Here is a 727,305-nt window from a genome sequence, read left to right as displayed (position 1 = left end):
CACTAAACAGAAATTTTGTGTTCCTGCTGTTACCAATGTTGGTGTTCCAGGATCCGTAACGCTAATCGTTACCGTTAATCTTACATTACTTTCACATCCTGCAGCATCTTGTATCGCTGCATAATAAGTACCGCTCGTCAAGACGGTTGTTGATGGAATTAATGTTCCTCCTGTTAATGCTGTGTACCAAACAATGTTAGCTTCATTAAACTGAACACTTGCAAAAGTTGGCGCATTCACTAAACAGAAGTTTTGAGTTCCCGCTGTTACCAATGTTGGTGTTCCAGGATCAGTTACTGTAACTGCGACTGCTAATCTTACATTGCTTTCGCAAGTTGTTGTTGGATCTTTTATCGCTGCGTAATAAGTTCCCGCAGTTAATACTGTTGTAGATGGAAGTAAATTTCCTCCCACTAAAGCATCGTACCAAACTATATTTGCTGCCACCGCAGGACTAACATCAATAACCGCCAATGTTGGTGCATCTACCAGACAGAATTCCTGAGCTGTATCAGCAATTGCTGGCGTTCCAGGATCATTTACTGTAACCGCAACTGCTAATCTTACGTTACTTTCACAAGTTGTTGTTGGATCTTTTATAGCTGCGTAATAGGTTCCTGTTGCTAATGCTGTTGTAGATGGAACTAAATTTCCTCCCACTAAAGCATCGTACCAAACTATATTTGCTGCCACCGCAGGGCTAACGTCAATAGCTGCTAATGTTGGCGCATTTACCAGACAGAATTCCTGAGCTGTATCAGTAATTGCTGGAGTTCCAGGATCAGTTACTGTAACAGCTATCGCTAATCTCACATTGCTTTCGCAAGTTGTTGCTGGATCTTTTATGGCTGCATAATAGGTTCCAGTTGCTAGTGCTGTTGTAGATGGAACTAAATTTCCTCCCACTAAAGCATCGTACCAAACTATATTTGCTGCCACTGCAGGGCTAACATCAATAGCTGCTAATGTTGGTGCATTTACCAGACAGAATTCCTGAGCTGTATCAGCAATTGTTGGTGTTCCAGGGTCAGTCACGCTGATGGTTACTGCTAATCTAACATTGCTTTCACAAGTTGTTGCTGGATCTTTTATAGCCGCATAATAGGTTCCAGTCGCCAGTGCTGTTGTAGAAGGAACTAAATTTCCTCCCACTAAAGCATCGTACCAAACTATATTTGCTGCCACCGCAGGACTAACATCAATAACCGCCAATGTTGGTGCATCTACCAGACAGAATTCCTGAGCTGTATCAGCAATTGTTGGTGTTCCAGGGTCAGTCACGCTGATAGTTACTGCTAATCTAACATTGCTTTCGCAAGTTGTTGTTGGATCTTTTATCGCTGCGTAATAAGTTCCCGCAGTTAATACTGTTGTAGATGGAAGTAAATTTCCTCCCACTAAAGCATCGTACCAAACTATATTTGCTGCCACTGCAGGACTAACGTCAATACTTGCTAATGTTGGTGCATCTACCAGACAGAATTCCTGAGCTGTATCAGCAATTACTGGCGTTCCAGGGTCAGTTACTGTAACATTTACTGCTAAACGTACTGAACTCTCACAACCACTTGCATCTTTTATGGCTGCATGATAAATTCCGTCTGCCAATGCAGTGGTTGGATCCAAAGCAGTTCCGCCTATAGATGCAAGGTACCAAACTACATTTGCTTCATTTACCTGAAGATTTGCTACAGTTGGATTGTTTACGGTACAGAAATCCTGGGTAGTATCATTAGTTGTCGGCGTAGCCGGATCGTTGATAATTACGGTAACGGCTTTAAGCTCTCCGTTTCTATTTTGACATGTATTATCACTTGTAACAGCTGCATAATAAGAAATAGGACTCATTGCTGTTGTTAAACCTGAAGCAGTTAAAGCTCCTGTACTGCTGACTGCATAAGTTACTCCGTTAATTATTGCTCCATTAAAAATAGGTTGCGTTTTATTAGCATCTAAATACCAAAAGAACACCGGATTTACTAATGTACTTGTTGGGGTTAAAACTGCATCGGTATCATGACAGATGGAAGCATTATCTACACTAATATCTGTTACAAGAGAAGTTGGTAAAATTGTAAATGTTACCTGTTTTCTGTCTGCCGGAGCAGTTTCACAATATTCATCTGAACTAACTCCAACATAATAAGTATAAGTTCCAGGAGTTAATGCAGTCAAGATTAATTTAGGAGTTGTTTCTCCTGCTATTTCCTGACTAGTGGTGCCATCAAAACTATACCAATGGTATACTGGGTTAGTGAGAACCGGAGTACCACTTAAAATTGCATCTAGTGTTACGGTACCATCTTCAGAACAAATAATCGTACTATTTCCTCCGTTTATAGTAACATTTGCAATTGCAGCGGCAGGTGTCGTTGCTCTAACTACTACAGTTACTTCTCCTCTTTCTAAAGCTGGACAGCCGTAGCGAATTGGTTGAATGTAGTATTTGTAAGTTCCTGCAGCCAATGTTTCCGGAAGTGTATAAGTCTGGCCGCTCGCTAATTGATTTCCTCCGGTTGGTGAATCAAACCATGCATAATCGGCACAGGATTTTACAGGAACCTGGAGCACAATATCTGCCCCTGGACAAACCGTGACTTTATTGTCAAGATCGCTTCCTATAACTTTAGTATTAGTTACACGGTCAATAGTATGAACTCTAAGCTGATCTAATACACTTGCAACACCTCCAAAACTAATAACTACTTTGTCATAAGGCTGAGTTTGAGGCGCAACGATTGTCATAGCCATTGTATCTCCTGAAAGCAGTTTTAAAGTCAATAAACTACTTGTATTTTGTATTGGCGCACCAACAGGAATGTTTCCTGAATACAATTGAATATTGAATCCAGTAAGTAAATTAAGATTTAAAAGTGTTCCAGGTTTTGAAATTGTAATTCTTAAACTGTCACCCACCATAGATGGCGTTCTAAAAGTTGTGGTAAGCTCGGCGGCAGCAAGTACTCCAGCTCCGCTAAACATTGTAGCATAAGTCGCAACATCACCATCCGCTATATTCCAAGGATTAGAAACTCCCACAGTAGCAGTTAAGGCCCCAACTCCTAAATCTCTTACGCCAGAGAAAACATCTTCAATATCACCTTGACCACAAGCAATTTGCGTTACTTGTTTTTTGTAATAAGCATCATAAACATTAATGTTTTGAGCGACACTTAAAACAGATCCAAGCTGTACACGTATACCATCATAGTCCTGAAGGCCCGAAGTATTAGAAGGAACAAATGTATATTCGAATGAATTTTGTCCCGGTAGTAAGTTTAATAATGATCCTGAAACAGATTGTAATGTTCCTATATCTATTGGATTGTTTGCTCCATCTCGTTTAGTTCCTATTACTGAGATATTTTGTCCTACAGCAAGTAAACTATTGGCCAGACCCAATTTTACTGTTACCGGAGTTCCTTTAGGAATAGTCGTTGGCCATTGTAAATTCTGCCACGTAGTTCCAATACCCAAAGCTCCCAGACCAGCAGTAATTGTTGAAAAAGTACTTGGATCATCATCTACAGCGAGAGGACCATCTGTTACTGATCCTGTAATAATAGTACCTGATAATTGAGAATTAGCATATACTCTTTCTAATAAAGAGTCACAAGCAGCAGGATCAATAACACTAATCGTTACAGTCTGACTAGTTGTACAACTTCCGTTACTGGCTACTACAGTATAAGTATAAACTCCAACTGTATTAAGAACGCCTGTATTGTTTGATGGCAGCACATTTCCTTGTGGATCATACCAGGTTATTGTTCCATTTGATGAAGCAGTTAATGCTACTGAGGTTCCCGCACTAACAGCGATTGAACTTGTTACTCCTGTTAATGTTGGTAATGGATTAACTGTTACTGCTACCGGTAATATTGCAGATGGACAATCAGCACCGGCTGTTTGTGCCTGAATAAAATAATTACCGCTAACCGTTATATTTGCTGCCGCCTGCTCCGTAATTGGATTACTTGCCGCATCAAAGAAAGTATAAGTTGTATTTCCTGATGTATCTAAACCTACGATAGCATCTTTCAAATTTACTTTTGCACAAGCACTGTATGGATTTGTAACGTTTAAACTTGAGGCTGTAGGATAATTTACTACAACTTCTTTTAAAGTTCCATTTACATTCTCACAAGTACCTCCGTTAAGAACAGATACATAATAAGTATAAGGAGCATTAGCCGCAATAAGTCCGCTAATTGTTAGTGCTCCCGTTGTAGGATCTTTTACATAAGTTACTCCCGCTGTAGTACCTGTAGTAATTTCCTGTGTTTTATTTTGATCTGTGTAATATTTAAACGTTGCTCCCGCTAAAGCAGATGTTGGAGCTAATACAATTCCTCCTGCACAAGAAGCAGTTAAAGGACTTGCAATTGTAATATCCGCCGCTGTTGGAATAGATAATACATTAACCGTAACAGGCTGACGAACACTATTAATACAAGTTCCGCCACGAGTTGCTTCTAAATAATAAATTGTAGTAGCTGTTAATGGAAGAGTTGGGCTGACAGCCACAATATTTCCACCTGTAGGAGCATCATACCATGTAAAGGTTTCAGTTCCTGTAGACGAAGCTGCTAATGTTGCCGTTTGTCCGGCACAAATTGGCGCTGCTGCTCCGGTTATTACAGCATTTGGAAATCTATAAGAAGCTCCGTAAACATTTAAAGTTGTTAATAAGCCAACTAATGCTCCCAATCTAATATCAACTCTGTCGAATGCAGCAGTCGTTGGGTAACTAACTTTAAATTTGTTGCCTGACAATATTTGCAAATTCAATAAACTATTGTTTACTGCCAGTCTGCCTGGATTTTCAGATCCTCCAAGAGAAGTTCCTATACTTACAGATCCCAGCAATGCAATATCAGCAAGACCACCAGGTAATTCTAATTCGACATCAATAATATCTCCTGCCTGACCAGGTGTCAGAAAATTTAATTGTTGTTGTATGTATGAATTAAGTACTCCCGCAGTTATAGTCAAAGAAGCAAATGTATTTGGGTTTCCGTCAACAGCGTTAGGGCCGTTAATTCCATTACATAAAACACATAATAAACCAGGGTCCACAGTTATTGCTTGTGTACTTGGCTGTAAACAAGTACTAACGGTATTGGTTACCATCACGTTAATTGCAGCTCTTGAACTACTTCTACAGTCCGTTGAATTATCTGCAGCTTCAACATAAAATGTTTTATTTGCAGTTAAAACAGGATTAGGTGTATAGGTACTACTGCCTGTTCCTTGCAAGAGATTTCCTCCTGTTGGGGCATCATACCAAAAATAAGAGAACCCAGAATTACTCACAACAGCCAACTGCACATTCTGACCTGACTGAATAATAACGCTTGAAGATACAGGAACCGGAGGCGCTGGTCTGGGGCTGACATTTACATTAAATGCTGTACGAGCACTTAAACAAGATCCAATTACCGCTTCAATATAATAAGTAGTTGGAACAGTTAAACTTGGCGTTACAAAAGAAGTTCCTGTAAATACCAAAGTTCCTCCTGTAGCAGCATCATACCAATTGTAAGTTGTACCTGCAACTGGAGATTGAATTGCTATTGTTGTAGTTGCTCCACTGCATAAATTTGATGGCCCGGTAAAAACTACCGTTGGCGCAACAGGGTTATTTACTGTAACTGTAACAGGATTTCTTTCACTATTTACACAGCCATTACGAGTAACTTCTACATAATAAGTTGTATTAGCAGTCAATGCTGGCGTTGTGTAATCTGCTGTACTAGCCAATAAGTTTCCACCAGTTAAAGCGTCATACCATTTTATAGTTTCTCCTAAATTTGCAGTTGCTGTTAACGTAGTAGTCTGCCCGCCGCAAATTGTAGTATTACCGGTTATCGCCGGTGCCTTATATCTGTAAGTTGCCTGATAAATATCCAGGGTTGTTAAAGCAGTTGCCAAACCTCCTAATCGAATTTCTACTCGATCAAAGTTAGCACCAGCAACAATACTTGCTTTAAATCTATTTCCTGATAATAATTGTAAGGTAACTAACGGATTATTTATAAAAATCCGGTCATTATTATAAGTAGTTCCATTATATGTAGCTAAGCTTACGGCTCCCAACAAAGAAAGATCGACAATACCGCCTGGCAGTGCCAATTCAACATCAACAATGTCACCCGCTTTTCCAGGATTATTAAATTGTAATGTTTGTTGTAGTGATGCTGCAACCCCAATTGGAATACTTAAAGTTGCTGCTGTTGCGGGATTACCGTCTACAGAATTATTTAAATTAGTTGAACTACACAATAAACAGATACCAATTTGAGTAGTCACTTGACTGCCCGCTCCAAGACAGCCGCCTAAAGCTGTTGGCTGAACCGTTACTGTTACAGGCACTCTGGTAGCGCTAACACATCCCGCTGTAAGATTAACTGATTCAACATAATAGGTTTTAGTAGCAGTTAAAATTGGAGTTGTAAAAGTAGTAGAATTAGCTAGTAATTTTGTTCCTCCTGTCGGAACATCATACCAATCTAAACCAACACCTGGTTCAGTTGTCGAAGCACTTAAAGTTGCATTCTGTCCAGAAAGTATCGATACGCTTTGTGTTAAAACTGTTGCAAGTGCCGGAACCGGGGCTGAAGTAACTGTAACCTGAGTTCGGGCTGATTTACATGCTCCAATAGACGCTTCTACATAAAAATTAGAAACACCTACAGGTACAGTTGGAGTATAAGTACTTCCCGAAGCCAATGCCACTCCTCCATTCTGTACATTAAACCAGGAATAAGTTGTTCCGGGAACAGGATTAATAACCGATAGTGTGGTTGCCTGTGTGGCTCCGGTAGAACAAATAGCAGTTCCAGTAGTATTTATTACAGGTACTGCCGGATCTATGACATTTATAGTTACAGGTAAGCGTTGATCACTTTCACAGCCTGTACTTCTCGAAGTACTTACATAATAAGTAGTAGAAGTGGTTAAAGCTGGTGTAGTAAAAGTATTAGCAGTTGAAAGCGCTGTAGTAGATGTTGGTGAATCATACCACGCAATAGTAGTACCTGCTGCAGGAGTTGCAGAAAGCGCAACAGATTGTCCTGTACAAACAGATTGTGTTTCTCCATTAGTAATCGTTGGTTTAGCAAATTGTAAGCGTATATCATAAATCCTTAAATTTGATAACAAACTAACAAGTCCGCCAACTTGTATTCTAAGCTGGTCTGCATCAGAAGTGAGGGTATATGTTATTACACCCATTGTATTTCCGGCTAACAGCTGAATATTCAGCAACGAACTGTTTAATGCTAAAGTTGCACCATTGTTGCCCGACACAGAATTTCGCGCCTGAATACTTGCATTAGATAATAAACCTAGATCAAGCAGTGGAGAGTTCGAACCGTAATAAATCACGATTTGATCCCCCGCTTTAGCTGTTTGACTAAAATTTACCGTTTCCTGTACAAAACATAGTACACCCAGTGCATTTGTTAATGTTGAATAAGTACTTGGATTTGCATCATAAGCAAAAGACGGATTAGTAATATCCGTCGTACCAAGACAAACACCTCCAACGCCAGAAGTATGGGAAGCAGGTCTACAAAAGGTTTGCGCAAAGTTTTTATTACACAAAAGCAATAAAAACAATAAACCCAACAATCTCTTCTTTACAATGAGATCATAAAAAGTAAATTTTTTTTTCATAATTTGGAAGATTAGAAAATGGACAATAAAATACCTGTTGCGATAAGCACGTATGCTTAAGCAATTAAAAAAAACGTTAAAAATCAATTAGTTAAAATCTATAATAAATCCTTAGTACATAAAGACTATAGTTTAAATTCTATAAAAAAAATATGTTTTACTCTTGTATGCCAAAGCATACATACATGAACACTTTATACTTTGAAATAAAAATATTTCAGAAATTTTAGGAAATATTGATCCGTACCAATCTTCCAAATGAAGTGATCTGTTTTAAATTAATTTTCAAAAAGAAAATTTACGTGTGGGGGGAGAATTTTAATCTTTATTATTTAACCGTTTCAATCACATTAGAAAGTTGATTACTCTTTCCATGAATTTACTGCTTAAGTAAATTCAAAATTGAATTAATTAAATATTTGAGAGGTTTGCTACTAAATAAATATTTAATAGAAAAGCACTATCGTCAACAATGATGTCGACCAAACTTTAAATAATAAAAATTGAATATTGAAAACTTTTGAAAAAAGTCTCTTATTAAAGAAGGAAAATAAAAGGGATGCAAGATTTTGCTTTTCTTCAAAATAATAAAAAATAAAGCTATAATATGAAGACCTAATGCAAATTCTATAAAGAAAGTAAATGTCAATTCCATAAGCACTCGATTTAAGTTATTATTTAAAAATCCCAATTTAATTATTACTTATTCTATTTTGTATCTATAAGTTAAACTGGCTTCGGTTAATCTTTGATAAAAATGAGGCTGTTTTTTTGTTTAACTTTTCCTATTCTAAAATTAGAAAAAAGTAAATAATAAAACAAGTATAAAATTCTTATTTTTTTGAAAGGGAATAAATTTTAAAATGGAACAACATGACCTTAATATAAGAAAAAACGGAGTTTTTATGCCAAAAAAGCCCATTTTTGGCATCATTAATAAATTATCTTTTATTTGTTAAATTTAAAAAACATAAGATTAATAGTACAATAAAATAAATTCAATCGATTGAAATTTAACAATTTGCACCAATCTTATAATCAAAACAGATAATTATTAAGCAAAATCTTAAAATTTTGAATATTATAAAAAAATCAGGTAAAAATACGGGGGTTAAAAAATAAAAAACTCTAAACAAAAGTTAAAAAAATAAAAAAGGGCAAACAATTTAACATTATTGTTTGCCCTATAATAAAGTTTTGAAGATGAACCAATTACGAATTATGATTCTAAAATTGTATTGATTTGAGTAAATAACTGTCCATCACTTAAAAAAGCGCCTTGTTTAATCAATTCAAAAATGGAAGAATTTCTTTCTTCAGTAAATACTTTCTTTCCCACTTTCATTTCAATGTTTTCAGTAAACATATTATCACTTAGCCATTGCAACCCTTCTTTAGTTAAAAAGTCGGTATCCGGAACCAAAGATTTTAAAACTATCGATTGTACATAAGTATCAAAACAGTGAAACAAAAAAATATGGTTTTTAGAAAAATGCTCTAAAAATTCCGCTCTGCCTAAAACACCTTCCCAAATCAAATCAGAGAATACATCCAGTTCTTGCTCTGCCACTTCCGGCTTGTTTATTTTAAGAGAATCCCATTCTGCTTTATCAATTGCCTGTGTTGCTAAAAAGCTCGCAAATTCAGCGTGTAATTCATCGAATTGTTCTTTTGTTAATCTAGCGTATTTCATTTAGTATAGTAACTGCGTTTAACTTTATAAAATTTCAAAAAAAAATCCCGATTCGCATCGGGATTTTTATATAATATTTAAAACTATTACTTTTCAGCAACAATTTCGTATGGTAATTCAACAATAACATCTCTGTGTAAACGGATGCTTGCAGTATATTTTCCAGTACGTTTTACGATACCACTAGTGATGAATTTTCTATCAATAGCGTTACCAGATTTTTCTAAAGCCTCAGCAATGTCGATGTTTGTGATAGAACCAAAAAGTTTCTCTCCACCAGCTTTTGCGCTAAGTTTAATTTCAAGAGCTTTTAAAGTTTCAGCTAAAGCTTTAGCATCAGCAACAATTTTAGCTTCTTTGTGTGCTCTTTGTTTTAGGTTTTCAGCTAAAACTTTTTTAGCAGAAGGAGTTGCTAAAGCAGCAAAACCTTGAGGAATTAGAAAGTTACGACCGTAACCAGGCTTTACAGATACTACATCATCTTTAAATCCTAAGTTTTGTACGTCTTGTTTTAAAATAAGTTCCATGTTGTTGTCCTTATATTTTAGAAGTTAGGTTCTGCTTTAAACAGAAACCAGCGACTAGAGTTTTTAATTATTTTAATAAATCGGCCACGTATGGCATTAAAGCTAAGTGACGAGCTCTTTTTACAGCTACAGAAACTTTTCTTTGGTATTTTAATGAAGTTCCAGTTAAACGACGAGGAAGAATTTTTCCTTGCTCATTAACGAATTTCAATAAGAAATCAGCATCTTTATAATCGATATATTTGATTCCTGATTTTTTGAAACGGCAATACTTTTTAGTTTTGTTAGTTTCAATGTTTAAAGGCGTTAAATATCTGATATCTCCGTCTTTTTTTCCTTTTGCAGATTGCTCTATTGTAGACATAATAATTAAGCTTTAGTAGATTTTAATTTTGCTCTTCTTCTCTCCGCCCATGAAATAGCATGCTTATCTAAACTTACAGTTAAGAAACGCATAACTCTTTCGTCACGTCTAAATTCAGTTTCAAAAGCAATTAGAACTTCTCCAGCTACTTTGAATTCGAATAAGTGATAAAAACCACTTTTTTTGTTTTGGATTTCGTAAGCCATTTTTTTAAGACCCCAATCCTCTTTCGATACCATTTCAGCTCCTCTACTAGTAAGAAATTCTTCAAATTTCGTTACTGTTTCCTTCACCTGAACCTCAGATAAAACGGGATTTAAAATGAAAACAGTTTCATAATGATTCATAAATAAAAAATTTATTTGTTAAAATTGGGTGCAAAAGTAACCATTATTTTTAAATATCCAACACATTTTTTCTTTTATTCGTCATAATGCAAAAAATATGCGCTCATTTTAGTTTTTTTTCCAAAAAAATAATACATTTACTACTGCTATCCTGAATTTATTCTAAATTTAAATGTTATGAAACTAAACTGTGTTGTTGTAGATGATAGTTCTATACAGAGGACAATTATTGCAAAATTAGTTAATAATCACCCAGGTTTGCACTTAATCGGGGATTTTTCTAATGCAATAGAAGCAAAAAGTTGTATCTCGCTAAATAATATCGACTTAATATTTCTTGATATAGAAATGCCGGTTATCAATGGCTTTGATTTTCTTGATGGTTTAAAATCTAAACCACAAATTATATTTATCACTTCTAAAGCTGAATATGCTTTAAAAGCTTTTGACTATGATGCCACAGATTACCTGCAAAAACCCATTGCCGTAGATCGTTTTAATGCTTCGGTAAAAAGGGCGATTGATATGCACTTGCTTAAAAAAGAAGTTAAAGAAGAAGAAGGCGAACATATTTTCATTAAAAGCAACCTTAAAAAACTTAAAATATTCACAGCCAAAATAAAATGGATTGAAGCTTTTGGAGATTACGTAAGAGTTGTTACCGAAGATGACAGCAATCTGGTGCTTTCTACAATGAAATCTTTTGAAAACGATTTATCAAAAGACAAATTCATTCGTGTACACAAATCGTACATCATCAATATCGATAAGGTAGAACGCTTTAATAGTAAATTTGCTGAAATTGGAATTACTAAAATTCCGCTTAGCCGAAATAAAAAAGAAGATTTAGTAAAAGCATTGTCAACGTCTTAATTTTTAATAAAAATCGACATTTACAACTACTTTTATAGCTCTGTACTGAGCAACAGCTTCAAAACTATTCAACATTTTCTGAATAGTTTTTTTTGTGTTTCCTAAGTGCAGGTTCTGCGGAATCTTAATCAAAATAGTCCTGATATATTCATTTCGAATTCTGCTGATTGCAGGTTCTTCAGGGCCCAGAACCGGCATATTCAAATTTTGGCTTAAAACCTGATACAGCCACATTGACCCTTCTTTCAGTTTATCAAATTCACGATGTTTGATCGTTAGCTTTATAATTCTAAAATAAGGCGGATACTTATAAATCTGTCTATCATACAATTGCTCCTTATACATACCTATATAATTATGATTTGTAACCTGCTGAATTGTATTATGATTTGGATTATAAGTCTGAATAACTACTTTTCCTTGTTTTTCAGATCTTCCTGCCCTTCCGGCAACTTGTGTCATCATTTGAAAACTGCGTTCAAAAGCTCTGAAATCAGGATGATGCAGCATATTATCGGCATTCATGATTCCAACCAGACTTACATTATCAAAATCCAAACCTTTGGCCAGCATTTGTGTTCCGACCAAAATATCTATTTCTCTGTTTTTGAATGTGTCTATGATTTTCTCAAAACCAAATTTTCCTCTGGTTGTATCCTGATCCATTCTTGCCGTTTTAGCTTTTGGGAAAAGCGACAGCAGTTCCTGCTCGATCTGCTCTGTACCAAAACCTTTAGTTGTTAAATCGATACTTGAACAACTATGGCAATGCGTAGGTTTTGCAATTGCATAACCGCAGTAATGACAGCGCAATTGGTTTTTAAATTTATGAAAAGTCAAACTCACATCGCACTGCTGGCAATGCGGCACGTGCCCGCAAGTAATACATTCTATTATAGGCGAATATCCCCTTCTGTTTTGAAACAAAATTACCTGCTCGCCCAAAGACAAGGCTTCTGCCATTTCTTCAATTAAAACATCACTAAAATGCCCCGTCATTCTTTTTCTGAAATGCTTGTCTTTTAAGTCGACCAAAACAACTTCAGGCATACGAACATTTTTATAACGCTCTGTAAGCGTAACTAAACCATATTTTTCGCTCTGTGTATTAAAATACGTTTCAATACTTGGAGTTGCTGATCCCAACAACACTTTGGCATTATGAAAATTAGCCAAAACAATAGCAGCATCTCTGGCGTGATATCTTGGCGCAGGATCTGTCTGCTTAAAAGTCTGCTCATGCTCTTCATCAACAATCAGCAAACCTAAATCATTGAAAGGCAAAAACAAGGCCGACCTTGCTCCTATCACAATTTGTGCTTTTTCTGAATTTTCGAGTGTTTGTCTCCAAACCTCAACTCTTTCATTATTACTATATTTAGAATGAAAAACCGCTACCTTATCTCCAAAATGAAGTCGCAAACGGGAAACCAATTGTGTTGTAAGTGCAATTTCAGGAAGCAGATACAAAACCTGTCTTCCTGTCTGAAGATATTCTTCAATAAGTTTAATATAGATTTCGGTTTTTCCGCTTGAAGTTACCCCGTGAAGCAGGCAAACTTCTTTCTCTGAAAAACTCTCCTTAATAGCAGTAAAAGCGTTTTCCTGTGCTTCACTGAGCTGTAATTCTTTTTCTGATTTCTCCCCATTAAACGAAATACGATCCTGCTGTAAAAGATATTCTTCCAGGATTTCATTTTTAACCAAAGTTTTAATGACAGCCGGCGTAGAACCCGAAACCTCAACCAATTTCTTAACGGAAACCGGCTTTTTTTCTGAAGCACTGATTTGAAAATAAGCTAAAACAATTTCTTTTTGCTTATCATTTTTTAAAATATCCAGCAAACTTCCCAAACCCTGGTCTGTTTCGTATTTTGAATGCAATTTCACATACTTTACCAGTTTTGGCTTGTAGCTTTCTTTTATTTCTTCTTCTAAAACAATAATGTCTTTTGCTATTAATTTTTGAAGAATAGGCAGAATATTTTTCTTATTTAAAATTGAAGCAATTTCCTGAACTTTAAGCGAACTTTGATGCTGGAGTGCCTCATAAATCAAAAATTCATCATCAGAAAGTTCAGAATCGTTAACAACGACTTCCGGTTTATGCGAAACAATGGTTTCACTTTCTAATAATAATCCTGTTGGGAAAGCTCCCCGATAGACATCACCAATACCACACATATAATAATTAGCCACCCAAAGCCAGTGCTTAATCTGAATTTCGGTCGCAATTGGTTTTTCATCTAAAATTTGATGAATTTCTTTGGCATCATATAAAGTTGGAGCATTTTCATGTATATCTAAAACAAGCGCTGTATATATTTTACTTTTACCAAAAGGCACCGCTACACGCATTCCTTTTTTAATAAAATGGAATTCGGCCTCAGAAACACGATACGTAAAAGTTTTTGCTAAGGAAAGCGGTAAAATGACTTCGATAAAAAACATGCAGCTATATATATGAGTGGAAAATTATTTTTTCCCTGAAGGTTTTTGAGCCAGATACTCATCAACCAATTTTAAAGTATGATTTAAGGATTCTGTATTAGTCCAGTCATCATGTCCTGGAATAATATAGATTGGATTTTTAAATTTCGATTGAACTTTTTTGATTGATTTTTTCCACTCTTTTACGTCAGAATCTCCCAAATAGCCAAGATCTTTAGCGTCGGCACTTTTAATAAAACAAGCTCCGTAAAGTACTTTTTCTTTAGCAAACCAAGCTACAATATTATCTGATGCATGCCCTTTTCCCGGATAATAAACCTCAAAAGTATGCTGTCCTACGGTAAAAGTTGTATCATTCGGAATTATAAATGCAGCTCTTGGCTTTTTCTCTTTTTTAAGAATATCGTCTGTTAACTTAATTGAATACGTTTTGATTCCTTTTTTTCTATAAAAATCAAACCCTCCTGCACGATCATCATGAGAATGTGTTGCAAAAAGCATAATAACTTCTTTATTATGTTTTGCTTTTATACTATCTAATAAGGGCTGAAACTGAGTTTCGTCCCAAGGTGCATCAAACAAAACGACACCTTTATCTGTAACCAAATACAGGGCATTAGCAGAAATCAAGGTTCCTTTATAATCATGAAATGTTTTATAAACATAAAAGTCACCTGTAAGATGACTTATTGGTAATGGCGAATTCTTAGATTGTCCAAAACTATTTGAAACTAATACTAAGAATAAAATTATCGAAGCTAATTTTCGCATGTATTATTTTAATTTAATTTTTCGCTCTTGTCCAGTATTGTGTTCTTCCCATAATTGAGATTCCTACATAACCGCGAAGTTTTAATTTATCTGCAGATTCTAATGAAATATAACATTTGTATTTTTTACCGCTTGTAGGATCTAAAATTGTTCCGCCGTTATATTCCGAACCATCTTTTTTAAGACCGTTAATAATAACCATTCCTAAAATAGGTTTGTTTTTTTCTGCTCCGTCACATTTAGTGCAAACATCTTTTTTATGACTCTCGCGAAGTATTTCAACAACCTTCCCGTATATTTTCCCAGACTTTTCGTAAATCTCTACAACAGACTTCGCCTCGCCTGTTTCATCGTCGATTGTTTTCCATTTTCCAATAACACTTTGGCTTTGCATGGTCAGGGCAAAGAAGAACACTCCGATAGTCAGCATCAAATTTTTCATATTATTTTTCTTTTTTTTGTTTTAATTTTCTGATAGAAGCATTCAATTCGAACCCTAAAAGCAGAATCATACAGTTTATCCAAATATAAAACATTAGAATTAATAATGTTCCAATAGAACCATAAAGTTCGTTATATTTTGAGAATTTTATAACCCAAATCCCAAAAAAGAACGAAGATATAACAATTAAGATCGTTGTAAAAACAGATCCAATGCTTATAAAAGGCACTTTATTGTACTGTTTTGTACCATAACGCAATAATATTGAAGATGTTATCAAAATCATCAAAATAACGAACAAATATCGTCCTAAAATAATCAGCGGTATGCGGTCGCTTAATACATCCTGAATGATTGTTTTTTGAATAAAAACCTCAAAAACAACAATTGTTGCCACCGTTACAAACAATATTACCGTCATAACAAGGGAAATTGCCAGGGCTACTAAATACTGTCTAAAAAAACCCCGCTTATCAAAAACATGTTTAGACGATTCAAATCCACTCAATATACCATTTATACCATTTGCCATCAAAAAAATAGAAAGCAAAAATCCAGAGGATAACAAGCCCGAATGACTATTATTTAAAATATCGCTGATAATTTTATTTATTGCATCGTAGGTATTGGGAGGAACACTCTGCTGCACGAACTGCAGAAAATCTTCCTGAAAATTATCAATAGGGATAAACGGAATTAAGTTTAAAATAAATAAGGCAAAAGGAAATAAAGCCATGAAAAAGCTAAAAGAAACCGCACTGGCATGATAGGAAAATGCACCTTCAAGAATGCCTAAGGTGTACATTTCAAGTAAATCATACAAAGAAAATCCCTCTAACCAAGGGAGTTTTATTCTTTTAAAAAGTCGGGCTATATTGCGTATTAAAGGCAATTTTTCAATCCGGTCTTCTATCTCTTTCGACATATTTTTAGATTTTTAGACTTCTTAGAGGTTAGACTTTGCTTTTTAAATTAATTATTGATCATTTACAATAATAATTTAAAAAGCTTTCAAACTCAAATCCATGTTGTAAACAGAATGCGTTAAAGCACCTGATGAAATATAATTTACACCGCACAAAGCATATTCACGAACTGTTTTTTCGTTAATATTCCCAGAAGATTCAGTCTGGCATTTAGTACCAATCAAATTTACTGCGGTTTTGGTATCTTCATAATTAAAGTTATCAATCAGGATTCTGTGAACGCCGTCGCTTAGTAAAATTTCTCTAATTTCATCCAGATTGCGGGCTTCAACGATAATTTTCAGATCCAGATTATTTTCCTTTAAATATTCTTTCGTTTTTGAAATAGCACGAGTAATACCGCCTGCAAAATCAATATGATTATCTTTCAGCATGACCATATCGTAAAGTGCAAAACGATGATTCTCTCCTCCTCCTATTTTCACGGCCCATTTTTCAGCTACTCTAAAATTTGGTGTTGTTTTGCGTGTATCCAATATTTTAGCATTTGTTCCTTCTAGCAGCTGCATCAAATAATTTGTTTTTGTTGCAATCGCAGACATACGCTGCATGGTGTTTAAAACCACTCTTTCTGCCTTTAAAATTGACTGCGAACTTCCCGAAATTTCAAAAACAACTTCACCATATTCTACATGAGTTCCGTCTTCGATAAAAGTTTTTACTTTTAATTTTGGATCAACGTGTTCAAATATCATTTTAGCAAGTTCAACACCGGCAATTATTCCCTGATCTTTTACCAATAATTTTGCCTGGCCATGAGCAGTATCCGGAATACACGCAAGCGAACTGTAATCGCCTGGTCCGACATCTTCTCTAATAGCATTACTTATTAAAAGTTGTAATTCTGCTTGAAATTGAGCTTCACTTATCATTTTTGTATTTTTAATAATATGCTAAATTAGGATATATTTTATGGATTTGAAAGTTTACTTTCTGTGAAAAATTTATTAAGAGTCAAAATCATATTTCAATGATAATTGAAACACTTATTTTTTTTAACACATAGAAGAATAGCAATTAACTTTCTTTAAAAGGCGTTTTCACTTGCATGAATTACCATAGCTTCCGCAATCAGCGATATCATAAAATCTAGATTTTTTTTTAAATGACCTTTATATATAATTTTAAAATTCTATGTTTTTATCTGTTTAAAACTTCATACCCAAACTATAATTTTATTACAAACATTAAATACCTTTGAGGTTCAATCAAGCAAATTTTATGGGATTAATTAAAGATATTTACTCGGTTTCTTTTTACGAAAAATTTAGTCAGGCTGTGGCCGAAGTGCATCCGGCATTCGACAAACAAAAATTTATAGAAGCCATTTACGAAGGAGATTTTGCTCAAAAAGAATGGAAAGAAAGAATGAAACATACTACAGTTGTGTTACATCAATTTATGCCTCAAAATTTTCCCGAAGCCGTTTTTTTAATCGATAAAATCATCAAAAACCTAAAGAAAAACAATTTTACAGACGGCAATCTGGCTTTTATTTTCTTTGCTGATTATATCGAAATGTACGGTTTAGACGATTTTAAAACTTCGGCGAAAGCCTTTGTTTCTATAACGCAGTTTATAAGCTGTGAATTTGCCGTTCGTCCTTTTATTTTAAAATACAAAGAACAAATGATTGCCGAGATGATCAAGTGGTTATTACATGAAAATCATCATGTGCGAAGATTAGCCAGTGAAGGTTCACGCCCAAGATTACCGTGGGCAATGGCGATTCCGTTTCTTAAAAAAGACCCAGCTTCCATACTCCCCATTTTAGAAAATCTAAAAAACGACCCTTCAGAATATGTCCGAAGAAGCGTTGCCAATAACCTAAATGATATTGCAAAAGATAATCCGCAGATTGTGTTAGAAATCGCTAATAAATGGAAAGGACAAAGCAAAGAAACTGACGGAATTATAAAACACGGCTGCCGCACTTTATTAAAGCAAGGCCATCCTGAAATTTTAAGTCATTATGGTTTAGAAAGCACCAATATTGAACTTTCTTCCTTCGAAATTAAAACACCAATCGTGAAAATTGGAGATTATCTGCAATTTCATTTTCACTTAAACAATAAAAACGAAGAACCTAAAACCGTTCGTTTAGAATATGCCGTTCATTACAAGAAATCAAAAGGGCATTTGGCAAAAAAAGTTTTCAAAATAAGTGAAAAAATCTATCCGCCAAATCAGTTAACCAAGATCGAAAGAAACCAATCTTTTAAATTAATTACCACTCGTGTTTTTCATACAGGAGTTCATCAATTATCGATTATCATAAATGGAACTGAAAGTGAGGTTTTAGAGTTCGAACTCACAAACTAATATTTTAAACACATAGAAACATAGCTTTAAAAACCAAAAAAAGACGTTTCTCTCATTTTAAAACACATAGCTATGTGTGAGAAACTAGTTTCTTTTCATATTCTTTTATTACACAAACCTAAAATCTATGTTTCTATGTGTTTAAAATCCTTATTTTTATATCTCAAAAAAAACAAAAACAACCTTTCTTAATCTAAATTAAGTTACAGATCTGTATCGCAGCTGTAATTTTGTATTCAAATCAAAACAAAATAATCATGTCAAATATTAGTTTAATTATCGAAGAACGTGCTGCCAATATTGGCAACTTTATGGTAGGCCGATTATTGCCTTTTCGCGAAAAAAGAGCTGTTGGTCCATTTGTTTTTATCGATCACATGGGACCTGCGCATTTAAGTGACCATGAAAATATGGACGTTCCGCCGCATCCGCATATCGGACTTTCGACTCTTACTTTTTTGTTTGAAGGAAGCATTATGCACCGCGACAGTTTAGGAACCGAACTGGAAATAAAACCCGGTGCTGTAAACTGGATGACAGCCGGAAAAGGAATCGTACATTCTGAAAGAACTCCTGAATATTTAAGACATTCAGACAAAATGCTTCACGGATTACAGATTTGGGTAGCGCTTCCAAAAGAATTAGAACAAATGGATCCGAATTTTACCCACGTAGAAGCCGATGATATTCCGGCTTGGGAAGAGGACGGAGTTTCATATAAACTAATTGCCGGAGAAGCTTTTGGCAAAAAATCACCGGTTCCTGTTTATAGCCCGTTGTATTTTATTGAAATTAAAAGTAAAGAGGCTAAAAAAATCAATATCGGACATCATTTATTCGGCGAAAGCGGTTTGTATATATTAGAAGGAAGCATTAAAAGCGGTGAACACGTTTACGATCCCAAACAAATTTTAATTACAAACGACAGTACACTTTGTGAGTTTGAAATTGCAGAGAATTCTACAGTTTACATCTTTGGAGGACAGCCATTTCCTGAAGAACATTTTATCTTTTGGAATTTCGTTTCTTCGGATAAAAATCTCATCGAAAAAGCAAAAAAAGACTGGACAGAACAGACTTTTCCTAAAGTTCCGGGTGAAACAGAATTTGTTCCATTACCTGAACCAAGAATCAAATAAATATGGATACAATCTCAGCAAAAATAGATACACGTTTGTATCGAACGGAAATAACATCAGCCAGCGGCAATATTGTAATCGCTGATGAACCTCAGGAAATGGGAGGCAAAAACTTAGGGTTTAGTCCATCAGAACTTTTAGCATCTTCATTAGCTTCATGCACATTAATTACACTTAGAATGTACATTAATCGTAAACAATGGGATGTCTCTGAAATAAACATAAAAATAGATTTTCAAAGAGATGCTGAACAAAATATATCACATTTTAACAGAAAAATTGAAGTTATAGGAGAAGTCGACGACAAGCAAAGACAACGACTTGAAACCATTGCAAATAGCTGCCCCATTCATAAAACATTAACAAACACAATAGAAATCAAAACCACATTAATATAAATTATCATGGAAATCAAACAAATAAACGATACAAGAAGAGGTTATTTTGAAGCAGTAGAAGACGGAAAACAAGCCGGAAAAATGACTTATACCTGGGCGGGAGATTCAAAATTCATCATAGATCACACCGAAGTTAACGAAGAATTTAATGGAAAAGGGGTTGGAAAAAAACTGGTTATGGCCGCTGTAGAATATGCCAGAACCAACAATCTAAAAATTATTCCGCTTTGTCCTTTTGCAAAAAGTGTTTTTGATAAGGTAGAGGAAATTCATGATGTACTTTCTTAAGATACTAAGGTTCTGAGATCCTAAGATTCTAAGTTTTTTTTAACCGCAAAGAGCGCAAAGAATTACGCAAAGTTCGCAAAGTTTTTTTAGGCAAAGCTTTGCGAACTTTGCGTTTGTATTAGGTTTGGCATATAATAAAACCTTGCGTTCTTTGCGGTAAAAAATCACGACAATGAAATTGAATTTTCAAATTTCCGCAGAAACTCGTATATTTGCGCGTAATTTAATCTTAGAGTATGACAAGAATAATTACACTTTTCTGCATTTTTATAGCACAAATCAGCTTTTCTCAATCGGCTGAGAGTTATTTAGAAAAAATCAGAAATAACGAAGCTCTCTTAACTGCTTTTTTTCAACAGATGCCAAAAGGAGGCGATTTACACCACCATTTTTCAGGATCTGTTTATGCAGAACCTCTTTTAGAAAGAGCTATTGCAGAAGATTTTTATTTGAATTTGGAAACTATGGCGGTTTCGAAAACAAAACCTGCAAAAGGAAACTGGCAAACGTTCTCTTCTCTTAAAAATGACGAAAAACTGGAATATTACCAACAGCAGATCATGCAGACTTGGTCGGTTAAAGATTATAATGGTTCTGTTCCTTCTGATGATCAGTTTTTTGACTCTTTTATGAAATTTGAACCTACTATTAAAGGTCATTTTGCAGAAGGAATGCTGGAATTAAAAAAACGTGCCATTGCCGAAAATGTATCTTATATCGAAACACAATTATCAACAATTCCGTGTGATATGAATGTTTCAGATTTGAATGATTTCAACACAAAACTTCGTCAGGCTTCTATTCAAAAAGATGAAAAAACAGTTCTAAAACTTTTAGATGAATTGTATAATGCAATTCAGAAAAAAGATGCTAAAAAATATGCGGATGATTTCAATAACAACTTCCTGGCAAAACTTCATAAAGATTTAAAAATTGACGATGAGCGTTTTACAATGCGTTATCAAAACTTTGTGCTGCGCTTTATGGAACCGGTAGATTTGTTTAAAAATCTGGTAATTGCTTTTATTTCATCTAACGAAAGTAAATTAACTGCCGGAGTAAATATAGTTTCTCCCGAACATGGAGAAAATTCAATGAAAGATTACTGGCTTCACATGGTGATGTTCAAGTACTGCCACTCTAAATTTCCAGAGGTAAAATACACCCTTCACGCAGGCGAACTCACTTTAGGTTTGGTTCAGCCCGAAGATTTAACATGGCATATAAATGACGCGATTTATATTGCAGGTGCTAAAAGAATTGGTCACGGAGTTGACATTGCTTACGAAGCAAATTCGTATGATTTATTGAAATATATGTCTAAAAACAATATTCCCATTGAGATTAATTTAGTGAGTAACGAATTTATTTTGAAAGTAAAAGAAAACAGACATCCGTTTACACTTTACAAAGAATTTAATGTGCCAATTGTAATCAGTACAGACGACGCCGGAATTTTGAGAAGCAATATGACTGAACAATATGTTTTGTTAGCCAAAAGATATCAGGACGTTTCGTATGCAACTATAAAACAATACGTTTACAACAGTATTAATTATAGTTTTATTCAGGATGAAGCGGTTAAAAAACAATTAACAAAAGATCTTGATAATAGATTTAAGACTTTTGAAGCGAAGTTTTCCAAAAACTAGTACAAATAAAAATCTGCCAGATCTGCTAAATCTGCGGGTAAAAAAATACTCTCGAAGATTTGGCAGATTAAGCAGATAAAATTCATTGATATGATTTTAGAAGCAGTATTTCTTTTCATAAAGCCAGAATTAGCCAATCAATTTGAAGCTGATTTTGCAAAAGCAAGTCAGTATATTTCATCAATCGAAGGCTATTTAGGACACCGTTTAGAGAAATGCCTGGAAGTCCAAAACAAATATCTTTTATTGGTCGATTGGAATATACTGGAAGATCATACAGTAGGATTTAGAACTTCTGAAGCTTATCTGGAATGGAAAAAGATTTTACATCAATATTACGAACCTTTTCCTGTTGTAGAACATTTCGAAACTGTTTTTGAAAATAAAAAATAGTATACAGATTAAAGGATTGCACTTAAATTAACATATAGAAACATAGATTTTTTTATGCAGCTTAATTAAGATTACAAAAAAAGCAAGCTTTCAAACCTAGCTATGTTTGTTTAAATAAGTGAAACGCCTTTTTAAAGACAAAGAAAAACTATGTTTTTATGTGTTTAAAACCTTTTAATGTGATTGCAAAAAAATAACTAATGAACATCAAACTTATCGCCATAGGCAAAACAGATAACAAGTCATTGCAGACTTTGATTGACGATTACACCAAACGTTTGTCATTTTACATCAAATTTGATTTGGAGATTATTCCCGATATCAAAAACGTAAAAAACCTATCCGAAAGTCAGCAAAAGGAAAAAGAAGGAGAATTGATTCTGTCTAAACTTTCGCCAACAGATCAATTGATTTTACTGGATGAAAACGGAAAAAACTTCTCCAGCGTTGGTTTCTCAGAAGAACTCCAAAAGAAAATGAATTCTGGTGTAAAAACGCTGGTTTTTGTAATTGGCGGACCTTACGGATTTTCTGAAACGGTTTATAAAAAAGCGCAGGGAAAAGTTTCGCTTTCGCTGATGACATTTTCGCATCAAATGGTTCGCTTATTTTTTATCGAACAATTGTATAGAGGATTTACGATTTTAAGGAATGAACCTTATCACCATCAGTAATTTTTTGTTTCTTTTGTTTCAGGTTTTCTTGTTTCAAATTTTACAAGATAAATTCTACAGGAAGCCTGTCTAGATTATAAGTCACCTCTTTTTGCAGTAGAATTTTGTACTGAATGTATTCTTCATAACTCATGTTTTTATCAAATACAAATACTAAATTTGGTACTTTTTCAAATTTTATACTATAAAAATATTTTAGTATTTCTGATATTTTAATTTCCTTATTTCCCATAAAAACCTGTTTCTTTCCTTTCGCAAAATAAACCACGAAATTCCCTTTGTCAGGTCTGTCCAATTTATAATAGACTTTTGTGAAAGGAACAAAAGCTAAATTCTTTCCAACAGAATCTGCATAAGAATAGTAATTCTCGGCATTTTCGTTTTTATGGGCGCTGTCGGCTCGCTTTTTTTCCTGTAATTTCATTACTTCCGGAATTACCAATTTCAAAGGCAGACGTTTGTCGATATTGAAAATCCAATTCGTCGAAATAATACTGCTTTTTCGGTTTACTTCTGCAATAGTATCTTTTCCTTCGGTTTTAAAAAAGATGTAAATTGGCGAAAGATCTTGTACGTCTTTTACAATTGTAATGTTTGATTTTGGAAGTAAAACATCTTCTTTTTTTCCGCAGGAGAAAAAGAGAAGAGTTACAAGTATAGAAAAGTATTTCATGCTTTTTTATTTTTTTTAATGCAAAGTTTGTCATTTATATTAAAACTTCATTTTCTCAAACAAAGCCACACATTCCACCGCTTCTTTCACATCATGAACACGAAGAATTTTAGCGCCTTTTGTCAATGCAATAGTGTTTAAAAATGTTGTTCCGTTTAAAGCTTCTTGCGGTGTAATATCCAGTGTTTTATAAATCATTGATTTTCTCGAAATTCCTGCTAAAACAGGCAATTCTAAAACATTAAAAAGCTCCATTTTCTGCATAACTTCATAATTCTGGTCGGTTGTTTTTGCGAATCCAAAACCAGGATCTAAGATCAAATCGTTGATTCCTAAAGCTCTCGCTTTTCTAACTTTTTCAGAAAAATAAAAAAGTATTTCTTTTACTATATCTTCATATTCCGCCAAACTCTGCATCGTCTGCGGATTGCCTCGCATGTGCATCATAATGTACGGCACATTGTACTTTGCAATAACCTCAAACATTTTGTCGTCTAATTCACCGGCTGCAATATCGTTTATAATAGCTGCACCGCTTTCTATACTTGCTTTTGCAACCTCAGCTCTAAAAGTATCAATTGACAATAATGCTTCTGGAAAATGCTTTAAAATCAATTCTATCGCTGGAACAATTCGGTCGATTTCTTCTTGTTCAGACACAAATTCGGCACTCGGTTTGCTGGAATAGGCCCCAATATCAATAAATGCCGCGCCTTCAGACAGCATTTTATCTACCTGAGAAATAATCTCGTCTTCATTTTTATATTTTCCGCCGTCAAAGAAAGAATTAGGCGTTACATTCAAAATCCCCATTACTTTAGGAATCGATAAATCTATAAGCTCGCCTTTGCAGTTAATTGTCATCTGTTTTGTCATTTTTGTTTCAGGTTTCAGGTTGCCTCAGATTGCGTAACTTCTGAAACCTGAAATTTCTTCTTTTTATAATTTGATGTTTCAGGTCAATACAGATTACGCAAGTTCTTCAACTTGAAACCAAAAAAACCTGAAACCTGAAACCTTTTCTTAGTTTCAAAAATCACCGTTAACACTTTGTTTAGAAAAAACTTGAAACAAAGAAAACCTGAAACTTGAAACTCTTTAATTTAATCCTTATTTTTGAAAAAATTTAAGCAAATATACAGCAATAAATGAAGAATACTTCCCTTGAATTTGATAATGTAATTACGGTTTGCCGCACCTTATTTATCAATAAAATGAAAGATTACGGCAGTGCATGGAGAATCTTAAGACTTCCGTCATTGACCGATCAAATTTTCATAAAAGCACAAAGAATCAGAAGTTTGCAGGAAAATGATGTTCGTAAAGTTGACGAAGATGAAAAAGGAGAATTTATCGGAATCATCAATTATTCTATCATGGCTTTGATTCAACTGGAATTAGGAGTTGTAGATCAGCCGGATTTAGATGTAGAAAAAGCAACCGAATTATATGACGCTAAAGTAAAGTTAACCAAAGACTTAATGGAAGCCAAAAATCATGATTACGGCGAAGCGTGGCGTGATATGCGCGTGAGCTCCTTAACAGATTTGATTTTGCAAAAATTACTTCGAGTAAAGCAAATCGAAGACAATAAAGGCCTGACTTTAGTTTCTGAAGGAATTGACGCTAATTATCAGGATATGATTAATTATTCTGTTTTCGCCTTAATTTTAAACCCCATCAATAAATAGAAATTCCAAAAAATAAATTCCAAATTCCAATATTAAACTTTGGAATTTGGGAATTTAATAAATTGGAATTTAAATAAATCTTCCTATGAAAAATATCATTACTCAATTTTCCCGAATATTTGTCGGTGTATTATTTATCATTTCCGGATTAATAAAATTAAACGACCCGGTTGGTTTCTCTTATAAACTGGCCGAATATTTCAGCGAGCCGGTTTTCAATATGCCATTTTTAGAGCCTTTTGCTTTAGGATTAGCCATTTTCTTAGTGATTTTTGAAGTTGTTCTGGGAGTAATGTTATTGGTTGGATACAAAACAAAAACGACCATTTGGGCTTTATTGCTTTTAATCGTTTTCTTTACCTTCCTTACCTTCTACTCTGCTTATTTTGACGTAGTAAAAGATTGCGGTTGTTTTGGTGATGCACTGCATTTAACTCCGTGGCAGTCCTTTACAAAAGATGTTGTTTTATTGTTCTTTATCTTGATTTTATTCATCAATCAAAGATTAATAAAACCATTATTTTCAACGCCAAAAACCAACTTTGCAGTTTACGTAAGTGTTGTTCTATGTGCTTTTATGGCTGTTTGGGTTTTAAATCATAATCCGATAAAAGATTTCCGTCCGTATAAAGTGGGAACTAATATCGAGAAAGGAATGGAAATCCCGGAAGGCGCTCCAAAATCAGTGGTTGAAATGATTTTCATTTACAAAGTAAACGGCGTTGACAAAGAGTTTACCGAAAAAGATTTAATGAATATCCCGGAAGGCGCAACTTTTGTTGATAGAAAAGATAAAGTAATTTCAGAAGGATATGTACCGCCAATTCACGATTTTACAATGACAAAAGACGATTCTGATTATAAAGAAGAATTGTTGAAAGAGCCAAAATTACTTGTTTTTATTACTTACGATTTAAGCAAATCTGAACCAGCCGGAATGAAAAAGCTGGCTAAAGTTACAGCAGATGCTAAAGCTAAAGGTTATAAAATTATTGCGATGACAGCTTCAGGAGCGGATGAAATTGCAAAAGCTAAAAAAGAATATAACTTAGATGTTGATTTCTATTTCTGCGATGCAACGGCTTTAAAAACAGTTGAAAGAGCGAATCCAAGTATTGTAGTAATACAAAAAGGAACTATCGTTCAGAAATTACATTATAATGATGTAGATGATTTGAAATTATCAGACGTTGCTTATAGTCTTTAAAACAATAAAACCCTAAAAAAAACGCCAATAATCTAAATAGAATATTGGCGTTTTTTTTGTTTGGATACTATTTCTGAATTAAAAAAATAAGCGAACAGAAGCACAAATTATTTTTCTTACATTTGATACAAATCATCACGATACCAAATTTATTATGAAACACTTTCAAAGATTTTTCTTTACATTTTTATTTACTGTATCTCTTGTTTTCATGGCTTTTAGCCAAGAAAAAACAAATAACCAAGACCAACGATACATATTCTTTTTCCACAATAAATTTGTTGAAGAAAATGATTTAAGCGTTGTGCATCCTGAATATGGCAAAGCCGAATACAATGAAATTATAAACTCTTTTAAAAAAGAAAATTTTATTGTTTTTAGTGAAAAAAGAAAGAAAAACACAAATGCAGCTGACTATGCAGAAAAAGTTGTAAAACAAATTAAATCACTTATAAAAAAAGGAATTAAGCCTAACAAAATAACCGTAATTGGAACTTCAAAAGGCGGTTATATTGCACAATATGTTTCGACATATTTAGCCAATCCAGATGTCAATTTTGTTTTTATCGGATGTTTTCAGGATTCTGATATAAAACAAATTCCGGATATTAATTTCTGCGGCAACATTTTGACTATTTACGAAAAATCAGATATTTATGGTGTTTCCGCGATTAAAAGAAAAGAAACTTCAAAACTCAAAATAAATCATTTTAAAGAAATTGAACTGAACACCAATTTAAAACATGGTTTTCTATATAAAGCGTTAGATGAATGGATTGTTCCTTGCAAAAAATGGGCAAATGGAAATTATGAATTAAAATAAAAATTCCGCAGTATAAAAAGTCTTCGATAAATTAAATTATGGAAGACTTTTTTCGTTGCCATCTGACGTTTTTTTGCTTCTAAAATTACTCTTCAAATCAAAAATTCGATCCTTTTTTCTACTTCAAAAAGACAGATTCAAAAAAAGACAGGATTTTACACCCAACTATTACGATTTCATTCCGGTTTTTCTAACCCAAAACCCTTGTTTTGTTACAAAATAAACGAGTCTTCAAATTTTGTTAATCTGCATTTGGCTTTCAATTTGTTTGTTTAACTTTGTGAATTCAGTACTTAATTATTAAAATAATTTAATTTAGATATGAAACAAATTGCCTTAGTTGTAATTGCATTTATTACTTTTTCATGTTCGCAAGCTCAAAAAACAAGTTTTTCTAAAGAAGCTTTATCTGAGAAATTATTAGCTGCTGATGGAAGTCAGGTTGCTTTTAAAAACATTTTAAAAAAATACAAAGGAAAAACTTTGGTTATCGAGGTTTGGGCATCTTGGTGTGGGGACTGCGTAAAAGCGATGCCAAAACTAAAAGAATTACAAGCTAACAATCCTGATGTTTCTTATTTATTCCTTTCTGCAGATAAAACTGCTGAAAAATGGAAAGCCGGAATCGAAAAACACGAATTAAAAGGTGATCATTTTATGATGAATGACGGTATGAAAGGTGTTTTTGGAAAAGCAATAGATTTAGACTGGATTCCGAGATATATTATTGTGGACAAAACAGGAAAAATTGTTTTGTACAGAGCGATAGAAACAGATTTTGATAAAATCAATGAAACTTTAAAAGGTTTAAAATAATTTTTAATAAAAATATCAATGTCAAAAATCAATTTGAGTTTTGACTATACTTCAATAAAACAAAAAAATAAAAACTACCAAAATGAGAAAAAAGATTGTTGCAGGAAACTGGAAAATGCATAAAAATGCCGGACAAACTGAAGAATTATTAAACGAATTAATCACAAAAATACCAGCACAAACAACTGCACAAGTAATTGTGGCACCAACATTTGTAAACTTACAAGCTGCTGCTGCAAAATTAAAAAATACAACAATTGGAGTTTCTGCTCAAAACGTTCACCAGGCTGAAGGCGGAGCTTTTACAGGAGAAATTTCTGCAGATATGTTAACAAGCATTGGTGTAAACACTGTAATTTTAGGCCACTCTGAGCGTCGCGCTATTTTTCACGAAACAGATGCATTAATCGCAAACAAAGTTGATACAGCTTTAAAACATGACATGACTGTAATTTTCTGTTTTGGAGAAGAATTAAAAGATCGTCAATCAGGAAATCATTTCAATATTGTTGAGAATCAATTACGCGACGGGTTATTCCACATTGCAAAAGAATCTTGGGCAAAAGTGGTTTTAGCTTATGAGCCGGTTTGGGCAATTGGAACCGGAGAAACTGCTTCGCCAGAACAAGCTCAGGAAATGCACGAATTTATCAGAGAAACTATCCGTAAGGCTTTTGGAGCTGAAATCGCTGATGAAGTTTCTATTTTATACGGCGGTTCTGTAAAACCAGAAAACGCTAAAGAAATTTTCGGTAAACCAGACGTAGACGGCGGTTTAATTGGAGGTGCTGCTCTAAAAGCTGATGACTTCTTGGCAATTGTAACAGCTATCTAATTTTAGATTTTACTTATAAAAAAAAGCGTTCGCACAGCGAACGCTTTTTTTATGTCTTTACTTTTCCAACTTCCGACTTCAGACAAAACCTAGTTAATAAATGATTTCAAAAGCGGACAATTGTACTTTTTGAAAACTGGCGTCGTTTTATACACCGAATAAAAATTAAACAGCTCCCTTCCTGCTTTAAAGGGATTTTTTTCTTCTTCTTCCGCAGAAACTAAGCTCGCATAATGATCGTAATAACTGCATTCAAAAATCATTAAACTTGCCATTGCTTTTTCGTTATTATTTTTTGACATTTTAAGTGCTTTTTCATAATACGTTTTGGCCATTTTTAAATTGTAATAATTTCCATTTTGGTATTTCTTTTCATTCTCGGTATTATCACCGTAAACATAATCTGTATATGATTCTCCTGATGTCCAGTCATAAGCCGACATCATCCAGGAATTACCCAAATACGATACATTAAAATAAGCGTGTGCCAATTGCAGGTTACTGCTTGCTGTATTTTGCTTTTTCAACTGAATCAGTTTAGCAATAAATTCTGTTTTATTAAAATGGTAATCAAATTTACGTTCTTTATCATTTTGAAGAATTTTAGGTATGAACGGATTTTCATTTAAATAACTTTTAAACTCATAATTCTTGTCCCAGAAATCTTTTGGCATACTTGAAAAGGTTTCATAAGCCAATTCTAAATTGTTGTTTCTAAAAGCGATAGTTCCTTTTAAATCTTTGTAATAATTAATATTAGGCGCAATAGTTCCTGAACAAATATATTTTTCAAATGATGTTTTATCTGTTTTCTGTTGTAAAGCAATCAACTGATTAACATCTTCAATAGCTGCATTTCGATCAAAATAGCCTATATAACTATAAAAATAAGGATTACTGTAAGATGAATATCCGCCATCATTTTTAATATCAGATTTCATGGATAACAGACCGGCTGTAACGATATCTCCTTTTTTATGAAACTCATTACTCGCGATTCGATATAAACTGTACAAGTTTTTAAACAATCCATGATCTGTTTCTACTAAATTTTCTACCGAATTAAAATAAGTATAAAGCTTATTTTGAACTTTCTCATTCTTTACATCATCTTGTTTCAAAGAAACTAAAGCCAGCTGTATATTTTTTTGCATCTGAATTGAAGCATTGGCCTTATCTGAAATCATATTGGCATATTTTTTCCCTTCGTCAATTTGGTCATCAATAAAACAAAGCTGTGCAATTGCGGCGGTAATATAATCCTTTTGCTCTCCTGAAGTCTGCTCACGAATTGAAATCAAAAAATATTCTAATTCTCTTAAATACAAAATATCTTTATTGAAGTTTTCTTCTTTTGCTTTGGCATAATTCTCATACCAATTTGTATCGCTAAAAGTTACTGACGGGGTTCCGTTATTTGTGTATTGAGGTGTAAAAATCCAATCTTCAAGCTTATTAACTTCTCGTCCTATTAAAAAACTCAAAAACAAACTATTCGGACTTAATCCATACATCTCCTGAATCGTTTTTAAATCAGGTGCCGGATTTCGAAGACTTTCGATAGCCAAAATCACACTTCTTTCTTCATCATTTTGAGCCAAAGCCAAAGTTTCAACAGTTAGTTTCCTGTTGTAGTTTTGTAAAACTGCAAATGATTTTTCTTCGCAGGTATTAAAAACTTTACTCAGTAAATAATTTTGCAAAACGCGATCCTCAACACACAAAGCTTTATAATACAAAGCCCAAGGTTCTAAAACCGTATTCTTATTTTCAGAAAAATAAGTATCATAAAGTTTGATAACTTCATTTTTATCCTGACTGTAAAAACTGTATCTTAAAATTAAAAAGGCATAACGCTGTTTTAAAAAAGGATCTTTTGTCGTTTTGATTCTTTTTTCAAAATTATCCAAATCAGCTAATTGATGATTTTCGCTGTTATAACCAATTTGTCCCCAAGATTCCCATTTAACATCAGTATTACTATTGTATTCCAGCTTTTTGGCAAATACAATATAATTTAGAAATGCTTTATTTTTTGGCAGCAATAAAGTTTTTACAAAACTATTTTTAGAGAATATTTTATCGAGTGATTTGTTTTCATAAGCCGTTTCAAATTGCTCTGAATCTGTTTCGTATAAAATAGAATATACATCCTCAGTATTAATTTGATTTCCTAACTTTTTCTTCCATTCCAAACAGTTCAACTGCTTATCAGCGTCGGAAATCGTATTAGTGGCATAATAATTATCTGCTGAGTAATAAAATGGCGTCAGCTTAAAAAAGCCTTGACGCTGTGCTTTAAACAAAGCCAGACGACTTGTTTCGGGCGAAACGCTCCATCCGCAGGCAAACGAAACCTGAACGCTTAAAACTAAAAGTAAACTCTTAAAAGTTCGCATAATAATTGGAGATATTTTCGGTTCCATAATCGTTGATATATTTTTTATCAAAAGAGAAAAAAGTCACTCTCGTCTGATTGTCTATTTGAATTTTGTTTTTGATAATCGAAATCATTTTATCGAGTTCATCGCCAGAAATTTTCTCGATTCTAATTTCATCACCATTTCGCAAATAAGTCTGTCCGGCTAAAACATCATCCTGCAAAATATATTTTGTATCAGAAATTTTCTTCAGCTTAATACTGTCATTCAGTAATTGGTCATAATCTGATAAAATTCCCTTAAACTGATTTCCCCTAAAAGCAACTGCCCAGCTGTACAATGGCAAAGCAATATCCAATTTAAGTTTATAATCACTATGCGAAATATATTGTGCCAGTTCTTCGCTTGTACCAATTGAATTTTTGGTCTGAAAATCGTCTGGCTTTGTGATATTATAACACATCAACAAACCTTTATCAACTGGCGGAATTCCAGCTTTTGTAGCATATTTATACTGCCACAGCCTGATTGTTGCGGTTATTTTGGCTGATGGAAACTGACTTTTAATCTGTTTTAAGAGATAGAAATAATTTTTCTGAGATTTTTCGGTCCAGTCGCAGTCAATTAAAATTTCTTTAAAATCAACTTTTAGTTTTGCTGCTTCAATAGACTTAACCGAATCATAATTTAAACGTTTGTAATTCTCCTGTTTATAATAATCTTTTGGGTATACAATATTAGAAGTAATACGTTCGGCCTTTGTATCGTTCATTTTTTTTCCTATTTGTTCTATTCTTTTTGCCATTCTTACTGCAAGACTGTCCAATTGTTTTTTATCAGACTTCAAAACAACTTCATTGGTAATAAAAATACTTGGGGTAATATCAAGATTACTTTCATTTAAAGAAATACTTCCAATAGTCGCAACAGGAAGCGGTTCTTTTGAGTACGGATTATAATCGACATCAAAAAAACGAACATACAGATGTTTTACATCTAATTTCTGAATAAGAGAATCTTCTTCTTTTTGAAAATATAAATCGGTTTTCCAATAACAAAACGAGCGGATTACTTCGTGTTCGTTTTCGCAGCTCCCTGAACTCAAAACCACAAAGAGTAAAATAAAAACTAGATTTTTCATATTTTAAAAATTCCTTACAAATTCAATTCAAAATTAACATTAATAAATCTAAGGATGTTGATTATTTATAAACAACTTTTACTTTGTATTCTTACCTTTGCAAAAAAATTATTTATGTCGAATATATATTTAGGATATCATTTTACAATTGAGCCAAAAGAACCGGGATCGGAAATTTTAATAGCAGAGTTAGGCGAAAAAGCGTTTGAGACGTTTACCGAAACTGAAAACGGAATTTCGGCTTATGTAAAAAAAGATTTATGGGATTCGACTATTCTGGATGATATTTATATTTTACAATCAGAAGAATTTAAAATTGAATATACGGTTGAAGAAATAGATCAGGTAAACTGGAACGAAGAATGGGAAAAGAATTTTGAAGCCATTGATGTTGACGGAAAATGCCACGTCCGCGCTCCTTTTCACGAAAAAACAGATGCTGAATTTGATATTGTAATCGAACCAAAAATGAGTTTTGGAACCGGTCATCATGAAACAACGCACATGATGATTCAGCATTTATTAGAAATGGATGTAAAAGGTCTTAAAACTCTTGATATGGGATGCGGAACAGCCATTTTAGCCATTTTAGCCGAAATGAAAGGTGCCGAACCAATTGATGCCATTGATATTGACAACTGGTGCTATCTAAATTCTATTGAAAATGCCGAACGCAATAATTGCAGGCATATTACCGTTTATGAGGGCGATGCTGCTTTATTAGCCGGGAAAAAGTACGATTTAATCATTGCCAATATTAACAGAAATATTCTCCTAAACGATATGCAGCAATATGTTGATAGTTTAAATAAAGACGGGATTATTTTGTTTAGCGGTTTTTATGAAGAAGATGTTCCTTTTATTGATGCTTCGTGTACAGAAAAAGGCTTAACGTATGTTAAAAAATTTGAAAGAAACAACTGGGTTTCATTAAAATACGTAAATTAGTTATTAGTAATTACAACAGTACAAAAAACTAGAAAAAATGAGTACTAAAGAAAAAGTAAGAGAAAGAGTTCGTGAGAAAGAAGCAACGGCATTCAATAACGAAATCATTGTTTACAACGACGACGTAAACACTTTTGACCATGTAATTGACACCTTAATGCGCGTGTGTGATCACACCTCTGAACAAGCAGAACAATGTTCCTTAATTGTACATTACAACGGAAAATGCACTGTAAAAACAGGGCCGATTGACAAATTAAAACCTCAATGTACACAACTTTTGGAAGCTGGACTTAGCGCCGAAATTGTTTAATTGCCAATAATTTAAAACGCATTCTAATTTGTTTTACACTAAAGCAAATTAGAATGCGTTTTCATTTTAAATAAAATTGAAATTATGAGAATTATCGCATTTCAAGCACTATTTTTTCTATCTTTTATTTCAAAAGGCCAGTCAAAATTTGAATCTCTTCGAAAAAAGCTAATCGAAAATAAAACATACGAATATGTTTATAAGTTTGAAAATAACTATGCGGTATTTCGAACTTTCAATAACAAAATGGGATTGATAGACAGCCTGGGAAACGTGGTTATCAAACCAACTTATGAGTATATTGATAATAAAGAAAATCTTAAAAATTTATTTGAAGCCGCTATCGTAGTCAATAAAAAGTATAAAAGAGGCTTTATCGACCTGCAAAACAGGGTTAAAATTCCTTTTGAATATGATGACATTTTCTATATGGGAAATGACCTGATCAGGGTTTCAAAAAACAACAAAACCGGTGTAGCAGATATAGAAAATAAGATTATTCTGCCTCTAAAATATGATTATATACAAAATCAGAATGGTATTTTGTTTGTTCAAACTAACAACGCAATTGATTTATTTGATTCTAAAGGAAAGCAGTTTACTAATTTTAAAGCTGCGGATATTGACTATTTTAAGAGTAAAAAATCTATCGTAACTCTTCCAAACAAAAACACATTTATAATTGATGATCAGGGAAATATAATTTTAAATCCCATTAAGAACCACCAATTCGAAAGAGTTTTGGAATCCGATTCTTATCTTATTAAGAATACTATTACAAAGAAAAGAGGCGTAATTAAATCTTCTGGTCAATATGAAATTGAATGTAAATACGATGAAATTTTGCCATCTGCCTCAATTTATGTTGTTCAGAATAATGGCAAAAGCGGTATTATAGATAAAAAAGATGCTGTTTTAAAACCTTTAATCTACGATCATATTTTTGCTGCATTTTATAAAGACAGTATTCATTTCGAAAATCAATATTTTGCTTACAAAGGTGATTTAAAAGGCATAATAAATCCATATTTAGAGAAAGAGATCATTCCTATTTCTTATAAAAATATAGAACAACTTTCCAAGTATTATATTACGGCCAATTCAGATAATAAAAACGGAATGTTTTCGTCAAACGGTGCGATTATAATTCCGGAGGATTATGAGTTCTATAATGTGTCTCCAAATAAAATTTTTGCTGTAAAAAACGCCAGGAAATACCTTCTTGCAATTGGAGACAATAGTTACAATGAAACAGAAGTATTTGCAGGTGAATTTGTTAAGGATAAATTTAGTTTTGGCGGATTTTCGAAAAGTAATTATCAGATTTTTAAAAATGAAAATAAATTTGGCATAATTAGTAACAGAAATGAAATTGTAGTTCCGGCTGAATTTGATTTCATTACCGAAATCTATTCTACTGGAGAATTCATTGTTCAAAAAAACAAAAAATACGGAATTGTAAGTTCTGGCAATCAAGTGCTCTTAGAATTAAAATATGATACTTTTAAAATAATTAAGGAAGTAGTTAAATTTGAAATTAAGAATCAAAAAACAAAAAAATTCTATTCAGTTGATTTTTCTAAAGAAAATAATACTATTTGAATTTCATTATTCGAGTCCAATTTAAACCTTAAATTGTATTTGATGGTTTAATTTTTCAATAATTTAAAAAACATTCTATTTTATTTTATATTTGAAATAAAATAGAATGTTTTTTTATGGAAGAGTATGGAAAAATATTAATTATCGCAATGCCTATTTTTTTAGTATTAATTGTAATTGAAAAAATATACGGCATTTATAAAAAGAATGATACCGCTCCATTAATTGACAGCGTTTCCAGTATCAGTTCCGGAATTACCAATTCTGTAAAAGATGTTTTAGGATTGAGCGTTACTTTTCTTTCCTACGAATGGATGGTTTCTAAAATTGCTGTTTTTCATCTCGAAGCCAACATATTGTCCTATTGTATTGCCTTTTTTGTTATCGATTTTTATGGTTATTGGAGCCATAGATTGGCACATCAGATTAACTTTCTTTGGAACAAACATGCGATTCATCACAGTAGTGAAGAGTTTAATCTTGCCTGTGCGCTTCGTCAGCCTATTGCGAGTTTAGTTAACTTATTTACTTTTTTACTGATTCCAGCCGCCATATTGGGCGTTCCCGCATCTGTAATAGCGATTACATTACCTCTTCATTTATTTTTACAATTTTGGTATCATACCAAACACATAAAAAAAATGGGATTTGTAGAAAAAATTCTCGTAACACCTTCGCATCATCGTGTTCATCACGCTATAAACCCGGAATATTTAGACAAAAACCACTCGCAGATTTTTATTTTCTGGGATAAACTTTTTGGTACTTTTCAGGAAGAATTAGATGATGTGCCGCCTGTTTTTGGAATCACAAGACCCGCAAATACATGGAATCCGATAAAAATTAATTTTCAGCATTTAACCTTATTGATTAAAGATGCCTGGAGAGCCGAAAACTGGAAAGACAAACTAACTATATGGTTTAAACCAACCGGATGGCGCCCTGAGAATTTTGAAGAAAAATATCCTGTAAACAAAATCGAAAATGTTTTTGATTTTAATAAATACGGAACCCAAAATTCGCAAAAACTTATTCTTTGGTCAGTTGCACAAATTTTAATTACACTTTTATTTGTGAGTTATTTATTTGAGAATATTGCCAAAATTGGCCTGCCTGCTATTTTTATATATGGCTTTTTTATTCTGGTTACCATTTACAGCAATTCTGAATTAATGGATAAAAGTAAATATGCTGTTTTTTGGGAAGGGTTCAGATTGTCTATCGCAGTAAGCATTATAACTTTTTATGGCGGTTGGTTTGGTTTAAACAGTATTTTTTCTTTCAGTAATTATATAATTATAGGTTACTTAAGTTTATCCATTTTAGTAACGATTTACTTTGTGACTGTCGATTTCAAAAACAACCAAAACCAAACCATAAAACCATCAACCGCATAATGAAAAACGTTATATTTTTTAAAATTTATATTGCATTCAGCACTATTTATATACTGATTTTATATCTGGGATATGAAAGTCTAGACTGCTTTTTAAAACCAGCTTTAATTCCACTTTTAATCTTGGGAGTATATTTTTCGAAAAAATTTCGAACACAGAATATTCTATTAACAGCGCTTCTCTTTTCCTGGATTGGTGATGTCGTTTTACTCTTTGCAGATATTGCCGAAATATATTTTATTCTAGGCTTAGTTTCTTTTTTACTTTCCCACCTTCTCTATCTGGTGCTTTTCAATAAACAGATTAAAGAAAAAATAAAACGGAATGCTGTTATCTTTATGATTGGAAGTATTCTTATTGGCTGCTATCTAATCGGAATGCTGTCGGTTTTATTACCGTCGCTGGGTGACTTAAAAATTCCCGTAGTGGTTTACGCCAGCATAATTTCGATTATGCTTTTGTTTGCCTACAACGGGCTTTTAATTTGGAAAAAACCAGCAAACCAATACGTGTTTTTTGGTGCTTTATTTTTCGTGATTTCAGATAGTATTTTGGCTCTCAATAAGTTTCATACTCCAATTAAAAAAAGTTCCTTTATTATTATGCTCACTTATCTTGTGGCACAATATCTGATTGTGATTGGTATATTAAAACTAAATTCAAAAAAGGAATTACAATAACACACGGATAACAGAGATTAAACGAATTATCTACGAACTATTTTTAATTTTCTTTTTGAATTTACGATCTGTAGTAAAAACCATTTACATTTGTGTGACCAAACTAAACCTCAACCATGAAAAAAACTGCCCTTTTTATTATTTTAATACTTACCGCAACCTCATGTATCAGCACAAAATCTACTCTGAAAAATGTAGACGATAATGCTCCTGATCTTGTACTGAATAAAAATAATACGTTCGTAATTTCATTATTCAGCAAAGACAAAAAATACGGCTATGATCCAGATTATCCTGTTAATATATTCTTTAGAAATACTCGCGACGAAACTGTAAACGAAATCCGTTTTTTGAATGCTTTAGCCGGACCAAATGGAGAAAAAATCACCTATAAACGTTTAGAAACCTGTTGTCCTTTCCCAACTAAAAGAAGCGATATGGGCGCCGGATTTTTAAATGTCTACGAACTGACTTGGGAAGGTCAAAAAAAACCCGTAACACTGTATTTGAATATTTACGAAAAGGGAATTTTAATGGTTCCGATGGGTTTGACGTTGAAAAAGGAATAAATTTATAGGTTAATAAAATCAATATCAATGTTGGGAATCATTTCTTTAATCTTAATTCTTTTACCGATAATATTTCAATTTATTTATGGAACAAAAGCCATTTATAAAACCACTTCATTAAAGTTTGTAAATGTATCTTTAATTAGTTTTGCTGCGCAGATACTATTGTCAATTGTATATTATTACATTTCTTATTATAATTTTTCAAAATATTTTGAGGAACATCCAAACGCGACAAGATGCGGTACAGGATTAGCGGCGTCTATTTTTGGTTTGTTTTTTTTAATAGCAGTTCTTATTGGAGTTATACTTGTTCAATATATCATTATGATCTGGAAAAAATACAGGATGAGTTTAAAAGCTGATAATTAAAATAAATGAAAATTGTGTTTCTATTTTTCTATTACATTCAGTATAAAATCTTATAAAAAACAATCAAAAAAAACAAATAAAGAAAAATACTACATATTTAACTTTTATTGCTCTTAAAATAATCATAAATCTTCATCTCGTATTCATAAATCATAACTACCTTTGCAGTGCAAAAAAATAACTTTATGAATTTACAACATATCCCACAAATTAAGCATACTGACAGCGGGAATTTCTTTTTACTGGCGGGGCCTTGCGCCATCGAAGGAGAAGAAATGGCTCTTAGAATTGCTGAAAAATTAGTTGGTATTACCGACAATCTTCAGATTCCCTATGTTTTTAAAGGATCTTTTAAAAAAGCAAACCGTTCCAGAATTGATAGTTTTTCCGGAATTGGAGATGAAAAAGCTCTAAAAATTTTAAGAAAGGTTTCAGAAACTTTTCACATCCCTACTGTAACAGATATTCATACAAATGAAGATGCTGATATGGCGGCACAATACGTAGATGTTTTACAAATTCCTGCATTTTTAGTTCGTCAGACTGATTTAGTTGTAGCGGCTGCAAATACCGGAAAAGTGGTCAACCTTAAAAAAGGACAATTCATGAGTCCAGAAAGCATGAAACATGCCGTACAAAAAGTATTAGACTGTAATAATGAGAATGTTATGGTTACAGATCGTGGTACTATGTTTGGATACCAGGACATGATTGTTGACTACAGAGGAATTCCTACTATGCAGCAATATGCTACTACGGTTTTAGATGTTACCCACTCGTTACAACAACCAAATCAAACTGCCGGAGTTACAGGAGGAAGACCAGACATGATCGAAACTGTAGCAAAAGCTGGTATTGCAGTAGGTGTTGATGGTATTTTTATCGAAACACATTTTGATCCTGCAAACGCAAAAAGTGATGGTGCTAATATGCTTCATTTAGACTATTTTGAAGGTTTAATGAATAAGTTAGTTGCTATCAGAAAAACTGTAAACGCCTTTTAATTTATAATACTTAAGTTCTTTGAAAACAAAAATTTTATTTTTCTTTCTGGCTTGTGTTTCATTAAACACTTTTGCTCAGGAAGAAATCCCAGTACAAAAATACACTGCTCATAATAAAGGAAAATTCTTTGTGATGTGGGGCGGAAATAGAGAAAGTTACTCAAAATCTGATGTGAATTTTAGAGGTAAAGATTATAACTTTACTGTTAATAACATGGCAGCTCATGATAAACCAAAAGGATGGCATGTTGATTACATCAATCCTGCAAACATGACAATTCCACAGACCAATTTAAGACTTGGCTACTTTATCAGTGATCATTACAGTGTTACCATTGGTGTTGACCACATGAAGTATGTAATGAGCCAAAATCAGACAGCTAATGTTAATGGTTATATTAATTTACCAGCTGATCAAGCTGGATCTTTTTACAATGGTGACTACAATAACACTCCTGTAGATATGTCTCTATATGGCGCTAAAGAAGGTGGTTATGATAAAGGTACTGCTCAGGGATATCCTCCTGCTTTTTTAATGTACGAACACACAGATGGTTTAAACTACATTAATACTGAAGTTTCAAGATTTGATGATATTTCGAAACTATTTAGTCTTCCTAATATCGATAAAGTTCAGATTAACTTAACTGAAGGTCTTGGAGCAGGGATTTTATATCCTAAGACCAATACAACACTTTTAGGCAAAGAGCGTCATGATGATTTTCATGTTTCTGGCTACGGTGTTTCGGCAAAAGCTGGTATCAATGTTACTTTTTTCAAACACTTCTACGTTCAGGGAGAGTTAAAAGGAGGTTATATCAATATGCAGGATATTAGAACAAGTGTCAGCAATGATGACAGGGCTTCACAAGACTTTTTCTTCTTCCAGCGAATTATTGCTGTTGGAGGTATTTTTAGAATCTAAGTCATATTTCAAAAATATATTTTTAAAATAGTTATCATTTATTTGGTAACTATTTTTTTTATTATTTACTTTGTAACTCAAAGTACTTTACTTGATATCTGAACAAATTATGAAAAAACAAAAATATCTTTTTCTCATCATCACATTCGCGCTAAGTTTTGGGCTTGCTTTATTTGTGGCAGTGAAAGTTTTTCCGAATAATCCATTTAACAAAACAAAAAAGGAACAAACGACTGCTTTAAGTAAATTTCAGGATGGAGACATCATATTACAAACCTCACAATCAGCTCAATGCGAAGCGGTTAAAATTGCCACTAATTCTAAGTTTTCTCATTGCGGCATTGTTTACAACATAAACGGAAATTGGTTTGTTTTTGAAGCTGTACAACCCGTAAAACTTACACCGATTGATGAATGGATTAAGCATGGAAAAGACAATAAATATGTTGTGAAACGATTAAAAAATGCTGCTGCTATTTTAACGCCCGTTGTTCTTCAAAAAATGAAAGATTACAGTCAGCAATTTGATGGAAAAGATTATGACGCCTATTTTGAGTGGACGGATACTAAAATCTATTGCTCCGAATTGGTTTGGAAAATCTATAAAAATGCGGCCGGAATTGAATTATCAAAACTAAGAGAATTGAAAGAATTTAATTTAGAAGATCCAAGAGTTCAAAAAATAATAAAGGAAAGATATGGTAATAATGTTCCGCTGAATGAAAAAGTGGTTGCTCCCTCTGACCTTGCCGATTCTGACTTACTCGTAACTGTAGTAGACAATTATTAAAAATCAGTAAAAAGCTAATTTACAAACCAATTGGCTTTTTTCTTTATCATTTTACTTTGAATTTCAAAGAACTTTTAACTAGCCAAACTATGAGAGATTATTTAATTGAAAGATTGTACGAATGCACAAAAAAGCCTTATCAAAAATATTTTAAGAAAAGTGAACCGTGGGAAGTCAACAAATCTGAGTTATTACACTATCCTGAAAATAGTTTAGGGTTTGGTTTAGGAACTTTTCTTTTTAAAAATCATTTTGATATTCAGGAAAAACTGGAAGATCATGATATTATTCATGTCTTAACTAATACCGGAATTTCTGTTTATGAGGAAATAGGAATGCAGTATTATCTTTTAGGAAACGGCAAGAAAAGCTTGTATTTGTTTATGGTTATTTTATCCGGAACATTATTTTACCCCAAAAAACTCCGTTATTTTATACAGCAATTTAAAAGAGGCAAGCGGGCGCTTCCGTTTTATTATCTCGATTTTTCTAAAATGCTATTTACGCCAATTGAATCTATTCAGCAATCTTTTAAAATTTAAAAATCATGAAAACTATTAGTAACAAACGTTTTGAAGAAAAACAGTCTTTTGAACTTGCAATTGCGACCTTTATTATAAGTACTATTTTGTTTGTACTGTACATTGGTTTCAATCAAAATGCAAATGTCCTGGTCATTGCGTGGCCTTTTGCAGCATCACTTTTAATTTTAAATACAATTATGTTTGTGCATTTAACAGACCGATTTATTCATCTGCCCGAACAACGACGAGATATTGCCTTCAAAATATTATTACTGCTTTCTAATACTCCAATTACGTTTTTATATTATTTGATTGTGATGAAATTTTAATTTTTGAGATGTTCAAATATAAATCGTTGCTACGAATACTTGCACAATTCAATTCATCAGGGGATTAAATAAAACAAAAAAGCGGCAAGTTTACACTTACCGCTTTTGACTTTTTATAATTGCAGCATTTTAATTTGCTGTTGGAAGCACAATTCCATTTTGATCAATCAAATACATTAGTGATGCCATTGTAGCGGCACCAAGTTCTAATTCTCTTTTATTGATCGCATCAAATTTATCATTTGCTGCGTGATGATAATCGAAATAGCGTTGTGAATCTGGTTTTAAACCTGCTTTTACAATCGCTTTAGACGTTAAATGACTAATATCTGATCCTGCATGCCCAATTGTAAAACTGTGTACTAAATAAGGCTCAAAAAAATCTTTGTATCCTTGAATCTTTTTCAGGTTAGCATCATCAGCTTCAATAGAAAATCCTCTAGGACTAAATCCGCCTGAATCGCTTTCTAAAGCAAAAATATGGTTCTCCTTCTTTTGTTTTGAAACTTCTTCATATTTTGCACCGCCTTTTCCACCGTTCTCTTCATTCATAAACAAAACTACACGAATGGTGTTTTTTGGTTTATAATTTAAGTTTTTAAGTATGCGGATAACTTCCATACTTTGCACCACTCCTGCTCCATCATCATGAGAACCATCTGCCAAATCCCAAGAATCTAAGTGTCCGCCCACAACCATAATGTTGTCAGGGTTTACTGTTCCTGTTAATTCTCCAATTACATTATGAGATAATACATCCGGAAGCGTTTCGCAAGATTGTTTAAAATAAAATTTTAAAGCAGGATTTACTTTTAAAGATTTACTTAATAATTCTGCCCCATTTGTACTGATTGCTGCAGTTGGAATGTATTGTTCTTTTGGAAGATCACCATAACTTTGCGCTCCTGTATGAGGAAAATCGTCTAAACGTAAATTCATAGAACGAACAATTGTTCCTACCGCTCCAAGCTTTGCCGCTTCTTTTGCACCGGCATATCTTTGATCTACACAAGCTCCGTAAGAGGTAAATGTTTCGATATTTTCAGGATTCATTGGTCTGTTGTAAAAAACAATTTTTCCCTTTACTTTATCAGCTCCAAGTTCGCCCAATTCTTTGATTCCCTGTACTTCGATTATTTCTGCTGTAAGTCCCGTTTTTGGAGTTGCAACAGATCCGCCTAAAGCGCAGATTGGTACAGTAGTTTTTACTTTCCCATCTAAGATGTATGCGGTTTCTTTTTCTCCTCTAACCCAATGAGGTACCATCACTTCTTGTAAATACACTTTATCAAGACCAAGATTTTCTAATTGTCTTTTTGTATAATCTACTGCTTCTGCTGCTCCTTTTGATCCAGATAAACGACTTCCAATATCATTTGATAAATATTCTAACCAAGAATAGCATTTGGCCTCGGTTAAAGCTTTTTTGTAAAATAATTTAATGTTTTTTTCATCATTTGACTGCGCAAACAATGTCAATCCGTTTATAACTAAAGCAGTTAAAAGAATCGTTTTTTTCATAGTTTTTATAGCGTTTTGGGGTTACACTCCAATTTTTGGTATCTTACAAAGAAACAAAAATTCTATAGAACTGTCAGAGTTTTTTTGCAGCCTTTTCTCAAAAAAAAACTCCAATTACAACCTTATGATTTATAATTGGAGTTTTTATCATTTTAATAAAATAAAACTATTTTACTTCGATAATCTTATTTTTTGTGCCAATGCCGTTTTCATTAAAAGGTTCAATTGTAAAATAATACTTTGTTCCTTTATCCAGGCCTCTAAAGTCATACGAATTCTCTCCGTACACCATAATATTATTGTACAATTTATCAGGAGCGATTCCGTAGTAAATCGTATAACCTACTGCATCATTTTGTTTTTTCCAGGAAATCATGGCATTTCTTGAATCCGCTTTATTTCGATCTACTTTAAACGAATTAATCGCTTTTGGTTTTTCTAATAACCCGTTTCCAAAAACCCTGAAATCTGAAATGGCAAACAATCCAGAGGCATTGTGAATGTTTTCCATTTTGATATATCGCGCTTTAATTGATTTTGTTAATTCTACATAATCATGTGGTACATCTTTATCGTTTTTAGATTTATCTATTACTAAAGTCCAGTTTTTTGCATCATCAGACATAAAGATTTTATATTGGTAATAAATATCCATCGCTTTATTAAACTGAGTTGCTTTATGATCAGCATAATTTATCTGCAGTGCTTTGATTTCCATTTGTCGGCCTAAATCCATTTGAAGCCATTCTCCCGGATTGCTGGTTTTGGCAGACCAATAGGTTTGAATGTTTTCATCGGTTAAATTTTCGGCACCGTAACAGAATTTCTCATACACTTTTTTGCCGCCGTTATCCATTCGGTGAGTTTCTACTTCCATACAATCTTCAGAAGAAGAAACGGTTACCGGTTTTTTATACGAAAGGAGCATCCAGCCTGATGAAGCACCTTTTGTCTGATCACGTTCCTGAGTTGGCAGTACAATTGGAAAATCTCCATAAGAAGTAATCGAATACATTACATCATCTTTATCAAATCCTGCAGGAAACATATCTATACGACGCTCAAAACGGTCTTTAATAGAAATTTTACAAGTTCCGGTATTCCAATAATTTCCGTAATTATCTGCAAATGTATTTCCGTGTCCGGCTCCTATTACAAATCCGCCTGGTTTATAAGACATTGGATTATGTTTCTGATAGGTAAATGGCCCCAGCGGATTATCTCCAACATGAACACCGTTTGCGTAACCTTTAAATTCTGTTGCTGGTGCACCATATTGCATATAATACTTTCCGTTATGTTTCGTCATCCATGCTCCTTCGATAAAATTACCCCAAGGTGCCGGTTCCATGTCATTATTTGGTCCAAAACGCTCCCAGCCATGATTTGCCGGATCTAAGATGGCAACTTCTTTTATCTGGCCATAAGGACGCTGAATATCTTCTACTTCGGTTGCTTTATATAATTGAGCATAATCGGCCTGATTTCCTTTTGGAAGCCATGTATTGTAGTCAACCTCAACTCCCACAAGAGGCAGTTTCCCGCTTGAGCCATAATACATATAAACTTTTTTATCATCATCCTGAAAGATCGCAGGATCCCATGTTGGCAGCATTGCTTTGTCTACATGACGTGTCCATCTCCCAGATTTAGGATCGGCTGTTTTCCAGATTGGATGGTCTCTTTTCCAGGTTGACCCTACGTAAAACAAAGTATCATTTACAACCCACGCAGCAGGTGCGCATTGGTCATCATCACCCGGCTGTCTTTGAAAGCTTCCGTAAACAAAATTCCAGTCTGACATATCTTTACTCCAAAAAAATCCTGCCTGATTGGTCGCAAATAAATAATATTCGCCTTTATAGGTAATAATTACCGGATCTGCGCTTGAACGGCGCGATTCAGTGATTCCGTTATGATTATGGGTTGTGTAATTATATCCAATGTTAATTGGGTTACAAAATGTCGTGGCTGGTTTAGCAGGATCAAACCATTCGGTTTTTCCTAAATTTTGTGCCAAAAGATTGTGATTGAAAAGTATCACAAATAAAATTGGCAATGTCAACAGTCTATATACTCTTTTCATGTTTATTTTTGTATTTGCAAAGCTTAAAAGATTATTTTTTCACTTTTAATCTTTCCTTTAATAACTCTGGTTCATTTGTGGTGATATAATTGAATTTATGATCAATAATCCAATCCATATCAGCAGCTTCATTAACTGTCCAGGCATTTAGAATAATGTTATTCTCTTTTGCTTCTTTAATCCATTCCGGATGTTTTTTAAAGAATGAATAATGATAATCAACGCCATTAATATTGTCCGCTTTTACTTCTTTGGGAGATTTATTTCCTTCTAGGTATTGTAAAACCGTTTTTGGATCAACTGCTCTAATTTGTTTTAGAATTTCGTAATCAAAACTTATGTAGCAGGTATTTTTATCTGCTTTTAGTTTTTTAATTGTTTCAACCGACATTAATGCCGTTTTTTTTCCTCTTTCTTTACTGATTTCCGAAGGTTTTATTTCACAGACTAAAAGTGTGTGTTTGTTGTTTTGCTTACCCTCAGTAATATATTCGTGTAAGGTTGGAAGTTTTTCTCCATTAGAAAGTTTAAACTTTATTAAATCAGCATAATTGGTTTCTTCAATAAGTAGTTTATTATAATGCGCATCATGATTAATTACAAGCGAATCATCAGCTGTTCTCCAAACGTCAAATTCTGAACCGGGAAGTTTTAAATCAATTGCATGCCTTAAAGATGCTATAGAGTTTTCAGGAAGATTATTTTTCTTCCATGCACCGCGATGTGCTACTATTGCATTCTCTTTTACCGAGCACGATTGAAAAGCTATTGTTAGGGTTAAAAAAAGTGATATTCTGAGTCTTTTAGTAGTGTTCATTATTTTAAAATTATAATTTATAAAAAATGTTCTTTTATGAAAAAGCCCTCCGTCAACCAAACGAAGGGCTCTTTACTAATCAATAAACCAACTATTTAGTTAACTCAAAACTAACTTTCTTGTCGGCAGTTGAATTTCCTCCAACGAAAATATCAAACTGTCCAGGTTCTGCTACGAATTGTAAATCAGAATTATAAAATTTTAAATCTTCAACCGTGATATCAAAAGTCACTGTTTGTTTTTCACCTTTTTTAAGTGTTATTTTTTGGAAACCTTTTAGTTCTCTAACTGGTCTAGTTACTGACCCAACTAAATCTCTAATGTATAATTGAACTGTTTCTTTTCCGTCAAAGTTTCCAGTATTTGTTACATCTACTGTTACTTTTAATTTTCCGCTGAAATTCATTTTATCAGAAGAAATTTTCAAGTTTGAATAATCAAAAGTAGTGTAGCTTAAACCAAATCCGAATGGGAATAAAGGCTCATTTCTTTCGTCAATATAGTTTGATCTGAATTTCTCAAATTTTCCTTCAGAATTAGAAAGTGGTCTTCCTGTATTTTTGTGAGCATAATAAATTGGAAGCTGTCCAACGCTTCTTGGGAAAGTAGATGTTAATTTTCCAGAAGGATTTACATCTCCAAATAAAACATCAGCAATTGCATAACCAGCTTCTGTACCGGCGAACCAAGCATTTAGAATAGCAGGAACTGTTTTTTCTTCGTCAGTAATCACTAATGGACGACCGTCAAACAATACTAAAACAACTGGTTTTCCTGTTTTTAATAACGCATTTAATAAATCTTTTTGTGCTTGTGGAATTTCTAAATTTGTACGGCTGCTAGATTCTCCGCTCATTTCTGCAGATTCTCCCAGTGCAGCAACGATTACATCAGATTGCTGTGCAACTTTTAAAGCTTCTGCTAATAATTCTTCTTTAGAACGTGCATCACGGTGTAACGTTTTTCCAAACATTGTTGCATTAGTTTCAAAAGTTTCATCGTAATCTAAATTACTTCCTTTTGCATATAAAACTTTTGTTCCTGCTCCTGCAACTTCTTTAATACCTGCTAATAATGAAACAGCATTTTCCATTTTAGTAGCTACACTCCAAGTTCCCGGCATATTTTCTTTAGCATCAGCTAATGGCCCGATTAAACCAATTGTTCCAGATTTTTTAAGTGGTAACAATTGATTTTGATTTTTTAACAATACCAATGATTGTGCTGCAATCTGGCGGGCTTCTTTTCTGCTGTCTGCAGTAAAGATTTCAGTTTTAGCTCTTTTCTCGTCACAATATTTATATGGATCCTGGAATAATCCTAAATCATATTTAGCTTCTAAAATAAGTTTAACTGCATTGTCGATTGTTTCGATAGTTACTTTTTTCTCGTCTAAAGATTTTTTTAAAGTTGTTAAGAAACCTTCTCCAACCATATCCATTTCAACACCTGCGTTTAATGATAAAGCAGAAACAGCTTGAAGATCACCCATTCCATGTTCGATCATTTCTGGAATTCCGGTAAAGTCAGTTACTACAAAACCTTTAAAGCCCCATTGTTTTCTTAAAACATCTGTCATTAACCATTTATTTCCTGTAGCAGGAATTCCGTCAATTTCATTGAAAGAAGCCATTACCGAACCTACCCCGGCATCAACTGCTGCTTTATAAGGAGGGAAATAATCATTAAACATTCTGATATGGCTCATATCGACAGTATTGTAATCACGTCCACCTTCTGGTGCTCCATACAATGCAAAGTGTTTTACACAAGCTAAGATTGAGTTGTTTTTTGAAAGATCGTGTTGTTGGTATCCGTTTACCATTGCTTTAGCAATCTGGCTTCCTAAATACGGATCTTCTCCTGATCCTTCAGAAACTCTTCCCCAGCGAGGATCACGAGAAACGTCTACCATTGGAGAAAACGTCCAGTTGATTCCGTCCGCACTTGCTTCTTTTGCCGCAATTTGCGCACTTCTTTCAATTAAGGCCATATCCCAGGTACAAGATAAACCTAACGGAATTGGAAATGTTGTCTCATAACCGTGAATAACATCCATACCAAAAAGCAATGGGATTTTTAAACGGCTTTTTTCGACAGCAATTTTTTGTACCTCTTTAATTTTTTGTACTGATTTTATGTTGAACAAACCGCCTACTCTTCCTTCAGCAATATTTTTTGCAACATTTGAGCTGTTTGCCTGACCTGTTGTAATATCCCCTGATGTTGGTAAATTTAACTGTCCTAATTTCTCATCTAATGTCATTTTTGACATTAATTCTGCTACAAACTCCGACTTAGGTTTAATTTTTACTGTACTTTTTGTGCTCTTTTTTTGAGCGTAACCCAAAACAGCACATCCTAAAAAAAGTAAGACTAATTTGTTTTTCATTCTATTTTATTTATTTGTTCGTATTCTGTTTCTTCTGTTTAAACATCCAGTTATAAATTTCTGGATTGTCGTAAACTTTTGTCCAGCTGTCATGTCCTGCATCATCAAAAATGGTTAACTGAACATCTTTTGCATTGCATTTTTTTAATTCTTTATAAATAGCAATTGCATAATCAACTTTTACTACATCGTCTAATAATCCGTGAAAAATTCTCGTTGGAATATTAGCAATTTTACAAGCACTTTCTAATTCGATTAAATCAACAAAACCTGAAATTGGTACTAATGCTGCAAACTTATCAGGATATGAAAGTGCTAAATTCCAAGCTGCCCAGCCACCAGAACTTAATCCTGTAACATAAATTCTCTCAGGATCTATTTTATTCTCTTTCTGAACTTTTAAAATCAGTTCATAAATAGATTCAATACTCCATTTTTCATCTTCTTTACATTGAGGAGCCAAAATATAAGCATCTAATTCATGTGTCTTTAAATATTTCAAAGGACCATGAATTTTTACTTTTTCAAGATCTGTTCCTTTTTCTCCGTCACCTGAAATAAAAACGATTAACGGCTTCTGTTCTTTTGTATTAGCCGGTTTGTGTAATATGTATCCTAATTCATTATTCGTTACAATAACTGTTTTTATTTTTCCCGACGTTTCACGTTGCGCAAAACTAAATACAGAAATAAACAGGAATAATAAGCTTAAGTTATATTTCATAAAAAATTAGATTCCGTATTTTCCAGATTTAAATCCAAGTTTTGTTAAACCTTGTTTTACTTCCGGGGCATTCATAAATAATTTCCATAATAATCCTGTACGGTAATTTTCTAACATTACAACTTCAGGCCCCTGGTCAATTGCTAAATAACGTTTTGCAACCCAATTATTCCCTAAACTTAGTGCGTCATAAAAACCAGCATTACCCCAAGTTTCTGTTTTATGATTTTCGTAAAGATTTCTCATTACTACAAGTGATTCCTTTGGTGTATAAACAATTGAACTGATTGATGCTGTTGGCGAAATAACACCTTGATCGTTACTTGGCATGTGTGCATTATAACCAATTGAACCATCAGGATTTCTAGAATAAGACGCTGTTAATCCCCAGTAGTTTGGTCCATAACCGTCTATTTTCTTAGGATTCTCAACACAATATTCATAATTGATTTTGGTTTGGTTTACATTCAAGTCCCAATAATTTGCATACTTATCACTCAATTGATTTGGATCCAGACCTACATAAGAGTAATGTGCCCAGAATAAAGGTCCGCCAAATTCTTCGGCTCCATTATGTTTTAAAACTAGAGGAATATTATATTTTGTTTTAGCAGAAACAATTCCGCCGCTTCTAGCCCATCCTTCGTGATATGCTTTTGCATCGATTGTATGTGTTGGAGAAGATGCCGCTAACACATAAGTTATCAAACATTCATTATAACCTTCTAAAGGAAAATTCATCTGCCAATCATAAGAAGGAGACCAATGCCAATACAAAACATTTTTATTATTTGTATACCATTGCCAGTCAACACCTTTCCAAAGTGCATCAAATTTTTGTGCTACCGCTTTTTCTTTTTCAGACCCATCTTTAAGGTATTCACGAACGGTAATCATCCCTGCAACCAAAAATGAAGTTTCGACTAAATCGCCGCCATTATCCTTGGTTCCAAAAGGTTTTACTTTTCCTGTATTTCCATCGATCCAGTGTGACCATGCGCCATGAAAACGATCTGCCTTGCCTAAAAAATCTGCAATTTTGTTAAGTCTCTCCACCCCTTGTTCTTTGGTAATATAACCTTGAGACATACCCGAAACCAATGCCATTAATCCAAATCCAGAACCTCCTGTTGTAACAATATTGTCATCATTTTCAGGATAAACTCCATCAGGATGGTAACGTTCTCTCGCTAAACCGGAATTAGGCTCTGCATAATCCCAGAAGTATTTAAAAGTTTGTTTTTGAACAACCTCAATAAGCTGTTCATCAGTTAATGCAACACCAGAAGTATTTTCTTCTGCATTTCCTTTCGATTTCTCTGCATTTGATCCACAACTAAAAAAAGTAAAAGCTAAAAATAAAACTGAAATTCTAATCATTATAAAAATTTAAATTGATAAATAAATCACTCCCCTTAGTGATCTAAGGGAAGTGATTTTAAGATTTTGATTAATACCCCCCAGGGTTTTGGTCAGAAAGTCCATTTGCTTCTCTTAAGAACGAAGTTGGTATAGGCCACAACTCATGTTTTCCAACAATAAAATTTTTACCATCTGCAGCCATAGCCGCTTGTGCTTGTCCTGTTCTAACAATATCAAACCATCTGTCATGCTCAAAAGCAAATTCTAATCTTCTTTCTTTATAGATTGCTTTTCTAATATCTGATTGAGAAGTAAAAGGAGTATCTCCTAAACCTGCTCTTTTACGAATTTGATTTACTAAAGGAATAGCACTTGAAGTATCTCCTAATTCGTTCAAAGCTTCTGCTTTCATTAATATTACTTCAGCGTATCTTAAATATCTAAGATTTGTATCTGTAAATTCCTGATTGTAAAAAGCTGATGAATATGCTTTATAGTTGTATCTTGGATTTGCTACAGTTGATGGTACAGGTGTTCCATCGTATAAAACTGAACCTCTGAAAATAATTGTAGCTGCTCTTCTAACATCTCCTGGTTCATAAGCATCTGCTAATCCTTGTGTTGGTGTGTTGAATCCCCAACCCCAACCTCCGGCACCACGCGGAGCTTGAGAAACTGTATAATTACCAATTCCAAATCCAGGGCTAGAAGTAGAACCTACTCCATTAATTTCAAAAATAGATTCCGGACCAAATTCTCCTTCTTTTTTATATTGTAACGAATAATCAGAAACTAAAGAATACCCCGTTACTTTATCACAATTGTCAATTACAGCCTGCCATTTTTTCTGATACAAACTTACTTTCGCCAATAAAGCATAAGCTGATCCTTTAGAAACTCTAACAACATCTGCTCCAGTGTAAGCTGATTTTAAAGGCAAAGCTTCGATAGCATCATTTAAGTCTTTTTCTATGAAAGCATAAACTTCTGCTGGTGATTTACGTGTTAATTGCATTTTTCTATCTTCTTCAGAAATTGGAACAAGAGCTAAATGATCTACAATAGGAACTCCGCCATATCCTTTTACTAAAGTAAAATACATAAAAGCTCTCAAGAACTTCGTTTCTCCTACTAATCTTGCTTTTAAAGTAGCTGATGCCTTATCTAATTTAGGAAACATCTCTAATGCTTGATTACATCTGTTGATTCCTGCATAATTAGCATTCCAAGTAGACTGAAATGATGGAGTTGAAGCGTTATAAGTTAAAGCATCAACAATATCTTTATCTCCTCCAGCATCTCCCGGGTCAGAACCTTTATCAGCATCATCACTGATAATACTTGAAACGGCATTCCATCCAAAAGAAGACATTTCCCATCCTAAAAATTGATTGTAAATTGCAGTTACAAAACCTGTAGCTCCTGCATCGCTATTCACTAAATTAGGATCTGCAGGAATAGCCTCTGTTGGTTCTACATCTAAGAAATCGTCTGAACATCCAGAAAAAAGTAATCCAGACAGAACAAACATTGATATATATAATTTTTTCATAATATTAAAATTTTAAATTAGCACCAATTACAAATGATCTCAATGATGGGTAAGCATCTAACTCAACCCCTTGAGTACCTTCAACTAACTTACCATCAGACACAACATCTGGTGAAAATCCAGAGAATTTTTGTGTAATAAATGGATTAATTGCGTTTACATAAATTCGGCAATAGCTAATAAATTTATCTTCTTTAAGTGGAAGTTTATATCCTAAAGTAATGTTATTGATTCTAAAGAAGTCTGCAGACTCCAAGTAGTAAGTTGAAGCAAACGGAGTCACATTAGATGGTGCTGGATTAGAAGCTGTCGGATTTGTAAGCGTCCAAAAATTATTAGCCATAGAAGCTTCTACATTTTCACCACCAAATCGTTGTGCTTTTTTTCCATTATACACTTTTGCTCCTCCTGTTCCGTAACCATCCACAGAAAAATCAATGTTTTTATAATTCAATCCTAGAGTAACTCCATAATTAGAAGTTGGTAAAAGTGAACCTACATATTTTTTATCTTTAAGTTCGTCTAATCCTGTCTGAGGAACTTTATTTCCGTTAGCTGTATAATACAACATTTGACCATTAGAAGGATCTACACCTGCGTACTCATACATAAAGAAACTACCTAATGGCTGTCCTACTGAGGTATTGTCAAGAATTTTGGTGTTTTGACCATTTCCTAAACTTCCTCCAATAATTGGATTTAACTGTACATCTTTAAGACTGGTAAGCTCATTTTTATTGTGAGAAAAATTTCCTCCTACCCAATAGCTTAAATTCTCATTTATTTTATCATCCCAACGTAAAGAAATTTCATAACCTTTGTTAGATACTTCTCCAATATGTGCTGGTGTAGCTACTGTAATTCCCGATGTTGAATATGGCTTAACATTCAAAATTGTATTTGTTGTATTTTTATCATACACATCAAATGAACCTTTTAATCTGCTATTCAATACTTCAAAATCAAAACCTCCTGAAAGTTCTTCAACAATTTCCCAAGATAAATTTGGGTCTACCTGAGAGTTAATTGTAGTACCAGAACCTAAACCTGAATAATCTAATCCGGAAGTTAATAACTGAGTATTAAGAGGTACATTTTGATTTCCTAATCTACCCCAAGAACCTCTAATTTTTAATAAATTAATTGGTTCTACATTACTTAAAAAGCTTTCTTTTGAAACTACCCATCCTAAACCAACTGACGGGAATGTTCCCCAACGTTTGTCTTCAGCAAATTGTGATGATCCATCACGTCTTACAGTACCTGTAAGCAAGTATCTGTCTAACAATTTGTATTGAAAACGTGCAAAATAAGATGCAAGTCTTCTTTGGTTAATAGCCTCATCTTTAAGACCTGTAACAGTACCTGCAACATTAACATCTTTTAAAGACCAATAATTTGAGTTTGCATTTACATTCTTTCTGTCAATCGTCAACTTTTCTCTTGTTCCTTGTACGTTTGCCTCAATACCCGCTGTAACTTCAACGTCATGAATTTCTGCAAAAACTTTATTATATGTTAAATAATTAGACAAGTTCCAATTAAAATATTGGTCTCTATTTCTTGTCAAAGTATTTATATTCAAATCTTTTGGGTAGTCTGCTATTACACGAGTTGGATCTGCCGCTGACCAAAGAGCTATATTATCTACATAATTATACTGTTTGTAAGTATAAAATTCTCCATTGAATTGTGAAGTAAATTTTAAAGATTTTATAATGTCATAATCTAACTTTAATCCACCTTGCAGCATAACAGTTTGCTGTTTCTCATTAGTATAGTCTAATTGAGCTACAGGATTTCCAACATTATTAAATGAAGCGCCAGTTTCTCCTACTACACCATTTGATATAAATGGAACACCATATTTTCCATCAGCATAACGTACAGGAACCAGTGGAGATTGTCTGTAAGCATTTGTAAATGCACTTAAAGGCATTGGAGTATTTTTTATAGTACTCACACTTAAATTCTGGCTTATTTTAACTTTTTCAGAAAGTTTAAACTCATTATTATTTCTGATAGTAGTACGTCCATAATCAGATCCGTTTAAAATTCCTTTTTCTTCATAATTTCCAACACTAAAAAAGTATTTTACATTTTCTGAAGATCCCGAGATTGCGATATTGTTTTGAGTGTAAGATCCCGTTCTTGTAATCTCATCAAGCCAATTAGTATTATAAGGCTGATTTGCAGAGAATCTCCCTTGTGGAAAATCATTAGCAAAAGCTGCATTACTATAACGAACATATTCGTCAGCATTTGCCATTTTTACAGTTTTTAGAGGAGTTCTAAATCCAGCAAAACTTTCAACATCTACAGTAAGCTTACCTTTACCTGCTTTGGTTGTAATCATAATTACACCATTTGCACCTCTTGTTCCATAAATAGCTAGTGAAGAAGCATCTTTCAAAATCTCATAAGATGTGATATCATTAGTATTAATGTTGTTGATATTATCAGTAGGCATACCATCTACAACATACAAAGGATTTCTTCCTCCTAATGCTGTACCAGCTCCTCTAATTACAACAGAAGGAGTACTTCCAGGCGCATCTGAAGTAGATACCTGAACCCCTGCAGCTTTTCCTTGGATAGCCTGAGAAGCATTCATAACCTTCATCTTGGTAATTTCTTCAGACTTGATTGAACTCACAGCCGAAGTATTATCAATTTTCTTTCTTGTACCGTATCCAATTACAACAACTTCTTTTAAAGCAGTGTCACCTGATTCTTTTAAAGTAATTGTCATTGGTGCGGCAGTTGCCGGTACAGAAACTGCATCAAAACCTAACATAGAGACTTTTAATATGTCTCCAGGTTTTGCATTGATTGTAAAGTTTCCGTCGAAATCTGCATCAGCAGTTGCTCTAGCATCAGATGAAGCAATGATTGCTCCGGGAATTCCCATTCCGCTGCTGTCTACTACTTTTCCTTTAATTGCTTGTGCCTGCCCAGACATATAAGCTGGCAGTAATAAGAGCACAAATAAGCTAAAAATAAAATTTTTCATACAGTTTGTAATCGTTTAAGTTAGTAGAGCCAAATTAAGCAATTACAACGTTGTAGTACATCATATACCACTACAGCATAGCTACATCATTATGTTAAAATTTGTACGAAAAAAGCTGATTATCAACCTTATAAATGTTAATTTTATTTTCTTAACATACCTTTATGATGTAGTAATGATGTATTGCAATTATGTAAAAATTGATACGGAAAAATATAAATTCTGTAAAAAATAAAATCAAATCTTACAGAGTTAATAAAAACTTAGACAGGTTTTCCTCCTGAGTTAGATTTAACTTCTTTCTAAGGCGGTATCTATGCAATTCTACACCTCTAAATGAGATGTTCATCATAGGAGCAATTTCTTTAGAAGACAGGTTCATTTTAAGATAGACACATAACTTTATATCCTTAGGAGTTAAATGAGGATACTTTTTGGAAAGATTAATGATAAACTCATTATGTATTTGATTTAAATTGGTTTCAAAAATTTCCCATTCGTGTTTATTCACTTCGTTTATCTTGATCGCTTTTTTAATTTCACTTTTTAGTTTGTTGAAATCCTTTTCTGAATTTAAAATATTCTGGATATTTTCGATCATTTCACTCTGCTTTGCAATCGACAAAGATTTTCCAGCAACTTCCGATGATTTGGTTTGTAGTTCCAATTCTAAAATATGCTTTTCGTATTCCTGAACATTTAATTCGTTCTCTGCTTTTAATTCCATCTCCAAAATTTCACGCTGATGTTTTAATTCTTCAGCCTGCAATTTTAGTTTTTGTGTATAACGAAGTTTATTCCATTTATAATAGAAAAATAAAACAGCTCCAATTATTAAAAGATAAAGCAAAATCATCCAAAATGAAAAATACCACGGCTGTGCTACTCTAAAATCAAAACTAGAAACTTTGTCGTAGTTAGCTCCATCATGTTTAAAAATCACTACAGAATGTGAGCCACTGCTAAGATTGTTTAATACAATTGCACCATTTGAGATGGGGATATAATTTTTGCCGGTGTTTATCTGATAAAATAAATTGGGTTTGCTCGCACCATAAATTCCAGATATTACATTTATTCTGAGTTCTGTATTATGTTTTATCTTTCCGTCATCAGGCAATAATTCATTATTATTATAAGCCTCAACTTTAACTCCTTTGTTTTGCTTATTTTGGTATTCTAACTGAAGTGAAATAAAACCATCATCCAGATTAAGCAAATAATGATTCTGACTTTTAAAAATTCTTAAGTTTTCATTGATCAATTTTCCCTTATAATATTTTTCCTGAATAATATTCCAGACAAATTTATTGTTGTGCGAATATATATGATACAAAATTCCATCTTGAAGTACCATAAAATGATCCTGATCAATCGCAACTACATCTGAAATATTTTTAAAATTTGTATTGAACAATTCATTTTCTTCAAGTTTACTTGAAATCGAATTGAAAGTATACCATACGTTATTAATCAGGAAAAGTATTTCATCCCTAAATTCAAAAATTTTAACACCAAAATCATTTGTAATTTTACTTTGCTGTGTAATATTCTCGACTTTTTTTGTTTTATAGTTGTCATCAAATAAAACTCTGTAAAGTCCACGATAATTATCCGCTGCCCAAATTTCATTTTTCTTATTTTGGGCTACATATTTTATAGGTTTTGAAAGATCATTAATAATTTTATTCTCCTGAAGTTTAGCCGCATCATTATAAACCAAAACTCCGCTATAAGTAGATTGAAAATATGTATCATTAATCATACTTTTAGAAAAATTCCATCCTCCGCTTACATTATTAATTTTGGTTAGGCCGCCATTTTCATAGCAAAAAGTTCCATCATTGTGACCAATGACATATTTATCACCAATTTTAGTGATATTCCAGCCTTGTCCCTGGGTATTGGGAAGCATTTTAAAATTACCTGAATCAAACTCAAAAATTCCATGGTTTGAGGCTATTAAGTAACCCTTATTAATTGTGGCAACCGAATAAACAGATCCTAAAATTCCTGAATTATCATAAAAAAACGATATGGGTGAATTGACCTCAACATGCGCAATACCATTATCGAGACCAAGCCATAAATCTTCTTCTTTATCAAAACCGATACTTAAAACAGAATTGTTCATCAATACATTATTTCGATCGATATTCTTAAAAGTATTTGTTTTAAAATCATAAATAAAAACGCCTTTATTCCCCGTTCCAACAACAAGTTTATTGTTTTTAATAAACTTGGCAACGTTTATTCCGTTTGACTTTAATGCTTCATTTAAAGGATGATCCCAAGCTTTTAATCCATTACTTTCAACGGTAAAAACTCCTCTTTTCTGCGTAAAAATATAAGTTTTACCCTGATACTTCTCGACAGCATGAACAACGGTATTTTTTAAAACCTCCCAGCCTTTCGGGCTTGAAATTTTTGATCCCTCCATCTTAAAAAGACCTTTATTAACAGATGCTGCATAAACGGCATTATCTATTACAAAACAGTATGATATTAAAAAAGGGAATTTGATTTTTTGAATGTGTTTTCCGTTATAAATAAAAACATCATTAAAAGACTGAAAATATAAAGAATCTTTAAACCTGAAAATTTTCCAGATTTCCTCATTGTCTTTTTCATCAAACAGCCGAAGATTTTTGGTAATCGAAACATAATGCATTTTACCATTTTTTCGGTACCAGTATCCAAATTCCTTATAAGAACCGGAATAAATTCGATCTCCTTCAATTAAAATCGAGCGAATAATGGTTTTATTTGGCAGGGAGTACTTTTCCCAAATTACACCGTCATATCGCAGCAAATAATGATTATTAGCAAAATACATGGCTTTATCATTGCCCTGAGCTACATTCCAGATTTGATTATCGCCTTGATAATCTGATTTATTATAATTTTCAACAAAGGGAAGTAATTCTTGTGCTTGAATTTGAAAAGCAATGAAAAAGAAGAAAACGGATTTTAAAAGGATCGATTTCAAGATATTCGGATTTATATTCAAAGATACTGACACATATTGATTTTTAAACGTAAAAAAAAGCCTCTCAAATGAGAAGCTTTTTGATTACTCTATTTATTTTTTAGTTTTCAAGTAACTGATAAACCTGATTTGCAATTTCATATTCTTCATCTGTTGGCACAACCAGAACTTTAGTTTTTGACTCTTTGCTGTTGATTTCTCTTATATCCTTTGAGCGGATTTGGTTTTTCTCTTTGTCAATTTCAATTCCAAAATAATCCATATCTGTACAAATCAATTCGCGCATATAAGAGGAATTTTCACCAATTCCGGCAGTAAATATAATAGCATCTAAACCGTTTAGAGCAGCTGTATAAGCGCCAATTGTTTTTCTAATTCTGTAAGAGTTCATTAATAAAGCCAACTGGCAATCTTTGTTTCCTTCTGATGCTTTAGATTCTATATCACGAAGATCGCTGTAACCTGTTAAACCAAGCATGCCACTTTGTTTTAGCAAAATAGAATTTACTTCATCTGGTGTATAACCCAAGTTTTTAACCAGATAAAAAATAACTGACTGATCGATATCACCAGCTCGGGTTCCCATAATCAAACCATTTGCCGGAGAGAATCCCATCGTAGTATCAATGCTTTTTCCATCTTTAACAGCCGTCATACTACAGCCATTTCCTAAATGGATCGTAATTATTTTTGAGTTTTTTTCTAAATAACTAATCGCTTTTTCTGAAACGTATTTATGACTGGTTCCATGAAAGCCATAAACACGTACTTTATGCTCTGTTAAAAGAAAATTTGGAATAGCATATTTGTAAGCTTCAACAGGAATAGTTTGATGGAAAGCAGTATCAAAAACAGCTACTTGTTTTGCAGATGCAAATATTTCTTCGGCAACATTTATTCCAACCAAATGGGCAGGATTATGCAAAGGTGCTAACTCCGAAAGTTCTTTTATTTTTTCTTTGACATCTTCGGTAATAATTGTTGTATTTGAAAAATAACTTCCGCCGTGAACTACTCTATGCCCAACTGCTGCAATTTCTGATGTTGTTTTTATAACTCCGGTTTCAGGATCCAAAAGCATATCAGCTACTTTTTGTAATCCTACTTTATGTGTTGGAATTGGAAGTATTTCTTCAAAAGAATTTAAAGCCGTTTTAAAGCTGATATTAGAAGTTTCTAAACCAATTCTGTCTATCATTCCACTGCAAATTACTTCGTTTGCAGGCATAACCATTAATTGATATTTTATTGAAGAACTTCCTGAGTTTATAATAAGTATTTTCATTTTTTTTAAGTTGCTAAGACACCAATTTCTAAATCTTTTTAGAAGTTTATTTTTAATTTTTAATTCTGGATTTTAATTTATTACATTCCCTGCGCCTGAATCGCTGTAATTACTACTGTATTAATAATATCGTCTACAGTACAGCCTCGGCTTAAATCATTTACAGGCTTGTTCAGTCCTTGCAGCATTGGTCCAATTGCCAAAGCTCCAGTTTCTCTTTGTACGGCTTTGTAAGTATTATTTCCGGTATTTAAATCAGGAAAAATAAGGACACTCGCCTGTCCTGCAACTTCTGAGTCCGGCATTTTGCTTCTTCCTACGCTTAAGTCGACAGCTGCATCATACTGAATTGGGCCTTCAATCTTTAAATCAGGTCTTTTTGCTTTAACAATTGCAGTTGCGGCTCTCACTTTATCTACTTCATCTCCTTTTCCTGAAGATCCTGACGAATAAGAAAGCATGGCAATTTTGGGTTCAATTCCGAAAGCGGCACTTGATTCTGCCGATGAAATCGCAATTTCTGCCAATTGCTCTGCTGTTGGATTTGGATTGATGGCACAATCTCCAAAAACAGAAACCCTGTCTTCTAAACACATAAAAAATACTGAGGAAACTACGGACGAATTTGGTTTTGTTTTAATAAACTGTAATGCCGGCAAAATAGTATGCTGTGTAGTATGAGCTGCTCCAGAAACCATTCCGTCTGCGTGACCTTTGTACACCATCATAGTTCCAAAATACGAAACATCTTCCATTAAATCTCTTGCCATAGTAATACTCACATTTTTAGCTTTCCTAAGCTCATAATAAGTATTAGCATAATCTTCGTAAAATTCAGATTCTATTGGATTGATAATGTTAACTTTTGAGAAATCAAGTGTAATACCAAGTTCTGTTACTTTATTTTCAATCTGTTTTTTATCTCCAATAATTGAAATATCAACAACATCCATATCTAATAATCTTGATGCTGCAATAATGATTCTATCATCGTTTCCTTCTGGAAGCACAATATGTTTACGGTGCTGTTTAGCTCTTTTAACCATATTATATTGAAACATTTTTGGCGTCATGCCTTCTGCTTCAAAAGTGATTAATCTTTCAGATAACGCATCATTATCAACGTATTTCTCAAAGGTACTTATTGAGGTTTCTATTTTATGTGTATTATTAGCGTAAATCTCAGATTTTATCTTACCAATTTTATTGGTAATATGATAAGTTCCACCGTCAACAGCAATAATTGGAACAATTGCCGAAAGTCCTTCTATAAGTTTTAAAATACTCTCTTCGGGAACAATATTTCCCGTTAGAATAATTCCTGATATCGTAGGATAATTTGCTGATTCATTTGCCTGTAAAGCTCCTAAAATGATATCTGATCTATCTCCTGGCGTAATAACAAGTGCATTATCATGTAAATGAACCAGATAATTATGTAGCTGCATAGCTCCCACACTAAAATGGCCGATTTCATTATTCAGATAATTACCTCCAAACAATACTTTTGATCGAGTTCGTTTACAATTTCCTGCATTGTTTGATTATTTAAACTTGATATCAGCGGAATTGTATTTACCAAAACATTTGGCGGCAGGCTTTTTTGCAGGCTCTTAGTAACTAGTTCAATGTTTTCAGGCTGTACTTTATTAGCAAAAACCGACAAAACCTCAACATCTTTAACTTTAAAAGAGTCATAAACCAAATACAAACTATCAACTAATTCTTCTAAGGTTTTTCCAACTCCTGATCCCATTATGATGGTTGGAATTCCAAGATTTTTAGCTATTAAAACATTCAAATCTAATTCGATAGAAGTTCCTTCTCCTGTAAAACTTGTTCCTTCAACCAAAACAAAATCAAAACGTTCTTCCAGTTTTTTGTATTTCTCAATAATTAAATCTAAAACCTCTCCTATTTTACCTTTGTTTTTCTTTTTAATCAGCTTGCTTTTTGTGATGGCATACGCATCTTCAAACTTAATATCGAGGTTAAAATAAGATAAAACTGTTTCAATATGATTATCCAATTCTCCATCGACAAAATCTTCTACAATAGGTCTGAAATAACCAACTTTAGCTGTTTTACCAATCAGGATACTCATTAAGCCGAGTGTAATAATTGATTTTCCGCTATTTTGATCGCTTGTTGCTATATATATTGCTTTACTCATAATTTATATTTTGAAACTAAACATCTGTATTTTTAAATTGTAAATTTTAATAGTTAAATGCTAAAACCAGCGTCTTTTTTTGAAATAGATGATTAAACCCACAACAAGCAAAAACATCACCCCCAGAACGACAAAATATCCATTTTCTGTTTTAAGTTCCGGCATGTTTTCAAAATTCATTCCGTAAACCCCAACGATAAAGGTTAATGGAATAAAAACAGCCGAGATTATAGTAAGGGTTTTCATAATTTCATTCATTTTTCGGCTCTGCTCCGAAAAATAGAAATTAGAAGCGCTTTCTAAAGCACTCATATCTGATTCTATTTGTTCTAAAAGCTCTAAACTTTTTTGATGCAACCTGATAAAGAAATTGAAAGTTTCTCTCTGAATGAGCCTGTTTTCATCATCATCCTTAATTGTTTTAAGATAGTACAACGAATCACGAAGCGGTATAATGGAACGTTTTAGAAAATTAAAGTTATCACGATGATTTTCAATTTTTTCTAAAATCACAGGATCTGCACCTTTTTTGGTTAAATTGATTAATTCTTCAATCTTATCCTCTTCATCCTCAATTGTAATATAGAAGTTTTCCATTACTGCATCTAAAAGTAAATACAGAAGATAGTCTACTTTTTTAGTTCTAACAATTCCGGCATGTGTGCGAAGGCGTTCGCGTATATGGGTAAAGAAATCACTTCGTTTTTCCTGAAAAGAAATCAATATTCCATCTTTCAAAATAAAACTGATTTGTTCAACACTTATATTATCTGAATATTCAGAAGGTAAAAGCGATTTTATATTGAAGAATAATACGTCTTGCTGTTCTTCTAATTTGGTTCTTTTAGTCGTGTTTAAAATATCGGCAAGCAGAAAATCATCCAGCTTAAAATGTGCTCCGATTGTTTTAATAAGGTTGATATCATTTAAGCCATGAATATTCAGCCAATTATTTTTAGTATAATCAAAGCAGGAATTAAGGGCCAGAACCGTAAACTTATCATATTCGATTACATCAGCATCATCATACACAAAAAGCTGCATTTCGGTTTCATGTTCCTTGTGCGACCCGGTGTATTCTAATGTAATATGCTGAAGTTTACGTCCTTTCTTGTATTTGATCTTTCTCATTCAAAAAAAATTTCCAATAGTAATATTACGAAAAAGAATCCGAACAGGAAATGACATTTATCATTTTGCCCATAAAGATTAACAAATTATATTATTTTTTTAATTGTAATACTTTTATTACTTTAAATTAAATAATCTCCATAAAAAAAACCGAGTCATTTCTGACTCGGTTCCTATTTTAATACTTTGTACTAATTACTTAGTACTAAAGAATTATTTTACCTCTTCAAAAATAACATTCCAAGTATATCAATACTTCACAGCGTAGTGGTACAAATATGGTACAAACCTATTATTTTATTTTACAAAACAACATATTTCCATTCTGAAAGGTAATTATTTTAAACTTCATTATAGCAGGAATAGTTTCTTAATAAAACTAAGTTTTTTAATAAGAAAGAAATTCTCCCTGATCATTAAAAAGGAAACTGGAACTCCCATTTTTTTTATCTCTTCTTAAATCTTACCGTTATATTCATTATGCTCTATCAGCGCCGAAAATATTGATGAAATAAAAAGAATGCATCATTCCAAGCAAAGCCATAATAATATTTTTAATATGTTAAATTGATCCTCGTAGGTTTCAATACTGCTCTCCCCACGGAAAGGCCGAAAAGCCGGAAAACTTAGAGTTTTCAATATTTTCAAAAAGCCTTAAAAAATGTCTTAAAGCCAGTAAATCCGATGATTTACTGGCTTTTTTACTTTATTGCCTGTTTTCAATATTTATAAATGCCCACAAAATTAAAGGTGCAGAATCGGTGCACTTTCCAGTGCGCAGAAAAGTGCACCAGAAACAGCAAAAATCCCTTACTTTATAGGGGTTAACGAGGTTAACGACTTGATTTGAAAGTGATATTATTCTACATTTATTAACTTAAAAAGTAGGATTATGTTAGAAAGCAGTTTTGGTTTGGGATTCTTTTTAAAAAGACCCAGAATAGAAAGCAGGGAATGGATCGTATATTTCAGAATAACAGTTGACGGCATCCGCAGGGAAAGTTCAACTAAGAGAAGATGGGATAATACGCGATGGGATCAAAGGTTCGAAAGAGCGGTCGGCTCAAAGGAAGATGCAAAGTCGCTGAACTTCTTTTTGGATTCGCTGACTTTAAAAATCAATGAAATCAAAACCGAAATGATGTACAGCGGCAAAACCATAACCGCTGAGAAAATTATGGACGAGATTTTGGGAAGGACTGCCCCAAAGATTAAGGTTCTTGAAGAATTCCAGAAACATAATGATGAAATGGAGGCGCTTCTTGGAAAAGGCTATGCGAAAGGCACTCTTGACCGGTTTACCATTACCAAAAACCATTTGACTGCATTTATAAAGTTCAAGCTTAAAAAGGATGATGTTGAATTTGCGGATTTGAACCTTGAGTTTGTAAAGGACTTTGAGTTTTACCTTAGAACTGTACGCGACTGCAGCAACAACACCACCCTCAAGTATATTGCAAATTTCAAAAAGATTGTAATCCGCGCCATCGATAGGGAAATAATTTCCAAGGATCCATTCAGGAATTTTAAGGGACGTAAAACAAAACTGGTGAAAAAACCGCTCACCGCACAGGAATTGCACGAACTTGAGAGCCATTATTTCACAACTGACAGGCTAAATGTCGTAAGGGACGTATTTGTCTTCCAATGCTACACGGGACTTGCATACATAGACGCTTATCAATTAAAGAAAACGGATATCAAAGAAGGCATTGATGGAAATCTATGGATTATGTCCGAAAGGCAGAAAACAAACTCATCATTTAATGTCCCTCTTCTTCCCCACGCACTGAAAATAGTTGAAAAATATAAAGAGCATCCCCTATGCAAGCAGCGTGGAACCGTGCTTCCTGTTTCATCCAACCAGAAAATGAATGAGTACCTGAAAGAAATTGCCGTATTGTGCGGTTTTCCTTTTACGCTCAATACTCATATGGCCCGCCGGACTTTCGGAAGCACGGTAACACTCAACAATAATGTTCCTATTAACGTAGTTAAAGAACTGCTCGGCCATGCTTCAGTAAAACAGACTGAAGCTTATGCCATAACAGAGCAGGCAACAATTGGCCGTGAAATGTCTATTCTCAATAAAAAATTAAATAAGACCGCTTCAAAGATTTCAAAACCCGATTTAGCGGTTCTCGGAAGACTTGAAAAAGAAATCCAGGCAATCAAAAAGAAATACAATATAACTTCATGATATTTAATTTCATAAATTAATTAAAATCAAAGAGGCTATCTCAGTAATTTTAAGATAGCCTCTTTTTATATAGTTTAACTTCGCTTTTATAACCTGGATGATAAGATGGAGTATACTTAATGTATCCTAAATCCTGAAGCTGTTTGAAATACTTATGATAAGTGGGCAGCGTACTCACATGTGACAGCTCCATAATTTTACTGCGGCTGACTTTAATCCTTCTTCTCTGCCCCTGCCTATATCCTAATCCTAGTATTGCAATTAAAATCGACAAATGCCAGACATTCAGCCGTGGGTCTTCAATGTACAAGGAGATGTACGCCATAATCTTCCTTTCTTTCAATCTATTGTTTTGCTTCATCATCAAATAGTTTTTGAAGATCTTCTTTATTGTAGTAGTACGAGCCAAACACTTTTTTGAAACGGACTTTTTGGCTTATTCTAAGATTCTGTACTGAGCCTGCTGAAATATCAAGCAATTTTCTCACAGACTTGCTTCTAATCCACTCTGGTTCCAAATTTTCTTTCCCTCCAGAATCCTTATCTTTAAATACAGCCTGTATTTTATCAAGCAGAAGAACACCAAACTCTTTTAAGTCTTCCTTGGTCACAAATTCATTCATCCCTTAATTATATAAAAGTTATTAATTGCAGAAAACTTTAGAGGTCCGCATCAGCTGAAAACAAAAAATATATTTCACTCCCTCGTGTTTTCTTAAAAGAGGGCTTATACTTTAAGTATCCATATTGGTGAAGCTCTTGGACACATTTATGATATGTATTTGCAGAGGAAACTTTGGCAATAACAATGATCTCCGAGCTGAATACAAAAATTGGATTAATAAAGCCCTTAACGGATCTGAACTGCAGTAAAGCCGCATAAATGGCAATATGCATTGGACTGATCCGATAATCATTCTTTATTGCGGTGAAAAAATCCGATAAAGGCTTTAAAGTATCCATAATTTAAAGTGAAGGAGATTTTCTTTTCTTTACTTTATTATCCTTCTTCCCTGAATCCCCTTCATCTGAATCTGAACTCTGTTTGTGATCTTTAGAAACGGATTCCTTTTGAGATTCAACCTTCTTCTCTTCCTTGCTCTCTCGATGGTTGATTCGCTGGAAGTTTGCATCATAGACATTGACCGTCTTAAACTGCGGATTAGCCTCCACATACATTTTGCTTTCAGCACCGCCGACAACAAAAGTCGCCGACTGAAGATTTCCCTTCTTAAGCGAATTCAAAAGGTCTTCTTTATACTGCGGAGTATTGAGTTCTTTTATTGAATGTTTTGCCAGACTTGCTTCCAGATCATACCCGTAGTTCTGATGGTATTGATTGAGTTTAAAATTTCCCTGCGAATCTGATTCTTTGAAGTTTATTTTCAACCAGCAATTATAACTCTCGCCTTCTTTATTCTTAAGATCTTTATTGACAGATCTGCCTTCCATTAAATTATAGGCCTCTTTCATTGTAATGCTGGCGCTGTCTTTGTTGATGTAAAAGGTCTGTTCCATGCCAGGTTTGTTTTCTTCTTTCTGAAGATTGACGTGATAGGAATTAAAAAAGTACATATCAGTCTGCTCGGACTTCTTGAAGTTTAATTCTACAGTTAAGGTGTCCTTATTTGGGACACCATTGTTCATAATGCCGGTGTGCATGATTTTAAAATCCTTATCTCCTTTCATTATGTTCTCTCGCAGTTCGGCATCGAACGTTTCTCCAAACCCAGTATATTTCAACTGGTCTTTCAGGTATTCTAAATTTTTCTCATTCATTTTGTTTGCATTTAAATTATTTTCTAAAAATTCTTTCCCGTCTCGTTCCCTTTTGGAAAATCCGGTAACTTTTATTGTTTCATTTTTGGAATTATCTAACTCACTCTTTAAAACTGCTTTTAAGTCAGATATGATTTCTTCAATCGGCACATGCTGAGCATATTCAGCATCATTAGCCTTCGCCAGACAATAATCCTTTGCATCCAAAGGGTACCTGAAAAACTTTATTTTATTGATTTCAGTTATCTTATCTGCATTAAAAGCCACATAATAATAGCCATAGAAAACCATTTCTTCAATGTATGACAACATCATTTCAGTGTCAGCGCGATTGATAATCATAATCTATTTTAAAAATTAAAAAGTGTCAATATTGAATTCTGTAATTGGAAATACCTTCTCAGTCAGATTACTATTTATATCTACTTCCAAATGTCTTCCGCCGTTTTTTTCAATCATCTGAAGTGTCAGATACTGATTCTCAGGAATAGTAAATTTCTCCAGCGCATAGACTTTAATTATTTCAGATTTATACGGAATTACAGAGGAAGATGAAGTTGCGTATAAAGGCTGAAGTTCTATTTCCTGCGATGCGGTGCGTTTTGACTTCTTCTGGTCTCTGATAAAAAAACGGAGCTGGTCAATATCGTAGTTAATCTTTGATTTGTTTTCAAAAACAACACGCAGATACAAAACATCCTGATGTATAAAGATGCCGTTTACTTCCAGTCTGATCTGATACTTGGATTTTTTTAATCCGCTGGTCTTTTTCTTTTTAGATAACGCGAGTAAAGCGCACTTTTCAATTATTTTCTGATTTTCGTTTTCGAAAGAAAACAGTACATCCCTGCTTGCTGGCGCTGCATTTTCAGCATTAATATTTAGATCAGGGCACTCATCATTATAGTTCAACACAAACACGTATAATCGGCCGTCAGAAGTGACGGCTGTGAGATTGGTTTGTATAAAATACTGCTTTGCCGCTTTGACAAGCACTATATTCTCAACGCCTTTTGCTTTCTGCACCAGCACATCTGCGCTCCCTTTGTCAATGCTTTTGATTGGATAAGGGAAAACGATGCTTGTGGTTTTGGAAAAGCCTATCTGCAGGTTCGAATATTGGTCTTCGTAAAAGATATTTCCTTTTCCGTTTAATTGAGGATAAACTGAAATGCAGATCAGCATCCAGCTCATCAAAAACAAATAATCCGCTCGTTTCATTTTTCGCTGTTTTAAGGTTTTATATTCTTTTGTTTTTCATCATACAGCAGTACTTTATAGCCTGCTTTCACAACCACTTTTATAAGTTTTACCTTTTTGCTCATAAGACTTTTGGCTGCCTCGATTCCCATTCCTGCTGCCTGTGCACCCCATGAATCCGAAATCCCGCTAAGACCAAGACTCTGAATGGAACGGTCTGCAGATGCTTTGGCAACATCCCTGTTAATCGCTCCGGGAATATAGATGCCGTCAATGCCGTCAATGTCATAGACGGCCAGATCCACGGGAAATATCGAATTATTGTACTGGATGTTTGTGATCTTTACATCAAGCCTCTCTCCTTTTAAAGCCGCCATCCCATACAGAAAAGTATTTCTGGGTATATTAGTTCCTTGCAGGAAGATATCATTCGTAAGCCTTAATTTAACCACCGATCCGTTAACAATAGTCTGCGTCTGATGCACAACTGCTTCAATAGCGTTTTGTATTTCTTCTGCAGGCTGCGAGTCGTCCAGAGGATAAAATTCATTTGTTTTTAAATACGTCTGCATATCGGCATTCCGCTGAAGGGAGCTTATGTGATTCTCTATAGCTTTTTTCTGCACGGAATATATTTTTCCCTTTTTACTGTCAGATGTCTGCTTTAGTCTTTCCTGCACGCGCTGCGGATGCTGTATATCCAAAATATTTTCAAGCATACCGCCTAACTGCTGAAGTTCAGGATCAGCTTCCTGCGGTGCGCTCATCGCTGACATAAGCCCTTCCAGCTTTCTGATTTCTTCTGATTCGCCCCCAGAAGTGCCGTAATTCTCAAATTCCCTCATATCCTGACCGTAACTCTGGACAGCAGGCTGGCTGATTACTTTTTCAAGAGCCTTAAGCTTCTCATAAACCTTTTGTTCATTGCGGTCCTGAAAAGACTTGGAATTAAAAGCCGATCTGTTTTTTGGAAGCATACGGGATTCAAAATCGTCTGTGGCAAAAGAATCTGTTTTATCCTCCGCGGCTTTGTTATCAAAATAGTTGGGATCTTTTTTGATCTGCTCCCGCAGCTTTATCGAATCAACCGCAGCCTGATCATAATAGCTCATCTTATCCAGTGCTGAATCCTCTTTAAATTTGGGCAGGGGCAGGTTAAAATTAAATCCCTTCTTTTCACTATTCGCTGCTGTTTTAGCTTCCACTCTTCCTCCTCCTAACGAATAGAATAAGAATGTCAGAAATGGAAATGTTATAAGAGGCAGCATTAAAAGCATCTTTCTTTTCTTAGTTTCCTTCGGAGATACTATATTCTCTTGCATAATTTTAGTTTTTTAAGTTGATTGTCTTAATTTTTGAAGCTGCTCCAGCACCGGCTTCTTTATAAAATGTCCTGTACAGATTATAGATTAGATAACCCGATGCCAAGACCGTAAAGAACAGAAGACCCAAGATCAGTTTTGTTTTAGAGAGCCCGGCTGTGGCTCTCTGCATTTTTTCTGCCCATCTTTTCTGCACCAGCAGATAATACCTGTGGTACACAAAGGGTTCAGTCCGTCTTTTAAATAAGGATTTCATAAATTTCATTTTCTGGTTTCAGCGGAGATATCCTTATTTTCAATGGTATTGAAGCGCTCGATAAGAAAACCGTGCGGATTGTTATCGCTTCTTGATACATTGCGGAGCGAACCTTCGGTCAGAAGGCTCCTTTTCATAATGCTGGTAGTCCGTATAATGCTCTGCCGCGCATAACATCTAAAGCGGTAGGGATACTCGCGGATATCAATACTCACGCTGTCAATCTGAATGGTCTGGCTGATATTCCCCGAAATGATGCCGGAATAAAAATTATTCTCTTTCAGATCATCGTAAATGCGTTTGGCGCTGTCATCTGCCAGATAAAGGGCTTTTGTAATATTGGTTTTAATGACCTTATCATCAGGGTCCAGGCTGAAGAAAAACTTGTGAAAAGTCTTTATATGGTCCCTGGCTTCCACAGCAATATTATCCTTTCTTTCCGAGGCATATGCTTCCAGCGCTTTTCCGTTTGCCAGAATATATACTTTATCCTGCATAAGGCTTACCGTATGGAAACTTTTGTAGACTGCATAGCAGCTTATTATGATGCAGCCGGCAATTACAAGCATTGTGAAGCCTCTCACATATCTGAAAGCGGTATCTATGTTTTTCATTTTCGTAAACATGGGACGTTGGTTTTAAGTCTGTTTAGAATTTCCTTTAAGCCTGTCATTCATATAATTTCCTTTATCTTGGAAATAGGGACTGCTTCCCGCTGTCGCAGCCATGCTGCTGGTCATTCTCCGATCAGCATCTCCCATTGCATCAGCGGCCATCCCAACTGCATTTGTAGAAGTCCTCACAACAGAACTGGCCATATTGCCAAACATACTTGTCACTTTATGGCCCAATGCTCCTCCTCCGCCTGCATGAACTATATAGTTTGCCACAGAAGGCACCGTAAAATAGCCTATGATTCCAATTATCATAAAGATTAAATAGGACATATCGGTTCTGCTGAAAAAAGTGTCTCCTGTTGCCTGCACCTGTGACAGGTCCAGCTTAAGCATAAGCTCCTGGATTTTACCGATTATGCTTCCGAAAATATTGGCAACGGGAAGCCACAGGTAAATATTGATATATCGGGCAAGCCAGACAGTGAGCGTGTGCTGGAAACCGTCAAATACCGCAATCCCAAATACCAGCGGTCCCAAAATGGAAAGCACCACCAGCTGAAATGTCCGAAGCGTGTCAATGCATAAGGCCGCGGCTTCGAACAAAACCCGCAGCACCTCGCTTAGCCATTCCTTAACCGAATTCCGGAAACTGTAGGAAGCTTTTTCCATGGCAAATTTTACATCATTACCTATTCCTGCCAGCATGCTCTCATCGGATGGATCGGCACCGTCATGCGTATATTTATACCATCTGTCACGATCACCCGTCCCTCCAGCTCCCACATACATTTTCCATGGATCGGTTTCTTTAATTGCTTTTTCTTTCTCTTTAAGCAGAACAGCTACCGCATTGTTAGAGCCTGTTACCATAGCGGCTGTTGCCGTTACAGTTGGTTTCATAACCCCGTTGATAAGCGCCAGCACCGAAGGAAAAATCATGATGCAGAATCCTATCACAAAGGGACGGAAGAGCGGATAAAAATCAATCGGCTCGGCGCTTGCTATATGCCTCCACACGCGTGAAGAAATGTACCATATAGTTCCAAAGCCCGCTATTCCCTGCCCGACTGCGATAAGGTTGCCGCACAACGGCATCATTTCATCGTAAAGCTGGTCTAAGACCCCATGAAGACTATTCATCTCGTCTCCTAGTCCCTGCGCTGCTATACTCCAGGGAAGCAGTACCATGATAAGTATTACAAATACTGCATTTTCGTTTACTGGCCATTTCATAGTCTATTCTTTAAATTCCTGAAAGCTCTTTGAAACAAATACATCATTTTTCTCCTTTGATCTCTGAAGAGCCAGAATATTGGATGAGGCATTAAAGTTTCGTAAGAAAAGCAGCTTATCCTGCATCTGTCCATAGATTTCATCAATTGCCTTCAGCCTATCATCATCCGACATTCTGAGCTTATCGGCAGTTATGGCCATCGTAAGTTCATCAATATTGCGCAGGCTTTGATTTAGCAGGTTTCCGTAAACTTTTTCAAAATATTGTATTTCATCTCCACTGAAATTCCCGCTTTTTACATATCGGTTCATGCTGATTTGGCTTTCCCTCACAATTGAAATCTGATAATCCACTATCTCTCCTACCCTTTTGTAATTTCTCACCGCCGGGCTTACCTGCATCAGTGCGTCCAGAAAAGTTTTATGGAGGCTGAAATTTCCTTCGGTCATCTCTTTGACCGTTTTGTATCCTCCTGACAGCAGCTCATAACCCTTTTTCATGTCACTGAGGATTTTCTTGAACTGAGAAAGCTTCTCAATATTCAAAATCAGCTGCTGAATTTCTGCTGACTGCGCCTTTGATTTTTCCGGACTCAGAAACAGGCAGATTACAGCCATAAACAATACTATCTTTTTCATCATCATAAAGTTTATAATCCGTACAATTCACTTAATCCTTTAGAATCCTTCTTATCTGCAGTTTTTGAAACCGACAGAAGTCTGGCTTCGCTGCAGAAAGAGAGGCAGAAATTATAATCATCCTGCATAGTTTTGTGCAGCTGGTCAATTCTTTCGAGTCTCTGGTCATCTTTTAGTTCCAGTTCTGAATCCGTGGTTATTACCAGCAGCTGTTCAAGAGTCTGGCTGCAATTCTGCAGCAGCCTTCCAAAAGACCTCTCGATATAATCAAGCTCACTCCCATGAAACAAATCTGCCGTTTTAACGTCAGCTAAAGTCTTTCGGCAGAGGTTCATTATCTTAAACTGCAGCGATATGATCTCGGCTGTTTTATAATAATTCCTGATCTTTGGATTGATCTTTAATAAAGACGTAAAATAATCACCGTGCAGGTTCAGTTCTCCTTTTCTGGCATCACCGATGAAATTAAGTCCCTTTGATACTGCCGAATAACCTTTCTTTGCATAGTCTATATAAACCTGAAGCGCCGCGATCTGAAGGATCAGTTCCTTCCTCTGCTTTGCCTGCCCGTGCATGCTTTGATTAAAAACACAAAGCGTTATTAGTATTACAGCTGTCTTTTTCATTTTTCTTATTTAATTATGGAATTCCGTAAAATTGTTTCACCCTATTTACATCTGCTTCTGTTTTAGCCCTCTGCAGGCTCAGCAGTATGTTCTGCTGGTTAAACATCTTGAGGTCATCATAGTTTGAATCAATCTGATCGGCTGCGGTATTGATGATTTCAAGACGCTTGAGATCGCTCATCTGCGTGGCAAAAGAATCCAGAATCAAAAAAATCTGGTCGATATTCTTCACGCTTTCCTCCAGTATTCCATTGTAAACGCCCTCCATATATTGGATTTCGCTGTCTTTAAAATGGGTATCCTGCCTGAAAAGATTCCAGGCTCTTTCATATTCCTGAACAAGCTGCGTTTGCTTTTTGGTAATTTCCTTTATCCTATGGTAGTAGGTAATAATTGACTTTACTTTTGCCAGCTCTTCATAATAGTTTTTATATAGATCTTTCTGCTTCTGGGTCCAGTCCGATATTTCATCAAGTTTAAGTTTGGAGAGAACATTTTCCACCTGCTTCTGTGCATTCTGAAGCCAGATGGTCTTATTCTGCAGTCTTTGGATTCGAAGATCGATTGCTTTGATTACTTTTTTGGTTACTGCTTTTACAATCTCGAGTATCGGCAGTACCGTTACTTTTTCAGCAGGTCTTGCCGAAGTGCCGACAAGCAGCAAGCAGATCATAAAGACAATTAATTTCTTTTTCATTTTTCTTTTTCATTTAATTCCATTTCTCATATCCTGCGCCATTGCAGCTATTCCCTTCTTTATGTCCCCTCCAAACTTCTGCGCATAGGCATTCATCTTCACTTTTTCGCTTTCCTCGGTCGTGTACGCCAGATATTCCTCAAGAGAAACTTCCGTGCGATACACCTTGGAAAGCATCCCTCCTAAAGAGATAAAAACTTCCTTGTATTTTCGAGCTGGATCATTGGCTTTGTTTACTGATAAAACCAGCGCCTTTTCTTTATCGGTAAGTCCCAGCAGTTCCTGGATCTGATCAAATTTGTTCTGGTATTTGCTCTGGTCCAGCAGGATCTTGCAGTCGCTGTTGTTGATAATAGCCTGTTTTACAACAGGTGAAGAAATAATATCCTCAACTTCCTGCGTGACCACAATCGCTTCTCCAAAGAACTTCCGAACAGTCTTGAAAAGATATTTTATGTAATCTGCAAAACCCTCCTTCATCAGTGCTTTCCATGCTTCTTCAATGAGTATCATTTTTCGGATGCCTTTCAGTTTCCGCATCTTGTTAATAAACACTTCCATAATTATGATGGTCACAACAGGAAAAAGAATCGGATGGTCTTTTATGTTATCAAGTTCAAAGACAATAAAACGTTCTTTCAAAAGATCGAGATTTTCAGTCGCGTTCAGCAGATAATCAAATTCGCCACCCTGATAATAAGGTCTAAGTACATACAGGAAATTATTTACGTCAAAGTCCTTTTCTTTTACCTTGTCGCTTTCCAAAATAGAAATAAAATCACCTTTCAAAAATTCATAGAAGGTGTTAAAACAGGGAAATATTTCTCCATTCGAATCCAATTTTTCGTAATACAGTTGCAGGGCATTGGAGAGTGCTACATACTCGCTCCTGTTAAAGGTTTCATCGTCTTTCTTCCAGAGTGCCAGCAGCAGGGTTTTAATGCTTTCTTTTTTCTCCGTGTCCAGACTGTCTCCCTCAGAAATATAAAAAGGATTAAAACGGATCGGATTCTTTTCATCGTAAGTGAAATAATACCCCTTTACCATATCGCATAGTCCCTTGTAGCTGTGTCCGACATCCACCAGCACGATATGTGTCCCCTGCTCATAATAGCTTCTGACCATATGATTGGTGAAAAATGATTTCCCGCTTCCTGATGGGCCCAATATAAATTTGTTCCTGTTTGTACAGATACCCAACCTGACAGGCTCGTCGCTGATATCCACATGAACCGGTTTTCCTGTCAGCCTGTCTCCAAGCCTGATGCCGCAGGGACTCAGGGAAGATTTATATCCCGTTTCCATATTCAGAAAGCATACTGCCTGTTCTGTAAAGGTGTCAAAAGTGTCATTCATGGGAAAGTCAGCTGCATTTCCGGGTATTCCTGCCCAGTAGATCTGAGCAGCACCTACAGTCTCCTGTTTAGCTGCGGCATCCATCTGAGCCATCGCAGAAGATACCTTATTTTTAATCTCTTTCAGTTCTTCCTTGTCTGCGCTCCAGGTCAGGACATTAAAATGCGCTTTAACCGGAAGCCTCTGCTGTGATACTGCTTCGTTCAGGAAATCATTAGTGGCATCTCTGGCGATCATGTTCTCCCTGCTGTATGCCGAAAGAGACTGCAGTCTTAACCTCTTGCTTTCAAGCTTCTGGATGGCTTTCTGCGCATCTTCAATGAAAATATACTGATTGTAAATATGATTGCAGGACAATAGCTGGCCGAGGGTTGAAGCAAAGCCAACGCTGAATTTTGTCTTATCAGTCGAATAACGGTCGTAATTAATCCTGGATCCGCATAATCCAGGCAGATCAGCCGCATCACCCAGCGTAAAGAGCTGGCAGTATTTATCCCCTACTGCCAGTCCCTGATCAAATTGTATATCTTTAAAAATAAAGGATTCTTCCCGCTCAGATAAAAAACAGTATTTTTCTACCAGCCCAATTCTTCTGCTCTCGCTTCTAAGCGATTCATTTTTCAGACGCTCCAGCTTTATAAATCCGCTGTCTTCCATAATCCTTTTAAACTGGCCGCAGGCATCTGCAAAATCCTGCAGCAGCTGCGGTTTTAAAGTTTCCTCGGGTACTATGGAACTTCTAAGCAGATTAGAAAACAATGAGGTTGCATTTCTTCTTCCCGCCGGTTTCTTGGTCATCATGATGTAGCAGCAATGATCCAGAAAAGGTCTTTCGTTGAAGAAACGCTCGCTGCTTCTGGTCAGAAAACTGCTGTCTTCACTTTTAAAATCGGCCTTGTAGGCACTCTCTAAAAACCAGTCCTGTTTGTGAAAAACACTGAACTTCGGCAATACTTTTATAGCCTTTATCCACGACTGGTGGAACGCTTCATATTCCTGATCCGACATTGTAAATATTTCAGGCAGTTCAGCCTTAAATACAACAGTTACATCTCCCTGTTTTGACAATATGCAGTTATGCTCCACTGCCATAATGGGCAGCAGATCTTCCATCTTCTTCTCCATTCATTCTACATTTTTACCATTAACGTTTTATAACTATAACTTTGTAAAAACTTCTCTGCTATAGACTTTAATCCACTTAGGAATCTGTTTCCTAGCCAAAGCCTTCATCATTCCGTACTCGCCGTAAGTATTACTCATTCCGTATATTTTAAAAACAAGAAACGTTCCTGAAGCTCCAATAAAGGCAATGCATATCAAGGAAGGAATTCCAATTATATACATAACAGCAAACAAAATCATAAGGCCGACAACACCTCCGCCCAAATACCAGATGTACTGCGCTTTAAGCACCTTAAATTCTATACTCTGATTGATTCCTTTGTTAATCGAATAAACACTGTTACTCATTTTTAGTATCGTTTATACTCCGAAGAAGGACTTGATTACCGTAGCAACCACCACCAGAAACACACAGCTTCCAAACCAGGCAGCAGCGACTTTCCCAGTATCAGGATCTCCGGCATTCCATTTCTGGTATACTTTTACAGCACCTATCAGCCCGAGGATTGCTCCTACTGCGTACATTAGTTCAGTTCCCGCATCAAAGTAGCTTCTCACTTTCTGGTTGGCCTCATTGATTCCCGCCACACCATCCTGGCCATAAATAGCATTACTCAGTAAAATCATCAGCAGCGACGATCCCATAGCTCTTAATCGTCTAATAAGACTTTTTAATTTCCATCTGCATTTTTTCATCACACACATTTTTTAAAGTTATTAGTAAAAAGAAGAGGAATACCGCCGTTGCAGCTCTATTTTTCCTGTCACATAAAGCCATACCGCACCAGAGAGAACGGGGAATATTCCTCTTCTGAATTTTTTAAAATACCGATCCTTCCCATAGACTGTCTGCTTCGCTCAAACTTAAAAGAAGATTGGGATATTGTTGGGACTCAGAAACAATAAGCTGGTTAATGTTTTCCTTGAGAGAAGAAATTTTAACATAAGGATATTCTTCCAGAAGCATTCTTAAATAGTTTTCAAACTGCTGTTTTGATAAATTCTTTTCAGAACATTCTTTAGCGGCATCCTTAATCCGCTCGGAAAGTTTTTCTGCATCGCGCAGCGTATCGAAAGATTTTGGAAATGAATCGGATATTGATTTTATATCCTGTATATTTTTAGAAGTTTTTTTTTGAAATGGTATCTGCAGTTTCTTTTCACCTGATAAGATTTTCTTTAAATCGCCACTGTAAAATTTCAGTAAGATTATCAGATACCAGAAAATTATAGCAATACCAGCCGCGGTCAGATAACTGCCCCATGAAATATTTGTAATCATAGCTCCTCATTTTATCGTTCAACATTGTATCCTTTTCTATGAAAACCGCCCTCAGTTAAAAGCTGGCGGGATTTATTCTACAGGCCAAAGGAACGGTAAGTATAAATTTTCTACAAGTACAACTTTTCTGTATCCTTTTTGTACCCTTTCAAAATGCTTGAATTTAAAGGGTTGTCAAATTATACACGGCAATAAAATCTAATACGTTTTTATTTTACGGATAATTTTCTCAAGACTTTCAATGGCAATTTCCTTATCGCGCTCTTCCGCATTATATGAGTTGCTTCTGACTGACTGGTACGAAAGATTTTTCTTTACTGGAGTAGATAGATAAGGTACAATGCTTTTAAATATGTAGTTCATAGACTTGGCCTTAATAATCCTCGCCTCATCTGTCGCCCTTAAAATAAGTCCAATCTGATCTCCCGAAAGCATGCATTCCAGCTTGGAATCAGCTTTCTCTACAAATTCACTTCCGGCATAATAGGCAGTCTGCTGCTGCATTTCAATTGCAGCCTTCTTTTCAACATATCTGACTTCGCTGGAAAACCAATATTCCAAAAATAGAATCAGATTCTGCTGTGATGGATTAAAGGTTAATTTTAAGTTAGGGTTAATTTTGGACAGCATGCTCCAGATGTAAAGTAATTTTTCAAGTCTTTCCGATAAATTCTCAAAACCCTCTAAATAACCGCCAATTTTAGCGACCAGTTTCTCAGCATATTCCCTGGAGTTAAAATTCATTCTAATAAGCATAAGGTCAAGATCTGAAATACATTCTGTCTCAGAAACTGCATGCTCTAATTTCTGCATTTCAGTGATTATCTCTCTGTAATAAAAAATCTGTCGGTAGGTAAATTTTGTGTTTTTGGAGTTGTGCAGCGGCGCAGCGAGAAGAGCTGCCACGAACTGCAATTCGTGGTCGTGATCTGCTGGGTTTTCTTTTATTTCAGCCAAATTCATCAAAATTGCTAGCATCTCTTTTTTCCATACTGAAAAATAGCTGTAAGATACTCTTTGGTCCAGACTCATAAACGCTGAATATCTGATCTCGACAAATGACAGTAAATCATCAAGGGAATTGACAATCAAATCAAATATTTTATTAAACTGAGCCGAATTGAATTGTTTCCTCTTTCTTATCTCTACTGCCCTGTCTATTAAAAAAACCAATGAAGAATGATACTTTCTTATAAGAAGCCTGATCTGCCTTTTGCTTTTCAGCTCAAAAAAAGAATTCTTAATATGAATTTTAATTTTCTTTGCTTCAGAAACTATTCTTTCATTCAAAATGTCCAATTCATTTTCCGATACGTTTATCGAGGAACTATCTGCATCAAATGAATATATAATCAGCGAATCGAACCATTCCAAAGGATACATTTTAATCATCGTCTTATCGTATTAATTAAACAATCTCTGGCAGAATAAGAAGCGATTTTGGCAGCTTACTTTTTATTGGAACGAAATTCTGTTGGCAGCATACCGGTATGTCTTTTAAAAAATACGCCAAAGTTTTCAGGGCTGCTGAACTCCAGTTCACCTGCAATATTAGCCACGGTGTAGTTGGAATCAGTAAGAAGGTTTTTCGAGACATTGACAAGTGCCTCAATTATAAAAGATTTCGCAGTTTTCCCGGTGCTCTCTTTAACCATCTTATTCAGATGCCCCGGAGTAATAAACAAAGCACCAGCATAAAACTGTACGTGGTGCTGTGTCTTGAAATGTATTGAAAGTAAAGTCAGGAATTGGATTACAATGCTTTCTCTTCTTGAAAAGTCAAGATCGAGCTCCGGTTTATATTTGGAATGAATAAACTTGAGTTCATATATAAAGAGATTAAAGCAAATGCGTCGCAGCTTAATAATAACCTCTGGTCTTTCATTTCCATACTGCAGCGCATTCATTAGTTTATAAATTACCGATAAAACCTTAAAATCATTTTCCTGCAGATTTATCTTTTGGTCAGATTTCAGCATTAAAAAGCTGAAAGCATCCAAAAGCTCTTTTTCATAACAGTTATTAAAGGCAAAATCAAAATTCGTCCGAATAAGATAAAGCTGGATGTTGGAAGTCACCTCAAGTTTGGTGCAGACTGAATTATAGGGAATCAGCAATAAATCTCTGCGTTTCAAAATATTGGCCTCGTCATGAAATCTGATATTCATTTTACCGTTTTTGATTAAAAGCACTGAAAAATTCGAAATGGAAAATGGGACCTGCAGCACATTTTTCACTTGATACTCTGTAAGCAGCAGCACATCGATACCATCATTTTCAATGCTTTTAATTTCTGTATTTAAGATTTCTCTAATCATTTTTTGTCCTTTGTGCAGATCTGCATTTAAATTTTATCCTTGAAAAAATGTTCCATCCATATCAGAAACTGGAAATACAGATTAGACAGACAGCACACGTATAAAACATATGCTGTCAATCTTGGACTTTCAGTAATACTGTCTTCGTTTAAAGCGTAACGCACAAGCTGATCGGCCGCAAAAAGCTTCATTATAAAATAAAGGCTCACGAGATTGAAAAGGAATAATAAAATATAAAAGAAAGCCCGCTTTTTCATATTCAAACAGTTTAGAAAAATATTAAATCACTTATTTTAAGTTGCGCACAGTTTAATTGAACCAGCACCATTAAAACTTTAATAGCCGTTGCGCTTACTGGTTGTAGAGGTCTCCCAGTCCCTGTCCTTTCTCTCTTTTTCACTAAATAATACTGCTTCCGAAATAGAAGAAATAGAAAGGATTGTTTCCTTCTCATTTGTAAGAAGCGTTGAATCTTGCCGTTTGGAAATCTCATATTGGATTATAAAATCATCCACAATATTATACTGCTGGCCGCGGAGATTTGAGAGATTGACTATATATCCCTTTACATCAAGTTTCAATGATGATCCTAGTGTACTTTGATCAGCAATGATAAGTAAGGTGCCGACAGGATCATGATTAGAGGAAATCGTATCTAAATCAGAATTGCTTTTCTGATAAATCTTTAATTCATTTCTCGAAATCTGATCTCTGAGCACTGACACAACTTTACCTTTTATTTTGGCAGGTACTAGAAGGATATATTTTCCCGCTGGCACTTCCTTAAAGTTTTTCTCTGAAGCATTTGCTTTTTTAAAATCTAAACTCTTGTCTTTGTTATCTGTTTCTTTCGAGATCAGACTTACATCGGAATTGTCAAAGTCGTCATTTGAACATGAACCTAAAAAAATAATTAAACCAGTTAATAGTAACTTTTTCATAATGCAAAATGGTTAGGTTAATTGAGAATTTATCTCAGTCCATTTTGCCCGGGCCAGCAGAACTTTTGCTCAGTGCTTTACTGAATCTTTGCTGTTGAATTCAAGGCAAATCTAAATTGCAAAAAAGCAATAATCAAGCACTTGTATGTGGGTTTTCGGAAAATCCACTATCGATTTCCATGAAATCGATAAAGTATTTTTCTTACATTATTTTACTCTATTCCAAATATTTACATTATTTTTGAATGCTTCTCACAGTCAGTTTCCGCATTTTTCATTATTAATCTGTTTATGCCTTTTCAAGGTGTAAGCATAAATTTTCTATGTAGTATGAGATGTAAATTACCTGTATTGCTGTTTTTACTTTTAGCTGAATCATTAACTGCGCAGAAAACTGTGGACAGAGTTCGGGATTCACTCCTGTTTAAAACATATACTTATTTGGACGATAAGGTTTACGAACATAAAAATGACAGTCTGAAAGCCTCCCCATATTTATATGCCTATTTAAAAAAAGCAAAAAAGGAAAAGAATTATCAGGAGATTGTTAATGCATATCAAAACATGCTGCATCATTCTCCAATGAATCTGCGTTTGAAATATGCTGACAGTATGGTAATCGCAGCTGTAAAATCAAAAAGCAATGAACTGATCGGCTCAGCTAACTTATCTAAAGGGATAGTCTATTACAGCCAGAAAAATTATGTGAAAGCATATGATTATTACATTAAGGCAAATGAAAGCATTTCCAAAACCGAAAACGATTACCTGATCTGCAAAACAAAATATCATATTGCCCAGATTAAATATTATCTCGGCTTTTATGATGAGGCCATTTCACTCTTTAATGATTGTCTTGCATATTTTAAAAAAAATCAGGCACGCCCGTACTTAAACTCACTTCACTCATTAAGTGTCTGCTACAATAAAGCCGGGGATTACAGCAGATGTTCGCAGACTAACGCGTTAGGGATTGAAGAATGTGATCGTCTGAAAATTCCGGAAATGGAATTGTTTTTTAAACATTCAGAAGGAATCAACCAGTTCTTCCTAAATAATTATCATACTTCTATCCAAATGCTTCAGGAGGTGCTGCCCCATCTGGACAGCATGACAGAATTTGCCAACGTATCCATTGCAAATTTTTATATAGGAAAAAGCTATTGGAAACTGCAGCTTCCTGCAAAAGCAGTTCCCTACTTCAAAAAAGTGGAAAAGGCATTTATTGAGAAAGGCTACATCCGTCCGGATTTGAAGGAAGTTTTTGAATTAATGATTAAGTATTACAAGAAGGAAAATAATCTGGAATCCCAGCTGTATTATATAGACCAGCTTTTAAAAGCGGATTCTGTATTAACCGATTCCAATACGTATCTAGTGGGAAAAATCCATAAGCAGTATGATACGAAGCAAATTCTGCTGGAAAAAGAAAAAATACAGCGGCAGCTTGTAAAAGAGAAATATTACGACCTTATTCTAATCAGCGTAGTGGTTGTTCTGTTCTCCGCTGTCATTTACGGCACCTATAGCCACTTTGAAACCAAAAAGCGCAATAAGGTCAAATTTGATCTGCTTCTGGAAAAAAATGAAAAAAGCATGATACAGAAACAGTCACCCGATAAATTCGAAATAACCGATATTTCGCAGGAAACCGTACAGCAGATAATTAGACACCTTGAAAAATTTGAAAGGGATAAAAAATTCTTGCACAAAGAGGCGACACTGGCTGCTTTAACTGTACGCTTTAACACTAACAGCAAATACCTCTCAAAAGTGATATACCATCGCAGCGGCAAGCGCTTTGCCGATTATATCAATGACCTAAAAATTGATTATCTGGTGGAAATACTGCGAAACTCAAGCGCGCATAGAAATTACTCAATAACCTCGCTGGCTGAGGAAGCCGGTTTTACATCCACTCCCCGATTCACCAATGCGTTCCATTCTAAAACAGGAATTTCGTTCAGCTATTTCCTTAAAGAATTAAAAAAAGAGAATTCATGAAAATATTTTGCTGCCAATACCGTTTTCATCTAAGGCAAAATTTTACTTTTGCCCTCTTAATTTAAAAAAATTGTACAATGAAAGACCTGGTTGCAAAAATCAACGCTGAAATCGAAACGTTTAAAACAGAATCTGAAGCTGTAGCTGAAAAAGGAGTTAAAGCTGCCGGAGCTAGAGCTAGAAAATCATCTTTGGAAATTGAAAAACTTTTAAAAGAGTTTAGAAAAGTTTCTATTGAGGAGTCTAAGAAATAATAGTACTGTTGATGTCTTACCGGCAGTAAAAGGTTGGATAATGGGGCTATTCGGCCCCATTGTTTTTTTAGTTTACCTGTATGTTGTTTTCAAGGATTGTTTATTGTAAACGGAATTATGATTAATTTCTTAAAGCTTAGATAACAGTTTTTAACTTGGCAGCTTATCCCGCTTTTCCCTGCAATCTTTTATGCCGAACCCCGGCAGAAAAGGATTTCCGCTTCAATCGGGGCTGTAGAGAAACTATCACTCTCTATTAATAAATCATTTTACATACTCTTCTATTAGCCAAAGTTTATCTTGATGCCTAATCTCTCTTGTAGCTTATCTAATTTTTTATTTACTTTTTGAATAATATAGTTAGTGCAGTGATCAAAAAGATTAAAATATTTTTCATAATCTCCAGATGGAGATTTGAACGTTATTGTTTGGCGTAAAGTAATTTCATTTTCTGTTTTTTTCTGAAAAATCAATGCTAATTCAAAATCACTTTTGCCATTATGTGCAATATATTCATTACGCATGTCCATTAAAGCACAATGAATCTCATTTAATAATGGCTCATCTTTAAAAACTGCATTTGCGTCCAACGATACTTTTCCAGGTCCTGAACTTGAAAAGCATTTAGCATAGGAAAGAATAGAATTTTTGAACATTCCATGTGCTAGAACAAATTCTTCGAAGTTATCTAATGGATGTTTTTCGTTGAATGATTTAGCATGTCTTAATGAATGTTCAGCTTCTAGAATTTGCATTGATAAATTTGTCCACGAGTTTAGATATTGAGTTTCATCTTCACTAATGATAAAATTATTATCAGTAAAACTTTTTAAATTCTCCGATAATTCTTCTGGTTGCATATTTAACTTATTGAATTTGTAAAAATAATTATCATTGTTAATGTATTTTTATATTTTTTAAACCTATTAAAGCTTGATGAAATAATAAAAGTCTGTTTCTCAATAATAATTACTGTAGAACATTAGGGATTGGATGATCTGAATTTAATTGTCATAATAAACTTCAAAATCATGTTCCAGCAAATTTGGCAGTCTCTCGCCCACAAATTTGTTTCGCCAAAGGATGCGAGTTGCTACATCTTCTTCATCATAAAAATCGAGTGTTGTTAATACTTGTCCAACCGCGTGAATATCCAAATTTGAGTAAGATTCCAAATGTTTATATATAAGATCATCTAGATAATCATATTCGTATTCATCATCACATCCTCGTAAATTATCGACTAATAAGTAAAGCTGTGTATCCTGTATACAGTCTTGAATTGTCGTAAATTCAAAGCAACTATTGCAAGTTCTTACTAAATCTCCACAAGTTTCAAAATATTTTGAGCTACGCTCACTGAAAACTAATATGTTCACTAGTTCGCCATGATTGCAATCTTTACATTTTGAAAATTTCTGCAACTTTTTTATTGTTTCCTTTTCAATTTTAAAGATTGCATCAAATTCGCGTAGAAACTTTTTTGATTCTGAACCGCAGTCTTTAATTAGCATGAGATTTTCAAAACTTTTTGCGGCATTAAGGGACCAGTTAAAAGAACCGTTCAAAATAGTTACTCCGTCAATTATAGCAAATTTGTGATGCATATGATTATTATTACTTGGCATTTGAAGTAATTTAATTAGAGCACCTTTTTTTTGCAGGTTTTCGATACAATCCATATATCTTCTGTTTGACGGATTGTCGGTGCAGATAATTTTAAGAAGAATGTTTCTTTCTAAAAGAGAATCAAAGGTACTTTCGTAAAGCTCAAAATTTATCCATGCTACTGCGACCAAAACTTCTTTTTGGGCTTTTTTTAATTCTTCGTCAATTACATTTTTATGATCTTCAAAGTAAGCTGTAATTTTCATTTTTTATTTCTAATTCTATTATTTAACTTTTAATACATATCTATCAAAATCACATCAAGATATAAATATCGTTCTCTGAAATTTAAACATTTGAAGAGCAATCATCTTTTATAATTGAGAAAAATTTACCTCGAAAAAAGTATCACTAACAAAGGTTAAATGCTTATCTCAGTAAGTTCGCCGGTTGCACTAATATTCCAAAATTTCAGATTTTCGACAGATGTCGCTTTAATTAGTCTGAAATTTATTTGTTGAGTTAGGGCATCAAACAAATTTTCTGGAAAACCAGCCATGTTATTGAAATTATGTTGTGGATCATCCCCATGTTCGCTCAGTAAAGAACTTGAATGTACATTGCTAACCTCAATTAATACAGGGCTCGGAGTTAAATTCATGATATCATTGATATGTTTAAAATCTGTTAAAAGCGAATTCGGTATTTCCTCTTTTACTAGTTCTCTTAAAAACGTAATCGTATATGAAAGTAGTTCTGAGCCATAAGTATTTCTTAAAGAATAATTAATGGCTGAACCTTTGGAAGGAGATACATAAGTTTGCCCATGCTGGAAATTAAAAAGTCCGGTATTATCCTGTTCAATCATTTTTTTAAATGAATATCCGCTCTTCAGAAAAAGAGCAGAATCTTTAAGAGCCTTTTCTGAAAGAGAAAATACGTTTTGCGCTAATTCTAGTATTCGCCATTCTTGAATTATATCTTTACCTGCCAGACCATATTTTAAAATACTATCTAAAAATAGACTTGATGTTCCGTGAAAAAGATTAATTCTAAGTTCTCCATTGTTATCAATTATTTCCATTCTACGTTATATTATTATCATTCATATTAAATTTTTTTTACAAAAGGAAGTCCTTTTAAATAAGTACAAAATAATTCTTTTCTCTAAGTTACATACTCAGTATAAATACCTGTTTTATGTTTATATTAAGCATAAAAAAAAGATGACTAAGCATCTTTATAATCTTAAAAAAAATCTTTTATTTCAACGTTTAAGGCTTTTGCAATTAAAGTTAGAGTTTTCACTGTGGGATTCGTTTCTCCTCTTTCTATTCTGGCAACCTGATTTACTGACATACCAATTTCGAAAGCTAATTTGGATTGAGAATATTCATCTTTTTCTTCCCTAATTTTCCTGATGGTAGCCCCCAGCTTAATTTGTACTTTATGTAATTCTTTTTCTTCCACATGATAAATTTCCATTATAAAAAAACATTTATCCTACACATATATGTGTAGTTGTTAGTTTTTTTTATTATATTTGTTTTTGAATTTATATATTTGCGATTCTTCACATAAAAATATTTGAAGCATTCGCTTAGAATCTCGACTTGAAAACTGGAAATTTAGAAGGAACGAGAGGATAAGTAAGATGCTCACGCCTATGGCGTGGGCTCACTTATTGTTCCTCGGTATTTCCAGTACCTCAAGTCAATAAGCTGAGTTCCACGCCTTTTTTATTAGGCTCTTCAAGGCTTATATTCTTAGCGGTACTTTAAATCAAAAACGATATCGCAGCTTCCAACAAGTTGAACTTTTAATTACTCATTGCCTGTGCATTAAACAAAAATCTTTTTTATGGTCATTAAGCCGTTTACTCAATGCATAAAAAATGGCCCTCAGCTGCAGCGACCAAACTAGAGCAGAGGACCTTAGCTAATCAAATATCCATTTAACTAACCAATCCCAATATTATGAATTATTTTTCATTTTTTAAGGATGGAAGAGCTCTTTATTGCCTATTATTTACTGGCATTCTGCTGTCTTTTTCCACCGTTTATTCCAGAAACTTTCGAAATACCAAAATGCTTTCTTACCAGAGCCATCAGGTCCAGGGTATTGTAAGTGACGGAACATCTCCCCTACCCGGAGTGACAATTGTGCTTAAAAGCACTAAGAATTCAGCCGTTATCACAGACTTCAATGGCCACTATTCTATCCAAGCTTCTCCCAGGGATACATTGATAGTATCTTTCATTGGATTTAAAACTAAACTTGTTCCAGTAAATGACAGAGCTAAAATTGATATTAAGCTTGAATATGATGCAACTACCTTGCAGGAGGTTCGGGTGAATGCTGGTTATTATTCCGTAAAAGAAAGTGACCGTACGGGGAGCATTGCCCGAATTACCTCCAAAGATATTGAAACCCAGCCTGTGACTAATGTGCTGGCCGCCATGCAGGGCCGTATGGCCGGAGTAAGTATCACGCAGACTACTGGAGTTGGCGGAGGCGGTTTTGATATTAAAATCCGCGGGCAGAATAGCCTGCGATCAGCGGCCAATGCCCCAATGTATATCATTGACGGGGTCCCTTATTCTTCCAGCCCTATTGGTTCGGGGCAGACCTCATCCATTTTTCCGACCTCAACCAGTCCGCTGAACAGCATCAATCCTGACAATATAGAAAGCATCGAGGTTCTAAAAGATGCCGATGCTACCTCTATTTACGGATCGCGGGGAGCGAACGGGGTTGTATTGATTTCAACTAAAAAAGGAAAATCCGGAAAAACCAGATTTACCATAACAAGCTGTACGGGAACCGGAACCGTTACAAGATTTCTCAAGCTCATGAATACCGAACAATATCTGGCAATGCGAAAACAAGCTTTCGTAAATGATGGAAAACAATATGGTAGTACGGATTATGATGTTAACGGTACTTGGGATCAAAACAGATATACTGACTGGCAACAGGAACTACTGGGTGGAACTTCAAAAATTTATGACAATCAGATGACTGTTTCCGGGGGCTCAAAAAACACCCAGTTTCTGCTCAGTGGCACTTACCATAGTGAATCAACAGTATTTCCGGGCCATTTTGGTTATAACAGAGGAGGGCTTCAGGTCAATATCAACCACAGGTCCGAAGATAATAGATTTCAAATGATATTCACAGGCGGATATTCTGTACAGAAAAATAACCAGCCAGCCAGTGATCTAACTAATGCCACAAGGTTTCTGGCACCTAACGCCCCTGCACTTTACAATGCGGACGGAAGTTTAAACTGGGAAAATCAGACTTGGGAAAATCCACTGCGAAACCTTAATGCAAAATATGAATCGAAGACCAAAGACCTCATTGCAAACGCTAAGTTTTCTTATGAGCTATCAGAAGGTTTAAGTATTAAAAGCAACTTCGGTTTTACTGATCTGGGTACTCAGGAAACCCGCACGGCACCTTCAACAATCTTTAACCCCGCTTACAATTTCACCAGTCAGAGATCAGTGCTTTATCAAAACCAGACCTCAAGGACTTCGTGGATTATAGAACCACAGCTTACGTGGGAAAAAGAATTGGGAAAGGGAAAAATAAATTTATTGGCAGGCACCACTTTTCAAAACCAGACCACAGCTGCTCTTTATCAGTCAGGGAGCGGTTTCAGTTCCAACAGCTTAATTTATAATCTTGCAGCCGCCAAAGTCATTACCATACAGCTGGACGATGAAACACAATATAAGTATCAGGCCATTTTTGGAAGGTTAAACTATAACTGGCAGGACCGATATATTTTAAACCTTACGGCAAGAAGGGATGGATCCAGCCGCTTTGGACCCGGCAGACAATTCGCCAACTTTGGAGCGGCGGGATTTGCATGGCTCTTCACAAATGAAAATTTCTTTAAAAACAGTTCATGGCTCAGTTTTGGAAAACTCCGTGGCAGCTACGGAACAACAGGAAACGACCAGATTGGAGATTATCAGTTTTTTGACACCTATGGTACAACAAGTGTCAACTATGATGGTGTGACCGGAATTTCCCCTTCAAGGCTTTACAATGCTGATTTCGGTTGGGAGATAAATAAAAAACTTGAATTTGCATTTGAAACAGGATTTTTCAGAGACAGAATCTTCACAACGGCAGCGTGGTATCAAAACCGTTCCTCTAATCAACTGGTGGGTATTCCACTTCCGGGAACAACAGGTTTTTCCTCCATTCAGGCCAATCTTAATGCTGTTGTTGAAAATAGAGGTTTAGAATTTACACTGCGTACAGTTAATCTAAAAAAAGCAGATATTCAATGGATTACCAATTTCAACCTCACCTTTGCAAAAAATAAACTGCTGAGTTTTCCTGGTCTGGAGGGTTCAACCTACAGCCAGCAGTACAGAATAGGTGAACCTCTCAATATTCTGCTGCTGTATAGACTTAAGGGCGTAAATGCACAGACAGGCATTTATGATTTTGAAGATGTAAACAACGACGGCGTAATATCTTCACCTTATGACAGGCAGTATACCGCCGATCTGAATCCCAAGTATTTTGGAGGCATACAAAATCAGCTCACTTATAAAGGCTGGAATCTTGATTTTCTTTTTCAGTTCACAAAACAACAGAACCGAATATTTCCAATGGGGACGCCCGGGATGATGTCCAATCAGCAGACAAGATTAATAGACAGCTGGCAGACAATAGGGAACCAGACAGCCTATCAAATGTATACAACTGGCACAGATAGAAACGTAGTAAACGCAAATAATAATTACCTGCTCAGCAATGCAATCATAACCGATGCCAGCTTTATCCGTTTAAAAAATATTGCGCTTTCCTATACTGTTCCGTTAAACCTGAAAGATACAAGCTGCAAGGTAATGCTTCAGGCTCAGAATCTGCTGACTTTTACAAAGTATCAGGACGGGGATCCTGAATTTTCTACTATCGGTTACCTCCCTCCTCTTAAAGTTGTGACTGCAGCGGTACAATTAACCTTTTAAAAAAGATATTCTAATGATACATTCTATTAATTCATTTTTTTCAATGCTGGCCATCTTGCTAATGTTCAGCTCCTGTACTGATTTTGTCGAAGTTGATCTTCCAAAGTCACAACTGACCGCACAAGCTGTATTTGATAATTACGACACTGCAAATGCCGCTCTTACCAATATTTATTCAAAGATCAGAGATAACGGAATTCTGAACGGATCAAGCATAGGAATTTCAAACCAGCTTGGAAATTATGCAGATGAATTGACTGCTTATGGCCTCCCCTCAAATGCGGTATTTACATTTTATGATAACACGGTTCCTGCTTCATCAACTGTGATACTGACATATTGGAACAGTTCCTACAACCAGATTTATACCGCCAATGCCATATTAAAAGGGGTCGAAAACAATATTAATTTCAGTCAAGACCGAAAAAAACAGCTTCTTGGTGAAGCCCTTTTTATCAGGGCTTTATCGCACTTCTATCTTCTCAATCTTTTCGGTGGTATACCATACATCAAAGAGACTGACTATGAGCAAAACACAAAAGTCATTAGGATGACCGAAGAAAAAGTGTATCAGAATATTATTAATGATTTAAACCAAGCAATGGATCTATTACCGGAGAATTACAGCTCTACAGATCGAATCCGTCCCAATAAATATGTCTGCCACGCTTTTCTTGCGCGGGTTTACCTCTACAATAAAATGTATGAGCAGGCATCAAATGAAGCCTCTGCAGTGCTGAACAAAACAGAACTTTTTATAATGGAAAATGATCTTTCAAAGGTATTTATAAATAATTCGAAAGAAACTATTTGGCAGCTGCAGACCTCGGTAGCAGGCCAGAATGCAGCTGAAGGATCCTTTTTTATCTTTCAGGCCGGTCCGCCTTCCACTGTAGCACTCACCCCCTATCTGTTGAACTCCTTTTCAAATGCCGATCTTCGCAAAGCCAGCTGGATCAGGACCGTTACCAATGCAAATGGTTCATGGTCTCATGCTTACAAATACAAAGAACAGAACAACACTTCCCTTTCTAAAGAATATTCCATCATTTTTCGCACTGCCGAACAATATCTAATTAGAGCTGAAGCGCGGATCCGTCAGGGAGACCTCATTGGGGCAAAAGAGGATCTGAATAAAATCAGAAGCAGGGCAGGTCTTGCAAGCACTGCTGCAGTTTCTCCGCAAGAAATCCTGAATGCTATTCTTCAGGAAAGAAGATGGGAGCTTTTTACAGAACAAGGACATCGCTTTTTTGATTTACGCCGATTTGGGGAAATAGATGCCGTGCTCTCAGAAGTTAAGCCAGGATGGGATGCCACGGACAAGCTTCTTCCCTTGCCCGAGATTGAACTTAATTTAAATCCCAACCTTCTTCCTCAAAATCCTGGACATTAAACCTTTTATTATGGCAACATTTATTCCATTGAGAATATTTAAAATCTCATTTTTACCATTTTTTAACCTTGTTCCATTTTTTATTTTGCCATTAGTAACCTGCCCTTTAAAGGGGCAGGTAATGCAAAAAAAGAAATTAGATCAGGCCTCTTACAAACTATGGTCTAATTTTGAAATAGATAAAACGGCACCGAATGAAAAATGGGTAAGCTACGGCATTAATTATGCCTACAGCTTCGATACGTTATTCCTGCGCAACGTTACGGACGGCAGAACCTACAGTTTTCCTACTGCTGTAAAGTCCTTGTTTACTAAAAATAATCTCTTTCTCTTTATGAAAGGAGATACCTTAACCACCATTAATCCAGAAAACGGAAAAAAGGACATAATCACAGGAGCTGATCATTATGAGTATTCCTATCAGAATAACCTGCTGCTGGTTTTTATCCGTTCAGAGAAAAACAAAGGTATCTTAAGAGTTAAGTCCCCGCTAGATAAAACGCTTCTGGAGATACCTAATGTGACTAAATTTTCCATGAGCCCTTCAGGTAGTCGATTGTTATATAACATCACTCTCAATGGAAAGAATTCCCTGTTTCTTTTTGATCTTAAAAATATATCCGTGTCAGAACAGCTGGTAAAAACTGATGAAAACTATTATGACAATTTTACCTGGCAGAGAACTGATAAAGCTGTCGCTTTCTGCAGTAATTCAAAAGAAGGAGCTCCAGTATCACTGCTTCTATATACCATTGCTGACAAGAAAATTTATCAGCTTGATTCAAATGTAGTGGATAGTTTTCCTAAAGGAGCTTCCATAGCCGCCACTTCACGAAATAAGATGCTGATATCAGACGATCTTAAAAAGGTTTTTTTTTCTTTAAAAAACAAAAGCGAAGCGCCCCTTAATCAATTAGATTCAAAAGTAGAGATCTGGAGTACTAATGACAAATGGATATACCCACAGGAGCAGCGAAACGGAAATTCTTACTCGACTCCAAAAATTGCGGTATGGATGCCTGAACAAAAATTATTCAGACAGATTACAGACAATAACTTGTCTTCTATGATGCTTTCCCCTGACTCCAGCTACGCTGTGCTGTCCGATCCAAAAGCCTATGAACCACAGTTCGAATTTGAAGGTCCCAGGGATTATTATCTTTTAGATCTTATCACTTTTGAAAAACATCTTCTTCTAAGAAAACAACCTGTATTAATGCATGATATTTCCATTTCTCCAACAGGAAAATATATCACATACTTTAAAGACAAAAACTGGTGGATTTATTGCCTAAAGGATAAAACCCATACCAACCTAACTTCAAAAACTGGCATTCCTTTTTTAGGAAAAGTAGTCGCGCTTTCAGCTGAAAGTCCTTATGGAAATGCCGGTTGGACTTCTTCAGACGAAGAAATTCTTCTTTATGACGAATTTGATTTGTGGGCTTTTAAACCGGATGGCACCCGAAACAGAAGATTAACTAATGGCAAGGAAGCACAAATTAGATTTAAACTGGATCTGAAACCTAAAACAATTAACCGTAAATATCTTTATGACGGACTAGTGCACCAGCAATATGATATAAAAAAAACACTACTGATGCGGGGTGAAAACCAAAATGGTCAAACAGGATTTTACACGTGGAATTCCACTGGGGGAATAAAGACAATCATAGCCCGCGATTCCTATTTTTCCAATCTTATTACAGGATCAAAAAGAGGCACCTATTTCTGTATGGAACAGAAATTTAATCTTCCTCCGAGGATGATTGCCGTGGGAAACAATTTAAATGAAAAATGTATTTTCCAGAGTAATTCTCAGCATGATGATTTTAACTGGGGAAGAAGCGAACTTGTATCTTTTCAGAATTCAAAAAATAAAAACTTAAAAGGTGTTTTATATTACCCAGCAGACTATTCCCCAAATAAAAAATACCCCATGATTGTATATATTTATGAAATACAGTCCAGCGGACTCCACAAATATTGGAACCCTACGCTGGAAAACGAATCAGGTTACAATCCAAGTGTTTTTACGACTACCGGCTATTTTGTCTTTCTGCCTGACATCCTGCATGAAAAGGAAAATGTCGGCCCTTCCACCTTGGATTGTGTGCTTTCCGGCACAAAAAAAATCATGGAAACAGGAAAAGTGGATACTAAAAGGATTGCAATTATGGGACATTCCTTCGGAGGCTACGAAACTTCATATGTTATAAATCAGACTAACGTATTTGCTACGGCAATAGCCAGCGGAGCCATAACAGACCTGACAAGAAGATATCTCACCGTAGGCATAAATACGGCAAGACCAGAAATATGGCGTTTTGCATCAGGAGGCTGGCGTATGGGAGACAAAACGCCTTTCTCCAGCAGGGAAGATTTTGACAGAAATTCACCACTTGCGTTCATTGAAAATTTACAGACTCCGCTTTTAATGTGGAGCGGAAAAGAAGACACACAGGTTGATCCATTCCAGACCACAGCATATTACATGGCACTGCGCAGGCTAAACAAAAAAAGCATCATGCTTCTCTATCCAAAAGAAAGCCACACACTCCTTAATCCAGTTAACCAGAAAGATCTAACCATTCGAGTGTTACAATGGTTAGATTATTATCTTAAAGATGAAAAAACACCTGACTGGATCAACGGTCATATTTAATCATTAAATAATTAAAACTCACAATGCCGCTCCTGTTTGGAGCGGCATTGTTTTTTAAAAGTTAGTAACAAGCTTATGGCTGCTCTTGCCATAAGGTCTCTGTACAATTTCCAATATTGTCTTTAGCATAGAGCTGATTACCGTTAAAACTACAGATGTAGGTTCTTTCCTGATTATCACATTGTTTGACAATGTCCTGACAATTACTCGGATTGTAAGCATCAACAAGAACCATTTCTTTTTCTGCACTTTGCATCGAAGTGGTTGTAAAAGCCCCAATAATACCCAATGCAGCTACTGCAAAAGGCATTGCGTTTTTAAAAAATTGCGTTTTCATAATATCAAATATTAAGTTAACTTTGATCTACTTTTTTTTACAGGTTTTCGATCTCCCTCCTGATACTGGCCAGTATATTTTCAAATTCAAATTATTCTGAATCCTTATTTTCCATCTTATTTCTCAGCTCATCTTTAAAGTCATAAACCACTAAATCACGTCCAATCACTGCATATAAATGGGTATGGCTTACTCTGAATGATTTCATTTTTTCATCTTTTAAATTATAAACCGGAAAGCTCAGTACATAAGCGTTCTTACTTAAATCGTAAACATCGATTATGGATGCCTGGTTCCATAGTTTATCATTTTCATATCTTCCCTTTATTTTTGACTGGACAAAAAGCAGATTTTCACATACGGCAGCTTTAGCATTCACAACATAAGGAGGAGCTGACATTTTTCTCTGTGTGCTGTCTTTAATGTAAGAGACCTTTATTTTTGCTTTACTAGTTGTATCAATTGTGTTACCACGAAAAGTCAGTCTGCCTATCTGGTCAGCTACGATAAATTCATTTCTGTACAGATACAGATAAACTATTTTACGCTGCTTCTCACTGTAAGTCAATATTCCGTCCGTATCAAAAACACCATCTATCTGCTTTTGAAGCAAAGAGTCATTATAAACCACTTTAGTTTTGTCATTCGAATTGTATATCCCTAAAACATGCGCGAGGTTCTTACCATTGTTGGAACGAAACACAACAGCTGTACTGTCCATTGGTTCTGCCTGTGTAAAGTATGGCAGACTTTTAAGTTCACTATTAACTCTCCAATCAGAAATTTTTCCTCTGAAAATTGCGGGAACCGTTCCGTCTTTCAGATAAAAATACTTTCCTCTGACATTAATTGTTATACTTTTAAAAGGAATTTTTTGGGGGATAAAACTAATCTGATGCACTTGCTCGTCCTGCAGTTTTTCATCCACGGAAACAATATGTAAAGGGCTCGTATAATTTCCCAAATAAATTCTTCCCTGAGAGATTCCTGCAATATAAAAAGAATTAAACGTTAGATTTTTTTTAGAAAGAAATGTGACAGGATGCTTTGCATAACGTCTTATAAAAGGATTTTCATAATGCATAATATCTTCTGAATACAGGAATAAAAATATCATGATTCCTGTGCTGCAAAGACAGAGAATAAACATACTCCTAACTGGTTTTAAATTATGGCTGAAGATTTTTATGTGATCAATCTTAGTTCGCCAATAAACCGCCAATGCTGCCAGCAGTATAAAAACAAAATTAAAAACCAGATGTACTTTCCAGCTCATTTTCTCCAAAATTCCACCGCAGGAGCAGGGAACAAAAGAACTGTAATTCAAAACGATGAATATATATATAGTAAAAAATGTCATTAAGCTGAAAGCCCCCAACAGCCCCCATATTCTGAATTTAGGTATACATAATAGTAAAGCAACAGTTAATTCTAAAATTAGAACTAACCATGCAATCCATGAAGCAAAGGCACTTATCAAAGGGGACTGTCCAACCTGAACTTGAAAATTTTCAAAATTCATTAGTTTGCTTATTGAAGCGTAAATGAACAACAGTATATAGAGCAGACAGATCGTCTCGATAATATAATATTTAACATGATTGCTTAAGGTCATTTTCTTATAGTTTTAAAATACATTATAAATTTTCTACTGTGTAATTAATGCAAATGTAAGTCGGATTTTTCGTGCAGATACTTTAAAAACCAAGCCAAAAACTTTGAAAATCAGGCAATTTTATACTTCTACATTTGCAGCATAAAAAAATGCCTGCACTTTGTAAGAATCGTGCAGGCAATAAATCATGTTGAGTCTCTTTGCAATCAGCCTTTTATGGAGGCGCTGATTCCAGCAAGTTTTTCATGCAGTTCCACAAGCCCTGCTTTCTGAAGACACTCTTGTGAGAGCCCCTCCAGTTCTGTCTTTCCCTGCTCGCTTATGCTCTCTAGAAGAACAGAAGAACCTTCCCTTATCTTCAGCCCATCCTGTATCAGATGGCTCAAGAGAAGGACATTTTTTCGTGAAATTTTCAGATCCATTTTCACCGTCTCATTCATGCCAGGGATACTCAGTACCGTATCAAAAACCCTGGCCGCATCATTTGCTGTAATCATACTTCATTATTTTAAATTAATATTCCACTCCCCTCAAAATTATAAAGTATCATCCCTATTTACCCTACTCAAAATTTGGGGAGGATTGCTTGGCTTGGCCGTCTTTTCTAATTTAGCCTCAGGTAAATCCGCAGTAACTCTGCAATTGGTGCATTTTAAATTTTTAAGGCAGATTCTGATATGGATTTCCTTTGAATTTTTGTATGCTATGAAACTTTAGTTCAGCTGATTGAAAACGCTGAAAAAGCCTTTTAGAAGCTTTCGGACTGCGGTTTTTAGCCGTCAGCAAGATGTCTGGTTGTATCACAACCAAAAATCTTGCTGCCCTCTGCTCGGAACTCGCTGGCAGTGAAACTTTAAGATTAAATGGAGTTGAATCATTGAAAAATAAAAGATCATGGAAGAGAAAAACAGCAACAGAAACAGGTGGCTGCACATCCGGCTGACCAAAGAAGAATTCGAACAAATCGACAGAAATTTTAAAGCCTCGGCCTGTCGCAAACGAAGTGATTTCGTGCGCAGAAATCTGCTGAGAAAACCTATTATTGTCAAGTACAGAAACGAGTCGCTGGATATACTTCTGCAGGAGCTAATCCAGCTCAAATCCCAACTGAATTTCATGGGAAACAATTTCAATCAGAGCGTTAAAAAACTCCATACCCTTTTTGAAATTTCCGATTTTAAATTATGGATTTTGGCTTTTGACTCCGACAGAAATAAATATTTTTCCCTTGTGGAAGAGATTAAAAGACACATTGAAATTCTGGCCCAAAAATGGTTGCAGTCATAAACACAGGACAGTCGATAAGAGGCATCCTCCTCTATAATGAGAATAAAGTTTCCCACGATGCAGCTGTGTGCATCGGCGAGGGAAATTATCCTGCCGACATTGAAAAAATGTCAGAATCTTTTAAGGTCGGAGTATTTCTAAAACAGCTCCAGCTGAATGAAAATGTAAAGCGCGGCGCTGTGCACATCTCGCTGAATTTTGACCGTTCGGACAAGGATTTGTCAAAAGAGAAACTCATACAGATTGCCTCTTCTTACATGTTGAAAATTGGATTCGGCGCGCAGCCTTATCTGGTCTACCAGCATTATGATGCGGGACATCCGCACTTGCACATCGCAACTATAAATGTGAGGGCAGATGGATCCAGGATCAACATGCACAATATTGGAAGAAACCAGTCCGAAACGGCCCGCAAAGAATTGGAGATTTCTTTTAATCTGGTTAGGGCAGATTCGAGAAAAAAACAGTCTACAGCACTTATAAATGCCATTGATGTGGAAAAAATCAAATATGGCGCAGTGGATTCCAAAAGAGCCATAGGCAACGTACTGAATGCGGTCATACCGCACTACAAATACACAACCCTCGGCGAGCTCAATACAGTATTGAACATGTATAATGTCAAGGCTGAAAGGGGAAAGGAAAATTCAAAAATGTTTCAGAATAAAGGCCTGGTCTACCAGATTCTTGACGAGAATAAAAAGACCGTCGGGGTTCCCATAAAAGCCAGCAGTTTCTATTCCAGGCCTACCCTTTCGCGGCTTGAAATTAATTTTGCTGCGGCTAAAACTGCGCGTGTTGTAAACATGAAAAGAACCCGAAATGCCATCGATCTGCTGCTTTTGAAATACCCGTCCCTTACGCTCTCACAGCTCGAAACACGGCTGGCCAATCAGGGCATCACAGCAGTTATCAGAAAAAATGAACAGGGGCTGATATACGGCATGACCTACATAGATCATAACACCAGATGCGTTTTCAACGGAAGCAGCCTTGGCACAGAATATGCCGCCAAAGGGCTCCTGCAGCGTCTGGGTCATTCCTCCAATTCTGAGAAGCACTATGCTGTTGCTGATGGTACTGCTCAGAAGCGGGGTTCTTTTATTTCCGCAGGGGAAGTGCAGCGGATAATTGATGACGTGTTGTACGCTGGAGCGCCTTCTGATTACGTTCCCAATCAGCTTAAAAGCAAACGGAAAAAAAGAAAAAGAAAAGGACAGTCCGATAACCATTAATAATTAAAAAAATCATGAGTATGCAGACAGGAGAAAATGAACAGGCGCTTAGAAAAATTCTGGATATGACTAGACTGATGGGTATCGCAGTGCTGCTCATCCATTTTTATTATTGCTGCTTCGATTCGTTCAGGCAGTGGAATCTTGCGCCGGATTTTGCCCATAGGATACTGGAGAATATACATCGCACGGGGCTTCTGGACAGCTTCCATAAATCAAAACTTTTTGCACTTGGATTCTTGGTGATTTCTCTCCTTGGTGCCAGAGGACGAAAAGATGAAAAGCTACATTTTAAAACTGCTTTTTATTATATGGCATTGGGGCTGTTGTTTTATTTTGGATCTTATCTCGCTCTTGTGATCTTTTCAGATATTGAGCTGTGTTCAGCGTTATATATTTCTTTGTGCTCGTTGGGCTATCTGCTGATGCTTTCCGGGGGCACGCTCCTCTCCCGCATCATCCGCAGAAAGCTCAGTCCGGCAGATATCTTCAATAAGGAAAATGAAACTTTCCCTCAAGAAGAAAGGCTGATTGAAAACGAATATTCCGTAAATCTTCCTGCCCGTTACCATCTCAAAGACAAAGTACGTGAGAGCTGGATCAATATCATAAATCCTTTCCGCGGCATTCTGGTTCCCGGAACTCCCGGCTCTGGAAAATCATACTTCGTAATCCGCCATGTAATCACCCAGCACATTGCCAAGGGATTTTCGATGTTCATATATGATTTTAAGTTCGACGACCTTACCATTATCGCCTATAATGCCTGGCTGAAATCCCGTCACCTTTATGCCGTGGAGCCAAAATTTTTCATCATAAATTTTGATGACCTCTCCCGCACCCACAGATGCAATCCTCTGGATCCTGCTGCAATGACAGACATTACCGATGCTGCTGAATCTGCACGCACAATCCTTATGGGGCTCAACCGCGAATGGATCAAAAAACAGGGAGATTTCTTTGTGGAATCGCCCATAAATTTCCTGACAGCAGTCATCTGGTACCTCAGAAAATACAGCGATGGCGAATACTGCACCCTGCCCCATGTCATTGAAATGATACAGACCGATTACGAGAGCCTTTTCACGATTCTAAGAACCGAAAAAGAAATCGAAGTGCTTATCAATCCCTTTGTCAGTGCGTTCCTGAACGAAGCAGTCGACCAGCTGGAGGGCCAGATTGCTTCGGCTAAAATCTCGCTGGCAAAACTCTCCTCCCCTCAGCTTTATTATGTGCTGTCAGGCAATGATTTCACTCTTGACATTAATAATCCATTCAATCCGAAAATTGTTTCAATGGGAAATAATCCCCAGAAAATCCAAACATACGGAGCGGTGCTTTCCCTTTTTGTCAGCCGTCTGATCAAACAGGTAAACCAGAAGGGAAAACTTAAAAGCAGCCTGATTTTTGATGAGTTCCCAACTATCTACCTCAACAATATCGACAGCCTGATTGCAACGGCAAGAAGCAACAGAGTAAGCACCTGTCTTGGAATACAGGACTTCAGCCAGCTCCGTAAGGACTACGGCCGTGAGCAGGCTGACGTGATTGTCAACATCGTTGGAAATATTGTATCAGGACAGGTCAGCGGGGATACGGCAAAACAGCTTTCAGAGCGCTTTGGAAAGATAATGCAGGACCGTGAAAGCCTGTCCATCAACAGCAGCGACACCTCGATCAGTCGTTCCAGACAGCTCGAATCAGCGGTGCCTCCATCCAAGATTTCTACACTGAGCTCGGGGGAATTTGTCGGCATGACAGCTGATAACCCGGACTGCCGCATTGAGCTTAAAACCTTTCACTGCGAGATCATCAACGACCATGAAAAAATAAAAAAAGAGACGGATAATTATAAGGAGATTCCGGTCATTCGGTCAATTGATAATGTCATCGTCCAGAAAAATTATCTGCAGATTAAAATTGAGATTCAGGAAATAATCCACAGCGAAATGGAAAGGATAATTAAAAATCCAGCACTTTCCGCACTGGTTCTCAAAAAAGAAAAATGACCTTAAGATTCTAGATAAAGTAAGAAATCAAACCCTCGAGAGAGAATGAAATTAATATAGTTATAATTACTTAAAAAGTACCATTAAGAGTTATTTTAAGGATGTTTCAAAAAAATAAATTAGTGCCCTGCAGAAGCAACGGTTCTGCCTGAAAATACTCCCCAAAGGGATGGAGATTTTCAAGGCAGACCCCAGGGACCCGGCTTTGCTTCTGCCAAAAGACACGGAGTTACCTTTGCTCATGGAATAAGACAAAAACATACCGACTTTTTAATCAAAAAGATAAAGGGAAGCATCAGGATGCTGTGAATAAAAAAGGATCAGGAAGAAAAGCAGTGCGCTCGGCGGGTGAATTCTAAAAAGAATAATCAAATTAATTCATTAGCAAAAGTTTACAACTTATTTTTTTAACGAAAATCACGTATATATACCTAGCCCTTTATACAACATAATTGATATTTTTGAGAAAATTATGTAGAGGACTACGGTTTTCCGTAAAATAAGTACAAATGATTCCCGCACCTTTGTTATAGAAATTTGTGTCGCAGTTATAAATTTTCACATTGAAAAAAACATTTTATAATTATGAGTGGATATAGTATTGTAGATCATCAAATGATTGATAAACACATAATTTTTATACGTATTAATCCAACTGATATTGCACTAACCCTGAAAGAAGTTTTCGATTCACTTTCTGACTTAGCATGGATAAGTGCATTTGACGGGCATTATCTGCAGACTGGTTATAAAACCAGAGCCGAACTCTCTATAGCTTACATCGCTGCTAATATTATCGGTCCAAATGATGATGCCGTAACATCTGAATCAGGGGAATATGTTGTCTCAGAATTGGCACGAAAGACAGTTGTAGACTATTTAAAATACTTAAACATTCCATTAGGCGACCTTATAAAAGAAAAAGAAGCTGTCAACCATGGATTTGATTTTTTTTCAAGAAATCTAAACGAAGTAATATTGTTTGGAGAAGCAAAATATAACAAACGAGATAACGCTTATGGTACGTCTTTTGAACAGATAATTAGATTCGAAAATGAAAAACGGGACCATTCAGACCTTATAGATATCGATAGATTTTGCTGTGAAAATTCTAAAAATAATTTCTCAAAAGGAGTGAAAGGTTTTATTGCAGCTTTTGCAAGCAAGAAAACAAGTACACCAAAATTAATCGCAGGAATCAAAAAAAACCGTCACTTTATAGAAGCCTCAAAGTTTAACGAAGTAATCTGTATTGCCGTTAATATATGAATAACCTAATTAAAAAAATACAGAACAACATTGATATTGATAAGATTTTCAGCTTGGTTTTAAACAATTTATACCGGAACGGGCCTGTTTCTGTTACTGATATGGAAATCTTAACTTATTTATCATTATACCGTCCTGAAGAATTCAAGGCTCATAAAAATTCCATATTAAATTATATGGCAATTTTTTATAAAGAGACTGAACGCAAGACGCTAAAGGAAGTTGTATTTGGCCAATACAAGCGATACATCATTGACACCTATCACAAATCATACACTCCAATTCAAGCTGATATTGTTAAAGGTATTAATTCGAATAAATGTTTTAGTTTTTCGGCGCCTACCAGCACGGGAAAGTCTCATGTTTTTATGAATTTAATACAGGATTGCAAAAATGATATAGTTGTTATCGTACCTTCAAGAGCATTGATTAATGAATATTATCTGAGATTAAGCAGTGCAATTTTAAGCAAAGAGGTTAATATATTGACCTTTATCGACAAGATAAATACCAATTTTGCCACTAAAAATATTTTTATTGTAACACCTGAGAGATGCAGGGAGCTTTTTAGGCAGAAAGAATTATTCAAAATTGATTTGTTTTTATTTGACGAGGCACAATTAAGCAATGAGGATTCTAAGCGTGGATTGTATTTTGACAGTATTGTAAGACGATGCTATAAAGCTTTTCCTGACTCTAAATTTGTTTTTGCTCATCCATTTGTAAAAAATCCCGAATCACAAATTGAAAAGAACCATTTTAATGGGGAAACCTCCTATTCAATTCAATATACTCAGAAAAACGTAGGACAGATGTTTTTATGTAAAGATGAAAATTGGAATTTTTACCATTTTGGCATTGATACTGCGGTTATGGGAGCAAGAAAACAACCTGCAGACTTTGATCCAATTTCAAAAACAATAAAAAATGGAGGTTCGGTTCTATTTTACGTTTCAAAAGCCAAAATTTATAAAGGAGGCATATTAACGGATTTCAGCAGATATATTGACCTTTGCCCTGAGATTAAGGGAAGTAAAATTGATTTTTATATTGAACAGCTAAGCCACTATACAGGGGGAGAAACTTCGCCATCTAAGAGCCATTATTCATTGCTACTGGCTCTTTTAAAAAGAGGAATTGTGATCCATCACGGTTCTCTGCCATTACAAACGAGAATTATAATTGAGGAATTTACAAAAGAAGGCCTTTGCAGAATGTGTTTTGCAACATCCACTCTTGAGCAGGGAATTAATATGCCTTTTGATGTTGTATTTTTGGACAGGATGGAAAGCAGCAAACCGCTTTCTGTAAAAAATTTAATAGGCCGTGCCGGAAGATCATCAATTGATTCAAAATTTGATTATGGTTATGTAATTGTCAATTCACCATCGCGAATGGGAAATTTTAGATCCATAATGTTGCAGGACGAGATACTGGATTCGGTGTCTTCTCTTGAAAAATCAGATAAACATGATGAGGACTTCAACGAATTTAAAGAGGCTATAATAAATGACACTTATTCTGATGAATATAACCTATCCGAGAAAGATCTTGAAAAATTAACCTCATCCCAAATAGAGAAGATAATAAATGAGATATTAGATTCACTCTTTAACGGAAATAATTTAATTACACTTTCAGATATTAATGAAGACAATAGTTTCAAAATACTATTGTACGGCAGATTTGAAACACTATATTCTATTTATCTTGGACGTGATTTAGAACGTGGGGAAAGCAATGTCTTAAATACAGCAATCAAAATAATTTTGTGGAAAATTCATGAAAAAACCTTCAAGAATATCTGCTGGTACAGATACGCATATGCAAGCAAGTCACACGAGCGGGAGATCTTGAAAAAAAACGGAATGAGTACTGATAATATAGAAGCCGCTTTTTTTACTGAATACAGCGACATTCCCAACAAGAATCATCCGGTATACAGCTTGTTCCCTATTGGCACTAAGGCAAAAGATGTTTCATACGATCTTATAATGTACGATACTTATGACTATATTGACAAACTTATCGGTTTTAAACTAAGTGATATTTACTATGCCGCACTGTTGAAATTCTATAAAAAAAATGGAGATGAAAGAGCCAATAAGTTGGCAAAATATATAAAATATGGAACCGATAACGATCGCCATATATGGATGTTGAGATATGGTCTTTCATTTGAAGATATCGAGATACTGGATGAACATATTGAGCGAATTGGTTCTGATCAAATTACATTTAAAAGTTCAATCATAAATGTTCCGGACATACAAAAGGAATCAATTCAAAGATTTTTAAATTAATAAACTAAATATATGCTTGAAATTATAAATAAAGTAATTGGCTTAATAAATACTTACGGATTGGCATCAGTTATAATATTAATGATAATTGCTCTGTATAAAATTTACGTATCACGAATAAATTTATGGAGCAAAAGAGAAGAATACTATAAAATTATGCTAAATAATTTAGGACGTTGGCGCGAAGGACTTTCTATCGGCCTGGAATATTTTATAGAGCCTGGCTCAGAGTATAGTGATGATTACAGAAATAGCTATTATTGCAAAAAATGTAATGAGAGTAGTATCCCAGCACGGCAAGAACTCTATGATAATATGCATTTCGGTCGTCTTTTTTTATCTGTAGCAGCTACAGAAAGTATCGATGAATTATTTAGTGACGAATGGCAACTGTCTAATTTTGGTTCTATCTGTGAAAAGGACTACTTAGAGTCTACTTTAAAAATCGTAACAAAAACTTATGAATTGATTCTAAAAGATGCGAGAAATGATTTGAAAAAGTCGCATACCAAGGAATTGCTAAAAGGGCTATTTAGCAGTTCTTCAAATTAAATTACCTTATTATTAATTCGCTTAAAAGAGTTTACTAATTATACAAAACCAACTACAAAAAAGATTGTATCTGTGTAATTTTATGGCTGGTATATATTAGTTGACAGCAATTCTGAAAAACACGACAATGAATGAATATCTGAATAATCAAACAAAACTATTTACAGAAGGATCAAAAAAAGTTTTTGAAAGAAGACAGCAATGGGATGAATTTGAAAAAAGAGCATTAGAATTAATAAAAGACTTTATTTCAGATGCTAAAAAGATCAAATACTACGAAAGCTTATATGTTATTACAGATAAAGAATTACCACGTGTTAGATTAATAAATCAATCGTTTATTCAGTTTTACGCAGGAAAGCATCCTATAGGGATCCAAAAAGTAGAACTCGACCATGATAGAACACAGATGGTTTCATCAATTTCAGAAGATTCCGGTTGCTTATCGATCGTACAAGAACCCAAAGGGGGTGTATTTTTTATAGCATACCCTTCAAAATCCGATGTCTTAAATTGGAAAGATGAATTTATTGTATTAAAATACTTTCCAAATGCAAAAGAAATCGTTTGGCACGATATAAGAAAAGCCATTGAATTTTATCTAAGATTTGCTAGATATTCTTCTGTTTATTCTGAACAGACTTTTTACGAAAAAATAGAATTATGGTGGATGAAATTAAAATTTAAAAATATATTTATGTACTTATATAAAGGTACGGCATTTTCTCTTAGAGTAATTTCAGCCGCTAAAACAGGAATTCCTGCTGCTTAACAGAACTACTCCAACAGCGGTTTTGAGAGATTGTAAATTTTGCGGTTAATATAAGTTACGCAAGAAATTTTGTTTTAACTGAAAGTTCGCAGTTACAAACCTCATAACCCAGCAAAACCGCAAAAGATAACGTATAATGACTAAATAATACAAAAAACATCTAACCAAAAAATGATTTAAAGAGTAAATATGGTTGACTTGGAAGATTTTAAAGACGAAAGCGAATGCATTTACAAAGCTGAACGTTATTCTGTCCGCGACAACGGAGCAGTATTACGTCATCCGCTTCAGGGAAAACGGTCTCGGCCGAACGACAATAGCTGGACTTTTGGAAAGCTGAACATCAAGACGGGTTATTTAGAAATTGCCTCGGTTGTAGTCCATAGAATAGTTGCAACTGCTTTTCATGGGCAGCCCCCGACAAAAGAACACGTTGCAGACCATATTGACACGAACAGACAAAATAACAGGCCGGCCAATCTGCGCTGGGTGACAAGATTAGAAAATATTCTGCTGAACCCTATAACAGCTCGAAAAATTGAACTTATCTGCGGGAGCGTTGAAGAGTTCCTTGCCGATCCTTCAAAGTTCCGTGACAACTTCCCAGACCCAAACTTTGAATGGATGTGCTCTGTTTCAGCAGAAGAAGCTCAAATAAGTCTAAAACGGATGCTGTCTTGGGCAGAAAGCGATCAACAATTGCAAGGAGGCTTGTTGGGAGAATGGATCCTTAACCGGAAAATTGTTGAAACCCCATCTGCTGCACTGCCCAATTATATAATGTCTAAGACACTAAATGCAGCCCAGCGCATTGTTTTCAACTTTGAGGATAAACCAAACGAATACCCAAGCACCCCGCAGGTGTTTGAGGGCGACCCTTTAGCAGTATATAATGAACGTTTGACCAAAGGCGCTGTTTTCTTCCGAAACCATAACGGAGAGTATGTAGTTGTGAAAAGCGGATTTTCTACAGATAAGCAAACCTTATATGTACTTACAAGGGCCGATTATGTATATCAGGAACAAAAAGATGGAGAACGGCATCCTGTACCTGTAGCTGAACTTACGGAAAAAGTTTCTGATAAAGAATTGCCCCATTCACTTGCTGAAGTAACATTTGAAGATGGTTTATTTATCCACGCAAAGGCAGAATCTGGTTTCCATCCAACTGAAGAATTAGAAGAATTATTCGATGACTATATACAAGGATTATAGATAGATTGATTATTGTTAAACTTGAAATATGTAACGCAGCATAAAATGCAGTACCGCTAACAGAAATTATAAAAACACATGTATAAAAAAGAAATAAAATCCATCCTACCATATCTATCACCTTCAGAACTACTAAAATACTTCAATGACGAACCACCCAATCGAGCCCTTAGAGGAAAGGACCTTAAGCCAGGAGAATCTGTTACAATGGAGTTTCTATCACTCTTTGATTACTTGGGGGAAAAGGTTCCGAGAAAGGTCAAATATGACCCAAAATATATTGGCCTTTATCATAATACAGCATTAAAAATTGCTAATAAGTTAGTAGCCGAAGGACTTCTTTCCACATGGGGAAACAAAACAGGAATATACCAGCAGTTTCAAGGCAATAGTTATGATGCAGAAAAAATGCACTACAACGCGTACGACTTCTTAATTTACGGCTTTGCCGAAGTCGTTAATCATTATAATAGATCAATCAGAATCATAGAAGTCGCTGAAGACAAAACCGGCAAAATAGACGTGGGTACCGGTTTCGCAATTTTGCATAAACATACTAAACAGTATTTTATTACAGCTAAACATTGCTTACCTAAAAATTCTGAGATCAGAATGAAAATACTTTTAGGTTTTTCAAATGGATTCGCTTATCCGGAAAATATTTATTCTCACATCGATGACAATGTGGATATTGCTATTTTAGAATTTTCCGATAAGATGGCTTTAAGCGATAAATTTTTCGTGCTTGAAACCCCATACTTATTAGACAAAATACTAGTTTCTGGCTATCCACCTGTTCCTGGAACTGCTGATGCAATTCTAGTTTCATCAACAGGAGAAATTACTGCTATGGCAAAAACATACTTCCATAAATACGAACAGATTTACGTGAACGCAAATGTTAAAGGCGGAAGCAGCGGAAGCCCAATTATTAATGAATATGGCAGTATTGTGGGAGTTATAATTGAATCTGCAAGAGATATTATAAATAATGATTTACAAGACGAACTACGTTTTGGAACTGGTCTTACAAGCGATTTAATTTTTGAGATACTAGAGTCTATCGATAATAAAGGAGATATTCATAAAAAGATGAAGTTTAGTATTAATTCAAATAATTCATTTAGATTAACGTAATGACATCTACCAGCCACCGCTTGGAAATGCGGCCAGTTATGCTTAACTTAAAAATGGTTTTGTAATTCGAAAATTAGTATTTAAACGAAAAATCCAGAATCTTTAATCCGCAGCCTAAACATGCGCCAGAACGTTAACTGTAATACTAAAATAAGAATGGAAACAACAAGGACAAAAGTTATCGAAAAAGCTGTTGGATTTGAAGAATTAATATCCCAGCTGCTTTCAATGTTATTAGAAGTTGATAAAAATGAGTCAATATCTTTTGGCCACAAAAATATTGCTCTAAGCTTTAACGCTAAAATCAACTTATTGATTGATTTAAAATTTATCCCAAAAGAAATATCTAAAGATTTTCAGCTTTTTGCTGAAATCAGAAACAAGTTTGCACATGTTCTATATGTTGACTCTTTTGTAAAATGTTTTGAAATAATAGAAAGAAGAGATTATTTTCTAAAGAAAGCTTCTGATACTATTTCGCAAGCTGATAAAAACGATGAATCAGTTTATTTAACAGCTTTTGAGCTTCTTTGTTTTGAGCTTGGAACTTGGTTAAGAGTTACCCTAAAAATGATATCTGATAAAAAATCACAGGATTTAAACAAGACTGGAGCGATAGAAATGATTAGGAGTTTTATCCAATATAATCCAGAAAGGAGAGAAAAAGAATTAGAGAGCTTTATAAAAATAATACAGCCAGTAATTGTTAAAATCATTCCTGATGACGAGTTTATTAAAGAATATAAAAGACTATTGAAAGAAGCCGAAGAAGAATCAAAAAAGGAATGAGTACCACTGCTAATGCCCCTGTAGAAAAATCAGCAGCAGGAGAATTTAATATGAAGTGATTTAAGCTAATCTAATGGAAATTTGGTTTTGCATTTGGCGATGGTCTGTCTCGCTTGTTCGCTATCAGTCACGTGGCAGATCTGAAAATAGAGCTTAAATTAATTCCAAACCCGCTCTATCATCGTAAAACATTAGCATCAATTTTACTGCAGAAGACAACCAAGATAATTAATAAAACAATAATATGACTACATACAAAAAACCTGACATAAAAGGATACACAAATGTTTTGATTAAAGCTGACATTGACTTTTTAAAATTACAAATTGACCTAAACAATTTAACCTTAATCGCAAGTACTGGAATACAAAAATTGATAGACGATTGTGAATCATATATCGCACTTGACAACGAAACTGCTTTCGGATATGAAACACTAAAGCCTTTATTGGTTTTATATTCCCTTACAGACTCCCTGAAAGTTCTGTGGATGAAAGGTGTAACCTTTGGAGTTCAACTTAGCTCAATGAATTCTGGCGATTTTGAATATGGAAAATTAGGTGTAACCGGAAGTAACAACTTTAAAGATTTTGAATTAGAAATATTTACTGCATCACAACTTAATTTGTATGGTGTAACAGCTACATTACCGCAACATACTGCTGGAAATGATATATTCTATAAAAACATTGAACTACAATGTAAACATCCTGACACACTTACTAGAGTCAAATTAGATGGATATTTAAGAGATTTTCAATCGAGCTTAAATACTAATAAAAATTTCGGAGTACTGTGCATTGGCTCTGACGACTTTTTAGGTTTTACAGAAACAGATTTTCCCGAAGATGACAAAAAATTTGTAACCGCTTATATGGCGACCATCAAAAAACATGATATTATTTTTACAGAAATATTTGACGACACTTTAAAATATTGTCCAAGAGTTTTAGGTGTAATTATTGTGAATACACATTTTACATTTTCACCTAAATTCGGTCCAATTCTTAACAAGAGGGTAAATTCGGTTTTTTGCATAAGACCAGATGCAAAGACAAAACCCACTGAAGAAATTTATCGCCAAGCATACGAAGTTCTGACGGTTTTTAATTCTAAGCCTTCAATCCGGACATACTAACTAAAAATCAAGACAAATACTAACTAAAAAAATGATGCTAATATTACTACAGCTTTAGCATAAAATTTTACAAAAAACAACTGAATTTCAATGGAATTAATCAAAACTTTAAGAAAAGATTTAGGACTACTTTTTATTGTTTCATTATTAATCGTTTTACTGATTAATTTTTGGCTAATTGATATTCCGGAACTTTTCAGTAAAGGCAATACGATTGGTATTTTAATAGAAAAGTTATGCATGTCCTACATCTCTGCTTTTATTTTCTATTTTTTTGTGGTTCATCTAAAACAGCAAAAGGACAAGAGGCACATTTATCAATTTGTTGCAGAAAAGTCTATGAACATAATTTCTTATGGACAAACTATTGGCAGAGATTTAGCAAGAGATTCAAACGTCAAATTGAAAACATATTATCCTTCTAAAGAAGAGTTACTTGAAATATGCTATAAAATTGACCCTTATTCAGAACCAACAACATTAGTAAGCTGGTCGGGATTGAAATTAAACTGGTTTTCGCATTTTGAAAAATACAGGCAGGATTCAATGGATTCTATAAATGAAATTTACGCTAAAATGCCTTTTCTTGATGCACAATTGGTAAAACACCTTTCTTTAATTGAATCTTCATCTTTTTTCTCATTAACAAAAGCAATGCAGAACTTTCCTTTCAAAGCAAAAAATGAAAATCTACTTAACTTTACAGATACAATTTTAAATTACCTGGAGACAGTAAAAGATTTTGAGCAATTTTATGATCAAAATATAAAGAAATATAAAGCATAAAAAACGTCTAAAAACATCCGTTCGGTGAGACTGTTTTTTGCCTTGATTTAAAGTTGGTTTTGTATTTGAATGATTTATGCTTAATCGCAAAATTCCGAATATTTAATTCATAACCTCTCAAAAGATCCAGAACATCTACGAAAGCCTGCTGAAGAATCTACAATCCAAATCAAAAAAAAATTTCTATGTCAAAAGAATTAATGAAAAAATTAGAAAAAACCAATTGGAATGAAAATGGTTCAGAATTTCATGTATTCAACTCTCAAGAGGAATTGCTGTGTTATATAGACCGGTCAAAAAATGGGAAATGGTGGCGGGATGAATATGGACGACATGATTTTGAACAATGTGTTTTTAAGTTTCCAGTGACGCAGTGGGTTAACGTTTTTGAATCAAATGCCTGTTTTAAAAATGCAGTATTCAAGGAAAATGTGACTTTTAACAAAGCGAAATTCAAAGAAAATGCAGACTTTGATGGATGTAGATTCTCAAATCATGTAAATTTTTCAAACTGCATATTTGAAGAACAATTTTATCCAGGTTCTTTCGATAATAGTGTAAATTTCAGCTATGCTAAATTTAAAAACCACGTAACATTCTGGAGAACTAATTTTGAAAAGTATGCTGACTTTAGCTATTCAAAATTTGAAAAAGGAGTATCTTACGAAGAATCTTTCTTTCATGATGAATTTATTTTCCATAATGCCGAAATACATGGAGATGCGCATTTTGAAGCTGTTGAATTTAAAGGTAAAGTTAACAGCTGGAATTTATACTGTTTTAAAAACATCAGTTTTAAATGGGCAAATTTCAGACAGAAAGCCAATTTTTCTGGATTAAATATAACTGATGGCTTTGCAGATTTCCATGGAACTAACTTTGAAAAAAATGCTTATTTTTACAGCGGTCAAATAAATGAAATAGATTTGACCAAAAGTGTAATTGAAAAAAGCGTCTATTTCCTGGATTCAGAAATAAAAAAAGCCAATCGGGAAACATGGAGAATTATTAAACATGAATTCATAAGACAAAGTAATAAAATTGAAAGCTTGAATTACCATGCCCTGGAAATGATGGAATATGAAAAGGAATTATTTGGAGTAAAAAAGGAACTGCGATTTTCTCTTTTTCGTTTAATCAGAGACTTTTATCAAGTTTTCCAAAAAGGAAACAGAACTAATAAATTTGTAATATTTATAAATCGATTAAGCAACGGCTTCAATCTTTTGCCTTTTAGAGGTGTTGTTTTTACTTTAATATCAACATTATTTTTTTATTTGATATTTATTTATTTTGTGATAATTGAAAACAACTTAGAATTAGATTATTCAGCAAAACATATTGGAGTAAATTTTCGGCAGGCACTGCAGTTTCTAAACATCACCGATTGGAAATATTACCCTTTTAATTTGAAATACGACTGGGCTTATGGAGTATTATTTCTAGGAAGAATAGTTATTGGTTACGGTATTTACCAAACAGTGCAAGCGTTTAGAAAATTTGGCAGTTCGTAACTAAAAAAGATTAAAGAATAAGGACAAGAAACAACACATGCTAAAAGCAATTTGGTTTATGATTACATTTTTCGGCCAGTATCAATTAGTTATTGCCAATATTTAAACACTTATGTATACATTATTTGACCATATTGAACGTGATTTCGACGGATCATCAAATCATAATGAGAACAGTTACGATTATTACAATCGAAGTGCAAGGAAAGATATCACAATTATACGTGACTTATTAGAAAAATGGTTTTCAACATATCCGGAAAATGAAAAGTTTGAGCTAAAAAAAAGATTTCAGAAAGATTTTGATCCGGCTTTTTATGAGCTGTTCCTTTATTCCTTATTTAAAAAATTAGACTTTGAGGTTATAATCCACCCTGATCTTCCACGCACAGATAAAAAACCCGACTTTCTGATTAAAAAAGATCAACTGGAAGTATATATCGAAGCTAAAGTGGTAAATGACAAATCAGCCGCAGAGCAGGCTTTCGAAAGGAAGATAAATGAGCTGTACGACCATTTAGACAAAATAATATGCCCTGGGTTTCTTCTTCAGATAGATACACTGAATGTAAAGACTGCCAGACAGCCAAGTGCAAAAAGAATAATTGATTATATCCAGAAAGAAATTTCAAAATTCCATCCTGATGTAATAACTCAGGAAATTACCCAATACGGCTTTGAAGCAATACCTAAAATTGAATATGAAAACAATGATATTCATATTATTGTCAAACCTATGCCAGTTATTGAATCTGCTGGCGAGATAGAAGATAAAAGGGCAATTGGGATGTTTCCAATTCAAACATTCTGGGGCGGCAGCGCCGATGCTTTAAAATCTTCGATAAACAACAAAGCTAAACGCTATGGAAATCTGGGTAAACCATTTATTGTCTGCATGAACATGCTGGCATCAAAAGGATCTATGGATTGGGATTCTAAAACAGCAGTATGGGGTTCCCAATCAATTTCTTGGTCATCCAACCCGGATGATAGAGATATCAAATCAAGTTATGCACTAGATGGTGTATTTCTAACGAGCAAAGGCCCTAGATTAAAAAATCTTTCAGGTGTATTTGTAAGCAGGGTTTTTCCATCCAATATCCCAAGCGCCGAACATTGCTTTTTCGAACATCCGTTTACCGAGAATAAATTTGATTTTTCAAAAATTGATTTATCATTACAATTTGCGAAAGACAGAAAGATTCAAACCAGAAAAGGAAAAAGTCTGTCTGAAATTTTTCAGATTCCAGAAAACTGGCTTGAATAAATACTGGCAATAACAATGATTTGACAAAGTCGCAGGTTTGCTTTCTTTAAGGGATGTTTTTGATTACAAAAAATTCTATCTTTAACAACAAAACAATAATTCCGCCGGATTTACAAATGCGTCAAGCCGCAGGACATCAGCAGTGATATTTCTGCCCGAAGTGCGGAACGCATATAAAACAATATTCTAAAACTGCGGAATTATTTGTCGTATGCCATGAAAAGGCAGTGCCGATGAGAAATTTTCAAATTAGATATAACTGCAGCTATTGTAGCGAAAAAAATACCTGACGATGGCTAATGGGCGTAAAATCTAAAATGGCAGTGCTAATGCTGCGAGATACTGCAGTGGATTTGGGCAAATGGTTTAATGAATAATTGGCGCTTACTTTTAATAATCAGCTTAACCTGTTCGCAAAAGCTCGTGTAGCAAATACAAAAAAGGATTTACTTTACTTACAATTATTACCTAAAATAAATTAACCGCTATTTTAACCCCATAAATAAATGAGAAAAGACATTGAAGATGCGATGAGAAAAATGCTTGAAATTGAGGCTAAGTTCAAGAATAATCAACAACTGGGAATTGAGGAATTGGATAGATTAGGATTGCTATATTCAATTGATAAAAATAGCGAAGCTCTTAAAGATTCGAGATTTGATGATTATAAATTCTATCATCTGTATTTAACTTATGCGACAGACTTAACATTCAAATCAACATATTACAAACGCAATGAAAATAAGCGAATCAGTGAAACTGTTGATTACAGAGAAATACAGGCGCTAAATAACCAAGAATTCGATTCTAGCATATCTGAAAAATTACATCAGTTCAGAATTGAAAATCAATTCATTACTCCTGTTGAGAAAGCCGAAATTAATAATGATAAAATTTTTCTTGAAAATTTTGCAATGAATTGGGCTAAAACTTGTCTAGGAGACAGACATAGTGAGGAAAGCCATCAAATTATATCAAAAGAAACAAGAGATACTTTAGCGAAGAAAAACATTGAGCTGTATATTGAAAATAAATTAGACTCAGGGCAGAAACTAGATGTTTTTAAAGGATTATTAAAATCATATTATATATTTCATGAAGCAAAAAAGATTTTAGAGCATATCGCCTCTCATAATCAAATAAAAGAATTTACTCTAAATGAAAAAACTATTGAGCTAAATCTTTATTCCTTAGTTCATATTCTAAATAGACACTACGCAGAATTAATTTCATCACAAAGTATAAGCACATCCAGATCATTTCACAATACAAAAGTGGAACCAACTAAAATAAATTTATTTATCGACTATTTATTTAGCCGAATAAGGGAAAAAGGATTAGAAAGTGTAATTGAAATAAAATCAAATGAAGCAATACTTTTCAATTATTTTGGCAAAGATTATGCTATATTTCCAAGAGAATATAAATATAATAAGTCAAAAATTATTATAGAAACTTTTTTTATAATCGAATCAAAAAACGTGAATGCAAAACGATTAACTGAGAAAATCAAAAATGCGGAAGTATTCAATCTAGATGAGAATCTAAAGATTTATATATAAAAAACATTAGCTAAGGCATTTGGCAAGATTAGAAGTTTTATTATAAATTCACCTTTACATTTTGCACGAAATTTATATTTAACAGAAATAAACTGTGATGTGTCCGTAGCTGGCCAACAAACAGAATAGTATGCCACATTTTTGAAACGACGCGCCAATGGACAATCAACATTTATCAAACATTCAATTAGAAATTGGTCAATCCCTTGCCGATAAGACTAAAATTTATCTTGACACCAATTATTGGCTTAAAATCAGAGACCGCAGAACAGATAAAGATAAACTCTTATATAACCAGCTGATTAAACTTGTGGAGTCTGAAAAAGTAATTTTACCGATTAGTGAAATTACTTTTTGGGAAATTTTAAAACAGAGTGATTTAAGTTCATTAAAGCAATCCGCTTTAATAATCGACAAGCTGTCAAAAGGAATTTCAATTGCAGGGGAAAAAGATCGTCAAAGATTAGAATTTTTGGATTTCGTAAATTGTAAATCAAGAAAGCCACAAAACAATTTGAATGAAATGGTTTGGAGTAAAATATCCCTAATTATACTGCTTCCATTTTTTTTGAAACATGATCCAGAAATGCTTAATACCGGATTTATTAATTTTCTCAGCGATATTTCTTTTGAAAATATAATAAATCAACTTGATGCGACTTCTAATTTAAAGCCATTTTATCATAAGGATGATATTGACGCATTAAATTATGGAAAAGAAAAATACAAACATGAAAATAAAAACTTTCATGAAATGTACCTTTCTGAATTAGGCGGCTATTTACATGAGTTTGAAAAAGATCTGAATAATTACTTCGAAGAATTCTATTTTAATGACACAGGAAATAAAGTTACAGCTCAAGAACGTCAAAGCTTAAATTGCAAAAACTGGAAAAATATGATTTATAATTTATCTAAGCTGAAAAAACTTAATGATGAACTACCTTCCTACCGAATATTTCCAGAAATGAACGCTGCAGCAAGGTGGAACAAAGATCGGAAATATAAAGATGGAAATGATACAATGGATTTCTTACATGTTTCATCAGCTTTACCGTACTTCGATTATTTTTTCACAGAACGTGAATTAAGCACAATGATTAAGCAGCGAAAATTAGACGAAATTTATAACTGTAAAGTATCAAGTAATATAGATGAAATTCTTGAATTGTTAAAATTCTAAATTATAACGTCATGTAATGACTACCTAAAAGATTTTCTCAATAAACTTCATGGGAAATGATTTTGTATTTTTAAAATTTACATCTGTTAATCAATCCCTTTATATTTTAAACTTATTTTATGAACATCCAGCCTTTGTTTACAGAAGACTTCCTTTCCAATTTCATTCCAGAGTTCAAATTATCTAATGTGCCCAATATCAGATCAGCCAGAAATATCATCGATGGGCTGACAGGCGAACTGCATTCGGGAAAAATAGAAAATGCAAAAGAGGAAGAATTTAAATCCAGATTCTTAAATGAATTTTTCGGCGATGTTTTAGGCTTTAATTACGGCAACCCAAACTACTGGACAATAAGAGAAGAAGCAAAAACAAAATTGGACGGCACCAAACCTGACGGTGTACTCGGCTTTTTCTCTAAAGACAAAACCCTTAATGATGTAAGGGCGGTAATTGAAATTAAAGATGCCGCTACAGATCTTGATGAAAAACAAAAAAGAGCCGACTCCAAATCCGCTGTTGCACAAGCCTTTGAGTATGCAACAAAAATGGGAGTAAACTGCAGATGGGTGATTGTTTCCAATTTTAAAGAAATACGATTTTATTCTTCCAAATTCCAAGGCAGCTACCAGGTGTTTTTTCTTGAAGATTTAAGAAATGAAAATAAGCTTAAGGAAATTCTGTATCTATTTCATAAAGACCGGTTTATAACTAAACAGGAAAAATCAAGCACCGATAAGCTTTATCAGATCAGCCTTAAAAAACTAAAGGAAAATGAAAAGCCCAGACATATTTTAGATGAAATGCATGCCGCACTGATCCAGTTCAAAGGACTACAGTATATTGACCCTAATTACCTAGCGGGAATAAGACCATTTAACATCCTTAGTGAAAATGTATGGCATTACAGAGGTGGCAAACTGCTTACACTAAACCCAAAGATTTATGAACTGTTCAAAGGCCTGGATTTTAATGAAGGCTCAATATCAATCACTGAGGAACTCAAACAAGAATTAGAGCACTGCAGGGTTGTTGAATACAAAGACAAAATAAATGAGGTTATAAGCGTACTGAACCATTCAGAGGTTACTAAAATAAGCTGTATCAAAGATTATAAAAATGTAATAAGAGCAAGATCAAACGGGCTTGGTTTTTCACATAAGAACCTTTTTGGTTTCTCTAAAGAAGAAGGCTTCACCAAAAGCATCGATATATTAAAATACACCTCCTGCGATTGCATCTGCTGTAATTTTAAAACACTGGATTTTAAATATCTTTTAAGCAGGCTTAAAACTGCCAAAAATAAAGAAGAGCACCTGACTCTTGAGTATGCTTATGGCAATTACCTTGTCTCGGCAAACAACTATAAGGACGCTTTTAATATCTATAAGGCTTTCAGCGAAAAAATAAAAGGCAAAGAAGGTTTTGAAGTCCAATACTTTTTAGCAAAGCTGAATATGAAATATCTGCTTTATCTGGTATGGGAAGATGAGAACCTTAAGGATAATTTTGAAATTAAGCAGGAGATACGAAACATTGACTTAAACAAAATTCTTTATCATGAAATAGAATTCGCCATAAGTGATGATGTTAGGAATTACCTGCACAATATCAAAGACAATAAGCTGTTTTTATCGGTAAAAGATAAAGTAGAAGAATTAGTCCAAAACATATCTGATTTAAAAAAATATTATGATAAAGGGCACCCTCAGAGGTCTTCCGGGTCAGACCATATCGATGAACTGGCAGCTGAATATAACCGGCTAGAATTATTTTTCAACACCAATAGAATTATCTACAATGTTTTTGGCGATTATAAACTGCTCAGTGCCAAAACCTTTAACGGCTTTTTGGAAAGCTACCTGACAAAATCAGAAGGATTGAATTCTTTCAATTCCTATTATTTAAAAAAATTCCTCATTAATGTAAATACTGATGAGTTTAGAAAAATACTTTCAAAAACCGAGTCAATAAAAATTGATGAAGAATGCGAAATTGAAATTATCAAAAGCATTACAAACCTCTTTAAATCATACTATGAAAATGGAATGTTTGCCAATTCGCCTTATAAATGCGGAGTTACTGAAGAGTACTTAATCGACTTTCAATTTAAGGGCAGATATACAGGATTAGTTTCAAATTCATTCACCCTTTTATCAAAAATTAATATTTCAGAAAAATCGTTCAGCTCATTGAGCCCCATTATTATTAATTATTTATTAATTGAAGATCACTTATCCTGGTATGAATTGCAGGAGTTAGGCAGGCTTATTGCGAAAAAGGGCGATTGTTTTTTTCCCGAACAATTAGTTCAAATATTAGAAATAGCTGTTGACAGGGATAAACCCAACAATAATAAGTATGAGGGACTGCTGAAAGAAGTTTCAATGGCCCTCCACAAGTTTTTTCCAGACAAAAAAATTACCAAAAAACGATTAATAAATAAAGTAATCGGCAATATAGACGGCATCCATAAATGGAGATATGTGTCATACTTATTGAATATCGCTGATGAGCCCTGCAAAGCGGTTCTAAATTCAGAAATTGAAGAAATGCTTGATCAAAAGTTCCATAGCGAGATTTACGATGATCTGATCAGGATGAAGTTATATGATTACAGAAAGAAGGATTATTTTAAAAGATACATTGAAGAAATAAAACTCAACAGGGAAAAAGGTTTCAAGAATGAGTTTAAGGAAGGCAAGCCAATTTTTGAAGGACATACGTTTTATCGTTTTATAATTTTATTGAACATCCTGCAAATTGACAGGAAATCAGAATTATTGAACGGTTTTGATCATATTTCCGAATTTGAAAAATGGCTGCTGAATCCTAATGAATATGATTACAAAAACTTTAATGCAAAATGGATATTAGCTGCAGATAATGTCTATATTCTAAAAAGTCTCAAAGGAATTAAACCTTTAATCAATTCGGTAGAAACGGAACTTAAATTAGAGTTTAATGCCCGTATTGCAGAGATTTATTACAAAGATTTATTATGACATTAACAGGTAATTGAAAGTATCTTGCAATTGCAAAATTCAATAATATAGCTTAATTTTATTCCAACCCTCAGTAAGAGAAATATTGAGGACAAGCCCTACCTAGCACCGATAGGAGCGGAAATCCTTCTTTGCCGGGGTTCGGCGCAGAAAATTGCGGCCCATAGCGGGATGAGCTCAAAAAAACAAAAAATAAAACACCATTTTTGCTTTTCACATTAAATTGGCCTGCCCCAACATTGACAGGAAGCACTCAAAGTCACAGAATAAAATACAAAATAAAGAAAAGGAGAGAAACAATAACTAACTAAAATCTGCGTAAAAGAATAGTTTAAAACCGAGGTACACTTTTTTCTGTTCTTTTTCTTAAAAGGTATATAAAAATTAGTATTTACTAGGGTTCTTAAAAATTAAGAACGGAACCTCTTCATCCGCAACAAATTTACCATAACTCATCTATAATCTACTTTGAAAATAGACGTATTAAGTTTTGTGGCAAAATCGTGGCACTTCCAATTTTAGAAAAGTAAAAACCCAGCAAAATGAAGGCTTTCCGGCTTTAGGTTCGAAACTGTATACAATAACAAATACACAATAAAATGGCAAACGTTCTGCATCATATAATGTAAAAATTGTGTCTGTTCTCAATTGACTACTCATAGGAAAACACAAACTGGAAGACCCTTAAGTGACTACCATTTTCGAATTCCTTTAACAGTGTCATTAACTCTGGTAAAAATATCACCTCCGGAAAGTTCGGATTTTAAGTTTAATAGATAAGATTTTGGATTTTGCTTTAGTTCCAGCTTATCTTTTTTAACTGAATTTGCAGCTGATACCATTCCGAAAATAATTCCGCCAGCAGTGACAAACGGTTTTGCTCCTTCGGAAACATATTCGGTCAATGATGCAATTGTGGTTGGCAGTGAAATACTTAAAAACTTAGTTGCAGTCTCTATTTTGTTAAGATTGTATAGTTCTTCTAAATTTTTAGTCTCTTTTAAAATAATTCTAGAATGCTGATTTAATGCATCTTTTAGAGCACTGCCGTTATCGAGGTCGGAAATAGAATTTGATAAATTCGAAATTTCATTGAAGAATGCTGTTCTTTCACTATCATATTTATTTCTTACATCAAGTATCCTGTCCAAAGGCACATCATTTATATTTTTGGGTACAATGGTTTCAATAAGTAAATTGCCCAACTTATATTCAAACTGATTTTTATAATCAGAATGGATTTTCGACTCAAAATAAAGTGAAGTCGAAAACGATTGTTCAACATCAGTAACGATTGGGAGTGATTTATTCTTAGAAATACTTTTTGCAAAATAAGTCATATAAAGCATTCCAATCTCACTATCTATTTTCACCCAATCTTCCCATTCTCTCTGACCAGGAATAGCTACACCTATATCAATTAAATACCCCTTGAGATCTCGATCCATTTTTTCGACATGAATATAAGTTCCGCTTGACTGCACCATGTCAGAAAAAAAACTTCTTCTGTTGTGATAATCTCTCTCATAATCTCTGCGTTCTCTTTGCCTTCTAAAGAACCTGTCATTGAAAAAAGCATCTGACTCAATAATTGGTCTTAACTCCTGGCTAAAGTTATAAAATGCTTGTGATGTATCCCCACTCGTAGGGCGATAGTCCTTAATAAATTTAGATTCACTTTTTATGGTAATGATATCTTCACTGTCCGAAGGTTCGACAGAATCAGGTACTATCCTTGAAATATTGTCCCAAAGCAGTAAAGCATGCTTAATCCAGTTTTTGTTTGTCAGATTAATGTGGGGGTAATAAAGTGCATGTCCGAAACTCATATTTTTCTATTTTTTGATTGTTAAATTAATTGTCTTACGTCACCGTAGATTTAACCGATTAAAAATGGATTAAAAAAATAATCGGTATGCTTCATTAGAAAGTTTATTTCTTCAATTAAATCAAACCTACAAAATGGCATCTATTTTACTTTACGGTTTTCCATAAACAAATATTAAAATGGCAAATTAATTCTTTAGCATAAAAGTGTATACAGTATAAATACCTGTTTTAACAAATTAAATTACAGATATTTTCCAATTCAAAACGGGTTAAAAGGGCAGCCAAAGTAGTGCCCGCCCTCCCCTGCATGCGCATAACGGCTCTGCCGCCCTTCGGGACTTATAGCACTCCGGCTCGGTAGCCGTCCACTTTTCTTCTGCTTTCTTTTTTCCCGTTTTTTCTTTTGAAAAATTTCATTGCGGGGCATGGGAAAAGAAATTCAAACAAGTATTCATTTAATAACGGAAATCATGGAAATCACAGGAAGAATTGTAAAGGATGCCTCAACTTTTAAGGTAAAGGAAAACCGTGAGGTGGTAAACTTCTCCATAGCGGTCAACGACAGCTACAGACCCAAAGGAAGTACAGAAACTAAAAAAATTGTAACCTATATCGACTGTTCGTATTGGATGAGCGCAGGACTGGCGCAGTGGCTCAAAAAAGGAACGCTAGTGCAGCTCTTTGGGCGCATCGGGATGAATGTCTATATCGGAAACGATGCTCAGGCACACGGGGCATTGACCTTTCATACCTCGAACATCAAGATTTTGGTATTTGCGCAGGCGGACAGCAGTACACCTGCACCCGCTCCTAAAAAACAGCAGGTATCGGATGATCCCGACGACCTCCCTTTCTAAACCTTTCAAGCCTTTAAAATTTATATACACGCCTAAATAACAATATCATGAAAGCCTTGCAAAAATCAAATTACAGCGATTATCGCGTTAGTGACGCCTTTAACGAAATAATCATTAAAAGCATCACTTCTTATGACGGGAAACGAAGCGCACAGCTCAAATCCTTTTTCCTCGACCTGCAGACAGGCGGGTGCGTTAGTGGGATGATTTCAGAATTCATCTACCATGCAGACTGCAAAGAATTTTACATCGAGCATATCGATGATTTGGAAAACATGCGAACCGAATTGGAGGAAGCCATCGGCGAGCCTATCGAAAACAGGTTCAGCGCACCGCACTACACTTTCGTTTGCTGGCTCTGCTTTGAGGAATACTGCTACGACCTCTACTCTAGGCTCTTTGAGTAAAAATTTTCAATCTTAAATCTACTGATATGAAAGCTTCTGAAAATTTTAAAAACGCCATAGAAAAGTATCTGAGCGGTTTGGCGCAGGGCGATGCCGCCTTTGCGCCCCATTACGCCAAAGCTTCCAAGAACCTCGAAAGCTGTCTGGATTACATCGGAGGCGAGGTCAAAAAAACAGGCTTGTGCGCCTTTGACAATCAGGAAATCTTTGACATGGCAGTAAAGTACTACACCGATGATTCCATCGGCACGCCCGCCCCTGTAGCTTATAAAGCCGTAGTGCAGACCCCTGCGCCTGCCGACCTTTTCTCACAGCCTGAAATCCCCGTTACGAAAATGCAGACAGAGCCTTTTCTCCCCATAAAGAAAGATGTAAAACCTGCGGTGCAGACCGCCCTGACACTCTTTGACATATGATACCCAAAACCATCATCGAAAAGCAATTGACCGCCATAAGTGCTTCGCTTCCTGCCATAAAGCCTGAGGTTTTTCTTTGGGCGGAGCAGAACATTTTTCTGAAATGGGGCGTGCTCTCACACTCCAAGTTCTACTGTTTGCAGTGCGCCCACGTTTGGAAGCCCTCTTGCCAATCTGCCTGCGACAAGTTCACAACTTGTCCTGCCTGCATGGGCAGGCTTAAAATGATGCCCTATAATCAGGTGCATTTTAAGGAAACCGAATATTTTGCCGTAATCGATAGCTGTGCAGGGTTTCAGGTCGTGCGCATGATAATCAGCCACAAGCACATGAAAAAGAATTTCATACCGACCCATTTCCACAAGGAAGTGATGCAGCATTGGATTGCTCCCTCAGGCGAAGTGCGCACGCTATCGCTCAGCACCAATGTTTTTTCAAGCACCCTTGATTCTTGGAAATTCTATTCCCCGCTTGAAATCCGACCAAAGGATTTTGTACGCAATGCGAAATACTTCATCAATCCCTACAAGGTCTATCCGCACATTAAAGTGCTTCCCGTTTTGAAACGCAACGGATTTAAATCGTCGGTTTATGATATAGCGCCCCATCTGCTCTTCTCCTCGCTTCTGTCCGACCCCATCGCCGAAACGCTTTTGAAATCCCGACAGCTGAATGTTTTGCAGTACTATCTCGGCGCTTCAAGGCAGGACATCCGCCGAAACTGGCAGGCGGTCAAGACCGCCATCAGAAACGGCTACAAAGTTTCGGACGTCTCCATTTGGGAAGATTACTTGGAACTTTTGCGGTATTTCAAAAAAGACCTTTCATGCGCCCTTTACGTCTGCCCCGAAAACCTCAGCGAAGCGCACGACCACTTGGTGCAGAAAAAAAGGGAACTGCTCAGAAAGAAAAAACTCCAAGACCTGCGCCTTGAAATCGAAAAGGCGCAGAAAAGGTATGCTAACGATAAAAGGCGATTTTTCGGGCTGTCGTTTGAGGATGGAAAACTGAGCATTTCCGTTATTGAAGAGGTAAAGGATTTTATGCGGGAGGGCGACGACTTGGTGCATTGCGTATTCACCAATGAGTATTACGCAAGAAAAGACTCACTGATACTCTCGGCAAAGGTCGAGGATAAATCCGTCGAAACCATCGAAATCTCCCTAAGCCGTATGGAAGTTTTACAGTGCAGGGGAATGAAAAACAAGCCCTCCAAGCACCACAAGCAGATCCTGCAGCTCCTTTCCGAGAACCTGTATAAAATCAGGGAACGCATGAAAAAAACAAAAGCAAAAAAAGAAAGCCGATGAAGATCGGCTCTTTTTATGGCTGTATTTTAAATATCAGAAGCCCGCCAGCCTGATTGGCCGGCGGGCTCGGGATTATAACGGACTTTGTTTATTTTAAGCTGACGGCATCCAGCAGGTTTTCCTGATTGATGAATGCCGAAATATATTGTTGGACTTCATTGCGTTTTTCGATTGCTGTTTCAAAAGTGTTAATGTGATAATCTTCATCCTGATCCAGAATGTGGATAATCTCGGTGAAGCCTTTTGAAATAAGGTTGCCTTTGAGCTTTAGTATGGTATGCTGTTCTCTCGCATCCAAATCTTTTCTCACCTGTAGTTGTATCGCTTTTTCCATTGTAAAAAGATCTGTCATTTTATTCTGTTCTGTTTGTTTAATCAAATATAATTATTTACAACTGATGCACACTTTTACGTAATGTTAAAAAAATAGTGAAAAAACTTAAACAGAAATTATTTTTAAAAGATTGCTGTACTGCAAATCACATCATACTCAAATTATGCTGAAAAACATAAAAAAACTATCTTTACGATTATTCTTCTTTTATGTGATTTACTAGATTCATATCGAAAGCATAGATTGTACTAAGCAAAATAATAGGTTTAATTATGGCAGGAAATGTAAATGTAACTTCTAACGGGATAAAAAAAATTCTAAGCAATTACCAAACTCCAAGCGCAATAGCAGAATATATATGGAACGGCTTTGATGCAACCGCGACTACTGTAATCTTAAATTATACCGTGGATACTTTAGGGTCATTGGAATATTTGGAAATAATAGATAACGGATATGGCATCAATCACAGTAAACTGAATTCAAAATTTAAGCCATTTTATGAATCTGAAAAAGCTATAAAAGTATCTGCCCCTAAACATACATCTTCAATGCATGGTAAAAACGGAGTGGGTAGACTAACATTTTTCACTTTTGCCAAAAGCGCAAAATGGACTACGACATTTAATAATGGGAAAAAATTTGAAACAAATACCATTATTATAAACAGTAGCGACCTAACAGACTTTACATCCCAAAATATCGATAACGAAGCAGACTTTTCGGGTACTATCGTAACATTTACTGACATACAGATTTCCGAGAATCAGATGGATAAAATAATTATCCCTTTCCTCATTCGGGAGTTCTGCTGGTTTTTGGAATTAAACAAACATAAAAAGTTCCAGATCATTATCAATGATGCTCCCCTAGATTATGAGTCTAATATAGCCGAAAGAGACGAAAAAATTTCACTTGTCTTCTCCGACTCCAAATCAGGTGGCAAAACAGAATTCAAAATTAAATTTATACAGTGGAAGGAGGCATTGCATCAAGAATATTCCAAATATTATTTTTTAAATGATAAAAAGAATGAAATCTACAAGGATCATACTACCTTGAATAAAAAAGGTGATGAATTCTTCCACAGCGTTTATATCCAAAGTGAGTATTTTAATGATTTTGATTTCAATAGCTCTGAAAATGAAACACAGGTCAGCCTGTTTGGAAAAGCAAAATCTTCGCCCGAATATCGTTATCTAATAAAGCACATCAACCAGTTCTTAAGGGAAAAAAGAAAACCTTTCCTAAGAAAGTTTGCTGACAAACTCATTGAAAACTATGAAGAGCATGGCATTTTTCCTGTCTATAAGACACCTTGGGAAGAAAAATATAAAAAAGAGGATTTAATTGAAACCCTGAAAAGCCTTTATGAAATTCAGCCAAAATTATTTACCAGTCTCAATATAAATCAAAAGAAGACTTTTGTACGTTTTCTTGACTTGCTGTTGGATTCCAGCGAAAGAGAGGACATTTTTGAGGTTCTTGACGAAATCCTTGATCTTTCGACTACTGAGAAAAAAGATCTGGCAAAAATCCTTAAGACCACAAAACTTAATAGGGTGATTGCAACCATCAAATTAATTCAGGACAGGTACGAAACAGTTGCTATTCTTAAGGAACTTGTTTTTAATAAAGATCTAAAAGCCAATGAGGTTAATCATTTACAAAAAATGATTGAAAGCCACTACTGGATTTTTGGGGAACAATACCATTTGGTTACATCTGCTGAGCCAAAATTTGAAGAAGCGTTGAGAAGGTATATATATCTGCTCACAGAAAAAGATACAGCTGTAGAAATAGATCATCCGCACAAGCTTAAAGAAATGGACATTTTTGCCTGCAGGCAGAATACTTTAATGGACAAAATTGAAAATATTGTAGTAGAGCTTAAACATCCTCTGATAAACTTGGGAAGCAGTCAATATAACCAAGTCTATAACTACATGGAATTGATTCAGAAACAGCCCGAATTTAACGCGCCCAATATGTCATGGGAATTTTATCTGATCGGCAATAAATTTGATTCATCCAACTTTATCCAGAACCACATAAATACAAACAAACCTCACGGGATAAGTTCTCTGATGATGCTTCTAAACGAAGGACGGATAAAAGTTTATGCAAAAACCTGGAGTGAGATTTTTGCAGATTTTGAGATAAAACATAATTATCTAAATGAAAAGCTAAAACTGGAAAGGGAACAACTGACCCTTGAAATTAATGATGCTCACCAAGCTGTTATGACAGCACAAATAAATACAGCTATCCAACCCAAAGAAGTTATTGTAAAACAATAGAAAAATAAACAAAAAGAGACTTCAATTTCTGGAATTGATTTACTTGAACGAGCTTTTTCGTCATAAAAAAGGTTAGGTTATTTTAATAATCTTTACCTAATAATAGATCCAAAATTGATATATCAATTTAGACGGATCAAATCTACAATGTATCTAGATATAATGCATAATCGATAAGATTAAGATTTTTGAAGATGAATGTAGATTACTTCAGAGATTGAAGAAAATTAATCGCAAAATCTAAAAGACTTGATTTAATATCTTTTGATTTTTCAACTATAGCCTGAGTATTGAATTTATCAAAAATTTCCTGCTCATAAATTCCAGCTGTCAAAATTTCATCTTGTCGTAAAATGATATCAGTATTCAGTGAAATTTTTTTTTTATCTGGAGCCAAGCTTTTAATATAATCATCTATAACTTTAAAATAATCAGTAGTAATAATAAGCTTCTTGGTCTCACTTTCACGGTAGCCACTAATAATAGGTGTAATTGTTAAGTAGTTAGTCCTTTGAGGTTCTGGTATCATTTCAGAAAAACCAATGTAAACTTTATTATTTTTTAGTGTCACTTGAATAAGTACACCTTCATCGAAAGATCTTTTAAATAACTTTTCAATTTCATCTCCATTTTTATCAACCGCACGTGCAATTGGAGTACTTTTCCTCCATATTTTTCTAAGAATAAAGTTGCTTATGGGAACAAAAATAATAGCCAAAAGAGAAGAAAATAAAACCGTCCAAAAGTAATCTACCTTGTTTATAGGAAAAACTTTTAATATAGTGAGCGACCATGCAATCCAATCAGGTTTAAGTATCTCGATTACAGTCCGTAAAATAAATCCAAAAAAGACAATAGCTACACCAACAAAGACAGATTCAAATAGTAATCTATTTTGTAAAAACCTTTGTGTATTATATTTAAATAAAACTGAGTATACCAATAAAAAATAACCTGCCATTACAGGAAGTAGCAGTAGGTTGTAAGGCATCATCCTTTACTAGTCTTGATATGAGCCTTAACAACAGAGGATTCTTTTAACTGTTTAATAGCAGCTTGTACTTCTGGTCTCTTATAAAATACAGCTTTATCAACAAACAGTCTGCCTTCGTAAGTACCTCTAAGTCCAGTATCTTCCGCTTTTGATGTTTTTTTAAATAGTGCCATAATTGTTATTTTATCCAAAAATACGATTATTTTATTTTAAATTAAAATTTTTAAGAATTGATTATCATACGTTAGTTTCTTATTTTCATAAAACTAATCCAGAATAAACAGTTCTTCTGAAAAAAGAAAAGTGAATTATTGTTATTTTTTATTTTTAAAACTTTTAGATTTCTTGTCAGAATCATGGTAAGATCAATTTTAAAAAAGTAAAAGATTAGTAAAAGAAACACTTACTTACATAGATAGAAAAATTCAAATAGCTTTAAAATGAATATGGGTGCAGAATCGGTGCAACGATTTATACAAACATTATAAAAAACTGTAAAACAATTACTTGAAACATTAAGTTCGAAACATTACTACATCAAAAAAGCTATAAAAATCATCAATCTGAGATTTGTGGCAAAATCGTAGCACATCTTACTTTTCAAAACTAAAAGTTCAGTAAAATCAAGGCCTTGCGGCTTTAGGTTCGAAACTGTACCTTAAGTCAATTATATCTAAAAGCAAAAAGCTTTATACAAAGCAGAAGGTCTTGTTTTAATTTCTAATCTTCCATTGTTGTCTTAGGAAAACATGTTGCATCTAAGAGCTATTGCCCGTCTTTCAACTGATGTCTATACTTGATTCCGAAAAAAGAAAGCATTATTTTCGCAGCAGAAAAAACTAATAAACTTGATAGTATTTTTACACTGCTGCACCACTACTAAACCTCAATACTAAATTAATCTTTCTTACATTTACCCCTGCACCTGCAGAATTATCATTCAAACACAGACAAAATGGATCCCCGCCATCATGATTTCCCTGAAATAGAATCCGTAAAAGCATCAAAGAGAACCCTTTGGGTAAAAGCCATGGCCGCAGTTATTTTTGCAGGCATAATCCTGGCGGTGCTGAACCTTGAAATAGCCATTATGCAGTCCCAAAGCGTGCACGGGGGATTTAAAATCTTATCGGTGCTGCTCTCACTGCTTCTTTTATTTTTTATGGCCTATGCCGTCCTAAAAGGAATAAAGACCAGCAGAAACAACAAAATCAGCAGAATAGCTGTGGACCGCAGCGGTCTGCACCATTATAAAGATGATGCAATAGTCGAATCGCTCGCTTTTGAATCCCTGCGGCCGGGTCACCGCCCTGAAGATTACGATGTGACAGTATTCGAAGGCGAAGATACAAGCTATATAATCTGCGTGTACTATTTCGATAAATCCAAAAACATAACATCCCTTAAAGCCGTTACGCTTAACACCCCGTTTTCAATCCGCAATGCAGAAGAGCTGCAGCGGCATTTTATAAAAGGCATAATGCAGCTGCGCCCCGATTTGAAAGTTTCCCCAAAGGTCCTGGATTTATTAAACATCAAGGATTCATAAAATTCAAAAATATGCCATTTATGACATGCAATAGTCTGCCGAGCCATAATATTATAACAAAACAAAGCAGCCTGCCGATCACTCGTGCAGCGCGCATGAATAAGACTCCTTGAGAAAATGGAAAAGCGGCTTAGGGGTTACCATAAGGACAAAACGAACCGGTAACCAAGGAAGCATACAGTACAACTTTTAAACCGGCTGTCCAGCTGCTGGCTATTATATAATTACAAATAAAAATACTGTAAACAAATTCAAACGCCGCCTCCTACCTTAGACCTGTTACTGGTCCACCGGTAATGTACCCTATACAAATAAACATAAAATGGAAGATATGTTTATGGACAGGTCTGCAGCTATAGGGGATTTTCAACAATCCCCTGCAGACCAAATAAATAATTAATTATCCTCCGCCTGTTATCTTGGAAATAAAAAGCAGTGGACTTTTTTATGAGCCTTACTGCTGATGAATGCCCGAAGAAATTTTGCCGGACTGCATGATTTAAAATGGAATGCCAAATACTGCATTGAGCCAATTTATAATTTACCGCTCACCAAGAATATAGCCCTCACCGGCTTATACCTCTCTGGACGATAAAAAGTATCCTGCCAAATAAATGCATAAGATTCTTTAAATTATTCCACAAACTGCATAAATTCTGCCTTATATCAAAGCCAGCCCCAAATTAATCTGCCGCTTTCTTTCACTAATACGCAGCTTAACACCATAGCCCCGATAGAAGCGAAAATCCTTTTGCGCCGGCGTTCGGCGCAAAAGATTGGAACAGACAGCGGGAAAAAGCCCAAAGGAAAAACTAAAATCAACAGAGTGGATATGCAAACAAAAGCAGGATAAAAGTATACCGATTTAAAAAAGGAAGTGCGAACTTTTACTGCCATGTCTATTCTGCTTTATTATATTGTTATTACTTGATAAGTAAAAATTAAAACTGTTCCAACTGATAGATCTGCTCCATCATGAGCCATTTTTCTCCCGGTTTTGCTCCGGGGGGAGCCTGCTGAAACTTCCACATTAGCTGCTCCCACTGCTGAACCTCTGTGTTTGCAGCATCCATGAGCTGCTTTCTTTCGGGAGTAAAAGTCTCGTCCACTTCCATACACATAAATAATCTGTTACCTAAAAGATAAATTTCCATAGACACTATTCCGGCATCTTTAATGCTTTTGGTGATTTCGGGACGTGCATTTTCTGCAAGATGATATTTTTTATATTCTTCTATAAGCTCTGGATTATCAATCAGATCGCAGGCATAACATATCCTTTTAAACGGCATACCTTTCTTCTTAAAGTTTATATTCTATTTTTTTCCCTTTATAAGCCAGCACTTTTTTTGTTCCGTCTGGCATCACAATGGTAAAAGTCCTTTCAGATAACATGCCCTTATATTGTCCTCTCCGGCTGGAAATAGTTAATTTTTTCTGCTTTTCACTATAGCTGAAATCAATTTCTGTGTAGGCGCCTTTTTCATAATTATAATTATCAAATTCATCTTCATAAAGAGTAAAGAAACCATCCTTTCCAGGGTATACTTTTATTTCAAGATTGTCCCATCTTTTTTCCTCAGCAAACTGCACTTGAGGCCCTATTGGAAGTATAGCGCCTTCCTTAACATAAAGCGGTATCATATCAAGAGTTGTTTTTCTGGTAATTTCCTGGCCGCCCTGCAGTTTTTCGTTGGTCCAGAAATCATACCAGCCGCTTCCGGCAGGAAGATAAACGATTCTTGATTTTTCTGCTTTAAAATCTATACGCTGCTTTTGATTCTGGCCTTCTTTAATTTTTTCGGGTGTATACTGGGCCTGGACCACTGGTGCAGCCAAAATAGATTTTCCGAACATAAACTCATCTTTAATATCCCAGCTTTTAGAATCGGCGGCAAAATCCATAAATAATGCCCTCATAAAACTGGAATCTTTATGGGTTACTTCCCACGATGTCGAGTAAATGTAAGGCAGTAAGGAATAACGCAGATTTATAAATTTCTCAATTGCATCGTATACCGGTTCTCCTCTCTGGCCAAAGTTATAGATCTCGCGGGGTATATCTGTACCATGCGAACGCATCATCGGATTAAAAGCGCCAAATTGCAGCCAGCGGACATAAAGCTCGCGAAACAAAGTGCTTTCCGCTCCAGACACCTCTCCTTTTTGATTGTAAACTCCAGCAAAAAAACCTCCAATATCTGAATTCCAATGCGGCATACCGGTAAGGGTAAAATTAAGTCCCGCCGGAATCTGAGCACGCAGGTTTTCCCAGCTGGATTCTACGTCTCCTGTCCATGTATTGGCGCCATAACGCTGCTGGCCGGCAAATGCAGATCTTGTCAATATGAAAACTCGCTTATCTGAAGTCTCTTTACGCTGATGATCGTAAACTCCGCCTACAGTCATCAGAGGATAAGCATTTCGGACCTTTCTAAAAGTTCCCAAATATGTTTTGGTATCATAATCTTCCGGCTTTACCCAAAGATGATCGGGCTCGGTCGAATCCATCCACCAGCCGTCAATTCCTTTTGCAAAAAGGCCTTCTCCTGCATATTTCCAATAAATGTCTCTTGCCTTTGGGTTATAGGCGTCATAAACACGCACTCCGGAAGGATAATCTTTTTTGGGCGGAAAAATTTCGCTGCCGGATTCAGGCCAAGTCAGAAAATCAAACAGCATTCCGTTACTATTCAACTCATTATAAGGCTTGGTTTTTGGTCCAAACGAAGACCAGATCGAAATAATCATATGGGCATTGAGACCATGAATTTCATCCACCATTTTTTGAGGCTCAGAAAATTCAGGATTAAGAAACTCCATCGCATTCCATAAATAATTATTTCCCCAATACTGCCAGTCTTGAATTATTCCGTCCAGAGGCACTCCCAGTTCACGGTATTTTTTTACTACGCCGACTATTTCGTTCTGGCTTTTATAACGTTCTTTGCTCTGCCAGAAACCATAAGTCCAAAGCGGAAACATTGGAGCGCTTCCTGTAAGCTTTCTCATTTGCGAAACCACTCCGTCGGCATTTTTACCGTACATAAAATAGTAATCTACCCCATCTCCCACAAGAGATTCAAAGGAAGTCCCGTCAGCACTGTCTTTAAATTCTGTAGGAGCATAATTATCCCAAAAAAGCCCATACCCTTTTACCGACTGAAAAAAAGTCACGGCATCTTCTGTATTTCCCTGTTCCAAACGATAATTTTGATTTCTTTGGTTTAAATCTCCTCTCTGGTGCTGTCCTAATCCATATATAGGTTCATTTTTGTCTAAATCAAATGCCTGATATACGGTATAAGAATTGGTATCGGTATCTTTTACAGGTGCAAATTTTGTTCCCTGTTTTTTCTCACGCAGTAAGGTTTGATCTGAACTTGCAAATGAGATTTCTCCTGTTGGGAACTGCAATGTAACATTAAGGCTTTCGGAATTTAGAACCAATTGGCTGTTTTGACTTTTTACTGTAAAAGGAGCTGCTGACGGTTTCATGATTACCGAAAGGCTTTCTTTAGAATAAACACCCGCTGCGGGATATTTTATAACTCTTACAATCGAAGGACTGTAAAACTGAATTTCTATTTTATTTCCATCTGCTTCAGTTTTAATTCCAAGACTTGTTTTCTCATACTTCTGCCCGTAGCTCATTACACAGAAAAGCAAAGGGCAGATAAATTGGTAAATAAATTTCATTTTGATAGTTTGATAGTTTGATAGTTAATAGTATTATAGTTTTAATTTTTTGGTTTGTATATTATGAAAAGCAGGTGCTTAAGAAATCTTTTTCTGCTGTAACAATTCAAAAAGAAGAGGCATATGATATTCGAATACCCCTTTTAATGCGTGCCTCGAAATTTTGCAGATGCTAATGTACACTTTAGCCGGCAGGTGTAAAAAAAATGATACATTTTGGCCTGTCATAAAATACATTCCACTCCCCTCTTTGTCTTCAATAAGTACAATGATACATAAGAACCTGTCAAATAATACATTTATATCCCATATGCTTTTTCATTAAAGGATATTTTTACACCCTGACACAATCGATTTAGCAACAGGGTTCACTAATAAGCTTTTACAGCCATAAAAATGCGGACTACTGACAGCTTTATAGAAATTCAAATTTCAGCTCCATCAATCAGTTCCCTATGCTTATAAGTCGAGAAATCACAAAACTGCTAATTATCATATAAACCATTCGTAACCAAAAAACATGAAAAAAAACACAATAGCTTTAGGCCTTTCGGCCGGATTCCTCTTGGCATCATGTGCTGTTAAAAATTACACCAAAACAGATGACGGTGTTTTAATAACTCTGAAACCAAGAACAGAAAACCAATTGCGCACACTGCGCATTCAGGTTTTAGGCAATGATCTGGTGCATGTTGCCGCAACAGCCCAGGAATTTCAAAAAGATTCCAGTCTGATTATTGTTCCCAACCAGCAAACTGTTCCATTTCACATTAATCAATCAAAAGATTCTATCCAGCTTTCAACCAAAACGCTGAATGTTGTGGTTTCGGCAAAAGACGGCGGAATCAAATTTAAAGATAAAAACGGAAAAATACTGCTGGCTGAAAAAGCAGGCGGCGGCAGAACTTTTCTTCCCATCCAAGCCGATCAGACAAAAGGCTATACCGTGCGCCAAATATTTGAATCGCCTCAAGATGAAGCTTTTTACGGGCTGGGACAGCATCAGTCGGATGAATTTAATTATAAAGATAAAAGCGAAGAACTTTTCCAATACAATACCAAAGTATCAGTGCCATTTGTCGTATCAAATAAAAATTACGGGCTTTTGTGGGACAGCTATTCTTTAAGCCGATTTGGAGACAGCCGTCCTTATGAGCAGTTAAATCAGGTTTTTAAATTATTTGGAAAAAATGGCCAGCCAGGTTTCTTAACCGGAACTTACAGCACACCAGAGAAGAAAAATGCACCGCTGATTCGCGAAGAAAAATCCATATTTTTTGAGGATGTAAAAAGCATAAAAAACCTGCCAGCAGATCTTCCTTTAAAAAATTCCAGTGTTACTTATGAAGGCGAAATTGAAGCTCAGCAGGACGGAGAGTATAAATTTATACTGTACTATTCTGGTTATGTAAAAGTCTATTTAGACAATCAATTGGTGGTTGCCGAGCGATGGAGAACTGCCTGGAATCCTAACAGCTACAAATTCTCTATGAATCTGAAAGCGAACAAACGCACGGCTTTAAGGATAGAATGGAGACCAGACGGTTCAACTTCTTACTGCGGATTAAGAGTAAGAACGCCGCAGCTGGCTGAGGAAAAAAACAGCCAGGTCTGGTGGAGCGAAATGAACAAAAAAATTGATTATTATTTTGTTCATGGCAATTCTATGGACAGCATAATTAAAGGATACCGAACCCTGACTGGAAAATCTCAAATTATGCCCCGCTGGGCAATGGGTTATTGGCAGAGCCGCGAGCGATACAAAACCCAAGATGAAATCTTAAGCAATTTAAAAGAATTTAGAAAGCGCCGGATTCCAATTGATAATATCGTATTGGATTGGAATTATTGGGAAGATGATGCCTGGGGAAGCCACAAGTTTGATCCTGCCCGTTTTCCTGATCCAAAGGCTATGACAGACTCTATTCATTCGATGAATGCCAAAATGATGATTTCGGTATGGCCTAAATTTTATAAAACTACAGCGCACTTTAAAGAGTTTGACGAAAAAGGATGGATGTATCAGCAGGCCATTAAAGACAATGTTCGTGACTGGGTTGGGCCTGGTTATGCAGGATCATTCTATGATGCTTATGCAGGCGGTGCACGCAAACTATTTTGGAAACAGATCTACGAAAATTTATATCCTATAGGCGTAGATGCCTGGTGGATGGATGCCAGCGAACCTAATGTGTTGGACTGTACAGATATGGAGTATCGTAAAAAACTGCAGGGACCAACCGCTTTAGGACCTGCAACCGAATATTTCAACACTTATGCCCTTATGAATGCAGAAGCAATCTACGATGGGCAAAGAGCTGCAGATTCTAATAAACGTGTGTTTCTTTTAACAAGATCAGGCTTTGCAGGATTGCAGCGCTATTCAACAGCAACCTGGAGCGGCGATATTGCGACAAGATGGGAAGATTTGAAAGCACAGATTTCGGCAGGTCTTAACTTTGCCGCAAGCGGTATTCCATACTGGACGATGGATATTGGAGGTTTTTGTGTGGAAGACCGTTATGTGAGCGCACAGCAGCAGTACGACAAAAATGGAAATGAAAACGCTGACAGTAAAGAATGGCGTGAATTAAATGCGCGCTGGCATCAGTTTGGGGCGTTTGCTCCGCTATACCGATCTCACGGACAATTTCCTTATCGCGAACCTTGGAATATTGCTCCCGAAGGCCATCCAGCATACGAGTCTATTGTATATTATGACCGCCTTCGCTATAGATTAATGCCTTATATCTACACAATGGCGGGTATGACGCATTTTAATGACTACACCATTATGCGTCCGTTGATAATGGACTTTCAAAACGATAAAAATGTCGTTGGCATCAGCAGCCAATTCATGTTCGGATCTTCTTTTATGGTCTGCCCTGTTTATCAATATGGAGCACGAAAAAGAGAAGTGTACCTTCCTGACGGCACAAACTGGTACGATTTCTATACGGGCAGGCTGCTCTCAGGAGGACAGACTCTGCAGGCAGATGCGCCTTATGGACGTCTTCCGCTCTTTATTCCTGAAGGCGCTGTAATTCCTGCTGGTCCAGAAATCCAATACACCGATCAGAAACCTGCTGATAATGTGGTGTTGTATATTTATAAAGGCCGCGATGGCAGTTTTACTTTGTATGAAGATGAAGGTGTTAACTACAATTATGAAAAAGGCCATTACAGTGCGATAAGCTTCCATTACAATCAAAAAAATCAGACCTTAACCATCGGCGAGCGTAAAGGAGATTTTAAAGGCATGCTAAAAGACCGAAAATTTAAAATAATAGCTGTCGATCCATCCAACCCAAAAGCATTCCTTTCTGATGCTTCTGGAAAAGAAATCGATTATAACGGAGCGCTTCAAGTCATAAAAATTTAATCATCTTAAAACAATCACATCCAGCATCTGCATTTAGGACAACCTTAATGCAGGTCTTGGTGTGATTTTGAAAAATATAGATCCATGAAATTAAAAAAGTATATCATTTGTTTATTACTGCTGTCCTCAGCAGGCGCAATGGCACAGAAATCTCCTGTTTTCTTTCCTAAAGAAAACCTGATGGCAATGGGAATTTATTACTATCCGGAACACTGGAATAAAAAAGACTGGGAAAGAGATATCAGTAATATTTCCAAGACTGGTTTTGAGTTTATTCACATTGCAGAATTTGCATGGATAGACATGGAACCCGAAGAAGGGCTTTACAAATTTGAATGGCTTGACGAAGTGATCGATTTGGCTGGAAAATACAAATTGAAAGTTATTTTAGGCACACCTACAGCAATTTCACCCGTTTGGATGGGCATTAAATATCCTGAAATCTATCTGATGGACAGCCGTTATCAAAGGGCTGAGCATGGAACAAGAGCACAGCAGTCTTTGAGCAATCCAGTATGGAGAAATTTTTCTAAAAACATAATCAGCAAATTGGCAGCGCGCTACGGGCATAATCCAAATGTAATTGGATGGCAGCTTGACAACGAGCCAGAAGCCAAAGAAGATTACAGCCCTTCTTCTCAAGATGCTTTCCGCAAATGGCTGGAAAATAAATACCGCACCATAAGGGCTTTAAATACGGCATGGGGAGCCTCTTTCTGGAGTCAGACCTACAGCAGTTTTGACCAAGTTAAAATTCCAAATGCAGATCATGTCGGTTGGTGGGGGATCAATCCGCATGCCTTGCTGGACTTTAAACGATATACTGCCGATACGCAGGCCGATTTTTTAGATTTTCAGACCGATATTATCAGACCTTTAATTGCAAAAAACCAGTTTGTAACAACAAATTATACCGCTATTACTCCATCAGCAGATCCTAGAAGAACAAAAAAACTCGATTTTAACTCTTTTACCAGCTATCCTAACAAAGGAGTATCTAATATTGGAGACAAAGGTTTTCGTCTTGGCGATCCCGGGGAACTTTCTTTTGCCTTGAGTTTCTTTAAAACCAGAGACAACATCTCAGGAATTATGGAGCTTCAGCCTGGTTTTGTCAACTGGGGAAATGTTAATCCTCTGCTGCAGCCTGGCGCAGTGCGCATGTGGCTTTATCATTGTATGGCCGAAGGCATGTCTTTTGCCTGCTCTTATCGTTACCGCCAAATCAATTACGGTGCAGAGCAGTACCACAGCGGCATTACAAAACTTGATGGAATCACACTATCGCAAGGAGGAAAAGATTACCAGCAGACGATGCAGGAAATGAAATTATTGAGAAAGGCTTATAATCCGAAGGCTGAAATGCCTAAAGAAATTAAGGCTCGAAGAACTGCTTTATTATGGAATTATGACAATTCATGGAGCATGGGCCGTCAAGCGCAGACAAGCCAATGGAATACGCTGTCTTTTTTTCAAAAATATCTTGAAATTGTAAAATCATACGGAGCTCCCGCAGAAATAATTTACGAAAACGAAACATTAGATTCTTATGCCGTTGTGATTGCTCCTGCTTACGAAATAGCCGATCAGAAGCTTATTGCCAAATGGACAGAGTACGTAAAACAAGGCGGGCATTTAATGCTAACCGTGCGTACGGCTGTTAAGGACAAAAACGGCCATTTAATCCAAGCAGGATGGGGCGCTCCTATTTATCCTTTAATCGATGCCAAAATTGAAGACTTTGACCATCTTCTGCCTTATGCAAAAGGAACTATCCAAGGTTTCGGAAAAGAATATTACTGGAACAACTGGGCAGATTTAGTAAAAGCCAATAAACCTGAAAATGTCCTTGCTAAGTACACCAATCAATTTTATGCAGGCACGGCAGCTGTGGTTACCAACAAAATAGGAAAAGGAACCGTTACTTATATTGGTACAGATACAGACGATGGACAGCTTGAAAAAGAAGTCCTGCAGCAGGTGTATAATCAGGCTGGAATTGCTGTTGAACATTACCCTAAAGGAGTTTACATCAGCTGGCGCGACGGATTCTGGATCGCAGTCAATTATTCTTCAGAAGATTACCAAATAGAACAAATACCCAACACTTCAAATATTTTAATTGGCGGTAAAATTGTACCTCCAGGAGGCGTAAGCGTTTGGCAGCAATAAAAATGACTTTTTTCTAAACAGCCATAATTCTTAAAGATTCCTGCAGCTCCTGCTGCAGGTTTCAACACTGACTAACTATAAATTTAAACCAATCAAAATGAAAAAAAATCTAATCGCTTTGCTTTTTGCCTTGAGTTTGTGTGCAAATGCAAATGTAAAAATGCCGCTGCTTTTCAGCGACGGAATGGTCTTACAGCGCAATAAACCCATTTCTGTTTGGGGCTGGGCCAATTCAGGAGAAAAAATTGAAGTCACTTTTAATAAACAGACTCAGAGAACTAAAGCAGACAAAAACGGAAAATGGCTTTTGTACCTGAAACCTGAAAAAGCAGGCGGTCCTTTTAAAATGACCATTAAAGGAAACAACAGCCTTACCATTGAGAACGTTCTAGTTGGAGAAGTCTGGATATGCAGCGGGCAGTCTAATATGGAATGGCCGGTTGCTCAGGCACAGAATGCCGATTATGAAATCAGTCAGGCAGATAATCTTTGGATACGCCAGTTTTTAGTGGACAAAGATTTAAACCCGGCACCTCAAGAAGAACTCAAAGCAGGAAGCTGGAAAGAAAGCAGCAAAAAAAATACAGGAGCTTTTACAGCGGCGGGCTATTTTTTTGCAAAAAAAATATACAATGAATTAAAAATCCCTATCGGAATAATAAACTCCTCTTGGGGGGGCACCTGCGTGGAAACATGGACCAGCAGGGAAGCTTTTGAAAAAAGTCCCGAATTCAGCAGCATGATTGCCGACCTTCCTAAAATCCCAATGGATTCACTGCTGAAAAATAAACTGGCTGCGCTGAAAGTGCAGATTGAAAATCTTCAAGGATCTAAAATCACTTCAAACTCAGAAAGCCAATACAAAACGGCAGACTTTGATGACAGCTCGTGGCCGGAAATTCACGCACCTCAATTATGGAACCAGCAATTGGGCAGTTTAGACGGCACAGTCTGGATGCGCAAATCTTTTATGATTTCAAAAGAAGAAGCTGGTAAAGAGGCTTTATTGGAGCTGGGCAAAATAGACGATGAAGATCTTTCTTATGTAAATGGAATTGAAGTGGGAAAGAATACCCAATGGGACAAAAAAAGAATATACAAAGTACCAGCAGGAACGCTTAAAGAAGGTCTTAACACTATTGCCGTACGAGTAACGGATTACAGTGGAGGAGGCGGGATTTTTGGCGATGAGGCTGACTTAAAATTAACTGCAGGCAGCACCATTGTGCCGCTTGCAGGGAAATGGAAGTTTCAGGTTACAGAAATCAGAACAGACCTGTCTCCAAACAGCTATCCTGCCCTTCTTTACAATGCCATGATCAATCCTTTGATTCCCTATGCTATTCAAGGCGTTTTATGGTATCAGGGAGAGGCAAATGCTACACGTGCCGAGCAATATAAAAAAGCTTTTCCATTATTGATCAGCGATTGGAGAAACAAATGGCATCAGGGAGATTTTCCTTTCTTTTTTGTGCAGCTGTCTTCTTTTAATGAGTTCGGAGGAACCAGCAGCACTGGCAGCTATTGGGCAGAGTTAAGAGAGGCTCAGAATTTCACCCTTCAGAATGCTGCCAATACCGGCATGTGTGTTACAGCAGATATTGGAGATCCAAAAGATATTCACCCAAAAAACAAACAAGATGTAGGATACAGACTGGCTGCCATTGCCTTAAATAAAGTATATGAAAAAGGAAATGTTTTCAGCGGACCAGCATATAAGTCTATGGAAACAAAAGGCAGTCAGATTCTCTTAACATTTGACAATGCTGCAAGCGGTTTAATGGTTCATGATAAATACCACTATGTAAAAGGATTTGAAATTGCCGGATCTGATCATGTTTTTCATTATGCCGAAGCCCAGATAAAAGGCAGCCAGCTTTTGGTGTGGAGCGATCAGGTTCAAAATCCGCAGGCAGTCCGCTACGGCTGGGCCGACGATGCCAGCGACTGTAATCTGTACAATACTGAAAATTTCCCTGCTGTTCCTTTTCGAACAGATGACTGGAACAGCATCACAAAAGGCATCAAATACAGCTTCGAAAAATAATCAAGCCTATTGAACATTTCAATTTTCCCTATCGATTCTGAAGAATCGATAGGGATTGGAATGATGGCTGTGATTTTAGATAAAAACAGCCCTTCTTGTACTTCAGCTGCAGATAAATGATTAATTTAGACCGAATGAAAAAGCATAAAGCCCTCTTACTATTTCTTGCTGTTTTTGGAATAATTTCCTTCCAAAGCATTCTTGCGCAGTCCAATTATATTTTTCACCAGTTGAAAACCAGCGAAGGGTTTTCGAGCACCAATGTCAAGACATTTTTAAGGGACAGCTACGGTTTTTTATGGATTGGAACCGAATCGGGACTTAATCGATATGACGGCTACGAATTCAAAGTTTACACGACCAGCTCAAAAAAGCCCAACAGCTTAATTTCCAACGATATTTTAGGTCTGCAGGAAGACGGCATGGGCAATATATGGGTTAATTTCGGACATGATAATGCAATATATAATAGAGATAAGGACTGCTTTATTACAGACATCACTTTTCTTTTAAACAAGCTGTACATTCGCGCAGATGCCAACTGTAAAATTTATGTGGACAAAAAAAAGAATTTATGGGTTTTTAATAAGAAAAACATATTTTTCTATGATGTAAAAAAAAGGCATACTTCCATCTTTACCGGCGTAAACATTGAAGACCCTTTTGCTGTTAGCGTAACAGATAATGGCGAGTCTGTATATTGTGTTGAAAATTCTCAAAAGTGCTGGCAGCTAAACAGCAATACAGGTCATATCAAAACCATTAAACTGCCAACTCACAACAGAAAAAATGGAATTGATGATTGGCATATCATTTTTCTAGACAGCGACAACGGATTATGGACCTATTTCAGCAATAATCCTAATGAGGTTTACTATCGTGATTATCAGACAAAGAAATGGAGCTCCACAAGTTTAAAATCCAGCATAGACAGCGATATTAATTTTGTCAGCAGCATTATCGAAAATAAGCCAGGCGAAATATGGATTGGAACAGATCATAAAGGGATTTTTATATTTGACAAGTCAAAAAGCAGCATAACAAACTGTATTCAAACCCCAAACAAAGACAATTCCCTGCCATCCAGCAATATAACCTGCATGTATCGTGACAACGATGGGACAATCTGGATTGGGCACAGCAAAAAAGGCTTCTCTTTTTTTAATGAAAGCTTTAAAAACTTCATCAATTTCAAACATCCGGAATACTCTGATATCAGCACCATAATGGAAGATCACAACGAAGATCTCTGGATTGCAACAGACGGAAAAGGACTTTTTAAAAAAAATAAAAAATCAGGAAATACCTCTCGAATTCCATTTCCCAAAGCAGCGATTACCTGTTTATTGGAAGATCGCACAAACCGCATTTGGATCGGCACTTATCAAAATGGACTGTTTTGCTGGCAAAATGGTGTGATAAGCCAATATACCACGAAAAACAGCAAACTAAGCAACAACAATGTCTGGAACTTAAAACAAGATCGCTATGGCAATATCTGGATAGGGTCTATGGGAGGAAAAATACAGCAGCTTCCGTCCGATGCCACAAGCTTTGATTCTGTGATTTCTGTATTTGAAGATCAAGTTTTTGCACTCGATATGTTTTACGACTCTGGCGATGAACTTCTGCTGGGCACGGGTTACGGGCTTTTCAATATTGATATTACCAACAATAAAAATGTCATTTCGTATGGCAATAAAAAAGGAACGCAAAAATTCAAACACTTTCAGATTTCTACGGTCTACAAAGACAAACACAATATTTTGTGGATTGCCCACAATGACGGCCTTAATGTGTGGGATCCAAAAAAAGATACCATTTATTACTTCAACAAGTCAAATGGCCTTTGCGACAATTCTGTGAGCGGCATATTGGAGGACAATCGCAATAACATCTGGGTTACAACCCCCAATGGGCTTTCTGTTTTAACTGTCAGTTATGACGCAAATGATAATTTATCCATAAGCAGTAAAAACTATTCGGTTAAGGATGGCCTAATGGACAATTATTTTAATAAGCACTCTATACTGCAATTAAGAAACGGTGATATTCTGCTTGGCAATCTGGACGGATATACCATAATCAATCCAAACAAGCTGCTAAAAGAAAACAGACCAATTTCAAAAATTATTTTTACAGGACTGACTCTTGGGAATCAGACTATAGAGGTGGATTCTATTTATAATGGACATAAATTGCTGCAGCATTCCACAGAACTGCTTTCCAAGCTTACCTTAAGGCACGATGACAGGCTCATTACTCTTAAGTTTACGAGTACAGATTTATTAAATGCCGATAAAGTCAAGTATTTTTACAAGATTGAAGGGTTTAATTCGGAATGGATTCCTATTCAGGACAATAAAATTGTAATTTCTGCCTTACCAGCAGGCAGTTACAAACTTTTGGTAAAAGCGTATGATAATGCTTCAGGATGGAACAATAACATCAAAGTATTAGCATTGAACGTACTGCCTCCTTTTTACCTAACTGTATGGGCGTATCTTTTTTATGGACTAACGATCGCGGCCATTATTTGGTATACCGTACGCAGATCAAAAATCCGCCATCATTTAAAATTAGAAGAACAGCGCGAGAAAATGAATCGCGAGAAAGAATGGCATATAAACGAAATGAAGCTGAACTTTTTTACCAACATAAGCCATGATCTAAGAACTCCCCTAACTCTTATCATAACACCTCTGCAAGTGCTGCTCAATGATGCTATGGATGAGATCATGCGAAAGAAAATAAATGTGATCCATAAAAATGCACAGCAGCTTCTTTCCTTAATCAATTCCCTGCTGGATTTTCGCAAATTAGATGCAGGAATCGTCAGTTTAAATTTGAAAGCATCAGAGTTTGTAAGTTTCGCCGAGGATATCTTCAGTTCGTTTAATGTTTATGCCGCGGAACGCAATATTCAATTATCTTTTGAAAGCGGAATAGAGAGTCTGCTTATGGAATTTGATAAGGATAAGATCCAAAAAACACTTACCAATCTGCTTTCGAACGCTTTTAAATATACTCCCGATGGAGGAAAAATTCAGGTAAAAATTAGCCGTGACGCTACTCAAGTCTGCGTTAAAGTTCGAGACACGGGTTCGGGAATCAGCGATAACGATAAACCGCTTGTATTTGACAGATTTTATCAAGGAGAACAAAGCCAGAATGAAACCGGCAGCGGTCTTGGACTGCATATTGCAAATGAATACATACATCTGCATGGAGGTGCCATAACCATTGAAGATAATATTCCGCATGGGTGTGTATTTACCTTTAAGATCCCAATTAGAGAAAGCTCTGAAAAAAATTTGATGCTTAGTCCTGCTACGATTGATATTCCAAACATTGAAGAGGAAAAAACAGAAAGTCCTGCTGAACAGCTGGTTCTTTTTGTAGATGACAATAAAGACTTGTGCGAATTTATAGAAGACAACCTAAAAGATGATTTTACGGTGCTTACGGCACATAATGGCCAAGAGGCTGTCGAACTGCTGCAAAAACACAATATTACAGTTATTGTAAGTGATGTAATGATGCCTGTAATGGATGGCATTGAGCTTTGCAAATTGGTCAAAACCAATATCTACTGGTCCCATATTCCTGTAATTCTGCTTACCGCGCGCACTGCTGAAGAATATCATATAGACGGATTAAAATACGGAGCAGATGATTATATCACCAAACCTTTTAACATTCATATTCTCAAACTTCGAATTAATAAATTTATCGAATGGACCAAAAAAAGCCATGCCGCATTTAAACAAAAAATAGACGTTAATCCGCAGGAAATTACCATTACCTCTCTAGATGAAATTTTTATTGAAAAAGCGATAAAAGCTGTAGAGCAGCATATCAGCGATACTGAGTTTTCTGTAGAAAATCTAGGAGACACTTTAGGCTTGAGCCGAGGGCATCTGTACAAAAAACTGATGTTCATAACCGGTAAAGGACCAGCCGAATTCATTAGAACCATACGTTTGAAGAGAGGACGCCAGCTTTTAGATAAAAGCCAGCTGCAGGTTTCGCAGATAGCCTATGAAGTGGGATTTAATTCGCCGAAAAGATTTTCAAAATATTTCCGTGAAGAATTTGGTTTATCTCCTTCTGAGTATTTAAAACTTCATAAAAAACTATAATAGCACAACAAAAAAGCAGCCTTTAATCCTACATTAAGGCTGCTGCTTTTTTTGTTTTCTCAGACTATTTCGTTTTATTAAAAAGCGTTTCAAAAAACGGCTGTAAACTGCTTAAAATATTTTTATTTGAAAATATCCTGCGAGAAAAGATACAGATTGTTTGACCATTCTAGATCATCGTGCGCATTGCCGTCTACATGCCACACATGAGGCACTTGATTGGTCTTTAAGCAGCCGTGAATGCGCTGGCTCACATTGAAAAGCCAGTCTTTACTGCCACAAGAAACCCACAATACTTTAAGATCTTTTCTTGCTGCTTTTACGTCAGGCACAAGTTTAAGATCAGAAAGCCCTCCCACTTCATTTGTATTGGGAGCAGACGAAAAGCCGCCAACAAAAGCAAAAGTATCAATATTGGAAAGACCAATATTCAGAGACTGCCCGCCTCCCATAGATAAACCCGCTAAAGCTCGCTTCTCTCGATTGCGGTATACAGCATAATTTGATTCAATATACGGAATGATATCCTTCAGCAGATCTTTCTCAAAAGATACTCCATAACTTTTATATCCAATTTCTTTCTCCTTTTCTTGGTCAGGAGCCGGATTTTCAACAGTGATACTTGAGCTGCAGTTGGGAAAAACTACCAGCATTGGCTTGATTTTTCCCTCACGGATTAAATTATCGATTACATCCTGCGCACGAATCCAATCTGTCCATTGCCCTTTACCTGAATTAAGGCCATGGAGCAGATAAAGCACTGGGTATTTTTTATCAGACTCATAGCCTGCAGGGGTGTAAACTGTCATTTCGCGGCGAGTGCCCAATGTTTTAGAATTGTACTGAACCACTGTCAGTTTTCCAGAAGCCATTTCTGCGTGCTTGTCCCTAAATCCTTGCGGCGGATCTGGAAATGCTGGTTTGTCGTCAGCATTCAATACTATGGGCTGCAGGTTTAATTCTTTGTCTGTAGTATTCTCTGTTTGGGAATGTCCTATAGACCAGCAGACCAAAGCCAAAATCGCAGTTAATATCGTTTTAGTTTTCATTCTTCTTTTTTTGTATAATAGTCATTCATAATAAACCAAGCTTTTTTCTTTTCTCCATTTTCAGAGATTAATCCTTTCCTATTATACCCTTTTTGATATACAGGATGCATTCTTCCCAATGACCTGTAATCAAACAATAACCATGGACAGACGCCTCTTAAATTTGGAATAGTTTTAAACATTTCGATCTGATTTTTATAAACCTGCTCTTGATATTCTTCAGACCAATAAGAAGCTTGATCTGCAGGTACATTTCTATTTCCATATAATGCCTCGGCTCCAAATTCTGAAATGAATACAGGTTTATTAGAAAAATCTATTTTCCACTTCACTTCTGAAGGTTTTCCCTGCCAGGGAATATACCAGCCTATATATTCATTAAGCGCAATTAAATCAGAGTACTTATAAAGCGTATCCCAAATATGAAACGAATTATTGGTATAGCCTTGCGTGTTTATAACATGCGTAATCAATCTTGTAGAATCGATTGCTTTGCATTTTTCCGTTAAATCAATAAGCGCTTTATCTCTATTTGGAGTACCTGGATACGTCTCATTCGAAAGGCTCCAGACCACGACCGAGCATCGGTTTTTATCTCTTGCAATCATTTCTTGCAGCATATCCTGCATTTTGTAAGGAACAAGACTATCAGAAAACTTAATATTCTGATAGATTGGAAGTTCGCTCCACACCATCAAACCCATTTTTTCAGCTTCTTTAATCATGTCCTCATTATGCGGATAGTGGGCCAATCTTACTAAATTGCATCCTAGTTCTTTTGCTGAATTCAGCAATAGCCTGTCATCTTCCAATGAAAATGCTCTTGCTTTTTTTATCGGATTTTCTTCGTGAATATTTACAGCCTTGATAAAAATGGGCTTTTTATTTAATAAAATTTCACTCCCTTTAGTTTCAATGCTTCTAAAACCAATTTCATCAGTTATAGAATCGGTTGCGCATTGCAGAATTACATGGTACCGTTTAGGATTTTGGGGTGACCATAGCTTGAACTTGGACAAAAATTCAAGCTTTGCATAACCGCTGCTATCTGCCTTTGTTTTATAAGCGATATTTAATTCGGGAATTCTTACCGTAATTTTTTGGTTCAAATGCTCCCCATTTAATTGCACCCATCCCAATACACTATTCAAACTGCCTTTTTTTAGCTGAATAAAATAATCGGCAATATAGGTTCCAGGTGTTTCAATAACTTTTACATCACGTATGATTCCTCCATAATTCAGCCAGTCAAAGCCTAAACCGGGAATTCCATTCTCTAAGCGACGGTTGTCTGTTTTGACAATTATGGTATTATCGCCATCCTTTATTTTATCAGTAATTTCAAACTGAAATGGAGTGAAACCTCCCTCATGGCTTCCCAATTTTTCCTCATTCAGATATACATCGGCGCTATAATTTACCGCTCCAAAATACAGAAACTGCCTTGTGTTTTTCTTTTTAAAAAGAGTAGCCGTTTTTTTATACCATACAGCCCCTTCATAAAAAGCAAGTTCGCACACCTGTGAATTAAAGTCGCCCGGAACATTCAATTCTGGTGCACCGCCAAATGAATATTCAAAAAAATCTGTTTTCTTCTGCGGTTTTGGCTCCATCCAAATTTTTTTCCAGTCGCCAACTGCTCCTGGATCAGAGAGCGCTTTCCATTTTCCATTCAAACTTATTAAATTTCTAGATGCCACATTGGCCATTGTAGTTTGGGCATTTGCCTTGCTGGCTAAAAAAAACGCCAATAAAATGGTTACTAAATGCGCTTTACAGATTTTTTGCAATTGGCTCATTTTTAGTTCATTTTACCTGGTTTATACGTGAAACTGTCAAAATCAGCAGATGCTTTGGTGCTTTTGTTTTGAGATGCAGCGTAAAGTCCAATATACACTCCTGTAAAACCTCCATTGGTCTCAGAACTAAGGTACCAAATATTGATTTTATCTAAAAATTTAAATTCCTTCCCATCCAGAGAATAGTAGAAGCTGTAAAAATCTTTATTGCCTTCCACTTTCAAATAAATCTTACCAGATGGAATTTCCACTTCCGATGCGGTGTGGCTCAGCATGCCCATTTTATAACGCAGTACTAGTTTATTTTTGCCTTTTTCTGTTTTTTTCAAAGAAAGATCGTAATGCGCCTGACTAGAATAGAAAATGGTCATACCAGCTTCATCTCCACTTTTTGCATTATCTAATGACATTGCAGTCGAAGCTGAAAAATCAATATGTTCCTGCCTGCGTCCTATAAAAGTTGGCGAATCGTTGTCGTCTAAAGATACCCAAGTGGCTTTTAATCGCAATGAACCTTTCTTTTCGGTAAGTGAATACTTTTGCATAAAAGGATTTCTAAGATAGTTCCAATCGGCACCCAGCTTTACCTCATCAAAACTCGTAGAAAAATCATGAGGTTTTACAGCCTGTAAAGGTAAAGTTGGCACATTCATATCTATATTAACCGTGCCATTGCCATTTATTACCGGCCAAGCATTTGCATCCCATCTAACAGGAGCTAGAAATGTTTCTCGACCTAACACATGGTGCAGCAGACTCTGCGGACGGAAGCCTAGAAAGACAATCCACCAAGAACCATCATGCGACTGAATAAAATCGCCGTGTCCTGTACCTTGAATCGGATTGCTCTGAGCAATTTCGTTAATATGCGTCAGAATCGGGTTGGCAGGATTGGACTCGTAAGGCCCATAAACGTCCCTGCTTCGCGCTATGGTTATTTTATGGCCGTATTCTGTGCCTCCTTCTGAAATTAGCAGATAATACCAGCCGTCTTTTTTATAAATGTGCGGAGCTTCAGGATAGCGCCCTCCTGTTCCATTCCACACCGTTTGTCCTTTAGTGAGTTTTTTTCCTGTTTTAATATCAATTTCGCAGATCGTAATGCCATTCTGATTCGATACAAAATAAGATTTGCCATCTTCAAAATATAACGAAGGATCTATACCGCCCTGATCGACAAAAACGGGTTCTGACCATTCTCCTGCAGGATTATCGGTATGAACATAAAAATTTCCTCCGCCCGATACATTGGTCGTGACCATATAAAAACGGCCTTCATGATAGCGGATTGTAGGGGCATAAATACCAGCTGAAGGAGCGCATTTATCTAACTTTAACTGGGAAGGGCGCGTAAGGCAATGCCCAATTTTGGTCCAATTGATTAAATCTTTACTGTGAAAAATGGGAACTCCCGGAAAGTATTCAAAGCTGGAAGTCACCAGATAATAGTCATCTCCTACCCTGCATACGCTAGGATCTGGATGAAATCCAGAAATGACTGGATTTTTGTATCCCTGCGCATTCAAGAAATGGCAGCATCCGCCTATAGTGATTAAAAGGAAAATTATTCTTTTCATATTTGTAAATATTGCAATGCTTTATTTTAAATTAAAATCTGCCGCTCCTCTAATATCAGCAGCTGAAGCTCCAATCATTATTTTGAATTTGCCAGGTTCTGCGATCCATTCTTTTTTAGTGTCGTCATAATAAGAAAAATCTTCTTTTGTTAAAGTAAAATGCACTGTTTTTTCTTCTCCCGGTTCCAGTGAAATTTTTTCAAATCCTTTTAATTCTTTAATAGGACGAGGCAGGCTTGACTTTTCGTCACTGACATAAAGCTGCACAACTTCTTTTCCTGCTACTTTTCCTGTGTTTTTTATGGAAACTGTTACGGTTAAAGGGTCAGCAGCTGTAATCGTTTTTGATGAAACAGCTGGTTTCCCGTACTGGAATGTGGTGTAACTCAATCCATATCCGAAAGGAAAAAGCACAGGGATTTTTTTAGTATCGTACCAGCGGTACCCTACTAAGATGTCTTCTTTATAATAGACATTTTTCCCATCACCAGGATAACAAAGCTGGTCAAAAGCATGTGCTCCTGCGTCCTCCAATTTTTTAGGAAATGAAATAGGGAGTTTTCCTGACGGATTTGCCTCGCCAGAAATAATATCAGCCAAAGCATTTCCTGCTTCCGAACCAAGATACCATCCTTGTACAACGGCTTTTGTTTTGTTAAGCCAAGGCATCAAAGCCGCATTTCCGCTTAGTAAAACAACTGCAACATTATTATTTACTTTCTGTATTTCTTCAATAAGCTTGTCTTGACCAAACGGCAGGCTCAGTGATTTACGGTCTCCGCTTTCACAATCCTGAAAATAATTTTTATTCAACCCTCCAACAAAGAGAACTATATCAGCCTGACGAGCGGTCTCGATCGCTGCGTTTTGCAGAGAATCAAGATTTAATTTAGAGGGTTCTTCGGCACCATAAAGCGGTCGTCCCGAAGCATATCCCATACTGTAAACAATATTATTTTCGCCGTATTTATTTTTTAATCCCTGCAAAGGAGAAATTTCGTAAGCCGCTTTCAATGACGTAGAACCGCCGCCAACGATCAGGCTTTTCACGGCATTTTCACCTATCACCGCAATTTTTTTATATCTGCCTTCTGGAATAGGTAAAAACTGTTTTTCGTTTTTAAGCAATACGATTCCTTCCTGTGCTATTTTTCGGGCTGCATCGCTATGCTCGGGAGAAACAAAACGGCCATAAGAACGATTGGCGCTCATAGTAGTACGGAAAATCATTCGCAGAATTCGGCCTGCTTTATCGTCAAGTTTTGACATTTCGTATTGGCCCGATTTAATTCCTTTCAGAAAAGGATCAGCTAAATAATAGCTCGAAAAAGGAAAATGGCCTTGCGTGGTCAGTCCATTGGTATAAGTACCCATTTCAATATCAAGTCCGCCATTGACCGCTTCGTCAGTATTGTGAACACCTCCCCAATCGCTCACCACTACACCATCAAATTTCCAGTCGGTTTTTAAGATTTGGTTGAGTAAAATGTCGTTATGGCAGCAGTGCACTCCCCATATTTTGTTATAAGCTCCCATGATAGACCACACATTCCCTTCCTGAACTGCGGCTTTGAAGGCTGGAAGATAAATCTCATGCAAGGCGCGATCGCTTACGTTGACATTAATTTCGCCACGGGCAATTTCCTGATTGCTCAGGGCGAAATGTTTTACACACGCCGCCACTCCATTAGACTGCACGCCTTGCACGTATGGAACCACCATTCGCGAAGCCAAAAAAGGATCTTCGCCCATGTATTCGAAATTTCGTCCATTAAGCGGCGTACGGTAAATATTTACGCCAGGCCCTAACAGCATAGTTTTGTCACGGTACCGGGCTTCTTCTCCAATAGATGTGCCGTAAAGCTGCGCTATCTTTGGATTGAATGTTGCCGCAAGACAGGTTAAGGCAGGAAAAGCAGTGCATGAGTCATTCGTCCATTGTGCTGAGTTCCATTCGTCCCAGAGTTTTTCATCGCTCACCCCGTGAGATCCGTCTGATGACCATACATCTGGTATGCCCAGACGGGGAACTCCTTTAGAGCTGAACTTTGACTGCGCATGGCAGAGTGCTACTTTTTCTTCTATCGTCATTCGCGATAAGGCATCCTTTACACGAACTTCTATTGGCTGGCTTTCCTCTAAATAAAGAGCAGATTGCGCCCATCCAAAAAATGGCGAGAGGAAAAAATATAGTAATAGTAAAACAGTGATATATCTTTTTTTCATTATAGTATACTTTCTAATTCATTATCAGGTTACAGAACAATACTTACTCCAATAGGCAAGAGAGTCATTCCGAGATATTTTTAACTATTTTTCAGGATTAATTATAATTGCAAAACCTCCTCCAGGAGCCATCTGCACTTTCAATTTACCGGCATTGGTTACTTTAATTATTTCACGTTTGTAATCTGTTGGATCTTTTTCAGCATTCAATCCGTCTTTAAAAATTTCTGCTGTAAAGTTCCCTTTTTCAAGGAAAGATAAATCGAGTGCTATTTCTCTAGCCGACCAATTGGTTAAACCGCCTACAAACCATGTATTGCCTTTTTTTCTGGCAATGGCTGCATATTGGCCTACCTTTCCATCCAGCGCAACTGTCTCATCAAAAGTGGTCGGAATTTGAGATATAAATGTAGTGCTTTGCTGTTCTTTCATATAAGCTGTTGGACTATCGGCCATCATTTGCAGCGGCGCTTCATAAAGAACATACATACCCAGCTGATGGCATCTTGTGCCTTGGCTCATTGGCAGTGAATTGCTTGGACGAAAATCTGCTTTTGTTGCATTGCGCATAGCTCCCGGCGTATAGTCCATAGGTCCTGCCAGCATTCTTATAAAAGGTATGCTCGCTTCATAATGCGGCATGTCATCTTTTGGTGTCCATTTCGCATTTTCCAAGCCTTTGACTCCTTCAAAATTTAGGATATTTGGATAGGTTCTTTGAATGCCAGTCGGCTTATACATTCCGTGATAGTCAATAAGAAGTTTGTAAGAGGCCGCCTTTTTCGCAATATTATAAAGCGAGTTAACCATTTTTTGATCGTCACGGTCTATGAAATCTATTTTAAAGCCTTTCACTCCCATATTGGAATACTTGGTAAACGCATCATCTAAAACCTGATTTACAGCATACCATGAAGCCCAAAGCATGATTCCGACATTTTTTTGTTTTCCGTAGTCGATAAGTTCTTTAATGTCCATAGCTGGCGAAATCTTCAAGATATCGGTTTCTTCGCTCCATCCCTCGTCTATCACCACATATTCAATATTGTTTTTAGAAGCAAAATCAATATAATATTTATAAGTCTGCGTATTGATTCCAGCCTTAAAATCGACTTTCGATATATTCCAGTCATTCCACCAGTCCCAAGCCACTTTACCGGGTTTGATCCAGCTCATGTCAGAAATTTGTGAAGCCGAAGAAAGTTTTTGAACCATATCATTATTCAAAAGCTCGGTGTCGTTTTCACTTATGATGACTGCCCTCCAGGGAAAACTTCTACTGCCGTTTGTTTCTGCAATGTAGTTCTCTCTCTCAGAGACCATGTAGTTCATTTTATTATAGCCGCCTAAACGCTCCTTTTTTGGATAATGTGCAAATATTCCCCTAAGTCCATATTGCGTTCCATTATTTCGTGTTAAAAACATGCCCGGATAGTCTTGGAGTTCAGCCTCAATAATAGCTGCTTTTTTTCCATTTCCTAAATCGACAAGAAGCGGAGAAATAGCTAATGAATCTTTGACAAATTTAGAAAGCGGAATTTCATCATAAAGCGCTTCAAAAGCAGAAGTATACATGTCTTTTTCTCTTAAATCGCGAACATAGGGTACAAAAGCTTTATGGTCTTGGCTGAAGTTAAAGCTGGCTTCTTCAGATGCAATGGTAATTTTTTTATTCTTATTTGTAAAAAAACGATAAGCTGCACCATCATTATAAGCTCTTAATATCAGACCAAAATTTCCTTTAAAATTTACAATCAGCTGATTGTATTGGTCCACAACCGTTTTCTTCTTATAAACAGGCGTTTCGAAAGTGGTGTTTGAAGCCGAATTTTTAGTGCTTGCAATTTTCGCATTATTTCCTAAAATCTCTCCGCTGCCCAATGTTAATGAAATAGCTGAAGGAGCAACGACTTCTGTATTGTTATGTTTCACAGACCATCGGATTTTGGCGCCGTTTTCTAAATCCATCTCAATCTTTCCGTTGGGAGACTTGAGATGGAGCACCTGCGCCGATCCGCCTGCTGATAAAAATATTAAAATAACTGCCTGTAATAAAGTCCTGTTCATTTGATGTGTGGTTATTGTAGTTAGTAATTAAATGTTTTTTGGTACGCTTTGAAAAAACTTAAAAACGTTCGCGTAAATGTTGTCTCTTTTGGAAAGCTGTTTTTAGCATCTTGATGCACCAATTGATATTGGTGCTTTGAATTACAGCTTCAAAGTTTTTTTCAACTGGCAAATTTGACAAGAAAAAACAGCTGACTACGGTACGCTTTGTATTAAAAAAGGGCAATAATTGTTGTACTCATCAATATTTTAGACAATATAAAGATGATTGATATGGTTTTTCAAAAAGATCTGCTTCCAAAAACAGATAGCAGCAGTGAAATTAAATATAGGTTCTTACCTGTTTGATGTAATTGCTCCAAATTCAATTTTAACACATAGAAAAATAGATTCAGAAAGCTTTAAGAAGCGTTTCACTAGTTTAAATGCACATAGTAGCTATGTGAAAGAATAAAATTCTCTTTTAGAGACCTTAAAAAACAAATAAATCTATGTTTCTATGTATTTAAAACAATTACACCCAACAGGTTAGGTTCTTTTAATTGATTAAGCCTTTTGCTTTGAGCCATCTGCCGCATGCCAGACTCCAATCTGACTCTGTGCTGCCAGATTTGCCTAGTCCATAGCCGTGTCCTCCTTTTTCGTATATAAGAAGCTCGCAAGGAATCTTATTTTTCTTTAAAGCTAAGGCATATTGTATACTGTTTTCTACTGGTACAGCACCATCATCCATGGAATGGACTAAAAATGCTGTCGGAGTTTCACTATTGACTTGCAGTTCATTTGAAAAATTATTAACCTGCTCAGCTGATGGTTTTTCGCCCAAAAGATTAATTCTCGATCCCATATGGGTTATTTCTTCACGCATTGATATTACAGGATATATTAACAGTGAAAAATCTGGACGCGCACTAGTTGCATCTGCACTCTCATCATATACTTTTGTATTAAAATGTGTTGAAAGAGTAGAAGCCAAATGCCCACCTGCAGAAAAGCCCATAATGCCGATTTTTTTAGGATCGATTCCCCACTCTTTGGCTCTGCTTCTAACCAAACGGATGGCACGCTGTCCATCTTGCATAGGACCTATTGATTTATCGGTCATTATAGCAGCATCCGGCAATCTGTATTTTAATACAAATGCCGTAATGCCAAGACTATTGAGCCATTGTGCAACCTGTTTTCCCTCATGTCCGATAGCCATTCCGGAATAACCTCCGCCAGGACAGATAATAACGGCAGTACCCGTTGCTTTTTCAGCAGGAGCAGGATACACATCTAATCTCGGATTCGTAACACGCTGCATCCAGCTATCGTCTGAATTGGTTTCTTTATAATCGGCATTAGCTATAGCCCCAGGCACTTTCTTATCCCACAGGTTAATGGTTTTCCTTTGCCCAAATGTTTTACCTGCTACCATAAGCATAATAAGCAATGCGGTTCTAATTCCTTTTGTTTTCAAAATACCTTTCATTTTAAATTATATATTCTAACTATTTTATAAAGCCTGTAAATCCTCCTCTTGGCAGGCACTCAATTTTTAATACGCTGCCTTTTTTAACTTTTATTGTTTCAGAAGAAAAAGATTTATCGTCTTTGCCATCTTTTATCAGCTCAAAATTATAAGTCCCTTTATCAAGGAAATCGAAGTTTATTGTTAAAGTCTGAGCCTGATCTTTACCGTTTAAACCTCCAAGGTACCATTTATCTGCCTTTTTTCGGGCGATAATGATTTTTTCTCCCGGAAAGCCGTCAATTAATTGCGTATCATCCCAACTTACAGGCACTTTTTTAAGAAATTCTTTGGCTGGTTCAGGAAGCGATCTGTAGGCTGATGGTTTATCGGCAAAATGCTGCAGGCCGGATTCAAAAACAACAGCCAAAGCCAGTTCATGAGCATAGGAAGTAATATGCGGATGCTGGGAATTTGAAAAAGTAACCGGAGTATAATCCATCGAACCCACTACATTTCGAGTAAAAGGGAGCGTGGTATTATGAACAGCAGCTTTATCTGTAAGCTCAGCCGTATTGTTGTACCACTCTGCACCATAAACAGCCTCGGTTGACATCAGGTTGGGATAAGTTCTAGCCCAGCCTCGGGGAACAGTGGCTCCATGAAAATTTACCATTAAATGATATTTAGCAGCATCCTTTAAAATGGCTATATAATACTGCATCATATCTTGCTGGTCGCCCGCAAAAAAATCGACTTTTATGCCATACACGCCAATTTTATTTAGCCACGAAAATTCCTTGGCTCTTTTTTCAGCCGTTTGCAAACGATCGTTTGGAGTAGGTTCCATCCAGCTTGTTCCAGAATTGTACCATATCATAGGTTTTATTGATTTGCTTTTCGCATAATTTACCGCATCAATGATGCTGCCGCCATTTGCCATTACATCCCATTCCCAGTCAATAAGCACGTATGGCCAGTTCATTTCAACAGCCAAATCAATATAATCGGTCACAATTTTGTAATCTTTAGAACCTCGGTTGTTGGCCCAGTAGATCCATGAAACTGCACCAGGCTTAATCCATTGAGTATCTTTCACACGGCTAGGCGTGCTTACATCTGTAATAAGAGTAGATCCCACAATATCTGAAAGTTTTCCAATTATTACGGTATGCCATTGGGAATGCCATGGCTGTTTTGATTGCACCGCAGAGGGATAGGCAATTTGATATTCATCAGCATTAGTAGTGCTCGTTAATCTGGCAGCGCAGTTATCCTCGCTGATATCAGCTTCAGAAACTAGTGCCCACACGGGTTGGTTTTGAAGTTTATACAATGCAGGAAAGCCGTATTGCTGTACTTTATCTGTTGCTGTCCCGCCTGTGCTATACGGGAAAAATCTCTCGTAGGAAGGGTCGTATGGCTGCATCCATCGGTCTGCTTTTTTCGGCAGGGCATATGTCGTAGCTTCTCCAGTAATACTAACTTTAGAATCGGAAGCATCAGGAAATACATAACGAAACGCTACCCCATTGTTATAAACCCTGAAAATGATATCTAAAGTCTGATTGTTTGTGTTTTTAAAATGAAATGTTTTTTCGATCGCTGTATTTTCGCAATGCTTGCGCTTGCCGCAAATCATCTCGTACGTATCTTTCACCGAAACAGATTCGGATTGTCCAACAAACAAAAGATTCCCCACAAACTGCTGGTCTTCTCGTGTTATACCTAATTTTGATTCGCGTACCACTTCTGAAAGGGTGTTATCGCTTAGGTATAAAACTTTATAAGAAACACCATCAGGTTTCTTGTTATCAGGCAGGTTTAAAATAACTTGTATACGTCCGTCGGGAGAACTAATCTTCTGAGCGTCTATGCAGAATGAACATAAAAAAAGGATTAAAAAAAGGCTTTGCCTCACTGCTAATGTCATATTCTTTTAATTAATTTGATGTAATAGTAATAATCTGCGGTTGTAATCCATCTCCAGAAACCGTTAGTTTTATCTCCCCTTTCTGATGAGTACTTCTCACAATTGCCAGAGCCCTTCCGTGCCAAGCTTTTCTAGTACGAGATTGATAGGGTTCAAAATCTTTTAGATTGGCATTATCGACTGCTTGGATACTTCCAGGTCCCTCAATTTTAAAAGTAAGGCGTCCCTCTGCATTAGGGTTCAAAACTCCTTCTTTGTCTATTAGTTCAACTGCAATATAGGTCAGATCTTGTCCGTCGGCTTTGATCTCTTTTCGGTCGGCTGCCAATTTAATCTGCACCGCCTCACCTGCTGATTTCAGTGTAACGGACTCCTGTTCTTTTTCATTTGCTACACCAGCTGCTCTTAAGATGCCTGATGCGTAAGGTACGGTAAAAACCGCTTTAAATTCTTGCTTCTCTCCGGTTTCCTTCTGTCCTAAAAGCTGGCCATTAAGATACAGTCGAACCTTTGGATATTTAGAATACACTTCGACCTCAACATTTTTTCCAGTATATTCAGGCCATGTCCAGCTTTCCCAAGTAGGATACACCGACCACCAGGTCTGTTTAATTTCAAGAGGTTCTGGTGCAGGTTCTCGAACTGCCATATAGAGTTTTTCTTTTTCGTTATACAGCATGCCTCTATAATGTGCAATAGGTTTTCTCCATCCTATAAGGTCTATATCTCCGCAGTAAGCGCCATGCCATGGAAAAAAATCATTTTCCCAATGTTCTCCGGGCACTTCTCCTGAATAATAGTAGCGTCCTATTCCAGATTCTCCCAGATAATCCATGGCTGTCCATACAAAATCTCCAATGATGTAATGGTTTTTCTGTACTAATTCCCAGTTTTTAAAAGCATCTTTAGGATACGATTCTGTTTGGACTATAATTCGAGAAGGCACTCTTATATGATCTTGCGGCGCTTTATCTAAATTGTAATTATATCCCGCAACATCATGCTGAGCCATCAAAGGGTCAAATATGTCCCAATTCTTACCGCCATTAACAATTGCCGATGTTATCGGACGACTTGTATCGATTTTCTTTATTTCTTCAGAAAGCATTTTGGCCGTATTCACTGCATCAAGATCTTCTCTTTCAGGTATTTCATTTCCAATGCTCCACATGAAAATGCTGGGATGATTGCGGTCGCGCAGCACCATAGCCTGCAAATCGCGTTTCCACCAGGCATTGAAATAGTTTGAATAATCATATTTATTTTTCCCAATCTTCCAGCAGTCAAAAGATTCGTCCATAACCAGCAGGCCTAATCGATCGCAGGCGTCTAGGAAGGCTTCTGAAGGAGGATTATGAGAGGTTCTTACAGCATTGAATCCGCTGGCTTTTAAAAGCTCCGCTTTACGCTGTTCTGCACGGTCAAAAGCAGCGGCGCCCAAGGAACCATTGTCGTGATGCACACATCCTCCGTTGAGCTTGATTGTTTTTCCGTTGAGCTGAAATCCTTTTTCTGCCGTAAATGCTAGAGAACGGATGCCAAAATCGGTAGTACTCTGGTCTAACATTTCCTTTTGTTTTGAAACCTGTACCAAAGCTTTATATAAGGAAGGCTGCTGCGGACTCCAAAGTACCGGATTACCTACTTTAATAAGCTGGACAACAACTTTTTCGCTCTTTGGAGAAAGCGCTACTTTTGTTTCATGACGCCCTGCTGTGTTGGATTTCGGATCTTGGATTAGCGCTGTAACAGTAATTTCCTGTAACGATTTGGTTTCATTCATCAGTTTTGTTTCCACACGAACTGTTGCTTTTTTTGGAGAAATCTCGAAAGTACTGATTCCTGTTCCCCATTGCGCTATATGAATTGGATTGGTCTGAATCAGCCAGACATGCCTGTAGATTCCCGATCCGCTATACCAACGGCTGTTCATCTGCTGTGAATTGTCTACCCGCACAGCAATCACATTCTGCTGCCCATATTTTAGATATGGTGAAAGGTCATAGCTGAAAGAAGAATATCCGTAAGGATAAACTCCAAGCGATTTTCCGTTAATAAACACTTCGGAATTCATATAAACCCCTTCAAAGTAAATCGCTGTTTTTTTTGTCTTCCAGTTATCAGGCACCGTAAAAGTCTTTCTGTACCAAGCGACTCCTGCCGGAAAATATCCTCCTCCTGCGCCAGTAACGTTCTTTGGATGAACTTTACCTTCAATACTCCAATCATGAGGCAGATCAAGCTCTCGCCAGTCTTTATCATTGAAATTATCCGATGACGCTTGAGCTGACTCTCCTAAAAAAAATCTCCAATCACCGTCAAAAAGCTGTTTCCTCTTTAAGTTTTCCTGTGCATGCAGAGATAAAAAATTCAGAAGCAGCATGCATAAAAGCAGCATGCTTTTCTTTAAATAGTGTATATGATTCGAAATTAAATTATTCATTTTCGTTATTTGATTTTATGCTGTTCTAAAATGATGCAGACAAGATGCTACTGCTTTTGGAGATATTCTAAAGTAAATCCAAACTCATAGGGCTTACTGCCAGAATTGGTATATTTTTCCATTGTTTTTGCTCCCCAAGAATCATCGCCTCCAACACCATGAATATTTAGATCAATATTAAGGTTGATAAAATCGCGTCTGGCCAGCTGATAATCGTGTCTGGCATTTTCTAAATCTTCTTCTGTATAAGGCCAAGCACGGAAATTCAGCGGCTGCAATCCTGTTACTTTGATACTGTTTCCGTTTGGCGATTCAAGAGAAAACCAACGCACATCACTGCGGTTTGCATTATCCTGCGGAGCTGGATATGGAACAATAAAATGTTCTAATTGTTTCTGATACGCTCCTAACAGAGAAGCTGTTTTTCGGTCTGGATAATTTTCGTAAGGACCCCGGCCATACCAGTCTACAGTATTATAATTTTTGGGAATGCGAAGTCGCATCCCAAATTTAGGAATTTGTCCGATAGTATCGTTTAATGGCGTATAAAAAGCTTTTGCACCTAATTTTCCATTGCCGTTTAGCTGATATTCCAGCGTATAATTAGCTCCAATACGGGGAAAACTGATATCAAACTTCACCGTAGCCAAAGTGTCTTGTCTGGTTACAGCAACCTTTTTAACCACTCTATCGGCTGTCGCATTTTTCCATTTAGAGAATTCTTTTGCATAACCGCTCTGTTTCTGGTTATCATTTGGCGGTTTCCAGAAATAAGGCTCCAGAGGTCCTATTAAAAGCTCCTGATCTTTAATCTTCCAACTTGTCAAGTCACCATTGGTTTTATTGAAAACAAAATTCATGTCATCCGTTTTAAGTTCAATAACAGCAGGTGTTTCCTTTACTTTTACAGTCTTTGCTCCAGAAATGCTTTTATTCCACTGATAGGGTTTTACTATAAACTGCTCACGTGCGATGCAATAGCCTGTTTCTGCCCAAAGTGCAGCTTCTTTAAGCCTTACATAAAGATTGAGGCAGATTTCAGAACAGGTTTTCTGTTCGTTCTGAAGATATGGAAGATCAACAACAGCGGAAGTGCCTGGCAGAACAGAACCTACGTTTAGAAGACCTCTCTGCAGAGATTTTCCTTCGCAGACATATTCATATTCAATATCGAAATTTTGAAGCGGCAGAAAATCAAAACGATTGGTGACTTTAATACTCGTTTTATTTTCATCCTGCATTTGGAAAACAACAGGCTGATAGACTTTCTGCACCTCATAATAATGGGGATATGGTTTTCGATCAGAAGAAACCAGTCCTCTCATGACAAAATTGCCATCGTTGGGCTTGTCGCCAAAATCTCCGCCATACGCCCAAAATTCACTGTCTTTTAAAGTATAATCGTCAGGGTGCTGGGTAAGTTCAAACGGAGAACCATCTTTCGCTTTTGGCAGTCCGTGTTCATCCCATTCCCAGATTGCAGCACCGCATAGGCTTGGATCTGCATAAATTACATCCCAGTATTCCTGCAGATTACCGCCTGAATTTCCCATAACATGTGCATACTCGCGCATAATTACGGGTTTGTCTTTTATCTTTTCGCCCAATTTCTTAAAATCCTCAGGATGCAAGTAGCTATCATCATAGAGATCTGATATTTCCCTGTGGGTATCCGAAAAAACCAGACGTGTCTTATCGAGTTTGCGAATGGTATCTGCCATTGCTTTCATATTTTCTCCTTTACCGCCTTCATTTCCCAATGACCAGAAGATAACGCAAGCATGATTTTTGTCTCTTTCAACAAGCGATACTGCACGTTCTACATGGGAAGTTTTCCAGAGAGGATCTTCACCCAGCTCTTTATTTCCTAGACCGAAAGCATGGGATTCCTGATTCGCCTCGTCCATTACATAAAAACCGTATTTGTCGCAAAGCTCATAAAACAACGGATCATCAGGATAATGGCTTGTGCGTATCATATTGATATTGGCCTGCTTCATCAGTTCCATGTCTTTCACCATGACTTGTCGGCTGATAGATTTTCCAGTACGCGGATGCATTTCATGGCGGTTAATACCTTTCAATTTCACTGCTTTGCCATTGATGTAAAATACGTCTGCACGCACTTCGATGCTTCGAACACCAAAATAGCATTCGGCTCTGTCTACAATCTCATTTTTCTTGTTTTTAAGCTGCAGAACAAGCTTGTACAAATCTGGAGTTTCTGCTGACCAAAGCTTTGGATTTTCCAGCATAGCATTCATTGTAAAAGAGATTTCATAGTATAGGGAAACAGGAATCTTTGTTTCAAACTTTTTCTCTATATAATCTCCTGATTTTGAATATCCGCTTATAGCTGCCTCAACTTTCAATCCTGAAGTATTCTCTGTGTGCCTGTTATCCAAACGGACATCGATGGCAACTTCTGCTTTTGAATATGATTTGTCTGGAATTGCCTTTACAAAATAGTCTCCGATAAAGGTCTTAGGTCTTGCAATCAGATCAACATCTCTAAATATCCCGCCCAAACGCCAGATATCCTGATCTTCCATATAACTGCCATCGCAGTATTTGTAAACCTCTACGGCCAGTTTATTTTCTCCTTTTTCAATATAAGGCGTAATGTCAAACTCGGCAGGCGACATAGAATTTTCACTGTAGCCTACTTTATGTCCGTTTACCCAAAGATACATTGCCGACTGGACTCCTCCGAAATTAATAAATATCTGTTTATCATGCCAGTTCTCCGGAATCTTGAAGCTAGTTGTGTAGCTGCCAACTGGATTTCTTTCTTTAAAAGCCGTAAAACTCTCATCGGGTTCGCCGCTTACTCTTGGAATATCTCTTTTAAAAGGATAGGCCACATTGGTGTAAATAGGTGTTCCAAATCCTTGCAATTCCCAGCTGGCTGGCACTAAAATAGCAGTCCAAGCATCAGTAGAAAAATCTTTGCGGTAAAAATCAGCTGGTCTAGACTGCGGATTGGCTGACCAATTAAATTTCCACATCCCATTAAGAGACAGAAGCATTGGATTATTTTTTTTCCCCTCGGCAAGAAAACCGTACGCATGCGGTTTTTCCTTATTGATACCATTAACAGCTGGATTCTCCCAGTCATTTACCTGCTGTGCATCTATAAGATTAACCGCAAAAAACACGGCAATGAGAAAGATTTTTTTTATCATATCGATGAGTTTAAACGATTGCCCATCAGCACTTATCTGCTCCCTAGTGGCAAACAATTCTATACTAATTACCTTTGGCAGCATCTGCATACTGTATCTTAAACACTACTGCTATGTTATTTGGAATAAATTTTGGTTTTTGAATCACAAGTGAATCCGAATACTGCTTCCAGGAAATTTTTTCTTTACTGCCAAGTACACTGATATTTTTTATCGTGGTATTATTTTTCTTTTTACCAAGGAGTTTCAAGCTTACATTCTCAGCAGGAACACCTAATGCGGTAGCATACAAGATTTTCCCTTTCTGATTATAACGAATGTCCTGAGCTGTCATCGTTACTTTCCCTTCATTAAATCCTTGAGCATTAATAGGATTGACTATTTCTGCTGCGGGTCCTTCACCATATACACTCCATGGACGGGTATCAAAGATGCTTTCTTTGTTTATATCCATCCATTTTGCTATATCTTCAAGGATTGCGATTTCTTTGTCATCGATAGAACCATCTCCGCGTACAGGTATGTTTAACAGCAGATTTCCATTTTTGCTGACAATATCAATAAGCATCTGAATAACCGTTTTAGCCGATTTATATCCATTTCCATCATAAATTGCCCTGCTGTAATGCCAATCGCCAATACAGGTGCAGGTCTGCCAGGCTTCGTTTTGAATCTGGTCAGGCACTCCTCTTTCCACATCCCAAACCATGCATTTTTTCTGTTCTGGTGTCAGTACTTTTCCAAATAGAACTGCTTCGAGTTTATTATCATGAGCTGCCATGTTGGTATTGTAATAATGAGCCGCTATTTTCAAGCCTGCATCACTTACAGGATAAAGTGGAAGTCCTGAATCATCAAAATAAAGAAGGTCTGGTTTGTAGATATTGATTAAATCCATAGTGCGGTTATAAAAATTCTCGCAATATTCTGCAGAAGGAATAGAGGCTCCATTATCCCAATTCCATTGCCCCCACAAAGAGGTAATGCTTTCCTCGCTTCCAGCGCTTAGCGGATGGTTTTGCGCATATAGCTCCTGCGGATCCAGCCCTTCCCACCAAGTGCCAACACCCTCTTTTTTAGTAAGTTTCCCATCATAAGGAATGCCAGCATAAGGTCCTTTTTTGTCTGAACGCTGCGAAGTTTCAAACCAAGTCCAGGCATGAGCCGCATGAACGCTTAATCCAAATGGCAATCCATGTTTTTTAGCCGCCGCAGCCCAGCCTGAAATAATATCTTTTTTAGGACCAACTTTTGTAGAATTCCACGCTTGGTATTTGCTGTTCCATAAATCTAAATTATCATGATGGTTGGCCATAGCAAAAAAATACTGTGCTCCAACTCGTTTATATAGTGCTACAATTTTCTCAGGATCCCAGTTTTCAGCTTTCCAATCCTTAATAACCTCTTTAAACCCTGCTTTAGATGGGTGTCCGTAATGTTCTATATGCCATTTGTACTGCGCCCCGCCTTCATCATACATAAATCGGCCATACCAATCTCCCTGCTCCGGCTGACATTGCGGTCCCCAATGCGCCCAGATTCCAAACTTAGCATTTCGAAACCATTCAGGAGTTTTATACTGCTGGAGAGATTCCCAAGTTGGTTTAAATTTTCCCGACGCGACTTTTTCAGTGTTCTCTGTAACTAGTGACTGGTATTTTTGCTGTGCCTGTAAAAAACTGGCGCAGAGGATACATAAAGCTGTAAATAATTGGTTTCTCTTATTGTTTTTATACATTTTTATTTTTATTTTTTGTTAGCCCGGAGCTAACGTGTTTTTAAATTTTTCTTTTGGGCTTTTATTACGAAAGATTAATGGCTTTTTAAGTTACAACACAATGTGCTGATACAGGTACATAATCACTATATAAAAGTCCTAACAGAGCTTATTCTACTGTTAGGACTTCCCTTAATTTGATTTATCTGGTTTTCTTAATCATTTTAAATGATTGGAGAAGATTACCTCCTGTTCCTTCCACATTTACGATATACAATCCCGACTGAAGTGTGCTTCCCATTGACAGCTGGCTTGAGTCCGATATCGGCACAGACTCAACATTTTTTCCATTCATATCAAAAATTCGTACTCTTATCGGTTCCGCATAATCATTTATTTCAATTTTAAAACTGCTTGTAAATGGATTTGGAGAACAGATTACAGTAATTTTTTGCTCTTGCAGATTTTCTGTAGTATCACCTAGTCTCAAAGTTGCACTCGATACCGCAGTTAGAGACCATTGCTGGTTATTGCTTGAGCTGAGACTCCATTGGCTTAGATCTGCTCCGTTTGTTGAATTTCCTAAACCATCCAAATACATTCCGGTCGCTTTATTTTTAAACCTGAAATAACCCGAACCAGCGTCTTCTTGTATCCATTTTTGCGCCTCACTTCCACTATAGCTCCATTGTCCTGCGATTGATGGATTTGCTGTTCTGCTCATCCCGTCTATATACAATCCAGTAGCTCTGTTTTTAATCATAACCTCGCTCCCGCTATACTCTAGTGACCATTGCTGGGCACTGCTCCCACTGTAGGTCCATTGTCCTGTATTACTTCCCTGCGTTGTTCTGCTCATTCCGTCTATCAGCAGTCCAGTGCTTCTATTTGAAATGTTATAATAGGATGTGGCCTCACCAAGATCGTCACCATAAACAAGTCCTCTTCCCACAGTGCTCATATAAACGCGCCCGTAGATATTCATATCTCCCATTACAAAGTTCCCGTTTCCTGTACCTCCATATTCATGCGCATCATCATTAATGCGAGTCCAGTTGCTGCCTTGGTCTACCGAACGAAAAACTCCCGTAACACCGCTTACCGTACCCCAGATATAAATAGTTGGATAAGAAGCGCCAGCCTTTGCTTTACCAATTCCGACTGCCGAAGCGTTGCTTACAGTTGTTGAAGGTGTGGTAAAACTGGCACCGCCATTAACTGACCTTATCAGTCCGCCAGAATTCTTGGCAATCCATAAGTGCCCAGCATACCCAGGCACTGTTCTAATTAGGCTGGATCCCCCTGCTCCAACATTAGAAACCGTATTGAAAGAAGCACCGCCGTCTGTGCTTGCTTTTAAATCTCCGTTAGCTCTGTTGTAGGCATAAAATTTATTGTTTGTAATGGCATCAGATACTGGAATCGTATTAAAATTAATTCCTGTTACTGTCGTCCAGCTGGCTCCATTATTGGTAGAACGGTACATAGCGCTGGAAGATTCCGGAACATGCAGGATAGTTATGCCATCATAAGAAAGTCCAACCGTTCCGCGCGGTCCTGCCAGGGCTGCAGTTGTTTTTATCCAGTCAGTTCCTTGATTATTGGAATAGTACATATTCTCACCAAGCCTTACAATTTTATTGGCATTTCCTGATGCATACGCCAGTCCGGATGTGGTTCCCATTGCAGGCTTGTATTGCGGTGCAAATGTCGAAACATCAGTATGCTTAAATCCGTCATAATCTCCAATGACACTCATTAAAGGTCCGCCCGGAATACTGATTAACCCCAGCGGTACGCTCTCTTCAAGGCCGATGGCGTCAAACTTCCACGAGGTTTTTGACGCGTTAAGATCATCACAGGTAAAAATACCATTTCCCGATATTACACTTGCCTGATTGGTATTAAAAGGATTAAACTTGATGTCCCCAGTCCAGTGAATGGATGCTGAAGATCCTGAAATCCAAGTACAGCCATTGTCTAAGACATTGATTCCCGAATTTCCAACCAGATCTCTCCATGATGCACCGCCATCTGTACTTAAAAAGAAACGATCGGCATAAATTATATTGCCCTGTGCATTGGTATACTGCGCCATATAGGTATTCATTGATGAAGCAATCAGACGCTGCGGATTGGATGGGGCAACATCGATGCCGCCAAAAGGCCCCGAAAAGGATGATGGTGTAATATTGGTTAAGGCCCCTGTACTAGAAAGCTTCCAAATCTGTCCTGAAGAAGGGTTCCAAGGTCCTTCCTTATCAGCATAAGTGATTAATAAAGCCCTGTTGGAATCCAACACTGCTCGCTGAGGCATATAATTTATTGTGGCTCCCGAAACGGCATTCCAAGTATTTCCAGCATCTGTACTTTTATAAAGATTGGAAGCTCCAGTTCTGGAAACACCAGCATAAATAGTCTGAGTGCTGCCTCCAGAAACTGATGCAGAATCAAAGATTACAAAACAGATTCCGTTATCATTTGCCGTTGTCGTAACTGGAAATGACGATACCTTAGACCAAGTCGAACCGCCATTAGTACTTTTAAACAATCCGTCACGTCTGCTTCCGCAAAAAAGCACATTAGAATTGTTAGGGTCTACCGCCAATCGCTCGCCGTTAGATCTTCCCATACCGTTTCCATGCGCCTTAAATTGTGAGGTTACTATAGTTTCAGTAAAATTAACACCTCTATCGGTTGATTTTAAAATGGCTGTTTTCTGACCATTAAAATAATCGGTTCCTACCAGCATATAAACCACATTATTATCCTGAGGGTCAATTGCCAGCGATTCCACGCCCTGATAACCCAGCTGATCTACACTGGTCCAATCCAATAAGGGTATCCATCTGCTGCTAGATGCATCCCATCGATAAGCTCCTCCCACATCTGTGCGGGCGTATTTTAAATTGGCATCTGTTTTACTTGGAATAATACCGGTAACAAAACCTGCGCCTCCAATCTGAACGTTTTTCCAAACACTCTGGGCTTGGGAAACGAAAACTGATAAAATCAATACACATAATAAGTAAGCTTTTTTCATCTTGATTTGTTTTTTAAAAGTTTAAATTATTATCATCCTTACAATCTATCCTCACCCGAACCAATGTTTCTAAATTCTTAGCATTTTAGTACCGATAAGGGCTGCCGCACCAGAAATGCGGCAGTATAAATTCCTTTTTTTAAGAAATGGCCAATAAATGCCTAATCCTGAAAAAAAACTTTGAAAGGGGGTATCTTAAAATATTAGTTGGCCCCTGCTTTAATAGCATCTATCGTACGTTGGTCTTTTACAGTAAAATTACTCCTGTCTATCGCTGCTCCTATATCCCACCAAAAAGGTTTAATACCACGGGCTAATGCTTCTTTGGTTGTAAAATTTATCCAATAGTCCACCGAGGCGTTATGCATGGCCAAATCTTTGGGAAGATAAGCAGGACCACTACGTCTGTAAGCGCCATACTCTCCCATTATAACCGGTATCCCTTTATCAATAAATTTGGTTTTCATTTTGTTGTAATCAGCAATTATCTCGTCCTCTTCTCCGTATGTAGCATTACGGTCAGGTTCAATGGTGGAATGATGGTCTTTACCCCAGTAGTAAATCAATTTACCCCAGCTCTCATCTTTATTCCCGATACAAAATTGTGATGGTGTATAGTTATGCACCTCAACCATGAGGCGATTTGGCACCTGATCTGTAGGAAGCGTGTTCATCAGGTCAAATGTCAATCCAGGATTTGTTTGAGGACCTTGAACGATAAGAACTCGGTGACTGTTTCTTCCACCTGTAGAGCGAACAGCTTGAACAAACGTTTGGTGGTATGATGCTAATACTGCCATCTCCTCAGCATTTTTAGCATCCGGTTCGTTAGCGCTGGCAAACATAAGGTGCTCGTCAAAATCACGCATTGCAGTAGCGATTTGTTCCCATAATGCTTTTTGTTTAGCATTGACAGCCTCCTGCTTTGCTTTAGTGATGTTTTTTTCCAGCCATCCGCCGTCCCAGTGAATATTAAGCATCACATATATGTCGTTATTCACACAATAACCTACGACCTCTTTTACCCTTTTGATCCAATTCTGATCAAGATGTGCGGTAGCTTCGTTGTCAAGATGAAAATTCCAGGCACAAGGTATGCGAATAGCAGAGAAACCTAATTGCTTTACAGCTTTTACATATTCCTCTGTAATCACTGGACTACCCCAACCGGTTTCACCACCCGGCGCTTCAAATGTATTGCCAATGTTCCATCCCAGTTTAAATTTGGCAGCCAATTCAACCGCTGTGCTCATCCCTGCAGCATCAGCTGGCTTTGGAGATAAATTATAACCTGGAAACAAATTGGCAGTTTGTGTAACTGTTATGCGTCTTGCCTGTCCGTTATCTGCTGTAACAGTCAGCACAGCCGAACGGCTAACCCCGCTGTTGTTAGCAGAGGCTGTAAATGCGGTCTTCTCTGTACCTTGAGCCCCACTTAATTTACTTAATTGCAGCCAAGTTAAGGCTAAATTTGTTATGGTCCATTTACTGTTTGCTTCAATTGTAATTGGTTCAGATGTGCCTCCTTCAGGCATAAAAGAAACCGATTCTGTCGAAACTGTCAAATACGGCTCTTCCTCTGTACTTTTAGAACAGCTAAATAAGGATCCGCTGATCATAAAAAGCAACAGCATCTGATATAATAATTTATGCTTCATTTAAATTGTTTTAGGATTAGTGAATTTTTATTTAAAACCTGCGAAAAAATTCAGGTATTTAGAATATCCGCAGGCTTAATTCTTTAATTAATCTGCTCATTAATAATTTTTACCACTCTGATGTTATCAAAAGCAGCTTTAAAAGCTATACCGGAAGCTTCATAATTATGCAGATATATCTGGCAATTGGATTTTCCTTCTGCTCCAATCAGGTCTGTAATATTTTTCAAGATATCACCTTTTCCACTTCCTCCGTCACGAAACTGGGTAAAGGGAATGGTTACAGTTTGCCAGCCTGTTGTTTTAAAACCTGTTGGAGAACCCTGCCAAGGCTCATATCTTGCTAAATAATTTCCTGTTGAAGTTGCAACCATTATAGAACCGCCCAGCCAGGGATTTGGAACGTTTATTTCAAATTTAAAAGCCCAATTATCAACCGGATCTGAAAGACTTTCTGCAGGTATCCATTGTGTTTGACCAATTCTGACCGCATGACTCCAAGGCTGTCCGTCTCCACCAGATACAGAAGCAAAATCCATGACAAAGAAATTAGTTACATTTCCTCCAGGAAAAATAGAATTACTCTCGCCACTAACAATTTGCGCTCCTCCCCAATATTCCCAATTAGAAATATCATCTGCATTAGATATCACACCAGTTGTTTTATCATTCACATTAAATGCAGTAAGAATTTCACCTGATCCTGTAGTTATTTTTAAAGGACCGCTCACAGCTCCATCCGGCATTTTAAAACTTACTGCAGTTCCGTCATCTGAACCTGTAAATTCCTGTACGGACACGCCGGCAAAAACGAGTCCGCTGATCTGAAACAAATTTGCTCCATAAACAATCACCTCTTCCCCTGGCTGCGGATTTTCGTTTGAAATATGATCCAGCACTGGAGGTCCGGCTACTATATCAATATCAAAAATCACTTTTCCTTTCGGAGTAACCAGTTCAATGGTGTTTAAATCATTTTCAGCAACAGAAGGAAATGGAATCACCGCCGGCACCTGTACAACTGCATAGTTGTCAGCGAACAGCCCTCCATTAAAATCGACCGCGATACCATTGAAGGCAATCTTTACAGCATCTTTTAAATGGGATCCCTTTAAGACAACCCACTGTCCCGGTACCAGTTCATTAACCAATGTATCATTAGGAGCCGCCGCATAATTGCGCACTTCTGTGATAACCGGTCCAGCACCGGAATCTTCATCATTGTTGCAGGACACAAACATTGCCGCCACAAGCATCATACCTGCTAAAAGCAGGCGGGTAAAACTATTGTCTATTATTTTTTTCATAACTGTCATTATTTATAGTATGGAACTGACGGTTCATTTAACTTAGGGTTCACTACAACTTCTGTTGTCGGAAGCTGCAGGGTAAAAGTAGCGGATGTTGCAGGCGATATCGTTCCAATAGGATCGTTTGGCGTTGCTGTTTTTGAATCCTTATCATAATCAAACAGTACTCTCTGCTGATCACTTAAAAGCTGCACTGCTTTTTGAGGATTGTAATACGAGAGTCTAACCAAATCATACCAGTATTGTCCCTCACAGGCAAATTCCACTCTTCTTTCGTTCAAAATGATATCTTCATTAATCGAGGTAAGAGGAGCCACACCGGCACGAGTTCTTACTTTGTTAAAATACAGCAGTGCATCAGGATCACTTGTTGAGAAATCATTTCCAAGCACTGCTTCTGCATATACCAGATATACGTCCGCAAGTCTGAGAAGAGCGTTATGTTCAATAGATCCCAAGTAAGACATCGCAGGAGAATTATTGTCTGCTTCATTGCCTATGATATGCTTTTTCATCCCTACAGAAGCTGCAGTATAACCGCCTCCTGCGGCATTAAGCTCAGGATAATGGTCTCCCGGCAGCATAAAACTTGCTTTTCTTCGGATAGAATCCTGCTCTGTATAAGCTAAATACAAATCGTAGCTCACGCCTGGAGATCCCCATGCGCCTCCTTTTTGAGGATTAATGTCATTGCTTGGAGAGTAAGTCAGTAAATGACTGCCATGCATCCATTCTGTAGTGGCAGACCATTGCAGGGCAAAAAGCGATTCTTGATTATCGTTAAACTTGGTTTTAAAAAGATCTGCATAACTAGGAAGCAGGCTGAGTCCGCTGTTTGCGATAACATCTTTGGCGTAGGTTTTAGCCAGATTTAAATATTCTTGATTGCGGCTTCCTCCAGTCTGGCCTATACCTGCTCTAGTCAAGTAGACCTTGCTTAACATTCCTTTAGCTGACCATGATGTAACTCGGCCCGGCTGATCGGTTTTAGGCAGGTTTTCTGCTGCAAAGGCCAAATCTTCGATTACAAATCTGTATACGTCCTCTATTTTATTTTTATTGACTAGAGGCGATTTTATCAGTTTGGTGTTATCTTCTATAATAGGCACCTCCCCCCAAAGCATTGCCAAATGATAATAGGCCATAGCACGTATGAATCTTGCTTCGGCTACAGCGCCATTTTTATCGGTAGCCGCAACCGTTGAAGGTGTTTTTTCATTAATAGCGTTAATAGTCGTATTGCAATGTGCCACTATAATGTAAAGTGCTGCCCAGCCTGTTGTTAAACGTCCGTTGGATCCTGAAAGGGTAAAAGTGTTAAGCTGCACCAGATCCGAGCCCTGATATTGAAGAATAAGATTTCCGCTTAATATATCTCCTAAAGGCAGGTATGCCGTATTATTCCATTGTGCCCAGATTTTGCCGCCGTATAATGCCGCCGTGGCTAAACGAAGCTCTTCTTTGTTCTGGTAAAAATTCTCTGTGCTTATTTCGGACTGTGACGGACGGTCAAGAAAATCGTCCTGGCATCCGATGAGCACCGCTGAAACCAGCAGGCTTAAAATGATATTTCTATAAATTGTGCCCATATTTTTGTTTTGTTTCATTTTTAGTTAGTTAATCCTAGATTAAGTCCAAATGTAAAAGATCGGGACTGCGGATAGAAACCATTATCAATTCCCGCCTGCAAAGGATTCCACGATCCTACCTCAGGATCCATTCCTGTGTAGCTTGTAATTAGAAATGGATTGCTGACATTTACATACAGCCTAAGCGAACTTATATGTATTTTTTTCATCATTTCACTTGGAAAAGAATAGCCTAAAGTCATGTTTCTGCATCTTATAAAAGAGCCATTCTCCACATATCGATCAGAAAAACGGTTGTTTCTGTTGCTGTCATTATTTTTTAGTCCGACAATTGAAGTCTCAGGATTAGTCACATACACGTTATTCACATCTGAAGCCGAACCATTAGGATCAATTAAAGCCAATACAGCGTGATCTTTCAAAGACTTCAAATAACCGTTATTGGTAAGAGGATTGTCTCCATTAATTCTCATTCCGTTCACAACCTCACTGCCTTGATTGGCAGTAAAGAAAATATTCAAATCAAAACCTTTGTAAGTAAAAGTATTTCCAAGTCCAAACTGAAAGTCTGGAACAGGCGATCCTAAAAATGTCTGATCCTTTTCAGTAATCACTCCATCTCCGTTAAGATCCTTAAATTTAAGATCTCCATACCACACTCCACCCGAATTAGGAGTAATTGGCAGTACTGTTCCGTCAGTATTGGTTGGAAGTGCATGGTTTTTAAAATCTTCTGCTGTAGCAAATACACCGTCTACTTTATAACCGTAGAATGATCCTATGGAACCGCCTACTACAGTTCTAGACACCACATCTCCGCCATAATATCCTGGAAGGAAAGCTCCGTCAGTATTTAATTTCATTACTTTATTTTTATTGTGAGATAAAGTAAAATCTGTAGTCCATGTAAAATCTCCATGTTCCATATTTCTTGAACTCAAATGAAGATCAATGCCTCTGTTGCGAACCTGTCCAATATTAACATAAGGAGCATTGATGGCTCCAGGCGAATACCCCACAATAGTTCCTGAATATAATGGAAGAGGAATCTGCATCAGCAATCCGTCCGTCATACGGTTGTAAACATCGACAGATAAATTAAGTTTCCATCCAAACAGCGCTGCATCAAGTCCAATATTTCCGTATTTGGTTTTTTCCCATTCTACTGCTGGATTTGCGATATTGGTAGTCATTTGCGCATTACCAGAAAGTCCTGTTGATACCGATTCTAAAGTTGACAGATAGGCATTGTTTCTAACATTTTGATTGTTGGTAAGTCCATAACCTGCTCTTAACTTTAATTCGTTAACGATTTTAGAACCTTTTAAGAATTTTTCATTGTTTAATTTCCATGCAAATGCCCCAGAATACGTAGTCACCCAACGGTTATCAGGCGCAAATTTCGAAGAACCGTCAGCACGGATATTTGCCGTAAAGAGATATCGGTCATCATAGATAAAATTTAAACGTCCGAAGTACGATTCTAGTGCGCTGTCTCCTTTTGTACCTCCATTGGTAGCCGTAGTGATATCGCCGCTTCCTATATTGGTTACATTATTAGAAATGAAATTTCTTCTTCCAGCAGAAACACTTTCAAACTGTGTCAGCTGGGCCTCATGTCCTAAAAGAGCATTAAAATTGTATTTTTTATTAAAGACTTTTGAATAGGTGAAGAAACTTCTAAATGTGGTAAAATAGTCTTGATTGTAAGCGTAAGAAGCTTCATTGGTCACTTTTTCAGCTAGTCCGAATTTATAAGTCGGACTAAACTTGTCTTCTGTCTTATAAAGAAAATTACCTGAGATCTCATTACGAAAAGAAAAGTCTTTCGTAAACGCAATATCAATATAAAGATTACCAAAAAACTGATTTCTCTTCGGATTATTTTTATTGATAAGTGCCAATGCATAAGGATTTACACGTTTTGCAATCCATCCTTCACTGCTTTCTTCTCCTGCAAAACTTCCATCGGCATTTCTAATGGGTATATCCGGTGTCTGGCTTAATGCCTCTTGAATAACATTTGATCCAGTAGAATTCACATTCTCATCAATGTGAGTCAGCTGCATACTAGTTCCTAACTTAAGCCAGCTCGTTGTCTTATTATCCAAGTTCAAACGCACTGATGCTCTGGTAAATTCAGATCCTAAGGCTATCCCTTCCTGATTAAAATACGATCCTGAAAGCAAATACTGTGTTTTTTCAGAACCGCCGCTTAAAGTAAGGACATGATTTACTGTAGGCGCTTTACGAAACAATTCTTCTTGCCAGTTGGTACCCTCTCCTAAATAATTTGGATTGGCAAACTCTGGTCTTTCGTCAAAACCCCATACTGCTGCCCTCTGGTTAATAAATGTGGCATATTCCCTTAAATTCATTGTCGGATACTGCTTGATAAGCTCTTGAAATCCAGTTGAAACCTCATAAGTTATTTTAGCTGCACCTTCCTTACCTCTTTTTGTAGTAATTACAATTACACCATTTGTAGCCTGCGAACCATAAATTGCTGTCGCCGAAGCATCTTTCAATACATCTACCGATTCGATATCTGAGGGGCTTATGGTCGCTAGTGGATTGGTACCATTACCAGTGTCAAAACTTTGGCCAATGATAACCCCGTCAATTACATAGAGAGGCGAACTGCTGCCAAACGAAGACATACCTCGTATCTGGATGTTTACACCTCCTCCAGGCTGCCCCGAAGTCTGTTGCACTACCACACCGGCTACTTTTCCTTGCAGTGCCTGATCAAAAGTAACAGGCTGTGTTTTGCGGAGTTCATCACCGCTAATGGAAGATATGGCTCCTGTAAGGTCTTTCCTTTTAGCCTTTCCGTACCCGATCACCACTACTTCGTTTAGTGCTTTTTGATCCTCTTTCATTTGGATTGTAAGCTGGTCATCGGTAACTTTTACTTCCTGCTTGACAAAACCCAGATAGGTAAACACAATGGTTTCTCCGATTTTTGCTGTGATGGTAAAACCTCCATCGGCATCTGTGACCGCTTTCTGATCTTTTCCTTTAAGCTGAATATTGACCCCAAAAAGAGGCTGCCCATCTGTTTCTGATGTAACAGTACCCTTAATTCTTTTTGGATCAGAATTTTGGGCTGACATCAGTCCGGCATAAAATAGCATCGCTATAATAATGCCTGTATTAAAAAGACTGTAACTGCGCTTTTTAATGCATCGCATTCCTTTTTTTTCATTCATAATTTGATTGGTTAGGTATTAGTTAATAAGCTGGTTTGTCTCTTCGAAAAAACCTTAGAGACAGGGAACAAATTAACAATAAAGACTAGCCAAACTATGGTTCTATTTGTATCAGAAAAAGGGTCAAATTGTAATCATTACTAGACTTATGATAAAAAAAGACAGCTATTTATTTCATTAAAATATTTTATATCATAATTTTTTATGATATTATCAATACCTAACACTAAATCAATACTAGCTGAGAAAGCAGCTCATGCAGAAGCATTCGTGGTGTTCTCGTTACAAAATCTAAGAGAGAATTTAGCAGATACAGCGCCGGTATCTTCAAAAAATAGAAATTTCAAGAAGCTAAACTGTTATTTTAATAATTTATTTATCTTTTTCACTAAGATACTTAGTTCATGAGCAAAGTTAATAGTACTGATTTATTATCACGATATCAAGCTGCCAGCAGAAAATATTCTGATGCATCTGTATTTATTCACGCTGTAATTACAAGAAAATAAAGACTTTAGGAAGCAGACCGCATATATTTAGGACTTATTCTTCATAAATCTATAACCGTGGGAGAAATCTCTAAACTTTCAGGTTTAAGCATAGGTGCCGTAACGGGATTAATAGACCGGTTGGAAAAAATGAAACTCTTGGAAAGGCAATTCATCAAGGAAGACCTAAGAAAAGTCATCATTGTTCCGAATGTCGAAAATAGTATGAAGCTGCTTAAGCCGTTTTTTGATAAACTGCAGGAGAAAACTATGGCATTGCTTGCCATTTTTTCAGAAGAACAAATAGAAACTATAGAAAGCTATTTTATCAAAGCCGCAGCCATAATGGAGGAAACAAAAGATAATTTAAACAAAAAATAATATAGAAGGTCTTACTGCAATTAACTGACCAGAGCTGAAATATGGCTCTGCATCACCACTTATCTACTTTTTAATGAATGGCGCACAGATTTTCGAAACTCTGGTTTTTGTGCCTAAATGGACCGAAGCTGCCCCTGAAAATTTTAAGCTTTTACTGGATGGAAATTACAGGCTGTTAGATACTCTTGTTATTTTAGACACTTTTTGACCTTTAATTGATTTCTCCACTTGACGGAAATCTTGCTGTTGATATAGTATTTGTACAATCTATTGTACTAATGCAAAAATGGATAATTTCACAATTGTACCATCACATTAGAGAACATCTGAAATGAAATTCACTGAAATATAAAAACATTAAAAAAAAAAATTAACAAAACAATCGCTATTATTTTCATCAATTAATACAAAACATTATGAAATATTTTAAAATCTAACTGTATTAGCGATAAAAGTTTTAGATTTGCTGTTAAACACAAGCAATCATATTCCTTCGATGAAGAACACTTCAGAAGATATTTTTTTATGGCAGCAGATTAAAAAAGGTGACATTACCGCCTTTGAAAAGCTGTATGATATCTACGCTGATGTTTTACTTACTTTTGCTTCACAATATACTAATGAAACTTCGATTGCTAAAGATACTATTCATGATGTTTTTTTAGACATTTATAAATACCGCAGTGGACTTGCTCAAAATGTAAATGTAAAATCGTATTTGTTTAAAATCACACAGCGTAATGTTTTAAAAAAGCACAAAGCTTCTAAAAAAATGTTTTCTATCACCTCTGATTATGATTCAGTTATTTTAAAAGAACTCTCTTTTGAAGATACTTTAATTGAAGAAGAAAATAATACTGCTCTTAATTCAAAATTAGCATTTGCGATGCAGGAACTAACCGAAAAGCAGCGCAAAGCTTTATTCTACAGATTTAATGAAGACAAACCTTATGAGGAAATTGCTTCTATTTTAGACATTTCCATAGAGTCTTGTAGAACACTGATTTACAGATGTTTGAAAGAACTTCGAAAAAAACTTTAAAAAAAGGTTATTTTTTTGTCTATGTTTTACAAGAGTTGTTCTCTTAGTAAATATATACCCCATAAAAACATCGCCTTGCAAATTAATTTTAACAAAATATCGAACGATGAAAAAGATTCTTTAAAGAATCAAATTCGTCTTGGACTAATCGAACTAGCCGAAGAAGAATCTAAGCGCAGGAAGAAAAAAAGACTTCTCGCCTATTCTGCCGCTGCAAGTGTTGTTTTATTAGTCTCTCTATCTGTATTTATCAATCCGAATAATACTGTAGGCAGTAAACCGCAAACAGCATTAGAGCTATTTGCCGCAAGTAATACTTCGACTGATTCTAATATTGATTTAGAAGAAATCTCGCTTGTTTTACAAGACAAACAAACTATCGCGGTGCAGGATAGTGCGGTTATCAGTTATGGTAAAAATGGAAAAAAAGTTACGGTTGGAAAACAAGCTATAAACACAAATTCAAGCGTGGCTGCCTTTAATACTGTGCGTGTTCCTTATGGAAAAAGAACACAGATTGTATTAACAGACGGAACAAGAGTATGGCTGAATTCTGGCTCTTCCCTAATCTATCCGACTCAATTTGATGGTTCTATCCGTGAAGTTTATTTAACAGGAGAAGCCGCTTTTGACGTAGCGCATGATAAAACCAAACCTTTCTTTGTAAAAACAAAAGAATGTAATGTACGCGTACTTGGAACTGTATTTAATGTAAGTTCTTATCCTGAAGATAAAAACGTTCAAACTGCTTTATTAGAGGGAAAAGTAAGAATTACTTATACTAAAAAAGGAATTTTAAGCAATCAGGAAATTCAGGAAGATTTAAATCCAGGAATGATTGCAACGATCAATAAAGATAAAAAACAGCTCAAAGTTGAACGAAAAGATGTTGCCTCTATATTGTCGTGGAGAGATGGTTATTTTACCTTCAAAAGCCAGTCATTAGGAACTATTTTAAACAAGCTCTCAAAATATTATAAAATTGAATTTATTAAAGGTTCAAACTTGAATTTAGAAACCAGCTACTCAGGATCTTTTGCCTTAAATGAAAACCTGAATTCGCTGGCCGCTGCTTTGTCCAGTATTACCAATAACAACTGCACTGTAAACGCAAACCAAAGAACTATTACAATTAAATAAAAAAATCAATTCTAAAAACCACCAAAGCCTATGATATAAGACCAGAGATACACATATCAACCTTATTTATAAACTAACCAAAAAAAAACCAAAAGATGTTGGCGCATCTTTTGGCAGTTGTAGAACAGCGGCCAATCCTAATTGACTGCATCTTAATCCAAAACAAAATTATGAATAAAAAACATAATTCAGAAAAATTATTTTCTGAACGATACCACTATTACCTATATCTGCTGCTTATGAGATCTCTTACTGCATTTATCTGGATAAGTATGTGTAGTTTATATGCGAACCCTTCTTCAGGGCAAAATAAAATACATGTTCGTTTCAAGAACGCGCCGCTCACGGAGGTATTTTCTACTTTAGAAAAACAGGCGAACTATGTCTTTTTCTATAATGATGATGTACTTAATTCTGCCACTACAATTACATTGGACAAAGAGGCAACTTTAGAGGAAATTTTAAACAATGCTTTCAAAAACAATAATCTTACTTATGATATTATCGATAAACAAGTTATTGTAAAGAGAGCTAAAAAAAGACCCGAACAGCTGGAGTATGAATTAACAGGGAAAGTGACCGATAAAAAAGGCGCACCGCTTATTGGAGTAAATGTTGTCTTGAAAGGAAAACAAACTTGGGACATTACCAGAAAAGAAGGTGATTATCGCATGAGAGTCGCTCCAAATGATACTATCGTTTTTAGTTCTTTGGGTTTTAAAACGGTAACCATTCCTGTAAACAATAAGAGAATAATTGATGCCGTGCTTGCTGCAGATGTAATGGAACTCCACAGCGTAGAGATTACCGTTTCTAACGGATATACCGAAATTCCAAAAGAAAGAGTAACCGGATCTATCGGGTTAATAACTGCTAAAGAATTGGCAGAAGTGCCTACAGTAGATATTCAATCAAGGCTGGAAGGAAAAATTGCCGGTGTAAATGTAGATCCAAGAACAGGTACTATCAGCGTGAGAGGAACTAACAATTACAGCGGTACAGGACAGCCGTTAATCGTAATTGATGGTTTTCCGCAATCGAGAGAAGATTTTGCTTTCTCTAGAAGAGGTGTTCCGGGATCTTCTATTTTAAGTTATCTTAATCCAGATGATGTAGAAAGCATTTCGGTTTTAAAAGACGCTGCTGCGAGTTCGATCTGGGGTTCTGCGGCCGCCAACGGTGTCATTGTAATTACAACCAAAAAAGGCAGAAAAGGAGAACCAGTTATAAATTTTAACACCACTACAACGGTAGGTGAAAAAATTGATTTGGGAAAACTGCGTGTCATGAATTCAGCTCAATATATTGATTATGAAAAAGATCTTGTTAACGGCGGTTTCGCTGCTGATAATATTTCGAACTGGCAGGCTCTTAATCCAAGCGCAGCGCAGGAAATAATGTTTAGACAAAAAAGAGGCGAAATTTCTTTAGCTCAAAGAGATCTTCTGCTAAACCAGTTAGGACAAAATAATAATTTGGATCAGATAGACAGATACTTATTAAGAAATTCATTTACCACCCAGTATGATTTATCTATAAATGGCGGAAACGAAAAAAGCACCTACTATTTGTCTTTAGGTTATAATAAAGACAATGCGGCAATGCAGGGAAATGATTCTAAATCGTATAATATCACATTAAACAACTCCTTTCAGCTTAAAAGTTTCTTAAAACTGAATACAGGAATCAATTATGTGCCTACGACGTACCAAACCAATACTGTTGCAAACGAAGCCTTATCAAATGTATCGGCTACAGCTTTGCGTCCGTATGATATGATTGCCGATGAAAATGGAAATGGAATCAGCCGTTATTTTCTTTTCACGCCAGCGGTATCAAAAGGATTTGAAGCAAAAGGTTATTTGCCCTGGTCTTACAATTATTTAGATGAACTGAATTATTCTAATGTAATAACAAAAGGAGCTAATTTAAGATTAAATGCAAGTTTAACAGCTACAGTTACAAATTGGTTAAATTTTGAGGCATCGGGAATGTATACTTCCATAACAAATAAAACCAAATCTTTAAGTGAGTTGGATAGTTATTATACCCGAAACATGATCAATCAGGCAACATCTGTTAATTCTGCTGGAAAGTTAGTGTATGGTATACCGCTTGGATCTTATTTATCTAATACGAATGCTAGCAACGACACTCAGAGCATGCGTTTTCAGATGAATATCAATAAGAATTTTAACGAAGATAACAGTTTACACTTTTTAGCAGGTACAGAAATCAGAGAAGAACGCAGAGAAGGTTCCAGCCAAAGATATTATGGCTACAACATGGACACTAACTCGGGACAAGCCGTAAATCCAACAGTTTATTACACTACCGTTTACGGATGGCAGAGTATAATTGGAAGCTCAGATACTAGTATTAGCAAATCAAGAAACCGCTATTTATCGTACTATGGATTAGGCTCGTATGATTTTATGAACCGTTACCATATTTCAGGAAGTGTTCGTTTTGATGACACCAACCTATTAGGGGCTTCTAAAAAAAATAGAGCTATCCCGCTATGGTCTGCAGGAGCAAAATGGGATATTAATAAAGAGTTTTTTTTAAGAGATGTCAGCTGGCTGAGCACTTTAGCATTTAGAGCTACTTACGGTAAAGCAGCAATCTCTCCTGCCGGTGGTTTTGGAAGCCAAAGCCCTGTAATCAGTATTGGATCTGTCGATTTTAATACGCAATTGCCTATTGGATCTATCAGTGTCCCTGAAAATCCAGAAATTAGATGGGAAACAACGACAACAACAAATTACGGTATAGATTATGGTTTTTTCAACAATCGTTTACGAGGAAGTGTCGATTTATACTATAAAAAAACAAATGATATTCTAGTGAATCTGCCATTTAATCCAACTTACGGCTGGCCATTTGTAAATTATAACGCTGGTACTTTAAAAGGACATGGAATAGATTTTACTATTTCAGGAGCTATTGTAAATGCTGAATTTAAATGGAACAGTACTGTAAATCTTGGTTACAATACAAATGAAGTTACAGACTCTCGTTTTAAAGCGACAACTACTAACCAATATCTATCTGGTGTAACAACAGAAGGTAAAAAAATCGGATATGTATATGCCTATCACTGGGCAGGATTGGACAGCAGCGGACAATCTACCATACGCAAAAAAGACGGTACAATTGTAAATTCAAGTCAGGGAATTGGAGCAGTAGATAAAGACGATCTAAAATATATGGGAACTACATTTGCTCCATATTCTGGAGGTTTCATGAATGATTTCTCCTTTAAAAACTTCAGATTAGGAGTGCAGATCACCTATTATGGAGGACACGTGTTTAGAAATACAGTTTTACAAAATTACCCTTCTTACACAGGAGTGCAAAACGGAGCTGTTGCAAAAGATGCACTTGTTGCAGATCGCTGGAGACAAGCCGGAGATGAAGCTAATACAAATGTTCCTGGTCTGGCAAACATCAGTTTTAATAGTTTAAACCGTTACCAAATGGCAGACATTAATGTACTTCCTGCAGATAACATTCGACTACAGCAGGTTGCACTAGGTTATAATGTACCTAACCAATGGTTAGAAAAAACTTTTATAAAATCATTGAGTTTTAATTTCGCAGCAAGAAATTTAGGATTGTTATGGGTTAAAAACGATTTAGGAATTGATCCTCAGTATTTGTCAAACAACAACTACAATACACTTCCTCCACAGCGTACCTACACCTTACAATTTAACTGCGGTTTTTAATTTTAAAAAAACAGATTTATGAAATTTCTTAAATTCACACTATATATTCTGCCTGCACTTCTGCTAAACTCTTGTAGAGATTATGTTGAAGTAGAGCAAGTTGGAAACAACAGAATTTTAAAATATACTTCAGATTACAGAGCCATTGCTAATGCCTACACCGACATTAGCGGTTCTGGAGGAATTTATTTGTTGGCCAATGCCGATGCAGAATTTCCTGCGACCTATCAAAATGGCGTAAGTACAATTTGGGCAAACAGTTATACCTGGCAGGACAAAATCTACGATCCTTCTCAGGGAGATTCAGATTACATTGGGTTATACAAAGCCGTTTATTACAGTAACGTTCTTTTGGACGGCGTTATGGGCAGTGAAAAAGGAACAGATGCCGAGAAAAAAGAAATCTATGCCGAAGCCTTTGTTCATAGAGCATTTGCATACCTTCAGTTAGTAAACACTTACGGTCCTCAGTTTGATCCAGCTTCTGCTAATTCAGAAAAAGCGGTTCCGCTATTATTAAAACCAGAACTGTTTTCATCATTGGACAGAAGTACAGTCGGTCAGATTTACGATCAGATTATTTCTGATTTAAAGAGTGCTTTGGCAAATGATATCCAGGATACACCTCCTTTTAATGTGCTTCCATCCAAAAAAGCAGTTTATGCATTATTGGCAAGAACGTATCTTTATATGGGCCAATATCAATTGAGTCTCGAAAATGCTGAGAAGGCCTTACAAATGCAAAATGGATTAATTGATTTAAAAACATTTGCAACGGGTTACAGTTATCCCGTTTTAATTCAGAACCCTGAGGTTATATTTTCAAAAACTTTGCTGTTAACTTATAACAGAGCACCTCTTTCTAATGATTTGCTAAGTAGTTTTGGAACCACCGATTTGCGTTATGATTACTATACAATAGCTGGTAACGTTTCTATTTCTCCAACTTACACTGGAAGAGGTTTTGGAATTGCCACCTATAGCAATACAAACGGAATTAACGTGGGAGTTTCGGTTCCCGAAATGTATTTAATCGCCGCTGAATGTTATGCCAGAGCAGGACAAACTCAAAAAGCCGTGGATTATCTTAATATTCTTAGAGCAAAAAGATTCAGAGCCAATGCAGCTTATCAGGTAAGTGCTGCAACAAGTACTGAAGCTTTAAATCTTGTTCTAACAGAAAGACAAAAAGAATTTATAGGAAGAGGTTTCCGCTGGTTCGATCAGCGAAGATTAAATCTTGATCCGGCTTTTCAGAAAACATACACACGAATTTTTAAAGGAAATACCTTTACCCTTGCTCCTAACAGCGATGGATATGTATTCCCAATCAATCAAAATTACATCGATTTAAACCCGGAACTGGGCAAATAAATTCATTACAATGTTAAAAAAATTAAATATCAAACTTTTGGTATTGGCGTTTTGCGCCCTTACCATAAAAGTTTCGGCTCAAGAAGTTACATCCAGATTACAAGGAATGGCAGACATTCCTATTTCTGGAACGACTATAAATATGACGTATGATCCAAAAGGCGGTCCATTAGAAAACATACAAGAAATCAACGGTTATGCGTATGTTTTCAATGATTACAGATGGGAAATTGAAGATATTAAAATGAAAAAAAATGGCAGTACTTGGAATGCCGATTTTACGGTTCCGAAAAACTGTGCTTTTATGGCTTTCAAATTCTATGGCAATACCGAAAATGGATTAGTTACAGACACCAATCAGGACAAAGGGTATATGCTGGTAGCTTTTAAAGAGCCAAAAGTAAAAATGCCCGGAGCCGATTTGGCTTGGGCAACTTTTAGAAACAAAAACTTCAACGGAGAGTTTAACGGATATTTCAAAGATTTTTCTATTGATGGAGATGCAACCGAATATTGGTTAAAAAAAGAAGTGCAAGACCATCCAGACCGATTTCCTGAATTTTTTGATACCTACATCAAAATCCTGAAAAAACAAAAACCTGAAAAATTTGAGGAGATTGCGCCTAAAGTTTTAACGCAATTCTCAAAAAACACAAAAGGAATGCCTGAAGAAGTTTTTGTGAAACTCCGCAGTATTTATCTGTTTGATTTAAAAGATCAGAAAAAAGCAGATTCTTTAGAAACAGTTATTGAAAAGCAATTTCCAAATGGGGCTTATTTAAGATTTAATGCCTATCAAAAAATCAATAAAATTGCTGATGCAGCTGAGAAGTACAAAGCGGCTAATCAATTTTTAACTGATTTTCCATACAGTAAAGAAGTGCCCGCATCACAAAACTATCTGTATGACAATATTGTAAAAATAAAATTTGGCTATTATTTCGAAACTAAAGATTACAAAAGTATTCTGGCTCTGATTCCAACAATGAATTTTGCCTCAGTCAATGATGGTTACCACCAGTATATTTCAAAAGCTTTATATCTAAAATCGGTAGATCCGGCAGTAATCGAAACAATGGCTGTGCCTATGATAAAAGAAATGAAGGCAAAAGTAAATGACCTGTCTTATATGCAGGGAATTTACTGGTCTCCAAATCAGGCAACAGAAAATGCTAAAAATCAATTGAACAATGAATTAGTCATTCAGATTCGTATGTTCGATATGCTGAAAAAATATCCAGAAGTTCTGGAAACTTTTGATGCGCTTCCATTAGAAAAACGTTACGAAAAAGCAAGCATTAACGACATACACGTAAGAGCTTTAGAAGCCTTAAACAAACCTATTATCGAGGTATTGAAAAATGCAGCAAGAAGAAATACTTTATCAGAAGGAATGACGGCTAAATTGAAAGAAGCGTATTTAAAAGAAGGCAAAAAAGAAAGTGATTTTCCTGCCTATTTAGAGCAGCTGAAAAAAGAAAACAAGTCTGAAGAAAAAATCGCTTTTATCGATATCGCCGCTCCGGCCATTAAAGTTCAGGGAACCGATGGAAAAACAAAGCAATTGGATTTAAACAGCGGTAAAATTATCGTAATCGATTTTTGGGCAACTTGGTGCGGACCTTGTAAAAAGGCTTTTCCAGCGATGCAGCAATTGGTTACCAGCTTCAAAGAAGACCAGCAAGTTGAAGTGTACTTCATCAGCACGCAGGAAAATCATGAAGGTTACAAAAAAGCAGCTGTTGCCTATCTAAAAGAAAAAGGACTAAAACTAGATACTTATTTTGATTTAATAAAAAAAGGCGGTTCTACAAACAATGAATCTTTCTCAAAGTATGCAGCAATTTTCAAATCCAGCGGTATTCCTAGAAAAGTAGTAATCAAAAACGGAAAAATTCGTTTTACTTCTGAAGGTTATTCTGGAAATCCCGGACAATTGGTTGATGAACTTACAGGCGTTATCAACGCTTTAAAGAACGAATAATTCGCTTTCTGAAAATCTAATTATATGAAAAAAATAGTCTTACTATGTACATTCGCTTTGAGTGTACATAGTTTATCTGCACAGAAAAAAACAGTTGACCAATCGGCTTATCAGTCGTGGGAGAGAATTAACAGCAAGTCTTTATCCTATACTGGTAAATGGATGTCCTACAGTTCTGTATTTCAAGATGAAGAAAAAGAAAATAAAAAGCAGATTATTGTTCAGGAAGCTCCAAAAGGGAAACGTCTGGTTTTTGAGAATATCAGTGATCTGAAATTCATTGGAAAAAAAGACTGGATTCAGTACACTAAGAAAGACAGTACCATACTCCAAAATTTAAAAACGGGAGCAAAAAGACTTTGGAAAACAAAACATTATACCAATGCTCTTACAGGAACTGATTTTCTATACTACACGCGTCCTGAGGCTGAAAAAGGTCCTTTTTTTCTCCAGCGCTTGGTTTGTTACAATTTAGAAAGCAATGACAGTATTGCTGTAAACAACATTAAATCATCTCGTTTTTTAAAAAACAAATCCATTGTATACGCACAGATCGAAAAAGACAAAGTGTTTCTAAAACACGGAAATCCAGGCGGTAAACAAGAAACTATCTATAGTGGGAAAGCTTCTGATTTTGGAGATTTTCAATTAAACGATAAAGAAAACGGCGGTACTTTTACTTTAAAAGGAAATAACAGCTCCGATTTTAATATGGTTTATTATTTTAATCTCAATACTAATTCAACAAAAGCCGTATTCAATTATGATGATATCAAGTTAAGCGAGTCTGGTTATTCGATTTCAAAAACAGCGTATGGATTAAATGAAAATAGTCGCTTTATCACCTTGTCAGTAAACTCGAATAAGCGTCCGGAAAATACTCAGATTCCAAAATCGGGTGTTGAAATCTGGAGATCGAATCAGGGAACAATGGAACGCAGACAGGAATTGTTGAGAAGTTCCAAAACACTTCCAAGCGAGCAGAAATTTCTTTATGATATCCAAAATAAAAAAGTAGTCAAAATTGCTTCAACTAGTGAATTTGATCAGGTTTTAATACCAGAATCTGGCAGCTTTAAAGGTGTTTATGGTTTAGATAAAAAACCGTATGCCGTAGAAGTAGACTGGACTTTTAACGAACGTAATGATGTTTACTGGATCGATGCCGAAACAGGAAAATCTACAAAAATATTAACAGGCGTTTTTGGCAGTCCAACTTGGAATCCGCAGGGAAGTTTTGCTGTTTTTTATGATGAAAAGGCAAAAGTGTGGACCGTTTTTGACAGCAGTTCTATGCAATTCAAAAATATCAGTTTACAAATTCCTTTTCCGATTTCAGATGATAATGTAGATATGAAATCGGCAAATACCGCTTACGGAATCGCGGGCTGGTTAGATAATGGAAACACAGTCGTTTTATACGATCAGTTTGATTTGTGGGCTATTGACCTGACCAATCAAAAAAAGGCGTATTCGCTCACGCAGCAGTATGGAAGAAAAAACAAAACGGAACTTCGATATGGAGAACAAGGTTATTTTGGAAATTTAGACAACATAAAAACCATTACATTAAATGGTTTCGATACAGAACATAAATCGAAAGGGGTTTATAAATTAGTCGATGCCAATTCTATTACAAAAATATTAGCTCCTTCAGAATATAACGTACGCATTGAAGACGTTTCTGGAGATAATTCGAGTGTTTTATTCTCTAAAGAAAGCTATACTACTTTTCCAGATTTATGGTGGGGAACTGAAAATTTTAAATCACAGCAAAGAATTACCAACATCAATCCACAGCAGAAAGATTATGCCTGGGGAACTTCTAAATTGCTGAGATGGAAAACTTTTAACGGCAAAGAAAACCAGGGAAATCTATATCTTCCGGACAATTACGACAGCAAAAAAACATATCCAGTAATTGTTCATTTTTACGAAAAACATACTGAAGATTTTAATCAGTACCATCAGCCTGAAGTCAGCACTTCCAATATTAATATTCCAACTTTTGTAAGCCAGGGTTACATTGTTTTCCAGCCAGATGTACATTATACGTATGGCGACGTTGGAAACAGCGTGTACAATGATGTCATCAGCGGGATTGAATATTTAATTTCAAAAGGCATTACGGAGAAAGGCAAAATTGGAATTCAGGGACATAGTTTTGGCGGTTACGAAACTTCTTTCTTAACTACAAAAACCAATCTTTTCAGCTGTGCAATTGTGGGTTCCGGGGTAAGCAATTTTACTGCCAATTATCCTGTAATGCGATCCAATGGTATTTCGACAATGTTTAAATACGAAGCCGATCAATATCGCATGGGAAGTTCTATGCACGACAATCTGGACGGATACATCAAAAATTCGCCTATATTTTCGGCTAAAAACATCCAAACGCCAATCCTTATTTTTCACAATGATAATGACCGTGCAGTGCCTTATCAGGAAGGACAATCTTTGTTTTTTGCACTTCGACGTTTAGGCAAAACTGCTTTATTAGTGAATTACAAAAAAGAAGGACATACTTTAGATGATGCGGCGAATAGAAAAGACTGGACGCTCAAAATGCAGCAGTATTTTGACTTTTATTTAAAAGGGGCCGCGCGTCCTGACTGGATGTAATATAAGCCGATACCTTTATACACCCCAAAGACTGTTATTTGGAGGTCTCGTATGAGACCTTCAAACTAACAGCAGTAACTTCCTATACTTTTTTCAAATAAAAATTCAATCAAAAAAAGAACAATAACTATCAAAAATGAAAACAAAATTAATTCTAGCGCATTTCCTGCTTCTGGGTTTATCTCAAGTTTCTGCGCAGTTTAAAACTACGTTTCCGCTTCCGAAAGAAGTCGCACACGGAACGCTTCCAAATGGGATGCAGTATTTTATCATGCACAACGAATGGCCAAAAGACAGAGCCGATTTCTATTTCGTGCAAAACGTTGGGGCAATTTTAGAAAATGACGATCAGGACGGATTAGCTCATTTTTTGGAACACATGGCTTTTAACGGAACAGAGCATTTTAAAGGAAAAGGAATCATCAACATGCTGGAAAAACAAGGTGTTTCTTTCGGAAAAGATATTAATGCTTACACGGCTTACGACGAAACGGTTTACAACATCAGCAATGTTCCCTCGCAAGACAAAACTTTATTGGATTCTTGCATGTATGTACTGCACGACTGGTCTGGCTCTCTCCTTCTTGCCCATAACGAAATTGATGCCGAAAGAGGCGTAATTCGCGAAGAATGGCGTACCAGAAGAAATGCAGATTACAGAACAGGCGAAAAAATCAACAAAGTTCTTTTTGAAGGTTCAAAATATGCAAAACGCAATGTTATTGGAGATTTGAATGTCATCAATAATTTCAAGTATCAAGTACTACGAGAGTATTACAAGAAATGGTATCAGCCTCAAAATCAAGCTGTCGTAATTACAGGTGACATCGATGTGACTGTAATCGAAAAACGTGTTAAAGAGATTTTCGGTTCGATACCAAAACCCAAAAAAATCAATAAAAGAACGTATGAAAAAATTCCGTTCCAAAAAGAAAATCGTTATGTGCTGGCAACTGACAAAGAGTTACAGCGTTCTGGAATTTCACTTTCATACAACAAACCAAAACCTTTAGTTCAGGATGAGGCCGAAATGAACAAAAGCATGCAGGAAAATCTGGCTTTGCAAATGATGAATAACCGATTTAACGAATACATTATCAATAACGAAACTGCAGGTTTGGCATTCGGAATTTCAAATGAAAATCTTTCGAGATTAGACAGCAAATTTTCATTAAATGTTACGCCAAAAAAAGGAAAGTTCATCGAAGCTTTTACCGAAGCTTACCGAGAATTTGAAAGAGCGGTGCAAAACGGATTTACACAGCAGGAATTGGACCGCTTGAAAACTAAAATGCGCACCAGCTATGACAATCGTTTAGCAAATAAAGATAAAATTGGAAACAGTTATTGGGCAGAACAATTACAGCTTTATTTTTTAGAATCCAATCCGGTTTTTAGTGTTGAGGGAGAACATGAATGGATTAATGCTTTCTTGAATACTGTTACTTTAGATCAGGTAAATACTGCATTTAAAGCTTTAGAGCCAAAAGATAATTTAGTATTATCGGTTTCTGCTCCAGAAGATGCTGCAATGAAATTTCCCGAAGCAAACGAGTACTGGAATGCCATTAAAACCATTTCAAATTCTAAATTAGAACCTTACAAAGAAGAAGAATTAACAGCTTCATTGGTGAAAGAAGAATTGACAGAAAGACCAATCGCAAAAATCGAAGACATAAAACTATTCGCTAATGCGAAAAAATATACGTTGGCAAACGGTGCAAAAGTGATTATTTATCCAACTTCTTTAAGTAAAGACCAGATTTTGTTTTCAGCTTACAGCGCTGGAGGAAATTCTCTAGCACACTGGAAAGATCTTCCTTCGGCTCAAATTGCATCGGGTGTGGCTGCGTATTCTGGTTTAGGCGATTATAAATTTACCGATTTAAAAAAGAAACTAACTGGAAAAACCGCCACTGTGAGTCCGTATATTGGAGGTTTGTACGAAGGTTTTAACGGAAGCAGCAACAAAGAATCTTTGACCACTTTATTACAGCTTACTTATTTATATTTCCAGCATCCGAGATTTGACAACAGTACCTTTGACAAGATAAAAGAGCAGTATCAAAACAAATTAAATAATGCTTCAAACAGCAATGAAAAGGCTTTAAACGATACTATTTCAAATCTAAACAGTAATTACAGCAAACGTAACTGGCTTTTAACACAGGATTTTATCAATTCCCTTGATTTAAATAAAGCTATAAAATTCTATACAGAACGTTTCTCAAACGCAGGTGATTTCACGTTTCTATTCGTCGGAAACATTTCAGAAAAAGATATTGCTGCAATCAATACCTATTTAGGAAACATTACAGCAAATGACAGAACAGAAAAATATGTCGATCATAAGATTGCCATGAAAGAGGGAAAAGTAGAAAAAACGATTTTCAGAACAATGGATACGCCAAAAACAACTGTTTATCTTCATTTAGAAAACAAAGAGGTTGTTTATAACAAAAAGAACAAAATCTTCAGTTATATTTTATCTGAGTGGCTCACAAAACGCTATTTAGAAACCATTCGTGAAGAAGAAGGCGGCAGTTACGGCGTTCAGGTGCGAGCTAATATTTCGCAGATTCCTGCTCCATTATTTTCTCTAGAAATTAACTTCGATTGTAATCCTGATAAAGCAGATGCTTTGGTGAAAATTGTACATGCTGAAATTACAAGAGTACAAACCGAAAACATTCCTGCCAATATGCTGGAAGACATCAAACAATCTATTGTTAAAAATCATCAGGAACAAATTAAACAGAACAATTATTGGTTAAGCGTTATAAGCTCTTATGCTCGTGATAACGAAGAACCTCTAGATACGGAACTTCTTAAAAGTACTTTAAGTGCGATAACTGCAAAAGATGTGAAAGAATTCACTTTGAATGCTTTAAAGAAATCTAACACTGTACAAGTACTGATGAAAGCAAAATAAGAATCTCTTATAAACCTTATCCTGAATTGGGTTTATAATGTTCTTATCGATTTTTTTATTTTTTATTTTAATTAGTTTTTAAAGGCTGTCCAAAAGACAGCCTTTATTATATAGAAGCCGCCTTTAAATTTGGACGCAAAACTTAAGGCAAATTTTAATGATCATTCACTTATTTATGTTTTATGGCAAAATCGCGGCACTTACAGTTTGGACTTCATAGTTTTTTACACTAAAAGCTGAGTCTGATTTTAAAAAATTGTTTTTCTTTTAATAAACATTTATAAAATAATTTAGGGTGCAAAAAATGCCCTTAATTATTTTTACCAATTTACTTCAGCGCAGCCATTTGCTGCTTTAATAGCAGTCTGATACTATCTGACCGTTGTCCAAATACTGCTGTATATCCTTTTGTAAGGCTTCCTTGCAGGCCAAAGAAATCTGCGCTACGACATCTTTTTGCATGGTCAGCGAACCACAAATCATAATAGTGCCCTTGTCACGCAGGACCTGCGTCACCAACTCTGACTGCTCTTTTATAAGCTCGGTAATATACAGCCTTTCTTTATCACGTGAAAAAGCCAGGTACTGGCTGGAAAGTTTGCCGCTCAGCAGGTATTGTTCCAATTCCTGTTTCAAAAAACTGTCATACACCTCTTTTTGCCTCGAACCATAAAAAAGATGAACGGGCACTTGTTTGTTTGCGTTGATCATACCCCTGAAAGGCGCGATACCAGTTCCGTTGGCTATCATGATGACGGGACGTTTATTATCAGGAAAATGAAACTTAGGGTTTTCCATTACCCTCGCCTGAAACGAAGTTCCCAGCGGCGAATTTTTCAGAAAAGTACTTCCCAGCCCGCTTGGGAATTCACGTACGACCAATTCAATTGTATCCCCTATCCTGGAAACGGAATAGAAACGTTCCCTATTATCATCAGCGGGATAAATAGTTAAAAGATCACCGGAGGTAAAACTGACTTTAGAATCGGCCTTAATGCAGACACGGAACAGCTGCTCGTCTGTGGAAAAATACCTGTCTGCAAACGCAAAAGTTTTGAATTCCCTTGGTCTGGCAGAAAAAAGAGCCGGAGATGCTATCAGCGGCAGGGAATAACAGTTTATCAGCGCTTTAACCCATTGCGAAAACTGTTCGGCAGATTTGTCGTTTATCATGTACAGGGGAATAGTCATATCAGCCCAGCCTTGATGCTGCAAAGCCCTGAATACCTGTTCGGAATAACCGCAAAAATCAGCGTAATCCAGTGACCCAAAACCTGCTACCGAAACATTGACCTTGTGAGTTTGCGGGGTTTTCTCCAGTATGTTTAAAAAACGGGACGCACTTGAAGGAGCATCACCTTCACCATAGGTGGAGGTAAGCACCAGCAAATATTTGGCCTGAGGATATTCAGTATAATTATTCATGTCAGTCAAATAGGGCTTTAAACCACTATTTGTCAACTGCTTAAACAGCTCCTGCGCAAAGATGCGCGTGCCGCCGGTCTCAGAGCCAACTAATAAAATATATTCGGCAGCAGATGCCGAATACAGATTCCCCGGGGTATGGAGTACTGCGGATGACTTTTTGTTTTTTAAAATAATACCGAATAAAATATAGATTATAAGTCCCAATGCCGCCATGAGTAATATGAGGGGTCCGGTATTATCAATAGGGCCGCCTATCTGCAGCCGAGGAATATGAATAGCAGACAGCCGTTCTTCAAAAACCGCTGTAATGCTGCCAGTATGAACTGCAGCCATAAATGTTTCAATCATCTAATTTTATAAGTTTAGTATCTGCTCTTCTTATCAAAAAATCAAAAACAGCAGCGGAATGATAATGCCTAAAGCGAATTCAATACCACGGATACCGAAGAAACCTCGGTCACCCTTGTTCATAATCAACCCTGTAATGATGACGATGATGATACTGACGGCAAAGGCATCGGAAAAATATTTCCAGTACGTACCTGGATTATAGTGCAGAAAGGATAACTGGAAGAAAAACGGACGTCTTTTTATCCCTTGATATTCCACCTGGCCGTTTGCGGTATCAACGGTAAAGGAGGAACCAGTCGAAAGGAAAACTTTCAGTGTTTGAGGATTGGGATAAAAATGCTTTTTGTAATGCTGGTCTTCCGATACAGGTCTAAGGAGGTTTACAATTTCGCTTTTAGTAAAATTTGCGCCGTGCGGAAATTGTCCTGCAGCTGTGTACTGTCGGACAGATACATCATACTGCGGGTTAAAAATGTTTTGGTGGTTCATTGCGATCCCAGAAACAATGTAAATGAAAAGCACTCCCGAAAAAAAGAACGATAGGTGACCATGCAGATTTCTGCTGTATTTGCGCAAGGTATTGCCCCAGGTCGAATTGTTAATTATTTCTTTAGCCATATATTTGTAATTTCGGATATAAACATATTGTGATGAGAGGTCGGTGCATTTTTGTACATATCAGCAATTTTATAAGACGCAGCTGTCTTATTATAGTCTAAATCCTGTATCATTATATTTTTACATTCAATAATCATCCTTGCTTCCTTATAGGCCATTAGTCCTGACGGCGTTTTTATCGGTGTAAGACCTGCTTCTTTCACTTTGTCGTTAGACTTTCCTGACTTATTGCCTAAAATTCGTAATGCCCCCCGGTATTTTTCGGAGAAGACAGTCAAAGTGTAGCCACTCTCCTGCTGTAAAAACTGATAAGTATATCTGCTGCTGTTTATGAAAGTAAAAACTACTGGTTTTTCCCATATAAAACCTAATCCTCCCCAGCTGATCACCATGCTGTTAAATGCTTTTTCTCTGCCTGCGGTAACCACCATCCATTGCTCACTGGTAAGCTCGATGGCATTGTCCGGTAAATCTTTTGGGTCGATATGATCGTACTGTGACTGCCATCCAGAATTTTGCCTGATGCTGTGCGCTTGCATGACAGGCGGCTTTGAATCATTGCCGCACCCTGATAATGCCAAGATTAACAGCAGAAAGCCCGACAGCCATTTTATGTTTATTTTTTTCATCTTGTTATGGGCTCAGCCCGTTTATTAGTGGATTACAATGCTTGTTTTATTTATAAATGCTGGATGCCAAATTATCGGGGTGTGCTAATTTTGTATCTGTACCATTGGCACTTTTTAGTGGAGTTTAATAATCTCATCCATAATCGTTGTTCAGAGACCGAATTTCTTTAGGAGGACAGTAATTTAGAAGTCACAATCTCACTATTTTGATCCATTGCTACTATATAAAAAATGGACTGCAGAATGCCAACATTGAGAAAATGTATTCAAAATGAAGCATTCTGCCATATTGAAGGATTAATTTATTATTATAATTCTAAAAATTCACCAACGTTCAAAAGCAGCAGTTCTTTTCCTCTATCTGCAAATTTTTTCACAGATTCTTCGTGATTGATTTTAATGTACGGATTACTATCATAATGATATCCCAGAATTTTACTGCACTCCACAAAATCTGAAGCAGTTATAGCGTCTTCTATATCCATTGTAAAATTGTCCCCGATTGGAAAAATGGCTAAATCCAGTTTGGTACGAAGGGGAATTAATTTCATATCATAAGTTAATGCTGTATCACCTGCAATGTAAATATTTTTACTATCTGTTTCTATCACAAACCCTCCAGGATTCCCTCCATAGCTGCCATCTGCAAAACTGCTCGAATGGCTGGCGTGAACATATTTTACTTTTCCGAAATCAAAATTCCAGCTTCCTCCATGATTCATAAAGTGCGATTTAAAGCCTTTCTTTTCATAATAGGTTGTAATTTCGGCATTTGAAACAATAACTGCATCTGTATTTTTTGCAATTGCTTCCACATCTAAAACATGGTCGAGATGCGCGTGGGTTAAAAGGATATAATCTGCTCTAAGAGTATTGATGTCAATTGCATCTGCAAGAGGGTTTCCTGTAATAAAGGGATCCACAATAATGTGTTTACCACCTGCTTCAATTCCTAACGAAGCGTGTCCGTAAAATGTAATTTTCATCTGTATAAATTTAATATTGAACTTGTTTTTATTGGTCGATTATGGACTTGCGATTATTTTCTAAACTGTTATTTGCACGAAGTTTTCAGTATCAAAATTACAGTCGTTAAAACTTAAAAACAATAACAGACCTGAGAGTTCGTTAGTTACCTACAGGTTAGTTTTTTGGTTATTAAAAGGATCGATTTTATGTTTATCTTTTAATTAACATAATTTAATTCAAAGTATCTTCTTCGCAGTTAATCTTATTATTACCGAGTAATAATTTCTATTGCTTTTAGATTTAGAATCAGTTATTTTTTATAATTATCTTTGGCTGCAAATCAATTTTATTTTTTTGGATAAATTAGTCACATCGGAAATGTTTAAAAAGGAATATTTAAAAAATATACCTTTAAATTTTCAATGGCAGACAACTCCATTACAAATATACTCGCTGAGTTTTTTAAGCAGCCATTTCAAACTGCCGATGCCTGTTCTGCAGAAAGATTATAATTTCTTGTTCTATATCCGCGAAGGGAGTTTTATAAATCGCATAGACAATAAATTGTATGAGTGTACAGCAGATTCAATAATTTTTATTTCGACTCATACTGTGAGTTCCCTGCAAAAAATACCCGGCAGCTTAAAAGGTTATTTTATACTGATTGAAGAAGAAACTATGTCTCAGCTTTTCAATCAGCAGGATCTTATGAATGTCTTTTTTATAGATCCGATTTTAAAATTAGAAAGTGCCGAAAGTAACTGGATATATTCGATCTGCAGATTACTTTCAACAGAACTTGAAATCTCACTTCCAAATATGCAGATAAGCAGTAATTTAGTGCAGGCACTGCTGAATAAAATACTACACTTATCTAAAAACCGCAGATCTATCTCCAGAACCCAGCAGATCGCGATTCAGTTCAAACAATCAGTGCATGAGCATTACAAATTTGAAAGAGCAATTTCATTTTACGCAGAAAATTTAGCCGTTTCCTCCAATTACCTAAACAGATGCGTTAAAACTGTTTTTAACAAAAGCTGCAAAGAAATAATTACCGAAGTTGCAATTTTAAACAGCCAGATATTACTGGCAGATTTCACCAAATCCATTTCGGAAATCAGTTTTCAGCTTAAATTCGAAGATCCCTCTTACTTTACAAGACTTTTCAAAAATTTCACAGGCTTAACCCCATCCGAATACAGAAAAAAGTTAATGCACGATTTGTCCTAATCGAGGCACGCTTATTACCATACTCTTCTGCGCACTCCATTATAATTTTGCTGCGTTAAACTTTACGCACTTCAAAAATCAGCTGCTGTCATCAGCCGGCACGAACTATTGAGCTTAACAGAAACGCAGTATAAATAAATAATATAAAATTACATGACTAAGTTCTTTAATTCCGCGATGGCGGCATTGTTAATTTCAAGCACATCAATTTTTGCTCAAGTTGAAAACGATACAGAAAAACCTAACTCAAATCCTCCTATAAGCATAGAAACTATGGCAGGCAGCAGAGGCGTGATGTATCAATTAATTATAAATAAGAAATTCCAAAGCATTCCCCTGGGATTTTTCAGTGTTACTAACGCTGCTGCCACATGGGAAAAAGAAATGACACCCGATATCATGACCCAGGCTCACCTTACTTATACTTTATTTAAAGGTCTTGATATATCTTCCGGTATGCAGTATACACCTGTATATGGTTTCAGATCAGTTGCTGGTTTAATATATTCTTACGTATCGCCACAAATGCTGATTATTGTAAATCCAAAAGTTGATCTGGCCGATGATCTTGCTGCAGAAAGTTTAGCATTAATAGAATACAGACCAAAAATCAATGATAAACTTAATTTTTACAGCCGTTTGCAGGGAATGTACGGTTTCATTCCCAAGTCGGGAATTCACAACAGAAGTTATATTATGCTGCGTGCCGGTCTAGGCTATAAAGAATTTGCTTTTGGGGCAGCATCAAATATTGACTGGTACGGTCCAATAAAACACAATGAAAATAACTTCGGAGTATTTGTAAGCGCTCTTTTATTCTAGAATTTTAAAAACAACCTTTGCCCAGTAATAGAACCAAAAAATCATGTATACAATATTAAAATCGGCACACTCATTAGCTGCATATCTCACATTAATTCTTTTATTAACAGCTGTACTTTACGCCTTTTATGGCTGGATAAATAAGAAGCCTTTTACGAACGGAAGTAAAATAGTTTTCCTACTGGCTCTTATTATAATTCATCTGCAGTTTGTTTTTGGACTTGCCTTATATTTCCTGTCTCCGCTGGGGATTTCAAACCTCTCAGGCGGGACGATGAAAAATAGTGCCGCGAGATTATACGCTTTAGAACATCCTTTAATGATGCTCATTTCTGTTATCCTGATTACTATTGGTTATTCTAGATCTAAAAGAGCATTCGATGAAAAAATTAAGTACAAAACAACATCCATTTTTTACACAATAGGATTTCTTTTAATTCTCACCAGACTTCCCTGGAGTATCTGGCTAGGATAAATTTCAGTTGAATTCATATGATATAAAAAAACAATTTAATCTTATGCAAAAAAGCTGAAATACATATTGTATTTCAGCTTTCTAATTTACTTATATTCAATAACATTATTTAATTATATAAACTCCAGTCTATATTCTTTTCTCCCCATTCTCTTGCAGAAGTGGTCTTAATGCCATTTTTAAAATTAAAAGTCGTTTTAAAGTCCCATGATACGCCTCGTCCGCTGCCGAAAATAGACCTGTACTTTTTTACAAAATTTGCGGGGTCATTATTCAGGTCATTTTCTAACTCCTTCAGATCAGAAACCGTACGTTTAAATTTTTGTCCAGACAATGACTCAATAAGATCTCCAAATTGTCCGTAAGTAATTGTATCTCCTCCGATATAAACGATACTGTTCTCAATTACTGGTTTTTCAAAAAAGATTTCTGCAGTTAACCTGCCGATATCTTCCGGAGTTGTAACAGTAACCGCCGTGTCCGGGCTTCCTAATGCATTTATAACTTTTCTATCGAAATCTACAACACCAAAAAAAGGCTCGAATAAATAGCTGGTAAAGAGTCCGGTTGAAATAATGACCCATTTTGTATCATTTTGAGATCTAAGAAGTTCACGCACATCAAGCTGTTCATCAAATAAATCCTGCGCGCTGCCACGTCCTATCACTTCAAAATCAACACCAAACTGCCAAGGGAAATAACGTTTCACACCTGCTTCCAGAACTGCATTTGCCAGTTTAAGCTGGAATCCTCCGGCACCGCTTCCGTATCCAGTGCAGGAAACAACTGCATCGTAATTTTTAAAAATTGAAACTAACTCTGACGAAGGAGCTGAAAGATCCCCAGCAATAATATTTACGCCAAGAGCTTTTAGTTGATTTATATTTTGCTTTTTTTCAGACTCCTCTGACTCTATAGTTTTCTGACGAAGCAGTACCGTAACTGTTGAATTATTTTCTTTTGCTTTTTCAGCCAAATTAAGGATTACAGGCATACCTAATTCACCTGCTCCTAAAACTAATATTGATTTATTTTCCATACTTTTCTATTAAACGTTATTGAAAAAATTACTTTCTTTTTAAAGTTTTCTATTTTCAATGACAAAGTTATGACAGCTAAATTTCAAAAAAAATAAGGCACCCTCATGAATGTTAGTTACTTACTGGTTAGTATTCTGATTACCAGTACCAATATTTTATAAATTTATATATAAATTAACACGCCATAAATTTTTGATATCCGATTTCTAAAAATACTGATTATCAAATATATTTTTTGATGCAGCCAAATTTTAAAGAATGATATTATAGTCCTACCTTTATGGCATGGATGGATTTTATGGAGGGCCATCCGGTAAAAACCAGCCTTAATACATAACAGGAAAAATATATGGAAAGACTTATGACCGATGATGAAATTGTTAACGCATGGGATGACATTTGTAAAGTTTTAAATAAGGACAATGATGATCTTAAAACTGACATACTAAATCACGTGGGAAATAAATGGTCATTATTTATTATACATGCTTTAGGAATTGATGGAAGAATGAGATTTTCTAATCTCCAAAAGCACATTAACGGAATAAGCCAGAAGATGTTAACAAAATGTCTTCGTGAACTGGAACGGGACGGGCTGATTTCAAGAAGTGTTTATCCGGAAGTTCCACCAAGAGTAGAATATGAATTAACTGCCCTGGGACGTGGTTTATTAGTTCAGGTTACTCCTTTGTGGTTTTGGATTGCAAAATCAGTAAATGAATTCAGAGAAGCAAAAGCTAATTTCGAAAAATCATAATGACTATGAATTGATATACTTAAGTTTTTTGAATTACACCATTTTTTAGCACAAATTTAAACTTTTGTTTATAGCATAATAAATTATCATATTGTTTAATTTATTTAGAAATTAAAAGATTTTTGGTTCAATCCCCAACAGATTGGACTTGATATCTTAATTTAAATGTTAAAAACGAACATGATCTCATTTCCATTTTAGTTTAGTTAAAAAAATTTCATATCACTTTCTGATAAATTTAAAACTCAACAAAATCATTACCTGCGGAATTAGGTTCTAAAGGCATTTCTGATACAAAAAATTAAAAAATAAATCCATTTGAATCTAGGGTGCAGAATCGGTACATAAATTTCAAGGCAAAATTTAAAATACTGACTAATTACTACTTGAAGCCGTAAGTTCGAAACAATTTCTACACCCTATATATTATTCCTTATAATTCCCGGTATCTCCAGGCATCATTAAAAGCTCTAAAATTCTGGCCTTTAAAGTACTGATAAAGATTGAGTCTTCACATTCTATAAAACTACTCCCACGAAGATACCCCAGTTTTGTTACTCCCCCATCCTCAATAAAATAAACCATATTAGAGTCCCTTGCTAGCTCTAAAGGCAATCTAGGATCCGTAGTAAAAGAGAGATGATAAGCAAAACCGTCATACATCTCCTTTGCGACATTATCAAAAGTAAGCTCAGCATCGGTCGATAGTACAAATGATTGAACGGAATATGTTATACCATCATATAAAAATTTAAACTCTAAAGATTTTTTAACCTGATTTTCCATATTTTTTTATTTTTTATTTTACAAGTTTCAAAAACCAAATCTGGATTTTGGCTATTGAACAGTCATAAATTATAAGCAAAGCACGCAGTCTAGAAACCGCTTCAATACCCTGCTGCTTTATAAAGATAAATTTAAAAGAAATTGTATATATCAATTTAATCTTAATTTGGAATTTACCCGCATTTTGTAGTAATAATATTTCTTATATTCGTTTAGAGAAAAGCCACAACAGTATAAATAGCAAGTTAAAAATGTATCGGTGTAAACATTTTATTTTCAAAGTAGTACCACGTAATATTTACAAGACCTTAATCTTAAGTAGCATCGTATGACTTATTCCCGAGAAAAATTAAATTCCTTTTCAGGCGCCAATTTTGATAAATCAGAATATGATATTATAGTGGCGGACTTAGTTAACCTCGTTTTAAGAAATAAAGTTATTTCCCTGGCAGAACAGGAATTTGTATGCGGAATTGTCAAAGAGCTGCGCAAAGAAGCGAGTATGGAACGAGCTTTTAAAATTGATGACTGCCAGTCCTGTAAAGAATATAATTTCAGGCGCAGGTATCTGCTCTATGGAAATGATCTAAATGGTCATAATTCTATAATCGGTTTTGAGGTAGAAATTCCTTTTGATAAAAAAAAGACGATGCGCGTTACCTGCACTGGGAATATATCGAATGGGAAAAATTTATAAGCGGAAAAACTAATGGAACCCAGATAATAAATTACGTCGCACAGGAAACTAATGCGCAGTTAAAGATCCTGAAAAAGGGTTCTGTCGCATCTGCCATGTAAATCCGCAAGAAATCAGAAACCCGAAAATTATGCAGCCAATTTACAAAATGATTTGAACATACTTGTTCCTGGGTTAAGCATCTGATTTTTTCTTAACATGTGCACAACTTCAATTCCTGCCAGGGTTCTTCTTGCAGACGCAAAACTTTTAAAACCCAAGCCGTTTTGTATACGCCACTTTATGAAACGATGGTCCTGTTCCACAATATTGTTGAGATATTTACATTGCCTAATCTTTATATTCGAAAATGACCGTTTGTTATAAACCCTTATTGCGCTGGTGTTAGAGCCGCTTTTGTCTATATTTATTACTGTTGGCCGGTAATTATTTTTTATTGCTTTTATCAGGAATGACTGTGCACTCATCCTCTGTCTTCTTCTGATCAAAAGAAAATCCACCGTATTACCACATCTCTCAACAGCCCGATACAAATAACACCAGATACCTTTTACTTTTATATAAGTTTCATCCATTCGCCAGCTGGTGCCTACTCTGCTCTTTCCTTTTTTCATCTGCGATTCAACCATTGGAGTAAATTTAAATACCCAACGTTGAATCGTCGCGTGATCAACTGCTATTCCACGCATTTTCATTATTTCCTCAATATCCCTGTAACTCAATGTAAATCTCAATTTGAAATAAACAGCCTGCAAAATAATGGCTTTGGGATAACAATGACCTTTCGTATTCATAAAATATATTTTGAACGTCTAAAGATAATAGTTATTAAACATGCGACAGAACCTTAGGTTTAAGACATCATAAAAACGTAGCATAGATGCGGGTTTGAGCGATATAGTTCGAATCCTGCTCTCCTCTTGCAGTCTATTATCTATCTATTCTTATGATTATATTTCAATGCTTCTGATTCGATTTCCTGTACTGTTTTCTTTTTCCCTTTAGAAATCCATTCTAAAAGTTCTTCTTCAAAAAAATAGAGCTTTTTACCATATTTATAACAAGGAATTTTTCTCTGTCTTACAAGAGCATAAATTGTTGACTTTGCCTTCCCTATCATCCGGCTTGCTTCTTCAATACCAATAGGATTGCTTTTTGCTTTAGATTCGTATACCTGCACATTCTGAATCAAAAGTTTAATCTCTGCAATTTCTTTCGCTAAGTATGCTACTGCTTTAGGCAGGTCTTCAAAAGAGATATTATTGATGTCCATAGCTATCGTTTTTAATTGTTATGGCACAAATAAAAAAAGTGTTTTTGCTGTGTCCGCTTACACAACAAAAACACTTGAAAAACACAGCTTTTATAGCAATTTCACTTTAAAAAAGCGTCAAATTTTCCGCTATCTTTATAGTCCCTTTCTGTTCATCATCTTTGAGATGCGTTTTAATGCTGTTCTGCTCAACATCTTTTAAAGCGTCAGCAAAAGTCAGTTTTAAAAATTGCGCGGCTCTGTCCTGCCTGCTGACTTTAAAACAATTCCAGATATTCCAGCCAAAATGATAAAGATCGAGATTGGACAGATCTTTTACTTTTACCGGTTTAATCTTTTCAAAATTTATGTCTTCAGCATATATGATTATATTCTTTCCCAATTGTTTCAAATCATCATCCGACGCATACAGTGCGAACTCTTGCTGCGCATAACGGATGGCAGCATCAATTCTGGCCTGGTTTTGATTTTTGACTGCATTTTGCCGCTCCTCCCTTATCTGTTCAATATCGATGGCTGAATTTTTATTTTCAGACAATACGGGCTTCATTAAAACATCCTGCCGCTCCTCTTCTATTTTTTCAACGTCTTCATTTGGAATGCGGCTTTCAGGCGATTCATTTTTTTTTGCCTTCAAAAAACGATCCACCAATCTCTCAGCCAAATCGTTTAGAAATAAACTTAAAATTGCAAAAATTAAAACTCCAAATCCAGTGCTGATCCAAAAGAAAACGCCGGCCGTATATTCATCAGCACCTTTTTCCAGCAGCACCAATCTTCCGATTACACCGACAAAGACACAGACTAAAAAAACAGACAGGTAAACTGTTATATATTCAAAGTATTTAATTTTCATCTCGCTTTTATCTTTAAAGATTCCAATTGTATTGCTTCTGATGCTTTGTTTTTCTTTTCATCTATTACTTTTGCATAGATTTGGGTAGTTTTAACGTTGGTATGCCCCAGCATTTTGCTGACTGTATAAATGTCTGTCCCGCTCGACAGCTGCAGTGTTGCAAATGTATGGCGGAAGCAGTGGAAGGTAATATTTTTTTTAATGCCTGCCGATTCAACCCATTTTTTCAGAGGGCGTGAAATCCACGACGGGTCCGGCAGATCCTCAAAGACAAGCTGTCCGGGAAGCCTCGGTTCTCCGCAGAGCTGTAAAGCCTGCTGGGAAATAGGCATATATTCCACACCTTTTGTCTTTTTCTGCGTAAAATGCAGTTTAGCCATACCATCTTCCAGACTTATCTCCTTCCAGCGGAGTTTCTGAATATCGGAGTGCCTCAGACCTGTAAGGGCTGAGAAAAGCGCAGCTCTTTTAAGGACGTCTTTTTCACAAGTCGCTGATGCCAGTACATTCAATTCTTTAATGGTCAGATATTCACGTCTTGACTCCTGGTCCGGAATGCCTTTTATTTTTGAAGATAAATCAACTGTTAGATATCCATCGATAAAGGCTTGTTTTAAAGCCGCTTTAAAAATGGAGAAATACCTTGCCGCAGTGTTGCGGGAAAGTATTCCTTTTTTGCCTCCTCCGAGCGGGGCACCCAGCAGAAACAGCTTGAAATCTTCCGCCATTCTGCTGTCAACCTCGGAAAACTTCAGGCTGCCTTTGGAATAGCTTTTTAAAAATTCTTTGGTCCGCTCCCAATTGATCTGAATGGATTTTGAACCTCGGGCGTGTCTCTTAGCCGCCACAGCAGCTAGATATTTAATAAAATCCTCTTTTCCTTTCTCTTTCTGTTCAGCCAATAGGTTATCAGCATCACTGAACAGATCTATATTATCGTATTCCTTCTGCCGGATTTTACGCACTCCGTCAGCATACAGCATTATTTCACGGTCGCTTTCGCTTCTGCACATTATTATCCCGTTATCGCTGCGTCTGGGTTTGTAGGATTTAGTTCCGTCTGCATCTGTGCGGGCAGCTCTTTTCTTGTCCCACTCCACAGTTGTTACGGCTCTGTTTAAATATTCACGGATTCTCTGGGGAGTTTTCTTTCCGGAAACCTCAACAGGATAGCTTTCTATGTAAACATACCATTCATTTCGTTCTTCTGCCTTTCGAAGACGAACAGTCACTTTGGTTTTTGCTAATTGTTTCATATGAATTCATTTCCGTTATACAAATTATCAATTTCCATTTTGGGGGCATACACATACTTTCCGATCTGTCTGGTAGGGATTGAATATTTTCTGATATGGCTGTAGACAGAACCTTCAGATATTTGAAATCTCCGAGCTATTTCGCCGATTGAATAGCAGTCCTCTTTTTCAAGGCTGTATAATTTTTTCTTCGGTCCGCTTTCTACCTGAGGCAGCCTTCGTGAAGGGCCGAACATCTCTTCCATAACTGTCCGGTCTATTCTTATAAGGCGGGTTCCCAGATTAACTGAAGGAATTTTTCCCTGACCGACTAGCCGGTAAAGGGATTTATTGTGAATGCCAAAAAGCATGCCAGCTTCAGGAATAGAAACAAAAGCCCTGTTCTCGGGTATTTTATCCGTAAGCGCTTTGAGTTCCTCTTCAATTTTAAGCCGTTTCATCTTCTGTTTGTACGCTTTTTTACTGCATACATGCGAGCAGTAAACAGAAGTCACAGTTTTAGGCAGAAATTCCTCCCCGCAGTTAAGACATTGTTTATTCGTTCTTTTCATCATCTTTGTCTCCTCATTAAGGTACCATAAGGGTATATAAGTCCCACTTTGTCTCCATTTAAGTGACAGGTACAAATATGGTACAAATATATGATAAAAAACGATTAAAAAACAGCACCATTAAAAAAGACACTAAAAGAAAAAGCGCTGCAAACATTACGTTTACAGCGCTTTAGCACTTATTGTTAACTGATGTTAATCAGTACTTACTTGACTTCTTCGAATTCAACGTCTTCAACATTGTCTCCAGATTGCTCTTGTTGTGGAGCAGCTTGCTGCCCTTGTTCACCACCTTGAGCGTACATTGCTTCTGTAGCTGTTTTCCAAGCTGCATTAACATTGTCTAATCCTTTTTGGATTGCATCAAGATCTTGAGATTGGTGAGCCATTCTCAATTCAGTTAAAGCATATTCGATAGCTGTTTTGTGCTCATCTGTAAGTTTATCTCCTAACTCTTTCAATTGAGATTCAGTTTGGAAAATAGTACTATCAGCTTCGTTCAATTTCTCAGCTCTTTCTTTTGCAATTCTGTCAGCATCAGCATTAGCTTCAGCATCTTTTTTCATTTTTTCGATTTCTTCAGCTGTTAAACCAGAAGAAGCTTCGATACGGATATCGTGAGATTTTCCAGTTCCTTTATCAGTTGCAGAAACTTTGATAATACCGTTAGCATCGATATCGAAAGTTACTTCGATTTGAGGAACTCCTCTTGGTGCTGGCGGGATACCATCTAAGTGGAAACGACCGATAGTTTTGTTATCAGCAGCCATTGCTCTTTCTCCTTGTAATACGTGGATTTCAACAGATGGTTGAGAATCAGCAGCAGTAGAGAATACTTGAGATTTTTTAGTTGGGATAGTTGTGTTAGACTCGATTAATTTAGTCAATACACCACCCATAGTTTCGATACCTAAAGAAAGAGGAGTTACGTCAAGTAACAATACATCTTTTACATCTCCAGATAAAACTCCACCTTGAATAGCAGCTCCAATAGCAACAACCTCATCAGGGTTAACACCTTTAGATGCTTTTTTACCGAAGAATTTCTCCACTTCGTCAGCGATTCTTGGCATACGAGTAGAACCTCCTACAAGGATTACTTCGTCGATATCAGATGTAGATAAACCTGCATCTTTTAATGCTTTAGCAACTGGCTCCATAGAACGTTTTACTAAAGTATCAGATAATTGCTCAAATTTAGCTCTAGATAATTTTTTTACTAAGTGTTTTGGTCCAGAAGCAGTAGCAGTTACGTATGGTAAGTTGATTTCTGTTTCAGCAGAAGATGATAATTCAATCTTAGCTTTCTCAGCAGCTTCTTTTAAACGTTGTAATGACATTGGATCTAAACGTAAATCAATACCTTCTTCAGTTTTGAATTCGTCAGCTAACCAGTCAATAATAACCTGGTCAAAATCATCACCACCTAAGTGAGTATCACCATTTGTAGATAATACTTCAAATACACCGTCTCCTAATTCAAGAACAGAGATATCAAAAGTACCTCCACCTAAATCGTAAACAGCAATTTTTTGATCAGTTCCTTTTTTATCTAATCCGTAAGCAAGTGCAGCTGCAGTTGGCTCGTTGATGATACGCATAACTTTAAGACCAGCAATTTCACCAGCTTCTTTAGTAGCCTGACGTTGTGCATCGTTAAAGTAAGCAGGAACAGTAATAACTGCTTCAGTTACAGTTTGACCTAAATAGTCTTCAGCAGTTTTTTTCATTTTTTGAAGTGTCATTGCTGACAATTCTTGAGCAGTGTATAAACGACCGTCAATATCCACACGTGGCGTATTGTTGTCACCTTTTACAACACTGTAAGGAACTCTTTTTGCCTCATCTTGAGTTTCAGCAAAAGTATGTCCCATAAAACGTTTAATAGAAGCAATCGTTTTTGTAGGATTCGTTACTGCTTGTCTTTTTGCAGGATCACCTACTTTAATTTCCCCACCTTCAACAAAAGCGATGATAGACGGAGTAGTTCTTTTTCCTTCTGCATTAGGGATAACAACTGCTTCGTTACCTTCCATTACAGAAACACAAGAGTTCGTCGTACCTAAGTCAATTCCGATTATTTTACCCATTTTTTATATATTTAATTTTGATTTAATTTTTATAACTCAGGTGGCATAAGTCAATCTTTATGCCAATATAAAAAACCAAAGTAAATTGTCAGTTTTAATATTGGCACACGAATAAACATCTGACAACATGACATTTTTAAAACCTGACATGTGTGGCATAACCTTCTTTATATGTCATTAATCAGGAGCTGTTTCAAAAGAAAATTATTACATTTAAAATATTTATCCTTTTAATTAAATACTGAATTAATTACATTAGCCTTTTTCTAAATTATATTAATGGAAAATTACAGCATCATTATATTTATCCTCGCAATTGTTATAGGATTATCTGCCTTTGCCGACAAAATAAAATTACCTCAGCCAATTCTGCTGGTTATAGTTGGAGTTGCAATTGGATTTATTCCAACCATGACTGAAATCGAAATTAATCCCGAAATTATTTTCCTGATCTTTCTGCCTCCATTATTATATGATGCCTCCTTTAATATTTCTCCTAAAGATTTCAAAACCAATATCAATACAATTAGTACACTAGCCATAACTTTGGTTTTTCTAACTACTTTTTGGATTGCCGTAGTTGCTCATTATATGATTCCAAATATCTCCTGGCCTCTCTCATTTGTCCTGGGCGCAATCCTTTCTGCAACCGATGCCGTTGCCGCTGTAAGTATTACAAAAGGACTTGGAATATCTCATAAAACTATAACAATTCTCGAAGGCGAAAGTCTTATAAATGATGCATCTGCTTTAGTTGCGTATCGGTTTGCAGTTGCTGCAGTATTAGGTTCTGCTTTTATAATCTGGCAGGCGGCGCTTCAATTTGTGTTTCTGTTAGGCGGAGGATTTCTGGTTGGTTTTGTAATGGCAAAAATTCTGGCAGTGATTTTAAAAAAAGTCCATAAAAACAATAATGTCACCATAAGTTTTATGCTTTTAATGCCTTTTGTTACTTATTTAATTGCAGAAGAATTGCACGTTTCCGGCGTTATTGCCGTAGTTATTTCGGGGCTTTCTATTGCTCGTTTTAGCAAAAAAATATTTCCCGAAACCTTAAAAAACAGTTCCCGAAGTTTATGGGATATTATTATCTTTCTACTAAACGGTCTAATATTTATCTTAATTGGACTTAATTTTAGATACGTACTAAAAGATATTGATAATGATATGATACTGCCATACATTGGTTATGCTTTCATCATTACCATTGTTGCATTATTAATACGCTTTGTTAGAATATTTCTTCAGAAAATCAATCTCCAAAAAGCATTTCAAAATAATAAAAGAAAAAGAAAAATCAGCGCAGATGCCCTTTTAGATTTTAATAATAGTATCATTCTCGGCTGGTCAGGAATGCGAGGTATTGTTTCGCTTGCCATTGCTATCGGACTTCCAAGGTTCCTTGAGGATGGAAGCCCATTTCCGGAGCGAAATACAATTATCTTCATTTCTGTTGCTGTTGTACTTTTTACCTTAATTGGCCAGGGACTTACACTTCCTTGGATAGTTAAAAAATTGAGCGCTAGAAAAGAAACCGAAAATCAACTAGCAGATTAAATTTATAATATAAAAAAAAGCATCAAAATTAATGACGCTTACCACACACAGGAAAATTTATTACCGCCGAACTAATCATCAGTGGCATAAATTAATTCTTTCCGTAAGAGATACAAGAATCTGATTTAAATCAATACCATACAATGTCAAAATTCATATTATTATTTTTTTTCCTATTTTCAACAACGCTTTCTGCTCAAAAAGACAATTTTAATAAAGAAATTGCAAAAGCAAAAGGCGATTTAAACAAAGACGGTTTAATTGATTATGCCGAAGTGCTGCAAGACACTTTAAGCGAAACTTATCCTTATAAAATCAACGTTTATTTTGCCGAAGCAAATGGCAGTTTCAAGCTTGCAGTTTCTTCTGTAAAAGCTATTGACCCACAATATCCGGAAGGTAAAAACGGATATAATAATGGAAATTCTTTTTATGAAATTAAAATTATAAAAGGTATTTTAATTATCAGCAATGAACTTATTCGAGGGAATTTCGAGCACAAATTCAGATATCAAAATGGAAATTTTGAACTTATTGGGTTCTCTCAAGTATACTCTGACGGACAGGGAACGATGGGAACCATAGATTTTAATTTATCTACAGGAATTAGAATTAAAACAACAGAACCTTACGGCCAGGACGATTTTCCTGTTACAAATACTAAAAAGAAAATTTTAATTCGGCCGCTGCCAAAAATGCAAGACTTTGTTCCTTTTAAAACGGAGTACTTTTAATACTTTTAACTATTCCTAAAACGGCTTTTCTATTTTTATTCGTAATTTCGATTTCTCATTAAAATTACAATTATAAAATGGCATCATTTACAAAAGAAATATCTTTTCGCTGGTCAGATCTTGACCCCAATTTTCATGTTCGTCATAGCGCTTATTACGACTTTGGTGCACAGCATCGTATCGAAATTCTTGAAGAATTAGGTTTAACTTTAAAAGTAATGCAAACGCAGGGTTTTGGACCGGTTTTGTTTAGGGAAGAATGTGTTTTTAGAAAAGAATTAAAACTTTCAGATAAAATATTCATCCATACCAAAACATCAAAAATGAAAGCCGATGCCTCGCGCTGGTCCATCATTCACGAATTTAGAAGAGAAGACGATACACTTTGTGCAACAATTACAGTTGATGGCGCCTGGATGGATACAAAACTAAGAAAACTAGCCTCTCCAACTCCCGAAATTGCGATTCAGGCTTTAAGTATTTTTCCAAAAAGCGACGATTTTGTTGGACTGTAAACTCTAAAAAGATCAAAATTTAAAATCCAAAAACATAATCCACAATTATGTTTTTGGATTTTTTTTATGCTGTTTATTCTGCTAATACTTTAAAATTACTGCTGAAATTCTCTCCCGAAATAGTCAAAATATACAATCCGGTTATTTTTTTATTTGTAATATTTAAAGTAAAGATTCCGTTTTCGTCAGAAACAAGTTTTTCCTTAATAATAGTTTTTCCTGTAATATCACTTAATGAAGCCGTTGCAGCAACAACTGCGTGATCTGGCATATTTATAAAAATTTGTTCTTTCACAGGATTAGGATAAACCTTAACAATGCTTTTGCTTTGACTGAATTTATCTGTACTTAAAAAATCCTGCGTAAATAAAGCCATTACTTCGGTGGGGCTTAATGGATAGTTAAAAATCTGCAGTTCGTCAAATTTTCCTTTATAAGGAGCCGGTGCCGTTCCTGATGTTAGTTCTATTTCTCCGATATTCCCAATAATCAAATCCGTTTCTTCAGAAATCCCCGTTACGGCGGTTTCGTCTAATTCGGCCGAAAAAACACCATTGGTATAAATTCTCATTTTATGAGCCGGTACATCCCTCATTATAACCACATTTACCCATTCGTCCGTAAAATATTTTGCTGCCGCTGTGGTGACCTCTCTTTTGGTTTTATCATCATCAATGGCAAAACGCAAAAGCTTGTCTTTAATTTCAACATTATATCTTCTTCCAGTGGCTCCCGTTGTTGTGTTTTTAGTAAATGAACCTTTGCACAAAACATAAATACTCGCTGCCGAAGAACTTGGTAATAAAGCCGGCGCCGCTTTCATCCAAAAGGAAACCGTAAACGAGTTTTTATCAAACAATAAATAATCCTGAGTTGGAATATTTACCATCGATTTGTTATTTTCAGAAGTCGAAAAATCGATCGCATTATTTGCTTTTCCAGCTACCCTCACATTTGCATTATCATAGGCAGGATCTAAAATTCCGTTATTGCCATAATTCGTAATATCCGCAATTTCTTCTCCCTGAGATGCAGCTTCTTTAAAAGGCCAATGCCCCACAAGACTTGGCGTTATGGCACGAAAATTCCACACATCTCCTGTTGCAGTTCCTTTAGCATTTACTGCATCAACTCTCCAATAATAATTTACCGCCGAACTCAATCCTGTAACCTGATAAGACGGACTTGCCGAATATGCCACATCTGCTGCTTTGTTCAGATTTGACGCATTAGTACCAAAATAAACAGCATAAGATGTGGTATTTGAGCTTCCACTCCACTTTAAGCTTACATTACCTCCTGTTAATTCGACAGTATTAGAGTTTAAAACCGGTGCAGGGTTTGTTGTTTTGGATGGCGCCGAAGGAATTGGCGGTGTAGTTACGGAAACAATTTCACTATAAACCGATGACTCTGCAGTATTTACCGCTTTAATTCGGTAATAATACTGCGTATTTGGGATTAAGCCAGACTCATTATAACTTGTTGTATTGGCTCCTAAAGTACTCAAAACCGTAAAATCTGTTCCGTTTAAAGAACGTTCTAAAACATAATTGCTCTCGTTTGCAGCATTATCATTCCAATTAATCGTAAACGAACTTGACGGCGGAATTTCGGCTGAAACAATATTCGTAAAATTCAAACTGGAAGGCGGCATAATAAAATCGGGAGGCGTAACATTCGTTAATCCGTTAATATAAACTTCAATATTAAAATAAGGAGAATTTGATGTGCTTACCGCCAGAGCATCAGCACTGTTATTTTTATTTAAACCGTTTGCATCTTCCCAGGCATCCGGCATTCCATCATTATCTGAATCTAATAGAGCCGGCGCACCGTAAACATGTCCTGCACCACCATTTGTAAAGCCAAATTGAGTGGTTAAATCAGATTGCACATAAACGTAAGCCGCTGTTGTTCCTTTAGACATCAGATCAGAAATCATTAAATTATCTACCTGATCTCTTCTAGGGTACGATGCTCCAACACTCGAAACGATTTTATTATAAGCATCCTGAGCTGTTAAGGTGGTATTTTTCATTGGATAATCGTAAGGAGTCGAAAGAATTGTTGAAGCATTTCCGGTTGGATATCCGCTTAAATCTGCCGGAACCAAAGTTCCATTTAATATTCCATCTTTATTATTATCAAAATAATTCCCAGATCCGTACAATGAAAAATTATCATTACCGCGATTAAAAGGGGTAGAAATTGTATTGCTTGTATTAGGCCCGCCAATGAAGTAATTATTGATAATATTTACATCTGAACTTCCCGCAGAATCGCCACCCATAATATAGGCATCACCGGATTCTGTATGGCCGTATGTGTTACCATAATTTCCCCAATTGTAAACTACGTTATTTACAAACTCGTTAATCCCCTTTATCTTATTGTTTCGGGTTTTATTACAAATGTATAAATTGCCTATTAAACTTATTTTTCCGCCGGAAGGCTGAATTAATCCTCCTGCCGAATGATTATGACGATGCAGTCCCTGCCCTATAATTGAATTTTGAATTGTAATATTATCCGGGCTTACCCCTTTATTATCCCAATTGATCGAAAAAACTTCATCGGTTCCCCAGGTAAAAGTCATATGATCAAAAATCATATTAGCACCGTTTGCCAATCCCGATGCATCTTGATTTTGAGCCGTGCCTCCATAACGAATTCGAAGATATCTTGCAATCGTGTTACCAGCTCCTGTAAAGGTTACTCTTGGACCTAAAAATACAACTCCCTCGCCTGTTGCGGTCTGTCCCGCAATGGTAGTATTGCCTGACACTACAACCTGAGTCTGCAGGTTTACAATACCGCCCACTTTAAAAATTACAAATCTTCCTTCCTGACTGACGGCATCACGAAACGAGCCCGGTCCGCTGTCATTTAAATTGGTTACTAAATAAATCTGCGGATTAGCAGCGCCCCTCGCCCCAGTCGTAAAACGGCCAAAACCTGTTGCTTCTGGAAATGCCAAAGTTTGGGCCTTTACATTGGTAATCGAAACAAACAGCCAGCAATTCATAATAATTTTAAGCATAAGCTTAAAATTTAAAGTAGTTTTTCTCATAGTGATTTGGTTATAAATGGTTAAATAGTTATAACCAATTTAGCCATTAGCCAAAACGAGACCATCCTGCTCAATCCTGTTTTACAATACTAATTATCAGTATTTTATACTTTTAAGATCGAAACAGAATTTTCATTCAAATTCAAATAATGAAAGGCAAATCCGCAAGCTGTTTTTTGAATTTATTCTATTTTTTTAACACATAAAATAGTAACAAATAGCGATTCATAGATTATTTTCAATCATTAAAAATTCAGTATTTATATTAATAACAATAACTTTGTTTAAATATGAATTTAAAACTTAAAAAAGCTTATGTTCGACTTTGCAAAAGACTTTAAGATTGGTATTATTATTTCTATAATTGCTCTTACCACTATTATCTTAGGAGCAGTAACAGATAAGGTATTACGTTATTTTTTGTATCGAAAACTAAGTAATAAAGAATATGACGCCACCGGATTCAGGTTCTTAAAACACTTAATTATAACCGTAATCTACATTCTTGGATTTGCTTTTGCTTTGATTCAAATTCCGGAATTTAAAATCATAGGCCACTCTTTCCTGGCTGGTGCGGGTGTAATATCAATCGTTGCCGGTCTGGCTTCACAGCAGGCTTTGAGCAATATTGTAAGCGGGATTTTTCTGGTAATTTTTAAACCTTTTAGAATTAACGACAAAATCACAATCAACAGTTTTGTTGGTACAGTTGAAGATATAAACCTGAGACAGGTAGTTTTAAAAGATGCCGAAAACAACCGAATCATAATTCCTAACTCTGTAATCAGCAATCAAATTATTGTGAATACCAATATGCACGATACCAAATGCTGTAAAATAATCGAAATAGGAATTGGCTATGAATCTGATGTTGAAAAAGCACTGGAAATAATGAAAGACGAAGTTGCCAGACATCCTCTTTTTATTGACACCAGAACAGCCGAGAATAAAAAACAAAATACACCTTTGGTTATCGCAAGAGTTGTAGCTCTGGCCGATTCAAGCGTAACATTAAAAGCGTGGGCTTGGGCAAAAAACTCGACAGATGGTTTTGTTATGTATTGCGATTTACTGCAAAGCATCAAAAAACGTTTTGATGAAGAAGCGATTGATATTCCGTATCCGCAAAGAGTCGTAACACTGAAAAAATAGACCCGCCAAAGTTTTTTTCTGATAATTTTAAGACTTTAATCTTTGCATTTCAAAATGCTTAGCGGTAAATTTATAATTCTTAATTAAAATGGCTTCAAATGAAAATTATAAAACTCATCTTATTGATATTACCGCTTTTTTGCTTTTCGCAAGAAGAGAAAATTAAGTCCCTGGATATCAACTTAACAAATTATGAATACCCATTTCCTGTACAATTTTTAGAATTAAGCAACCAGCGCCAATATCTAAAGATGGCTTATATGGATATAAAACCGGCCAATTACAACAATAAAAACATTGTATTACTTCATGGCAAAAACTTCAATGGCGCTTATTGGGAAACAACAATAAAAGCCCTGACAAAAGAAGGTTTCCGAGTTATTGTTCCGGATCAGATCGGGTTTGGAAAATCATCAAAACCAGATAATTTTCAATATACATTTCAGCAGTTTGCAGAAAATACCAAAAAATTACTCGATCATTTAGGGATTGCCAAAACGGCCATTTTAGGACATTCGATGGGCGGAATGCTGGCCTCGAGATTTACTTTGATGTATCCGGAAACAACAGAAAAGTTAGTTCTTGAAAACCCAATTGGACTTGAAGACTGGAAATTAGTTGTTCCTTACAAACCGGTAGACTGGTGGTACGAATCGGAATTAAAACAAAATTACGAAGGCATCAAAAAATATCAAATGGAAAACTATTATGATGGAAAATGGAACGCCGATTACCAAAAATGGGCTGAACTTGGTGCCGGATGGACTACTGCTCCCAATTACAGCATCGTAGCCTGGAATTCTGCCTTGATGTACGACATGATTTTTACGCAGCCGGTTTTATACGAATTTAAAAACATTAAAAGTCCCACGCTTTTAATCATCGGAACAAGAGATAAAACCGCAATTGGAAAACCTTTAGTTTCTGAACAAATTAGAAAAACGATGGGAAATTATGCTGAACTGGGTAAAAAAACTCAAAAAGCAATTCCGAATTCTAAATTAGTCGAAGTACCCAATACCGGACATTTACCCCACATTGAGTCTTTCGATCAATTTATAAAACCATTAATCGTATTTTTGAAACAATAATCTTTTTTTGTTTGCCGTGAATTAATTTTAGCGTTTTATTAAATAAAATTCTTGTAATTCAAGACAACTCTAACTTTAAAACTAAATATCTATGTTTACAATCGACCAAATCAAAGAAGCACATGCTAAAGTAAAAAGCGGGGCTGATTTTCCAAATTATATACAAGACCTAATCATTCTGGGCGTAAAAGGATATGACACTTTTGTGAATGACGGACACGTCGAATATTACGGCGTAAATAACTACATGGTAACATCGGATGAAAAATATAATCCAATTTCGGTTGCAGTAACCGTTAACAAGGAACTTTTCATTGAGTTTTTGGTAAAACATCAGCAGGGCGAAACAGATTATCTTACTTTTTGCAATCATGCCGGGCAATGCGGCATTGCAAAATGGAGAGTAGATATTATCGAAATGACCTGCACTTATTTTGATATTGCCGGAAACGAAATATTAATTGAAAAAATTCCAGGTTAATTTAAAGATGAAGACTTTTAATTCCATTTATTCCCTAACTAAAAAAGGAATCTTATTAGTACTTCTTGTATTTTGTTGTACAGGATTTTCGCAGCATAAAAAAGAAAAAACCAAATTTAAAGTAATCGCTTTTTATACAGCCAAAAACGATCAGGCACATATTAGTTTTGTTCATGAAGCCAATAAATGGTTTCCAAAAATTGCCAAAGAAAATCATTTTGTATACGACTCTACAGACAATTGGAAAAATTTAAATGCCAAATTTTTAGCTGATTATCAAGTCGTTTTATTTTTAGACACAAGACCTGAAGCTCCGGAGCAGCGAGAAGCTTTCCGGAAATATATGGAAAATGGCGGTGGTTTTATTGGCTTTCATTTTTCTGCCTTTGCTCTAAAAGATTCAAGCTATCCGCAAAACTGGGACTGGTATCACAACACTTTTTTAGGCTCAGGAGAATATGGAAGCAATACATGGAAACCAACATCGGCCGTTTTAAAAGTCGAGAATCAGCATCCGGTAACAAAAAATCTTCCTAAAACATTTACTTCGGCACCAAACGAATGGTATCGCTGGGGCAATGATTTAACCAAAAATCCTGATATTGAAATTCTTCTTGCCATTGACCCAAGCAGTTTTCCTTTGGGAACCGGGCCAAAAGCACACGAAATTTGGCACAGCGGTTACTACCCGGTTGTCTGGACAAACAAAAACTACAAAATGTTCTACATAAACATGGGGCATAATGATATTGATTACGAACACGGAACTAATAAAACACTTTCGTATACTTTTGAGAACAAAACAGAAAGTCAATTAATTCTTAATGGATTGCTTTGGCTGGGAAATTCTAAAAAATAAAAAAAATGGCCAGTCAGCTTTCCCCTATCATAAACGCTCAGGATTTAATCAAAACGGATAGTTCATCTGAAATTATATTAATAGATGCCAGAGCAGGAATTAATGCAGAAGAAAATTATAAAACACAACATTTAAAAGGCGCTCGTTATATCGACTTAAATAAAGATTTAGCATCAGTCGAAAAAGATCCTGCAAATGGCGGAAGACATCCACTTCCTTCTTTTTCTAAGTTTTCTGAAGTACTTTCTAAACTCGGAATTTTACCTTCGTCGCACGTCATTATTTATGATGATAAAAACGGATCAAATGCTGCAGCCAGATTTTGGTGGATGCTGAAAGCAATTGGACATGAAAATGTTCAGGTTTTAAACGGAGGATTACAGGAAGCGGTAAAATCAGGTTACCCTGTAAGTTCAGAAATCGAAGTTTTTGAAACAGCAGAAAAATATTTAATTTCAGAATGGAAATTAGGCTTAGCCGATATAGACGAAGTGGAAAAAGCCCGAACCAATAATCAAAATATCGTAATAGATGTAAGAGATAAAAATCGTTTTGACGGGCTTACAGAACCGCTGGATTTAATTGCAGGGCATATTCCGGGAGCAGTCAATGTTCCGTTTAGCGAAAATCTGGACGAAAACGGGCTTTTTAAATCTTCTGAAATTTTAGCTGAAAAATATGCTTCTATTTTAAAAGATAAACCCGCCGAAAATATAATTGTGCACTGCGGCTCTGGTGTTACGGCCTGTCACACGCTTTTAGCAATGGATTACGCCGGAATAAAAATCCCGAAACTTTATGTGGGTTCCTGGAGCGAATGGTCGAGAAATGACCGCGAAATAGCAACAAAAAAACAAGATTAAACTTTTTGTTACAGATTGAAGAATTACAAAGAGTAATCATTTTAATCCGTGAAATCTGCGGCAAAATCTTTACTAATAAATCAAAAAATATAAATTACCAAAAATGCAGCATTGGGATATACTTTTATCAAATCAGGTAAATAAAAAAGCTTTTATAGATGCGCTTCTTTCCGGAGAAGCCAAAGGCGAATTAGCCGTTTTTAACAACCAAAAAGGGATTTTATTCTCTGACATTGCAATCGAAAAATTCATCGAAAAGGAATATCAATATGACACTGTTGAGGCTTCGCCGGAATCGCACAGACAATTGCGCACTTTTTCATCTGGCGAACGCAAAAAAGAATTTTTAAAATACTGTATTAATCAAAAACCGGATTTTATAATTTTCGATAATCCGTTTGATCATTTGGATCAGGCTTCAAGAGTGATTCTGGCAGATTCTTTAAAAGATTTAACGCATGATATTGCGATAATTCAACTCCTAAACCGTGTGGTAGATGTTTTGGAATTTGTTCCGAATAAGGCGCAGATTAAAGATAATACTTTTGAATTGCATCCTATTTCAAAAACCGAAAATCATTTTAAGACTTTAAATACATCCTCAATTCCAAAAGCCATCGAGCCGCATTCTTTTCACGAAAGTGTATTAATTAAATTAGAAAATGTGTCGGTTAGTTACGACGAAAGAAAAATTCTGGATAACATATCATGGACTATAAAACAAGGCGAATTCTGGCAGTTAATTGGACCAAACGGCTCCGGAAAAAGCACGATTTTATCTTTAATAACAGGCGATAATCCAAAAGGATTTGGTCAGGATTTATTTTTATTTGGAAGAAAAAAAGGAACTGGAGAAAGCGTTTGGGACATCAAAAAACAAATTGGAATCTTCACCACTTCCATGACTGATTTATTTCAAAAAGGCCATACTTTAGAAGAAATGATCCTCTCCGGATTTTTCGATTCTATCGGGCTTTATATTGAACCAACTACACATCAAAAACAAATCGTTTCGCAATGGCTGGAAGTGATTGAGATGACGCAATTAAGAAAAAAACGTTTTATTGATCTTTCTATCGGTCAGCAAAGAGTTGCGTTGATTGTTCGCGCCGTTTTAAAACATCCTCCGTTATTAATTCTAGACGAGCCGGTAGAAGGTTTAGACGATGAAAATGTAGATTTAGTAATTCAGCTGATCAATACCATAAAACAAGAAACCAATGTTACGATTTTGTATGTTTCTCACAGAATCGAATCAGGCCTTGCTCCTACTTCGGTTTTTGAACTTTTGCCATCGCCAACGGGATCAATTGGCAAAATTAAATACCATTCTGAGCTAAACTAAAAAAACAAAAATGAAAATCAGATATATCTTATTATTACTATTCCCGTTACTACTCGCTTCTTGCAGCGGTACTATTTCAACAGAAAAAAAAACATACAAAATCACCGAAATAAAACCACTAAAATCTTATTGGAATTTTAATTCGAAAGAATGGTTTCTTCAAAAAGATACTTTAATAGGAACAGGCGGTCCAATGCACTGGGGCGTAATAGAATCTAAAAAGAAACTCCCTAAAAATTACGAAATTGATTTTAAGGTAAACATGACAAAAGAATCCCTGTTTGAGATCATGCTCAACATCGATAAGGAACAATATATCAGAACATATTTGTATCAAATCGATCAGAATATTGTAATAGGAAGAGGTGTATACAAAAAAGGAAGCGACGAATACGGCAAACGAGGCGGACCAACATTGTTTAAGAAATCCTTAGAATTACAAAATAATAAATGGTACACAGTAAAAATTAAAGTTCAAAACAATCAGCTATTCTTTTCTGTAGATAATAAAGCAACATTAGAATGTTCCCTTGAAAAAAGTGATTTAAGCCAAGAAGGAAAACTGGGATTTCTTACAAACGGCGAAATCAAAATCGTAGATTTGACTATCAAAACGCTGCAAAAACAAAAAAGCTCCTTTTAGGAGCTTTTTTTATGCATACAAGAAAATAAAATCTCTTCTCTATTTTCTTTATTCTAAAAATCTAATCTCTAAAATCTAAAATTAGTTCTCATCATCTTCCGTATTATGCGATTTTACATAATTACGCCATTTCTCTAAACAATCCTGAAAATCCTGAGGTAATTCGGTATCAAAACGCATCATTTCTCCCGTAGTTGGATGAACAAAACCTAGCGTTTTAGCATGCAGTGCCTGACGAGGCAATGCTTTAAAGCAATTCTCTATAAACTGTTTGTATTTTGTAAACGTAGTTCCCTTTAAAATCAAATGACCGCCGTAACGCTCATCATTAAACAAAGGATGCCCAATGTGCTTCATGTGTGCACGAATTTGGTGCGTTCTTCCAGTTTCCAGTTTACATGAAATCAAAGTCACATAACCAAAACGCTCTAAAACTTTATAATGCGTAATAGCCGGTTTCCCAATTTCAGGATCAGCAAAAACCGCCATTTGCATGCGGTCTTTTAAATGTCTGGCAAGGTTTCCTTCAATTGTTCCTTCCTCGTCGGCAACATTTCCCCAAACAAGGGCAATATATTCACGTTCAGAAGTTTTTGCTTCAAACTGTTTCGCCAAATGCGTCATTGCCGCTTCCGTTTTAGCTACAACCAAAAGTCCCGAAGTGTCTTTATCAATTCTATGCACCAATCCCGGACGTTCACTGCTGTTCATTGGCAGATTATCAAAATGATGTGCCAATGCATTTACAAGGGTTCCCGTATAATTTCCGTGACCAGGATGCACCACCATTCCAGGCTCTTTATTAATCAATAAAAGCGCATCATCTTCATACACAATATTCAGCGGAATATCTTCTGGCAGAATATGATTTTCAAACGGCGGATGCGATAACATAACCGTTACCACATCAAAAGGTTTAACTTTATAATTTGATTTTACCGGAATATCATTTACAAAAATATTTCCGTCAGTTGCCGCATTCTGAATTTTGTTGCGCGTAGCATTCTGAATCAAATTCATTAAATATTTGTCAATACGCAAAAGCGCCTGACCTTTAGGGACTTCAAATCTGTAATGTTCGAATAATTCGTCTTCCAGATCTAAATTTTCAATATTATTGTTCATCTTGTGGGGTTTCTGCAGGCACTGCTGTACTGTCTGTCGCCTGACTATCATCTACATAACTCGCTTTTCCATCACCTAAAACCAAGTCGATTTTAGACGCTTTCAATACACGATCTCCTACTTTTAAGTTTCTGCCTTTGTAACGCATTTCCAAAACCATATCTTTTCCAAGATTTGGAATATAAGTAATCGTTCCCGGCTCCAGTCCTAAAGCTTTCAAAGTTGGTACGGCTTCACGATATGTTTTTTCAATTAAATCCGGAATCTTAACAGATGAAAATCCTGAAGAATTAATTTTAATATATATTTTTCTTCCTACTTTCACCTTTGTTCCCGGCAGCGGATCCTGCTCAACAACACTGTATTTCGGAAATTCACTTCGGTAATCTACACTATCCAAAAGCACATAATCTAAGTCCAGTTCATCCAATTTTGCTTCTACTTGTTCCTCTGTCAGTTTAGACAAATTCGGAACTGCAATTTCGTGTCCGTGATCAGTTGTAAAAGTCAACCAATGCATAAACAAATAACCCAAAACCGCAATAATAGCAGCCGCACTCAATACTTGCAAGAAAAACACCCGGCTAGTTAAATACTTACGTAAACTCATAAATTTATTTTTAGTTGTCGCAAAGATAAAGCTATTTCGTTTCAAAAAAAATGATAATTTTGTTTAAAACGAGAAAGTACTGCGATTGTTGTTTTTCTTAAAAAGAAGATCTTTCGATTTTGGACTTTAAAGCTTGATATTTAAATTTTAAGGAGCTGTTTCCTGCTGTACGCTGTATCTTTTATGCCGAACACCGGCACAAAAGGATGCCGCTTCCATCAGGGCTAGTATTCGTTTTCATAAAACATTTTCGGCTCTAATTATCAGATAACAAAAAAGGCAAATAAGGGCAATTCATATCAAAAAACGATTAAGCAAATACACAAATAAACGATTAAACATCAAATCAATGAAAAACATTGCCATCATCATGGGCGGATATTCAAGCGAATTTAAAATTTCGCTAATCAGCGGAAACGTTGTATATCAAAATCTTGACAAAACAAAATACAACAGATTCAGAATTCATATTTTTAAAGAAAAATGGGTCTATGTAGATGCGAACGACACTGAATTTCCAATTGATAAAAACGATTTTTCTGTGACGGTAAATGGCGAAAAAATCACTTTCGACTGTGTTTTTAATGCCATTCACGGAACTCCTGGAGAAGATGGTTTAATGCAGGCTTATTTTGAATTATTAGGCATTCCGCAGTCATCTTGCGATTATTATCAAGCGGCATTGACTTTCAATAAACGTGATTTATTATCGGTTTTAAAACCATACGGAATCAAAACAGCCGTTTCTTATTATTTAAACAAAGGTGATGTTATTAATACTGAAGAAATCGTTAAAAAAGTAGGATTGCCATGTTTTGTTAAACCAAACAAAGCCGGTTCAAGTTTCGGAATTTCAAAAGTAAAAAACGAAGCCGAACTCCCAATCGCTATTGAAGTTGCCTACAAAGAAGACAACGAAATCATCATCGAGAGTTTCCTTGACGGAACAGAAGTTTCTGTTGGAGTAATTAATTACAAAGGAGAAATTAAAGTTCTGCCAATTACAGAAATCGTGTCCGATAATGATTTCTTCGATTACGAAGCTAAATACGAAGGAAAATCACAAGAAATCACACCAGCCCGAATTTCTGACGAGTTAACTCAAAAAGTTGGAGAAATTGCCAAACGTGCTTATGAAGTTTTAAAAATGAAAGGCTTTTCAAGAAGCGAATTTATTATTGTAGACAACGAACCATATATGCTCGAAATGAATACCATTCCGGGATTAACCACAGAAAGTTTGATTCCGCAGCAAGCAAAAGCCGCCGGAATTTCTCTTGAAGATTTATTTACAAACGCCATAGAACTGGCTTTAAAATAGTCGCTAACATACTAAGGTGCTAAGATTCTAATATCTTTAGCACCTTTGTTTTTACAATATATCTCATTGTCAGACTGAGCGATCCCGAAGTTTCGGGAGAAGTCAAATCCTTAGAACCTTATAATCTCAGAACCTCAGTAACTAAAAAAAATGAAAGAAATCTTCGAATGGAATAGATTATTTTTTAACGAACTTCCAGAAGTTTTCCTTCTGGAGGTAATATTTCGTTCAACAGTAATGTTCACGATTTTACTGCTCACCTTAAAATTAGCAGGTAAAAGAGGTGTCAAACAGTTATCAATTTTCGAAACTGTAATTATTATTGCACTTGGTTCTGCCGCCGGCGATCCAATGTTTTATGAAGATGTGGGAATTGTGCCTGCAGCGATTGTTTTTCTGGTTATCATTATTTTGTACCGCACCGTAACCTGGCTTACCGGAAAAAGCAAAAGATTCGAAGAGTTTATAGAAGGCAAAACAGAATGTCTTATAAATGACGGAAAATTTTCGGTATCAAGTTTCAAAAAAGAAACCCTGGCCCAAGATGAATTTTTCTCTGAACTTCGCGTAAAATCAATAGAACATTTAGGACAAGTAAAACATGCCTTTATAGAACCCAGCGGTGAAATAAGCGTCTTTTTTTATGAAGATAATGAAGTAAAATACGGATTACCTATTCTTCCTGCCCTGTTCAATAAAAAAAGTAAAACAGTCTCGGAAGACGGCATTCACGCCTGTACTTTCTGCGGCCATACACAGGAACTCAAAAAAGGAACCGCAAAATGCGAAATCTGCAAAAAAGAAGAATGGGTCGAAGCGATAAATACTAAAAGAATAACTTAAAATAAACACCAAATTCCAAAAAGCAGAGCTTTGGCCAATTTCAGGTACTTTGCACTTTGTGCCTTTGCAGCTTTGAACCTTAAAAAGAAAATAAAATGCGAAAAGCAATATTCCCGGGATCATTTGACCCTATTACACTTGGGCACGAAGATATTATCAAAAGAGGAATTTCGTTATTTGATGAAATCGTAATCGCTATTGGTGTCAATGCCGAAAAAAAATACATGTTTTCATTAGAAGAAAGAAAACGTTTTATCGAAGAAACTTTCAAAGACGAACCTAAAATTTCGGTTATAACTTATGAAGGATTAACAATAGATTTAGCCAAAAAACAAAAAGCAAATTTCATTTTAAGAGGTCTGCGCAACCCTGCGGATTTCGAATTCGAAAAAGCCATTGCACATACCAACAGGCGTCTTTCTAAAATCGAAACTGTATTTTTATTAACTGCTGCAAAAACGTCATATATCAGTTCGAGCATTGTTCGCGACGTATTGCGAAATGGCGGTGAATACGAAATGCTGGTTCCGGATGCGGTTAGGGTAAAAAAGTAAACATCAGCAATGACATGCCAAAAACTACGCAGTCATAAATTTGCCAGCGAAGCAAATTATAAGTAATTTCGCATTTTTAAAACAAACAATAAATAATGAGTATCGAAAGAGAATTAAGCAAACGAAGCGGATCTAAATGTGAACTTTGCGGCAACGAAGAAAACCTAAAAGTATATCAAGTACTGCCAACTCAAAAAGGTGGTATTGACGAAGCTATATTAGCCTGTAATACCTGTATTGACCAAATTGAGAATCCGGACAACGTCGATTTAAATCACTGGAGATGTCTTAACGACAGCATGTGGAATGAGAATATTCCGGTTCAGGTTGTAGCATGGAGAATGCTGAGTCGTTTGCGCGCTGCAGGATGGCCTCAGGAATTGCTTGATATGATGTATTTAGACGAAGATACACTGGCATGGGCACAAGCAACCGGTGAAGGCGAAGATGACGAAAATAAACTGGTTCACCGCGACAGTAATGGCGTAGTATTGCAACACGGAGATTCTGTTGTTTTAATTAAAGACCTTAAAGTAAAAGGTTCCAGCATGGTTGCCAAACAAGGAACTGCAGTTAGAAATATTCGTTTAGATCATGAAAACGCTGAATACATCGAAGGAAAAGTAGACGGACAGCAGATTGTGATTATTACGCAGTATGTAAAGAAAATATAATTTTAATAAGGTTCAAAGAAACAAAGATGCAAACAGACAAAGTTAATTTTAGCTAAAAAGAAACCTTTGCCCCTTTTACCCTCTGAACCATAAAAAAAGAGAGGCTGTTCAGTTATTGAACAGCCTCTCTTTTTTTTATTTCTGATAATAAAATTATTTCTGGAATAATTTATTAATTTGATCTTTAACTAATGGCTCAGAAACACTATTTGTTGCAGCATCTCTATCTTTACTAGAAACCATAAACTGAACTGTAGATTTGTCCGGAACAACATTTCCTGTATAGTGCAGCCAAATATAGTTGTTTGGCAATTCTAATTTGATATCATACAACGGACTAGCTGTAAAACCACCCATGATGATGTTGTAAAGATTTGTATAATCGTTATTCAGATTTTTAAAAGAAAATTTTCTCAAAGGAGAAGAATCATCATCGTTTAAAATACTTGTATAGTACACAGTATACTCGTCTCCAATTTTCTGAATGTAGTTGTTATTTACTTTTCCTAATTTCTCAACTGGAACTGTCTCAAGAACTTTGATTTGTGCAAACGAAACAAAACTAAAGAACAAAATGGCAATGGTAATAATCTTTTTCATAATGAATTTGGGGTTACAATTTTACTGCAACAAAAAAACACAGAAATATTGAAAAAACACCTATCAATTCATTATTTTTTTAACATAAAATTGTTAATCTTCTTCAATAAATTATAAAAAACTGATATACAGAAACATAAATCAAAAACCTAACTCTTTACAACTATCTTACAAGACTAAAATTTCTTATTTTTCTCTTCTTCTTTCTTAATTACATTACGGGCAACTTCAATTTTAAACTTTTTACCCTTCATTTTCTCCTCTTTAATATTCTTCAAAAGTTCTTTCACTTTCCCGAATTTTACCGCTGCAAATGAAACAAAATCTTTTACTTCAATAAGTCCTAAATCATCTTTTTCAAGTTTTCCTTTTTGAGAAAAGAAACCAACGATATCAAATTTATTCAGTTTGGTCTTTTTTCCACCGCTTATATATATGGTTTGAAATTCTGGTGGTTTTGGTAAAGAATTTACATTTTTCACATCCAAAACTTCCATGTTATAATCGATATAATCCAATTTTTTTTCACTTTCGTGAACAATAATATACGCTGTTCCTGTTGCCTGCATACGTGCTGTACGCCCATTACGATGTGTAAATTCATCTTCTTTTAAAGGCAGATGATAATGAATTACGTGTTTCATTTCCGGAATATCCAATCCCCTTGCAGCAAGATCTGTCGTGATGAGGTAACTGATACTTCCGTTTCTAAATTGAATTAAAGCACGTTCACGCTCATCCTGATCCATTCCTCCGTGATAATAGGTGGCGTAGATTCCTTTTTCATTTAAAGTGTCGCTGATACGTTCTGCCGCATCACGATGGTTACAAAATATAATAGCCGACTGCGATTTCAGCGAACAAACCAAATTGAACAAACTTTCTAGCTTATCTTTTGAAGGCTACAAAACCATTTTCATCGAAAGATTTGCTTTCTCTTCTTCTTCCGGAATAAAATCTAAAACCGTTGGGTTTACAACTCTGGTATATTTTGGAATTTCGATATCAGAGGTAGCCGAAACCAAAACTCGTTTGTTTACTTTTGGTAATCTTCCAATAATAAAAGACATCTGTTCATGAAACCCTAATTGAAGTGATTTATCAAATTCATCTAAGATTAAAGTCTGAATTTTATCGGTTCTAAAAGTATCTCTGTCAATATGATCCGCAATTCTTCCGGGCGTTCCAATTAAAACTGCCGGAGGATTGCTTAAATTCTTAATTTCAGTATCAATCGAGTGTCCGCCGTAACAAATATTTACTTTGTACTGCGTTCCCATTTTCTTCCAAACCTGTTCAATCTGCAGTCCAAGTTCGCGCGAAGGAACTAAAATTAAACACTGAACCGATAATATTTCAGGCTGTAATAATTCTAAAACCGGAAGCAAAAAAGCCAGCGTTTTTCCAGATCCCGTTGGAGAAAGCAGTAAAACATTATTATCGTTCAGGATAGCGTCTTGTGCTGCATCCTGCATTTCGTTCAGGCTCTCAATACCTAAATTCGAAAGTATATTATTGGAATGGTGATTTTTATTCATTTTGCAAAAGTAATTAAAAGTTGTTTCAAGTTTCAGGTTTTCTTTTGTTTCAAGTTTAATACAATTTACCGCAAAGAGCGCAAGGTTTACGCAATGTTCGCAAAATTTTACCCACAGAGCTTTGCGGACTTATATTTTTTTTATAAACCTCAGGTAGTAAAAACCTTGCGCTCTTTGCGGTAAAATGCCAAAGTTGTTCTACCCTCAATTCAAAATTGAAATTAGAAACCTAAAACAAATAAACTTTATATTTGACTTTTCTATTAAAACCAAAATCATGAAACTCTTAACCCTTTTCATTTCAGTTTTTACAATCTCGATCTTTGCTCAAAACAATAAAAAATACGATACGTTTTTTGAGAAAGGAAACGGAAATCAATCGGCTTCATATCATGAAACTATTACTTATTTTAAGCTTTTGGCTCATGATTTCCCAACGATTCAAATTAAAGAAATGGGATTAACCGATTCCGGAGAACCTTTGCACATGGTGACTTTTAATCCTGATAAAAATTTTGATTTTGAGAAAATCCAGAAAACCAAAGCGGTTCTTTTTGTCAATAACGGAATCCACGCCGGAGAACCTGATGGAATCGACGCAACAATGCAATTTTACAGAGACCTGGCAATTGGCAAACTGAAAGCACCTAAAAATACTGTTTTAGTAACCATTCCGGTTTATAATATTGGCGGTGCCTTAAACCGAAATTCGACAACAAGAGCTAATCAGGACGGACCAGAAATTTACGGTTTTAGAGGTAATGCGAGAAACTACGATTTGAATCGCGATATGATGAAATCTGACACAAGAAACACCAAAAGTTTTGTTGAGATTTTTCAGAAAATAAATGCCGATGTTTTTATTGATAATCACGTAAGCAACGGTTCTGATTATCAATACAAACTGACTTATATTATGACACAGCATAATAAATTGGGAACTGTTTTGGGCGATTTTCTAAATAACGAAATGATGCCGGCACTGGTAAAAGATTTACAAAAAAAGAAAATCGAAACTACGCCTTATGTAGATTCATTTAAGGATACTCCAGACAAAGGTTTTGGGCAGTTTGTAGATAGTCCGCGATATACAACGGGCTATACTTCGCTGTTTAATACAATTGGTTTTGTGGTTGAAACGCACATGCTGAAAAAATATGCAGAACGTGTAAAAATGACGTATGAATACATGAAATCGACCATCGATTTTACCGATGCGAATTATCAAAAGATAAAAGATTTAAGAGCAAAGAATTTACAACAATATCAGCCTAAAAAATCTTATACTTTGAAATGGGAATTAGACAGCACAAAAGCTACTACTTTTTCATTTTTAGGCTATGAAGCAGGTTACAAGAAAAGCGACGCAACAACAGGAAATCGTTTGTATTACGACAGAAACAAACCATACAAAAAAAACGTTCCGTATATCAAAGAATTCAAATCAGTAAAAGACGTTGTTATTCCATCTGCTTATATCATTCCGCGTGGTTATTGGAATATTATTGACCTTTTAAAGAACAATAACATTAGTTTTTCACAACTTAAAAATGATACCATCATTGAAGTAGAAAGCTATAAAATTGCCGATTTTAAAACTGTTCCGTCTGCATACGAAGGACACTATTTACATCGAAATACAACAGTAACTTCTAAAATGGTTAAAATGGCTTTCGCCAAAGGTGATTATCTCGTTCCAACAAGTCAAAAAGGTGTAAAATATCTTCTAGAAGCTTTTGAACCAGAAGGTGTTGACTCTTTCTTTAACTGGAATTTCTTCGATCCTATTTTACAGCAAAAAGAACATTACTCAGAATATATTTTTGAAGATACTGCAGCGAATCTCTTAAAAGAAAATCCAGCTTTAAAAGCAGAATTAGAAACCAAAAAACAAAACGACCGCGAATTTGCAAAAAATGCTGAAGCACAGTTAAATTGGATTTACAAGAATTCTGTTTATTATGAAAAGGCGCATATGCAGTATCCTGTTTATCGGGTTTTGTAGTCTTTTACATTCAAAATGAGCTGAACTTTTTTGATTTATAGTGTTTTCTAAAAGCACTAATTTCAAAAAGGTCACGAGTAGAACTTTGTCAAATTTTGAAAGTTAACTAAAGAACCTAAAGACTTAAAAACCTATTATATTTAAAATTTGTATTTTAGACTTACTTAACTATTAAAATATTATTTTATGTCATTTCAGGGATACTTAAAAACAATTAGAGAAAAAACAGGAAATGGTCCGGCTGAGTTTAGAACTCTGGCAGAACAAAAAGGATTTACCGCCGAAGGAAAGCTAAAGCCTGAAGTAAAAGCCGGAGATATTGTAAACTGGCTTAAAAATGATTTTGACTTAGGCCAAGGACATTCAATGGCAATTTATGCATTACTTAAAGGCATAAAAAATGAAGATAGTGAATAAAGAGTGTAAACAATTAAGTTTTGCACTCTAAAATTTAAAACCGAAATGAGAATAATTTCAGTAAGGGAAAACCCTGAATATAAAGATAAAACGATTGAATATTTACAAAATAGCTGGTCTGAAATATTACCAATTATTTATGAAGACTGTATTAAACACAGCATAAATGCGAAAGACTCTTTGCCGCAATGGTATTTATTAGAAAATAACGGTGAGATTATTGGCTGTGCGGGACTTATTACAAATGACTTTATTAGCAGAATGGACTTATATCCTTGGATTTGCGCTATTTTTATAGAGGAGAAACACAGGGGAAACAGTTATAGCCAAATATTAATTGAAAAAGCCAAAGAAGATTCTAAAAATGCTGGATTTAAAAACTTATATCTGTGTACTGATCATATTGGGCTTTACGAAAAATTTGGTTTTAACTACATTGGGCAAGGTTATCACCCTTGGGAAGAAGAATCCCGAATTTATCAGATAGACTTGTAAATTAAAAATAAAATTTGCCAAACGAATCTACAAAGTACGGCTTCGCGTGAGGGATAGAAGCAAGCTGCCGAAGCAGCGCGGATAGCCCGACAGCAATAAAAAAAGACCCAATGAACGCAAAGTTGATTGGGTCTTTTTTTTATTGGTGGCACGCCCTAATATTAATTATCGGAATTGGGCCCTGATCGATACGGAACAGGCGGTGCCGTCTTTTCTGTCGGAATTTCTTCCTCTTCAAATAATAATTTGATGTTTTCGTAGGAGTTTTTAAGGGCTTCTTTAATTTGTTCCGGGTTTAACCAGGCTACTTTTTCTATTCCTTCTTCAATTTGTCCTTTTGGTGTTCCTTCAAAATCAGAATGCATTTCGAACCAATGCGTGATTTTGAGTTTGTATTTTCCGTTGCGTTTGAAAATATGATACGTTTTTTGAAGCTTGTTTGTGATTCGGAGTTGGTTTACGCCTGTTTCTTCCTCTACTTCGCGCATTGCAGTCGCTTCAATGTCCTCACCTTTCTCGATTCCGCCCTTAGGCAAATCCCATTTTCCGTTTCTGAAGATAAATAAAACCTCTCCTTTTTTATTGTACACGAAACCTCCGCCGGCTTTATTTACCGGAATTTTGGCCTTGAGGGTTTTCATTATTTCACTTTCGTCGGGATGATATAAAATAGCTTTTTGAATTTTATTTTGAAAAATTTTCACTATAAGCTGTTCGATATCAATACTCTCCAACAAGAACAATTGAAAATCTGTTTCCTTTGAGATTTCATTTGTCAAAAAAGTGGTTTGTCGTTCACAAAAACTTTATACATTTGTACTATGATTTTTAATAAAGATACTGCCGAAAAAACAGCCGAATTGCTTTTGCAAATAAATGCAATTAAATTGAATCCCGAAAATCCTTTTACATGGGCTTCTGGTTGGAAATCTCCTATTTATTGCGATAATAGGTTAATTCTTTCATTTCCGAGCATCCGAAACTACGTTCGTGATGAGTTTGCGAAAAATATTGAAAAACAATTTGGAAAACCTGATGTCATTGCCGGTGTTGCTACTGGAGCCATTGGAGTAGGAATTTTGGTTGCCGAAAGCCTTGGACTTCCATTTGTATATGTGCGACCTGAACCAAAAAAACACGGAAGACAAAATCAAGTTGAAGGTTTTTTACAAAAAGGCCAGAATGTTGTGGTTGTTGAAGATTTAATCAGCACTGGAAAAAGCAGTTTGATGGCTGTAGAAGCTTTAAGAAGCGAAGGTGCAAATATTAAAGGTATGGCCGCCATTTTTACTTATGGTTTTGGTGTTGCCGAGGAAAACTTCAAAGAGGCTAATATCGATTTGTTTACCTTAAGCAATTATGAGAATTTATTGGATTTAGCGGTTCAGAAACAATACATTACCGAAGATCAGCAGTCGACTTTGCTTGAATGGAACGAAAGTCCGTCGACTTGGGGGCAGGAATAATTTTAGATTTTAAAAGATCGCTGTGCTCTTTTTTGGATTTTGAAATTTATCCCGAGACTTCAGTATTGGAGGCTAATTTGATCTGGCATTGTGAACTTAGCGTTTTGTAAAACCTTGTATATAAAAAAACTTAGCGCAATTTGCGGTAAAAACAAAAAAATAAAAAACATATGAACTTAGAAAGTCCAAAAGTTACTGTTCAGAAATCAGCTCAAGATTTATTTGATCAATTGACTGATGTTAAGAATTTTGAAAAATTAATGCCGGATAACATTGCTAAATTTGAAGTAACCGGAGAAGACTCTTTTATTTTTGGATTAAAAGGCATGCCGGAAATCAAACTAAAGATGAAAGATAAAACGGCTCCAAATAAAATTGTTTTGGGTGCTGCAAGCGATAAACTTCCGTTTACTTTAGTTTCAAATATTGACAGCATATCTGATTCAGAAAGCGCTGTTCAATTATTCTTTGAAGGCGAATTCAACGCGATGATGGCCATGATGGTTAAAGGTCCTATCAGTAAGTTCATTGAAACTTTAGCAAACAATATGAATAAACTTTAATAATGATAAATTATTAATTGTAAATGATAAATAAAAAGTCCAATCTAACGATTGGACTTTTTTTGTTCTTTCATTCTGCAAAAAAACTTAGCATCTCAGCTCCTCAGAACCGTAGCATCTTTCTAATAAAGCATCTGTATCTCTTTAATCTCAAATTCTGAAACCGAATCATCTTCCAGTAAAACCTGTAATTTTCCAACAGGAGAAACACCTTGAATGATTCCCATAAAATTATTGCCTTCCAGGTTTTTAAAAGGCATGGGAATACCTTTCCTAAATAGAGAATTAAAATAATCTTCCCAAAAAACAGAGACTTCATTTTGCCATAATTCCGTTTTCTCCTTTATTTTTTCAGCTATTAAAATTGTCAGTTCATTTTTATCAAAAGTTCTTCCACAAATAACGGCCAAAGAGGAACCTCTGGGCAGTTCTTCAAAATTAGTTTGATTGACATTTAGTCCAATCCCGACAACTGACACGATTCTGCCATCACTTTTGAGAGTATTTTCTATAAGTATGCCACCAATTTTCTTATTGTATGACATTATGTCGTTTGGCCATTTTATACATAAATCAGGAATATTTAACGATTTTAAAACGTCCAGAACCGATAAAGAAACTACAATACTGAGGTTAAAAACCTGTTCGTTATCAAACAGAAAATCTTTCACCAAAACACTCATAATTAAGTTTTTACCTGTCTCAGACTTCCACTTCGCCCCCATTTGTCCTTTGCCTTTTGTCTGATTTTCAGCCGTTACCACCGTAAAATTCTCTAGTTCATCCTGGCTTGACAATGATTTTAGGAAATCATTTGTAGAATCTATGGCATCGAGTTTGATTAGTTTCATTAAATAATTGAAATAACTTAATTTAATATTTTGTTAAGGTTCAAAAATAATCACAAAATTTGGTAACTTTACAAATTCATATAAAATAATTCATGGCGAAAAAGACTATTAATAATGATGTTCTATTGGCGAACATAATCAAAGGGATTGAGGAAGTAAAAGGAAATGATATTGACATTCTTGACTTAAGAGATATAGACACAGCAGTTTGTGACTATTTTGTCATTTGCAACGGTAGCTCAAATACCCAAGTTAACGCCATTGTAAACTCAATTCAAAAAACAGTTTCTAAAGATTTAAAAGACAAACCATGGCACGTAGAAGGAACCGATAACGCAGAATGGGTTCTTATGGATTATGTGCATATCGTGGTACACGTTTTCCAGAAACACATTCGCGAATACTATAATATCGAAAGCCTTTGGGGTGACGCCAAAATAACTACAATCGAAAACAAATACTAAAAGAAAAATTTTTCTAAATGGCTAAAGATAATAATCCAAATCCGAGTAAATTTAAAATAAGTCCCTGGTTAATATATACCGCAATACTTTTAGTTTTTTTATTTATAAGTTTTGCAACCGGTGGATCTAACTTAAGCGAACCTGCTCAATTGACCTCTTCTAAATTCAATGTATTATTAGAAAAAGGACAAATTGAAAAAGTAATCGTTTACAATAAAGCTGAAGCTGAGGTTTACTTAACTCAGGCGGCGCTTAAAGATGCAGCAAACAAAAAAGTTGCTAAAGATATTTTTGAAAGACCAAATAAAGGACCGCACTATACTTTAGAAATCGGTAACGACCAGATCTTTCAAACTAAACTGGAAAAAGCAGTTGGTGAAGGCAAACTGAAAGACTTCAACTTTCTTCAAAAAAACAATTGGAGCGATATTTTAATCAGCTTACTTCCTATCATCATTATTATTGGTGTATGGATTTTCATTATGCGTAAAATGTCTGGCGGAGGCGCTGGCGGAGGCGGACAAATTTTCAACATTGGAAAATCTAAAGCTAAACTTTTTGATGAAAAAACAGATATCAAAACTACTTTTAAAGATGTAGCTGGTTTAGAAGGCGCAAAAGAAGAAATTCAGGAAATTGTTGAATTCCTTAAAAATCCTGAAAAATATACTAATCTTGGAGGTAAAATTCCAAAAGGAGCTTTACTTGTTGGACCTCCGGGAACTGGTAAAACATTATTAGCAAAAGCTGTTGCAGGCGAAGCTCAGGTTCCGTTTTTCTCTTTATCAGGTTCTGATTTCGTAGAAATGTTTGTGGGAGTTGGTGCATCTCGTGTGCGTGACTTGTTTAAACAGGCTAAAGAAAAATCGCCGGCAATTATCTTTATTGATGAAATTGACGCTGTTGGTAGAGCACGTGGAAAAAGCAATATGTCTGGCGGAAACGACGAAAGAGAAAACACTTTGAATCAATTACTGACAGAAATGGATGGTTTTGGTACAAACTCAAATGTAATTGTTTTAGCAGCAACAAATAGAGCTGATGTTTTAGATAAAGCTTTAATGCGTGCCGGACGTTTTGACAGACAAATCTTTGTTGACTTACCGGATATTCGCGAGAGAGCAGAAATCTTCCAAGTACACTTAAAACCAATTAAAAAAGTTGAAGGTCTTGATTTGGATTTCTTAGCAAAACAAACCCCAGGTTTCTCTGGTGCTGATATTGCCAACGTTTGTAACGAAGCCGCTTTAATTGCTGCCCGTAATAACAAACCTGCAGTGGACAGACAAGATTTCCTTGATGCCGTTGACAGAATTATTGGTGGTCTTGAAAAGAAAAATAAAATCATTACTCCAGACGAGAAAAGGGCAATTGCAATTCACGAAGCTGGTCATGCTACTGTAAGCTGGATGTTAGAGCACGCTGCGCCGCTTATTAAAGTAACTATCGTACCTCGTGGACAAAGTTTAGGTGCTGCATGGTATTTACCAGAAGAGAGACAAATCGTAAGAACAGATCAAATGTTAGACGAAATGTGTGCTACTATGGGTGGTAGAGCTGCTGAAAAGGTAACTTTTGACAGAATTTCGACTGGTGCATTAAGCGATTTAGAAAAAGTAACGCGTCAGGCTCGTGCTATGGTAACTATTTACGGTTTGAATGAAAAAATTGGAAATGTTACGTATTACGATTCAACAGGACAAAGCGAATACAATTTCTCAAAACCATATTCGGATGAAACTGCAAAAATTATTGACAAAGAAATTTCAGAATTAATTGAAGGTCAATACCAAAGAGCTATTCAGATTCTTGAAGAAAATAAAGACAAACTAAATCAACTTGCTGATATATTGATTGAAAAAGAAGTTATTTTTAAAGATGACTTAGAAACAATTTTCGGAAAACGTACTTTTGACAAAAATTTAGAAGAGGTGGTTTCGTAAATCTATCAGTAAATATGTAATATTTTTTAAAATCTTAATTCAAAATACCCTTTTGAATTAAGATTTTTTTATCTTTGAACGTTTTCAATTAACATGTAAAGTATTTCATATAAAAAATGAATTTTTTCAAAAAAATATTTGGTTCCAGCGAATCTGCTTCTGACGAAGAACACGAAAGTGAATACGCAGGAACTCCTGCTCCAAACAGTCATTTGTCATTAGATGAACAATTCATCTTTAATTTCAAAAAAAATGGCGGTAAATTTTTGTACTGTGAAAACAGCCAGGAAGTTGCAGAACAATTCGAAAATATTTTAGAAGAAAACGATTGGTTCGAAAATGAAGTTTTATGTTACGAACCGGCTCTTTTTAGTTTGTTAGAAGAAAACAAATTATTTTACATCGCCCCTTCTAAACCTAAATTTTTATTAGCAAGCTGCGAAAATCTAATTGCAGATGAAGGTTCTATTTTGTTTTCATCAAAACAAATCAGGCAAAACAAACCAAATGATTTACCGGCAAATATTGTTATAATTGCCACGACAAGTCAAATACTCCCAATGAAAAGTGATGGTCTAAGTGCCATAAAACGCAAATACGAAAGAGATATACCAACTAATATCACTACAATAAAATATTTCGAAAAAGCAAAAGAAGAAGATTTTACCCAATACGGAAGTGTTGCCAAAAACCTTTATTTACTGCTCTTAGAAGATCTTTAAGATGAATGAAACGCTTAAGAGAACCATTTCTGGTGCTGTTTATATTGCTCTGTTATTAAGTTCAATCCTGTTTTCTACCGAAAGCTTTATCATTCTTTTTGGTATTTTTCTAATCATCACAATCTACGAATTTTCGAATTTAGTAAGCCTAAATAAAATCTTTTCGATTCTTTTTGGCACTTTACTCTACTCTTCAGTTGTATTGGTAAGCCATTACAATAAAGAAACAACCGCATATTTAAACAATACTTTTAATACCAATCTTGATTTAGAAACCAATATCCAGCAATTAGATCTTGTCCTTCTTGCCATAACTATTGTGGTATCTATTAAATGCATATTGTTCTTATTTTACGATTCAGTTCAAAAAGTAAGCATTTCATCGAAATACTTATATCTACTGGGATATATTACACTTCCTTTCCTATTTATTGTCAAAATTTCCTTTGGAACAAATGATTACAACCCAAAGATCATTATTGGTTTATTTGTACTAATCTGGACAAATGATACATTTGCTTATCTGGTTGGAAAATCTATTGGAAAACATAAATTATTCGAACGTGTTTCTCCTAAAAAAACAATAGAAGGTTTTCTGGGAGGTATGGTTTTCGCCGCATTTGCAGGTTTTTTAATTTCAAAACTATACATACAGCCTAATCCGGCTTTTAGCAGTAAATCTATCTTAATTTGGACTATTATTGCCTTAATCGTAAGTGTTTTTGGAACGATTGGAGATTTAATCGAATCTAAATTTAAAAGAATTGCCGGAGTAAAAGACAGCGGCTCGATTATGCCGGGACACGGAGGTATACTAGATCGATTAGATAGTGTTATATTTGTAGCACCAATTATATTTTTATTTTATCAAATTTTATATTATGTTTCATAAAGAAGGAGCCCCATCTATTTTATTAGGAACAGTTTTTACTGTTGCCGTACTTGTAATTGCTGATAGATTTATTGATATCAATTGGCTGAGAATGCTTGTTCAGATAGCAGCGCTATTGGTTCTGATTATTATTTTACAATTTTTTAGAAATCCAAAAAGAATTGCCGTTAGAAACAGCGATCATATTCTTGCTCCGGTTGATGGGAAAGTAGTAGTAATTGAAGAAGTTTACGAAGGTGAATATTTTAAAGACAAACGTTTACAAGTTTCTATCTTTATGTCTCCTATCAACGTGCACGTTACTCGTTATGCAATGGACGGAATTATTAAATTCAGTAAATACCACCCTGGAAAATTTCTAGTAGCATGGCACCCAAAAGCAAGTGAAGAAAACGAAAGAACAACAGTTGTAATCGAAAACGATACTTTTGGCGCAGTACTTTACAGACAAATTGCAGGTGCTCTGGCACGCAGAATTGTAAATTATGCTCAGGAAGGAATGCAGGTTATCCAAGGTACAGATGCAGGTTTTATTAAATTTGGATCGAGAGTAGATTTATTTTTACCTTTAGGTACACCAATTAATGTTGCTTTAAATCAAAAAGCAATTGGAGGAAAAACTATTATTGCTACAAAAGCTTAAATGGCTCAAAAAGATTTAGATACTCGTTTTTCTGAGGCTGTAGAAATCGCAATGAATATGACTCAGGCCTCACTGCCTCAAGATGTGCAGTTAAGACTTTATGCCTATTACAAACAGGCTACATTTGGAACAGCTGTGTACAATCAATCTGAGAATTTTGATTTAAGAGATGCTTTTAAAACAAATGCCTGGATGCAGATTAGTCATATATCAATCGACGAAGCCAAGGAGAATTACATCGAAATTATTAATTCACTAACAGCAAAATAAATTAAGATTATGAAGAAAAACATTGTTCGATTCAGCATTTTAGCTTCATTTTTACTATTATTTTCTTGTAATGATAACAATAAGCTGACCGAAGTTGTAGAAGTACCGCTGCCTACCAAAGAAGAAAAAATTGTAATTGGATCACCAAACGATGTAAAAGCAGATCCGGGTTCGTTTGAACTTACAAAACTGCCTTTTGCTTACGATGCGTTAAGTCCGGCTTTACGATCATTAACTTTAGAAACTCATTATTCTAAACATTATGTGTCGTATACTAATGCTTTTAATAAAGAAATTGTTTCGACTGAGTTTGAAAATATGCCCATTGAGGACATTTTAAAAAAAATGCCTCTTACTAATTTGAAACTTCGTCAGAATGCGGGTGGATATTACAATCATACCTTGTATTTTAATATTTTAACTCCAAAAGAGCAAACTCCAAAAGATACACTGGCAGGTTCTATTAATAAAGAATTTGGTTCTTTTAATAACCTTACCAATCAATTTAAAGGTCAGGCGGAAAAACAGTTTGGTTCTGGCTGGGTTTGGTTAGTTGTAGACCGATATGGAAAACTTCAAATTACAACAACTGAAAATCAAGACAATCCGTTAATGAAAAATGCCTTAATCCCGGGAACGCCTATTTTAGGTATTGACTTATGGGAACATGCTTATTATCTCGATTATCAAAACAGGAAAGGAAGTTATATTGATGCTTTTTACGAACATATTAATTGGGAAAAAGTAAACGAATATTATGTTGAAGCCCTCAAAAAGGTCAAAAAAGTATAAAATAAAAAAAGCTGATACAAAATTGTATCAGCTTTTTTTTATTGATGCAGATTCTTATATTCTATTTCAACTCAAAAATAAACGATTCTGAAGGCAGTATTTTAACTCTTGCAGTGCCTTCTCCATTATTCACTGTTAATCTAACTGAATTCTTTTGGTACAATTGATCTGTAAGCTTATACTCTCCATCTTTTAAATTCCATTTTGAAATAATATCCGCCGGAATTTTTAAGTCAAACTCACTTGTTTTTTCCGAAGAAAAATTGGCCGTCACAATTATTTTTTGATTTTCTGACCATCGGACAAAAGAATAAATAAGCTCATCATATCCTGAATTATTTTGACGATTTACAGACTGAATTTCTTGAAATTGTCCCATTAAAGCCGGACTTTTTATAGAGAAATTCAATAATCGCCTGTAAAAGTCACGTAATTGCTTTTCCGATTCAGACAATTGTCCGCCATCAAACTTTCCTCCGTTCATCCATCTTTGATGATTTGGAACTCCGATATAATCAAAAATTGAAGTTCTGGAATGTGTTCCAAAACCAGCATTTTCATTTCCGGCCTCTCCTACTTCCTGTCCGAAATAAACCATGGTTGGCGATGTACTTAAAGTTGTCGAAACTACCATTAAAGGTTTTCCTCTTTCAGGTGTTCCTGCAAATTCAGGCGAAGCCAAACGCTGCTCATCATGATTGTCTAAAAAATGAAGCATATGATGTTCGATATCTGCCATTCCTTTTTGAATGTCTGATAATCCATCAGGAGACGATTTCCCTCTGATAATATCTTTTAGTTTATCGTATGTTTCAACTTTATCATATAAATAATCCATTTTCCCTAAACGAATATAATTGCGATATTCATTAGGATTATAAACTTCTGCCAGCAAAAATGCATCTGGATTTTTCATTTTAACCGCAGAGTTCATATAACTCCAAAATTCATACGGAACCATTTCGGCCATATCATAACGAAAACCATCAACGCCCTTTGCTGTCCAATACAAAGCAATCGATTTAAACTTCTTCCAGGAATCCGGCACATCTTTGTCCTGCCAAAATGCAAAATGCTCCTGATATGATTTTTGATCAAAACCAGCAGGAAGTTCCGGAAAATCTTTTGTTCCATCAGGACGAATTCCGTAATTTACTTTTACTGTTTCGTACCAGTCATTTTGATCCGGTTTTACTTTTCTGGAACCGTTTCCTGTCCATTTTGCAGGATTCTCATCAAAAAAACCATCAATCATTGGATTTTTTTCTCCATTTAAGGGAATATCTCCATCAGGAATTTCAAAATGAGCCTTCGGAATATAATAGAAATTATTGTTTCTGTCGTATTCAACATTTACATTATCATCGGCACCAAAATCTTTAACGCCTTCCGGATTATTTTTCCCTTCATATTTTCTCGCAATATGGTTTGGAACAATATCTATAATCAATTTCAAACCTGCTTTATGTGTACGTGCAATTAAATCTTCAAATTCCTGAAGTCTGTTTGCAGGGTTTACAGCCAAATCCGGATTTACATTGTAATAATCCTTAACAGCATAAGGAGATCCTGCGCGTCCTTTTACCACTTCGGGATCATCATTCGAAATTCCGAAAGCAGTATAATCCCGAACCAAAGCATGATGAGGCACCCCGGTATACCAAATATAAGTAACCCCCAAATCCTTAATTTCATGAAGTGCTTTATCTGTAAAATCATCAAATTTTCCAACTCCGTTTTCTTCTATTGTTCCCCAAGGTTTGTTGGTTGTATTTTTATTCCCAAACAAACGGGTAAAAACCTGATAGACCACTGCTTTATTTTCTTTTGAATTCGTTGCTTTTACTTCACTCATTTTTAAATCTTTTGTTTTACATCCTGAAAACAACATTGTTACGGCCACTCCCGCAACAATAAATTTACTTTTTATCATAGTTTTTTAAATATAACATATTCTTTTTTGAAATTTAGAACCCAAGGTATCCTCTAAATCCAATTCCTAAATTTACTTTATTTTTTAAAGCGCAAAAGAAACCTTCTTCAATTTGTTTTTCTACATTATCCAAATAGTCAACTACAACGTGGGAGTTCTGGGTTTTGTTGATAAATTATGCGTTCGGGCACTTTCTCATTAACCCGTAAATTTTGAATTATAAATTAATGCTAATAACAATCTAAGGTTGTAACCTTTTTCATAAATTTGACAAAAATTTAATCACTTGAAGAAATTACTCTTTTTTATATTTTGCGGGCTTATTTCAAGCATTCAATTCGCTTTTGCGCAAGCAGCAAAACCAGGTCCAAAACAGATCCACATAGAACATGCTGATAATTTTGAACGAAATGAACCTCTTGTACCGGGAGCAGTGCTTTTGAGCGGAAATGTAAAAGTAGATCATGACGGAATCGTGCTTACCTGCAACAAGGCTTATATTTTTGAAGGAGAAAATTACCTTAAGGCCTTTGGAAATGTACAGTTAGTACAAGGCGATACTTTGTTTTTAAACAGTAAATATGCTGAATACAGCGGTAACCTAAAACAAGCTTTTGCAACCGGAGATGCCGTAATGACTTCTCCTGATGCTACTTTACAAACTGATACAATTCATTTTGATCGTAATATCCAGCAGGCTTATTACAATACAAAAGGTACGATTGTTAACAAAGACAACACTTTGGTAAGTAAATCGGGAAGGTATTTTGCAACCGAAAAAAAGTTTCAGTTCCTGACTGAAGTTACGATTACAAACCCAAAATATGTAATAAAATCAAATCATCTGGATTATTACAGCAATTCGGGACATACATATTTACTTGGCCCGTCAACCATTACAAGTAAAGCCAATTATATTTATACCGAACGGGGCTTTTATGACACCAAGAAAAACCTGGCGCATTTTTTAAGGAAATCATATATAAAATACGACGACAGGCGAATTGAAGGAGATAGTTTATTTTACAATCGAAATACTGAATTTGCTTCGGCAACAAGAAATGTAAAAATTACCGACTCTATAAATAAAGGTATTGTCAAAGGACATTATGCCGAAATTTTCAAATTAAAAGATTCGATGTTTGTAACCAAAAGGGCCGTGGCTATTAATTTAGTTGAAAATGACTCTGTTTATATTCACGGAAAAAAATTGATGGTTACCGGAAAAGAAGGTGAACGAATTTTAAGGGCTTTTAATAATGTTCGTTTCTACAAAACAGATATGAGCGGCAAATGCGATTCGATACATTCCAATTCTAAAACGGCATTGACTAAATTAATTGGAAATCCTATTATTTGGAATGGTGAAAGCCAGATTACCGGAGATATTATGCATTTAATTGGTGATAACAATACCAAAAAATTAGACTCATTAAAAGTCCTCAACAATACTTTTATAATTTCCAAGGATACGCTCGGCACGGGTTATAACCAGGTCAAGGGACTCAATTTGTTTGGGAAATTTAAGGAAGGAAAACTCCATGATGTCGACGTTATTAAAAATACGGAAGTCGTCTATTTTATGCGGAATGACGACAATCAGCTCATTGGAATTAATAAAAATGTGAGCAGTAAAATCAATTTGATTCTGGAAAACAATTTGATCGAAACAATCACATTCTTTAATAAAGTAGATGGCGACATTTATCCCGAAGCCGATTTACCGGAAAACGCCCGAAAACTAAGAGGTTTTATATGGCGAGGTGATGAAAGAATAAAATCTAAAGATGATATTTTTACAGCCGAAGATAATGAACTGAATGAAAAATTAATACAAGAAGGCAAAGACCAGGAAGCGAAAGATAAAGATGTACCTCTGAAAGTAAGAAAAGAGACTTTAAATTACGACAAGAAGAAACCGGCTGCTAAAACAGAGACAAAAGCTAAAAAGAAGTAGTTTTTTTTAGTTTTTAGTATTCAGTCGCATTTTTAAATATTCAGTCGCAGTGTTCAGTCGCAATTTACAGAACCTGAAACAAAAAAACTTCAGCACCTTAGTACCTTTGCTACTTTGAACCTTTAAAAAAAGAACGTAGTACCTTTGCCACTTTGAACCTTAAAGAAATGAATCCAGATTTTATAAAATACCAGGCACAAACGTCTCCATATCCTCTGGGAATGGAGGTTTCACATGCCTTTGGCTCTTATATTTACGATACAAACGATAAAAAATATTTAGATTTTGTTGCCGGAGTTTCGGCTTGTACACTTGGACATCAGCATCCGAGAGTAAACCAGGCAATCAAAGATCAGTTGGACAAATATTCTCACGTAATGGTTTACGGTGAATATTCGCAGAGTCCGGCCGTGCAATATTGCAAATTAATGGCTTCACTCCTGCCGGAATCGCTAAATAAAACCTATTTAGTAAATTCGGGTACAGAAGCTATCGAAGGCGCCTTAAAACTGGCTAAAAGAGTTACAGGTCGCAGCCAGCTTATATCATGCCATAACGCATATCACGGAAACACAATGGGCTCAATGAGCGTTATGGGATTTGAAGAAAGAAAGCAGGCTTTTAGACCCCTTCTTCCGGATGTTGATTTTATCACGTTTAACAACGTAGCCGATCTGGAAAAAATAACGACCAGAACAGCAGCAATACTTCTTGAGACCATTCAGGGTGGTGCAGGATTTATTCAGCCTGAAAATAATTTTCTGCAAAAAGTACGCAAGCGTTGTGACGAAGTTGGCGCCATGATGATTGTAGATGAAATACAGCCTGGATTTGGAAGAACCGGAAAGCTTTTTGGTTTTCAAAACTACGACGTTGTTCCTGATATTGTGGTTATGGGAAAAGGTATGGGAGGCGGCATGCCGGTTGGAGCTTTTACAGCTTCGGCCGAAAAAATGGATCTTTTAACCGAAAATCCAAAATTAGGACATATAACCACTTTTGGAGGGCACCCTGTCATTGCGTCAGCCTGTTTAGCTACTTTGCAGGAATTAACTGAAACAAATTTAATGCAGGAAGCATTAGAGAAGGAAAAACTGTTCAGATCGCTTTTGGTACATCCTTTGATAAAAGAAGTTAGAGGAAAGGGATTAATGCTCGCTGCTATGACCGAAACGGCAGATATAACCAATCAGGTTATTTTAAATTGTCAGGATAAAGGATTAATATTGTTCTGGCTGCTGTTTGAAGGATGCGCGATAAGAATAACACCGCCGTTAACCATTTCTGAAGAAGAAATAAAAGAAGGCTGTGCCATAATTTTAAATGTTATGGACGAAATACTGAAAAAAGAACAAGCTTAATAAGAATCAAATTAATCTTTTAAATTTCAAAAGATTAGAATTAAAATTAGAATATAAATTCTAGCCATATTGTTAATTAAATTGTTCAAAACAATTAATTTTCCCTCCCCACATCAATTATATGGTTGCCTAAATTTATAACAGGCTAATTTCAAATAAAACAAAGTATGCAATTAAGCAACGAAGAAGAAGATTATAACCTATCCTTATCAAAATTTGAGTCGATGTTAAAAACTAACAAAGTACTCTTTTTTGATTCTGAAGAATTCGAAGAAATCATTCTTCATTATTTAGATATAGGTAAGGCTAATTTAGCAAAAAAGGCCTTAAAACTTGCATTAGACCAACATCCAAAATCTACAGGCTTAAAATTAGTACAAGTAGAAATGCTGGTTTACGAAGACAAACTTGAGATCGCTGAGAAGCTTTTAAATGAGTTGTATGCAATTGAACCAAACAACGAGGAAATTTACATCCAGAAAGCCAATATCTGTTCTAAAAGAGATCAACACGAAAAAGCAGTAGAATTGCTTAAAATTGCCCTGCAATATACTGATGACTACGCCGACGTGTATAACTTAATTGGGATGGAATATCTCTTTATGGATAATCTCGAGCTGGCAAAAGAAAGCTTCATTAAATGTCTTGAAGAAGATTTAGAAGACCAATCTGCCTTGTATAACGTAGTGTACTGTTTTGAATTTTTAGATCAAAATCAGGAAGCTATCGTTTATCTTAACGATTATATCAACAAAAACCCTTACAGTGAAATAGCCTGGCATCAGCTGGGACGTTTGCATTATGGTGTAAAAGAATATGAAAATGCAATTCGTGCATTTGATTACGCAACTTTAATCGATGATGAGTTTTTAGGCGCTTTTATGGAAAAAGCAAAAGCTTACGAGCGTCTGAAAAAATATCATGAAGCAATTGAAAGCTATAATCGTACGATTGAGCTTGACGACGCAACTTCGTATGCATTACTGCGAATAGGTAAATGTTATGAAAAATTAGGAAATGCCGTAAAAGCACTTCAATATTATAACCAGACTGTTCACGAGGATCCACTTTTAGATAAAGGATGGATTGCGATTACAGATTTTCATGTTCGCCAGAAAAACTTTCAAAAAGCCTTATTTTTTGTCAACAAAGCATTAGCTATCGACAATCAAAATCGTATGTATTGGAAACGTTATGCGACGATTAACAAGCAAATGAACTTTTTTGAAGAAGCTGAATTTGGGTACAGAAAAGCGGTTGAATTTGGAGATTATGCTTTAGACACCTGGTTGTTTTGGGTTGATATTCTTCAATTTCTTGGAGAATTTGACAGCGCAATTCAAACCTTATTACAGGCAACCGAATATTTCCCGGAAGAAAACGAAATCGAATATCGTTTGGCTGGTTTGTATTTTATGATTCAGGACAATACTAAGGCAAAATTCCACTTAAGCAATGGTTTGCGTTTAAACTTTGATAATTATATTTTAATCGAAGATTTATTCCCTGTTGTGTGGACCAAAAAAACAGTTAGAAATTATATCGAAAAACATAGAAAATAATAATGATTGGAATTTTAAAAAGGCGATTTGGCTTGTTGGGCCGTAATATTAGTTAATCATTTTCAAAAGGTTATTTTACAGAAAAATTCAATAATGAAATTTTTGCCGGCAACAGCTACGAAAATTTTGATATTGCCGAAATTGACCACCTTACCGGATTATTAAAAAACAATCCGGATTTGAAAGGTTTAAATGTTACGATTCCGTACAAAGAACAAGTAATTCCTTTTTTAGACAAACTTTCAAGAAAAGCAGCTTTAATTGGTGCTGTAAACACTATTAAATTTACTAAAAACGGAAAATTAAAAGGTTACAACACCGATTATTACGGCTTTAAAAAATCGCTAAAACCATTATTAGAACCACATCATAAAAAGGCGCTGATTCTTGGAACAGGCGGTGCTTCAAAAGGTGTAGCTTTTGCACTTGATGAGCTTGATATTCCTTATACTTTTGTTTCTCGTGAAGCAAAAGAAAATATCATTGATTACAACTTAATCAACGCTACAACTTTTGATAATTTTCAAATTATAATAAACTGCACGCCAGTAGGAACAAGTCCTAATATTGAGGCATGCCCGGATCTTCCGTACGAGTTTTTTACAGAAAAACATATCGCTTACGATTTGATTTACAATCCCGCAGAAACGCAATTCCTTAAAAATGCAAAAGAGAGAGGCGCTGTAATTAAAAACGGATATGATATGCTGATTTTTCAGGCAGAAAAAGCATGGAAAATCTGGAACAAATAAAAAACAGGTGAATTTTAATCAATCAAAAATGTAATTTTCGTAAATTAGTCTACTCATTTGTAGATAGTTATGAATAAACATTTCCTGTTTTACTGCTTAAGCTGTCTGTGTGCGTTTTTCGTAAACGCACAAGACACTATAAAACAGGCAAAAAATCCTTATACAGAAGCCCGTTATCATTATTATCTAAAAACGATCCTTCTTTTTAATGAATATTTAGATACAGATACAGGATCTTATAATACCACCGAGCTTCGTTTTCTGCATCCCATTGCCAACAAGGCATGGAATTTACGGGTTGATCTTCCTTTAATATCAACAAATACCAACTCACTCAATAAAACCGGAATTGGAGATATTAGTGCCGGTATAAGCTATATACCTTATTTAAATCATAGCAGGGGAATTGCTTTTCGAGCAAGGGTGATCTCAAACTCAGCTGCAGATCCAGCTTTAGGTACAGGAAAATGGGTTTTCGCTCCTGCCATATTCTATGGTGCTTATTTTAATAAAAGAAAAGTGCTTTGGATAGCTTCTCTAGAAAATCAATTGACTTTTGCCGGATCTGACAATCGAAGTGATATTAATACCACGGCATTTGAAAATTATTTTATGTTTATTCTGGGAAAAAACTGGATTGCCGCTGATGCCGCTTTTAGATATAATGCCACAAATAAAGGATATCCTAATAATGCTTTCATAGAATTTGGACGTAAAATAACCAAAAATGATATGGCGTATATTCATCCCAGTGTAGCTTTTGGGGGACATAAGACGTATAATTTTGGTATTGAGGCAGGAATGCTGATTTTATTTTAATTTAAAAATAACTTCATTCTTTCCTGATTTAATTTTATTTTTCTAAAATAATTATGAAATCAAAATTTTTATATCTTTCAAGTAATCTATAAAAATTAAGATATCAGATAAGTAAAGAGACGTAAAGAATAAGAATTTCATCGTAAAATACTGCATAAACAAACGATTTATTTTGTAGTTAGAAACACCTTTACTATCTTTCGCACTGTTTAAAGTAAAAACCTTATACATTTAAAAATGTTAGAAGAAAAGAATGATAACCTGCAAGAAGCAGACGGAAAATTAGAAATCGAGATTAGTGATGCTGCACAAAATGATGCTGTTCAAACAACAGATTCAGAAATTGTGGCAGAAAGTCCTGTTTCAGAAACTGAAAAAGAAGCTGCTGCAACAAATGAAGTTGAAACTAAAAACGAAGTTGAGACAACAAATGAAGCTGAAGAAACAGATCATCAAGATGCGTTAGATGCTATAACAAATTCTAATGCTGAAGAAAGTGAAGATGAGACACTAAAAGAGCGCCATGATATTCCAATGAAAGATTATGACACTTTTTCTTTGGATGCACTTGTTGACGAACTAAAAAAACTGGTTAATATAGACAAAGTAATGTCTGTAAAAGACCATATCGAAGAAATTAAAAAATCATTTTTACTACAATACAACCATCTCTTAGAGGAAAAAAGAGAAGAATTTAATGCTTCAAAAGAAGATCCAAATGAAGAATTCGAATATCACTCTCCTTTAAAATCTAAATTTGACGAATATTATAATGTTTTTAGAGAGAAAAGAAATGCTCATTTTAAACATTTGCAAACCAATCTAAAATCAAACTTAGAAAACAGACTGGCTATTGTTGAGGAATTGAAAGAGCTTATTAATCCTCAGGAAAACATAAAAGATACCCTTAAACATTTTAATGATTTAAGAGAAAGATGGAAAAATGCGGGAGCAATTCCAAAAGATAAATACAATCATGTTTGGAACAATTATCATTTTCATGTAGAAAATTTCTACGATTACCTGCATTTAGACCGTGAAGCCAGAGATTTAGATTTTAAACACAATCTGGAGCAAAAGCAAAAAATTATTGCGAGAGTTGAAGAACTTGTAAACGAAACTGACGTAAGCAAAGCATTCCGCGAATTACAGGATTTACATAGAATCTGGAAAGAAGATATTGGTCCGGTTTCGAAAGAACACCGTGATTCGATCTGGAATAAATTTAGCGAACTGACTAAAAAAATACACGACAAGAGAGAAGTTTTATTCGAAAGCCAAAGAGCAAACGAGCAGCAAAATCTTGAAGTAAAAAAAGATATTATTTCCAAAATTGAGGTATTAGGAACTGAAAAAGTTAACTCACACTCTCAATGGCTTGTTCAGATTCAGAAAGTAGAAGAACTTAGAAATGAGTTTTTCGCAGCCGGAAAAGTGCCTTCTGAAGTAAATGAAGAAACCTGGGCTTCTTTTAAATCTGCCGTTAGAAATTTTAATGCCTTTAAAAATTCGTTCTATAAAGACATTAAAAAAGATCAAAACGACAATTTGAACAAAAAAATGGCTCTTGTTGCAAAAGCAAAAGAATTACAAGAAAGCACTGATTTTGGCTCTACTACTCCAATTATGAAACAAATTCAGGAAGAGTGGAAACAAATTGGACACGTTCCTAAAAAATACTCTGATAAAATCTGGAAAGAATTTAAAGATGCCTGCAATCATTATTTTGATAAACTAAAAGAGCACAAATCAGAAGAAAATGCAGATGAGGTTGCTGCTTTTGACAATAAAAAAGCTTATTTGGATATTTTAAGAGCTTATCAACTTACAGGAGATCATAAAACAGACTTAGATGCTATAAAACAGCACATTGAAATCTGGAAAAGTTATGGAAAAGTTCCTTTCTCAAGACGTCATATTGAAGGGAAATTCAATAAAATCTTAGATGCTCTTTTTGAAAAACTAAGCTTAAGCAAAAAAGAATCTGAAATGATGCGTTTCTCTAATAGAATCGATTCTTTATCAGACAGTAACGATACTCGTAAATTAGATAATGAAAAGATTTTCATTATGCGTAAAATTGAAGAAGTTCAAAATGAAATCTTCCAGCTAGAAAACAACATTCAGTTTTTTACGAATACAAAAAACGCTAAAAAAGAAAATTCAATTGTTTTAGAAGTTCGCAAAAATATTGCGGTTCATAAAGAAAGCCTTGAACTTTGGAAAGACAAGTTGAAACAATTACGAAATTTAGGTCAGGAATAATTTAAATATCAAAACTGCAGTGAACATTCATTGCAGTTTTTTTTTATACTGTTGGCATTTAACCGCAAAGAACGCAAAAGTTTACACAAAGCTCGAAGCTAAAAGAATATAGAACTTTGCTTCCCGAAGCTTCAGGATGCGTTTTACAAATTCCAGTATAGTAAAAAAATTTTGCGCGCTTGTGCTTTAATCGCTCAATCTTAACATTACCATTAACTTTCATAAAAATATTCTACAAAATATTTCTTATATTTGATAATATTGACAATCAACCGAATAACTAAATTCAATATTAATTTTAAATAAAAACGAATATGAAATTTACAAGAAAAGCACACGCCAACTGGAAAGGAACAGGCATGGAAGGAAAAGGAACTATCAGCACACAAAGCACAACTCTGGATAACGCACAATTGTCTTTTAAAACCAGATTTGCTGACGGAGTTGGAACAAATCCGGAAGAATTGGTTGCTGCAGCTCATTCCGGCTGTTTTACGATGCAATTAAGCTTTTTACTTAACGAAGGTGGTTTTACTGCTGATGATTTAACCACAGAAGCGACAGTAACCTTTGAAGACGGATCTATCACTTTAATTCATCTGGACTTAAAAGGAAAAGTGCCTTCAATATCTGCAGAAGAATTTGAAAAAACAGCGGCAAAAGCTAAAGAGATCTGCCCTATTTCTAAACTACTTAATACAACTATTACTTTATCTGCTTCATTAATCAGCTAGAAGTATCAATTAAGCATAAAAAAAACCATTCACCGCTGTGAATGGTTTTTTTATTATATTATTTCAACAAACTTATTGGTTCATTGTAGCTTTTAAAGCTTTAGCTTCAGCAGTCATTTCTAATGCTTTGTAAACCCCTAATAATGTTTTAGCAACATCATCATTTTTAGGATCTAATTCATTTGCTTTTTTAAGGTAAGGAATAACTCCTTTGAAAACACCTTCTCTTTGCGCTTTTAAAACATCGTAACGTTTCATGTCTTTAGCAGAAGTACCCAATTTGTTCATTTCGTCAATGATTGGTTTTTCAGCTTCTAATTTTAAAGCAGCAAGGTTAAGATAAGCATTCGTATAATTTGGATTAATTTCGATTGCTTTTAAATAATATTTCTCAGCATCTGCATTGTTTTTTGCATTAGCACTTAATACACCTAAATTGAAAACTAAATCAGCATTGTTTGGTTCTTTTTGCAAAGCCTCACCAACTAATTTTTTGTACATTTCAAAATCTTTAGTCTCAAGGTATAAGTTAGCCTCTGTAAGGATTAGAGATGTATCATCCGGATTTGTTTTTCTGGCATCAGCAACGGCTTTTTTCGCATCTTCTGTACGTCCTTTTTGAACTAAGATTAAAGCTAAGTTTTTGTAAATTTCACCTCTTTTAGAAGGAATCGCTTCTGTTTTAGGTTTTTCGTGAGTTCCTAATTTTACAGCTAAATCTCTTTCTTTAGCGTTAGCAAAACTATCGTCATTTCCGCTTGCTTTATTTACCGCAGTATACAAAGTACCTTTTCCAGAATAATTTAGTTTTTTCAACTCTTCATACATAGGAAGAGCAGCATCAAAATCTTGTGCATTTACAGCAGTAGAAGCAGCATAGTACAAGTTGATTGTATCGTTTTTATCTAATAAGTAAGCATCATATAATTTTTTAGCTCCTTCAATACTTTTATTAGATTGAGTATCTGCAATTGCAGAATTAATCAATTTACCTTTAATTTCAGTAATTGATGCCGCAGCCTGAGTTGAATATTTCTGTTTTCCAGATGTTTTTTCAACTTCAATTAATTTTTTATAACTCTCAGCAGCTGCAGATAAGTTTTTGCTTTCTTCAACTTTTTTGTTTGCAAGGTCCAGGTAAGCATTTCCTTTTACAAAATAAAATTGTGCCTGCTCAACATCTTTAGCATTTGCTACCATGTTTTCGGCATCTTTTAATATTGTAATTGCTCCCTGAGCATCACCGCTTTTTAATGCTTTTTCAGCACTTTTAATTTGATCTTTTTGAGCAAACGTAGCTACAGAGATCAGTAATGCTGACGCTAGTATTACATATTTACTTTTCATAGTGTTCAATTTGTATATTTAATTTAATTTTTGTGGTTAATTATTCTTCTGATTCTTCTTCTTCAGAATCATCTTCGTCTTCCAATTCTTCTTCAGAATCATCATCCTCATCATCTTCTACAACACCGTCATCTTCAAGAACTTCTAAATCAGGCTTAACTCTTTCGATAACAGATTCTACAACGTTTCCGTCCTCATCAACAATAACTTCTTCAGCATCGTCTTTCATTACTTTTGTAACGGCTGCGATAGAATCTTTTCCTTTTAAGTTAATCAATCTAACACCCTGAGTAGCACGCCCCATAACACGTAAATCTTCAATTGCCATTCTAATAGTCAATCCAGATTTGTTAATAATCATTAAGTCATCTGAATCCGTTACGGCATTAATTGAGATAAGTTTACCTGTTTTTTCTGTGATATTAAGAGTTTTAACCCCTTTACCTCCACGGTTTGTAATTCTGTACACATCTTCACCATCGTCATCAACTAATTTGGTACGTTTTCCGTATCCGTTTTCAGTTACAACAAGAATTTGTGAATCGGCAACATCGTTTTTACCAACAGTAACCATACCAATTACTTCATCAGTATCGTCTTTTAAAGTAATTCCACGAACTCCAGAAGCTGTTCTTCCCATCGGACGTGTTTTTGTTTCTTCAAAACGAACCAATTTACCAGACTTAACAGCCAGAATAATTTGGCTTTCTCCATCTGTTAATTTTGCTTCCAGTAACTCGTCACCTTCCTTAATTGTAATAGCAGCAACTCCATTAGCACGAGGTTTAGAGTATTTCTCTAACGAAGTTTTCTTAACCTGACCTTGTTTAGTTACCATTACAAGGTTATGACTGTTGATGTAATCTTTGTCTTTTAAATCTTGTGTACAAATAAAAGCTTTTACTTTATCATCGCTTTCAATGTTTACCAAGTTTTGGATTGCTCTTCCTTTTGCTGTTTTACTTCCTTCCGGAATTTCGTAAACACGCATCCAGAAACATTTTCCTTTTTGCGTAAAGAACATCATATATTGGTGGTTTGTAGCCACGAACATGTGCTCAAGGAAATCCTGATCTCTTGTTCCGGCGCTTTTTTGTCCAACCCCTCCTCTATTTTGTGTTTTGTATTCTGTCAGGTTAGTACGTTTGATGTATCCTGCATGAGAAATAGTAATAACTACATTCTCGTCAGCAATTAAATCTTCGATACTTACATCACCACCAGAATATTCAATAGTAGAACGACGCTCGTCGCCATACTTATCACGAATTTCTTCAAGTTCTTCCTTAATTAAGTTAGTTCTTAAATTAACATCAGCTAATAATGCTTTTAAGTGCTCGATTAATTTCATTAATTCTTCGAACTCAGCTCTTAATTTATCCTGCTCCAGTCCTGTTAACTGACGTAAACGCATCTCAACAATAGCACGAGCCTGAATGTCTGATAATTTAAATCTTTCAATTAATTTCTCACGAGCTTCTTCTGTGTTTTTAGAACCTCTAATGATTGCAATTACTTCATCAATATTATCCGAAGCAATTATTAATCCTTCTAAAATATGCGCTCTTTCTTCTGCTTTACGCAATTCAAACTGAGTTCTGCGTACTACAACATCATGACGGTGCTCAATAAAATAGTGAATCATATCTTTTAGATTCAGCATTTGAGGACGTCCTTTTACAAGTGCAATGTTATTTACACTGAAAGAAGATTGTAATGATGTAAATTTATATAAAGTATTTAATACTACGTTTGGCGTAGCATCACGTTTCAGGATATAAACGATACGCATACCGTTTCTGTCAGACTCGTCACGAATATTCGCAATACCTTCGATTTTTTTCTCGTTAACTAAATCAGCCGTACGTTTGATCATTTCGGCTTTGTTAACCTGATATGGAATCTCGGTAACAATAATGCATTCTCTTCCGTCAACTTCTTCGAAGCCTACTTTTGCACGCATTACGATACGTCCTCTACCTGTTTTAAAAGCTTCGCGAACGCCTTCATAACCATATATTACACCACCGGTTGGAAAATCGGGAGCTTTAATATGAGTCATTAATTCGTCTACTTCAATATCATTATTATCCAGGTACGCTAGAGTACCATTGATAACTTCAGTTAAATTGTGCGGTGGCATGTTTGTCGCCATACCTACTGCGATACCTGTAGCTCCGTTTACTAATAAGGTAGGAACTCTTGTTGGCATTACTTTTGGTTCATATAAAGTATCGTCAAAGTTCAGCTGGAAATCCACTGTTTCTTTTTCGATATCTGCCATAATATCTTCTGAGATTTTGCGCATTCTGGCCTCAGTATAACGCATTGCTGCCGGGCTGTCTCCATCGACAGAACCAAAGTTACCCTGACCGTCAACTAATAAATAACGCATACTCCATTCCTGAGCCATACGAACCATTGCATCATAAACAGAGGTGTCACCATGCGGGTGATACTTACCCAAAACCTCCCCTACGATTCTTGCAGATTTTTTATGAGCAGATCTTGAAGTTACACCTAAATCATACATTCCGTAAAGAACTCTTCGATGTACTGGTTTCAAGCCATCTCTAACATCAGGAAGCGCTCTCGATACAATTACTGACATCGAATAATCGATGTAAGCTGATTTCATTTCATCTTCAATGTTAATAGGAATTAACTTTTCTCCTTCAGACATAAGTTGTTATGTTTAAATAATTATATTAGTTTCAAAGCGTGCCAAGATACGTTTTTTTAAAATTTTTTCAGCTATTTCCTTACACTTATTTAAATGATTTATTAACAACTTTATTTTCGCTTTTGGTTAATAAATTAAGCGTTTTTTAACGCTTTTATTGTTATTTTTTTTGTCAATTAGCTGACAGTAGTTCTCGATGGGTACGGTTTTTGTTTTTCAAACTGTAATTCACTAAATTTACAATACCAATTATATATTATGGATGATAATTTTTCACCAAGAGTAAAAGATGTTATTACATACAGTAAGGAAGAAGCCCTTCGTTTAGGACACGACTTTATTGGTACTGAGCATCTAATGCTGGGCATTTTAAGAGATGGTAACGGAAAAGCTATTCATATACTTAATAACCTAGCAGTCGATTTAGACCATTTACGCAGGAAGGTAGAAATACTGAGTCCAGCCAACCAGAGCGTTGAGGTAAATGCCGAAAAGAAAAACCTTCATCTTACCCGACAGGCCGAAAGGGCACTGAAGACCACTTTTCTTGAAGCTAAAGTATTTCAAAGCTCATCGATTAGCACAGCTCATTTGCTTCTATGTATCTTACGAAACGAAAACGATCCAACAACCAAGCTGTTGAATAAACTAAAAATAGATTATGACATAGCTAAAGAACAATATTTAAACATGACGCCAAACGAAGAAGAATTCTTAGAAAACTTGCCAAGAAACGAATCGTATAATGACGATTCAGGACAAGATGACAGTCTAAAGGAAAGTAGTTTCAATAATCCAGCCAATAAGTCAAACAAAAAATCTAAGACTCCGGTTTTAGATAATTTTGGGAGAGATTTAACAGAAATGGCAGAAGAAGGAAAACTAGATCCTGTTGTAGGACGCGAAAAAGAAATTGAACGCGTTTCTCAAATTTTAAGCCGAAGAAAAAAGAACAACCCGCTTCTTATTGGAGAACCTGGAGTTGGTAAATCTGCCATTGCAGAAGGACTTGCCCTGCGTATCATTCAAAAGAAAGTTTCTCGTATTCTTTTCCACAAACGTGTTGTAACTCTCGATTTAGCCAGCTTAGTGGCCGGAACAAAATACAGAGGCCAGTTTGAAGAAAGAATGAAAGCCGTAATGAACGAGCTGGAGAAAAACGACGATATCATTCTTTTTATTGACGAAATCCATACTATTGTAGGTGCAGGCGGAGCAACAGGTTCACTTGATGCTTCTAACATGTTCAAACCTGCATTGGCAAGAGGAGAAATTCAATGTATTGGTGCTACCACTCTTGATGAATACAGACAGTATATTGAAAAAGACGGAGCGCTTGAAAGACGTTTCCAAAAAGTAATTGTAGAGCCAACTTCTGTTGAAGAAACAATCGCTATTTTGAATAACGTAAAAGATAAATACGAAGATCACCACAACGTAACTTACACTCAGGAAGCTATTGAAGCCTGCGTTAAATTAACGAACAGATATATGTCTGAGCGTTTCTTACCAGACAAAGCTATTGATGCAATGGACGAAGCAGGATCTCGCGTACACATCACTAACATTGATGTTCCGAAACAAATTTTGGATTTAGAACGTCAGTTAGAAGAAGTTCGCGAAATGAAAAACATGGTAGTTAAAAAACAAAAATATGAAGAAGCTGCCAAACTTCGCGACGATGAAAAACGTATTGAGAAAGACTTAGCTGTCGCACAGGAACAATGGGAGGAAGATTCTAAAAACAACAGAATTGAAGTTACAGAAGATAATGTAGCCGATGTTGTATCTATGATGACCGGAATTCCAGTGAACAGAATTGCACAAACAGAAAGCAACAAATTAGCCAAGTTACCTGAATTGATTCAGAACAAAGTAATCGGCCAAAATGAAGCTGTTCTTAAAATTGCCCGTTCTATTCAACGTAACAGAGCCGGACTAAAAGATCCTAATAAACCAATTGGTTCATTTATATTCTTAGGTCAGACTGGAGTTGGTAAAACTCAATTAGCAAAAGTTTTAGCAAAAGAATTATTCGATTCTGAAGATGCACTGGTTCGTATCGACATGAGCGAATACATGGAAAAATTTGCTATTTCTCGTTTAGTTGGAGCACCTCCGGGATACGTTGGTTACGAAGAAGGTGGTCAATTAACTGAAAAAGTTCGTAGAAAACCATACTGCGTTGTACTTTTAGACGAGATCGAAAAAGCGCATCCGGATGTGTTTAATATGATGCTTCAGGTTTTAGATGATGGATATTTAACTGATAGTTTAGGCCGTAAAATTGACTTTAAAAACACTATCATTATCATGACATCTAACGTTGGAGCTCGTCAGTTAAAAGATTTTGGACAAGGTGTTGGATTCGGAACTGCTGCAAAAGTGGCTCAAGCCGATGAAAACTCAAAAAGCATTATCGAAAATGCATTGAAAAAAACCTTTGCTCCTGAATTCTTAAACAGAATTGATGACGTAATCGTATTCAACAGTTTAGAAAAAGCTGATATCGATTTAATTATCGAAATCGAACTGAAAAAACTGTATTCTCGTATCGCTGAACTTGGTTACAAATTAAGCTTAACAGACAAAGCAAAAGCATTTATTGCTGAAAAAGGCTTTGACAAGCAATTTGGAGCAAGACCGCTGAAAAGAGCAATTCAGAAATATGTTGAGGATTTGTTAGCAGAAGAAATCATCACTTCGAAAATACATTCAGGCGATGAAATCATGATGGATTTAAAAGAAGATTCACAAGAACTTTCGGTAGAGATTCACAAAGCCGAAGAGCCGACAAATCAATAAATTAGTTAAAATTTATAACAAAAATAATCTACCCGTTACGTTTTCATAACATAACGGGTATTTTTTTTGGATAATTTACTACCTTTAGTAAAAGCAAATAGCTATTTTTGGATTTAAATTCTATAATAAAAAAACAAAGTATGCTTCAACACAAAGTCATTTTAGGCAGCGAAGAATGGTGCTCATTTCCAGAACTTGGAATCCCGACGATCAAGGCTCGTGTCGATTCTGGTGCCAAAACTTCGGCAATGCACGCTATCAACATAGCTCCTTTTATAAAAAATGATGCTAATTGGGTGAAATTCGATATTAATCCAATTCAGAATAACATTAAAACCATTATTCATTGTGAAGCACCGCTGGTTGACAAACGAATTGTAAAAAGTTCGAGCGGTTACAGAGAGCACCGTTACGTTATTCAGACAAATTTAAAAATTGGCGATGCTAAGTGGCCAATCGAAATGACTTTAACCAATCGTGACTCGATGGGTTTTAGAATGCTTTTAGGCCGTGAAGCCATGAGCGGGCGTGTATTAGTCGATCCAGAAGAAAAATATTTATTAGGACAGCCTACAAGCGAAGCTTTAAAAGAATTATACCAAAACTCAGAAAAAGCAAGTTCCGGTTTACGCATCGGCCTTTTAGCCAGTAACCCCGAATTATACAGCAATAAAAGAATCATGGAAGCCGGCGAAATGCGTGGCCATGAAATGCATTTTTTGAACATCAAAGAATGTTACATGAAACTGGATGCCAAAACTCCTGAAATTCATTATCGTGGCGGTAAAATATTAAATCAGTTTGATGCTATTATTCCACGTATACGACCTAGTATCACTTTTTACGGATGTGCTTTAACACGTCAGTTTGAAGCTTTAAAGGTTTTTGTTTTAAATTCGGCTACAGCGATAACACAATCGAGAGATAAACTGTATTCGCTACAATTACTTTTAAACAGCGGTATTGATATTCCAACTACTGGCTTCGCCAATTCTCCGCTGGATACAGACAATTTAATTAAGATGGTTGGTGGTTCACCCCTAATCGTCAAATTATTAGAAGGAACACAAGGAAAAGGGGTTGTTTTGGCCGAAACCAAAAAAGCCGCAGAAAGTGTCATCAATGCTTTTAAAAGTTTAAATGCCAACATCTTAGTTCAGGAATTTATTAAAGAAGCAAACGGAAAAGATATTCGTTGTTTTGTAATCGACGGAAAAGTGGTGGCGGCTATTCAGCGTGAAGCTATGCCAGGTGAATTTAGAGCTAACATCCACCTTGGGGGAACAGCATCTGTAATAAAAGTAACTGCCGAAGAAAAAAAGATCGCCATTAAGGCCGCAAAAGCAATGGATTTAAAAGTGGCCGGTGTTGATATTATTCGCTCTTCAAAAGGACCGTTATTGCTTGAGGTAAACTCATCTCCAGGTCTTGAAGGAATCGAAGGCGCAACAAACAAAGATGTGGCCGGAGAAATGATCAAAGCAATTGAAAAGAATTTTAAGCTTAGCTAAGTTCATTTTAACTTAATAAGCCATCCATAATTTAGCAGCTTTGTCAAAGTTTTGAACTTTGACAAAGCTTTTTTTAAATTCAAAAAATTAAGAATCATGATTTTTCCTTATCTAGATATTATTTTAAGAAGTTTGGCCGTTTATTTTTTCATGACCATTGCTTTACGGGTTTTTGGAAAAAAAGAACTTTCGCAATTAAATACAGCCGATATTATCTTAATTTTATTGATTAGTAACTCGGTTCAAAATGCTATGGTTGGGCCAGATACAAGTCTTTTGGGAGGTTTAGTAGCTGCTTTGGCTTTATTCATCATCAATTACATTATCAAAAAACTGACTCATAAATACAAAGGACTGAACGAATTATTACTAGACAAACCAGAAGTTTTAATTCATAACGGAATATTAGATTTCAATGCTTTGAGCAAATTAGATATTTCGCACGAAGAATTAAAAGAAGCAGCTCGTGAGCATGGATTAGAACATTTAACCGATATAAAACTTGCGATGCTCGAAGTTGATGGAACGATCAGTATAATTTCCGAAGACAAAAAACAGCTTAAGCAGTCCCATTTCAAGCGCAAGCACAATCACAAAAACCTTAGAAAATAATTCCGCCCAAAAACACAACTAACTAAAAACAAGCAATTTAACTGTTTTAAATAAAAACATTTAGCTATATACTTTGTTATACTATGTATTTTGTTATACATTAGCACAATGAACGAAACATTTGTAACAAACTGGAAATCGCAGGTTAAGAAAGGCACACTGACTTTTATTATCCTGAATGTACTCAAAAATCAGGAGTATTATGGTTATGAGCTTATAGAACAAATAAGAAAGCATACCGAAATAGAAATTGCAGAGGGAACGCTTTACCCTTTAATGAATCGGTTAAAAACAGAAGAATTAGTTGATTCAAAATGGGTAGAACAAGAAACCGGCATTCCCAGAAAATACTATGCTTTGACTGAGGCCGGAATCGAAACCCTTAATCAGATGAACATTTACTGGACGAATCTGGAGCAATCAATTAAAAAAATCATGCCATGAGAATAGAAGAATTAAAATTTGAACAAAAAGCGTCGCAGAGAATATATAATGATTATATGAGGCGGATTATAAAAGCCACGGCATCATTATCAAAAAACAACCAGGAAGATATTTATATGGAATTTAACAGCCATATTTTTGAAGCTGTTCAACACAATAAAGAGAAAAATGAAATTGATGCTCTTTTGGATATCACCGAAAAACTAGGAGCCCCCGAAGAAGTACTAAAACCTCTTGTTGCCGACAAAAAACTGGAACAAGCCACGCAAACATTTAATCCAATTCATGTTTTCAAAGCCTTAATCCTAAACTTTACAAATGGTATTTCCTATATCTTTTTCTTTGTATTGTATCTATTTCTTTTCGGTTTTGTTTTTCTAATTTTTGCTAAAATCTTCAATCCGTCGCTTGTTGGTCTTTATGTAAAAAAAGATTCATTTTCTCCCTTTATTCTCGGAATGCTCTCTCCTGAAAGCCAATTTAGCTATCAGGTCACAGAAGTTCTTGGAAACTGGTTTATTCCAATAATGCTCTTATCAATCATTTTATTCTATTTCCTAATAACCCTATTACTAAAATTCAAAAAATCAATTAATCAAAAAACACATTTATGAAAAAAATTACCATTGTATGCTTATTCGTATTTATTACTGGGAATGTTTTCTCGCAGACATTCAATTCTAAAAGACTTGACAGCTTGTTTACTCTTTTAGAAAAAAACAACAAGTACATGGGAAGCATTGCCATTTCTGAAAACGGAAAAACAATCTATACCAAATCAATTGGTTATGATAATATTGAGACTTCCAAAAAATCAAGCATCAATACTAAATACAGAATTGGCTCTATTTCTAAAACATTTACAGCTTCTCTTATCTTCAAAGCTGTTGAAGAAAATAAAATCAATTTAAATCAAACTATTGACAAATATTTCCCAACAGTAAAAAACGCTAAAACAATTACAATTAGCAATTTATTAAACCACAGAAGCGGTATACACGACTTTACAAACGAAGATGATTATTTAAACTGGAACACTCAATTGCAATCAAAAGCAAAAATGATTGAACGCATCTCGGCCGGAGAGATTGTTTTTGAACCTAATACAAAAGGCCAATACAGCAATTCAAACTACGTTTTGTTATCTTTTATACTCGAAGATGTTTATAAAAAACCATTTGGCGAAATTTTAAATCAAAAAATCACCAAGCCTTTACAATTAAAAAATACTTATTTGGGAGGAAAAATAAACTTAGAAAACAACGAATGTTATTCTTATACTTTTGACAACGGAAAATGGAAAAAAGAAACCGAAACCGATATGTCAATTCCACTTGGAGCCGGAGCGGTTGTTTCTAATCCTGTTGATTTAAATCTTTTTTTTGAAAGTCTTTTTGCCGGAAAAGTAGTTTCTATCGAGCATTTAAACCAAATGAAAACCATTAAAGACAAATTTGGAATGGGAATTTTGGAGTTTCCTTATTTCGAAAGAAAAAGTTACGGACACACAGGAGGAATTGATGGTTTTAGATCTATTGCAGGCTATTTCCCAACTGAAAAATTAGCTATATCCTTAACTTCAAACGGAGTGGGCTACGACAATAATAATATATTACTGTGCGCTTTAAGTTCTTATTTCAACAACCCATTTACAATGCCTGTTTTTAGTACTGTTGCCGTTACTCCGGAAATTTTGAATTCATACTCAGGAAACTACGGAACATCACAAATTCCCCTAAAAATAAACATCTCTAACAAAGACAATACTTTAATTGCTCAGGCAACTGGCCAGCCTTCATTTCCTTTAGAAGCAACCGCTGTAAACATCTTTAAATTTGATGCTGCAGGAATTGTTTTAGAATTTAATGCTGAGAAAAACGAAATGACTTTAAAACAAGGCGGAAAGGAATTTTTATTTAAAAAAGAATAAAAAACACAAGATTCTGATAATACAAAAGACCGATTTCAAATTGAAATCGGTCTTTGCATTTCTGATCTTAATAGTTATCAATATCGATTTTTTTTATTGTTTTATGAGTTAAACCAAATGGTTTAAGCCTATGATCCAGATTGGTTAAAATATAATCCTGTTCTTTTGGAAATCTCTCAGCAATCCTCTTGTAATGATTTAGAAGCTTAACATCTTCTACCCCTTCCAAAGCCTGTAATGCAGAATGAATCACCCAATTAGAATCGTCTTTTAAGCCCATTATAAAAGTATCAAGATAATCCCTTTTATTTTCTAATTGTCCAAGTGAATAATAAAGCTGTCTTCTTATTTCCTTGTTTTCATTTAACGAAAAAGGAACAATAACACCTCCATAATCCAGCTTCATTTCTTGCAGCAGATAAGTGCAAAATTGAAATGTTTTTTCATCATTTATTCTTTCAATATTTTGCTTTATAAATTCAAGCCAGTCAGAACTTCTGTCTTTTGCATACCAAAACACAAATTGAAAGACACTTAAAACATCCTCTTTAGCAAAATCAAATAAATAAGGGCGAGCACGATTGTAATCAAATTTCACAAGCACCTGAAGCAGCTTTTTCCCGATTTCACCTTTTGATTTATGTTCTTCTTCTAAAACATCTAATATCTTTGAATCAATATTTTGCTTTTTTAAAATTCCAGTTAAGCATTCTAATTTAATTTGCTCGTCGTTTGAAGTACTAAATACATTCAAAATATGCGACACAGAACCACCCAATGTATAATGAAACAAATCTGTCTCCGCTGTCATGCTTTCAGATGTAATTTCGTCAAGCCAGCGTTCGTACCAATCCAGAAAATTAGATTCAAAGGTAAAAAAGGGTTTCTCCCGGTCTAAATCGACATTCACAATTCGGCCTTTAAACACACCGTTTAAAACAAGTCCATAGTAATACGTACAGCCTTGGGTGCCAATAGGAAGAATCCCTGAATAGATTTTTCCTAATTCAGCTTCAAAATCTTCGTTAGAAATATCTTCATTTTCATCAATATCTCTGGTCAGATCTGCCCAGAATTCATCGCTCATTTCCGGGTATAACTTACAGTCTTCTTTTAAATATTTTTTCGGGTCAGCATAAACAAATTCATCCACATTTTCTCCCAGAGGAAATATTCCGTATGAAGGTCCCGCTGCCGAATTCTGATAAGATTTCCCGCCGTTTCCTATATACAGCAAAAAGGCTTTATAACAGTCCGGAAGAGAAACATTATAATTGCTTTCAAATTCTAAAATATCTTCATCTTTCACCTTTTCACCTACAACATATTCGTGGCTGTCTGCACCAAATATTTCAAAATCTTTATCAATTTCTTTGGCTAAAATCAGTTTCTTTTTTATTCTTTCTATTTGGCTTAAAGTTTTTTGATCTGTCATAAATGGCTTTTAAATTGTCATCAAATATATCATTTTATAATATCGAAAAAGATCTTTTAAAAAACAAAAAAAGCCGATTTCAGATGAAATCGGCTTTTTATATTTAGGCGAAATATGATTTACATCTCACATTTCAAAATAATCTTTTAAATAAACACGCTTAGAATAAAGTAAACCAAACCTGCTAAAATAGCCGAAATTGGAATAGTTAAAACCCAAGCCCAGATTAAACTTACTGTAACTCCCCATCGAACTGCAGATACACGTTTTGTTAATCCAACACCAATAATAGATCCTGTAATCGTGTGCGTTGTACTTACCGGAATTTTTAAGTGCTCTGTAAAATAAAGCGTTAAAGCACCAGCTGTTTCAGCAGCAACCCCTTCAAACGAACTTACCTTTGTGATTTTAGAACCCATTGTTTTTACAATTTTCCATCCACCACTCAAGGTTCCTGCTGCAATTGCAGAGTAACACGCTAACGGAATCCATCCCGGCATTACTCCTTTTATTCCTAAATCATCATTAGGCAATACAACATCCAACCAGGCATCCATGTGAACTCCAGGGTTTGTATTGATATATACTGCCACAGCTGCAGCAATAATACCCATTACTTTTTGAGAATCGTTTCCTCCGTGACCTAAACTAAAAGCCGCAGAAGATAATAATTGCATTTTTTTCAAAGCAGCATCGGCCTGATGAAGATTTAAACTGCTAAATATCAAACAAAATGTACTTACCGTTAAAATGATAAAGGCAACTAAGAACCATTTAATATTATGCGAATCAAAAATTACACTCCAAAAATGAGAATCAAAACGAGGTTTTCCATGCTCTAAAATTTCTTCGTAAGAAACCATCTGAACATATACAAACCAAATTGTTGCAATCATTAAAGCTATAGTGAATATTTTAGGCCCCATACTTTTACGGGAAGCATTTAATAACCAAATCGAAATTAAATACGAAGCCAAAGCTCCTATTAAAGGCGCTAAAACGATAAACGCAATAATAATAAGAACCCCAGACGGCATTCCGCCATCTTTTCCAGCCTTATACCAGCTTACAATTTCGTACCAATAATGAGTTGTACCGTCTTCTCCAACATATCCGGAAAAACCATGAACTGCAATAGCGTGCGCAACGGCCGCTCCTGCAAAACCTCCAATTAATGTATGCGAAGAACTTGAAGGAATTCCTAACCACCAGGTCAATAAATTCCAGCAGATTGCAGCAATTACTCCGGCGAGAATTACAACCAGGTTAATTTCCATTGTGTGCGCTGTTTTAGCAACAGTATCTGCAACACCAAATCCGAAAACCCAATAAGCTAAAAAATTAAAAAATGCTGCCCAAAGAACGGCCTGAAAAGGCGTCAAAACCTTTGTTGCAACAACAGTCGCTATAGCATTTGCCGCATCATGAAAACCATTGATGTAATCAAAAATTAAAGCTAATACTATAATTAATATAAGTAGCGTCATAAAATTATAACTTCAGGATGAAAAATTGAATTAAGAATGTTTTACAGAAATAGATTCTAGTATATTAGCAACACTTTTACATTTATCTGTTGCTGATTCTAAAACAGACAATACCTCTTTATATTTAATGATATTTTTAGCATCTGTTTCGTTTTCAAAAATTTCAAAAACTGCTTTATTATAAACGTTATCTGACTTGTTTTCCAGTTTATTAATTCTGGCACAAGCATCTTTGATGACTTTGAAATTCTTTAAATTTCTCAATTCTTTTACAGCACTGTCAATGTTTTGACAAGCTTCAAGATTGATTTCAGTCATTTTTCTGATAGATTTTGTAATCTTATCAACCTGATATAATCTCATACGGCTTGCTGCACCATGAAGGTAATCAGCAACGTTATCAATAGAAGTAATTAAAGTATGAATATCCTCTCTATCAAATGGAGTAATAAAATTTCTGCTTAATTCCAAATTGGTTTGACGTGTAATGTCTTCACCTTTTTGCTCTAATTCGTCAATCTTTTGAAAAAGAACTTCTCTTTCTTTTAATGGAAGGTTTACAGCTTCGTGTAAGTTAGAAGCTAATTCAATTAAATTGCTTGAAGCTTCTTCAAAAAGTGGAAAGAATTTCTTGTCTTTCGGCACTAAAAATTGGAAAATACTGTTTATTGACATTTTTATATTTTTGATAGTGCAAAATTACTTCAATAATATTTTACAATGTTAAGCCATTGTTAACAAATCGTTTTCTATTTGGAAACTCTCCAAGAATGAAACGGTGTTTTTAATGTCAATATGTAAGATTCTGTCTTCTTTTACCAAAGGCACCACTTCTCTGTAACTATTCAGGAACATTTCGATGAAATCGCTTGATTTTAAAGGTTCTCTGTAGGCAATTGCCTGAGAGGCATTCAATAATTCAATAGCCAGAATACGCTCTAAATTATCTAAAATTCGTAAGGCTTTTGTTGCTCCGTTGGCTCCCATGCTCACATGATCTTCCTGTCCGTTGCTCGAAACAATACTATCGACACTAGAAGGCGTTGCCAATTGTTTGTTTTGACTGGCAATACTCGCTGCAGTATATTGTGGAATCATGAAACCAGAATTTAATCCCGGGTTATCAACCAAAAATGCCGGAAGATTACGCAATCCGGAAATTAACTGATACGTTCTTCTTTCAGAAATACTTCCTAATTCGGCCAAAGCAATAGCCATAAAATCTAAAGCCAAAGCCAAAGGCTGACCGTGGAAATTACCTCCCGAAATAATCTGATCAGCTTCAATAAATATATTTGGATTATCGGTAACCGAGTTAATTTCGGTTTTAAATACTTTTCTAACGTAATCAATCGCATCTTTTGAAGCACCATGGACCTGAGGCATGCATCGGAAAGAATAAGGATCCTGAACGTGTTTCTTTTCCTGTGCGATAATTTCACTTCCTTCTAAAAACTCAGTAATACGTTGTGCCGTTACGATTTGTCCTTTATGCGGACGTATATAATGTATCAATTCATTAAACGGTTCAATTCTTCCATCAAAACCTTCTAAAGAAATGGTTCCGATTAAATCCGCCAAATACGAATATTTATAAGCTTTAATTAAAATATGTGCGCCATAAGCACTCATAAACTGCGTTCCGTTTAGCAATGCCAAACCTTCTTTTGACTGTAAAACAATTGGTTCCCAGTTAAAATGCTTTAAAACTTCGGCAGAAGCCACTTTCTTTCCTTCAAAATAAACTTCACCTTCTCCTAATAACGGTAAAGATAAATGTGCCAGCGGCGCTAAATCTCCAGAAGCCCCAAGTGAACCCTGAGTATAAATTACAGGTAAAATATCATTGTTGTAAAAATCAACCAGACGGCTCAATGTCAGCAATTGCACTCCCGAATGTCCGTAGCTTAAAGATTGAATTTTAAGCAGAAGCATCATTTTTACAATTTCTGCAGGAACTTCCTCTCCAGTACCGCAGGCATGAGATTTTACTAAGTTTTCCTGAAGCTGTGATAAATTCTCATTCGAGATTTTCACATTACAAAGGGATCCAAAACCTGTATTGATTCCGTAAATTGGTTCAGAATGCGATGCCATTTTCTTATCTAAATAATCACGGCATTTTTGAACGTTTACTTTGGCTTCTTCAGACAACTCAAGTGTTTTATTATTGACTAATATCTCTTGTAATGTTTCTAAAGTGATGATTTCAGTACTTATATAATGGATTTCTCTCATGACGTTTTTCAATTTAAGATGTCAAAATTCAACAAATCAATATTAAAAAGCAACATTTTATCACAATAATTAAAATTTCGACATAAGCTATTCTTCACTTTTATCTTTTTCTCAATGGTAAAAGTTGAGTCTTTTACTGCTTTTTAACTATCTTTTCATTAAAAACCAATCTATTGCGAGGGTTCTTTTTATAAAAATGCATCTTAAAATATATCAAAACCTCAATTTAGCATATTTAATTTTAACAAATACTCAATATTGAATTATTGAGATTTGAATTATTAAAATATTCGTAAAAAGCCCAAAAGAGTTTTTAATGCTTCTAAAAATCTGTACTTTTGAAAAATCAAAATGAAAAGTAACAGCACAAAATATCAATCTACAATAACAACTCAAACTGGAGTTGCAATTGCTGCTACTATTATTTCTACTACAACAACTACTACCCCTTCGGGGTATACATTTTTACATATAATCCAGATTATCTATACTTTTTTCTTAAAAGAAGAAAGACATTGGATACATGAAAAACATTGACAAAGAAGAAAAAAATAGTCGAAGTTTTCAGTTTCAGTTCACAGCTTACAACCTTTGAACGTTTGTTACTAAAATCTTTGCACCTTATTAAAAAAATATCACAAAATGAAAGTATTAAAATTTGGCGGAACTTCGGTTGCCAATGCTCAAAATATAAAACTCGTTCTTGAAATTGTTAATCAAAAAGCTAAAAATGACAAACTCGTTGTTGTCGTTTCTGCTCTTAGCAAAGTAACTGATTTACTGCAATTAGCAGCAGCAAAAGCAGCAGCAAATGACGAAGACTTTAGAAATATTGTTGCTGAAATCGAGAAAAAACATCTTGACACACTAAAAGAACTTATTCCGGTAAGCGAACAAAGCAGTCTGCTGAGCCATGTAAAAAGAATCATCAATCACTTAGAAACTTTACTTGACGGCTGTTTCTTATTAGGCGAATTGTCTCCAAGAACTGCTGATACTATTTTGAGTTTTGGAGAATTGCTTTCTTCTTATATCATCGCGCAGGCGTATCAGCAAATTGACAAAAATGCGGTTTACAAAGACAGCCGTGAATTAATAAAAACAAATGCCGATTTTGGAAAAGCCGGCGTTAACTTCGAAATTTCAAACCAATTAATTAAGGAGTATTTTGCTACGAATGAATCAAGAATAAATATTTTACCGGGTTTTATTGCGCAGACTTTAGACGGAATTACTTCTACTTTAGGACGTGGCGGATCTGATTATACTGCAGCTATTATCGCTGGAGCAATCGATGCAGATCAGCTTGAAATCTGGACTGACGTAAACGGAATGTTTACAGCCAATCCAAAAATCGTAAAACAGGCACAGCCTATTGCAAACATTTCGTATCAGGAAGCGATGGAATTGTCGCATTTTGGTGCCAAAGTATTGTATCCGCCAACAATTCAGCCGGTTTTAAGAAAAAACATTCCCATTTTAATCAAAAATACTTTTGAACCAGAGGCGGTAGGAACTTTAATTTCAGATCACGTACTATCAAAAGATACTGTTGTAAAAGGAATCAGCCATATTGATCATACTTCGCTTTTAACACTTGAAGGTCCGGGAATGATTGGAGTTGCGGGTTCTTCAAGACGTTTATTCGAAGTATTGTCTCAGGAAAAAATCAACGTGATTTTTATTACTCAGGCTTCTTCTGAGCATTCTATTTGTATTGGTATTTTAAATTCAGATGCTGACAATGCAGAAGCTGCAATCAACAGAGCTTTTGAAATCGAAATTTTGCAAAACAAAATCGATCCTTGTATTGTAGAAAAAGACCTTTGTATTATTGCTTTGGTGGGTGAAAACATGAAAAATCACCAAGGTTTAAGCGGAAGAATGTTCAGTACTTTAGGAAAAAACAACGTAAACATTCGTGCCATTGCGCAAGGTGCTTCTGAAAGAAACATTTCGACTGTAATTAACGAAAGAGACGTTAAAAAAGCGCTGAATACTTTACACGAAAACTTCTTTGAAGAAAACACAAAACAGCTGAATCTTTTTGTGATGGGAGTTGGAAATGTGGGGGAAAAATTCATCGAGCAGATTCACAATCAAAGAAAGTTTTTAAAGGACAATTTAAAAATTAATGTTCGTGTAATTGCATTGTCAAATTCAAGAAAAATGCTTTTTGATGAAGACGGAATTTCTTTAAAAGACTGGCAGTCGACTTTAGAAAAAGGAGAAGCCGCAATCCCAACAGAATTCATCGCACGTGCAAGAGAATTGAATTTACGTAACAGTATTTTCGTAGATATTACAGCAAATTCAGGTGTTTCTGAAATGTATGAGAAGTTCTTAAAAGAAAGCATTGCCGTTGTAACTTGTAATAAAATTGCCTGTTCATCTGCTTACGACAATTATAAAAAATTAAAAAGTTTATCTCGCCAATATAATGCTCCGTTTTTATTTGAAACGAATGTTGGTGCGGGATTACCAATTATAGATACAGTAAAAAACTTGATTGCTTCCGGCGATAAAGTACATAAAATCCAGGCGGTTTTATCCGGAAGTCTGAATTTCATTTTCAACAATTTCGATAAAAACAATTCTTTCCACGATGTGGTAAAAGAAGCCGGAGTTCAGGGATTTACAGAACCAGATCCAAAAATCGATTTGAGCGGTATCGACGTAGCACGTAAAATCCTGATTCTGATTCGCGAAAGCGGTTACGAAATGGATATTGATGCTATTGCAAACGAATCGTTCCTTCCTGCAGAATGTTTAGCAACAACCAACAACGAAGACTTTTTTGCTTCGTTAATTAAACACGCTTCTCATTTTGAAGGTATTTACAACGAAGCTCTAGCCAAAGATTCAAGATTGAAATACGTGGCGCAATTCGAAAATGGAAAAGCAAATGTCGGCCTGCAATTCATCCCGAAAGATCATCCTTTCTATAATTTAGAAGGAAAAGACAATATCGTATTGTTCTACACAGATCGTTACGTAGACCAGCCTTTATTGATCAAAGGAGCCGGAGCCGGAGCTGCGGTTACAGCATCAGGAATTTTTGCAGACGTTATCAGAATAGGGAATATTTAAAGGTGCTAAGGTTCTAAGTTGCTAAGGTTCTGAGTTTTTTTTAAAAACTTAATCTTAGTCTCTCAGAACCTCAAAACCTTAGAAACTAAAAATATAAAGTTGCATAAGAAACCTTAGAACCTTAGCAACTTAGAACCTCAGAACCTTAAAAATGGAAATAAAACTATTTTGCCCGGCAACTATCGCAAACCTCTCATGTGGATTCGATGTACTCGGACTTTGCTTAGACAATGCGGGCGATGAAATGATTATTCGAAAAGTAGATCAAAAAGGAGTTCGAATCACAAAAATTGTGGGTGCCGATTTGCCTTTGGAAACCGAAAAAAATGTTTCCGGAGTTGCGGCTTTGGCCATGCTTGAAACTTTGGACGAACTAGATTTTGGATTCGAAATCGAAATTTACAAACACATTAAAGCCGGAAGCGGAATCGGAAGCAGCGCTGCAAGTTCTGCCGGAGCGGTTTTCGGAATTAATGAATTATTAGGAAGACCTTATTCTCGCAAAGATTTAGTTCAGTTTGCCATGCAAGGCGAGAAATTAGCCAGCGGCAACGCGCATGCCGACAACGTTGCTCCTGCCCTTTTAGGCGGTTTTACTTTGGTTAGAAGTTATGCCCCGCTTGATATTATCAGAATTGACAGCCCCGAAGAATTATACGCAACGGTGGTTCATCCGCAGATTGAATTAAAAACTTCTGATGCCCGTTCGGTTTTGAAACAAAACGTTTCGCTGAAAAGCGCCATCATGCAATGGGGAAATGTGGGCGGACTCGTAGCGGGTCTTTACACCAAAGATTACGATTTGATCGGAAGATCGCTTCATGACGAAATCGTTGAACCTTTACGAAGTGTTTTAATTCCCGGATTCGATCAAATCAAACAAACGGCTTACGAAAACGGCGCTTTAGGTTCTGGAATTTCAGGTTCCGGCCCTTCGATTTTCGCTTTAAGCAGAGGAAAAAATACCGCCGACCAAATTGCAAAAGCCATGAGCGACGTTTACGAAAAAATGAATTTACCGTATGAGATTCATGTTTCGAAAATTAATCCAGATGGAGTTAGGATTTTGTAATTTTTTAAATCATGGATGAAATAACAAAAGAAGAACAAATTGAAAATTGGCTGAAAATTGGTTTTACTCAACCTGAAAACTTGCTTTCAGAGATTTTTTATTATGACAAAAGAGATAACCAGTTTTTCTCTATTCTTATTTCTGATTATTTTCAATTTGATGAGGATTATAATATTCCTAAAAATGCAAATTCAAGCTATTCTGAAGATATTTTAGCTGTATTAGCCGACAGAATGAAAAGAATTGAAAATGATGATAAATTTATTATTCCATTAGAAAGAGCTCGAGAAGATGAAGATAATACCGCTGAATATTTAAATCAAAAAATGGAAACCTTTTTAAATTTAAATGCTATAAATATCACAACTGCAACTATTTGGGAAGTTGACCAAATTGGAAGCATTACTTTTAAACTAGTGGATAACGAATCGCAAGCTACTATAAAAAAGCAAAAAAGTTGGTGGGAATTTTGGAAATGATTTTACATCCTCTAGATGATTATACTTTGCGGGGCTTCTCCCGAAGCCTCGGGATCGCTCAGCCTGACAAAACGAAGACATATTTAAAATAAAAAACAAAAGCTATAAACAAGCATAGGAAAAAAGCCTAAAGCATATTGCTTATAGCCTAAAGCCATAGAAATGAAATACTACAGTTTAAACCACAATGCCCCAAAAGTTTCTTTTCAAGAAGCTGTTATACAAGGATTAGCGAGTGATAAAGGATTATATTTCCCAGAAAATATTACGCCTTTAGATCCGTCATTTTTTGATAAAATTGAAAGCTTAAGCCACGAACACATTGCTTATGAAGCAATTAAACAATTCTTAGGCGATGAAATTCCAGAAGAAAAATTAAAAGAAATTATCGCTGATACTTTAGTTTTTGATTTTCCTGTTGTGAAAGTCGAAGTCGGAATTTATTCGCTAGAATTATTCCACGGGCCGACAATGGCGTTTAAAGACGTTGGAGCTCGTTTTATGTCTCGTTGCCTGGGATATTTCAATAAAGATAAAAAAGACGCTAAAAATACCGTTTTAGTAGCAACTTCCGGAGATACAGGCGGAGCTGTTGCCAGCGGATTTCTTGGCGTTGACGGCGTTGATGTGGTGATTTTATATCCGTCAGGAAAAGTTAGCGATATTCAGGAAAAACAACTGACTACTTTAGGTCAAAACATTAAAGCGCTTGAAGTAGACGGTGTTTTTGATGATTGCCAGGACATGGTGAAAAAAGCGTTTTTAGATGAAACTTTAGCGCACAAAAACCTGACTTCGGCAAACTCGATTAATATTGCGCGCTGGTTACCGCAAATGTTTTATTTCTTCTTTGCTTACAAAGCTTTGAAAAGCCAAAACAAGCCGTTAGTTTTCTCTTGCCCAAGCGGCAACTTCGGGAATATCTGTGCCGGAATTATGGCAAAGAAATTAGGTTTGCCAATTGAACATTTCGTTGCTTCTACAAACGTAAACGATACGGTGCCAAGATTCTTAGAAAACGGAAAATACGACCCGAAACCTTCTAAAGCAACAATCTCAAACGCAATGGACGTTGGAAACCCAAGTAACTTTATTAGGATTCAGGAATTATACAATAATGATTTAAAAGCTTTCGAAAAAGATTTCTCTTCTTATAGTTATACTGATGAAGAAACGCTGGAAGCTTTAAAGAAAATTTACAAGACCGATGGTTACATCGCAGAGCCTCACGGCGCTGTAGGTTATTTAGGTCTCAAAAAAGAACTTGAAAAATATCCTAACGCAATTGGTATTTTCTTAGAAACAGCACATCCTATTAAATTTTTAGATGTAGTTGAACCTGCTTTGGGAATTACACTTCCTATTCCTGCTCAAATTGAGAGTGTTATCAATGAGGAGAAAGTTAGTGTTAAGATTGGGACTTATGAGGAGTTGAAGAGTTTCTTGGGGTAGAAAACATATAATTAAATGAGAAAAGCGAGTAAAAATATTTTTATTCGCTTTTTTTAGTCATTATGGAAATCCGTAAAACACTATAAAAAATAAAAATCAATTTTACTTAATTAATAGTGGAGTTCAGAAACCACATAAATAAAGGAAGAGTTGACTAGTAAATCTCCCACAAAGTCAAAAGAGCGCAAAGTTTGTCATTTCGACGAAGGAGAAATCTCCGCAAGTAACTCCGCAAAGTGAATCCAATCTTTGTCGAGCTTCTCACGGAGATTTCTCCTTCGTCGAAATGACAATATTGTGTCTAAGTTTTGCGAATCTGAGAGAAAAATTATGATCAAAAAAGCTTACTTAATGACACTGAGCGCTAACATCCCGCTCAGGAACGCAAAGATTAGCAAACGTGAATACTGAAACGAGCACGAACGATACGCTCTCGCTAGCGGAGGAAAATAACAACTATTACGGTTTTCCATAAAATCATTAATTTTGAGATGAATACATTTGTTTCGTTAAAATAATAAATATGAAATCATTTAAAATCATCGGAGTAATATTAGTAATTCAAATTTTCATCAATTGTGATAAAAAAGAAAAGTTTACTATTGACGAGCCAGAAAAAACGTTACTAAAATATACTGTATTTGAAGAAAAGGTAACAGATAATCCAATAAAGACACAAATTCTTACAGACATAATAATCAATAAAAACGATTCTATAACTACTGATAAGATTGAAGTTCTTTTAAAACAACTCTACCAAGAGCGAATTAATCGTACTGATTTCCAATATCGCGAAAATCCAAATTCAGTAGCGGTTTATGCATATCTATCTAAAGAACGTGCCGAATCTGGTGCAGGTCAATGGATAGCAATGATCGCAAAAATGCCAATAGACTCTGAATTTAAAATTACTTTTAATGAGTTTGCTATTAATTCTCTCGATGAAAAAGAAATAACTAAATGGAATTTATCTTATGAGCAGAGAAAAATGATCTGGGATAAAATGATTTTTGCTGAGCGAGATTCTCAATCCGAAGCTGACAATCGTTATCCACTAGTTCCAGGTTTGACAAAAGAAGATCTGATCAAAAATAGCAAACTAGCTGAAAAATTGAAAGTTAAAAAAGAAGAGAAAATAATTAAAGACTATAAAATTACAAGAATTACATTAGATTCAATTAGCCTTGAAGGACTTTCAAATGATTGGGAATTTCCAAAACGAAAATAAACCCGCTCTTCAAAGTATCACGATCGCTTTGCGAAGTCTCCCTACTTCGTACCCGTCGCAATTTGCCACAAAGAAGGCTATACACAATTTGGAATGGAATATAGAAGTGGGTACGAAGTCGGGAGACTTCGCACAGCATGAGTTTTTTTGTAAGATACTTTGTATAATTAAAAAAATAAATATATTTGAAAACATAGCTAACTATAAATTTATTAGAATCTAAACCGATAAAACTTCTATGCTTCAAGACTTAATTAATAACTACGGAGATTTTGGTGACGCTTTGATTACCGAAATTCATTATTATAACGGTTATGACTTTTTCAATAATACATTTGGAAGTCAAACCTTAAAAATATCAATCAGTTGCTTTAATAAAAACAGAAATTACGATCAAGAATTGATAACTATTTACTGTGATGAAGTTAGCCGTTTCATTTATGAAAAATGGGACGGAATGATTTTTGAAGCTCTTTTAAAAGAAGAAAACGGAGAATTTATTCTTGATTTCGCTCATGAAAGTTCTCATCCATATTTTATTGTAAAATGTAAAAAAATAACTTATGAGGTAGTTGCACAAAAGTAAAAACAAGTAAATATTCTATTAATAATTATCAGAATATTTCTATTTCTTAGTCCCCACCAAATACAAAATCTTCGCAGGCCCGGATTTTACTTTTCCAACTTCCCAATTGAAATTTTCTTTATTGTTTAATTTAGAGATCAATTCGTTCATTTCTTCAACAGAATACGTTCTTAAAGAAGAAACTACACCATCCCACAAAACCAAAATCGGCACAATCGGAATTAGGTAGGTAAAAATAATTCTGCCCATTTTAAAAGGTCGGATAAAAGGCGTTGTCAATAAAACACTAATTGGCGAAAGAATCATGGCTATAATACTTGGAACACTTCTCTCCTGCCCTTCAAAAATAGCAATCGAACTATTACTGTCAATCGCATTCTGTAATATTTGCCGGGCATCTTTGGGTTTAAAATGATGAAAGGACAAAAATTGCGTTCGGAGTCCGTTGAGGTTTTCGGGAACGTTTCTGGCGTCCACTGCTGTCTTTACAAAATCGAAATTATTCGCTTGTTTTTGAGTATGTTCAAAAGCGGGAATATTGGGAAAATAATCCGTCAGCAGAATTTTTAAATCGGGATTGTTTTTTCGCAATTCGTTATTCAGCCAAATCAATCCACCGCCACCTCCCGAAGCAAGATCAATAATTTGATTGGTTTTGCTTTCTTTTAAAGCTTTTTCAATTACAGGAACAATTCCTTTGTACATGGCCGTTTTATTAGAAAGAAACTGCAAAAAGTCGGTCATGTAATTTCTAATGAATTCCGGAAGCCATTGCTGGTCTTCAAACTCGAATAAATGTATTCTGCCCATACCACTTAGTTTTCAAATGATTACAAATTTATTTAAATATTTACTTACATTTATTAAAATATCTTCTTTTTCATTCGCTGTCAAATTGTAATTTTACTGTCTTCTAAAAACTCAACCCTACATCTAACATTTTACAATTCAAATTTTACAAAATAATATGATTACAAAAGCATTACTCGAAGACATTCCGGCATTGGTAACTTTAATAAACTCGGCTTACAGAGGAGAAACCTCAAAAAAAGGCTGGACAACCGAAGCTCATTTACTAGAAGGAAAAAGAACCGACGAACAAGAAATGACTGAAATCTTTCTGGATCCAAAAAATACGATTCTGAAATTTACAGAAAATGACAAGATTATTGGTTCGGTTTTATTGGTTGAAAAAGGACATCAATTGTATTTAGGAATGCTGACGGTTTCTCCAGAACTTCAAAACAGCGGCATCGGGAAAAAGCTTTTGGCAGAAGCCGAAAATCAGGCTAAAGCTTTGGGATTATCGAGTATTATTATGACGGTAATTTCGGTTCGTGAAGAACTTGTGGCTTGGTACAAACGCCACGGTTATGCTGATACTGGAAAAAGAGAAGCTTTCCCGGAAAGTGAAATTCATGTTACGATTTCTGATGTGCCTTTGGAGTTTATCTATTTGGAGAAAAGTATTTAAGTTTTTGTTTTGCCACGAAGGCACAAAGACGCAAAGTTTTTGACCCTATAAGTGAAAAGCAAGTTTGAAGATGTATCTGGAAATTTGAAATCATATTAAAATATTCAATAAATGAACATAATTCTTTTCCCTAAAAAAGATACTAAACCCTCTATTTGGAGCGGCGGATTGACTTATGAATATATGATCTATCCCAAAATGGCAAATTATGCCGATAGAGATTTTGTGTTTAGAATAAGCAGTGCTACAATAGAGGAAGTGCCTTCAGAATTTACCCAATTTAAAGGCTATTACCGATATTTGGTAATGCTTGATAACGGTCTGGAGATTGAGATAAACAAAGAAAAAAAAGTATATCAGCAATATGAAATCATGGAATTTAATTCAGATGATGAAGTTACTTCTTTTACAAAAGGCATTGATTTTAATTGGATGATTTCTGAAAAAATAGCCCAGCATAAATTGGAAATAACAAACCGCAATCAGAAATGTAATGCTCAAATCCTAATTTTATTTTCTTTACATACAACAGTTATTAAAATTAATGAAAAGCCGTATGATTTAGAGCCTTATGATTGTTTATTGAAAATGAAGAAAAGGAAAATATAATGCTTCATTTTTCTAATGAATGTTTGTTTGGAATGTTGGATTTTTAATCGGAAAATTTATTTTTATTTGTTTCAGGTTTCAGGTTTAAACCGCAAAGTCCGCAAGGGTTTAAGCAATCCCGATAGCTATCGGGAACTAGATTTTTTTATAGTTTGACTTTTATAATCTCGCAAAGGCGCAGAGTCGCAAAGAAAAATAAACTTTGTGACTTCGCGACTTTACGAGATTTTTCTCAATATATAGATTAGACACTGCTCTAAGTCTCTACAGAAAACCTTTGCACCTTTGTACCTTTGTACCCCCTATACCTTTCTTTTAATTTTCGACAAAAACTCATGCGAGACGCCCAGATAAGACGAAAGATTCTTATTGTTTATCGTTTGGATTTTCTGCGGATAGCGTTCTCTAAAATCCAGATAACGTTGTTTTGAAGTTTTATTTAAAACGTCTAAAAGTCTTTGCTGGATTGCGATATTCGCACGCTCGATCATCAGAACATGAAACTGCATCAGTTTTGGAATTTCTGCAAATAATTGTGCTTTCTGAAGTTTGTTTATTACCAGAATTTCGCTGTCTTCAATTGCTTTAATGTTATAAGTGGTTGGTTTTTGATGGTAAAAACTTTCCAAATCACAAATCCATTCATCTTCAAAAGAGAAGAAAATAACGCTTTCGGTTCCGTTCTCGTTTAAAATATAGGTTTTAAACGAACCTTTTAAAATGAATCCCTCATAACTATTATTAGAATCCTGAATTTGCAAAAACTGATTTTTTTTGAGTTTAATCAGCTCTGCCTTTGAAACAATAATATTCCATTCTTCATCGGTTAATGGAACTTTTCGTTCGATGTTTTTTCGTAGTAGGTTGTACATGTTTGTTGTGGTTATTTTTTGTGGAAAATAATTTATGCAATTACTTCTCTATTCGGGGGTTAGAAAATGTAATCGATTACGTAAATATACTCCATTTATACATTTTTGTAAATCTACAACTGTTAAAAATGCACTTTTCGTAGAAATTTTTATAAAAGTTTGAACTTGTTCAACTTTTTTAACGGGATTTATAAGCAGATTTGTATTGTTAAAATATTTTATAAACCCAAACTTAAACTATGAAAATTAAAACAACATTTTCAGTGTTTCTTCTAACACTGGTACTTGGTTTTACAGCATGTAATACCGAGGAAACAATTACTCCACAAACAGAGGGTACAATTGCAGAAGAAATAGTTTCATCAGGAAACTCAACTGCCAAAATTGGAAATTGCGCCGAGGTTCCCGGCTGGGCTTCACAAAATGGAGGTACTACAGGAGGCGGTTCTGCTGCCGAAACAACTGTTACAACGTATGCTCAACTGAAATCGGCTATCGAGAACAGTTCTGTAAAAGTTATCAAAGTTTCCGGAACTATTACCATTACAACAAGATTGTCTTTTCAGGATCAAACTGGAAAAACGATTTACGGAGCAAATGGTGCCAAACTGGTTTCTACAAATCAAACTAAAGATGCTTCTGGAATTATCAACATTAAAAGATGTAAAAACATCATAATTAGAAATCTAATTTTTGAAGGTCCTGGTGCTTACGATACTGATGGCTGGGATAATGCCATCTTAGATGAATGTACTAATGTTTGGGTAGACCACTGCGAATTTAGAGATGGTGTTGACGGAAACTTCGATATCAAAAATAAATCAGATTATATTTCGGTTACCTATTCTAAATTCCATTACCTAAAACCACCAAAAGCAGGAGGATCAGGAGGATCAGATGATCACCGATATTCGAACTTAATTGGTTCAAGCGACGGTGCAACGGGTGACCGCGGCAAGTTAAGAATCACTTTTGCAAGATGCTGGTGGGCTCCGGGCTGTAAAGAAAGAATGCCAAGGGTTCGTTTTGGAAAAGTACATTTATTAAACAATTTCTTCAACAGTACGGTAAGCAATAAATGCGTTGCAGCAGGTTTTGAAGCTGATATTAGAGTAGAAAGCAACGTTTTTGAAGGTGTAAAAACACCTATCGATTTAATGACAGGTTATACTGCCGTAACTGCAGTTGACAATGTTTTCACAAATACTACAGGAAATCAAGCCGGAAGCGGTACTGCATTTACTCCTCCCTATACAATCGTAAAATTAAATAAAACTGCTGTTAAAGCTGATGTTTCTGCAAATGCAGGAGCAACTTTAGGCGGTAATATCTGCGGATCATTTTAAAAACCTGAGTTAGTTTAGTTTTTATTTTTAAAACCATATAAGAAATATAAGTGATTTTAAGTTTTGAGCTTAAGTTGTTTTATAGTTCTTATGTGGTTTTTTATTTAAACGCAAAGAGCGCTAGTTTTTTTATCTGCAAGACTTAATACAACCGCAAAGTTCGCAAAGTTTTTTAGGTAAAACTTTGCGAACTTTGCGGTTAAAAAAACCTTTGCCGCTTTGACTCTGTCCTTCTGAACCTTTCCTCTAAAGAACCAATTCTTCAAACAGCCTCTGAATCGTTTTCTCCAAATCCTGACACAAACCCGGATGGGGTCTTGAGGTTTGAATTGCCGAACTCCTGATTGCGGTTAACCAGCGAAAACGCTCTGGAATCTCAAATTCAGCAATTGGACCTCCGTCTTTGGCTCCGTTTGTAATTTTTTCCAGTGAAGTTAGATTACATTCTAATTGTTCAATGTCGAAATCCGTTGAAAGGGCCTGGATTTTTTCTTTATTGAGATGGAAAAGTACTTTAATAAATTTGGCTTTTTTGCAAAACAAAATGATTCCGATATTCAGGAATTCTTCGCGCTCTACCCTCGGCACAACACGAATCACAGCATATTCGTATAAGTGATTATCTTGCATTTTGAGCTTGGTTTACAAAGATTTCGGAATTATTTAATCGGGTTTGCAGGAATTGCAAATATATATTTCGAAGGCCTTCCGGCGTTTCATCAGTATCTTCCCACTGCAGCCAGTCCAGCGGAATTGTGTTTACGATTTCTTCTAAAATTTCCGGAGTTAAAAGCGCTTTAAATTCGGCATCAACTTCTTTTAAAAGTGAAGCCTGAGGCAGTAAAACGTGGTCTTTTATTAATGCAAACGGACTTTTGGCATGTTGTTCCCAGTTGTTCCAGGAATGATGAAAATACAAACACGCACCGTGATCTATCAGCCATAATTCTTTATGCCAGATCAGCATATTGGTATTTTTGAAAGTTCGGTCGACATTGGTTATATATGCATCCAGCCACACAATCTGTGAGGCTAATTTAGCATCAACAGTAGTTACCACGGGATCAAAAGTTATGGCTCCAGACAAGAAATGCAGTGCCAGATTCAATCCCTGACTTCCCTGCAATAAATCCTGAATTTCTTCATCGGCCTCTGTTCTTCCAAAGGCTTCGTCGAGATTGGCAAATACCAATTCCGGAAGCTGAAGTTTTAAAGCTTTTGCTATTTGTCCGCCTACTAATTCGGCTATAAGGGCTTTTACGCCGTGTCCGGCACCTCTAAATTTTAATACATATTTAAAATCGTCATCGGCTTCTGCCAAAGCGGGTAAAGAGCCACCTTCGCGCAATGGCGTGATGTAACGGGTAACATTTACCGTTCTGAGATCGAAGTTGTTTTTCATTTTTTTAAAGATTCAAAGATGCTAAGGAACTGAGTTGCTAAGTTTCTAATCTTTGACATTACAAACTTACGTTTTTTTTGATTTTAGATTGAGAAGGTAGATTTTAGATTTTTTCTTATTTTGTGTCATCCTCGTACCTCTTCGACTTCGCTCAGGGTGACAAACGTTTAATAATTATCTAATTCTAAAAAAGCCTTTCCTAAATACTTAATAATTGTAGAAGCCGTAAAAGATTCATATCCGGTTTTGGGCAAAGCAATGTCGGCGGTTAATCCGTGGAGGAAAACGCCAAGTTTTGAGGCATATTTGGGTTCGTAACCTTGTGCCAACAGACTGGTCAGGATTCCGGTTAAGACGTCTCCGCTTCCTGCTGTGGCAAGAGCGGCGTTTCCGGTTGTATTTTCGTAGACCGAAGTTCTGTTGATGATAAATGTTGGTGCGCCTTTCATGACGATAATGACTTTATATTTCTCTGAAAAAGCGATTGTTTTTTGAAATTTTTCAGATTCTGAATTCCATTTGCCAATTAAGCGTTCGAGTTCTTTAGGATGAGGTGTTAAGATGGTATCTTCAGGAACTAATTCTAACCAGGATTGGTTTTCTGCTAAAATATTCAGTGCATCTGCATCCAAAACCAAAGGTGATTTGTTGATTCGTAAAAACTCGAATAGCGCTTTTTGTGTTCCCAGCTCCTTTCCTAGCCCCGGCCCTATTCCAATTGCCTGCGGCAGTATTGGCAAATGAATATTGGTTATAAAGTTTGTGTTTTCATCCGTAACGGTCATGACTTCGGGAATGGAGATTTGAAGGATTTGATACCCGCACTTTGGTATAAAAGTCGTCACAAGTCCGCAGCCAGATTTTAGACAGGATTTTGAGGCCAGAACGGCCGCACCTATTTTTCCATAGCTTCCGGCAATAATCACGGCGTGGCCTTGAGTTCCTTTGTGTGCTTTAGAATCTACAGGTTTGTATAGTTTTAGAATTTCTTCTTTAGTGATTAAATATGGAGATTTCATGTGGCTTCTTTATATCAATTAAAGTTACATAAAAAATTGAAAGCACGAATCTTTCTTTTGAACGGTCATTACTAGCCCCGGGAGGAGCGGCATCCTTTTGCTTTTTTCTTTAAAAAGCAAAAGATATAGCGGATCACGGGAAATAGCTGCTAATCATTGCGAAATTTATAATTTAGAGTGTCCTTTTTCGATATTTTTTAAATAAATTTGCGACTCAATTTATAAAACAACACAATGAAAAATACTGCGCTTACGCACATACATGAGAGTTTGGGAGCGAAAATGCTGCCTTTTGCAGGTTATAACATGCCTATTACATACGAAGGTGTAAATTTTGAACACGAAACGGTTCGTAATGGTGTGGGAGTTTTTGATGTTTCGCACATGGGTGAATTTTTGTTAACGGGTCCAAATGCTTTGGCTTTGATTCAAAAAGTTACTTCGAATGACGCTTCGACTTTGACAATTGGAAGAGCTCAATATTCTTGTCTGCCAAATAATGAAGGCGGAATTGTAGACGATTTGATTGTGTATAAAATGAAAGAAGAAGAGTATTTACTTGTCGTAAATGCTTCGAATATTGAAAAAGACTGGAACTGGATTTCATCTCACAATGATTTGGGTGTTGATATGAAAAACCTTTCTGATGAGTATTCTTTATTGGCAATTCAGGGGCCAAAAGCAGTTGAGGCTATGCAGGCTTTAACTTCTATTGATTTGGCTGCGATTACATATTATCATTTTGAAGTGGCTGATTTTGCCGGATTCAACGATGTAATTATTTCTGCAACTGGCTATACTGGTTCTGGAGGATTTGAAATTTACTGCAAAAATGCTGATGCCGAAGCAATTTGGAATAAAGTTTTTGAAGCTGGTGCAGCTTTTGGCATTAAACCAATTGGCCTTGCTGCACGTGATACTTTACGTTTAGAAATGGGATTCTGTTTGTACGGAAATGACATTAACGATACGACTTCTCCGCTTGAAGCCGGTTTAGGATGGATCACTAAGTTTACTAAAGATTTTACCAATTCTGAAGCTCTTAAAAAACAAAAAGAGGAAGGTGTTTCGAGAAAATTAGTTGCTTTTGAAATGCAGGAACGCGCGGTGCCAAGACATGATTACGAAATTGTCAATGCTTCGGGCGAGGTAATTGGAATTGTAACTTCTGGTACAATGTCGCCTTCTATGAATAAAGGAATTGGTTTAGGATACGTAACAGTTGCAAACAGCGCTGTAGACAGCGATATTTTTATTAGAATCAGAAAAAACGATGTTGCTGCAAAAGTGGTAAAATTACCTTTTTACAAAAAATAGTTTTTTACTTCATCATTATCATAATGCATTACAAGTCAAATTGTAATGCATTTTTTATTTCCGATACTTATTTATCTGTAAGATTTTTTAGAAATAATATAAACTGGTATCAAAAAATTACCGTAACTTTAATTTAGATGTAAGCATTAAACTTTATGAGAAAATTTTGGCCGCTATTTTTATTGTTTACCACTGTACTATTTAGTCAAAATAGCGCCGAAACATGCGAAATTCTGAACAAGATAAATTCTGTTATTCAAACAGAACATTTAAGACCTAAGCCAGTTGATGACAGTCTATCGGTTTTTGTTTTTGATAATTTAATGAACGAATTGGATCCTTCGCGAAATATTTTCTTTAAAAGCGAATATGATGAAATGGCCTCTAAATATCGTTTTAAATTAGACGACTTAATACTACAAAATGACTGCAGTTTTTTGACTGACATTACAGTTAAATATATAAACGGTTTAATTAGAACAAAACAAGTCTTAGAAAAAATTCAGTCTACTGCTTTTGATTATACCAAGAAAGATACCATCCGGTTTTATAAAAAATCTTTTCCTTTTTATTTAAAGAAAGAAGACCTCGAAAAAGTGTGGCGTAAAAAACTACGTTATCAAATTCTGGATGACATAGCCGAAGTCAGTAATAATTTAGATTCTATTAAGGCGAATTATAATTCGATCGAAGCCAGATCAAGAAAACTGATTATTTCAAATGAAATCTGCCGTATAAGTACTTTATTAGAAACTAAAACGAAGCAGGACGAAAACTTGTATAATTTCTTTTGTACTTATTTTGATCCGCATACGGCTTATTTTAGCAATGATTCTAAATCGAGCTTTGTTGCTTCTTTATCCAAAGAGCATTTGTCTCTGGGAATGACGGTAAACCTCAACGAAAAAAATGAGATTATTGTACACGAGATCGATCCTAACGGGCCTGCGTATCAAACGGGGCAAATAAAAAAGGGCGATCAGATTATTTCGGTTTCAAACCAAAAAGAAACACTTCAGGTTTCTTGTGCTTCATTAGAATCCATTTCTAGTATGATTTTATCTGAAGCCAATAAAAGTTTAACTCTTACGCTGAAAAGAAACTCAGGTAAAAGTTTTGACGTTTTTATCGAAAAGCAGGTGATGAAAGATGAAGAGAATTCGGTTTTTAGTTTCATTATCGGTAAGGAAAGTAAAATTGGATACATAAAAATTCCTAGTTTCTATGCAGATTTAGACGGAAACAGCAGAAAAGGCTGTGCCGATGATGTTGCCCGAGAAGTTATTAAACTCGAAAGAGATAACATAAAAGGTTTGGTTATTGATTTAATTGACAATGGCGGCGGTTCGATGGAAGAAGCGATAAAACTGGCCGGAATGTTTGTAGATTATGGTCCAATTTCGGTTGTGATCGATCATGCAAAAGAGAAATCGGTTATAAACGACCCATATAAAGGATTGATTTACAGAGGCCCGATTGTGGTTTTGGTAAACAGTAACACCGCTTCTGCAAGTGAATTTTTCTCTTCTATAATGCAGGATTATAATCGTGCGCTATTGTTAGGAAGCAGTACACTCGGAAAAGCTACCATGCAGACGATTCTTTCGCTTGACGAAAACAAGGACACCGATTTTTTAAAAATTACTATTAATAAATTCTATCGTGTTACGGGTAAAAGCCATCAATATATTGGCGTAACTCCTGATGTTGTACTGCCGGAATTTTATGAAGATGTATATCAAAAAGAAAGTGATTTCCCTACGGCAATTAAAAACGACAGCATAGAACCTTTCCTAAAATACAGAACCTATGTAAAAAGAAGTTTGATTGATAAATTAGCTAAAAACAGCACCCTAAGACTTGCTGATAACTACTACTTTAACGACATTAAAAAGATCAATCAAAAAATAGATCAATTGGTAAATACTCCAAAAGCCGAAATTCCGATGACCTTGGAAGCTGTTTTTAAACAAAAAAAGATTGTGAATTCACTTTGGACAGAAATCAATACGTTTAATGATGAAAATAACCCACTGGACGTATACAATTCTTCTGTAAATCAGTTTTTACTGGGAGCTTATCCAAACGATAAAACAATTAACCAATATCAAATGGATAACCTCAAGACAAATCCGTACTTAAACGAAGCGGTAAATATCATTAACGACTTTAATGGAGCGAAGTAGAGATTTTAGATTTTAGATTTTAGATTTTAGATTTTTATCACTTTGTCAAAGTTTTCAACTTTGACAAAGTTAATTCCATATAAGCTTTGTGATCTTCTTTTTAAATAACTTATTATTGCCTTTTGCGTACTTTGCGTAATACTTTGCGTACTTTGCGGTTAAAATTTATGTACAAAAAAGAATAGAATTGATTTTGGATAAATAAGGAATAACCTTTATTTTTGCATCACAAAACTAAAAATTAGAAATGGGAAGAGCGTTCGAATTTAGAAAAGGAAGAAAAATGAAACGTTGGTCTGCAATGGCCAAAACATTTACCAGAATTGGTAAAGACATCGTTATGGCTGTTAAAGAAGGCGGTCCTAACCCTGACGCCAATTCTAGATTAAGAGCTGTTATACAAAACGCGAAAGCAGCTAACATGCCGAAAGACAATGTTGAGCGTGCCATAAAAAATGCAAGTAATAAAGATACTGCAAACTATAAAGAGATTTTATTTGAAGGTTATGCCCCTCACGGAATTGCAATTTTGATTGAAACTGCATCTGATAACAATAATAGAACAGTAGCAAACATTAGAAGTTATTTTAACAAATGCAACGGAACAATGGGAACTCAGGGTTCTGTTGAATTTATGTTTGATCATACTTGCAACTTCAGAATTGCAAATAATGGACTTGATGCTGAGGAATTAGAACTTGAACTAATTGATTTTGGTGCTGAGGAAGTTTTTGAAGATGAAGACGGAATTTTGATTTACGCGCCTTTTGGAAGCTTTGGTGCTTTGCAAAAAGAATTAGAAAACAGAGGTTTAGAAATTTTATCTTCTGGTTTTGAGCGTATTCCTCAAATTACAAAAGAATTAACCGAAGCTCAAATTGCCGACGTCGAAAAGCTAATTGAAAAAATTGAAGAAGATGATGACGTTATGAACGTTTATCATACTATGAAAGAGGAGTAATCTTTCTCTTTAATAAAACATAAAGCTCTAGATTTCTAGAGCTTTTTTTATTTTAAAAAACCTTGGAATACGATGTTATTAAAATCTCTACATTATGATATTCCTTATGATAAGAGAGAAAAATTTATGCGTTACATTCTTGAATAATTTTTATATCTTTCCAAAAATTAATAAATAAATCATGCAAACTTCGAAAATCACAAGATACGCCATAATATTACTAGTGGTTCTGTTCATAGTAATAAGCGTAATCAGCTAAAAAAACAAAAGCCTTCTGATATCATTTCAGAAGGCTTTTTGCTATAAAAAGTACATTTACTACTTTCCGGCTGGATTCGTAACTTTTATCAAATAAGTTCCTTCCGGTAAAGTCCCAATATTAGAAGCATTGATTCCTATCACTTTTTGACCCTGAGAAAAAACCTCAACATTTTTACCTCCTTTAATTTCACTTGACGATGAAGGCAAAACAACTGGTGCTGACGCTTTCGCTGGTAGAATTACCACCTTCTTTGGTGCATTTGAAACCGGCATTGTTTCAGTTACAACAGTCGCAGCTGGTTTCGAACTATTATAGGCTTCTTTAACCTGTTCGTCTGTCATGGCAACGGTATACAATCTCAGGTCGTCCACATCAGCATTGATACTGGTTGCAGTATTCAATTTACCCAGACTCAAAATATAACCTTTGGTTGAACGTACAATTCCATCTTCAGATTTTAATAATTCGCCATTGCGGTAAATTTTTGAAACATTTCCATCATAAGTAATGCTGTACATGTACCAGGTATCTTTTACAAGTGGCACCGAAACTACAACATCATTTCCATTTCCCCAGCCTGTAAGACTTGCTTCAGAGTTCCCGCCTGAGGAAACTTGCTGAGATAAACCAAAATATTGAGTATTAACAGCAGTTCCGTAACTCAAAATATAATTTGGAACCGTTACAGCATTAAATTTTACCCAAACAGAGAGTGTTCTGGGCTTATTTCCCTGCGGAAGATCTCCTACGACAGCCTGATAAGCTTTATTAGTAAGTCGTAAAGCTCCCTTAGCGCCTCCCATCCTGTCATTTACAAAAAGAGGAGTACCTAAAAAGGATATAGTTTTATCAGCACTATTCAAATTACCATTGAAATTAAATTCTTGAACAGGATTTTGTGCGTCAACATTAAAAAAACATACCAACATCAAAGCGAGTACTATTTTTTTCATATTTATAGAGTTTATCAGATATCTTGAGTTTAGAGCCATTTAATAGAACTTATACAAATCAAATTTACAATTCTAAATTTTGATTGCTTTTTTTTATAAATTTTGTTAAAATTATATTTTTAATTCAACTCTACCAAACAACTCTTACATGTAAATACAGAATTCTCACAAAATTAAAAATACAGTTTTGTAGTATCATTTGTGAATGAATACTATAAAAAAAGTCCTCTGAAACTCCAGAAGACTTTTTACTTTTCCAAAACCTGATTGCTACTAAAAAATATAAAAACTAACTAACTATTAAAAAAAATAAAGAATGCCTTATTTTGAAGTAATTTTCTTGCCTGGTGTATTTGTTATTTTCAGCAGATAAGTTCCTTCCGGAAGATCACTAATACGCATGGAATTATTCCCCAGCACCTTCTCTCCTTGCGAAAACACTTCAATATTTTTTGAACCTGCACTTACATCAGTATTTGTAATTATAGTATTTGATACTGCCGGTTTTACATTTGTTTTCGATTTTACAGTTCCTTTTACTGCTTTTGTCGAAACTGTTGTTTCTGCGATTGCCGAAATCAGCGGTTTTGAGCTATTATAAGACTCCGCAGCCTGTTCGTCTGTCAAAGCAACATCATAGATCTTTAAATCGTCTATATCAGCGTTTATACCCACTGTTGTATTTATTTCGCCTAATCTAAATATATTCCCTTTCGTGGAACGTTTTAATCCACTTATGTATTTTATCAATTCACCGTTTCTGAAAATTTTTGAAACTGTTCCGTCAAATGTAATCGTATAGTGATACCATATCCCTTTTGCCAAAGGCGTCGAAACTATCACGTCATTTGTTGCTCCCCAGCCTGCCAAACTTAGGTCTGAACTAGATGAGGTTGTTCCTTGCTGTAATAATCCAAAATATTGCGCATTATAAGCTGATCCATATCCCCAAACATAATTTGCCGAAGTAATATCATTAAACTTAATCCAGACACTTATTGTTCTGGCAGCATTGCCTTGCGGAAGATTATCTATTACAGCCTCTAATGCTTTATTATTTAATCTTTGTGCATTTCCTTCAACTCCGGCTCTATCAGTAACAAAGTCATTTGTTCCCATAAAAGAAGTCGTGTTGGCAATATTATTTAAAGTCCTATTGAAATTAAACTCCTGAATTGGATTTTGAGCAGCCACATTCAAATAACTTACAAACAGTAACGAGAGTAGTAATTTTTTCATAATAGTAGATTTAAGGGTTAAAACTAATTGTGTTAATTTTACACCGCTAATCTATGTTAATATGCTGTTCGTCGAAAATTTCTTCGGTAATCGACCTAAATAATCGTTAAAATAACCAAAATTGCTATTTTTTACCCTTAAACAGATTACTATACTTTAGCATTTTTTATTAAAATTATAAAATTACATCAAAGAAAAACTTGTTTTCCTACGTATAAATACGTTATTTTCAAACAAATCTAAATTTTTAACATTCCCTCATTATTATTTTAGGCTTCATAATTAATGGGAATAAAAAAACTCCATTCGCAGTACGAATGGAGTTCAGAATATTTTTAGATAAATCTCTTATTTTACAAATTCAATTTTTTGAGCTTCTTCTTCATTAACACTGTCAAAGAAACCTTGTTCGTTCATCCAGTCATCGCTGAATACTTTACTCATGTAGCGTGAACCATGATCAGGGAAAATCGCTATAATATTACTTTCTTTTGTAAACTCACCTTCTTCTGCATATTGTTTAATTGCCTGCATTACTGCTCCGGATGTATATCCAACAAATAAACCTTCTTTGCGAGTGATTTCCCTTGCGGAGTGTGCACTCTCTTCATCGGTCACTTTCATGAACTTATCGATGATATCAAAATCTGTAGCTGACGGAATTAAATTTTTACCTAATCCTTCGATACGATATGGATAAATTTCTTTGTTGTCAAACTCTCTAGTTTCGTGATATTTCTTCAATACTGATCCAAAAGCATCGACACCAAGAATTCTAATATTAGGGTTTTGCTCTTTTAAGAATTTTGCTGTTCCGGAAATTGTTCCTCCGGTTCCGCTGCAAGCAACAAGATGTGTAATTTTTCCTTTTGTTTGTTCCCAGATTTCGGGACCTGTGGTGTTGTAATGGGCATCAATATTTAGCTGGTTGAAATACTGATTAATGTAAACTGAGCCTTTTGTTTCCTCGTGTAATCGTTTTGCTACATTGTAATACGATCTTTCATCATCTGCAGAAACGTGAGCCGGACAGACATAAACTTTTGCGCCTAGACTTCTCAGCATGTCAATTTTATCTTTGGATGATTTTGAGCTTACGGCCAAAATACAATTATAACCCTTTATAATACTTACCATCGCTAAACTGAAACCTGTGTTACCCGATGTAGTCTCTATAATGGTATCGCCTGGTGATAATATTCCCTTTCTTTCGGCTTCTTCAATAATATATAACGCTATTCTATCTTTTGAGGAATGACCTGGATTAAAAGCTTCTACCTTTGCGTAGAAATTTCCTTCTAACTCTTCGGTGATTTTATTTAGCCTAATAAGTGGAGTGTTACCTATTAACTCTAAAACATTATTATAAGCGTTTATTTCTTCTTTCATAAAAAAATAGTTAATCAAAGGCATTTTTAAATAACCTTGATAGGTTGCAAATTTAACAAAAAATTTCTAATTAGCTTTTAATTTTTTCTAAATCTAATAAAAAACTAAATTCTTTTGCTAAGTCTTTTAAAGCCTCAAAACGTCCCGAAGCCCCGCCATGTCCGGCATCCATGTTGGTATCTAAAAACAAAACATTATTATTTGTTTTTAAGTCCCTTAACTTGGCAACCCACTTGGCTGGCTCCCAATATTGTACCTGAGAATCATGTAATCCTGTAGAAACGTACATATTAGGATATTTTTGCGCTTTTACATTGTCATAAGGTGAATACGACAACATATAATCGTAATATTTTTTATTATTTGGGTTTCCCCATTCGTCATATTCTCCAGTTGTAAGCGGAATACTGTCATCCAGCATTGTTGTAATAACATCTACAAAAGGCACCTGAGCAATTACGCCGTTATATAATTCTGGTGCTTCATTTACAATAACACCCATTAAAAGTCCTCCTGCAGATCCACCTTCAGCATAAAGATGTTCAGGCGAAGTATATTTCTCGTCTATTACAAATTTAGAGCAATCGATGAAATCTGTAAAGGTATTTTTCTTTTTTAACAGTTTTCCGTCTTCATACCATTGTCTTCCCAAATCCTCTCCTCCTCTAATGTGAGCGATCGCATAAACAAAACCGCGGTCTAACAACGAAAGTCGGGTTGACGAAAAATAAGTATCCATCGTAATTCCATATGAACCATAAGCATAAAGAAGCAGCGGATTTTTACCATTTTTCTGAAGTCCTTTCTTATAAATCATCGAAATTGGTACCTTTACTCCATCTCTGGCCGTTGCCCAAACACGTTCTTCTATATAGTTTTCTTTATCAAATTTTCCACCTAAAACCTGTTGCTCTTTTAAAATTTCTTTGGTTTTAGTTTTCATATTAAAATCAATGACTGATGATGGCGTTGCAAGCGATTGATAACTGTAACGCAAAATATCTGTATCAAAATCAATATTGGTTGTAGTGTACGCATTATACGTTTCGCTTCCAAATGGCAGATAATAATCCGGTTCTCCATTCCAAGGCATGATTCTGATATGATTCAACCCATTTGAGCGTTCTTCTACCACTAAATAGTTCTTGAAAATCTCAATATCTTCCAACAGGACATCTTCTCTATGCGGAATTAAATCAACCCAATTTTTTTTTCCGGTTTTATTCTCCGGGGTTTTCATCAATTTAAAATTGGTCGCTTTGTCTTTATTTGTCAAGATATAAAACGAATCTTCGTAATGCGAAATACTATATTCTAAACCACGCACACGAGGCTGAAAAACCTCAAATTCTCCGTCCGGATTGTCTGAATTTAAAATTCTATATTCTGTCGTTAAAGTGCTCCCTGAACTAATAACGATATACTTTCTTGATTTTTCTTTACTTACCGAAACATTAAAAGTATCATCAACTTCATTGTAAACCAATACATCGTCTTTTGAATCGGTATTTAATTTATGTCTGAAAATTTTATCAGCTCTTAAAGTAACTTCGTCCTGTTTTGTATAAAAAATAGTATTATTGTCGTTTGCCCAAACAGATCCGCCGGTTGCATTTTCTATTTTATCAGCAAGAATTTCTCCAGTTTCCAGATTTTTAATCTGAATCGTGTAAATTCTTCTTCCAACAAGATCAGTTCCAAAACTGGCAAATTTATTATCCGGACTAATACTTAAACCTCCTAATTTAAAGTAAGCATGGCCTTTTGCTAATTCATTGCAATTAAACAGAATTTCTTCATCTGCAGAAAGGCTTCCTTTTTTTCTGGCGAAAATGGGATAATCCTGACCGGTTTCAAAACGTGTAATATAGAAATAACCATTATAAAAATAAGGTACAGACGAGTCGTCTTCCTTAATTCTTCCTTTCATTTCCTCATATAAAGATTCTTGCAAATCCTTAGTATGGGCTGTCATTTTTTGGTAGTATTCGTTTTCTTTATTTAGATAATCGATAACTTCTGGATTTTCTCTGTCATTCAGCCAAAAATAATTATCGATTCTGGTTTCTTTGTGTTTCTTTAATGATTTTGGAATTTCTTTGGCCTTTGGAGCCAGTATATCGTTCTGCATTGATTTAATTAAGCATTAGGTTTTTAATTCGGAGACGCAAAAATACTACAATCACAATAGAACGAAATTAATTTTTTCATAAAATATTCTATTGTTATCATACAGCAATATACTAATTTTGTATGAAATAATTTAAAAATCAACAAAAAATGGATTTAATGGGAATGATGGGTAAACTTAAAGAAACCCAGCAAAAAATTGAAGATACAAAGAAACGCCTTGATACAGTTTTGATTGACGAACAAAGCGCTGATGGATTATTAAAAATTACGGTTACTGCAAATAGAAAAATAAAATCAGTCTCTATTGATGATTCTCTTTTAGAAGACAAAGAACAACTAGAAGACTATTTAGTTGTAACTCTTAACAAAGCTATCGAAAAAGCTACAAGTATTAATGAAAGAGAACTTGACGCCGTAGCCAAAATGGATATGCCGATGATTCCTGGAATGGATAATTTGTTTAAATAAGATACTAAGGCTCTAAGGTGCTGAGGTGCTGAGGTCTGTAATAACAAAAGTTCTAAAATAAAAAAAAGACGCACTTTTGTGCGTCTTTTTTTTATAAGCGAAGCAAAAACCTTAAAATCTTAGCAACTTAGAACCTCAGTAACTCAGCACCTTAGAGCCTTAGTAACTTTTCTTAAATCTTCGAAAGCATTTCAACTACATAGGTATGCATCACTTCTTTATAATCTAAATGTGTTACAATTCGAAGTTTGTTATGCCCAAGGGAACTTATTAAAATATTTTTTTGTTTTAATTTTTCTATCAAAAGCTGGTCGCTGTAACCTTCTGCCAATGAAAAGATTAAAATATTAGTTTCTACCGGTTCTACAGAAGCAATCCATGATTTAGTGCTTAAAATTACCCCTATTTCTTTAGCTCTGCGATGATCTTCTGCAAGACGTTCAATATTATTTGCCAAAGCGTACAATCCGGCGGCGGCCAAATAACCCACCTGACGCATTCCCCCGCCCAATATCTTCCTGATTCTCAACGCTCTATGAATATCAGCTTTACTTCCAAGTAAAACTGAACCAATTGGCGCACCCAATCCTTTAGACAAACAAACTGAAATAGTATCGAAAATCGCCCCAAATTCCTTCGGATTTTGTCTTTTTGCTACTAATGCATTCCAAATTCGGGCTCCATCTAAATGAAACTTCAAATTGTTAGCATCGCAGACTTTTTTTATCTCTCTTAAATCTTCTAATTCATAACAAGCACCACCGCCTTTATTGGTGGTATTTTCTACACAAACCAAACTCGTTAACGGACTATGATAAAACTCCGGATCATTTATTGCGGCCGCAACCTGAGCAGCATTTATCATACCACGATGCCCGTCTAATAAACAGCAGGAAACACCGCTGTTAAAAGAAACACCTCCTCCTTCATAATGATATACATGCGCATATTTATCAGCTATTAACTGTTCACCCGGCTGTGTGTGCAGTTTAATCGCAGTTTGATTTGCCATAGTTCCTGACGGAAAAAAAAGTCCAGCTTCCATACCAAAAAATTCGGCTACTCTTGTCTCTAATTCGATAACCGTAGGATCTTGTTTGTATACGTCGTCGCCAACTTGAGCGTTAAACATATACTGAAGCATCTCATAGGTAGGCTTGGTAATGGTATCGCTAATTAAATTTATCTCCATATAAAACTATATCTTTTTTGGACAGCAAAATTACGTATTACTGTTAGTTATTGATCGCAAGTTTTAATAAATTTTAACTTGTCAATTACTATACAACCAAATTAACGTAATATTTATAAAAAACATATAAAAATAGAATTAATAATTCAAAAAAATATTTACAATTTTAAGATGATATTCTTCATCCCTATCAAGAATTGTTAGTCCATACAGATTCAATGTTTTATAAAAAAAAAGAGTCTTTCAAATTCATGAAAAACTCTTTTTTTATCATTACCCTTAAAATTAATTTCTTCCAGCCATGACACCTCCGTCAACATCCCATACAGCTCCGGTCACCCAGGAAGCTTCATCAGATAATAGAAAACAAATCGTTTTTGCAATATCTTCAGGTTTTCCAACACGCCCAATAGGGTGAAAACTATTAAAGTCCTGCAAGGTTTCTTCTATTTTAGCTTCTTCAATAAATGAACCATAAATAGGCGTAACAACAACCGCGGGAGAAACTGCATTTACCCTGATATTAAAATCTGCCAGTTCCATTGCCAAATGCTGTGTTAAACTATGTAATCCTGCTTTTGCCATAGAATAGGCTGAAGACGGGGTTGCTTTTATAGCTTGTTTTGCCCACATTGAACCAATATTTACAATCGAGCCTCCTCCATTTTCTTTCATAATATTAACAGCAGACTGAGTGATAAAGAAAAAGCTTTTATTAAAGTTATGATAGACATCAAAATCTTGCCTTGTATGCTCTAAAAATGGTTTTGGACTAAAATATCCCGCTGCATTTATCAGATATTTTAAATTTGGAGCTATTGTTTTTAAAGAATTAGAAAAATCAACTGTTTGATTTTCATTTAATAAATCAAGTCCAGCCGTTTTTACAGTTCCAAAAGATTCTAATTCTTTCTTTGTTGTTTCTAAATTCTTATCGGCCCTGCCAACAATAATTACTTCTATGTTTTGCTGTAATAATAACATTGCAGAAGCTTTGCCCATTCCGGTCGTTCCGCCTAATATTAATGCTTGTGATTTCATCATTTTGTAGTTTAAATTAACAAGGCAAAATTCCCTTTATTTAATCATTTAAAATGGTAAAATCGAGGCATTAAATGGTATTTTAAAGAAATATCGAAGATTGAAATTCCTTTGGAGTAATTCCGGTGGCTTTCTTAAAGTATTTTGTAAAATAAGTCGGCTGATCAAAACCTAAATCATAGGCAATTTCCTGAATAGAGAATTTTCCGTTAGCCAATCTTCTTTTTGCTTCTAATATTTTAATCGAGGTAATAATATTGACTGGTGTATTTCCTAAATATTGTTTTACAACACTGGTAAGCTTTTTATTGTTGGTATGAAGCAGATTACTATAAAAATCGATATTATAAAAAGACTGCTTGTTTTTATACACTTCCTCTTTAAATGAGTAAGCCAGCTTAAAATCTAAATTCAAATTAAAATCAATTTTTGTTTCTTTACTTTTTAAACGCTCAATTAAGAAAAGTAAACTTGTAAAAACAGAATAAACTTCTTCTCTCATAAAAACATCATTTCCTTTTATTTCTTCTTCAATAAATTTACTAAAAACATCAAATCGTTCTATTTCGGATTCTGAAAGATTTAAACATGGTTTGCCTATTTCATTAAAAATAGATAATGAAAACCGCTCCAAAAATTCCGGATTAAACTGCGAAATAAAATAATCATTAAAATGAAACAAAACCCCTTCATTTATGGAATCTGTACAGAAATAATGAATTTGATTTGTATTGATAAAAAAAACTGTGTTTTCAGAATGATTAATGATTTCGTAGTCTACATAATGTCTTCCAGCATTTTTAAACCAAATAATTTGATAAAACTATGTCGATGAGGTACTACAGCATGGTCCAGATTTTTTAACAAATAAGGTTTTGCATCGTTTACTTCAAAATGCAATTTTGAAAAATCATTTTTATGAAGATCATATTTACTGAGATTATCCATAAACTATTCCTGAAGTTTTTTTCCTTCTTTTCTGTTGAGTAAATTAATTGCTGTATTCTAAAAACTAAATCTTATTTTTGTATAACGAAATTACGCATTAGTTTTCAACCTAAATTAACGTAATATCTACAAAAAACATAAAAACTACTTATTAATTTATGACAACAGCCGAACAAGTAAAAGGTATTGTGGAGCGCCTTGGTGCGTTGAGGAGGTATCTTTGACGTTGATGCCAAGCTAATCGAAATTGCAAACGAAGAAGAAAAAACTTTTGCTCCTGATTTTTGGAACAATCCAAAAGAAGCGGAAAACATTGTGAAAAATCTTCGAAACAAGAAAAAATGGATTGAAGATTATGACAAAGCTGTCTCACTAACAGATGAATTACAGCTTGCTTATGATTTTTATAAAGAAGGAGAACTTTCTGCAGAAGAATTGGATGAGCAATATAATGTGACACAATCGCATATTGAAAACATCGAATTTAAGAACATGCTTTCTGACGAAGGCGATAGTCTAAGCGCAGTAGTACAAATTACTGCAGGAGCCGGAGGAACCGAAAGCTGCGATTGGGCAGGAATGCTCATGCGTATGTACATGATGTGGGGAGAAAGTTATGGTTATAAAATAAAGGAACTTAACTTTCAGGAAGGTGATGTCGCTGGTATTAAAACCGTGACATTAGAGTTTGAAGGCGATTATTCGTTTGGATATTTAAAAGGAGAAAACGGAGTTCATCGTCTGGTTAGAATCTCTCCTTTTGACAGTAACGCTAAACGTCATACGTCATTTGTATCTGTTTACGTTTATCCTCTTGTTGATGACAGTATCGAAATCGACATTAACCCTGCTGATATCGAAATTACAACTTCTCGCTCAAGCGGTGCCGGAGGACAGAATGTAAATAAGGTTGAAACCAAAGTTCAATTGGTTCACAAACCAACCGGAATCCAGATTCAGTGTTCTGAAACGAGATCGCAGCAAGATAACCGACAACGTGCCATGCAAATGCTTCGCTCTCAATTGTATGAAATTGAATTGAAGAAACAACAAGCACAGCGTGCTGACATTGAGGCCGGAAAAATGAAAATCGAATGGGGTTCGCAAATTCGTAATTACGTAATGCAGCCTTATAAACTGGTAAAAGACGTTCGTACAGGCTACGAAACCAGCGATGTCGATGGTGTAATGAACGGAAATATAGATGCTTTCCTAAAAGCCTATCTAATGATGATGGGACAGAAGGAGGAAGAATAAAGTTTTCAGTTTACTAGTATTCAGTTTATTAGTATCCAGTCGCAGTTTACAGGCACAGTAAACTTGAAACCTGAAACCTCAAACTTGAAACCTCAAACTAAAAAACAAGTTATGATAAAATGGGCAGATGTAATTCATTTTACAAATAAAGGAAATCCGACTCCGGATAAAAAAGTGGAGAAAACGGATGAAGAATGGAAGCAGCTTTTAACTCCTGAAGAATATCAGGTAACTCGTTTAAAAGGAACTGAAAGATCTTTCAGCTCTGAATTATGCAGTTTATTTGATCCTGGTATTTATGAATGCAAGTGCTGCGGTACGGTTCTTTTTGATGCAAGCGAAAAATTTGAATCAGGAACAGGATGGCCTTCATTTACACAGCCAATTAAAGAAAATGCTGTAGGATATCACGCGGATAAATCATACGGAATGATTCGTGTTGAGGTGGTATGCAATGTATGCGAGGCACATTTGGGCCATGTATTTCCAGACGGGCCGCCGCCAAGCGGTTTACGATATTGTATTAATGCAGTGTCATTATCAAAAATCAAAGAATAATCATAAAAGCGATTCCTTTTTTAAGTGAATCGCTTTTTTTTAAGCTTCACTAAACGAAACAATTAACAAAACAAATGTAAGCTAAGACTTATCAATTAAATTATTTATTTTCAAGCAGTGATATCTAGGATTATTCAGTCAAAAATGCAGTCTCAGCAATTCTATTTATTAAAAACCTCTCAGTAAATTAATAGTTAAAATGTTAATTTTGTAATATTTAGACTTCTATTTTAAATATTTATTAAGAAACATGAAAAATTTATTAGGTAATTAAAATCTATTTTATTTTATTTGGCAAAAATTAACCTTAAGTCGATTAAAAATTGTCAATGAAATCCTATTCAATTCAAGAAATTAATGAAGTAATTAATGGCGTAATTTACGGCACAACTTCGCAAAGCATTACCGCAACAGAGCAATTAGAAAAAGCTACAACTTCAGAGATTTCTTTTATAGGAAATAAAAAATACGAAAAATACTGGTCGACATCAAACGCTTCAATTGCAGTTGTGAATGAAGATATTTCGATTGAACCCGGAGAAAATCGCGCTTTTATTAAAGTAAAAAATGCCGATTTGGCCATGTCACAAATCCTCGCCCTTTTTGCCCCTCCTACTCCAATATTTCATAATAACATTCATAGAACAGCCACTATCGACGAAACTGCTGTAATTGGCGACGGTGCTAAAATTGGTGCCGGTTGTTATATTGGACCAAAAGTTGAAATTGGCGCTAATGCTACTATTTATCCAAATGTGACTATTTTGGATGAATGTACTATCGGAAAAAATACTATTATTTGGTCTGGAACAGTTATTCGTGAGCGTTGTCATATTGGAAGCGATTGTATTATTCACCCAAATGCAACAATTGGCGCTGATGGTTTTGGATTTCGCCCCTGTACTGAAAAAGGTTTGGTTAAAATTCCACAAATTGGAAATGTAATTATTGGCAACGGAGTTGAAATTGGAGCGAATTCATGCGTTGACCGCGGAAAATTCAGTTCTACAATTTTAGGCGACGGCTGTAAAATTGATAACTTGGTTCAAATTGGACATAACAGCAAACTGGGAAGATTCTGTATTATGGCAGGAAACAGCGGCTTAGCGGGTTCTGTAACTTTAGGAAACGGTGTTATCATTGGCGGAAGCGCCTCGATAAAAGATCATACCAGTATTGGAGATGGTGCTGTAATTGGAGCCGGATCTGGTGTTATTGGTGATGTTCCTGCAGGTAAAACAATGCTGGGCTACCCTGCTGTTGAAGCACGTGATGCTCTAAAACAATGGGCAACACTTAAAAGAATGGCTTGCGCTCCTAAAAAATAATTCAAACCTAATTGAGATAAAAAAAACATTCACCGCGGTGAATGTTTTTTTGTTTTTATAAAGCTTCACACTCAAAGCCAATAACTTTCATCAAAAAAACAACTTTTTCGATAATATCATCTTTACATTCCAATCGCAGAATATTATCACAATCTTCAAGATCAAAATTCCACTTTGAATTTGGAAATAACCTATTCAATTTAGGAGTCACTTTTTTCACTTTCGAAATGCTGTCAACATTTGTTTTGAATACAAAAACCATGGCTTTTAATCGTTTTTAATTTTGCTTAAAATCTTAGAATCAATATAAAAAGTTCCAAACGGAATCACACAGGCCAAAAGCACTTTCCATGTAGTGTTTTTAAATTTCCAGTTCTGCTCTACTCCAACACTCAGTGTATTAAAAATAAAAAGAAGAAATAAAGCCCCGTGAACCGTTCCTATCGGCCGGGTTAAAAAGGGCATTTCAAAAATATATTTCATTGGCATTGCTATAAAAAGCAAAATTAAAAGTGAAGTTCCTTCTAAAAATCCAATGATTCGCAATCTTCCGGTATTTGTCTGCAATAAATTTTTCATAATTATCTAAAGTAAGGTCGGTTGGCAATAGGTGAAAATGGCCACGGAATGGCAATAAAAATGATAACTAAGGCAATAGAAAACCAAACAAACATGGTTCTAAACTTTTGCTCATCAGAAAGTTTTCTTTTGGCTAAAGCAGAGCCAATGGTAATGATAACTATGGCAAGCAGCATTAAGACAATATGAATAATTCCGAAGAATGAAGCATCCAAATTTTGAATCGCTTCTTTAAAGTTTTTCCAGAAATATTTCACAATAGGGCTTTGTACATAAACCAATATTCCAAAAACAAGCTGGATATGGGCAATTGTTGCCGTCCAGTGACGGAGAAGGTTATTTTTTTTAGTAAAAGGAAGTTTTTGAGAATAACCTTTGTAAGCTGTATAAATAGAATATAACAAGCTTACTAATACAAACCATCTTATAAAAGAATGGCATTCTAAAAGAGTTTGATACATTGTTTTTTGATTAAGACAATGCAAATATATTTAAAAACATACTAATTAGTATGTTTTTAAATAATAATTTTATTTCAAGCCATTTAAATATCCCTTAAGCTCCTTTAAATAAACAAGATAAGAGGAATTATCATTTTGAAGTTTTCCGAAATTTCGTATTCCCCAATAACCCGATAAGATAAAAAATGCTACTTGTTCGCCAATTACATCTTTACGAATTAAACCCGCTTCTTTTCCTTTTTCAATAGAATTTATAATGGTCGCTTTCCATAAATCAACCAATTCAGCCAGGGCTTCACTAAACTTTGTATTCCATGGGGTCATTTCCTGCGTAAGATTTCCAACAGGGCATCCATATTTTACCTGCAAAAAAGGGTCTTCAAGCAATAAATAGGAAATCATATTATAAAAATCTTCAATTGGGTCTTGAGAAGCTTCAGTTGGTTTTATAAATTGTTCCTGCATCGTTGGTTTTAGAATTTCTTCGATAATAGCAACGCCCATTTCATCTTTTGTTTTAAAATGGTAATAAAAAGCCCCTTTTGTAACCTGAGTTGTTGCAATTATTTCATCAATGCTCGTGGTCTGATAACCTTTGGTATAAATCAACTCAAATGCTTTATGAAGAATATTAAGTCGGGTATTTGCAGCTTTTGACATAAAAAATACTGATTAGTATGAAAAAACAAATTAAAGAAAAATAATTGGTTTAAACTTTTTCTTAATTCACAAAGCAACCAATTTATTTCAATTGATTTTGTAAATTAGCCAACACTATTTTGTAAAATCAATATTATATCATGGATTTAAACTTCAATAAAAACGAAGATCACAATAAACTATTACTTTCAGAACTAAAACAAAAATTTGCAAAAGTAAAATTAGGCGGAGGCGAAAAACGAATCGAGAAATTACATTCCGAAGGAAAAATGACCGCACGTGAAAGAATCGCTTATTTATTAGATGAAAATTCAAATAGTATTGAAATAGGCGGTTTTGCCGGAGAAGGAATGTACGCAGAACACGGCGGATGCCCTTCTGGAGGCGTTGTTGTCAAAATAGGGTATGTCAAAGGAAAACAATGCATTGTGGTTGCCAATGATGCGACTGTAAAAGCCGGAGCCTGGTTTCCAATTACAGGAAAGAAAAATCTTCGTGCGCAAGAAATTGCTATGGAAAACAGACTTCCGATTATTTATTTGGTTGACAGTGCAGGAGTTTATCTGCCTATGCAGGATGAAATTTTTCCTGATAAAGAACATTTCGGACGCATCTTTAGAAACAATGCGCAAATGAGCAGTATGGGAATAACGCAAATCGCTGCCGTTATGGGAAGCTGTGTTGCCGGAGGTGCTTATCTGCCAATCATGAGCGATGAAGCTTTAATTGTAGACAAAAACGGCAGTATTTTCCTTGCCGGAAGTTATTTGGTAAAAGCCGCAATTGGCGAAACGATAGACAATGAAACTTTGGGCGGTGCTACAACACACTGCGAAATTTCGGGTGTAACCGATTATAAAGCGAAAGATGATAAAGATGCTTTAGATAAAATCAAAAGTATAGTCGATAAGATTGGAGATTATGATAAAGCGGGCTACAACCGAATCAAAGCTTTAAAGCCAGCGTTAGAGCCAAATGACATTTACGGAATTTTACCAAAGGCCCGAAACGAGCAATACGATATGATGGAAATCATCAATCGTTTGGTAGATAATTCAGAATTTGAAGCTTACAAAGATGGTTACGGCCAGACTATAATTACCGGTTACGCCAGAATTGACGGATGGGCTGTTGGTATTGTAGCCAATCAGCGCAAAGTAGTTAAAACAAAAAAAGGCGAAATGCAGTTTGGAGGCGTGATCTATTCTGACAGCGCTGATAAAGCAACCCGTTTTATTGCCAATTGCAATCAAAAGAAAATTCCACTTGTATTCCTGCAAGACGTTACCGGGTTTATGGTAGGTTCAAAATCGGAACATGGCGGAATTATTAAAGATGGTGCTAAAATGGTAAACGCAGTAAGCAATTCTGTTGTACCAAAATTCACAGTAATTGTAGGTAATTCTTATGGTGCAGGAAATTATGCGATGTGCGGAAAAGCCTATGACCCTAGATTAATCTTTGCCTGGCCAAGCGCAGAACTTGCTGTTATGGGCGGCACACAAGCTGCGAAAGTTTTAGCTCAAATAGAGGCTTCTTCGCTTAAAGCAAAAGGAGAAATTATCGATGAGGCTAAAGAAGCTGAACTTTTCAATAAAATAAAAGCACGTTACGACGAGCAGACTTCTCCGTATTACGCTGCTTCAAGATTATGGACAGACGCTATAATTGATCCGCTGGACACAAGAAAATGGATTTCAATCGGAATCGAAGCTGCTAATCATGCTCCAATTCAAAAACCTTTTAATTTAGGAGTTATTCAGGTTTAAGTTTTCTTGAAATTCAAAAACGTGTTAAATAAATAGCAAAAAACTTATTTCCAAGTACTTAAAATAAATATATGATTAAAAATTAGTAACTTTATATATAATTTCTAATCACGTAGTATCATGGAAAATGTCAAAAGCTTAAATAAGTGGGCCAATTCGCATACTTATTTACCAGTAGATTTAGTGCGTATAATATTGGGCGTTTTTTTATTTATGAAAGGAATTTCGTTTGTAACCAATGTTCAGTATTTACATGATTTAATTTCTCCTATAGATCAGTTTGGGGGTGGTATGTTTCTTTTGCATTACATCGCACCAGCCCATATGATTGGAGGCATAATGATTGTATTCGGGCTGCTTACCCGCTGGGCAATTGCAGCTCAATTACCAGTACTATTTGGTGCAGTTCTCGTTAATTTTATGGGACGTATGCATTCAGAAAGCTTAATTCTTGCAATTGTAGTTTTATTACTTTGCATCTTTTTCTTATTTTATGGAGGAGGAAAACATTCTGCCGACTATTACTTTAAAATGCAGCAATAAATCATTTTATCCTCAACTTCCAAACAAAAGTTGAGGATAAAATAATAAAGCCATTTTTAAGAAGTAATTAGCACTTAAAATTTCATTTATTGTGTTTTATGAACTAAATTCGCAGCCATGAATTGGATTCGTAAAGCCATATTTTTTATATCTCTTTTGATTATAGCTCTTTTTGCTGCTCAGGCAAACGAGTTTCCTGTACAGCAAATCGAAAGTCAAAAAACGGATACGAACTTCTTCAAGGATATTGCTGATTCTTCAGCATTTATACAGCCTCAGGGCAGTTATCAATTTGCAGCCAATATCAAAACAGACCATCCGGCTGTAATCAAATGGTTTGATTCGCTGCTGGTTATTATTCCTCAGCACAAAGCAGTTAAATCTGCATTTAACTTTACGAATCAGTTTAATACTCAGAGCAAAAAAATCCTATTACTGCTCTACGCTTTCCATTTTTTTTGGTAGATAAAACCTTGAAATTCAATTCTGAAGAAGGAATTCTTCAAAAGTAATTAAGCCGTTTTCAATTAGAAAACTGTTTATCGTTTCATATTATTTCACCAAACTTAAAATCAAAAAAATGGAAACAAGTGTAACCATAATTGGCATTGTGATTGCGGTCATAGTGGCCGTTCCAATTTATTTTTCAGCACGATCGAGCGCAGCGAACAAAACAAAAATTTTAAATATCAAGAAGAAATTCAATCCAGCCAATCCGCAGGAATTTGATTTAACCGAATCTCAAAGCAACAAAACCCTTACAATCGATCAAAAAAACAGAAAGTTTATTTTAATGAACTTCAATCCAAATCAACAGGAATCAACCTATGTAGATTTGAAAAGTGTTTCGTCATGTAAATTAGTTTTAACTACAGAAGGAAATTCGGATACAATTGTAAAGATTGATTATGAATTTCAGGAAAAAGAAACCTCTAAAAAAATTACAATTCCATTCTATGATTTCGATGATGACCGTATTAAACAAATAAGCGCTTATCAGGATCATATGTTTGCGAAAAAATGGCTTAAAATCATTCAGGATTCTATATAATGTTAGTTATTTAATTCAGTAAAAAGAGGCTCTTTATGAGTCTCTTTTTTTTCTCTACATGATATTTGTCATTTTATGCCTAGATTGGAAATACTAATTTTGATGAAAACTAAATCCGTCTTTATGAGAATTTCATTAACCCAAAAGTACAATGTACCAGGTCCAAGATATACTAGCTATCCTACAGTGCCTTATTGGAATGACGCTGCTTTTACAGTAGAAGAATGGAAATCATCTTTTCAAAAATCTTTTTCAGAAAGTAATTCTCAAAATGGAATTAGTTTGTATATTCATTTACCCTTTTGCGAAAGCATGTGTACTTTTTGCGGCTGTAATAAGCGAATCACAAAAAATCATTCTGTCGAGGGAAAATACATTCAGGCCGTTTTAAAAGAATGGAGTCTATATTGCGATTTACTTCCACAAAAACCAATTATAAAAGAAATACATTTAGGTGGAGGAACTCCCACTTTTTTTTCTACAAATAATTTAGAACAGCTTATTAACGGCATTTTTAGTCTGGCAGATAAAGCCGAAAATCATGAATTTAGTTTTGAAGGCCACCCTAACAATACAACTTATGAACAACTAAAAAAGCTGTACGATTTAGGTTTTAACCGAGTAAGTTTTGGGGTTCAGGATTATGCCGAAAAAGTTCAAAAAGCAATAAATCGTATTCAACCGTTTCATAATGTCGCAAAAGTAACTTTTTGGGCAAAAGAGATTGGCTATAAATCAATCGGACACGATATTATCTTTGGACTGCCTTTTCAAACCGTAGAAGATGTAATTGATACCGTTGAGAAAACAAATTCATTAAAACCAGACAGATTGGCTTTTTACAGCTATGCTCACGTGCCATGGATTAAAGGAAATGGCCAGCGCGGTTTTAATGACGAAAACCTTCCTAAAGATTCTGAAAAAAGAAAACTTTATGAAGTGGGCAAACAATTACTTTCCTCTAATGGATATCATGAAATTGGGATGGATCATTTTGCTCTATCTTCAGACAGCTTATTTCATGCCGCGCACAACAAAAAAATGCATAGAAATTTTATGGGCTACAGCGCTTCAAAAACACAGCTTATGATTGGCTTGGGCGTTTCCTCTATCAGCGACAGCTGGTATAGTTTTGCTCAAAATACAAAAACACTGGAAGATTACTATCAAATTTTAGAATTAGATCAGCTGCCTATAATAAAAGGGCACATTTTAAATGATGAAGATCTTATTATTAGAAAACACATTTTAAATCTTACCTGCGAACTTGAAACTTCCTGGAATGAGGATTCTTTATATTTTAAAGAACTACCACATGTTTTAATGTCATTAAAAGAAATAGAGAATGATGAGTTGATTGTAATTGAAGAAGATAAAATCAAAATTACAGAAGCCGGAAGACCATTTGTACGTAATATATGTATGGCTTTTGATTTGCATTTAAAAAGAAAATCACCGGAAACCAACTTGTTTTCGATGACTGTCTAATGGCAGTTAGGAGTTCCCTGAACAAATAAACTCATATTTGAAGGAGATAAATAGGGAATTCCTAATCCTAATCCTCTTAAAATAAATAATATCCCAATTATTATTGCAACATACGGAATAGCTTTTTGAATTTTATTTCTAAAAGGCAATTTTAGTAATGAATTGATGTATATCACAACTGTCATCAAAGGAATCGTACCTAATCCATAAAGTAACATATACAAAACCCCAAATCCGGCACTCTGCATTGCAATAGCCCCAAATAATGCGACATAAACCATTCCGCAGGGCAAAAATCCGTTTAAAAGCCCAATTGTAAAGAGAGATTTATAGCTTTTCTTTTTAAACTGACTTCCCAGACTTGATTTAATATTTGAGATAATCTTATAAACCGGTTTTGAAAAATTGTATTTAGCAAATACTCTTTCTGGTATCAGTACGATCAAAATCATAGCAATACCAATAAAAATAGACATTTTTTGCTGCATTCCTGCTAAGAAAAAACCTCTGCCTAACAATCCGAAAATTAAACCAATGCTTGAGTAAGCGGTTAATCTTCCTAAATGATAAGTAATAATCTGTGTTACTTTTTTAGCTTCATTTTGATGATCTACAGGCAGCATCATTGCAATTGGACCACACATGCCGACACAATGCAAACTGCTGATTAAACCTAATATAAATGCTGAAAATAACATCTTAATTGTTTTTTTCTACTGCCAATTGAATTACTCTTGACACAGTAACTATCTGGACAATAAAACTGTTAAATTAATTTACGTAAATAACCTCTTTTGTCAGGTACTTTTTACCTTCATACTGCCATTCCATATTGACATCCCAACGTCCTTTTATTAATTTATTATGTGGAATAACTATAGAAGAATTTGTTAAGGCAATTTGAGTATTAAAATCAAATTTTTTATTTGAAGGTCGGTATAATAAAATATTTCCTTTAATTTTTTCACTTTCAAAAGTGGCAGGAAAAGTAACTTTTACTCCTTCCTCGCCAAATTTTATTAAAGGTTTATGCTGTAAATCGTGTGCATTTTGAATTCGTGCCATTTCCTCCTGAAAATGGGTATCGTGTTTGTAATATTCTTCTACAACCAAATCATTATCGTATTTACTATTTGATTGTACTTCAAAAACAAAATATAAAATAAATGTCATAAACAATGCAAATGCAATGACAATTCCGGTTCCCCAATTAATTTTCATGATAATATACTTTTAATTAAAACTTCGTGGTCCTAAGAAATTTGTAGTAGTAGTTTCGAGAAGTTCTTTACCGTTATAAACCCCAATTTTTACATTAGTTTTATCACTTTCCAGCAAAATTTCATCTATTTCGATAAATAGTGTTCCTTGCGAAATTCCTTCTTTAACTACCTTAAAATGCTGTTTTCCAACATTTCTAATTTCACCTTTTTGATCTATTAATTCAAAATGGATATCATTATAATCTTTCATTGTCTTGTTGACAATTTTATAAGTATAAACATTACTGATTTTATCTCCTTTATGTTGAAAAAGCTGTCCAGGCAAACGCAAAACAACTGCCTGAAGATCAGTTCTTAAAAACAACATTCCAACAAAAATACTCAATAATACAAACAAAACTGCCGTATAGCCTTTCATTCTTGCAGTAAACTTAAAAGGTTCTTTTTTAGCAATTTCATCTTCAGAAGCATAACGAATAAGTCCTTTTGGCAATCCAACGCTCTCCATTATATGATCACATTCATCTATACAAGCGGTACAGTTTGTACATTCTAACTGCGTTCCGTTTCTAATGTCAATTCCCATTGGACATACGTGAACACACTGAAGGCAATCAATACAATCTCCTTTTCCTGTTAAGGCTCTGTCTTCTTTTTTATTAAATTTTGCGCGTCCGTTTTCTTTTTCACCTCTCACAAAATCATACGCAACGTTTATAGATTTATTATCTAATAATACACCTTGTAATCTTCCGTAAGGGCAGGCAATAATACAAACCTGTTCACGAAACCAAACAAAAACAAAATAAAAAACTCCGGTAAAAATAAGAAGTGCAATAAAATTACTTGCCTGCTGAATTGGTCCTTGCTCAATCATTAACAATAAGGCATCACTGCCAACCAAATAAGCCAGAAAAACATTGGCAATAACAAAAGATATAATAAAGAAAATTGTCCATTTAATGACTCTCTTTCTAATTTTTTCGGCATTCCATTCCTGCCTTGCCAAACGTGACTGTGAACCGCGGTCTCCGTCAATCCAATATTCAATTCGGCGGAAAACCATTTCTAAAAAAATGGTCTGGGGACAAATCCATCCACAAAATATTCTTCCAAAAACAACTGTAAATAAAATTATGAAGACAACACCAACGAGCATTGAAATCACAAAAAGGTAAAAATCCTGAGGCCAAAAAGGGAATCCGAAAATATTAAAACGACGTTCCATAATATTGAACATCATAAATTGGTTTCCGTTTACTTTTATAAACGGATTTATAATTAAAATTGCCAATAAAACATAACTGACAATTTTCCTGTAATCATAAAATTTACCAGACGGTTTTTTAGGAAAAATAAATTTTCGTTTACCACCTTCATCTATAGTTCCAATGGTATCTCTAAAAGCTTCGTCTGGTAAATTTGACATGATATTTTATTTATTTTTTAACTTCTGTGGTATCTTTTTGTGCATTTGCAGCAGTTTCTGTTTTAGGAGCACTATCATCTGCCCAAACTTCTCCTTCTGCTTCTTTTGGATCTTTTGGATTTGATCCCTGCAGCGATAAAATGTAACTCGCTACTTTTTGAATTTCTTTTGGTTTCAAGGTTCCTTTCCAGGCAATCATCCCTTTACCGTCACGACCTCCGTTTGTAATAGTATGGAATAGGTTTTTAATTCCACCTCCTAAAATCCAGCGATCATCTGTTAAATTTGGTCCAATCTGCCCTCCTCCATCAGCACGGTGGCATGCTGCACAATTGGTTGTAAAGATTTCTTTTCCCGCTGCTAAACTTGGTTCATCTGTAAGTAAAACAACAGTCTTTTCATCCATTAAATCCGGTGCTGTCTTTAGATACTCTTCAACATCAATTTTAGCCTGAGCCATTTCTTTTTTAAGTTCCATTTCCTGATCATCTGCTCCTAATACGTCATAACGAACTACATAGATAACACCAAAAATGATACAGATATAGAATAAATAAACCCACCATGGCGGTAAATTATTATCAAGCTCTTTAATGCCGTCATAATCATGATCCATCAATAAATCTGCTTCTTTTGACATTGGTTCAGTTTTAGTCAGCTTGTGCATTAGTTCTTTGAACCAAGTGCTTTCTTGTAAACTTAAACTGTTTTCATATTCTAATTTTGCCTTTTCTTCCGGAGACATTAATTGATACATAACTCGATTTACAGCACTAAGCGTAATTTCGATTGCAATCAAAATAAATAGAAATACAAATAAAAAGACAGACACCATTGGGTACTTTATAAATGCCGGTTTATCACCTGAGTCTATAAAAAATTCCATCAAAGCGAATACGATGAAGAAAATCAACGGCACTCTAACATATACTGGGAAAAACTTTTTCATTTTTTTATCTATCTTTTGAGATTACAACTTGCCCTTCTTCTAAAGGTATATTACTCATTTCCTGAATTTTATCTTTTTTATAAGAAAACACCCAAATGCCTAATCCTACGAAAAAGAAAAAGAAAATCAAGAGGGAAAGTATCGGGTAAATTTCTACACCCGATATCGTTTCCATATTGTGTTTTATTTGTTCAAACATAATGCTGTTATTTAGAAGTTTCTTTTACTTTAATATCAGTACCAAGTCTTTGTATATAAGCAATCAAAGCAACAATTTCTCTTTCGTTCATAGGAATAAATTTTTCCCCTTTTGCCGCAGCTTTTTTCTTGCTGTCTTCGTAACTTTTCACAAAGTCTGGATCGCTTTCTAAACTTTTTTCTATTTTAACTGCCTGATCTCTTAATGTTCTTTGTGCATTTGCAACATCTTCTTCTGTATAAGGAACTCCAAGTGAAATCATGGCTTTCATTTTCTTCTGAGTCAAGGAAATATCCAAAGGTTCATTATCAAATAACCATTTGTAACCTGGCATAATTGATCCTGCAGAAGTACTTTGCGGATTCCACATATGGTTAAAGTGCCAGTTATCATTGTACTTACCACCTACTCTCAATAAATCCGGACCGGTACGTTTTGATCCCCATAAGAATGGATGATCATATACAAACTCTCCTGCTTTTGACTGAACTCCATAGCGTTCAACTTCACTTCTAAACGGACGAACTGATTGTGAGTGACAACCTACACAGCCTTCTCTGATATATAAGTCACGTCCTTCAAGTTCTAATGGTGTGTAAGGCTTAACACTTGAAATAGTTGGAATATTTGATTTTACCATAATTGTTGGCACAATCTGAATAATACCTCCAATTAAAATTGCAATTGTAGCCAAAATAGTTAGCTGAATTGGTTTTCTTTCTAACCATGAGTGGAATTTTTCTCCGCTAAGTCTGCTGCTGCTGATTTTTTGTAAAGCAGGAGCCTGAGCTAATTCATCTTCAATCGTTTCACCAGCCCTAACTGTCATGATGATGTTATAAACTAAGGTCAACATTCCTATTAGATACAAACTACCTCCAATAGCTCTCATCCAATACATTGGCATAATTGCAGTTACTGTTTCAAGAAAGTTTCCGTAAGTTAAAGTTCCATCTGGATTAAATTGTTTCCACATTGAAGCTTGTTGAAAACCAGCAACATATAAAGGGATTGTATATACGATAATTCCTAAAGTACCAATCCAGAAATGAAAGTTTGCTAATTTTTTTGAAAACAATGCTGTTTTTGTCATTCGTGGAATCAGCCAGTAAATAATTGCAAACGACATAAATCCGTTCCAGGCTAATGCACCAACGTGTACGTGAGCAACGATCCAGTCTGTATAATGCGCAATAGCATTTACATTTTTAAGAGATAACATTGGTCCTTCAAAAGTTGCCATTCCATAACCCGTAATTGCTACAACAAAGAATTTTAAAACCGGTTCTTCACGAACTTTATCCCACGCACCTCTTAGTGTTAATAATCCGTTGATCATACCTCCCCAAGATGGAGCAATAAGCATTACTGAAAATGCAACACCTAAGTTTTGGGCCCAGTTAGGTAAAGCAGAATATAATAAGTGGTGAGGTCCTGCCCAGATATAAATAAAAATTAAAGACCAAAAGTGAATAATAGATAATCTATAAGAGTAAATTGGACGATTGGCAATTTTAGGAACAAAGTAATACATCAATCCCAAAAATGGTGTTGTTAAGAAAAATGCAACTGCATTGTGTCCATACCACCATTGTACCAAAGCATCCTGAACACCAGCATAGACAGAATAACTTTTTAATGCAGAAACCGGAATCTCGATGTTATTAAAGATATGCAGTACCGCAACAGTCACAAATGTAGCCAGGTAAAACCAAATTGCTACATATAAATGACGCTCTCTTCGGCGAAGCATAGTACCAATCATATTAATTCCCATTACAACCCAAATTAATGCGATTGCAATATCGATAGGCCATTCTAGTTCAGCGTATTCTTTTGAAGAAGTATATCCTAATGGTAATGTGATTGCGGCGGCCACAATAATTAACTGCCAGCCCCAAAAATGCAGGTTGCTTAAAAAATCGCTAAACATCCTGGCTTTTAGCAGCCTTTGCATTGAATAATACATCCCTGCAAAAAATGCATTCCCAACAAAGGCAAAAATAACGGCATTTGTGTGTAAAGGTCTTAATCGACCATAACTAAGCCATGAAATCCCATCTGTGATATTGGGAAAAAGGTACATGACCGCTAAGGTCAGCCCCACTAACATACCCACTACTCCAAAAAGAATAGTGGCGTAAATGAATTTTTTTACAATTTTGTTGTCGTAATAAAACTGTTCCATTTCCATAATTTATACTTGTTTTTCTTCTATTGGTGAATTATTATTTTGGGAAGTAATTTTTGTTTCATCGTCAAAAAGCATTCTGACTGAAGGTGTATAATCATCATCATACTGACCCGATTTGACAGCGATAATAAAGGCAATAAAAAAACAGACTGCCACGAAAATACTTACTGAAATTAAAAGATAAATAACACTCATACCGTAAATTTATGTTAACAAAATTACTAGGTCATTGGCGTTTAAAACATGATAATTATCATAATTGAAGAATAATGTTAAAATTATAAAAAATATTCTTACAATTATTTAAATTCATTTTAAATTACTCTTACTGAAATAGTTAGCCATTATTGTTACAAAACTTACAATAGTAATTGTACTCAATGGCATTATGATTGCCGCCACTAAAGGAAGCAGATTTCCTGTTACTGCAAAAGCAAGACCTATAACATTATAGAGCAATGACAAAGCAAAACTCATTTTAATGATTAAAATAGATTTATGAGATAGTTTTAGAAAGTAATTTAGCCTTGAAAATTCACCTGCATCTAAAATTGCATCACAAGCTGGAGAAAAAACATTTACATTTTCAGAAACCGAAATACCCACATTACTTTGCGCCAGTGCTCCGGCATCATTTAATCCATCTCCTACCATCATGACATTTTTTCCTCTTTCCTGCAGTTTTTTAATAAACTCCAATTTCTGCTCGGGTTTTTGATTGAAAACCAGCTCTGTATTTTTAGGCAAAATATCTTCAAGAGTACCTCGCTCACCGTCATTATCTCCAGATAGAACCTTGATATTGTAGTCTTTACTTAGTGTTTCAAATAATTTTTCCAGGCCTTCCCGATATTGATTTTGAAACACAAATTTTCCATAATACAAATTATCTATTTTTATATGAAGCGCTGTTCGTTCTATCTCAGATGAATCTAGAACAGGACTTTCTACAAATACAGAAGATCCTATTTTTATTTCTTTATTGTCAATGGCTGCCAGAATTCCTTTTCCGGTAATTTCTTGAAAATCATCAATTTTGATTCTTTTGTATTCCGGTAAAAAGTCATACAGCATTCGGCTTAAGGGATGATTGGACCCCCTAAGTACATTTTTAATCAGTGTAAAATTTTCATCAGAAAGATTAATTCCCTGATATGTAATATTTGATTTTTTATTAGTTGTAATTGTTCCGGTTTTATCAAATACTATCGTATCCACTTTAGCCAGCTGCTCGATGACTAAAGCATTTTTGAGATACATTTTTTGTTTCCCCATGATTCGAAGAATATTCCCAAAAGTAAAAGGTGCCGTAAGAGCCAGCGCACAAGGACAAGCCACAATTAAAACTGCTGTAAAAACATTAAAAGCAGTATTAGCATCGATAAATATCCAATAACCAAAACCCGCAAATGCGATCAACAGTAAAATTGGGGTGAAATACCTGCTTATTGCATCTGTTATGGTTTTGTGTTTTTGCTGTACTTTTTTCTGAAAAACCTCATTACTCCACAATTGTGTTAAGTAACTTTGCGAAACAGAGTGCAATACTTCCATTTCTATTACTTTACCAATCTGTTTTCCGCCGGCGAAAACTTTATCTCCTGATTTTTTGGTAATAGGAACTGATTCTCCAGTTACAAAACTATAATCAATATCTGCTTTTTCGCTAATGAGGATTCCATCAACAGGAATCAATTCCTGATTTCTAATCAAAAGACGGTTTCCTTTTAAAACATCATAAATCGGGACACTTTCTTCAGAGGCATCTGAATTGATTCTGGTTACCGCAATTGGAAAATAGGATTTAAAATCTCTTTCGAAACTTAAAAAACTATAGGTTTTAATTTGGAACATTTTTCCAAGCAGCATGAAGAAAACCAAACTGGCCAAGCTGTCAAAAAAACCAGGTCCATGATCCATAACCATATCGTACGTACTGCGAATAAACATTACGATGATTCCCAAAGCAATAGGAATATCAATATTCAGCATTTTGGTTTTAATACTATGATATGCAGAAACATAATAACCGCTTGCCGAATATAAAAAACTTGGCAAAGCTAAAAGAAAGATTAAAACTCTAAAAAACGGTTTATAGCTATCTAACCAAAATTCTTTCATCTCGAAATACTCCGGAAAGGATAACAGCATAATATTACCGAAACAAAAAAATGCAACACCAAGTTTATAAGTTAAACTTCTGTCTACTTTGTTTTTACCTGTTTCGTAATTTTCTAAACTAATATAAGGTTCATAACCAATTGAGCTTAACAGATAGACAATTGATTTGAGTGAAACAGTTTCAGAATTAAAAGTAATTCTAACTTTTTTCTCTGGAAAATTAACCTGAGATGTACTGATTCCGGGTTGTAAGCGATTAAGATTTTCGAGTATCCAAATGCAGGAACTACAATGAATATGAGGGATATTGAGTGAAACTATTGCGGTATTTCCTTCTTGAAATTCAAGAACTTTTGTCAAAATAGATTCGTTATCTAAAAAATCGTATTTTCCTTTAATATCTTGTGGAGTGGCGCCAGGAGATTTTTCAAATTCATAATAAGAGGTTAAATCATTTAGACTAAAAATTTCGTAAACTGTTTTACAACCAGCACAGCAAAACTTTTTGTCATCAAAATTGATTTCTTCATTTTTAGGTATTTCAAGCCCGCAATGAAAACAACTCTGCTCATTCATAATTTGTTTTTTTAATTAGACAAATATTCCAAATAAGGAGCGATTATAACTATGACATTTATCATATTATCATGAAATCGAATTCTAAATTAGCGAAATAAAACGTTATAGTTTAAGAATTCATATTTTATTCACTTTTTTATACCATAAAAGCACCATCGAACAGCAATATTGGTTAATTTTGCAGTAAATTTTTTTGCTATGAATAAGTGTGATCAATGTATTGTAAGGCAGCTTACTTCTCTAAAAGCTCTCAATAAAGATGAAGTTATAAAATTGGCTAATAGCAAAACGACTTATACTATTAAAAAAGGCGAAGCTATTTTTGAGGAAGGTGAAGTTACTAATGGTGTTTTTTGTGTAAAAGACGGTATTGGAAAACTTTCTAAATTAAGTGCGAATGGAAAAGATCAAATTGTAAAACTGGTAAAATCAGGCGAGCTTTTAGGACAGCGTTCTATGATTAGCAACGAACCTGCCAATTTATCTGCAAAAGCAGTTGCCGATATGGAAGTTTGTTTTATTCCAAAAACTGAAATTATTCACTTCTTTAATAACAACAATCAGTTTTCTCTAAACTTAATGCAGTCTGTTTGCGAAGATTTGAAGGAATCTGATAACGACAAAATTGCTTTAGTTCAAAAAACGGTAAAACAGCGTTTAGCAGAAACTTTACTCCAGCTTCATGATGAATTTGGCGAAAACACAGATAAAACTCTGAAAGTTCAACTTACCAGAGAGGAACTTGCCGGAATAATAGGTACTGCAACGGAAAGCTGTATCCGATTATTATCGGATTTTAATAAACTGGAATTAATTGAATTGGTTGGTAAAAAAATAATGCTGAAAAATATAAAAGCATTAAAAAAATTAGCCGAATAACTTATTGCTTTTTAGCTTCATTCCAAAAAACGTCCATCTCGGCCAAAGTCATATCCATTAAAGGTTTTCCTAGTTCAGAAGCTTTACTTTCTAAATACTGAAAACGTTTAATAAATTTTTTATTTGTGCGTTCTAAGGCATCTTCGGGATTAACATTTAAAAATCGGGCATAATTTATCATTGAGAAAAGGACATCTCCAAACTCGGCTTCGATTTTATCCTGATCGCCAGCAGTGACTTCAACTTGTAATTCTTCCAGTTCCTCCTGAACTTTATCCCAAACCTGATGCGGTTCTTCCCAGTCAAATCCAACACCTTTTACTTTATCCTGAATACGGCTTGCTTTTACTAATGCCGGCAGACTTTTGGGAACACCTTCTAAAACAGATTTTTTACCTTCTTTAAGCTTAAGTTTTTCCCAGTTCTGCTTTACTTCTTCTTCGTCTTTTACAACTGTATCACTATATATATGAGGATGACGGTGAATCAGTTTGTCGCAGATTTCGTTACAAACGTCAGCAATATCAAAATCATTTGTTTCTGAGCCAATTTTAGCATAAAAAACAATGTGCAGTAACAAATCTCCAAGCTCTTTTTTTACTTCGTTTAAATCATTGTCTAAAATTGCATCACCTAATTCATAGGTTTCTTCAATTGTAAGATGCCTTAGTGTCTGCAGGGTTTGTTTTTTATCCCATGGACATTGCTCGCGAAGTTCATCCATTATAATTAATAATCTTTCGAAAGCCTTTAATTGAAGTTCTTTACTCATTTTTTGAAGTTTTTTTGGTTCTACTGCCGAGTATGTAAAAGTAAAAAATCCTGTCAAGAAAACGATCTTAACAGGATTAATATATTTGAATTCAGAAAAATTATTATTCTTCTTTTTTAGCTTTTGCTTTTTTGGCAGCAGGAGCTTTTTTTGGCTTTTCTTCTACAGCAGGAGCTTCTTCTGGAGTTTCAGCTGGAGCTGGAGCTAAATCTGTAACCAGACCTTTAGCCTGAAGCGTGTTATACCAGTTTAATACTTTTTTAATATCTGATGGATAAACTCTCTCTTCGTCGTACTCAGGTAAAATTTCTTTAAAATAAGCACTTAATGTTGCGTTATCTTCTTTGTGAGAAATAGCCTGTCCTTTGTTTTCTTTAGCTGCAATTTTTTGCATTACTTCAGTTAATGGTTTTTCTCCTTCGTATGTATAAATTGAAATTTCTGATAGTAAACTTACATTACTTTTTAAGTTTACTGTAATTTTTTTTCCATCTAATAATGATTCTGCCACAAAACCTGTACGAGTCTGTACTTTCAATACATATAATCCTGGTTTTCCAGAAATGGCTAAAATTTTGTCTAAATTCATGTTTATTAAAATTAGTATTAAGAATTTTATTGTATTTTTTTTATGTCCTAAATTTTAGAACACTTATCTTCCTTTTTTAGCGGCTGCGAATTTCATTCTGTACTCTTGAAAAGTTTTGCCTTCAGTAATATTTTTTAATTTCTTTTGAATCAAACGCTTTTTCAATGAAGATATTTTGTCTGTAAACAAAACTCCTTCGATATGGTCATACTCGTGTTGAATAACTCGAGCAATCAAACCGTCAAAAACCTCTGTTTTCATCACAAAATCTTCCTCACAATATTCAATCGTAACAGTTGGTTTTCTATAAACATCCTCACGAACGTCAGGGATACTTAAACATCCTTCATTAAAACTCCACTCTTCACCTTCCTCTTTAACGATTTTAGCATTGATAAAAGTTCTTTTGAAACCTTTTAAATCTTTCTGTTCATCTGATGGTAAATCGTCATCCTCACTAAAAGGAGTTGTATCGATAACAAATATACGAATCGGTAAACCTACCTGCGGTGCAGCAAGTCCAACACCGTAAGCATTATACATGGTTTCGTACATGTTTGCTATTGTCTCTTTTAAGTTTGGATAATCTGGCGTTACTGCCACACCTACTTTTCTTAAAACAGGGTCACCATATCCTACAATTGGTAAAATCATTTGTTTTTATTTAATGTTTTATCTGATGAAAACTGTAATTAAAGTTCTCATAATTCAGCTGGCAAAAATAATAAAAAATAGTCAATGAATAATTCTAATCGGCATATAATATCTTATTTTTTGCCCCTCTGTTAAAATCTCATCTATAATTATGCCAAATTAATTCGTACAATTCTTACCTTTGTTAGTAAACCTTAATTTATGTTCGATCGAATTTCAAAATTTACAAATAGTACTTCATTTTTAAACGCCTCAAAAGTAACTATAGCTTCTGTTGTTCCTGTGCTGATTCTGAATTTCTTAGGTCATTTTGAAATAGGTTTTACTATTGCTTTGGGAGCTTTTTATACTTATCCCAGCGATATTCCAAGTTCTCTAAGTCATAAAATTAAAGGGCTTATCGTAGCTTCTTTTATTGTTTCAGGCGTTAATTTATTAGTGAATCTTGCTTATCCCTATCCTTTTGTATTTTACCCTTTTTTAGGATTTTTGCTTTTTTTATGTTCGATGATTTCAGTTTATGGACAACGTGCAACGTTAGTTTCGTTTTCTGCTTTATTATCTATTTCATTATCTTTTGGACATTTACATGAAGGATGGGAAGCTTTTGAGTACTCTGGGTTTATTTTTATTGGAGGTATTTTATATCTTATTGTTTCTCTTGTATTTCATTTTGTACAACCGTATAAATATATTGAATTGCAAATTGCAGAAGGCATAAAGCTAACTGCCAAATACTTAAAATTAAGAGGTGATTTATGGAGTCCAGAGGCTAATCGTGAAAAAATAACCGAAAAACAATTAGCAATACAGGTTGATTTAAATCTGATTCACGAAGATTTAAGAAAAATGCTCATTGGAAACCAAAATGCATCCGGAACTACAAGCCAGAATAGAAAAATGCTTTTGGTTTTTATCACCTTAGTTGAAATTCAAGAACTTGCTTTATATACTTCGTTTGACCATAATAAGTTACATGAAAAATTTGCGAAGCATCCAGAAGTGCTGCGCACCTATCAAAATGTGGCTTACAAACTGGCTTCAACCCTTAAAAAACTTTCAAAAAACGTGCATCATATTGCGGTTTATGTTGACAAGAATGATCTTAAAAATGAGTTAGATGCGCTTGAATTCGCCATTTTTGATTATGAAAAAAATTTAGGAAGACAAGAAGCTGCAGAAGGTGTGTTGATGCTGACAAATATGCTCAATTATGCTAAAAATCAGGTTGGGAAAATTAAAATTATCCAACGTGCTTTATCGCTTGCCATGCAGTCTTATAAACTAAAAGATCAGGATAAAGAATTAGAAAAATTCTTAACACCGCAATATTATCCATTAAGGACTCTTATTGAAAATCTCAGTTATTCTTCCTCTATATTTAGGCATTCGCTGCGATTAACAATTACTATTTTAATTGGTTTCTTTCTCGGAAAATTTCTCCCTTTCCAAAATGTGTATTGGATTTTATTAACTATCGTTGTAATCATGAGGCCTGGATACGGCCTTACCAAAGAACGTTCTTACAATAGGATTTTTGGAACTATTTTAGGAGGGCTTCTTGCATTTGGAATTGTCTCTGTGATTCAAAATCATGTCGCATTGAGTATTTTCTCGATTGTCTGTATGCTTCTCGGAATTTCTTTTACTCAAATCAATTATAAAATCAGTGCAACATTTGTGACAATGTATGTTGTTTTTATCTATGGTATTTTAACTCCAAATGTTGTAGAAGTAATTCAGTTTAGAATTGTAGACTCGCTTGCAGGTGCAACTTTAGCATTTCTTGCTAACCAGTTTTTGTGGCCGGCGTGGGAGTTTATAAATACACCTATCCATATAGAAAATGCCATCAGGGCAAATAGAATTTATCTTAAAGAAATTGCTGATTTTTATAATAAAAAAGGAGAGGTTCCTACTTCGTACAGATTGGCACGTAAAAATGCCTTTGTTGAAATTGGTAATTTAATGACTTCTTTTCAGCGTATGATGCAAGAACCTAAATCAAAACAAAAAACAATGCCTTTGGTTAACAAATTGGTGGTTTTAAATCATTCTCTTTTGTCAGCATTAGCCTCTTTATCGACATATATTCAATCTCATCAAACGACATCGGCCTCAGAGTCATTCAACTATATCATTAAAACTATTTTATCAAACTTAGACAATTCGATTGCCATTTTAAGAAATGAAACCGTTATAACAGATACTTTTTTTGATAAAGAAGATGTTACTCTACAGTTTGAAGAACTGAAACGTAAAAATTTTACACGTCTTGCAACAGATGACAATCTGGATAAGGAAACCCGCCAGGCCAAAATGCAGGAAGCTTCGATGGTCATTGAACAATTAATCTGGATGAGTAATCTGGCAGAAAAAAATTTAAAAATAACCAAAGAATTAAAAGCTGTAAAAAACGATTAAAGCTTTTAATCCTTTTTGGTTTCTTATTTATTTGATGCTTTGTTTTACAAAATCAGTTGTTACAACCGCGGCAAATTCGTTATTTAGACTTGCCAAAGCTGTTTCATGAATTAGTTCTGCCGAAAAATCCTGTCCATCAACCCCTTTTTTATTAAATGTTGCAGTCGCATCTGAAACAACAAAAGTTTCATAACCAAAATTTCCGGCCATTCTTGTTGTTGTCGAAACACAATGATCTGTTGTAAGGCCAACAATTATCAATGTTTTAATATTTGCATGATCCAATTGCTCTTTTAAATTTGTGCCAATAAAAGCACTATTTACATTCTTTTTAATAACGATCTCATTTTCATTTGGCTTTACAAGATCCTTAAATTCATTGCCTGTATTATTTTCATTAAGAAGTGATTTTGGATTAGAAGAGCAATGCTGAATATGAAAAAGAGGAAGATTATTTTCTCTCCACAGTTTTAAAATCTCGGCTGCGTTTTCTTCTGCATTTGCGTTATTTCTTTGTCCGCCCCAATATGCTATATCATCAAATCCTTTTTGAATATCAATTAAAATTAATGCCGGGTTGCTTGTTTTAGAAATTGTCATATATTTTTTTGATTAAAATTAAAAAAGGACCTAGTTATTTACAAACTAAGTCCTTTGTTCTTTTATTGACATCCGAAATTTTAATTATTTAATTTTTAAAACTTCAGCCGTATGTTTTCTCATTTCAGCTAAAAGCTCTGGTTTATCATTCAGAGTTTTACCATAAGAAGGAATCATTTCTTTCATTTTATTTTCCCATTCCGGTGTTTTAATCTGGTTTGTAAAACATCTGCTTATTAAATCCACCATAATAGCCACAGCAGTCGAAGCACCAGGAGAAGCTCCTAATAAAACAGCTAAGGTTCCGTCATGTGTATTGATTACTTCTGTACCAAATTCAAGAACTCCGCCTCCATTTTCACCTTTTTTAATAACCTGAACACGCTGGCCTGCTTTTTCTAACTTCCAGTCTTTAGATCGGGCACTTGGTAAATATTCACGAAGTGCGGCCATTCTGTCTTTTGGAGACTGGCGAACCTGCTCTATTAAGTATTTTGTTAATGGAATATTATGGAATCCCGCAGAAAGCATTGGGATTAAATTATTCGCTTTTATCGATAATGGTAAATCCAGATAAGATCCGTTTTTCAAGAAACGCGTAGAGAATCCGGCAAAAGGGCCAAACAGAAGTGCTTTTTCCCCGTCAATTACACGTGTATCAATATGCGGAACCGACATTGGCGGTGCACCAACGCTGGCTTTTCCGTAAACTTTTGCCTGATGTTTTGCAATAACTTCCGGATTTGTACATTTTAACCATTGTCCGCTAACAGGGAAACCGCCGTAACCATGTCCTTCCGGAACATCTGCTTTTTCCAGCAATGGCAGAGAACCACCTCCTGCTCCAATAAATACAAACTTGGTATATGCTTTTCTTTTTTGACCTGTAGATAAATCTGTAATTTTAATTCTCCATGATTTATCCTCGCGCTGTCTTAATTTTTTAACCTCGTGATTAAAGTATAAAGTAACACCGTCTAATTTTTCAAGATAGTTAAACATACTTCTGGTTAGTGCTCCAAAATTAACATCGGTACCAATCTCCATATGAGTTGCTGCTAATTTTTCACCTTCTTCTCTGCCTTCCATAACAAGAGGCATCCATTCTTTTAACTGATTAAAATCAGTACTGAATGTCATTTCGGCAAAAATAGGATTACGTTGCAGAGCTTCGAATCTCTTTTTAAGGTATTTTACATTTTTATCTCCCCAGACAAAGCTCATGTGAGGAACGCTTTTAATAAAATTTTCTGGAGAAGGTACTTTCTTTTGCTGTACTAAATATGACCAAAACTGGCGTGAAATTTCAAAAGATTCTGCTATACTGATTGCTTTTTTAGGATCAATACTTCCATCAGCTTTTTCTGGAGTATAATTTAATTCACAAAATGCGGAGTGTCCGGTTCCTGCATTATTCCAGGCATCTGAGCTTTCGGCAGCTGCCACATCTAATCTTTCGTAAATTTCAATTTTTAAATCCGGTTGCAGCTCTTTTAAAATTAATCCAAGAGTTGCACTCATAATTCCAGCTCCAATAAGCACTACTTCACTATTGGAACGTATTGTATTGTCAGGCATAACAGTAATTTGTTTTTAAAGTGCAAAGGTACTTTTTTCAATTGCAAAAAAAAACTAATTTTTACATGATAAAAGTTAGGAAATTATAATTTTTTCTAAAAAAGAGAAATTAATAAGAAATAAACTTAAAAACGCTTAGAAGAAAGATAGTCCTGAAGCATAATTGTTGCCGAAATTTCATCGATTAGTCCTTTATTCTGACGCTGTTTTTTGCTAAGCCCACTGTCGATTATGGTTTGAAATGCCATTTTTGAAGTAAATCGTTCATCAACCCGAATCACTTTCATATCAGGAAAAATATTCGAAAAATGAGTCACAAAACCTTTGATTACAGATGCACTTTCTGATGGCTGGCCGTTCATTTGTTTTGGCTCGCCAATTAAAACTGCCTCTACTTTTTCTTTCGTAAAATAATCTTTTAGAAAATCAATTAATGTATGCGTTGGAATCGTAGTTAAGCCTGATGCTATAATCTGCATTTCATCGGTAACAGCAATTCCGGTTCGTTTTTGTCCGTAATCTATGGAGAGAATTCTTGGCATTTTGAAATTTTTATCAAAGATAGAAAGGAAAATTCATAAACTTAAGCAGAATTTACATTTAAGTCTAATTAAAACCCCAAAAGGTCCGCCTTGAATAATTCAAAACGGACCCGAACCTAAATATTTAAAAACTAAAAATTATTCTCATTTATCGATTAAACAATCTGCTGAAAAACCCCTTATGCTCTTCTTCTTCCCCATCTTGCGCTTCTTCATAGTGAGCAAATTTAGCCTGAGCTTTTTCATGCTCGTATATTAATTCTTTAATATATTCTACATACGATCTTTTTCTTTCTTCTAAGAAACCAATTAAATATTTCTCGCTAAATTCAACACCGCTTGCCGCTTCAATTTGAAGGAGTTTTTTATACAGGGGTTCAATATGCATAGCAATAACTTCGTGCGGAACAGCTTGTCTTCTGCCAAAATAATTAACAATAACCCCGTTTTCATCTCGGGCAATATCAAAGTCTGTGATTACCCAATAGTATCTTCCGGATTTGGCTAAATTCTTTACAATTGCGTGAAAGTTTTTCCCGTTTTTCAGATTTTCCCAAAGCACTTTAAAAATAACTTTAGGCATATCCGGATGACGAATGATATTATGCGGCTGCCCCATTAATTCATAATCTTCATAACCGCAGACATCAACAAAAACTTCGTTGGCATATTCGATAATACCAAAAGCATTTGTTTTACTCATAATTACTTGTGTTTTATCCCATGTAACTTCTTTGTCTATAACGGTAACTGGAGTTCGAAGTTGATTTTCTTGATTCATGTCTTGTAGATTATATTATGTGTTTTGGATTGGTATTTTTTAATTCTAGTTACTTAGAATTAATTCGACAAAAGTAGATTGAAGAAAAAATTCAAAATCTGATATTTGTCATATTTTGACATAAAAAAAACTTATAGTGGCGGTTTTTAAACGTTTTTATAATTAAGAGACCTAAAGGAAGTTTATCAAATTAACAACAAAATGTTATAAATATAACTTTTTCAAAAAGGTTTTACTTTTTTGCTTTTCTACAAATAAGCTATCTTTGCCAAAAATTAAAACTTATGAATTCTTTACAGACTATAATTGAACAAGCTTGGGAAAACAGAGCTTTATTACAAGAAACAACAACAACTGATGCTATTAGAGAAGTTATCGAATTAGTTGACGCAGGAAAATTACGTTGTGCTGAACCAGTTGGCGATAAATGGCAGGTAAACGAATGGGTTAAGAAAGCTGTTGTAATGTATTTCCCAATTCAAAAAATGGAAACATGGGAATCTGGTATCTTTGAATATCACGATAAAATGTTACTTAAAAGAGGTTATGCTGAAAAAGGAATTCGTGTAGTACCAAATGCTGTGGCACGTTATGGAGCTTATATTTCAAGCGGTGTTATTTTAATGCCTAGTTATGTAAATATTGGTGCTTATGTTGACGAAGGTACTATGGTTGACACTTGGGCAACTGTAGGAAGCTGTGCACAAATTGGTAAAAACGTACACTTAAGCGGTGGTGTTGGTATTGGTGGTGTTTTAGAGCCATTACAAGCTGCTCCTGTCATTATTGAAGATGGTGCCTTTATTGGTTCTCGTTGTATCGTTGTAGAAGGTGTTCATGTTGGTAAAGAAGCTGTTCTTGGTGCTAACGTTTGTTTGACCGCTTCAACAAAAATTATCGACGTTACTGGCGACGAACCTGTTGAAATGAAAGGTTTTGTACCTGCACGTTCTGTTGTAATTCCAGGAAGTTATACTAAAAAATTCGCTGCTGGAGAGTTTCAGGTTCCATGCGCTTTAATTATTGGTACTCGTAAACCATCTACAGATTTAAAAACTTCATTAAATAACGCACTTCGTGAATACGACGTTGCGGTGTAATATTTAAAGAGAAATAAATTAAAAAATCCAAATTCCAATCTTATCAATTGGAATTTGGATTTTTTTTGCTTCAATTTGTAACTTCTTAAAAGATTAAGATTTTACATGAAGATACTTGTTATTCAACAAAAAATGATCGGCGATGTTTTAATAAGCAGTATTATCTGCAACAATCTTCGCACTGCTTATCCCGACGCCCAGATAGATTATTTGGTTTACGCTTCTACAACTCCGGTTTTAGAAGGCAATTCAAATATTGATAACATTATTTTGTTTGAAGAAAAACATCGAAAAAGTAAAAAAGAATTATTGAATCTGGGACTTCAGATTCGAAAAGAAAAATACGATTTATTAATTGATGCCTATTCAAAACTTGAAAGCTGGATTTTAGTTTTATTAAGCAATGCCAAACAAAAAATCTCTTATAAAAAACCAGGCAGAAATTTTCTTTATACAGATAATGTTCCTTTTGAACCTTTTCCTAAAACCAATTTAGGTTTAGCCATTGAAAGAAGACTTTCTTTACTAGAACCTCTGGATTTAAAAATAAAGATCGATCCGATTCCGAAATTATTTGTTTCTGAAAAAGAAAACCAAGACGCTTTAGCATTATTTGATAAACACAAAGTTCAAAAAGACCGAAAAACAATAATGATCAGTCTTTTAGGAAGTGAAAAGCTAAAAACATATCCATTAGAATTCATGTCTGCAGTTGTGGATTACGTTGCAGATAATGCAGATGTAAATATCTTGTTTAATTATTTTCCAAAACAATTAGAAGATGCAAAAAAGGTTTTTAACGCTTGCAAACCTTCAACTCAGGAAAAAATATATTTTGACTTATTAGGAGACGATTTGCGTTCGTTTATCGCCATTATGAATCAATGTGATTTAATTATTGGAAACGATGGGGGCGCTATAAATATGGCTAAAGCATTAGAAAAACCTTCTTTTATCATTTTTTCTCCTTGGATAGAAAAGAAAATCTGGGCCACTTTTGAAGACGGAATTCATCATCTTTCGGTACATTTAAAAGATTATCGAGCTGATTTATTTGAAGGCAAATCTGAAAAAATGCTTAAAAAAGAAGCTTTGACTTTATACCAGGAATTTAAACCTGAATATTTTAAAGATCAAATAACATCGTTTCTGAAAAAAAATATCAGCTAAAAAAATGATTTCTTCTCAAAGGCAGCTTTTATCGGCTTTATTGATTACTTATAATGAGGAATCAAATATTAGAGCGGTTCTCGACAACTTGGCTTTCGCCGATGAAATAATTATTGTAGATTCTTTTAGTACTGATAAAACTTTTGAAATCGCCTCTGCCTGCGAAAATGTAAAAATTGTACAGCGTACTTTTGATAATTTTGCTCTTCAGCGCAATTTTACTATAGGTTTAGCCACAAATCCGTGGATTCTTTTTATTGATGCAGATGAAAGAATAACTCCTGAACTTCAAAAAGAAATCAGCAAAACCATTAATCAGGAAAATACCGCATCGGCCTATTTTATGTATCGAAATTTTATTTTCGAAAATAAAAAATTACGTTTTAGCGGCTGGCAGACTGATAAAATCATTCGTCTTTTTAAAAAAGAAAATGCTGTTTACAACTGCAATAAAATTGTACACGAAAAATTAATTGTAAACGGAGAAATTAAAAAACTAAAAAACAAATTAACTCATTACTCCTACTCTAATTACAACGATTACAAGCAAAAAATGATTTTTTACGGCCGTTTAAAGGCTCAGGAAGAATTTGCAAAAAACACGAATCCAACCCTTTTTCATACCCATATAAGACCGGCGTATCAATTTTTAAATCAATATCTTTTTCGCGGTGGTTTTCTTGATGGAAAAAAAGGAATAATTATTTGTTATTTAAATGCTTTGAGCGTTGCTGTACGCTTTCAGGAACTTAAAAAACTACAATCAGGAAATTAAGATTTCCAGAATTTCAGTTTCTTTTTCAATCTTTTCTTTCTGGCAAATTCATCCTGAAAATGAGTCGTTGCCTGCCACATTTGTTCAAATATTTCAATTTCTGTTTTAGCTGTATAAAATTTAGCATATTCATTACTCATTACAGCAATCATTTCTTTTTTCGGCGTTAAGCGGCTAAAGTTATTCATACGCTGCTCAAAATTCATATTTTCGTGGAAATTCATTCGGTTTAAATCGACTAAGAAGAAACTATATATATTGTTTTCATTCTTTTTTATCAATGTATTTCCAGGTGAATGATCTAAGAACTCTACTCCTTTTTCATGAAGATCGAAAGTGAATTTTGTAAACTGTCTTAAAATAGTTTCATTTTCCGGATAGTCAGGAATTTCAACCAATTCCCTATAAGTTAATTCCGTAACCAGATGTTCGCTGGCATAATAACTGTCTTTTAAGCCAATTAAATTAAATTTTTCAAGAAATGCTATGGGTTCTGGCGTTCCAATTCCTTTTTCTAATAAAATAGTAGCATATTCAAAGGAGCGTCTGGCTTTCGATTTTCGAAAATATCGATAAGCAATCTTATTCACTATATTCGGAATTTTAAATGATTTAATATTGATGGTTTTTCCATCTAAATCAAACAATTTTATTTTATTGCGGTCTCCATTTCCAAAAAGTTCGCCCGACGAGTTAAACGTTTTGATTTTGTCAAGAATTGACGAAGTACTATTTTCGAAAGAAGGATTTACTTTAAAATTCATCAGTAGTTTTTTATAAGAGGACAAAAATACGTATACGATTTAAGACTTCAAATTATTATTGTACTTTCGTAAAAAAAGAAAGGAATGTCCCATAAAAGTATTTTTCTCGAAACACATAATATTAATAACAGAGCAACAGGTTTAGGAACTTTTAATTATGAATTAATAAAAGGATTAGCCGCATTAGATTTTAATGGTTACGAACTAACTTTAAACAGTTCAAAACCAGAACTTCTAAAAGAAGAATTTAACGATAAATTCAAATACCACAAATACAGCAGTCTTTCGCGTCATCCGTTGTTTAGAATTCGAAAAAAATATGACTTATGGCATTCTGTAAATCAAAATATTAAGGTTGAACCTTTTTTCAATACTAACTATTTACTTACTGTTCATGACATCCATTTTGTAGATGAAGTTACATCAGACAAAAGTCATAAACTGCATAAGCTTTTTAAAAAGAAACTGGAGAGATCTACCGCAATTACTTATATCTCAGAATTTGCCAAGAAACATACGCACGAACATTTTAATGTGCCAAATGTTCCCGAATATGTTATTTATAACGGAAACCCAATTTCGACACTTTTAGACACTTCGTCTTTTGTTTCAGCTGTTCCGGCAGATAAGCCTTTTTTCTATTCAATTGGTGATTTTATTGAAAGAAAAAATTACACTTCGATTATCAATATGATGAAAGGAATTAAAGATTTTAACCTAATCATTTCCGGGAACAACAATAAAAAGTATGGCGAAGAAATCAAAAAACTAATTGACGACAATGGTTTAAGCAATCAGGTTTTTTTAACCGGAAAAGTTTCTGATGAAGGAAAACAGTTTTATATGAAAAACTGTACTGCATTTCTATTTCCTTCTATTCGCGAAGGTTTTGGACTTCCGCCAATTGAAGCAATGAGTTTTGGCAAACCTGTATTTTTATCCGATAAAACTTCCCTGCCTGAAATTGGTGGTGATGTTTCAAATTATTGGACCAATTTTGATCCGGATTATATGAAAGAAGTTCTTTTTAACGGATTGTCACAATTTGATAATAACAAAACTGAAACAGAAAACTTATTAAAGAAACGAGCAGCAAGTTTCGATTGGAAAATTGCTGCTCAGGAATATTTTAATGTTTACAAAGAGATCTTAAAATAAGATCTCTTTTTTTTATAAATGTTTAAACCATTGGCCTAAGTTCTTTTTCCAAATGTAAAACCTGGATGGCAGTACTTTAAAAAAGTCTAAATTATTTTTTATTTCATTAAAGCTTGAGCCTTTTACAAAGGCAAGTTTCCTCCATTTTTCGGGTTCCATGTAAAAAAAGTTGCGCATACTATTATAGTTGCTCTCGTTTACTGTTTCCCATTTATGCAAAAACTCTTCTTTATTTATATCGCAGTCATGTCCCCAATTATTAAATTTCATTTCCAGTTCTGCTTTTGTTCTGGAGATGCATTCATGTAATATTGGCCCTCTGAAATAAATGATTCTCTTACGGGTTTGTCTTCCAATTTTATAACTAGGGAAGTTTGTCGCTACCATAATTTTTGTTGGCTTTTTAACGTACAACATTCCCTCATCAACTCTTTTATAAAGATTTATAAGACATGGAGAAATCTGAACCTGATTTTTTTCAGGGTTATCAAGAAAGTGATTTTTAGATTTTAAGAATTTTACAAAACCTTTAAAATCAAGAAAATATTCATCTGCATCTAGTTGAATCAGCCAATTGCCTATTCCCATCTTTTCTGCAAGTATTTTTCGCTCGAGAACTTCGCATTGCATACTTGTCAGTTCCGGATGATAAAAATTATCTTCCAGAATTTCTATTTTAGAATCGACATCAATAGACCTCAGCCATTGAAAAAAATCATCTTCTATAATAAAAGATTCTCCCTTCCAGGTTTTTCTTTCTTTATCAATTGCTAAAAAAATTGAGTCAGATTCTTTATATATTTGAGGAATAGCAATTTTAAGCAATTCATAATCATATGAAACTAAAAATCCGACCTGAATTCTTTTCATTTATTTAAATTTGTTAGGGCAAAGATAATAACATTCCGAAATTATCTATAAAAATTAGCACTGATTCTTTAAGACAATTTTAACTTTAACCTTATCTTTGCAATGCTAAAACAAAAATCATGCAAATTCCCGAAATTCCCGAAATTTCTGTTATAATTCCTGTTTTTAATGCAGCTCCTTTTTTGCAGGAGAGTGTTGAAAGCATATTAAATCAAACATATTCAAACTTTGAAGTTATAATTTTGAATGACAAATCTACAGATGAAAGTTTAGAAATAATTAAAAAGCTTCAATCTAAAGATAATCGAATTATTATTATTGACAAAGCACAAAATGTGGGACCGGCAAATCTTAGGAATGAAGGAATTAACGCTGCAAAAGGCAATTTTATTGCATTAATGGATGCAGATGACATTTCTCTGCCTACTCGTTTTGAAAAACAGATAGCCATATTAAAAAATAATCCGGAAATTGGAGTTTGTGGTACATGGTTTACTTTTTTTGGATCTCAAAAAGATAAAGTCATCAAACATGCTGCACAGAATGATGCTATAAAAGTATCTTTTTTACACAGTTGTAACATTGGAAACCCAACAGTTATGTTTAAAAAAGAGGTTTTGGGCGATCTAAAATTCGATAATGATTACGTTCCCGTTGAAGATTATGATTTATGGAGCCGATTATTAACTAAAACTAGTTTTCATAATATTCCTGAATCACTGTTAAATTACAGACAGCATAATAACAACATCAGTAAAACCAAAATCGATAATGTAAACCGTGCTGTAAGAAATGTAAAAATAAATCAGCTGCATAATCTGGGAATCGATTCAGCTGATTCAAAAATTGATTTTTACTTAAATGCTGTTTCCTTTAAAAAGGGACTTTCGCCTGAAGAAATTATTAAAACAATTAATGCATCTAAATTCCTGATTTCACAAAATGAAAAGTTAGGCTATTTTAATCAAGAGCTGTTTCAAAAACATGTTTCTAAAAATTTAATACGAACGGTTCGCAATGCGGGATCCTATACTATTTCATTTTTTAAGCATTTAAAGAACAACGAAAAACAATTATTTCAAAATATAAGTTTGCTTGATAAAATTATTGTTTACTTCAAGTCTTTAGCTGGAAAGAACTAAATATTAAGTTTGATATAACGCCACAAATATTTAAGTTTTAAAGATAATCCCGCTTTATCTAAAAATTCATCGATTGCCATTTGAGGCTCTTTTATGTTTTTAAATTCATCATTTTTACGCAATTTTAAAGCCTCAAAAGCCGAGGCTTTAAGTAGAGATGCCATAACTCCTTTTATATTTTTTGTTCTGGCCTGGGGAATTTTTTCAAGAATTTCTTTTATATTTTGATAAGAGGAATAACGTTGAAAAAAAGGGGTTTTTAAGGAATAAACTCCTCCTGAATGCCATCTGTAAACTGCTGCCTGAAAGTTCATAAAAGCACCTTTGCCATGACAAAGAGCAAGTGCATACAGGGTATTATCTTTGCCGTACTTGAATTTTTTATAATCTTGCGGATCTACAGCATCTGTCCTAAAAAGACAGGTTAAGGTATAAGTGCAATAAGGTTTAAAAAGGGTATCAAAATCTACTGTATATACAGACGGTAAAGATTCTTTAAAATCATTTGGCACTAATTCAGTTCCTTTTCTGGTATAAAAATCAGTCCATGTTATGACATAATCAGGATTGCTTTCCAGAAAATCAACCTGTTTTTGCAGCTTTAATTCATCGATCCAATAATCGTCGCCTTCGCATAATGCAATATATTTTCCCTGCGCCATTGGAAAAGTAACATCACTCCAAAAATTGATTTTTTGAGAATATTGGTTTTCTTTTTGCAAAACAGTTTTGATAATCAGCGGATATCTTTCGGCATATTCTTTTACAATAACCGGCGTCGCATCTTTTGAGGCATCATCATGTACAATTATTTCAAAAGGAAAAGTAGTTTCCTGCTTTAAAAAACCTTCTAAAGTTTCTTTAATAAATCCTTCGTGGTTAAAAGTATCACATAAAATACTTACAACTGGTTTTGTATCGTTGTTTTTCCAATTTGAAATAATGGCATTTTGATCTCTCATGAAATTATATTTCGTAACCTTATATTAATATTTTCCTTTCGGAATAGTAGAATTATCTAAAAATCCAGCTTCTTTGCCGGAATACCAAAAACAGTGCTGTTTTCTTTAACATGCTTAATAACCAAACTACAGGCGCCAACTGTTGCACCTTTACGTACAATTACATGCGGTAATATTGTTGCGCGAGTATTAAGCGTAGTTTCTTCTTCCAAAACAACAAAACCGCCTGTAAAAGAATAAGAACTTACATGAGCCCATTTACGAATTTTGGTATCGTGACCTAAACCAACATATCCTTGTATGGTAACAAAATCTTCAATAATACAGTCATTACTGATATTTGCATACATAAAAACCAGCAAACCTGTACCTGCAATAGCATTAGTATTCAGTTTTGTCGAAGGATGAATTAAGTTTATAAACATACCTCCTTTTTGAAGAATTAGTTCTGCATAATGTTTTTTCCATTTTACAGTTCCTAAGGCACAAACGAAAACATCATTTTCCTCAACTTTGTAATTTTCTACTGAGGAAAGAATCGGAGGATAATTTTCAAAACCTTCAAGAGCATCTGCTTTATCGTCTAAGAAACCTTTTACAACATATTCAATATTAAAACCTGAACATTGTGTAGCAAGATCATAAACCTCACGACCAAATCCTCTTGCTCCTACTATTATTAAATTTTTCATTCGTTAATTATTAAATTACAAGCTCCCCAGGAATATCCTACACCAAAACCAGCTAATATTAAGTTTTTAATATTTGAAATTTTCTGTTCTTTTTGAGCTTCATACAAAGCGATTGGAATAGTAGATGAAACGGTATTACCACAATGTTCCATCGAAATAAAAAATTTCTCTTCCGGGATTTTGATCTTTTTTCTCAAGTGATTGAGCATGTATTTATTCGCCTGATGAAAAATGAACAAATCAATATCGTCTTTGGTTAAACCCGATTTATTTAAAATTGATTCTGTAAGTTTTGGAACAAATTCGCCTGTAAAATTAAAGATCTCGGTTCCGTTCATGAACAAATTTTTATCATTTCTAACATTTCCAAATTCATCCTGAATATCTTCATTTTCGTTTGAAACAGGAAAACGCATACCGCCCTGCTTTACAATTAGGTTTTCAGCTCCTTTTCCGTCAGTTCCAAAAACAAAATTTCCAATAGAACAAAAACCTTTATCACTTGTAATTAAAGTTGCGGCAGCAGCATCTCCGAAAATCGTTTTATTGCTTTTATCTTTTGGATGAATGAACTTTGAATAGGTTTCTGATGTAATCAATAAAACGTTCTTTGCCATTTCGCCTGCAATTAAACCTTTGGCTAAGCTTAAACCATAAACGAATCCGGAACATCCTAAATTAAAATCTAAAGCACCAATCGAAGTATTTAATCCTAACTTATCCTGAATAATACAAGCTGTTGTTGGCAAAAAATAATCCGGGCTCTGCGTACAAAACAACAAATAATCTATAGTCGATCTGTCAATATTATGTTCGTCAAATAATTTTTCAGCCGCCTTAACCGCCATATCCGATGAAAATTCATCACTTGCGCTTATATGTCGTGAATTGATTCCCGTTTTTGAGCTTATTTTTTCAATATCCCACTCCGGAAATTCCTGATTAATCAAATCATTAGATAAAATCGCTTCGGGCAGATAATATGAAATGGCTTTTATATTTGCTTTCATTTTCAAATTATATTGTTGAAGTTCTTCCTCCGTCTAAAACTATATTCTGTCCGGTAATCCAGCTGCTTGCTTCAGATAATAAAAACACAATTGGATTGGCAACCTGAACCGGATCGCCATAACCTAAAGGATATTTTTTTTCGTCCTGCTGAATAACTTCTAAAGATAAATCTTCGATAGATTTTGACGTAATTTCGGTTTTAACCATTCCGGGAGAAACACAATTTACACGGGTTTTACTCACCGCAAATTCGTTTGCCCAAACTTTTGAAATGGCAATTAAAGCGCCTTTGCTTGCGGCATAAATTCCGTTTCCTTTCATTCCAAACAAACCAGCGATAGAAGAAACCAAAACAATAGAGCTTCCTTTATTAATTTTTTTCTTTTTAAAAATCAAATTAATTAAATAAGCGATCGAATCGAAATTGATGCTTCGCATTTCATTCATTAATTCTTCTGAATAAAATTTAACCGGCGCCAAAGAAACTATTCCGGCTGAATGCACAATTCCGTCTATATTTTCAATTGTATCAACAATAGATTTAATATCCTCCATTTTAGATAAATCGGCGGTTATAAAACTATTATTATCTCCGCATTCTGCTATCAATTTTTCCAAAAAATCTTTTCGCCTTGCAATTGCTATAAAAGTGCCGCCTTGTCTTGCAATAGCCAGACATGTTTCATAACCAATTCCCGAAGATGCTCCGGTTACTATTATTTTTTTTCCTGATAAATCAAATGGATTCATTGTATCTGTTTTTGTTCTTTTGTTTATTAAAATATTCGTAAAACTTTAAAATTCTAAATTCCTCGTCACCAAATATGGGCGAATGATCTTTAAAATTTACCAGATTGGACTGAATATTTTCTACAATTTTTTTATCTTCATTCAAAACCAAATCCAAAGAATCATTAGAGCTATTATTTATAAAATCAATAATATTCTGCTCTGATTCGCTTAATTCTTTTTCGAATTTTGAAGAAAAATAACGTACTCTTAAATTGGTTTTAGAAGGAGATTCCGGAAGCATAAAGCCAAAATAAAATCCTTTTCCTTCTACTGAACTTATAAATGCATTAGGATAAAGGTAAAAATGAAGATATCCCTGCGTTTTAAAAGTCCTGCCTGCCAAAGACTTTTCGATAATTTTATTTGGTTTTACATCTTCTCCTTTTGGAAATTCGCACCAGCTGTGTGCGTCAAAAAAATCAAATTTTTCAGGCTTAACTGATCCAAATCCCATTTTTGCAAAGGAATTTTCATGTACCGAAGTACAATGATAACACTCTAAGACATTCTCAACCAGAAGTTTCCAGTTTACTTTATGCTCAATGGTGTAATCTATTGTTTTTGCTCCAAAATGTTTACTGATTTCCTGAAGCGGTGTAAATATATTTCCTAAATACTGCTGTAAGCTTTTATCTAATTTTTCATTTAACTTCAAAAAAACAAAGTCACCACAAAAAGCGACTTCATATTCTTTAAGTTTTAATTCGTTTATATGATCTCTTTCAAATGAATTTCGGCACATCAGCCCAACAACATTTCCTTTTTTACCATAAGTCCAATTATGATATAAACAAGATGAAACTCTATTCCCGTAAGGTTCTTCGTGTATGGTATTAAATCTGTGCAGACATACGTTTTGAAAAGATTTAATTGTACCATTAAAATTTTGAATAAAAATTTTATTTCCGTAGTACTCAAAAGTTACAAAATCATTGTTATTTAGTAATTCATTTTTGTGAGCTGCTAAAATCCAGGATTCATTAAAAAACAAAGATTTTTCTTTTAAATAAACTTCTTCGTCTATATAATCTAAATTCTTTATCATATTTCTATTAAATCTGAAATCACCACATTATCCAGCCTTATTTTGGCTGTTCCCCAAGATAACCCCACTCCAAATCCGCAAATAATCAAATCTTTAGAAGTATTTGCCAAACTTTCTTTCAGTTCTGCTGCAATTGTTAAAGGAATTGTTGCAGAAGAAGTATTTCCAAACTCTTTTAATGAATAAGGAACTTTTTCTACAGGAAGTTTTAATTTTTTAACGATCATTTTATTCATCATTAAATTAGCCTGATGAAATACAAAATGATCTATTTTATCAACATCTATCTCAAATTTTTCGATCAGTTTTTTTACCGTTTTCGGAGCCTGTGAAATTCCGAAACCGAAAACATCCATTCCGTCAAGAACCAAATTGCAGGCATTACGGCTGATTCCTTCTTCAACATCTTTTACTTTAAGGGAATCTTCATTTATTCTGTTTCTTGATCCTCCGTCTGGCACAATAATAGCTTTATAACCGGAACCGTCTGTACCTAAATCAAACAATAGATTAGCTGCTTTTTCATCAAATTCAAATGCTGTTGCACTTCCTCCGTCGCCAAAAAGCGGTACAGTGCTTTTATCGGTCTTAGAAAGCAGTTTACTGCTGGTATCACCTGCTAAAAGCAATCCTTTTTTTAAACCGGCAGCTTTCATCATTCCTGAAATAATTGACATTCCGTAAACATAACCGGAACATCCCAGAGGAACATCAAAAGCAATACAATTGGTAGATAATCCTAATCGATCCTGAAGTATGGCTGCAGAAACAGGCAAAATATAATCGGCAGTCTGAGAAACAAAAACTAAAATTTCAATTTCGTCTTTCTGCCAATTTAAATCTTTAATTAATTTTTCGGCGGCTTCACAGCATAAATCAGAAGTACAAATTTCCTTTGTTGCAATACGGCGTTCTTCGACCCCGGTTGCTTCAATGAATTTTTGAATTTCTTCCTGCGTTAGTATTTCCAAATCAATATTTAGTTCCTTGTTTTTAGGAACACTGCACGAAATACCTTTTATTGCAATATCATTTACTGAAAAAGCTGCCATTTAATTATCCTTTATTTTTAATTATTTCGAAGATATCGTTTAATGAATTCGAAGATTTAATATCATCTCCGGTTAATTTCACATCATATTCTTCATCAGCCATAGCAATTAATGACAAAGCTGTTAATGAATTCCACTCGTCTAAATCTCTAAAAACAGTTTCTTGTGTAATTAATGCCGCGTCTGTATCATCTAAAATATCTGCAAAATTTCGCAAAAAAGTGTTGATTTCCATAGTCCTATTAAATTTGTTTTTATATTATTGTTTACATTGATTGTATGAAAAACTAAAAAAATACTTACCTTTTATCTGGATAAAAATCCACTTAAAGCATTGTGAACCAATCAAGTTTAAAACAACTTCAACAACTTACAATGTTATAATAGTGGCTGATACCAAAAATTAAGGTTTCTTTTCCTAATTTTACCCCGCAAATATAACAATAGTTATCCTTAAAGGTAAATTAAACTCACTAAATCCATAATTAAATGATTCCCGTAACCAAAACATTTTTGCCTCCGCAAGAAGAATACAATTCGTATGTACAACGCGCGTGGGACAAAGCTTGGCTTACAAATCGTGGTGAACTTACTTTAGAATTAGAAGATAAACTTAAAAATTTTCTTGACGTTTCTAATTTAATCATTACTAATAACGGTACAATACCAATTCAAATTGCCTTAAAGTTATTTGGCAAAGGAGGTGAAATCATAACAACACCTTTTTCTTATGTAGCTACTTCGGCAGCTATTGTATGGGAAAACTGTAAACCTGTGTTTGTTGATATCAATCCGGATTATTTAACAATAGACGAAACTAAAATTGAAGCCGCAATAACCGAAAAAACGACTGCCATTTTAGCAACACATGTTTTTGGAAATCCTTGTCATGTTATTGAAATAGAAAAAATTGCCAAAAAACACAATTTAAAAGTTATTTATGATGCTGCTCATTGTTTTGGAGTTAAATACAACGCACAATCCTTATTTAATTTTGGAGATGTAAGCACCTGCAGTTTTCATGCAACTAAATTGTTTCATACAGGTGAAGGCGGCGCTATATTCTGCGATGATAAAGAGATTTTTCATCAGCTTTATTATAGTCATAATTTTGGACACAATGGACCTTTGGAATTTCATGGTTTAGGAATAAACGCTAAAATTTCCGAACTACAGTCAGCTCTGGGCTTAGCGGTATTTCCATATATGAATCATATTATTGCCGAAAGAAAAAAAGTGGTCGATTTTTACAATGAAAATTTAAATTTTGAAGCTGTAAAATCTTTAAAAATAAGAGAAAACACAGAGTGGAATTACAGTTATTATCCGGTAATTTTTAGTTCAGAAGCTGTCTTATTAAAAGTTCAGGACGCATTGGCAGATGAAAATATAATACCACGACGTTATTTCTACCCTTCTTTAAATACAATAGAATATACAAAAGGTGATAAAATGCCAATTTCTGAATCGACAGCATCAAGAATCTTATGCCTTCCTTTATACGTAGGAATTGCTGAAGCCGATTTACAAAAAATAGTTCAAATCATAAACAAACAAATCTCTTAATAGCAGTAATTTTGTTATTATTAAAAATACTTTTTAGGTTATGAGTCAAGATATTAACACTGAAGTTCACAATGCTTACGAAGTTATAAAAGAAGGCGGAATTATTCTTTACCCAACAGATACAGTTTGGGGAATAGGATGCGATGCCACTAATCCGGAAGCAGTTGCGAAAATTTACAAACTAAAACAGCGCGCCGAAACACAAAGTATGATTGTTTTGATGAATGGTGAAAAAATGATGTACAACGTTTTTAAAGATATTCCCGAAGTTGCCTGGCAGATTCTGGATTTGTCTGAAAAACCAACCACATTAATTTTAGACGATGCCAGAAATGTGGCCCATAATATTATTGCGGCCGACAAATCATTAGGAATAAGATTGGTTAAAGAACCATTTTGTTTTAAATTGATGGAAAGAATGAAAAAGCCTTTGGTTTCGACGTCGGCTAATATTTCGGGACAGCCTACCCCTATTGCTTTCAAAGATATTAATCCCGAAATTATTAAAGGCGTTGATTATGTTGTAAAACTAAATCAGGATAAAATTGCCGGAAAACCATCTACAATCATAAAACTGACAAAAGATTCTCAGGTAAAAGTGATTCGTAAATAATTGTAAATTGTGAATTGTTAATGCTTTTTTGCGTTTAAGAAAAACAGCTTCGACTTCGCTCAGCCTGACAACTTTTTAGTTTCAGACTTTTAATGTCATCCTGAGCGAAGCCGAAGGATATTTTACAGACCTTTGTCCCTCTGTAACTTTGAGCCTTTATAACTTAGAACCTTAAATAACTCCCAAACTCTCAATCAACCAGTCGATATCTTCTTTTGTATTGTAATGACTGAAAGAAATTCGGAGGTTAGGCAGTTTTAAATCTGCTTCCGAAAGCATTTCTTTTAACACATGCGAAGGTTTTATACTTCCGGACTGGCACGCACTTCCTCTCGAAACCGCAATTCCTTTCATATCCAGACTAAATAAAAGCATTGAAGTTTTATCCGAAGAAAAAGGAAGCGTAATATTAATGATATTATAAAAATCGTCTTTTTTTCCATTAATTCTAAAGCCTGGAAAATTAATTTCTAGCTGCGAAATAAGATATTTTTTTAAGTCCGAAATGTAATTTCTTTCTTCCTCTAAATTTTCATAAGAAAGAGCCAGTGCTTTTGCCATTCCGGCAATTTGATGCACCGCTTCTGTTCCGGCTCGAAGTCCTTTTTCCTGCTCTCCTCCAAATATTAAAGGCTGCAAACCCGAATTTTTTCTGATAAAAGCAAAACCAGTTCCTTTTGGTCCATGAAATTTATGCGCACTGGCTAAAATAAAATCAACTGAAAGCTTTTGAAGATCAATCTCCGTTTTACCAACTGACTGAACCGTATCAGAATGAAACAAGGCATTATACTGCTTGCAGATAACCCCAACTCTTTCTAAATCTAAAATAGTTCCCGTTTCGTTGTTTACATGCATTAAACTAACGATTGTTTTTTTCTCATCGGCTAATAAATTAGAAAGATGCGTTAAATCGATACTTCCGTCCTCATTAACCTTTACATAATCAACCTGAATATTATAATCTGACTGCAAAGCCAAAACGCTGTACAAAACAGCATGATGTTCAATTCTGGAAGTAATAATGCGTTCTACTTTAAGATCTTCTACTGCCGATCTTAAAATCCAGTTATCAGCTTCCGTTCCGCCAGAAGTAAAAAGAATTTCCTGAGCCGAACAATTTAAATGTTTGGCAATATTTTTTCTTGAAAGTTCTAAAATGGTTTTAGCATTTCGCCCAAAACTATGTGTAGAAGATGGATTTCCAAAATCCTCCGTCATAATTTTAGTCATTTCCTGAATAACTTCAGGGCGCATCGCAGTAGTTGAGGCGTTATCGAGGTATACTTTTTTCATTGCTGCAAAGTTAAGAAATATCAATTGTCTATTCTTAAATATCATTTGCCAAATTTTTCACTATTTTTGACCCAAATAAAATTACGATGAAAAAATATGCAAGCCTTCTATTACTGGCTATTTTCTTAAACGGCTGCGACGATGGCGACTTAACCGTAGATCAAATTAATTTTGATTCTGTGCAGCCCACAAGCTGTGTTCCATTTGTAGAAAACAGTCTTAGCACAGATCCAACCATCATATATAAACTTAAACCTCAGGAAGCATTTATTCTTCAACTTCCAAAAACCAATGGTCTTGTAAACGATCCCGGTATTAAGATTTATGACATAGACAATTCACAATACCGTGTTTTATACAGATCCTATAATGGAACTGTAGCCAAAGACAATATATGTGGTACTATTCCGCCAAGCACTCCAAATGTTACCGAGGAATGGACCGGAACAGCAGGAAAAATAACAATTGCAACTTCGCAGGTTCCAACAGAAACTGATGCTAACGATTCTTTCCGAATAAAAGCATACAATCATGTTATTACATTCGAAAACATTACTTTTTTAAAACCTGCAGGACCGCAGGTTCAAGCACTATTTGAATACGGCACTTTCCAGACAAGCGTAACTCCTGCTGATCTTACCTTTCAAAATACAGATACTGGTGAAGCCTTTATCTGTCCTGATAAGACCAAAATATACAACTACAGTCCATCAATGATTGTAACTGTAGAAAATCTGTCTGCAGACTTAATCATTAATCAGGCTACTGCTCCCGGACAGCCAAGAACAGCTGATATTGGAGCCACAACGAATAAAGTTGTGTATAGAAATTTCCAAAGCGGAACAGGAAGTATTACTGACGCCTATCCTTTTTGTGCAGCACAGGCACCTGCTTTACCAGCAGTAAACGAAACCTGGATTGGCACCACTGACCCAACAGACACTAAAGCAACTATAGAAGTTACAACAGAAGAAGTAGCCGGTACTTTCCTTCATACAGTTGTATTAAAAAATGTTTTACTAACAAAAGGAAACAGCAGTTTCAGACTTGGAAACATTTTCACGCTGGGTAAAATAACAACTAAGTAATTACACAAAAAGAGATTTTAAAATCTGTTCAAAAAAACTCCTGAACAATCATTTTAATTCCTACAAAAAAACGTCCGTTTTTCATTTGATTTTCTATTAAAATCAGTATTGAAAAACGGACGTTTTTTATGCTTTAAAAGAAGCCTTTTTTAAGCTTCAAAATATACTTTATTTATTGTTTTGACGAATATAAACTTCGGTTGCACCCAAGCCGTATTTTTGATAATTGGCATCCTGAAAATCAATTCCGTCGTAACGGCCTAATAAAAAATCAAGTTCGGCTTTTAAAATTCCTTCACCAACGCCATGAATAAAAACGATTTTAGGAATGCGGTTTTTTATCGCAAATTCAATATGCCTTTTTGCAGTTTCTGTTTGCAGTGTCAAGATATCATAATTTGACATCCCGCGTTTATTTGGAACTAATTTTTCAATGTGCAAATCAAATTCAGGAGCCGAAATTTCACGTTTATCTTTCTTTTTTTTTACAAAACTTCGCGGTTTTGGCTCTGTTTTTTCTTTTACAACTTCATCTAAATTAATTCTTTTAATAGAATTCATTAAATTACTGGAATCTTGTATTTTAACCAGTTCATTGACAAAAAATGTCATCATGAATCCGTCTTCAGTTTCAATTAAAACTTCGTTATTTTTCACTGAAACTACTGTTCCGTTTATTGCTTCGTCTAAGACCGAAACCTTATCTCCTTTAGTCAACATCCTTCTCCTCTTTTTCTTGATTTTTACTTGGTGTTTTTGCACTTAACTGCATCATTCCATACATAAAAACGGCAATAGCAATTACCATTATATAGATATTTTTTTGATCTGAAACCTGCTCGTACAATGCAACCGAAATAGCAAGAATCATGATTAAAATTTTAAACGTTTTCATTTTTTTAAGTTTAAGAATTCAAAAGTATAAAACTTTAAGCTGGCTGTTATTCATCTCTTGAAATGTTATCCAATATTTTTTTGTAAAATTGTAAAAAAAACATCCTGTGAATTTAGAGAAATATATGATCCCGTGCCTGTTTAAAAAACTCTTTGGTTTTGAGTGCTTGGGCTGTGGTTTTCAGCGTTCTTTATTCTTACTTTTTAAGGGCGAATTTTCAGCAGCTTTTTATATGTATCCGGCTGTCTATACCACTCTTCTATTTTTACTTTTAGTGACTTTATATTTTTTGGATAAGTCCAGAAATTACCAAAAAATTATATGGAAAGCTGCAGGTCTAAATATCATTTTTATGTGCATTGGTTATTTCTACAAGCACTTTTATATTTGATTTTTTTGAGATCAATTACTTCTTCACCTGATTCAAAATATCGTTCATCATTTCGATTTGAACTTTTTGAATTTCGATTAATTCTTGCTGCTGATGCATAATCATATGATCAATTTTATCATGGATCATTCTAATTTCTAATTCAGATTTGAGGTTAATCATATAATCTTTTTTAGCACGGTTTCGGTCTTTTTCTTCCTGACGATTCTGGCTCATCATAATTACCGGCGCCTGAAGTGCAGCGATACAGGATAAAATTAAATTCAACAAAATAAACGGATAAGGATCGAAACCTTTATTAAGCAAAATGTAAACATTCGAACCAATCCAAACAACTATAAAAGCAACAAATGAAATAATAAAAGTCCAGCTTCCGCCAAAATCGGCTACTTTATCAGCTATTCTTTGCCCAAAACTTCTCGTTTCATCTTCATCTTCTACAATACTTACAATTGATTTATCTTCTTTCAGGGAAGAAATAACACTTTTTTCAAGATCTGAAAGTGTTCCAATTTCTGTTGACAAATAATTTGAGATATATTTTTGACGGTATTCGTTTAACTCTTGTACTGAAATAAAATCATCATCGCAAAACGTAGGATGATCTTTAAGGATGAGGCTTAAGATAGGATCATGAATTGATTTGCCGTTAATTTTTTCACTTTCGGGAAAAGAAATATTAGAAATAGCACTTTTAAAAGCAGGATTATTTTTCATTTTTTGTGAATTTTATCTGCTAATTTACACAATTAACTTCTTAAGAATCATATAAAAAATATGCTTTAATCAATCTTTATTTTATCACAAATACGATTATTAGCGCAAAATTTCTTTAGTTAATTCGTGCCCTTATTTACAAAAAACACCTTACTTTTAACGTTTTAAAATATCCACTCAATTTTACTATTGTGACGAAAGACAATATCATACAAAATATAAAGGCCTTAAAAAGCCATTCTAATATAAATTACGGTATCAAAACCAAGACTGAAGATTTTACCGAGAAGCTTTTTTATACTCTTTTTGATTCGAATGCCGCACTTGATGAAAGCATCGATGAACTCGAAATTAGATTTAAGGAAATTGCCGTTTTAGCCTGCCAAAAACCAGAAAATTTATGCGAATCGATTTGGGATCGCTTTCTGGAAAAACTTCCGGGTGTTTTAGAAAAATTAAATCAGGATGCAGCCTATATCTTAGAAAACGATCCGGCATCAAACAGTATTGACGAAGTTTATTTGGGTTATCCCGGTTTTTATGCTATAGCTATTTACAGATTAAGCCACGAGTTATACAAATTAGATTTACTGTTGTTTTCACGATTAATGAGTGAGTATGCCCATCGTATTACGGGAACTGATATTCACGCCGGTGCCGATATTGCTTCGCCGTTTTTTATAGATCACGCAACCGGAATTGTTATTGGTGAAACCACGGTTATAAAAAAACACGTTAAGATCTATCAGGGTGTTACTTTGGGGGCCTTGAGTGTAAGTAAAGAAATGAAAAATGCCAAAAGACACCCAACCGTTGAAGCAAATGTCTGTATTTATGCCAATGCTACAATTTTAGGAGGCGAAACCATTATTGGAAAAAACAGCATTATTGGCGGAAACTCATGGGTTACCAAATCTATCCCTGAAGATTCAATTGTACTAAACACCACTACAACCGAAGTTAAAATAAAAGAAAAAAAATAAAATGGGTCCACAGAAATTGCTAAACCTAATTGGAAATACTCCATTAATGGAAACTGTCAATTTGGTTAAAAATAAAAACGTAAAACTTTTACTGAAACTTGAAGGAAATAATCCCGGAGGAAGCGTAAAAGACAGAGCAGCGTACAATATGATCGCAGCTGCACTTGAAAGAGGCGAAATAAAAAAAGGTGATAAACTTATTGAGGCAACAAGCGGTAATACCGGAATTGCCTTAGCAATGATTGCGCAATTATTTCAAATAGAAATCGAATTGGTTTTACCGGAAGATTCTACAAAAGAACGAACACAAACCATGCGTGCTTATGGCGCTACAGTTATTTTAACGCCTGCTGAAGAAGGAATTATCGGTTCGAGAGACTATGCCGACAAAAAAGTAGCAGAAGGCGGTTATATCATGTTAAATCAATTTGCCAATGATGACAACTGGAAAGCTCATTATAAAACAACCGGTCCCGAAATCTGGAACGATACTGATGGAACTGTAACGCATTTTGTTTCAGCAATGGGAACTACAGGAACTATCATTGGAACTTCCACATATTTAAAAGAAAAAAATCCGGCTGTTCAGATTATTGGCGCCCAGCCAAGCGACGGGTCTCAAATTCCAGGTATCCGTAAATGGCCTCAGGAATATTTACCTAAAATTTTTGATGCTTCCAAAGTAGATACTGTAGTTGATGTAAGCGAAGAAGAAGCCAGAGAAATGACTAAAAGACTAGCCCTTGAAGAAGGTGTTTTTGCCGGAATGAGCAGCGGAGGCTCTGTAGCAGTAGCTCTTAAAATCGCAGAACAATTAGAATCCGGAGTTGTAGTTGCCGTAATCTGCGATCGCGGTGATCGTTATTTGTCTTCGGATTTATTTGATTAAAAAAAGGCACAAAGGTTCATAGGGACAGAGGTTTATACAACTCCTTTAGAGACGCACTGCTGTGCGCCTCTACAAAAAATCTTTGTCGCTTTGTCACTCTGAACCTTTGAACCTTTGAACCTCAAAAAAGAAAAAACATGCTCTACAGAAAACTAGGAAAAACAAATTTTAATATCTCTGAAATCTCTCTGGGAACCTGGCAGGTTGGCGGAAAATGGGGATCAGGATTTAATGATAAAACGGCTGACGAGCTGATCAATACAGCGATTGACAACGGAGTTAATTTTATTGATACTGCCGATGTTTACGAAAACGGATTAAGTGAAACTGCTGTTGGGCGTGTAGTTCGTTCGCGTTCTGAGCGTATTTACGTAGCCACAAAGTGTGGGCGTCAGATTAATCCGCATGTAAATGAGGGCTATCAGCCAAAAGTACTTCAAAAATTTGTTGAAGACAGCTTAAAAAGAACCGGATTAGAAACTTTAGATCTAATTCAGCTGCACTGTCCGCCTACTGAAGTTTATTACCGACCTGAAATTTTTGAAATGTTTGACCGCTTAAAAGAACAGGGAAAGATTTTAAATTTGGGAGTAAGTGTAGAAAAAGTCGAAGAAGCTCTAAAAGCTATCGAATATCCGAACGTAACTACAGTTCAAATTATATTTAATTTGTTTCGTCAGCGTCCGTCGCAGTTATTTTTCTCCGAAGCCAAAAAGAAAGACATTGGAATCATTGCCAGAGTCCCTCTTGCAAGCGGACTCCTAACTGGCAAATTTGATGCTAAAACTACTTTTGACGCACAGGATCATCGTAATTTCAACAGAAATGGAGATGCTTTTGATAAAGGCGAAACTTTTTCAGGAATAGATTATGAATTAGGCTTAAAAGCGGTAGAAGAATTAAAAGCATTATTTCCTGAAACTGCAAACCTTGCTCCTATTGCTCTGCAATGGATTTTGAGTTTTAATGAAATCAGCTGTATCATTCCAGGTGCTTCAAAAGAGAGTCATGTACTTTCTAATCTTTCTGTTTATGATTTACCTCCATTAAGTCCGGAAAAAATTTCGGCAATGAATAAAATTTACGAAGAATATATAAAACCTTCTGTACACCAGCTTTGGTAACTTCTTTTAGAGAGCTGAGATTCTAAGATACTAAGGTGCTGAGATTTTTTTTAAACTTAGAACCTTAGTATCTTAGCAGCTTAATATCTCTTTACACGCAACCATTTTATTAAATACACATCTACATAAAGTAAATCCAGTCTATCCGCCATGAAAAGTTTAATTTTTTACCTAAAAATTATCTGTTTACTAATTCTTTCCCGCGAAAGTGACGATGAAGAACCAATGGAAAATTATACTAAAAACTGAATTCAGAACTAAAAACAAACCCTTGAATACAAGCAATTTATAAGCTTAAAAAAATTAAATCTCGAATTCAATTTTAAACTCAGCTCCTTTATTTTTCCCTTCACTTTTAGCACTTAATCGGCCTTTATTTTTTTCGATGATTTTTTTGCATAAATAAAGTCCAATTCCGGTTGAAGATTCATTTGCAGTACCTAATCGGCTCATTTTGGTAAACTTCTTAAATAATTCTTCAATCTGATGTTTATCAAAACCAATTCCTTTATCTGCAACTGTTATAACTAAATTCGAATTTTCTTTATAAATCCTGGTCTTAATTTCGCTGTCAAAATAAGAGAATTTAATAGCATTACTGATCAAATTAACCAAAACCTGAACCAGCAGCCCTTCATCTATTTTTAGTTTAGCTTCGTCTGTTTCCACACTCAAATTAAGCGTTATATTTTTGTCTATTAAACGCTGCTCGACCTGTTCATTTATAAAAGGAAGAATATTAGCAAATAAAATAATTCTAGCCTCAGGAATTACTTTGGATACCTGATCCTGTTCTTTTAACAGTTTTATAAAATTTTCGATGTATCGGAATTGTAAATTAGTCGATTCACAAATTAAATCGGCCAGATGTTTTACCGAGTCAGATGGATTTTCGCTTAAAATTAATTTCGCAAGCCCCTGCGGGTTTCCGGCAAAGTTTTTCAAATCATGCGAAAGCATATAAATCAAATCTTGCTTTTCGTTTATAAAACTTTCAGACTCATAAATGGATTCCTGAATATTACACATCAGCAAACCTGCTTCATCAGTATAATCAGTTGGAAGAACAGATAATTTTCTGTTATTTCTATAATCGTCTAAGGATTTTGAAGCGATTGAAATGGGTTTTATCAGCTGTTTTAAAACCAAAAGTGTTACAGCAGTGGCCAACAATGTCATTATTAATGAAAAAACCAAAATAGATGCAGGAGAAACAGTATGCTCGAAAAAAAGAACAAAAAAAAGAATCCCAATTAACGGAATGTGAATCCCTATAAAAGCAACGAATAAAAATTTAAGCGCATAACTTTTTTTCAAAAAGCTAATTTGCGAAAGGCTATGATATAATTTCATAAAAACATAACAAAACTATAGGTTACAACTGCAGCATTGGGGGCTTAATACTAGAAACAAAGTTAACTTTTAAAGTTAATTAAACTAGTAAATTACACAATTTGATAAAATATTATGAAAATAAAATTTGTAAAAGTTTACAAACCCTTATTTTTGCGCTATGGGAAGAAAAAATACAGACAAAGTTGTCTTTCATCAAATTCAGGTTCTTGATGCCGGAGCAAAGGGAGTGTCAGTTGCAAAAGCTCCTGACGGAAAAGTGATCTTTATTCCGAATGTCGTTCCTGGTGATGTAGTTGACGTACAAACGTTCAAAAAAAGAAAAGCATATTACGAAGGGAAAGCCGTAAAATTTCATGAATTATCAGAACACCGCATTGAACCTATCTGCGAGCATTTTGGTGTTTGCGGCGGATGTAAATGGCAAAATATGAAATACAGCCAGCAGTTGTATTACAAACAAAACGAAGTAAAAAATCATTTACAGCGTATAGGAAAAGTTGAACTTCCTGAATTCGAAACAATTTTGGGTTCAGAAAAACAATTTTTCTACAGAAACAAAATGGAATTTTCGTTTTCTAACAGCCGTTGGTTAACCGAAAAAGAAATTGGAAGCACAGAAGATTTAGGAAACAGAAATGCATTAGGATTTCATATTCCAAAAATGTGGGATAAAATCCTGGACATCGAAAAATGTCATTTGCAGGAAGATCCTTCAAATGCGATTAGAAATGAAATCAGAGCTTTTGCCAATGAGCATAATTTAGCTTTTTTTAATCCGAGAGAGCATTCTGGTCTTTTGAGAACATTAATGATCCGTACAGCCTCTACTGGCGAGATTATGGTTTTGATTCAGTTTTTTGAAGATGATAAAGCAAACCGCGAATTAGTTTTAGATCATATATACGAGAAATTTCCGCAGATTACCTCATTACAATATGTGGTAAATGCAAAGCAAAACGATACTATTTACGATCAGGATATAAAACTTTATAAAGGAAGAGATTATATCTTAGAAGAAATGGAAGGTTTAAAATTCAGCATTAATGCTAAATCTTTCTACCAAACCAACTCTGATCAGGCATACGAATTATACAAAATAACTCGTGATTATGCCGGGTTAACGGGAGAAGAAACTGTTTACGATTTGTATACAGGAACAGGAACTATTGCCCAATTCGTTTCTAAAAAAGCAAAAAAAGTAATTGGTGTAGAAAGTGTTCCTGAAGCAATTTTAGACGCTAAAGCCAATGCTGAACGCAATAATATTACGAATTGTGAGTTTTTTGTTGGAGACATGAAAGTGGTATTTAATGAGGCTTTTATAGCACAGCACGGAAAACCTGATGTTATTATTACAGATCCTCCACGAGACGGAATGCATGCCGCTGTAATTGACCAGATTTTAAAAATTGCTCCTAAAAAAGTAGTTTATGTAAGTTGTAACTCAGCAACTCAGGCACGTGATTTGGCCTTAATGGACGAGAAATACAAGGTTACGCGTGTTCGTCCGGTTGATATGTTTCCGCAGACACATCATGTTGAAAATGTTGTACTTTTAGAACTTCGATAATTATAAAACTGTAAATGAAAAAAATAATCTCTCTTTTATTGCTTTTTACTTTTGGCCTGTCCAGTTGTGAGAAAGATGATATTTGTGATGCAAATACACCCACAACTCCAAGACTTGTAATTACATTTTATGATAACGCAGCTCCAACAACACTTAAAAATGTTACTAACCTAAAAGTGGTTGGTGTAGGTAAAGAAGATACTGACGCGATTATTTTTAACGAAAACGGAACTTCGGTAACGAAATATTTAGCGACTGGAAGCACTGTTTCTATTCCGTTAAAAACAGATGCCGAAACCACTTCATATAAGTTTATATTTAATGCTACAAGCACAACCCCAAACACAGACGTTTTGACATTCAATTACAAAACTCAAAGTGTATATGTTTCCAGAGCATGCGGTTATAAAACTACCTTTACCTTAAATCCTCGTGACACTTCAGCTAATTCAGGATTAATTAAAACAGATCCGGCTGGCGACGATTTTTGGATGCTGAATATTAATGTCGTAAAATCTAATATCGAACTAGAAAATGAAACACACGTTAAAGTATACTTTTAGTCTTTGTTTTCTTTTATCAATGTTTTTGGGATATTCTCAGGTGGTAATAAAAGATACCGTAACAGTAAGAGACCTCGATGATCAAAAACCAAAAATCGAAACTGTAAAACCTGCAGTTAAAGAAATTAAAAAAGACAGTATCCTCCTTCCTGTAAAAACAGATCGGTACGGTTTAAGAGTGGGTGTCGATTTGTATAAATTGACAAGAGGATTTTATGACAAAGATTATAAAGGAATCGAATTTACAGCTGACTGGCGTTTGACAAAAAAATACTATTTAGCCGCTGAATTAGGTTATGAAGATAAAACCACAGACGATGACCGATTAAATTCGACAGCAGCCGGAACATACATCAAAGGAGGTTTTGATTATAATTTATACGACAACTGGCTCGATATGGAAAACCTTATAACTATTGGTTTAAGAGGTGGTTTCAGCTCTTTCAGTCAGGATTTAAACAGTTATAAAATTTACAATCCAAATCCATATTGGGGAGAACAGCCATCCATTACAGCCAATCAAAAATACAGCGGTTTATCAGCAGCATGGCTTGAAGTAGCCATGGGAGTAAAAGCCAAAGTATTCAATAATATATTTGTTGGATTTGGTGTGCAGTTGAAGCTTTTAGTAATGAACAACAAACCTTCCGGTTTTGACAATCTGTATATTCCGGGTTTCAATAGAACGTATGACGGAAATTTTGGAGTTGGTTTTAACTATACCGTTTCTTATTTCATACCAATTTACAAGAAAAAAGTAATTGCACCTGAAATTATAAAAGAAGCTCCAAAAAAGAAATAAGTTTTTTATTTAAAACAAAAAAGCCCCGAATTGATGAATTCGGGGCTTTTTGTTTTCTTCTAATAATCAGGACAGCTGAAATTCGACAGCTGCGTTTGCGTGTATTGATGTTGTATCAAAAACAGGAACTGATAAATCTTCCGGTTTTATAACCATTGGTATTTCAGTACATCCCAAAACAATACCTTTTGCACCATTTTTAATTAATTCATTGGAAATTTCCAGATAACGTTTTTTAGTTTCATCGGTTACAATTCCTCTTCCTAATTCTTCAAAAACGGTATAGTGTATAAAATCCCTATCCTCCTGACTGGCAGGAATAATAGTTTCTATTCCTTTATCAGTCAATTTATCTTTAAAAAAATCAAGCTCCATTGTAAACTTAGTTCCCAGCAATCCAACTTTTTTAATTTCTTTTTTCTGGATTTCAACTGCTGTTTCACTTGCAATATGAATAATGGGAAGGCCGATTGCTTTTTCAAGTCTGTCAGCAATTAGGTGCATTGTATTAGCGCACAAAATAATCGCTTCTGCCCCGCCCGATTTTAAAAATTCACATCCTTTAAAAAGCATATTAAAGGTCGATTCCCAATCGTTATTATCATTATTCTTCTTAATATCAGCATAATTGAAAGAATAAACCAAACATTCAGAGAAGTTTAAACCTCCAAGTTTTTCATTTATTCCAAGATTTATAAGTTTATAATAATCTGTAGTCGAAACCCAGCTTATTCCGCCAATAAGTCCAATTTTTTTCATAATACTGCTATTAAAAATTTATCCAATTTCTCTAATTCCTTTTATGAAAATCCATTTCATAAAAAGTTTTTCGCCGTCTTTTGTTTTCACTGCCTGAAATTTTGGCGAAATCAAAGTAGCAGCGATAAAGGCAGTCATAGGAATCCAAAGTCCGGTCAGCCCCGTATACGTAGCCACCAAAAATCTCCCTAAAATAAATAAAATTGCGAAACACCCTAATTGGTATAGAAACGCTCTTACTTGTAGTTTTGTCATTTTCTTTTAAAATTGCTAAGGTTCTGAGATTCTAAGATGCTGAGCTTTTTTCTTAGAACTTATATTTCTGAACCTTAAAATTATATTATTACGATCTTAGTATCTTAGAAACTTAGCATCTCAGAGCCTTATATTTGAAATTTCGTTCTCTTACTTCCTTCGTACATTTCGTATTTTACTAAACGTGCTTCAAGGCTTCCGTTGAAAAGTTTAATTTTTCTGGAAGGTTTTAGACCGACAAACTTTAAAGCCTCAAGGTTTGCTGTAATAAACCAGGCGTTTGTTCCCGGATAATTTTTCTTTAAAGTATCGCCTATATTTTTGTAGAATTCTTCCATGTGAATATCCAAACGCTCATCATAAGGCGGATTAAAAACAACATGAAGCTTTCCTTCTACCTCTTTTTCAGTATCAAAAAAGTTATTGTCTTCTACAGTAACGTAATCTTCAAGATTGGCATTTCTAATATTGTCTTTTGCTTTGCTTACCGCACTTGGCGCCTTATCAAAACCTTTTATAGTATAATGAAACTCTTTTGTTTTCTTCATCAAACTGTTTACAATCTGATCAAATAAATCATTGTCCCAATCTTTCCATTTTTCGAAAGCAAATTCTTTACGGTTAATGTTTGCCGGAATATTGCAGGCAATCATTGCTGCTTCTGCCAAAAAAGTTCCGGAACCGCACATTGGGTCCAGAAAATGGCTCTGCCCTTCCCAGCCCGACAATAATAAAATTCCAGCCGCTAAAACCTCGTTTATAGGTGCAATATTCGTTGCTGTTCTATAACCACGCTGATGAAGAGAACTTCCGGAAGTATCTAAAGCAACCGAAACCTGATCTTTATCGATATGAACATTAATTCTTAAATCCGGATATTGTTTGTCAATACTTGGTCGTTGTCCTGTTCTTTCTCTAAACTGGTCAACAATAGCATCCTTACATTTTTGAGAAACAAATTCAGAATGGTTAAAATAGGTAGAATGTACCGTCGCATCAATAACAAAGGTTTGATTGGCATTTAGCAGTTTAGACCAGTTTACGCCCGAAATACCCTTATATAGTGCCTGTTCGTTATTCGCTCTAAAAGAATAAATAGGTTTTAAAACCTTAAGCGCCGTTCTAAGCGATAAATTAGCTTTATACATAAAACCTTTGTCTCCCTTAAAACTTACCATTCGCACGCCCTTCTCAACATCCTGAGCACCAAGCGTACGCAATTCCTTTTCTAATATTTCTTCAAAGCCAAAAAAACATTTGGCTATCATTCTAAAATTTTCTTCCATCTTTATTTTTGTATTAAAAAACAACTCCAATCGCAGATTTATGCTAACGTTTATTTAGGTATCCTCGCGAAATAGTTATTTTTCGGCAAAAATACACTAAATTTGCCGGACTTGAATTAATTGAAATAGAATAAATGTCTGACGCACCTAACTCATCATCACCAAATCAGGAAAGAAATACCGAAAACTGGTTTACATCATGGTTTGATACTCCGTATTATCACATTCTTTACAAGGATAGAAACTATAGAGAAGCTCAGATTTTCATGGACAATTTAACGCATTATTTAAATCTGCCTGAAAAAGCAAAAGTGCTTGATTTAGCCTGCGGAAAAGGCCGCCATTCTATTTACCTAAACCAATTAGGTTATAATGTTTTAGGCGCTGATTTATCTGAAAACAGCATTGCCGAAGCCAGCAAAAACAGCAACGAACACCTGCATTTTAAAGTGCACGATATGCGTGAACCTTTTGAAGAAAAATTCGATGCTATTTTTAATCTTTTTACCAGTTTTGGTTACTTCGAAAATGACGAAGATAACCTGACAACCCTTAAAGCAATTAAAGACAGCCTGTCTGAATATGGTTTTGCTGTAATAGATTTCATGAATGTACATCAGGTAATAGAAACTTTGGTTCCCGAAGAAGTAAAAACTGTTGATGGAATTGATTTTCACATTAAAAGATATGTTGAAGACGGACATATCTTAAAAGAAATTGATTTTGAAGACCAAGGCAGAAAATATCATTTTACCGAAAAAGTAAAAGCCTTAACATTAAAAGATTTTCAGGATTTAATGGACGAAGCAGGAATTTATCTCCTAGATATTTTTGGCGATTACAAACTCAAAAAATTCCATAAAACCGAAAGTGAAAGATTAATCATGATTTTTAAATAAATTGGAAAATCGTTTAATTGTTTAACCGTTTAATCGCTTGAGCATAAAACACAATTAACCGATGAAACAAATCAACGATTAAACAAGATACAAATGAACTATTTATTACCCTTATTTTCTGTACTTTTAGGATATAGTGTGGCTTTGTTTATAAAACCTGAAAACAAAACCAATTTAAAATTACTGCTGGCTTTTAGCGGTTCATTTTTGTTATCATTAACCGTAATGCATCTTCTGCCGGAAGTTTACAGCACGCACAATCACAAAATTGGTTTGTTTATAATGGTGGGGATTTTATTTCAGATCGTTTTGGAATTTTTCTCAAAAGGAGCAGAACACGGACACGTTCACGGGCATGCAAAAATGTCTCAGATTCCATGGCTGCTTTTCATCAGTTTATGCATCCATGCCTTTTTAGAAGGTTTTCCGGTAAGTCATCATCATGATTTAGCCGTTGGAATTGCAATTCATCATCTGCCAATTGCCGTGATTTTAACTACTTTTTTCATCAATGCCGATTTAAACAAAAAAGCCATTTTCGCTTTTATGCTTACTTTTGCTGTCATGACACCTCTTGGAACCGTGGCATCAGAATACCTGCCAATTTTAAACGATTATTATACCGAAATAACCGCAATCGTAATTGGTATTTTATTCCATATTTCGTCGACTATAATTTTTGAAAGCAGCGAAGGACACAAATTTAATATTGCCAAAGTTTCGATGATCGTTCTCGGAATTCTATTGGCATTCTTTTTATAATTAGGGCGTGCCCAAATTTACAAAAGGCGCTGTTTAACAAACCGTTTATGTGCGCCTTTCGCAAATTCGGCCGGGCTATCCGCACTACTTCGGTAGTCTGCTCCTATCCCTCACGCAAAAAGTTTCAGGTTTCAAGTTTCATAATTAACAATTCACAATTATTTGCCAGTTCGTTTTTTCTCTTCCTTATTTCCAAAATCACGTTCCTGAACTTTAATTTTCTTATTCCCAAAATTATAAGTCACAGATAATCTCGCAAATCTGCTGCTTTCATTTTGACTGTAAACCTGAGTTACACCATTTACAATCGATTTATAACCTTTTAAATATGAAGTATTAAAAATATCATTCAGCAATAAATTCAACTGCAGGTTATTTTTAAGAAAACTCTGTCTCACCGAAAGATTCAATCCCGACATATATCCTATTTCATACAACCCTTTTCTGAAAGGCGAACTGTAAAAATATTCCAATTGCAATTTTGTAGTTTCGCTTAACGAAAAAGTATTTTCGGTTGTAAAATAAAGCTGTTCGCTGTTGGATGGAACCGCATTTATGTTTGAGGTAAATGAAGTTTTTGATCCTAAAAGATAAACCGAAGTCTGTGTTTCAAACCAGTTTGTTACCTCTGCCGCATAACTTTCCCCAATCCCGAATGAACTTTCGTTAAAATAATTTTCTCTCGTTACAATCTGCGTATTAATTTCAGGATTTGAAGTAAAAACAACACCGTAACCATTCGTGGTTTGGTTAAAGAAAATATTGGTTCTTAAATTCTTTTTAAACGAATACGTAAAATCAAAATTATCACTGAAAGAAGGTCTTAAAAACGGATTTCCCTCTGAATAACTATTACTATTAATATAAGAACGAAACGGATTTAATAATCCAAATCCCGGACGATTGATACGTTTTCCGTAAGTAAAATTAAAACCATGAATATCATTTAATTGATAATCCAGATACAAACTCGGAAACAGCTTTAAATAATCGTTTTTTATCTCTTGGTTTAAAGTTTCCGAATAACCATTCGTTTGCGTACTTTCTAATCTCAGGCCAAGCTGAATCGAAAATTTATCGTTGAATTTCTTGTTTCCGTTAAAATACACTGCCTGATTGTTTTCTTTGTACTCAAAAACATTCGATTGATTTGGATCTAGAATTTCGTTTCCAGAAATGGTATTGTAATAAAACACATCACTATTGCTTTTTATAAAACTTATTTTTCCTCCGTAAGACAAATCAAAAGCTTTCATTGGATGTTCCATATCTGCTTTTAAGCTAAAATTATCAATTCCCTGACTGGAGTTATTTCGTGCCGCCTGATTGGTATTTTGATACGTTCCGTCTGGCAGATATGTTTTTGCCACAAAGTTTTTATCGAATCTGGAATCGTAGCTGAAATAATCTAAATCAACACTTACTTTTCTCCCGATCGAATCTAATTTCGAAATTAAATGCGCATTATAAGTCTTACTTCCGGAATATTTATTATTAAAACCTTTATTAATCAAAAGTGAATCGACTGAATCTGAATTATTAAATATTTTGATAACCGTATTCGAATTCATATCAGGATTATAACTTTCGTTTAAATATTGAAAACCAATTGTGGTTTTGTCTGAAACATCATAATCTAACGAAAAACGGCCCGAAAGACTGTTTTCTTTCTGCTTAGAAACATCTCTCAATTGCCAAAGTCCTGTTGGATAATAAATATCTAAATCCTCAGTATTATTCGTGTTTCCTACGCGTCCGTTGCCGCTGAAAGCAAATCGGAACTTATTTTTGTTATAGAAAAAGCTGTTTCTTAAAGTATAGATCCCATATTTATTTTGATCGTATGACATTGTAGTTGCATTTTTCCAGGAATCGCGCATTCCTTTTTTCAAAATAATATTAATAATACCGCCAGTTCCGTTTGCTTCATATTTTGCCGGCGGATTTGCAATAACTTCGATACTTTTAATATCATTTGCCGAAATTGATTTCAGGAAACTATCCAATTCTTCACCAGATAATTCGATCATTCTGCCATCGACCATTACTCTCGAAGCTCCTTTTCCTAAAATAGTAATTCTACTTCCCTGCACCACAACACCAGGAGCTTTATTAATTGCAGCAAGCGCGTCTCCGCACGAAACCGAAATATTGTTTTCTAAATTATATACAACACGGTCGATTTTTTGTTCTACCGTATTCTTTTTCGTTTTAATAACAACTTCGCCTAAATTTTCAGCTGTTTCTTTCAGAATAATTATTCCCAAATCAGTATCTTTTTCTATCGAAATTTCCTTTTCATATTCTGCATATCCCAAAAGACTGATTCCTATTTTATAATTTCCTTTTTTAAGATTGATTTCAAAAGTTCCGTCTTGCTTCGTTGTATATCCATCAATAATTTTTCCTTCTGAATTAAGTATAGAAACATCTGCCCATTCTAATGGTGTAGTTTCATTTGATACTTTTCCTTTTAATTTTAAATTGGACTGCGCTAAACAAAATAAAGGCAATAATAAAAAGATAAGGAGATTTGACTTTTTCATAATTTCTAATTTTAACTTGTTCGATTAATTTGAAGCAAAGTTGCCTTAGAAATTTTCCAGATTCGACCGACAAAAAAAAGTCGAACCATTTTCTCATCAGGAAATTAGTTCGACTTTATTTGCTATGAAGTACGACTTTTTACAAACTACTTATTTTCAAGTATTTCTATAAGCTGTAGGTGTTAAATTGGTATATTTTTTAAACGAAGTATTAAACGACGATTTGGAGTTAAAACCTACTTCATAAAGGATTTCTAAAATAGTAAGGTCCTTTTTTGAGGTATCTTTTAAAATATGCATTGCTTTTTGAATACGGTATTCGTTTACAAAATCAAAAAAATGCTGATCCATGTAATGATTAATCAAAACCGATAAATCCCGAACCGGAATATTTATTTGATTGGCCAGTTCCTGTATCGTAAGCGACGGATCGAGATACGGTTCTTTGTGGGTCATGTATTGTTTTAATTCTTTAATTTGACTTTTGATAACATCATTTTGATTGTTTTCTATTTCGGCGACAGCCTGATTCTCTTTAGGAAGAATATCTTTTGCCAGCTTCAATTTAGAATTAATTCCCCTAAAAAGTTCCGGATGGTTCATTGCTTTTAGTACAAACCAGCAGGTTACAAGCAAAGCCACGCTTCCTACCAATATATTGGCCCAAATAAAAGTTTCATTAAAATCCGTGTATCGTAATAAGCCTTTTAAAAGAACCAGTGTATGCGAACCAAGAAAAACGGCCGTAATTTGAAAAAGCCATTGATAGGTCGATGTACTTGGATTGGTGTAATTTTCGAGATAAATTTCCCGGTACTTTTTTAAAATTAAAAAGACACTAATAATGTAAAAGAAATATTGAACTTCTACCAAAAAAAGAAAAAAGTGCATTTCGGGCATTTGATTATGAAACTCAAAAAAGTGCATTTTTTCAATATCCGAAGCAAAATAAAATCTTGGCACAAAAACCAAATTCACCATTATAAAAGGAATTGCGTGCAATAAGTGCTTCCATTTTAACCGAAAATCAGAATAACAAACCGAAAGCACATAGAGGTAAAATAAAGGCATTTCGATTAAACAGGTTGTCCATCTAAAAACCTCCAGATTGACCTTTCCATAAATAAAATCGTAGACAAAAAAACCGCTGAGATCAACCGCGGTTAAAATAAAAAAGATAGCAAATAAACGGTTTGCTAGTTTATTTTCTGTTTTTACCGTTAATAAAAAAAAGGCAAGCAGCAAAGAAACAAAAACCGCAATCCAGGCTACACCATTCAAAAAGCTTAATTTATCCATTCATCTTTTAATAGGTAACAAATATAATATTTTAGTTGTTGTAACAAAGTTTTGGCAAAGCCGTCTTTATAGATAAAAAATCGACAAAAAAAGATCATAAATCACTGTGACTTTATATACTAAATTTCGAGATTGAAATAAAAAAGATTAATTTTGACCCGACCAATTACACTAAAAATGACGTTTACAAAAACAACTGAACAAGCATCAAAGTACGAACATTTAGAAAAAATGTCAGTTCATGAATTGTTACTAAATATTAATGAGGAAGACAAAACTGTTCCCTATGCAGTCGAGAAAGCTTTACCTCAAATAGAAGCTTTAATTCCCGAAATAGTTACCAAACTAAAATTAGGAGGCCGATTATTTTATATAGGAGCAGGAACATCAGGACGCCTGGGTGTTGTTGACGCATCAGAATGTCCTCCTACATTTGGAGTTCCATTTGATTTAGTAAACGGCATTATTGCAGGTGGTGATACCGCAATTCGTCGTGCGGTAGAAAATGCCGAAGACAATCCAACTCAGGCTTGGCTTGACCTAAAATCACATAATATCGATCAAAATGATGTGGTTATAGGAATTGCAGCTTCCGGAACAACTCCTTATGTTATTGGCGGTTTGCAAACCTGTAATGAAAATAATATTGTTACAGGCTGTATTACCAACAATGAGGGAAGTCCGCTTGCATTGACTGCAAAATTCCCTATAGAAGTTGTAGTTGGTCCTGAATTTGTAACCGGGAGTTCGAGAATGAAAGCCGGAACAGCTCAGAAATTGGTTTTAAATATGATTTCGACTGCAGCCATGATTCAGCTAGGAAAAGTAAAAGGCAACAAAATGGTCGATATGCAGTTAAGTAATATTAAACTGGTTGATCGAGGCGTTAAAATGATTATGGGAGAAATCCCTGTTTCGTATGAGGAAGCCTCAGTATTATTAAAAAAATATGGCAGCGTAAGAAATGCTGTTGACAATTATAATAAGTAAGAGGTTTTATTTTAAACGCAAAGTCTGCAAAGAATTTTACGCAAAGTTCAAAAAGCTTCTCGATCAATCTTTGTCAAAGTTTAAAACTTTGATAAAGATTTATCTAAGTTTTAAACCTGAAACAAAAAAACAAAATGGCAACAAACAAACAATTATTAGGAAAAGGAATTAAATATTTAACAGGCGCTCTGCCTTTGATGTTTCTTGGGCCATCGTTGATTTATAATGCTTTTATGAATCAGCATACTAATTGGCATTATTTAGTTTTAGGAATTGGAATTGCAGCTTGTTTGGGTTCTATGGTTTTGATTTTTTTAGGTTTGAAAATTATAATGAAAGGTTTGTTTAATGACTAAATTAATCTATATAACGGCCTGACCACTTTAATCTCTACAATTTAATATCCAAACACACTCATGGAAGGTATAATTCACATTCAAAAAACGTTCGAAAAAGTTATTTATATTGATAAAAAAATAAACAATCGGGAGTTTGAGGATTGTGTTTTTAAAAACTGTGATTTTTCAAACAGTAATTTTAATTCCAATACTTTTTTAGACTGCGAATTTATTGATTGTAATCTTTCTATGACCAGTCTGGCCGGAACGAGTTTAAAAAACGTAACTTTTAAAAACTGTAAACTTCTTGGAATCGCTTTTCACGAATGTGACGACTTTTTGTTTCAGGTCTATTTTGAAGAATCAGTTTTAGATTATGCTTCTTTTTCTAATAAAAAAATGCCCAAAACGAAGTTTATTAATTCCTCTATTAGAGAAGTAACTTTTGTTGGCACTAATTTAACCAGTTCTGTATTTGACAATTGCAATTTAGATGGCGCTATTTTCAACGAAACACAATTAGCCGCAGTCGATTTTAGAACGGCTTACAATTATAAAATTGATCCCGAATTTAATGCCATGCGAAAAGCTCAATTCTCAACTCAGGGAATTGTGGGGCTTTTAGATAAATACGATATTAAAATTGTGTAAATAATTTTTCTGAAAAAACCGTTGCGAAACAACAATTCCGTTTATAAAACTATAATCATGGAGACAAATGAATCTTATTTAGAAAGCGTTAAAAAGCAGTTTTTATATTATAAAACACTGGGTGAAAAAGCAATGAATCAATTAGACGCGGAGCAGCTTTTTACCGAAATAAACGAAGATACCAACAGCATTGCCACAATTGTAAAGCACGTTTCAGGCAATATGCTTTCGCGCTGGACCGATTTTCTGACTTCTGATGGTGAAAAGGAATGGCGAAACCGCGATTCTGAATTCGAAAATGACTTACAATCAAAGGAAGAAGTTTTTGAAGTTTGGAACAAAGGCTGGGATTGTTTTCTGGATGCATTAAATAATTTAAAACCTGAACAGCTTTCGGATATTATTTACATTCGAAATGAAGGCCATACAGTAATTGAAGCCATAAATCGTCAATTGGCTCATTATCCGTATCATATCGGACAGATTGTTTTTTATGCCAAACAACTGAAAAAGAGTTCTTGGGACAGTTTATCAATTCCGAAGAATAAATCAGGAAATTATAACGCCGAAAAGTTTGCCAAAGAAAAAGAAATCAAGAACTTTACCGATGACGAATTAAAGAGATTAACGTAGAGATTTTAGATTTTAAAATCGAAATTTCATGTCTTTTTTGTCAGTCTGAGCGAAGTCGAAGACTTAATGAAACAAGAATCCCTTCGACTCCGCTCAGGGTGACATAAAAACGACAAGCCTAGCCCTGATGGAAGCGGCATCCTCTTGTGGGGATCCCGAGGCTTCGGAAACCACAAAAGATATAGCGGACAGCAGCATTAAGCTCCTAAAAAAACAACTTATTTAAAATGAAAAAAATACTATTCTTATTTCCAATACTGGCTTTGGTATCATGTTATAACGCAGAGCATAATTGTAAAGATTTTAAAAACGGAAAATTCAAATTTGAGTTTGAAGTAAACGGCGTTAAAAAAACGACTTTTTTCGAGCGTAAAGACAGTATTGAAATCGAAACTTTTGAAGGAAAAACAGACACAGCTACCATACGCTGGGTTAGCGACTGCGAGTACGTCCTGCAAAAGAAACACCCGAAAAACATGGCTGAGGAAAAAGCGATCAGCATGAAAATTTTAACGACATCAAAAGATTCTTATACATTTGAATTTGGAATGGTAGGTTCTGAAGAAAAACAACGCGGTAAAGTTTTTAAGGTTGAATAAAAGTTAAAGTCCCTATTAGGGGCTTTTTTTATATCACTGAATTCTCTTATACATAGTTTAGATTAAAAAAACCTTTGCCCCTTTGTCACTTTGCATCTTGTAACTTATATACAAAAATAAAAAATGTTTCTTTTACATTTCTATTTTAAATAGTATTTTAGAACTCTAATCTAACCCAATGAAAAACACCATTTCGCAAAGAGTTGCCGACTTTTTAAAGAATTATCCGCCATTTAATTTCCTGCATTCCAAAGACCTGGAGAAGCTTTCGGAACAAATTTCTATTGTTTATAAAGATAAAGATGCGGTAATTTTTGCCGAAAATGATAAAACACACGATTCTTTTTATGTCGTTCATAAAGGTGCGGTTGCCCTTAAAAAAAGCACTAAAAATACAGTTTTGGACATGTGCGACGAAGGCGATATATTTGGCTTGCGTCCGCTTTTGGCACAAGAAAACTACATTATGGAAGCCATAGCGCACGAAGAAACTATTCTTTATGCAATTCCTATTGCGGTTTTTAAACCTTATGCACTTGAAAACAGAAATGTGGGTAATTTCCTGATCGAAAGTTACGCTTCGAACACTAGAAATCCGTATTCAGATATCCATAAAGACAAATTATATGGTGATGATGATTTATTAAATGAAAACCGCCATTCAAATAATGATTCATTTGACTTAGCGCCAATAAAATATTCCAAAAAAATAGTCACTTGCAGTCCATCGACAACCGTTAAGGAAGTGGCCAAAATCATGAATAAAAAGAAAGTGGGTGCCATTTTAATTGTCGATGAAATGCTGCCAATTGGCATCTTAACAGATAAAGATCTTCGCAATAAAATTGTAACGGGAGATTATTCGATCATGACTACGGCAGAAACCATTATGACCAAACCTGTTATAACTTATCCTAAAAAGATGACCGTTACCGAGGCTCAAATGGCAATGATGAAAAGCAATATCAGTCATTTATGTCTTACCAAAGACGGCACTGTTAACACCAAAGCTGTTGGGATTTTATCGAAACATGACGTCATGGTAGCTTTAGGAAACAATCCTGCCGTTTTGATTAAAGCTTTAAAAAGAGCAAAAAAAACAAAGGAAATAAAACCAATCCGAAACCGAATCATGCAGCTTCTTCAGGGATATTTAGATCAAAACATCCCGATGACTTTGATTTCTAAAATCATAACAGAACTCAACGAAGCCTGCACCACTCGTGTTATCGAGATTTGTTTAGAAAAAATGAGCAGTCCGCCTCCTGTAAAATTTGCCTGGCTGGCGCTTGGAAGCCAAGGCAGAGGCGAACAAATGCTGCATACTGATCAGGATAATGCGATTGTTTATGAAAATGTCTCGGAAGTATTTAGGGATGAAACGAAAGTGTACTTTCTGAAATTTGCTTCGCTGGTCAATAAAGGCCTTTTTGATATTGGTTACGAATACTGCCCGGCCGAAATGATGGCTTCGAACCCAAAATGGTGCATGAGCCTTGACGAATGGAAAAGTCAGGTGCATCACTGGATTACAAATCCTGGGAAAAATGAAGTCTTGCTTTCGTTTATTTTCTTTGACTACAGCACGACGTATGGCGATTCCGAAACCGTGAATCAGTTATCAGATTATATTTTTGAAACCATAAAAGCAAATCCTATTTTTTATATGCATTTGGTTAGCGGTGCTTTGCAAAGCCCATCCCCTACTGGTTTCTTTAGGCAATTTTTGGTTGAGCAAGACGGAGCCAACAAAGATAATTTTGATATTAAAAGAAGAGCTTTAATGCCGTTGACAGATGCTGCCCGTGTTTTAATTTTATCCCATTCGGTAAAATCAATAAGCAATACGGCGGAGCGTTTTGAAAAGCTGGCCGAGCTTGAGCCTAACAACAGAGAATTGTATTTATCCTGTTCGTATTCGTTTAAAGCTTTGCTGAAATTCAGAACCAAACAAGGTCTTTTACATCACGATTCGGGTCAGTTTATTGCCTTGGAATCTTTATCAAAAATGGAAAAAATTAAGCTGAAACGTACTTTTAAAACAATTAAAGAACTTCAGGAATTGATTTCGGTGCGTTTTAATATTTCAAATCTCGTATAGCAATGGGTTTATTCAATTTTTGGAAAAAAGAAGAAAATCTCTTTGATGAAAACATTACTATCGAAGAAACAAGATTTGTAGTTTTAGACACCGAAACAACAGGATTTGATTATGAAAACGACCGCATTTTGTGCATTGGCGCTTTGGTCCTTCAAAACGGAATAATCTCTGTACAGGATAGTCTGGAAATTTATTTACAGCAGGACCATTACGATAAATCGACAGCACAGATTCATGGCATTTTAAGAGATTTTATTCTTAAACGCCCCACCGAATTAGAAGCTCTACAACAGTTTTTAACTTTTCTGGGCGATTCTATTATCATAGCTCATCATACCATTTTTGATGTCACTATGATAAATAAAGCACTCGAAAGAAATGGGCTTCCTGAACTTACCAATAAAACATTAGACACGGCCTATTTGTATAAAAAAACGCTGATTAAGTCACATCTGTTTGAGCGCAAAGACCATTATACTCTAGATGATCTGGCTGATAAGTTTGATATTTCTAAAAAAGACCGTCACACAGCTTTAGGCGATGCTTACATAACTGCTATTGCATTTCTTAAAATCGTAAAGAAATTACGTGAGAAAAAAGCAATTTCGTTAAACCAGCTTTTTAAATAATTAAGATATTATTAAGAAGCTTAAATTTACATTTGAGCCCAAAATTTACGATTTAATAATACAAGCCTTATTATTTATTAGCAATAAGAAAAAATTCCCATAACATCTATTTTGTTTTTGGTAGATAGCTTTGCTTCAATCAAAAAAAACAAAAACACAGTTATGAAATTCAATTTTTTAAAATCAGTTGCATTGCTTGGTATTACAGGATTCTCTGTAATAGGCTGTCAAAATGATGACAACAAAGAACCATCAAACGATGTAAATACAAGCATCGATTTTACCTCTCACTCAAAAGTTCCTGCTTTTGTTTACCCAATGACAGGTTTTGAAAATTTAAAAATCAGCACTTTAATTGCTAGTTCTGATGTGTTGCCGGATTCACCTGCTTTTATTTATGGCGCACAACCTGATGGCGCAGGATTAATGAAAAATCCAAGTGGAGATGGTTACATCTTAATTACCAATCACGAAATCCTTCAATCAGTTTCCAGAGTTTATTTAGACAAAACTTTTAAACCTGTAAAAGGAGATTATTTAGTTGACGGAGTTGGAGGTTTAACACGTTTGTGTTCTGCAACATTGGCAACACCGGAAATCCACGGATTTGGTCCTGTCTTTTTAACTGCAGGAGAAAGCGGTCAGGAAAGTATGGTTCACGGAATTAACCCATTAGGATTATCTACAGATAAGAGCAGAACTGACAGAGTTTTACCGGCTTTAGGAAAAGCAAGTATGGAAAATGCTGTACCGCTTCCAAAAGATGCTTATCCTGGTAAAACCGTTATTTTGATCGGAGAAGATCAATCTTATGCTACTTCACATGTAAGTGCCGGACAATTGATTATGTACATGAGTTCTGTTGGTGATTTATCTAACGGAAAATTATACGCCCTAAAAAGAACTGACGGAAACCAAGTTGAAACAGACATGAAATTGGGCAGTTCATATCCGGTTTCTTTTGTTGAAATTCCAAATGCTAAAAACTTAACAGGAGCAGTAATTAATACTACTGTAAATGACTTAAAAGCAATTCGTTTTTCAAGAGTTGAAGATGTAGATTACAGAAAGGAAGCGCAAGCAACAATAGAGAAGTTTATTTTACAGCAACAGGTCAGGCTACCAATAATGCTCCGGTTGATGGATATACTATGTGGGGACGCGTTTATAAACTAAAAATGGATGCTGCAGATCCTCTTAAAGGAACTTTAGAGTTAGCTGTTGAAGGAGACAGTACTCCCGGAACCGGAATAATCAATCCAGATAACTTATGTGTAACAGAAAACTATGTTTACATTCAGGAAGATGGTGACAGCTATTATGCTGATGCTAAACACGATTCATACATCTGGCAATACAACATCGCTACAAAACAAAACAAACCGTGGTTAAACATGAACCATAAAAGAACTGATGCTGCCTGGAATACTTTATACAACCAAACCGGAGAAATGAGATTTGGAAGCTGGGAATTTGGTGCAATGCAGGACATTTCAGATATCATTGGTGTTCCAGATACTTTCACGGTAAATATTCATCCTCATACCTGGCAGAGTGATGCATTTAAAAATGCTGATGGCTCAGGAACTCAAACTAACAAAGAGGGCGGACAAACTGTAATTATTAGAAACGTACAACGATAATAAGCACAGCCAAAATCTATTAACAACCCTTATTTTTTCAATAAGGGTTGTTTCTATTACAATACTATTATGAAATTAAAACACTTTATTTTCCTATTGTCAACGCTTTGTTTTTTCTTTTCATGTCAAAAAAATGAAGTTTCAAAAACAACGATTAAACAAAATCTGCTTGTTGATTTAACTAAGTTAAGCAATGAAATTATTCAATTTCAGAAACTTGTAAGTAATAATTCATCTCAAAAAGACATTCTGGAGCAGTTTAAAAAATCCCGTCTGGTTTATAAAAAGGTCGAATGGGCGATTGAATATTTTATTCCGGAAACTGCCAGATTTATGAACGGCCCGGCATTGGATGAAATGGAATTAGAAGAAAACAGATCTTTTGAGCCACACGGTTTTCAGGTTATGGAAGAAATGATTTATCCTGAATATGAAGCTGAAAACAAAGAAAATCTTATCAGGGAATTAAATATTTTTCAATCGAATGTAAAGCAGCTGAAAAGTACATTTGAAGTTATTACTATCAGTGATGATTATGTTTTGGATGCGATTCAGCAGAATGTATTCAGGGTTATTGCTTTAGGAATTACCGGCTTTGACAGCCCGATTTTACAATCGTCGATTCCAGAAGCCGGACAAAGTTTAATTGTCATTCCTGAATCGCTGGAAAAAATAAATGCCCATAATAAATCATTAGCAGAATTAAAAAAACTGACTTCAAAAGCACAAAACTATTGCCAGAAGAACAACAACTTTAATGCTTTTAACCGAGCTGTTTTTATATCCGAATATCTCAATCCGATTTCTAAAAAGATAAAAGCGTTCCAAAAGGAAGAAAACATTAAAAACGTAAAAAAAAGCAGTCCATTAAAACCCACAATTGAAACTTTATTTGATAAAGATGCTTTTGATGTAAACGCATTTGTACTTTCAGACGAATATAATTTTACGAAAGAAAAAGCTGTTTTGGGAGAAAAATTGTTTTATGACAAAAGTCTTTCTAAAAACAACGATCGAAGCTGTGCAAGCTGTCATCATCCAGAAAAAGCATTTACTGATGGTTTAAAAACAAACATTTCCCTGACCGGATCTAATTTAGCCCGAAATACGCCAACTCTAACTTATGCTTCACTACAAAATGCTCAATTTTGGGATATGCGCCAGTTAGATTTAGAAAAACAAAGTGTTGATGTGATTCAGAATAAGGATGAAATGCATGGTTCTATGGAAAATATTCATGCTAAAATCCTAGTGGATAACGATTACATTAAGTTGTTTAAAAAAGCATATCCAAAAACATCAAAACCAGAAGCCTGGCAGATTCAGAATGCGATTGCGAGTTACATACGATCATTAAATTCGTTCGATTCAAGATTTGATGAATATATGAGAGGAAGCAAAAAGAGTCTCAACAATCAGGAAATCGAGGGAATGAACCTTTTTATGGGAAAAGCAAAATGTGCTACATGCCATTTTACGCCTTTGTTTAACGGAACGGTTCCGCCTAGTTATTCTAAAACTGAACATGAAGTTATAGGAACTCCAAATGAAGCTTCGGGAAAAACATTAAGTCCGGATAAAGGCCGTTACCTGTACAACAAAATGCCGCAATTAGCAGGCGCTTTCAAAACCCCAACAGTAAGAAACGCTACCATTACTGCTCCATATATGCATAACGGAGTTTTTAGAACCCTGGAAGAAGTAGTTTCTTTTTACAATAAAGGCGGCGGACAAGGTTTAGGCTATGAAGTAGAAAATCAAACTCTACCTTTTGACAAACTCAATTTAACGGTAAAAGAAGAACAAGTTCTTGTGGCTTTTATGAAAACGCTTACGGACAAAAGGTATCAATAAACGAATACCAAATTTAAACGCCGGAAAAGTTTAATTTCCGGCGTTTTTTATTAGTTGGTCTATTAGAATTCACTTTCCTTATTGTATAGATAGATTCTGTTCCAATGTGTTTTTCCTTTGCTATATCTGCCTAATGAATCAGGTTTTCGATATATTTTTTTAGAAAAATATCCTTCTTTTTTAAAATATATTATACTCGGCAAATTTGGTTTTAATTTCACGCAAAAATATCCGGTGCTATCTGTTTTTCTTGTATTGCCATTTACATCTACAAAAACATTTTGAATTGGTTTTTCTGTAGCATAATCATATACATAACCATCAAACTTCTTATTATTAGTGCAGCTGCAAAATAATAATATTAGAAAAATATAACTGTTTTTCATCTCCAATTAATTTGTAATTCTTACGTTTCTGTTTCGTAGAAACAAAGAACTATAAAAACAAATATATGTTTAAGGAGTTCAAAAAAACTTCTCCAATAAGTTTTAAAAATATAATTATAAGGTTTTTAACTTTTAACATTCCATAAAAAAAACGCTAAGAATAATTTCTTAGCGTTTTCATTTTTTTAGTCTAAAACCAAACCTATCTGGCCATCGTCGTCTAATTCTGTTTCGACTGAATCGTCTTCTGATAATTCTAGTTTCTCAGGAATTTCTTCAACGGGTTCATCGTAAGGAAGCGGATCGAGCAAATTAACCTGTTTTAATTTATCTGTTGTTAATTGATTTCCTAAAGCTTTAAAACCTTTTACAGCTATGAAATCCTCAACGTCAATATGTAAATCTTCTTTTTGAACTCCTTTTACTTTAGCAAAAACCAATTGTGCCACCGGACGATAATCCGTCGACACGATTTCTAATTGCGAATTTGGATGATCAGTAATAAAACTCTCTTCTTTACCTTCATTTTCTACAAGAAAACGTTTTAAGAAATAACGTTCTTTTTCTCCATCATAATAAATCGCTGAAATTGGTTTTTTAGGCTTCCATTTTTCCAAAACGATCATATCTTCCTCAAAATGAGTCGATAATTCCGGAATAATAACTTTCAACTTACCCGTCTGACTTATTACTAAGATTTTATCGCTTGGCTTAAATTCTCCCAGCAATTCGCCTCTTCCATCAACATTTAAACGCTTTACCGTATCATCAAACCAAACTTTTCTTGGCAGTAAAGTTGAAATTCCTTTCTCTTTTAATTCGATTTTCTTGATTGGATATTTAGTCACCAAATTTCCTTTTGATCCTCGGCCTTTGATCGCCAATTTAGCAAAATCAATATCGAATTTCAATTTCTTAATGGTTCCAATCTGACGCAGTAAAATGGTAACGACCTCGGCTTCTCCATTTGGATTGTGTGAAAAATATACAACCTGCGAACCATTTGTTCCATTAGTTAAATCGTAAGCTTTATCACGCGTTACCCCGGTCACATTAAAACGTTTGATATAAGAAGGACCTGACTTACCATCGCGATACATCATGTTGTAAATCGTACGTTTATCGCTCTTATCAAAAACGGCAACATGTATAATATCTTTTCCGATAAAGGTTTTGGCATCAACTTTTGTAATCATCATGGTTCCGTCTCGCAAAAACACAATTACATCATCAATATCAGAACAGTCAGCAACGTATTCGTCTTTCTTTAAACTGGTTCCTACGAAACCTTCTTCTCGGTTTACAAAAAGTTTTGTGTTACGTAAAACTACTTTTGTAGCCTCAACATTATCAAAGACACGAAGCTCAGTCTGGCGTTCACGGCCTTTTCCGTATTTCTCTTTTAATTTAGTAAAGTAAGCTATTGCAAAATCTGTTAAATGCTCCAGATTATGCTCAACCTCTTTCATTTCTTCTTCTAACCTGGAAATTAATTCATCAGCTTTATCAGAATCGAAACGTGTAATACGGATCATCGGAATTTGAGTCAATCGCTGTAAATCCTCATCCGTAATTTCTCTAACGAATGATTTCTTGAAAGGCTCAAATCGATCATATAAATATTTGTAAAGAGATTCTCTGTCTCCATACAATTTAAAGTCAATGTACATTTCTTCGCGAATGAAGATTTTCTCTAAAGTAGAAAAATGCCATTTGTTTTTTAATTCTTCTAACTGAATTTCTAATTCCTGACGCAGCAAATCAACTGTTCTGTGAGTTGAAATTTTCAACATTTCAGAAACACCTATAAACAACGGTTTATTGTCTTCAATAACACAACCTAAAGGCGCAACAGAAGTTTCGCAGGCTGTAAAAGCAAATAAGGCATCAATTGTTTTATCTGGTGAAACACCCGGGAAAAGATGAATCAAAATCTCAACATCGGCAGCGGTGTTGTCTTCAATTTTCTTGATTTTGATTTTGCCTTTATCATTGGCTTTCAAAATACTATCAATTAAACTTGAGGTATTAGTCGAAAACGGAATCTGCGTAATGACCAATGTATTCTTGTCTAATTGCGAAATCTTAGCACGCACACGTACACGTCCGCCACGCATACCGTCGTTATAATTGGAAACATCGGCAATACCAGCGGTCATAAAATCTGGATAAAGCGTAAAAGCTTTTCCTTTTAAAATTTTAATCGAAGCATCGATTAACTCGTTAAAGTTATGAGGAAGTACTTTTGTAGAAAGTCCAACCGCAATCCCTTCTGCTCCCTGCGCCAAAAGCAGCGGGAATTTTACCGGAAGATTATTGGGTTCTGCACGACGACCATCATACGAAACACCCCAATCTGTAATTTTAGGAGAATATAAAACCTCCAAAGCAAATTTAGATAAACGTGCCTCAATATAACGCGAAGCTGCAGCTCCGTCGCCTGTTAAAATATTACCCCAGTTTCCCTGGCAGTCAATTAATAAATCTTTTTGTCCAATCTGCACCATGGCGTCACCAATACTAGCATCTCCGTGTGGGTGATACTGCATGGTGTGCCCTACTACATTGGCAACTTTGTTATATCGACCATCATCCAGCTCTTTTAAAGAGTGCATAATACGACGCTGAACCGGTTTAAATCCGTCCTCGATAGCAGGAACTGCACGTTCCAGAATTACATACGAAGCATAATCCAAAAACCAGTCTTTGTACATTCCCGTTACTTTGGTAATAACGTCTTCGCCTTCTTCTTCTTGGTTTTCGTAAAAATGCTGCCCTTCAAAATGCTTAGCATCTACATCGATAATCTCATCGTCATCTCCATCCTGATTATCCATCAGGTTTTCATCTGAATTATTCTCGTCGTCGTTTGGAATTATGTTATCGTCTTCTTCGTCTTTCATATATTTTGTTCAGTATAACTACTAAAAATTCTTCTATAATTCTTTATTCTTTCTTCTAAACCTCCACCAGCTCATCAATCTCCACCTTCAAATTCTTGATAATAAAATCTTGTCTGTCTGGTGTGTTTTTCCCCATATAGAAAGATAATAACTGCTCAATCGAAGTGTTTTTATCCATCATAACCGGATCAAGGCGGATGGTATCTCCAATAAAGTTCTTGAACTCATCTGGCGAAATCTCTCCCAAACCTTTAAATCGGGTGATTTCCGGCTTTGGTTTTAGTTTTTCGATCGCGTCTTTTCTTTCTTCTTCAGAATAACAGTAAATCGTTTCTTTTTTGTTTCGAACCCTGAAAAGAGGGGTCTGTAAAATGTACAAATGCCCTTCTTTTATTAATTCAGGGAAAAACTGAAGAAAAAACGTAATCAACAACAAACGAATGTGCATTCCATCGACATCGGCATCGGTTGCGATTACGATATTGTTGTAACGTAGTTTTTCTAATCCGTCTTCAATATCCAACGCGGCTTGAAGTAAATTGAATTCTTCGTTTTCATACACAATTTTTTTCGTCATTCCGTATGAATTCAAAGGTTTACCACGTAAACTGAAAACGGCTTGCGTATTCACGTCACGCGACTTTGTTATCGATCCGGAAGCCGAATCTCCCTCGGTAATAAAAAGCGTGCTTTCTAAGTTTCTTGGGTTTTTAGTATCTGGAAGATGCGCTCTGCAGTCTCTTAATTTTTTATTATGAAGATTGGCTTTTTTAGCACGATCTGTCGCCAGTTTTCTAATGCCTGATAATTCTTTTCGCTCGCGTTCTGCCTGCAATATTTTACGCAATAAGGCTTCAGCTGTCGTTGGATTTTTATGCAGGTAATTATCTAACTTGGTTTTGATAAAATCATTAACGAATGTACGAACAGAAACTGCCGGCGTTCCGTCATCAGAACCCATATCTGTAGAACCTAATTTTGTTTTGGTCTGAGACTCAAAAACCGGTTCCATTACTTTAATACTAATTGCACTTACAATCGATTTTCTAACATCTGATGCTTCGAAATTCTTATTGTAAAACTCACGAATCGTTTTTACAACGGCTTCACGATAGGCCGCTAAGTGCGTTCCTCCCTGCGTGGTATTCTGACCGTTTACAAAAGAGTGATATTCTTCGCTGTACTGCGTTTTACTGTGTGTTAACGCAACCTCGATATCATGCTCTTTTAAGTGGATAATTGGGTATTCTAAATCTTCTTCACTGATTGTTTCTTCTAATAAATCACGAAGTCCGTTTTCTGAATAATATTTTTCTCCGTTAAAAATAATCGTCAAACCATTGTTTAAGTAACAATAGTTTTTGACCATTTTGATCACATATTCTAAACGGAATTTATAGTTTTTGAAAATCGTTTCATCCGGCGTAAAAGTAACTTTTGTTCCTTTGCGCTTAGTAGTTTCAATTACATCTTCTTCTGAAACTAAATTTCCGGCAGAAAACTCCGCCGCTTTTTGTTTATCATCACGAACAGATTCTACTCGGAAATAATTAGAAAGCGCATTAACCGCTTTTGTTCCGACCCCATTCAAACCAACTGATTTCTGGAAAGCTTTAGAATCGTATTTTCCACCTGTATTCATTTTCGAAACTACATCGACTACTTTTCCTAACGGGATTCCACGTCCGTAATCACGAACAGAAACCGTTTTGTCTTTAATCGTAACTTCTATAGTTTTTCCTGAGCCCATTACGAACTCATCGATACAGTTATCTAAAACCTCTTTTAAAAGAATGTAAATACCATCGTCCGGAGAAGAACCGTCTCCCAATTTTCCGATGTACATCCCTGGACGCATACGAATATGTTCTTTCCAGTCGAGTGATCGAATATTATCTTCGGTATATTGATTTTGCTCTAGCATAAGGTGAATTGGATTTTTGGCTAATGTACCATTTATCGGTAAAAAATGAAAGCGTATTTTTTTTTTGTTATGAATAATAACAGTTTAAAAATCTATTTAAATTGATTTTAAAATAAAACGGACGCCAAAATTATCAAAAAACTGCATTTTCAGCAAAAAAATACTATTTGATTCCTAGTACTTCTTTTGCCAAAGCAATCATTTCGGGAGTTCCTGTGTTTTTATTTTTTTCGTCAGAAAGCTTTACTACGCCCTGCCAATGTATATTATCTGGTTTTGTATCGGTTAATTTAATCACCATATTCATCGCTGGAAGACCTACATCATTGGTAAAATTTGTTCCAATTCCGAATGACATTTTTATTTTATCATGACAGAAATCGACTATTGTTTTTACCTTATCGTAATTAAGCGAATCCGAAAAAACAATGGCTTTGGATTTTGGATCAATTCCCATTTTAACATAATGAGCAATTACCTTTTGCGCAAACTCAATTGGATCTCCGCTGTCATGCCTAACGCCGTCAAAAAGTTTGGAGTATTTTTTATCAAATTGATTGAAAAATATCTCTGTTGTATATGTATCTGTTAAGGCAATTCCGAGGTCGCCTCCATAAACTTGTGTCCAATGTTCTAAACTAATCAAATTAGCCATTTTAAAGCCGTATTGTGCCGCATGAAACATAAACCATTCGTGTGCGTGTGTACCTAACGGTCTTCGGTTATTAACCATGGCAAAATGGACATTACTTGTACCAATAAAACTTTGTCCGCCGTATGTTTGCAAAGTTTCGTTGACTAAATCGTGCACATCATAAGAATGACGGCGTCTTGTTCCAAATTCTAAAATAGAAACACCAAGCTTATTGTAGTTATCGATTTTTTCTTTCGTAAGACTTTTTACAGCTTCGTCATTTAAGCGAATTAGGTGATTTGCTTTATAAAACAATTCTGAAATTAAAGCCATCAGAGGTACTTCCCACAAAATGGTTCTGTACCAAAAACCTTCAACCGTAACTTTTATTTCTGAACCTTCCTGACTAATTTGAACTTCAGAAGGATCGAAACTATAACCTTGCAGAAAATCTAAATAAGTAGGATCGAGATAAGGGCAATAGTGCGATAAATAACTCTTTTCTTCTTTTGTTAAACGCAAATTTGACATTGCATCAACTGAACGTCGAAGCAAATCTGCAAAACCTTCCGGAAACACATGTTTACCCCGATTTATAAATCCGTACCGAACTTTCGCCTTTGGAAAAAGTTTAATTACGGCATGCTGCATTGTAAATTTATAGAAATCATTATCTAAGATCGATTTCAAAAAAGTTGTTTCCATGGCATATTAATTCGAATCCTGAATTGCTAAGATACGCCAAATCAATAAAAGAAGAAAATTCAATCAAACAAAGATCAAATTCTTTCTTTTTGAACCAGTTTATAAGACACAATGCTGTTAGTATCTATAAAAATTGTAATATACTCCCCAACATTATTATCATATAAAATTTGAAATTCCAGACCTCCTCTTTTTTCTTTAGCATTCTGAACTTTAACAGGCTGGTTCTTCTTATTGAGATAAAAAACCTGATTAGACTTAGAGACATTTTTAATCTCAAAAGTTAATTTTTCTCCATTTCTGACTTCTAATATTCCAGATTCCGGAGATTTTATTTTATAATCTTTTTCTATTGTCTTATTGTAAATCAAGGGGCCGTTAAGAAAATCATCTTTACTTAATCTAGTTCCTAAATAAGAACCTGAATCCGGAAAATGTTTCGCGAAGAAATAGTCCGGGTCTGTGTCAAAATAAATTGGTGCAAAATCATTTACCATTCTTCCTTTACTGCTGTCATAATAACCTTGTCCCCAAGTCACATCGACTAAACGCCATTTTTTATCAATTAAAACCATGTTCCAGGCATGATTGGAAAAAGTTGTTTTACGCCCAATGTCTCGCAGTGAAGTTTTAGAATCTCCGCGAATTATTTCACATTTTAACCCAACAGATTCGGCTAAATATTGATATAAAGCAGTAAAACCTTCACAAACAGCCTTTTTAGAATTAAATGCTTTCTGGATCAAATCATCATTTAGCTGTTTGATTTTTCGTTGTTTTTCAGCTTCTGAAGAATAACTAAAACCGCGAACTTTAGGCGGATTTAAAAAGGCATTGTAATCGTATTTTATATTGAGTGCTATCCAGGTATAAATAGCACGCGCCCGATCATGATCGGAATTAAAATCTTTCTCGATTTTTTGAGCTAATTTTTCTGTAGTATTAAAGCTTTTAGGATATTTTGCAACGATTTTATCTACTTCACTAAGCTTTTGAGCGAAGGTAAAATTTAGAAAAAAGATATGCAGAAAAAGAAATACAAAAGCAGTTTTGGGAATTCTCATTTTAGAAACAATCTTTAATAATTTCTTTTAACTCTTTGTCTAATTCTGCATTAGAAATTTGATTTTTCTCTAAATCAAAATTAGCATTGAATGCCGGAAGCGAAAATGAAGCTTTAATCTCGGCACCGTATCTTGGTAAAGCATTGCGAGCGATCTCAAGAACTGATGCTCCGCCTCTGGTTCCGGGTGAAGTAGCCATTAAAAGCATTGGCTTTTTCTGAAAAACTTCCTTATTAATTCTCGAACTCCAATCGAATATGTTTTTAAATGCAGTGGAATAATTATTATTGTTTTCTGCCAAAGAAACCACTAATATATCTGCGCTTTCAAGTTTAGCAAGAAAAGCTTTGGCAAGTTCATGCTGACCTATTTCTTTTTCAACATCAACGCTGAATAGAGGCATTTCAAAATCGTTTAAATCTAAAATTTCTACATCGGCATTTTCAAACAAACCAGATGCATAAGTCGCTAATCGTTTATTGATTGAATGCTGGCTGTTACTTCCTCCAAAGGCTATTATTTTCATATTCGTGGTATTTATTTTTTTTAACTACAAAGTTCTTGCCATATATTTTTTACGATTAACCTTTGAGGCTAAGTATTATTTTTCGATTTCATAAATCTCCTTTTGAATCTCAACTGAATATTCATTAGGATAAATTTTACCACCGTAAGATTTTGCATATACTTTCGTAAATTCTGCTCCAAAATACAGAATAATTGCCGAATAATAAACCCAAACCAGAATTATTATCACAGATCCTGCAGCACCATAAACAGAGGCTACGGTAGAACTTCCCAGATAAAAACCGATTGCAAATTTACCAATCATAAAAAGCACCGCTGTAACTCCCGATCCTATAAAAGCATCTTTCCATCTTATTTTTCCGTCTGGTAAAGTCCTGAAAATAATCGTAAAGAGCAGTGTTATACTTGCCAGAACAATTATAACATTCACCACATAAAATAAATAAACAGTACTCTCCGGGAAATATATTTTTAAGCGTGAGCTTACTAAATCTAATGTTGTATTTACCAAAAGACTGACCAGCATTAAAAAACCTACAGAAGCAATCATTGAAAAAGACATTAATCTATTTTGAATAAACTTTTTAACTCCTTTATCTGGCTTAGCTCTCAGCCCCCAAATAAAATTAATAGAACTTTGTATTTCGGCAAAAACCCCTGAGGCTCCTATCAACAACATCACAATTCCGAAGATGGTTGCAAACATATTATCACCGGATAATTGAACATTTTTTATCGCTTCCTGAATTTGACCCGCTGCACTATTACCAACCATTCCGTTTATTTGTCCGTATAATTGACCCGTTACCGCATCTTCTCCAAAGAAAAAACCACAGATAGTAATGATAATAATCAACAAAGGAGGTAATGCAAATATGGTATAATAAGACAATGCTGCGCTTAGTTTAATTGCGTTGTCATCATTGAATTCTAAAAAAGTATTCTTTAGTAGAAACCATATTTTTGAAAAGATATTTTTGATTTTCATTTGCTGTTTTTTTGAGATACTCTCAAATTTACGCATTTATCAAAATCTTAAATTCTCGTTTTTTATTGGAATCTTATATTTTTTCCATGTTTGAACAACTATCAAATATTAGTAAAGTTTCTTGTATTCTCTATCAAATCCTAGTTTTTTAATTTTTAATATCTTTCTAAATTCAGTTCTAGTTGGCTTAATTATATAAGAAATTGAATCCAGCATCTTTCCTTTTATTTTTGTAACAGAATCAAGCTTTTTTAAGTCCTTTTTTTCATAAAGATTTTTGAAATTTAGAAATTCTTTTTTAAGTGAAAGGAACTCAACATTCCAATGTATAGAATCTTTTGTGCTTAGAATCAATTGACCATCTATCCATTTTGCTTTTTGATTCATAGAAAACCTGAATAACGTATCTATCATTTTCATTGTCAAAAATATAGAATCTCCTTTTGGTTTTAAATCAAATTCTGTTCTAAAATCTTTGAGTACTAATTTTCCATTTACAATAATAGATTCTTCTTTTAAGGAATCTAATTCTCTTTTATGAATTATATTTTCATAGAAATATTCTTTTAAAATTCTGTCTTTCTCAATTCTAACAAAAGTCGAATCGTCATTTATATACAAACCTCTGAACTTAGTTGGAAAACGGTATAATTCAGAATCTTTATTAGGCTGCGGACTTTCAAAATATAAAACTACACAGTCTGTACAAGCTGGAGCATCTGATTTTTTACATGAAATAATTAAGATTACTATTGCTAAAATGAAAATTACCTTTTTCATAATTCAGCTTATTGATAATGACAAAAAATCCCTTTATCGTAAACCGTCCACAGACTTGCTTTTTGATTGGCGGCTTTCAAAGCAGAATTTGCCCAAGTATTGCAAGTATAAAAAAGACTGTAACTTCCTTTTGCTTCATAAAAAGCATCTTTTTTTCCGTAGCTGTGACCTTCAATCCATTCTGGGTGAATTGGATCGCTGAAGCTATCTGAAATATAATTAACCAGACTTTGATAATTTTCTTTTGAAATCAAAATGCGCTTACAATCATCACCTTCTTTTAATTGTTTAAAAAATGTAGTATGCATAGCTGACGAACTTACTCCAAAAGCTGCTTTTAACGCTGTGCTGGCTTTTAAATCTGACCACTCCGGCGTATCTAAGTAAAAACCTTTATCGCCCCAGCCAAAAGCGATAAAATTCATTACTGAATCTTTAGATTGGGTTTGACTGAATTGAATTTCGTTTCGCCAATCTTTAATTTCATTTTTTATCGGAACGACAATATCGGTGTGAACGCCGTTTGAAAGTATGTAAATAGGAATTGCATTTTGCTCCTCAACTTTTGCAATATCTGAATTGACTGTGATTTTAGAGATAAAATAAACCGAAACCACATAAAGAACAAGAAAACTGAAGATTCCGAGAAGTGTCCAGCCCAGAAATTTGAAGGTTTTTTTTAGCATTTTGATTAATTGATTTTAGATTAGTAATTGGTTAATTTTTCTGTAACCAATTTTTGAGCCAAAAATTTTGCTTCCTGAAAATGGCACACGGATTTTACGGATTCGTTTTCGCGAAAGCGCGGATTTTACACGGATTTTTTGAAAAGAGTGTTATCCTAAGTGAAGTCGGTGGACACGCAAGTAGTTCCATAGAGAATAAAGCCAATCTGTACGTTGCTTCGACTTCGCTCAGCTTGACAAACTTTGCGGAATTAATAGTAATGAGTATTGTATTTTTTATGTCATCCTGAACGAAGTCGAAGGACATGCTAGTAGCTCCATAAAGAATAAGCAAATCTGTAAACGACTTCGACTCGGCTCAGCGTGACAAAGTACCTTAAATTTCATACATAAAAAAAAACTGCTGAATCTCTCCAGCAGTTTTAATCTATTTTCTTGTTTCTTTCTTCTATTATATCTAAGAAAAAAGATTATACGTTAAAACGGAAGTGCATTACATCACCATCTTTAACTACATATTCTTTTCCTTCAACTTTAAATTTTCCAGCTTCTTTTGCTTTTGCTTCAGAACCATACTGAACATAATCTTCGTATGAAATAACTTCTGCACGGATAAAACCTTTTTCAAAATCTGTATGAATAACTCCAGCCGCTTGAGGCGCTGTAGCTCCAATATTGATTGTCCAGGCACGAACTTCTTTTACACCAGCTGTAAAGTAAGTTTGTTGTTTTAACAACTTGTAAGCTGCACGAATTAGAACTGATGCTCCAGGTTCTGTTAGTCCCATATCTTCAAGGAAAACCTGACGCTCTTCATAACTTTCTAATTCTGTAATATCAGCCTCTGCTCCTACTGACAGGATAATAACTTCAGCATCTTCATCTTTTACTAGTTCACGAACCTGATCTACATATTTATTTCCGTTTACAGCAGAACTTTCATCAACATTACAAACATATAAAACCGGTTTAGCTGTAATTAGCTGAAAACCTTCCATTAATACTTCCTCATCATTATTTTGAGGAATAACAGTTCTGGCAGATTTTGCCTGCAATAATGCTTCTCTAATTCTGTTTAATAAAGCTTCTTCTGTCTGAGCTTCTTTATTTCCAGTTTTTGCAGCACGTTTTACTTTTTCTAAACGTTTTTCGATCGTTTCCAAATCTTTCAACTGTAACTCGATATCGATCGTTTCTTTGTCACGAATTGGATTTACATTTCCATCTACGTGAACAATATTATCATTATCAAAACAACGCAAAACGTGAATAATGGCATTACATTCTCTAATGTTTCCTAAAAACTGGTTTCCAAGACCTTCACCTTTACTTGCTCCTTTTACCAAACCTGCAATATCTACGATATCTACGGTTGCCATTTGTACACGCTCTGGTTTTACCAACTCTTCTAACTTGTTGATTCTTGGATCCGGAACGTTTACAACACCAATATTAGGTTCGATTGTACAAAACGGAAAGTTGGCACTTTGCGCTTTTGCATTAGATAAACAATTAAATAATGTTGATTTTCCAACATTTGGTAATCCTACAATTCCTGCTTTCATCTGTTGTTTCTATTTATTTTATTCGGCTCTGAATTGATCAGGCCCGGCCATTAACAATTGTATTGTAATGATTTATGATTTACGTATATAATTTTTATTTCTGCCAAAAATGATATTTTCTGGCTTTAAAATTTTGCAAATATAAGATTTAATACCTCTTAACCGAAGTAAAAATGTGCATTAATATAATTTTACGCTGCCTGCCGAAAAAAACTCAACTTACACGCCTAATTTTTATCTGTTTCATCAAGGTAGTTTTGATCGATATACCAATCAAAAGATGAGTCTCAAGATCGCGCAGCCCGACAACAAACAAAAAATCCTGAACTCTAGTTCAGGATTTTTTTATATCTAAGACATTTCAAATTTCACAATCATCAATCAACCATCATCAATCAACCATTAACAATAAACAACAAACCATAAACCATAAACAAAAACTACATCTTAAACTCCAGCGAACTTACAATTGCTTTTTCTTTATCTGTAGCTGTAAAACCGGAGATATCCCAATAATTGGTCAGGATTTTATTCTTTTTATTAAAAAGAGATTTTTCTTTAAAAACATCGCTTTCATTGTATGTAAAATTCTGTCTGTTAAAATTTGTAGTTATAAAACTATTACGAACGTGAATCTTTTTTATCTCCTCTTTCAACATAAGATTATAAGCGATTTCTTCATTAGAACTCAGCAGATAATAATCGTCCCCATCTAATCTATAATCTACTTTTACAAATGATTTTGTAATATTTTTAGAATTCACGGCTGTTTTCTCTTCCATTTTATCCAAATTCTGAGGCGTGATATCAATTGTAAATTCAATAATCAGTTTCTTTTCCGGATCGTAGATAATCTCAAAATTATCGATTGCTTCTTTCGCTTTATCCAAAGGCGTAATCGTCATCACATAATAATCTTTGTTCTTTGCATGACCTCTGATAATAAAGTCATACTCTTTTTTGGCTTTTGGCTCCAAAAGAGGATCAAAGTATTTAAAATCAGCATAGTTCTTCATGACATTATTTAAATCATATCCTCTTAAATCTGCACTTACATCAGTTTCAAGCAAACCATACGATCTGTTTTGTTCTACCAGAAGTGTTGTAGAGGGATTTCCGGAAAACTGAAAATTAACTAACCCGTCGTTATAATAAGAATATTGATTATTGAGCATGAAAAACTCTCTAACGTAAACTTTAAGCCTATAAGATGATGCCAGTTTTTTTGATGAATTATCTACAAGTTTTTGAAGTACTTTTTGTGGAGACTGCTTAGAAAGAACAATTTCATCTAGTTTGTTGTTATTACTTTTTAGATAAACAATAAATTTTTGATCTCCGTTTAAAGATGTCCAGCGTACGGTCAGAGTTTCATAATTGGTTTCTGATACCTGTACATTAGAACCTCCGGTAAGCATAAAAGTAACCTTACCGTCTTTATTGCTCGATAAAATTTGTTTTGTCTTTAAAATTACAACAGTAGCATTTTCAATAGGCAGCAATGTCTCAATATCTTTTATAATTATAGAGTATTCTTCGCTTTGCGAAAAAACACTTACACTAAATAAGACAAAAAATAAAAGTATGATTTTCCTCATAAGCTTATTAAATTTTCACCTAAAGTATTATTTTTTTGTTAATAAAATAAACACTGAGATATAAAATATTACAAACCAATATAATAAGATTTTCAGATTTCGAATTACTCAAAAAAAAATCCTGAGTTTTAGCTCAGGATTTCAGATATCTTAAATAAATAATTTATTCATCACCATGCAGGAACGCTTGTCTATTTAACAAGGTTTCTTCATCTTCTACGTGATTATCGTCTGGCACACAACAATCAACAGGACAAACAGCAGCACATTGAGGTTCATCGTGAAAACCTTTACACTCTGTACATTTCCCAGGAACGATATAGTAAATTTCGTCCGAAATAGGAGTTTGTGCATCATCAGCATCAACTTCAGTTCCGTCAGGTAAAATTACAGTTCCTGAAAGACTTGTTCCATCTTTGTATCTCCAATCATCTGCTCCTTCATATATTGCTGTATTTGGGCATTCTGGTTCGCAGGCCCCACAGTTTATGCATTCGTCTGTTATAATTATTGCCATTTTGTTAGTCTTAAGGTTAAAAGTCTTAAAGTTATAAAGTCAAACAAACTAAAAGACATTTTCTTTTGACTTGATGACTTTTGACTTTCGACTTAATTATGCTTATTTTTGTGCAAAATTACAATCAAAACAATTCATAAACAAACATTATGACATTAGAAACAAAAAAAAGTGTTTTTGTTGAATTAGGAAAATTTTTAAGTCAGTTTTCTGAAGAGCAATCCGTGAAAAAATCTGACGTTCTATATAATGAGATCTTTTTTGAAGATTTTAAAAATCTAATCCATTTATCGCAGTCTCATAATGGCTGGTATACGCCTGAACAAGTGTATTTTGCAGTAAAATCCTGGGCCGATGCACTGACGGAAGAAAACATCGACAAATGGCTTTCAAGATATACTGCTGAATTTGCTCAGGAGGACAGAAAAGAAAAAACTGTTGCTTTGATCTTAGCAGGAAATATTCCGCTTGTTGGTTTTCATGATTTTCTATCAGTATTAATAACCGGAAACAAAGCGTTGATAAAAACCTCGTCAAATGACCAGCATTTATTACCATTTTTGGCCAAATATTTAATTGCTGTTGATGAAAATCTAAAAGATAAAATCACTTTCGTGGAAGGAAAACTCGAGAATTTCGACACGGTAATCGCCACAGGAAGCAACAATACAGCCCGTTATTTTGAGTATTATTTTAAAGACAAACCTTCAATCATTCGAAAAAACAGAAATTCGGCTGCCGTTTTAAACGGAAAAGAAACAAATGAAGAATTAGAAGCTTTAGGGGAAGATATTTTTAGATATTTTGGTTTGGGATGTCGTAATGTTTCTAAACTTTTTGTACCAAAAGGCTATTCTTTCGATGCTTTTTTTCAGGCAGTTTTTAAATATCAGGATGTTATTCATTATGAAAAATATGCTAATAATTATGATTATAATAAAGCTGTTTTTTTAATGAGCAACTTTAAATTATTAGATAACGGATTTTTGACTTTAAAAGAAGATTCAAGCTACGCCTCGCCTATTTCGAGCGTTTTCTATGAATATTATGAAGATTTTGAAGATTTACAATCCCGTCTTGAAGCTGATAAAGAACAAATTCAATGCATAGTAAGCAGCAATTTAATTAAAAACAGCGTTGCATTTGGCCAAACCCAAAATCCTCAATTGTGGGATTATGCAGATAACGTTGATACTATAACGTTTTTGTTAACAACAAAGTAAAAAAATGTTTAATTATTTCGAATTATTTATCGCTTTTTCAGCTCCTATTGCCGAAATTTGCGTCTTTAAAATTTTCGACTATTAACAACAACCATGAAAAAACACAACTACAGCGCAGGACCAAGTATTTTACCTCAGGAAGTTTTTGAGAAGGCATCAAAAGCAATTTTAAATTTTAATGATTCAGGATTATCTATTCTTGAAATTTCGCACCGAAGCAAAGATTTTGTTGCTGTTATGGATGAAGCTCGTTCGCTGGCTTTAGAATTATTAGGACTTCAGGGAAAAGGATATCAAGCCTTATTTTTACAAGGTGGTGCAAGTACTGCATTCTTGATGGCTCCATATAACTTAATGAAAGAAAACGGAAAAGCGGCTTATTTAGATTCAGGAACCTGGGCAACTGCAGCAATTAAAGAAGCTAAACTTTTTGGAGAAACTATTATCGTAGGTTCGTCTAAAGAAGAAAACTATACACATATTCCAAAAGGTTACGAAATACCAAGTGATGCTGATTATTTTCACTGTACAAGTAACAACACTATTTTTGGAACTCAAATGCAAGAATTCCCATCTACCAATATTCCGGTAGTATGCGATATGAGTTCTGACATTTTCTCTCGTAACTTAGACTTCTCTAAGTTTGACTTAATTTATGCCGGAGCTCAAAAAAATATGGGACCTGCAGGAACAACTCTTGTTGTGGTTAAAGAAGAAATCTTAGGCAAAAACGGAAGAACAATTCCAAGTATGTTAGATTATGCTAAGCATATCAAAGCAGAAAGTATGTACAATACTCCTCCTGTTTTTTCAGTATATGTTTCATTATTAACGTTACAGTGGATCAAAGAAAAAGGCGGAATCGATGCTGTTGAAAAATTAAACAACGCAAAAGCTGCACTTCTTTATGCTGAAATCGACAGAAACCCATTATTTAAAGGTGCTGCTGCTGTTGAAGACCGTTCTAAAATGAATGTAACTTTCTTATTAAACAACCCGGATCATACAGAAACTTTTGATGCTTTGTGGAAAGCGGCAAATATTTCAGGATTGCCAGGACACCGTTCTGTGGGTGGTTACAGAGCTTCTATTTACAATGCTATGCCTATAGAAAGTGTTCAGGTTTTAGTAGATGTAATGAAAGCTTTAGAGTCTAAAGTTTAGTTCTCAGTCTCAGTCTCAGTTTACAATACAAAAAAAGAAAAACTCAATACTTGGTTTATCGATTAAACAATTAAACGATTAACCAAATAAACAATACATACAATGAAAGTATTAGCAAATGATGGAATTTCTAAAAGCGGAATTCTAGCCTTAGAAAAAGGCGGATTTGAAGTTATAACTACAAAAGTAGCTCAGGAACAAGTAGCTAACTTTATCAATGAAAATAATGTAGACGTAATTTTAGTGCGAAGTGCAACTAAAGTTCGTAAAGATATTATCGACGCTTGTCCTGGTATCAAAATCATCGGACGTGGTGGTGTTGGTATGGATAATATTGATGTTGATTATGCTAAAAGCAAAGGAATTCATGTAATCAATACACCGGCTTCATCTTCAGAATCTGTTGCTGAATTGGTTTTTGGACACTTATTTTCTGGTGTTCGTTTCTTACATGACTCTAACAGAAATATGCCTCTAGAAGGAGATTCTAACTTTGACGGCTTGAAAAAAGCTTACGCAAACGGAATTGAATTAAGAGGAAAAACACTTGGAATTGTTGGTATCGGACGTATTGGACAAGCTACTGCAAAAATGGCGCTTGGTTTAGGTATGAAAGTTATCGCAGCTGATAGTTTTATTCCGCAGGTAGATATAAAAGTTGAATTTTTCGACGGACAATCTATCACTACTACAATTGTTTCTCAATCTTTAGAATCATTGTTTAAAGAAGCTGATTTCATCACATTGCACGTTCCTGCTCAAGATGGTTACATTATTGGCGAGAAAGAACTTGAGATCATGAAAGACGGTGTTGGAATCGTAAACTGTGCACGTGGAGGTGTTATCGATGAAGTTGCTTTAGTAAAAGCTTTAGATTCTGGTAAAGTTGCTTTTGCTGGTTTAGACGTTTTCGAAAGCGAACCAAAACCAGAAATGGCGATCTTAATGCACTCTAAAATCTCTTTAACTCCACACATTGGAGCTGCAACAGGAGAAGCACAAGATAGAATTGGTACAGAATTAGCTTCACAAATTATTACTTTGTTGAGCTAGTAATTAAAAAATAGATTATCTTTAGAGGGATTTACTGCTTATTTGTAGTAAATCCCTTTCTTTTTTTTCTTATTTTTGGCGTGTAATTTAAAACTTTTATATATTATGTTTGAACAATTAACCCAATTAGTACAGCAATATGGAGGCGATGCTGTTGTAAACAACAAAGCTGTCCCAAACGAACACAACGAAGCCGTAATCAACGAAACCAGCACTTCTATTTTTGAAAGTTTAAAAAAAATTGTTTCTGAAGGCGGAACCGAACAAATTGCAGGACTGTTTAGCGGCAAATCAGCTATTGACAGCTCAAATCCTATAGTACAGCAAATTCAACAACAATTAAGCGGCAGTCTTGGCCAAAAGTTTGGACTAAGCAGTGCAGATTCAAGCGGAGTTGCATCCAATTTAATTCCGCAGATTTTAGGTTCGTTAGTTAATAAAGCAAAAGATCCAAACGACAACAGTTTTCAAATCTCGGATATCATCAATTCAATTTCAGGAAACAGCGGACAAGCTTCAGGAATAATGGATACCATCTCAAAATACGGAATGCAATTTGGCCTTGACCAAAACAACGACGGAAAAGTTGATGTAGCAGATGTACTTGTAGTAACAAAAAGCAAAGGCGGTATAGCTGGTTTTATTGGTAAATTGTTTGGAAGTAAATAGCTCTAAGATGCTTAAATGCTGAGATTCTGAGATACTTAGGTGCTGAAAATCTAAAATTCAAGTAAAAATATTAAAAGCTGTTTATTTTCATAAACGGCTTTTTTGTTTGATCTAATAAACTCAGCTGCTAAAAACCTAAGAAACTTAGCAACTTAGATCCTTAACCACTTAAAAAAAAATCGTATCTTTAAGTCTTCAAGAAAAGTTATGAAAAAGGGGCTTTCCATATTATTTCTTTTTCTCATTATAATTGCGTGTTCTACAACATCGCAACAGATTGCGAGCGCAGCAGATTCTCCTAAAAAAGGAAGTGATACTGTACGAATTGCTAACGATTCTTTAGAATATGAAGTTATTATAATTGATAACGGATTTAATAATTGGCTTGCCTCGAGAGCTTTGCCAAGAAACTATCATTCATTGGCTTTTCTGGAAAACAAAAATTACTTATATGTAACAGAGTGGAATAATCGTGTTTTACAACCGCAGCGTTATAATCCTAGTTTATATGAAATGACAATCGATTATCGGCCAAATATTCATTATGGCTACGAAGTAAATTACTTAATTTACAATTACATGATTTATTTTCAAAATACTTACAAACAAAAGCTTTGGGGTAATGTTCCTTCAAGATAATGTTACTATATTTGTAATCATTACAAATAGCAATGAATAGATTAAAGAAACGCTGGGGAATTACCTCAAATCTACAAGCCATTATTATACTTATCGTTTTTGCCATTACAGGATCGGCATCTGCTTGGCTGTCTAAACCATTTTGCATTTGGCTAGGCATCACAAAAGAAGATTTTGGAGGGTGGTTTACCTTAATCCGCCTAATTATAATATTCCCTATTTATCAGGTTTTACTCGTTGCAATAGGAACTGTTTTTGGGCAGTTTAAATTCTTTTGGAACTTCGAAAAGAAAATGCTTAAAAATATGGGATTAGGATTTCTCTTTAAAGATTAAATTTTCATGCGTTCGCTGGAAAAGAAATACGTATAAATCCACGTAAGTGTAAAAGACGGAATTATATCTGTAAACGGGATTATCTCTTCGATAAAAGTCAAAACACTCGCGACTTTCCCAACTCGTCCTTTATACATTCTGCTCATAATAATAGCTGCGATTGGCGCCCAGATTACATCTGAAAATTCCCCAAGAAGCGGAATAGAAAAAGAAACCATACCAATTCCATCCAAAATTAAACCAATTATTAATTTTGATATTCTTTTATTACTGTCTTCTATAACATTCAATTCCTGCATTTTACGTCAAGTTTAGTTTAAACCAAAAATAAAATAATCTGTTTGTCCAATTTTATTTTATTTCACAAATTAATTTCGAAATTCCCATATCAAGAAACGTACCCTTTTTAAAATTTCAGGTTTTAGATTGTAGGTTTTAGATTTTTGAAATTATAATTTTATGAAATTCCTGTGTTTCTGAAAGAAGTCAAAGGATTTGGAATTTCAGGATTTAAAAAAATTCAATTTTTTGTAATTTGATTCTAAGCATAATTCTTTGTTTCTTTGTAAAAACAGTTTCGCTAAAATGATACAAGCAAAAAACATACATAAATTCTACGACAAACTCGAAGTTTTAAAAGGAGTTGATTTACATATTAAAAAAGGAGAAATTGTTTCTATCGTAGGAGCTTCCGGTGCCGGAAAAACAACTTTACTTCAAATACTAGGAACCTTAGATAAACCCGAAATTAATTCAGAATCATCATTAACAATCAATGGTAAAAATATTCTAAAACTTCAGAATGTTGAAACTGACAATTCAAAAGAAGAAAAAACATTCAAAATAATAAGCTGGACAGGAGCTGTTTATATTATAATCCTGACTGTTTACTTATTGTTTTTTAGAACTAAAATCTTCGACGATACGCTGCGATTAGTAGTTATTGGCGTTTTATTTTCACCCATAATTTCAATGCTTGTTTATTATAACAGATATTTTAAAAGAAAAAGCAAACAAGACAAAGTATTATCAGATTTCAGAAATCTAAATCTTGGTTTCATTTTTCAATTTCATCAATTATTACCAGAGTTTACCGCTTTAGAAAACGTGTGTATTCCGGCTTTTATGGCCAATAAACCAAAAGCTGAAACCGAAAAAGAAGCTAAAAAAATACTGGAATATTTAGGATTATCGCATAGAATCAACCACAAACCAAACGAACTTTCGGGTGGAGAACAACAGCGTGTTGCTGTAGCACGAGCTTTAATCAACAAACCCGATGTTATTTTTGCCGATGAACCTTCTGGAAATCTGGATACACATTCAGCCGAAAACCTGCATCAGCTGTTTTTCCAGCTTCGCGACGAATTTGGACAGACTTTTGTAATTGTAACACACAACGAAGAACTGGCAAACATGGCTGATAGAAAATTAGTGATGATTGACGGACAAATCAGCAATTAGGGCAATTGGGAGCTATTTCCTGCTGTCCTTCCAATCTTTTATGCCTCCCGAAGCATGAGACCGGCATAAAAGGATTGTCTCTCCCATCAGGATTAGGGCATTCAAATTTATAAGAAGATTTCATTTAAAATGAACCAAAAAGAACTCAAAGAATTTCTCGACGAAAAAGTCATTCAATATAACAATCAGGATTTCATAGAAAGTGATCCCGTTCAGATTCCGCATCTCTTTACCCAAAAAGAAGATATCGAAATTGCGGGTTTTCTAAGTGCTTCTATTGCTTGGGGAAACCGTAAAATGATCATCAAAAACTCACATAAAATGATGGAATTAATGGGAAATACCCCTTATGATTTCGTCATGACACATTCTGAAGATGATTTAGCAAGATTAGAAACTTTTGTTCACCGCACGTTTAATGGAAAAGATTTTGGAGGATTCATTAAAGGTTTACAGCACATCTACAAAAACCATAACGGACTCGAAGCGGTTTTTGCCAAAAATCAGGAAAAAGATAGTTTGCAGAAAAGCATAAGCGAATTCAAGAAAATTTTCTTCGAAATCAATCATTTACCCCGAACTCAAAAACACATTTCAGATCCATTGAATAATTCGGCAGCAAAACGTATCAATATGTATTTGCGCTGGATGGTTCGTCAGGACACAAAAGGAGTCGATTTAGGAATATGGAAAACCATTTCTCCGGCTGTATTGTCTTGTCCGCTTGATGTTCATTCGGGAAATGTTGCCAGAAAATTAGGCATCTTAAAGCGAAAACAAAATGACGCAAAAGCGTTATTGGAATTAGACACTAAACTAAGAAAAATGGATGCTCAAGATCCTGTAAAATACGATTTTGCTTTGTTTGGATTGGGTGTTTTTGAAGGGTTTTAAATTTGAGAATCATATCTAAAATTACAAATTCTACAAAAAACCATCATTTTAACGTACATTTGCACAAAATTTAATGCAAATGAGCACTTTCGAAAAATTCAATCTTCCAAAATCTTTACAAAAAGCAATCGACGAACTGGGATTTGTTACACCAACTCCTATTCAGGAAAAATCTTTCTCTGTAATCATGTCTGGACGTGATATGATGGGAATTGCACAAACCGGAACCGGTAAAACATTTGCCTATTTACTGCCTCTTTTAAAACTTTACAAGTTTACCAATACTAATACGCCAAAGATTGTTGTACTTGTTCCAACGCGTGAATTAGTTGTTCAGGTTGTAGAAGAAGTTGAAAAACTGACTAAATATATGTCGGTTAAAACACTTGGTATTTACGGAGGTGTAAACATCAATACACAAAAAAAAGCCGTTTACGAAGGTGTCGATATTTTAGTAGGAACTCCCGGCCGTACAATGGATTTAGCTCTTGACGCCGTTGTTCGTTTTGATGAAACTCAAAAACTAGTAATCGACGAATTCGACGAAATGCTGAATTTAGGTTTCCGTACACAATTGACGGCACTTTTGGCCATGATGAAAACAAAACGTCAAAATATATTATTCTCTGCAACAATGACTGATGAAGTAGATGCTGTATTGAATGACTTTTTTGACTTTCCTGAAGAAGTAACACTTGCCGCTTCTGGGACACCGCTTGAAAAAATTACTCAAATTACCTATAACGTTCCAAATTTCAATACCAAAGTAAATCTTCTAAAACATTTATTACAGAATGACGAAAACATGAGTCGTGTTTTGGTTTTCGTAAACAATAAAAAGATTTCGGATATGCTTCATACCCGAATTGAAGAAGATTTTGAAGGCCAATTTGGAGTAATTCACTCTAATAAATCTCAAAACTACCGTTTGAGTACAATGGCTGAATTTCAGGAAGGAAATCTTCGCGGCTTAATTACAACAGATATTATGGCAAGAGGTTTGGATATTTCTGATATCACGCACGTTATTAACTTTGAACTTCCGGAAGAGCCTGAATTGTATATGCACAGAATTGGTCGTACAGGTCGTGCAGATGCAGCCGGAACAGCCATTAGTTTTGTCACTCCAAGAGAAGAGGAATTTAAAATTGAAGTTGAAGTTTTAATGAACCAGGAACTTGAAATTACTGATTTTCCTGAAGAAGTTGAAGTTTCATCTAAACTAATTGAACCTGAGAAAGACAAACAGCCTATTAAGTTTTTAATGAAAAAAGTAAAACTTGAAGGCGACGGAGCTTTTCACGAAAAGTCTAAGAAGAACAAAAAAGTTAACTTAGGTGGTCCATCAAAAACAAAAAAGAAAACACACGGTTCTGTCAATCGAAATATGCTAAAAACGAGAGATAAGAAGAGGAAGGATAATAATAAATAATTTTTAGAGGCTAAGGTGCTAAGGCTCTAAGTTACTAAGGCTCTAAGTTTTTTTTCAATTATAAAGGCTCACAAAATTCAAAGTTTTATTTTGAATCTTGTGAGCCTTTTAGTTAGCTCTTAGTGCCTTAGAACCTTAGCCCCTAAGCATCTTAAAAAAACTATATCTTCGTAAACACCAAACCAACTGGCGAACACAATTGAATTCTTTTTCCGGTATCTGTAATTTTTCCGGTAGTGATATCTCTTTTAAAAATCACAATATCATTGGTGTATTGGTGTCCCACTAATAAGTAATTTCCTGTTGGATCAATAGCAAAATCTCTAGGGCCTTTTCCTAGAGTACTTACCTGCTCAACAAGTTCAATACTTCCATTTTTAAGAACTTTATAAACAGCAATAGAATTAGCATCTACACGATCTGAAACATATAAGAAGTTTCCATCAGGCGAAATTTTAATTGCTGCAGCACCAGTTCCTCCGGTAAAACCTTTTGGTAAAATACTCGTTTCGGCAATTACTTTTAGAGTTCCAGCTTTATCATAACTAAAAGTAGTCAGTGTAGCATCCAGTTCCTGAATTAAATAGACGAATTTGCCATCTTTACTAAATGTCAAATGTCTTGGCCCGCTTCCCGGCTTAACATCAACACTTCCTTTTAAAGTCAGAATTTCGTTTTTAGAATTCGGATTGTATTTATAAATAAAGACTTTATCTAAACCTAAATCGTTCGACAGAACAAACTTTTTGTCTGGCGAAAAAGCAACCATATGAACGTGAGCTTTTTCCTGACGTGCCGCGTTTGGACCCTTTCCTTCATGCTGAATCAATTGCTGTACCTCAGATATACTGCCATCTGTATTCTTTTTGTAAACTACAATATTCCCACCGGAATAATTGGCTGCAATTACATTTTTGTCATCATTTATTAAATGACAAGGATCTGCTCCTAAAGCATCATTTTTATTCAAAAAATTAATTTTCCCTGAGCCCGAGTCATAACCAAATGCACTTACAGTACTATGGGTTCCGTTTTCATTTACGGCATAAATAAATTTATTATCTGCCGAAACCGATAAATAACTTGGACTTACCACATTTTCTGAAGAACTTTTCAGTTTAAAATCGCCCGAAACAGCATCGAATTCATAAACGTAGATTCCGTTACTCTGGCATGTATTGGTATAAGTTCCAACCAAAAGGTTAAATTTATTTTGAGCACTTGCAGTTGTGACTGCCAGAGCGGAAAATAATACTAGATATATTTTTTTCATAATTTGTTTTTTTGAATACGCTAAAATAAGCAATAATATCTTTTTCAGCATTACAAACAGAACCAGAAAAGTTACATTTTAAAAAAGGATTTGTGCCATATAAGTTATATAAGTTCATTTTCGTTTAACTTGAAGAACTTTTGCTTACAATCCCTTACATTACTTATATGGTTCAAACAAAAAAATTTGTATTTTTGACCAGCATCTTCGCGAAAAATAAAACGTAGTGAAGTAAATCGAAGCCAGAATGCACTTTAAACAGCCCGAAATTCTATACTTTCTTTTTTTATTGATTGTTCCAATTTTGGTTCATTTATTTCAATTACGACGTTTTAAAACCTCTTATTTTACTAATGTCCGTTTCTTAAAAGAACTGGCAGTTCAAACCCGTAAAAGTTCAAAAATCAAAAAAAGATTATTGCTGGCCACTCGTCTTTTATTGCTTACATGCGCTATTATAGCTTTTTCACAGCCTTTTTTTGAAGCCAAAGACAGTCAGAACGCCTCAAACGAAATGTATATTATTCTAGACAATTCGTTTAGTATGCAGGCAAAAGGCAAAAAAGGAGAATTACTAAAACGCGCCGTTCAGGAATTACTGGAAAACACACCCGAAAATGCTCAGTTTTCTTTATTAACAAACACTGAAAATTATTGGAATACTGATATTAAATCAGCTAAAAGTGCTTTACAAAACTTAAAATACAGCGCCACGCCATTTGAACTTTCGTCTATTATGGCAAAAGTAAAAGTACATAAATCAGCACATAAAAAAGATATTGTAATCATATCTGATGCAGTTGGCTTAACCGAAAACGATATTAAAAACATTGATTCAGAAGAAAAACCCTATTTTATAATTCCGGAAGCCGAACAAAAAAATAACATTTCTATTGACAGTGTTTACATCAATCAGACTTTAGAAAATTTCTATGAAATAAGCGTTAATTTATCAGCTTATGGCGAAGATTTCAAACCTGTTTCGACCGCTTTGTACAATCAAAACAAACTGATTGCCAAAACCATTATCAATTTTGATTCGAAGAAAAAGAAAATCAACTTTACAATTCCAAAAGAAGCATTTCACGGTTATGTTTCCATTGAAGATAACGGCTTGACTTATGATAACAGATTGTTTTTCAGTATTTCTAAAAACAAAAAAACAAATGTAATCAGCATTGGCGAACCTGAAAAAAGCAATTTCTTATCCAGAATTTACACTTCGGCCGAATTCAATTATTCCAATTACTCCATCAGTTCTCTGGATTACAATAGTTTAGAAAAACAAAACACAATCATTTTAAACGAATTAAATGAAATTCCACAAGCTCTCCAGACGACTCTAAAAGCATTTGTTTCTAAAGGCGGAAATCTGGTCGTAATTCCTTCTGAAAAAAGTTCAATTTCAAATTTGAATTCATTTTTAGGGAATTTTGGAAAAGTTCAGTTTAATAATTGGAAAACGGAAAGTAAACTAATTACCAAAATCAATTTTGATCATCCTTTATTTTCAGGAGTTTTTGAAAATAAAATCACAAATTTTCAATATCCAAAAACAAACAGTTCATTTGATATTTCGAGTCCCTATCCAGCCGTTCTATCTTATGAAGATCAAAGTACATTTGTTACAGCGATTCAAAATCCAACTGCAGGAATTACAATATTCTCTGCACCCATAAATTCGAATAATTCAAACTTTCAGCAATCACCGTTAATTGTTCCTTTATTTTACAAAATAGCACAGAACAATCAGAAAACCGGAGTAAACGCATTGACAATTGGAAACAATCAGCCCTATTTTGTGGACGTATTATTAACAAAAGATGCTATTTTGGAAGTAAAAGGCAATGAAGATTCATTTATACCGATTCAGCAGATATTAAATAACAAAGTCAAATTAACGTTTAACGATTTCCCTGAAACAGCTGGAAACTACAGCGTTTTTGATAAAAAAGAACAGGTTGAAAATTTGAGTTTCAATTACAAAAGAACCGAAAGTGATTTGAGTAAAGTAAACACAAACGTGGTTTCTGATTTTAAAACCGCCGATACGATTTCGACCATTTTTAACACCTTGCAAACTGAGCGAACTGACAGCCAAATTTGGAAATGGTTTGTTATCTTTGCACTGTTATTTTTAGCATTAGAAATAGCAATTATCAAGTTTGTAAAATAAATTTAACAACAATCTAAAAGCGTTTTATTTTTTACAAAAATCATTTTACGACAAAAAAATCTACAATATGAAAATAATCATCAAAAGCGCCAAAATTATCGACTCCAAAAGTCCGTTTCATAACCAGACCGTTGATCTTTTAATTGCAGATGGTTTAATAGAAAAAATAGGAGTTTCACTTCCAAATGACGATGCAAAAGAAGTAAAGTTCGACGATCTTCATGTTTCTCAAGGATGGTTTGACAGCAGTGTTTCTCTTGGGGAACCAGGTTACGAAGACAGAGAAACTATTGCAAACGGATTAAATGTTGCTGCAAAAAGCGGCTTTACTGCAATTGCCCTGCAGCCGAACTCCTTCCCTATTATCGACAATCAGTCTCAGGTAAATTTTGTAAAAAATAAAGCAAATGGTTCTGCAACAGAAATCTTTCCAATTGGTGCCTTAACAAAAGCCAGCGAAGGAAAAGATATGGCAGAACTTTATGACATGAAAAAAGCCGGAGCCATAGCTTTTGGTGATTACAACAAAAGTATCGACAATGCTAATCTGCTAAAAATCGCTTTGCAATACGTACAGGATTTTGATGGTTTGGTAATCACTTACTCGCAGGATCCAAATATCAAAGGAAACGGAGTTGCCAATGAAGGAATTGTTTCGACAAGATTAGGTCTAAAAGGCATTCCAAATTTAGCCGAAGAACTTCAAATTTCAAGGAACTTATTTTTACTGGAATATACTGGCGGAAAACTTCACATCCCGACTATTTCTACAGCAAAATCAGTTCAACTTATAAGAGAAGCTAAAGCAAAAGGCCTAAACGTAACAGCAAGCGCCTCTGTACATCATTTGGTTTTAACCGATGAAAAACTGGATGGTTTTGACACTCGTTTTAAAGTAACACCGCCATTACGTACTGAAGTCGACAGACAAGCTTTGTTAAACGGAATCGCTGATGGAACTATTGATATGATTACATCAGACCACAATCCGATTGATATTGAATTCAAAAAAATGGAATTTGATACTGCGAAAAACGGAACAATTGGTCTAGAAAGTGCCTTTGGTGCCTTATTAACGGTTTTACCGCTAGAAACTATCGTTGCAAAACTAACTTCCGGAAGAGCTGTTTTTGGCTTAGAAAACAACACTATTGAAGAAGGTGCAAAAGCGAATTTTACATTATTTACTCCAGAAGGAAAATCGACTTTTACAAAAGAAAACATTCTTTCTAAATCTAAAAATTCTGCTTTTTTAGGTACTGAAATCAAAGGTGCTGTATACGGAATTTTAAATCAAAATCAACTTGTTACAAAATAATACAATGAAGAATACAATCGAAGAAGGAAAATCAATTGCCATTACAAGTTACATTTTAATTATTGGTGTTTTGATTGCCATGTCTATGAATTCTGAAAACAAAAATAGTTTTGCGTCCTTTCATATTCGCCAGGCATTAGGTTTGTCTCTGACTTTTATTTCTTTTGGAGCAATAATAAGCAATTTTGACAGCTTTTTTATCACTTTCCCAATGTGGATTTGTATTTCAATTCTTTGGACTTACGGAATCTTTACTGCTATTCAGGGACAAACCAAACCAATTCCTTTAGTTGGAGAATTATTTCAAAAATGGTTTAAAAATATTGGGTAATCTTTAAATTCCAATTTCAAAAATCCCAAATTCCAACTTGAAATTTTGTCAAAGTTGAGAACTGAAAACTGAGACTGTGACTAAAAAATCAACAACTTACAATTCACAATTAAAATATGAGTCTATCTTTAGAATATAAAATAAGAGAACCAAAAGTAATTTTAGATAAAAATCCGTTATTGCTTTTATTACATGGATATGGCAGCAACGAAGCCGATTTGTTTTCATTTGCCTCAGAACTTCCTGACAACTATTATATCATTTCGGCCAGAGCGCCATACGATTTACAATACGGTGCTTATGCGTGGTATGCAATTAATTTTGATGCCGATCAGAATAAATTTTCTGATAATGAGCAGGCTAAAACTTCGAGAGACGTAATTGCTTCTTTTATTGATGAATTAGTCGCAAATTATCCAATTGATGCTAACAATGTAACTTTGATTGGATTTAGCCAGGGATCAATCTTAAGTTATGCAACGGCACTTTCTTATCCGGAAAAAATTCAAAGAGTTGTGGCAATGAGCGGTTATTTTAATGAAGAAATCATTAAAGAAGGTTTCGACAAAAACGACTTTAAAAACCTAAAAATATTCGCCTCTCACGGAACTGTAGATCAGGTTATTCCAATAGAATGGGCTAGAAAAACCCCGGCAATTTTAGAAAAACTAAATATTCCGGTTACGTATAAAGAATATCCTGTTGGTCACGGAGTGGCTCCACAAAATTTCTTTGATTTTAAGAATTGGCTGGCTTTATAAGTTTACAGTATTCAGTCGCAGTTTACAGCTTAACTTTGTCAAAGTTTGAAACTTTGACAAAGTTCAAGATTGAAATTTTAAAGATAAAAACTGAAAACTGCGACTAAATACTAAATATGACTGAATACTAAAATCACTCTCCTGTATAAATAATCTTCCCGGCTTTTTTCAGCACATATCCTTTCCAGGGAATTAATTGGTAATCGTTTTTATTCCAGGAATCCCCTTCAGATTTTCTTTCTAAAATAATGGATTCTTTTTGAGTGTCAAGGAAAAGTTCAGCTTTATTACCTTCAAAAATTACGTAGGCAGCGGTTGTATATGCCTTACCCGTTTCTTCTGCATGCGATAATTTTGTTCCTTCAAAAATTCGAATACATTCTTTTTTTAGTGTTGACCAAGTATAACCTGCAGACGCTTTACAACCATGAGAATCAGCATCTCCTCCAACTACAACTTTCTGCGGTTCTTTTGTAATTACATTTTCCTGTGAAACTTTTTTACCACAAGAAAATGCGGCACTTACAATAATCGAAAACAAAAACATCTTTTTCATAATCCTAGTTTATTTTAAGGTCAAAAAAAATAGGATTATAAAATCCTATTTTTGGTATAACCAAGTTTGATTTACTTCAAAAGTAATATTATCATCGTTATCTACAAAATATTTTAACAAGACTTCTCCCCATAATTCTCCATTACTGTAATCTGCAATGATCCATCTGTGGTTCAAAATTTTTACTTTATTGATAATAAATTTATTTGGACCAATCTGATCCTGCCCCGTATACGGATTCCCTTTTGGGTTTGCATTAAAATCTAACAATTTCTCTGTTACAACCGGAATCAGTTTTTCGAATAAAATTACTTTTCCTCCAGATGCGCTGTTATCAAAATAGTTCTGTGCATTTTCATTATGTTCCAAAGAAAAATAATCTGCTTCAGCAAGTTTTGCCGATACCAAATTGATACTGTCTCTTAGCTTTTTTGTAGTTTTCTCATATCTTTCTTCACCAAATTTTACTTCACGGCTGTAAAACATATAAGTAAAAACATTCATTAATATCGCAAGGATAAAAAGGTAAAGCATTAGGGATTTTTTCATTTTGTGGGTATAATTAAATTGTAATTTCTAAATTGTCGTAAGCCAGAAAAACATTCTCAGGAAGTTGTTTCTGAACTTCTTCGTGAAAACCTAAAACATGACTGATGTGAGTTAAATACGCTTTTTGTGGTTTTACCAGATTAATAAAATCCAGCGCTTCCTGCAAGTTAAAATGAGTATCGTGAGGTTCAACCCGCAAAGCATTTACAACTAAAACTTTTAAGCCTTTCAATTTATCAATTTCGGCTTGTTCGATTGTTTTTACATCGGTTAAATACGCAAAATCATCAATTCGATAGCCAAAAACCTGTAAATCGCCATGCATGGCGTTTATTGGAATGGCCAATTTGTCGCCAACAGCAAAAGATTGATCGTTTTTAACTTCAATTGTTTTTACACTTGGGGCGCCGGGATATTTGTTTACGGTTTCGAAAACATAATCAAAACGTCGTCTAAGGTTATCCAAGACGCGTTTATGTCCGTAAATTGGAATTTCTCCCTGTCGGAAATTAAATGGACGAATATCATCTAAACCGGCCGTATGATCAGCATGTTCATGTGTAAATAAAATAGCATCGAGTTTTCGGCATCCGCAGGAAAGCATCTGCTGCCTGAAATCAGGACCGCAATCGATTACAAATGAGTGCTCATCCCACGTAATCCAGATGGATACGCGGAGCCTTTTGTCCTTAGCATCAGTGCTTTTGCAAACAGGATGATCGATTCCGATAATCGGAATACCTTGAGAAGTACCAGTACCTAAAAAATAGACCTTCAATTGAACTTAATTTTTTTACAAAAATAGGATTATTTCTCTTTCATTAGAAGCCTAATTTACTAACTTTGTAACAAATCTATTTAAAATAAAATGGGTACAGAAATAAAACTCAAAGGTGACAAGGTCATCGAACAGATTCCTTCAATAAAAGACAAAGCGTTACGCATTAATTTAAACGAGAATATTTACGGAACATTTGCTGAAATTGGTGCTGGACAAGAGACTGTTAGGCATTTTTTCAGATCCGGAGGTTCTTCAGGAACTATTGCAAAAGCGATGTCGGCTTATGACAAAGATTTTAGTGATGCTGTTTACGGAGTTGAAAGTGACGGAAGATACGTTACCGAAAACCGACTAAAAAAAATGCTTACGTTTGAAGGAGAATTGATCGAAGAACGTCTAAGCAGAGAAAAACACCCAAATAAACTTTTCTTCAGCTACGCCAATACAGTAGCAACAATAGATTTTGCCAAACAATTTAAAGGACACGGCTGGGTTGGAATTAGATACCAGATTGAACCAGACGAAGCTTATAACGAAATCATACTTCACATTCGTTTTAAAGAAACAGATGCCAGATTACAACAAGAAACACTGGGAATTTTAGGTGTAAACTTAATTTACGGTGCTTTTTACAAATACAATGATCCAAAACGTTTACTGCGTTACTTATACGACCACTTAGACAAAGATCAGTTAGAGATCGATACCATTAACTTTTCGGGACCTCGTTTTGCTGATGTAGACAATCGTTTGATGAGTTTACAGTTGGTTAAAAACGGAATGACAGATGCCGTAATGTTTAATCCTGAAGGAAAAAATATTCTTCCAGCTGCGATTTTATACAAAAAGAACCTTCTTGCCTTTAGAGGAAGTTTCCGCCCGGTTACAAATGTTAACCTTGATATGTATGAGAAATCGCTAAAAATGTTTCTCGAAGAAAATAAAGTTGAAAAAGACAATACATTAGTTGTTTTTGAAATTACACTTTCGAATTTACGTTCTGATGGAGAAATCGATGAGCGCGATTTTATGGACAGAGCCGAATTGCTTTGTTCGCTTGGTCAAACCGTTATGATTTCTAATTTCCAGGAATATTATAAAGTAGTGGAATATTTCGCCAATTATACTAAAGCCCGTATGGGATTAGCGATGGGTGTAAATAACCTTGTTGATATTTTTGATGAGAAATACTATCGTCATTTGAGTGGAGGAATTCTGGAAGCCTTTGGAAAATTATTCTACCGTGACATGAAAGTATTCTTATATCCAATGTTAGGTGAAAACGGTGAAGTTATCACTTCTGATAACCTAAAAGTGCATCCTAGAATGAAAGAATTGTATAAATTCTTTAAATTCAATGGAAAAGTTGTTGACATTAAAGATTACAATCCGGATATCTTAAATGTATTCTCGCGCGAAGTTTTAAAAATGATTGGTCAGGGAAAAACCGGCTGGGAACCAATGCTTCCTTCCGGAGTTGCCGAAATTATAAAAGAACACCATCTTTTTGGGTATCACCCGCAGAAAGAACTGGAGCAAAATGCTTAAAAAAAAGTCCAAAAAAGAAATTCTTTTTTGGACTTTTTTTTTAAGTTTTCAGTCGCAGTGGCTAGTCTCAGTTTCTCTCGTTATCTTTTTGGTTTCAGGTTTTCGAGACGGAAACTTTGTCAAAGTTCAAAACTTTGACAAAGTTTCTTGAAATAAATAATATTCTTAGATCTTATCAAATTGTCAGGCTGCACTTGAAACCTGAAACAAAGAAAAACTATTTCAAAATCTGCGCTGCGTGTTCTTTTGTTTTTACTTTTTCGATTACTTCTTCGATGATTCCTTTTTCGTCGATTACAAAGGTTGTTCTATGGATTCCATCGTATTCTTTTCCCATGAATTTTTTAGGTCCCCAAACGCCAAATGCATTGATTACCGATTTGTCCTCGTCGGCAATTAGAGGAAAAGGGAATTCGTATTTGTCTTTGAATTTTGACTGCGCTTTTTGACTGTCGGCACTTACACCCAATAATTCGTAATTATTGGCTTTAAAGCGTTCGAAATTGTCTCTTAAATCGCAAGCTTCGGCTGTACAACCCGGTGTACTAGCTTTTGGATAAAAGAAAACGACTAATTTTTTTCCGGCATAATCTGCCAGTTTATGTGATTTTCCGTCCTGGTCTGTTCCTGAAAAGTTTGGCGCTTTATCGCCTGCTTTTAATGTTGTCATTTATTTAGATTATTAGATTGTTAGACTTCTTAGATATTAGATTGTTAGACTTCTTAGATATTAGATTGTTAGACTTCTTAAATTTTAAAAAAGCTGTGCTTTTTTAAAATTTAAAATAAAACTCATAAGTCATAATCCCACAACTCTTCATGCCCCAGATTGCAGTGGAAACCCCGGAGTTGTGACGGCTTGCATTTTTTGTATTAAGAAAGCGACCAGCGGAAGCTTTGTTAATACTTAAAAATGCTGCTGTTACAACGAGGAGTTGAAACGGAAAGCTGGATTAGGCACATCATCAAAATTATACTATTTTTACAGGATTAAAAATACGGAAATGAATAAAGAAGCTCGCGTAGAATTTGTTATAAATACGTTAAAAGAACTCTACCCTACTATACCTGTCCCGCTTGATCATAAAGACCCTTATACCTTATTAATTGCCGTTTTGCTTTCGGCTCAATGTACAGATGTTCGTGTGAACCAGATTACACCGCTTTTATTTACAAAAGCCGATAATCCGTATGATATGGTGAAGATGTCTATTGAGGAAATTAAGGAAATTATTCGTCCGTGTGGTTTGTCTCCAATGAAATCTAAGGGAATTCATGGTTTATCTGAAATTTTAATTGCCAAACATAACGGACAAGTCCCGCAGAGTTTTGAAGCACTGGAAGAATTACCGGCTGTGGGACACAAAACGGCAAGTGTTGTTATGTCTCAGGCTTTTGGCGTTCCGGCTTTTCCGGTTGATACTCATATACATAGATTGATGTACAGATGGAATCTTTCGAATGGAAAAAACGTGGCGCAAACTGAGAAAGATGCTAAGCGATTATTTCCAAGAGATTTATGGAATGATTTGCATTTGCAGATTATCTGGTACGGACGTGAATATTCGCCGGCCCGTGGATGGAGTCTTGAAAAAGATATTATTACAAGAACTATTGGAAAGAAATCTGTTATAGAAGAAGCTGCTAAAAAGAAAGTTTAGCAGCTTCTTTTTTATGTTTACATACTGCTTTTTAATGCATTGTATTCATTTGTCATATCCAGAGATCTGTATACTCCCAGAAGCGTTTTTGTTGCATCTGTATTTTTAGGCTCAATACTAAGTGCCTTTTTTAGATACGGAATCGCGCTTCGGGTCACATCATCTTTCCTGGCACTTAACTTATCATATTTCTGCATTTCTGCAGGCGTAGTGCCCAGAGATGATATTTCATCGGCTAGATCCTTTTTTAGTTGTAATTTTAGGTAGGCCATATTAATATAAGCATCAATATAGTTTGGGTTCAGCTCTAAAACGTAGTTATAAATTACCTCGGCTTTTGGATAATCTTTTTTCTCAAGATAAGCATAAGCCAGATTATTATTTACTTCTATTTTTTTGGACGGAACTGATTCTGTTCTTGGTTTTTCATAAAGTCCCTGCTGAATTGCAGATTCTCTGGCTTTAGGAGAAACAAAAACATCTTCTTCTTTTGTTTTCTTGTTTGTTGCATAATACAAAACTCCTTTTCCTGAAAAATTAATCTTTTTCAAGAGTTCGTAGTATTTAATTGCAGAGTCGTAATCTTTAGCGTTTATAGAGGAAGATGCCGCATTGTATAAGTTTAATGTGTCTTTTTTATCAAACAAATATACTTTGTAACTTTTCTCGGCACTTTCTTTAAATTTACCTGCATTAAAATCAGACATTGCGCCATTTACAAGACTGGATTTCATTTCTTTAAGCGCTGCGTTTGCTTTAATTGTAAATTTGAATTTGCCTGATTCGTTTTCATACAAAAACACGTCCTGATAGGCTTGTGATGCTAATGTAAAATTATTGGCAGCATCAATGTTTTTTACGGCTAAATCTTTTAAAACGTTACCTTTTAAAAAGTAATAATCTGATTTGTCTTCATCAGATGCGTTTAGGATCAGGTATTCTGTTTTATTTAAAATTGCCAAAGCTTCCTGGCTTTTTCCTTTATCATACAAAGAAAGGGCTTCTTTGATTTGTTCTTTTTGGGCAAATGCACCGATACTCATCAATAGCAGGCATGATAGTATTCTAATATTCTCTTTCATTTGGGGTTAAGTTTTGGTGGTTAAATGATTCTCGTGGTATTCATGTGAGATAATACAAAAGGAACGCCCAGATTGTTTATTTGTCAAAAAAACAAAGGAAACTAAATGGTGACTTTTTATCATCTAAGCAAAATATCTGCTGGTACAAATATTTTTGCTAAAAATCAAATGTGCGGTAAACTTAACTAAATAAAGCAGGGTAGTTTTTCGTCATAAATTATCTGGTTTTAGATTATAAGTATTTAATTATTAATTTATTATTGTTGGTTAAATGCAAAAGAGTAATTATTATTAATATGAAAAACACTATACAAAAGCGTTTTTACTAAATAAAAAATTACTTTTTAACTAAAATAAAATTAAAAATTAAATAATCATACAAAATTGAGTCAAAATATTAAATTTTAACAAAACACAGAAAAAGCAGCATAAAAAACTTATAAAATTTTACCAGAGAAAAAAATTTATACTTGTAATGGAAAAAAAAGTTACTAAAATGCATAAAAAAACTCACTACTTGTATTTTCATACAAATAGTGAGCTTTCAACCAAAACGACCATTTGGTTTTTCTTTCGAAATAAACATCCGACCAAAGCAGCGGGCTGTCTAATTAGCTATGATTTCAAAACTTTTATCTTCAATTTTCACAACTTTTAGAGCTTGTGAGTAACTTAGTAAAAAGGAAACGACTTCTTTTTTAGGTTTTAAATCTTTAGAAGCTAATGCTTTTTTTGAGTAAATTTTCGCCATACTATGAAAATGTTTTATACTAGTATAACGGGCTAATATTCAAATTAGTATTAGTTGGTCAAAATAATTTGATGTTTGTCGATAATTTTTCTCAAATTCATCAATGCATAACGCATTCTTCCTAATGCAGTATTGATGCTGACATCTGTTAATTCTGAGATTTCTTTAAAACTCATATCCTGATACATTCTCATTACAAGGACTTCTTTTTGATCATCCGGAAGTTCTTCAATCAGCCTTTTTAAGTCTACCTCAACCTGGTCTACAATCATTCTGCTTTCGATGTTTAACGAATCGTCAGACATGATGGAGAAGATTGAAAACTCTTCGGTTTCTCTATACATTGGCATTTTTTTGGTTTTGCGAAAGTGATCCACAATTAAATTGTGTGAAATACGCATAACCCATGGAAGAAATTTACCTTCTTCGTTATAGGAATTACTTTTTAAAGTTTTGATTACTTTAATAAAAGTATCTTGAAAAATATCATTTGAAATATCTCTATCAGCAATCTTAGAATATATAAATCCGTATATTTTAGATTCGTGCCTTTTAATTAATGTTGCCAGGGCAGTTTCGTTGCCTTCAACATAATTTTTTACTAATAGAGCGTCTGGAATATGCAGATCAGCCATAATACTACTTTTTTAGTTTTAATAATTTGGAGTAATTTCTAAAAAGTAATTTTATTTTATAGGCAGATCTTTATTTTGAGTTATGTTAATATTGTGACCAAATTTAACAAATTATTATTTTAAAAAGCAAACAAATGCAATAATAATTAACATTAAATCGTTAAGTTTTTTACTGCAAAGTTTCATTTTGCTAAAAATCGTTAAAAAAAGGGGATTTTTCGGCATTGGATACATATCTAAAAAACAGATGTAAACAACTTACAATTAAACATTTAAGCCATTTACAACTGTTTTAATTCTTAAAATTTTAAGCGATGTCATTTTATTGATAAACGCGAACGTAATCGACGTAATATTTTTGCGGTAAAACGGAATCGTCTACTTCAGGGCCTCCAAAATTACCTCCAATGGCCAAATTTACAATAATATAAAATGGTTTATCAAAAGGCCAGATGTCTTCGTTTTTTACTGATGGATTAAATGTATAAACCAAAGTCGTATCGACATAAAAATCAATTTTGTCTTTGTCCCATTCGATAGCATACGTATGATAACCTTCTTCAATATTTGGAAATTCTGTTCTTTTCGTATTTATGGTATTTCCATGACTGTCCTGCGTGTGAAGGGTTGTATAAACCATGTGGGGGTCTCTGCCAATGTATTCTAAAATATCAATTTCACCGGTTTTCGGCCATTTGACCTCATCAATATTTGCACCCAGCATCCAGAAAGCCGGCCATAAACCGTGTCCAATTGGCAATTTTGCTCTGGCTTCGATTCTACCGTATTTAAACTCTTTTTTCCCTTTTGTTGTAATTTTTGTAGATGTATATTTATTTCCTTCTTTTCTGGCTTCGATTATTAAATTTCCGTCTTTAATTTCATGATTGGTTTTGGTATAAATTTGTCGTTCGTTATTGCCGTAACCGCAAAGATTAGGACAGCCGTCTCCAAGTTCGAAATTCCAGTCTTTTTCATTTATATTCTTCTTGTTGAAATTTTCTTCCCAGACCAATTTTCTTTTTACTTCCTGCGCGTATGAAAAACTGCAGACCAACAATAGTAAAACTACTTTATTCATATTACTTCTTTAAGATTACAAAATTAAGAAGGCCAGCCGAAACTGACCTTCTCATAATTACTAATTAATTAACTTATTATTATTGATATACTTTAACGTAATCAATCTCCATTGAAGATTGTGAAAAAGCACCATCAATAATGCCTCCAAAATTACCTCCCATTGCTACATTTAAAATTAAGAAAAAGTCGCTGTTAAAAGGTAAAGTCGCATCGTTTGGTACGGTGTGTATCAAGGTATCATCAACATAAATTGCTATAGATGACGGACTCCAGATTGTTTTATAAATATGAAATTCTGTAGAAACATTAGGAATTGTTTTAGAACCTGAATTGGCATTTCCGCCAGAATGTCCTGGATAATGCAATGTTCCGTGAATCAGGTTTTGACTGTTTCCAACGTGTTCCATTATATCAATTTCTCCGCAGGCAGGCCATGTTTTTGTGGCATAATTTTGCCCCAGCATCCAGATTGCAGGCCACGTACCACCACCAATTGGCAGTTTTGCACGTACCTCAACTTTTCCATAGGTAAATTTGAATTTAGCATCTGTTTTGATTCGGGCAGAAGAATAATCCATACCGCCAGAAGCTTCTTTTTTTGCTGTTATGATTAAGTTTCCTCCCTGCACTTTTATGTTTGAAGCTGCATTGGTATAATTTTGCTTTTCATTATTTCCCCAGCCGTCATTATTTGGTCCTCTTCCTAAATCATAAGACCATTTTGCAGGATCTGGTGCCCCATCTGTATTAAAATTTTCTTCCCAAACCAGATTGGTATAATCTGTTGTTGGGTTTTGATTTGGAGGTGTCGTTGTAAAAGTATGATACCAAGCCAATGCCGGATTACCTCCCATTACAGCTCTAACTACCATACGGTTAGGCGTAAGTGATAAAATCTCATAAGAACTTTGACCAATATAGTAGCCCATAAATCCATTGTCAGAGAAGTTCATTGTAGTTCCTCTAGTCTGCTCTGCATGTTTAGGATTCCCCATTATAACTGATTCTGATGGGCTTAATGATACATTTTTTACACCACCTGCATTATAAGCCACACACATATCTTCAGATAAAGTGGCTCCTGCAACGCTTCCAAAATCTTTGTTGAAGAAAGTCGCACCGCCATTATCTAACTGAAATTTAAGTTGCTCTCCGTCAATTGAGAAAGTCAATACATTCTCGTATAAACAACTGCTGTTTGGAGAAGCTGCTTTTTCAAATGCTCCGGCGCTATAGTAATTAGGGAAGTAGTTTTTCTCTTCATCGCCATCGTTCTGACCTACACCAAGATGACCTGGCTCTGATGCCGCCCAATACCATTTTTTAGAAGAACCGCCCGAAAGCAATTGTACCGCTTCGTCGTCGCTGAAATCACTTTGTACTTCTACATCAACTGTTGTATTGGTTGCTGTTCCTCCTGTTCCTGTAGCGACTACAGTTACAGTATAGGTATTAACTCCGGTTTTGGTAAATCTTTTAGAGATTTTTCCGTTTGGAGCATTATCAGAAGTTCCGTCGCTATATACATATTTAAACGAAATGGCTTTGTCTGCTGTTGCTGCAAATTTCACTATTCCGGATCCGTCTCCATAAGGAGCATCGGCTGTTTTACCCACAATTTCATAAGTTACCTTTAGATTTGTTGGTGCATTTATTGACCCAAATGTAAAATCGTCTTTCTGACAACCCGTCATCAAGAGAATCGTAAATAAGGATACTATCTTTATAATTAATTTTTTGCTCATGATTTCTTGTTTTAATTGGATTGTTTTATATCATCAAAATAATACGTTTCTCCTGCTCCTGTTTTTCCAAAGTCCGGAAACAAAATTACTCTGTCGTATTTAATCGTGCTGCCAAAAGCTGGTACACTTGTAAGGTCGAATGTTAAAACTTCCCATGCGTTTGCCACTGTTGTTTTAACCTCAACCTCTACATTTACACTTGGATTTCCATTTGCATCTTTAGGCGAAGTAGAAAGTTCCATTTTGTATAATATAACTGCTCCGGCTTTTGGCGACCAAACTGCAACTTTTACTTTAGTTCCTTTTGCGGCATCAAATGGGTTTTCAAGGTTTAAACTTGCTCCTCCCCAGGTTTCTGCTCCGCTCTTTTTATCAACTTTAACTACTTTATTAGAAACATTTAATCCCGTTTTATTAGGATTTGTTACTACAGCGGCATCTACATTACCAAATCCGCCCCAAGCGTAAGTTAAGCTCGTAGATTCAAAATCAATTGGCAATGATATTGATTCACCGGCTGCTTTATAGAAATAAATATTATCAACATAAATTGTTCCGCCAGCGTTTGGTTTTGCAACAAGTTTTAGCTGGAAGATATCATTTACTGTTAATCCCTGGCTGGTAAATGCTGAAATTGGAATATCTAAACTTGTCCATTGATTGGCTGTAAGATCTTTTGTTACGGCTCTTTCATCTGGTCCCGGTTTGATTAAAGAAGTTTCAAGTTTTTCTAAATCTGCTGTCCAGACATCCATGTGTAAATATTCCATGCCCGAAACGTCAATTGTCACATTGTCTGCCAATGCAATTCCCTGATAGCTTAATTTGATGTAGTTAAGCATTTTATCTCCATTCAGGTCAAATTCAGCAAAAGTGCCTGCTTGTCCCCAATTTGGGTTAAAGTTAGTTCCGGCTATATCTGTATATTTAGAACTGTAAATAGAAATTACATCTCCGGCTTGTCTGCTTGGAGGTGTTGGTGCCGATGTTGTTGGGTTAAGCACTAATTTAGCTGTTACTTCTACAGTATATTCGGTTGTTTTAACCGCTGCACTTTTAGCTACAACTTTAATGGTATAAACACCCGCTTCTTTATAAGTATAAGAAGCTGTTTCTCCATTATTAGCCGAAACCGGATCCGGTTTTCCTGGTTCTCCAAAATAAACATCATAGAAAAGAGCAAAGTCAGCAGTGGCTTTAACATTTACCTTTTTTGAAACAGATAAGTCATTGGTAACTTCTACTACTAAATTTTCCGGAGCTCTAAATGATACTATTACTTCTTTCTCAACTTCTGTTGTTTTTCCGTTAAGTCCAACTGCAATAATTTTAGATTTGTAAACTCCTTCTTTATAAACATGAGATACCGTTGCTCCCACTCCTATATAATCTGATTCCAGGCTTCCATCCCCAAAATTAATTTTATACTGTGTTGCTCCTTCACCTTTTGGCAGAAAAGTAACTTTTCCGGTATTGTCTTGCGTCACCGTTGCCAAAGCCGAAATATTTGTCGGAACAGGAATTCCGTCCAGATCAATATCTAAGTCATCGTTTGCACAGCCTATCAAAATGGCTAAAACGAAAAGATTTATAATAAAATGTATTTTTTTCATAATTGATGTTTTTTAATATCCAGGATTTTGTGCCCAGTTTCCGTTTGCAAACTGAATTTCTTCAATAGGAAGTGGAAATAATTCGTTTTTATCTGCTTTAAAGCCCGGTATTGTTCCAGCCGCTTTTTCAGTTCTTACTAAATCAAAGAAACGATGTCCTTCGCCAAAAAGCTCTAATCTTCTTTCTGCTAAAATATTATCTGTTAAAGCAGCTCCCGAAGTCGAAACATTATGATTGTCATCGCCAAAAGCACGTTTCCTTACCAAATTAAGATAGGTTCTTGCTTTTCCGTCGTCGATTCCTCCTCTATTATAAGCTTCCGCAGCCATTAACAATACATCTGCATAGCGAATCGCTCTATAGTTATTTGGATTTGTAAGATTCAAATCTCCTGCCGCATCTTTACTTCTTTTTCTTGGCAGATATTTTCTATTAAAGAAACCTGTATCTTCATTTCCTTTCCCAAAGCTCACCCCGTTACCATTATCGTAAGAAGAATTAGCTGCAGCCCAGGCCGCAATATCAAGAATTGCCACATCTTTACGTTTATCACCACTTTGAAAAGCATTTGCAGATTCGGCCGTTGGAATATTAAAGCTAAATCCTGAAGAAAATAAAGGTCCTGAATAATTACGTACACCGCTAAAACCAACTGCTACGTTTCCTTCGCTGCATTGCAGACAGCCAAATCCCGCTCCTTCGACATCTGTGTATTGAACTTCAAAAACAGATTCCGGACCATTTTCTCCAGCTGCTTCAAAAATTGAGTTATAATCTGTTACTAATGAGTATTTTCCTGAAGTAATAACGGCATCGAGTGTTGCAGCTGCCTGAGAAAATTTATTTTGATATAAATAAGCTTTTCCAAGTAATGCCTGAGCAGCACCTTTAGTTATACGTCCCTGCTGTGCCGCATTTGGAGACAAATTAGCAGATGCAAAAATCAAATCGGCTTCAATGGAAGCATATACTTCCTCAACTGATGAACGCGGAATTATCTTTTCATCTCCAATTTTAAATCTCGCATCGCCTTTCATCGGGATGCCGCCAAACCATTTTACTAATTCAAATTGATAATATGCTCTTAAAAAACGTGCTTCTGCAATTATCTGAGTTTTGCCTGTAAAATCTGTTTTATCCTTAAATTCAAGGATATAGTTAGCTCTTTGTACACCGGCAAACATCCAGTTCCAGATGTCTCTTAAATTGCTGTTTGTGGGTGTATGAATCATATCGTCTATCTGCTGAAAACCAATAACGTCTGTTGGACTTTCTCCTCCACAAAGCGTATTATCCGAAGCTATTTCTCCTAATAAAACATTTACATAAGTAGATTGAAGTAAATCGTAAGCAGCAATCAATGCGTTGTCATATTCTTCTTTAGAATTAAAATAATTCTCAGAGTCGATAGAATATTCAGGTTTTGGATCTACAAACTCATCCGAACAAGAAGTTAGTACGGTCGAGAACAAAACCAGTGTTATAGTGGAAATAATTAAATACTTTTTCATTTTAATTGAAATTAAAAATTAATGTTTAAGCCCAATAAATAAGTTCTTGGGATTGGATAGAAACCATAATCGATTCCGGCTCCAATAGGAGACTGTGAAGTATTATCTCTATTTGTTGGTCCAAAAGAAGCTCCCGGATCAAAACCTTTATATTTTGTAAATGTGTAAAGGTTATTTACTCCAGCATAAAGTCTTAATTTAGAAACTCCCGCTTTTTGAGATATGGCAGGATTAAGAGTATAACCAAGCTGTACATTTTGAATTCTTAAATACGAAGCATCTTCTACAAAATAATCTGAAAAAACATTGTTTGATGTCGCTCCTGTTGTTACTCTTGGAGTAGAATTACTTGTACCAGGTCCTGTCCATCTGTCTAAAACATAATTGATACGATTGGCATCAGAAAGTGTTCTTTCGTAATTACGCACCATATCGTTTCCTACTGAAGCAAATGTAAATAAAGCAAAGTCAAGTGCTTTGTAGTTTAATTGTATATTGAACCCCATTGTGGCATCCGGAATTGGATCTCCAATATTGGTTTTATCTTTAGTATCAATTACACCATCTCCATTTAAATCAACATAACGAATATCTCCCGGTGAAGCAACTGCTCCTAAGGCCACCTGAGATGGATGTGCGTCAATTTCTGCCTGATTTTGGAAAATACCATCTGTTTTATATCCGTAGAAATATCCCATTGGTTTACCAATTTCCATTCTTGAAGGTGCCGGTTGTCCTACACCAAAAGCACCACCTTCGATAAATCCTGTTCCATTGTTTACTTCTGTGACTTTATTATTCAGGAAAGTAACATTGTAACCTACGCTGAAAGAAAAAGCATCAGATAATTTTTCTTTGTAGTCTATCGAAAATTCAAAACCAGAGTTTTTAACTGTTCCTGCATTTAAAGTTGGAGCACTTGCACCTGGCGCGCCCGTACCATTAATACCTGAAACCGGAATATTTGGTATCAATAAATCTTTTCTGGTATCAATAAAATAATCGGCTACTATAAATATTTTGTCATTTAATATTTTTAGGTCTAGACCAACATCTACTTTTTGAGCTTCTTCCCATTTTAAATCAGGATTTGGCACCTGCCCGTTTGCAGTTCCGTTAACTAATGTTCCATTAAAAACGTAAGTTGCTTCTCCATTTAATAATCCCAGATAACCAAAATTCGGAATCTGGTCATTTCCTAAAGTTCCGTAACTAGCTCTAAGTTTTAAGAAGTTTATAAATTTAGGCTGACCAAAGAAACTCTCATCAGAAATCACCCATCCTGCGGTAAAAGAAGGAAAGTACCCCACTTTATTGCCCGGACCAAATTTTGTTGAAGAATCACGTCTTAGCATTGCAGAAAGCAAATATTTACCTTTATAATCGTATTGTAGTCTTCCAAAATAAGAAAGCCTTCTTTGATCGTAAACATAAGAGCTGTTTGTAAGGGTTTCTGATGTTCCTTTTGTTAAGGAGATATCCGCATTTTCCCAAAGATTATTTGGCACATCAAAACCAGTGGCAGTCAAACCATTACCCCACTCTTTAAAAATGGTTGTTCCTAAGGTTCCTGTCAGGTTATGACTTTCAGCAATTTTTGTATTGTAAGTTGCAAAAAGGTCAAACGAGTAATTGTTGTCGTTTACAGCTCCTTGTGTTACAGAGCTTCTTTGTACGTCAAAAACTTTTCCTCCATAACTAATAAGTTTATTAAACGTTTTTGATTCACTGTTTGAAGTATTAAAACCTATAGACCCTGATAAGGTAAATCCTTTGAAGATTTTATAATCCAAACCAAAGTTTCCGTTTATTTTCTTATAGTTATAATCGTTGTACGTATTCGCAATTTGTGCCAGCGGATTAATTATTTCAGTTCCTAAACCTGTTGTACTCGGCACTAAAGTATAATCGCCATTTGCATCGTACGGGCTTAATGTTGCGGGAACGTTTAAGGCATTAAAAAGAACCGACCCTAATCCATTTTCATTTAATGTATTTCTTGTAAAATAGGTATAAATAACATTGGTTTTTAATTTGATTTTATCGCTCAAATCTGCTCCAAGACCAATTCTGGCAGTATTTCTTAAAAAGCCGGATTTATCTCCGCCTACAATACCTTCCTGATCTAAATGAGAACCACTAATAGAATATGTAATTTTATCAGATCCGCCGGAAATAGTTATATCGTTATTAATAATGGGAGCGTTCTGAAAAACTTCATCCTGCCAATCTGTTCCTTTTCCCAGCGTGTTTACATTTGGATAAGGAAGTGCTTTACCTCCATTTGCATAACTTTCATTTAAAAGTAAGGCATATTCTGTAGCGTTTAAAGTTGGCAGTTTTCTTGAGGTTTGTTGAAAACCAGTATAACTATTAAAGGAAACTCTGGTTTTAGAATTCTTCTTACCCATTTTAGTCGTTACCAAAATAATACCGTTTGCTCCAATAGTTCCGTAAATAGCGGCCTGGGCATCTTTTAAAACTGTAATAGTTTCAATATCATTTGGATTCAGGATTCCCAAATCTCCCACATAACCATCAATCATAACTGTTGGCCTGTTTTCACCATTTGTGGCTATACCACGTATACGAATATCAAGCGGTGCACCCGGCGCTCCTGATTGTGTTGTTACATTAACTCCCGAAATAGTTCCTTGTAAAGCCTGCTCGATTCTTGCTGGTTTCAAGATATCGATTGTTTTACTGTCTAAAACAGCTACAGCTCCTGTAACTTCTCTTTTCTTTTGGCTTCCGTAACCAATAACTACGACTTCGTCTAATGATTTAGCATCGTCGCTCATTTTTACAGTCATTTTAGTTCCCGTTACAGCAACTTCCTGCGTTCTGTAACCTATATAACTGAAAACAATTGGAGTTCCTTTTGGAACATCTGTTAGTTTAAAAGATCCGTCGAAGTCTGTGGTTGTACTCTTAGACGAATTTTTAACTTTTACATTTACACCTGGCAATGATAAACCAGACGCATCTAATACTGTTCCTGAAACATCTAAGTTCTGCGAGAACGCAAAAGATGTAAACAGCAATAGTACTGTTAGTAATAATTTAGATTTCATAATTAGTTAGTTTTTATTGAAAGCTAAATTTATTTGTTCCCTTTATGAAAACGACAAAATTAACCTCAACAAAAAACATACATCACAAAAAAAACTATTGTAAAATCATTATATCACAAAATAGACCGCCAAATGACTATAATTTACGAATGTTAATTTCTTTAACATTTGACAGCTAAACTCCCAACAAAACCATAATGTTGTGGTAATGTATAGTTTTTTGATACCGATTTTTACTCTACTATACAGACAGAATATATTCCACTAAACCGTTTTCGTGCTGTAAATCCATTTTTTTACGCAAACGGTATCTTTTTATTTCAACACTTCGAACCGAAATATTAAACATAGGGGCGATTTCTTTAGATGAAAGATTCAATCGCAGATAAGCGCACAGCCTTAGATCATTTGGTGTTAGTGCAGGATGCATTTGCTTGATCCTTTTTAGGAAATCTTTATCGGCACTGTCAAATGCTTCCTTGAATACTTTCCACGAATCTTCCTCAGTGATATTTTTGTTAATGGTGCTAATTACAGATTTGATATTTGAACTGTCATTTTGAGCTGTTTTTTTCAAATCTTCTTTTATAAACGCCAGCAATTCGTTTTTACTATTTAAACTCATAGTCGAAACTGCCAATTCTCGATTTTTGTTATCTACATCCTGCGAAAGCTGCTCGTTTCGCAGTTTCATTAATTGCTGCTCATTTTCTAATTCTTTAATCTCCAGTAAAAGATTATTCTCTTCTATTAATTTCTCTTTCTGCTTTTGATAAAAATTTCGATATGCTTTGTTTACAAAATAAGCCATCGTAAGGATTAGAAGGAAATAAATAAAATAAGCCAGATTGGTCAAATACCAGGGTTTTAAAACTACAAAGGTATAAGAAGCGGTATTTTGTAAAATCGTATTTGCATATTTTGCCCTAACCTTAAAGGTGTATTTTCCCGGAGGCAGATTTTTAAAATTTACCGTGGCTTTTGTACTCCATTCGCTCCATTCATCCTGAAAACCATCCAGTAAGTATTGATATTCAGCATTAATGTATTTGTTGTACTCCGGAACCGTATAATTGAGCGTAATGTTATTTTCATTCGATTTAAAACTTCCTTCATTCCAAATCCCGACATTCTTAAACGTTTCGTTTTGTTTGTTTATAGTAATATCCGTGATAAAAACATTGTAGTTTTTAAATGTCAAATCATCTATATTAAGTGTATAATATCCATCTGTTGTTCCTATTAAATAAGTGGATTTCGAAATTTGGGTGATATTCTCGTAACCCAGCATCGAATTGGTTAAGGATGAAGGAATCGGGATTATATTTTCTTTTAATTGATTACTCAATTTACTGGCGGAGAAGTAATGAATGTAATTTTTAGAGAAAAGCCAGATCTTACTCGAATTGTCGACGATTAATTTCCCCGAAGTATATTCGTCTTTTTCAAAAATAGAACTTAACAGATTGTCTTTTTCGAATTGTTTTGTTTGATAATTCAGTTTAAATATACCTCCTTTAAAAGCATAATAAATGGAATTATTAAACTTGGTCAAACTCGCATATTTTCCTTTATCAGGATATTTGTAGGTATAAAAACCCTGGGTTTTCAGCAGTGTTTTATCAAGCTTTAACCTAAATATTCCTTTGTATTCATGGCTGACATAAACATCAAAATGATCTCCAATTTCAAAATAACGGGACGAATAATCAAAACCCTGAATTTTATTTTTGAAAACCCACTGATTGTTTATTTTTTCTAAAACCGAAATACCATAATAATTCCCCTGAAGGAGCTGGTTTTTATTGCCCGGAACCGTTTCAAATTTCCAGGTTCCGGAAGCCGAAAATATACTTTTGGCCGTATCACCAGCAACCACAAATGTTCCCGAATCATGTCCGCAAAAAAGCGTGTTCTCGTATACAAACAAAGACCAAACCTGTCCCTTTGTTCCGTTTATGAATTTAAATTCCGAACTGCTTTGATTGGGCTTACAAAACAATCCCTGATTGGTTCCAATGTACAGCATCCCGTTATGAATCGCCGATGCATAGACCGTTCCCAAAACTCCCGAATCATCTGTAAAACTATGCACAGGCGACTGAATATTGATACAGTTGATGCCATTATCAAGCCCCGTCCATAAATTTTGATCTTTATCTTCAAAAAGAGACAAAGCTGTATTATTGCTTAATCCTTTGCTTTGTGTAAGATGGTATTTCAGTTTTCCATTTTCAGACAAAATAAAAATTCCGTTCGAAACAGTTCCCAAAGCAAAACTCCCATCCTGAAGACGCTGGCTGCTGTATACGAAACTCGATTTTAATTCGGCATCAACATCTGTAGAAATGGGTGTTAATACATTTCCAACAAGTTTATAAATTCCATCTAACTGTGTTTGAATCAGCAAACCTTCATCTGTAGTAAAAATGTTGGCAATCGTAAATTTCTTAAGAGTGGGATGATCTGAAACCAATTTTGCCTGACCGCTTTCAATCTCAAAAAGCCCTTCTTTTATGGTTTGAAAATAAATGGCATTCTTTGCTGCAAACGACTTTACAACCCCATTTTGAGGAGCAATTATTTTAAACTGTTTTGTTTTGGTGTCGTAGATATAAATTCTATTTAAAGACTGAAACAAAATCCAATGATCGTATTTTAGAATATTCCAAAACTGCTCATCATCTAAAATCTTATTTTTTATAGTATCGCTCAGCGACGTATATTTCAATTTACCATCTGCCTGCCTGGTCCAGTAACCAAAATTCATATAACTGCCCGTATAGATTTTGTTTCCAATTACTTTAACAGAACGAAGAATCGTTTCATTTGGTCCCGGATACAACTGCCAGCTGGTTCCGTTATATTCTAAGAGCCCATCGTTATTGGCAAAATACAAATAATTATTATGGTCCTGTGAAATCATCCAGCTCTGATTTCCGGCGCCATAAACCGAAGGAGAATATTTTACAATTGGCGGGAATTCCTGCGAGAACAACAGGAAATTCATAAAAAATAGTAAGATAGATAGTTTAGTTTTCAAAATTTGGTCAGGATATTAAAATAGTACTAAAACAGTCCTAAAATAGGACATTTTACAGTTGAAACAATACTTTTTTAATAAAAAAAGATTTCACAGAATATAGGGGTATAATAGTGTCTCAGCGGTTGAAACCGCGGGCAATGTTCTAAATAAATTGTGTTTTATTTCATCTCTTTGTTATTGAATATCAAAAAATCAACATGGTAATTCTGTTAAGATTTGGAACAATATCCTTAACAAAACTCTGTTCAAAATTGATTACTTTTGTAGAAATTGACTTTTTTTATGCAAATTGATCTTTCTACACTAGACCCAAAGCAAAATATTATAATAAAAGGTGCCCAGGTACATAATTTAAAAAATGTAGATGTGGCCATTCCGAGAAACAAACTTGTAGTAATTACAGGACTTTCAGGATCAGGAAAATCGAGTTTGGCTTTTGACACTTTGTATGCCGAAGGACAACGTCGTTATGTAGAGAGTTTATCTTCATACGCACGTCAGTTTTTGGGGCGTTTAGACAAACCAAAAGTTGAATATATCAAAGGTATTGCACCAGCTATTGCAATTGAGCAAAAAGTAAACACCACTAATGCCCGTTCAACCGTTGGAACTTCAACAGAAATCTACGATTATATTAAACTTTTGTTTGCCAGAATAGGACGAACATATTCTCCGGTTTCAGGACAGGAAGTCAAAAAAAATACCGTTACAGATGTCGTTTCTGATGTAAAAACACTCGAAATTGACAGCAAATGGTTATTGCTTGCTCCTATTCATTTAGAACAGGGACGTCAGCTTGAAGACAAACTTAAAGTGCTTTTACAACAAGGTTTTGCCCGTATTTTAGTTGATAATGAAATGGTTCGTTTAGATGAATTTACTCCAACAGAAATACATAAATTAGACAACAAAGACATCTTATTAATCATTGACAGAATTATTGTTAAGGATGAAGAAGAATTCTACAATCGACTTTCAGATGCCGTACAAACTGCTTTCTTTGAGGGAAAAGGAATTTGTTACCTTCAGGAAGTGGGTTCGAATAAAAGATTTTCGTATTCCAATAATTTTGAATTAGATGGCATAACGTTTTTAGAGCCAAACGTTCACCTATTTAGTTTTAATAATCCATACGGGGCTTGTCCGGTTTGCGAAGGTTACGGAAACATTATTGGAATTGATGCTGATCTCGTTGTACCAAACACCTCTTTATCTGTTTTTGAAAGTGCCATTTATCCCTGGCGCGGCGACAGCATGAGCTGGTATAAAGATGAATTGGTAAAACATGCTTATAAATTTGATTTCCCTATTCACAAACCCTATTTTGAGCTTTCAGACGATCAAAAAGAATTGATTTGGAGAGGAAATCAATATTTTCAGGGGCTTAATGATTTCTTTAGAGAATTAGAAGAGAAAAATTATAAAATACAAAACCGTGTCATGCTTTCGCGCTACCGAGGTAAAACAAAATGCCACGCTTGCCGCGGAAAACGTTTACGCGAAGAAGCTTCGTATGTAAAAATTGGCGGTAAAACGGTTTCAGATTTAGTCGATCTTCCTATTAAACATTTGGTTACCTTTTTCAAGAATCTGGAATTAAACCCATACGAACAGCAGATTGCAAAACGTTTAATGGTCGAAATAAATAATCGCTTATCCTTTTTAACCGAAGTTGGTTTGGATTATTTAACCTTAAACCGAAATTCTTCTACTCTTTCAGGAGGAGAATCGCAGCGTATAAACCTGGCGGCTTCTCTGGGAAGCAGCTTAGTTGGTTCGATGTATATTTTGGATGAGCCAAGTATTGGACTCCATCCAAAAGATTCTGAACGCTTGATAAAAGTATTGCTTTCGCTTCGTGATTTAGGAAATACCGTAATTGTGGTAGAACACGACGAAGATATCATGAAAGCGGCCGATATGATTATTGATATTGGTCCGGAAGCAGGAACTTTTGGAGGAAACCTTGTGGCACAGGGAACGTATCAGGAGATTTTAAAATCAGATTCACTTACTTCTAAATACTTAAATGGCGATCTGGAGATTTCGGTTCCAAAGAAAAGACGAAAATTCAAAAATCATATTGATATTATTGGTGCAAGAGAAAACAACTTAAAAAATATTAATGTTACTTTTCCTCTTGACATTTTAACGGTAGTAACCGGAGTTTCAGGAAGCGGAAAAAGTACCTTGATTAAGAAAATCTTGTTTCCTGCCATGCAGAAAAAACTGGAAAATGCCGCCGAAAAAGCAGGCCAATTCAGTGAAATATCAGGGTCATTTTCGCAGATTAAACATATCGAATATGTAGATCAAAACCCAATTGGGAGAAGTTCGCGATCAAATCCTGTTACCTACATCAAAGCGTATGATGATATTCGTGATTTGTATGCAAAAGAAAAATTATCCAAAATAAGAGGCTATCAGGCCAAACATTTTTCTTTTAATGTTGATGGAGGCCGATGCGAAACTTGTAAAGGAGAAGGCTCTATAAACGTTGAAATGGTTTTTATGGCCGATGTTTCTCTCCCTTGCGAAACCTGTGGAGGTAAACGATTTAAAAAAGAGATTCTGGAAGTAACTTTTGACGATCAGAATATCAATGATATCCTTACCATGACCATTGACGATGCCATTGCTTTCTTCGAAAAAAACAAGCAGGCAAAAATCACACAGAAATTACAGCCTTTACAAGATGTTGGTTTAGGATATGTTCAGTTAGGACAATCTTCTTCGACTCTTTCAGGAGGTGAAGCACAACGTATAAAACTAGCTTCATTTTTAGTAAAAGGAGCTACAAAAGACAAAGCTTTATTTGTTTTTGATGAACCTACAACTGGTCTGCATTTTCATGACATCAAAAAATTATTAGCTTCGTTTGATGCTTTGATCGAAAAAGGACATTCGATAATCGTTATTGAACATAATCTTGACTTAATAAAATGTGCCGACTGGATTATAGATCTGGGTCCGGAAGGTGGTGAAAACGGCGGACACTTATTAGCAGCCGGAACACCTGAAGATATTGTTAAGGTTAAAGAATCGGTTACAGGGGTTTATTTAAAAGATAAATTATAAAAAAAGCCCTGAGATACCAAGGTTCTAAGTTTTTTATTCTAAGCTTAGTCCGGCAATAAATAAAAATTCCAAATTCCAATGACTTAATGAATCATATTTGGAATTTGGAATTTTTTAATTTTGCGATTTAAGCTGCTAAGCAACTAAACATTTTTCTTCAAAAGGAAAACCATCCTCGTCGATGGCAACTAATACCTTTTTTTGCTTAGAAGCCTCGAATGTAAGATAGAGCCAAGCAAATGACCATAATCCGAGGGTTAAACAAAAAATAATGAAATTTAAACTGTGGTTAACTACTTTTCCGCCTTTAGAAAGAACTGCAAAAAGTAATTCATCATTTCTTTCTTCTAATGTAAATCCGTTATGAACTTTGTTTGATATCATATTGGAAAACACCTGTACACTTTGTTCCTGACTTAGCTTACTGCCTTTCATAATCATTTGTTTGGGTTTGTCTTCACGTGATACTAACTTTAAATTTCAATGGTTTATAATTAAGTACCCTATCTGTTAAACACTTACAAATCTCTTTTTATTGTATTTTGAAAGATATTTTTTGCTTATTTAGACTGGATTCTATATTAAAACGAAACATAAAATTAATTTTAATAAATTGAATTTCAAAGAAATGAGCAAAAAAAATTAAGATTATCTTCACATTTTCAATTTCTTACAAAAATTAGCTAGCTTTTGTTCTTAATATTAAAAAATGGTGCTTCATAATCCTTTTTTAAATAATTCTCAGGAATGGTGGTAGTATTTCCATCTCGAAGTGCGCTGTAATGAGGCGACATGATCTCGATGCCAGCCGCATTAAATGAATCCTGAATATTTTGATGCAGGGACGAATAAATTAAAGGCTGCCTGGTTGGATGCTTTGTATAAACATTAATTTGGTACGAAACATAAAAATCATCTAAGCTGGTCTGCAAAACAAAAGGAGCCGGCGTTTTTTCAATCAGCTCTGTTTTTAGGGCCGCCTCGATCAAGGCTTCGTAAATAGATGCCCAAGGCACATCATAACCAATGGTAACAGTGGTATGAATCAATAAGCCATTATTGGCATTTTTTGTATTCGAAGAATAATTTGTTGAAGTACTGGATAAAACTGTCGAATTTGGAATGGTAATATCTTCAAATTTAGGAGTTCTAATTCGGGTTACCAAAGCTGTTTTTTCTATTACTTCTCCGCTTACATCGCCAATTTTTATAAAATCTCCAATCTTAAACGGACGCATATATGTAATGACTAATCCTGCGACCATATTGGCAATAGCATTTGATGAGCCTAATGAAAATAAGATCCCTACAAATACTGAAACTCCTTTAAAAATAGGAGAATCTGAACCTGGCAGATACGGAAATATTACAACCACCATAAAAGCCAAAAACAGAAAGTCTAATAATATTAAATGTTGGCATTGCCCAATCACTATAAAAACCATCAATTTTAATATTCTCTTTTTTTATTTCATCAAAAAAGAACCTGATCACTTTTATAGTATACTTAAAAATGAAGATGATTACAATTATAGTAACCAAACTTGGCAGAAAATGAACAAACCCCATTACCGCCAGTTTTGCCGGCGAAAGAATCCAATGCAGTAAAGTTGTCGTATAAGCCTCTGTAGCCGGAAAAATACTAAACAGGGCAGGTAACGAAAGATAAACAATTAAAATCAGTGTAATACCTTTTATAAAACTATACAATCGCATTAATAGTGACTGCTGTTTTTGGGGTGATAAAATTTTTATGTTATTATAACTAAAACCTTTAAAATATCGATCGCTGTTTTTTAAAATATACCACTTAATACGGTTAAAAATCTTCCCGGCAAGATATAAAACAAGACCGATAATTAAAATTAGCAAAGCTGTATAACCCAGTCTTTTGGGAAGCATTGAATAATTTTCATTTTGATAAATTACAGCTCGTTTTATCAGGTTTAAATTTCTTTTTGCAATAAAGGCTGTGGTTTGATTTTCTGCTTTTGCATCGGCCTCAAGAATAGACATAATTATAAAATCATTCTTGTAGATGATGTCTTGAGAAATTTCAGAAGGAACAACCTGTAGAGAATCTTTTTCAAAAAAAGAATCTTCATACAATTTCCTGATTTTTTCTGTAATTGCGTGTGCCCTGTTTTCGGCAGAAAAAGAACCTACTTTGTTATAAACATGAAACAGTGTATCCTTAAATGGCGCAACGGGATAGCCTTTTAGTTTTGGCTTAACTTCTGTTTTACTTAAAGTATCCTGACTAGTATTTTGAGCAAACGAAACGGAATAAAATGAAATAACAAAAAGCACTACAAAACAAAGTAATTTATTTCTCATATTCGTTTATATTAAGTTAGTGATACTTCCTAACAAATATAAAAACAAAATAGATTCGAAAATAAATTACTTCGCTGTTTCTAAATAAAATCGTACTAAATTTTAATTCCTATTTTTCTCAGCATCATGTCTATTACTTTATTAATATCCGGAGAAATATTAAATCTGTAATTTAAATACACATATACAATAGTTACCAATATTGATTTTAAAGCAATGCTGATAAGCTGAAAAAACGGAAACTCCCAAAAGTAAAATACCAAAAACAATACAAATGTTAACAGCATCGAGGAGATCGTTTCTTTGGTAAACGGATATAAATTAAGCTTTTTAACCACAAAAAGAAGTTTTGCCAAACTGTATAAAGTGATGGACAATAAAGTCGCGAAAGCTGATCCGAATATTCCGAAAATTGGAATAAAGATCATGTTTAAAACCACAGTCAGCACAACCAGCATTAATCCTAAATACAATACCATTCTGTAATATTTAGTATTAAAAATGATAGCATTATTGTTTCCTAAAATTAAATCGAAGTATTTAGATAAACCAATCATAAATACAACTTCAATTCCGCCGCTGTACTCTTTTGGAACCAACTCATACAACTGATTAATATTTACAAATATGCAAAGCATTACAAAACCACCCACTATCTGCAGGTTTATAGAGGTTTTTTTGTAAAGCTGATTCAGCTCATCGTGTTTATTCTCGTGCATTAATTTTGCTGTAATTGGATACACAATTTGATGCATGGCTCGACTTGGAACAGAAATTACCAAAGCAATATAAGTTGCCACAGAATAGAAGGCAATATTTTCAATCTGCATATATTGGTTTAGTATCATTTTATCGCCGTCCAAAAGCAAATTGGCAACACTTCCAGATAAAATAATATAAAAAGTATAAACTAATATATCTTTTGTATTGGTTGGTATAGTAAACTGAAAAGTTGGTTTCTGAATACTAAAGGCATACAACATGGTTATCAAGAACGCCAAAAAATATAAAATCGCGGTTGCATATACAAAACCTTCTACGCTAAGCCAGTTGAAGTAAACACCTATTAACAGGAATAATGAAAATAATCGTAACCCGACTTCCTTAACAAAATTTCCAAAAACGGAATGCATATTTACACGAAGCCAGGCATAAAAAATTTCAAAATAGGCCATGCATAATCCTATAAATGGAATTAACCAGATATAACTTTTTACAATCGCATTCTTTTTTGACACAAAGAATATAATCTCATCATAAAAAACAAGACCAATTAGTAAAAGCGGGATTATTAAAAGCAGCGGGAATAAAACTGTAAAGGATAAAAAACGGGATTTTTCCTCGTCTGTTTGGTATTGTGAATAAAATTTAACCAAAGTGTTCTGCATTCCAATCGCAAATAAAGGCATAATCACATTTGCTGCAGAGGTAATATAATTAGTTAAACCATAAAAAGTGGCACCTAAAAAAACAGGATATAAATAAAGTGTATTAATGGCTCCAATTCCAAAGCCGATGTAGGTTATTATAGTGTTTTTAAAAGACTGGTTTAAGACAATACCCATTTTTGGATTTCTGAATTTAGATTTTAGATATTAGATTACTGAGCGAGTTACGCCTCATTAATCAATTGTGCTAATTGTTTGGTAAGGTTTTTTCTTGAATATTGTTGTAAACCAACACCGTTAGCTTGTAATTTTCCTTCCAAAAACTGATTATAAAAGTCCAAAATTACACTTTTTAACTTCGCTTTTTCTGAATAATCAAAAAATACTCCGGTATTTGTTTCTTTTATAATATCGGCAAAATCAGAACCTTGCGGGCCAATAGCAATTATTGGACGATTTGAGACCATGTATTCAAACAATTTGCCCGGAATAATACTTTTAGTATCTTCTGAATTAATTTCGATTAAAAGTAAAACCTGAGACTTCTTTTGATGAGCAATCGCTTCATTATGCGAAACATATCCCAAAAGGTTCAAATAATCATTCAGCTTGAATTCTTCAATAGAATCTAATACTTCCTGACTTACGGCTCCGATTAACTTAATTTCTAAATGAGATTTAAAATCCGGAATTTCCTGAAGCAGCTCCACCAGAGATTCCCATAAAAATTTTGGATTTCTTTCTGATAAAAACGATCCGATATGAGCCAGAGTGAATTTAGAATCTAAAGGTTGTTTTTCTACCTTTTCAATATCGTAACCATTTGTAATTACAGAAATTGGTTTATTGGTAATGACTTGAAATTCTGCTTTTGTAGTTTTACTTGTTACAATAATAGTATCAGCAGAATTAAGCACCTTATGCTCTAGATTTTTATGCTTTTTTGCTGCGTAATTAGACAAACGCAGCGCTTTATGATACCCAATAGTAGTCCACGGATCACGAAAATCTGCAAACCATTTTACATCTAATTTTTCTTTTAATTCCAGACCAATTAAATGTAAACTATGCGGAGGTCCCGAAGTTACAATAGTATCAATATTATTTTCTTTAATGTATTTTTCAAGATAAGAAACAGAAGGTTTTACCCAAAAAGCACGAGCATCTGGAATAAACAGATTTCCCCTGATCCAAAGAAAAGTTTTGTCTAAAAAAGTCTGCTTTTTTTTATGCGGAAAAATTCCGGAACTGATTTTCTTGGTTTTATTCTTTGAAAAAACAGAAGCTAATTGATAAGGCTCCCAAATTTTATTTTTAAGAACAATTACTTTATCTGAAATTTCGCTTACCAAGCCTTCATCTACAATTGGATAAGTTGGATTTTCAGGAACATAAACAATGGGCTGAACACCAAAATCAGGCAGATATTTTACAAATTTCAGCCAGCGCTGTACTCCCGGTCCGCCAGCTGGAGGAAAGTAATACGTTATAATTAAGAGCTTTTTTTGTTCCAATGAAAATCGTTTATTATTTTAAAATGCAAAGTTAATAAAGAACTTTCTTCTTTTTTGAGTTGAAATTTTATTTACTTTATTTAATGTATGAGAAACCTCAATAAGTATCATTAATCGTTCTAATCTTTCGAGATAAGACAATGATTTTATTTCAGCAATTCCTTTTTCTTCAACATTTGTTACTTTATTTGTTCTCACTGTATAATTAAAGTTATTTAAACAAATCTTTTATACACTCTATATATAATATAAAACAAAAGTATACAATTTAAAACCAGCCAAAAATTATAAAAGCCCCAGACAATTTTATACTCAGTTTCCATACTAGAAAAACTAAAATATTCTCCTTGACTTTCATTATAAAGATCATCATATCCCATCATGTATATTCCGCAAAAGACAAATACGAATAAATCAAAAATGGTAAAGACAATAATTTTAAGAATCTTTGAAATCGGCATCTATGAGTTAGTCTTTAAACTCACTCTTATTTGTACTAGATTTTCTTCTTTCGAAATAAATACCTCCAATCAAAAGCACGAACATTCCAATTGAACTCACCAGATTAATAGTTCCACCGGTTTTAATAACCTGAGGTTCGAACTTAAATTCGATTGTATGTTTTCCGCCGGGAACTTCCATTGCTCTTAAAACGTAATCTACAGGAAAATGATCCGTTAATTGTCCATCAATGTAAGCGTTCCAACCGTTTTCATAATACATTTCAGAGAAAACAGCCAAACCATCTTTTGCGTTATCTGATTGATATTTAATATAATTTGGTTTGTATTGAACCACTTTTATTGTTCCTGTTGTATCCCATTGTTTTTTCATACGGGCATTTTTAAATTTCCCCTCATGATCATGAACATTAAAAATAGCTACTTTTTTAGTATCAAGATGATCTAAAGCTTTCATAACATCGTCTGGTTTATTAACCAGTTTTACTGAGCTTACAAACCAAGCATTTCCATTTGCATCCGGATTAATTGCCGGAATTTCATTTCCTTCTTTATCAGATTGAATTACATACTTAACATTTAACATATTAAGCACTTCCAAATTATTTTTAGCAATTTGATAGTCATACAACTGCTGCATTCTTCTAGGTCTTACCGCGCTATAACCTCCAATAGTTTTATGAAAGTAAGAAGATCTGCCCTGCAATTGTCCTTGCGGATCAAATACACGGTAAACAGAAGTATCTTTTAAAATCTGCGCATCGGTTGGTGTTTCCTGAAATGGAGCTGCTATCTGAACCGGGCTGACAAAATCTTTAGCAGAAACATATTTCTTATCTACAAAAAACAAGTCAAAAATCATTAAAAGAGCTACAATAATTAAAGCTGTTGTTTGTGAAAATTTATTTTTAATAAATAACCATAAAACTCCAAAAGTAACTACAATAAAAAAACCTGAACGAAGTAAATCAGCAGAATACAAAGACCTTCTGTCCTCTTTTAAAGCATCAACAAAATCAGGTCCATAAGCTTGCAGATAACTGTTGTCGCTCATTCCTGTAAAATGAAAAAAGCCTTTAGCAAATACTAAAATCAGTAAAATTCCTAGTCCAAAAACTGTAGTTTGAATTAAAGCTTTTTGCTGCAATTTAGGTTCTTCTTTTGCTTTAAAGAATGATTGTAACCCCATCACTGCCAATACCGGAAAACATAGTTCTAAAATGACCTGAATAGATGATACCGCTCTAAACTTATCATACATTGGAACGTATTCAATAAAGAAATCCGTAAGAAGTGAGAAGTTTTTCCCCCATGAAAGCACTAATGTAAATAATGCTCCTGCAAGAAATACGTATTTAATTTTTCTTTCGTCAATAAACAACGCTAAAACTGCTAAAAAGAAAACCACAACCCCAATGTAAGCCGGAGCAGAAACAATGGGCTGATCTCCCCAGTAAGTTGGCATTCCTGATACAAAATCTTCGGCCTGACTTGCCGGAACTCCCTGCTCTAACATAAACGAGTACATACGGCTGTCTGTACCAACATTTTCATGACTGGAACCTCCAAAAATTCTTGGAGCAATTAAGTTCAAACTCTCAGCAATTCCGTAACTATATTCCGTAATATAGTCTGTTGTCATTGATGCTGTTGTTTCATTTTTTGATCCGTCAGGATTAAAAGTCAGTTCGCTTTTATCACGAATACTGTATTTAGCATACTCGCTGGTCGCCATTAAGTTGGCTGCATTGGCACCGATAGCAAAAATTCCTGCTACGGCCAAAGTTCCAATTGCAATTAAAAGCGGTTTATATTCTTTATCTTTTATAAAATTAAAGGCAAAATAACCTGAAAGTATCAATAAGAAAATCAATAAATAATAGGTCATTTGAAAGTGGTTGGCATTAACTTCTAATGCAACCGCAAACATGGTGAGCAAACCTCCCCAAATGTATTTTTTCTGAAAAACAAGTATGAAACCGGCTATAACCAACGGCATATACGCAATCGCATGTGCTTTGGCATTATGTCCAACACCGAGAATAATAATCAAATAGGTAGAAAAACCAAACGCAATTGCGCCAATAAATGCTTTTAAGGGATCTGTTTTTAAAACTAATAACAAACCATAAAAGCCTAAGAAATATAGAAACAGATAATCAGCCGGACGCGGTAAAAAACGCAAAACGTCATCTATTTTTCCAACAAAATCGTTTGGATAATTTGCCCCTAACTGGTAGGTAGGCATTCCGCCAAAAGCTGAATTTGTCCAATAAGGCTCTGCCTGTTCTGCGGCTCTAAAGTCATTTTGCTCTTTGGCCATTCCGGTGTATTGAGCAATATCTGACTGGAAAATTTGTTTTCCCTGCAGAACCGGATAAAAATAAATTAATGAAACGAGAATGAAGCCCAGTACTACAAGGGCGTGCGGATAGAATTTATTTACTATTTTCAATTTTGGCTGGTTTGGTTAAATGATGAATCCTGCTTACTTAAGGATACAAACTTAATCTATTTCTTCGTAATCAACATAATCGCCCACTTTTTTGGTTTCGCGAGGCTTTTTTGCATTAGCAGTATTAATAATTATTTCATCATTATTAGTAGTGCGGGTTTGCTGCCATGAGTTATCCTGGCCATATTGTTGTTGTCTTTGAAAATTCTCTCCTGCTTTTTCGACTGCTTTTTTGACCAATACCGGCAAAAAAATTCTAGCCAAAAATTTAAAAATATAATAAAACGCAATAATCCACATTATCGTTTTAAACAAATTTGTAAAAGATGCTTCTTGCATGATCATATAATTTTTTTCCAAAATTAGTAAATCCGTTGTTTAAAATTAAAATATCAATCTTAAATAAATAATAAAATATAGTACATTTGAATTGCGTTATTATTTTTCTAATCCCCAAATAATTATGTTGAAAATTAAAAAATTACTTTTTACCGCTCTTTTTTTTACACCGCAAATTTTCTTCGCACAATACACTGATGTGATTAATTCCAACCGCCCGGGCGAAACCATGTCTGCTTATGCAGTGGGCAAATCAGTCATTCAGGCCGAAATTGGTGTTTACGGAATTAAAGAAAAACACGATTTATTAGATTACGACGCCACTGGTTTTGGTACAGATTTAAGCATTCGATATGGCGCATTTCTGGAACAGCTCGAGTTTATACTTGACGTTCAATATCAAATGGCAAACTTCGACACCCCTTACACCAGTTATAAGAAAAACAATTTCAGACAAACCGTTTTAGGGGCAAAATATTTAATTTACGACCCTTATAAAAATTATAAAAGAGAAGCTAATATATACAGTTATAAAGCCAATCACAGCTTTAAATGGCGTGAATTGATTCCTGCCGTTTCTATTTTTGCAGGAGCTAATTTTGTTGGAGCCGATAATCCATATTATTTTTCTCCAGACGGCGAAATTTCTCCAAAGGTGGCCTTGGTAACACAAAACTTATTTGGAGGCGGAAGATGGGTATTTGTAACGAATATTATTGCTGATTATATTGGAACTGATTATCCAAGCTATGGTTATGTATTGACACTGACACACGGATTTAATGCAAGATGGTCCGGATTTGTAGAAAATCAAGGATATAAAAGCGATTTTTACAGCGATGCTATTGTGCGCGGAGGAGCTGCCTACCTGCTTTCTCCTAATATGCAGATTGACGCATCTATAAGTACTAATTTTAAAAATACGCCTTCTGTTTTATATGGAGGAGTTGGCTTTTCATGGCGCTATGACGGATGGTACCAATCGAAACAAATTGAAATTAAAAACAAAGAAAAAGCCAAAAAGAATCCTGAAAATGAAAAACCAATTGATTATCAGGAAAAAGAAAGAAAACGTAAAGCTAAATACGAGAATTAATAACCAAACCTCATATAATCAGAGGTTTTTTATAATGCCACTTAATGATTACAATTAAAGAAGCCAAAACTAAAAAGGAATTAACAGATTATATCAAATTTCCGTTTTCACTTTATAAAGACAACCCATATTGGGTACCGCCTATTATTGCAGATGAATTAGAGTCTTTTGATAAAACTAAAAATCCGGCTTTTGATAACGCCGAAGCTTATTTTTATCTGGCCTACAAAGACAATAAAATTGTCGGCAGAATTACAGCTATCATTAATTGGGCAGAAGTAAATAATCAGCATAAGCGAAAAGTTCGTTTTGGTTGGTTTGATGTTATTGATGATATAGAAGTAACTAAGGCTCTTCTTGAAAAAGTATACGAATTAGGAAGAAAACATAATCTCGAGCATGCCGAAGGTCCAATGGGTTTTTCTAATCTGGACAAAGTGGGCGTTCTTACGGAAGGCTTTGATCAGGTTGGAACAATGATAACCTGGTACAACAATCCGTATTATGTTACTCATTTTGAGCAATTAGGTTTTCAAATCGAGAAAGAATATATCGAAAGTATTTTTCCTTTCTCTAACGTAAAACCTGAGTTTTTCTTAAAAGCGCAAGCCTTAATCAAAAAGCGTTATGAACTTAGAGCATTAAATTTCACAAAAACAAAAGACATAATGCCTCACGTGGATAAAATGTTTGATTTGTTTAACGAAAGTTATGCTAAACTAGCTTCATTTGTAGCAATTTCAGATGTTCAGAAAGAATATTTTAAGAAAAAATACATCAGCTTTATTAATCCTGAATATATAAAATTTGTGGTAGATAAAGATGATAATCTTGTTGCTTTCAGCATTGTAATGCCAAGTTTTACCGAAGCGCTTCAAAAAGCAAAAGGAAAGCTTTTTCCATTTGGTTTTATACATCTTCTAAGAGCCCGAAAGAAAAGCAAAGATGTTGTTTTTTATCTTATCGGAGTTCATCCTGATTACCAAAATAAAGGAGTTACTGCTATTATTTTTGACGAATATTATAAAACTTTTTCGGAAAAAGGAATCAAAAATTGCATTAGAACTCCAGAATTAGCTGAAAATACCGCCATTCATTTACTTTGGAAAAATTTTGATCCAAAAATTCACTGCCAGAGAAAAACATACCTGAAGTACCTCTAATTTTTTGAACTGTAATCAGTTAGAGTATTCAAATAAAGAATATAAAAAAATCCATTCGCCCCCAAACGAATGGATTTTTTAAATTAATAACAATTCATTATTCCACTTTACATTATTCCACTTTGCAATCTACTTTTACTAAAGTATTTTTTTGATCAAATTTTAATTTGGTTTTATCTTTAAAAGTTACTTTATCATTGGCTTGTACGACATCTCCATATCCTTCAATAAAGGTATTTTCTCTTTTTAAGAAAGCAACTTCTCTTACTGATGAAGTTCCTTCAGAATTAAAGGTATAATCGGCAATTAAGGTATCACCTTTCATATTTCCAATCAGAGTTCCTTCATTTTTATCTTTTCCTACTAAATTATAACTTAGCTTTCCATTGACTTCCTGGTGTGAGTTTACATTAAAACTCATCTCGATAATACTTCCATTAGATTTCCATGAATAGCATTGGTCTCCTGCAGGCTCCACAATCTCAGCCTCTTTTGGCGGACTCGGAGTAATTTGAACCGGCTCTGTAGTAGTTGTTTCTTTTTTGCAAGAAACAAAAACCGCTAAAATAAGGGTTGCTATTGCTAATACTTTTTTCATAATTTTTTATTTTTATTTTGTGATTATGATATAAAGTTAGCTCAAATAAAAAAAATCCATTCGTAGAACAAATGGATTTTTTTACATAATTTCCACTTAAGGAAATTTATTTTAGATTAATTACGAAACGTCAATAGTAGTACGTTCTGCAATTTCTTTATAAGTACCGTTAACTAATTTCTCGCGAATTGCTTCAAAAGCTGTTAACGTTTCATCAATATCAGCTAAAGTATGAGAAGCTGTTGGAATCATTCTCAACAAAATAATCCCTTTTGGAATAACAGGATAAACCACAATAGAAAGGAAAATACCGTAATTCTCTCTTAAATCGTTTACCATTACCATTGCCTCAGGAATACTTCCTTCAAGGTAAACAGGAGTAATACAAGTATTTGTATCTCCAATGTTAAATCCTTTTTCTTTAAGTCCGTTTTGTAATGCATTTACATTCTCCCAAAGTTTATCTTTAATAGCAGAAGAATTACGTAATAACTCTAAACGTTTTAATGAACCAATTGTCTGGATCATTGGTAACGCTTTAGCAAACATCTGCGAACGTAAATTGTATTTTAAGTAATCAATAACTGTTTTATCTGCTGCTACGAAAGCACCAATATTAGCCATAGATTTTGCAAAAGTAGAGAAGTAAACATCAATATCGTCCTGAACTCCCTGCTCCTCACCTGCTCCGGCACCTGTTTTACCAAGTGTACCAAAACCGTGTGCATCATCAACCAATAAACGGAAATTGTATTTTTGCTTCATCGCTACAATTTCTTTCAATTTTCCCTGTTGTCCGCGCATTCCAAAAACACCTTCGGTAATAAATAAAATACCTCCGCCTGTTTCTTCGGCCATTTTTGTAGCACGCTGCAGGTTTTTTTCCATACTTTCAAGATCATTGTGCTTGTAAGTAAAACGTTTACCCATATGCAAACGAACACCATCAATAATACAAGCATGTGAATCTACATCGTACACAATGATATCATTTTTAGTAACCAGGGCATCAATAATAGATACCATCCCCTGATAACCAAAATTCAATAAATAAGCCGATTCTTTCATTACAAAAGCAGCTAATTCATTTTCTAATTGCTCATGATAAGTAGTATGTCCAGACATCATACGGGCACCCATTGGGTAAGCCGCACCAAACTGAGCTGCTGCATCTGTATCTGCCTTACGAACTTCCGGATGATTAGCTAAACCTAAATAATCATTTAAACTCCAGTTTAGGATATTTTTTCCATGAAATGTCATTCTAGGACCCAACTCTCCTTCTAACTTTGGGAAAACATAATAGCCTTCTGCCTGAGAAGCCCATTTTCCTAAAGGTCCCTTATTGTCCTGAATTCTTTCGAATAAATCTTTTACCATAATATAGTGTAGTAATTTTTTTAACTTAATCAGCGAGCAAAATTAAACATTATTATTCTAAAATTCAGAGTGTCATTTATTTTTATTAAAAAATAATCAACATCTTATTTTTAACAAGATTTACCCCCCCCGTTTTTAGCTTTTACAATTGCAAAGTAGAAATTAATTTAAGCGCAAAGTATGATTTTTATCATAATAAAAGACAAAATAGTCTTTTATTTTTGATTGAAATTTAAATCCAAAAACAAATACCAAATCCTATGAGAAACAATAGTATAACCTCAATTAGACTAATACTGTATTTTATTTTTGCTGTTCTATTTTTAGCAGGCTGCAAAAAAGAAGATGTAAAAAATTACGCCGATATAATGACCGAAGGCGAAATGGAAGCAGAACTCACTTCTCCGCCTCATGTTCCAAAACCAGTTGGAAACAGAACGGCCATGAAGCTGAAATTAAACATGGAAATTAAAGAACAAGAAGGCACAATGACTGATGGTGTGAAATATACTTATTGGACATTTGGAGGATCTGTACCGGGGAGTTTCATCAGAACCCGTGTGGGCGATGAAGTAGAGTTCCATTTAAAAAACCATCCTGACAATAAATTACCACATAATATTGACTTACATGCTGTAACCGGTCCCGGAGGCGGTGCAACCTCATCGTTAGTGGCTCCCGGCCATGAAAAAGTTTTCAGTTTTAAAGTTATTAACCCCGGATTATATGTTTATCATTGTGCTACAGCCCCAGTTGGAATGCATATTGCAAACGGTATGTATGGTTTGATTTTAGTTGAACCAGAAGGAGGCCTTCCTCCGGTTGATAAAGAATACTATGTTATGCAGGGTGATTTTTACACTCAGGGTGAATATGGTGCCAAAGGCCTGCAGGCATTTGATATGAACAAAGCGATAAAAGAAACTCCTGACTATGTTGTATTTAACGGAAAAGTAGGATCTCTAACCAACGGAAATGAATTGACGGCAAAAGTGGGCGAAACAGTACGTTTATTTGTTGGAAACGGCGGGCCAAACTTAGTTTCTTCTTTCCACGTTATTGGTGAAATCTTTGATAATGTTCATATAGAGGGCGGAAGCAGTATTAATAAAAATGTACAAACTACCTTAATTCCTGCCGGTGGAGCGGCAATTGTAGATTTTAAAGTCGAAACACCCGGAACCTTTATTCTGGTCGACCACTCCATTTTCAGGGCATTTAATAAAGGAGCTCTGGGCATGCTGAAAGTAGAAGGAAAAGAAAATCAAAACATTTATTCCGGAACAATACAGGAAGGTATTTATCTGCCTGAAGGCGGGACAATTCAGAAAATGCCGGGAGGATCAAATGCAAAAGCAGTTATTCCGAAACGTACCATAGAAGAAAAAGTAAAGATTGGTAAAGAACTTTTTGGAACAACTTGTTTTGCCTGTCATCAGTCAGAAGGACAAGGGATTCCGAATACTTTCCCTCCTCTTGCTAAATCAGATTACTTAAATTCTGATTCTAAACGTGCCATCAAAACCATAATACATGGTCTGACAGGTGAAATAACTGTAAATGGAAAAAAATATAATAACGTAATGCCTGCTCAAAATTTATCTGATGATGAAATAGCAAACGTGCTTACCTATATCTACAGCAGCTGGGGTAATAACAAAACAGAAATTACTCCAGAAATGGTAAAAGCATTAAGATAACAACAATTATTCTTTATGAAAATACACTTTTTCATTCTTACTTTTTTCCTGATGCTTTCAGCGTTTTCAAAAGCTCAGAAAATTGGAATGGTTCCGATTAAAGAGGGCTCGTTTGTCCCTCTTTACGGAGCCTCTTCTAAAAAACCGGTTATCGTAAAATCTTTTTATATGGATGTTTATCCCGTTACAAATGATGATTTTTTAAATTTTGTCAAAAAGAATCCCATTTACAGCAAATCAAAAATAAAAGGAATTTTTGCAGACAAAAGCTATTTATCCTATTGGAAGACTGATTTTGATTATGGGAATGTTAATCCTAAATCGCCTGTAACCAGCATTTCCTGGTTTACTGCAAAAAAATACTGCGAATGTCAGGGTAAACGACTACCAACAATGGATGAATGGGAATATGCTGCTATGGCCGATGAAAAAAGAGCAGACGCCCGAACAAAAAAAGAATTCAATGCCTACATTTTGTCCTGGTATGAGAAATCGAAGACCTATGAAAATGAAATTGGAAAAACTTTTAAAAATTATTGGGGAATTTATGATATGCACGGCTTAGTCTGGGAATGGACATCGGACTTTAACAGTATTTTTTTATCGGGAGAATCCAGAAAAGACAAAAGCAGTGATAAAAATTTATTCTGCGGAAGTGCCTCTGTGAATGCCACAGATTTAATGGACTACGCAGCCTTTATGCGATATGCTTTTCGAGGAAGCCTGAAAGCACAGTTCTCTACCAGAAATCTAGGTTTTAGATGCGCAAGCAACACAAAACCAAAACATTAATCTTAAATTAATTTCAAATGAAAAAAATAATAATTGCAGCTTTCATTCTTCTATTTTCTTTACAAAGCTGCAAAGAATCAGATAAAAAGAATATCACGCCAGCAAAAACAGATAACAAAATTAGTGATTTATCTATTTACAACTTACCCTCAAAGTGGACTACTCAGGACGGAAAGGATATTGAGCTAAAAAGTCTTAAAGGAAATGTTCTCGTTATGGTTATGATTTATACAAGCTGTAAAGCGGCCTGTCCTAGATTAGTAGCCGACATGAGAGATATTGAATCCAAACTGGATAAAAAGACGAAAAAAAATGTAAAACTTATTTTAGTCAGCATCGATCCTAAAACTGATACTCCTGAAAAATTGAAAAGTTTTGCAATTGCCAATCAAATGAATCAGGAACTCTGGATTTTCCTTCGTTCATCTGAAGAAAATACGCGTGAATTTGCAGCGGTTTTGGCAGTTAATTACAAACAGATATCTCCAGTAGACTTTTCACATTCTAATATTATCAGTGTCTTTAATCCGGCCGGAGAATTAATATTTCAGCAAGAAGGTTTAGGCGTTAACAATGAAAAAACAATAAAAGCAATAAATCTTGAAGCAGAAAAAATATAAAGATTACACATTTTGATTTAGGAGAAAAACAAGAGGAGATTTTTAGGAATGAATCGACTCTTGTTTTTTGTTTAAAATAGAGACCATTATCAAAATTAAGCCAAACACTAAAAGCAGACTAAAAACAAAAATACTCTCAAAATATCCTGAAATCATTCCTTTTTCAAAATAAAGAAACGCGCCCTGAAAAAACAATAAAACTTCGGTTGCTAAATAACCAAAAATAAAGCTCTTTACTCCTATTTTTAAGATGAAAGAATTACTGGAAAGTATTTTATTCTGAAGTAAAATTCCAAACAAAAATCCGGTAATGATTCCTAAAGTGGTCAGATGAATAAATCCAATTACAAAATTCCTGATTTGATGTGAAACTTCGGCAATATTTGGAGAAATAGTCAGCAATTGAATTCCTATCTTTAAAAATAACGAACATAGGGCCAAACCATAAACCTGTTTTGTTATTTTATCTAAATCAGTTTTAAAATTACTTAGTTGAGGCCTCAGCATTTGTAAAAAATAAACAAATGCGCCTAACTGCACTATAACGCCAAAGCCATTAATGAAATTTAGAATATTGTTTTCTATAAACCATCGAATTGGAAATGCGATCGTTAAAAAGATTGAAACAATCAAAAGAACATAAAATCTTTTAAATTTTATTTCTTCAATTTTATGCTGAAACTGCTTTAAAAACAAAGCCAAAACAGCACACAAAAACCAGCCGTTAAACTGAAAATGCAGAAAGAATTGAATCGCAATTTGATAAAAAGCACTTTGCTTTCCGAGTGTGCTTACTGCAGGACCTAAACACCAGACTCCAAAAGTCGATAAAATCATAAACAGTACAGCAGCTTTTAAAAGTCTTTCCTGAGGTGTTTTTTCTCTGGAAAAATCTTTCCAAATCAATCGGCAAAAAGCGTAACTCAACAAAATGTGAAGTGTTGAAAAAATAATCGAAAACAAAGTATATCCTTGAATAGGAAAGGTTATCATCATTCCGATAACAGAAAATTCAGTAAGCCAGAACAAGCGATTGTATATCGGTTTCCGACTTTTTTCTTTGGCAATAAAAAAATGAACAACCAAAACATAAATCATAAGATAAACCCAGCCAAGCATTGCCACATGAGAATGGGCGTGAAGCAAAAAGCCGTAGTTTACAAAATCCAGCGGAAAAAGATATACAAACCGCATTAACAACCCAAATACACAAGCAATCAGGAAATTAAAAAAACAACAGATGATCCAGGTTTTTTGAGAATTCATTTTAGAAAATCTTTTATGACATATCGTTCTCTATCTAATAAAAGGCGTTTCAATTGCATCGCCTCTTATAGCTTCTTCAAAACTTATGTCTCTAGGTAGTTTATTTTTTTGAGTTAAACTCAATTCATTAAAAGTAACGAATTAATTGAAATTTCTTCCAATAAAAAACACCGATAATGCTCAGAAATTGACATTTATCGGTGCTCTTTTCACTATCAAAATCTATTATTATTGCGCTACTTCAACAAAATCTTTTTCCAAAATAACTGCTTTTGGAAACAATATATTATTTTCCAGATGAATATGTTTATGCAAATCTTCTTCGAATTCTTTCAACATGGCAAAAGTTACTCGGTACGTGGTACAAGCATCTGCAGGAGGCGTATAATTATCCGTTAAATTGGCAATCTCTCTAAAGCGTTCTCCTTCATTATCATGTTCGTGCATCATCATAGCGATTGGGTTAGATACACTTCCAAAAGAAGGCTGTGATAAAAGTCCATCAGAATCTTTCGCTTTCACCATTCTTTTTATAAAAGGAAACAAAATCAATTCTTCTTTTTTCATGTGCTGCGATAATTCTGCGGCACAACCTATAAACAATTCATTTATTTTAAATAATTCCGGATGATGTGCACCGTGAACTTTACATAATTTATCCAGAAAAGGAAGAAGCGTCTGGGTTTTATCCTCTACATAACGATGATGCGTTTTTTCAATATAATCTGCCAATAAATCTAAAGGCCAGGAATTAAAGTCTATCGAACCGTTGTTTTCTGATTGTACAACCTCCTGAATGCTTTGCAGCAAGGTTTCCGAATTTATATTTTGTTTTTCGCAGACTTCGTCTACTGTTCGGTTTCCTTTGCAGCAAAAATCGATTTTATACTTAGAAAATACGGCAGCTGTTCTATAATCCTGTGCCACAAATGATCCTATTGTTCTGTTTTTTAAGTTTTCCATGATAATTAATTTTTTATTTATTTTTATTTTTTAAAGTCAATTCAAATACAAACCACGCCATTGTGATAAATCCGATTCCGAAGATAGAATCTCCTATTGCGCGAAGCCATTTTAAGGTAATCATGGCCGGTTGCTGCATTAATTCTGATGAACGGGCATACCACATTCCGTGATCGATACTTTCTATTGCCTGCCATACTCCAATTGGAAGTAAACTCAATACTGCCATTAAAAACAAACCAATATTTAGTGACCAGAAAGTAATTTTGAGCAGCTTAGTATTCCAGTTTACATGTCTGTATAAACTTCGTAATACAAACAATACCAAGCCTATTCCTAACATTCCGTAAACTCCAAATAAAGCAGTATGTCCGTGGAGCGGTGTTGTATTTAAACCCTGTACATAGTAAAGTGCAATGGGAGGATTAATAATGAACCCAAAAACTCCAGCTCCAAGGAAATTCCAGAATGCTACCGAAATCATGAAATAAATCGGCCATTTGTAATCAGCAATCCATTGAGTTGATTTAGAGATTTTATAATTTTGATATGCTTCAAATCCTATTAAGGTTAAAGGCACTACTTCGAGTGCACTAAAAGTTGCTCCCAACGCCATAATCGCAGTTGGAGTTCCAGAGAAATACAAGTGATGGAATGTTCCTAAAATTCCTCCCGACATGAAAATAATGGTTGCAAACAAGACATTTAAAGTAGCTGTTTTGGTTTTCAATAATCCTAATCGAACAAATAAGAAAGCCATAACAACAGTTGCAAATACTTCAAAGAAGCCTTCAACCCAAAGATGCACCACCCACCATCTCCAATATTCTGCAATTGCTAGATTGGTTTGTCTTCCCCACATTAAACCTGCTCCGTAAAACATGGCAATTGCGGCGCAAGAAATTAAGAATAAAATGATTAGATTTTTTTCTTGTGTTTTTTTCTTTAAAATTGGAATTAAGGGGCGAACCATTAAAGCCAGCCATAAAAACAAGCCCACTAAAAGGAAAATCTGCCAGAAACGTCCTAAATCAACATATTCATAACCTTGATGACCAAACCAAAAGTTTTGTACCAAATCTAATTTCTGCATTACGCCAAACCACTGCCCGGCCATTGAGCCCAAAACAATAATCAACAAAGCGATAAACAAGAAATTGATTCCGAAACATTGAAATTTAGGGTCTTTGCCCGAAACTGCGGGCGCAATATATAACCCTGTTGCCAGCCACGCGGTTGCAATCCAGAAAATAGCCAGTTGCGTATGCCATGTACGCGTAACGGCGTAAGGCAAAATCTGATCGATTGGAATTCCATAAAGCCCATTTCCTTCTACGCCATAATGTGCTGTTATGATTCCAAAAACCATTTGCAGTATCATTAATAAACTCACTATCCAGAAATATTTTACAACCAGTTTCATTGATGGTGTTTTACCCTGCTTGATAATTGGATCTTCTTTTGGAAGCGGAAACTCTTGTTCTTCACCCGATTTTGCATGATAGAAAACTAAAATTCCAATACTAAAAATCAGCAGGATAATACTAACTCCGGACCAGGCCAAAAGTTCTTTCGTGGCTTTGTTTCCAACCAATTCGTCAGAAGGCCAGTTGTGCGTGTATGAAATATCAGAATCCGGGCGATTGGTAACCGTTGCCCAAGTTGCCCAAAAGAAAAATGCGTTCATTTTGTGCATTTTTGCTTCATCCTTAATCGAATTTTTTGGAATCGCATATTCTTCTCTCAATTTATCAAACTTAGGGTCGTTTGTAAAAAGTCCTTGATAATATTCGCTTAAACTTTCAATCGCCGCAACACGATTTTCAGATATTGTAAGAATCCCTGATCCGGCATCATATCGATTCGTTCTTAAATCTTTTTGCAAACGAACTTTTAATGCCGATTGTTTTTCAGCATCGAGTTCGTCAAACTTCTTATTAAAATCTTCTTTTGCAAATTTATCCAGTATAAAAAGCGCTTCATGATGCAGCCAGTCTGCTGTCCAGTCTGGTGCCACATAAGCGCCATGTCCCCAAATAGAACCTACCTCCTGTCCGCCTATACTCTGCCAGATATTTTGTCCGTCTTTAATTTCATCCTCAGAAAAAATAAGTTTCCCACTGTCTGAAACTACTGCTTTTGGAACCGGCGGTGCCTGCTGGTAAATTTCGTAACCATAATAGCCAAGCACGGCAAAAGATATCGTCATTACCAAAGCAAAAACGATCCATAATTTTTTTTCTCTTTTCATTTTTACATTATTCAATAAAAGATATTTTTATCCTTTATTAGTTTTTAAAAAAACTCCAATCTAAATAAAGATTAGAGTTTTTATTATTTACTCAACAATTAATACCCCTTTCATCATAGCCACATGCCCTGGGAAAGAGCAAATGAACGGATATGTTCCTTTTTTATCAATTGTAAATTCGATTGTATCCTGGTCACCGCCGCCTAATAATTTAGTATGAGCAATAATTGAAGCTTTTTCAGATTCCGGAATATAATCAGTCGCTTTTGCATCATTCGCTTTTAAAGCAAAAGCGGCTTCATCCGTTCCTTCTTGCAGAATAACTAAATTATGTCCCATTGCTTCTTTTGGAATTTTACCAACATGTTTTAATGTTAGTGTTATTGGTTTTCCTGCAACAGCTTTTAATTCATTTGTATTAAACTGCATTTGGTCATTTCCTTCAATAACTAAAACATTTTCAGCAGTTGAAGTTACAGGAGCTGCTTCTCCTTCTGTCGAAGTTTCGGTTTGTTCTTCAACCGGAGCTGTTTCTTTTTTACCGCAAGAAGTTATGGTTAAAAATCCCATTAGGATTAATAGTGAAATTTTGGTTTTTGTATTCATTTTTAGGTATTTATTTATGTTAATCGTTTGTAATTAGCGTTTTTAGAAAAAAGTCTCCTGATTTTACTCCCAAGGCAAGCTGTTCTAAAGTTGTCTTTGTAAGCATCTCTAGTAAAAGACCTCTAATTTTTTTAAACTCAAAATGCACCGGGCAGGGATGATCCTCTGAACATTCTTTTAAACCGATCCCGCATCCTCTGTAAATTTTATCACCATCGATTGCATCTACAATCTGAATTAATTTAATTGATTTTAAAGCTTCTTTTGAAACTTCAAACCCACCTCCTACTCCTTTAGCCGAGTGAATAATGCCGTTTTTGGTTAAAATCTGCATAATCTTGGCCGTAAAGGGTTCTGGCGAATCAATTTCTTTTGCCACATCTTTTATTCCAACCCTGATTCCTTTAGAAGATTTGGTTGCAATAAATATTGAAGCCCTAATTCCGTATTCACATGCTTTTGAAAACATACATTTTTTAATTAATTCGATACAAAGATAAGGACATTGAATATAAAAGACAAATTTATCCTTAATTAATTTTATATCACAAAAACTTATTTATAACCAAAATAATTTAGACTGGATAAAGTATTTATTAGGAATCAAATTCGTATAAAAACCAATTTTAATTTTAACTTTGAGATTCCATAATTTCTAATATCTAAAAAATGCCTTTAAGCAACTCAAAAGATTTAAAATTAGCTGTTCTGATTGATGCCGATAATGTGCCCTACAGTAATGTAAAAGGTATGATGGAAGAAATTGCAAAGTTTGGAACACCTACAACCAAACGTATTTATGCTGACTGGACAAAGCCGAATGCTAATGGCTGGAAAGCAGTTTTACTGGAACATGCGATTACACCAATACAACAATACAGCTACACGGTTGGGAAAAATTCATCAGATTCTGCATTAATTATTGATGCAATGGATTTGCTTTATTCCGGAAAACTAGACGGTTTTTGTATCGTTTCCAGCGACAGCGATTTTACACGTCTGGCTATTCGACTTCGAGAATCCGGAATGAAAGTTATTGGAATTGGAGAGAAAAAAACACCTAGTTCCTTTATAGTTGCCTGTGACCGATTTATTTATATTGAGGTTTTAGACGGAGCAATTCAGAAGAAAAAACCAAAAGTAAATACGGCCGATACCAAAAAACCAATCGAAAAGCCTGCTGAAAAAGCACTTCATAAAGTTGATAAACAAACGATCGAACTTATTGAAGCCACAATTGAGGATATCGAAGATGATGACGGCTGGGCTTTCCTGGGTGATGTTGGAAACCTGATTGTAAAGAAAAAACCCGAATTTGACCCAAGAAATTATGGATATTCTAAGCTCACACCAATGTTGAAATCATTGACTGATATTTTAGAAATCGACGAAAGGGAATCTGATAAAAAAGGCATTAAACACGTTTATGTCAGATTACGATTCAACTAATTAAATTATTACTCCTTATTACTTAAAAACATGAGAAAAAAATTCTTTATTTACGGATTCTTATTGTTTCTAATTGTTGTTGCAATTTACCATTACACAGGACGAGGTTATTTACTCGTTTTTATTATTCCTATTTTATTGATTATTGGAGCGTACAATGCTTCACAAAAAAAACACGCTATTTTAAGGAACTTCCCGGTTTTGGGTTATTTCAGGTATTTATTTGAAATGATTGCACCCGAAATTCAGCAGTATTTTATAGAAAGGTCTACAGACGGGAAACCTTTCTCCAGAAATCAGCGTTCGCTGGTTTATCAAAGAGCTAAAAATATCGATTCGAGCACGCCTTTTGGAACACAGCAAAATCTAAATACAGAAACCTATGAAGGAATAAAACATTCTATTTTTCCGGCAAAAGTAAATGAAGAACTGCCAAGGGTTTTAGTAGGCGGAAAAGACTGCAGACAGCCTTATCTGGCTTCTCTGTTTAATGTTTCGGCTATGAGTTTTGGTTCATTGAGCGAAAATGCAGTTCGTGCCATAAATATTGGTGCTAAAAAAGGGGGGTTCTATCAAAATACAGGAGAAGGAGGTTTAACCGATTATCATCTTGAAGGCGGCGGCGATATTACCTGGCAGATTGGTACAGGTTATTTTGGATGCCGTGATGCTGAAGGAAATTTCAGCCCTGAAAAATTTTCAGAAAAAGCAAATCTTCCCAATGTCAAAATGATCGAAATAAAACTTTCACAGGGTGCAAAACCCGGTCATGGAGGTGTGCTTCCGGCAGCTAAAAATACAGAGCAGATTGCCAAAATCAGAGGGGTTATACCGCATACTATGATTCTTTCTCCTCCCGGCCATACTTCTTTTTCTGATACAAAAGGATTAATTCAATTTATAAAACAATTACGTGAATTATCGAACGGAAAGCCAATTGGATTTAAACTATGTATTGGAAACACAGCTGAATTTGAAGCTATATGCCATGAAATGATTGCCGAAGATACTTATCCGGATTTTATTACAATTGATGGTGCCGAAGGAGGAACCGGTGCTGCTCCGCTGGAATTTGCAGATGGTGTAGGAATGCCATTTGAACCGGCTTTGATTTTTGTAAACAAAACGCTGATTGGATTAAATATTCGTGATAAAATAAGAATTATAGGAAGCGGAAAAATTATTTCAGGTTATTCCATCCTGCATGCTATTGCTTTGGGTGCAGATATGTGTAACAGCGCCAGAGGTTTTATGTTTTCTCTGGGATGTATTCAGGCATTGCGTTGTCATAATAACGAATGTCCAACAGGTGTTGCCACTCAAAACAAAATGCTTATGAAAGGTTTGGTTGTTACTGACAAATCAGACCGTGTGTATCATTTCCATAAAAATACCCTGCATGCTGCAAACGAACTTTTGGCTGCAGCCGGAAAAACATCTTTTTCAGACGTAGATATCAATATATTTATGCGTGGTGATGAATTCACGAATTTATCTGAACTGTATTTCCCGGATAACTTAAAAAACGTTACCAAACGAAATTAAAAATAAAGGCCTCTTTGAACATTTACAAAGAGGCCTTTATTTTTTATATTAAAACTTAAAGTTTTGCAGTTTCTTTACTTCCCGCAGAAGCTCCGTTTTCTATTGCTGCCAATTCTTCTTTATCAACCAATTGCTGCGCTAATATTGCGTTATTATAGGCTAAAAAGTAAACATCAAATTTTACTCCTTCATCGATCAGTTCTGTAGAAATCTGATTGTTCTTAATCATTTCTTTTAATAAATCCGGAAATGAATCTTTGTACGCTAATTTGTTTTCGTCATTTTCTTCTAAATTAGTTTCAATTCTAATTTCAATTTTATTGTCATTCAAAAATGCTTTAGCAGTTGTACTGGTAATTCCGTGGCCTTTTATTGACGACGAATTGTTGTAAGTACTTACATGTTCCTGAATTTTTTGTTTAGTATTTTTACAGCTTACCAAAAGCAATGCAACAGCAAAAATAAATACGATTTGGGTAATTTTTTTCATAATTTTTTGGTTTATTAGTTAATTTTTAACTCAAACATAATGAAATTTAAATAAAAAAGCAAAACCAAATCATAAATTTTAAAAATGTAACTATTTAACTACAAACAAATTGCACAAAGATTAAAATCAAGAGATTAACCTTAGATAAACTAAAAAAAAGCCTCTTTAAAAAAATTTAAAGAGGCTTTTTTTAAGACTGATGTTTACTAGAACTAATCTTTCAATAGTCCTGTTATTGATTCTTTCGTTATGACTTCTTTTACAAAAACAGTATTATCATCAGCCAGATAATAAGCATCAAACTGAATTCCCTCTGTAACTAATTCTTGCGGAATTTGATTTTTATCGAACATATCTTTTAACAGCTTAGGAAATGTTACAGCCGCAGCTTTTTTGTTAGTTTCATTCTGTTCTAAAGTGGTTTCAAAACGCAATTCGATTTTATTGTCGTTAATGTAACCTCTGGCAGTTGTAAGTTTTACGTTTTCGGCCTTAAAACTTGAAGCGGTTGCATTATACTTTACAACAAATTCCTGTAATTTCTGTTTGGTATTTTTACAGCTTGCAAGCATCAATACCATAATAATCGCAAATGAGATTTGGCTTATTTTCTTTATCATAGTTCTAAATTTACTTTATTTTTTGAAGTCTTAAAAGTGCTTCAATATAGTAATAATCTGCGTAATTTATAGAACAATCTACTTCGCTTCCTGCAGGTTTATGACCTGTTGAATGCAATAAAAATGCTGAATTGACGTCTCGGCTTTGATAATGATCTGAAAGTGAGACGATCATTTTTTTCGATTTAGTCAAATATTCATTTTTCAAATTCTTATCTTTTGTATAAGAACTCAATTCTAAAAGTGCCGAAGAAACAATCGCCGCTGCCGAAGCATCTCTTGGCGCATTTGGAATATCCGGTGCATTAAAATCCCAATACGGAACCAAATCTTCTGTGGTTAATTTATCTAAATAAACACGGGTTAATTTGTGCGCAAAATCTAAAAACTTAGGATCTTTAGTTTCTCTGTAAACCATTGTATATCCGTAAATCGCCCAAGCCTGACCGCGCGCCCACATACTGTCATCACTATAGCCCTGCGCAGTTCTGCCTTTTATTTTTTTTCCGGTTTCATAATCATAAATGATAACATGATAAGAAGTATTATCGGGTCTGAAATGATTCGCCATTGTGGTTTCGGCATGTTTTACCGCGATATCATATAGTTTTTTATTACCGCCATTTTTTGAAGCCCAGAAAAGAAGCTCCAAATTCATCATATTATCAATAATTGTATTATGCCCACCCATTTTATTATGAGGCCAAGACTGTATTGTTCCTACTTTGGGATTAAAAAGTGAGGCCAAAGTATCGGCAGTTTTTAGAATAATTTCTTTGTATTCCTGATTTTTGGTTAATCTATATCCGTTTCCAAAACTATTAAAAACCTGAAAACCCAAATCGTGATCTGCCGCTTTACTTACTGATAAAGGCGTTAAGAAGCGAGTAAATTTATCGGCTTCTTTTTCCCATTTTTTATCTTTTGTTGCTTCGTACAAATACCACAATTCACCAGGCCAGAAGCCGCTTGTCCAGTCTTTATACGTAACGAATTTCCAGTCTTTGCTTCCATTCGGAACCGTTCTTGGAGAAGTTCCGTCATCCGGAATTACTTTTAAGGTTTTTGATGCCTGTTCTGCGCAATAATCCAATTGTTTCTGAATGTTAAACGAATTGTTCTTTTGAGCATAACTCTGATTTCCTAAAAGAAACAAAGCCGCAATCAGGGTAAAAAATTTTGAATTCATGTGGTTATTTTTAATAGATAATTTGTTTAACCGATAAATTTATAAAATAAACTAAACTTATCCAGCATTTGTATTTTTCATTCCCTAAAAATGTACTATTGGGCTACTGTTTTGTGTTTGTATTTCTCTTTTTTTTAAGTTTAAAGCTTTGGAAAAGAGAAATCACCAATACTTAGCGGCTTAAAAGATTTAACCTAAATTTGCCCACAGCTAAACCATCAAACTTGAAAAAATCCAGAATCTATTATTTCTTCGTTTTTCTCTTTATCATTTTTCTTGGGATTCTTTCTCGAAAAGTTTCTTTTATTCCTTTGTGGATCGGGGATTTTCTGTATGCTGTAATGATCTATATCCTGGTTAGATTTTTTCTTCCAAACAAAAAAGCTTCATTAATAGCAGGACTTTCTCTTTTGATATGTTATAGCATTGAGTTTTTGCAACTTTATCAGGGTGAATGGATGATTAACCTCAGAAAAACACTTTTTGGACGATATGTTTTAGGTCAGGGATTTCTTTGGTCAGATATTCTGGCTTACACATTTGGAGTTTCTGCTGCTCTTTGCATTGAGAAAATCACTTTAAATTATCTTAATCGAAAGTCTGCGTGATTTTTTCAATATTTAAACTATTGGCCATTGCCATAAAAATTTGATAATAGGTTCCTTTATTATCATACAATTCATCGTGTGTTCCTTTTTCGACACATCTTCCTTTCTCTAAAACGATAATATTCGAAGCGTCTATGATTTGAGAAATACTGTGCGAAATTATAATCACAGTTCTGTCTTTTTTAATCGCATCAAGAGATTTTTTTATTTGCTCTGTAGCAATCGCATCCAAACTCGCAGTTGGTTCATCTAAGAAAATTATAGGTGGATTTTTTAGAAACAACCTTGCAATAGCAATTCGCTGCTGTTGTCCGCCAGAAAGTAAATGAGCATCAGAGTCATAGCCTTTTGGTAATTGAATTACCTGTTCGTGAATATAAGCTTGTTTTGCAGCTTCGATAATTTCGTCTTTTGAAGCATCAGGATTTCCGTATAAAATATTTTCAGCAATTGTACCTTTAAAAATGTGGTTTTTCTGAAGTACTAATCCAATATTTTTTCGGAGAAAATCAGTGTTGTAATCAGCCAAATCAACTCCGTCCAGAAAAATATGTCCTGACGAAGGCTGATAAAATTTATCCAGTAAATTAATAACGGTACTTTTTCCTGCACCGCTTAATCCAACAAGCGCTGTGGTTTCATTCGGCTTGACCGTAAAATTAATATCGTAAAGTGCCTGAGTTCCGTTTGGGTAAACAAAATCTACATTTTTTACTTCAATCAGGCCAACAATTTTTTCGGGAATATAATCGCCGCTGTTTTCTATCTCCTGATCTGATTCTAAAATATCAAAAAATCCTTCGGAATAAATTAAAGCATCATTGACCTCGTCATAAATACGATGCAACTGTCTAATTGGCGACGAAACATTGTTAAACAGCATAATATGAAACATTATAGCGCCAATTGTCATTTGATTATTCAAAACAAAATAAGCAGTAAGAATGATGATAATAACCACTCCTATCTGTTCAACAAAACTTTTAATACTTTCAAAAATAAAGCTTGTTTTTCTGGTTTGAAGCTGATTTTCGGTCATTTCAAACTGAATTTTTTCATGTCGGTCTGCTTCGGTCGATTCGCGTACAAACGATTTAATTACGGTTATTGATTCGATTAAACTAATGATTCCATTGTTTTTAGTCTCACGGTAATTACGCATTCTTCTTCTAAATCCGCTTAGTTTTGTGGCCTGCAGCTGGCTGATATAAAAGTAAATCGGGATAATGCACAAACTCACCAGCCCCACATATACATTGGCATAAAACATAATTACCAAGGCTACAAAGGCATTAGCAAACAAAGGCAGAATATCGATAAAAAAGTTTTGAACCAATCTGGTTAAACTGCTTATTCCGAGATCAATTCTGGTTTGGAGTTTACCGCTTTCATTTTCATCAGAAGTATAAAATTTCATTCTGTAGCTTAGAATTTTTTCGACTATGGTCTGAGAAATATCACGCGTTATAAAAATACGAAGCTTTTCGCCGTAGAATTTTTGTCCAAACTGCACGACCGAATTAACTAATTCTTTTGTAAGCAGGACAATACTAATAATTCCTAATAAATGAAAACCTTTTGACAAAGGCTCATGGGCAACCATTAAATTATTAATTGTGTCTACGGTATATTTTAGGATTAATGCATTGACCTGCGCCGCAAATGAACCTAAAAATGTAAGTAACAAAGTCGCGATTACCATTTTTCTGTACGGCTTTACAAAGGGCATTATTTTTTTATACAGAACTGATAATTGCATTTATTTTAATTTTAGATACTATATCAAATATAAGAATTCTAAATTTGTGTTTAAAATAGTCTTACCTAAATATACACTTATGCAACTCGTTTTCGCTTCAAATAATTCAAATAAAATCAAAGAAATACAAAGCATCTTAAATGGATCGATACAATTACTGAGCTTGGAAGATATTGGCTGTCATGAAGAAATTCCGGAAACTGCCGATACAATTGAAGGAAACGCAATTTTAAAAGCCAATTATGTAACTAAAAAATACGGTTATGATTGTTTTGCCGATGATACGGGATTGGAAGTAAATGCTTTAAACGGAGAACCGGGCGTTTATTCTGCGCGATATGCCGGCGAACAAAAAAATGCCGATGATAACATGAATAAACTTTTGGAAGCTTTAAAAAATGAAGAAAATCGCAGTGCACAGTTCAAGACCGTTATCGCTTTAAATCTCGAAGGCAGGCAGCATCTTTTTACAGGTTTAGCAAAAGGCAATATCACATTAAACAAAACCGGAAATCACGGTTTTGGATATGATCCTATTTTTCAGCCGGAAAATCACAGCCAAACTTTTGCCGAATTACCAGCCGAAATCAAAAATAAAATCAGTCATCGTGCAAAAGCAACTGAGCAACTAATTGATTTCCTGAATTCAAGAAAATAATTGTTTCAAATACAACATTTTAATGGCCAAAATTGATATTTCACGACGTATTTTTTGTATGAAATATTGAATTTCTTGCAAAAATGATTTTACACTAAACATAACTTTTTGATAATCAAATCATAACAAATATATAATTCTTAAAATAGCATTAGTTTATGTGAATAATTAACTGTAATTTTGCACCCTATTTTAAATACATATATGAATAAATTTGAACAATTAGGATTGAATGAATCGTTACTGAAGGCGATTTTAGATCTAGGATTTGAAAATCCGTCAGAGGTACAGGAAAAGGCGATTCCCCTATTATTGGAAAAAGACACAGATATGGTTGCGTTGGCTCAGACAGGGACAGGGAAAACGGCAGCTTTCGGTTTTCCGCTAATTCAAAAAATTGATGCTGACAACAGAAACACACAAGCATTAGTTTTATCGCCAACACGAGAACTTTGTTTACAGATTACCAACGAACTTAAAAACTACTCAAAATACGAAAAAGGTATTAATGTGGTAGCAGTTTACGGCGGGGCTAGTATTACAGAGCAAGCCAGAGAAATAAAAAGAGGAGCGCAGATTATTGTAGCGACTCCGGGAAGAATGCAAGACATGATTAACAGAGGTTTAGTTAACATTAAAAATATAGATTACTGTATTCTTGATGAGGCTGACGAAATGTTAAACATGGGATTTTATGATGATATCGTTTCTATCTTATCAGATACTCCAGATCAAAAAAGTACATGGTTGTTCTCTGCAACTATGCCGCAAGAAGTTGCCAGAATTGCAAAACAATTCATGAGCGAACCGGTTGAAATTACTGTTGGTGCTAAGAACTCAGGTTCTGCAACAGTTTCTCACGAATTTTATTTAGTTAATGCTCGTGATCGTTACGAAGCTCTAAAACGTTTGGCAGATGCTAACCCGGACATTTTCTCTGTGGTTTTCTGTCGTACTAAAAGAGACACACAGGCTGTAGCCGAAAAATTAATCGAAGATGGATACAGCGCTGCTGCATTACACGGAGATTTATCTCAGGCACAACGTGACGGTGTAATGAAATCTTTCCGTGGAAGACAAATTCAGATGCTTGTTGCTACTGATGTTGCTGCACGTGGTATTGATGTTGATAACGTAACACACGTTGTAAACTACCAATTACCTGACGAAATTGAAACGTACAACCACCGTTCTGGGCGTACTGGTAGAGCTGGAAAATTAGGAACTTCTATTGTAATCGTTACAAAAAGTGAGTTACGTAAAATTTCTTCTATCGAAAGAATCATCAAACAAAAGTTTGAAGAAAAAACCATTCCATCTGGAATCGAAATCTGCGAAATTCAGTTATTGCACTTAGCAAATAAAATTAAAGATACTGAAGTTGATCACGAAATTGACAACTATTTACCAGCAATCAACAATGTTTTGGAAGATTTAACCAAAGAAGAGTTGATTAAAAAAATGGTTTCAGTAGAATTTAACCGTTTCATTACTTACTACAAAAAGAACAGAGATATCTCTGCTCAAACTTCTGGAGAAAGACGTGAAAGAGGTGATTCTGAACCAAGAGAATTCAATAATAACGGAGCAGTTCGTTATTTTGTAAACATTGGTTCAAGAGACAATTTCGACTGGATGTCTTTAAAAGATTATCTAAAAGAAACTCTAGACTTAGGTCGTGATGACGTTTTCAAAGTTGATGTTAAAGAAGGTTTCTCTTTCTTCAATACTGATCCTGAGCATACTGATAAAGTAATGGATATTTTAAACAACGTTCAGTTAGAAGGACGTCGTATTAATGTTGAAATCTCTAAAAATGACGGAGGCGGAAGACGCGACCATAACGGACGTAACGGCGGCGGACGCAGCTCTGGCCCTAGAAGAGAAGGGAACTTTGCTCCAAGACGTGAAGGTTCTGGAGGAGGCTTTAGAAGCGACAGAAACTCTGCTCCTAGACGTGAAGGTTCTGGCGGAGGTTTTAGAAGCGACAGAAACGCAGCTCCAAGAGAAGGTGGTTTCAGAAGAAGCGAAGGAAGTTCGGATAGAGCTCCAAGACGTTCTGAAAGTTTTGGTGATTCACCAAGACCAAGAAGACCAAGAAGAGATTAATAAATTAATATCTTAAAATATAAATCCCAAATTCCAATTATGTCTGGAATTTGGGATTTTTTTATATTAAGAACCTTACTCTCCATGAATAAGTTTTGTAATTATTAAAAATCAACACCGCGGCCTTTGTTAATTTTCTTATAATTATATTCCAAGACTAGGAAATATTTAATCTCGATTTACTACTTTTAGTGCTTTAAATCAGGATATGAAATATTTCGCAGTTTTCTTTTTTTTACTATTCTCCGCCGTTAGTTTTGCGCAAGATGTTGAATCAACAACCCCGCAAAGAGTTTCAGGTTACATTATAAACGATGATAGTAAACAACCTCTTTCAAATGTAAATATCATTAACACAAACAAAGTACGCGGTGCAAAATCTGACGCAAAAGGATATTTTGAAATTGATGTACAGCCTAATGATACAATTCATTTCTCTCTTTTAGGATTTCAATCTCTAAGAATCAGAGTAACAAATGACTGGATAAAAAACAAAGTAACACGAATTCAGCTTACTGAAAAAGCCATTGCACTTGAAGAAGTAGTTATTGCTCCTTTCAGTTTAACCGGCTACCTGGAAATTGATTCGAAGTTAATTCCAACAAAAGAAAATTACCGTTACAGTATTTCGGGTCTTACACAAGGTTATGAAGCGGGTGAATATTCGCCAAATGCTTTTGGAAAAGTATTGGGGTCCATTTTTAATCCGGCAGATATGCTTTATAATTTCTTTGGGAAAAATAGCCGTGAGCTCAAAAAACTCAAGGACATGAAGAAAGATGATACGATTAGAAATCTTTTAGAAACAAAATACGACCGCGAAACTATTGCAGTTCTTTTAGGAATCAGCAAAGATGAAATTCCGGAAATAATGCATCGATGTAACTACTCTGATGCCTTTATCCAAACGGCAAACGATTTACAGATTTTAGATGCCATAAGCGGCTGTTACGAACAATATAAAGTACTAAAAAGGAATTAAAACTTTACTCTTACATAATAACACTAAATCCTCAATTTAATAATTGGGGATTTTTTTATGTCCTTTAGCATTTTAAAAACATATCTTTACTATATTAAAAAAATTAAAACAAACAAAATCAAGATATTATGGCAAAGGGTCAAGATGCTAAAAAAACAGCAAAAAAAGAACCGTTAAAAACGGCTAAGGAAAAGAAAGAAGAGAAAAGAGAGAAGAAAAATGCTCCTAAGAGAGATTAGTTTTTCAGTCTCAGTTTACAGTCTCAGTTTGCAGTTTTTAAAACTGAATACTGAGACTGCGACTGAATACTGTAACTATTTAACTGGTATATTCGAAAGAATTTCTAAAACAAATTTCCAATATTTTTCAGCAGATGAAATACTTGCTCTCTCGTCTGGAGAGTGTGCGCCATGAATTGTTGGTCCAAAAGAAATCATATCCATATCGGGATAATTTGTTCCTAAAATACCACATTCTAAACCAGCGTGACAAGCTACAACTTTAGGTTTTTCGCCGTTTTGCTTCTCATATATTCCAACCAAAGTATCTAATATTTCAGAATTTACATTTGGAGTCCATCCTGGATAAGAGCCCGAAAGTTCTACTTCACATCCCACTAATTCAAAAGCAGAACGCAGCGAATTTGCCAAATCAAATTTTGAAGATTCTACAGAAGAACGAGTTAAACATCCTACTAATATCTCTCCGTCTTTTACAATAACTCGCGCAATATTATTAGAAGTTTCAACCAAATCAGCCATATCAGCGCTCATTCTGTATACTCCGTTATGAGCTGCATAAATGGCTCTGATTATACCCTCCTGAACACCCAAATCCATTATTTTCTCAGGCAGGTCAGTTTTTACGATTTCTATTGATAAGTTTGGCTCAGTAGTTTTATATTCTGCTTTGATATCAGTAATAATTTCCTGCATATCATACACATAAGCTTCGTCAAACATTTGAGAAATAATCACTTTAGCAACACTTTCTCTCGGAATCGCATTTCTAAGACTTCCTCCGTTAATTTCAGAAACCTGTAATCCGAAGTTTTCAAAACCATCGAATAATAAACGGTTCATGATTTTATTTGCGTTTCCTAAACCTTTATGAATATCCATTCCTGAGTGGCCTCCATTTAAACCTTTTACGGTAATAGTATAACCTACAGAGCTTTCCGGAACTTCTTCTTCATTGTAGCTTCTTGTAGCTGTAACATCAATTCCTCCAGCGCATCCTATATCAATTTCATCATCTTCTTCAGTATCCAAATTCAATAAAATCTGGCCTTGAAGAATTCCTCCTTTCAGGTTTAACGCTCCTGTCATTCCAGTCTCTTCATCGATTGTAAACAAAGCTTCAATTGCCGGATGCGGAATATCTTTACTTTCCAAAATTGCCATAATTGTAGCCACTCCTAACCCATTGTCAGCGCCAAGCGTTGTACCTCGGGCACGAACCCAGTCACCATCAACATACATATCGATTCCTTGTGTATCGAAATCAAAAACAGTATCGGCATTTTTTTGGTGAACCATATCAAGGTGCCCCTGCATCACGATTGGTTTGCGATTTTCCATCCCTGGAGTTGCCGGTTTTCTAATGATTACATTTCGGATTTCGTCTTCAAAAGTTTCTAAACCTAAGCTGTTTCCAAAGTTTTTCATAAACTCGATCACACGTTCTTCTTTCTTTGACGGACGCGGAACGGCATTTAAATCTGCAAATTTATTCCAAAGTGCTTTTGGCTCCAGATTTCTTATTTCCTGACTCATTATATTTTGTTTGAAGTTTAACAATTAAGAACTTCAAAGTTACAAAGTTTAAATTCTTTTTCCGCCTTGAATTTACGAATCTGTACAAATTATATCAACTCAAAATTGAAAAAGAGAATATAATTATATATTGATATCATATAATGAGTAAGAAAACCGATCAGGCGTTCCAATGGGAACGCTTAAACTCTCTTCATATTTTTTTTCGCCAATCAAATGTACCTATCGGCACATCCTGGCACAAAATATTTAATAATATTTTTCTATTGTCATTCTTTTATTTTAGAAAAATAAACTAACCAAGTCTTTTAATTATTATTTTTAACCCAAAAGTAAAACCGTGACTCGAAAATATATACTTCCCTTATTTCTTTTAGTTCAAATTATCTTTTTAAGAATCCTGAGATATTTTCCAGATTTTATTGAAGGCTTTTACAGCAACAATTTATTTGTTAGAATTTCGCACTTTTCAAGAACGCTTTTAGGAAAAATTCCATTTTCTGTAGGTGATTGCATTTATGCTCTTTTAATTTTATCAATAATCGGATGGTTTTGGAAAATCCGAAAAACATGGAAAACTGACTGGAAAGATCATCTTCTAAAAATATTAGGAAAAGTTTCAGTCTTTTACTTTTTTTTCCATTTTCTCTGGGCATTCAATTATTATCGCGAGCCCCTTTTTGAAAAGATGGAAATCAAAAGAGAATATACAGATGCTGATTTACTAGCTTTTACAAAGAAATTAATTCTAAAAACGAATGAAATTCAATTAGCCATCACAAAGAATAAAAATGAAAAAATTGTTTTTCCTTATTCCCAAAAGGAATCATTTCAAATGATTTTAAACGGCTATAATAATTTAGCAAAAGAGCATCCTTACTTTGAATATGAAATATTAAGCGTTAAAAAATCACTATTCAGTGTTCCGTTAACCTATATGGGATTTGGCGGGTATTTAAATCCGTTTACCAATGAAGCGCAGATAAATGATTTATTGCCAATGTATAATTTTCCAGTTACAACTTCGCATGAAATGGCACATCAAATTGGTTATGCAAGCGAAAGTGAATGCAACTTTATTGGTGTTTTGGCTTCTGTTAAAAATGAAAATCTATATTACCAATATTCTGGATATAGTTTTGTTTTACGCTATTGTCTGGGGATCTGGCAGTATAAAAACGAGAAACTTTTTAATCAATTAAAAAAAGAAGTAAATCCGGGAATTTTAAAGAATTACAAGGAAAGTCAGGATTTTTGGAAAAAGTATGACACTTTTATAGACGAAGGTTTTCATTTTTTGTATGATAATTTTCTAAAATCAAACAATCAGAAAGATGGAATGGATAGCTACAGTAAGTTTATCGATTTGATGATTAATTATTACAAAACAAGAGAATTATAGTTTTTGCCACAAATTACACAGATCTAAATGCTTTTTATTTTGCACTAAATGATTAAAAAAACAAATTCAATTGTAACAAAAGTGATTTCAACACTACTAATACTTATATGAGCGAAAATCTAGAACAGTCATTTGTTGCGCAGCTGCAGGCAAATCAGAATATAATCCACAAGATTTGTAGATTATATACTGCCGGCGAAGATGCACATAAAGATTTGTTTCAGGAAATCACCATTCAGCTCTGGAAAGCGTATCCAAAATTTAGAGGCGACAGTAAATTTTCGACCTGGACTTATCGTGTCGCTTTAAATACCGCAATTACCTTATATCGTAAAACCAAAAGAACCATATCGACCGTAGATTATGAAAGTCATCAGCATTTTGTAAAAGATGTTGATTACAACTATGAAGAGGAAGAACAGATTAAATTGATGTACAAGGCCGTTTACCAGCTTAATGACATCGAAAAAGCATTAGTTTTTATGTATTTAGAAGACAAAGATTATCAAGAAATAGCCGAAACCTTAGGAATCAGCGAAGTGAATGCGCGAGTGAAAATGAACAGAATTAAAGGGAAACTTAAAAAAATACTAAATCCTTAAAAATTATTATGAAAGAACTGGATTTACTAAAAAAAGACTGGAAAAAGAACTCGGATTCTTTTGAACAAATTTCTGAAAAAGAAATCTACAAGATGATTCATAAAAAATCATCTTCAATTGTAAAATGGATTTTGATTATCAGTATTTTGGAGATTTCGTTTTGGACTTTTTCAAACTTATTTATAAATACCGATGATGTTTTACGAAAAATAAATCATCCGGAAATTGTGGTTACGCTTGAATATTTAACTTACCTAAACTACCTAGTGGGATTGGTTTTTGTTTTTATTTTTTATAAAAACTACACCACAATTTCAACCACGGTTGCCACAAAATCTTTAATGAGCGCTATTTTACGAACCAGAAAAACGGTTCAGTATTATGTATGGTACAATTTGGCAATGATTGTAGTTACATCTATTTTAAGCTTCTTTATCGCTTTTGTATACAATCCCGATATGGCTTTTTTAAGAGAAAAGTTAGCTGTTAACGGAAAAGCAATGTTTACCACTATAGGTATTTTGACCTTAGTAATATTAGGATTCTTTGGATTGTTTTGGTGTTTTTACAGATTGCTGTATGGAACTTTGTTACGCAGATTATATGTAAACTACAAGGAGTTGAAGAAAATTAATTTTTAGTTGAGGGACAAAGGCTCAAAGTAACAAAGCGACAAAGGTGTCTAACAACTTTAAACCTGAAACCTGAAACCTGAAACCTGAAACCTGAAACAAAAATCAAATTCTAACTTTCATTTTCAGTTGCCTTATAACTCCATCTTCTCATTTCATTAAGTTCTTCCTCGGCTTTAATTACTTCGGCTGGAATAACTTTTAAAAATGACGGATGCTGTTCGATAGCATACTCAACTTTTTCAACAATTTCTTCGATAGTATCATTTTCATAATCAATATCAAGAGGTTCTTTGATAATGAAAGACTGCAGTATATTTTTCTTTTTCATACGAAGTCCTTTTTTGTCAAAAGAACGACGAAAACCATCAATTACAATAGGAATTACGATAGGTTTATGCTGCTTGATAATATGTGCTGTTCCTTTACGTACGGGTTTAAAAGATTTTGTAGTTCCCTGCGGAAAAGTAATTACCCAGCCGTCTTCAAGTGCAATTCTAATGTTTTCAGTATCGTTTGGGTTTACTTCGCGCTTTTCCGTTACGTCAACACCCTTCGCGCGCCAGGTTCTTTCTACAGTAATAGCCCCAACGTAAGCTAAAATTCTAGGTAATAATCCTGCCTGCATGGTTTCTTTTGCAGCAACATAATAAATATTCATCTTTGGCTGCCATAGATAACCAATGTTCTTAATAGTATCCTGACGTCCGCTTAAACTTGCGTTAAACACATGAAACATAGCCACAACGTCAGCAAAATAAGTCTGATGATTGGATATAAACAAAACATTTGTGTCCGGAAGTGTTTTAATAATTTCAGATCCTTCAATCTGCAATTCGTTAAACCCCCTATATCTTCTATGAGTCATGGCTCCCAAAATACGGATTAACCATTTCTTGATGAATAATATATGTCCAAAAGGATTTCGTTTAAACAATCCCATAGCTTTGTTTTGTGTTTCTTAGGTTAAATCGCAAACATACAAAAATTATTCTTTTAGCAATAGTTTTATACAATTTACAGTATAAAGTACTATTACAATGAATATCAAATTGTTAATTTTACTCTGTTACGAATTTTCTGCAAAAGTAAATTTTAAAACATCTCGCAGTTCACTTAAAATCATTGCTGTTGCTCCCCAAACAATATGATTTTGAATATTGAATGCAGGAACTAAAGCATTATTTGCATAAGAAGTTGACAATGTGGCTTCGATGATTATTTCATCGTTTAAAAAAACAGATAATGGCAGCTCGATAATGGAGGCAACTTCTCTAATATCCGGATAAAATGAAAGTTCTTCTTTTGCAATTCCCAAATAAGGATGAACTAAAAAATTGCTTGGCGGAATATACATTGGTGTGAAATGTTTTATCACTTCAATTTTTTCAGGAATAATGCCAATTTCTTCGTTTGTTTCGCGTAAAGCGGTTTCTTTATAATCAGCATCACTTATTTCGTACTTCCCTCCCGGAAAAGCAATTTGTGATGAATGTACTCCGTTGTAAGCATTTCGAACAATTAAAACTAAATGCGTTTTTCCATTCTTTGGATACAAAAGCATCATTACTGCAGCAATTCTCGGATTATTTGCTTCGATATCTAAATTTTTCAACGCCTGAATACGTTCTTTTGGCGCCATTTTTAGATGAGCCGATTGTGCCGGAAGTTCAACTGGAATTAAATTAGGAACATATTGCAAAAAATCTTGAAAATCCATATTCAAAGTTTATTTTTGTACTTTCAAATAAAATATAAATATACTCTAGAAAATGCGGTTCTACAAGTTTTCTAAAACAAAGCCATAAAAATGTACAGCAGAGAAGAATCACAAAGAATGAAAAGGGAATTTTGGGTTGCTTTTGCAGAAAAGTATCCTAGAAAATGGGTTCTTTATGACACCAAAATAAAAGATTTCTCTTTTAAATTTTTTGTAGACAATAAGAAAGCTCAGGTTTTAATTGATATTGAACACCGAAGCGATGAAAAGCGATATGCTTATTTTGAAAAAATTGAAGCTTTAAAAAATATTCTGGAAGAAGAATTTATTAAAGATTTGGTTTTCGAAAAAAACTATACTCTGGAAAGCGGTAAAACCATCAGCAGAATCTGGGTCGAAAAACAAGGAATTGGTTTCAGTAACCGTAATAACTGGGATGCTATTTTTGATTTTTTCAACGAAAATATGCATGCTCTGGAAATGTTTTATCTGGAGTATGATGAATTTATTAAGGAAATTGACGTTTAGTTAAGGTACTGAGATTCTAAGATACTAAGTCTCTAAGATTTTTATATAACAAACCCGACAGGTTTTATTCCGAAGTTTCGGAACTGTCGGGTTTGTTTTTTTTTTATCTCTTTAAAGAGAAATGTCCTTTTTTTATAATCCCGTTTTCCAATATCAATTGAAACCAGTAATCTGATGATGGTAAAGCATTTTGATTATAATTTCCATCCCAACTTCCATTCTTGCCTAAAGTTTTCAAAAGCTTACCGTATCTGTCAAAAATATGAATACTATAATTTTGATCTTCTAATCCAGTAATTTGCCAAGTATCATTGTACCCATCTCCATTTGGTGTAAAAAACTTTGGTATATTATAATCTTCCTTTAACTCGCAATCTAAACTATAATTAGAAACATTCAAACGTATCAGAGAACTAGCTGTACATAATGTATTAATATCTGTAGCTCTAATCTTTATTTCTTCATGATTTCTAGTTGAATTCGTATAGGTTTCATTTATTCTGGCACTAATATCATTTCCATTTTTATCAAAATATGAAAAAGTATAAAGTGATGGATCTGCGACTAAAAGGGAATTAATTTTTGACAAATTAAATATAGCATACCCTGTACCATCAGAATCACATTCATTGAAATCCGGAATTGTGTTTAAACTAAATCCTGGTTTAGTTTTTAATTCAATGTTAGTTTCTTCATAGCAACTCGGGTTATTTTTATTTCCAACCTTAACACTAATTTTTTCATTAAAAGGATATTTATTAGCGTAATTAGCTGGTAAAGGCGACGGAAGAAGATTCCCCAACTGATCCTTGTACGAGAAGACAAAATTATCAGGATTTTGAACTAAATCATTCTCAATACCAGACATATCAAAGCCCGAAGAAAAACCATTTCCCAAATCAGCACAGGATGTTAAAACTGGAATAGTATTTAATATAGGTTTTTGCGTATTTACATACTCATAAGGATTAAAAATATAGGCCGTTCCAGCATAACCCACATAATTTTCACCATTTGAGTCTAAAGCATCCCAATATGCTCCTATAAATAAATCATCATTATATAGAGAAATTGAGCAGGCAAACCAATCGCTATTACGTTTGATATTTGATTGCACAGTTTGATACTCACTCCAAATATCATCGGCACCCTTTTTAAACATATACACGCGACCAAAATATTTTGACAAATTCCCACTGCTATCATACTCATATTCAGTGTTTCTAACAGCTATCTGATCTTTATAAATTTCCATTTTATTACCAAAATTAAAAATCTTAGCAGAACCATCAGAAGCTCTTATTTTCTGATGACCTGTCCATTCTCCGTTTATATTTTTTCTAAAAATATATACAGAACCAAGCATTGTTAAAGGTCCTCCTTCGTCTCCACTTAAAATTGAATCATAATCATCCTCACCTGGAGCTGCGATCATAATTCCGTTTTCATTAATTCTTACAATCTCTCCAAACCTGTCCTGCATTGCTCTAAAATCGTATGCCGTTATTTTTTTAATTTCCCGCCATGTAATCGAATTTGTATTTTTTTCAAATACGTAAGCCGCGCCAGACCTATTAGAACCTTCTCTATTTGCACCAATAACAATTGTGTTTTCATAAATAGCCACAGAATTACCAAAATTATCTCCGGTTTTTCGGTCACTTGCTGTAATTTTTTGCACTAATCTCCAAACACCATCATCACCTTTAAAATAAATGTAGGCCGCTCCAGAATATTCTAAATAATTATTAAAATTACTATCAGTACTATTATAGTACGCCCCAATTACCATGAAATTTCCTGAAATAGCAATTTCAGATCCAAAATTATCATTTAAAGAATTTCCAACTCTTGGTATTTTTTGGGTAAAAACATATTGATCATTGCTATCTCTTTCATACACATAAATTGCATTTCCATAAGAAACAACAGGATCACAACCTGTAATTGCAAGAATTTTGTCTGTCATAAATAATCTGGATCCAAAGCCACAATAATTTCTAGCGTCAGGATGTGAAAGCTCTTGATATATTGTCCATCCATTGCAGTCTTGTTTTGCTACGTATACTTTACCAGCATTTTCAACTCCTGCAATATCAACTTGATTAGCCCCATAAACAGCATAACCATCATAAGTCGCTACTGAAAGTCCAAAACCGTTATCTACTGCCCTAATCGGCTCTACAACCTTGAAGTTTTGCTTCCATTGTTGAGATGAAACAGATGATATAATAAAAAATAATAAAAGTGTAGTGTAGTTTTTTATTTTCATATTTTACAAAAGTCAGCAATAAGCTAAACATTAAAAATATTATAAACTATAATATGATCGTCATAGTTTATATAAAGCTGTTTGCGGTAATCTTGTTTTTTACGGGTAATTATTGAAAGCTTGCATTCTTTTCCGTCGTTATCTTTACACAAAAAAGAATATACAATATCTGTATCATTTTCTTCGCGTTCTATATAATCCAAAATATTAAAAAGCTGGATTTCCTGAGAATATACTACAATTCTGTGTTTATCTGTATCTAAAACAACCGAAAGATTCACCAAATCAAGGTTCGACCATTCTCCCCATTTGCCTCTTTCATTTTTTTCTAAAACACTAAATCCTGATGTTTTAAAATGATAAGACTGACTATGAACCTGTTGCAGTCCTAATCCTAAAAACAATAAAATTATATAAGTGCGTATAGAAGTCATAAAATATTTCTTGCAGATAATTAAAACTCAAATGTAGCTTTTTCTTCGCGAGCAGCTTTAAAATCGGCTATCATTTCTTGAACAATTTGTTCGACAGGTAAAATTTCATGAATTAGTCCGGCAATTTGCCCTATTTCGAGCTCACCTTCTTCCAGATCACCTTCAAACATTCCTTTTTTGGCTCTTGCTCTTCCTAAAAGTGCAATTAAATCTTCTTTAGAAGGACATTTTTCGTATAAAGCCTGAACATCTTGATAAAATTTATTTTTCACTAATCGAACTGGAGCTAATTCTTTCAAAGTCAAATGAGTATCTCCTTCTTTTATATTAACTATCGTTTGCTTAAAATTATTGTGGGCAGAAGATTCTATCGATGCTGCGAAACGGCTCCCAACCTGAACACCATCGGCACCCAAAACCATAGCGGCCAGCATTGCTCTTCCGGTTGCTATTCCTCCTGCAGCTAAAATTGGAATTTTAATTTTTTCTTTCACCATCGGAATCAACGTTAAAGTCGTTGTTTCATCACGGCCATTATGTCCGCCGGCTTCAAAACCTTCGGCTACAATGGCATCAACCCCTGCTTCTTGTGCTTTCAAAGCAAAAACACTGCTGCTCACCACATGCACTACTGTAATTCCTTTTTCTTTCAAAAAAGAAGTCCACGTTTTTGGATTTCCTGCCGAAGTAAAAACAATTTTCACGCCTTCCTCCACCACGATATTCATGATTTCTTCAATATTTGGATACAACATCGGAATATTAACACCAAATGGTTTATCAGTAGCTTTTTTGCATTTTTGGATATGTTCTCTTAAAACATCCGGATACATTGATCCGGCCCCAATTAAACCTAAACCTCCGGCATTACTCACCGCCGATGCTAATTTATAACCGCTGTTCCAAATCATTCCTCCCTGAATAATTGGATATTTTATATTGAAAAGCTGTGTAATTCTATTCATTAAAACTTTTATTGCTTTATTATTTTTCCTGTTTTATGTAATCCTCCTGCATCAAAGGTGTAAAAATAGAGCCCATTTGTTAGTCCTTGCACAGAAAGAACCGGATTTTGGTTTGTTATTTGTTTCTCAATCAATTTTTGGCCTAATAATGAATAAATAGATACCGAAGCCATTTCATTATTGAACAAAAAAGAAATATCTGATTTTACGGGATTTGGATAAACCAAAAAATCTGAAGAAACCTGAAATGTTTCAACTCCTAAAGTAGATCCGAAATTTGGAATTCCGTACCCATAATTATTATCAGGATTATTAAATCTGTCTGAAGAAGCCAAAATCATCTGCCTGATTTCTTTGTTGGTTTTAGTTGGAAAAGCCTGCCACAAAGAAGCTGCCATTCCAGCCATAATAGGACATGAAAAAGAAGTTCCGTTTGCAGTGCCAATATTTCCGTTTACATCAGAAACCACCGCTGCTGTCCCTTGTGCCATAACATCTGGTTTTATTCTCCCATCAGAACTTGGTCCTATTGAACTGGAGCTGGATCTTATTTTAGAAGCCGTAACCGAGCCAATCGCCAATACCGAAACAGCATCTGCAGGAGAACCAATATGATTTTCCGTATTTGCACCGTCATTTCCGGCAGAAGCCAGAACTAATATTCCTTTATTAAATGCCATTTCAGCACCACGCGAAACAAAATTTGTTGTTCCGTTCATGTCGCTGTAGGTATGATTATAACGTGATTGATCTCTTTGGTTAAAATAGCCCAATGAACTAGTAATAATATCGACTCCTAAAGCATCCGCCTTTTCTGCAGCTTCAACCCAAAGCGATTCTTCTAAAGGATTTTCTAAAGCGTCAATTTCTGTAATAAAAAGATAATACGACGCATTTGGAGCTGTTCCTACCAAAGCATTTTCTTTGTAACCGCCCATAGTTGAGAGCACTAAAGTTCCATGACTTCCTCCAGTATAAAAATTAGTATTTCTTGTTGTAAAATCATAACCACCCAGAATTCGGTTATTATTTCTAAGATTTGCAAAAGGCTGAGCTGTATTTACACCCGGAAATCCGGCATCTAAAACTGCTATTATTTTTCCTTCCCCGGTAAAATTCTGTTGATGTAAAACCTGCCCGTTCAGCATCTGGATTTGATTGGCAGAATTTCCGTATGAATAATCGATTGCGGTTTGTAACTTCTTAAGTGTTTCTGAAATTTTGTGTTCTGAAACTTTTTTTCCGGTACTATTTAAAGTTCTGTCTGCAAATTCTACTTTTTGCACAAAAGTCAACGCTTTTAAAGCATTTACATTTGCCTGTGTACCACGAATATGAAGCGCATTCAGCCACTTAGACTGTGCCACCACAAGTACTCCTGAGGCCATAACCTGAGTTACAAATGAATTTTCTACAGGAGCATCCGTTACATCTAAAGCAATATTTTGATTTGTCCTTCGGTCTAAAGCTCTTTGAGAAAGCTCTGACAGCGGATTATTAAAAAACGACTGGGCATTTGGCTTGGCATTAAAATAAACCCATGCTTCTTCCTGAGAAAATGCGGTAAATGAAAAAAGTAATACTAGTAAAGTAATGTTGTATCTCATATTATACTTTTTTAACGGAATTGCTTCCTAAGAAAGTATAAAGCTAAGAAATTACTCCCGAACCAACTAATTCATTTTCTAAATACCAGGCTACGAACTGACCTTCTGTAATTGCCGACTGAGGTTCATCAAAACTCACATACATACCACCTTCAAACTGATGCAGAGTTGCTTTTTGCAATGGCTGACGATAACGAATTCTGGCCATTACTTCCATTTTTTCGCCTTCTTTCAGTTTCAAATCTTCGCGAACCCAGTGTACTTCAGAATTCCCAACAAAAAGTGCTTTTTTAAATAAACCCGGATGATTGCTGGTTAAACCTGTATAAATTGTATTTGTTTCAACATCTGTAGCAATTACAAATAACGGATCTGTAGTACCTCCTACATTTAATCCTTTTCTTTGTCCGTTTGTAAAATAATGTGCTCCCTGATGTTTACCCATGAATTTTCCCATTGTTGGAAGATAATTCAGTTTTTGAGCTTCGATTTTTAACTCTTCTTCTAGAGATATTCCTGCTGGTTTTTCAACAGTATAAATTGGATCGTTTTTATCGATTTGAACAATTTTACCTTCTTTTGGCTGTAATTTTTGCTGTAAAAATTCCGGCAGACGAACTTTACCAATAAAGCAAAGTCCTTGAGAATCTTTCTTTTCGGCTGTAACTAATTCCATTTCAGCAGCAATTTCGCGAACTTCCGGTTTTGTCAATGCCCCAATAGGAAACAAAGCTTTAGACAATTGTTCCTGAGACAATTGGCACAAGAAATACGACTGATCTTTGTTAACATCATTTCCGGCAATTAACTGATAAACCGTTTTTCCGTCAACTTCTATTTCGCTTTTCTGGCAGTAATGCCCAGTTGCAACATAATCGGCACCAAGACTAAGGGCGATTTTCATAAAAACATCAAATTTGATTTCGCGGTTACAAAGCACGTCAGGATTTGGAGTTCTTCCTTTTTCGTATTCGTTGAACATATAATCAACGATTTTTTCTTTGTATTCTTCGCTTAAATCAACGGTTTGAAACGGTATTCCAAGTTTTTCTGCAACCAATAAAGCATCGTTACTATCTTCTAACCAAGGGCATTCGTTAGAAATAGTAACCGAATCGTCGTGCCAGTTTTTCATAAAAAGCCCAATAACTTCGTATCCTTGCTGCTGCAATAAATAAGCTGCAACACTAGAATCTACTCCACCAGAAAGACCAACTACTACTCGTTTCATTTTAAAATATTTAATTTTACAAGGGTGCAAAGATACGCCATATTTTAGAAAATTATAATGGTTTTAATTGGTTTATATAATTCGATGGTAGATAAGACTTATTGTTTAAATACTTACTTTTAATATTCAATAAAATTGTCATGAAAAAATACGTTTACAGCTTCTTTTTCTTTTTCATTTTTATGATTTTAAGTGCCCAAAGATATTCTTCATCATTAGCAAATTATGAAGCTTACAAGGCGTTTAGAGGAAAACCGCTTTCTGATAAATTCTCAAATATCGAATCGGTAAAAGTGATTTATGATTTACGAAAACAAAAAATGTATTATTTCAACAGTACTTTGATTCCGCTTCATTATGATTTTGTACTTAATTATCTGAATTACAATCAGGATTTAGAAGTTTTTAATAACAACAATTACAGCGATACACAAAAAAACCGTGATTTTTTACTAGGAAACCTAAACCACATTAAAGGAACTGATAAATGGATTTTTGAGCTCGCTGCTTCAGATCACATGCCAGTAGAACTTATCGAGCGTTTTTTTAACTTGGTTAAAAAGTCAAGTTTTATTGGCGAAAATCTAAAATTTTACCTGAATAATCCACAGCAGATGGAATGGTTTCGTTTGGAAAAAATTAAAATTCCGTGTATAAAATCAGATTATATTTTTAATGAAATAAAATATCAGGAAGTTGTTTCCGGAACTAATATTGGAATTTTAAAACAATACAAAATCAAGGATTTAGACAAAACAAAACCTAAACCAGATGAAATTATAGTTTTAGACGGAACGCCGGATATTTTACCAAATGTAAAGGGAATTATTGTAACCGATCTGCAGACACCGCTGAGTCATTTAGTTCTTTTAGGAAAAAACAGAAAGATTCCTATTATGGCTTATACACTGGCTTTAAAAGATGAAAATATCCAGAAACTGCTTTCTAAAAAAGTAGAATTAAAAATTAAGGTTGATACTTTTTTTATCAAAGAAACCGATAAAAAAATAGTGATTAAAACAAATTCCAAAACCAAAAAACTAACCATTGACAACACGGTTACAGAGCTAGTCGATTTATCTAAAATTCCCAAAAAGGGAGTCAATTATATTGGGTCGAAAGCTCAAAATATGGCATATTTAATTGCTATTGCCAAAGAAATTCCGTTTAAAACTCCGGAAGACGCACATGCTATTCCTTTTTACTATTATTCGAAACATATTCAGAAAGAATCTATCTCTCCTTTGATCACAGAGCTTTTAGCTTCTCCTAAAAAAGATTCGACAGCTTGGGTCAATCAGCAGTTGAAGAAAATTCGCGATGCTATTAAAAAAGAGCCCATCGATCCCGAATTAATTTCAAAATTAAATCTGGCTTTTAAAAACGCTAAATTCAAAAATTTCCGATTTCGTTCTTCTACCAATGCCGAAGATCTTGACGATTTTAACGGCGCCGGCTTATACGATTCTAAGACCGGAATTTTAGGAGACAGCATTAAAACTTTCGAAAAAGCTATTAAACAAGTTTGGGCAAGTGTCTGGAACGAAGCTTCGTATAATGAAAGGGAACTTTTTGGAATCGATCAGCAAAATATAGCCATGGGTGTTTTGGTTCACCGTTCTTTTCCCGACGAACTGGCAAATGGCGTTGTAATTTCAAAAAACATTTTTAGGGAAAACTTTCCGGGAATTACTGTCAATGTTCAAAAAGGAGAAAATTCAGTTGTAAAGCCCGAAAAAGGTGAAATCTGCGAGCAATTTGTTGCCTACCATTTCAATTCAGGAACTAACGACGATGATTTTGATGTTGATTACACTTCTAACTCCAGCCTCAATAATAATGAACCTTTATTAAGCCGAAAAGAAATGAGCGGCCTTTTTATGGTCACCAAAAAAATTGAAGAAAGAATGAACCGCTATTGGCGAAAAAACCAGTTTCATCCCGTAGATATTGAGTTTAAAATCGTGGGAGAAAATCGGGATTTGTACATCAAACAGGTTCGTCCTTTTAACGATTAGGTGCGATTCAACCCAAAAACTCTTATCGCGATCGAATGTGTAAAGTTTATTCTGCCACAGATTAGGGGAACAAAATGATTTATAAGATGCGCTGGTAAAACTCAAGCAGATTTGGCAGATTGAGCAAATTATTCTTCGCGAAGCTTTATCAAAAAATCCGCCTAATCTGATAAATCTGCGTGAAAAAAAAATATCCTTATTTCTAAATTTGTCTGACTAATAATAAACCAAAAGATCTATTTCGTTGGCAACGGTATTCACCAAAACAATCTTAAAATCGAAATCCTGTATGTTTATTTTCTGCTGAATTGCTTTGCGGATGTTTTCATTTTCTAATGAAAAATCACTAATGAGTGGAATTTTTACATCGACAGCATTTAAATATTTTGAAGCTTTTCTATTAACTATTATAGACGCTGCCACGTAAAAACCAATTATGATAATTTGAAAAAAGAGGAGAATTTCTATTTTTTCAAATGGATACATGATATCTAAAATCGAAAGCGTAATAGTCGCAAAAAGAAAAATTATAGCGTTTACTGTAAAAGATTGTGTTCTAAATCTCAGAATTGAAAAAATAGCAAACAAGCCAAAACCAATACCTACGCCAATTTCGATTTTGGTAAATAAATAACAAAGAGAAAAAGTGCAAAGCCCCACAATTACCATCAATGGATTTATGGTTTCATTATCCTTTCTATTAGAGAAAAAATACAAAACCAAAATCGAAAAAAACAACAATAAAAATCGTCCGGCAAGTTCGTTTAAATCCATTGAATCAAAATATTAGCGAATCAAATTTAAACATTTGGAGAAAAAATAAGCTGTGAATTCATGAATTTATTTTAAACAAAATTGTTTGCCACGAATTACACGAATTTACACGAACTAATTTTTCTTCCTAAATAAAAATTAGTGCAAATTCGTGTAATTCGCAGCAAAAAAAAAGCCCGCATGGCGGGCAATAATTGTATTATTCATTTTTAGCTTTCGAATCGGCTTTATAACTGGCTTTTGGGTCGCTCATGTTAACCTCTTTAACTAATTTGCCTTTGGTATAAAACTGCCACATTCCGGCCTTTTTTCCGTTTACAAATTTACCTTTAGAAGCAACTGCACCATCTGAATCGTAAAAAACAGCATTGCCGTTAAACTCATTATTTTTATAGACTGCATCTTCTAAAAGTGTACCGTTTTGTCCAAATCTTTTATAAACTCCTTCTTTTAAACCATTTTTATAGGTCATTTCTTCAGCCACTTTACCATTAGGATAATAAACCGTCCTCATTCCTTCGAGCTTACCTTTTTTATAGTTTTCAGAAGTCATTAAAACTTTAGAAGCTTTGTGGTAGTATTTCCACTCTCCTTCTCTGTCTTTTCCTATTTCTTTTCCTTCACTTACTTTGTTCTTTTTCTGATCGTAAAAAATCGTATAAGAACTTCCATCATTGGCAGTAAAATCGCGTGTTGCAATTATATCTCCTTTTTGGGTATCATCAAAAAAATTAAAAATTCCGGTTTCTTTTCCGTGGCTGAAAGTTCCTTCATAACGAGGACGCTTAGATTCATAAACACCTTTCCAGATGCCGTCTTTTTTTCCGTTGGCATCTAATTTATTAAACTCGGTTTGAGCGTTTAGAAATAAGACACTAAATAATGCCAGTCCAATTATTATTCTTTTAGAAATCATTTGTTATTCAATTTTAAACTTAAACGAAAATTCGTTTCATAAAGTATACCCCGCTTTTTTCAAAGTTAAAACATTCATTGGCTTTTCAAAAGAAAACTTACTTTACAAAATAAAAAAATCCCGATTAAATCGGGATTTTTAGAATTATTTCTTTTTGCCTTGAGCTTTCTTAGCTGCTTCCTGCTGCTCCATTACATCCTGAAGACGTTGTTGGAACTTACTTGGTTTTTTAGGCTCTCTCAATTTATTTTCCTGAATTTGAGCGTGAATCTTATCGCTGTCAACAATATAATTTTTGATGACAAACATAATTCCGATTGTAATTAAGTTTGAAATAAAGTTATACAAACTTAAACCTGCACCATAACTATTAAAGAAAATTAACATCATTAATGGCGAAACATAAATCATGATTTTCATCATTTTAGCCATATCCGGCATACCTTCCTGTTGCGGCGCTGCCATTTGCTGATCTCCTGAAGTCATTTTCATGTAGAAGAAAATCGCAATTGCTGCCAAAATTGGAAACAAACTGATATGATCTCCATATAACGGAATGTTAAATGGTAATTTTGCAACCGCATCAAAAGATGATAAATCGTCTGCCCAAAGGAAACTTTTTTGTCTTAACTCAAAAGCTGCAGGGAAGAACTGGAACGATGCGTACATAAACGGAAGCTGAATCAATGCCGGGATACATCCTGCCATTGGGTTTACTCCTGCTTTGTTGTACAGTTTCATTGTTTCCTGTTGTTTCTTCATTGGGTCTTTTTTGAATTTTTCTCCCAACTCAGCAATATCAGGGCGTAAAACTTTCATTTTAGCCTGAGACAAGAATGATTTATAGGTAATTGGCGACATGGCCAATTTAATAATAATGGTAAAAATGATAATCGCAATTCCTAATGAAAGCCCGATTGTTGAACTTAAGAATCCAAATAACGGAATAAAAATCAATCTGTTGATCCATCCGAAAATTCCCCATCCTAATGGAATTATTTTTTGGAAATTTTTATCGTAAGATTTTAAAACTTTATAATCTGCAGGTCCAAAATACCATTGCATTTTATAATCAATTTCTCCGTTTGAGAATGCTAAAGGAACATTTGTCTTAAACTGTTTAGTAAAGACAGTATCGATTTTTTCGTCGTTCACCAAATTAGTTGACTCTAATTTAGATGTTGCAAATGGTTTGTCAGTTACTAAGATAGAAGTAAAAAAGTGTTGTTTATAAGCTATAAAACTAACTTTTTCTACTGTTTCTTCTTCATGTTTACCTAAACCTGCATAATTAATTTTACCGTCTTCGTGCTCATAATAAATTTCAGCAAAACGGTTTTCATACGAAATACTTTTTTCATTTCTGTATGTTTTCAAATCCCATTGTAAATCTAATGGTTTAGAAGAATTTAAAACTCTGTTTAATCCTTGAGAACGAATATCAAAACCAACTAAATAATCATTTGGTTTTAATATGTATTTGTATTCTAAAAATTCATTAGCCCCAGCTTTTAAACGCATAGATAAAACCTGATCTGCACCAATTTTTTCCAAAGTCGGCTCAAAATACAAATCTTTAGAGTTTAAAGTTCTGTTGTCAATTGTTTGTAATTGAATGTTTAAATTAGAATTATTGTCTTTGATTAATTCAACTAATTGCCCTGAATTTTTCTCAAATTTTTTGAATTCTTTTAGCGTAGCTTCAACTATATAACCACCTTTATTAGCAATCTTAAGTTTAATCTTTTCGTTTTCAATTGTTGTAAAAGAATCTTTTGCAGAAGGAAGCGTAGCAGAATATGCGAAACCACCTAAAGTTTTTTGCAATTTTGCTATTTGAGCTGTATCACCAGGAGTTACGGCAACAGTTGGTGCAATTGCAGTTTTAGCTTTATCAGCTTTTGCTTGAGCTTCTTGTTTAGCTACTAATTCTTTCTTGGCTTTTTCAGCAGCAATTTCTTTCTCAGAAGGTTGATTTTGATACATAATCCAAATCAAAATTCCGAATATCAATACAAAACCAATGATTGAATTAAGGTCTAATTTTTTTTCTTCCATTATTAATTTAAAAAAGTTATTCGTTGAAACTTATTAGTAATGAGTTGATCTCAAAAGTTACATCTTCTCAGAATATTAATTATTATTTTTTTTATGTGCATTTACCGCAGCTGCGACAAAGTTTACAAAAATTGGGTGCGGATTTGCTACTGTACTTTTGTATTCAGGGTGATATTGAACACCTATAAAAAATGGGTGGTTTTCAAGCTCTACAATTTCTACTAATCCAGTATCAGGGTTTACTCCAGAAGCTTTTAAACCAGCTTTTTGTAATTCATCCGCATATTTGTTATTGTACTCATAACGGTGACGGTGGCGTTCTGAAATTGTTTTTTCACCGTAAATTCTATATGCCAGCGTATTTGGCTTAATATCACATTTCCAGGCTCCTAAACGCATTGTTCCTCCTTTGTCTGTAACATTTTTCTGCTCTTCCATTAAATTCACAACCGGATGAGGCGTTTTTTCGTTCATTTCTGTTGAATTTGCATCAGCATAACCTAAAATATTTCTAGAATATTCGATAACAGACATCTGCATTCCCAAACAAATTCCGAAGAAAGGAATATTGTTTTCACGTGCATAACGAACTGCCTCAATTTTTCCTTCAATACCTCTTTCTCCAAATCCAGGCGCAACTAAAACTCCGTCAAGAACGCTTAATTTTTCTTCTACATTATCAATATTAATGTGTTCTGAGTGAATGGAAATCACATTAACTTTAGTTTCATTTGCTGCACCAGCATGAATGAACGCCTCTAAAATAGATTTGTAACAATCCTGCATTTCTACATATTTACCAATCAAACCAATATTTACAGTCTGTTTTGGGTTTTTTAATCTTTTTAAGAAAGTATTCCAGTTTTTAAGATCCGGAGATGCTTTTTTAGGTAAATCTAATTTTTTCAAAGCCACAACATCTAATCCTTCTTCAAGCATTAAATTTGGAACTTCGTATATAGTTGAAGCATCAATAGACTGAATAACTGCTTCTTTTTTAACATTACAAAACAAAGCCAGTTTCTGGCGTAATTCCTGAGACAATTCATGCTCAGTCCTACAAACCAAAATATCTGCTTTGATTCCGCTTTCCATCAAAGTTTTTACAGAGTGCTGCGTTGGTTTTGTTTTTAACTCTCCTGCAGCTGCCAAATAAGGAACTAAAGTTAAATGAATAACAATTCCGTTATTTTCTCCTAATTCCCAAACTAACTGACGAACAGATTCTATATAAGGAAGTGATTCGATATCACCCACAGTTCCACCAATTTCAGTAATTACAATATCATAATCGCCGGATTTACCAAGCAATTGCATTCTGTCTTTGATTTCATTTGTAATATGAGGAACAACCTGAACCGTTTTTCCTAAAAATTCTCCTCTTCTTTCTTTTTCAATAACCGAAAGATAAACTCTTCCTGTAGTAACGTTATTAGCCTGTGAAGTAGGAACGTTCAGGAAACGCTCATAATGACCTAAATCTAAATCTGTTTCTGCACCATCATCTGTTACATAACATTCACCGTGTTCGTATGGGTTTAATGTTCCCGGGTCCACGTTAATGTACGGATCAAATTTTTGAATAGTTGTACGGTATCCTCTTCCTTGTAACAATTTTGCTAAAGATGCCGCGATAATCCCTTTTCCTAATGAAGAAGTCACACCGCCTGTAACAAAAATATATTTTGTTTGATTCATTCTGTTGTAGTTTGTATTGTAGTTGTGTAAAAAACTTGGCAAAAGTACAAATTTAATTAGATAATTTATCAATTAGAGAATGAGATAATTTTGCAAATTTTTAAACAGATCGTTTACTTGGTTTTGTAATCGATAATTTTAACTTTTAATTAGAGATTTTTTTGCAGAATGTCTTTAATTCTGAGTCTAAAAATAGTTTTAAGGAAGGCTTTGAAAGAAATAAAGGTAAAAAATAAGGAAGTACCGCGTCTATTTTATGCAACGATAATTTAATGTATACTTTCCCAGCAGGTTTTTGAACAAAAAAAATATTATAATTTAAAAAACACTGACTTGTACACATTTACGAATTCAGGCTGGAATTCTGTGGTATCACTTTGTTTTTAGAAATTATAATATTTTTGTACTTCAAACTTATATAAAAAAACTTAAATAACAAAAGATTTTTCTTACTATTTATTTTAAAGGCTTAGGATATTGTTTTTTTATGTTCCGAATTAATTCTTCGAGTCCATTTAGTTTTAACTCATAAATAAGCTGCAGCTGCTGCCCTAACTCTCCTTTAGGAAAACCTTTATTATGATACCAAACAACATAATATTCAGGCAAATCGATTAAAAAACGTCCTTCGTATTTCCCGAAAGGCATTTTGGTATGAGCTAATTTTATGAGAAGTTTTTTGTCTTGTTCCATTTTTTTAAATAAGAAAGAAGCTAGAAGAAAGAAAATAGATTGTTCAGCTTATTTTAGTTGCGTGCAAAACTATCATTTATTTTTTCTTTTGCCACAGATTAAAAGGATTTAAAAGATTTTCGCCACGAATTCACGAATTGATTTAAATATAATTCGTGAATTCGTGGCGAATATTTAAAGAGCTAAAAAACTTAGAATCTTAGTCCCTTAGAACCTTAGCATCTTAGTAATGCCATCTCACAAACGCTTCCATCGCTGCATAAGTTGCTAAACCTAATTGCTGGTACAAAGCTGCTGTTTCGCTGTTTCTGTCTTCGGCTCTCTGCCAAAATTCTCTGGCATCGGTTCCCTGAAAAACAACACCGTCTTTTTGCGATTGGTGTTTGAAGATTCCGTGACGTTTTGCCAAAACCTGATCCGGACTCATCGGCACCGCCATTTCAACTTCGTCAATTCCCCATTCCTGCCAAGCACCGCGGTACAACCATAACCAGCAGTCGTTCATAAATGGCTTTGGTTTTAAAGCTTTAACAGCCTCAAAAATAGCATCAAGACACACTTTGTGCGTTCCGTGCGGATCTGCTAAATCTCCTGCAGCATATATTTGGTGCGGTTTAATTTTTTCAATTAAGTCCATTGTAAGCTGAATATCTTCAGGCCCAATTGGTTTCTTTTCAATTGTTCCGGTTTCATAAAATGGCAATTCCATAAAATGAATCTGATCATCAGTTAAACCAACAAAATGACTTGTTGCTCTCGCCTCACCTTTTCTGATTAATCCCTTAATGTAACGAACTTCCGGAATATCAATTTCGCTGTTCTTTTTATTCTCTAAAAAGGTCTGCGCTTTTTTATAAATGTTATCTGCCTCTTCGCTTTTGATTCCGAATTTTTCGTTGTAATCAATTACGAATCTTGCAAAACGAAGCGCTTCATCATCCGCGACAGCGATATTTCCAGAAGTTTGGTAAGCCACATGCACTTCGTGCCCCTGCTCCTGCAAGCGCATGAAAGTTCCTCCCATACTAATAATATCATCATCTGGGTGAGGACTGAAAATCAAAACACGTTTTTTAGCAGGTTCTGCTCTTTCAGGTCGGTTGGTATCTTCTGCATTTGGTTTTCCGCCTGGCCAGCCTGTGATTGTATTTTGTAATTTATTGAAAATTTTAATATTGATGTCGTAAGCCGGACCTGAATCTGCCAATAGATCGCTCATACCGTTTTCGATATAATCGGCATCGGTAAGCATTAAAATTGGTTTTTTAAGATCAAGTGCCAATCCTAAAACGGCTTTACGGATTAATTTATCAGTCCAGACAATTTTCTCAACAAGCCAAGGTTTATTAATTCTCGTTAATTTTGAAGAAGCTTCTTTATCTAAAATAAAAACGGCATTGTTGTGCTCTTGTAAAAACGAAGCCGGAACTCGGTTTGTAACTTCATCTTCAACAGATTTTTTTACAATATTTGCTTTTCCTTCTCCCCAGGCTAATAAAATAACTCTTTTGGCTTCCATAATTTTTTTCACCCCAAGAGTAATCGCAGTTCTTGGCGTATTATTTAATCCGAAGAAATCTTTACTTGCCGCAACTCTTGTGATATGGTCTAATGCAACTAAACGAGTTTTAGAGTTTTGAAGCGAGCCAGATTCGTTAAAACCAATATGCCCGTTTCCTCCAATTCCCAGTATCTGTAAATCGATTCCGCCCAGCGCTTCAATTTTTGCTTCATATTCATGACAATAATCTGCAATTTGTTCTTTTGTTAAAAGTCCGTCCGGAACATGAGCGTTTTCAGGTAAAATATCGACATGGTCAAACAGTAATTCTTTCATAAAACGAACATAACTGTTAATAGAGTTTGGCTCCATTGGGTAATATTCGTCCAGGTTAAAACTGATTACGTTTTTAAAACTCAATCCTTCTTCTTTATGCAGACGAACCAATTCAGCATATAATCCTTTTGGAGAAGAACCTGTTGCCAAACCAAGGATACAAGGCTGATTTTCTTTTTGTTTTGATTGAATTAAAGCGGCAATTTCCTGAGCAACTGCTTTTGAAGCTTCAGAAGAATTTTCAAAAACAACCGTATTGATGTTTTCGAATCGTTTTTCGAACCCTGTTGCTTTGTCGATTTTACTTTTTAACATGATATAGTTTTTTTAATTTTCGCTCATTAAACTACCATCTTCGGTATTTATGACCTTTTACTGCGTAAAAAAGGATCATTAAATAAGAGGGCAGCAACATTAAATAGGCAATCTGATTACCGCTTTTAGAAACTTCCTGCGTTCCTGCTGCGCTATTTAATGCATTTATATTTTCTGTAATAAGACCATAAAACAAAGGAAAAACAGCACCGCCGATAATTCCCATAATTAAAATGGCACTTCCTATTTTAGTATAACCGCCCAAATCTTCTAACGCCATTGGCCAGATGGCCGGCCAGCAAAGTGCATTTGCCAGACCTAATAAGGCTACAAGAAGAATTACAGCGGGCAGATTTGGAATTCCGGGAAGCTGGATCATGATTTTTGGAGAAATCCATACGATTACCAAAACCAAAATAACACCTAAAATTCCCGAAGCCTTTAAGGCTGTTACCTGCGATACATATTTTGGAATAAGTGTTATTCCTAAAATATATCCCACAACCATTGCCGACATGGTAAACGAAGTTAGTTTTAAATAAAAATTTCCTTCACTTCCATACACTCCAAGCTGTTTTCCAAAGGCTCCAATTGAATCTCCGGCCAGAACTTCTGCTGACAGATATAACATTAAAGTTATGACTCCCAAAACCAATTGCGGACGTCTAAAAGCATTTCTAATCTGTTTAAAAATACTTAAATGCGTTACATTTCCATCTTCATCCAAATCAATTTCCGGTAAGGGCGACAATTTTACCTATAGTGCTAAAACTGTAATAATCAATCCCATATAAAGATAAGGTCTTTGCAATTGTAATGCAAGAGAATTTAAAGCATTTGTTTTTGAAACCGAGTCCAAAACCGCAATTTTATCTGCTGTGAAGTCCTGCATATTAGACAAAACCAAAGCTGTTAATATCAACGGTGCAACAAATCCCGCTACCTTATTTGCGATTCCTAACACACTGATTCGGGCAGCCGCGCTTTCTCTCGGACCAATCACCACCACATACGGATTTGAAGCTGTCTGAAGAATCGCTAAACCTGTTCCCATAACAAATAAGGCGATCAGGAAAAACAGAAAAGTACGGCTTTCTGCGGCCGGATAAAACATAAAAGCACCTAGCGCAATAATAAGGAGGCCTAATGAAATACCGTTTTTATAGCCTACTTTTTCAATAATCCACGATGATGGAACTGCCATTACAAAATAGGCAATATAAAAGGCAAAAGTCACAAAATAAGCCTGAGATGATGTGAGCTCACATGCTAATTGAAAAAAGGGTATTAATGGTCCGTTCAGCCAGGTTACAAATCCAAGAATGAAAAACAATGCTGTTAAAATCATCATTGGAATAACAGTACTCTTTTTATCTACTTGTATGGCACTTTCAATGTTTGACATAATAATTGGGTTGATTTTGGTTAATAGATTAGCTTATCAATCTAAAATGAAAATCAACACTTTTATATTATTTTGCGTTTTTTACGCAATTATATGCGTTTTTTTTGCATTGCAAAAGTAATGTAATAAGTTACAATTTCCACTAAATTAGATATGAAATTTTTGTTAATTTTTAAAAATCCCAGTTCAGTACAGGATAGTATTTCTTTAAATATTCTTTTACGTCGGCAATATCTTCTTTGGCAGTTAAATCTGGAACGTGTTCAGAAAATGGAATTCCTAAAGTAGTATTTGGATTTTCTTTTACCGAATTTAAAAGCACGGTTGGCAGTTCCTTTTCGTCCCTTTCAGGATTTACGGGGCAATTTTTAAGATGTGTATACAATGTTTTTCCTGTAAATTTAAAAGCATTCATACTTACTCTTATTTTTCCGTCAATATCTTTATAATGTTCCAAATCGGCTGTTGTCGGCTTTTCCAGAATATCCAGCAATTGGTTGTTTTTATCCAATTTGGCAATAGCAAAACGCGAAATTCTTTCTGAAGGAAATTCTAAAGCATCGCGATCATAACTTATAAAAGCGTTTGGACTTTCGGTTTTTCTAAGTGCAAGTAAGGCTTCGGCAGAATATAAATTATCGCTGTTACAGACAGAGTACTCCTGCGAGTTTAATTCCGGAAATTGTTCTACTGCCTGAAACAAAGCATCGGCTGTGCCAAAAGGTTTTACACGTCCTTCGGGAATATACTGTACCGCAAAAGAAATATGGAGTCCGTGAAAATCATTATTTGTATTCTGGCTCCCGTAAAATTCCTTAAACAATTCACCTTGCTCTCCTATAATAATGTAGATGTTTTTGTATCCCGCTTTTTTAGCATTTAATAAAAGATAATCCAATAAAGGTCTTCCACTGGATCCCACTCCTATTAAACCTTTGCTTCTTTCGTTTGCCTGAGCGATTTCTTCGGGAGATAAATTATCTAAAACAGCTTCTTTTTTCATGCGGGACGATGCTCCGCCGGCAAGAATAACTAAATTGTTATGCATACTCATTTTTCTAAATTTCTAAATTTTCAATAATTCTTACTCCAGGATCAACACTTACAGCGTAAGCTTCTTCGGCTCCCGCTTTTAAGATGGCATCGATAACCGCATTTACTTTTGCCGGATCTGCAATGGCCACAATACTGCCACCACCGCCAGAACCCACGATTTTAGCGCCATAAGCACCGGCACGCAGGGCTGCATTAATCATATCATCGATTCTGGGAACCGTAATTTTTAATAAGTCACGTAAAACCGCATGATGATCGTTCATTAATGACCCAATTATTTTTAGGTCTAAAACCGGTTTTTCAAACTCTTTTAAAGCTTCTTTGGTATAATGGTAATTTTTTAGCGCGGCTTCAAAAAACGGAATTAACCGATCCGGAAGACAGTTTCGATAAAGAGCTATCTCTTCTATTTTTGAAGCGTTTAGATCAAAATTCGGGTAGTTTTGTTTTACGATATCAATCGCCATCAGCGCGTTTCCTTTTAGTTCTCCGATTAGACCAATTGTTTCTTTGGGAACTCCGGAAACACCGGTTATAAGTCCGCTGAGTTCTGTACCGATAATTTTATACGAAAAAGGATCTTTTGTATTAATGTAAACGATATTTCCAACACCAATACTGAAATGATCCATCATACCTCCCGGTTCTCCATGTTCCAGAACTTCAGATTCATATCCTATTTTCGAAATAAATTCGGGTGTAACTTCATTATCAACTCCAAAAGCAGTAATTAAAAAGTAAATCCATGCCATCAACAAAGCTGATGAACTCGAAGTACCGGAATTAATTGGAATATCTCCCACAATAGTTATGTTGTACCCTGATGTTGGTATGCAGCCGTATCGTCGAAGTACACGCAGTGAGGAAGCGAAATAATCCCGTGGTTCTAATGTATCAAAAACGGCATTAATATCGATCGTGCGGACTTCATTAATATCGATCATATTCAGCACAAACAAATTTGAATCATTTTGCTTTGCTGTGAGTTTTATATTTCGATTTATAGCGCAGGCAATAACAGGTAATCCTAAATAATCTTGATGATCTCCAAAAAGGCAGGTTCGGCCGGGAGCAAGCGACGTAATTTTTTTCATTTAAAAAAGACTTTAAACCATTATAATTCAAATAATTAAAACAGTTTTATGGTTAGATTTATTTTTTGGTGATTTTGGTTTTATTTCACGAAACTATATATTATATTTTTATAAAACAAGAAAAAACAAGAAAATGTGCTCGAACACACTATAAAAATGTTCTCGAGCACACAAATCAATTATTAGAACTATTTTACAATAATTAAATCAAAGTTTCTATATTTGTTTATATGGAAAAAAAATATACAATTAAGGATATTGCAAAAATGGCAGGAGTTTCTAAAGGAACTGTTGACAGAGTATTGCACAACAGAGGAAAGGTTTCTCCTACAGCTCTTGACAAAATAAACGAAGTTTTGAATGTCATTAACTATGAACCCAACTTAATTGCGAGAAATTTAAAAAACAATAAAATTTACCGCATTTGTGTTTTGCTTCCTGATCCTGAAATTGATCCATACTGGCTTCCCTGCGTAAACGGAATTCAGGATGCTATGAAAGAATTTAAAGCCTATAATGTGGTTATTGAAACGCATTATTTTAATCCGGAAAGCACCAAATCGTTTTTAAGCACAAACGAAACCATTATCAAACAATCTCCGGATGCCGTTTTGATCGCACCACTTTTCCATAAAGAAACTTTAGAAATTATAAAGCAATATGATGAACTGGAGGTTATCGTTAATACCTTTAACAATCAGGTAGAATCTGCTTCGATTAAAAGTTTTGTGGGACAGGATTTACATAAAAGCGGACGTGTGGCGGCAAGTTTAATAAACCTGGTTTTAACAGAAGGCCAAATTGCGATTATCCATATTGACGAAAGCCTTAAAAATGCGGTTCACATGCAGGAAAAGGAAAAAGGTTTTAGAAATTATTTTGACGAAAAGAAACTTTCTAATTTCTCCTTAACCACTTTAAAATTAAAACATTCGAACATCGAAGCTAAGTTTTCGGCCTTTTTAGAAGAAAACCCAAACCTGAGCGGTATTTTTATCACGACTTCAAAAGCATACCAAATCGCTTCGCATTTAGATGCTCTTAAAAATAAAAAAATTGCCATTATCGGTTATGACTTAATTGAGAAAAACGTTAGTTATTTAAATCAGGGATTGGTACATTTTCTAATTCATCAAAATCAGAAAAGACAGGCTTACTTAGGAGTAAGTACTTTAGTAGAGCATTTTTTATTCGGAAAAGAAATTCAGGAAACCATTTTACTGCCAATTGATATTATCAATTCCGAGAATGCATCATTTTATGTTTAAGATGCTGAGTTGCTAAGGGACTGAGTTTTTTAGGGCGTGTAGAATGGCGCACGGATTTAGCGGATTAAACGGATTTACACAGGTATTAATATCTGCTGGATAATTAAATTTTAACACATAGAAACATAGATTTAGCACTCTCAAAAAAGGCGTTTCACTTATTTAAAACAAACATAGAACAATGTGTTAAAAACGCATTTTAGCCCCCCCCCCTCTACACTTTTGTCTTTAATAAAACTCTGCGTAAATCCGTTTAATCAGTAAAATCTGCGGGCAAAAATCTTTGTCCCTTAGAACCTCAGAATCTTATCATCTAAGAACCTTCCAATAAAACTAATTTCCCAAAAGACGATGCGATATGAAAATTTGGTTTTTCTGTATTTGGGTTTACCCATGAAATCCAGGTTGGTTCGTATTCTTCTTTTTCATTTTTAGAAAACTTTGCTCTGTAGATTCCGGTTTCGATGGTATTGTTTTGAATTAAATTTAAATCATTTAAAGACGAAATACTAATTCGGCCTTCAATTGTAAAACCATCTTCGTCCTTAGATTTTATAAGTTCTAAATGCTCTTTGGGCCAATTCCAGTTAAAATCAAAATTCCAATCCGGATAAGCTTCGAAGTCCATCAATCTGGTTTCTGTATCCATTTCTAAACAGTAATACGGACTAAGATTTTCATCTTTTCTAAAAAACATTTCTACCCTGTCTGAATTTCCGATGCTGTCTATGCTGTCATCTTTTTTATCGATATAAATCTCAGTATCAAAAACTTTAAATTTGAAATAGAGATTTTCAAGATCCCAAAGCGCCCTGAATTCAATTTTAGAAAATGAATCCGATTTCCAGGGCGAACAAAAATCAGTTAAACAATTTGCTTTTTCCCAATCAGAAAAATTCAAAACAGCATTTGTTTTTTTTTGAGATTTATCGATTAAAATGACTTGATATTCCTTCACGTTTATAAATGCTTAAATTTTGTTAATTTTTATTTTTTTGAAATTGAAAAAACGCTGGTTTAGTATTTCGTTTTCAGGCTTTTTTTGTGGCTGCGAATTTACTGTAAAATTTGAGAATAAATATTGTGTCTTTTTGCAAAACTTCATTCTTATAAAAAGTTGGTTATTCATGCAAAATAATCAATTAAAAAAATGAATTCAATTAGTGTTTAGTTGATTCTATCATTGCATAATTAACAAGAATTTTAAAAATACTTATACATTATTCATTTAAAGCCAGAATTGTTCTAAAAATTACTCAAATTATCAGTTCAGCTAATTTCCAAAATATTTTATAATAATCATAGCATTTTATATTAAAAAAAACGTTTTGCATAATTTTATGTGCTCGAGAACATAAATTTTGTGTGTTCGAGCACATTTTTCCTGTTTTTTCTTGTTTAATAAAAATATAATCAATAGTTTCGTCAGGAATTAATCTTAAAACTAAGTTAATAAAGGAGGTTTTTTAGTTGATTTTATATTCAAAAATTAAGAGAAAAAACATCCTATAACCCATAAAATAAGATTAAAGATGAAGGCTTAAATCCAAAAAAAAGAAACTCACTCTTAAAACCAGCTTAACAATGAAGATCATTTTTTCAGTAAAAAAAGAAATCTAAAACTTACAAACAACAAAACAAGTAAACATTAACCAAAACCTATTCAAGTATGAAATTATTAACCCAAAAAAAACCAAGGGATTTTCGGATTAACAATCTATCCAGTAAAGAAATCAAACTAACGATTCTTTCGTTATTAGTTTTTACATTTCAGGCTTCGGCATCTTCATCCATAAATAGCGCTTACAAAAACAATACTTCAATCTATTTTGAAAAAACGGTAAAAGGTACTGTAACAGATCAAAATGGTTTACCGCTTCCGGGCGCCAATGTAGTCGTAAAAGGCTCAACCAAAGGTGTACAAACGGATGTTGACGGAAGTTTTGTTATTACCGTTGCCGATAATGTGACCAAACTTGTGGTGAGCTATATTGGTATGGAAGATCAGGAAGTAACCGTAGGCAGCACTCCGCTAAAAATTGTCATGAAAGAGGTTGGACAAAAATTAGAAGAAGTTGTTATTGGTTACGGAAAAGCAAAGAAAAAAGACCTTACAGGTTCTGTAAGTTCTATCGGAAAAGAGAACCTGAATCTTGGCGGCACTATTGCCAATGTTGGTCAGGCTCTTCAAGGACGTGCTTCTGGGGTTCAGGTACAACAAAATAGTTATGCTCCAGGAAGTACACCATCTGTAGTGATTAGAGGAGGAAACTCAATTAATACTTCTAACGCTCCTTTGTATGTTGTAGATGGATTTATTACCAGTACGGGTGCTTCTATCAGCCCAAATGACATCGAAAACATTCAGATTCTAAAAGATGCTTCTTCTACTGCTATTTATGGTGCAAGAGGAGGAAATGGTGTTATTATTATTACTACTAAAAAAGGAAAATCAGGAAAAATGCAGGTTGAGGCCGAAATCTCTGATGGTTTTCAAAATATTATCAAAGAACCTTCATTGCTAAACGGACAGCAATATGCTGATATTCAAAATGCAATTGCAAAAGAGAACGGAAGACCACCGGTTTTTCCGGCAAGTTTTCCTATTGCCAATACCAACTGGTTTGAAGCAGCAACGCGTCCGGGAGAAGTATTAAACAGAACGATTACTTTTAGCGGAAGCGATAAAACATCTAAATTTTTTCTATCAGGAAATTACTTAAAACAAACTGGATCCATAGAAAATACTGATTTTAAAAGATACACAGTAAGAATGGGCGGCGAGAAAAGATTTAATGATAAATTGAATATGGGAACTAACGTGTACGGGGCTGCAAGTGAAGGAAACAACAGCGATTTTGGAGATAATATTCTGTCGCCAATGTTCTCTATACAAACTGCTATTCCTAGTATTCCAATCTACAATCCTGATGGCTCTTTCTATAAATACCAAGGAAAAGACAATGCATTAGCACTTTTAGTATTGCCAACTGACCATACTATCAACAGAGTTGTAAATGGAAATATGTTTTTAGATTATGAAATTATCAAAGGACTTACTTACCATTTTGGTGCAGGTGCTGAATGGCAGGAAAACATTCAGGGAAAATATACGCCAAGTACTTTGGTTGCCGGAGCAGCATTGAAAGGTTCAGGATCTGAAGAAAACAAAACCTATTTTAGATGGAGTACAGAACAATATTTAACTTATAAATTCAATATAAAAGAACATTCTGTAAGTGCCATGATTGGAACTTCTAATCAAAAAGATACTTTTGAAAGAGTTAGGGCAGCCGGTACTGGTTTTTCTAACGACATATTAACATATTACAAACTTGAAGCTGCAAAAGTTTATCTGAGACCCGAAACAGAAAAAACAGAAACAAAACTGACTTCGTATTTCGGAAGGTTAAATTATTCATTTAATGATAAATACTTAGCTTCTTTCACAATCAGAAAAGACGGTTCTTCTCGTTTCGGACCAAACAATAAATTCGGTATTTTTCCATCTGGAGCGATCGCCTGGAAAATGTCTAACGAAACATTTATTCAAAATTTAAATACTTTTTCTGATCTTAAATTAAGAGTTAGTTATGGTATTACCGGAAATGACGGTATTGGTGATTACCAATATATGCCTAGATTAAAACCTTGGGGAGTTACAATTTCAGACGTTTTTGCCGGTGGTAATGAACCAGAAAATTTAGCAAACCCTGACTTAAAATGGGAAGAAACAGCTCAAACTGATATTGGTTTAGACATGGGATTCTTTAACGATAAACTTACGGCTACAATTGATGTGTACAAAAAAAGAACGACTGATGCTCTTTTAAATATTCCTGTTGGAGGATGGTGGGGATTTGGTACGCAAAGAATCAACTCTGGTGTTATTGATAACAAAGGTATCGAGTTAGGAATCACTACTACCAATTTTAAAACAGATAAGTTCTTATGGACAACTTCATTAAACGTTGCCTACAATAAACAAGAAATCGTTGCACTTGCTGATAATGTAAAAATCATTAGTACCAATACTTCTAACCCAAGCGGTACAGTTTCCGGACAGGAATTTACAAGACTGGAGCCAGGAAAAGAAATGGGAGTTTTGTATGGTTATAAATACGCTGGAGTTATCAAAACCGGAGAAACTTATGCTGCTCAGCCGCTTTCTGTTCCAGGAGATCCAAAATATGAAGATGTTAACGGAGATGGTAAAATTACAGCTGATGACAGAACGTATTTAGGAAATTCTACGCCTCATTATACTGCTGGTTTTAACAATGATTTTAAATACGGAAATTTCGATTTAAATATATTCTTTCAGGGAGCTTTTGATTATTCTGTGTACAACATGACAAGAATGGTGGGCGAATCAACAACAAGCACAGATGCACTAAACCGCTGGGTGGCCGGTACAAATGAAAACACCGACATTCCGAGAGATGGTTACTACAAAAGTACTTATGGAAGCTACGTAAATTCAAAATTTGTTGAAGAAGCCTCTTATCTGCGTTTGAAAAATCTTTCTATTGGGTATACGATTCCCGAAAGCGCTTTAAAAACGGCTAAATTTATAGACAGTATCAGGCTGTATGCCATTGGCCAAAACTTACTGACTATTACGAATTATTCAGGAAATGATCCTGAGGTAAATGGACATTATACTAGCGATGCAACGAAACAAAACTTAGGCGGTGGAATTGATTTTAACTCTTTCCCGGCTTCAAGAACGTTTATCTTAGGTATCAAGGTTGCCATTCACTAGTCTAAAAGCTTTTTTAGTAACACTAAATTTATTAAAATGAAAAAATATACAATTATATTACTGTTACTTACCGCTGGTGCACAATTTTCGTGCAATCAGGATCTTGATCCTACGGTGTATAGTAATTTGACCAATACCAACGGATTTCAAACAAAGTCAGATGCTGTAGCTTCTATCAATTCAATTTATGGAAGATTGAAAGGCCCTTCTGTGGGAGATAATTTTTCCTATTGGGCTACAAGACACTTTGCATTAACTGATATTGCAACAGATCTTGGACACTGCCAATATGGAGGCGATCCTGGGCAGTTATCTCTAGGAACCTGGAATTCCAATAACGGGCTTCTTCTTGAAGACTGGAATTCAATGTATAAATTGATTGCCAATGCCAATTTTTCGATATTCAATATTGCAAAAATGGGAGGTATTACAGCTGCTGAAAAGGCGCAGTTTATAGCCGAAGCCAAATTCTTAAGAGCCTCTGCTTATATGGATTTAACAGATGCATGGGGACCTGTAATTTTAATAACGGAAGCTAATTTAGAAAATCCGAAATATTTAGAGCAGACACCGCCTACCTCTGTAGAAGAAATTGATGCTTTCATCATCAAAGAATTAACGGAAGCCGCTGATGTTTTACCCGTTAACTATAAACAAAATCCAATTTATGAAACGAATGATGTAGGCCGTGCTACAAAAGGTGCAGCACTTACTTTATTAGCAAAACTATACCTTCGCAGTCATGACTGGCAAAAAGTAGCAACACTAACTCAGCAGGTAATGAACTTAGGCGAATACAGCCTTTACCCTTCTTATCTGGGATTGTTTAAAGAAAGTAACAAATGGTGCAGCGAAAACATCTTTTCTTCTTTGAGTGATGCCAATGTAAACGGAACAGAATTATTAAACCATTTTGGTCCTATCGATCACCCGGTTGTGGAAAACAGATGGCAGTATTATACTGTAAACTGGGATTTTTACAACACTTTTGGAGACGAAGATGAGAGAAAACAATGTTTCTTTCCAGAATTTATGGGTACTGACAAATTATTACATAAGCAAGCGCCGTCGCTAGGTGCAGAACCACCGGCAGGTGAATTCTACATGCCGGACGTATCTACAAGAAAATATGCAGATGACGAAACTACAACCTATTATGATGGTCATAGTGTAAACATCCTTCGTTATGCAGATGTATTATTAAGCAGAGCCGAAGCATTAAACGAAATCAGCGGTCCAACGAGCGAAGCTATAGACCTTATTAATCAGGTAAAAGGAAGATCGCACGCAAAACTTTTGGTTCTGGCAGAACATACTCAGGCTAGTTTAAGAGATGCTATTTTACAGGAAAGAGGCTGGGAACTTTTCTACGAAGGAAAACGTCGTCAGGATTTAATTAGAATGAACAAATATGATGTCCTGGTAAATGCTTACCACCTTAGAGTTGGCGAAGCTGCGTTAATAAAAATGCCGCAAAATAAGTATTATACTTATCCGCAAAGTCAGGTAAACCTTAACCCTAACTTAAGTAACTCTGGCAGAGAATAAAAAATAATGCATCAGGACAGGCAATTTACAAACTGTCTGTTCCTGATGTATTCAAAATAAGTACTTTTCTGTTTCATTAAAGACCGCTTTCAAATGATCAAAAAATTAGTTTTAAAATGGAGTTTTATTTTGGTACTGCTTGTGTTTACAGGCTGTTCTAAAGATCAGGTTCGAATTACAAATATCAATATTGGTACTCATGGCAACAACGAATTGAAGATTCAAATCGATGTTACCACGAATGCAGATGCGCAGGTATATGCCGAATATTGGGCCGATAAAGACGGTACGAAAAACAAAATTAAGTCTCCAATTTCAAAAACAGGTCTCTCCCACTCTTTGGTACTTTGCAGTATAACTCCGGAAACTAGTTATAGTTTTCAATTATTTACAGTACACGGCAAAGAAAAAGATTCGGGTAAAGTATATAATTTTAAATCCAGAAAACTACCCGAATGGCTTCAGAAACAATTTAAAGCAAACTGTCCTAAACCGGAACTTCTGCCCCAAAACTTCAAGAAAGGTTTTATGCTTTTAGCCAAAAGAGAAACTCCCGGAACGGCTTATATTGTTGATTACAAAGGAAACTTAAGATGGTACCATACTGTAGAAGGAAAAGGTTTTAAAGTTACCCATTTCACAAAAGACCAGACAATTCTTTCTATTTTAGGAAAAAACGATGAACCAACAAGTTACGGAAGCGAAATTTTAGAAATAAATCTTCAGGGCGATACTTTAACTCATATTAAAAAAGGACAAGGTGATTTAAAACAAGTTATTCACCATGAAATTATAAAGAAATCGACAAATGAAATTGTAACACTTTTTGTTGATGTAAAAATAACCGATCTAACTTCTATTGGAGGAAAAAAGAAAGACACCATCAATGGAGACGGAATCCTGATTTTAGACAAAAAAGGAAAACAAATCTGGAAATGGAGTGTTTTTGACGATTTAGATCCAATGAAAGACAAAGCGCTTTTAAAAACCAAAAAAGACTGGATGCATGCCAACAGTCTTAATTATGATAAGGATGGAAATTTCCTGATCTCCTTTTACAACAACGGCCAGATCTGGAAAATTGATTCTAAAACCGGAAAAGTAATCTGGAAACTAGGCAAAAACGGCACTTTTAAAATGGACTCTGCTATTGATTTTTCTCAGGCGCATGCCGCACACATTAACCAGGAAGGAAATCTGATGTTTTTTGATAATGGTGTAGATAAAAAACAATCTTCTGTTTTTGCTTTAAAAGTAAACGAAAAAGAAAATACGGTAAATCTGGATTTCCAAACCAAATTGCCAAAAGACATTTACAACGACCGAATGGGAAGCGCTTATATGATCGATAAAGATGCGATATTATGCTGTTGTTCCAAAAGACATATAACGGTTTTAACCAATAGAAAAGGAGTTTTGCTTTGGGCTTTGGAATCTGAAATTCCGCCTTACCGCGTTCAGTTTATTCCCGAAGAAAAATTGAAACCTTTTCTTTTTAATTGAAAAATCTCCTGCAAGGTTTTCAAAACCTTGCAGATATAATTATAGTATCAGATTAAAATTTACAACATGAAAAAAATAATTCTTATTGGTCTGTTTTCAGCATTGCCAATTATTGTTTTCGATTCCTGTAATACTTCCAATTCAAAACCATTAGCAGCCAAAACCACTGAAGCTGATGATGAAGGTTATATTACAATTGATACCTCTAAAATTCCAGACGACGAGTTTGGCGAATCTGTTCGTTACGGAAGAGAATTGATGCTCAAAACGGCTTATTATATTGGTCCAAACGGTATCAACGGAAAATATTTAGGCAATAAAATGAATTGTACCAATTGTCATCAGGATGCCGGCACAAAACCTCATGCCTTTAATTTAATGGCGTCACATGACAATTATCCGCAATACCGCGGACGCGAAAATAAAGTGTTGACACTGGCTGAACGAGTTAATAATTGCATCATGAGACCCCATTCTGGCAAACCCCTTCCGCTTGACGGAAAAGAAATGGTTGCTTTTTTATCTTATTTTAAATGGATCAGCAAATTTGTACCAAAAGACGGCAATTTTAAAGGAGCAAAAAATTTAGAAATTGAATTTCCGGATGTTGCAGCAAGTCCTGAAAGAGGAAAAGCACTTTTTACTGAAAATTGTGCACGATGCCACGGAAATAACGGTGAAGGCGTGTATAACGCTGATAAATCAGGTTATACATATCCGCCTCTTTGGGGAGAATACGGTTATCAGCCGGGTTCGAGTATGCACAGAGTCATTAAACAGGCACAATGGCTAAAAAATAATATGCCGTATGATAAAGTAACTCCAGGAAAACCCTATCTTACAGATACAGAAGCGCTTGACATTGCCGCTTATGTAAACGACGATGCCATACACAGCAGACCAAACCCTAAAACATTCGATTATCCAAACAAAATGGGCAAACCAATCGATTATGCACATAGTCCGTTTATTGATAATTTTTCTGAAGAACAGCACAAATACGGCCCTTATAAACCTATTATTGCATATTGGAAAAAAAATGGATGGAAAGCCGTTTACTAAAACTAACTATACCTTTTTAACTTGAACATTACAACAATGAAACTAAACCTAAACAACAAACAAATCTTAAATAGAATTTTGATAATGTGTTTTTTTATTATCAGTATTCCATTGACTGCACAAGTAAAATACGCAGACGGAAATGACAGCTGGAATCCTGATTTATTAGGAAACCATCGCGCTGTTGTTCTCTTTTCAGGAACAGGAAATACAGCCAAAACTACTATCGAATGGCGAAGAAGAGACGAAAATCCGCAGTTGAAAAAAATTATTGTTCAGGATGCATCAGGTAAAGAAGTTTTAAATGTAAAAACAGAAAATATAAATAGAGAAAACGGGACTATCATCTTCGAACCAATTTCAGGAAAAGGAACTTACTATGTGTATTATATGCCTTACATAGACGAAGGCACTGCTAATTATCCGAAAGGACTTTACGCAAAACCAGAAAATAAAGCCGATGCACAATGGCTTTCTAAAATAAAAACAGATTTAAAAGACAATTGCACGGTAACAGAAATCGAAAGCGTAAATGCTTTCAATAGTTTTTATCCAATGGAAGTTATTGCAACTGCCTCAGAAACAAAAGACATTATCGCTAAAAACAGCTGCAGTTCTTTTTTGGTTTTCTTGGAAGACAGAGAACATTCTATCAAAATGAAAACCGATTTACCACAAAGATGGATTCAAAAAGGAGTTCAAAACACTTTTTCTGATACAGCGATGAAAGGTGAATATCTGGCTTTTCAATTAGGAGTTTATGCCCTTGAAGATTTAAAAAATGTAAAAGTATCCTTTACCAATTTAGTAAGCACAAACGGGGCAACTATAGAAGGTAAAGATATCAGCTGCATTAATACTGACGGAACAAGATATGATGGCACTCCTTTTAACAATACGGTTTCAGTATCAAAAGGAAAAATTCAGGCAATGTGGTGCGGCATCGATGTTCCGCAGACAGCAGCAACCGGAACTTACAGTGGAAAAGCAACTGTTATAGCAGATGGTAAATCAAAAGAAATCACGCTTCAAATAACAGTTTCAAACGAAGTAACTAAAAACGGCGGTATAGACAGTCCGGAAAAAATGACTCGCTTAAAATGGCTAAACTCGACCCTGGCTCAGGAAAATACTGTTATCGCGCCTTATACTCCATTAGTTGTAAAAGATGCTGAAATCTCTTTATTAGGAAGAAAACTGACTTTGGCTCCAAATGGTTTTCCAACACAAATTCAAACTTTCTTTACTCCGGAAATGACATCTGTGACAACAAAACCTAACAATATTTTAAGTTCTCCAATCGCATTTCATTTTAAAGATGCCTCTGGAAAAGAAACTTTACAATGGAAAAACAGTGGTTTAAAATTCACTAAAAAAGAAGCCGGAACAGTTGCCTGGGAAAGTACTTCAACTTCTCAATCGGTACAAATGGATGTAAATGCTTCGATTGAATTTGATGGTTTTTTACATTATACAGTTAAAGTAACGGCGCTTGAAGATGCTTCTTTCGGCGACATTAATTTTGAATTGCCAATGCAGCCGGCATCAGCAAAATACATGATGGGATTAGGTCAAAAAGGAGGCGATCGCCCTGCTTCTTTTGACTGGAAATGGGATGTAGCACATAAAAACCAAGACGGTGCCTGGATTGGTGCTGTAAATTCAGGGTTGCAGTTCTCTTTAAGAGACGAAAAATACAGCCGTCCGTTAAACACCAATTTTTACCTTCAAAAACCTTTGTTACTGCCAACTTCATGGGGTAACGAAAACAAAGGAGGAATTACCATAACTCCAAATCAAAAAACGGTTTTGGTAAATGCGTACAGCGGTGCCAGAACGATGAAAAAAGGGGATATTTTGTATTACAACTTTACTTTGTTGATAACGCCTTTCCATACTATTAATACTGATTTTCAATGGAACAGTAAGTTTTATCACAAATACAGTCCAATCGATTCCATTTCACAAACAGGTGCAACAGTAATTAATATTCACCATGCAAACGCAATCAATCCGTATATCAATTATCCTTTTATTGAATTTAAAAAGATGAAAAGTTACATTGACGAAGCGCATGAAAAAGGATTAAAAGTAAAAATTTACAATACCGTAAGAGAGGTTTCAAACAAAGCTTATGAAACTTTTGCTTTAAGAAGTTTAGGCCACGAAATTTATTCTCCAGGAAAAGGCGGAGGTTTCTCATGGCTGCAAGAACACGTGGGAGACGACTATATTGCGGCATGGTTTGTACCGGAAATTAAAGATGCTGCCATCGTAAACAGCGGTATGAACCGTTGGCATAATTATTATGTTGAAGGAATGAACTGGCTGACTCAAAATGTGGGTATTGACGGAATTTACCTTGATGATGTAGCTTTTGACAGAATCACGATGAAACGTATTAAAAGAGTTTTAACTCAGGACAATCATCCGGGAATTATCGATTTGCACAGCGCAAATCAGTACAATAAAAGTGACGGATTTAATAATAGTGCCAATTTATATATGGAACACTTTCCGTACATCAACAAATTATGGTTTGGAGAATATTTTGATTACGAAAAAAACCAGCCTGACTTTTTCTTAACTGAGGTAAGCGGAATCCCTTTTGGATTAATGGGCGAAATGCTTCAGGATGGCGGCAATCCGTGGAGAGGAATGGTTTACGGAATGACAAACAGACTTCCGTGGAGTCACAACGCCGACCCAAGAAACATTTGGAAATTATGGGATTCTTTCGGAATTAAAGGTTCTGAAATGATTGGTTACTGGAGCGAAAACTGTCCGGTAAAAACCAATAACGAAAAAGTTTTGGCAACAGTTTACAAAAAGAACGGAACGGCTTTAATCTCAATTGCAAGCTGGGCTGATTCTGATGTAAATGTAAAACTAAACATCGACTGGAAAAAACTCGGAATTAATCCCGCTAAAGCAACTATTACGGCTCCGGAAGTTACCAATTTCCAAGCAGCAAAAACATTTAAAGCAAAAGACGAAATTCCGGTTTCAAAAGGAAAAGGCTGGCTGTTAATTGTGAAGTAACTAAATGCAATACACAATTATCCGTTCAGTTTGTCATTCCGATCCCGAGGCTTCGGGATCGGAATCTCACAAGAATGACAAAACTGTAAAAAAAAAATTAAACATATAGAAACATAGTTTCTTCTTTGATTATAAAGAGTTTAAAGACAAATCTAGATTTGAAACACATAGACATAACTATGTGAATTTAGACAAATGAAATGCCTTTATCGACAAAGTAAACTATGATTCTATGTGTTTAAAAAAAACAACCACAAAAACCAGCTCTCCATCATGAAATTCAAACCATTATTATCCATTTTACTCTTTGGAAGCCTCTTTGTCCATGCACAAAATAAACCCACTATAAAGGAATACAAAAAAGTATTCACTACTTACCCTTTTTCAGATCCGGATCCGATTCCGAAACCTGATACCAAGTTTTATCCGTATTTCCGTTTTGATGGATTTACAGACAAACCCGTTCAAAAAGAATGGAAAGTAATTGAAATAGAAAACGATTATATCAAACTGATGATTCTGCCTGAAATAGGCGGAAAAGTCTGGTCTGCCATAGAAAAATCAACCGGAAAAGACTTTGTTTATAACAATCATGTAATCAAATTCAGAGATATTGCGATGCGCGGTCCGTGGACAAGCGGCGGGGTTGAAGGAAATTATGGTATCATAGGCCATACACCAAATTGTGCCACTCCAGTTGATTACACGATTATTAACAGAGAAGACGGAAGCATTAGCTGCGTAATTGGCGTATTGGATTTACTCACCAGAACTTCGTGGAAACTGGACATCAACGTGCCAAAAGACAAAGCTTATTTTACAACGAACTCATTCTGGTTTAATTCAACAGAATTAGAGCAGCCTTACTATACCTGGATGAATACCGGAATCAAAGCAGCAGGAAACCTGCAGTTTATCTATCCCGGACAAACTTATATTGGACACAATGGCGAATATAATTCATGGCCTATTGATAAAGAAAACGGCAAAGATTTATCTTTTTATAAAAACAATGATTTTGGAGGTTATAAATCCTATCATGTTTTTGGGAAATACAATGATTTCTTTGGCGGATATTGGCATGACGAAGATTTCGGAATGGGAAGATATGGAAACCACGACGACAAACCCGGAAAAAAAATATGGATTTGGGGATTGTCGCAGCAAGGTATGATTTGGGAAAAATTATTAACCGATACTGACGGGCAATATGTAGAAGTACAAAGCGGCAGATTGTTTAATCAGGCAAGCGAAAGCAGCAGTTTAACGCCTTTTAAACAACGTTCTTTTGCGCCATATCAAACAGATTCATGGACCGAATACTGGTTTCCGGTAAAACAGACAAAGGGTTTTGTAAAAGCGAACAATTTTGGATCTGTTAATGTTAAAAGCGAAAACGGCTGGCTGAAAATTTACTTTTCTCCACTTCAAAAGTTAAATGAAAGAATTGAAGTTTTTGAAGGCGATAAAAAAGTGTATTCTAAAGATATTGCTTTGAATACGCTGCAAACATTTAAAGATTCGATTCAGATAAAAGTCGATTCTAATAAATTGAAATTTGTTTTGGGCGGCAATAAACTGGTTTGGAATTCTGATCCAGAAGATGGAAACATTAATCGTCCGACAGAACTTCCAAAAGATTTCGACCATAATTCCGTTTACGGATTATACCTGCAGGGCAAAAACTACATTAGCTTTAAAGATTATGTTTTAGCTGAGGAAAAACTGAATGCGTGCCTGCAAAAAGACCCAAACTTTGCTCCCGCCCTTTCTGATTTGGCACAATTGCAAATAAGAAAATTTCAATATAAGGAAGCCATTGCAACAGCAGGCAAAGCATTGGCAATAAATACTTATGATCCTGCTGCCAATTATTACTATGCCTTGGCAAATCTTCACTTAGGCAATATTACAGATGCCAAAGACGGTTTTGATATCGCTGCCGCAAGTGTCGAATTTCGCAGTCCGGCTTACACCGCATTAAGCAAAATTTATTTTAAAGAAAATGATTGGGCAAAAGCCGCTGAATATGCCGAAAAAAGCCTGCTGAACAATCAGAATAATTTAGAAGGTTTACAACTTTTGGCCGTGATTTACCGCTTAGAGAATAACGCAGGCAAAGCAAATGAAGTGCTTAATAAAATCAATAGCGTTGACCCTTTAAATCATTTTGCAGGTTTTGAAAAATTCCTTTCAGAAAAATCAGAAACATCAAAATCGCATTTCACATCGAAAATTCAAAATGAAATGCCGGAGCAGACGTATTTAGAACTAGGAATATGGTATCAGGATCTGGGCCTTAAAGATGAAGCTTTAAAAGTCTTTGCTTTGGTGGCTCCAAGTGCTGAAATTATATATTGGCAGGCATTTTTAGAAAACAAATCAGTTGATATCAGCAAAATTAAGCCCGGAACAAGTTTTCCTTTCCGCCCGGAAACCGCTGCTATTCTTCAAGATTTAATTCAGAAAAACGAACAGTATCAATTAAAATATCATTTGGGTTTAATAGAATGGAATCGCAGCAACATTTCTAAAGCAAAAGAATTGTTCTCGAAATGCGGTACAAAACCAGTTGATCCTGCTTTTTATGCTGCAAAAGCCTCTTTATTTAAAGATGATTCACAAGTCGTAATTACAAGTCTGCAAGAGGCTATTAAATTAGACAGCCAAAGCTGGCGATATCCAAAATTATTGGCAGAACATTACATCGCTCAAAAACAATTTGATAAGGCACTTGCCATTACTGAACCGTTTTACAAAAAGCATAAAGAGAATTATCTTATCGGAATGTTGTATGCTAAAACCTTGCTTCTCAACAAAAAATATAAAGAAGCAGATGCTTTTTTAACCAAGTTGGAAATTCTTCCGTTTGAAGGAGCAACCGCCGGAAGACAATTGTATCACGAAGCAAAACTGATGCAGGCTTTGGCAGAAATGAAAAACAAACAGTACAAAAAAGCTTTACAATTTATTTCCGATGCAAAACTTTGGCCTCAGAATTTGGGAGTTGGAAAACCATACGAAGAAGATATTGACGAAAGGCTGGAAAACTGGCTCGATTATCTGTCTTATACCAATTTGGGAGATAAAGAAACGGCAGAAAAATCGCTGCGAAAAATCGTGGCGTTTCAACCAAAAGTAGACAATACGGTTATGAACTTTTTGCCTGCTAATCAGCTTATTTCGGCTTGGGCAATAGAAAAAACAGCTTCGGCAGAAAAAGCGCAGGAATGGCTGCAAAAGCAAGCTGCCTTATATCCTGCCAATAAAATAATTCAGTGGAGTTTATTGTCTTACACCAAAAAACAATCGGCTATTTTAAGTGAAGACGAAAAAGACGGTGAAGTTAGAATTATCGAAAAACTGTAAAGAACTTTCAAAAACAATTAAAATGAAAAAACATTTTTTAAAATATACTTTTTTGGGTCTTGTCCTTTTGATAAGTCCAAAAATAGAAGCACAAAACAAAGCAGAAAAGACCGATGAACTATCCATTTATCGCACTACTCCTTTAAAAATGCATGATTTAATTCATACCAAGCTGGAAGTTTCATTCGATTACGGAAAACGTTATTTGTACGGAAAAGAATGGATTACCTTAAAACCCCATTTTTACGAAACCGATTCGCTTAAACTGGATGCAAAAGGAATGGATTTCAAAGAAATCGCTGTTATTGACGGTAAAAAAAGTATTCCGCTACAATACAAATACGATAACGAGGAACTTTCGATTGCTTTAAACAGAAAATACAAAAGAACTGAAAAGTATACGATTTACATTAATTACACCGCAAAACCAGCAGAACTGAAGAGTAAAGCCGGAGAATCGATTACAAACTCAAACGGATTGTATTTTATTAATCCTGACGGAAAAGAAGACAAACCAACGCAAATTTGGACGCAAGGCGAGACTGAAGCTTCATCGGCTTGGTTTCCCACAATTGACAAACCAAATCAGAAAACAACTTCTGAAATTGCAATGACAGTGGAGGCAAAATATACCACGCTTTCAAACGGTAAATTAACTTCACAAAAAGTAAATAAAGACGGTACAAGAACCGATACCTGGAAAATGGAACAGCCAAATGCACCTTATTTATTTATGATGGCCGTTGGAGATTTTAAAATCTATAAAGATTCTTATAACGGAAAAGAAGTCAGCTATTATTTAGAGCCAAAATACGCGCCGTATGCCAAACAGATTTTTTATAAAACGCCAGATATGATGAATTTTTACAGCAAAATGCTTGGCGTAGAATATCCCTGGGCAAAATACGCGCAAATTGTGGTGAAAGACTATTTTGGAGGTGCAATGGAAAATACTTCGGCTACAGTTCATGGCGAATATGTTCAAAAAACAGAGAGAGAATTATTAGATGATAATCAGGAAAGTACCATTGCTCACGAACTTTTTCATCAATGGTTTGGAGATTATGTAACGGCTGAGTCGTGGTCAAACTTAACAATGAATGAATCGTTTGCCACTTTTGGAGAAGTACTTTGGCACGGTCACGATGCCGGACAAGATGCGGAAGACAGATCGCGTTATGAGAAATTGCAGAATTATCTGCGCTCTCAAAAAAATGGCAACAGTCCAATTTTAGCACGTTTTCATTACAAAAACGCAGACGATATGTTTGATAATATCAGCTATTCAAAAGGTTCGATTATTTTGTATGCGATGAAAAACCAAATGGGAGACGAAGCCTTTTTTAAAGGACTAAATCATTATCTAACAACAAATGCTTATAAATCCGGCGAACCGCATCAACTGCGTCTGTCGATGGAAGAAGTGACTGGAAAAGACTGGCTGCCTTATTTTGATCAATGGTATTATAATGCTGGAAGTCCAATTTTGGATGTGACTTACAAATACGCTAACGGAAAAATTATTATTACGATAATTCAATCTCAGGATAGTGCAGTGCAAACATTTACGCTCCCATTAAAAGTTGATTTTTACGCGAACGGAACTAAAATAAGAAAAGATATTTTAATTAATAAAAGAGAACAAAGCTTCAGCTTTGACCTTCCTTCAAAACCTGAATTTATAGATTTAGATCCAGATAAAATCCTGGTTGGAGAAGTTAATGTAGATAAAAAAACTCCTGCTGATTATCTTTTTCAATATAAAAATGCACCATCGTATTACAACCGAATCGAAGCCATAAAATTTGCCTCAAAAGACAGAAGTCAGGAGTCACAGCTTGTTTTGCTGGAAAGTTTAAAAGATCAGCAGGAAGACTTGAGAGCATTGAGTATAAAAGCAATTGATTTAAATGAAAAACAAACCAAAGAAACTGTTTTAAAAACCCTGCTTGATATCGCTAAAAACGATAAAAAGACCATTGCCAGAGCTGCAGCGATATTAAAACTGGCTTCGACAAACGATTCATCTTATAAAAGTTTAATGCAGGAAAGCATCAAAAATCAATCATACAACGTAATTGCCGCAGGAATAGCAGGATTAGCAAAATACTCACAAGCCGAAGCAGATAATTCATTGGCTTCATTAGACGAAGACACGAAAAAACATGTAACGCCATTAATCAAAAAATTCAACAGCCAAAAGTATTAGACAAATAAAAATATATTAAAGTATATTCTATAATTAGTGATTTTAGTACGTTCTGCACGCAGAAAAAATCAAGGTGATTTAGAATTGTTTGTTTTTTGAAGCCTCTCTAATTTGGTTCATTAGAGAGGTTAAAAACAAAATCAGCTTTTAGAAATTATTTCAAAAACGAAATTTAATTATGAAATCCAGTTTATCAAAATTTATATTAGCAGTCTGTATCTTATTTGGATGCACGCTGTCCGCACAAATAATTAAAACCAAAACTCCGGCTCGCGCCAAAGGCCAGCAGGACGTTTTACGTTTGGCTGCACCGGCAATTCCAACTGTACGCGTCGCTTTCATCGGACTCGGAATGCGTGGTCCGGGAGCAGTAGAACGCATGACACATATTCCGGGTGTAGAAATTGTAGCGCTTTGCGATATGCTCGAAAAAAACACACAATCGGCAAACGAAATTCTAACTAAACAAGGACTGCCGAAAGCGCAGGAATTTTTTGGAGATGAAAATGCATGGCGAAAAGTAACCGCTCTGCCAAATGTTGATTTAGTGTATGTTGCCACAGACTGGCTACACCATGCCGTAATTGGAGTTCAGGCTATGAAAGATGGCAAACACGTCGCTATTGAAGTGCCAGGCGCTTTGACCATGAAAGAAATCTGGGAACTTATTGATACTTCTGAAAAAACCCGTAAACACTGTATGCAGTTAGAAAATTGCGTTTATGATTTTTTCGAACTTACTACTTTAAATATGGCACAGCAAGGCTTGTTTGGAGAAATTCTTCATGCCGAAGGATCGTACATTCACGGTTTACAGCCTTTTTGGGGAGAATATTGGAATAACTGGAGAATGGATTACAACATTAAACATCGCGGCGATGTTTACGCAACACACGGAATGGGTCCTGCCTGCCAGGCTTTGAATATTCATCGTGGAGACAAAATGAATTTCTTAGTTTCTATGGATACAAAAGCGGTGGGAAATCCGGCTTATATTAAAGAAAAATCAGGTCAGGAAATTAAAGACTTCAGAAACGGAGATCACACCATGACCATGATTCGTACCGAGAACGGAAAAACAATTCAAATTCAGCACGATGTTACTTCTCCCCGTCCGTACAGCAGAATGTATCAATTGAGCGGTACAAAAGGTTTTGCAAACAAATATCCATTAGAAGGTTATGCTTTGGATGGTAAAGAATTAGGAGATGATGTAAAACCAAATCACGAAAAATTAAGCGCACATTCTTTTGTTCCTGAAGAGGTTAAAAAAGCTTTGATGACAAAATACAAACACCCTATCGTAAAAGGAATTGAGGAACAAGCCAAAAAAGTAGGCGGTCATGGAGGTATGGATTTTATTATGGATTACCGTTTGATTTACTGTTTACAAAAAGGCCTTCCATTAGATATGGATGTTTACGATTTAGCAGAATGGTCCTGCCTGGGTCCGTTAACAGAAATTTCTCTGGATCATAATTCGTCTCCTGTAGAAATTCCGGATTTTACCAGAGGAGGCTGGAATAAATTGAAAAAACTGGAGTTTTCAGAATAAATATTTATTGGTTGATTAGTTAGTATTAAAGCGAGAAAAGGGCACCATAAAGTGCCCTTTTCTTATTTTATAACTTTAAAATTATTTCCAGTTAAATGTAACATTCTTTTCAATTTCGCTGCTTAAGCTCAAAAACACCGGACAAGTCATTGCCGCACGTTCTAAAATGGTTTTGCTTTTTTCATCGGCGTTACTTTTCATATCAAAAACAATTTCGATAGCCCCAATTCGGCGTGGTTCAGCATTCATGATTTTAGTTACTTCAGCAGTCGAATCAACTAAATCTACATTTAAATCGCGAGCTTTAATTCCCATAATAGTCATCATACAGCTCGCTAAAGCATTAGCAACAGTATCTGTTGGAGAAAAAGCTTCACCTTTTCCGTTATTATCTAAAGGTGCATCAGAAATGATTTCACTTCCAGATTGCACATGAATTGATTTTGTTCTTAAATCGCCTAAATAGGTTACTTTTGATGTCATTAATTTGCTGCTTTTATAGTTAAGTCTGAATCGTAATATAAAATGTAGACACCTTTATTTGCGTGTCCGCCATCTTCTTTTTTGTAAAACTGAAATTTATTGTCAACCTGTTGTGTTGTCATTAAATCTGCTGTTTCCTGATATGTTTTTCCTTGTACCAAACGCATCATTGTATCAAAAGTTACATCAAAACCTCTGGTTGCATAGGTGTTTGGATATGCTTTGTTTTTCAGTTTATATTCTTTTTTGAAGATTGAAACAGCCTGATCATCACTATCGCGCGTAACTGACGGATACATTAGTTTCAATTTCATCAAATTATTAAAATCGATCTCATCTGTATCCAGTGTACTGTTTGGTTCCAAAATTACTAATTGAACCTGACACGTTTTTTGCGCATCGATCAAAGCTTTAATTGTCGTTTTGATCATGGCCGTATTTCCGGTTTCCATTACCACATAATTCATGCGGTTTGGCAGTAATAAGCTTTTTAAATTGGCTACATCCAATCCGCCAGTTTCTGTTAAGGCCGCAAAAACAACACCTTTTTGATTTTGCTTAATATAATTTATAACCGATTCTTTTTTCTTGTCTACGACAGCCACGATGTTTCCGTTTTTAGCACGCATATAGTCAAAAACAGTATTTCTAACCACATCACTTGATGGTATCGTCTGATACAAATTATCAATCGGATTTGCTGCGTCTTTTGACAATGGAGAAATAACCGGTACATTATACAAACGAAGTGAGTTTGCAGTAGATTCGGCATTATTTTGATAAAACGGACCTACAACGGCATCAGCTTCCTGCAGCTTATTCTGTGCCAGTAGCGACGAGATATTTGATGTCGTTTTGGTTTCCTGCGAATCGTAAACCGAAACATCAATTGGAAGTTTCAATGCTTTAGCTGAGTCAATTGCCATCATAGCTCCAGAATAAAAATCAAGCGTCATATTCAAAAACTTATCTGTTTTTAAACGAGCCGCCGTTCCGGTTGTATCGCTTTGTAATTTTGCTAAATTAAACGGAAGCAGTAAAACCACTTTCTTACGGTCACTTTGTCCTCTTTTTTTTGTCAATTCTACAATTTCCGGATCTGCAGAAACCGTTTCAGATTTTACTTTATCTATAATTTTGATACCGCCTCCGCCATTACTTTCTACTGGTTTTTCAGTTATTGCAGGAGTTGTTTTTTCTGCAGGCTGTTGCTGGGCCACAATTGGTGCCGGAGCTATATATCCCGCAGGAACTTTTAAAACCATTCCTTCTTTTACCCCTTCAGAAAGTGAAGGATTTAATGCTAATAATTCTTCTTGCGACAAATGAAAAACTTTTCCTAAACTATAGAAAGTTTCCTTTGGTTTTACCTGATATTCCATGTAAGTAACTGCTTTTTTAGATTCGGCAGTTTTTTTATGTTCTTCAGGTTTGGATGCTGCAGCAGGTGCTGCAGTTTCTGTTTTAGGAGCGGTTCCTTTTATCGTTACTCTGTATCCAACCGGTAAACCGGAAACAATTTCAGGATTTCTTTTCTCTAAATCTTCAACAGTTGTATTGTATTGTTTTGCAATAGAATACTTCGTTTCTTTTGCCTGAACTTCATGATATACGTATTTTTCAGGTCCTTTATCTTTCGGTTTTTTTTCTGCAGCTGCTGTATTTTTCGACGCAGCTCCTTTTGCAGGAATTACTAATTTCTGACCAATCTGAACTCCGGTTTTTTCAAGAAACGGATTCGCTGCTTTTAAGGCTTCATCAGAGATGCCGTATTTTTTCTCAATACTGTAAAAAGTTTCCTTTGGCTGTACTTCATGAATAATTTCTTTTGAACCGCCGGCTATTTTTACCGCAGCTGTTTCTTTTTTGTCCGAATTTTTATTCGTTGCAGCCGGAATCAATAAAACAGTATTAGGCACTAAACCTCTTCTCGCATCAGGATTTAATTCATAAATATCAAAAGGCGTAACCTTAAATTTTTGCGCAATCTGGTTAATCGTTTCTCCACTTGAAACCGTGTATTTTACCACTTTCCCTTGCGAAAAAGCAGAAACAGTTACAAAAAAAACAAGTAAAAATAATGTCGAATAATATTTCATAAATAAGGCTTAAAACAATTTTAATTTTTAATTCAAAACAAGATACTAATTTCTCCCATACAAGATTCAGGCCATTTGTCAATTCCTGCCAAAATTATCGAAGATCAACTTCTAACTTGGCAATAACAACGTTCTTATATAACTCATCTTCTTCTTTTTTCTTGCATTGATATAAAACTTCCTCCATATTTTGGAACTTATCTGAATAAACATAATAAGAAAGACTGTTTATATTAAAGAAAAAACTAGCGTTAAAATCACCTGAATCAATAAGTTTCATAATTAACTTATCTCTCAGTGTTGCGTCTGTAAATATACCTAAAACTAAGTAATAGCCGTTTGAAACTTCTTTAAGATTATCATAAACTTCGATCTTTACATTTTTTTCGTTCTTAAACGGGTTCTCTTTAAGCTCACGTCGCATTTCTTCTAGTGAAACTGCTTTTGAAGTTTCGGAAGAATTTGATTTTTTTATTGCTTCATCCTGATATTTTTTCAGTTTAACCAAAGCCAGTTTGTCATCAAATTTCCTGGCTTCCATGCTGTAATAAGTGGCTTTGCTGATGTGGCGTTTTACCTCAATTTGTTTTTGGGTGTCGAGCGAATCAATTTTTGAAATCAAAAGCTGATTTTTGGCATCGCCTTGCTCCTGTTCTACTTTGTATCGTTTAATTTCGTCTAAGGAAAGTCTTTGCTGTATGGAAGTAACATTGCTGTTCTTTTCGCTTTCGCGGATTTTTTTCTTGTATTCCTGATTTTCTTCAACCGCAATTTTCTCCACTTTATTCATTAAACCCGCATACGCTTTTCGGTTCTCTGCCAGTTCTTTTTTTAGTTGAGAAGATAATTCACTTGTTTTGCCAATACTTTCGTATGATTTCTTTTCCAACCGCTTTGATTCATCTACATTCAGAATATCCATTCGTTTTAATTCTACCAAATCATTATTCATGGTATTTACCAGTGAATCTAACTTTGCCATTAAAATATCCTGAACATTTTTGTTGGCTTCTAAAACCAGACGCAATTTTTCGACCGAATTTTCCCGCGAACCATTCATATCATTCAAATTCACTTTTAAATCATTAATTTTTATAATCTTCTGATTCATTTCTTTCTGAATAACCAATCTGTCTTTTAAGTCATCAATTTCAACCGTTTTGGCTTTTGTTTTCTCCACCACCACTTGTTTTTCGGCCAGAGCCAGCATCAGTTCTTCGCTTTCGTTTGCTGGTTTAATCGCTGTAGTGTTAATGGCTAATTTATTGCCAACAACTAATCCGTTTACGATTTCCGGATTTTGCGATTCTAACTGGTCAATTGAAATTCCGTATTTTTTTGCAATCGAAAATTTGGTTTCTTTTGGTTCCACCACATGAAAAACGGTTTCCTGATTGATTACTCGAACCCTTCCGTCAAGCGTTTTTCTTTTGTTCGGAATAGCAATTGTCTGACCAATCTGCAATCCGTTTTGAAGTAATTCTTTGTTGAGATTTTCTAAATCCTGTACCGAAACATTGTATTGTCTGGCAATGCTGAACAAAGATTCCTTTGCCACAACCTGATGTGTTACTTTTGAAGAAGTAATAATTTCTGTTTTAGAAATATGGGAAGCATGGGGAATAACTAATTCCTGGCCAATCTGAAGACCGTTGGCAAGAACTGGATTAGCATTTTGAATAGCTGCTACCGAAACGTTGTATTGTTTTGATAAGCCAAAAAGGGTTTCTTTTGCGCCAACAATATGAGTAATCTGCTGGTCCTGATTTATTTTTTGTGAAGTATGAACCGGAATCTTAATAATTTGATTATCCTTGATTCCGTTTTGCGATTCGGGGTTGAGTTTGTAAATCTCATCTACAGAAACCTTATACTTTTGGGCAATGAAATAAGCGGTTTCTCCTTTTTGAATCTTGTGCTCAATAATTGAATCTTGTGCAGCTATTTTGTTAAAAGACAAAACAAACACAAGAGAAATCGTTAAAAGTTCTCTCATAAATAGTAGGTTATAAAAAATTAAGGCCTTACAAATGTAAGACCTTAATTTTAAAATACGCTGCTATTCCCACTCAATTGTTGCTGGTGGTTTTGAACTAATATCGTAAACTACACGATTCACGCCTTTTACCTTATTGATAATATCGTTAGATACTTTCATCAAGAAATCGTAAGGTAAATGAACCCAGTCAGCCGTCATACCATCTGTTGATTCTACCGCTCTAAGCGCTACTACTTTTTCGTAAGTACGCTCATCGCCCATAACGCCAACACTGTTTACCGGCAGCAAAATTGCTCCAGCCTGCCAAACTTTATCGTATAATCCCCAAGATTTTAATCCTTCGATAAAAACAGAATCAACATCTTGTAAAATTTGTACTTTCTCCGGAGTAATATCTCCTAAAATTCTAATTGATAATCCTGGTCCAGGGAAAGGGTGTCTTCCTAATAATTCAGGATCTATTCCTAAAGTAGCTCCCACTCTTCTTACTTCATCTTTAAAAAGCATTCTAAGCGGCTCTACAATTTTTAATTTCATATAATCTGGTAATCCACCCACATTATGGTGTGATTTAATAGTTGCCGACGGTCCTTTTACCGAAACAGACTCGATAACGTCTGGGTAAATAGTTCCTTGTGCCAGCCACTTTACATCTTCGATTAAATGTGATTCATCATCAAAAACTTCGATAAATACACGACCGATAGTTTTACGTTTGGTTTCAGGATCACTGATTCCGGCAAGTTCAGAAAGAAAACGATCTCCGGCGTCAACACCTTTAACGTTTAATCCCATTCCTTTGTATTGGTCTAATACATTTTGGAATTCGTTTTTACGAAGTAACCCGTTGTTTACGAAAATACAGTAAAGGTTTTTACCAATTGCCTGGTTTAATAAAACCGCTGCTACAGTAGAATCTACTCCGCCTGATAATCCTAAAACTACTTTATCGTTTCCTAATTTCTCTTTTAATTCTCCCACCATTTCTTCTACGAAAGCGTTTGGTGTAAAGTTTTGAGGAACTTCGGCAATTTTTACTAAAAAGTTCTCCAGCATTTTTGATCCATCTGTAGAATGGAAAACTTCTGGATGATATTGAATTCCGTAAGTTGTTTCGCCTTCAATTTTATAAGCGGCAAATTCTACGTCATGTGTGCTTGCTAATTTTACAGCATTTGTTGGAAGCGCTTTGATACTATCGCTGTGGCTCATCCAAACCTGACTGTTTTCTGAAACTCCTTCAAAGAAAACTTCATTATCTTTTATATAAGATAAATTTGCTCTTCCGTATTCTCTTGTATTAGAAGCTGCAACTTCACCTCCGCTAAAATGAGCTAAATATTGCGCCCCGTAACAAACGGCAAGCATTGGAAGTTTACCTCTAATTTGAGACAAATCAGGATGCGGAGCATCTTCTGCACGAACAGAAAACGGGCTTCCGCCTAAAATTACTGCTTTGTAAGCTGATAAATCACTAGGAAAGTGATTGTAAGGAAAAATTTCGCAGAATATATTTAATTCGCGAACTCTACGCGCAATAAGCTGAGTATATTGCGATCCGAAATCTAAAATAAGTACGTTGTGTTGCATGCGCAAAAATACTTTTTATATTCGAAATTGAAAAATCGGAACGTTGAAAAAATTATATTTTTTTTCAACTCTCCGATTTTGAGGTTCAAAGGCTCAAAGATGCAAAGGTTCAGAGGTTTATAAAATCACAAAAGTTTTTTTGCTTTGTTGCTCTGAACCTTTGTTACTTTGAACCTGAAAAACAAAAATCCAAAAATCAAAATATTTCGTATCTACACCAAACCCCTCTTAAATTTAACTATGAAATCAAAATGTATTGCCATTGTCTTTTTATTATCGCTGTCATTCACTTCTTGTGATGCTGTAGATGATCTATTAAGTTTTACTATTACCAATGAAGCTTCAATTAAAATTAAAAGCTCGTCGCCTATTAATCTGCCTTCGGAAATTATCACTCCGGATGTTACAACCAATTCCTCGGCCGAATTTCAGAACAACAAAACTAAAGCCAGTCTTGTAAAAGATGTAAAGATTAAATCACTTAAATTAACTATTTCAGATCCATCAGACAAAACATTTACGTTTTTAAAATCGATTCATTTATATATTTCCACAACGGATTCTGATGAAATAGAATTGGCTTATCAGGACAATATCAACTCTTCAGGCAGCACAATTGATTTAATTTGCACTGACGCAAGATTGGATCAATACATTAAAGCCGACAGCTATAAAATAAGAACTCAGGTTACTTTAAAAGAAACACTAACTAAAGATGTAACGGTTAAAGCAAAAATGAACTTTAAAGTTACCGCAGATCCGTTTTAGTCTGAGTTGCTAAGACGCTAAGGTACTAAGCTGCTAAGGTTATGAGCTAAAAGGTTCATAGGAATAAGGTGTAAACTTTGTTTCTCTGAGCCTTTTCTAATTTAATTAAAAAACTTAGTCCCTTAGAAGCTTAGCAACTTAGAACCTCCCAAAAAAAACCTTTGCAACTTTGAGCCTTTGTTACTTTGCACCTCCCAAAAACCAAATCTTTTCCTTAATTTTATAAAACCCTTTTACATCATTGCCCCAGATATATTAAAATCTAATCATTAAGAAAGTAAACCATAACCAATGTGTACTTCTAAATATTAATTTTAAAAATATAACACATGAGTAAAATAGTTGCAGAACAATTAGTTGACATGTTGGTAGAGGCTGGAGTAAAACGCGTTTATGCGGTTACCGGCGATAGTTTAAATCATTTTAATGATGCGATACGCAGAAACGGAAAAATAAAATGGATACATGTACGTCATGAAGAAGTTGGCGCCTATGCCGCTGCAGCTGAAGCAGAACTGGACGGATTTGCGGTTTGTGCCGGAAGCTGCGGTCCGGGGCACGTTCACTTAATTAATGGTTTGTATGATGCACATCGTTCGCACGTACCTTTACTTGCCATTGCATCAACAATAAATACAAGCGAAATGGGAATGGATTATTTTCAGGAAACCAATACCATAAAGCTTTTTGATGATTGCAGCTATTACAATCAAATGATTATGACAGCCGAGCAGGCGCCCAGAATTATACAAACTGCCATACAACATGCTTTAGGCAAAAAAGGAGTTGCCGTAATTGGACTGCCAGGTGATGTTTCTGAATTAAAAGCGGTTGAAAGCAATATTTCAACACAATACTTTCATTGCAATCCTGTAATCAGGCCTTCTGATACTGAATTACAGCATTTGGCAAAAGTCATTAACGAAAGTTCCAAAATAACTCTGTTTTGTGGTATTGGAGCAGAAAAGGCTCACGATCAGGTCGTACAGTTATCCCATCATATCAAAGCTCCTGTAGGATATTCTTTTAGAGGAAAAATGAGTATCCAGCCCAACAATCCCAACGAAATAGGTATGACAGGTTTATTGGGGCAGCCTTCGGCTTATCATAGTATGCACGAATCTCATTTGGTCTTATTGCTGGGAACTGATTTTCCGTATGACAAATTCATGCCGGCTGATAATAAAATTATCCAAATTGACACCAGTTCTGAACGTTTAGGCCGAAGAGCCAATCTCTATATGGGATTGTGCGGTGATGTTGCCGATACTATAGAAGCACTGATTCCTCTCCTTGAAACCAAAACCGATGATAGTTTTTTAGAAGCACAGCTAAAATTCTACAACAGCGTAAAAGAAAACATGAACACTTATATTGATGATAACGGCGGAGAAGACACGATTCAGCCTGAATACGTTGCCCATATCATTGATAAACTAGCCAGTAAGGATGCTATTTTCACTGTCGATACCGGAATGACTTGCGTTTGGGGAGCTCGTTTTATTAAAGGAACCGGAGAACGAAAAATGCTGGGTTCTTTTAACCACGGATCGATGGCAAACGCAATGCCAATGGCAATTGGCGCTGCTTTATCACATCCCGAAAGACAAGTTATTGCCATGTGCGGCGATGGTGGTTTGTCTATGTTACTGGGCGATTTGGCTACCATTCATCAATATAATATTCCCATAAAAATTATTGTATTCAACAATCGTGCTTTGGGTATGGTAAAACTCGAAATGGAAGTTAACGGACTGCCGGATAACGAAACCGATATGGTGAATCCAGACTTTGGCCTAATTGCACAGGCAATGGGTTTTCAGGGAATAAATGTTCATAAACCCGAAGAAGTTGAAGGGGCAATTGAAAACGCCTTTAGACATAATGGTCCGGTTTTACTAAATATTTTCACAAATCCAAATGCTTTGGCAATGCCTCCAAAAGTAGAATGGGAACAAGTTGTGGGCATGGCAAAATCAATGACAAGATTAATGCTTGGAGGCAAAATGGAAGAAGTTTTAGACACCATTAAATCGAATTATAAACATCTAAAAGAAGGTTTATAAATTAGGCATTAACTTAAAAAGAGCAATCTTATGGATATAAATAGTACTAAATCGTATACCAAATATTACATCATTGCCTGGGTATTTGGCCTCGTTTTTTATTTTTTAGATTATGTTATACGTTCTGCACCGGCGGTAATGCTGCCGGAACTTTCGCAGAATTTCTCAGTAAATGAGATTCGATTAGTCACTATCATCGGAACTTATTATTACACCTATTCAACCTGCAGTTTAATTGCCGGAATCGCTTTGGATCGGTTTGGAGCCAAATATTCGCTTTTTGCAGGTGCGCTTATTTTAGGAATTGGCTGTTTGCTGTTTATTATTTCCAGTCAGTTTAGCGGTGTTACAGGCCGATTATTTCAAGGTGCAGGATGTGCTTTTGCTTTTCCGGGATGTGTATATCTTGCCAGTAAAGGATTTTCGGCAAAATCGCTCGCAACAGCCATTGGATTTACACAATGCCTAGGAATGCTTGGAGGATCTGCAGGGCAATTTGTTGTTGGTCCGTTAATTGAAGAAGGAATGCATATCGATACGTTTTGGCTTTCCATTGGAATTTTTACCATCATAGTTGCTTTCGGGCTTTGGTTTATAACTCCGGCAAACCATACAGATAAAACAACACAAAGCACACAAAAGAAACAAAGTCTGCTGGATCCTTATAAAATCGTTTTTAGTAATCCGCAATCCTGGTTTTGCGGCATAATCTCCGGATTGCTGTTTGCCCCAACCACCATATTTGCGATGACATGGGCTGTTGACTTTTTTCAAAAAGACCGTGCATTAGATTTTCATACTGCGACAATATCAAGCGCAATGGTTGCTTTTGGATGGGTATTTGGATGTCCGCTTTTAGGGTACATTACAGACAAATTAAAAAAACGAAAACCAGTTTTAGTATTCGGTGCTGTATTGATGATTGCAGCATTAATTCAATTATTGTATTTTCCAGATGTACTTCCCGTCAAATACAGTATGTTTTTATTAGGCGTTGCTTCGGGAGCCGCCATGATTCCTTATTCAATTATAAAAGAAGCGAATCCTGATAATGTAAAAGGAAGTGCCACAGGAGCAATTAACTTTATAACTTTTGGAGTAACAACACTTTTAAGTCCGTTATTCAGTCGTTTATTTGGCCAAACACTCGAAGATACTCTTGATAAAACGGTACATTTTCAGCAAGCAGGTTTGTTTTGGATTGTAGGCATTTCGATAGCCATTTTAGTAAGTTTTCTGTTGAAAGAAACCGGAGAAGGAAAAACAACAAACCCTGAAAGAGTTATTATATAAGATGAAATAAGAACCTCAAATAAGGTAAGATTATGAAATATTGATCTTACCTTTATTCTTCTTTTGTAACGATAATCGATGCTTTAAAACCTGCTGCAAGATTATCCCAATAATCATTGGTAATCAATTGGCCTTTATCGTCGTAAACTCTAATTTCAGCCGTATTTCCGCCCAAAGAACCAATATTTAGAGCTTCAAAATCTAATTTATTAAAACCATTGGCCAGATTGATTCTAACATCTTTAAAATTAGAATCTAAAAGCAGATGATCCTGAATTACTTTATCATTTGAAGAAACTTTTACTAAATCGCCGTCAATTGCTCCAAAATCGCGGAATTTGACAATAAAATATTCCGATTTGGTTTTAAAATCTCCAAGAGAAATGTTCTTTTTAACCAATGTTCCACGTCCTTCTTTTAGTCCAGCATCTCTTAGCGCCTTATCTAAATCTTTTTCCATTTTGGCTACATATTGATCGCCCGGATTGGCAAAATCATTTTCTGTAGACATGCTGAATTTACTTTTCTCCTGACCTATCTGAAATTTAGATTTTTGAGTAATAGTAGTATTATCGAAAACATTAGGCGTTTTTATACCCGGGATATCAGCCGTTTCGGCCTGCGGATCTTTTACCTGAGGGATTGGCGTTTTTTTCTTTGTGCTAAACTTTGGTGCCGGGATGGGTTTGAATTTTGTACCAAACTCCGTTTGCGCTGAAACACTTACAGCGGCAAAAAATAGTATGAAAAATAAGATATGCTTCATTGAATATAGATTATCGAATCGGCTTTAAAATTTTTTATAGAACTCAAGTATAGCATCACAAAAATAACATAAATAAGTTTGGTGCGACAACTTTAAGACTATTATAACAATATATTAGGCTAATTTTTGGAATCAAAAAACCTGCCAAAAAAAAGCGATTCTATTAAAATAATTTCCAGTTAAAAAATTACAAATTCCAAAACCAGTTCAGGAGAAGGCGTTAATTTTTTATTTTAAAAGTGTACATTACTTTGATAGTTAACAACTTATTATTAACTTCAATACCTAAATTTTTCTTATCACAAAAAATGAAAAAAAGATGGATTATATCGACTATTATAAAATATTAGACGTTACCAAATCAGCTACTGAAGCCGAAATTAAAAAAGCATATCGAAAACTGGCCAGAAAATATCATCCCGATTTGAATCCGAATGATAAAGAAGCGGAGAAGAAATTCAAAGAAATAAACGAAGCAAACGAAGTTTTAAGCAATCCTGAAAATCGTAAAAAGTACGATAAATACGGAAAAGACTGGAAACACGCTGATGAATTTGAAAAAGCCGGCTACGACCCAAACCAACAACAATATTCCAGAAAACAAAGCAGCGGACAGCAGGATTTTTCCGGTTTTGGCGGAGGAGATTTTTCGGGAAGTGATTTCTCTGATTTCTTCAATTCTATGTATGGTTCCTCGGGACGAAGCAGCCGTGGACAGTCAAAATACCGTGGACAGGATTTTAATGCCGAACTGCAGCTGGATTTGAAAGACGCTTATACAACGCACAAACAAAGTTTAACCGTAAATGGTAAAAATATCCGAATTACAATTCCGGCAGGAGTCGAAAACGGCCAGGTCATCAAAATTCCCGGACATGGCGGTCCCGGAGTAAACGGCGGACCAAATGGCGATTTATACATCACCTTTTTAATTGCCAACAATTCTGATTTTAAAAGAGAAGGAAATAATTTATACTCTAATGTAGATCTCGATCTGTATACCGCGGTTTTGGGCGGCGAAATTAACATAAGCACATTTGACGGAAAAGTAAAAATTAAAGTATCGCCCGAAACACAAACCGGAACAAAAGTAAAATTAAAAGGAAAAGGATTTCCGGTCTATAAAAAAGATAATCAATTTGGGGATTTATATGTAACGTATAATCTAAAAATTCCAACCAAATTATCTGAAAAAGAAAAAGAATTGTTTACAGAATTATCTAAACTTAGAAATCATGAGTAACAAGAACTTAATACAAATAAAACAGTTTTGCGTTTATCACGAAATTGAAAATACGTTTATAAAAGAACTTAACAATTACGGATTGGTCGAAATTATAATTGAAAAAGATGATGAATACCTGCAGCCGGAACAGCTTCCTGCCGTTGAAAAAATGATTCGTATGCATTATGATCTTAATATCAATCTAGAAGGAATTGACGCTATTTATCATTTATTAAACAAAATTGAAACCTTACAGCAGCATTTAACAAACACTCAAAACAAACTCCGACTTTACGAAGAACGTTTAACTGACTAGAAATTAAAAATTCGGCTTTTAAAATATCACAAAAAAGAAAGATTTTCAGCGTGATTTCAAACGAATAATTCTCTTTTGGCAGGCATATTTCATAAATTGCAACGCATTAATTAACCTGAATTTGTTTTTAAAACTGTACAAAAACGATTCAAAAAAACTTATAAAATGAAAAGAGAAAACATCTTAACAGGATCGCCGTGGGAAGACAAAATGGGATACTGCCGCGCTGTAAGAATTGGCAATATCATTGAAGTTTCTGGCACTGTAGCAATTGTTGACGGCGATAAAGTAAAAGCCGATGATGCTTATGCGCAGACTTATAACATAATTGAACGCGTTGAAAAAGTTTTAGAAGATTTAAATGTTGGCATAAAAGACGTGATCAGAACCCGCATTTTTACAACTGATGTTTCTACTTTTGAAGAAGTTGCCAGAGCACATTCGGCTTTCTTTAAAGATGTAAAGCCTACAACAGGTTTTTATGAAATCAGTAAACTTGTTGCTCCGGAATATTTAGTCGAAATTGAATTTACGGCTGTCGTTTAGTAAAGGTTTCTGCTGCTAATTTCACGAATTTCCATTAATTGTTCTGCCACAGATTAAAGAATTAAAAAGATTTCTTTTATTTCTTCAATTAAACAACATATTTATTCGTGAAAATTCGTGAAATTCGTGGCTAAAAAACATCACACAATTAATGACTTCCCAAAACCTGAAACAATTACTAATTTCCATTCCTAAATGGATTATAATTTGTGCCTTAATAGGTGTTTTTTCAGGATCTGCATCGGCATTTTTTTTGGTTTCTTTAGAGTGGGTTACCCAGTTTAGAATACAGCACCAATGGATTATCTGGCTGTTGCCTTTCGGCGGATTTTTGGTTGGATTGACTTATTATTATTGGGGAGAATCTGTTGTAAAAGGAAACAATTTACTGCTCGAAGAATACGAACAACCTAAAAAAGTAATTCCCTTTAAAATGGCACCTCTGGTTCTTTTAGGAACTTTGCTGACCCATTTATTTGGAGGTTCGGCAGGACGCGAAGGCACAGCTGTACAAATGGGAGGCGCAATCGCAGATCAATTTACCAAGATTTTCAAACTAGACAATTCAGAGCGAAGAATTCTAATCATTCTCGGAATCAGTGCTGGTTTTGCTTCTGTTTTTGGAACTCCTTTAGCCGGAGCAATTTTTGCTTTAGAGGTTTTATATTTCAGTAAAATCAATTTTAAAAGTATTGTTCTTTCTTTTTTAGTGGCTTACGCAGCTTATTTTACAGTAGAATTTTGGGAAATAAAACATACTCATTACAGCATTCCAATTGTTCCGGAACTTACTATCGACAACCTATTTTACACCATATTAATTGGGCTTCTTTCGGGATTTGCGGCTTTATTATTTTCAAGAAGCACTCATTTCTGGGGTTCTCTTTTTTCAAAAAACATTAAATACCCGCCGCTTCGTCCGGTTATAGGCGGTATCGTTTTAGCAATTGCCATTGCCGGTTTGGGATTTACTAAATTCTCCGGACTTGGTGTTCCTGTTATAGTAGATTCATTTTCAAACCCAAGTGAATGGTATGATTTTCTTCTTAAAATAGTATTTACCGGATTTACCTTAGGAGCCGGTTTTAAAGGCGGCGAAGTAACTCCTTTGTTTTTCGTAGGCGCCACTTTAGGAAGTGCATTATCCTTATTTATTCCGATGCCGATTGCGCTTTTAGCCGGAATTGGATTTGTAGCTGTGTTCTCAGGCGCAACTCACACTCCTATTGCCTGCACGATCATGGGTCTGGAATTATTCGGCCTGCAGCCTGGAATTTTTATTGCTCTTGGTTGCACTATTGCTTATTTTTCATCAGGTTCTGTTGGTATTTATAAATCGCAGATTGTAAAAGGTGCTAAACATAAATTGTACAAAATAAATTCCAAATCCTAATTGATTTACACATCTTGCTGCTGCCAACCACAGCGTTCCTACGAAACTCTTTCATTAAAAAAATCCGTTCAAATCAGCGTTTTTGCGATAGCGAATCCGTTTCATCCGTGTGCCAATTTTACACACAGCAACTCAATCTCAAAATAACTAAAACTAAAACCAAAAACTGCGGCTAAAATATTTTCAGCATTACATTAAAAAAATGTAAATTCGCACACTATGAAAATACAAGATATTCAGGCGATTCAATTATTGCTTGCTGCTCCAAAGAAAATCATAATAATCCCACACCGAGGACCAGATGGCGATGCCATGGGCTCTACTTTGGCATTATACCATTTTCTATTAAAAAACAATCACCAGCCAACGGTGATTGCCCCAAATGATTTCCCTGATTTTTTAGCCTGGTTACCAGGTTCAGAAACCGTTAAAATCTTTGAAAAAGACACTGAAAACTGTACCAAAATATTAGAAGAAGCCGAGTTAATTTTTACACTTGACTTTAATGCTTTTCATCGTACAGGCGAAATGGAACATACTTTAGTAAAGCTTACTGCTCCGTTTATCATGATTGATCATCATGAAAAACCTCATGATTATGCCGTTTATACTTATTCTGATACCTCATACGGATCGACTTGTGAGATGGTTTACAATTTTATTTCTTTCTTAAATAAAAAAGAAGATATAGATAAAACTATCGCAACTTGCATTTATACCGGAATTTTAACTGATTCTGGTTCGTTTCGTTTTCCGGGTACCACAGGAAACACACACAGAATTATTGCAGAGTTAATTGATTTGGGAGTTGAAAATACTCAAATTCCAGTTTTATTATACGATAACAGCTCCTACAGCCGTTTGCAATTGTTAGGACGTGCACTTCAAAACATGAAAGTTTTTGAAGATCATAAAACATCTTACACTTCTCTTACTCAGGAAGAATTAGATTCTTTTAACTATGTAAAAGGCGATACTGAAGGAATTGTAAATTATGGTTTAAGCATACGCGGAATTGTATTTACAGCTATCTTTATCGAAAATAAAGATGAAAAAATCATTAAAATTTCATTCCGTTCGCAAGGAGGATTTGATGTAAATCAGTTTGCACGCGATCATTTTAACGGAGGCGGACATGTCAATGCAGCCGGCGGAAGATCTGAAACCTCTATGGAAGAAACGCTTAAAAAGTTTGAAGATTTAGTAACGAAACTAAAATTATAAAACCAATATGAACTACTTAAAACTTAGCATTTACTCACTGCTTTTTGCAGTTTTATTGGCTGGCTGTAAGCATCACGAAGAAGCGCGAAGACCTATTTCCAGAGCTTCGGGTACTTTCATGAAAAAATCGGCAGACAGAAACAAAAAATTGGTTGCAAGCGAAGAAGACGTTATTAAAAAAATTATCAAAAGCAATCCGAAAGTAAAATATTACGCCACTAAAAAAGGATACTGGTTTAGCTACGATGAAAAAAGCACTACAGAAACCACCGCACCCCGCAAAGGAGATATTGCCTATTTTAATTTAGAAGTTAAAGATATTACAGGCAAAATCATTTATTCTGAAGCTGATCTTGGTCCGCAGACTTATTATGTAGACAAACAAGATATCATGATGGGATTGCGTGACGGAATTAAATACATGAAAAAAAATGAAACGGTTACATTCTTGTTTCCGTCTCATATGGCTTATGGATATCATGGAGATAACAAAAAAATCGGCCCTAATCAATCCTTAATTTGTACTGTTACGCTTCGTAATTTTGTTCCAGATCCTGCAGCACAAAATACTGCAACGACTCCATCGGCACAAACTCCAAAACCGGCAGCTGCAAAACCTGTAACTCCAAAACCAGCCGCTTCAACTAAAAAAGATACATTAAACCCATAAAAAACATTTTAAGAAATGAAAAAAAGTATTTTAGTATTACTACTTGCCGTTAGCTCATTTTATTCTTGTAAAGACGAACACAGCAATTTACCTGATGGTTTGTATGCTGATATCGAAACCAATAAAGGACATATCATTGTTGAATTAGATTATAAAAAAGCTCCAATTACAGTTGCAAACTTTGTAACATTAGCGGAAGGCAAAAACGAATTTGTATCTGAAAACTTAAAAAAGAAACCTTTCTTTGACGGATTAAAATTCCACAGAGTTATTGCAGATTTAATGATTCAGTCAGGAGATCCTCTTGGAACCGGTTCTGGAGATACAGGATATAAATTCAAAGATGAATTCTCAGATTTAAAGTTTGATAAGGCAGGTGTTTTAGCAATGGCTAATAACGGCCCTGGAACAAACAGCAGTCAATTTTTCATTACACATGTTGAAACTCCTTGGTTAGACAACAAACACACGATTTTTGGACATGTTGTAGAAAAAGGCCAAGAAGTAGTAAACAAAGTAGTTCAGGGCGATAATATCGTTTCAGTTGCAATTATCAGAAATGGTGAAGCTGCTAAAAAGTTTGATGCCGTAGAAGTATTCCACGATTATTTTGCAGAAATAGCTAAAGAAAAAAGCAAATTTGCAGGAGTTCAAAAAGAAAAAGTGGCGTATTATGCTTCATTAAAACCAAAAGTTACCAAAACTTCCAGCGGATTAGAATATGTTATTACTGAAAAAGGTGCGGGCAAAAAACCAGCAATAGGAACTCAGGTTTACATTCACTACGCAGGTTTCTTAGAAGACGGAACCTTATTTGACTCAAGCATTGAAGAAGTAAATAAAACTTTTGGAAAATTTGATTCAGCAAGAGCAGAACAAAATGGTTACCAGCCAATTCCATTTCAGGCAGGAAAAAAAGACGGTTTAATTCCTGGATTTATTGAAGGTATCGAAAAACTTTCTTTTGGAGATAAAGCAATCCTTTTCATTCCATCTCACTTGGCTTACGGAGAAACTGGTGCAGGAGGTGTTATTCCGCCAAACGCAAATATTATTTTTGAAGTTCAATTATTAGAGAAGCCGTAATTATTTTTATAATCAATTTCTTATAATTACTTTTACGGACTAAAATTCAAATACAATGAAATTTAAATTTCTATTTTTATTCTGTCTGGCTGTCGTAAACATTCAGGCACAAGTTAAAAAACCATCACCAGTAAAGCCAGCAGCTGCAAAAACTACTGCCGCTAAACCGGCTGCTGTAACAAATCCAAACGAAGGGATTTTTGCCACTATTTCTACGACAAAAGGAGATATTGTTTTATCATTAGAATATGTAAAAGCTCCTGTAACAGTTGCAAACTTTATTACTTTGGCAGAAGGCACAAATCCTAATGTAAAAGCTTCTCTTAAAGGAAAACCATTTTATAATGGATTAAAATTCCATAGAGTTATTAATGATTTTATGATTCAGGGAGGTGATCCTGACGGAAATGGTTCTGGTGGTCCGGGATTCTCTTTTAAGGATGAATTTACAGACAATTTAAAATTTGAAAAAGGCGGTGTTTTAGCCATGGCAAATTCAGGTCCGGCAACAAACGGAAGCCAGTTTTTCATTACCCATAAAGATACACCCTGGCTGAACGGAAAACATACTATTTTTGGACATGTAGTTTCTGGAATGGACGTTGTAAATAAAATTGTTCAGGACGATGTCATGACCAAAATTACGATTACTCGTAAAGGTGTTGCTGCGAAAAAATTTGATCCCTTAAAAGTTTTAAGCGATGATGTAAAAAAAGAGCAGGCCAAAAAAGACGAAGCCAAAAAAGTAATTACAGCAAAAGCAGCTTATTTTGCAGCAACAAAAGCCAAAGCAACTGCAACACCATCTAACTTAAAATATGTAATTACTAAGAAAGGAACAGGTGTAAAAGGTGCCGAAGGTTCTAATATCTATTTTCATTATGCAGGATATTTTGAAGACGGAACTCTTTTTGACAGCAGTATCGCAGAAGTTGCAAGAGCATACGGAAAATACGATGCAAACAGGGATGCACAAGGAGGCTACAAAGCTTTTCCTTTTACAGTAGGTAAAAAAGACGGTATGATTCCTGGTTTTATTGAAGCTCTCGATATGATGACAGACGGAGAAAAAGCAATTTTCTTCCTGCCTTCTAATTTAGCTTATGGAGAAAAAGGTGCCGGAGGCGTAATTCCGCCAAATGCTACTTTGGTTTTTGAAATTGAAACTTACCAAAATCAACCAGCGAAATAATAATTTAAATTCTTTTTTAAATATAGTAAGCCGTCAAAAGTAATTTTGACGGCTTTTTCTTTTACAATACGCTGCTAAATCATCAAATTTCAAACCAATACACCTGCTAAAAGCACAACAATGATAACGTTTGCGTATATTTTTCATTAATTCCTAAACAAAATAGCTTACCTTTGCCGGCTTGAATTTTTAAAAACATAGAATCAAAATGTCACAAAACAACGTATTAAAGGGAGTGTTTTTTGTTGCTCTGGGAGCTACAACATACGGAATGTTAGCTACTTTCGTAAAAATGGCTTATACCGAAGGCTACACTACTGCCGAAGTCACAACCTCACAATTTGTGCTTGGAATTATGGGAATTTTGATCATAAATGCTTTTCAAAAAGTAAAAAATAAAGAGAAAGCCGTAAAAGCTTCTAAAAAAAATATACTGAGTTTAATGCTTGCCGGAACTTCACTGGGAATGACAAGTTTGTTTTATTATTTAGCCGTAAAATTTATTCCGGTTTCTATTGGAATCGTTTTATTGATGCAGACTGTCTGGATGGGAGTATTACTTGAAATGATTTTAGAAAAAAAACTGCCTTCAAAACAAAAAGTAATTGCTGTTTTTATTGTTTTAATAGGAACTGTTTTGGCAACTAATATCATCAAAAATGATATTGTATTAGATTGGCGAGGCATTGTTTGGGGTGTTTTAGCAGCGGCTTCATTCACTACAACCATGTTTACTGCAAATCGTGTTGCAACCGAAATTTCATCGGCACAGCGAAGCTTATATATGCTTCTTGGAGGTGCCGTAATTGTATTTACTTTCGGTTTTTTTACTCAGGTTACTCCTTTCAATTTTGCAATTTTTCTTAAATGGGGAATCATATTATCTTTATTTGGAACTATTATTCCTCCAATGCTTATGAACTTAGGTTTTCCTTTAACCGGAATAGGTCTGGGAAGTATTGTTTCTGCGCTTGAACTGCCTGTTTCTGTTATGATGGCGTATGTTCTATTAGACGAAAAAGTTATCTTCTTGCAATGGATTGGAATTATTCTAATCATCCTTGCGATTATCATTATGAATGTTAACTTTAAACGTAAAATTTAAGATTCCTAATCACGTTATTAAAATAAATCTGCCTTGTAGTGTAATAACTGTTAATTTTTTTATAAATTCGTTATAAATAATTAATTATCATGAACTTACCCTGGCATTTATATTTAATGGCGATACTTTATATACTTGCCGGTTTAAACCATTTTCGAAATCCAGGAATGTACATTCGAATCATTCCTCCTTTTTTTAAAAACCCTAAATTAATTAATACTGTAAGCGGACTCGCCGAGATAGTATTAGGCATTCTGCTAATGCTTTCGTTTACAACAAAATATGTTGCATGGGGAATTATTGCACTTTTAATTGCCATATTTCCTGCCAATTTTTATATGTTTCAAAATAAAAAAGCAAGTTTTGGTTTACCAAAATGGATTTTATTTGTACGTTTGCTCTTGCAAATTGTTTTGATTTTTTGGGCATTCAAATATACCCTTTAACAATCAAATCTATTAATCTAAATTATTTTATTATGAAAAAATTGTTTGCAGAGTTCTTTGGAACTTACTGGCTTGTTTTTGGAGGTTGCGGAAGTGCTGTTTTTGCAGCGGGATATCCTGACTTGGGTATTGGATTTGCAGGTGTAGCCCTCGCATTTGGTTTAACTGTTTTAACAATGGCTTATGCTGTTGGGCATATTTCGGGAGGACATTTTAATCCCGCGGTCTCATTTGGTCTCTGGGCCGGCGGAAGATTTCCTGCCAAAGATCTTATACCTTACATTATTTCGCAATGTATTGGTGCAATTGCAGCCGCAGGCACATTGTATACTATTGCTTCTGGAAAAGCCGGATTTGTTATTGACAATACAAAGGCAGGAGCGTTTGCTTCAAATGGTTTTGGAGCGTTTTCGCCAGACGGCTATTCACTTCAATCTGCATTTATCGCCGAGTTTGTGCTGACTTTATTTTTCTTACTAATAATTTTGGGTGCAACAGATAAGTTTGCAAACGGAAAATTTGCCGGTGTTGCAATTGGTCTAGGTTTAACCTTAATCCATTTAATAAGTATTCCTATTACAAATACATCTGTAAACCCTGCTAGATCCTTATCTCAGGCTGTTTTTGCAGGCGGAGAACCGCTTTCTCAGGTTTGGCTGTTTTGGGTTGCCCCAATTTTAGGAGCGGTTGTAGCCGGATTTATTTACAAATCACTATTACAAAACCACGCAGAAGCTTAAAAATATTCTTCGAATTTTAAAATACAAAGAGAAAATCAGATATATTTATATCAGGTTTTCTCTTTTTCTTTAGACAAAATCGAGAAGAAACTTCATTTCAACTCAAATCTTTATTTGTTATGAACGAAATCATTTCTTACTTCAGCACTATCCCGTCTTCTCATCGCAGCTTAATTTTAGTAGGCGGTATTACTGTTTTTTGGTTAATAGAAAATACTTTTCCATTGTTTCAAATGCATTATCAAAAATGGCAGCATGCCGGAATCAATATTTTCTTTACCATTACTACTATTATTGTCAATTTTATCCTCGCTTTCATTTTAATAAAAACAGCAGACTGGACGACAAAAAATCATTTTGGAATACTGCAATGGGTGCCCGAAATTCCAATGTGGCTTTATACCCTTACCGGATTATTACTGCTCGATTTAATTGGTGCTTATCTCGCTCATTTTGTACAGCATAAAACAAAATTTTTATGGCGTTTCCATCTCATTCACCATACAGATACCTGGATTGATACTACAAGTGCAAACCGGCATCATCCCGGCGAAAGCATAATCCGTTTTCTCTTTACAACTTTGGGTGTTTTAATTGTAGGAAGTCCCATGTGGATGGTTTTTCTTTATCAATCCCTATCTGTCATTGCTTCGCAGTTTAATCATGCCAATATTTCGCTCCCAAATAAGCTGGATACTTTTTTGAGTTATTTTATTGTGTCTCCAAATATGCACAAAGTACACCACCACTACGTTTTACCTTACACAGACAGTAATTATGGAAATATTTTTTCGGTATGGGACAGGTTGTTCGGAACTTTTACCACTTTGCCCAAAGAAGAATTAATTTATGGCGTAGATACTCACATGCTTCCCGAAGAAAACAATAAATTAAAAAATTTATTAAAAATTCCGTTTCAAAAATCAAGATCTGCAAAAAAGACTAAAAATCAATAAAAAAAACATAGCTGAGCGAACCAACTAATTATTTTTTTTATTAATATTGATATATAAAATGAAAATCAATCTATTAATCATTAACCCTCTATTTTGAATTAATTTTCACGAGATGAAAAAGAGTAACCGCAAAGAATTGAATTGGGAACAAACGGAAAAACTAGTTTCGTTGGCCTTAGAAGAAAGGAATCCATTTGAAATCATAAAAAAAGAATTTGGATTGGCAGAAAAAGAAGTTCTTGAAATCATGAAAAAGAAAATGCCTCTTGAAAAATTTGAGATGTGGAAAAAGAAGGCTATTGCGAATAAACCTAAACCAAAACCAATTAAAATTGATGATTTTGACGAAGATTTGGATGGTAAATATTACATAAAAAACAAATTCGACTAAAGATCTAAACTCCTGTTTTTCGGGAGTTTTTTTTATTTTTAAATCTCCTTGTAACATTTATATCTTTTTTAAGTCAAATGCATATAACTAAACATAAACAAATGAAAAAAATACTTTACACCTTAGCCCTTGCGGTAACGCTTTGGAGCTGTAAAACAGGGAGCACTTCTGCTGGAAAAAGCAATGTCGTAGAAGTTAATATTAATTTGGTTGATGTAAAAGATGACAAAGTTTTAGTAACGGTAACTCCTCCGAAAATTAAAACAGATGAAGTCGTATACAGCATTCCAAAAACAGTTCCGGGAACTTATTCTACTGATAACTACGGAAAATATTCAGAAGATTTTAAAGCTTTTGATACCAAAGGAAATGCCTTGACCGTAAAAAGAATTGACGATAATTCATGGTCGATTTCAAATGCGAAAGCATTAAAAAAAATCACTTATTTAGTCAATGATACTTTTGATACCGAAAAAGGAACCGGATTTGGCAACGATGATGTTTTCTCTCCAGCCGGAACTAATATCAATGCAGGTGTAAATTTCATGGTAAACACACATGGTTTTGTAGGTTATTTTAAAGACAATTTAGAAGTTCCGTACAAAGTTACCATTACACATCCTGAAACACTTTGGGGTGCCACTTCTATGACAGATGAAGATGCAAGCAAAACAAGCGATGTTTTTACAACGCCTCGTTATGCTGTTTTGGTTGAAAACCCAATTATGTATTCTAAACCAGATTATACCACTTTCAATGTAAACGGAATGGATATTTTAATTGCTGTATATTCTCCTACAGGGAAATTTACTGCAGAAAGTATCACTCCGGAAATGAAAACAATGATGACAGCTCAAAAGAACTTTTTGGGTAAAGTAAATGCAACTAAAAAATATACTGTTTTATTGTATTTATCAAGCATGGCTAAAGATGACGCACACGGATTTGGAGCTTTAGAGCACCCAACTGCCACTACAGTTGTACTTCCTGAATCTATGCCAAAAGAAAAATTGGTAGAATCAATGAAAGATGTAGTTTCTCATGAATTTTTTCATATTGTAACCCCTTTGACCATCCACTCAAAAGAAATTCAGTATTTTGATTATAATGCACCAAAAATGTCGGAGCACTTATGGATGTATGAAGGTGTAACAGAGTATTTTGCGAATCTTTTTCAAATTAATCAGGGGTTAATTGATGAGGCAGAATTTTACTCTCGTATTGCTGATAAAATTGAGCAGGCAAAAGGCTTAAATGATACCATGTCGTTTACGGTTATGAGTAAAAACGTACTGGAACAACCATATAAAGACCAATACTTAAACGTATATCAAAAAGGAGCTCTAATTGGAATGTGTATCGATATTATCATTAGAGAAAAAAGCAACGGAGAAAGAGGAATTCTTGATTTAATGCATAAATTATCAACAGAATATGGTGTTGATAAACCATTTAATGACGACGAATTATTTGCTAAAATTACACAGCTTACGTATCCTGAAGTTGGGGAATTTTTAAACAAATATGTAGCCGGTACTACTCCAATTCCTTACGATTTTTATTTAGCAAAAGTTGGTGTAGCAAAAGCAACGGAGAAAAAACCAGGATCGATTTTCTTAAAAGGACAAACTCCGTATATTACGATTGACAAGCAGACAAAAGAAATCATTGTTCGTTCTGATATTGAAGCAAATGAATTCTTCAAGAACTTAAAATTAAAAGGCGGTGATATTATTTTAGCGGTTAATAACAAACCGTATTCTCTAGAAAACATTTACGATCTTATTACAGAAAGTGAAAACTGGAAAGAAAATGATCCAATTACAGTAAAAATTAAACGTGCCGGTAAAGAAGAAATTGTAAAAGGAACTGTAAAGTTACCATACGAAGAATCTGAAACGTTTAAAGCCGCTGATGCTTCAAAAGAGAAACTTAAAAATGCATGGTTAAAGGGGTAATCTTTTAGCTACAATAACAAAAAAACCGACAAGTGATTGTCGGTTTTTTTTATTCTAAGAACTTTGTCAAAGTTTAAAACTTTGACAAAGTTGTCGATATACTATTTCTTCACCGGAAACTTCCAGTCAAATTCGTCTTTGTTATTGATAATGGCTCCTATTTCGAATTTCACAACCTCATCAAATTCGGTTTGAAGGATAAACCAATTGTCTTCGTTGAAGTAATTTTCGAAAGTATCAAAAGTTTCCTGATTGTATTTCGTAATTCCCTTTGCAGCGAAATCTTTCTTCACATCCGCAATATTTCTTCCGATTATTTTGAATCCAAAAACTTCCAGATTATTGCTCGATGCTACGATATAACCTAGTTTTAAGTCTTCTTCTTCATAAAATGTCAGTCTGGCTTTCAATGAATTGTAAACAAAAATTACATTATCATCTTCGTCCTTATAGTTTTTATCAGGTTTTCCTAAAACAGCCGTTACATCGTTCTGCTTCATTCCGAAAAGCAGTTTATCAATTCCTGATTTTAAATTTATTTTCATATTTGATTGTCTTTATTTGAAATGCAAATTTCGCTTTTTTTTCGCCACGAATTTCACGAATTACACAAATTTTACTTTGCTAAATTAATTTTCACGAATTAGACTTTAATTAAATAACCTTCAGTCTTTGTCAAAGTTTAAAACTGACAAAGATGATATCTATTCTATAATCCAAAACTTTTATTCGGTTTTGAACTCATGTAAAAAGTAATTTTGCCGCCATTAATAACAGCTGCATGTTTCAAGAAAGGCTTGTCTAATTGTTTTCCATTCAAAAGTACTTTTGAAACAAATACATTTTTATCTGATTGATTTACGATTTCAACTTCGAAGTTCTTTCCGTTTTCTAAATTAAAAACTGCTTTTTTAACCAATGGACTTCCTAAAGCATATTCATCAGAACCCGGTGCTACAGGGTAAAAACCTAAACTACTGAAAATATACCAGGCACTCATTTGCCCGAAATCGTCATTTCCGCCTAAACCATCGGCACCATTTCTATACATCTTTTTCAGAATCATTCTGATTTTGTCCTGCGCTTTCCATGGAGAATTGGTCCAGTTGTATAAATACACTACATGATGCGAAGGTTCGTTTCCGTGAACATAATTGCCGATGATTCCATCTCTCGTAATATCTTCTGTGTTTTCAAAATATTTATCAGGTAAATGCATATTGAATAAAGAGTCTAAACGAACATTAAATTTATCATTGCCACCCATCATTTTAATCATTTCGGCCGGATCCTGCGGCACGTATAAACTGTAATTCCATGAATTTCCTTCAATAAAACCTTGTCCGTGTGTGTCAAGTGGGTCGAATTCTTTTTTGAAAGTACCGTCATTTAATTTAGGACGCATAAATCCTGTTTTAGCATCATAAACGTTTTTATAATTTTTCGATCTTTCTATGAATTCATTATAAACATCTGTTTTTCCTAATTTCTTTGCTGCCTGAGCAATTGCCCAGTCATCATAAGCATATTCTAAAGTTTTAGAAACCGATGCTCCGTTTTTATCTTCCGGAACATATCCTTTTTTCATATAATATTCTAATCCGTCATAATAAGGTACTTTGGCCGTATTTACACAGGCCTGAAGTGCTTTTTCCTTATCAAAATTTGTGTTTCCTTTTACAATAGCATCGGCAATTACAGAAACCGAATGATACCCGATCATGCACCAGTTTTCGTTGGCATAATGTGACCAAATAGGCAGCATTTTATGAACGCTTTGATCTGAGTGCGCCAGCATAGAACTAATCATATCTGCGTTTCTGGAAGGCTGTACAATATTGAATAAAGGATGTAAGGCTCTATAAGTATCCCAAAGTGAATAACTTGTATAATTTTTAAAGTTTTCGGCTTTGTGAACATTCATATCCAAACCTTTATAATTTCCGTCCAGATCCATATATTCTGTTGGGCCTAAAAAGGCGTGGTACATTGCAGTATAAAAGTTGACTAAATCTTCTTTTTGAATGGTTTCAACCTGGATTTTATTCAGTTCCTTATTCCATATTTCCTGACTTTGCTTTTTAACACGTTCAAAATCCCAATCCGGAATTTCTTTTTTCATGTTTTCTAATGCTCCGGCAGAACTTACGGGAGATAACGCCATTTTTATTTTGATTTTCTCGCCTTCATTAGTATCAAAATCAAAAAACAATTTTAGATTTTGTCCTGCCATTTCCGGAAAATTTTTCGTTTGATCGAATCTTCCCCAAAAACCTCTGTACACACTTTTTTCCTGCACCGCCTGTCCGTAGCTTTTAATTGGCTTGCTAAAAGACATTGCAAAATAAACCGTTCTGGTCCTCGCCCAGCCGTTAGTCTGGCGATAACCTGTAATTAAAGTATCGTTTTCTACACGCACGAAAGTCCATACATTCTTTTTATCGTAATTGTAAATGCCTGAGGTTAGATCGAGAATAATATGAGCCTCATCTGACTTTGGAAAAGTATATTGATGCATCCCGACTCTGGTTGTTGCAGTCAATTCGGCTTTGATATTGTGATCTTCCAAAAGCACACTGTAATAAGCCGGTTCTGCTTTCTCCGTGGAATGCGAAAACGCTGATCGGTAACCTGATTGAGGTTTGGATGCAACACCCGGGTTCAATTGCAATTTTCCTGTTGTGGGCATAATTAGAAAATCGCCCAAATCAGAATGGCCTGTTCCGCTGAAATGGGTGTGGCTGAAACCTACAATTGTTTTGTCTTCATATTGATAGCCGGCACAATATTTATACACATCGCCATTGTACTTTCCGTTTACACTATAAGCAATCGTATCAGTTTCCGGACTTAATTGCACGCTTCCAAACGGAACTGTAGCGCCGGGATAAGTATGTCCCATTTTGGCTGTTCCGATCATTGGATCAACGTATTGAATTAAATTTTTAAGCTTATCTGTTTTATTTTGCGCATTTATATTAACTGCAAAAGCAAATAGCAAGATTCCAATTAAAAAATGAAAACCTGTTTTTTGTATCATATTCATGGGGCGTTATTAAATGTTTTCAGTTGAGAAAATTACAATAAAATTGCCCTTTTTAAAAATTTAAATTCTAAACTAGTTTTCATTTGAATATCTTTGGTTTTCTAAAATTAACTGCCAAAAATGAAAAAAATTACGATACTGCTCTTTCTCTTAAATTCTATGCTTAGTTTTTCTCAAAAAGTTGAAAGTTATAAATTAACAAAAGAAGAAATAGCTCAAAGAGAGCTTAACGGAATTTCGGATTTTCCTATTTACAGAGCTTTTGAATACAGTGATAAAGGCGGTGTCACGAATTTGGTTTTGACCGAAAATCAAAAGAATATTTCAAAAAAAGATACTTTGAACACCAAAATTCAGGCGATCTGCGTGATGAACGATCATGGCGGCTTCCTTGAAAAATGGAGGATTAATGATTTACTGGAAGATTATGAACCTAAAGAAACTACGATTTGGTTCTGGACAAAATATTGCAACACCAAAGATCTTGACGGAGACGGGTATGTTGACCCGGTGATTGTATACGGATCAAAAACGGAGTATGGTGAAATAAGACGCGTAAAAATTATTACGGTTTACAAAAACAAAAAGTACGTAATCCGCGCGGTTGAATGTGATTTAGATTATTGCAGAAGTTTTAAGAAAGACGCCAACTGGAATTCTTTACCTCAAAAGATAAAAACTCACATTGATCAATTGGTGGTAAAACTTAGAAAAGAACAAAATTTGTTATTGAAAGATGGGTAGGGTTTAATTGTTAATGGTGAATGGTGAATGGCGAATTGTTAATGGTTGATTGTGGAGAATTAAATGGGTCGAACCTATGGTTCTTTTCTTTCCTTTTGTTCCTAGACTGGATTAAAATCCAGCCCTACAATATGGGCGAGCCTAACGGCTCATTTTTAAAAATGAATTATTGATAAACCGAAAAGATTTTGCATGAGTAAAGTTCCGTAGGAACGGTACATATTGTTTCCTTGTAAAATGGGCGAGCCTGACTGCTCTCTTAAAGCTTATTTTTTAGATTTTCTTTTACTTCGTTAAACCATTCATTTTTTAGAATACTCAAAACGATGGAATCACGACGGACATTTTTATCTTGTGTGGGCATATGACTTCTTAGAACGCCTTCAACTTTACAGCCTATACTTTTCATAGCGGCAATGCTTCGCTGGTTGTTATTATCAGCGCGGAATTCTACTCGTTCCATTCCAAGGGTTTCGAAAGCAAATTGTAATAATAGAAATTTACAATGTTTGTTTAATCCCGTTCCTCTAAAAGCAGATCCATACCAGGTATATCCTAACTGCAACGTTTTAAAATCAAGCTGGATATCATAAAAACGGGTCGAGCCTGCATATTTTTGAGATTTTTTATCGAAAACTATAAACGGAAATTCTTTTTGGTTTTCTCTTGCCTTAATTGCCAATTGAATATAATGGGTCAAATTTTCTTTTCCGTCTGCACCAACTAAGGAATATTTCCAGGTTTCGGGTTCATTAATCGAAATTTCAAGTAAATTTTCGACGTCTGACTCTTGTAAAGGACGCAATAAAACTAAATCGTCTTCTAAAACTACATTATCTGAAAAACTAAAGTTAGAGGTTGTGCTCATATTTTTATTCTTTGTGTGTCTTGTGAAATCTTAGTGCAACTTTGTGTAATAGCTATTTCGCAGAGATTCACTAAAATACTCAAAGATTCACAAAGTTTATTACTCACTCATTTCGTCATATCGCGCCGGAACTTGCGGATCGTACAACGGGCATTTGAATTCTGCCATTAAATCGACTAACTGATTCATGGCTTTTCCTTCGGTTCCGTAACAGTCAATTTTTACACTTTGAGGAGTTGTAATTACCTGAAATGCGCCTTTACCATCATTGTTTTTCCAGCTGTTTTCATCAACTCTTTCCCATTTTGAGAAAACAGAATTGATACGATTGATAATTACCTCAACAGGAAGTGCCTCAAGACCTTCGACATCTTCTCTTTCTACAAGGGCTTCGTAAACTTCATGATGGTTTAAGTAAACCTCCTCTAAATATCTCCAAAAAAGTAATTCGTACATAGCCTGGTGTTTTTTTAGCCCCGATAGTAGTGAAAATCCTTTTATTTTTTTCTTTAAAAAATAAAAGATTGCAACGGATAGCGGGATTAGCTCCTAAAAAAGCTAATTGTTATTATTTTATATAACATATCTTCATTGTTACCGAAATTGAATATTGGAAAATTGGAACCAGGGCTTCGACTTCGCTCAGCCTGACATTTCAATTCTCTCTATTTCTATCAACTTTGCGGGAGACGCACTGCTGTGCGCCTCTACAAATTAGATGGTGAATAAATTTTAATTTTTACTTTGATTGCAAGTTGACAACCTTCTAACTTAGAATCTTAGCAACTCAGAACCTTAGAAACTTTAAAAAATATTAATATTCGAATGTTCCGTATTCGCTGGTAATAGTTAGTTTTTTAGCATCGGATGCTTCTACTCTTCCTACGATTTGGGCATCAACATTGAATGATTTTGAAATTTCAATAATATCTTGTGCAATATTTTCCGGAACATAAATTTCCATACGGTGACCGCAGTTGAAAACCTGATACATTTCTTTCCAATCTGTTTTTGATTGTTCCTGAATCAACTTGAACAATGGCGGAACCGGAAATAAATTGTCTTTTATGATGTGTAAATTTTGAACAAAATGTAAAATCTTAGTTTGCGCTCCACCGCTGCAGTGCACCATTCCGTGAATGTCGCCTGGGGTGTATTTATCTAAAATTTTCTTGATAATTGGTGCATACGTTCTGGTTGGAGAAAGCACTAATTGGCCTGCGTTTATTGGGCTGTTTTCTACTTCATCAGTTAAATTTACCTGACCAGAATAAATTAATTCTTCCGGAACAGCAGCATCGTAACTTTCAGGGTATTTTTTAGCTAAGTATTTTCCAAAAACGTCGTGACGGGCAGAAGTTAATCCGTTGCTTCCCATTCCGCCGTTGTATCCTTTTTCGTAAGATGCCTGACCAAAAGAAGCCAAACCTACGATTACGTCTCCAGCTTTGATATTCGCATTATCTACAACATCGGCACGTTTCATGCGTGCTGTAACAGTTGAATCGACGATAATCGTACGAACTACATCTCCAACATCTGCTGTTTCTCCTCCGGTCGAATGAATTGTTACGCCAAAAGATTTGAGTTCGTTGATTAATTCTTCCGTTCCGTTAATGATGGCCGAAATTACATCAGCCGGAATTAAATTTTTATTTCTTCCGATGGTTGATGAAAGTAAAATATTATCGGTTGCACCAACACATAATAAATCGTCAATATTCATGATTAGAGCATCCTGAGCGATTCCTTTCCAAACCGAAAGATCTCCTGTTTCTTTCCAGTACATGTATGCCAAAGATGATTTTGTACCTGCTCCGTCAGCATGCATAATTAAGCAATGCTTATCGTCTTGTGTTAAATAATCAGGAACAATTTTGCAGAATGCCTGCGGAAATAATCCTTTGTCAATATTTTTTATAGCGTTATGTACGTCTTCTTTTGATGCCGAAACACCTCTTTGTGCATATCTTTTGCTAGAATCTGAACTCATGAAAATTAGTTTGTGTTGATGTCGTGCAAAGATAATCGCTTTTTTTAATTCTTTTATTGATTCCTGTGCCTGATTCACAAAAAAAATCGGCAGATTTGAATACCGCCGATTTTCTCAGATTAAATTATGTTGGTTATTTTGGCATTTCTACATTATTCCCAATCGGGCATCGAGCTTCCGGTAAACAGAACGGTTCTTGAATTGGTCACTCCAATACTTGTTTTTACAATATTTTTTATTGAAATACCGTCGTTTGAAGTATTTGTAAATATTAGTTCTGATTCGTTTGGAGAATACCGAACATCTAAATCATTTGTTCCCGAAGGTTTTTCGGTTGCAATTTGATACGAAGAAGCGGTTACAAAATTATATTCGAAAATTCTGGTATCTAACTGTCGATAGGTTGAGTTTTCAAAACCTGTAATGTCTTTGGTATATATCAATCTTAATCCGGTAACCGAGAAATGCACACTGCCAATTGCCCCTGTTTGTCCTGCAATTACAGAGGCTGTAACAGCTCCCAATGTATTGATGATATAAATTTCGGCACTATATCCGTTTGCATCGTTTACTTTAACGGCAATTTTTGTTCCATCGGCGCTCCAATCGCATTCAGATATAAATTTGCCGTTTGGCGTTTGGAATATTTTGGTTAGACCGCTTCCGTCACTGCTTATCCGGTATAGTTTATCAAAATTTGGATAAATAAATTCACTTCCCGAAGCATTCCAGGAATATCCTATATAATCTGCATTAAAACCTGCGATTGGAACTGAATTTGTCACTCTCTTAATTTCGGTTCCATCAAAATTCATTGTATAAATATCGTTTTGTGAGCCGTTTGTTGCAATAAAGGCGATTTTTTTAGACTGATGATTTCTTCTTGGACGCCACGAATTTTTATCTGAACTGGTTAACTGATATTGTTTCCCGGCATCATCTGATGTAAAAATCACATTGTTGTCGCCTATTTTCTTTACAAATAAATATCTTGTAACGGGAAACGCTATTGTTGTAAAAGCATTTACAGCACTTAAAACCGGAGTGTTTATTCCGTCGCTAACCTCAACCTGCCAATAATATTTTGTTCCAAATAAAAGATCTGTCAGAGTAAGTTTTTTGTCTTTTATATCTTCAAAAGTTTTCACTTCGCTGTTACTGTCATTTCTAAGAATAACTTTAAAGGTAAGCACATCCGTATTCGGGTCTGTGGCTGTCCAGGTTAAATCGAGCGAAACGGCCTGCGCAGTGCTGTTATCTGCCGGACTTACCAAAGCCGGAACTGTTGGCGGTTTGTTGTTTGATATCGATTTGCTGAGTTCGAATACAATTTCTGATGTATTATTTGTTGTTACGCTTATGGCTTCAAATTTTGCTGCATATCCGTCTTTTTGTGCCTGAAAAGAGTATTCTCCTACTTTTACGTTCGAAACGGTAAATTTTCCGGTTTCATCTGTAAATACGGTGCTTGATGTTGGACTTGATAATATTTTTACGTTTTCCATCGGCTCAAAAGTATCTGCCGAAACTACTTTTCCGGTAACAGTTCCATATTCTGATTCTCCTATTTTTTCTTCACTGCACGAAACCAAAAACAATAAAAAAAGTACACTCGCTATTTTGTATAAATACTTCATTATAATTTGTTTTTAAATTTAAATTTCATCTTTTTACTTTGAGATAACCTCTTTTCACTTTTTCTTTTTTGCAAAATAGTAAGTAAGCCCAAAACCAAATTTATAATAGTAATCGTCTCTGGTTCCTGCTTTTACATAATCGACATTATCACTAAAATTAATATTTTGCTCTCCAAATAATTTTATTCCAATTCGATCAGATGCCATATATTCGAGACCCAGCCCGTATTGCACTTTACCATAAGTGTTTTCAAATTTCTTGTTCATTGCTAATCCGCCGCCGCCATACAGATAAGGCGTTAATCGGTCTTTGGGAAGTAAAATCCATTCGAGATTAAGATCATACGTGATATAACCCACATCGAGTAAATTTTTGTTGGCAAGATTTACAACATTTGTAGAAGCACTGATATTAAATCCGGGGGTAATAAAGTATTTCAAAGCGCCGCGCCCAAATGGTCTTAAAAGAGGATCTTTGTAATCTCCATCCATTAAGGTTGTACCTCCTGAAATTTCGATTGCAAATTTACTTCTTCTGTTTTCCAGATTTCTTCCGTATAAGGCTCTTGTATCGGCAGTTTTAGTTTCTTCATTATAGGCTTTTAGTAAATTATCAACCTGCCATTTTGGTGCATCGGCTTCCCAGATATTATCCTGCAGACCTTCTAGAACTAACGATTCAACCGCTTTTTCTATGGCTTCTGTTACCGCCATGTGAACGGGCTCGTTGGTGGTGTAACCTGTTTCAACTTCTAATAGTCTTTTAAAATTTACATATCTGAATAAGCTTTCATCTATTGCCTGTGACAGAATGGTTTTGGAGATGTAAACTGATTTTAAAATTTTTCCGTTTGAGGTTGAAATCATTCTTAAATAAATAGTTACACGATCCTGGCGGTATTTTACTGATGCGCCGGCACCAAAATACCGAGCGCCAAAACCTCCTGTTATAATATTAGAATCGTACGAAACGATACCGCCTTCTAATAAAACTCCAGCATACAATAAAGGGGTTAACTGTGGTTCATTTGGATTGGCGTTTTTTACATACTCCTGTCTGGTGGCACGAATTAAATTTCGCTCCTGAAGCAGGTTTCCGATATTTTCACGTTCAATTGGTATAAACCATTTTGAATCTTCTAAAGCCTTTATTAAAATTGAAGTCGCGCCCTGTGTTACAGCCGTGCTAAAACTGCTTCCGTTTTCCTGTGGTTTGTATTGTCCGGTTTGGTCACGGAATTTATAAACCCCAACTACAACTTGTTCTTTTGGTTTTGGCAGGTCTTTTAATAAAGATGTCGCAGGAGTACTTTCTCCTAAAATTGCTTTTTCAACTCCGGTTGGCTGATTAAAATATGCACCGCAGCCCGTAAAAAGAAATACGATCAAAGTAAATAGGTAGTAATGGAGTCTCATGTTATTTATTTGGAATGATTACCTGAGTTTGTTCGCCTGTATTGGTGTCTAAAATATTCAGCGTAAGTCCATCTGCTGATGGATAAACGTCAATAGAATAGCTCCCGAAGGTGTAAGAACCCTCTTTAATTCCATCAGTACCAAATTGTTGTTTGTAAAGTGTGCTCGAAATCTGGCTTAACAGCTGCGAATTTAAATTGGCTTTAAATCGCTCTAAGTCTGTCTGCTGTTTTGTTTCGGCTGTTTTATCTTTTTGCTTATTTTGAGCCTCGGCACTGCTCAAAAGCCATTGATAATTAAAAGTATCTCCGCCAAATGCAGGGTTTACAGGTTTATAAACTAAAGCCTGCGCATTTATAAATGGAGAAATAAGCAGGAATACTACGAGGGTGGTTATAAATTTCATGTCGTTAATAATAAAATTAATACTGAGTGAAATATTTGCGCTCTTTTTCTTTTTCTTTCAAATAGGTAAAAGTTGCATTTACAGATTCTTCTGCAACAGCGTCTAAAAATTCGTCGTCTGGTCTGGCCAAAAACTCGTATATAACCTCATTGTCGATAGACACGGTTATAGCGGTGTTTCTTGCAAAACTATATTCTTCACCTATTGTAACTATTTTGTCAGCGTTGATTCCAATATCATTGTACTTGTAATAATACCTGTCATAAAAATCTTTACCCATTTTGGTTTTGGTATCATCCGTAATAATTCCTCTTAAAATAAATCCGTCAACCGGAAGAATTACTGGATCATCTTTTTTTTTTCTTCACCCAAAACCACGCGGTCTTTTGAGATTATCTGCTTGTTTTCGTCATAGAACAAAAGCAGCACTACTACTGCATCATCTTCCAGAAGATTGATTTGTGATGTTGATAATTTTTGTATCTCATTTGGCTGCAGGGTAAAAACTCCAACTTGGTCATTATTTGACTGATTATTACTTTTATTATTATTTTTTATTACAGACAATCTGTACGAAGCGCTTCTTATAACATCTGTTAAGTTTTCTGCCGTACCGGTAATTTTTACATTACCTTCAACCTTTTCAATTTCTAATTTTGCTTTTATTTTATCCTGCGGCACCTGACCGTAAAAAACCAGTGTAAAAAGCAGCATTAAAATGGTAATATGTCTGTTTAAAAAACGCATGTTTTAATTTATTTGTTGATAAGAATTATGGAAGCTCCATTTCCTGTTTGGGTAATTTTCATGTTTTTTGACAGTGAATTGGTTCCAATATTTTGAATGTTCTGATTATCGCCTTTTTGAATCATTTCCATATTTACATTATAATTTGTGTTTAATGTAAAATCGTTGATCTTATTGTTGTTTCCTTGCTGTACAACATTTTGCGTAATCGTTTTGGCTTTTTTATCTAAAAGCAATTCGTTTACATTGCCTTTTTGGTCAATAGAAACTTTGGTTTCATTTGATTGTAAATTGGCTCTGACTTTATTTAAATCTCCAATCTGCTGGATTTGAATTCCGGGCTGGATTTTCGAGTTTAAATCGTTTACCGCTTTTTTATCCAAAACCGAAACTACACTCATGGCACTTTCTTTTGAATTAAAAAGAGAAGAACTATAATGATTGAATTCAGAGTTGTCTTCTTTATTATTCTGGCCATAAAAAGCCGGACAATACAGAATCAACAAGAGTATATATAGAATGAAATTTTTCATTTTGATATATTTTAAATTAAAAAAATGTGACAGCCGTTCTACGGCTATCACATTTTTGTTTTAAGCCTTTAGTTGCTTTGAGTAACAGAGATTACATTGCTGTTTCCTTTAGAGAAAGCAATACTGCTGTGAGCAGCTCCTGTTTGAGTTACAGTTGCTTTGTTTAAGTTACCAATCTGCAATGTGTTTTCAGTTAACTTAGTTCCGTTTTGTACAGATGTAGCTTCGTTATTATCACCATATTGATAGTGGTTTGAAGTGTTTTTATCTGCAGCAGAAGTTCCGCTTGGAGAAGTTTGTGTCTGCCATGATTTATTAGAAACACCACCTTGGCTTGCATAAGCTACGTTGTTGTCTCCTTTTTGAGTTTGAGTTGCCTCATTTTTACTGTGAGGACCAACCGGAACGCCAACAGCATTAACATATCCTAATTGAGTTGCGTTAAAAGGAAGTCCTGTTGGTTTTTCGTTACCAGTAGTACCTTGGTCAATGGTAGCTGTGTTACTGTTACCTGTTTGTGTTTGCCAGGCTTTGTCAAATCCGCCTGTTGAACTTGGTGCATTAACAATTTGATCTTGCCAGATAGTAGCTGCGTTGCTGTTACCTTTTTGTGTTTGATAAGCCTGGTTGTCATGGTTACTTTGAGAAATAAACGCTCCGTTGTTGTTACCATCTTGTTTTACGTCAGCTTTGTTGCTTACTGCAGTGTACAAAGCAGGCTGAATTCCCTGATAAACCTCAGATTTGTTCGAATTTCCTAACTGATCTATTTTAGAATCATTAGTTGTTCCGTTTTGGTTTACAATACCAGTGTCAGAATTTCCAACTTGGTTTACTGAAGAGGTGTTTCCTTGCGCAAACGCCGCTACTCCCACAAACAGCATCGCTGAGATGCTTAAAATTACTTTTTTCATAATAAATATATTTAATTGGTTATTAATACAACTTATTATGCAGGTTTTGATTTGGGGGGCGAAAATCTGGGGGGACTTTACATCTTCATTCGAAAATAAAATCGAATCTTATTTTCTTTTTCTCTTGACCAAAATTAGAAAACTTATTAATATCCGATTCATGTAAAAACACCTATTTTTCAATTACTTAACCTCTTTTCGATGAACTGTAAAACTATCTCGATGAACTACTGAATTGTCAAAAAATTTAAGTAAGAAATTACTTTCTTATTGCAATTTCTTTACATTTACCCCCAAACATTTGTTAAAAACAATGTTCAATATGTGTTATTTTAACATAACAATAAAAAAAGCCCATCTTTAATTAGATGGGCTTTATAGATGTGTATTGAATTATTTTACTTTGTAAACAACAATTCTCTGTATTTTGTTAAGGTCCAGCTTTCGTCATCAACTAAAAGTTCTAATTTATCGCAGTGATTACGAATATCCTCAAAATAAGGTTTTACTTTATTACAGTAAGCTTCGGCCATTTTTTGGGCATCTGTTAATTGATTTGCCTTTTTTCTTTCATTGGTCATTGCCAATACTTTAGAATTGATTCCTTCAATATGCCCTGATATTTCCTTAATTAAAGTAATTTGTTCTTTTGCAATCGTTTCAAACTCTTTTCCAAAGATTTCTTTTAAACCTTTTACATTTTCAATTAAAGTATTTTGGTAACGAATTGCAGTAGGAATAACATGGTTTCTGGCAATGTCTCCTAAAACTCGTCCTTCAATCTGAATTTTTTTGGTATATTCTTCTAATTCAATTTCGTAACGCGCTTCGGCTTCAACGTGATTAAAAATTCCAAGTTCAGCAAATAAATCCAAAGCTTGTTTAGAAACTTTAGCTTTAATAGCTTCGGGTGTTGTTTTAAAGTTGCTTAAACCTCTTTTTCCTGCTTCTTTCTCCCATGCTTCGCTGTAACCGTCTCCTTCAAAAAGAATCTTTTTAGATTGTTTGATGTATTCTCTTAAAACATTAAAAATAGCATCGTCTTTTTTCATGTCTTTTGACTCGATCAGATTCTCTACTTCATTTTTAAAGTCAATTAACTGTTTTGCTACAATTGCATTTAAAGTAGTCATTGCATTAGAACAGTTCGAATTGGAACCAACGGCTCTAAACTCAAATTTATTTCCTGTAAAAGCAAATGGCGAAGTTCTGTTACGATCTGTATTGTCTAATAATACGTCTGGAATTTTACCTACAACATTCAGTTTCAAATCTGTCTTTTCTTCTGGAGAAAGTTTTCCTGTTGTTACGCTTTCTAATTCAGATAAAACTTTTGTCAATTGTGCTCCAATAAATACAGACATAATTGCCGGCGGTGCCTCATTTGCCCCTAACCTGTGATCGTTGCTTGCTGTCGCGATTGAGGCACGAAGCAAGGTTTCATTATCATTTACTGCTTTTATGGTATTAATAAAGAAAGTCAGGAACTGTAAATTGCTCATTGGCGTTTTACTCGGACTCAATAAGTTCACTCCGGTATCTGTTGCCAAAGACCAGTTATTGTGTTTTCCTGAACCGTTTACTCCTTTAAATGGTTTTTCGTGAAATAAAACTTTAAAATCATGACGCTCTGCTACTCTCTGCATCACATCCATTAATAAAGAGTTGTGGTCTACGGCAAGATTGGTTTCTTCAAAAATAGGTGCCAGCTCAAATTGATTTGGAGCTACCTCATTATGACGCGTTTTAACCGGAATACCTAATAACATACATTCCTGCTCCAGATCTCTCATATAAGTAAGCGCACGAGTTGGGATAGATCCGAAATAATGATCGTCAAGCTGTTGTCCTTTTGCAGATGTATGTCCTAATAAAGTTCTTCCTGTCATCATTAAATCCGGACGTGAATTTGCCAAAGCTTTGTCAATCAGGAAATATTCCTGCTCCCAGCCCAAAGTAGCTGTTACCTTTTTTACATTTTTGTCAAAATATTTACAAACCTCTGTCGCTGCTTCGTCAATTGCAGATAATGCTCTTAATAAAGGTATCTTATTATCTAAAGCTTCACCTGTATAGGCAATAAAAACGGTTGGAATACATAAAGTGGTTCCATATATAAAAGCAGGTGAAGTTGGATCCCACGCTGTATAACCTCTTGCTTCGAATGTATTTCTGATACCGCCGTTAGGAAAACTCGACGCATCCGGTTCTTGCTGCACCAATTGTGCACCGCCAAATTTTTCTACAGGATCACTTCCGTCATACGAAGTTTCAAAAAAAGCATCGTGTTTTTCTGCAGTTGTACCTGTAAGAGGCTGAAACCAGTGTGTATAATGAGTAACGCCTTTTGCCAACGCCCATTCTTTCATTCCCATGGCGATATAATCTGCTAATTTTCGTTCTATCTTAGTTCCGTGCTGAATAGCATCTCTCACTCCTTTTAAAGCATCTGAAGTCAAATACTGCTTCATGGCTTTTTCATTAAAAACATTTGAACCAAAAAGATTAGATTTTCGATCAATTTCTTCAAAATGCACCGGCTTTCTTGTAGAAGCTTCTTTTAAAGCTTGGAAACGTAATGTTGACATGTGTATAATTTTAAAAATTCGTAATAATTTTCATTAAAAAAATGATCGACAAATATAAACAATAAATACCCCTGTTTTGCAGCTATATTTTAGAATTTTAGACAACAATTTTTCAACAGAAGGAGCTTTTTACCAAGAATAATGTTTGCCTTGTAAAGAAATATAACAAAAAACCTTAGTATTATTCATTAAATAAACATTTTTTCATAATTCCTTAACCCTAAAAACCAAAAACTTCCCTTTATTTTTACGAATTTATTTTTTTAAGGTGTTAAAAATTGCTTTTTTTAAAATATACCCCTTTGAAAATTGCGCTTCTCAAAAAAATTATAGTCCGATCAACAAAATAGCCCCCTAATTTTTAGGACTAAAAAAATAAATCTATATTTGACCCAGCGAAAAAACAAAAAAAATAAATTTATATTATTATGGCTAAAATTAAGTTAGAGTACATTTGGTTAGATGGATACGAACCAACTCAAAATCTTAGAAGTAAAACTAAAGTTGAAGAGCACGAAAATTTCAAAGGAACATTAGAAGAACTTGGAAATTGGTCATTTGATGGTTCGTCAACAAGACAAGCTGAAGGTGGATCTTCTGACTGTTTATTAGTTCCTGTTGCAATCTATCCAGATCCAACTCGTATCAACGGATGGTTAGTAATGTGTGAAGTTATGTATGCTGACGGAACACCACACCCTTCTAACGGTAGAGCTACTATTGATGATGATAATGATGATTTCTGGTTTGGTTTCGAACAAGAATACTTCATTATGGATACTAAAACTTTATTGCCATTAGGTTTCCCTGTTGGAGGTTATCCTGCTCCACAAGGTATGTACTACTGCTCTGTAGGTGGAAAAAACACTCACGGAAGAAAACTAGTAGAAGAACATGCTGATTTATGTATCGCTGCCGGAATCAACTTTGAAGGTATTAACCAAGAGGTTGCATGCGGACAATGGGAATTCCAATTATTCGCTAAAGGTGCTAAAAAAGCCGGAGACGAAATCTGGGTTGCTCGTTACTTATTAGATCGTTTGACTGAAAAATACGGTTACTATATTGAATACCACCCTAAACCTCTAGGAGATACAGACTGGAATGGTTCTGGAATGCACGCTAACTTCTCTAACAATGTATTAAGAACTTGTGGAGATCAGGCAACTTACGAAAGAATTTGTGAGGCTTTCCGTCCTGTTACTGCTGAGCATATCGCGGTTTACGGAGCTTACAACGACCAACGTTTAACTGGTAAACACGAAACTGCATCTATCCACGATTTCTCTTATGGAGTTTCAGACAGAGGATGTTCTATCAGAATTCCTTTAATGACTGTTCAAAAAGGATGGAAAGGATGGTTAGAAGACAGAAGACCAGCTTCAAACGGAGATCCATACAAAATCGCTGCAAGAATTATCAAAACTGTTAACTCAGCGCTATAATTTAAAGCTTAGTATATATTCTAAAAAGTGCCATCAATTACGATGGCACTTTTTTTTGTTGGTGTAAAAGTCAAATCGCAGTGAAAAACTTTGTCAAAGTTTAAAACTTTGACAAAGTTCCTGCATATTCTTTCGAAGTTAACTTTAACCTAATTAATTTTTCAGTTAAATTTCATAACTTACCTTTGTAAATCATTAAAAAAAAAAAATCATCATGATAGTCTGGACTTTGTTTTTACTAGCTGTAGTTTTTATTCTTGCCTTAGATTTGGGTGTATTCAATAAAACACCACATATCATTAGTACTAAAGAGGCCAGCAAATGGACTTTGATTTGGGTTACTTTATCCTTTCTTTTCTCCGGAGTAATTTATTGGCTATACACTACAGATTATATCGAAAATCCCGATGGCTTAAAACCTGCCGTTGCTTCTATGAAATTTATTACGGGATATTTAATCGAATTATCTCTAAGTGTAGACAATATATTTGTAATCGCTATTATTTTTGCCTCGTTTAAGATTCCGCAAAAATACCAGCATCGCGTTTTATTCTGGGGAATTTTAGGCGCGGTTATTTTCCGTGGTTTAATGATTTTCTTTGGGGTAATGCTGATTAATAAATTTACCTGGACCACTTACTTATTTGGATTATTCTTATTATTTACGGCCGTAAAAATGTTGTTTTCGGGAGAAGATGATGATTTTCAGCCCAAAGATTCTTTTATATACAAAACATTAGGAAAAATTATTCCTATTACTTCTCATATGGAACATGAGAAATTTTTCATTCTAACCGAAAAAGGAAAGAAAGCTGCCACCCCACTTTTTGTTGCCTTGATTGTAATTGAGTTTATGGACGTTTTATTTGCTGTAGACAGTGTTCCGGCTATTCTTGCCATTACTTCAGATCCGTTTTTGGTATTCAGTTCAAACATTTTTGCTATACTTGGATTACGTTCTATGTATTTCTTTTTGGCAAATATGCTGGCAAAGTTCAGTTATTTAGAATACAGCTTAGTTGCTATTTTAGCTTTCGTAGGATTAAAAATGCTGCTTCACGATTTCATTCACGTTCCGGAATGGGCTTCTTTAGGATTCATAGCCCTTTCTCTTTTAGTGGGAATTCTGGTTTCGCTTAAATTCGGAAAAGAAAAAGAACTTACTGATTCTGATTTAGACCATCATTAAAACTTTTAACTAGTTCTAATTAATTACTCCAACACATAGAAACATAGATTCAGATACTTTAAAAAGGCGTTTCACTTATTTTTAACAAACATAGGTTGAACTTTATTGAACCAAAAAAAAAAGGAAATCTTACGATTTCCTTTTTTTTTTTAAACTTGATAACTAGTTTAATTGCTTAACATTTGTATCGTCAATGTTATATTTCTTGATAACAGCATTATAATCTGAATAATCTGCTTTATTAACTGATTTACCGGTACTTGAAAAATATCCTGGAACGATAACAATTCTAAAAGTTTGATTATTCAAAAATTCCGGTGTTAGGGATAAATTATAATTTCCACCCGCATAAATTGTAAAATCTTCTTTGCTAAAGTCAAAATCATAATCAAGTTCTCCCTGAGAAGTATATAAAGTTCTTGGTATTTGTTGCCAAACCGGTGTACTTGCATCAATAGTTCCATTTAACCTATAAATCAAAATAACATCAGAAGGGAAGATTAAAGGAGTTAACTTTTGATAAATATTATAACCATCTTGAGTAGTAAATGCAAAGTTAACATTTTTAAGTTCAAAAACTTCTGCTTCTGGTCCTGGAACCCCCTGAGGCCCTTCATCTCCTTCACAGCTTGTAAATGCAAATAATCCAACAACTGCGAATAGTGTAAGTATCTTTTTCATAATAATTATTTTTTTAAGGTTTGTACTATAAAGGTATTCCAAAAATCAAACCAAAAAAAATCTTAAGGTTTAAAAATTTGACAATTTTTATTTATTTTTTGCTAACAACCTGATTTTTAAGCAGAATTTTATTAAAAAACAACACATGATAAGGCAGTGAATTTTCCCAATAGTCCCAAGTATGTGCTCCGGGACGTTCGGTATAATCGTGTTCTATTTTATTATATACCATTCTTCGGTGTAATTCTCTGTTGGGTTCTATTAAAAAATCATCAACACCACAATCTATAATTAAAGGAAGTTTGTTTGCTTTTATTTTATCCAGCATTCCCATAACGGCGTGCTGTGCGTATAATTCTGAGTTGTCGCTTTTGTCTCCAAAAACCGGCTGCATTAGTTTTACAACCTGAGCCGAAGATTCACGATTCAACATTGTACTCATATCTACTGCTCCACTCATACTTCCGGCAGCACAAAATAAATCAGGGTGTTTAGTTGATAAATAAAGCGCACCGTGTCCGCCCATAGAAAGTCCTGTAATTACACGTCCGTTTCTATTGCTTATTGTTCGATATGTTTTATCTACTTTCTGTATTACTTCCTGAGTGATAAAAGTTTCGAACTGGCTTCCTTTATTTACCGGACTGTCCAGATAAAAACTAAAGGTCTCACCTTCGGGCATTACGATAATCAGATTATATTGATCAGATAAGCTCTGAACCAGTTTTTTGTTTGGAGTATTTTTTAACCAATCGCTAAAATGTCCGTAAGCGCCGTGCAGTAAATACATTACCGGAAACGCCGTTTTGCTTTTGGCATAAGAATTTGGCAACACTACAGCCGCTTTGTAGGTTTTACTCATAGCTGTACTTGCAATTTGTAAAGTATCTACTTTTGCTGCGTATGACATTGACGAAATACACAGAAAAAATAAAAATACTAAAATTTTAAAATTTTTCATTTTGATAGTTTTTTTTCGATTAAAGGAATGTAAATATACTTTTTTCCGAATAAACTATATGAAAAATCCGACCAGCTTTATGCTAATCGGATTTATTATTTTATGCAACAGATTAAAATGATTCTAAGATTATTTTCCCTGAAAGCTGGTTTGCCACGAATTACACAAATTTGCACGAATTTATTTTTTGGCTGACTTATATAAAGACTTTAAAATCTTTATAATCCTTTAATCTGTGGCAAAAAATATCTCACATTCTTCACAAACTAATTCGTGGAAATTCGGGTAATTCGTGGCAAAACATAAAAACTATTAACTAATTATAATTTTATGCTCGTGACGGTATTGCGATGCGCTTTTACCTGTATACTGCTTAAATGATTTACTAAAGTGGCTGAAGTTATTAAAACCGCTTTCATAACAAACCTCATTGATACTTATTGGTTTTTCGGCCAAAAGTTTTGAAGCATGCACCAAACGATATTCGTTTACAAACTCCGTAAATGTTTTATTGGATATTTTTTTAAAATAACGACAGAACGAAGGAGTCGTCATACTTACCAAACTCGAAACTTCATCGATAGCAATAGACTGCTGAAAATTATCTTTTACATAATTAAAAACAACATTCATACGATCGTTATCCTGCGTTTGCAGTTCCATTGCAAAACCATCTGCATTCAGCATCGTGTATTCTTCAGACGAATCTAATTCATCCAAAATACTTAAAAGTGTAAGCAGACGCTCAAATGGAAGCTGATCTTCCATCATTTCGATTTTTTTTCCAATTTGTTTTTTCGTTTCACCTCCAAAAGCAATTCCGCCTTTAGACTGACTCAAAACATTTTGAATCTTTTTCATTTCCGGTACTGCGAAAAAATTATTCCCTAAAAATTCAGGTTTGATGTGAATAACAGTTTCATTTACATTTCCCGTTTGTTCGTTCGTAAAACCGCAATGCGGTAAATTAGAGCCTATCAGAATCAAACTACCATTTGTATAATAGGAAACATGGCTTCCTATTTGTCTTTTTCCTGCCCCACCATTTATATAAACCAACTCAATCTCTGGATGATAATGCCATAAATGAGCTTTGCTATTGGTCTTTTCGGCGTGTTTAGTGTAGGTAAAAGAACTTCCGTATGAGTTAGTTATCACTTCAAGAGCTGGGGCAATTGTCTTCATGATAAAACCTTTTAAAAAATAATAGCAAATTTAACAAAAATACCTAATATAATTCAAAAATTAACCTATAACGGTTTCGCAAATGAGAATTTTTCATCAAATATGCTAAAATACTAATCTTGAAAATGCTTAAAAACCTTCATTTTTTAGATGACTAATATTTTTCTTAAGGATTTTTTTAATATATCGTATTAAATCTACCATTTTTATAGACATTTAATATTTCTGTAAGAAAATTAGAAGTTTTCAAAAACATTAACAATAACAAATACTTGAAAAATAACAACTGAATTAACAAAAACACCTAAAATAATTCAAATTTTAACCTATAACGGTTTCGTAAATGAGAATATAGCACATAAATTGGAAAATAGAGTTGATATAAAAAAGACACAAGCTGAGTAATTTTACATCAGAGAATTAGAGATATAATTTTAAAAAACAAATACTATGAAAAAGATTGTAAAATTAAGTTTAGTATGTGCGGTGCTTTTATCAGGTTTAAGTACTTATGCGATTGATGGAAATGAGGACTTTAATCTTCATGTATTAAAAAACGGAAAAAATATCACTTTTGGACTTAACCAATTGCAAAAAGCAAAATTGGCTATATATGATAAAGAAGGTACTTTATTCTATTCTGAAAATGCTTCAGGAAAAGATGGAATTTTGAGAACTTTCAGCTTACAGGATTTTCCTGATGGAACTTACTTTTTAGAAGTAGAAGACAACGCTAAAAAAGTGAGATACGAAATCAACGTAAATAATGAAGTTACGACTTTATCTTCAAAAGCAATATCATCAGTTTACAAAACAACTGCTGAAAAAATTACAAGCGTAGCAGTACGCTAAAAAAGTTATACTTCTCATAAGTATAAAACTAAGGTTAGATAGTTAGTAAAGTAAAAACGTAAGTTTTAAAAACAGCTCTTTGTGGTTATTGGGCTGTTTTTTTTTGCTCCAAACTTTTTGATTGGAGATTTTAGATAATCTATGTGGTGAATTTTAGTTTCTAGCAGATTTAGCAGATAGACAGATTTATTATGCTTTTTGATTTTTTAAAAATCTCACTCTAATTAAAGCATAGCCCGTGGTTTCAACCACGAAGACAAAGATTGTAAAACCACATTATTGTATTGCGTCTCAGCGGTTTCAAGCGCTGTCTATATCTCTTTAGATGCTTTTTTAAAATATCTACATCATTAAAATCCCCGCTTCTTCTATAAACTTTTTATTCAAATATTGAAGTTACCCTTTGTCCCTCTGAACCTCTGAACCTTTGCACCTTTTCAAGAAACTCTTTTTACAAAAAAATTGAAAAATATTAACCGAATTAACGAAAAAGATAAATATAATTTAAATTTTAACCTATAACGGTTTCGTAAATGAGAATACAGCATCGAAATTGGAAAATAGAGTAAACAAAAAACACATGCAACTAAAGTAATTTTACATCAGAGAATTAGAGCTAATAATTTTTAAAAACTAATACTATGAAAAAGATTTCAAAATTAAGTTTAGCAGCTGCATTGCTTTTATCAGGATTAAGCAGTTATGCGATTGACGGGAATAACGCTTTTAACTTACACGTTTTAAAAGCTAATGGAAAACTGATAACTTTTGCTTTAAATCAGGTTCAAAAAGCAAACATTAGTATTTATGATAAAAATGGCAGTTTAATCTATTCTGAAAATGCATCTGGTAAAGATGGAATTTTAAGAACATTTAGTTTAGAAGAATTTCCGGCAGGAACCTACTTCTTAGAAATTGAAGACAATTTCAAAAAAGCAAGACACGAAATTACGATTACAAACGAAACTTCTGTTTTGTCTTCAAAAGCACTTTCGGCACTTTAATTCGCAGATTTCTGCATAAAATATAAGTGCAGCAGTGCACTAAAAAATTTATACTCGCATACAGTATAAAAATGAGGTTAGATAGTTAGTAAAGTTTAAAAACGTAAGTTTTAAAAACAGCTCTTTGTGGTTATTGAGCTGTTTTTTTTGTGCTTTACTTTTTGGTAAAGTAAGAATAACACCTGGCTTATTATTCATACTTCATCATTACGAAATTGTAAGATAAAGGTAAGTTTATCAATTCGCAAAAACGTTGAAAAATAATAACTGAATTAACAAATACGATAAATATAATTCAAATTTTAACCTATAACGGTTTCGTAAATGAGAATACAGCATCGAAATTGGAAAATAGAGCAGATATATTTTTTGTAGTCCTTAAGTACTTTTACATCAGAGAATTAAACTAATAATTTAAAAACTAAGAACTATGAAAAAGATTTTAAAATTGAGTTTAGTATGTGCAGTACTATTCACCGGAATGAGTACATATGCAATTGATGGTAATGAAGATTTTAATCTTCATGTAATAAAAGCAAACGGAAAGCTTATAACATTTGCTCTTAACAGAGTTCAAAAAGCAAACCTGGCCATTTACGATAAAGACGGATCTCTAATTTATTCTGAAACTGCTTCAGGTAAAGATGGAATATTAAGAACTTTCAGCTTGGAAGAATTTCCGGAAGGAACTTACTTTTTAGAAGCCGAAGACAATGTAAAAAAAGTGAGACATGAAATTACAATTACTGATGATACAACTGTATTATCTTCAAAAGCAGTTTCATCAGTTTATAAAGCAGGGTATTCTGCTAAAAATACAAGCGTAGCAGTGCGCTAAAAAAGTTATACTTCTCATAAGTATAAAATAAGGTTAGATAGTTAGTAAAGTTAAAACTGTGATTGTTTTAAAAACAGCTCTTTGTGGTTATTGGGCTGTTTTTTTTTGCTCTAAACTCAACTAAAATTTCTTCTTTTATTTTTTTTGAAAAATTATTCTTAATAAATCCAGATAGCTGATTTATACCCCATTAAAAAATATTAAAAAAAATAAATCCGCAAGCCCCGTATTTACGTACATAGCGTAGACAAAACACCGAAATAGTTTTAATTCAGCATTTTATCTATCAAAAAAGGTGATTTTTTTGCAGAAAATTAAATTTCTATTTGTAGTTTTGGCCGTTCCACATTTAGTAATAAACATTAAAAAAAACATGACAAAATTTACCAAAACCGGGTTAGTTGCGGCCTTTTTTTTAGCAACATTATTCACTTACGCCATTGACGGAAAAGGAGATTACATTTTAAACATTCAAACCGGAAACGGAAAAGTAGTTAGCTTTACTTTAGACACCGTTGAAAAATCATCTTTTTCTATCTACGACGAAAATCACAATTTACTTTATGCGGGAGAATCTGCAGCAAACAAATTGGAGGTTTCAAAAACAATAAGCCTGGAAGGTTTTCCGGCCGGCACTTATGTTCTTGAAGTAAAAGCAAACGACAAAGTTGCTAAACACGAAATTAAAGTTGCTGCTAAAAAAATGAAGACTGTAAAGTTAGACCAGTCAGTTAATGAAAGTCCATCTTTCCGTCGTTAATTTTTTGCCCCAAGAAAAATTAGAAAAGCAGCTTCTTTATACAGAAGCTGCTTTTTTTTATGCATAACGTTTATTTCAATTATACATTTCTTTTGGACGGATCAATACATTTCTTTGTCTTGAACGTAAAATCCATCCATACATTTCTTCGTCATGGACGGATTAAAATCCTTCCCTACAATATGTTTCGTTCCTTCGGAACTTTTATAAAACTTCTTGAAAAATAACCGCAATCTTGTCATTTCGACGAAGAAGAAATCTTCACAAGTAACTCCGCAACAGAGTGTGCTCAGCATGCGGAGATTTCTCCTTCGTCGAAATGACAAAGTGCATGAAATTTTATCAACATGTAACATTACACAAAATTATTTTTCTTCTTTTGGCTTAAAAAGATATAATGCCAAACAAAAAAAACCTCCCAAATTCTTGAGAGGTTTTTTCATATCATTAAAAATCAAAAATTCTACATATTCCTTCTATACTGCCCACCCACTTCAAACAATGCCGCAGTAATCTGACCCAGCGAACAAACTTTTGTAGCTTCCATTAAATGGTCGAATAAATTTTCGTTTTTAATTGCTGCTTGCTGCAGGTTATTTAAATGCTCGTTTACTTTTGCTTCGTGGAATTGATGCAAATTATCCAGCATGGTAATCTGGTATTGTTTTTCTTCTTCTGTAGCACGAATTACTTCTGCCGGAATAACCGTTGGAGAACCTTTTGAACTCAGGAACGTATTTACACCCACAATTGGGAAATCGCCGTTGTGTTTCAGGGTTTCGTAATACAAACTTTCTTCCTGAATTTTAGATCTTTGGTACATGGTTTCCATTGCTCCCAAAACTCCTCCTCTTTCAGTAATTCTGTCGAATTCCTGAAGAACTGCGGCCTCAACTAAATCGGTTAATTCTTCGATAATGAATGAACCTTGAATTGGGTTTTCGTTTTTGGCTAAACCTAATTCTTTATTAATAATCAGCTGAATCGCCATGGCACGACGTACAGATTCTTCTGTTGGCGTTGTAATCGCTTCATCGTAGGCATTAGTATGTAACGAATTACAGTTATCGTAAATAGCGTACAAAGCCTGTAAAGTCGTTCTGATATCGTTAAAATCAATTTCCTGAGCGTGTAACGAACGTCCTGAAGTTTGAATATGATATTTCAACATCTGCGCTCTTTCGTTGGCTCCGTATTTGTTTTTCATGGCTTTCGCCCAAATTTTACGTGCCACACGACCAATTACAGAATATTCCGGATCTACTCCGTTGGAGAAGAAGAATGATAAATTTGGTCCAAAATCGTTGATGTTCATGCCTCGGCTCAAATAATATTCCACGTAAGTGAAACCATTAGAAAGCGTAAATGCCAATTGCGTAATTGGGTTGGCTCCCGCCTCGGCAATATGATATCCTGAAATCGAAACCGAATAGAAATTACGAACGTTTTTGGTAATGAAATATTCCTGAACGTCACCCATTAATCGAAGTGCAAATTCGGTTGAGAAAATACAAGTATTCTGCGCCTGGTCTTCTTTTAAAATATCAGCCTGAACCGTTCCACGAACTTGTGATAAAGTTTTGGCTTTTATTTCGTTATAAACTTCCAAAGGTAAAACCTGATCTCCTGTAACGCCCAAAAGCATTAATCCTAAACCATTGTTTCCTGCAGGTAAATCGCCTTGGTATCTTGGTCTTTCGATTCCTTTATCTTTATATATTTTGTTGATTTTTGCTTCAACTTCTTTCTCTAATTCGTTCTCCTTAATATAATACTCGCATTGCTGATCGATTGCCGCATTCATAAAAAAGCCAAGCAGCATAGGCGCCGGCCCATTTATCGTCATACTTACCGAAGTTAAAGCATGAACCAAATCAAAACCGGAATATAGTTTTTTGGCATCGTCTAAACAGCAGATCGAAACTCCGGCATTCCCAATTTTCCCGTAAATATCCGGACGCAAATCTGGATCATTTCCGTATAAAGTTACACTGTCAAAAGCGGTGGAAAGTCGTTTTGCCGGTAAGCCTGCACTTACATAATGAAAACGTTTGTTGGTACGCTCTGGTCCGCCCTCGCCCGCAAACATTCTTGACGGATCTTCACCTTCACGCTTAAACGGATACAATCCTGAAGCAAAAGGAAATTCACCCGGAACATTTTCCTGTAAATTCCAACGCAGTATATCGCCCCAGCCTTCGTATTTAGGCAAAGCAATTTTCGGGATTTGTAAATGCGATAAGCTTTCAGAATGCGTTGCAATCTTAATTTCCTTATCACGAACTTTAAAGGAGTAAACCGGATTTTTATATTTGACTACTTTATCAGCCCAATTCAGAATAATTTCCCAATTGTACGGATCTAAGTCCATTTTTACTTTATCAAACTGATTGAGTAAAAGATTTAAAAAGATCCTGTTTTCGTCATGTTCCTGAAAACCACCAGTTAATACAGAAGCATCATCAATTCCTGCTTTATTAATTTGAGGAACTTTCCCTGAAACTGATTCTATGGTTTTGAAAATTCCGTATAATTTCTGTGCTACTTTTTGCTGCGAAAGCGCTATTTCGTCATAACTGCGGTTATTTTCTGCAATTTCAGATAAATAACGGGTTCTGTGAGGCGGAATCACGAAGATTTTCTCACTCATTTCTTTCGTAATCTCAAAAGTCGATTTCAGGTCTGAATCGGTTTTTTCGACTACTTTATCCATAATCGCTTTGTAAAGCGTGTTCATACCCGGATCATTAAACTGAGAAGCAATCGTTCCGAAAACTGGCATTTCATCAGGATTTTTATCCCAAAGATTATGATTGCGCTGGTATTGTTTTTTTACATCGCGCAAAGCATCAAGAGCACCTCTTTTATCAAATTTATTTAAAGCTACTAAATCGGCAAAATCAAGCATGTCGATTTTTTCCAATTGTGTTGCAGCTCCAAATTCTGGTGTCATTACATATAAGGATACATCAGAATGGTCCATAATCTCGGTATCAGACTGTCCAATTCCTGAAGTTTCCAAAATAATCAAATCATATTTCGCCGCTTTTAAAACCTGAATCGCTTCGGCTACATATTTAGACAAAGCCAAATTCGACTGACGTGTTGCCAGCGAACGCATATACACACGTGGATTATTAATCGCATTCATACGGATTCTGTCTCCTAAAAGTGCTCCTCCGGTTTTTCTTTTCGAAGGATCGACAGAAATTAACCCGATTGTTTTCTCTGGAAAATCAATTAAAAAACGACGAACCAGTTCATCTACCAACGAAGATTTTCCGGCACCGCCTGTTCCTGTAATTCCTAAAACCGGAATTTTAGAATCGGTATTACTTTCATGAATTTTATCAAAAACCGGTTTTGCTATTTCAGGAAAATTCTCAGCTGCCGAAATTAAACGGGCAATTGCTGTTGGAACTTTATTCTCTATATGATCTACTTCTCCATTTAATTTGTCTCCAATAGGAAAATCTGACTGCTGTACCAAATCATTAATCATTCCCTGTAAGCCTAAAGAACGGCCATCGTCCGGAGCATAAATTCTTGTAATACCATATTCATGTAATTCTGAAATTTCGCTTGGCAGAATTACACCGCCTCCGCCTCCAAAAATTTTAATGTGCCCTGCTCCTTTTTCATGAAGCAGATCATACATATATTTAAAGTATTCATTGTGTCCGCCCTGGTAAGAAGTCATTGCAATAGCATTGGCATCTTCCTGAATAGCGGTATTAACCACTTCTTCTACACTTCGGTCATGACCAAGGTGAATTACCTCAACTCCCGTTGATTGTATAATACGACGCATTATATTAATTGCAGCATCATGGCCGTCAAAAAGCGAAGCAGCTGTGACAATTCTTACTTTATTTTTAGGAATATATGGTATTTGTTGTTCCATTTTATGAATATGATAATTTTATGGAGGCAATTTACAAAATATTTTAATATTTGTTTATGCATAAAGCTTTATGTTTTTAAAAAATATATCGATTTCGTACTTCTATGGGTAACAATTTCACTAACTATTTGATTTATACTATATAAACCTACAACATGGCAATTTTGCAAAATCTAAATTTAATAAAGCAACTCATTCTCAGGATCCTAAAGTAATTTAGCAGTGTAGAAAAGGCCCCAAATTTTTACCAAAACTTTCGAATCTAAGTAGTAACGTAAAAATTAAAATGAAAATGAAAACATTATATCCACTAAGCTTAATTTTAGCTCTTAGCTTTAGTATTTTATCTTTTAGTAAGTATGAAAATATTGAATCTAGAGAGCACACAACTCCAGCCGCGCTGAACTTTTACAATAATTCAGATAATGATGATGTAAAAAACAGTGTTTCAAATGATTTCTTCAAAAAATATACTGATTTAAAAAAGTATAAATCTGATGTAATGTCATTATACAAAAACAGATCTCTTGGATCTATCTGGTTTGACGAAGATGATATCAATGAATTTGGAACTGTTTTGTATGAAAAAGCAAAAAAAACAAATGATTTGGTTATTCCTTATCAAAAAGAAATAGATCAGCTTTTTGATTCTTCATCAAAAACCAATCTTTCCAAAACAGATGCCGATATGCTTTTAAGTTCTTTATATATAGTATATGCTAAAAAAAGCAATTCAGAGTCTAATAAAAAAGTGTCTTATGATGCTATGCTTAAAGATTTCTTAAACTATAGTACAATTGAAGAAGCTACAGCTGCAGCTTCTTCAACAGAGAACATTAAAGTAGAATACGATCAGTATTATAAATTACAAGATGTTCTAAAAAAATATAAAAAATTAGAACGCTCAAATAAATGGAAACCTATTGTTCCGGAAGAAATGCCTTATAAAGAATTACGCCCGGATGCTGTTTCAAGCACTATTTCGCAAGTCAGAACTCGTTTATATTTATTGGGAGATTTAAAAAATGATTCTAAAAGCAACGTTTATGACCGTGAATTGATGGATGCTGTAATGAAATATAAAGTTCGTAATGGTTTTAAACCAAACTATATTCTGGCAGAAGAACATATTAAAGAAATGAATATTCCGGTTTCGGATAAAGTGGAAACACTAAAACTTAACATGGAAAGATGCCGTGCTATTTCGGCTCAAATTGCCAATAGCGATGAGTATGTTTTAGTAAATGTTCCTTCCTATGAATTAATTTATGTTAAAAACGGAAAAATACAATTAACATCAAGTGTATTTGTGGGAGCTCCGTTAACCAAAACAACCATCTTTAACAGTGAAATTGACAGAATCGTTTTCAGCCCTTACTGGACAGTACCACAAAGTATTGTAAACAATGAATTAAAATCTAAAATCGCTGCAGATCCAAATTATCTGGCAGAAAAGAATATGGAAATCGTAAATGGCCAGGTAAGACAAAAACCGGGCCCTGGAAATTCATTAGGTTTGGTTAAATTCATGTTTCCAAATCCGGATGATATCTATATGCACGATACACCGTCTAAAACTTTATTCGATTTTGAAAAAAGAACATTCAGCCATGGTTGTATAAATGTAAAAATGGCAAAAGAATTAGCAGCAGCAATGCTGAAAGATTATCCTGAATGGACTCAGGAAAAAATTGATAAAGCTATGGCCGGTAAAACAGAAAACAGTTTTAAACTTTCTAAAAAAATACCAATTTACATTACCTACTTTACCTCATTGGTAAATGAAAACGGAGAAGTTGGTTTCTTTCAGGATGTTTACGAAAAAGATACTGAATTAAATAACGTGCTTTCAACACAAGCTGTGTCTTCAAACTAATTTTAGAAAAATTTTAAATAGTATAATCGAGAATCCTTTAAACCGGATTCTCGATTTTTTTTGAGTAAGAAACAACCTTATATTATAAGTTTTTAAACTTATAATGGTATTTCTCCTTTCATTTTTTTTAGATCTTTGCCGCTACTTTGCAATCCTATTCTAAAACTATGAAAACCACTACTATCAAATTATTTTTGCTTTGCCTTTTTTTAGGCATAACATCATGTTCCTCTAATGATTCTAACGAAGATGAAAATGTTAATCCGGAAAAAAACTCCTATGATTACTATGTGAACACTACCATGCAAAAAGCAATTGATGATCTTGGTATCACCATTCATAAAGGTTTAACACCTCCTAATGTAGAAGGTGTTTATACAATTGATCCTCTTCGTTGTACCATGTCTAATTTTAATGATGGTTACTTAGGTGTTAGTCTTGGTGCATCATTGCTCACGCTATCCAACCAAAACACAGCAAAACTATGTGTTGATTTTAAAAACTTTACTATCTATTCTTATGATACCAAAACAGAAACATGGGAAGGAAAAGGCTCTTTTATCTCTGGAGAAGCAAATAAGTTTTCTGTTCTTTTGCATAGTGAGGGAGAATTAAAGAATAACAATTTAATTTCAAAATATCAAAACCTGATTATTTTATCCGGAGAACTGGATAAAGTAAATAACGAAATTAAAGGAATTAAAAATGTACAACTGGCTTCTATCATGTCTGATGATTATGGAGATCCTAATAAGACTTTAATAGAAATAGGACAAGGTCGCCTTTTTACTAATAGTTATGCTTCTATACGATAATTTTATAAAAGAACTTTTCGTAAAAACAAAATCATGACAAAAATAATTGCCCGAAAAAAAGAGAAATCCTGCCCTGGACATATTAGTGGTTTTTTGGTAAGAAATAAAGAAGATTATGACTTTAAGAATCGATATAGTAAGAAAACAAAAAATATTGATGCCAGCATAGATAACGAATGGCACAAAAACTTGTCGGAAGAATTACTTTACATTACATGGGGATCAGGAAAATTCAAAAACGATATTTTTCAGATAGGGACAGGAAATAATCTTTACTTAATTACTCAAAAGTTCATGAATGTCATGAACAAGTTTAATGTTCTGGAGGAAAATTGGATATGCATTAAGACACGAGTAATGTATGAAAACAGTAAAACATTTGAAGATGAGCAATATTATGTTATTCAAAAAAAGAATGAAGACCGCTATTTAATAGAGCAGGTTATAGATATGAAAAAATCAAGTCTAAAAAAAATAGACCTTGACAAATTCGACCTCGATTATCTTAACCAGATTTATGAAGGTGATGAAGAATATGAAGAAGGCGATGATATTTATGGAGACTATGGAGAGAAAAAGGCATTGGTCCTACATTTTAATCAGGAAATTAAGAGTCATTTATTTATGCTTGCTTATGAAAATTATCCACTCAAATCAAATATATACCGATATTTATATTGCTCGGATGATTTTGCAACCGAATTAGAAAAGCAACAACCAAAAGGATGTGAAATTATAGATATAAAAGACATAGCCAAAATAGATCCCATTGATCTGGAACCTTATGTAGAACATGATAATTATTTAACACAGCTATAACATTACACACAAAAACAATTAAAAAAGATTGAAAATAGATACTTAATTTAAAATCAATTTATTTTAAAAAATCCTATCTTTCAGTATCAAAATAAATCTATTTATATGGAAGACGACAACGCTGAAGTTAGGAAAAATTGGTGGGACCGAAACTGGAAATGGTTTGTTCCAACCGGGTGTTTGAGCCTTATTGTCTTTTTTGGACTTTTTATTGGAGGCATATTTTTTAGCGTTACTACTATAATGAAAGATTCTGATGCCTACAAAGAATCAATAGCAGCGGTTCAAAACAATAAATTACTAGTCGAAAAATTGGGAAGCCCAATTGAAACTGACGGAATGGTTTCAGGAAGTATCAACACAACTAATAATAGTGGCGAATGCGATTTACAAATTCCGCTGAAAGGCCCTAAAGGAAAAGGAACTTTATTTGTTAAAGCCGTCAAAAGAGGAAAATGGAAGTACGATCAAATGTCGGTTTATATTGAAAAAACTGATGAAGAAATAGATTTACTTCAGAAATAAAAGTCTATTTACACAATCAAAAAAATTAAATGAAATCTTTTTTCTTTTTATTCACAGCACTTTTTCTGTGTGCCGCTTCATTTGCACAATCTGCCGGCAATTATCAAGTTTATATTGATAGAATTAAACAATTCTCAAAACCTGCAAGAGTAGTACATAATACAATTAATGCCAACGGAAATGGTTCGATTGAATTTACAAATGCAAAAAACCAGATACTTCGTTTTAGACTATCCAATAATAAACTACAGAAAGCCTCCTGCAGTATTGCTTTTGAAATATTTTATTATGAAAATAAATATTTGAGAAGAATTGAATCCTTTGACAGTAATGGAAATTTACTTGGATGCAATCTAAAACTCCAGGGAGAAGCAGCTATGGAATTTAGTATTGAAAAACCAGACTTGTACCTGAAAAAAAAGAAATTAATCGACGCCGCCGAAGGAAACATTAATATGGAAGATGACTCCAAAGAGAAAATCATACGTGTTCAATTGTTTGATGCTCATAATATGCCCATAATACAACTGCAGCCCACTTACATTTCGAGCAAAACCTATTATGAATACAATCTCCGAATGTCCTGGCCGTAATATTTAAGGCTCTGAGAAACTAAGTTTCTAAGACACTAATTTTCTTCATGTTAAGTTTACAACAAAATGTTACTTCCATTTAAATAAAATTGTGGCTTTATTTTTGAATATGTAGTATTTTTGAAACTTAATAAAACCCCATAAAATGAAAAAGATTTTTTTATTAGCCATTACCTTTTCTCTTACTTCTTGTGCACAAGTACAACAAACTCTAAACCAATTACCTCAAATATCATCTCAGCTGCCTGGAGTTGGCGGTGTAGATATTGCTTCCGGATTAAAAGAAGCTCTTAATAAAGGAATTACGCAACAAGTGAGTAAATTAACCGCAGTTGATGGTTTTTATAAAAATGAAGCTGTAAAAATTTTAATGCCCGCAGAATTACAAAAGGTAGACGCTACTTTGCGTAAGGTGGGTTTAAGTTCACTTGCAGATGAAGGAATCAAAATGCTGAACCGTGCGGCTGAAGATGCAGTGAAAGAAGCAACTCCAATATTTGTATCAGCAGTAAAAAATATGTCTTTTACAGATGCTAAAAATATTTTATTAGGAAACGACAGCGCTGCCACAAGTTATTTGCAAGGGAGCACTACAACGGCCTTATACGGAAAATTTAATCCGGTGATCAAAAGTTCTTTTGAAAAAGTAGGCGCCGATGTCGTTTGGACAAAAATCATCAACAAATACAACACCATTCCATTAGTTAAAAAAGTAAATCCAGATTTAACTGATTATACAACAACTCAGGCTTTATCCGGTGTTTTTAAAATGATTGCTGTAGAAGAAAAAGAAATCCGTAACAATATAAGCGCCAGAACAACACCTTTATTAAAAAGTGTTTTTGCAATGCAGGACGGAAAATAGCTTTTTTGAAGTTTCAAAGGCTCAGAGAGACAAAGGTTCAAAGTGACTTTGTAATTCTGAACCCCTGTTGCTTTGCCACTAACCAAAATAAACCAAAATGCAAAAAATAACCATTCTTATTCACTGTAAAGACCAAAAAGGTATTATTGCTGCAGTAACTGCATTTATTGCAAAAGTAGAAGGAAACATTACCTACATTGATCAGCATGTTGATGTGGAGCAAAATGTATTTTTTATGCGATTGGAATGTGAATTTACCAATCCTAAAATTACAATTGAAAGCTTAAAAGAAGAATTTGATAAAACACTTGCTGCCGATTTTAATATGTCATGGGATTTGTACAATCAGGAACAAAAACCAAAAATGGCCTTATTCGTTTCAAAATACGATCACTGTTTGTTTGATATTTTAGGAAGATACAGTGCCGGGGAATTAAATGTTGAAATTCCGGTCATTATAAGCAATCACAATGATTTAAGATCAATTGCGGAACGTTTTGATATTCCGTTTCATTGTGTGCCTTTTACAAAAGATAACAAGGAAGAGGGAGAGGCCAAACAAATTGAATTATTAAAAAGATACCAAATCAATTTTATAGTTCTGGCGCGCTACATGCAGATTATTACGCCAAATTTAATAAAGCTTTACGAAAATAAAATTATCAATATCCACCATTCATTTTTACCCGCTTTTCCGGGCGCAAAACCTTATCATTCAGCTTTTAAACGCGGGGTGAAAATTATTGGCGCAACGAGTCATTATGTTACAGAGGAATTAGACGAAGGACCAATTATCGAACAGGATATCGCCAGAGTCTCACATATTCACTCAGTTGAAGATTTTATCATGAAGGGAAGAGATCTGGAAAGAATCGTTCTGGCACGAGCTATAAAATTACATGCCGAACGCAAAACAATGGTTTACAGCAATAAAACAGTTGTTTTTTCTTAATTACTAAGATTTTGAGAGACTAAGGCACTACGTTTTTGACCGCGAATTAAACCGATTAAACTGATATTCGCTGGTTTGTTTTTAATTTGAAAGCTTTTTTTAATCTGAAAACTTATAAAACGATTGTCTTAGCTCAGAATAACACCTATAAAAACAGCAAACCCGACAGGCTTTTAAAAACCTGTCGGGTTTAATTTTATAAAGACTTGAGCTTTGTCACTTTTGAACCTTAGTCCCCAGGCAACTTAGAAACTCAGAACCTCAATTAACGAACAACAATCGCCAACCTTGGATCATCAAAAGTATTTACTTCATCCATTGTTAAGCCAAGAGCATTTGCAACTCCTTCTCCGTAAGCAGGATCGGCTTTATAACAGTTTCTGATGTGACGAATCTGAATAAATTTTTGAGCACCTCCTACTTGTGCTGCTGTATTTTTAAACAATAATTGTTTTTTCTCCGGAGTTAGTAAACGGAATAATAAACCAGGCTGTGTAAAATAATCGTTGTCATCTTCTCTAAAATTATGCGCCCAGGCATCACCATGAAGTTTCAATGGCGGTTCTTTAAATTCAGGCTGTTCCTGTAATTCTCCAAAGCTATTTGGTTCGTAATGTTTTTTAGAACCGTTATTTCCGTCTACACGCATCGCTCCGTCTCTATGGAAAGTATTGTAAGGACATCTTGACGAGTTCACCGGAATTTGGAAATTGTTAACTCCTAAACGGTATCTATGTGCATCTCCATAAGAAAACAAACGGGCTTGCAGCATTTTATCTGGTGAAAAACTAATTCCGGGAACAACATGCGCCGGATTAAAAGCAGCTTGTTCAACTTCGGCAAAATAGTTTTCAGGGTTTTTGTTTAATTCAAATTCTCCAACAGGAATTAATGGAAAATCACTTTTTAACCAAACTTTAGTCAAATCAAAAGGATGGAAACGATATGTTTCAGCTTGTTCTTCAGACATGATCTGAACGAATAATTTCCATTTCGGGAAATTCCCTTCTTCAATAGCATCAAATAAATCTCTTTGATGGCTTTCTCTGTCCCCTCCTACTAATTGAGCCGCTTCTTCATCAGAAAGGTTATCAATTCCCTGCTGGGTTACAAAGTGAAATTTCACATAATGTCTTTCGTTTTGATGATTGATGAAACTAAAAGTATGGCTTCCAAATCCGTGCATTTGTCTGTATGATCTCGGAATTCCTCTGTCGCTCATTACAATAGTAACCTGATGCAAAGCTTCGGGTAATAAGGTCCAAAAATCCCAATTGTTATCAGCACTTCTTAAGTTGGTTTTTGGATCACGTTTTACAGCATGATTTAAATCAGGAAACTTCATTGGATCTCTAAAAAAGAATACAGGCGTATTATTTCCTACCAAATCCCAATTTCCTTCATTAGTATAGAATTTCAAAGCAAAACCTCGAATATCTCTTTCGGCATCAGCTGCACCTCTTTCTCCTGCAACAGTAGAAAAACGTGCAAACATCTCAGTCTTTTTACCAATTTCCGAAAACAAATCGGCTCTCGTATATTTTGTAATATCGTGCGTTACGGTAAAAGTTCCGTAAGCTCCAGATCCTTTAGCGTGCATTCTTCGTTCCGGAATTACCTCACGATCAAAATGAGCCATTTTTTCTAAAAACCAAAAATCTTGTAATAAAACCGGTCCGCGTGGGCCTGCAGTTTGAATGTTTTGGTTATCTGGAACGGGAGTTCCCGTTGCAGTTGTTAATTTTTTGCTTGAATCCATATTGCTGATTTTTAATGTTTTATCAAATATACAAACTTATTCGCAGCATATTCATAAACAAAATTGATTGTTATTATATTTTGATAGCCAAAAATTATTTAACGCTGCTGAAAGCTTAAAAACAGGTTTAGACAAATCTTAACTTATGGTCAACAAAGTAATAACAAAACCTTAACAGCAAAAGATTGATATATGTCGGACATTTGTAGTGTAATAAACTGGTTATTTATTATTTTGGTTTTGGTTAGTTAAATGATGCCGGCGTCTTCGAGATGCCGGCATTCTTTTTTTATACTAACTTGGTTTGTTTTGTTTCAAGTTTCAGGTTTCGAGTTTCAAGTTTCAGGTTTCGAGTTTCAAGTTGATTTACTTTGAACATAAATTAACCGCTGAGCTTTTTGCCACGAATTACGCTCATTTCAATCATTCAATTCTTTTAATTCGGGTCAAAAACAGACATTGCAGGTGGGAAAGTTTTGATATTAACTTATGTCCAACAAAGTAATAACAAGATCTTAACACCATAAGATTGATATATGTCGGATCTTTGTAGTGTAATAAACTGGTTATTTATTATTTTGGTTTTGGTTAGTTAAATAAATGCCGGCGTCTTCGAGATGCCGGCATTCTTTTTTTATATTAATTTGGTTTGTTTTTTTTAGGTTTCACGTTGATTGCTGAATTTAATTAACCGCGAAGAGCGCAAGGTTCTTATTTGCAGCGCTTTATACAAAACACAAAGTTCGCAAAGCGTGTATTAAAAAACTTTGCGAACTTTGCGTAAACCTTTGCGCTCTTTGCGGTTAAACATAAGCGCTCCTACAACTTGAAATCTGAAACAAAAAAATTAATTTTTAAGGCGTTCATGCAGTAATTTAAAATAAGGGAAAGCCTTTAATAATCTACTCCCGTGCCAGGAGAACATTTCACCATCAACAAAGATAGTTTTGGCATGATGTGTAAAGCGCCCAATCTCAAAAGCGTCTTCTTCTTTAAAAGGATATGGTTCTGAAGAAAGAAAAACGATATCCGGATCGCCTTCTAAACGCATTTTTTTAAGTTCGACTTCAGGATATCTCCCTTTGTCTTCGTACATATTCGAGAAATGATTAAGCTTTAATAACTCATTAATATAAGTATCTTTTCCGGCGACCATATAAGGATTTTTCCAAATAAAATAAGCTGCTTTTTGTACCCGAATATCCTGAATGTATTTTTTGAAATCGTTCAAGGCAAAAGTCAATTTATCATTCCACTTTTGCGATTCGGTTCTGCAATTAAATAATTGACCAAAATCTGAAATCATCTGAAAATTATCTTCAACAGAAACAATATTGGTAACCCACACCGGGCAGATTTCCTGCAGCTGTTTTACAATTTCTTCTGTGTTTTCCTCCTTATTGCAAATAATAATATCCGGCTCGAGAAGTTTAATTTTTTCAAAATGGATTTTTTTTGTACCGCCTACAATCTTTTTGGTAGATTTTAAATGATACGGATGCACACAAAACTTTGTAATCCCAATAATTTTATCTTCTAAACCTAAATCATAAAGCAATTCGGTTTGAGACGGAACCAGCGAAATAATTCGTTTTGGAGCTGTTTCAAAAGAATGAATTGTACCTATTTGATCTTTTAGCTGTTTCATTTTTGTTAGTTTTCAGTCGCAGTCTTCAGTCACAGTCTTATGCAGTTGGCCGAAAACTGTGAGCGAGACTGAAAACTTTATTTATTAGCAATAATCTCCTTCATTTCCTGCTGCACTTTTAATGCTTCTTCTCTTGCTTTTGCAGCAAAGTCAGTTCCTTTTGAAGCGTAGATAATAGCCCTTGCCGAGTTTACCAATAATCCCACTTTATCGTTCATTCCGTATTTGCATACTTCAGATAAACTGCCGCCCTGTGCGCCAATTCCCGGAACTAATAAAAAACTGTCCGGAACAATTTTTCTGATATCAGCAAAATATTCTGCTTTTGTTGCGCCTACAACATACATCAGGTTATGGCTGTTTTTCCAGGTTTTAGAGGTTTCTAAAACTTTTTTGTATAATTCTGTTCCGTTAGTATTTAGGGTCTGAAAATCGAATGCGCCTTCATTTGAAGTCAAAGCCAGCATAATTGTATGTTTGTCTTCAAAAGCCAGAAAAGGCTCAACAGAATCTTTTCCCATATATGGTGCAACGGTTACACTATCAAAATTTAAATCTTCGAAAAAAGCTTTTGCATACATGCTAGAAGTATTTCCAATATCGCCGCGTTTAGCATCGGCAATGGTAAAAATATCAGGGTAATTTTCGTTGATGTAATTGATTGTTTTTTGCAGTGACATCCATCCTTTTATTCCGTAAGCTTCAAAGAAAGCCGTATTTGGCTTATAACCTACGGTTAAATCGTGAGTAGCATCGATTATGGCTTTATTAAATTCGAAAATAGGATCTTCGGTTTCTAATAAATGTACCGGAATTTTAGTAAGATCCGGATCTAAGCCAACGCATAAAAATGATTTTTTTTGAAGAATTTGTTCGTGTAGTTGTTGTGTTGTCATATTGTTTTTTTAGGACTTCTGTTTCAAAGAAATAATTCTTTTTAAAAAGTATGCAAAAATAAAAAAAGCCACTCAATTAAGAATGGCTTTTTGGGTATATATTCCAAAGAGATTACAAATTGCCTAAATAAACAATTTCTGTTCTTCTGTTTTCAGCTCTTCCAGATGCTGTTTTATTTGATTTAACCGGTTTTGTCGCTCCGTAACCTTTAGAACTTAAATTAGCAGGATTTACTCCTTTTTCTATTAAAAGATCCATTACAACTTTTGCTCTTGCTTCGGATAATTTCTGATTTGCTTTTGCATTCCCTACATTATCTGTATGTCCGTTAATTGCAAATTTCGCATTTGGGTAATTTTTCAGGATTTCTTTAATTGCATCTAATCTTCCTGAAGTTTCTCCCATTCTGGCATCGCTCAAAGTTGCTTTTCCTGTGGTAAAGAAAATTGATTTTGCTTCCATTTTCAGCTGCGCCAATGTTTCTTTTGTAACTTTCGGACAACCTTTATTATCTGCCGGACCGTAAACTAACGGACAAGCGTCGTCTTTATCTAAAACACCGTCTTTATCTGCATCCAGATTAGGACAGCCCTTGTTTTCCGGTAATCCGGCTTCATTTGGACAGACATCGTCTTTGTCTAAAATCCCGTCTCCGTCTGTATCCGGCCAAGGACATCCTTTGTTTTCTACAGGACCTGCTATTGCCGGACATGCATCTACATTATCTAACAAAGTATCTCCGTCAGAATCTTTCCATGGACATCCTTTATTTTCTTTTGGTCCTGCAACATCCGGACAAGCATCATCTTTATCGAATACACCGTCTTTATCTGTATCAGGCCAGGGACAGCCATTATTTTCAGCCGGACCTGCAACTTTTCTACAAGCATCTTGTTTATCGATTACGCCGTCTCCATCTGTATCTTTAAATTGTTTTTCGTAAACCGGAATTTTCATCCCAAGATGAAAATCAGCTCCTTTTGATTCTTTAGATACTAAATTGCTCAAAACAGAACCAGAACCAATGAAGAAAACACCTGCACGTAAACCTGCTCCAGCCTGCATGCCGCTGTATTCCATATAAGTCATTGGCAGATAAAAACTAAACCATCTGCTTTCGTAACGAGGTGTTAGCGTAACTCTGTCTGCAATTCCGTATGAATTTAATTTATTCTCAGAAACCATACTAATATCACCATTAAGATTCAAATAGAATTTTCTGTACATATTCCAATCTACATCAGCGTGAATAGCTGTTGGCAGATTTGTTTTAACTCCTTTCGAACTTGAAACCTTGTTATAATGCTCGTTTAAGAAATCGTACAAATTATCAGCATCATCGATCATCTGCTGAGTAACAGATCCATTAACATTATAAGTATCAATTTTTGAGTTTTTATAGCTTATAGATCCAATATCAGTTACAGACAATCCAAAACGTAATTTGTATTTGTTTAAATCTCTAAAGTTATTATCTGAAGGTTTTGCATTTCTTAAATCGTATTTTTCATAATCTGGTCTCCATTCATAAACCAATCCGAAATCAAAACCGAATCCGCGTGAAGCAGCATCAAAATCATAGTCTTCATTATTTTCCCAATCCTGGCTTCCTCCTACTGTAATTTCTCCACTTGAAATTAAAGATCCTTCTTTAGGATTTACTGTATTTTCAAGATAGGCTACGCTTACATTTTTCCCCTGAACATATCCATTGGCTCCTCCCTGAAGATATTTAGCCGTTAAACCTCCTTTTAAAAAGTGCTGGTTGTTTTGGTATAAAACTGCGGCATACGAAATTCCAACTTCTCCCCATGCATTTACAGAACCATTTGGACTTCCTAAATTGTAATTAAAATTGCTGGACTTGTCTAAACCATCTTTAACCTGATCTACAAGAAATCCGTTAATCTTGTTTACATTGCTAATAGATCTCGCTCTTGTAAATACAGCCAGCGTATGTTTTGGTGCAATATTAAACATAAACGACGGTCCCATGATATCAAAATTTGCTAATCCGTTATTGGCATTTTTCGGGCTCATTTTTGACTCGGTATCAAAATCATATCCGTCTTTGTAAACATCAAAAAGTTTTACTCCATATAAATCGTTCTGAACAGAACCACTAACAGAGAATAAATTAATATCGGTTTTAAAACGGGAATCGGCAATCGAAGCCGGGTTAAAAAGTACACTCTGAACACCTGCATAATTATCATGAAAATAACCAATATAAGATTGTGCTTCGGCTTGTAAAGAGGTAACTAAAATAAAGAGAATAAGTAATTTTTTTTTCATTAATTATTGGGTTTTGTGTTTTTAAGTTGGCGGCAAAACTACAATAATGAAACCATTAAAATGTTACCAAAACATTGAATTGATGTAACATCTTTTATTAATTATGTAAGAAATAGCAAACACTTACTTTTTAATTTTGGTATGAACCCAAAAATCAGACAATTATGACTCCAAACATCGGAATATCGACTGCGAACTTAAAAAAGAGCTCTACTATATTAGCCACAATTCTATCAAATGAAATGACACTTTATGTAAAAACCAGAAAATTTCACTGGAATATTTCAGGAAATAGTTTTATGGAACTTCATAAATTGTTTGAAGATCAGTACCGCATTTTAGAAGCACAAATCGACGAGGTTGCAGAACGAATCAGCCAGCTTGGTGAAAAAACGATTGGAACAATGAAAGAGTTTATCGAAAACTCGACTTTAAAAGAATCACCAAAAGAATATGCTTCGCAAAAACACATGCTGGAAGAACTTCTGGAGAATCATGAGCAGCTGGTAACCGAGTTTAGAGATTATATTCCGGTTTTTGAAAACGAAACAAACGATGCCGGTTCTGCAGATTTTGTTACAGGTCTATTAAAGGAACATGAGAAAATGGCTTGGGTTTTACGTCGTTATCAGGTATAAGAAAAAATCAAAATGTGAATTATGCAGCGTTCTTCTAAATTGTTGTAACAAAAAACAGAGAAAGAAACCGCAACTTTACATTACTATTAATACAAACAAAAAACACTATCATGAATACTACAGAGATAAAAGGAAACTGGAATGAGTTAAAAGGAAAATTGAAGCAAAAATATGCTGAATTAACAGATGACGATTTGATGTTTGCTGAAGGTAAGGAAGACGAAATGTACGGAAAACTACAGCAAAAACTGGGAAAAACTAAAGAAGAATTTCATCAAATTCTGTCAGATTTGTAGTCCTTCTGACTCAATCAGGAAATACCGTCTAGTAACAAAATATTAGACGGTATTTTTTTGAGGATTTTATTTAACAGTATAAATGTTTACCAATTCTAATGAACATTAAACGCTGTAAACACGAATAAATTAATTATCTTTAACCAAAATTTTCTATAAAATGAAACTATTTATAAAGTTCGACATTAACACCATCTGTTCACTTTATCTAAAACAAAATCTGGAACAAAATAATATTAATTTTACCAGTTTGGGGTTTGGCGAGATTGAGATTGATGACAATATTGATGCTGATGCTCTCGAAACTTTAAAAAATAATTTGAGTCCTTGCGGCTTTGAAGTTGTTGAAAACCAGAAAAGTGTTTTAGTACAAAAAATAAAAGATGCCATAATTGAACTTGTCTTTATGGAAGACAGCAACAATTATAAAAGTTCTGTATTTTTGGCTGAAAAACTGAACCATAGTTATGGTTATTTATCGAATGTTTTCTCAGAAGTAACATATTCGTCTATCGAAAACTTCATCATTTTACAGAAAATTGAAAGAGCAAAACAATTAATTATTATCAACGAAATGAGTTTAACTGAAATCGCATTCTTACTAAATTATTCTAGTGTTGCGCATTTAAGTACACAATTTAAAAATACTACCGGAATTACACCTTCGGCATTTCAGAGAATAATTAAAAAACGTAGAGAAAATTTAAAATAAAAACCCAAATACCACACTAAAATGCAAAAAAACGCATTATATATTTTATTGGCGGATGATGATGAAGACGATCGTCTTTTCTTTAAAGATGCTTTTGAAGAAATAAAAATACAAACTAATGTAGAATTTGTTCACGACGGAATGCAGCTAATGGATCATTTAATGGATCCGGAAACTAAACTTCCGGATATTTTGTTTCTGGATTTAAATATGCCAAAAAAGACCGGTAAAGAGTGTTTAATTGAAATTAAAAAAACAGAACATCTTAAAAATATCATTATCGCGATTTACTCTACTTCATCATCTGAAGAAGATATTGAAGATACGTTTATACAAGGCGCCAATATTTATATCAAAAAACCAAGCGATTTTAATACGCTGAAAAAAATAATTAATGAAGTCGTGACAGTAAACTGGCACTATCATACCTCAGGGTTAAATCGTGATAATTTCTTGCTGCGACTAAAATAAAAATAATAGTATACCACAATGAAATGGATACCAAATTTTAATTCTTCAAACTCTTTGAGAGTTATTTTTGTAATCGCAGTTTTCATTCTGTTATTTCTTTCTTCTATTGCTTACAAACATAATCAGGACTTGAATGAATCAAGTAAAGTGGTTATGCATACGTATGAAATAAACATTCAGCTCGAAAGATTAATGTCGGCGATAAAAGATGCCGAAACAGGCCAGAGAGGTTATATTATTACACGAAATGCACGTTTTCTAACTCCGTACATATATTCGAGAGATAAAGTAAACACGTCATTCATTACATTAAAAAAATTAACTGCAGACAATCCTGCACAGCAGGAGAATCTTCGAAAGTTGTTTAAACTCATTATTCAGCGTTTTGTTTCTTTCGAAAATTGTTTAAAATACAGCGATCCCAAAACATATGATAAACGAAAACTCGATAATCATATGTTTGGAGGACGAATTTTGATGGAAAACATTCGTTTCAAGGTAGACGAAATGAACGACATCGAAAAAACCTACCTTAAAAACAGACTTAAAATTTACGACGACGAAATTTCATTAAGTCCGCTTTTTTCTATTTCCTTATTCTTAACGGCTTTATTTTTTATTCTGTTAGCTTACAGGCAAATCAGTAAAGATTTTCAGCGTTTGAAAATTTTCAATAAAAAACTTCTTATTTCAAACGGATTAATTGCAGAATCTGAAGCTATTGGTAAGTTCAGCACCTGGCAATGGGATTTAGATGCCAATAAAATTGATTATTCAGACAATCAATACCGCTTATTAGGTCATGAACCCGGTTCATTTGTTCCTGTAAAAGAAACTTTTTTAGATTTTGTTCATTCTGATGACAAAGAAAATGTTTCTAATTCTATTGAAGGGATTTTAAAAAACAGACAACTTCCTTTTGTTTATTATAAAGTTGTTCTTCCAAGCCACGAAATCAGATATTTTAAATCGACAGGAAAATTATTAACCGATCAGCAGGGAAGTAAAATTTTACTGGGAATTAATTTTGACATTACAGATGAGCATCTGCTAAACATCGAATTACAGGAACGTAATAAAGAACTTGAAAAAAGCAATAAAGAACTGGCATCCTTTAATCATGTTGCAAGTCATGATTTACAGGAACCGCTTAGAAAAATACAAACCTTTATTTCCAGAGTTTCAGATGCCGATAAGGCTGTTATGTCTCAAAGCGCGCGCGATTATATTAGCAAAATTGAAGTTTCGGCAAAAAGAATGCGTGTATTAATTGATGATCTTTTATTGTTTTCGAGAACGAATACCACTAAAAAAGAATTCATAAAATCGAATTTAAATGAATTACTGGAAAGTGCAGAGTCTGAACTAACAGAAGTTATCGAGGAAAAAAGTGCTGTTATAATGGCAACAAAACTTCCAAAATTGCTAGTTATACCCTATCAGATCGAACAGCTTTTCATTAACCTAATTGGAAATTCTTTAAAATACAGCAAACCTGATACTATACCAGCTATTACAATTGACTGTGCAAAAGTAAACTCTTCTGATTATCCTGAATTGGACCAAAATATTAAAAAGTTCTACAAAATAACTTTTACAGATAACGGAATGGGATTTGATCCGCAGTTTAAAGAAACAATCTTTATTTTGTTTCAGCGTCTGCACTCAAAAACCGACTATCCCGGAACTGGAATTGGTTTGGCTATTTGTAAGAAAATCGTAGACAATCATAAAGGCTATATCATGGCCGACAGTGAGCCCGATAAAGGATCTGTTTTTACGATATTTCTTCCGGACTAACCTCCGCAACACCTTAAAACACTACTACTTAAACGTTATATAAATTCTTTATGGGAATTATATAACGTTTCTTTTTTATGCTGTAAAGCAAAACGTTGTATTCGTTAGCATCTTTGTAATGTAATACTTCAAGAAGTAATAATGAAAGAAATTCCCGTACTAAAAGCTGCGATTTTTAAAGTACTTATTTTATTAATTATAATGTGTGGTTCATCATGCAAAAAAAATAATTCAATAGAAAACACTTTTAAGAAAAACGAAGCTTTTACAAAAAATGAAGAAGAAGAAAAAATAGCCTCCTTTTTTATTGAAACGGCAAATCTTGGAAAAACAATTATTTCGAAAAGTCAAATTGCACAAAAACAAAGTTCAGAAAATTCAATAGTGATTTTAGGTAAAAAAATCGAAAACCATCAAAATCGTCTGCTGCATGAAATAACAGAATTGGCCAATAAGAAACTTATTATAATATCTGAAATAAATGCAACACACAAAAGAGATACCTACGAATTGATTACCGCAAATCCGGCTGAATTCAACAGGGTTTATTTGAATTCTATGAAAGAATGCCTCGAAGAGCAGATTAAATTATTAGAAAACGTCTCAAAGGACACTAACGATAAAATAATTTTAAAATTAGTATTGAAGTATTTGCCTGAACAATTTGATCTCTTAAGAGAAACGGAGACCATTATTAATCAAAGAAATTAAAAAAACGAATTATTTAAAAGCCCGTATTACTAACTAAATTATTTTAATTATGAAAATGCAAACAAATTTTTTATGCGCCTTAACCCTTTTTATTTCAGCTTCATTTGGAATGCTGCACGCTCAGGACAATAATGTAAACACAGAGTTTGGTGTAAAAGGAGGATTCAATATGTCGAATTTACGTGACAGTGGTGACGATATAGATGACGACAAAACTTTATACGGATTTAATGCCGGTGTATATGCAACACTGCCTATTTCAGATTTTGTAGCCATTCAGCCAGAGGTGTTGTTTACAACAAAAGGTGCTGAATTAGAGTACAACAGTGCTTTTGCAAGCGGTTCTGCAAAATTTAAATTAAATTATATCGAAGTTCCTTTATTAGTGAGAGTAAATGTTACTAAAAACTTTAACATTCACGCCGGTGGATACGCATCTTACCTGGTAAGTTCTAAAGTTAAAGGAGTGGGAGATTTTGAATTTGAAGAAGAAATCGACAGAGACGACTTAAACAAATTTGACGCTGGTATCGCAATGGGTGTAGGTGTAGATTTTAGTCCGTTGAGCATTGGTTTACGTTACAACTACGGTCTAACAACAGTTGGAAAAGAAAGAACTATTGCTGGAGAAACTTTCACAACTCCGGATGTAAAAAACAGCAACTTAACTTTATACCTATCGTATAAGTTGAACTAAGAAACTGATTACTAACCATTAAATAAAAAACCATGTCAAACTTATTATATACCATCGCAGTAATACTTGTTATTCTGTGGGCTCTTGGGTTCTTTGTTTACAGTTTTGGAAGCATTATTCATATACTGCTAGTAATTGCGATTATCGCAGTATTACTAAGACTTATTAAAGGCCGAGAGGTTTAAAAGTGAATCAACATTAAATAAATATATTAATCTATTAAAAATCAAATATTATGAAAGCAAGTAACACCATTTTAGGAATCGTAGGAGCTGCAGCGGCAGGAGCATTATTAGGAGTATTATTCGCTCCGGACAAAGGTTCAAACACGAGAAAAAAAATCAAAGATAAATCAAAAGATTACGGAGATAACATCAAAACAAAATTAGATGGTATTGTAAGCACAATCTCTTCAAACGGTAAAGAAATCATCGAAGAAGGAAAAGCAAAATTCAATCAGGCAAAAGAAGATTTCAATGCAGTGAAAGATGAAGCTAAAACTGTAAAATCGAACTACTAAAAAAAGTGATTTTTTCAAACCATAAAATACCAATATCATGGAACCAAATGCAACAACAGACGAAAATTTAAATCTATATGAAAAAGCTGAAAACTATGCTAAAACGAGCTTAGAATTACTAAAACTCAAAACAGTGTGTTCAGTTGCCGATGGTGTATCATCATTAGCCTCTAAGATAGCAGTTGGCGTTGTTGTTGCATTTTTTACCTTATTCCTTAACATTGGCCTTAGTTTATGGATTGGCAAAGAACTGGGAGAATATTATTTTGGATTTTTTATTATGGCGCTTTTCTATTTAATTGTAGCCATTGTAATTCACAAATCACATCATAAGCTTATTAAAACCCCTATTGGAAATTCGATTATTTCGAGTATTCTAAAAGAAAAATAAAACTGATTTGAAATTAATAACTAAAAAAGACTAATTATGGAGCCTATTTACACTATTGATGAATTAAATCAGAGAATAAAACTGTTAGAAGATCGACAAGATAAAGAATGGTGCGCGATTAAAGACCATATTGAGGATGTTAAGGAGAATTTAAAACCCATTAACCTAATCAGAAATACGGTTGAAGAAATCAACGAAACAGTTGGTTTTAAAAGCCATCTGGCACAATCTGCAATCAGCATTGGAATTGGATACATAGCCAAAAGGTTTATAGTAGGAAAAGGCGATTCTATGTTTAAAGGAATTTTAGGCTCAATCGTACAGCTTATTGTAACCAATCTGGTTTCTAAACCAAGCGAATCTTCGCATGAAACTTCGGAAGAAGAATCATCACAATACGAACCATCCAGAGAGTAATTGTTAAACTAAAATTTTAAACATTATGGAAAAATTAAGCCACATAGTATTAAAAAATGGTGTATACATGTACTCTAATCTATATAAATGTTTTGAATACACAAGAGTATTTTTCGGTATCTAACTCGTTTATACGTTTTTATCATTACAAACGGTTAAGCAGTTAATACTTCACTATATTTTTAAAGGTTCTGAGGTGCTAAGATAATAAGGTACTAAGTTTTTTAGATACTAAGTTTCTGAGTAAGAACTTTCAGAATCGAAAAAGAGATTGTCTCACATAAGTGGAACAATCTCTTTTTTTTGGCTTCTAAGGTACCAAGATACTGAGGATCTAAGTTAGCAAAATGTAAGGTTTGTTATTGATCAAAAAAAAAGGCTGTTTCACAATTGTGAAACAGCCTTTTATATTTAATCTGACATCCGTCACAGCAGAACCTTTGTCCCTCTGCCCTTTTGTCTCTGTATCTAAGAAAAAAAACTTAGAACCTCAGTATCTTAGAATCTTAGAAAACTTAATAAACCTCTGAAGCTTCCTTCAATTTCTCCATATTGTTTACCAATTGTAATTCGGCAACAATTTTCTGAATATCACCATTCATGATGTTTCCTAAATCGTAAAGCGTTAAACCAACTCTGTGATCGGTTACACGGCCTTGCGCATAGTTGTACGTACGAATCTTAGCCGAACGGTCACCAGAACTAACCTGAGAAGTACGTTTTGTAGCATCCTCAGCTTCTTTCTTAGCCAATTCCATTTCGTATAAACGAGAACGTAAAACCGTTAACGCCTTATCTTTATTTTTATGCTGCGATTTCTGATCCTGACATTGTGCTACTAATCCGGTTGGAATGTGCGTTAAACGTACAGCCGATTTCGTAGTATTTACAGATTGTCCTCCAGGTCCAGACGAACAGAAGAAATCTACACGAACATCGTTCATATCGATTTGAACATCAAACTCTTCTGCCTCAGGTAAAACCATAACAGTAGCTGCCGATGTATGCACACGACCCTGCGTTTCTGTCTGAGGAACACGCTGTACACGGTGAACACCAGCTTCAAACTTCAAAGTACCGTAAACATCTTCTCCCGAAACTTCAAAAATAACCTCTTTGAAACCTCCGCAAGTTCCTTCGTTCATATCCACAACAGATGTTCTCCATCCTTGTGCTTCACAGTATTTTGTATACATTCTGAATAAATCCCCTGCAAAAATACTAGCTTCGTCCCCACCCGTTCCGGCGCGAATCTCCACCATTACATTTTTAGCATCTTCAGGATCTTTAGGAATCAACATAAATTTGATTTCCTCCTCAAGTTGCGGCAAGCGTTCTTTTGCTTCATCGAGCTGCATTTTGGCCATTTCAACCATATCAGCATCGCTTCCGTCAGCAATAATTTCGTTTGCTTCGTCAATATTTGCTAAAACAAGAATGTATTCTTCTCTCTTTTCAACCAGTGCTTTTATGCTTTTATATTCCTGGTTAAGCTGCACATAACGTTTTTGATCAGCAATAACATCCGGCTGAATAATCAAATCCGAAATCTCATCAAAACGCTGCTTTACATATTGAAGTCTATCTAACATTTTCTAATTCCTTTTATTGGACTGCAAAATTACGAAATTTTTGTGGAAAATTCTATCATTAACTTTTTGAGTTTTTTATAGGTGAACTTTAGTGGAATTGGGCTGGTTTTTTGGAGCTGTTTCCTGCTCCCCAAACCTCGGGACGTTACAATCTTTTGTGTCTAGTTAAGAAACGAGACACAAAGGATTTTCACTTCTATCAGGGCTAGGGCTTTTGGGTTTTAATTTGCTTTTATGGATTTCCGTAAAGTCACTAAACATGAAGTAGTTAATTTTATAAAAATTAATTTTATAAAATCAAAAATGCATCAATATGAAATCACTCTTATACTTCCTGTTTTTTATTTTAATTTTTAGCTGTAATCAAAAAGAACAAAATGAAACTAATTCAATAATAGAAGTTACAGCTCCAGAAAATACAGAAAAGGAAAAAATAATATTAAAGAATTTTACTTATGAAGATATTGCTAGATATACAATGGCTTCTATTATGGGACAGCCTACTAAAATAATTAAAGTGAGAAAAAAGAATGAGTTATACTTTGTGTCTTACATCAGAAAATCTGATCATCAGAAATTTTATTACAAGATAAAGTTTGATGGAAATAAGATTCTTTGGGCTAATCTTGATGGAAGATGGAGAGATTCAAAATACGATGAAAAAATAACTTTTGTTGAAAAAGATAACAAAATTAATATAATCCAAACTTTTGATGATAGTTCTCAAGATATTCAAGAATATAAAAAAGGAGATTAATTCAGGGGTTTTTACGTATTGATGAATTTAAATTTTATGCGATGTTTGTTTTGTTTAAAATATCAAGTATTGTTTTTACAACGGAAGATTTCCTACAATCTAATTGCTTGTAAATAAATTAGCTATGACATTAATTATAGAAAATAAAAATATTATGAAATTCAATAAAATAGTAATTACGTTTCTATTTCTCTTAATTGTATCAAAAAATTATTCTCAAAATAAGAATTCTGATGCCCGACAGTTTATCGAGAACGCAGAAATCATGCAAGTAAATAAGGATTGGAATATCAAAGCCGAATTTACGACTGGATTAAAAGAGGTATTAGTTTTCTTTCCTGTTGAAGCAATTGATTTAAAATCAAACAAGAAAATAAAAGCATTGCAAGTGGAAATGGCATTAACCGATAATTACTTTAAATCTTCTTGGATTGATTTGAATGAAGTTGATGAATTTATATTATTTCTCGAACAATATATTATTCCAAATCTTAAAGACAAAACAGAAAAAAACCAATCAACCACATATATATTTAATTCTAAAGAAATAACATTTAGTTTTTATATTCAAAAAAACTCCAGAAGAATATCAATATATCTTAAAGATAATGGTTTGACAGATTATAGGCATTATTTCTGGACAGAAACGCAAGTAGGGAAAATTCCTGAATTGCTTACAATGTTGAAGGAAATTAAATAAAATTTGACTCTAACCAAAGTCCTAAAATCCCCTGCTGTCGCGAGTGTCTCGTTCATTCATACCATTTATAATCAATTTTAAAACGATAAGATACAAAAAATCTTTATCAAATCACTTACAATTTATGCAAAACGGTGTAATTAATTTAAACTCTTATGTGTCTAAATCTTCATTTGAGAGAATCAAATCTAATTTTTTTTTATACGATACATTATATACTTACAATTTTGACGACTTCAAAAATCTTCAATTAAACTCTGGTTACGGCAAAGAATCATATTATAACAGTATGCAATTACTAATAGAACAAGGATATTTAAAGTTATTTAACATATCAGAGATTGATGAAGAATTAGTTTCGCAAGAAAGCAAGCTAAATCTAATTGAAATTTCCAATGTTTTAGATGATGAATATGAAAAATTAGCCAACTTAAAAAATCAAATTTCTTCAAGTGAAAGTGCGAATAAGTTTTTGAGATCGCAATTTCAATTTAATGCATTAGAGGAAAGATTATTCGCCTTACTTTGTAAAGAGAAAACTGGTAAAATGGCTTCACCAGTAACATCACTCGATTCATACAACAATCTAGAATTATTTTTCCCAAAAGCTAATGTTTATAGAGTTTTAATACAAAACTTTCCAATTCCTGACCGAAATATACCTCTTCTAGATATAATTCAATATAAAAATGAAGAATCAAATAAACTTCATTTTCTAAGGCTACGTACTTGGATAGATAATATTGCCAAAAGAGAACTTACCGAAATAGAAATTGCTCAAGAAATCGAAACATTGATAGCTGAATATAAATATGAAATGAAACTAGCGGGGATGAAATACAAAAATGCAAAAATTGAATTCTTATATAAATTTGCTCCACAATTTTTAGAGAAAATTGTAAAGTTTAGTATTAGTGAACTTTTTGATCCATTTTTTAAATTACGTAATGAAAAAATCAGCTTATTACAAACTGAAAATAATGCAAAAGGAAACGAACTTGCATATCTAATTAAAAGTCAAATGTAACCTAATATAGGAGTCTTCAACTGAAAAACAGCATAAACGTTCGCTAGCGCGAGGGTCCCGCTCGTGTACGCAATTCAGGTAAAAGAGCCAGTGTGTTCATGAGCAGGACGCTCGCGCTAGCAAAGGAAATCAATTTCAATTTCAAACAGAAATCTTAAAATAAATACAACATAATACTAATTCCAAAAACATGAGTCAATTAGCAGTACTAAATCACATTGAAAAAATTCTTAACTACATGGGGAATAATATAAATATTATTGCAACTGGGAATTTTACCAATTCTGAAAATGGGGATATTTCTATTGAAATTAAACCAATTAAGATATCAAGTTCATTTAATGAATTCTTACTGCCTACTCCTAAGCCTCAAAATAAAATTGATATAGATACTAATACTTATTCAATTAATAGGGTTAGAATATCTACATCCATCATTGATGATTATTCAAAAAAATATCCTTATAGTAATAATGATATTTTAGAAATAATTTTACATAAAGAGTTTCTATTTGGATGGTATTAAATAATAGCAAAATGAAATAGATATAAAAGGTTAAATCTTGTATAATTCACAAAACAAATAAAATCTTCAGAAAATTTTCTGAAGATAAACAAGCCTCAAACCAAAAAGAAAAACTGGCTCAAAATAATTGTCGAGAACTTACCTAATTTTATTTTAGACTGGAAATAATAGTTTGCTTTTTCATTGTATTCTCTTTCAAAATTACGCCACAACACATTCCATATTCTTTTCCTCCATTATCTGCATATCGATTATTTTTTGAGCAATCGTTCCTCTTTCAAATAAACGAATGAATTTAAAAACAGCGCTGACAAAATATCCCGGGTTCGAAACTAATCGGGCGATTTCAGTTATTCTTTCGTCTCTAAGTTTTATACAGGCTTCTATTTGGTTTTCTGGAACCGCCACAAATTCGTTCGCAAATTTCCAGGCGCCGTTTCTTGCCGTTTCCATGCTGAAATCAATAAAAAAATTGTCTATTTTGCCTGTTGCTTTTAGTATCCACGTAAGTGTCGGCCAAATTTTGATTAAGCATTTTTCAACACCGCCAACCAAATTGCTTAGAATGAAATTTATTTTATCAAAATCTGATTTTAAATCCTCGATGTCTTCCACCGTGCTGACTTGGGCTGAGGCTATTCCTAAATCAAGGTTGATATGTGCATTAATTCCGAGTAGTAAATGCTGCAGTACTATTGGCCAAAAGTCTTCGGCTTGTTCAAAAGCAAATCCCCAGCATTCAGATGGCTTTTCTTTGGCCTGATATTGATAATAGGCTTTTAAATATCTGTTGGCAAAAATAACATCCAGCTTTTCCATTCGTTCACCATTCTGAAAAGAACCAGCCTGAATACCTAATTTTACTCTTACCGTAACTTCGCGATACAGAATAGCAAATAAACCTAAATTGCTTTGGTCTATTTTTGATTTTTCGATTATCTCATCCAAAAACTGAATTACTTCATCTATAGTAGTGGCTTGTTTCATACTCATTTATAATTGGTTACAAATAAATTAAGTAGAACGAATTTAATTATTTTAATCGTTCAATGAACATTATTTGAAGTAATTATCTTATTATTTTGCTCTTCTTTTTAAGACAAGAAAACGTGACGACATAAAAATTGGTATTTTCTAAAAAAAACATCCCAAAAGAAAACTCTTTTGGGATGTTGCTATACCTAAATCTAAAGCCATTAAGACATTAAGCTTCTACTTCTACTTCAACTTTTAAAATTTCTAATTTTAGATTTCCTTTCTTAGCAGGCCATTCTACAAGATCTCCTACCTTATATCCTACCATAGCAATCCCTTCGTCAGAAAGAACCGAAATTTTGTTTTTGCTTGTTTTTGCTTTATCAGGACCAACAAGAAGAATGGTTTTCTCTTCGTTATTGAGGTGGTCTTTATAAGTAATTCTTCGGTTTACCGAAACAATATCTTCAGGCAGATTTTTTCTTAATACCTGAGAAGCATTTTTTAACTGGCCTAATAAAAGCTCTTCTTCTTGCGGTGTTACTTTTTTTCTTCTTACGTGATCTTTAATTAAATCGTATGTTCCTGTTGTTAAAATAATATTTTGTGACATAACTTTCTTGTTTGCTTCATTTTGCATAGGGTATAACAAACAACTCTTCACCAAATAGCGCATTGCTTTCAGTGATATCATATCCTAAAAAAATGAAGATTAAATAAATAAACTAATAAATGGAGGTTCCCTGCCTAGAGCTGCGACAGGGCACAATTAATAAACTCTTTTGAGCTTTTCAAGAAAGTATCATCATGCAAATACAATAATGTGCACATTAAGCACATTAAACAGCTATTTACTAAATACGAATTTGCAATTACCATAATGATAAATATAATCAGATGGCAAGATACATTCTTTTCTTACAAAAAGCAAATAATAACGATTAGAAAGAGGTGTGCTTTTATAAATCTCAAAAATGAGTATTTAATAATTCAACAGCCATATTTATAAGCAAAAACCCTCTCCTAATAAAAGCCAAAACAACAGCAGTGATCTAATACCTTGATGACAAACCCAAAAAAAAATCTTAATTTCGCCTTTAAATAAGAAAGGATAAAATGAAGGTCTGTATTGCTGAGAAACCAAGTGTAGCACGCGAAATAGCATCCGTTTTGGGCGCAAATACCAAACACGACGGATATTATGAAGGAAACGGTTATGCCGTAACCTACACTTTTGGGCATTTATGTACCTTAAAAGAACCCAACGATTACAAACCGCACTGGAAAAGCTGGGATTTGAATAATCTGCCCATGCTTCCTGAAAAGTTCGAAACCAAAGTCGTTCAGAATTCGGGAATCCAGAAGCAGTTTAAAATCATTAAAAGTCTGTTTGACAAAGCCGACTTGGTTATAAACTGCGGGGATGCCGGGCAGGAAGGAGAATTAATTCAGCGCTGGGTGATGAACGAAGCGCATTATAAAGGCGAAATAAAACGTCTTTGGATTTCATCCCTTACTACCGAAGCCATAAAAGAAGGTTTTGACAATTTAAAACCTTCTGAAAACTACGACAATTTATTCTACGCCGGATTTTCAAGAGCGATTGGAGACTGGCTTCTGGGAATGAACGCTACACGTTTGTATACCGTAAAACACGGCGGTTACAAACAAGTATTGTCTATTGGGCGCGTGCAGACACCAACACTGGCAATGGTCGTGGACCGATTTAAAGAAATCGAAAATTTCAAACCACAGCCGTATTGGGAATTGCAGACTTTATACAGAGAAACTCTTTTTAGCTACGAAGAAGGCCGTTTTCTAAAAAAAGAAGACGGAGAAATTCTGGCTGAAAAAGTAAAGGAAAGTGATTTCGAAATTGTTTCTGTTGATAAAAAGAACGGAAATGAATATGCTCCAAAACTATTTGATTTAACAGGTTTACAAGTATATAGCAATCAAAAATTCGGATTTTCGGCAGAAGAAACGCTTAAAATTGCACAGACTTTATACGAGCAGAAAGCCATTACATATCCCAGAGTTGATACAACCTTCCTTCCCGGTGATATTTACCCAAAAGTGTCTGGAATTCTGCAAAAACTGACAAACTATGCTCATTTAACAGAACCGCTTTTAGGAAAAAAAATAAAAAAATCGCCAAAGGTTTTCAACGATAAAAAAGTAACCGATCACCACGCGATTATTCCAACAGGAATCGAAATTAATCTTCCTCATAATCAGCAGCAAGTTTATGATATTATTGTAAAACGTTTTATAGCGGTATTTTACGACGATTGCCTTGTGGCAAACACCACTGTTATAGGAAAAGCAGCCGATGTAACTTTTAAAGCGACCGGTAAAGAAATCCTGAAAAAAGGTTTCCGCGTAGTTTTTGAAGATCCGAATGCTAAAGAAAAAGAACCCGATTTACTGCCGAGTTTTGTTGTGGGAGAAAAAGGCCCACACGAACCTTCTTTCCTTCAAAAAGAAACCAAACCGCCCAATCATTTTACCGAAGCAACATTACTGCGTGCCATGGAAACGGCAGGAAAACAAGTTGACGACGAAGACTTACGTGAATTGATGAAAGAAAACGGAATCGGGCGTCCGTCTACGCGTGCGAATATTATCGAAACGCTTTTTAAACGTCAATATATTGTCAGAAACAAAAAACAGGTTTTGCCAACGATAACCGGAATTCAGTTGATTGATACAATTCAGAATGAATTGATCAAATCAGCTGAGCTTACAGGTTCTTGGGAAAAGCAGTTGAAGGATATTGAAAAAGGTACTTTTACGGCGGCAGCGTTCATTAAAAATATGAAACGCATGGTAGAAGCTTTGGTTTATGAAGTGAGAAGCGAAACAAAACACGCCAATATTTCGCATGCTGCAACGATTCAGAAACCAGTTGTAAAAGCCGAAAAAAAGAAAGCTGCCGGAATTTTAGCAGAAACTTGTCCGAAATGCCAAAAAGGATATCTTATAAAAGGAAAATCGGCATTTGGGTGCAGCGAATACAAATCAGGCTGTGATTTTGTATTGCCGTATGTTTTTTTAGATAAAAAAATAACCGAAAGCCAATATTTAAGATTGGTTCAAAAAGGATCAACCGTAAACATAAAAGGCTTTAAAACCGACTCTGGAACGGTGGAAGGTTTAATTCGTTTTGAAGAAAATTACAAGCTAAAATTAGAACCCAAGAAAACCGAAACAAAAAAGGCTGTACAAGAAACATCAGATTCTTTAACCTGTCCTAAATGTAAAAAAGGAAGCATCTTAAAAGGAAAAACAGCTTACGGATGCGCCGAATATAAATCAGGATGCGATTTTAAAGTTACTTTTGAAGAAGTACGTGCTAAACTAAAAGATCAAAAACCTACGAAGGAACTTGTTTATTCGATTTTACAGGAAAGCGTTTAATCTTTTTTTTGCCACAGATTATAGGATTAGTAAAGATTTTTATTTTTCTTCACGACCCGAGTGACAGCGAACAGGCGAAGCAATTACACTAATTTGCATTGATTTTTTTCACGCAGATTGTTAAGATTTAAGCTGATATAGCAGATTTTACTAATCTGCAGAATCTTCGAGAGAAATCATTCTAATCTGTGGCCCATAAAACATTCCAATTATTCAAAACTAACTCATGAAAATTAGTGTAATTCGTGGCAACAAAATTTTTCATACTTTAGTACAATCAAAACCTATAAAAATATGTTTCAGAAAATTACTCTTTTAGCACTTGTATTAGCTGTTGTTTCCTGCCAGAAAAAAGAATCTGTAGAAAAAGATAAAATAAAAATTGCCGACTGGCTTATCGGAAACTGGGAAAACACTTCACCTGATGGTGTTTTGACTGAAAACTGGCAAAAACTAAACGACAGTACTTTCAATGCCTCCTCATACTTTGTAAAAGGAAAAGATACGATTCATTTTGAAACTATAGTCTTGGCGCAAAAAGGCGAAACCTTAACGTATTTTGCTACTGTTAAAGGTCAAAACGAAGATAAAGCCGTTGCCTTTCCGTCAACCTCAGAATCTGACAAACAATTGGTTTTTGAAAATGGCAAACACGATTATCCTCAAAAAATCACTTACACAAAAGGTGCAAATAACACTTTGACCGCCGAGATTTCAGGTAATTTGAATGGAAAACCGAGTTCTGAGAAGTTTGTTTTGACGAAGAAATAACAAAATGATCTGTTCCTACGGAACTCTAAATTTGTTATGCATTAAATTTTCAGCGGATTAATCCCGAAGCCTCGGGACGTTGCTGCAATATGATCTATTCCTTCGGAATTTAAATTCCAAAAAAAGAACCATTTGGTTTAACAAATTTTCTAGAACCGGATTAAAATCCGGTTTCTAAATAATTTTCAAAATATTAAAAGAACCATCGGTTCAAACAATCTTCAAAAAAAATTTGCGTCAGCGCCTCTCCACAAAAACCGATAAAAACTCAGTACCTCAGCACCTTAGATCCTCAGCACCTTAAAAAAATCACTCATTCTCCCCTATCTTATTTACCATAAAAATCATGAGAATACCTAAAAGCGCCATAATTAAAAACGCCCATTTCATACTTAGATATTCAGAGATAAAACCAACCATTGGCGGTACTAATAAAAATCCCAGATAACCAATTGTAGAAATAGAAGTTAATGCCGAACCGCTGCTTAGTTTTGAAGACCTTCCGGCAATACTAAACACTAAAGGAACTACGCAGGAAACCCCAAAACCAATTAAAACATATCCGAAAATAGTAGGATAAGCATAAGGCAGGATAAAACAAATTCCAAAACCAGTGGTAATTAAAATACCGCTGTAAAGCAGAATTTTTTTAGTTCCAAATTTCATTACGCCATAATCTCCAAACAAGCGTCCCAAAGTTACAGCCGTAGCAAAAAAGACAAACGCGGCACTAGTTAATTTTGGTGAAGCTTTCAATATATTCTCAAAATAAATACCACTCCAGTCGTACATCGTATTTTCGCAAGCCATAGAAACAAAACAAATCAGGGCAAACTTTACAAGGTTTTTTTCCGGCATCGAAAAGAACTTCTTTTTAACCGGTACAGGCTCATTATGAATACTCATGGGATAAAAACAAGCCGTTAGTGCGAGCATAAAAACACTTACACCCAATAAATGATGAGAGGGCGCAATTTTTTGTGTCACCATTACATAACCTAAACCAGCTCCCGAAAAAACCGCAATACTCCAAACTGCATGGAAACGGGTTATAATAGATTTTGGATATAATTTCTGCACCTCCAGAGATTGTGCATTGATAGATAAGTTGAAAATATTACGAGAAGCTCCAAATATTAAAAGAACAATAACCAGCTGCCATACAAAAGCAACCAAGCCCGGTAAAGACAAAACAATATTAAACATAATTGCGCCCAACAGCATGATATAACGGCTGCTATATTTGTTTAAAAGCTTTCCTGTAAAAGGCATGGTGAGCATCAACCCTATTGGAAAAGCAAATAAAACTGCTCCAAATTGTGCTTCAGATAAATGAAGTTGTGCCTGTATATGCGGAATTCTGGAAACCCAGGAAGAATAACCAAATCCCGAAAGGAAAAAGAATACAGTATTTGCAATACGATATCCTCTAGGTGTATTTTGGATTTTTTTGAAGAAAGGTAAAATCATGAAGTCTTTTTTTCAGATTGCAAAATTAAAGCTTTTAAAACGAATTATTGTCTCATTTACACTTTAATCTATACGTACAAGTTTTCAGTTTTATTTCAGAAAAAACAAAAGACTTTTCTTTCTTATTTAAATTAAATCAGGTCAGGTCAAAATGATTTCAAATAATATTTGTTAACAAAATTATAATTTTTACATTTGCATTGTTTTTATTTATTCTAAATAAAATTAATTATAAACCAACTAAAAAGAACAATGAATTACCTTAATTTGAAAACATCCCGTTTTCTACTTACAATCAGTTTTCTATTTACGTTTCTTGCTTCGTTTGCCCAAAACAACGGAAAAATAAAAGGAACCATTACCACATCAGACGGTGAAGAAGCAGCCGGAGTCAACATAGTTTTAAAAAATTCAAAATACTGGACAATCTCAGACGACAGCGGAAATTTTGATTTTAACCGGGTAAAACCAAATACCTATATTTTACAAGTATCGCTGGCCGGATACGAAACTCTTGAAAGCGAAGTAATCGTTGCTGAAAGTGAAACCACTGAAATTAATTTAAAATTAAAGGTTTCTAACAAAGAATTGAAAGAAGTTGTAATTAACGGCAAGAAAAGCAATTTATCTAAAAAAACAGACTACGTGGCAAGAATGCCATTGAAAAATTTAGAAAATCCACAGGTATATAATGTTATACATAAAGAACTTTTGCAGGAACAAGTGGCCGTTGATATTAGAAGCGCGGTTCAAAATGCTCCTGGTGTAACTTCAAAAATTTATCCTTCGGGAGGACTTGAAATTAGTTTTAGAGGATTCAGCACGGGAGTTAATGCCCGAGATGGTATGGAAACACTTTCAGGAAGAAGTTCGCTTTCTATCGATAATGCAGAACGAATTGAGGTTTTAAAGGGGCCTTCGGGAACTTTATTTGGATCGTCTGTTTCTTCTTTTGGAGGTGTCGTTAATTTAGTTACCAAAAAACCTTTTGAAACCCAAAAAACAGAAATCTCATATACAGGAGGAAGCTTTGGTTTACAGCGTATTGCAGTAGATTTTAATATGCCTTTAACTCAGGATAAAAAAGTATTATTTAGAGTAAATGCTTCTGCCAATACAGAAAATAGTTTCTTGGATTATGGCTTTAATAAAACAGTTTTATTTGCACCAAGCCTTATCTATAAAGCTACGGACAAATTAACGTTTAGTTTAGACACTGAGATCTTCAATACAAACAACACCCGCCCTACTTACGGCCGCTCGTATGCAGCAGGACTTACCAACCCAACTGATCTGAAAATAGATTACAGAAAAAGTTTATTTGCTGATGATGCCGATGCCAGAACATCATCTCCTAAAATATATTTTCAGGGAGAATATAAATTATCAGACAACTGGAAATCTACCACCTTATTTTCCTGGGTAGATGAAAGAGTAAGTCACAGTTATCAATATTATACGGTATGGAATTCGCCAACAGAAGTACAACGAATGGTATCTCGTTTTGGACCAATACACAATACCTTTACCAATATACAGGAAAACATCAATGGCGAGTTTTCTACCGGAAGCATCAAGCATAAATTATTAGCAGGTGTTAATTACAGATTTACAAAAGGAACTTTTAAATATGCCACAACACCTGCTCTGGATGTAGTAGATGTAACCAAAGATTTTGAACCTATTAGAAAAGATCAGGTTGATGCTGCTTTAAAAGGTATGGAATTTGGAGTTCCAAATGAACAGACTTTCAGCGTTTATGCCTCAGATGTTATTAGTTTTACAGATCGTTTATCAGCAATGCTGAGTCTTCGTTTTGATAATTTTGTTCAGAAAAAATTAGAAGATACTCCAGGTTATAATCAAACTGCTTTATCTCCAAAATTAGGTTTAGTATATGAATTGGTGAAAGATCAGGTTTCTTTATTCGGAAATTATATGAATGGTTTTCAAAATTCAGGTCCGGTAAATCAACCTGACGGAACATTATTAATTTTAAAACCAATTTACGCTAATCAATACGAAGGCGGTGTTAAAGTGGAAGGATTTGATAAAAAAGTAAGCACAACACTTAGCTACTATAACATCACTATTGATAATGCTACCAGAACAACTCCTGACGGTTTTAATGTTCAGGACGGAAAACAAGTAAGCAAAGGAATTGATTTTGAGTTTATTGCTAATCCTTTTTCTGGCTTAAATATTATAGCAGGTTATGCTTATAATGACAATCGTATAGTAAAATCATCCGATGTTTCTATTGAAGGAAACAAAGCAAGCGGAGCACCAGAAAATGTAGTAAACTTTTGGTTGTCTTATAAATTTCAAAACAAACTAAAAGATTTGGGATTTGGTTTCGGCGGTAATTATGTAGACAAACAATATAAATTTGAAGATGAAAGTTTTTACGCTCCATCTTATTCAACTTACAGCGCAACGGTGTTTTATGATAAACCCATGTGGAGAGTTGGGGTTAAATTCAATAATATCACCAATACCAAATATTGGGACTCTTACGGAATGGCGCAAAATCCTGCTAACTTTCTGGTTAACCTGACACTAAAACTTTAAGTCCTTATTTATACAAAAACCATTCGTTAACGCGAATGGTTTTTTACTTTATAAGACTACCTTTTTATAACAAAAAATATTAAAAAACATTGCATATAAAATTCATTCTTGTATTGTTAAAAAAATTAAAATTTCTACATTTGCGTTGTTTATATTTATTCTAAATAATTGCACTAACCAAATTAAACCAGGAAAAAAAATCATGAATCATTTTAACCAAATTACAAAGCACATTCTTTATGTAATCTGCTTGTTCTTTATTTGCACCGGTATTATAACTGCCCAGCAAAATAATGGTAAAATCAAAGGAAACATTACGACATCTGACGGAGAAATGGCCGCTGGAGTAAATATTATTCTTAAAAACTCAAAATACGGAACTATCTCTGACGAAAATGGTGCTTTTGAATTTGGACGCGTAAAAGCGAATACTTATACGCTTCAGGTTTCATTATCCGGTTACGAAACTTTAGAACAGGAAGTAATAGTTTCAGGCAGTGAAACGACAACTTTAAACTTACAGCTCAAAGTTTCAAACAAACAATTAAAAGAGGTTATTATTACTAATTCCAGAGGAAAAGCTTTCCCGAAGCAAAGCACATACGTTTCTAAAATGCCTCTTAAAAATGTTGAAAATCCTCAGGTGTACAATATCGTTTCATCTGAATTGATGAAAGAACAAGCCATTACCTCTTATGACGATGCTTTAAAAAATGTTCCGGGAATTCAAAAATTATGGGAATCTACAGGACGCGGTGGTGACGGAGGCTCTTATTATTCCTTACGTGGTTTTGAGATTCAGGCTAATGTTGTTAACGGATTACCAGGTTTAACAAGCGGAAGTTTAGACCCTGCAAATATTGAACGAATTGAAGTTATTAAAGGACCGTCCGGGACGTTATTTGGAAGTAGTTTAGTGAGCTACGGCGGATTGATTAATACCGTTACTAAAAAACCGTACAGCGGTTTTGGCGGCGAAGTATCTTATCTTGCCGGAAGTTTTGGCCTAAACAGAGTTACTGCAGATATCAATACGCCGCTTGACGATGCTGATAATGTGGCTTTCAGAATCAATGCAGCGTATCAAACAGAAAACAGTTTCCAGGATGCAGGATTCCGTACTTCGATGTTTGTTGCTCCTTCTCTTTCTTATAAAGTAAATGATAAATTATCTTTCCTTATTAATACGGAATTTATGTTCGAAGAAAAAACAACCCCTTCTATGTTGTTTTTAGGAAGAGATGCTCCGCTGCAATTTAAAGATTTGGCCGATTTAAATTATAAAACTGATTTGTCTTTTTACAGCAACGATTTACCAATGAAAAATCCGAGATTTAATTTGCAGGGACAAATGACATATAAAATCTCTGATCAATGGACCTCTCAGACCGTATTATCAAGAACCTCAACTAAATCAAAAGGTTACTATTCGTATATTTATGATAATGAAAATGGAAACCGTGATTTTGGGTTTTGGATAACAAAAGAAAACTCTCAAACCGCTACTACAGATATCCAGCAAAATTTTATTGGAGATTTTAAAATAGGCAATATGCGAAATCGTCTTGTAGTGGGTGTAGATTACTATGAGCGAAATTCTATGTTTGCAGGTTCTGGTTATGGAAAATTATACAATGTAACGGCTCAGGGCGCAGTAACACAGCTGGATACTATAAATACTTATTACCTTAGTCAAACTTCGGTAGATAAATTATTAGCCGGAGAAGAAGGACCAAATTATCATTCTAAAGATGCGACTTACAGCGCTTATGCATCAGATGTATTAAACATTACACCTACTTTGCTGGTAATGGCAAGTTTAAGAGTGGATTATTTTGATACCGAAGGAAACATTAAAGTAGATACAGATGATTACACTCAGACAGCATTATCTCCAAAATTTGGACTGGTTTACCAGCCAATAAAAGATCAATTGTCTGTTTTTGCCAATTACATGAACGGATTTAGAAATGTCGCTCCATCAGCAATATATGATGCCAATGGAGATTTCATAGGTTCCAAAACTTTCGAACCTGAGCACGCTAATCAATTAGAAGCCGGAGTAAAAGCAGATCTATTTTCAGGAAAATTAACGGCAACTGCAAGTTACTATGATATTAATGTTGCCAATTTGGTTACAAGCAATCCAATGTATAGCTCACAAGGCGGTGAAGCAAGAAGTCAAGGTTTTGAATTTGATTTGAATGCAGCGCCTCTAAAAGGCTTAAGCATTATTGCAGGATACAGTCATAACGACAGCAAAATTACAAAAGGAGACGAAAACAACGTTTGGTTAGACCAAGGTAAAAGACCTTTTTGGTCAGGGCCAAAAAACTTAGTCAATCTTTGGGCAACATATAAATTTGATGAAGGTTTATTAGAAAATTTCGGTCTTGGTTTTGGAGGAAATTATGCCAGCGAAAATGCAATTTTAGACAGTTCTGTTACAGGAAAATTCGTTTTGCCGGAATACACTGTTATCAATGGTTCTGTTTTTTATAATTCAAACAAAGTCCGTGTAAGCTTAAATGTAAACAATATTACCAATAAAGATTATTTTAACGGAGGCTGGTCTACAGTTAATCCGCAGAAACCTAGAAATGTTGTAGCAAGTTTTGCTTATAAATTCTAAAAACAAATTGGTCACGCAGGCTGAGAAGTCATTTGTCAGGCTGAGCGAAGTCGAAGCCCACCACGAACTGCACATTCCCTTAGACTTCGCTCAAGGTAACACTATAAATATCAAAGACGGACTAATATTAATTAGTCCTCTTTTTTTTTTGAAATATATAGAAAACAAGATTCATCCCAAACTCTTGAAATTTCACTATTTTTATTAATAATTAATCTAAATAAGCATTGTTTAAATAATATTAAACCTTACATTTGTAACAACAAAAAATAACCGATGAATTAAAATCCGAGTAATTACACGGCTTTTTTTAATATTAATTTTAAATCATATATCATGAAATCAAAAACTTTTAAGTTAATAACATTTGCTTTTTTAATGCTTTTTGCAGCACCTCAGCTTTTTGCTCACGCCCTTTGGATCGAAACTAAAGCTACTGGAACAAAAGGAAAAGCTCAGGAAATTTCTGTTTACTTTGGAGAATTCTCTGATAACGACATTACAAAAGCTGACAAATGGTTTTCTGATTTAAAAGATTTCACTTTAATCGTAATTTCTCCTTCAAAAAAAGAAACTAAACTTACTTCAAAAGCTTTGGATAATAAATACCAGGCATTTTTTACTCCAACCGAAGACGGTGTTTACACTATTGTAATGCAGCATACGGTAAAAGATGTTTACGGAACAATGAAACTAGATTATAATTCGAGTGCAAATGTAGTAGTTGGCAGTAAAGCTGAAGGAAACACTATTGCATCCAACACAAATAAAATTGCTGTGTTCTCAGAAAATGCAGATACTGCAAAAAAAGATGCCAAAATTACTGGAGTTGCTTCTTATGACGGAGCGATCGCTAAAGAAGCAAAAATTAAGGTAATAGCTCCAAATGGATGGGAAAAAGAATTATGGACAAACGACAAAGGAGAATTTTCTTTTACCCCAATCTGGTCTGGAAATTATATGGTAGAATATGCTCATACTGACAAAGCTGCGGGAGATCACAACGGTAAAAAATATGATGAAATCTGGAAAATGGCTACATACTTAATTACAGTTAAATAATTTTCAAAATCTGTTTTTTAGATTTAATTTTCAATTAAACCTTGTTCTTATGAGCAAGGTTTTTTTGGCTCTACTCTTTTTATAAAAAATTAAAACAACAAAACCTACATCTTAAGACAATCTTAAGATAAAACTAATTAAACTTTAAGAAAGAAAAGCCATTCATAATTTTTTGTTAAGCTATTTGTGTCTCTATATTTGCACTCGATAATTTTTATTGAATCTAAATAAACAACATGAGACATCATTTACTATTATTATTATCTTTAATAAGCTTTGCATCTTACAGTCAAAATTATGCCAGTACAGAATACAATGGTACAGCGACTGATACCGTAAAAGGTAAAAAAGGAGAAACTTTAAACGAAGTAATTGTTACTAAAGGCAAAGAACCTAAACCTGTAACCGCAGTTCGTTCCGGATTAAAACCAATGGATAATCCACAGGCTATTCAAGTTATTGGTTCTGAAGTTATCGAACAGCAGCAAGCCATTAGATTAAGTGAAGTACTAAAAAACGCAAATGGTGTTTATGTTGGTTCTGCCAGAGGAGGTGCTCAGGAATCTTTTTTCTCAAGAGGATATGACATGTCTGCAAACAATATGTTTAAAAACGGTTTTCGCTACAATGCAGGTTCTATTCCCGATGTCTCAGGTTTAGATAAAGTTGAATTTCTGAAAGGAGGATCGGCTTTAATGTTTGGAAATGTAGCTCCGGGAGGAATCTTAAATCTGGTTACAAAAACACCTCAGTTTAAAAGAGGAGGCGAAATATCTATGCAAATGGGAAGTTTTGCCTACTATAAACCATCTATCGATTTTTACGGTCCATTAAGCAAATCGATCGCTTTTAGAATTAATGGTTCTTACGAAAACTCAGAAAGTTTTAGAGATGTGGTAAAAAACGAACGTTTATACGTCAACCCATCGTTTCTTTTTGATGTAAGCCAAAAAACACAAATTACAATACAGGGAGATTATTTAACTGCCGACTGGACTCCAGATTTTGGAACCGGAATTATTGGAAAACAAATTTTAGATTTACCTCGTAATGCTTTTTACGGATCGCTTTGGTCAAATGGTAATACAAAATCAGCAAGTGCATCGGTATTAGTAAATCACGATTTTAACAGAAACTGGAAATTAAATTTTAATTCTTCTTTCCAAACCTATAACAGAGGAAGTTATTCTACTGCACAATTATCAGGATTAGAAACGTATGCCACTCCTGGTGACTGGAACAGAGCTTTATCTAAGAATAAAAACTTAGAACAGATATATGGAGATCAATTGAGTTTACAAGGGAACTTCAATACAGGATCTGTAAAACACCAAATCTTTACAGGTGCAGACTGGGAAAACTCTTTTGCAACGGCTTATACGTATACCTTTGATGAAAAATATGTTCAAACAGGTGTAAAAGACGGGCAGCCAGTTTACGGCCCAACTCTTTATGACAACATAAACTTATTCACTTTTGACCCGAGCAAGCAAAGAACGGACATCCCAACTACTGACAGAGCAACTCAAATAGCAAAAACAGAAACAAATCGTTTTGGGGTTTACTTTCAGGATTTAATTTCTATTACAGATAAATTTAAAGTATTAGCTGGTCTTCGCTGGTCCTGGCAGGAAGCTGAAGTAAGCACATATAAAGAAACACTTGTAGGATCAAAACAAACTGTTGCGCCAGAAGACGCTGTTCCAACTATTACTCCAAAACGTTTAGATAATGCATTTTCTCCAAAAGTTGGATTGGTATATCAGCCTTTAAAAAACATGTCATTATTTGCTAGTTACTCTAGTTCATTTTCACCAAATACAGGAACAACAGTTGATTTAAAACCACTAGAAGCTTCAATTATAGATCAATATGAAGCCGGAATTAAAAAAGATTTCTGGAATGGTGCTTTAAGTACAAACATAACAGTATATCAAATTACAAATAGCAACTTAGCACAAACTGCTGAACTAAATCCTGATGGATCTCTTAATACAGATACAACTAAAAAAACTTTAGGAGGCGGAACAAAAAGTAAAGGAGTTGAAATTGATATTACTGCAAGACCTGTTGAAGGCTTAAGTATTATTGGAGGTTACAGCTACAATGATATGCGCTATACCAATACATCTGGAACTAGCGGAAGTTTTGTAACAGGCGACCGTGTAGCAAGAACTCCTGCAACTACGGCTAATCTAAGTTTCTTTTACACGGTACCAGAAGGATTCTTTAAAGGTGTTTCGGTTGGAGCAATTGGAAATTATATTGGAAACCGTTTAGGCGGATGGAATGACGATTATTTATGGACAGCTGTTAAACCTACACCTGCAAACCCTAAACCAGATCCTGCTTATATAGTAACTATTAGAGATCGTGATATTCCATTAGAAGCTTACACAACAATCGACGTTTCGGCCGGATATACCTGGAGAAAAATTTCGATTCTTTGCAAATTATCCAATATTACAAACGAGTTGAATTATACAGTTCACGAAAATTACAGTGTTAACCCAATTGCACCTCGTCAGGTAATGACAAGTTTACGTTATAAATTCTAAAATTTTGAATTAGATTTTTACTTTCGGAATGTTTTCTGATCAGCAGAAATAAAAATGTTTTCGGAAAATTTAAACCTCATCTTAAAACAGTTGAGGTTTTTTATTTTGTTAAAAATGTATCTCAATTTATAAGTACTTTTGTCTGCAAATACCATTTAAAACTTAAAACCAATATGTCAGATTCTACAAAAAACCAATTAAAGAAAAGTTTAGGCCTAAGTTTTAATATTGCCGTGTTAATTGGAGGAACCATTGGGGTTGGTATTTTAAGAACTCCCGGAGATATAGCAGAAATGCTTAACAATTACTGGCTAATAATTGCCTCGTGGCTTTTTGGCGGTTTGTATGTTTTGCTGGGTGCTAATTCATATGCAGAACTTGCTACAATGTTACCAAAAGCCGGAGGATCATATAATTACATAAAAAGAGCTTTTGGCGAATACGCCGGATTTCTTTCCGGATGGTTTGATTATATTACTAATGTTATTCCGCCTGCATTTTATTGCATTGTAATTAGTGAATACATTATTATTCTGTTTCCGGCTTTGTCGAATTATTCAACGATAATGGCAATTTCATTATTAGCCGGTTTTGTTAATTCACTTAAGCGGGCTAAAAAACGGAAGCACCATTCAGCAGATAACCAGTTTGTTAAAAGTAATTTGTTTTGTGGCTTTAGTTACAGCTTGCTTTATGTATACCGGCGTTGAAGTTCCGGCAATTAAAACCGATAGTTCCTTCTTTCAGGTTGGGCTTATTTTTGGATTTTTTAAATCATTACAACTCATTATAGGAACATACAACGGCTGGAACAGTGTTTGTTTTTTTGCCGAGGAAAATGATGATCCAAGTAAAAATATTCCGAAATCTTTATACAGCGGTGTTTTGCTGGTTGTTGCTATTTATGTTTTGGTAAATGTCGCTTTCTTTCATGTTCTGCCTATTGAAACTTTAGCCAAATCGAATCTCGCTGCTGCCGATGTAGCTAAAATTCTTTTTGGAAAAAACGGTGCCATAATCGTTACCGTAATTTCAATTTTTTCTTTAATCAGTATTCTGAATGCTTTTATGATGATTCCGCCAAGAATTCTTTACGGATTAAGCCGTGACGGATTTTTTATCGAAAAAGGAACACAAGTCAATAAAGGAGGAACACCAATTGTGGCGCTATTGGTTTCGTCTCTTTTCAGCCTGTTTTTAATTTGCATTGGCTCGTTTGAAGTATTGTTTTCTTTCGCAGCTTTTATCTCCATAATTGTTTGGGGACTGGCTTATTTTTCACTTTTAAAACTAAGAACAAAAGAACCAGATTTACCAAGACCTTATCGTTCCTTTTGGTATCCGTGGACAACGATAATTGCTATTACAGCTTCTATCGCTTTACTGATTGGTTTTATTTACAGCGACCCCAAAAGTTTTATTATCATCGTTGGAATTACAGCTGTTTCATATCCTTTGTTTTTGGTTTTGAAGAAGAAAAACTAGTATTCTCTTGTCCTCGTTCCTCATAATGACAAAACAAAAAAAGCTGTCCAATGGACAGCTTTTTTTATTATAAAGATATTTAATCATTATTCTTATTTCAACCCAGCTAAACTCTGCTCGATTGTAGCAATTTTTGCTAAAGCATCCGCTTGTTTTTGTTTTTCTATGTTTAAAACTTTTTCCGGAGCTCCGTTTACGAATTTCTCGTTTGAAAGTTTTGTTTCTACAGATTTCAGGAATCCTTTTGTGTAATTCAATTCTTCTGTCAATTTTGCAATTTCGGCTTCAACATCAATATTTCCGGTAATCGGAATAAAATATTCATTTGATTTTACACGGAAAGACAACGCACCGTCCACTTTTGCACTAACATATTCAAAAGCAGAAACATTCCCTAATTTCGTTATAATCGAATCAAAATAAGTCGTCAGGTTCTCGCTGTTAATGGCTTTTAATTCGATAGCATCTTTCATGGCGATATTTTTCCCTTTTCTAATCGTTCTAATTCCTGAAATTACTTCCGTAATATTATCAAAATCTGCAATTAGATCAGCATTAAATGGTTTCAATTCCGGCCAAGTCGATACAATTAAAGCTTCCTCCGGAGTTCTTTCTGCAATTAACTGCCAAATTTCTTCTGTTAAGAATGGCATAAACGGATGAAGTAATTTTAAATTGCTTTCTAATAATTCAATTGCTTTATCAAACGTTGCTTTATCAATTGGCTGTTGGTACGCCGGTTTAATCATTTCTAAGAACCAAGAACAGAAATCATCCCAAACCAGTTTATAAATAGCCATTAATGAATCTGAAATTCTGTATTTTTCAAAATTATCTTCAATATCAACTAATGTCTGCTGCAATTTTGCTTCGTACCATTCGATCGCCACTTTTGATGATTCCGGCTGCGAAATAGTTTCAGAAACTTCCCATCCTTTAATTAATTTGAAAGCATTCCAAATTTTGGTAGAGAATGATTTCCCCTGCAGACATAATTCTTCATCAAACATAATATCATTTCCGGCAGAAGCACTTAAAAGCAATCCTACACGAACCCCATCGGCACCAAATTTATCGATCAAATCTAAAGGATCAGGAGAATTCCCTAATGATTTAGACATTTTACGGCGTTGTTTATCACGAACTAAACCTGTTAAGTATACATTGGTAAATGGTTTTTCACCTGCATATTCATAACCAGCAATAATCATTCTCGCAACCCAGAAAAACAAGATATCCGGACCTGTAACCAAGTCGTTTGTTGGATAATAGTACTTAAAATCCTCATTTTCCGGATTAACTACTCCATCAAAAACGGACATTGGCCATAACCATGCAGAAAACCATGTATCTAATGCATCAACATCTTGTCTTAAGTCAGATGTTGTAAGTGAATTGTTAGATGTTCTTTCTTGTGCTAACTTTAACGCATCTTCGATGTTTTCAGCTACAACAAAATCTTCTTTTCCGTCTCCATAATAAAACGCAGGAATTCTGTGTCCCCACCATAATTGGCGGGAAATGTTCCAATCGCGAATATTGTTTAACCAATGCGCATAAGTATTCTCGAAACGTTTTGGATGTAATTTAATATCTCCAGTTTCTAAAACTGATTTGATTGCCGGTTTTACCAATTCTTCCATTTTCAGGAACCATTGGTCAGATAATCTTGGTTCGATTACTGCTTTCGTTCTTTCTGATGTTCCTACTTTATTTAAGTGGATTTCAGTTTTTGCTAAAGCTCCAATTTCTTCTAATTCTTTTGCAATTTCGGTACGAACCACAAAACGGTCTTTTCCCTGATAATGTAATCCGAAGCTGTTTAATGTAGCATCTTCATTAAAAATATCAACGATTTCAAGATTATGTTTTTCACCCAGCGTTTTATCGTTCATATCGTGCGCAGGAGTTACTTTTAAACATCCCGTTCCGAATTCTACATCTACATATTCATCTTCGATAATCGGGATTACTCTGCCACATATTGGAACGATTGCTTTTTTACCTTTTAAGTGTATAAAACGCTCATCATTCGGATTGATACAAATTGCCGTATCTCCAAAAATAGTTTCAGGACGAGTTGTTGCAATGGTCAGGAAATCTTCTGAACCTTCAATTTTATATTTTAAGAAAAATAATTTTCCTTGTTGTTCTTCGTAAATAACTTCTTCGTCAGACAAAGTTGTTTTAGCTTCCGGATCCCAGTTAACCATACGGTAACCTCTGTAGATTAATCCTTTGTTGTATAAATCTACAAATGATTTAATTACAGCTGCCGACATGTCCGGATCCATCGTAAATTTGGTACGTTCCCAATCGCATGAAGCACCTAATTTCTTAAGCTGTTCAAGTATTGTTCCGCCATATTTGTGTGTCCATTCCCAAGCATGTGCAAGAAATTCTTCGCGTGTTAAATCATTTTTATTGATTCCTTCTGCTTTTAGTTTAGCCACAACTTTTGCTTCGGTAGCAATAGAGGCATGATCCGTTCCTGGTACCCAACAAGCGTTGAATCCTTTAAGACGGGCTCTACGAATTAAAACATCCTGAATAGTATTATTCAACATATGTCCCATATGCAAGACACCAGTGACGTTTGGAGGCGGAATTACAATAGTATACGGCGTTCTATGATCTGGCTCTGAATGAAAATAGTTGTTTTTCATCCAATACTCATACCATTTGTTCTCAATCGTCTTAGCGTCAAATTGTGCTGGAATTGTCATTTATATATGTTTAATCGTTTATTTGTTTAACCGTTCAATCAGTTTTAATTGTTTATCTGCTTAATTGTTTAGTCGTCCTATATTCTTTTGACTCTTTTTTTAATCATCATTCGACTAAACGAATTAACGATTAAACAATTAAACACAAAATTGGTTCAATTTTTGTAATTATAACTGACAGCAAAAGTAAATAATTAAGTAGACTATAAAAAACGAATTAATAATTTGTGTGTTAATTAAAACAATGTATATTTACTTACAACTTAAAAACAATTTCAAAATGAAAAATGCAGCCTCTTTTATTGCAGTCATATTGTTTAGCGCAATAGGTTATGCACAAAACGGCCCAAAAATTGAATTTGCAGCCCCGGACAATACCATTGATTATGGTAAAATTTCAAAGACTGACAATGGAGTACGCTCCTTTGAGTTTACTAACACAGGCGATGCTCCGTTATTGATTATTGGTGCTGAATCGACAGTTAGTTCAATAGTTGTTACTAAACCCGCAGCAGCTGTAATGCCAGGTAAAAAAGGTAAAATAGATGTAAAATATAATATGGCTGCCGGACCAATTCGTAAAACAATTACTGTTGAAACAAATGCCGTAAATTATCCTGACGGCCGAGTTGCCCTTAAAATTAAGGGAGAAGTTTTGTAAAAAAAATAAATCTAAAAAATAGTAAAAGCCGTTTCTTTAATAAGGAACGGCTTTTTTTATAATCATTTAAAGTCACGTTTTGATGATTTTGTCATTTCGATGAAGGGATAAATGACAAGATTGGCTACTTTTCTGTTTTCTCAGCACACTCCGCGCCATCAAATTTATATTTTACACGGTCGAAATCGATAGGTTTGTCTTTAACCAAATATGTTACTCCCATTGTAGTCTGCATAGTTCCGTTTCCTAATATAAGCTGTTTATCACGTTTTAAAAGTGCCATCGGATTTTTGAAAATTTTATCTTTATTTGCTGAATCCTTAAAGGTATAAGCTATAAATAAGGTATCACCATGAAACTCACCTGCAACTTCACCCGTTCTTACTGTCGAAGGAGCGACTTTCATGACCATATCGCCGGTTAATTTTCCGTTTTTTAAAGTATTCAATTTTAAGTCTATAGTATCCTGTTCGTATATGGCTTTATAGCAGTCCGTACTTACAATTTTTTCCCCTTCCGCTTTTGCTGCTTCGGCTTCTTTTTGTTTTTCTTCATTTTTACAACTTTGGAATCCTATACAGATTACAAGCAGACACGGTAAAATTAGATTTTTCATATTTCAATGTTTTGTTCAAGGTTATTCTATAAAATTAAATAAAAAAGAAATCAACAGAAAGCGTTTTTCAAAATTTTCCATAAAAAACAAAACCCAACAGGGTTTTGGAACCTGTCGGGCTTATATACTGTTCTATAACTAGGTTTAATTAAAACACATAGAAAACTATCTGTTATAAAAATGTTTCTTTTTATATTCTTCTGTACCTATAAAAATTACAAATTCTTAATTACAAATTCAGATCTTCTGTTTAATTCGTGTTCTTCTTCGGAGCAGGCTTCATCAGGTTTGCATTTTATAATGGGCACCGATTCTCCGTAACCTTTTGCTGAAACACGTTTGGCATCGATGCCGGATTGAATGATAAATTCTCGGGTAGAATTGGCTCTTTTTTGAGATAAATCGGCATTGAATTTTTCGTTTCCTCGCGAATCAGTATGCGACCCAATTTCGATAACCATGCCCGGATATTTCTTCATTAACTCCACAACACGGCCTAAAATAACTTTAGATTCTTTACGAATGTACCACAAATTGTAGTCAAAATAAATAGGATCTGTTTTGATGATTAAACGATCTTTATCCCGTACGACATCTTTTTCCTTTTCGAGAATTTCTTTTACTTTTTCATTCTTTTTAACTTCAGCGGCGACAATAGCTGCTTCTTTTTCTTTTTTCTCTTTTTGTTTTAATGCGATTGCGGCAAGTTCTGTTTTTTTCTTGTTTTCTTCTTCTATAATAAGCTCCTGTTTTCTTTTCTTTTCGGCATTTTCTTTTTCTTCGAGTTTGATTGCCTCTAAAGATTTTAATGCCAATGAAGCATCGTTCACTTTGTCTCGGATTTTATCCAAAGTCAATGTTACAGACTCGTTGGTGTATTTTTCCTTGAAAGCCGAAACTTTATAAGAAGCTTCGCAGGCAGCTGTAAAACTAAATTTTCCATCGGCAGAAGTGGTAATGGTATTCAGCGTTTTATTTTCTGAGTCCTGTAAAATTACGGTTGCATTTTCTAGCGCAAGTTTGGTATCAATATCTGTAATTATTCCGGCGATAAACTGCTTACAGTCTTCTACAATTAAGTCTTTGATTTCTTTAAATTGATAAATATCATCACTTCCCTTTCCTCCTTCTCTATTCGATGCAAAATAACCTTGTTTGGTTTCGGAATTAATATTGAAGGCAAAATCATCTAAATTTGAATTTAACGGCAATCCGATATTTACAGGTTTTGAATATTCATTTCCGTTTATTTCAGAAACAAAAACATCAAGAGATCCGTAACCTAAATGCCCATCTGATGAAAAGTAAAGCTTATTATCTGCGGAAGCGAAAGGAAATTGCTCTCTTTTATTGGTATTGATTTGAGGCCCTAAATTCTTTGGCGTATCAAATGCGCCTTTGTTTACATTAACAGAATAAATATCAAATGACCCTAATGATCCCGGCATATCCGATGCAAAATACAATACTTTTTCATCGGCACTTAATGCTGGATGCTCAACAGAATAATTAGGACTATTGAAAGGAAGCGATGTAATATTGGTCCATTTTCCGTCAATCAGTTCAGCTTTAAAAATCTGCAGGTTCGAAACTTTCTTATCGTCTTTCTTTTTCTTTCCGTTTTTAGAATTGTTTCGGGTAAAATACATTGTTTTGCCGTCTTTTGTAAAAATGGCATTGGATTCGTGCATTCCGGTTTTTAATTCTTTGGCAAAATAATGTACCGTAGAATCTGCCGTATTGATGTTTTGCAGTGGAATTTCAACTAAATTTAAATAGGTTTCGTTATCCCATTTGAACTTTTTATCGAATATTCCCGGTTTTAGTTTAACGCCTGCAAATACAAGATTGCCTTTATATTCAACGGCTCCAAATTCAGAATTTGGCGTATTTATGGACAGGTTTTTAATTTCAAATCTTTTTCCAATTGCCGAAACATTTTCTAAAGTTTTAAGGTCTTTTTCAAAATTAGAAATATCCTCAGGATTGGTTGATTTTGCATAATATTCTTTTAAAACTTCATTTGCATCATCATAACTATTGGTTGCTTTTAAAGTCTGGGCGTATCTAAAATAGTATTCTCTGTCTAAATTATTATTGTAGCTTTTTACCAAAAGACGATAATAGCGCTGTGCTTTGACTAAATTGTTGGTATAGAAATAAGAATCGGCTAAGTTTTTAATTACTTCCTGCGAAGGTTTTTCTTCGGCGAGCCTTTCGTATAAAACAATGGCTTCGCTGTAATAGGTTCTGTCAAAAAATTTCTTAGCTCTTGACAAGTCCTGATTTTGGGCATTTATAAACTGTATTGAAAATACGAATATAATAACGAGTAGTTTTTTCATATTTTTCATTTTAAAAGAATCTAGGTGATTTATCATATCCTTTTCCTAATAAATCCAAATCAAAAAGCAGCATAATTTCGTGTGTCCCAGAATTAAACTGACCGAAATTAGTAAGTGTGTAATCATAAGCATAACCTACTCTAAGCGATGGCGTAATGTTGATATTACATAAAGCACTTACCGAATCATCAATTCTGTATGCAGCGCCGAATTCAAATTTCTCGTTAAACAAAACATTCGCAGTAATGTCTAAAGTTATAGGTGCGCCTTTTACAAATTTTGACATAAATGCAGGCTTTAACTTCCACATATCATTAAGCTGAAAAACATAACCTGCAGTTAAAAAAGTATGTATTTCTTCAGATCCGAAGGCGTTTATGCCTGATTTTTCTTCAACATATTTTGATTTCAATAAATTAGGAACCGATAATCCAACGTATAGATTGTCTCTAAAATAATAGGCACCAACCCCAATGTTTGGTTTTGTAGCGTTTATATTTTCTGCGAAAGCAAAATCAGTTTGAGGATCTGTAAAACGAAATCCGTTAAAATTGCTTTGAATAGAAGAGAATCCGGCTTTAAGCCCCAGCGAAAGTTTGTTTTGTCCGCCTAATTTCAGGACGTATGCAAAATCAGCATAAACATTATTTTCTTTTTTGGCGCCGTCTCCAATATCATCTGAAATAAATGACAAACCAACTTCTATTTTTTCAGTTATGGCGCTGTGTCCAAAAAAGGTAAATGTTTTTGGAGCACCAACTGCACCCACCCATTGTGTTCTATACAATCCTCCAAAATTCATCATAGCCGGAACTCCTGTTGCATACGCCGGATTGATCACGCTCATATTGTACATATAATGCGTGTATTCCGGATCTTGCTGGGCCGAAACCGATAAATAAAAGAGGAAATTTATAAAGAGTATTATTTTTTTCATTTGAAACTATATTAAATAATATAAAAAGAGATTTAGCGGTTTAAATAAAGACGGCCTTGTTTTGGCGGTTTATTGTCTTTATTAAAATGCAGTACGTAAAAATAAACGCCGTTTGGTGCAACACCGCCCGCAATACCGCTCTTTTCATAATTTATCCCGTCCCAGGCCGGTTTACTTTTATCTCCTTTATACATTCCGTTTCCGTATCTGTTAAAAATTTCAAGGGTATAATTGGGGTACAAAAATTCAATATCTTTTATCACGAATGAATCGTTTACTCCATCTCCATTTGGCGAAAATCCATCGGGAATAAAAAAGTCATTAGGCACATCGTCGCAGTCTGTTAATCTAACTGTAACTTCAATATGTTCTGAAGAAAAACAATCTGACGCCGGAAAATTAAATCCGTAATATTTTCCCTGTTCTATTAAAGGAGTTGACGGCGATAATAAATTCCCATTTGCTTCTGCATCGTACCAAACTACTGTTGAAGGCACATCGGTATTATTTGATAAATCAGCAATTGTGGGATTATTCAATCCACAGAAATCTGCTCCATCCGTATTTAAAATCGGAGAAGGCGTATCGTTTATCGTAACCAAAACCATTGCCGGTTCTGATGTACAGCCTGCCGCTGAAGTTTCCTTAACATAATAATTCCCTGATTCTAAAATCGTAGTATCCGGAAGAGCTGTGGTTGATGCTGCCGTATTGTACCATTTATATTGAGGGCCTTTTGGAAATAAATTCGCAATTGTGGCTTCATCAACTTTACAAAAAGGCTGCGGATTTACAACTGGTGCAGCAGGAATTGGATTTATAATAAAACCGTCAAATACATTATTGAGGTTAACATCGCAATTGGTGATGTTATTCTTCAAATTGGTTATCGAAATAACAGTTGATCCTGTATTTAAAACCAAGTCTGTAGGAATTTGAAATTCAGTTTTCCCACCAGTAACTGGGAGAACAACTGTTTCTGAAGTACTTAAATTACTATCTGACAGCATATAGGAAATTGTTACATCAGTCAAAGTGCCTAATCCCGAAATCGCCACGGAAACCGGATCATGAAGACAACGATCATTAACCGCCACTCTGACTGTTGCAGCATTGGGCAACGGATTTATGATTAGGTTTCCTTTTATATTTGCCGTATTTGTACAACCTGTTGCGGTATTTGTAATATTTATAATGGTGATGGTTGAGGCACCGCTGTTTGCGTTTAAGTTTCCAGGAATTGTAAAGTTTGATTTTCCTCCAGATATTGTAATATTTTGTCTTTGCCCTAAAGCAAAATTATCACCAGTCACATTATAAACAATATCATAATTACCATCAGGAAGGAGCAGTGCATTTGTAAGATCTGCTAATGCATTTTTATTCTGGCATGTTGGTTCTAAAGTTAAAACTGCACCGTCTAAACGCGGAATAGGATGCACTTCCAGCTCATCTGATAAATCATTTACAATATTATTACAAGCTCCGTTGCTTGAAACATTCACAATATTGATAATTGATATTTTAAACTCACCTACTTGTCTGAAATAATAAGAAGAAATTGGAAAGTTCAACACTCCGTTAACAAAATTAGCAGTAATCGTCTGAGTACCGCCATTAGGTCCTGAAACATTAAATGTAACGCGGTATTGTCCGTTTGGAATAGGCTGAGAACCTCTTGTTAATACCGCTGAATAAGTAGCCGTTGAAATATCAGGCTCGCAAATATCTTTTATTACTTCAATTTTTGCTCCTGTAAAATCGAGTCTTTTTTCGATCGTAATTACTATAGGCTCTGTTTTATCCGGACATACTTTATTGTTTGGAGCCGCATAAACAGTATAGGTATAAGTATAGTCTCCAGGTCCGCCTGCATCATAGACTTCCTGCAGATTGACAAAATTATCACTTAAAGATGTTAAGCCGGGACCTCTCCATTCACCTCCACTATCCTGCCCCACAAGTCTGGTGCTTAAATCCAAATTAGTATAAGAAGCAAGATCTGTTTCTGCACATAGCAATAAATTTCTTGCCTTTCCTACTTCCGGCGCTTTTCTAATCGTTACGATTACGGTTGAAGATGGTGAATTTGGAGAACAGGCAAGCACAGGTGGTACTGTATAAGTGTATTGAAAAGTTCCTCCAATTCCTTTAATTGGAATAAGCTGGTCTACAATTTGTCCGGTGCTGTTTGTCCATGTTCCATTTGTATGCGGCGCCATCACAGTTCCATTGAATGCCGTAAAAAGGTTAAAAAACTCCTCATCACTACATACTGTAGCATGTGGAGCAGGAACTCCGGCATAAGCACCAATAGTAAGGGTAACTGTAGCTTTATTATCTGTACACCCAGTGGCCGCCGGTACTGTATAAGTATATCGATAATTTCCTCCCTGGCTAATGAGCTGCGCATTTAAAGTCCCCAAAACAGGGTTTAATCCGCGGGAAGTATCGTCTCCAGACCAAGTTCCTCCCGGTACAGGACTGCCTCCTAATAAAGAAAATAACGATATGTTCTGATTTACCGGATCTTCTATCGTGCAAAGATCAACATGCGCATCATTACCAGCACATTGTGAATAAATTTTTGGAGATAAAACCGTTAAAAAAATAAAAACCAATAAAAATTGTAAGAAATTAATGTAGTTTTTGACCATATATTATTATTTTCGTTAAACATAATAAAATATGAGCTTACTTTCTTAAAAAACTTAATTTTCTTATTAATTTTTAAAATAGATACAAACTAAGCCACAAATTTGAATCTAAAATGAAAATTATTAAAAAAGAAATTACAATTCATCTTCTAGTCTGAATCTAAATTTTAAAATAAGGCTGTTTCTTTCTACATCAATCGTAATCCATCTGTCTTCTTCTGATTTTAAAAGCTGATTAATCTGCTGTAAAGAATATTTGTAAGGTCTCTCGTTATTGATACTGATAATAATATCTCCTTTTTGCAGACCGCATTTTTCTGCCGCCGAATGTTTTCTGATGTTTACAATCTCATAAACCGGTTTCAATAAAAACTTATATCTAAAATTACCGCCATTATTGTTTTGATTCATTTCATTTTCACTCACTGTCGAAACCACCTGCACCGTTTCTAAATGCACCGTTTCCTGAACCCATTGAAGTCCGTTATGCTGAATGGTAATACCACTTTTATTATATGTAAAGGGGTCTGAAAATTTATTATTTTTTTTAAGATAAAGCTTTTGGTCCCTATAATCTAAAACGATATTAAATCGTTTTAAAACTTCTCCTCCAACCGATCCAATTCGGTCTTTAACCATTTTAACATTTATAATAGATAACGAATCTGGAAAAGCAACTATTGGTTTTTTAAAATCAAACTCATCGATTGAAAACATATGAATTCGTGCACGATGTCCTTCGATATCACCGCTAAACCCTTTTCCTAAAAAGTCAGGAAAGTTCTTTTTGGGAAGCTTAATTTTTGAATTTTCGAAAATCCAGAAAGCATCGCTGTTACCAATATCAATTAGTAGTTTTGCCTGAATTTCGATACTGTCTACAACAGCTGTTGTAGAAATATAAGGCTTAGACCGTTCTATAGTGATCGGAATTAATTTAAACTTTTTATCCAGCTTTTTCTGAATCTCCTGTTTGTCTTCATATACTGTTATTTTTCGTTTTTCATAATTGATTTCGACTATATTGTTCTTGAAAAATTTGTATCCAATAATTCCATTCACCGGAATACCAATATGCGACGACAAATTAAAACTCTGATCTAAAATAACATATAACATATGGTTATTCGATTTTAGTCCGTAAGTTTCAAAAGTGTTTTTTGTAGATTTAAGCCCTTCTATTTCTTTTTCAGAGCCCAGTCCTCTAAGTTTGATTTTCTCAACATTGTTAAATTTAACTTCCTGCATTTCATCCATACTAAACAAAATAGTTTCTTCTACACCTGAGTCCAGCAGAAAATTTAGTTCTATTCCGTTTACTTTAATCGGAATAAAAATCAGGTTATTTAACAATTTAAAAGGAATTACAGCCTTTTTTTTGTTGTTTTCGATAATGAAATTATCTTGAGCATTTAAACAAAAAGGCAGCAATACCACAAAAAACAACACAATATATTTTTTCATTGACAATATTTTATTATAAAATTAGTAAATATATTTATTATTGTTACATTTTTATAAGTACTCGTATTGTTTACGTTAAATTCGAAAAAAAAATGCAAATTTGCACTTCAATAAAAAATCTCATGCCAACAATTTCAAACAAAGGCAGAAACATGCCCGAATCACCGATACGCAAGCTTGCTCCTTATGCAGATATCGCAAAGCAAAAAGGACACAAAGTGTATCATTTAAACATTGGTCAACCGGATATCAAGACACCCGAAGTGGCCATCGAGGCGGTAAAAAATATTGATTTAACTCTTATAGAATACAGTCCGTCAGCCGGATATGAAAGCTACAGAAAAAAATTAGCTCAATTTTACCAACGCCAAAATGTAAATGTTAACTCAGAAGACATCATTGTTACGACTGGTGGCTCTGAAGCCCTTTTGTTTGCACTGGCCACGATTACAGATCCGGGAGATGAAATCATCATTCCGGAACCTTTTTATGCTAATTATCACGCATTTGCATCATCAACAAGTGCAACCGTTGTACCTCTTGTTTCGACTATCGAAACGGCATTTGCTTTGCCAAGTATCGAAGAAGTCGAAAAATTGATTACGCCAAAAACAAAAGCCATTTTAATTTGTAATCCCGGAAATCCAACGGGTTATTTATACTCTGAAACCGAGATTAAACAATTAGCAGGTTTAATCAAAAAATACGATTTGTATCTAATTGCTGACGAAGTTTATCGTGAGTTTTTATATGATGGAGATGATGTGCATTTTTCTGTGATGAATTTAGAAGATGTACAGCAAAATGTAATCATGGTAGATTCAGTTTCTAAACGCTACAGTATGTGCGGCGCGCGAATTGGCTGTTTAATTACTAAAAATAAAGATGTTCTGGCAACGGTTATGAAATTTGCCCAGGCACGTTTAAGCCCGCCAACAATTGAGCAGATTGCCTGCGAAGCTGCAATTGACACACCGCAAAGTTATTTTGACGAAGTAATTGCAGAATATAAAGAGCGACGTAACACTTTAATTGCAGAACTAAACAAAATTGAAGGTGTAATTGTAACAAAACCAAAAGGTGCTTTTTACTGCATTGCACAACTGCCAATAGAAAACTCTGATGATTTTGCCCAATGGCTTTTAGAAAGTTACGATTTAAATGGAGAAACAGTGATGGTGGCTCCCGCAGCCGGATTTTATTCGACTCCGGGAATGGGACTAAATCAGGTTCGAATTGCGTATGTATTAAATAAAAAAGATTTAATTACTGCTGTAAATATTTTAAAAGAAGCACTTTTCGCATACAACAATAAATAAACATACTAAACTTAAACTTCCAAAAGACAATAACGATAAGTTATTGTCTTTTGTATTTTAAAAAAGTCGTAATCAGATCAAATTTAGATTATATCAAAAAAGGATCGATTAAATAATAAAAGCATAGAAAAGGTTTCCTATTTATTAATTATCTTTACCGCCTTAAAAAGATATACCCATTATAATAGTAGTTTTTAATGATAAATAACGACGATTTTTTAGACGAAATAGGTGACAATCACTTCAGCAGTAATGCAAAAAACCCTCTTAGAGCGGACGCTTTCGACTTAACTGATGATGAAAAAATAGAAAAAATTAAAAAAGATGTTGAAAACATTCTTCAAACACTTGGAATGGATTTAACAGATGACAGCATAAAAGGTACTCCAAACCGAGTGGCAAAAATGTTTGTAAAGGAGATTTTTGGCGGTTTAAACCCTTCAAAACAACCAAAAGCTTCAACTTTTGACAACAATTACAAGTATGGTGAAATGTTAGTAGAAAAAAACATAACCGTTTATTCTACCTGCGAACATCATTTACTTCCAATTATTGGCCGTGCTCACGTTGCTTACATTTCAAGCGGAAGAGTTATCGGTTTATCTAAAATGAACCGTATTGTTGAATATTATGCAAAAAGACCTCAGGTTCAGGAGCGTTTAACCATGCAGATTGTTCAGGAACTTCAAAAAGCTTTAGGAACCGAAGATGTGGCCTGCGTTATCGATGCAAAACACCTTTGCGTAAATTCAAGAGGAATTAAAGACATCGAAAGCAGCACTGTAACGTCTGAATTTGGCGGAAAATTCAAAGATCCTCAAACAAAGAGAGAATTTTTAGACTATATTAAACTGGAAACTCAATTTTAGTTTAATCGATAAATCGTTAATTTGTTTAATCGCTTATTGTAATTCTTAATTTCGATAAAACGATTAAACAAATCAACAATTAAAGAGAAAATAATGTATATTTTTTCATTTGAAAAGCTAGAGGTTTGGCAAAATGCAAGAATGTTTATTTTGGATATTTATAAATTAACTAGTAAATTTCCATCAAATGAATTGTTCGGAATAACTTCTCAAATTAAAAGAAGTTCATCTTCAATTGCGACAAATATTGCAGAAGGAACATCACGGAATACAAATAAAGATAAGGCTCATTTTTTAACGATCTCATATTCATCGGCAATGGAAACTTTGAATCACTTAATTATTTCGAAAGACTTAAATTATGTGTCAGAAACGGAATATAAGGAATCTCGCGAAAAAATTGAAAAAATCTGCAATCAGATAAATAGTTTAAAAAAGTACTATCTTTCACAATAATAAAAAACGCAAAAAACGTTTACACAATTTAAAAAATCAAGAATTAAACGATTAAACGGTTAAACAAATAAACGGTTAAACAACAAATTAAAATATGCCTTTATATACAACGCAGCCTCTAAAAATATACAATTCGCTTTCGGGTGAAAAAGAAAATTTCAAACCAATCCATGAAGGAAATGTTGGAATGTATGTTTGCGGACCAACGGTTTATAGTAATGTACATTTAGGAAACGTAAGGACTTTTATGTCTTTCGACGTAATTTTCAGGTATTTTTTACATCTTGATTACAAAGTTCGTTACGTTCGTAATATTACCGATGTTGGTCATATTGTAGATGATGTAGATGAAGGTGAAGATAAAATTGCCAAAAAAGCACGTTTGGAGCAATTAGAACCAATGGAAGTTGTTCAACGATACACAGTTGATTTTCATGACATTCTAAAAGCTTTCAACTTTTTACCGCCAAGTATCGAACCTACAGCTACTGGACATATTATTGAACAAATTGAAATCATCAAAAAAATCATTGATACCGGAATTGGCTATGTGGCTAACGGATCTGTTTATTTTGATGTGGTAAAATATAACGAAACTAATAATTACGGAGTTTTAAGCGGCAGAAATATCGAAGATATGCTTGCCAATACCCGTGATCTTGATGGTCAGTCAGACAAAAGAAATCCGCAGGATTTTGCACTTTGGAAAAAAGCTGAGCCGGAGCATATCATGAGATGGCCTTCACCCTGGAGCGATGGCTTTCCTGGCTGGCACTTAGAATGTACAGCCATGAGTACTAAATATTTAGGTAATCACTTCGACATTCATGGAGGCGGAATGGATTTAAAATTCCCACACCACGAATGTGAAATTGCTCAAAATGAAGCTTGTACAGGACAGTCGCCGGTAAATTACTGGATGCATGCCAATATGCTTACCCTAAACGGAAAGAAAATGGCAAAATCTACGGGAAATAATATTTTACCAGGAGAGATACTAAGCGGAGACAATACTATCTTAAGTAAAGCATTTTCTGCTTCTGTAACACGTTTTTTCATGTTACAAGCCCACTACAGAAGCATTTTAGATTTCTCAGATGATGCCATTACAGCTGCAGAAAAAGGATACAAAAGATTAATGGAAGCTATTGAAGCTTTGCCGGCAATCAACACAAGCTCTTCAAGCTCTATTAATTTTACATCTTGGAAACAAGCTTGTTATGATGCCATGAACGACGATTTCAATACACCAATTTTAATTGCGCAGTTATTTGAGGCAGTTCGTTACATCAATTTACTAAAAGAAGGTAAAGAGACCATTTCTGCCGAAGATCTAAAAACATTCTCAACAGCTATAAACGCTTTTGTTTTTGATGTTTTAGGCTTAAGCGATGAGAAAGCAGCCGACAGCAATAACGACAAATTAGAAGGCGTTGTAAACATGCTTATCGGGATGAGGAATCAAGCAAGAGCTGATAAGAATTTTGCACTTTCAGATCAAATTCGTGATCAGTTAATTGCTTTAGGAATTCAGTTAAAAGATGGTAAAGAAGGAACTTCTTTTAGTATCTAAATAAAATGAAGTGTTCAGTATTCAATATTTAGCGATCCTTTAAAGCAAGGTTTAAATCTAAATACTAAATACTGATCACTGATTACTAGAAAATATGTTTTCAAAAATTCTAATATATCCGTTTGTAATACTGGTGCGCTTTTATCAAACTGCTATTTCACCTTTTACACCCGCTTCGTGCAGGTTTGAGCCAACATGCTCAACTTATATGATTCAGGCATTGCAAATACATGGATTATTCTATGGAGGATATTTAGGAATAAAACGAATTTTAAGCTGCCACCCATGGGGAAGGACAGGTTACGATCCCGTTCCCGAAAAGAAATGTTCACACAAACATTAACTTTTTCTAAAGATTTGCTCCATATTTAATCTCTATTTTTACAAAATATAATAAAACATTACACTATATGACACAGCCTTTAAATATCGTTTGGAATCCTTCAGAAGGAATAGATTTAGGATTTTTTATGATTCGTTACTACAGTTTAATGTTCGTAATTGCTTTTGGTTTAGGATGGTTCCTGATGAAAAAGATTTTCGAACGCGAACATGAACCAATTGACAAATTAGATTCTCTTTTTGTCTGGACTGTTTTAGCAACTTTAATTGGTGCTCGTTTAGGACATGTTTTATTCTACGATTGGGAATATTTCAGAAATCATTTACTTGAAATATTTTTACCATTTAAATTCGAACCAAAATTCGAATTCACAGGATTTCAGGGCTTAGCAAGTCATGGTGCTGCAATTGCTATTATAATTGCGATGTATTACTACAGCAAAATAATTCTAAAACGTCCGTTATTATGGATTTTAGACCGTGTTGTAATTCCTGTTGCCAGTGGTGCTATCTTTGTTCGTTTAGGAAACTTCATGAACTCAGAAATTATTGGTCATGAAACTACATCTGCATTTGGAATTCGATTTTTACACGATAAATTCAGCAAAGCCGAAGCAGTAAATGCAACACAAATTGCAAATCCAAAAGAAGCTTATAATGCCATTGCTTCAGATCCTAAATTTGCTGATTTATTAGCACAGGTTCCAGCAAAACATCCAACGCAATTATACGAAGCATTTTGCTACATCTTTGTATTTGCAATCTTATATTTCTTGTATTGGAAAACCAATGCGAGACTTAGATCAGGATATTTATTCGGGTTGTTTTTAGTTCTTTTATTTATAGTTCGCTTTATTGTTGAATTTGTAAAAGAAAGCCAGGGCGGTATTGAAGAAGAATTAGGCTTATTCTCAACCGGACAATGGTTAAGTATTCCTTTTATCATCATTGGTCTTTTCTTTATTATAAGAGCCAAAAGAAACCCTTTAGCAGCTTCTTAGTCGCAAGAATAGAACCTTATAAATATAAAGCCCGGTATGTAAAATACCGGGCTTTTTTATAACGAATATGAAACTCCAAATTCTATATTTCTAGTATTATATCCTCCATTTTTACCGCTTAAACCTGCGTTAGAAACATGTCGGATTTCTGGCCGAATATCAAAGTGAATCTTTTTCATTTTAAAAGAAAAACCAAGCGCTAAAACATCGGCAAAAGCGAATCCTTTAGACATTCTTTCAGTTTCGGTATCATTTATCATCGGACCAATACTGCCCAAAACATAAACTGAACAGCTTTTACCAATTGGCTTTCGAACTAGAAAACCGAGATTCAACACATATTCCCTCACCTCTTTTAACTGCGTATAATCTTCTCTTTTTTGCTGATAATCCGGTGTCTCCGGTTTAACAAAATAAAAATTTAATAATTGATGTTTTGCAAAATTAATTTCGGGCTGTATTAAAATTTCATACTGAAAGTGTTTTGTTTCGCTCAACTTATAATACAATTGCAGCTTATAAAAGTGATTGATAAAAGTGTAATCCGTATTATTGAATTCACTTCCAAAACCATAATTTAAACCAAGGCAAAGTCTGGAATCCTTCTCTTGTGCCATGATTTTTACACTCAAAAGAAATAACATCCCTAAAAGTAATCTTCGCCCCATATCTGTTTTTAAAATTCATTATAAATATAGCACAAAAAAAAGATCCAGCTTTCACCGGATCTTTTTAATATGATTTAAGCAATTAATTATGCTTTATTGTGTTTGTCTTCGATTGTATGTTTTTCATCTTTAGAAATCGTATCTACCAGTACTGGCGTAGCAATAAATAAAGAAGAATAAGTACCTACAATAATACCAATTAACATTGCGAAGATAAATCCTCTGATAGATTCTCCACCGAAAATAAACATTGTCAATAATACAATGATCATCATTAATGAAGTATTCAATGTTCTTGATAAAGTAGTATTAATAGAAGCGTTTACGATATCTTCGAAACTACCTTTACGGTTTCCGATGATAAACTCTCTAACCCTGTCAAATACAATTACAGTATCATTCATAGAGTAACCAATTACAGTAAGAATCGCAGCGATAAAGTGCTGATCCATCTCCATGTGGAATGGCATAAACTTGTAGCATAAAGAGTAAATTCCTAATACGAAGATTACGTCGTGCGCAACAGCTGCAATCGCACCTAATGAATACTGCCATTTACGGAAAGAAACCATTAAGTATAAGAAAATAACTGCCATTGCTCCAAGAACTGCCCAGTAAGAGTTTGTTTTAATATCTTCAGAGATAGAAGCTCCAACTTTAGAAGCTTGTAAAACTCCAACTTTTTTACCGTCAAAAGAGTTGATGAATTTATCGTAAGAAGTATTTGGGTAATACTTTTGTAATGCTTTGTATAATTTTTGGTTTACTTCTTCATCAACAGCAACACCATCTTCTTTAATTTTATATTTAGTTGTGATTTTCAACTGATCATCATCACCTAAAATTTTAGCCTCAACCGGAGTACCGAAAGCAGCAGATAACTCATCTGAAACCGTAGTTGCATCGATTGGTTTTTCAAATTTAACCTGGAAAGTTCTACCTCCAACAAAATCAACACCTTCATCTAATCCGTTAATAAAGAAGATAGAAGTTAAACTTACTATTGTTACAATAGAAGAGAAGATATAAGTGAATTTCTTCACTTTAATAAAGTCAAAGTGGAAGTTTGTAAACCAGTTTTTAGTAATGCTTGTAGAGAAAGTCAAATCACCTTTTCCAGCAATATTTCTGTCAATGAAAATTCTAGCGATAAAGATAGAAGTAAACAATGAAGTTACGATACCAATAAGTAATGTTAACGCGAAACCTTTAATTGGTCCTGTACCAAAGATAAACAAGATCGCTCCAGTTAAAACGTGAGTTACGTTTGCATCAATGATAGAACGCATTGCACCATGCCATCCGTAAGATGCCGCTACAGCTTCTGATAATGACTTACCTTCACGTAATTCTTCTTTTGCTCTTTCATAGATAATGATGTTCGCATCTACCGCTGTACCTAATGTTAATACGATACCTGCAATACCTGGTAATGTTAATACAAAACCAAAACTTGCCATAATTCCAAATAAGAATAGTAAGTTTAATAATAAAGCAAGGTTTGCATACCATCCAGCTTTACCATAATAGAATACCATCCAAACACAAACTAATAAGAATCCTAATACAGATGAAATAGTTCCGGCATCAATTGCAGCCTGACCTAAAGATGGTCCTACAACCGTTGATTGAATGATATCTGCAGAAGCTGGTAATTTACCTGCGTTTAATACGTTAGCTAAATCTTTAGTTTCAGCAACATCAAAAGAACCTGTAATTTCAGATCTTCCTCCAGCAATTGGACCACTAGTAACACCTGGCGCAGAATATACGATGTTATCTAAAACAATAGCGATATAACCTTTTTGAGAGAAAGCTCTTCCTGTTAATTCTTCCCAAACTTTTGCTCCCTGACTGTTCATTTGCATAGAAACAGCTGGTTTACCCATTTGGTCAAAAGTATCTTTAGCATCAGTAACAACACCACCGCTCATAGCAGGCACGTTATCTCTGTTTCCTTTTAAAGCGTATAATTCTACTGCTTCAACATCTTTAGATTTAGCATCTTTTATAGTTGTTGGTTTACTCCAAACAAATTTTGCATTGTGTTGGTCAGCACCCAATAAAATTCTAATTTCCGGTCTTTTAAAATAACCGTTTACTGCTGCAGTATCTTTAGTAGCGAAATATCCTAAAACCGGACCACCACCCTGAACAATCATTTTATCAAATAAAGGATTGTTTCCTTTTTTTGTATCTAATGAATCTTTAGAATTATCTGTCAATAAAGCATTCAATGAATCTTTAGCAACAGTTTTAGTTTCTGTTTTCTTAACTTCAGTCTTTTTTAAAGCTTCGTTAGCAGCAACTAAGAAGTTACCAACTTCTTCAATTTTATAAGTTTCCCAAAACTCTAATTGAGCTTTTCCACCTAATAATTTTTTAATTCTGTCAACATCTTTAGCACCTGGAAGCTCTACTAAGATTCTTCCTGTTTCTCCTAATTTTTGAATATTTGGTTGTGTTACACCAAATTTGTCGATACGCTCTCTTAATACTTTATAAGCACTTTCGATAGACTCATCAACTTTTCTTTTGATTACTTTTTGAACTTGCGCATCAGACATTTGAAAATCGATACCACCTTCTCCTTGTAAACTTCTGTTTGCAAAGATATCTGGCGAAGCCAATTTTACAGTTCCGTTTGAATTTGCTTCAAAAGCTTCAAAAAATTTATTTAAATAGGTCTTATTTCCTTCTAAATTCGCAGTTGCATCAGCTAATGATTTATTAAATACTGGATTTTTAGAATTGTTTGCTAAACCTTTTAAAACATCTTTAACAGAGATTTGAAGAATTACGTTGATTCCTCCTTCTAAGTCAAGACCTTTATTTAGCTGCTTGTTTTTAACTTCATTATAAGTGAAGTCTGTAAAACCAAGATTAAACACTTTTTCTTTACCAATAGAATCTAAATATTTTAGCTCTTTATCAGGATTGTCCCCTGCAAAAGCTTTAGCTTCACTTTTGACGTTATTTGCCACAAAAGTGAAAGAAAGTTGGTAAATACTTACCAATGCAAATAGAATTGCGAAAAATTTAATAAGTCCTTTATTCTGCATTATTACTAAAAATTAATTATGTTTTATGTTTGTTTTTGGTTTTAAATTCTCTAAAAATAAGCCCTGACATGAGTTTTTAAAACTAAAAAATCGAGATCACGAATTACTACATTTTTTTTAAATCGAGCAAATATATAATTAACGAAAAGATTAACCAATTTATTTATTAATTAATCTCAAAAAAAAGACTGCAAAAGTGCAGCCTTTTCCTTTTTTTACTGTTTTTATTATACTAAAATCGATTTTAGAGCATCATTCATGCCGCGAACCGCATCTGCACTTTTAGCAAAAAGAGCCTTTTCCTGATCGTTTAGATTAATATCTACAATCTCTTCGACTCCGTTTTTACCAATTATACATGGTACTCCTATACATATATCATTTTGCCCGTACTCTCCTTCTACAAAAACAGAGCAGGCAATCATTTTCTTTTGATCATTTAGAATACTATCTACTAAGTAGGCTACAGAAGCTCCCGGTGCATACCATGCAGAAGTTCCTAAAAGCCCTGTTAGAGTTGCACCGCCCACCATAGTGTCTGCTGCTACTTTTTGCAATACTTCTTCCGAAAGAAACTGCGATACCGGAATTCCGTTGTAAGATGCTAAACGTGTTAAAGGAATCATAGTAGTATCTCCATGACCTCCAATTACCATCGCAGATATATCATTTGCAGGTTTATCCAAAGCCAGAGAAAGATAAGTTCTAAAACGAGAGCTGTCTAATGCACCTCCCATACCTATAATTCTGTTTTTTGGCAATCCTGTAGCTTTTAAAGCCAAATAAGTCATAGTATCCATTGGATTAGAAACTACAACTATTATAGTATCAGGAGAATATTTAAGTACATTTTCGGCAACTGTCTTTACAATCCCCGCATTTATACCTATTAATTCTTCTCTTGTCATTCCTGGTTTTCTTGGAATTCCTGATGTAATAACCACTACATCACTTCCAGCAGTTTTAGAATAATCGTTGGTAACACCTGACACTTTAGTATTAAAACCAGTATTGGTGGCACATTGTGTAATATCCAACGCTTTCCCTTCGGCAAAGCCTTCTTTAATATCCAACAGTACTACTTCGCTTGCAATTCCTCTATAAGAAATAACGTCTGCACATGTAGCTCCAACATTTCCTGCTCCTACAATGGTAACTTTCATATTTTTAACTTTATCGGTTATTAATTAATTGTTTATTTTATAAATCAACAATTCGTTTAATCGTTTAAACAAATTTAAACAATTAAACGAATTATCGTGTTAAAATCTATTAGGCATCGATATTTGCGTATACCGCATTTTTCTCGATGAACTCTCTACGAGGCGGTACTTCATCTCCCATAAGCATAGAGAAAACTCTATCAGCTTCTGCTAAACTATCGATAGTTACCTGACGTAATGTTCTGAAGTTCGGATCCATTGTAGTTTCCCACAATTGCTCTGCGTTCATCTCTCCAAGACCTTTATAACGCTGGATAGCCGCACTTCCTCCCATTCTCTCATTCGCCTGATCACGCTGTACATCGTTCCACGCATACTCTTTTTTATTTCCTTTTTTAACTAAGTATAAAGGAGGAGCTGCAATATAAACGTGTCCTTCTTCGATAAGTTCTTTCATGAAACGGAAGAAGAACGTTAATATTAAAGTAGAAATGTGACTACCATCGACGTCGGCATCACACATGATGATTACCTTATGATATCTTAGTTTTTCTATATTTAAAGCTTTACTGTCTTCGGCTGTACCAACGGTAACTCCTAAAGCGGTAAAAATATTTCGAATCTCTTCGTTTTCGAATACTTTATGATGCATTGCTTTTTCAACGTTCAGGATCTTACCACGTAATGGCAAAATTGCCTGAAAGTTACGATCACGTCCTTGTTTTGCTGTTCCACCAGCCGAATCTCCCTCGACTAAGTAAACCTCACATCTTGCAGGATCCTGCTCCGAACAATCTGAAAGTTTCCCCGGAAGTCCACCGCCACCCATAACAGTTTTACGCTGTACCATTTCACGTGCTTTTTTAGCAGCGTGACGGGCTTGTGCAGCCAAAATAACCTTCTGTATAATCAGTTTTGCATCATTTGGATTTTCTTCCAAATAATTCTCTAACATTTCTCCAACAGCCTGAGAAACTGGAGAAACTACTTCTCTGTTTCCAAGTTTAGTTTTGGTCTGACCTTCAAACTGCGGTTCAGCAACTTTTACCGAAATAATAGCTGTTAATCCTTCACGGAAGTCATCCCCGGCAATTTCAAATTTTAATTTATCTAATAAACCTGAAGCATCTGCATATTTTTTAAGTGTTCTTGTAAGACCACTTCTAAAACCCTGCAAGTGTGTTCCTCCTTCGTGGGTATTGATATTGTTTACATAAGAAAAAATATTCTCTGTATAACTTGTATTATAAATCAAGGCAACTTCTACCGGAATTTCGCCTTTATCATGATCCATACTGATAACATGAGAAACAATTGGCTCACGGTTACCATCTAAGTAGCGAATATATTCTTTAAGACCTTCTGTTGAATGAAAAACCTCACTTCTGAATTCTCCTTTTTCATCAACTTCTCTTTTATCTGTAAATGTGATTGTGATTCCTTTGTTTAAGAAAGATAGCTCACGCATACGAGCTGACAATGTATCATAAGAAAACTCTGTTGTCTGCGTAAAGATTGTATTATCAGGATAAAAAGTCTGACGTGTACCTCTTTTATCTGTTTCTCCGATTTGTTTTACCGGATATAATGATTTTCCTCTTTCGTATTCCTGCTCGTAGATTTTTCCTTCTCTGAAAACAGTCGATTTCATATGAACCGAAAGTGCGTTTACTACAGAAACCCCAACACCGTGAAGTCCTCCCGAAACTTTATAAGAATCTTTATCAAATTTACCTCCGGCACCAATTTTAGTCATTACAACCTCAAGTGCAGAAACACCTTCTTTTTTATGTAAATCTACCGGAATACCACGACCGTTATCTTCAACTGTAACAGAACCGTCTTCGTTTATTGAGACACCAATAGTATCACAATGTCCGCCCATTGCCTCATCAATAGAGTTATCTACAACTTCATAAACCAAATGATGCAGCCCTCGAACTCCTACATCTCCAATATACATCGATGGACGCATTCTTACGTGCTCCATTCCTTCTAATGCCTGAATACTATCTGCTGAATAATTGTTCTTCTTGATTTCTTCGCTCATATAATCTATTCTAAAAATGTAATTATTGTCTAACACGCAAATATATAAAAACGCAGACTATATACCCATAAAATTCCGACCTAAAGCACTTAAGTTATCAACACAATTGTCTGAAAAACCAAAAAATATACTTAAAGGATGACTTAAATTCCAAATTTCTATCCCGAAGCCTCGGGACCAAATTCTAAAAATAAGAATACAGTAAAAAAATCAATTGATTTTATAAAACCTAAATTGCAAAAAAGTCATTTTTTAACAGCATAAAAAAACCGAAATAACATTATAAAAATGCATTTCGGTTTCTAAGATTTCAAAACTCCTTAAATTGGAATTTGGATTTTTTATATTGAATTTTCTAAACTTTATTATTTTTTATTAAAATCTCCTGCATAAACTGAAGTCATTTTATCTAAAGACAGGTATTTTTTCAGAACGTTATTTACCTCATCTACTTTTAAGGCTTTAACCTTTTCTTCTAAATTGTCATAATCTTCAAAAGGTATTCCGTACTGTAAATAAGTATTAGCTAAGTCCATTAGAGTATTGTCGATTCCTAATTTTGTTTTTCTATCATTCTGCCAGCTTACAAAATTTGATTTTAGTTCTTCTGCTGTAAATCCGTCTTTCAAAGCTTTGGCAATTTCTTCTTTTGCGGCTGTTTCAACTGCACTTTTTTTCGTAGGATTTAAAAAAGCGTAGTATGTCCAGCTTGCAGTATCATTAGTAATTGGCACATCAATAAAGGATCCTGCTCCATAACTAATTCCTTCTTTTTCTCTTAACCTCATAGGAATTCTGGCACTTAAAAACCCACCGCTTCCTAATACTTCATTAGCCATTACAAAGGCAGGATAATCTGGATTTTTTCGATCCATTTTAAAACTTATTCTACCTAACGCAACTGCATTTTCTTTATCTGGCGTAATTATATCTTTATCTGATTTTTGGGTTTCAAAATAAGTTGGCAGTGCCATTTCGTATTTTGATTTAGAGTTCCATTTACCAAAAGTGCTTTCTAAAATTTCTGCTGTAGATTTGGCATCCAAATCCCCAACAACACTTCCAACTCCATTGTTTCCTCCTAAAATATTCTTGTAGAAATCAACAATTTCCGACTGCTTTATCTTTTTAAAAGCATCAATCTGCTCTTGAATAGTTGGCGTGTAAAAAATACTTCCTTTAGGATATTTTGTAGTTTGTCTTGTAATTTCTGTAAAGGCAACAGACTGCGGATCATTAAGACTAGACTCCAGGTAAGTATTGTACTCGCTGATCGTTTTAGTCAGCTCATTTTCAGGAAAAGTGGAGTTTGTCAGTAAATCACCTAAAATCGCCATTACTTCCTTAAAATTCTCTTTATAAGTACTAACATTAATGGATAATGTTTGTCTTGAAAAATTAAAATATATAGAAGATTTCAATTGATCTAATCGATCCTGAATTTGCTCTTTGGTCTGTGTTTTAGTTCCTGTTTTTAATAATTGCGCCAAAATTCCGGCTGCATCTGTTTTTCCGTTTAAGTCTTTTTCATTACTTACCGGGAATTTAAAACTTGCCTGAACTTTACCTCCCTTAATTTCTTTTTTGATTAATCCGTATTTCACGCCATTACTCAATTTTCCTTCTGCAAAATTCTGCTTTAAATTTTTAATAGAAGCTTCAAACGGAGCTGCTTCTTTCTCTAAAGCTTTTCCTTTATAATCTTTAGTAAATGCAACTAACTGTTCGTCTGTATATTCAACAGGTTTCACTCTTATTTCTTCTTTAGATGGAATAAAAACACCCACTGTTCTGTTGTTTGACCTGAAATATTTCTCGGCAACTCTTTGAATATCTTCTTTTGTCAGTTTTTCAATTGCGTCTCTGTACAAAAATCCAAGTCTATAATCTCCGGCACCAATAATTTCGGTCATATTTATAGCGTAAGAAATTGTATTATTTTTTACAGCTTCGATTTGTTTGATAATTTTCGCTTTTGCTCTGCTTACATCCTGATCCGTATATTTTGTTGAGCCAATTTTATCCATCTCGTCCCTAACATTTTGCTGTACCGCTTTAACATCTTTATCATTAGGAACAGCAACTCCAAAATAAATATAACCCGCATCTCTTACAGTTGGCTGCCAAAAATAAATACTAGATACTTTTTGGGTTTCTACTAAAGTTTTATACAAATACCCCGATGGATCAGCTGTCAGAATTTCACCTAAAGCATCAATTGCAGCATAATCTTTATCTGCATAAGATGCTGTATGATAAACCACTCCAACATTTTTACTGTCGCCTGCTCTTTTAAGTTCTACAAACTTTTCTCCGTCCTGGGCTGGTTCAATTGTATAAGTTTTATCCAGAACTCTTTTCGGTCTCGGAATTACTCCAAAATACTGGCCAACGTATTGTAACGCTTTTTGTTCATCAAACTTTCCTGCAATAATTACAGTTGCATTATCCGGCTGATAGTACTTTTCATAAAAAACACGAAGTGTATTTGCTTTTACTCTTTCAATGTCTTCTTTACTTCCAATGGTACTGTTCCCGTAATTGTGCCATAAGTAAGCAGTAGAAAGAATTCTTTCCTGCAGCACTCCGTCCGGATTATTTTCTCCTATTTCAAATTCATTTCTAACTACAGAGAATTCTTTCTCAAGATCAGTCTGCAAAATAGTAGCATTCACCATTCGGTCTGCTTCCATTTCGATACTCCATTTTAAATTTTCATCACTTGACGGAAAAACTTCATAGTAATTTGTCCTGTCCAACCAAGTGGTTCCATTAGCATTCCCTCCTTTATCTGAAAGCATCTTTTTAATATCCCCTAAATTCTTAGTGCTCTTAAAAAGCATATGTTCTAATAAATGTGCCATCCCTTTTTCGCCATAACCTTCATTTCTAGAACCAACATTGTAAACAATATTGACTACCATATTACTTTGAGAGGCATCTGGAATTAAAAGTACTTTTAATCCGTTATTTAAAGAATATTCTTTGACACCTTCGACGTTTGTAATGTACTTGGGCACCTCCGGTTTTTTTTGTGCATAAACTGAGCTCAAAGAAACTAATGAGCAGCATAAAATTCCACTTAGAAAAAGGTTTTTCATAAATTGTGTTTAAGGGTTATTTAATTGTTCTATGGTAATCAAATATAGTATTTTTCCGAAACACGATTTATTCTTATTAACTTAGTTTTAGCAATTTACGGGAACACGTAAAAAAAACCGAAACAAACTTTAAAGGTTCATTTCGGTTTATATTTTTGAAAATTCTAATCCGTTTGCGGCCTTAAAAGCCATCAGGATTAAAATTGGAAATTATTTTTTTTTAAACAGCTACTCCAGATTTTACACTTTCGAAATTTCCTTGTAAATGAGCCGCATTTGCTCTTCCGCTTGGATCAAGATTTTCCTGCCATTTCGGAATCCATTTACGAACAGTTTGTGCCGCACTGACCTGAGGATAATATTTATGAAAAATGGATCTGTAATAATAAGCTTCTTTTGTTGTTGGTGTATTGTATGGAAATTCTGCACTAGCTCCGGCCAATTGCTCATCTGTAACTTGCGCCGAACAATATTCGATTAATTCATCAACCCAGTTGTATCCAACTCCATCTGAGAATTGTTCTTTTTGACGCCATAAAACCTCAGCAGGCAGATAAGCATCTTCTGCTGTATCAAACGCTTTTCTTAAAATGTATTTTTCAACTCCATCATAAGTTTTAGGCTGCTTTTCTTCCGTTTTAATTCTAATGGTTACATCTAAAAATGAAGCATCCAAAAATGGTACTCTGGCTTCTATTCCGTTTGCCATTGTAGTTTTATCTACACGAAGTAAATCGGCTGTAAAGAGCTTTTGAACTCTTTCTATTGTTTCATCCTGAAATTCTTCTGCCGATGGTGCATTTCTAAAATACAAATGACCGCCGAAAATTTCATCGGCTCCTTCTCCCGAAAGAATTACTTTTACTCCTTTTTCACTTATTGCTTTAGACAATAAATACATTGGAACTCCGGAACGTACCGAAATAATATCATAGGTTTCGATATGCGAAATCACTTTTTCCAGAACTGATACGCCTTCTTCTACCGTAAAATGTATTTCATGATGATCTGTACCTAAGAATTCTGCTGCTTTTCTGGCCATCACATTATCAGGTGCATCTGCATCTAAACCGATAGAAAAAGAGGGTAATTTTTTACCACTTTCTTTTAATAATCGTGAAGCAATTGACGAAATCAACGAGGTATCTAAACCTCCTGATAAGATAACTCCAACCGGAACTTCACTCATTAAACGTTTACGTGTTGCCTCGATTAAGCTTTCTCTAATCAAACTTAAATCCAGAGCCTGTACTGCGTTTTTATGATCTTCGTATTCTGGATGGTAGTATTTTACAAAACCGCTTTTTGCTGTGTAATAATGTCCCGGAGGAAAAGTCGAAAATGATTTGCATTGATCTGCAATAGATTTCATTTCTGAAGAAAAATAAATTCTTCCTCTTTCGTCTAGACCATAATATAAAGGCTTTACCCCAATTGGATCACGACCAGCGATATATTTGTCTCCGTCGATAATTACGAAAGCAAAATCACCGTCAAGTTTATTACAGAAATCATATCCAAATTCTTCATACAAATGCACAATAACTTCTGAATCAGATTTTGTTCTGAATGTATGATCTTTTAAAACTGTATCTTTTAATTCCTGATAATTATAGATTTCCCCATCATGAACCATCCAGGCCTTGTTTGTTCCCTGAATAGGCTGTTTCCCCGAATTTAAATCGATAATAGATAAACTTTCATGACAAAGTACACTTCCATTTTCCATAATATGTAAATCACTTTCATCAGGGCCGCGATGCGACATTCTTTCAGAAAGCTCTTTTACAAGCTGTGGGTCTTTTCCTTTACCTATAACGGCCAATAATCCAGACATACTATTCTATTTTTTATTTTTTATTCTTCTGTGTTTGGCCAAAATAAGCTTAACATTAAAAAATCATTAAAAATTGATGTTAAAAGCAAAACTAAATATTATTTTCTGCTTTCCTAAATTTTCAATGCTAAATATTATCGGTTTAACTTTTTTTGGCTAATGCCAAATATAAAAAAAGTAAGTTAATTAATTACCGAAAAAAAATTATAAACAACTGAAATCTAGAATTTAACAATTTTAGACAAGAAAGACGTTCTTAAAAAAGAACGTCTTTCTGCAATATATATACTAATTCTAAAATTTAACTTATTTAAGCTTTTACATAAGCATCGTCATGAACACTTGCTACTGCTCTTCCTGAAGGATCATTCATGTTTTTGAATGCTTCATCCCATTCTAAAGCGATTTTTGTACTGCAGGCAACACTTGCTTCCTGAGGAACGCATAACGCTGCTGCATCACTTGGGAAATGTTCTGTAAAGATCGAACGATAGTAATACTCTTCTTTTGAAGTTGGAGTCTGTAATGGAAACTTAAATCTAGCATTTGCTAATTGTTCATCCGAAACTTCTCTGGCTACCACTTCTTTCAAAGTATCGATCCAGCTGTATCCTACTCCATCAGAAAATTGTTCTTTTTGTCTCCATGCTACACTTTCAGGAAGCATATCTTCAAAAGCTTTACGAACCACCCACTTTTCCATCGGATGTTCTTTGTTGATCATTTTATCCTGCGGGTTAATGCGCATGGCAACATCCATAAATTCTTTATCTAAGAAAGGAACACGTCCTTCGATTCCCCATGCAGCTAAACTTTTGTTTGCACGTAAACAGTCATACATATGAAGTTTTCCTAATTTACGAACGTTTTCTTCGTGAAATTCCCTTGCGTTTGGCGCTTTGTGGAAATACAAGTATCCTCCAAACAACTCATCTGCACCTTCACCTGAAAGAACCATTTTGATCCCCATTGACTTGATAACTCTTGCCATTAACCACATTGGAGTCGAAGCTCTTACTGTAGTTACGTCATACGTTTCTAAGTTGTAAATTACGTCACGAACCGCATCTAATCCTTCCTGAATTGTAAATTTGATTTCGTGGTGAATAGTTCCAATATGATCTGCTACTTTTCTTGCTGCAGCTAAATCAGGAGAACCTTCTAAACCTACAGAGAAAGAGTGTAATTGCGGATACCAGGCATCTGTAGTATCATCTGACTCAATACGTTTTTGAGCAAACTTTTTGGCTACAGCCGAAGTAATAGAAGAATCTAAACCTCCAGAAAGTAAAACTCCGTAAGGAACATCACTCATTAATTGTCTGTGAACCGCAGCTTCAAGTGCTTTTTTGATTTCCGGAATACTTGTTTCGTTGTCTTTTACAGCATCGTAGTCTACCCAGTCTCTTTTGTACCATTGTACAAATTCACCGTCTTTGCTTGATAAATAATGTCCTGGAGGAAATAATTCGATTTTTGTACAATATCCTTCCAATGCTTTCAATTCAGAAGCTACGTAGAAAGTTCCGTGTTGATCCCACCCAATATACAATGGAATAATTCCCATATGGTCGCGAGCCACAAAATACTCATCTTTATCCACATCATAAATTGCAAATCCGAAAATTCCGTTCAATTCATCAACAAAGCTTACTCCTTTTTCTCTGTATAAAGCTAAAATAACTTCGCAGTCACTTTCGGTTTGAAAGTTATATTTGCCTTCAAATTGTTTACGCAGGTCTCTGTGATTGTAAATTTCACCATTTGCAGCCAAAACCAATTTTTTATCTTCTGTAAATAAAGGTTGTTTTCCTGAAGCTGGATCTACAATTGCCAAACGCTCATGAGAAAGAATAGCCTTATCATTACTGTAAATTCCGCTCCAGTCCGGTCCGCGGTGACGAATGATTTTAGACATTTCTAATACTTGAGGTCTTAAAGTCTCGGCTTTTTGTTTTAGATCAAAGGCACATACAATTCCACACATAATTTTATATTTTAACTATTAAATTTTATTTTGATAGGGCAAAGATGCGGTATTGGTTACAATTGAAAAACACAAAACCTAATTTCAGTTATAATTCAAAAGCATAAAATTGTTTTTACATATAAAATGTAAAATTTTAGCTTTAAAAAAAGGGCTAAACTTATAAATTTCAATTTTGAAGGCAAAACACGTGTAAAAACTAATGTTTTAAAGAAATTTTTGAATTAAATTTCATGATATTTAAATATTCATGAAAGATCCACAAGCAGAGTAGAAAAAACTGTTAGGAAATTATTTTATGTTTAATATCTACCTGCCATTTGATTCAATAAAAAAATGCTCCATTGGAGCATAATATTTATAGCAAATTATCTACGCTGTGATTTCAAGCTCCATGGGTTATTCAACTTTGCCAAAGTTTAAAACTTTGGCAAAGTTCTTAAAAAGACTTAAGCTCCTATTCAACACTTTGAATAGTATAATGCGTTTTATTAATCTCAAACTGAAATCCAGCTTTGTTACCCATTAAATGATTTCCTAAAGGCGACTGCGGAGAAAGCGCAATAACATTTATACCATCAATTGTAATTTTAGGAAGTGCAACGCTTACGTATAAATAAATTCCGTTTGCTTTTACTAAACTGCCGGAAATGATATTTTCTGTTACTTTGACTGGATCAATTTTATCCAGAACTGCTTTTTGAGCAATCGCTTCTTTGAGTTTATTGGTTAGTTTTTCCTGCTCAATATGCATCATCGACAAGGCTGTCTCGTGCTTGTCGCCGGCTGAACCTTTTGCATCATTTTTAGAATCTTCTGTCAATCCCGAAATCATGTCTTTAAAAACATCTATTCGATCTTGAACCATTTGTAGGTAATGAGAGTGTATTTTTTGCTTGAAGTTCATTTTATTGATGGTGCTGAGATTCTAGGTTACAAAGATGCAAAGGTTTTTGATTATGCAAAAAAAATTAGCCACGAATTCACGAATTTACTCCAAAAAATTCACGAACTCATGGCTAAAAAAAAGGCACTTTTTATATTCACATAATTTTTGTGCCTCTATGTCATTACAGCGAAAACTTTAAAAATCGAATTTATAATTTCCTCCTACTAAAACCTGGAATCCCTGAACCGGGTAGTTCAGCCATCTTTCGTAAGCCTGATTTCCAATATTATTTAATTTTAGAAAGAAAGTCAAACGCTCGTTGTATTTGTATCCTAAATGCGCATTGGCATCAAAATAGCTTTTTAAAGTCGTGATAACCGGATCAACACCTGAATTTAAATTAGACTGCATGTCTTTACGCTCTCCAACATAGAAAATATTAAACCCGGCATACCATTGCTTAGTAATATTAACGTCTAAAGTCGAACTTAATTTCATCGAAGGTAAATTCCATGCTTCAATTCCGTTATCTGTATTGTAACTATTAAAAGTTCCGTTGATTCCAAAAGAAACATTTCGAGAAAAATCAGCTTTTAATTCTCCGTAAAAACGAAAAGTTCTTATATCCTCATAAACAACATTCATAGAGTTTCCAAAAGCATAATTCTGGTTCGAAAAATCTTCTGTATAATCATTGCTTTTAAACAATGCTTTATCTTTTTCATTTAAGTAAGAAGCCGTTAAATTGTAATTGATATTGTTTGCCAATTTACCTTTTAATCCGGCAAAAACATTATACTGTGTACTGCTTGGACGCATATTTAAAGTTGGAGACAAAAATGGATTATCGGTTACAAAATCAGCATACGAATTCTGGTTTAATCCACCGTTTACTCCTGTATAGAAAATCATCAAATCACCCACTAATTTATATGATGCATTTACTTTTGGATAGATATAAAATTTATTACCGCTGTTTTCAGAATCCAGAGCATAAAACAAACCTGCTCCTAGTTCTAATGTCCAATCATTTTCAGTCACCACAAAACTAGGTTCGATCCCGAAATTTGTTAAACTGTATTTTAATGGTTCAATATTATCCCAGGCATAATTATGTTTAAAAGAACCGCTCACATGATCTATAATAACATTTGTATTAATAGCCTGATCCATAACATCCACTTTAAAAGTCGGCTTTAGGTAAAAACGATTTTCTGAAGAAGAAAAACTATCTGAAAAATGTGTAAATCGCGTTGAAATTTTACTAAAAATACTTTCCGTAAATTCAGCATTTCCGCCTAAAGAAATAGTATTATAAGAATGATTTGGGTTAATTCCTCTAATTAAATCCTCCTGTGTTGCCGGAGGCAGGGTCATTCCAAAATCCGCTGGTAAACCATACCAATTATAAACCTGATTTTGATAGCCAGCATCAATTCCCCAAGACATATCGCGATTATTCTGTCCGTAACCAATGTTTAAACCCGTGTCATAAAATTCATCATTCAGGTTCACATCTTTTATTCCTCCCTGTGAAGAATGATGACGCAGCATTCCGGCTAAATAATCATTGTTTCCTAAATCCTGCGTTACAAACAATTCAGCATTTAAGGTTCCGTAATTTCCAACTCCAAGCGTTGCATAATTATTAAATAATCTTTCTTTTTTAGATTTATCCACACCTTGGGCATTTCCTTTTGAAGGCGTAAAAGTCGATGCCACCGGAACAGATAAAATACTATATTTTATAGTTTCTTTCGGCTGGTTTCCGGCATCGTCCAGCGAAGGCGTTTCTTTCACTTTAAAAGCATCAGATACTGTTGGCGAATAAGGTTTTACCACGTTTACCGTTTCAGTTCCAATACTTTCATTTTTCTTTTGCGAAAACGAAAGCTGGCAGACAAATAATACTAATAAAACGATGATTTTATTTCGGCAATTAATTTTCATATTTCTTTTGTTTTGTAAAAATTTATAGTGTGAGATGTAAGTTGTAAAATGTGACATTTTAAATACCCCGCTCACTTTTTCACTTTTAAATTTTACAATTATCTAATTTTCTAATTTTCTCAATTTTCTAATTTCTACGCTTCCCATTCCCCTTTGGCAACAAACTGAGCTTGTCCGCCAATATTAATATCAAACTGATCCTCCGTTAATTTTCCTTTAAAATAAATCTGAGACGGACGGCCTATGTAATCACCCTGATAATTAACCAATTCAAATTCAGGTTTATGATATTTTAACAGGAACGCCTGAAGACAGGTACTTGCACTTCCAGTCGCAGCATCTTCTACTAACTGATTGTGCTCAATACACAGCATTCGGCTAAACATTTTAGAACCTTCCAAATAATAAAAGTACAAGCCTCTGTGCGATGTTTTACAATTTTTTTTCAGCCATTCGTCTGTTTTATCTTTATCCAAAACCAAATTTTCCAACGCTCTTTTACTGCTTAACCCCACCATTACAAAGGCACTTCCGGTTGTTACTTCCTGAATTGGAAATTGATTCTCAAAATCTTCTTTTTTCAGATTACTGAAGAATGTTATGTCTTCTTTCGAAAAAACATCCCAAAACTTCGGCTGTGCTGCTTTTAACCAAATCAAACTTTCTGACTGATTAATTTTAATTGGCCCGATTGGAACATTCAATGTTATATTCTCAGGCGAATTATCAAATATCTTATTAATCAAAACCCATGAAGTTCCAATTATAGGATGGCCTGCAAACTGCATTTCCTGAGACGGTGTAAATATTTTAATTTCGGCTTTATTGTTTTCTTTATCCAGTTTGGTAATAAAGGTGCTTTCAGCGAAATTTATCTCACGGGCAATCTGCTGCATTTCTTCTGAACTCAAATTCTCAGCATCTAAAAAAACCGCCAGTTGATTTCCTGCATATTTTTTATCGGCAAAAACATCAACTATATAAAAAGGTAAACTCATAACTTGTAAAATGTGTTATGTGAGATGTAAAATGTAAAGACATTAAACGTTTCACTTCTAACTTATAACTTATTTATTAATTGACGAATTCGTTTTAGACTCTTCTAATTTAATCGCACTCAACTCTTTTTTAGCTTCTTCCACAACATCCGGATAATCTGTAAAATTGTTAATTACGTTATCTAAAATATAAGTTGCCTGGTAGCTGTCTTTTAATCCGTAGAAATTTTTCGCCATTAAAACCAATCCTTTTGCCCCATAGTATTTGTAAGCAGAATAGCTTTTTGCCAGTTTTTGAACCGCAGTATTCGAAGCTTCAAATTTTCCTTCTTTGGTTTTAAAATAGGCATCATAGTACAATGCTTCGGCTGCCAACTCTCCTTTTGAAGTTGTAGACAGTTTTGCATAAGCTGTTTTTGCCTTATCTTCATTTCCTGTTTGAATTGCCGCACGTGCTACGATAATCTGAGCATCGGCTTTTACGTTGGCATCAGCTTTAGGATTAGCTAATACTTTGTCTGCTGCAACAACCGAATTATCATAATCCTTTTTGTCATAATAACATTTCATCAGGTTGGCCTGAGCGAAGTTTTTGTTTTGAGGATAATCGGCTTCGTTTTCTAAACGAACTAAAACCGGAATCGCTTTATCACAATCTTTGGCTTTTAAGTAAATCTGAGCCAGTCTGTTTAAAGCCTGTTCTGTAAATTCACTTCTCGGCTGATCGATTACATACTGATAATTAGTAATTGATTTTGTTTCTGAACCTTCAGTATAATATAATTGTGCCAAGTAAAAATTAGCTTCTAACGCATGTAATCCGGAAGGGAATTTGCTCACATAACCCGCAAAACCAGTAACCGCTGCTTTGCTGTTGTTTTGGCTGTATTGTTTAAAAGCTGCATCATAAGTATCGTTATCCAATTCAGCATCTGTAACTGAAACGAAGTCTAAAGTCTTAACCCATGTTGCATATTCATCTACTCTTCCAGAATCAACATAAATTAATCTTGCTGTAGAAACGGCTTCAAGAGCTTCCGGTGTTTTTGGGAACTCAGCCGCTACTTTTTTAAATTTGGTTAAAGCCTGTTCATCACGATCAGAATTATAGTAGATCAAGCCTTGTTTTAAAATAGATTTTGAAGTAAACGAACCGTTTTTGTATTCTGAAATTAACTGATCGTAAGTTTTAAGCGCCAGATCATTCTTTTTATCTGCTACATAAGTATTTCCTAACTCATATAAAGCATCGTCACGATATTCTGATTTTTTATACATTTTAAGAAAATTATTCAGCTCACTGATTTTCTGATCGTTTTTCGACATAAATCCGTAAGAAAGTGCTTTTTGAAACTGCGCATAATCAGCATCAACACTATTTGAAGCCATTGCTTTTCCGTAAGCTTCCATTGCCTGAGCATATTTTGAACTCACAAAACGCGAATCTCCTAAACGCAGATACGAATCGTTTAAACGTACTTTATCTTCTTTATTATTATCAATTTGAGCCTGAAACGAGTTAGCAGCCTGATCGTATTCTTTCAGTTTAAAGTAGGTGTAGCCAATATTGTAATTGATGTTTTTATATTCGTCAGTCGATTTAGCCGCAGGAAGTCCGGCAAATTGCTTATAAGTTAACAATGCATTCTGCATATCGTCATTAAGATATTCTGTTTCTGCTTTCCAGAACGTGGCACGGGCAGTAAATTCAGGCGTTTTTTGTTCGCTTACTGCGCTTTTAAACATTTTTCCTGCTTCGGTATAATTCGATTCGTTATATAATTCTACTCCTCTGTAAAAAAGCACTTTTTGATAAGCCGCTTTATTCTCTGCCGATCTGTTTTTTTCTAATAAAGCCAAAGCCTCTTTGTAGTTTTTAGTCGAAATATAAGAGTCAACTAAAAGCTTCTCTACTTCTGCCCTGCTTGAATTGTTTGGATACTTTTTTAAGAAATCAAGCAAAATTCCGGGAACGGTTTGATAGGCATTTCCAATATCATAACTCACTTTAGCATAATTTAAAGCAGCATCTTCCTGAATCTGTGCATTAAAATCCATTTCAGATGCATTCTTAAATGCGTTTAACGCCTCTTGTTTTTTACCTGTATTTAAATACGCCAGCCCTAAATGGTAGTATGCATTTTGTGCCACGAAATCTTTTCCTTCAATAATTTTATTGAATTGAGAAATCGCTTTTTCGTAGTTTTTCTGCTCATAATAGGCGTAACCTAACTGGTAAAAATCGGTATTATTCCATTTTCCTTTTTTACCAGCGTACTGCTCTAAATAAGGAATCGCTTTGTCGTATTGTTTTAAATTGAAATAACTTTCACCAATAATTTTATTCAGTTCCGATTTTTCCATTTCATTGGATTTCGCCATTGCTTTTTGGCCTAAATCAATTGCTTTTTGGAAATTTCCGAGTTTAAAATTCATGTCGGCCTGATAATACGAAAGCTTTTCTTTGTACTTTTCTTCGCCCGAAACTTCATCAAAATATTTCGTTGCTTCTTTATAGTCGTCGCCTTCATAGGCCATAAACCCTAAATAATACTTAGCTTGAGAACCATATTCAGGAGAGTTCACCACTTTGTTGAAATAAGTCGTTGCTTCTTTCTTCTTTTTAGCATTAAAATAACTGTATCCTTTCTGGAAATTAAATTTATCCGATTCTGATTTGCTCATGTAACTTTCGTCAACTTTATCAAACCATTGCAGTGCTTTTGGATAATTTCCCTGCTCAAAGAAATATTGTGCAACTTCAATATAAGCCTGATTTTGTTTGGTGCTTGTTGGATAATCCTCCACGAATTTTTCCATTAAAGCATCCGCATTTGCCTGATTGGTTCTAATTGCGCAATTGGCAATGTAGTACGCACAGTCTGATTTAACCTCTTCAGTTTGTGCATTATTTTTTACATATTCAAAGATATGTTGTGCCGAAGCGTATTGTTTATCATTATATAAAGCCAGTGCTTTGTCAAAATCCTTTAAATCGTAAGTATAAATAGCTGATTTTTGTGCCGAAACTATGGTCGAAGTAAGGATAATTTGGAATAAAAAGAACCAGGAAAGTCTATGCATTTTAGTTATATTTAGTATTCAAATTTATCATTTTATACCGTTTATAACGAAACGTTTCTTGAATTTATTATGAATATTTTTTTAAACAATGAACATTTAGTTACTTCAAACAATTCATATAAGTTATATAAGTAATTATAAGCTAGATGATTTTAGCATATTAACTAAAATGAACTTGTATAACTTACATGGATTAAATTTTCAATCCTTTTCCTAGAACTTTTCTTAAGAAATGATTGAAATTTATTTTGAATCCAATCGTTATCTTATTACTTTTACCATTCAAATCAATTTTATTATGTCACAAACCGTACTATCTCTCAAAGAAGTCACTATATATCAAGAAGGAAGAAAAATTTTATCTCATATTAATCTGGATGTACAACATGGTGAATTTATCTACATCATTGGTAAAACAGGTTCTGGAAAAAGCAGCTTTTTAAAAACTTTATACGCAGATTTACCTCTGACAGAAGGTGAAGGCCATATAGTTGAATTTGATTTGGCAACTTTAAAAGAGAAAGATATTCCGTATTTGAGACGTAAAATCGGTATTGTTTTCCAAGACTTTAAATTACTTCCGGATCGTTCTATCAAAGATAATATGCTTTTTGTTTTAAGAGCAACCGGCTGGGTTGAAAAAGAGGCTATGGAGCATAAAATAGACGAGGTTTTAGACAAAGTGGGCATGAAAGATTTTGTAAACAAAATGCCTCATCAGCTTTCTGGAGGAGAGCAACAGCGTGTAGCAATTGCAAGAGCCCTTCTTAACGACCCGGAATTTATCTTAGCCGATGAACCTACAGGAAACCTTGATCCACAGACAAGTTCTGAGGTTTTAGAGGTTTTAAAAACAATCAATGCCAATGGTAAAACTGTTATCATGGCTACTCACGATTATGCTTTGTTAATGAAATTCCCATCTAAAACATTAAAATGTGAAGATGAAAGAATTTTTGAAGTGGTGCAAAGAAGCGTGTAATGCTTTCCATTTTAATTCCGGTTTATAATTATGATGCATTTTCATTAGTCGAAAAACTGCATAATCAAGCCGTGGAATTAAATATCGCTTTTGAAATTATTTGTCTGGATGATGCCTCGGATATTTTTACGACTGAAAACCAAGGAATTAACCAACTAAAAAAAGGCAGATTTGAAATTTTACCAAAGAATATCGGACGCAGTGCAATTCGGAATTTATTAGCTGAAAAAGCGCTTTATGAAAATTTACTTTTTCTTGATGCCGATACATTTCCTGTTCACGAGAATTTCATTTCAAATTATATTTCAGAAATAAACAATGCTCAAAAAGTAGTATTTGGCGGTATTGTATATGAAAACAAAAAACCCGAGAAAGAACATCTTCTACGCTGGATTTATGGTAAAAAAAGAGAGGCACTAAATGTATCTGAACGAAAAAAAAATCCCTCAGACACTGCATTGGTTTCAAATTTATTAGTAAAAAAAGAAATTCTTGCTCGTTTTCCTTTTGATGAAACCGTCACACGATACGGCTACGAAGATTTACTTTTTTTCTCAGTTTTAAAATCAAATCAAATCACGATTACGCATATCGAAAATCTGGTTTTTCATCTCAATTTAGAAACTTCGGTTCTGTTTTTAAGCAAAACAAAAACGGCATTAGAAAACCTGTTTTTTCTTGTTTCTTCAAATAAAATAGCTAAAAATCAAAGTAAAGTTGCCACATCGTTTTTTCTTTTAAAAAGAGTAAAACTGGTTTCTGTTTTTACTTTCTTTTTTAAGAAATTAGAATTAAAAATCGAACAGAATCTAACTTCAGAAAAACCGTCACTTTTTTTATTCGACTTATATAAATTAGGCTATTATTCTTTTTTAAACTCAAAATAAATGGCTTTTTTTTCTATCATAATTCCGTTGTACAACAAAGAAAATTTTATCGAAAATACGATACAAAGTGTGTTGAGTCAGACTTTTCAGGATTTTGAAATTATTATAGTAAACGACGGATCTACAGATAAAAGCGAAGAAAAGGTTTTACAGTTTAAAGACGATAGAATTCGATATTTCAGCAAAAAAAATGAAGGCGTTTCTCAAACCAGAAATTTTGGTTTAACAGAATCAAATGCAGATTTTGTTGCCTTTCTGGATGCAGATGATTATTGGTATCCTCATTTTCTGGAAACCATGCATCATTATTGCACATTTTTTCCAAAACAAAAAGTTTTTGCTTGTGCTATAGAAATCGAAACTTCAAAAAAGACATTTCCTGCACAATATTCCATACGCAAAACGGGCGATTTTGAGTTTGTAAATTATTTCCGTGCAAGTAATAAAGAATCTGTAATTCTGACTTCGGCAGCCGTTTTCAGGAAAAGTATTTTTAAAAAAACAGGCATATTTGATCCCGAAATAAAAAGCGGACAAGACACCGATTTATGGATTAGAATTGGAATTATTTATCCCATTTTATTTATTTGGAAAATATTGGTGCGCTACATACATGATGAAAATAGTCTTTCGAAAAACGCGTCTTTAATGCATTCTAAAATGGATTTTTCAAAATTTGAAGAACTCGAAAAAACAAATCCCGATCTTAAATATTTTTTGGATTTAAACCGATTTTCATTGGCTGTAAAAAGTAAATTAACGCATAATGAAAACCAATTTAATTATTATTACAACGGAATTAATCTAAAAAAATTAAGCTTTAAAAAGAGATTTCTTCTTAGCCTTCCCTCAAGTTTATTGCAAATTTTAATTGGATTAAAACTTAAATTGGCAGAAATTGGATTAGGATCATCTGTTTTTAAATAATTTAAACTCCTTATATTCACGTATATAATCGTTCTCATTAAATTCATCTGAAGCCAAAACCAAACAAACAGCGCCTGATGAAAAATTTTGTAATTCACGCCAAATACCGTTTACTATAAGTAAACCTAAATTAGGTTTATTCAACGTTTCAGTTTTTATCGATTTCCCATCTTTAAGAACAACATCAAAACTGCCGCTCAAAGCAATCAAAAGTTCGTGCTGTTCTTTATGGGCATGCCCCCCTCGCCTGCTCCCGCTTGGCACATCATATAAATAATATACTCTTTTTGAAACAAATGGAATTGTACTTCCTTCAATAACTGAGAGATTTCCTCTCCTATCCTGAATTTTCGGAATTTCAATTAATTGAATATCGGCATTTGTGGTCATATTTTGCTTTTGGTTAATTCCTTGAATTTTGAAATTCCGTTTACCCCTGTTTTAATTTTTTTTTGTATTTCTGATATTTTGATGCTTTTTCTTCTGATTAGAAAAAAAACATATTTGATAAGCCAAACATAAGCAAAATTGTGGTAAAGCTTATAAAACAAAGCCGATCTGCCGTAAATTATGGAATCTGAGCCTTCATTTTTTCCCGATGAAAATTGCGGATGCGAAACGATAATTTCAGGATTAAAACTAATTTTTAAGTTTTGGCTTAAACCCGATTGTAAAAACAAAACCTCTTCGGCGGTTTCAAAAAAAGAACCAAGTCCGAAGTTTTCATCAAAAGAAATATTACTCCTCTTTATATCATTTAATTTAAAAGCAATTTCGATTGAACTTACATTCCAGATACTTTCCTTATTGTGTTCAAAAGTTTTATTTTGCTTTTTTTGTGGTTCAGAATCTCCAATTCTTACATGATTAAAGGTAATAATGCTGGCTTTTAAATCTTTTTCGAAAGCAGAAAGAATCCTCATTTTTAAATTTTCTGTAAAAATGACATCATCATCTGTAAAAAGGCAAATATTTTTTGAAGCGTTCTGAATTGCTTTATTGCGGCTTTTAGACAAGCCTTTTTCATTGGCATTTAAAACTCTAACCGAATCAAAATCAGATTGTAAAATGGCATTTTCGGTTTGATTTACAATCAATAAATTAAAAGTTGAAAAATGTTCATGCGGAAACATTGGATGTAAAAAATCTAAATTGCTCCTATCTTTGGTCGCAATTAGAATTTCAAAATCATTTTCAGAAAAAACATTTAACATTTTCATATATATTTACGTAAATATAAATATTTCCCGCAGAAATGAGAATACTCTTGGTAGGAGAATACAGCCGATTACATAATTCTTTAAAAGAAGGATTAGAAGCCTTACAACACGAAGTTTCGATTATTGCAACGGGCGATAATTTTAAAAAATTTCCTGTTGACTATTCTATTCACCCAAAGTTTTTTCTGGACAATAAATTTTTAGTTTTTTGCAATAAAGTTTTCTTCCGAATTTTTAAAACCGATTTACAATTAGCCGAAAAAGGAATTCGCTTTTGGTTTTTACTTCCAAAATTAAAAAACTACGATGTTGTACAATTAATCAACTCGAATGCGATTGAAACCTATCCGTTTTTTTCTAAATTTTTATTGAAAAGGCTTTTCAGACAAAACAAAAAAAGTTTTCTTTTGGTTTGCGGTGAAGATACGCCGATTATTGATTTTTTATTAAAAGATGAAGTAAAATATTCGATTCTGACACCACTTTTACAAAACAAAAAATTAGCGCCTAACTATCATTTTTCATTAAAATATACCCGTAAAAACTATCGGGATTTATATGAATTTGTAAGCAAAAAAGTAATCAGAATAATGGTTTCTGATTTAGATTATAAACTACCGTTACCTGACAAAATCTTAATTCCAAATCCAGTAAATATTGATAAAATTAGTTTTGAGCCCATAGTTATTTCTCAAAAAATAATCATTTTTGCAGGGAAAAATAACAGCAGCGCTATTAAAAAAGGAACTGCATTTTTTGAAGAAGCCCTTTTGATAATTCTAAAAAAATACGGCCCAAGAGTTGGTATTATAAAAGTCGAAGATGCGCCGTACAAAGAATACATCACCTTGTATAATCAGGCTCATATTTTACTTGATCAGGTTTATGGTTATGATCAGGGTTACAACGCACTCGAGGCAATGGCAAAAGGAAAAGTTGTTTTTACAGGAGCCGAAAGTGAGTTTACAGAACATTATAATTTAACCGAAAGGGTTTGTGTAAATGCGCTGCCGGATGTTGATTATCTAGTAAACGAATTGTCGTTTTTAATTGAAAATCCCGATGAAATTACTGCCATAGGAAAACGTGCAAGAGCTTTTATTGAGAAAGAACACCATTATATAAAAATTGCTCAAAAATACCTTGATACATGGAATTTGCAATAAACTAAACTACAAGTTTTTTTCTCTTATCCAGAATATTGTCCCTGATAAATAAGATAACAACAAGCATCATTATATATTCAAAAGGAAAACTGAATCTTGAATTGCCGCCATACGTAACTAAAGCCTGAAGTACAGAGGTTAGAAAAATAATCGTAGTAAAAAGAAGCTCTTTTGTGATGCGGCGATTCTTGAAAAACAAAACAAAATGGTACGGAATTAAGAACACAAAAAAGACTTTAAAAAACCAAGTTAATATAGTCTGAAAAAGCCAAATTCCTAAAAATATTTTATTTACAAAAGGAAGCGAAAAACTATTGTAATCCCAATATATTTTTGGTTTCCAGAAATCAAACCATGATCTAAAAATAACTTGCTTTACATATTCTAACGGATTCTTTTTTATCGTTGCTTTAGCATAACCGCCAAGTTCTGCCGAGAGTACAGCAAAATTACCGGCTGTTTTGGGCAGTAAATCACTTTGAGCATCCCAGATTGTCATGGCGATATCCGTTTGAAGATGAGATGGTAATTTGCTGTTTTCTTCTATTAATTTATCTCTGTGTTTTGCATAAACTAACCCAATCCACTTATATTCGGGCGTTGTTTTTTCAGCAAAATAAACGCAGTTTTGAGATAAATTTAGACCAAAAAATGTAGTGGATACAAAATAACCCGTATTTATTTTATTGACATACGACCAGCCAAAATATGAGATTAGGGGAAACAGCAGCAGCATTAATTTAGAGCTTATAATCTTTGAGATTTTAAAACGCTTTACCACACTAAATCCATAAATAACAAACGGAATAAAGGCATAAAAAGGTTTAATTAAAACGAGCAAACCAAGAATTACCGCCACTGTAAAATCCCTTTTTAAACTTTTATTTTCTAAGTAATCTGCTGATAAATAAAAGAATAATACCGAGATAAAAAAGAGCGTTAAAGATTCTACCAATATTATTCTTTCATAAAAATGAATTTGAAGAAAACTTTGTAAAAAAAGCGTAATGTACAATGCCGTTTTTGAATCAAAATTTAAATTTTGAATTGTTTTAAACCAATAAACAGAAGTTACAATTCCTAAAACAACCTGATATATGACAGTTAATGCTGTAGACCCAAATGCTAAAGCAATAAATAATGGATATCCGGGAGTTCTTTCTCCATTGTAAAAACTGAGATCAAAATTTAGTATTTTTTGGGCTAGAAATAAATATCCTTCAGAATCAGGAAACAGGGTTACGTGAAAATATAAAATCGATAATAAAAGACGAAATAGTAATCCTACGCAGATTAAAACTCTAATTTCTTTAGTAAAAAATGGATTCAAAAATTTAATATTTAGCATTTATAAAAATAGAATTGAAGGCGTTTAAATTTCATCCTTAACAAATATAACTTCAACCAGTTGGGTGTATTTAAAACATATAGTCCCGAAGCTTCGGGATAGATTTAACACTCTCGAAAAAGCGTTTCACTTATTTAGAGGGCTATGTGTTAGAAACCAGTTTCTTTTTTATATTCTTTTCTACAAATAAAATCTATGTTAAATGTTTTTTCTTTTTTTGATAATTACAACCAACAGTTAACTTCAATAAAAGAAAAAATAGTACAAATCATCGAGATCTGGTTTTATTTAAATCAAGCTTTTTCTAAAATAAATCGCTAACACCACAAAATAAAGAAAGTTATCAAAAGCCTGAGCCATAACCATTCCTTCTATTCCATAATAATCTACAAAAAGCAGACTCAAAAAATACAAGGTACCAAGAGAAAACAATTCTGAAATAATAAAGGCTTTCGTCAGCTTTTTGGCAAAAAACTGGTAGCCCAAAATTAAGGAAGCTACTTTAAAAACATCACCCGTTAGCTGCCAGAAAAAAAGTGTTGTTACGGGCAGAAATTCTTTGGTAAACAATAATTGAATTATGAAATAGCGGTTGCAATAAATTACAAATAAACCAAGGCAGAAAACAGGCAAGATTGTTTTATAGAACTGCCAAAAAATGAATTTCGTTTGGGTACTATCCTGAGCTTTTGAAAGTTTCGGCAAAAAATAAACGGTTAGAATTGTGCTTACAAAGAGTAAATAATAAGACGAAATTCGCGTCATCGTTTCCCAAAAACCGGCTTGATCTAATCCTAACTTTTCAATAAGATTATTTCGAACGGCTAATAAAACTATTGGACCTAAAACGGATGAAACCAAAGCCATTAAAGAATAAGGCAGTAAGTTTTTTATAATTGTAAAATCATACCATCGCAGACGAATAATTTTTAGAAATTTAATTTCTTTCTCCACAAAATAAAAAGTGACAAAAAATAATAACGAAGGCGTTATTACAATGGCTAATAATGCTCCTAAAGTGTGGAATTTTAATATCATTACAAGAGAAACCAGCAAACCAATTAAGTTTCCTATAATGTTGACCCAAATTACTTTAGTAAATTTGCTTAAGCCATTTAATACTGACAGCAAAAAAACAGATACGGTATACCATGGTAAAGCAAGTGCCAAAACTTTAAATACCAAAGAATTATCTGCATTGTGTTCTAAAATTCTATCGTTCCAAAAAGAAGCAAAAAAATACAAAACACCACTTAAAACAAGAACAACACAAATTAAAGTAACAAAAACTGTCGCTATTATTTTTTTTAATTCGTCTTCATTCTTTTGATTTTGAGCTATATATTTTACTATTCCGTTTTGAAAACCTAATATGGAAATGCTTTCTAAAGAAGTTAAAAAATTACGAAGATTGCCTACTAAAGCCATTCCTCCAGGTCCAACAAAAATGGCCAGTATTTTTGATGTTATTAAACCAATACCTATTTTAAGTCCTACGCTAAAGCTGTTTAACGAAGTAATCTTAAACAAAGTAGAATTGACTATTTTTTTTAATATCCCCAAATTAATATCTATTTAAAACGGCAATAATAAAATCAATTTCTGAATCTTTTAAAACCGGACTCATTGGCAGACTTAAAACTTCATTGTGAATTTTCTCTGTTATAGGGAAAGACAAAGTATTCCATTCCGAAGTTTCGGGAGAAAAAGCTTTTTGTTTATGGGGCGCCACAGGATAATGAATAACGGTCTGGATATTATTTTCAGCTAAATATTGCTGCAATTCATCTCTGTTATTTGTTCGGATAACAAACAAATGAAAAACATGGTTATTTGATAAATCCCAAAAAGGCAGTTCAATTTTATCGTTTTTTATTTCAGATAAATATCGTTTTGCAATTACTCTGCGTTTATCATTATCGGCATCTAAGTTTGGTAATTTCAAGTTTAAAAATGCCGCCTGAAGTTCATCTAATCTCGAATTTATGCCTATATATTCGTTGTAATATTTTTTTTCTGAGCCGTAATTTCGAAGCGAAAAAAGAACTTTTGCCAGTTCAGTATCATTTGTTGTAATCGCTCCTCCATCGCCCAAACAGCCGAGATTTTTTCCAGGGTAAAAACTGTAGGCAGATGCTGCGTTTGAATTATGAATTGTTAATTGTTGATTGTTAATTATTCCGTGCGATTGTGCCGCATCTTCAACAACAATCAACTTATTTTTTACGGCAATTTCATTTATTTTGTCCATTTCAGCCAGTTGTCCGTAAAGATGAACGGCTAAAATGGCTTTGGTTTTTGAAGTAATTTTCTCCTGAATTAAATCAGGATTAATATTGTACGTTTTCAATTTTGGCTCGACCAAAACCGGAATTAAATCGGCTTGTAAAATAGCCAGAATACTTGCGATGTATGTATTTGCGGGAACAATTACTTCATCACCTTTTTTGAGTTTTCCGAGTTCGATATAACCTTTAAAAATCAAAACCAAGGCATCAAAACCATTTCCTACTCCAATACAATATTTTGATTGACAATATTCGGCGAAAGACTTTTCAAATGTTTCGACTTCTTTTCCTAAAATGTACCAGCCGTTATCTAAAACTGCTCTCAGTTTTCCCTGAAAGGCGGTTTCATACGGTTCGTTAATTTTTTTAAGATCCAGAAATGGTATCATTTTATATTGAGTTTATAAAAATCCTGATTGTAAACGGTACAGCCTAATTCTTCTTTTTGTTTTAAAAGACCGGGATGATAACCCAATTCGTTATCTTCATTAACAATTCCCATATCAAAAAACTGCTTGCCTTTTCGCTTATATTTATGAATCAAATTAATAAATAAAAAGTCAAGCGCCCTAACTTGTTCTCCTTTTTCGGAGGTAGCACCATATTGCGATTTTACAACGTTTTTTGTTTCAAAAAGAGTTATTCCGGCAATTATCTCGTCATTTTGGTAAACAGAATACTGCCTTATATTTTCTGGAAATCTGCTTTTTAAAAGCGCTATTTCTTCTTTTGAGTGAATGGGTTTTACATTGAATTTCTCTAACAATCTTGGTTCCAAAACTTCATTCCAAAATGGGTTAAAATCTTTTTCCTCAATTATATCTAAATCCAGATTTTCAATTCTTCTAAAATGTTTCATTTTACTTTTAGAAATCCTGAGAGGCAGGTTTAAATTGACGGCCAGATTCATTTCTTTTCGATCTAAAACGGCTCCTCTTTTAAATAAAAAGAAATCCATTTCATTATTTCCTTCGGGTAAATAAAAACCGGGAATTGGTTTATAATAGAAAGTTTCAATTGCGTTTTCTTTAAAAAAAACCAAAACCGAATCTAGAATCGATTCGATTTTTTCTCCGTTTAATTTAGGCAGAAAAACCAATCCGCCATAAGTAAGTCCTTGATGAGAATGAATGGCATTTCCTTGTTTATTGGCTGGAAGAATGGCCTTTAGTTTTTCTTCTTCAAAAATTAAAAGTGAAAAATCTTCAAAACGATCTTTGTGATATTCCATAAAATCACGGTGAAATAAAAACGCTGCATTTTTGGCCTGACTCACAAAATCATTCCATAATTTATAATCGTTTTGATCGTATTTTTTTACTGTCAGGTTTTTCATTTTCCGGCCACAGATTTTTATGATTTAAATGATTTTTCTTAAGCTTAGGCAAAAAATCTCTTAGGCTGTTTAATCTGCAGCTAATCTCTTTTCTACATCTTATTTATGCTCAAAAGCCGGCAGATACCATTTGTATTTTACGGCCAGTAAACGAACTGAAATTATTATAACCGAAGTTACAAGATACAGGACATCATCTTCTAAATTTAATTTCTTGAGTGCAAAAAATACGATTCCGCCAAAAATACAAATCGTAGCGTAAATTTCTCTTCTAAAAATGGTTGGAATCTCCGTACATAAAATATCCCGGATTACACCGCCAAAACAAGCTGTCATGGTGCCCAGTGCTACGCAGATTACGGGATGAAGACCTGTTAAAATCCCTCTTTCGAGACCAATTAAAGTAAAAACGCCTAAACCAATTGTATCAAATAAAAACAATGAAGTTCTTAGTTTATCAAATTTTTTTCTGAAAATAATAGCCAGAAAAAAACCTAAAATAATGACATAAACATATTGCAGATTCATCATCCATCCCACCGGAGTTCTTCCAATTAACACATCACGAAGCGTTCCGCCTCCTACTGCCGTAACAAACGCAATAATAAAAACCCCAAACGGATCCAGTTTTTTATGCATTGCCGTTAAAGCGCCGGACATTGCAAAAGCCATTGTGCCGATAATATCTAATAAGTGAAACATTTTTTTAGGTGCAAAGATTTAAAGCTGCAGAGATACAAAGATTAAATTAATTGCAACTCCTCTATTCGTTATTTTTTTGTGTAAATAGGACTTCTTTTTAATAAATAAGAAATAGAATCAATCCAGCTGTCTTTTACTGCCAAAAATGGTTTACGGGTTTGTGAATATATTTTTGAAGTATTTTTATACATATCAAAATAAACGGTATAATAATAATAAACCTGTGTATTGGCTGTTGTAGTCGATATGTCATTAGTTTTTACTTTTTTATTATTGTCGCTTATTTTTGCATTTCCACTGTTGTAAGTAGTTGCAGTGGTGCCGGAATTCATGGTATAAGAAACTTTTGCCGCTACAATATTATCAACTCCAAGTATTTTCTCAAGATCCTCAATCGGTGTTTCGTCAATGTTGTTATGATCAATTCCCGCTTTATGAAGCAGGCTGTTTGTTGTTCTCAAATCCTGAACCGTTAAAGGAAAAATATTGGATGATTTATCAAGCAGCTTATTGTAAAGATCGTTTTGAGCGAATTTTGCCATATCCTCTGAGCTTTCCTGAGTATCTGAATTTAAATAAGGAACAGGAAGAACCGCAATGGTATTTTGCTTAATTTCAGACGCTGCTACAATAGTCGAAGAACCGGAAGAGGAAGAATTATTTCCTGCACTTACATCAAAAGTCTGCGAACGCCCGCTTGCAAAATCAATTTTAGCGATTTGTGAAACATCTAGAGAAATTACCAGAGTTTCGCCCGGAAGAGAATATTCTACAGTCTTGTCAGATACCTTACTAATAGTACATTCAATAATCTGATAATCTCTTTTTATAATTTTGTCCAGTTTTTTACCGCTTTGCGCAAAACTTAAAACCGAAACAAACAACATTAATATTACAGCAGTTATTTTTTTAAGTATCATAATATCTTAGTTTAATTTTTCTAATGTGGATTTTAGTCTGTTATTTTGAAAAACAAGTATGTTAAAATTATAAAATTTAAACGATAATAACGTCAAGAAAAACATTTAAATAACCTTACGTTCTTTTAAATTACATATGCTGTGTATAAAAATTGTAATCTTTTAAAACCACCCTGATAAAATCAGAGTTATTTCCGGATTGATTTTTAATTCCGGTTACGCTCTCAATTTTAGCAACCAGCTTAAAAATGATTTCATGATCGTTTTTTGCTATGGCTTTATGATACGTTTCCTTAATAATTCGCATATCGTTATCAGATAATTTAATGACCAAAGGATAAGTAGGCACATACGCTTCTCCAATTTCTTCGAGAATTGTATGACTGATATTAATTTTATTTTTGAGCGTAATTACCGCTGTTCCTGCCGCCATATCGCCCAAACGCTGGCCTTTTTTGCTAGAAACAATAGCTATTAAAGCAACAAGTCCGTAAAACAGAGTAAAATCAATTATCCTAAAAAACCATCGCATTAAATAATCGCCAAAACCTGCCTGATATCCATCTATTTTTACGACTTTTATCTTCACAAGTTTTTTACCAAAAGATTGTCCTTCAAAAATACTTTCTAAAGTTATGGAGTAAATGATCAGTGGAAAATAAAGTATCAAAAATATGGAACCCCGAGACCACGGATCCAGCCCATCAAGTACTTGTCCAAGGTTAAGCCAGTAAAAAACAATTAAGGAAACAACAATTATGTATGAAAGTTTAATACCTAAATCTATAAAATAAGCTCCTAAACGCTCGCCTACTGTGGCAGCGATAAAATTTATTTTGACATTTTGTGTTGTATTAATAGATAATTCTGACATATTTTATATTTTAGCCCTCAATGAGAGAAGTTGCATTTATAAAACAAAATAAAGAAAAATGGCTGGAATTTGAGCTAGCTATTTTTGGTAAAGCTAAGAAAAATCCTGACGAATTAGCTAATTTGTACATTCAATTAATGAATGACTTGTCGTACGCGCAGACTTATTACCCTAAGAGTAAGACTGTTATTTATTTAAATCACCTTGCTTCACAGATTTACCAAAAAATTTATAAAACCAAACGCACGGAAAAAAACAAGATTGTTGAATTTTTCAAAACCGAAGTGCCTTTGCTGCTCTATGATTACAAAAGATATCTACTTTACGCTTTTGTATTGTTTTTTGCTACGGTAGCAATGGGAGTCGTTTCTGCACGTTACGATCAAAACTTTGTTCGTTTGATATTGGGCGATGATTACGTCAACATGACTTTAGAAAATATCAAAAAAGGAAACCCGATGGCCGTTTACGGATCAGGATCAAACTGGGGGAGCTTTATAGGCATTACCATGAACAACCTTTTTGTGGGAGCAAGATGTTACTTATATGGCATTTTTGGCGGTATTGGCACATTTTACATTTTTCTTCAAAACTCCTTAATGCTGGGTTCTTTTCAGTATTTTTTTTATGAGCAGAATGTATTTTGGAAAAGCGTTCGCGGTATCTGGATCCATGGTTCGATGGAAATTTTTGCTATTGTAATTGAGTCTGCGGCCGGATTTATTTTAGGTGCTTCTATCTTGTTTCCTAAAACTTTTTCGAGAATGAATTCTTTTAAAATTGGTTTTAAAAATAGCTTTAAAATATTTTTAAGCACTTTTCCTTTTACAATAAGCGCCGGATTTCTCGAAGGTTTTATTACCAGATATTCGATTGATATGCCAAATTGGTTAAGTAGTCTTATCATATTGGTAACTCTTGGAATAATTTCATTTTATTACTTAGTTTATCCCTACATTGTTCACAAGAAAATACAAAAACTATCAGCCAAATCGAATTAATAAAAACCAGTAATGAATAGAATTTTCTTTATTTTATATTTTCTTTTCTTCTGCGGCATTTCGAGTGCGCAGGATTCTTTGCTGACGGAAGACCCTCCAAAAATTACTTCAGTAAAATATACCGAAAAAGATATTCAGATTGATTCAGAATCAGTTGAAGCAAAAACTTTCTCTAAAGATTATCAAAAGAAATATACAGACGATGATTTCGTATATGAATACAAAGCTCCGGAAAAAAATCTTTGGGATCGTTTTAAATACTGGCTTGCAAGCATTTTTAGAAAATTATTTTCTTTTAGCGACCCGCAGGCTTCTTTAAATTTTGTGGTTATACTTCTGCGTGTCCTTGCCGTTATCGTAATTATCCTCGTAATTTATTTAATAGTACGAGCCATAATCAATAAAGAAGGCCAATGGATTTTTGGAAAAAATGCAAACAAAAGAACTGTTTATTATTCTGATCTTGAAAAAAACATTCACCTTTTAGACTTTGAAAAACTTATTAAAGAAAGCCTCGAATCCGGTGAAAAACGTACTGCCATAAGATATTATTATTTATGGCTTCTAAAAACAATGGCGCAGCATAATTATATTGAGTGGGATATTGAAAAAACAAATTCAGATTACTTGTACGAGCTTCAAAATCCAAAACATAAAGAAGAATTTACATACTTGTCTTATCTGTACAATTACATTTGGTATGGCGAATTTGAAATTGACAACGCCACTTTTAACAAAGCCGAAAATAGATTTAAGAATGCTTTAAAAACCTTTAGCTAATGAGTAAAAGTATTAAAATATACATAGCTGTACTGGTTTTTATTCTAATCTTAATTTTAATTGGAGATTACAACAAACAAAAACCAATAGACTGGCGTCCCACCTATTCTGTTAATGACAAAATCCCTTTTGGATTATATGTCTTTGACAAAGAAATTGGAGGCATTCTTAAAAAACAAAAAATTGAAAGAATTTCTAATGTCACTCTATACGAATACTTAGACTCAAAGTACGATGACGATACTTTAGTCGAAACATATAATATACAAGGAACTTTTGTCAATATTTCCCAGGAAAATAATATAGACGATCAGTCGATAAAAGAACTAATGTATTTTGTTTCGCACGGAAATAATGCTTTTTTAAGCATGGCAAATTTCCCTAAACCTTTATTAGACAGTTTAAAATTTGAATATTCAGCTAACTTGCTGCAAACTGAAAATGCTGCAGTTTGGATGGCTAATAAAAAAGTAAGTTCAAAAGCATATAAATCAACAAGCAATATTGCTGATTATTTTTCTAAAATAGATACACTAAACACCACTGTTTTAGGATATCAGGGAAATCCCAAAAAGAAGAAGAATATCAATTTTATAAAGGTTCCTTATAAAAACGGATACTTCTTTTTGCATATGTATCCTGTTGCTTTTACAAATTACAATCTGCTTAAAAAAGATCGTTACCAATATGCCGAAAATGTGTTATCGTACATCCCAAAAGGAAATATTTTTTGGTACACCAAAACACATTATAACGAAAATATTTCCGACTCTCCGCTTCGCTATATTTTAAGTCAGCCAGCCTTAAAATGGGCTTGGTATTTATTCTTAATCGGCATGTTGATTTTTATGATCTTTAATGCCAAAAGAAAACAGCGAGTCGTTCCTATATTACAGCCACTATCTAATTTGACCATTGATTTTACCAAAACAATTGGAAATCTGTATTATCAGGAAGGCGATCATAAAAATATAATTGATAAAAAAATCATTTATTTCTTAGAAAAAATTAGAACCGAATATTTAATCGACACTTCAAAACTAGATGATGAGTTTATTAAAAAACTACAGCATAAAACCGGGAAAGAAGAAAAAGATATTCAGGAACTTATATTTTTAATCAATGAACACCGTAATAGTTACCACGCCAGTATTGAGGAAGATTTAATACGGATTAATAATGCTATAGAAAAGATTTTACATTAAATAAAAACATCTGCCAAAGACAAAAAGTGCAGCGCAAATAACCAATTCAAAGAAAACATATAAATCATGGATGATATTAATAGACCAGAACCAGAAATCACAAATGAAAATGTGAATTTTGAAACCCGAATAAACCTAAGTCCTCTTTTAGATCATGTAAATGCTATTAAGAAAGAATTAGAAACCGTAATTGTTGGGCAGCATAAAATGGTCGATCAGCTTTTGGTTGCAATTTTATCAAACGGACATGTTTTGTTAGAAGGTGTCCCTGGTGTTGCAAAAACAATTACTGCAAAACTGCTTGCCAAAACTTTAAATATTGGTTTTAGCCGAATTCAGTTTACGCCGGATTTAATGCCTTCTGACATTTTAGGAACTTCTATTTTCAATTTAAAAAATTCAGAATTTGAGTTCAAAAAAGGACCTATTTTCTCTAATTTAATTTTAATTGATGAAATCAATCGTGCTCCGGCAAAAACCCAGGCTGCACTTTTTGAAGTAATGGAGGAACGCCAGATTACAATTGACGGCTCAGCATATCAATTAGAAGCCCCGTTTTTGGTTATTGCAACGCAAAATCCAATTGAACAGGAAGGAACATATCGTTTACCTGAAGCACAATTAGATCGTTTCTTGTTTAAAATTACCATCGATTATCCAAAATTAAACGAAGAAATTCTGATTATTCAAAGAGAACATTTATTACAGGATCATGGTAAATTAGAAGCCATAAAAACGATTCTTTCATCATCTGAAATAAATCAATACCAAGGATTAATCAAGCAAATTAGAGTTGAGCAGAACTTACTGGAATACATTGCGAGAATTGTAGTAAATACGCGTGAAAATGCCTTTTTATATCTTGGAGCCTCGCCTCGTGCTTCTATTGCAATATTAAATGCTTCAAAAGGTTTTGCAGCTATCCGCGGACGCGACTTTGTTACTCCCGAAGATATTAAAGAAGCGGCAATTCCGGTTTTACAACACCGTGTTATAGTAGCACCGGAACGTGAAATGGAAGGAATTACGAGTTCAGAAATCATTAAACAAATCATTGAAACTGTCGAGATACCTAGATAAGTGGGCAGTTGCAGTTTATAGTCGCAGTTTACAGTCGCAGTTTACAGTCACAGTGGGCAGTTGCAGTTTACAGTGAGACTGAAAACTGAGACTGAGACTGAAAACTGAGACCGATAACTGAGACTAAAAACTGAGATTAAAACTATAAAAAATTGAACGCAAATAAATTAATTATCCTATTCTCACTTTGGATTCTGGCAGTTAGCTTTAAATCTTCGGATAATCTTGTTTTAGAAAATGGAAAAAAAACATTTTATTTTGCAAGTGATAAACAACAGATTGAAAGTTTAATCCGTAAAATGTATGAATGGGTTGAAACAAAAAACTCAAATCAGGATTTTGATCCTTTAGAAAACAAAAAAGGAGATAAATATACAGGACTAAATCTCACTGCACATAAAAAAAGATTGGAAGAACTTAAAAAAACAAATTTCTTCTCGCAGCAATTTTTAGACAATTACAATAAAATTGCATTGCAAATTGATGCCAATTTAAAAAGCAGAAAAATAGAATGGCTTGTGGGTGATATGCCTCCATTTGGCGGAGATTCAAATGCATGGTGCAACTGCCAGGATTATCCTGATGCTTATTGGAAAACAATGGCCGTCAACAATCTTAAGATTGAAAATAACAAAGCCTCTTTTTACTGGACCTGGTCCTGGAAAGGCGATTTTAAATACAAAGCTGCGGCAGTTAAAGAAAATGGCACCTGGAAAATTTCTTATCTCGAAGGCTTTGATTTTAATGGGTTCACCAAAATATATTAGTAAAATATAAAACTAAGAAAACTTGAAATTCATAAAAAGTTTATACCTGAATAATTTCTTCTTCTATATGCTGTTGGGCATTATAGGGTTATTTGTCTGCGCTTTTATATTTCCGAATTTATACAATGCAGTCTGGTTTGTCTTTTTGATTTTATTTACCTTCCTCGGGCTTGATATTCTAATTTTGTACTTGAACAAAATTGGAATAGATGCCGAAAGAATCGCACCAGAAAAGCTTTCAAACGGAGATTTAAATCCGATAAATATTCAAATTAAAAATCATTATACTTTTCCTATTTTGGTCAAGATAATTGATGAAATCCCATTTCAGTTTCAGGTACGTAATTTTAAAATTGTAAAATCAATCAAAGCATCAGACCAAAGAGAATTTGGTTATGATCTTCGCCCTACAGAACGCGGCGAATATCATTTTGGCTATTTAAATGTGTATGTTTCTTCGCCGTTACGATTAATTTCGAGAAGATTTTCTTTTGCAAAAGATCAAATGGTGCCTACATATCCGTCTTATATTCAATTAAGAAAATACGATTTACTGGCTTTTTCGAATAATTTATACCAATACGGAATCAAAAAAATACGCCGAATTGGACATACGATGGAATTCGAACAAATCAAAGAGTATGTTCAGGGCGACGATCTTAGAACCTTAAACTGGAAAGCCACTGCAAAGAAAAATGCATTGATGGTCAACCAATTTCAGGACGAAAAATCCCAGTCGGTTTATATGGCGATTGATAAAGGACGTGTGATGCAAATGCCTTTTAACGGACTGAGTTTATTAGATTATGCTATAAATTCGACTTTGGTTTTATCCAATGTCATTCTCAAAAAACAAGATAAGGCCGGGCTTTTCTCTTTTTCTAAAAAAGTAGAAAACCGCGTTTTTGCCGAAAGAAGAGGCTCGCAGATGCAAAAAATTCTGGAGACCTTATACAACATAAAAACTGATTTTTTTGAAAGTGATTACAGCCGTTTATACGTTGACATTAAGAAAAACATCAACCAAAGAAGCTTGGTTATTCTGTACACCAATTTTGAAACAATGGATGGATTAAACCGTCAATTACCTTATTTAAAAGGAATTGCAAAAAGCCATTTACTGGTTGTTGTCTTTTTTCAGAATACAGAATTAAATGACATTATCAATAAAAAAACCGATACCATTCAGGAAGTTTACGATAAAGTAATCGCCGAAAAATTTATGTTCGAGAAACGTTTGATTGCTAACGAATTAAAGAAATACGGAATACATTCGGTTTTAACCCAGCCAGAAAATCTGACCTTAGACGCCATTAATAAGTATTTAGAGATTAAGTCGAGGGGAATTTTGTAAAGATGTAAATGCATGTTGTGAAAATGTAAAATGAGTATTATTAAGACATCAAGTTCATAAGTTAAATTTAAGAATGATCAAAAATCTTTGAATCTTTGTTACCTGAATCTTCGTAAATCAAAAAATATGAAAAAGTCAATTTTAATTCTATTCATTTTAACAAGCTTTTTATCTTCTGCACAAAAAACAGAAAATATTATCATAATAACTACTGACGGATTTAGGTGGCAGGAAGTCTTTAAAGGGTTAGATCCGGCGATTGCAAATGATAAAAAATTCAATCAGGGAGACAGTACTTATATTTATAAAAAATATTCGGCTTCAGATTTTGCAGCTTCACGCCAAAAAATCATGCCTTTCTTTTGGTCAGAAATTGTATCAAAAGGGCAAATTTATGGCAATCGTGACCTTGGAAACAAAGTAGATGTAGCAAATCCGTATTGGTTTAGTTATCCAGGATACAGTGAAATTATGACCGGAAATGTTGATGTTAAAATAAATTCTAACGGTTACAAAGCCAATCCAAACGTAAATGTTCTGGAATTTTTAAATAAACAGCCCAAGCTAAAAGGTAAAGTCGCAGCTTTTGGAGCGTGGGATGCTTTTGACCGAATTTTAAATGAAGAAAGAAGTGGTTTTCCGGTAATTTCTGCTTTTGATAATTTGGGCGGGAATAAACCAACTCCGTCTCAAAAACTCTTAAACGAAATGCGAAACAATTCGTATAAGCCATTTCATGAAGATGAATGCCTGGATGTTTTTACTCATTATCAGGCAATGGACGAGCTTAAAACCAAGAAACCAAAAGTATTATATATCGCTTATGGCGAAACCGACGAATGGGCACATCATGGACATTACAGATCGTATTTAGACGCTGCTAATCAAGTAGATAAATGGATCCAGGAAATCTGGGATTTTGTACAAAATGATCCTCAGTATAAAAACAAAACTACTTTATTGATAACGGTTGATCACGGACGCGGTGACAAAGTAAAATCGCAATGGACAGACCATGGCGCAGATGTTGCGGGCGCATCACAAATTTGGTTTGCTGCAATGGGGCCTGAAATCACTCCAAAAGGAGAAATCAAAACAGATTCTCAATTATATCAAAAGCAATTTGCCCAAACCATTGCAAAAATCATGGCCTATAACTTCACAACAGATCATCCCGTAGACAGCGAGGTTAAAGAAATTTTCGAAAAATAATTTTCTTTTTTTGCCACAAATTACACGACTTTTCACAATTTATTTTGATAGTTTTCAATTATCATTCGTGTAAATTCGTGTAATTTGCAGCAAAATAAAAACCTTTGCCTCTTTGTTGCTTTGTAACTTTTAAAAAAAACTCAGTACCTTAGCGCCTTAGAAACTTAGTCGCTTAAAAAAAAATGAAACAAATCACTTCAGTTCAAAATCCGTTTATTAAATCGCTTGCTTTATTACAGGAAAAAGCAAAAGCCAGAAAACAAACCGGAACATTTTTGATTGAGGGACAACGTGAAATTTCATTAGCAGTAAAAGGCGGTTACGAAATTGAAACACTTTTATTTTTACCGGAATTAGTTACGGAAAATCAAATAAACAAATTAGTTTCTTCATCGGTTCAGTTAATCGAAATCAACAAGGAAGTTTATCAAAAACTGGCGTATCGCGACACAACTGAAGGCATTTTGGCAGTAGCCAAAACTAAATCTTTAAAATTATCTGATTTAAAGCTATCGGATAATCCATTAATTTTAGTAGCTGAATCTCTGGAAAAACCGGGAAATATAGGCGCAGTTCTGCGTACTGCGGATGCAGCCAATCTTGATGCTGTTTTAATCGCAGACCCAAAAAGTGACTTATACAACCCTAATATTGTTCGGTCGAGCGTTGGCTGTTTGTTTACCAATCAAATTGCCACCGGAACAAGTGAAGAAATCATTGCTTTTTTGAAAGAAAAAAAGATTGATTTTTACTGTGCTACGTTACAAAATTCAACTTCATACCATACGCAAAACTTCACCACTCCTACTGCTCTGGTTGTGGGTACAGAAGCTACAGGTTTAACTCAGAAATGGCGTGATGCCGCAACGCAAAATATTATTATACCAATGCAGGGGGAAATAGACAGCATGAATGTTTCGGTTGCCGCTGCAATTTTAATTTTTGAAGCTAAAAGACAGAGAGGTTTCTGATTTTAGATTTTAAGCATCTTTTTTTTCTGTCAGACTGAGAGAAGTCGAAGTTCTTTTCTGGCATATAAAAAATCTAAAATTAAGTGATCTAAACATAAAAAAACTATCCCGAGGCTTCGCGACTAAAGTCTAAAATCTACAATGCCAAAACCCTTGTGTATGTTCGAACTTATTCTTATTTTTAGTACTTGAACTATGCCGTTATGATAGAAATAGATATTGAAAAAGAAAACAAAGCGATTGCGCAGGAATACAAGGAATTACTTAGAATTAGTTATCAAACTTTAACGCCAGCTGACAAAAAATTAATTCGGAAAGCTTTTGATGTTGCTGTTGATGCTCACAAAGAACAAAGACGTAAATCTGGCGAAGCGTATATCTTTCATCCTATTGCAGTTGCAAAAATTGTTGCCTCAGAAATTGGTCTGGGTGCGACCTCTATTGCTGCGGCTTTATTGCACGATGTTGTTGAAGATACACCGATGACTGTTGAAGATATTGAGCGTTTATTTAATCCAAAAGTGGCTCAATTAGTTGAAGGTTTAACCAAGATTTCGTTAGTTCAAAAAGACTTAAATGCATCCATGCAGGCGGAGAATTTTAGAAAAATGATCCTGACATTGAACGATGATGTACGTGTAATTTTGATAAAACTGGCTGATCGTCTTCATAATATGCAGACCATGGATTCGATGGCTGAATACAAACAGACGAAAATTGCATCGGAAACACTTTATATTTATGCGCCTCTTGCCCACCGTTTAGGACTTTACAACATCAAAACCAAATTGGAAGATTTGGGTTTAAAATATACAGAACCAAACGTTTATAATGACATTGTAAGCAAAATAAGAGAAACAAAAGAAGAACAGGATTCTTATATCAAAGACATCTCAGATGTTTTAAAAAAATCTTTGGATGTTGAAAATATCGATTATATCATAAAAGGCCGTCCAAAATCTATCTATTCTATTCGCCGTAAAATGCGTGCGCAAAATGTAAGTTTCGACGAAGTATACGACAAATTTGCCCTTCGAATTGTTTACAAATCAGATCCTCATGATGAAAAGTTTATTGCCTGGAAAATCTATTCGATCGTAACAGATCACTACAGACCAAGTCCGAGTCGTTTACGTGACTGGATATCCTCTCCAAAATCAACTGGTTATGAAGCACTTCACATTACCGTTATGGGACCAAAAGGCCGCTGGGTCGAAGTTCAGGTTCGAAGCGAACGTATGGATGAAATTGCTGAAAAAGGCTATGCAGCACATTATAAGTATAAAAATGGCGCAACAGAAGAAAGCGGCTTAGATACTTGGCTGAACTTACTTCGTGAAGCGTTGGAGAATCCGGAAACGAATGCAGTAGATTTTGTGGAGGATTTCAAAATGAATTTGTATTCAAAAGAAATCTTTGTTTTTACTCCGAAAGGAGAAATAAAATCATTGCCAAAAGGTGCAACTTCTCTTGATTTTGCGTTCAGCATACACTCTGAAATTGGAATTAAAACAAGAGGAACTCGTGTAAATGGACGTCTTGTCCCTTTAAATCACGAATTAAAAAGCGGTGATCAGGTCGAAGTTATCACATCTGCCAATCAAAAACCAACCGTTAACTGGCTGGAATATGTAACAACTTCGCGAGCAAAAAATAAAATTAAAAACGTTCTTAACGAAAACACCAAAAAAATTGGTGAAGAAGGAAAAGAATTACTTACCCGAAAACTTAAACATTTAAAAATCACACTTAACGAACAAGTAACAAACGAGTTAGTTAACTTTTTTAAATTAAAAACCAGTTTAGATTTATTTTACCGAGTTGGAATTGGTGCGATCGAAAATCAGCAGTTAAAAGATTATGCGGCGCAAAAAAGCAATACGTTTATCAATTTCTTTAAAAATAAAATCAAAAGAAATAAAGATACAACTGCAGCCGAAGATATTCACAAACCGATCATCAGCAGTAATTATGACATGCTGGTTTTTGGAACAGAACATGATAAACTGGATTATAAACTTTCGCAATGCTGTAACCCAATTCCGGGTGACGATGTTTTTGGTTTTGTAACCATTAACGAAGGGATAAAAGTGCATAAAAAAGACTGTCCGAATGCTATTGGAATGCAGTCGAATTATGCATACCGAATCATGAGTGCCAAATGGATAGACTCTTCTCAAGAAGAATTTAAGGCGATTATCAATATTACAGGAATGGACGTTTTAGGGCTTACCAATCAATTAACGCGTGTAATTTCTAATAATATGAGCGTTAATATTCAAAGCATTTCTTTGAGTACCGATGCCGGAATTTTTCATGGACAGATTGCCGTTATTGTTCAAAACAATACTATTTTGAAAAAAATGATCAATGCCATTAAGAAAATTGACGGCGTTGATAAGGTTACGAGAGAGTACAGAACCTAACTTTTTAGGGAAACTATAAGTTTTTTGTAACGAAACTTTAAACCCGAAACTTTTATTCATTAAAAATAAAAAATTATCTTTGCAGGATATGACACTTATTTCAACTGACAACACTAAGAATCAAGAAATTGTAAAAAATGTTTTTACAATGTATCTTGAACAAAAAGGGCATCGCAAAACTCCTGAGCGTTATGCTATACTTCAGGAAATTTACGATAGCGAGGAACATTTTGACATAGAAAATCTATACATCAAAATGAAAAACAAAAACTACCGTGTGAGCAGGGCTACGCTTTACAACACGATTGAGTTATTGTTAGACTGCGCTTTGGTTAGAAAACATCAATTTGGACAAAATCAGGCTTACTACGAAAAATCATATTTCGATAAACAGCACGATCATATTATCATGACAGATTCGGGCGAAGTAATTGAATTTTGCGATCCAAGAATTCAAACCATCAAAAAAACTATCGAAGAAATTTTTGATATTGAAATCACAAATCATTCGCTTTATTTCTACGGAAACAAAAAGCAAAGTTCACAGTCTTAGAAAAAGACTTTTTCAAAAAAATTAAAAAAAGAAAATTAACTACATAATCAGTAGGACAACTTAGATTGTCCTAACGCAAATTAAAACAGAATGACCGTAGATTTATTACTAGGATTACAATGGGGAGATGAAGGTAAAGGAAAAATTGTTGACGTTCTTACCTCAAATTATGATATTATTGCACGTTTTCAAGGAGGACCAAATGCAGGACATACATTAGAATTTGACGGAATTAAGCACGTACTTAGAACTATTCCTTCTGGAATTTTCCACAAAGATTCAGTAAATATCATCGGAAATGGTGTTGTAATCGATCCTGTAGTTTTTCAAAAAGAGATCGAAGGTTTAGAGAAATTTAACCTTGACATCAAAAAGAAATTAATCATTTCAAGAAAAGCACATTTAATTTTACCAACTCACCGTTTGCTTGATGCTGCTTCTGAAGCATCAAAAGGAAAAGCAAAAATTGGTTCTACTCTTAAAGGAATTGGCCCTACTTATATGGACAAAACCGGTAGAAACGGTTTACGTGTTGGTGATATCGAATTAGAAGATTTCAAAGATCGTTACAGAGCTTTGGCTGACAAGCACGAAGCTATGATTGCATTTTATGATGTTAACATTCAATATAATTTAGCTGAACTTGAAAAAGAGTTTTTTGAAGCTATCGAAGAATTAAAAAAATTAGATTTTATCGACAGTGAAGAATACATGCACCAGGCTCAAAAAGCAGGTAAATCTATTCTTTGTGAAGGAGCTCAAGGTTCATTATTAGATGTTGATTTTGGAACTTATCCGTTTGTAACTTCATCTAACACTACTGCTGCTGGAGCCTGTACAGGTTTAGGAATTGCTCCTAACAAAATCAAAGAAGTGTACGGAATTTTTAAAGCTTACGTTACTCGTGTTGGAAGCGGGCCTTTCCCTACTGAACTTTTTGACGAAGTTGGGGCTACAATGGCGAGAGTAGGTAACGAATTTGGATCTGTAACAGGAAGACAAAGACGTTGCGGATGGTTAGACCTAGTAGCTTTAAAATATGCCGTTCAGGTAAATGGAGTTACGCAGTTAATGATGATGAAAGGTGATGTTCTTTCTGGATTTGAAACTTTAAAAGTTTGTACAGAATACAACTACAAAGGACAAAACATTTCTCACTTTCCTTACAACATTGAACCAGAAAACGTTACTCCGGTTTACAAAGAGTTTAAAGGATGGAAACAAGATTTAACAGGTTTAACAACTTACGATCAATTACCAATTGAGCTAAAAGAATATATTGAGTTTATTGAAAAAGAAATCGAAGTGCCAATCAAAATTGTATCGGTTGGACCAGACAGAAAACAAACAATAACAAAATAATACATTTAAACGCTCTGAAAATCAGGGCGTTTTTTTTTATGAAACTATTTTCGAAATGAGAACAAATCCAGAAATTGAAATAACGGAAACCAAATTATTATCTGACAATTGGTACGTATTAAACAAAGTGACTTTTAACTATAAAAAGGAAAACGAAAAAACAGAATCACATATTCGCGAAGTATACGACCGTGGCAATGGTGCCGGTATTTTATTGTATAATACGTCTAAGAAAACAGTTATCTTAACAAGACAATTTCGCTTACCAACCTATCTTAACGGAAACAAAACCGGAATGATGATTGAAATCTGCGCAGGACTTTTAGACAAGGACAATGCCGAACAGGCCATTATTCGTGAAACCGAAGAAGAAACCGGTTATCGTTTAAAAAAAGTAGAAAAAGTGATCGAAACCTATATGTCTCCGGGATCTGTTACTGAGATTTTATATCTTTTTGTTGGAGAATATGACGAAAGCATGAAAGTAAGCGACGGCGGCGGACTTGATGTTGAACAGGAAAATATTGAAGTTCTCGAATATACTTTTGACCAGGCATATAACATGATTGAGTCAGGAGAAATTACAGATGCAAAAACTATTATGCTGTTGCAGCATGCAAAGATTAAAGATTTGATTTAATTAAACAGCACCATACAGAGAGCTTTGTCAAAGTTTTGAACTTTGACAAAGCTTTTTTTAGCAGAACATCTTATAGCTGTAAAATGAAAATCAAGCAAACAATCCAAAAAATTATGTAACCCTTTTGAGCTATCATAGTCATAACTTTATCTTCATAAAAACACGACCTATGAAAAAGTTATATTATACAGCAAACGTAGTACTTATATTAATGTTAGCCTTAGTTGTTTCTTGCAAAAAAAGCGATACTATCAACTTGACTGACAATACAGAAAAAGCAAAACCAAAGAAGAAAATTGAATACAAGAAACCGGAATCAACCGTTTCTTATCAGATTGAAAAAACAAAAGATTGGTTAAAAATTAATGAAGCTGACAGCAGTAAAATGGACATTGTTTATGCTTTAAACAGAACGGATAAAGCAAATTTTAAAAAATTAGATTCAGTTGTAGTTCCCGCAGATTTTAGCGGCGATCTGGTTTACTATCTGCCATTCCCGCTTCATGTTAACGCTTTAGAAGAGGTTTCAAAAATTATTATTTTCTCTTATCCAACGCAGACTTTTGCCGCTTACGAAAATGGTGAATTGGTTTATACAGGTCCAACAAATATGGGTAGAAAAAAAGACCCTACACCAACTGGATTATTTTTTACCAATTGGAAAGCAGAAAAAACAACCAGTACTTTTAATGACGAATGGGATTTAAAATGGAATTTTAATATCGAAAACAAATTAGGAGTTGGCTTTCATCAATACGAACTACCAGGTTATCCGGCTTCTCACTCTTGTTTAAGATTATTAGAAAAAGATGCTAAATATCTTTACAAATTTGCCGATGAATGGATTTTGAAAGACAAAGAAAATGTAAAAGTAAAAGGCACACCTGTTGTAGTATTTGGAAGCTATGATTTTGACGGCCCAAAACCCTGGTTGAAATTAGCTTCAGATCCAAAAGCTTTAAATATTTCAGAATCTCAGATTGAAAGTGAAGTAAAACCTTTTATTCAAAAGATACTGGAAAATCAAAAAGTGAGAAAAACAGAACAACAGACTGCTGCTCTTTAAATTATTTTGAACTTAGATTTTCAATTTCCTAAAAATAAAATCTAAACTCATTTTATAAAAACAAAAAAAGGCATAAGAAACTGATTCTTATGCCTTTTTTGATATTTGAAAAACTGAAAATTATCTAGAATAATTTGGAGCTTCTTTTGTAATGGTTACGTTGTGCGGGTGACTTTCAGTAATACCGCTTGAAGTGATTCTAACGAAACGTCCAGATTCCTGTAAAGTTGGGATATCTTTTGATCCGCAGTATCCCATTCCGGCACGAAGACCTCCAATAAATTGAAGCATACTTTCGTTTAATTCACCTTTGTAAGGAACACGACCAACAATACCTTCCGGAACTAATTTTTTAACGTCGTCTTCAACATCCTGAAAATAACGATCTTTAGAACCTGTCTGCATCGCTTCAACAGACCCCATTCCTCGGTATGATTTGAATTTTCTTCCTTCAAAAATAATAGTTTCACCCGGAGATTCTTTTGTTCCTGCTAATAATGAGCCTAGCATCACACAGTCAGCACCTGCAGCGATTGCTTTAGGAATGTCTCCTGTATAACGAATTCCACCATCTGCAATAACCGGAACTCCAGTTCCTTTAATTGCTGCGGCAACTTCTAAAACTGCTGAAAATTGAGGAAAACCAACACCTGCAACGATACGTGTAGTACAAATAGAACCTTGTCCAATTCCTACTTTAACACCATCAGCACCACTTTCTACTAAATATTTAGCAGCTTCCGGGGTTGCAATGTTACCTACAATTACATCAATATTTGGAAATTTTGATTTTACTTCTTTTAATACATTTACAACTCCTTCAGTATGACCGTGTGCTGTATCAATAATAATTGCATCTACACCGGCAGCAACTAAAGCTTCAGCTCTTAGAACTGCATCTCCGGTAACTCCAATGGCAGCTGCCACTCTTAAACGACCAAAAGAATCCTTATTAGCGATTGGCTTTTGAGTCAATTTTGTAATATCTCTAAACGTAATTAAACCAACTAATTCGTTTTTAGCGTTTACAACTGGTAATTTTTCGATTTTATGACCTTGTAAAACTACTTCGGCCTGCTCTAATGAAGTTCCTTCGGCAACCGTAACTAAGTTTGTACTTGTCATAACTTCAGCGATCGGTCTTGCTCCATTTTTTTCGAAACGTAAGTCACGATTTGTTACAATACCTTTAAGGATTTTGTTTTCGTCAACGATTGGAATACCTCCAATACCGAATTCTTTCATGGCGTTTTTAGCGTCGGCAATAGTTGAATTCATTGGTAAAGTTACCGGATCGATGATCATTCCTGCTTCGGCACGCTTCACTTTTCTAACCTTCGCAGCTTGCTGCTCAATGGTCATGTTTTTATGTAAAACTCCAATTCCTCCCTCTTGCGCCATAGCAATTGCCATTGCACTTTCGGTAACTGTATCCATAGCAGCAGATACAATTGGAACGTTTAATGTTATGTTTCTTGAGAATTTTGATTTGATACTCACTTCGCGGGGAAGCACATTCGAGTAGTTAGGTACTAATAATACATCGTCGTAAGTTAAACCTTCGCCGATAATCTTGGAGTTGTGTGCTATCATGGTGCAATTTCTAGTTGAATTGCGTGCAAATATAGTGAATAAATTGCTAACTTAAATACTAACTTATTCATAAATTTAACTTTACAGGAAAATACTTATCATTTGAAATTTCAAAAATTAAATTCCAAATTCCAAAATGAAATCCAAAAAGTTCTCGACTTTGCGCGGACTGACAGAAATAAGCTTATATTAATATGATTGCGAAAAACTATTCTTTCTTATTTAAAACTCCAAAAAAATTAAATTCCAAATTGCGGTAAAAAGCGAAAAACAGAAACTCCTTTTTGGCATTTGGAATTTCATCCCGAAGCTTCGGGATTGGAATTTATTCCTTCGAATCCTGAAAAATAAAATTGAATCCAAATTGAAAGGCAAGACTATTAGCTTTCGTAACATCTTTATATTCGAAAACATTGTCTACCAAAGCATAGATATTAAGCTTTCCAAGTGTCCCTGAAATGCCCAAGCCAATATTTGTATTAGAATACGGATCGATTGTATAGGTAGCTTTAACATCTAGTTTTTCCAAAATGCTTCGTTTGTAAAAAGCAGTCAACGCAACATAAGGTTCGTTGGGCATTGTCATAAGAAATAATTGTGCGCCAATGTCATTTAAATATCTTTTCTCTCCTGAACCTTTACAATTGCATTCCCCATCATACCTTGACTCGCCAAAAGAATACTGTATCGAAGAATTAAATTTGACCGGACGCCAAGTGGTATATTTTGTATAAAGTTTCTCTTCAGGAATAGCTTCTTCAAAATCATCTAAAATATTTCCGGGTTCATCAGTAGTATCAAAAATAGGATTCACACCATTGTATATATAACTTCCTTTATAAGTTCGCGTTTCAACATCTTTGGACTGTCTTATAAAACCAACGTCCAGTATACTGGCGGTAAGCTGTAAATTGTCTTTAATATTATAGGTAATTCCGGCATCGAAACCTAAACCAAGACTTCCGTTAAAAAAAGTATTATGAGCTATATCTCTAGGAATACTGCCGTCATATTCGTCTTTTGTAAATTTTGCAATACCAGACGTTCTAAGTTCTAAGTTAGATTCAACTATTTGAGTGTACATATTTATTCCTGTACCCTCTGCTGTATAGATATATCCAGAATTTCGGGTAGAAGTTGCATTTGCACCGCTGGAATAAATTTTGGCACGCCCTCCTAAAACAAGTTTTTTATTTAGTTTTTTGTGAAAGCCAACATGAAAAACAGAAAGTACTTCGGCACGAACATTTAAATCGCCTAAATTGAAAGATTTTCCAATGTAATTCTGATTTCCGTCTACAGCCAAAATAGCAAGGTCTTTTGGAAAATACATTAAGAAATCAAACTCCTGATACGCTCCAAATGAAATATACGATTGACTTTCCCTACCCCCAACTCTAAATCCGCCCGAAAATATTTCAAGCTGCTCGTTGACCTGCGTTTTATCATTAGCCGATGATTTATTGATTATATTTCGGACTTTATCATTAAAATCTACGCAGTTGCTGGCAAATAAATCGTAAGCCGAGAAACTGCTCGAGCCTGTATTGACAGATACTCCTGATAAAAGCGGCATACCAAAATAATATTTATACGAAACATCGGCGCCCGGATTTACAAGTGAAGACTGCGGAATAGACGTAAAGTTGTACAGGATTTGCTTATTTTGAGCAAAAGAAAACTGCACAATAAGTATCAAAATTAAAAGTGCCTTTCTCATTCGAATCTCATATAAGCGATTGCACCTGATTTTAATTTTAAATTGCCTGAGATACTTCCAGTTCCGGCTTCGACCGTAACCAAAAAGCCTACTTTTACCGTTTTCTTTAACAAAGCCAGTCTTTCGCCTTCATAAACCTCAGCAGGATATTTTATAATATTGGAACCGCCCGTATAAGGAGGAACGGCTAAATGAATTGTTTCGAGTACCTGATCGTTTGCATCGATGAGTGCCAATTCAACCTTAAAACCTCTATTCATCGTATTTTCGATTTCGAAATTGAGTTCGGCTTTTACCAGATCTTCGTTTAAATATTTATTTTTAAAAACATCAAATTCTTCTACATCCGGCGGTATTTGGTGCGCTTGCCCGTCATCTGGAATTTGATTTGCTCTTAAATTAAAAAAAGCAAGGTTAGCAACCAGAACAGGTTCAATTTTAAAATCATCCACCTGATCAAAATCCAACTCACTCGAACAGGAGAGAAACAGAACTGCTGAAAGCAATATTACAGAGACTTTATTTATGAAATTAGGCATCATGTTTATTTTTTTAAGATAATCTTAAACGCTCATTTTTGTAAGATATTGCCTAAATGTACGAATAATTCCCTATTAATGAAATTTTCCAAACAATTTCGATGCTTCGTTATAAGCACTTTCAAAGCTTAAAGAATTAAGTCCTGTTATTTTTTTATTGGCTGTAAAATAAGAAATCAGCTTTTCTGTAGGCATATTTCCAGTCAGCTTATCTGTGGCCATTGGACAGCCGCCAAAACCCTGAATCGCGCCATCAAAACGAATACAACCAGCTTTTGCCGCCGCATTTATTTTTTCGAACCAGCTGTCGGGTGTTGTGTGCAAATGCGCTCCAAACTCAATTTCAGGATATTTCGGAATTAAATTAGAAAATAAATATGTAATAACATCTGGCGTAGAACTTCCAACAGTATCAGAAAGTGACAAAATTTTAACACCCATTCCGGCCAGTTTTTCAGTCCACTCGGCTACAATTTCAACATTCCACGGATCCCCGTATGGATTTCCAAAACCCATCGAAAGATAGGTTACAACCTCTTTATTTTTTTTATCAGCGATTTCCAGAATTTCTTCAAGAGTAATTAAAGATTCGGCTATAGTTTTATGCGTATTTCTCATCTGAAAATTTTCAGAAATAGAAAAAGGAAATCCTAAGTATTGAATCGCCTCATGTTCTGCTGCCAAAGACGCACCTTGTGTATTCGCAATTATCGACAGCAATTTACTGCTCGTTTGAGACAAATCTAATTGTGCTAAAACATCGGCCGTATCCTGCATTTGCGGAATCGCTTTTGGCGATACAAAACTTCCAAAATCAATTGTATCAAACCCCACACGAAGCAGTGCTTGTATATAGGTAACTTTATTTTTTGTTGGAATAAAAGTCTTGATACCTTGCATGGCATCTCGTGGACATTCGATAATCTTGATCTCTTTATTCAAAGCTTATTCATTTGTTAAGGCTAAGTTAGTTCCTTTTTTAAAGAAATAAAAATTAAGTATTTTGTTCTGTTTATTTTTAAAGACAGATGAACTTCTACAAGCACATTTAAAAGCTGGCTTATTAAACTTTTTAAGCCCATGTAAGTTTTACATTATTACACAATAATGTAATAGCACATGTTATTACCTAAAAATGTAATATTTTTAAATATTACCAAAAAGTGTAATAATAAAATATATTACTTATATTTGTAATACAAGTTTTATTATTTTTTAATTATATTTGATTGTTATGACTAGTGTAATTACAGGTGACATAATTGGTTCGAGACAACAGGAATCGCAGCATTGGGTTGAGGATTTAAAAAAAATCCTGACTCCGCTTGGCGAAACGCCTAGTCAATGGGAAGTATACCGGGGTGATGAATTTCAACTTGAAATAAAAAATCCTGAACAAGCCCTTTTGACGGCCATTTTAATAAAAGCACATTTAAGAGCTCTAAAATCTGATGCGAGAATGAGTATCGGTTTTGGAGATAAAACACATAATGCCCAAAGAATATCTGAAAGTAACGGAACTGCTTTTATAAATTCGGGAGAGCTTTTCGAAACTTTAAAAAAGCAAAAAGTAACTTTGGCCATGCGAACCGGTGACGCTGAAATTGATGAAAAGTTAAACTTAATGATTCAGCTGGCTTTGACTTTTATGGATAACTGGCTTGCACAATCGGCTGAATTTGTTGTTGCTGCCATAGAAAACCCATCACTTTCACAAGAAGAACTGGGACAAAAACTAGGTATTAACCAAGCCGCAGTAAGCCGAAGACAAAAGCGCGCTCAGTTTGATTTGGTTATGAATTTAGATCGTTATTTTAGAACACAAATAAAACAACTTACAGCCCCATGATTCTATTTATAAAACTGTTTCTGGCACATTTGTTAGGCGATTTTATCTGGCAGCCTAATTCCTGGGTTACCGATAAAGAAAGTAAAAAACACCAAAGTATCTACCTGTATCTGCATGTTTTACTGCATGGAATTTTAGCTGCAATTCTGGCCGGAGAACTCAGTTTTATTCCTTATGCGGTTTTAATTGCTGTTACGCACGGAATAATCGATCTGATTAAACTCAATTTCCAAAAAAACAAAACAAAACGCACTTGGTTTATTTTAGACCAGATTGCACATATTTTGGTTTTAATTGGAGTTGTACTTTTATACCAAAACAAAACCATCATCTACTTTTGGCAGGAAAATAATTTCTGGATTTTAATAACCGGAATTTTATTGATTACCAAACCTACATCTATTTTTATCAAAACCATCATTTCGATCTGGGCTCCAGAAAGCCAAAACAGCCATCAGGATAATTCGCTGATAGCTGCCGGAAATTATATTGGTATTTTAGAACGCTTATTTGTATTCGGTTTTATCTTAACCGGACATTTTGAAGCAATAGGATTTTTACTGGGTGCAAAATCTATTTTTAGATTTGGAGATTTGAAAGAAGCCAAAGACCGAAAACTGACTGAATATGTTTTAATCGGAACCTTAATCAGTTTTGGAATCGCAATTTTGGCCGGATTAATTGTTCAGGCGCTTCTATTACTGCCCTAAAACTTTTTTGTTTATCGCTTTTATTAATGCTGGCCCTTCATAAATAAAACCAGTATACAACTGAACCAGACTTGCTCCTGCATTTAATTTTTCGATCGCGTCATCGGCAGAGTGAATTCCTCCTACTCCAATAATCGGGAACGCCTTGTTGCTTTTTTCCGAAAGAAAGCGAATTACTTCTGTAGAACGTTTTGTTAATGGTTTTCCAGATAAACCTCCCATTTCAGATTGGTTTTGAGATTCTAATCCGTCTCTTGAAATAGTCGTATTCGTTGCAATTACGCCCGCAATCTGGGTTGTTTTTACAATATCAATAATATCTAATAATTGTTCATCTGTAAGGTCCGGAGCAATTTTTAAAAGAATTGGTTTTACCTTTTGAGTACTTATTTTATGCTTTTCGATATTTCGGTTTTGCAAAGTCTGCAATAAAGCCGTTAAAGGCTCTTTGTCTTGCAATGCTCTAAGGTTTGGTGTGTTTGGAGAACTCACATTTACCACAAAATAATCTACATGATCATATAACGCATCAAAACAAATGATATAATCGTCAACCGCATTTTCGTTTGGTGTAACTTTATTTTTTCCTATATTCCCGCCAATCAAAACTCCTGAATTCTTTTTCAGACGTTCTACAGCTTCAAGAACACCGCCGTTATTAAAACCCATTCGGTTAATAATTGCCTGATCCTCTTTTAAACGAAACAAACGTTTTTTAGGATTTCCTTCCTGACCTACGGGAGTTACCGTTCCAATTTCAATAAAACCAAAACCAAAATCAGAAAGCTCTTTGTACAATTTGGCATTTTTGTCAAATCCAGCAGCAAGTCCAACCGGGTTTTTAAATTTAATTCCAAAAACTTCTCTCTCTAAACGAGCGTCTTTTACTTCATAAATTGATCTTATAATTGACGAAACACCAGGGATTTTGGAAATAAATTTTACAAATGAAAAAGTAAAGTAATGCACTTCTTCAGGATCAAACCAAAAAAGTATCGGGCGAATTATCAATTTATACATAAGAGTTGTGTTGTTGTTATTTTGGCTGCAAATTTAAATATTATAGTTTAAAAAGGTGCTTTTTTAAAGAAAACAAATTACAAGAGTTTTCAAGTCAATTTCATAGAAAAATAAAAAACCAGACCAAATTCATTTTTTAAGGTTGCAAGTTATAAAATGAAACGACTTCAAGGCTTATCATGAGCTTGTTTGGCGTATATATTAATTAAATTTGATTTTTCCGGATTCCAAAATTAATATTTCATTAATACAGACTCAAAAATGTTCTCTACTAATTATTTTAGAAAAACAGTTTTTCTGGCCGTAATTTTATATTTAATCAACTATAACGGTATTATCGCTCAGGAAAGTAAAGAAAAAGCTTTTAGTCCGCATCATCAAATGGGCATTTCAATTAATCATGTCCATGTTTTTGAAGGAAGGGATGAGGAAGGAAATCGCGAAGTATTAAGCCTTCCGGCCTGGGGAGTTGATTACACTTTTCAGTTTCATAAAAAATGGGCTGTTGGACTTCATACCGATTTTGTAATTGAAAAATTTAAAGTCGAAAAAGTATATGCGAATGATGAAGATAAGGAAACTGTAGAACGAAGCTATCCGATTGCTCCGGCAGTTATGGGAATTTATAAACCAAATGAATCGTTAAGTATTCTTTTAGGGTTTGGAGGCGAATTTGCTAAAGAAGAAAACTATTTCCTGACCCGCGTTGGTTTAGAATACGGTTACGAACTCCCAAAAAACTGGGAAATATTTGGAACATTCAGCTATGACCTTAAATGGAATGCTTATGACAGCTGGGGAATTGGTTTAGGAATTGCTAAAAACTTTGGCAGAAAATAAACTATATTAAAATACTTACTTTGCTTTTAAATACAAGTTCTTTTTTTTAATAACTTTATCTAACTTAAAACACTGAAAATGAAAAATATAACAAAAACAATAAGAAAAACAGCATTAGCATGTTTAGCCGGATCGTTTTTTTTAATTTCTATTGACGGTATGGCGCAGCGTCGCGCCCATGGTGGCGGCAATGGGGTTCGGGGTGCAGCGAAAACAAGACCTGCTGTACAATCGCGCCCGGCAGTAAGCAGACCAACAACAACAAGACCTGGATCTAATGGATCTGGAACCAGAACCGTAAGACCTAACACTTCAAACCAAAACATTAATAATATAAATAATAACACGAGAAATTCAGGTAACCGAAACACCAATATCAGCGGAAATACCATAAATAGAAACAGAAACAATGTCAATATTAATGTGAATAACAGCATTCATGTACAAAATAATCGCAATACCATAGTGAGACCTGGCCCGAGACCATATGTTCGTCCTCCGTATGTATACGGCGGTTATCGATATCGAGCTTACCATCCGTATTATTTTCATCCATACACACCATTTTATTATGGACCAGTTTGGCATCCATGGGGATTTTTCGTGGCAACTCTGGCTGTTACAGCAATTGTCGTAAGTGTCGAAAGTACTCAATATCATTATGATCAGGGGGTTTGGTATACCTCAACAAATGGCGGTTATACAGCTGTACCAGCTCCAGTTGGAGGAACGGTAAATAATATTCCGAGTGGTGCCGAAACTGTAAATACCGGAACCGTAAACAATTATTATTACGGAGGAACTTATTATGAAAAAGATGGCAGCAGTTACAAAGTAGTCGCTCCAACTGCCGGAACCATTGTAGATAATCTGCCTGAAGGCGGTGAAGAAGTAACAATAGGTGATGTAAAATATGTTAAATTTGGAGAAACTTACTACCAGCCTATTCAGGTTGATGGAAAAAACAAATATGAAGTCGTTCAGGTTGAGAAAGACAGTTAATCTTATTAAATCTATAAAATTACTATACTATTAAAAATTATTTTTTATATTTTTGATGCAACTTATTGACACCCAATACCACTAAAAAACCATTACAATGAAAAATAAAACCTTTTGGATTTTCGCCTTACTAACAATCTCCATAATTTCAATCACTTATGGTGTTACAAAATTCATTACACCTAAAGAAAAGACAACAGAAACCGCTTTAGAATGTCACGAAACCCCAAATACTTCAGAAGCAGCGTCATTTAAACCCACTATTGAAAACAAAAATAAACCAGCAGGAAAAGCACCAAAAGGAATGGTTTGGATTCCGGGCGGCGAATTCTCGATGGGAAGTAATGTTGAAGATGAAAGTTTATGCAGTTTATCCGGCGTGACAAAAGATGCTGCTCCTATTCATCGTGTGTACGTTGATGGTTATTACATGGATGAAACTGAAGTAACTAACGAAGAATATGAGAAATTTGTAAAAGCGACTGGTTATGTTACTGTTGCAGAACAAAAACCAACCAAAGAAGAATTTCCAACCGCAGCCGAAGAAGATCTAATTACAGGTTCTGTAATATTTACCCCAACCCCATCTGCCGTAAATTTGAACAATTTTTTACAATGGTGGTCTTATGTTCCTCAAACCGATTGGAGACATCCGCTTGGACCTGAAAGTTCGATTAAAGGAAAAGAAAATTATCCTGTTGTGCATATTACTTATGAAGATGCTGCAGCCTATGCAAAATGGGCTGGAAAAAGACTTCCAACCGAAGCAGAATGGGAATTTGCAGCTAGAGGAGGAAAAACAGGAGAAATTTACGCCTGGGGAAATACATTAAAACCAAATGGAAAATTTCAGGCCAACATTTATCAGGGACATTTCCCTATTAAAGACGGCGATACAGGAGAAGACGGTTTTAAAGGCATTGCTCCTGTAAAACAATATGCACCAAACGCCTATGGATTATATGATGTGTCCGGAAATGTCTGGGAATGGACAAATGACTGGTATAGCGTAGACTATTATAAATCATTAAGCGAAAGCGGAAAAGTGGCTAAAAATCCACAGGGACCAAATTCCTACAACGACCCTAATGACCCAACACAGATAAAACGAGTACATCGCGGCGGTTCTTTTTTATGTACTGATCAATACTGCACACGATATATGGTGGGAACAAGAGGAAAAGGCGAAGTCAGATCAGCTGCCAATCATCTTGGTTTTAGATGTGTAAAAAGCATTTAAAAATATAAAAACGACTACAAGAAGGATTCTCTAAACAGAATCCTTTTTTTATTTTTCAGGATAAACTGCAAAAGATACCTCCTAAAAAAAATGTTTATATTTGCTAAAAATAAAAAGAAATGCAACATATCATAGATCGTTTTATCAGTTACATAACAATTGACACTGAATCAGATCCGAATTCAAAAACAACACCAAGTACAGAAAAACAGTGGAATCTTGCCAATAAATTAGTCGAAGAACTAAAAGCAATTGGATTAACAGATGTTACTATAGACGACAAAGCTTATATCATGGCGACACTGCCAAGTAATGTTGATCATGAAGTGCCGACAATTGGTTTTGTTTCTCACTTTGATACCTCACCGGACTTTAGCGGTGCTAATGTAAAACCTCAGATTTGGAAAAATTACGATGGAAAAGATATCGTTTTAAACGCCGAAAAGAACATTATCTTATCTCCTGATTATTTCAAAGACTTATTGCAGTACAAAGGCCAGACTATTATTACAACAGATGGAACTACCTTGCTGGGTGCCGATGATAAAGCAGGAATTACCGAAATTGTTTCGGCTATGGAATACCTTATTCAGCATCCGGAAATTAAACACGGAAAAATTAGAATTGGTTTTACTCCTGATGAAGAAATTGGTCGCGGCGCACACCATTTTGATGTTGAAAAATTTGGCGCTCAATGGGCCTACACAATGGACGGGAGCCAGATTGGCGAATTAGAATATGAAAACTTTAATGCAGCCGGAGCTAAAATTACTTTTAAAGGAAAAAGTGTTCACCCTGGTTATGCCAAAGGAAAAATGATCAACTCAATGCTGCTTGCCAACGAGTTTATTAACGAACTACCGACAGGAGAAACACCACAGGAAACTAAAGGTTATGAAGGTTTTTTCCACGTGCACCATTTGACAGGAAGCATTGAAGAAACTGTTTTAGAACTAATTATTCGTGACCACAATAAAAAGAAATTCGAGAAACGTAAAGAACTGATTGGAAAAATCGCCAAAAAGTTCAATAAAAAATTCGCTAAGAAATTTGGAGAAGATATTGTAATTACTGAAGTAAGAGACCAATATTACAACATGAAAGAAAAAGTACTTCCGGTAAAACATATTGTGGATATTGCCGAAAAAGCCATGCGCGAATTGGACATAAAACCAATTATTAAACCTATTCGCGGTGGAACAGACGGATCTCAATTATCTTTTATGGGATTACCTTGCCCGAATATATTTGCAGGCGGGCATAACTTTCACGGAAAATACGAATATGTTCCTGCCGAAAGTATCCAAAAAGCAACTGATGTAATTGTAAAAATTGCTGAACTTACTGCGATTCCAGGAATTTTTGATGTAACCGAAAAACCTAAAAGAAAAAAATAGTTGGAACCGGCTTCTGAAAATAAAGGCATTTGGAAATACGGCAGTCAATGGGAAGAAGAATTATTACTTCTTAAATCTATTCTTGATAAAACTGAACTGAAAGAAACCACAAAATGGGGCGGTCCGGTTTATGTTTATGAGAAAAAAAATGTCCTTGGCCTTGGAGGTTTTAAAGAATATTTTGCTATTTGGTTTTTTAATGGTGTTTTTCTGAAAGATGAAAAAAAGAAACTTTTGAACGCACAGGAAGACAAAACAAAATCGCTTCGACAATGGCGTTTTACTTCTAAAGATCAAGTAAATGAAAAAGAAGTTCTAGAATACATCGCTGAAGCTATTGAAAACGAAAAGCAGGGAAAAATCATCAAACCTTCCAAAAAAGAAGCAATTATTTCTGAGCTTTTGGAAAATGAAATGAGTAAAAACCCAGCTTTAAAAGAGGCTTTTGAGAAGTTTTCTCCTTACAAACAATATGAGTTTTTGGAATATATTGAAAGTGCAAAACAGGAAAAAACGAAACTTTCGAGAATCGAAAAAGTAGTTCCAATGATTTTAGCAAATGTGGGATTGAATGATAAATACAGATGAATTAAGTTTCAATCCCGAAATCTCTGTATAAATTTCAAATTCCAATCAATAAAAAAACCTTTATCGAAGTTTAAAAACTTTGATAAAGGTTTTTTATTGAAAATTTATCATCTTGCTGAACAGAGCCTGTGGTTTGTAAGAAAGCGTTAACATCCATAAAATCGAATTTAAATTACCTCCTTAAATCCTTATTTTATCAGACACCTGTCAGATATATTATTTTAATTATAATATTCTTTCAATTCAAAATTGTATTTATTCTGCTTCCATTTTAATTCGTTAACCAGAAAGTATCTATGATAGAAACCTATTAATACAACAATTTTTTTGTTTGGATATTTACTTTTCCATTTTAAAATATTATCAATTATTGTTCTGTTTCTTAACTCCTCAAAGTAAGAATATCTTTTATACAACTCTCGTAATGAAATGGAATCTTTTGCTGCTGTTTCGATTTTCAGCTTAAGAAACTGCTCATTTTCATCTACGATTTCTTTTAATTTTTGATATTGGTAAAATTGCCTTTCTCTGACTAGATTGTCAGTAGAAATTGAATTCAATTCTCTTAACGAATTATTATCTAATTCATTTAGAGAATTTGACAATTCGATATACCGATTCCAACTTTCTTTATATTTTTTAGATAAGATATTTAAAGAATCAAGAACATTTATCTCATTTAAAACTACATCTGGGTTCTGAATCCCATTTTCTTTTCGATAATTATTTCTTCCTTCAAATTCCATTGGCCTGAATAAAGTAGTTTTATAATTCTTCTTATATTTTAAAACTGCATTCCACTCATTTTCATCATATGTATTTTTAAATGTAAAATCGGAATTGAAATTTGTCATATCCGACTCCATAAGAATTAGGTCAGGTTTTAGATTTTCCAGAACTGAATAAATAGTATCCTTATTTATTTTTTTTGTTGGAAAATGTACAGTTCCAATAATTATTAATTCTGCTTTCTTTTTTTGATTACTTAATTGGGCTTTACCAAATATCGAGGTGAAACAAAATGTAATAATTATTAAGTTTTTCATTAAAATTAGGTTTAAATTACGGTTGTTAGTTAGTCTTTGATTATTGCAAGAATATCAAGTGAGATTATTTCGTTTCGTGAAAAGAGATAAAACTGGACTTAATTTATGGTAAACTTAAAAAAAAATCCCAAACTCCAATTATTAAATTGGAATTTGGGATCTAAATATTTTGATCTTAAAAATTAAGCCTTTTTATTCAAAGCAGCACTCATTTCCATAGAAATAGCTGAACGCTCAATTTTTAGTTTACCAGACATCGTTTCGATGATAACTGAAGTTTCTGCAAGCTCAGCAACTTTACCGTGGAAACCGCTTTTAGTAATTATTTTGTCACCTACTTTTAGGCTGCTTTCAAATTCTTTTTCGTTTTTTGCTCTTTTTTGTTGTGGTCTGATCATGAAGAAATAGATTACCACGAACATTAATAGAAATGGCGCAAATTGAGTTAATTGTCCCATAATTTAAATTCTGTTTTTTGATTTATATTACTATTTTCTTTGGAGTTGGCTCTTCTCCCGTCCCGAGGCTTCGGGATCAGGATCGCTCAGAGTGACACCAATAATTAAAATTTGTTATTTATCCCGAAACTTCGGGATTGAAATTCCAATTTTACATCAACCCTCTTCCCACTTTTACCATTTTTTTATTGGCTTCAAGTTCTTTTACAAGGTTATCTAAAATTCCGTTGATAAAAATACTGCTTTTTGGCGTAGAATACTCTTTTGCAATTTCTAAATATTCGTTAAGAGTTACTTTTACTGGAATTGAAGGGAATTTTAAAAATTCGCAGATTGCCATTTTCAGGATAATCGTATCAATTTCGGCAATTCTTTCACTGTCCCAGTTTGGTGTTTTATCGTCATATTCTTTTGCAAGAACCGCTTCGTTCAAAACTGTTCTTCTAAATAAGTCTTTAGCAAAATCCTTATCCTCAACATCTTTGTACAATTTAGGAACTCTAAAATCGTCCGGATCTTCGGTTTTAATAGCTTTTAATTGTTTGATAATATGTGTGTTTACAACCGGAATATCATCAACCCATGTTAATTTATCATCCTCTAAATACTCATATAATTTATCGTTTGGCACAATAACTTCTGCAAACAAATCAGCAATGAACTGTTTATCTTCCTCAAAAGTATTTACATTATTGCTCATGTATTTTTTATACAAATCGCTGGCTTTAATATCATTTAAAAGTAAAATGATATAATCGTCGTTTAATGTCCAGTTGTTGATTTTACGATTTTCTAAAGCAATGCTAAGAGAATTGCTTTCTGCAAGAAGCTGAAAAATTTTGTTTTTAATAAATTTTTCATTCGGATTACGTTCTGCCGCTGTGGCAAGATGTTTTTTACTTGAGAGATGTAAAAAAACAGATTCTTTTTTGCAAATTTCAATTAATGAAGAAAGCATTATAAGATATAAGTCCTGAATGTTGTCAATGCTGTAAAAAAGAAACTTCTCTTCTTTTTCCATATTATCAGAACCGCTTTGATGCATTGCATAAATGGATTGCATTACTTTAACCCGTATGTGTCTTCTATTTACCACCTCGTAAGAACATTTAAAAATTAGTCTGCAAAATTAGGAATTTCAATCCTTATATTAAAATTAAATCGCGAAAAAAGTCTGTTTTTAGTCTCAGTTTGCAGCCACAGTTTTCGGTCGCAGTTTGCAGTCGCAGTTTTCAGTCATTTAGAAACTATCAAAATCTCTTTTAGTCGCGCAGTTTTCAGTCATAGTTTGCAATCATCTGGAAAAGTCTCAGTTTGCAGTGGCAGTTTTCAATAAAAAAAAGTCTCAGTTTCCAAATACCTGAAAACTGAGACTGAGACTATAAACTATAAAAAAATTACTTTTTAGCTGCGTTTTCAATTTTTCTCGCATCGATACGATTTTGAGCAATTGTAAGCGCCGCTTTATGAGTAGTTATTCCGTTTTTCACAGCGCAATCGATAATTTCTAATGTTGTGTTGTAGATATTTTCGGTTTTAGCCATTATTTCAGCTTTTCCATAATGCTCTAATTCAGCATAAACATTGATGATTCCACCAGCGTTGATTAAGAAATCCGGAGCATATAAAATTCCTCTTTCCTGCAATCTTGCACCGTGAACATTCTCATCAGCTAATTGGTTGTTTGCAGCACCTGCAATAACTTTAGCTTTAATTTTATTTACTGTATCGTCATTAATTGTTGCTCCCATTGCACATGGTGCGTAGATATCAACATCTGCAGTGTATAAATCTTCACCAGTATAAATTGTCGCATTATATTTTGAAGCAACCTGGTATAATTTTTCTTCGTTAATATCAGTAATAGTTACCTGCGCTCCTTCTTTAGTTAAATATTCAACTAAAGTTTCACCCACGTGTCCAATTCCCTGAACCAATACTTTTTTACCATCTAAAACATCAGAACCAAACTGACTTTTAGCAGCTGCTTTCATTCCTAAATAAACACCGTAAGCCGTAATAGGAGAAGGATTTCCAGAACCGCCTCTCTCTTCAGAGATTCCTGTAACATAAGGCGTTACATCTCTTACAGTATCCATGTCTTTTGTTTCCATTCCAACATCTTCGGCTGTAATGTATCTACCGCTTAAAGAGTGAACAAACTCACCAAACTTACGCATTAATTCAGGCGTTTTTTGTGTTTTTGAATCCCCAATAATTACTGCTTTACCGCCGCCAATATTCAAACCGGTAATAGCTGATTTATAAGTCATACCTCTAGAAAGACGTAAAACATCGTTTAACGCTTCCCACTCGGTATTATAATTCCACATTCTAGTACCTCCTAAAGCTGGTCCCATAACTGAGTTATGAATACCAATAATTGCTTTTAAACCTGTATCTTTGTCATTGCAAAATACAATTTGTTCGTGATCGTCAAAAGATAATTGACCAAAAACAGGATCCATTTTTTGAAGTTCCTTTCCAGTTGCGAAAGTTGCATCCATAGCGTTACTATTTAGTTGTTTAAAATTATGAATTTGTCAAAAAGACATCTCAAACATAAACAAAAAATACACTTGTGCTAATTTTTTATCTATAAAATAACAATTATACAATATTTTTATTTTGATTAAATTGTAATTTATTATACTTTTAATTAAGAATAATTCACAAATTTAAATCAATCTAATATTGAATCTCTTAAAAAAATGAAAGAATTAAGCTATTTAAACAAATATTTTATTAAATATAAATATAGTTTTTCACTCGGAATTTTAATCACCATAATCGCACAAATATTTTCTTTATTTACTCCTAAGCTAATCAGCAAGTCGTTAAATGCGATAGAAACGTTTGATAAATTACCTGCCGCTGAACAGACAAAACAAGCTGTAATTGATTCTTACCGTCAGGATTTAATCCATAACGTACTGTTAATCATTGCAACAACTATTGTTGCGGGGTTTTTAACTTTTTTAATGCGCCAGACTTTAATTGTAATGTCGCGCCATATTGAGTTTGATTTAAAAAATGAAGTTTTTAAACAATATGAAAATCTTTCTCAAAACTTCTATAAACAAAACCGCACCGGAGATTTAATGAACCGAATTAGCGAAGACGTTTCTAAAGTTCGTATGTATGTGGGGCCGGCTGTTATGTATACCATAAATACATTCATTCGTTTTGCGATCGTTATACTATATATGTATAATGTTTCGCCTTTGCTTACTTTATATACAATTCTTCCGCTGCCTATTTTATCGTATTGTATTTTTAAACTAAGTTCAGAAATCAACAAGCGAAGCACCACTTTTCAACAGTATTTATCTAAAGTTTCAAGTTTTACCCAGGAAATATTTTCAGGAATAAGAGTCATAAAAGCATATTCATTAGAAAATCAACATCAAAATAATATGGTAAACCTTGCAGACGAAAGCAAACGCAAGAGTTTAGATTTAGCAAAAGTACAATCTCTGTTTGGCCCTTTAATGATCGCACTTATCGGAATCAGTAATTTAGTTGTTATTTATTTTGGAGGTGTCATGTACATTAACGGTACGATTCCGAATATTGGAACTATAGCCGAATTCATTTTATATGTCAATATGTTAACCTGGCCGGTTGCTTCACTTGGATGGGTTTCATCAATGGTTCAGGAAGCAGAAGCTTCGCAAAAACGTTTAAATGAATTTTTAAAAATTGAGCCCGAAATTAAAAACAACAACCCAAATCCTTCAGACATCCAGGGTTCAATTTCTTTTGAAAACGTGAGCTATACTTATGAAGATACCAATATCGAGGCTTTGAAAAATGTTTCATTTACAGTAAAAAAAGGAGAAACACTGGCTATTTTAGGCAAAACAGGTTCTGGAAAGTCGACAATATTATCTTTGATTTCCCGTTTATATGATGTTACAGAAGGACAGATTACAATTGACGGAAATGAGATCAGTACTTTGAACTTAAATGATCTTAGAAACAATATTGGGATTGTGCCTCAGGATGCTTTCCTTTTTTCGGATACCATTAAAAACAATATCAAATTTGGCAATCAAAATGCAACCGATGAAGAAGTAATAGATGCAGCAAAAAATGCGGTAGTTCATGATAATATTGCAGCATTTAACAAGCAATACGATACTGTTTTGGGCGAAAGAGGTATTACACTTTCGGGCGGACAAAAGCAGCGTGTATCTATTGCGAGGGCAATTATAAAAAATCCGGCCATTTTACTTTTTGACGATTGTTTATCTGCCGTTGATACCGAAACCGAAGAAACTATCTTACATAATCTATTTGAAATTTGTAAAGATAAAACTACAATAATTGTCAGTCATCGGGTTTCATCTGCTAAAAATGCCGACAAAATTATCATTCTTGAAGATGGCAGGATCATTCAACAAGGCTCTCATAATCAATTAATAAATCAAGAAGGCTATTATGCATCGTTATATTTAAAACAACTTTCGGAAAAAGAATTACTTTAATTGTTGCGTAATAGATAATTTTTTATGATTTTTGAGTACTATTAATTCCAAAAATGATAGAACGTATTATGAGAGAAAATGACATGTTAGAAAAAGAAGAGATTTTTTCTAAAGTATTACGAGCGGGAAGAAGAACTTATTTCTTTGATGTGAGAGCTACTAAAGCTGACGATTATTATATCACGATTACCGAAAGTAAAAAATTTACTGAAGAAGATGGTTCTTTTCATTTTAAAAAACACAAAATTTATTTATACAAAGAAGATTTTAGTGCTTTTGCTGAAATACTAGAAGAAATGACTTCATACGTTTTAAACCACAAAGGCGAAGAAGTAATCTCTGAAAGACACCAAAAAGATTTCAAAAAAGAATACAGTTCTGATAAAGCTGAAACACAAAGAACAAGCTTTACTGATATTGATTTTGATGATATTTAGTCCAATATAACTTTTTTTTAAAGTACAAGTCCAATATGTCCCGCATTTTGGACTTTTTTTATACATATATTTATTATTTTAGATTGCAGATTTTATCTTTTAGAAGATTTGGAATATGGCCTCGAATCTTCGCATAATCAATTCAAGTTTTTTTAAAATGAAAAAAATATTATTATTACTCAGTTTCCTTTTTATTGGAGTTACATCATTTGCCCAAAAATTAGATTACGAAACAAAATCGAACATTCAATATTACAATACAGCAACAAACAAATCAGATAGTTATATTAACGAAAGATGCGTTTTAGATATTTATTACCCAAAAAACGCTAAAACTTTTGCCACAATTGTCTGGTTTCATGGCGGCGGATTAACAGGTGGCAGCAAAGAAATTCCGGAAGCATTAAAAAATAAAGGCTTTGCCATTATTGGTGTTAACTATAGATTATCTCCAAAAGCAAAAGCCGAAAAAGCCATTGACGATGCCGCTGCAGCCGTGAGCTGGGCCTTTAAAAATATCGGGAATTATGGAGGAGATTCTTCTCTAATTTTTGTTTCAGGTCATTCTGCCGGAGGATATTTGGCTTCGATGATTGGTTTAGACAAAAAATATCTTCAAAAAGAAGGCATCGATGCTAATAAAATTGCGGGACTTATTCCGTTTAGCGGGCAGTGTATTACGCATTTTGAAATTAGAAGAGAAAACGGAATTCCTGAAAAACAGCCTACAATTGACAATTTCGCACCCTTATACCACGTTCGAGCCGATGCTCCGCCTCTTTTATTGATTACAGGAGATCGCGAACTAGAAATGCTGGGACGTTATGAAGAAAACGCCTATATGGCCAGAATGATGAAATTGGTTGGACACAAACAAACTAAACTTTACGAACTAGACGGTTATGGCCACGGAATGACTGAACCGGGTTTTCCTCTTTTAGTTAATGAAGTCAACAGAATTATTAAAGAAGCTAAAAAATAATCACTAAATATAAATCCACGGCAATGGAAACTCAACTTTTAATTTTACCCGGATTAGGAAATTCCGGCGAAAAACACTGGCAGACCTTTTGGCATGAAAAATTCGAAAATTCTATTCGTTTAGTTCAGGACAATTGGGACGAGCCTGTTCGAGAAGACTGGATCGCTCGTTTAAACGAAGAAGCCTCTAGATTAGACAAACCAACAATATTAGTAGCCCACAGTTTAGCTGTTTCATTAGTTTTGCATTGGGCTGCGACAAACAGTAATAAAAACATTATTGGCGCTTTACTTGTGGCTCCTGCTGATGTAGATTCACCACAGCATACCCCGGAGATAATCAGAAACTTTTCACCAATGCCTATTTACAAACTGCCATTCCCATCAATAGTTGTAGCAAGCGAAAACGATCCTTATGCTTCATTCGAAAGAAAAAAATATTTCGCAGAACAGTGGGGAAGCGATTTCGTAAACGTTGGCCAGCAAGGACATATCAACTCTGACTCTGATTTAAAATATTGGGAAGAAGGACAAGCCATCTTGAAGCAGTTGATCAAAAAAACTTCTTAGTTTTCAGTCGCAGTCGCAGTTTTCAGTCGCAGCTGCCGCCTTATTTCCCCTGAAGATTGAGACTGAAAACTGAGACTGAAAACTAAAAAAAACTACCCAATCCTAAGTCCATTTTCTATTTTAAAATCGGGAGCCAGCAATATTACATCTCCCTCCTCGCCTACAGCGCCCAGTACAAGACATTCACTCATGAATTTTCCAATTTGTTTTCTTGGGAAATTAACAACCGCCACAATTTGACGGTTTACTAAATCTTCTTTTTGGTAGCGTTTTGTAATTTGTGCCGATGATTTTCTGATACCAATTTCAGCACCAAAATCTATGGTAAGTTGAAATGCAGGCTTTCTCGCTTCAGGAAAATCATTTACTTCAATGATAGTTCCAATTCGCATATCTGTTCTTTCAAATTCGTTCCAGGTTAAATCCATTTTAAAAAATTGTTTATTTACAAACCTATTAATTTTGTAATTAATACAACTAATTCTATAACCCATTTTTATACTCTCGTTTTAATTTTACTGAACAGGTCATAGTAACTAATTAGAAAAAAATATAAAAATGGAAAATAGTATAATTAATACCAATCCGTCTCTAAGAGATTTAGATTTTGATATTCATCAATTAAACACTGATAAGTATATCGAAACAGCCAAAAACGTAAAACTCTACGTTAAGGATTACGGAAAAGGAAAACCCGTTATTTTAATTCATGGATGGCCGCTTTCTAATGAAATGTGGGAATATCAGATTGAATTTTTGGTTAAAAATAATTATAGAGTAATTGCCTATGACCGTCGTGGTTTTGGTAAATCGTCTCAACCTTGGGATGGATACGATTATGACACTTTAACTGATGACTTAAGCGAAATTATAGAACAGCTTCAATTAGAAAATGTGACTTTGGTTGGCTTTTCAATGGGTGGCGGAGAGGTAGTTCGTTACTTTAGCAGACATCATGGAAAAGGCGTTGCCAAAGCGGCTTTAATTTCCTCCATTATTCCATTTTTATTAAAAACTGATGATAATCCTGAAGGACGTCCAAAAGAAAAAAGTGATGCAACAGCTGCCTCCATAAACGAAGACAGAATTGGCTTTCTGGATAATTTTGGCAAAATATTTTTTGGTGTCAATATTATCAATAAACCCTTAAGCACACCTTTGCTTGAATATTACAGGAATTTATGTGCTGCGGCTTCACCAAGAGCCACATTACAATGTGCAGAATCTTTAAACACAACTGATTTTAGAGATGAACTTCATACTATCAAAGTTCCAACATTGATAATTCATGGAAACGACGACAAAAATGTTCCAATTGAAGTAAGCTCAGAAAAAACAGCCAAAGCAATAGAAAACAACACTTTCATTGTCTACGAAGGTGCTCCACACGGATTATTTTACACCGAAAAAGACAAATTAAATAGAGATCTGCTTGAATTTTTGAATTCATAAAGAAGCTTTAGCTACAGATTACGCAGAATAAAAATCGTTTTTTAATTTTTTAGAATCATTTTTTATTTGTGTAATCTGCAGCAAAAAAATAGTCGCAGCCTAGAAAAACATTTCTTCCTACACTCTTTCATTTACAGAATTTTAAAGCTATTTTTGAGAATTAATTTTCTATAAAAAAATGGCAAGGACTCCTTCAAATATGATTCCGCTTGGAACAATCGCTCCAGAATTTCATCTAAAAGACACAAATTCGAATAACATCTATTCGTTTGAGGATCTAAAGGGATCAAAAGGAACGCTTGTTATTTTTATGTGCAATCATTGCCCCTTTGTCCTTCATGTAATCAATGAAATTGTCATGATTGCTAATGATTATCGTGTTCAGGGACTAGGCGTAATCGCAATTTCCAGCAACGATATCGCCAAATATCCCGAAGATTCTCCTGAATTAATGACTGACTTTGCTTTGCAGCATAAAATTGATTTTCCTTATTTGTTTGATGAGACTCAGGAAACTGCCAAGGCTTATGAAGCAGCCTGTACGCCTGATTTTTATTTATTTGATAATCAGGACCGTCTTTTTTACAGAGGACAATTAGACGACTCGAGGCCTGGAAACGGAATTCCATTAAGCGGCACTGACTTAAGAAACGCAATTGACGCTTTGATTTACAACCGAACTTTGAATGAAATCCAGAAGCCAAGTATAGGCTGCAGTATTAAATGGAAATAAAGATTGTTTGCATTTAAAAAACTTTACCTATCTTTGCAAATCAAATTAACATTACTCATTGTGAGCACTATAACAATATTTACAGTTTCTGCTTTACTGTTTTCTTTTAGAAGAAGACCGCTTTCGGCTGTATTTATTTCACATAGTAAGGCCTTTATTAATTAGGCCTCCGTCTATTTCAATTTCTTCTTTCAGGCGGAGGATTTACATCAATTTAAACATTTATTTATTTGACAAAATTAGATTTTGATCAGATATTTTTTTGTTTTTCAAATTAAACATTTTTAAACGCATATCCTGTTTTGAAACAGGCTGCACCTCAGCTTGCTTTACAAAGCATAAAAGAAGAAAAATCATTCAAAAAAAGTATAACAATAAAATTCAATATAGATATGAAACCAACACCCACTTTCTGTAAAACAGATTATCAATTTTTAAGAGAATTGATTTCAAAAAGTAAAAATTCAACCAATACTAAAGAAGCCAATCAGCTTTCGCAAGAGTTAGACCGCGCAGTAATAAGCAAAGAAAGCGATTTGGACAATTCGGTTATCAGAATCAATTCATTAGTAACGATTGAAGATGTAAAAGCAAATAAACAAATGAAAATACAAATCGTTTTACCTTCATCTGCTGACGTAAAACAATCTAAAATTTCAATCCTGGCTCCTTTAAGTGTTGCTATTATTGGTTTTAAGGAAAATGACGAAGTAGATTGGGAAATGCCGGCGGGCATTAAAACTTTAAAAATAGTAGCAGTAGATAATTCGGCTGTACATCATTCCTAACTTTTTAAACACCTCATTCTGTGAAGGTGTTTTTTTATATCTATTTGAAAAATAAAAAAACTGTTCAATATATATTGAACAGTTTTTTTATGCTTTTTTGCTGCCGAATTATAATTGCGAATCGATATAATTTGTAATTGATGCCATCTGGGTTTCATCCAACTTAGCCTTTTTACCCATTTTTACCAAAATTGGCGTCCATTCTTCTTTTGTAAAACTCTTTGGTTCATACAATTTATGGCATTTTGCACAATTGTTATCATATAAATTTTTACCTGCTTCTAATTCAGGTGTTAATGCTGACGTTTTTACTGCTTCAACAGGTGCTGCTGCAACGGTAGCCGTTTTTTGTGTTCCGCAGGAAACCACCAAGAATGCAAGCCCCGCAAGGATTAAAATGTTTTTCATTTACTTTACTTTTTAAAGTAAATATAAAAAAAATCCCATTCGGCCTGCGAATGGGATTATTATTTAAAACAATACTAAATTGCTTCTGAATTCTTATTTTACATCCATTAATTCAACGTCAAAAATCAAAGTAGCATTTGGCGGGATAACTCCTCCTGCACCAGCTGGTCCGTAACCTAAATCAGATGGAATTACAAAACGAGCTTTGTCTCCAACTTGTAATAAAGCGATACCTTCGTCCCATCCTTCGATAACTTGTCCAATTCCTAATTTAAATTCGATTGGTTTTTTACGCGGGTAAGATGAATCAAAAACTTTTCCGTTTTCTAAAGATCCTTCGTAGTGAACAGAAACTGTTTTTCCGGCTTCCGCTTTTTTACCCTCACCTTTTTGAATCATTTTATAACGTAAACCGCTTTCTGTTTTATCAAAACCAGCAGCTAATTGTTCCATTTTTGCTTCAGATTCTGCTTTTAAAGCCGCTTCACGTTTAAGACGAGCACCTTTTAAGCCAACGAAAGCTTCGATAGCATTCCATTTTTGAGCTTCTTCACCCACTCTGATGATTTCTACTGAATCAAGATTATCACCTTGAGCCACTGCATCAACTATATCCTGTCCTTCAACTACATAACCAAAAACACTATGTTTTCCGTCTAGCCAAGGAGTTGGAACGTGAGTGATAAAAAATTGAGAACCATTGCTTCCAGGTCCAGAGTTTGCCATAGATAAAACTCCCGGGCGATCGTGTTTTAAAGTTGGGTGAAATTCATCATCAAATTTATAACCCGGATCTCCAGTTCCAGTTCCTTTAGGACATCCGCCTTGAATCATGAAATCAGCAATTACTCTGTGGAATGTTAATCCGTCGTAGAATTTTTGTCCTTGAGGTTTAACTTTATTTTCCATATTACCTTCTGCAAGAGCTACAAAGTTCCCTACAGTTCCAGGCGTTAAATCGTGTGTTAGTTTTACTAAAATCGAACCTTTGCTAGTGTTGAATTTAGCGTATATTCCGTTTTCCATGTTGTTATTTTTAATTTGAACGCAAATTTACAAATTAATTTTTTAATCAATTTGTGCTTTTGCTTTTTTAGTCCCGACGTTTCGGGATGGATTTATAAGTCAGTCCATAAACAGCCAATGAAACCAAAGATAAAACCATACAACCAATAGCCACAGCATGCCATCCTCCCAATTTCCATAATAATAATCCGTATGCAGATCCCGCTGCAGTTCCTAAGAAACTGAAAGACATAAATACGGTATTCAATCTATTTCTGGCTTCTGGCAAAAGTGAATAAACTCTTGTTTGGTTTGAAATATGAACACCTTGGATTCCGATATCAATAAATACAATTCCGATTGCAATTCCGATTACACTTTCTATTGAAAAATAGAAAATCAAAAAGCTGATTAGAATCAATAAACATCCGTAGCCAACTGCAATTCTTGAATTTCCCTTGTCTCCAATTTTTCCAACCAAAGGTGCTGCCAAAGCTCCTGATGCACCTACAATACCGAATAAACCAATTGTTGCACTGTTAAAATTAAATGGTTCTCCAGAAAGCAGTAAAACCATTGTTGTCCAGAAAGCCCCAAACTGAGCAAAACTAAATACGTTAATTGCTGTAGCTTCACGCAATACAGGCTGTGTTTTTATAAGTGTAAAAAGAGACTGGATTAATTGGCCATAACTTCCTTTGAACTGTGGTTTATTAACCGGAAATTTATTCTGAATAACAAAAAAGATTAAAAGACAAATTCCGGCAGCGATATAAAACATTGATCTCCAACCTAAAACCTGACCAATAAATCCGCTTAAAGTTCTTGAAAGTAAAATCCCTACTAATAAACCGCTCATGATTGTTCCAATAACTTTTCCTCGTTGTTCTGCTGTGCTTAGCGAAGCGGCCAAAGGCAAAATAAGCTGAGGCACAATCGAAGTGATTCCGATTAGCAAAGAAGCAATTTGTAAAATAAGGAAGCTTTTTGCCGTGGCTGCAATTAATAAGGCAATTACCGAAGCAAAAGTGGTGATTAAAATCTGCTTTTTTCGTTCTAATTTGTCGCCAAGAGGTACCATAAAAAACAATCCAATAGCATAACCGGCTTGGGTTAAATAGGTAATAGTTCCGGCACTGGCTTCCGGAATTTTAAATTCGTTGGCAATTAAAACAATTAAAGGCTGGCAGTAATAAAGATTTGCAACTATAAGACCAGTGCAAACTGCCATAAACAGGACGTTGGTTTTAGATAAATTCATTTTGCAAAAATACCGATCTAATCTTAATCAAAACTTTAAAAAAGTTATAAAATTTTTAAATTTAAGATTAGACCCGTCTTTTCTAATGATATTCTATTGATTTTTAATCTTTATGATCTCAGAAAATCTTCTCTTGCCGGACCAAAAACATCCGTAAGCATACCACTTTCCAGGCATACAACTCCATGAACTGCATGAGGTGGAATATAAAAACTATCTCCTTCTTTTAAAGTCTCTGTTACGCCATTTATGGTAACATCGAATTTTCCGCTTGCCACGTAAGTAACCTGCGTGTGATAATGTTCATGCAAAACGCCAATTCCTCCAGTTTCAAAATGAACGTTTACGAGCATAACCCTGTCATCAAAAGCCAAAATTTTGCGTTTGATGCCTTCACCTACCACTTCCCACTCTATTTCGTCTCCTTTTATAAACTCTTTGCTTGTTCCTATATCTGACATAACTTTCAAAATTGATTTTTGCAAAAATAAGATATTTTCATGATTCTGTTTTAAATCAATTCTTTTGAAATAAAATCACAGCTGGTTTTAACCGATTTAAATGAATTTATGGCAAAATTATTCTCCTGTTCAACAAAAAAATGAACCAATCCTGATTGTCTGGCTTCTTTAAAGAAAGGTTTAAAATTGATTGATCCTGATCCGATTTCTGTATTCAGAGCTGCATTTTTCTTGTCCATATCTTTAACATGCCACATTTTAAAACGGCCGGGATTTGCTTTAAACAATTTAAGCGGATCATTTCCTGAACGTACGACCCAGTATAAATCTAATTCAAAATAAACCAGATTTTTATCAGTTTCATTCAATAAAATCTCATAACCAGTAACCTCATTATGCTTTTGAAATTCAAAATCATGGTTATGATAAGCTAATTTTAAACCAGCATCGTTACACATTTTAGCGGCCTGATTTAAACGTGACGCAATCTTTTTATAATCGTCAATACTTTTTCTAAAAGGTTCATCGACCCAGGGAACAGTTAAGAATTCGCTTTGTAAAATCTTAGCCGCTTCAATTGCCGCAATAAGTTCAGCCGTATTTCCATCATACAAAAAGCTTCCTAAATTATAATGTCCGCTTACTGCTTTTAGCTTATTTTCGTCTAAAATCTTTTTTACTTCAATTGGAGACAATCCCCAAAATTGATCTTTTATCGAAAAGCCATACGTTTCTACCGTTGTATATCCCGAAGCGGCAACTTTTTCTAAAGTTTCTTTTACATTTTTCGGAAGTTCTTCCCGCAATGTATATAACTGCAAACCAATTTCTTTTTTATTCATAGAAAATGCTAATGAGGGTAAAGCCAGAACCGCCGCTCCGGCCAGACTTGTGTTAATTATAAAGTTTCTTCTTGTGATCATGGCAATTTATAATTCAAAAAGTAGTTTTTTATTGAATGACATTAATATCCTTTTCCATTAATTTATATCCGTCAGTTAAATTATTCCGAAGAAAGTATTTTTCCAATTCCTTCACTCTCTTTTTATTATCATACTTTATACAGGAACTTAATTTTTGCTGACAGACAGAACATAAGCGTATTGAATGCCTGTCGGTTTCTTCCATACTGTTTGTTCCGTTCATAACACAATCTGCATTAATGCAATGATGAAGACCAAACATATGACCAATTTCATGCGAACTTATCTTGAGTAATCTGGATAAACATCGATTAAAATTTTCTGAAGTCAGTTCTCCATCCTGAAACCTATAAATAGAGCTTACCCCTACTTTATCTCTATAAGATGCCAGACCAAAAACATAATTCCACTCTGGTTTAGGAAACAAATCAACTTCGGTAACCCCCATTAAGGCAATTCTGTTCAAAGGCTTTTCTTTTTTTAAAACACTATCCAAAAGGTATCCCGCCAAAAACTGTTCATGGTCTTCGTAAAGCATTCTTCTGGCAGATGCAGGAACTATATCATTTGAAACAGCTTCTAGAGTTTTTGTTTTTAATTGAAAGTAAATTTCTAAATATTCATTCAGCAATTCGATTTGTCTTTTTTGCAAAACATTAAAATTACCAATAGGACGCAGGTAAATAATATTAGAATCTTTTGTTGGAACAATATGTTTAGATTTTTGATATTGCTCAAAAGTCTGTCCTTTTTCTTTACGGGAAAAAAGCCAGTCTCCGTAAACAGGCGCTGCTAATTTAACATCATTACTTTTGATTTGCTCAAAATAGGGATCTGCATGCCTGCTGCAAGAACAAAATATTATAAAAATAAGAATAGCTGTTTTTCTCATATACTTTTTGCTAAATATATTCAAAAAACAGCTACTTTATAATTCAAATAAAAAATATTTTAACAATTTTTCTAAACAGTCAAATATTTAAAATTATAATTTTATTTAGAACAGGAAATCACTTTGCAGTTAATAAATTCATCCCAGTTATTTTTTGAGAATCGAGTGCCTGAGGCGGGTAATTCTGTTTTTCTTGTCGGGTTGAAGTTACTTTTCCGTCTTTGCCAATATAAACATAATTATAGTTCCAATAGTTTTGACCTGCCATTCTTGGACCATCAGAATGATTTTCATTTACAAAAACCTGGTCTGCATAAACAAGAATTTCTCCTTCCTTATTATCCGCTAAAGTTCGTACGGGAGTTCCCCATATTTTAATTAGTTTTGACTTACTTTCTCCTACTGATGAAGCCATTGAATTTTTAGTACTTGAGCACGAGATCTGCAAAAATACTATAGCGGCGATTACTATTATTTTTTTCATTTGAAAAGGTGTTTTTGGAATGATTGTTATTCGTAGTTACATATTAGGTGATGTAATACTACTTAAAATTAGTAAATAAATATTTACATAATTATCTTTTAATGTTACATAATTATTATTTAACACTCTAACCTTCAAATAATTGATTTTTGAAGTATTTTGAAGAAAAGTTAATATTTCTTTCCGGCAGTATTTTGAGTTATTTGAATTTTGTTTTTTCACTACCCAATATTAACTTGTATCTTTGCACCTTAGAATAATTAAGAGAAAAAATGCGAATTGACATTATAACGATTTTGCCGGAATTATTAAGAAGTCCATTTGAGGCTTCAATTATGAAACGTGCCATTGACAAAGGTTTAGTTGAAGTACATTTTCATAATTTACGCGATTATACCACTAACAAACAAAAAAGCGTAGATGATTATCCCTTTGGCGGAGGTGCCGGAATGGTGATGATGGTACAGCCTATTGATGCCTGTATAACACATTTAAAAAGTGAACGCGAATATGACGAAATCATATATATGTCTCCTGACGGTGAAACCTTAAACCAGAAAATGGCCAACAAAATGTCGATGTATGAAAACATTATCATTTTATGCGGACATTATAAAGGTGTAGATCAGCGTGTAAGAGATCATTTTATTACTAAAGAAATTTCTATTGGTGATTATGTTTTATCCGGAGGAGAATTAGGCGCATTAGTTTTATCTGATGCTTTAATCAGGCTTATTCCCGGTGTTTTAAGCGACGAAACCTCAGCCTTAACAGATAGTTTTCAGGACAACCTTCTTTCAGGACCAATATATACACGGCCAGCAGATTATAAAGGATGGAAAGTACCCGAGGTTTTAACCAGCGGACATTTTGCCAAAATAGACAAATGGCGCGAGGATATGGCTTATGAACATACTAAGAACAGACGCCCGGATTTACTTCAGGAATAGTTTTCAGTCGCAGTCTCAGTTTTCAGTGAATTCGATTACTGCTAGACTACGACTGAAAACTGCGACTAACACCCAATTTATCAACAAGTTAAAATAATTTATAATTTACAATTTATAATTCATAATTATTTTCTACATTTGCACCCGAATTAGACTAACCTCTGGCGAGATCCGTGAATGTTACTCTATATAAAACTATAATAATAAAATTATCATGGCAGATTTATTAAAATTCGTTCAAAACGAATTCGTTGCTAAAAAAGATTTCCCTGAATTTGGAGCTGGAGACACTATCACAGTTTACTACGAAATTAAAGAGGGTGAAAAAACAAGAACTCAGTTTTTTAAAGGAGTTGTTATTCAAAGAAGAGGTTCTGGTAACACAGAAACTTTCACAATTCGTAAAATGTCTGGAGCTATTGGAGTTGAGCGTATCTTCCCAGTAAACTTACCAGCTTTACAAAAAGTTGAAATCAACAAAAAAGGTGCAGTTCGTAGAGCTAGAATTTTCTACTTCAGAGAACTTACTGGTAAAAAAGCTAAGATTAAAGATAAAAGAAGATAATCATTTATCTATTTGTTATAAAAAACTCGTTTCATATCGTTTGAAACGAGTTTTTTTTATGCCTTTTTTACAACCAATATCAAAACTGTAATTTTTTAATATCAAAATCATCGATTTGACAATTTAAACAGCGCGAAATAACAATCTGATAATTCAACCTTTTCTAGGTAAAACTACACCGTTTTCGGACTGTTTTTATTATATTTGCTCCGCTCGTTTTGAGCCGACTTATACCATTTACATCGCCATTCTTTGACGACACGATTATAAAAAAAAAAAAAAAAATGACACAGAATTCAAAAATTTTTTACACCTTAACTGATGAGGCGCCATTGTTAGCGACTTATTCTTTATTACCTATTGTTCAAGCTTTTACTTCTACTGCAGGTATTGCTATTGAAACTAGAGATATCTCATTGGCAGGAAGAATTTTATCTAATTTTCCTGAGTCTTTAACAGATGCTCAAAAAACAGTAGATGCACTTGCAGAACTTGGTCAATTAGCTACAAAGCCAGAAGCTAACATTATTAAGCTGCCAAACATTTCAGCATCGGTACCGCAATTAAAAGCCGCTATAGCTGAATTACAATCTCATGGTTACAACGTTCCTAATTTCCCGGAAGATCCTCAAAATGATGCTGAAAAGGAAATTAAAGCAAAATATGCAAAAGTTTTAGGTTCTGCTGTAAATCCGGTTTTGCGTGAAGGAAACTCTGATCGTAGAGCTCCAAGAGCAGTAAAAAACTTTGCAAAAGCAAATCCGCACTCAATGGGCGCCTGGTCTGCTGACTCAAAAACTAAAGTGGCTTCTATGTCAAACGGTGATTTTTACGGAAGTGAAAAATCTCTTACTGTAGCAGATGCAAATGATGTAAAAATTGAATTTGTTGCTAAAGACGGAACGACAACAGTTTTAAAAGCAAGTACACCTCTTAAAGCCGGCGAAATTATTGACAGCTCTGTTTTAAGTGTAAAAAAATTAAAAGCGTTTGCTGCTGAAGCAATTGCTGAAGCAAAAAAAGAAGGTGTTTTACTTTCTGTGCATTTGAAAGCTACTATGATGAAAGTTTCAGATCCAATTATCTTTGGCGCTATCGTTGAAGTATATTTTGCTGATCTTTTCAAAAAATACGAAACTTTATTCAATGAATTAAACGTTGATACTAAAAACGGTTTAGGAGACATCTATGCTAAAATTGCAGGAAGACCTGAACAGGCTGAAGTTGAAGCTGACATCACTAAAGCTATTGAAAACGGACCAGCTTTAGCAATGGTTAATTCTGATAAAGGAATTACAAACTTACACGTTCCATCTGATGTTATTGTTGATGCTTCTATGCCGGCAATGATCCGTACTTCTGGACAAATGTGGAACAAAGATGGTAAGGCGCAAGATACGATTGCAGTTATCCCAGATCGTTCTTATTCTGGTGTTTACACAGCGACTATTGATTTCTGTAAAAAACACGGTGCTTTTGACCCTAAAACAATGGGAAGTGTTCCTAACGTTGGATTAATGGCGCAAAAAGCAGAAGAATACGGATCTCACGATAAAACTTTCCAAATAAAAGCTGACGGAGTTGTTCGTGTTGTTGATGCAAACGGAACTGTTTTAATGGAACAAAACGTTGAAACAAATGATATTTTCAGAATGTGCCAGGCAAAAGACGCGCCTATTCAGGACTGGGTTAAATTGGCTGTAAACAGAGCTCGTTTATCTAGCACTCCTGCTGTTTTCTGGTTAGACGAAAACAGAGCACACGATAGAGAATTAATCGTAAAAGTTCAAAAATACCTTAAAGATTACGATACAACAAACCTTGATATCCGTATTTTAAACCCGGTTGCTGCTACTGAATTTACTTTAGACAGAATTATCAAAGGTTTAGATACTATTTCTGTAACAGGAAACGTTTTACGTGATTACTTAACAGATTTATTCCCAATTTTAGAATTAGGGACTTCTGCAAAAATGTTGTCTATCGTTCCTTTAATGAATGGCGGTGGATTGTTTGAAACTGGTGCTGGAGGTTCTGCTCCAAAACACGTTGAGCAATTTACAGAAGAAGGATATTTACGTTGGGATTCATTAGGAGAATTTTTAGCTCTTGGTGCTTCATTAGAGCATTTAGGACAGACTTTAGACAATTCTAAATCAATTGTATTGGCAGAAACTCTTGACGAGGCTAACGACAAATTCTTGGCAAACGACAAATCTCCAGCTCGTAAAGTTGGTCAGATTGACAACCGCGGGTCTCACTTTTACCTTGCATTCTATTGGGCTCAGGCATTAGCTGCTCAAAATAAAGATGCAGAATTAAAAGCGATCTTTACTCCAATTGCAGCTGAATTTGAAGCAAACGAAGCAAAAATCAATACAGAATTAATTGGTGCACAAGGAAAACCTCAAAGCATTGGCGGATATTATCAGCCAACTCCTGAGTTAGTCAGCAAAGCAATGCGCCCTAGTGAAACATTCAATTCTATTATTGCAAAAATAAAATAATTCAAAAGCGCACAGCGTTTTATAAATATCAAAAGGACAACTCAAAAAGTTGTCCTTTTTTTATTCTTAACTTATCTTTAACAAAAGTCCGGACGTAATATTTAGTAAGAATGACTATCTATGTATATCAAAACCAGTACAATGCTTACAAAAAAAATCAGTATTTTTCTAATTATTCTCTTTACGACTTTTACTTCTTTTTCTCAGGATAAATTCACGCTAAGCGGTACCATAAAAGATTCAAAAAACAATGAAACCTTAATTGGTGTCAATGTTTATATTCCAGCCTTAAAAATTGGAACCACAACAAACGAGTACGGCTTTTATTCTATCACCCTTCCTCGCGGCGAACATCAGGTAGAAATTAGCTATGTAGGGTATCAAACCATTCAGCAAACTATCGTTTTGAACCAAAATACCAAAAATAATTTTGCTGTCAGCGAAAGCGGCGAAGAACTTCAGGAAGTAATTATTACAGACAATAAAGGCAAAATAAATATTAAATCTCCCGAAATGAGCGTTAATAAACTCTCCATTTCAACTATTAAAAAAATGCCTGTTGTAATGGGCGAAGTCGATGTTTTAAAATCAATTTTATTACTGCCCGGAGTTACCAATGCAGGAGAAGGTGCTTCTGGATTTAATGTTCGAGGCGGCGGTGCTGATCAAAATTTAATTTTATTGGATGAAGCTACTATTTTTAACTCCTCTCACGTTTTCGGATTTTTCTCTGTTTTTAATCCGGATGCAATAAAAGATTTAAAATTGTATAAAGGCGGCATTCCGGCAAGATTTGGCGGGAGAGCTTCCTCTGTTTTAGAAATTTACCAAAAAGACGGAAGCAGTAAAGATTTTCATGTAAACGGAGGAATTGGTTTAATTTCAAGCCGGCTTCTTGTAGAAGGCCCGCTAGTAAAAGACAAAGGTTCGTTTTTAATTGGAGGAAGAGCGTCATACGCACATTTATTTTTAAAACTTTCCGAAGAAAACAAAGATAACTCTGCTTATTTCTACGATCTAAATGCGAAATTCAGCTATAAAGTAAACGACAACAACAGTTTATATTTATCCGGATATTTTGGGCGTGATGTTTTTAGTTTAAATAAAAGTTTTACGAATACCTACGGTAACTCAACCTTAAATCTGAGATGGAATCATTTGTATTCTGATAAATTATTTTCTAATTTATCGTTAATCTACAGCGATTATTATTATGGACTCGATCTGGATTTTGTTGGTTTCAAGTGGGATTCGGGAATCAAAAATTACAATATCAAATACGATTTTAAGCACTATCTTTCAGATAAATTCAAACTAAATTATGGTTTAAACGGAATTTACTACGAATTTAATCCCGGAACAATTAAGCCCAGCGGCATCGATTCTGGAATTAATCCGGATCAATTAGATAAAAAATATGCTTTTGAACCCTCTGTCTATTTGGATGCAGAAAACCAGCTTTCTAAAAAAATTACAGTTGCTTACGGTTTACGTTATAGTTTGTTTTATCGTTTAGGCGCTTCAACTGTAAATTATTACGACAATAATAATCCGGTGGTTTTCAACTCAGCCATGCAGATTTACGAAAAAGGAACTCCAACTTCAACAAAATATTTCGGAAAAAACAAGGTCATTAAAGACTACAACAATCTCGAACCGAGACTTGCAGTTTCCTATCAATTAAATGATGATCAGTCCATAAAAGCAAGCTATAACCGCATGGCTCAATATCTTCAGTTAATTTCAAACACCTCATCTCCTACTCCGCTGGATGTCTGGATGCCAAGTGACAATTATATCAAACCGCAAATTGCAGATCAGGTGGCTTTAGGATATTTTAGAAACATTAAAGAGGGTGCCTATTCGCTGGAAGTAGAAACTTATTATAAGAAAATCCAAAACAGGCTGGATTATATTGACGGCGCTGACTTAATTGCCAATGATGCCATCGAACAGGTAATTTTAAACGGAAGAATGCGTGCGTATGGTTTAGAAATTATGGTGAAAAAAAACGAAGGAAAGTTTAACGGCTGGGTTTCTTATACTTTATCAAAATCTGAACAACAGACTCCAGGAAGAACACCGGAAGAGACAGGAATTAATAATGGCCAATGGTACAGTTCTGCTTACGACAAAACACACAATCTGGCGATAACCTCTGCTTATAATTTAAACGAAAAATGGTCATTTGGGGCTAATTTTGTTTTGCAGTCGGGACAACCGGTTACATATCCGAATGGCCAATATGTATATCTTGGAATTACAGTTCCAAGCTACGGATTACGAAACAAAGACAGACTTCCTGCTTATCATCATTTAGATATATCAGCCACTTTAACACCCCGAAAAAACAAAGGCAGAAACTGGAAAGGTGAATGGGTTTTCAGCATTTACAATTTATACAACCGCCAGAACGCAGCATCCATTAACTTCAGACAAAATTCTGATACAGGTGTTAACGAAGCAGTTAAAACATCCATTTTTGGAATTGTACCTGCTGTGAGTTATAATTTTAAATTTTAAAAAATCATTTCTGAAAAAGAAAAACAAAGAATATATCATGAAAAAAGCAACCTTAATAATCGTGTTTTTTACTTCACTTTTCTTTGCAAGTTGTGAAGAAGTTGTTGATGTTGATTTAGATACTGCACCGCCAAAATTAGTAATTGAAGCGGCGATTAATTGGGAAAAAGGAACAACAGGAAATGAGCAGACTATAAAACTGACCACTACAACTGGTTATTTTGAAAACGTAATTCCTACTGTTTCCGGAGCTCTTATTGATATAAAAAACAGTCATGGCGAACAGTTTAATTTTATAGAAGTAAAAAAAACAGGTGTATATGTCTGCAGTAATTTCGCACCCGTTATCGATGAGCAGTACACGTTAACCGTAGTCAGCAGAGGGAATAGATACATTGCAACCGAAACTTTAAAATCTGTAGCCCCTATTACCAGAATAGAACAAAATAATGAAGGTGGTTTTACAGGGAAAGATATTGAAATAAAAGCGTTTTATAATGATCCCGCCGATTCAGATAATTTTTATTTGTACAAATATGTATACTCTAATAAAATCAAGTCAACATTTTATGCAGATGAGGATAAGTTTTTTAACGGTAATGAATTTTTCAGTCTATCAGATGATGAAGATTTAAAAATTGGGAATGAAATCGAAATAACACATTTTGGAATCTCAAAACAATATTATAATTATATGAGTATTTTAGTCAGCATTGCCGGAAACAATGTTGGAGGGCCGTTTCAGTCTCCGCCTGCAACCGTAAAAGGAAATATTGTCAATGTAACTAATAAAGATAATTATCCTTTAGGCTATTTCTCACTTTGCGAAACTTCCACAGCTAAATATAAAATAAGTACAAAATAAAAATGGAAGCACAAATTAAAACCGCGGCCGAAAAAAAGCTAATTGGAAAACATATCGACATGTCTTTCATCGAAAACAAAACATTTCAATTATGGAGTAGTTTTATGCCAAAACGCAAGGATATTAAAAATACCGTCGATAATAATTTGTATTCGTTAGAGGTTTTCTCTCCAAATCATTTTGACAATTTTGATCCGGCCAAAACATTTCAAAAATGGGCAGCGGTAGAAGTCGAAAATTTTGATCATATTCCGTCAAACATGGGAACGCTGGTAATTCCAAATGGATTATACGTTGTTTTTATTCATTACGGCCCTGCATCCGAAGGCCATAAAACCTATCATTCGATTTTTGCAGAATGGCTTCCAAATTCAGAATACACAGTAGACGACAGACCGCATTTTGCCGTAATGGATCATAAATACAAAAAAGACGATCCGGATTCTGAGGAAGAAATCTGGATTCCGATAAAAAATAGAGATTGATTTCACCGCTGTAAATTATTCTTCTTAACTTTCATCTAAAAAACATGTTAATCGAAACGCTCAAAATACTTTTTAACAGAGACTTAAATAAACTCAAATTTGAAATTGAATCGTACGAATACGAAAATCAGATTTGGGTGATTAATCAAGATATTTCTAATTCTGGAGGCAATCTGTGCCTGCATTTAATTGGAAACATCAATACTTATATTGGAGCCGAAATTGGAAAAACAGGATACATTAGAAACCGTCCTTTAGAATTTTCTCTAAAAGATATTCCGAAATCAGAATTAATCGAGAAAATTGAAGACACCATCTTAGTTGTAAATAATACCTTAGACACTTTAACCGAAGCAGATTTACAGCACATTTATCCGCAGATTGTTTTTGAAAAAGAAATGACAACCGGGTTCTTTTTAGTTCATCTTTCAACACATCTGGCCTATCATTTAGGACAAATAAACTATCACCGAAGGTTGATTTGATTTTAGATCAATAGGCTTCGACTACGCTCAGCCGGACAACGGTATTAGCTGGTTTTGTTTTCTTATTGTCAGACTGAGCGTAGTCGAAGTCCTTTTCACAAAAGCAAAAAATCTAAAATCTAAAATCTGAATTCTAAAATACTAACCTTACCTTTGCCTCACATTCAAAAAAAATCACATGTCATCACATCATATAGTTCGAGACGATCAGGAACCTGCTTTAATAATTGCAAACGGAGCGGCCTGCAATCCTGAATTATTAGGACAACTGCTTGAATGGTCGCCATTGGTTGTTGTGTTAGACTCGGCGATGGAAAGAGTGATAGAATTAGGTATTAAAGTCGATGTCCTTTTAGGAGATTTTGATCATGGCTTCGACCCCGAAATCTATAAAACATCACAATATCCTATCGAAATTGTTCATACACCGGATCAGGATAAAACCGATTTAGAAAAAGCTTTTGATTATTTAGTAAAAAGAAAAATCCCTGCCGTAAATGTAGTCTGGGCAACCGGAAGACGCGCAGATCATACTATTACCAATTTAACTAATATTGTTCGTTATCGTGATTTACTTAAAATTGTAATTCTCGATGATCATTCAAAAATCTTTTTACTTCCAACAAAATTCGAAAAATGGTATACGGCTAAAACGCCAATTTCGTTGATTCCAATTGGTGTTGTAAACGGAATTTATTCTACCAATTTACAATATCCGCTGCAAAATGATACCCTGACAATGGGCTACAGAACCGGAAGCAGTAATTCTGTCGCAAAAGACGGTCTTGTCACTATTTCTCATACAAACGGCGATTTATTGTTAATGGAATGCTTTGATTAGAAGCTTATCCTGCTGTCCGCTATATCTTTTGTGGTGAACCCCACCACAAAAGGATGCCGCTTCCATCAGGGCTAGGGCAATCGTTTTCATAATAAGTCTTTCTAAAAAAGGAATACCTATCTTTGCATAGAAATAAATCAAAATGAAAGCAGAAAATAATTCACAAAAAGACAATTTACATCCCAGAAACCTTCATCGTTCGCGATACGATTTCGAACTTCTTATTTCTAATTGTCCTGAATTAAAAGCTTTTATTTCCATAAATAAATTCGGAATTGAAACTGTTGATTTCAGTAATCCGCTTGCCGTAAAAACGTTAAACAAAGCTTTACTGCAAACGTATTATGATATTCAAAACTGGGATATTCCTAAAAATTACCTATGTCCGCCTATTCCGGGTCGTGCCGATTACATTCATTACATAGCCGATTTACTGGCTGAAACGAATAACGGTCAAATCCCAGAAGGTAATTCTGTCATGGGACTTGACATCGGGACAGGAGCCAATTTGATCTATCCGATATTAGGAAATTCAATTTACAACTGGAGTTTTGTCGCAACTGACATTTATAAAAGTTCGATTGAAAACTGCAGTAAAATTATTGAAGCAAACCCCAAATTAATTGATACAATTAGTTTGCAGCAGCAGACAGAACCGCGCTTCATTTTCAAAAACATTATAATACCCGAAGATCGTTTTACCTTCACCATGTGTAATCCGCCTTTTCATGCATCGGCAGAAGAAGCCAACAAAAGCACATCGAGAAAAGTATCTAATTTAAATCCGAAAGAAAAGAAAACCACAAATCCTGTTTTAAACTTTGGGGGGCAAAATGCCGAATTATGGTGCAATGGAGGCGAAATTGGATTTGTAACTCAAATGATTTACGAAAGTGCAAAATATGCTTCGCAAGTTTTATGGTTTACAACATTGGTTTCAAAAAAAGAAAATCTTTCTTCGATTTATAAAACTTTAAAAAAGGTTAATGCCGCTTCAGTTAAAACAATCGAAATGTCGCAAGGGCAGAAAAACAGCCGTATTGTGGCATGGAGCTTTTTAACCAATGCTGAACAGAAGGCTTTTAAAATTTAATGATTAACCCATTACAACCATATTAAATAATTGATTTACAAACGAATACTTGATTTTACACATTGCTTTTACTACATTTAGTACAAACTATTTAAAATCAAAATTATGGCAGAATATATCGGTTATCTTGCTTCTGTTTTTATTGTTGGAGGTTTCTTATTTAAAAATCTTAAAGCAATTCGATTCATTAATATGCTTGGCTGCATTTGTTTTGTAATCTATGGTATTTTCTTAAATGATTATCGGAATCTTAACCAATGGCTTTTACCCGTAATCATTCCAAATGCGATTTTAGCTTTAGTTCAGGTATATTACTTGACATCCAAAAAAAGCTGAAAGATTATAATTATGATAGTTTAAATTAAAATTCTGATACAATTTCGGTTTTCTATAATCGTACCTTTAAGCTAAATTGGATAAACTATGGCAAAAACATACTTCAAATTAGCAGTATTATTATTTTTAATCACAGGTTGCGCTTCAACAAAAAAAGCAAAGTTTGATGATTATGTTTTCGAAACAAAAAACGAAAAACAAGCTTACATAACCGCATACAACACGGCTTTAAAGCTTTGGGACATTCCATATACTGAAGAAGATGTAAAAACAAGTTTTGGAACTGCACACGTAATTATCGCCGGCTCCAAAACCGGAAAAGATTTAGTTTTACTTCATGGAATGGATGCCAGTTCTACAATGTGGTACCCTAACATTAAAACTTTAGCTAAAAATCATCGAATTTATGCCATCGACTTTTTGATGGAACCCGGAAAATCTACCTTAACCTCAAAACCTTTGTCAATTGAGGAAATTGCAATTTATTATAACGAAATTTTCAGTCATTACAAATTAAAGAAATTCGACATTATCGGCGCATCAAGAGGCGGCTGGATTGCAACATTACTGGCCTCTCAAAAAACAAATTCGATAGATAAAATCGTATTATTAAGTCCGGCGCAGACATTTAAATTTATAGATAAAGTAGGAAAAACAACTTCTGCTTTAATGTTAAAACTTTTTCCGAGTGAAAAAAAATTCGGTAAAACGCTGACCACATTTTCAACTCATCCTGAAAAAATCAGTCCTGTTTATAAAAGACAATTCTATTTGGCCAATAAATATGCGAAATCAAACTCAAGTATGTTTAAAATGCATCCGTTTTCAGATAAAGAACTGGAATCTATAAAAAATCCTGTTTTAGTTCTAATAGGCGATAAAGATGTTATCAATTCCCAGGAAAGTCTGGAACGGGCGCAAAAATATCTAGTGAACTGCAAAACTAAAATCATAAAAGATGCAGGGCATTTCCTGACTATAGATCAGCCTAAAATTACAAACGATGCCATTATTAATTTTTTAGAATAGCATTGAAACTTTGTATCTTTACAAAACCAACTTTTTATCCATAAAAAATGAGTTTCCAAGTAGCTTCAGATTATAGTCCAAAAGGAGATCAGCCGCAAGCCATACAAAAACTGGCACAAGGTGTAGTTGACGGAGAAAAATATCAAACTTTATTAGGAGTTACAGGATCTGGTAAAACCTTTACTGTAGCCAATGTTATTCAGGAAGTACAGCGTCCAACATTAGTTTTGGCACACAACAAAACATTGGCGGCGCAGTTGTATTCAGAGTTCAAACAGTTTTTCCCTAATAATGCAGTTGAATATTTCGTTTCTTACTACGATTATTATCAGCCCGAAGCTTTTATGCCCGTAACAGGAGTTTTTATTGAAAAAGATTTGTCTATCAATGAAGAGCTTGAAAAGATGCGTTTAAGTACAACTTCTTCCCTCCTTTCCGGTCGTCGCGATGTCCTGGTTGTGGCATCCGTTTCTTGTTTATACGGTATTGGAAACCCTGTAGAATTCAAGAAAAATGTAATCGAAATTACAAGAGACCAGGTTATTTCGAGAACTAAACTGCTTCATGGTTTGGTACAAAGTTTATATGCAAGAACGGAAGCCGATTTTAATCCCGGAACTTTTAGGATAAAAGGCGACACCGTTGAAGTCTACCCAAGTTATGCAGATGACGCTTATAGAATTCATTTTTTTGGAGATGAAATTGAAGAAATAGAATCTTTTGATGTCAAAACCTCTCAGGTTATTGAAAAATTTAAAAGACTGACTATTTACCCTGCCAACATGTTTGTTACTTCGCCCGAAGTTCTACAAGGAGCGATTTGGCAGATTCAGCAGGATTTGGTAAAACAAGTTGATTATTTTAAAGAAATAGGCAAACATTTAGAAGCCAAACGTTTGGAAGAAAGAACCAATTTCGATTTAGAAATGATTCGGGAATTGGGTTATTGTTCCGGAATTGAAAACTATTCACGCTATCTCGACGGAAGAGAAGCAGGAACCAGACCTTTCTGTTTATTAGATTATTTCCCAAGTGACTATTTAATGGTTGTTGACGAAAGTCACGTAACCGTTTCGCAGGTTCACGCTATGTACGGAGGCGATCGCAGCCGTAAAGAAAATCTGGTGGAATACGGTTTTAGATTACCGGCTGCCATGGATAACCGACCTTTGAAATTTGAAGAATTCGAAGCATTGCAAAATCAGGTAATTTACGTTTCGGCAACTCCTGCAGATTATGAATTACAGAAATCAGATGGAATTTATGTAGAGCAGATTATTCGTCCAACAGGTTTATTAGATCCGGTTATCGAAGTGCGTCCAAGTTTAAACCAGATTGATGATTTGATTGAAGAAATCCAGGTTCGCTGTGAATTAGACGAAAGAGTTTTAGTCACTACTCTGACCAAAAGAATGGCCGAAGAATTAGCTAAATACTTAACCAAAGTAAACATTCGCTGCCGTTATATTCATTCTGAAGTAGATACTTTGGAACGTATTGAAATTATGCAGGATTTACGAAAAGGTATTTTTGATGTTTTAATTGGGGTAAACTTACTTCGTGAAGGTTTGGATTTACCTGAAGTTTCCCTTGTTGCAATTTTAGATGCTGATAAGGAAGGTTTCTTAAGAAATCACAGATCTTTGACCCAAACAATTGGTCGTGCCGCCAGAAACTTAAACGGTAAAGCAATCATGTATGCAGATAAAATCACGGCAAGTATGCAGAGAACAATTGACGAAACCAATTACCGAAGAACCAAACAGATTAATTTTAATACTGAAAACGGAGTTACGCCTCAGGCATTAAACAAAAAAATAGAAAGTGCATTTACCAAAAATCCTTTGGTAGAATACGAATTAGGACATACTTTACCTGCCGCAGCCGAACCTGAAACGGCTTATTTATCTAAAGCAGAATTAGAAAAAATGATTCGCGAAAAACGAAAATCAATGGAAAAAGCAGCTAAAGAACTTGACTTTATGCAGGCAGCCAAACTTCGCGACGATATTAAAAAACTGCAGGAACAATTGGCCTAATCAATTTGCTGTTAAAAAGTTAAAAAGAGTAATTACTAAATTCATTTTTTAAGAATTATCTAATCTAATATTTTTAAAATTCATTAGATTTATCAAAATTTTTAAATTCTGAAATGAAATATTATTTACTCTTTTTTATTTTTTTAATTTTTAATTCCTTTTCCTGTGCGCAGTCAAATCAGGACGATTTTTGGAATCATGAAATAGAGAATTCTTCAGATATTATAAAACCTTACACCCTTTCGACACATCCCTTTGGAATTTATATTTCGAGATTAAACCATAATTTTAACGTTCGTTCTCCCGATAAATATTCATTTTCATTTGAAGTTTCGAGCGGAAACGTTGTTCTTCCTTATGTAAAATCATACGAACTAACCAATCCTGATGATCGCGAAAAGTCTAAAAATTTAGTTTGGCATGTACGTGAATATGCATTCGATCTAGATAAAACGCCTTCAAAAACCAAAGAATTTACAGCCGATGGTGTTATTCGATCTTATCGATTCAACTTTACATTACCGCTTACGGTGAATCACGAACTTAGTTTCAGCCTGCGGGCCAATTCTCTTGATCGGGGCAAATATCCATTTTCTGTTTTCACCTCAGATGAATTTATTGAATGGTTTCACCGAAATATTGCCGGCGGAAAAGATCCTTTTTCAAGATATCATTACGGTATAAATAAAGCCGGCATATCATATAAAGATGAAAATGACAAAGTCTTAACAATGAATAATAATGATTTTATCATTTCAGGATTTGATCTGAATTACACCTACTATCCCAAGTTAGAGATGAATGAAAAACATCATATTTATTTGAATTTTGGGGCACAGCTGGGCATAAATACTTCCAGATATAATCCTGCTGCTGATTTTGGCGTTTCCTCCTCTATTCTAAAAAAAATAATCATCAAAAATAAAAACATTTTAAGTTTTGGATTAAGTGCAGGTGTTTTGCGCCAGCATATTTTGGAATATGGAGACGGTGTAAACATAAGCAATCAGGATTTCTTATGCAGTTTTGAAGGCCTAATTGATTACAAAGTAAAACTTAGAAACAACAACCGTATTTCTTACGGCATCAATTATAACTTCCAGAATTCTTATAACAAGAAAAAAGATATGGATTATATGGTTTTAACCGGCGAAAGAATAAATACACACTGGCAGAAAACAATATCACATTTATACGAAGACGTAGAAGGATGGAGTTTTATTTGTACTTATTCTACAAAACGATTCTCTTATTTTGTGTATCTTAGAGAAGATTTAAATTTGGATAATGCCCCGGATTTACAAACAGGAATAGGTGTAAAAATGTCAATTAAAAAGAATTAATGTTCTATTTTTAAACCCAACAAAAAAACGGAAACAAGCTCATTAACCATGAAACTAATTTTAAGAGAATATAATCTCAAGCTAAAACATACTTTTACCATTTCGAGAGAATCAATTGATTTTCAACCTTCATTGATTGTAGAATTACAAAGTGAGGGCTTTTCTGGTTTTGGAGAAGCCACTTCAAACCCGTATTACAACACAACCGTTCCGATGATGATGCAGGATTTGGAAAAAATAAGAAGCATTATTGAAAATACAGAAAATGAAACTCCCGAAGTATTTTGGGCAAAAATTCATCCGTATTTAAAAGACGATATGTTTGCGCTTTGTGCTTTAGATCTGGCTTATAATGATTTATATGCTCGTAAAAAAGGCAAAAAGTTATACAAATTATGGAACTACACAACCGAAAAAAATCCGCTCACTGATTATACAATCGGGATTGCTTCTATTGACAAAATGGTTTCCAAAATGCAGGAACTTCCGTGGCCTATTTACAAAATTAAATTAGGAACAAAAGAAGATATTGCTATTGTAAAAGAACTTAGAAAACACACCAATGCCGTTTTTAGAATTGATGCCAACTGCGGCTGGGGAGTTGAAGAAACCATCAATAATTCTATTGAATTAAAAAAACTGGGGGTTGAGTTTTTAGAACAGCCTATGAAAGCTGATAATTGGGAAGGTCACAAAGAAGTTTTCAAACATTCCGTTCTTCCTGTAATTGCTGATGAAAGCTGCATTATTGAAGAAGATGTGGCAAAATGTTTCAATCACTTTCATGGCGTAAATGTCAAATTGGTAAAATGCGGCGGTTTAACTCCCGGAAAACGAATGATAGAGGAAGCCAAAAAATTAGGCTTAAAAACAATGGTGGGCTGTATGACCGAATCTACTGTTGGAATTTCTGCTATTGCACATTTACTGCCTCAGCTTGATTATGTAGACATGGATGGTGCGCTTCTTCTGGCAGAAGATATTGCAACCGGAGTAACCATAAAAGATGGCGTTGTGAGCTATTCTAATCTTAACGGAACCGGAGTTACACTTCTGTAAAAATGATAGTAGAAAAATTTCCCGATAGAACTATTGAAATTGACCAGGAACAATATTTGTATTTTGGCGGAACTGCTTATTTAGGACTGCCAACCAACAAGAATTTTCAGGATCTTGTCATTCAGAATATTCTTAATTGGGGAACTACTTATGGAAGTTCCAGAACAGCCAATATAAAATTAAGCGCTTATGAGAAGGGTGAAAACTTTTTAGCATCACATATTGGCTCAGAAAGTGCCGTTACGGTTTCATCGGGAATGCTGGCTGCAAAACTTGTTTTAGATAAAATAAAAAACGAAACAGATTGTTATTTTCATGTAAACGATCCGCATCCGGCGATTAAAATTGAAAACAGTCAGCCTGTATTTACAGGGAATCAGATAAACGAACGCTTATTAGACTCTAAACCAGAGAAAATAACGGTCCTTACAGATGGAGTTCCGGCTTTTCAGACAAAAGCTGTTGATCTTTCTTTTCTGAACCAAATTCCAAATCATAAAGAAATTACATTAATTGTGGATGAATCACATTCATTTGGAGTTTTAGGCAGAAACGGATGCGGAATTTACGCCTCGATTCCATATCCTGTTAAAAGGAAAATTATGATTTCTTCTTTAGGAAAAGCATTTGGTTTAACCGGAGGCGTTATTGCAGGCGATTTTAATTTTATCAACGAAATGAAAGAACTGGAAACTTTTACAAGTGCAGCCGGAATGAATCCTGCTTTTGTACAGACACTTTTTGATGCTTCAGAAATTTATAAAGTACAGTATCACAAATTACAGGATAATTTAAATTATATCGATTCGATTTTAATCAAAAACAATAACATCAAGTTTGACAAAAACTATCCCCTGATTTATCTTTTACCAAATGACTTAGTGGAAAAATTAAAATCTGAAAAAATAATTATTGCCAGTTTTAAATATACAAAAGAGGCTGAACCTCTCAATAGAATTGTAATTACAGCCAATCATCTTAAAGAAGATTTGGACAAATTGGTCGATGTTTTAAATGAATTTAATTCTCGGTTTTAATCATTTTAAAAAACTACCTTTGCAAAAATATAATAAGTTTTAAATTGGAGTCAAGGATTGGTAAAACCTGAAACTTGAAACAAAAAAACCTGAAACAAAAATTATGACAAATAACGATATACTTAAAAAACTTCGCGTGGCTTTGATGCTCCGTGATGACCAAATAGTTGAAATTCTGGAATTAGTAGATTTTAGAATTTCAAAATCAGAATTGGGCGCTTTTTTCAGAGCCGAAGATCATCCTAATTACATGGAATGCGGCGATCAGGTTTTACGCAATTTCTTAAACGGATTAGTAATTCATTTAAGAGGAACGAAAGAAAACCCTAAAAATCCAACAGACGTTTTAGCTAAACATAAAGCAGAAATTCCAAAGAAAGAAACATCGAAAGACAGACCGGAATTTAAAGCAAGTCCGAAAGATTCTGAAAAATCAAGAGGCGATCAAAAACCGAAATCTACAGGAGCTAAAAAGCCATTCAAGAAAAAACCTGCAGCACCAAAAATTCAGGTAGTAGAAAAAGTAGTTTACAAAAACGGGAAAAATAAGAAATCTTAATCTGATTATTTAACCGCAAAGTACGCTAAGTTTTTTACTTATAAGACTTTGCGTTTATAATGACAAAGATTCGCAAATATCTTAGCGTTCTTTGCGGTTATTTTAAATCTTATTTTCTTCTATTTTTTCAAAAAAAGCATCTTTAAAAGTTGCACCAATTGGGAGTTCTTTTCCATTTATAAATACGGAAAAATTATCTGTTGATTCAATATGCTTCAAAGAAACAACATACGATTTTTGTATCTGGATAAAATCATTTTTGGGCAATGATTCTGCTATATTCTTTAAAGATGAATGCGTAATAATCTGCTGTTTTGAAGTATGAATGCAAACATAATTCTGCAGACTTTCTACATACAAAATATCGCTCAGAAAAACTTTTTGGAATTTATTCTTTCCATCTGTTTTAACAAATAAAAAATCAGGAGCATTATTTTGGCTTGATACCGCCGTTTTAGGCTCAGAGTTAAGCTTAGAAACGGCCTGATAAAAACGTTCGAAGGCAATTGGTTTTAATAAATAATCAACTGCGTTTAATTCAAAACCTTCTAAAGCAAAATCAGGATAAGCAGTTGTAAAAATGATTTTTATATCTTTTGAAATAATTCTCGAAATCTGCAGACCTGTTAATTGCGGCATTTGAATGTCCAGAAAAATTACATCTACAGCTTGTGTGTTTAAAAATTCCAGCGCTTTTAATGAATCGTTAAAAACCCCTGTTTTTTCCAGAAAATTGACTTTCCCTATATAATTTTCCAAAATACGGGTTGCAGGCGGTTCATCATCCAAAATGATACATTTAAAGGCCATATATTATTTTTTTAGTGGTATTTTTAAGTAAGTTTTAAAGGTATTATTTTCTTCAGTTTTTTCAAGAACAAATTGCCCTTTATATGTATATTCTAACCTTTTTATCAGATTATCAAAACCAATTCCGGTTGACGAATAATTTTCGCCTTCAATGAAATAATTGAAAGTCGAAATTTCTAAAAAAGTGTCTTTTATTTGAATTGAAATAATCGCTTTCTCTGCTTCATTATTAAATTTTCCATGTTTGAAAACATTTTCAACAAAATGAATTAATGCCGAAGAGAGGATTTTTTCATTTGAATATTCACCTTGAACCGTAAAATCTAAAAACAGCTGATCTTCAAATCTTTTCTTTTGCAGATGAATGTAGTTTTGAATAAACTGAATCTCTTTGGAAAGAATTGCTTCGTCTTTATCAGTTTCTGTAATCACATAACGAAGCAAATCAGAAAGCACCAAAACATCTGCAGCCATTTTATCGTCTTTTACAATCAGCTGACTGTAAAAAGAATTCAGCGTATTAAACAAAAAATGCGGGCTAACCTGCGCTTTCAGCATTTGAAATTCGGCTTTTTTGTTCTCTAAAAGCAATTCCTGATTTTGTTTTTGAGAATATTGAGACTGCCAAAACAAATAACTCAAAGCACTAAAAATAACAGCCGGAAGTCCAAAAAAGAAATTATCCCTAATGTAATATCCCCATTCTAAATCGCGTACATCATAATTATGTATTCCGATAATATGATACACAATAACTTCCTGAATTACGTAGCGAGCACCTGCAAAAATCAGTAATGAAAAAGGTATGCTTAAAAAGTAAAAATGAATTTTCTTTTTATGCAGGAACCAATCACAAAACGTATAAAAGTTTATCAGGTAAACAATAAAAACAGAAAGAAAAAATGTTGATGTAATCCATAAATAAAGCCTGGTATGCTGTACTATTTTTGCTTTATCATTAATGCCGTACTCCCAAAGTAAATAAGTTAAAAACAATCCGAGAAAAAGAACAACATGATAATAAAAAGGGATTTTTAATTTCATAAATACAGGTTATAAGATCAAAAATACGATTATGACTTTAAATGAAAATGGTGTTTATATGAAACCTCACTTTTTTAATGATGAAACACAAAAAACTTTATACATAAATTTTGAAAGAGGAATTTCCAGCTTTAATCAAACAGAATCTGGTGTTCATCAAAAACAGAAAAAACGCCCTAAATCTGCCCATACATTTGCAATGAATTTAAAAACAAAATACCATGCAAAAAATTATTTTATTACTAGCTCTTATAACATTTAACATCACTTCTGCTCAACAAGCTAAGAAAAAACAAATATTACTAATTGGAACTTTTCATTACGCAAATCCAGGCCATGATGTCGCCAAGATAAATACTTTTAACGTAATGTCTGAAAAGAGCCAAAAGGAACTCGAAGTAATAAGTAACAAAATCAAGAAATTTGGTCCAGATAAAATATTTGTAGAATGGAAATTTAGCAAACAAGCCGATTTAGATAAGTATTACAATAAAAACACTGATAGTTTACTAAAAAAAGATGCAAATGAAATTACTCAATTAGCATTACGTACGGCTAAAAAACTGAATCACAAAAAGATGTATGGAATTGACTATCGCACCCGCTTTCCTTATGATAGTTTAATGATGTCAATGGAAAAAGCGAATCAGAAGGATTTAATGAAAAAAACTACTGAGTCAACAGAAAAGTTTGTAAAAGATAATAATGAAAGAATGGCTAAAAGTTCTTTAACAGATCTTATGCTTTATTACAATCAAAAAGCAAGTAATGAAGATAATATACAATGGTATTTAGAAGTAGCAAACAGAGCTGGAAATCCAGATGACTTTACGGGTGCTTCTTTAGTTTCAAATTGGTATAAAAGAAATTTATACATGTATTCTTTAGTTCAAAAATTAACCGAAAGCACAGACAATAAAATTATGGTTTTACTTGGAGCTGGCCATGCTGCAATGCTGAGAGAATTTATAGCACACGACCCAACATTTGAAATTGTGGAATTGTCAACTGTTTTGAAATAGTGTTTTAACCACAAAGTTTTTTTAGCCACGAATTCACGAATTATTTTTGATAATAATAATTCGTGAATTCGTGGCTATTTCTTGCACAACGCTTTGCGAGCTTTGCGTTTGTATTCATAATCCTTGACAAAAAACTTTGCGCACTTTGCGGTTAAACAGACGCCAAAAAAAATCCCTCCGAATATCGAAGGGATTTTCTATATAATTGAATTTCTTATTTAATTAAGAAAGTGCAGCTTTAACTTGGTCAGCAGCTTCTTGGAATTGAACTGCAGATAAGATTGGCATACCAGAGTTGTCAATTAATTCTTTTGCAATTTCAGCGTTTGTTCCTTGCAAACGAACAATGATTGGCACATTGATAGCGTCTCCCATGTTTTTGTAAGCATCTACAACACCTTGAGCAACACGGTCACAACGAACGATTCCTCCGAAGATGTTAATTAAGATAGCTTTTACGTTTGGATCTTTCAAGATAATTCTGAAAGCAGTTTCAACACGTTTTGCATCAGCAGTTCCTCCTACGTCAAGGAAGTTAGCAGGCTCAAAACCAGCATATTTAATTAAATCCATAGTTGCCATTGCAAGACCAGCTCCGTTTACCATACATCCTACAGTACCGTCAAGGTCAACATAATTCAAACCTACTTCTTTAGCTTCAACTTCAATTGGATTCTCCTCACGGATATCTCTCATTTCAGCATATTTAGGTTGTCTGTATAAAGCGTTATCGTCGATGTTAACTTTAGCATCAACAGCTAAGATTTTGTTATCAGAAGTTTTTAAAACCGGGTTGATTTCAAACATAGAAGCATCAGAACCAATGTAAGCATTGTATAATGCATCGATGAATTTCACCATTTCTTTGAAAGCATTTCCAGAAAGACCTAAGTTGAAAGCAACTCTTCTAGCCTGGAAACCTTGTAATCCAACAGATGGATCGATTTCTTCAGTAAAGATTAAGTGTGGTGTATGCTCAGCAACTTCTTCAATATCCATTCCACCTTCAGTAGAATACATAATCATGTTGCGTCCTGTACCTCTATTCAATAAAACAGAAACATAAAATTCAGAAGTTTCGCTTTCACCAGGATAGTAAACATCTTCTGCAACTAATATTTTGTTTACTTTTTTACCTTCAGGCGGAGTCTGAGGTGTAATTAATTGCATTCCGATGATTTGTTCTGCTAACTCTTCAACTTGCTGTAAGTTTTTTGCCAGCTTAACCCCACCACCTTTTCCACGACCACCTGCGTGAATTTGTGCTTTTATTACGTGCCATCCTGTACCAGTTTCGGCAGTTAATTGTTTTGCAGCAGCTACAGCTTCAACCGCATTGTTAGCCACAATTCCGCGCTGAACGCGTACTCCGTAACTTGCTAAAATTTCTTTTCCTTGATATTCGTGTATGTTCATAATATAGAATTTGTCTGGTTCTGAATTTATTTCAGAATAAAAGTGCGACAAAAGTAGCAAAATTCAACTTAAAAGTAAAATCTTTTTCTATTAAAAAAACAACACATATAGGTATTAAACGTTTATTCTTTTACAATGCAAAGAAATGGTTAACTAAACAATTTGTTAATATTAACTCAAATCCACTAAAACGTTTGATATTTAACAAAAATATCACCGTATTTATTAGCCTTGCGACGATTTTTCTTAATATATTTTAATTAGGATTATCATTTTATCATTTCACAATGGTTAATATAATATTATTATCAATTAAGAAGCCGTTTTCTAATATTACAACAAAAATGTAAGCGAATCTATTATTTCAATACATTATGTTTAACGAAATCTTTATTTTTGTAGAAAAAATATCAAGAATGAGAGTTAAAGAACAAGGGCTTTATCTGCCTGAATTTGAACACGACAATTGTGGTGCAGGATTTATTTGTAATTTGAATGGTATTAAGTCAAATGATATTATTCACAAAGCATTAGACATCTTAATTAAATTGGAACATCGTGGTGCAGTTAGTTCTGATGGACGAACTGGTGACGGGGCCGGAATTTTATTCGACATCCCTCATGATTTTTTTAAGAAAGTTTGTGACTTTGAAATCCCAGAGACGCGTGAGTATGCAGTAGGAATGGTTTTTTTACCAAAAAGCAAAAACCAGGTATCTTTTTGTATAAATGCATTTGAATCAACTATTAAAGATCAAAACTTAAAGATCTTAGGATGGAGAGATGTACCTGTTGACGTTGAAAATTTAGGGCAGATCGCCGCAGAAAAAGAACCAACAGTTAAACAAGTTTTTGTTAGCAAAAACGGTCAGAATTTAACTGAACAAGAATTTAATGCAAAACTTTTTGCAGCTAGAAAAATTGCTGAACATGCCGTAAGAGGATCTAAAACTTCTGAAAGCCACATGTTTTATTTTACTAGTTTATCGACAACTACTATAATATATAAAGGTCTATTGATGCCGGAAGACATCAGCCGTTATTATATAGATTTGAAAGATCCGGACCTGGTGACTCGTTTAGCACTGGTACACCAGCGTTTCTCTACAAATACATTCCCATCCTGGGACTTAGCTCAGCCGTTTAGATACATGTGTCATAATGGGGAGATCAACACACTTCGTGGAAACGTAAGCCGTATGCGTGCTCGTGAAGAGCTTATGCAGAGTGCTGTTTTTGGCGATGATATCAAAAAATTATTCCCAATTATCTTAGAAGGAAAATCTGATTCTGCTTCTATGGATATGGTGGTAGAACTTTTATTAATGACAGGTCGTTCATTGCCAGAAGCTATGATGATGGTGGTTCCTGAAGCTTGGGAAAAACATCAGACCATGTCTGCAGAAAAGAGAGCTTTTTACGAGTTCAACGCTTGTATTATGGAGCCTTGGGATGGTCCAGCTTCTATTCCGTTTACAGATGGTAACGTTATTGGTGCCTTATTAGACAGAAACGGATTGCGTCCTTCTCGTTATACATTAACAAAAAGCGGCTTCGTAATTATGTCATCAGAAATTGGTGTATTAGACATTGATCCGGAAGACGTTATTCAGCACGGACGTTTAGAGCCAGGAAAAATGTTCTTGGTTGATATGAACGAAGGCCGTATTATTGAAGATGAAGAAGTTAAAAAAGCGATAGTTACAAAACGTCCTTACCAAAAATGGATTGACGAAAACTTATTGCCATTAGCTAAAGTTCCTTACACCAATAACCCTACTCCTGTTGAAAAATTAGATTTCTTAACAAGACAAAAGTTATTCGGCTATACAATTGAAGATTTAAAAACAATCATTAACCCAATGGGAGGCCAGGGAGCTGAAGCAATCAGTTCTATGGGTAATGATACGCCTTTGGCAGTATTATCAGACCAGCCTCAATTGCTGTATAACTATTTCAAACAGTTATTTGCTCAGGTTACTAACCCGCCGTTAGATGGTATTCGTGAAGAGATTATTACCGATATCAGTTTAGCAATTGGAGGTGATTTCAATATTTTTGAAATCGAATCGAAACAATGTAAAAAGCTAAAAATCCAAAATCCGGTTATATCTAATGAAGATTTAGATAAAATCAGAAACATTGATCACGCAGATTTCAAATCGGCTACCATTTCTACTTTATATAAAATAGAAAAAGGAGTTAACGGTTTAGAGCGTGCGCTTGAAAAATGTGTTCAGGCAACTTATAAAGCGGTTTCTGAAGGATGTAATATTATCATTCTTTCAGATAGAGGTGTAAGCGAACAATTAGCTCCAATACCAATGTTATTGGCTTGTTCTTACATTCACCACTCTTTAAATATTTTACAAGTTCGTTCTAAATTCGGAATCATAATCGAATCTGCTGAGCCTCGTGAACCTCATCATTTTGCTTTATTGTTCGGATACGGTGCAAGCGCCATCAATCCTTACATGGTAAACGAAATTATTCACGATCAGGTAGAGCAAGGTTTCATTACTGGAGTTAAAGCTGATTATGCGATTGTAAATTATAACAAAGCGATCGCAAAAGGAATCGTTAAAATCATGAACAAAATTGGTATCTCTACATTACATTCGTACAGAGCTGCCCAGATTTTCGAGATTTTAGGTTTAAACAAAACATTTACATCTAAATATTTCCCTTATACACCATCAAGAATTGAAGGTATTGGTTTAATGGAAGTAGAAAAAGAAGTAAAAAAACGTTTCCAAAAAGCATTTCCAAATTCAAAAATTGCAAACTTGCTTTCTCTTGAAATTGGAGGTATTTACAGATGGAGACGCGGTGGTGAAAAACACATGTTTAACCCAACCACTATTTCTAAATTACAACAAGCGGTTCGTTTAAACAGCCCTGAAAGTTATAAAGAATACTCAAATGCCGTTAACGAGCAAAGCTCAAACTTAATGACCATTAGAGGTTTATTTGAATTCAACAATTTAGACCCAATTTCTATTGACGAAGTAGAACCTTGGACAGAAATCGTTAAGAAATTCAAAACCGGTGCAATGTCTTACGGATCTATTTCCAGAGAAGCACATGAGAATTTAGCGATTGCAATGAACAGAATTGGCGGAAAAAGTAACTCTGGAGAAGGTGGAGAAGATCCAAAACGTTTCCAGAAAGAAATTAACGGAGATTCTAGAAACAGTGCCATCAAACAAGTTGCTTCGGGACGTTTTGGCGTATCGATCAACTATTTGACAAACGCTAAGGAAATCCAGATCAAAATGGCTCAGGGAGCAAAACCTGGAGAAGGTGGTCAGCTTCCTGGAGAAAAAGTGGTGCCTTGGATTGCCGAAACAAGAAACTCTACGCCTTATGTAGGTTTGATTTCGCCTCCGCCTCACCACGATATTTACTCTATTGAGGATTTATCTCAGTTGATTTACGATTTAAAAAATGCAAACCGTGAAGCTCGTGTAAACGTAAAATTAGTTTCTGAAGTTGGAGTTGGAACCATCGCAGCCGGTGTTGCCAAAGCAAAAGCTGACGTTATCCTAATTTCTGGTTATGACGGAGGAACGGGTGCAGCACCATTAACATCTTTACAACACACAGGTATTCCGTGGGAACTTGGTTTAGCTGAAGCTCAGCAGACTTTAATCCTGAACGACTTAAGAAGCCGTGTCGTTTTAGAATGTGACGGACAGTTAAAAACAGGTCGTGACGTAGCGATCGCTGCATTATTAGGAGCTGAAGAATTTGGCTTTGCAACTGCACCGCTTGTAGCTTCTGGCTGTATCATGATGAGAGCTTGTCACTTAAATACTTGCCCGGTTGGTATTGCAACTCAGGATCCTGAATTGAGAAAGAATTTCAAAGGAACTCCAGAGCACGTAATCAACTTTATGTATTTTATTGCTGAGGAATTAAGAGAAATCATGGCTCAATTAGGTTTCAGAACCTTAAAAGAAATGGTAGGTCAGTCACAAAAATTAAATGTGAACAAAGCGATCAAACATTACAAAGCAAATGGTTTAGATTTATCACCAATTCTATACAAACCGGAAAAAGCGAAAACACAGCCAAATCACAATACAACTACTCAAGATCACCAACTTGAAAACGTATTAGATTTTGACATTATCAAAGAAGCAATTCCGTCTATTTATAGAAAAGAAAAAACAAGAGTAACATTTAAAATTAAAAACACAGACCGTTCTGTAGGTGCGATTTTGAGTAATGAAATCTCAAAAATTTATGGCGCACAAGGATTACCTGCCGACACTATTTTAGTTGATTTTGAAGGTTCTGCCGGACAAAGTTTTGGTGCTTTTGCAACAAACGGATTGTCGTTTAAAATTCACGGAAACTGTAATGATTACTTAGGAAAAGGGCTTTCTGGAGGAAAACTAATTGTAAAAGTACCTCCTACTGCAACTTTTAAACCAGAGGACAATATCATTATTGGAAACGTTGCCCTTTACGGAGCTATTACCGGAGAGGCTTATATTAATGGAATGGCCGGAGAACGTTTCTGTGTAAGAAACTCTGGAGCAACAGCAGTTGTTGAAGGAATTGGAGATCACGGATGCGAGTACATGACCGGTGGTACAGTAGTAGTTTTAGGAAAAACAGGAAGAAACTTCGCAGCTGGTATGAGCGGTGGTGTAGCTTATGTTTACGATCCAAATCAAAAATTCGATTCGACAGTATGTAACATGGAAATGGTTGCATTCGACCCGATGGAAGAAGAAGATCTTACAAAACTAAGAAAACTGATCAAAAATCATTCTTTGTACACAAGCAGTCCATTAGCAAAAAGAATTTTAGCAGACTGGGAAAATCAACAACAGCACTTCGTAAAAGTAATGCCGACTGATTACAAAAAAGCATTAAAACGAATTGCAGAAGAAAAACAAATAGAAGAATTAATAGCTTAATTAAAAGGTTCTGAGGCATAAGGTGCAGAGGTGCTAAGTTTTTTAACTCACCTCTCACATTTTACAACTCACAACTAAATTTATTAAAAATGTCATGGGTAAAATAGGCGGATTTAAAGAATATAACAGAGCCGACGAAAGTAATTTAGCAGTAGCAGAACGTGTTTCTAACTATAATGAATTTACTATTCCGTTAGCAAAAGATAAAATAAAAGAACAAGGTTCAAGATGTATGGATTGTGGTATTCCTTTCTGCCACAGTGGTTGCCCGTTAGGAAATTTAATTCCGGACTTCAACGACATGGTGCATCAGGAAGAATGGCAAAGTGCATTAGAGATTTTACAGTCTACTAATAACTTTCCTGAATTTACAGGCCGCTTATGCCCTGCTCCATGCGAAAAAGCATGCGTATTAGGAATCATAAAAGACCCTGTATCGATCGAAAACATCGAAAAAAACATTGTTGAAAGAGGTTTTGCTGAAGGCTGGATCAAACCACAGGCACCAAAAACAAGAACAGGAAAAACAGTTGCTGTTATTGGTTCTGGTCCTGCAGGACTTGCCGCTGCACAGCAATTAAACAGAGCCGGACACACGGTTACTGTTTTTGAAAGAGATAACGCGATTGGAGGTTTATTACGTTACGGAATTCCTAATTTCAAATTAGAAAAACAAATTATCGACAGACGTGTAGCCATTCTTGAAGCAGAAGGAATCACTTTCAAAACAAACGTAAATGTTGGAGTTAACTACAGCGTAGAAGAATTAAACGCATTTGATTCTATCGTTTTATGCGGAGGAGCAACTGAAAGAAGAAGCTTGCCGACTAAAGGAATTGAAAGCAAAGGCGTTGTTCAGGCAATGGATTTCTTAACACAGCAGACTAAAGTTTTATTTGGAGAATCAATTCCAGATCAGGTTAAAGCAACTGGTAAAGACGTTATCGTTATTGGTGGTGGAGATACAGGTTCTGACTGTATTGGAACTTCAAACAGACACGGAGCTAAATCAGTAACTAACTTTGAGATTTTACCAAAACCTCCAGTTGGAAGAAGCGAATCAACTCCTTGGCCTTTCTGGCCATTACAGTTAAAAACATCTTCTTCTCACGAGGAAGGCTGTAACAGAAACTGGTTAATTAATACAAAAGAATTCATTTCTAACGAAAAAGGAGAATTAACGGGATTAAAAACAGTCGAAGTACAATGGAAAATGACTCCAGGCCAACGTCCTGAGTTAATCGAAAAAGAAGGTTCAGAAAAAATCTGGCCTTGCGATTTAGCTTTATTAGCGTTAGGATTTACAGGTCCGGAGAAAACATTAAGCGAGCAGTTAGGAATCGAGACTGATGCAAGAAGCAATTATAAAGCACATAACTATCAGACAAACGTTCCTCATATTTTCACTGCTGGTGATATGAGAAGAGGACAATCATTAATTGTATGGGCTATTTCAGAAGGTCGCGAAGCAGCAAGAGAGGTAGATTTGTTCTTAATGGGCTCTACCAACCTGCCTACTAAAGGAAAAGGAGACTTACCAAGTCTATAGTTTTTTTTAGGGTTCTGAGAAGCTAAGGTTTTCTCTCCTAAATTTAAATTAGAAATCTTTATTCCGATAAACTACATAACAACTAACAAACCCTTGAATTTATATTCAGGGGTTTTGTTTTTTTTTTGTTTGCCACAAATCACACCAATTTCCTCGAATTTTTATTTTTTGAATGTTGTTGTTATTGCTTGGCTTGTTAACATCAATCAAATCGTGATTGTGTCAAAAAAGACAATTTCAATAGCATTAAAAATTAATTAAATTCGAGAATTCGTGCCAAAAAACCTTTGTATCTTTATGCCTTTGTAACTTAGTACCTCAAAGAATTTTATAAAAATTCGAAATAATCGACTTTTTGTTTAAAAACAAACAATTTGTTACAATTTGTTATTTTTCTATAAATTATTTGCTGGTAATCAAAAGTGTAATAACTTTGCTCAAAATGATTTAAAAATGCAAGCAAAAGATTTACTGCAGTTAGCAGACCAATTTGGAAGTCCATTATATGTTTATGATGCCGAAAAAATCCAATCTCAGTACAACAGGTTAACTAAAGCTTTCTCTAAGGTAGAAAACTTAAGAGTTAATTACGCCATGAAGGCATTGTCTAACGTTGCGATTCTTCAGTTATTAAAGAACATGGGGTCTGGTTTAGATACTGTATCAATTCAAGAGGTTTTATTAGGACTTCATGCTGGCTATGAACCTGACAAAATTTTCTTTACACCAAACGGAGTTTCTCTTGAAGAAATTGAAGAAGTGGCCGCAATGGGTGTACAAATCAATATTGATAACTTATCTATTCTGGAGCAATTCGGAACAAAATATCCTCAAATCCCGGTATGTATTCGTATCAATCCGCACGTAATGGCGGGAGGAAATGCCAATATTTCGGTAGGACATATCGATAGTAAATTCGGAATTTCTGTTCACCAGATACCGCATATCTTACGAATTGTAGAGAATACAAAAATGAGCATCGTAGGTATCCACATGCACACAGGATCTGATATTTTAGATATCGAAGTATTCTTGTATGCTGCTGAAATCTTATTCGATACAGCTAAACATTTCAAAGATCTTGAGTTCTTAGATTTCGGAAGCGGATTTAAAGTTCCTTACAAGAAAGACGATATCGAAACAGACATCGAAGAATTAGGTAAAAAATTATCAAAAAGATTCAATGCATTCTGTGCAGAATACGGTAAAGATTTAACGTTGATTTTCGAACCAGGAAAATTCCTTGTAAGTGAAGCAGGTTTCTTCTTAGCAAAAGTAAACGTAGTAAAACAAACAACTTCAACAGTTTTCGCAGGAATCGACAGTGGTTTCAACCACTTAATCCGTCCGATGTTTTATGGTTCACAGCATTATATCGAAAACATCTCTAACCCAAAAGGAAAAGAGCGTTTTTACTCTGTTGTAGGATACATTTGCGAAACTGATACTTTTGCCAACAACCGCAGAATTTCTGAAATTACCGAAGGCGACATCTTGGCTTTCCGTAACGCCGGAGCTTATTGTTTCTCAATGTCATCGAACTATAATTCAAGATACAAACCAGCCGAAGTTCTTTGGAAAGACGGAAAAGGCATCTTGATTCGTCAACACGAAACTTTCGAAGATTTGCTTAAAAATCAAATTCCGTTACCGCAAGAAGTTGCTGCAACAGTTTAAAATAAAAAAAAAGAGAATATCTATTGAATCCCGTTTCTTAATTGAGGCGGGATTTTTTATTGTAGATTTCTGACAGATTTCTAACGTTCGTCAGGCTGAGCGAAGTCGAAGCCTGAACAAAGTAACCATAACGTTTATCATCCTGAGAAACGAAGAATTTCCGCAAGTAACTTCACAAAGATTCGAATTTGGAATTTTATTTTTTGGCATCTCCCTCCGGGCCGGGCTTTCGGCTATATCTTTTGCTCCGTTTCACTTCACAAAAGGATACCGCCTCTATCCCTGACGCAAAATCATTTTCATTACAAACAAACTTATTTAATAAGAAATATTATATTTGAAATAAATCGCAATATTTTATAACCTATGAATTCTTTTGAGATAATTTATGATTTTGCATCTATAGATGGATTCAAAAAGTTTCAAATATTGTTGATACCAGTTGGCATTTTTCTATTTCTAAAATTTATTTTATTCTTAATTGAAAACGATGAAGAAGAAAATTTATTTAAAGATCCCGAACACCAAAAATTCATTGTAAAAATAATCCAATATTTATCGATACTCCTTTTTTTTCTATTCTCAATCCTATTTGGCTACGGATATTACAAAACAAATGATTTATACCATAATGCCAAATTTCAAACCGAAGGATTTGTAACTAATTTCCATCCAATGCCATCTGGTGGCCATGAAGATGAAACATTCACTGTTAACGGAGTAAAATTTGAGTTTTCAGATTTCGATATATCTGGATTTGGATACAATAATTCGAAGTCACATGGAGGAGCAATAGACGCAAATAAATATGTTCGAATAAGTTACATTAGAATAAAAAATTCAAATCAAATTTTAAAATTAGAAGTACGAAAATAGTATTATACTTATTTTTATAGTACGAGCATCTCGCTCGTAAGCATAAGCTGAAGAAATCAACAATAACTTCACAGGAACGAGAGGGATACTCCCGCCAGCAAAGCTAACTACGCTAAAAACACTTTCCCATCTATATAAAAATACAAAATCCACGTATCTCTATTCTGAGAAAAATACATCAATAAACAATTACTTACCTCAGGAAAGTCAGCAAATTAAAAATAAATCTCGTTGTAAATTAAACATCAAAACCTTAATCAAAAAAAAAAATGATTTCGAAACAGTCGAAAACTAAAAAACTATTCATTTTAAAAAATAGAACCAATTGTTCCCGATTTTCTAGAGTGGCTTCAACAGATTTGCAGTCCATGCCTGCAAAGAGAATTACTTATCTCAAGTAAAAAACTATTTATCTTTCCTTGTATATGTGGCTTACAAATCCGCATAAGTAAAAGTATTCACTGAAATTATTTTTATAACTTGCATCAATTAAAAAATTTCAAAATGAAACCACAAATACGAATCCTCCTTTATTCAATCCTATTCTTTTTATATCTTACATCCACTTCGTTTTTTCTTTCGCTGGGTGAAATTTTAAAAACCGATCCTTATATAACTTTAGGTTGTGGTTTTGCCGGTTTAAATCTTATTTATGCCTTTTTAGGATTAAAATGGAAACCATTACTAAATATAATCTCAGCAATTGCCATTGCTGCTTTGGCTTTATTTCTGGCGTTAAAATTTACCAATCTGCACTTTTTTATTGATTACGATCCGTATCAGGTTAAAACTGCCATATTTGCCAACGCTGTTTTCTCGATTATCTTTTGGGAGATTGTGTATCAGGTAAAACTTAGGAAATCATAATTTACAATTTTAAAACTCCCCATAATCTAAAACTCAAAACCATGAAAATTTCGATTCCCTTATCGGCGTTATTCCTGTTGCTTACTACTACTATTTACTGCCAGACCCTAGCCGATTTAAAACTGAAACCCAAAGAAATCCCAAAAGGTTATATAAATAACGACGGTCAGATTTGCGTTACCCCACAGGCTTGTAATTTTTATACTGATATTGAAACCTACAGCAACATTGTTGGAAAAGTAAAAAGCAAACAAATTCAGAGTTTTAAAAATAGAGCAGACAGCGGTTCTATAATGTATTTTGAATTTGAGCATGTTTTTAAAGGCGACAGATTTCTGCAGGGATTATTGTGGGGAAAAGACGGTCAGCCAACTGACGAACATCCCGAAGAATACCTTGCAAAAGGAAAATTTCTAATCATCTGGAGTTTTCGCCCTGACAGTCCCGTTAAAGAAAAGTCAGAAAGCAAAATTGAAGCGATTTTGCAATAAAGAACCAATATGAATGTAATTCTCTAATTTCACTGCTCGCGAACACAACCAACTTTATACAACTTCTTGTAAAGCTTTTTTTATATTTTAGCTATTTCAAATTGTAGTGAAAAATTAATCTAAAAACATGAAATCTAAAATTTTACTTTTATCTGCCCTTATTTTTATCTCTTGTAAAAAAGAATCTAAAACCGAAATAGAAAAAACACCAGCTGCAGTAAAAGATGATGTTCATATTTCAGAAAAAAAAGAAATTACAAACAGCAATGCAGATACAATTGTAATTTCTGCTAAACGTAAAACGAACAAAATTCTTTGTGATTTAGACGGAGACGGAAAAAATGAAACTGTAGAGATTGTAAGAAGCACAAAAAATGATAAAAGCGGTTTGCGAATAGTTTTCGGAAACGGGAAAAGAACAGATTATTTAGGAATGGGAAATACTGTTCTTAATCAAGGATTTGATGAAATTGACTGGGCAGGAATATTTGAAAAAGCGTCGAAGGGAGAAATTGTATGGAACAATGTAAATGAGGATGGTGAAATTATGGGCGACGAAGAAATAAAAGAAGAAGATAAAATCAAATTACCAAACGACGGCATATTCATTCATGCCGAAGAAAGCTGCGGAGGCGGGATTATTTATCTAAAAAACGATAAATACGAGTGGATTCAGCAGGAATAAAACGGAAATAAGGAACTTCTAAACTATTATAAATCATGAAAAACACTTCAGAAATTGCCAATCGTTTTAGAGAAACTATTTTGAACGGAACCTGGATTGCGAATACCAATTACAAACATCAGCTTGAAAATTTAGACTGGAAAATTGCTGTAACTCCCGTAAAAAATCTTAACACCATTTCGCTTCTGGCACAGCACATTCATTATTATATCAACGGAATAAATAATGTTTTCAAAGGAGGACCATTGGATATTAAAGACAAATTCAGCTTTGACTTCCCTCCTATCAATTCACAAGAAGAATGGCAGGACTTTTTAGCGAAATTCTGGAATGCGACGGAAGAATTTGCCTCTTTTGTAGAACAAATGCCCGACGAAAAACTGGACGAGGTTTTTATTGACGAGAAATACGGAACTTATAAAAGAAATATTGACGCCATGATCGAACACAGTTATTATCATTTAGGGCAGATTGTTTTGATCAAAAAACTATTAACCGAATAAAAGCCAAATTAATTTCTACATGCCAAAATTCATGAAAAACATCGTCATTTTATTGCTTTCTATTGTTCTCTTTTCGAGTTGTAAGGAAGACAAAAAAGAACAAACAAATCCTGCAGCAAAACCAGAATCGGCTGTAATTGAAGATAAAGACTTTGTTTTAACCGTAGAGAAGATCGACTCAACGCAATTTCCGGCTTCAATTAAATATGAAGGTTTTATCAAAAATGCTGTTCGCTGGAAAGATAAACTGGGCGATAATATTGTTATTACTACCGAAACCGGATATCATATGAATAAAAAATTTGAGCATGAATTTGAAGACAGTTCTGATGCCGAATTGTTTGACTATCATTTTATAGTTTCAGGAAATGAAGCAAAACAAGTCTGGAGGGTTTACGATTATATTTCAGATTGTCCGGTTGATATTGTGGCTTCGTTTGTAAAAAACACATTTCAGGTTACTGATTTAAATAACAACGGATTTGCCGAAATCTGGCTGATGTACAAAACAACTTGTCATGGAGATGTGAGTCCGTGTGACATGAAGATTATTATGTACGAAGGAAATCAAAAATATGCTATGCGTGGTGAAAGCAGGGTTCAGGTTGGAATTCTAGATAATGGTGAAAAACAATTTTTGGGAGGTGAATAAAAATTAGATGAAAACTTCAAAAAAGGTCCAAAAGTTTTTAAAGAGTTCGCTCAGAAATTATGGAAGGATAATTTAATTGAGACCTGGGAGGATTAATTTTTTCCGGCATTTTTAACTCTTTTTGTCATTTCTTATAAAAAAATAAATTTCTTATCCAGCCCCGATAGAGCCGATATCCTCGTAATGAAATGGAGAGATAAAGGCGAAAGCGGGACAACTGTTTCTTATGAAAATATCTTTTCTGCTCCTTAAAATAATTTAAAAAAAGGCATAGTTGTTGAAAATTAAAAAAGATATATTTACACCTTCAAACAGAATGCTATGCAAAAAATTACTTTTTTATTTTCCATACTATTTTTAGCTCTTTCTTCGTGCGGAGTCAAAACTACGCAGTCACTTTTGAGCGACGGCGATTATGACGGTGCCATAAATCGTGCGGTTGAAGGACTACGAACTAAAAAAGATTCTAAAGGAAAACAGGATTATGTTTATTTGCTTGAAGAAGCATTCGCTAAAGCCAAAGACAGGGATTTACGTAATCTTGAAATGATGGCCAAAGAGGCAAATCCGGCAAATGCAGAGCGTATTTACAATACTTATTTACAACTAAATAACCGTCAGGAAAAAATTAGGCCTTTATTGCCTTTGCCTCTTTTAAAACTGGGAAAAAATGCAAATTTCCCATTTGATAATTATACTGATCAAATTGTAAGCAGCAAAAATGCACTTTCAAAATATTTATATGAAAATGCTTCGGCACTTTTAAAATCAAATAACAAATTGGATTTTAGAAAAGCTTATGATGATTTTGCTTATCTGGAAAGCATAAATCCGAATTACAAAAATGCAAAAAAACTAATGGACGATGCACAGTTTAAAGGAACTGATTTTGTCGATGTTTATGCTAAGAATGAAACCGATATGGTGATTCCGAAATTGCTTCAGGATGATTTGCTTGATTTTAAAACCTACGGATTAAATGATAAATGGACAGTTTACCATAATGCCAGACAAAAAAATGTCAATTATGATTATAGTCTGATTATCAATTTCAGACAAATAATTATCTCACCGGAACAAATAAAAGAGAAAGAATTTATTAAAGAAAGACAGATAAAAGATGGTGTAAAAACGCTTTTAGACAGTCGCGGAAGGCCGGTAAGAGACAGCTTAGGCAAAGAAATAAAAGTAGATAATTATAGAACACTTCGCGCTAACATTTACGAATTCAGACAATTTAAGTCTTGTCAGGTAACAGCAAAAGTAGATTATATTGATCTAAAAACGAATCAGCTTGTTCAAACTTTCCCCGTGAGCAGTGAATTCGTTTTTGAAAATATTTATTCTACTTATAAAGGCGATAAAAATGCCTGCGAGGATAGTTATATTTCTTATTTTACTAAACGTGCAGTTCCTTTTCCTAATAACGAACAAATGGTCTATGACACGGGTGAAGACCTGAAAGCACGTCTCAAGGACATTATAGTTCGGAATAAATTTAGAGGATAATTAATAATACAAAACGGTGCATTTTATGTACCGTTTTTCTTTTTAGATTAATCTTAGTTTAAAAAAAAATCAAAAAAAGAATTGCGCAACCAAAAAGTTGCTTATATTTGCAACTGATTAGTTGCTTAATTTATATTTAAAATGAAACGAGATGTTTTTCAAGCCATTGCCGATCCTACGCGAAGAGCAATTTTAGTTTTGATTTCGGCCAATGCCTTAACTCCAAATGCAATTGCAGAGCAATTCAATACGACCAGACAAGCTGTTTCGAAACATATTAAGATTTTAAATGAATGTGAATTATTAGACGAAAAAAAAGTAGGCAGAGAAATTTACTATAAGCTTAAAATAGAAAAAATGAAAGAAGTTGACCAATGGCTCGAACAATTTAAAAAGATCTGGAAAAGTCGTTTTAGTCAGCTTGATCAAGTATTAATGAATCTAAAATCTAAAGAAAATGAAATCTGACTTATTAATGAATTTTGCTGTAAACAAAGAAAAAAATACCGTAAACATAAAACGTGAATTTGATGCTTCGCTTGCAAACGTATGGTCTGCATGGACAGAACCTGAAATTCTGGACCAATGGTGGGCACCAGCTCCCTTTAAATCCGAAACCAAAATTATGGAATTTAAAGAAGGCGGACGAAGACTTTATGCGATGGTTAGCCCGAAAGGTGAAAAAGGCTGGAGTTTTTTTGAATATACTTCGATTTCTCCAAAAACAAACTTTAAACATACTTCTACATTTTGTGATGCCGAAGGAAACGCAAATTCAGTTTTTGGAAGTTCACATTGGGATATAACTTTTTCTGAACAAGGAGACTTAACCGTTGTGGATATTACCATTAAACGAGACAGCCTGGAAGAATTAGAAAAAATAATTGAAATGGGATTCAAGGAAGGAATTACAGCTGCTATGCAGAGTTTGGATAAAATCTTTGAAGCAAAAAAATAAAATAATTTGAATAAAGTAATAAACTTAAAATCTAAAGAATATGAAATCAAATCTTTTAATGAATTTTACTGTAGACAAAGAAAATAGCACCGTAAATGTAAAACGCGAATTCGATGCATCGTTAGCAAACGTTTGGTCTGCATGGACAGAAGCTGAAATTTTAGATCAATGGTGGGCGCCGGCACCCTGGAAAGCCAGAACAAAAAGCATGGAGTTTAAAGAAGGCGGACGAAGATTGTATGCGATGGTTGGTCCGCAAGGCGAAGAGCATTGGGCAATTGCTGATTTTACTTCGATTAGCCCGAAAACTAATTTTAAATACCTGGATGCCTTTAGCGACAGCGAAGGAAATCTAAATCCTGATTTTCCACGTTCAGATTGGGATGTGAATTTTACTGAACAAGGAGAAACCACTATTGTAGATATTGCGATTAAACATGATAAATTATCTGATTTAGAGAAAATTATTGAAATGGGCTTCAAAGAAGGTTTTACGATTGCAATGGAAGGTCTCGACAAGATTTTTGCAACCAAATAAGAAAGATTAAATATTTAAAAAATGCGCATTGTCTTAGGCAAATGCGCATTTTTTTTATTCTGTAAAATTAAAATAACATTTTACGGTTTCCCGTAATACATTAAAGTTCGCAACTACTATATTTGCCGTTCAAAAAATAAATAATTTAAGAACTTCTTTATAATAAATGCATACTTTTTCATTGAATTTCATTAAAAAGAATATTGCTTTCTTAACTACTTATCTAAACTAAAAACCAATAATAATTATCTACTAATTTCAATGAGAAAACAATTTTTATTTCTTGCATTAGCACTAATCGTAAGTGTTAACTCTTTTTCGCAGATCATTTTTGAGAATGGCTATTTCATTAATGAAAACAATCAAAAAATAAACTGTCTAATCGAAAATATGGATTGGAAAAATACTCCAGTCAATTTTCGTTACAAATTAGACGAAAGCGGAGAAATTAAAACTGCCGACATTAAAAATGCAAAAGAATTTGCGATTAACGGGCAGTTTAAGTTTATCTCTTCTCTTGTAAAAATAGACCGTTCAACTAAAAGAATTGAGTTTATGACAAAAGACAAGAATCCTGTTTTTAATACCGAAAAACTCTTTTTGCAGGTTCTGATGGAAGGCAAAGCTTCTTTATACATGTACAATGATGGAACAGTGAGGAGATTTTTTTATAAAACTGATAATTCTGAAATAAAACAACTAGTTTACAAAACCTATCTGGCTGATGATGATCATACTGCCAAAAACAATCAATTTAGAGAACAATTATTTGTTGATTTAAAATGCGATGGTATTTTAATGAATGAATATGAAAAATTGACTTACACTAAAAAAGATTTAGAAAGATTTTTTACAAAGTACAATAAATGCAGTGATTCGAACTTTGTAGATCTTGAAGTAAAAGAGAAAAAAGATTTATTTAATTTAACCCTTAGACCAAGGTATAATATTAGTTCATTGTCTCTTGAGAATTCAGCTTTTCAGGGATTAGACTTTGATCTTGACAAAAAATCAAGTATAAGTTTAGGAATTGAAGCTGAATTTATTTTGCCATTCAATAAAGACAGATGGTCGGTTATAGTAGAACCTACTTATCAATCTTATAAAGGAGAGCAAACGATACAAACTTCTCAGGTTGTGGGAGGAACTCTAACAGCAAAAGTAGATTACAGCTCAATTGAACTTCCTGTAGGTGTGAGACGCTATTTCTTTGTTAACGATGCTTTTAAAATTTTTGCTAATGCTTCAATGATTGTAGATTTCAGTACAAATTCCTCAGTTACTGTAACAAGAAAAGATGGTTCTCCATTAAATGAATTAGAGATTAAATCCGGCCTTAATTTTGGTTTTGGAGTCGGTTGTAAATTTAAAGATAAAATCAGTTTAGAAGTAAGATATCAAACTGCAAGAGGTCTTCTGGCTGACAATCCTGCCTGGAGTTCGTCTTATCAAACAACTGCTCTTATTTTAGGTTATTCATTTTTCTAAAGAGTAAAACATACAATTATAAAGTAATCCCGTTTCAGACCGAAGCGGGATTTTTTATTACCTCGCACTCAACTACAAATCAATTAGTTATATCTTTAATTCACATTTTAGGTAATTTGAATCTCAAGAGTATCTTTAAAAAACGACACGATTGCAATGCATCCAGCAGGATTAAATGGCTTTAGAAGTTTGTTTTGGAAAGATTTAGATCAAAATATTACTTTAATAGTTTCATAAATCAAGGAGAAGCTTTTCCTGTTTATGATTTTTTGAATGACGTAAAAAAAGTTTTTCTTAATCAGTAATGAAAACAATAATGTTTCATTAGAATTTAAATTTGTAATTTCACCATATAGAAAAATACTTTTCAAGCTCAACATCCACAAGCTTATGTGGATTATTAAATACAATATAATGAATCGATTTTTTACGCTTACCTTCTTTCTTTTTATTTCAACATTTATTTTCAGTCAGAATAACAAATCAAAATCAAACGAAACCAGTAAGCCTTTTGTACTAGGGATTATTGAAGAAATACAATCTAAGGAATTAGACGAAAAAAGAATTTTAAATATTTATCTGCCTGACGGCTATAATCCAAAAGATGATGCAAAATATCCTGTAATTTATCTTTTGGATGGCTCTGCCGATGAAGACTTTATTCATATCACAGGATTGGTTCAGTTTAACAGTTTTGAATGGATAAATCAGGTTCCTAAATCTATTGTTGTGGGTATCGCGACTGTAGACAGAAGACGTGATTTTACTTTTCCTACTACCGTTGAAAAGGATAAAACAAGATTTCCAACAACAGGACATTCAGATAAATTCATCGCTTTTATTGAAAAAGAATTACAGCCTTTTATTAATAAGAAATACAAAACAAATGAATCTAAAACGATCATTGGTCAATCGTTAGGCGGATTATTAGAAACCGAAATCTTGTTTAAAAAACCATCTCTTTTTAATAAATATGTAATTGTAAGTCCAAGTTTATGGTGGGATAATGGTTCTTTATTAAATATGGATTCTGAAATCTTCCAGGAAAACTATAAACAACAAACCGAAATCTATGTTGCAGTTGGTAAAGAAGGCCTTACACCCACAGAAATTCCGAGAGTTATGGAAGTTGATGCTAATTTATTGGCAGAAAAAATAAAAACTTCAAGAAGCAAAAACATCAAGGTCTATTTTGACTATTTCCCGGAAGAAAACCATGGAACGATTTTGCATCCGGCAGTTTCAAATTCTTTCCGATTTTTTTACCCTCAAATTAAAGAATAAAAATGAGCGACGATACAATAGAAAATAAATTAGACAATCCTGTTTGGAATTCATTGTTAGAAAGTCACAAAAAATTTGCTTTAGATTACAATGGAACCAAATTTTATAATCCGGATTATTGTCCGTTTGGAGGATTTATAAAACTTGAAGATACTTTAGAAGCAGCAAATGAATACGCTTCATTATGTGAAATTTTTTTTATTGTCGGAGAAAAACCAAAACTCTCTGATAATTTAAAAATTGTAAAAGAATTGGTCTGCCTTCAAATGTTAATTCATGAAAAAGTTCAATTATCTTCTGGCAATGAAATTATCAAACTGCATGAAGACCATAAAGAGGAATTATTAAATTTGGTCAATCTGGTTCAACCCGGATATTTTAAAGCCAAGACATTTTTATTAGGCAATTATTACGGAATTTTTCAAGATGGAAAATTAGCGGCAATTGCTGGAGAACGAATGAAAATGAACAACTTTACCGAAGTAAGCGCTATCATAACTCATCCTGATCATACCGGAAAAGGTTATGCTAAACAATTAACCTCACATGTTGTAAATAACATTTTTGATGAGGGTAAGATTCCATTTTTACATGTTGTTGAAAGTAATATTGGCGCCATAAAACTCTATGAAAAACTCGGTTTTGTTACAAGAAGAAAGATGAGCTTCTGGAATATTTCTAAAAATCTTTAGAATTAATTAATAAAAAAGAGCAGAAATTATGATTTGAATTTCTGCTCTTTATTTTTTTAGGTATTGGAATAAGTATGCACACTCTGCGCTGCTGATGGCATATAGTTGACCCCAAACCAGCAGAGCAATAATACAATAAATGCCAGCGATAGAGATATTAAAACTGGTTTTACACTATTTGGATAACGATAACGTATATGAATATAAATCAAATACCCCAGCCAAGTCAGCATTGCCCAGGTTTCTTTTGGATCCCAGGTCCAGTAGTGTCCCCATGCTTCCTTTGCCCAAAGCGCTCCAAATAATAGACCTAAGGAAAGGAAACCAAATCCTAAATAGACTAAATTATCAGCTAATTGCAGTATAGTATCTTTATAATTACCTCTATAATATTCAAACAAACCATAGCAGGCAGCAATCGATGAAGCCGCTAACAAGGCATAAGAAAAGATGTAAACTAAAACATGCGGTACAAACCATACGCTTTGTAAAGCAGGCATCAAGGCTTTATTATAAGTATCCGGGTTATAGTAATTAATAAGTAAAAACAGTACTCCCATTGCTAAGCTGTAATTCAACAGCCATTTATATTTCCATCTTAAATAAGTAATTATCCCAATTACAGGCAGGAAAAGTGCATACCAGAGCCTTGTTTCACCTAGTGTACGCATTGGCGGACGGCCTAAATTCTGCCATAAATTAAATGTAAATACGGCCATAGACAATGCTCCCAGCATTGCAAAAAACAAAATTAGGGATGGTTTATGACGAGTACTTTTGAGTACTTGAAAAAGCAAACAGAACAACCAGCAAATAATTGCTGCTCCTGCGTAATTAGAAAAATAGATCCAGTAATTCATTATAATCTTTATTTATATATCAACATCAATCCTCAGAATAGTGTCAGGGCTAAACTACAGCCCTTCTTCCTTTAAATATTAAATAGACAGCACCAATTATCATCATGAAAATCCCTGAGTAAACAATTGGAAGCCAAGGATCGCGAACCAGTTCTATTACACTTAATTTAGACCACTTCCCATATTTTTCATCATAGCTTAACTGGTAAACTTTCCATCCGTCAACTTTATAAGGTTTATTGACTTCTATAACTGTTTTATCATTTTTGCCATCTTTTACATATACATTTACGTGCGAGCTGTATTTTTTTGCTTCGGGTTGTAACATTACAATGGCTTCTTTATCATTTAGCTGTAAATAAGAATACGACGTAGCGAAACTTCCGCAGCTAATCCAGGCTGTTGTGTCAATTGTTGCAGATTTCACTTCTATCAAAGCTGATGGCGCTGCTCCATCTTCATTTACATGAAAATATCCGTTTCCTGTAAATTTGCTGTTTTCGATGTAATCAATAATTTTAATTGTATGTCCTTTATAATCATAATGATCTCCTTTTTCAATCATCCTGAGGGCATTTATTCCTTTGGTTTCAATACTGTTATTCTTAATATCGGCAAAGGCAAGTTTTGGGGCAAAAGTTTCCATATCAAAACTTTTGAGTTCAAAAGCAATTGACATTAGCAGCATTACTCCTTTTTCATTTTCTGCTCCCCAGACTAATTGGTTTTCGTACAGCTTCATAGTGTACCGCTGTAAATCTCCGCTTCCCAGAATACCAGCTGTCATTGCAATAAAAAGTCCCAGATGATTTAATATAAAGCCCCAGTTCTTCCATTGCCAAGGTGTCATCCTGTTAAGAGTTGCGAGACCCAATGTAGTAAGAAAATACAATTGTGCTATAATAAAAGGCCAGCTGGTTAATACAAACGAAAAACCAAATAAATCAGGTTTTACTCCTTCTACAAAATTTTGCTGCGGAAGTGTTCCCATAATAACCGCTTGTATTAAAACTAATGTAATTGCGCTGACAGATGCCGGCACTGAGCGTAACCATTTTACCCACGGATGTGTTCTACTTGTAAAATGCAGTAAAAGCAGCATTATAATAAATAACACACCAATAATATAATTGACAGGAGAACTTACCGCCTTTATACTACTCCTGGTTGTTATTTGCAATAAGTAACCCGTTAAAAGCAGTCCTGCACTAATTATAAATGATTCTTTATAATCCCATGGGTATTGCCAGAGTTTCTTTTTAGAAGTTTTTTGATCTTCAACATTCATTATTCTCATGCTATTTTGAATTTGAAACATTATAACCGAAAAGGGTTTCATAATGTTTATCAAACATTTACGAACCCTTTTCAAGTATAATTGTTATTGTTTAGCTATAACTGCAATTATTTTTTCTTTGCTTTTTCGAGCCACTGTGGTAAAACTGTTTTTTTGAATTCAGCTTTATTAGCTCTCTCTTTACTCATATCAAGACCAATAAATTGTTGTGCTTTGGCTTTGGTCGAAATATCTGGATATTGAATTGGCCCTTTTTGTCCAAGAGAAACCAATACTTTACCTAATTCTATTCTTGCTTCTGCAGCTTTATTTAAACCATTTGTAATTACTCTGGCTGTTTCAAGCGGAGCATGGAAAGATCCTCCGTGAGATGCTGCAGTAAAATCCCAACGCCATTGAGACTGACGGATTAATTGCAGAATATTTTTCATTTGAGCTTCTGTCGCTCCTTTATCCCAAGCTAATTTTGCCTCTAAATGCGCTTTAACCAATTGATCTTCTAGTTCAATACGTATTTGATGAATTTTATCCTGACGCTCGTTTACATTTGCAACCAATGTTTTTTCTTCTTCACGATGACAAACCTGACATGAATTTGCTACGTTATTAAGTGGAGATTGGATTTTATGATCTGTAAATTTTTGACCTCCTTCACTTTTGTACGGCATATGACAATCAGCACATGAAACCCCTCTTTGTCCGTGAATACCCATTTGATGAATCTCATAATCAGGGTGCTGTGCTTTAAGAATTGGAGTTTTACTTAAGGCATGAGTAAAATCTGAGAATTCTATTCCGTCATAATATTTTTCCATGTCTTCCACTGCCATTCCATTTTTCCAAGGGAATTTTACTTTTGCAGCACCTTCTACAGATTTTTTATCAAAATAGTACTCTACGTGACATTGGGCACATACTAACGAACGCATTTCGTTATGTGTCGCCTTAGTAATATCTTTTCCTTGTTCTTTAAAAGCTTCTATCAAAGCCGGACGTGTAATTTTCAGGTTCATGGTTTTAGAATCATGACAATCTGCACACCCAATTGGGTTTACAATCTCTGGTCCTAAAGCAGCCCATGTTTGTTTGTAAAACTCATCGATACCTAATTTATCCATCATACGAGGAACGTCTGGTGATTTACAAACCCAGCAGCTTGAAGGCTGAGGGCCGTCCTGAGGTCCTTTCGGCGCTCCTGTTCTCAACGTATTGTAGATATCTTCGATAGCATAAAAGTGCCCTCTTCCCTGATTATAATCTTTAGAGAAAGCATATCCTGCCCAAAGCACAACCATACGAGGATCTTCGTGAAGCATATCTCTCATTTTACCTCCGCCGTATTTACTAGAAAAAGTAGTATCTGCAGTTTCATAATAAGTTTGAAATTCACGAGGATAATTAGCTCCCCAAACTTCATTTTTCGATTCAAACTGGCCAACAGGAGCCAATACTTTATTCACAAATAAGGCTTCCGTACGTCGTTCCATTACACTGTTAACAAGTAAACCAAGCATAAACACAACCAACATTGTAAGACCAAACATGACCCAACCCAACCATGGTTTGTTTTTTATAATTTCTTTTAGTGGTGCCATAATTATTTTGTATTTAATTCTTTATTTATTTTTGTTTTGATTTCTTTCATTCTTTTTTACAGTTCCAATGCTATCTGTTTGTTTTTGAAGCCATTCAGGAATAGGTGATTCAAGCAACGGAACCCTTGCATTAGGTACAGATGA

General features: G+C 34.6%; 614 protein-coding genes and 8 pseudogenes (1 of these 622 cut by a window edge). 328 read left to right on the top strand and 294 right to left on the bottom strand.

Features of this window, described 5'->3' with window-relative positions:
- The 5 genes from BKM63_RS14910 to rpsF all read right to left on the bottom strand — a co-directional run.
- Positions 1 to 7,680 (bottom strand): hypothetical protein (locus BKM63_RS14910; RefSeq protein ID WP_071637341.1); only part of this gene is annotated, 7,680 nt, incomplete at its 3' end.
- A 1,219-nt stretch (positions 7,681 to 8,899) separates the two neighbouring features.
- Entirely contained in the window at positions 8,900 to 9,373 is a 474-nt protein-coding gene (locus BKM63_RS14905; protein WP_071637340.1) for a DUF6495 family protein, read from the bottom strand.
- Positions 9,374 to 9,459: 86 nt separating this feature from the next.
- Entirely contained in the window at positions 9,460 to 9,900 is a 441-nt protein-coding gene (rplI, locus tag BKM63_RS14900) for a 50S ribosomal protein L9 (RefSeq protein ID WP_071637339.1), read from the bottom strand.
- A 67-nt stretch (positions 9,901 to 9,967) separates the two neighbouring features.
- A complete protein-coding gene (gene rpsR, locus BKM63_RS14895) occupies positions 9,968 to 10,264 on the bottom strand; it encodes a 30S ribosomal protein S18 (RefSeq protein WP_002987043.1) in 297 nt (98 codons plus the stop codon).
- 5 nt (positions 10,265 to 10,269) lie between these two features.
- Positions 10,270 to 10,611 carry a 30S ribosomal protein S6 gene (gene rpsF / locus BKM63_RS14890; RefSeq protein WP_007810575.1) on the bottom strand — a complete coding sequence of 114 codons (342 nt, stop codon included), beginning with the start codon at positions 10,609 to 10,611 and terminating at the stop codon, positions 10,270 to 10,272.
- A 177-nt stretch (positions 10,612 to 10,788) separates the two neighbouring features.
- On the opposite strand from rpsF, the gene BKM63_RS14885 reads away from it, so the two are divergent.
- Positions 10,789 to 11,484 (top strand): LytR/AlgR family response regulator transcription factor, encoded by a 696-nt coding sequence (locus tag BKM63_RS14885; protein ID WP_071637338.1) that lies wholly within the window; start codon positions 10,789 to 10,791, stop codon positions 11,482 to 11,484.
- A 3-nt stretch (positions 11,485 to 11,487) separates the two neighbouring features.
- Here the strand turns inward: BKM63_RS14885 and priA are convergent, their stop codons facing one another.
- From priA to nadC, 5 genes are all read right to left on the bottom strand, one after another.
- A complete protein-coding gene (priA, locus tag BKM63_RS14880; RefSeq protein ID WP_071637337.1) occupies positions 11,488 to 13,935 on the bottom strand; it encodes a replication restart helicase PriA in 2,448 nt (815 codons plus the stop codon).
- 24 nt (positions 13,936 to 13,959) lie between these two features.
- Entirely contained in the window at positions 13,960 to 14,706 is a 747-nt protein-coding gene (bla-B1-FLAV, locus tag BKM63_RS14875; RefSeq protein WP_071637336.1) for a subclass B1 metallo-beta-lactamase, read from the bottom strand.
- 13 nt (positions 14,707 to 14,719) lie between these two features.
- Entirely contained in the window at positions 14,720 to 15,148 is a 429-nt protein-coding gene (locus BKM63_RS14870) for a DUF2147 domain-containing protein (protein ID WP_071637335.1), read from the bottom strand.
- 1 nt (position 15,149) lies between these two features.
- Positions 15,150 to 16,073, bottom strand: coding sequence for a YihY/virulence factor BrkB family protein (locus tag BKM63_RS14865; RefSeq protein ID WP_071637334.1), 924 nt, complete (start codon positions 16,071 to 16,073; stop codon positions 15,150 to 15,152).
- Positions 16,074 to 16,148: 75 nt separating this feature from the next.
- Positions 16,149 to 17,006 (bottom strand): carboxylating nicotinate-nucleotide diphosphorylase, encoded by an 858-nt coding sequence (nadC, locus tag BKM63_RS14860; RefSeq protein WP_071637333.1) that lies wholly within the window; start codon positions 17,004 to 17,006, stop codon positions 16,149 to 16,151.
- A 349-nt stretch (positions 17,007 to 17,355) separates the two neighbouring features.
- On the opposite strand from nadC, the gene BKM63_RS14855 reads away from it, so the two are divergent.
- The 7 genes from BKM63_RS14855 to rlmH all read left to right on the top strand — a co-directional run bounded on the left by BKM63_RS14855 (position 17,356) and on the right by rlmH (position 23,000).
- Positions 17,356 to 18,456 (top strand): DNA alkylation repair protein, encoded by a 1,101-nt coding sequence (locus BKM63_RS14855; protein WP_071637332.1) that lies wholly within the window; start codon positions 17,356 to 17,358, stop codon positions 18,454 to 18,456.
- Positions 18,457 to 18,713: 257 nt separating this feature from the next.
- Entirely contained in the window at positions 18,714 to 19,595 is an 882-nt protein-coding gene (locus BKM63_RS14850) for a pirin family protein (protein ID WP_071637331.1), read from the top strand.
- Between the two features lie 2 nt (positions 19,596 to 19,597).
- Positions 19,598 to 19,993, top strand: a complete 396-nt coding sequence (locus BKM63_RS14845) for an OsmC family protein (RefSeq protein WP_071637330.1) — start codon at positions 19,598 to 19,600, stop codon at positions 19,991 to 19,993.
- A gap of 6 nt (positions 19,994 to 19,999) precedes the next feature.
- On the top strand, positions 20,000 to 20,281 hold the full coding sequence (locus BKM63_RS14840) for a GNAT family N-acetyltransferase (protein WP_071637329.1): 282 nt from the start codon (positions 20,000 to 20,002) through the stop codon (positions 20,279 to 20,281).
- 236 nt (positions 20,282 to 20,517) lie between these two features.
- Positions 20,518 to 21,933 (top strand): adenosine deaminase, encoded by a 1,416-nt coding sequence (locus BKM63_RS14835; protein WP_071637328.1) that lies wholly within the window; start codon positions 20,518 to 20,520, stop codon positions 21,931 to 21,933.
- A gap of 90 nt (positions 21,934 to 22,023) precedes the next feature.
- Positions 22,024 to 22,326 carry an antibiotic biosynthesis monooxygenase family protein gene (locus BKM63_RS14830; protein WP_071637327.1) on the top strand — a complete coding sequence of 101 codons (303 nt, stop codon included), beginning with the start codon at positions 22,024 to 22,026 and terminating at the stop codon, positions 22,324 to 22,326.
- Between the two features lie 200 nt (positions 22,327 to 22,526).
- Positions 22,527 to 23,000 carry a 23S rRNA (pseudouridine(1915)-N(3))-methyltransferase RlmH gene (gene rlmH / locus BKM63_RS14825; RefSeq protein ID WP_071637326.1) on the top strand — a complete coding sequence of 158 codons (474 nt, stop codon included), beginning with the start codon at positions 22,527 to 22,529 and terminating at the stop codon, positions 22,998 to 23,000.
- A gap of 40 nt (positions 23,001 to 23,040) precedes the next feature.
- On the opposite strand, the gene BKM63_RS14820 is transcribed toward rlmH, so the two are convergent.
- Positions 23,041 to 23,673: a hypothetical protein gene (locus tag BKM63_RS14820; protein WP_071637325.1), complete on the bottom strand. Its 633-nt coding sequence runs from the start codon at positions 23,671 to 23,673 to the stop codon at positions 23,041 to 23,043.
- A 39-nt stretch (positions 23,674 to 23,712) separates the two neighbouring features.
- A complete protein-coding gene (gene folP, locus BKM63_RS14815) occupies positions 23,713 to 24,537 on the bottom strand; it encodes a dihydropteroate synthase (protein WP_071637384.1) in 825 nt (274 codons plus the stop codon).
- A 284-nt stretch (positions 24,538 to 24,821) separates the two neighbouring features.
- Here folP and BKM63_RS14810 point away from each other — a divergent pair, with 284 nt between their 5' ends.
- The 5 genes from BKM63_RS14810 (at position 24,822) to tpiA (ending at position 29,045) form a co-directional block, all read left to right on the top strand.
- Positions 24,822 to 25,364 (top strand): DUF1599 domain-containing protein, encoded by a 543-nt coding sequence (locus tag BKM63_RS14810; RefSeq protein WP_053473476.1) that lies wholly within the window; start codon positions 24,822 to 24,824, stop codon positions 25,362 to 25,364.
- A gap of 85 nt (positions 25,365 to 25,449) precedes the next feature.
- Positions 25,450 to 26,571: a BT_3928 family protein gene (locus BKM63_RS14805; protein WP_071637324.1), complete on the top strand. Its 1,122-nt coding sequence runs from the start codon at positions 25,450 to 25,452 to the stop codon at positions 26,569 to 26,571.
- 154 nt (positions 26,572 to 26,725) lie between these two features.
- Positions 26,726 to 27,394 (top strand): DUF2974 domain-containing protein, encoded by a 669-nt coding sequence (locus BKM63_RS14800; RefSeq protein ID WP_071637323.1) that lies wholly within the window; start codon positions 26,726 to 26,728, stop codon positions 27,392 to 27,394.
- A 321-nt stretch (positions 27,395 to 27,715) separates the two neighbouring features.
- Entirely contained in the window at positions 27,716 to 28,210 is a 495-nt protein-coding gene (locus BKM63_RS14795) for a TlpA family protein disulfide reductase (protein ID WP_071637322.1), read from the top strand.
- A gap of 82 nt (positions 28,211 to 28,292) precedes the next feature.
- On the top strand, positions 28,293 to 29,045 hold the full coding sequence (gene tpiA, locus BKM63_RS14790) for a triose-phosphate isomerase (RefSeq protein ID WP_071637321.1): 753 nt from the start codon (positions 28,293 to 28,295) through the stop codon (positions 29,043 to 29,045).
- An 89-nt stretch (positions 29,046 to 29,134) separates the two neighbouring features.
- Here the strand turns inward: tpiA and BKM63_RS14785 are convergent, their stop codons facing one another.
- A complete protein-coding gene (locus BKM63_RS14785) occupies positions 29,135 to 31,471 on the bottom strand; it encodes a hypothetical protein (protein ID WP_071637320.1) in 2,337 nt (778 codons plus the stop codon).
- Entirely contained in the window at positions 31,431 to 32,567 is a 1,137-nt protein-coding gene (locus BKM63_RS14780; protein ID WP_071637319.1) for a hypothetical protein, read from the bottom strand. The genes BKM63_RS14785 and BKM63_RS14780 overlap by 41 nt, the downstream gene beginning before the upstream one ends.
- 114 nt (positions 32,568 to 32,681) lie before the next feature.
- Here BKM63_RS14780 and prmA point away from each other — a divergent pair, with 114 nt between their 5' ends.
- From prmA to BKM63_RS14720, 12 genes are all read left to right on the top strand, one after another.
- Positions 32,682 to 33,515, top strand: coding sequence for a 50S ribosomal protein L11 methyltransferase (gene prmA / locus BKM63_RS14775; protein WP_071637318.1), 834 nt, complete (start codon positions 32,682 to 32,684; stop codon positions 33,513 to 33,515).
- 37 nt (positions 33,516 to 33,552) lie between these two features.
- Positions 33,553 to 33,828 carry an ATP-dependent Clp protease adaptor ClpS gene (locus BKM63_RS14770; protein WP_071637317.1) on the top strand — a complete coding sequence of 92 codons (276 nt, stop codon included), beginning with the start codon at positions 33,553 to 33,555 and terminating at the stop codon, positions 33,826 to 33,828.
- 84 nt (positions 33,829 to 33,912) lie between these two features.
- The gene (locus BKM63_RS14765; RefSeq protein ID WP_071637316.1) at positions 33,913 to 35,430 is read left to right on the top strand and encodes a WG repeat-containing protein; all 1,518 of its coding nucleotides are present in this window, start codon (positions 33,913 to 33,915) and stop codon (positions 35,428 to 35,430) included.
- A gap of 116 nt (positions 35,431 to 35,546) precedes the next feature.
- Entirely contained in the window at positions 35,547 to 36,827 is a 1,281-nt protein-coding gene (locus tag BKM63_RS14760) for a sterol desaturase family protein (RefSeq protein ID WP_071637315.1), read from the top strand.
- Positions 36,827 to 37,507: a lysoplasmalogenase gene (locus BKM63_RS14755; RefSeq protein WP_071637314.1), complete on the top strand. Its 681-nt coding sequence runs from the start codon at positions 36,827 to 36,829 to the stop codon at positions 37,505 to 37,507. Before BKM63_RS14760 ends, BKM63_RS14755 begins: the two co-directional genes overlap by 1 nt.
- A 116-nt stretch (positions 37,508 to 37,623) precedes the next feature.
- Positions 37,624 to 38,076 (top strand): 2-dehydro-3-deoxyphosphooctonate aldolase, encoded by a 453-nt coding sequence (locus tag BKM63_RS14750; RefSeq protein WP_071637313.1) that lies wholly within the window; start codon positions 37,624 to 37,626, stop codon positions 38,074 to 38,076.
- A 27-nt stretch (positions 38,077 to 38,103) separates the two neighbouring features.
- The gene (locus BKM63_RS14745; RefSeq protein ID WP_071637312.1) at positions 38,104 to 38,448 is read left to right on the top strand and encodes a hypothetical protein; all 345 of its coding nucleotides are present in this window, start codon (positions 38,104 to 38,106) and stop codon (positions 38,446 to 38,448) included.
- A 185-nt stretch (positions 38,449 to 38,633) separates the two neighbouring features.
- Positions 38,634 to 39,452: a 3-deoxy-8-phosphooctulonate synthase gene (kdsA, locus tag BKM63_RS14740; protein ID WP_071637311.1), complete on the top strand. Its 819-nt coding sequence runs from the start codon at positions 38,634 to 38,636 to the stop codon at positions 39,450 to 39,452.
- Positions 39,453 to 39,471: 19 nt separating this feature from the next.
- A complete protein-coding gene (locus BKM63_RS14735) occupies positions 39,472 to 40,377 on the top strand; it encodes a hypothetical protein (RefSeq protein ID WP_071637310.1) in 906 nt (301 codons plus the stop codon).
- A gap of 109 nt (positions 40,378 to 40,486) precedes the next feature.
- The gene (locus BKM63_RS14730) at positions 40,487 to 41,167 is read left to right on the top strand and encodes a YiiX family permuted papain-like enzyme (protein ID WP_071637309.1); all 681 of its coding nucleotides are present in this window, start codon (positions 40,487 to 40,489) and stop codon (positions 41,165 to 41,167) included.
- Between the two features lie 89 nt (positions 41,168 to 41,256).
- Positions 41,257 to 41,709: a hypothetical protein gene (locus tag BKM63_RS14725; protein WP_071637308.1), complete on the top strand. Its 453-nt coding sequence runs from the start codon at positions 41,257 to 41,259 to the stop codon at positions 41,707 to 41,709.
- Positions 41,710 to 41,714: 5 nt separating this feature from the next.
- Positions 41,715 to 42,020 carry a hypothetical protein gene (locus BKM63_RS14720; RefSeq protein WP_071637307.1) on the top strand — a complete coding sequence of 102 codons (306 nt, stop codon included), beginning with the start codon at positions 41,715 to 41,717 and terminating at the stop codon, positions 42,018 to 42,020.
- 129 nt (positions 42,021 to 42,149) lie between these two features.
- Here BKM63_RS14720 and BKM63_RS14715 read toward each other — a convergent pair whose 3' ends face one another.
- From BKM63_RS14715 to corA, 12 genes and pseudogenes are all read right to left on the bottom strand, one after another.
- Complete coding sequence (locus BKM63_RS14715) at positions 42,150 to 43,541, bottom strand: M20/M25/M40 family metallo-hydrolase (protein WP_071637306.1); 1,392 nt, start codon at positions 43,539 to 43,541, stop codon at positions 42,150 to 42,152.
- Positions 43,542 to 43,707: 166 nt separating this feature from the next.
- Entirely contained in the window at positions 43,708 to 45,627 is a 1,920-nt protein-coding gene (locus tag BKM63_RS14710) for a discoidin domain-containing protein (protein ID WP_071637305.1), read from the bottom strand.
- Positions 45,628 to 45,658: 31 nt separating this feature from the next.
- Entirely contained in the window at positions 45,659 to 46,444 is a 786-nt protein-coding gene (locus BKM63_RS14705; protein ID WP_071637304.1) for a glycerophosphodiester phosphodiesterase family protein, read from the bottom strand.
- Positions 46,445 to 46,535: 91 nt separating this feature from the next.
- Positions 46,536 to 48,836: a beta-glucosidase BglX gene (gene bglX / locus BKM63_RS14700; RefSeq protein WP_071637303.1), complete on the bottom strand. Its 2,301-nt coding sequence runs from the start codon at positions 48,834 to 48,836 to the stop codon at positions 46,536 to 46,538.
- A gap of 10 nt (positions 48,837 to 48,846) precedes the next feature.
- Positions 48,847 to 49,560, bottom strand: coding sequence for a prolyl oligopeptidase family serine peptidase (locus BKM63_RS14695; RefSeq protein WP_071637302.1), 714 nt, complete (start codon positions 49,558 to 49,560; stop codon positions 48,847 to 48,849).
- Between the two features lie 6 nt (positions 49,561 to 49,566).
- Entirely contained in the window at positions 49,567 to 50,940 is a 1,374-nt protein-coding gene (locus BKM63_RS14690; RefSeq protein WP_071637301.1) for a glucoamylase family protein, read from the bottom strand.
- Positions 50,941 to 51,010: 70 nt separating this feature from the next.
- On the bottom strand, positions 51,011 to 52,474 hold the full coding sequence (locus tag BKM63_RS14685; RefSeq protein ID WP_071637300.1) for a RagB/SusD family nutrient uptake outer membrane protein: 1,464 nt from the start codon (positions 52,472 to 52,474) through the stop codon (positions 51,011 to 51,013).
- A gap of 4 nt (positions 52,475 to 52,478) precedes the next feature.
- Entirely contained in the window at positions 52,479 to 55,487 is a 3,009-nt protein-coding gene (locus BKM63_RS14680) for a SusC/RagA family TonB-linked outer membrane protein (protein ID WP_071637299.1), read from the bottom strand.
- A gap of 244 nt (positions 55,488 to 55,731) precedes the next feature.
- Positions 55,732 to 58,476, bottom strand: a complete 2,745-nt coding sequence (locus BKM63_RS14675; protein ID WP_071637298.1) for a helix-turn-helix and ligand-binding sensor domain-containing protein — start codon at positions 58,474 to 58,476, stop codon at positions 55,732 to 55,734.
- A gap of 100 nt (positions 58,477 to 58,576) precedes the next feature.
- Positions 58,577 to 59,761, bottom strand: a complete 1,185-nt coding sequence (locus BKM63_RS14670; RefSeq protein ID WP_071637297.1) for an acetate/propionate family kinase — start codon at positions 59,759 to 59,761, stop codon at positions 58,577 to 58,579.
- A gap of 80 nt (positions 59,762 to 59,841) precedes the next feature.
- Positions 59,842 to 61,934, bottom strand: a pseudogene (gene pta / locus BKM63_RS14665) (phosphate acetyltransferase).
- Between the two features lie 60 nt (positions 61,935 to 61,994).
- Positions 61,995 to 63,065 carry a magnesium/cobalt transporter CorA gene (gene corA / locus BKM63_RS14660; RefSeq protein WP_071637296.1) on the bottom strand — a complete coding sequence of 357 codons (1,071 nt, stop codon included), beginning with the start codon at positions 63,063 to 63,065 and terminating at the stop codon, positions 61,995 to 61,997.
- An 892-nt stretch (positions 63,066 to 63,957) separates the two neighbouring features.
- Here corA and BKM63_RS14655 point away from each other — a divergent pair.
- Positions 63,958 to 65,265 carry a site-specific integrase gene (locus BKM63_RS14655; protein ID WP_071637295.1) on the top strand — a complete coding sequence of 436 codons (1,308 nt, stop codon included), beginning with the start codon at positions 63,958 to 63,960 and terminating at the stop codon, positions 65,263 to 65,265.
- 49 nt (positions 65,266 to 65,314) lie between these two features.
- Here BKM63_RS14655 and BKM63_RS14650 read toward each other — a convergent pair whose 3' ends face one another.
- The 18 genes from BKM63_RS14650 to BKM63_RS14560 form a co-directional block, all read right to left on the bottom strand.
- On the bottom strand, positions 65,315 to 65,590 hold the full coding sequence (locus BKM63_RS14650) for a hypothetical protein (RefSeq protein WP_123907079.1): 276 nt from the start codon (positions 65,588 to 65,590) through the stop codon (positions 65,315 to 65,317).
- A 19-nt stretch (positions 65,591 to 65,609) separates the two neighbouring features.
- Positions 65,610 to 65,888 carry a DNA-binding protein gene (locus tag BKM63_RS14645; protein WP_071637293.1) on the bottom strand — a complete coding sequence of 93 codons (279 nt, stop codon included), beginning with the start codon at positions 65,886 to 65,888 and terminating at the stop codon, positions 65,610 to 65,612.
- Between the two features lie 343 nt (positions 65,889 to 66,231).
- On the bottom strand, positions 66,232 to 67,386 hold the full coding sequence (locus tag BKM63_RS14635) for a hypothetical protein (protein ID WP_083572236.1): 1,155 nt from the start codon (positions 67,384 to 67,386) through the stop codon (positions 66,232 to 66,234).
- A 15-nt stretch (positions 67,387 to 67,401) separates the two neighbouring features.
- The gene (gene traN, locus BKM63_RS14630) at positions 67,402 to 68,265 is read right to left on the bottom strand and encodes a conjugative transposon protein TraN (RefSeq protein ID WP_071637291.1); all 864 of its coding nucleotides are present in this window, start codon (positions 68,263 to 68,265) and stop codon (positions 67,402 to 67,404) included.
- Positions 68,266 to 68,276: 11 nt separating this feature from the next.
- Positions 68,277 to 69,566 (bottom strand): conjugative transposon protein TraM, encoded by a 1,290-nt coding sequence (traM, locus tag BKM63_RS14625; RefSeq protein WP_071637290.1) that lies wholly within the window; start codon positions 69,564 to 69,566, stop codon positions 68,277 to 68,279.
- Positions 69,567 to 69,570: 4 nt separating this feature from the next.
- Entirely contained in the window at positions 69,571 to 69,822 is a 252-nt protein-coding gene (locus BKM63_RS14620) for a hypothetical protein (RefSeq protein ID WP_123907078.1), read from the bottom strand.
- A 5-nt stretch (positions 69,823 to 69,827) separates the two neighbouring features.
- Positions 69,828 to 70,448: a conjugative transposon protein TraK gene (gene traK / locus BKM63_RS14615; protein WP_071637288.1), complete on the bottom strand. Its 621-nt coding sequence runs from the start codon at positions 70,446 to 70,448 to the stop codon at positions 69,828 to 69,830.
- 12 nt (positions 70,449 to 70,460) lie between these two features.
- The gene (gene traJ / locus BKM63_RS14610; protein WP_431733024.1) at positions 70,461 to 71,627 is read right to left on the bottom strand and encodes a conjugative transposon protein TraJ; all 1,167 of its coding nucleotides are present in this window, start codon (positions 71,625 to 71,627) and stop codon (positions 70,461 to 70,463) included.
- A 48-nt stretch (positions 71,628 to 71,675) separates the two neighbouring features.
- Positions 71,676 to 72,311, bottom strand: a complete 636-nt coding sequence (locus tag BKM63_RS14605; RefSeq protein ID WP_071637286.1) for a hypothetical protein — start codon at positions 72,309 to 72,311, stop codon at positions 71,676 to 71,678.
- An 11-nt stretch (positions 72,312 to 72,322) separates the two neighbouring features.
- Positions 72,323 to 72,937: a hypothetical protein gene (locus tag BKM63_RS14600; RefSeq protein WP_071637285.1), complete on the bottom strand. Its 615-nt coding sequence runs from the start codon at positions 72,935 to 72,937 to the stop codon at positions 72,323 to 72,325.
- A 13-nt stretch (positions 72,938 to 72,950) separates the two neighbouring features.
- Positions 72,951 to 73,634: a conjugal transfer protein TraI gene (locus BKM63_RS14595; protein WP_071637284.1), complete on the bottom strand. Its 684-nt coding sequence runs from the start codon at positions 73,632 to 73,634 to the stop codon at positions 72,951 to 72,953.
- A 9-nt stretch (positions 73,635 to 73,643) separates the two neighbouring features.
- Entirely contained in the window at positions 73,644 to 76,115 is a 2,472-nt protein-coding gene (locus BKM63_RS14590; RefSeq protein WP_071637283.1) for a TraG family conjugative transposon ATPase, read from the bottom strand.
- A 33-nt stretch (positions 76,116 to 76,148) separates the two neighbouring features.
- Entirely contained in the window at positions 76,149 to 76,463 is a 315-nt protein-coding gene (locus BKM63_RS14585; RefSeq protein WP_071637282.1) for a DUF4133 domain-containing protein, read from the bottom strand.
- Positions 76,464 to 76,475: 12 nt separating this feature from the next.
- Entirely contained in the window at positions 76,476 to 76,811 is a 336-nt protein-coding gene (locus BKM63_RS14580) for a DUF4134 domain-containing protein (RefSeq protein WP_071637382.1), read from the bottom strand.
- Positions 76,812 to 76,935: 124 nt separating this feature from the next.
- The gene (locus tag BKM63_RS14575; RefSeq protein ID WP_071637281.1) at positions 76,936 to 77,397 is read right to left on the bottom strand and encodes a hypothetical protein; all 462 of its coding nucleotides are present in this window, start codon (positions 77,395 to 77,397) and stop codon (positions 76,936 to 76,938) included.
- Positions 77,398 to 77,595: 198 nt separating this feature from the next.
- Entirely contained in the window at positions 77,596 to 78,789 is a 1,194-nt protein-coding gene (locus tag BKM63_RS14570; RefSeq protein ID WP_071637280.1) for a hypothetical protein, read from the bottom strand.
- A 56-nt stretch (positions 78,790 to 78,845) separates the two neighbouring features.
- A complete protein-coding gene (locus BKM63_RS14565) occupies positions 78,846 to 79,715 on the bottom strand; it encodes a helix-turn-helix domain-containing protein (protein ID WP_071637279.1) in 870 nt (289 codons plus the stop codon).
- Between the two features lie 335 nt (positions 79,716 to 80,050).
- The gene (locus BKM63_RS14560) at positions 80,051 to 80,656 is read right to left on the bottom strand and encodes a hypothetical protein (protein ID WP_071637278.1); all 606 of its coding nucleotides are present in this window, start codon (positions 80,654 to 80,656) and stop codon (positions 80,051 to 80,053) included.
- Between the two features lie 330 nt (positions 80,657 to 80,986).
- Here BKM63_RS14560 and BKM63_RS14555 point away from each other — a divergent pair, with 330 nt between their 5' ends.
- Positions 80,987 to 82,660, top strand: a complete 1,674-nt coding sequence (locus tag BKM63_RS14555; RefSeq protein ID WP_071637277.1) for an AraC family transcriptional regulator — start codon at positions 80,987 to 80,989, stop codon at positions 82,658 to 82,660.
- Between the two features lie 77 nt (positions 82,661 to 82,737).
- Complete coding sequence (locus BKM63_RS14550) at positions 82,738 to 82,914, top strand: histone H1 (protein WP_042565375.1); 177 nt, start codon at positions 82,738 to 82,740, stop codon at positions 82,912 to 82,914.
- A 284-nt stretch (positions 82,915 to 83,198) separates the two neighbouring features.
- Here the strand turns inward: BKM63_RS14550 and BKM63_RS14545 are convergent, their stop codons facing one another.
- The 4 genes from BKM63_RS14545 to BKM63_RS14530 form a co-directional block, all read right to left on the bottom strand.
- Positions 83,199 to 83,774, bottom strand: a complete 576-nt coding sequence (locus BKM63_RS14545) for a hypothetical protein (RefSeq protein WP_071637276.1) — start codon at positions 83,772 to 83,774, stop codon at positions 83,199 to 83,201.
- Positions 83,775 to 83,918: 144 nt separating this feature from the next.
- The gene (locus tag BKM63_RS14540; RefSeq protein ID WP_071637275.1) at positions 83,919 to 84,788 is read right to left on the bottom strand and encodes a phospholipase D-like domain-containing protein; all 870 of its coding nucleotides are present in this window, start codon (positions 84,786 to 84,788) and stop codon (positions 83,919 to 83,921) included.
- A gap of 155 nt (positions 84,789 to 84,943) precedes the next feature.
- Positions 84,944 to 85,606 carry a hypothetical protein gene (locus BKM63_RS14535; RefSeq protein WP_071637274.1) on the bottom strand — a complete coding sequence of 221 codons (663 nt, stop codon included), beginning with the start codon at positions 85,604 to 85,606 and terminating at the stop codon, positions 84,944 to 84,946.
- Positions 85,607 to 85,770: 164 nt separating this feature from the next.
- Complete coding sequence (locus BKM63_RS14530; protein WP_071637273.1) at positions 85,771 to 86,007, bottom strand: helix-turn-helix domain-containing protein; 237 nt, start codon at positions 86,005 to 86,007, stop codon at positions 85,771 to 85,773.
- Positions 86,008 to 86,609: 602 nt separating this feature from the next.
- Between BKM63_RS14530 and BKM63_RS14525 the strand changes: the two genes are divergently transcribed.
- The 3 genes from BKM63_RS14525 (at position 86,610) to BKM63_RS14515 (ending at position 93,580) form a co-directional block, all read left to right on the top strand.
- Positions 86,610 to 89,519 carry a SusC/RagA family TonB-linked outer membrane protein gene (locus BKM63_RS14525; RefSeq protein ID WP_347511965.1) on the top strand — a complete coding sequence of 970 codons (2,910 nt, stop codon included), beginning with the start codon at positions 86,610 to 86,612 and terminating at the stop codon, positions 89,517 to 89,519.
- Between the two features lie 61 nt (positions 89,520 to 89,580).
- The gene (locus BKM63_RS14520) at positions 89,581 to 90,915 is read left to right on the top strand and encodes a RagB/SusD family nutrient uptake outer membrane protein (protein WP_242661151.1); all 1,335 of its coding nucleotides are present in this window, start codon (positions 89,581 to 89,583) and stop codon (positions 90,913 to 90,915) included.
- A gap of 10 nt (positions 90,916 to 90,925) precedes the next feature.
- Positions 90,926 to 93,580 carry a S9 family peptidase gene (locus tag BKM63_RS14515; RefSeq protein ID WP_071637270.1) on the top strand — a complete coding sequence of 885 codons (2,655 nt, stop codon included), beginning with the start codon at positions 90,926 to 90,928 and terminating at the stop codon, positions 93,578 to 93,580.
- A gap of 73 nt (positions 93,581 to 93,653) precedes the next feature.
- On the opposite strand, the gene BKM63_RS14510 is transcribed toward BKM63_RS14515, so the two are convergent.
- The 3 genes from BKM63_RS14510 to BKM63_RS14500 form a co-directional block, all read right to left on the bottom strand.
- On the bottom strand, positions 93,654 to 93,917 hold the full coding sequence (locus BKM63_RS14510) for a hypothetical protein (protein ID WP_026983230.1): 264 nt from the start codon (positions 93,915 to 93,917) through the stop codon (positions 93,654 to 93,656).
- A 91-nt stretch (positions 93,918 to 94,008) separates the two neighbouring features.
- Complete coding sequence (locus BKM63_RS14505; protein WP_071637269.1) at positions 94,009 to 95,532, bottom strand: MauE/DoxX family redox-associated membrane protein; 1,524 nt, start codon at positions 95,530 to 95,532, stop codon at positions 94,009 to 94,011.
- A 206-nt stretch (positions 95,533 to 95,738) separates the two neighbouring features.
- Positions 95,739 to 96,029: a hypothetical protein gene (locus BKM63_RS14500; protein ID WP_071637268.1), complete on the bottom strand. Its 291-nt coding sequence runs from the start codon at positions 96,027 to 96,029 to the stop codon at positions 95,739 to 95,741.
- Between the two features lie 397 nt (positions 96,030 to 96,426).
- Here BKM63_RS14500 and BKM63_RS14495 point away from each other — a divergent pair, with 397 nt between their 5' ends.
- The 17 genes from BKM63_RS14495 (at position 96,427) to BKM63_RS14415 (ending at position 118,555) form a co-directional block, all read left to right on the top strand.
- On the top strand, positions 96,427 to 96,819 hold the full coding sequence (locus BKM63_RS14495) for a plasmid mobilization protein (RefSeq protein ID WP_071637267.1): 393 nt from the start codon (positions 96,427 to 96,429) through the stop codon (positions 96,817 to 96,819).
- Positions 96,804 to 98,054, top strand: coding sequence for a relaxase/mobilization nuclease domain-containing protein (locus BKM63_RS14490; protein WP_071637266.1), 1,251 nt, complete (start codon positions 96,804 to 96,806; stop codon positions 98,052 to 98,054). Before BKM63_RS14495 ends, BKM63_RS14490 begins: the two co-directional genes overlap by 16 nt.
- Positions 98,055 to 98,074: 20 nt before the next feature.
- A complete protein-coding gene (mobC, locus tag BKM63_RS14485; protein WP_071637265.1) occupies positions 98,075 to 100,063 on the top strand; it encodes a conjugal transfer protein MobC in 1,989 nt (662 codons plus the stop codon).
- 585 nt (positions 100,064 to 100,648) lie between these two features.
- Positions 100,649 to 101,332, top strand: a complete 684-nt coding sequence (locus BKM63_RS14480; RefSeq protein WP_071637264.1) for a hypothetical protein — start codon at positions 100,649 to 100,651, stop codon at positions 101,330 to 101,332.
- On the top strand, positions 101,329 to 103,635 hold the full coding sequence (locus tag BKM63_RS14475) for a DEAD/DEAH box helicase (protein ID WP_071637263.1): 2,307 nt from the start codon (positions 101,329 to 101,331) through the stop codon (positions 103,633 to 103,635). The genes BKM63_RS14480 and BKM63_RS14475 overlap by 4 nt, the downstream gene beginning before the upstream one ends.
- A gap of 12 nt (positions 103,636 to 103,647) precedes the next feature.
- Positions 103,648 to 104,187, top strand: a complete 540-nt coding sequence (locus BKM63_RS14470) for a hypothetical protein (protein ID WP_071637262.1) — start codon at positions 103,648 to 103,650, stop codon at positions 104,185 to 104,187.
- A 127-nt stretch (positions 104,188 to 104,314) separates the two neighbouring features.
- Positions 104,315 to 104,959, top strand: a complete 645-nt coding sequence (locus tag BKM63_RS14465) for a hypothetical protein (RefSeq protein WP_071637261.1) — start codon at positions 104,315 to 104,317, stop codon at positions 104,957 to 104,959.
- A gap of 189 nt (positions 104,960 to 105,148) precedes the next feature.
- Entirely contained in the window at positions 105,149 to 106,174 is a 1,026-nt protein-coding gene (locus tag BKM63_RS14460; RefSeq protein WP_071637260.1) for an HNH endonuclease signature motif containing protein, read from the top strand.
- Positions 106,175 to 106,252: 78 nt separating this feature from the next.
- A complete protein-coding gene (locus BKM63_RS14455) occupies positions 106,253 to 107,311 on the top strand; it encodes a S1 family peptidase (RefSeq protein WP_083572234.1) in 1,059 nt (352 codons plus the stop codon).
- A gap of 156 nt (positions 107,312 to 107,467) precedes the next feature.
- Positions 107,468 to 108,100, top strand: coding sequence for a hypothetical protein (locus BKM63_RS14450; RefSeq protein ID WP_123907077.1), 633 nt, complete (start codon positions 107,468 to 107,470; stop codon positions 108,098 to 108,100).
- Positions 108,101 to 108,344: 244 nt separating this feature from the next.
- On the top strand, positions 108,345 to 109,238 hold the full coding sequence (locus tag BKM63_RS14445; protein WP_071637257.1) for a hypothetical protein: 894 nt from the start codon (positions 108,345 to 108,347) through the stop codon (positions 109,236 to 109,238).
- A 90-nt stretch (positions 109,239 to 109,328) separates the two neighbouring features.
- Positions 109,329 to 110,024, top strand: coding sequence for a hypothetical protein (locus BKM63_RS14440; protein WP_071637256.1), 696 nt, complete (start codon positions 109,329 to 109,331; stop codon positions 110,022 to 110,024).
- A 185-nt stretch (positions 110,025 to 110,209) separates the two neighbouring features.
- Positions 110,210 to 111,538 (top strand): pentapeptide repeat-containing protein, encoded by a 1,329-nt coding sequence (locus BKM63_RS14435; RefSeq protein WP_071637255.1) that lies wholly within the window; start codon positions 110,210 to 110,212, stop codon positions 111,536 to 111,538.
- Positions 111,539 to 111,650: 112 nt separating this feature from the next.
- Positions 111,651 to 112,805, top strand: coding sequence for a hypothetical protein (locus BKM63_RS14430; RefSeq protein WP_071637254.1), 1,155 nt, complete (start codon positions 111,651 to 111,653; stop codon positions 112,803 to 112,805).
- Positions 112,806 to 113,311: 506 nt separating this feature from the next.
- A complete protein-coding gene (locus BKM63_RS14425; RefSeq protein ID WP_071637253.1) occupies positions 113,312 to 114,367 on the top strand; it encodes a hypothetical protein in 1,056 nt (351 codons plus the stop codon).
- Between the two features lie 157 nt (positions 114,368 to 114,524).
- Positions 114,525 to 115,550: a hypothetical protein gene (locus BKM63_RS14420; protein ID WP_071637252.1), complete on the top strand. Its 1,026-nt coding sequence runs from the start codon at positions 114,525 to 114,527 to the stop codon at positions 115,548 to 115,550.
- Between the two features lie 119 nt (positions 115,551 to 115,669).
- Positions 115,670 to 118,555, top strand: a complete 2,886-nt coding sequence (locus tag BKM63_RS14415; RefSeq protein WP_071637251.1) for a type IIL restriction-modification enzyme MmeI — start codon at positions 115,670 to 115,672, stop codon at positions 118,553 to 118,555.
- Between the two features lie 692 nt (positions 118,556 to 119,247).
- Here BKM63_RS14415 and BKM63_RS14410 read toward each other — a convergent pair.
- Positions 119,248 to 120,384, bottom strand: a complete 1,137-nt coding sequence (locus BKM63_RS14410; RefSeq protein ID WP_071637250.1) for a DUF6236 family protein — start codon at positions 120,382 to 120,384, stop codon at positions 119,248 to 119,250.
- 426 nt (positions 120,385 to 120,810) lie between these two features.
- On the opposite strand from BKM63_RS14410, the gene BKM63_RS14405 reads away from it, so the two are divergent.
- From BKM63_RS14405 to BKM63_RS14390, 4 genes are read left to right on the top strand one after another with little or no spacing between them, the layout of a single operon-like run.
- The gene (locus BKM63_RS14405) at positions 120,811 to 121,242 is read left to right on the top strand and encodes a single-stranded DNA-binding protein (RefSeq protein ID WP_242661150.1); all 432 of its coding nucleotides are present in this window, start codon (positions 120,811 to 120,813) and stop codon (positions 121,240 to 121,242) included.
- A gap of 47 nt (positions 121,243 to 121,289) precedes the next feature.
- The gene (locus BKM63_RS14400) at positions 121,290 to 121,649 is read left to right on the top strand and encodes a DUF7222 domain-containing protein (RefSeq protein ID WP_071637249.1); all 360 of its coding nucleotides are present in this window, start codon (positions 121,290 to 121,292) and stop codon (positions 121,647 to 121,649) included.
- Positions 121,650 to 121,675: 26 nt separating this feature from the next.
- Positions 121,676 to 122,065, top strand: coding sequence for a Cas9 inhibitor AcrIIA9 family protein (locus tag BKM63_RS14395; protein WP_071637248.1), 390 nt, complete (start codon positions 121,676 to 121,678; stop codon positions 122,063 to 122,065).
- Positions 122,062 to 123,375 (top strand): PcfJ domain-containing protein, encoded by a 1,314-nt coding sequence (locus BKM63_RS14390; protein WP_071637247.1) that lies wholly within the window; start codon positions 122,062 to 122,064, stop codon positions 123,373 to 123,375. The genes BKM63_RS14395 and BKM63_RS14390 overlap by 4 nt, the downstream gene beginning before the upstream one ends.
- 88 nt (positions 123,376 to 123,463) lie before the next feature.
- Here BKM63_RS14390 and BKM63_RS14385 read toward each other — a convergent pair whose 3' ends face one another.
- Complete coding sequence (locus tag BKM63_RS14385) at positions 123,464 to 123,709, bottom strand: hypothetical protein (protein WP_071637380.1); 246 nt, start codon at positions 123,707 to 123,709, stop codon at positions 123,464 to 123,466.
- Between the two features lie 272 nt (positions 123,710 to 123,981).
- Between BKM63_RS14385 and BKM63_RS14380 the strand changes: the two genes are divergently transcribed.
- Positions 123,982 to 126,009, top strand: a complete 2,028-nt coding sequence (locus BKM63_RS14380) for an ATP-binding protein (protein ID WP_071637246.1) — start codon at positions 123,982 to 123,984, stop codon at positions 126,007 to 126,009.
- A 205-nt stretch (positions 126,010 to 126,214) separates the two neighbouring features.
- Here BKM63_RS14380 and BKM63_RS14375 read toward each other — a convergent pair whose 3' ends face one another.
- Positions 126,215 to 127,003 (bottom strand): hypothetical protein, encoded by a 789-nt coding sequence (locus BKM63_RS14375; protein WP_071637245.1) that lies wholly within the window; start codon positions 127,001 to 127,003, stop codon positions 126,215 to 126,217.
- A complete protein-coding gene (locus BKM63_RS23650; RefSeq protein WP_164973741.1) occupies positions 127,000 to 127,176 on the bottom strand; it encodes a hypothetical protein in 177 nt (58 codons plus the stop codon). Before BKM63_RS23650 ends, BKM63_RS14375 begins: the two co-directional genes overlap by 4 nt.
- Positions 127,177 to 127,958: 782 nt before the next feature.
- Here BKM63_RS23650 and BKM63_RS14370 point away from each other — a divergent pair.
- A complete protein-coding gene (locus BKM63_RS14370) occupies positions 127,959 to 128,552 on the top strand; it encodes a hypothetical protein (RefSeq protein WP_071637244.1) in 594 nt (197 codons plus the stop codon).
- Positions 128,553 to 129,493: 941 nt separating this feature from the next.
- Here the strand turns inward: BKM63_RS14370 and BKM63_RS14365 are convergent.
- Together BKM63_RS14365 and BKM63_RS14360 are read right to left on the bottom strand one after the other, a co-directional pair.
- Entirely contained in the window at positions 129,494 to 129,844 is a 351-nt protein-coding gene (locus tag BKM63_RS14365; protein ID WP_071637243.1) for an L-rhamnose mutarotase, read from the bottom strand.
- Positions 129,845 to 129,854: 10 nt separating this feature from the next.
- Positions 129,855 to 132,251 (bottom strand): glycoside hydrolase family 31 protein, encoded by a 2,397-nt coding sequence (locus BKM63_RS14360; protein WP_071637242.1) that lies wholly within the window; start codon positions 132,249 to 132,251, stop codon positions 129,855 to 129,857.
- Between the two features lie 520 nt (positions 132,252 to 132,771).
- Between BKM63_RS14360 and BKM63_RS14355 the strand changes: the two genes are divergently transcribed.
- From BKM63_RS14355 to BKM63_RS14340, 4 genes are all read left to right on the top strand, one after another.
- Positions 132,772 to 135,633 carry a TIM-barrel domain-containing protein gene (locus BKM63_RS14355; protein WP_071637241.1) on the top strand — a complete coding sequence of 954 codons (2,862 nt, stop codon included), beginning with the start codon at positions 132,772 to 132,774 and terminating at the stop codon, positions 135,631 to 135,633.
- Positions 135,634 to 135,717: 84 nt separating this feature from the next.
- Positions 135,718 to 137,805, top strand: coding sequence for a beta-galactosidase (locus BKM63_RS14350; protein WP_071637240.1), 2,088 nt, complete (start codon positions 135,718 to 135,720; stop codon positions 137,803 to 137,805).
- Positions 137,806 to 137,902: 97 nt separating this feature from the next.
- Positions 137,903 to 139,852, top strand: a complete 1,950-nt coding sequence (locus tag BKM63_RS14345; RefSeq protein ID WP_071637239.1) for a sialate O-acetylesterase — start codon at positions 137,903 to 137,905, stop codon at positions 139,850 to 139,852.
- 134 nt (positions 139,853 to 139,986) lie between these two features.
- The gene (locus BKM63_RS14340; protein WP_071637379.1) at positions 139,987 to 143,994 is read left to right on the top strand and encodes a hybrid sensor histidine kinase/response regulator; all 4,008 of its coding nucleotides are present in this window, start codon (positions 139,987 to 139,989) and stop codon (positions 143,992 to 143,994) included.
- Positions 143,995 to 144,116: 122 nt separating this feature from the next.
- On the opposite strand, the gene BKM63_RS14335 is transcribed toward BKM63_RS14340, so the two are convergent.
- The 15 genes from BKM63_RS14335 to BKM63_RS14265 all read right to left on the bottom strand — a co-directional run bounded on the left by BKM63_RS14335 (position 144,117) and on the right by BKM63_RS14265 (position 174,255).
- Positions 144,117 to 145,043, bottom strand: a complete 927-nt coding sequence (locus BKM63_RS14335; RefSeq protein ID WP_207539263.1) for an alpha/beta hydrolase — start codon at positions 145,041 to 145,043, stop codon at positions 144,117 to 144,119.
- Positions 145,040 to 146,842 (bottom strand): glycoside hydrolase family 2 protein, encoded by a 1,803-nt coding sequence (locus tag BKM63_RS14330; RefSeq protein ID WP_071637238.1) that lies wholly within the window; start codon positions 146,840 to 146,842, stop codon positions 145,040 to 145,042. Before BKM63_RS14330 ends, BKM63_RS14335 begins: the two co-directional genes overlap by 4 nt.
- A gap of 2 nt (positions 146,843 to 146,844) precedes the next feature.
- Positions 146,845 to 148,419: a glycoside hydrolase family 43 protein gene (locus BKM63_RS14325; RefSeq protein ID WP_071637237.1), complete on the bottom strand. Its 1,575-nt coding sequence runs from the start codon at positions 148,417 to 148,419 to the stop codon at positions 146,845 to 146,847.
- Positions 148,420 to 148,440: 21 nt separating this feature from the next.
- Entirely contained in the window at positions 148,441 to 150,645 is a 2,205-nt protein-coding gene (locus BKM63_RS14320; RefSeq protein WP_071637236.1) for a beta-glucosidase family protein, read from the bottom strand.
- An 84-nt stretch (positions 150,646 to 150,729) separates the two neighbouring features.
- Entirely contained in the window at positions 150,730 to 152,712 is a 1,983-nt protein-coding gene (locus BKM63_RS14315) for a glycoside hydrolase family 97 protein (RefSeq protein ID WP_071637235.1), read from the bottom strand.
- 538 nt (positions 152,713 to 153,250) lie between these two features.
- Positions 153,251 to 154,138 (bottom strand): alpha/beta hydrolase, encoded by an 888-nt coding sequence (locus BKM63_RS14310; RefSeq protein WP_242661149.1) that lies wholly within the window; start codon positions 154,136 to 154,138, stop codon positions 153,251 to 153,253.
- 67 nt (positions 154,139 to 154,205) lie between these two features.
- Positions 154,206 to 156,098: a glycoside hydrolase family 97 protein gene (locus BKM63_RS14305; protein WP_071637233.1), complete on the bottom strand. Its 1,893-nt coding sequence runs from the start codon at positions 156,096 to 156,098 to the stop codon at positions 154,206 to 154,208.
- A 10-nt stretch (positions 156,099 to 156,108) separates the two neighbouring features.
- On the bottom strand, positions 156,109 to 158,541 hold the full coding sequence (locus BKM63_RS14300) for a sugar-binding domain-containing protein (RefSeq protein ID WP_071637232.1): 2,433 nt from the start codon (positions 158,539 to 158,541) through the stop codon (positions 156,109 to 156,111).
- 47 nt (positions 158,542 to 158,588) lie between these two features.
- Entirely contained in the window at positions 158,589 to 161,726 is a 3,138-nt protein-coding gene (locus BKM63_RS14295) for a glycoside hydrolase family 2 TIM barrel-domain containing protein (RefSeq protein ID WP_071637231.1), read from the bottom strand.
- Between the two features lie 64 nt (positions 161,727 to 161,790).
- A complete protein-coding gene (locus BKM63_RS14290; RefSeq protein ID WP_071637230.1) occupies positions 161,791 to 163,464 on the bottom strand; it encodes an alpha-L-fucosidase in 1,674 nt (557 codons plus the stop codon).
- A gap of 181 nt (positions 163,465 to 163,645) precedes the next feature.
- On the bottom strand, positions 163,646 to 166,486 hold the full coding sequence (locus BKM63_RS14285) for an RICIN domain-containing protein (RefSeq protein WP_071637229.1): 2,841 nt from the start codon (positions 166,484 to 166,486) through the stop codon (positions 163,646 to 163,648).
- 203 nt (positions 166,487 to 166,689) lie between these two features.
- Positions 166,690 to 168,144 carry a cellulase family glycosylhydrolase gene (locus BKM63_RS14280; protein WP_071637228.1) on the bottom strand — a complete coding sequence of 485 codons (1,455 nt, stop codon included), beginning with the start codon at positions 168,142 to 168,144 and terminating at the stop codon, positions 166,690 to 166,692.
- 83 nt (positions 168,145 to 168,227) lie between these two features.
- Positions 168,228 to 169,451 carry a glycan-binding surface protein gene (locus BKM63_RS14275; protein WP_123907076.1) on the bottom strand — a complete coding sequence of 408 codons (1,224 nt, stop codon included), beginning with the start codon at positions 169,449 to 169,451 and terminating at the stop codon, positions 168,228 to 168,230.
- Positions 169,452 to 169,459: 8 nt separating this feature from the next.
- On the bottom strand, positions 169,460 to 171,061 hold the full coding sequence (locus BKM63_RS14270; protein ID WP_071637226.1) for a RagB/SusD family nutrient uptake outer membrane protein: 1,602 nt from the start codon (positions 171,059 to 171,061) through the stop codon (positions 169,460 to 169,462).
- 2 nt (positions 171,062 to 171,063) lie between these two features.
- A complete protein-coding gene (locus BKM63_RS14265; RefSeq protein WP_083572233.1) occupies positions 171,064 to 174,255 on the bottom strand; it encodes a SusC/RagA family TonB-linked outer membrane protein in 3,192 nt (1,063 codons plus the stop codon).
- Between the two features lie 530 nt (positions 174,256 to 174,785).
- Here BKM63_RS14265 and BKM63_RS14255 point away from each other — a divergent pair.
- The 8 genes from BKM63_RS14255 (at position 174,786) to BKM63_RS14215 (ending at position 189,949) form a co-directional block, all read left to right on the top strand.
- Entirely contained in the window at positions 174,786 to 175,124 is a 339-nt protein-coding gene (locus BKM63_RS14255; RefSeq protein ID WP_347511978.1) for a MarR family transcriptional regulator, read from the top strand.
- Between the two features lie 496 nt (positions 175,125 to 175,620).
- Positions 175,621 to 176,166, top strand: coding sequence for an RNA polymerase sigma factor (locus BKM63_RS14245; RefSeq protein ID WP_071637224.1), 546 nt, complete (start codon positions 175,621 to 175,623; stop codon positions 176,164 to 176,166).
- Positions 176,167 to 176,241: 75 nt separating this feature from the next.
- Positions 176,242 to 177,306 carry a FecR family protein gene (locus tag BKM63_RS14240; RefSeq protein ID WP_071637223.1) on the top strand — a complete coding sequence of 355 codons (1,065 nt, stop codon included), beginning with the start codon at positions 176,242 to 176,244 and terminating at the stop codon, positions 177,304 to 177,306.
- A 170-nt stretch (positions 177,307 to 177,476) separates the two neighbouring features.
- Positions 177,477 to 181,037, top strand: a complete 3,561-nt coding sequence (locus BKM63_RS14235; RefSeq protein WP_165608773.1) for a SusC/RagA family TonB-linked outer membrane protein — start codon at positions 177,477 to 177,479, stop codon at positions 181,035 to 181,037.
- 18 nt (positions 181,038 to 181,055) lie between these two features.
- A complete protein-coding gene (locus BKM63_RS14230) occupies positions 181,056 to 182,411 on the top strand; it encodes a RagB/SusD family nutrient uptake outer membrane protein (protein WP_071637221.1) in 1,356 nt (451 codons plus the stop codon).
- Positions 182,412 to 182,421: 10 nt separating this feature from the next.
- A complete protein-coding gene (locus BKM63_RS14225; protein ID WP_071637220.1) occupies positions 182,422 to 184,395 on the top strand; it encodes a TlpA family protein disulfide reductase in 1,974 nt (657 codons plus the stop codon).
- Between the two features lie 24 nt (positions 184,396 to 184,419).
- Positions 184,420 to 187,017 carry an alpha/beta hydrolase family protein gene (locus BKM63_RS14220; protein ID WP_083572231.1) on the top strand — a complete coding sequence of 866 codons (2,598 nt, stop codon included), beginning with the start codon at positions 184,420 to 184,422 and terminating at the stop codon, positions 187,015 to 187,017.
- 136 nt (positions 187,018 to 187,153) lie between these two features.
- Entirely contained in the window at positions 187,154 to 189,949 is a 2,796-nt protein-coding gene (locus BKM63_RS14215) for a M16 family metallopeptidase (RefSeq protein WP_071637218.1), read from the top strand.
- Between the two features lie 354 nt (positions 189,950 to 190,303).
- On the opposite strand, the gene BKM63_RS14210 is transcribed toward BKM63_RS14215, so the two are convergent.
- From BKM63_RS14210 to BKM63_RS14195, 4 genes are all read right to left on the bottom strand, one after another.
- Complete coding sequence (locus tag BKM63_RS14210) at positions 190,304 to 191,725, bottom strand: NADPH cytochrome P450 oxidoreductase family protein (protein ID WP_071637217.1); 1,422 nt, start codon at positions 191,723 to 191,725, stop codon at positions 190,304 to 190,306.
- A 33-nt stretch (positions 191,726 to 191,758) separates the two neighbouring features.
- Positions 191,759 to 192,346, bottom strand: coding sequence for a PepSY-associated TM helix domain-containing protein (locus BKM63_RS14205; protein ID WP_071637216.1), 588 nt, complete (start codon positions 192,344 to 192,346; stop codon positions 191,759 to 191,761).
- Positions 192,331 to 192,885 carry a flavin reductase gene (locus tag BKM63_RS14200; protein WP_207539261.1) on the bottom strand — a complete coding sequence of 185 codons (555 nt, stop codon included), beginning with the start codon at positions 192,883 to 192,885 and terminating at the stop codon, positions 192,331 to 192,333. Before BKM63_RS14200 ends, BKM63_RS14205 begins: the two co-directional genes overlap by 16 nt.
- A gap of 398 nt (positions 192,886 to 193,283) precedes the next feature.
- On the bottom strand, positions 193,284 to 193,961 hold the full coding sequence (locus BKM63_RS14195) for a metal-dependent hydrolase (RefSeq protein ID WP_071637214.1): 678 nt from the start codon (positions 193,959 to 193,961) through the stop codon (positions 193,284 to 193,286).
- 361 nt (positions 193,962 to 194,322) lie between these two features.
- On the opposite strand from BKM63_RS14195, the gene BKM63_RS14190 reads away from it, so the two are divergent.
- The 3 genes from BKM63_RS14190 to BKM63_RS14180 all read left to right on the top strand — a co-directional run bounded on the left by BKM63_RS14190 (position 194,323) and on the right by BKM63_RS14180 (position 196,474).
- Positions 194,323 to 195,177, top strand: a complete 855-nt coding sequence (locus tag BKM63_RS14190; protein WP_071637376.1) for a helix-turn-helix domain-containing protein — start codon at positions 194,323 to 194,325, stop codon at positions 195,175 to 195,177.
- Between the two features lie 153 nt (positions 195,178 to 195,330).
- Positions 195,331 to 195,999 carry a hypothetical protein gene (locus tag BKM63_RS23525; RefSeq protein ID WP_071637213.1) on the top strand — a complete coding sequence of 223 codons (669 nt, stop codon included), beginning with the start codon at positions 195,331 to 195,333 and terminating at the stop codon, positions 195,997 to 195,999.
- A 43-nt stretch (positions 196,000 to 196,042) separates the two neighbouring features.
- Entirely contained in the window at positions 196,043 to 196,474 is a 432-nt protein-coding gene (locus BKM63_RS14180) for a hypothetical protein (RefSeq protein WP_071637212.1), read from the top strand.
- Positions 196,475 to 196,583: 109 nt separating this feature from the next.
- Here the strand turns inward: BKM63_RS14180 and BKM63_RS14175 are convergent, their stop codons facing one another.
- Entirely contained in the window at positions 196,584 to 197,513 is a 930-nt protein-coding gene (locus BKM63_RS14175) for an aromatic alcohol reductase (protein WP_071637211.1), read from the bottom strand.
- A gap of 350 nt (positions 197,514 to 197,863) precedes the next feature.
- Here BKM63_RS14175 and BKM63_RS14170 point away from each other — a divergent pair, with 350 nt between their 5' ends.
- Positions 197,864 to 198,271, top strand: coding sequence for a winged helix-turn-helix transcriptional regulator (locus BKM63_RS14170; protein WP_071637210.1), 408 nt, complete (start codon positions 197,864 to 197,866; stop codon positions 198,269 to 198,271).
- Between the two features lie 426 nt (positions 198,272 to 198,697).
- On the opposite strand, the gene BKM63_RS14165 is transcribed toward BKM63_RS14170, so the two are convergent.
- The gene (locus BKM63_RS14165) at positions 198,698 to 199,057 is read right to left on the bottom strand and encodes a hypothetical protein (RefSeq protein ID WP_071637209.1); all 360 of its coding nucleotides are present in this window, start codon (positions 199,055 to 199,057) and stop codon (positions 198,698 to 198,700) included.
- A 328-nt stretch (positions 199,058 to 199,385) separates the two neighbouring features.
- On the opposite strand from BKM63_RS14165, the gene BKM63_RS14160 reads away from it, so the two are divergent.
- A complete protein-coding gene (locus BKM63_RS14160; protein ID WP_071637208.1) occupies positions 199,386 to 199,754 on the top strand; it encodes a hypothetical protein in 369 nt (122 codons plus the stop codon).
- Between the two features lie 128 nt (positions 199,755 to 199,882).
- On the opposite strand, the gene BKM63_RS14155 is transcribed toward BKM63_RS14160, so the two are convergent.
- From BKM63_RS14155 to dnaK, 6 genes are all read right to left on the bottom strand, one after another.
- Positions 199,883 to 200,548 (bottom strand): IS6 family transposase, encoded by a 666-nt coding sequence (locus tag BKM63_RS14155; RefSeq protein ID WP_071637207.1) that lies wholly within the window; start codon positions 200,546 to 200,548, stop codon positions 199,883 to 199,885.
- A 140-nt stretch (positions 200,549 to 200,688) separates the two neighbouring features.
- Complete coding sequence (locus tag BKM63_RS14150) at positions 200,689 to 201,027, bottom strand: helix-turn-helix domain-containing protein (protein WP_071637206.1); 339 nt, start codon at positions 201,025 to 201,027, stop codon at positions 200,689 to 200,691.
- Positions 201,028 to 201,133: 106 nt separating this feature from the next.
- Positions 201,134 to 201,883 carry a hypothetical protein gene (locus tag BKM63_RS14145; RefSeq protein WP_071637205.1) on the bottom strand — a complete coding sequence of 250 codons (750 nt, stop codon included), beginning with the start codon at positions 201,881 to 201,883 and terminating at the stop codon, positions 201,134 to 201,136.
- Entirely contained in the window at positions 201,880 to 203,139 is a 1,260-nt protein-coding gene (locus BKM63_RS14140; RefSeq protein WP_071637204.1) for a site-specific integrase, read from the bottom strand. The genes BKM63_RS14145 and BKM63_RS14140 overlap by 4 nt, the downstream gene beginning before the upstream one ends.
- Positions 203,136 to 203,693, bottom strand: coding sequence for a DNA-binding protein (locus BKM63_RS14135; RefSeq protein WP_071637375.1), 558 nt, complete (start codon positions 203,691 to 203,693; stop codon positions 203,136 to 203,138). Before BKM63_RS14135 ends, BKM63_RS14140 begins: the two co-directional genes overlap by 4 nt.
- A 203-nt stretch (positions 203,694 to 203,896) precedes the next feature.
- Positions 203,897 to 205,780, bottom strand: a complete 1,884-nt coding sequence (dnaK, locus tag BKM63_RS14130) for a molecular chaperone DnaK (protein ID WP_068843043.1) — start codon at positions 205,778 to 205,780, stop codon at positions 203,897 to 203,899.
- A 279-nt stretch (positions 205,781 to 206,059) separates the two neighbouring features.
- Here dnaK and BKM63_RS14125 point away from each other — a divergent pair, with 279 nt between their 5' ends.
- From BKM63_RS14125 to BKM63_RS14115, 3 genes are all read left to right on the top strand, one after another.
- The gene (locus tag BKM63_RS14125) at positions 206,060 to 207,337 is read left to right on the top strand and encodes a Na+/H+ antiporter (RefSeq protein WP_071637203.1); all 1,278 of its coding nucleotides are present in this window, start codon (positions 206,060 to 206,062) and stop codon (positions 207,335 to 207,337) included.
- Between the two features lie 143 nt (positions 207,338 to 207,480).
- A complete protein-coding gene (locus BKM63_RS14120; protein WP_071637202.1) occupies positions 207,481 to 208,071 on the top strand; it encodes a hypothetical protein in 591 nt (196 codons plus the stop codon).
- Positions 208,072 to 208,148: 77 nt separating this feature from the next.
- Positions 208,149 to 208,586 (top strand): acyl-CoA thioesterase, encoded by a 438-nt coding sequence (locus tag BKM63_RS14115; protein ID WP_057122622.1) that lies wholly within the window; start codon positions 208,149 to 208,151, stop codon positions 208,584 to 208,586.
- A gap of 73 nt (positions 208,587 to 208,659) precedes the next feature.
- Here the strand turns inward: BKM63_RS14115 and BKM63_RS14110 are convergent, their stop codons facing one another.
- Positions 208,660 to 211,629 (bottom strand): LamG-like jellyroll fold domain-containing protein, encoded by a 2,970-nt coding sequence (locus BKM63_RS14110; RefSeq protein WP_071637374.1) that lies wholly within the window; start codon positions 211,627 to 211,629, stop codon positions 208,660 to 208,662.
- A gap of 345 nt (positions 211,630 to 211,974) precedes the next feature.
- Here BKM63_RS14110 and BKM63_RS14105 point away from each other — a divergent pair, with 345 nt between their 5' ends.
- The 7 genes from BKM63_RS14105 (at position 211,975) to BKM63_RS14075 (ending at position 218,093) form a co-directional block, all read left to right on the top strand.
- Complete coding sequence (locus tag BKM63_RS14105; RefSeq protein WP_071637201.1) at positions 211,975 to 212,811, top strand: mechanosensitive ion channel family protein; 837 nt, start codon at positions 211,975 to 211,977, stop codon at positions 212,809 to 212,811.
- A 98-nt stretch (positions 212,812 to 212,909) separates the two neighbouring features.
- Positions 212,910 to 213,902, top strand: coding sequence for an alpha/beta fold hydrolase (locus tag BKM63_RS14100; RefSeq protein ID WP_071637200.1), 993 nt, complete (start codon positions 212,910 to 212,912; stop codon positions 213,900 to 213,902).
- 91 nt (positions 213,903 to 213,993) lie between these two features.
- Positions 213,994 to 214,383 carry a DUF1398 domain-containing protein gene (locus BKM63_RS14095; RefSeq protein WP_071637199.1) on the top strand — a complete coding sequence of 130 codons (390 nt, stop codon included), beginning with the start codon at positions 213,994 to 213,996 and terminating at the stop codon, positions 214,381 to 214,383.
- Between the two features lie 7 nt (positions 214,384 to 214,390).
- Entirely contained in the window at positions 214,391 to 215,242 is an 852-nt protein-coding gene (locus BKM63_RS14090; RefSeq protein ID WP_071637373.1) for a ThuA domain-containing protein, read from the top strand.
- Positions 215,243 to 215,247: 5 nt separating this feature from the next.
- Complete coding sequence (locus BKM63_RS14085) at positions 215,248 to 216,105, top strand: sulfurtransferase (protein ID WP_071637198.1); 858 nt, start codon at positions 215,248 to 215,250, stop codon at positions 216,103 to 216,105.
- 103 nt (positions 216,106 to 216,208) lie between these two features.
- Positions 216,209 to 217,450, top strand: coding sequence for an ATP-binding cassette domain-containing protein (locus BKM63_RS14080; RefSeq protein ID WP_071637197.1), 1,242 nt, complete (start codon positions 216,209 to 216,211; stop codon positions 217,448 to 217,450).
- 10 nt (positions 217,451 to 217,460) lie between these two features.
- Positions 217,461 to 218,093 (top strand): hypothetical protein, encoded by a 633-nt coding sequence (locus BKM63_RS14075; RefSeq protein ID WP_071637196.1) that lies wholly within the window; start codon positions 217,461 to 217,463, stop codon positions 218,091 to 218,093.
- A gap of 81 nt (positions 218,094 to 218,174) precedes the next feature.
- On the opposite strand, the gene BKM63_RS14070 is transcribed toward BKM63_RS14075, so the two are convergent.
- Together BKM63_RS14070 and BKM63_RS14065 are read right to left on the bottom strand one after the other, a co-directional pair.
- Entirely contained in the window at positions 218,175 to 219,218 is a 1,044-nt protein-coding gene (locus BKM63_RS14070) for an RluA family pseudouridine synthase (RefSeq protein WP_071637195.1), read from the bottom strand.
- Positions 219,208 to 219,828: a PASTA domain-containing protein gene (locus tag BKM63_RS14065; RefSeq protein ID WP_071637194.1), complete on the bottom strand. Its 621-nt coding sequence runs from the start codon at positions 219,826 to 219,828 to the stop codon at positions 219,208 to 219,210. Before BKM63_RS14065 ends, BKM63_RS14070 begins: the two co-directional genes overlap by 11 nt.
- 349 nt (positions 219,829 to 220,177) lie before the next feature.
- Between BKM63_RS14065 and BKM63_RS14060 the strand changes: the two genes are divergently transcribed.
- The 4 genes from BKM63_RS14060 (at position 220,178) to BKM63_RS14045 (ending at position 223,220) form a co-directional block, all read left to right on the top strand.
- Positions 220,178 to 221,149, top strand: coding sequence for a D-alanine--D-alanine ligase (locus tag BKM63_RS14060; RefSeq protein ID WP_071637193.1), 972 nt, complete (start codon positions 220,178 to 220,180; stop codon positions 221,147 to 221,149).
- Positions 221,150 to 221,299: 150 nt separating this feature from the next.
- Positions 221,300 to 221,992 carry a DUF421 domain-containing protein gene (locus tag BKM63_RS14055; protein ID WP_071637192.1) on the top strand — a complete coding sequence of 231 codons (693 nt, stop codon included), beginning with the start codon at positions 221,300 to 221,302 and terminating at the stop codon, positions 221,990 to 221,992.
- A gap of 95 nt (positions 221,993 to 222,087) precedes the next feature.
- On the top strand, positions 222,088 to 222,546 hold the full coding sequence (gene coaD, locus BKM63_RS14050) for a pantetheine-phosphate adenylyltransferase (RefSeq protein WP_071637191.1): 459 nt from the start codon (positions 222,088 to 222,090) through the stop codon (positions 222,544 to 222,546).
- A 95-nt stretch (positions 222,547 to 222,641) separates the two neighbouring features.
- Complete coding sequence (locus BKM63_RS14045) at positions 222,642 to 223,220, top strand: PhnA domain-containing protein (protein ID WP_071637190.1); 579 nt, start codon at positions 222,642 to 222,644, stop codon at positions 223,218 to 223,220.
- A gap of 153 nt (positions 223,221 to 223,373) precedes the next feature.
- Here BKM63_RS14045 and BKM63_RS14040 read toward each other — a convergent pair whose 3' ends face one another.
- Positions 223,374 to 223,820, bottom strand: a complete 447-nt coding sequence (locus BKM63_RS14040) for a hypothetical protein (protein WP_071637189.1) — start codon at positions 223,818 to 223,820, stop codon at positions 223,374 to 223,376.
- Between the two features lie 176 nt (positions 223,821 to 223,996).
- Positions 223,997 to 225,358, bottom strand: a pseudogene (locus BKM63_RS14035) (DEAD/DEAH box helicase).
- A 277-nt stretch (positions 225,359 to 225,635) separates the two neighbouring features.
- Here BKM63_RS14035 and BKM63_RS14030 point away from each other — a divergent pair.
- The 3 genes from BKM63_RS14030 (at position 225,636) to BKM63_RS14020 (ending at position 228,275) form a co-directional block, all read left to right on the top strand.
- On the top strand, positions 225,636 to 227,363 hold the full coding sequence (locus tag BKM63_RS14030) for a M14 family metallopeptidase (protein ID WP_071637188.1): 1,728 nt from the start codon (positions 225,636 to 225,638) through the stop codon (positions 227,361 to 227,363).
- A gap of 186 nt (positions 227,364 to 227,549) precedes the next feature.
- Positions 227,550 to 227,780 (top strand): DUF4287 domain-containing protein, encoded by a 231-nt coding sequence (locus BKM63_RS14025; RefSeq protein ID WP_071637187.1) that lies wholly within the window; start codon positions 227,550 to 227,552, stop codon positions 227,778 to 227,780.
- 45 nt (positions 227,781 to 227,825) lie between these two features.
- Positions 227,826 to 228,275 (top strand): GNAT family N-acetyltransferase, encoded by a 450-nt coding sequence (locus BKM63_RS14020; protein ID WP_071637186.1) that lies wholly within the window; start codon positions 227,826 to 227,828, stop codon positions 228,273 to 228,275.
- Positions 228,276 to 228,436: 161 nt separating this feature from the next.
- On the opposite strand, the pseudogene BKM63_RS14015 reads toward BKM63_RS14020, so the two are convergent.
- Positions 228,437 to 229,089: pseudogene (locus tag BKM63_RS14015) on the bottom strand (NUDIX hydrolase).
- A gap of 7 nt (positions 229,090 to 229,096) precedes the next feature.
- Between BKM63_RS14015 and pyrE the strand changes: the two are divergent.
- Both pyrE and BKM63_RS14005 read left to right on the top strand, forming a co-directional pair.
- Positions 229,097 to 229,741, top strand: coding sequence for an orotate phosphoribosyltransferase (gene pyrE, locus BKM63_RS14010; RefSeq protein WP_071637185.1), 645 nt, complete (start codon positions 229,097 to 229,099; stop codon positions 229,739 to 229,741).
- Positions 229,742 to 229,911: 170 nt separating this feature from the next.
- Positions 229,912 to 230,304, top strand: a complete 393-nt coding sequence (locus tag BKM63_RS14005) for an orotate phosphoribosyltransferase (protein WP_071637184.1) — start codon at positions 229,912 to 229,914, stop codon at positions 230,302 to 230,304.
- A 122-nt stretch (positions 230,305 to 230,426) separates the two neighbouring features.
- Here the strand turns inward: BKM63_RS14005 and BKM63_RS14000 are convergent, their stop codons facing one another.
- Positions 230,427 to 231,155 carry a biotin--[acetyl-CoA-carboxylase] ligase gene (locus BKM63_RS14000; RefSeq protein ID WP_071637183.1) on the bottom strand — a complete coding sequence of 243 codons (729 nt, stop codon included), beginning with the start codon at positions 231,153 to 231,155 and terminating at the stop codon, positions 230,427 to 230,429.
- Between the two features lie 92 nt (positions 231,156 to 231,247).
- Between BKM63_RS14000 and rsfS the strand changes: the two genes are divergently transcribed.
- The 7 genes from rsfS (at position 231,248) to BKM63_RS13965 (ending at position 236,881) form a co-directional block, all read left to right on the top strand.
- Entirely contained in the window at positions 231,248 to 231,619 is a 372-nt protein-coding gene (gene rsfS / locus BKM63_RS13995) for a ribosome silencing factor (RefSeq protein ID WP_012024667.1), read from the top strand.
- 17 nt (positions 231,620 to 231,636) lie between these two features.
- Entirely contained in the window at positions 231,637 to 233,562 is a 1,926-nt protein-coding gene (gene ftsH, locus BKM63_RS13990; protein WP_071637182.1) for an ATP-dependent zinc metalloprotease FtsH, read from the top strand.
- A gap of 116 nt (positions 233,563 to 233,678) precedes the next feature.
- Positions 233,679 to 234,284, top strand: coding sequence for a lactate utilization protein B/C (locus tag BKM63_RS13985; protein WP_071637181.1), 606 nt, complete (start codon positions 233,679 to 233,681; stop codon positions 234,282 to 234,284).
- A 1-nt stretch (position 234,285) separates the two neighbouring features.
- The gene (locus BKM63_RS13980; protein ID WP_071637180.1) at positions 234,286 to 235,176 is read left to right on the top strand and encodes a phosphatidate cytidylyltransferase; all 891 of its coding nucleotides are present in this window, start codon (positions 234,286 to 234,288) and stop codon (positions 235,174 to 235,176) included.
- Positions 235,166 to 235,819 (top strand): phosphatidylserine decarboxylase family protein, encoded by a 654-nt coding sequence (locus BKM63_RS13975; protein WP_071637179.1) that lies wholly within the window; start codon positions 235,166 to 235,168, stop codon positions 235,817 to 235,819. Before BKM63_RS13980 ends, BKM63_RS13975 begins: the two co-directional genes overlap by 11 nt.
- Positions 235,820 to 236,089: an acyl-CoA-binding protein gene (locus BKM63_RS13970; protein WP_071637178.1), complete on the top strand. Its 270-nt coding sequence runs from the start codon at positions 235,820 to 235,822 to the stop codon at positions 236,087 to 236,089.
- 9 nt (positions 236,090 to 236,098) lie between these two features.
- A complete protein-coding gene (locus BKM63_RS13965) occupies positions 236,099 to 236,881 on the top strand; it encodes a superoxide dismutase (RefSeq protein ID WP_071637177.1) in 783 nt (260 codons plus the stop codon).
- 61 nt (positions 236,882 to 236,942) lie between these two features.
- On the opposite strand, the gene BKM63_RS13960 is transcribed toward BKM63_RS13965, so the two are convergent.
- Positions 236,943 to 238,814: an alpha-amylase family protein gene (locus BKM63_RS13960; RefSeq protein WP_071637176.1), complete on the bottom strand. Its 1,872-nt coding sequence runs from the start codon at positions 238,812 to 238,814 to the stop codon at positions 236,943 to 236,945.
- Positions 238,815 to 239,100: 286 nt separating this feature from the next.
- On the opposite strand from BKM63_RS13960, the gene BKM63_RS13955 reads away from it, so the two are divergent.
- The 7 genes and pseudogenes from BKM63_RS13955 to BKM63_RS13925 all read left to right on the top strand — a co-directional run bounded on the left by BKM63_RS13955 (position 239,101) and on the right by BKM63_RS13925 (position 248,264).
- The gene (locus tag BKM63_RS13955; RefSeq protein ID WP_071637175.1) at positions 239,101 to 240,771 is read left to right on the top strand and encodes an OstA-like protein; all 1,671 of its coding nucleotides are present in this window, start codon (positions 239,101 to 239,103) and stop codon (positions 240,769 to 240,771) included.
- A 167-nt stretch (positions 240,772 to 240,938) separates the two neighbouring features.
- Positions 240,939 to 242,132: an aspartate aminotransferase family protein gene (locus BKM63_RS13950; RefSeq protein ID WP_071637174.1), complete on the top strand. Its 1,194-nt coding sequence runs from the start codon at positions 240,939 to 240,941 to the stop codon at positions 242,130 to 242,132.
- Between the two features lie 167 nt (positions 242,133 to 242,299).
- Entirely contained in the window at positions 242,300 to 243,694 is a 1,395-nt protein-coding gene (locus BKM63_RS13945) for a tetratricopeptide repeat protein (protein WP_071637173.1), read from the top strand.
- 2 nt (positions 243,695 to 243,696) lie between these two features.
- A pseudogene (locus tag BKM63_RS13940) lies at positions 243,697 to 244,446 on the top strand (shikimate dehydrogenase family protein).
- Between the two features lie 69 nt (positions 244,447 to 244,515).
- Complete coding sequence (locus BKM63_RS13935) at positions 244,516 to 245,265, top strand: lipid A phosphoethanolamine transferase (RefSeq protein ID WP_071637172.1); 750 nt, start codon at positions 244,516 to 244,518, stop codon at positions 245,263 to 245,265.
- Positions 245,266 to 245,502: 237 nt separating this feature from the next.
- Complete coding sequence (locus BKM63_RS13930) at positions 245,503 to 247,530, top strand: DUF349 domain-containing protein (protein ID WP_071637171.1); 2,028 nt, start codon at positions 245,503 to 245,505, stop codon at positions 247,528 to 247,530.
- Between the two features lie 314 nt (positions 247,531 to 247,844).
- Positions 247,845 to 248,264 carry an OsmC family protein gene (locus BKM63_RS13925; protein WP_071637170.1) on the top strand — a complete coding sequence of 140 codons (420 nt, stop codon included), beginning with the start codon at positions 247,845 to 247,847 and terminating at the stop codon, positions 248,262 to 248,264.
- A gap of 72 nt (positions 248,265 to 248,336) precedes the next feature.
- Here BKM63_RS13925 and BKM63_RS13920 read toward each other — a convergent pair whose 3' ends face one another.
- Together BKM63_RS13920 and gyrA are read right to left on the bottom strand one after the other, a co-directional pair.
- Positions 248,337 to 249,611 carry a tetratricopeptide repeat protein gene (locus BKM63_RS13920; RefSeq protein ID WP_071637169.1) on the bottom strand — a complete coding sequence of 425 codons (1,275 nt, stop codon included), beginning with the start codon at positions 249,609 to 249,611 and terminating at the stop codon, positions 248,337 to 248,339.
- A 40-nt stretch (positions 249,612 to 249,651) separates the two neighbouring features.
- The gene (gyrA, locus tag BKM63_RS13915; protein ID WP_071637168.1) at positions 249,652 to 252,294 is read right to left on the bottom strand and encodes a DNA gyrase subunit A; all 2,643 of its coding nucleotides are present in this window, start codon (positions 252,292 to 252,294) and stop codon (positions 249,652 to 249,654) included.
- Positions 252,295 to 252,552: 258 nt separating this feature from the next.
- Between gyrA and BKM63_RS13910 the strand changes: the two genes are divergently transcribed.
- The 6 genes from BKM63_RS13910 to BKM63_RS13885 all read left to right on the top strand — a co-directional run bounded on the left by BKM63_RS13910 (position 252,553) and on the right by BKM63_RS13885 (position 259,596).
- A complete protein-coding gene (locus BKM63_RS13910) occupies positions 252,553 to 255,099 on the top strand; it encodes an ATP-dependent Clp protease ATP-binding subunit (RefSeq protein ID WP_071637167.1) in 2,547 nt (848 codons plus the stop codon).
- Between the two features lie 140 nt (positions 255,100 to 255,239).
- Positions 255,240 to 256,610, top strand: a complete 1,371-nt coding sequence (rimK, locus tag BKM63_RS13905) for a 30S ribosomal protein S6--L-glutamate ligase (protein ID WP_071637166.1) — start codon at positions 255,240 to 255,242, stop codon at positions 256,608 to 256,610.
- Positions 256,611 to 256,706: 96 nt separating this feature from the next.
- Positions 256,707 to 257,222 carry a DUF421 domain-containing protein gene (locus BKM63_RS13900; protein WP_071637165.1) on the top strand — a complete coding sequence of 172 codons (516 nt, stop codon included), beginning with the start codon at positions 256,707 to 256,709 and terminating at the stop codon, positions 257,220 to 257,222.
- Positions 257,223 to 257,330: 108 nt separating this feature from the next.
- Complete coding sequence (locus BKM63_RS13895) at positions 257,331 to 257,666, top strand: PadR family transcriptional regulator (RefSeq protein WP_071637164.1); 336 nt, start codon at positions 257,331 to 257,333, stop codon at positions 257,664 to 257,666.
- Positions 257,663 to 258,280: an HAAS domain-containing protein gene (locus BKM63_RS13890; RefSeq protein WP_071637163.1), complete on the top strand. Its 618-nt coding sequence runs from the start codon at positions 257,663 to 257,665 to the stop codon at positions 258,278 to 258,280. The genes BKM63_RS13895 and BKM63_RS13890 overlap by 4 nt, the downstream gene beginning before the upstream one ends.
- Complete coding sequence (locus BKM63_RS13885) at positions 258,277 to 259,596, top strand: serine hydrolase domain-containing protein (RefSeq protein WP_071637162.1); 1,320 nt, start codon at positions 258,277 to 258,279, stop codon at positions 259,594 to 259,596. The genes BKM63_RS13890 and BKM63_RS13885 overlap by 4 nt, the downstream gene beginning before the upstream one ends.
- A 67-nt stretch (positions 259,597 to 259,663) precedes the next feature.
- On the opposite strand, the gene BKM63_RS13880 is transcribed toward BKM63_RS13885, so the two are convergent.
- From BKM63_RS13880 to hutH, 4 genes are all read right to left on the bottom strand, one after another.
- Positions 259,664 to 261,031 (bottom strand): SMI1/KNR4 family protein, encoded by a 1,368-nt coding sequence (locus BKM63_RS13880; protein ID WP_071637161.1) that lies wholly within the window; start codon positions 261,029 to 261,031, stop codon positions 259,664 to 259,666.
- Positions 261,032 to 261,177: 146 nt separating this feature from the next.
- A complete protein-coding gene (locus BKM63_RS13875; protein WP_071637160.1) occupies positions 261,178 to 262,518 on the bottom strand; it encodes an inorganic phosphate transporter in 1,341 nt (446 codons plus the stop codon).
- 30 nt (positions 262,519 to 262,548) lie between these two features.
- Positions 262,549 to 263,193, bottom strand: coding sequence for a DUF47 domain-containing protein (locus BKM63_RS13870; protein WP_007810732.1), 645 nt, complete (start codon positions 263,191 to 263,193; stop codon positions 262,549 to 262,551).
- A 48-nt stretch (positions 263,194 to 263,241) separates the two neighbouring features.
- On the bottom strand, positions 263,242 to 264,756 hold the full coding sequence (hutH, locus tag BKM63_RS13865) for a histidine ammonia-lyase (protein WP_071637159.1): 1,515 nt from the start codon (positions 264,754 to 264,756) through the stop codon (positions 263,242 to 263,244).
- 351 nt (positions 264,757 to 265,107) lie between these two features.
- On the opposite strand from hutH, the gene BKM63_RS13860 reads away from it, so the two are divergent.
- From BKM63_RS13860 to BKM63_RS13825, 7 genes are all read left to right on the top strand, one after another.
- Positions 265,108 to 265,293, top strand: a complete 186-nt coding sequence (locus BKM63_RS13860; RefSeq protein WP_071637158.1) for a hypothetical protein — start codon at positions 265,108 to 265,110, stop codon at positions 265,291 to 265,293.
- Between the two features lie 105 nt (positions 265,294 to 265,398).
- On the top strand, positions 265,399 to 267,846 hold the full coding sequence (thrA, locus tag BKM63_RS13855; RefSeq protein ID WP_071637157.1) for a bifunctional aspartate kinase/homoserine dehydrogenase I: 2,448 nt from the start codon (positions 265,399 to 265,401) through the stop codon (positions 267,844 to 267,846).
- A 151-nt stretch (positions 267,847 to 267,997) separates the two neighbouring features.
- Complete coding sequence (locus tag BKM63_RS13850) at positions 267,998 to 268,918, top strand: homoserine kinase (RefSeq protein WP_071637156.1); 921 nt, start codon at positions 267,998 to 268,000, stop codon at positions 268,916 to 268,918.
- Between the two features lie 11 nt (positions 268,919 to 268,929).
- The gene (locus BKM63_RS13845; RefSeq protein ID WP_071637155.1) at positions 268,930 to 269,397 is read left to right on the top strand and encodes a hypothetical protein; all 468 of its coding nucleotides are present in this window, start codon (positions 268,930 to 268,932) and stop codon (positions 269,395 to 269,397) included.
- Positions 269,398 to 269,559: 162 nt separating this feature from the next.
- Positions 269,560 to 270,849, top strand: coding sequence for a threonine synthase (gene thrC, locus BKM63_RS13840; protein WP_071637154.1), 1,290 nt, complete (start codon positions 269,560 to 269,562; stop codon positions 270,847 to 270,849).
- Positions 270,850 to 271,372: 523 nt separating this feature from the next.
- Positions 271,373 to 272,077 carry a hypothetical protein gene (locus tag BKM63_RS13835; protein WP_071637153.1) on the top strand — a complete coding sequence of 235 codons (705 nt, stop codon included), beginning with the start codon at positions 271,373 to 271,375 and terminating at the stop codon, positions 272,075 to 272,077.
- Positions 272,078 to 272,315: 238 nt separating this feature from the next.
- On the top strand, positions 272,316 to 272,663 hold the full coding sequence (locus tag BKM63_RS13825; RefSeq protein ID WP_071637151.1) for a hypothetical protein: 348 nt from the start codon (positions 272,316 to 272,318) through the stop codon (positions 272,661 to 272,663).
- A gap of 39 nt (positions 272,664 to 272,702) precedes the next feature.
- On the opposite strand, the gene BKM63_RS13820 is transcribed toward BKM63_RS13825, so the two are convergent.
- Entirely contained in the window at positions 272,703 to 273,473 is a 771-nt protein-coding gene (locus BKM63_RS13820) for a hypothetical protein (RefSeq protein WP_071637150.1), read from the bottom strand.
- A 157-nt stretch (positions 273,474 to 273,630) separates the two neighbouring features.
- Here BKM63_RS13820 and BKM63_RS13815 point away from each other — a divergent pair, with 157 nt between their 5' ends.
- Together BKM63_RS13815 and BKM63_RS13810 are read left to right on the top strand one after the other, a co-directional pair.
- Entirely contained in the window at positions 273,631 to 274,137 is a 507-nt protein-coding gene (locus BKM63_RS13815; protein WP_071637149.1) for a GNAT family N-acetyltransferase, read from the top strand.
- A gap of 111 nt (positions 274,138 to 274,248) precedes the next feature.
- Positions 274,249 to 274,746, top strand: coding sequence for a HutD family protein (locus BKM63_RS13810; RefSeq protein ID WP_083572229.1), 498 nt, complete (start codon positions 274,249 to 274,251; stop codon positions 274,744 to 274,746).
- Positions 274,747 to 275,048: 302 nt separating this feature from the next.
- Here BKM63_RS13810 and BKM63_RS13805 read toward each other — a convergent pair whose 3' ends face one another.
- The gene (locus tag BKM63_RS13805; protein ID WP_071637148.1) at positions 275,049 to 275,618 is read right to left on the bottom strand and encodes a Crp/Fnr family transcriptional regulator; all 570 of its coding nucleotides are present in this window, start codon (positions 275,616 to 275,618) and stop codon (positions 275,049 to 275,051) included.
- Positions 275,619 to 275,857: 239 nt separating this feature from the next.
- Here BKM63_RS13805 and BKM63_RS13800 point away from each other — a divergent pair, with 239 nt between their 5' ends.
- Positions 275,858 to 276,964 (top strand): pectate lyase family protein, encoded by a 1,107-nt coding sequence (locus tag BKM63_RS13800; protein WP_071637147.1) that lies wholly within the window; start codon positions 275,858 to 275,860, stop codon positions 276,962 to 276,964.
- Positions 276,965 to 277,210: 246 nt separating this feature from the next.
- Here BKM63_RS13800 and BKM63_RS13795 read toward each other — a convergent pair whose 3' ends face one another.
- From BKM63_RS13795 to BKM63_RS13785, 3 genes are all read right to left on the bottom strand, one after another.
- The gene (locus tag BKM63_RS13795) at positions 277,211 to 277,594 is read right to left on the bottom strand and encodes a DUF3037 domain-containing protein (RefSeq protein WP_071637146.1); all 384 of its coding nucleotides are present in this window, start codon (positions 277,592 to 277,594) and stop codon (positions 277,211 to 277,213) included.
- Positions 277,584 to 278,366 (bottom strand): HipA family kinase, encoded by a 783-nt coding sequence (locus BKM63_RS13790; protein WP_071637145.1) that lies wholly within the window; start codon positions 278,364 to 278,366, stop codon positions 277,584 to 277,586. Before BKM63_RS13790 ends, BKM63_RS13795 begins: the two co-directional genes overlap by 11 nt.
- Positions 278,367 to 278,533: 167 nt before the next feature.
- Complete coding sequence (locus tag BKM63_RS13785) at positions 278,534 to 279,385, bottom strand: NAD(P)H-hydrate dehydratase (protein WP_071637144.1); 852 nt, start codon at positions 279,383 to 279,385, stop codon at positions 278,534 to 278,536.
- A 234-nt stretch (positions 279,386 to 279,619) separates the two neighbouring features.
- On the opposite strand from BKM63_RS13785, the gene gcvT reads away from it, so the two are divergent.
- From gcvT to BKM63_RS13770, 3 genes are all read left to right on the top strand, one after another.
- A complete protein-coding gene (gene gcvT / locus BKM63_RS13780; RefSeq protein WP_071637143.1) occupies positions 279,620 to 280,702 on the top strand; it encodes a glycine cleavage system aminomethyltransferase GcvT in 1,083 nt (360 codons plus the stop codon).
- Positions 280,703 to 280,857: 155 nt separating this feature from the next.
- Positions 280,858 to 282,888 (top strand): S41 family peptidase, encoded by a 2,031-nt coding sequence (locus BKM63_RS13775; protein ID WP_071637142.1) that lies wholly within the window; start codon positions 280,858 to 280,860, stop codon positions 282,886 to 282,888.
- 247 nt (positions 282,889 to 283,135) lie between these two features.
- Positions 283,136 to 283,849, top strand: a complete 714-nt coding sequence (locus BKM63_RS13770) for a YebC/PmpR family DNA-binding transcriptional regulator (RefSeq protein ID WP_026729302.1) — start codon at positions 283,136 to 283,138, stop codon at positions 283,847 to 283,849.
- A gap of 318 nt (positions 283,850 to 284,167) precedes the next feature.
- Here the strand turns inward: BKM63_RS13770 and BKM63_RS13765 are convergent, their stop codons facing one another.
- The 4 genes from BKM63_RS13765 to BKM63_RS13750 form a co-directional block, all read right to left on the bottom strand.
- Positions 284,168 to 285,064 carry a LamG domain-containing protein gene (locus tag BKM63_RS13765; protein ID WP_071637141.1) on the bottom strand — a complete coding sequence of 299 codons (897 nt, stop codon included), beginning with the start codon at positions 285,062 to 285,064 and terminating at the stop codon, positions 284,168 to 284,170.
- Between the two features lie 321 nt (positions 285,065 to 285,385).
- Positions 285,386 to 286,303, bottom strand: coding sequence for a LamG domain-containing protein (locus tag BKM63_RS13760; protein ID WP_071637140.1), 918 nt, complete (start codon positions 286,301 to 286,303; stop codon positions 285,386 to 285,388).
- A 348-nt stretch (positions 286,304 to 286,651) separates the two neighbouring features.
- A complete protein-coding gene (locus BKM63_RS13755) occupies positions 286,652 to 287,692 on the bottom strand; it encodes a PLP-dependent cysteine synthase family protein (RefSeq protein ID WP_071637372.1) in 1,041 nt (346 codons plus the stop codon).
- 70 nt (positions 287,693 to 287,762) lie between these two features.
- Positions 287,763 to 289,823 carry a S9 family peptidase gene (locus BKM63_RS13750; RefSeq protein WP_071637139.1) on the bottom strand — a complete coding sequence of 687 codons (2,061 nt, stop codon included), beginning with the start codon at positions 289,821 to 289,823 and terminating at the stop codon, positions 287,763 to 287,765.
- Positions 289,824 to 289,972: 149 nt separating this feature from the next.
- Here BKM63_RS13750 and BKM63_RS13745 point away from each other — a divergent pair, with 149 nt between their 5' ends.
- Entirely contained in the window at positions 289,973 to 290,293 is a 321-nt protein-coding gene (locus BKM63_RS13745; RefSeq protein WP_071637138.1) for a YbaB/EbfC family nucleoid-associated protein, read from the top strand.
- Positions 290,294 to 290,465: 172 nt separating this feature from the next.
- On the opposite strand, the gene BKM63_RS13740 is transcribed toward BKM63_RS13745, so the two are convergent.
- The 4 genes from BKM63_RS13740 to BKM63_RS23645 form a co-directional block, all read right to left on the bottom strand.
- Positions 290,466 to 291,485 carry a threonine aldolase family protein gene (locus tag BKM63_RS13740; RefSeq protein WP_071637137.1) on the bottom strand — a complete coding sequence of 340 codons (1,020 nt, stop codon included), beginning with the start codon at positions 291,483 to 291,485 and terminating at the stop codon, positions 290,466 to 290,468.
- Positions 291,486 to 291,770: 285 nt separating this feature from the next.
- Positions 291,771 to 292,526: an SDR family NAD(P)-dependent oxidoreductase gene (locus BKM63_RS13735; RefSeq protein ID WP_207539258.1), complete on the bottom strand. Its 756-nt coding sequence runs from the start codon at positions 292,524 to 292,526 to the stop codon at positions 291,771 to 291,773.
- Positions 292,527 to 292,608: 82 nt separating this feature from the next.
- Positions 292,609 to 293,208 (bottom strand): helix-turn-helix domain-containing protein, encoded by a 600-nt coding sequence (locus tag BKM63_RS13730; protein WP_071637135.1) that lies wholly within the window; start codon positions 293,206 to 293,208, stop codon positions 292,609 to 292,611.
- A 95-nt stretch (positions 293,209 to 293,303) separates the two neighbouring features.
- The gene (locus tag BKM63_RS23645; protein WP_165608772.1) at positions 293,304 to 293,474 is read right to left on the bottom strand and encodes a hypothetical protein; all 171 of its coding nucleotides are present in this window, start codon (positions 293,472 to 293,474) and stop codon (positions 293,304 to 293,306) included.
- Between the two features lie 158 nt (positions 293,475 to 293,632).
- Here BKM63_RS23645 and prfB point away from each other — a divergent pair.
- From prfB to lpxD, 3 genes are all read left to right on the top strand, one after another.
- A protein-coding gene (gene prfB / locus BKM63_RS13725; RefSeq protein WP_123907074.1) for a peptide chain release factor 2 occupies positions 293,633 to 294,731 on the top strand; the annotation gives its coding sequence in 2 pieces (ribosomal slippage) (positions 293,633 to 293,695 and positions 293,697 to 294,731; 1,098 coding nt in all).
- Between the two features lie 111 nt (positions 294,732 to 294,842).
- Positions 294,843 to 295,289: a peptide-methionine (R)-S-oxide reductase MsrB gene (gene msrB, locus BKM63_RS13720; RefSeq protein WP_071637371.1), complete on the top strand. Its 447-nt coding sequence runs from the start codon at positions 294,843 to 294,845 to the stop codon at positions 295,287 to 295,289.
- Positions 295,290 to 295,618: 329 nt separating this feature from the next.
- Positions 295,619 to 296,617 carry a UDP-3-O-(3-hydroxymyristoyl)glucosamine N-acyltransferase gene (gene lpxD, locus BKM63_RS13715; RefSeq protein ID WP_071637133.1) on the top strand — a complete coding sequence of 333 codons (999 nt, stop codon included), beginning with the start codon at positions 295,619 to 295,621 and terminating at the stop codon, positions 296,615 to 296,617.
- Positions 296,618 to 296,672: 55 nt separating this feature from the next.
- Here lpxD and BKM63_RS13710 read toward each other — a convergent pair whose 3' ends face one another.
- The 4 genes from BKM63_RS13710 to BKM63_RS13695 all read right to left on the bottom strand — a co-directional run bounded on the left by BKM63_RS13710 (position 296,673) and on the right by BKM63_RS13695 (position 298,317).
- Positions 296,673 to 296,879 carry a hypothetical protein gene (locus tag BKM63_RS13710; protein WP_071637132.1) on the bottom strand — a complete coding sequence of 69 codons (207 nt, stop codon included), beginning with the start codon at positions 296,877 to 296,879 and terminating at the stop codon, positions 296,673 to 296,675.
- A gap of 5 nt (positions 296,880 to 296,884) precedes the next feature.
- On the bottom strand, positions 296,885 to 297,196 hold the full coding sequence (locus tag BKM63_RS13705; protein WP_071637131.1) for a DUF3817 domain-containing protein: 312 nt from the start codon (positions 297,194 to 297,196) through the stop codon (positions 296,885 to 296,887).
- Between the two features lie 2 nt (positions 297,197 to 297,198).
- The gene (locus BKM63_RS13700; protein WP_071637130.1) at positions 297,199 to 297,657 is read right to left on the bottom strand and encodes a hypothetical protein; all 459 of its coding nucleotides are present in this window, start codon (positions 297,655 to 297,657) and stop codon (positions 297,199 to 297,201) included.
- A 69-nt stretch (positions 297,658 to 297,726) separates the two neighbouring features.
- Positions 297,727 to 298,317, bottom strand: coding sequence for a TetR/AcrR family transcriptional regulator (locus BKM63_RS13695; protein WP_071637129.1), 591 nt, complete (start codon positions 298,315 to 298,317; stop codon positions 297,727 to 297,729).
- A gap of 140 nt (positions 298,318 to 298,457) precedes the next feature.
- On the opposite strand from BKM63_RS13695, the gene BKM63_RS13690 reads away from it, so the two are divergent.
- From BKM63_RS13690 to hemN, 5 genes are all read left to right on the top strand, one after another.
- A complete protein-coding gene (locus tag BKM63_RS13690; protein ID WP_071637128.1) occupies positions 298,458 to 300,086 on the top strand; it encodes an acyl-CoA carboxylase subunit beta in 1,629 nt (542 codons plus the stop codon).
- Positions 300,087 to 300,206: 120 nt separating this feature from the next.
- Entirely contained in the window at positions 300,207 to 300,629 is a 423-nt protein-coding gene (locus BKM63_RS13685; RefSeq protein ID WP_071637127.1) for a DoxX family protein, read from the top strand.
- Between the two features lie 117 nt (positions 300,630 to 300,746).
- Entirely contained in the window at positions 300,747 to 301,094 is a 348-nt protein-coding gene (locus tag BKM63_RS13680; RefSeq protein ID WP_071637126.1) for a hypothetical protein, read from the top strand.
- Between the two features lie 115 nt (positions 301,095 to 301,209).
- Positions 301,210 to 301,680 (top strand): hypothetical protein, encoded by a 471-nt coding sequence (locus BKM63_RS13675; protein WP_071637125.1) that lies wholly within the window; start codon positions 301,210 to 301,212, stop codon positions 301,678 to 301,680.
- A gap of 123 nt (positions 301,681 to 301,803) precedes the next feature.
- Positions 301,804 to 303,168 (top strand): oxygen-independent coproporphyrinogen III oxidase, encoded by a 1,365-nt coding sequence (gene hemN, locus BKM63_RS13670; RefSeq protein ID WP_071637124.1) that lies wholly within the window; start codon positions 301,804 to 301,806, stop codon positions 303,166 to 303,168.
- On the opposite strand, the gene BKM63_RS13665 is transcribed toward hemN, so the two are convergent.
- The 8 genes from BKM63_RS13665 to BKM63_RS13630 all read right to left on the bottom strand — a co-directional run bounded on the left by BKM63_RS13665 (position 303,165) and on the right by BKM63_RS13630 (position 311,859).
- A complete protein-coding gene (locus tag BKM63_RS13665; RefSeq protein ID WP_071637123.1) occupies positions 303,165 to 303,866 on the bottom strand; it encodes a sulfite exporter TauE/SafE family protein in 702 nt (233 codons plus the stop codon). The genes hemN and BKM63_RS13665 overlap by 4 nt on opposite strands.
- Positions 303,867 to 303,939: 73 nt before the next feature.
- A complete protein-coding gene (locus tag BKM63_RS13660) occupies positions 303,940 to 304,389 on the bottom strand; it encodes a FixH family protein (protein WP_071637122.1) in 450 nt (149 codons plus the stop codon).
- 12 nt (positions 304,390 to 304,401) lie between these two features.
- Positions 304,402 to 305,820, bottom strand: a complete 1,419-nt coding sequence (gene ccoG / locus BKM63_RS13655; RefSeq protein WP_071637121.1) for a cytochrome c oxidase accessory protein CcoG — start codon at positions 305,818 to 305,820, stop codon at positions 304,402 to 304,404.
- Between the two features lie 10 nt (positions 305,821 to 305,830).
- Entirely contained in the window at positions 305,831 to 306,769 is a 939-nt protein-coding gene (locus BKM63_RS13650; protein ID WP_071637120.1) for a cbb3-type cytochrome c oxidase N-terminal domain-containing protein, read from the bottom strand.
- Between the two features lie 4 nt (positions 306,770 to 306,773).
- Entirely contained in the window at positions 306,774 to 306,968 is a 195-nt protein-coding gene (locus BKM63_RS13645; RefSeq protein WP_071637119.1) for a CcoQ/FixQ family Cbb3-type cytochrome c oxidase assembly chaperone, read from the bottom strand.
- Between the two features lie 7 nt (positions 306,969 to 306,975).
- Positions 306,976 to 309,162: a cytochrome-c oxidase, cbb3-type subunit I gene (gene ccoN / locus BKM63_RS13640; RefSeq protein WP_071637118.1), complete on the bottom strand. Its 2,187-nt coding sequence runs from the start codon at positions 309,160 to 309,162 to the stop codon at positions 306,976 to 306,978.
- 3 nt (positions 309,163 to 309,165) lie between these two features.
- On the bottom strand, positions 309,166 to 309,357 hold the full coding sequence (gene ccoS, locus BKM63_RS13635) for a cbb3-type cytochrome oxidase assembly protein CcoS (protein WP_071637117.1): 192 nt from the start codon (positions 309,355 to 309,357) through the stop codon (positions 309,166 to 309,168).
- A 114-nt stretch (positions 309,358 to 309,471) separates the two neighbouring features.
- Positions 309,472 to 311,859, bottom strand: coding sequence for a heavy metal translocating P-type ATPase (locus BKM63_RS13630; protein ID WP_071637116.1), 2,388 nt, complete (start codon positions 311,857 to 311,859; stop codon positions 309,472 to 309,474).
- A gap of 201 nt (positions 311,860 to 312,060) precedes the next feature.
- Here BKM63_RS13630 and BKM63_RS13625 point away from each other — a divergent pair, with 201 nt between their 5' ends.
- Positions 312,061 to 312,741: a Crp/Fnr family transcriptional regulator gene (locus BKM63_RS13625; protein ID WP_071637370.1), complete on the top strand. Its 681-nt coding sequence runs from the start codon at positions 312,061 to 312,063 to the stop codon at positions 312,739 to 312,741.
- Position 312,742: 1 nt separating this feature from the next.
- Here the strand turns inward: BKM63_RS13625 and mazG are convergent, their stop codons facing one another.
- The 3 genes from mazG to def form a co-directional block, all read right to left on the bottom strand.
- Positions 312,743 to 313,513: a nucleoside triphosphate pyrophosphohydrolase gene (gene mazG, locus BKM63_RS13620; RefSeq protein WP_071637369.1), complete on the bottom strand. Its 771-nt coding sequence runs from the start codon at positions 313,511 to 313,513 to the stop codon at positions 312,743 to 312,745.
- A 103-nt stretch (positions 313,514 to 313,616) separates the two neighbouring features.
- Positions 313,617 to 314,102, bottom strand: coding sequence for a DUF5606 family protein (locus BKM63_RS13615; RefSeq protein ID WP_071637115.1), 486 nt, complete (start codon positions 314,100 to 314,102; stop codon positions 313,617 to 313,619).
- 63 nt (positions 314,103 to 314,165) lie between these two features.
- On the bottom strand, positions 314,166 to 314,756 hold the full coding sequence (gene def / locus BKM63_RS13610) for a peptide deformylase (protein ID WP_071637114.1): 591 nt from the start codon (positions 314,754 to 314,756) through the stop codon (positions 314,166 to 314,168).
- Between the two features lie 201 nt (positions 314,757 to 314,957).
- Between def and BKM63_RS13605 the strand changes: the two genes are divergently transcribed.
- Positions 314,958 to 317,180, top strand: coding sequence for an FUSC family protein (locus BKM63_RS13605; protein ID WP_071637113.1), 2,223 nt, complete (start codon positions 314,958 to 314,960; stop codon positions 317,178 to 317,180).
- Positions 317,181 to 317,207: 27 nt separating this feature from the next.
- Here the strand turns inward: BKM63_RS13605 and BKM63_RS13600 are convergent, their stop codons facing one another.
- The 4 genes from BKM63_RS13600 to BKM63_RS13585 all read right to left on the bottom strand — a co-directional run bounded on the left by BKM63_RS13600 (position 317,208) and on the right by BKM63_RS13585 (position 320,681).
- Entirely contained in the window at positions 317,208 to 317,780 is a 573-nt protein-coding gene (locus tag BKM63_RS13600) for a cysteine hydrolase family protein (protein WP_071637112.1), read from the bottom strand.
- 84 nt (positions 317,781 to 317,864) lie between these two features.
- On the bottom strand, positions 317,865 to 319,358 hold the full coding sequence (locus BKM63_RS13595; protein WP_071637111.1) for a malate:quinone oxidoreductase: 1,494 nt from the start codon (positions 319,356 to 319,358) through the stop codon (positions 317,865 to 317,867).
- A gap of 125 nt (positions 319,359 to 319,483) precedes the next feature.
- Complete coding sequence (gene ruvX, locus BKM63_RS13590; protein WP_071637110.1) at positions 319,484 to 319,900, bottom strand: Holliday junction resolvase RuvX; 417 nt, start codon at positions 319,898 to 319,900, stop codon at positions 319,484 to 319,486.
- Positions 319,901 to 320,048: 148 nt separating this feature from the next.
- Entirely contained in the window at positions 320,049 to 320,681 is a 633-nt protein-coding gene (locus tag BKM63_RS13585; protein WP_071637109.1) for a PAS domain-containing protein, read from the bottom strand.
- Positions 320,682 to 320,965: 284 nt separating this feature from the next.
- Here BKM63_RS13585 and BKM63_RS13580 point away from each other — a divergent pair, with 284 nt between their 5' ends.
- From BKM63_RS13580 to BKM63_RS13570, 3 genes are all read left to right on the top strand, one after another.
- Complete coding sequence (locus BKM63_RS13580; protein ID WP_026982140.1) at positions 320,966 to 321,781, top strand: 2,3,4,5-tetrahydropyridine-2,6-dicarboxylate N-succinyltransferase; 816 nt, start codon at positions 320,966 to 320,968, stop codon at positions 321,779 to 321,781.
- A 105-nt stretch (positions 321,782 to 321,886) separates the two neighbouring features.
- Complete coding sequence (locus BKM63_RS13575; protein ID WP_071637108.1) at positions 321,887 to 322,951, top strand: glycosyltransferase family 9 protein; 1,065 nt, start codon at positions 321,887 to 321,889, stop codon at positions 322,949 to 322,951.
- A gap of 4 nt (positions 322,952 to 322,955) precedes the next feature.
- Positions 322,956 to 323,726 carry a glycosyltransferase family 2 protein gene (locus tag BKM63_RS13570; protein ID WP_071637107.1) on the top strand — a complete coding sequence of 257 codons (771 nt, stop codon included), beginning with the start codon at positions 322,956 to 322,958 and terminating at the stop codon, positions 323,724 to 323,726.
- Here the strand turns inward: BKM63_RS13570 and BKM63_RS13565 are convergent.
- Positions 323,723 to 324,490 carry a Kdo domain containing protein gene (locus tag BKM63_RS13565; RefSeq protein WP_071637106.1) on the bottom strand — a complete coding sequence of 256 codons (768 nt, stop codon included), beginning with the start codon at positions 324,488 to 324,490 and terminating at the stop codon, positions 323,723 to 323,725. The genes BKM63_RS13570 and BKM63_RS13565 overlap by 4 nt on opposite strands.
- A gap of 84 nt (positions 324,491 to 324,574) precedes the next feature.
- On the opposite strand from BKM63_RS13565, the gene BKM63_RS13560 reads away from it, so the two are divergent.
- Positions 324,575 to 325,648, top strand: a complete 1,074-nt coding sequence (locus BKM63_RS13560; protein ID WP_071637105.1) for a glycosyltransferase family 4 protein — start codon at positions 324,575 to 324,577, stop codon at positions 325,646 to 325,648.
- A gap of 12 nt (positions 325,649 to 325,660) precedes the next feature.
- On the opposite strand, the gene BKM63_RS13555 is transcribed toward BKM63_RS13560, so the two are convergent.
- Positions 325,661 to 326,518, bottom strand: coding sequence for a hypothetical protein (locus tag BKM63_RS13555; protein ID WP_071637104.1), 858 nt, complete (start codon positions 326,516 to 326,518; stop codon positions 325,661 to 325,663).
- 119 nt (positions 326,519 to 326,637) lie between these two features.
- Between BKM63_RS13555 and BKM63_RS13550 the strand changes: the two genes are divergently transcribed.
- Positions 326,638 to 327,660, top strand: coding sequence for a glycosyltransferase family 2 protein (locus tag BKM63_RS13550; RefSeq protein ID WP_071637103.1), 1,023 nt, complete (start codon positions 326,638 to 326,640; stop codon positions 327,658 to 327,660).
- Here BKM63_RS13550 and BKM63_RS13545 read toward each other — a convergent pair.
- The 7 genes from BKM63_RS13545 to BKM63_RS13515 are packed head-to-tail and all read right to left on the bottom strand — an operon-like array spanning position 327,657 to position 333,449.
- Positions 327,657 to 328,622 (bottom strand): glycosyltransferase, encoded by a 966-nt coding sequence (locus tag BKM63_RS13545; protein ID WP_071637102.1) that lies wholly within the window; start codon positions 328,620 to 328,622, stop codon positions 327,657 to 327,659. The two genes, BKM63_RS13550 and BKM63_RS13545, sit on opposite strands and share 4 nt — an antisense overlap.
- Positions 328,623 to 328,678: 56 nt before the next feature.
- Positions 328,679 to 329,314: an acetyltransferase gene (locus tag BKM63_RS13540; RefSeq protein ID WP_071637101.1), complete on the bottom strand. Its 636-nt coding sequence runs from the start codon at positions 329,312 to 329,314 to the stop codon at positions 328,679 to 328,681.
- Positions 329,311 to 330,324, bottom strand: coding sequence for a 3-oxoacyl-ACP synthase III family protein (locus tag BKM63_RS13535; RefSeq protein WP_071637100.1), 1,014 nt, complete (start codon positions 330,322 to 330,324; stop codon positions 329,311 to 329,313). The genes BKM63_RS13540 and BKM63_RS13535 overlap by 4 nt, the downstream gene beginning before the upstream one ends.
- A gap of 7 nt (positions 330,325 to 330,331) precedes the next feature.
- Positions 330,332 to 331,075: an SDR family NAD(P)-dependent oxidoreductase gene (locus tag BKM63_RS13530; RefSeq protein ID WP_071637099.1), complete on the bottom strand. Its 744-nt coding sequence runs from the start codon at positions 331,073 to 331,075 to the stop codon at positions 330,332 to 330,334.
- Positions 331,062 to 332,162 carry an aromatic ring-hydroxylating oxygenase subunit alpha gene (locus BKM63_RS13525; RefSeq protein WP_071637098.1) on the bottom strand — a complete coding sequence of 367 codons (1,101 nt, stop codon included), beginning with the start codon at positions 332,160 to 332,162 and terminating at the stop codon, positions 331,062 to 331,064. Before BKM63_RS13525 ends, BKM63_RS13530 begins: the two co-directional genes overlap by 14 nt.
- Complete coding sequence (locus BKM63_RS13520; RefSeq protein WP_071637097.1) at positions 332,159 to 333,214, bottom strand: 3-oxoacyl-ACP synthase III family protein; 1,056 nt, start codon at positions 333,212 to 333,214, stop codon at positions 332,159 to 332,161. Before BKM63_RS13520 ends, BKM63_RS13525 begins: the two co-directional genes overlap by 4 nt.
- A 4-nt stretch (positions 333,215 to 333,218) precedes the next feature.
- Entirely contained in the window at positions 333,219 to 333,449 is a 231-nt protein-coding gene (locus BKM63_RS13515; RefSeq protein ID WP_071637096.1) for a phosphopantetheine-binding protein, read from the bottom strand.
- A 254-nt stretch (positions 333,450 to 333,703) separates the two neighbouring features.
- On the opposite strand from BKM63_RS13515, the gene BKM63_RS13510 reads away from it, so the two are divergent.
- Together BKM63_RS13510 and BKM63_RS13505 are read left to right on the top strand one after the other, a co-directional pair.
- A complete protein-coding gene (locus tag BKM63_RS13510; RefSeq protein ID WP_071637095.1) occupies positions 333,704 to 334,780 on the top strand; it encodes a DegT/DnrJ/EryC1/StrS family aminotransferase in 1,077 nt (358 codons plus the stop codon).
- A gap of 40 nt (positions 334,781 to 334,820) precedes the next feature.
- Entirely contained in the window at positions 334,821 to 335,393 is a 573-nt protein-coding gene (locus BKM63_RS13505; protein WP_071637094.1) for an L-threonylcarbamoyladenylate synthase, read from the top strand.
- Positions 335,394 to 335,564: 171 nt separating this feature from the next.
- On the opposite strand, the gene BKM63_RS13500 is transcribed toward BKM63_RS13505, so the two are convergent.
- A complete protein-coding gene (locus BKM63_RS13500; protein WP_071637093.1) occupies positions 335,565 to 336,689 on the bottom strand; it encodes a cysteine desulfurase family protein in 1,125 nt (374 codons plus the stop codon).
- Between the two features lie 86 nt (positions 336,690 to 336,775).
- Between BKM63_RS13500 and BKM63_RS13495 the strand changes: the two genes are divergently transcribed.
- The gene (locus tag BKM63_RS13495; protein ID WP_071637092.1) at positions 336,776 to 337,777 is read left to right on the top strand and encodes a hypothetical protein; all 1,002 of its coding nucleotides are present in this window, start codon (positions 336,776 to 336,778) and stop codon (positions 337,775 to 337,777) included.
- A gap of 168 nt (positions 337,778 to 337,945) precedes the next feature.
- On the opposite strand, the gene BKM63_RS13490 is transcribed toward BKM63_RS13495, so the two are convergent.
- Entirely contained in the window at positions 337,946 to 338,497 is a 552-nt protein-coding gene (locus tag BKM63_RS13490) for a Smr/MutS family protein (RefSeq protein WP_071637091.1), read from the bottom strand.
- Positions 338,487 to 338,672: a hypothetical protein gene (locus BKM63_RS13485; protein WP_071637090.1), complete on the bottom strand. Its 186-nt coding sequence runs from the start codon at positions 338,670 to 338,672 to the stop codon at positions 338,487 to 338,489. Before BKM63_RS13485 ends, BKM63_RS13490 begins: the two co-directional genes overlap by 11 nt.
- 124 nt (positions 338,673 to 338,796) lie before the next feature.
- Here BKM63_RS13485 and BKM63_RS13480 point away from each other — a divergent pair, with 124 nt between their 5' ends.
- Positions 338,797 to 339,063 carry a DUF2752 domain-containing protein gene (locus tag BKM63_RS13480; protein WP_347511976.1) on the top strand — a complete coding sequence of 89 codons (267 nt, stop codon included), beginning with the start codon at positions 338,797 to 338,799 and terminating at the stop codon, positions 339,061 to 339,063.
- Between the two features lie 15 nt (positions 339,064 to 339,078).
- On the opposite strand, the gene BKM63_RS13475 is transcribed toward BKM63_RS13480, so the two are convergent.
- Positions 339,079 to 339,780, bottom strand: coding sequence for a DUF1003 domain-containing protein (locus tag BKM63_RS13475; protein ID WP_071637088.1), 702 nt, complete (start codon positions 339,778 to 339,780; stop codon positions 339,079 to 339,081).
- Positions 339,781 to 339,971: 191 nt separating this feature from the next.
- Here BKM63_RS13475 and epsC point away from each other — a divergent pair, with 191 nt between their 5' ends.
- The 3 genes from epsC (at position 339,972) to BKM63_RS13460 (ending at position 342,776) form a co-directional block, all read left to right on the top strand.
- Complete coding sequence (gene epsC / locus BKM63_RS13470) at positions 339,972 to 340,763, top strand: serine O-acetyltransferase EpsC (RefSeq protein WP_071637087.1); 792 nt, start codon at positions 339,972 to 339,974, stop codon at positions 340,761 to 340,763.
- Between the two features lies 1 nt (position 340,764).
- Positions 340,765 to 341,652: a cysteine synthase CysM gene (gene cysM, locus BKM63_RS13465; RefSeq protein ID WP_071637086.1), complete on the top strand. Its 888-nt coding sequence runs from the start codon at positions 340,765 to 340,767 to the stop codon at positions 341,650 to 341,652.
- Positions 341,653 to 341,789: 137 nt separating this feature from the next.
- The gene (locus tag BKM63_RS13460) at positions 341,790 to 342,776 is read left to right on the top strand and encodes an aldo/keto reductase (protein WP_071637085.1); all 987 of its coding nucleotides are present in this window, start codon (positions 341,790 to 341,792) and stop codon (positions 342,774 to 342,776) included.
- A 303-nt stretch (positions 342,777 to 343,079) separates the two neighbouring features.
- Here the strand turns inward: BKM63_RS13460 and BKM63_RS13455 are convergent, their stop codons facing one another.
- Positions 343,080 to 343,955, bottom strand: a complete 876-nt coding sequence (locus tag BKM63_RS13455; protein ID WP_242661147.1) for a sensor histidine kinase — start codon at positions 343,953 to 343,955, stop codon at positions 343,080 to 343,082.
- Between the two features lie 334 nt (positions 343,956 to 344,289).
- Between BKM63_RS13455 and rlmD the strand changes: the two genes are divergently transcribed.
- Genes rlmD through BKM63_RS13440 form a run of 3 tightly spaced genes read left to right on the top strand, consistent with a single transcriptional unit; the run spans position 344,290 to position 347,067 of the window.
- The gene (rlmD, locus tag BKM63_RS13450; protein ID WP_071637083.1) at positions 344,290 to 345,702 is read left to right on the top strand and encodes a 23S rRNA (uracil(1939)-C(5))-methyltransferase RlmD; all 1,413 of its coding nucleotides are present in this window, start codon (positions 344,290 to 344,292) and stop codon (positions 345,700 to 345,702) included.
- A gap of 14 nt (positions 345,703 to 345,716) precedes the next feature.
- Positions 345,717 to 346,265, top strand: a complete 549-nt coding sequence (locus BKM63_RS13445; RefSeq protein WP_071637082.1) for a DUF6452 family protein — start codon at positions 345,717 to 345,719, stop codon at positions 346,263 to 346,265.
- Positions 346,237 to 347,067 carry a DUF6048 family protein gene (locus BKM63_RS13440; RefSeq protein ID WP_071637081.1) on the top strand — a complete coding sequence of 277 codons (831 nt, stop codon included), beginning with the start codon at positions 346,237 to 346,239 and terminating at the stop codon, positions 347,065 to 347,067. Before BKM63_RS13445 ends, BKM63_RS13440 begins: the two co-directional genes overlap by 29 nt.
- 66 nt (positions 347,068 to 347,133) lie before the next feature.
- Here the strand turns inward: BKM63_RS13440 and BKM63_RS13435 are convergent, their stop codons facing one another.
- From BKM63_RS13435 to BKM63_RS13425, 3 genes are all read right to left on the bottom strand, one after another.
- Positions 347,134 to 347,826, bottom strand: a complete 693-nt coding sequence (locus BKM63_RS13435) for an aspartate/glutamate racemase family protein (RefSeq protein WP_071637080.1) — start codon at positions 347,824 to 347,826, stop codon at positions 347,134 to 347,136.
- An 18-nt stretch (positions 347,827 to 347,844) separates the two neighbouring features.
- Positions 347,845 to 348,081: a hypothetical protein gene (locus tag BKM63_RS13430; protein WP_071637079.1), complete on the bottom strand. Its 237-nt coding sequence runs from the start codon at positions 348,079 to 348,081 to the stop codon at positions 347,845 to 347,847.
- A 128-nt stretch (positions 348,082 to 348,209) separates the two neighbouring features.
- Positions 348,210 to 349,367: a THUMP domain-containing class I SAM-dependent RNA methyltransferase gene (locus BKM63_RS13425; RefSeq protein WP_071637078.1), complete on the bottom strand. Its 1,158-nt coding sequence runs from the start codon at positions 349,365 to 349,367 to the stop codon at positions 348,210 to 348,212.
- A 134-nt stretch (positions 349,368 to 349,501) separates the two neighbouring features.
- On the opposite strand from BKM63_RS13425, the gene BKM63_RS13420 reads away from it, so the two are divergent.
- Both BKM63_RS13420 and BKM63_RS13415 read left to right on the top strand, forming a co-directional pair.
- Positions 349,502 to 350,266 carry a class I SAM-dependent methyltransferase gene (locus BKM63_RS13420; RefSeq protein WP_071637077.1) on the top strand — a complete coding sequence of 255 codons (765 nt, stop codon included), beginning with the start codon at positions 349,502 to 349,504 and terminating at the stop codon, positions 350,264 to 350,266.
- Between the two features lie 93 nt (positions 350,267 to 350,359).
- Entirely contained in the window at positions 350,360 to 351,028 is a 669-nt protein-coding gene (locus BKM63_RS13415; protein WP_071637076.1) for a ZIP family metal transporter, read from the top strand.
- A gap of 158 nt (positions 351,029 to 351,186) precedes the next feature.
- Here BKM63_RS13415 and BKM63_RS13410 read toward each other — a convergent pair whose 3' ends face one another.
- Positions 351,187 to 353,574, bottom strand: a complete 2,388-nt coding sequence (locus BKM63_RS13410) for a TonB-dependent receptor domain-containing protein (RefSeq protein ID WP_071637075.1) — start codon at positions 353,572 to 353,574, stop codon at positions 351,187 to 351,189.
- A gap of 156 nt (positions 353,575 to 353,730) precedes the next feature.
- A complete protein-coding gene (locus BKM63_RS13405) occupies positions 353,731 to 354,873 on the bottom strand; it encodes a helix-turn-helix domain-containing protein (protein ID WP_071637074.1) in 1,143 nt (380 codons plus the stop codon).
- 177 nt (positions 354,874 to 355,050) lie between these two features.
- Here BKM63_RS13405 and murQ point away from each other — a divergent pair, with 177 nt between their 5' ends.
- From murQ to BKM63_RS13360, 9 genes and pseudogenes are all read left to right on the top strand, one after another.
- The gene (gene murQ / locus BKM63_RS13400) at positions 355,051 to 355,863 is read left to right on the top strand and encodes an N-acetylmuramic acid 6-phosphate etherase (RefSeq protein ID WP_071637073.1); all 813 of its coding nucleotides are present in this window, start codon (positions 355,051 to 355,053) and stop codon (positions 355,861 to 355,863) included.
- 134 nt (positions 355,864 to 355,997) lie between these two features.
- The gene (locus tag BKM63_RS13395; protein ID WP_071637072.1) at positions 355,998 to 356,219 is read left to right on the top strand and encodes a DUF6095 family protein; all 222 of its coding nucleotides are present in this window, start codon (positions 355,998 to 356,000) and stop codon (positions 356,217 to 356,219) included.
- A 60-nt stretch (positions 356,220 to 356,279) separates the two neighbouring features.
- Positions 356,280 to 356,852, top strand: a complete 573-nt coding sequence (locus tag BKM63_RS13390) for a pentapeptide repeat-containing protein (protein WP_071637071.1) — start codon at positions 356,280 to 356,282, stop codon at positions 356,850 to 356,852.
- Between the two features lie 57 nt (positions 356,853 to 356,909).
- The gene (locus tag BKM63_RS13385) at positions 356,910 to 357,485 is read left to right on the top strand and encodes a DinB family protein (RefSeq protein WP_071637070.1); all 576 of its coding nucleotides are present in this window, start codon (positions 356,910 to 356,912) and stop codon (positions 357,483 to 357,485) included.
- Between the two features lie 227 nt (positions 357,486 to 357,712).
- On the top strand, positions 357,713 to 358,084 hold the full coding sequence (locus BKM63_RS13380; RefSeq protein ID WP_071637069.1) for a DNA topoisomerase IV: 372 nt from the start codon (positions 357,713 to 357,715) through the stop codon (positions 358,082 to 358,084).
- A gap of 178 nt (positions 358,085 to 358,262) precedes the next feature.
- A complete protein-coding gene (locus BKM63_RS13375) occupies positions 358,263 to 360,185 on the top strand; it encodes a DUF294 nucleotidyltransferase-like domain-containing protein (RefSeq protein WP_071637068.1) in 1,923 nt (640 codons plus the stop codon).
- Positions 360,186 to 360,187: 2 nt separating this feature from the next.
- The gene (locus tag BKM63_RS13370; RefSeq protein WP_071637067.1) at positions 360,188 to 360,814 is read left to right on the top strand and encodes a 3'-5' exonuclease; all 627 of its coding nucleotides are present in this window, start codon (positions 360,188 to 360,190) and stop codon (positions 360,812 to 360,814) included.
- A gap of 162 nt (positions 360,815 to 360,976) precedes the next feature.
- Positions 360,977 to 362,457 (top strand): annotated as a pseudogene (locus BKM63_RS13365) (hypothetical protein).
- A 69-nt stretch (positions 362,458 to 362,526) separates the two neighbouring features.
- On the top strand, positions 362,527 to 364,311 hold the full coding sequence (locus tag BKM63_RS13360; protein ID WP_071637066.1) for a cytochrome-c peroxidase: 1,785 nt from the start codon (positions 362,527 to 362,529) through the stop codon (positions 364,309 to 364,311).
- A gap of 62 nt (positions 364,312 to 364,373) precedes the next feature.
- Here the strand turns inward: BKM63_RS13360 and BKM63_RS13355 are convergent, their stop codons facing one another.
- The 12 genes from BKM63_RS13355 to BKM63_RS13295 all read right to left on the bottom strand — a co-directional run bounded on the left by BKM63_RS13355 (position 364,374) and on the right by BKM63_RS13295 (position 378,589).
- On the bottom strand, positions 364,374 to 364,697 hold the full coding sequence (locus BKM63_RS13355; protein WP_071637065.1) for a hypothetical protein: 324 nt from the start codon (positions 364,695 to 364,697) through the stop codon (positions 364,374 to 364,376).
- Between the two features lie 185 nt (positions 364,698 to 364,882).
- Positions 364,883 to 367,600 carry a DNA gyrase/topoisomerase IV subunit A gene (locus BKM63_RS13350; protein WP_071637064.1) on the bottom strand — a complete coding sequence of 906 codons (2,718 nt, stop codon included), beginning with the start codon at positions 367,598 to 367,600 and terminating at the stop codon, positions 364,883 to 364,885.
- Positions 367,601 to 367,655: 55 nt separating this feature from the next.
- A complete protein-coding gene (locus BKM63_RS13345) occupies positions 367,656 to 369,524 on the bottom strand; it encodes a DNA topoisomerase IV subunit B (protein ID WP_071637063.1) in 1,869 nt (622 codons plus the stop codon).
- A gap of 163 nt (positions 369,525 to 369,687) precedes the next feature.
- Positions 369,688 to 370,863 carry a nicotinate phosphoribosyltransferase gene (gene pncB, locus BKM63_RS13340; RefSeq protein ID WP_071637062.1) on the bottom strand — a complete coding sequence of 392 codons (1,176 nt, stop codon included), beginning with the start codon at positions 370,861 to 370,863 and terminating at the stop codon, positions 369,688 to 369,690.
- 74 nt (positions 370,864 to 370,937) lie between these two features.
- Entirely contained in the window at positions 370,938 to 371,927 is a 990-nt protein-coding gene (locus BKM63_RS13335) for a transglutaminase domain-containing protein (protein WP_071637061.1), read from the bottom strand.
- Between the two features lies 1 nt (position 371,928).
- Positions 371,929 to 372,453, bottom strand: coding sequence for an NADPH-dependent FMN reductase (locus BKM63_RS13330; protein ID WP_071637060.1), 525 nt, complete (start codon positions 372,451 to 372,453; stop codon positions 371,929 to 371,931).
- 75 nt (positions 372,454 to 372,528) lie between these two features.
- Positions 372,529 to 373,443 (bottom strand): YihY/virulence factor BrkB family protein, encoded by a 915-nt coding sequence (locus BKM63_RS13325; protein WP_083572240.1) that lies wholly within the window; start codon positions 373,441 to 373,443, stop codon positions 372,529 to 372,531.
- A gap of 108 nt (positions 373,444 to 373,551) precedes the next feature.
- Positions 373,552 to 374,223, bottom strand: a complete 672-nt coding sequence (locus tag BKM63_RS13320; RefSeq protein WP_071637059.1) for a hypothetical protein — start codon at positions 374,221 to 374,223, stop codon at positions 373,552 to 373,554.
- A gap of 8 nt (positions 374,224 to 374,231) precedes the next feature.
- On the bottom strand, positions 374,232 to 374,909 hold the full coding sequence (locus tag BKM63_RS13315; protein ID WP_071637058.1) for a TIGR02117 family protein: 678 nt from the start codon (positions 374,907 to 374,909) through the stop codon (positions 374,232 to 374,234).
- 470 nt (positions 374,910 to 375,379) lie between these two features.
- Complete coding sequence (ychF, locus tag BKM63_RS13305; RefSeq protein ID WP_071637056.1) at positions 375,380 to 376,474, bottom strand: redox-regulated ATPase YchF; 1,095 nt, start codon at positions 376,472 to 376,474, stop codon at positions 375,380 to 375,382.
- Positions 376,475 to 376,914: 440 nt separating this feature from the next.
- The gene (locus BKM63_RS13300) at positions 376,915 to 378,072 is read right to left on the bottom strand and encodes a hypothetical protein (protein ID WP_071637055.1); all 1,158 of its coding nucleotides are present in this window, start codon (positions 378,070 to 378,072) and stop codon (positions 376,915 to 376,917) included.
- A 163-nt stretch (positions 378,073 to 378,235) separates the two neighbouring features.
- Positions 378,236 to 378,589: a 4Fe-4S dicluster domain-containing protein gene (locus BKM63_RS13295; RefSeq protein WP_071637054.1), complete on the bottom strand. Its 354-nt coding sequence runs from the start codon at positions 378,587 to 378,589 to the stop codon at positions 378,236 to 378,238.
- A 149-nt stretch (positions 378,590 to 378,738) separates the two neighbouring features.
- Here BKM63_RS13295 and BKM63_RS13290 point away from each other — a divergent pair, with 149 nt between their 5' ends.
- The 6 genes from BKM63_RS13290 to BKM63_RS13265 all read left to right on the top strand — a co-directional run bounded on the left by BKM63_RS13290 (position 378,739) and on the right by BKM63_RS13265 (position 383,672).
- Positions 378,739 to 379,812: an acyl-CoA reductase gene (locus BKM63_RS13290; RefSeq protein ID WP_071637053.1), complete on the top strand. Its 1,074-nt coding sequence runs from the start codon at positions 378,739 to 378,741 to the stop codon at positions 379,810 to 379,812.
- 93 nt (positions 379,813 to 379,905) lie between these two features.
- On the top strand, positions 379,906 to 380,976 hold the full coding sequence (gene serC / locus BKM63_RS13285; protein WP_071637052.1) for a 3-phosphoserine/phosphohydroxythreonine transaminase: 1,071 nt from the start codon (positions 379,906 to 379,908) through the stop codon (positions 380,974 to 380,976).
- A gap of 102 nt (positions 380,977 to 381,078) precedes the next feature.
- On the top strand, positions 381,079 to 382,029 hold the full coding sequence (locus BKM63_RS13280) for a D-2-hydroxyacid dehydrogenase (RefSeq protein WP_071637051.1): 951 nt from the start codon (positions 381,079 to 381,081) through the stop codon (positions 382,027 to 382,029).
- Between the two features lie 105 nt (positions 382,030 to 382,134).
- A complete protein-coding gene (locus BKM63_RS13275) occupies positions 382,135 to 382,698 on the top strand; it encodes a DUF937 domain-containing protein (protein WP_071637050.1) in 564 nt (187 codons plus the stop codon).
- A 207-nt stretch (positions 382,699 to 382,905) separates the two neighbouring features.
- Positions 382,906 to 383,337 (top strand): DUF6146 family protein, encoded by a 432-nt coding sequence (locus BKM63_RS13270; protein ID WP_071637049.1) that lies wholly within the window; start codon positions 382,906 to 382,908, stop codon positions 383,335 to 383,337.
- 32 nt (positions 383,338 to 383,369) lie between these two features.
- Entirely contained in the window at positions 383,370 to 383,672 is a 303-nt protein-coding gene (locus BKM63_RS13265; RefSeq protein WP_071637048.1) for a DUF6787 family protein, read from the top strand.
- Here BKM63_RS13265 and BKM63_RS13260 read toward each other — a convergent pair.
- The gene (locus BKM63_RS13260; RefSeq protein ID WP_071637047.1) at positions 383,669 to 383,971 is read right to left on the bottom strand and encodes a hypothetical protein; all 303 of its coding nucleotides are present in this window, start codon (positions 383,969 to 383,971) and stop codon (positions 383,669 to 383,671) included. The two genes, BKM63_RS13265 and BKM63_RS13260, sit on opposite strands and share 4 nt — an antisense overlap.
- A 286-nt stretch (positions 383,972 to 384,257) precedes the next feature.
- Between BKM63_RS13260 and BKM63_RS24040 the strand changes: the two are divergent.
- The 4 genes and pseudogenes from BKM63_RS24040 to BKM63_RS13245 form a co-directional block, all read left to right on the top strand.
- Positions 384,258 to 384,476, top strand: a pseudogene (locus BKM63_RS24040) (ATP-binding cassette domain-containing protein); the annotation flags it as partial.
- 210 nt (positions 384,477 to 384,686) lie between these two features.
- Positions 384,687 to 385,136, top strand: a pseudogene (locus tag BKM63_RS23920) (ABC transporter ATP-binding protein); the annotation flags it as partial.
- Positions 385,137 to 385,265: 129 nt separating this feature from the next.
- Complete coding sequence (locus BKM63_RS13250) at positions 385,266 to 386,030, top strand: TIGR02757 family protein (RefSeq protein WP_071637045.1); 765 nt, start codon at positions 385,266 to 385,268, stop codon at positions 386,028 to 386,030.
- 79 nt (positions 386,031 to 386,109) lie between these two features.
- A complete protein-coding gene (locus BKM63_RS13245; RefSeq protein ID WP_071637044.1) occupies positions 386,110 to 387,462 on the top strand; it encodes a DEAD/DEAH box helicase in 1,353 nt (450 codons plus the stop codon).
- Between the two features lie 160 nt (positions 387,463 to 387,622).
- Here the strand turns inward: BKM63_RS13245 and BKM63_RS13240 are convergent, their stop codons facing one another.
- Positions 387,623 to 388,735 carry a lactonase family protein gene (locus BKM63_RS13240; RefSeq protein ID WP_071637367.1) on the bottom strand — a complete coding sequence of 371 codons (1,113 nt, stop codon included), beginning with the start codon at positions 388,733 to 388,735 and terminating at the stop codon, positions 387,623 to 387,625.
- Between the two features lie 247 nt (positions 388,736 to 388,982).
- On the opposite strand from BKM63_RS13240, the gene BKM63_RS13235 reads away from it, so the two are divergent.
- The 4 genes from BKM63_RS13235 to BKM63_RS13220 all read left to right on the top strand — a co-directional run bounded on the left by BKM63_RS13235 (position 388,983) and on the right by BKM63_RS13220 (position 393,321).
- Positions 388,983 to 390,911, top strand: coding sequence for a vWA domain-containing protein (locus BKM63_RS13235; RefSeq protein ID WP_071637043.1), 1,929 nt, complete (start codon positions 388,983 to 388,985; stop codon positions 390,909 to 390,911).
- A 67-nt stretch (positions 390,912 to 390,978) separates the two neighbouring features.
- Positions 390,979 to 392,229, top strand: coding sequence for a dihydroorotase (locus BKM63_RS13230; RefSeq protein WP_071637042.1), 1,251 nt, complete (start codon positions 390,979 to 390,981; stop codon positions 392,227 to 392,229).
- Positions 392,230 to 392,233: 4 nt separating this feature from the next.
- Complete coding sequence (locus tag BKM63_RS13225) at positions 392,234 to 392,560, top strand: hypothetical protein (RefSeq protein WP_071637366.1); 327 nt, start codon at positions 392,234 to 392,236, stop codon at positions 392,558 to 392,560.
- Positions 392,561 to 392,676: 116 nt separating this feature from the next.
- Positions 392,677 to 393,321 (top strand): alpha/beta hydrolase, encoded by a 645-nt coding sequence (locus tag BKM63_RS13220; protein WP_071637041.1) that lies wholly within the window; start codon positions 392,677 to 392,679, stop codon positions 393,319 to 393,321.
- Positions 393,322 to 393,454: 133 nt separating this feature from the next.
- Here the strand turns inward: BKM63_RS13220 and BKM63_RS13215 are convergent, their stop codons facing one another.
- The 3 genes from BKM63_RS13215 to BKM63_RS13205 are packed head-to-tail and all read right to left on the bottom strand — an operon-like array spanning position 393,455 to position 395,204.
- A complete protein-coding gene (locus tag BKM63_RS13215) occupies positions 393,455 to 393,877 on the bottom strand; it encodes a hypothetical protein (protein WP_242661144.1) in 423 nt (140 codons plus the stop codon).
- 45 nt (positions 393,878 to 393,922) lie between these two features.
- Complete coding sequence (locus tag BKM63_RS13210) at positions 393,923 to 394,426, bottom strand: hypothetical protein (RefSeq protein ID WP_071637040.1); 504 nt, start codon at positions 394,424 to 394,426, stop codon at positions 393,923 to 393,925.
- 13 nt (positions 394,427 to 394,439) lie between these two features.
- Positions 394,440 to 395,204, bottom strand: a complete 765-nt coding sequence (locus tag BKM63_RS13205) for an MBL fold metallo-hydrolase (RefSeq protein WP_071637039.1) — start codon at positions 395,202 to 395,204, stop codon at positions 394,440 to 394,442.
- Between the two features lie 90 nt (positions 395,205 to 395,294).
- On the opposite strand from BKM63_RS13205, the gene BKM63_RS13200 reads away from it, so the two are divergent.
- Positions 395,295 to 396,755, top strand: a complete 1,461-nt coding sequence (locus BKM63_RS13200) for a TonB-dependent receptor (protein WP_071637038.1) — start codon at positions 395,295 to 395,297, stop codon at positions 396,753 to 396,755.
- Positions 396,756 to 396,972: 217 nt separating this feature from the next.
- Here the strand turns inward: BKM63_RS13200 and bcp are convergent, their stop codons facing one another.
- Positions 396,973 to 397,425 carry a thioredoxin-dependent thiol peroxidase gene (bcp, locus tag BKM63_RS13195; RefSeq protein ID WP_071637037.1) on the bottom strand — a complete coding sequence of 151 codons (453 nt, stop codon included), beginning with the start codon at positions 397,423 to 397,425 and terminating at the stop codon, positions 396,973 to 396,975.
- 334 nt (positions 397,426 to 397,759) lie between these two features.
- On the opposite strand from bcp, the gene BKM63_RS13190 reads away from it, so the two are divergent.
- Positions 397,760 to 398,416: an endonuclease III domain-containing protein gene (locus tag BKM63_RS13190; protein ID WP_071637036.1), complete on the top strand. Its 657-nt coding sequence runs from the start codon at positions 397,760 to 397,762 to the stop codon at positions 398,414 to 398,416.
- Between the two features lie 17 nt (positions 398,417 to 398,433).
- Here the strand turns inward: BKM63_RS13190 and BKM63_RS13185 are convergent, their stop codons facing one another.
- From BKM63_RS13185 to BKM63_RS13150, 9 genes are all read right to left on the bottom strand, one after another.
- A complete protein-coding gene (locus BKM63_RS13185; protein WP_071637035.1) occupies positions 398,434 to 399,498 on the bottom strand; it encodes a tetratricopeptide repeat protein in 1,065 nt (354 codons plus the stop codon).
- Positions 399,499 to 400,105: 607 nt separating this feature from the next.
- Positions 400,106 to 400,249 carry a hypothetical protein gene (locus BKM63_RS23640; RefSeq protein ID WP_165608771.1) on the bottom strand — a complete coding sequence of 48 codons (144 nt, stop codon included), beginning with the start codon at positions 400,247 to 400,249 and terminating at the stop codon, positions 400,106 to 400,108.
- A gap of 50 nt (positions 400,250 to 400,299) precedes the next feature.
- The gene (locus tag BKM63_RS13180; protein ID WP_071637034.1) at positions 400,300 to 400,884 is read right to left on the bottom strand and encodes an RNA polymerase sigma factor; all 585 of its coding nucleotides are present in this window, start codon (positions 400,882 to 400,884) and stop codon (positions 400,300 to 400,302) included.
- A gap of 322 nt (positions 400,885 to 401,206) precedes the next feature.
- Entirely contained in the window at positions 401,207 to 401,965 is a 759-nt protein-coding gene (locus tag BKM63_RS13175; RefSeq protein ID WP_071637033.1) for a glycoside hydrolase family 16 protein, read from the bottom strand.
- A gap of 79 nt (positions 401,966 to 402,044) precedes the next feature.
- Positions 402,045 to 403,712 carry a glycoside hydrolase family 16 protein gene (locus BKM63_RS13170; RefSeq protein WP_071637032.1) on the bottom strand — a complete coding sequence of 556 codons (1,668 nt, stop codon included), beginning with the start codon at positions 403,710 to 403,712 and terminating at the stop codon, positions 402,045 to 402,047.
- A gap of 11 nt (positions 403,713 to 403,723) precedes the next feature.
- Positions 403,724 to 405,325, bottom strand: coding sequence for a PKD domain-containing protein (locus tag BKM63_RS13165; RefSeq protein ID WP_071637031.1), 1,602 nt, complete (start codon positions 405,323 to 405,325; stop codon positions 403,724 to 403,726).
- Positions 405,326 to 405,337: 12 nt separating this feature from the next.
- Complete coding sequence (locus BKM63_RS13160; RefSeq protein ID WP_071637030.1) at positions 405,338 to 406,837, bottom strand: RagB/SusD family nutrient uptake outer membrane protein; 1,500 nt, start codon at positions 406,835 to 406,837, stop codon at positions 405,338 to 405,340.
- 11 nt (positions 406,838 to 406,848) lie between these two features.
- Entirely contained in the window at positions 406,849 to 409,911 is a 3,063-nt protein-coding gene (locus tag BKM63_RS13155) for a SusC/RagA family TonB-linked outer membrane protein (RefSeq protein ID WP_071637029.1), read from the bottom strand.
- A 241-nt stretch (positions 409,912 to 410,152) separates the two neighbouring features.
- Positions 410,153 to 412,954 (bottom strand): triple tyrosine motif-containing protein, encoded by a 2,802-nt coding sequence (locus tag BKM63_RS13150; RefSeq protein ID WP_347511957.1) that lies wholly within the window; start codon positions 412,952 to 412,954, stop codon positions 410,153 to 410,155.
- Between the two features lie 285 nt (positions 412,955 to 413,239).
- Here BKM63_RS13150 and uvrA point away from each other — a divergent pair, with 285 nt between their 5' ends.
- Positions 413,240 to 416,035 (top strand): excinuclease ABC subunit UvrA, encoded by a 2,796-nt coding sequence (gene uvrA / locus BKM63_RS13145; protein WP_071637027.1) that lies wholly within the window; start codon positions 413,240 to 413,242, stop codon positions 416,033 to 416,035.
- Between the two features lie 135 nt (positions 416,036 to 416,170).
- Here uvrA and BKM63_RS13140 read toward each other — a convergent pair whose 3' ends face one another.
- The 8 genes from BKM63_RS13140 to BKM63_RS13105 all read right to left on the bottom strand — a co-directional run bounded on the left by BKM63_RS13140 (position 416,171) and on the right by BKM63_RS13105 (position 424,529).
- A complete protein-coding gene (locus BKM63_RS13140) occupies positions 416,171 to 416,470 on the bottom strand; it encodes a hypothetical protein (protein WP_071637364.1) in 300 nt (99 codons plus the stop codon).
- A gap of 248 nt (positions 416,471 to 416,718) precedes the next feature.
- Positions 416,719 to 417,414: a mechanosensitive ion channel family protein gene (locus tag BKM63_RS23915; RefSeq protein ID WP_242661153.1), complete on the bottom strand. Its 696-nt coding sequence runs from the start codon at positions 417,412 to 417,414 to the stop codon at positions 416,719 to 416,721.
- A complete protein-coding gene (locus tag BKM63_RS23910; RefSeq protein ID WP_242661143.1) occupies positions 417,362 to 418,372 on the bottom strand; it encodes a hypothetical protein in 1,011 nt (336 codons plus the stop codon). Before BKM63_RS23910 ends, BKM63_RS23915 begins: the two co-directional genes overlap by 53 nt.
- 95 nt (positions 418,373 to 418,467) lie before the next feature.
- A complete protein-coding gene (locus BKM63_RS13130) occupies positions 418,468 to 419,937 on the bottom strand; it encodes a polysaccharide biosynthesis C-terminal domain-containing protein (RefSeq protein ID WP_071637026.1) in 1,470 nt (489 codons plus the stop codon).
- A gap of 47 nt (positions 419,938 to 419,984) precedes the next feature.
- A complete protein-coding gene (locus BKM63_RS13125) occupies positions 419,985 to 421,274 on the bottom strand; it encodes a glycosyltransferase family 4 protein (protein ID WP_071637025.1) in 1,290 nt (429 codons plus the stop codon).
- Positions 421,275 to 421,292: 18 nt separating this feature from the next.
- Positions 421,293 to 421,472, bottom strand: coding sequence for a hypothetical protein (locus BKM63_RS13120; RefSeq protein WP_071637024.1), 180 nt, complete (start codon positions 421,470 to 421,472; stop codon positions 421,293 to 421,295).
- A 270-nt stretch (positions 421,473 to 421,742) separates the two neighbouring features.
- A complete protein-coding gene (locus tag BKM63_RS13110; protein ID WP_071637022.1) occupies positions 421,743 to 424,190 on the bottom strand; it encodes a YfhO family protein in 2,448 nt (815 codons plus the stop codon).
- Between the two features lie 51 nt (positions 424,191 to 424,241).
- Positions 424,242 to 424,529 (bottom strand): DUF4834 family protein, encoded by a 288-nt coding sequence (locus BKM63_RS13105; protein WP_071637363.1) that lies wholly within the window; start codon positions 424,527 to 424,529, stop codon positions 424,242 to 424,244.
- Positions 424,530 to 424,653: 124 nt separating this feature from the next.
- On the opposite strand from BKM63_RS13105, the gene BKM63_RS13100 reads away from it, so the two are divergent.
- Positions 424,654 to 425,625 (top strand): transporter, encoded by a 972-nt coding sequence (locus tag BKM63_RS13100; protein WP_071637021.1) that lies wholly within the window; start codon positions 424,654 to 424,656, stop codon positions 425,623 to 425,625.
- 44 nt (positions 425,626 to 425,669) lie between these two features.
- Positions 425,670 to 426,788 carry a GNAT family N-acetyltransferase gene (locus tag BKM63_RS13095; protein ID WP_071637020.1) on the top strand — a complete coding sequence of 373 codons (1,119 nt, stop codon included), beginning with the start codon at positions 425,670 to 425,672 and terminating at the stop codon, positions 426,786 to 426,788.
- Between the two features lie 112 nt (positions 426,789 to 426,900).
- Here the strand turns inward: BKM63_RS13095 and BKM63_RS13090 are convergent, their stop codons facing one another.
- Entirely contained in the window at positions 426,901 to 427,386 is a 486-nt protein-coding gene (locus BKM63_RS13090; protein WP_071637019.1) for a hypothetical protein, read from the bottom strand.
- A 120-nt stretch (positions 427,387 to 427,506) separates the two neighbouring features.
- The gene (locus BKM63_RS13085; protein WP_071637018.1) at positions 427,507 to 428,766 is read right to left on the bottom strand and encodes an aminotransferase class I/II-fold pyridoxal phosphate-dependent enzyme; all 1,260 of its coding nucleotides are present in this window, start codon (positions 428,764 to 428,766) and stop codon (positions 427,507 to 427,509) included.
- A gap of 260 nt (positions 428,767 to 429,026) precedes the next feature.
- Between BKM63_RS13085 and nirK the strand changes: the two genes are divergently transcribed.
- From nirK to BKM63_RS13070, 3 genes are read left to right on the top strand one after another with little or no spacing between them, the layout of a single operon-like run.
- Complete coding sequence (gene nirK, locus BKM63_RS13080) at positions 429,027 to 430,466, top strand: copper-containing nitrite reductase (RefSeq protein ID WP_071637017.1); 1,440 nt, start codon at positions 429,027 to 429,029, stop codon at positions 430,464 to 430,466.
- A 15-nt stretch (positions 430,467 to 430,481) separates the two neighbouring features.
- Complete coding sequence (locus tag BKM63_RS13075; protein ID WP_071637016.1) at positions 430,482 to 431,258, top strand: formylglycine-generating enzyme family protein; 777 nt, start codon at positions 430,482 to 430,484, stop codon at positions 431,256 to 431,258.
- Positions 431,259 to 431,275: 17 nt separating this feature from the next.
- A complete protein-coding gene (locus BKM63_RS13070) occupies positions 431,276 to 431,878 on the top strand; it encodes an SCO family protein (RefSeq protein ID WP_071637015.1) in 603 nt (200 codons plus the stop codon).
- 42 nt (positions 431,879 to 431,920) lie between these two features.
- Here BKM63_RS13070 and BKM63_RS13065 read toward each other — a convergent pair whose 3' ends face one another.
- The 5 genes from BKM63_RS13065 to BKM63_RS13045 form a co-directional block, all read right to left on the bottom strand.
- Positions 431,921 to 433,144 carry a hypothetical protein gene (locus BKM63_RS13065; protein WP_071637014.1) on the bottom strand — a complete coding sequence of 408 codons (1,224 nt, stop codon included), beginning with the start codon at positions 433,142 to 433,144 and terminating at the stop codon, positions 431,921 to 431,923.
- A 228-nt stretch (positions 433,145 to 433,372) separates the two neighbouring features.
- Positions 433,373 to 434,107 carry an iron-sulfur cluster repair di-iron protein gene (ric, locus tag BKM63_RS13060; RefSeq protein ID WP_071637013.1) on the bottom strand — a complete coding sequence of 245 codons (735 nt, stop codon included), beginning with the start codon at positions 434,105 to 434,107 and terminating at the stop codon, positions 433,373 to 433,375.
- Positions 434,108 to 434,120: 13 nt separating this feature from the next.
- Positions 434,121 to 436,358, bottom strand: coding sequence for a nitric-oxide reductase large subunit (locus tag BKM63_RS13055; RefSeq protein WP_071637362.1), 2,238 nt, complete (start codon positions 436,356 to 436,358; stop codon positions 434,121 to 434,123).
- A gap of 87 nt (positions 436,359 to 436,445) precedes the next feature.
- On the bottom strand, positions 436,446 to 436,964 hold the full coding sequence (azu, locus tag BKM63_RS13050) for an azurin (protein WP_071637012.1): 519 nt from the start codon (positions 436,962 to 436,964) through the stop codon (positions 436,446 to 436,448).
- 19 nt (positions 436,965 to 436,983) lie between these two features.
- Positions 436,984 to 437,433, bottom strand: coding sequence for an RrF2 family transcriptional regulator (locus BKM63_RS13045; RefSeq protein ID WP_071637011.1), 450 nt, complete (start codon positions 437,431 to 437,433; stop codon positions 436,984 to 436,986).
- A gap of 200 nt (positions 437,434 to 437,633) precedes the next feature.
- Between BKM63_RS13045 and BKM63_RS13040 the strand changes: the two genes are divergently transcribed.
- On the top strand, positions 437,634 to 438,413 hold the full coding sequence (locus tag BKM63_RS13040) for an NYN domain-containing protein (protein WP_071637010.1): 780 nt from the start codon (positions 437,634 to 437,636) through the stop codon (positions 438,411 to 438,413).
- A gap of 30 nt (positions 438,414 to 438,443) precedes the next feature.
- Positions 438,444 to 439,958 (top strand): FMN-binding glutamate synthase family protein, encoded by a 1,515-nt coding sequence (locus BKM63_RS13035; protein ID WP_071637009.1) that lies wholly within the window; start codon positions 438,444 to 438,446, stop codon positions 439,956 to 439,958.
- A gap of 55 nt (positions 439,959 to 440,013) precedes the next feature.
- On the opposite strand, the gene BKM63_RS13030 is transcribed toward BKM63_RS13035, so the two are convergent.
- The 3 genes from BKM63_RS13030 to BKM63_RS13020 form a co-directional block, all read right to left on the bottom strand.
- Positions 440,014 to 440,448, bottom strand: coding sequence for a hypothetical protein (locus BKM63_RS13030; protein ID WP_071637008.1), 435 nt, complete (start codon positions 440,446 to 440,448; stop codon positions 440,014 to 440,016).
- Between the two features lie 212 nt (positions 440,449 to 440,660).
- Positions 440,661 to 441,068 carry a hypothetical protein gene (locus BKM63_RS13025; protein WP_071637007.1) on the bottom strand — a complete coding sequence of 136 codons (408 nt, stop codon included), beginning with the start codon at positions 441,066 to 441,068 and terminating at the stop codon, positions 440,661 to 440,663.
- 10 nt (positions 441,069 to 441,078) lie between these two features.
- Positions 441,079 to 442,257, bottom strand: coding sequence for a glycoside hydrolase family 88 protein (locus BKM63_RS13020; protein WP_071637006.1), 1,179 nt, complete (start codon positions 442,255 to 442,257; stop codon positions 441,079 to 441,081).
- A 224-nt stretch (positions 442,258 to 442,481) separates the two neighbouring features.
- Between BKM63_RS13020 and BKM63_RS13015 the strand changes: the two genes are divergently transcribed.
- Positions 442,482 to 442,865 (top strand): DUF2809 domain-containing protein, encoded by a 384-nt coding sequence (locus tag BKM63_RS13015; RefSeq protein WP_071637005.1) that lies wholly within the window; start codon positions 442,482 to 442,484, stop codon positions 442,863 to 442,865.
- Here the strand turns inward: BKM63_RS13015 and BKM63_RS13010 are convergent.
- Positions 442,846 to 444,624 carry an ABC transporter ATP-binding protein gene (locus tag BKM63_RS13010; RefSeq protein WP_071637004.1) on the bottom strand — a complete coding sequence of 593 codons (1,779 nt, stop codon included), beginning with the start codon at positions 444,622 to 444,624 and terminating at the stop codon, positions 442,846 to 442,848. The genes BKM63_RS13015 and BKM63_RS13010 overlap by 20 nt on opposite strands.
- 79 nt (positions 444,625 to 444,703) lie before the next feature.
- On the opposite strand from BKM63_RS13010, the gene BKM63_RS13005 reads away from it, so the two are divergent.
- The 3 genes from BKM63_RS13005 (at position 444,704) to BKM63_RS12995 (ending at position 448,373) form a co-directional block, all read left to right on the top strand.
- The gene (locus BKM63_RS13005) at positions 444,704 to 445,282 is read left to right on the top strand and encodes a non-canonical purine NTP diphosphatase (protein ID WP_071637003.1); all 579 of its coding nucleotides are present in this window, start codon (positions 444,704 to 444,706) and stop codon (positions 445,280 to 445,282) included.
- Positions 445,283 to 445,486: 204 nt separating this feature from the next.
- Positions 445,487 to 447,391, top strand: coding sequence for a DEAD/DEAH box helicase (locus BKM63_RS13000; RefSeq protein ID WP_071637002.1), 1,905 nt, complete (start codon positions 445,487 to 445,489; stop codon positions 447,389 to 447,391).
- A 208-nt stretch (positions 447,392 to 447,599) separates the two neighbouring features.
- Entirely contained in the window at positions 447,600 to 448,373 is a 774-nt protein-coding gene (locus BKM63_RS12995) for a carboxypeptidase-like regulatory domain-containing protein (protein WP_071637001.1), read from the top strand.
- 314 nt (positions 448,374 to 448,687) lie between these two features.
- On the opposite strand, the gene BKM63_RS12990 is transcribed toward BKM63_RS12995, so the two are convergent.
- Positions 448,688 to 450,148 (bottom strand): aminoacyl-histidine dipeptidase, encoded by a 1,461-nt coding sequence (locus BKM63_RS12990; RefSeq protein ID WP_071637000.1) that lies wholly within the window; start codon positions 450,146 to 450,148, stop codon positions 448,688 to 448,690.
- Between the two features lie 340 nt (positions 450,149 to 450,488).
- On the opposite strand from BKM63_RS12990, the gene BKM63_RS12985 reads away from it, so the two are divergent.
- The 3 genes from BKM63_RS12985 to BKM63_RS12975 all read left to right on the top strand — a co-directional run bounded on the left by BKM63_RS12985 (position 450,489) and on the right by BKM63_RS12975 (position 452,793).
- Positions 450,489 to 451,550, top strand: coding sequence for a DUF3810 domain-containing protein (locus BKM63_RS12985; protein WP_071636999.1), 1,062 nt, complete (start codon positions 450,489 to 450,491; stop codon positions 451,548 to 451,550).
- A 107-nt stretch (positions 451,551 to 451,657) separates the two neighbouring features.
- Positions 451,658 to 452,152 carry an RNA polymerase sigma factor gene (locus tag BKM63_RS12980; RefSeq protein WP_007810116.1) on the top strand — a complete coding sequence of 165 codons (495 nt, stop codon included), beginning with the start codon at positions 451,658 to 451,660 and terminating at the stop codon, positions 452,150 to 452,152.
- 8 nt (positions 452,153 to 452,160) lie between these two features.
- Entirely contained in the window at positions 452,161 to 452,793 is a 633-nt protein-coding gene (locus tag BKM63_RS12975) for a hypothetical protein (protein WP_071636998.1), read from the top strand.
- A 103-nt stretch (positions 452,794 to 452,896) separates the two neighbouring features.
- Here the strand turns inward: BKM63_RS12975 and BKM63_RS12970 are convergent, their stop codons facing one another.
- Positions 452,897 to 453,727, bottom strand: a complete 831-nt coding sequence (locus tag BKM63_RS12970) for a lysophospholipid acyltransferase family protein (protein ID WP_071636997.1) — start codon at positions 453,725 to 453,727, stop codon at positions 452,897 to 452,899.
- Positions 453,728 to 453,853: 126 nt separating this feature from the next.
- Positions 453,854 to 454,504 (bottom strand): NUDIX hydrolase, encoded by a 651-nt coding sequence (locus BKM63_RS12965; protein ID WP_071636996.1) that lies wholly within the window; start codon positions 454,502 to 454,504, stop codon positions 453,854 to 453,856.
- A gap of 90 nt (positions 454,505 to 454,594) precedes the next feature.
- Between BKM63_RS12965 and BKM63_RS12960 the strand changes: the two genes are divergently transcribed.
- Positions 454,595 to 455,032, top strand: coding sequence for a DUF4268 domain-containing protein (locus BKM63_RS12960; RefSeq protein WP_071636995.1), 438 nt, complete (start codon positions 454,595 to 454,597; stop codon positions 455,030 to 455,032).
- A 103-nt stretch (positions 455,033 to 455,135) separates the two neighbouring features.
- Here the strand turns inward: BKM63_RS12960 and BKM63_RS12955 are convergent, their stop codons facing one another.
- From BKM63_RS12955 to mnmA, 5 genes are read right to left on the bottom strand one after another with little or no spacing between them, the layout of a single operon-like run.
- Positions 455,136 to 457,304, bottom strand: coding sequence for a T9SS type B sorting domain-containing protein (locus tag BKM63_RS12955; RefSeq protein ID WP_071636994.1), 2,169 nt, complete (start codon positions 457,302 to 457,304; stop codon positions 455,136 to 455,138).
- A 23-nt stretch (positions 457,305 to 457,327) separates the two neighbouring features.
- Positions 457,328 to 457,738 carry a hypothetical protein gene (locus tag BKM63_RS12950; RefSeq protein WP_071636993.1) on the bottom strand — a complete coding sequence of 137 codons (411 nt, stop codon included), beginning with the start codon at positions 457,736 to 457,738 and terminating at the stop codon, positions 457,328 to 457,330.
- Between the two features lie 20 nt (positions 457,739 to 457,758).
- Positions 457,759 to 458,703 carry an NAD(P)H-dependent flavin oxidoreductase gene (locus BKM63_RS12945; protein WP_071636992.1) on the bottom strand — a complete coding sequence of 315 codons (945 nt, stop codon included), beginning with the start codon at positions 458,701 to 458,703 and terminating at the stop codon, positions 457,759 to 457,761.
- Between the two features lie 8 nt (positions 458,704 to 458,711).
- A complete protein-coding gene (locus BKM63_RS12940; RefSeq protein WP_071636991.1) occupies positions 458,712 to 460,310 on the bottom strand; it encodes a S8 family serine peptidase in 1,599 nt (532 codons plus the stop codon).
- 43 nt (positions 460,311 to 460,353) lie between these two features.
- On the bottom strand, positions 460,354 to 461,541 hold the full coding sequence (gene mnmA / locus BKM63_RS12935; protein WP_071636990.1) for a tRNA 2-thiouridine(34) synthase MnmA: 1,188 nt from the start codon (positions 461,539 to 461,541) through the stop codon (positions 460,354 to 460,356).
- A gap of 140 nt (positions 461,542 to 461,681) precedes the next feature.
- Between mnmA and BKM63_RS12930 the strand changes: the two genes are divergently transcribed.
- The gene (locus BKM63_RS12930) at positions 461,682 to 463,559 is read left to right on the top strand and encodes a PEP/pyruvate-binding domain-containing protein (RefSeq protein WP_071636989.1); all 1,878 of its coding nucleotides are present in this window, start codon (positions 461,682 to 461,684) and stop codon (positions 463,557 to 463,559) included.
- Positions 463,560 to 463,775: 216 nt separating this feature from the next.
- Here BKM63_RS12930 and BKM63_RS12925 read toward each other — a convergent pair whose 3' ends face one another.
- The 10 genes from BKM63_RS12925 to BKM63_RS12885 form a co-directional block, all read right to left on the bottom strand.
- A complete protein-coding gene (locus tag BKM63_RS12925; protein ID WP_071636988.1) occupies positions 463,776 to 464,333 on the bottom strand; it encodes a DUF4956 domain-containing protein in 558 nt (185 codons plus the stop codon).
- A gap of 199 nt (positions 464,334 to 464,532) precedes the next feature.
- Complete coding sequence (locus BKM63_RS12920) at positions 464,533 to 465,249, bottom strand: toxin-antitoxin system YwqK family antitoxin (RefSeq protein ID WP_071636987.1); 717 nt, start codon at positions 465,247 to 465,249, stop codon at positions 464,533 to 464,535.
- Between the two features lie 144 nt (positions 465,250 to 465,393).
- Complete coding sequence (gene yidC / locus BKM63_RS12915; RefSeq protein WP_071636986.1) at positions 465,394 to 467,307, bottom strand: membrane protein insertase YidC; 1,914 nt, start codon at positions 467,305 to 467,307, stop codon at positions 465,394 to 465,396.
- Between the two features lie 75 nt (positions 467,308 to 467,382).
- Positions 467,383 to 469,005, bottom strand: coding sequence for a CTP synthase (locus tag BKM63_RS12910; protein ID WP_071636985.1), 1,623 nt, complete (start codon positions 469,003 to 469,005; stop codon positions 467,383 to 467,385).
- Between the two features lie 456 nt (positions 469,006 to 469,461).
- Positions 469,462 to 469,698, bottom strand: coding sequence for a DUF3820 family protein (locus tag BKM63_RS12905; RefSeq protein ID WP_031454937.1), 237 nt, complete (start codon positions 469,696 to 469,698; stop codon positions 469,462 to 469,464).
- Between the two features lie 223 nt (positions 469,699 to 469,921).
- Positions 469,922 to 471,850, bottom strand: a complete 1,929-nt coding sequence (nagB, locus tag BKM63_RS12900; RefSeq protein WP_071636984.1) for a glucosamine-6-phosphate deaminase — start codon at positions 471,848 to 471,850, stop codon at positions 469,922 to 469,924.
- Positions 471,851 to 471,881: 31 nt separating this feature from the next.
- Positions 471,882 to 472,601 (bottom strand): hypothetical protein, encoded by a 720-nt coding sequence (locus BKM63_RS23905; protein ID WP_242661142.1) that lies wholly within the window; start codon positions 472,599 to 472,601, stop codon positions 471,882 to 471,884.
- A gap of 6 nt (positions 472,602 to 472,607) precedes the next feature.
- Positions 472,608 to 473,255, bottom strand: a complete 648-nt coding sequence (locus BKM63_RS23900) for an MFS transporter (RefSeq protein ID WP_242661141.1) — start codon at positions 473,253 to 473,255, stop codon at positions 472,608 to 472,610.
- A 172-nt stretch (positions 473,256 to 473,427) separates the two neighbouring features.
- Positions 473,428 to 474,309, bottom strand: a complete 882-nt coding sequence (locus tag BKM63_RS12890; protein ID WP_242661140.1) for a sugar phosphate nucleotidyltransferase — start codon at positions 474,307 to 474,309, stop codon at positions 473,428 to 473,430.
- Between the two features lie 4 nt (positions 474,310 to 474,313).
- Entirely contained in the window at positions 474,314 to 475,405 is a 1,092-nt protein-coding gene (locus tag BKM63_RS12885) for a mevalonate kinase family protein (protein ID WP_071636982.1), read from the bottom strand.
- A 230-nt stretch (positions 475,406 to 475,635) separates the two neighbouring features.
- On the opposite strand from BKM63_RS12885, the gene BKM63_RS12880 reads away from it, so the two are divergent.
- Positions 475,636 to 476,673 carry a LacI family DNA-binding transcriptional regulator gene (locus BKM63_RS12880; protein ID WP_071636981.1) on the top strand — a complete coding sequence of 346 codons (1,038 nt, stop codon included), beginning with the start codon at positions 475,636 to 475,638 and terminating at the stop codon, positions 476,671 to 476,673.
- 313 nt (positions 476,674 to 476,986) lie between these two features.
- Here the strand turns inward: BKM63_RS12880 and BKM63_RS12875 are convergent, their stop codons facing one another.
- Positions 476,987 to 477,631 (bottom strand): sugar-binding protein, encoded by a 645-nt coding sequence (locus BKM63_RS12875; protein WP_071636980.1) that lies wholly within the window; start codon positions 477,629 to 477,631, stop codon positions 476,987 to 476,989.
- 711 nt (positions 477,632 to 478,342) lie between these two features.
- Between BKM63_RS12875 and BKM63_RS12870 the strand changes: the two genes are divergently transcribed.
- From BKM63_RS12870 to BKM63_RS12835, 8 genes are all read left to right on the top strand, one after another.
- Positions 478,343 to 481,438: a SusC/RagA family TonB-linked outer membrane protein gene (locus tag BKM63_RS12870; RefSeq protein WP_071636979.1), complete on the top strand. Its 3,096-nt coding sequence runs from the start codon at positions 478,343 to 478,345 to the stop codon at positions 481,436 to 481,438.
- Between the two features lie 36 nt (positions 481,439 to 481,474).
- Positions 481,475 to 482,986 (top strand): RagB/SusD family nutrient uptake outer membrane protein, encoded by a 1,512-nt coding sequence (locus BKM63_RS12865; protein WP_071636978.1) that lies wholly within the window; start codon positions 481,475 to 481,477, stop codon positions 482,984 to 482,986.
- Between the two features lie 93 nt (positions 482,987 to 483,079).
- Positions 483,080 to 484,489: an aryl-sulfate sulfotransferase gene (locus BKM63_RS12860; protein WP_071636977.1), complete on the top strand. Its 1,410-nt coding sequence runs from the start codon at positions 483,080 to 483,082 to the stop codon at positions 484,487 to 484,489.
- A gap of 66 nt (positions 484,490 to 484,555) precedes the next feature.
- Positions 484,556 to 485,551, top strand: a complete 996-nt coding sequence (locus tag BKM63_RS12855) for a c-type cytochrome (protein WP_071636976.1) — start codon at positions 484,556 to 484,558, stop codon at positions 485,549 to 485,551.
- Positions 485,552 to 485,587: 36 nt separating this feature from the next.
- Positions 485,588 to 488,593 (top strand): glycoside hydrolase domain-containing protein, encoded by a 3,006-nt coding sequence (locus BKM63_RS12850; RefSeq protein WP_071636975.1) that lies wholly within the window; start codon positions 485,588 to 485,590, stop codon positions 488,591 to 488,593.
- A gap of 273 nt (positions 488,594 to 488,866) precedes the next feature.
- Positions 488,867 to 491,962, top strand: a complete 3,096-nt coding sequence (locus BKM63_RS12845; protein WP_071636974.1) for a DUF5107 domain-containing protein — start codon at positions 488,867 to 488,869, stop codon at positions 491,960 to 491,962.
- 22 nt (positions 491,963 to 491,984) lie between these two features.
- Entirely contained in the window at positions 491,985 to 494,171 is a 2,187-nt protein-coding gene (locus BKM63_RS12840) for a M1 family metallopeptidase (RefSeq protein ID WP_071637361.1), read from the top strand.
- A gap of 178 nt (positions 494,172 to 494,349) precedes the next feature.
- Entirely contained in the window at positions 494,350 to 495,726 is a 1,377-nt protein-coding gene (locus BKM63_RS12835) for a Gfo/Idh/MocA family protein (protein ID WP_071636973.1), read from the top strand.
- An 81-nt stretch (positions 495,727 to 495,807) separates the two neighbouring features.
- On the opposite strand, the gene BKM63_RS12830 is transcribed toward BKM63_RS12835, so the two are convergent.
- From BKM63_RS12830 to guaA, 4 genes are all read right to left on the bottom strand, one after another.
- Positions 495,808 to 496,209 (bottom strand): OsmC family protein, encoded by a 402-nt coding sequence (locus tag BKM63_RS12830; protein ID WP_071636972.1) that lies wholly within the window; start codon positions 496,207 to 496,209, stop codon positions 495,808 to 495,810.
- Positions 496,209 to 498,308 carry a PBP1 and LysM peptidoglycan-binding domain-containing protein gene (locus BKM63_RS12825; RefSeq protein ID WP_071636971.1) on the bottom strand — a complete coding sequence of 700 codons (2,100 nt, stop codon included), beginning with the start codon at positions 498,306 to 498,308 and terminating at the stop codon, positions 496,209 to 496,211. Before BKM63_RS12825 ends, BKM63_RS12830 begins: the two co-directional genes overlap by 1 nt.
- Positions 498,309 to 498,402: 94 nt before the next feature.
- Entirely contained in the window at positions 498,403 to 500,304 is a 1,902-nt protein-coding gene (locus tag BKM63_RS12820; protein ID WP_071636970.1) for a lytic transglycosylase, read from the bottom strand.
- A 63-nt stretch (positions 500,305 to 500,367) separates the two neighbouring features.
- Positions 500,368 to 501,897, bottom strand: coding sequence for a glutamine-hydrolyzing GMP synthase (guaA, locus tag BKM63_RS12815; protein WP_071636969.1), 1,530 nt, complete (start codon positions 501,895 to 501,897; stop codon positions 500,368 to 500,370).
- A 240-nt stretch (positions 501,898 to 502,137) separates the two neighbouring features.
- Between guaA and BKM63_RS12810 the strand changes: the two genes are divergently transcribed.
- From BKM63_RS12810 to BKM63_RS12800, 3 genes are all read left to right on the top strand, one after another.
- On the top strand, positions 502,138 to 502,665 hold the full coding sequence (locus tag BKM63_RS12810; RefSeq protein WP_071637360.1) for a hypothetical protein: 528 nt from the start codon (positions 502,138 to 502,140) through the stop codon (positions 502,663 to 502,665).
- Positions 502,666 to 502,994: 329 nt separating this feature from the next.
- Entirely contained in the window at positions 502,995 to 504,731 is a 1,737-nt protein-coding gene (locus BKM63_RS12805) for a thiamine pyrophosphate-dependent enzyme (RefSeq protein ID WP_071636968.1), read from the top strand.
- 30 nt (positions 504,732 to 504,761) lie between these two features.
- Positions 504,762 to 506,024, top strand: coding sequence for an MFS transporter (locus BKM63_RS12800; RefSeq protein WP_071636967.1), 1,263 nt, complete (start codon positions 504,762 to 504,764; stop codon positions 506,022 to 506,024).
- A 52-nt stretch (positions 506,025 to 506,076) separates the two neighbouring features.
- On the opposite strand, the gene BKM63_RS12795 is transcribed toward BKM63_RS12800, so the two are convergent.
- Positions 506,077 to 506,790 (bottom strand): hypothetical protein, encoded by a 714-nt coding sequence (locus BKM63_RS12795; RefSeq protein ID WP_071636966.1) that lies wholly within the window; start codon positions 506,788 to 506,790, stop codon positions 506,077 to 506,079.
- A gap of 319 nt (positions 506,791 to 507,109) precedes the next feature.
- Here BKM63_RS12795 and BKM63_RS12790 point away from each other — a divergent pair, with 319 nt between their 5' ends.
- The 14 genes from BKM63_RS12790 (at position 507,110) to BKM63_RS12725 (ending at position 520,038) form a co-directional block, all read left to right on the top strand.
- Positions 507,110 to 508,033, top strand: a complete 924-nt coding sequence (locus tag BKM63_RS12790; RefSeq protein WP_071636965.1) for a DnaJ C-terminal domain-containing protein — start codon at positions 507,110 to 507,112, stop codon at positions 508,031 to 508,033.
- Complete coding sequence (locus BKM63_RS12785; RefSeq protein WP_083572226.1) at positions 508,026 to 508,331, top strand: chaperone modulator CbpM; 306 nt, start codon at positions 508,026 to 508,028, stop codon at positions 508,329 to 508,331. The genes BKM63_RS12790 and BKM63_RS12785 overlap by 8 nt, the downstream gene beginning before the upstream one ends.
- A gap of 165 nt (positions 508,332 to 508,496) precedes the next feature.
- Positions 508,497 to 508,877: a RidA family protein gene (locus BKM63_RS12780; RefSeq protein ID WP_071636963.1), complete on the top strand. Its 381-nt coding sequence runs from the start codon at positions 508,497 to 508,499 to the stop codon at positions 508,875 to 508,877.
- A gap of 151 nt (positions 508,878 to 509,028) precedes the next feature.
- The gene (locus tag BKM63_RS12775) at positions 509,029 to 510,270 is read left to right on the top strand and encodes a voltage-gated chloride channel family protein (protein WP_071636962.1); all 1,242 of its coding nucleotides are present in this window, start codon (positions 509,029 to 509,031) and stop codon (positions 510,268 to 510,270) included.
- A 219-nt stretch (positions 510,271 to 510,489) separates the two neighbouring features.
- Complete coding sequence (locus BKM63_RS12770) at positions 510,490 to 511,494, top strand: DHH family phosphoesterase (RefSeq protein WP_071636961.1); 1,005 nt, start codon at positions 510,490 to 510,492, stop codon at positions 511,492 to 511,494.
- 7 nt (positions 511,495 to 511,501) lie between these two features.
- A complete protein-coding gene (gene gldI / locus BKM63_RS12765) occupies positions 511,502 to 512,164 on the top strand; it encodes a gliding motility-associated peptidyl-prolyl isomerase GldI (protein WP_071636960.1) in 663 nt (220 codons plus the stop codon).
- 15 nt (positions 512,165 to 512,179) lie between these two features.
- Entirely contained in the window at positions 512,180 to 513,250 is a 1,071-nt protein-coding gene (locus tag BKM63_RS12760; protein WP_071636959.1) for a peptidylprolyl isomerase, read from the top strand.
- 55 nt (positions 513,251 to 513,305) lie between these two features.
- Complete coding sequence (locus BKM63_RS12755) at positions 513,306 to 514,442, top strand: peptidylprolyl isomerase (RefSeq protein ID WP_071636958.1); 1,137 nt, start codon at positions 513,306 to 513,308, stop codon at positions 514,440 to 514,442.
- Positions 514,443 to 514,650: 208 nt separating this feature from the next.
- Positions 514,651 to 515,547, top strand: a complete 897-nt coding sequence (locus BKM63_RS12750; RefSeq protein ID WP_071636957.1) for an EamA family transporter — start codon at positions 514,651 to 514,653, stop codon at positions 515,545 to 515,547.
- Between the two features lie 89 nt (positions 515,548 to 515,636).
- Positions 515,637 to 515,993: a DoxX family protein gene (locus BKM63_RS12745; RefSeq protein ID WP_071636956.1), complete on the top strand. Its 357-nt coding sequence runs from the start codon at positions 515,637 to 515,639 to the stop codon at positions 515,991 to 515,993.
- 32 nt (positions 515,994 to 516,025) lie between these two features.
- Positions 516,026 to 516,733 (top strand): aquaporin Z, encoded by a 708-nt coding sequence (aqpZ, locus tag BKM63_RS12740; protein WP_071637359.1) that lies wholly within the window; start codon positions 516,026 to 516,028, stop codon positions 516,731 to 516,733.
- Positions 516,734 to 516,852: 119 nt separating this feature from the next.
- The gene (locus tag BKM63_RS12735; RefSeq protein WP_071636955.1) at positions 516,853 to 517,689 is read left to right on the top strand and encodes a sterol desaturase family protein; all 837 of its coding nucleotides are present in this window, start codon (positions 516,853 to 516,855) and stop codon (positions 517,687 to 517,689) included.
- A 112-nt stretch (positions 517,690 to 517,801) separates the two neighbouring features.
- Positions 517,802 to 518,080, top strand: coding sequence for a DUF2805 domain-containing protein (locus BKM63_RS12730; RefSeq protein WP_012024427.1), 279 nt, complete (start codon positions 517,802 to 517,804; stop codon positions 518,078 to 518,080).
- 101 nt (positions 518,081 to 518,181) lie between these two features.
- Positions 518,182 to 520,038 carry a peptidase M61 gene (locus BKM63_RS12725; protein WP_071636954.1) on the top strand — a complete coding sequence of 619 codons (1,857 nt, stop codon included), beginning with the start codon at positions 518,182 to 518,184 and terminating at the stop codon, positions 520,036 to 520,038.
- 101 nt (positions 520,039 to 520,139) lie between these two features.
- Here the strand turns inward: BKM63_RS12725 and BKM63_RS12720 are convergent, their stop codons facing one another.
- Positions 520,140 to 520,583 carry a hypothetical protein gene (locus BKM63_RS12720; RefSeq protein WP_071636953.1) on the bottom strand — a complete coding sequence of 148 codons (444 nt, stop codon included), beginning with the start codon at positions 520,581 to 520,583 and terminating at the stop codon, positions 520,140 to 520,142.
- A gap of 164 nt (positions 520,584 to 520,747) precedes the next feature.
- A complete protein-coding gene (locus tag BKM63_RS12715; protein WP_071636952.1) occupies positions 520,748 to 523,084 on the bottom strand; it encodes a GH92 family glycosyl hydrolase in 2,337 nt (778 codons plus the stop codon).
- A 120-nt stretch (positions 523,085 to 523,204) separates the two neighbouring features.
- Here BKM63_RS12715 and BKM63_RS12710 point away from each other — a divergent pair, with 120 nt between their 5' ends.
- On the top strand, positions 523,205 to 523,828 hold the full coding sequence (locus tag BKM63_RS12710) for a M949_RS01915 family surface polysaccharide biosynthesis protein (protein ID WP_071636951.1): 624 nt from the start codon (positions 523,205 to 523,207) through the stop codon (positions 523,826 to 523,828).
- Between the two features lie 259 nt (positions 523,829 to 524,087).
- Here BKM63_RS12710 and BKM63_RS12705 read toward each other — a convergent pair whose 3' ends face one another.
- From BKM63_RS12705 to BKM63_RS12655, 11 genes are all read right to left on the bottom strand, one after another.
- Positions 524,088 to 524,696, bottom strand: a complete 609-nt coding sequence (locus tag BKM63_RS12705; protein ID WP_071636950.1) for a GNAT family N-acetyltransferase — start codon at positions 524,694 to 524,696, stop codon at positions 524,088 to 524,090.
- A 99-nt stretch (positions 524,697 to 524,795) separates the two neighbouring features.
- Positions 524,796 to 525,152 (bottom strand): hypothetical protein, encoded by a 357-nt coding sequence (locus BKM63_RS12700; protein WP_071636949.1) that lies wholly within the window; start codon positions 525,150 to 525,152, stop codon positions 524,796 to 524,798.
- A 358-nt stretch (positions 525,153 to 525,510) separates the two neighbouring features.
- Positions 525,511 to 526,689 carry an AIR synthase related protein gene (locus BKM63_RS12695; RefSeq protein WP_071636948.1) on the bottom strand — a complete coding sequence of 393 codons (1,179 nt, stop codon included), beginning with the start codon at positions 526,687 to 526,689 and terminating at the stop codon, positions 525,511 to 525,513.
- Positions 526,690 to 526,841: 152 nt separating this feature from the next.
- Positions 526,842 to 528,326 carry a carboxypeptidase regulatory-like domain-containing protein gene (locus BKM63_RS12690; protein ID WP_071636947.1) on the bottom strand — a complete coding sequence of 495 codons (1,485 nt, stop codon included), beginning with the start codon at positions 528,324 to 528,326 and terminating at the stop codon, positions 526,842 to 526,844.
- Between the two features lie 54 nt (positions 528,327 to 528,380).
- A complete protein-coding gene (locus tag BKM63_RS12685; RefSeq protein ID WP_071636946.1) occupies positions 528,381 to 529,742 on the bottom strand; it encodes a CsgG/HfaB family protein in 1,362 nt (453 codons plus the stop codon).
- Position 529,743: 1 nt separating this feature from the next.
- On the bottom strand, positions 529,744 to 530,148 hold the full coding sequence (locus tag BKM63_RS12680; RefSeq protein WP_071636945.1) for a curli production assembly/transport component CsgF: 405 nt from the start codon (positions 530,146 to 530,148) through the stop codon (positions 529,744 to 529,746).
- Between the two features lie 16 nt (positions 530,149 to 530,164).
- Complete coding sequence (locus BKM63_RS12675) at positions 530,165 to 530,452, bottom strand: CsgE family curli-type amyloid fiber assembly protein (protein ID WP_274253715.1); 288 nt, start codon at positions 530,450 to 530,452, stop codon at positions 530,165 to 530,167.
- A gap of 35 nt (positions 530,453 to 530,487) precedes the next feature.
- On the bottom strand, positions 530,488 to 530,895 hold the full coding sequence (locus BKM63_RS12670; protein WP_071636944.1) for a hypothetical protein: 408 nt from the start codon (positions 530,893 to 530,895) through the stop codon (positions 530,488 to 530,490).
- Between the two features lie 8 nt (positions 530,896 to 530,903).
- On the bottom strand, positions 530,904 to 531,428 hold the full coding sequence (locus BKM63_RS12665; RefSeq protein ID WP_071636943.1) for a hypothetical protein: 525 nt from the start codon (positions 531,426 to 531,428) through the stop codon (positions 530,904 to 530,906).
- Between the two features lie 68 nt (positions 531,429 to 531,496).
- Entirely contained in the window at positions 531,497 to 532,342 is an 846-nt protein-coding gene (locus BKM63_RS12660; RefSeq protein WP_071636942.1) for a hypothetical protein, read from the bottom strand.
- 398 nt (positions 532,343 to 532,740) lie between these two features.
- Positions 532,741 to 534,930 (bottom strand): glutamine synthetase III, encoded by a 2,190-nt coding sequence (locus BKM63_RS12655; protein WP_071636941.1) that lies wholly within the window; start codon positions 534,928 to 534,930, stop codon positions 532,741 to 532,743.
- A gap of 428 nt (positions 534,931 to 535,358) precedes the next feature.
- Between BKM63_RS12655 and BKM63_RS12650 the strand changes: the two genes are divergently transcribed.
- Both BKM63_RS12650 and BKM63_RS12645 read left to right on the top strand, forming a co-directional pair.
- Positions 535,359 to 536,375, top strand: coding sequence for a glutamine synthetase beta-grasp domain-containing protein (locus BKM63_RS12650; protein WP_071636940.1), 1,017 nt, complete (start codon positions 535,359 to 535,361; stop codon positions 536,373 to 536,375).
- 214 nt (positions 536,376 to 536,589) lie between these two features.
- Entirely contained in the window at positions 536,590 to 537,564 is a 975-nt protein-coding gene (locus tag BKM63_RS12645) for a TerC family protein (protein WP_071636939.1), read from the top strand.
- 162 nt (positions 537,565 to 537,726) lie between these two features.
- Here the strand turns inward: BKM63_RS12645 and BKM63_RS12640 are convergent, their stop codons facing one another.
- The 3 genes from BKM63_RS12640 to BKM63_RS12630 all read right to left on the bottom strand — a co-directional run bounded on the left by BKM63_RS12640 (position 537,727) and on the right by BKM63_RS12630 (position 540,391).
- Positions 537,727 to 538,245, bottom strand: coding sequence for a hypothetical protein (locus BKM63_RS12640; RefSeq protein WP_071636938.1), 519 nt, complete (start codon positions 538,243 to 538,245; stop codon positions 537,727 to 537,729).
- 91 nt (positions 538,246 to 538,336) lie between these two features.
- On the bottom strand, positions 538,337 to 539,206 hold the full coding sequence (locus BKM63_RS12635; RefSeq protein WP_071636937.1) for an alpha/beta hydrolase: 870 nt from the start codon (positions 539,204 to 539,206) through the stop codon (positions 538,337 to 538,339).
- Positions 539,207 to 539,518: 312 nt separating this feature from the next.
- The gene (locus BKM63_RS12630) at positions 539,519 to 540,391 is read right to left on the bottom strand and encodes an AraC family transcriptional regulator (protein ID WP_071636936.1); all 873 of its coding nucleotides are present in this window, start codon (positions 540,389 to 540,391) and stop codon (positions 539,519 to 539,521) included.
- Between the two features lie 450 nt (positions 540,392 to 540,841).
- On the opposite strand from BKM63_RS12630, the gene BKM63_RS12625 reads away from it, so the two are divergent.
- From BKM63_RS12625 to BKM63_RS12610, 4 genes are all read left to right on the top strand, one after another.
- Entirely contained in the window at positions 540,842 to 541,243 is a 402-nt protein-coding gene (locus BKM63_RS12625; protein ID WP_071636935.1) for a secretion protein, read from the top strand.
- A gap of 641 nt (positions 541,244 to 541,884) precedes the next feature.
- Positions 541,885 to 542,247, top strand: coding sequence for a T9SS type A sorting domain-containing protein (locus BKM63_RS12620; RefSeq protein WP_071636934.1), 363 nt, complete (start codon positions 541,885 to 541,887; stop codon positions 542,245 to 542,247).
- A 430-nt stretch (positions 542,248 to 542,677) separates the two neighbouring features.
- Positions 542,678 to 543,085 carry a secretion protein gene (locus tag BKM63_RS12615; RefSeq protein WP_071636933.1) on the top strand — a complete coding sequence of 136 codons (408 nt, stop codon included), beginning with the start codon at positions 542,678 to 542,680 and terminating at the stop codon, positions 543,083 to 543,085.
- 373 nt (positions 543,086 to 543,458) lie between these two features.
- On the top strand, positions 543,459 to 543,845 hold the full coding sequence (locus BKM63_RS12610; RefSeq protein WP_071637358.1) for a secretion protein: 387 nt from the start codon (positions 543,459 to 543,461) through the stop codon (positions 543,843 to 543,845).
- Between the two features lie 463 nt (positions 543,846 to 544,308).
- Here the strand turns inward: BKM63_RS12610 and BKM63_RS12600 are convergent, their stop codons facing one another.
- Positions 544,309 to 547,749, bottom strand: coding sequence for a methylmalonyl-CoA mutase family protein (locus BKM63_RS12600; RefSeq protein ID WP_071636931.1), 3,441 nt, complete (start codon positions 547,747 to 547,749; stop codon positions 544,309 to 544,311).
- Positions 547,750 to 548,041: 292 nt separating this feature from the next.
- On the opposite strand from BKM63_RS12600, the gene BKM63_RS12595 reads away from it, so the two are divergent.
- The 7 genes from BKM63_RS12595 (at position 548,042) to purU (ending at position 554,194) form a co-directional block, all read left to right on the top strand.
- A complete protein-coding gene (locus BKM63_RS12595; RefSeq protein WP_071637357.1) occupies positions 548,042 to 549,625 on the top strand; it encodes a L,D-transpeptidase family protein in 1,584 nt (527 codons plus the stop codon).
- Positions 549,626 to 549,792: 167 nt separating this feature from the next.
- Positions 549,793 to 550,440 (top strand): hypothetical protein, encoded by a 648-nt coding sequence (locus tag BKM63_RS12590; RefSeq protein ID WP_071636930.1) that lies wholly within the window; start codon positions 549,793 to 549,795, stop codon positions 550,438 to 550,440.
- Between the two features lie 33 nt (positions 550,441 to 550,473).
- A complete protein-coding gene (locus tag BKM63_RS12585; protein WP_071636929.1) occupies positions 550,474 to 551,259 on the top strand; it encodes a hypothetical protein in 786 nt (261 codons plus the stop codon).
- 105 nt (positions 551,260 to 551,364) lie between these two features.
- Positions 551,365 to 551,784: a cytochrome c oxidase assembly factor Coa1 family protein gene (locus BKM63_RS12580; protein WP_071636928.1), complete on the top strand. Its 420-nt coding sequence runs from the start codon at positions 551,365 to 551,367 to the stop codon at positions 551,782 to 551,784.
- Positions 551,785 to 551,813: 29 nt separating this feature from the next.
- Complete coding sequence (locus tag BKM63_RS12575) at positions 551,814 to 552,377, top strand: hypothetical protein (protein WP_071636927.1); 564 nt, start codon at positions 551,814 to 551,816, stop codon at positions 552,375 to 552,377.
- Between the two features lie 145 nt (positions 552,378 to 552,522).
- The gene (locus BKM63_RS12570) at positions 552,523 to 553,242 is read left to right on the top strand and encodes a DUF4197 domain-containing protein (RefSeq protein ID WP_071636926.1); all 720 of its coding nucleotides are present in this window, start codon (positions 552,523 to 552,525) and stop codon (positions 553,240 to 553,242) included.
- 97 nt (positions 553,243 to 553,339) lie between these two features.
- Positions 553,340 to 554,194, top strand: coding sequence for a formyltetrahydrofolate deformylase (gene purU / locus BKM63_RS12565; RefSeq protein WP_071636925.1), 855 nt, complete (start codon positions 553,340 to 553,342; stop codon positions 554,192 to 554,194).
- A gap of 265 nt (positions 554,195 to 554,459) precedes the next feature.
- Here purU and BKM63_RS12560 read toward each other — a convergent pair whose 3' ends face one another.
- The 4 genes from BKM63_RS12560 to BKM63_RS12545 all read right to left on the bottom strand — a co-directional run bounded on the left by BKM63_RS12560 (position 554,460) and on the right by BKM63_RS12545 (position 560,793).
- Positions 554,460 to 555,953 (bottom strand): catalase, encoded by a 1,494-nt coding sequence (locus BKM63_RS12560; RefSeq protein WP_071636924.1) that lies wholly within the window; start codon positions 555,951 to 555,953, stop codon positions 554,460 to 554,462.
- Between the two features lie 847 nt (positions 555,954 to 556,800).
- Positions 556,801 to 557,601: an ABC transporter substrate-binding protein gene (locus BKM63_RS12555; protein WP_071636923.1), complete on the bottom strand. Its 801-nt coding sequence runs from the start codon at positions 557,599 to 557,601 to the stop codon at positions 556,801 to 556,803.
- A 77-nt stretch (positions 557,602 to 557,678) separates the two neighbouring features.
- Complete coding sequence (gene pyrF, locus BKM63_RS12550) at positions 557,679 to 558,497, bottom strand: orotidine-5'-phosphate decarboxylase (RefSeq protein WP_071636922.1); 819 nt, start codon at positions 558,495 to 558,497, stop codon at positions 557,679 to 557,681.
- Positions 558,498 to 558,609: 112 nt separating this feature from the next.
- Positions 558,610 to 560,793 (bottom strand): DUF5723 family protein, encoded by a 2,184-nt coding sequence (locus BKM63_RS12545; protein WP_071636921.1) that lies wholly within the window; start codon positions 560,791 to 560,793, stop codon positions 558,610 to 558,612.
- A gap of 164 nt (positions 560,794 to 560,957) precedes the next feature.
- Between BKM63_RS12545 and BKM63_RS12540 the strand changes: the two genes are divergently transcribed.
- The 11 genes from BKM63_RS12540 (at position 560,958) to BKM63_RS12495 (ending at position 567,446) form a co-directional block, all read left to right on the top strand.
- On the top strand, positions 560,958 to 561,431 hold the full coding sequence (locus BKM63_RS12540) for a Dps family protein (RefSeq protein ID WP_071636920.1): 474 nt from the start codon (positions 560,958 to 560,960) through the stop codon (positions 561,429 to 561,431).
- Positions 561,432 to 561,541: 110 nt separating this feature from the next.
- Positions 561,542 to 561,727 (top strand): CsbD family protein, encoded by a 186-nt coding sequence (locus BKM63_RS12535; RefSeq protein ID WP_071636919.1) that lies wholly within the window; start codon positions 561,542 to 561,544, stop codon positions 561,725 to 561,727.
- A gap of 160 nt (positions 561,728 to 561,887) precedes the next feature.
- Positions 561,888 to 562,439 (top strand): helix-turn-helix domain-containing protein, encoded by a 552-nt coding sequence (locus BKM63_RS12530; RefSeq protein WP_071636918.1) that lies wholly within the window; start codon positions 561,888 to 561,890, stop codon positions 562,437 to 562,439.
- Positions 562,440 to 562,460: 21 nt separating this feature from the next.
- A complete protein-coding gene (locus BKM63_RS12525) occupies positions 562,461 to 562,910 on the top strand; it encodes a response regulator (protein WP_071636917.1) in 450 nt (149 codons plus the stop codon).
- A gap of 18 nt (positions 562,911 to 562,928) precedes the next feature.
- Positions 562,929 to 564,710: a sensor histidine kinase gene (locus tag BKM63_RS12520; RefSeq protein WP_071636916.1), complete on the top strand. Its 1,782-nt coding sequence runs from the start codon at positions 562,929 to 562,931 to the stop codon at positions 564,708 to 564,710.
- Between the two features lie 141 nt (positions 564,711 to 564,851).
- Positions 564,852 to 565,421 (top strand): DUF4142 domain-containing protein, encoded by a 570-nt coding sequence (locus BKM63_RS12515; RefSeq protein ID WP_071636915.1) that lies wholly within the window; start codon positions 564,852 to 564,854, stop codon positions 565,419 to 565,421.
- A gap of 49 nt (positions 565,422 to 565,470) precedes the next feature.
- On the top strand, positions 565,471 to 566,118 hold the full coding sequence (locus BKM63_RS12510; protein ID WP_071636914.1) for a porin family protein: 648 nt from the start codon (positions 565,471 to 565,473) through the stop codon (positions 566,116 to 566,118).
- A 32-nt stretch (positions 566,119 to 566,150) separates the two neighbouring features.
- Positions 566,151 to 566,303 carry a lmo0937 family membrane protein gene (locus BKM63_RS23515; RefSeq protein ID WP_111365189.1) on the top strand — a complete coding sequence of 51 codons (153 nt, stop codon included), beginning with the start codon at positions 566,151 to 566,153 and terminating at the stop codon, positions 566,301 to 566,303.
- 50 nt (positions 566,304 to 566,353) lie between these two features.
- Entirely contained in the window at positions 566,354 to 566,638 is a 285-nt protein-coding gene (locus tag BKM63_RS12505; RefSeq protein WP_071636913.1) for a YtxH domain-containing protein, read from the top strand.
- 37 nt (positions 566,639 to 566,675) lie between these two features.
- Positions 566,676 to 567,029 (top strand): hypothetical protein, encoded by a 354-nt coding sequence (locus BKM63_RS12500; protein ID WP_071636912.1) that lies wholly within the window; start codon positions 566,676 to 566,678, stop codon positions 567,027 to 567,029.
- Between the two features lie 36 nt (positions 567,030 to 567,065).
- Entirely contained in the window at positions 567,066 to 567,446 is a 381-nt protein-coding gene (locus BKM63_RS12495) for a hypothetical protein (RefSeq protein WP_071636911.1), read from the top strand.
- Positions 567,447 to 567,961: 515 nt separating this feature from the next.
- Here the strand turns inward: BKM63_RS12495 and prfA are convergent.
- The gene (gene prfA / locus BKM63_RS12490) at positions 567,962 to 569,038 is read right to left on the bottom strand and encodes a peptide chain release factor 1 (protein ID WP_071636910.1); all 1,077 of its coding nucleotides are present in this window, start codon (positions 569,036 to 569,038) and stop codon (positions 567,962 to 567,964) included.
- A 313-nt stretch (positions 569,039 to 569,351) separates the two neighbouring features.
- On the opposite strand from prfA, the gene BKM63_RS12485 reads away from it, so the two are divergent.
- The 4 genes from BKM63_RS12485 to BKM63_RS12470 all read left to right on the top strand — a co-directional run bounded on the left by BKM63_RS12485 (position 569,352) and on the right by BKM63_RS12470 (position 572,048).
- Positions 569,352 to 569,795 (top strand): hypothetical protein, encoded by a 444-nt coding sequence (locus tag BKM63_RS12485; protein WP_071636909.1) that lies wholly within the window; start codon positions 569,352 to 569,354, stop codon positions 569,793 to 569,795.
- A 124-nt stretch (positions 569,796 to 569,919) separates the two neighbouring features.
- Positions 569,920 to 570,495 (top strand): hypothetical protein, encoded by a 576-nt coding sequence (locus tag BKM63_RS12480; protein WP_123907073.1) that lies wholly within the window; start codon positions 569,920 to 569,922, stop codon positions 570,493 to 570,495.
- 124 nt (positions 570,496 to 570,619) lie between these two features.
- On the top strand, positions 570,620 to 571,522 hold the full coding sequence (locus BKM63_RS12475; protein ID WP_071636907.1) for a hypothetical protein: 903 nt from the start codon (positions 570,620 to 570,622) through the stop codon (positions 571,520 to 571,522).
- 190 nt (positions 571,523 to 571,712) lie between these two features.
- Positions 571,713 to 572,048 (top strand): hypothetical protein, encoded by a 336-nt coding sequence (locus tag BKM63_RS12470; protein ID WP_071636906.1) that lies wholly within the window; start codon positions 571,713 to 571,715, stop codon positions 572,046 to 572,048.
- Between the two features lie 201 nt (positions 572,049 to 572,249).
- Here BKM63_RS12470 and BKM63_RS12465 read toward each other — a convergent pair whose 3' ends face one another.
- Positions 572,250 to 573,035, bottom strand: coding sequence for a DUF5995 family protein (locus BKM63_RS12465; RefSeq protein WP_242661139.1), 786 nt, complete (start codon positions 573,033 to 573,035; stop codon positions 572,250 to 572,252).
- Between the two features lie 217 nt (positions 573,036 to 573,252).
- Positions 573,253 to 573,636: a GreA/GreB family elongation factor gene (locus BKM63_RS12460; RefSeq protein ID WP_071637356.1), complete on the bottom strand. Its 384-nt coding sequence runs from the start codon at positions 573,634 to 573,636 to the stop codon at positions 573,253 to 573,255.
- 503 nt (positions 573,637 to 574,139) lie between these two features.
- On the opposite strand from BKM63_RS12460, the gene BKM63_RS12455 reads away from it, so the two are divergent.
- Positions 574,140 to 576,443 carry a type IA DNA topoisomerase gene (locus tag BKM63_RS12455; RefSeq protein ID WP_071636904.1) on the top strand — a complete coding sequence of 768 codons (2,304 nt, stop codon included), beginning with the start codon at positions 574,140 to 574,142 and terminating at the stop codon, positions 576,441 to 576,443.
- Between the two features lie 294 nt (positions 576,444 to 576,737).
- Positions 576,738 to 577,214, top strand: a complete 477-nt coding sequence (locus tag BKM63_RS12450; RefSeq protein WP_071636903.1) for a DUF6265 family protein — start codon at positions 576,738 to 576,740, stop codon at positions 577,212 to 577,214.
- Positions 577,215 to 577,523: 309 nt separating this feature from the next.
- Here BKM63_RS12450 and BKM63_RS12445 read toward each other — a convergent pair whose 3' ends face one another.
- Positions 577,524 to 578,684: an MFS transporter gene (locus BKM63_RS12445; RefSeq protein ID WP_071636902.1), complete on the bottom strand. Its 1,161-nt coding sequence runs from the start codon at positions 578,682 to 578,684 to the stop codon at positions 577,524 to 577,526.
- A 252-nt stretch (positions 578,685 to 578,936) separates the two neighbouring features.
- On the opposite strand from BKM63_RS12445, the gene BKM63_RS12440 reads away from it, so the two are divergent.
- From BKM63_RS12440 to BKM63_RS23890, 6 genes are all read left to right on the top strand, one after another.
- Positions 578,937 to 581,255 carry a TonB-dependent receptor gene (locus BKM63_RS12440; protein ID WP_071636901.1) on the top strand — a complete coding sequence of 773 codons (2,319 nt, stop codon included), beginning with the start codon at positions 578,937 to 578,939 and terminating at the stop codon, positions 581,253 to 581,255.
- Between the two features lie 202 nt (positions 581,256 to 581,457).
- Positions 581,458 to 583,887, top strand: a complete 2,430-nt coding sequence (locus tag BKM63_RS12435) for a TonB-dependent receptor (RefSeq protein WP_071636900.1) — start codon at positions 581,458 to 581,460, stop codon at positions 583,885 to 583,887.
- A 336-nt stretch (positions 583,888 to 584,223) separates the two neighbouring features.
- Positions 584,224 to 584,949 carry a DUF4198 domain-containing protein gene (locus BKM63_RS12430; protein ID WP_071636899.1) on the top strand — a complete coding sequence of 242 codons (726 nt, stop codon included), beginning with the start codon at positions 584,224 to 584,226 and terminating at the stop codon, positions 584,947 to 584,949.
- A 236-nt stretch (positions 584,950 to 585,185) separates the two neighbouring features.
- Positions 585,186 to 587,507: a TonB-dependent siderophore receptor gene (locus BKM63_RS12425; RefSeq protein WP_071636898.1), complete on the top strand. Its 2,322-nt coding sequence runs from the start codon at positions 585,186 to 585,188 to the stop codon at positions 587,505 to 587,507.
- A 173-nt stretch (positions 587,508 to 587,680) separates the two neighbouring features.
- Complete coding sequence (locus tag BKM63_RS23895; protein WP_242661138.1) at positions 587,681 to 588,217, top strand: APC family permease; 537 nt, start codon at positions 587,681 to 587,683, stop codon at positions 588,215 to 588,217.
- Positions 588,099 to 588,992, top strand: a complete 894-nt coding sequence (locus tag BKM63_RS23890; protein WP_347511956.1) for an APC family permease — start codon at positions 588,099 to 588,101, stop codon at positions 588,990 to 588,992. Before BKM63_RS23895 ends, BKM63_RS23890 begins: the two co-directional genes overlap by 119 nt.
- A gap of 92 nt (positions 588,993 to 589,084) precedes the next feature.
- On the opposite strand, the gene BKM63_RS12415 is transcribed toward BKM63_RS23890, so the two are convergent.
- Positions 589,085 to 591,718 (bottom strand): valine--tRNA ligase, encoded by a 2,634-nt coding sequence (locus BKM63_RS12415; RefSeq protein WP_071636897.1) that lies wholly within the window; start codon positions 591,716 to 591,718, stop codon positions 589,085 to 589,087.
- A 280-nt stretch (positions 591,719 to 591,998) separates the two neighbouring features.
- Between BKM63_RS12415 and BKM63_RS12410 the strand changes: the two genes are divergently transcribed.
- Positions 591,999 to 592,379 (top strand): DUF1573 domain-containing protein, encoded by a 381-nt coding sequence (locus tag BKM63_RS12410; RefSeq protein ID WP_071637355.1) that lies wholly within the window; start codon positions 591,999 to 592,001, stop codon positions 592,377 to 592,379.
- Between the two features lie 124 nt (positions 592,380 to 592,503).
- Here BKM63_RS12410 and BKM63_RS12405 read toward each other — a convergent pair whose 3' ends face one another.
- The 5 genes from BKM63_RS12405 to BKM63_RS12385 all read right to left on the bottom strand — a co-directional run bounded on the left by BKM63_RS12405 (position 592,504) and on the right by BKM63_RS12385 (position 600,398).
- Positions 592,504 to 592,995, bottom strand: a complete 492-nt coding sequence (locus tag BKM63_RS12405; RefSeq protein ID WP_071636896.1) for a hypothetical protein — start codon at positions 592,993 to 592,995, stop codon at positions 592,504 to 592,506.
- A 215-nt stretch (positions 592,996 to 593,210) separates the two neighbouring features.
- Complete coding sequence (locus BKM63_RS12400) at positions 593,211 to 595,340, bottom strand: OmpA family protein (RefSeq protein ID WP_071637354.1); 2,130 nt, start codon at positions 595,338 to 595,340, stop codon at positions 593,211 to 593,213.
- A 10-nt stretch (positions 595,341 to 595,350) separates the two neighbouring features.
- Positions 595,351 to 596,277, bottom strand: a complete 927-nt coding sequence (locus BKM63_RS12395) for a PorP/SprF family type IX secretion system membrane protein (protein WP_071636895.1) — start codon at positions 596,275 to 596,277, stop codon at positions 595,351 to 595,353.
- Between the two features lie 32 nt (positions 596,278 to 596,309).
- Positions 596,310 to 598,934, bottom strand: a complete 2,625-nt coding sequence (locus BKM63_RS12390) for a gliding motility-associated C-terminal domain-containing protein (protein ID WP_071636894.1) — start codon at positions 598,932 to 598,934, stop codon at positions 596,310 to 596,312.
- A 135-nt stretch (positions 598,935 to 599,069) separates the two neighbouring features.
- Positions 599,070 to 600,398 (bottom strand): PDZ domain-containing protein, encoded by a 1,329-nt coding sequence (locus BKM63_RS12385; RefSeq protein ID WP_071636893.1) that lies wholly within the window; start codon positions 600,396 to 600,398, stop codon positions 599,070 to 599,072.
- A gap of 122 nt (positions 600,399 to 600,520) precedes the next feature.
- On the opposite strand from BKM63_RS12385, the gene BKM63_RS12380 reads away from it, so the two are divergent.
- The 6 genes from BKM63_RS12380 (at position 600,521) to lgt (ending at position 605,958) form a co-directional block, all read left to right on the top strand.
- A complete protein-coding gene (locus tag BKM63_RS12380) occupies positions 600,521 to 601,717 on the top strand; it encodes a pyridoxal phosphate-dependent aminotransferase (protein WP_071636892.1) in 1,197 nt (398 codons plus the stop codon).
- A gap of 197 nt (positions 601,718 to 601,914) precedes the next feature.
- Positions 601,915 to 602,586 (top strand): GTP cyclohydrolase I FolE, encoded by a 672-nt coding sequence (gene folE / locus BKM63_RS12375; RefSeq protein WP_071636891.1) that lies wholly within the window; start codon positions 601,915 to 601,917, stop codon positions 602,584 to 602,586.
- Positions 602,587 to 602,679: 93 nt separating this feature from the next.
- Positions 602,680 to 603,042 (top strand): four helix bundle protein, encoded by a 363-nt coding sequence (locus BKM63_RS12370; RefSeq protein ID WP_071636890.1) that lies wholly within the window; start codon positions 602,680 to 602,682, stop codon positions 603,040 to 603,042.
- A 94-nt stretch (positions 603,043 to 603,136) separates the two neighbouring features.
- Positions 603,137 to 604,615 carry a cysteine--tRNA ligase gene (cysS, locus tag BKM63_RS12365; protein WP_071636889.1) on the top strand — a complete coding sequence of 493 codons (1,479 nt, stop codon included), beginning with the start codon at positions 603,137 to 603,139 and terminating at the stop codon, positions 604,613 to 604,615.
- 94 nt (positions 604,616 to 604,709) lie between these two features.
- Entirely contained in the window at positions 604,710 to 604,958 is a 249-nt protein-coding gene (gene yidD, locus BKM63_RS12360) for a membrane protein insertion efficiency factor YidD (protein WP_071636888.1), read from the top strand.
- A gap of 67 nt (positions 604,959 to 605,025) precedes the next feature.
- A complete protein-coding gene (gene lgt / locus BKM63_RS12355) occupies positions 605,026 to 605,958 on the top strand; it encodes a prolipoprotein diacylglyceryl transferase (protein ID WP_071636887.1) in 933 nt (310 codons plus the stop codon).
- Between the two features lie 56 nt (positions 605,959 to 606,014).
- Here lgt and BKM63_RS12350 read toward each other — a convergent pair whose 3' ends face one another.
- The 11 genes from BKM63_RS12350 to BKM63_RS12300 form a co-directional block, all read right to left on the bottom strand.
- On the bottom strand, positions 606,015 to 606,602 hold the full coding sequence (locus BKM63_RS12350) for an acyloxyacyl hydrolase (RefSeq protein WP_347511975.1): 588 nt from the start codon (positions 606,600 to 606,602) through the stop codon (positions 606,015 to 606,017).
- A 110-nt stretch (positions 606,603 to 606,712) separates the two neighbouring features.
- Positions 606,713 to 609,688, bottom strand: a complete 2,976-nt coding sequence (secDF, locus tag BKM63_RS12345) for a protein translocase subunit SecDF (RefSeq protein WP_071636885.1) — start codon at positions 609,686 to 609,688, stop codon at positions 606,713 to 606,715.
- A 227-nt stretch (positions 609,689 to 609,915) separates the two neighbouring features.
- Positions 609,916 to 610,851 (bottom strand): malate dehydrogenase, encoded by a 936-nt coding sequence (gene mdh, locus BKM63_RS12340; protein WP_071636884.1) that lies wholly within the window; start codon positions 610,849 to 610,851, stop codon positions 609,916 to 609,918.
- Between the two features lie 109 nt (positions 610,852 to 610,960).
- A complete protein-coding gene (gyrB, locus tag BKM63_RS12335; RefSeq protein ID WP_071636883.1) occupies positions 610,961 to 612,901 on the bottom strand; it encodes a DNA topoisomerase (ATP-hydrolyzing) subunit B in 1,941 nt (646 codons plus the stop codon).
- Positions 612,902 to 613,266: 365 nt separating this feature from the next.
- Positions 613,267 to 616,002 (bottom strand): M16 family metallopeptidase, encoded by a 2,736-nt coding sequence (locus BKM63_RS12330; RefSeq protein ID WP_071636882.1) that lies wholly within the window; start codon positions 616,000 to 616,002, stop codon positions 613,267 to 613,269.
- Between the two features lie 220 nt (positions 616,003 to 616,222).
- Positions 616,223 to 617,839 (bottom strand): asparagine synthase B, encoded by a 1,617-nt coding sequence (gene asnB, locus BKM63_RS12325; RefSeq protein WP_071636881.1) that lies wholly within the window; start codon positions 617,837 to 617,839, stop codon positions 616,223 to 616,225.
- 310 nt (positions 617,840 to 618,149) lie between these two features.
- Positions 618,150 to 619,826 carry an asparagine synthase B gene (asnB, locus tag BKM63_RS12320; protein WP_071636880.1) on the bottom strand — a complete coding sequence of 559 codons (1,677 nt, stop codon included), beginning with the start codon at positions 619,824 to 619,826 and terminating at the stop codon, positions 618,150 to 618,152.
- Between the two features lie 457 nt (positions 619,827 to 620,283).
- Positions 620,284 to 620,733: a hypothetical protein gene (locus tag BKM63_RS12315; protein ID WP_071636879.1), complete on the bottom strand. Its 450-nt coding sequence runs from the start codon at positions 620,731 to 620,733 to the stop codon at positions 620,284 to 620,286.
- A gap of 177 nt (positions 620,734 to 620,910) precedes the next feature.
- Positions 620,911 to 622,665 carry a TonB-dependent receptor gene (locus tag BKM63_RS12310; protein ID WP_071637353.1) on the bottom strand — a complete coding sequence of 585 codons (1,755 nt, stop codon included), beginning with the start codon at positions 622,663 to 622,665 and terminating at the stop codon, positions 620,911 to 620,913.
- Between the two features lie 134 nt (positions 622,666 to 622,799).
- Positions 622,800 to 623,663, bottom strand: coding sequence for a PhzF family phenazine biosynthesis protein (locus tag BKM63_RS12305; RefSeq protein WP_071636878.1), 864 nt, complete (start codon positions 623,661 to 623,663; stop codon positions 622,800 to 622,802).
- A gap of 69 nt (positions 623,664 to 623,732) precedes the next feature.
- A complete protein-coding gene (locus BKM63_RS12300) occupies positions 623,733 to 626,747 on the bottom strand; it encodes a tetratricopeptide repeat protein (protein ID WP_071636877.1) in 3,015 nt (1,004 codons plus the stop codon).
- A 298-nt stretch (positions 626,748 to 627,045) separates the two neighbouring features.
- On the opposite strand from BKM63_RS12300, the gene BKM63_RS12295 reads away from it, so the two are divergent.
- From BKM63_RS12295 to BKM63_RS12285, 3 genes are read left to right on the top strand one after another with little or no spacing between them, the layout of a single operon-like run.
- Complete coding sequence (locus BKM63_RS12295) at positions 627,046 to 627,729, top strand: cell division ATP-binding protein FtsE (RefSeq protein ID WP_071637352.1); 684 nt, start codon at positions 627,046 to 627,048, stop codon at positions 627,727 to 627,729.
- Complete coding sequence (locus BKM63_RS12290) at positions 627,729 to 628,616, top strand: glycosyltransferase family 2 protein (RefSeq protein ID WP_071636876.1); 888 nt, start codon at positions 627,729 to 627,731, stop codon at positions 628,614 to 628,616. Before BKM63_RS12295 ends, BKM63_RS12290 begins: the two co-directional genes overlap by 1 nt.
- Positions 628,617 to 629,543: a glycosyltransferase family 2 protein gene (locus BKM63_RS12285; RefSeq protein ID WP_071636875.1), complete on the top strand. Its 927-nt coding sequence runs from the start codon at positions 628,617 to 628,619 to the stop codon at positions 629,541 to 629,543.
- Here BKM63_RS12285 and BKM63_RS12280 read toward each other — a convergent pair.
- Positions 629,526 to 629,933 (bottom strand): sugar 3,4-ketoisomerase, encoded by a 408-nt coding sequence (locus tag BKM63_RS12280; protein WP_071636874.1) that lies wholly within the window; start codon positions 629,931 to 629,933, stop codon positions 629,526 to 629,528. The genes BKM63_RS12285 and BKM63_RS12280 overlap by 18 nt on opposite strands.
- Positions 629,930 to 630,757, bottom strand: a complete 828-nt coding sequence (locus BKM63_RS12275; protein ID WP_165608770.1) for a glycosyltransferase family A protein — start codon at positions 630,755 to 630,757, stop codon at positions 629,930 to 629,932. The genes BKM63_RS12280 and BKM63_RS12275 overlap by 4 nt, the downstream gene beginning before the upstream one ends.
- 41 nt (positions 630,758 to 630,798) lie before the next feature.
- On the opposite strand from BKM63_RS12275, the gene BKM63_RS12270 reads away from it, so the two are divergent.
- Positions 630,799 to 631,929, top strand: a complete 1,131-nt coding sequence (locus BKM63_RS12270) for a glycosyltransferase (protein ID WP_071636872.1) — start codon at positions 630,799 to 630,801, stop codon at positions 631,927 to 631,929.
- Position 631,930: 1 nt separating this feature from the next.
- Here BKM63_RS12270 and BKM63_RS12265 read toward each other — a convergent pair whose 3' ends face one another.
- The 7 genes from BKM63_RS12265 to BKM63_RS12235 form a co-directional block, all read right to left on the bottom strand.
- The gene (locus tag BKM63_RS12265) at positions 631,931 to 633,259 is read right to left on the bottom strand and encodes a hypothetical protein (RefSeq protein WP_165608769.1); all 1,329 of its coding nucleotides are present in this window, start codon (positions 633,257 to 633,259) and stop codon (positions 631,931 to 631,933) included.
- Between the two features lie 306 nt (positions 633,260 to 633,565).
- Positions 633,566 to 634,807, bottom strand: a complete 1,242-nt coding sequence (locus tag BKM63_RS12260; RefSeq protein WP_071637351.1) for an O-antigen translocase — start codon at positions 634,805 to 634,807, stop codon at positions 633,566 to 633,568.
- Positions 634,808 to 634,841: 34 nt separating this feature from the next.
- Complete coding sequence (locus tag BKM63_RS12255) at positions 634,842 to 635,954, bottom strand: DegT/DnrJ/EryC1/StrS family aminotransferase (RefSeq protein ID WP_071636870.1); 1,113 nt, start codon at positions 635,952 to 635,954, stop codon at positions 634,842 to 634,844.
- Entirely contained in the window at positions 635,951 to 636,901 is a 951-nt protein-coding gene (locus BKM63_RS12250; RefSeq protein WP_071636869.1) for a GNAT family N-acetyltransferase, read from the bottom strand. The genes BKM63_RS12255 and BKM63_RS12250 overlap by 4 nt, the downstream gene beginning before the upstream one ends.
- A gap of 99 nt (positions 636,902 to 637,000) precedes the next feature.
- On the bottom strand, positions 637,001 to 637,603 hold the full coding sequence (locus tag BKM63_RS12245; RefSeq protein ID WP_071636868.1) for a trimeric intracellular cation channel family protein: 603 nt from the start codon (positions 637,601 to 637,603) through the stop codon (positions 637,001 to 637,003).
- Between the two features lie 68 nt (positions 637,604 to 637,671).
- Positions 637,672 to 638,523, bottom strand: coding sequence for a hypothetical protein (locus BKM63_RS12240; RefSeq protein WP_071636867.1), 852 nt, complete (start codon positions 638,521 to 638,523; stop codon positions 637,672 to 637,674).
- A gap of 130 nt (positions 638,524 to 638,653) precedes the next feature.
- Positions 638,654 to 639,397 (bottom strand): RDD family protein, encoded by a 744-nt coding sequence (locus tag BKM63_RS12235; RefSeq protein ID WP_071636866.1) that lies wholly within the window; start codon positions 639,395 to 639,397, stop codon positions 638,654 to 638,656.
- Between the two features lie 20 nt (positions 639,398 to 639,417).
- On the opposite strand from BKM63_RS12235, the gene BKM63_RS12230 reads away from it, so the two are divergent.
- The 13 genes from BKM63_RS12230 (at position 639,418) to BKM63_RS12170 (ending at position 653,814) form a co-directional block, all read left to right on the top strand.
- Positions 639,418 to 640,398 carry a stage II sporulation protein M gene (locus tag BKM63_RS12230; protein ID WP_071636865.1) on the top strand — a complete coding sequence of 327 codons (981 nt, stop codon included), beginning with the start codon at positions 639,418 to 639,420 and terminating at the stop codon, positions 640,396 to 640,398.
- 12 nt (positions 640,399 to 640,410) lie between these two features.
- Positions 640,411 to 641,178, top strand: a complete 768-nt coding sequence (locus BKM63_RS12225) for a DUF4129 domain-containing protein (RefSeq protein ID WP_071636864.1) — start codon at positions 640,411 to 640,413, stop codon at positions 641,176 to 641,178.
- A complete protein-coding gene (locus BKM63_RS12220; protein WP_071636863.1) occupies positions 641,178 to 642,383 on the top strand; it encodes a DUF4350 domain-containing protein in 1,206 nt (401 codons plus the stop codon). Before BKM63_RS12225 ends, BKM63_RS12220 begins: the two co-directional genes overlap by 1 nt.
- Positions 642,384 to 642,449: 66 nt before the next feature.
- Positions 642,450 to 643,463 carry an AAA family ATPase gene (locus tag BKM63_RS12215; RefSeq protein WP_071636862.1) on the top strand — a complete coding sequence of 338 codons (1,014 nt, stop codon included), beginning with the start codon at positions 642,450 to 642,452 and terminating at the stop codon, positions 643,461 to 643,463.
- Positions 643,464 to 643,615: 152 nt separating this feature from the next.
- Entirely contained in the window at positions 643,616 to 644,230 is a 615-nt protein-coding gene (locus BKM63_RS12210) for a hypothetical protein (protein WP_071636861.1), read from the top strand.
- A gap of 67 nt (positions 644,231 to 644,297) precedes the next feature.
- Positions 644,298 to 645,584: a DUF58 domain-containing protein gene (locus tag BKM63_RS12205; RefSeq protein WP_071636860.1), complete on the top strand. Its 1,287-nt coding sequence runs from the start codon at positions 644,298 to 644,300 to the stop codon at positions 645,582 to 645,584.
- A 126-nt stretch (positions 645,585 to 645,710) separates the two neighbouring features.
- Positions 645,711 to 646,796, top strand: a complete 1,086-nt coding sequence (locus BKM63_RS12200; protein WP_071636859.1) for a phosphoglyceromutase — start codon at positions 645,711 to 645,713, stop codon at positions 646,794 to 646,796.
- A 182-nt stretch (positions 646,797 to 646,978) separates the two neighbouring features.
- Entirely contained in the window at positions 646,979 to 647,767 is a 789-nt protein-coding gene (locus tag BKM63_RS12195; RefSeq protein WP_071636858.1) for a TrmH family RNA methyltransferase, read from the top strand.
- A gap of 203 nt (positions 647,768 to 647,970) precedes the next feature.
- Positions 647,971 to 650,193, top strand: coding sequence for a RelA/SpoT family protein (locus tag BKM63_RS12190; RefSeq protein WP_071636857.1), 2,223 nt, complete (start codon positions 647,971 to 647,973; stop codon positions 650,191 to 650,193).
- Between the two features lie 88 nt (positions 650,194 to 650,281).
- Positions 650,282 to 650,746, top strand: a complete 465-nt coding sequence (locus tag BKM63_RS12185) for a Fur family transcriptional regulator (protein ID WP_053471018.1) — start codon at positions 650,282 to 650,284, stop codon at positions 650,744 to 650,746.
- A gap of 90 nt (positions 650,747 to 650,836) precedes the next feature.
- The gene (locus tag BKM63_RS12180; protein ID WP_071636856.1) at positions 650,837 to 652,108 is read left to right on the top strand and encodes an adenylosuccinate synthase; all 1,272 of its coding nucleotides are present in this window, start codon (positions 650,837 to 650,839) and stop codon (positions 652,106 to 652,108) included.
- Between the two features lie 55 nt (positions 652,109 to 652,163).
- Positions 652,164 to 652,748 carry an NUDIX domain-containing protein gene (locus tag BKM63_RS12175; protein ID WP_071636855.1) on the top strand — a complete coding sequence of 195 codons (585 nt, stop codon included), beginning with the start codon at positions 652,164 to 652,166 and terminating at the stop codon, positions 652,746 to 652,748.
- A 169-nt stretch (positions 652,749 to 652,917) separates the two neighbouring features.
- A complete protein-coding gene (locus BKM63_RS12170; protein WP_071636854.1) occupies positions 652,918 to 653,814 on the top strand; it encodes a L,D-transpeptidase in 897 nt (298 codons plus the stop codon).
- A 120-nt stretch (positions 653,815 to 653,934) separates the two neighbouring features.
- Here the strand turns inward: BKM63_RS12170 and guaB are convergent, their stop codons facing one another.
- From guaB to BKM63_RS12150, 4 genes are all read right to left on the bottom strand, one after another.
- Entirely contained in the window at positions 653,935 to 655,407 is a 1,473-nt protein-coding gene (gene guaB / locus BKM63_RS12165) for an IMP dehydrogenase (RefSeq protein WP_071636853.1), read from the bottom strand.
- 325 nt (positions 655,408 to 655,732) lie between these two features.
- Complete coding sequence (locus BKM63_RS12160) at positions 655,733 to 657,127, bottom strand: DUF5723 family protein (RefSeq protein WP_071636852.1); 1,395 nt, start codon at positions 657,125 to 657,127, stop codon at positions 655,733 to 655,735.
- Positions 657,124 to 657,669, bottom strand: coding sequence for a hypothetical protein (locus BKM63_RS12155; protein WP_071636851.1), 546 nt, complete (start codon positions 657,667 to 657,669; stop codon positions 657,124 to 657,126). The genes BKM63_RS12160 and BKM63_RS12155 overlap by 4 nt, the downstream gene beginning before the upstream one ends.
- A gap of 72 nt (positions 657,670 to 657,741) precedes the next feature.
- On the bottom strand, positions 657,742 to 658,608 hold the full coding sequence (locus BKM63_RS12150) for a hydroxymethylglutaryl-CoA lyase (RefSeq protein WP_071636850.1): 867 nt from the start codon (positions 658,606 to 658,608) through the stop codon (positions 657,742 to 657,744).
- Between the two features lie 292 nt (positions 658,609 to 658,900).
- Between BKM63_RS12150 and BKM63_RS12145 the strand changes: the two genes are divergently transcribed.
- Positions 658,901 to 659,515 carry a SatD family protein gene (locus tag BKM63_RS12145; RefSeq protein WP_071636849.1) on the top strand — a complete coding sequence of 205 codons (615 nt, stop codon included), beginning with the start codon at positions 658,901 to 658,903 and terminating at the stop codon, positions 659,513 to 659,515.
- Complete coding sequence (locus BKM63_RS12140) at positions 659,512 to 660,225, top strand: DUF3307 domain-containing protein (RefSeq protein ID WP_071636848.1); 714 nt, start codon at positions 659,512 to 659,514, stop codon at positions 660,223 to 660,225. Before BKM63_RS12145 ends, BKM63_RS12140 begins: the two co-directional genes overlap by 4 nt.
- On the opposite strand, the gene BKM63_RS12135 is transcribed toward BKM63_RS12140, so the two are convergent.
- Positions 660,214 to 661,245, bottom strand: coding sequence for a quinone-dependent dihydroorotate dehydrogenase (locus BKM63_RS12135; RefSeq protein ID WP_071636847.1), 1,032 nt, complete (start codon positions 661,243 to 661,245; stop codon positions 660,214 to 660,216). The two genes, BKM63_RS12140 and BKM63_RS12135, sit on opposite strands and share 12 nt — an antisense overlap.
- Positions 661,246 to 661,506: 261 nt before the next feature.
- On the opposite strand from BKM63_RS12135, the gene BKM63_RS12130 reads away from it, so the two are divergent.
- From BKM63_RS12130 to BKM63_RS12110, 5 genes are all read left to right on the top strand, one after another.
- The gene (locus BKM63_RS12130; RefSeq protein WP_071636846.1) at positions 661,507 to 662,085 is read left to right on the top strand and encodes a hypothetical protein; all 579 of its coding nucleotides are present in this window, start codon (positions 661,507 to 661,509) and stop codon (positions 662,083 to 662,085) included.
- A gap of 78 nt (positions 662,086 to 662,163) precedes the next feature.
- Entirely contained in the window at positions 662,164 to 663,087 is a 924-nt protein-coding gene (locus BKM63_RS12125) for a DUF6515 family protein (RefSeq protein ID WP_071636845.1), read from the top strand.
- Between the two features lie 97 nt (positions 663,088 to 663,184).
- Positions 663,185 to 664,327, top strand: a complete 1,143-nt coding sequence (locus tag BKM63_RS12120; protein WP_071636844.1) for a formylglycine-generating enzyme family protein — start codon at positions 663,185 to 663,187, stop codon at positions 664,325 to 664,327.
- Positions 664,328 to 664,446: 119 nt separating this feature from the next.
- Positions 664,447 to 665,724 (top strand): peptidase T, encoded by a 1,278-nt coding sequence (gene pepT / locus BKM63_RS12115; protein ID WP_071636843.1) that lies wholly within the window; start codon positions 664,447 to 664,449, stop codon positions 665,722 to 665,724.
- On the top strand, positions 665,725 to 666,312 hold the full coding sequence (locus BKM63_RS12110; RefSeq protein WP_071636842.1) for a YdeI/OmpD-associated family protein: 588 nt from the start codon (positions 665,725 to 665,727) through the stop codon (positions 666,310 to 666,312).
- Positions 666,313 to 666,533: 221 nt separating this feature from the next.
- Here the strand turns inward: BKM63_RS12110 and BKM63_RS12105 are convergent, their stop codons facing one another.
- The 4 genes from BKM63_RS12105 to BKM63_RS12090 form a co-directional block, all read right to left on the bottom strand.
- Complete coding sequence (locus tag BKM63_RS12105) at positions 666,534 to 667,358, bottom strand: hypothetical protein (protein WP_071636841.1); 825 nt, start codon at positions 667,356 to 667,358, stop codon at positions 666,534 to 666,536.
- A gap of 182 nt (positions 667,359 to 667,540) precedes the next feature.
- Positions 667,541 to 667,816 (bottom strand): preprotein translocase subunit YajC, encoded by a 276-nt coding sequence (gene yajC, locus BKM63_RS12100; protein WP_071636840.1) that lies wholly within the window; start codon positions 667,814 to 667,816, stop codon positions 667,541 to 667,543.
- A gap of 151 nt (positions 667,817 to 667,967) precedes the next feature.
- On the bottom strand, positions 667,968 to 668,879 hold the full coding sequence (gene nusB / locus BKM63_RS12095) for a transcription antitermination factor NusB (protein ID WP_071636839.1): 912 nt from the start codon (positions 668,877 to 668,879) through the stop codon (positions 667,968 to 667,970).
- A gap of 334 nt (positions 668,880 to 669,213) precedes the next feature.
- Entirely contained in the window at positions 669,214 to 670,323 is a 1,110-nt protein-coding gene (locus tag BKM63_RS12090; protein ID WP_071636838.1) for a Glu/Leu/Phe/Val family dehydrogenase, read from the bottom strand.
- A gap of 204 nt (positions 670,324 to 670,527) precedes the next feature.
- Here BKM63_RS12090 and BKM63_RS12085 point away from each other — a divergent pair, with 204 nt between their 5' ends.
- The 4 genes from BKM63_RS12085 to BKM63_RS12070 all read left to right on the top strand — a co-directional run bounded on the left by BKM63_RS12085 (position 670,528) and on the right by BKM63_RS12070 (position 674,294).
- Positions 670,528 to 672,306 (top strand): ABC transporter ATP-binding protein, encoded by a 1,779-nt coding sequence (locus BKM63_RS12085; RefSeq protein WP_071636837.1) that lies wholly within the window; start codon positions 670,528 to 670,530, stop codon positions 672,304 to 672,306.
- 68 nt (positions 672,307 to 672,374) lie between these two features.
- Positions 672,375 to 672,743 (top strand): PUR family DNA/RNA-binding protein, encoded by a 369-nt coding sequence (locus tag BKM63_RS12080; RefSeq protein WP_071636836.1) that lies wholly within the window; start codon positions 672,375 to 672,377, stop codon positions 672,741 to 672,743.
- A gap of 157 nt (positions 672,744 to 672,900) precedes the next feature.
- The gene (locus BKM63_RS12075) at positions 672,901 to 673,725 is read left to right on the top strand and encodes an alpha/beta hydrolase (protein ID WP_071637350.1); all 825 of its coding nucleotides are present in this window, start codon (positions 672,901 to 672,903) and stop codon (positions 673,723 to 673,725) included.
- Positions 673,726 to 673,748: 23 nt separating this feature from the next.
- Positions 673,749 to 674,294, top strand: a complete 546-nt coding sequence (locus BKM63_RS12070; RefSeq protein WP_071636835.1) for an RBBP9/YdeN family alpha/beta hydrolase — start codon at positions 673,749 to 673,751, stop codon at positions 674,292 to 674,294.
- A gap of 92 nt (positions 674,295 to 674,386) precedes the next feature.
- Here BKM63_RS12070 and BKM63_RS12065 read toward each other — a convergent pair whose 3' ends face one another.
- Complete coding sequence (locus tag BKM63_RS12065; protein WP_071636834.1) at positions 674,387 to 674,722, bottom strand: tRNA-binding protein; 336 nt, start codon at positions 674,720 to 674,722, stop codon at positions 674,387 to 674,389.
- A gap of 130 nt (positions 674,723 to 674,852) precedes the next feature.
- On the opposite strand from BKM63_RS12065, the gene BKM63_RS12060 reads away from it, so the two are divergent.
- The 3 genes from BKM63_RS12060 (at position 674,853) to BKM63_RS12050 (ending at position 677,267) form a co-directional block, all read left to right on the top strand.
- A complete protein-coding gene (locus BKM63_RS12060; protein WP_071636833.1) occupies positions 674,853 to 675,746 on the top strand; it encodes an alpha/beta fold hydrolase in 894 nt (297 codons plus the stop codon).
- A 178-nt stretch (positions 675,747 to 675,924) separates the two neighbouring features.
- Positions 675,925 to 676,479 carry a thioredoxin family protein gene (locus tag BKM63_RS12055; RefSeq protein WP_071636832.1) on the top strand — a complete coding sequence of 185 codons (555 nt, stop codon included), beginning with the start codon at positions 675,925 to 675,927 and terminating at the stop codon, positions 676,477 to 676,479.
- Positions 676,480 to 676,871: 392 nt separating this feature from the next.
- Positions 676,872 to 677,267, top strand: coding sequence for a GreA/GreB family elongation factor (locus BKM63_RS12050; RefSeq protein ID WP_071637349.1), 396 nt, complete (start codon positions 676,872 to 676,874; stop codon positions 677,265 to 677,267).
- A 108-nt stretch (positions 677,268 to 677,375) separates the two neighbouring features.
- On the opposite strand, the gene BKM63_RS12045 is transcribed toward BKM63_RS12050, so the two are convergent.
- From BKM63_RS12045 to BKM63_RS12015, 7 genes are all read right to left on the bottom strand, one after another.
- Entirely contained in the window at positions 677,376 to 677,675 is a 300-nt protein-coding gene (locus tag BKM63_RS12045) for a c-type cytochrome (RefSeq protein ID WP_071636831.1), read from the bottom strand.
- 93 nt (positions 677,676 to 677,768) lie between these two features.
- Positions 677,769 to 678,701 carry a peptidylprolyl isomerase gene (locus BKM63_RS12040; RefSeq protein ID WP_071636830.1) on the bottom strand — a complete coding sequence of 311 codons (933 nt, stop codon included), beginning with the start codon at positions 678,699 to 678,701 and terminating at the stop codon, positions 677,769 to 677,771.
- Between the two features lie 67 nt (positions 678,702 to 678,768).
- Positions 678,769 to 679,941, bottom strand: a complete 1,173-nt coding sequence (locus BKM63_RS12035) for an MFS transporter (RefSeq protein WP_071636829.1) — start codon at positions 679,939 to 679,941, stop codon at positions 678,769 to 678,771.
- A 110-nt stretch (positions 679,942 to 680,051) separates the two neighbouring features.
- Positions 680,052 to 680,402: a cupin domain-containing protein gene (locus BKM63_RS12030; protein WP_071636828.1), complete on the bottom strand. Its 351-nt coding sequence runs from the start codon at positions 680,400 to 680,402 to the stop codon at positions 680,052 to 680,054.
- A gap of 50 nt (positions 680,403 to 680,452) precedes the next feature.
- A complete protein-coding gene (locus BKM63_RS12025) occupies positions 680,453 to 681,325 on the bottom strand; it encodes a sugar phosphate isomerase/epimerase family protein (protein WP_071636827.1) in 873 nt (290 codons plus the stop codon).
- A 28-nt stretch (positions 681,326 to 681,353) separates the two neighbouring features.
- A complete protein-coding gene (locus tag BKM63_RS12020; protein ID WP_071636826.1) occupies positions 681,354 to 682,217 on the bottom strand; it encodes a Zn-dependent protease in 864 nt (287 codons plus the stop codon).
- A 118-nt stretch (positions 682,218 to 682,335) separates the two neighbouring features.
- A complete protein-coding gene (locus BKM63_RS12015) occupies positions 682,336 to 682,701 on the bottom strand; it encodes a hypothetical protein (protein WP_071636825.1) in 366 nt (121 codons plus the stop codon).
- A gap of 272 nt (positions 682,702 to 682,973) precedes the next feature.
- Here BKM63_RS12015 and trmD point away from each other — a divergent pair, with 272 nt between their 5' ends.
- From trmD to BKM63_RS11935, 16 genes are all read left to right on the top strand, one after another.
- Positions 682,974 to 683,651, top strand: coding sequence for a tRNA (guanosine(37)-N1)-methyltransferase TrmD (trmD, locus tag BKM63_RS12010; RefSeq protein ID WP_071636824.1), 678 nt, complete (start codon positions 682,974 to 682,976; stop codon positions 683,649 to 683,651).
- A 214-nt stretch (positions 683,652 to 683,865) separates the two neighbouring features.
- A complete protein-coding gene (rplS, locus tag BKM63_RS12005; RefSeq protein ID WP_071636823.1) occupies positions 683,866 to 684,216 on the top strand; it encodes a 50S ribosomal protein L19 in 351 nt (116 codons plus the stop codon).
- 284 nt (positions 684,217 to 684,500) lie between these two features.
- Positions 684,501 to 686,723: an NADP-dependent isocitrate dehydrogenase gene (locus BKM63_RS12000; protein WP_071636822.1), complete on the top strand. Its 2,223-nt coding sequence runs from the start codon at positions 684,501 to 684,503 to the stop codon at positions 686,721 to 686,723.
- Between the two features lie 141 nt (positions 686,724 to 686,864).
- Positions 686,865 to 689,246: a TonB-dependent receptor gene (locus BKM63_RS11995; protein ID WP_071637348.1), complete on the top strand. Its 2,382-nt coding sequence runs from the start codon at positions 686,865 to 686,867 to the stop codon at positions 689,244 to 689,246.
- A 37-nt stretch (positions 689,247 to 689,283) separates the two neighbouring features.
- Positions 689,284 to 690,111 carry a DUF4249 domain-containing protein gene (locus BKM63_RS11990; protein WP_071636821.1) on the top strand — a complete coding sequence of 276 codons (828 nt, stop codon included), beginning with the start codon at positions 689,284 to 689,286 and terminating at the stop codon, positions 690,109 to 690,111.
- 2 nt (positions 690,112 to 690,113) lie between these two features.
- Positions 690,114 to 690,596 carry a GyrI-like domain-containing protein gene (locus BKM63_RS11985; protein WP_071636820.1) on the top strand — a complete coding sequence of 161 codons (483 nt, stop codon included), beginning with the start codon at positions 690,114 to 690,116 and terminating at the stop codon, positions 690,594 to 690,596.
- A 44-nt stretch (positions 690,597 to 690,640) separates the two neighbouring features.
- Positions 690,641 to 691,081: a DinB family protein gene (locus BKM63_RS11980; protein WP_071636819.1), complete on the top strand. Its 441-nt coding sequence runs from the start codon at positions 690,641 to 690,643 to the stop codon at positions 691,079 to 691,081.
- Between the two features lie 178 nt (positions 691,082 to 691,259).
- Positions 691,260 to 691,922 (top strand): thiamine diphosphokinase, encoded by a 663-nt coding sequence (locus BKM63_RS11975; RefSeq protein WP_071636818.1) that lies wholly within the window; start codon positions 691,260 to 691,262, stop codon positions 691,920 to 691,922.
- Positions 691,923 to 692,064: 142 nt separating this feature from the next.
- The gene (gene rlmF, locus BKM63_RS11970) at positions 692,065 to 693,015 is read left to right on the top strand and encodes a 23S rRNA (adenine(1618)-N(6))-methyltransferase RlmF (RefSeq protein WP_071636817.1); all 951 of its coding nucleotides are present in this window, start codon (positions 692,065 to 692,067) and stop codon (positions 693,013 to 693,015) included.
- Between the two features lie 105 nt (positions 693,016 to 693,120).
- Positions 693,121 to 693,351, top strand: a complete 231-nt coding sequence (locus tag BKM63_RS11965) for a uroporphyrinogen decarboxylase (RefSeq protein WP_071636816.1) — start codon at positions 693,121 to 693,123, stop codon at positions 693,349 to 693,351.
- Between the two features lie 87 nt (positions 693,352 to 693,438).
- The gene (locus BKM63_RS11960) at positions 693,439 to 694,380 is read left to right on the top strand and encodes an alpha/beta fold hydrolase (protein ID WP_071636815.1); all 942 of its coding nucleotides are present in this window, start codon (positions 693,439 to 693,441) and stop codon (positions 694,378 to 694,380) included.
- Between the two features lie 47 nt (positions 694,381 to 694,427).
- Positions 694,428 to 696,419, top strand: a complete 1,992-nt coding sequence (uvrB, locus tag BKM63_RS11955; RefSeq protein ID WP_071636814.1) for an excinuclease ABC subunit UvrB — start codon at positions 694,428 to 694,430, stop codon at positions 696,417 to 696,419.
- A gap of 113 nt (positions 696,420 to 696,532) precedes the next feature.
- Positions 696,533 to 697,762 (top strand): hypothetical protein, encoded by a 1,230-nt coding sequence (locus BKM63_RS11950; RefSeq protein WP_071636813.1) that lies wholly within the window; start codon positions 696,533 to 696,535, stop codon positions 697,760 to 697,762.
- 48 nt (positions 697,763 to 697,810) lie between these two features.
- On the top strand, positions 697,811 to 698,821 hold the full coding sequence (locus BKM63_RS11945) for a dipeptide epimerase (protein ID WP_071636812.1): 1,011 nt from the start codon (positions 697,811 to 697,813) through the stop codon (positions 698,819 to 698,821).
- Between the two features lie 2 nt (positions 698,822 to 698,823).
- A complete protein-coding gene (locus tag BKM63_RS11940) occupies positions 698,824 to 699,858 on the top strand; it encodes an aminotransferase class I/II-fold pyridoxal phosphate-dependent enzyme (protein ID WP_071636811.1) in 1,035 nt (344 codons plus the stop codon).
- A gap of 103 nt (positions 699,859 to 699,961) precedes the next feature.
- Entirely contained in the window at positions 699,962 to 700,417 is a 456-nt protein-coding gene (locus BKM63_RS11935) for a DUF1456 family protein (protein WP_071636810.1), read from the top strand.
- Between the two features lie 102 nt (positions 700,418 to 700,519).
- On the opposite strand, the gene BKM63_RS11930 is transcribed toward BKM63_RS11935, so the two are convergent.
- On the bottom strand, positions 700,520 to 701,227 hold the full coding sequence (locus tag BKM63_RS11930; RefSeq protein ID WP_071636809.1) for a LytR/AlgR family response regulator transcription factor: 708 nt from the start codon (positions 701,225 to 701,227) through the stop codon (positions 700,520 to 700,522).
- A gap of 3 nt (positions 701,228 to 701,230) precedes the next feature.
- A complete protein-coding gene (locus tag BKM63_RS11925; protein WP_071636808.1) occupies positions 701,231 to 702,271 on the bottom strand; it encodes a sensor histidine kinase in 1,041 nt (346 codons plus the stop codon).
- Positions 702,272 to 702,302: 31 nt separating this feature from the next.
- Here BKM63_RS11925 and BKM63_RS11920 point away from each other — a divergent pair, with 31 nt between their 5' ends.
- Both BKM63_RS11920 and BKM63_RS11915 read left to right on the top strand, forming a co-directional pair.
- Positions 702,303 to 702,533, top strand: coding sequence for a hypothetical protein (locus tag BKM63_RS11920; protein WP_071636807.1), 231 nt, complete (start codon positions 702,303 to 702,305; stop codon positions 702,531 to 702,533).
- The gene (locus BKM63_RS11915; protein ID WP_071636806.1) at positions 702,493 to 703,293 is read left to right on the top strand and encodes a DUF5694 domain-containing protein; all 801 of its coding nucleotides are present in this window, start codon (positions 702,493 to 702,495) and stop codon (positions 703,291 to 703,293) included. Before BKM63_RS11920 ends, BKM63_RS11915 begins: the two co-directional genes overlap by 41 nt.
- Before the next feature lie 222 nt (positions 703,294 to 703,515).
- Here BKM63_RS11915 and sucC read toward each other — a convergent pair whose 3' ends face one another.
- Positions 703,516 to 704,709 carry an ADP-forming succinate--CoA ligase subunit beta gene (gene sucC, locus BKM63_RS11910; RefSeq protein ID WP_071636805.1) on the bottom strand — a complete coding sequence of 398 codons (1,194 nt, stop codon included), beginning with the start codon at positions 704,707 to 704,709 and terminating at the stop codon, positions 703,516 to 703,518.
- Positions 704,710 to 705,125: 416 nt separating this feature from the next.
- Here sucC and gltB point away from each other — a divergent pair, with 416 nt between their 5' ends.
- From gltB to BKM63_RS11830, 16 genes and pseudogenes are all read left to right on the top strand, one after another.
- Positions 705,126 to 709,640 (top strand): glutamate synthase large subunit, encoded by a 4,515-nt coding sequence (gene gltB / locus BKM63_RS11905; RefSeq protein ID WP_071636804.1) that lies wholly within the window; start codon positions 705,126 to 705,128, stop codon positions 709,638 to 709,640.
- 94 nt (positions 709,641 to 709,734) lie between these two features.
- Positions 709,735 to 711,189, top strand: coding sequence for a glutamate synthase subunit beta (locus BKM63_RS11900; RefSeq protein WP_071636803.1), 1,455 nt, complete (start codon positions 709,735 to 709,737; stop codon positions 711,187 to 711,189).
- A 384-nt stretch (positions 711,190 to 711,573) separates the two neighbouring features.
- Positions 711,574 to 712,866 carry a diaminopimelate decarboxylase gene (gene lysA, locus BKM63_RS11895; RefSeq protein WP_278248019.1) on the top strand — a complete coding sequence of 431 codons (1,293 nt, stop codon included), beginning with the start codon at positions 711,574 to 711,576 and terminating at the stop codon, positions 712,864 to 712,866.
- A gap of 366 nt (positions 712,867 to 713,232) precedes the next feature.
- Entirely contained in the window at positions 713,233 to 713,742 is a 510-nt protein-coding gene (locus BKM63_RS11890; protein WP_071636802.1) for a hypothetical protein, read from the top strand.
- Positions 713,743 to 714,246: 504 nt separating this feature from the next.
- Complete coding sequence (locus tag BKM63_RS11885; protein ID WP_071636801.1) at positions 714,247 to 714,609, top strand: hypothetical protein; 363 nt, start codon at positions 714,247 to 714,249, stop codon at positions 714,607 to 714,609.
- A gap of 41 nt (positions 714,610 to 714,650) precedes the next feature.
- Complete coding sequence (locus BKM63_RS11880) at positions 714,651 to 715,100, top strand: hypothetical protein (RefSeq protein ID WP_071636800.1); 450 nt, start codon at positions 714,651 to 714,653, stop codon at positions 715,098 to 715,100.
- 127 nt (positions 715,101 to 715,227) lie between these two features.
- Positions 715,228 to 715,785: a hypothetical protein gene (locus BKM63_RS11875; RefSeq protein WP_071636799.1), complete on the top strand. Its 558-nt coding sequence runs from the start codon at positions 715,228 to 715,230 to the stop codon at positions 715,783 to 715,785.
- A 35-nt stretch (positions 715,786 to 715,820) separates the two neighbouring features.
- The gene (locus tag BKM63_RS11870) at positions 715,821 to 716,288 is read left to right on the top strand and encodes a DUF1572 family protein (protein ID WP_071636798.1); all 468 of its coding nucleotides are present in this window, start codon (positions 715,821 to 715,823) and stop codon (positions 716,286 to 716,288) included.
- Between the two features lie 31 nt (positions 716,289 to 716,319).
- Positions 716,320 to 717,036: pseudogene (locus tag BKM63_RS11865) on the top strand (M949_RS01915 family surface polysaccharide biosynthesis protein).
- A 225-nt stretch (positions 717,037 to 717,261) separates the two neighbouring features.
- Complete coding sequence (locus tag BKM63_RS11860) at positions 717,262 to 718,449, top strand: hypothetical protein (RefSeq protein ID WP_071636797.1); 1,188 nt, start codon at positions 717,262 to 717,264, stop codon at positions 718,447 to 718,449.
- A gap of 141 nt (positions 718,450 to 718,590) precedes the next feature.
- Positions 718,591 to 718,917 (top strand): ArsR/SmtB family transcription factor, encoded by a 327-nt coding sequence (locus tag BKM63_RS11855; protein ID WP_071636796.1) that lies wholly within the window; start codon positions 718,591 to 718,593, stop codon positions 718,915 to 718,917.
- Positions 718,907 to 719,407 carry an SRPBCC family protein gene (locus BKM63_RS11850; protein WP_071636795.1) on the top strand — a complete coding sequence of 167 codons (501 nt, stop codon included), beginning with the start codon at positions 718,907 to 718,909 and terminating at the stop codon, positions 719,405 to 719,407. Before BKM63_RS11855 ends, BKM63_RS11850 begins: the two co-directional genes overlap by 11 nt.
- Before the next feature lie 40 nt (positions 719,408 to 719,447).
- Positions 719,448 to 719,945: an SRPBCC family protein gene (locus BKM63_RS11845; RefSeq protein ID WP_071636794.1), complete on the top strand. Its 498-nt coding sequence runs from the start codon at positions 719,448 to 719,450 to the stop codon at positions 719,943 to 719,945.
- Positions 719,946 to 720,206: 261 nt separating this feature from the next.
- Complete coding sequence (locus BKM63_RS11840; RefSeq protein WP_071636793.1) at positions 720,207 to 721,433, top strand: outer membrane beta-barrel protein; 1,227 nt, start codon at positions 720,207 to 720,209, stop codon at positions 721,431 to 721,433.
- A 414-nt stretch (positions 721,434 to 721,847) separates the two neighbouring features.
- Positions 721,848 to 722,717 (top strand): alpha/beta hydrolase, encoded by an 870-nt coding sequence (locus BKM63_RS11835; RefSeq protein WP_071637346.1) that lies wholly within the window; start codon positions 721,848 to 721,850, stop codon positions 722,715 to 722,717.
- A gap of 2 nt (positions 722,718 to 722,719) precedes the next feature.
- Complete coding sequence (locus BKM63_RS11830) at positions 722,720 to 723,409, top strand: GNAT family N-acetyltransferase (protein ID WP_071636792.1); 690 nt, start codon at positions 722,720 to 722,722, stop codon at positions 723,407 to 723,409.
- A 56-nt stretch (positions 723,410 to 723,465) separates the two neighbouring features.
- Here the strand turns inward: BKM63_RS11830 and BKM63_RS11825 are convergent, their stop codons facing one another.
- The 4 genes from BKM63_RS11825 to nrfH form a co-directional block, all read right to left on the bottom strand.
- A complete protein-coding gene (locus tag BKM63_RS11825; protein WP_071636791.1) occupies positions 723,466 to 724,269 on the bottom strand; it encodes a cytochrome c biogenesis protein in 804 nt (267 codons plus the stop codon).
- A gap of 49 nt (positions 724,270 to 724,318) precedes the next feature.
- Entirely contained in the window at positions 724,319 to 725,566 is a 1,248-nt protein-coding gene (locus tag BKM63_RS11820) for a cytochrome c biogenesis protein ResB (RefSeq protein WP_165608768.1), read from the bottom strand.
- A 107-nt stretch (positions 725,567 to 725,673) separates the two neighbouring features.
- Complete coding sequence (nrfA, locus tag BKM63_RS11815) at positions 725,674 to 727,140, bottom strand: ammonia-forming cytochrome c nitrite reductase (protein WP_207539266.1); 1,467 nt, start codon at positions 727,138 to 727,140, stop codon at positions 725,674 to 725,676.
- A gap of 42 nt (positions 727,141 to 727,182) precedes the next feature.
- Positions 727,183 to 727,305: the 3' end of a cytochrome c nitrite reductase small subunit gene (gene nrfH / locus BKM63_RS11810; RefSeq protein ID WP_071636788.1), read on the bottom strand. Its footprint extends 504 nt past the window's final position; only the last 123 of its 627 coding nucleotides appear in the window; the start codon falls outside the window, past its right edge — the gene reads right to left on this strand; the stop codon is at positions 727,183 to 727,185.

The organism is Flavobacterium johnsoniae (assembly GCF_001879205.1).
Taxonomy (GTDB): Bacteria; Bacteroidota; Bacteroidia; order Flavobacteriales; family Flavobacteriaceae; genus Flavobacterium; species Flavobacterium johnsoniae_A.
This window is presented reverse-complemented; position numbering and strand designations above follow the sequence as displayed.

Excerpts from the sequence above, each read along its gene's own strand:
- BKM63_RS14905 (WP_071637340.1), bottom strand. The coding sequence starts at position 9,373 with ATGAAATACGCTAGATTAACAAAAGAACAATTCGATGAATTACACGCT.
- rplI (WP_071637339.1), bottom strand. The coding sequence starts at position 9,900 with ATGGAACTTATTTTAAAACAAGACGTACAAAACTTAGGATTTAAAGAT.
- rpsR (WP_002987043.1), bottom strand. The coding sequence starts at position 10,264 with ATGTCTACAATAGAGCAATCTGCAAAAGGAAAAAAAGACGGAGATATC.
- rpsF (WP_007810575.1), bottom strand. The coding sequence starts at position 10,611 with ATGAATCATTATGAAACTGTTTTCATTTTAAATCCCGTTTTATCTGAG.
- BKM63_RS14885 (WP_071637338.1), top strand. The coding sequence starts at position 10,789 with ATGAAACTAAACTGTGTTGTTGTAGATGATAGTTCTATACAGAGGACA.
- priA (WP_071637337.1), bottom strand. The coding sequence starts at position 13,935 with ATGTTTTTTATCGAAGTCATTTTACCGCTTTCCTTAGCAAAAACTTTT.
- bla-B1-FLAV (WP_071637336.1), bottom strand. The coding sequence starts at position 14,706 with ATGCGAAAATTAGCTTCGATAATTTTATTCTTAGTATTAGTTTCAAAT.
- BKM63_RS14870 (WP_071637335.1), bottom strand. The coding sequence starts at position 15,148 with ATGAAAAATTTGATGCTGACTATCGGAGTGTTCTTCTTTGCCCTGACC.
- BKM63_RS14865 (WP_071637334.1), bottom strand. The coding sequence starts at position 16,073 with ATGTCGAAAGAGATAGAAGACCGGATTGAAAAATTGCCTTTAATACGC.
- nadC (WP_071637333.1), bottom strand. The coding sequence starts at position 17,006 with ATGATAAGTGAAGCTCAATTTCAAGCAGAATTACAACTTTTAATAAGT.
- BKM63_RS14855 (WP_071637332.1), top strand. The coding sequence starts at position 17,356 with ATGGGATTAATTAAAGATATTTACTCGGTTTCTTTTTACGAAAAATTT.
- BKM63_RS14850 (WP_071637331.1), top strand. The coding sequence starts at position 18,714 with ATGTCAAATATTAGTTTAATTATCGAAGAACGTGCTGCCAATATTGGC.
- BKM63_RS14845 (WP_071637330.1), top strand. The coding sequence starts at position 19,598 with ATGGATACAATCTCAGCAAAAATAGATACACGTTTGTATCGAACGGAA.
- BKM63_RS14840 (WP_071637329.1), top strand. The coding sequence starts at position 20,000 with ATGGAAATCAAACAAATAAACGATACAAGAAGAGGTTATTTTGAAGCA.
- BKM63_RS14835 (WP_071637328.1), top strand. The coding sequence starts at position 20,518 with ATGACAAGAATAATTACACTTTTCTGCATTTTTATAGCACAAATCAGC.
- BKM63_RS14830 (WP_071637327.1), top strand. The coding sequence starts at position 22,024 with ATGATTTTAGAAGCAGTATTTCTTTTCATAAAGCCAGAATTAGCCAAT.
- rlmH (WP_071637326.1), top strand. The coding sequence starts at position 22,527 with ATGAACATCAAACTTATCGCCATAGGCAAAACAGATAACAAGTCATTG.
- BKM63_RS14820 (WP_071637325.1), bottom strand. The coding sequence starts at position 23,673 with ATGAAATACTTTTCTATACTTGTAACTCTTCTCTTTTTCTCCTGCGGA.
- folP (WP_071637384.1), bottom strand. The coding sequence starts at position 24,537 with ATGACAATTAACTGCAAAGGCGAGCTTATAGATTTATCGATTCCTAAA.
- BKM63_RS14810 (WP_053473476.1), top strand. The coding sequence starts at position 24,822 with ATGAAGAATACTTCCCTTGAATTTGATAATGTAATTACGGTTTGCCGC.
- BKM63_RS14805 (WP_071637324.1), top strand. The coding sequence starts at position 25,450 with ATGAAAAATATCATTACTCAATTTTCCCGAATATTTGTCGGTGTATTA.
- BKM63_RS14800 (WP_071637323.1), top strand. The coding sequence starts at position 26,726 with ATGAAACACTTTCAAAGATTTTTCTTTACATTTTTATTTACTGTATCT.
- BKM63_RS14795 (WP_071637322.1), top strand. The coding sequence starts at position 27,716 with ATGAAACAAATTGCCTTAGTTGTAATTGCATTTATTACTTTTTCATGT.
- tpiA (WP_071637321.1), top strand. The coding sequence starts at position 28,293 with ATGAGAAAAAAGATTGTTGCAGGAAACTGGAAAATGCATAAAAATGCC.
- BKM63_RS14785 (WP_071637320.1), bottom strand. The coding sequence starts at position 31,471 with ATGGAACCGAAAATATCTCCAATTATTATGCGAACTTTTAAGAGTTTA.
- BKM63_RS14780 (WP_071637319.1), bottom strand. The coding sequence starts at position 32,567 with ATGAAAAATCTAGTTTTTATTTTACTCTTTGTGGTTTTGAGTTCAGGG.
- prmA (WP_071637318.1), top strand. The coding sequence starts at position 32,682 with ATGTCGAATATATATTTAGGATATCATTTTACAATTGAGCCAAAAGAA.
- BKM63_RS14770 (WP_071637317.1), top strand. The coding sequence starts at position 33,553 with ATGAGTACTAAAGAAAAAGTAAGAGAAAGAGTTCGTGAGAAAGAAGCA.
- BKM63_RS14765 (WP_071637316.1), top strand. The coding sequence starts at position 33,913 with ATGAGAATTATCGCATTTCAAGCACTATTTTTTCTATCTTTTATTTCA.
- BKM63_RS14760 (WP_071637315.1), top strand. The coding sequence starts at position 35,547 with ATGGAAGAGTATGGAAAAATATTAATTATCGCAATGCCTATTTTTTTA.
- BKM63_RS14755 (WP_071637314.1), top strand. The coding sequence starts at position 36,827 with ATGAAAAACGTTATATTTTTTAAAATTTATATTGCATTCAGCACTATT.
- BKM63_RS14750 (WP_071637313.1), top strand. The coding sequence starts at position 37,624 with ATGAAAAAAACTGCCCTTTTTATTATTTTAATACTTACCGCAACCTCA.
- BKM63_RS14745 (WP_071637312.1), top strand. The coding sequence starts at position 38,104 with ATGTTGGGAATCATTTCTTTAATCTTAATTCTTTTACCGATAATATTT.
- kdsA (WP_071637311.1), top strand. The coding sequence starts at position 38,634 with ATGAATTTACAACATATCCCACAAATTAAGCATACTGACAGCGGGAAT.
- BKM63_RS14730 (WP_071637309.1), top strand. The coding sequence starts at position 40,487 with ATGAAAAAACAAAAATATCTTTTTCTCATCATCACATTCGCGCTAAGT.
- BKM63_RS14725 (WP_071637308.1), top strand. The coding sequence starts at position 41,257 with ATGAGAGATTATTTAATTGAAAGATTGTACGAATGCACAAAAAAGCCT.
- BKM63_RS14720 (WP_071637307.1), top strand. The coding sequence starts at position 41,715 with ATGAAAACTATTAGTAACAAACGTTTTGAAGAAAAACAGTCTTTTGAA.
- BKM63_RS14715 (WP_071637306.1), bottom strand. The coding sequence starts at position 43,541 with ATGAAAAAAACGATTCTTTTAACTGCTTTAGTTATAAACGGATTGACA.
- BKM63_RS14710 (WP_071637305.1), bottom strand. The coding sequence starts at position 45,627 with ATGAAAAGAGTATATAGACTGTTGACATTGCCAATTTTATTTGTGATA.
- BKM63_RS14705 (WP_071637304.1), bottom strand. The coding sequence starts at position 46,444 with ATGAACACTACTAAAAGACTCAGAATATCACTTTTTTTAACCCTAACA.
- bglX (WP_071637303.1), bottom strand. The coding sequence starts at position 48,836 with ATGAAAAACAAATTAGTCTTACTTTTTTTAGGATGTGCTGTTTTGGGT.
- BKM63_RS14695 (WP_071637302.1), bottom strand. The coding sequence starts at position 49,560 with ATGAAATATAACTTAAGCTTATTATTCCTGTTTATTTCTGTATTTAGT.
- BKM63_RS14690 (WP_071637301.1), bottom strand. The coding sequence starts at position 50,940 with ATGATTAGAATTTCAGTTTTATTTTTAGCTTTTACTTTTTTTAGTTGT.
- BKM63_RS14685 (WP_071637300.1), bottom strand. The coding sequence starts at position 52,474 with ATGAAAAAATTATATATATCAATGTTTGTTCTGTCTGGATTACTTTTT.
- BKM63_RS14680 (WP_071637299.1), bottom strand. The coding sequence starts at position 55,487 with ATGAAAAATTTTATTTTTAGCTTATTTGTGCTCTTATTACTGCCAGCT.
- BKM63_RS14670 (WP_071637297.1), bottom strand. The coding sequence starts at position 59,761 with ATGAAAATACTTATTATAAACTCAGGAAGTTCTTCAATAAAATATCAA.
- corA (WP_071637296.1), bottom strand. The coding sequence starts at position 63,065 with ATGAGAAAGATCAAATACAAGAAAGGACGTAAACTTCAGCATATTACA.
- BKM63_RS14655 (WP_071637295.1), top strand. The coding sequence starts at position 63,958 with ATGTTAGAAAGCAGTTTTGGTTTGGGATTCTTTTTAAAAAGACCCAGA.
- BKM63_RS14650 (WP_123907079.1), bottom strand. The coding sequence starts at position 65,590 with ATGGCGTACATCTCCTTGTACATTGAAGACCCACGGCTGAATGTCTGG.
- BKM63_RS14645 (WP_071637293.1), bottom strand. The coding sequence starts at position 65,888 with ATGAATGAATTTGTGACCAAGGAAGACTTAAAAGAGTTTGGTGTTCTT.
- BKM63_RS14635 (WP_083572236.1), bottom strand. The coding sequence starts at position 67,386 with ATGATTATCAATCGCGCTGACACTGAAATGATGTTGTCATACATTGAA.
- traN (WP_071637291.1), bottom strand. The coding sequence starts at position 68,265 with ATGAAACGAGCGGATTATTTGTTTTTGATGAGCTGGATGCTGATCTGC.
- traM (WP_071637290.1), bottom strand. The coding sequence starts at position 69,566 with ATGCAAGAGAATATAGTATCTCCGAAGGAAACTAAGAAAAGAAAGATG.
- BKM63_RS14620 (WP_123907078.1), bottom strand. The coding sequence starts at position 69,822 with ATGAAATCCTTATTTAAAAGACGGACTGAACCCTTTGTGTACCACAGG.
- traK (WP_071637288.1), bottom strand. The coding sequence starts at position 70,448 with ATGTTTACGAAAATGAAAAACATAGATACCGCTTTCAGATATGTGAGA.
- traJ (WP_431733024.1), bottom strand. The coding sequence starts at position 71,627 with ATGGTACTGCTTCCCTGGAGTATAGCAGCGCAGGGACTAGGAGACGAG.
- BKM63_RS14605 (WP_071637286.1), bottom strand. The coding sequence starts at position 72,311 with ATGAAAAAGATAGTATTGTTTATGGCTGTAATCTGCCTGTTTCTGAGT.
- BKM63_RS14600 (WP_071637285.1), bottom strand. The coding sequence starts at position 72,937 with ATGAAAAAGACAGCTGTAATACTAATAACGCTTTGTGTTTTTAATCAA.
- BKM63_RS14595 (WP_071637284.1), bottom strand. The coding sequence starts at position 73,634 with ATGAAAAAGAAATTAATTGTCTTTATGATCTGCTTGCTGCTTGTCGGC.
- BKM63_RS14590 (WP_071637283.1), bottom strand. The coding sequence starts at position 76,115 with ATGGAGAAGAAGATGGAAGATCTGCTGCCCATTATGGCAGTGGAGCAT.
- BKM63_RS14585 (WP_071637282.1), bottom strand. The coding sequence starts at position 76,463 with ATGAGTAACAGTGTTTATTCGATTAACAAAGGAATCAATCAGAGTATA.
- BKM63_RS14580 (WP_071637382.1), bottom strand. The coding sequence starts at position 76,811 with ATGAAAAAATGCAGATGGAAATTAAAAAGTCTTATTAGACGATTAAGA.
- BKM63_RS14575 (WP_071637281.1), bottom strand. The coding sequence starts at position 77,397 with ATGATTACAAATATTTCATGGGGCAGTTATCTGACCGCGGCTGGTATT.
- BKM63_RS14570 (WP_071637280.1), bottom strand. The coding sequence starts at position 78,789 with ATGATTAAAATGTATCCTTTGGAATGGTTCGATTCGCTGATTATATAT.
- BKM63_RS14565 (WP_071637279.1), bottom strand. The coding sequence starts at position 79,715 with ATGATTAGAGAAATCTTAAATACAGAAATTAAAAGCATTGAAAATGAT.
- BKM63_RS14560 (WP_071637278.1), bottom strand. The coding sequence starts at position 80,656 with ATGAAAAAGTTACTATTAACTGGTTTAATTATTTTTTTAGGTTCATGT.
- BKM63_RS14555 (WP_071637277.1), top strand. The coding sequence starts at position 80,987 with ATGAGATGTAAATTACCTGTATTGCTGTTTTTACTTTTAGCTGAATCA.
- BKM63_RS14550 (WP_042565375.1), top strand. The coding sequence starts at position 82,738 with ATGAAAGACCTGGTTGCAAAAATCAACGCTGAAATCGAAACGTTTAAA.
- BKM63_RS14545 (WP_071637276.1), bottom strand. The coding sequence starts at position 83,774 with ATGCAACCAGAAGAATTATCGGAGAATTTAAAAAGTTTTACTGATAAT.
- BKM63_RS14540 (WP_071637275.1), bottom strand. The coding sequence starts at position 84,788 with ATGAAAATTACAGCTTACTTTGAAGATCATAAAAATGTAATTGACGAA.
- BKM63_RS14535 (WP_071637274.1), bottom strand. The coding sequence starts at position 85,606 with ATGGAAATAATTGATAACAATGGAGAACTTAGAATTAATCTTTTTCAC.
- BKM63_RS14530 (WP_071637273.1), bottom strand. The coding sequence starts at position 86,007 with ATGGAAATTTATCATGTGGAAGAAAAAGAATTACATAAAGTACAAATT.
- BKM63_RS14525 (WP_347511965.1), top strand. The coding sequence starts at position 86,610 with ATGCTTTCTTACCAGAGCCATCAGGTCCAGGGTATTGTAAGTGACGGA.
- BKM63_RS14520 (WP_242661151.1), top strand. The coding sequence starts at position 89,581 with ATGTTCAGCTCCTGTACTGATTTTGTCGAAGTTGATCTTCCAAAGTCA.
- BKM63_RS14515 (WP_071637270.1), top strand. The coding sequence starts at position 90,926 with ATGGCAACATTTATTCCATTGAGAATATTTAAAATCTCATTTTTACCA.
- BKM63_RS14510 (WP_026983230.1), bottom strand. The coding sequence starts at position 93,917 with ATGAAAACGCAATTTTTTAAAAACGCAATGCCTTTTGCAGTAGCTGCA.
- BKM63_RS14505 (WP_071637269.1), bottom strand. The coding sequence starts at position 95,532 with ATGACCTTAAGCAATCATGTTAAATATTATATTATCGAGACGATCTGT.
- BKM63_RS14500 (WP_071637268.1), bottom strand. The coding sequence starts at position 96,029 with ATGATTACAGCAAATGATGCGGCCAGGGTTTTTGATACGGTACTGAGT.
- BKM63_RS14495 (WP_071637267.1), top strand. The coding sequence starts at position 96,427 with ATGGAAGAGAAAAACAGCAACAGAAACAGGTGGCTGCACATCCGGCTG.
- BKM63_RS14490 (WP_071637266.1), top strand. The coding sequence starts at position 96,804 with ATGGTTGCAGTCATAAACACAGGACAGTCGATAAGAGGCATCCTCCTC.
- mobC (WP_071637265.1), top strand. The coding sequence starts at position 98,075 with ATGCAGACAGGAGAAAATGAACAGGCGCTTAGAAAAATTCTGGATATG.
- BKM63_RS14480 (WP_071637264.1), top strand. The coding sequence starts at position 100,649 with ATGAGTGGATATAGTATTGTAGATCATCAAATGATTGATAAACACATA.
- BKM63_RS14475 (WP_071637263.1), top strand. The coding sequence starts at position 101,329 with ATGAATAACCTAATTAAAAAAATACAGAACAACATTGATATTGATAAG.
- BKM63_RS14470 (WP_071637262.1), top strand. The coding sequence starts at position 103,648 with ATGCTTGAAATTATAAATAAAGTAATTGGCTTAATAAATACTTACGGA.
- BKM63_RS14465 (WP_071637261.1), top strand. The coding sequence starts at position 104,315 with ATGAATGAATATCTGAATAATCAAACAAAACTATTTACAGAAGGATCA.
- BKM63_RS14460 (WP_071637260.1), top strand. The coding sequence starts at position 105,149 with ATGGTTGACTTGGAAGATTTTAAAGACGAAAGCGAATGCATTTACAAA.
- BKM63_RS14455 (WP_083572234.1), top strand. The coding sequence starts at position 106,253 with ATGTATAAAAAAGAAATAAAATCCATCCTACCATATCTATCACCTTCA.
- BKM63_RS14450 (WP_123907077.1), top strand. The coding sequence starts at position 107,468 with ATGGAAACAACAAGGACAAAAGTTATCGAAAAAGCTGTTGGATTTGAA.
- BKM63_RS14445 (WP_071637257.1), top strand. The coding sequence starts at position 108,345 with ATGACTACATACAAAAAACCTGACATAAAAGGATACACAAATGTTTTG.
- BKM63_RS14440 (WP_071637256.1), top strand. The coding sequence starts at position 109,329 with ATGGAATTAATCAAAACTTTAAGAAAAGATTTAGGACTACTTTTTATT.
- BKM63_RS14435 (WP_071637255.1), top strand. The coding sequence starts at position 110,210 with ATGTCAAAAGAATTAATGAAAAAATTAGAAAAAACCAATTGGAATGAA.
- BKM63_RS14430 (WP_071637254.1), top strand. The coding sequence starts at position 111,651 with ATGTATACATTATTTGACCATATTGAACGTGATTTCGACGGATCATCA.
- BKM63_RS14425 (WP_071637253.1), top strand. The coding sequence starts at position 113,312 with ATGAGAAAAGACATTGAAGATGCGATGAGAAAAATGCTTGAAATTGAG.
- BKM63_RS14420 (WP_071637252.1), top strand. The coding sequence starts at position 114,525 with ATGGACAATCAACATTTATCAAACATTCAATTAGAAATTGGTCAATCC.
- BKM63_RS14415 (WP_071637251.1), top strand. The coding sequence starts at position 115,670 with ATGAACATCCAGCCTTTGTTTACAGAAGACTTCCTTTCCAATTTCATT.
- BKM63_RS14410 (WP_071637250.1), bottom strand. The coding sequence starts at position 120,384 with ATGAGTTTCGGACATGCACTTTATTACCCCCACATTAATCTGACAAAC.
- BKM63_RS14405 (WP_242661150.1), top strand. The coding sequence starts at position 120,811 with ATGGGAAAAGAAATTCAAACAAGTATTCATTTAATAACGGAAATCATG.
- BKM63_RS14400 (WP_071637249.1), top strand. The coding sequence starts at position 121,290 with ATGAAAGCCTTGCAAAAATCAAATTACAGCGATTATCGCGTTAGTGAC.
- BKM63_RS14395 (WP_071637248.1), top strand. The coding sequence starts at position 121,676 with ATGAAAGCTTCTGAAAATTTTAAAAACGCCATAGAAAAGTATCTGAGC.
- BKM63_RS14390 (WP_071637247.1), top strand. The coding sequence starts at position 122,062 with ATGATACCCAAAACCATCATCGAAAAGCAATTGACCGCCATAAGTGCT.
- BKM63_RS14385 (WP_071637380.1), bottom strand. The coding sequence starts at position 123,709 with ATGGAAAAAGCGATACAACTACAGGTGAGAAAAGATTTGGATGCGAGA.
- BKM63_RS14380 (WP_071637246.1), top strand. The coding sequence starts at position 123,982 with ATGGCAGGAAATGTAAATGTAACTTCTAACGGGATAAAAAAAATTCTA.
- BKM63_RS14375 (WP_071637245.1), bottom strand. The coding sequence starts at position 127,003 with ATGATGCCTTACAACCTACTGCTACTTCCTGTAATGGCAGGTTATTTT.
- BKM63_RS23650 (WP_164973741.1), bottom strand. The coding sequence starts at position 127,176 with ATGGCACTATTTAAAAAAACATCAAAAGCGGAAGATACTGGACTTAGA.
- BKM63_RS14370 (WP_071637244.1), top strand. The coding sequence starts at position 127,959 with ATGGATCCCCGCCATCATGATTTCCCTGAAATAGAATCCGTAAAAGCA.
- BKM63_RS14365 (WP_071637243.1), bottom strand. The coding sequence starts at position 129,844 with ATGCCGTTTAAAAGGATATGTTATGCCTGCGATCTGATTGATAATCCA.
- BKM63_RS14360 (WP_071637242.1), bottom strand. The coding sequence starts at position 132,251 with ATGAAATTTATTTACCAATTTATCTGCCCTTTGCTTTTCTGTGTAATG.
- BKM63_RS14355 (WP_071637241.1), top strand. The coding sequence starts at position 132,772 with ATGAAAAAAAACACAATAGCTTTAGGCCTTTCGGCCGGATTCCTCTTG.
- BKM63_RS14350 (WP_071637240.1), top strand. The coding sequence starts at position 135,718 with ATGAAATTAAAAAAGTATATCATTTGTTTATTACTGCTGTCCTCAGCA.
- BKM63_RS14345 (WP_071637239.1), top strand. The coding sequence starts at position 137,903 with ATGAAAAAAAATCTAATCGCTTTGCTTTTTGCCTTGAGTTTGTGTGCA.
- BKM63_RS14340 (WP_071637379.1), top strand. The coding sequence starts at position 139,987 with ATGAAAAAGCATAAAGCCCTCTTACTATTTCTTGCTGTTTTTGGAATA.
- BKM63_RS14335 (WP_207539263.1), bottom strand. The coding sequence starts at position 145,043 with ATGAAAACTAAAACGATATTAACTGCGATTTTGGCTTTGGTCTGCTGG.
- BKM63_RS14330 (WP_071637238.1), bottom strand. The coding sequence starts at position 146,842 with ATGAGCCAATTGCAAAAAATCTGTAAAGCGCATTTAGTAACCATTTTA.
- BKM63_RS14325 (WP_071637237.1), bottom strand. The coding sequence starts at position 148,419 with ATGAAAAGAATAATTTTCCTTTTAATCACTATAGGCGGATGCTGCCAT.
- BKM63_RS14320 (WP_071637236.1), bottom strand. The coding sequence starts at position 150,645 with ATGAAAAAAAGATATATCACTGTTTTACTATTACTATATTTTTTCCTC.
- BKM63_RS14315 (WP_071637235.1), bottom strand. The coding sequence starts at position 152,712 with ATGAACAGGACTTTATTACAGGCAGTTATTTTAATATTTTTATCAGCA.
- BKM63_RS14310 (WP_242661149.1), bottom strand. The coding sequence starts at position 154,138 with ATGCTTATGGTAGCAGGTAAAACATTTGGGCAAAGGAAAACCATTAAC.
- BKM63_RS14305 (WP_071637233.1), bottom strand. The coding sequence starts at position 156,098 with ATGACATTAGCAGTGAGGCAAAGCCTTTTTTTAATCCTTTTTTTATGT.
- BKM63_RS14300 (WP_071637232.1), bottom strand. The coding sequence starts at position 158,541 with ATGAATAATTTAATTTCGAATCATATACACTATTTAAAGAAAAGCATG.
- BKM63_RS14295 (WP_071637231.1), bottom strand. The coding sequence starts at position 161,726 with ATGATAAAAAAAATCTTTCTCATTGCCGTGTTTTTTGCGGTTAATCTT.
- BKM63_RS14290 (WP_071637230.1), bottom strand. The coding sequence starts at position 163,464 with ATGTATAAAAACAATAAGAGAAACCAATTATTTACAGCTTTATGTATC.
- BKM63_RS14285 (WP_071637229.1), bottom strand. The coding sequence starts at position 166,486 with ATGAAAAAAGCTTACTTATTATGTGTATTGATTTTATCAGTTTTCGTT.
- BKM63_RS14280 (WP_071637228.1), bottom strand. The coding sequence starts at position 168,144 with ATGAAGCATAAATTATTATATCAGATGCTGTTGCTTTTTATGATCAGC.
- BKM63_RS14275 (WP_123907076.1), bottom strand. The coding sequence starts at position 169,451 with ATGAAAAAAATAATAGACAATAGTTTTACCCGCCTGCTTTTAGCAGGT.
- BKM63_RS14270 (WP_071637226.1), bottom strand. The coding sequence starts at position 171,061 with ATGAAACAAAACAAAAATATGGGCACAATTTATAGAAATATCATTTTA.
- BKM63_RS14265 (WP_083572233.1), bottom strand. The coding sequence starts at position 174,255 with ATGAATGAAAAAAAAGGAATGCGATGCATTAAAAAGCGCAGTTACAGT.
- BKM63_RS14245 (WP_071637224.1), top strand. The coding sequence starts at position 175,621 with ATGAAGAACACTTCAGAAGATATTTTTTTATGGCAGCAGATTAAAAAA.
- BKM63_RS14235 (WP_165608773.1), top strand. The coding sequence starts at position 177,477 with ATGAATAAAAAACATAATTCAGAAAAATTATTTTCTGAACGATACCAC.
- BKM63_RS14230 (WP_071637221.1), top strand. The coding sequence starts at position 181,056 with ATGAAATTTCTTAAATTCACACTATATATTCTGCCTGCACTTCTGCTA.
- BKM63_RS14225 (WP_071637220.1), top strand. The coding sequence starts at position 182,422 with ATGTTAAAAAAATTAAATATCAAACTTTTGGTATTGGCGTTTTGCGCC.
- BKM63_RS14220 (WP_083572231.1), top strand. The coding sequence starts at position 184,420 with ATGAAAAAAATAGTCTTACTATGTACATTCGCTTTGAGTGTACATAGT.
- BKM63_RS14215 (WP_071637218.1), top strand. The coding sequence starts at position 187,154 with ATGAAAACAAAATTAATTCTAGCGCATTTCCTGCTTCTGGGTTTATCT.
- BKM63_RS14210 (WP_071637217.1), bottom strand. The coding sequence starts at position 191,725 with ATGATTGAAACATTTATGGCTGCAGTTCATACTGGCAGCATTACAGCG.
- BKM63_RS14205 (WP_071637216.1), bottom strand. The coding sequence starts at position 192,346 with ATGGCTAAAGAAATAATTAACAATTCGACCTGGGGCAATACCTTGCGC.
- BKM63_RS14200 (WP_207539261.1), bottom strand. The coding sequence starts at position 192,885 with ATGCAAGCGCACAGCATCAGGCAAAATTCTGGATGGCAGTCACAGTAC.
- BKM63_RS14195 (WP_071637214.1), bottom strand. The coding sequence starts at position 193,961 with ATGAAAATTACATTTTACGGACACGCTTCGTTAGGAATTGAAGCAGGT.
- BKM63_RS14190 (WP_071637376.1), top strand. The coding sequence starts at position 194,323 with ATGTTTAAAAAGGAATATTTAAAAAATATACCTTTAAATTTTCAATGG.
- BKM63_RS23525 (WP_071637213.1), top strand. The coding sequence starts at position 195,331 with ATGACTAAGTTCTTTAATTCCGCGATGGCGGCATTGTTAATTTCAAGC.
- BKM63_RS14180 (WP_071637212.1), top strand. The coding sequence starts at position 196,043 with ATGTATACAATATTAAAATCGGCACACTCATTAGCTGCATATCTCACA.
- BKM63_RS14175 (WP_071637211.1), bottom strand. The coding sequence starts at position 197,513 with ATGGAAAATAAATCAATATTAGTTTTAGGAGCAGGTGAATTAGGTATG.
- BKM63_RS14170 (WP_071637210.1), top strand. The coding sequence starts at position 197,864 with ATGGAAAGACTTATGACCGATGATGAAATTGTTAACGCATGGGATGAC.
- BKM63_RS14165 (WP_071637209.1), bottom strand. The coding sequence starts at position 199,057 with ATGGAAAATCAGGTTAAAAAATCTTTAGAGTTTAAATTTTTATATGAT.
- BKM63_RS14160 (WP_071637208.1), top strand. The coding sequence starts at position 199,386 with ATGACTTATTCCCGAGAAAAATTAAATTCCTTTTCAGGCGCCAATTTT.
- BKM63_RS14155 (WP_071637207.1), bottom strand. The coding sequence starts at position 200,548 with ATGAATACGAAAGGTCATTGTTATCCCAAAGCCATTATTTTGCAGGCT.
- BKM63_RS14150 (WP_071637206.1), bottom strand. The coding sequence starts at position 201,027 with ATGGACATCAATAATATCTCTTTTGAAGACCTGCCTAAAGCAGTAGCA.
- BKM63_RS14145 (WP_071637205.1), bottom strand. The coding sequence starts at position 201,883 with ATGAAAATTAAATACTTTGAATATATAACAGTTTACCTGTCTGTTTTT.
- BKM63_RS14140 (WP_071637204.1), bottom strand. The coding sequence starts at position 203,139 with ATGAAACAATTAGCAAAAACCAAAGTGACTGTTCGTCTTCGAAAGGCA.
- BKM63_RS14135 (WP_071637375.1), bottom strand. The coding sequence starts at position 203,693 with ATGATGAAAAGAACGAATAAACAATGTCTTAACTGCGGGGAGGAATTT.
- dnaK (WP_068843043.1), bottom strand. The coding sequence starts at position 205,780 with ATGGGTAAAATAATCGGAATTGACTTAGGTACGACGAACTCTTGTGTT.
- BKM63_RS14125 (WP_071637203.1), top strand. The coding sequence starts at position 206,060 with ATGGAAAATTACAGCATCATTATATTTATCCTCGCAATTGTTATAGGA.
- BKM63_RS14120 (WP_071637202.1), top strand. The coding sequence starts at position 207,481 with ATGTCAAAATTCATATTATTATTTTTTTTCCTATTTTCAACAACGCTT.
- BKM63_RS14115 (WP_057122622.1), top strand. The coding sequence starts at position 208,149 with ATGGCATCATTTACAAAAGAAATATCTTTTCGCTGGTCAGATCTTGAC.
- BKM63_RS14110 (WP_071637374.1), bottom strand. The coding sequence starts at position 211,629 with ATGCTTAAAATTATTATGAATTGCTGGCTGTTTGTTTCGATTACCAAT.
- BKM63_RS14105 (WP_071637201.1), top strand. The coding sequence starts at position 211,975 with ATGTTCGACTTTGCAAAAGACTTTAAGATTGGTATTATTATTTCTATA.
- BKM63_RS14100 (WP_071637200.1), top strand. The coding sequence starts at position 212,910 with ATGAAAATTATAAAACTCATCTTATTGATATTACCGCTTTTTTGCTTT.
- BKM63_RS14095 (WP_071637199.1), top strand. The coding sequence starts at position 213,994 with ATGTTTACAATCGACCAAATCAAAGAAGCACATGCTAAAGTAAAAAGC.
- BKM63_RS14090 (WP_071637373.1), top strand. The coding sequence starts at position 214,391 with ATGAAGACTTTTAATTCCATTTATTCCCTAACTAAAAAAGGAATCTTA.
- BKM63_RS14085 (WP_071637198.1), top strand. The coding sequence starts at position 215,248 with ATGGCCAGTCAGCTTTCCCCTATCATAAACGCTCAGGATTTAATCAAA.
- BKM63_RS14080 (WP_071637197.1), top strand. The coding sequence starts at position 216,209 with ATGCAGCATTGGGATATACTTTTATCAAATCAGGTAAATAAAAAAGCT.
- BKM63_RS14075 (WP_071637196.1), top strand. The coding sequence starts at position 217,461 with ATGAAAATCAGATATATCTTATTATTACTATTCCCGTTACTACTCGCT.
- BKM63_RS14070 (WP_071637195.1), bottom strand. The coding sequence starts at position 219,218 with ATGAACAATAATATTGAAAATTTAGATCTGGAAGACGAATTATTCGAA.
- BKM63_RS14065 (WP_071637194.1), bottom strand. The coding sequence starts at position 219,828 with ATGAGTTTACGTAAGTATTTAACTAGCCGGGTGTTTTTCTTGCAAGTA.
- BKM63_RS14060 (WP_071637193.1), top strand. The coding sequence starts at position 220,178 with ATGAAAAACATTGCCATCATCATGGGCGGATATTCAAGCGAATTTAAA.
- BKM63_RS14055 (WP_071637192.1), top strand. The coding sequence starts at position 221,300 with ATGAAAGAAATCTTCGAATGGAATAGATTATTTTTTAACGAACTTCCA.
- coaD (WP_071637191.1), top strand. The coding sequence starts at position 222,088 with ATGCGAAAAGCAATATTCCCGGGATCATTTGACCCTATTACACTTGGG.
- BKM63_RS14045 (WP_071637190.1), top strand. The coding sequence starts at position 222,642 with ATGAGTATCGAAAGAGAATTAAGCAAACGAAGCGGATCTAAATGTGAA.
- BKM63_RS14040 (WP_071637189.1), bottom strand. The coding sequence starts at position 223,820 with ATGAAAAAGATTATTACCATTGCCATTTTGTTCTTTAGTTTTGTTTCG.
- BKM63_RS14030 (WP_071637188.1), top strand. The coding sequence starts at position 225,636 with ATGAAACTCTTAACCCTTTTCATTTCAGTTTTTACAATCTCGATCTTT.
- BKM63_RS14025 (WP_071637187.1), top strand. The coding sequence starts at position 227,550 with ATGTCATTTCAGGGATACTTAAAAACAATTAGAGAAAAAACAGGAAAT.
- BKM63_RS14020 (WP_071637186.1), top strand. The coding sequence starts at position 227,826 with ATGAGAATAATTTCAGTAAGGGAAAACCCTGAATATAAAGATAAAACG.
- pyrE (WP_071637185.1), top strand. The coding sequence starts at position 229,097 with ATGATTTTTAATAAAGATACTGCCGAAAAAACAGCCGAATTGCTTTTG.
- BKM63_RS14005 (WP_071637184.1), top strand. The coding sequence starts at position 229,912 with ATGAACTTAGAAAGTCCAAAAGTTACTGTTCAGAAATCAGCTCAAGAT.
- BKM63_RS14000 (WP_071637183.1), bottom strand. The coding sequence starts at position 231,155 with ATGAAACTAATCAAACTCGATGCCATAGATTCTACAAATGATTTCCTA.
- rsfS (WP_012024667.1), top strand. The coding sequence starts at position 231,248 with ATGGCGAAAAAGACTATTAATAATGATGTTCTATTGGCGAACATAATC.
- ftsH (WP_071637182.1), top strand. The coding sequence starts at position 231,637 with ATGGCTAAAGATAATAATCCAAATCCGAGTAAATTTAAAATAAGTCCC.
- BKM63_RS13985 (WP_071637181.1), top strand. The coding sequence starts at position 233,679 with ATGAATTTTTTCAAAAAAATATTTGGTTCCAGCGAATCTGCTTCTGAC.
- BKM63_RS13980 (WP_071637180.1), top strand. The coding sequence starts at position 234,286 with ATGAATGAAACGCTTAAGAGAACCATTTCTGGTGCTGTTTATATTGCT.
- BKM63_RS13975 (WP_071637179.1), top strand. The coding sequence starts at position 235,166 with ATGTTTCATAAAGAAGGAGCCCCATCTATTTTATTAGGAACAGTTTTT.
- BKM63_RS13970 (WP_071637178.1), top strand. The coding sequence starts at position 235,820 with ATGGCTCAAAAAGATTTAGATACTCGTTTTTCTGAGGCTGTAGAAATC.
- BKM63_RS13965 (WP_071637177.1), top strand. The coding sequence starts at position 236,099 with ATGAAGAAAAACATTGTTCGATTCAGCATTTTAGCTTCATTTTTACTA.
- BKM63_RS13960 (WP_071637176.1), bottom strand. The coding sequence starts at position 238,814 with ATGATAAAAAGTAAATTTATTGTTGCGGGAGTGGCCGTAACAATGTTG.
- BKM63_RS13950 (WP_071637174.1), top strand. The coding sequence starts at position 240,939 with ATGAATCCAGATTTTATAAAATACCAGGCACAAACGTCTCCATATCCT.
- BKM63_RS13945 (WP_071637173.1), top strand. The coding sequence starts at position 242,300 with ATGCAATTAAGCAACGAAGAAGAAGATTATAACCTATCCTTATCAAAA.
- BKM63_RS13935 (WP_071637172.1), top strand. The coding sequence starts at position 244,516 with ATGAATAAACATTTCCTGTTTTACTGCTTAAGCTGTCTGTGTGCGTTT.
- BKM63_RS13930 (WP_071637171.1), top strand. The coding sequence starts at position 245,503 with ATGTTAGAAGAAAAGAATGATAACCTGCAAGAAGCAGACGGAAAATTA.
- BKM63_RS13925 (WP_071637170.1), top strand. The coding sequence starts at position 247,845 with ATGAAATTTACAAGAAAAGCACACGCCAACTGGAAAGGAACAGGCATG.
- BKM63_RS13920 (WP_071637169.1), bottom strand. The coding sequence starts at position 249,611 with ATGAAAAGTAAATATGTAATACTAGCGTCAGCATTACTGATCTCTGTA.
- gyrA (WP_071637168.1), bottom strand. The coding sequence starts at position 252,294 with ATGTCTGAAGGAGAAAAGTTAATTCCTATTAACATTGAAGATGAAATG.
- BKM63_RS13910 (WP_071637167.1), top strand. The coding sequence starts at position 252,553 with ATGGATGATAATTTTTCACCAAGAGTAAAAGATGTTATTACATACAGT.
- rimK (WP_071637166.1), top strand. The coding sequence starts at position 255,240 with ATGCTTCAACACAAAGTCATTTTAGGCAGCGAAGAATGGTGCTCATTT.
- BKM63_RS13900 (WP_071637165.1), top strand. The coding sequence starts at position 256,707 with ATGATTTTTCCTTATCTAGATATTATTTTAAGAAGTTTGGCCGTTTAT.
- BKM63_RS13895 (WP_071637164.1), top strand. The coding sequence starts at position 257,331 with ATGAACGAAACATTTGTAACAAACTGGAAATCGCAGGTTAAGAAAGGC.
- BKM63_RS13890 (WP_071637163.1), top strand. The coding sequence starts at position 257,663 with ATGAGAATAGAAGAATTAAAATTTGAACAAAAAGCGTCGCAGAGAATA.
- BKM63_RS13885 (WP_071637162.1), top strand. The coding sequence starts at position 258,277 with ATGAAAAAAATTACCATTGTATGCTTATTCGTATTTATTACTGGGAAT.
- BKM63_RS13880 (WP_071637161.1), bottom strand. The coding sequence starts at position 261,031 with ATGACAGATCAAAAAACTTTAAGCCAAATAGAAAGAATAAAAAAGAAA.
- BKM63_RS13875 (WP_071637160.1), bottom strand. The coding sequence starts at position 262,518 with ATGACGCTACTTATATTAATTATAGTATTAGCTTTAATTTTTGATTAC.
- BKM63_RS13870 (WP_007810732.1), bottom strand. The coding sequence starts at position 263,193 with ATGTCAATAAACAGTATTTTCCAATTTTTAGTGCCGAAAGACAAGAAA.
- hutH (WP_071637159.1), bottom strand. The coding sequence starts at position 264,756 with ATGAGAGAAATCCATTATATAAGTACTGAAATCATCACTTTAGAAACA.
- BKM63_RS13860 (WP_071637158.1), top strand. The coding sequence starts at position 265,108 with ATGAAAAGTAACAGCACAAAATATCAATCTACAATAACAACTCAAACT.
- thrA (WP_071637157.1), top strand. The coding sequence starts at position 265,399 with ATGAAAGTATTAAAATTTGGCGGAACTTCGGTTGCCAATGCTCAAAAT.
- BKM63_RS13850 (WP_071637156.1), top strand. The coding sequence starts at position 267,998 with ATGGAAATAAAACTATTTTGCCCGGCAACTATCGCAAACCTCTCATGT.
- BKM63_RS13845 (WP_071637155.1), top strand. The coding sequence starts at position 268,930 with ATGGATGAAATAACAAAAGAAGAACAAATTGAAAATTGGCTGAAAATT.
- thrC (WP_071637154.1), top strand. The coding sequence starts at position 269,560 with ATGAAATACTACAGTTTAAACCACAATGCCCCAAAAGTTTCTTTTCAA.
- BKM63_RS13835 (WP_071637153.1), top strand. The coding sequence starts at position 271,373 with ATGAAATCATTTAAAATCATCGGAGTAATATTAGTAATTCAAATTTTC.
- BKM63_RS13825 (WP_071637151.1), top strand. The coding sequence starts at position 272,316 with ATGCTTCAAGACTTAATTAATAACTACGGAGATTTTGGTGACGCTTTG.
- BKM63_RS13820 (WP_071637150.1), bottom strand. The coding sequence starts at position 273,473 with ATGGGCAGAATACATTTATTCGAGTTTGAAGACCAGCAATGGCTTCCG.
- BKM63_RS13815 (WP_071637149.1), top strand. The coding sequence starts at position 273,631 with ATGATTACAAAAGCATTACTCGAAGACATTCCGGCATTGGTAACTTTA.
- BKM63_RS13810 (WP_083572229.1), top strand. The coding sequence starts at position 274,249 with ATGAACATAATTCTTTTCCCTAAAAAAGATACTAAACCCTCTATTTGG.
- BKM63_RS13805 (WP_071637148.1), bottom strand. The coding sequence starts at position 275,618 with ATGTACAACCTACTACGAAAAAACATCGAACGAAAAGTTCCATTAACC.
- BKM63_RS13800 (WP_071637147.1), top strand. The coding sequence starts at position 275,858 with ATGAAAATTAAAACAACATTTTCAGTGTTTCTTCTAACACTGGTACTT.
- BKM63_RS13795 (WP_071637146.1), bottom strand. The coding sequence starts at position 277,594 with ATGCAAGATAATCACTTATACGAATATGCTGTGATTCGTGTTGTGCCG.
- BKM63_RS13790 (WP_071637145.1), bottom strand. The coding sequence starts at position 278,366 with ATGAAAAACAACTTCGATCTCAGAACGGTAAATGTTACCCGTTACATC.
- BKM63_RS13785 (WP_071637144.1), bottom strand. The coding sequence starts at position 279,385 with ATGAAATCTCCATATTTAATCACTAAAGAAGAAATTCTAAAACTATAC.
- gcvT (WP_071637143.1), top strand. The coding sequence starts at position 279,620 with ATGAAAAATACTGCGCTTACGCACATACATGAGAGTTTGGGAGCGAAA.
- BKM63_RS13775 (WP_071637142.1), top strand. The coding sequence starts at position 280,858 with ATGAGAAAATTTTGGCCGCTATTTTTATTGTTTACCACTGTACTATTT.
- BKM63_RS13770 (WP_026729302.1), top strand. The coding sequence starts at position 283,136 with ATGGGAAGAGCGTTCGAATTTAGAAAAGGAAGAAAAATGAAACGTTGG.
- BKM63_RS13765 (WP_071637141.1), bottom strand. The coding sequence starts at position 285,064 with ATGAAAAAAATAGTACTCGCTTTGATGTTGGTATGTTTTTTTAATGTT.
- BKM63_RS13760 (WP_071637140.1), bottom strand. The coding sequence starts at position 286,303 with ATGAAAAAATTACTACTCTCGTTACTGTTTGTAAGTTATTTGAATGTG.
- BKM63_RS13755 (WP_071637372.1), bottom strand. The coding sequence starts at position 287,692 with ATGAAAGAAGAAATAAACGCTTATAATAATGTTTTAGAGTTAATAGGT.
- BKM63_RS13750 (WP_071637139.1), bottom strand. The coding sequence starts at position 289,823 with ATGCAGAACGATATACTGGCTCCAAAGGCCAAAGAAATTCCAAAATCA.
- BKM63_RS13745 (WP_071637138.1), top strand. The coding sequence starts at position 289,973 with ATGGATTTAATGGGAATGATGGGTAAACTTAAAGAAACCCAGCAAAAA.
- BKM63_RS13740 (WP_071637137.1), bottom strand. The coding sequence starts at position 291,485 with ATGGAGATAAATTTAATTAGCGATACCATTACCAAGCCTACCTATGAG.
- BKM63_RS13735 (WP_207539258.1), bottom strand. The coding sequence starts at position 292,526 with ATGAAATCACAAGCATTAATATTAGGCGGAACGACCGGAATGGGCAAA.
- BKM63_RS23645 (WP_165608772.1), bottom strand. The coding sequence starts at position 293,474 with ATGGATAATCTCAGTAAATATGATCTTCATAAAAATGATTTTTCAAAA.
- msrB (WP_071637371.1), top strand. The coding sequence starts at position 294,843 with ATGATAAAATGGGCAGATGTAATTCATTTTACAAATAAAGGAAATCCG.
- lpxD (WP_071637133.1), top strand. The coding sequence starts at position 295,619 with ATGAAATCCTATTCAATTCAAGAAATTAATGAAGTAATTAATGGCGTA.
- BKM63_RS13710 (WP_071637132.1), bottom strand. The coding sequence starts at position 296,879 with ATGGTTTTTGTATTCAAAACAAATGTTGACAGCATTTCGAAAGTGAAA.
- BKM63_RS13705 (WP_071637131.1), bottom strand. The coding sequence starts at position 297,196 with ATGAAAAATTTATTGCAGACAAATACCGGAAGATTGCGAATCATTGGA.
- BKM63_RS13700 (WP_071637130.1), bottom strand. The coding sequence starts at position 297,657 with ATGTATCAAACTCTTTTAGAATGCCATTCTTTTATAAGATGGTTTGTA.
- BKM63_RS13695 (WP_071637129.1), bottom strand. The coding sequence starts at position 298,317 with ATGTCAAAAGCTGCAAATACCCGACTTAATATTCTTCATAAAGCATTT.
- BKM63_RS13690 (WP_071637128.1), top strand. The coding sequence starts at position 298,458 with ATGGATTTAAACTTCAATAAAAACGAAGATCACAATAAACTATTACTT.
- BKM63_RS13685 (WP_071637127.1), top strand. The coding sequence starts at position 300,207 with ATGGAAAATGTCAAAAGCTTAAATAAGTGGGCCAATTCGCATACTTAT.
- BKM63_RS13680 (WP_071637126.1), top strand. The coding sequence starts at position 300,747 with ATGAATTGGATTCGTAAAGCCATATTTTTTATATCTCTTTTGATTATA.
- BKM63_RS13675 (WP_071637125.1), top strand. The coding sequence starts at position 301,210 with ATGGAAACAAGTGTAACCATAATTGGCATTGTGATTGCGGTCATAGTG.
- hemN (WP_071637124.1), top strand. The coding sequence starts at position 301,804 with ATGAGAATTTCATTAACCCAAAAGTACAATGTACCAGGTCCAAGATAT.
- BKM63_RS13665 (WP_071637123.1), bottom strand. The coding sequence starts at position 303,866 with ATGTTATTTTCAGCATTTATATTAGGTTTAATCAGCAGTTTGCATTGT.
- BKM63_RS13660 (WP_071637122.1), bottom strand. The coding sequence starts at position 304,389 with ATGAAAATTAATTGGGGAACCGGAATTGTCATTGCATTTGCATTGTTT.
- ccoG (WP_071637121.1), bottom strand. The coding sequence starts at position 305,820 with ATGTCAAATTTACCAGACGAAGCTTTTAGAGATACCATTGGAACTATA.
- BKM63_RS13650 (WP_071637120.1), bottom strand. The coding sequence starts at position 306,769 with ATGAAAAAGTTTTTCCCAGTATATGTTAGAGTGCCGTTGATTTTCTTC.
- BKM63_RS13645 (WP_071637119.1), bottom strand. The coding sequence starts at position 306,968 with ATGTTTGAACAAATAAAACACAATATGGAAACGATATCGGGTGTAGAA.
- ccoN (WP_071637118.1), bottom strand. The coding sequence starts at position 309,162 with ATGGAAATGGAACAGTTTTATTACGACAACAAAATTGTAAAAAAATTC.
- ccoS (WP_071637117.1), bottom strand. The coding sequence starts at position 309,357 with ATGAGTGTTATTTATCTTTTAATTTCAGTAAGTATTTTCGTGGCAGTC.
- BKM63_RS13630 (WP_071637116.1), bottom strand. The coding sequence starts at position 311,859 with ATGAATGAGCAGAGTTGTTTTCATTGCGGGCTTGAAATACCTAAAAAT.
- BKM63_RS13625 (WP_071637370.1), top strand. The coding sequence starts at position 312,061 with ATGAATAAGTGTGATCAATGTATTGTAAGGCAGCTTACTTCTCTAAAA.
- mazG (WP_071637369.1), bottom strand. The coding sequence starts at position 313,513 with ATGAGTAAAGAACTTCAATTAAAGGCTTTCGAAAGATTATTAATTATA.
- BKM63_RS13615 (WP_071637115.1), bottom strand. The coding sequence starts at position 314,102 with ATGAATTTAGACAAAATTTTAGCCATTTCTGGAAAACCAGGATTATAT.
- def (WP_071637114.1), bottom strand. The coding sequence starts at position 314,756 with ATGATTTTACCAATTGTAGGATATGGTGACCCTGTTTTAAGAAAAGTA.
- BKM63_RS13605 (WP_071637113.1), top strand. The coding sequence starts at position 314,958 with ATGTTCGATCGAATTTCAAAATTTACAAATAGTACTTCATTTTTAAAC.
- BKM63_RS13600 (WP_071637112.1), bottom strand. The coding sequence starts at position 317,780 with ATGACAATTTCTAAAACAAGCAACCCGGCATTAATTTTAATTGATATT.
- BKM63_RS13595 (WP_071637111.1), bottom strand. The coding sequence starts at position 319,358 with ATGCCTGACAATACAATACGTTCCAATAGTGAAGTAGTGCTTATTGGA.
- ruvX (WP_071637110.1), bottom strand. The coding sequence starts at position 319,900 with ATGCCAAGAATTCTCTCCATAGATTACGGACAAAAACGAACCGGAATT.
- BKM63_RS13585 (WP_071637109.1), bottom strand. The coding sequence starts at position 320,681 with ATGAATCAAGAAAATCAACTTCGAACTCCAGTTACCGTTATAGACAAA.
- BKM63_RS13580 (WP_026982140.1), top strand. The coding sequence starts at position 320,966 with ATGAATTCTTTACAGACTATAATTGAACAAGCTTGGGAAAACAGAGCT.
- BKM63_RS13575 (WP_071637108.1), top strand. The coding sequence starts at position 321,887 with ATGAAGATACTTGTTATTCAACAAAAAATGATCGGCGATGTTTTAATA.
- BKM63_RS13570 (WP_071637107.1), top strand. The coding sequence starts at position 322,956 with ATGATTTCTTCTCAAAGGCAGCTTTTATCGGCTTTATTGATTACTTAT.
- BKM63_RS13565 (WP_071637106.1), bottom strand. The coding sequence starts at position 324,490 with ATGAATTTTAAAGTAAATCCTTCTTTCGAAAATAGTACTTCGTCAATT.
- BKM63_RS13560 (WP_071637105.1), top strand. The coding sequence starts at position 324,575 with ATGTCCCATAAAAGTATTTTTCTCGAAACACATAATATTAATAACAGA.
- BKM63_RS13555 (WP_071637104.1), bottom strand. The coding sequence starts at position 326,518 with ATGAAAAGAATTCAGGTCGGATTTTTAGTTTCATATGATTATGAATTG.
- BKM63_RS13550 (WP_071637103.1), top strand. The coding sequence starts at position 326,638 with ATGCAAATTCCCGAAATTCCCGAAATTTCTGTTATAATTCCTGTTTTT.
- BKM63_RS13545 (WP_071637102.1), bottom strand. The coding sequence starts at position 328,622 with ATGAGAGATCAAAATGCCATTATTTCAAATTGGAAAAACAACGATACA.
- BKM63_RS13540 (WP_071637101.1), bottom strand. The coding sequence starts at position 329,314 with ATGAAAAATTTAATAATAGTAGGAGCAAGAGGATTTGGTCGTGAGGTT.
- BKM63_RS13535 (WP_071637100.1), bottom strand. The coding sequence starts at position 330,324 with ATGAAAGCAAATATAAAAGCCATTTCATATTATCTGCCCGAAGCGATT.
- BKM63_RS13530 (WP_071637099.1), bottom strand. The coding sequence starts at position 331,075 with ATGAATCCATTTGATTTATCAGGAAAAAAAATAATAGTAACCGGAGCA.
- BKM63_RS13525 (WP_071637098.1), bottom strand. The coding sequence starts at position 332,162 with ATGATAAAGAATTTAGATTATATAGACGAAGAAGTTTATTTAAAAGAA.
- BKM63_RS13520 (WP_071637097.1), bottom strand. The coding sequence starts at position 333,214 with ATGGCAGCTTTTTCAGTAAATGATATTGCAATAAAAGGTATTTCGTGC.
- BKM63_RS13515 (WP_071637096.1), bottom strand. The coding sequence starts at position 333,449 with ATGGAAATCAACACTTTTTTGCGAAATTTTGCAGATATTTTAGATGAT.
- BKM63_RS13510 (WP_071637095.1), top strand. The coding sequence starts at position 333,704 with ATGATTCCCGTAACCAAAACATTTTTGCCTCCGCAAGAAGAATACAAT.
- BKM63_RS13505 (WP_071637094.1), top strand. The coding sequence starts at position 334,821 with ATGAGTCAAGATATTAACACTGAAGTTCACAATGCTTACGAAGTTATA.
- BKM63_RS13500 (WP_071637093.1), bottom strand. The coding sequence starts at position 336,689 with ATGAAAAAAGTATACCTCGATAACGCCTCAACTACTGCGATGCGCCCT.
- BKM63_RS13495 (WP_071637092.1), top strand. The coding sequence starts at position 336,776 with ATGAAAAAATATGCAAGCCTTCTATTACTGGCTATTTTCTTAAACGGC.
- BKM63_RS13490 (WP_071637091.1), bottom strand. The coding sequence starts at position 338,497 with ATGTTGACTAAAGGAGATAAGGTTTCGGTCTTAGACGAAGCAATAAAC.
- BKM63_RS13485 (WP_071637090.1), bottom strand. The coding sequence starts at position 338,672 with ATGAAAACGTTTAAAATTTTAATCATGATTCTTGCTATTTCGGTTGCA.
- BKM63_RS13480 (WP_347511976.1), top strand. The coding sequence starts at position 338,797 with ATGATCCCGTGCCTGTTTAAAAAACTCTTTGGTTTTGAGTGCTTGGGC.
- BKM63_RS13475 (WP_071637088.1), bottom strand. The coding sequence starts at position 339,780 with ATGAAAAATAATCCTGCTTTTAAAAGTGCTATTTCTAATATTTCTTTT.
- cysM (WP_071637086.1), top strand. The coding sequence starts at position 340,765 with ATGGGTCCACAGAAATTGCTAAACCTAATTGGAAATACTCCATTAATG.
- BKM63_RS13460 (WP_071637085.1), top strand. The coding sequence starts at position 341,790 with ATGCTCTACAGAAAACTAGGAAAAACAAATTTTAATATCTCTGAAATC.
- BKM63_RS13455 (WP_242661147.1), bottom strand. The coding sequence starts at position 343,955 with ATGACATTGTTGGCCACTGCTGTAACACTTTTGGTTTTAAAACAGCTG.
- rlmD (WP_071637083.1), top strand. The coding sequence starts at position 344,290 with ATGGGAAGAAAAAATACAGACAAAGTTGTCTTTCATCAAATTCAGGTT.
- BKM63_RS13445 (WP_071637082.1), top strand. The coding sequence starts at position 345,717 with ATGAAAAAAATAATCTCTCTTTTATTGCTTTTTACTTTTGGCCTGTCC.
- BKM63_RS13440 (WP_071637081.1), top strand. The coding sequence starts at position 346,237 with ATGAAACACACGTTAAAGTATACTTTTAGTCTTTGTTTTCTTTTATCA.
- BKM63_RS13435 (WP_071637080.1), bottom strand. The coding sequence starts at position 347,826 with ATGAAAAAAATTGGACTTATTGGCGGAATAAGCTGGGTTTCGACTACA.
- BKM63_RS13430 (WP_071637079.1), bottom strand. The coding sequence starts at position 348,081 with ATGACAAAACTACAAGTAAGAGCGTTTCTATACCAATTAGGGTGTTTC.
- BKM63_RS13425 (WP_071637078.1), bottom strand. The coding sequence starts at position 349,367 with ATGGAAGAAAATTTTAGAATGATAGCCAAATGTTTTTTTGGCTTTGAA.
- BKM63_RS13420 (WP_071637077.1), top strand. The coding sequence starts at position 349,502 with ATGTCTGACGCACCTAACTCATCATCACCAAATCAGGAAAGAAATACC.
- BKM63_RS13415 (WP_071637076.1), top strand. The coding sequence starts at position 350,360 with ATGAACTATTTATTACCCTTATTTTCTGTACTTTTAGGATATAGTGTG.
- BKM63_RS13410 (WP_071637075.1), bottom strand. The coding sequence starts at position 353,574 with ATGAAAAAGTCAAATCTCCTTATCTTTTTATTATTGCCTTTATTTTGT.
- BKM63_RS13405 (WP_071637074.1), bottom strand. The coding sequence starts at position 354,873 with ATGGATAAATTAAGCTTTTTGAATGGTGTAGCCTGGATTGCGGTTTTT.
- murQ (WP_071637073.1), top strand. The coding sequence starts at position 355,051 with ATGACGTTTACAAAAACAACTGAACAAGCATCAAAGTACGAACATTTA.
- BKM63_RS13395 (WP_071637072.1), top strand. The coding sequence starts at position 355,998 with ATGGCAACAAACAAACAATTATTAGGAAAAGGAATTAAATATTTAACA.
- BKM63_RS13390 (WP_071637071.1), top strand. The coding sequence starts at position 356,280 with ATGGAAGGTATAATTCACATTCAAAAAACGTTCGAAAAAGTTATTTAT.
- BKM63_RS13385 (WP_071637070.1), top strand. The coding sequence starts at position 356,910 with ATGGAGACAAATGAATCTTATTTAGAAAGCGTTAAAAAGCAGTTTTTA.
- BKM63_RS13380 (WP_071637069.1), top strand. The coding sequence starts at position 357,713 with ATGAAAAAAATACTATTCTTATTTCCAATACTGGCTTTGGTATCATGT.
- BKM63_RS13375 (WP_071637068.1), top strand. The coding sequence starts at position 358,263 with ATGAAAAACACCATTTCGCAAAGAGTTGCCGACTTTTTAAAGAATTAT.
- BKM63_RS13370 (WP_071637067.1), top strand. The coding sequence starts at position 360,188 with ATGGGTTTATTCAATTTTTGGAAAAAAGAAGAAAATCTCTTTGATGAA.
- BKM63_RS13360 (WP_071637066.1), top strand. The coding sequence starts at position 362,527 with ATGAAATTAAAACACTTTATTTTCCTATTGTCAACGCTTTGTTTTTTC.
- BKM63_RS13355 (WP_071637065.1), bottom strand. The coding sequence starts at position 364,697 with ATGAAAAACAGTTATATTTTTCTAATATTATTATTTTGCAGCTGCACT.
- BKM63_RS13350 (WP_071637064.1), bottom strand. The coding sequence starts at position 367,600 with ATGAAAGACGAAGAAGACGATAACATAATTCCAAACGACGACGAGAAT.
- BKM63_RS13345 (WP_071637063.1), bottom strand. The coding sequence starts at position 369,524 with ATGCTAGAGCAAAATCAATATACCGAAGATAATATTCGATCACTCGAC.
- pncB (WP_071637062.1), bottom strand. The coding sequence starts at position 370,863 with ATGGAAACAACTTTTTTGAAATCGATCTTAGATAATGATTTCTATAAA.
- BKM63_RS13335 (WP_071637061.1), bottom strand. The coding sequence starts at position 371,927 with ATGAGAATTCCCAAAACTGCTTTTGTATTTCTTTTTCTGCATATCTTT.
- BKM63_RS13330 (WP_071637060.1), bottom strand. The coding sequence starts at position 372,453 with ATGAAAATAATAGCCTTTGGAGGAAGTAACAGCCAGCATTCAATCAAT.
- BKM63_RS13325 (WP_083572240.1), bottom strand. The coding sequence starts at position 373,443 with ATGAAAATCAAAAATATCTTTTCAAAAATATGGTTTCTACTAAAGAAT.
- BKM63_RS13320 (WP_071637059.1), bottom strand. The coding sequence starts at position 374,223 with ATGAAAAAGGTAATTTTCATTTTAGCAATAGTAATCTTAATTATTTCA.
- BKM63_RS13315 (WP_071637058.1), bottom strand. The coding sequence starts at position 374,909 with ATGCTAAAAAAAACCTTCAAATTTCTGGGCTGGACACTTCTCGGAATC.
- ychF (WP_071637056.1), bottom strand. The coding sequence starts at position 376,474 with ATGAAAGCAGGAATTGTAGGATTACCAAATGTTGGAAAATCAACATTA.
- BKM63_RS13300 (WP_071637055.1), bottom strand. The coding sequence starts at position 378,072 with ATGAGGAAAATCATACTTTTATTTTTTGTCTTATTTAGTGTAAGTGTT.
- BKM63_RS13295 (WP_071637054.1), bottom strand. The coding sequence starts at position 378,589 with ATGGCAATAATTATAACAGACGAATGCATAAACTGTGGGGCCTGCGAA.
- BKM63_RS13290 (WP_071637053.1), top strand. The coding sequence starts at position 378,739 with ATGACATTAGAAACAAAAAAAAGTGTTTTTGTTGAATTAGGAAAATTT.
- serC (WP_071637052.1), top strand. The coding sequence starts at position 379,906 with ATGAAAAAACACAACTACAGCGCAGGACCAAGTATTTTACCTCAGGAA.
- BKM63_RS13280 (WP_071637051.1), top strand. The coding sequence starts at position 381,079 with ATGAAAGTATTAGCAAATGATGGAATTTCTAAAAGCGGAATTCTAGCC.
- BKM63_RS13275 (WP_071637050.1), top strand. The coding sequence starts at position 382,135 with ATGTTTGAACAATTAACCCAATTAGTACAGCAATATGGAGGCGATGCT.
- BKM63_RS13270 (WP_071637049.1), top strand. The coding sequence starts at position 382,906 with ATGAAAAAGGGGCTTTCCATATTATTTCTTTTTCTCATTATAATTGCG.
- BKM63_RS13265 (WP_071637048.1), top strand. The coding sequence starts at position 383,370 with ATGAATAGATTAAAGAAACGCTGGGGAATTACCTCAAATCTACAAGCC.
- BKM63_RS13260 (WP_071637047.1), bottom strand. The coding sequence starts at position 383,971 with ATGCAGGAATTGAATGTTATAGAAGACAGTAATAAAAGAATATCAAAA.
- BKM63_RS13250 (WP_071637045.1), top strand. The coding sequence starts at position 385,266 with ATGAACCAAAAAGAACTCAAAGAATTTCTCGACGAAAAAGTCATTCAA.
- BKM63_RS13245 (WP_071637044.1), top strand. The coding sequence starts at position 386,110 with ATGAGCACTTTCGAAAAATTCAATCTTCCAAAATCTTTACAAAAAGCA.
- BKM63_RS13240 (WP_071637367.1), bottom strand. The coding sequence starts at position 388,735 with ATGAAAAAAATATATCTAGTATTATTTTCCGCTCTGGCAGTCACAACT.
- BKM63_RS13235 (WP_071637043.1), top strand. The coding sequence starts at position 388,983 with ATGCACTTTAAACAGCCCGAAATTCTATACTTTCTTTTTTTATTGATT.
- BKM63_RS13230 (WP_071637042.1), top strand. The coding sequence starts at position 390,979 with ATGAAAATAATCATCAAAAGCGCCAAAATTATCGACTCCAAAAGTCCG.
- BKM63_RS13225 (WP_071637366.1), top strand. The coding sequence starts at position 392,234 with ATGAAGAATACAATCGAAGAAGGAAAATCAATTGCCATTACAAGTTAC.
- BKM63_RS13220 (WP_071637041.1), top strand. The coding sequence starts at position 392,677 with ATGAGTCTATCTTTAGAATATAAAATAAGAGAACCAAAAGTAATTTTA.
- BKM63_RS13215 (WP_242661144.1), bottom strand. The coding sequence starts at position 393,877 with ATGAAAAAGATGTTTTTGTTTTCGATTATTGTAAGTGCCGCATTTTCT.
- BKM63_RS13210 (WP_071637040.1), bottom strand. The coding sequence starts at position 394,426 with ATGAAAAAATCCCTAATGCTTTACCTTTTTATCCTTGCGATATTAATG.
- BKM63_RS13200 (WP_071637038.1), top strand. The coding sequence starts at position 395,295 with ATGGGTACAGAAATAAAACTCAAAGGTGACAAGGTCATCGAACAGATT.
- bcp (WP_071637037.1), bottom strand. The coding sequence starts at position 397,425 with ATGACAACATTAAAAGCAGGCGATAAAGCGCCAAACTTTTCAGGAACA.
- BKM63_RS13190 (WP_071637036.1), top strand. The coding sequence starts at position 397,760 with ATGAATAAAGAAGCTCGCGTAGAATTTGTTATAAATACGTTAAAAGAA.
- BKM63_RS13185 (WP_071637035.1), bottom strand. The coding sequence starts at position 399,498 with ATGAAAGAGAATATTAGAATACTATCATGCCTGCTATTGATGAGTATC.
- BKM63_RS23640 (WP_165608771.1), bottom strand. The coding sequence starts at position 400,249 with ATGGCGAAAATTTACTCAAAAAAAGCATTAGCTTCTAAAGATTTAAAA.
- BKM63_RS13180 (WP_071637034.1), bottom strand. The coding sequence starts at position 400,884 with ATGGCTGATCTGCATATTCCAGACGCTCTATTAGTAAAAAATTATGTT.
- BKM63_RS13175 (WP_071637033.1), bottom strand. The coding sequence starts at position 401,965 with ATGAATAAAGTAGTTTTACTATTGTTGGTCTGCAGTTTTTCATACGCG.
- BKM63_RS13170 (WP_071637032.1), bottom strand. The coding sequence starts at position 403,712 with ATGAGCAAAAAATTAATTATAAAGATAGTATCCTTATTTACGATTCTC.
- BKM63_RS13165 (WP_071637031.1), bottom strand. The coding sequence starts at position 405,325 with ATGAAAAAAATACATTTTATTATAAATCTTTTCGTTTTAGCCATTTTG.
- BKM63_RS13160 (WP_071637030.1), bottom strand. The coding sequence starts at position 406,837 with ATGAAAAAGTATTTAATTATTTCCACTATAACACTGGTTTTGTTCTCG.
- BKM63_RS13155 (WP_071637029.1), bottom strand. The coding sequence starts at position 409,911 with ATGAAATCTAAATTATTACTAACAGTACTATTGCTGTTTACATCTTTT.
- uvrA (WP_071637027.1), top strand. The coding sequence starts at position 413,240 with ATGCAAATTGATCTTTCTACACTAGACCCAAAGCAAAATATTATAATA.
- BKM63_RS13140 (WP_071637364.1), bottom strand. The coding sequence starts at position 416,470 with ATGAAAGGCAGTAAGCTAAGTCAGGAACAAAGTGTACAGGTGTTTTCC.
- BKM63_RS23915 (WP_242661153.1), bottom strand. The coding sequence starts at position 417,414 with ATGGTGGTTGTAATATTTCCGTATCTGCCAGGTTCAGATTCTCCTATT.
- BKM63_RS23910 (WP_242661143.1), bottom strand. The coding sequence starts at position 418,372 with ATGAGAAATAAATTACTTTGTTTTGTAGTGCTTTTTGTTATTTCATTT.
- BKM63_RS13130 (WP_071637026.1), bottom strand. The coding sequence starts at position 419,937 with ATGGGTATTGTCTTAAACCAGTCTTTTAAAAACACTATAATAACCTAC.
- BKM63_RS13105 (WP_071637363.1), bottom strand. The coding sequence starts at position 424,529 with ATGCAAGAAGCATCTTTTACAAATTTGTTTAAAACGATAATGTGGATT.
- BKM63_RS13100 (WP_071637021.1), top strand. The coding sequence starts at position 424,654 with ATGTTGAAAATTAAAAAATTACTTTTTACCGCTCTTTTTTTTACACCG.
- BKM63_RS13095 (WP_071637020.1), top strand. The coding sequence starts at position 425,670 with ATGATTACAATTAAAGAAGCCAAAACTAAAAAGGAATTAACAGATTAT.
- BKM63_RS13090 (WP_071637019.1), bottom strand. The coding sequence starts at position 427,386 with ATGAAAAAAGTATTAGCAATAGCAACCCTTATTTTAGCGGTTTTTGTT.
- BKM63_RS13085 (WP_071637018.1), bottom strand. The coding sequence starts at position 428,766 with ATGGTAAAAGATTTATTCGAAAGAATTCAGGACAATAAGGGACCTTTA.
- nirK (WP_071637017.1), top strand. The coding sequence starts at position 429,027 with ATGAGAAACAATAGTATAACCTCAATTAGACTAATACTGTATTTTATT.
- BKM63_RS13075 (WP_071637016.1), top strand. The coding sequence starts at position 430,482 with ATGAAAATACACTTTTTCATTCTTACTTTTTTCCTGATGCTTTCAGCG.
- BKM63_RS13070 (WP_071637015.1), top strand. The coding sequence starts at position 431,276 with ATGAAAAAAATAATAATTGCAGCTTTCATTCTTCTATTTTCTTTACAA.
- BKM63_RS13065 (WP_071637014.1), bottom strand. The coding sequence starts at position 433,144 with ATGAATTCTCAAAAAACCTGGATCATCTGTTGTTTTTTTAATTTCCTG.
- ric (WP_071637013.1), bottom strand. The coding sequence starts at position 434,107 with ATGGAAAACTTAAAAAACAGAACAATAGGATCATTTGTGGCACAGGAT.
- BKM63_RS13055 (WP_071637362.1), bottom strand. The coding sequence starts at position 436,358 with ATGAAAAGAGAAAAAAAATTATGGATCGTTTTTGCTTTGGTAATGACG.
- azu (WP_071637012.1), bottom strand. The coding sequence starts at position 436,964 with ATGAATACAAAAACCAAAATTTCACTATTAATCCTAATGGGATTTTTA.
- BKM63_RS13045 (WP_071637011.1), bottom strand. The coding sequence starts at position 437,433 with ATGTTTTCAAAAGCATGTGAATACGGAATTAGGGCTTCAATATTTATT.
- BKM63_RS13040 (WP_071637010.1), top strand. The coding sequence starts at position 437,634 with ATGCCTTTAAGCAACTCAAAAGATTTAAAATTAGCTGTTCTGATTGAT.
- BKM63_RS13035 (WP_071637009.1), top strand. The coding sequence starts at position 438,444 with ATGAGAAAAAAATTCTTTATTTACGGATTCTTATTGTTTCTAATTGTT.
- BKM63_RS13030 (WP_071637008.1), bottom strand. The coding sequence starts at position 440,448 with ATGAAAAAAATTACCCAAATCGTATTTATTTTTGCTGTTGCATTGCTT.
- BKM63_RS13025 (WP_071637007.1), bottom strand. The coding sequence starts at position 441,068 with ATGATAAAGAAAATAAGCCAAATCTCATTTGCGATTATTATGGTATTG.
- BKM63_RS13020 (WP_071637006.1), bottom strand. The coding sequence starts at position 442,257 with ATGAATTCAAAATTTTTTACCCTGATTGCGGCTTTGTTTCTTTTAGGA.
- BKM63_RS13010 (WP_071637004.1), bottom strand. The coding sequence starts at position 444,624 with ATGCAATTATCAGTTCTGTATAAAAAAATAATGCCCTTTGTAAAGCCG.
- BKM63_RS13005 (WP_071637003.1), top strand. The coding sequence starts at position 444,704 with ATGCAACTCGTTTTCGCTTCAAATAATTCAAATAAAATCAAAGAAATA.
- BKM63_RS13000 (WP_071637002.1), top strand. The coding sequence starts at position 445,487 with ATGAATAAATTTGAACAATTAGGATTGAATGAATCGTTACTGAAGGCG.
- BKM63_RS12995 (WP_071637001.1), top strand. The coding sequence starts at position 447,600 with ATGAAATATTTCGCAGTTTTCTTTTTTTTACTATTCTCCGCCGTTAGT.
- BKM63_RS12990 (WP_071637000.1), bottom strand. The coding sequence starts at position 450,148 with ATGAGTCAGGAAATAAGAAATCTGGAGCCAAAAGCACTTTGGAATAAA.
- BKM63_RS12980 (WP_007810116.1), top strand. The coding sequence starts at position 451,658 with ATGAGCGAAAATCTAGAACAGTCATTTGTTGCGCAGCTGCAGGCAAAT.
- BKM63_RS12975 (WP_071636998.1), top strand. The coding sequence starts at position 452,161 with ATGAAAGAACTGGATTTACTAAAAAAAGACTGGAAAAAGAACTCGGAT.
- BKM63_RS12970 (WP_071636997.1), bottom strand. The coding sequence starts at position 453,727 with ATGGGATTGTTTAAACGAAATCCTTTTGGACATATATTATTCATCAAG.
- BKM63_RS12965 (WP_071636996.1), bottom strand. The coding sequence starts at position 454,504 with ATGGATTTTCAAGATTTTTTGCAATATGTTCCTAATTTAATTCCAGTT.
- BKM63_RS12960 (WP_071636995.1), top strand. The coding sequence starts at position 454,595 with ATGTACAGCAGAGAAGAATCACAAAGAATGAAAAGGGAATTTTGGGTT.
- BKM63_RS12955 (WP_071636994.1), bottom strand. The coding sequence starts at position 457,304 with ATGAAAATAAAAAACTACACTACACTTTTATTATTTTTTATTATATCA.
- BKM63_RS12950 (WP_071636993.1), bottom strand. The coding sequence starts at position 457,738 with ATGACTTCTATACGCACTTATATAATTTTATTGTTTTTAGGATTAGGA.
- BKM63_RS12945 (WP_071636992.1), bottom strand. The coding sequence starts at position 458,703 with ATGAATAGAATTACACAGCTTTTCAATATAAAATATCCAATTATTCAG.
- BKM63_RS12940 (WP_071636991.1), bottom strand. The coding sequence starts at position 460,310 with ATGAGATACAACATTACTTTACTAGTATTACTTTTTTCATTTACCGCA.
- mnmA (WP_071636990.1), bottom strand. The coding sequence starts at position 461,541 with ATGAAACGAGTAGTAGTTGGTCTTTCTGGTGGAGTAGATTCTAGTGTT.
- BKM63_RS12930 (WP_071636989.1), top strand. The coding sequence starts at position 461,682 with ATGAAAAAATACGTTTACAGCTTCTTTTTCTTTTTCATTTTTATGATT.
- BKM63_RS12925 (WP_071636988.1), bottom strand. The coding sequence starts at position 464,333 with ATGGATTTAAACGAACTTGCCGGACGATTTTTATTGTTGTTTTTTTCG.
- BKM63_RS12920 (WP_071636987.1), bottom strand. The coding sequence starts at position 465,249 with ATGATTTCTAAAAGAATAATAATTGGACTGGCATTATTTAGTGTCTTA.
- yidC (WP_071636986.1), bottom strand. The coding sequence starts at position 467,307 with ATGGAAGAAAAAAAATTAGACCTTAATTCAATCATTGGTTTTGTATTG.
- BKM63_RS12910 (WP_071636985.1), bottom strand. The coding sequence starts at position 469,005 with ATGAATCAAACAAAATATATTTTTGTTACAGGCGGTGTGACTTCTTCA.
- BKM63_RS12905 (WP_031454937.1), bottom strand. The coding sequence starts at position 469,698 with ATGGAACAAGACAAAAAACTTCTCATAAAATTAGCTCATACCAAAATG.
- nagB (WP_071636984.1), bottom strand. The coding sequence starts at position 471,850 with ATGTTAAAAAGTAAAATCGACAAAGCAACAGGGTTCGAAAAACGATTC.
- BKM63_RS23900 (WP_242661141.1), bottom strand. The coding sequence starts at position 473,255 with ATGTCAAACATTGAAAGTGCCATACAAGTAGATAAAAAGAGTACTGTT.
- BKM63_RS12890 (WP_242661140.1), bottom strand. The coding sequence starts at position 474,309 with ATGAGTATGCATAACAATTTAGTTATTCTTGCCGGCGGAGCATCGTCC.
- BKM63_RS12885 (WP_071636982.1), bottom strand. The coding sequence starts at position 475,405 with ATGAAAAAAATTACGTCGCTTGCTCCCGGCCGAACCTGCCTTTTTGGA.
- BKM63_RS12880 (WP_071636981.1), top strand. The coding sequence starts at position 475,636 with ATGGAAAAAAAATATACAATTAAGGATATTGCAAAAATGGCAGGAGTT.
- BKM63_RS12870 (WP_071636979.1), top strand. The coding sequence starts at position 478,343 with ATGAAATTATTAACCCAAAAAAAACCAAGGGATTTTCGGATTAACAAT.
- BKM63_RS12865 (WP_071636978.1), top strand. The coding sequence starts at position 481,475 with ATGAAAAAATATACAATTATATTACTGTTACTTACCGCTGGTGCACAA.
- BKM63_RS12860 (WP_071636977.1), top strand. The coding sequence starts at position 483,080 with ATGATCAAAAAATTAGTTTTAAAATGGAGTTTTATTTTGGTACTGCTT.
- BKM63_RS12855 (WP_071636976.1), top strand. The coding sequence starts at position 484,556 with ATGAAAAAAATAATTCTTATTGGTCTGTTTTCAGCATTGCCAATTATT.
- BKM63_RS12850 (WP_071636975.1), top strand. The coding sequence starts at position 485,588 with ATGAAACTAAACCTAAACAACAAACAAATCTTAAATAGAATTTTGATA.
- BKM63_RS12845 (WP_071636974.1), top strand. The coding sequence starts at position 488,867 with ATGAAATTCAAACCATTATTATCCATTTTACTCTTTGGAAGCCTCTTT.
- BKM63_RS12840 (WP_071637361.1), top strand. The coding sequence starts at position 491,985 with ATGAAAAAACATTTTTTAAAATATACTTTTTTGGGTCTTGTCCTTTTG.
- BKM63_RS12835 (WP_071636973.1), top strand. The coding sequence starts at position 494,350 with ATGAAATCCAGTTTATCAAAATTTATATTAGCAGTCTGTATCTTATTT.
- BKM63_RS12830 (WP_071636972.1), bottom strand. The coding sequence starts at position 496,209 with ATGACATCAAAAGTAACCTATTTAGGCGATTTAAGAACAAAATCAATT.
- BKM63_RS12825 (WP_071636971.1), bottom strand. The coding sequence starts at position 498,308 with ATGAAATATTATTCGACATTATTTTTACTTGTTTTTTTTGTAACTGTT.
- BKM63_RS12820 (WP_071636970.1), bottom strand. The coding sequence starts at position 500,304 with ATGAGAGAACTTTTAACGATTTCTCTTGTGTTTGTTTTGTCTTTTAAC.
- guaA (WP_071636969.1), bottom strand. The coding sequence starts at position 501,897 with ATGCAACACAACGTACTTATTTTAGATTTCGGATCGCAATATACTCAG.
- BKM63_RS12810 (WP_071637360.1), top strand. The coding sequence starts at position 502,138 with ATGAAATCAAAATGTATTGCCATTGTCTTTTTATTATCGCTGTCATTC.
- BKM63_RS12805 (WP_071636968.1), top strand. The coding sequence starts at position 502,995 with ATGAGTAAAATAGTTGCAGAACAATTAGTTGACATGTTGGTAGAGGCT.
- BKM63_RS12800 (WP_071636967.1), top strand. The coding sequence starts at position 504,762 with ATGGATATAAATAGTACTAAATCGTATACCAAATATTACATCATTGCC.
- BKM63_RS12795 (WP_071636966.1), bottom strand. The coding sequence starts at position 506,790 with ATGAAGCATATCTTATTTTTCATACTATTTTTTGCCGCTGTAAGTGTT.
- BKM63_RS12790 (WP_071636965.1), top strand. The coding sequence starts at position 507,110 with ATGGATTATATCGACTATTATAAAATATTAGACGTTACCAAATCAGCT.
- BKM63_RS12785 (WP_083572226.1), top strand. The coding sequence starts at position 508,026 with ATGAGTAACAAGAACTTAATACAAATAAAACAGTTTTGCGTTTATCAC.
- BKM63_RS12780 (WP_071636963.1), top strand. The coding sequence starts at position 508,497 with ATGAAAAGAGAAAACATCTTAACAGGATCGCCGTGGGAAGACAAAATG.
- BKM63_RS12775 (WP_071636962.1), top strand. The coding sequence starts at position 509,029 with ATGACTTCCCAAAACCTGAAACAATTACTAATTTCCATTCCTAAATGG.
- BKM63_RS12770 (WP_071636961.1), top strand. The coding sequence starts at position 510,490 with ATGAAAATACAAGATATTCAGGCGATTCAATTATTGCTTGCTGCTCCA.
- gldI (WP_071636960.1), top strand. The coding sequence starts at position 511,502 with ATGAACTACTTAAAACTTAGCATTTACTCACTGCTTTTTGCAGTTTTA.
- BKM63_RS12760 (WP_071636959.1), top strand. The coding sequence starts at position 512,180 with ATGAAAAAAAGTATTTTAGTATTACTACTTGCCGTTAGCTCATTTTAT.
- BKM63_RS12755 (WP_071636958.1), top strand. The coding sequence starts at position 513,306 with ATGAAATTTAAATTTCTATTTTTATTCTGTCTGGCTGTCGTAAACATT.
- BKM63_RS12750 (WP_071636957.1), top strand. The coding sequence starts at position 514,651 with ATGTCACAAAACAACGTATTAAAGGGAGTGTTTTTTGTTGCTCTGGGA.
- BKM63_RS12745 (WP_071636956.1), top strand. The coding sequence starts at position 515,637 with ATGAACTTACCCTGGCATTTATATTTAATGGCGATACTTTATATACTT.
- aqpZ (WP_071637359.1), top strand. The coding sequence starts at position 516,026 with ATGAAAAAATTGTTTGCAGAGTTCTTTGGAACTTACTGGCTTGTTTTT.
- BKM63_RS12735 (WP_071636955.1), top strand. The coding sequence starts at position 516,853 with ATGAACGAAATCATTTCTTACTTCAGCACTATCCCGTCTTCTCATCGC.
- BKM63_RS12730 (WP_012024427.1), top strand. The coding sequence starts at position 517,802 with ATGAAAAAGAGTAACCGCAAAGAATTGAATTGGGAACAAACGGAAAAA.
- BKM63_RS12725 (WP_071636954.1), top strand. The coding sequence starts at position 518,182 with ATGAAAAAAATACTTTACACCTTAGCCCTTGCGGTAACGCTTTGGAGC.
- BKM63_RS12720 (WP_071636953.1), bottom strand. The coding sequence starts at position 520,583 with ATGAAAATAAATTTAAAATCAGGAATTGATAAACTGCTTTTCGGAATG.
- BKM63_RS12715 (WP_071636952.1), bottom strand. The coding sequence starts at position 523,084 with ATGAATATGATACAAAAAACAGGTTTTCATTTTTTAATTGGAATCTTG.
- BKM63_RS12710 (WP_071636951.1), top strand. The coding sequence starts at position 523,205 with ATGAAAAAAATTACGATACTGCTCTTTCTCTTAAATTCTATGCTTAGT.
- BKM63_RS12705 (WP_071636950.1), bottom strand. The coding sequence starts at position 524,696 with ATGAGCACAACCTCTAACTTTAGTTTTTCAGATAATGTAGTTTTAGAA.
- BKM63_RS12700 (WP_071636949.1), bottom strand. The coding sequence starts at position 525,152 with ATGTACGAATTACTTTTTTGGAGATATTTAGAGGAGGTTTACTTAAAC.
- BKM63_RS12695 (WP_071636948.1), bottom strand. The coding sequence starts at position 526,689 with ATGAGTTCAGATTCTAGCAAAAGATATGCACAAAGAGGTGTTTCGGCA.
- BKM63_RS12690 (WP_071636947.1), bottom strand. The coding sequence starts at position 528,326 with ATGAAGTATTTATACAAAATAGCGAGTGTACTTTTTTTATTGTTTTTG.
- BKM63_RS12685 (WP_071636946.1), bottom strand. The coding sequence starts at position 529,742 with ATGAGACTCCATTACTACCTATTTACTTTGATCGTATTTCTTTTTACG.
- BKM63_RS12680 (WP_071636945.1), bottom strand. The coding sequence starts at position 530,148 with ATGAAATTTATAACCACCCTCGTAGTATTCCTGCTTATTTCTCCATTT.
- BKM63_RS12670 (WP_071636944.1), bottom strand. The coding sequence starts at position 530,895 with ATGCGTTTTTTAAACAGACATATTACCATTTTAATGCTGCTTTTTACA.
- BKM63_RS12665 (WP_071636943.1), bottom strand. The coding sequence starts at position 531,428 with ATGAAAAATTTCATTCTATATATACTCTTGTTGATTCTGTATTGTCCG.
- BKM63_RS12660 (WP_071636942.1), bottom strand. The coding sequence starts at position 532,342 with ATGAAAAAAGTAATTTTAAGCATCTCAGCGATGCTGTTTGTGGGAGTA.
- BKM63_RS12655 (WP_071636941.1), bottom strand. The coding sequence starts at position 534,930 with ATGTCAACATTACGTTTCCAAGCTTTAAAAGAAGCTTCTACAAGAAAG.
- BKM63_RS12650 (WP_071636940.1), top strand. The coding sequence starts at position 535,359 with ATGGCTAAAATTAAGTTAGAGTACATTTGGTTAGATGGATACGAACCA.
- BKM63_RS12645 (WP_071636939.1), top strand. The coding sequence starts at position 536,590 with ATGATAGTCTGGACTTTGTTTTTACTAGCTGTAGTTTTTATTCTTGCC.
- BKM63_RS12640 (WP_071636938.1), bottom strand. The coding sequence starts at position 538,245 with ATGAAAAAGATACTTACACTATTCGCAGTTGTTGGATTATTTGCATTT.
- BKM63_RS12635 (WP_071636937.1), bottom strand. The coding sequence starts at position 539,206 with ATGAAAAATTTTAAAATTTTAGTATTTTTATTTTTTCTGTGTATTTCG.
- BKM63_RS12630 (WP_071636936.1), bottom strand. The coding sequence starts at position 540,391 with ATGAAGACAATTGCCCCAGCTCTTGAAGTGATAACTAACTCATACGGA.
- BKM63_RS12625 (WP_071636935.1), top strand. The coding sequence starts at position 540,842 with ATGAAAAAGATTGTAAAATTAAGTTTAGTATGTGCGGTGCTTTTATCA.
- BKM63_RS12620 (WP_071636934.1), top strand. The coding sequence starts at position 541,885 with ATGAAAAAGATTTCAAAATTAAGTTTAGCAGCTGCATTGCTTTTATCA.
- BKM63_RS12615 (WP_071636933.1), top strand. The coding sequence starts at position 542,678 with ATGAAAAAGATTTTAAAATTGAGTTTAGTATGTGCAGTACTATTCACC.
- BKM63_RS12610 (WP_071637358.1), top strand. The coding sequence starts at position 543,459 with ATGACAAAATTTACCAAAACCGGGTTAGTTGCGGCCTTTTTTTTAGCA.
- BKM63_RS12600 (WP_071636931.1), bottom strand. The coding sequence starts at position 547,749 with ATGGAACAACAAATACCATATATTCCTAAAAATAAAGTAAGAATTGTC.
- BKM63_RS12595 (WP_071637357.1), top strand. The coding sequence starts at position 548,042 with ATGAAAACATTATATCCACTAAGCTTAATTTTAGCTCTTAGCTTTAGT.
- BKM63_RS12590 (WP_071636930.1), top strand. The coding sequence starts at position 549,793 with ATGAAAACCACTACTATCAAATTATTTTTGCTTTGCCTTTTTTTAGGC.
- BKM63_RS12585 (WP_071636929.1), top strand. The coding sequence starts at position 550,474 with ATGACAAAAATAATTGCCCGAAAAAAAGAGAAATCCTGCCCTGGACAT.
- BKM63_RS12580 (WP_071636928.1), top strand. The coding sequence starts at position 551,365 with ATGGAAGACGACAACGCTGAAGTTAGGAAAAATTGGTGGGACCGAAAC.
- BKM63_RS12575 (WP_071636927.1), top strand. The coding sequence starts at position 551,814 with ATGAAATCTTTTTTCTTTTTATTCACAGCACTTTTTCTGTGTGCCGCT.
- BKM63_RS12570 (WP_071636926.1), top strand. The coding sequence starts at position 552,523 with ATGAAAAAGATTTTTTTATTAGCCATTACCTTTTCTCTTACTTCTTGT.
- purU (WP_071636925.1), top strand. The coding sequence starts at position 553,340 with ATGCAAAAAATAACCATTCTTATTCACTGTAAAGACCAAAAAGGTATT.
- BKM63_RS12560 (WP_071636924.1), bottom strand. The coding sequence starts at position 555,953 with ATGGATTCAAGCAAAAAATTAACAACTGCAACGGGAACTCCCGTTCCA.
- BKM63_RS12555 (WP_071636923.1), bottom strand. The coding sequence starts at position 557,601 with ATGAAACAGCTAAAAGATCAAATAGGTACAATTCATTCTTTTGAAACA.
- pyrF (WP_071636922.1), bottom strand. The coding sequence starts at position 558,497 with ATGACAACACAACAACTACACGAACAAATTCTTCAAAAAAAATCATTT.
- BKM63_RS12545 (WP_071636921.1), bottom strand. The coding sequence starts at position 560,793 with ATGAAAAAAAAATTACTTATTCTCTTTATTTTAGTTACCTCTTTACAA.
- BKM63_RS12540 (WP_071636920.1), top strand. The coding sequence starts at position 560,958 with ATGACTCCAAACATCGGAATATCGACTGCGAACTTAAAAAAGAGCTCT.
- BKM63_RS12535 (WP_071636919.1), top strand. The coding sequence starts at position 561,542 with ATGAATACTACAGAGATAAAAGGAAACTGGAATGAGTTAAAAGGAAAA.
- BKM63_RS12530 (WP_071636918.1), top strand. The coding sequence starts at position 561,888 with ATGAAACTATTTATAAAGTTCGACATTAACACCATCTGTTCACTTTAT.
- BKM63_RS12525 (WP_071636917.1), top strand. The coding sequence starts at position 562,461 with ATGCAAAAAAACGCATTATATATTTTATTGGCGGATGATGATGAAGAC.
- BKM63_RS12520 (WP_071636916.1), top strand. The coding sequence starts at position 562,929 with ATGAAATGGATACCAAATTTTAATTCTTCAAACTCTTTGAGAGTTATT.
- BKM63_RS12515 (WP_071636915.1), top strand. The coding sequence starts at position 564,852 with ATGAAAGAAATTCCCGTACTAAAAGCTGCGATTTTTAAAGTACTTATT.
- BKM63_RS12510 (WP_071636914.1), top strand. The coding sequence starts at position 565,471 with ATGAAAATGCAAACAAATTTTTTATGCGCCTTAACCCTTTTTATTTCA.
- BKM63_RS23515 (WP_111365189.1), top strand. The coding sequence starts at position 566,151 with ATGTCAAACTTATTATATACCATCGCAGTAATACTTGTTATTCTGTGG.
- BKM63_RS12505 (WP_071636913.1), top strand. The coding sequence starts at position 566,354 with ATGAAAGCAAGTAACACCATTTTAGGAATCGTAGGAGCTGCAGCGGCA.
- BKM63_RS12500 (WP_071636912.1), top strand. The coding sequence starts at position 566,676 with ATGGAACCAAATGCAACAACAGACGAAAATTTAAATCTATATGAAAAA.
- BKM63_RS12495 (WP_071636911.1), top strand. The coding sequence starts at position 567,066 with ATGGAGCCTATTTACACTATTGATGAATTAAATCAGAGAATAAAACTG.
- prfA (WP_071636910.1), bottom strand. The coding sequence starts at position 569,038 with ATGTTAGATAGACTTCAATATGTAAAGCAGCGTTTTGATGAGATTTCG.
- BKM63_RS12485 (WP_071636909.1), top strand. The coding sequence starts at position 569,352 with ATGAAATCACTCTTATACTTCCTGTTTTTTATTTTAATTTTTAGCTGT.
- BKM63_RS12480 (WP_123907073.1), top strand. The coding sequence starts at position 569,920 with ATGACATTAATTATAGAAAATAAAAATATTATGAAATTCAATAAAATA.
- BKM63_RS12475 (WP_071636907.1), top strand. The coding sequence starts at position 570,620 with ATGCAAAACGGTGTAATTAATTTAAACTCTTATGTGTCTAAATCTTCA.
- BKM63_RS12470 (WP_071636906.1), top strand. The coding sequence starts at position 571,713 with ATGAGTCAATTAGCAGTACTAAATCACATTGAAAAAATTCTTAACTAC.
- BKM63_RS12465 (WP_242661139.1), bottom strand. The coding sequence starts at position 573,035 with ATGAAACAAGCCACTACTATAGATGAAGTAATTCAGTTTTTGGATGAG.
- BKM63_RS12460 (WP_071637356.1), bottom strand. The coding sequence starts at position 573,636 with ATGTCACAAAATATTATTTTAACAACAGGAACATACGATTTAATTAAA.
- BKM63_RS12455 (WP_071636904.1), top strand. The coding sequence starts at position 574,140 with ATGAAGGTCTGTATTGCTGAGAAACCAAGTGTAGCACGCGAAATAGCA.
- BKM63_RS12450 (WP_071636903.1), top strand. The coding sequence starts at position 576,738 with ATGTTTCAGAAAATTACTCTTTTAGCACTTGTATTAGCTGTTGTTTCC.
- BKM63_RS12445 (WP_071636902.1), bottom strand. The coding sequence starts at position 578,684 with ATGATTTTACCTTTCTTCAAAAAAATCCAAAATACACCTAGAGGATAT.
- BKM63_RS12440 (WP_071636901.1), top strand. The coding sequence starts at position 578,937 with ATGAATTACCTTAATTTGAAAACATCCCGTTTTCTACTTACAATCAGT.
- BKM63_RS12435 (WP_071636900.1), top strand. The coding sequence starts at position 581,458 with ATGAATCATTTTAACCAAATTACAAAGCACATTCTTTATGTAATCTGC.
- BKM63_RS12430 (WP_071636899.1), top strand. The coding sequence starts at position 584,224 with ATGAAATCAAAAACTTTTAAGTTAATAACATTTGCTTTTTTAATGCTT.
- BKM63_RS12425 (WP_071636898.1), top strand. The coding sequence starts at position 585,186 with ATGAGACATCATTTACTATTATTATTATCTTTAATAAGCTTTGCATCT.
- BKM63_RS23895 (WP_242661138.1), top strand. The coding sequence starts at position 587,681 with ATGTCAGATTCTACAAAAAACCAATTAAAGAAAAGTTTAGGCCTAAGT.
- BKM63_RS12415 (WP_071636897.1), bottom strand. The coding sequence starts at position 591,718 with ATGACAATTCCAGCACAATTTGACGCTAAGACGATTGAGAACAAATGG.
- BKM63_RS12410 (WP_071637355.1), top strand. The coding sequence starts at position 591,999 with ATGAAAAATGCAGCCTCTTTTATTGCAGTCATATTGTTTAGCGCAATA.
- BKM63_RS12405 (WP_071636896.1), bottom strand. The coding sequence starts at position 592,995 with ATGAAAAATCTAATTTTACCGTGTCTGCTTGTAATCTGTATAGGATTC.
- BKM63_RS12400 (WP_071637354.1), bottom strand. The coding sequence starts at position 595,340 with ATGAAAAAACTACTCGTTATTATATTCGTATTTTCAATACAGTTTATA.
- BKM63_RS12395 (WP_071636895.1), bottom strand. The coding sequence starts at position 596,277 with ATGAAAAAAATAATACTCTTTATAAATTTCCTCTTTTATTTATCGGTT.
- BKM63_RS12390 (WP_071636894.1), bottom strand. The coding sequence starts at position 598,934 with ATGGTCAAAAACTACATTAATTTCTTACAATTTTTATTGGTTTTTATT.
- BKM63_RS12385 (WP_071636893.1), bottom strand. The coding sequence starts at position 600,398 with ATGAAAAAATATATTGTGTTGTTTTTTGTGGTATTGCTGCCTTTTTGT.
- BKM63_RS12380 (WP_071636892.1), top strand. The coding sequence starts at position 600,521 with ATGCCAACAATTTCAAACAAAGGCAGAAACATGCCCGAATCACCGATA.
- folE (WP_071636891.1), top strand. The coding sequence starts at position 601,915 with ATGATAAATAACGACGATTTTTTAGACGAAATAGGTGACAATCACTTC.
- BKM63_RS12370 (WP_071636890.1), top strand. The coding sequence starts at position 602,680 with ATGTATATTTTTTCATTTGAAAAGCTAGAGGTTTGGCAAAATGCAAGA.
- cysS (WP_071636889.1), top strand. The coding sequence starts at position 603,137 with ATGCCTTTATATACAACGCAGCCTCTAAAAATATACAATTCGCTTTCG.
- yidD (WP_071636888.1), top strand. The coding sequence starts at position 604,710 with ATGTTTTCAAAAATTCTAATATATCCGTTTGTAATACTGGTGCGCTTT.
- lgt (WP_071636887.1), top strand. The coding sequence starts at position 605,026 with ATGACACAGCCTTTAAATATCGTTTGGAATCCTTCAGAAGGAATAGAT.
- BKM63_RS12350 (WP_347511975.1), bottom strand. The coding sequence starts at position 606,602 with ATGTTATTTCTTTTGAGTGTAAAAATCATGGCACAAGAGAAGGATTCC.
- secDF (WP_071636885.1), bottom strand. The coding sequence starts at position 609,688 with ATGCAGAATAAAGGACTTATTAAATTTTTCGCAATTCTATTTGCATTG.
- mdh (WP_071636884.1), bottom strand. The coding sequence starts at position 610,851 with ATGAAAGTTACCATTGTAGGAGCAGGAAATGTTGGAGCTACATGTGCA.
- gyrB (WP_071636883.1), bottom strand. The coding sequence starts at position 612,901 with ATGAGCGAAGAAATCAAGAAGAACAATTATTCAGCAGATAGTATTCAG.
- BKM63_RS12330 (WP_071636882.1), bottom strand. The coding sequence starts at position 616,002 with ATGAAAAACCTTTTTCTAAGTGGAATTTTATGCTGCTCATTAGTTTCT.
- asnB (WP_071636881.1), bottom strand. The coding sequence starts at position 617,839 with ATGTCTGGATTATTGGCCGTTATAGGTAAAGGAAAAGACCCACAGCTT.
- asnB (WP_071636880.1), bottom strand. The coding sequence starts at position 619,826 with ATGTGTGGAATTGTATGTGCCTTTGATCTAAAACAAAAAGCCGAGACT.
- BKM63_RS12315 (WP_071636879.1), bottom strand. The coding sequence starts at position 620,733 with ATGAACTTCAAGCAAAAAATACACTCTCATTACCTACAAATGGTTCAA.
- BKM63_RS12310 (WP_071637353.1), bottom strand. The coding sequence starts at position 622,665 with ATGAAAATTAATTGCCGAAATAAAATCATCGTTTTATTAGTATTATTT.
- BKM63_RS12305 (WP_071636878.1), bottom strand. The coding sequence starts at position 623,663 with ATGAGTTTACCTTTTTATATAGTTGATGTTTTTGCCGATAAAAAATAT.
- BKM63_RS12300 (WP_071636877.1), bottom strand. The coding sequence starts at position 626,747 with ATGCATAGACTTTCCTGGTTCTTTTTATTCCAAATTATCCTTACTTCG.
- BKM63_RS12295 (WP_071637352.1), top strand. The coding sequence starts at position 627,046 with ATGTCACAAACCGTACTATCTCTCAAAGAAGTCACTATATATCAAGAA.
- BKM63_RS12290 (WP_071636876.1), top strand. The coding sequence starts at position 627,729 with ATGCTTTCCATTTTAATTCCGGTTTATAATTATGATGCATTTTCATTA.
- BKM63_RS12285 (WP_071636875.1), top strand. The coding sequence starts at position 628,617 with ATGGCTTTTTTTTCTATCATAATTCCGTTGTACAACAAAGAAAATTTT.
- BKM63_RS12280 (WP_071636874.1), bottom strand. The coding sequence starts at position 629,933 with ATGACCACAAATGCCGATATTCAATTAATTGAAATTCCGAAAATTCAG.
- BKM63_RS12275 (WP_165608770.1), bottom strand. The coding sequence starts at position 630,757 with ATGTTAAATGTTTTTTCTGAAAATGATTTTGAAATTCTAATTGCGACC.
- BKM63_RS12270 (WP_071636872.1), top strand. The coding sequence starts at position 630,799 with ATGAGAATACTCTTGGTAGGAGAATACAGCCGATTACATAATTCTTTA.
- BKM63_RS12255 (WP_071636870.1), bottom strand. The coding sequence starts at position 635,954 with ATGATACCATTTCTGGATCTTAAAAAAATTAACGAACCGTATGAAACC.
- BKM63_RS12250 (WP_071636869.1), bottom strand. The coding sequence starts at position 636,901 with ATGAAAAACCTGACAGTAAAAAAATACGATCAAAACGATTATAAATTA.
- BKM63_RS12245 (WP_071636868.1), bottom strand. The coding sequence starts at position 637,603 with ATGTTTCACTTATTAGATATTATCGGCACAATGGCTTTTGCAATGTCC.
- BKM63_RS12240 (WP_071636867.1), bottom strand. The coding sequence starts at position 638,523 with ATGATACTTAAAAAAATAACTGCTGTAATATTAATGTTGTTTGTTTCG.
- BKM63_RS12235 (WP_071636866.1), bottom strand. The coding sequence starts at position 639,397 with ATGTCAGAATTATCTATTAATACAACACAAAATGTCAAAATAAATTTT.
- BKM63_RS12230 (WP_071636865.1), top strand. The coding sequence starts at position 639,418 with ATGAGAGAAGTTGCATTTATAAAACAAAATAAAGAAAAATGGCTGGAA.
- BKM63_RS12225 (WP_071636864.1), top strand. The coding sequence starts at position 640,411 with ATGAATAGAATTTTCTTTATTTTATATTTTCTTTTCTTCTGCGGCATT.
- BKM63_RS12220 (WP_071636863.1), top strand. The coding sequence starts at position 641,178 with ATGAGTAAAAGTATTAAAATATACATAGCTGTACTGGTTTTTATTCTA.
- BKM63_RS12215 (WP_071636862.1), top strand. The coding sequence starts at position 642,450 with ATGGATGATATTAATAGACCAGAACCAGAAATCACAAATGAAAATGTG.
- BKM63_RS12205 (WP_071636860.1), top strand. The coding sequence starts at position 644,298 with ATGCTGTTGGGCATTATAGGGTTATTTGTCTGCGCTTTTATATTTCCG.
- BKM63_RS12200 (WP_071636859.1), top strand. The coding sequence starts at position 645,711 with ATGAAAAAGTCAATTTTAATTCTATTCATTTTAACAAGCTTTTTATCT.
- BKM63_RS12195 (WP_071636858.1), top strand. The coding sequence starts at position 646,979 with ATGAAACAAATCACTTCAGTTCAAAATCCGTTTATTAAATCGCTTGCT.
- BKM63_RS12190 (WP_071636857.1), top strand. The coding sequence starts at position 647,971 with ATGATAGAAATAGATATTGAAAAAGAAAACAAAGCGATTGCGCAGGAA.
- BKM63_RS12185 (WP_053471018.1), top strand. The coding sequence starts at position 650,282 with ATGACACTTATTTCAACTGACAACACTAAGAATCAAGAAATTGTAAAA.
- BKM63_RS12180 (WP_071636856.1), top strand. The coding sequence starts at position 650,837 with ATGACCGTAGATTTATTACTAGGATTACAATGGGGAGATGAAGGTAAA.
- BKM63_RS12175 (WP_071636855.1), top strand. The coding sequence starts at position 652,164 with ATGAGAACAAATCCAGAAATTGAAATAACGGAAACCAAATTATTATCT.
- BKM63_RS12170 (WP_071636854.1), top strand. The coding sequence starts at position 652,918 with ATGAAAAAGTTATATTATACAGCAAACGTAGTACTTATATTAATGTTA.
- guaB (WP_071636853.1), bottom strand. The coding sequence starts at position 655,407 with ATGATAGCACACAACTCCAAGATTATCGGCGAAGGTTTAACTTACGAC.
- BKM63_RS12160 (WP_071636852.1), bottom strand. The coding sequence starts at position 657,127 with ATGAGAAAGGCACTTTTAATTTTGATACTTATTGTGCAGTTTTCTTTT.
- BKM63_RS12155 (WP_071636851.1), bottom strand. The coding sequence starts at position 657,669 with ATGATGCCTAATTTCATAAATAAAGTCTCTGTAATATTGCTTTCAGCA.
- BKM63_RS12145 (WP_071636849.1), top strand. The coding sequence starts at position 658,901 with ATGACTAGTGTAATTACAGGTGACATAATTGGTTCGAGACAACAGGAA.
- BKM63_RS12140 (WP_071636848.1), top strand. The coding sequence starts at position 659,512 with ATGATTCTATTTATAAAACTGTTTCTGGCACATTTGTTAGGCGATTTT.
- BKM63_RS12135 (WP_071636847.1), bottom strand. The coding sequence starts at position 661,245 with ATGTATAAATTGATAATTCGCCCGATACTTTTTTGGTTTGATCCTGAA.
- BKM63_RS12130 (WP_071636846.1), top strand. The coding sequence starts at position 661,507 with ATGTTCTCTACTAATTATTTTAGAAAAACAGTTTTTCTGGCCGTAATT.
- BKM63_RS12125 (WP_071636845.1), top strand. The coding sequence starts at position 662,164 with ATGAAAAATATAACAAAAACAATAAGAAAAACAGCATTAGCATGTTTA.
- BKM63_RS12120 (WP_071636844.1), top strand. The coding sequence starts at position 663,185 with ATGAAAAATAAAACCTTTTGGATTTTCGCCTTACTAACAATCTCCATA.
- pepT (WP_071636843.1), top strand. The coding sequence starts at position 664,447 with ATGCAACATATCATAGATCGTTTTATCAGTTACATAACAATTGACACT.
- BKM63_RS12105 (WP_071636841.1), bottom strand. The coding sequence starts at position 667,358 with ATGAAAAACTTAATAATTATTACATTTTGTTTCACCTCGATATTTGGT.
- yajC (WP_071636840.1), bottom strand. The coding sequence starts at position 667,816 with ATGGGACAATTAACTCAATTTGCGCCATTTCTATTAATGTTCGTGGTA.
- nusB (WP_071636839.1), bottom strand. The coding sequence starts at position 668,879 with ATGCAATCCATTTATGCAATGCATCAAAGCGGTTCTGATAATATGGAA.
- BKM63_RS12090 (WP_071636838.1), bottom strand. The coding sequence starts at position 670,323 with ATGGATGCAACTTTCGCAACTGGAAAGGAACTTCAAAAAATGGATCCT.
- BKM63_RS12085 (WP_071636837.1), top strand. The coding sequence starts at position 670,528 with ATGAAAGAATTAAGCTATTTAAACAAATATTTTATTAAATATAAATAT.
- BKM63_RS12080 (WP_071636836.1), top strand. The coding sequence starts at position 672,375 with ATGAGAGAAAATGACATGTTAGAAAAAGAAGAGATTTTTTCTAAAGTA.
- BKM63_RS12075 (WP_071637350.1), top strand. The coding sequence starts at position 672,901 with ATGAAAAAAATATTATTATTACTCAGTTTCCTTTTTATTGGAGTTACA.
- BKM63_RS12070 (WP_071636835.1), top strand. The coding sequence starts at position 673,749 with ATGGAAACTCAACTTTTAATTTTACCCGGATTAGGAAATTCCGGCGAA.
- BKM63_RS12065 (WP_071636834.1), bottom strand. The coding sequence starts at position 674,722 with ATGGATTTAACCTGGAACGAATTTGAAAGAACAGATATGCGAATTGGA.
- BKM63_RS12060 (WP_071636833.1), top strand. The coding sequence starts at position 674,853 with ATGGAAAATAGTATAATTAATACCAATCCGTCTCTAAGAGATTTAGAT.
- BKM63_RS12055 (WP_071636832.1), top strand. The coding sequence starts at position 675,925 with ATGGCAAGGACTCCTTCAAATATGATTCCGCTTGGAACAATCGCTCCA.
- BKM63_RS12050 (WP_071637349.1), top strand. The coding sequence starts at position 676,872 with ATGAAACCAACACCCACTTTCTGTAAAACAGATTATCAATTTTTAAGA.
- BKM63_RS12045 (WP_071636831.1), bottom strand. The coding sequence starts at position 677,675 with ATGAAAAACATTTTAATCCTTGCGGGGCTTGCATTCTTGGTGGTTTCC.
- BKM63_RS12040 (WP_071636830.1), bottom strand. The coding sequence starts at position 678,701 with ATGGAAAACGGAATATACGCTAAATTCAACACTAGCAAAGGTTCGATT.
- BKM63_RS12035 (WP_071636829.1), bottom strand. The coding sequence starts at position 679,941 with ATGAATTTATCTAAAACCAACGTCCTGTTTATGGCAGTTTGCACTGGT.
- BKM63_RS12030 (WP_071636828.1), bottom strand. The coding sequence starts at position 680,402 with ATGTCAGATATAGGAACAAGCAAAGAGTTTATAAAAGGAGACGAAATA.
- BKM63_RS12025 (WP_071636827.1), bottom strand. The coding sequence starts at position 681,325 with ATGATCACAAGAAGAAACTTTATAATTAACACAAGTCTGGCCGGAGCG.
- BKM63_RS12020 (WP_071636826.1), bottom strand. The coding sequence starts at position 682,217 with ATGAGAAAAACAGCTATTCTTATTTTTATAATATTTTGTTCTTGCAGC.
- BKM63_RS12015 (WP_071636825.1), bottom strand. The coding sequence starts at position 682,701 with ATGAAAAAAATAATAGTAATCGCCGCTATAGTATTTTTGCAGATCTCG.
- trmD (WP_071636824.1), top strand. The coding sequence starts at position 682,974 with ATGCGAATTGACATTATAACGATTTTGCCGGAATTATTAAGAAGTCCA.
- rplS (WP_071636823.1), top strand. The coding sequence starts at position 683,866 with ATGGCAGATTTATTAAAATTCGTTCAAAACGAATTCGTTGCTAAAAAA.
- BKM63_RS12000 (WP_071636822.1), top strand. The coding sequence starts at position 684,501 with ATGACACAGAATTCAAAAATTTTTTACACCTTAACTGATGAGGCGCCA.
- BKM63_RS11995 (WP_071637348.1), top strand. The coding sequence starts at position 686,865 with ATGCTTACAAAAAAAATCAGTATTTTTCTAATTATTCTCTTTACGACT.
- BKM63_RS11990 (WP_071636821.1), top strand. The coding sequence starts at position 689,284 with ATGAAAAAAGCAACCTTAATAATCGTGTTTTTTACTTCACTTTTCTTT.
- BKM63_RS11985 (WP_071636820.1), top strand. The coding sequence starts at position 690,114 with ATGGAAGCACAAATTAAAACCGCGGCCGAAAAAAAGCTAATTGGAAAA.
- BKM63_RS11980 (WP_071636819.1), top strand. The coding sequence starts at position 690,641 with ATGTTAATCGAAACGCTCAAAATACTTTTTAACAGAGACTTAAATAAA.
- BKM63_RS11975 (WP_071636818.1), top strand. The coding sequence starts at position 691,260 with ATGTCATCACATCATATAGTTCGAGACGATCAGGAACCTGCTTTAATA.
- rlmF (WP_071636817.1), top strand. The coding sequence starts at position 692,065 with ATGAAAGCAGAAAATAATTCACAAAAAGACAATTTACATCCCAGAAAC.
- BKM63_RS11965 (WP_071636816.1), top strand. The coding sequence starts at position 693,121 with ATGGCAGAATATATCGGTTATCTTGCTTCTGTTTTTATTGTTGGAGGT.
- BKM63_RS11960 (WP_071636815.1), top strand. The coding sequence starts at position 693,439 with ATGGCAAAAACATACTTCAAATTAGCAGTATTATTATTTTTAATCACA.
- uvrB (WP_071636814.1), top strand. The coding sequence starts at position 694,428 with ATGAGTTTCCAAGTAGCTTCAGATTATAGTCCAAAAGGAGATCAGCCG.
- BKM63_RS11950 (WP_071636813.1), top strand. The coding sequence starts at position 696,533 with ATGAAATATTATTTACTCTTTTTTATTTTTTTAATTTTTAATTCCTTT.
- BKM63_RS11945 (WP_071636812.1), top strand. The coding sequence starts at position 697,811 with ATGAAACTAATTTTAAGAGAATATAATCTCAAGCTAAAACATACTTTT.
- BKM63_RS11940 (WP_071636811.1), top strand. The coding sequence starts at position 698,824 with ATGATAGTAGAAAAATTTCCCGATAGAACTATTGAAATTGACCAGGAA.
- BKM63_RS11935 (WP_071636810.1), top strand. The coding sequence starts at position 699,962 with ATGACAAATAACGATATACTTAAAAAACTTCGCGTGGCTTTGATGCTC.
- BKM63_RS11930 (WP_071636809.1), bottom strand. The coding sequence starts at position 701,227 with ATGGCCTTTAAATGTATCATTTTGGATGATGAACCGCCTGCAACCCGT.
- BKM63_RS11925 (WP_071636808.1), bottom strand. The coding sequence starts at position 702,271 with ATGAAATTAAAAATCCCTTTTTATTATCATGTTGTTCTTTTTCTCGGA.
- BKM63_RS11920 (WP_071636807.1), top strand. The coding sequence starts at position 702,303 with ATGACTTTAAATGAAAATGGTGTTTATATGAAACCTCACTTTTTTAAT.
- BKM63_RS11915 (WP_071636806.1), top strand. The coding sequence starts at position 702,493 with ATGCAAAAAATTATTTTATTACTAGCTCTTATAACATTTAACATCACT.
- sucC (WP_071636805.1), bottom strand. The coding sequence starts at position 704,709 with ATGAACATACACGAATATCAAGGAAAAGAAATTTTAGCAAGTTACGGA.
- gltB (WP_071636804.1), top strand. The coding sequence starts at position 705,126 with ATGAGAGTTAAAGAACAAGGGCTTTATCTGCCTGAATTTGAACACGAC.
- BKM63_RS11900 (WP_071636803.1), top strand. The coding sequence starts at position 709,735 with ATGGGTAAAATAGGCGGATTTAAAGAATATAACAGAGCCGACGAAAGT.
- BKM63_RS11890 (WP_071636802.1), top strand. The coding sequence starts at position 713,233 with ATGAATTCTTTTGAGATAATTTATGATTTTGCATCTATAGATGGATTC.
- BKM63_RS11885 (WP_071636801.1), top strand. The coding sequence starts at position 714,247 with ATGAAACCACAAATACGAATCCTCCTTTATTCAATCCTATTCTTTTTA.
- BKM63_RS11880 (WP_071636800.1), top strand. The coding sequence starts at position 714,651 with ATGAAAATTTCGATTCCCTTATCGGCGTTATTCCTGTTGCTTACTACT.
- BKM63_RS11875 (WP_071636799.1), top strand. The coding sequence starts at position 715,228 with ATGAAATCTAAAATTTTACTTTTATCTGCCCTTATTTTTATCTCTTGT.
- BKM63_RS11870 (WP_071636798.1), top strand. The coding sequence starts at position 715,821 with ATGAAAAACACTTCAGAAATTGCCAATCGTTTTAGAGAAACTATTTTG.
- BKM63_RS11860 (WP_071636797.1), top strand. The coding sequence starts at position 717,262 with ATGCAAAAAATTACTTTTTTATTTTCCATACTATTTTTAGCTCTTTCT.
- BKM63_RS11855 (WP_071636796.1), top strand. The coding sequence starts at position 718,591 with ATGAAACGAGATGTTTTTCAAGCCATTGCCGATCCTACGCGAAGAGCA.
- BKM63_RS11850 (WP_071636795.1), top strand. The coding sequence starts at position 718,907 with ATGAAATCTGACTTATTAATGAATTTTGCTGTAAACAAAGAAAAAAAT.
- BKM63_RS11845 (WP_071636794.1), top strand. The coding sequence starts at position 719,448 with ATGAAATCAAATCTTTTAATGAATTTTACTGTAGACAAAGAAAATAGC.
- BKM63_RS11840 (WP_071636793.1), top strand. The coding sequence starts at position 720,207 with ATGAGAAAACAATTTTTATTTCTTGCATTAGCACTAATCGTAAGTGTT.
- BKM63_RS11835 (WP_071637346.1), top strand. The coding sequence starts at position 721,848 with ATGAATCGATTTTTTACGCTTACCTTCTTTCTTTTTATTTCAACATTT.
- BKM63_RS11830 (WP_071636792.1), top strand. The coding sequence starts at position 722,720 with ATGAGCGACGATACAATAGAAAATAAATTAGACAATCCTGTTTGGAAT.
- BKM63_RS11825 (WP_071636791.1), bottom strand. The coding sequence starts at position 724,269 with ATGAATTACTGGATCTATTTTTCTAATTACGCAGGAGCAGCAATTATT.
- BKM63_RS11820 (WP_165608768.1), bottom strand. The coding sequence starts at position 725,566 with ATGAGAATAATGAATGTTGAAGATCAAAAAACTTCTAAAAAGAAACTC.